The organism is Polymorphobacter fuscus (genome assembly GCF_011927825.1).
Lineage (GTDB): Bacteria > Pseudomonadota > Alphaproteobacteria > Sphingomonadales > Sphingomonadaceae > Sandarakinorhabdus > Sandarakinorhabdus fusca.
Genome location: NZ_JAATJI010000001.1, coordinates 226610 through 1140306, shown reverse-complemented (window position 1 = coordinate 1140306; position 913697 = coordinate 226610). Strand labels below are relative to the sequence as shown.

The following is a 913697-nucleotide window of genomic DNA, read 5'->3' as shown; positions in this document are numbered from 1 at the left end:
GGGACAGATCAGCATCGGCCTGTCGGTGACGCCGGGCAGCGACGCGGTCAAGCGCGAAGTGACAAAGCCGCGGCGCGTCGACGGCAAATGACGCCAATGCACTTGGCGTTGTCACAATGTTGCGCCAAAGTCGGCGCCATGACGCATGCCGACAGCCTGTTGCGGGACCTCGCAGCCACGCCCCTGCCGCCGCTGGCCACGCTGTTCGATGACGACCCCGACCGGCTGGCGCAGCTGACGGTCGACGCGCTGGGCATTTATTTCGATTTTTCCAGGCTGGCGGTCAGCGCCGAGATCCTGGCGGCGTTGCAGGCGCGGGCGGCGGCGGCAGACCTTGCCGGCTGGCGGGCGCGGCTGTTCGACGGCGCGGTGGTCAACCCCAGCGAAAACCGCGCGGCGACGCATATGGCGGAACGCGGCGCCGGCGCCGCGGCGGCGGTGGCGGCGGCCGACGCCGGGCAGCTGGCGATGCGGGCGCTGGTCGAACAGGTCCGCGCCGAGGACGTGACCGACGTGCTCCACATCGGCATCGGCGGCTCGGCGCTGGGGCCGGCGCTGCTGCTCGATGCGCTGGGGCGCGATGGAGATGGCCCGCGCTGCCATATCGTTGCCAACATCGACGGCGAGGCGCTGGCGCGCGCCCTGCCGCTGTGCGACCCGCAGCGGACGCGGGTCATCATCGTGTCGAAGACCTTCACCACGACCGAGACGATGACCAACGCCGCGACGGTGATGGACTGGCTGCAACGCCACGGCATCGCCGACCCCCGGGCCAGGACGATCGCCGTCACCGCGGCGCCCGAAAAGGCCGCGGCCTGGGGTGCCGGCGCAGTGCTGCCGTTCGCCGAGACGGTCGGCGGCCGCTATTCGCTATGGTCGGCGGTGGGGCTGCCGTTTGCGCTGCGCTGCGGCTGGGGCGACTGGCAGGCGCTGCACGATGGTGCCGCGGCCATGGACGCGCATTTCCGCGACACCGCCATGACGCGCAACGCGCCGGTGCTCGCCGGGCTGTGCGATGTCTGGGCGGCGCATTACCAGGGCCAGCAGGTGCGCGGCGTCTTTGCCTATGACGAGCGGCTGCGGATGCTGCCGGCGTTTCTCCAGCAGCTGGAGATGGAAAGCAACGGCAAGCGGGTGACGCGCGACGGCGCGCCGGTGGACGGGCCGACGGCGGCGGTGACCTGGGGCGGCACCGGCACCGATGCCCAGCATGCGGTGTTCCAGCTGCTCCACCAGGGCACGGTCGTCGGGCCGGTCGAATTCCTCGCGGTGGCCGAACCCGGCCATGCCATGCCGGCAACGCACCACCAGCAGCTGCTCGCCAATTGTTTCGCGCAAGGCGCGGCGCTGATGAAGGGGCGGTCGCCGGAGGCGGCGCTGGCGCTGTCGGGCGGCAATGCACGGCTGGCCGCGGCGAAGACCTTTCCGGGCAACCGGCCGTCGGCGACGCTGCTGCTGGAGCGGCTCGATCCGTTCACGCTCGGCGCGCTGCTGGCGTTCTACGAGCACCGGACGTTCGTGGGTGCCGTGCTGCTCGGCATCAACCCCTTCGACCAATGGGGCGTCGAACTGGGCAAGGAAATGGCGTCGGCGGCGCTGGCCGGTGGCGGCGACGGCTTCGATCCGTCAACGAACGCCCTGATGGCGCGCGCGCTGGAGTGACGGCTGGGCCGCCGGCACGGTTTCGTCGGGCTCCAGCGGCCGCCAGACGCCGGCGATCAGCGCTTCCACCGGCTTGAAGCGCCGCTTGTAGGCCATGCGATCGCAGCCATCGATCCAGTAGCCGAGATAGACATAGGGCATGCCGGCGCGGCCGGCGCGCAGGATGTGGTCCATGATGATGAAATTGCCGAGGCCCGGCCGCCCGATATCGGCGGTTTCGAAGAAGCTGTAGATCATCGACAGGCCGTCCGACTGCTTGTCGGTCAGGCAGCAGCCGACAAGGCGGCCGGGACGGCCATCGACCGAGGGCTCGCGATATTCGACGACAACGGTATCGACCGGCGATTGTTCGACCATGTCGGCATAATCATGCCCGTCCATCGCCGCCATGCCGCCGACCGGGTGGCGGGCGGCGAGATAGCGGCCGAGCAGCCGCCATTGTTCATCGGTCGACCAGGGTTCGCAGGCATGGACCTCGAGGTCGGCGTGGCGCTTGAGCAGCTTTTTCTGGCTGGCGGAGGGTTGAAAATCGGCGGTGACGACGCGGACCGAGATGCACGCCTGGCAGAAATCGCAGCTGGGGCGATAGACGACGGTCTGGCTGCGGCGAAAGCCGATCCGGCCCAGCGCCTCGTTCATCTCGGCGGCGTCGCCGCCCTTCAGTTCGGCGAAGACCTTCCGCTCGATGCGGCCCGGCACATAGGGGCAGGGCGCCGGTGCGGTGACGAAGAAGCGCGGAAATCGGAAACTCTGGTCGGTCACGCAGCTCCCCTCCAGATGCAACGCTTTTGCCATATTAGGGCGAGGCCGAGCGGAAATGCCAGCGGCAAAAGGTCCGGTTGGGGTAACGGTTGTGATGGGTGCGGGTTGAGGCGGTCCGTGTCCGCACGCGTTTCACAAATCCCGCTGATCCCGAGCGACGTCGAGGGACGCTGGGTCCGCAATTCGAGCGTCCCTTGACTTCGCTCAGGATGAGCGGCGTTGGGCTGAGCGCGCTTTATGCCGAAAAGCTTAGGTCGTGATCTCAGGTGGGAATGTCTGAAGTGGGTGGTTAGCTGCCGCTCGGTATGGTGCCGTATACAGACGCGACAGCCGGGTTCGCGTCCATCTGGAACACCAGATGGCACGGCGCTCCTCGTCGCTGCCATCGCGCAAGCTGGAGCGTCCAGATCGTGATGAGCTCAAAGACCCAAGATGTCGGGTCAGCAAATAGCGGCGCAGCGTTATCCACTACAACCACCATCCCAGTTTCTCGGTCGCCTAGAGTTTCCAGATCGTCCATCAAGCGATACCAGCCCCTGATTCCCTTGCTAGGATGCGGATCGTAGGGCGGATGATCGGTTTTAAGCTGGACACCCAAAGAGTTGAGCGCCTCCAATTCGTTCGCCGTTGAGCCGTCGAGGTAAGCGAAAATGATGTCTTGAGATGCCAGCGTAGCGGGCGTGACATACTCGGCAGGATTATCGCCTGGCTCGGTGTGCCTGAACGCGATACGCCCCCCTACCGGCGCCGAATGATCGAATATCTCGTATGGCATCTTGAGATTATAGGGGTCGAGCGAGGATGTCCGCTAGTGGGCGCAAGCAGACGCAATCACTGACGCGGTAGCGGCAATTGTTCGAAGGTGCGGTGCATCTGGCGATTCATGGCAGGGTTGCGCTCGGTGTCGCACCCAAAGTCCATCAAAAAATGCACGTTATACTGCGGTCCAATCCAGCGAATATACATGGCACCCGCGTCCAAGGTCCGTCGCACCTCGGACGGGCACGTGGATTTGACATCACGTGTGTACCGCTTTGCCTTCGCCCGGTAAGGCTCCAAACTGGCTAGGAACGCTGCGAACTGCTTTTGCGTCATCTGAAATGTGCTGCTCCTCCCTGCCGGGTATGGTTCACTACGATGATAATGGCCGACACCTGCCGAGGTTAAGGTGACATCTTCAGAGACCGAGCCAGAGCGCCTCATCACTATTACGTCAATTTCGGGCGAGGCAGCCGCGTCGCACGCGACAATAGTCAACATTGCAAACACCGGAATGAATACACGCATGCTTGCATAATGACGAAGCCGGACGATGACCGCAATTGGCGCGATAACTGCCTCGGGCCTTATGAGTGTTCGACTCAATCCAGCTCGATCATCCGCACTTCATACGCCGCCGCCCGCAGCGCTTCGACAAGGCGGTTGAGGTGCTCGCGATCCCGCGTCTCGCATTCGATGTCGGTGATCAGGCCCTTGGCGGGCAGGTTGGTGAACACCCGCTGGTGATAGACCTCCAGGATGTTGACCTGCTGCTGGTCGAAGATGCGCGCCACTTCGAACAGCTGGCCGGGACGATCCTTCAGCCGGATGCGCAGGCGCGCCAGCCGGCCCGAGCGGGCGAGTTCACGCAGCAGGACGTTGGCAAGCAGCCGCGTGTCGATGTTGCCGCCGCAGAGCACCAGGCCGATTTTGGCGCCGCGAAAGCGCCGCGGGTTGGCGAGCAGCGCCGCCAGCCCGGCCGCGCCCGCGCCTTCGACGACGGTCTTTTCGATGGTCAGCAACAGCGACACGGCGTGTTCGAGGTCGCGTTCGCCGACGAGCAAGATGTCGTCGACAAGGGCGCGGACGACCTGCGAGGTTAGCTTGCCGGGCACCTTGACGGCGATACCCTCCGCCAGCGTGTCGCCGTCGCAGATGCGGGTTTCGCCGTGCAGCAGCGCGTGCATCGACGGGTAGAGTTCGGCCTGGACGCCGATGACCTCGATGGCGGGGTTGCGCGCCTTGGCGACGGTGGCGATGCCGGAGATCAGCCCGCCGCCGCCGATGGGGACGATCAGCGTGTCGAGATCGGGCACCGCATCGAGCATTTCGAGCCCGACCGTGCCCTGGCCGGCCATGACCAGCGCGTCGTCGAACGGCGGCACATAGACCAACCCGCGCTTGGCGGCGATTTCGTGCGAATGGGCGCTGGCTTCGTCGAAACTTTCGCCGAACAGCACGACATGGGCGCCATGGCCCTCGGTCTGCTGCACCTTCACCACCGGCGCGAACTTGGGCATGACGATGGTGGCGGGGATGCCGAGGCGGCGGGCGTGATAGGCCAGCCCCTGGGCATGGTTGCCGGCCGATGCCGCGATGACGCCGCGCTTGCGCTCCTCCGGCGTGAGGCTGAGCAGCTTGTTGAGCGCGCCGCGTTCCTTGTAGGCGGCGGTGAACTGCAGGTTTTCGAACTTCAGCCAGACATCGGCGCCGGTCAGGTCCGACAGGGTCTGGCTGCGCAGGCAGGGCGTCTTGATGATGGCGCCGTCGATGGCGCGCGCGGCGGCCTCCACATCGGCGTAAGTGATCGGCAGGTCTGCCGTGGCAAGGGGCGCGGGGACGGTCATGCACCCTGTTAGCGGCGCCGGGGCAGCGGCGCAAACCTTCGCTGCGGCATATCGCTGCGCCGTTGACCGGGACGTCATCGAGACATAACAGAGTTGTCATCGTCTGGCGGTGGCATCGGCGCCGCAGCGACCGGAGCGTATCATGTACCGCCACGTCATCGAGATCCGATCCGACGACATCGACCATATGGGGCATGTCAACAACGCCGTCTATCTGCGCTGGGTGCAGGATGCGGTGGTGCGCTACTGGACCGAAACCGCGCCGCCCGAAGCCGTTGCCGGCCATCTGTGGGTCGCGTTGAAGCACGAGATCACCTATCGCGCCCCGGCCTTCCTCGACGACCAGGTGATTGCCGGGGTGATGGCCGACAGCGTGCAGGGCGCGCGGGCGTTCTTCACGACGATGATCCGGCGCGGGGAACAGGTGCTCGCCGAGGTCAAGTCGAGCTGGTGCTGCCTCGATGCGGCGACGCTGCGGCCGGCGCGGCTGGCCAAGGATGTGGTGGCGCGGTTCATCGGCGATTGAAGCCGGGTTCGGGCCCGGTGCCTTGCGCGGTCCGGGCGTCCCTCGACTTCGCTCGGGATGCGCGAAAGGGGAGCTCTGCCCGCCGAAGCCGATTGTCCCCAAACCGCTCATCCCAAGCGAAGTCGAGGGACGCACGCACGAATGATCGCGCCGCCCTCGACTTCGCCCGACAGGGACGGGATATGAGGCGCGCAGCGAATCTGGGGCAGTGTCGATGAAGTTGAGCTTTCTGGGTCTGGGCGTCATGGGCGCGCCGATGGCACGGCACCTGGCGGCGGCCGGGCATGACGTGACCGTCTACAATCGCAGCGCCGACAAGGCGGCGGCCTGGGTGGCGGCCAATGGCGGGCGCCGCGCCGCGACGCCGGCGGCGGCGGCGGACGGCGCCGAAGTGGTGCTCGCCTGTGTCGGCGCCGACGCCGATCTGCGCGCCGTGACGCTGGGCCCCGATGGTGCCTTTGCCGCGATGGCGCCGGGCAGCCTGTTCATCGACCATACCACGGTGTCGGCCGCCATCGCCCGCGAACTGGCGGAGGCGGGCGCCGCGCGATCGCTGCTGGTCGTCGACGCGCCGGTGTCGGGCGGGCAGGCGGGCGCCGAGAACGGCACGCTGACCGTCATGTGCGGCGGCACGTCCGACGCCTTTGCCGCCGCCGAGCCGGTGCTGCACGCCTATGCCCGGCGCATCGGCCATATGGGCCCGGCGGGCAGCGGCCAGCTGACCAAGATGGTCAACCAGCTGTGCATCGCCGGCATCTTGCAGGGGCTGGCCGAAGGGCTGGCGTTCGGCACGGCGGCGGGGCTCGACCTGGCGCAGGTCGTCGATGTTATTTCCAAGGGCGCGGCGCAAAGCTGGCAGATGGAAAACCGGTCGGCGACGATGGCCAGGGGCGAATATGATTTCGGCTTTGCCGTCGACTGGATGCGCAAGGACCTGGGGCTGGCGCTCGACGAGGCGCGGCGGCTGGGGGTGCGCCTGCCGGTCGGCGCGCTGGTCGACCAATTCTATGGCGATGTCCAGGCGATGGGCGGCGGGCGGCAGGACACGTCGTCGCTGCTGCGCCGGCTGGTGCGGTGATGCACGACGTTCCCGTACCGACCGTCGCGATTGCCGGTTCGGCGACGCGCTTCCCGGTGCGGCGCATCTTCTGCGTCGGGCAGAATTATGCCGAGCACACCCGCGAAATGGGCGGCGACCCGAGCCGGCCGGCGCCGTTCTTCTTCACCAAGCCCGGCGACGCGGTGGTCGACAGCGGCAGCGTCCTTGCCTTTCCGCGTCAGACCGCCGACCTGCACCACGAAGTCGAGCTGGTCGTCGCCATCGGCACCGGCGGCAGCGACATCGCGGCGGCGGATGCACTGGCGCATGTCTTCGGCCATGGCGTCGGCATCGACCTGACGCGGCGCGACCTGCAGGCCGCAGCGAAGGCCGCCGGCCGGCCGTGGGACATGGCCAAGGGCTTCGACGAAAGCGCGCCGGTCGGGCCGCTGACGCCGGGGGCGCCGCCGGCCGCCGGAGCGATCTCTCTGACCGTGAATGACGAACTGCGCCAGTCGGGCGACATCGCCCAGATGATCTGGAGCGTCGCGGAGATCATCGCCACCCTGTCGCGCTTCGTGGTGCTGGCGCCGGGCGACCTTATTTTCACCGGCACGCCGGCCGGCGTCGGCCCGATCCGGCCGGGGCAGGCGGTGAGCGGGCGCATCGCCGGGCTGGCGCCGATCGACATTGCATATGCCGGCTGACATCATGGCCGTTGGGGGAGGGATTGCCGGAATGACGATGCGATGCGCGCTGTTGGTGTCGGGGCTGATGCTCGGCCAGGCGGCGCTGGCCGATACGGCTTATGTCAACGCCAATGGCTATACGATCGACGCCGCCGGCGGGCTGGCGCGGTTCGGCACCCTGGTGGTCGCCGACGATGGCCGGGTCAAGGCGACGCTGGCGGCCGGCGCCCCGGTGCCGCGCGGCAAGCGCATCGATGTCAAGGGCCGCACGCTGATGCCCGGGCTGATCGATGCCCATGGCCATGTCATGGGGCTGGGCGAACTGGCGCTGAAGGTCGATCTCAACGGCACGACCTCGCTTGCCGAGGCGCAGGCGCGGCTGCGCGCCTACAAGACCGGCAGCGCCTGGATCACCGGCGGCGGTTGGAATCAAGAGCGCTGGCAGCTGGGGCGGTTCCCGACGGCGGCCGAGCTCGATGCGGTGACCGGTGCCAGGCCGGCGTTCCTGGAACGGGTCGATGGCCATGCCGGCTGGGCGAACAGCCGCGCGCTGGCGCTGGCGGGCGTGACGGCGGCGACACCGGACCCGGCCGGCGGCCGGATCGAGCGCGACGCCGCCGGCAACCCGACCGGGGTGCTGGTCGATGGCGCGATGAAGCTGGTGGCGAGCAAGATCCCGGCACCGAGCCAGCGCGAAAGCGACGCGATGCTCGCCAAATCGCTGGCGATCATGGCGTCGGTGGGGCTGACCGGCGCCGGGGATGCCGGCATCGACCCGGCGACCTGGGAACGATATCAGCGCTTTGCGCGCACCGGCAAGCTGACGGCGCGCATCTATGCGATGGCCTATGGGCCGGACAACCGCGCCGCGATCGCGCCGCAGGGACCGATCGGCTGGAACGCCGACGACCGGCTGGCGATGATGGCGATGAAGCTGCAGGCCGATGGCGCGCTGGGGTCGCGCGGTGCCTGGATGAAGGCGCCGTACAGCGACGCCCCCGGCAACCGCGGCCTGCCGTTCTTCGATGAAGGCGCGTTGCGACGGATCATCGTCGATGCCTCCGCCAAGGGTTTCCAGGTCAATGTCCATGCCATCGGCGATGCCGCCAATGGCGCGGCGCTGGGCGCCTTTGCCGTGGTGCCGGCCGAGCAGCGGACGGCGCTGCGCCACCGCGACGAACATGCGCAGATCGTGGCGCCCGACGACCTGCCGCGCTTTGCCCGGCTGGGGATCATCGCGTCGATCCAGCCGACGCACGCCACGTCGGACAAGGGCATGGCCGAGGCGCGGGTCGGTGCCGAGCGGCTGGCGGGCGGCTATGCCTGGCGGACGCTGATCGATTCGGGCGTGCGGATCGCAGCCGGGTCGGATTTTCCGGTCGAACCGCCGAACCCCTTTTACGGGTTGCATGCGGCGGTGACGCGCCAGTCGCGCGATGGCCAGCCGGCCGGCGGCTGGCGCACGAACGAGGCGATGACGCTGCCCGAAGCCTTTGCGGCGTTCACCACCGGGGCGGCCTATGCCGAGCATGCCGAAGACAAGTTCGGCACGCTGACACCGGGGAAATGGGCGGATTTCATTGTCGTGGACCGCGACCCGTTCGCGATTGCGCCGGCAACGCTGTGGCAGGTCGTGGTGGAGGAGACATTCGTGGGCGGCAAGCGGGTGTATCGGCGCCGATAACCTCGCCCTGGCGGGGGAGGCAAAAAAAGGGCGGGGATTTCTCCCCGCCCTTTCATTCTTACCGGCGAAAGAATCGTCGCTGGTTCATCGGCATAGGCGCTGTCTTCTCGCGGAAGACAATGCGGCCCTTATCGAGGTCGTAGGGTGTCATTTCGACATGAACCCGGTCGCCGACGATCGAGCGGATGCGGTTCTTGCGCATCTTGCCGGCCGTATAGGCGATGATTTCATGTTCGTTTTCCAGTCGGACGCGAAAGCGGCCATCCGGCAAGATCTCGGCGATGACGCCTTCGATCTTGATCACCTCTTCTTTTGGCACGTTATGCCTCAGGCCATCGAAAGATTGACCGCCGAGGCGCGACCCTGACGATCATTTTCCAGATCGAAGGTCACCTTGGCGCCCTCGGCGAGGTCCGACAGACCTGCGCGCTCGACGGCCGAAATGTGGACGAAGACGTCCTTGGAAGCACCATCGGGAGCAATGAAGCCGTAACCCTTGGTGGCGTTGAAAAATTTGACTGTGCCAGTGGCCATGTCAGTACCCTTACGTGTCTTTAAGTTCCCGGCGGAAACAGTCCGCCGAAATGCCATCGGGGGCCGTACATCGAATGGGGAGCCGAAGCACCGGAATCGTTCGCAGGCACCTTCGCGCCCCGGCCTAATGCGCCTTCATGGCCATGAATGCAAGCGAAGCTGCAAATGCCGGGGTGCATCGCGCCCATTTGTCGCTAGAAAAGTCCATTCAACCAGAAAGAGTTCGTCATGAAAACCCGCGCCGCCGTGGCCTTTGCCCCCAAGACCCGCCTGGAAATTATCGAAGTCGACCTTGATGGCCCGCGCGCCGGCGAAGTGCTGGTGGAAATCATGGCGACGGGCATTTGCCACACCGATGCCTATACGCTCGATGGTCTCGACAGCGAGGGGCTGTTCCCGGTGATCCTCGGCCATGAAGGCGCCGGCATCGTCCGCGAGGTCGGCGCCGGGGTGACCAGTGTCGTGCCCGGCGACCATGTCATCCCGCTCTACACGCCGGAATGCCGCCAGTGTAAATCGTGCCTGTCGGGCAAGACCAACCTCTGCACCGCCATCCGCGCCACCCAGGGCCAGGGGGTGATGCCCGATGGCACATCGCGCTTTTCGTACAAGGGGCAGAAGCTGCACCATTATATGGGCTGTTCGACCTTTTCGAACTTCACCGTGCTGCCCGAAATCGCCGTGGCGAAGATCCGCACCGACGCGCCGTTCAAGACCAGCTGCTACATCGGCTGCGGGGTGACGACCGGGGTCGGCGCCGTCGTCAACACCGCCGATGTGCGACCGGGGGACAATGTCATCGTCTTCGGGCTGGGCGGCATCGGGCTCAACGTGCTGCAGGGCGCGCGGATGGCCGGCGCCAACCTCATCATCGGTGTCGACATCAACCCGGACCGCGCGGACTGGGGGCAGCGGTTCGGGATGACGCATTTCGTCAACCCCAATGACGTCGACGGCGACCTGGTCCAGCATCTCGTCGGGCTTACCGACGGCGGCGCCGATTTCACCTTCGATTGCACCGGCAACACGACGGTGATGCGCCAGGCGCTGGAAGCCTGCCACCGCGGCTGGGGCACCAGCATCATCATCGGCGTGGCGGAGGCCGGCAAGGAGATCAGCACCCGGCCGTTCCAGCTGGTGACCGGGCGCAACTGGCGCGGCACGGCGTTCGGCGGCGCCAAGGGCCGCACCGATGTGCCCAAGATCGTCGACTGGTACATGAACGGCAAGATCGAGATCGACCCGATGATCACCCATGTGCTGACCTTGGATGACATCAACAAGGGTTTCGACCTGATGCATGCGGGCGAGAGCATCCGCTCGGTCGTGGTGTTCTGAAAATGGCGGCGATCGCAATTGGCAGTCCCCTCTCCCGCCTGCGGGAGAGGTCGAGAGACGCGCGGAGCGCGGCCACGGGTGAGGGTGTTCGCTTTCCGAAGATTGTGGACACCCTCACCCGGCGCGCTGGTGCGCGTCTCGCCTCTCCCGCAAGCGGGAGAGGGGTGCGATGACGGTGGAAACCCTGTCCTCAGCCGCCTGCCACGGCGGCTGCCAATCCTTCCATTCGCACGCGTCGGCGAGCACCGGCACGGTGATGAAGTTCGGCGTGTTCACCCCGCCGGGCGACGGCCCGTTCCCCGTCCTCTGGTGCCTCGCCGGACTGACTTGCAACGAAGAGACCTTCGCGATCAAGGCCGGGGCGCAGCGGCTGGCGGCGGAACTCGGCCTGATGCTGGTGACGCCCGACACGAGCCCACGCGGCGAAGGCGTCGCCGATGATCCGGCGTGGGACATGGGGCAGGGCGCCGGCTTCTACCTCGACGCGACGCAGGCCCCCTGGGCGCCGCATTTCGCCATGGAAAGCTGGATCATCGGCGAACTGCCCGGCGTGATCGGCGCGCATTTCCCCGCCGACATGGAACGCCAGTCGATCATGGGCCATTCGATGGGCGGCCATGGCGCGCTGGTGCTGGCGCTGCGCCATCCCGGCCGCTTCCGCAGCGTGTCGGCGTTCGCGCCGATCGTCGCGCCGACGGCGGTGCCCTGGGGGCAAAAGGCGTTGCCGGCGTATCTGGGCGACGACCCGGCGGCCTGGGCGGCGCACGATGCCTGCGCGCTGATCGCCGGCGGCGCGCGGGTGGCGGAGCTGCTCGTCGACCAGGGGCTGGCGGACAATTTCCTCGACGCGCAGCTGCAACCCGAACGGCTGGCGGCGGCGTGCGCGGCGGCAGGCATTGCGCTGACATTGCGCCGGCACGACGGTTATGACCATGGCTACTGGTTCATCCAGAGTTTCGTAGGCGACCATCTGCGCTGGCACGGCGCGCGGCTGTAGCGGCGGGGGGAGCGATGCATCCATTGACAGTCGGCGCGGCGGCGTTCGTCGCGATTTTCGGCGGCGCGCTGGCCGGCATGGCGATCGCGCGGCGGCTGCCCGACCATCATCGCGATGCCGACAGCCGCAACGCCATATTGGTGGCGATGGCGGTGGTCAGCACCCTGTCGGCGCTGGTGCTCAGCCTGTTGGTGACGCAGGCGAACGGCAGCTATTCGCGGCGCGCCGATGCGGTGGCAGTGCTCGGCACCGATATCCAGCGGCTCGACCGGTCGCTGCGCCGTTATGGACCGGACTCGCTGCCGGCGCATGATGCGCTGAAGGCCTATGCCCTCGCCAAGCGCGACGAGCTGGCGCAGGGCCGGGTTGCGGGCAAGTCGCTCGACCAGCTCGACCGGCTGACCGATTCGATCGTCCGGCTGGTGCCGACGGATGCCGAGCAGCGTTTTCTCCAGCAACAGGCGATGGGGGCGCTGCAATCGATTTCGGAGGCGCGGTGGCGGCTGGCGGAAAATGCCGACCAGCCGACGCCGACGGCGTTTCTGGTGCTGCTGATCTTCTGGCTGACGCTGTTGTTCACGATTTTCGGCCTGTTTTCGCCGCGCAACGGCACGGTGATGGCGGCGCTCTTGTGCTGTGCCGTGGCGGTATCGAGCGGGGTGTTCCTGATCGTCGAGCTGGCGACGCCCAACGCCGGGCTGCTGCTGACGCCGACCCGGCCGCTGACGTCGGCGATTGCGATGATGCCCTGAACTCGTACGCCCGCGCGTTTTACATTCGCCTCCGCCGCCGCTAGCCGTGGCACATGCTCCCGCTCCACGGTCTCAAGGTCATCGATCTGTCGTCGGTCGTTTTTGGCCCCTATTGCGCGCAATGGCTCGCCGACTTGGGCGCCGATGTCATCAAGCTGGAAGCGCCGGAGGGTGATTCGACGCGGCAGACGGGTCCGGGGCTGGAACCCGGGATGGCGGCGCTGTTCCTCGGCTGCAACCGCGGCAAAAGGGGCCTGGTCCTCGACCTGAAGACAGCGGACGGGCAGGCGGCGCTCGACCGGCTGCTCGCCGGCGCCGATGTGCTGCTCCACTCCATCCGGCCGCAGAAGCTGGCGTCGTTGGGGCTGGCGCCCGACGCATTGTTGGCGCGGCATCCGCGCCTGGTGTTTGCCGGGCTGCACGGTTTCGGTGAAGCCGGCCCCTATGGCGGGCTGCCGGCGTATGACGATGTCATCCAGGGCATGTCCGGCATCGCCGACCTGATGGCGCAATCGACCGGCACCCCGCGCTACATGCCGACGATCATCGCCGACAAGGTGTCGGGCCTGACGGCGGGGCTGGCGATATTGGCGGCGATCGTGCGGCGGCAGACGACGGGCAAGGGCGGCTTTGTCGAAATCCCGATGTTCGAAACGATGGTGGCGTTCAACTTCGTCGAGCATTTCTATGGCCATCATTTCGATCCGCCGCGGGGGCCGCTGGGCTATCCGCGCGTCATGGCACCGTGGCGGCGGCCGTTGGAAACCGCCGACGGGCACCTTTGCATGATGGCCTATACCGACGCCCATTGGCGGGGGTTCTTCACCGCGGCGGGGGCGGCCGACCATCTGGACGATCCGCGCTTTGCCAGCATCGCGACGCGGACGGCGCATATCGACGCGATCTACGGCATCGCCGGCGCGCTGGTGCGGGGGCGGACGACGGCCGCGTGGCTCGACGTGCTGGAAGCGGCGCAGGTGCCATGTGCGAAGGTCATCACGCTCGCCGACCTGGAACGCGACCCGCATCTGGCGGCGACGGGCTTCTTCACGTCGGTCGATACGCCGGCCGGGCCGCTGCGCTTTCCCGGCGTGCCGGTGCTGTTCGATGGCGAACGGCCGCCGGTGGCGGTGGCGCCGCCGCATCTGGGCGAACATAGCCGCGCGGTATTGCTCGAGGCCGGGTTCAGCGATGCCGATATCGCGGCACTGCTGGCCAGCCGGGCGGCGCGGCAAAAGGGAGAAGCCGCATGATCGCATCGGAATTGCTGGGCATCGCGGCGATCCCCGGCGGCGGCGAATTGAAGCTGATGCGCCGCGTCGGATCGAACGGCGCCACCGACTATATGATCGTGCTCGGCGGCAACGAGCTGATGAACAGCCGGATGCGCGGATCGGAAGAGGCGCTGGCGGAGATGACGCTGGCGAAGCTGGGCGATCGCGCGCCGCACATCCTCATTGGCGGCTATGGCATGGGCTTCACGCTGCGCAAGGCCTTGTCGCTGCTCGGGCCCGACGCGCTGGTGACGGTGGCGGAGCTCGTGCCCGAAATCCTCGATTGGGCGCGCGGGCCGATGGCGGCGTTGACCGGCGATGGCCTCGATGACCCGCGCGTGCAGATTGCCCATGGCGATGTCGGGTTTCTGATTTCCAGCGGGCAGGGGCGGTATGATGCGATCCTGCTCGATGTCGACAATGGTCCCGACGGGCTGGTGCGTGACGAGAACAACCGGTTGTATTCGAAGACCGGCCTGGCCGAAGCGCGCGCGGCGCTGCGGCCGGGCGGCGTGCTCGCCATCTGGTCGGCGGCGCCCGATGCGGTGTTCACCAACCGGCTGCGGCGGGCGCGCTTTCAGGTCGAGGAAGTCGTTGTGCGGGCGCGCGAAAACGGCAAGGGGCCGCGGCACGTGATCTGGTTCGCGACGCGGGCGTAGGGCGCCCTCTCCCGCCGGCGGGAGAGGGGGTCAGAGTTCGCGGGCGACGGTGATTTCGATGAGGGTGGGCGCATCGCTGGCCAGTGCGGCGGTCACGGCGTCGCGCACGTCGTCCAAGGTTTCCGCCCGCACGCCCGCAACGCCATGCGCCGTTGCCAGCGCGAGGAAATCGATCGCCGGGCTGTCGATGTCCATTTCGACATAGGTGTCGGTCGCTGCCGAATGGCCGCCGATGGCGCGGGTGCGCTGCTTGAGGATGCGGTAGCCGCGGTTGTTGAAGATGATCGTCACCACCGGCAGCCGGTAATGCGCCAGCGTCCACAGCGCGGCGGCCGAATACATGGCGCTGCCATCGCCGCTGAGCACCACCACCGGCCGGTCGGGATGGGCGAGCGCGATGCCGGCGGCCTGGGGGATGGCGACGCCGATGCCGCCGCCGCGCATGCCGAACCAGCTGTCCGGCCGGACGGCGGGCACCAGATGGCGGACGGTGTTCATCCCCGACGACAGCAATTCCTCGATGACGATGGCGTTTTCGGGGAGAAGCGCGCCGATGAGTTTCAGCACCGGCAGCGGTTGCAGCGGCAGCGCGTCGGCCATGGCGTCGGCGCGGGCGAACAGCGCCGCCTTTTTGGCCGAAAGGTCGGCGGCGATGCCGGCGCTGCGCTGCGCGCCGCAATCGGCGACCAGCGCGGTCAGTTCGGGCAGCGTGGCTTTCGGGTCGCCCTGGATGGCGGCGTCGGCAGGGAAGTTCTTGCCGATCTGCCAGGGTTCGTCGTCGAGGTGGACGACGCTTGTGCCGGGCGCCAGCGCTTCCACGCCGGTGGCCTGGCTTTGCGTCATCAGGTCGGCGCCGATGCTGACCAGCAAATCATGCCCGTCCATCAGCGCGCGCAGCGCCGGCGTCATCCGCGCCACGGTGCCGGCGTAGAGGCGGTGGTTGCTGGGGAAGGCCGCCGTATTGGCCATGCCTTCGAGATAGACCGGCGCGCCGATGGCTTCGGCCAGCGCCGCCAGTTCGGCATGGGCATCCGATTTCGCCACGGCGTCGCCGGCGAAGATGACGGGCGACTGGCTGGCGCGGATCAGGTCGGCGGCCGCCGCAATGGCGCCAGCGTCGCCGCGCAGCCGCGTGCCGATGCGGGTGGGGGCGAGCAGGTCGAGATCGTCGGGCGCCAGCGCCGACAGCACGTCGCCGGGGATGGAGAGGAACACCGGGCCGGTCGGCGCCGTCAGCGCCAGTTTGGCGGCGCGGCGGATGGCGCGCGGCAGTTCCGCCAGCGACGCGACTTCGAACGACCATTTGCACAGCGGCCGCGCCATGGTCGCGAGGTCGTCCCACAGCAGCGGTTCGGTCAGGCGGATGCTCATGTCCTGCTGCCCCGCCGTCACCAGGATCGGCGCGCCGGCCTTGGCCGCATTGTAGAGCATCCCCATGGCGTTGCCGAGGCCGGGGGCGGCATGGAGGCTGCACACCGCCAGCCGCCCCGTTGCCTGCGCATAGCCATCGGCCATGCCCAGGACGACGACTTCGTTGAGGCCGAGGATGTAGCGGATGCGATCTTCCACCACGAGCGCGTCCATCAGCGGCAGTTCGGTGGTGCCGGGGTTGCCGAAGATCAGCTCGACGCCTTCCGACGCCAGCAGGTCGAGCAGGACATGCTTGCCGACTTTGCCGCTCATTCGATCAGCTCCGTCACCGCCACCGGCGGCAGGCGGAAGCTGCCGTCGAGGAAGGGCGCCTGGGGCAGATAGGCGCGGAAGATCAGGACGAACTTGCCCTTGGGCGCCGGCAGCCAGTTGACGACGCGTTCGCCGCTGGGCGACGTCGGCTGGATGAAGATGTCGATGCTGCCGTCGCGGTTGGGGCGCATTTCGGGCGAGCGATCGCCGATGGCGAAGCGGTCGAGCGCGTTGGGAACGAAGAACAGCCGGCCATCGGCATCCTGCGCATACATCGTCATCGACCAGAAACCGCCGATCGGCAGGTTGGGCGGCAGCGTTGCGGTATAGGCCTTTGACCCATCGAGCAGCGCGCCGGCGGCATCGCTGCGCGCCGTCAGGTACATGGCCTCCGTCCGCGGCAGCGCGCCGAGGCCGCCGAGCGCGACCAGCGCGCGCAGATCGTCGTCGTCGCCGAACTCGCCCATCGCCAGCGGCGGGTAGGACCAGCCGTTGACCAGGTCGCCGGCGTCGGCGACGCGCTTGCGCAGTTCGGCGTTGAGCGCCGGCAGCGATTTCGTCCACAGGCTGCGCTGTTCGGGGTTCAGCTGCGCCCAGCCGGTGCCGATGCCGAGCACGGCGTGCGGCGCGGCGCGCGCCGCCAGCGCATCGGCGCTCGCCGAACGGACCAGCGCTTCGTTGACGACGGCGAGGAAGGTTTCGGCACCGGGCTTTGCCGGCGCCGCGACCTTGGTCGGCACCGGGGCGGTGCGGCCTTCGGCGGTATCGAGCGTGAAGCCGCCGAGCGCCTTGGCAGCGGCCGCGACATCGCGCGGGCCGTTGACGAGGACGCGGATGAGCAGCCAGGCATCGTTGCTGGCGCTGCGCACCAGGGTCGTGCCTTCGGGCGTCGCGCCCTGGTAACCGGGGCCGACGATGGCGTAGCGCCCTTCCTGCCCGCCGCTGCGGGTGCCCAATATCGCGGTGTTGTCGGTCTGGATCGACATCAGCGCCGCCGAATTGTAGCGGCCGGGCAGCGACGGCACGGTGAGGATGACCGGGCCGCCCGCCAGGTCGAGCCAAGCGCTGCCGTAGAGCGTGTCGTTGTTCGGCGTCGTCACGTCGCGGGTGGTGGCATCCGCCAGCGTAACCCGCGGCAGGATGACGTTGACGGCATTGGGGATACCGGCCGCCTTGGCGCGATCGAGCTGGGCGGTGCGCGTCGCCATCAGCTGATAGATGGGGAAGGCGAAGCGATAGGCGCGGCGCAACTGGGCGATTTCGGGCGTGTCGGGCAGCGCGGCGACGGCGGCGGGTTTTGCGGCGGGTTTTGCCGCAGGTTTCGCCGCAGCCTTGGTCGCCGGCTTGGCCGCCGGCTTGGTGCTGGCCTTGGCGGTTGCCTTTGCCGGCGGCTTGGCCGGGGCGGCGGGCGCGGCGACGCTGGTGGTGATGAGCAGTGCGGTCATCAGAAACGCTATCGGCCGCATGTGCAATTCCCTCGGGGTCGTCCGCCGGGGGGCGATCCCCCCTCTCAATTCCGCGTCATTGCCGGGGCGCGGCTTTGGCGTAAAGTCCGGTGGACCGAAAATCGATGCCGACCGGGAGCCTTTTGCCATGCACGAAGCCTATATCGTCGCCGCCGCCCGCACCGCCGGGGGCCGCCGCGGCGGCATGTTGCGGGACTGGCACCCCGCCGACCTGGCCGCCCAGGTGCTCGATGCGCTGGTCGAGCGGACGGGCGCCGACCCGGCGCTGGTCGAGGATGTCATCATGGGCTGCGTCGGCCAGTTCGCCCAGCAATCCGCCAATATCGCGCGCAACGCGGTGATGAGTTCCAGACTGCCGGAAAGCGTGCCGGGCACCAGCGTCGACCGCCAGTGCGGCAGTTCCCAGCAGGCGGTGCATTTCGCCGCCGCGACGGTGATGAGCGGGCAGATGGACATCGTCATCGCCGCCGGGGTGGAAAGCATGACGCGCGTGCCGATGCAGGCGCCGGGCAAGCTGGCGCATGATGCCGGCATGGGATCGCCGTTCAAGAGCGACGGCATCGCCGCCCGCTATCCCGGCATCCAGTTCAGCCAGTTCGCCGGCGCCGAGATGATTGCCAAGAAATACGACCTGTCGAAGGAGGCGCTCGATGGCTTTGGCTATGAAAGCCAGCGGCGGGGGGCGGCGGCAGCCGGGTCGGGCGCGTTCGACACGGAGATCATCCCCATCGACGTGACGACGCACGAGGGGGCGGCGCATGTCCATCGCACCGATGAAGGCATCCGCTTCGACGCCAGCCTGGAGGCGATCCGCGGCGTCAAGCTGATCATGGACGGCGGCCGGTTGACGGCGGCGACGTCGTCGCAGATCTGCGATGGCGCGTCGGGCGTGATGATCGTCAACGAACGCGGGTTGAAGGCGCTGGGGGTGCAGCCGATGGCGCGCATCCACCATATGACCGTGGTGGGGGAAGACCCGGTGATCATGCTGGAAGCGCCGATCGGCGCGACGCAGAAGGCGCTGGCACGGGCGGGCATGTCCTTGAACGATATCGACCTTTACGAGGTCAACGAGGCGTTCGCTTCGGTGCCGATGGCGTGGTTGCAGGTGCTGGGCGCCGACCCCGAGCGGCTCAACGTCAACGGCGGCGCCATCGCGCTCGGCCACCCGCTCGGCGCGTCGGGCACCAAGCTGATGACGACGCTGGTTCATGCCCTTCACGCGCGCGGCAAGAAGTGGGGGTTGCAGACGATGTGCGAAGGCGGCGGGCTGGCGAACGTGACGATCATCGAGGCGCTGCACTGAAGCCTCTCCCCTGGCGGGAGAGGGCGAGAGACGGCGAAGCCGGCCCGGGGTGAGGGGTCGGTGGACGACAACCCCTCACCCCGCTCGCTTCGCGAGTCGCCCTCTCCCGCAGGGGGAGAGGGAAGAAAGGACCATGATGACCTTTACCCAGATCGCGCTCGACATCGACGGGCCGATCGCGACGATCACGCTCGACCGCGAGGCCAAGCTCAATGCCTTTACCGGCACGATGATGGAGGAGCTGATCGCGGCGATCGACATCACCGATGCCGATGATGCGGTGCGGGCGGTGATCGTCACCGGGCGCGGGCGCGCCTTCTGCGCCGGGGCGGATCTGAGCGCCGGGGCGGCGACGTTCGATTATGAAAAGCTGGGCGGCGGGCGCGGTGGCCCGGTGCGCGACGATGGCAGCATCGATTACAGCGACCCGGCGGTGCGCGATGGCGGCGGGCGGGTGACGATGCGGATTTTCGCGTCGCTGAAGCCGATCATTGCCGCCGTAAATGGTCCCGCCGTGGGAATCGGCGTGACGATGCAGCTGGCGATGGACGTGCGGATGGCGTCCGACACGGCGCGCTTCGGCTTCGTGTTCGCGCGCCGGGGCATCGTGCCGGAGGCGGGGTCGTCGTGGTTCCTGTCGAAACTCGTCGGCCTGCCGCAGGCGCTCGAATGGTGCATGACCGGCCGGGTGTTCGGCGCCGAGGAAGCCTTGAAGGGCGGGCTGGTCCGCTCGGTCCATGCGGGCGAGGACCTGCTGCCGGCGGCGCGGGCGCTGGCGCTGGAAATCGCCGAGAACACCGCGCCGGTCTCGGTGGCGATGACGCGGCAGATGCTGTGGCGCATGGCCGGCGCCGCCAGCCCCTGGGACGCGCACCGGCTCGATTCGCGCGCCATCTATGCCCGCGGCCGGGCGGGGGACGCGAAGGAAGGCGTGGTGTCGTTTTTGGAAAAGCGGCCGCCGGTCTATCCGGACAAGGTCAGTTCCGACATGCCGGATTTTTATCCGTGGTGGGAGGCGGAGGTGTATCGGTAGGGTCAAGCATAAATCCGACGTCGGAAAGGAACGCTATGACGCTGGTGCTGGCTGGCTATGAGGAGGTGATCTATATGGCAGCGGATCGCCTGACCACTCTGCAGTCCGCAAGCCAAGTTGAACGCTTTGATGAGCACGAGAACAAAATGCTCATCATTCAAGCGTTTGATGCGCTATTTATTCTTGGATATTCCGGGACAGCATATGTCGATGGCCAGCCAATGGACCAATGGCTAGCAAAGATTATACACGACTTAATGCCAGCACCGGAAATATCGTGGGGAACCGCTACTATTTTTCATGATCCTCGAAAACTCCGAAGTGCTGCGTATATATCGTTTCATTTGAAGAAATGTATCGAGTCGGAGCCAAAAATCACCCAATGTCAGCTCATATTCGCAGGTTTCTGGCGAAAGGGTAGCATAGATACGCCACTACTTCATAAATGGTCAAAAGGTTGGAAATATGCTGCTAATTCACCTAAACCTTTCGGAAATGTCCCGAACAGGACTGCCTTCGAAATGATTGGTAATGTTCCAACGGAAGAATCCATTCGTAAATTAATTGCGGAAACGTACTTGGAGGTGGATGTAGATAGTGAAAGAGTTGGGGCTAAACGAGTAGCAAAGTTTATTCAGAAATGCTCCGCAGAATCTGCCTACATTGGCGATGATGTAAACGTGGTGGCAATAAATCCGAATGGCGGCAATATATCGGTAGAATTTTTCCGGGGAATTCCAAAGACGAATCCTGTCACTTTTTCTCAGCAACCCGCCTCTCTGAATACAGTATTTTGTCCTTGGTTGTTGTTCCATACGATGACCCAATCTCCGACGATGCTTTCAACCTACGTCAGCATTGAAGGTTATCCAACAGTCCGATTTTTCAATGCTACGGAGAAGCCGCACGATCGTCATGGGCGGTTGATAGCAATAGACACTCAAGTCCGAAAGACGTGGCCGCCGCGCTAAGTCCTGCTTGCGCCGGCGCGTCTTTTGTGTCGCCTCTAATCTTGCCTACACATTGAAATCGGAAAACATAACTGTGGTGCCCTGAGAGAAGGCGTGAATCGGCTCCTATTCCCTGTATGGGCAGTTGATTCCGGCTTGCCGCCGAGCGCTCGCTGCTGAATGCTGGCTTTGCACCAGCACACTCCCTTACGGCGACGCTGATACACTGCGAACCATATCGGATATTATATGTTGACAAGCGCAACGCTTTAGGTTAGAGATTCGGCACGCTTCAGAAATCCGCCGACAGGGAACGGCCACCGGGACAGGCATCCGGTGGCCGTTTTCATGGGCGCTGTTCGAGGGAGGGGCCGATGACCAGGCCGCGGTGGTATTGGCTGGTGCGGGAGCGCCGGGCGTTCATTTCCAGACTGATCGAGACGGGGGATCCGTTGGCGGCGGCGAAGGCGGTCGGGCGGTCCATGGAGGATGCGTTCCGGATGCGCGATGCCGATGCGGATTTCGCCGCGGCCTGGGTGCGGGCGATCGAGCTGGCGTGGGAACAGCTGGAAAGCCAGTTGCTCGCCGGGCTGCTGGCGGCGGCGCGGGCGGCGGCGGCGCGCGAGGCGGAGGCCGGGGCGGCGCCGGCCGCGGCCGACAACAAGCTGGTGCTGGCGGCGTTGCAGCGGCGGCCGGGACCGGCGGCGGCGCGCGGGCGGCCGGTCGATGGCGCGGCGGTGGCGCGGCTGCGTGCCGAGATCGCGGCGCTGGCGCGGCCGGAGGTGGCGGCGCGGGCGGGGCCTCGGGCGGCGCCGGCGCGGGGACATCGTGTGGCGAGCGGCTGACGTCCGCCAGCCATAGGCACTGACATTCAAGACGAGGGAGGCGACACGCATGGCTGATCGCCTGAAGGATGACCCGCGCTCGCTGGCGGAGATCTGGCGCGGGGCGGACGCGGCGGCGCGGCGGCGGCTGCTGCGCCGGCATGACGAGGCGGCGCTGCTCGCGGCGTTGTCGGCGGCGGGCAGCCTGCGGCCGGCACAGCGGCCGCCGGCGGGGGACTGGTCGATCTGGGCCATTCTCGCCGGGCGCGGTTTCGGCAAGACGCATGCCGGGGCGGAATGGGTGCATGCGCTGGCCGAAACGCGGCCGCGGCGCTTTGCGCTGGTGGCGACGAGCCTCGATGTGGCGCGGGCGGTGATGGTGGAGGGCGAATCCGGCCTGTTGGCGCGGGTGCCGCCCGGCGGCGACGTGACCTTCACGCCCAGCCTGAAGCAGCTCGATTGGGCGAACGGATCGCAGGCGCGGCTGTTTTCGGGTGGCGAGCCCGATGCCTTGCGCGGCGGGCAGTTCGATTTTGCCTGGGGCGATGAATTCGCCCACTGGCCGCGCGCCGAAGCGACGCTGACCAATTTGCGGCTGGCGACGCGGCTGGGGGCGCACCCGCGGCTGTTGCTGACGACGACGCCGCTGCCCTTCGCCTGGTTGAAGGATTTGCTGGGCGAACCCGGGGTGGTGGTGACGCGCGGGGCCATGCGCGACAACGCCGCCAATCTGTCGGCGACGTTCATCGACACGCTGCAGCGGCGCTATGGCGGCTCGGCCACCGGGCGGCAGGAGCTGGAGGGCGAAATCGTCGACGACATTGCCGGGGCGCTGTGGACCCGGGCGCTGATCGAGCGGCAGCGGCGAAGCGTTGTGCCGGCGCTGGTGCGGATCATCATCGGGGTCGATCCGCCGGCGGGCGGTGCCAATGGTGTTTGCGGGATCGTGGCGGTGGGGCTGGGCGCCGATGGCCTGGGCCATGTGCTCGCCGATGCCAGCGTGGCGGGCGTGCGGCCGGAAGGCTGGGCGCGGGCGGTGGTGGCGGCGGCGGAGCGATGGGGCGCCGACAAGGTGGTCGCCGAGGTCAACAACGGCGGCGACATGGTGACGGCGGTGCTGAAGGCTATCGACACGGCGCTGCCGGTGCAGGCGGTGCGCGCGGCGCGCGGCAAGGTGGCAAGGGCCGAGCCGGTGGCGAGCCTATATGGTGAAGGACGTGTCGTCCATGTCGGGGCGTTTCCGGCGCTGGAGGACCAGCTGTGCGGGCTGCTCGCCAGCGGCGTCTATGCCGGGCCGGGGGCGTCGCCCGACCGGGCGGATGCGCTGGTGTGGGCGCTGACGGCGCTGATGCTGGGCGATCGGCCGGCACGGCCGGGGGTGCGGGGGTTGTAGGCATCGCCGCCGAAAACAGAATGAATGGGTGCAGGGCCGCCGGCCCTGCCCGCCGGAGGCCCTTTTCCCGTCAAAGGAGAGCGACATGAAACTGCCATTCTGGCGGACCAAAAGTGCTGCGCCGGGCCCGCGCATTCCGACCTGGGCGACGCCGTTCCAGAGCGGGGACGGGGCGCGGGGGTATGAGGCGCAGGTGCGCGATTCGTACCTCGCCAATCCGGTGGCGGCGCGGGCGATACGGTTGATCAGCGAAGGCGCGGGCGGGGCGCCGCTGGTATCCAACCCGCCCGGCCATGCGGCGCTGGCGCTGCTGGCGTCGACGGGGTTCGGGGCGTCCGGCCCGGGGCTGCTGGAGACGCTGGCGGCGCAGTTGCTGCTGCACGGCAATGCCTATGTGGAGGCAGCGACGGGGCCGGATGGCCTGCCGGCGGCGCTGTTCGCGTTGCGGCCGGAGCGGGTGACGGTGGAGGCCGATGGCCAGGGTTGGCCGGCGGCCTATCTGTACCGGGCGGGGGCATCGGTGACGCGATACCCGGCGCAGGCGCAGGGCGACCGGGCGGGGTTGCTGCACATTCGCGGCTATCACCCGCTCGACGACCATTATGGCGCCGGCTGCCTGGGCGCGGCGGCGGGGGCGGTGGAGGTCCACAACGCCGCGGCGAAGTGGAACCGCGCGCTGCTCGACAATGCGGCGCGGCCGTCGGGGGCGCTGGTGTACCAGCCGGGTGACGGGTCGAGCCTGTCGCCCGACCAGTTCGAGCGGTTGCGGGCCGAGATGGAAACGGGTTTCGGCGGCGCCGCCAACGCCGGGCGGCCGATGCTGCTGGAAGGCGGCCTGAGCTGGCAGGCGATGAGCCTGACGCCGGCGGAGATGGATTTTGCCCGGGCGCGCGACACGGCGGCGCGGGAGATCGCGCTCGCCTTCGGGGTGCCGCCGCTCCTGCTCGGCCTGCCCGGCGATGCGACCTATGCCAATTACAAGGAAGCCAATGTGGCACTTTGGCGGCTGACGCTGCTGCCGCTGACGGGGCGCATCCTGGCGGCGTTGTCGGCGCATCTGCGCCACTGGTGGCCGGGGCTGGAGATCAGCGTCGACCGCGATGCGGTGCCGGCGCTGTCCGAAGATCGCGAGCGGTTGTGGGCGCAGGTTTCGGCGGCGGCGTTCCTGACCGACCCCGAAAAACGCGCCCTGCTGGGGCTGGAGGCGGGACGATGACGGCGATGCTGGAACGGCTGGTCATGCAGGCCGAGGCGGAAGGCGCGGCGCGGGTGACGCTGCGCGCGCTGGTCGAGGAGGCGTGCGAGATCGGCGCGGTGCGGGCGCTGCGCACCCTGGGGCTGGACGAGAAGGCGGGGCCGGACATCAGCGAGCTGCGCCAGCTGATCCAGGGTTGGCGCGACGCCAAGAAATCGGCGCTGGCGGCGGTGGTGGCGTGGGTGGTGCGAACCGCTGTGGCGCTGTTGCTGATCGGGCTGGCGTTCAAGCTGGGGCTGGTCGAGCGGGTGAAGGGGTGACGATGGGGGATTTGCGCATCGCTGGCTATGCCAGTGTTTTCAACGTGCCGGACACCGGCGGCGATGTCGTGCTGAAGGGCGCGTTCGGCACCGCCGGGCCGGTGCCGCTGCTGTGGCAGCATGACGTGCGCGAACCGGTGGGGATCGTCGAGACGGCGCGCGAGGACGACACCGGGCTGCGCATCACGGCGCGGCTGGTGGCGTCGGGGCGCGGTGCCGATGCGGCGGCGCTGGTGCGGGCCGGCGCAATGACCGGCCTGTCGTTCGGTTATCGCGTCAAGGCGGCGCGGGCCGACCGGCTGCGCGGCGTGCGCGAACTGGCGCGGCTGGAGCTGGTGGAAGTGTCGCTGGTGACCTTCCCGATGCAGCCGCTGGCGCGAATTCTGGGGTTTTCGAGCGAAGGAGACGATGCATGACCTATGAGACCAAAGCAGACCCGCTGGATGCCGTGTTCGAAACGGCGGCGCCGGCGGTCGAGGCGTTGCGCGGCGAAGTGGCGCGGCTCACCAGCCTGGTGACGGCGCGCAGCGTCGAGCGGCCGGCGCTGGCCGAAACCAAGGCAGCGACGGTCGCCAATGGGCCGAAGGGCGGCGTGGCGGTGCCGGAAACGATCGACGCGGTGATCGACAGCGTGCTGGCGGCGGAATCGCCGATCCGCGCCATTGCGCAGGTCGTCGATGTCGGTTCGGCCAATTATCGCAAGCTGATCACCACGTCGGGGGTGATTTCGGGCTGGGTCAGCGAAACCGCCGGGCGGCCGGAGACCGACACGCCGGACTTTGCCGAGATCGCGCCGCCGATGGGCGAGCTGTATGCCAATCCGGCGGCGAGCCAGGCGATGCTCGACGATGCGATGTTCGATGTCGAGGCCTGGCTGGGCGGCGAGATCGGCCGCGAATTTGCTCGCGCCGAAGGCATCGCCTTTGTCGGCGGCGACGGCATCAACAAACCCCGGGGGTTCCTGGCCACGCCGACAAGCAGCGCCGGCGATGCGACGCGGCCGTTCGGCACGCTGCAGACGCTGGCATCCGGCGCCGCCGGCGGCTTTGCCGCAACCAGCCCCGAGGACCGGTTGATCGACCTCGTGCACACGCTGGCGGCGCCCTATCGCCAGGGTGCCAGCTGGGTGATGAACGCCGGCACGCTGGCGCGCATCCGCAAGATGAAGGATGGCGACGGGGCGTTCCTGTGGCAGCCGGCGCTGGCCGCCGACCAGCCGGCGACGCTGCTCGGCTATCCGGTCATCGAGGCAGCGGCGATGCCCGATATTGCCGATGGCAGCCTGTCGATCGCCTTCGGCAATTTCCGCGCCGGTTACCTGATCGCCCAGCGCCGCGAGACGGTGGTGCTGCGCGATCCCTTCTCCAACAAACCGTTCGTGCATTTCTATGCAACCAAGCGGGTTGGCGGAACGGTGGTCGACAGCCGCGCCATCAAGCTGATGGTGTTCAGCGCCTGAGGCGTTGACGGCGGCGCCGGACGCGCCCGGCGCCGCCCCCCTTTTTCTCCCATCCACAATCGGAAGCTTGGACCATGGCAATCACCGCTGCCGCCATCGAGCCCAATGGCTGGGTGCTGCGGCTGACGCTGGCCGCGGCACCGGGCGGGTTCGCGTCCTATGTCTTCGATGTCGACGGCACACCGCGGATGACGCTGGCGTCAAGCCATGCCGGCTTTGTCAAATCGGGCGGGCAGGCGGTGGCGGGCACGCTGGCGCGGACCCTGTGGGGAACGCGGCCGCTGCGCCTGCCGGTCAACCCGGCGTCGCCGACGGCACAGGTCATCGACGAGGTTGATCTGGGCGGCGGCGCGATCCAGGTGCGCATCGCGCTGACCGAGCATGTCTATGCGACCGACACCGGCCTGTCATTGTCGGTGCTGGCCGGGTGGCGTGCCGGCGAGGCGGCGGCGGCGGACATTGCCGTCACCAACGACAGCACCACCGCCGCGCCGATCCCGATCATGCGCTGGGCGCTGCTGCCCTATGGCACGACCGGCGGGGCGTTCACGCTGGCGCTGTTTGTCGCGTCGCACCATCCGGTAGGGCTGGAGCCGGTGGCAGGCGTGCGCTTCACCGCCACCGATGGCACCCGGGTCAAATCGGTGTGGACGACGCAGCTTTCGACCGACACCAGCCTGGGCGACGGGCTGCGCTGCTACACCGCCGTCATCGACCCGGCGGCAGCGACGGGGCTGACGGCCGGGCTGCTGCGCTGCGACGCCGAAGTCTATCCCTGGCTGGGGGCGATGCGGACCACCGACCCGGCCGGTACCCGGGCGATGACGACACTGCGCACCGATGGCTATGGTGTCGCAGCCGAATCGCCCTGGGTCATCGGCCATGACCCGGCCGGTACGCGCTATGGCAGCCAGTTCGCCTTTGTCGATCCGGTCAACGGCACGGCGGTGGCGACGGCGGCGATGGTGCAGCCGACATTGGCGGCGGCACGGGCGCTGGCACCGGCGGCGCGACCGGCGACGATCAACACGGCGATCCAGGCGGGGTATCTGGCCAACCGCACCCTGCCGGCGGCCAATGGCCAGGCGGCGCAGGCACGCAGCATCGACGGGCTGCAGATCGTGCTCGCCGCCGGCACGCACATGGGCAGCGGCACGACGGCGGTGACGACGGGGATTGCCGCCGCCGAGATCCCGCTGCGCATCGGCGGCGACCCGGCCGATGCCGACCCGCGCGCCAATGTCGTCATCCGCACCACCGCCAACGCCCCGCAGCGCATGTCGCGCATCCTGTGGCGCAACCTGAGCGTCGAGCAGGGCGGCAACACGCTGGGCGCCAATGTCTACAACCTCGTCGACAACGTCACCTTTCGCGGCAAGGCCGGGCTGGAGGGCAACAATGTCGCGCCATTCAGCAGCACCGCGCCGGCGGGGCAGTGGAATTTCGCCATGGTGCGGTCGAAATGGTGGCGGACCGGGGCTTCGGTGGCGAGCGGCAACCAGCGGACCGGCATGGTGCGCGCCTGCGAGATCGGCCGCACCATCAACGGCGCGCTGCTGGCCGCCCGAAACCGGCTGATCCCGCTGAGCGAGGATGGCTTCGGCACCGCCTATCCGATGTTCGGCGGCCAGGCGTCGGCGACGCTTCCCGGCCAGGTCGAGGACATCGTCATCGCCTTCAACGATCTGCGCGGCCTGTCGGCCGGGGCCTGGTCGCCGGCGGCGCTGCCCGCGGCGACGGCCGGCACTCCCAACCCGAGTTACCGGCGGCAGCTGTTCATCGGCAATGTCGTGGAGCGGATCGGCACCGACCCGGCGCCCTTTTACGGGGTGGGCGAGAACAATTTGGCGACGATGAGTTATAACATCATCGAGGCCAACAGCTTTATCGGCGACCGTGCCAACACCTTCTACAGCGACCCGTCGCCGACGACGCCGGCGGAAGCCGACAGCCAGCGCAACCAGGCCTTTGTCAACCGCATCGCCAACAATGTCTTCGACTGGTTGCCGACCAAGCACGATGATTTCAACGACAGCCAGACGGCGGCGGTGCGGGGCAGCAGCGACGGCTATCGGCCGCAGATGGTGGAGGCCTGGTCGATGCTGTACGGCGTCGGCCACGAGGGCAATGTCGATACGCGGCGGGCGACGGCGGCCAACCCCGGGCTGTTCCAGCTGCAATTTGCCGGGCCGCGATCGCTGACGGGCTATGGCGGCGCGCTGTCGCCGGACTTTGCCGACGACCGGTCGCTGCTGGGCAGCGGCGGCGGCGGTGGCGATTATCGCCCGTTGCCGGGATCGCCGCTGGCGGCGCGTGGGGTGCGCGGCAATGTCGACACCGATGCCGGGGGCGTGCCGCTCCCGGCGCCGTTCACCGCCGGTGCCTATCAACCGGCCGCCGTCACCGCCGCGGCGCTGTCCCCGGCATCGGCGCGGCACGGCCTGTCGGGGGCAGCGGCGATCGGCTGGACGGCGCAGATCGGCCCGGCGGCGGCGGCGATGCCGCAGCGGGCGGCGGCAGCCCTGACAACGCGGACGTTCGCGCTGGCGCCGGCGGATGCCGGGTCGCCGCACGCCGCCGGCGCACCGGCGCTGGCGCTGGCCATTGCGCTGCTGCCGGCGCCGGCGCGGCAGCCGCTGCGATCGGGGACGCCGGTGCTGGCCACCGGGCTGGTGCGGGTGCTGGCGCCGGACCGGGCTGCCCATGGCCTGCGGCCCACGCCGGCGCGGCTGTTTGCCGGCGGCGCGGCGGCGGACGCCGTGCTGATCGTCGGCAGCGACACGCGGACCCTGGTTCCGAACCGACACTGACATTTTCAACCGACAGGAGTGACCCCATGTCCAAATTTGCCAGCAATGATGTCCTCGACGGCAGCCTGATCGTCGCCAGCGGGGCGACGCGGATGGTGGCGCTCAACGGCCAGCCGGCGAGCTTTGCCGCCGCCGAGGCCGGGCGGCTGGCGGAGGCGGCGCTGACGGTTGCCGACTTCAGCTTTGCCGCGGGTGACGTGTCGGGGCGCAAGGTGACGGTGGCGGCCAAGGCCGGGTTGCCGGTGGTTGCCGCCGGCACCGCCGACCATATCGCGCTGCTGGATGCGACGCGGCTTTTGTACGTCACCACCTGCCCGGCGCAGGCGCTGGCGCCCGGCGGCACGGTGAGCATCGCCGCCTGGGCGATCGAGATCGGCGCGCCTGTCTGAACGGCGCGGTCCAACCACTCTGACGAAAGGGCAAGGGCGTGGCGATCTTTCTCAAGGATCCCGCGGCGGCGATCGATTATGTCGTCGACTGGCAGGCGGATTATCTCGCCGGCCAGACGATCACGGCGTCGCGCTGGACCGTGGATCCCGATGCGGCCGGCGGACTGGCGGTGGCGGTGGCCACCCATGACGGCGGCCGCAGCACGGCGACGCTGACCGGCGGCACGCCAGGCCGCCTGTACCGGCTGACCAACCAGGTCGATTTTTCCGACGGGCGGCGCGACTCGCGCACGCTCGACGTGCGCGTGGAGGACCGGTGATGGCCACAACGACCATGGCGCTGGGGCCGCTGGCGGTCAGCCTGGGCGAATGCAAGGCCTATCTGCGGCTGGAGCGCGACGACGAGGACGGCGTTCTGGCGGGGTTGATCCGCACCGCGACGGCGCTGTGCGAGGCATTCACCGGCCAATGGCTGATCATCCGCGACGCCGAGCTGCGGCTGGCGGCGCTCGGCGGCTGGCAGCGGCTGGGCGTGGTGCCGGTGGCGGCGATCACCGGCGTCGCGGGCGCGGCGGGGTTCGACAGCGCCATCGATGCCGATGGCACCGGCTGGGTGCGGTTGACCGGGGCGATCCCGTCGCAGCCGGTGGCAGCGGTGCGCGCCGGGCTGGCGGCGGACTGGAACGGCATTCCCGAACCGTTGCGCCAGGGCATCATCCGGCTGGTGGCGCATCTTCATGCCCACCGCGACGCCGCCGATGCGGGGCCGCCGCCGGCGGCGGTGGCGGCGCTGTGGCGGCCGTGGCGGCGGCTGCGGCTGTTGTAGGAAAGGGCAGACCATGGGCGAGGAATTGAGCGGCGCGCTGGTCGAGCGCGTGGCGATCGAGCGCTTTGTCGATGTCCGCGACGACAGCGGATCGAGCGTCGGGGCGTGGCAGGCGGCGGGGTCGGCATGGGCGGCGATCGTGCCCGACGGCAATGGCACGGCGCAGGGCGAGGCGCGGCGGTCGCGGCGCCGGTGGCGGGTGACGCTGCGGGCAAACCCCGACCTGGGGCTGACCTCGCGCCTGGTCTGGCGGGGCCAGTGGCTGGCGGTGCTGAGCATCGACAGCGACCCGCGCCGGCCGGACCGGACGGTGCTGCGCTGCGAGGCGCGGGTCGGATGACGGGCAACGAAGCGGCCGGCCGGCTGGCCGATGCCGCGACGGCGCGGGCGGTGGCGGATCTGGCGGCGCGGGTGGCGGCCGGCGCGCCCGAGGTGACGGTGATTGCGGAGGGTGGCGCGGTGCGGCTGACGGCGCCGGGGCTGGTGGCGCGGCTGTTCGGCAGCCGCCGGCGCGGGCCCGACCCGCGGCTGGCGGCGCTGGTGGAGGGACGGGGATGAGTGCGAGCCTGATGGTGCAGAAGCGGGTGGCGGCGGCGCTGGCCGGGGTGGCGGGGGTGACGGGGGTGTATGACGGCCCGCCGGTCGATGCGGTGCCGCCCTATCTGGTGATCGGCAGCGACCTGGTCACCGACTGGAGCACCAAGACCGAAGTCGGTCACGAGCACCGGCTGGCGATCAACGTCTGGGATGCGGGGCCGGGGACGGCGGCGGCGAAGGCGGTTATGGGCGCGGTGGCGGCGCGGCTGGCGACGCTGGGCGGCATGCAGGACGGGCATCGCATCGTGTCGGCGTTGCTGCTGCGGCAGCTGGTGCTGACCGATGCCGAGGGGTGGACGCAGGGGATCGTCGAGTTCCGGGTGCGGACGGTGGCGGATTAGGCGCCGGCTTTTGAGGCGCTGAAACAGATCCGCTCATCCCGAGCGAAGTCGAGGGACGCTCGAACGATGGGGCGAGTGCCCCTCGACTTCGCTCGGGGTGAGCGGGGTTGGGTCGGGGCGATTTTCGAAGTTCCGGAGATGGACCCCCGCCTGCGCGGGGGTGACGGCCAAAGCAATGAAAGGACCAGGATCATGGCGATGGAAAAGGGCAGTGCCTTTTTGCTGAAGGTGGGGGACGGCGCGGTGCCGCCGGGGTTCACGACCGTGGCGGGGCTGCGCACGACGCAGATGGCGATCAACGCCGACAGTGTCGTTGTCACCAACCAGGGGTCGGGCGGCTGGCGCGAGTTGCTCGGCGGGGCGGGGGTGCGGTCGGTGTCGATCAGCGGGTCGGGGGTGTTCACCGGGTCTGCGGCCGAGGCACGGATCAAGGCCAATGCGCTGGCGGGGGTCATCGACGATTACCGCGTCAGCTTTGAAAGCGGCGCGACGGTGACGGCGAAATTCCTCATCACCCGGCTCGATTACGCCGGCGATTTCAACGGCGAGCGGACCTACACGCTGGCGCTGGAAAGCTCCGGCGGCGTGGTGTCGGCATGAGCGGCGCCAATGCCGTGCGCGGCGAGGCGGTGCTGGCGCTGGCGGGTGCCGAGCTGCGGCTGCGGCCGAGTTTTGCGGCGCTGGTCGCGGCGGAAGCCGAATTGGGGCCGCTGTTCGCGCTGGTCGAGCGCGCTGCCGCCGGCGGGCTGACGTTGGCCGAGATGGCGGCGCTGTTGTGGCATTGCCTCGACGCGCCGGCGATGACGCGCGCCGCCTTTTGCGAGGCGCTGGTCGAAGCCGGGATCGTGGCGGTGACGCCGGCGCTGCGCGTGCTGCTCGGCCAGGTGCTGGCGGGGCGATGAGGTTCGCCCCTGCCGCGGAGGCGGCAAGCTTCTGCGACGCGGCCCGTGTCGCGGCGCGGGTGGCGGCGGCGGCGCTGGGCTGGCGGCCGGACGATTTCTGGGCGGCGACGCCGGCCGATCTGCGCACGGCGCTGGGGCTGGACCTGACGGACGCGGCGCCCGGCGATGCCGGGATGCTGGCGCAATTGATGGAGGCATTTCCCGATGACGAATGAGGGCATCGACCTCGACACGCTGGTGGTGCGGGTGCGCGCCGATACCAGCGGCTTCATGGCCGGGATCAACGACATCCGCCGCGAGGTCGATGGGCCGCTGACGGCGGGGATCGACCGCGCCGGCAGCAGCATCGAACGGGCGCTGACGCGGGCGGCGGCGACCGGCAAGTTCGGTTTCGAGGATCTGCGCCGGGTCGCGGTCACGGCGCTGGCCGATATCGCCGCCAATGCAGTGAAGGCCAATATCGGGGCCGGTGCGGCGGGCGGCGGCATCGCCTCGCTGATCGGCGCGGTCGGATCGTTGTTCGGCGCGCCGGGGCGGGCGACGGGGGGACCGGTGAGCGGTGGGCGGCCCTATCTGGTCGGCGAGCGCGGGCCCGAGCTGTTCGTGCCGGCGGCGGCAGGGCGGGTGGAGACGATGGCGCGCGGGCGCGGCGCGGTGAATGTGACGATCAACGTCGCGGCGCCGCGCGAGGCGAGTGCGGCGGTGATGGGCCAGACGGCGAACCAGGTGGCGCGCGCCGTGCGCCAGGCGCTGGCGAGGGCCGAGGCATGATGCGGCACTGGCTGGCGAGCGCTGCCGACCAGGGGCAGGCGGGGTGGGCAAAGCGGTTCGACCCGCGGTACTGGCTGGTCGATTTTCCGCGGCCGATGATGGCCGCGGTGACGACAGCGGGCGCCGACGCGCTGACAGTCGACCTGCAGTTCCTGCGGCGCAGCGACCTGGCCGGGCTGATCTGGGAATCGGAGGACCGGCTGAGCCATCCGCTGCTGGCGCTGGCGACGTCGCGCGATTACCGCGGGACGGTGCTGTCGTTCACCTGGCAAGGCAACGGCGGCGTGCGGCCGCTCGATGTCGTCAACGGCCCGGTGCTGACGATCGAGGGGCGCGATGCGGCGGGGGTGCCGCGCAGCTGGTATGTGCGGCTGTGGAACTATGCCGACGGCGCGCCCGACGCCGCCGTCGTCCGGCTCGATTTCGATGCGCTGGCCGGCGGGTTCCTGCATCCCGAGGAATCCGACCCGGTCTGGGCCGGCGATATCGACCGGATGTTCATTTCGCTGGTGCCGCCGGGGTTTGACGGCAGCGACACGCCGCTGCCGGCGCCGGTGGACGCGCAGGTGCGGCTGACGGCGATCCGTGCCGAGGGATCGGGGTCGGTGCTGGCGGTGGGCGACGCCTTTGTGCCGCCGCACCGGCTGCGCATCGCGAGCGGCTATGACGACAGCTACAACCAGACGCCCGAGCGGCTGATCGAGGGGATGTTCGCGCTCGGCTATCGCGGCGCGCTGGTGCATTATGTCGGGATGAGCCATTTCCCGGCGCTGCGCTGGGACGGGGTGGGCTATCGCGTCGACCCGGCGGTGCCGCTGTGCGGCCCGGCGCTGGCCTGGCACCGCGATTTCCTGGCGCGGGCGGTGGCACTGGGCTTCGCGCCGATCCTGTCGCTGTCGTTCGAGCTGCTCGACCCGCTGTGCCCCGACGACTGGGCGCAGCGCGACCTGTTCGGGGCGCGATCGGCGACGGGCTATGTGCCGCCATCGGCGCTGCTGTCGCCGGCACAGCCCGGGGCGATGGCGTGGTTGCAGGCGGTGGCGGTGGCGTTCGTCGCGCTGGCGGTCGAAGCCGGGGCGGCGCCGCGCTTCCAGATCGGCGAGCCCTGGTGGTGGGTAGGGCCGGACCATCGGCCGTGCCTGTACGATGCCGCGACGCTGGCGCTGCATGGGGCCGAGACCGGCCAGCCGGCGCCCGCCATCGCCGATGTGCGGGCGGTGACGACGGCGGCCGAGCGGGCCTTTCTCGACTGGTGCGGCGGTCTGCTCGGGCGGGCGACGCTGGCGCTGCGCGATGCGGTACGGGCGGCCATGCCGGGCTGCGAAATGCTGCTGCTGTTTTATGCGCCGCAGGTGCTGGGCGGCGATGCGCCCGAGCTGATCCGCGCCAACATGCCATCGGCCTGGGCGTGGCCGGCGTTCGATGTGCTGCAGCTCGAGGATTATGATTTCGTCACCGGCGGCGACGCCGGTGGCCAGCGCCGGGCGCGCGACGCGGTGACCGAGCGGCTGGGCTATCCGATCGACCGGCAACATTATTTTTCCGGCTTCGCGACGCAGACCGGCCATTGGCCGGCGATTGCCGACGCGGCCGCAGCCTCGATGGCGCGCGGCGTTGCCGACAGCTTCGTCTGGGCGTGGCCGCAGGTGGCGCGCGACGGCTTTACCGCATTCGAGATCATCGGCGAGGACAGCATGGCCAGTTTTCACGACGTCCGCTTTCCGTTGCAGCTGGGTTTCGGCGCGGCGGGCGGCCCGGAATTTTCGACCCAGATCGTCGTCACCGGATCGGGGCACGAACAGCGCAACAGCCAGTGGAGCGACGCGCTGGTGCATTACGACGCCGGGGTCGGCATCAGGTCGGAGGCTGACCTGGCGTTGCTGGTGGCCTTTTTCCGGGCGCGGCGCGGCCAGGCGCACGGCTTTCGCTTTCGCGATCCGATCGACCATCGGTCGGGAAGCGGCGCCGCGGTGGCGGCGACTGATGCGCAGCTGGGCATCGGCGATGGCGGCACGACGCGCTTTGCCCTGGTGCGGCACTATGGCGACGGCGACGATGTGCAGGTGCGGCGGATCACCCGGCCGGTCGCCGGCAGCGTGGTGGTGGCGATCGACGGCGTGGTGCAGGCGAGCGGCTGGCAGCTGGCGGACCTGGGGCAGGTGGATTTCGACGTGCCGCCGCCGCCGGGGGCCGTGGTCACCGCGGGCTATGAATTCGATGTGCCGGTGCGCTTTGCCGCCGACCGCATCGATGTCTCCATCGCCGGCTGGCGGGCGGGGGAATTGCCGTCGGTGCCGCTCGTCGAGCTGCGGGAGGCTTGAGCATGGCTGCGCTTGGCGACCGGCTGACCGCCGACCTGACCTGGCTGGCGCTGTGCTGGCGCGTCGTGCGCCGCGACGGCGTGGCACTGGGGTTCACGACGCATGACCGGGCGCTGACGGTGGCCGGGCTGCGTTTCGAAAGCGCGCCCGGCATCGCGCCATCGGCCGTCGTCGGCAATGACGACCTGGAGGTCGATACGATGGATGTGGCCGGCGCGCTGACCGCCGACGCGATTTCGGCCGCCGATCTGGCGGCCGGGCGCTTCGATGGCGCGGCGGTGCGCTTGTTCCTCGTCGATTGGCGCGACCCCGATGCCGGGCAGCAGCTGCTGGCGCGCGGCACGCTGGGTGCCGTCGACGCCGGCGGCGATGCCGACAGCGGTTTCGTGGCGACGCTGCGCGGGCCGACCGCGGCGCTGACGGTCACGGCGATCGAAAGCTATGCCCCCGAATGCCGCACCGAGCTGGGCGACCGGCGCTGCCGCATCGCCATGCGCGGGCGGACGCTGCGGGCGCCGGCGCATGGCGATGACGGCGGCGTGGCGGTGGCGGCGGCAATGGCGCTCGAGGATTTTGTCGAGGGCCGGCTGCGGGTTCTCGATGGCGTGATGGCCGGGATCGAGCGGCGGATCATCGGCGTGGCGGCGGGACGCCTGCAGCTTGACGAGCCGCTGGCGCTCGCCGCCGCGACGCCGGTGCAGCTGTGGCAGGGGTGCGACAAGCGCTTTGCCACCTGCCGGTCGCGCTTCGACAATGCCGCCAATTTTCGCGGCGAACCGCATGTGCCCGGCAACGACATGCTGACCCGGTTCGGCGGCGTCTGACCGGGCGAGCCCATTTTTCAAAGGATCGCGAAGATGGTTGAGGCATCGGAGATGCCGCGCTGGCCGGCCGTGGTGGCGGCGGCGCGGGCGTGCGTCGGCACGCGCTTTCGCCCGCAGGGGCGGGTGGCGGGGCGGGGGCTGGATTGCGTCGGCGTCGTGCTGATCGCCGCAGCCGCCGCGGGGATCGCGGTGACCGCGCCGGCCTATCGGCTGGGCGGGGACCTGCCCGATGTGGCGGCGCTGCTGGCGCGCCACGGCTGTTGCCCGGTGAAGCCAAGTCTGCCGGGCGATGTCATGCTGTTCGCGCCTGCATCCCGCCAGCGGCATTTCGGCATCGTGACGCCGGCCGGCATGGTGCAGGCGCACGCCGGGATCGGTCGGGTGGTGGAGGGACCGATGGACCCTGCCTGGACCGTGATCGGCGCCTGGCGCCTGCCGGGCGTGCGCTGAGCCATGGCGACCTTGATCCTGGGCACGGTCGGGCGGGTGTTCGCCGGGCCGATCGGCGGCATCTTCGGCGCGGCGGTGGGCGGGCTGCTCGATCGCAGCCTGTTCGGCGGCGGGCGGCCGCGCGAGCAAGGCCGCATCAGCAACCCGCAGGTGCAGAGCGCCGCCTATGGCGAGCCGATCCCCATTATCGTCGGGCGCATGCGGACGGCCGGCAACCTGATCTGGACGAGCGGCATCAGGGAAGAGGCGGCCGCGGGCGGCGGCAAGCGCAGCGGCCCGGCGACGACCAGCTACAGCTATTCGGCGTCGTTCGCGGTCGGGTTGGTGGCGCGGCCGATCCTGGGGGTGGGGCGGATCTGGGCCGATGGCAAGGTCATCCGCGATGCCGATGGGGCCTTTTTGACGCCGGTGACGATGCGGCTGCACGATGGCGGCGGCGACCAGCCGGTCGACCCGCTGATCGCCGCGGTGGAAGGCGCCGGCGGGGCGCCGGCCTATCGCGGGCTGGCCTATGCGGTGTTCGAGGATCTGCCGCTCGCGGACTATGGCAATCGCATTCCCAACCTGACCTTCGAGATCATCGCCGATGACGGTGCCATCGACGCCGGCACGGCGATCGGCGCGCTGGCGGCGTCGTGCGGTGCGGTGCTGGCGACGGCCGGGGGCTTTCCAGCGCTGACCGGCCATGTTGCCGGCCGCGCCGGCAGCCTGGCCGAAGCGGTGGCGCCGCTGATCGCGATTTCGGACGCGGCGGTGTCCAGCGGGGCGCAGACGATCGTGACCGGGTCGGGCCGTGATGTGGTGACCATCGCGCCCGATGCCGTCGACGCCCATCGGCCGGGTGCCGCCCGCGTGGCGGAACGGCGTCGGCGCGGCGCGGCCGATGCGGCGCCAGGCTGCCTCGAACTGTCCTTCTACGACAGCAGCCGCGATTATCAGCCCGGACTGCAGCGCGCCCGGCGATCGGCGGTGCCGATTGTCGACCAGCGCGGGGTATCGGCGGCGATGAGCCCGGTCGAGGCCAAGGCGCTGGCGATCCGGCTATTAATGGCAGGGCAGCTCGGCCGGACCCGCCAGACGTTGCGGCTGTCATGGCGGCATGTCGGGCTGGTGCCCGGGATGCTGGTGCGGATCGGCCCGGCGGCGGAGGCCTGGCGGATCCGCGAGGCGCGGTTCGAGAATTTCGTCGTCTCGCTCGATGTCGAGCGGACGGCGGCGGACGCGGCCCCGGCCGGCGCCGCGGCGCGACCGGCGGACGGTGGCCGCGCGCTGGTGTTCGACGATCAGCCGGCAGGGCCGACCCAGCTGCTGGTGCTCGACCTGCCGCCGCTGCCAGGGCAGGCGGCGACGACGCCGCGGCTGTGGATTGCCGGCAACGGTGCCGGGGCCGGATGGCGGCGCGCCGGGGTCGCGATCAGCAGCGACAATGGGGTCAGTTATGACGACATCGGCACGCTCGAGGGCGGCACCGTCATCGGCACGACGCTGACGGCGCTCGCGGACGCTGCCCCCGATGCCTGGGACCGGCGCGGAACGGTGGATGTCGAACTGCTCAGCGGGCGCGACTGGCTCGAAGGGCGGCCGGAGGGATCGGTGCTGGCCGGGGGCAATCTGGCGCTGGTCGGCCGCGAACTGATCCAGTTTGCCACGGCCGAGTCCATCGGCGAGCGGCGGTTCCGCCTGTCGGGGTTGCTGCGCGGACGCAGGGGCACGGAGGCCGAGACGGCCGGGCACGGCATCGGCGAACGCTTCGTGCTGATTGAGCCCGGGCGCATGCTGGCGTTCGACCCGCCGGTGGAAATGCTCGGCCGCGCCGGGCGAGCACGGCCGCGGGGCCGCGACGACGAAGCGACGGCGCCGGTGCTGTTCACCGTCGGCGGCGCGGCCCTGCGCCCGCTGTCGCCGGCGCATCTGACGGCACAGCGCATGGGCGATGATCTGGTGATCAGCTGGACCCGGCGCAGCCGCAGCGGCTTTGGCTGGACCGACTTTGTCGATGCGCCCTTGGGGGAGAGCAGCGAGGTCTATCTTGTGACGGTGCGCGCCGCTGGCATGGTCGTCCACGAGGCCAGGGTGACCGAGCCGCGCCTGGTCGTGCCGGCCGTCGGGTCGGCGGCGATCGACATCGAAGTGATGCAGCTGAGCGCCGATACGGGGCCCGGGGCACCGGCAATCATCCGTCTCGACACCATTCCGGAGGACGACTTATGAGCGAAACGATGCGCTGGGGACTGCCGCTGCTGGCCGCCGGACAGGCCCAGAAGGAGGTGACGCACAACGAGGCAATCGGCGCGATCGACCGCCTGTTGCACCTGGCGGTGTCGAGCCGGGCAGTTTCGGAGCCGCCGGCAGCGCCGGTTGCCGGGGACAGCTATATCGTCGGACCGGCGGCGACGGGCGCATGGGCCGGGGAGGAGGGCCGGCTGGCGACCTTCGTCGGTGGCGGCTGGACCATTGTCGGCGTTCGGGAGGGGTGCCTGGCATGGATTGCCGATGAGGCGATCCTTGCAGTCTTTTCGGGCGATGGTTGGCTGGCCCTGGCATCGGCCGCTGGACCGTTGGCCAGCGGTGCCGGGCAGCGTGCGTTCGGTGCATCCGCGGTGCCGCTGTCGACGGGCGGGGTGGCCGATGCCGAATGACGGGCGGAAATCGCCGCTTTGCTGACGGCGTTTGATGTGCAAACTGTCATTCTTTGGCCGAATGCGCCTGAATATGCAGTCCGTTCCCTCTTTCACTGTTGCAAGTCAGCAACAGACTGCTCTATTCGATGCTTGCGCCGGTCCAAGTGACTAGGCTAATAGTTCTGCAAGCCTGATCTAGTGAATGGAGTTTTAAGGGGATGACAATGCGCAAATTCGTTGCCGCAATGGTGCTTGCCACGACGGCGCTCAGCGGGCCGGTGATGGCAAAGGATCAGGCTTGGTATATCGGCGTCGAAGCTGGTCCCAACCTCGTCCAGAACGAGCTGTTCGACGTTCGCAATGCGGCGGCAACTGTCGTCTCCGAGGAAGCCCTCCGGGCACGCCACAAGATCGGTTATGACGTCGGTGGCAACATCGGCTACGACTTCGGCATGTTCCGGGCGGAATTCGAAGTGGCCTACAAGGCCAACAAAATCCGCAACATGATCGTCGAAGGCGCGCTGCCGCCGGTGTTCTATGGCGTTGCGACCGCACCGGCAACGACGCTGGTTGCTCGCACGCCGCCGGTCGGCACATACAATGCCGCTGACGGCAATGCCCGCGTCCTGTCGTTTATGGCGAACGGCATGTTCGACTTCGGCGGCCAGGGCAGCGATGTCGGCGCCTATGTCGGCAGCGGTGTCGGTATCGCACGTGTCCAGCACAGCAACTATCAGCTGGTCAGCCCGGGCGCAGCGATGATCGACGACAGCGACACGGGTGTCGCATGGCAGGTGCTGGCCGGCGTTTACAAGCCGCTTTCCGACCATGTTGACTTGGGTCTGCGTTATCGTTTCTTCAACGTCGACAATGTTGACACCTTCACGACCAATGGTCTGGCCACGCAGACGCGGTATCGCAGCCACAGTCTGCTGCTGACGCTGTCGTACAACTTCTTCGAGCCGGCTGCTCCGCCGCCGCCGCCGCCGCCGCCGCCGGCTCCGGTTGCTCTGCCGCCTTGCCCGCCTGCCGCTGTGACGCCTGGGCCGTTCCTGGTGTTCTTCGATTGGGACAAGTCGCTGATCACGGCTGAAGCTGCCGCGATCCTCGACCGTGCCGCCGAGCAGTTCGCTGCAACCGGCCAGGCCAATGTCGCTCTCGCCGGTCACGCCGATACGTCGGGTACCGCCGAGTACAACATGCGCCTCTCGCAGCGCCGCGCCGACTCGGTGAAGGCTTACCTGGCTGGCAAGGGTGTTCCGGAAGCCGCGATGGTGACCGAAGCCTTTGGTGAAACCCGCCTGCTGGTCGAAACCGCCGATGGTGTCCGCGAACCGCAGAACCGCCGTGTGGAAATCACCTTCAGCGGTGCTCCGCAGCCGAACCTGACGAACTGCACGCCCCAGTAAGGCAGGCAGACGCAGCAAAGAATTGGGCCGTCCTTCGGGGCGGCCCTTTTTTTGTACCCGGGTTCGGGCGCAAGAGAAAAGGGAGATGCCGACCAGTTTATGCCGGGGGTATGAGACTGGCGCCCGCATCGGCAGGATCGACACGAGACAAGCGGGTGCAGGGCCGCTGGCCCTGCCCGCCGGAGGCTCTCTGAACGCCGAACCTATCGCGGCGTGTCGGTGCCGACCAATGGATCGAGCAAGGCCAGCACCGGAGCGAGGGCCCTGTCCGGTGCCTCCTCCATCGGAAGATGGCCGACCTCATCGAGGATCACGAGGCGGGCGCCGGGCATTTGCCGGGCGAACCAGTCGGCGGATTCGACGGGGATGAAGTGATCCTCACGGCCCCAGAGGATCAGTGTGGGCGCCGTGATCCGCGACAAGGCGTCGGCGGGTTCCGCCGGGTTGTAGCCGCCGAAGCGATCGAGCGTCGCCTCGCGATTGCCGGGGTAGCGCAGCAACTCCCAATAGCGATCGATCATCGCCGGTGTGGCGATCGACTGGACGGCGACCGATTGCTTGAACGAGCGCTCGATCAGGCTGCGGGGGGTCACGGTTGCTGCGACTTCGCGCAACACCGGTGTGTTGGCGAGGCGGAAACCGAGTGGGACCGATGTGCTGCGGGTCTGGGGTGGTTGCCCCGACGCATCGATGAGGATGAGCGCTGCCACCTGGTCGGGGTGGGCCACCGCATACCGCCATGCCACACCGCCGCCCATCGAATTGCCGCCGAGTGCGAAGCGGGTGAGGCCGAGATGGGCCGCGACCTTTTCGGTGATGGCGACATAGGATTGCGTCGAATAATCCCGCGACGGGACCGGGCCCGACAGGCCATGCGCCGGGAAATCGAAGGTGATGACGCGAAAGCGCGACTGCAACCGGGCGACCCAGGGCTCCCAGGTGTGAAGCGAGGCATTCGAGCCGTGCAACAGCACGACCGGAAAGCCGTTGCGTGGTCCCTCATCGCGCAGATGGATCACCGTGCCGGGTGCCAGCGTCACATATTGCGAGGCCGGGCTGCCATATTTGGCGCGCAACGTCGCCACGGGAATGTCGTCGACGCGAAATGCCAGCCACAGCACGACCGGCACGCCCACCACCACGGCGGCGCCGATGGCAAGACGCCGCGGCCAGCGCCGCCGGGTTGCCGGCATCAGATCCGCTCGATCCGCAGCGGCAGGCCATCCTTGGGCTTTGGAATCGGGAACATGCTGAATTCGCCGGAATAACTGTCTGACAGCACGATGCAATTGTCCGCCAGCAGATGGAAGAAGAACGACTTCACCTGCATATAGGCAAAGTGCAACCCCAGGCACATATGGCCACCGCCGCCAAAGGGCACCCAGGCGTATTTGTGGCGACCCCGGCTGTTTTCGGCCGTGAAGCGCAGCGGATCGAAGCGCTCCGGGTCGGGCCAGACGTCGGGGAGGCGGTGCGTCATCATCGGGTTGACGCCGACATGCGAGCCGGCGGGAATCCGGTGGTTCATGAAGACGAAATCCTTGAGCGCGCGGCGCGGCATCGATGGCACCGGCGGGATCAGCCGCAGCGATTCCTTGAACACCAGCTCGATGGTTTCCAGATCGCCAAGGCTCTCGTAGGTCAGTTCGCCGCCGGTCCGGGCCTTCACGGCATGAATTTCGGCGCGGATCGCATCCTGCCATTCGGGGTGGGTGCCGAGGAAATGCACCGTCGAGCTGATCGATGACGTGGTCGTGTCGTGGGCGGCCATCATCAGGAAATTCATGTGATCGATGATCGCCTGGTCGGTCAGCAGCACGCCCTCGTCGTCGGTGGTGTTGCAGATCTGGGTGAAGATATCGTCCCCGGTCACGCCGCGGCGTTTCGGGATCTCCCGACCGAAAAAGGCGGACATATATTCGCGCCCTTTGACGCCGCGGCGCATCTGCGTCAGCGGCAAGGGCTTGCGAACCACGGCGACGGACGCCAGCACCATGTCGACGAACGCCTTGTTGATCTTTTGGGCGTCCGGCCCCCATGGCACGCCCAGGAAGGACGCGGCGGCGAGGTCGAGCGTCAGCGCCTTGATCGCCGGATAGAATCGGAATTCCGGCGCCCCGGACCAGCTGCCGATGCCGCGGACGATGCCGCTGTTCAGTTCACCGAGGTAATGGCGCATCGGTTCGGTCTTGAAGGCGACCGACAGCGCCTTGCGGTGGATGCGATGCTCGTCGAAATCCATCAGCATCAGGCCGTGCGGGAACAGATTTTCCAGCACCGGGTTCCACCCCAGCGCGGACGAGAAGATCTTGTCCTTGTTGAACAGCACCAGCTCATTGGCTTCGGGGCCGATCAGCGACACGCCCCAGCCGCCGAAATCCTGGCGCCGGAACACCCGGCCATAATCGTCGACCATCGCCTTGCTTCGGCCCAACGGGTCCTGAAGGAACTTGATGGTGCGCAACATGCGGATGCGCGCCGGCTGCATGCCCGGCAGATGCGCGAGATCGGCGAAGGTCGGTTCCGGAAGATCATCCGGAACAAAGGCCGAAACCCTGGCGGCTGCGTTCATGCGCGTCTCCTGTTTGCGGACAAGTGATACGCAAATGCAACAGGAAGGGCAATCGGAACGCAAGGCTTGCGCGACGTGGTGACGCGGCCGGGCTTTCGCTGCGCCGCGCGCTTGCCTATGACAATGTTGTGGACTTCGACATCATCCTGGCCGGCGGTGGTCTCGCCAACGGCTTGATTGCCTTGCGCCTGGCGCAGGTGCGCCCCGACGTGCGCGTCGCGATCGTGGAAACGGGCGATGTTCTTGGCGGCAATCATACCTGGTCGTCGTTCACCGGCGATCTGTCACCCGAACAGCAGCGCTGGACGGCGCCGCTGTTCGAGCATCGCTGGGAACATTATGAAGTCCGCTTCCCCCGCCTGCAGCGGCGGCTGGAATCGGGCTATGGCAGCGCCACGTCGGAACGGCTGGCAGCGGCGGTGACCGAAGCGCTGCCGCCGGCGGCGATCTTCACGTCGATGCCCGTCGTGGCGTTGACGCCGACATCGGTGACACTTGCTGATCAGCGGGTGCTGACCGCCGGTGCGGTGATCGACGGGCGCGGCCAGGGGCCGACCAAGGCGCTCGACCTGCGCTGGCAGAAGTTTCTCGGCATCGAAGTCGAACTGGCGGCGCCGCATGGGCTGACCGGGCCGATCATAATGGATGCGACCGTCCCGCAGCGTGACGGTTATCGCTTCATCTACACATTGCCCTTTGGTCCGACCCGGCTGTTGATCGAGGATACCTATTTCAGCGACGGTGCCGATCTGTCGCTCGACCTGCTGCGCCAGCACCTGGCCGATTATGCCGAGGCGCAGGGGTGGACGATCGTTGCGACGCACCGCGAGGAACATGGCATCCTGCCGCTCGGCATCGGCGGTGATATCGAGGCCTTCTGGGATGAAGGCGATGAAGGCGTGCCGCGGGTCGGCCTGCGATCGGGCATGTTCCACCCGGTGACGGGTTACAGCTTTCCCGATGCCGTGCAGATCGCCGATCTCGTTGCCGCGCTGCCGGTGCTCGATGCGGCGACCATCTATGCGGCGGTGCGCCGGCACAGCGTCGATGCCTGGCGGGCGCGGGGCATGTACCGGCTGCTCAACCGCATGTTGTTCCTGGCGGCGCTGCCCGACGAACGCTACCGCGTGCTCGAGCGCTTCTACGAGCATGACGAGGCGCTGGTCGGACGATTTTACGCGGCGCAGCCGAAGCTGCGCGACTGGACGACCATTCTCAGCGGCAAGCCGCCGCTGCCGGTGCTGCGGGCGATGTCGACTTTGATAAAATATGAATTGGGCATGTTGTGACCGACGTCATCGGCCACGCCCGCGCCGCAATCGCTCGCGGTTCGAAAAGCTTCGCGCTGGCGTCGAAGTTGTTCGATCCGGTCACCCGCGATCGCGCCATGCTGCTCTATGCCTGGTGCCGCCACACCGACGATGTCATCGATGGCCAGATTCTCGGCCAGGGGCGCAACGACGACCAGCGGCCGCCGGCGGAACGATTGGCGGAAGTCGAACGGCTGACCGAAATGGCGCTCGCCGACCAGCCGACGGGGGTGCCGGCCTATGATGCGCTGGCGCAGGTGGTGCGGGAAACCGGGATGCCGCCGCAGTATCCGCGCGACCTGGTCGAGGGGTTTCGGATCGACATGGAGGAGCGGCCGTTTCGCACCTTCGACGATACGCTTGCCTATTGCTATCATGTCGCTGGCTGTGTCGGCGTCATGATGGCGATCGTCATGGGGGTGTCGCCCGATGACGAGCCGACCCTCGATCGCGCCTGCGACCTCGGCATTGCCTTTCAGCTCAACAATATCGCGCGCGACGTTGTCGAGGATGCGATGAACGGGCGCCGCTATATTCCGGATGACTGGCTGGCCAGTGTCGACCTGTTGCCCAACAGCTTTGCCTTTCCGGCCAATCGCCGGCAGCTGGCGCGGCTGGTGGCGCGGCTGGTGTTCGCTGCCGAAACCTATGAGGCATCGGCGCAATTCGGCACGCCGGCGCTGTCCCGGCGGGCGGCCTGGGCCGTGTTGGCGGCGGCGCGAATCTATGGCGGCATCGGCCGCAAGGTGCGCGATGCCGGCGCCGACGGGCTGGAACATCGCATGAGCACCAGCAAGGCCGAAAAGCTGCAGGCCGTGTCGGTCGCCTTTGCCGAAACGCTGACCCGGGCGCGGCGCTGGCCGCTGCCGGGGCCGCCGCGCGACGGTTTGTGGACCCGGCCGCGCTGACCGGCCCGGCTTCAGCGCGCCCAGTGATCGGCGTTGTCGACCATGTCCATTTCGGCGCGCATCTTTGCCGATGACCGGATCCGGCCCTTGCCATTGGCTTCCAGCTGCGCCTTCAGCGCCCGGATCGGCGGGGCGTAGAGAAAGCCGAAGCTGACCGTTCCGTCCTTCGATTCGACGACATGATGGAGGCGGTGCGCCTGGACGATGCGCTTGAGATAGCGCTGCTGGGGATTCCAGCCATGCTTGACCCGGCGATGGACCAGGATGTCGTGAAATCCGAAATATATGGCGCCATAGGCGGTGATGCCGGCGCCGATGGCGGTGATCATCGGGATGTTCTGGCTGGTGCCGATCAGCAGCAGGATGATCGACGGGATCGCCCCCATCACCGCGAACCAGTCGTTTTTCTCGAACGCCCCGGTGCGCGGTTCGTGGTGGGATTTGTGCAGTGACCACAGGAAACCGTGCATGACCCAGCGGTGCGAAACGATCGCGACGATCTCCATGATGCCGACGACGAGCAGCGCGACGAGGACGCCCTGCCACCAGTTGATATAGGGAATGCGGTCGAGAATGGGCATGGCGGGCTTATAGGACGGCGCGCCGGACTTTGCACCTCAGGGCTTGACGCATCTTGTCGCGGCACCGGTCGGCGTGGCACAAGGGCAAGCTGTTGTGGTCGGAGTTTGCCGCGTGCCTGTTCATTCCATCTTCGTGCGTGCGGCGGCGTTCGGCGGACTTGCCCTGCTCGCCGCCTGCGCCACGCCAGCGCAGCGGATTACCGGCAAGCTGACCGAATATGGCGTGCCGCCTGCGCAGGCGCAGTGCATGGGCGACCGGCTGTCGCAGCGGCTCGACACCCGGCAGTTGCGTAGGCTGGGCGAAATCGGTGACCTGAACCGCGATCGCCTGGGCCGGATGACCGTGTCCGACATCGCCGCGACGCTCAACAAGAGCGGCGACGACGCACTGGTCGCCGAAGTGGTCCGCACCGGTATCGGCTGCGTGCTTTAAGGCCGTGCCGCCGGTGCTCCGGCGGGGTCGGGCACGCCGTCCCGGATGCGGTTGGAAAAACCGGGGTCGGGCGGCGGCGCGGCGGCCCGCGGGCCGATGTGCGACCGGGCAATCAGTTCCGGCAACGGCACGGCGCGGCTGACGAACGCCTTTTCGCGCAGATAGGATGGCAGCCGACCGGGCAGCAGGATGCGCCAATCGAGCCGGATGCGCGGATCGAGCCGGCGCGCCATTCCGAAGATCACCGTCGTGCAGTTGGTCATCAGTGTGTTGTACCAGCGCGGGGTGGCGTGGACGTCATTGGCCAGCGCTGCATATTCGCGCAGCAGGCCAAGCGCGGTGGCGCGCTGGATGTCGAGCCGGAACAGACGCACATCCTCGCCGAGCACCGTGCTGCGGACCTTGACGATATCGCGCTCGTCGGCGGCGAGCACGGCGAGTTCATAGCTTTTGAAAAAGCCCGCGACCGCGGAATAGGCCTCGCCCTTTTCCTTGCGGATCTCCACCGAGAAGGCGAGCGGGTCGCTGTCGGCAAAGGTGAAGCTGATGATGGCATGGGCGATCGATTCGCCGGCCCAATAGGACAGGAACAGGTCAGCGCCCTGCAACTGGCTGAGGCGATAGCGCCGGGTTTCCCAGCGGACGTCGAAATCCGTGTCACTGCGCCAGGTGAAGTTGCGGACATTGTCGACCGTCAGCACATCGCCATCGATCCGGGTGCGCGCGACCTGGGCGACATCGGGCTGCCAGTTCCGATTGTCGGATGGCAGGATCGTCGACCACCAGCCGAGCAACGCCGCCCATGCCGGCACGATGATCGCCAGCGCGACGCGCGGCCGCTGCCGCCAGAGCAGGGCGATCGCCGCCAGCATCAGCAGCGCGAACAGCCCCGCGACGAGGCCGCGCGCGGGGGCTGCGAAGGGCAGCCGCGACCAGAGCGCCATGGTGCCCCACAGCGTCGCCGGCACCAGCGCCAGCAATGTCACGGCGGCGCGCAGCACCTAGAATTGCGCTTCGTAGCGTTCCAGCCCGCGTGCAAGATCGGCGATCAGGTCGTCGGGGTCTTCGAGGCCGATCGACAGGCGCAGCATCGGGCCGCTCCACGGCACCGTCGTCACCGTGCGGATCGGCGCGATATGGATGGGGATGACCAGCGATTCAAAGCCGCCCCAGGAAAAGCCGATACCGAAATGGACGAGGCCGTCGATGAGAGCGGCGGTGTGCGCCCGGCGACCGCGTTTGAGGACGAAACAGAACAGCCCCGACGCCCCGGTGAAGTCACGCTTCCACAATTCGTGTCCCGGATGCGACGGCAGCGCCGGGTGCAGGACGCGGTCGACCGCCGGGTGCCAGGCGAGCCAGCGCGCCACCGCCAATGCGCTGGCCTCGGCGCGGTCCAGCCGGACCTCCAGGGTGCGCAGTCCGCGCAATGCGAGCGCCGCGTCGTCGGCGGAAACATGATGGCCGAGCCGGTAGGTGGCGGCCTTCAGCCGTGGCCACAGCGCTTCGCTGGCGGTGGCGGCGCCCATCAGCAGGTCGCTGTGGCCGCCGACATATTTGGTCAGCGCCGACAGGCTGATGTCGCAGCCCAGCGCCAGCGGTTGCAGCCGCAGGGCCGTTCCCCAGGTGTTGTCGAGCATCGTCACCACGCCGCGCGCCCGGGCGGCGGCAGTGATGGCGGGCACGTCCTGGATCTCGAAACTCAGCGAGCCGGGGGATTCGAGCAGGATCGCGCGGGTGTTGGGCTGGATCAACGCGGCGATGTCACCGCCGATACAGGGGTCGTAATAGCGGGTGGTGACACCGAAGCGCGCCAGCACCTGGTCGGCGAACTGGCGCGTCGGCTCATAGGCGCTGTCGGTGATCAGCACATCGTCGCCGGCGCCGACGACGGCCAGCAGCGCGGTGGTGATGGCGGCGACGCCGGACGGGAACAATTTGGTGCCGGCGGCGCCCGGTTCCAGCCCGGTCAGCGCGTCTTCCAGCGCCCATTGCGTCGGGGTGCCGCGCCGGCCGTAATAGAGTCCGGCGTCGGGGGCGGCGATTGCCCGATCGAGGTCGGCGAGACTGTCGAACAGCACCGTCGATGCGCGCATGACCGGCGGGTTGACGATTCCGTCCGAAAAGCCGGGGCCGCGCCCGGCGGCGACCAGCCTGGTGCCGATGCCGACCGGGCCGGGGTCATGCGGCGGCTGGCGGCGGTTGGTCATCTCCGGGCGGCCGGCGTCAGGCGCCAGTGACCACGGGATTGTGCGGATTGGCGCCCCATTCGCTCCAGCTGCCGTCGTAGATCGCGACCTTGTTGGTGCTGACCAGCGCGGCGGCAAAGGCGAGCACCGCCGATGTCACGCCCGACCCGCAGGTGCCGACCAGCGGCCGGGCGAGATCGATGCCGGCTGCCTCGAATGCCGCCTTGATGTCGTCCCGGGACTTGTAGGTGCCGTCTTCGTTGAACATCTGGTCGTACGGCAGGTTCTTCGACCCCGGGATATGGCCGCTGCGCAGGCCGGCGCGGGCCTCCGGCTCGGCGCCGGCGAAGCGCGCGGCAGAGCGGGCGTCGACGACCTGTTCGGCCTTGCTGCGCAGATTGTCGGTCATCTGCTTGCCGTCGCGGACCAGCGTCTTGTCGGCCCAGACGGTGAAATGGCGGTGGCGCACGATCGGCTTGCCGCTTTCGCTGGCGCGGCCTTCGGCCTGCCATTTGGCGAAACCGCCGTCGAGAATGGCGACTTCATGGGCGCCGAACAGGTTGAGCATCCACCAGACCCGTGCGGCCGATTTGAGCGGCGAATTGTCGTAGACGATGATGCGGCTGCCGTCGCCGAGCCCGAGCGCCTGCATGCGGCTGGCAAATTTTTCGGCAGGCGGCAGCATGTGCGGCAGCGGCGACGTCTGGTCCGACACTTCATCAATGTCGAAGAACACGGCACCCGGAATATGCGCGGCTTCGAATTCGGCGCGGGCGTTGCGGCCATGGGCGGGCAGGAACATCGTCGCGTCGATGACGCGGACATCGGTCTTGCCAAGCTCGGCGGCCAGCCATTCGGTGGATACCAGCAGGTCCATTGCTCACTCCCGGGAATCTTCTTCGTTGCTGCGTGACATAGTGGCGGCGACACGCCATGTCATCCCGGATGAATCGCGTATGACAACGGTATTTTTTGCATGACGGACACGCTCCACCTCGGCCAGACCTCGACCCTGCCGGCATCGCCCGACGCCGCGGTGCTCGATTATCCCGCCAACCCGCGGCCCGGCAGCGATTATCTGGTGCGCTTCGCCGTGCCGGAATTCACTTCGCTGTGCCCGGTCACCGGCCAGCCCGATTTCGCGCATCTGGTGATCGATTATGTGCCGGCGGCCACGATCGTCGAATCGAAGTCGCTCAAGCTGTTCCTGGGCTCGTTCCGCAACCACGCCGGTTTTCACGAAGATTGCACCGTCGGCATCGGCCAGCGGCTGTTCACCGAGATGGCACCGAAGTGGCTGCGCATCGGCGGTTACTGGTATCCGCGCGGCGGCATCCCGATCGACGTATTCTGGCAATCGGGGCCGCCGCCGGCAGGGTTGTGGCTGCCCGATCAGGGCGTGCCGGGCTATCGCGGTCGCGGCTGACGGCATTCAAGGGGGGACGACATGACACCAAGGCTTCTGGCGCTGGTCCTGGCGGCGATCGCCGCGCCTGGCACGGCAGCGATGGCGGCACCGGCCGCCGCCGGGAGCGTCAGCGCCCCGACCGCCGCCGACCAGCGGCTCCAGGCGATCTACGACGCCGAATGGACGTGGCGAAAGGCCGAGTTCGCCCAGGTGACGGACGGTCTGCGCAGCAAGCCCGGCGACCGTTTCGCCGGCGTCGCGCCTGCCGACTGGGCGCGGCGCAAGGCCTATTGGGACAAGGTGCTGGCCGACATGGCCGCCGTTCCGGATGCCGAACTGTCGCCCGAGCAGCGCATCAACAAGGCCGTGCTGACCGAATCGCTGCGCGCCGAAGTCGCCAACATCGGCTGGCGCACCTATGAGGCGCCGCTCAACAGCGACACCTTCTTCTGGGGCGAGGTGAAGCCCTATTCGGGGCTGGAGAACGCCGCCGAATATCGCCGTTATCTCAAGCGGCTGGCCGATGTGCCGCGGTTTTTCGACGAGAACATCGCCAACATGCGCGCCGGCATGAAGCGCGGCTATACGGTGCCGCGCATCGGTCTGACCGGGCGTGACACGACGATCGTGCCGTTCACCCGCGCCGGGCCCGACAACCCGCTGTTCGATGTGTTCAAGACGATGCCCGATGCGATCCCGGCCGCCGACCAGGCGGCGATGCGCGCCGAAGCGGCGCGGCTGATCGATGGCGTCGCGGTGCCGGCCTATGCAAAGTTGCTCACCTTCATGCGGACCGAATATATGCCGGCGGCCCGCACGACGATCGCCGCCGCCGACCTGCCCGATGGCGCCGCCTTTTACCGCGACCAGATCCGCGAATATACCACGCTCGACCTCGGGCCGGAGGCGATCCACGCCATCGGCCTGAAGGAAGTCGCCCGCATCGACGCCGACATGAAGGCGACGATCGCCCAAACCGGCTTCAAGGGCAGCTTCCCCGAATTCCTGCAGTTCCTGCGCAGCGACCCGCGATTCTATGCCAAGACGCCTGCCGAACTCCTTGGTTTTGCGGCCTATGCCGCCAAGCGCATGGACGGCAAGCTGAAGGACGTCTTTACGGTCCTGCCACGCTATCGCTTCACCATCCGGCCGGTGCCCGACGCCATCGCGCCGATCTACACCTCGGGGCGCGGCGGCCTGGCGGCGTGCCTGTTCAACACCTATGACCTGAAATCCCGGCCGCTTTACAATCTGACCGCGCTGACGCTGCACGAATGCGTGCCGGGCCACAGCCACCAGGCGGCGATGGCGCTGGAAGCACCCGATCGCCCGGCATTCCGGCGGGAAACCTATTTTTCGGGCTATGGCGAGGGCTGGGGGCTCTACACGGAGTGGCTCGGCACCAAGCTCGGCATGTACGAGACGCCCTATGACGATTTCGGCCGCGAGACCTTCGAGATGTGGCGCGCGGCGCGGCTGGTCATCGACACCGGCATCCATTCGATGGGGTGGAGCCGGCAGCAGGCGATCGACTATCTCGCCAGCCACACCGCGCTCGCCCGGCTCGACATCGAGAACGAGGTCGATCGCTATATCAGCTGGCCCGGCCAGGCGCTGGCCTACAAGCTCGGTGAGCTGAAGATCCGCGAGTTGCGCGGGCTGGCCGAGGCCGAGCTGGGCGACCGTTTCGACCAGCGGCCGTTCCACGACACGTTGCTCAACATGGGGTCGGTGCCGCTGCCGGTGATGGAGCGCGAGATGCAGGCGTGGATCGCTGCCGAAAAGGCCCGGCCGCGCTGACGGTGCATGGGCGTCGCCATGGGGTTGAGACGCCGGTCACAAGTCGCTATATCTTCGACAGGGCGGTCGCTGGGGGCCGCCCTTTTGCGTTGCACCCGCCCGGCACACCCATGCGTCGCAGCCGTCCGCTTTCAAGATGCTGCACGGAGTAGAGACGATGACGATCACGCCCCTGATGCCCGTCTATGGCCGCTGCGAGGTCGAGCCGGTGCGCGGGGACGGCTGTTATCTGTACGACGCCCAGGGCCGCGAATGGCTGGATTTCGCCAGCGGCATCGCCGTCAACCTGCTCGGCCATGGCCATCCGCACCTGGTCGGCGCCATCCAGAAGCAGGCGGCGACGCTGATGCACACGTCCAACCTCTACAAGGTCCCGGCGCAGGCGCATCTGGCCGAGCGGCTGGTGTCGCTGACCTTCGCCGACACGGTGTTCTTCACCAATTCGGGCGCCGAGGCGATCGAATGCGCGGTCAAGACCTGCCGCAGCTTTCAATATGCCGCCGGCCACCCCGAAAAGTTCCGCATCCTGACCTTTTCCAACGCCTTCCACGGCCGCACGCTGGCGACGATCGCCGCGACCAACCAGGAAAAGATGCGCAAGGGCTTCGAACCGCTGCCCGACTGGTTCCATGTCCTGCCCTTCAACGATCTCGACGCCGTCAAGGCGGCGATCGACCCGTCGATCGGCGGCATCCTCGTCGAGCCGGTCCAGGGCGAGGGCGGCATCCGCCCGGCGACGCCCGAATTCCTCAAGGGCCTGCGCGCGCTGTGCGACGAACACGGCCTGATGCTGATCCTCGACGAAGTCCAGTGCGGGGTTGCACGGACCGGGACGTTGTTCGCGCATGAACAATATGGCGTTACCCCCGACATCATGGCGATCGCCAAGGGCATCGGCGGCGGCTTTCCGGTCGGCGCCTGCCTCGCCACCGAACATGCGGCGCAGGGCATGGTGGTCGGCAGCCATGGCAGCACCTATGGCGGCAACCCGCTCGCCATGGCGGCTTGCGAAGCCGTTCTGGATGTCGTCACCGAGCCGGCGTTCCTGGCCCATGTCAACGACATGGCGGCGCGGCTTCGTGCCGCGCTCGAGCAGATGATCCCCAACCATGACGATCTGTTCGACAGCGTGCGCGGCATGGGCCTGATGATCGGGTTGAAGCTGAAGTCCGACAGCCGCGCCTTCGTCAACCACGCCCGCGACCATGGCATTCTCGCCGTGGCCGCCGGCGACAATGTCGTCCGCCTGCTGCCGCCGCTGATCATCGAGGAACATCATGTCCGCGAATGCGTCGATCGCCTGTCGGCGGCGGCGCGGGCCTATGCCCCGGCGGTTGCAGCCTGAGCCTTTCCCCCTGTCTGGTCCCGGCCGCAGCGGCCGGTGCCTAGGATCCCCCTGATGCCGCATTTTCTCGACCTTGCGACGCCGACCGCGGCGGGGCTGCGCGCCATTCTCGATGAGGCGCACCGGCGCAAGGCGGCGCGCGCCGGCTGGCCACGCGGCCGGGTGGATGCCGACGCACCGCTTGCCGGCCATGTGCTGGCGATGATCTTCGAAAAGCCGAGCACGCGAACGCGCTTCAGCTTCGACATGGCGATCCGCCAGCTCGGCGGCACCAGCATCGTCGCCACCGCCGTCGACATGCAGCTGGGCCGCGGCGAAACCGTGGAGGACACGGCGCGCGTGCTTGGCCGGATGGTCGATGCGGTGATGATCCGCAGCAACAGCCATGCGACGCTGGAAACGCTCGCCGACCACGCCGGCATTCCCGTCATCAACGCGCTGACCGACATCAGCCACCCGTGCCAGGTCATGGCCGACATCATGACCTTCGAGGAACGGCGCGGGCAGAAGGTCGAAGGCAGCTGCTGGGCCTATCTGGGCGACGGCAACAACATGGCCAATTCGCTGGTCGAGGCGGCATCGGTGCTGGGGTTCGACCTGCGGCTGGGCGTGCCGCATGGCTATGATCCCGACCAGGCGGTGCTGGCCACCGCCGGCTGCCGCGGCGGCAGCATCGACCTGGTGCGGTCCGCAAAGGCGGCGGTGGAAGGCGCGCAGGTTGTCGTGACCGATACCTGGGTGTCGATGGGCCAGATCTCGGCCAAGGACAAGCTGGGGGCGATGATGCCCTTCCAGGTCGACCGGGCGCTGATGGCCAAGGCGCAGCCCGACGCGCTGTTCCTCCACTGCCTGCCGGCACACCGCGGCGAGGAAGTCACCGCCGATGTCATCGACGGCCCGCAGTCGGCGGTCTGGGACGAGGCGGAAAATCGCCTGCACGTCCAGAAGGCGATCCTGCTCTGGTGCCTGGGCAAACTATGATGGAAGGCATTGCTCCCGTCGCCGACCGCTCGCTCGGCTTCAGCGTCGCGGCGCGCAATGTCCGCGGCCAGATGGTGCGGCTCGATGCGGCGCTCAACGCCGTGCTGGCGGCGCACGACTATCCGGCCCCGCTGGCGCGGCTGCTCGCCGAGGCGCTGACGGTGACGGCGCTGCTCGGCGCCGTGTTGCGCCAGGACGACGGCCAGTTGACGGTGCAGGCGCAGGCCAAGAACGGCGCCGTCGACCTGCTGGTCTGCGATTATCGCGCCGGCGCCATCCGCGGCTATCTCAATTTCGATCCCGACGCGGCGATCACCGACGGGATGACGCTCGACCAGCTGTTCGGCGACGGGCATCTGGCGATCACCCTCCACCAGACCGCCGCCAGCGAACGCTACCAGGGCATCGTGCCGCTGGAAGGCGCCAGCATCGCCGAAGCGCTGGAAGGCTATTTCGCCAATTCCGAACAGCTGCCGACGCGCATCAAGGTCGGCGTGGCGGGCGATGCCGGCACCGGCTGGATCGCCGGCGGCCTGCTGGTCCAGCATCTGGCGCGGCGCGAACTGGACGGCGAGCGGCTCGACGTGGCGCAGCTGCATCCCGATTGGGAACATGTCGCGACGCTGGCCGAAACCACGACGGTTGCCGAACTGACCGATCCCGAGCTGATCGCCGAGACGCTTTTGTGGCGGCTGTTCCACGAGGAAGAGGTGCGGATCACCGAAGGCGCGACGCCGGTACGCGGCTGCCGCTGCAACCCGGCGCATATCCGCCAGGTCATCGAGAGCTTCCCCGAGTCCGAGCGCGCCGACATGCGCGGCGAGGACGGCATGATCGGCGTCGATTGCAAATTCTGCGCCCGCGTCTGGCGGATCGCGGCATGACCGCCGGGCGCCTCGCCGTTGTCCTGCTGTCGGGCGGGCTCGATTCGACGACAGTCGCTGCAATGGCGCGGGCGGAGGGCTATCGCCTGCTGGCGTTGACCATCGATTACAACCAGCGTCACCGGATCGAGCTGGCCCATGCCGCCAGGGTTGCGGCGGCGCTGGGGGCGGAACGCCATATCGTGCTGCCGCTCGACCTGCGCGGTTTCGGCGGGTCGGCGCTGACCGCCGATATCGATGTTCCCAAGACCGGGGTGGAGCCGGGCATTCCGGTCACCTATGTGCCGGCGCGCAACACCATCTTCCTGTCGGTGGCGCTGGGCTGGGCCGAGGCGGCGGGGGCACGCGACCTGTTCATCGGCGTCAACGCGCTCGATTATTCAGGCTATCCGGACTGCCGGCCGGAATTCATCGCAGCGTTCGAAGCGATGGCCAACACCGCCACCAAGGCCGGGGTGGAAGGCGCGCAGTTTCGCATCCACACGCCGCTGGCGGCGATGACCAAGGCCGATATCGTCGCGGCAGCCGTGTCGGTCGGTGCGCCGATGGACCTGACCTGGAGCTGCTACGACCCGACGCCGGCGGGGCGGCCGTGCGGCGCGTGCGACAGCTGCCGCCTGCGCGCCAAGGGCTTTGCCGAAGCGGGAGTGCCGGACCCGGCGCTGTGAGCTCCTTCGGCCATTCTTGTTGGACGGCTTCGTGACCTACGCCGGCCATTCCTATTGGACGGCTTCGTGACCTACGCCGTCAAGGAACTGTTCCTGACGCTGCAGGGCGAAGGCGGCCAGACCGGTCGCCGCGCCGTCTTCTTGCGCTTTGCCGGCTGCAATCTGTGGACCGGGCGCGAACAGGATCGCGCCACCGCCGTCTGCACCTTTTGCGACACCGATTTCGTCGGTACGGATGGGGAAGGCGGCGGCAAATTCGCCTCCGCCGAAGCGCTCGCCGACGCGGCGGCGGCGGCCTGGGGCGAGGCTCCGGCGCATCGCCTTGTCGTCTGCACCGGCGGCGAGCCGCTGCTGCAACTCGACACGCCGCTGGTCGACGCGCTCCATGCGCGCGGCTTTTCGATCGCCATCGAAACCAACGGCACCCAGGTCCCGCCGCCGGGGATCGACTGGATCTGCGTCAGCCCCAAGGCCGATGCGCCGCTGCGGCTGACTCGCGGGCAGGAGTTGAAGCTGGTCTTTCCCCAGCCGCTGGCGATGCCCGATCGCTTCGAACAGCTCGATTTCGAGCACTTCTTTCTCCAGCCGATGGACGGGCCCGACCGCGAGGCCAATACGCAGGCAGCGATTGCCTGGGTGTTGGCGCACCCGCGCTGGCGGCTGGGGTTGCAGACCCACAAGATGACCGGGCTTCCTTAGGGGCTCACGTCCAATATTCGTATCCGGGTGCGAGCCCGGACGCCAAAGCCCGGCTTTCGCGCTGCCAAAACTTGCTGGCTGGCCGTTGCCGCCGCATCGCGCCAAATGACCCGGTGCAACGATCCGGGACGACCATGACGCCAGCATTCATCATCCTGACCGCGGCGCTCGCCGGGCTGGTCGCGCTGCCGGCGCTGGCGGCGCCCGCGACCCCCTATGGCCAATGGCGGGTCACGCTCGATCACCCCGGCGGTGCCTTGCCGTTCGGGCTGGAGGTTATCCCCGCCAAGCCGGGCAGCAAGGCCGGACCCACCGCCTATCTGCGCAACCCGCCTGAACGCCTGCGCGTCGAAAATGTCAGCGTCGATGGCGAAACGATCACCCTGGCGTTCCCGTCGTACAACAGCCGCCTGGTCCTCACCCATGACGCCAACGACCGGCTGACCGGCCGGGCCGAGGTCAAGCGCAGCACCGGTGCGGTGACGCTGGCTGCCACCGGCACGCGCGGCGGCTACCGCTTCACGCCGTCGCCGCAAAAGCCGGCGGCCGATCTGACCGGCAAATGGCTGGTCAGCTTCCAGGGCGCCAAGCCGGTCACCGGGCTGGCCCAGTTCAAGCAGGTCGGCAATCTCGTCAGCGGATCGGTGCAGTTGCCGAGCGGCGACACCCGCTATCTCGCCGGCGAGCTGGCCGGCAACAAATTGTCGCTGTCGACCTTCGACGGCAGCTATTCGGCGCTGTGGAATGCCGATCTGGCGGGCGGCGTGCTGACCGGCAAGCAATTCGCCGCCACCAGCACCGCCGGGAGCAGCTGGACGGCCAGGCGCGCCGGCGGCGCGAGCATCGAAGCCGTGGCGGTCGAAAAAAGCGCCGGCGAAAGGCTGGCCTTCCGCTTCCCGACCAGCGACGGCAAGCAGGTCAGCCTTGCCGACCCGCGCTACAAGGGCAAGGTCGTCGTCATCACCCTGGGCGGCGCCTGGTGCCCCAATTGCCATGACGAAGCGATCTTCATGGGCCCCTATGCGACGCGCCGTGCCCGGGAGGGCCTGGAGGTCATCGGCATGCAGTTCGAATATGGTGACGACAAGGCCCGTGCCTTCCGCCAGATGGACAGCTTCCAGGCGCGCTACAAGCTGCCCTATCCGCTCGTCCTTGCGGGCCAGCCGACGCCGGAATCGACCAAGGCGGCCCTGGGTGCGCTCGGCCCGGTCAAGGTCTACCCGTCGACGATCTTCATCGGCCGCGATGGCCGGGTGCGCGAGGTCCATGTCGGCTGGGCGGGCCCCGCCACCGGCGCGCTCAATGTGAAGGCCAAGCGCGACTTCGACGCGACAGTGACCAGGTTGTTGAAGGAACGCGCCTGACACGCGCCTGACACACGCCCGACGCCGGACTGTCACGCGATGCCGCTATGCAGCGACAACCGAAGCGAGCTGGGGCATCCGGTATGGCAGGCCATCCGTTGGCGCGTTCCCTGGAGGGTTTCGACCCGGGACACCCGCCGGCACCGCGCCTCCCGCCGCGTCGCAGCGCCGCCGACTGGCACAGCGACGATGCCGTAACCCCGCGCGGCAAGCTGAAGTTTCGCACCGTCTGGATCAGCGATACCCATCTCGGCACCGCCGGCTGCAATGCCGAGCTGCTCCATGACTTTCTCCATTCGATCAAGCCCGAGACGCTTTACCTCGTCGGCGACATCATCGATGGCTGGCGGCTGAAGCGCGGCTGGTACTGGCCGGCGCGGCACAACGACATCGTCCGGCGGGTCCTCAAGCTCGCCAACAAGGGCACCCGTGTCGTCTATATCCCCGGCAACCACGACGAGGCGGCGCGCGACTATGTCGGGCTGGAGTTCGGCGGCGTCGAGATCCTGGGCGAAGCAATCCACACCACCGTCGATGGCCGCCGCTTCCTCGTCCTGCACGGCGACGAGTTCGATGGTGTCGTGCTTTATGCCCGCTGGTTGGCGTTCCTCGGCGACGTCGGCTATTCGGTGCTGCTGCGCATGAACGTCTGGTTCAATGCCGCGCGGCGCCAGTTCGGCCTGCCCTATTGGTCGCTGTCCGCCTATATCAAGCACCGCGTGAAGAACGCCGTCGCCTTCATCTCGCATTACGAGGAAGTCGTCGCCCATGCAGCGCGCGAGCGCGGCGTCGATGGCGTCGTCTGCGGCCATATCCATTCCGCCGAAATCCGCGATTTCGACGGCATTCTCTACATGAACGACGGTGACTGGGTGGAAAGCTGCACCGCACTTGTCGAGCATCATGACGGCCGCATCGAGATCATCGACTGGGCCCGCCATACCGCGGCGCTGCAGCGCCAGGCCGCCCCCGCGGAGGACGCCGCCGTGCCCGTGCTGGAGCCGGTCTGATGCGCATTGCCGTCGTTTCGGATGCGTGGACGCCCCAGGTCAACGGGGTCGTCCGCACCCTGACAACCGTCATCGCCCTGGCGCGCGGCCGCGGGCACCGCGTGCTGACGGTGACGCCCGATCGCTTCCATTCCATGCCGATGCCCAACTATCCGGAAATTCGCCTGGCGCTGACCACGCAGCGCGCCATCGGCACGATGATCGGCGATTTTGCGCCCGACGCCATCCACATCGCCACCGAGGGCCCGCTCGGCTGGCTGGCGCGGCGCTGGTGTGTCGCGCGCGGCATCGCCTTCACGACCAGCTTCCACACGCGGTTTCCCGATTACATCGCGGCCCGCACCGGCCTGTCGCCGGCGCTGCTGTGGCGGCCGTTGGTGCGCTTCCATCGGCCGGCGCAGCATATTCTCGTCGCCACCCCGCGGCTGGCGGGCGAGCTGGCGGACAAGGGGCTGCACCAGACCCTGCCATGGACGCGCGGTGTCGATGCGGCGCTGTTCCACCCCGACCGGGAGGCGCACCCGGCGCTGGCCGACCTGCCGCGCCCAATCGCGCTGCACGTCGGCCGCGTCGCGGTTGAAAAGAATGTCGAGGCCTTTCTGGCGGCCGAGTGGCACGGCAGCAAGGTCGTCGTCGGCGATGGCCCGGCGCTCGATGCACTCCAGGCGCGCTTTCCGCAGGCGCATTTTCTCGGCAGCCTGCATGGCGAGGCGCTGGCGTCGACCTATGTCGGTGCCGATATCGTCGTCTTCCCCAGCCGCACCGACACCTTCGGCCTCGTCATCATCGAGGCGCTCGCCTGTGGCACACCCGTGGCGGGTTATCCGGTGCCGGGGCCGCTCGATATCCTGGGCGGCGACGGGTGCGGCACCGAAGGACCCGCAGCGCGCATCGGCGGCGTCGACGCCGACCTTGCCACGGCCATGCGCGCGGCATTGACGGCCGATCGGGCCGATTGTGCCCGTTATGGCGGACGGTTCAGCTGGGACCGTTCGTGCGACCAGTTCCTTTCTGCGCTGGCGCCGGTCGATCAGGGCGCCGTCGGACAAGCCGCCTAGCGTTGCTTGGGTCAGAAGCTCTGATCCGGCAATTGCAAAAGGATCGAGGAGTCAGACGGACATTCGCACCCGCGCGTCCATCGCCAGCTGCGTCCGGCTTTCAAGCCCCAGCTTGGCATAGACATTGTGCAGGTGCATCTTCACCGTGCCTTCGGAAATGCCGAGCGTGCCGGCGATGGCGCGGTTGCGCTGGCCGGTCGCGACCAGCCGCGCCACGTCGCGCTCGCGCCGTGTCAGCTGCCGGGCCTCGCTGTCGACCTGGCCGCGCTCCGCCACTTCCGCTGCGGCGCTGCGATCGATCCAGCGGCCGCCGGCGGCGACGGTGGCAACGCACTGCTGCAATGCGTCGGCGCTTTCTGTTTTCAACACCATCCCGGCAGCGCCGCGGTCGAGAACGGCGGCGATCGCGGGGTGCTGTGCCGTTGGCGCCAGCACCACGATCGGCAACGCCCATCCGCGGTCGCGCACCGCTGCGATCAGGTTCGGCATGTCGAGATCGGGCAAGTCGATGGCGATCATCGCCACATCGATTTCCCATTGCCCCAAGGCGGTCAGCACCGACATGCCATCGCCGGCCTCGGCAACGACATGGTGGCCCTGTTCGGCGAGCAGCGCCGACAGCCCGGCCCGCACCAGCGGCAAGTGATCGGCAACGAGCAACCGCGTCCGGGTTTCGGCGCAGCGCCTGGCGTCGGTCTGCCCGCTTTCCGGCGTTTCCGTGGTGCGTCCGTTCCAGCGCATCGCCCGATCCTCTCGCCGCTATTACGGTTGAACAGCCATGTCGGTTGCGTCGGCGCTTGTTGCTTTTCCTCCCGCCGCCTAAGCCTTGACCAGCGAGGGGAAGACGAGTGCCGGCTGTTTCAAGGGATTGCAGCGCCATGATCTGCGGGGGCGGACTCTGATGCCCCGCTGGCTGCGAATTCTCGTCGTCATCGGCGCGGTTCTTGCCACCCTGTTCGTCGGGTTGGCGAGCTGGGACAATCTGACCGCGCAGCCGTCGGTCGCCGATCCGGCGGTCCGGCGCGATGTCCGCATCGTCCGCGACCGCTGGGGTGTTCCCCATATCTTCGGCAAGACCGACGCCGATGTCGCCTATGGTCTCGCCATTGCCCATGCCGAGGACGATTTCCGCAATCTCGAGGAAGTCGTCGCCGCCGTGCGCGGCCGCGGCGGCGCCATCACCGGACAGGATGGCGCCAGCGTGGACTTTGCCGGCGGCCTGCTGGGTGCCAATGCCATCGCAGCGGCGCATTATGCCGACCTGTCACCGGACACGAGGCGGCTGCTGGCGGCCTATGCGCAAGGCCTCAACGAATATGCCGCCGGCCACCCAGGCGAAGCGCGGCTGCGCGGGCTGTTTCCCGTCAATGGCCAGGATATCGTCGCCGGCTTCATGCTCCGCGCCCCGTTCTTCTTCGGCCTCGATCGCCCGCTGGCGGCGCTGGTCGCGGGGGAACCGGTTCCGCGCGACTCCGGCCCGCCCGACGAACGCGGTTCCAACGGCTTCGCCGTCGCCGGGCGGCGTTCGGCCGATGGGGTGACGCGGCTCATCGTCAACTCACACCAACCCTGGGAAGGCGGCGTCAGCTGGTGGGAAGTCGTCGTCCATTCGGGCGAAGGCTGGGACTTTGCCGGCGCGCTGTTCCCTGGTGCGCCCTATCCGCTGCTGGGCCACAACAAGACCCTGGGCTGGACCAATACCGTCAACCGGCCCGACCTGATCGACACCTATTGGTTGACGGTCAACGCGGCCGGGACGCAATACCGGTTCGACGGCAAGTGGCTGCCGCTCGACAGCGAAACGCTCTGGCTGCGCGTCAAGCTGGGGCCGTTGACCCTGCCGATCCCGCGCAAGGTCTATCGGTCGGTCCATGGGCCGGTCGTCCGGAACGACAAGGGCTATTTTGCCATCCGCTACGCCGGCATCGGCGACGTCCGCCAGGTCGAGCAATATTACCGGCTCAACAAGGCGCGAAACCTCGACGAATGGCGGGAGGCGATGGCGATGCAGGCGGTGGCCGGCACCAACTTCGTCTATGCCGACGCGGCGGGGCATATCGGCATGTTCTACAACGCTCGCTTCCCGCGCCGTGCATCGGGGTACGACTGGAAGGGCGTGCTGCCCGGCGATACATCGAAGACCCTGTGGACCGACTATCATCCCTGGGCCGACGACCCGATGACGGTCGATCCGGCCGCCGGCTGGGTCGCCAACAGCAACAACACGCCTTTCCTGTCGACGGCCCCCGCCGACGAACAGGCGCGCGGTGATTTCCCGCCCGAAATGGGCATCGAAACCTATGTCACCAACCGGGCGCGGCGATACCAGGCGTTGTTCGCTGCGCTGGGCGACGCGAAGATTTCGCGCGACGACCTGCTGCGCATCAAGTTCGACAAGGGCTATGACAAGGCCGGTTGGGCCGGGGACTGGTACCGCGCAGTCATGGCGCTCGACACGTCGCAGGCGCCTGACCTCGCGGCGGCGCAAAAGCTGATAGCCACTTGGGACTGGACGCTCGATTGCAAGGGCAATGCCGATACGCTGGTCACCGCCGCCTTCGCCCAGGCCGCGCGCTATGCCTATCAGAACAAGCCGCGGCCCGACACCGCGGCGGCGCTGCGCGAGGCCGTCGACCTGCTGGAGCGCCATTATGGCCGGATCGACGTGCCGCTGGGTGACTTCCAGCGGCTTCGGCACGGCAAGGTCGACCTGCCGGTCTGTGGCGGGCCCGAGGCGCTGCGCGCGATCATCGGCACCACCGGCGCCGACGGCCGGCGTGTCGCCAACAATGGCGACGGCTTCATCATGTTGATCGAATGGGCACCTGACGGCCAAGTGTCGTCGCGAAGCGTGCACCAGTTCGGTGCGGCGACGGTGCGGCCGCAATCGCCGCATTATGCCGACCAGTCACCGCTGTTCGTGGCGGAACGCTGGAAGACGGTGCCGTTCGATGCCAGCGCCGTCCAGATCGCCGGCGACGCACCCCCCGGCTAGGCCAGCCTTGCCAGTGCCCGCGAGCTTGTTACGGTGTCGATGGCTGGGCCGAATGGGGTGGAAATGACACGACTTGCCGTGGGACTGCTGCTGACGATGGCGTCGCCAGCCATTGCCGCCGATATTCCGGCACTGGCAGCGGCCTATGGCGCGCGGCCGACGGCATATGGGTTGCAGATGTCTCCCAGCGGCAACAAGATCCTCTACTACACGCCGGCCGGCACGCAGGGGCTGGCGGTGGTCGTTGCGGACATCGAGGCCGGCACGACGAAGATCATCCTGTCGTCCACCAAGTCAACGGCGGAGCCTTATGGCTGCGGCTGGAAAAGCGAAGATCGCATCATCTGCCGGGTACATTACATTACCGAGGCACTGGCGACGCAACTGGCGTTCAGCCGCGCCATTTCGCTGGCGGCGGACGGGTCTTCGCGGGTCATGCTCGGACAGCGTGACAGCGACAAGAGCGTCAGCCTCGACCAGGCCGGGGCAAGGGTGATCGACTGGCTGCCCGATGACCCGACCCATGTTCTGATGCGCGTCAACATGGCCGAACAAGTGTCGACGGGCAGCAACATCACCGGGCGCCAAGGCGGTGTTTCGGTGCAGCTGGTGGATGTGAACAGCGGACGAATGACCTCCGTCGAGCGCGCCAAACCGCTCGTGCGGGACTATGCGTCGGATAACCGTGGCCATGTGCGCTACATGGAAACCGGCGATGCGGCCAACAGTGGACAACTGCGCGACCGCGCTGTGTACATGATGCGTGCAAAGGGCAGCGACGAATGGAAGCGTGTCGCTGAAGGCAATCTGAGCGGGCTGTCGACCTGGGATTTCGCAGGGTTCGATGAGAGCGGCGACGGTTACTTCACGCTGCGCGACAAGGATAGGCGCAAGGCGCTGTTCCGCGATTCGGTTGAGCCGGGGATGGCCGGCGGGCTGGTATTCGCCGACCCGAAGGTCGATGTTGATGGCGTCTTGCGTATCGGCAAGTATCAACGACCGGTCGCAGCCTATTACACCACGGATTCGACCCAGTATAAGTATTTCGATGCGACGCTGGAAAAGCGGAGCCGGGCGTTGTCGGCGGCGCTGCCGGGAAAGCCGCCGGTCGATATTCTCGATGAGAATTGGGATGGCACGCGCAACCTGCTCTATGCCGGCGGCGATACCGAGCCCGGCCAATATTATCGCTACGACGTGCCATCGCGCAAACTTTCGCCGCTGCTGCCGGTGCGGCCGGAACTGGCGAACCTGGTGCAGGGCGTGCAGACGGCAGTGCGCTACGCGGCCGCAGATGGCGCCGAGGTGCCTGCGTTCCTGACCATGCCGGCGGGAACGGCAGCTGCGACCACCGGCCGCCACCCGGTGATCATCATGCCGCACGGTGGCCCCGGCGCGCGGGACGCGCTTGGGTTCGACTGGGTGGCGCAATATTTCGCCCAGCTTGGCTATGTCGTGCTGCAACCCAATTTTCGCGGCTCCACCGGCTATGGCAGCGAATGGTATGCCCAGAACGGCTTCAAGAGCTGGTCGACCGCAATGGCCGATATCAACGCCGGCGCGCGCTGGCTGGCGCAGCAGCGGATCGGCGACCCGCAACGCATGGCGATTTTCGGCTGGAGTTACGGCGGCTATGCGGCGCTACAGGCCAGTATCGTCGATTCTGGGCTTTACAAGGCGGTGGTCGCCGTGGCGCCGGTGACTGACCTCGCGCTGCTGAAGCGCGACGCCATGCAATATACCAATGGCAGTATCACGGCCGCCTATGTCGGCGAAGGGCCCCATGTGAGCGCCGGGTCGCCGGCGCAGAACGCCGCCCGGATCGGCGCGCCGGTGCTGATCTTTCACGGGGACAAGGACCTCAACGTCGATATCGCGCAAAGCCGGGTCATGGATGCGGCGCTCGCCCGTGCCGGCAAGCGCCACGAGCTGGTCGTGTACCCGGGCCTCGCGCACAGCCTGGACGACAGCGCGGCACGGACCGACATGCTGTCCCGCAGCGCCCGCTGGATCGGCGACTTGATGCCGCCGTCTTGAGTGCGATGGGCCCTCGATGATGCTATTGCCATCCTATGCGTGACACTGTCGCAATCCGTCTTCGCCAACGCTATGACAGCCTGACGGTGTCGGAACGGATGATTGCCGGTTGGCTGCTCGACAATCTGCATGCGGTGCCGTTCGAGACCGCGGCGTCGATCGGGGCGCGGGTCGGTGTCTCGGCGATGACTGTCGGCCGGTTGCTCAAGTCACTGGGCTATGCCGGCATGGCGGCGTTGAAGGACGATCTGCGCGACGATCTTCAGGCCGAACATGGCGAGGCGCCGTGGCTGCTGGCGCCGACAGTCGGCGCCGATGCGCGGCTGAAGGCCGAAACTGCCGCCATTGCCGATGTTTATGCCCGTGCCGAAACGCCGGAATGGGCGGCGGTGGTGGCGCTGCTGGCCAGCGCTGGCAGCGTGCTGGTGGCGGGGTTCCAGACCGAACGCGGGCTGGCAGCAGGCTTTGCCCATCACCTCGGCTATGTCCGGCCTGCGGTGCGCAGCCTCGACGCCGGCACGGGGCTGTACGCCGAGCTGGATGAGGCGACCGCCGCCGATGTGCTCGTCCTGGTCGATCTTCGGCGCTATTCGCGGCATTTTCGCCTGCTTGCCGAGGCTGCGGTGGCGCGCGGCGTGCCGCTGGTCGTCGTCACCGACCCCTATTGCCCCTGGGCGCGTGACCTGACGCCGCATATCCTTACCGCCGAAGTCGCGTTGGGCCACTTCTGGGACATGAATACGGCGCTGGCGGCGCTGCTCAACCTGCTTGTCGACGATGTCGTCCGTGTCATCGGTGCCGAGCGCGTGCATGCCCGGCTGGCGACGCTGTCCGACAATTACGATCGCTACGTCGGCTTTCAACCGCGCGGGCGGTGATCGCCGGCCGGGTCAGGGCAGCGTCGCTGCATTCGCCGGCGAGAACAGCGCCTGCGACGGCCAGTCCCCCGGCAGGGCGGCGGTCACGGCCAGGGGATGCGCTTCGTCATAGGGCAGGGTGATCGATCGGGCATGGAGCCGCATCGGCCCCTTGCCGTCGCCATAGACCGGATCGCCCATGATCGGATGGCCCAGTGACGCCGCGTGGACGCGGAGCTGGTGCGTGCGCCCGGTTTCAGGGCGGAATTCAATCAGCCGCGCGGCGCGATCGATGACGCGCCAGTGCGTCACGGCGCGCTTGCCGCGCTTGTCGATTACCATCCGCCAACCGGCTTCGGCGCTCGAGATCTTCAGCAGCGGCGCATCGACTGTCCCGGCATCGGATTCGGGAAGCGTGTCGAGCACGGCCCAATAAACCTTGCCGATCGCGCCGGCTTCGAACAGGGCCGCCACCCGTCGCACCGCCTTGGGGTGGCGCGCCAGCACCAGGCAGCCCGAGGTGTCGCGGTCGAGCCGGTGGGCGATCACGGGCAGCCGGTGGTTGCCGAAGGCGAGGATGGGCAGGAAATCTTCCAGGCTGTCGGGCGTGCGCGGGCCGGGGTGGACCGCCAGCCCGGCCGGCTTGTCGATAAGCAGCACATGGGTGTCGCGGTACAGCAGCGCGAACTTCACGCCGTCGATCGGCATCGGGAACTGGTCGGCAGTGGGGCTCATCTTTCGGTCATAGGCCAAAAGTCGGGGGCAGGTGTTAAATTCTGCGATCCGCCGCCGCTTATTGGCTCACGGCGCCCCGCGACCCTCGCGGAGGCCGGGGAACCGAAGCGGGAGTTACGATCATGACGGTTATCAACACCAATTTGTCTGCCCTCACGGCCCAGTCGGGCCAGCGCGTCGCCCAGAACAGCCTGGCAACAGCAATGGAGCGGCTGTCGACCGGACTGCGCATCAATTCGGCCAAGGACGATGCCGCCGGCCTCGCCATCTCGCAGCGCATGACGTCGGATGTCCGCGGCCTCGCCGTTGCCATCCGCAATGCCAATGACGGGATGAGCCTGGCGCAGACGGCCGAAACCGCCATGGGCGAGGTCACCAACATGCTGCAGCGCATGCGCGAACTCGCCGTCCAGGCGAGCAACGGCACCGTCACCGGCGACGATCGCAAGGCGCTGCAGGCCGAAGTCAAGCAGCTGACCGGCGAGATCGACAGCATCGGCGCGCGCACCAACTTCAACGGCATCAAGCTGCTCGATGGTTCGGCCAAGAAGCTGTTGCTGCAGACCGGCAGCCGCGCCGGCGAGACCGTCACCTTCGCCATCGGGTCGACCCGCGCCAGCGATCTGGGCACCGGCCGCACCGCCGCGCTGACGGCGACCGGCAGCTATGAGGCGACGGCGTCCAACCTGACCGCCAACCAGATGCTCAATTCCGGCGACCTTGTCATCAACGGCGTCACCATCGGGTCGAGCTCGGGCGACGACGACAATGTCTCCTCGTCGGACAAGGCCTCGTCGGCGCTTGCCAAGGCGGCCGCGATCAATCGCGCCAGCAGCGAGACCGGCGTGCGGGCCGTCGTCGGCAAGACCACGATGACCGGCACCGCGATGACGGCGGCGGCGCTGACGGGCACGGTCACGATCAACGGGGTGACCACGGATTCGATCACCACCACCACCAATGCCGCGCAAAGCCGCAAGGCCGTCGCCGACGCCATCAACGCCATCAGCGGCCAGACCGGCGTGCGCGCCATTGACACCGGCGACGACAATGCCGGGCTGCGGCTGGAAGCCGCCGACGGCCGCAACATCGTCACCAGCGTGACGACATTGACCGCAGCGGCGACCGGCGTGAAGGTCGGCGGCCAGTCGGGCACTTATTCGCTGGTCTCGGAAAACGGCAATCCGATCGAGATCGGCACCACCGGCTCCGGGCGGCTCAGCCGCTCCGGCCTTGCTGCCGGCACCTTCGAGCGCGGAGTCTCGACGGTATCGAGCGACGTTCGCGCCGTTGCCACCACCGCCGCGACAGCGCGCACGCTCAACAACGGCGATGTGTCGATCAATGGCGTCGCCATCCGCGCCGGCGCCAGCGAGGATGACACTTTCTCCGACGACACGGCGGCATCGTCGAAAAAGGCGGGCAGCGCGATCGCCATCGCCAACGCCATCAACGCCGCAAGCGACCAGACCGGCGTCACCGCCAAGGCCAATGCGCTGACCATCGACGGCGCGACGACGACCGTGATCGGCACCAGTGCCACGGCGACGCTGGTAATCAACGGGGTCAGCATGGATATCGCGCTCGACCAGAACGACAGCGCCCAGGCGACGCGCGCCAACGTCGCCAAGGAAATCAACAAATACAGCGGGCTGACCGGGGTGGAGGCGACGGACAATGGCCGTGGCGGCCTGTCGCTGACGGCGGCGGACGGCCGCAACGTCAGTGCCTGGCTCGACAGTGGCGAAGCGACTGCGGCAAACTTTGGCTTGGGCGGTGCCACCATCAACGGCACCAACACCAGCTACACGGTGCTGGGGGTTGCCGACACCACCGACATTTCGGGGGACAGCGTCCAGACCGCCTATGCGACGGTGCGGCTCGAATCGGCCAAGACGATCAATGTCGCGGCCGGCAGCCTCGCCTATGGCACGGCCTCCAACTTCGGCAGCCTCGGCTTTGAAGAAAACAGCTATGGCACCGATGCCGGCGGGTTGAAGGTCAAGGACATCGACGTGTCGACGCAGGAAGGCGCCACCGCCGCGCTGGCGTCGATCGATGAAGCGCTGGGGTCGGTCAGCCTCGACCGTGCCAATCTCGGTGCCGTCCAGAACCGGCTGGAAGCGACGGTCAACAATCTGACGTCGAACTCGACCAATCTGGTCGCGTCGCGGTCGCGCATCGTCGATGCCGATTTCTCGGCCGAAACCACCAACCTCGCCAAGGCGCAGGTGCTCGGGCAGGCGGCGCAGGCGATGCTGGCGCAGGCCAACCAGTCGCAACAGCAGGTGATGTCGCTGCTGCGGTAAGTTCGGGGAGGGCCGGATGCGAACAAGGGCGGTGCCGCGCGGCACCGCCCTTTTTTCCGTACGTCACAAAGATGGACGCGCCCGCCCCGGCTTGCTATCGCCGCGCCAACGGATCGGTGGCCGAGTGGTCGAAGGCGCACGCCTGGAAAGTGTGTAGGGGTCCAAAGCTCCTCCAGGGTTCGAATCCCTGCCGATCCGCCATTGGCTTGCAGGGGTGCATCACCCGGCGTGCGAGCGATCGGGCGGCAATCCGCCCGTGGCTGCGCCGGCGCGCGGGCGGCTTCGATAGGCATCGATGCTGATGGCGCCGAACGTTGTACGGGTCGCCGGGCGATCCGAACCGAGCGCCGCTGCCAGATAATCATGCGGGTCGAACAGATCCGCGCGGCGCGATACGGTCCAGATGACCGGGGCGCGGCGCGTGCGACCCTCGCGCAGCAGGGCGGTCACATCGCTTTCGATCAATCCCGGCACCCCCACACCGCCGGACGGATAGGGGTTGGGCAGCGCCAGTGCCGGAAACGGCGCCGGCAGCGGCCGAATGTGGAGACGCGGGTTTGCCTGTCCGAGATAATAGCCGAGCGGCAAGGCGGCCTCGTTGGGCTGTGCGACGATGAGGTCATCCGCACCGACATTGTCGGCGAGGAAATGCGCTGCCCCCCGCCAATCCTCCAACATCGGCCGGGCGAAGAAAGCTGCGGTGCCGAGGCCGAACATGGCCAGCGCCGCCGTGCCTGCCACGAGCGGCCGGCGCGGCGCGACGGCACACAGGCCGATGCTGAGCAGCACCAGAAAGGGAAGGGTGATCGGCAGCATCGTCCGCATCAGGAACACCGGGGCGACCGTCATGCTGACGACAAGCGACGTCACGAACGGGACGACCCACAGCGTCACCAGAACGATCGCCGCGCCGCGATCGACCCGAAACAGCCTGACGGCACCGAAGCCGGCAACACCGATCGCGGCGAGGGTCAGAAATTCGCCCAGGTGACGATATTCGGCGACCTCCACGCCGAAGAGCCGGACGATCGCAAGGCGCGTCGTCCAGGCCGTCGGCGCCGTCAACCAGCTGCTTGACGACCAGTCGCCCGCGCGCTGCGAAAGCGAGAGGACAATGGGCGCATAAAGGATCGCCACGATTGCCAGAACGGCGATGAGCCTGCCCAGGGCCATCGGTTTGCGATCGCCCGTTGCCCAGCCGATCCCGAGACCGAGCGCCAGCGCGAAGATGTAGAAGGTCCCGACCGCGTGCAGCCAGCTGGTCAGCACCATGCCCGTCGCGAGGCAAACCCAACCCGTCATGCGGCGCGCGTCCCGAACCGTCTCCAGGGCCCCGAACAGGGCGATCGCGACGGCGAGGTAGAACAGGCTATAGGGCCGTGCCTGCACGGCAAACTCGATCTGGAGCGCACTCACTGCGAAGATGCAGGCGGCGATGACGGGGCTCGGTCGATAAACGGCGCCCAAATTGGCGATTGCGCTCCGCGTGGACAGATAGACGAACGGCATCGCCAGAAGCCCGGCAAGCAACGAGAGACTGCGCAGTGCCGCCTCGCCGGTCCCGAAGGCCATGATCCAGTAATGGAGCAATGTGTAATAAAAGGGCGGATGCGGTTCGAACGTCGGCAACACCGTCCACAGATAGGGTATCGACTGGCTTGCAAACCAGACGCTGTAAGCCTCGTCCGTCCACAAGGGCAGGGCATTGACCCGGATCAACCGTAGGATGACGGCGACAACGACGGCCGATAAGATCGCGGCCCCCAGCCAACCCGGCGCCAGCGGCGCAGCACCCTGCTTTGGATGGGACATTTCAGGATTGGCGTGCATGCGAACCGGCTACCCCCGTTGCCGTGGTCGTTAACGAATCTTAACGAAGCCATCCGACGAGGGCAAGGCTGGTGGGGTCAGGTGCTTCGCGGGATCATCTGGCAAGCTCGCTCGCCAGGGTGCGCAGCGCCGGCACGATGCGATCGACTTCGGCCGGGGTGGTGAACAGCGACGGCGTGACGCGCACGCACGCGCCATCGGACAAGCCGGACCGATAGACCGTCATGATCCCGAACCGGTCGAGCAATGCGTCGGTGATGGCGATATTGTCGGCAACGCTGGTGCGCCCGCGGATGCGGAACGACGTCGTGGCGCCATGCAGCCGCACATCGTCGGGCAGCAGGATCTCCAGCCCGTCCTGCCCACGCAGCGGCGCGACCCAGCGGTTGCGCAGATATTGCAGCCGCGCCAGCTTGGCCGGATTGCCGATCGTCCGCTGGAAATCGAGCGCCGCCGGCACGGTCAGCTGCGCTGCATAATCGACCGTGCCCTGGTGGACCCGTGCTTCGACCGAGGTGACGGGTGCATTGGGCTCGGCCGGGGAGGGGGCGATGGCATCGGTGTGCCCCTTGCGGATCCAGATGCCTGCCACGCCGACCGGCGCGCCCACCCATTTGTGAAAGTTCATGCCGACGAAATCGGCGCCGAAGTCGGGCAGCTTGAAATCGAACTGGTAAAAGCTCTGCGCCGCGTCGACGATGACCTGGGCACCCCTGGCGCGCGCCAGCGGGACGATCGCGGCGACGGGCAGTACCAGCCCGGCGCGGTGGCTCATATGAGTCAGCAGAACGAGTTTGAGTTTGGGCGTGGCGGCGATGGCCGCGGCATAGGCGGCGATGACATTGTCATGCGTGACGGACCGCGGTAGCCGGATCTTCACCGCCTCGGCACCGCGGCTGCGCGCCAGCGAGACCATGGCGCCCTGCGTCGATTCATAATCGGTGTCGGAATAGAGAATGCGGTCACCGGGGCCGACGTCGCGGAACTGGCTGATCAGCGCCGACAAGCCTTCGGCGGCGTTGCGGCAGAAGGCCATTTCCTCGGGTTCGACGCCCATCGCCGCCGCGGCGCGCTCCCGCGCCGCCGCCTGGTCCTTGACCATGGCCCGCCTGGCATACCAGCTGTTGTCGCGATTGAGCTTTTCAAGGATGGCGCGGTGGGCCCCCTGCACCGGCGTCGCCATGCTGCCCCAATAGGCATTTTCCAGCTGGGTGATGGCGCGCGTGACCGGATATTGCGCGGCGATCCGCGCCCAGCCGGCCTCGTCATCGGCGGCCAATGGCGGCGTCGCCGCCGCCCGGACCGGCACGACCGCGGCAGCAGTCAGGCCGGCTGCGCCGATCATCGCCGCACGGCGTGAAACACCCTTGTCGTTGTCCGTCACCATCACCCCCGATTGCAGTCGAGCCGGCTGCGTGCCGACGCTAGAGGACCGGGGGACGGACGCAAAGGCCGATCGTTACGGTTTTGCCCGCGTGTAGCGTGCCACCTGGCGTTCTTTCACTTGCGCACCGTAGATGACCCCGTCGCCGTCGACGGCGATGCCTTCGGCGCCGCTGGTGGCGCCTTTGTCGGGATCGGGCTCGGGATCGGGGATGAAGGCGGTGACCTTGCCATCGCGGACGCTGCCGATACGGATGCCGCGCTTCCAGCGGGGATTATAGCCGTAGCCGACCGGGGTGCGGCTTTCGGAATCGGCGGAATAGAGAATGTCGTTGCGGTCGATGGCGATGCCGCTCGGCCGGCCGAAGCCGGTCCAGGCATCGATGAATTTGCCGTCCTGGGTGAAGATCGAGACGCGGTTGTTCCAGCGGTCGGCAACGAACAGCCGGCCCTTGCTGTCGATCGCCAGCGCGTGCGGCACCTCGATCTGGCCGCGATCCTTGCCGGGCGTGCCGAATTCACCAAGATAGCGTCCGTCGGGCGCGAACTTCACGATTCGGGCGATGCCCTTGTAGGGGGTATGGCCATCGGCGACGAAGATCGTGCCGTCCTTTGCCGTGACGACAGCATTGGGCTCGGTAAAGCTGTTGCCGCGGGTGCCGGCGACGCCCCTGGTGCCAAGTGCCAGCAGCAGCTTGCCGTCAGGGCTGAACTTGAGGACCTGGCCACCGGCGCCATTGGCGATACGGGCGTCGGTAAGCCAGATATTGTCCTGCGGATCGATGTAGAAGCCGTGCGGGAAGACGGTCAGGCCGCCGCCGAAGTCCCGGATGAAGTTGCCGTCGCGGTCGAACACCATGATCGGGTTGACCGCCGAACCGGCGCAGCTGTTGGCGCCGCAGCGCTCCGCCACCCAGACCTGCCCCTTGCTGTCGACGGCGACGGCGCTTGTCGACCCCATTGTGCGACCGGCCGGCAGCTTGAAGAACCCCGTGTCGGCGGTGAAGCCATTGGGATAGGTGTTCGGGTCGGGCACCATCGGTCCGGGCGGCGGCAATTTGTCGACCGTATAAGTGGACGGTCCGCTTGCTTGCCGGGCGCCGGCCGGAGCCAGGGCGGCCGCGGCCAGGCCAGCCAGCAGCGCTGCGATCATTCGTGTCATTCCAGTCCCCCAAGGTCGCGGTTGGCCCGCGTCATTTGCCTGATTGTGCCGCCGCCGGTTTTTGCGCCTGGATGCCGATGGTCGCCAGCACCTCCGTGCGCCTGTCGAGCGGGGTGGAGCCTGCCGGAAAGCCGTTGGATTTGAGCAGGAACGCCACGACATCGGCATATTGGTCGCGCGTCAGCGTGCCGGGGTCGTTCTGCGGCATCGTCGTGCGGACGCGCTCGAACAGGTCGCCGACCGACAATTGGTCATAGTGCGAGACGAACTCGCCGCCGGTCAGCGCCGGCGCCTCGCCGGTGCCACCCAGCGTCACGCCATGGCAGGCGGCGCACCGCTGGGTATATTGCGCCTGGCCACGATCGGCCTGTTCGGGGGCATAAATCCCCTCCCACACCGATTTGGTTGTCGCCTGGGCGTGCAGCGCACCCGCCGACAAAGCGACGGCAGCAACAGCGGCTAGGTTACGCATCAGCACAGGCGACACTCCCATTCATTACTGGCCTATTTGGTATTGGGCAGCGTGTAGGCGACATATTCGCCCGAACTGGTGCCGCCGCTGGTGGCAACGACGACATATTGCTTGCCGTTGACCGAATAGGTCATCGGTGAACCGCTTTGCGGACCGGGCATGAATACCGCCCCCATTTCCTTGCCGGTCTTCTTGTCATAGGCGCGCAACATGGCGCCGCGCGGCCGATCGGGCGTCGTCGTGACCTGGTTTTCGCCGGCGATGACCAGAGTCTTGGTGACCAGGGTGCCGATCTGATAGGTCGATTGGCCGGTGCGCGGAATGGTCATGCCCTTCAGTGCCGGGTTGTTGCGGACGAAATCGGGCGTTTCGCCATGGGCGACCTGCCATTTGATCTCTCCCTTGTTGACGTCGATCGCATTGATCGCGCCATAGGGCGGCTTGACCAGCGGCAGGCCGTCGACGGCGAGCCGCGGGATGTTCGCGCCGCCGCCGGCAGCGGGCGGCGGCGCCGGGCTGTCGGCGCCGGCACCCTCGCCGGGCCCGCGGATCATCGACACCGGCTGTCCGTCGACACCGACGACGAAATCGAGATTGGTCATCCCCCTGGGCCCCGGCTGCAGGCCGGTGGACGATATGCAGGCGCCACAGGCATAGACATAGGCGACGCCGGTTTCCGGATCAAACGACCCGCCCGGCCAGTTGGTGCCGCCCTGTGCCCAATTGTTGATGACGCCGAGCTTGTCCTTGGTGCTGACGATCGGCGGCGTATAAACGCCGCCGAGCTGGTAGCGCTTGACGACCTCCCTGGCCTTGGCGCGCAGTTCCGGGGTGAAGTCGATCAGGTCGTTTTCGCTGAAGCCGTTGCGGGCATAGGCGACAGGCCTGGTCGGGATCGGCTGGGTCGGCGAATACCATTCGCCCGGCACATTGCCCTGCATCACCTTGACTTCGTTGATCGGCCACACCGGTTTGCCGGTGGCGCGATCGAAGACGTAGAAAAAGCCCTGTTTCGACGGCACGCCGACGACCTTGCGCGGCTTGCCACCCACCGTGACGTCCATCAGCAACGGTGCCGAGCTGTTGTCGAGATCCCAGATTTCGTGGTGGATCAGCTGATAATGCCATTTGCGCTGGCCGGTGGTCAGGTCGACCGCGACAAGGCTGTTGCCGAACAGGCCGGGCCCCGGACGCTGGCCGCCGAAAAAGTCCGATGTCGGGGACTCGACGTTCAGATAGGCCAGGTTGAGGTCGGGATCGATCGACACCTGCGTCCAAACACCGGCGTTGCCGGTAACATCGGCGCTGTTGTTGAGCCAGGTGTCATAGCCGAACTCGCCCGGCTTCGGGATGGTGTGGAAGGTCCACAGCCGCTTGCCGGTGCGCACGTCGAAGGCGCGGACATAACCCTTTGTGTTGTTGTGGTTGACGGGTGTGAAACCTTCGCGAAAGGCGGCGCCGATGATGATCGTGTTGCCCGAAATCGCGGGCGCCGAATGGACACCGGCTTCACCGGTTTCCAGGTCCTTGATCTCCTGGTCCCAGTTCTTCTTCAGGTCGACGATGCCGTTCTCCCCGAATTCGGGGTCCGGCTGGCCGGTATCGGCGTCGAGGCTGACAAGACGATAGCCGATGGTGGTGTAGAGGATCCGGCGCTTGTTGCCGTCGCTCCAGTAGGACAGCCCGCGCCCTGACAGCGCGCGCGGGCTTTCGGCGCTGCGCTTGCCTTCATGCAGGCTGAACGACCACAGGAGTTCGCCGGTGACGGCGTTCAGCGCCACGACGGCGCGGCGGGTGCCGGCAGTGGCGTAGACAATCCCGTCGACGGCGAGCGGCGTGCCCTCCAGCTTATATTCCGGCCGGCTGCCGAACATGTCGGTCTTGAACCGCCAGGCGATTTCCAGGTCCTTGAAATTGTCGGCGTTGACCTGGTCGAGCGGCAGATAGCGGCTGCCGGCCAGATCGGCGTTGTAGGTCGGCCAGTTGACGGTGTTGGCACCGGTCTTGCGCACGACGGCGGTGCCGTTGAGCTGGGCGAGCGCACTGGTCCCTGCCAGCAACGCCGGCAGCGCTGCCAGCACCAGAAAATTGCGTGTCTGCATCATCTCGGAAAGTCCCTCTGGACATCATTTGCGGCAATGGTCGGCAGGGTCGCAGCCCGTCGTCATCCCATTGCGTTGACCTTGGCGAGCGCCGCCTTGAGCGAGGCGCGCTGGGCATCGGTCAATTGGGGCATCGGCGTGCGGGTGAACATTTCCGGTCCGCCCATTTCCTGCGACAGGATGAACTTCATCGTCGCATAGGTGTTCGCGCCCAGATTGGCGTCGCGCATCGTGCGCTGCGCCGTCCGCAATTTGGCCAGTTCCGCCTTCCAGTCGCCGCCGGCATGAAACGCCTTGAAGATATTGGCGCATTTCGCGCTGAACTGGTTGCCGTCGGCAAGGATCGTGCCCATGCCGTTGTTGAGGGCGACTTCGAGATTGTTGTTGGTTCCGCACCGCATGTTGAGCTCGGGAAAGGCGGCAACGAACCTGGCATAGCCTTCGGGTGACCCCGAGGAATCCTTGATGCCGGCGAGGTTGTTATAGCCTTTCAGATTGTTGAGCAGATCGATGGTGATCGAAACCTCGCTGGTGCCGGGGATGTGGTAGAGGTTGATCGGGATCGACACGGCGTCGAACAGGCGCTTGTAATAGTCGGTCAGCCCTTCGAGCGGCGGTTCGTTGAAGTAGAAGGGCGGGATGACGAGCAGGCCGTCGGCGCCGTTGTCCTGCGCGTGCCTGGCAAGCTCCGTCGTTTCGATGATGTTGGTGGTGCCGGGGCCGACGATGATGTTCATGCCGTTGCGATGCTTGAGCACGGTTTCGGCAATGAAGCGGCGTTCCTTCAGCGAGAAGGACGGAAATTCGCCCGAGGTGCCGAGGACGACGACGCCATCGGCGCCGCATTTCTTGTGCCACGCCATGATGTCGGCCATGGCGCCGGGGTCGAAATCGCCCCTCCTGTTGCAGGGCGTCACCGACGCCACCCAATAAAGCGTCTTTTTGGCGCTGCCGAGTTTGGGCGCGGCCTGTACGGCGTTGGCCCCCATCAGTCCGGCGGCGGCCAGGCCGCCAAACAATCCGAGCGCGTCCCTGCGCGTGGTCTCGATCATGGTCTCTCCCCTTTTTTGGCGCCGGCCGATCAGAATTTTACGCGGACCCCACCGCGGTATTGCCGACCTAGCGCGTCGTAGATGATGCCCGAAATCGGGGTAAAGTAATAGGATGTCTGCCCCTGGGTCGGCGAAGCCGCGACATTCGGCGGGGCCTGGTTGAGCAGATTGTCGACGGTGGCGAAGACCTGGATGGTGTCGTTGATCTGGTACGAACCGCGCAGGTCGACATAGGCGATCGGCGGCACCCGATTGTTGTCGACGTCCTTCGCCGTCCAGTTCGACACCAGCCTGGCAGCACCGATGAAGCGCGTCTGCGCCGTCGCCGACAGCCCGTCCTGGTTATAGGTGGCGCTGAAGGTGGCGCGCGCCTTGGGAAAGCCGGTGCCGCCCGGGTTGTCCGGCCCGATGGCCCCATCGAGGACATAGGTGTTGCCCAGCTGTTCCTGGCGCAACTGGAGGATATAGTTGCCGAGCAGCCGCATCTGCAGGCTGCCGGCAAACAGCGGCATCGTATAATCGGCCTGGTAATCGATGCCGGAGGTTTTCAGGCTGGCGATGTTTTCCGGAAAGGTGTTGATCTGGCTGAGCAGCGGCTGGCCGTTGGAACCGATGGGCCCGGCAAAGACCAGCTGGCTGCAGAAGATCGTCTCCCCGGCGTTGCAACGCGACAGGACCTCGTTGGAACCGACGCTGACGATCGCGCCGCTGAGGTTGATGTTGTAGTAATCGACCGAGATGTTGAACCGCGACGCCGGGCGCAGCACGACGCCGGCGGAATAGGTCCGGGCCACTTCGGGTTGCAGATCGGCATTGCCCGACGCGAAGGTGAAGATCGACACATTGGTGCCGGTGCCGGGCGAGATCGCCGAGCTCAACGTCGAAAGGCCGGTGCTGAACAACTCGTTGAGGTTCGGCGCCCGGATATCGCGCGAAACGGTGCCGCGAATACGGATCGCCTCGTTGATGTCGGCGGTGCCGCCCAGTTTCCATGTCGTCACCGATCCGCTGGTCGAATAATCGGTGACCCGGATGGCGCCGTTGAAGTTGAGCGCGTCGATGAAGCTGTCCTTGATCAGCGGCACATCGACTTCGGCAAAGGCTTCCTTGACGTTGTAGCGGCCGGCGAAGGACGGGAAATTGGCGACCGAATAGAGGCGGGCCTGGGCGCCCGGATCGTTGGTGATCGTGCCCTTTTCGCTGCGCGCCTCCGCCCCGACCGCCAGCGCGATGTTGCCGGCCGGCAGGCCGAAGGGCAAAGTCCCCTGCAGCGACACGGCGCCGACATTCTGCGCGAGCACCTGGCGCTGGAAATTCTGCCCCGGCGCGACGTTGATGTAGCGGATCGCGGCTTGCGATGCGACGCCGGTGCCCAGGATGTTGAGCGGTGCGCACGCCGGGTCGTCGTTGGCGGCATTGGCATCGGCGTTTACACGGCAGACGATCTGCCCTGCCGAATTGCGCACCGCGTCGACCGCCTTGTTGAAATTGCCGACGATGGCGTTCGATTCCGTCTGCTGGAAAACGGTGACTTCGCCGCGCTGGAAATAGGCGTTGTACGACCAGCCGCTGCCGAGATCGCCATCGAGGCTGATGACACCGCGCTTCAGCGTCCGGTCGGTTGTTGCCACCGGCACGCCGACGCTGTTGGTGACAAAATTGTCGTAGGACAGGGTGTCGGCGGTGGCGTTGTTGATGTTGGTGGTGCCGACGTTGATCCCGGTCAGCCCCGATGCCACCATCTGCGACCCGACCGCATCGGGCAGATAGGGGTTGTCGACCCGGATCAGTGGTGCCTGCGCGCCGATGCGGATGAACGGCACCGAATTGTTGCGCGAGAAGGTGGTGCCGTAATTGCCCTGCACCGACACCTTCAGCCAATCGGCGAAATCATAGCTCAGCAGGCCGAAGACCGATGTGGTGCGATAGCGGATGGCGAGATTGTTGAGCGAAGCCTGCAGGGTTTCGGCGTTGGCGGCCACCTGGCCCGAGACATTGGTGATCGGGAAGGCCGCCAGCTGGCCGTTGGCGCCGGTAAACTGCTGGTTGAGCAAGGCCCCGGGCGAGGCCGAGCCGCCGGCCGGGCAGGCGCCCGTTGCGGTGATCGCAGCGCGGCAGCCGCCGACGATCAGGCCGCCGGTGGTGGCCCCGGACAGGTTGACATTGTCGGCATGGATCAGCCGCGGCTCGTTGTTCGACGCTGTATAGGCCGGGTTGTTGACCAGCTGGGTGTAGCGGTTCCAGCTGCGCTGGTTGGCAAAGACATTGCTCGGCGCGTCGAAGAAATTGCCCGCCACGATGATGCGGCCGCGGTCGTCGTTGAAGCCCTTGCCGATCGCCAGCTGCGCCCGATAGTTGAAGCGGTCGAATTCGGACGTGTCGCCGGCTTCGATGCTGCCGCGCACGCCGTCGAACTGCTTGTTGAGCACCAGGTTGACGACGCCCGACACGGCGTCCGATCCCCAGGCCGCCGATGCACCGGCGGTGACGACGTCGATGCGCTGGACCAGCGCCGTGGGGATGGTGCCGATGTCGATCTGTCCGGTGACATTCGATTGCACCACGCGCTGCCCGTCGAACAGGACCAGGGTGCGCGTCACCCCCAGGTTGCGCAGGTTGACGGTATCCAGCCCGGTGACGCCGGCGACGATGTTGCCGGCACCCGAGGTGTTGTTGGGCGACGAGGACGCCCCCACCGCCGGAAGTTCGCGGATCGTGTCGCCGATGGTGGCGCGGGCGTCGCGCTGGATGATCTCTTCCCCCACGACCGTGACGGGTGTCGGCGCGGTATAGCCAGCGGCAGCGATGCGGGAGCCGGTGATGACGATGGCGTCATCGACCGCGGGTGCATCGGCCTGCGCTGAAGCTGTCGAGGTCGGTGTGGTTGCCGGATCGGCCGGCGCCGGCCCCGGAGTCTGGGCCATGGCGGCCATGGGTGTCAGAAAGGTCGTGACGAGCGCGAGTCGTGACACGGTGGCGCGTGTGGCGCGATGCAGCATGGTTTTCCCCCCAAAGATCTACAGACTTCTTTTGCGCGGCGGACCGTCTTTGCGGCCCGTCCGGCGCTGTCCTGTTGGCGTGTGTGATGGGCGGGGCTGTCGGGTGTGTTACACCGGCAGCGGCCGTCCCTGCGTGTCTTGACTGGTCTCGATAAAGCCCCCCGGCGAATCAACTGACGTCATCAGATTTGCATGTCGTCACGCGGTTTTGATTGCAGTGTTGCAATATTCAGCGGCCAATCTGACGCTAAAGTGCAATGAAGATCGGGGCGTGCCGAGCGGCCACAGGCAGCGCGGCCGGCATGCGGCAGGGGAGGCATCGGCGTGAAAGCGATATTGAAGGTCAATGGCAGGCCGCACACCGTCGATGCCCCGGCCGACATGCCGCTGCTGTGGGTGTTGCGCGACATCATCGGCCTGACCGGCACCAAATATGGCTGCGGCATCGCCGCCTGCGGCGCCTGCACGGTTCATGTCGATGGGCAAGCGGTGCGATCGTGCCAACTGGCATTGTCTGACGTTGGCAAGGGCGCCATCACCACGATCGAAGGCGTCGGCGCCACGCCGGTCGGCAAGGCGGTGCAAACCGCCTGGCGCGACGGCGAGGTGGCGCAATGCGGTTACTGCCAGCCCGGCCAGATCATGCAGGCCACGGCGCTGCTGGCGGCGACTCCGCGGCCCGACGACGCCGCCATCGACGCCAGCATGGCGGGCAATATCTGCCGTTGCGGCACCTATCCGCGCATCCGCGCCGCGATCAAGGCCGCGGCGCAGGGCAACCGGGCATGAACGCCATCGTCTCGCGCCGCGCGTTGCTCCAGGTGTCCGCCGGCGCCGGCGGTGCGCTGCTGCTCGGCTTTCCGCTCGGTGCGGCCGGCGCGGACCGGTTCGCGCCCAACGCCTTCATCCGGCTCGCGCCGGACGGCATGGTGACGCTGGTGATGCCGCAGCAGGAGATGGGGCAGGGTATCCACACCGCCCACAGCCAGATCCTCGCCGAGGAGTTCGACATCGCCTGGGACCGCATCGCCCTGGAACAGGCACCGCCCGACGACCTTCTGTACGGCGGCCCGCGCAAGCGCCAGGGCACCGGCGGTTCGTCGTCGATCCGATCCGGTTTCGTGCCGGTGCTGCGCCAGGCGGGTGCCGATGCGCGGGCGCTTGTGGTTGCCGCTGCCGCGAAGGGCTGGGGTGTCGATCCTGCCAGCTGCCGGACGCAGGCGGGGGTGGTGGTGCACGACGCGACGGGCCGCCGGGCCACCTATGGCAGTCTTGCAGCGACGGCGGCGACCCTGCCGCCACCCGCCACGCCGGCGCCGTTGAAATCACCCGCCGATTTCCGCCTCATCGGCACCTCGGCAAAGCGCCTCGACAGCCCGGCGAAGCTGACCGGCGCGGCAACCTATGGCATCGACGTCCGCATCCCGGGCGCCGGCGTCGCCACGCTGGCGATGGCACCGGTCATCGGTGGCAAGGTGAAGACAGCGGACGCGGCGGCGGCGCGCGCCGTGCCCGGCGTGCGCCAGGTGGTGTTGCTCGATGATCTCGTCGCCGTGGTCGGCGACCATATGTGGGCGGCGATGAAGGGCGTCGAGGCGCTTGCCGTGACCTGGGACGACGGCGACAATGCAGCGCTCGATTCCGCCGCGATCTGGACGAAATTGCGCGCCGACTCAAACGGCGCCGGCGTGGCCGCGCACAGCAAGGGGGACGCCGGCAAGGCGCTCGCCAGCGGTGGCCGGATCGAGGCGGATTACGAGCTGCCGTTCCTTGCCCATGCGCCGATGGAGCCGCTCAACGCCACTGTCCATGTCGAACCCGATCGCTGCACGATCTGGATGGGCACCCAGGTGCAGACCCGCGCTCGCGCCGCGGCGGCCGCCGTGCTCGGCCTGCCGCCCGAAAAGATCATCCTCAACAACCACATGCTCGGCGGCGCCTTTGGCCGGCGGCTCGATATCGACATGGTCACCAACGCCGTGCGGATTGCCCAAAGGGTCGCCGAGGCGGGCGGGGGTCCGGTCAAGATCGTGTGGACGCGCGAGGAGGACATGCGCCACGACATGTATCGCCCCGCCTATCGCAACGTCATGGCCGCCACATTGGAGGGCGGCAGGGTCAACGGCTGGAGCCACCGGGTCGCGGCCGGGTCGGTGCAGGCGCGGATGTCGGGCCAGCCGCCCAAGGACGGGCTCGACCGCGGCAATGTCGAGGGCGCGACCGAGTTGCTGTACGATATTCCGCATCAGGAGGTGCGCTACGTCCGGTCCGAACCGGTGGCCGTCAATGTCGGCTATTGGCGCGGTGTCGGGCCCAACAACAGCATCTACGCCGTCGAATGCTTCATCGACGAACTCGCGGCGCGGGCCGGTGCCGACCCGGTGGCGTTCCGGCTGGCGATGCTGGGCAACGAACCGCGCGCGGCGGCGGTGCTGCGGCTGGCGGCGGACAAGGCCGGCTGGGGGCAGGCGCCGGGCGCCCGGCGCGGCCGCGGCGTTGCGGTCCAGAAGGCCTTTGGATCCTATATGGCAGCCGTGGCCGAGGTCAGCGTTGCTCCGGATGGTTCGGTCAAGGTCGATCGCATCACCAGCGCCGTCGATGCGGGGCTGGTCATCAACCCCGACACGCTGGTCGCACAGGTCGAAGGCGGGCTGCTGTACGGGCTGACCGCGGTGCTGCACGGCGACATCACTGTCGCCAGGGGCCGTGTCGTGGAAAGCAATTTTCACGAATATCTGCCGCTGCGGATCGATGCGGTTCCGGCCATCGACGTGCATATCGTTGCCGGCCCCCACGATCCGGGCGGGATCGGGGAGCCGGGCACCACCGCCGTCACCCCGGCCGTCGTCAATGCCATCGCGGCGGCGACCGGGGTCCGGCTGCGCCGGTTGCCGGTCGACCCGCGGCTGCTGAAGGCCTGACCGGGCTTAGTTCGCGCCGGCGTTGAGGACGGTGATGCTGATGCGCCGGTTGCGCGGATCGGTGCGGTCGGCGGGGTTGTAGGGGTCGGTATCGGCAACGCCTTCGATGCGCCGGAACCGGCTTTCGGGGACACCGGCATCGACCAGGGCGCGGCGGGTGGCGTCGGCGCGTGCGGTCGACAGGCTCCAGTTGCTGCCGCCGCCGCGTGCATAGCCGATCGAATCCGTATGACCGCGCACCGTCAACTGGTTGGGCGTCGGTGCCACCGCCTGGGCAACACTGCGGACCAGCAGCGCCGCCTCGGCGCCCAGCACGCTGGTGCCCGCACCGAACATGGCGAAATCGGCCCGTTCGACAAGGTCGATGCGCAGGCCGTCGTCGTTGCGGATCAGCCGCACCTGGCCTTTCAGCCCCTGCAGCGTCGGGTCGCCGGCCAGCCGCGCGGCGATCAGCCGTTCGACCATGCGGAAGCGGCGTTCGTCGGCGGCGCAGCGTTTGCCGGCGTCGGTGTGCTTGTCGTTGGAAATGGCATTGGCGCCGACAGGAGTGCCGCCGCCCGACGCCGCCACGGGGCGCGGCCCGGTGACCGCGACATGGGGCGCAGAGCCTTCGTCGGCCTGGATCGACCGGCCGCCCATGATGCCGTTGGAACCGCCGCTGTTCTTCATCTGGATGACCGTCGGGGTGAAATAATCGGCAATGCCCTTGCGCTGGTCATCGTTGGTGGCGCCGATGATCCACAACAGCATGAAGAACGCCATCATCGCCGTGACGAAATCGGCATAGGCGATCTTCCAGGCGCCGCCATGGTGACCGCCGCCGTGCTTGTCCCTGACCCGCTTGATGATGATTTCGGGTTCGATCGAACCTTCGGGTTTCACCGCGGCGCTCGCATCAGCGCGCGGCCCTGAGGCCGTCGAAGACTTCGGAGAAGCTCGGCTGGTTGTCCGGCCCGATGGCGGTGCGGGCCGCTTCGATGACCAGCGGCTGGGGCTGGCCCTTCAGGCTGGCGACGATGACGCGGCGAACGACAAGGTAGATTTCGCCATCGGCTTCCAGCACCGCCTTCAACCGCGCCGCCGCCGGACCGACAATGCCATAGCTGAGCAGCACGCCGAGGAACGTGCCGACGAGCGCCGAACCGATCATGGCGCCCAGGATGGCGGGCGGCTTGTCGATCGACGCCATGGTCTTGATGACGCCCAGAACAGCAGCGACGATGCCGAGCGCCGGCAGCGCGTCGGACATGGTCTGCAACCGCTCGACGGGTTTCAGCGCGGCGGTGTGATGCGTCTCGATCGCGGTATCGATGACCTCCTCGACCGCATAGGGGCTGAGCGTCCCGGTGGAGACGACCAGCAGGCGGATCGAATCGGTGACCAGGTGCACGAACACATGGTCTTTCAGGAACTGCGGATATTCGGCGAAGATGCTGCTCGACCCGGGGTCCTCGATATGCGGTTCGACCGCCACCGCGCCGTCGTTGCGGAACATTTTCATCAGCCGCGCGGTCAGGAAGATCGCGGCGCTGTAATCGGCTTTCTTGTATCGCGGGCCCTTGACGATGGCGGCAAAGCCGGCGCCCATCGCCTTGATCCCCTTCAGGTCGGTGGCGACGAGCGTTGCACCGGCAGCCGCCCCGCCGATGATGAGCATCTCATGGGGAAGCGCGTGGAGCACCACGCCGAGGTTGCCGCCGGTCAACGCAAAGCCACCGAACACCATGACGATCAGCACGACAAGGCCCAGAACCGAGATCATGGAAGCGCCGTCTCTCCCTCAACCCAGGCCGGATGGCGTGCTGGCGTCGATCAGGAGTTACGGCGAGGCGGCGGCCGGGCTTAGCCTGCGGCAGGGTTAACGGTGGTTAGCGCAGCTGGTCCCACAGGCTGAGGTTGGTGATGCGGGTGAAGCTGGCCTGCGCGGCTTCCAGCACCGTCAGCAGGCGCTGCAGCCGGGCGATGGCGGCGGGCATGTCGAGGCTTTCCAGTTTCGACAGGTCGGTTTCGGTCGCGAGTTTTGCCTTGTCGAGCCGCGTCGTTTCGGAATCGAGCCGCGCCAGCCGCGCCCCCAGCACGCCGCGGGCATCGGCGAGGCGGGAAACATGGGTGTCGAAATCGCCGATGCCGGTGGCGATGGCGGCGCCGCGTGCTTCGGGATCGGGCTCGGCCAGGGCGGCGCGCAACGCCGTGAAGCTGGCGAACAGGTCGCGCGTGCCGGCGATGGCGTCGGTAACGCCGAACACCGCGGGGCCTTCGCTGGCGCTGGCAAGCTGGCTGCTGCCCAGCGCCAGCGCCAGCGCCGGCGCGCGCCCGCCGCCCTGCCAGTGCGCCACACCATCGGCATCGACGATATAGGCGGGGCGATCGCCCAGGGCGCCGCCGAACAGGCGCTGGCCGTCGCTGTCGCGGCTGTCGGCGAGGCCGTGCGCCTGGGCCTCGAGTTCGCGCAGTTCGGTGGCGATGGTCTCACGGTCGGCGGCGGACAGGGTAGCGTTGTTGGCGCGAAGGGCGAGTTCGCGACCGCGCTGGACGACGCCGTCGAGGCTTTCGATGGCGGTGTCGGTCGCGGTCAGACGGCGGGTGGCCGCGTCGATGCCGCGCTGGGTGGCGGCGGCGGCGGCCTGCTCGCGGTGGAGCAGCGCTGCCCGGGCAAAGGCGACCGGGTCATCCGCCGGGGTTTCGATCCGACGCCCGCGGGCGATCTGGCCCTGCAGGCCGTCGAGCTGCAGGCTGAGGTCGCCCATCCGCGCCACGGCGGCGAGGTGGGCGGCGCGGGTGTTGACCTGCGTCACCGCAGGATCCCGAGCATGGTATCGAACATGTCGCGCGCCGCCGACAGGATCTGGGCATTGGCGCGATAGGCGACCTGCAGCCGTGTCAGTTCGGCGGCTTCGCGGTCGAGATCGACGCCGGTGATGGCGTCGGCGGCGGCGGCCGTGTCGTCCCGGACCGCCAATGCCGTTGCCTCGAGGCGTTTGCTTTCCGACAGTTGCGAACCGACCGAGGCGAGGCGGGCGTCGAGCGCTGCTTCGAAGGTGCCGCCGGGGCCGATGCCGGTGCGGACATGCGCCAGCGCGCGGGCGTTGCCATTGTCGTTGCTGCCGGCGCCGGTGGCGAGGATGCGAAAGCTGTCCCCGACCGCCGGTGTTCCGGCCAGCGTGAAGGTGAAGCCGGCGCCGGTCATCGTGCTGCCGTCGAGCATCAGCGTGGCCAGCGTGGTGCCGGTGGCGATGTCGGTGAGGATGCCGGCGCCGGGGCCGGTGACGGTAACGCGATAGGGCGCCGCAGGGGCGAAGCCGGTCGCCGCGGGGTCGGCAGCGAGCAGCAGTTGGGCGTCGCCGCGGTTGCCGGCGGCGGCGTCGGTGAGGAAGCGATCGGCCACCGCCAGCCGGGCCGGGCCGATCGGGCGCAGCGACAGGGCCGAGGCCGGACCCGCCGGGGCGAGGGTCCAGCTGTCCCCGTCGCGCGCGCCGCTGCCGGGGCGCACGGTGACGCCATCGAGCGTGAGGGCGCCGGGCCCCCAGACGCTGGCGCTGCCGTCGGTGCGGGCCAGCGTCCAGCCGGCAGCGTCGCGGCGCATGACATAGCCATCGGCCGCCAGCAGCGTGTCGTCGGCGATGCCGAGATCGAGCGCTGCCTGGCCGGCGTTGGCGCGGCCGGGGATGATGGTGAGATCGCGGGTGGCGAGCAGGCGTTCGCCGGGGTCGCCGTTGGCGTCGGCACCGGCGGCGTGCCAGCTGTTGACGGCCGTGCCGAACCGGGTCGCGAGAACGTCGATGTCGGTGCGCGCCGCGGCGACCTGGCGGGCGGCTTCGACCAGGCCGGTCAGCGTGCCGCTGGCGGGCAGGCGCACGGCGATGGCGGCATGGGTGGGATCGAGCACGATTTCGGCGCCATTGGCACCGTCGCGGACGCCGATGCGGGTGGCGGCGCCATCGGTGGCGACCAGCAGCGCCGCCGCACCGCCGGTGCCGAGCCGGACGGTGACCGTGCCGCGGGGGCCGTCTTCGACGGAGATGCGAACATGGCCGGCGAGTTCGGCGAGCAGGCGGTCGCGGTCATCGCGCAGGCCGTTGGCGGCGGACCCGCCGTCCTGGGTGCGCCGCAGTTCCGAATTGACCCGGCCCAGCGCGCTGGTGATGGCGTTGATTGTCGTTGTCGCCTCGGTGGTGGCGCTGGCGATGTCGTCGGCCAGCGTCGCAAGGCCGGTGCCGAGGCTGCGAAAGCCGGCAGCCGCCTGTTCGGTGCGATCGAGGAAGATGGTGCGGGCGGCGGTGGACGTGGGCGCCGCGGCAAGGTCGGTGCCGGCATCGAAGAAGCCGCCGAGCCGCGCGTCGAGGTCGCTGGCGGTCATCACCCCCTGCAGACGGTCCAGCCATTCGCTGCGTGCCGCATAGCGGGCATGGTCGCCGGCGGCGACGCGCGCGCTGTTGGTGGCGAGCGCATCGCCGGCGCGGACGATGGCGCTTGCGGTGACGCCGGCGCCGCCGCTGGCGTCGCGCGACAGCGGCGTGGCGGCGCCGGCCGGGCCGGTGGTCATCCGCACGCTGCGGCGGACATAGCCCGGGGTGTCGGCATTGGCGACATTGTCGCCGACCTGGGTCAGCGCCGACTGGAAGGCGCGCACGCCGGCGGCGCCGATGGCGAGCAGGTCCATCATCGCGGGGTGTCGGCCATCAACAGCCGCGCGACGCCGATCGGCGCGGCCCGGGCGATGGCTTCGGCACGGGCGTGGTCGACCATGGCGCGGACATTGTCGGCACCGGCGGCGTCGCTGCCGCCAAGGCTGTCATCGCCCAGGGCGGCGGCGCGGGCCGACCGCAGCAGAGTCTCGGCGATCAGCGTTTCGAACTGGTGGGCGACTTCGGCCTGGCGGGCGGCATCGCCGGCCGGGCGTGCCGCGGCCGGCGGCCATTCGCTGCGGACGCGCGGCAACGGCAGCGGGCTTGCGGTTGCAAGGTCCATCAGATCACCACCAGTTCGGCGCGCAGCGCGCCGGCGGCCTTCAACGCCTCCAATATGGCGACCAGGTCACCTGGCGCGGCGCCGAGCGCGTTGACGGCATCGACAATGTCGCCAAGCCTGGCACCGGGCTGGAACATCTGCATCCGGCCGGGTGCCTCCGCCGCCTCCACCGTCGATTGCTGGGTGACGGCGGTGCGGCCGCCGCCAAAGGCACCGGGCTGGCTGGCCTGCTGGTTTTCGGTGATGCGGACGGTCAGATTGCCATGGGCGACGGCGGACGGAAGGATGCGGACCTCCCCGCCGATCACCACCGTGCCGGTGCGGGCGTTGACGATGACGCGTGCGGCCGGCGGCGCCAGCCGGACCTCCAGGCTTTCGATCTGCGCCGCCAGCGCCATGCGCGCGGCGGTGTCGGCCGGGGCGCGGATGGAAATGGTGGCGGCGTCGTCGGTGGTGGCGATGCTGCCCATGGCGCGGTTGATCGTCTGGGTGACCGCGCGTGCCGCGCTGAAATCCTGCTCCGTCAGGTCGAGCCGCAGGGCGGCATCGCCGGCAAAGGGCGAGGCGACGGCGCGTTCGACGCTGGCGCCGCCGGGGATGCGGCCCGATGACGGCGTGCCGACGACGATCTTCGACCCGTCCTTGCCCTCCGCACCGAAACCGCCGACGGCCAGATTGCCCTGCGCCAGCGCATAGACTTCGCCATCGGCGCCCTGCATCGGCGCCAGCAGCAGCGTGCCGCCGCGCAGGGACTTGGCCTGGCCGAGTGCCGAGACGGTGACATCGAGCCGCTGGCCGGGCTTGGCAAAGGGCGGCAGTTCGGCGGTGATCATCACCGCGGCGGCGTTCTTCAACTGCGGCGCGATGCCGGGCGGGATGAGGACGCCAAGGCGCGCCGTGGCGGATTTGAGCGACTGGATGGTGAATTCCAGATTCTGGTCGCCGGTGCCGCTGAGTCCGACGACGACGCCATAGCCGGTCAGCGCATTGGCGCGGACGCCGGCGAAGCGCGCGATGTCTTTGATCCGCTCGGCATGCGCCGGGGCAGCGAGCAGCGCCAGCAGCAGGAACAGGCGGATCACAGCGGTGCGACCTTGGTGAAGAAGCGGGCGAGCCAGCCCTGGCGGCTCTGGTCGGCAATCTGGCCGGTGCCGGAATAGCGGATGCGGGCATCGGCGACGCGGCTGGAGACGATGCTATTGTCCGGACCCAGATCGTCGACGCGGACGAGGCCGGTCAACTGCACCTGTTCCTCGCCGCGGTTGAGGGTGAGGCGTTTTTCTCCGGCGACCATCAGCACGCCGCCGGGCAGCACGCGGGCGACGGTGACGGTGATCGCGCCCGACAACTGGTTGTCCTGCGCGGCGGAGCCGGCGCCCTTGAAATTCTGTTTGGTGCCGCCCGAGGTCAGGCTCTTGGGGACAAGGTTGAACGGCGACGCATCGGGCAAGGCGAGCGCGGTCTGGCTGTCGCGGCTGGCGTCGGAGGTTGCCGATTTGCGCGCCTGGGTGCGTTCGGTAAGCAGGATGGTGACGAGATCGCCGACGCGGCGGGCGCGGCGGTCCCCGACCAGACTGGTGAAGCTGGCGGGGTCGTAGAGGCTGCCGCTGGTCGGTCGCGGTGGCGGCGGTGGCGGCGGCAGGGTCGCGGCGACGCCGGGCGCACGGCCGAAGCCTTCGTCGGCACAGCCGGACAGCGCCAGCGACAGCACAGATGCCAGCAGCGCGAGGGGGCGCCGGTCAGACATTCTGCGTCACATATTTCGACATTTCGTCGGCGGCGTTGATGACCTTGGCGTTGACCTCATAGGCGCGCTGGGTCTCGATCATGTCGACGAGTTCCTGCACCGTCGAGACGTTGGAGCCTTCCAGCGCGCCCTGGCGCAGCGACCCGGCCCCTTCGGCGCCGGGAGTGCCGGTCTGGGCGGTGCCGCTGGCAGCGGTCTCGACGTAGAGATTGTCGCCGCGCGGCGCGAGGCCGGCGGGGTTGAGGAAGCGGCTGACCTGGATCTGCCCGGCTTCGACCGGTGCCGTCTGGCCCGGCACCGTCACCGACACCGTGCCGTCGGGGGCGATGGTGACCGATTGCGCGCCATCGGGAATGGTGATCGGCGTTGCCAGCCGCAGCCCCGAATTGGTCACCATCTCTCCGGTGGCGGAGAGTTTGAACGATCCGTCGCGGGTATAGCCCTGCGTCCCGTCCGGCAGCACGACGGCGAAAAAGCCTTCGCCTTCGATGGCCAGGTCGAGCGCGTTGCTCGTCTGGTTGAGCGCACCCTGGCTGTGGATGCGCTCGGTGCCGGTCACGCGCACGCCGGTGCCGGTGCCGAGCCCGGTGGCATATTGGCTGTCGCCGCCTGACGGCGTGCCGGCCTGGCGCGGATCCTGGTACATCAGCGTCACAAAGGCGGCGCGATCGCGCTTGAAGCCGGTGGTGTTGACGTTGGCGAGGTTGTTGGAAATCGTCCGCATCTTCTGGTCGAGCGCGTCGAGGCCGGAGCGGGCGATCTGCAGGGCACTGGTCATGCGGCGGGTTCCTTCAGTTGCTTTCGAAGGCCATCAGGCGTGCGGTGCGCTCGTCGATGTCCTTGGCGATGGTCAGCAGGCGGGCGTTGACTTCGAAGCCGCGCGATTCCTCCACAAGTTCGGCGAGCGCGCCGGCGGTCTGGACGTTGGAGGTTTCGAGCGCACCGCTGGCCAACCGGGCATCGGGGTCGACGGGCAGCGGGTCCTTCGACGTGAACATGCCGTCGGCGCCCTTTTCCAGCGCGCGCGCCGCCACGAGCTTGAGCCTGCCGATATTGGCGTCGATGCCGTTGGTGCGCGTGGTCAGGGTGCCGTCGGGGGCGATGGTGAGGCTGGCGCCGGCGGCCACGGTGATCGGCACGCCATTCTGGTTGAGCACGGCGCGGCCGTCGCCATTTTGCAGTATGCCCGACGTGCTGATGTCGAGGTCGCCGCGGCGGGTATAGGCCTCGGTCGGATTGCCGGCGACGACGGGCCCCTGGATGGCCAGCCAGGCATTGCCGCCGAGCGCGATATCGAGCGCGCGGCCGGTGGCGGCGACCTTGCCGTTTTCGCGCGGGGTGGCGACGCTGAAGGCGCCGGCCTGTGCCCGCGCCGGGGTTGCGCCGCCGGTCAGATAGCGGCCTTCGGCGGCGACGATCTCGCGGCGAAACCCGGTCGTCTGGGCGTTGGCGAGGTTGTTCGCCATCACCGCCTGTGACCGTGTCCGCGCCGCCAGCCCGGTCAGCGCCGTATAGATGAGGCGGTCCATCAGGGTTTCAACCCAACCGGCGAAGCGGCCGGGATCGCCCTGCGGGCGCCCGCTGCGCGGCGGCGCGCCGTTTGCCGCCCGGCTGCGTCGCCGCGTCGGTTGCGATGCGCTGCATCGCGCGCGCCTTGTTCCTTGCTGGTCGACATAATTCGCATCGTCACGGCCGCTTCCCCGATTGCGTTGAGACCCGCTTACTGCCGCAGGTTGATGATGGTCTGGAGCAGCGCGGAATCGGTTTCCATCGCCTTGGCATTGGCCTGGAAGTTGCGCTGCGCCGCGATCAGCCCGACGAGTTCGGCAGTGAGATCGACGTTGGAGCGTTCGAGGCTGCCCGACCGGACGCTGCCCAGCCCGTTGCGCCCGGCTTCGCCGGTGATCGGATTGCCGGAATCGGGCGTGGCGACATAGCGGGCATCGCCCAGTGGCTTCAGCCCTTGCGGACTGGCGAAATTGGCGATCGCCACCTTGCCGATGGTGTGGATCTCGCCATTGTTGAAACTGGCGCTGAGCGTGCCGCTGCCATCGACGAGGATACTTTCGAGCTGGCCGGCGGCATAGCCATCCTGTTCGACGCTGATGCGGCTGAAGCCGCCGGTCAATTGCGTGGTGGCGACGCCGTGATCCAGCGTCAATCCGGTGGTCATGCCGGCGCCGGGCAGTCCGAACGGGTCGAAGGTGACCGGCGCTGCCGGGGCGACGAGCGCGCCATTGGCATCGAAGCGCATGTTGATGCCGCTGACCCCGGCCACCTGGAGTTCGGTCGGCCCGACGAATACCCGCGCCGTCCATTCATGGTCGGGCTGGCCGGGCGAGGGCGCCGCGGTCTTGATATAATAGACATTGGCCGGGACCGGATTGCCGAGCGGATCGAAGATCGTCGTCGACGTCGAATTGTTGAACGTCGCGGGGTCGTTGCGATCGAAGGCATAGGGATTGCCGGCGCTGTATGCCGGCAGGTCCGGGATGATGGTGGCGCTGGCCGGCAGGTTGACGGCGAGCTTGATGAGGCCGGTGGGCCGCGGATCGCCCGAGGTCAGCGGTAGCCGCGCCGGAATGGTGGAGCCGAGATCGGTGGTCAGCACGCTGCCATCGGTGGTGGTGGGGAACAGTTGCAGCCGACGTCCCGAGGCGTCGACGACATAGCGATCGGCGTCGACGCCGAAGGCGCCGTTGCGGGTGAAGCTGGTTTCGCCATCGCCTTCGCCGGCGCGGACGGTGAAGAAGCCCTGGCCCGAAATCGCCAGGTCGAGCGCGCTGTCGGAGGTTTCGATGGCGCCCTGCTGGAACTGCTGGGCCACCGCCTTGACATAGGTGCCCGAACCGATGGTGCGGGACGGGTTCTGGCTGGGCGAGGCGGCAATGATGTCGCCGAAAGCGACACGGCTGCGCTTGAAGCCGTTGGTGCCGACATTGGCGATGTTGTTGGCCATGGTGGCAAGCTCGGTCTGGGCGCCGTTGAGGCCCGACATGGCGGTGGAAAAGGTCATGCTGCGGGTCCTTGTGCCGAGGGTGCGGAAGGGGTGGCGGCGACCAGGCGATCGAGCCGTTCGACGATGGCCGTGAGGCTGCGGTTGGTCTCGGCAATGCCGGACACGGTCGAAAACTGCGCCATCTGGGCAACATATTCGGTGTTGTCGACGGGCTTGGTCGGGTCCTGGTTCTTCAGCTGCGCACCCATCAGGGCGAGGAAGTCGGACTGGTCGAGCGTCTTTTTCGGCGGCTTCGGCACGCCGGTTTCGACGGTGCGGACGCCGGGGATGGCGGTGACGCTCATGTCAGCGGCCCAGCCGCAGCGTGTCGAGCGCCAGCGCCTTGGCGGTCGTCAACACTTCGACGTTATTGGCATATTGGCGTTGGGTTTCGACCATTTCGACAAGCTCCTGATTGGGGTCGACGGCAGCGGTCCAGACATTGCCATCGGCATCGGCAAGTGGATGATTGGGCTCGCTGCGCTTGTCCGGCGTGCCGGTGCGTTCGACCGATGTGACATCGACGGTGGCGGCCTGGCCGGCGTAGCGGGTGGCGAACACCGGGCGCAGGGCGCGATAGGCGGTGTCGGCGGTGCCCGCCACGGCGCCGGCATTGGCGAGGTTCGACGCGATGGCGTTGAGCCGTACCAGCTGCGCCGCCATGGCGCGGCCGGCGATGGCGAAGGTGGAGAAGCCGGAATTCACGGGCGGGCTCATTCGCCGCCCTTCAGGGCAGCCATGATCGTCTGGATGCGCCCGGTGAGAAAGCTGAGCGAGGCGCGATAGTTGACGGCATTTTCGGCAAATGCGGTCTGTTCGGTGGCAAGCTCGACGGTGTTGCCGTCGAGCGAGGCCTGGACCGGGACACGGTAGCGCAATGCGGTCGTCGCACTGTCCAGCGACGCGCGGAAATCGATGTCGCGGGCCTTGTAGCCCGGCGTTGCCGCATTGGCGATGTTCGACGCAATGATGTCGAGCCGTTGCGACCGCAGCCTGAGGGCGGCGGCATGGGGGCCGAGCTGGGCGTCGAGGAGGTCGGGTCCGGTCATGCCGGGGACAATGCAAAGCCCGTGCCAAGTGGCTTTGCGGACGGACGGGGGGCCGCGCCGGGGCATTTGGCGGCAGCGCGGTGCCGGCCGGGCGGCAAGATGGTGCCGGCCGGCGGGTCCATTGCCGGTCGGCGGCCCTGGTGGTTTCAGCTGGCCCGCTTCTTGCTTGGGGTCTGGCACGGGCGGCGCGGTGCGGCCCGGACAGGATAACGACCGATGGTCACAATGCCTTTACTGCTGCTCGCCGCCGGGCTGATGGCGCCGGAGGTGCTGCAAGCGCACGTCGAAGCCTTTGCTGGCCAGCCGGCGCTGGTCGATCCGCGGCTGTTGCTGCCGGCGTGCGCGCGGCCCGATTTCGCCTGGGCACCGGGCGGGCGCAGCGTCGCCGTCCACTGCGCGGCACCCGAATGGCAGGTGTTCGTGCCGGTGGGCGAAGGCGGCACCGGCGCCGCGCCGTTGCCAGGCGAGGCTGCGATCCCGCGCCGGGTTGCCGACGCGCCCGCGGTGCGTCGCGGCGACCGGGTGATGCTGGAGGCCGGCGGCGACGGCTTTGTCATCGGCATGGACAGCGTCGCGGAAAGCGATTCCCGCGATGGCCGGGTGGCGCTCCGCGCCGTGGCCGGCGGGCGGCGGCTTTACGGATTCATCGGAAGCGACGGGCATGTGCGGCTGCGCGATTCAAGCAACATGGTGAATGGCCGTTAACGGCGTTGTGGCCCCTTCGCGGGGCGGGATGCAGGGAGAGATGGAGATGATCGACGGGATCGGACGTGGCCAACTGCCGCGATTGCTGGCGCAGGGGATGGAAGCCACGCCGCGCGGGCCGATGGCGGTAGAGCCGGCCGCGACCGGCCCGCGGCCGGCAACAAAGGCGCCCGCCGGCGCGGTGGTGCGTGCCATGGCGGCGTCGCCGCCGGTCGACAGCGCGCGGGTGGAGGTGCTGCGCAACGCCATCGCGGCGGGGACGTACAAGCCCGATCCGGCCGCGATCGCGGCCAGGATGATCGCGCTGGAAAGCGGCGGCGGGCGCTGACCATGGCAGACGCGCCCCCGGACGCCGAAACGGCCAGCTTTCACCGGCTGAACGATGCCATCCGCGCCGAGCTGGCGGCGCTGGCGGCGGAGGATGCCGGCGCCATCGAGGCGGCGACGGCGGAAAAGCTGGCGGCGCTGCGCGCCGTCCATGCCGATGTCGCCGCCGGCGCGGCGCCGCAGCGGGCGCTGCTCGAGCAGGCGCGCGACCTCAATGCCGAAGCGATGCTGCGCGCCCGCGCCAAGATGCTGAGCGTCGAGAAGCGGCTGGCAAATGTGCAGGCGATCGCCGGCAAGCCGCCGGCGCTGACCTATGGCCGCGACGGGCGCTGGGCGTGAGCGGCTGAGCGGGCTTTCAGGGGGTTTCGATGGACTTTGCAGGGACGATCGCGGGAATTTCGCAAGGAGTCGGCAGCGTCGCCACGGCGGTGCGCGAGGCCGCAGAGCGCACGGGCGTCGATTTTTCCTATCTGATGGCGCAGGCGCGGGTGGAGTCGGGGCTCAACCCACAGGCGCAGGCCAGGACGTCGAGCGCGCGCGGGCTGTACCAGTTCACCAGCAGCACCTGGTTGGACACGGTGCGCAAACATGGGGCCGCGCATGGTCTGGGCTGGGCCGCCGAGGCCATCGCCAGCGGCGCGGCAAAGGCCGGCAGCGCGACACGCGAGACCATATTGGCGCTGCGCGACAATGCCGAGGCGGCGGCGCTGATGGCCGGCGAATTCGCGCGCGACAATGGCCATCGGCTGGAGGCGACGCTGGGCCGCGCAATGGGGTCAACCGACCTGTATATGGCGCACTTCCTGGGGGTCGGCGGCGCTGCCAAGTTCCTCGGCGCGCTGGCGTCGGTGCCCAACATGGCGGCGGCGACGCTGCTGCCGGCGGCGGCGGCGGCGAACCGCGGCGTATTTTTCGACAAGGACGGGTCGGCGCGGTCGGTGGCCGAGGTCTATGCGCGGTTCGAGACGAAGCTGGGGGCGGGGGCTGCCGGCGATGCCCCTCTCCCGGCTCGCGAAAACGCGAGTCCGACCTCCCCCCGGCGGGGGGAGGTTCGTGTGGACGCTGCGCAGGCGCGGCTGGCCTATATGCTGTTGGCGGCGTTGAGCTGATGGCGGGGCTTGCGCTTCGGTTCGATCCGCGGGCGGCGCTGCTGCCGGTCGCCATCCTGCTGCTGGTGCTGCTGATGGTGGTGCCGTTGCCGGCGGTGCTGCTCGACCTGTTCTTCATCCTCAACATCGGCGTGTCGCTGATCGTGCTGATGGTCGCCATCAACACCAGGAAGCCGCTGGATTTTTCGGCCTTTCCGACCGTGTTGCTGTTCGCGACCCTGTTGCGACTTTCGCTCAACGTCGCTTCGACGCGCGTGGTGCTGGTGCATGGCCATGAAGGAACCAGCGCGGCGGGGCATGTCATCGAGGCGTTCGGGGCGTTCCTGGTCGGCGGCGACTATGTCGTCGGCATCTTCGTCTTTGCCGTCCTCATGATCATCAACCTGGTGGTCATCACCAAGGGCGCCGGGCGCGTGTCCGAAGTCGCGGCGCGCTTCACGCTCGATGCGCTGCCGGGCAAGCAGATGGCGATCGACGCCGATCTGAACGCCGGGCTGTTGACCGCCGACGAAGCGCGGGCGCGGCGGCTGGAGGTGACGACCGAGGCGGATTTCCATGGCAGCATGGACGGCGCGTCGAAGTTCGTGAAGGGCGATGCCGTGGCGGGGGTGCTCATCCTCGCCATCAACATCGTCGGCGGGCTGATCCTGGGCACGGTCCAGCACGGGCTGGGCATCGGCGAGGCGGCGCGGGTCTATCTGTTGCTCGCCATCGGCGACGGGCTGGTGGCGCAGGTGCCGGCGCTGCTGCTGTCGATCGCCGCGGCCATGGTGGTGACGCGGGTCGGTTCCGAACAGGATCTGGCGGGGCAGGTGACGAGCCAGTTTTCGGGCGCCGGCAACTGGCTGCCGGTGGCGGTCATCCTGGCGTTGCTGGCGCTGCTTCCGGGGATGCCGGCGCTGGTCATCCTGCCGGCGGCGGCCGGCGCCGGCCTTATCGCGTGGCGGCTGCGAACGCCGGCGGTGCGCGCCGTCAGCGAGGCGACGGAGGCGGCGCCGACGACGATCGACTGGGCCGAAGTGTCCGACACGGCGGCGGCGAGCCTCGATATCGGCTTCGGACTGGTGCCGATGGTCGATGAAGGCCGGGGTGCGCCACTGATGGCGCGGATCACCGGTATCCGGCGGCAATTGTCGAAGGCACTCGGCTTCGTGCTGCCGCCGGTGCGCGTCCGCGACGATCTGGCGCTCAGCCCCTTTGCCTATCGCATCGCCATCGGCGGCGTCACGGTGGGGGAGGATCTGGCGTTTCCCGACGACGTCCTCGCCATCGAGGCGGGGCCGGTCAGTGCTGCCATCGAAGGACGGCCGGTGACCGACCCGGCGTTCGGCCTGCCGGCGCGCTGGATCGCGCCCGAGGAGGCCGATCTGGCGACGGCGGCGGGCTATACTGTCGTCGATGCGGCTTCGGTGATCGGCACCCATCTCAACCATCTTCTGTCGATCCATGCCCATCGCCTGATCGGGCAGGACGAGGTGCAGGCGCTGCTCGACACGCTCGCCGAACAAGCGCCGGCGCTGGCCGGGGCGCTGGTGCCCAAGCTGCTGCCGCTGGCGACGGTGACCGGCGTGTTCCAGCGGCTGGTCGAGGAAGGCGTGCCGGTGCGCGACACCCGCGCCATCGTCTCGGCGCTCGTCAACAACGCGGCGCGGTCGCCCGACCCCGCCGAACTGACCGAGATCATCCGCCCGGCGCTGGGCGCGGCGATCGTCCAGACGCTCGCGGGCCTGCGTGAACCCGTCGCGGCGATCGCGCTCGATCCGGGGCTGGAAGGCCTGCTCGCCAATGCGGTGCGCGCTGCTGGCGGCTCGGCATGGCCGTTCGACCCCGACCTGGGCGCGCGGGTCGGCGAGGCCGTGTCGGCGGCCGCCGCCCCGCTGGTTGCCGAAGGCCGACGCTTCGCCATCGTCACCGTGCCGCTGGTGCGCCGGCCACTATGGGCGCTGCTGCGCGTGCGGCTGCCGCAGCCCGTGGTGCTGGCGTTCAGCGAGATCCCCGACGACCGCACGATCGATGTCGTGGCGATCGTCGGCGGCGCCGACGCGGCAGGAGTTCCCGGCGGCGCCGACGCGGCAGGAATCCGCGGCGGCGCCGACGCGTCCCAACCCCAACTTGTTGCAGGAGACTGATCCATGGATGCACGACTTGGTCTCGATCCGGCGCTGTATGCGCCGGCGCGGCTGGCGCGGACCGATCCGGAACGGCTGGTGTCGACGCATATGGGGCTGGTCAGGAAGATCGCCTGGCATGTCCATGGCCGGGTGTCGTCGGCGCTCGATGTCGAGGATCTGGTACAGATCGGCATGGTCAGCCTCGTTGAATCGGCGCGGGCTTTCGAGGATCGCGGCCATGCCGCCTTTGCCACCTATGCGACGATGCGCATTCGCGGTGCGATGATCGACCAGCTGCGCAAGGGCGCGACATTGGTGCGGTCGGCGATGCGGCGGCGGCGCGAATGGGGGCAGGTGCGGTCGAGCCTCGAAGGCCTGCTCGGGCGGGCGGCGACCGACGCGGAAATGGCGGAAAAGCTGGAGATCAGCGTCGAAGCCTATCGCACCGCCATGGCGGCGACGCATTCGGCACAGGTCGAGTCGATCGACGATGTCTATTCGGACCATAGCGACTGGTTCGCCGACGACACGCCCGACGCCCATGACCAGCTGCAATCGCGGTCGATGCAGGCGGCGATCGCCGAGGCGGTGAAGACGCTGCCCGAGCGCGAGGCGATGGTGCTGCAACTGTATTTCGTCGAGGAGCTGAATCTGGAGGAGATCGGCCAGGTGCTGGGGGTGGGAGCAGCGCGGGTCTGCCAGATCAAGAAGGCGGCGCTGGGCAAGCTGCGCGGCCGGCTGGCGGGGTGGGATGCGGCCTGAGCGCCGCGATCAATCGGGCTCGACGTGCAGTGTCGCGCCTTCGATGCCGGTGATGCGGGCGCGGGCGCCGACGGGCAGGTCCGGGCCTTCGGCGGCCCAGGCGGAATCCCCGACCTGGACGCGGCCGCGGCCATTGTGCAGCGCCTCCGTCACGGTGACGCTGGTGCCGAGCAGTCGCTCGCCGCGGCGGTTGAGCGCCGGGTCGGCGGGCTGCGACACGTCCTCCCCGAACAGGCTGCGGCCGATGATGACGGCAAGGATCGAAAAGGCGGCAAAGATGACGAGCTGGGCTTCCCAGCCGATGTCGAAGACCGCGCTGACGATCGCGGTCGCGGCGGCGCCGCCGGCGAGCCAGATCATGAACACCCCGGGCACCGCCATTTCGGCGCCGGCAAGAATTGCGGCGAGGATCGCCCAGCCCCAGGGGTTGATCAGCGCGATCATTCGAACGGCATCTTGCGGCGCGGCGGTGGCGGCGGCGTGACGGCGTTTTCGACATCGGGGCGGACGGCGCGGACTAAGTCGCCGATGCCGCCGAGGCTGCCGACGAGCGCCGAAGCCTCGAACGGCATGAACACCGTCTTGGCATTGGGCGAGGTGGCGAAGGCCTGCATGGCATCGACATATTTTTGCGCGACGAAATAGTTGAGCGCCTGGGGGTCGCCACTGGCGACGGCGGCGGAGACCATGGAGGTCGCCTTGGCTTCGGCCTCGGCGGCGCGTTCGCGGGCTTCGGCGTCGCGGAAGGCGGCTTCGCGCCGGCCTTCGGATTGCAGGATCTGCGATTGCTTGGCGCCTTCGGCGCGCAGGATTTCGGACGCGCGCAAGCCTTCGGCCTCGAGGATGTTGGCGCGCTTTTCGCGTTCGGCCTTCATCTGGCGGCCCATGGCGTTGACGATATCGGCGGGCGGCCGGATGTCCTTCAGCTCGACGCGGGTGATCTTGAGGCCCCAGGGGTTGGTCGCGGCGTCGACGACGGTCAGCAGGCGGGCGTTGATCGCGTCGCGCTGCGACAGGGTTTCATCGAGGTCCATCGACCCCATGACGGTGCGCAGGTTCGTCGTCGTCAGGTTGACGATGGCCGAATAGAGATCGGCGACTTCATAGGCGGCCTTGGCGGCGTCGAGCACCTGGTAGAAGACGACGCCGTCGACGGCGACGATGGCATTGTCCTTGGTGATGATCTCCTGCCCCGGAATGTCGAGCACCTGTTCCATCATGTTGATGCGGCGGCCGATGCGATCGACAAAGGGGATGATCAGGCTGAAGCCGGGGCGCAGCGCCATGGTGAAGCGGCCGAAGCGTTCCAGCGTATATTCATGCCCCTGGCGCACGACGACCACGGCCTGGGACAGGGCGGCGAGCACCAGCAGCAAAAAGACGGCGGCGAAGATTCCGAGGGTCACTGGGTGTTGCTCCGAACAGCACGGGCTGGCGTTATAGCCCATCACGGCAAGAATAGACGAATCGAGGAGGAACGATGACCTACAAAGCGGCGGCGCGACGATCGGCCCTGTATTTGCCGGCCAATCGCGAAAGCGCGGTGGCCAAGGCGCGAACACTGGCGGCGGATTGCGTCATTCTCGATCTGGAAGACGCGGTGCAACCCGATGCCAAGGACGTGGCACGCGCGGCGGCGGTGGCCGCGCTGGCAGCCGGTGGCTGGGGCGCGAAGCAGTTGCTGTTGCGTGTCAACGGTCTGGGAACGCCGTGGTCGGCGGCGGACCTTGCGGCGGCGGCGGGCTTTGCCGGGGTGGTGGTGCCCAAGGTCGAGTCGCCCGAATCGGCGGCCGCCGCGGTGGCAGCGGCCGGCGGTGTGCCGCTCTGGGCGATGATCGAAACGCCGGCCGGCGTGCTGGCGGCGCCGCGGATCGCGGCTGTTCCCGGGGTGGCGGCGCTGCTGGCGGGGACCAACGACCTCGCCAAGGACCTGCGCTGCCGGCCCGATGCGGCGCGGACGCCGCTGCTCCACAGCCTGTCGGCGATCGTGCTGGCGGCGCGGGCGGCGGGGGTGCTGGCCATCGACGGAGTGTTCGGGGATATCGGCGACGCTGCGGGCTTTATCGCGGAGGCGGAACAGGGCCGGATGCTGGGGTTCGACGGCAAGTCGCTGATCCATCCCGCGCAGGTGGACCCGTGCAACAGGGTGTTTTCACCGAGCGACGCCGAAGTGGCGACGGCGCGCGGGCTGATCGCCGCCTATGAGGCAGGGCTTGCAGCGGGGCGGGGCGTCACGACGTTCGAAGGCCTGATGGTCGAGGCGCTGCATGTCGAGGCGGCGCGGCGGGTGCTCGACGCTGCAGGCTAGGCCAGCCGGTGCGGCGAGGGGTCGCCCAGTTCGGCGGTGAGCTGGGTGCGCGCTTCGGCGAGGGCGATGCGATAGGCGGCCCGGGCGTCGTCGCCGAGGTCGGCGAGGATATGGTCGTCGTCGTGAAGCGCGATCGCGGCGACCAGCGGCACCGGATCCCGGCCGAGCGCGTCCGCCAGCAGCCGCATGGTGCGGGCGCGGAGCCGGAAGCCGAAATCGTCGAGCCTCGCCGATTCGTGCTCGGCCTTGCGGTGCAGGGCCTGGCCGAGATCGAACACCATGGCTCAGGCCGCCTTCGCCGGCGTGCCGCAGGCGTGGCAATAGGGCGAAAAGGCGTTCTTGCGGGTGTTGCAGGCGTGGCAATGGTCGTAAAGGCCGATGCCGCAATGCGGGCAGAAGTCGATGGCCGGGTCTTTCAGGTCGACAGGGCGTTCGCAGCCCGGGCAGACCCCCTTGTCGAGCCGGGCGAGGGCCGCGTCATAGCTCAGCGTGTCGCGGCGTGCCTGGTTGGGCTGCGCTTCCTGCAGCCGCTGCTGGGCGAGATAATCGTTGAGCGCGATGATCGCATAGCGGCCGACGAGGACGGTGACGATGATGCCGACGCCGAAGCGGACATAGCCGCCATAGCTGGGCAGATAGGGCACGAGTTCGACGAAGAACGCCACCAGCGCGAACAGGATGAAGCCCCAGACGAACGGCCAGTATTTCGACTGGCGCCGGCGCGCGAACAGCCATCCGGCGATCACCAGCAGCGGCAGGGTCAGTGCCAGCCGGTAACCGAAAACGCGCAGTTCGGAAGCTTGCAGCGCCGCTTCGTAGCGTTTTTGCGCGGCGTCGGTGTAGGGCACCAGCCGCGCTTCGGCGCGCGACTGCGCCTGGCGGGCATCGAGCATGATCTGGCGCTGCGCTTCGGCATCCTTGCGCGCCTTGTCCTCCGCGGCCTTGAGGGCATCGAGGCGGGCGGTGCGGGCGACGAGCTCGGTATCCTGCCCCGGCCGTTCGGTGGCGGTGCGGGTGGCGACCCAGTTCTGGAAGGTCTCGCGCCCCGACAGATAGGCCTGCGACGCGGCCTGCAGCTGCAATTCGGCCTGGTCGAGCGGCGGCTGTGCCGCTTCGGCGCGGGCGATGGCGGCGTCGCGTTCAAGCCGCAGCGGCGCAACCGCGGCGCGGTCGACGAACTGTTCCCGCTCGATCCGGCCGTCGACCTGCGGCAGGTCCCCGACGATGACGTTGCCCAGCCCGATCAGGAAGCCGGCAAAGACGAACGCGATCACCCACAGGCCGCGGTTGAACCATTTTTCGGACAGGCGCAGCGACTTGCTCATCGCCGCGATATGGCTCCGGTATAGCTGCGATACCAGTCGACGAAGGCCGGCACGCCGACCGCCAGCGGCGTGGCCGGGTCATAGCCCAGGTCGCGGCGCGCCGGACCGATGTCGGCCCAGGTGGCGGTGACGTCGCCGGGCTGCATCGGCAGATAGTCGAGAACCGGGGTGATGCCGCAGGCGTCGCCGATCAATTCCACCAGCCGGCCGAGTTCTTCCGGATCGTCGTTGCCGAGATTGTAGACCGCATGCGGGCTGGTGCTGCCTCCCGGCTTGGGCGCACCGTCGCTGGCGGGGGGGCGGTCGAGCGCCGCCAGGACGCCGGCGACGATATCGTCGATATAAGTGAAGTCGCGCTTCATCGCGCCGTTGTTGTATATCGGCAACGGTGTCTGCGCAAAGATCCGCTCGACGAAGCGCCAGAGCGCCATGTCGGGCCGGCCCCAGGGGCCGTAGACGGTGAAAAAGCGCAGGCCGGTCGTGGGAATGCGATAAAGATGGGCATAGCTTTCGGCCATCAACTCATTCGACTTCTTGGTGGCGGCATAGAAGCTGACCGGCCGGTCAGCGCGATCCTCCGCATCGAGCGGCAGCCGCGCCGCGTCGCCATAGACCGAAGACGACGACGCATAGACAAGGTGTTGGACTTGCAGCGTGCGCGCCAGTTCGAGAATTTCGAGCTGCCCTGCCAGGTTGCTGTGCGCATAGGCACGGGGGTTGTCGATCGAATAGCGCACGCCGGCCTGGGCGCCGAGGTGGATGATCCGGTCGATCGATTCACCGGCAATGGCGCTGTGCAGCGCGGCGCTGTCCGCAAAATCGGCAGTGACGAATCGGAAATCGTCATGACGGCCGATTAATCGTTCCAGCCGCGCCTGCTTGAGGATCACAGGATAATAATCGTTAAGATTATCAATGCCGATGACCGTTTCGCCCCTGGCAAGCAAGGCGCGCACCACATGGGCACCGATGAACCCGGCCGCACCGGTCACGAGAATTTTCATTTATTGATAACCATTACACCGTAGTTGCACACTCTTGCGCGCCAATGGCCATCGAGACTAGAGGGGTTCGTAGAAAGCCGGTGACCGGAGAAGACTGCGCGGATGTCGACACTGTTGCTTTTCGCGATCGCTGCGTTTCTCGGTTTGGGGATTGCGACGCTGGTCGGTGCCAATGCGATGCGGATCGGCAGGGCCTTGCGCCTTCTCGACCATCCCGATGGCGGCCGCAAGATTCATGCCCGGGCGACGCCGCTCGTCGGCGGTATTGCTGTCGCGGCAGCCGCGGTCGTGGGGTCGCTGCTGGCCCTTGCCCATTATGGTGACCCGCAGCTGGCGTGGCTGGCGGCGGCGGTGGCGGCGATGTTCGCGATCGGCGTGGCCGATGACCGCGTGCATCTGCCGCCGGTGATCCGGTTGGTGCTGGCGTTGCTGGCGCTGGGCGTGGTGGTGGCATCGGCGACCGACTTCCAGGTGCTGGCGCTGCGCTTTGCCGATGCCGATCGCATGGTACTGGGTGGTTATGTCGGATTGGCGTTCACCTTGTTGTGCCTCGTCGGCCTGCTCAATGCGGTCAATATGGCGGATGGCAAGGACGGTATCGTCGTCGGTTGCGGCCTCGTCTGGACGGCCGTGCTGACCGTCCATGCCGCCCATGGCGCCCTGTTGCTGCTGCCGGTGCTGCTGGCGACGGGCGCGGCGCTGCTGGTCTTGCTGGTCTTCAACCTGCGCCGCAGATTGTTCCTCGGCGATGGCGGCAGCTACGCCCTGTCGGCGCTGTTCGGGCTGCTCGCGATCTACGTCTATAATGACGAAGGGACGGCGATGCGCGCCGATGACGTGGCGCTGTTGTTCGCCATTCCGGTTTTCGACACGATCCGGCTGATGGCGGTGCGGATCGCCGGGGGGAGGTCCCCCTTTCACGCCGACCGCGACCATTTCCATCATCACCTCTACGCGCGCATCGGCTGGCCGCGCGGCCTTGTCATCTATCTGGGCCTGGTGGCGCTTCCCAATCTGGCGGCGCTGCTATGGCCCGGCACTGCCTTTGGCTGGCTGGTCGTCAGCTTCATTGCCTATGCGGTGGTGATGGCATTGACGCGCTTCGTGCCCGCCGGCCGACCGGCAGAGTGACGGCTGTCGGCGTCGCAGCGATGGTTTTCGGGTTGCCGAGCAAGCGCTGCTGACCTAGGTCGCAGTCGCAGCGATGGGGCGTCGCCAAGTGGTAAGGCACCGGTTTTTGGTACCGGCATTCGCAGGTTCGAATCCTGCCGCCCCAGCCAGACGTGGATGTGTCCCGGCACCCGGCGCTTGAAGGCGCGTGGTTTTGGGGGCAACAGGCGGGGATGATCGATACGCCGCGCACGCTTTACGCCAAGATCTGGGATGATCATGTCGTTCGTCGGTTGGACGACGGGACGGCGCTGATCTTCATCGATCGTCATCTTATCCACGAAGTGACGACGCCGCAGGCATTTGAATCGCTTCGGCTGGCCGGGCGCCGTCTGCGGCGGCCCGATCTGACGCTTGCCGTGCCCGACCACAATGTGCCGACGACGGCCCGGGTCTTCGAGGGCCGCCGGTTGCCGATCCTCGATCCGATGTCGAAGGCGCAGCTCGACGCGCTCACTGCCAATTGCCGCGACTTCGGGGTCGAGATGTTTGCCATCGATGCGCCTGAACAGGGCATCGTCCATGTCATCGGGCCCGAACAGGGCTTTACCCTGCCCGGCGTGACGCTGGTGTGCGGTGACAGCCATACCGCGACCCATGGTGCCTTTGGCGCGCTGGCCTTCGGCATCGGCACGTCCGAAGTCGAACATGTCTTTGCCACCCAGACGTTGCTGCTGCGCCAGTCGAAGGCGATGGAGGTGCGGATCACCGGCCGCCTGGGGTTCTCGATCTCTCCCAAGGATGTGGCGATGGCGGTCATCGCCCGGCTCGGCACCGGCGGCGGCACGGGTTATGTCATCGAATATACCGGCGATGTCATCCGCGACATGAGCATGGAAGGCCGGATGACGGTTTGCAACATGGCGATCGAGGCCGGCGCGCGCGCCGGGCTGGTCGCGCCGGACGACAAGACCTTTGCCTATGTTGCCGGGCGGCCGCGGGCGCCGAAGGGCGCGGCGCTCGACGCTGCACTGGCCTGGTGGCGGACGCTGCCGACCGACCCCGGCGCCACCTATGACGCGACTGTCGTGATCGACGGCGCCAGTATCTCACCGCTGGTGACCTGGGGGACAAGCCCCGAGGATGTGGTAGCGATCGGTGACCGCGTGCCCGCCCCCGACAGCTTTGCCGACGAAGGCAAGCGCACCGCCGCGGCGAAGAGCCTCGAGTACATGGGGCTGGCGGCGGGCACGCCGATGGCAGGGTTGCCGGTGGAAAATGTCTTCATCGGCAGCTGCACCAACAGCCGTATCGAGGATCTGCGCGTGGCCGCGGCGGTGGCGAAGGGCCGGCGCGTCGCCGCCGGCATCCGTCAGGCGCTGGTGGTGCCGGGGTCCGGCCTCGTCAAGCGCCAGGCCGAGGCCGAAGGGCTCGATCGCATCTTCATCGAGGCTGGGTTCGACTGGCGCGAACCCGGCTGTTCGATGTGCCTGGGGATGAACCCCGATCAGGTGCCGGCGGGGGAACGCTGCGCCTCCACCTCGAACCGTAATTTCGTCGGCCGGCAGGGTGTCGGTGCGCGCACCCATCTGCTGTCCCCGGCCATGGCGGCCGCGGCGGCGGTGACCGGCCGGCTGACCGACGTGCGCGAACTTATGGGCTAGGCCGGTCGCGGCGCAAAGCTGCCGCGGTCGAGCGACCGGCGTGTGGCAAGCATGCGTCCGGTTCACGCGTTTCGGCGCCATGGCGATCGGCACCGCGTTCGTCATGCCGGTCATGGCGCCGCATGGCGTGCGGTGCGGCCTGGCAGTGGGTGACGCCGGCGATCGGTGGGGGGCGACGGAGACGCCGGCGTCGACGCGACATGACCATGAATCGCGGCGCGGCGATTGTCGCAGGGTGCGGCGGCTTGAAGGTTCCGACCATTGCCGCGGCCGGCCGGGTGTTTGTCAGCGCGCCCGGCGGCCGCTGGCGAGCGCGGCTTCGAGCGTGACGATCAGCGCGTCGGGATCGCAGGGTTTTTCGATGAAGCCGGCGGCACCCTGGTCGAGCGCTTGCAGCCGCACCCGCGCTTCGGGGAATGCCGTCATCAGGATGATCGGCAGGCCTGCGTCGCGGACCTGCAGCGCCCGCTGCAGGTCGAGCCCCGACATGCCCGGCATCTGCACGTCGGAGATGACGCAACTGAAGCCATGGGTGTTGCCGGCAAGAAAATCCTCTGCCGAGGCGAAGGTCGTGGCCGACAGGTCGAGCGAACGGATCAGGCTGCTCATCCCGGCCCGGACAAGGGCATCGTCATCGACGATCGCTATGGCCAGGTCGGGTGTCATGCACAGGAATCCGGTGGTGCGTCGAAGGATGTCGCGCCATGGGCTTTTAGGTCATCGCCGTGCGCGTGGCACCTATCCTATGGTTTGGGCCTGTGCTTTGTAGGCCCCGAAACGGGAGCGGAATGACAATGCGGACCTACCGGGATGACTGACGACACGCCGCTGGTGGTCATCATCGACGATGACGAGATGGTCACGCGGTCGCTCGACAGCCTGTTCCGCTCGGTCGGCATGCGCACCGTGGTCCATGGTTCAGCGCAGGCGATCCTGCAATCGGGATGGCCCGCGGGTGCCGGCTGCATGGTCGTCGATATCCGCATGCCGCAGATCGGCGGGCTGGAGTTCCAGGCGATCCTGCAGGCGCGCGGCGACCATGTGCCGATCGTGTTCATGACCGGGCATGGCGACATTCCGATGACGGTGCAGGCGATGAAGGCCGGCGCCGTCGATTTCCTCGCCAAGCCGTTCCGTGACCAGGACATGCTCGATGCGGTCGGCGCGGCGCTGGCACGCGACCGCGCCCGGCGCGAAACCGAGGCGGGGTCGCAGGACCTGCAGGCACGGTACGAACGGCTGACGGCGCGGGAGCGGCAGGTGATCGCGCTGGTCTGTTCGGGGTTGATGAACAAGCAGGTCGCCGGCGAACTCGGCATCCAGGAAATCACCGTCAAGCTGCATCGCTCGAGCGTCATGCGCAAGATGGGGACACGGTCGCTGGCCGACCTGGTGCGGTGCTGGGAAGCACTGGTGCGCGAGGGGCTGGCGACGCCTGCCTGAGCCTATCCTTCGGTATGGCGGCACGCGACCCAAGCAATAGCCGGTCTCAACCGCTGTTCAATGGAGCCATGCGCGACCTTGCCTATCATCACGGCCATGTCGCCTCCGGAGATCACCATGGCCAGCCGCGCCGTCGCGTTCGATATGCGCAGTGCCCATCCCGCCAGCCTGGTGGCCGGCGCCGCCGCGGCGCTGGATGACGATATCGATGCGGTGCGCGATTGCCTGGCGCGGCTGTCGGAACTGCTGGCGACGGTGGCCGCGCCGGCGCCGGTGCCGCAGTGCCGCAGCGGCGGGCTGGCGCCGTGGCAGCTGCGGTCGATCGACCGCCATGTCGCCGCCAATCTGAAGCGCGCGATCAGCGTCGCCGAACTGGCGGCGCTGGTCCGGGTGAGCCCCGGGCATCTGTGCCGGGCGTTCAAGGCGAGCACCGGGGATACGCCGCATGGATATGTCACGCGCCGTCGCATCCGCCATGTCCAGTCGCTGATGCTGACGACGGACTGGAGTCTGGCTACCATCGCCGGCGCTGCGGGGCTGGCCGACCAGGCGCACCTGTCCCGCCTGTTCCGCCGCCATGTCGGGACAGCGCCCCTGTCGTGGCGGCGGACGTGGCAGCAGCCGGCCTGATCGCCACGACAGCCACGCCAACGAAGGATCCGCCCCATGGCCAGCAACATCGCCGACATCATCGCCCTGACCCTGGCCAACGCCGGCGTGCGGCGGATCTGGGGGGTGACGGGGGACAGCCTCAACGGGCTGAATGAGTCGCTGCGCACGCTGGGGCGGATCGACTGGATGATGACCCGGCACGAGGAGGTCGCGGCCTTTGCCGCCGGTGCCGAAGCGGCGCTGACGGGCGAACTGGCGGTGTGCGCCGGCAGCTGTGGGCCGGGCAATCTCCATCTCATCAACGGGCTGTTCGACTGCCATCGCAACCATGTGCCGGTGCTGGCGATCGCCGCGCACATTCCGTCGTCGGAAATCGGGCTGGGCTATTTCCAGGAGACGCATCCTCAGGAATTGTTCCGCGAGTGCAGCCATTTCGTCGAACTGGTCACCAACCCGGCGCAGATGCCCGAAGTGCTGCACCGGGCGATGCGCGCCGCGATCGGCAAGCGCGGCGTGGCGGTGATCGTGGTGCCGGGCGATGTCGCGCTGCTGCCGGCGCCCAAGGCAGCAACCGGGGCCTTTCCGGCGCTGAATGCCCCGCGGCTGGTGCCCTGCGCCGACGACATCGACCGGCTGGCGGGGTTGCTGGCGCAGGCCGATGCCGTGACCCTGCTGTGCGGCAGCGGCTGTGCCGGCCAGCATGATGCGGTGGTGGCGCTCGCCGACCGGCTGGGGGCGCCGATCGTCCATGCCCTGCGCGGCAAGGAGTATCTGGAATGGGACAATCCCTTCGACGTCGGCATGACCGGTTTCATCGGATTTTCGTCGGGTTACCAGGCGATGGAGAATTGCGACCTGCTGCTGATGCTGGGCAGCGACTTTCCCTATCGTGATTTCTACCCCGCCAATGCCAGGGTCGTGCAGGTCGACCGCGACCCGTCGCAGCTCGGCAAGCGCGCGCCGCTCGAACTCGGCATCGTCGGCGATGTCGGGGAAACCATCGCGGCGCTGCTGCCGCGGCTGGAGCGCCGCGACGACCGGGGTTTTCTCGACAAGGCGGTCGCGCATTACCGCGAGGCGCGAAAGGGGCTCGACGATCTGGCGCGGCCGTCGGCGCCGGGGCGGCCGATCCATCCGCAATATCTGGCACAGCTGGTCAGCGAACTCGCCAGCGACGACGCGATCATTTCCGCCGATGTCGGGACGCCGACCGTGTGGGCGGCGCGCTATCTTGCCGTCAACGGCCGCCGCCGGCTGCTGTTTTCGGGCAACCACGGGTCGATGGCCAATGCCATGGCGCAGGCGATCGGGGCGCAGGCGGCGCATCCCGGCCGGCAGGTCATCGCGCTTTCGGGGGACGGCGGCTTCGCCATGTCGATGGGTGACCTGCTGTCGCTCGGGCAGTTGAAGCTGCCGGTCAAGATCGTCATTTTCGACAATGGCGAACTGGGCTTTGTCGCGCTGGAACAAAAGGCCGGAGGCTTCCTCGACGACAATGTGAAGCTGGCCAACCCCGATTTCGCGATGATCGCGCAAGCGGCGGGGGTGCTGGGCATCAACGTCACCGAATCGGCCGAGATCGCGGCGGCGTTGACCCGGGCCTTCGCCCATGATGGCCCGGCGCTGGTGGCGGTGAAGACGGCGCCGCAGGAACTGACGCTGCCGCCGTCGATCGAGGCCAGGCAGGTCAAGGGCTTCAGCCTCTACATGATCAAGGCGATCCTCAACGGCCGCGGCGACGAGATCCTGGAACTGGCGCGCACCAATTTGCGCTGAAACGGGCATGGGAGGGATGCGATGACCAGGGATATCAACCCGGCGGCGCCGCCTTCGGGCCCCGGATGTGTCGAATGCACGGCGAACGGCAACTGGTGGTTCCACCTGCGCCGCTGCGCCGCCTGCGGCCATGTCGGCTGCTGCGACCAGTCGCTGGGCCGTCACGCGACGGCGCATTTTCACGCCACCGGCCACGCCGTGATGCAGTCGTTCGAGCCGGGCGAGGACTGGTTCTGGAACTATGCGCTCGACGCCGAAGTGCGCGGCGTAGCGCTGGCGCCGCCGACCAGTCACCCGCGGTCGCAACCGACGCCGGGACCGGCGGGCGCCGTTCCGGCCGACTGGATGGCGCAGCTCGAGGCGCGCTAGCACCGCATTGTCGCAGGGTCGCGGTTAAGATTAGGCGCGCGTGCCATCGCGCCGTACGACGACGAATTGATGAAGGACTTTGCAATGGCCGGAACCGCACTCGTCGTCGGCACCAGCGGGATCGTCGGCAGCGCCACGGCGCAGCTGTTGGCGACGGAAGGTTGGGCCGTGCATGGCCTGGCGCGCCGGCCGCTGCCGCAGCCGGGGGTGACGCCGGTGGCGGCCGACCTGCAGGATCCGGCGGGGCTGGCGGCGGCGCTGGCCGGGGTGGCGCCGGACGCGGTGTTCATCGCCACCTGGTCGCGGCAGGCGAGCGAAGCCGAGAATATCCGCGTCAACGGCGCCATGGTGCGCAATTTGCTCGATGCGCTGCGGCCGGCTGGCAGCGTGCGGCATGTGGCGCTGGTCACCGGCCTCAAACATTATCTCGGGCCGTTCGAGGCCTATGGCCAGGGCGTCCTGCCGCAAACGCCGTTCCGCGAGGAACAGGCGCGGCTCGACGTGGAGAATTTCTACTACGCCCAGGAAGACGAAGTGTTCGAAGCGGCCGCGCGCGACGGCTTCGGCTGGAGCGTTCACCGCCCGCACACGATCATCGGCAAGGCGGTCGGCAATGCCATGAACATGGGGACGACGCTGGCGGCCTATGCGGTGCTGTGCCGGGAAACCGGGCGGCCGTTCCGCTTTCCCGGCTCGGCGGTGCAGTGGCACGGGCTGACCGACATGACCGACGCGCGGCTGCTGGCCCGCCACATGCTGTGGGCGACGACGACACCGGCGGCGCGCGACCAGGCCTTCAACGTCGTCAACGGCGACGTCTTCCGCTGGAGCTGGATGTGGGGACGTATTGCGGACTGGTTCGGGGTGAAGGCGGAGGAATTCGACGGCGTCGTGCGGCCGCTCGAGACGCAGATGGCCGATGATGCCGGGCTGTGGCGGGAGATTGCGGCGCGGCACGGGCTGGCCGAGCCCGAGCTGACGCGGCTGGCTTCGCCCTGGCATACCGACGCCGATCTGGGCCGGCCGATCGAGGTGGTGACCGACATGGGCAAGAGCCGGCGGCTGGGTTTCACGGCGTATCAACCGACGGATGATGCATTTTATGCGCTGTTCGAGACGCTGCGGGCGGACCGGTTGATTCCCTGATCGCTGTCCAAACAATCTCGCTCATGAGCGAGCTCTTCGATTCGGCGTTGCTAGCCTCAAAGCGTCAGCACGCTGCCCGACGCGAGGTAGCGGATCAGCTGGCGGCCGGGGACGAAGAAATAGCCGCCGCCGCGCAACGTGATGAAGCGCGGCATCGGCGCAAGCGCCACCGGGCCGGTGCGGACCGGCACGGTGAAGCCGTTGGTGCCGGGCAGGCCGGTGACGGCGATGGGATCGGTTTCGGCGTCGAGGCCGTGGAATTTGGTGCTGCCCATCCAGGTCTGCTGGATGAATTCGAACTGGCGTTCGATATCGCCGTTGAGGCACATGAACATCAGCCCGGACTTGCGGTCGCCGTTTGCGGCAAAGCCGCGGCCGATGCGCAGGATGCGGTGGCGGTTGGTGATATCGACCTGCTCCATCGATCCGGGGCTGAGGCTGTCGCGCGGGTTGGCGCGCCGGACGTGCGAGCCATAGGGGCAGCGCAGCCCCTGCGGGTCCTCGGTGCCGAACAGGAAATCATTGTCGGGTTGCGGTGGACGCATCTTCGACGTTGCCGTGCCGACGCGGTCTCCCGGCTGGACAGGTGCTGCCTCGGCATTTTCGGGCTTTGCCGACTCGCGCATCGTCGCCGCCGCGCTGTCCGAGCCATAGAGCTGCTTGAGTCGGGTCGCCGACATATAGGGATTGCGCACCAGCGAACTGCCGTCGGTCCAGCGCCCCATCATCTTGGCGGCGATGAATTCGGCGTCGCAGATGGCGGGTGCCGGAAAGCGCGACGCGAAGGTTTCGGCCTGGCGCCGGCAATAGTCCCAGAAGCCGTCGGCATCCTGTTCGAGCTGGCGGATGACGAGGTAGCTGCCGTTGAAGCCGATCATGCGCGGGTTCGACTTGATGGCGTCGGCAAAGCCATGGCTCGCCCCGGCGATCGGCAGCATCATGTCGGGGTCGAAGCGGGCATCGAGCAGGGGCCCGGGCGGGATGCTGCCGCGGTTGTCGGGGTAGCCGAGGATGATCTCCCCCGGTTCGACGAGGTGGATGGGGTCGGCATTGCGCAGGCCGCGATAGGTGCCGCGGATCGCCGGTTGCGAGACGCCGTCGACAAAGCCGAAGGGCTCCTTGCGGTCGGTCAGCTTGTCGCCCACCGCGGACAGGTCGATCCGGTCGACGACCGCGCCGGCGGCGGCGACCTGCGTATCGATCCAGCTGCACAACCGGGCGACGGCATCGATGGTGTCGCCATAGACCAGCAGCGCTGCATCGACGGCGTTTTTGTCCCACCACCATTCGGCGCAGGTCGGGTCATCGAGCAGGATGCGGTCGCGGCCGATGCCACACATGCCGAGGCGGAAGGCGGCGGGGAAGCTGTCCATCGCTTCGGCCGGCAGCCCGAGCTTTTCGAGGCCGGTCGGTGCCAGCGCCAGGGTGATCACCGCCTCCGCCTCGATATAGCGGCCGTCGTTGAAGCTGAGGTGCGGCAGCAGCGCGCCGAGCGCCGCGACATTGGCGGCGACATCGGCGCCGAAGCGCAGGGTGAGCAGCCGGCCTTCTGGCTTGAAGCCCAGCCCGCCGAAGACGATGCTCTGGATCTGGGTGGTGTCGAGCTTGGCGGCCGGGCGCGGGCTCGATCCGAACAGCGACAGCCATTCCGTCGCCTCGGATTCGGTGCGCGCCTGCAGGCCGCGCCGGATGAGGGCATTGGTGCGGATATTGGCGGTCGTCAGCGTCGGATAGGCGCTGTACCAGAAGGGCGTATAGGCCATGCTTTGCCGGGCGAAGCGCTTGAAACGTTCGCCGTCGGTGGCGCCATCCATGAACAGGTTGCGGGTGCGCGGGAAGCCGATGGTGTTCGACCAGACGCCGGTCAGCCCTTCGTTCGCGCGGGTGATGAAATCTTCGAGATAGCTTTCCCAGCTGCCGCCGAAATTGGAAAAGAAGATCGTGTCGCGGGTGCCGGGAAGCGTGACCCAGCGGGCGAAATGGATGGTGCCGATGTCGCCGAGATGGCCCGGACGGGGGTTGAGCGCCGTCAGCCGGGCAATCGCCCAGAAGGCGAGGCGGATGGTGACAAAGCGCAGCGCCCCCGGCTTGCGGACCGTGTGCGACATCATGTGGTTATGGGCATAGCCGGGGGCGTTTTCGTGCGCGAACATGCGCTGTGCCTGATCGAGCGTCGGCGCGGCTTCGGAGGTCCAGTCACGGTCCTCGCCGCGGCGGAATTCGGTATAGGCAAGCCCGACCACCACCAGCGTCATCAGCAGCACCAGCGCCGCCGTGAGCAGCACAAAGCGGATGGCGACGGTCAGCGACCAGGGCACGGCGGGCCAGGCGATCCACAGCGACACCAGCGCGGCGACGAGCAGCAGCGGCCACAGGAAGGTCGTGACCAGCGAGGGCGCGAGCGCGACGATCTTGCCGACAAGGCCCGGTTCCTTTGCCGGCGCGGCGGGGGGCGGCGGCGGCGCTTCCAGCGCCCAGCGCCATTCGGGGTCGGCGGCAAGGGCCCGCTTGACGTGATCGAGACTGGCCAGTGCCGAGACGAAATCGTCGGGATGCGCGAGCAGGCCGGCAACTTTTTCGGCAAGCGCGTCTTCCTGCTGGATGCGGGTGACGGTGAGGCCGGGGACGCCCGAAAAGGCAAGGCCCGGCCGGTCGAACAGGCCATGGCCGATGGGGACAACATGGCCTTTGAGAAAGCCCGCCAGCCCGGCGAGGGCAAGTTCGGGGTCGGCGATCCGGAACACCGGCAGCAGCATCGGCCCGGCGCGAGCAGCGAGCGTTTCGAGCACGGTGTCGGCGTCGCCATCGGCGGACAGTTCGCCGACGATGAAGGCGTGGTCGGGCAAATGCGACGGAAGGGCGTGCAGGCTGGCGAAGTGCACGAACGCCTCGCCATCGCCGCCGGCGATCAGTGCGCCGATCGGGCCGGCCGGGTTGCCGAGCCCATCGAGCAATGCGCGCGCGGCGTCGACGCGGTCGACCGGGATCCGGGCGGCTATGGTCAGCATCGCATGCGTCATATGGTGAACCCCCCGGATCCGGTTTCAGTCGAATGCAACCACCAGTGAACTGGCAAAGGCGCCATGTTTGCGCAGCCGCCCTTCGGCACCGGTGGCGCGGCGCAGATTGGGCCGTTTGAGCAGCGGCTTGAGCATCAGGTGCAGTGTCGCCTGGTTGATCCACAGGCCGAAACACTGGTGCACGCCGAAGCCGAAGTGGAGATACTGGTCGGGGCTGCGCCTGGGGTCGAAGCGGTGCGGTTCGGGAACGCGGCGATCGTCGCGCATGGCCGATGCGATGCTGACCAGCAGCCTGGCGCCGGCGGGGATAGTGCGGCCGCCGATGGTCCGCGCCGCGACGGCAGTGCGGGGCAGCCAGGGCGCGAGCGGGTCAAAACGCATCGCCTCCGTGAGGCAGGCGGCGAGCGCCGCATCGTCATCGGCGCGCGCGGCTGCCTGGGCCGCGGCCAGTGCCGGCGGCCGGCGCAGCAGCTGTTCCATGCCCTGCGGCACCACCATCGGCGGCTGCGGCGGGCCACCGACCAGCAGCCCGACAACATTGGTGCGGATCGCCGTGTCGCTGAAGCCGGGTATACCGGCCGCCTGGGCGGCGAGGCTGCGGGCGATGACATCGTCGCGGCCGTCGGGCGCCTTGCGGCAGCGGTCGATCTCGCGCTGGACATGGTCGCGGATGGCCGGGGCGATGCGCGCCACTTCGGCCCGCAGCGCGGCATCGTCGGCGACGAACTGATATTCGAACAATCGCGTGCCCCAGATATGGAGGTTGGCACCGGCCGGCGGGGTGACGCCGAGATATTCGGCGATCATGTCGAAGGCGATGCCGCGCACCAGCGTGACAACATCGATCCGGCCCGGTGCCGCCGCCACCGCCGCCGTCGCCAGCGCCTCCACCCGCGCGGCGAGCATCGGCAGGTCGGCACGCCGCACGACGCTGCGCAGCGCGGCGAGGCCGGCGCGATAGTCGTCGCCATCCCCCATGCCGAGGATGAACGGCGCGCCGCCCATGATGACGTCGAGCTTGTCGCGATAGGGCGCTGCAAAGGCACCGTCGGCGGCGAAGACGGCGCGCACATCGTCATGGCGGGTGACGAGATAGGTGTTGCCGACCCGGAACACCGGCCGGCGATCGCGCAGCACCCCGAACACGGCGGGCAGCAGCGCCATGCCGCGATCCATCAACCATTGTCCGACGGGGCCGGGCCGGGCACGCAAAATGTCTTGCGGAGTCGTCATCGGCTGCCCCCCAGCCACATGACGTTAACCCAATCGGTGCGCAGGGCAAAGCCCCGGGGGCGGACTTTGTTAACTAGGTCGGTTTCGTGCTGTCCACCGCGGCGCTCATGTCGGCGACCACGGCGCCGCGCCGGCCCATTGGGCGGGGCCGCCCGGTGGTGCTGTCGACTGCCGTCTGGCGCTCGGTTTCGGCATTGATCAGCCCGCCGATGAGGATGGCATAGGCCGACACATACAGCCACATCAGCAGCACGACGACGGCAGCGAGCGAGCCATAGGTGGCGTTGTAATCGGCAAAGCGCGAGGCATAGAAACCGAAGCCCAGCGTCGCCGCCAGCCACAGGACGGTGGCGGTGACCGAGCCGACGCTCAACCAGCGCCACCGGGCATCGGAACGATCGGGAGCGAAACGGTACATGGCACCGATGGCCAGGCAGCACAGCCCGCCGGCGATCGCCCAGGTGAGAAGCTGGACGAGCATCCGACCGGCGTCACCGAAATTGCGGAGCAGGTCCTGGGCATAGCCCATCATCGTCGCGGCGAGGACGCCGACGATGCCGGTGGCGATGGCGCCGATGATGAGCAGTGCCGAGATCGCCGTGCCGCGGATGATGCCGCGCCGGTCGCGTTCGCCATAGATGACGTTGAGCGCGGCGATGATCGCGCCCGATGCGCGGGTGGCACCGTAGATGGAGACGGCCAGCGCGATGAGCAGGCCCAGCCCCTTGCGGCTGGCGGCGGTGGTGGTGAGGTTGATCAGCTGTTCGTAGATCAGCCGGGCGGCGTCGGCGGGGACCAGATCGATAATGGTCTTCATGTGCTTCGACACGGTCGCCGGGTCGGCGACAAGGCCATAGCTCATGACCAGCGCGCCGAGCAGCGGCACGAAGGACAGAAAGGCGTAAAAGGCAACCCCGGCCGCCATCAGGCTGAGATTATGTTCCGAATTGCCGTTCCAGACACGGCGCAGGATCGCCTTCCACGCCGCCAGGGAATAATCCGCCGGGGATTGGGCGGTCGCGTCGGAAGTCGGCAGATCGGCCATCAATAGTCCCGCGAATAGCGCAGGGTGACGTTCGATCCACCGAACGACCCGGTCGCGCTGAGGATCGAAAGGCTGCGGCTGAGGGCGATTTCGAGTTGGGTGGCGGTGAAGCCGCGCGCGTCGGTGATGACTTCGACATAGATGTTGTTGCCGATATATTGCCCGGCGGAGACCGCGGTGCCGCGCCCGGTGGTCTTGTCTTCCCCCAGCACGCGCAGCCGGTCGATGCCGGTCACCGAGCGCAGCTTGCCGAGCGGGTTGAGACCGCCGCCCGAGCCGCGCAGCGAGTTGAGCGCCGACGCCAGCTGCACCGCCTGGATGGGCGAGATGTTGGTGACCGATTCCCCGAACAACAGGCGCGACAGCACTTCATCCTGCGGCAGCGTCGGGGTCGAGGTGAAGCTGATCTGCGGGCTTTGGGCGCGGCCGCCGATGTTGATGGTGGCGGTCACGCCCTCGACCGTGGTTTCTGCTGCCAGCGACAGTTCCGGATTGGTGAAGGGGCCGCCGTCGAAGACGATCGCACCGGTCTGCGCCAGGTCGAAGCGGCGGCCGGCGAAGCTGTAGGTGCCGCGAACGATTTCGAGCCGGCCGACGATGCGCGGGGCAGCGGCGGTGCCGGTGATGCGCATGTCGGTTTCCCATTCGGCCTCCAGCCCCATGCCGGACACGAAGATGCGGTTGTCGGCCCGCACGCGAATGTCGAGACGGACGCTGGCCAGGCCGAATGCCGGGGCTTGCGCCGCCGCGGCCTTCACCACCGGCGCATTCTTGCGGCGCACCCCGGTCAGCTGCGGCACGGCGGAATCACCCTGGCGGATGATCTCGTAGCGCGCTTCGGGAATGGTGACCGTACCGGTGATCAGCGCTCCATTGCGGCCGTTGGTGATGGCAAGTTCCCCGGTTGCCTGGGCGCCAAGCGCGTCGCTGCGCGCCAGCTGGGCCCGGTCGAAGCGGACGTTGACGCTGGCGGGGAAGCCGCTGGCGGCATCGAGGCCGAGCGTGCCGTTGGCGCTGATCGTGCCATCGCCTGCCCGGCCGGTCAGCGAAGCGATCTGCAACTGCGACTGGGTGAAATTGCCGGTCAGCGCGATGTCGCGGATGACGGTGCCATAGGCCTGGTTGGTGTACCGCAAGGCGCTGGCGCGGATCGTGCCGTTCAACCGCGGCTGGTCGACCCGGCCACCGAAATCGGCCGCGATGGCAATGGGCCCGGACAGTTCCTGCCCGGCAATTCCCGTCAGCGCCCACAGCACTTCGGCCGGGCCGGCGTAGCGGATGCCCCCCGACAGCGGCGCCGCCTGGAGGCGCGCGGCAAGGCCGGCGCCGGCGGGCAGCGGCGCGACCCGCGCCTGCAGCCGGCCGATGGTGGTGCCGCCGCGGCGGATGGCGGCCGCAACGCTGCCACCGGCGTCCGACAATTGTGCGGTGGTGGCGATGTCGACGGGGGCGGAAATCGTATAGGCGGCGGTGCGGGTGAAGCCGGCGACATCGATGCGGGCATCGACAACCGGCACCGCGGCCAGCGTGGCATCGACGGTGCCCGACGCCTTGCCGCCGAGGCCGAGGCCGGGAACAAAGGCGTTGACGATGGCGAGATCGACACTGTCGAGCACGGCGTTGACCGTGGTGGCCTTGCCGTAACGCCCGCCGATGCGGGCGCGGCCCTGCGGAAAGACGATGGTGGCCGGCGCCAGCAGCCATTCGCCGGCGCTGCGGGTGGCGACGGCGGGGGCGGCGAGGCGGAAATCGATGCCGCTGAAGGCGCCGGTGGCATTGGCGACGACGCGCTGCGGGGTCAGCCGCGCTTGGGCTGCGATATTGAACGGCGCCGAACTGCTGCCATTGGCGACAAGGCCGACGGTGCCATTGCCGCCGCGATAATCGAAATTGCTGCGCGCGCGCTTGACCAGCAGCGTGCCCGACCGGACATCGGCAAGGTCGGCACTGCCGGTGATCGACGGCGCGCCGGGGAACAGGATGACTGCGGCGCGGGCGCTGCCGCTGCCGATGGTGATCGGCACGTCGCCGGGAATGCGCGCCGACTGGGCGCGGACATCGATATCGGCGCGCTGGTTGGCGCCGGCGGCGGCCAACCGGACATTGCCGTTGATGCCGGACCCGCTGAGCGCGATGGCGCCGGCGAACGGCCCGGCCGCGGTCTGGGTGACGCGGCCGCGGGCATCGATGCCCGCGGCGCGGGCGCGGGCGATGTCGATGGTCAACCGCGGCCCGGTGCGGATGACGACATCGCCCGACAACGGCCCATAGGCGGAGGCGCCGCTGGCAATGACGCGATAACCGGCGGCAGTGGTGGTCAGGTCGGCAACGAGATTGCGGACATCGATGCCCAGGCCCGGCCGGTCGGCGCGCAGCCGCGCGACCGGGCGATCGAGGGTGCCGGAGGCGGTGATGGTGGCGGGGCCGTAGGTGGTCGATACGGCACGTGCCGACAGTGCGATGGCGCCGGTATCGGTGCGGTAGCTGCCGCTGCCATCGGTGATGCGCAGCAGCGGCGCAGTCAGCCGCAGGTTGCGCAGCGTCGCGGCGCCGGCAGGATCATAGCCGAAGCCGGCGGTGACGATGGCGTTGCCGCCCAATTGTTCGCGCAGCGACGCATTGTCGATGGTGCGCGTGGTGATGCGGGCGGTGCCGGTCAGGCCGAACCCGCCGCCGGGGGCCGTGACCAGCCGCGCATCGGTGACCAGATCGACGCGGCCCAGCCCTTCGACCCGATAATCGTTGACGCGGCCCTTCAGCGTGCCGGCGTAATTGCCCTTGGCGACATCGGCGATGATGATGGCCGTGGCATCGATCCGATCCGACCGCAGGCGAAGGTTATCGGACAATAGCTGGCCATTGGCCCAGGCCAGATCGCCGTCGATGGCGAGGTTGGTGAGCAAGCCGCCGGCCGCGGCGTTGAGGCCGGTGACGCGGCGCGCCCGGGCGGACACCGGAACGCGAATGCGGTCGGCATCGACGGTGGCGCGGCCGCTGGCAGTCAGGCCTTCGACGGTGGTCGCGTCGAACGACAGCGAGTCGGCGGCGATGTCATAGGCCAGCGTGGGCGTCGCAAAGGCGCCATCGACGGTGGCGGCGATGCGGACATTGTCACCGCGCAGGTCGGGCGCGATGGCGGCAGGGCGCAGCAGCCGGGCATCGACACGGAAATTTTCAAAGCGGCTGGCGCCCAGGTCGACAAGGCCCTTGGCGGCGATGGTGAAGGCATCGGCGGCGATGGCGGCGACGGCATCGACCCGCCGGTCGGCGAGGCGAGCGGTGATATCCAGGTCGAGCTGGCGCAGCAGCGACTGGGCCGGGCCGGCAAGCAGCGTGCCGGGGCTGGCGCGGCCCTTGGCGGTGAACGTCCCGTCGGCGGCGGTCAGTGCCACATCGGCGAGCGGGGCGGTGCCGCTGGTCGCGGCCAGCGTGCCGCGCCAGCTCGCCCAGCTGCCCTCACCCGAAATGCGCGCGGCGAGCGGCCGACCGAGATTGGTGAAGCCATCGACAAGGCCGGCGACAGGGGCCGCAAGGCGCGCGTCGAGCTGCAGGCGGTTGTCGGCGGGCACCGCGTCGAGGCGCAGCACTAGCGTGTCGCCGCCGGCGATCCCGGCGGCCTGGCGGGCATTGGCGTCAATCGTCACGGTGGCGCGGCCATCGGCAATGCTGACGGCGCCGGTCAGGCCGACATCGTGGCGGCGTCCGGTGACGGCGGGGTCGATGCGGAAATGATCGATGCGCAGCCGGTCGATATCGATATCGAGGTCGGGCAGCAGCGGATCATTGGGGTCCGACGGGTTGAGGTTGGGGCGGCGCAGCAGCCGGACCGTATCGGCGCTGGCTTCGGCAAGGGCGATGCGCCCGCCGTCGAACAGGGCCGAAGGGCGCCAGTCGACGAGTACGGAGGGCGCCGTGACCAGCACACCGTCGAGATCGCGGATTTCAAGATTGCGGATGGTCATGCGGCCGTAGATCGACCCGTCGATGGCGCCGGCGCGATAATTCAGCCCGCTGGCGGTGGTGAAGCCGGCGAGCTGGCCAAGCAGCAGGCGCTTGCCGGGTCCGGTGTCGAGCGCCAGCACGGCGATGACGAGCAGCGCGATGAGGCCGGTGATGGCGCCGCCGACCCAGAGCAGAACCCGCTTCGCCGTCAAAACGCCTGTCCGATCGAAATATAAAGGGCAACGCGCGATTCGCCGGGGCGGCGGTTGATCGGCGTGGCGATGTCGACGCGCATCGGCCCGAAGTTGGTATAATAGCGCCCGCCGATGCCGACGCCATAGCGCATGCCCGACAGCGACGGGGTGGAGGCGTCGCCCAGCCGGCCGGCGTCGATGAACGGCACAACGCCGAAATCGCCGAAGCGATAGCGCGCCTCGATGGCGAATTCGGTCAGCGAGCGGCCGCCGAGCGGCTGGTTGTCGGCGCCGCGCGGCCCCAGCTGCTGAAAGCCGAAGCCGCGCACGGAACCGCCGCCGCCGGCATAAAGCCGGCGCGAGGGTGCGATCTCGTCGCGCGGCGCGCCGACGATCGACCCGAGCCGGGCGCGGCCGGCGATGACCAGCGACGACATCACCGGATAATAGGCGCTGGCTTCGAACAGGAAGCGGCCATAGGCGTCGAACGATCCGCCGGTGCGCTTTTGCGCTTCCGGGCTGGCACGAGCGACCAGGCGGAAGCCGCGGGTCGGGTCGAGCAGGCTGTCGGAACGGTCATAGCCGAGCTGGGTCGGCAAGGCGGCGATGAGATAAGTGCCGCGGTCCTCTGCCGCCAACGCCGGGTCGAAGGCCGTTTCGCGCGACGCGATCAGTTCCCCGCCAAGCGACCAGGTCCAGCGTTTTTGCCAGATCGGCGTGCTGACCCGGGCCAGGCTGGCGTTGAGGTTGATGGTTTCTGCGTTGAAGGCGTCGAAGCGCTGGCGCGCCACCGACGCGCCGGCCTGGAAGGCACGGTCACGCTGGCCGGCATTGGAGCGGATGAACTGCCCGCGCAGGCTCTGTTCGTTGGTGCCGGCCACGACCGCCGCGGACAGGGCGCCTTCGGGCGGGAACAGGTTGCGATGCGTCCAGCTGGCGCTGACCCGTACGCCCTCGCCGGTGCCATAGCCGGCGTTGGCGGCAAGGTTGCGCGCCGGGCCGCGCGTCTGGCGGACCAGCAGGTCGACGGTCTCAACCCCGTCGGCATCGATGACGCCGGTGCCGACCGGCTCGACCGCGACGGTGGACAACAGACTGGTGGCGATCAGCACCTGGCGCAGATCGTCGACGCGGCGGCTGTCATAGATCTCGCCGGCCTTGAAGCGCGGCAGGATGCCGATGTGCTTGGCATCGAACACCGGATCACCGGCGAGACGGAAGCCGCCGAACCGCGCCTTGCGGCCGGCGGTGAGCGGCAGGCTGTAATCGCCGGTGAAGGTGACGTCGTCGAGGAGGATGTCGCGCTGGCCGACGACGACGAAGGGATAGCCCTGTTCGGGCAGCCGCAGCGCCACATTGGCTTCGGCAACTTCGATCGCGGCGGCAACGATCGGATCGCCGGTGGAAAGCGCCAGCGCCTCGCGGGCGATGGCAAGAGGTTCGGCGGCCAGCGGCGTGTCGGTGCTGCTGGTCAGGGTCACGGTGCCGAGGCTGTAGCGGGTGCCCGGGGTGGCGGTGATGGCGACCAGCAGCTGGCCGTCGGCATCGGGAAGCGGGCCGACGACCGCGCTCGCCGCCGCGTCATAATAGCCTTCGGAGCGCAGCAGGTTTTCGGCAAGCTGGACATCGGCATCGGCGCGGGCCGACACCTGCGCGGCATTGCCGGCCTTGCGACCGCCGTCGAGCAGCGCCGACAGGTCGCGGAACCGGTCTTCGAGATCGACGGCGTCAAGGCCCTCGATCGTCAGCCGGTACCGGATCGGCGGCAGTTCGGGATCGCTGCTGGCCGGCATCGCAGGTGGCGGTGTCACGCTTCCCAACCCTGCCAGCGGCGCTGCCAGTTCGGCGGCCGGGACCAGAGGCGCCGGCGCTGCCTCGGGCGGGGTCGCGACGATCGGTTCGAGCGGCGGCAGTTCGGCGGACAGATCGGGCGGCAGCACCGGTGTGGCGGCCGGCATGGTGTCGTTCGGAGCCGGGACCGGCGGCGTCGAAACAGGCTGCGCCGCCGCGGCAGTCGTCAGCGTTGCGACTCCGAACAGCGCCAATATCTTCGGCGTGCGGCGCGCCTGGGCGAAAGGCGCCGGCTTTTTCAGGTCATTCGGCATGTTCGGATCGAAACCCCCCGCCGTCAGTGCGGTTCCCGTGATGGAATAATTGTTGTTACGGCGTGGGCGTTGCCGCCACAGCGCCGTTCCGATACGGGTAGGCCCATATCAAATGGTTAGGGTGACGGTGCTTGGCGGGCTTTGAGGCGAAATTGGAGGGACGCCGGTTTCGATCCCTCGCAATTTCCATAATCGGCTTTGCATTGTTGCTGGTTGCGGCAGTGGCGGCGATCGCGCTGAAATCGCAGCAGGATATCGCGGCATCGTGGATGCGGCACACGATCGCCGTCGAAAGCCTGGTCAACCGCGTCCAGTCGCTGGTCGCCGATGCGGAATCGGGGCAGCGCGGCTATCTGATCACCGGGCGCGCGTCCTATCTCGATTCCTACGATACAGCGCTGCGGGAACTGCCGCCCGCACTGCGCTCGCTGGCGTCGGAAACGGCCGACAACCGCACCCAGCAGCGCAATGTCGCAGCGCTCGACGCGGCGATCGACCGGAAGCTGACCGAGCTGGCGCGCACGGTCGCGCTCCGCCGCCAGGGCGACATGGCAGCGGCGCTGGCGATCATGAACCAGGATGCCGGGCTGGTATCAATGCAGAAGGTCCGCACCGCTGCCGAGGCGATGCGGCTTGTCGAGCGACGCCTGTACGACGACCGCGCCGCGCAGGTCTGGATCACCGGCGCCATGGCGCAGGCGGTGCTGGTCGGAGCGGCGGCGCTGATCGTGCTGCTGGCGATCCTGTCGTTGCGGGACGCGCAGGCGCGGCTGCGCGACCTGCGCGCCGCCAACGACCGGCTCAATGCCGAAATCGCCGAGCGCGCATCCGCCGAAGGCCAGGTCCGGCAGTTGCTGAAGGTTCAGGCTATCGGCCAGCTGACCGGCGGTATCGCCCATGATTTCAACAATATGCTGACGATTGTCATCGGCTCGCTCGATCTGGCGCGGCGGCGGCTGACCGGACAGGAGGCGCCTGCGGTGGCGCGTGGCATCGACAATGCCATGGCGGGGGCATCGCGGGCGGCGGCGCTGACGGCGCGGTTGCTGGCCTTTTCGCGGCAGCAGCCGCTGGAGCCCGCGGTCGTCGATGCCAACAAGCTGGTCGGCGGCATGTCGGAACTGTTGCAGCGCGCCATCGGTGAAAGCATCGCCATCGAGACCGTTCTCGCCGGCGGGCTGTGGAAGGTGTTCGCCGACCCGGGGCAGATCGAAAATGCCATCGTCAACATCGGCGTGAATGCGCGCGACGCCATGCCCGACGGCGGCAAGCTGACGATCGAAACGCACAATTGCGACCTCGACGACCGCTATGCCCGGTCGCATGCCGAAGTCACCGCCGGGCAATATGTGCTGATCGCCGTGTCCGACACCGGCACGGGCATGTCCACCGATGTGATCGATCGGGCGTTCGAGCCCTTTTACACCACCAAGGGCGTCGGCCAGGGCACCGGCCTGGGGCTGAGCCAGGTCTTCGGCTTCGTCAAGCAATCGGGCGGGCATGTGAAGATCTATTCGGAGCCGGGCCATGGCACGACGATCAAGATGTATTTCCCGCGGCACAGCGGCGCCGCTGTCGTTACCGCACCGCCGGTCGAGCGCGCCGCCAGCGTGGCATCGCCCGGCGACGTGATCCTGGTCGTGGAAGACGAGGCCGAGGTCCGCCGCGTCTCGGTCGAGGCATTGGAATCGTGCGGCTATACCGTCATCGAAGCCGCATCCCCCGAAGCGGCGCTGGCGCATCTGGCCGCGGCGCCGGCGATCACGCTGTTGTTCACCGATATCGTCATGCCGGGCATGACCGGGCGGCAACTCGCCGACATCGCACTGGCGCAGCGGCCGGGGCTGCGGGTGTTGTTCACCACCGGCTATACCCGCAACGCCATCGTCCACAACGGCATGGTCGACCCAGGAACCAACTTCCTCGCCAAACCGTTTACGCTCGACCAATTGGCAGACAAGGTCAGGGACGTGCTCGACCAACCGGTGGCGTGATCGCCGTCGGGCGCGGCACCCGGCGTAAGGACATGACATGACCCCGGACGTGGACGTGGTTGTCGTCGGTGGCGGCCCGGCCGGGCTGACGGCAGCGATCTATCTGACGCGCTTTCACCTCGGCACGATCGTCGTCGACGCCGGAAAAAGCCGGGCGTTGATGATCCCGGTGTCGCACAACCATGCCGGCCACCCCGCTGGAATCGCCGGGCGGGCGCTTGTGGCGCGGATGCGGGTACAGGCGGAGGAATATGGCGCGACCGTCCTCGATGGCAGCGTCGAACGGCTGACGGTGGAGGCCGATGGCTTCCGCGTCGATATCGCCGATCGCACCGCGCCGCTGCGGGCGCGGACGGTGTTGCTGGCGACAGGCGTGTTCAACCGCCGGCCGCCGATGGACGAGGCGCTGCACGACCGCGCCGTTGCCAGCGGGCGACTGCGCTATTGCCCGATTTGCGACGGCTATGAAGTTACCGACCAGCGCATCGGGGTGATCGGCAGCGGCAGCCATGGCGTGCGCGAGGCGGTGTTCCTGCGCAGCTTCACACGCGACGTGACGCTGGTGGCGCCGGGCGAGGCGCATGACCTGAGCAGCGAGGATCGGGCAACACTGGTCGACGCCGGGATCGCCGTGATCGATGGACCGGCGTGCGATTATGCGCTGGTCGACGACGGCTTGGCGATGCGCACCGCAGCCGGACCGCTGGTGTTCGACAGTGTCTATCCGGCCCTGGGATCGGTCGTCCATTCGGACCTGGCGCGCGCGCTGGGTGCCGATCTGGGCGAGGGCGGCTGCATGCTCGTCGACAGTCACCAGCGCAGCAGCGTACCGGGTCTCTATGCCGCCGGCGACGTCGTTTACGGGCTCGACCAGATCAGCCACGCGATGGGCGAGGGCGGGGTGGCGGCAACCACGATCCGCAATGACCTGGCCCGCATCCGCCCGCTGCGGCGCTGATCCGGCGCATCAGGCGGCGGCGACGGATTCTTCCTTCAGCAGGCGCGGCCACAGCCGCGCGTCGAGCCGCGGCAGGCTGGCGACCTGGTCGGCGCGCAGCGGCGTGGTGATGGTGTCGGTTGCCAGCCGGATGTCGGCGATCGGCAGCGCGACGATCTGTTCGCCGATGCCGCCGACGCCGCCGAAGCGGACGACAAGGTGGCGAATGGTGCCGGTATCGCAATCGAGGATGGCTTCGACCGCTTCGCCGGCAGTGCGGCCATCGGCATCGGTGATGGTGCGTCCGACGATGCCGGTGGCGGGCAGCACGGTCGGCAAGTCGGGCGCATGGCCGGCTTCCTCCGCCGACGCGCCGACCGATTCATAGCGCGCCTGCCGCCCCAGCCAGCGCCAGATGCCGATCACGTTGACCAGGGTGAGAAAGGCGTTGGTGGCGACAAGGTTCGACTGGCCGCTGCCAAGCCCCACGATGATCCAGCCGATCGACCCGATCGTGAAGACGACGAAGCCCCAGCCGGTGACGCGCGCACCAAGGTTGGCGGCGGTCATCAGCGCGGCCAGCATCGTCGCCGCAGGGGCGAGCCATTCGGCGACGCTGCTGGCCATCTGTGGATCCGATCAACTGGGCGTAAGGCTCAGGGCTGCATCACGACCTTGGTGAATTCGTCCTGCTTGTTGAGGAAATCGTCGTAGGCGCCCGGCGCTTCGGAAAGCGACAGGCGATGGCTGATGATGACATCGGGCTTGATGTCGCCGGCTTCGATCCGCTCCAGCAAGGGCTGCATGTAGCGATGGACATGGGTCTGGCCGGTCTTCAGCGTCAGGCCCTTGTTGACGAAGGCGCCCATCGGCAGATTGTCGAGCAGGCCGCCATAGACGCCCGGCATCGAGATGGTGCCGCCCTTGCGGCAGGCGACGATGGCCTGGCGCAGGACGTGCGGGCGATCGGTGCCGATGCCGATCGCCTGTTTGGCGCGGTCCTGGATGTTGTCGATGGCAAGGCCATGCGCCTCCATGCCGACGGCGTCGATGCAGCGGTCGGGGCCATTGCCGCCGGTGGTTTCGGCGAGCGCTGCCATGACGTCGACATCTTCGAAATCGATGGTTTCGGCGCCGGCTTCGGCGGCAAGCGCCAGGCGTCCGGGGCGGTGATCGATGGCGATGACCCGTTCGGCGCCGAGCAGGAATGCCGAGCGGATGGCGAACTGGCCGACGGGACCTGCGCCCCAGACGGCGACGGTGTCGCCTTTCTCGATCTCGGCATTTTCGGCGGCCATCCAGCCGGTGGGCAGGATGTCCGACAGGAACAGCACCTGGTCGTCGGTCAGATGCGCCGGCACCTTGAAGCAGCCGGTGTCGGCGAACGGCACGCGAACCAGTTCAGCCTGGCCGCCGGCATAGCCACCGAGCATGTGCGAATAGCCGAATAGCCCCGACGGCGAATGACCCATCATCGCTTCGGCGATGTCCTGGTTGTCGGCCGGGTTGCTGTTGTCGCACAGTGACGTCAGCGTCTTTTCGCAAAAGAAGCACTGGCCGCAGGCGATGGTGAACGGCACCACGACACGGTCGCCGATGCGCAGGTTGGTAACACCTTTGCCGAGGGCGACGACTTCGCCCATGAATTCATGGCCGAGGATGTCGCCGGCCTGCATGCTGGGGATCATGCCGTCATAAAGGTGGAGATCCGACCCGCAGATGGCGGTCGAGGTGACGCGGATGATGGCGTCCCGCGGATTGACGATTTCAGGGTCGGGGACATTATCGACGCGGACGTCTTTCTTGCCGTGCCAGCGGACTGCGCGCATGGGAATTTCCTTTGAACTGTCGAAAGAAGGGCCGGGTTCAGGCCTTGGGATCGGTGCCCTGGGGGTCGTTGACGGCAATCTCGCCGGTTTCGATCAGGCTCTTGAAGCGCTTCAGATCGCGGCGCAGCTGGATGCCGGGTTCGCGCTGGGTCAGCTTGGCGGCGTAGCGCACCAGGCTGCCGCCGGGCGGTTCGTAGGCGACAGCGCCATGGATTTCGGTGCCGCGGCCGGCCGGCGCATCGCGGAATTCATAGCGCGCGGTGATCGGGAACGCCGACCCCGCGACCGAAGCGATGGCGAGCAACGTGTCGCCATGTTCCTCGGTGACCTCGCCATCCCATTCCACTGCGCCCGACGGGTCGAGCGTCGTGAAATGCAGGGTGCCATCGTCGTTGATGTCGATGCTCTTGACGTTGACCGCCCATTCCGGCCAGGCAGCGAAATCGCGGAACCGGCGGAAGACCTCGGCACGCGGCGCGTTGATGGTGACGGCGCGCGACAGCAGGGCAGCACTCGACCAGCCCGCGGCCTTGGCGACCGCCGCCTCGTCCGGACGCTGGCCGAGCAGGCGCTTGGCGGGCGAAACGCCGGTGATGCCGCGCGCGACAAGCAGCGAGCCGAGCAGACCCATCAGCACGCCGGCGGGGCCCTTCTGCTGGGTGGCGAGCGCGCCCAACACCGTTCCGGCGATCACCGAAGCGCCGCGTTCACCGGCTTTCAGATTGCGTCGCGGCGCCAGCCGGGTGCCGGGGGGAGCCAGGTTGCCATCGATATCGGACACTTGGAAAGCCTTTGGTTGTTGCAGTCCTTGAACCCGGGCCGGCGAACAGAGTTCCCTTTGCGAGAGATTAACCGTCAGCGCAGACGCCGGGCGCCAGCGAGGCCCGCAGCAAGCAGCCCGAGACCGGCGCCGGCGATGCCGAGTGCCCCCAGCGGATGCATCTGGGCCTCAAGCCACAGGCTCTGCCGGCGAACATGCTGCGGCTGCTGGCTTTCGACCGCGCCGTCCTTGCGGGGTTCGTAAAGATTGTCGTTGGTCCCCGGCGGCGGCGCCTTGTCGGTCTGCTGCGCGCTGGTGCCGAAGGCGGCCATGGCGCGATCGAGCAGGCCGGGGGCGACGAGATCGCCCACCGCGGCGCCGGCGCCGAAGCCGCCGACGGTCAGTTCGCGTCGCGGCGTGTGCGCGGCGAACAGCACCGCGCGCGCCACCAGCCGGGGATCGTAGATCAGTTGCGGCAGCTGCGCCGGCTTGGGCATGCGGTTGCGGGCGTGTTCCGGATAGGGCGTGTGCATGGCCGATGGCTTGATCAGCGTCACCGAGACCGGCAGGCCGTCGCGAATGACCTCGCTGCGCAGGGCATCGGTGAAGCCCTTCACGGCATGTTTCATCGCCGAATAGGGCCCTTGCAGGATCATCGCGCGCTCGCTGAGGACGCTGCCGATGTTGATGATGGCGCCGCCCTTCAGGCGCAGGTGCGACAGGGCCGTCAGCGCCCCGTTGACGGTGCCCCAATAGCCGACATCGAAGACGCGGCGCTGGTCGGCGATGGGGGTTTGCGCAAGCGTTCCATAGGTCGCAGCGGCGGCATCGTTGACCCAGGTGTCGAAGCCGCCGAAGCGCGCCAGCGTCGCTGCGGCCAGCCGTTCGGCATAATCGGGGTCTGCGACATCGATGGCGAGGATGGCGACGTCGCCGCCGGCCGCTTCCAGCCGGTCGCGGATGTCGGCCAATGCCGCCTCGTTGCGCGCCGCGAGCATGATCCGGGCGCCGGCGGCCGACGCCGCTTCGGCGATGGCGAGCCCGATGCCGCTGGTGGCGCCGGTGATGATGATGCGTTGCTGGGCAAGGGATTTCAGGTTGATCGACATGGGGCACTCCGCGGATTGTCCCTGTCCAACCGACGCCGGGCGGAATTGTTCAAACGGCGTTTGGCGTGCGGGCAATCGGCCGCATGGAAAGCCCCTGCTGCGGGGCGATCAGGGGTCGGCGCGGGGCAGGAACAGGTCGATGCGGGTGCCTTCCCCGGGTGCCGAGGTGATGTCGATGCTGCCGCCCGACTGCTTGACGAAGCCATAGACCTGGCTGAGCCCGAGGCCGGTGCCGACACCGACCGGCTTGGTAGTGAAAAAGGGCTCGAAGACCTTGGTGCGGACCGCCTCGGTCATGCCGATGCCGGTATCGGTGACGCAGATCAGGATATGGTCGCCGGCAGCGGCATCGGCGGGCAGCGCGGCGGCATCACCGATGTTGCGCGTTTCGATCAGCAGCCGGCCGCCGTCGGGCATGGCGTCGCGGGCGTTGACGGCAAGGTTGAGCAGGGCATTTTCGAGCTGGTTGGGGTCGACAAGGGTCGGCCAGAGCTCCGGTGCCAGCACGCAGTCGCAGGCGATCCCCTTGCCCAGCGAGTGCAGGAGCAGCTTGCGCAATTCGCTGACGAGATGGTTGACGTTGACGATCTCGGGCGCCAGCGGCTGCTGGCGGGCGAAGGCGAGCAGGCGCTGGGTCAACCCGGCGGCATTGCTGACGGCGCCCTGTCCGGCCTCGATCAGCCGGTTGATGTCGGGGTCGGCGGAGCCGAGGCGGCGCTGCAGCAGGCTGAAGGCGCTGGAGGTGACGCCGAGCATGTTGTTGAAGTCGTGCGCAATGCCGCCGGTCAACTGCCCCAGCGCATCCATCTTCTGGGTCTGGCGCAGCACGCCTTCGACGCGGATGCGTTCGGCGACCTCGCCGGCGACGCGCTGTTCCAGGGCGTCGTTGAGGGCCTGGAGGGCGGTTTCGGCGGCGCGCTGCTGGGAAATGTCGGTGTGGATACCCACCCATTCGACGATCGCGCCGGCGGGATCGAGGATCGGCACCGCACGGACAGAGAACATGCGCCATTCGCCATCGAACCGGCGCACGCGATGTTCATGGGCGAAGATCCGCCGGCGCGCGACGGCGTCCTGCCAGGCGACGACGGTGGCGGCGGCATCGTCGGGGTGGACCGCGTCCGACCAGCCGAAACCGGCATATTCGGCCGGCGACTGGCCGGTCAGCGCCGACCAGCCCTGCTGCTCCCCGGTCATCTCGCCGGCGGCATTGTTGGTCCACAGCACGCCCTGGATGGCGCCGATGGCCGCGCGGAAGCGGCTTTCGCTGACCTGGGTGCGCTGTTCGGCTTCGCGCCGATCGTCGATGTCGATGATCGAGCCGACGAAGCCGAGATAAGCGCCGCTTTCGGCAAAGCGCGGGGAGGCGGCGTTGAGCACCCAGCGGTAACGGCCATCCGCCATCCGCAACCGGAATTCCAGCCGATAATCGGCCTCGGCGGCATTGGCATCGCGGAACGCTGCGTCGACCCGCGCCAAGTCGTCGGGGTGGACGACGTGCCGCCAGCCCGCGCCCAGCGCGGTCTCGGGCGTGGCCCCGGTCATCTGGTACCAGAGGCGGTTGAGATAGATCAGCGCGCCCGCTGGGTCGGTCACCCACATCATCACCGGCGCGTGGTCGGCCATGTTGCGGAAACGCGCCTCGCTTTCGCTGATCGCCCGTTCCGCGATCAACCGGTCGGTGACGTCGGTGCCCTGGCAGAAGATGCCGGTGGTCGCACCGGTCTCGTCGACGAGCGGCGCATAGACGAAATCGAGATAGCGTTCGTCGGGAAGCGTGCCTTCACCGCGGCTGACCAGCAGGCGCTGGCTGCTGCCGACATAGGCCCGGCCGGTCGCATAGACCTGGTCGAGCAGCGCAACAAAGCTCTGGTCGATGGCCTCCGGGATGGCGTCGCGGACGGCGAGGCCGAGCAGGGCCGGCTTGCCGAGCAGGTCGGTGTAGGCGCGGTTGGCGATTTCAAAGACATGGTCCGGCCCGCGCATGATGCACATGAAGCCCGGCGCCTGTTCGAACAACTGGTGCAGGCGGTCGCGTTCGCTGCTGATGCGGCGCTGCTGCTGGACGCGTCGGGTGGTATCGGCGCAGATGACCAGAACCCCGCCGACCCCCGACACGGTCGTGGCGTCTTCGATGGGCCCATAGCTGTAAGTCCAGAAAATTTCCTTCAACACCCCATCGCGCAGGATCGGTATGCGCTGGTCCTCGTGCCAGGTTCCGCCCTCGCCGCGCATGACATAATCGATCTGCGGACCGATCACGTGCCAGGTTTCGGCCCAGGCCTGCTTGCCGGGCATGCCGAAGGTCGAACGATGCCGCTCGTCGCCGATGATGGCACGATAGGCATCGTTATAAAGGCCGATATGGTCCGAACCCCAGAAGATGTACATCGGGTGCCGGGTCGTCAGCATGATCCGCACTGTGGTGCGCAGGCCGTCGGGCCATGCCTGCGGCGGACCGAGCGGGTGGCTGGCCCAATCGAAGCTGCGGAAAAACCGGGCCATTTCGCCGCTGCCGGCAAGCAGGTCAGAGCCGCCGGAAAAGCCGCCTGGCATGGTATCGGTCACAGCGTCCCCTCGATCGCATCGCGACACTGGGATAAAAGTGTCAAGCAAACAAGACACCCAAAGGAGGAATCGCGGCTGTTGGTTGCCGACTGCGTGTCGGTGCGCATCGACAGCGGGAATCGGTGCAACGCCCTAGCCGGCCAGCCAGCCGTCGATCTTGGCGGTCAGTACGGCGAGCGGCAGCGCGCCGGTGTCGAGCACCTGCGCGTGGAAGTCCCGGATATCGAAGCCCGGACCCAGTTTTGCCGCCGCCCGCTTGCGCAGCCGTTGCAGCGTCAGTTCGCCGATCTTGTAGGCGCAGGCCTGGCCGGGCTGGGCGATGTAGCGGTCGATTTCGACGGCGATGTCGTGCGGCGCCATCGAGGTGTTGTCGGCCATAAAGGCAATGGCCCGGTCGCGGCTCCAGCGCCGGGCATGGAGGCCGGTGTCGACGACCAGCCGCACGGCGCGCAGCATCTCCATGTCGAGATGGCCGAACCACTGCCAGGGGTCGGTGAACATGCCGAGTTCGGGGCCGAGCGATTCGGCATAAAGTCCCCAGCCTTCGGCAAAGGCCGTGTTCGACCCGGTACGGAGCAGCGGCGGCAGTGCTGCATTTTCGCGGGCCAGCGTCAGCTGGAAATGATGGCCGGGGATGCCTTCGTGCAGGGTCAGTGTCTCCAGCGTCGGGATCGGCCGCGTCGGCAGCATCGCCATGTTGAAGAACAGGACGCCGGGGGTTTTGCCGTCACCGGGGCCGGCGCGGTAATAGCCGGTGCCGCGTGCGGCGCCGGGCCCCGGCAGCGGCTGGACTTCGAACGGCGCCTTCGGCCGATCGCGGAACAGCCGGGGGATGCCCTGCCAGATGCGGGCCTCGATGGCGCGGAAGCGGTCGAGCAGCTCGGCCTCGGTCTTGCAATAGAAAACGGGGTCGGTGCGGACATGATCGAACAGCGCCTTGAGGTCGCCCGAAAACCCCAGCCGCCCGCGCACCGCCTCCATTTCGGCGCGGATTCGGGTGACCTCCGTCACGCCGAGCGTGTGGATGGCGTCGGCCGACATATCGGTGGTGGTATGGCGGGCGAGTTCGGCGGCGTAGAGCGCGTCGCCGTGCTTCATCGCCCAGCGACCGGGATCAGACAGGGCGATGGGCAGGTAATCGTCGCGCAGATAGGCCTGCCAGCGGCGATAGGCCGGCAGCACGCGGGTTTCGATCATGTGGCGATAGGCAGTGGTCAAGCGGGTGCGGTCGGTGCTGCCGAAGCCGGCAGGCATGCGCGTGACGGCGGCGTAGAAGGCGGTGGCCGCCACCGGCTGCGCCAGCAGGGCATCGACCTGCTTCAGCACATTTTCGACGATGATGCGGGGTTGGACAATGCCGGCGGCACGGCCCTCGCGCAGGCGGACGATGGTGTTGTCGAGCGCGCCGGCAAATTCGTCGAGCCGCTGCAGCCCGGTGTCGTAATCGGCGACGGTGGTAAAGGGTGCGGCGCTGCCGGCGACGAAATCCGGAAATTCGATGTGGAGGCCGAAGGATGGATTGAGCGGCGCCTGGCGCGCGACGGCGAACAGGCCGGATTGAAGGAAATTGCGCGTCTGGCGGGTCTGCCAGGCAAGGACATCCCAGGCGATGGCGTCGACGGCGTCGAGGCGCGCGCGGTCGATGGTTTGCAGCGTCGCCCATTCGCGCTGCTTGTTGGCGCGCAGGGTCGCTTCATAGGCATCGCTGCCGGGATCGACGAACGCCGGGCTGCCGGCCGGACGCGGCACGCCCGCGTCGCCGGTCGGGTCGAGCGCGGCATCGGCGGCGGCGCTGGCGTCGAGCAGGGCACGCAGCCGGGCGGAGGGGTCGTCACTTGCCGCCAGCGCCGGAAGGGCGGGGAGGGCGGCGAGCAGGCCGAGTGTGTGGCGCCGGGTGACGGTCATGCCGCGGCCCAGCGATCGACGGCGGCGGCGAGCGTCTGCATCGGCATCGGGCCACCGAGCAGCACGATATCGTGGAAAGCGCGGACGTCGAAGCGGTCGCCCATGCGCGCGCGGGCGGCTTCGCGCGCTGCGGCGATCTGGGTCTGGCCGACCTTGAAGCTGCACGCCTGGCCCGGATAGACGCAATAGCGATCGATCTCGCGCTGCGCCGGGATCGGGCTTTCGCCGGCGTGTTCGACCATCCAGTTCGTTGCCGCGGCGCGTGTCCAGCGCTTGTGGTGGATGCCGGTATCGACGACGATGCGCGCGGCGCGGAACAGCATCGATTGCAGATAGCCGATGCGGCCGACCGGATCATCGGAATAGCAGCCCATCTCGTCGGCGAGCTGTTCGGCATAGAGCGCCCAGCCCTCCGTATAGGCCGAAAAGCGCACCAGCCGGCGGAACGGCGGCAGCGCGCCGGCGGAATCGAGCGCGCTGGCCTGGAAATGATGGCCCGGAATGCCTTCATGGTGCGCCAGCGTCGGCAGCCGCCACAGCGGCTGATCGGCAGTGGCGCGCAGGTTGATCGAAAAGGTCGCCGGCGTGCCGCCATTGTAGAAGGCGCCGGGCGATCCGGCCTCCATGCCGATCGGCATGCGGCGCACGGTGACGGGAGCGACGGTGACAGGGTGGAACATCGTCGGCAGGCGACCGCGGGCATCGGCCAATATGGCTTCGAGCCGGGCGATGATCGCGGCGCGGCCGGCGTCGGTATCGGGCTCGAGAAAGCGCTTGTCGTCGTTGAGCGCGGCGATGCGGGTGCCGACGCTGCCGGCGGCATAGCCCTGTGCCCGCAGGGCGGTATCGAGCTGCGCGGTGTAATCGGCGACCTGGGCAAGGCCGATGCGGTGGAGCTCGGACGGCGGCAGGTCGGTGGTTGTGTTGGCGCGGGCCGCGGCGGCGTAATAGGCCTCCCCCTGCGGCAGGTGCCAGACTCCGGCGGTATCGGTGGCGCGCGCGCGGATGGCCTGCAGCGCAGCGATCTGCCGGGTGATGGCGGGGGCAATGGTGGTGCGGATCACGTCGGTGGCGCGGTCCAGCGGCACATCGGCGGTGCGCCTCGCCGCCGCCGGCAGCAGCGGCGAGGCGGCCGGGGCGGCGTCGCGCAGCGCCGCGAGCTGGGCAATGGTGCGATCGATGACGAAATCGGGCGGGATGACGCCGATGCCCGCATCATGGGCGATGCGCGCGCTTTCCTGGTCGATGGCAGTGCCGAGCGCTGCCAGCCGCGCCAGCCAGCCGTCGCGCTCCGCCGGCGTGCCGACGGCCTGCCGGCCAATGCCTTCGGGCAACCAGTAATAGGCACCGTTCATCTGGCTGACGACATAGGGGCTGGGGCGCAGGTCGATATCGACGAAGCCGTAGCGGCCGAACATGTCGTCGAGCGTCGCATAGACGAAACGGGCGACGGCCAGGTCTTCGCGGGCGCGCGGCGACAGGGTGGCGGGGTCGAAGGCGGCCAGCGCGGCGAGGCCCTGTTTCACCGCGGCGCGGTCGGTCGCCATCGCCGCCAGCGAACGGTCGCCGAGGCGCGCCGGGTCACCGCCCGCTTCGGGGACGCGGCGGCGGAAGGCGTCGACATGCGACTGCAGCAGGGCGGCGAGGCGCGCATCGGCGCCGCTGGGGGCGGCGCGGGTGCCTGCGGAGATTGTGAGGGCGACTGCGGAGGCGAGGAGGGTGCGGCGATCGAGCATGGTCTGCGACAAGCGCGATGGGACGGGCTGGCGTCAACAGAAAACCGCCGCTGTTGCGGGACTTAACCCGCCTGGCCCGGCCGCTTGGCGCGCAACGTCGGGGCGGCGGCGGCCGGGTCTTCGGGCCAGGGGTGGCGGGGGTAACGACCGCGCAGGTCGCGGCGGACATCGGCCCAGCTGCCGGTCCAGAAGCGCGGCAGGTCGGTTGTGACCTGGATGGGCCGACCGGCGGGGGAGGTGAGGCGCAGCGTCAGCGGCACCCGGCCGGCGGCGACCATCGGGTGGGCGCCTAGGCCGAACAGCGCCTGGACGCGGACATCGACCGCGGGGCCACCGTCGGCGGCATAGTCGATGGCGTGGTGGCTGCCGGCGGGGGTGGCAAAATCCTCCGGCGCGAAATCGCCGAGCGCCCGCAGCGCGGCCCAGCCGATATGGCTGCGCAAGGCTTCGGCGAGCGCTGCATCGGGGATGGCATCCAATCGGCGGCGGCCGGCGAGCAGCGGTGCGAGCCAATCGATGTCGGCGCGCAGCGCTGCGTCGGACAGGTCGGGCAGATCGGCGCCATGGGCGCGGGCGAAGGCGGCGCGGGCCCGCAGCCGCACGCTGGCGGGCCCCCAGGGCAGTTGCGCGACGCCATGGTCGCGAACGCCGCCGAGCAGCGCCGCGGCAACGGCGGCGGGGTCGGGGCGGTCGATTGGCGCACGCGCCAGGGTAATGGCGCCGAGGCGGCGGGTGGTTTCGGCGGTGACACTGCCGGTGGCGGGGTCGAACGCCAGCACGGTGGTGGCGATGACGCGATCGGCGAACAGGGTTTCGACACTGGCCGGATCGAGCGCGGCACCGAGCAGCAGTCGCGCGCCGGCGGCGGTGCCCGTGGCATCGGCGACGACAATCCATGCGGCGGCGGTGAGGGGGTCGTCGGCGCCGGCGGCGACGGCGCGGCCATTGGCCATCAGCCACGGCGCGCCGGGGCCGCCGCGGCGGCGGGCGACGCGGTCGGGAAAGGCCAGCGCGAGGATTTCGGCAGCGCTGGCGGCCTCGGTCGCCGGCCCCCCGCCGGCGGCCCTGGCCCAGCGCTCCGCCAGCCGCCGTGCCGCATCGGCGCGCGGACCGCGGTCGCGCGCCAGCAGGCGCAGCCGGTCATCGAGATCGGTGCTGCGCCCGCCCAGCCCGCGTTCGGTGATGATCGCGGCGATGCGCGCCGCCAGTGCCGCATGGCCGCGGGCGCCAGCGGCGACGAGCATATGGCCGAGCACCGGCGGCAACGGCAGCGCGGCGATGCGCTCGCCGTGCGGCGTTGGCCGGCCGTCGGCGGTGAGTGCGCCGATGGCGAGCAGCCGGCTGCGCGCCTCGTCGAGCGCGGCGGGCGGCGGTGGATCGAGCCAGCGCAGGCTGCGCGGATCGGTGACGCCGCTGCGGGCACATTCGAGGACAAGCCCGCTGAGGTCGCTGTCGAGGATTTCGGGCGGGTCGAAACGCGGCCGGCCGGCGGTTTCGCCGGCTTCCCACAGGCGCACGGCGATGCCCGGGGCCGTGCGCCCGGCGCGGCCGGCGCGCTGCGTCACCGCTGCCTGGCTGGCGCGTTCGGTGACCAGCCGCGTCAACCCGACGGCGCGGTCGTGGCGCGGCCGGCGGGCGAGGCCGGAATCGACGACGACGCGGACGCCGTCGATGGTGATCGAGGTTTCGGCGATCGATGTTGCCAGCACGGCCTTGCGGCGGCCGGGCGGCGCCGGGCGGATGGCGGCGCGCTGGTCTTCGCCTTCGCGGGCGCCATAGAGGCGGTGGAGGTCGACATCGGCGGGCAGGCGGTCGACAAGCCGTTCGGCGGTGCGCTCGATTTCCGCGGCGCCGGGCAGGAAGGCGAGGACCGAGCCGGGTTCGTCGGCGAGCGCGGCCCGGACAGCGGACGCGACGGCATCTTCGATGCGCACGGCGGCGTCGCGGCCGATGTGGCGCAGGCCGACGGGGAACATCCGGCCTTCGCTGGCGATGCGCGCGAGGCCGGGGATGATCGCGTCATAGGCAGCGCCGTCGAGCGTGGCCGACATCAGCAGCAACCGCAGGTCGGGGCGCAGCGCATCGCGGGCATCGAGCGTCAGCGCCAGCGCGAGGTCGCTTTCGAGGCTGCGTTCATGGACTTCGTCGAACAGCACGGCGGCGACGCCGGGCAGTTCCGGGTCGCTGGCGACCATGCGTGTGTAAATGCCCTGCGTGACGACCTCGATGCGGGTGCGCGCCGATATCCGGCTGTCGAGCCGGGTGCGATAGCCGATGGTGTCGCCCACCGCTTCGCCGGCGTTGGCGGCCATGCGTTCGGCGGCGGCGCGGGCGGCGAGCCGGCGCGGCGACAGCAGCAGGATGCGGCCGCCGGTGGCCCAGCCCTGATCGAGCAGCGCCGGAGCGACGGCGGTGGTCTTGCCGGCGCCCGGCGGCGCGACGAGCGCGACGGGGGCATTGGCGGCCAGCGCCGCGAGCAGCGCCGGCAATATGTCTTCGACGGGCAACGGCATGGCGCGCTGATACACGCCTTGCGGTGCCGGGTCAGGAGCCGATTTTCTTCTGTGCCTCGACCATTGTCTGGGCACGCAGCAGCGCCGCCGATACCAGCTTGTCGGGCTTGCTGGTCAGCTGGTCGGCCTTCACATAATATTCGAGCGCGGCGGACGGGTTTTCGGGCACCAGCGCCTCCTGGCAGACGCCGAGGTTGTAAAGCAGGCTGACGCTGGTTGCGGCCGGGCCGGTTTCCATCACCTCCCAGATGCTGCACGCCCGGTCGAGCCGATCGGCCTTGATGAACGGCGTGCCGCTTTCGAAGGTCTTCTGGTCGGGCTTGGGAAGTTCCTCGGCGCGGCGCTTGAACTCGACCGAGACGTCCTTGTTGTAGGGGGCGACGTCCTTGACGATGGCGCGGGCGATGTCGGCGCGGGCCTTTTCATACAGGCCGTCGTCGGTGCAGCGGACGGCGCAGTCGTCGACGGTCTTCTTGCCGGTCAGCCATTCCGCCATGCGGACGGCGGCGCCCTTGTCCTCGATGATCGCGACTTCCTTCTTCTTGCCGTTGCAGATGTCATAGCCGGCGTTGGCGGTGTGCGACCTGGCATAGACCGATGCCTTGGTGGCGACATCGACGATGCGGGCGTTGACCTGGTAATCGAGGACGACGCGGGTGCAGGTGATGGTGCGCACCTCGCCCTTCTTGCAGTCAACGGCGCCGTCGCATTCGGTCGATTGTTCGCTGCGATCGGTCCGGGTCAGCTTGGCGGTGACGACATTGCCGACGTGGACGCCCTTGACGCCCAGTGCCTGGCCGGCGCGGGCGGGATCGGTCTCGCTGCCGTCCGCGGTCTTGACGCTGAACCATGGGTCGTTGTTGAGTTGAACGCCCTTCAGTTCGGTGACCAGCGCCTTGGTCAAATTGGCGCCGTCGGTGCCGGCGAACGGCAGCACGGCGACCGAGCGCAGACGGCCGGCCTCGTAGAATTCCGCCGGGAAACGGCCCTTGTAGCGGGCGTCGTCAAACGCCAGCGCCGGAGTGGTGGCGGTGACCAGCGCGATGGCAAGAACGGGCCCGGCGAGCGTGTGGAGTCTGAACCGATTGCCGATCGTCACGAAAGTCTCCCCTGTTCGAGATGTCTGCGCGTCCGGCGCCCGCCATCCGGTCCCCCGTCGGCCATGTCAGGGCCTTGCCCGGATCACCGCCGTCACCGCCGCCGGCCCGCGCCGGATGAGCAACTTGACCCGGCCGCTGGCGGCGGCGAGGGCGCGTTCCAGCGCGGCGCGCGGCGTTTCGCGGGGGTTGGCCGGCTGGTCGTTGATCTTGAGGATGACGTCGCCGCCAAAGACATTGCCCATCGCCGAGGAAAATTGCTGCACCGAAACGACGGTGAATTCGCCCTTGTCGCTGCGTTTGACGACCAGCCCCAGCGCCGGCACCATCTCGGGTTCGGTTTCGGCGGTTTCGAGCACCTTGATGCGGGTGCGGGCGGCGTCGGCGTAGCGGCCGGTGGCAAAGCTCGCGAGGTATTTCTCGCACGGGAACGCCGTCTTGCCGGCTTCGCACAGCGCCCAGGCCGTCCGTTCCTGCTCGGCACTGTTGATCCGCGCGATCAACGTGCGCGCGGCATCGGCGGAAGCGCCGGCGGGGTAGGCGGCGAGATAGCGTTCGCACGGCAAGGCGACATCGCTGGTCTGGCACTGCGCCCAGGCGGCGCGCTCGGCTTCGGCGGTCTTAAGACCGGTCAGCCGGGCGCGGGCGGCCGCGGCCGACGACCCGGACGGATAGGTCGCCAGATATTGTTCGCACGGCGCCGCGCCGACGCCATTGAGGCAGGCGGCCGCCGCGGTGCGTTCCTGTTGCGACGCCGCGAGGGTGCCGATCTTCAGCCGCGCCGCGGCCGCCGAGGCGCCGGTCGGGAAGCTGGCGAGATAGGCTTCGCACGGCCCGCTGGCGGTCGCGGCGTCGCAGGCGGCAAAAGCGCGCCGGTCCTGGTCGGCCGCCGCCTGCGCGCGGGCGGCGGCATCGCGCTGCGCCGCCTGGCCGGCGATGACGCCGATCTGCGCCTTGGCGGCAGCGACGAGGCTGCTGTTCGGGTAGGTGGCGATGAAGGTTTCGCACAGGCCGGGCGCGGTGCTCGCCTGGCACTGGGCAAAGCTGGCGCGTTCCTGTGCGACGGCGTTGAGAACGGCGATCTTGGCGCGGGCGTCGACCGCCCAGCGGCCGGACGGGTAGCCGCCAAGATATTTCTCGCACGCGGCAACGGTGGTGCCGGCGTCGCATGCTGCCCAGAATTGCGGTTCGCGATCGACCGTGGGGGCAGGGGTGCGCTCGACGAGGGCCGGACGCGGCGCGGTCTGTGCCGCCTCGAGGTCGGAAATACGGCCGCGGGCGATATCGGCCCAGCTGCCCCTGGGGTATCTGGCGAGATACTGCCGGCAGGGTCCGGGGGTCTTGGCGGCGGCGCAGGCGTTAAAGGCGGCACGCTCGATTTCGATCGCGGAGGGCCCGCTGGCCACCGGGGGCCTGGTCGGGGCAGGTTTTGGTGTCGTCGGTCCGATGATGATCTGCGCCATCGCCGCGGTGCCGAACAGCAGCATCGACAGCAGCAGAATGATTGACCGCAGCAATTCCGGACGCCCCTTTTCCCCGGGTTCTCCGCGCCGGGAGCCCCGGCGCCGTGTGTAGCCAAGATTGTAACGGACAGCTACTGACTTTGCACAAAGCCGTGACTTTAGCAGAGCTTATCAGACCGTTTACAAATACGGCGCCAATCAACAGACGTTTCGCATCCGACAAAAAGTGTTTAGACAGTCGGCAGGGCAAGCATTGCGCGGCAGATCGACAGTCGGGAACCGGCTGGCGCCAGCGCCATGGAGGGGGAAGGATAGGGGGATGGCCACGAACCTGTTGCAGGCCAACCGACAGGCGCGGATCAAGACTCCGTTCGGCGGTGACAACGCCGCCGTGCTGACGCGCTTCACCGCTGTCGAGCGGTTGAGCGAGCCTTTCACCATCACCGCCGATGTCATCGTCACCGAAGGCGCGGCGACGCTGCACGAGCATCTTGGCGGGCCGATCTCCATCGAGGTGGCGGCGGGGCCGGCACGCAGCCGCGCCTTCCACGGCCGGTTGTGGGAAATTGCCGAGTTGGACAGCGATACCGCCGGGTCGCATTATCGGCTGACGCTGAAACCCTGGGCGAGTTTTCTCGACATCAACATCGAAAGCCGGATCTACCAGGCCCAGAAGGTCGACGATATCGCCAAGGACGTCACCGGCCGGCGCAGCGGCATCGGCCCCCGGCTGCGATTTTCGATCGGATCCTTCCCGGCGCTCGAATATTGCGTGCAGTGGCAGGAAAGCGATTTCGACTTCATCTCGCGCCTGTTCGAACGCCATGGCATCTATTATTATTTCAAGCATTCGCCGAACGAGCATGAAATGGTCGCCACCGACCAGAAGTCGCACCATGTCCCGGTGCCGGGCATCGACGCCGCGATCGAGGTGCGCCCCTATACCGATGGGATCGGCCGGCCCGGCGGCGCGATCTGGAGCTTTGCCCGCCGCTTCGAAGTCGCCCCGCACATGGCGACGGTGACCGATTTCGACTTTCTGACGCCCACCCAGAAACTCAAGACCGAAAAGACCGCCACGCTGGTGTCGACGATGGACAAGGCCAGGCTCGCCGAGCTTCACGTCCATCCCGGCGGCTTCACCAAGGCGACCGGCGATGGCCGCGGCGCTGCGATCAGCGCGCATCTGGTGGAAGCGGCGCGCGCCGATGCGGAGCGCTGCACTGCCGAAGGCGACGCCTTTGCCGCGGCGGTGGGCCATGTTATCGCCATCAAGGCGGGTCCCACGGCGCCGGCGATCAAATATCTGATCGTCGCCACCACCCATGTCTATGCCGGCGGCAAATATCGCGGCGGTGCCGGGGACGAGGACGAGCTGACGGTGCAGATGGAGCTGATCCCGGCGACGGTGCAGTTCCGGCCGGCGATGAAGACGCCGCGCCCGCGCATCTATGGCCCGCAGACGGCGATCGTCGCGGGGGCCGCGGGTGAGGAGATCGACACCGACAAGCATGGCCGGATCAAGGTGCATTTCCACTGGGACCGGGTGCAGGACGGCGGTGCGACGAGTTCGTGCTGGATCCGCGTGGCGCAATCGGTCGCGGGTGCCAAATGGGGGGCGTTCGTGCTGCCCCGCATCGGCCAGGAGGTGGTCGTCGAATTCCTCAACGGCGACCCCGACGCGCCGCTGGTCACCGGTGCCGTCTACAATGGCCAGAACGAGGTGCCCTATCCATTGCCGGCGAACAAGACGCGCAGCACCTTCAAGTCGCGATCGACCCCGCAGGGCAGCGGCTTCAACGAGCTGCGCATCGAGGACAAGGCGAACAGCGAGGAGGTGTTCTTCAATGCCGAGAAGGACCTCAACAGCATCATCGACAAGGGCAACGAGACTCGCACGCTCAACAAGGGCAACCGCACAACGACGCTGAAGCTCGGCAACGAGGTGCTGGAGATCAAGCAGGGTAACCGGACGACGACGATCGATGTCGGCAACGACGAACTGACGATCAAGACCGGCAACCAGACGGTGAAGATCAACATGGGCAAGCATCTGACCGACGCGGCCCAGTCGATCGAGCTGAAATGCGGCGCGAGCTCGCTGAAGCTGGAGCCGGCGAAGATCACGATGGCGAGCGTCAATGTCGAGATCAAGGGCACGATGAGCGTCAAGACCCAGGGCGTCATGGTCAATTCCGAAGCATCGGGGATCCATGTCGTCAAGGGTTCGCTGGTGCAGATCAACTGATGGCCACCAGCGCGATCGCAGCGCCGTGGCGGCGCGTCAAATGGACCCGCGCCGGGCAGTTGGCCGGGCCGGCGCAGGTCGAGGCGGCGCTGGCCGGCTGGCAGGACGCGCCGCCGGCGGCGGCCTTTGCCATGTTGCGTGCTGCCGACCCGCAGGCGGCGCTGCGGTTTCTGGCGCACAGCCTGCCGCGCTTCGACGCGGTGCGGTGGTTGCGCGAATGCCTGGCGCTGACGCCGGCGCCGGCGGATGGATCGGCGCGTGCGGAGCTGCGCGGCGGCATTGCCGCCTGGCTGGCCGATCCCAGCGACAAGCGGCGGCGGCTGGTGTTCGAACAGGCACAGCGGGCCGGGTTCGACGTGCCGGAAGGGGCGGCGGGGGTGGCGGTGTTCCTGTCGGGCGGGGCATTGGGGCCGGCGGAGCTGGCACAGGGGGCGCCACCCGCGCCGGGCGCCTTTGGCCAAGCGGTCGCGGCGGCGGTGTTGCTGGCCAGCCTGGCGCAGGGATCGCAGCGCCTGGCCGTGCAGATCGACGCGATGCTGGCGCTGGGCCAGTCGATCGCCGAAACGGAGGAGAGCCATTGAGCCTGCGGCTGACGATCGAGAATGTTGCGTCGCTGACCTCGGGTGACCCGGTGGTGAAGGCGCTGGACGGCCATGGCCTGGTCATCGGCCGTGCCGGCCATGTCGACTGGACGTTGCCCGACCCGCAGGCGCTGATCTCGTCGGTGCATTGCGAAGTCGATTATCGCGATGGCAGCTATTGGCTGACCGACCGCAGCACCAACGGCACCTATGTCAACGGCGCGCCCGACCGGCTGGCGGCGCCGTGGCAATTGCAGGACGGTGATCTGGTCAGCATCGGCCATTATGCGGTGCGCGTGGCGCTCGACACCGGCGTGCAGCCGGGGTCGGCCGGGGGCGGCGCGGTGCCGACGGGCGCCAGCCTGTGGGGCCGGTATGACGAACAGCCCGACCGGTCGGCGGCAACCGATGCCTTCGGGCGTCCGGGCCGCAGCGCGATCTTTTCGTCGGGCGACCGCCCGGTCGAAGACGGTTTCCGGCCGCCCGAAGCGGTGGCGACCGCGGTCGACATGTTCGGGTTGGGGGTGCCGCCGGTGCCCGCCGGCTTCGCGCCGCCGGCGCCGCCCGCACCCGCCGCAGGTCCGGCCGGTAGTGACATCTTCGGGTTGGGTGGTAGTGCGGCAACGCCCGCCCCATCGGCCTGGGGTCCGGCAGTGACGCCGGTTCCGGCGCCGCCGGTCGCGGCCAACCCGGCGAGCATCTGGGGAACGCTTACCGCACAGGCACCGGTCGACTTCACGCCGCCGGCGCCGGCCATGATCGCCGCCGAACCGGTGCCGGCGGTGACGGCGGCGCCGGCGCCGGCGGGCAATGACGGCGCCTTGTTCGCGCGCTTCCTCGCCGGTGCGGGATTGCGGCCGCGCGATGTCGACGACGTCCCGCCTGAATCGGTGCTGGCAGCCGCGGGCGAATTGCTGCGGCAGACCGCCGACGGGCTGATCCAGCTGCTTTATGCCCGGGCGCGGCTGCGCAACCAGTTCGGTGTCGGCGCCGAGGTGACGACCTTCCAGCGCGACGGCAACAACCCGCTGAAATGGACGCGATCGGCGGAAGAAGCGCTGCGCCAGATCGTCGGCAAGCCCGACCGCGGCTTCCTGCCCGGCCCGCTGGCGGTGCGCGGTGCCTTCGAGGACCTGCAGGCGCACGAGCTGGCATTGATGGCGGCGATGCAGGAGGCGTTGAAGGATACCATCCAGCGGTTTTCGCCGGCCGCCATCCGGGCGCGGCCGGGGCGCACCGGGCTGCTGTCACGGCTGCTGCCGCAGGCGCGCGATGCGGCATTGTGGCAAGCCTATGAGGCTGAATTCCGCGCCATGGCGGACGAGACAGAAGCCGCCTATCTCGATGTCTTCGCAAAGAATTTCAAGAAAGCCTATGCGCGCAACCTGGCGCGCGTCGACCAGCGCGACACCTAGGCGATGGGCAAGCCGGCGGCGCGCGTTACCGACCTGCATGTCTGCCCGATGGTGACGGGCGTGGTGCCGCATGTCGGCGGGCCGATCCTGCCACCGGCGATGCCGACGGTGCTGACCGGATCACTGCCGCAGGCGCGGATGGGCGACATGTGCGTGTGCGTGGGGCCGGTCGATACCATCATCATGGGGTCGCCCACGGTTCTGGTCGGCGGCAAGATGGCGGCGCGCATCGGTGACCCGACCAGCCATGGCGGAGTCATCACCCTGGGCATGTTCACCGTGCTGATCGGCGAAGCCGCCGGCGGCGGCGGCGGGGGTGGCGGCGGTGCCAGTGCGGGCGGTGGTCCGGCCGGCGGCGCCGGCGGCGCGCTCGCGGCGATGGCGGCCGGTCTCGGTGCCGCCGGTGTGGCGCCGCCGGTGGTCGCACCGCCGAGCAGCGCGTGCATGGAACTGGCGGTCGCCAGCGATCGCGCCATGCTTGCCGAACACACCTACGGCCGCAGCGGGGCGCTGCCCCCCGGCTATCGCCAGGTCGACGAACCGGCCGAACTGGCCATGCTCGGTCTGCGGCCGCAGGACCTGGCGCCGGCTGGATCAACGTTCAAGGCGGAGGTGTTCGTCCAGGACAGCGCCGCTGGTCCGGCCTATACGGTGGCGTTCCGCGGCACTGCCGAATCGGCGGACTGGATCGCCAATGCCCAGCAGGGCGTCGGCATGAAGTCCGACCATTATGACCGCGCCATCAACATCGGCAGGCTGGTGTCCGAAGCCAGCGATGGCCCGGTCGCCTTCACCGGCCATTCGCTTGGTGGCGGATTGGCCAGTGCCGCGGCCGCTGCCACCGGCCGGCCGGCGACGACCTTCAATGCGGCGGGGTTGAGCGCGCGCACCGTCGGCAAATATCCGGCGGTGGCCGCGCCGGTGACGTCGTACAATGTCCCGGGCGAGCTCTTGTCGGCGGTGCAGGACAATCGCGCGCTGGTTCTGACGGGACTCCAGGCGCTTGCCGGGGCCGTGCACCCATCGCTGGGCGGCCTCGTCGGTGGCTGGATCCTGGGGCGCGAACTGGGCGACAGCCCGATCTTGCCGCAGGCCTATGGCGAGCGGCGGACGCTGCCGCTGGCGCCGCCGGCGGGCAAGACGACGCTGCAGCAGATGAACCCCGTCGATCGCCATGGCATGGACTGGGTGACCGAAGGCATCAAGGCGGACCAGCGGGACCAGGGATGCTGAATGGACATTGCCGTCAACAGGCTGTGGCTGGCACTGATGGTCGTCGGGCTTGCCGAAGTCGCCGCTTGCCGGCCGGTATCAAGGGGTAGCAACATGGCCGCATTGTCGATCGAAGCCTTTGCCAGCGCGGACGACCGCGCCGTCATCCGTGCCGTGGCGTCGGGCGATGTCGCGGCCGCGATCGCCGCCGCCAAGGGGCCGCCCAGCCGCGTCAACGCCGTCGGCAGCGCCGGCGAGACGCCGCTGCTCATCGCCGTCGAACGCGGCGATGTGGCGATGGTCAAGGCGCTGCTCGCCGCCGGGGCGAACCCCGATGGCGGGCCCGACCGCACGCCGCTCCACCCCGCGACGCGCGCCGATGACATGCGGATGCTCGACGCGCTGTTGCAGGCGGGCGCCGACCCGTCGCGCACCCATGGCGGCGAAACGCCCCTGTACGAAGCGGCGCTGATCGGGGCCGTGCCGGCGATCGAACGGCTGGTCGCCGCCGGCGCCAAGGTCGAGGCCGGCAACAGCATCGGCATGACCCCGGCGCTGACTGCAGCGGGCGCCGACCATTGGGCAGCGGTCGCCGTGCTCCTTGAAAAAGGCGCGTCGCCATGGACGGTCCCGCCGTCGGGTCATTCGGTGGCGAGTTTTGCCAACACCAGCCGGGTCGATCGTTCCGGCGCCGACGGTGTTGCCTTGGCCGGCGTCGTCGCGCGCCTGAAGGGCGCAGGCTACCCCTGGCCGCCGCCGTCGCCGCCCGAAATCCGCAAGCTGCGCGGCCAGGGGCAATGGCCGCCGCGCCCGTGACCGGGCGGGCGTGATGCAGCCGCGACCGCGCGACCCCTATTGCAGGATCACCCAGCCGCTGGTGGATTCGCAGCCGGACGCGCAGGCGCGGCTGACGGCGGCGCCGCTGCCGGTTTCCGCGCCATTGTCGGGCAGCGTCGGTGCCGACAGGAAGAACTGCAGATAGCGGACCGGCTGCCGGCCCTGATAGGGGAAGGCGGCGGTGCCGGCGGGGACCTGGCCGGCGCTGACCCGCTTGACGGGGTCGGTCTGGCCGTCGTCGATGTTGACAATGTAGAGCGGCTTGCCGAGCGTGCCGAGGCCGATCGGCATCTGCAGATAGCCGCCGACGTCCTGCAACTGCGCGAACTTCCAGACCGTCTCCCCGGGCATCTTGAGATTGCCCTGCACGCCGGCGTCGCCGGCCGCCTGGCGGACCCGGCCGATGATGGCGCAGGTTTCGGGCGAAGGCGCGGGCGACACCGCCATCACGGCCGAACTGTCCAGCCGGTAACCGCCGGCCGTTGCCGGAACGCTGGTGCCCGCCGCCATCCAGCCGGTGACGGCGAGGCTGGTCGCCCCCGGCCCCGGCGGCACGGCGCGGATGTCGCTGCACGGCAGCGCGGCGAGCGCGGCGCGGGCCGCGGGCCAGTCGAGCGCGGCGGGGCTGGTGGCGGCAGTTGCGGCGGCTTCCGGATCGGCGTTGTCCTTGCCCCCGGTGAACAGGATGGCGAGGCCGGCGACCGCCGCCAGTGCAACGCCGCCGCCGATGACCAGCGGCAGTTTCGACCTGGGCGCCGCGGGTTCGGCGGCGGGCGTCGCATCGGCGCGCACGAGCTTGAGATCGCTTGTTTCGCGCGGCGGCTCGACGCGCACGAAGGCGGCGGGCCCGGGTGGAACCGTCGTCTCGCGCGCGCCCGCCGCCGCGGCGGCGATGAGGTCCTGCGCCGTGTCGGCGTCGAACGGCGTGCCGACCGCCGGCAGCGTGTCGACGGCGGCGATGACCGATGCCATCGACCGCATGCGGTTGGCGGGGTCTGGTTCCAGCATGCGCGCCAGGACCGCGGCGAGCCAGGGTTCGACGCCGTCGAGCGCCGGCACGGCCTGCCGGGCCTGGATGGCGTCGATCGGGGTGGCGGTGCCCATGTCGATCACCTTGCCGCGCGCCGCGGCAGCGACGACCAGCGCCAGGCTGTAGATGTCGGTCCAGGGGCCGATCTGGCGGCCGAACAGGCCAAAGGCCTCGGGCGCTGCAAAGCCCAGCTTGCCGCCGAAACCGGCGCCGATGACGGTCTTTTTCGACGTGTCCGAATCCTTGGCGATGCCGAAATCGATGATCGTGGCGCGTTCGATCTTGCCGTCGCGCAGCAGGATGTTGTCGGGCGACAGATCGCGATGATAGACGCCCTTGTCGTGCGCGGCGTCGAGGCCGGAGGCGAGGCGGCGCAGCAGGAAGCGGCACTGCTGCGCATCGACTGCGCCATGGTCCATCTGATCTTCCAGGCTCGGCCCATGGACATATTCGAGCGTCAGATAATCGACCTGCGAGCGCGGATCGTGCGACAGGCCGCGGAACTTGACGATGGCGTCATGGCCCAGCGTGGCGAGCAGGTCCGCCTCGCGTTCGAGCAGGGTGTAGAATTCGGGGTCGGCCGCGAATTGCGGCAGGATGACCTTGATGGCGACCTTGACGTTGCCGCGGATCTGCCGGCCTTCGTAGATTTCGCCCATGCCGCCCTGGGTGATGTAGCGGGTGACTTGGTAATTGTCGTTGAGCGTCGCGCCGACGAGCAGCCCGGCCATGCCGAAGCGCTGGGTGCCGGTCGGCGGCGGCGGCGCGGGTCGCAGCGGTGGTTCGGCGGGGCGTTCCGGGGGTGGTTTGGAGGCATCCGCGGGCGGCACCGAGGCGTGCGGCGGCACGCGGTCGCCCGGCCGGATGAAAACGGTGCGCTTGGGGGTGTCGGGATCTTCGGTCATTGGTCAACTGCCTGTACGCCGGAAGCCGGAGCGATCATCGTCGCCTGTTCGAGGCTGACGACGATGACCGATACATTGTCGGGAGCGCCGGCCGCGAGCGTGTCGGCGATGAGGCCTTCCACCGCCCGCGCCGGGCTGGCGGCCAGCCGGGCGTCGATGGCGTCATGGGTCAGCACCTTCGACAGGCCGTCGCTGCACAGCAGATAGACGTCGCCGATGGCGGCTTCGTCGCGGAAGGCATCGTGGGACAGTTCCTCGTCCATTCCGACAGCCCGGCTGAGGACGTGCGCCATGGGGTGGGTTTCGGCTTCGTCGGCGGCGATGCTGCCGCGATCGACAAGTTCCTGAACCATGCTGTGATCGCGCGTCAACTGGCTGAGAACGCCGTCGCGGCGGCGGTAGATGCGGCTGTCCCCGACCCACAGGCCGGTGACTTCGCGATCGCCCAGATGCAGCACGACAACCGTGGTGCCCATCGACGCGCAATTGGCGGCGCCGGCACGGACGATGGCGCCGTTGCCGGCGTACAGGGCGCCGAGCAGGTGCGGATAGGGGTCGTCGTCGCCGAGCTGGACGGCATCGATGGTTTCGACGAGCGTCGTCGAAGCCCATTGGCCGTTGGCGTGGCCCCCCATGCCATCGGCGACGACCCAGAGGCAGAGGTCGTCGCGGCTGAGAATCGAATCCTCGTTGACGGTGCGCACCGCGCCGACATGGGTGGCGGCAGCCGAGCGGATGCGAAAGCGCGTCATGCACCGACTCCACCGAGATGAGGGACATTGAGCAGCGCCGCGAGCAACGCCGGGTCGGGCCGGTCGCCACGGATGACGAGCGGGTCGCCGTCGCCCTGCGCCCAGAAGATGGCGTCGCCGGGAAGGGCGAGCGCGGCGCGCCACGACGGCGTTTCGTCCGGCAAGGCGGCGGCGATCGCGGCGGCAAGGCTGTCCGGGTCGGACGCCGGGCCCAGCGCGTCATAGACGGCGGCTTCGGCGGCGGCGGCGACGTCGGGGCGGTTGACGGCGATGTGCCAGAGCGCGGCCGCGGGGCCGGCGAGGCCGGCGACGAGGAAGAAGAAACGCCCGGCACGATCGACCGACGGGCTGAGCACGCCGTGGAGGGCGTCGGGGCCGATCCAGCCGGGGGGAGCATAGAAGCTGTAGTGCGGCGCCGCGGCGAAGGCGGCGGCAAAGGCGGCATCGTCGTCCGGCCGCCACGCCGCCAGACCATCGGCGAGCCAATGGTCGAGCGCTTCGATGGTGGCATCGTCCCAACCGCTGCGCACGAAATCGCCGCGGCCGGGCAGCTTGCCATAATGGCCGGGGACGAGGTCCGGCGTCACAGGCGTGCCGGGCAGCGCAGGGCAAAGACGCCATCTGCGGCGAAGGGATCGGGACCGCCCAGGATCGACACGTCGAGCACCGTCGTCGGGTTGAAGGTGAAGCGATACTGGCCCTTGCCGAGGTCCTGCTTGCGCGCCTTGGCGAGCAGGCGGAATAGCGCCCAGGGGCCATCGCCGCGCGCGACTTCGGCGCCTGCGGCGGTGATCGCGGCGCTCTGCAACCCGCCATAGCTCCAGTTGAAGCGCTGCGCCGGGGCGGTGGGCGCAAGGGTGAGCGGGACGCCCGACAGCTTGAGATCGACGGGGCCGGCAACGCCGGGGCCCGCGGCGAGGCCGAGGACAAGGTTGCCGCCGACCAGCGCCTGCGCTTCGGCGGCACGTTCGAAGGCGCGGGCGCTGGCGGGCTGGAAGCTGGCAACCGCCGGCTCGTTCGACACCCAGCCCCAGCCCGGGCGGGTCGCGCTGGTGGTGCGGCGCAGATAGGGTTGCAGGGGGCCATCGGCGAAGGCGGTCATCGCGCCGGCAGCGCGGGTCACGTCCATCGGCTGCAGGTCGGCGCCGGTTCCGAAGGGAAAGCCCGTGCCGATGACAGCGGCGCATTGCGGCGCGGGGCCGGCGGCAAAGGCGGCGCGCAGTTCGGCGGTGCGGCTGGTTTCGGCAGCGGCACTGCTGCCACTGGCGATGCGATCGACAAAGCTGGCAAGGCCAGGCGCCGCGGCCGCGGCATTGGCGGCCGCGACCTTGAGGGCGACGGCGGCACCGGCGAGTGCGGCTGCACCACCGCCACCCGCGGCTGCGCCGCCCCCGCCCCCGCCCCCGCCCCCGCCGGCTGCGGCCTGGGCGACGGCCTTCTGATAGTCGCCGAGTGCGGTCAGCAGGCCGGTGATGCCGACGCCGGTGCCGCCGGCATATTGGCGCAGCATCTGGAAATTGCTTTCGATCGTGGCGGCCGCCGTCATCGATGGACCGCCGCGCGCCTGGCCGGCGATGGCGCCGATGGCGGCATCCGCGCGCGCGTTGCCCGATTTGGCCGTCGGCATCAGCCCGCTGGTGTTGGCGACGATTTCATCGGTCAATTTCTTCAGCGGTGACCCGCCGGGGTTGGCAAGCCGTGCCAGCGTCACCGGCTGCGCCGCGTAATTGGCAGGTTGCGGCAGCGCCAGCACGTCGTTCCAGCGGCGGGTGTATTCGGCGGCATAGGCGGCGCCGAGTGCCTGCGGGTCGAGCGGCGCCTGCGCCGCGGCGCTGGTGCCGAGCATCCAGCGATCCTTGTCCAGCAGCGCCCCGATCTGGCCGGCGCGGGGGATGAAGCCGGTCTGAAACCCCGCCTTGGTGAACAGGAACGGGATGGTCGCGGCACGCAGGTCGGCGGGGTTGCCGAACGCCTCGGCCTCGCCGGGCAGCAGCGCCTTGCCGACCAGCCGCGATTCGGGGCCCGACACCTGCTGCTTGAGCAGCGCCAGCGCCCGGTCGGCGGGCGACATGGCGGCAACGGCCGCCTGGGCGCGTTCGACAAGGCCGGCATCGAGCAGCGGCCCGGCGATCTGGCGGCCGAAGCGGCCCTGGTCGGCGAGCAGCGCCTTGGCATGGACGAGGATGCGGCCCCGCGCCGCCTCCGCTTCCGGCCCCGGCATGGTGCGGTTGTTGAGGTCGCCTTCGAGCCATTGCAGGATATAGGCGTTGTCGCGCCGCGTGCCGGCGGCGTTGCCGAGCATCAGATAGACCTTGAGCGGTTCATAGCTGGCGACGGGTTCGTCGCGGGCGTCGCGCAGCGCGCTTTCGGCGGCGAGGATGAGGCGTGGCAGCAGATAGCGTTGCAGCGCATCGGCATAGGCGCGATGGCTCTCGCCATCGAGACGGGTGCGATAGAGGCCGAGGCCGCCGGGGCTGGGCGGCGTGCCGGCAGCGCCATAGGGCAGCGTTGCAGCGAGGCCATCGAGCAGCGGCAGCACCTCATCGAGCGGCGCGGTGACGGCGACGCGATCTCCGGCGTCGAGACCTTGCGCGGTTTGCGCCAGGCTGGCGGCGGCGGCGGCGGTGGCATCCTGGCCGGCACGGTTGTTGACGAAGCTCCAGAACAGTGCCGCAAGACCTGCGACCGTCATCAGGCCGATGACGGCAAAGGTCGCGATGCGGGTCATCCGGTCGCGCCGGCGGCGCTTCGGGTCGGGCCCGGCGAGGCCGGCTTCGGCGAAGATGACATCCTTGAACAGGCGGTTGACGAAGAAGGTCCGCGCGCCCTGCGATTGCGGGCGCGAGGTGCGGCCGAGGCTGGTCGACAGATCGCCGATCAGCCGGTCGAACGGCGTGCCCTGCTGGACGCCGCTGGTGAGATAGAAACCCCGCAGCCGCATGTTGGCCGGTGCGGCATGGCCGGCGCCGAAGACGCCATCGAGCAGGCGGACGACGCGGCCGCGCAGGTCGATCAGCCGTGCCGGCAGGGTGAGGATGGCACCGCGGCGCACGGCGTCGCCATCCGACTGCAACCGGTCCGGCACCCGGTCGGCCAGCGCCTGGACGGCGTCGTCATAGGCATTGGCGAGCAGCGCCGTGTCGGGAGCGGCGGTGAGCGGCAGGGTGGCGCCGACCGGCGAGCGCCGGCCCTCGACGCTGAGATCTTCGAAGAATTCGGTAAAGCCCGACACCAGATCGGCCTTGGTAAAGACGACATAGACCGGCAGTTCGATGGCCAGTGCCTTGCCGATTTCGGCGAGGCGGGCGCGCAGCGTGACGACATGGCGGTCGAGCGCTTCTGCCGACACGGTGGCGATCTCGTCGAGCCCAATGGCGACGATGACGCCGTTGAGCGGTTGCAGCGGCCGCGCCTTGCGCAGCGTGGCGAGGAAGCCGGCCCAGGTGCGGGCGTCGCGCGATGCATCGCTGTCCTGGCTGGTGTAGCGGCCGGCGGTATCGATGAGCACGGCCTCGTCGGTGAACCACCAGTCGCAATCGCGCGTGCCGCCGACGCCCTTTATCGCGTCGGCGTCGCCGACGAGGTTGAGGCCGGACTTCTTGATGATCGTCGTCTTGCCGGCGCCGGGTGGCCCGATGATGACATACCAGGGCAGGTCGTAGAGCGCGCCCTTGCCGCGCTTGGCGAGTTCGGCCAGCGCGGCCTTCATCTTGGCGGTGACCGCTTCGGATTCGCGATCGGGCGGCGCGATCGCTTCGGCGAGGCTTTTCTGTGCGGCGCGGCGCCGCCAGAAGCGGACGCCGGCGGCGATGGCGACCGCCAGCCAAACAAGCCCGATCAGCCACCAGCGCCAGCCGAGCAGCGACGGCAGCAGCAGCCCGGCGAGAAGGAACAGCGCCAGCGAGACCAGCAGCGCACTGCCGATGACGATGACCCACCAGTTGGAAAGTGCCTTGCGCACGGCGGCCATCGTCAGTTGCTCCGCGGGATGGTGAGTTCGACGCGGCGATTGCGCGCCTTGGCATCGGCGGTGTCGGCGCGATCGAGCGGTTCCCGGTCGCCGCGGCCGGCAGGGTTGAGCCGCGCCGGATCGATGCCGTTGCCACCCAGCAGCGCCGCGACATTGGCGGCGCGGGCGTTGGACAGCGCCAGATTGTCGGGGAAGCTGGCGCTGCGGATCGGGTCGCTGTCGGTATGGGCGACGATGTCGATGGGGCCGGCTTCGGGCACCAGCGCCCTGGCCGCTGCGATGATCAGCGGCGCATAGGCGGCGGCGACCTGGTCGGCGCCCTTGTCGAACATGCCGCCGGGCAGGCCCTGGCAGGCCGAAATGGTCAGGCGGACGCTGCCGCCGTCTTCATCGGCGGCGATGCACGTCGATGTGAGGCGCCCGCGGATGCGCTGCAACTGGGTCGAACTCGCCACGGCAAGGCCGGGGCCGGCGCGGTCGATGCTGGTCAATGCGGCCGGTGGCAGGGCGCGGACCTTGGCCCAGGCGGTTTCGTCGCGGGCATCGAGAAAGAATTTGAGCGCCAGGAAGGCGATGAGCAGCGCCGCCAGCGCGGCGCCGGCGACGAGCAGCAGCACCAGCCAGCGCGCCGTCCGGGCGGTCGGCGTGGGCACGCCGCGCCACGCCGGAACAAGATCGGTCTCCGGGCGGGCGCGGATGCCCGACAGGGCGTTGTGGATCGCCGCCATGCGCGCCTGGATCTGGCGCGGGCCATCGCCGCCGATGCGATATCGGCCGATGAAGCCGACCGCCAGGCAGGCGTGGAACAGTTCCAGCATGTCCTGGTTGGCCTGCGGGCGCGCCAGGAGCGCGTCGAGAATGCCCCAGAACTGGTCGCCGCCAAAAGCTTGCCCGAAGGACTGGACGACGACGCTCTGCCGTGCCCAGTCGGCGGCGGCGCCGCCGGGCAGGTTCTGGACAATGTCGTCGAGCGTCGCGGCGAGCGCATAGCGGGCGCGGTTGAGGTCTTCCGCCGTCAGGCCGGCGCCGCTGGCGGTGCGTTCGAACGCCTTCAGCTCGGTCATGGCGCGCGCGATCAGCGTCGGGGCGTCGCTGACCTGGCGTTCGGCCTGGACGGCGGCGCAGATGGCGAGAAAGCGCGAGGCCGCCGCCATGATCGGGTTGCGGACCCGCATCGGTTCGGTGATCGGGGGGACCTCGTCGGTGGCGGGCAGGGCGCGGCGCTGGCCCGGCGGGGTGGCGGGGGCATATTGCGGGGGTGGCGGCGGGGTGAAGCCGACGGGTGGCGGCGGGACTGCAATGGGCGGTGGCGGGGACCCGGCGGCGGCAAGCGGCGATGGCCGGAACACTGTCCGCGCCGGCCGTGGGCCCTTTTCGTCTTCCCCCGCCATGTCCGTTCCCCCAGAATCCTTGGTCGACGCCGATCGTTACCGCGCCGGCCGCTTGACGCACCACAGCTCCATCTGGAGCTCGGGCCAGTCGCCGGCGATGTGCAGGCCGAGCGCCGGCGCGGTGGCGAAATCGCGCCAGTCGGCCGAGGTGCGATCGAGCTCGAAATAGACATAGCCCGGCAGCGCGCGGATCTGCGCGGGCGGCGCGCCGATCGGCACCAGCGGCACGCCGGGCACCGCCGAGTTGACCAGCTGCTCCATCCGCGTGATCGAACCGATCTTGACCAGCGCCGGCAGCTGCGCGCGGATGATCTCCGCCGGGCGCGCCGACGACACGGCGAGGAAGAAGCGGCCGGCGTCGTAGAGGCTGCGATCGGTGATCACCGAATTATAGGCGCCGGGCGCCAGCTTGGTCAGCTTGAGCGGCTGGGCGCCGGCGCCGATCCGGACCCCCAGTGCGACGCGCAGCGCCTCGATCAGCGGCCGGAAGCAAAGTTCCAGATTGTCATGGTCGTAATCGGGGAAGGACTGCGGCCGCCGTTCGGAACTGGTGAAGGTGGCGAGCTCGCCGGCGAACGACAGGAAGGTGGCATAAAGGCGTTCGGGGTGGACGCGGTCGAGCCGGGCGAGGTGGCGCAGCACCGGCTGCCAGCGGTTGAGCGCGATGAGCAGCAGGAACATCGCGTCGGAATTGGAGCCGGCGCTGGGTTCGGCGGCGCGCAGGCTGACTTCGTCCTGGCGCTGTTCCAGCCGGCCCAGAATATCGATGATGAAGCCCGACAGGGCCTGGCACGACCGGAGATCGAGCGAGGGCGGGATGTAATTGTCGTCGAATACGACACGCCGGGCCTGCAGCTCGCGGATGCGGGCGAGGCCGAGGCAGATGCGGCCGGCGCGATCGGCCTCCTCGATGCCGAAGCGAAGGTTGGGCTCGCCGGTCTCGATGGGTTCGGCGGCGCGGTCGGGGTCGGTCGAATCGATGACGTCGCGCACGCGGATCAGATAGCGGGCGGTGGCGGCGTCGGCGGCATCGACGGTGGTATATTCGACGGCGCCGGGCTGGCGGGCGGGCAGGGTGAGGTAGATGACTTCGTCGCGGACATCGCTGGTGATGTCGAACGGCGGCGGCGGCGGCTGGCGGCCGGGGATGTCGATGATCTCGCCATCGGGCAGCACCGCGAGCAGCCGCTTGATGCCGAACTGGGCGCCGGAGGCGAGGTCGTCGGAAATTTCGAGATGGACGATGCCCCAGGGATAGGCGGCGGCGCCGTCGAGCCGGGCGTGGAGGTTGGCACGGGCATGGCTGTCCGCCGCCTGGAAATGCTGCGGGCGCAGGAACAGACCTTCGGACCAGACTGGATGTGTCAAACTCGGCCCCCCGCGCGCATTGCCTGTCTCCATGCCCCCATGAAGCCCCGACCCTTGAGCAAAAAAAATTTAAAAAGCATCAATCGCCGCGGTCGCCCGCGCCATCAGTCGTTGCAGGAACGACAACAGGAACAGGCCGGCGCCGACAAGGCACAGCAGCGCGACGAGGATGACGACAATCTCGCCGGCGGCGCCGGCCAGCAGCAGCCCGCCGATGAAGCCCAATCCGAGTGCGCCGAACAGCTGCGACTTGTCCTGCCGGCTCAGGCTGGCATCGGTGTAGGCGATGGTGTCGTCGAGCCCGGCGGTGCCGCCGCTGCCGGCATTGGCCATGATGCCGCCGATGCGTTGCTGCATGACGCCGAGCCGGTCCCCGAGCACGGCAGCGAAGCGATCGAAGCCATCGCGCAACGTCGTGCGCGACAGGCCGGTCGCGGCGGCGAGCGCTTCGATGACCTGGGCGGGCATGGTCATGGGCAGGTCCTGTGCAGCAAGGAGATCATGCGAGACGTCGGCGGATTTCGGCGGCGGAGCGGCTGCCTTCCAGCCGCGCTTCCACCGCGCGCAGGCGGGTGACGCCGCTGCCGGTCCAGTGGTGGACGTTGACGGCGGCAGGACTGGGGGCGTGCCATCGCGATCGATCAGGCCGCCGCGTCGAGCATGGCGGCGTCCTTGAAGTCATAGGCGAGGTCATCGCCGCGCACGCTGACGGCGATCTCCTCCACCGTCACGCCATCGGCCATCCGCCCGAGCAGGCCGGTCGACAGCGTCGGCAGCATCGAATTGGTCAGGATCGCGTCGATCATGCGGCCGCCCGATGCCATTTCGGTGCAGCGGCCGACGATATGGTCGACGACGGCCTGGTCATAGGTCAGCGCGATCTTGTGGTTTTCGGCGATGCGCCTGACGATGCGGTTGAGTTGCAGCTTGACGATGCCGCCGAGCATTTCGGGGCTGAGCGGATAATAGGGCAGCACGATCAGCCTGCCGAGCAGCGCAGGCGGGAAGACCTTGAGCAGTTCCGGCCGCAGCGCCGTCGCCAGTGCCTCCGGATCGGGCGCGGTTTCGGGGTCGGATGCCATGTCGGTGATCAGGTCGGTGCCGGCGTTGGACGTGAGCAGGATCAGGCAGTTCTTGAAGTCGATGTAGCGGCCTTCGCTGTCGTCCATGTAACCCTTGTCGAAGACCTGGAAGAACATCTCGTGGACGTCGGGATGCGCCTTTTCGACTTCGTCGAGGAGGACGACCGAATAGGGCCGGCGGCGGACGGCTTCGGTCAGCACACCGCCCTGGCCATAGCCGACATAGCCCGCGGGCGCGCCCTTCAGCGTCGAGACGGTATGGGCTTCCTGGAATTCCGACATGTTGATGACGATCATCGAATCGTCACCGGCATAAAGCAGCTCGGCGAGCGCATGCGCGGTTTCGGTCTTGCCGACGCCCGACGGGCCGCAGAGCATGAAGACGCCGACCGGCTTGTTGGGGTTGTCGAGCTTGGCGCGGCTGGTCTGGATGCGCTTGGCGATGGCTTCGAGGCCATGGTCCTGGCCGATGACGCGCTTTTTGAGATTGTCGGCAATGGTCAGCACGCTGGTGATCTCGTCCTTGACCATGCGGCCGACGGGAACGCCGGTCCAGTCCCCGACCACGGCGGCGACGGCGTTGGCATCGACCTGGGCAAAGACCATCGGGCTGTCTCCCTGCGCCGCGTGGAGGGCGTCCATGGTGGTGCGCAGCGCGTCGTCATGGCCGCTGAAGTCCGGCGCGTCGGCGTCCGGCGCGGGTGCCGCGGCGGCAGCGGCCCTGGCATCGCCGCGCGCCGTGCGGGCGGCGATGACGGCGGCGACCGCGGCCTTTTCAGCCTCCCATTTGGCGCGCACATCGGCGAGCGTGGCGCGTGCCTCGACCAGTTGCGCCTCGATTTCGGCGGGTCGGTGCACCGGGCCCATGCCGGCATCGGCCTCGCGAGTGGCGATGCCGAGTTCGACTTCCAGCCGTTCGACCTTGCGCAGCCGGTCCTCGACCGGCGCCGGTGTCGCGTGCTGTGAAACGCCGACGCGCGCGCAGGCGGTATCGAGCAGGCTGACCGCCTTGTCGGGCAGTTGGCGCGACGGGATGTAGCGCTGGCTGAGCTTGACGGCCGCTTCCAGCGCTTCATCGAGGACGATGACCTTGTGATGCTTGACCATCGCATCGCTGACCGAGCGCAACATGGCGATGGCATTGTCGGTTTCGGGCTCCCCGACCGCTACGGTCTGGAAACGCCGGGTCAGCGCCGGATCCTTTTCGAAATATTGGCGATATTCGGCCCAGGTGGTGGCGGCGATTGTGCGCAGCTTGCCGCGGGCCAGCGCCGGTTTCAGCAGGTTGGCGGCGTCGCCGGTGCCGGCGCTGCCGCCGGCACCGATGAGCGTATGGGCTTCATCGATGAACAGGATGATCGGGACGGGGCTGGCCTCCACCTCGTCGATGACCTGCCGCAGGCGCTTTTCGAACTCGCCCTTGACGCTGGCGCCGGCCTGCAACAGCCCGATGTCGAGCGAGCGCAGCGTGACATTGGCCAGGCTGGGCGGCACATCGCCATCGACGATGCGGCGGGCAAAGCCTTCGGCCACCGCCGTCTTGCCGACGCCGGCTTCCCCGGTGAGGATCGGGTTGTTCTGGCGGCGGCGGAGCAGGATGTCGACGACCTGGCGGATTTCGGCGTCGCGGCCGACGATCTTGTCGATTTCGCCCGATCGGGCGCGGGCGGTGAGATCGACCGAATATCGCGCCAGCGCGGATTCGCCCGATGGCGCGCCGGCGGCGCCCGTGTCGTCGCCACCGCCGCCGGCGGCGGGTGCGGCTTCGGCGGCGCTGCCGGTGATGGCGGCATAATGTTCGCCGAGCTGTTCGACGTCGACCTTGCGCCATTCCTTCGAAATGCCCAGCATCGTCGTGCGCAGATTGTCACTGGCGAGCAGGGCATAAAGCGCGTGACCGGGGCTGACACGCGCGGCGTTGAACTGCAGCGAGGCGTACATCCAGCCCTGTTGCACCGCCTCCATCAGCTGCTGCGAGAAATCGAGCGAACTGGCGCCACGCGGCAGCTTGTCGAGCGCGGCGACGATGTCGCTGGCGATCTTGCCGTCATCGATGCCGAACTTCGCCTTGATCGCCGTGATCTCGCTGGTCTTGTCGGCGTTGAGCGCGTGCAGCCAATGGGCGATTTCGACATAGGGGTTTTCGCGCAGCTTGGCGAAGCCGTGCGCCGTCTGCAGCCCGGTCATCGCCTTTGGCCCCAATCGGCTGACCATTCCGCTTCTGCTGATTGCCATGTTCGGTTCCCCCGTTCGTGATGTGTCAGGCGGCGCTGTGCAGCCGCAGGTCGTCGCGCGGGCGCCCGCTGCGGCCGCGCGGCGCGATCCAGCCGGTCTGGCCCAGCCGGGCACCGCCGGCGCCGCGCTGCAGCCGGGCCGGGGCGATGCGTGCCTCGTCGATTTCGATCCGGGCGCTCCATTCGATATGCTGGGGCAGGATCGCCCGGGCGCATTCGGCAAGGATGGCGTGGCGGGCGCCGCCGGGCAGCAGCGCGTCGAGGCCGGCCATGTCGGCGGCGGTCAGGACGAGGCGGACATCCCATTCGGTGGCGAAGAAGCGCCGGCCCAATGTGGCGCCAAGGCCGAGGCGGTTATCGCCGCCGCCGAGCCGGGTGAGCGTGCCCGGCGGTATGTCGCGCCAGCGGCCGACGCCTTCGACAACGCGAACCGGCGTCGCCAGCACCCAGCTGAGCACATCGGCGACGGCGCTGGCCGACCGCAGCCCGGCGAAATGGCCGGCAAGGCCCAGCCGTGCCCAGCTGTCGAACCCCGACGACCCCTGGGCGGGGCGGTCTGCCGCCGCGACGAAGCGCAGGTCGGCGGCGCCCGACACCGCGCCGAGATGTGCTGCGAAGCCGTCATCGGCGGGGCGGTCGGCCTGGGCGCAGGGCTGGCTGTCGGCCCAGGCGCGGTAGAAGAACTGCAGCTGCCGCGACGTCAGCAGGTCGAGGAAATCGCCGAGCGGCCTGGGGCCGCGGCGGTTGCGTTCGAAGATCACCAGCTCGGTCAGGTAAAAGGGCATCGGCCCCATCGGCCCGGTCAGGCCGAAATGGTTCGATCGCAGGCGCGGCGCCGCCTCGGCCGCGGGGAGGCGGCGGTCGAAGCTTTCGATGGTGGTGCGCGGAAAATCGGCCGAGGCATGATGGGCGACGGCAAGCGGCTCCTGCGCCGGGTTGAGGGCGCGGCCGAGGCGCGGGCTGTCGGCGGCGGCGCGCTCCACGGCGCGCACGGCGGCGAAAAAGGCAAAGCGCTGTGGGTCGGCGCCGATGGCGTCGAAGACTTCGGCAAGGTGTTCCGCGCTCATATCGTCGGCCGTGGCCCGGACAGCGCCGGCCAGCGCCACGACAGGCCGTCGTCCGACTTGACGATGACTTCGGCAAAGCTGTTGACCGTCGCGAATTCGGCGAGGAACCGGGCCACCACCATGGTGAACAGATAGGCGGTGCTGGCTTCATAGGCCGAAGCAGCGAGATGCAGCGTCAGCTGTTCGCCGCGTTCGAACGCCAGGCGCGAGACGCCCGCGGCGCGGCGGGTGACCAGCGCGGCGTGCAGCCCGGTGATGCCCTGGATCTCGCGGCGCAACGCCGGCGCTTCGTCGCGCAGGTACAGCCGCAGATGGTCGAGCAGCACATCGGGGCTGCCGTCCGCGCGCGCGAACCCGCGATTGCCGGGGGCGAGGTGCGAAACCACGCGCCAGGCGGCGTCGCCCAGTCCGAGCGGCGGCTGCGGGCGGGTGGGGCCCCGGATCATGCGGACGGCGGCAACATTCGCCATGTCGGCGAGCGCCAGCACCAGGTCGGGCGCACCGGGGCGCAGGCGGGTGGGCAGGGCGCGGTTGGTCACCCAGCCTTCGGCGGCGATTTCGGCAATATCGTCGACAAGCCCCGGGGCGCCGGGCGCCGTCAGCGCGATCCAGGTTTCGGACCCGGTATAGTCGCTCTCGCGCCTGCGCCGGCGTTCGGCTTCCGACAGGCGGCGCAGGCGGCGGCGCAGCGAATAATAGAGCGGCTGGTCGCCGCGTTCGGCATTGCGGGCGTAGAGCGGCTGCACGGGCATGCCGACCGAATCCCCGGCACGATAGGCCGATACGCTGGTCAGACTGTAGATTTCATGGTCCTGCTGACGCGAGCGATCGGCGAGGACAAGATGTTCGGGCTGGCCGCGATCGACCGGAATCCGGTCGAAATGGCGCTTGTAGAGATTGATCACCGGCGTCGCATGCAGGCGGAAATTGTCGGTGGCGACAGCGGCGGCGAGCGCCGGAACACAGCGTTTGAGCGGGATGACGATATCGACCTGCCGCGCGCCGCGCGCGAAGCCGGCGGCGAGGCCGGTCAGGCGGATGAAACGGAATTTCTCCGGCATGGCATAATATTCGGCGAGCAGCCGATAGCCCCGGAAGGAACGCAGGTCGGCGGGCAGCAGCGCCTGTTCGGCATCCAGCCCCAGGGCTTCGACCGGGCCGGCGCCAACGCTCCAGGCATCGCGGCGGCCGCGATCGGAGGCGCAGACCAGCGCCGGGTAGCTTTCGGCGAGGAGCTGGTGGAGGAGGCGGCCGGGGACATCTTCGGCGCCGTCGATGAACAGGTCGAGATGATCGATGGCAAGGTCCGCGAGGCTGCCGTCGATGGTCAGTTCCAGCCGCAGCCGCAGGGCCGCCTCCCCCACCGCAGTGCCGGTGGCGGTGGCGACGGCGGCGCGGGTGGCGAGGTAATCGGCGGCGATGATCTTCAGCGGCCAGAGTGTCACGTCCTGGCCGGTGCGGAATTCGACCGGCGTGATCGATTCGGTCGACAGGGTGGCATGGACCGTGCTGCCGCGTGCGACGCGCGGGCCGTCGGCGAGGGCATTTTCGCCCGGCGTCGGCGTCAGCGTGACGATGCCCATGGCGGGCGTCGGCGTCACATATTGGGGATAGAGCGCATCGAGCAGATATTGGGTGAAGTCAGGGAACTGGTCGTCAAGCTTGAGCCGCACCCGGGCGTTGAGATAGGCGACGCCTTCGAGCAGGCGTTCGACATGGGGATCGGGGTTGGTCGGCGCATCGAGGCCCAGCCGGCCGGCGACCTGGGCATGGTCTTCCGAAAACACCGCCGCCTGGCGGCGCAGATAGCCGAGCTCGCGATTGTAATGCTGCAGCAGCCGGGGATCGATCGCTGTCATGCGTTGATCTCGACGTTCCCGGTATCGAGGTCGATCGCGGTGTAGAGCGCGATGAAGCCATCGTCGATCGAGTTCATCAGATGGCCGTGGATGACGAAGCGCAGGCGATTTTCGAAGCCGACTTCGCCTTCATCGAGCAGGACCTCGACCGAGCTGGCGATGAGGCGCGGTTCGAAGGCGCGCACGGCGGCGACGATTTCGGCGCCGCGATGCGCGAGCGCCTGGCGGTCGATGGCGCGGCCGATCAGTTCGGGCAGGCCATGGTTGAGCACCGAGGTGGCGACGTCGGGATAGTCCTCCAGCCCGACGGCGGCTTCGAAATGCACGACGTTGAGCAGCCATTCGATATCGCGGCGGACACAGGCCCGCAGTTCATCCTCGTTGAAGCGGTCGAGGCGGGGGACGAAGCATGGCAGCAGGTCGCGGCTGCCGTCGCTGCGCACGCGCGACAGGTCGCCGATGAGCTTGTCGAGGATCGACGGCTTCAGCGGCGTCATTGTCGCCATGGGATCAGCCCAGCCGGATATCGAACGGCTCGAGCACGCCATGATCGTCGGTGTCGGTCGCCAGCAGGCGCTGGCCGAGGCCGATTTCGATATCGCCGGCGGCTGTCCAGTCGGTGCGACGACCGAGCATCAACGCCGGATCGCCGGTGGCGACGGTGCCGGGATAGCGGGCCGGGATGAAGACCATCGACGACTGCCCGGACTTTAGGCCGATTTCGGCGGGCCGCCAGACGGTATCGCGCAGGTCGGCAACCGCCGCTGCGCGAATGCGGTTCATCGCGGCAAAGGGGATGAACCCGTAATCGGCACCGATCACGACCTCCAGCATCGGGCCGAAGCGGGTGTCGGCATCGGCGAGCCATTCGAACGGGGTGCCGTCGATGCTGCCCGGTGACGCCGGCGCTTCGGCGAGCGCGGCGTCGTGGCGGGCGGCGGCATCGGGCGCACCGCGGATCGTGGCGGCGAGGGCATCGAGCAGGCCGGCGACCCAGGGTTCGGTGCCGACGAGCGACTTGGGCGCCAGATCACCGGCGAAGGTGCGATCGCGCAGCCGCTCGGCGTTGATCGCCTGCATATAGACGCTGCCCATCATCATCGCCGACGCCTGGACCCCGCCAAGCGCCTTCAACTGGGCATCGGCCTTGTCGAGTTCCCCGACCACGGCCATCAATTGCCAGAAGAACTGGCGCGCCCGCACATCCTGCGGGGCGCGCTTGAGTTCGGCGGCAAGCGCTGCGCGCGCACCGGGAATATCGCCCGCCCTGAGGCATTGTTCGGCGTCCATGACAGGCGATTCCCCCGGTGTCGTCGTCAACCGGCGACGTTCTGGGCGATCTTCCAGGTGTAGGGCACCGCCGTGTCGCCCGAACCGTCCGCCTTTTGCGGCGTATATTCGAACTTGACCGTCGCGAAGTTGAGGCTGACATTTTCGGTCAGCCGGTCTTCGCCGCCCGAGCCGCCCGTCGACACCGACGAGATGATGATATCGGTCATCGTGATCTTGATATATTCGAGCGGGTTCTCACCGGCCTTGCGAACCACCAGCATCGCCGAGCCGACATGCTTGCCGTTGCAGCAGAACAGCTGCAGCTTGGGGCTGGCCTTGTCGACCCATTTGGTGATCGACATGTCCTGGACATTGACCTTGCCGGCACCGGCGCCGGGACCGGCATGGGTGGTGCCCGACTGGCTCATGCCCCACGACCAGGCGAGAACGTCGATCGAGCCCTTGTAGGTCTTGTCGACCGATTCACCGGGCAGATCGGTACACTTCAGAAACATATCAACGGCCATGTGCGTTCCTTTCCAAGTTCATGCGGTTGGTGAAGATGCGCCTTATTTCGACGCTTGGCGGAGTTGCGAGGTCATGCTGAGGGTGATGTCCATGCCTTCCATCTGGAAATGCGGCACGAATTCGAAGCTGGCACGATAATAGCCTGGATTTTCCTCGTCTTCGGCGAGGGTGATCGCGGCGCCCTTGAGCGGCTGGCGGGCCTTTTGCTCCTCGCTCGACACATCGGGCATGCCGTCGACATAGAGGTTGACCCAGTCGTTGAGCCGGCGCGAAAGCTGGTCGACGGTCGGCGTCGAGCCCACCCAGTCGCGCACCATGCACTTCAGATAATGGGCGAAGCGGGCGCTGGTGAAGATATAGGGCAGCCGCGCGGAGATGCGCGAATTGGCGGTGGCGCCCTTGTCGGTATATTCCTTTGGCTGGTGGAGCGTCTGGGCGCCAATGAAGGTTGCCTGGTCGGTGTTCTTGCGGTGGATGAGCGAGATCAGCCCGGCCGCCGACAATTCGCCTTCGCGGCGATCGCTGATGGCGATTTCGGTCGGGCATTTGACCGCGGTCGCGCCTTCATCGGTGGGGAACAGCGCCGTCGGCAGGTTTTCGACCGTCCCGCCCGACTGGACGCCGCGGATGCGCGTGCACCAGCCATAGTCCTTGAACGCCGAATTTATGCGCACCGCCATCGCATAGGCGGCATTCATCCAGGCATAATTGTCGTGCTCGCCGCCGGTGGTTTCCTCGAAGGCGAATTCCTCGACCGGCTCGGCATTCGCACCATAAGGCGAGCGCGCCAGCACGCGCGGCATCGTCAGCGCGACATAGCGCGTGTCTTCCTTGGCGCGCAGCGATCGCCACGGCCCATATTCGGGGGTGCCGAAGATGGCGCCGAGGTCGCGCGGCTTGGTCAGTTCCTGCCAGCTGTCGAAGCCGAACAAATTGGGCGAGGTGCCCGAGACGAACGGGCAATGGGCAGCGGCGGCGATCTTCGCCATGCCTTCCAGCACGTCGACATCGGTCTTGGCATGGCTGAAATAATAGTCGCCGACCATGCAGCCGAGCGGTTCGCCGCCGAGCTGGCCGAATTCGGCTTCGTAGACGCGCTTGAACAGCGGGGACTGGTCCCAGGCGGCGCCGCGATAGCTGCCGAACATGCGGCGCAGTTCGTCCTTCGACACGTTCATGACGCGGATCTTGAGGTCCTTGTCGGTTTCCGTGTTCATCACGAGGTGGTCGAGACCGCGCCAGGCCGATTCCAGCGCCTGGAATTCGGGGTGGTGGATGATGGCGTTGACCTGTTCCGACAGCTTGGCGTCGATGGCGGCGATCATCGCGCCGATGGTGCCGATAACATCGCCCGAGACGACATTGCTGCCCTCCAGCGCCTGTTCGGCAAGGGTGCGCACCGCGCCTTCGATGCGGGTCTTCGCCTCGTCGCTGCGCGGCTTGAATTCCTTCATCAGGAGCGCGCCGAAATCATCGACAGTTTCGGTTACAGCCGCGCTGGCCGCAGCCATGTTCGGATCAGTTGCCATGTCCCATTCCCCTTGCAGCCGTGCTGCATTCGCCAGATGTGTTCGCAGGATCTGTTGTCGCTCGACGGGCTCGCCCGCTTCAGCGCCGCCGATGCCCGGCAGCAGCCGGCCCGGCACCGCACGGGCACGTGGCCAGCTGTTATTCCGCCTCGGCGGCGCGGGCCTTCGATTCTGCTGCCAAAGTCTTCAGCAGATCGGGACTGGCCAGTAACGAATCGATAACGTCCTGCGCCTTGTCCTTGCCGCCCATATAGGCCAGCAGGTCGGACAGTTCGCGCCGCGCCTCGAGCAGCTTGGCAGTGGCGGGCACATTTTCGGCGACCTTGCCTGGTGTAAAATCAGCCATCGAGTTGAACGTCAAGTCAACTGCCATCTGGCCTTCGCCTGTCAGCTTGTTTTCGGTGAAGAACGCGGCACGCGGCGCGATGCTTTTCTGGAACTCACCGAAATTGTCCATGGTGACATCGGTGAAATCGCGGTCGGGCATCTCCTTCTTTTCTTTTTCCGACTTGCCCGACAGGTCGGAGAGCACGCCCATTACAAACGGCAGGGAGACCTTTTCAGATGCCCCATAAGTCTGAACCTCATACTCAATATGGACACGTGGCGGGCGATTCCGTTTGATAAACTTTGTGCTGGTCTGTGCCATTGCCGATCCCCCGTTCGAATCCCCATCGAACGTTTCTACCCTATATCAATATTCGGGAGAGACCAATAGCCGTGTCAGCTCGTCGGCCTGCGCCGGCGCGATATCGCGCATAACCTCAAGAAAATCCTTGTTTACCCAGTTTCGCACGCGGCGCAGCATGACCGGAACCGGGCTCGCGGGTTCGTTATCGGTATAGTAACGAATGATGGAATCCATAGCAGTAATCACATCGGCGCGATTGCGCACCGAATCGAGCCCCAGCGCCGCGGCGCGCGGCGGCGCGGTGCCGGCCGCAACGGCGGCGGGGGCCTCGTCCACGGGCGCGGCTGCTGCGCCGGGCTCGGGTTCGGCAAAGGTTTCGGCAAAGGCCTCGCAGGCGCGCGCCATGGCATAGGCTTCGCTGCCGACGGTGCTCAACCCCGGGCTGTTGCCGAGCCGGCCCTGGAAAATCTCGTCGATGCCGAGCAGCGCGTCACCGAATTCGGATAATGGCCCAGCCGCCGCGGCGATCTGCCCGACAATGGCGCGCGCGACATTGGCGGCGTCGGCAATCTCGCCAAGGTCCTCGAAACTGATGTTGGCGTCCGAATCGGCAGCGCGGGCGGATGGTGACAGGTGGCGGGCGATGCCGCGCAGCACCCGGCCGCGTTCGCGCTGCTGGCGCTGGATATCGGCGTCGATGCGGGTGGCGCTGCCCTTTTCGACCATCTCCGCGAGCCGGGTCTCGTCTTCTTCCCCCCAGGCCGCGACCGGGGCGGTGGCGACCTTGATCATGCCGATCGTGAAGCCGATGTCGCCGGGTCCGGGCAGCCGGGCAAGCGCCAGTTTCGACAGCGGCAGCAGCAGCGCGGCGCGGCGCTTCAGCGCTGCCAGTTCGTTGACGCGGGCGTCCCCCATCTCGTCGGCGGGGCCGGGGTGGTAATCCTCCCAATGGTCGGTGATCAGATGCTCGATCAGGGCCAGGGCATTGCGCATTTCGGCGAGGTCGCCGAGGCGAGCGGCGGCTTCGAGTGCGACGATCGCGGGAGTCTGGTCCTTGCTGCGCGCGAACAGCGCGGCGCACTGGGCGATGACCTTGCGCAGGTCGCCGGCGCTCATCGAACCGAAGCCGCGCGGGGCCTCCTCGATCTCGCCGAATTCGACTTCGCCGCGCAGTTCCGGGCCGACGGCCGGGTCGCCGGCAGCGGCTTTCAGAGTCTCGACGTCGAGCATCGGCATGGCTCCCCCGGCGATGGCGACGCTGCAGTCCGCGAGCCATATCGGACCCGCAACTAATTCATCGCCGGTGGCCGACGCAAGCTATTCCATGAACCAACCGTGGCTGACGATAATCGATTGGCCGGTCAAGGCATTGGTCGGAAAGGCTGCGAGAAACAGCGCGGTGCGCGCCACATCGTCGACGGTGGTGAATTCGCCGTCGACCGTCGCCTTGAGCATGACGTTCTTGATGACGTCTTCCTCGCTGATGCCGAGCTTGGCGGCCTGTTCGGGGATCTGCTTGTCGACCAACGGCGTGCGCACGAAGCCGGGGCAGATGACGTTGGTCCGCACGCCATGGGCCGCGCCTTCCTTGGCGACGACCCGCGCCAGGCCGAGCAGACCGTGCTTGGCGGTGACATAGGCGGCCTTGAGCACCGAGGCTTCCTTGGAATGGACCGAGCCCATGTAGAGGATGCTGCCACCGCGCCCCTGCGCATACATGTGCCGCAGGCAGGCGCGGGTGGTCAGAAAGGCCCCGTCGAGGTGGATGGCGAGCATCTTCTGCCAATCGGCAAAGGCGAAATTTTCAACCGGCGCGACGATCTGGATGCCGGCGTTTGACACCAATATGTCGATGCCGCCGAAACGCTGCGCGACGGCGTCGATGCCGGCGTCGACGGCGGCTTCGCTGGTCACGTCCATGGCGACGCCCATGGCGCGGGCGCCGCTGGGATCGAATTCGGCAGCGACGGCGTTGGCGCCATCGATATTGAGGTCGGCGATGGCGACCCTGGCGCCGGCATCGAAGAATTGCCGGGCGATTTCCCGGCCGATGCCGCTGGCGGCGCCGGTAACGATGGCGGTCTTGTCGGTAAGCACAGGCAAACTCCCTTGCATCAGAACGCGCCGAACACCGATCCGAGCGCAATGACCGCGACAAGCGCGAGCAGGGCGCCGCCGATCGAGACGATGGCGAGATCGACATAGCTGTCGCCGTGCTTCATGCCGCAGACGGCGAGCAGCGTCACCACCGCGCCATTGTGCGGCAGGCTGTCGAGCGTGCCGGCGGAAATGACGGCGACGCGGTGGAGAAGGTCGGGCGACAGGCCGAGGTCGGCGGCGAGATCCATATAGGTCGCGCCGAGCGCGTCGAGGGCGATGGTGAGGCCGCCCGATGCGGAGCCGGTGAGCGCGGCGAGGATGTTCACGGCGACAGCGAGCGAGACGAGCGGGCCGCCGCCCAGCGTCAGCACCCAGTCCGCCACCGCGGCAAAGGCCGGCAGCGCCGCGACGACGGCGCCGAAGCCGACGAGACTGGCGACGGCGAGCGCCGGCAGCACCGATGCGTTGGCGCCGGCGTCCATCGTCTGGCGCAGCGCCGGCAGCCGATCGCGGCTGAGCAGCAGCAGCGCGGCGATGCCGGCAAGCAGCGCGACGATCACCGACCAGACACCGCCGACGCCGGCGAGCGAGGTTTCGCCCCATTCGGGCAGCGCCAGAAAATCGGCATCGACCCGCGGCAGGATGACGAGCGACATCAGCACATTGGCGGCGATGACGATGACCAGCGGCAAGGCCGCGCGCCACACCGGCGGCAGGGCGGCGGTGGCGGCGCCATGGCCGATTTCGGCGGGGTCGAAATCGCGCGCCGTGGTGGCGCGTTCGCGCACCAGCGGGTCGCGGGCGGCGATCATCGGGTCGGTGTCCGCAGCGCCATAGCCTTCACCGGCGCGCTGTGCGGCGCTGGCCTGCAGCCCCAGCCACCACAGGCCGAAGCCGAGCATGATCGCCGAGGCGATGAGGCCGAGGCCGGGGGCGGCGAAGGGCGTGGTGCCGAAGAACGGCATCGGGATGGCGTTCTGGATGCTGGGGGTGCCGGGCAGGGCCGACATGGTGAAGGACGAGGTGCCCAGCGAGACCGCGGCCGGGATCAGCCGGCCCGGGATTCCGGCGGCGCGAAACAGCGTCTGCGCCATCGGCACGATGACAAAGAAGGCAACGAACAGGCTGACGCCGCCAAAGGTCACCATCGCGCCGGCAAGGACGACGGCGAGGATGGCGTGCCTGACGCCGAGCTTGTCGGTCATCCAGGCCGCGATGGCGCTGACCGAGCCGCTGTCGTCCATCATCTTGCCGAACAGCGCGCCGAGCAGGAACATCGGGAAGAATTGCGCGATGAAGCCGGCGGCCGAACCCATGAATGTCTGTGTCCAGTGCGCCAGCAGCGGCTGGCCGGAGAGCAGCGCCGCGACCATGGCGGCGACGGGGGCGAGCAGCAGCACGCTCCAGCCGCGATAGGCGAACCAGATGAGGACAGCGAGGCCGAGAAGGATGCCGAGCAGGCCCATAGTGTCAGCCTTCGTCGACCAGTTCGTCGATATCGAAGGTCGACCGCACCCCGACATCGCCGCGGTGGGCAGCGAGGAAGGCATCGGCGGACTTGCGGCCTTCATCGCGCAACATGGTCAGGAACGGCCATTCGGCATTCATCTTCGACGATGAACCAAGCGCATCGACGGTCGCACTGGCGATGCGGTGGATGCGCATGCCGGCCCAGCGGGCGGTCTCGCAGTCGGAATGGTCGTGATCGGCCTCGGCCACCTGCCGGAGCAGGGCGATCATCCGCAGTTCCTTCAGCAGCACGGCGTTGAAGGAGACTTCGCTCAACCGGTTGACGATATCGCGCGCCGTCGTCGGCACCGCTTCGCGCCGCACCGGGTTGATCTGGACGAGCATGGTGTCGCGCGACCGGCATTCGCGAACCAGCGGCGTGATCGTCGGGTTGCCCGAATAGCCGCCATCCCAATAGAATTCGCCGTCGATCTCCACGGCCTGGAACATCGTCGGCAGGCAGGCGCTCGCCATCAGGACCTGGGGGGTGATGTCGGCATTGCGGAACACCCGGCCGCGACCGGTGCGGACATTGGTGGCGGTGATGAACAGCTTGATCGGCGAATGGACGAGCCGGTCGAAATCGAGCGTGTCCTCCAGGATCTTCGCCAGCGGGTTGGCGGTGATCGGCAGGTCATAGGGGGAGACCAGCCGCGACATCGCTTCGGCAGCGAGATACATCGGCGAATAATCGAGCGACCAGCGGCCGAGGATGACGTCGAGCGGGCTGCGCTGGAACGGACTGAAGCGGGCGCCGTCGGCAACCTTTTTCCAGAAGGTTTCGAGTGCGGCGCGGGCACCGTCGCGGCCCCCGGCCGTCAACCCGCAGGCAAGGACGGCCGCGTTCATCGCGCCGGCGGAGGTGCCCGAAATGCCCTCCAGCCGGAAATCATCCTCCTCCAGCATCCGGTCGATGACGCCCCAGGAAAAGGCGCCGTGGCTGCCGCCGCCCTGCAGGGCGAGGTCGACGAGGATGGGATCAGCCATGTGCAGCGCCCTTGCATTTGCTGCGATGCAGCATTCGTTGCGGGCAGCGCATAGGCGAGGTTTCCGGGGCGATCAAGTTCCCGTGTGGACGGGTTGCCGGCAGTGCTATCGCTTGATGCGCGGGACGCCCATGAAGTCGCGCTTGCCGATCTTGACGCCCTGCGCCCGCAGGATCGCATAGGCGGTCGTGGCGTGGAAATAGAAGTTGGGCTGCGAGAAGGACAGCAGGAAGTTGGCGCCGGTGAAGGGCATGCGGGTCTCGCCGAAGGTGAAGGCCGTCTCGCTGTCGGCGAGGCTGTCGAAGGTGTCGCGTTCGATCGCCTTGAGGCTGTCCATGGCGGTATGCAGGACGTCGTGGAGGCCGGCGAAATCGGTCGGCCACGCCGACCGGTCGGGGGAAAAGCTGCCGGCGCGCACGCCTTCGATGCCGCCGATCGAGTGGGCGGCGCAGGATTTCACCTGATAGCCGAAGGGCAGCATGTCGGGGGCCAGCCGGGCGTCGATCAGGTCGGCCTCCGAACGGCCGTGCGCCGTGGCGAACGCCGCGGCCTTGTCGAGCAGGCCATCGACCGCGCCGAGGATTTGCAGGTTCGAGGGGACGACGGCGTCGTAGAGGGAGAAGGACATGATCGGGCTCCTGTGGCTGGGCGCCTTATGCCGATCATTGCGGCTGCGGTCGACCTAATCCGCCAGATGCACCGCCGGACCTGCCATTTTTGGCCGGCGCAGCAGCAGCAGCAGCGGCATCATCGCGATGGTGATCCAGAACATCAGTGTGAAGACGTCGAGATAGGCGATCATCGCTGCCTGTTTGTTGACGGTGGCGTCGAGCATGGCGACGATGGCGTCGCTGCCCAGGGCCTTGCCGAGGCCGGCATCGGCCCAGGGCACACCAGCGGTGGTCAGGTGCGACCCGAGATCGGCGTGGCTGATCTGCGCTTGGCGTGCCAGCACGCCGACCGTCAGGCTGATGCCGATCGAGCCGCCGAGATTGCGCAGCAGCATGTAGAAGCCGGCGGCATCGGTGCGCAGGTCGGGCGGCAGGGTGGCGAAGGCCAGCGTGTTGAGCGGCACGAAGATGAGGCCGAGGCCGGCGCCCTGCAGGAACCCCGACACCATGAACGGTGTCGCATCCATCACCGGCGAAAACTGCATCATCAGCCACATCGACACCGCCGACATGACCAGCCCGCCGGCAATCAGCGCGCGGGCATCGACATGGCCGAGGATCTGGCCGGCGCCCATCATCGCCATCATCATGCCGATGCCGCGCGGCATCTGCAGCATGCCGGTGGCGATGACCGGATAGCCGAACAGATTCTGCAGCATCGTCGGCAGCAGCGCCGTGGTGCCGACGAGCAACAGCCCGACGAGCGTGATGAAGGCAAAGCCGGTCATGACGTTGCGATCCTTCAGCATGCGCCGGTCGATCAGGGCGTTGTTCGCCGTCATCACATGGACGCCGAAGGCCCAGAGCGCGGCGGCGGCAATGCCGGCTTCGATGCACACCTCCCAACTGGCGAACCAGTCGAGCTGCTGGCCGCGGTCGAGGCACAGCTGCAGCGCGCCGACGCCCACGGCGAGCAGGCCGAAGCCGAGCAGGTCGAAGCGCCGGGCGGCGCTTTCGACGCGCGGCAGCACCGCCGCCGCCCACAGGAAGGTGAGGATGCCGAAGGGCAGGTTGATGAAGAACACCCAGCGCCAGTCGAAGCTTTCGGTCAGCCAGCCGCCGATGACCGGACCCAGGATCGGCCCGACCATGATACCGACCCCCCACCAGGCCATCGCCTTGCCGTGCTTGGCCTGTGGCCAGACATCGAGGACATAGGATTGCCCGAGCGGCGCCAGAAAGGCGCCGGCGGCACCCTGGACCATGCGGAACAACACCATCTGTTCGAGCGACTGGGCAACGCCGCACGCCATCGAGGCGATGGTGAAGCCGGCAACCGAATAGAGGAACAACTGGCGCCGGCCGATCTTGGCGGCGAGCCAGCCGGTAACCGGCGTGGCGATGGCGGTGGCGACGATATAGCTCGTCAACACCCAGGAGATGGTGTCGCTGGCCGCGCCCAGCGACGGCTGCATGTGCGGCAGCGCCACATTGGCGATGGTCGAATCGAGCACCGTCATGAAGGTGCCGAGCATGACGACGAGGGTGATGACGAGGGGACTGGCCGGCGCGCGATCCGGGATGGCAGGAGCGGCCGTGGCCATTATTGCCCGCCCCCGCAGGCGGGACCGGAACGACCGGGCGTCACTTGGGGGTTTCCACCGTGACCTTGGCGGACAGGCCGGCGATCAGCGGCACCGCCGGGGCGCCGGGGGCATCATCGGGCAGGGCGATGCGAACCGGAACGCGCTGGACGACCTTGACCCAGTTGCCGGTGGCATTCTGCGCCGGCAGGACCGAAAATTCGCTGCCGGTGCCGGCGCCGATGCTCTCCACCCGGCCGGCGATCGGCTGGCCGGGATAGGCATCGAGCTTGACGGTGGCGCGTTGACCGACGCGCATGTGTTCGAGGTCGGTTTCCTTGAAATTGGCCTCGATCCAGCGCCGCCCGCTCAGCACCAGCGACATCGTCGGAATGCCCGACACCAGCACTTGGCCCGGCAGCACCTTGCTGGTCTGGCTGGCAATGCCGTCCGACGGCGCGCGCACTTCGGTGCGCGACAGTTCGAACGCCGCCTTGTCGCGCGCCGCCATGGCCGAAAGCACCAGCGGGTGGGTGCCGGTGCCGGCGCCATTGGCGGCCGCGCGGGCGCTGGCTTCGTCGGCGACCGCCGAGTTCAGCTCCGATACGGCCTTGGCCATTGCATATTCGGCCGACTGGACGCGGGCGCGGGTGGTAAAGCCATCCTTGAGCAGCGTCTGCTGGCGGTCCAGTTCCTGCCGCGCGAAGGTGACGGCATCGCGCTTGCCGGCCACATCGGCGGTCTTGCCGGTGGTGCCGGAACGCAGTTCGGCGGCCTGCAGCCGGGCGGCGGCAAGATTGGCCTCCGCCTGCGCCAGCGCGATTTCGAACGGCCGCGGATCGATGCGGATGAGCAGGTCGCCGCGGCGGATCTTCTGGCTTTCGCGGGCGCCGACGGCGATGACGCGGCCGGTGACATCGCTGCTGATCGATACCTTGTCCTGCTGGACATAGGCATTGTCGGTGGTGACCGACTGGCCGCCGGTCAGCCACAGCCACAGCCCGGCTGCCACCAGCACCAGTGGCAGTGCCAGCATCAGCAGTGGCCGGCGCCAGCGGTTGCGCACCGGTTCCAGCGTATCCGGATCGATGCGCGCGTTCATCACCGCGACCCCCCGGCCTGTGCCGCCGGCTGGTCGCCGGGCACCGGCGCGCGCGGCGACAGATTGGCACGAACGCGGCCCAGCAGATCGGCGAGCGCGGCGCGTTCCTGCGCGTCGAAGCCGCCCAGCATCTCGTCCATGACCTGGTCGGCAACCAGCCGCAGTTCGGCGAGAATGGGGTGGGCACGCTCGGTCAGATGCAGGCGCCAGGCGCGGCGATCGGCAGGGTCGGCGCGGCGTTCGACGAGCCCTGCATCGGCGAGCCTGTCGACCATGCGACCGACGGTGATGGTTTCGACATCGAGCGCTTCGGCGAGGCCGGCCTGGTTGATGCCTTCGGTGCGCGACAGCACGAACAGCACCTGCCATTGCGCCCGGCTGACACCCAGACAGCGCGCGCTGCGGTCGAAGCGGCGGCGCAGCAAACGGCCGGAATCGGTGATCAGAACGCCGAGACTGTCAGACATCCGTCGAATATAACAAGCCTGCTTATTATCAGCAAGGTCGGTGATTTTCTGGACGCTGGCCTGTGGTGGCGGCTGGGGCTAATGTGCGACTCATGATCGGTTCGGGGTCTCATTCGGATTACGCGCAATGGTGCTGACCGATGTCGGCCTGATCAGCCATGTCGTTGCCGCCTTCAGCTTCGCGTCGCTGGCGATCGCGGCGACGTTTCGCCAGCATCGCCGGATGGCGTATCTGCTGGCGGTGGCGGCGGCCCTGACAGCCGGCTGGGCCCTGGTGTTCGTGTTCGCCGTGCGCGGCGATGCCGTGGCCATGCGCGCGCTGACCCTTGCCGAAACCGTTCGCAGCACGACGTGGATCGCCTTTCTGCTCGTCGTGCTGCGCCCCAGCTGGCAGCTCGACCAGCGCGGCCGGCTGTCGTTCCTGATCGCCGGCGGGCTGGGGTTCGTCGTCGCGCTGCAGCTCGTGCTCGATGCGCTGGGCGTGGCGGACAGCGCCCAGCAAGGCCAGCAGACCGCCATCGGCCAGCTGTTCATCATTTCAAGGCTGACGGTCGCGATGTCGGGCCTGGTGATGGCGCACAATCTTTACCTGCAGAGCGCGGCGTCGGGGCGCAGCGGCGGCCGGATGCTGGCCATCGGGGTGGGCGGCATCCTCGTCTACGATCTCAATCTCTACACGCTCGCCTTCCTGCTGCCGCCGGTCTCCCCCGACCTGTTCAACATCCGCGGCGCCGCCAACAGCATCACCGTGCCGCTGCTGCTGTTGTCGGCGCGCGAGGCCTGGGTGGCGCGGGTGCAGGTATCGCGGCAGGTGGTGTTCCACACGCTCAGCTTCACGATGATCGGCTTCTACCTCATCGCCATGGCGGCGCTGGCCTATGGCCTGCGGCTGGCGGGCGGCAACTGGGGGCTGTTGCTGCAGGTCAGTTTCCTGTTCGCGACGATCATCCTGGGGTTCGTCGTGCTGTTCAGCCCGCGTTTCCGCGCGGCGCTGCGGGTGACCATCGCCAAGAACTTCTTTGCCTATAAATATGATTATCGGCAGGAATGGCCGCGCTTCATCGCCACCGTGTCGCAGACCGGCACCAGCGCCGGCACGTTGCAGGAGCGCGTCATCCAGGCCGTGTGCGCGGTGGTCGATTCGCCGGGCGGGGTGTTGCTGATCCCCGACGATGTGGCGCTGACGCCGGCGGCGGAATGGCATCTGAAGGCCGGCAATGTCGCCCCGGTGCCGCATGACAGCGGCATGGCGCGGTTCCTCGCGTCGCGGCAGCGGGTCATCGATTTCGACGAGATGCGCGCCGATTTCGGCGATTATGACGATGTCATCCTGCCCTATTGGGCGGTCGCCGACCGGCGCATCTGGCTCGGCGTGCCGCTGATCCACCTCGATTCGCTTGCCGGCTTTCTGGTGCTGGAGCGCAGCATGGTCGATCGCGCGCTCAACTGGGAGGATTTCGACCTGTTGCGGACCCTGGGTCGGCAGGCGGCCAGCTATATTGCCGAAAGCTCGACGCAGGTGGCGCTCGACGAGGCCGGCAAGTTCGAGGAGTTCAATCGCCGGTTCGCCTTCATCATCCACGATATCAAGAACCTCGTCAGCCAGTTGTCGCTGGTGGCGCGCAACGCCGAGCGCCATGCCGACAACCCGGCGTTTCGTGCCGATATGGTGGCGACCCTGCAAAGCTCGGTCGGCAAGATGAACGACCTGCTCGCCCGGCTGGCGCCGCGCGTCACGGCGCGCGGCGAGGCGGTGGCGGAGCGCGTGGCGCTGCTCGAGCTGCTTCGCCAGGTCGTCGCCATCAAGCGCCTTGCCCATAGGCCTTTGACGTTGCATGTGGGTGGTGACGAAACGATGGACGGCGAACTGACCATCTTCGGTGATTCGGGGCGGATCGAACAATTGTTGTTGCATCTGGTACAAAATGCCATCGACGCGTCGGACCCCGAGGCACCGATCACGCTGACCGCGCGGCGGGACGGCGGCAGTGCCGTCATCGATGTCGCCGATCGCGGCACCGGCATGTCGCAACGCTTCATCGCGCAGGAGCTGTTCAAGCCGTTTCGTTCGACCAAGCCGGGGGGCTTCGGCATCGGCGCCTATGAAGCGCGCGAGATCGCCCGGTCGCACGGCGGCCGGCTGGAAGTCGAAAGCCGCGAGGGGCAGGGCAGCAATTTTCGCATCGTGCTGCCGCTTGCCGACGCAGCACTTGCCGTGGCGGCGCAGTGATGGCGATGCAGAAGCTGCTGGTCGTCGAGGACGACGAAGGGCTGCAGCGCCAGTTGCGCTGGTCCTACGAACATTATGAGGTGATCATCGCCGGTGACCGCCAGGCGGCGATCGACGCGGTGCGCGCGCACAGCCCGGCGGTGGTGACGCTCGACCTGGGGCTGCCGCCCGATCCCGATGGTGTGACCGAAGGCTTTGCGACGCTCGATGCGATCCTGCGCATGGCGCCGGGAACCAAGGTCATTGTCGCGTCCGGCCATGGCGCTCGCGAAAGCGCTCGCCGTGCGATCGCCGAGGGCGCGTTCGACTTCTATGCCAAGCCGGTCGATATCGACGAGCTGGGGCTGATCGTGCGGCGGGCGTTCCATGTCGCCGACCTGGAGGCGGAAAACCGCCGTCTGGAAGAGACGCTGCAGGCGGGCAATGTCTTGGGCGGCATCATCACCGGCGCACCCGAAATGATGAAGGTGGCGCGGATGATCGAGCGCGTCGCCACGGCACAGGTATCTGTGATGCTGCTCGGCGCCAGCGGCACCGGCAAGGAACTGCTGGCGCATGGCCTTCACAAGGCCTCCCTGCGCGCGGCAAAGCCGTTCATCGCCATCAACTGTGCCGCCATCCCCGAGAATCTGCTCGAATCGGAGCTGTTCGGCTATGAGCGCGGCGCCTTCACCGGCGCCGTGAAGACCCAGGAAGGCAAGATCGAGCTCGCCGAGGGCGGCACGCTGTTCCTGGACGAAGTCGGCGACATTCCGCTGCCGCTGCAGGTCAAGCTGCTGCGCTTCCTGCAGGAACGGGTGATCGAGCGGATCGGCGGGCGCAAGCCCATCCCGGTCGATGTGCGGATCGTCTGCGCCACCCACCAGAATCTGGAGGCGATGATCGCAGCCGGGCGGTTCCGCGAGGATCTGTTCTACCGGCTGGCGGAAATCGTCGTGCGCATTCCGACGCTCGCCGAACGGCCGGGCGATGCGGTGCTGCTGGCGCATCATTTCCTTGCCAAATATTCGCGCGAGAACCAGCGCAGCTTCAAGGGCCTGACGCCCGACGCCGTTGCCGCGATCAGCGATCACGGCTGGCCGGGCAATGTCCGCGAGCTGGAAAATCGCATGAAGCGCGCCGTGATCATGGCCGAATCGTCGCGATTGACGGCGTCGGATCTCGACCTCGGCAAGAACGAGGACCTCGCCAGCCTGTCGTTGAAGGCGGCACGCGACGCCGCCGATCGCATGGCGATCCGGCGGGTGCTGGCGCGCACGCAGAACAACCTGTCGACCGCGGCCAAGATCCTGGGGGTCAGCCGGCCGACGCTTTACGACCTGATGCGGTCGCACAATCTGGAAACGAACTGACGTCGAAGTCATCGGGGCGGGCATCGCCGGCTTGCATCGCCGGCGGGACTGGCCTAAGCGCGCGGCTCGGTCGGAGCGTGGCGCAGCCTGGTAGCGCACTTGACTGGGGGTCAAGGGGTCGCAGGTTCGAATCCTGTCGCTCCGACCAGGACCGTTCACGGGGAGGTGCCAGGCCTCCCGCCATCCCAGCAATTGCGGTTTGCAGCGCGGACCCCGGGGGTGGAGACGCGCGGCGCGAACAATGGGGAACAGCGATGAAATGGCCGGCGCAGCGCCTTGTCACGGGGTCGAAGAAAAGCTTCGGCATGTATGAGGAGGCGCTTCGGCTCGATGCGCTGGGGGTCGACCTGATCCACCTCGAGTTCGGCCGGCCGCATGCCGACACACCGGCGCACATCAAGGAAGCGGCCAAGGCCGCACTCGATGCCGGGATCGTTCACTATGGCGATTTCCGCGGCACGTTGGCGCTGCGCGCGGCGCTGGCGGCCAAGCTGCGCGATTTCAACGGACTTGATTACGACGTTGATGAGGTGCTGGTCACCAACGGGCTGACGCATGCGTCGTTTGCCGCCTTCATGGCCGCGATCGACCCGGGCGACGAGGTCATCCTGCTCGAACCCTATTATCCGCAGCATGTCGGCAAGACCGAACTCGCCGGCGGGCGCGTGGTCACGGTGCCGCTCGATGCGGCGAACGGCTTTGCCATCAGCCGCGCCGCGATCGCGGCGGCGATCACGCCGCGGACGCGGATGATCGTGCTGATCAACCCGGCCAATCCGACCGGGCGAGTCTATACCCGCGCCGAGCTTCAGCATGTCGCCGATCTGGCGATCGCCCATGACCTGATCGTGCTGTCAGACGAAGTCTATGAGCATATCACCTACGACGACGCGCAGCATGTCAGCATCGCCAGCCTGCCCGGGATGCGCGCGCGCACGATCAGCTGCTTTGCCTTTACCAAGGCCTATTCGATGGATGGCTGGCGCATCGGCTATCTGGCCGCCGACCGGGCGCTGATGCCGGCGCTGATGCGGATCACCATGACCGACGTCACCCATGTCAACGTCTTCGTCCAGGAAGGGGCGCTCGCCGCCGTCAACGGGCCGCCGGCGCCGATGCACGCCATGGTCGCCGCCGATCGGCGCAAGCGTGACATCGTCGTGGCGGCGTTGAACACCCTGCCGGGGGTGACGTGCGCCACGCCGCAGGCCACCATCTATGCCTTTCCCGACATCAGCGGCACCGGGCGATCTTCGACCGAACTGGCGATGCGGATCCTCAATGAGGCGCATGTGGTGACCGAAGCCGGGTGCTTTTACGGGCCGGCCGGCGAGGGGCATCTGCGGGTGTGTTTCGGCTCGGTATCGGAGGACCGGCTGATCGAGGCGATGGACCGGCTGACGCGCTTTTTCGGCAAACTGTAGCGGCGGCGCCGATGCGCCTTGACCGCCATTCCATATTGTGACCAAAATCACACGTCTTTGGGTGGGACAAATCGTTCGGGCGGGGGCTTGCTGGAATGTCGTTGCTGCGCCGCATGGGCGCTTTTCTGATGGTGCTGGGGCTCGCCGTGCCGGGCGTCGCCGCCCAGCCGGCAAAGGCCCCGGTGGCCGGCACCACCCTGTCGATCGACGCGCTCTATCAGCCGCAAAGCATCATCGGAACGCCGCCGGAAGGCTATAGCTGGGCAGCGGACGGGTCGCGGGTGCTGTTCCTGTGGAACGATGAGGGGCGCCGCTTTCGCGACATCTGGGTACACGCGGTCGCCGGTGGCACGACATCGCGGCTGACGCGGGCAGCGGACAGTGCCGGCGACGCAGAAGCGATAGGCATTGCGGAGGTGGTCGATCTGGGCGGCGGCCGCCTCGCCTATGTGCTGGCCGGCGGCCTGTATCTGCGCGGCAGCGATGGCACGGTGACCCGCATCGAGCCCGGACTGCCGTCGGTGCGGCAACTGGCGCTATCGCCCGATGGCCGGACGCTGGCGTTCGTGTCCGACATGCCGGGCATCGACGGTGGAACGGCACGCGGCGGCGTCCTTCATGTGCGCGATGCGGGGGCGACCGCGGCGACGGCGGCGCGGCGCCTTGCCGGCGGCGATGACGCAAGGGTTTATGTCAAGGACTTCCAATGGGCGCATGATGGCCGCACCATCGCCTTCGACGAGGCCGACGATCGGCTGATGCCCGAACGCGATATCTTCTATTATGCCGACGGCAAATTGCAGAACAACCGCGTTGCCCGCGCCTTTCCGGGAGACGAGACGACGCGCGATCGCATCGGCACCGTCGACCTGGCATCGGGGGCGGTGCGGTTCCACGCGCCGGCCGACCCGCGCGACCTGGTCTGGAACTATGGGCTGTCGCGCGACGGCCGCCGGCTGTTCATCAACGCCTCCGACCTGGAAGCAAAGACCCATCGCATCACGGTTCACGACGTTGCCAGCGGCGAGCGCCAGCCCTTCTACAGCTGGCACGACCCGCTGCACGTGCGGCCCGACTGGCAGGTCGAATGGGCCCCCGGCGACGACGGACTGATCATCCTCACCGATCGTGACGGCTATTTTCAGTTGCACCACCAGAAGACGGCGAATTCGCGACCGCGGCGATTGACCGATGGCCGTTGGGAAGTGGCCTCGTTCACGGTCGATGCCGACCATGGCCAGATCTATTTCCTTTCCAATGCGGCGCATCTGGCCGAGCGGCAGATCTATCGCGTGCCGGCCGGCGGCGGCGCGGTGACGCGCGTCAGCCCGGCGACGCCTGGCACCCATGTCCCGGTGTACGCCCCGCAGTTCGGCCATGCCGCGAGCTTTTTCAGCAACGATTCGACCCCGCCGGAACTGGTGCTGGTGGATCTGGCCAGGGGCGGCCCCGCGGTGGCTGTGACCCGGTCGCCGCGCCCGGAATTCCAGGCCCAGCGCTGGGCCGATGTCCGCTACATGACCTTTCCCAGCCATGTCGACGGCACGCCGCTGGTGGCGCGGGTCAGCCTGCCGGCGAACTACGACCCGGCGAAACGCTATCCGTTAATTGTCGGGTCGGTCTATTCCGACGTCGTGCGCAACCAATGGGGCGGGCGGCGCGCCCATCCGACCTGGGGGCTGGACCAGTATCTGGTCGGGCAGGGCTATATCCTGCTCAACGTCAATGTGCGCGGCAGCTGGGGGCAGGGCCGGGTGCAGCGCGAGGGCCAGCACCACAGCTATGGCGAAACCGACATCAACGATCTTGAAAGCGGTGTCCGCCATCTGGTCGCCAAGGGCTATGTCGATCCGAAGCGGGTGGGGATCTGGGGGTCGAGCTATGGCGGGTTGATGACGCTGATGTCGTTGGCCAAGAAGCCGGGGGTCTATGCCGCGGGCATCGCCGGGGCACCGGCGTCCAATGTCTGGCACGCCTATCCGTCCGAAATGTGGATCATGGGGCCCCCGACCGGCGCCGACATGCCCGGGCGATACGCGGCGCAGTCACCGCTCTACCAGAGCCGTGCCATCGTCGATCCGTTGATGATCATTCACGGCACCCGCGATCCGGTGGTGCTCTATTCGGACACGGCCGCCTTTTCCCAGCGTCTGATCGCCGGCGAACAGCCGTTCGAACTGGTGACGCTGCCAGGCGGCAACCATGCCTGGGCGAGCGACAACCTCGCGCAGACGCGCTTTGCCTTCAAGAAGATGACTGCCTTCTTCGATTCGCACCTCAAGCCGGAGCCGAAGCCGTGACCCGCCATATCCGTTTCACCGAGCCACGGTCCGGACTGTCGGCGCAATGCCTGCTTCTGGATGCCGAGGCGCCGCAATCCTGCGATTTCCTGTGGGGGCTGGCGCGCCGGAGCGCGACGTTCGACGCCGTCCATGCGATCTGGACGGGGCCGGAGATTTCGGTCCCGATCCCGGCGTCGATCCTGTCGAACGATTTCGATGCTCCAGCGATCCCGGAGGAAAACGCTACCGCCTTTCCCGAAGCCGGGGAGATTGTTCTCGCCCATCTCGCGGCCGGCAGCATCAAGGGGCTGCCGCCGGGCGATTTCTACGACATCGGCTTGTTCTATGACCGCGGGGGGCGGCTGCTGATGCCGTTCGGCTGGATCAAGGCCAATGTCTGTGCGCGGATCGTTGCCGGCGACCTGGCGCGTGCGCAGGAAGATTTCCGAACGATCCGCCGCAACGGTGCCTGTCGCCTGACCATCGAAACCGCCTGAGCCGGCAACAACCAGGGCGACGCAATGGACTATGCGGAGATGATGGCGCTGATCGGTGACTGGCTGCTGCCGGGATCGCTGGTCTGTGTCATGGTGGCGATGGGGCTGTCGTTGACCGCGGCGGATTTCCGCACCGTCGTGCGCAACCGCCGGGCGCTGGTGTTCGGGGTTGCCAGCATGATGGTGGTGCCGCCGCTGATCGGGCTGGCGATGGCGGTGACGGTGGCGCCGACGCCGGCGCTGGCCGTGGGCTTCATCCTGCTGGCGACGACGCCGGGGGGGATGTTGTCCAACCTGTTCACCGACCTGGCCCGCGGCGACCTGGCGCTGTCGATGTCGCTGACGCTGGTGCTGAGCATGATCTATATCATCGTCGTGCCGTTTTACGCGCATTTCGCCATCCTGCACTTCATGGGGCTGGAGGCCGATGTGGTGGTCCCGCTCGGCGCCTTTGCGTGGGACATTTTTTCGATAACGGTGCTGCCGGTGGCGACGGGCTTTGTCGTTCGCGCGCTGCATCCGGACCTTGCTTCCCGGATTAAGGGGCCGATCAAGCTCGGCGCGACCGCAGTGCTGTTCACCGCCTTCGGCTTCATACTCGCCGATCAGATCGCCGTGTTGCGGGTCAACCTTGGCGCGCTGTTCTGGATCACCCTTGCCATCAACCTGATCACGCTTGCCGTCGTGCTGGCCAGTGTCCGGCTGATGCGCTTCGGGCGCCGGGAAGGCGTTGCGATCGGCATCGAGCATCTGATGCGGCAGGAGGGCACTGCGATCTTCATCGCCGTGTCGATCGTCGGCAACAACGAGATGTCGTTGCCGATGATCATGAACACCCCCGTGGCCTTGGTCGTCGTCGCCGGCTTCGTGGCAGCCGCGCGCCGGCTGGCGCCACATGACCGGGCGCCCGCCCGCGCATCGCTCGCCTGATCGCAGAACGAACGCTGCGGGGCCTTTCAGGAAACAGCTTGCATGATGATGTCGCGTTCATGACGGCGCCGCTGGGATCGCTTTGGCTTTGCGACGCGCCGCCGGGGCCGCACTGTCCGTCTCTGGCGGGGGACCATAGCACCGATGTGCTCGTCATCGGCGGCGGGGTCGCGGGCCTGTCGACGGCGCTCCACCTCGCCGAGGCGGGAGTCGATGTCGTCCTGGTCGAAGCGGGCCTGCCGGGAGGCGGCGCCACCGGGCAGAGCGGCGGCGTCATCGTGCCCGACTTCGTCCGCCACGGCCCGGCGGCCGTCGATGCCGCCGTCGGTGCGGCGGCCGGCGCGCGAATGGTGCGGCTGGTCGGGGAATCGGCGCAGTTCTGTTTCGACCTTGTTGCCCGCCATGGCATCGATTGCGATGCGCGGCAGGATGGCTTCTGGAGCCCGTCGCACACGCCGGCGCTGGTGGAGGCACAGCAGGCCATGGCCGCCGAGTGGCGGGCGCGGGGGTTCGATGTCGATTTCGTCGGCGCCGCCGAAACCGTTGCGGCGCTCGGGTCGGGTCATTATTGCGGGGCGCTGCGCTTTGCGCAGGGCGGGTCGCTCAACCCGCTGGCGTTTGCGCGCGGGCTTGCCGGCGCCGCGATCGGTGCCGGCGCCCGGCTCTTTTGCCAGACTCCGGTGTCGGCGCTTGCCCGCACCGAAATCGGCTGGCGCGCGACGACGCCGCAAGGGTCGGTCACGGCGCGCCGGCTGGTCCTCGCCGCCAACGGCGGCAACCCGGACCTGCACCCGGCGCTGCGCCGCACCATTTTGCCGCTGCGCGTCGTCGAATTCGCCACCGCACCGCTGACGGCGGCGCAGCGCCGCCAGGTGCTGCCGCAAGGTGGCAGCTTCACCGACAAGAACCCTTACGTCTTCACGGCGCGCTACGATGGCGCTGGGCGGCTCATCTCGGCCTTCGGGCGCACGCTGCTCGACGGCAGCGCCGCGGCCTGCCGCGCCGAGGCTCGCCGGCGGCTGGCGCAGGCGTTCGGCGGGCTGGACGCCGACATCAGCCATATCTGGAAAGGCACGGCGTGGATCAACACCTCGTTCCTGCCGCAGATCTATGCGCTGGAAGGCGGGGCGCTGGCGATCCAGGCGTGCAACGGGCGGGGGGTGTCGATCAACACCGCGATCGGCCGCGACGTCGCGCAGGCGCTGGCAGCGGGGGAACCGGATCGTCTGGCGCTGACGCCGCAGCAGCCCGTGCCGGTCAGGCTACACGCCGGGGCGACGATGCTGCCGCGGGTGGCGATGACGCTGGCGCGGCTGGCGGATCAGCGGGTCATTCGATCGGCAGCTTGCTGAGGTTCTGGCCGATCCTGGTCAGGATGCGCTGCAACTGGGTGATGTCGCGGGCGCTCAGCCCCTCCATGGCGCGCGCCATCTGGCGGCCGACGACCGGCGTCAGCGTGCGCAGCAACTGCTGTCCCGCCACGGTCAATGTCACTTCGGTGATCCGGCTGTCGTCGGGGTTGGCCTCGGTCGACACCAGCCCCTGTTCGGTCATGCGCTCGATCAGGCGACTCACGGTGGAGCGTTTGGTGAGGGCGGTATCGGCGATCGTCCCGATGCTGGCGGGCTGACGTTCGCGCAGCACGGTCATGATCCGGTAGATCGGCTTGGACACGCCGTGCTTGTGCAGCACCTTGTCCATATCGACATGATATCGGAAGTCGGCGTGCGCCATCAGATAGAAGGGCGAGCTTTCGAGACGAAAACTGCTGCTGGTCGGATCATAGACATTGTTGGGCTCGCCGGTCTTCTCGATCGCATCCTTACGAGTCATATTTCATCCACCAAGGAAACATTATTGCGCTAGTGCGGCCGTTAACGACTTATCGTGTGGGTTCTGTACCGGATCAGGCAATAGCAGAAAATGCGCCGATCAAAATGCAGAATCGTGTCGCATATGTGCATTTTTTCGCATGAAACTGGGTTAATTCATCGGCAAAGCTTGGCCGGCGTAGCGCAATATTGATCACCGGCGCCGGTTTTCGCCATTGGCCGGCATTCCTGCGCGCCGTTTCCTGCGGCACGGCAGGCGCGTGGCCATGCCGGGACCCAATGGCGAAGTGCTGCGGCGGTGCCCGATTTGTGACGAATATGTCACTACGACCGATTCTCCTCGATAATTCGCGTGAAAATGGACGGAATATGCTGGACGAGGGCGCAATTGCGGCTATCACTTATGGCGCGGAAACGTTGCAGTTCCGCGTCGGTCGTGAACGGCGTTGCCGGGCGCGAGGCGAGCCTGCCGGTGGGGATCCGGACGGCGCGTGACCCGGCGGCGGGGATTGCAACGGCTGGGTGGAATTGCGGATTGCGGGGGGACGCGCGGTGATCAAACGGGCATTGCTATGCAGCAGCATCGCGGTCGGGCTGGCGTCGGCGCCGCTGGGTGCGGAAACGTTCCGCGTCAGCCTGCCGGCGGCGGGCATCGATGCCGCCAACGACGGGCGCATGCTGTTGATCATCACGCCGGACGGCAAGACCGAGCCGCGCTTCCAGGTCGGCGCCGACAATCTCGATGCGCAGATCTTCGGCGTCAATATCGATGGCCTGAAGCCGGGTGGGTCGGTCCCCATCGGCCCCGGCGTCCTGGGTTATCCGGCCGAGGACATGGCGCAATTGCCCAAGGGCGATTATTTCGTCCAGGGCGTCTTCCACAAATACCAGACCTATCGGCTGGGCAACGGCAAGGTCGTCAAGCTGCCGGCCGCGCGCGGTGCGGGACAGAATTGGCGCAAGGAACCGGGCAACATCGTCAGCAAGCCGGTCAAGGTTTCGTTCGACCCGGCGCGCGCCGGCGAGATCGCCGTTCCGCTCGAAACCGTGCTGCCGCCGATTGCCGAGCCCAAGGACAGCGAATTCATCCGGCATTTCAAGATCCGCAGCGAGCGGCTGTCGAAATTCTGGGGGACCGACGTCTTCATTCGCGGCCATGTCCTGGTGCCCAAGGATTTCGACAAGCATCCCGAGGCGAAATATCCGCTGGCGATTTTCCACGGGCATTTTCCGGACGATTTCGGCGGGTTCCGGACGACGCCGCCCGACCCGAACGCCAAATGCGTGCCGAGCGCGCGCTTCAACGAGCCTTGCTATAATCGCATCGAGGACAAGGAGGCGTACAACCTCTATCAGAAATGGATCTCGAAAGATTTCCCGCGCATGCTGATCGTCGAGATCGACCACAGCAATCCCTATTACGATGACAGCTATGCGGTGAATTCGGCCAATATCGGGCCCTATGGCGATGCCATCACCTATGAGTTCATTCCGGAACTGGAAAAGCGCTATCGCGGGCTCGGGGCCGGCTGGGCGCGGTTCCTTTATGGCGGTTCGACGGGTGGGTGGGAGTCGCTGGGCGTCCAGGTCAAATATCCGGACGAGTATAACGGCGCTTTTGCCGCCTGCCCGGACCCGATCGACTTCCGCCAGAACATGGTCACCAATATCTACGAGGACAAGAATGCCTATTGGCGCGATGGCCAGTTCGGCCGCGTCGCCAAACCCGGCAAGCGCAACTACCTCGGCCATGTCGCCTATACAACGGAAATGGAAAACCGGCTCGAGCTGGTCTTGGGCGACAAGACCCGGTCGGGCGGGCAATGGGATATCTGGGAAGCGGTCTATTCGCCAATGGGCGAGGACGGCTATCCGCAACGCATCTACGACAAGCGCACCGGCGTCATTGATCGCAAGGTCGCCGACTATTGGCGCGAAAATTACGACCTGCGCTACATCATGGAACGCGACTGGAAGACGCTTGGACCGAAATTGGCAGGGAAGGTCCATATTTATGTCGGCGACATGGACAATTACTATCTGAACAATGCCGTTTATCTGACCGAGGATTTCCTGAAAAAGGCCAAGCCTGCCTATCAGGGCGAAGTCACCTATGGCGATCGTGACGAACATTGCTGGAACGGCGACCCGAACCTGCCCAACGCCATTGGTCGCCTGCGTTATCACACCATGTACGTCGACAAGATGCTCAAGCAAATGAAGGATACGGCGCCGCCCGGCGCCGACCTGACCAGCTGGCGTTACTGAAACTACCCAGATTTCGTCGGCAGTTCTTCAGTTTTGCAGTGGCCATTTCTGGCCAGCACACCAACTTTGTCTTCAACGTTCCAATTCAGGGGAAAATCATGCGCCAATTCAACGCCAGAACTGTCCTGATGGCATCGAGCATGCTGTTCAGCGGTGTCGCCATCGTGCCAGCCGCGGCCCAGACGCCGGTGGCACCGACGTCTGCCGAAGCCGCCGCCGATGGCGATGCCATCGTCGTCACCGGGTCGCGCATCCGCTCCGCCAATGTCGAGAGCGTCAGCCCGGTGACCCAGGTGACCAGCGAGGACTTCGCCATCCGCGGTGTCGTGCGCACCGAGGATCTGCTCAACCAACTGCCGCAGGTGTTCGCGGCGCAGGGTGCCAACAACTCCAATGAAGCGACCGGCACGGCGCAGGTTGATCTGCGCGGGCTCAGCCCGTCGCGCACGCTCGTCCTCGTCAACGGCAAGCGCCTGCCTTACGGATCGCCCAAGAACATCCCGTCCGACGTCAACCAGGTCCCGACCGCGCTGATCTCGTCGGTCGAAGTGCTGACCGGCGGCGCGTCGGCAGTCTATGGGTCGGACGCGATCGCCGGCGTCGTCAACTTCAAGCTGATCGAGGATTTCGAAGGCTTCAAGATGTCGGCCAACGTCTCGGCCTTCCAGCACAACAACAACAACCAGCCGCTGCGCGAGTTGGTCGACGGCTTCAACACGCGCGTTCCCGGCCAGTATCCACTTGCCGACGACAGTGTCTGGAACGGCTTCGCCCAGGATTATTCGGTGGTGATGGGCACCAACTTTGCCGAAGGTCGCGGCAACGTCACCGCCTTTGCGTCGTATCGCAAGGTCAATCCGATCCTGCAGAAGGACTATGATTACAGCGCCTGCGCGCTGGGCGCGACCGGCACCGGCGGCGACCAGTTCACCTGCAGCGGCTCCGCCAACAATGCACCGGCCAATCTGACCAATTCCGGCCGACTGAACGGCGTGCCCACGTCATTCCGCGTGTCGAACGGCCAGTTCGTGCCCGGATCATCGACGTACAACTTCGCGCCGGCCAACTATTACCAGCGGCCCGACGAACGCTACATGCTCGGCGCGCTGGCGCATTACGAGATCAACGAGCACCTGATCCCATATCTGGAGCTCAACTTCATGGACGATCGTTCGATCGCCCAGATCGCGCCGGGCAACAACAACGGCGGCATCACGGTCAATTCCAGCGGCATCAGCGGCATCAATTGCGACAATCCGTTCCTCAGCGCACAGCAGGCGAACTTCCTGTGCACGGCCGCCGGCCTGTCGACCGGCAGCGTCTATGACAGTGCCGGCAATTATGTCGCCCCGCAGGGTGTCGCCAACGGCGTGCTGGTGGCGCGCCGCAATGTCGAGGGCGGCAACCGCCAGGACGATATCCGCCACACCACCTACCGCATTGTCGGCGGCGTGAAGGGCGATCTGTTCGGGCCCTTCCGCTACGACCTGTACGGGCAATATGCCAATGTCGGCTATCGCAGCCGCTTCACCGGCGATTCGAACCGGCCGCGCACCGCCAACGCCTTCTACGCCGTGCGTGACCAGCGCCCGGGCTCGGCCACGTTCGGCCAGCCGGTCTGCAAGATCAACGCCGACGCGAACCCCGACAACAATGACGCCAGCTGCGCGCCGCTCGATTATTTCGGGCCGCAGGCGAGCCAGGCGTCGGCCGATTATATCGCCGAGTTCAAGACCATCACCGGCGACACCAGCCTGACCAACATCGTGCTGTCGATCGATGGCAATCTGGGCGAATATGGTATCCAGTCGCCCTGGGCGGAAAGCGGCATCGGCATCGCCTTCGGCGCGGAATATCGCAAGAATACCGTCGATTATCAGCCGGACGAAGTTTACCAGAATGCGGCGTCGCCCGAAATTCCGATCAGCGGCGCGACGGTTGCCAAGGAAGCCTTTGTCGAATTGAACGTCCCGATCGTCGAAAGCCGGCCGTTTTTTGAAATGCTGTCGGTCGAAGGCGCCTTCCGCTATTCGGACTATGATACCGGCTTCACGTCGAACGCCTGGAAGATCGGCGGCACCTGGGCGCCGATCCGCGACATCCGCTTCCGCGGCAGCTTCCAGCGCGCCGTTCGTGCACCCAATGTCATCGAGCTGTTCTCGGGCCAGTCGCTGTTCGAAGTCGAGCTGACCGAAAATGCCGATGGCTCGTTCGATCCCTGCGCCGGTGCCCGGCCGTTCGCGACGGCCGCGCAGTGCGCCAACACCGGTGTGACGGCCGCGCAATATGGCTTCATCGTCGACAATCCGGCCGGGCAGTTCAACTCGCTGATCGGCGGCAACCCCGATCTGCAGCCCGAAACCGCCGACACCTTCTCGTTCGGCACGGTCCTTCGCCCGTCGTTCGCGCCGGCGCTGACGGTGTCGGTCGATTACTTCAACATCAACGTCAAGGGCCTGGTCGGCAGCGTCAATCCCAACCTGTCGCTCAGCAACTGCATCACCAACGGCGATCCGTTCTTCTGCGACCTCGTTCAGCGCAACCCGACCACCGGGTCGCTGTTCCAGGGTGAAGCCGGCTATTTCAAGCGCTTCAACGTCAACACCGGGTCGCTGCGCACCAGCGGCATCGATCTCAACATCGACTATCGCCTCGATCTCGAGGAAGCCTTCAGCAGCTCGCTCGGGTCGGTCGGCTTCAACCTCGTCGGCACCTATCTCGGCAGCTACAAGACGACGCCGCTACCGGGCTCCCCGGCATCGGACATCTACGAGTGCAAGGGCCTCTATGCCGGGCTGTGCGGACGCCCGCGGCCGGAATGGCGGCACAAGCTGCTGACCACCTGGAACACGCCGTGGAACCTGGCGGCATCGGTGTCTTGGCGCCATGTCTCGTCGGTCAAGGTCGCCCAGACCAGCAGCCAGCCGGTGCTGACGGGCAGCTTTGCCGGGGTCAACCGCGAGCTCGGATCGCGCAACTACTTCGACCTTTCGGTCGCCTATGAGATCCGCAAGGACTTCAACCTGCGCGTTGGCATCAACAACATCTTCGACAAGGAACCGCCGCTGACGACGACGGCGGCGATCGAGGACGGCGGCAACGGCAACACCTATCCGCAGTTCTATGACGCGACCGGGCGCTATCTGTTCGCCAGCGTCAGCGTCGGCTTCTGATCGTCGGGGGAGGGGCAACCCTCCCCCGGCTACCGGGCAAGGAAGGGTCAAATCGTGCTGCATCGCCTGTCGCTCATCGTGCCGCTGCTGATCGCCAGCGCGTCCGCGCCAGCACAGACGGTCTATGTACGGGACCAGGGGGCACCGGACCAGGGCGAAGCATCGATGCAACCCGCGCTGCCTGCCATCCTGCCGCTGCGCGCCCGTGCCGATGTGCAGGATGCCTGGCTGAAGGACCGGCTCGATACGCTGGTCCCCAAGCTGATGCGCGAGAACGGCATCGACATGTGGGTGCTGGTGGCGCGCGAGTATCTGGAAGACCCCGTCGTTTCGACGATGCTCAACGCCACCAATTTGCGGGCGCGGCGGCGGACGATCCTGATGTTTTTTGATCCGGGCAACGGCCGCCCGGTCGAGCGGCTGGTGATCAGCAAGCACGGCATGGGCGATGTCTTTCCCGGCGCCTGGGACATGGAAAAACAGCCCGACCAGTGGAAGCGCCTCGCCGAGCTGGTTGCCGAGCGCAATCCGAAAAAGATCGCGCTCAACGTGTCGTCACTGAGCGCCTTTGCCGACGGCCTGACGCACAGCCAGCACGCGGATCTGGTGGGGGCACTGGCGCCGCAATATCGCGACCGGATCGTGCCGGGCTATCCGCTCGCGATCGGTTGGCTGGAAACCCGGACGCCGGCGGAAATGGCACGCTATGGCGAGATCGTCCGCATCGCCCATGCGATTATCGGCGATGGCTTTTCGGGCAAGGTCGTCAAACCCGGCGTCACCACCAACCAGGACCTTGTGTGGTGGTATCGGCAGCGCGTGTCCGACCTTGGCCTTGGATCATGGTTCCACCCATCGGTGGAAGTGACGCGCCAGGGCACCCCCGGCGTGTTGCGCGAAGGGGCTTCGGTGATCGAAAAGGGCGACATGCTGCGCGTCGATTTCGGCATCGTCTATTTGGGACTCAATACCGATACCCAGCATGTCGCCTATGTGCTGAAGGACGGGGAAAGCGATGCCCCGGCCGGGTTGAAGGCGGGCCTTGCCGCAAGCAATCGCGTCCAGGATGCGGTGACGTCGGCGTTCCGCACCGGGGATACCGGCAACGCCATCCTTGCCCGCGCGCGGGCCGCGGCCATCGCGCAAGGGCTGCAACCGACGATCTATTCGCACCCGATCGGCTTTCACGGCCATGCCGCAGGCAGCGCGATCGGCATGTCGGAGGAGCAGACATTCGTGCCGCACGGCGAACACCGCCTGCGCCCGAACATCGCCTGGTCGATCGAGCTGAAGGCGACCAAGGCGGTGCCGGAATGGGGCGGCCAGATGGTGGATTTCAAATCCGAGGAAGATGCGTTCTTCGACGGCAAGACCGTGCGCTACATCGACGGCCGGCAGACGAAATTCCACCTCATCAAGGCCGATCAGTAGCGCCAGCTCGTCAGGTCGGCGCCTGCCGGCGCGGTCGCCTGCATCCGCGCCAGCATCTTGGGCACATACATGCTGTTGTAGCGCAGGCGGGTGATGGCATTGGGCAGGCTGGGGTCGCCATTCCAGCAATGTTCGGCGCGGTCGCCATAGCGGACCTCGCCGCCATAGGCGGGCTTTGCGGTCTTGAGGAAATCCTCCATCAGATAGACGGCGTTGTTGAGGTGGAAATTGTCCATGTCGCCGACATAGATGTGGAGCTTTCCGGCAAGCTTTGGCCCGAGCGTTGGCCAATCGCGCGCCAAGATGAAGCGCAGGTCGTAATTGTCCCGCCAATGGGCGGCGACCTTCTTGTCGATGACGCCGCTGGTTTTGTCCCAGATCGGCATCGGATAGCCGTCGGCGCCCATGGGCGAGTAGACGGCGTCCCAGATGTCCCACTGCCCGCCCGAGCGGCTGTGCGACCCGAGCACGCGTTCGTAGCGATTTTCCATCTCGTTGGTCCAGCCGACATGGCCCAGATAGTTCTGATTGACCGTTACCGGCGTGCGCCCGAACGTGCCGATGCGCCAGAAGGCGTTGGCGTCGTCATAGATGTTGACGACCTTGGTCTGGCGAAAATCGACGGTATCGGGGCAGGACCCGAAGGCGCCATTATATTCGTCCGGGTATTTGATCTGCACGGCCAGGGCTTCCCAGCCGCCGGTCGAACCGCCGTAGGTAAAGCGGGCCCAGCCGGCACCGATGCCGCGGAACTGTTTTTCGAGCGCCGGCAGGAATTCATGGGTGATGGCGTCGCCATAGGGCCCGAGATTGGCCGAATTCACCGCATAGCTGTCATCGAAATAGGGATTGCTGTGGTCGATCTCGACGATCAGCATGCGCGGGAAGTCGGCAGAAATCCATTTCTTGTAGAAGTCATGGGCTTCCTGCTGTTCGATCCGGTTATAGCAGGGTTCGTTGAAACGCGGGTTGGGCTTGCAGACGAGGTTCGGGTCGGGCGGCGTGGTGCGAAAGCCGCTGAATTCTTCCGGGAAATGGCCATGGTTGATGGCGATCGGATAGCGCGCCTCCGGATGCTTGTCGAAATCCTTGGGCACCAGCACATGGCCGTTGATGAAGACGTCGCGGCCCCAGAATTTCGAAAGGCTGGGGCTGCGGAACTTGAAATAGCGGGTGAATTCGGTGTCGGCGGGCGGCGTGATCGGCGGCATCACCTCGGTCAGGGAGATGGCGATGTCGCCGGCGCGGTCGGGTGCGAAATCGACGGTCACCGGTTTGCTGAACAGATTGCCCGGCTCCCGCCGCCAGTTCTGCCCGGCGCCGCGTGCGGCCGGCAGTTTTACCGTCTTGCCGTTCGAAAGCCGGTAACTGTCGTATTTGTGGAGGACCGCCTGGACCGTGTAGCGGCCGGCCGGGATCGCCGCCATGTCGTCCAGCGGATAGCCGGTGATGCCGGGACCGAAGCGCACCGGCTGGCCGGCCTCGAGGCTGTCGGCATCCTTGCCGAAGATCTGGGCGGAGTCATAACCGCGCTGCACCTGGAAGCGCGGTTCGCTGACACCGTCCTTGCTGAAGATCAGGATGACGCGGCCATCAAGCGCGGCGGGGGCCGCCGCCGGGGCGATGGTCACCGTCACGGTTTCGCAAAATGCCGGCGCGGCGGTGGTCAGCATCAGCCCCGCAAACAACCCCGCGAGAAGCCTTTTCGTCGTCATCATGCGTATCCCCGCCTGTCCGACATCACCATAGCAGCACCTGCGAAAACAGGTGAAATATTATGTGCATTTGCGCATAATTACATTGCCTGCCAACAGGGGCGCGATATGGTGGCGCCCGCCGCCGCGGCACGGCGGCGGGGGTCTGGAACATGAAAATCCGCGCTGCATTGTTGTTGCTTGCTGCTATCGGGGCGGCGCCCGCTGGTGCCGATCCGGCGGACTTTGCCGCCCCCGGCGTGCCGGCACTCCGCGACCGGGCGGTGGCCCAGGATCGTCTCCTGAAGGCGCGGCTCGATGCGCTGATCCCCAAGCTGATGCGCGCGAACAACGTCGACATGTGGATCCTGATCGCCCGGGAATATAACGAGGACCCGGTCGTCAAGACGATGCTGCCGGCGAACTGGATGTCGGCGCGCCGGCGCACCGTGCTGATCTTTCACGACCGCGGACCGGAAAAGGGCGTCGAACGGCTGGGTGTCGCGCGCTATCCGATCGGCGACCTGTTCGATGCGGCCTGGGACCCGGAAAAACAGCCCGATCAATGGGCGCGGATCGCCGAGATCGTGCGCGCGCGCGACCCCCAGCGCATCGCCGTCAATATTTCCGATACGTTCGCGCTCGCCGACGGCCTGTCGGTCAGCCAGCACCGCCAACTGGCGGCGGCGCTGGGTCCGCTGGCGCCGCGGCTCGTCAGCCATGACAGCCTGGCGCTGGGCTGGCTGGAAACCCGGATCCCGGCCGAAATGGCGATGTACCGGACGATCATGCGCAGTGCCCATGCGATGATCGCCGAGGGCCTGTCGGAAAAGGTCATCACGCCATCGGTGACCACCACGGCCGATGTGCTGTGGTGGTATCGCGAACGGCTCGCCGATCTCCGGCTCGACCCCTGGTGCCAGCCCAGTGTCAGCATCCAGCGTCCGACGCAGGAGACGTTCCGCATCGCCGCGCAGACGGTGCCGGTGGCGCAGGCGATCGAACCCGGCGACCTGCTGCATGTCGATTTCTGCGCGGGCTATCTGGGGCTGAAGACAGATACCCAGCAGATGGCCTATGTGCTCAAACCGGGCGAGACGGAGGCGCCGAAGGGACTGGTCGCAGGCTTTGCCGATGCCAACCGGGTGCAGGATATCCTGATCGCCAACTTCAAGACCGGGCGGACCGGCAACGAACTGCTGGCAATTGCCCGAAAACAGGCGATTGCGGCGGGCCTGAAACCGGTCATCTACACCCATGCCATCGGCAACCACGGGCATGGCGCCGGCCCCTGGATCGGGGCGTGGGAGGACCAGGGCGGCGTGGCTGGGATGGGCGAATATCCGATCAACCCCGATACGGCCTGGTCGATCGAACTGGCGGCGATGAAGCCCGTCCCGGAATGGGGCGGGCAGGAGGCGCGGTTCATGCTCGAAGTGGACGGCTTTTTCGACGGCAAGAGCTTTCGGTGGATCGATGGGCGCCAGACCGAGCTGCATCTCATTCCGCGGCAGCCGCATTAAACAAACCAAAAAGGATATATTATATTGACATAAGGAACCTTTTCGGGCAAGTGAGAATTGGCAAACCCGAAAGGCAATCTCCATGCGCATCGATCCGCTGGCACGGTCGGAGGCCGACGCCGGGACTTCGGCGGTCGCAGCGGCAGAGATGGCGGTCTTGCAGGCCCAGATGGCGCTGATCATGGCGGAAGCCGGTAGCGACGGCTGGACCCGCCGGGCGCGGCCGAGCTTTCTCTATGTCATGTACCTGTTGCTGCTCTGGTCGGTGCCGATGGGTTTGACTGCTGCCGTGCGCCCGGACATGGCCGCGGCGATCACCCGGGGCATGACGGCGTATCTCGCGGCGTTGCCGGAGCCCTTGTACGCGCTCTTCGGCACCGGCTATCTCGGCTATACGGCAGCGCGGCAATGGGGAAAGATCAAGGGCGTGGAGCGATAGTCTCCGATCCCGGGCGGCCGATCGCATAGGTGATATGCGGGCGCAGCGGGTCGCCGGCCGGCAAGGCCGGGTGATCGAAATCGAGGTCATGGCGTCGCGCCATGCCGAGCCGTTCCATCAGGCCCCAGCTGCGGACGTTTCCGGCTGTGGTGATCGCGATGATCCGGTCGATGGCCAGCGCGGTGAACCCCCAGTCGAGGCTGGCCGTCGCCGCCTCCCGCGCAAAGCCCTGGCCCCACGCCGGGCGCGCCAGCCGCCAGCCGATCTCGATGTCGCCGGCAAGCCCGGCAATGCCGTCCGGCGCGTGCTTGAGCCCGCAAAAGCCGATGAAGCCAGCGGTATCGAGGCGTTCGACGGCCCAGAAGCAGTGACCATGGGCTGCCTGGGAGGCGACCATGCGGGCGATCGCCGCATCGGTCTCCGCCGGCGTTTGCAGCGGCCCCAGAAAGCGCATCACCTCCGGATCGCGGCCCATGGCGTGAAAGGGCGCCGCATCGGCGTCGCACCAGGGCCGCAGGATCAGCCGCTCGGTCGTGATCATGCGGAGGTTGCCTTTGTTCAGGGGAACAGCGGCGCCGCTTCCAACCCCATGGTTTCGGGCAGGCCGAACATCAGGTTGAAATTCTGCATCGCCTGGCCCGACGATCCCTTCACCAGATTGTCGATGGCGGCGATGACGATGGCGCGGCCGGGGATGCGATCGGCAAAGACGTTGACGACGACATGGTTGGAACCGCGCACCATCCGCGTCGCCGGCGCCACGCCTTCGGGCAGCAGGTGGACGAACGGCTCGGCGGCGTAGCGCGCCGCCAGGATCGCGCGCAGGTCGCCGATCGGCCGGGTCGCCTCGACGATACAGGTGACGAGTTCGCCGCGGTTCATCGGCACGAGGTGGGGCGTGAAGCTGATCGTCACGGGCGCGCCGGCGGCAGCGGCAAGCTGCTGTTCCATCTCCGGCATGTGGCGATGCGCACCGATGCCATAGGGGTGGACGGCTTCGGCGACTTCGGTGAACAGATTGGCTTCCTTGAGGCTGCGCCCGCTGCCCGACACGCCCGACAGCGCGTTGACGGTGATGTTGGCAGGCGACACCGCGCCGGCGCCGACCAGCGGCAGCAAGGCCAGCAGCACGGCCGTCGGATAACAGCCCGGGCAGGCGACAAGGCCGGCGCCGGGCAGGGCGTCGCGGGCGAATTCGGTCAGGCCGTAGACAGCGCCCGACAGCAGCTGCGGCGCGGGATGGGCGCCGCCATACCAGGACGCATACACGTCCGCGTCCTTCAGCCGAAAATCCGCCGACAGGTCGATGATCCTTGGCCCCTTCAGCGTGCCGAGCAGCGCCGCCGACGCGGCGTGCGGCAGGCAACCGAACACGGCATCGATGCCGGCATAATCGATCGCTTCCGCCGCAACGAGTCGCGGCAGGTCGGGATAGGGGGCGAAATGCGGCCAGACCTGCGCCATTGTCTGGCCGGCCTTGGCGTTGGCCGACAGCGCCGCAATCTCGATGCGCGGATGGGTCAGTGCCAGGCGCACCAGATCGGCACCGGTATAGCCGGAGGCGCCAAGGACGGCGATGCGAAGCGGGCGTGGGCTGGTCATGTGCGCGCGATACGGGATGCGGCGGCCCGGTTCAAGCAAGGCCGGCGCGTCAATTGCTGCTGCGCGCCCGTTCCGTAAATTCGATGCGAATGCGGACCCAGCTGCCGACTTCGGGCTTGCCATTGATCCGCGGCGGGCGAACCTTGAACTGCCAGGCGGCGTTGACCAGCGCGCGCGAGATGCCGGTGCCACGCGGATCGTCGTCGAGCGCGACACAATCCTCGACCAGGTTGCGCGGCGCCGTGCGGCAGGCGATCATCCCCGAACTCGCTTCCGGCAGGTTCTTGGGCATGTAGAAGCTCAGCTCGGCGTTGGTCGGTTCGCGCACCCATTCGGCCTTGTACAGGGTGACGCCGCCGGGGCCGGTACCGACGCCCTGGGCGCTGTCGCTGTCCTGCCCGGTTCCGGCATCCGCGCTGCTCGACGGCGCGACACTGGGAATCTTGGCGATGTCGACCGAATTATAGGCAAGGTCACCGAAAATCACCGGCTTGGTCGGCGGCGCCGGCGTGGCGACGGGCGGGATCGGCGTCGTGCTGGGGCGCGGGGTCGCCAGCGGCTTCGACGCGGCCTTGGCGCGCGGCGCCGCCTTGCGTTCCCGCTGCGGCTCGGAATCGGGCAGCAGCACCATGACATTGGGGGTGTTGTCGTTGCGCTTCTTGGGGCCGGGCGGCGTCAGGAAGATCAGCACCAGGGCCAGCAGCAGATGGACCAGCAGGACGACGACGAAGGCCAGCGCCCGGCCGCTGAGGCGTTCGCGCTGCCGGCCCGGCAGGAATCTGTCGAGCACCGAAACCATACAGGCGCTCGCCTAGACGGGCGCGCCCGGGGCCGCAACCCGGTGTGCGCCAGTTTCCTGCGCCGGCGGACTGCCGGGGCTAATTGCCGCGATAGGTCGAATAGCCGAACGGGCTGACGACGACCGGAACATGATAATGCCCGGCGGCATCATCGACACGGAAGGTGAGGGTGATTTCCGGAAAGAAGCGCGCCGTCTTGTCATCGGGATAGGCCGACAGGTCGAACTGCAGCCGATACAGGCCGGGGGCAAAGCGTGCCGCATCGCCGAAGCTGCGAATCCGGCCGTTGGCGTCGGTCCTCGCCGCGGCGATCTCGGTCCAGCCGCCGTCGGCCTGGCGCCGGGCGAGGGTGACGGGCACGTCCTTGCCGCCGACGCCGCTGGCGAGATCGAGGACATGGGTGGAAATTTCGGCGGCCGCCAGCGGCGAGGCGAGCAACAGCGCAGCGGCGAGGGCGAGAGCTTTCATGCGGCTAACCCAGCAGCTTCGCCGCCAGCGGCGCATAATAGGTGAGTACGCCCGAGCAGCCGGCGCGTTTGAAGCCGAGCAGGGTTTCGAGGACGGCGCGGTCCTTTTCGAGAACGCCGGCGGCGACGGCCGCTTCGATCAGCGCATATTCGCCGCTGACCTGATAGGCAAAGACCGGCACGTCGAACCGGTCGCGGACCATGCGGATGATGTCGAGATAGGGCATGCCGGGCTTGACCATGACGCTGTCGGCACCTTCGGCAATATCGAAGGCGACTTCGCGCAGGGCTTCGCGGGAATTGGCCGGGTCCATCTGGTACGTCTTCTTGTCGCCCTTGAGATAGCCACCGCTGCCGACAGCATCACGGAAGGGGCCGTAGAAGGCCGAGGCATATTTGGCGGCATAGGCCATGATCTGGACGTCGCAAAAGCCTTCGCCCTCCAGCCCGGCGCGGATGGCGGCGACGCGGCCGTCCATCATGTCGGACGGGGCGATGATGTCGGCGCCGGCGCGGGCCTGGTTGAGCGACTGGCCGACCAGCACCTCCACCGTCACATCGTTGAGGATGCGACCATCGTCGTGCATCAGCCCGTCATGGCCATGGCTGGTATAGGGGTCGAGTGCGACATCGACGAGAACGCCGAGGCCGGGTTGCGCATCCTTGAGCGCCTTGATCGCCTGGCAGACGAGATTGTCGGGGTTGAGCGCTTCCTTGCCGTCTTCCGTCCGCAGATGTCCCTGTGTGTTGGGAAACAGCGCGATGCACGGGATGCCGAGCGCTACGGCCTCGTTCGCGGCAGCGGCGAGGCGATCGACCGACAGCCGGTCGACACCCGGCATGGTGCGAATCGGGTCGGTGACGCCGCGGCCTTCGGTCACGAAGATCGGCCAGATCAGGTCGGCCGGCGACAGGGTGGTTTCGGCGTGGAGCGAGCGGCTCCAGGGGGCGACACGGGTGCGGCGGAGGCGCGTGGCGGGGTAGGATGCGGTCATGCAGGGGCATTAGCGCGGGGCCGCGTGCAAGTCACGTCCCGCCCCGCGCCGACGCGCCTCATCGACATGGGAAATGCGCGGGCCGACACAGCATCCATGGACGACAAGGATGCGACCCCGATGCCACCGACCGCGATTCCGCGCAGCGTGCTCGTTTACGGTGTGCTCGGGCTGGTGCCGTTTCTGGCGCCGCCGGCGATCGCCGCGCTGACGCCGGCGCACGCCGACATATTGGGGCTGGTGGCGGTGGTCTATGGCGCGCTGATCCTGTCGTTCCTCGGTGGCGCGCGCTGGGGGCAGGAGGTGGCGCGGCCGGGGCCGCGCGCCGGGGTGGTGACGCTCGCGATGCTGCCGACGCTCGCCGGCCTTGCGCTGCTGCTGGCGACGTGGCTCGACCGGCCGGCGCAGCTGACGGCGTTGGCGGCGCTGCTGGGGCTGCACTTCGTCTGGGATGCGGCGTCGGGCGGGCTGCCGCCCTGGTACACGCGGCTGCGCCTGCTGCTCACGGTCGGCGCCGTCGCTGGGCTGCTGGCCATGGCGCAGTTGGTGGCGGCGCCGGCTGCGGTGGTGATGACCTAGCGGCGCGGCGCCGGCTCCGCTAACGACGCGGCATGTCGGCGCCCATTCTTGTCTTTGATTCCGGTGTCGGCGGGCTGTCGGTGCTGGCGCCGATCCGCGCGCTGCTGCCCGGGCTGCCGGTCGTCTATGCCGCCGACAATGCCGGCTTTCCCTATGGCACCAGGTCCGAAGCCGAGATTGCGGCGCGGGTGCCGGCGTTGCTCGGGCGGCTGGTGGAACGCTTTCGGCCACGGCTGGTGGTGATTGCCTGCAACACCGCGTCGACCATTGCCCTGTCGCATGTCCGCGCGGCGCTCGACCTGCCGGTGGTGGGGACAGTGCCGGCGATCAAGCCGGCGGCGGCAGCGTCGCGAACGCGGGTGATCGGCGTGCTCGGCACCGCCGCCACCGTGCGACAGCCCTATGTCGATCGGCTGTCGGCCGAATTTGCCGCTGATTGCCTCGTGCTGCGCCATGGTTCGGCACGGCTCGTCGAACTGGCGGAGGCCAAGCTGGCCGGAACAGTGGTGACGGCGGCCGATGTGGCGCCCGAACTGGCCGGGCTGACCGACCAGCCGGGGGGCGACCGGCTCGACAGGGTGGTGCTCGCATGCACGCATTTCCCGCTGCTTGCCGCCGAGCTGGCAGCGGCCGGCCCGCGCGCCCTGGGGTTCGTCGATGGCGGCGCCGGCATCGCGCGGCGGGTGGCGCATCTGCTGGGTGCCTCCGCGCCCACACCGATTGGCGCCTCCGCACCGACACCCATTGGCGCCTTCGCGCCGGGACGGGCCGTCTTCACCCGCGCCGACGCCCATGTTGACGCGCTGGCCCCGGCGCTTAAAGGCTTTGGGCTTGCGACAGTGGAGACACTCTGAGTGGCGATGACCGATGCCGAGCTGCTGGAGCGGATGACGCGTTTCGTGCCGCCGACCGCCGACCTTCTGGGCCAGGAATTGCTGGAGGTCGACAGCGCCGCCGGGCGGGTGCGGATGAAATTCCAGCCGCGCGCCGAATGCTGCAACCCGATGGGCAATGTCCAGGGGGGCATCATCGTCGCCATGCTCGACGACGCCGCGGCGTTTGCGGCGATCGTCAAGTCGGGGGAGCGCATCGGCATCCCGACGATCGAGCTGAAAGCCAGTTTTTTTGCCCCGGCGCGCGCCGGGGTGCCGCTGTTCGCCGAAGGGCGGTGCATCAAGCTGGGCAAGCGCATCGCCTTCATGGAAGCCGATCTGACCGATGAAGCCGGCAATCTGCTGGCGCGGCTGACGACGAGCGCCGTGCCGCTGCCGATGCAGGCGGGCGCCAATCTCGTCGAGCGGCCGCAGGGCGGCAATCTTGTGGAGCGCAAATGACCGATCTCATCACCCCCGACGAAGTGCTGGTCGAACGGCGGGGTCGGGCGCTGTGGATCACGCTCAACCGGCCCGAAGCGCTCAATGCGCTCAACCTTGCCATGGCGCGGACCATCCACCGCGCGCTGTTCAACGCCGCCGCCGACCCCGATGTCGAGCGCATCGTCATCGAAGGGGCCGGTGACCGGGCCTTTTGCGCCGGCGGCGATGTGGCGCTGCTGGCGCGGCGCGGGCGCGAGGACAAGGCGCTGTACGAGGGCTTTTTCCACGACGAGTATCGCATGAACCAGACGATCGCGCGGATTCCGACGCCCTATGTCGCGATTCTCGACGGCGTGACGATGGGCGGCGGCGTCGGCCTGTCGATCCACGGGCCGTTCCGCGTGGTGACCGAGCGGACGCTGTTCGCCATGCCGGAAACCGGCATCGGCCTCATCCCCGATGTCGGCGGCACCCATGCGCTGGCGCGGCTGCCCGGACAGATCGGCACTTGGTTGGCGCTGACCGGCGCGCGGTTGAAGGCGGCGGACTGTCTTTATGCCGAAATCGCCACCCATTATGTGCCGTCGGACCGGCTGCCGGTGCTGCGCGACCTGCTCGCCGAAAATGCCGAGCCGGTCGAGGATATCCTCGAAACGCTGCACGGCAGCGCCGGCCTGTCGAGCCTGCCGGCGTTGCGTGACGGCATCGATTACCACTTCGGCCATGACAGCGTCGAAGCCATTCTCGCCAGCCTCGATGAGGGCGATGACTGGGCGCAGGCGCAGGCCGCGATCATCCGCCGCATGTCGCCGACATCGTGCAAGTTGACGCTGGCCGGGCTGCGCTCCGCGGCCGACGAAAGCATCGAGGATGCGCTGATCACCGAATATCGGATGGTCTGCGAAATTCGCAACGGGCATGATTTCTTCGAAGGCGTGCGCGCGCAGCTGCTCGACAAGGACCGCAACCCCCTGTGGTCGCCGGCGCGACTGGAAGATGTGACCGACGAGGATATCGCGCGGCATCTCGCCGAACCGGAGAGCGGCGACCTGACCTTCGAATAGGCGCTGCGCGCCGCCTTTGCCGCAAGGCTTGCGACAACCGGACGCGCAGAGCGCGGTGCACCATCGCCCCCGCTGCGGGCCGGTGCCGCTTGGCGGCGGCCGTCGTGCGGAAGTGTCCGGCCCTATCGTGCTGAAGGTTACGCGGCGTAAATCTGTGCAACCGAAATTTCGGAGAGCATCCCGACGGTTTCGTGAAATATCTCGAAAATAATGGTCTTTGCGTTTTGCCCTTGACGGCCTAAAACCACCGGGTCGAATCAGGCAGCGATTTTAGCAGATATTATATTAAGTTCCGGAATAGCAATGATAAGTCTGATATATTCTAGTCAGGGACTTATATTCTACCAGTCGCCATTTTATTTTCAAAGAATGGCAACGTTATTGGCCCAGTGCTTTGATAAAAATGTGAAACTGCGCATAACCGGAATATTGGGCCTGTCGAACGGCCGTTTCATGCAGGTTCTCGAAGGTCCGACGCACTCTGTCGAAGATATGTTCGCCGCGATCTGCCGCGACCCGCGCCACTTCGATGTCCGCCTGATTTCAACGCGATCGATTGCCGAACGGCGGTTCGGGAGTTGGTCGATGGCGTTCGTCGGGCCGCCGGTCAATATCGAACCGGTGTTCGACATGATCGACCCAAAAATGACGGTGGCGCACGAAGATATTGTCACGCGGCTGGCGTCCTATATCCGCTGTTGAGCCCGAGGCAGCGCCAATTCGGTTGCCTGAATCTGCGCGTCGACCTAGAGAATGGCGCATCCGCCCGAGGGTGTTGCCACCGATGACGATTGTCGCTCTTGCCTCCGATCATGCCGGCGTTGCCTATAAGGCAATGCTCATCGACGAAGTGCGTGGCCTCGGCCATGGCGTGATCGACCTGGGGCCGAACAGCGACACTTCGGTCGACTATCCCGACTATGGCACCAGGCTCGCCGAGGCGATCGCCGATGGGCGGGCAACCTTCGGCGTGGCGATCTGCGGATCGGGCATCGGCATTTCGATTGCGGCCAACCGCAATCCGGCGGTGCGCGCGGCGCTGTGCACTTCGGGCCTGATGGCGCGGCTGGCACGGCAGCATAATGATGCCAATGTGCTGGCGCTGGGCAGCCGGATCATCGGCCCCGACACCGCGCGCGACTGTCTGACACAATTTCTGGCTGCCGGCTTTGCCGGTGGCCGCCACGCCGGGCGCGTCGCCAAGCTGACCCCCGGACATGAGGAGACGATCGCATGAGCAGCAACCCGGTCCTGGTCACCGATACCTTGCCGACAGGCTTTTTCGACACCCATCTGACGGTCGCGGACACCGCCGTCGCCGATGCGGTTGCCGCGGAACTGGACCGGCAGCAGCATCAGATCGAACTGATCGCGTCGGAAAACATCGTGTCGCGCGCCGTGCTCGAGGCGCAGGGATCGGTGTTCACCAACAAATATGCCGAAGGCTATCCGGGCAAGCGCTATTACCAGGGTTGTGCGCCGTCCGACGCGGTGGAGACGCTGGCGATCGATCGCGCCAAGGCGCTGTTCAACTGCGCCTATGCCAACGTGCAGCCCCATTCGGGCGCACAGGCCAATGGCGCCGTCATGCTGGCGCTGGTCAAGCCGGGCGAGACGATCCTGGGCATGAGCCTCGATGCCGGCGGGCACCTGACCCATGGCGCGGCACCGTCGATGAGCGGCAAATGGTTCAACGCCGTGCAATATGGTGTGCGGCGCGAGGACCATCTGATCGATTATGACGAGGTCGAGCGGCTGGCGGTCGAGCACAAGCCGGTGTTGATCATCGCCGGCGGCTCGGCCTATCCGCGCATCATCGATTTCGCGCGCTTCCGGGCGATCGCTGACAAGGTGGGCGCCAAGCTGCTCGTCGACATGGCGCATTTCGCGGGGCTAGTCGCCGCCGGCATCCATCCCAGCCCGCTGCCGCACGCCGATGTGGTGACGACGACGACGCACAAGACGCTGCGCGGCCCGCGCGGCGGCATGATCCTGTCCAATGACGAAGCGCTGGGCAAGAAGTTCAACTCGGCGGTGTTCCCGGGCATGCAGGGCGGGCCGCTGATGCATGTCATCGCGGCCAAGGCCGTCGCGTTCGGCGAGGCGTTGCAGCCCGAGTTCAAGGATTATGCCGCGCGCATCGTCGCCAATGCCCAGACGCTGGCGGCACGCTTGAAGGACCGCGGCTGCGCAGTCGTTGCCGGCGGCACCGACACGCATCTGGCCCTGATCGACCTGACACCCAAGGGCATCACCGGCAAGGATGCCGATGAGGCACTGGAGCGTGCTGGCATCACCTGCAACAAGAATGGCGTGCCGTTCGACCCGTTGCCGCCGACCAAGACCAGCGGCATCCGCGTCGGATCGCCGGCCGGCACCACCCGCGGTTTCGGCCAGAGCGAGTTCGCCGCGATCGGCGACATGATCGCCGATGTGCTTGACGGTCTGGCGGCCAATGGCGAGCATGGCAATGCGGACGTGGAAAAGGCGGTCAATGTGCGGGTGCGTGCCTTGTGTGCGCGGTTCCCGATCTATCCCAACGCTTGAGGGAGGGTGTGATGAGCGACGGCAAATCCGATGATTTCACGGCGAAAGCCGAAAAGCTGGGCGACGAGGCGTTGAAGGCCGGCGCACGATTTGTCGAAACCGACACCGGCCGCAAGGTCGCCGACGCCACCGATACGGCCTTTGCCACTGCCGACGAGCTGGCGCGCAAGGTCGCCGACAGCGAATTGGGCCGCAAGGCGCTGGAAAGCGACCTCGGCAAGCAGGCGACGCAGTTGGCGCGCGACGCGAGCGACAAGACCAGGGCCTCCATCCCCAATGTGCTGGCGCGCAATGTTGCCGTCGGCGCCGCGGCGGGGGCGGTATTGTCCATTCCGTTGCCGATCATCGGGCCGGTCATCGGTGCGATTTTGGGCGGCGGCATCGGTTATTTGCGCACCATCACCAAGAAGTCCTGATGCGCTGCCCCTTTTGCGGCAATGACGACAGCCAGGTGAAGGATTCGCGCCCGACCGAGGACGCGAGTGCGATCCGGCGCCGCCGGCAATGCCCGGCGTGCGGTGGCCGCTTCACCACCTTCGAACGCATCCAGCTGCGCGACCTTGTCATCGTCAAGAAGTCGGGCAAGCGCGAGGTGTTCGATCGTGACAAGCTGGCGCGATCCATCGAGATCGCCTGCCGCAAGCGCCCGGTGCAGCCCGAACGCATCGAGCGCATGGTCAATGGCGTCGTGCGCCGGCTCGAATCGGCGGGCGAGAATGAAATCGACGTCGGGCGTGTCGGCGAGATGGTGATGGAAGGGCTGCAGGCGCTCGACCCCGTCGCCTATATCCGCTTTGCCAGCGTCTATCGCGACTTCCGCGAGGCGCGTGATTTCGAAACCTTCGTTGGCGGGCTGGCGGTGCATGGCCCGCACCCGCGGCTGGACGAGGAATGAGCGATACGCTGGGGGTGGTCGCGCCGGCGGTCATCCTGGTGCGGCCGCAACTGGGCGTGAACATCGGCGCCTGTGCGCGGGCGATGCTCAATTTCGGGCTGACCGACCTGCGGCTGGTGGCGCCGCGCGACGGCTGGCCAAATCCCGATGCGGGGCCGGCGGCGAGTGGCGCCGATGTCGTGCTCGCCAATGCCCGCGTCTTCGATACCGTGGCCGAGGCCTGCGCCGGGCTGGGGCTGATCTTTGCAACGACGATGCGGGGGCGCGAACTGACCCGGCGGGTCGTCACGCCCGCGCAGGCGGCGCGCGAGTTTCACGGTCTGGCCGGGCAGGGCGGGTTGATGTACGGCCCGGAGCGGACCGGGCTGGAGACCGAGGACCTGGCGGTGGCGCATGCGATCCTCACGATCCCCGTCAATCCGGACTTCGGATCGCTCAACCTCGCACAGGCGGTGATTGTCAGCGCCTATGAATGGTTTCGCCAGGCCGACGACACCGAAGCGGCGACGCTGGTCAACCACGATGGGCCGGCGCCGCACGAGGAGCTTGAAGGGCTGATTGACGCTGTTGACGTCCAGCTGCGTGCCAATGGCTATTACAACCCGGTGCCGGGGCGGGCGGCGGCAGCACGGCTGCTGATGCGCAACCTGTTCACACGGCCGGAGTTCACGGCGGGCGAGGTGCGGTCGCTGCGCGGTATCGTCCGCGGCCTGTCGCAGCGGCGCGGCGGCGGCTGACGCGACGCTTCCCCGCCGGCATCCGGCGGGGAAGCGCGCGTTCGATTCAGGCGACTTCGAGGCGTTCCGGCTGCGGATCGCGCAGCGAATAGCCGCGGCCCCAGACGGTTTCGATGCAGCCCGACGCCGGTGCGCCGGCGACGGAAAGCTTCTTGCGCAACTTGCAGATGAAGACGTCGATGATCTTCAACTCCGGTTCGTCGCGGCCACCATAGAGATGAGTCAGAAACATTTCTTTGGTGACTGTCATGCCCTTGCGCAGCGACAGCATTTCCAGGATCGCATATTCCTTGCCGGTCAGCGATACGCGGTGACCGTCGACGGCGACGGTGCGCGCCGCGAGGTCGATGGCGACGGGGCCGGTAATGATGAGCGACTGGGCATGGCCCTGGCTGCGACGGACGAGGGCATGAAGCCGCGCCAGCAGTTCGGCCTTGTCGAACGGCTTTGTGACATAATCATCGGCGCCGGCACCGAAACCGGTGACCTTTGTGCTGGTTTCGGCGTCGCCCGAGAGAATCAGCACCGGAGTCGCGACGCGCAACATGCGCAAGCGCTTCAGCACTTCATGACCATGGGTGTCCGGCAAGGTGAGGTCGAGCAGGATGGCATCGAATTCATAGGTACGGGCAAATTCGAGTGCCGATTCCCCTGTTCCGGCAGTTTCGTGTTCGAAACCCGCCTCGTCGAGCATCAATTCGACAGTGCGGGCCATGGCTCGATCATCTTCGATGAGCAGTATACGCATTACCAATTTCTCCTGAAACGGCATATCCGGACCCGCTGACCCGAGACCGGACTGGTTTCGAAAAACAGTTAATGCGCTTTGGTCATAAAGGTAAAGATGTTTGGGCCAAAAAACGTCTCAAAAGAGGTAGACCGAATTTTACCCGCCCATTTTTCCTTCAAATATCGGGCGATAGATTTGCACGCGCGTGACGCGCAGCCCGGGAACGCCGGCAAAATGAACGGCGCGTTCCCAAAGGCGTAACTCGGCATCGCTGATATGGTAGCGGGCACAGGCCTGGGCGCGAGTCAGCACGCCCGCGTCGATGGCGGTGAGGACGGCCGCCTTGCGCCGGGCGACCCAGCGCTTGGTATCGGTGGGCGGCAATTCGCGCGCTGCCTTTGAACGCGCTGAATCTGTTGTTGCCTCCATGATCCGGACCCTATCTGTAACACGATGTCCCTGCTCGCTTTGACGGCGGCTGCAGGCGCCTGCTTAATTGCGGCATGGTTAATTACGGTTGAGGTGCCGCGACGGATGCAGGCCGGCGGGGTTGACTGGACGGGCGATTGCGAAGATGCGGCCGCGATGATGTTCGATCCTGATCTGACCGGGTTCGGCGCGTTGCGCGGACAGCGGGTCGCCGTCGCCATGTCGGGCGGTGTCGACAGTTCGGTGGTCGCCGCGCTGGCGGCGGCATCCGGGTGCGAGGTCGTGGGCGTCACGCTGCAACTGTACGTCAGCGGCGCCGCCGCCGCGCGGCCCGGCGCCTGCTGCGCCGGCGCCGATATCCGCGATGCACGCGGCGTCGCCGAACGATTGGGCATCGCGCATTATGTCATCGACATGGAAGCGCGGTTTCGCGACGCCGTCATCACGGCCTTTGCCGACAGCTATGCGCGCGGGCAGACGCCGGTTCCGTGCGTCGAATGCAACAAGACCGTCAAGTTCACCGATTTGCTGGCGCTGGCGCGCGAACTCGACTGCACGGCGTTGCTGACCGGTCATTATGTCCAGCGGATCGACGGCAGTGACGGGCCGGAACTGCACCGCGGTGCCGACCCGGCCAAGGACCAGAGCTATTTCCTGTGGACGACGACGCGCCGGCAGCTCGATTACCTGCGCTTCCCGCTCGGCGGCCTGTCGAAGCCCGAGGTGCGGCGCGCGGCGGAGCATTTCGGCCTGGCCGTGGCCGCCAAGCCCGACAGCCAGGACATATGTTTTGTCGGCGGCGGCGATTATGCCGCCATCGTCGAGCGCCTGCGGCCGGAATTGGCGACACCCGGCGACATCGTCGATCTTGGGGGCCGGGTGATCGGCCGCCATGCCGGGATCCATCGCTTTACCGTCGGGCAGCGACGCGGGCTCGATATCGGCGGCGCGCCCGAGCCGCTTTATGTCGTGCGGATCGACGCCGCGGCGAACCGGGTCGTCGCCGGGCCGCGGGCGGCATTGGCGGTAACGTCGGCACGGGTCGAGGACTGCAACGCGCTGGGCGCGCTCGACGGCCCGCTGATGGTCAAGGTGCGTTCGCTGGCGGCGCCGGCGCCGGCGCGCTGGTACGGCGACCGCATCGTCTTCGACACGCCGCTGTTCGGGGTCGCCCCGGGCCAGGCGGCGGTCGCCTATCGCGGCAGCCGGCTCGTCGCCGGGGCGATGATTGCAGCCACGGAAGGCGCCGTTGCAGGGACGGATCGGTTGGCGTCGGTTTTTTGACGCGGGTGCCGTCAAAGTCTTGACGCAGGGGCCGTCGGCTTTTTGACACGGCCGTGGCCGGGCCGGCGGCTGCACCCCACATAATCGCTGCCTTGTCCAAGGACACGCACGACGTATTGCCGGACAGCGGCAGATAACGGCCGCTTGGCACGAAGCTTGCTTTGTGTCTGGCATGAACAGCTCGCCCGCCCCCCTGCCGCTGCCCGATCCGCGCCATTGGCTGCCGGGCCTTGCGTCGATTGCCACCGACACGACACCGGTCACGGCGCCGGGTGCCGAACCCGGCCATGGCCGGCGGGTCACCGTGGCGCCGGCCGCCGTATCCACTGCGACATGCGACGGCGACCGGCTGGTGCTGGCGGTGGCACCGCAGGACCATCGTTTTGCCTGTGCGCTGATTGCGGCCTTTTGCGCTGGCGACGCCGTGCCCGCCGCCGCCGACCCCGCCAGCATCGCGTTGCTCGACATGGCGGCGCGCGTGGCGGCGCACGATGTCGGCGTCATCATCGAAGGTGCCACCGGCACCGGCAAGGAAGGGCTCGCCCGGCTCGTTCATACCCTGTCCCCACGCCGCGACAGACCCTTGGTCGCGGTGAACTGCGCCGCGCTCCCCGAAGCGATGTTGGAAGCGACATTGTTCGGCCACGAGCGCGGCGCCTTTTCCGGCGCCATTGCCGCGTCGCCGGGGCTGTTCCGCGCTGCCGATCACGGCACGTTGCTGCTCGACGAAGTCAGCGAGCTGCCCTTGCCGCTGCAGGCCAAGCTGCTGCGCGTCCTGCAGGAACGCGAGGTGTTGCCGGTCGGCGCTGTCCGCGCCGAAAAGGTCGATGTGCGGGTCATCGCCGCTGCCAACCGCGACCTTGCCGCCGATGTCGCCGCCGGGCGGTTCCGGGCCGATCTCTTCTACCGGCTCGCGGTGTTTCCGCTGCGCACCATCCCGCTGGCCGACCGGCGTGCCGACATTGTCGCCATTGCGGCGCACTGGCTGTTGCGGGCGACGCGCGGGCGGCTGTGCTGGCCGACGCCGGCGGCGCTGGCGCGGCTCGATGCGCATGGCTGGCCGGGCAATGTGCGTGAGCTCGGCAATGTGCTCGATCGCGCCATGGTGCTGGCCGATGGCGCCGTGATCGACGTGGCGCACCTGGCGTTCGACACGATGACACCGCCGCCGGCGGAAGCCGTGCTGCCGCTGCCCGGCATCGTGCGCCACCATGAGGACCGGGTGATCCGCCGCGTGCTGGCCGAAACCCACGATCGGCGGTCGGCGGCGCAGCGGCTGGGCATCAGCGAACGCACGCTGCGCTACAAGCTGGCGGCGATGCGGCCGGCGGCGGTGCAATAGCCATGTTGCCCCCCATCGATACACGCAGTGTCATGGCGTTGCGGGCGCAGATCCTGGCCCGCAGCCCGGCGCTGGCGCAGGTGCCCGGGGTCGGCGCCGCAGCGCCCGCGGCCGCACCGCGTTTCGATACGGCAATGGCCGATGCGCTGAAGGCGGTGAGTGCCGTCCAGGAGGAAGCCGGTGCGGCGTCCGCAGCGTTTGAACGCGGCGACAGCCAGGACCTGGCCGGGGTGATGATCGCCCGGCAAAAGGCTTCGATCGCCTTCGAAGCGACGCTGCAGGTCCGCAACAAGCTGCTCGGCGCCTACAAGGACGTGATGAGCATGCCGCTGTGAGCGGAGTGCCGGCATGAGCGAGGGCGGCAGCCTGGCGCCCGCCGCGACGGCGGGTGCGCCCGCGCTGGCGCGGCTGGGCGACGACGTCCGCCGCGTCCCCGAACGCTTGCGGGCGCTGGGGGCCGACCCGGCGGTGGCGCGGGCGCGACCAGCGATACTGGGCGTCGCGGCGCTGATCGTGATTGTCCTGATCTGGCTCGCGCTGCGCGCGCCGCAATGGCAGCCGCTCTATGCCGACCTGTCGGATGGCGACAAGGCAGCGGTGATGACGGCGCTGCAGGCCGGCAATTACCAGGCGCGGATCAACCCCGATACCGGTTCGGTAGAGGTCGTGGCGGGCAACAGCGCCGCGGCGCGGATCCTGCTGGCGGGGCAGGGCCTGCCGAAATCGGCGCATGCGGTCGATCCGGTCGGCGACATGCCGCTGGGGCTGTCGCGCGCCGTCGAGGCGGCGCGGCTGCAGAGCGCGGCGGCGATCGAGCTGTCGGCGTCGATCCGGGCGATCGATGGCGTCAAGCATGCCACTGTCCATGTCGCGGTCCCCGAACCGTCCGTCTTCGTGCGCGACAAGGCGCCGCCCAGTGCATCGGTCTTCGTCACGCTCGCCCCCGGCCGCGCCCTGGGAGAGGCGCAGGTGCGCGCCATCGTCTGGCTGGTCAGTTCCTCGGTCGCGGGGCTGGCGCCGGATCGGGTGAGTGTCGTCGACCAGTCCGGGGCGCTATTGTCGGCAGGCAGCACCGCCGGCGAAGCCGCGCAGCTCGGCTATCAGGTCAAGCTGGAAGGGCTGGTGCGCGAGCGGCTGTTCAAGCTGCTGACGCCGCTGGTCGGCGCCGGAAAATTCACGGCCGAAGTGGCGGCCGATGTCGACTTCAGCCGCAGCGAGGCGGCGTCGGAGCGCTATGGCCCCGACGCGGTGGTGCGCAGCGAACAATCGAGCCGCACGGTCGACCCGCAGACACTGCCGGCGCGCGGCATTCCGGGCGCGCTGTCGAACACCGCCCCGGCCGGGGCGCAGCTTTCGACCACTCCGCCGGCCGGAGCGGCGCCGGCCGCGCCGCCGCCGGCTGCGACCAGCGAGACGAGCAATCGCGCCTGGGAGGTCGGCAAGGCCGTTCAGGTGACGCGGGGCGATGCGCCCCGGCTGCGCCGCCTGTCGGTGGCGGTGGTGATCGACCGCGGCGGCGCGGCGGCGGGCAAGGGCATGGCGCCGCAAGACTTGGCGGCGCTGACCCGGATCGTGCGCGGCGCTGTCGGCTATGACGCTGCGCGCGGCGACCTGGTCGAGGTCCAGCTGCGCGCCTTCGCGCCGGTCGCGGCTGAGCCCGTGCGCGCCTGGTATGCACACGCGTCCGTCGCCGATTCCATGCCGCTTTTCGCCGGCGTCGGCACGGCGCTGCTGGGGCTGGGCGTCGCCATCTGGCAATGGCGGCGCAGCCGGCGGGCGCTGCTGGCGGCGGGCGCGGCCGTCATGGCGGGGTCGCCTGCGGGCGGCGCGGCACCTGCCGGCGCGAAGCCAGCGGCAGCCGACGGTGCGGCAGAGCCGTCGCCCCATGCGCTGCTGGTCGATTACAGCGCCAAGCTGGGTGCGACGCGTGACCTGGTCTCCGACGACGCCGACCGGGCGACGGCGGTGGCGCGGCAGATGCTGGCGGCGTCATGAACGCAACGATTGCCGACGCGCCGCCGAGCGGACTGACGGGGGCGCAGAAATGCGCCATTCTGGTACTGCTGCTCGAGGAAGCGCAGGCGGCCGAGCTGCTGCGGCGCATGGCGGCTGAGGAAGTGCGTGCGGTCGGCGAGGCGATGCTGACCGTCGCCGAAATCGACCCGGCGGCGATTGATGCCGTTCTCGACGAATTTCTGACGCGCACGCGCGGGGTGTCGGCGCTCGACAGCCAGGGGCGGCAGGTGCGCGCCGTGCTGTCGCGGGCGTTGGGCAGCCCGCGCGCGGACCGGGTCATCGACGATATCGGCCCGCCGGCGGCCGCCCGCCGCTTTGCCGGGCTCGACTGGCTCGATGCCGACGGCATTGCGGCACTGCTGGCGGACGAACATCCGCAGGCAATCACCGTCGTCATCGCGCATCTGCCCGAAGCGCGGGCGGCGGCGGTGTTCGACGCTTTGCCGACGGCGCTGCACAGCGACCTGGTGGTGCGGCTGGCGACGCTGAAAACGGTGCAGCCGCAGATGGTCGCCGATCTGGAAGCCGATCTGGAGGCGAAGTTGCAGCAGCGCGACCAGCCGCCGCGCCACGCGACCTTGGCGGGCACCGATTTCACCGCACGGCTGGTCAAGCAATCATCGCACCAGAAGGCGCTCCTGGAGGCGCTGGCGCGCGTCGATGCCACGCTGGCGGCCGAGATCGCGGCGCAGCAGTTCGTCTTTGCCGATCTGCTCGGCCTGTCGACCAAGGACATGCAGCTGGTCCTGCGCGAAGTCGATCCGCAGCTGCTGGGCGTGGCGCTGAAGGGTGCGGACGCGGCGCTGACGGCGCTGGTGTTCGCGTCGATGTCGAGCCGGGCAGCGGCGCAGCTGCAGGACGATCTTTCCGATCGTGGCCCGATGAAGCGCGATGAAGTGGCAGCGGCGCAGGCCGAGATTTGCGCCGTGGTACGGCGGCTGGGCGAAAGCGGTGCGCTGATGATGCCCGGCGCCGCTGGCGGATATGTATGACACCGCAGCTGCCCATGCTTGATGCCGCACTGCCGCCCGGGCTTGCCGGCCTGTTGTCGGCGCTGCAGCCGCGTGCGGAAGCGCCGCCGCTGCCGGACCTCGACGCCATCCGCGAGGGCGGATGGGCGGCGGGCTATGCCGCCGGCGAGATCGCGGCGACGGCGGCGCTCGCCCCGCTGCGCGACCGGCTGGCGGCGGCTGCGGCGGCGCTGGATGCGGCGCAGGCGATCGATGCCGACCGGTTGCGGCCGCTGTTTGCGGCGCTCGTGCAGCAGATTGCCGAAGCGGTGCTGATGGCCGAGCTTGCATCCGGCGCGTCGGTGCTGGTGCCGCTGGTCGAGGCGGCGCTGGCGGCGGTGCGCCCCGGCGAAGCCCCGGTGCTGCGCGCCCACCCGGACACACTGGCGGCGCTGCAGCCATATCTGGCCAGTATCGCGACCATGGGCGACACGGCCATGGCGCGCGACGCCTTTGCCGTCTCGGCGCCAGATCTCCTGATCGACGCCGGGCTGTCGACGCGGCTGGCAACGATCATCGGGGGGTTGGCATGACGGCGACCGACACGCTTGCCGCACTTGTTGCGGCGACGTCGGTGCCGGTGCTGCCGGTGCGGCGCGGTGGCCGGGTGACGGCGTTCGACGGCAGCGTCGTCGAGGCAGTGGGAATCGAAGCGCATGTCGGCAGCCGCGCCCGCATCGGCGTGGGCGCGCAGATGGCGGAGGTCATCGGCTTCCGCGACCGGACGGCGCTGTTGCTCGGCCTGTCGCCGCTGGCCGGCATCGCCCCCGGCGCGGGGGTGGTCGTTGATGATGACGGTGATGGGGTCGCGGTCGGCGACGGCCTGTTGGGGCGGGTTATCGACGGTCTCGGCCGGCCGCGCGATGGCGGCGGGCCGGTCCAGGCGGCGGCGTGGCGATCGCTGCGCGGGCCGGTGCCGGGGCCGGCGGACCGGCTGGGGGTGACGCAGGTGCTGGCCACCGGTGTGCGCGCCATCGACGGGCTGTTGACGCTGGGGCGCGGCCAGCGTGTCGGCATCATGGCGGGCACCGGCGTCGGCAAGTCGGTGCTGCTGGGGCAGATGGCGCGCTGGGCGACGGCGGATGTCGTGGTGATGGCGCTGATCGGTGAGCGCGGGCGCGAGATCACCGACTTCATCGACCGCGAACTGGTCGGGCAGGCGCGGGCGCGAACGGTGACGGTCGCGGTGCCCGCCGACGAGGCGCCGTTGCTGCGGGTGCGCGGCGCCGAAAGCGCCTTTGCCATTGCCGAGCATTTTCGCGACCAGGGTCGTCACGTGCTGCTGATCCTCGACAGCCTGAGCCGGGTGGTGCACGGCGCCCGCGACATCGCCATGGCGCGCGGCGAGCCGGTCGGTCCGGCAGGCTATCCGGCGTCGGCGCTGGGGTTGATCGCGGCGCTGGTCGAGCGGGCAGGCGGCGACCGGCGCAGCGGCGGCGCGATCACGGCGATCTGCACCGCACTCGCCGAGGCCGGCGGCGGCGATAGCGGCGGCAGCGACCCGGTGGTCGATGCGGCGCGCGGTGTTCTCGATGGGCATATCCTGCTCAGCCGGCGGTTGGCCGGGCGCGGGCAGTTCCCCGCCATCGACCTGGCGGCGTCGGCCAGCCGGGTAATGGCCGATGTCTGCACGCCGGCGCATCTCGCTGCGGCGGCGCGGTTCCGACGGCTGTCGTCGCTGGTCGAGGACAACCGCGACCTGGTACTGATGGGCGCCTATGCGCCGGGCAGCGACCCGGAGCTCGACCGGGCGCTGACACTGGCCCCGGCCATGGAGGTTTTCCGCAGCCAGCCGCGCGCGCTGCGGATCGATTTCGCCACCGCCGAGGCGGCGTTGCAGGCGCTGATGGCATGAGCGAACGGCGATCCCTGCAGGCGCTCGACCGGTTGATCCGGGTGCGCGAGATCCGCGCCCGGCAGGCAATGGCGGCGGCCGGGCGCGCGGAAACGCGGCGCCGGGCGGAGGCGGCGCTGGTCGAACGGGTCGAACTGCTGCTGGTGCGGCCGGCGGGCGCGCCGGGACCGGTGTCGGCGCAGGCGGCGTCGGCGCGGGCCGCCGGCGATGCGGTGCTGGGGGCGCTGGCGGACGACAGCCGGGCGCGGCTGGCCGCAACATTGGCCGAACAGGGACGCTTGGCGCAGGCGCTGGCCAGGGCGCGCGCGGCAGTCGATGCCGCGGTGTCACGCCGCTGCGAGCGGGAGGGCGAAGCGTGAGCAGCGACATCGGGCTAGTCGCGACGACGGTGGGGCAGGTGGTGCCGTCGGCGGGTGCGGCCGGGGTGGTGCCGGCAGCGCCGGTGGCGGATTTTGCGGCGCTGCTGGCGGCGGCCGCGCCGGTGCAGCCGGCGCCGGCCGGGGATGGCGGGGCACTGCCCGCCGTCGCGGGGGCGTCGCCAGCGATGCCGGCCGTTGTGAACGAACCAGCCGCCAGGGCTGGGGACATCGTGCCGCTGGTGGATGGGGCGGCAGGGCTGCCCTTGGAAGCCGTGGCGCCCGAGGCCGTCGCGCCCCGCCAGACGGCCGCAATGCCGGAAAAGAGTGCAGCGGTGCCCGCGGCGCTGCCGCGCGTGCGGTCCGATGGCATGCCGACGCCGCGCACGCTGCCGGTGGGTCGACCGGAGCGTTCGGCGACGGACGAGGTGCCGGTGGCGCGCCTGGACGACGAAGCCGTGGCCGATGCGGGGGTGGTGCTCGTGCCGGCGCCCTTGGCCTTGATATCGTATAAGGCGCACGACGTCCCGGTGGCAGCGCCTTCGGGCGGGCCGAGCGCAACAGCGGACGCGACGGGGAGCACAACGGGGACCATTGCGGCGTCGGCCGGTCCGATGCCGGCGCAGCACGCCATGATCGCGCCGGTCGCTGCCGAAACGGAGGCCTCGGGGACCGCCCCGGACGCAGCGGCAGCGCCGGCACAACGGGCCGAGGCCATTGTTGCGCCCACGGCGCCCACCGTACGGACCGCGCCCCCGCCGCTGGCACAACCGCCGGCATTGGCGCCGGCATTGGCGCCGGCAGGCCGCAACGGTGCGGCGATGCTGCGGCCTGCCAGCGATCCGACGTTGGTCGATACGCCTCTGCTCCCCGGCCCCCAGTCGCAGCCGATAGCGGCAAGCGCCCTTCCGTCGCTCGCTTCGGCACCATTGCTGCCGAACGCGGCCGATGGGTCGGCGCCCGCGCCCCGCGCCGAGGCGTCGGAGCCGGCCGCCGCGATGGTGGTGGCGAGCGACCGGCTCGGCGATGTCCGCATCGGCATCGAGGGAACGGCGCATGATCTTAGACTGTCGCTCGGGCTGGCACCCGCCGTGGCGCCGCTGGTGGCAGCGGAGGTGCCGCGACTGGTTGCCGACCTGGCCGCCAGCGGCGTGCGGCTGCAATCGCTGGAACTGACCGGCGCGGGAGCCAACAGCGCCGGTGGCGGCACCGCCTTCGGGCACAACCTGCCGCAGGGGCAGCGCGAGGCACCGCCGCAGGCGACGCGTCCCCTCGCTGCGGCAGTTCTGCCGCCGCCCCCGGCCGTCACCGCCCCGCGCCCCCGTTTCCCCGACCGATATGCCTGAGGATAGACCATGGCCACGACCCCCGCTCCTGCCGCCACGGATCCCGGCACCGATGGCAAGCCCGCAAGGGCGAAAGGTGGCGGCGGCCGCTCGCTGCTCGTCATTGTCGCGGCCACGCTCGGCGCGGCGGCGGGCGGTTTCGGCGCGGTGATCGCGGCGGGCCAGTTGGGGTTGGGCGGTGGTGGCCATGCCGCGGCGCCGGCGGCGCCGGTGGTGGCGCCAGTGGAATATGTCGAGCTCGACCAGGCGTTTACCTCCAACCTTGCCGATACCGGGCGTTATCTGCAGGTGCGGCTGTCGATTTCGCAAAGCGGCGGCGCGGCGATCACGGCCGCGATCACCCGGCACAAGCCTGCCCTGGTTTCGGCGATCCTGGGCGTGCTCGGCGAAGCCGGGGAAGCCGATGTGGCAACGCGCGAGGCCAAGGACCGGCTGCGGCTTCGGCTGAAGCAGGTCATCGACGAAACGCTCAAGCAGAACGGCGTGTCCGGTGGCATCGATGACGTGTTCTTCACCAGCCTGGTCGTGCAATGAGCGAGCTTCGCATCCGGTCCGAGGCGGTAGCGGAAGAGGTTTGGGCGCAGCCGTACCGGCCGCCGTCGGTCCATGCCGGCGCGATCGATGACGATGACAGCGATTTCGGACCGTTGCTGACGGCGCTGGAGCAGCCGCTGACACGGCTGTTCGGCCTGCCGACGATGGTGCGCGCCGGGCGGCCGCCGGTCCGCGTCGACGGCCTCGCACTGGAACCGGTGGCGCCTGTGCTGGCGGCGTTGCTGGCGACGTTGCGGCTGGGCGGCGACCCGGCGCGCGCTGGTGGCGCCGGCGGGGTGGCGCTGGCGCGTCATGCGGCGGCGATCGCCGGTGTGATTGCCGATGTCGCCGCCGTCGCCTGGCCGGCGGCGTGCCGGCTGCCCCAATTCGACATCGTGATCGCCTGCAGCCACGCCGGCGGCGCCTGCGAGGGCCATGCCTGGGTGCTGGCGCCGGCGCGCGCCGAGGTGCCGCCGCCGCTGCCTGTCGCGGCGCTCGGCGGCGCTGTGCTGGCGCTGCCGATGCGTGTCCGGGTCGAACTGTCCGCCGAGGTGCGGATGGTGGCGAGCCTGTTGCCGCTGCGGGCGGGCCAGGTGCTGGCGATCAGCCCGACCGCGGAAATGCCGCTGATCATCGGGCGCCACCGCATCGGCAAGGCGATGGTCACCGCGCTGCCGGACGGGGGGCAATCCGCCGAAATCGTCGGAATCGGTGTCGATGACATGGGAGGACGCGCATGAATGCCATGACCCCGGGCGCCATGACCGGCGCGCCGATGGATTCCGCCACGCCCGATCTGGGGGCGTTCGGGGCCATTTCGGTGCGGTTGTCGGTGGAAGTCGGCGCAGTGCGGATGAGCCTGCGCGAGGTGCTGGCACTGCAGGTAGGCAGCGTCCATGCGCTCGACCGGCGCGTTGACCAGCCGGTCGATGTGCTGATCAACGATCGGCTGATCGCGCGCGGCGAAATCGTGTCGATCGGCGACCGCTTCGGGGTCAAGCTGACCGAGATCGTGGCGGGCGGGCTGGCATGACCGCCCTGGTCGCCGACTGGCGCGCAAAAGTGGCGGGCGCGCTGAAATGGCCGCGCGACTCCGGGCCGGCGCGGGTGGTGCAGGCGCTGCCGCTGGGGCCGGGCAGCCGGCTGCTGGTGGTGGAATTCGGCGGGCGGCAGTTGTTGATCGGCCAGGCGCGCACCGGGCTGGTGCGGCTCGGCGAAACGGAGATGCAGCTATGACCGGCGGCATGACGGGTGGGGGACTGACGGCGGCGCTGCCCGGCCTGTCCACGTCGATCCAGATTTTGCTGGTGATGTCGGCGCTGACGCTGCTGCCGGCGGCGTTGCTGATGATGACCTGTTTCACCCGCATCCTGATCGTGCTGTCGATCCTGCGCCAGGCGCTGGGGCTGGGCCAGTCGCCGCCCAACCAGCTGCTCGTCGGGGTAGCGTTGCTGATGACGGTGTTCGTCATGAAGCCGAGCCTCGATCGCATCCATGATGGCGCTTATCAGCCGATGGTGGCGGGCCGCATGGGCGCCGAGGTGGCGCTGGGGCGGGCAGGCGACGAGTTGAAGCGGTTCATGCTGACGCAAACGCGCGAGGCCGACCTGCGAAAATTTGCCGAGATCGCCGGGGCAGGGCCGTTCGCGACGCCGGCCGATGTGCCGTTGCCGGTGGTGCTGCCGGCGTTCGTGGCAAGCGAATTGAAGACGGCGATGCAGATCGGTTTTGTCGTCTATCTGCCGTTCCTCGTCATCGACCTGATCGTGTCGAGCATCCTGATGTCGCTGGGGATGATGATGGTGTCGCCGGCAACCGTCAGCCTGCCGGTCAAGCTGGCGCTGTTCGTTTCGGTCGATGGCTGGACGCTGGTGCTGGGGTCGTTGGCGAAGAGCTTCGGGGGGGCGGGGTGATGGTGGGCGCCGACATGCCCGACGACCGGATGCTGGCGACATTGGCGCGTGCCGGGGTGCTGTTGTTCACCCAGAGCGCCGCGACATTCCTGGTGCCGGTGCTGGTTGTCGCGGTGGTGGTGGGGTTGGTGCAGACGGTGTTGTCGGTCCAGGAATCGTCGCTGTCGTTCCTGCCGAAATTGCTGACGCTGGTGGCGGTGATGGCGATTGCCGGGGAGGGCGTGATGCGCGCGCTCGGCGATTTCCTCACCGGCGGGCTGCTCGACATGGTGGGGGCGATCCGGTGACGGGGGTGGCGGCGTGGCCTCGCAACAAGGGTCTTCGGTGATCCTGACCGGCATCCCCGAATTCGACGGGCTGGCGGCGATGACGCGCTTCACCATCGCCGGAGTGCGGCCGCTGGCGATGTTGGCCCTGCTGCCGCATTTTGCCGGCGCGGCCCTGCCGTGGCGGGCGCGGCTGGCGGTGGCGGCTTCGCTGTCGGTGTTCACGGCCTTCGGGCCGCAAGCGCCGGAGCTGACGCTGGCAATGCTGCCGGGGGAGGTGCTGGCCGGGCTGTGCGCCGGGCTGGCAATGGCGCTGGCCTTTGGCGCGGCGCAGCTGGCGGGGGAAGTGGCGGCGCAGATGGTCGGGCTGGGCTTTGCCAGCGTGCCCGGCGCCGGCGGCAATGTGTCGGTCATCGGCGGGTTGTGGACGCTGTTGATGTGGCTGGCGTTCCTGTCCGTCGACGGGCATCTCCAGCTGTTCGGCAGCATCGTTGCCGGCACCGGCGTGATGCCGCCCGGCGCCGTGTCGTTCGAGCGGGTGGCCGCCTATGGCACGATGATGTTCGCCGGGGGCCTTCGGCTGGCGCTGCCGGTGGTCGGGCTGCTGCTGCTCGGCAACCTGCTGGTGGCGGTGGCGACGCGGTCGGCGCCGCAATTGGGGGCGATGGCGGTCGGGCCGGCGGCCTTGCTGCTGGCGTTCGTCTGGGCGCTGCCGATGCTGCTGGAGGGGCTGAACGGGCGCGCGGTGGTGACGCTGAACGCGGCACTGGGCCTGCTCTGATGGCCGAAAGCGAAGCCGACAAGACGCAACCGGCCACCCCGCGGCGGCGGCAGCAGGCGATCGAGCAGGGCAATGTCTGGCAACCGCGCGAGCTGGCGCCGGCGGCCGCGGTGCTGGTGGCGGCGCTGGCGGCGACGCTCGCCGGACCGGGGCTGTGGGCGGCGCTGGCGGCCTATCTCGCCGACAGCCTGGCGCGCGCCGAAATGCCTGCGAACGATGGCGTGCCGGTGGCGGCGCTGGCGGTCCGGGTGCCGTTGCTGTGGCCGGCGGCGCTGGCGGCGGCGGTGGCGGTGGTGACAATCGGGCTGTCGCTGGCGACGACGCGGCACGTGTCGCTGGCGATGCTGGCGCCCAAGTGGCAGCGCATCAGCCCGGTGGCGGGGCTGGGGCGGATCTTTTCGCTCGGCGGCCTGGCGGGGGCGGCGACGGCGGTGCTGAAGCTGCTGGCGGTCGGCGGCGTCGCGCTGGCAGTGGCGGCGCCGCTGCTGCCGGCGCTGGCGCATGTCGGGGAGGAACGCGGCGGGCTGGCGGTGATCGGCGGTGCCGTGGTGCGGCTGGCCGGCGCCGCCGCGCTGGCCATGCTGGGCATCGCGATCGTCGATGGCGCACTGTCCTGGCTGCTGCGCGAGCGCAAGCTGCGCATGACCTTGGAGGAGGTGAAGCGCGAATCGCGGGAGAATGACGGCGCACCCGAGGTGAAGGCGGCGATCAAGCGGGCGCAGTTTGCGGCGGCCAGCCGGCGGATGCGGACGACGATGGCCGAAGCGTCGGTGGTGGTGGTCAACCCGGTGCACTTCGCCGTGGCGATGCGCTATCTGCCGGGCAGCGACGCGGCGCCGGTGGTGGTCGAAAAGGGCCGGCTGGAGATGGCGCAGGCGATCATTGCCGTGGCGCGCGAACTGGGCGTGCCGGTGGTGCGGACGCCGCGGCTGGCGCGGGCGCTGTTCTTCACCGCCAAGCTGGGCACGCCGGTGCGCGAGGAACTGTTCGGCGCGGTGGCGACCATCCTGGCGTTCGTGATGCGTTTCGATGCGCCCGAACAGGAAGCGGCGCCGGCGGTCTTCGTGCCGCCGGCGTTCGATTTCGACGCGGCGGGACAACGGCGCAAGCCCGGCGCGGGAGGGTCGTTCTAGGGTCATGGCTTCGATCGTTTCGACATTGGGTGCAGGCAGCGGCATCGACACCAAGGCGTTGATCGAGACGCTGGTGACCGCCGACCGCGAGGCGCGGACCAAACCGCTGACAGCGCGCAAGGAGGCGTTGACGGCGCGGATATCGGCGCTGGGCCAGGTGCAATCCTCGCTGCAGGGCATCGCGACATCGCTGGCGGCGCGCGTCGCCGGCGGCGCCCTGGGGCTGATCCCGGTGAGCAGTGACGCCGCCGTCGCGGTGGAGCGGCGCGGCACCGGGCCGGCGACGGCGTTCGACACATCGGTGTCGGTGACGGCGCTGGCGGCGGGGCAGCGGCTGGTGGCGGCGCCCCTGGCCAGCGCCGCCGAACCGGTGGGCGAGGGCGTGCTGACCATCGGTTTCGGCCGGCGCACCGACCTGGGCGGCGGCGCGTTCAGCTTTTCCGCCGGGTCCGCGCCGGCGGTGGATATCGCCATCACGGCCGCGAACAACAGCCTGGCGGGGCTGCGCGATGCGATCAACGCTGCCGGCGCCGGGGTGACGGCGACGATCATCAGCAATGCCGGCGCCGCGACACTGGCGATCAAGGGCGCCGATGGCGCCGACAATGGCTTTGTCATCAGTGTCGCCGAGGCGCCGGGCGCGCCTGGCCTGGCGCGCTTTGCCTCCACCCCCGGCGATCCTGCGATGGCGATGACGGCAGTGGCAACCGATGCCGCGTTTAGCGTCGATGGAATCGGGGTGACGCGCGGCAGCAATGTCATCGATGATCTGATCCCCGGCGTGCGGCTGCGGCTGACCAGGCCGGCGGCGGAGGTGACATTGCGCGCGGCGCGCAATAGCGATGCGCTGGCGACAACGGTGAGCGATTTTGCCTCGACGCTGAGCGCCATGCGCGGACTGGTGGCGGATTATCGCAAGGGGGCGACCGGCGCGGACCCTGCCGGCGCGCTGGCGGGCGATGCGACGGCACGGGCGATCGACGCGCGGCTGGCGGGGCTGGTGGCGACACCGATCGCGGCCGCCAACGGCTTGCGGCTGCGCGACCTCGGGGTGTCGGTCACGCGCACCGGAGAAATCACCTTCGACGAAGCGCGGCTGGCGGCCTTGCCGGCGGCGCGCCAGGGGGATGCCGAAGCCTTGATGCGAACCTTGTCGGGGTCGTCGTTCGGCTCCCCCCATTCGCTGCAGGCGATCGCTGCGCTGGTGACGCCGGCGTCGGCGGGGCTGGCGCGGCGGCGCGATGCGCTGACGGCGGACCTGGCCAGGGTCGAGGTGCGGCTGGCCCAGTATCGCGAGACGCTGACCCGGCAATATGCGGCGATGGACCGGTTGGTGGCGGCGTCGAAGGCGGTGGGGACGCAGCTCGACACGCAGATCAAGATGTGGACGGCGTCGCGGGGGTAGCGGCCTCGCTGTCTGTCGGCAGATGTTCGCCCCTCTCCCGGCTCGGCTTCGCCGAGCCCGACCTCCCCCCGGTGGGAGAGGTTCCTTACAGGGCCATCGTTTTTGCGGTGGCGTAGTCGGCCTTGCCGCTGGGCGTACGCGGGATTTTTTCGCACAGGATGATGCGCTTGGGGGTCTTGTAGCCGGCCAGCATGGTGCGGACATGGGCGCGCAGCGCTTCGCAATCGGTATCGGCCGGCGCCTCCACGACGGCGGTGACGGCCTGGCCCCATTTGTCGTCGGCGACGCCGAACACCAGCGCGTCCTCGACGGCCGGGTGGGTCTTCAGCGTTTCCTCGACCTCTTCGGGGAAGACCTTTTCGCCCGAGGTGTTGATGCACTGGCTGCCGCGGCCGAGCAGCGTCATCGTTCCGTCGGCTTCCGGAATCGCGAAGTCGCCGGGGATCGAATAGCGGACGCCATCGACGGTGACGAAGGTGGTCGCCGACTTGGTTTCGTCGCGCCAATAGCCGCGCGGGATCGGCCCGGCCCGCGCGATGCGACCCATCTGGCCCGACCCCGGCGCGATCGGCTTCATGTCGTCATCAAGGACGATGGTGCGGCCGTCGTTGATGAAGCGCGTCGGCGCGCCGGCATTGGCGGCGGTCTGCACCGCCGCTCCCAGGCCCAGGCCTTCCGACGAGCCGAGCGAATCGACGATCATCATCGCAGGCGCATGGGCGAGCAGCGCCGCCTTGACCTCGGGTGACCACATGACGCCGCTGGAAATCATCACCCCCAGCGACGCGATGCTGCCGTGCCCCGCATCGAGGGCGTGGACCAGCGGCCGGGCAAACGCGTCGCCGACGATGACGGCATAGTCACAGGCGAGATCGGCACAGGTGCGCGCAGCGGCTTCGGCATCGAAGCTGGCGCCTGGCAGGGTGACCACGGTGCCGCCGCGCAGCAGTGTCGCGATTCCGATGATGAAGCCGGTGCCGTGCATCAGCGGCGGCATTACCAACGATTTGTTGCGACCGACGCCGGCAGCGACATTGGCGAGATGTTCGGCAAGGTCGGCCGGCGCCGGCACCGATTGGCCGGCGATGATCATCTCCCACAGGGCGCCCTGGTCCCACATCACGCCCTTGGGCATGCCGGTGGTGCCGCCGGTGTAGATGAACAGCATGTCGTCCGGCCGGTGCTCCTGCGGCGGCAGCGCGGCGCCGGATTCGGCGACCGTGTCGAAATCCTGCGCATAATCGGGCGTCGTGCCGCCGACCTGCAGATAAAGCCGGACGTCGAGCCGGTGGCGGATGCTGGAGACGAGCGGTTCGAACTCGGCATCGTAGACGACGACGGCGGCGCCCGAATTGTCGAGGATGTAGAACAGCTCCTCACCGGTATAGCGGTAGTTGACGTTGACATGGACGAGGCGCGCCTTGAACCCGGCGGCGGTGGTTTCGAGATAGGCGGGCGAATTGCGCATCAGATGCGCGATCCGGTCCCCCGGCACGGCCCCGGCAGCGTGGGTGGCAGCGGCAATGGCATCGGTGCGGCGGTCGAAATCGCGCCAGCTGGTGACGGTATCGCCGTGGATCGTCGCCGGCCGGTCGGGTTCGACCACCGTAGCGATGGATTCGAAGATCATCCCGAAACTCATGGCGGCCATCGTGTCTCTCCCCGGTCGCAGACTAGGCGCGGCGGCGGGGCAGAGCAGCCAAGTGAATTGACTAGGTCGACACGGGTGCGGCAGGGCAGGGCAGGATATTGCGATGCCGGGAGCCAGCAGCATGCCGCACGAACAGATCACCATCGCGACCGCCGACGGCGATTGCCCGGCGCATGTCCTGACGCCGGCGGGCGGCGGCGGCGGGCCTGGGGTCATCGTCTACATGGATGCGGGTGGGATACGGCCGGCGATGGTCGGCATGGCCCAGCGGCTGGCGGATGCGGGCCATGTCGTGCTGCTGCCTGACCTGTTCTATCGCCATGGTCCCTATGGCCCTTTCGATCCGCACGAGGTGTTCAAGGGCGATTTCCGCGCCATCATCGGGCCATTGATGGCGACAACCGGCAATGCCCGCGCCGCGGCCGACACGGCGGCCTGTCTTGCCTGGTTCGATGGCCGGCGGGATGTCACCGGCGGGAGGCTCGGCGCCGTCGGCTTCTGCATGGGCGGCGGCATGGCGATCGCCGCGGCGGGCAGCTATCCGGGGCGTTTCGGTGCCGTCGCGAGCTTTCATGGCGGCAATCTGGCGACCGACGCGCCCGACAGCCCGCACCTTCATGCCCCGTCGCTGGAGGCGGAGGTCTATATTGCCGCCGCCGATGCCGATGGCAGCTATCCGCCGGCGATGGCGCAGCGGCTGGAGGCAGCGTTCGACGATGCCGGCGTCCGCTATCGCGCCGAAACCTATGAAGGCGCCGCGCATGGCTGGATGATGCCCGATTTCCCAGTCTATGACGCAGCGGCCGCAGAAATTGGCTGGACAGAAATGCTCGGCCTTTTGCGCAGGGCGCTTTAGGGGCGCGGTTCGAGCAGCCGGTGGAGGTGGACGACGACATATTTCATCGTCGCATCGTCGACGGTGCGCTGGGCACTGGCGCGCCAGGCGGCTTCGGCGCTGGCATAGTCCGGGAAGATGCCGACGACGTCGAGCCTGTCGGGTTCGATGAAATCGGCGGTCTGGGGATCGCTGACGCGGCCGCCGAAGACGAGGTGAAGTTTGCTCATGCAACGGGCTTTAGCGGCAGGGGCGGCAGAATGCCACGGCGATTTCAGGCGTATTCGCTGGCGAGCCGCTTCAGCATGTCGGCGAACCAGGCTTCGAAGTCCGGCCCGTCCCACGCCCTATGGTCACCGCGGGCATAGGCAGCGCCGTTCAGACGGTAGAATTCGGCATTGACGCGGTTGGGCAGTCGGTTGTCGCGGGTGGCGATCACCTTGGCTGGCGAGCCGACGACGATCGAGTTCGGCGGCACGATCGTGCCGTCCTTCACATAGGCATTCTGGCCGACGATGGAGCCTGCACCGATCACGGCGCCATTGTAGACAACGGCGTTGATGCCGATCAGGCAATGGTCGCCGATGGTGCAGCCGTGCAGCGTCGCGTGGTGGGTGACGCTGGTATAGGCACCGACGACCACCGGCTTGCCGGGGTCGGTGTGGATCATCACGAAGTCCTGGATGTTGGCGGCTTCGTGGATCTCGACATGGGCCGTTTCGCTGCGCACGACCGCGTTGCACCAGACCGATGCACCATCGCCGACATTGACCTTGCCATAAAGCTGCGCGCTGGGATGGACGAAGGCGGTGTCGGCGATGGAGATCAGCGGGTTCACGTCATTGCCTTTCAGCTTTTGGCGCGCAGGCTCGCCGATTTGCTGTTGGCAGTCTTGAGGAAGGTGACGAGCGCGTCAAAGCCATTTTTCTGGATATAGGCGTTGAAATCGGCCTCCTGCGTCAGCGACAGGTTGATGCCCTGGACGGTCAGGTTGTTGACGACATATTTGCCGGCGGGCGTCTTCTTGACCTGCCAGATGGCATCAACCGGCTGGCTGCCCGGGCGGGTCACTCGGGTGGCGACGTCGGTCATGTTGCCGCGCGCCGTGGTGCGCAGCGTCTTCAGGCTGGCATCCGAATAATCGTACAGCCGGTCGGCATAGGCGTTGAGGACGAAGTCGGGCAGGGCTGCCTGATAGGCGGCATATTGCGCCGGTGTGATGGTGGCGCGCTGGCGCTTGATCAGCCGTGCCCCGATGTCATCGAGTGCAACATTGGACTGCAGCATGGCGCGAAACCGGTCGCGGCTTTCGGCCTTGGACAGCGACTTGTCGCGCAGGGTCGCAAAGGCGTCGTTGGCGAGCTTTTCGACAAAGGCGCGGGCGGCGGGGTCACCGGCCTGGGCGGCGGCGGGGGCGGCAACCTGGGCGGCCGCGGGGGCGGTCATGACCGGTGCCGCGAGCAGCGTGGCGGCGAGAAGGATGGCGATACGCATGAAGTTTCTCCTGCAAGACGACGGCCCGGCGCCTGTGGCACCGGGCCGTATGCGATGTTTATGAACGGCGGGGCGTGAACCTCGCGTGAAGTTCAGCTCTTGAGTTCGGCCTTGGCGGCATCGAGCGCCGATCGTGCGGCACTGCGCGCCTTTTGCGTGGCCTCGCCGGCCTTGGCCCGGACATTGCCAAGGCCGAGGCCATGGGCGTCGAGTTCGTCGGACGCCACGCGGGCCGCCGCGCGTGCGGCAGAACTGAGCCGGTTGGAGGTCTGACCGAGTGTGCGCCGCTCCGTTTCGGAGACCGGCAGCAAGGCGCCGAGCGCCGCACCGGCGGCAAGGCCGACGACGATGGCAACGCCGGGGTTGGCGCCGACGCTTTCGCGCGTGTCGGCAACAACGGACTCGACCCGGGGTGCGAAGTCATCAAACGCACCCGATTCGGCAGTGCCATAGCCATCGTCATAGTCGGTATAGTCATCGACCCCGGCGAGGTTGACGGTCGCCTTGGCCAGCCTGTTGCGGGCAAACAATGCCAAGCCCAGCGCCGCGACCGCAGCACCGATCGCGACCGGATGCGCCTTGGCGACATCTTCCGCCTGGCTGGCAAAGGCGCGGCTGCCGGTTTGGATGCGCTCGACAGTGTCGGACAGGATGCGGCGGGGGCTCAGACGGTCCTGGATATCGTCAATCGTGGCGCTGACACGGTTGCGCGCATCGTCCGCGGCCGCAGCGGCGGATCGGACATTTGCCGGTTCCGAACTTGGAACGCTTGCCATTTCAGTCTCCCTTCAACACGTCTGCGTCGATCTTCAGATTGGCGGCGGCGCGGCGCGGTGCAAGGTCCAGCCGGCGCAATTTTGCGATGCCGCCGGCGATCAGGACGATGGCGGCGACGCCGAGCACGCCGGCAAAGATCAGCGTGGCGCCGATAAGCCCGACATGATCCGCCAGTGCCGCGATCCCGGCGACCAGCAGGCACGATGTGGCGACCAGCGCGAGGGCCCCGCCGACGGCGATGGCGGCGATGCTGCCGAGCGCTTCGGCAACGCTGGCGGCGACTTCGTTCTTGGCCAGCCGCAGTTCGCTGCGCACCAGCGTGACGATGTCGTCGATCAGCCGCTTGAACAGATCAACGAGCGATTCGCGGGCCGGCTCGTGCACGACGGGAAGGCGATCGGCAGGGTCCATGCCGTCCGACATCATGTGCGGGCCTTCAAGAGCCGGGCGCCGATGAACCCGAGGATGACGGCCGAAACCACCGCGACCTCGGGGTGTTCACGCACCAGCTCGCGGCCGTCGTCGACCAGGGCCTCGACGTCCTTTTCCGCGATATTGTGGTGCAGGTCGTCGACCAGGTCGGCGGCCTGGCGGGCGTAGGCCGTTAGCGGTTCGAAGCCGAGGCCTTCGACCTGTTTGGCGATTTCGCGGACGATCGCGACGATGCCCGCGACATTGCCGACCAGCTGTTCCTTGCTGTTGCCGGCGAGGCCGAACAACTGGCGCTGGACCAGGGTGGCGAGGCCGTTGCCGCCGTTGCCGGCGGGACGGCGCGGCGCCGACCGCGGCGCCGGATAGATGTCGCCGGACAATTCGTCGGCAAAGGCGGGGTCGCCGGCGGCGAAATCGGCATCATAGGCGGGTTGGTCAACCATGGTCAGGTCTCGATGTTGTTCATGAGGATTGCCGACGTCAACGCGTCCGGACCGCGCCTGTTCCACCGGCTTTTCGAAAACCGCGTTTGCTTGCTCCGGGCTTGCCCGATAGATGGCCTTGCGCGCGTTCCAGCGCAATATTCATTGCGCAGGCGCGGTGACGAATAAGCGACTGCAACGAGGCAAAAGGGGCCGCCATGACCGCCATCATCGATATTCACGCCCGCGAGATTCTCGATTCGCGCGGCAACCCCACCGTTGAAGTCGATGTGGTGCTCGAGGATGGCTCGCTCGGCCGGGCGGCGGTGCCGTCGGGCGCTTCCACCGGCGCGCATGAAGCGGTGGAACTGCGCGACGGGGACAAGGCGCGCTATCTCGGCAAGGGCGTGCTGAAGGCCGTTGCGGCCGTCAACGGCGAGATTTTCGACGCGCTGTCGGGAATGGAAGGCGAGGAGCAGGGCGAGATCGACGCGGCGATGATCGATCTCGACGGCACGGCCAACAAGGGCCGGCTGGGAGCCAATGCGATTCTGGGCGTCAGCCTGGCGGCCGCCAAGGCGGCGGCGGAATCGCGGGGCCTGCCGCTGCACCGCTATGTCGGCGGCGTTTCGGCCAACCTGTTGCCGGTGCCGATGATGAACATCATCAACGGCGGCGCCCATGCCGACAATCCGATCGATTTCCAGGAATTCATGGTGATGCCGGTCGGCGCCGGGTCGCTGAAGGAAGCCGTGCGCTGGGGCGCGGAAATTTTCCACACGCTCAAGGCCGAGTTGAAGGCCGGTGGCCATTCGACGGCGGTGGGGGACGAAGGCGGCTTTGCGCCGAACCTCAACGGCACGCGCGCGGCGATGGATTTCGTCATGGCGGCGATCGCCAAGGCCGGGTTCAAGGCCGGGGAGGATGTGTTCATCGCGCTCGACCCGGCGGCGACCGAGTTTTTCCATGATGGCCATTATGTGCTGGAAGCGGAGGGGTTGAAGCTGACCCCGCAGGCAATGGCGGATTATTACGTGGCCCTGGCGCGCGACTACCCGATCCTGAGCATCGAGGACGGCATGGCCGAGGATGATTTCACCGGCTGGAAGGCGTTGACCGACGCGCTGGGCAAGACGCACCAGCTGGTCGGTGACGATCTGTTCGTGACCAATCCGATGCGGCTGGAACAGGGCATCAAGGACGGGTTGGCCAACGCGCTGCTCGTCAAGGTCAACCAGATCGGGACGCTGACCGAAACGCTTGCCGCGGTCGATATGGCGCATCGTGCCGGCTATCGCAGCGTGATGTCGCATCGGTCGGGCGAGACCGAGGATTCGACGATCGCCGACCTGGCGGTGGCGTGCGGCTGCGGCCAGATCAAGACCGGGTCACTCGCGCGGTCCGACCGGTTGGCGAAGTACAACCAGCTCATCCGCATCGAGGAGGAACTGGGCATGCAGGCGCGTTATGCCGGGCGGGCGGTTTTGCGGGGTTAGGCGCAGCCCTCGTACATCACGTCGTTGCCATTCAACGGCGCGCATTTGCCGGCCAGCAGCCGCTTTATCCTCGCCACCCGCTGCGCATTTTCGCGCGGGTGGCGTTGGGGATCGAGCCGGTTCGGCGCCGGGCCCATGGCGACGAGCGCGAGCCATTCGTCGTCGCTGAGGTTGCCCAGGGGCTTGCCGAACCAGCTTTGCGCGGCGTCGGCAAAGCCGATGACGGTACGGCCGTGGTGCGTCCCCAATTCGGAGACGTTGAGGAATGCCCTGAGCTGTTCGTCCTTTGATAGCGCCGGATCGAGGACGAAGCGCGCTATGAGACTTTGCTCGATCTTGGCAAAGCCGGGCTGAAAGCGCTTGAAGTACAGGCGTTTGACGAGCGACTGGGTGATCGTGGTCTTGCCGGAACCGGGCGTGTTGCCATCGATACCATGGTGCTGGCGAAAACCCGGGTCTTCGACGGCTTCGAGCATTGCCAGGCGATGGGGCGCGATATCGGCGAGGTGGATCGGCTTCGCAGCGAGGCTCGCAACGATCGCGGGGGTCCGCTGCCTGGCAATGAACAGCGCAATCCCTTCGTACAGGCCAAGCGCTGCCAAGCCGGCGGCAACGGTGACGAGGATGATGGATACAGGTTTCGGCATGGCAGCAGGCTAACCGCCATAGGCCTTGCCGGGAAGCCCATGGCGCTGCCAGCTTGCCGTATTCGCTGCACCGCACTATCCCCTGCCCATGACACGCGAAACGATCGAGACAGGCGACCTGGCGGGCTGGACACGCTGGCGGCGGGAGCCCGACGGGCGCTTCGCCTCGTTGCTCGGTGACTTCTATTTTCGCGAAGGCGGCAATGGCGGCGTCGAATGCCGGATGGAGACCGACCGGCGCCATTCCAACGGCATGGGCTTTGTCCATGGCGGTTGCATCATGTCGTTCATCGACATGGCGATGTTCGCCTTCATCTTTCGGCAGCTGGAAAACGGTGCTGCCGTAACGCTGTCGTGCGCCACCGATTTCCTGTCGGCGGGGATCATCGGCAAGCCGATCGAAGCATCGGGCGAGATCCTGAAGGAGACCGGCAAGATGCTGTTCGTGCGCGGGCTGGTCACGCAGGAAGGCGTCAATGTCGCGTCGTTCACCGGCACGATGCGCAAGGTGCCGCGGCCGCCGCGCGTGGAGGCCGATGGCGTGGCAGTGCGGCCGGGCAGCAAGGCGGTTTGAGCGGCATGGCCGGCGTGCGCGCCGCCTATGATGCGCTGGTCGCGGCGGGCGAATTGCGGCCCGATGCGGCGCAGGCGGCGGTGGCCGACCGGTTGCAGGCACTCGCCGAAGCCTTGGAAAAACCGGCGGCCAAGCCCGGTTTCTTCGCGCGGATTACCGGGGCGGCAGCGGCGGTCGCCCCGCGCGGCCTGTATATCTGGGGCGGGGTCGGACGCGGCAAGTCCATGATCATGGACCTGTTCTACGGAGCGGTGGACGTGGTGCCGAAGCGGCGGGTGCATTTTCACGAATTCATGCTGGAAGTGCACGCCGACATCTTTGCGGAACGCCAGCGCGGCGGCGGCGACCCGATCCCGGCAGTGGCGGCGACCATTGCCGCAAGCGCCCGGCTGCTGGCGTTCGACGAGATGCAGGTCAAGGATATTGCCGATGCCGCGATCGTGTCGCGGCTGTTCACGGCGCTGTTCGCCCATGGTGTGACGGTGGTGGCAACGAGCAATCGCGTGCCCGAGGATTTGTACAAGGACGGGCTCAACCGGCAGTTGTTCACGCCGTTCATCGTGCTGCTGCGCGGATATTGCGACGTCGTCACCCTCGATGGGCCGGTCGATTATCGGCTGGAGCGGCTGGGCGGGGCGGCGACCTGGCATGTCCCCAACGGCCCGGCCGCGACCGCAGCACTGGCGGAGACGTTCTTCCGGATGACCGACTATCCGGTGGAGGATCGCGCCCGGGTGCCGACCGAGACCCTGGCGGTGCCCGGCGGGCGGACGCTGTTCGTGCCGAAGTCGCTGAAGGGTGTTGCGGTGTTTTCCTTCTCGCGGCTGTGCCGGCAACCGCTCGGCGCCGCCGACTATCTGGCGATTGCCCGGCATTTCCACACCTTGTTTCTGGTCGGCGTGCCGATGATGGGCCCCGAAAACCGCAACGAGGCAGCGCGGTTCGTGACGCTGATCGATGCGCTGTATGAACACAAGGTCAAGCTGCTGGCGTCGGCGGACGCGGTGCCGGCGGGGCTTTATCCGACCGGCGACGGGGCGTTCGAATTCGCGCGCACGGTTTCGCGGTTGATGGAGATGCAATCGGCGGATTACCTCGCATTGGGGCATGGCTAGGCGCGGTGCGATGGTTGCGCCCCCTGGGTATCCGCATTATCCGGGCGCGGTCTCTGAACGACTCAAGCGAAGGACGTTTTTCCCCATGGCTCGCAACAAAATCGCGCTGATCGGCGCGGGCAACATCGGTGGCACGCTGGCGCATCTGGCGGCTGCCAAGGCACTTGGCGATGTCGTGCTGTTCGACGTTGTGGAAGGCGTGCCGCAGGGCAAGGCGCTCGACCTTGCCCAGTGCGGCCCGGTCGAAGGCTTCGATGTCGAGCTGAAGGGCACGAACGACTATGCCGATATCGCCGGCGCCGATGTCATCATCGTCACCGCCGGTGTCGCCCGCAAGCCGGGTATGAGCCGCGACGACCTGCTCGGCATCAACCTGAAGGTGATGAAGGCGGTGGGCGAAGGCATCAAGGCCAATGCGCCGGGGGCTTTCGTGATCTGCATCACCAACCCGCTCGACGCGATGGTCTGGGCGCTGCGCGAGTTTTCGGGCCTGCCGCATCACATGGTCGTCGGCATGGCCGGCGTGCTCGATTCGGCGCGGTTCCGGCATTTTCTCGCCGACGAGTTCAAGGTTTCGGTCAAGGATGTGACGGCCTTCGTGCTCGGCGGCCATGGCGACACGATGGTGCCCGTGGTCGAATATTCGACCGTTGCGGGCATCCCGATCCCCGACCTGATCAAGATGGGCTGGACGACGAAGGAGCGCATCGATGCGATCGTCCAGCGCACCCGCAGCGGCGGCGGCGAGATTGTCGGACTGCTGAAGACCGGAAGTGCCTATTATGCCCCGGCCACGAGCGGCATCGCGATGGCCGAAGCCTATCTCTACGACCAGAAGCGCGTCATCCCCGCGGCGGTGAACCTGACCGGGCAATATGGCGTCAATGACCTTTATGTCGGCGTGCCGTGCATCATCGGCGCCGGCGGCGTCGAGAAGATCGTCGAAATCGCGCTGACCGAGGAAGCGCAGGCGAATTTCACCGTGTCGGTCGATGCGGTGAAGGAACTGCTGGTCGCGTGCAAGGCGATCGACGGGAGCCTCGCATAGTGCCAGACGGCGCCGATATGGCGATTTCGGCGCGCGCCCGCTGGTCGCGTGCTGACATCGCTGCGCTGTTCGACCTGCCGTTCATCGACCTGGTGTTCCGGGCGCAGACCGTGCACCGCGCCCATTTCGATCCCAACCGCGTGCAGAAATCGCAGCTGCTGTCGATCAAAACCGGTGGCTGTCCCGAAAACTGCGGCTATTGTGCCCAGTCGGTGGCGTTCCAGACCGGCGTGAAAGCAGAAAAGCTGATGGCCGTGGCCGATGTTGTCGCCGAGGCCGCGCGCGCCAAGGCCGGCGGTGCGACACGTTTCTGCATGGGGGCGGCGTGGAAGAACCCCAGGGATCGCGACATGCCGGCGCTCGCCGAAATGGTCGCCGGCGTGCGCGCGCTCGGGCTGGAAACCTGCATGACGCTGGGTATGCTCAGCGACAGCCAGACGGCAGCGCTGGCCGATGCGGGCCTTGATTACTACAACCACAATATCGACACCGCGCCGGAATATTATGGCGACATCGTCACCACGCGCAGTCAGGGCGACCGGCTCGATACGGTGGCCCGCGTTCGTGATGCCGGCATCGGTGTCTGCTGCGGCGGCATCATCGGCATGGGCGAAAGCCGGGCCGACCGGATCGGGCTGATCGAAACGCTTGCCAACCTGCCGGAACCGCCCGGCAGCGTGCCGATCAACGGCCTGGTGCCGATCGCCGGCACGCCGCTGGGCGACGCGATCCTGTCGGGTGCCGCCCCGGCGGTCGATGGCATCGAATTCGTCCGTACCGTTGCGGCGGCGCGCATCACCATGCCGCGATCGATGGTGCGCCTGTCCGCCGGCCGCGAGGCGATGAGCGACGAAACCCAGGCGCTGTGCTTTCTGGCGGGTGCAAATTCGATCTTTGTCGGCGACAGGCTGCTGACGACGGCAAATCCGGGGGTCGATCGCGACACCCGGCTTTTTGACAAGCTGGGTCTGACCCCGATGGAGGCGTTCGCATGAACATTCACGAATATCAGGCCAAGGAGGTCCTCTCCAAATTCGGGGTGCCGGTGCCCGCGGGCTTTGCGGCGCTGACTGTCGACGAGGCCGTCGCTGCGGCGGGCAAGCTGCCCGGGCCGCTCTATGTCGTCAAGGCGCAAATCCACGCCGGCGGGCGCGGCAAGGGCAAGTTCACCGAGCTGCCGCCCGAAGCCAAGGGCGGCGTGCGGCTGGCGCGTTCGGCCGAGGATGTGCGGGCGGCGGCGACCGACATGCTCGGCAACACGCTGGTGACCATCCAGACCGGACCGCATGGCAAGCAGGTCAACCGGCTCTACATCACCGATGGTGTCGATATTGCCAAGGAATTCTACCTGGCGCTGCTGGTGGACCGCGCGACCGGCCGGATTTCGCTCGTCGTCAGCACCGAAGGCGGCATGGACATCGAAACCGTCGCGCATGACACGCCCGAAAAGATCCAGACACTGACCATCGATCCGGCAACCGGCGTCATGCCGCACCATGGCCGTGCCGTTGCGGCCGCGCTCGGGTTGACCGGTGACCTCGCGAAACAGGCCGAGTTCGTGACCGCCAAGCTGTACGACGCCTTTGTCGGCACCGATGCGTCGCAGATCGAGATCAACCCGCTTGCCGTCACCGACGACGGCAAGCTGATGGTCCTCGACGCCAAGGTCGGCTTCGATCCCAACGCACTGTATCGCCACCCCGATCTCGTCGCGCTGCGCGACCTGACCGAGGAGGACCCCGCCGAGGTCGAAGCGTCGAAGTACGACCTTGCCTTCATCAAGCTCGACGGCACCATCGGCTGCCTGGTCAACGGCGCCGGGCTGGCGATGGCGACGATGGACATCATCAAGCTCAACGGGGCCGAGCCGGCCAACTTCCTCGATGTCGGCGGCGGCGCCGACAAGGAGAAGGTGACCAATGCCTTCAAGCTGATCCTCAAGGACCCGGCGGTGAAGGGGATTCTCGTCAACATCTTCGGCGGCATCATGCGTTGCGACATCATCGCCGAGGGCATCATCGCCGCGGCGAAGGAAGTGAACCTGTCGGTGCCGCTGGTCGTGCGGCTGGAAGGCACCAATGTCGAACTGGGCAAGAAGATCCTGGCCGACAGCGGTCTGCCGATCATTTCCGGCAACGACCTCGGCGATGCAGCGGCGAAGATCGTCGCCGAAGTGAACAAGGCAGCCTGAACCATGAGCATTCTCGTCAACGCGGCCACCCGCGTCATCACCCAGGGCTTCACCGGCAAGCAGGGGACGTTCCATACCGAGGCGGCGATCGCCTATGGCACCAATGTCGTCGGCGGCACGGCGCCGGGCAAGGGCGGCCAGACGCATCTGGACCGGCCGGTGTTCAACACCGTCCATGAAGCGCGCGCCGCAACCGATTGCGATGCCAGCGTGGTCTATGTGCCGCCGGCGGGTGCTGCCGACGCGATCTGCGAGGCGATCGACGCCGAGGTGCCGCTGATCATCTGCATCACCGAAGGCATTCCGGTGCTCGACATGGTGCGCGTCAAGCGCTCCTTGTCCGGTTCCAGGTCGCGGCTGATCGGGCCGAACTGCCCCGGCGTGCTGACGCCGGGCGAATGCAAGATCGGCATCATGCCGGGCAACATCTTTTCCAAGGGTTCGGTCGGTGTCGTGTCGCGTTCGGGCACGCTGACCTACGAGGCCGTTCACCAGACCACCGCGGTGGGCCTTGGCCAGACGACCGCCGTCGGCATCGGCGGCGATCCGGTCAACGGCACCAACTTCATCGACATGCTCGAACTGTTCATGGCCGATGCCGCCACCCAGTCGATCATCATGATCGGTGAAATCGGCGGGTCGGCCGAGGAAGAAGCCGCGCAGTTCCTCGAGGACGAGGCGCGCCGTGGTCGCAAGAAGCCGATGGTCGGTTTCATCGCCGGCACCACCGCTCCTCCCGGCCGCCGCATGGGCCATGCCGGGGCGATCGTGTCGGGCGGCAAGGGCGATGCGGCATCGAAGATGGCGGCGATGGAAGCCGCCGGTATCGTGGTGTCGCCGTCACCGTCGCTGCTCGGCGTGACGCTGGCGGACCTGCTGAAAGGCTGAGGCCCGCATCCTTTCGCAAAACATGGCAGCCATGTGGCTTTCGGCGGTGACACGCCGGACCCATATGGCTATCAGCCTGTGGCGGAAGAAGGACGTGCGCGATGGATTATGAAGCTGGGTTGCCGACGGCGGAAGACAGCGCCGGGCCGTCATGGGCGCGCAATGACTGGCCGCTTCCCGCCAGCGATGACCTGACCCGTGCTCTCGACGCGCGCGACATCCTGATCACCGCGCCGGCCAAGGCGGCGGCCAAGGCCGCTGCGGCCGGGGCCAGCCCGGAAGCGATCGCACAAGCGGCGCAGGATTCGATCTCGGCGCTGATGCTGATCCGAACCTACCGTGTGCGCGGCCATCTCGCCGCCAACCTCGATCCGCTCGGGCTGATGGTCCGCGATCTGCCGGCCGACCTGACCCCCGAATATCATGGGTTTTTCGAAGCCGACCTCGACCGCCCGGTGCATATCGGTGGGGCGCTGGGGCTGCAGACGGCGACGATCCGCGAGCTGGTCGAAATCCTGCGCGCCAATTACTGCGGCAATGTCGGTGTGGAATATATGCACATCAACGATGTCGAGGAGCGGCGCTTCATCCAGGACAAGATCGAGGGGCGCGACAAGGAGATCCACTTCACCTCGAACGGCAAGAAGGCGATCCTCAACAAGCTCGTCGAGGCCGAATATTTCGAGCGCTTCCTGGGGCGCAAATATGTCGGCACCAAGCGCTTCGGGCTCGACGGCGCGGAATCGATGATCCCGGCGATGGAATCGATCATCAAGATCGGTGGCCAGCTGGGCATTACCGAGATCGTCTTCGGGATGCCGCATCGTGGCCGGCTCAACATGCTCGGCAATGTCATGCGCAAGCCCTTCCGCGTGATCTTTCACGAGTTCGGCGGCGGATCGGCCAATCCCGACGATGTCGACGGGTCCGGCGATGTCAAATATCACCTCGGCACCAGCACCGATCGCGAGTTCGACGGCAATTCCGTCCATCTCAGCCTGGCGCCCAATCCGTCGCATCTGGAAGCGGTCGATCCGGTCGTTCTCGGCAAGGTGCGCGCCATCCAGACGCGCACGGGGGACGTCCACCATGTCAAGTCGCTGCCGGTGCTGCTGCACGGCGACGCCGCCTTTGCGGGGCAGGGCATCGTCGCCGAATGTTTCGGCTTTTCGGGGGTGACCGGGTACAATACCGGCGGGACGATCCACTTCGTCGTCAACAACCAGGTCGGTTTCACCACCAGCCCGCAGTTCGCGCGGTCGTCGCCCTATCCCAGCGACGTCGGCAAGATCGTCCAGGCGCCGATCTTTCATGTCAACGGCGATGATCCCGAGGCGGTGACCTTTGCCACCAAGGTGGCGACCGAGTTCCGCCAGAAGTTCGGCCGCGACGTCGTCATCGACATGTGGTGCTATCGCCGCTTCGGCCACAATGAGAGCGACGAACCGAGCTTCACCCAGCCGTTGATGTATGCCGAAATCGGCAAGCATCCGGCTGTCAGCGAGATCTATGCCGCGCGGCTGGTGCGGGAAGGGGTCGTCGACGAAGGCTTTCTGCAAGGCGCGATCGACCAGTATACCGCGACGCTGGAGGCCGATTTCGAAGCCGCGACCAGCTTCAAGGCCAACAAGGCAGACTGGTTCGAAGGCCAGTGGTCGGGCCTTGGCAAGCCGCGCGAGGACATCGGCAGCCGGCGCGCCGCGGTGACCGGCGTGGCGGGCGACGAACTGCGCGGCATCGGGCGGACGTTGACGGCGGTCCCCGACGGGTTCGCCATCCACCGGACGCTGGCGCGCATTCTCGATGCCAAGGACGATGCGCTGACGCAGGGGCAGAATATCGACTGGGCGACCGCCGAGGCACTGGCGTTCGGATCGCTACTCAAGGACGGCTATGGCGTGCGCCTGTCGGGCCAGGATTCGGGGCGCGGCACGTTCAGCCAGCGCCATTCGGTGTGGACCGACCAGAAGGACGGGCATCGGTACGTGCCGCTGGCGTCGATCAGCCCGAAGTTCGAAGTCTATGACAGCCCGTTGTCGGAATTCGGCGTGCTGGGGTTCGAATATGGCTTTGCCTCGGCCGATCCCAAGACGCTGGTGCTGTGGGAGGCGCAGTTCGGCGATTTCGTCAACGGCGCGCAGACCATCATCGACCAGTTCATCGCATCGGGCGAGATCAAGTGGCTGCGCGCCAACGGCCTGACGATGCTGCTGCCGCACGGCTATGAAGGCCAGGGCCCCGAGCATAGTTCGGCACGGATGGAACGGTTCCTGCAGCTGTGCGCCGAAGACAATATGCAGGTCGCCAATGCGACGACGCCGGCGAACTATTTTCACCTGTTGCGCCGCCAGATGCTCCGCGATTTCCGCAAGCCGTTGATCGTCTTCACGCCGAAGTCGTTGCTGCGCCACAAGCGCGCGACATCGGCGCTGGAGGACATGGCCGCGGGGACCAGCTTCCACCGCTGCCTCGACGACATGGCGCCGTGCGATCCGGACAAAATCCGGCGGTTGGTGCTGTGCAGCGGCAAGGTCTATTACGACCTGCTTGAGGCACGCGAGAAGACCGAGCGCGACGATGTCTATCTGCTGCGCGTCGAGCAACTCTATCCCTTCCCGGGCGAAGTCATTGCCGAATATGCGGCGCGCTTCCCTGGGCTGGAGGACGTCGTCTGGGCCCAGGAAGAGCCGAGGAACGCCGGCGCCTGGACTTTCGTCGCGCCGCTGATCGAAACGGCCCTCGACCGCCGGCCGATCTATGCCGGACGCGCCGCGGCGGCCGCCACCGCCACCGGGCTGTTGCGCCGCCACAATGCCGAGCAGGCAAAGTTGATCGCCGAGGCGCTCGGCGCTGCCCGATCCGACGTCAAGGCCGCCATCGGTGGCGGTATCAAATCATCGCAGAACGCAGGTTAATATCATGGCAACCGACGTCATCATCCCGGCCCTTGGCGAATCGATCAGCGAGGCCAGCGTCGGCCAATGGCTGAAGCAGCCCGGCGACGCCGTCGCGGCCGACGAGCCGATCGTGAGCCTGGAGACCGACAAGGTGGCGGTCGAAGTGCCGTCGCCGGTGGCCGGGACGATGGGCGAGCAGCTGTTCAAGGTCGGCGACACGGTGGCAGTGGGCGCTCGGATCGCGATCATCAACGCCGGCGGCGAAGCGGCGGCACCGGCGCCTGCCAAGGCCGAGCCGGCCCCCGCGGTAGCGGCGCCGGCGGCCCAGCCCGCCGCGGCACCTGCTGCCGCGCCTGCGCCGTCACCTGCGCCGGCGGCACCGGCAGCAGCGGCGGCTCCTGCGGCCGGCGCGGCGCTGGAGGCCATGGGCCCGGCGGTGCGGACGCTGGTCGACAGCTACAATCTCGATATCGCCAGCATCCAGGCGTCGGGCCGCGACGGCCGGCTGACCAAGGGGGATGTGCTGGCGGCGATCGAGGCTGGAACGGCGAGGGTCAAGGCCACGCCGGCAGCCGCTGCGGCGCCGGCCCCTGTGGCAGCCGCGGCGCCGGTCGAGGAGCGCCGTGAGGAACGTGTCCGGATGACGCGGCTGCGCCAGACCATCGCGCGCCGGCTGAAGGAAGCGCAGAACACGGCTGCGATGCTGACGACGTTCAACGATGTCGACATGACCGCAGTGATGGCGACGCGGGCACGCTACAAGGATCTGTTCGAAAAGAAGCACGGGGTCCGGCTGGGCTTCATGTCGTTCTTTTCGCAGGCGGTGGTGCTGGCGTTGCGCGATGTTCCCGCCGTCGGCGCCGCGATCGAAGGCGATGAACTCGTCTATCGCAACTATGCCGACCTCGGCATCGCTGTGTCGTCCCCCGGCGGCCTGGTGGTGCCGGTGCTGCGCAACGCCGACAAGCTGTCGTTTGCGGAGACCGAGCTCGCCATCGGCGATTTCGGCAAGCGCGCGCAGAGCAGCCAGTTGAAGATCGAGGAGTTGCAGGGCGGCAATTTCACCATTTCGAACGGCGGGGTCTTCGGTTCGCTGATGTCGACGCCGATCCTCAACACGCCGCAGTCAGGCGTTCTGGGGCTGCACCGTATCGAGGAGCGGCCGGTGGTGCGCGATGGGCAGATCGTCATCCGCCCGATGATGTATCTGGCGCTGAGCTATGACCACCGCGTCGTCGATGGCCGCGAGGCCGTGACCTTCCTGGTGCGCGTCAAGGAAGCGATCGAGGATCCGGCGCGGCTGCTGATTGACCTGTAAGGACGTTCCGATGGCTGACCCTGAATTCGATGTTGTCGTTATCGGCAGCGGCCCCGGCGGCTATGTCGCCGCCATTCGTGCGGCGCAACATGGCCTGAAGGTCGCGTGCATCGAAAAGCGCGATCGGCTGGGCGGCACATGCCTCAACGTCGGCTGCATTCCGTCGAAGGCGTTGCTGCACGGGTCCGAATATTATGCCGAGGCGCAGTCGGGCGCGCTCGCCAAGTTCGGTGTCAAGCTGGGTTCGGTCGAGCTCGACCTGCCTGCGTTGCTGGGAGAGAAAGACAAGGCCGTCAAGGAGTTGACCGACGGCATTGCCTATCTGTTCAAGAAGAACAAGGTCGAGTGGGTGGCAGGCGAGGCCAGCTTTGTCGACGCGAAGTCGGTCAAGGTCGGCGACCGCCTGTTGACGGCAAAGAATTTCATCATCGCAACCGGATCCGAAGTCGCGCTGTTGCCTGGCATGGTGCCCGATGGCGAAGTCATCGTCACCTCGACCGAGGCGCTCGATCTCGATAAGGTGCCCGAGCATCTGGTGGTGATCGGCGGCGGCTATATCGGGCTGGAAATGGGTTCGGTCTGGCGGCGGCTGGGTGCGCGCGTCACTGTCATCGAATATGCCGAGCGGATCGTGCCGGCGATGGATGTCGAAGTCGCAACTGCCTTCGCCAAGGTGCTGAAGAAACAGGGTTTCGAAATCCGCACCGCGACCAAGGTGACGGGTGTCGTGCGCGACGGTGCCGGGGCCGCGGTGACGATCGAGCCGGCAGCCGGCGGCGCGTCCGAGACGATTGCGGCCGATATCGTGCTGCTTTCGGTCGGGCGGCGGCCGAACACCGATGGCTTGAATATCGAGGCGACCGGCCTGACGCTGGATCGCGGCCGGATCATTGTGGCCAAGGACTTCAGCACGCCAGTCCCCGGCATCTGGGCGATCGGCGATGTCGTGCCGGGGCCGATGCTGGCACACAAGGCGGAGGACGAAGGCCTTGCCTGTGCCGACAATATCGCCGGGCTGACCGGCTATGTGAACCATGATGTCATCCCGGCGGTGGTCTATACCCACCCCGAAGTGGCAACGGTGGGCAAGACCGAGGAAGAGCTGAAGGCCGCGGGCACCGCCTACAAGGTCGGCAAATTTCCCTTTGCCGGCAACAGCCGCGCCAAGACCAATCGCGACACCGAAGGGTTCGTGAAGGTCCTGGCCGATGCGGCGACCGACCGCGTGCTCGGGGTCCATATCATCGGGGCGATGGCGGGGACGATGATCGCCGAAGCCGCGATCGCCATGGAATTCGGCGCGTCGAGCGAGGACATCGCCCTGACGTGCCACGCCCACCCGACTCACCCCGAAGCGCTGAAGGAAGCCGCGATGGCGGTCACGGGCAAGCCGATCCACATCTGATGGCGGGTTGCCGCAATGGCCGGAGCGTGATCGCCCCGGCCTTCGTCGCGCCCGGCCAGTCAGCGAGGGCACTTCCGTGATCGACACCCCGGTCCTCGAATCCATCCGGCCGCTGCTGTCGTGGCTCGACATGGCGGCTGTCGCGGTGTTTGCGGTCTCCGGCGCGCTGGCGGCGGCGCGGGCAAAACAGACCATCGTCACCTTTGCCTTTTTCGCCGCGATCACCGGGATCGGCGGTGGCACGCTGCGCGACCTGCTGATCGGTGCGCCGGTGTTCTGGGTCGGGCGGTCCGACTATATCGGCGTCTGCCTGGCGGCGGCCGGGGCGGTGTGGCTGTTGCGCGCCGACCGCTGGCAGTTGCCGGCGCTGCTGTGGTTCGACGCGGTCGGAATGGCGGCCTATGCGGTTATCGGCGCGGCAAAGGCGGAAACATTCGGCGTGCCGCCGCTGGCCTGCATCGTCATGGGCGTGCTGACGGCGAGTTTCGGCGGGATCATCCGCGACGTGCTGGCGGGCGAGCCGTCGATCCTGATGCGGCGCGAAATCTATGTGTCGGCAGCAGCGCTGGGAGCGACGACCTATGTCGTGCTCGTTGCGCTCGGGGTGGACCGGACGGCGGCGGGGGTCATCGGGGCGGCGGCGGGGTTCGGCTTGCGGGCGCTGGCGATCGGCAAGGGTGTGGCATTGCCCGGCTATGGGGACGAAGATTAGAGCCGCTTTCGACGTTCCCGGGTTGAACGGGAGCGCGAACCGGCTGATGTCCGATACAGGATTAGGGCGGGATGCGGCCAGCAGGGATGGGTCGAGGCTTGTCGCTGGATTTGCGCGAGCCGATGATCGCTGCGAGCGACGGCAGGCCATCCTCGCGTGCGGCGGCGCGCGCTTCGGCCGCATGCGCGATCCCGCAACTTTTCCCCAAGCGCATCATCCACGATTTGCGGGACGCATCGTCGATCTCAATTCCCGGCAGGAATGGGCAATGACTTCACGGCCTGCGGGGATGATGCAACTTGGCCGAAACCCATTCCAGCACGGGCCAAGGCATGGTTTTGCCTGCACTGTGCCCCAGATCCTCGCTTGATTTTAAAGTGCGACTTGCGTGGCCACTGCACCAGCCAGCAAAAGTGGCGCGACCCCGTAGTTAGAGACCAGTTAAGGATAACAGAGAGATTACAATAATTATTTTAATATGAACTAGTAAACGACATTCTCGGTAAATTATTAGATTTATATGATTTTACAGCTAGACTACGGTTTTGTTTCAACGCTTGACTAATCCGGATTACAGTCGCAAAATTATCTTTGCAGACCAGTTCTGCAGTCGAGAGACGAAGACGACACTATAGTCGTGGTCTTGGGGGCGGTTATGAGTGGCATTGATTTATTGGTAACGAAGTCAGATGCAGCGTCACGAAGAATTGGCTACGTTCGTGTCACATCTTTGGATTGCGATGAGGATGTCCAGATTGCGGCAATGAAGGAAATGAATTGCTATTGCGTCTTTCAGGATGTGAGCGAAACAGCGCGCAAGAAACGACCCGGACTCGTTTCCGTACTTGAGCTGGCGCTGCCGAATGACACCGTCGTGGTTTGGAGACTTGACCATCTTGACATGACAGCACAACAACTATTCTTATTGCTCGATCGCTTCAAGCGACAGAATATCCACCTGATTTCAATTAAGGATGGCATCGATACCACGGCGTTAGGCGGCTGTAACGTGCTCCAGATTGGTGCTGCCATTGCCGAGATGGAACGGCGGGTTGTCGCAGAGCGTGACATCGAACGCTTTGTCGTCAGCGAAACGCGTCGCGGCCGGCCGACGATACTTTCCGAAGCGCTTCTGAAGGACATCGAGTGTCTGGCCGCAGATCCCGCGTTGTCGACAGCGGATGTTGCCAGAAAGGTTGGCGTTTCGAGGGCAACGGTCTACCGCGGCCTCGGCGTGCTGCGTGCCCGATCGCGGCTGTCGGAATATGCTGACGAGGGGTTGCCTGCCGTCACCAGGGCAACCCAGAGATCCGTGACTGTCTAATAGGCCAACGAAGATTTGCGTGTGAAAAACTGGCTGACGGCAGGCCTTTCGGCTGTTTTAATCGGGAAGCCCTTAGTCAAACGGATCTTCGATCTCGGGGTTCGCCCAAGGGCAGGGCTTTAGATACAGAAATTAAAAGAAATGTCTCTTGAGAAGGAGAAAGGAACAACCCGAAAAAATACAAGTGCTACCAAATAGATGAGTCTGGCAGTTCCAGGGCTCGAAATTTTCTTGAGCGTAGTTGCTGGCGCAAGACTTGAAATTTTAGGCAGTCGACCGCGACGGGTTGGGGAGGCAAGGATGTCGTTTACGTGGCGCGGAAATACATGCGATCCGGCGAGTGCCGATGAGGTACCCAAGCTTCAGTGCCATCGGCTGTCGAATGACCAGGAGGCGGAACGACTGCGTGCCCTGAGGGCCTATCATATACTCGACACGCCGCCCGAGGCCGCCTTCGATCGGCTGACGCTGGCCGCAGCGGCGATATGCGGGACGCCGGTGGCTCTGGTAAGCCTGGTCGACGAACACCGGCAATGGTTCAAGGCCAATGTCGGCCTGGCCAAGCTCGTCGAAACGGAACGCGATATCGCTTTTTGCGACGTCGCGATCCAGCAATCCGAACCACTCGAAGTCCTTGATGCGCGTACCGACCCCCGCTTTGCTAGCAACCCATTGGTGACGTGCGAACCCGGTGTCTGCTTCTACGTCGGCGTACCGCTAACGTCGCACGATGGTTTTCGGATTGGCACGCTTTGCGTGATGGATCACACACCGCGCGAGGGGGGACTGACCAGCGTACAGCGGCAGTTGCTGTCAACTCTCGCGGAGCAAGTGGTAACCGAACTCGAACTGCGATCGGCGTTGGGGCGAGCGAAGGAGCAACAGCGGGCGCTTGTCGAGCGCAACGACAAGCTCTGCGCTTTGCAGGCCCGCGTTGCCAACGCGTTCGAAAGCTCGGGTGTCATCATCTGGGAATGGGAGCATGCGGAGGAGCGGCTGTGGCTGGGGGCGCCCGACGTCATCGCGTCGATCACAAAACACCTGGTCGAGGATGCGCTGCGTACTGTGCATCCGGATGATCGCGACGCGATGGTAAGCCATTTGAAGGACTATATCTGCGGACGGGTGACCCATTACGAATGTGAGATTCGGGTGGCAGCATCGGATGGCGGCTGGCGCTGGATGCTGATGCGCGGCGCTTCGGTTGAGCACGACCGGATGGGCATTGCGCGCGCGGTTTCCGGGACGCTGACCGATATCGACGAACGCAAGCGGGCGAAGGACCGGTTAAACTGGATCGTCAGCCACGATACTCTGACTGGGCTCGCCAACCGTCTGCGCTTTCAGGAACTGCTGGAGGCGCATCTGGCCTTCCCAGCCGTCAAGGGCCAGTCGCCGGCCAGGTTGGCGCTCATCTTGCTCGATATCGACCATTTCAAGGGCGTCAACGATGTTTACGGACATGCCGTCGGCGACGCTCTGCTGCAGGAGGTGGCACAGCGGCTGAAATGCTTCATCGCCGATGGTGAAACCGCAGCGCGGCTGGGCGGCGACGAATTCACGCTTCTGATTCCCGATTGCGGCATCGACGAAGCGATCGTTCGGCGCATCGACGGGTTGGTCGCGATCCTTCGTGAACCGCTGATGGTGGACGGGTTTCGGCTCGACTGCCGCGCCAGCATCGGCGTCAGCGTCTATCCCGATCACGGCACCGACGCGGCGACTTTGTTGAAGAATGCCGATATCGCCATGTACCGCGCCAAGGGGCATGGCCGCGGCATTGCCACGCTTTATCTGCCCGATTTCAGTGCCGAGTTGATCCGCCGCAGGCGGCTTTTCGATGGCGTACGAAGCGCCATGGCGGCCGGCAGCCTTGCCGCCTATTATCAAGCGCAATTTTCGCTCGATCATGGCTCGATCATCGGCTTTGAAGCCCTGCTGCGCATACAGGACAGTGCCGGCAACTACAGCCTGCCAGCCGATCTCAGCGATGCCTTTCAAGATGCCGAGCTGGGTGTTGAGATCGGAAACTGGATGATACGCCAGGTCGTCGCCGACCTAGCTGTGTGGGAGCGGGAGGGGGTCGACGTCGGTTATGTCGCGATCAATGTCGCTGCGCCGGAACTTCGCCGTAGCGATTATGGCGAAAGGCTTTTGTCGACGCTCGCGGCCGCGGGCGTGCCGTGCAAACGCCTTCAGATCGAGATTACCGAAGGTGTGTTCCTGGGGCAGGACAGCGACACGGTCGCAGATACATTAAAGACGCTAAGCAATGCCGGGATCCAGATCGCTTTTGACGATTTTGGCACGGGGTTCGCAGCGCTGTCGCACCTCAAACGTTTCCCGATCAATACCATCAAGATCGATCGCAGCTTCATCTGCGACCTCACGACGAACCCCGACGATGCAGCAATCGTTGATGCCGTCATCGGCCTGGCCAAGGGGTTGGGCATGGAGGTGATTGCCGAGGGTGTGGAAACAGTCGAGCAGGCCATGCATCTCTACGCACGGCGCTGTGATTATGCCCAAGGCTTCTATTTGCATCGGCCGATGCCGGCTGCCGCGGTGCAGGCGCTGCTGCTCGCCGAAGCCAATTCGGGGCAGCTAAACCGTATCCGCCGAGTCGCCAAATGGCGCTGAACGCAGCGCAGGCTGGCCGGAGAACCTGCACGGCCCGGTCTCAGGGGGTCTCTTCCGCCGCGCGTACAGTCGCTGTCATGTCAGCAACCCTCCAACAAGCCGCGCGTATCGCCTTGCGGCGGGAGGCACGGGGCCGACGTTCCCAAGGCAGGCGAGGGCGCCGATGGCGGCTTCCCGCCAGTCTGCATCGGCGAAGCTCACATCGACACCGCCTCGGGCGTCGAGCGGCCTCGCGTCGCTCAGTTCGCAATCGAGGCCTGTTGCTTCAGAGATGGCTTGCTGCACGGAAGCTTGCGCGAAGTCGGCGGCATCGACCATCAGAACGTCTGCCCGGCAATGCGCAGCGAGGGACAGCAGCCAGAAATGCGCAGCGAGCGCGATCCGCTCCGGCATCGGTATGACGTGGCAGAGGGTTTTGGCGCGACGAGCGTCGTCGTCGAGCGCTTGCAAGTCGGGATGGCGCGCGATCAACAGCGCCGCCGCGGGGGCGAGCACCGGCGTGTCGGCGTTCAACAGCACGATGCGCAGCATCTGCGAGAAGAAATAGTCGCCAGCCTGCCGCGCACGATAGGCAGCGACCATGTCGGCCGGGTCGCGCAGCACGTAGATCGTGGTACCGCCCAGCAGGTCCTCGATCCAGTGGCTGCGCAACGTCGCCCGACAGAATTTGAAGACGGCGCGCGCCGGCGCGGTCTGCGCAAGGCCTTCGAGATAGCCGGCCAATGCCGGACATTCCTCACCTTTTGCCAGGGCAAAGGGCTGCCAGGCGAAGGATTCCTGGTGGCCGGGGACCATGCCTGCTTCATTGGTCGGAAAATCGGTGAGGTAGTGGAAAGCGGCCTCGGGATGGCCGAGTTCGCGCTGCATCCCCGCTGACGCCCAGGCGTCCCACCGCCCTCGCGGATGGCGCGAGAAATCTTCGTGCAGCGGTTCGTAGAACAGGCTGGCCGTATTGGCCTCGCGCAGCCGGAAGGCGAGATAGGTACCGCCTGTCCGCCACAGCGTCTGGATCAAAACGGGGCGGGCCTTCATGCGGCATCCTTCCTAGTCTTGCCCTCGCTTATAGGCTGCAATCAAGCGAGGGTTGGCGCGGACCTCGACCGGCGTCTTGGCGGCGGTCAGTGATCCAGGCCGTGAACCCATGAAGCGAGCCTCTCGGCGCGGTGGAATGTCTGCTGCGACTCGCCCACTCGGCGCGGTTCGAGGGAAGTCCGATGACGTCGACGATCGCGGCGCAATCCGGCAAAGCTCAGTGTCCAGACCGGTGCGCGCGGCCTCTTGATCGAAGCTGACGCTGCATCGGAGTTCGCGCGCTCGCCGAGTCGACCGTTACCAAGGCGACAACCGCGATCAACCACAAGCAGGAACCGATCGCAAACAGTTGCAAAAATCTCTGACCGAACCCAAAGACAACCATCAAAGCACCGGTAAGTGCGAGAAAGTCGCGCATCGTCAGCCAGACAATCCAATTTGCCGCCTGGGTACGGCTCTGCCTTACGACACATTTGAGGGCATCAAAGTTTATCGGTCTCCCGGAAAATGCCGCGACTCCGCCGAGGAGCACAAGACCCGTACTCAGGCATGCAAAGCCTATCATTCCTGTAAGCGCCGCGTTTTCAGCGCCTTGATACGTAAGGCCGAGTCCCAAGCCTGTCAGAAACGCGAGATTGGTAATCGCGTCGGTCAAGGAGTCGAGGGTCGCTCCCATTTTGCTGGTTCGAAATGTGGCTCGGGCTATTTCTCCGTCTACCCCGTCAATGACTGACGCAATATGGAAGAGTATCGCACCGGCCATCAGGCCAGCATAGGAGCCAGAAATAAGGCAATAAAACATGGCCAACGCGATCAGAGCAGCAGCAGCAGTCGCGTGGATCGGGCGGACCGCCCTGTACGGCAATAGCAAGCGGGTTATGCGCGTGGAGATCGGTCGATTGAAATGCCTCGAAACGATTCCGTCGCTGGACTTTATCGTTGCTCTGACAATGTCCCTTCCTGCTGCATCAAGCAAGGTTGCCAGGCCAGTGGGGCCTTGCTTGGCATGGAAGCACTGAATTCTGTCCGGTTCCGACACACACGACAGCCGATTCGGTCCTTCCCGGTTCAACCGCAAGCAATTCAGAATCGTTTCTGCCGGTGTAAGAAGTTCCCCAGCAAGCCACAGATCGCCGGGTGCTGGCACGAGATCAGCAGTTAGGGTCGGGCAATTTTCGACACCGGGCACAAGACGCGCAATTTCCTCAAGACTCCAGCTATCAAGAAAAGATCTACCTGACACAGCCAGGATGATGTCGCAGCAATTCGTAAATTGCTGTGCCGCCAAATCGGCTTCGCGTGCAGCGCGCGCGATCGATGGAAGCCCAGCGACATTAGCGGTAGCGGTTTCCGTTGAAGCAAATACCAGAATTATGCGCGGCAATTGACCCCCCTACGACCGACGCACCAACTTCCCGTCACCTGCTGCTAGGCCCCGATTGATTTCTTTAGCCGATTCGACCCGCCGTATATTCATTATGGAGCAGCACACGGGCAGAGGACAAGCCAAAAAGATCCTGAACCGTCGCTAAAAGTCTAATGTCCGCAAGGAAGCGCATGTCACTGAAAACAAACGATTGATCATCAGAAAGATCCATATCCAGAACCATAATCCGATTTACCATGCTATAATCGATCCAATTTTTCGAATTTTATGCTTTCCGAAAGTCCTTTTCGGATTATCGATAGGCAACCGAGAATATTCTTGCGTAGAAATAGAAGAATTTAGAAGTGGCTTTCTATCTGTTAATTATTGCGAAACCGCGATTGCGCTGTTGTTTTACCCTCATCCACTCGCATCTGTTGGCATATAGTAACATATCTTAAGGTGTGATCAGTCAGCATGTTCAAGCGAGAACGGCGCGGGCGGTGGGTTGGCCGTTGAGGCCGCTAGAATTCGGCGATACAACCCTATGTAGGCAAGGCTCGCTTGTTCCCAATTCAAGCTTTCGGCGCGCGCGAAGCCACGTTTGCGCATTTCGATTGCGAACCCGGGTTCATTCAGAACGCGCGCGATGGCGCCAGCAATGGCCGCCGTGTCGCGAGGGTTGACGACAACGGCTGCATCGCCCGTTACTTCCGGCATGGCGGAACAATCACTCGTGATCACGGGGCAACCGCACGCCATGGCTTCAGCAAGAGGAAGGCCAAACCCTTCACAAAGCGATGGGTGAAGCAATGCAGCGGCAGAAGCATATAGTTGAAGCAATAGATCCTCGGCCACAGCCGGCAGGATCCGGACGCGATCTGCGATACCTAGACTAGCCGCCACCTGAAGTAGTGAGCCTGAATGACGCCCCTGTCTCTGGACAAGCAGCAGGTCAACGTCTTCGTGTTCTGCGCAAGCAATCGCAAAACCCCGAATAGCACTGGCATGATTCTTGTAAGGCGCAGACTGGCCGACCATAAGCACGAAGCGACGTTTCGGATCGAGCCCGAGCGCCGCGAGGGTTGACGGATCAACCGGCCAAGGCCGAAAGGCACGACTGACGCCGGATGGAATGGCTTTGGTCTGCGCAGCGACTTGCGGCAGGGCCTCGATAAGGGCGTCGCGCGTTGCCTCGCTGACCGTGGCTATGAAGGCGGATTGGCTGAGCGCTCGCTTCATCCCGTGCTGAAAGAAGGCGCGACGAACCGGGAGCAACCAGCCATCATCACACCATTCGGGATGTTGCATCCACATCAGATCGTGGATTGTGGTTATGCAGGGCATTTTGAGACCCGCAGGCAGGATGTTGAAGGTCGCGTGAAACAAATCCACTCCACCCAGGTCGGCGATGCGTGGCAGCCACCACATTGTGCCAGGACCGTTCGCCGACGCTTTCACGGTTATTCGTTCAACGTTGGGTGCGTCACCCAGGTCCCGGGGGGCATGGGGGCTTACCAGTAGGCGGAAGCGCAAATCTGGGGCCAGTCGGGGTATGTGGGCGACAAGAGCCGTCATCATCTCGCCAATTCCGCTCGGCCGGCCATTGATGTAGCGGCAGTCGATGCAAACGAGGCTCATTGCAGGGTGCCACGACCCGGCAGCGGACCTGATACCGCAAGGAAGCGCATTTCACATATAGCGGCTTTAAAGCTGGCTGAACCGGTACGTCCGCGCGCGACCACTGCGCACCGCGTCACGGCTGCGGCTTAGGCGCGGGCGTCGCGGCATTGTTCGAGCTGCTACCAAGAACATTACCAATCGAAATTGCGGAGAAGGTGATGCTGGCAACGGTTGAGACAAATCGCGCCAGATCCGCTCCTGGTGCAGTTGACACGTAGAGCACGTCCTTGTCTCGCATTACGAAATCCTGGGCTACAAAGAATGCGGTCGGATCGCTCATATTGAGCTGATAAACTATCGGAATACGCCCATTTTCCATTCGCCGGGCGTTGAGTGTGCCCGCCGGGTCCACGGCTTCTGGCTCCTCAAGTCGAAAGATAAACACACCCTGGATATTGGCGCGATCGTCGCGTAGCCCGCCAGTCCGGCCAAGCGCCTGAGCAAGCGAGAATTTGCCGCCCTCGAACGGGATCTCGGCATTGCGCGCAATCGCACCCAGCGCGATGAAGCTATAGGGCTGATACAGCAGAGTGACGACATCGCCGGTCTTGACCCGGATATTCTGCCGCGGATCACGAATGACCCGATCAAGCACCATCGACGTCGTGGCCGTACCGCGGGACAGCTGGACAGTCACCTGCCCAACCGGCTGGCGCGTGCCGCCGGCACTGGCAATGACGTCGAGCAGGCGTTCGCCTCGGGGGCCGATCGGCACTCGCCGGCTGCCGGCAACTTCGCCGAGCACGGTTACATTGCGGGCGTCGTTCTGCGACAGGCGTACGACGGCTTGCGGATCATTCGCGCGGCCGGTCAAACGCCTCACGATCTCGCGCTCGATCTGGGCCGGAGTTTTGCCGCCGGCATCCATTCGGCCGACGAACGGGATCGACAGCGCGCCATCGGTCGCGACAACCTGCTGGATGACGGTCCGGCTTTGCGCGCCAGCACCCGCAGCGGAGACTTCGGCTGCGGCACCGAACAGGACCGCAGGCGGCGCCTCCCATACGGAGATATCAAGGACGTCGCCAGCGCCGAGTACCGGGTCCTGCGCCTCGCTGTCGCCGAGCAGCGTCGCGAAACTGCGCGACTGCTCATAGCCGCTAATTCGTTTTAGCGCGGCGCCGTTCAGGTTGACCAGAGCGATATCGTCACCAGTATAAGTCGCCTTGTCGAGCCGTTTTATGCTGGCGTGCGTTGGCCCCGATCCTCCCAGCGCTGTGCAGCCGCTTTGGACAAGCAGTGTGATCACGGCCATCCCGCTGATTGCAACACAACGGATCAACTGCCTTTGCCACGCGTTGCCCGGAATCGGGGCATTAAGCGGTTGATGCCGCATCGGGAGCCGAAGGTATGGCATCTGAAGGCGTCCTTGGGTCAGCGTCAGACGAAACGAGAATAGAGCGCCCGCAGTTTTTCGCGATAGATTTCCGGCGAGAAGCGGGCAGCTTCCCGAACGCCGCGCGATGCGAGTTCTGCTCGCAAGTCGGCGTCCCGGTCAACGGTCCAGATCGCAGCTGACAACGCTGCCGTATCATAAGGATCGATCATCACAGCTGCATCACCTACAACCTCGGGCAATGATGCGGTGTTGGAGCAGATTACCGGCGTGCCGAGCAACATTGCCTCCAGCGCAGGCAGGCCGAAGCCTTCATATAGCGACGGAAACAGCGCGGCCTTAGCACCTCGTATCAGGCTGACCAGCAGGCTGAACGGCGCATAGGACAGCTGGATCACTCGCTTTTTCGTCCGGATCTGGCCATCGGCTACGGTCAAAAATCGGATGACATCGTCATCGAGTATCCGTAGCTCCTGTTCGGATTTCCATGCTTGCGCACCAAGGATGACAAGGGGTGTATCGACACCGCTCGCCAGATAGGCCTCAATCATCCGGCCGATATTTTTCTTGGGCTCGATCGAGCCCCAGAACAGAAAGTAGTTTTTATAGCCCACTCCCGTGGCCCCCTCTACTTCCTGGGCAACAAGGCGCTCCTCCTTGTTTGCATAGCGATCCGGGATCGAAACTGATTGGTACGTGTTAGTAACCCGATTGGGGGAAATGCCGAGCATTTTGATGATGTCGTGCCGCGAACATTCCGACACGGTAACGATGTGGTCCGCGCATTTTGCTATGTGGCGCATCAGCTTGAGATACGTACGCTTTTTATCAAGCGTCGTATAAGGCAACCGCAGCGGCACAAGATCGTGCATCGTGTAGACGTTCGGCGCACGCTTGATGTGAAGTGGCACGGGATAGGTCCAATGGACAAGATCGGGCCGCTTTGGCACGGCAACGGTAGACATCGAACCCCAAAGCTTGAAGGCGCTTTGCGACCGTTTGAAGACGTCGGCGGCATTGAGAATATGGTCGTAGGCCGGAAGACGAGCGCTGAAGGCGCGGGTGATGACCTGACCGCTGATCGGGACCGATGTAGCGAAGTGGCCGAGCGGCCCCACCAGCGCGCGGTGCATCTGATCGAGGATTTCAAGAAACCGGTCACGTTCTCCGACATTGCTGTCGAAAAAGGCGATCTCTCGGAGCAGCGCTTCACGCGAGGGCGCGGCTCTGTTGCCGTACAGAACCGACACTTGATGGCCGAGCGCCTTAAGCTCATGGCTGAGGTTGCGCGCATAGGTTGCAACCCCAGTGCCTCGCTCAAGCCCGAGATTATAACCATCTATTAGCACATTGCTCATCGAGAACGCCCCCGCTCTATTTCCTGCGCCCGAAACCTTAACGCGGCAGTGGCCCGACCCGAACAACAAACTTAATACTTAAATAAAAAAATGTGTGACTATCGACCAATCCGAAACAGATCTTCCATCAACCGATCCCGGAATTCACGCGTTAAATCGTCTCCTTGCTTTCGTAACGGGACATATATTACGGGATTGCTACTGTCCAGCCCGAGATGGTCCAACAACGGAACTAGAACCAGTTTTACGTCATTTACGATAGCCTCATAGTTTACTTCGTACGGTACGATCCCGCTTATCGTAAAAAAATCTTGCCAAAGACGATTGTGAAGAGCCAGCTCCCAAATACAATCATCTATTGCGTCGAAATCGTATTCAATAGCGGGTTCAGAGGATTGATCACGCGCATAGACATGCCATCTTCCTGATTTTTTAGCGCGCCACATCGAAATAGCCTGCATGAATATGTCATCTCTGTAAACATGGATCCATTTTGCATCAGGAAAAAGCCCGCTAAATTGTGATGAATTTGCGCGACTTATGCCTAGGACGCGCGCGAGATTGTTACGATGAGGCCACATAATCTTGGTTGGAAACTGTGAACCACGGAAGGGCGCCAACATATTGGACATGTACGTCCGTAGATCCGGGCAACTGTCCCCACCAATGATATTAAATCTTTCCTGACCAAGCCCGGGAGCGCCATTTTTTGCCAGCAACTCAGAAACGAATGTGCTGCCAGATCGGAATGTGCTCGCGACTATTACACTTGAGTGTATGTCGTGATTAAGAAAGACATTGCGAAACTCATCTTTGTTCATATTGTGAAAACCATATGACATTTCACTCTAGAAGCCCATTATCGGCAAGTTCTGGTCACAACTCCGGACTCTTTTGGAAAAGAATGTTGTCGTATCCGAGATTGTTCAACTTCTCCCAACTTATAGGTTCGCTAATCGTTTTCCGCGCGAGAAAAGGGGTAAGTCCTCCTTTTTGCATAAAGTCACTGACATCTGTATGCGAAATTCCAGCTTCGCGCATTTGTCCCGGAGACCATTCAACAATTATCTTGATATTGGGACTTCGTCCGATAACAGATTCCGCGCCTTTCAAGACGCGAAGCTCATGTCCTTCGACATCGATCTTCATGACATCGACCGATTGTCCTTCGTCAATGATATCGTCGATTTTGACCATGGGTACTTTGTGTTTGTCGGATTTTGCTCGGCTCGTTAAGCCGCCGTTTGCACCGTGCTCATGGGGAACGAACAGTGTGACGTTGCCTGGCTCCTCGCCTGCAGCGGCCTCGATGACGCGTATGGGAGCCAATGACCAGTTAATTTCGGAATTTCGCCGTAGCAGTTTAACGAGATGCGGATTGGGTTCGATTGCCAAAACACTGGCGCCTGGCCGACCTGCAAGCCTTTTTGCCCCGAGGCATGTGAAGTATCCGAAATTGGCTCCTACATCAACAAAGGTTGTCGCGTCATATAAAAGCATATCAATGAGAGAGCTGAGTTCGGCCTCCCATTGTCGATACACCATCATCTGAGGTGCCATGATCGTGTCTGTGGGGTCGATGTAATATATCAATCCGTGTATTGTCTGGGTGAGCATCGAGCCATCGGGCATCGGAACACCGAATGGTCCAACAAGACCACGCGTCTGCCGCGCAAACTCCTTCACCTCTGCAAGCTCTTTTCGGAGGCTCTTTATTTCCTGATCGATGTCCAACAGCGTTCTCCAAATCACAGCCACCGATATTGCGGAAGTATTAGAATTAGGCCAACTTACGATAATATATATATGATAACACTCCGGGATACTCACTTAATCCAGCAAGGGTTGCGACCTGTTCCTCGGCAGCCGTTGCAATTTCTCTGCGTGTAATATTATCCGCTATCAGAGTTCCGAGCGCAGCTTCGACGTGCCGCTCTGCGTTCAGGCGAGCCACGCTGCTGACCCGCGACGTTTGTCGCCGCGTCGCGGGAAGCGCGACGCGTTTTGCCTCGGTGCTGAAACTCGTGGCAAATGCAGGCGCATCTTCGAAGGCATTGCAGCGAAGCACCAGCCAGGGCAGGACTTCTTCAATCACCCCCAGCGTCCGGCCGAGCCGAGCGCATTCAGTTTCCAGGGGCGCCGAACCTGAAACAAGCTGGATGGCGGCCCGCAGCCTCTGCGGTTCAATCGACATGTCACATGGCCTCCTGTCATGCATCGGTGGTCTCGAGTGCTGCCTCTCCGGAGCCGAGCAGGCGCTCGTAGACCTGTTCGATTCCGGCGGCCATTGCGGCGACCGAATACGCCGCCTCAAACGCCGCGCGCGCTTGTCGACCACAGTGATGGAGTGTGGCGCGATCGGCGTCGAGCGCGCATATTTCCGCGGTAAAGTGGGCGGCGACGTCTGATGAATCGGGCCAACTCCGGCAGCCGTTGGCAGCGGTTGCGACCTCGGCAAGCCCGCCCGACTGAAGGGCGAGCACCGGCCGGCCCGCTGCCATAGCCTCGATGGCGACCAGTCCAAAGGACTCGAAGCGGCTCGGCATAAGCACCAGGTCCGCCCGCACATAGGCATCATCGAGCGCGTCCCGCGCAACGGTGCCAAGGAAATGCACGCGATCACTTTCCAAGATCGATCCGGCACCGGCCTGCTGGATCATGTCGCGATGCACTGCGTCAAGGACGTCGCCGATGAAGTGCATCTCTATGGAGGGCTGGCCCTGCAACCGCTGCGCGACGTCGATGGCGATATCGAAGCCCTTGCGGGGCTCGAACCGGCCGACATAGAGCACGCGCAAGCGGTCGCCCGCGAGCAGGGCAACGTTACGGGCTCGGGCGGCGTCGGCGCGGGTCACGAGTGGATCGGGCGTGCCGTGCGGGACGATCGGCGCTCGGTCGGCGATCGCAACGGCGTAGCGTTCCTCGATCGCGGCAACTATGGCCCCGCTGTTTGCCAGGAGCAGCGGCGCGCGTTCGAACAATGCCTTTTCGGCAGCGATAACCTTGTCGACGAAATGATGCTTGTAGAGGGGGCGCTCGTTCCATTCCGGTTTGAACGGCAGCGCCATAGCATAGGTGGTGTGGAGACTGACCAATGTGCGGATGTCCGGATCATCGATCAGCGGCAGGCCTTCCAGGTCCCAGATCGGGAACGAGACAATTTCGAGCCCGAAGGACTTGAGATACTGCACCTCGCGCCAGACGCGCGTTCCCCAGGCTGCGAGGTTGCCCGGGATTGCATATGCCTCCACATTCGGAGCGGCGTTTTCATGGTCGGGGAGCAAGGCGTGCACCCATTGGCCATCCCGAAACACAACGGTTTCGTGCTCGCCTTCCGCCTTGGTCAGGACGTGGACATGGTGCCCGCGGGCAACCAAACCTGCTGCCACCATTGCCGTCCAGCGGGCGATGCCCGATTCACTGGCAGGCGGAAAGCCTTGGGACACCAAGGCGATACGCCGCACATGCGGTTGCGGGAAGGCGTGGAACGGTGGTGCCGGTGCCGGGGCGAGGTCGCCATCGACTTTGTGGCCCCGGCTCGATGCAAGACGCTGGCCATCGGCGATCCCCTGGACCAGATCTTCGTCGAGCGAAAACCGATGGCGCTCGCTGATCTTGCCGTTTTCGGCCAGCCATCGGTTCGCGTCCGAAATCTCCTTGCGATAGCGCTCGATCTCTGCAGCAGCCTTTTCGATGTTCGCGCGGCCACCATGGCGCATGATGAAATAGGATTTTGAAACAGCCGATGGCAGCAGCGTACGCGCGACCTTTTCGTTCGATCGAATATGGCTTTCGGCAAACTGGTGGTAGATCAGGGCGGTCGGTTCATAAACAAGTTTCCAGCCGGCATCGATGAGCCTTAAGCACACATCGGTTTCATCAAGCAGATAGGCAAAAGTTTCGTCAAAGCCGCCGATGGCCTTCAGTGCGCTTGCGCGGAACGAGCTGTTGGTGCCCAGCAAACTGGGATAAAATGGCGTGCCGGGTCGATTGAGCGTACGCTCGTCGAAAAAGGCGGTGACATTATGGGCATTGCCATAGCGATCGCAGACGGTCTTACGGACCTGCCAGCGCACGCCGGTATTGTCGAGCGTGTAGCCGCCGACGCCGCCTATTTCAGGATCCCGGTAGGAAATGGCCAGCCGCCTGAGCCATTGCGGGTGGGGGGCGGCATCATCGTCCATGAAGCAGATGAAATCACCGGCCGCTGCGGCAACGCCAATGTTGCGTGACATCGAAAGGTTGGCATCGGCGCAGTCGAGCGCCTTGATCGCGTCGCCCCAGCCGGCAATCACGTCCGCACTGTCATCCGTCGAGGGGCCATTGACGACGATGACTTCGAATTCAGGGTAATCGAGGCCGCGCAGCGCAGCAATCGCATCGTTAAGATATTTGCCACGGTTGTACGTGTTGATGATCACCGAGGCGGATGCAAAAGGCTGGAGCACGTTCACCCCCGCATGATTTCAAGAAACGACCGGTTGTGTTCGACAAACCGAGGATGGCGGATCATCGCCAGCGCGACGTCCCGGTTGCTCGCGCACGCGCGCAGGACAGCGAGCGCATCATGGGCGTTGATCTCGCTGTGGTGCCAGAACAGCCATGCGAGCGTTTGGATGTCGTGAAAAGTCGGCGGCGCCTCAAATTGCGCCACCTCGAGATCGAGCTTGCTGTCCCGTGCAAATGTTGCGCCGTTGCGCTGGGCCACAAACAGCAAATGCTCATCAACAAGACTGGACTGCGCACCTTCGGCCACGGCGCTGCGATAATGGACTTCGGCCCAATCCAATTTGCCCTGTTCCTTGATGACGTGGGCGTATTGAATGCGATATCCTGAATGGAACGGATAAAGTTCCAGGGCCCGCCAGTAATGATATTCGGCATCGGCCCAGCGTCGCGCGTCGCGCGCGGAGTCTGCCGATGCCGCAAGGGTCTGAAACTCCGAATCTGTGGCGGCTCCGATATGGTCAAGGTGAATTGCCTCGGCGCGTGTTGCCGCATCGAAACGAGTCCTGTTTTGTGTCACCGGGGCGGTTGCCGCTCCGGCAGGAGCTGAGGCGGCGTCGGGCCCGGGCCTCTGACCCAGTTTCTTGGCGCCCAGCGCGATCATTCGTTTATCCCCTTCTTGCGGACGATGATGCCGAATGACGTCGTGACATAGCCGGCAAGTGCCAATTTGAGATGGTTGTCCGGCGCATAGGGCGGCAAATCAATGTGGACATCGAGCGGTTTGTCGCCCAGATCAAAATTGAACGCCAACTTATGGCCGGCATCACCCAGCCTCTCCGCTAGTGCCATGAAGTCACTACGTCGGAACAGCACGGTGGAATCATTGTCGAGTGTTACCGTATCGGAATAGCAATTATATTCGGTGGTGTGTACTGCAATGCCGCCAGGTTTCAGGCAATCAAGCGATTTTTGGATAAAACGCAAACCTTGCTCTATAGATCCCAGATGTTCGAGAGCGCAAGACGACCAGCAAAGATCGAAATCCCTTAAATCGCAATCGATCCTATTCATGTCGGCATGCTGAAACTCGACAAGTTGATTGAACACAACCGGCTCACAAATATTGCGACTGTTGAGCATTTCCTTGCTGTGCGCGTGCTGTTCGGTATCTACCCAGCCCAGCTCGCGGGCCCTGATGGGTTCGAGATCGGTCGCGACCACGGCAACACCATGAGCGGCCAACACCGCAGGCAGAGGCTCTTCGCCGACGCCAAAACCCAGGCCACGCGCGCCAGGCCGCATCGCGCCGTAGTGCGCGAGCGCTTGCAGAATATAGCAGAATTCCCACTGCTTGCGGTGGAAACGCGGCACCTCGTGGATCCGCTCGCACCAGTAAGCATAGGTCGGCTCGACCATCTGGGCCTGGCTGCAAGGTTGCGAGACGGGCGACGCGAGCGACGACGCTCCCGATCGAACATCAACAAGCCGAAGGCGGCCAGGGTTGGGCACCGTATTCACGCGGTTGCGGGCTCCACAAACGGCCACCCGGGCGGTGGCTTCCAACCGATTAAATCCTTGAAAATCGCGTAAGCGACTTCGAAATCGTCGTAGAGTTGCAGTTTGGCGTCGTGCAGAATGCCAAAGCGATTGCAGTGATCACGAACATAGGCGGCATCGTGCGAAATGATGATCATCGCGCGGTCCGCCCGCCGGGTGAAGAGTTCGAAATTGCAACGGTCATGAAATCGCGCGTCACCAACGGCACCGACCTCGTCAATCAAGAAACAATCGAATTCGATAATCATCGAAATTGCGAAGGCCAGCCGCGCTCGCATGCCGGAGGAGTAGCTGCGCACGGGCTCGCGCAGATACGGACCAAGCTCTGCGAAGTCCTTGACGAACGCCAAGTTACGTTCGAAGTCCTGGTCGTAAAGACGGCTGATGAAACGGACATTGTCGCGTCCAGTCAAATCCGGTTGGAAAGCGCCTCCGAATGCTAGGGGCCATGACACGGACATGTTGCGCTCAATATAGCCTTCGTTCGGCTGCTCGGCCCCGCTGACCAAACGCACAAGGGTTGATTTGCCCGCACCATTGCGACCGAGGATGCCAAGCTTTTCGCCCATGGCGAGGTCAAAACTGACATCGTCAAGAACGTGATTGGTACCAAACCCCGTTCGGTATGTCTTGTGCACGTTGCGTACCCGGATCATTCCGGCACCACGAAGCGCGCGATCCGTCGCACTTGCAACATTGCAAGGGCGCTAAGCACCAGCGTGAACGGGATGAAGTATCCAAGATCGTAGATCGCGCGCGCGCGATCACCGAACCAGCCTTCGCGCACCAGCTCAATGCCGTGCACGGTAGGAATGTAGAGGACAATTTCCTGGGCGCCCTGCGGCAATGCTGCGACGAGGAATGCAGACCCCGAGAGCGGAAACAGCAGATAAGCCGCGGGGTGCCAGATCTTGTCGACCAGCTCGCTGCGATGCGACAGCGCGCCAAGAAAAATCGCTAGAGCGGCCCCGAACCAGGCCAGTAACAACCAGCCGGCGACCACCTTGAGAAAGTCCTGCGGAGGCTCGAGGATGCCAAGGCTGATGAATAATGTTCCCAGCGCAGAAAACGACATTGTCGCACCGGCAAATTCCAAGATTACCCGTGCCAGATAAATATCGAGAACTTTGACGTTGCGATGATACATCAGTGCCAGGTTGCCCTTCAGCGCGCCAATGCAGCGTCCTGGCATGTTGCGCCACAGCAAGACACTGGAATAGCCGGTAAGGGCAAACGCCACGATCGGGAGGTCACTGCCATGCACGGACTTTGAAAGCGTCCAAAGCGCAGTCACGCCAAGCGTGAAGATCATGGGCTCCACGAACAGCCAGAGAAACCCGATGTTGTGCCGCCCATAGCGCGTCAGTGTTTCGCGCATCAGCAGGGCACCGAGAACGCGCAACTGCACTTGCCAGCTAAGGCGAAGACTTGCGTCGCGAACGATGGGGGTAGCTCTAGCCATCAGTCGCGATGCTCTTTGACGCCCGCGACGAGCGCTGACAGCACGCCCCACACCAACAGGCCCAATAGCAGGGTAGCAACCACGCCTCTCATCCGCCGTGGCTCTCGGGGATAATCCGGCAGGCTCGGCTCGGAGATCCGCTCGACATAGGCGCGCTTTCGCCTGGCTTCCGCGCGGGCTTCCTCAAGTGATCCAAGCGCTGCTGCGAGCCGCTTTTCAGCGAGGTCGTTTTCCAGCCTAAGCTGTTGGTATTTGACGGCTGTCAACGACAGTGAAGTTTGGCCGCCCGCGATGCTACCGGTCTGTTCGGCGATTTCGCGTTCGAGTGACTTTATCCGCGTGCGAAGGAACGGGATCTGCGTCGCTTGTGGGGTAAAGGTTTGCAGCTGCTGGAGCTGGGTCCGTGCGGCAACCAATTGATCCTGCAGCTTCGACACCATCTGGAGACGAACATCGGCCTCCTGTGCTGGATCGAGAATCCCTTCCCGACCGCGAAACCTTGACAGAGCGAGGGCCGCCGACCTGGCAACCGCTTGGGCATCACGCACTTCGGATGCAGCAACTGTTATGGCGTCGTCCCGGGCTCGCTCAGCCAAACGATTGACAAGCTTTTCTGCCTGCACGAGCAAACGCCGATTTATCTCCTGGGCGTCCGTAGCAGTGTAAGCCTTGACTGCCAGGCGCGTGACCTGAAGTGCACTGTCGTTCTCGATCGAGACCTTGCCGAGGTAGAAATCGAACAGGTGCTCGCGAGTGCTACCTCTTAATAAGGTGCCAAAACGATCGAACCACGATACCGATGTCGCCGAGAAAGCCCGGGTGAGCAGTCCATCGCTATCGGTTTGAGCGAGTGCGTCGCGCGATCGCACATATTCCAGCACTGCACTCGACTCTTCGCTTGCTCCCGCAAAGCCGCCTGCACTGAGAATGACGCCCAATGGTGAGTCCGCCTGACGCGCGGGGCTGCGGACGACAAAATGGGAGTCCGATATGTACACGTCGCTCGCAAAGATGCCGAAATAAAGGCCCGCTATCGACGTCGGCAGCACGACCGCGACAAGAAAAAGCCGTTTCATGAAGAATGGTTTATGCCGCACGGACCGTCGCGGGTCAGACAAGGCGACCGAGCCGCCATCGGTGGCCGACAAGACCTGCTTTATAGGCATGTCGTTCACTGTCGCGCTGCCTGTCTGTCGGGTATGTCCCGAACGGGCAGGCTTGCTCTCAAAACAGGATTGGAACGATGCAGCGTCGCGACGCCAGTTGCGTCCGGGCGGCTCGAGGGGATGCCGGCGATCAGTCGATCGACCAGACCAAAATGCTCATTCCAGCTTTTGGGCCGATGGAACTGCAGCAAATTTCGTTGCCTTGCAGCCTCTTTCTTGCTCCTCATGAACTCAGTGATCGCTGTTTGCCATGCGCCTTCGTCAGTCGCAGGGACAAGTAGCGGTATGGCATCGCCAATTTCGCGAAAGCATGGCAGATCGCTGGCAATCACAGGGATGCCCAGTGCCATTGCTTCGGCTAACGGCAGCCCATAGCCTTCTGCCATTGAAGGGACGAGAACAGCGCTCGCGGACCGTATCAAGCGGAAGGTTTGGGCGTCCTCGCAGTTGGCCAGCACAGTGACGTGTTGGTTCAGGCGCGGATCGCTGCGCAACATTTGCTGTATCTTCTCGGAATGGAGACCCCATCGACCGATCAACACCAGCCTTGGAACATTGCCTGCGCCTGCAGCAATCAACTTTTGCCAAACACGCAACAGGAGCAGGTGATTTTTTCGAGGTTCGATTGTGTTCAAGCACACAAAGTGCTCGCCAGCCTCGTAGGGCGGCGCCGCCTTCTGCGGGATATGATCCACCCCAAGGTGGGCAACCACAACTGACGGCATCGCCAACGCCTGCCGCGAAGCGAAATGCGCCAATTCTGTCAATGTCGCCTGAGAGTTGGCGATTATTCCATCCGCGTTCTTCAGGGCACATGTCACCCTGGCCGAGTGCCTGCGCACTGCATGGGGGCGCGTCAGATTGGGGTGTTTGACCGGAATCAAGTCGTGCAGCATGTAATATGCTTTGACGTTGGAAGACTTTATCCAGCGCCAGTGGCCAGGGAGGTCAAAGTCGGTATGGCCGACATTGAGATAGACCTTGCCCGAGCAATGCTCTGCCTTGACGCCGGTCAGCATGATACGCGGCGCCAACCGCGTCAGCTGCCAACGGAAATTTCTGGCGCGTTCAGCAAGCAGATCAAATATCGCGTCCGATAGCGGCTCATCCAGAACGCGAAGAACGCCTCGATGCTGAACGACCGCGTGAGCCCGGGTCCGATAGTGTCGTGCGTAGGCATCGCAGACCCGATCAATCCCGGTCGGATTGCGTCCTGTCCACGCAAGTGCAAGTGGCCTCGTCACGTCAAGCAGCAGCGGACGATGGGGCGTCACGTCGCTACCATCAGGTCAGAGCTTTCAGACTGAACTACCCGGTCAGGCCATGCCTGCGAAAGGCCGCCGCTGCGCCCTGCGTTCCGCGAACGCGCGGGCTGAATGGTTCCCGGCCATTGACCAGCAAGAGAGCGTCGTTGTGGAAGACCATCGGCGACTGAGCGCAAAATCACCGTCCACATGCTTATTGCCCCCGCTGGACAGTAATGATTGCTGCAGGACTACGCAGTGTCAACGGCGAACGAATGTGGTAAATACGTTATGGCCAAAAACCTCCCCGACTGGCAGGATCGGACGCAAACGAGTTCCATCGGCAATCGGTCTGGTGAAGTCACGGTCGTCAGATAGTAGTTTCAGACTGCAATATCGGGATGCACGCAAGTCGGCATTGAGCTTCTGCCGATTTTATAGATATGCGGATGGGCTGGATTAGCTGGCATGAAGCTGGTGCGCCGCTGGCGCCCAGTATCATGTCACTGCGGAACGCGCACTGGGCGCACGGCCCAGCCAAGCGTCAAACCCGCTGGGCGAGACATCGAGTGTGTCGCAGATCCATGCTATCGGCCAGCCCCCTCGATGTTTCGCGAAGATCCCGAACTTCATACCGGTTCTTTCGCAAGATAGGTCGCGGCTTTCTTATAATGTCGCGTCCAGCTCTCATTTTTGCGCTTTCAGGGTGAAGCCGTCCGACCTCCAACTGCTCCGGCCGTGCTCTGGAAACCTCCCGCCATGATCGGCGCCACAGTCACTGACTCACTTGCGCAAACGTTGTTGTAAAGATCCAGAGCGCCGCCGCCTGCGCCATCTTCACGCCGCGATCCCTGATCCGTTTTGACGCCTCGCATTTGAACTTGCGACGTTGATCGTTCAAAATGGCGGCACTGCCTTGCGCTCGCTATGCCCCGCGGTCGCCTCCGCTCACACACGATAGAAATCTCCCAGGAAGCGCTCTTGTAGCGCCTTGGAATAGCTGTCCCGCTGGCGGCGCAGCCCAACGCGCTCGGCCGGCACCTCTGCCGGTAGGCCGAGCGCACTCAGCAACTCAGACAGGCCGCCGGGCAAGTCTGCCACTAGCGCCTCGTAAGTCACGCGCAACGGTTCGATGCCGGCGCGAGCGAAGAAGTCGTCCCACAGCCGGTCACCGAGCTCGATCTCGTGCAGCGCGTTGCGAATGGCCAGGAAATCATACTCAGGTTCCGGCTCGGCCTCCGTGGCGTAGACCTGCCAGCGGCCCGTCATCTTGGCGCGCCAGAAAGAGACGGCCTGCGCCACCTTGTCGGCCCGGCAGACTTGGATCCAGCGCGCAGGTCTGAACAACGCGCCGAGATCCGCAGCCTCGTCCCGGCCATGGCCGGTTGCCTCGGCCAGTCGGGCAAGGTGCGGCCACATCAGCTTGGTAGCGAAGCAGCCTCCGTGCGCGTCTGACAGCGCGGTGTTCAGGAAAGCGCCGAAGGCCTCGCCCGGCGGATCGACAATGTGGCGCCAGGCATCGGCGAAGCGTTCGTGGCTTAGGCCGGGCAGGCCATTGGCAGCCAGAAGCGACGATACGTAGGTGCTGCCCGATCGGAAGGTGCTCGCGAGGATGACGGAGCGCTCGATGCCATGAGCAGCGAAGGTGTCGCGCCAGATCGCGCCGGCGGCGGCGCGGCGTTGGCGGGCCGTCTCAAGCGATGGCACCGGCCGTGGCGCGGAGCCTGCTGGCTTGGCCGGGGCGGCCGGCGCGTGGTGTTCGACCACCAGCAGCTTGCCATAGGTATCCTTGCCGGAAAGCAGGAAGCGCCGCACCGGCTTGAGGTAGCTGCAGATTGTGTCGGCAAAGGCCTCAGTAGTGACGTCGTCGAACACGAACAGCGCGCGCTCCGCGGCGAGCGCGGCGATGGCCGGCATGGTGCGCTTGGCTTCGACCTCGCCATGTACCGCATCGCAGAAGATCATGCCGTAGCGACGCCCAAGCGGCGTCTCCAGAACATCCCCGCGGATGATACTGGTAACGTGGCCGAGCAAATCGTTGCGCCGCATATTGTCGATCAGCACCGCCATCGACCCGCCCGGATGCAGCACCGCCGCGGCGACATGCCCGCCGCCCATCTCTATGTTGAGCTTTTGGCCGAAGCGCTGCTGCCATTCCGCGGCCGAACAAGGGCCGAAATCGATGATGTCGTAGACAGGCTTCGGATCGCACACGCCATCGCGCAGCCCGGCTGCGATAGCACTGCTGGAGCGGCCGATCCACGAGCCCACCTCCAGCACCGGTCCGGCGCTGCGGCGCGCCAGCGTGTATAGGATCCGCAGCTCTATCGGCCGCATCCAGCCATCGGGATATCGAAATGGCAGCGCGGGCAGCGGGTCGAGCCGGTCGAGCGCGAGGCCGTCCTTGTCCCAGGGATCGATAAGGACGGGTCCCTCGATATCGGCCATCTCAAAGCTCCGCGACCGGGTTTGCGCAGGTGGCAGCATCCGACCACTTCCGTGCTGGGGCCGGCTCTGCCAACAGAGCTAAAGCCGCGAAAAGTTCGGGCCTTAATATCCCCGGAATTGCGGCAGTTGTCACCGATTGCCCCCAATCTTACCTCCCCGTATGTTGGACATTCTGGCTCGGTTTGGCAAGCGGCTGTCGGCAACGCTAAGCATGGGTGTATCGGTGATGAAGGAGCAAATCCGGCTCCATTACAGGCGTCTTTTATTTTTTGTGAGTTCAGTTAATCTTCACAATAGATTCGTCGCAGCTTGAATAACAATAATGAGGCTTATGCCTCACTGCTAGCTGGTGCCTTACTTTCGCTTGTGATACTGCACGCTGGATCGGAAAACAATGCTAGCAGGTTCACATTTAGTGTTTTCTGACCGAAACTGGCGACGCGCGCTTCACAACCTGCGGTTTTGATCCAGTCTGATCGAATACCGCTGTAGCGTTCGCCTTCCGCTGGCAGGACAAGGTTTCAGCGCAGTGCCAGCCGGGCCAGCCAGCTTCCGGTCCGCGCGGCGGCAGCCGGGCGGGGGGAGCCCTGGCCGGCGCATTCGAGGCAGGCGGCCTGCATGGTGGGGCCATCGGCGATGACACGGACATCCCCGATCGCGGCGAGGAGGCGCATGCGCGAGCCGGCGACGATCTTCGCGAAGGGGTCGCGCGCGACCTGGTCCTGTTCTTCGCCGGGACCGACAAAGGCGCTGATGAGCTGACCGAGCGGTGAGCCGGGGCGCTCGATGTCGATGGTCCGCGGCTTGTTCTTCAACCCGGCGCGGCGCGCGGCGGCAGCGACGGCGGCATCAAGCCCGCCCATGTGATCGACCAGCTTCAACTGCTGCGCCGTCGACCCAGCCCAGACCCGGCCCTGGCCGATGCTGTCGACCTGGGCCACGGGCAGCTTGCGGGCCGCGCCGACAAGGGTGGTGAAGCGGCGGTAGACATCTTCCACCCCGCTTTGCAGGACAACCCGGGTTTCGGGTCCGATGCCGCCCAGGACATTGGGTTCTCCGGAATAGGGCGTCGTCTTGACGCCATCGGCGGCGACGCCGATCCGCTCCAGCGCCCGATCGAAACTGGGGATGATCGCGAACACGCCGATGGAGCCGGTGATGGTCGACGGCTGGGCATAGATTTCGTCCGCAGCGGTGGCGACCCAATAGCCGCCCGACGCCGCGACCGGCCCGAAGGAGGCGACGACGGGCAGGCCGTCCTTCTTGGCATCGATCAGCGCCTGGCGAATCTCTTCGCTGGCGAGGACCGAACCACCGCCGGAATCGATCCGCACGACCAGCGCCTTGATGTCGTCGTTGTCCGAGACAGCGCGGGCGACGGCGCGGGCGATGGTCGTGGCGCCGGCGGTCCCGCGCGGCGCCTCGCCGTCGACGATATTGCCGGTGACATAGACGATTCCGACAGCGTCGCCCGTCGAAGGGAGCAGCGACGCCTGGGATGCGAGATAGCGATCCATCGTCACGCCCTTGTAGGTGCCGAAGCGGCGCTGCTCGCCTTCGCCGACCAGCTTGACCATGGCGTCGTTGAAGGCGCCGCGGGTGGCGATGACATCGACCAGCTTGGCGTCGAGCGCGGCCTTGGCCTGGTCTCCGCCGGCGGCGCCGAGGCGTTGCGGCAGCTGGGCGATGAACGCCGCCACGTCGGTGCCGGGACGCGCCGCCTGGACATCGCCAAGCCAGCTTTGCCAGAGCGTGTCGAGCAGCGCCTGTTCGGCGGCGCGCGCTTCGGGCGATGCCGCGGTGCGGGTGAAGGGTTCGACGGCGGCCTTGTAGGTGCCGACGCGGAAGACGTTGATGTCGATGTCGAGCTTGTCGAGCGCGGCCTTGAAATAGAGGTTGCTGCCGCCGGGGCCTGTCAGCAGCACGCCGCCGAGCGGGTTGAGCCAGACCTTGCCGGCCTGGGCGGCGAGGTAATAGCCGTCGTCGGTATAGGCAGTGGCATAGGCGTTTATCGGCTTGCCGGTGCGGCGGAAGCGTTGCAACGCCGCGCCGACCGACTGGAGATTGGCCTGGCCGGCGCCGACGAAGGTGTCGAGATCGAGAACCAGCGCCCGGATGCGGTTGTCACCGGCCGCGGTGTCGATGGCGCGGATATAGTCGCGCACTTCGCGCTGGGCGCCGATGTCGCTGCCGGTCAGCGCCTGAAAGGGCGATTGTTCGGCGGCCTGGTCGACGATGGCGCCATCCATGTCGAGAACCAGGGCGGCACCATTGGGCATCTGCGCCGGGGCACGACCATTGAGCAGCGACCAGATGCCGACGAAGAACAGCAGCAGGAGAATGAGGACCAGCAGATCCTTGACCCCGACCAGCACCCGCCAGAAACCACGAACAATCGCCATCGACACGCCTTTGACCGGAATTGCCGTCCGTCATAGCGGGGCCGGGGGCGAGGCGGCAACCGTGCATCGGGGCTGCGTCGTTGGAGGCAGCGGCCGCTCAGCCGAAGGTCAGTTCCACCAATGTCGTCGGCGTGGCGCGGCAGAACACCGGGATGGTGCGGTTTTCGTCGGGATAGATGGCGAACAGCTGGAAGCGGAAACGGTAGCCGCCGTTGCCTTGCTGAATGTCGTCGAGGCGATCGAGGCGGATTTCGTTGCCGCCGGTTGCGCCGATCTGGCGCGCTGCCTCCTGAAGGCAGGTGTCGAGCGACGGCCGTGCCGATGGGGTGACGTCGCCGGTGTTGGCGGTAATCCGGGCCGGGGCACCGGTGGCGCCGGCCGGGGGAACAAAAGGTTCCTGCGGCAGCGGTGGCGCGGCGGTGCCGTTCTGCGCCGGAGGCGTTTTTTTCTTGTTGCCGGCGGCAAGCAGGGCGGCGAGGCCGGCAGCGACCGCGACGCCGCCGATGATGGCACCGGTCGATGGTCCACCACCGCCGTTGTTACCATTATTGCCGCCGTTGCGGGTCTGGAAATCGGCGCGGCAGCCGTGGTTGACCCAGATGACATCGCGTTGATAGCCCCAGCTGTGGCCCTGGCGGCAATCACCACCGCGCACCCGCGTCAGGCGGACCCCGCCGCGCGTGTCCGCCCGGCATTCGCGATAGCGATAATTCTGCGATTCGCAGCGGATCGAGGCGCCATCCCAGTTGCCGCCCTGGTTGCCACCGTTCCAGTTGCCGCCGTTCCAACTCCCGCCCTGGTTGCCCCCACCCCAGCCGCCGCCATTGTTGTTGCCGTTGCCAGGGCCTGGCCGGCCCGGCTGCGGACGTGCCCAGCGATCCGTGGGAGCCGCTTGTGCCAGCGCCGGCGCTGTCGCCGCGATCTGGGCGATTGCCATGGCCATCGCAGCGAGACAATTGGGCAGCCGGCGCATCGATCAGTCCCCGGATTTGCGATCAGAAGACGCGGAAACGTGCACGACAGCCGTTGTTGACCCAGACGGCGCCGCCATCGAAGCCCCAGCTGCGGTTCTGGATACATTCGCCGCCGAGCACGCGATCGATTTCGACGCGCGACTGGATGACGGCCGGGCAGCGTGCCGGGCGATAGTTGATGCTGTTGCATTCGATGATCTGGACGCCGGGGTAGCCGCCACCACCGCCATTGCCGCCGGCCCAGCCGCCACCGCCGCCGTTGCCGCCGCCCCAACCGCCACCGCCACCGCCACCGCCGTTGCCCGACACGAAATCGGCGCGGCAGCCGTTGATGACCCAGACCCCGTTGCGGTCGAAGCCCCAGTTGCCCTGGGTGCAGTCGCGCGAGAAGGTCTGCTGAATGCGAACACCGCCGCGCGTGTCCATCGGGCAGCGCGCCGGGCGGAAGTTCCAGCTTTCGCAGCGCACGACCTGGCCGGCGCCGGGTCGGCCGCCGCCGGGCCCCCAACCGCCGCCGCCGGGGCGACCGCCACCGGGATAGCCACCGCCGCGGGTCACCACGTTGAAGTTGGCGCGACAGCCGTTGTTGACGAAGACGCCGTTGCGGTCCCACCCCCAGTTGCCCGGGCGGCAATCCCCGGCAATGACATTGGCGACGCTGGCATCGACGATGCCCGGCACCGGACATTGGGCGGGGCGGAACTGCCAGGATTCGCAGCGGATGCGGCTGTTGGTCTGCGCAGCGGCCGGCGCCGCGAACAACAGCCCGCCCAGCAGCGCCGCCGCCGCCAGGCCGAGCCGGCGATAGAAAAATGTCATGGTCAAGCCCCCGTCCGACGTTCGCATTTTGCGGCAGTTTGTCGCTGCAGCAGGCAATTGTCGAGAGCGATTCAGAGCTTGACGCCGGCGGCGCCCGCGGTTTCGACCGTGAATTGCCAGGCGACCCGCCCCGACCGTGCACCGCGCCCCGCCGCCCAGGCCAGCGCCGCCGCCGGGTCGAACGCCAGGCCATGCGCGACCGCATAGTTGGCGCAAATGGCAAGATATTGCGCCTGGTCGCAGGCATGGAAGCCGAGCCGCAGGCCGAAACGGTCCGCAAGTGCCAGCTGGTCATCGGCGACGTCGCGCGGGTTGACCGGGTCGCTGTCCTGATCCGCCATCTGCCGCGGCACCAGGTTGCGGCGGTTGGAGGTGACGACCAGCCGGACATGGTCGGGACGCGCCATGACGCCGCCATCGAGCAGCGAGCGCAGTGCGTGGACCCGGCCATCATCGCCGTCGAGCGAAAGGTCGTCGAGGAATACGGTGAAGCGGCGCGGGCAGGCGGCAAGGATGCGGAACAGCTGCGGCAGGCGCGGCAGGTCGGGCTGCACCAATTGTACCAGCGCCACATCGAAGTCGCCCGCGACGAGATCGCCATGGACGGCACGGACCAGCGAGCTTTTCCCCATGCCGCGGGCGCCCCACAGCAGCACGTCGTGCGCCGGCAGGCCGGCGGCGTGGCGGCGGGCATTTTCGACCAGCTGCGCACGCTGGGCGTCGACTCCGGCGTAGAGCGCCAGCGGAGTCAACCGCGGCTGCGGCGCAGGCGCGAGGCCGGCGTCGCCGAACACGAACCAATGGCCGATCGCAGGATCGCCATCGACCGCCGGCGGCGACAGGCGTTCGAGCGCGGCGGCGATGCGGGCGAGGGGGTCGGACATGGTCCCGGCTGTAGCGCCACGGCCGGCGCTGGCAAAGGCCGACATTGCACCGACCGCCATGACAAGCTAGAGCGCGCACCAGTCCTATCCGGACAGACACCCGGACCCTAGAAAGCATTCTCCATGTTCGCATCCCCGGCTTATGCCCAGGCCGCTGCCGGCCCCGCCGGCGGCGCCACGGCCAGCCTGATCGCCTTCGTGCCCTACATCGCCATTTTCGCGATCTTCTATCTCCTGATGATCCGGCCGCAGCAGCAGCGCGCCAAGGCGCATCGCGCCATGATCGAAGCGGTGAAAAAGGGCGATACGGTCGTCACCGGCGGCGGCATCATCGGCAAGGTCACCCGCGTCGATGACGGTGAGGTCGAAGTGGAAGTGGCGCCGACGGTCAAGCTGAAGGTGCTGAAATCGACGCTGGCGGACGTGCGCGACCGCAATGCGCCGGTTGCCGCCAACGACGCCAAGGCCTGACCCGCGCGTGCTCGATTTTCCGCAGTGGAAGGTCTGGTCGATCTGGGCGACGATCGCAATCGGCTTCCTGTTCGCCTTTCCCAACTTCCTGACTCCCGAACAGGCGGCGCGGCTGCCGGCGTTCCTGCCATCGAACCAGCTCAGCCTTGGGCTCGATCTGCGTGGCGGCTCGCATCTGATGCTGGAAGCCAGCACCGACGACGTTCGCAAGACCAAGCTGGAAAGCCTTGAGGACACGGTCCGCGCCGAGCTGCGCCAGGCCAGCGGCGGTGCCATCGCCTTTACCGACATGTCGACCGCCGGCGGGCGATTGAGTCTGGTGATTTCCGATCCGTCGCGGGTCGATGCCGCCGTCGAAACGCTGAAGACCGTGACCCGGCCGCTGTCCGGCCTGACCGGCGCGCGCGATGTCGATGTGACGGTGGAGGCGGGCAATCGCATCATCCTGACCGAGAGCGACGCCGGTGTCGCGTCGTCGATCGACAGCGCCATGGCGCAGGCAGTCGAGGTCATTCGCAAGCGCATCGACGAACTCGGCACCCGCGAGCCGACGATCGTTCGGCAGGGCGCCAACCGCATCGTGGTCCAGGTACCGGGGTTGCAGGACCCGCAGGCGCTCAAGGCGCTGCTCGGCAAGACCGCCAAGCTCGAATTCAAGCTCGTCGATGTGGCCGCCGACCCGACCGAGGTCGCCCAGGGCCGCGCCCCGCCCGGCAGCCAGATCTTGCCGAGCCTCGATGGCGGGCCGGTGGTCGTCAAGCGCCGCGCCATCATAACCGGCGACCAGTTGATCGATTCCCAGGTGTCGCAGGACCAGAATGGCCAGCCGGCGGTGAGCTTTAGGTTCGATTCGACCGGCGGCCGGCGCTTTGCCCAGGCGACGCAGGAAAATGTCGGCCGTCCGTTCGCGATCATTCTCGACAACAAGGTGATTTCGGCACCCAATATCACCGAGCCGATCCTGGGCGGATCCGGGATCATTTCCGGCAGCTACACGGTGCAGACGGCGAACGAACTGGCGATCCTGCTGCGGTCGGGCAAGTTGCCGGTCGAACTCAAGGTCGTCGAGGAACGCACCGTCGGGCCCGACCTGGGGGCGGATTCGATCCGCGCCGGCAGCATCGCCGCGATCGTCGCCGTTATCGCCGTGTCCGTTCTGATGATCGTCACTTACGGCCGCTTCGGCGTCTATGCCGTCTTTGCACTGGTCATCAATGTCATGCTGATCCTGGCAGTCATGTCGGGCGCCGGCTTCACGCTGACGCTGCCGGGCATTGCCGGGCTGGTGCTGACCATCGGCGCCGCGGTCGACGCCAATGTGCTCATCAACGAACGCATTCGCGAGGAGCAACGCAAGGGGCGGGGTGTGATCGCTTCGGTCGAGGTCGGCTTCCGCGATGCGACGCGGACGATCTGGGACGCCAATTCGCTCAACATCATCGTCGCCATCATCATGTTCATCTTCGGTTCCGGGCCGATCAAGGGCTTTGCCGTGGTGCTGTCGATCGGCATCGCGACATCGGTGTTCACCGCGGTGACATTGGTGCGGTTGATCGTATCGCGCTGGCTGGCGCGGGCACGACCCGCGGTTCTGGTGATATAAGGGACAGGCCATGCCGTTGAAACTCGTTCCCGACAATACCAACATCGGCTTCGTCCGGCTGCGCTTCATTGCCTTTGCGGTGACGATGCTGCTGACGCTCGGTTCGCTGGGGCTGCTCGCCACCAAGGGGCTCAACCTCGGCGTCGATTTCGTCGGCGGGCTGACGATGGAAGTCGAGTTCAAGTCTCCGCCGCCGCTCGACGCGCTGCGCGCCAGGGTCGACAGCCTGGGCGTCGGCCAGTCCGCGCTGCAGGAGTTCGGCAGCCCGCGCAACATCCTGATCCGGCTGCCGCTGCCGGAAGGCGACCAGACGGCCGTGCAGCGTGTGGTGGCAAAGGTGCGCGCCGGACTGCAGGGCAATTACGGCGACCTGACCTTCCGCCGCGTCGAAAGCGTCTCCGGCAAGGTCTCCGGCGAGCTGATCGAGAGTGGAATCTGGGCGGTGGTACTATCGATGGCGGCGGTGGCGCTTTTCACCTGGTTCCGCTTCGAATGGTACTTCGGAATTTCGACGGTGGTTGCGCTGGTCCATGACGTTGTCGTGACGCTGGGCTTTTTCGCGCTGACCCAGCTGGAGTTCGACCTCAACGTCGTGGCGGCGGTGCTGACCATCATCGGCTATTCGCTTAACGACAAGGTCGTCATCGACGACCGCATCCGCGAGAATCTGCGCAAATATCGGACGATGGACATCGGGCCGATCATCGACCTGTCGGTCAACGAAACGCTGCCGCGCACCGTGATGACATCGGTAACGCTGCTCGCGGCCCTGGCATCGATGCTGTTGCTGGGCCCCGATGTCATCTTCGGCTTCACCGCGGCAATGATGCTCGGCATCGTCGTCGGCACCTATTCGTCGATCTTCGTATCGTCGTCGCTGCTGATCTCCCTGGGGGTCAAGACACGCGCGGCACCCGAAGTGTCGAACGCCGAGCGCGTGGTGCGGCGGTAACCGCAGCGGGCGGCGGCATCTGGCCCAGCCCGGAATCAACCCCTCCCGCGAGCGGGAGGGGTTTTTCGTCAGACGAGCGTTCCGACGCCGTCGCAGCTGAGATCGAAGGCAGCGAGACCGGCTTCGAGGTCGGTGCTCAGGGTCGGCTGTTCCAGCATCCATTCGACGATGGCATCGACTTCCTCGGCGGCGGCGTCGAGGGCGTCGGCCCATTCGCTGGCGTCGAAGGTGCCGCGGCCGACAAGCGCAAGGGCAATCACTTCGGCCTGCTCGTCTTCGGCAAGATCCTCGACGATCGCGCGCAGTTCGGCTTCGGAAGGATTGTCGCCATCATCCTCGATGGCATCGGCTTCGCCGTCGTCGGTGGGGTTGGAGCCCTCGTCGGGGTCGGTTTCCGGCAGCAGCGTTTCATATTCGCGCGCACGCTGGATGATCCGGCAGACGTTTTCGAGAGCGACAGCGAGTTCCATGGCAGCGGGCCTTTCGTTGATCGGGGCGATGTTAGGCCCGATCAACGAGCCGGTGAAGGCGGCGTTCCGTGCGATACTATGACAAAGGTGCTGCGCAGGCGCCGAAATTGACACAATATTGGCTGGCCATGCCAAGCAGCATGGCGGCGCCGATCCACAACAGCCGTCCGCGAGCGCCCAGGTTCATGTTGCCGATCATCAAACTCACTCCGCTGCCATGGCTGCGGCCGGCCGGCCGCTGATCCGCAATCTGGCGGCGTCATACTCGGATTTCAACCGCGCGACCAGCTGCGCCGCCGGCAACACCGCCTTGACCGCGCCGATGCCCTGGCCGCAACCCCAGATGTCCTTCCACGCCTTGGCGTCGGTGTTGCCGCCGCTGCCGAAATTCATGGCGCTGGGGTCGCTGACGGCGAGATTGTCGGGGTCCATGCCGGCGTTGACGATGGACGGACGCAGGTAATTGCCGTGCACGCCGGTGAACAGGTTCGAATAAACGATGTCGACGGCGTTGGAATCGACGATCATGTCCTTGTAGGCCGAGGCGGCACGGGCTTCCTCCGTGGCGATGAAGGCCGAGCCGATATAGCCGAAATCGGCGCCCATCGCTTCGGCGGCGAGGACGGCGCCGCCATTGGCGATGCTGCCCGACAACGCCAGCGGTCCGTCGAACCATTCGCGGATTTCCTGGATCAGCGCGAAGGGTGAGGTGGTGCCGGCATGGCCGCCGGCGCCGGCGGCGACCGCGATCAGGCCGTCGGCGCCCTTTTCAACCGCCTTCTTCGCAAAGGCATTGGTGATGACGTCATGCATCACGATGCCACCATAGCTGTGGATCGCCTCGTTGACGTCGTAGCGCGCGCCAAGCGACGTGATGATCAGCGGCACCTTGTATTTCACGCACAGCGCCAGATCGTCCATCAGCCGGTCGTTGGATTTGTGGACGATCAGGTTGACGGCATAGGGTGCGTCGTCGGGACCGAGCTCGGTCGACAGGCGCTGCAGCCATTCCTCGAACTGGGCAATAGGGCGGGCGTTGAGGCTGGGGAAGCTGCCGATGATGCCGGCGCGGCACTGCGCCATGACCAGCTCCGGCCCGGAAATGATGAACAGCGGCGACCCGATCACCGGGATCGACAGGCGGTTCTTGAACTGGGCAGGTATCGACATTGCGGCAAGCTCCCGAGCGGTTGACGCAAACGTTACCCTTCGTCGTCGAAGATTGCCACCAGTGGAGATTGAGAGGCGGTGACGCGGGCGCGGAACATGCCCGGGGTGTTGAACGACCAGCCGGCGCTGCCATCGGCACCGACAAAGATGACGCCGCCATCGCCGTCGATGCGCCGCAGCTCCTCGATGACGGCGTCGGCGGCCGTCTGGGTGTCGTCCCCGCGCAGCCGCACGCGCGCGCCGATCTCGTGGCCCGCGGCCACCCGGATGAAGTCCTCGCCCGACCCGGTGGCGGACACTGCGACCGAACGGTCATCCGCATAGGTGCCGGCGCCGATGATCGGCGAATCGCCGATCCGGCCCCAGCGTTTGCCGGTCAGTCCGCCCGTGGAGGTGGCGGCTGCCAGATGGCCGGCGGAGTCGCGGGCGACAGCACCGACAGTGCCGTATTTCAGTGTCTTGTCGAAGACCGATTCGCCGCGCGCGGCAGCGGCCTTCATCGCGGTCAGCGCCTGCCAGCGCGCATCGGTGCCGAACCAGGCCGGATCGACCTGCGGCAACCCCGCTTCCAGCGCGAAGCAGTCGGCACCCTCGCGCGCCAGCAGCACATGCGGCGTGCGTTCCATGACAGCGCGGGCGAGGGCGACCGGATTGCGGGTGCGCGTCACCCCGGCGACGGCGCCGGCGGCGCGGCTGCTGCCGTCCATGATCGCCGCATCGAGCTCGTTGCGACCTTCGGCGGTGAAGACCGCGCCGCGGCCGGCGTTGAACTGCGGATCATCCTCCAGCGTCATGACCGCAGCCTCAACGGCATCGAGAGCGGTGCCGCCACTGTCGAGGATGGCGCTGCCGACCGCGAGCGCGGTGGCCAGGCCGGCGCGGAAGCCGGCTTCGGCATCGGCGGTCATCGTCGGGCGAGTCATGCGGCCCGAACCGCCGTGGATGACGAGTGACCAGAGCGGAGCGGAAGGGGACATGAGGCGGGCCTTTGGTAGCAGCGGGCAGATTTGAACTGCCGACCTCCGGGTTATGAATCCGGCGCTCTCACCAACTGAGCTACGCTGCCAAAGGACCAGCGGCGCGGTTGCCACTGGTTGATGAGGCGCCCCTATAGTCGCGCCCCGGCAAGGGGGTCAACACCAGTGGCGCCGATTGCGGAGCACGGTTAGGGAATGCCATGCCGACCGCCTTGCCTCCCGCCATCATATGCGAACGCCCCTGGGTCAGCGATGGCGACACGCTGTCGTGCCGCAACCTGCCGGCGCGGGTGCGCATGCTGGGCATCGACGCGCCCGAACTGCCGGGCCATTGCAACGCCGGGCGGCGTTGCACGCCGGGCAATGGTGCGGCGTCGAAGCGGGTGCTGATCGGGCTGGTCCGGTCGGGCCCGGTGCTGGTCAAGCCGCAAGGTTATGACCGATATGACCGCATCCTGGCGCGCGTCAGTGTCAACGGCGTCGATCTGTCGTGCGCCATGCTGGCGCGCAAGGCGGCGGTGCGGCGATATGCGATGATTGCATGTCCCAAGGTGCGATAGCGGGTTTCGCGGGCGGGGCGGCCGGTGCTACACAACCGGCCATGCGTATCCTGTTCTTCGCGCTCAGCGCGCTCGCCGCTCCCGCCCTCAGCCCTGCATCCGCCGCGCCGATCCGGGTCGATATCAATTCCGGGATCGCCCAGCCGCTGCCGATCGCGATACCGGCCTTTGCGACGCCGGCCGAGGCGACGACCGAAGCCGGCGGCACCGGTGATCTGGGGGCGCGGGTCGCAAAGGTCATCGCGGATGACCTCAAGTCGTCGGGGCTGTTCCGGCCGATCGACCCGGCCGCCTATACGACGCGGGTGACGATGCCCGATGTGACCCGGCCGCAGTTCGCCAACTGGCGCACGGTGGCGGCGCAGGCGCTGGTCACCGGAACGGTCACGGCCAACCCGGATGGCGGGGTGACGGTCGGTTGCTACGCCTATGACGTGTTCTCGGCCGAGGAACTGGCGCGTCAGGGATTTGTCACCACGGCCGCAGGCTGGCGGCGGGCAGCCCACAAATGCGCCGACCTCGTCTATGCCCGGCTGACCGGGGAAACCGGCTATTTCGACAGCCGCATCGTCTATGTGTCGGAGACGGGATCGAAGACGAAGCGGATCAAGCGGCTGGCGGTCATGGACCAGGACGGTGCCGGGCATCGCTTTCTGACCAGCGGCCAGAATCTGGTGCTGACGCCGCGTTTCGCGCCGAACCAGCAGACCATCACCTATATGTCGTTCGAGGGCAATCGGCCGCGGGTCTGGCTTTACACCCTGGGGTCGGGGCGCCAGCAGGCGATCGGCGATTTTCCGAACATGAGCTTTGCACCGCGGTTTTCGCCCGATGGCAGCAACCTGATCTTCTCGATGTCGGTCGGCGGCAACACCGATGTCTACCGGATGGATATTGCCAGCCGCCGGCTGACGCGGCTGACGACCCAGCCCGGCATCGACACGGCGCCGAGCTATTCGCCCGATGGCAGCCGTATCGTCTTCGAAAGCGACCGCGGCGGGTCCCAGCAACTCTATGTCATGAATGCCGATGGTTCGGGACAGCAGCGCATCAGCTTCGGCGACGGCCGCGCCGCCACGCCGGTGTGGAGCCCGCGTGGCGACCTGATCGCCTTCACGCGGATCGGTGGCGGGCGGTTCTCGATCGGCGTGATGAAGCCCGATGGTTCGGGCGAGCGTCTGCTGACCAATGCCTATCAGGACGAAGGCCCGACCTGGTCGCCCAATGGCCGGGTCATCCTGTTCTTCCGTTCGGCGCGGGGTGGCCCGGTCGATCTCTATTCGGTCGACCTGTCCGGACAGAACGAGCGCAAGGTGCCGACACCGCTCGATGGCTCCGACCCGGCCTGGTCGCCGCTATTGCCATAGATTGCGTTGCAATTGGAACGGGGTCGCAGCGTCCGGCGTTGCTGTGCTAAGGTTTTTCTGAACTCATCGAGGAAGGTTTTGCGATGTCGCAGCGTCTGATTGTTCTGCCCGTCATCACCGTGCTGGCGCTGGGTGTATCGGCTTGCGCCACCAAGAAGAAGGATCTGCCGCCGGCACCGCCGAGCGCCGTCACGGCCCCTGCGACCGACACCACCCCGCGCGATCCCAATGCCGGCGCGCCGACCACCGGTGTCGGGTCGACCAACATCCCCGGCTCCTCGGCTGATTTCGTTGCCCAGTCGGGCAGCGACACGGTGCTGTTTCCCTATGACAGCTATGATATCGACGACGAAGCCAAGACCATTCTGGGCAAGCAGGCCGAATGGCTGGCGCGCTACCCGACGGTCAAGGTGACGGTCGAAGGACATACCGATGAACGCGGCACCCGCGAGTATAACCTCGCGCTCGGCGATCGCCGCGCCACGGCAGCGAAGAACTTCCTGGCGGCGCAGGGTGTTGCGACCAGCCGGATGACCACGATCAGCTATGGCAAGGAACGCCCGGTCGCCGAAGGCAGTGACGAATCCGCGTTCGCACGCAATCGCCGCGCCGTTACCGTGGTGGCGGTCACCAACTGAGGCGGCAGCGGGGGCGACACTGGCGTGGCGGCCCCGAATAAGCGATAGCCTGCGGCAATGCGAACGATCTTCATGGGCACGCCGCCCTTTGCGGTGCCGGCACTCGAGGCGCTGATTGCGGCGGGGCATGATGTCGTTGCGGTCTACACCCGCGCGCCGCAACCGGCGGGGCGCGGCAAGGCCCTTGCCAAGTCTGCCGTTCATGTGCGTGCCGAAGCCCTGGGGCTGCCGGTCGAAACGCCCGCGACGTTGAAGACGGCCGATGCCCAGGCACAGTTCGCCGCATGGAATGCCGAGGTGGCGGTGGTCGCGGCCTATGGTTTGCTGTTGCCACAGGCGGTGCTCGACGCGCCGGTGCTTGGCTGCATCAACATCCATGCCTCGCTGTTGCCGCGCTGGCGCGGCGCGGCACCGATCCAGCGTGCCATCCTCGCTGGCGATACGGAAACCGGTGTTACCATCATGGCGATGGCAGCCGGGCTCGATACCGGGCCGATGATCCTGTCCGATGCGACGCCGGTGGGTGACAAGACGGCGGGCGCGCTGACGGCGGAACTCGCCGCAATGGGTGCGCGGCTGGTCGTCGAGGCGCTGGCCGGAACCTGTCCGCGCGTGCCGCAGCCCGACGAAGGCGTGACGCTGGCGCCCAAGATCGGCAAGGCCGAAGCGCGGCTCGACTTCGGGCAGACTGCCGAGGCGGTGGCGCGGGCAGTGCGGGCTTTCAATCCGGCACCTGGCGCATGGACGCTGATCGGCGGCGAACGGCTGAAGATTCTGGCAGCGTCGGTCGTGACGGGGCATTTCACCCCGGGCGTGATTGCCGATGGCCAGCTGACCATCGGCACCGCGGCGGGCGGGTTGCGGCCGACGCTGGTGCAGCGCGCCGGCAAGCCGGCAATGCCGACGGCCGACCTGCTCAATGGCTGGCCGCTGCCGCCGGGAACCGCCGTCGATCCGGCGTGACGACGCGGTTTCGGATCACTGTCGAGTTCGATGGCCGGCCCTATGCCGGCTGGCAGCGGCAGGACAATGCGCCATCGGTCCAGGGTGCCATCGAGGCGGCGATCCATGCCATCAGCGGTGAAACGGTGCAGGTTCATGGTGCCGGACGCACCGATGCCGGGGTCCATGCCGCGGCGATGGTGGCCCATTTCGACCTGGCGCGACCGTTCACGCCGTTCCGGCTGGTGGAAGCGATCAACGGGCGCCTGCGGCCGCAGCCGATCGCGGTGCTCGATTGCGTGGAGGCTCCGGGCTTTCATGCCCGGTTCGACTGCACCGGGCGGGCCTATCGCTACACCATCATCAACCGGCGCGCGCCGTTGACGGTTCAGCGCGGTCTGGCATGGCAGGTGCCGGCGCTGCTGGATGCCGACGCCATGGCTGCGGCGGCGCAACTGCTCGTCGGACGGCATGATTTCACCACGTTCCGGTCGACCGCGTGCCAGTCGGCGTCACCCATCAAGACGCTCGACCGCCTCGACGTGGCGCGGGATGGCGAGCTGATATCGGTGGTCGCCGAGGCACGCTCGTTTCTGCACCACCAGGTGCGTTCGATGGTCGGCTGTCTCAAGCTGGTCGGGCAGGGGCGCTGGTCGGCGGCAACGCTGGCATCGGCGCTGGCGGCCTGCGATCGCCGCGCATTGGGGCTCAACGCCCCGGCCGATGGCCTGACCTTCATTTCGGCACGCTACGGCCAGGTGTCGGACAGGTTTACAATCATTGATGACCGGTCAGAGCTGTAGGTAGCAAATTCAGCGACTTGGCGTGCGACCCGGGCGTGGCACGAGATTTGCATGAAATTGGGCAGATCATACATGCTGTCGCGTCAGGATAATCAGTGGAAAACAAGGATGCACGTCCCGCGGGACGTGTCGGCGTGACTCGACTGCTGGGGATATTGGGCCTTCTGGTCGGCCTGGCGATCGGTGCTGCGGCGGCGTTCGGCATTGCCGGTGCGGGGGCCGGGGTCGGGGCCGAAGTCGGGTCGGGCGCTGATCGGTCGGGCGCTGCACGGCCGGCGGTGCAGGTCAGCCAATAAGCGCTGCCGGTCTAATTCCAGCCCAGCGCTTGGGCGATGATGTGGAAGATGACATTCTGTTCGAGGACGCCGCCGACGAGATTCCCGCGCGGACCATCGGCGAACAGCGCGACATCCTCGCCGCCATGCGACTCGCTCTGGGTGCCGTAGACCTTGTCGGTGAGATAATTCTTGTCGGTGGGCGGCAGCAGGCGCGACAGCCCGGGGCTGAGGAACGGGCCATTGGCATAGGTGAGGGTGGTCATCGGCCGGCCACGATCGTCCAGCGCATAGCCTTCCTTGCTGACCAGGGGCCCGCCTTCGCCGCCCTTGGCGTTCTTGATATAGCCAAGGATATCGTTGCCGCGTTCGGGGTAGCCCGCCATGTTCAACGTATGGCTGTGGTCGGCGGTGACCAGCACCAGCGTGTCGTTGAGGTCGACCGATTTGAGCACGGCGGCGACGGCACGGCTGAACTGCTGGGCGTCGGTGAGCGCGCGATAGGGATTGGTCCCGTGATGGGCATGGTCGATCCGGCCACCTTCGACCATCAGATAATAGCCCTTGGGGGATGACGCCTGCAGGCGCTTGACGGCAAAGGTCGCCAGCTCGGTCAGGCTGGGTTCGATCGCCGGATCGCGATCGGCCTCGAAGCTGAGGTGATCGGCGGTGAACAGCCCGAGCACCGGTCCGGGGGCCGCGGTGATGGCGCGGAAGTCGGCAGCGTTGCCGACGAACTGGCCCCTTGGGAAGCGCGCCTGCCATTTGGCGACGAGATCGGCGCCATCGTCACGCAAGCCGCCGGCAGCGACCGGCCGGAACCGTTCAAGCCCACCGCCGAGAACGATATCGAGGCCGCCGCCGGGGCGGAAGTCCACCAGCTGGGTGGCGAGATCGGGGCAACCGGCGGCGCGGGCGGCTGCGGGAAAGGCCTTGTCAGCGCCTTCCCAGTTGCGGCTGTAGGCGTGGCCATAGACGGCGGCCGGCGTCGCATGGGTGATGCGCGTCGTCGTGACAACGCCGACCGCCATGCCGCGATCCTTGGCGATCTCGGCAAGGGTTCGCGGCAGCTTGTCGGGCGTCTTGCAGGCGTCTGGGCCTTGGCCCGCATAGAAATTGATGACGCCGATATCGGTCTTGACGCCGGTGTTCATGGCGCTGGCCGTGCCGGCGCTGTCCGGCACCTGGGCATTGGCGTTATAGGTCTTGACCAGTGCGACATTGGGCAGGCGTTCGAAGGCGAGGCTGTTCTCTTCGCCGCTGCGGCGCGGCAGGCCGTCCCCCGGGTGCTGGCCGTCGAAAATGCGCGCGGCGGTGATGGTGCTGATGCCCATGCCGTCGCCGATCATCAGGATGACGTTTTTGGCGTGTTTCGGGCGGTTCACCACGGTCATGCGCTGGTTGAGCGCAGCGCGGCCGGCATCCCAGAAGGCGTCGGCCTGCGGCGTCTGGAGGGTCGGGGCCGCCATTGCCGGTGTTGCCAGCAGGACAGCCAGAAGACGGGTGACAGCGCGCATGAATCGACTTTCCCTGGTTGCCGCTCGCAATGCGGCATGAATGTTACAGAAGTTTGATTTCGCGCAGCCGCTCGTGAAGATAGGCATCGGCGGTGATGGGCGGGGCGGTCAACGGGCCACCGGGCATCGTTTCGATCCGGTAATCGGGCCGGAAATGCAGGAAGAACGGCGTCGAATAGCGCGGGAAGGCCGCACGTTCCGGCACCGGGTTGACGACCCGGTGCGTCGTCGACGGCAACCGGCCCCCGGTGAGGCGCTGCAGCATGTCGCCGATGTTGCACACCAGGCTGCCTTGGGGCGCGGCGATGTCGTGCCATGTGCCATCGGGCGACAGAAGCTGCAGCCCGGCTTCCTCGGCGCCCAGCAGCAGGGTGATGACGTTGATGTCCTCATGGGCGCCGGCACGGATGGCCCCGGCCTCGGCGATCTGCACCGGCGGATAATGGAGCAGGCGCAGGATCGAATTGCCCTCGGCCACCGGCTCGTCGAAGAAGTCCGGGGCGCGCTGCAGATGGACGGCGATGGCCCGCAGCATGCGGCGGCCGGCGGCATCGAGCGCGGCATAGAGCGCGCCGACGGCGGCATGAAAGTCCGGGACTTCGTCGGGCCAGATATTGGGCGGCATGGTCGCGCTGAAACGGTGGCCGGCCGGCAGGTCGCGGCCGACATGCCAGAATTCTTTCAGGTCGGCGCGCGCTGCGCCCTTGGCAGCTTCGATGCCGAAGGCGGTCATGCCGCGCTGGCCACCGCCGCCCGGAATGACGTAACGTGCCTTGGTCGCGGCCGGCAGCGCGAACAGCGCACGGGTGGCGATCAGCGCGCGGTCGATGAGCGACTGCGGAATGCCATGGTCGGCGACGACAGCGAAGCCGGTGCGGCGGAAGGCATCACCGAAGGCGGCAGCGGCGGCCGGAAGGTCGGTATCGACAAGGCTGAGGCGAATCGGCTGGATATCGGCGATTGTCATGCCGCTGAATAGCGCCGGCACCGCGCCGGTGACAACTGCGAGTGGCCGCAAAAGCCTTGTTTCCACCCGAATCGCTATGCAACAAGGCCTTCGTGAGCAACATGATGAAAATGCCCATATTTCTGATTTCGGCCGTGCTTGGCGCGGCACCTGTGGCCGCGGCTAGCCTGCCACCCGCCGTGGCGGCGATGATCGATGCCGCCGCCGCCAAGCCCGACCAGCTGAGGATCGTCGCCGAGATCGCGCGCAAGACCAACCCCGGTGCCACGGCCGAGATCGACGCACGGGTGGCGATGCACAATCGTGCCCAGGCGGCTTCGCACGAACTGAAACTGGCAACGCAGGGCGTTCTCGAAGGTTGGAGCGGATCCGGCGAAGTCGGCGGTTTCGCCGCGTCGGGGAACACCGACAATCGCGGGGTCGCCATCGGTGTCAACGTCGCCAAGGTGACGCGCGAATGGAAGCACTCGCTGCGCGGGCAGGTCGATTACCAGGAAGACCAGGGGGTGAAATCGCGTGAACGCTATTTTGCCGGCTATGAGGGCAATTACAGCATCACGCCCGACGCCTATGCCCTGCAGACGATTGCCTATGAACGGGACGTGTTTTCCGGGTTCAGCCGACGCTTCGCCCAGTCGCTCGGGCTTGGCTACAAGCTGATCAACCGATCGAATATCAGCCTTGCTCTGGAAGGCGGCGCGGCGCTGCGCCAGACGCTTTACACAAGTGGCATCAACAGCAACGTGTTCGCCGCCCGTGGCGGTCTGAACGGCAAGTGGTTGATCAACAAGACGCTGACGCTGAGCCAGAATGCAACCGTGTACGACGACAGCAGCAACATGTCGGTCTTTTCGCTGACCGCGGTGACGGCGAAGGTGACGGGGGCCATGTCGGCGCGGATGTCGTTCCAGCTCAACAGCGAGAGCAATCCGCCCCCGGGGCTGGAAAGGGTCGACACGACGAGCCGGGTGACGCTGGTCTATTCCTTCTGACCCGCGTCAGGGGCAGGGTCGCTTGCCTCAATGCCGATCGCCAGCAGCCAGGACAGTCCATGGGCGGCGAGGTAGAGCACGCCCTGCGCCGCCATCAACGCCGCGACCTGCACCGAAGCATCACCGGTCAGGTCGACGGCGAGGGCGGCGAACAGCAGTTCCTTGTTGGGCACCGGCATACGGCCGATGACGAGGCGCAGTGCACCCAGTACCAGCCAGGTGCCGACGCCGATCGCCGGCAGGGCGACGAACCAGGTGGCAACCAGCAGGAAATGCATCGCCGAGACGCGAAACAGGTGGAGCCAGAAGCTGCGCATGTTGGCAGCGACGGTAAGCGTCAGCAGCCGGTTGCGGTTGAAGACGATGGTCAGGCTGAGCGCGATGAGCAGGGCAAAGCCGATGATCATGCGGCGCACCGTTGTCGGGTCGACCTCGCTGTTGAGGATGGTCTCGCCGCCCAGCACGACGGCGAGGATGAGCATCAGCAGGGTAAACAGATTGCCGGCAAGGCCGGACATGATGGCGACGTCCTTGATCGCCGCGATCGGGGCTTCGGCGGCATGGCTGCCGGGGCCGTCGCCGCGCCCGAGCTTGGGCGCCGCCGCATCGTCGGGGGTGAAGGCGATCTTGAAGCGCGTCGCCGCCCAGGCCATCATGAACGCGTCGCCGGCATAGCTGAACAGCGCCTCGTTCATCACCCGGCGTTTCAGGAACATGGCGAGGGTACGCCAGCCGAGCCGCCACCAGTGGCGGAAGATCTCCCAATCGACGAGCGGTTGCAGGAAATAGAAGGCGAGGAACAACAGCCAGTAGAGCGGCCGGGTCGGTGTGACGGCGACGAGCTGGCGCCAGCCGACATCGAAGATGGCCTGGGCGAGCAGTCCCAGGATGATCGCCGACATGACGAAGCTGGCGATCATCTTGAAGCGCCCGCCGGCGGGGGAATCGAACCAGCGCCGCGCCCGGTTGATGCGCGCGAATGCCGGCGCCAGCAGGGCCGATCCGCCGCCGGCCACGGCTATGCCGCCATCCAGCCGGCGAGGTCGGCGCGCGCGCGCGCGACAAGCGCCGGCTTGCGCTGATCCTTCGAAAGCGGCGGCGGCACCAGCGGCGGAAACAGGCCGAAGTTGACGTTCATCGGCTGGAAATGCTTGGCGTCGGCGCCGCCGGTGATGTGGCCGAGGAGTGCGCCCAGCGCCGTCGTGACCGGGGGCGGCACCGGGGTGTCGCCCCGGGCGTCGGCGATGGCGAAGCGCGCGGCGAGCAGCCCGATCGCGGCCGATTCGACATAGCCTTCGCAACCGGTGATCTGCCCGGCAAAGCGCAGTCGCAGGTCTGCCTTGAGGCGCAGCGTGTCGTCGAGCAGCACCGGCGACTTGATGAAGGTGTTGCGGTGCAGCCCACCCAGGCGGGCAAATTCGGCCTTTTCGAGCCCCGGGATCATCCGGAAAACCCGGACCTGGTCGGCATGGCGCATCTTGGTCTGAAATCCGACCATGTTCCACAGCGTGCCGAGGGCATTGTCCTGACGCAACTGGACGACGGCCCAGGCACGCCTGCCGGTACGCGGGTTGGTCAGGCCGACGGGTTTCATCGGTCCGAAGCGCGGCGTGTTGCGACCGCGTTCGACCATCACCTCGATCGGCATGCAGCCATCGAAATAGGGGGTGTTGGCTTCCCAGTCCTTGAAATCGGTGGTTTCCGCGGCGAGCATCGCGTCGACAAAGGCATTATACTGATCCTTGTCGAGCGGGCAGTTGAGATAATCCTGCGTGTCGCCATGCTCGTTGGGCCGGTCCCAGCGCGATTGGGCCCAGGCGATGTCCATGTCGATCGAATCGCGGTGGATGACCGGCGCGATGGCGTCGAAAAAAGCGAGGCTTTCCTGTCCGGTCAGGTCGCGAATGGCCTCGGCGAGCGGCGTCGCGGTCAGGGGGCCGGTGGCGATGATGACATTGCGCCAGTCGGCCGGCGGCAGCCCGGCGACCAGTTCCCGGCGGACGGTGATAAGGGGTTCGGCATCGATGGCGGCGGTGACGCGCCCGGCGAAATCATCCCGATCCACGGCCAGCGCCGACCCGGCGGGCACCCGCGCAGCGTCGGCGGCGGCCATGATGAGGCTGCCGAGCGCGCGCATTTCCTGATGGATCAGCCCGACGGCGTTGTTGTCGGGATCGTCCGACCGAAAACTGTTCGAACAGACGAGCTCGGCGAGCTTGTCGGTGTGGTGCGCTTCGGTGCCCTGCACGCCGCGCATTTCGTGAAGAATGACGGGAATGCCGGCGCGGGCGCAGGCCCAGGCCGCTTCCGAACCGGCGAGGCCGCCGCCGACGATGTGGATGGGGCTGGTCATCGCCCCCCTATGCCGGGACGCGGCAGCCGCCGCAACGGCCGCCGCGTCCCGGGGGACGAAGGTGTGCTAGGCCAGCACCGCACGCTGCCGGCGCTGAATGGCGCCGACCAGGCCAAAGCCTGCGATCAGCATCGCCCAGCTGCCGGGTTCCGGGACCATGGCAAAGGTCTGCATGTCGCCGCCGTCGACCGTCATGCCGATCCCGAGGCGAATGCGCGTCGAAGGCAGCTGCGTCCGATCGAGATTGGCATAGATCGCGTTTAGCGCTGCAAAGTCCACGGCGTTGGGACGGGTGTTCGCCAATGTGCCGTTGGCGCCGCCGGCGGTACCGGCTGCATCATTGGTATAATCCATGCAACTGCCGGTGTTGGCATTGGTGCGAACAGCGTTGGTATGGTCGAGGCCGAGGGTGTGGCCGAGTTCCTGGCAGACCGTATAGTCGCGCCAGGCGGCGGTGTTGTATCTTGTCGTCGCAAAATAGAAGTCGTTGAGCTTGACCGTCGCCTGGACGACGAAGCCGCCCGACAGCCAGATGTTGGTATAGCCCAGCCAGCCATTGGCACCGTAATTGGCGCTGCAGATCTGGACACCGCCGAATTTTGGGTTGCAGGTCGATGGGTTGCTGGCGCCCGTCGTCACCAGGAAGTCGATGTTGTCGGCGGCGGACCAGGCGTTCGCTGCGGTCGCCAGATAGGGCACCCATGTGGAACTGATATTGCTGCCGATGGCAATCTGCAGCGGGCCGGTTCGCGCCCAATGATACCCATTCCAGGACTGCGGCAGCAGCGCGGCTGCGGCCGGTGTTGCAGTCACCGCGAGCGCACACCCGAGTGCCGCGGTCAACGTCTTGATCCCACCCATGTGCTCAGTGCTCCCGGACGGCCCTGCGCCGGAATGGCGCTATCCCCCCGGGCACGTCCAAGACCTCTCTATTCCATCCGTCTTGTGAGAGTCCTTAAGCCGGCCGCCAAAACGCCCCGAGATGCGATCGGTTCCCATTTTTTGCGGTGGACTGAGCAATAAACTTCCCGACAGCGCATATTTCATTACGGCTCCGCGGCCAACTTCAGCAATTTAGAAACCAATATAACGACGGTCTGTACTAGATCGTTTCGGATACGCACATGAGACGGCTGGAATAGTGTAAGACCTGGTTTACATTATGGATGTGTTATGAATTCTTAACTGACTGAAATAGAATGTCGGGGTCAATTGGCATGGTTATTGCATTGGTAAGTATTGCGGGGTTTGTTAGTGGAGTTTAGTGCATGAACAGGGTAATTCGGGCGGTCGCCGTTATCGGCGCGGGCCTTATGGCGGTGTCGGCCAACGCTGCCATCATCACCAACGGCAGCTTTGAACTCGGCACCGATCCCGGTGTCTTCAGCACGGAAAATGTCGGCAGCACTGCGATTACCGGCTGGACCGTCGGTGGCTTCGGCGTCGATTACATCGGCAGCTATTGGCAGGCATCGGACGGCGTGCGTTCGATCGATCTCTCGGCACTCAGCTCGGGCAGCTTGTCGCAGACGATCGCGACCGTCGCCGGCACGACCTATACGGTGACCTTCGACGTGTCGGGCAACCCCGATGGTGGTCTCGGCAACAAGGTGCTGGTGTCGAGCATCAGCGGATCGCTGCCGAACGTGATCAGCTATGAGATCACGCCGGGCAATTCGCGGTCGAACATGAACTGGCTGACGTACAGCTACGACTTCACGGCCTTTTCGAACACCAGCGTGCTGACGTTTGCCAGTGCCGAATTTTCGCCCTTCGGTCCGGCGATCGACAACGTCTCGATCGTCACCAGCGGCGGTGGCGGCGGTGCAACGGTTCCGGAACCGAGCGTCTGGGCCATGCTGTTGATCGGCTTCGGCGCTGTCGGCTTTGCCGCACGCGCCCGCAAGGGTCACCAGGTCAACGCCTGATGCGCGTCGCTGGCGCGTAAGGGTCAGCGCGCGGCGATCTGCGTTCCGTGAAAAGGCCCGGGTTCCCCCGGGCCTTTTTTGCATTGCGGCAGGACGCGGCGACGGGTGCTTCCCATCGGCGGGTGCGCTCGCTATAGCCGCGGCAAGACGGTGTCGTGCCGCGCCCAGCTTTGGATCACACTATGGCGAGCCGCCATCCCGTATATTCCGATGCCCATGATGTGCATGTCCCGGCGGGAGCCCGCTGACCCATGCCGAAATTGACCGTAGATGGCGTTGAAGTCGAAGTGCCGGCCGGCGCCACCGTGCTGCAGGCGTGCGAAGCCGCCGGCGCCGAAATCCCGCGTTTCTGCTACCATGAACGGCTGAGCATCGCCGGCAATTGCCGCATGTGCCTCGTCGAGATGGAAAAGTCGCCCAAGCCCGTCGCCAGCTGCGCAATGCCCGCGGCCGATGGCCAGGTGGTCATGACGACGACCGCCAAGGTGAAGAAGGCGCGCGAGGGGGTGATGGAGTTCCTGCTCATCAACCATCCGCTCGATTGCCCGATCTGCGACCAGGGCGGTGAATGCGACCTGCAGGACCAGAGCATTGCCTATGGCAAGGGCTTCACCCGCTATCACGAGAACAAGCGCGCGGTGACCGAGAAGTTCATGGGTCCGCTGGTCAAGACCACCATGACGCGATGCATCCATTGCACCCGCTGCGTGCGTTTTGCGCAGGAAGTCGCCGGCGTCGAGGAGATCGGCGCGATCGGGCGCGGCGAGAACATGCAGATCACCAGCTATCTGGAAAAGGCGGTGACGTCGGAGGTATCGGGCAACATCATCGACTTGTGCCCGGTCGGCGCGCTGACGTCCAAGCCCTACGCCTTTCAGGCGCGCCCCTGGGAGCTGAAGAAGACCGACGGCATCGACGTGATGGATGCCATCGGCTCCAACATCGTCATCGGATCGCGTGGCCCGGCAGTGTTGCGCGTGACGCCGCGCATCAACGACGATGTCAACGAGGAGTGGCTGAGCGACAAGGCGCGCTTTGCGCATGACGGACTGGCCGAGCGCCGGCTCGACCGTCCCTATGTGCGCCGCGGCGGCGCGCTGGTGGCAGCGACGTGGACCGAAGCCTTTGCCGCGATCAAGGACGGGCTGGCGGGTATCCCGGGTGACGCGATCGCCGGCATCGTCGGCGATCTGGCCGCGGTCGAGGACATGGTGGCATTCAAGGATCTGCTCGGCACCCTGGGAGCGAAACGGATCGAATCGCGCCAGGACGGGGCGGTGTTCGGCAGCGCCGGACGGAGCGATTATCTGTTCAATTCGGGCCTTGCCGGGATCGAGAACGCCGATGTCGTGGTGCTGGTCGGGTGCGACCCGCGGCGCGAGGCGCCGCTGTTGAATGTCCGGCTGCGCAAGAAGGCGGCGCGCGGGCTTTCGAAGGTGTTCGCGATCGGCCCTGCGGTCGACCTGTCCTATCCGGTGACATGGCTGGGGGACGACGCCGGGCTGCTGGCCAACGTCCCGGAAGCGCTGGTGGCGGCGCTGGCAGCGGCCGAACGCCCGGCGGTGATCGTCGGCATGGGGGCGCTGATGGTGCCGGGGCTGTTCGGCGCGGCGCAGGCCTTTGCCGGCGCGCATCTGGTGCGCGACGGCTGGCAGGGCTGGAATGTGCTGCACACGGCAGCGGCAAGGGTCGGCGCGCTCGATCTCGGGCTGGTCGCCGATGGCGTCGAAGCGATTGCGGCGGATAGCGGTGTGAAGGCCCTGTTCCTGCTCGGTGCAGACGAAGTCGATGCCGGCGCCGGTGCGTTCACCGTCTACATCGGCACGCACGGCGACCGCGGCGTGCGCCACGCCGATGTGATTTTGCCGGCGGCGGCTTTTAGCGAAAAGCCCGGCACCTGGGTCAATCTGGAAGGCCGGGTCCAGCGTGGGCTTCGCGCCGTGTTCCCGCCGGGCGATGCCCGGGAAGACTGGACGATCCTTCGCGCGCTGTCGGCGGTGCTCGGTCAGCCTTTGCCCTATGACGATCTGCCGATGCTGCGCGCGCGTATTGGCGCCGAATGGCCGCACCTGGCCGGTGGCGAAGCCGTGGTGACGACGCCCGGCGCGGCCTTGCCCGCGATGCCGGCGCCGACGGGCCCGTTGCCGCTGGCGATTTCCAACTATTATCTGACCAATCCGATTGCGCGCGCCAGCGAGACGATGGCGGATTGCGTGGCGCAGATCCTGCAGCCGTTGCAGGAGGCCGCCGAGTGACCTTCACGGGGCAATTCCAGGCGTGGCTGGGCGATGGGCCGGGCTGGTTCGCGGCCAATCTGCTGCTCATCCTCGCGATCATCCTGCCGGTCATGGTCGGCGTCGCCATGGCGGTCTATGCCGATCGCAAGATCTGGGCGGCGATGCAGATGCGGCGCGGGCCCAATGTAGTCGGGCCGTTCGGGCTGCTGCAGACCTTTGCCGATGCGGCCAAGCTGTTCCTGAAGGAAACCATCATTCCGTCGGGCGCCTCGACGGCGGTCTTCCTGCTGGCACCGATGATCAGTTTCGTGCTGGCGCTGGCGATCTGGGCGGTCATGCCGTTCGATGCCGGGCTGGTGCTTGCCGATCTCAACGTCGGGCTTTTGTACGTGTTCGCTGTCTCGTCGATGGGTGTCTATGGCATCATCATGTCGGGTTGGGCGTCGAACTCCAAATACCCGTTCCTCGGCGGGCTGCGGTCGGCGGCGCAGATGGTCAGCTATGAAGTGTCGATGGGGTTCATCCTCGTCGCGGTCATGCTTTATGCCCAAAGCCTCAACCTCAGCGAGATCGTGCTGGCGCAAAAGGGCAATGTGCTCGGCATCCTCAACGGCAACATCTTCAACCCGCTGCTGTTCCCCAGCGCGATCATGTTCTTCATCACGGCATTGGCCGAAACCAACCGGCCACCGTTCGATCTGCCCGAAGCGGAATCGGAACTGGTCGCCGGCTATCAGATCGAATATTCGTCGATGTCGTTCGCGCTGTTCTTCCTCGGGGAATACGCGAACATCCTGTTCATGTGCGCGCTCATTCCGGTGCTGTTCCTCGGGGGGTGGCTGCCGCCGCTCGACTGGGCGCCTTTGTACGTGGTGCCGGGTTTCGTCTGGATGCTGCTCAAAATGGCATTCATGTTCTTCTGCTTCGCCTGGGTGAAGGCGGCGGTGCCGCGCTATCGTTATGACCAGCTGATGCGGCTGGGGTGGAAGGTATTCCTGCCGCTGTCGCTCGGCTGGGTCGTCGTGGTTTCGGGCTGGCTGCTGTTCTTCACCGACAAATTCGCGACGGCCCCAGGGAGTGTTGGCCTGTGACCGCTGTTTTTCGCGCTGCCAAATCACTGCTTTTGCTCGAATTCATCGCCGGACTCGGCTTGACGATGAAATATTTCTTCCGGCCGAAGGTGACGCTCAACTACCCCTATGAAAAGGGCCCGCTGAGCCCGCGGTTCCGCGGCGAGCATGCCCTGCGGCGTTACCCCAATGGCGAGGAACGCTGTATTGCGTGCAAGCTGTGCGAGGCGGTGTGCCCGGCGTTGGCGATCACCATCGAGGCCGAGCCACGGGCTGATGGCAGCCGGCGCACGACGCGCTACGACATCGACATGACCAAGTGCATCTATTGCGGGCTGTGCCAGGAGGCGTGCCCGGTCGATGCCATCGTCGAAACGGCCAATTTCGAATTTTCGACCGAGACGCGCGAAGAACTGATCTACGACAAGGCGAAACTCATCGCCAATGGCGACAAGTGGGAGCGGAGCATCGCTGCGAACCTTGCGGCGGATGCACCGTGGCGGTAACAGCGCGTCCATTCGCTGCGGCAGGCTGCCGTACTTCAGCAGACGTCATCGTTCCGAAGGCGCGAGCCTGCACCCCTTTCGTCGGGACGCAGGGTTGCCGCCGTCGGCGTGACAGCGGGAAACGCCAGTGACCGTCGCGGTTTTCTCTTTCTACCTGTTTTCGGTGGTGATGTTGATCGCCGGCGTGGCGGTGATCACGGCGCGCAACCCGGTGCATTCGGTGCTGTGGCTGATCGTCGCCTTCTTCAACGCCGCCGGGCTGTTCATCCTGCTGGGGGCGGAGTTCCTCGCGATGCTGCTGATCATCGTCTATGTCGGCGCTGTCGCGGTGCTGTTCCTGTTCGTCGTGATGATGCTCGACATCGACTTTGCCGATCTGCGCAGCGGCTTGTCGCGCTACCTGCCGCTCGGGTTGCTCGTTGCCGGGATCATCCTGGCCGAGATCCTGCTTGCCGTCGGCGCCTGGGCGCCGGGGCAGGGCGTGGTGATGCATGAGGCGCTGGGCAACACGCCGGCGGGGATGAGCAACACCCAGTGGATCGGGTCGCAGCTGTACACCCGCTATCTCTACGTCTTCCAGGCCGCCGGGCTGGTGCTGCTGGTGTCGATGATCGGCGCAATCGTGCTGACCCATCGCCAGCGCGTCGGCACCAAGCGCCAGAACATCAGCCATCAGGTCGCCATGACGCCGGGCAAGGCGGTCCGCAAGGCGCAGCCCGGGGTCGGCCAGGGGGTCGAGCTGTGATCGGACTGACCCATTATCTGGCGGTGTCGGCAGCGCTGTTCGTGCTGGGGGTACTCGGTATCTTCATCAACCGCAAGAATGTCATCATCATCCTGATGTCGATCGAGCTGATCCTGCTCGCGGTGAACATCAACTTCATCGCCTTCTCGGCCTATCTCCAACAGGTCCATGGCCAGATTTTCGCGATGTTCGTACTGACCGTCGCTGCCGGTGAGGCGGCGATCGGGCTTGCCATCCTGGTCATCTATTTCCGCAACCGCGGCACGATTGCGGTCGACGGCAATGACATGATGAAGGGTTGAACGGTTGATCACCCTGCTTGTCTTTCTGCCGCTGATCACCGCGCTCGTCGCCGGCCTTGGCGGGCGTGTCATCGGCCATGTGCCGGCGAAGATCATCACGACGGCCGGGCTGTTCGTTTCGGCCGGGCTGTCCTGGGCGATTTTTGCCCAGTTCTGGCTCGACGGCGCCGCTGGCTACACCGTGCCGGTGCTCGACTGGATCCAGTCAGGTGACCTGTCGGTACAATGGGCGCTGAAGGTCGATACGCTGACGGCGGTGATGCTGGTGGTGGTGACCAGCGTGTCGGCGCTCGTCCACCTCTACAGCTGGGGCTATATGGAGGAAGACCCGTCGCAGTCGCGGTTCTTCGCCTATCTGTCGCTGTTCACCTTTGCGATGCTGATGCTGGTGACCGCCGACAACCTCGTGCAGATGTTCTTCGGCTGGGAAGGCGTCGGGCTGGCGTCGTATCTGCTGATCGGTTTCTGGTATCACAAGCCGAGCGCCAATGCGGCCGCCATCAAGGCGTTTGTTGTCAACCGCGTCGGCGATTTCGGCTTTTCGCTGGGGATTTTCGCGACGTTCCTGGTGTTCGGCACCGTGTCGATCGACGCCATTCTCGCGGCGGTGCCGGGGCAGGCGGGGGCCACCTTCTCCTTCCTCGGCGCGCGGTTCGACGTGATGACGACGATCTGCCTGCTGCTGTTCGTCGGCGCGATGGGCAAGTCGGCGCAGCTCGGGCTCCACACCTGGCTGCCTGATGCCATGGAAGGGCCGACGCCGGTTTCCGCGCTCATCCATGCAGCGACGATGGTGACGGCGGGCGTGTTCATGGTGTGCCGCCTGTCGCCGATGTTCGAAGCAAGCGTCACGGCGCAGACGGTGGTGACCTACGTCGGCGCCGCGACGGCACTGTTCGCGGCAAGCGTGGCGCTGGTGCAGACCGACATCAAGCGCGTGATTGCCTATTCGACCTGCTCGCAGCTGGGCTACATGTTCTTCGCCGCCGGGTCGGGCGCCTATGGCGCGGCGATGTTCCACCTGTTCACCCATGCCTTCTTCAAGGCATTGCTGTTCCTGGGCGCCGGGTCGGTGATCCATGCCATGCACCATGAACAGGACATGCGCTTCTACGGCGGTCTCCGGAAACACATCCCCGTGACCTTTGCGCTGATGACGGTGGGCACGCTGGCTTTGACCGGCTTCTTCTTCACCGCCGGCTATTATTCGAAAGACGCCATTCTGGAGGCAGCCTTTGCCAATGGTTCGAGCGCGTCGCAGACGGCATTTTTCGTCGGCGCGCTGGTGGCCTTGCTGACCAGTTTCTATTCGTGGCGGCTGGTGTTCCTGACCTTCTATGGCGCACCGCGCTGGGCCGGGTCGGAGCATATCCAGCATGCGGTGCACGACGGCCACCACGGTCATGACACCGAAGGCACCACTGACAGCGCGGCCCATGCGCACGACCATACGCCGGTGGCGGCATCGGCGCCGGTCGGCACCGCGGGTTATCATCCGCACGAAAGCCCGTGGTCGATGCTGTTGCCGCTGTTCCTCCTTGGCGGCGGGGCCTTGCTTGCCGGCTGGGTCTGGCACGAACAGTTTGTCGGTGCCGAACAGGGTGCTGCCTTCTGGCGCGGCAGCCTCGCCTTCCGCGAACATCTGATGCACGCCATGCACGAGGTTCCGACCTGGGTGGTGTGGACGCCGGCGGCGGCGTTCTTCCTCGGGTTGATCGCTGCCTGGGTGGCGTATCTCAAGTCGCCGGAGTTGCCGGCCCGTGCGGCGGGGGCATTGCCGGCGCTCTATGCCTTCCTCACCCACAAATGGTATTTCGACGAGCTGTACGATGCGATCTTCGTGCGGCCGGCCTTCGCCATCGGCCGCTTCCTGTGGGTGCGCGGCGACCAGCAGGTCATCGATCGCTTCGGCCCCGATGGCGCCGCCGCGGTTGTGGTGCTCGGGGCGCGGGGTGCGCGCCGGTTCCAGTCGGGGCATGTCTATTCCTATGCGCTGGTGATGTTGATCGGACTGGCGGCGGCGGCGGCGTTCCTGTTGCCGGCGGCGCTTGATTCGATGCCTGCGTCCTATTCGCTGGGCGGCCGCTGATGATCCTTTCAACCATGATCCTGCTGCCGGTGCTTGTCGCACTGGTGCTGGTGGCGATGCCGGGGATCGATGCGGTGCGGGCGCGGGTGCTGGCACTGGTGACGACCCTGGTCGCGTTCGTCCTCGGCGTGATGCTGTGGCAGGGCTTCGACAATGGCGGCCCGGCGTTCCAGTTCGTCGAGAATCTGCCGCTGTTCGCCCCCTATCTCGCCTGGCATGTCGGCGTTGACGGCATTGCGCTGATGCTGATCGTGCTGAGCGTTTTCCTGATGCCGCTCTGCATCCTCGCCAGCTGGGAAAGCGTCCAGAAGCGCGTCCCCGAATATATGGCGGCGTTCCTGGTCATGGAATCGCTGATGATCGGCACCTTTGCGGCGCGCGACATCTTTTTGTTCTACGTGTTCTTCGAAGCCGGGCTGATCCCGATGTTCCTGATAATCGGCATCTGGGGCGGCGCACGGCGAATCTACGCCAGCTACAAGTTCTTCCTCTACACGCTGCTCGGTTCGGTGCTGATGCTCGTCGCCATGCTCTACATGGTCGGCCAAGTCGGCAGCACCGATATCGGCGTCATCACCGCGTACGACTTCGACCCCGGGGTGCAATTCTGGCTGTTCCTGGCATTCTTTGCGAGCTTTGCCGTCAAGATGCCGATGTGGCCGGTGCACACCTGGCTGCCCGACGCGCATGTCGAAGCACCGACGGCCGGGTCGGTCATCCTCGCAGGGGTGCTGCTCAAGCTCGGCGGCTATGGCTTTGTGCGCTTTTCGCTGCCGATGTTTCCCGATGCCTCGGCACAGTTGATCTGGCTGGTTCTCGGCCTGTCGATGGTGGCGGTTGTCTACACCTCGCTGGTGGCACTGGTGCAGAACGACATGAAGAAGCTGATCGCCTATTCGTCGGTCGCCCATATGGCCTTTGTCACGGCGGGGCTGTTCGCACTCAACACCCAGGGCATCGAAGGCTCGCTGGTTATGATGCTCAGCCATGGCCTCGTGTCGGGGGCGTTGTTCCTGTGCGTCGGGGTTGTTTATGACCGGCTGCACACCCGGGAAATCGCGCGCTACGGCGGGCTGGCGGACACGATGCCACGATATGCCCTGCTGTTGCTGTTCTTCACCATGGCAAGTGTCGGCCTGCCGGCGACGAGCGGCTTTGTCGCCGAATTCCTGGTGCTGCTCGGCCTGTACCAGACCTCGACCTGGGCAACCTTCGTCATGACGACGGGGATCATCCTGGGCGCCGCCTATATGCTGTGGCTGTACCGCCGCATCGCCTTTGGCAGCGCCGCCGGTGATGACGCGCGGGCCATGCCCGACCTGTCGGTCCGCGAAATCGCCATCCTGCTGCCGATCACCGCCGCGGTGCTGTGGATGGGGATTGCGCCGCGCGCCTTTCAGGAGCCGATGAAGCCGGCGATCGCGAGCATCGTTGCGCGGCTCGACGGGCGGCAGCTGGCGACGGTCCCGACCGACATGACGCTGGTGCCGGGGATGCCGACGCTCGTCGCCCCTGCTGCCGCTGCCGAGGCGCACCGATGAACCCGACCTTCGTTTCCATCCTCACCGCCGGCCCGGAGCTGGTACTAACCACCGGTTCGCTGCTGACGCTGATGCTCGGCACCTTCCTGGGCCAGGACAAGGCGCTGCGGCCGCTGACCTATGTGGCCGTCGGCATCCTCGGCATCGCCGGCTGGGCGGTCCTGCAGGCCCCGGCAGCGACCGTCATCGCCTTCGACGGCCTGTACATCACCGACAGTTTTTCGACCTTCCTCAAGGTGCTGATCCTGGCGGCAGCTGCGGCGTCGATGTTGCTGGCCTTGCCGTACCTCGACGATTCGAGGACCGGGCGGTTCGAATATCCGGTTCTGCTGATGCTTGCGACCCTGGGCATGTGCATGATGGTCAGCGCCAATGACCTGTTGTCGCTGTATGTCGGGCTCGAACTGCAATCGCTGGCGGCCTATGTGCTGGCTGCTTTCCACCGCGGTGAATCGCGGTCGTCGGAGGCCGGGCTGAAATATTTCGTGCTGGGCGCATTGGCGTCGGGCATTCTGCTCTACGGCATCACGCTGGTTTACGGCTTTGCCGGCGCGACCGGGTTCGACGCGATCCACCAGGTCCTGGCGGGGCAGGGGGAACGTTCGCTCGGCGTGCTGCTGGGGCTGGTGTTCATCCTGTCAGGGTTGGCGTTCAAGATTTCGGCGGTGCCGTTCCACATGTGGACGCCCGACGTCTATGAAGGCGCGCCGACACCGGTGGCGGCGTTCTTCTCGGCGGCCCCCAAGGCGGCTGCAATCGGCCTGATGGTGCGCGTGCTGGTCGGCGCCTTCGGCCCGATGGCCATCGACTGGCAGCAGATTGTCGTCTTCCTGTCGATTGCGTCGATGCTGCTGGGTGCGGTGGGGGCGATCGGCCAGACCAACGTCAAGCGGCTGCTCGCCTATTCGTCGATCGCCAACATCGGCTTCGCGCTGGTCGGGCTGGCGGCGGCGAGCCCCCAGGGTGTCGAGGCGTTGCTCTTCTATGTCGCCATCTATCTGGCGATGACGCTGGGCAGCTTCCTCGTCATCCTCCAACTGCGTCGTGCCAATGGCGCGCAGGTCGAGTTGATGAGCGATCTTTCGGGCCTGTCGAAGGTGCGACCGGGCCTCGCGGCGGCGCTGGCGATCTTCATGTTCAGCCTCGCCGGCATCCCGCCGCTGCTCGGCTTCTGGCCCAAGTTCGCGGTGTTCCAGGCAGCGATCGCCGCGGGCATGGTGCCGCTGGCGCTGCTCGGCTTTGTCGCATCGGTGGTCGCCGCCTATTATTATCTGCGTCTGGTCAAGATCATGTATTTCGATGAGCCCGGCGTGCCGGTGGTCAGCGACGGCGGCCGCATCAATGGCGCGATGATCGCGGCGGCGGCGGTCTTCTGTTCGCCGCTGGGAATGCTGACGATGACGCCGATCGTGGCCGCCGCCGGACGCGCTGCAGCGTCGCTGTTCCTGCGTTGAGCGCGGCACTTACCCATCTCGCCAGTACCGGCTCGACCAACGACTGGCTGCTGGCAAATGCCGCCGCGCTCGCCGATGGCCATTGGGTGATCGCGGACCGCCAGACCGCCGGCCGCGGGCGGCGTGGCCGGATCTGGGGCGACGGGGAAGGCAATCTGATGACCTCGGTGCTGGTCCGCGCCGAAGGGCCGGTGCAGCAGCTGTCGTTCGTCGCGGCATTGGCGTTGCGTGTCGCGCTCGACCTTGGCGATCGGGTCCAGCTGAAATGGCCCAATGATCTGCTGCTCGATGGCGTCAAGGTATCGGGCATCTTGCTGGAACGGGCCGGCGATGCGCTGGTCGTCGGCATGGGCGTCAACCTGGCGCGGCACCCCGACGACACCGAACGACCAGCGACGTCGCTGGCGGCGGCGGGGTTGCCGGTGCCGGCGCCAATGGCTGTTCTGGCCCGGCTTATGCCGGCCTTCGCCGAATATCGCGGTCTGTGGGCGACGCAGGGCTTTGCCCCCATTCGCGAGCGCTGGCTGGCGCATGCCGGCGGCGTGGGCGACCGTATTGCAGCGCGGCTGGGTGCCGAAACCATCGAGGGCCGTTTCGAAGGCCTGGCTGCCGATGGCGCGCTCGCGCTGCGGCTGGACGACGGTAGTCTGCGGCCGGTGCATGCCGGCGAAGTGTTTGCGCTGTGACGGCGGGAGCGAGCCGATGCTGCTAGCGATCGATGTGGGCAACACCAATATCGTCTTCGCCATTTGCGAAGGCGAGACGATCAAATGGCGCTGGCGGATCAGCACCGATGGCCAACGGACCGCCGACGAATATGCCGTCTGGCTGCACCAGCTGATGCAGCTTGAAGGGGTCGAACGCGCGCACATCGATGCGGCGATCATCGCCACGGTGGTTCCGCAGACCCTGTTCAACCTCCAGCATCTGGCCCGCAAATATTTCAAGGTCGAACCGCTGGTGGTGGCCATCGGGGACGTCGAGCTGGGGCTGCGCATCGACCTGCCCAACCCCGCCGAAGTCGGCGCCGACCGGCTGGTCAACGCCATCGCGGCGCATCATGACCATGAGGGCAATCTCATCATCGTCGATTTCGGCACGGCGACGACGTTCGACGTTGTCGCCAGCGACGGCAGCTACAAGGGCGGCGTGATCGCGCCGGGGATCAATCTCAGCATGGACGCGCTGTACCAGGCGGCGGCAAAACTGCCGCGCATCGCCGTCGAACCGCCGGCGGGCAATGCCGGTGTGGTCGGCAAGGGCACCGTCCATGCCATGCAGTCAGGCGTCTTCTGGGGCTATGTTGGCCTCATTGAAGGTTTGGTACGACGCATTACATCGGAGATCGGCGGACCGGTGACGGTGATCGCGACCGGCGGACTTGCCACATTGTTCAACCGCCACACCTCTGCCATCGACCATGTCGATGGCGACCTGACCATGCGCGGCTTGATCCGCATCCACGCCCTCAACACGGGCAATTGACGACCACAGAAAAGAAAAGTTTGAATGAAACCTGGTAACGAACTGATTTTCCTGCCGTTGGGCGGGTCCGGCGAGATTGGCATGAACGTCAATCTGTACGGCTGCAACGGCAAATGGGTGATGGTCGACCTGGGCATGACCTTCGCCGACCCGTCCTATCCCGGCGTCGACCTGGTGCTGCCAGACCTCAGCTTCATCGAGGAGCGCGCCGACGATCTGCTCGGCATCGTCCTGACCCATGGCCATGAAGACCATATCGGCGCCATTCCCTACCTCGCCAATGATCTCGGCGTGCCGCTCTATGCCACCCCCTTCACCGCCGGGCTGATCGCCAAGAAGCTGGAGGAGGAAGGGCTGACCAAGGAGGTCAAGCTCAACATCATCCCGATGGGCGGCAGCCTGCAACTGGGTGACTTCCACTTCCGCTATGTGGCGCTGGCGCATTCGATTCCGGAAGGCAATGCGCTGGTTATCGACACCCCCTATGGGCGCATATTCCACACCGGCGACTGGAAGCTCGACGATGGTCCGTTGCTCGGCCATCCGGCGTCGGCGGCCGAACTGATGGCGATCGGCGATACCGGCGTGCTGGCCATGGTCGGCGATTCGACCAATGTCTTCAACGATGAAGCCTCGGGAAGCGAAACCGATGTGCGCGAGGGCCTGTTGAAGGTCGTCAAGGCGCGCAAGACCGGGCGGGTGGTGGTCACCACCTTCGCGTCCAACGCGGCGCGGCTGGCGACGCTTGGCTGGGTGGCGAAGGAAACCGGTCGCCATCTGGTGCTGGCGGGCCGATCGATGGATCGGATCACCGAGGTCGCCAAGGCCGTCGGCTATCTGAAGGACATGCCGCCGATCATGAACTGGACCGACGCCGCGCGCGCCGATCCGTCCAAAATCCTGATTCTGTGCACCGGCGCGCAGGGGGAGCCGATGGCGGCGCTCAGCCGGATCGCCAATGGTTCGCATCCGGCGCTGAAGCTCGAACCCGGCGACCTCGTCGTCTATTCGTCGAAGCAGATTCCGGGTAACGAACTGGCGATCGGCCAGGTGCAGAATGCGCTGGCGACCCGCGGCATCGAGGTCGTCACCGAGAAACAGGCGCATGTGCACGTGTCGGGGCATCCCGGCCGACCCGAGCTCGAGGCGATGTACGACTGGATCCGGCCGGAAATTGCCATTCCGGTCCATGGCGAGCGCCGTCACATGGAGGCGCATGCAGCACTGGCGCTGGCCAATGGCGTGCCGCGCGCAATGGTGCCGATCAACGGCAGCGCTATCCGCCTTGCGCCCGATGGCCCGCGGCTGCTCGGCCATGAACCGGCGGGACGGCTGGTGCTGGATGGCGATGTCATCCTGCCCGCCAATGGCGCGACGATCGTCGAGCGGCGGCGGCTGATGGTCAACGGCTATATGGGCGTCACCCTGGTGCTGGGCCGCGATGGCCGGCTCGCCGCACCGCCTGTCGTCAATATCCAGGGCGTGCCGGTGGAGGAGGACAAGGATGATTTCCTGTCCGAATGTGCCGACGCCGCCGCCGGTGCGGCCAAGAAGGCCGATGCCCGCAATGCCGACAAATTCGCCGAATCGATCCGCGTCGCCGTGCGCCGCGTGGCGCGCGAGTGGACCGGCAAGAAGCCGGTGACCGAAGTCCAGGTCGTGCGCCTCTAGATGAAGCCGGCATCTGCCCTTGCCATCTATCTGCTGTTCTGGACGCTGACGCTGTTTGCCGTCCTGCCCTTCGGGGTGCGGACTGCGGATGAGGCGGGGCAGGATCCGGTGCGGGGCCAGGCCGATTCGGCGCCGCACAACCCGATGCTGGGCAAAAAGCTGCTGTGGACGACGGTCATCTCGGCGGCGCTGTTCGGGCTCTTCTATGCCAATTACCAGTTCGGCTGGGTCGGGCTCGACGATATTCCGGGCTGGGAAAGCAAGGGTCCCTATCGGTCGGCCTGACGGACCGCCGCAGCAAAGGCGGCGAGCTTGGCGGTGTCGAGCGCGCCATCGGTGCGAAGTCCCGAACAGGCGTCGACACCAAAGGGCTTCACTCGGGCAATCGCGTCACCCACATTGTCGGCGGTCAGCCCGCCGGCAAGGAACACCGGGTGGGGGCTGGCGGCAACGAAAGCCGCGCTTGTCGCCCAGTCGTGGACCGCCCCGGTGCCGCCGAGCATCGGTACCACAGCCCCCGGCCGCCCGGAATCGAGCAGGAAAGCGTGAATGTGCGGCGCATAGCGCGGGATCATGTCGACTGCTCCAGGCCCTTCGACATGGATGACCTGCACGCGGCGGGTGTGCGGCAGCAACTGCGCCAGTCGGGCCGATTCATCCGGGTCGATATGGCTGACGATCTGCACCACCGGCACGCCGGTGCGACGGACATGGTCGGCGATGGCGTCGGCGCGGGTTTCGCTGGTCAGCAAAAAGGCCGCAACGGGTGGCGGCACCGCAGCGGCGATGGCGGCGATCCGGTCGTCGGCGATCGGACCCGGCCCCGACGGCATGCGCGCCACCAGACCAACCGCATCGCTGCCTGCCGCAATCGCTGCCCGCATCTCGGCGAGCGACGCGATGCAGCAGATCTTGATGCGGGTCATTGAAGCCGGCCGCTGCCCTGGTTCAGTGCGACGTAAAGCTTGCCGGGGTCCGACGACAGCAACGCCAAGGCCAGGCTGCGACCTTCGCGTTCGGGCATCACGCGCGCGATGAGCGCTTCGAATTCGCCGATGTAGCGGGTCGCGAGTTCGCGAAAGCCGCTGTCTTCCTGCCACAGCCGACCGATGGCGCGGGCGGTGCCGCCATCGACCAGCCGCACGGCGCGGCGGACGAAAAGGCCGCGCTCGCCGCCGAGCCACTTGCCCCAGGCAGCTTCATCGATATCGGCGGAAAGCAAGGCCGCGATGTCGATCGCACCGGCCTGCATCGAGGCAAGCAAGGTCGCCGAGCGTGCCGCGATATCGGCGCGCAGGCGATTGCCCTGGGCGTCCTCGGCTTCGGCCAACCGCGATTCGACGTTGGCGATGGTGCCGGTCAGCGCCAGCATGCGGCTGGTGATGCGCTCGGCCGCGGCCTGGGCCGCGTCGGCGGCGCGCCGGTTGGCGTCGGCAAGTTCGCCCAGTGCCGCGCGCACCGGGCCCGCGAAGGCGCTTTCGGCTTGTGCGCTGGCAGCGTCCCCCAGCGCCGCCTCCGCTTCGGCAACAACGCCGGCAAGCGCGGTGCGCATCGTGCCTGCGGTCTGGTTGGCGACGTCACGCACCCGGCCGAAAGCGTCGGCAAGGGTTGCGGCAGCGGCGAGCGTCGAGCTGCCAACGACGGCTTCGATGTCGGTCACGGTCGCGCGCGCGGCGGTGAGCGCTGCGGTGGCGCGCGCCGAAGCGTCGTCGAGCCCGTCCTGAGCGCCGGCCAGTGCCGTCGTGGCATCCACGATGACCCCGGCGCCCGTTTCGATGGGGTTGGCCAGCCGCGCGGCGCTGTCATGCAAAGTCGTCAGCGCCGCCTCCATTGCGGCAAGCTGGGGCTGTGCGGCGGGGAGGCTGGCGTCGATTGCCGACATGGCCGCGGTGGTCGCCGCAGTGACGCCGCCGATCTGCGCCTCGACTGCGGCAAGGGCGCCGCGGGTCGAATCGATCGGCGCGGCCAGCCCGTTGACGGCGTCGCGCGCCGCCACCATCCCGCTGGCGATGGTATCGAGCCCGGCCTTGCCGATACCGACCGAGGCCTGCAGACGCGCATCGAGCGTGGCAAAACCGCGTTCCAGCTGTTCGATGAAGATGCGGTAGCGATCGGCCTGGTGATCGATTTCGCTGGTCAATTGCGCCGCTGCGGCCTGCAGCGTTTCCAGATGCGCCGCGGCGCGATTGGCAGCGGCGTCGCCGACCTTGTCGAGGTTCACTTGCGCGGCGGCAAGGCTGATGTCGAGCCGGGTGGCGTTGGCCTCCACGGCGTCGCGCGTGGCGGCCGCGGCGGTGGTCATGCGGCCGAGCGCAGCCGCGCTGGCCTCGTCGAGCGCCACCAGCGGCGCCGCGATCGTCGTGCCGGCGGTCGCGGCGGCTGCTGTCAACGCCTCGATCTGCCGGTTGGCAGTGTTCGCAGCGGCATCGGCCTGCGCCTTCACCTCGGCGGCGCGGGTCCACAGTGCCGCCAGCAGCGTTTCGGTGTGTTCGAGCTGTCGTTGCAGATCGGCGTCGGTGGCGGCGAGCAGGCCACGCAACGCTTCGGCGCGCGTGACCGCGGCGGGGAGGATCGCTTCGAGCGCCGTGCCCGACAGCTGCGCCGCCTCGGCCGCGCGCCCGAGGGCAGCGCTGCCGTTGACGAGTTGCGCGTCATGGCCGGCGACGGCCGCGGCAATGCCGCCCATCTGCTCGGCCAGGGCCGCGAAGCGCGCCTCGAAGGTCGCCAGCAGCTGGCCGGCTTCATCGAGCCGGTGATCGGCGAGCCAGGCAGCTTCGGCGATGCGCGCGGTGCGATCGGCACGCGCGGTCCCGGTATCGCGCAGCTGCAGCACGGCAAGGACAATCACGGCGACGGGCGCAGCAAGCGCAAGCGCGATGGCGGCCGCCATGACCGTCGCCGGCGGTATTGCGCCGGGTGTCCGAAGGGTCACCAGCAGGGCGACGGCAAGCACCAGCCAGGCGAGCGCGGCGCCGCCGGCAACCCACCATGGCCAGCGGAGCGGCGACGTCATGCCAGAGTCCGTTCGCGGCGGCGCAGCAGCAACGCGAGGCCGATGGCAATGGCTGACAGGCCAATGATTTCCCAATACCAATACAGCCGCGGGTTGCCGGCGAGGCAGGCGAGCGCGATGACCAGGGTGCGGCTGTTGGCCGACAGGATGCTGAGCCGGCGCAGCAGCGGCGCTGTGGCATCGAGATAGGCGTCGAGGCGATCGGGGTGGGCCGCGAGCACGGCGTCGATTGCCTTGGCACCGCCGCCGAGGCGCGCTTCGACACTGTTGTAGAACGCCTCGCCCCAGAAGCGTGCCGATCGCGGTTCGACATGGAAAACGCCGCGGGCGCGCCGTTTCCAGGCCTCGCGCTCACCTTCGTACCACGCCGACTGCACGGCGTGGCAGATGCCCGACACCACGGCCAGCGCCAGCACCGGCTGCCAATCGGCAAAGCTGAAGACGATCGGCAGCATGACCACGAAGAACACCATGTAATCGCACAGGCCGTCGATCAGCCGGCCGAGCGGGCTGGCCTTGCCGCTGGCGCGCGCCAGCTTGCCGTCGAGCCCGTCCATGACATGCCAGCCGACCATGAGCAGGAAGCCGGCCACGACCGCCAGCGGCTGCTGCCAATGCGCATAAAAGGCGCCGGCGAGGGCGCCGAACCCCATGCCGGTGAACGAGACCATGTTGGGATGGATGCCAAGGCGCAGCGCCGGCGCGAGCAGCCGCTCCGATAGCGGATGCACAAGCCAGAGGTTGCTCGGGTCCTCGATCATCGCCGGTCGGGCGGCGCGGGCTGCAGTGTTCGCTGCGCGGGGAGCCGTGGCGGCGGGAGTCGCGATGATGGTCACGCGCATCCGCTATCCGCGTTGGTCGGGTCTTTGCAAGCGGTCGCGCAACATCCTATCAGGCGCGCGTGCCGGACCCCGCGCCCTTTGCCACGAAATCGCCGATCGCCGAGGCCAGCGGCGAGACCGATGGCGGGCGGCTTGTCGGGCTGATCTTTCCGGCAACCGGTGCCACAGCGGCGCTGCTTGTCGGCGGTCTGACGGTCATGGAGCGCCAGGCCCGAACGCTGCGTGGCCTCGGCGCGCAGCGGCTCGTCGTCGTCGATCCCGAGCCGCTGACGGTGCTGCCAGCGGGTGCCGAAATGGCGCGTGCGGCGCAACTGGCCGATCTGGTGGCGCCGGGCGACCGCGTCATCGCCGTTGCTTCGGGCTTGATCGTCGATGTCCGTGCCATGGCAGCGATGCTCGCGACGCCGGCGCCGGCACTTCTGGTGCGGCAGGGCGGTGCCGCCGATTACGTCGAGCGACTCGACGCGGCGACGCTTGCCGCGGGTGTCATGATCCTGCCGGGGGCGATGGTGCGCGTGGTCGCGGCCGATATCGGGGAATGGGATCTGGCCTCCACCCTGTTGCGCACGGCGGCAGTCGCGCCGACCACGACGCGCCTCGATCTCGACACGTTGCCCTGCGACGACCCGGCGCTGGAGCGGACGCAGCCGATGCTGTGGGTCCGGCCTTCCGACGCAGCGACGGCGCAGGCGGCAACGCGCGCGGTGGTTGCGGCGGCGCAACCAGGTGTGGTCGATTGGCCGGCGCGCTGGCTGCATCCGCCTGTCGAAGACGCGCTTGCGCGCTGGCTGGCCCCGTCCCGTGTCACCCCGGACATGGTCATCGCCGCAGCCGCCGTGCTGGGGGTGGCGGCCGCTGTTGCGATGGTGAGCGGTGCCTTGTGGATCGGACTGGCAATCGTCCTGTTGTCCGGGCCGCTCGAGGGTTTGGCGGCAAAATTGGCGCGAACGCGCGGCACCGCGCCGCGACCGGCGCGCCAGATGCGTCGGCTCGGCGCTGTGATGGCGGCGCTTTGGGTGTCGGGCCTTGCCTGGCATTTTGCCGGATCGATGGGGGTCGTGGCGGCCGGCGCGATCGCGGCGCTGGTGCTGGTGCCGGCCCTGGCGTCGGCGGTTCAACGCGACGCGTTCGCGCGCTGGACCGGCACCAACATCGACAGCGCTGGCACGGTCGAACGCCGGATCCGCCTGTTCGCCGCCAGCCGCAACACCCTGGCCTGGGGGTGGCTGCCATTTGCAGTTCTGGGACTGTGGCATGAAGGCTATGTTGCCATGGCCGTCGCATGCATCGTGTCGGCGGCGCTGCGCCAATGGCGTTTCACAGCCCGTCTCGACGGGATTTTTGCCCTTGCGCGCCAGCAGGTTGCGACAAACCGTCAGTAAGCATGTCGTGCCTTCTTGCCCCGGCGCCATCTGTCGTCTAACTGCAACATATGTAATCGCGATAGCGGCCCCTTCTGCGCGCCGTTCACAAAGGATCTTTCGAACATGTCGTCCATTCCCGTCGCCATCGTGGGCGTTGGCAATTGTGCCTCATCGCTTGTCCAGGGGCTGTACCACTACGCCAATGGCGGCTCGAACGACGAGCAGGGGCTGATGCACTGGGACCTCGCTGGCTACCGCCCGAAGGACATCCAGGTGGTGGCGGCGTGGGACGTCGATGCGCGCAAGGTCGGCCGTGACGTGTCGGAAGCGATCTTTGCCAAGCCCAACTGCACCGCCGTGTTCTGCGACCATGTCGGCATGACCGGCGCCAAGGTGTCGATGGGCCGGGTACTTGACGGCGTGTCGGACCATATGAACACCTATCATGAAGACCGTCGCTTCGTGGTGTCCGACGCACCGCAGGCCACCAAGGCGTCGGTCGTCGAGGAACTGAAGCGTTCGGGCGCACAGGTCATGACCAACTATCTGCCGGTCGGTTCGCAGGAAGCCACGGAATTCTACGCCGATGCCGCCATCACGGCCGGCGTTGCCTTCGTCAACAACATCCCGGTGTTCATCGCCTCCAACCCGGTCTGGGCCGAACGCTTCCGCGCCGCCGGCGTGCCGATCCTGGGCGATGACATCAAGGCGCAGCTGGGCGCCACCATCGTCCACCGCACGCTGACCGACCTGTTCGCCAAGCGCGGCGTGACGCTCGATCGCACCTATCAGCTCAACACCGGCGGCAACACCGATTTCCTCAACATGACCAACAAGGACCGGTTGGCGTCGAAGAAGACGTCGAAGACCGAAGCCGTGCAGTCGGTGGCACACAGCCGCCTCGATGACGACAATATCCATGTCGGCCCGTCGGACTATGTCGCATGGCAGAACGACAACAAGGTCTGCTTCCTGCGCATGGAAGGCCGGATGTTCGGCGGCGTGCCGCTCAACCTGGAACTGCGCCTGTCGGTCGAAGACAGCCCCAACTCGGCCGGTGTCGCCATCGACATGATCCGCTGCGCCAAGGTCGCGCTGGATCGCAAGCTCGGCGGCCCGATCCTGGTGCCATCCTCCTATTTCTGCAAGCACCCGCCGGTCCAGACGACCGACGACGAAGCCTTTGCAGCGCTGGAAGATTTCATCGCCGGCACGGTCAACTAAGACCGGTCGGCGCGCGCCGGCGCGCGACGTTTCGAACGATCTGCCCGTCATGCAGGCCATCATCCTCGCCGCCGGCATGGGAACGCGGTTGCGTGCCGTTTCACCGTCGAAGCCGTTGACAATGGTGGCCGGCCGGCCGCTATTGGCGCATATCCTCGCCAATCTGCGCGCCGCCGGCGTCACCCGGCCGCTGGTCATTACCGGTTATCGCGGCGACGAGGTGGCCGCGGTCGCATCCGCGTTCGGCGCCGAAACATTGCACAATCCGCATTGGGACCAGCCCAATGGCGTATCCGTGCTGGCCGCAGCGCCGCAGCTGGCGGAGACGGCGCTGCTGCTGATGGCGGACCATCTTGCCAGCCCCGGACTTTATCGCACGGTTGCTACGGCGGGTCGGCCCGACGCGGGGCTGGTGCTGGGTATCGACCGGCGACTGGGGCACCCCTGGGCCGATGAGGCCGATGTCACCCGGGTGGCAACGCGGGCCGGGCGCATCATCGCCATCGGCAAGCATCTCAACAGTTATGACGCGCATGATTGCGGCGTGTTTCTCGTCACGCCCGAACTGACCGATGCGCTGGCCGGACTGCCGACGCCGGGCCTGTCCGACGGCGTCCGGGTGCTCGCGGCGCGCGGGCGCGCGGCGACCGTCGACGTTTCTGCGCACGACTGGATCGACATCGATGACCCGCGGGCGCTCGGCCTCGCGGAAGCCTGGGTCGCGCGCGGATCCTGAGCGGACGCGTTGGCGGTTGCGGGAATGTCCGGGCCGGGCTAGGGCCGTTTCTCCCGGATTGGGGCGATTAGCTCAGTTGGTAGAGCGCTTCCTTTACACGGAAGATGTCGGCGGTTCGAGCCCGTCATCGCCCACCACCGGTTCCCTTGTTTATGACATGATGCTGAGGTGTTGCCGTGCCGCAACAGCTTGAAACCATGTGCGACTGCAGCAAACTCGTCCACTGCATGTAAAGAAAGCGTCACAATACTCCCGCAGAGGGCGTGCATTGAGTCGTGACCCGGCGCGGAAACAGGTCCGTCGGCCATGAATCGATACTGACGATATTTCATACGGACGCAAGAGCTGTCCGGTTCAAACAGGGGTTTTCACCATGCGTCACTTGCGTTTCGGATGTGCCATCGCCGCACTCATCGTGCCGGCGGCACTGCACGCTCAGGACACGGCGTCGGCCATCCGCGGCCAGGTTACCAGTGAAACCAATGAAGGCATTGCGAACGCGACCGTCGTCATCACCCATACGCCGTCGGGCACGCGCACGACCCAGACGACCGACAGCGCCGGCAACTTCAATGCCAGCGGTTTGCGCCTGGGCGGCCCCTACAGCGTTGTGGTCACCGCGCCCGGCTTCGACACTGCTTCCGAAACGGTCCAGAACCTGCTTGCCGGCACGCCGCAGCGCGTGACGGTGTTCATGGCGCCGGTCGGCCAGTCGATCACCGTCAGCGCAGCGCGCCAGCGGTCGTCGATCAGCATCGCCAGCGGCCCGGCCACCGTCCTGACCGCCGAAGACATTCGCGGCGTTTCGACCGTCAACCGCGACATTCGCAACCTTGCCGTCCGCAACCCGCTGGTTTCGCTCGATCCGACCAATGGCGGCGCCATTTCGATCGCCGGGCAGAACAACCGCTTCAACCGCATCTCGGTCGATGGCATCCAGTTCGGCGACCCCTTCGGCCTCGAAGCCGGTGGCCTTGCCTCGGCGCGCGGCCCGGTGCCGCTTGATGCCATTTCCGAATTCTCGGTTGAAATCGCCCCCGTCGATATCCAGCAGGGCGGTTTCCAGGGCGGCGCCATCAACACCCAGCTGAAGTCGGGCGGCAACGACTTCTCGGCGCAGGGCTTCTTCACCTATTCGTCGGATGCGCTTGCCGGCGACACGACCCGCGGCGTCCAACGTGACCGCAATTTCGAATCGAAGATCTTCGGCGCGCAGATCACCGGCCCGATCATCAAGGACAAGCTGTTCTTCGCCGTGACCTGGGAGCGGTTGCGTGACACGACGCCATCGGTCGTCGGCGCGGTCGACCTCGGCATCACCCAGGCACAGATCGACCAGGTTTCCGGCATCGCCAGCAGCCGCTACAATTTCGAAGCCGGTGGCGTTGCCGCCAATGTTCCGGAAAATGACGACAAGGTCGTCGCCAAGATCGACTGGAACATTGCCGACGGTCACCGTGCTGCCTTTACCTATATCTACAACAAGGGTGACCTGCTTGCCGGCCAGACCGGTGCAGGCGAGATCTCCAGCGTTATCAATGGCAACGCCACGCTGTCCTTGCAGTCGAACAACTACACACAGGGTTCGACCAACCATTATGGCGTGTTCCAGTTGAACGACCAGTGGAGCGACAGCTTCTCGACCCAGCTGCGCGTCAACTACAATGACTATGTGCGTCTGCAGCAGCCGTTCGGCACGCCGAGCTTCGGCCAGTTCCAGGTCTGCCTAGCACCGAACGTCACGACAGGCTCGGCGCCGACGCCGTGCGCCGCCGGCACGCGCCGCATCCAGTTCGGTCCGGATGTCTCGCGCCAGGCCAACACGCTGTCGGCACAGACGCTCGGCATCGAATTCCAGGCGCAGCTGAAGATGAACGATCACACGGTCAAGTTCATTGCCGAACGCCGTGGCCAGGATTTCGACAATCTGTTCGCGCAGAATGTGTCGGGCAACTTCCGCTTCGACTCGGTCGCCGACCTTCAGGCCGGCCGCGCCAACCAGTTGATCTTCGCAGCGCCCATCCGCGGCGGCATCGACACGGTTCGCGCGCTGTTCTCCAACAACGTCTACACCTTCGGTCTTCAGGACGTGTGGGATGCCACCGACACGCTGACGCTGACGGCGGGCTTCCGTTGGGACTTGTACGAAACGGGCGACCAGCCGGTGTTCAACGCCGACTTCCTGTCGCGTACCGGCTTCCCCAACAATGCGACCCTCAACGGCCGCCAGGTGTTCCAGCCGCGCGTCGCTGCCTCGTGGCATCCCAATGATCGGCTGAGCGTGCGGGCCACCGCCGGCCTGTTCGCGGGCGGCAACCCCAATGTCTGGATTTCGAACAGCTATTCGAACCCGGGGCCGACGCTGGGCAGCGTCACCGTTCAGCGTCTTGCCAATGGCACCTTCGCCATCAACGGCATTCCCACCGCCGGTGTCGATGTCCAGGCGCTCGGCGCCGCCACGCTCAACAACGTCACCGGCGGCACCGGCATTCCGACCCAGCTGTCGCAGCTGATCGCCACCACCGGTTCGGCCGCCTCGCCGACCAACGAGCTCGACCCCAACTTCCAGATCCCGTCGCAGTGGCGTGTGTCGGGTACCGTCGATTATTCGGCCGATCTGGGCTTCCTGGGTGACGAATGGAACCTGGGCGCCGATGTCGTCTGGTCGCGGGTCAAGAATGCCCTGACCTACACCGACCTGCGCTCGGTCCCGTCGGGCCTGCTGACGCCCGATGGCCGTCCGCGCTATGTCGCCTTCAACACGGCGGCCGGCGTCAACACCGATCTGCTGCTGACCAACACCAACCTGGGCTACAGCTGGAACGCCGTCGCCCGGCTCGACAAGCGCTGGGCCAACGGCTTCGACATCAGCGCCGCCTACACCTTCCAGCGTGCCAAGGATGTCAACTCCGGCACCTCCTCGACCGCCGGTTCCAACTATGGCAACGCAGCGGCCGGTATCGACCCCAACAACGGTGCCTATGGCACGTCGAACTACCAGATCGACGACGCCTACCGCCTGACGCTCGGCTATTCCAAGGCATTGTTCGGCGACAACCAGACCCGGTTCGAACTGTTCTTCAACAGCCGGGCCGGCCAACGCTTTAGCTACACGATGGCCGATACGACCGCGAACCGTTCGGCGGTGTTCGGGACCGTGCAGAGCAACTCGCGCTACCTGATCTATGTGCCGAACGTGTCGTCGCCGACGGCGGATCCGCTGGTGCAATATGCGCCCGGATTCGATTTCGCCGGCTTCCAGAAGCTGATCCAGGACGGCAAGCTCGGCAAGTTCCAGGGCACGATCGCGCCGAAGAACCTCGGTCGTTCGCCGCGCTTCAACAAGCTCGACATCAGCATCAAGCAGGAACTGCCGTTCGTCCTCGGTGGCAAGATGGAAGTCTTCGCCGACATGGAGAACGTCCTCAACCTGATCAACAATGATTGGGGCTCGCTGCGCCAGGTTGCCTTCCCTTACTATGGCACGCTGGTGAACGTGTCGTGCGTGCCGACGGTGGGTTCGACTGGTGCGGTCAACACGCTGCCGACCCAGCCTTGCGCCCAGTATCGGTACAGCAACCGTTCGGGCACTGCGGTTACGGAGCCGGCAGAAGCGCTGTTCCAGAACCAGTCGCTTTGGCAGATCCGCGTCGGTGCGCGCATCAAGTTCTAAGGCGCTGCGCCGTCAGGCGCACAACGGCAGAGAAGGGCGCTCCGACGGGGCGCCCTTTTTTTGTCCGGACGCCGCGTGGACCGCAGCCGACGGTCGCGTGCGAAGGAAAATTGCCCTATCTCCGGCCATGGCTGGGCAAGGACAGGGGCAAATGAAGCGAATGGCAGTGGTCCTGGTCCTTGCCGCGCAGCCGGCGCTGGCCGCGCCGGATCGCGTGACCGAACAGTCGATCCCGGCGCTCGGCGCCATGCTCGACGATGGCAAGACGATCTCGGTCAAGCTGGTCGACGCTTATCTGGCGCGCATCGCTGCGGTCGACAAGGCCGGGGCGGCGCTCAACAGCGTCGTCGCGATCAATCCACAGGCGCGTGCCGATGCCCGGCAGCGCGACGATGAACGGCGGGCGGGAACCGCCGCCGGGCCGCTGCACGGCATCCCGATCCTCATCAAGGACAATATCGAAACGCGCGATCCGATGCCGACGACGGCCGGGTCGCAAGCCTTGCAAGCGAACGTGACCGGGCGCGACGCGCCGCTGGTGGCGCGGTTGCGCGCCGCCGGCGCGATCATTCTGGGCAAGACCAATTTGTCGGAATGGGCAAACTTTCGCGGCCGGCGGTCGACGAGCGGATGGAGCGCCATCGGCGGTCTGACCCGCAACGCCTATGCCGGCGATCGCAACCCCTGTGGATCGTCGGCCGGCAGCGGCGCGGCGGTGGCGGCGAGCCTGGCGGCCGCCGCGATCGGCACCGAAACCGATGGATCGGTGACATGCCCCGCCGCTGTCAACGGGCTGGTGGGGCTGAAGCCGACCGTCGGGCTGGTGTCGCGCACCCATGTCGTGCCGATTTCGCACAGCCAGGATACGGCAGGGCTGATGGCCCGCGACATCCGCGACGCGGCCCTGCTGCTGACCGTCATGGCCGGAAGCGACCCGGCCGATCCGGCCACGGCAGCCGCCGACAGCCATCGCAGCGACTATACCGCGACATTGTCGCGCGACGCCCTGCAAGGCAGACGCATCGGCGTGCTGCGCTTCGCCATCGGCCCCGATCCCAAGACCGCGCGGGTCTTCGAAGCCGCCCTGCGGGACCTGCAGCGCGCCGGTGCGGAGCTGGTCGATATCACCGATTTTGCCGGCCGCCAGCAAATCCGCGATGCCGAACAGATCGTGCTGAGTTTCGAGCTCAAGGCCGATCTCAACGCTTATCTGGCCTCGACACCGGCCGCGGTGACGACCCGCACGCTGGCGGACATCATCGCCTTCAACCAGCGCCATGCCGCAACCGAGCTGCGCTGGTTCGGCCAGGAGCATTTCGAGGAAGCGCAGGCGCGCGGCGATCTGACCGACCCCGTCTATCTCAATGCCCGCGAGACGGGGCAGCGACTTGCCGGCCGCGAGGGCATCGACAGGATGCTCGCAGAAGCGAATGTCGAAGCGCTGGTTGCGCCGACCACCGGTCCGGCGTGGACGACCGACCTGGTCAATGGCGATCATTTTTCCGGCGGCGGCGCCGGCGGGATCGCAGCCGTCGCCGGCTATCCGCACCTGACCGTGCCGATGGGCCAGGTCGAAGGGCTGCCGGTCGGCCTGTCGATCATCGGACCGGCGTGGTCAGAGGCCCGGCTGCTGGCGTTCGGCTATGCCTATGAAGGCGTGGCGCCCCCGCGTGTCCCGCCGCGCCTGGGAAATTGAGGCAGGCAGCGCTACCGGCTCAATCGACGGGTACACCCGGCCGTGACAGCGCTGTCCGAATGACGAACGACGTCTTCACGCTCTCGACATTCGGCGCCGGTGTCAGTGCGCTGGTGAGGAATTTCTGGAATTCCTGCAGATCGTGGGCGACGACCTTCAGGACGAAGTCGATTTCGCCATTAAGCATATGGCATTCGCGCACCTGCGGCAGCTGCGCGACATGGTCTTCGAACGCCTTCAGATCGTCTTCGGCCTGGCTCTTCAGTGACACCATCGCAAAGACGGTGATGCCATAGCCCAGCGCCTGCGCTTCCAGATCGGCGTGATAGCCCAGGATGGTGCCGTTCTCCTCGAGCGCGCGGACGCGCCGCAGGCACGGGGGCGCAGTCAGGCCGGCGCGCTCGGCAAGCTCGACATTGGTGATCCGCCCTTCGGCCTGCAGGTGTCGAAGGATGACACGATCGATATCGTCGATAGGTAGCCGGGAGCGATGCATTGACGAAACTCCATGGCGTCAAAAGGCATTGGATCATAACATTATTACCGCAAGCCGCAAGTCTATTGGCAATTTTGCCCCGAACGCCATGGCTTGGCGCTGCCATGGCATCGGGGGTGCAAAATCGGCCGTGACCGCCTATCTGGGAGTGCTTCGCTGGGAGTTTGCATCGTGTCTGAATCGCGTCATGTCCGTGTCCTCATCATCGGTTCGGGGCCGGCCGGCTATACGGCCGCTATTTATGCGGCGCGCGCGGCGCTGGCGCCGGTCCTGATCGAAGGGCTGCAGCCCGGCGGCCAGCTGACGATCACCACCGAGGTCGAGAACTGGCCGGGCGACCTGAGCGTCCAGGGGCCGAACCTCATGGTCCGGATGGCCGAACAGGCGCGACACGTCGGCGCCGAACTGGTCAGCGACATCGTCACCAATGTCGACATGTCGCGCCGGCCCTTTGCCATCCAGACCGATTCGGGCCAGCATTGGACCGCCGACACGGTCATCATCTGCACCGGCGCGCAGGCCCGCTGGCTCGGCATCGAATCGGAAACGCGCTATCGCGGGTTCGGCGTTTCGGCCTGCGCGACCTGTGACGGGTTCTTCTTCCGCGGCCGGACGGTCGTGGTCGTGGGCGGCGGCAATACCGCCGTGGAAGAAGCGATGTTCCTGACCAACTTTGCCACGAAAGTGCATCTCGTCCACCGCCGCGACGAGCTGCGCGCCGACAAGACCAACCAGGCGCGGCTGTTCGCGCATGACAAGATCGAGATTCACTGGGATTCCGAAATCGCCGATGTGGAGGGCAGCGCCGACCCGTTGACCGTCACCGGCGTGACGCTGCGCGATACCCGCACCGGTGCGCTGCGGCCGCTGGCCTGCGATGGCCTGTTCATCGCCATCGGCCATGTTCCGGCGACCAGCCTGTTTGTCGGCCAGCTCGAAATGGATGACGAGGGCTATCTGATTACCCGTCCCGATTCGACCGCGACGTCGGTGCCCGGCGTGTTCGCCGCCGGCGATGTGAAGGACAAGCTGTACCGCCAGGCGGTGACCGCGGCCGGCATGGGGTGCATGGCGGCGCTGGAGGCGGAACGTTTCATGGCGCATGGTGTGCACGAACTCGCCGCAGCGGCGGAATAGGGCGCCAGGCGCCGCGCCGGGCCGGTGCGGCATAGGGGGCGGACATGATGAACCTCGATTGGGAAAAGCTGCGGCTGTTCGAAGTCGTTGCCGAGGCCGGCAGCTTCACCGAAGCCGCACGCCGGCTGCACATGAGCCAGCCGGCGCTGTCCCGCCAGATCGGTGCGCTCGAAGAACAGATCGGTGCCAAGCTGTTTCATCGTCACGCGCGCGGGCTTGCCACCACCCATGAGGGCGAGCAGTTGCGCGCTGCCACCCACGACATGCAGGACCGGCTCGACCGCGCCCGCGACGCCATCGATGCGTCGCGCGATCGGCCGACCGGCGAAATCCGCCTGACCACCACGGTCAGCTTCGGGTCGACCTGGCTGGCACGGCAGCTGGGGGACTTTCTCGACCTGTTCCCCGACATCGTCGTCAACCTGATGCTGTCCGACCTCGACGTCGACCTCGCCAAGCGCGAGGCCGATGTCGCCATCCGCTTTCACCCGCCGTTCCAGACCGAGCTGGTGCAAAAGCCGCTGTTCCCCATTCGGCATTATCTGTGTGCGTCGCCGGCCTATCTGGAGCGCCATGGCGTCCCGCGCAGCGTCGGCGAACTGGGCCAGCATCGACTGATCGCCTATGGCGACGCGGCGCCCGAGTTTCTGAAGGGTATCAACTGGGCGCTCGACCTTGGCGAGGAGGGTGCGCCGCGGTCGGCGGCGCTGACCATCAACAACAGCCATGGCGTGCTGCAGGCGGTCGAGGCCGGCGCCGGCATTGCAGCGCTGCCGAGCTATCTGATCCGTTTTTCGGGGAAGGTGCGGGTCGTGCTGCCGGAGCTTGAGGGCGCGGTGTTCCGGACTTTCTTCACCTATCCCGTCGAGCTCAGGCGATCCTTGCGTGTCGCGGCGCTGCGCGACTTTCTGGTCAGTCGGATGACGGCCGCAAACCTCGATATCGACCGGTATGCGCTTAGTGCATAGCTGGGCTGCATTCTTGTGCGGTGCACAATCATGCAGAAGGGCGTAAATACAACCCGTGGCCGTCACCGACGGCGCTACATCCGCTTCGTCCCCCCCGACGACCGGATGCATGTTACCGGTCGCTCTCCCCCCTCTTGAGACCGGTAACCGATCCGTACCCGGCGCTGCTCCACCCCCCCCGGAGCCCCCCGATGGTGCGGATCACAATTTTGGGCCGGAATCGCCGAGGCGGTTCCGGCCCTTTTTTTGGCTTCTGCTACCGACCATCCTGCGCTACCGCTGCGGCAGCTTTTCCGGGCCTGTAGCTCAACGGTAGAGCCGGCCGCTCATAACGGCTAGGTTGGGGGTTCGAATCCCTCCGGGCCCACCATCGTTCCTGTTGCTCAACCGGCCCGCGCCGACGGCGTGTTGACACCCATACTCTGCAGATATTTGCGGACGTTGCGCGCCGCCTGGCGCAACCGCTGCTCGTTTTCGACCATGGCAATGCGGACGAAGCCTTCGCCGTCCTCGCCATAGCCGACGCCCGGGGCCACCGCGACGCCGGCGTGGGTCAGCAGCTGCTTGGAAAATTCGAGGCTGCCGAGATGTGCGAGCGCCGGCGGCAGGGGCGCCCAGCAGAACATGCTTGCGCGCGATGGCGGCACGTCCCAGCCGGCGCGGCCGAAGCTTTCCACCAGCACGTCCCGGCGCCGGTGATACAACAGCCGGTTGGTGGCGACGATGTCCTGCGGACCGTTGATGGCAGCGACCGCAGCGGCCTGGATCGGCGTGAAGGCGCCATAGTCGAGATAGGATTTGACCCGGGTGAGCGCGCTGATCAAGGTCTTGTTGCCGACAGCGAAACCGATTCGCCAGCCGGCCATCGAATAGGTCTTGCTCATCGAGGTGAACTCGATCGCGACATCCTTGGCGCCGGGGACCTGCAGGATCGATGGCGTCGGCTGGCCGTCGAAATAGATCTCCGAATAGGCGAGATCGGACAATACCCAGATCTGGTGCTTTTTCGCGAAGGCGACGACCCGCTCGTAAAATGCGAGGTCGACGGTTTCGGCGGTCGGGTTCGATGGATAGCCCATGACCAGCACCGAAGGCTTTGGCACGGTAAACTTCATGGCGCGCTCGAGCGCTTCGAAATAGCGCTCGTCGGGCGTGGTCGGGACGCTGCGGATGGTGGCGCCCGCGATGATGAATCCGAACGTGTGGATCGGGTAGCTCGGGTTGGGGGCCAGCACGACGTCGCCGGGTGCGGTGATGGCCTGGGCAAGGTTGGCAAGCCCTTCCTTGGAGCCGAGCGTGACGACGACTTCGCTTTCCGGATCGACATCGACTCCGAAACGGCGGCCATAATAGCCGGCCTGGGCCTTGCGCAGCCCGGGAATGCCCTTCGACGCCGAATAGCCGTGCGCGTCGGGCTTGGCGGCGACTTCGGCCAGCTTGGCGATGACATGCGGCGGCGGCGGCAGGTCGGGGTTGCCCATGCCGAGATCGATGATGTCGTCGCCGCGGGCGCGCGCCGCCGCCCGCATCGCATTGACTTCGGCGATGACATAGGGCGGCAGACGGCGGATGCGGTAGAAATCGTCGTTCATGACACGGGCCTTCGGGCGGGCGGGGGCAGAAACGAAAATCGGGCGGAGGACGTTTCCGTCCACCGCCCGATTGATCGTTGATCGGGAGAGACGGGGCCTATTGCGGCGCCGCGGCCGGGGCGGCAGCGGGGGCGACGCGGACCTTGGTCACGCGCACGACGCGCTTGCGCGGCTTGGCCTTCATCGGCTTGGCGGCGGGCGTGCCGCGCATGTCGGGGGTCCATTTGCCACCGTTGGCAGCGTCACGGGCATCGACCTGGGCGCCGGTCATCGCGCGGGCCTGCTGCGCCTTGGTCTGCTGGCAGCCGTCGGTCACCGTGGCGCTGCAAAAGGGACGCTCGGCTGCGGCAGGCGCCTGCGCAAGCACCGGGGCTGCAAGCATCGCGGCGGCAGCAAGAAACAGCGGCTTGATCATTGGAAATCTCCGTGACGGGCCGGGTTTATTCCGGTCGAGGTGTAATAGCGCTGTTGTGCAGCGACTGGAAGAGCGATTCTTGCGTCGGGCGACCCCCGGAAATGCATGGCGTTTCAACCTCCGCACGTTCACTATGCTGAGTGTTGCAAAGAGATATTGGGGTTTGGACCATGGCGGAAGCACCGGCACCCGCGCAGCCGATCGAGGCTTTCCAGAAATGGACCGAATTGGCCGGGCGCAGCCAGCAGATGATGCTGGAATTCTGGTCGAAGGAGCAGGGTACGGCGCTGCCGTCGCTCGATCCGCTCGGTGCGATGGCGACCTGGCAATTGGCGATGTCGGCGGCGATGGCCGATCCGCAGCGGCTGCTGACCTTGCAGAGCCGCTACATGACCGACGCGATGGCGCTCTGGCAGTCGTTCCTGGTCCCGGGGTCGACCCCGAGCCCGGTCGGCGCGGTCAAGGACAAGCGTTTCGCAGGCGAGGCGTGGCAGGAAGCGCCGGCCTTCGATTTCCTGCGCCAGTCCTATCTCCTCGCCTCCAACTATATCCTCGAGGCCGGCAACGACATCGAAGGGCTGGACGCGCATGAAAAGACGCGCGCGCGCTTCTTCATCAAACAGTTCGTCGACGCCATGTCACCGTCCAACTTTGCCCTGACCAATCCCGAGGTGCTGAAGAAGACCGCCGAAACCGGCGGTGCCAACCTGCTCAAGGGGCTGGAGCACATGATGGCCGACATGTCCGCCGGCCGCATGAAGATGACCGACGAGAACGCCTTCGAAGTCGGCCGCAACGTCGCCGTGACGCCGGGCAAGGTGGTGTTCGAAAACCGGCTTTTCCAGCTGATCCAGTACAGCCCGACCACCGCGAAGGTCTACAAGACGCCGTTGCTGATCTTCCCGCCGTGGATCAACAAATTCTACATTCTCGACCTGACGGCCGAAAAGAGCTTCATCCGCTGGGCGGTCGAGCAGGGGCTGACTGTCTTCGTCACCTCGTGGAAGAATGCCGACGCCAGCCTAGCCGATGTCACGCTCGACCATTATGTCGGCGAAGGGCAGATCACCGCGCTCGACACGGTTCTCGATATCTGCGGCACGAACAGTGCGCACACCATCGGCTATTGCGTCGCCGGCACCACGCTGGCGGCGACGCTGGCGGTGCTCGCGGCGCGCGGCGAGGCCGACAAGGTCCGTTCGGCGACCTTCTTCACGGCCCAGGTCGACATGAGCGAGTGCGGCGAGCTCGGCGTGTTCATCGACAACGCAACGCTCGACACGCTCGGCAAGCTGACGGCGGACAAGCCCTGGCTCGATGGCCGCAACATGGCGATGACCTTCAACATGCTGCGGTCGAACGACCTGATCTGGAGCTATGTCGTCAACAACTATCTGATCGGCAAGGACTATATGCCGTTCGATCTGCTCTATTGGAACAGTGATGCCACCAATGTGCCGGCGCTGTGGCACCGCAGCTATCTGGAAGACATTTATCGCGACAATCTTCTGGTCAAGCCGGGCGGGCTGACGGTGCTCGGCGTGCCGATCGACCTCACCCGGGTGGCGACGCCATCCTATATCCAGGGTGGCAAGGAAGATCATATCGCGCCGGCGCGCTCGGCCTACAAGCTGACCAGTGCCTTCACCGGGGAAAAGCGCTTCGTTCTCGCGGGGTCCGGACATATCGCCGGCGTCGTCAACCCGCCGTCGGCCAAGAAATACCAATATTGGACAAGCGACACGCTGCCCGAGCGCTTCGACGATTTCGTCGCCTCGGCGGCGGAGACCAAGGGCAGCTGGTGGCCGGACTGGATCGCCTGGCTGGCGCCGCGCTCGGGTGCCAAGGTCGCGGCGCGCGTGCCGGGGAGCGGTGCCCACAAGGCGATCGAGGATGCGCCGGGGCGCTATGTCAAGGAACGCATCGGGTGACAGGCTTTGCCGACGCCATGCGCCGCATCGTCACCGGCGACAATGCCGCCGGCCAATCGGTCATCATCATCGATGGCGGGCCGTCGGCCTTCGCCGGCGATCCCGATCTGGGCGGGTTGTTCGAAATCTGGGAGGACAGCGCCAGCGGGCCGCTCGACCCGAACGATCACCGCGATCTCGGCACGACAACGGCGGTGCTCGGGCCGCGACCGGGCAATGTCCAGGTGCGCTGGTTCGTCGTTTCACCACTGCCCGAAGGCGTGCCGAAGCCGCAGCTCGATGCCGTTGTGCGCGACGTGTTCGCAGGGTTCGACGGCGATCGCCATATCATCGACCAGTCGCGCCATCCGGCGATGCACGAGACTCATTCGATCGACGTCATCTGCCTGCTGCAGGGTGATGTCTCGCTGGTGCTGGAAGGCGGCGAGACGCGGGTGAAGCCGGGGCAGGTGGTCATCCAGCGCGGCACCAACCATGCCTGGGTGGCGCATGGCGGCCCGGCGCTGCTGCTGGCGGTGTTGATCGACCGGCCGGTGGTACGCGCGCCCGCTTAACGCGAGCTATTCCGCAGCCTCGGCCAGCGCTGGCGCCCGCGCCTCGGGCCGGCTGAACACCATTTCTTCGCCCAGGTCGCCGTCGCGCAGTTGCTGCCGGTCGTGCTTGTAACTGGCGGTGACCATCCAGGGCGCGCGGCTGCCGGAGCGGGGCAGGGCGTCGGCGCCGCGCTGGACATAGCCCGAGGACAGATCCATCGCCAGCCGCTCGGGCTGGACATCGGCGCCCGGCGTCGCCGTGGCGATGCTGGTGCCGGTGGCGCGCATATAGTTGAGCAGCCGGCCGACATAGCCGGCGATCAGGTCCGACCGCAGCGTCCAGCTGGCATTGATATAGCCGAAGCTGATGGCGAGGTTGGGAATGCCCGAAAACATCATGCCCTTGTAGGCGAGCGCATCGGCAATCCGCTGCGGAACACCATCGACGCTGACCGCCATGCCACCCAGCGCCTGCAGCTTCAGCCCGGTCGCGGCGATGACGATATCGGCTTCCAGCAACGCGCCCGAGGCGAGCCGAATGCCGTCGGCTTCGAAGCGCGCGATGGTGTCGGTGGCGATGTCGGCCTTGCCCGCCTTGATGGCGTCGAACAGGTCGGCATCGGGGACCAGGCACAGCCGCTGGTCCCATGGGTTGTAACGCGGGGTGAAGTGCGTGGCCATGTCATAGCCGGCAGGCAGCAGCTTCTGCAGCCGGCCGAGCAGCGCGGTGCGGACCTTGTCGGGGTTCTTGCGGGTCTGTTGGTAGAACCACATGCCCATGGTGACATTCTTCCAGCGCACCATGTCATAGGCGACCTTGGCCGGCAGCACGGCGCGCAGCGCATTGGCGATGCCGTCGCTTGCCGGCCGGCTGACCATCCACGTCGGCGACCGTTGCAGCATCGTCACCCGCGCCGCCGTCCGGGCGATCTCCGGCACCAGCGTCACCGCCGTCGCACCCGATCCGATGATGACGACCTTCTCGCCGGCATGGTCGAGGGTTTCGGGCCAGAATTGCGGGTGGACAATCTGGCCCTGGAAATCGGCTTCCCCCGGCCAGTCTGGTTTATGGCCTTCGTCATAGCTGTAATAACCCGAGCACATGAAAAGGAAGTTGCACGACAGGGTCACGGTCGATCCGTCGGCCAGCGCGCAGGTCACCGTCCAGCGTGCACGCGTGCTGTCCCAATCGGCGGCCTTGACCTTGTGGCCGAACCGGATGTGCCTTTCGACGTCATGTTCGCTGGCGGCTTCGCGGATATAGCTGCGGATGCTCGGGCCGTCGGCGATCGCCTTCGCCGCGTTCCAGGGCTTGAAGCTGTAGCCCAGCGTGTACATGTCGCTGTCCGACCTGATGCCGGGGTAGCGGAACAGGTCCCAGGTCCCACCGATGGCGTCGCGCCCTTCAAGGATTGCAAAGCTGCGGTCGGGGCAATCGCCCTGCAGATGCACGGCGGCGCCGATGCCCGACAGCCCGGCCCCGACGATCAGCACATCGAAATGATCGGTGGTCATGAAGGCCCTCCGCGCCGCCGGCGTGGCAGCAGGTTGACGTTAACGGTAACGGCAGTGGCAATGTCATGCAACCGACGCGCAACCGCCGCCGCCAAGGCGCGTTATAGGCGCGCAACGAAAAGGAGCATCGACATGACGACCCCCCAAGACCTTCAGGCCAAGTTCTGGAAGGCACTGCATTCGGACCGTACCGTGATGCTCGGCCTCGACGGCGTCGAAAATGCCCATCCCCGGCCGATGACGGCGCAGGCGGAAGGCGACAAGAGCCCGCTTTGGTTCTTCACTTCGACCGAAAGCGACCTGGTGCAGCATCTGAACGAAGGCCACCACGCCGTCGCCAGCTTCGTCGACAAGGGTCACGAGCTGTTCGCGACGTTGCACGGCACGCTCGTCCTCGACAATAATCCGGCGACCATCGAGCGTTTGTGGAACCCGTTCGTTGCGGCCTGGTACGAAGGCGGCAAGACTGACCCCAAGCTGCGACTGCTGCGCATGGACGCGCACACCGCCGAAGTCTGGCTGAACGAATCGAGCATCTTCGCCGGCTTGAAGATGCTGCTCGGGTCGGACCCCAAGGCCGATTATAAGGACAAGGTTGCGACGGTTTCGCTGGATTGAGGACGGTGTCGGCGGGGGACCACCCCGCCGACCTGCCGCGCGCTAGCGCCGCGGCATGCCCGGCATCTGCGGCGGCGGCCGGCGATCGCGATCGCGCCGCGGCAGCTGCGCCTGATAGGCGACAAGGCAATGTTCGGTGCAATAGGGGAAGCCCGCCTGTGCCGACTTTCCGCAGAAATGAAAATCCGCATCCCCCGGGTGGCCGATCGGCCATTTGCAGATCTTCTCGTTGAGATCGAGCAAGGTCGTGCGCGCCGCCTTGCCGGTCCGCGCTGGCTTCTTGGCAACAGCCGGACGCGGCACGGTGGGCACGGATACCGGGACAACGGCAGCCGGCGCCGCGGTCGCGACCGGCTTGGCTGCCGGTGCTGCAGCCACGTCCTCGGTGCCCTTCACCGGCGACGGACGTGATTCAAGGCCAAGGCGATGCGCCTTGCCGATGACGGCATTGCGGCTGACGCCTTCGCCCAGCGCTTCGGCGATCTGGCTTGCGGTCATGCCGCCTTCCCAGCCGGCTTTCAGCTGAGCGATGCGTTCGTCGGTCCAGGCCATGGGTCAATTCCTGTCGGCATAAGGGTCGCGGCGCCCCGGCTTGCCGCAGGGACGGTCCCGGCGGTAAGGCAGGGACATGGTAGCAATCGAAACACCCCGTCCGGTCGATTCGCAGGCGCGCCACCCGGAACCCGGCGTGGTCGTCATCCCGTCTGTCAATTGGCAGGGGTTGCAAACCCTGTATTTGAAGGAGGTGCGGCGCTTTTTCAAGGTGCAGTTGCAGACCGTCTGGGCGCCGGCGATCACCACCCTATTGTTTCTGGTGATTTTCGCGCTGGCGCTCGGCCAGGCGCGACCGGCCGTGCTGGGCGTTCCCTTTCCGGATTTCCTGGGGCCGGGGTTGATCGTCATGGGGATGATCCAGAACAGCTTCGCCAATTCGTCATCGTCGCTGCTCGTGGCGAAGGTGCAGGGTTCGATTATCGATGTCCTGATGCCGCCATTGTCCGCCGGTGAGCTGGTGGCGGCCTATGTCGCCGGTGCGTTGACGCGCGCCTGGCTCGTCGGCCTGGCGGTCTGGGTGGTCATGGCGATCGCGCCGGGGGTCAATGTGCCGATCCGGTCGCCGCTGCTGATCCTGTATTTCGGCACGATGGGGGCGGTGATGCTGGCGCTGCTCGGCATCCTGACCGGTATCTGGGCCGACAAGTTCGACCATGCCGCGGCCGTTACCAATTTCGTCATCCAACCGCTGACCCTCTTGTCGGGAACATTCTACGCGATCGACCGGGTCAATCCGACCATGGCGACAATCAGCCACGCCAACCCATTTTTCTACATCATCGACGGGTTTCGCAGCGGTTTCATCGGCATTTCGGACGGTTTGCTCGGCCAGGGCGCGGTCGTGCTGCTGGTTTTGAACATCGTGCTCTGGTGGGTCTGCTATCGCGTCATGCGCAGCGGCTGGCGGCTGAAGGCCTGACGCTGCCCCGCATGCGCGATGCTGCATTGCAAACGCTGCGAAAATCCGCGTAACGATTCTGCGACTGCGAAGGGATAAAATCCGTCGTGTGTCTGGTTTGAAACATTCGAATCGGGGCGGGCGGCTATGCGCCTGTCATATCGCATAGGGTTTATCCTCGGCATGTCCGTAACTTCGCGTCCTCGCTCCGTCCTGGCAGTCATCGGTGCGGCGCTGGCGCTGGGGTCGTGCGGCGAGGGGGACGATGCCGGCGCGCGCAAGCGGCCACCGCAGGTGGTGGGCGCCATGCCGGCCAAGGCTGAGGATTTCGCGCCGCGGCTGGTGGCGCTGGGGACGGTGACGCCGCTGCAATCGGTGGCGGTGCGGCCGCGCAGCGATGGCGAGATCGTCCGCATCCTGTTTCGCGAAGGCGACGACGTGCGCGCCGGCCAGCCGCTGTTCCAGCTCGATGATCGCGGCGCGCGAGCCGCGCTTGCCCAGGCGCGGGCCAATCTGGCCAGCGCGCGTGCCGCGGCGGTGCAGGCGCGCGGGGACTATACCCGTGCCCAGCAACTCGTCGGCAAGGGCTTCGTCTCGGCAGCGGTGCTCGACCAGCGCAAGGCGCTCGCCGGGTCCGCCGATGCCGCCATCGCCGCCGCACAGGCCGCGGTGCAGGCAGCCGAAACGGCGCTGGATTTCCAGACGATCCGTGCCCCGGTCAGCGGGCGCACCGGGGAGCTGGGCTTCCGGCTCGGCGCCAATGTCCGCACCGGCGAGGCAGTGCCGCTGGTCACGGTCAACCAGCTGTCGCCGATCTCGGTGCGCTTCCTGGTGCCGCCCGAACAGGTGCAGGACGTGCGCGGCGCGCTGTCGCGGGGCGGGGTGACGGTGACGGCGCGCCCGCAGGATGACAGCGGCGGCGCCGCGCCGATCGCGACCGGGCGGCTCAGCTTTCTCGACAACAACGTCAACCCGGGGACGGGGTCGGTGGCGGCCAAGGCGGAATTCGTCAACAAGGGCGACACGCTTTGGCCAGGGGCGATCATCAATGTGGAGGTGCCGCTGTCGGGCTCGGCGCCGCGCATCGCGCTGCCCGAAGGCGCGGTGCAGACCGGGCGCGACGCCCCGTTCGTGTGGGCCGTGGGTGCCGACAACAAGATCATGATGCGCGATGTGACCGTCGCCGGCCGGGCCAATGGCAAGGTCTTCCTCGCCAGCGGCGTCGCACCGGGAGAAACCATTATCGTCGATTCGCTGACCAAATTGCGCCCCGGCGATACCGTGCGGACCCGCGCCGGCGGCGCCGCGCCGCGCACGGTCGCGGCGGCCGCGACCGGAACGGGTGGCTGATGGGGGCGGTGCGCCTCGCCGTGGAGCGGCCGGTCGCGACCGTCCTGCTCAGCCTGGCGATCATCTTCGCGGGGTTCTTCGGCTATCGCCAGCTGCCGGTCTCGGCGCTGCCGGAAATCGACCTGCCGACCATCCAGATCAGCGCCAACCTGCCCGGCGCCAACCCGGCAACGATGGCGGCGTCGGTGGCGACGCCGATCGAGCGCCAGCTGTCGACCATCGCCGGGATCGACCTGATCACCTCGTCGTCGTCGACCGGATCGACCAACATCACCATCCAGTTCGCGCTCGACCGCAATATCGATGCAGCGGCACTGGACGTGCAGACGGCGCTGTCGGCGGTGACCCGGCGGCTGCCGCGCGAAATGCCGGCGCCGCCGACCTTTAAGAAGGTCAATCCGGCCGACCAAGCGGTGCTGATTCTGTCCGTGCAGGACCGCACCCGTCCCGAAAATTCGCTGCAGACGATCGTCGACACGCTGATCGTGCCGCGCATCTCCACGATGAGCGGCGTCGGCGAGATCCAGACCTATGGCAGCCGGCGCTTCGCCATGCGCATCCAGTTCGACCCGGCGGCGCTGACGGCGCGCAACCTGACCGCCGACGATGTCCGCAACGCGGTGGTGACGGCGAACAGCAATGTCGCCGTCGGCGCCATCACCGGCGGTGACCGCAGCTACATCCTCGACGCGACCGGCAATCTGGAAACACCCGAGGATTTCGCCGCCATCGTCATTGCCAGCCGCGATGGCCTGCCGGTGCGGCTGGGCGATGTCGCCACGGTCAGCGCCAGCTATGAACAGCTGCGCGGCGGCGCCAAATTCAACGGCGAGCCGTCGCTGACGCTGGCGATCACCCGGCAACCGGGCGCCAATGTCGTCAAGCTGGTCGACGACGTGCTGGCCGTGCTGCCGTCGATCAAGCAATCGATCCCCGAATCGGTCAACATAACCCCCGTCGTCGACCGGTCGGAATCGGTCCGCCATTCGGTTGCCGATGCGCAATACACGCTGGTCGGCACGGCGATCCTCGTCATCATCGTCATCTATCTGGTGCTCGGGGACTGGCGCGCCACCATCATTCCCGCCGTGGTGCTGCCGCTTGCCGCCATCGGCACCTTTGCCGGCATGCATGCCTTTGGCTTCAACCTCGACAATCTGTCGCTGCTGGCGCTGACGCTGGCGACCGGTTTCGTCGTCGATGACGCGATCGTCGTTCTGGAAAACATCGTCCGGCATATCGAGGACGGCGCCGAACCGCGCGAAGCGGCGGTCACCGGCGCCAATGAAATTGCCTTCACCGTGCTGTCGATCTCGGTGTCGCTGGTGGCGGTGTTCATCCCGCTGCTGTTCATGGGCGGCGTCATCGGGCGGCTGTTCTTCGAATTCGCCGTCACCATGACCATCGCCATCGGCATTTCGGCGGTGCTGTCGTTGACGCTGATCCCGATGATCGCGGCGCGCGTGCTCAAGCCCGGCCATGCCCATGACAGCAGCCGGGTGGCGCGGGTCTCCACCGCCGCATTCGGCCGGCTGACGGGGCGCTACATGCGGGCGTTCGACGCGACACTGCGCCACCGCAAGCTTGTCGGCTTCCTGACCGTCGCATCGATCGGCGTCGCGGTCTGGGGTTTCACCGTCGTGCCAAAGGGCTTCTTCCCCACGGAAGACACCGGCGCCATCTTCATCGGCACCGAGGCAGCGCCCGATATCGGCTTTGCCGAGATGCTGAAAAAGCAGGATGCGGTCGCGCGCATCGTCCGCGCCGATCCGGCGGTGGCGCGGGTCAACAGTTTCCTGGGCGGCGGCACCGGCAACACCGGCCGCATGTTCGCGCCGCTGAAGGACCGGTCTGAGCGCGATTCCGCCGAGGTCGTCCAGGCGCGGCTGCGCAAGGAACTTTCGCAGATCCCGGGGATTTCCGCCTTCCCCAATATTCCGCAGAATCTGCAGATGGGCGGCCGCGCCTCATCGTCCAATTATCAATATACCCTGTCGTCGGTGGACAAGGACGCACTGTACGACTTCGCGCCGCGGCTGGAGGCGCGACTCCGCGGCACGCCGGGGTTCGACGATGTCTCGTCGGACTATCAGAAGGGGGCTCGCGAGGTGATGATCAGCATCGATCGCGACGCCGCCAGCCGGCTGGGCGTGCCGGTGTCCGCGATCCGCCAGACGCTGTACGCAGCCTATGGCAACGAGCAGGTATCGACCATCTACACCGATGCCGACAGCTACCAGGTGATCCTGGAGATCGCTCCCAGCCAGCAGATGACGCCCGATGGCATCGGGCGGTTGACGGTGCGCGCCACCAGCGGCGCCTCGGTCGGTCAGTTGGTCCCGCTGTCCGCCGTGGTGCGATCGACCATCCAGGGCGCGCCGTCGGTGGTCGCGCACCAGAGCCAGTTGCCGGCGGTGACGATCTCCTTCAACCTCGCCAAGGGCACGGCTTTGTCGCAGGCCAAGCCGTTGATCGATGCCGCCGCCACGGCGCTCGACCAGCCGGCAACGATCAGCGGCGCCTTCGGCGGCAATGCCCAGCAGTTCGGTGCGTCGACCGATTCGATGCCGATCCTGTTCCTCGCGGCGATCATCGTCATCTACATCGTTCTCGGTGTGCTTTACGAAAGCTTTGCGCATCCCATCACCATCCTGTCGGGCCTCCCGGCGGCGGGCATCGGCGCAGTGGCGTTCCTGTGGCTGTTCAACAAGCCGCTCGATGTCATCGGCATCATCGGCGTCGTCCTGCTCATCGGCATCGTCAAGAAGAACGCCATCATGATGATCGACTTTGCGCTGGCCGGGCAGCGCAGCCATGGCTGGACGCCGGTTCATGCCATTCGTGAAGCGGCGTCGAAGCGGTTCCGCCCGATCATGATGACGACCTTTGCGGCCATGGCGGCGGCGCTGCCGCTGGCACTCGGCCTGGGGGCGGGGGCGGAGCTGCGCCAGCCGCTCGGGATCGCAGTGCTGGGCGGGCTTGTGGTCAGCCAGGTGCTCACCCTGTTCATCACCCCGGTGGTCTATCTCGGCATCGAAGGGATCAATGCCCGGCTGCGGGCGCGGCGCGGCGGCGCGCAGGTCCGGTCCTTGCCGACCGGCGACATTCCCGATCGCGTCGCTGCCGAGTGAGCTTCGACAGGAACTGTCACTTGTCAAAGCGATAGCGGCAGTCGATAGTGATCCGTAACGATATGCGGCACTGCAGTCGCTTTTCCGGGGTGATGGGATGGACGGGCCAGCCGCGATGACGACCCTGTTGGGGCGTCCAGCGCATTTCCTGAAATATTACCCGGTCAAATGCGCCGGTTCGAGCGCACCGGTCCAGAACGCTGCCAACACCAAGGCCTATCGCATCGTCAAGCGCGATGGCGCGCTCGGCCAGAAGGCCGGCCATCGCGGCGCCACGCGGCCCGGAATCTTCGGCACGACGCTCAACATTTCCAGTTTCAAGCTTGAACCCGGCGGTGCCGCCGTCGGGGCGGGCACGGTCGCGCAGGCGCATGTGGTGCCGATGGTCAACCACAACAGCACCATCTATGGCTGTTTCGACCTGCAGGGCGTCACCAACGCCATGCCCAATTATGTCCTCGATGCCGGCGGCGACGGCCTGATGGTAACCGGTGAACTGTCCAATTGCTGCTTCGCCTGGGTGCAGCAGGGCAACGACCTGTGGTGCACCCATGTCCAGCCGGTCGGCGGCATCACCCCCGGCAATCTGCAGACCGAACTGTCGACCACCGGCAGTTTCGCCGGTTTGCCGGGCACGGCGCTGTCCACCTTCGGCCGCAACCAATATCCCGGTGGGCGCGCCAGCATCATCGGCGTCCGCGAAGGCGGGGTGTGGAACCTCTACGCCCAGAAAACCGACACGTCGTTCGACACGCTGACCGAAAGCTGGCGCATCCATCCGGGGCCGGCGGTTCGGCTGTAGCCGTCAGGCCGGCCGCACCAGCGCGCGTTCGACCTGCGTCCACAAATTCGCCAGCGCCCGCGCGGCGACGGTCGTCGAGGATTTGGCCAGCACCGGCAACCGCGTTGTCCCCATGTCCTCGATCGCAGCGGCATAGGGGATGGCCGGGCGATCGGGGAATGCCAGCAGGGTGTTGCGGTGCAGCGACTTGCGCCGGTCGACCATGGTGAACACCGGCAATACCGGCGGCGGGTCCTTCATATGGCCGAGATGATCGACCATCTGTTCGAAGGCGCGGCCCGACAGGGGGGAGGGCAGCATCGGCACCACGAGAAGGTCCACGGCCCGAAACACCTGGTCGGCAAGCTCGGTCAGCCCCGGCGGACAGTCGAGGATGATCCGGTCATACTCCTGGTCGAGCCCCTTGAGGAGCTTCTTGAGACGCTTGGCACGGTCATCGTCGGCGAGCTGCTTTTCAAGGTTGCGCAGCGACTTGTCGGCGGCGAGAACATCGAGCCCGGCAAAATCCGTCGCCTGAACCAGTGGCAGCAACGCGCCGGCGGCAATGCCCTTGCGCGCCGACGCCTTGGGTGAGGGTGAAAGCCGCAGCATCCACGTGGCTGCGCCCTGGGCATCAAGGTCCCACAACAGCGTGCGGCGCTTCGACAGGCTGGCAGCGGCATGGGCGAGATTGACGGCAAGCGCGGTCTTGCCGACTCCACCCTTGACGCTGAAAACGGCAATGCTGCGCATGGTCGGTGTCAGGCGGCCAGGGCGGCGCGCAGGGCGTCCCGGACGCGGCGAAGCTGCTCCAGATCCGCTGTCCCGACCCGCGCTGCCGAATCGTCGCGGCTGGCGATGGGGGCCGGGGCGGCGGCGGGAACCGGAGTTGGGACGGCCACCCGCTGTTCGGCGAGTGCCAGCTGGGCGCCGCGAATGGTCAGGCCCTGGTCGTGCAGCATGGCGCGGATGCGGTGCAACAGCGCCATGTCGGCGGGCCGGTAATAGCGGCGGTTGCCGCCGCGCTTCAGCGGCTGCAGCTGCGGAAAGCGCGTTTCCCAGAAGCGCAGCACATGCTGCGGCACACCGACCGCCTCGGCAGCTTCGCTGATGGTGCGAAAGGCGGTTTCGGATTTCGGCAATGCCATGGCATGCGCGCCGGTCAGGCGCCGGGCTCCGCGTGCCGGTTGATTTCGTCGCGAAGGATCTGGCTGGGCCGGAATGTGAGCACCGTGCGCGGCTCGATCGGCACTTCGACGCCGGTCTTGGGGTTGCGGCCGACGCGCAGACCCTTGTTGCGCAAGACAAAGCTGCCGAACGACGAAATCTTGACATTGTCGCCCGCCACAAGGACGTCGCTGATCTCGTCGAGGACCGTTTCGACCAGCTGGGCCGATTCGGCGCGCGACAGGCCGATCTGCGATTGCACGGCGCTGGCCAGGTCGGCCCGCGTCAGACTTGTTGCTTCGATGCGATTCATGATGTCCCCCCAGCTGTTGCCGCTGATATCATTGACCATCCGGCGGCGACAGGCAAGCCCGGCGCCACGGATCCCGCGCCTACCAGCGAACGGCGGCGGCGCCCCAGGTGAATCCGCCGCCCATGGCCTCCAGCAGCAGCAGGTCGCCCGGCTGGATGCGGCCGTCGCCGACTGCGGTGTCGAGCGCCAGCGGCACTGACGCGGCCGAGGTGTTGGCGTGCCGATCGACCGTCACCACCACCCGGTCCATGGGCAGGCCGAGCTTGCGCGCCGTGCCTTCAAGGATGCGCAGATTGGCCTGGTGCGGGATGATCCAGGCGACGTCGCTCGCCGACAGGCCGATGGTATCGAGCGTTTCGGCGACCACGCCGGCCAGGTTGGTGACGGCGTGGCGAAAGACTTCCTTGCCCTTCATCCGCAGCTTGCCGGTGGTGCCGGTCGACCCCGGCCCGCCATCGACGAACAGCAGGTCGTTATAGCGGCCATCGGAATGCAGGCGGTGGGCAAGGATGCCGCGGTCGGTGTTGGCGCCGGTGCCGGTTTCGGCGCGCAGCACCACGGCGCCGGCACCATCGCCGAACAGCACGCAGGTGGTGCGGTCTTCCCAGTCGAGCAGGCGCGAGAAGGTTTCGGCGCCGATGACCAGCGCCGCCCGGTGTGCGCCCGATGTGATCAGCGCATCGGCAACCGACAGGGCATAGAGAAACCCCGAGCAGACGGCGGCGATGTCGAAGGCGACGCCATGGACCATGCCGAGCTTGTGCTGGATGACGGTGGCGCAGGCGGGAAAGGTCTGATCGGGGGTCGCGGTGGCGACGATGATGAGGTCGATGTCGGCGGCATCGAGACCGGCATTGGCGAGCGCGCGGCGTGCGGCGGCAACGCCGAGGTCCGACGTGAATTCGCCCTCCGCCGCGATATGGCGCTGGCGGATGCCGGTACGCTCGACAATCCATTCGTCGCTGGTGTCGACGCGCGCGGCCAGCGCTGCGTTGCTGACGACGTCGGCGGGCAGATAGCTGCCGGTACCGATGATGCGCGCGCGGATCATGCCTTGCCGACGGTTTCGGCGGCGTCGGCCGCATCGTCCGCCACTGCCGGGCGATGCGCCTGGAAATTGGCCAGGTCCTGCAGGATGCGGTCGCCGACATTGCCGACAATCAGGTCATGGGCGACGCCGATGGCGTTGGCGATGCCGAGGACGTTCGCCGAACCATGGCTTTTGACGATGATGCCGTTCAGGCCGAGGAACACTGCGCCATTATGGGCATTGGGATCGAGATGCGCACGCAGGGCCCGAAGCGCGCCGCGCGACAGCAGATAGCCGAGCTGCGTCAGCCAGCTCGACTGGAAGGCGCGGGTCAGCAGACCGACGACAAGCTTGCCGGTGCCCTCGGCGGTCTTCAGCGCGATATTGCCCGAAAAGCCGTCGGTGACGATGACATCGACATTGCCCTGGCCGATCTTGTCGCCTTCGACAAAGCCTTCGAAGGTCATCGGCAGCGCGGCGCCGCGCAAAAGGGCTGCGGCGTCACGGATCTCGTCGGTGCCCTTCAGCTCCTCCTCGCCGATGTTGAGCAGGGCAACGCGGGGCTTTTCCAGGCCAAGGACGGTGCGGGCAAAGGCAGCGCCCATGACCGCGAACTGGACCAGATTTTCGGCGTCGCATTCGGTGTTGGCGCCAAGGTCGAGCACCACCGAATCATTCTTCAGCGTCGGCAGCAGCGCGGCAAGCGCCGGCCTGTCGATGCCAGGCATGGTGCGCAGCGCGAACAGCGACATCGCCATCAACGCGCCGGTGTTACCCGCCGACACGGCGGCATGGGCGGCGCCCTGCTTCACCGAATCGATCGCCATGCCCATCGACGAGGTGCGGCCGCGGCGCAGCGCCTGCGACGGCTTGTCGGTGCCGAGCACGACCTCGTCGGTATGGACGATGGTGGCCGTGGACAGGCGCGGACACCGCGCCAGTTCGGCCTTGATCCGCGCTTCCGGCCCGTGCAGGCGAAAGCGCAGCCGCGGATAGCGTTCGGAGGCGACGTCGGCCGCGGCCATCACATCGGCCAGCCCGGCGTCCCCGCCCATCACATCAAGCGCGATCACCGGCGCCGTGACGGGGATGATCGCTGGCGTGCTTGCGCCGCTGGTCATCTGGCCGGCCAATGCCCCAGCGGTCGCAACAGGGTCAGGCCTGGATTTCGACGACTTCGCGGCCGTTATAGTGCCCGCAGGAATTGCACAGATTGTGCGGCAGCTTGAGCTCGCCGCAATTCGGGCATTCCTGCGAGATGACCGGGGTCAGCGCATGGTGGCTGCGGCGCATGTTGCGCTTGGAAGGCGAAGTCTTGCGTTTCGGAACGGCCATGCGGCACCTGTCATCTTTGTCGTTGGGCGCTTCCCCCGAAAAACATCGGCTTTTCGGCGTCGGCGTCGGAGGGTCGATTGGCACACATATGCCGCCGGAAACCCCGGGTTGCGTGAAGCAGGGCGGTATAGGGATTTTTGGGCGCGGTGCAAGGGAAAACAGGGACAGCACTGCACCTTGGCTGCCTGGCGCAGGGGTCCGGACAAGGGCCATGTCGCCAGCGGTTGCGACCCGGCCCCGCTCCCGGTTTTGGACTGGCGGAGCCGTCGCGCCAGCCGTAAAAGCACGCCATGCGCATCCGTCCCTCCGCTCTCGCTCTCCCTGTTTCAGTGGGGCTTGCCGCGGCTGCAATGCCTGCCTCGGCCGTCGCGGCCGGCTGGACCCTCGAACCCGGAGCGAATGCCGCCGCGCTGGTGTTCGGCACACCCGGGGTCGATCGCGACGCCTTCCGGTTCGATTGCAGCGGCGGCATGCTGAGCCTTTCGACCTGGGCCGGCAGTCCGCCGCGCGGTGTCAGCTCGGGCACGTTCCCGACCGAGTTGAGTGTTTTCCTGGGCCGCACGGAACAGGCTTTTGCCGCCACCGGCCGCGTCACCGGCCCCGGCGGGACCAGCCGGATCGATGCCCGCATCGTCGACCCGGCCGCCTTCCTGACCGCGCTGGACCGGGTGCCGCGCCTGACGACGGTGATCTTTGCCGGTCGGCGCATGGCGCCGGTGCCCGGCGCGGCCCGGACGGCCGATTTCCGCAAGGCCTGCGGCTTCTAGATCGGCAGCGACAGTCTTGCCGCCAGCCGAAGCGAAAGCTGGGGAGACGGCAGGTCCTGCACGCGCTAAGACGGTGGCGTGCTGACCCTTCTCGATATCCGCAACATCGTCCTGATCGAGGCGCTTGCCGTGGATTTTGCCGGTGGGCTGTCGGTGCTGACCGGTGAAACCGGGGCCGGCAAGTCGATCCTGCTCGATGCGCTGGGCCTTATTCTCGGCGGGCGTGCCGATACCGGGCTGGTGCGCAGCGGTGCCGATGCGGCGCGGGTGACAGCGGAATTCAGCGTCGGGCCGCGGCATCCGGCGCGGCAGCTGCTGGCGGCCAATGACATTGATGGCGAGGCCGGGGCCCCGATCATCGTGCGGCGCCAGCTGAAGGCCGACGGCGGCAGCCGCGCCTATGTCAACGACGCGCCGGTGTCGGCGGCCCTGCTGCGCGAAATCGGCGCGACCCTCGTCGAAATACACGGCCAGTCGGACGACCGCGGCCTGCTCGCGGCGCGCGGCCATCGCGCGCTGCTCGACAGTTTTGCCGGTCTGGCGGCCGAGGTTGCCGCGGTGCGCGGCGCCTGGGCAGCCTGGCAAGCGGCGGCGGCAGCGGAGACCGAAGCCGCGGCGCGGCTGGTGGCCGACCAGCGCGATCGCGAATGGCTCGACCATGCCGTCGCCGAACTGACCGCGCTCAACGCGCTGCCGGGGGAGGAGGCGGAACTCGCCGAAGCGCGCGCAGCGATGCAGAAGGGCGCGCGGCTGACCGACGATCTGAGCGCGGTCGAGACGCTGTTGTCGGGGCGCGACGGCGGCACCGAGCGGCTGGCGCAGGCCGCGCGGCGGCTCGACCGCATCGGCGGCGAACATCCGCTGCTCGCCGAGGCGGTGGAAAGCCTGGACCGGGCGCTGATCGAGGCCGGCGAAGCCGAAGAACGGCTGGCGGCAGCGGTGCAGGCGCTCGATGCCGACCCGGCGCGGCTGGAAGCGACGGAGGCGCGGCTGTTCGAGCTGCGGGCGATGGCGCGCAAGCACCGGGTCGAGGCGGATGCGCTCGCCGAACTGGCGGAAACGCTGATGGCGCGGGCGGCGGCGCTGGTCGCGGGCGAGGGCGGACTAAAGGCACTGAAGGCGGCGACGGCGACGGCAGAGGCCAGCTATCGCACCCTGGCGACGGTGCTGGGCGCGGCCCGGCGGGCGGCGGCCGCGCGGCTCGATACGGCGGTGGCGGCCGAACTGGCGCCACTGAAGCTCGATGCCGCCCGGTTCCGCACGGTGGTGGCGCCGGCCGATGCCGGTCCGGACGGGGCCGAGCGGGTGGAATTCGAGATTTCGACCAACCCCGGCGCGCCCTTTGCGCCGCTGATCAAGATCGCCTCGGGCGGCGAACTGTCCCGTTTCGTGCTGGCGTTGAAAGTGGCACTGGCGGCGACCGGCAGCGCCGGCACGATCATCTTCGACGAGATCGACCGCGGCGTCGGCGGCGCCGTTGCCTCGGCGATCGGCGATCGTCTGGCGCGGCTGGCGGAGGCGACGCAGGTGCTGGTGGTGACCCATAGCCCGCAGGTGGCGGCGCGCGGCGCCCACCAGTGGCGGATCGCCAAGGCCGTGGCGGATGGGGTGACGCGGACTGCGGTGGTGCCGCTGTCGGCGGCCGAGCGGCGCGAGGAGATTGCACGGATGCTGTCGGGCGCCGATGTCACCGACGAAGCACGGGCCCAGGCCGGCAAGTTGCTCGCGCGATGACCCGGGACCATTGGCGCACCGGGCTCCGCTGGCTGCTGGCGCTGATCTATTTCGGGGCCGGCATACTCCATTTGCGCAACCCTGGCGCATTTGCGCCAATCATGCCGGAATGGGTACCACTTCCGCAGATGGTGATTGCCCTGACCGGCGGTTGGGAACTGGTCGGCGCGGCCTTGCTGGCCTGGCCCGACGCCCGCGCCAACCGGCTCGGCGGGATCGCCATGGCGGTCTATGCGATCGCGGTTTTTCCGGCCAATATCAAGCATGCAGTCGATAATCTGGGCCATGGCATCGCTGTCGGCGGGCAGGTGCTTGGCTGGGGGTATCATGCCCCGCGACTGCTGTTCCAGCCGGTGGTCGTTTGGTGGGCGTTATGGGCCGGGCGCGTCATCGAATGGCCGTTCAAGTCGCGCCGCTGAACGCTGGTCAATCGCTGATTCGTCTGCCATGATTGCAGCACGCTGACGGGGAGGGCTGTCGGCGTGATCGGGAACGGTATCGACAGGCGGATGTGCGACACAGCTTTGGCTGTGCCACTTCCGCCTTCGTTGTATTTGCATTGCTCCAAGGTACAGGATTGTCGCCGACCGCGGTCAGCCGGATCGTGACAGGCCCGTGCGCGCGGCGGCCAGCCGGCTGATGGCGACGTCGATCGTGGCATCGTGCTTGGCAAAGCACAGGCGCAACGTCGTGGTGACGGCGTCCTCGGCGTAGAAAGCCGAGACCGGAATGCTGGCGACGCCGGCGTCGAGCAGTCGGTCGGCAACGACGATGTCGCCGTGCGGAATTGCCGAGCCGGCAAGATCGACCGAAACGAACCAGGTGCCGGCGCTGGGCAGCATGGCATAGCCGGCGCCGACCAGGCCATCGACCAGCCGGTCGCGCGAGCGTTGAAAGCCGGCGCGCATGGCCGCGAACCAGCCGGGGTCCTTGCCAAGGCCATGCGCAACGCCGGCCTGCAGGTTGGGCGGGGTGGTGAAGGTCAGGAACTGGTGCGACCGGGCGAGCGCGTGCGTCAGTTCGGGCGCCGCGCACATCCAGCCGACCTTCCATCCCGTCAGCGCGAAGATCTTGCCCGCCGATCCGATCTTGACGCTGCGATGGCGCAAGGCCGGCACCGACAGGACGCTGCTGTGCATGGCGCCATCGAAAACGACATGTTCCCAGACCTCGTCGGCGATCACCACGACGTCGTGGCGTTCGGCAAAGCCGGCAAGCATTTCTAGTGCGGTGCGATCGAAGGTCGACGCGCTGGGGTTGAGCGGGTTGTTGATGAGGACGACGCGGGTGCGCGGGCTGAAGGCGGCGGAAAGCATCGCCGCGTCGAACTGCCAGTGCGGCGGCGCCAGCGGCACCAGCACCGGCACGCCGCCGGCGCGGCGGACCAGCGGCAGATAGGCATCGTATAGCGGCTGGAACAGGATGACCTCGTCGCCGGGGGTGATCAGCGCCAGCAGCGCCGCCGCCAGCGCTTCGGTGGCGCCGGAGGTCACGGTGACTTCGCGCTGCCAGTCGAGGTCGACGTCCTGATGGACGCGATAATGGTCGGCGATGGCGCGGCGCAGTTCGGGCGTTCCGGGCATTGGCGGATATTGGTTGCTGCCCTGCAAAAGCGCCGTCGCGGCGGCATCGAGCACGTCCTGCGGCCAGCCCGAATCGGGGAACCCCTGGCCAAGGTTGATCGCGCCGCTGGCACGCGCCCGCGCCGACATGGTTTCGAAGATCGTTGTCGGCATGGCGGCATAGAGCGGGTTCATGGCGCCGACAGGGGCCATCGGCGCTGCCGCAAGTCAAGCGGCCCCTCCCATCGGCGCAGCGGGAGTGCTATCGCGGCGCCCATGGACACCGTCACCCTGACCGAGGCCGAAGCCGCCGATGCCCTGGCGCGTCTGGCGGCCGAGATCGCGGCGCATGCACGCGCCTATCACGGCGAAGATGCGCCGCTGATTTCCGACGCCGATTATGACGCGCTGGTGCGGCGCAATGCCGAAATCGAGGCGGCATTCCCGCATCTGGTACGCGGCGACAGCCCCAATCTGGTTGTCGGTGCGGCGCCGGCGGCGGGCTTTGCCAAGGTGACGCATGCCCGGCCGATGCTGAGCCTCGACAATGTGTTTTCGGACGATGAGGCGCGCGAGTTCGTGGGGCGCGTGCGGCGCTTCCTCGGCCTGTCCGCCGACGATCCGGTGGCGCTGCTGGCAGAAGCCAAGATCGACGGCCTGTCGGCAAGCCTGCGCTATGAACAGCGTCGGCTGGTGACCGCGGCGACGCGCGGCGACGGCGCGGTCGGCGAGGATGTGACCGCCAATATCGCCCATGTCGCGGGGTTGACGATGACCCTGCCGGCCGATGCGCCCGATGTCGTGGAGGTGCGCGGCGAAGTCTATATGCTGCGCGCCGCCTTCCTGGCGCTCAATGCCCGTCAGGCGGCGGCCGGGGACAAGGTCTTCGCCAACCCGCGCAACGCCGCCGCCGGGTCGCTGCGCCAGCTCGATTCCAATATCACCGCGGCCCGGCCGCTGGCGTTTCTGGCGCATGGCTGGGGGGAGGTCAGCGGCCCGCTGCCGGCGACGCAGAGCGCGATGATGGCGAGCATCGCGGCATGGGGGTTCGACATCGGCCCGTTGCGCGCCATATGCCCCGATATCGAAGCGGCGCTGGCGTTCACGCGCGACATCGAAACGCGGCGTGCCGATCTGCCGTTCGATATCGATGGCGTGGTCTACAAGGTCGAACGGCTCGACTGGCAGGCGCGGCTGGGGCAGGTGGCGCGGTCCCCCCGCTGGGCGGCGGCGCACAAGTTCGCGGCCGAACAGGCCGAAACGACGCTGCTCGCCATCGACATCCAGGTGGGGCGCACCGGCGCGCTCACTCCGGTGGCGCGACTGGCGCCGGTCACGGTCGGCGGTGTCGTCGTCACCAATGCGACACTGCACAATGCCGACGAAATTGCCCGCCTCGATGTGCGCATCGGCGACCGGGTGCGGGTGCAGCGCGCCGGCGACGTGATCCCGCAGGTCCTGGCGGTGGTGCCGTCCGACTCGCCGCGCGCGTCCCCCTATGTTTTTCCGGCGCTGTGCCCGGTGTGCGGATCGCATGCGGTACGCGAGGCCGAGGAGGTGGTGACGCGCTGCACCGGCGGGCTGACCTGCGCCGCGCAGCGCAACGAGCGCCTCCGCCATTTCGTCTCGCGGCTGGCGTTCGATATCGAAGGGCTGGGGTCCGAACGCATCGAATTGTTCGCGCGCGAAGGGCTGATCCATACGCCCGGCGACATCTTCCGGCTGCGGGATCATCGCGAAACGATGCTCGGCTGGAAAGGCTTCAAGCCGACGTCCGTCGACAAGCTGCTCGTCGCGATCGAGGCGCGACGAACGGTAGGACTCGATCGCTTCCTCTATGCGCTGGGCATTCGCCACGTCGGCGAAGTGACGGCGCGCGACCTGGCGCGCGCGCTCGGCTCGGCAGAGGCGGTGCAGGCGGCGGCGCTCGCTGCCGTCGACGACGCCGAGGCGCGCGGGCGACTGACCGATATCGGCGGAATCGGCCCGGTGGTCACCGAAGCGCTGGTCGATTTCTTTGCCGAACCGCACAACCAGGCGAGCTATGCCGACCTGCTGGCCCAGGTGACGCCGCAACCGCTGGCGGCGGCGCGGCAGACCGCGCTGACCGGCAAGACCGTGGTGTTCACCGGATCGCTGACGGCGCTGACCCGCGATGAGGCGCGGGCCCAGGCCGAAGCGCTGGGCGCCAAGGTGGCGGGATCGGTGTCGGCGCGGACCGACCTGGTGGTGGCGGGCGCCGATGCCGGGTCGAAGCGCGCCAAGGCCGAAGCGCTCGGGGTGACGGTCATCGACGAGGCCGAATGGCAGGCGCTGGTGGCCGCCGGCTGAGCGCGACATTTGCGCACTGGCCGGGAACGCGGACGGTGTTGCGGGACTTCAGCGGTGCGAACCCGAGGAGACGTGCCGTGGACGATGATCGCATCTGGGCGTTCGAGGAAAGCCTGTGGATCGGCGATGCCGACCATTACCACGAACTGATCGACGACGCCTGTGTCATGGTCCTGCCGGCGCCGCCGTTCGTGCTGACCGGCGCGCAGGCGATCGATGCGGTTGCCGACACACCCCGCTGGCAGACGGTGACGTTCAGCGACCGCCAGGTGATGCGGCCGGAAGAAGGGCTGATCGTCATCGCCTATCGGGCGCACGCCAGTCGCGACGGGGCAGATGCCTATGACGCCTTTTGCACCACGACCATGCGCCGACTGGAACATGATGTGTGGCGTGTCGTCCAGCATCAGCAGACCGTGCCGATAGTTGTTGCGGGCCACGCGGAACAATAGCCGGCGACAATGGTTCCTCAGCGACCAGAGGAGATCTCATCTTGACTGCCGATCATCCGCTCGTTGCGGAATTTCACGAATTTGTCCGCGCGCCGGCCTTTCCGTGCGTCGGCGCCAAGGCGGCGCTGTCGAAGGAGCAGATGCACATCATCGTCGGCCGCGATATCACATCGGCCTGGGATGACTTGCGCATCCTGCCGGCGTTGAATGCGCTCGCGGCAAGCTATCGGCAAACGCCGCAGCTGTTCCAGACCTTGATCGTCATCTTCGAAGGGCCCGACCTGACCGGCGAGGCCGAATTCGAAGGCTATCTGTGGGAGCGTGTGCAGTCGCTCGCCGACAAGGACGCGCTCTGGTATGGCCAGCCGCGCGACACCAGGGTCAGCGATGACCCCGACGACCCGCATTTCTCGCTCAGCTTCGGCGGCGAGGCCTTCTTCGTCGTCGGGCTGCACCCGGGCGCCAGCCGCCCTGCACGGCGGTTCTCGCGCCCGGCGCTGGTCTTCAACCTGCACGACCAGTTCGAACAGCTGCGGGCACAGAACCGCTATGAAAAGCTGCGCGAATCGATCCTGGCGCGCGACCTCACCCTCGCCGGATCGCTCAACCCGATGCTCGCCCGGCACGGCGATGATTCGGAGGCGCGCCAGTACAGCGGTCGGGCGGTCGGCAGCGACTGGCAATGCCCCTATGCCGGGCGCGGCGCCGGGATCGCATCGGGCGACAATGACGGACTGATCGACCATGTTGCATGAAATCCCGCCGCGCTCGGGCGCCGCGTTCACCCTCGACAAGGGCCAGCGCCTCACGGTGATCGATCCACAGGGAGAGCAGGTGTCGGACCTGCTCGCCTTCGCGCGCCATGACATCGACGAGGTGATCTCGTCGGGGCGGACGCTCGACTATCTCAGTCGCATTTTCCTGACCGTGCCCGATCCGCTCTATTCGAACCGGTCGAACATCATGCTGCGGATCGTCACCGATACCGTCGGCCGCCATGATTTCCTGCTGACGCCCTGTTCGAAGGACACGTTCCGCATCATCTATGGCGATACCGAGCCGCACCAGGGCTGTTTCGGCAATCTGGCCGAGGCGCTGGCACCGTTCGGGATCGTCCCCGACCGCATTCCGGTGGCGTTCAACCTGTTCATGAATGTGCCGGTGGATGGCACGACGGGCGAGCTGAAGGTCCTGCCGCCGCTCAGCAAGGCCGGCGACCACATCGTGCTCGAAGCCGAGATGGACCTGATCATCGGCCTGACCGCCTGTTCGGCGTTGCAGTCCAACAATGGCAGCTTCAAGCCGATCCATTATCGAATTGATTGATTATCCACAGTTATGCGAAAATTGCATAGCTGAGGTCGAATGTTGCGCACTGCAACAACTTCATACGCTTCGTTATACCCCGCACTCCACTGGGAATTAGCCCGGTGGTGACTGAGGAGACGAGCGATGAAGGTTATCCTTCAGGACTTCGAGCCCCAGGCCCGTGTTGCTACCAATGCAGCCGCGGCCATGGCTCCGGTTCGCAAACCCCGCCTGCGCCTCAACCCCGTGATGGTCGAAAACCGGCTTTTTCACGCGCTTTGAGCCGAGCAACGACGCGCACCCCGCGTCGTTCAGGCCCAGTTTTCAAGTAGTTGCGTACCCACGGCATCGGCCCGCGCCCCGCGCGACCGGTGCCGTTTTACGGTCTGGTCAACACCACGCAGGGCCATTCGCCGCGCCCGCGTTGCGGCTCCAGCGGCACCAGCCCATGTTTGCGATAGGCCCCGCGCACCCGCACCGCATGTGACCGCAGCAGGCCTGCCAGCACCAGCACCCCGCCCGGCGCCAGTGCGGCGCTGACCGGCCGGCTGATCGCCACCAGCGGCGGCGCCAGGATGTTGGCGATGATGAGGTCGTACGGCGCGCCGGCGGCCAGCAGCCGGTGGTCCATCCCGGCGGCGACAACCAGAGCAATCTGCCCGGCGGCGTGGCCGGCCGCCACCTTGTTGTCGCGCAGATTGGCGCGCGTGACCGCGATCGAAACCGGATCGATGTCGCTGGCAATGACCCGGGCCTTGGGCCAGCGCCGCGCCGCCGCCAGTGCCAGCACACCAGTGCCGGTCCCGAGATCGGCGATATTGGCAAAGCGCCGGCGCCGCGCCAGCCGGTCGAGCGCACGCAGGCAACCCAGCGTCGTGGCATGCTGGCCGGTGCCGAACGCCAGCCCGGCCTCGATTCCCAGCGCGATGTCGCCGGGGCGGACCGCGTCGGCATGGGCGCGGGTATGGACCAGGAAGCGGCCGGCCCGCACCGGTTCGAGGTCGCGCTGGCTCATCGTCGTCCAGTCGGCCTCGGCAAGCGGCGCCACCACCACATCGGCGGCCGACGGGAACAGCGCGACGATGCGATCGACCAGCGCCGGATCGGGTTCGTCATTGAAATAGGCGGTCAGCACCCAGGCGTCGGGTGCGTCAGGGTCGGGCTCCTCGACATTCAGCGAGGGCGGGTCGGCGAGGTCGGGAAAGACATCGCCGATTTCGGGCATGGCTTCGGCATCGGCGCGGGTGCAGGCCAGGGTCAGCGTCCAGCCCGCATTACCGGACATAGCTGGCGCCGTTGATATCGAGCGTGCTGCCGGTCAGTGACGGCGGCGCGTCGAGGGCCAGCCAGCGAATCGCCTCGGCCACTTCCGCTGCGTCGGCAACGCGCCCCAGCGGAATGTCGGCGAGCAGCTTGTCGCCGCCCCGGGTCGCCAGATACTCCTCTGCCATACCGGTCAGGGTGAACCCCGGCGCGACGGCAAAGGCCAGGATCTCCTGCGCCGCATAGCCCCGGGCGATGGTCTTGGTCAGCGCCAGCATCCCGCCCTTGGCGGCGGCATAATGCCAATGCGACGGGCTGTCGCCGCGGTGGCCTGCGCGGCTGGCGACGTTGATGATGCGACCCCCGCCGAAGCGCTGGAAATGCAGCACCGCATGGCGGCACAGGTCTGCGGCAGATTGCAGGTTGATGGCGTGGCTGCGGCCCCAGGTGGCGGCAAAGCCTTCGGCGTCGGCGATGTCGACGGCTTCGAAGACGCCGGCATTGTTGATCAGCACGTCAATGCGCCCGCCGGCCGCGGCGAGCGCTGCGTCCCACAGCGCGTCGGCGGCGCCCGGATGCGCGAAATCGGCGGCGATCAGCCCGTCGTCGCCGGCGGTCGACTGGCCGATGACCATGTGGCCGGCGTCGTGCAGCGCGATGCGGGCGGCGGCGCCGATGCCGCGCGAGGCACCGGTGAGGAGGATATTGACCATGGCGCTGCTTTGGCGTGGCCGGCGCGGCGTTGCAACCGGTCTGCGCGGCCGCGCGCGCTGCCTGGTTGGCTCAGGCGGCGAGCAGCGCTGCAACGGCGCGGATGGCTGTGGCCTCCCGCTGCGTCCAGCTGCCCGAGATCAGCACCGGGTTGAGCTGGCGCCGCGCCAGTTCGTCGATGATGATCGCGGCAAAACGTTCGCGGTCCTGGCCGCGGAACTGGCGGGTGCCATCGTCGATCCAGGGCGTGTCGGCGGCGAACAGCAGGTACAGGTCGGCCGTGGCGGCAATGGCGCTCAGCACCGGGTCGCGGCGGCCATAGAGCATGCGCGCCCAGGCACTGGTCATCACGATGTCGGTGTCTTCGATGATCAGGTCCGGCGCGCCGGCCGCGATCGCGGCGCGTGCCGCGGCATGGCCGGCCGCGATGGCGTGGAGTGCCGCCGGGATGAAGTCGACCCCGTTGCGTTCCGCCCAGCGCCGGCCATATTCGGGCATGACGACACCGCCAAAACGCGCCGCGAGCACCGGCGCCAGCGTCGATTTCCCGGTGCTTTCCACGCCCGTCAGACAAACGCGCTTCATGCGGCCACCCTTCGCCAACTATCCCAGCCCCAGGCGGCGATGCACAGGAAGACGGCATAAAGCCCCGCCGTCGCCAGCAGGCCCTGCGATGCATAAAGCCAGACCGACAGGATGTTGATGCCGATCCACAGCGGCCAGCTTTCGACATGACGACGGTCGGTGAGGATCTGCGCCACCATCGAAAAGCCGGCGTTGCCGGCGTCCCACCACGGCGCCGCGGCGTCGGTCAGCCGGGTCATCACCAGTCCCAGACCGACGGTGATCACCATGCCGGCCCCCAGCGCCACCAGCCGCCCCGAGGTGGCGAGGCGGCGGACCGGTACGGGCGACGACCCGTCGGTCACCTTGCGCCAATACCACCAGCCGTAAAGCTGCGACGCCAGGAAGAACAGCTGCAACCCGGCGGCGCTGTACAGCCGGGCCTGCCAGAACACGACGAAATACAGGCAGACCATCGCGATGCCGAAGGGATAGTTCCAGATTGTCCGCCGCGCGATGAGCACGAGGTTGACCAGGCCGAGCGCTGCTGCGGTGGCTTCAAGCGGCGACATGCCGGGTCAGTCCGGCCCCCCGCCGGGGTGCGCAAGGCGGGGGGCCATCGTCATTAGAAGCGGTAGCGGACGCTGCCGCCATAGGTGCGCGGCTGGTTGCGATAGCCCGACAGCGTGCCGGCCTGGGCAACCCCGGGGAAGATGGTGGTGAGATAGGCGGCATCGGTCAGGTTGCGCCCCCAGGCGGTGACTTCGAAGCCGTTGCCCAGCGCCAGGGTGATCGCGGCGTTGAGCGATTCGACTTCGCGGCTGATGTCCGACCCTTGCGCGATCGCGACCCGGCTTTCCAGCTGGTAATCGGTGTGGAGGATCAGCTTGGTCGTATCGGACAGGTTGCGCGTGTAGGTGCCGCCGACCGACAGCGAAAACTCCGGGATACCGGCCGGCCGCTGGCCGGTCAGGTCGGTCGGTGCCGTGCCGAACGTCGGCGTCAGCGCCGATCCGCCGGTGAAGCTGTCGAACTTGGGATTGAGATAGGTCAGCGACGCGGTCAGGTTGAGCTCCCGGACCGGGGTGAACGACGTGTCGAGCTCCACGCCGAAGGTCGACTGCTTCTCGGCGTTCGACAGCACGAAACCGGTGCCGGTGAAGATATTGCCCTGAAAGCCCTTCAGTGCCTGCTGGAAGACAGCCAGGTTGAAGCCGAAGCCGGTGTACTGGCCCTTCAGGCCGACTTCATAGACTTCGGCATTTTCCGGGCCGGCGAAGCGCGTGCCGCTGGTCAGGTTGGCAAGGCCCAGCCCGGCCTGGCGGATGAGGGCCAGGTCGCCCGGGGTCGGCCGGCTGTCACGCGACAGGTTCCACGACGACGCCTTGAAGCCGGTGGCATAGGTCGCATAGGCGTTGAGATTGTCGTCGAGGCGATAGGCCAGCCGCAGCGTGTACGACAGGTCGTTGTCGCGGGTCTTGCCGTCTTCGAACTGGTTGGGAAAGTTCAGGTACGGCGGCAGGAACTGCAACGGCTTCAACCCGTTGAGCAGCGGCGCCAGCGCGGCGGGCAGGCGGGTGCCGAGCGCCGTCAGGTCGAGCGACGAGAACACATCGGTGCTGACCGTGTTGCTGGCGACGTCCTTGCGGTCGCGGGTGTAGTTGAAGCCCACGGTTGCGGTCAGGCTGTCGGTGATGCTGAAATCGGCCTGGCCGAACGCCGAAATGGCGCGGTTCTTGTAGTCGTAGTTTTCGAACATGCCCTGGCCCGCGGCGCCGAAGCTGCCGGCAGCGACGCCGAACGGCCGCAACAGCGTTTCCAGGCCGATGTAGTTGCCGCCCGGCAGGACGGCGCCATTGGCGTTCGACAGGAGGTTGGCATAGTTGCGGAAATCGCGGCCATAGGTCAGCGTCGGGCTGAATTCGATGTTTTCATGGAAATAATAGGCGCCGAGCAGGAAGTTGAAGAAGCCGTCATAGTTCGACGCGATCCGCGCTTCGGCGGTGTAGGTGTCGATCCGGGTATCGGCGCTGTTGCGGCCGATCAGGTCGGCGCTGGTGAAATCCGAATCCTGGTCGGTATAGCTGCGCACGCCGCGATAGGCCCCGATGAACGTCACGTCATAGTCGCTGACGCTCCAGTCCGCCTGCGCCGAAACGCCGTAGTTCTTGATTTCGTTGATCGAGTTGAAATTGGTCGTGCTCGTCAGCGCCAGCGGATTGTTGGCGTCGATCCGGCCGCCCAGCGCGCGGATGGCGCCCACGGTCGGCCCGGCGACGACATTGACGACGGCGCAGCAATTTTCGTCGATCTTGTCGTAATCGCCGATGATGCGGATCTTGAAGTCGTCGCTGGCCCTGATCAGCAACTGGCCGCGGACGCCCCAGCGATCCCGGTTGTTGAACTCGACGCCCGACGCAAGGTCGGTGGCATAGCCGTCGCGACGGTTGATGTTGCCGGCCAGGCTGAAGGCGATGTTCTCGGTGATCGGCCCGGTGATATCGGCCTTGCCGATGATCGCGTTGTAATTGCCATAGGAAAATTCGCCCGATCCGCCGAATTCGAACTGCGGCGCGCGGGTGATGATCGAGACGATCCCGGCCGATGCGTTCTTGCCGAACAAGGTCGACTGCGGGCCGCGCAGCACTTCGACACGTTCCAGATTGGGCAGGTCGCCGATCTGGGCTGCGGAACGCGAGCGATAGACGCCATCGATGAAGACGCCGACCGAAGGCTCGATGCCGGGGTTGTTGGCGCCGTTGCCGAAGCCGCGAATGATGAAATTGGTGTTCGCCGAGCTTTGCAGCTGCGCCACGCGCAGCGACGGCACCAGCGTCTGCAGGTCGAGAAGGTCGCGCACCTGCGCCTGTTCGATGGTGGCGCCGGTGGTGACGGCGACCGAAATCGGCACGTCCTGCAGCGTCTGGGCGCGCTTCGACGCGGTGACGATGATGACATTGTCGTCGAATTCGTCGGCATCGGCCTGGGCGACGGCGCCGGCGGCGGGCGCCTGGGCCGGCGTTGTCTGTGCGGCGGCAGCGCTGGCAAGGCCCGATGTGATGGAGGCAAGCAGGATGGCCCGGAATCGGGTCGAATGGTGGCGCATGGTTGGTCCTTCCCCGTGATGGCTGATATGTGCCGCAGTTGCTCTGCGATCGCGGTGGTTGTGTCAGCTCGGGGACACAAAAATGTCATCCGTCACTGGTCCGCGTTGCAACTGGCACGGAAGTCCTTGGCTGACAACCAGTTGATCGCTGCGGACGCGCGCGATCCGGAAAGGATATTGGCAAGGTGCGTCCTTGCCGCCACAGCGGAGGCGGGTCGCAGCGGAGCGATTCGGCATCGCGGATGGATCGAGGCGTGGCGGACTGGCAAATGCTGACCGAGCGCACGCTGGTGCGGCCCGCCGTCGCTGCGGACAGCGGCGCGCTGCATCGCAGCCGCGGCCAGATGCCCTATGACCCGCAGACGCGCAGCCTCGCCGAAACCAGTGCGCTGATCGCCGGCATGGCGCAGCGACCGGCTCCGGATGCCGCCGGCTGGCAGCAGTTCGCCGTGCTGGCGCGCGGCGACGGCAAGTTTCTCGGCGACATCGGCGTCAATTTCGACACGCCGCGCAATGCCCAGGCCGAGATCGGCTTTGCCTTCGCCCCGGCGGCGCGGGGTCGCGGCCTCGCCGGCGAAGCCGTCGCGGCGATGGTGGCGCAGCTCTTCGCCAGCGGCCGTCACCGGCTGGTTGCCCAGACCGACCGGCGCAACCTGGCGACCCAGCGCCTGCTCGAACGCTTGCGCTTCCGGCGCGAGGCGGTGCACTTGCAAAGCTGGGAGGAGGACGGCCGATGGTTCGACGAGATCGCCTATGCGAGGCTGGCCAGTGAGTGAGCCGTCGCCCGCCGCGGTCACCGCCGTGCTCGCCCGCGCCGGTGCCGAAGACGCCGTCGTCACCCGCCTTGTCGCGCTGTCGGGCGGCGCTGCGTCGGCCACCTATGCCGTCGATGCCCGGCGCAACGGCGCCGAATGGCCGCTGATCCTGCAATGCGCCGCTGCCGGTGACGTGCCGGCCGGCGCCCTGCCCAAGGCCGACCAGGCGGCGTTGCAGATGCTTGCCGGGCGCCATGGCATTCCGGTTGCCGATGTGGTGGCGGTGCTTGAACCGGGCGACGGGCTGGGCGATGGCTTCATGATGACCCGCATCGCCGGCGAAGCGCTGGCGCCGCGCTGGTTGAAGGGCGAAGGCTTTGCGGCGGCACGCGCCGCGATGACCGGGCAATGCGCCGCCGTGCTGGCCCGGCTGCACCAGGTGCCGCTGGCCGAAGTCGCCGGGCTGGCGCTGCCGGCCGGGCGGGTCGACGAGGCGCTGGCGCGGATGACGGCGCATTACCGGTCCTTCGGCGTCCATTCGCCGGTGTTCGACCTCGCCTTTGCCTGGCTGGCGGAACGCAGCGGCGCCGCCGATCCCGGCGCCATCGTCCATGGCGATTTCCGCAGCGGCAACTTCATCGTCGATGAAGCCGGGCTGGCGGCGGTGCTCGACTGGGAACTGGCGCATCTGGGGGAGGGGGCGGAGGACCTGGGCTGGCTGTGCGTCAACGCCTGGCGCTTCGGCGTGTGGCAACGGCCGGTCGGCGGTTTCGGCGAACGCGAGGCGCTGTACGATGCCTATGCCGCCGCCGGCGGTGCCCGTGTCGACCGCGCCCGCGCCCATATGTGGGAAGTCTGGGGGACGCTGCGCTGGGGCCTGTCGTGCCTGCAACTGGGCAACGACCATGTGTCCGGCCGGGTGCGCTCGGTGGAGCGCGCCGCCATCGGCCGCCGGGTGTCGGAGGTCGAACTCGACCTTGTCCACCTCATCCGGTTCGGAGATATCTGATGGCGGAACAGATCGAAGCCGGCGTGCTGGTGACGGCGGTGGCGGATTTCCTCAAATCGATCGAGGGTGAATTGTCGGGGCGCAGCGCCTTCCACGCCAAGGTCGCCGCCAATGCCCTAGCGATCGTCGCGCGCGAACTCGCCGATGCCCCGCAGGCGGCGGAGCGGGCGGCGCTGGCCGGCTTCCTGGGCCATGATGCCGGCATCGATGCGTTGCGCGCCGAACTCTGCGGGCGGCTGCGCGCCGGCCAGCTGACGCCGGAAACGCCGGGCCTGCTCGAGGCGCTGACCACGGCGGTGATCGCCAAGGTGCGCGTCGACAACCCGCGCTATTCCACGCTGGCGCGGCTGGCGGGATGATGACGCGGCGGACGCTGATCGCAGCCGGAGTGGCAGCGGCAGCGGCGCCAGCGCTCGGCACCACCGGCGTGCTGCTGCCGGGCGTCCGGATCCGCCCCGACCGCGCGGCGATGGTGGCGGTGCCGGGCGGCCGCGTCTATGTGCGCATCAACGGCGATCTGGCCGGGACGCGGCCGCCGATCGTGCTGCTCCATGGCGGGCCGGGCAGCGCGCACTGGTATTTCCTCAACGCGACCGCGTTGGCCGGGGACCGGGCGGTCATCCTCTATGACCAGCTCGACAGTGGGCGGTCGGACACGCCGGGCGACCCGGCCAACTGGCAGGTGGCGCGCTTTGTCGCCGAACTGGAGGCGGTGCGGGCGGCGCTGGGCGTGGCGCGCTGGCATGTGCTGGGGGCAAGCTGGGGCGGCACTGTCGCGCTGGAATATGCGGCACGGCGGCCGGCGGCGCTGGCCGGGCTGGTGCTGCAATCGCCGCTGGTGTCGACGGAGGTCTGGCTGCGCGATGCGCGCATCCTGAAGGACGCGATGCCGCCGGCGGTGCGCGACCTGCTCGACCGCTGCGACACGCCGGCCGCCGCGCCGGCCGCCGATTGCGACGCCGCGACCGATGCCTTCAACGCCCGCCATGTCCGGATGCGGGCACCGCCATCCGAGGTGGCCGCCTACAAGGCCGCGCTGCCGCGCAGCTTCAGCCCGGATATCTACAATCACATGTGGGGCCGCGCCGAATTCACCGCGACCGGGACATTGCGCAGCTACGATGGCCGGCCGCTGCTTGCCCGCCTCGATGGCCGGCGCACGCTGTTCGTGGCCGGCGAACACGACGAGGCGCGGCCGGAAACGGTTCGCGGGTTTGCCGCCGCGGTCCCGGGCGGTGCCGATTTCGCCATGGTCGCCGATGCGGCCCATTCGGTGATGAACGACAATCCCGCGGCCTTTCTGGCCGTGCTGCGCCCCTGGCTCGCAGCGCGCGATCGGCGGGCTGTGTCAGACGCGATCTCGTAAAATACAGTCATCAACATTTCGAAACATGAAATCATGGCATTTGCCGTGCAAATTAAATGCGCTGTATTTGCCGTTAAGACCTGTTTTCGGATTGCTAGCGCACCTTGGTCGTCACGCTCCAAAACCTGGTCGAAAGTCCATGACCTGCGTTAAGTGATTGATTACGATGAATCTGTTGACGCGATAAGGCCGTAAATCTACGGTTCAGGCACAATCCGACGGGGAATGTGATGGCGACCAGATACTTTGCTTTGTTTGTTTTGCTGGCCTCTGCTTCGGCCGGAAATGCAACGACGTCCGATACTTCCGGTGCCGGGCAGATCGCTGCGAGCGTAGCCGCCAGCAATATAACAAATGACTATAATATTCGCATGGCGACTCCGCTGACGAATATTGACCTTCTTGAACGCATGTCGCCACAGATGCCGGCATTCGACTATAACGCCATCCTTCTCAAGTCTGCGAGCACGGACCCGGCGCCGTCCGATGCCCTGCGCGGCGGGGATCTCTATGCCGGCTTTGACCCGTCGGACCCCGATCGCCTGGCTTTCACCCATCTGCCCCTGCCGTCACCGCATCTCGCTTCGGGCGACGGCCTTGTCGCAGCGCTCGGCCATTTCCAGCCGGCGGCCGGTCTCGCCCCCGCCATCCCCGTGCCCGCCACCATGGCGCTGGTTGCCGGCGTGTGCTTTGCGACCGGCATGACGATGCGTCGGCGCCGCACGGGGGCGCGCGAAGCAATCGGGTCCGGCGACCGCTCAGGCGCCCGTTCCGGCGCTGCCCGGCGCGAATTCCCGGCCTATGACGCGGTGCCGCGGTCGGCGTATCGTTTCGATCCGATCCATGACGACGGGCGTCCGGAACGGCCCCGGTTCGGCCAGTGCATCAGCAGCGATCGTGACCCCGTCGTCGTCCTGACGCCGCGCGAAATGGCGCCGGAAACCGCGTGGGCCCGGCCCGCCGCCGCCGAGGCTGACGTTCGCCCATCTGCCGGTGCCCATCCCCTTACATCGGCCCAGTATCGCATGTTCACGCTCGATGCCGGCTCGGTTCGCAGCTGCCGCAACTTCAGCGCGGCCGACGACTATAGCGCGCTCGCCCAGGCGCGCCGCTGCGAGCCCAAGCAGGGGTTTGAACTGTGGCGGGGCGGCGCACTGGTGGCGAGCCAGCCGCAGATTGACTGACGGCTGCGGCCGCGCCCGAGGCTGCGGGCGCCGTCGCCCGCGCCCAAACCATCGGCCCGGCGGCTATTTGCTGTCGAACCAGCGCTTCCATTGCGGCACGGCGGTGGCGTAGGTGCCGCGGTGGCTGGTGTTGCCGGTCGACACCGCCTCCACCGCCATGTTGCCGCTGCCCATGGCGCGCTGATAGGTCATCGCCAGCTGCCCGATCCCGGGGGTGATGGCCTCGTCGGTTTCCCCGAAATAGTTGCGCACCGGGCTCTTGATGACCCAGCGATAGGCCTGGGTATCGGCGAGCAGCCGGCCATAGGCGGAGCCCGCAAAGAACTGCGCGTCGAAATATTCGGGGCGCAACAGCTTGTGCAGGTCGGTCGGCACATCGGCGGGGTTGAACGGCTGGCGTTCATAGGCCTTGCGCGCCACGTCGTAATATTCGGGGGTCAGCAGGGCGCGCGCCAGGCCGGGAACGCGATAGTAGTTTTCGAACGAGAAGCTCGACAGGATGAACAGCGTGGAAATCCAGTCGGCGTCGTTCTTGCGCGGAAAATCGAGAAAGCCGCTCAGCGTCGCCATCACGTCCACCGGCGCACTGGCGGTGGCGGCGGCGGTCACCGGCACGCCGGCGCTTTCCAGCTTTTCGAGAAAGGCCATGGTGACGAAGCCGCCCTGCGACCAGCCGCCGATGAACAGCTTGGGCGCGGTCAGCTTCATGTGCGCGAGCACCGCCCGCGACGCCATCAGCATGTCATAGGTCGCCTGCTGGTGGCTGGCCTTGACCATATAGCCTTCCGGCTCGCTGGACACGCCCATGCCGAAATAATCGGCGCCGATGAGCAGATAGCCCTGGCCGGCGAACTGCGCGATCGCCAGCGCGGTTTCCGGCGACTGGTCGGGAAACGACGGCACCTGCTGCTTTCCATAGACCGTGCCATGCTGGTACGACAGCAGCGGAAATGCGGTGGCACCGGTTTCAGGCACCGCCAGCAGGCCGGTGGCGGTGATCGGCCGGTTGCCCTGTTCGGGGATGACCGAAGCATAAGTGACGCGGTAGAGCTTCACCGCGTTGCGCGCCGGCGTATAGGCCACGCTGACCCCGAAGAATTTCGGGCTGTCGCTGGTCAGGATCTGGTTGAGCTTTGCCACGTCCCAGCGGCCGATGAGTTCATATCGCACATTGCCCGCCACCGTGGTTCCGGCCGCGGCTGCGGTCGTCGCCGCTGGCGTCACCGCGGCCCCCGCCGGCGCGGCAAGCGCCGGGCCCAGCAAGGCAAGGCCGCAAACAGCACGAAGTACCACGGTCATTGTCGATCTCCCCCGGAACGGCGACGGCAACCGTCACCGCAGGGGCAAGCTCTTACCCTGACGATCTTTCGCAATGGTGAAGCCGGGGGTCACGTCGGTTTGGCGATGAAGCCGGTCGCGCCGCTCCAGAACATGTCGATATCGGGATAATGGCAGCTGTCGCTGTCGGGGCGGTCGGTGCCGATGGCGAGGAGCGTGGCGGGCGCAGCGCTGCGGTTCTGCAGATGGTGGCCATTGGCAACACCGGCGGGAAGGGCGGCGATGTCGCCGGCGACCAGCGTGGTTTCGCCATCGTCCTCGACCAGCACGAGCGTGCCGGCAACAACGATGATCAGCTCGTCCTCGGCGCTGTGCCAGTGGCGCTGGCTCGACCAGGCCCCCGGTGGCAGCGTGACCAGGTTGGCGCCGAACTGCGTCAGCCCGCCGGCGGCGCCCACGGCGCGCCAGCGTCGTCCGGCGACCGCGGCCTGGAACGGCGGCAGATAGCCCGGTTGCGACAGCGCGGGCAGACGGTCGAGGTCGATCTTCGGCATCGTCCGATTTTGCCACTTTCGCCGCGCCTTTGCCATGGCGCCGCGCGCGCGCCGGTGCGTCGCGCCGGGCTGCCGGCGCGATGAAAGGTTGCACCGCAGCGATGAAGGCCTAAAAAGCCCCGGACCACGCTTCATCCGGAGATTGCCATGGCCGGCCGCCCGACCTCGCCGAGACCGCTATCGCCGCACCTGACCGTCTGGAAATGGCAGGTGCACGCCATTGTCTCGATCCTGCACCGGATCACCGGCAATGCCATGGCGCTGGGCGCTGTCGTGCTGTTCCTGTGGTGGCTGATCGCCGCCGCAACCGGGCCCGATGCCTATGCGGTGTTCATGGGCGTGGCGACCGGCTGGTTCGGGCACCTGGTGGCGATCGGCTTCACCTGGGTGTTCTTCCAGCATCTGTTCTCGGGCATCCGCCATCTGGTGATGGATGCCGGCCAGGGCTATGAAATCCACACCAGCCGCACCATGGCACGGGCAACGCTGGTCGGCTCGGTGCTGGCGACGGTCCTGACCTGGGCCGCGATCCTGTTTACCAAGGGGTTCTGACGATGGGTGCCGGAACCGAACTCGGCCGCGTTCGCGGCCTGGGCGCCGCCAAGGACGGCGTCCACCACTGGTGGCTGCAGCGCGTCACTGCCATCGCCAATATCGTCCTCGTGCTGTGGTTCGTGTTCTCGCTGGTCCGGCTGCCGGCGCTCGATTATTCCAGCGTCACCCTTTGGCTGCGGCAGCCTGTCGCTGCGGTGCCGATGCTGCTGCTCATCGTCTCGGTTTTCTGGCATTTCCGCCTGGGCGTGCAGGTCATGCTCGAAGACTATCTGCATGGCCGGTCTCGGGTGCTGGCGATGCTGGCACTCAACTTCTATGCCCTGGCGGGGGCGGCGGCGGCCGTCTTCGCGGTCCTCAAGATCGCGCTCGGAGCAGTATGATGGCGGCAAGCTACCAGATTATCGACCATGTCTATGATGCCGTCGTCGTCGGCGCCGGCGGATCGGGCCTTCGCGCCGCGATGGGCATTGCCGAAGCCGGGTTGAAGACCGCGTGCATCACCAAGGTGTTTCCGACCCGCAGCCACACGGTCGCGGCCCAGGGCGGCATCGCTGCAAGCCTGGGAAACATGGGCCCGGACCATTGGACCTGGCACATGTACGACACCGTCAAGGGGTCGGACTGGCTCGGCGACCAGGATGCCATCGAATATCTGTGCCGCGAGGCACCCGCCGCCGTGTACGAACTCGAACATTTCGGCGTGCCGTTCAGCCGCACCGAAGCCGGGCAGATCTACCAGCGCCCGTTCGGCGGCATGATGCAGAACATGGGCAACGGCCCGCCGGCACAGCGCACCTGCGCCGCGGCGGACCGCACCGGCCACGCCATGCTCCACGCGCTCTACCAGCAGAGCCTGAAGTACGCGACGGACTTCTACATCGAATATTTCGCCATCGATCTCATCATGGTCGGCGGCGAATGCAAGGGCGTCATCGCCATCAACATGGACGACGGCAGCATCCACCGCTTCCGCAGCCACAAGACGGTTCTCGCCACCGGCGGCTATGGCCGCTGCTATTTCTCGGCGACCAGCGCCCATACCAGCACCGGCGATGGCGGCGGCATGGCAATCCGTGCCGGCGTGCCGATGCAGGACATGGAATTCGTCCAGTTCCACCCCACCGGCATCTATGGTGCCGGCGTGCTGATCACCGAAGGCGCGCGCGGGGAGGGCGGTTACCTCACCAACAGCCAGGGCGAGCGTTTCATGGAACGCTATGCCCCCAGCGCCAAGGATCTCGCCTCGCGCGACGTCGTCTCGCGCTCGATGGCGATGGAGATGCGCGAAGGCCGCGGTGTCGGCAAGGAGGGGGACCATATCAACCTCCACCTCGATCACATCGACCCGGCAGTGCTCCACGAACGCCTGCCCGGCATTTCGGAAACCGCCAAGGTCTTCGCCGGGGTCGATGTCACCAAGGAACCCATCCCGGTGACGCCGACGGTCCATTACAACATGGGCGGCATCCCGACCAATTATCACGGCGAAGTCGTGACCCTGAAGGACGGTGACCCGGATTCGGTCGTCCCCGGCCTGTTCGCCGTCGGCGAGGCGGCGTGCGTTTCGGTCCATGGCGCCAACCGGCTCGGTTCCAACAGCCTGATCGACCTCGTCGTCTTCGGCCGCGCCACGGCGCACCGCATCGGGGAAACGCTGAAGCCGGGCACCGCGCACACGCCCATCGCCCGCGCGGCGGACGATTTCGCGCTCGGCCGGCTCGACGGCTTTCGCCACTCCAAGGGCGGGTCGCCCACGTCGGAAGTGCGGCTGGCGATGCAGAAGACCATGCAGTCGAACGCCGCGGTGTTCCGCACCGCAGAAATCCTCGACGAAGGCACCCGCAAGATCGACGCCATCTACCAGCGCATGGCCGATATCGGCATCCAGGACCGCAGCCTGGTGTTCAACACCGACCTCATCGAAACGCTCGAGCTCGACAACATGATCGGCCAGGCGGTGCTGACGATGCACATGGCCAAGGCCCGCCACGAAAGCCGCGGCGCGCACATGCACGAGGATTTCCCCAACCGCGACGACGTCAACTTCATGAAGCACTCGCTCGGCTGGTTCCGCGACGGCGCCGTCGACCTCGCCCAGCGCCCGGTCCACGAATATACGCTGACCGACGAGATCGACTATATCAAGCCGAAGGCGCGGGTCTATTGATGGCCAAGTTCAGGCTTGGCCGGAATCTGCCAAACCGAACGCAACATGCGGGACATCCCTCACGGTAACGTGAACAAGGGGCACGATCGGGAGCGTACACTCTTGGCCGCGAGGCCCAATCCTCAAAGGTCAGGCAGCCGCCATGCCAACTGGCGGGCGATCCAAGCTTTTCCGCGGTCGCGGCCTAACCCGCCGTTTCCAGCCTGTCCGCCAGCCACATCTTGATCAACGCCTGGCGTGTCACGCCGCGCTTTTGCGCCTGCCGGTCGAGGCTGCGTACCATCCAGTCCGGGAAATCGACATTGACCCGCTTGGACTCCAGGCCCGGACGGCGCGCACGCGACCAATCGAAAAATGCGCTGACATCTTCGCCATCGTCGAACATCTCGTCGATTTTGGCAGCGTCAATCTTCGCGTTCATAGACCTCGATCTCCCTGTCTCGCGCGCGCCGCACCGAGATGATGCGAACCACATCGCCACGCTGCGTCACGATCGCCGTCCAGATGCGATCGCCGATCCTGCCGACGACGAGCTGGCGAACTTCGCTCGCCTTGTCGTTCGAGCTCACAACACTTCGTCGCTCGTCGCGCCACAACGCCTGCGCCTCATCGAAATCGATCCCATGCTTGTCGGCATTCAGGATGCTTTTGGCAGGATCGAACTCGAACATAGTATAGAAATTATACCTTTTCGACGCAAGTGAGTCCGTAGGATATCCTACTGCAATCGGACATCCAGCACAGCCTCCCACTGCCCCGCCACGGCATCGGCGCCATAGCGCGCCTCGAGATGCCGCCGCGCCTGTGGCAGCGCCGGGTCGGTGGCGGGCAGGCAGTCGGCATAATGCGCCAGCCCCGCCTGCCAGTCGCCGAGCACGATCCAGGGGCGCAGTTCCTCATAGCTCGGCAAGGGGTCGGCGACGACGCCCAGTCCGGCCATCACCGCCGTGGCGGCGCGGTTGATCGACTTGCCGCTGGTATAGCCGTTGCGCCCGACGGGGATCACCGCGACATGGTGGCGGGCGAGCGCCGGGCCGAAACTGTCGTTGCCGAAGGGCAGGTAAACGCTCGGGATGCGCCAGTGGCGCCGTGCCAGCCAATAGCGCAGGCGCGTGTCGCTGATCACCGTCAGCGTGACCGGATGGCGGCGGCCGAAGCTTTCCAGCTCGCGCACCGCACCATCGAGATGGGCAAAGCCCGACATGCCCGGCACGCTGCTGCCATACCAGACGCAGTGCAGCGCGCCCGAATGGCGGCCGAGAAACTGCTCCAGCCCGGCGACGGCGCCATGGGCGCGGGTGGTCACCGGGCAGGGGTCGATCGTTTCCAGCGCATCGGGGATGACGCGGAAGGCGGCACCCGGACCATGCGCCTCCAGCTGCGCCGCCATCATCGCCGTCGGGGCGGTGACGACATCGGCGAGCGCCATCATCTCGCGCAGGCGGTTGCAGCAGCCGCGAAAGCCGGCACGCCCCGCCAGTGCGAACATGTTGTCGCAAACATCGACGATGATGCGCCGGTTGTCGGCGCGGGCGGCGCGGGCGATGTGCACCGCCGCCGGTGAAAAGCCGCGCGAGAACACGATGGCGTCATAGCCGCGTGCGCCGCGGGCCGGGTCGAACAGCTCGACATCCAGCCCGCGCCGCCGCAACGCCGCCAGCGGCGCGAACATCCGCAACCGGTTGCTGGCGACGTCCTGGCCGTAGCGATGGGCATGAAACGCATAGCGCCGACCGGTTTCGAACACGCCGCACACCTCCTAAAACCCGGCAAGACGACCCGCCTTACGGTACGAAACGCCATTTCCCCCCGCGGACGCGCGGCGAGTCTGCTGCAACGCCGCAGGGCTTCCGGTTGCCGGATGGATTGGCTATGACCGCCATCAAAGGAGCCTTTCCATGGCCGAATTCTCGCTTCCCGCAAACAGCAAGATCTCCACTGCCGGCAAGCGCTTCCCGGCGCCGGCGGGGGCGAAGAATGTCCGCGCCTTCAAGATCTATCGCTGGAACCCCGACGACGGTGCCAATCCGCGCTACGACACCTATGAACTCGACCTCGATGAAACCGGCCCGATGGTTCTCGACGCGCTCATCAAGATCAAGTCGCAGGTCGATTCGACGCTGACCTTCCGCCGCTCCTGCCGGGAGGGCATCTGCGGGTCGTGCTCGATGAACATCGATGGCACCAACACGCTGGCCTGCACCATGGCGATCGCCGACATCAAGGGCGAGGTGCGGATCACGCCGCTGCCGCACATGGAAGTCGTCAAGGACCTGGTGCCGGATTTCAAGCATTTCTATGCGCAATACGCATCGATCAAGCCGTGGTTGCAGACCGTCACGCCGACGCCGTCGGGCAAGGAGCGGATCCAGACGGTCGAGGAGCGCGCCAAGCTCGACGGGCTGTACGAATGCATCCTGTGCGCCTGCTGCTCGACGGCCTGCCCGAGCTATTGGTGGAACAGCGACAAGTTCCTCGGCCCCGCGATCCTGCTCCAGGCCTATCGCTGGCTCGCCGACAGCCGTGACGAGATGACCGGCGAACGCCTCGACGCGCTGGAGGACCCGTTCCGCCTCTACCGCTGCCACACCATCATGAACTGCTCGAACGTCTGCCCGAAGGGGCTCAACCCTGCCAAGGCGATCGGCGAGATCAAGACAATGATGATGGAGCGCGCCGGCTAGTCGCAGCGCCGCGCGCGCGTATGGCGGAGCCAAACGCGCCGACAGGCGCAAGACCGGCCAGCGGGGCAGGGCGCTTTGCGGCCTGAACCCGTCTGACGCCAGCCGCGGCTTTGCCGCGGCCCCCCCCGACGCCAGGCATCACCCCTTTGTCCGCAACGGGTTGCGGGACACTCCTCATCCCCCTATCCCTTTCGGGTGCGTTCCTGGCTTGCCCTGTTGCTGTTGCTCTTGCCGGCCCCGCTGCTCGCGGCGCGCATTACCGGTGTCACCATCGTCCCCGGAATTGTCACCATCGCGACCGATGGGCCGGTGGCGGTGGCGCACAGCCTGGCCTTGTCGGACCCGGACCGGATCGTCATCGACCTGCCCGCGGTGGTGGCGGGCCAGTTGACGGCGGATGGCGCCGGCAGCGTCACGCGCCTGCGCGCGGCGATGTTCGCGCCGGGCATCGCGCGGCTGGTCATCGACCTGGCGGCGCCGCTGGAGATCGTCACGGCGCGTGCCAGCGGCGATGCGCTGGTCATCACGCTGCGCCGCGTGCCGGGCGCGGCCTTTGCCGGCCGGGTGGCGCGCGGCCGCCGGCCGCTGCCGGTGCTGACCAGCGAGGCCGCGGCGCCGCCGCCGACCCGGCCCAGCGACAGCTTCGACCTGCCGACGACGATGTTCGGGGCGCCGCGGCCGCGCCCCGCACCGACCCCGTCCCCGCCCGCAGCGTCACCGCCGTCGGACGCTGCGCCGGCATCGCCACCATCGGCGCGCGAGGCGCCGGTGCCCGACATGAATCCCGCCGTCGCCACCCCCCCCGCCACCAACCCGCCTGCCGTCCAGCCCGGCGCGCCGGCTGCCGAACCTCTGCCGCCGCTCACCCCCAAGACCCGCGCGCCCGGGGTCCGCGCCCGGTCGGGCGGCAAGCCGCTGGTGGTCATCGATGCCGGTCATGGCGGCAAGGATGTCGGCACCATCAGCGTCAACGGCGGCTATGAAAAGGCCGTCACCCTCGCCATCGCCACTGCCACGGCGCGGCTGCTCGAAAAATCGGGCAAGGTGCGGGTCAAGCTGACCCGTGCCGACGATCGCTTCATCCCGCTCGGCGGCCGCGTTGCCATTGCCCGCGCCGCGCGCGCCGACCTGTTCGTTTCGATCCACGCCGATTCGGCGCCCAATGTCGCTGCCCGCGGTGCCAGCGTCTATACCCTGTCGGCGGTCGCGTCCGATGCCGTGTCGGCGCGGCTGGCGGCGCGCGAGAACAAGGCGGACATCATCGGCGGGGTCAATCTGGGGGTGGAGGCGCCCGATGTCGGCGATATCATGATCGACCTGTCGCGGCGCGCCACCGGCAATGTCTCGGTGGCCTTTGCCGAAATCCTCCAGGACGAATTGCAGGAAGGCATCACCTTTCGCGGCGAGTTCCACCATTTCGCCGGCTTTTATGTGTTGAAGGCGCCCGATGTGCCGTCGGTGCTGCTCGAAACCGGTTATCTGAGCAACGCCGACGACAGCACGTTCCTGTTTTCCGCCAGCGGCCGGCGCCGGATCGCCGAGGGCACCGCGCGGGCGATCGAGCGGCATCTGGTCGGCGACCGGTGACGCGGCGCTTCCCTCCCGCGCTGCCAGCCGCTATCGCAGCCTGAGATTGGGTCGGAGCATCGATGCGGCGTTGGTGGATTTGGGTGCTTTTGCTGGTGGCGCTGGCCGCGGCAGCGGTCGGCTGGTTGTTCTGGTCGGCACAGAAGGACCTGCCCGACGAGGCGGCGCTGAGCAATTTCGCCGCCGCGCTGCCATCGACGGTGCGCGATATCGACGGCAATGTGGTGACCACCTTCACCCGCGAGCAGCGCGTCTACCTGCCCTATGACGAAATCCCCAAGCGGCTGGTGCAGGCCTATATCTCGGCGGAGGACAAGACCTTCTTCGAACATGGCGGGCTCGATTATCAGGGCATTGCCGCGGCGGTCTTCACCAATATCGAATCCTGGTTCACCGGCCGGCGCCCGGTGGGCGCCTCCACCATCACCCAGCAGGTCGCCAAGTCGCTGATCGGCAACGAAGTGACCTACAGCCGCAAGCTGCGCGAGGCGCTGCTCGCCCGCCGCATCGAAGCATCCTTCACCAAGCAGCAGATCCTCGAACTCTACCTCAACCAGATCTTCCTGGGCCGCAACGCCTATGGCGTGGAGGCGGCGTCGCAGGCCTATTTCGACAAGTCGGCGGCCGATCTCGACCTGGCGCAAATGGCCTATCTGGCGATCCTGCCCAAGGCGCCGAGCACCTACAGCCCGGTCCGCCAGAACGCGCGCGCCGTGGCGCGGCGCGACTATGTGCTGCGCCAGATGCAGGCCAACGGCTTCATCACCGCCGCCGAACGCGATGCCGCTGCCGCCCAGCCGCTGGTGGCGGTGCCCACCCACAGCATCGCGACGGCGCGATCGTCCGATTACTTCATCGAGGATGTGCGCCGGTCGCTGATCGCGCGCTTCGGCGAGACTCCGGCGGATGGCCGCAACAGTGTTTATGGCGGCGGCCTGTGGATCCGCACCTCGGTCAATCCGAAATATCAGGAAGCGGCCGAAATCGCCATGCGTGACGGCTTCATGCGCTTCGAACGCGGCCGGTCGTGGCGCGGGCCGATCGCCAGCATCGATGCCGGCGAAGGCTGGCAGTCGCGCCTGCAGGCGACCGCTGTGCCGCTGGGCTTTCCGGACTGGAAGAAGGCCGTCGTGCTCGCCAAGGATGGCGGCGCGTCGCGGCTGGGCTTCACCGACGGCAGCACCGGCACCATGCCGGCATCGGCGGCATCGTCGCCGCTGCGCGGCACCAACCAGTCGGCAGCGAGCGTCCTCAAGGTCGGCGACGTCGTTCCCGTCGTCAAAAGCGGCTCCGGCTTTGCGCTGCGCCAGCCGCCGGAAATTTCGGGCGGCATGGTGGTGGAAGACCCGATGACCGGCCGCGTCCTCGCGCTGGTCGGCGGGTTCGACGCCCGCGCGCAAAGTTTCAACCGCGCCACCCAGGCCAAGCGCCAGCCCGGATCGACCTTCAAGCCGATCGTCTATGCAACCGCGATGGACAATGGCTTCACGCCGTCGTCGATTGTCGTCGATGCGCCCTATTGCGTCTATCAGAGCCGCTCGCTGGGGCAGAAATGCTTCCGCAACTTCGGCAACATGCGCGGCGCCGGCGCCCAGACGCTGCGCTGGGGGCTGGAACAGTCGCGCAACCTGATGACGGTGCGCGTCGCCTACAACACCGGCATGGACAAGGTGGTGGCGCAGGCCAAGGCGCTCGGCATCGGCGATTACCAGCCGGTGCTGTCGATCGCGCTGGGGGCGGGGGAGACCACCGTGCTCAAGCTGACCAACGCCTATGCCCAGCTGTTCAACGCCGGCCGCGCGCTCGAACCCTCGCTGATCGACATGGTCCAGGACCGCGATGGCAAGGTCATCTTCCGCCGCGACAACCGCTCCTGCCCGGGCTGCGCCGCCGCCGACTGGAATGGCGAGCCGATGCCGCGCCCCGGCGGCACGCCCAAACAGGTGATCGACGCGCGCACCGCCTTCCAGGCCGTGCATCTGATGGAAGGCGTCGTCAGCCGCGGCACCGGCACCGAACTGCTCAAGCTCGACCGGCCGTTCGCCGGCAAGACCGGCACCACCAACGGCCCGCGCGATGTCTGGTTCGTCGGCGGCACCCAGCAGATCGTCGCCGGGCTGTATCTCGGCTATGACAATCCCCGCAACATGGGCGGCTATGTCCAGGGCGGCACCGTGGCGGCGCCGATCTGGCGGCAATTCGGCGAACTGGCGCTGAAGGACGCGCCCAAACTGCCGTTCAACATCCCCGCCGGCGTCCGCATGGTCCGTGTCGACCGGCGATCCGGCAAGCGCGTCTATGGCGTCTGGCCGGGCACGGAGAACAAGCCGGCGGTGATCTGGGAGGCCTTCAAGCCCGACAGCGAACCGCGCCGCACCGGTGGCAGCGCGGCGCGCGATGATGCACGCGGCGGCCGGGTGCGCAGCGATGCCGATTTCATGCGCAATTCGGGCGGGATCTACTGAGGCTTGCAACGCTGTGGCGCAGCTTCTACATCCCGCGCTCTTGTTTCAGGGACATTGACCATGCGGGCCGAAGCCCAAGCCTATGCCGATTCCATCAAGCAGGCGCTCGACCTGCTGAGGAGGTTTCTTTGACTGGGATCGTGCCCTTCGCCGTCTCGACGAACTGAACAATCGCGTCGAGGACCCCAAGCTCTGGGATAATCCGAAAGCCGCCCAGGCGGTGATGACCGAGCGCCGCCGCCTCGATGAGGCGATCGCGGCGACGCGCAGCATCGAAACCGATCTCGCCGAAACCTCCGAACTCATCGAGATGGCCGAGGCCGAAGGTGATGAGGAGATGGCGAGCGAAGGTGTCGCCGCGCTGAAGGCGCTTGCCGACAAGGCGGAGCGCGACAAGGTCGCGGCGCTTTTGAGCGGGGAAGCCGACAACAACGACACCTATGTCGAAATCAACTCCGGCGCCGGCGGCACGGAGAGCCAGGACTGGGCGTCGATGTTGCAGCGCATGTACCAGCGCTGGGCCGAAAAGCACGGCTACAAGGTCGAGCTGATCGACTTCAACGCCGGCGAACAGGCGGGCATCAAGAACGCGACGATGCTGATCAAGGGCGCCCAGGCCTATGGCTGGGCCAAGACCGAAAGCGGCGTCCACCGCCTCGTCCGCATCAGCCCCTATGACAGCGCCGCGCGGCGCCACACCAGCTTTGCCAGCGTCTGGGTCTATCCGCAGATCGACGACGATATCGAGATCGACATCAAGGAATCCGACCTCAAGATCGACACCTATCGCGCCTCGGGCGCCGGTGGCCAGCACGTCAACACCACCGATTCCGCCGTCCGCATCACCCATGTGCCGACGGGCGTCATCGTGGCCTGCCAGAACGAGCGCTCGCAGCACAAGAACCGCGCCACGGCGATGAAGATGCTGAAGGCGCGGCTGTACGAGCGCGAACTTGCCATCCGCGAAGCGGCCGCGGCGGACGTCGAAGCCGGCAAGAGCGACATCGGCTGGGGCCACCAGATCCGCTCCTACGTTCTCCAGCCCTATCAGCTGGTCAAGGACCTGCGCACCGGCAAGACCTCGACCGCGCCGGCGGACGTGCTCGACGGCGATCTCGACCCGTTCATGGCAGCGGCACTGAGCCAGCGCGTCACCGGTGACGCGGTCGAAGTCGAGGACGTGGACTAAGAGTTCACCTCTCCCGCTTGCGGGAGAGGTCGAGAGACGGCGAAGCCGGCCCGGGTGAGGGTGCCTTCCCTCCCAAGCCCCAGCACACCCTCACCCGGCGCGCTGGCGCGCGTCTCGCCTCTCCCGCAAGCGGCGCTCGCGGCCTCACACCGCCGGCCGCCGCCCCGCCCATGGTGCCGCCGCCTCGACCTGCCCGGCCAGCCGGTACAGCAACCCTTCTGCGCCATAGCGCCCCATCGCCATCACCCCGATCGGCAGTCCGGTGCTGCTCATCCCCAGCGGCAGCGACATCGCCGGCTGCCCGGTCCAGTTCGCCAGCGCCGTGAACGGGCTGTAGCCGAGGATATTGGCCGTCCACGCCTCCATGTCGGTCGGCGACAGGTCGATCTTGCCGAGGTCGATCGGCGGCTGGGCGAACACCGGCGACAGGATGATGTCATACCGGTCCATGAAATCGGCGACGGTGATCGCGGCCTGCTGGAACAGCGCATTGGCCGCCATGATCTGCACGCCGCCGGTGCTGCGCCCGATATGGACGAACATTTGCGTCACGGTCTCCAGGTCGCTGCCGGCGTCGTCGCGGCCCAGCGCCGCCAGCCGCTCGCCGACCTCAAACGCCGTCGCCGACCCCAGCACCGCGACCATCGCCGACCCCAGCGCCGCGCCATCGAGCGCCGGCTGCGCGACCTCGACATGGTGGCCGAGGCTTTCGAGCAGCTTCGCCGTATCGTCGAGTGCCGCCAGCACGTCGGCGTGCACCGGCACCCCGGTGATCGGCGTCCGCATCACCGCGACGCGCAAGGCGCCCGGCGCGCGCGTCACTTCGGACAGGAAACTGTGCTCGGGCGCCGGCGCCGTATAGCGGCTGCCGTTCTCGGCCCCGTGCGACGCATCGAGCAGGGCGGCGCTGTCGCGGACGCTGCGGCTGACGGCGTGGACGACGCCCAGCCCCAGCCAGCCCTCGGTCCCCTGCGGCCCCATCGGCACACGGCCGCGCGACGGCTTCAGCCCGAACACCCCGCACGCCGACGCGGGGCAACGGATCGAGCCGCCGCCGTCCGACGCATGCGCCAGCGCCACCACGCCGGCCGCCACCGCGCACGCCGCGCCGCCCGAAGAGCCGCCAGCGCTATGGGCCAGGTTCCACGGGTTGCGCGTCAGCCCCGTCGCAGCACTCTCGGTCGTCACCGTCAGCCCGAATTCCGGCGTCGTCGTCTTGGCGAAGGTGTTGAGCCCCGCCGCGACATAGCGATGATAGAGCGTCGACGTGTAATCGGCGCGCGCCCCGTCCCACAGCTTGCTGCCTTCGCCCATGCGCTCCCCCGGGATCGCCATGTGCAGGTCCTTGACGAGGAAGGGCACGCCCGCGAACGGCCCGCTGAACGCCCCGGCCGCCGCCGCCCGCGCCCGCGCGAACATCGGCTGCGCGATGAAGTTGAGCCGCGGATTGGTTGCCTCGGCGCGGGCGATCGCCGCCTCGAGCAATTCCGCCGGCGTCGTGTCACCCCTCGCGATCGCCTCGGCCTGGCCCAGCCCGTCACGCGCCAGCAGTTCGTCGATCATGTGCCCCCCAAATGCCTGTTGCTCAGGTCATGCTTTCCGGGTCGAAATTGATCTCAACCGATTTCCACAGGTCATAGAGATTGGCGGGCAAGGTCAAGGGCGAACAGCGCAGCACCGCGCGTCGCGCCGTTTCGGCAAAGGCGCGGGCGTAATCGTCGTTGGCGGCGGTGCGCCCGGTCTGGCTGGCAACCGTCGGCGTGCCGATGACGCGGCCGTCGCGGCCATAATCGGCGCGGATCACCACCGTCATCTTGCGGACATCGGCACCCCCGATCGGCGGGTTCCAGCACGGCGCCACCTGCGACTGGATCGCCTGCGCCAGCGTGGCGGCGGCACGCGGGTCGATCCGTGCGGTCTTGGGCGCTGCAGCGGCGATCTTGCTGGCCAGGTCCGACGTGTCGAGCGGGCGGGTCTTCGCCTTGGGCAGCGCCTTGTCGATCAGGTTCGACAGGGTGCTGGTGTCGAGCTTTTTCGTCTCGGGCTTCGCCTTGGCCGGCGCCGGCTTTTCGGGCACCGGCTTGGGCTCGGGCTTGGCCTCCGGCGGCGGCACGGCGTCGACCTTTTCCACCGGCTTGGGCGGCTCCGGGGTCGGTTCGGGCGGGGTCGGGGCGACGGTTTCCTGCGGCGCCGCCTTGATCGATGGCGCCGGCGCTTCCGTCACCCGCGGTGCGTCGGCGATCTCGACGAATTCGACGGGGATCATTTCCTCGGCCGGCGCCAGCGGTTCGCGCTGCATCTGCCAGCCGATGCTCAGCGCTGCAAACAGCGCCAGATGGGCGACACCGGCACCCAGCAGCGCCTGCCGCTCGGTCATGTCGCCGGCTTCGCCTTGCGCGCCGGCTTGCTGTCGCTGACCAGCGCCACCTTCTTGAACCCCGCGGCCGACACCTCGCCGACGACTTCCATCACCCGGCCGTAATCGAGCGCCCGGTCCCCGCGGACATAGACCCGCGCCTCGTCCTGCCGCGCCTCGCGCAGCGCCGCCAGCCGCGTCGGCAGCGCGTCGGCGCCGACCGCCTGCTGGTCGATGAACACCTGGCCGGTGGCATCAACACTGATCTGGATCGGCTTGTCGTCGGATTTCAGCGCCGTCGCCTTGCTGTCGGGCAGGTCGATCGGCACGCCGGTGACGAGCAGCGGCGCCGTCACCATGAAGATGATGAGCAGCACCAGCATGACATCGACCAGCGGCGTGACGTTGATCTCCGCCATCGGCGCACGCCGGCCACCGCGGCGCGGGGCAGGGCCCATCGCCATCCTATTTCGACTCCATATTGTCGAGCATCCGCGACAACAGCCCCTGATATTCCTCGGCAAAGGCCATCAGCCGCGCTTCCAGTCGTCCGACATTGTGGAGCAACCGGTTATAGCCGATCACGGCGGGAATGGCGGCGAACAGCCCGATGGCGGTGGCGAACAGCGCCTCGGCGATGCCGGGTGCCACCACGGCCAACGTCGTGTTTTGTGACGCAGCGATGGCGGTGAAGCTGCGCATGATGCCCCAGACGGTGCCGAACAGCCCGACGAACGGCGCCACGGCGCCGATGGTGGCGAGGATGTTGAGCCGGTCGCCGGCGGTATCGATATCGCGCGCGATGCTGACCTGCATGGCCGACGCCAGCCGGGTGCGCAGCCCGTCACGGTCGAAACGGCCGGTCGCCAGGCTCTGCCGCCATTCGTTCATGCCGGCGATGAACAGCCGCGCCGACGGGTGGTTGGCGCGCGCGGCGGGTTCGTACAGCGCGTCCAGGCTGTCGGCCTTCCAGAACCAGTCCTCGAACGCCTTGGCCTGGGCGTTGATCGCCTTCAGCTTGCGGGCGCGTTCGATGATGATCGCCCAGGACCAGATGCTGGCCGCGAACAGCCCGAACATGACGAGTTTGACGACAATATCGGCTTCCATGAACAATGCGAAGGGCGACAGGTCGGCGGCAGCTTTGGCAACGGGGTCCATCAGGCAGGCATAGCCTCTTGCATCAAAAGGGAAAAGCGGTCGTGCCACTGCCGCGAAAGCCGCTGTGGCCGACCGTCCATCGACAGGAACGCAGCCGTCACCGTGGCGCTGCACAGCAATTCGTCACCGCGCATGACCTGGTGCGACAATTCGGTGGCAGCGGCGCGGACGCGGGTGACGAAGGTGACGACGGTCAGGCAGTCATCCAGCCGCGCCGGCCGGTGCCAGGTGATGGTCATGGCATGGACCGCCCAGTAACCGTCGCCCGCCGCCATCGCGACATTATGGTCGACGCCGGCGTGGCGCAGCATTTCGGTGCGGGCGCGCTCCATGTAGCGCAGGTAATTGGCGTGATAGACGATCCCGGTCAGGTCGGTATCTTCGAAATAGACGCGGATCGGCAGGCGGTGGCGGCCTGCCGCAATGCGGCCGTCGGTCGGCTGGTCATTGGCGGTTTCCGGGTGCACGTCGCCGTCTTAGAGGAGGCGGCGAGGGCAGGGAAGCGCAGTCCACCGCATTTGCGCACCGTCTGCCCGGTGGCCCTTCCCTCCGGCTGGCGGCTGTGATGTATGGCGGCCATGAAGACCATGCCCGCAACGATGTTCCGCCTTGCCCTTTGGGCCACTGTCTCCGGCCTTGCCGTTTCGGCCGCATCCGCCGCGACCGAGACGTTCAGCGTCATCATGGGCGGCCGCAATGTCGGCCATCTCGACGTCGATACCAGCGGCCGCCACAGCCGCATCGATTTCGACTACAAGAACAACGGCCGTGGCCCGACAATGACGGAGGAACTCGACCTCGATGACGGCGGCCTGCCGGTGAAATGGACGATCAGCGGCGCCACGACCTTCGGCAGCAAGGTCAGCGAGAATTTTGCACTGGCCGGCGGCAGCGCTCGCTGGGTCGATTCGACCGGCCCCGGCGAAGCCCGGGTCACGCGCCCCAGCGTCTATGTCGCGCAAAGCGGCAGCCCATGGTCGCTCGGCCTCTATGCCCGCGCCTTGCTGAAGGCCGGCGGCACGCTGCCGGCGCTGCCCGGCGGCACGCTGAAACTGACCAGGGGCGAAGCGCTCACTGTCACCGGCGCCGGCGGCGCGGTCCCCGTCACGGCCTATACGGTCGGCGGCATCGAAACCCAGCCCGAAACCATATTGCTCGACGCCGGCAATGCGCTGTTCGCCTATATCACCCCCGATTCGATTATCGTTCGCAAGGGCTATGAAGGCGAGGAGGTCCGGCTGCGCGGGCTGGCCGAAAAATGGTCGACCGATCGCTATGTCGCCATTCAGAAACAGGTCGCGCACAATTACGGCGCCCCGGTCCGCATCCGCAACGTCCGCATCTTCGACCCCGCCACCGGCACGCTGACCGCCCCGATGGCGGTGCTGGTCAATGGCCGTACCATTGCCGCGGTCGAACCCGACGACAGCCCGGCGACCCCCGGTGAAGTCGCCATCGATGGCGCCGGCGGCACCCTCGTCGCCGGCCTCAACGAGATGCACGGCCATCTCGGCCAGGACAGCGCCCTGCTCAACCTTGCCGCCGGCATCACCACGGTGCGCGACATGGGCAATGACAATGCCGTCCTCGACACGCTGATCGACCGCATGGACGCCGGCATCATCGGCGGGCCGCGGGTGGTGCGCGGCGGCTTTCTGGAAGGCAAGTCACCGTTCAGCGCCAACAACGGCATCGTCGTCGACAGCGAGGCCGCGGCGGTCGATGCGGTGCGCTGGTATGCGGCGCGCGGTTACTGGATGATCAAGGTCTACAACAGCATGAACCCGGCCTGGGTGCCGGCAGTGGTGAAGGAAGCGCACCGCCTCGGCCTGCGGGTCGCCGGCCATGTCCCGGCCTTCGCCACTGCCGACCAGATGATCGCCGCCGGCTATGACGAAATGACCCATATCAACCAGTTCATGCTCGGTTGGGTCATCAAGCCGAGCGAGGACACGCGGACGCTGTTCCGCCTGACCGCGCTCAAGCGCCTGCCGGCACTCGACCTGCAATCGGCGCCGGTGCAGCGCACCATCCAGTTGATGGTCGATGGCAAGAAGGCGATCGACCCGACCGTGGGCATCCACGAAAACCTCCTGCTCAACCGTGACGGCAAGGTCGCCCCCGGTGCCGTCGACTATTTCGACCACATGCCGGTCGGCGAGCAGCGCAGCCTCAAGAAGGCGTGGATCGACACATCGGCAGCGGGCGACGATGCCGCCTATCGCGGCGCCTATGACCAGATATTGAAGACGGTGCGGATGCTCCACGACCGCGGCGTCTTCATCGTGCCGGGCACCGACACCGGCGGCGCGCTGACCTATCATCGCGAACTGGAGCTTCTCACCCAGGTCGGCTTCACCAACGCCGAAGTGCTGAAACGCGCCACCTTCGACATGGCGAAATACATGGGCGCGGACCAGCGGCTGGGCAGCATCGAAAAGGGCAAGCTGGCCGATTTCTTCCTCATCCCCGGTGACCCGGTCCGGGACATCAAGGCGATCAAGTCGATCGCCATGGTGGTGAAGGACGGCACTTTCTACTACCCTGCCGAAATCTACCCCAATTTCGGCATCAAGCCCTTCGCCGCCGCGCCGGCGGTGACGCTGCCCAAGTGACGCACCGCCGCGGCGCCGGTGGGGGGCAGGGAGACGGCGACGCCCTCGATCGCCCGGTCTGGAGCGCGCTTGCCACCGGCTGGGCCCATCTCGCCCGCGGCCCCGGTCCGGCGCGCCGCCTCGATCCCGACTACGGCCCGTTCGCAGCGACCGACGGGACGCCGGCCGGCGCCGAGGCGCTGCGCGGCTTGGCCGCCGACGGCACGGAACTCTGGCTGGTGGAGGCGCTGCTGCCACCGCTGCCCAGCGGCCTCGACATCACCGAGACGCCAGTGCTCCAGCTGGTCGCCGGCGCTGCCGTGACGCCGCCGGGTGATGCCGGCATCCGTCCGCTGGGCGAAGCCGATGCCGCCGAAATGCGCGCGCTTGCCGAACTGACCGCGCCCGGCCCTTTCCGCGCCAGGACCCATTTGTTCGGCGATTTTCTCGGCATCCACGACGCCGGCCGGCTGGTGGCCATGGCGGGCACCCGCATGCGCCTGCCGGGCCATGTCGAGGTCAGCGGCGTTTGCACCCATCCGGATGCCCGCGGCCACGGCCATGCGGCCCGGCTCAGCCGCGCCGTCGCGGCGCGGTTGCAGGCGCAGAGGATCGTGCCGTTTCTCCACGCCTATCCCGGCAATGCAGCGGCGCTGGCGCTCTACACGGCGCTCGGTTTCACCGTCCGCCGCGCGCTGCGGCTGGTCGCCATCAACGGCGGCGCCCAGATGCGCAAAAGCCACCCCTGACGGGGTGGCTTGCGTCCGATCGAGACGTCCGCGCCGGACCGGCTCAGGCAGTCTTTTCCGGGCGCGCATCGCGCTTTTCGACAATACGGGCCGACTTGCCCGAACGGCCGCGCAGATAATAGAGCTTGGCGCGCCGCACGACACCGCGGCGAACGACGTCGATCGTCTCGATGCTCGGCGAATAAAGCGGGAAGACGCGCTCCACACCTTCGCCGAAGCTGATCTTGCGAACGGTGAACGACGACCCCATGCCGCAATTGCTGCGGGCGATACAGACGCCTTCGTAATTCTGGACTCGGGTGCGCTCGCCTTCGACGACCTTCACCCCGACGCGCAGCGTGTCGCCGGCGCGGAACTGCGGGATGGCACGAACGGCCACCGCCTTGGCAATATTTTCGGCTTCGATCTGCTGGATGAGATTCATCTCATTCCTCCTTCTTCTTTTGTCGCGCGCCAGAGGGCGGTTGACCCGCGGCGTCGGAATGACGCTGCCAAAGGTCGGGCCGCCGTGACCGTGTGTCCGCTTCGGACCGCGCCAATCGCCAGGCGGCGATTTTCGCGTGATCCCCCGATCGCAACACTTCGGGGATCAGATGACCTTCCCATTCGGGAGGCCGCGTATAGTGCGGATGTTCGAGTAGCCCCGTTTCGAAGCTTTCGTCCACACCGCTCAAGGCCGCGCCCATTACACCGGGCAACAGCCGGACGCAAGCATCGAGCAGCACCGTGGCGGCAACCTCGCCGCCCGACAATATATAGTCGCCGATGCTGACCTGTTCGATGGCGCGTGCGTCGAAGATGCGCTCGTCGAAGCCTTCGAACCGCCCGCACAGAAGGGTCACGCCCGGACCCGCCGCCAGTTCGCGGACCTTTGCCTGGGTCAGCGGCGCGCCGCGCGGAGTGAGCGCAATGACCGGCGTGCCATTCGCCACCCCATCCACCGCCGCCGCGATGATATCGGCGCGCAGCACCATCCCGGGGCCGCCCCCCGCGGGCGTGTCATCGACGGTGCGGTGGCGATCGGTCGTGAAATCCCGGATGTTGCGCGCATCGAGCGACCACAGACCATCTGCCAGCGCCCGCCCGGCGAGGCTGTGGCCCAACGAGCCCGGAAACATTTCCGGGTAAAGGGTGAGGATGGTCGCGGACCAATTCATTCAGGTAGCTGTCCGGCCAAGGCGGCAGGGAGCCTGCCGCAGACAATGATTCTGACAGGAACAGCGCAGCGAACGCCAAGCGACATCACTCATGGTGTCGTCCAGTCTTCGACCTGCAATCCGCGTACATCGGAAAAATCCCGGACGTTTGCTGTGACCACGGTCAACCCACGGGACAGGGCATGCGCTGCAATAAGCCGGTCGAAGCGGCCCCGTCGGAATGGCAGGCGTGCATAAGCCTTTGCGGCGACCTCATCGAACGGCAGCGCAGGTACGACAGCCAATAGCGATTGCAGGCGTCTCATCTCGCGCTCACGACCCAGGCCCGTGCCGCGCAGCAATTCGGCAAGCACGATGGTCGAGGTCGCGAGCGCCCCTTCTTCAACCTGCTCGAGACGCTCGCGCAACCGTGGATGCGTTGCATCGAGGATGAAGATGCAGATGTTCGTATCGAGTAGATACCGGGGCTCAACCGCCATTGCGCTGGCGGGCCGCGACTTCGGACGGGCGTTCATCGAAGCCACGATCTTCGCTGGCAATCGGCTTAATTCCGGGGATGCTGCCCCAGATCCCGGTCAGATCGATCTTTCTGGGTCTATCCGCCACCGCTTCCACGATCCAGCGCCCCGGTTCCTCGCGGACTTCAACCGTCATGCCCGGTTCCACCGCGAAACTGGCGGGGAAGCGCACGGCATTGGCATTGCCCGATTTGAAGATCCTGGTCCGCGCCATTGCCGTCTCCCGTATACACGCCTCGTATATACTAGACCAGCCAGTCCCGATCAACCACCACCACATCGCCCACATCGGGCACACCCGGCGGCCGGAACGGCACCATCGCCGTCTTGCCGTCCGGCAGCGTGATCTCCAGGATATCCCCGGCGTTGTAATTCTCGATTGCCGTCACCGTGCCCACCGCCACGCCATCGGTATCGACAACGGCCAAGCCGATGATATCGGCGTGATAATATTCGCCCTCCGCCAGCGGCGGCAGGCTGGCGCGCGGCACTGCCAGCAGCGTGCCGCGCAGGCCCTCCGCCGCCGTCCGGTCGGAAATCTCGGCAAAGCGCGCCACGGCGCCGATCTTGTCGGGACGCAAGGATTTCAGCGTCAGCGTGCGACCGCCGGCGCTGAACACCTTGTGCGCTTCCAGGCTGTCCAGCCCCTGGCCGAACAGTTTCAGCCGCACTTCGCCGGTAATGCCATGGGCCCCGGCGATGGCGGCGAGGGTGACGGTTGCGGTCACCCCCGCGTTGCCGCTCAGGCTGCCGTCTCGTCGGTGGCGTCGGCGGCCGGTGCGTCGGCGGCCGGTGCTTCCTCGGCAACGGCGTCTTCGGCCGGTGCAGCAGCGGCTTCGGCTTCGGCGGCAGCGGCTGCTTCAGCGGCTTCCTTGGCGTCGGCTTCGGCCTTGGCGGCGGCGGCTTCGGCTTCGGCGGCCTTGTCGATGGCGATCTGGGCGCGTTCCTTGGCCTTTTCGCCCGGCAGACCCTTGGTCGGGTTCACCTTGGCGGTGCGGGTGCGCACGCCGGCGGCATCGAGGAAGCGGGCGACACGGTCCGACGGCTGGGCGCCGACCGACAGCCAGTGCGCGGCGCGCTCGCTGTCGAGCTTGATCCGCTCGGCATTGTCCTTGGCGAGCAGCGGGTTGTACGTGCCGATCTTCTCGATGAACTTGCCATCGCGCGCGTTGCGCGAATCCGTGACGACGATGCGGTAATAGGGACGCTTCTTCATGCCGCCGCGGGCAAGACGAATTGCAAGTGCCATAGTCTCAGTCTTCCTTCGTTTAACGTCTATCGTTTGGTGAATTTGTCGAAACCGGGGGGCAGGGCCTGGCCACCGAGCAGGCCACCGAGGCCGCCGAGGCCGCCGCCGCCCATTCCGCCGCCGCCCATCTTGGCCATCATCGCGGCCATGCCCTTCATGCCGCCCATCTTCTTCAGCTTCTTCATGGCGGTCGCCATGTCGAGCTGCATCTTGATGACCTTGTTGACCTCCTGCACCGTCGTGCCGGCGCCCTTGGCGATGCGGATCTTGCGCTTGGCGGTCAGAATCTCGGGCTTGGCGCGTTCCTTGGGCGTCATCGACAGGATGATCGCTTCCATCCGCCCCAGCACCTTTTCATCGATGGCGCCGCTGTCCATCGCCTTCTTGGCGGCGGCCATGCCGGGGATCATCCCCGCCAGCGCGCCCAGCCCGCCCATCGCCTTCATCTGCTTCAGCTGGCCGCGTAGATCGTCGAAATCGAACTGCCCCTTGGCCAGCTTGGCCGCCAGCTTTTCGGCATCGGCCTGTTCGATATTGGCGCTGGCCCGTTCGACCAGCCCGACGATATCGCCCATGCCCAGGATGCGCCCGGCCACCCGCTGCGCGTCGAACGCTTCCAGCGCATCGAGCTTTTCGCCCGTGCCGGCGAACTTGATCGGCCGTTCGGTGACAGCGCGCATCGACAGCGCCGCGCCGCCGCGCGCATCGCCGTCCATCCGCGTCAGCACGACGCCGGTCAGCGGCACTTCCGCCTTGAAGGCGCTGGCGACATTGACGGCGTCCTGGCCGGTCAGCGCATCGACGACGAGCAGGATTTCGTCGGGCTTCGTCGCCCCGGCGATCGCCGCCATTTCCGCCATCAGCGCCGTGTCGACGTTCAACCGCCCGGCGGTGTCGAGCAGCACGACATCGAAGCCCTGCAGCTTCGCCGTCTGCCGCGCCCGTTCGGCAATGGCGACCGGCTGTTGCCCGGCGATGATCGGCAGCGTCGCCACCTTGGTCTGCTCGCCGAGCACGCGCAGCTGCTCCTGCGCCGCCGGCCGCGCGACGTCGAGCGACGCCATCAGGACCTTCTTGGCCTTCTTCTCGGTCAGGAATTTCGCCAGCTTGGCGGTCGTCGTGGTCTTGCCCGACCCCTGGAGGCCGACCATCATGATGACCGCGGGTGGCGTCACATCGATGTTCAGCTGGTTGTCGCCTTCGGGCGCATCGCCGCCGAGCAAGGAGACCAGCGCATCGTTGACGATCTTGACGACCTGCTGCCCCGGCGTGACCGACCGCACCACCTCGGCGCCGATCGCCCGCTCGGTGACCTCGTCGATGAACTGCTTGACGACCGAAAGCGCGACATCGGCCTCCAGCAGCGCGATCCGCACCTCCCGCATCGCCGCGCGCACGTCGAGCTCCGTCAGCGCACCGCGCCCGCGGAGTTTCTCGAACACGCTGCCAAGGCGGTCTGAAAGGCTGTCGAACAAGGGCGAGGACTTCCGGTTGCAAGGGCCGCAACGAAGGGCCACGCCTCCAAACGAAATTACGCCGGCGGGCGAAACCTCGCCGGCCAGCGTGCATCCATGGACGCGCACCCCCCGTATGGGGACGGGAGGCGCATAGCGGGAAGGGCGTTACAACGCAACCCGCATGTCCGCCCAGCGCGCCGGACCCCTCGGCGCAGCTCAACGAAAGGTGAAGGAGTGGCATTTTTTGCGACTTTTGCAGTAGGCTTGCCGGCCAGGTATTCTCCGACGATCGGTGCAGCAAAGTGCGCTATCGCAGCATTATTTAACCCGAAAGGACCATAATTGATGTCCAGGGCTGTTGCGGAGGGGCACAAAATGGCAACGGATGAGTGCGACGCGATTTTTCGAACGTGCTTCGATATGGCACCTTACCCGGCTCTGATCCTTGATTGCGACCTTGTCGCGGTCACGTGTAACCTGGCGTACGAGCGCACAGCCCATATGACGCGGGAAGCGATGGTGGGCCGCCCGATCTTCGACACCTTTCCCGGCGTTGACGCGCAGTCGGTGATCCTGCGCGATTCGTACAACCGCGTGTTGCGAACAGGGACGTCGGATTTCGTGCCCCACCTGGTCTATGCCATCTCCGTGCCCGGAAGTTCGGGCCTTCGCGAGCGCCACTGGGCGGTGACCAACATTCCGCTGCTAGACAACGACGGCACGCTATACGGCATTCTTCACTGTCCGTCCGACATCACTGAACTGACGCAACTGCGTCAGGCAAACGCTGGCATCAGGAGCAGCAATCTCGATCCCAAAAGTCGGGAAAGCATCCATCTTTGGACGCGGAACGTGCAGGACATACTGCGGCTCGAAAAGTCACGGCTGCAGCGGCTGTTCCAGCAGGCCCCCAGTTTCATCGCCGTGGTGCAGGGCCCCGATCATATCTTCGAACTTGCCAATGATGCCTATTATCAACTCGTGGGTCATCGTGAGATAATCGGCCGCAAGGTTGCGGACGTCATGCCGGAGGTGATTGCCCAGGGGTATCTGGCAAGGCTCGATGCCGTCTATGCCACAGGCAGGCCCTTCACCGGCCGCGCCCTGCCGATCGAACTGCAGCGCAGCGCAGGTGGCCCGCTGGAGCAGAGCTACATCGATCTCATCTATCAGCCGATCTTCGATGAAAAGGGCGAGGTGACCGGGATCTTCGCCCAGGGCAATGATGTGACCGAGGCGTATCTGCTGGCACAGGAGGTGACCTATCAGGCGTCGCATGACTCGCTGACGGGGCTGTGCAACCGCCGGGAATTCGCGCGGCAGACACGCGCCGGCGTCGAACCCGGCTCCCACGCCCTCCTCTACATGGATATCGATCACCTCAAGATCGTCAACGACCGCTGCGGTCATGCGGCCGGTGACAGCCTGCTGATCCAGGTGGCGTCAGCGCTGATGGCGCATTGCGACGGCCCCGATGATCTGCTGGCCCGGCTGGGCGGCGACGAATTCGCACTGGTGCGGCGCAATTGCAGTCCGGAAGCCGCGGCCGCACTTGCCGACCGGCTGTGCAGCGCCGTCAAGGACATCAAATTCGTCTGGCGGGGCAAGCATTACGGCATCACGCTGAGCGTCGGCGTGGTGAATTTCGGGGAGACGGACATGTTGTCGTTCGAGGCCGCCCTCGGGCTTGCCGACGCAGCCTGCTTTCTGGCCAAGGAGAAAGGTCGCAACCGTGTTCAGGTGAGCCTGGAAACCGACGAGGAGGTCCGCCAGCAGCAGCGGGATATGGACAATGTGACCCGCCTCAAGGACGCGATGCGCGAAGACCGCGTCATTCTGTACGAACAGCGGATCGCGGCGTTGCAGGACGCCCATGCACAGCCGCAGATGATGTATGAGGTCCTGGCGCGGCTGCGCGAACCCGACGGCACGATCATCGCGCCGGCCAGTTTCATTCCTGCTGCGGAGCGCTTCGGCATCATCGAGGACCTGGATCGCCATATCGTCCGCAAGACCTTCGCGCATCTTCAGGCCCAGCCCGAGAGCCGACGCGATGAAACCTGCTATTTCATCAATCTTTCGGGCTTCACGCTCAGCGGCGAAGGTTTTCGCAGCTTCGTCGAAAACGCCCTTGCCGATTGCCCCGCTGTCCGGTCGTCCCATATCTGTTTCCAGGTCACCGAAACCGCCGCCCTCTTCAATGTCGAGCGCACCGCCGCGGCAATGCGCAGCCTGATCGCCATGGGTTTCCGATTCGCTCTGGACGATTTCGGCAGCGGCATGGCGTCGTTCAGCTATCTCAGCCAGTTGCCCGTCCATTATGTCAAGATCGACGGGGAGTTCGTCCAGGCCATATTGAAAACGCCGACCGGGGGGATCATCGTCGAGGCCGTGGCGACGGTCGCTCGCGCCATGGGCATGCGCACCATCGCCGAGTGCGTCGAGTTCGACAATCTGATCCCACCGCTCAAATCGATGGGGATCGACTATGCGCAAGGCCATGCGCTCCAGCGGCCGGTGCTGATGTAGGCCGACTATTCCGCCGTCACCGACTCGGCCATCTTCCGATGCCGTTCCGCCAGCATCGCCGCCGGCAGCACATGCGCCGCCGCCACCTGCAACTTGTTCTGAAACCCCGAAACGATATGCGCATCGCCGGCCATCAGCGCGGCCCAGCCGTCGCGGGCGACCTTGGCCGGATCGGCCTTGCTGTCGTCAGCGCCGACCTGGGTGTCGAGCATATCGGCGCGGTCGAAGAACTCGGTTTCGGTCGGCCCGGGCATCAGCGTGGTGATCGTCACCCCGTCGCTGTCCTTCAGCTCGTTGCGGACCGCGTCGGCAAAGCTGTCGATGAACGACTTGCTGCTGTTGTAGACCGCCTGGAAACTGCCGGGGATGAAGCCGGCGATCGACCCGGTGATCAGCAGCTTGCCGTCGTTGCGCGCCACCATCTCCGTCAGCACCTTCTGCACCAGGTACAGCGTGCCGGTGATGTTGGTGTCGATCACCTTGGTCCAGTCCGCGACCGACTGGTCGAGAAAGCCATGCCCCAGGCCGCGCCCGGCATTGGCGCAGACCAGGTCGAGCGGCCGGCCGTTCGCCGCCGCCAGTACCCGGTCGACGCCTTCGAAGGTCGACAGATCGGCCTCGATGGCGGTGACTGCGATATTCTTGGTGCGCAGGTCGGCAGCAGCGCTTTCGATCAGTGCCTCGTCGGCAGCGATGATGAGGTCATAGCCATTGTCGGCCGCCAGATGCGCGAGTTCGAAACCGATGCCGGTCGACGCGCCGGTGATGAGGGCAAGCTTGGCCATAGGAAACTCCGGTGGGAAAGGGTTTGCCTTTCAACCGGTGCGCGCCGCCGTGGTTCCGCTGTCCTACACCACGGCGGCCGTGATAATGTGACTTGTCGCGAGCGGGAAGGAGGGGGCGACGGCAGCCCGGGGAGCGTGACGCTCCTGCCAGTGCAAGCTATTGAAATTTCGGGATTCGCGAATCGCGCAAACCACGATTCGGTGTGACTTTCGAGACTTTCGGGGCACCTGTTCGGCCCGCGTCAGCGTTCCCGCAGCCGCGGCATCAGCTCGACGAAATTGCACGGCCGGAACCGGCTGTCGAGCTGGCTGGCAAGGATGCCGTCCCAGCCGTCCTTCACCGCCCCGGTGGAGCCGGGCAGGCAGAAGAGGTAGGTGCCGCGCGCCACCCCGGCGCAGGCGCGCGACTGGATGGTGGAGGTGCCGATCGTCTGGAACGACAGCCAGCGGAACAGTTCGCCGAAGCCGGGAATGGCCTTTTCCTGCACCGCCGCCAGCGCTTCGGGGGTGATGTCGCGCCCGGTGACGCCGGTGCCGCCGGTGGAAATGATGCAGTCGATGTCCGGGTCGTCGATCCAGGCGGTGAACTGCGCCACCAGCGCCGGCACATCGTCGCGAACGATAGTGCGGGCGGCGAGCACATGGCCGGCAGCGGTCAGCCGTTCGACCAGCGTGTCCCCCGACCGGTCATCGGCGGCGGTGCGCGTGTCGGACACCGTCAGCACGGCAATGCGGACGGGGATGAAGGCGGCGGTGGAATCGATCGGCATGGCGCGACCTTAGCGCCCGGTGTTGCCCGATGTCACATAATCGTCGTCGTCGCGCAGCACCGGGACGGGCCGGAACGGCGGCGGCTGCAGCGGCGGCAACACGCCCGGCGCCGGCGTGGCCATCGGCATGGCGACGCGCTTGATGCCCGGCGCCCCCGGCATGCCGGGAAAGCGCGGCCACAGGCCGGCGGCGAGCGCGTCCATGCTCGTCACCGGCGTGCCGTCGCGCAGCTGGTACATCCACAGGTTGCGCAGCACCACTTCGACATAGTGGCGGGTTTCCTTGAACGGGATCGATTCGATGAACAGCAACGGGTCGCCGCGATCATCGAGCGTGGTGTTCCAGCGCTGCACCGATCCCGGGCCGGCGTTATAGGCGGCGACGACCTTGGGCAGCAGGCCCTGGGTATAGCTCATGTCGCGCAGCGCCTCGAGATAGGTCTGGCCGACCTCGATGTTGAACGCCGGGTCGGCAAGGTCGCCGACGACTTCGACAGCGCCGTTCATTTCGGCCTTCACCTGTTTGGCGGTGCCGGGCATCAGCTGCATGATGCCCTTGGCGCCGGTCCGCGACGTGGCGGTGGTGATGAAGGTCGATTCCTGCAGGGCATGGGCAAAGACCAGGCCGCGATCGACCCGCCAGCCGCGGGCCGGCACCCAGTCCGGCGCCGGGAAGCGCGCGGACAACGGCGCATCGATGCCGATGGGTGGGCGCACGGCGAGGCTGTATTGCGTCGCCGGCAGGCCGAGCCGCGCAGCGAGGCGCAGAAGCGCGGGATAGGCGGTCTGCGGCGCCGTCTGCGCCAGAAAACGCAGCTCACGGTCGCCGAGCCCGATCTGGCCGATCTCCATCAGCGCTGCGGCCCGCCGGGCGCCGGGCAGGTTTTTGAGCACATTCCAGTCGGCGGTGATGAAATCCGGCTCGGCCCAATCCTGCACCGGCGCCAGGCCGAGCGTGCGGCGGGCGAGCAGGCCATAGAAACTGTTCGGCGCCTTGGTCGCCGCCTCCAGCCGCGGCGCGACAAGGTCGGGATTGCCGGCGGCGAGCCACGCCCGGCTGGCCCAGAAGGCGGCGGCAGCGGCAAGATCGCCCGACGGGTTCTTGGTTCCGACGAGGTCGAACATCCTTGCCGCGACATCATACTGGCCCGACCGGAAGGCCGCGAGCCCGGCCGTCCAGGCGCCAAGCGCGGCGAACTGGCCGGGGCCGGGCAGGCCCTTGGCGGCTTCGGCGCCCAACTGCAGCGCGGCGGCATTGTCGTTCTGGCCGTAATAGCTCCAGGCGATGCGCTGCGCCCATTCGGTGCGCGTGCCGTTGGAAAGCGATTCCTGCGCCACGCGCCAGCGGTCCGCCGCCTCGGCATTGCGATCGACCGCGAGCAGCGGCTTGGCGGCGGCCGCAAAGGCGGTATCGACCGCGCTCAATTCGGCACGGGCCGCGTAGGTAACGGTGCGGAAGGGCCGGGTCAGCGCCAGTGCCGGCAGCGGCGACGCATCGGGCGCCGGCAGCTTGGCGGCAAGCTGCGCGATCCGCGGCGCCTGCGGCATGTCGCGATTGGCGGCCAGCCATTCGGCCAGCTCGGCGCGCGACAATTTGCCGACACCGCGGGCGATCATGATCTGGGCGCGGGCGGTGTCGGTCAGCAACCCGGGGCCGATCGCCGCCAGCCCGGCTTCGGCCTTGGCGAAGCGACCGGCGTCGATGTCGCGGAAAATCTGGCCATAGGCCTGGCGGGCGGCGATCGAAAGCTGCGGCGGCACGGCACGCTGGCGGGCGGTGATGCCGGGCTGATGCGCGGTGATGGTCAGGTCGGAATCGCCGCTGGGCGCCGGAAGGGCCGCTAGCGGGCTGGCAGTCTGTGTGCTGGCAGTCTGGGCACTGGCGGTGCCGGACAGCAGCGCGGCGCCGGCGAGAAGGGTCAATCGCGAAAATCTCATGCCTCGCCCCTAATCCGCGCGGCAAAGGCCTGCAAGTCGGCCCAGGCCTCACGCTTGCGCGCCGGCTGGGCGAGCAGCAGCCGGGGGTGGCTGGTCGCGAGCATCGGCACTTCGGCGCCGCCGATCGTCAGCGCGCCCCAGCGGCCGCGCGCCGAGGCCAGCGCCATGTCGTCGCCGGCCAGCCCGGCCGCATGTTGCCCGAGCGCCAGCACCAGCCGCGGGCCGACCAGTTCGAGCGCGCGCGCAACGAACGGCGCAAAGGCGGCCAGTTCATCGCCGCGCGGCGCGCGTGCGCCGGTGGTCTGCCACGGCAGCCGGTGGAGGAGGGCGCAGCTTGCCATGTCGAGACCGATCGCCGCCAGCATGCGGGAGCGCAGCGTTTCTGCCGGCGATCCGGCTGTCTCGGGCTGGTCGCAGACGATGACGATGCCGCTGTCGGCAGCGCCGACCAGCAGCTGCGGCATGTGGTCGGCGCGTTTCAGCGGATGGGCGAAGGCTGCGACAGCGTCGACAAGTTGCGCGATCGTCGCGGCAGCGACCAGCGGCGACGCGTCGACCGGGGCGGCGATCGGCCGGGTGGGGGACATGACGACGGAGGGTGCAACAGGCGCCGGTGACACGGCTTGCCGCGCCGTCGGTGCTTTCAGCCAGGCGCGCGGCACGGCATCGACCGGCGTATCCACGCCGGCCGCGACGAGCCAGGCAAGCGCCGAGGCGGCATCACCGGGCGGAACGTCGAGATGACCATCCATCACGCTGCGCACCATGAGACAGTTGCGCCACTGGTCAACCCTGACAGGCTTCCGTATCTGGTGAATCATGGCAAAGGCACGATGGGGCGATGAACCCCACGGCAGGCGTGATTTCAGGATGTGGGGAAAAAGGCGATCGCATGACGGAACGTGAAGCAATGCCCTACGACCTGGTCATCGTCGGCGGTGGCCCGGCCGGTCTCGTCGCCGCGATCCGGGCCAAGCAGCAGGCCGCCGAGCGCGACCTCGAACTTTCGGTCTGCGTCCTCGAAAAAGGCTCCGAAATCGGCGCCCATATCCTGTCGGGCGCCGTGCTCGATCCGCGCGCGCTCGACGAATTGCTGCCGAACTGGCGCGATCTCGACAGCCCGTTGACGGTGCCGGTGACCGAAAACCATCACTGGATCCTGACCGAGACGAAAAGCCATGAATTCCCCCACGCGCTGATGCCGCCGTTCATGAACAACAAGGGCTGCTACACCGGCAGCCTGGGCAATCTGTGCCGCTGGCTCGCCGGCCAGGCCGAGGCGCTGGGCGTGGAAATCTTCCCCGGTTTTGCCGCCGCCGAAATCCTGTGGAACGACGATGGCTCGGTCAAGGGTGTCGCCACCGGGGACATGGGGATCGCACGCGACGGCACGCGCAAGGACAGCTGGCAGCCGGGGCTGGAACTCCATGCCAAATACACCTTCTTCGCCGAAGGGGTGCGCGGGCATCTGTCGAAACAGCTGATCCGCCGCTACGACCTCGACAAGGACTGCGACCCGCAGATCTACGGGATCGGCCTGAAGGAATTGTGGGATATCCCGGCCGAAAAGCACATTCCCGGCCATGTCGCCCACACCCAGGGCTGGCCGCTGACCGATGCCAATGGCGGCGGCTTCATCTATCACCAGGCCAATGGCCAGGTGGCATTGGGCTTCTCGGTCTGGCTCAACTATGCCAACCCCTATCTGTCGCCGTTCGACGAGTTCCAGCGCTGGAAGACGCATCCGGCCATCAAGGCGGTGCTCGAAGGCGGTCGCCGCGTCTCCTATGGCGCACGCGCCATCAACGACGGCGGCTGGCAGTCCGTGCCGAAGCTGACCTTCCCCGGCGGCGCGCTGATCGGCTGCTCGGCCGGCTTCGTCAACGTGCCGCGGATCAAGGGCAGCCATACGGCGATGAAGACCGGGATGATGGCCGCCGATGCGGCCGTCGACGCGATCGCCAGCCAGCGTTCGAACGATGAGCTGACGGCCTATGGCGAGGCCTACAAGAAAAGCTGGGTGTTCGACGAGCTGCGCATGGTGCGCAACACCCTGCCGCTGGTCGAAAAGTACGGCAATCTGGTCGGCACCGGCCTTGCCGGGGTGACGATGTGGATGGAATATCTGGGCTATACCTTGCCGTTCACGTTGAAGAACCACCCCGATTACAAATCGCTGAAAAAGAAGAATGCCGTCCGGCCGATCGTCTATCCCAAGCCCGACGGCGTGATCAGCTTCGACAAGCTGACCAGCGTCTTCCTGTCGAACACAAATCACGAGGAAGACCAGCCGATCCACCTGACGCTGAAGGATCCGACGATCCCGATCCGCGTCAACCTGCCGGAATGGGACGAGCCGGCGCAGCGCTATTGCCCGGCCGGCGTCTATGAAGTCGTCGGGCAGGACACCGGCGAGCCGCGCTTCCAGATCAACGCGCAGAACTGCGTCCACTGCAAGACATGCGATATCAAGGATCCGTCGCAAAACATCACTTGGGTGGTTCCCGAAGGTGGCGGCGGGCCGAACTATCCGAACATGTAGGCGTTCGGATTGTCGCGGGGGTCGACTCCACCGCCGTTGCAGGTCAGGTTGTCCGTCATGGTTGTCCGTTGCGCTTCGCTTTTCCTTGCCCTGGCGCTTTGCGGTGCGGCGACGCCGGCAGCTGCCGCCAGGGGTGACGAGGCGCTGCGCGGCTATGTCCTTGGCCGCTATGCCTTGGCCGATGGTCGGCCATCGGACGCCCAACGCTTCTTCGCATCGGCACTGACCGCCGATCCGTCGCGGCCGGCGCTGACGCGGCGGGCATTCGACATCGCGCTGCAGGCCGGCGACAAGCCGCGGGCGATCGCGCTCGCCCGGCAGATTGCCGCAAGCGGACGCGCCGATCCCGAACTGTCGATGGTGCTGTTGGCCGATGCCGTCAACCGCCGCGACTGGGCCGCCGCGACGCGGGCACAGGCCGGGCTTGCCACCGCCGGCTATGCCGCCGTGCTGGAACCGATCGTCGGCGCCTGGCTGCTGTTCGGCCAGGGCGATCGAGCCGGAGCATTGGCCCGGATCGAGCCCGGCAGGTTCACGGGGTTCGCCCGGTCCTATATTGCCGAACAACGGGCGCATATGCTGGCGGCGGACGGGCAATATGCCGCCGCTGCCGCAGCCTATTCGGAACTGAACGGCGGCGGAGCAAGCACCAGCGGCGCACTGATGCGGATCGGCGAGGCCGACGCATTGGCGCAGTCGGGTGACAAGGATGGTGCGCTGGCCCTGCTGACCGGCGACGACCTCAACATCGATGCGGCGCGGCGGCGGCTTGTCGCCGGGCGCCGCATCGGCCCGCTCGCGGCCGATCCCCAGCATGGCCTGGCCTGGGCCATGGGCCGGCTGGCCACCGATCTGTCGCGCGAATCGCCGACGGACATTGCTTTGGTGTTCGCGCGTGTCGGCACTTTTCTCGCCCCCGACGCGGCGCTGACCTGGATGGTGCTGGGCGACGTCCTGGCGGCCGGGGAGCGAAACGACGCGGCGCTGCTGGCGCTTGCGCAAGTGCCAAAGTCGGACCCGTTGTTTGCCATGGCACAGGCGCGGCGTGCCGAAGCGCTGCAGGCGCTCGGCCGCGATGCCGATGCCGGCGCGATGTTGCGCGGCGCGGCGCTGGCGCCCGGCGCCGCCGTTTCGGACTGGATGCGGCTGGGGGACTGGCATCGCCGCGCCGATCGCTTCGGCGATGCCGTCGCCGCCTATGACCGGGCCATTGCCCTCGCCGACAGCGAGGGCGCTGCGACCTGGGGACTTTATTTCCTGCGCGGGACCATGCGGGAGCGCATGGGCGACTGGCCGGCCGCCGAAGCCGATCTGCGCGCGGCGCTCGCCCGTTCACCCGATGAACCGATCGTACTCAACTATCTCGGCTATTCGATGCTCGATCGCGGCGGCAAGGGTGGCGAGCCGGCAGCGTTGATCGAGCGCGCGGCGAAGCTCCGGCCCGGTGACGGCGGCATTGTCGATTCGCTCGGCTGGAGCCAGTTTCTGGCCGGGCGGACCGGCGAGGCGGTGGCGACGCTGGAAAAGGCAGCAGCGCTCGAACCGACGGACCCGACCATCGCCGACCATCTGGGCGATGCCTATTGGCAGGCGGGCCGCCGGATCGAGGCGCGGTTTCGCTGGCGGGCGGCGCTTGCGCTCGACCCCCAACCCGACTTGCAGGCCGTGCTCAACCGCAAGTTGGAGGTTGGCCGCGATGCGGCGCTGGCGTTGAAGGTGGCGGAGCAGTAACGCCTGCCGGATGATCCGACGACACGACACCATCTTGACCGAAGCGGCGCCGGCGAAGGTCAACCTGGCGCTCCACCTGCGGCACAAGCGCGCCGATGGCTATCATGCCCTCGAAACAGTCTTCGCCTTCACGGCGTTCGGCGACGAGTTGACGGCAAGGCCCGCCGACACGATCAGCCTCGCCCTGTCGGGCGAATTCGCCGGTGCTGCCGGTCCGGATGCGGACAATCTGGTCCTGCGCGCCGCGCACGCCCTCGCCGCTGCCGCCGGCGTGACAGAGGGCGCGGAAATCGCACTCGACAAGCGGATCCCCGTCGCTGCGGGGCTGGGCGGCGGTTCCGCCGATGCAGCGGCGACCCTGCGCCTGTTGTCGCGGCTCTGGGGGCTGGACTGGAGCCTTGAACGCCTGGATGCGATCGCTGCCACCCTGGGCTCGGATGTTCCGGCGTGCGTCCATTCGCGCCTGTGCTTCGGGGCAGGGCGCGGCGAGGTGCTGGCGCCGTGGCCGGACGATCTTTCGGGAACGCCGGTGTTGCTGGTCAATCCGCGCGTCGCGGTGCCCACCGGGCCGGTCTTCGCCGGTTGGGACCGGGTCGACCACGGCGGCATCGCCGCGGGCGCGCCCCTGGCGACGTTGCGCAACGACATGACCGCGGCGGCGTGCGCTCTCGCCCCGGTCATCGGCGAGGTGCTGGCGGCATTGGCTGCCACCGGGCCGATGCTGTCCCGGATGAGCGGGTCGGGGGCGACATGCCTCGCCCTGTATCACGACAATGCGGCGCGCGATCGTGCCGCCGCCGCCATAGCACCCCATGGCTGGTGGCAGGTGGCGACCCACCTCATCTGACCGCTGCGCGGCCGCGATGCCGCCACCATCGGCATTGCTGCGCCGCATCAAAATCTGCTGGCCAGATCGCCATCAAAGGGCGTAGAAGCCGATATTGCACTGCAGCAAGAAAAAGTTCTGACCGACGCTCAATTTCCTGTTGACGGATTTTTGAGTGTGACTTAGAGCTTCACTCAGTTGAACTGAGCAGTACTCAACCGCGGGCATTCCGCCCTGAACAGGAGAACGTCCATGATCAACCGTTTCCTCAGCATTGCCCTCGGCGCAGCCCTTGTCGGTGCCGCCGCCGCTCCTGCCATGGCCGCTGATTCGGTCTGCACGCGCACGCCTGAACAGATCCGGACGCTCGCGGTCAGCGCCAGCGCCGACAATGCCCGCAAGGCGCTCAACCTCGTCAACATCGGTGAAAAACTGTGCGATGCCGGCGCCCGTGGCGAAGCCGGCAAGAAGTTCTCGGCCGCCGCCAAGCTGCTCGGCACCGACCTTGCCGCCGTGAATGCCGCTCCGACTGCACAGTAATCTTTGCTTCCCTCGGCATTCTGCGCCCCGCAGGATGCATCAATGGGCTGGTGCAATATTTGCACCGGCCCTTTTTTTGTCGCGGCGTCGCTGCAACCCGGATTATGACGGTCGGTGCAGCACTTGCCGGGGGCCCTTCTGACCAGCCATCTTCGTCTCGACATCAACGGCCCGGTGGCGCGGCTGGTTCTAGATCGGCCGGCGCGGCGCAACGCCATGAACCTGGCGATGTGGGAGGCATTGCCTGGCCTTGTCGACCAGGCCATGGCAGATCCGGCGGTGCGGCTGCTGCAAGTCGAATCGGCGCACGCCGGCATGTTCTGCGCCGGCGCCGACATTGAAGAATTCGTGGCCGCTTCCGCCGATCCGGCGTGGCGGGCGCGCCATCAGGCGGCAATCCGCGGTACCCAGCTCGCGCTGGCCCGGGCGCCGAAGCCGAGCGTGGCGATCGTGGATGGCGATGCGGCCGGGGGCGGCTGCGGCATCGCCATGGCGTGCGATGTGCGCCTGGCGTCGCCCCGGGCGCGCTTTGGCGTCACGCCGGCCAAATTGGGTCTGGTCTATCCCCTCCACGACACTCGGCTGCTGACCGATCTGGTCGGCGTTGCGCAGGCCAGGCGGTTGCTGTTCACCGCCATGATGATCGACGCGGCAGAGGCGGCGCAGATCGGACTGGTGCAGGTCGTCGCCGACGATCTTGTGGCGGAAGCCGCCGACTTTGCCGCGCAGATCGTGGCGCAGTCCGCGCATAGCCAGCTTGCGAGCAAGGCCATGGTCCAGCGCATCATCGAGGGTGCGTACGACGATGACGCGGCATCTGCGGCGGTGTTCGATGCGGCCCTTGCCGGCCCGGCCTTCGCCGAAGGCTCCGCCGCGTTCCTGCAGAAGCGCAAGCCGGTGTTCGACCGATGACGGCGCCGCGGCTGATCCCGGGGACGGCGCCTGTGCTGTTGATCGCCGATCACGCGTCGAATGCGGTCCCGCCCGGCGTCGATCTGGGCATCGATCCGGCTCTGCTCGACAGCCATATCGCGGTCGATATCGGCACCACGGCGCTGACCGAGGCCCTGGCCCATGCCCTGGCGGCGCCGGCGATCCTGGCCACGGTGTCACGACTGGTGATCGACCTCAACCGGCCGCCCGACGCGGCGGGTCTGGTGCCGGTCGCCAGCGATGGTCATGTCATTCCCGGCAATGTGACGGCAAACGACAGCGAACGCGACCTGCGCATCGCCGCAATCCATGCGCCCTATCACGCAGCGATTGCCGATGCGATTGCGCGGCTTCGGCCGTCGCTGCTGGTGAGCATCCACAGTTTCACGCCGGCGCTGGCGACGGCACCGGATCTGGCGCGCCCATGGCCCGTCGGCATCCTCTACAATCGCGACGACCGTGCGGCGCGGGCGGGCATCGCCGCGCTGGCGGCGCGCGGGCTGCATGTCGGCGACAACCAGCCCTATTCGGGACGGGACCTGAACTACACTATGGACCGGCATGCCGAGGCGTCGGGGCTGCCCTATCTCGGGATCGAGATCCGCAACGATGGCCTGGACGACGCGAGCGGCGTCGCCCATTGGACAACGGTGCTGACCGACACGATCCACCATGTTCTGCGGGTGCTGCCCAGCGCTGCCTAGGGCGCCGACCGGACCGGCCACGTTACGGGAAACGACGCTCCAGCCGCGCGGATTGCAGCCGACATGCTTGACGCGCAGGCACCGCGCACGCAACGAAGCGCGCAAGCGTGCCTGGAGCCACCGATGTCCGACCACTCGTCATCCCGTTTCGACAAATCGCGCCTGCCGAGCCGCCATGTGTCGGTAGGTCCGGAGCGGGCGCCGCACCGCAGCTATTATTACGCCATGGGGCTGACCGAGGAGGAGATTGCGCGGCCCTTCGTCGGCATCGCGTCGGCCGGCAATGACTCGGCGCCCTGCAACACCACCCTCGACGCGCAGGCGGATGTCTGCCGGCAGGGCGTCGACGAAGCGGGGGGCATGCCCCGGCGCTTCAACACCATCACCGTCACCGATGGCATCGCCATGGGCCATCAGGGCATGAAGTCCTCGCTGGTCAGCCGCGAGGTGATCGCCGATTCGGTCGAGCTTTCGGTGCGCGGGCATTGCTATGACGCGCTCGTCGGCTTTGCCGGTTGCGACAAGTCGCTGCCGGGGATGATGATGGCAATGCTGCGGCTCAACGTGCCGAGCATCTTCGTCTATGGTGGATCGATCCTGCCGGGACATTTCGAAGACAAGGACGTCACCGTCGTCGATGTGTTCGAGGCGGTGGGCGGCTATTCCGCCGGCACCTGCCCGCTGGCACGGCTGACGGCGCTGGAAAAGGTCGCATGCCCCGGCCATGGCGCCTGTGGCGGCCAGTTCACCGCGAACACCATGGCGTGCGTGGGGGAAGCGATCGGGCTGTCACTGCCCCATTCCAACATGATGCCGGCGCCCTATGCCAGCCGGGCCGATATCGCGATCGCCGCCGGCCGCCAGGTGATGACGCTGATCGAGCGCAACATCCGGCCGCGCGACATCTGCACCCGAGCGGCGTTCGAAAATGCCGCGCGGATCGTCGCCGCGACCGGCGGCTCGACCAACGGCGCCCTGCATCTGCCGGCCATGGCCAACGAAGCCGGGATCGATTTCGACCTGTTCGATGTCGCAGAGATATTCAAGACAACACCTTACATCGCAGACTTGAAGCCGGGCGGCAGATATGTTGCCAAGGACATGTATCAGGCCGGCGGTGTCTATATGCTGATGAAGACGCTGTTCGATGCCGGCTTTCTGCACGGCGATTGCATGACGGTGACCGGCAAGACGCTGGCGGAGAATATCGACGAAGTCACCTGGAACCCCGACCAGAAGGTCATCTATCCGGTCAGCAACCCCCTGTCGCCGACGGGCGGCGTGGTTGGCCTGCGCGGCTCGCTCGCGCCCGACGGGGCCATCGTCAAGGTTGCCGGAATGGCGCGACTGCAGTTCAGCGGACCGGCGCAGGTCTTTGATTGTGAAGAAGATTGTTTCGCAGCAGTCGAGGCGCGGCAGGTCGAAAAGGGCAGCGTCGTGGTGATCCGCTACGAAGGCCCGAAGGGCGGCCCCGGCATGCGCGAAATGCTGTCGACGACCGCCGCCCTCTATGGCCAGGGGCTGGGGGAGCATGTCGCGCTGATCACCGACGGGCGTTTTTCGGGCGGGACGCGGGGGTTCTGCATCGGCCATGTCGGGCCCGAGGCCGCCGAAGGCGGCCCGATCGCGCTGGTGGAAAATGGTGACATCATCGCCATCGACGCCGAAGCGGGAACGATCGACCTGCAGGTGCCCGAGGCTGTGCTGGCGGCACGGCGGGCGGCATGGCAGCCGCGTGCCCATGACTATCAGTCCGGCGCGATCTGGCGCTTTGCGCGCAATGTCGGTCCGGCGCGGACCGGGGCGGTCACCCATCCCGGCGCCCGTGCCGAGACCCATTGCTTCGCCGATATCTGAGGCGGTCAGCCGGGACCGATGGGACGCGGGAGCGGCATCGGTTCCGACGCGGGGACCACCGGCACCGGCTGGATGGCCGACCATACGGGTTCGCCGCGGCCGTCGCGCGGCACTTCGCCATAGGTGCCGACCTGCGCCCGATCGACATAGAGCGGCGATGGCGAACAGGCGGTGAGCCCGAGAATCGACAGGAACAGGAATTTCATACGCGCCATGATGGGAGCGGCTTGTTACACCGCGCGCCCATGAAGACAAGCCTGTCATGCTGACGATTCCGCCGGGACGCCTGTTGCTGACCGCGGCGCAGATGCGCGGCGCCGAAACCGCGGCGATCGGCGCCGGAACAACGGCCGAAACGCTGATGGCGCGCGCCGCAACGGCGGCGGCGCGGGCGATCCAGGCCTTTGCCCCGGGGCGGCCGACCCTGGTGCTCTGTGGCCCCGGCAACAACGGCGGAGACGGCTTTGGCGTCGCCCTGCGTCTGGCGGCGGCCGGCGTTGCCGTTCGCGTCGCCGGATGGACCCCGTCCACCGGGCCCGCGTCGGCGTTTGCGGCGCGCTGGTCGCGGCCCGTGGAGAGGCTTTCCAATACCGCGCCGGCGCCGCTGATCGTCGATGCGCTGTTCGGCACCGGGCTGGCGCGTCCGCTCGCCGATGATGTGCAGGCGGCGCTCGACCGGTTGCGCGGCGCCGGGGCGACGGTGGTGGCGCTCGACCTGCCCAGCGGCATCGATGCCGATACCGGCGCGGCACTGGGCGACCCGCTGGCGGCCGACATGACCGTGGCGTTCGGCTTTGCCAAGCGGGGGCATGGTCTCGGTGCCGGGCGGCGTGCCAGCGGGCGCGTCGTCATCGCCGACATCGGGCTGGCAGCGCCCGCCGGTTGCACCCGGCAGGTCGCACCGCCGAAGCTGAAGGAAATGGACGATGACGTCCACAAATATGCTCGCGGCGGGGTTCTGGTCATCGCGGGCGAGCAAGCCGGCGCCGCGCGGCTGACGGCGTTGGCGGCGCTGCGTGCCGGGGCAGGGGCGGTGACGCTGGTCGGCGGGCGCGGCGTCCCGGCCGATGCGATCATGGCGTGCGACGATGATGCGGCGTTTGCCCTGCTGGGATCGCCCAAGGTGCGGGCGGTCGCCTTAGGTCCCGGAATGGCGGAGGGCGAACGCGGCCGCGACTGGTTGCGCCGGCTGCTGGCCGCGACGACGCCGCTGGTCATCGATGCCGGCGGCTTGGCCTTACTGGCCGGGCTTGGCGACCGGTCGGTGACGGCGCCGCTGGTGGTAACGCCGCATGCCGGGGAATTCGCCCGGCTGTTCGGGGCGCCGGGCATCGACCGCGTCGCGGCGGTCGCGGCGGCTGCCCGGCAGTTGCGGGCGGTGGTCGTTGCCAAGGGCCGCGAAACGATCATCGCTGCCCCGGACGGGCGGGTGGCGATCAACACCCATGCGACGCCGTGGCTGGCGACGGCAGGGTCGGGCGATGTGCTGACCGGGATCGTCACTGCGTTGCTGGCGCAGGGGCTGGCACCGTTCGACGCCGCGCAGGGTGCTGTCTGGCTGCACGGCGATGCCGGGCTGCGTGGCGGCGCCGGTTTGATCGCCGATGACATTCCGGCGCTGCTGCCGGCGGTGCTGTCGGCGTTGGGGGCTGCGTCGTGAACGGCGAATTGATCGTCCGGCTGGCGGCGCGCGGCGATGGCGCGACCGCCGATGGCCGCTTCGTCCAGGGCGCGGCCGTCGGGGACCATGTGCGCTTCGAACCCGGCGGCGTGGTGATCGTGCCGGGGCCGCTGCATGCGACACCGGTGTGCCGCCATGTGCCGGAGTGCGGCGGCTGCCAGCTGCAGCATGTCACCGATAGCGCCTATGCCGATTTCGTCGTCGACCGGATCGTGCGGGCGCTGGCGCATTCGGGTGTTGCGGTCGGCACCCTGGCGCCGGTGGCGATGTCGCCGCCCCGAAGCCGGCGGCGCGCGTCGTTGCGGGCGGTGAAGCGCGGTGGCACGCTGACCCTGGGTTTCAATGCCGAAGCCAGCCACCGCATCGTCGATATCGTGCAATGTGAGGTGCTTGCACCGGAATTATTCCAGCTCGTCGCACCTTTGCGGATGCTGCTCGGCAAGGCGCTGGCGGACGGGCAGGGTGCCGGGGTGACGTTGACGATGAGCGACAGCGGCATCGATGTGCTGCTCGCCAATGTCGCGGCCGACACGGTGAAGCAGATCGAGCGGCTGACCGGCTTTGCCGCGGCGCATGACCTGGCGCGGCTGTCCGTCGAAGGCCCGCAAGGCGTCGAGACGGTGGCGCTGGCGCGGATGCCGGTGCTGGCGCTGGGCGGCGTGCCGGTGGCGCTGCCGCCCGCCCCCTTCCTGCAGGCAACGCGCGAGGGCGAGGCGGCGCTGGTGGCGGCGGTTGCCGAAGCGGTGGGTGGCGCGCGGCGGGTGGCCGATCTGTTCTGCGGGCTCGGCACCTTTGCCTTGCCGCTGTCGGCGAAGGCCCGGATCATGGCCGCCGATGCCGCGGGCCCGGCGGTGGCGGCCCTGGAAGCCACGGCGCGGCAGTTTCGCCGGCCCGTCGAAACGGCGCATCGGGATTTGTTCCGCCGGCCGCTGACGGCGGTGGAACTGGGCGGCTTCGATGCCGTGGTGTTCGACCCGCCACGCGCCGGCGCCGAAGCGCAAAGCCAGATGCTCGCCACGTCGAAAGTCCCGGTTGTCGTTGCCGTATCGTGCAATCCCAGCACCTTCGCGCGGGACGCTGCCATATTGGTCAAGGGCGGCTATCGGCTCGAACACCTGTGGCCGGTGGCGCAGTTTCGTTGGTCGACGCATGTTGAACTGGTGGCCGTGTTCAGGCGATAATCGGCGCGCCTGTCCTGGGGAGGGGATGCCGCCATGCCGCACGACAACCGCGTCGACGCCTATATCGCCAAGGCCGAACCCTTTGCCCGGCCGATCCTTGTCCATATCCGTGACCTGGTGCACGCCGCCGTTCCCGACGCCGGCGAGACGGTGAAGTGGGGCATGCCCTTCTTCGAACAGAACGGCGAGCGGCTCGCCATGATGGCCGGGTTCAAGGCGCATGTCGGCCTCGGCATTTTCGACGGCACGCCGATGGGGTCGGGGGAGGGCATGGGCCAGTTCGGCAAGATCACGACGGTCGGCGATTTGCCGCCGGACAATGCGCTGGTGGAACGCCTGCAGGCCACTGCCGCGCTGATTGCGGCGGGCGCAGTGCCGCGGCGGAAGAAGGCCACGCCGAAGCCGGCGCTCGACATGCCCGATGACCTTGCCGCGGCGCTTGCCGCCGACCCCGCGGCGGCTGCGGCGTTCGCCGCCTTTCCGCCCGGCGCGCGGCGCGAATATATCGAATGGGTGGTCACCGCGAAACAGCCGGCGACGCGGGCGACGCGGATCGCCACGACCGTGGCGCAAAGCGCCGAGGGCAAGAAATTCGGGTGGAAATACGAACGTTGCTGAACGTCGCGCCGCACCCTAAGCCGATGCCGAAGGGGATTTTGCGATGAGCGACGAAACACGCGACAGCAACGGCACGCTGCTCGCCGATGGCGACAATGTCACGCTGATCAAGGACCTGAAGGTCAAGGGCACGTCGACGACGCTGAAGCGCGGCACGATGGTCAAGGGCATCCGGCTGACCGGCAATCCGGAGGAGATCGACTGCCGGGTCGAAAAGGTCAAGGGACTGGTGCTGCGGACCGAGTTCGTGCGCAAGGCGTGAGGCCGAAAGTCTCGAAAGTCACACCGAATCGGGGTTGAGACGTTTTTCGGAAATTTACGAAAATGTCCGAAATACAAAATGTTGCGAAGGTTCGTTGAAAGTCTGTCTTGAGCATGTAGGATTTGCGCGGTGCGCTATATCCGCAGGCAGGGAAAGGATGCTGACGTTTCAAGGAACATGGGTGGATTAACCCGAACGGTTCCTTTTGTCAATGACGGGAGACCCCTCTCCCGGCTCGGCGTTGCTGGGTCCGACCTCCCCCCGGCGGGGGGAGGTGGTTTTCACGTTCAGGCGAAGAGTTTGCCCCAGGCGCGCTTGGCGCGGGTCTTCCAGAAGCCGCGGTGATAGGCGTCGCTGGCGAGCAGCGGCATGACGCTGCCGGCTTCGGCGAACACCATCTGTTCGATGCCGGTGTTGACCTTCCCCCAGCTGGCGGCTTCCTGCAGCGTCGATGACGAGCAGGCACCATCACGGACGTCCGCCACGGTGATCTGCACGGCGTATTTGTGAACTTGCACATCATCGTGACCGAGGATTTCGGCGCAGACGACGGTGTCCTGGATGAAGTTCTTGGGCACGCCGCCGCCGATCATCAGGAGCCCGGTGGTGCCGGCCTTGATCTTGATGTCGGTCAGTTCGCGGAAGTCGGCGATGGCGTCGAGCACCATGTACGGCTTGCCTTCCTTGGCGCGATCGACCTGGTGCTTGACGAGGCCGAAGCCGGCCGAGCTGTCGACGAACGCGGGGCAGAAGATCGGCACGTCATGCTCATAGGCGAGCTTGACGAGGCTGTTGTCCTTCTTGCCGTGCTCGACGAGATATTTGCCCATCTCGCGGATGAAGGCGCGGCTCGAATAGGCCTTGGGTTCGAGGCTGTTGGCGATTTCGAGGATCGTGTGGTCGCAATCCTGAAGCTGTTCTTCATCGATATAGGTGTCGTAGATGCGGTCGATGAGCAGCGAGCGCAGCGTGTCGTCATCGGGCACGTCGAGCGCCTGATAATGTTTGTGGCCCAGCCCTTCGAAGAAATCCATGTCGACGATGCTGGCGCCGGTGGCGACGATGCCATCGACCATGTTGTTGCGCAGCAGTTCGGCATAGAGATCCATGCAGCCGCCGGCGCTGGTCGAGCCGGCGATGACGAGGAAGATGGTGCAATCGGGGTCGGACAGCATCTGGTTATAGATGCCGGTGGCGCGGGCGAGGTCACGCGAAGTGAAGCTCATGTTCGCCATGCCGTCGATGATCGGACGCGCGTCGAAGCTGCGGATGTCGATGTGCTCGACAACCTTGGACAGAAGCTCAGCCTTGCGCTGGGCGTTGATTTGGTCGGTCATTCAAATGCCTCCAGTGGCGTGTCACTGGCCCGGCGCCACCTGGCGCCGCCCGCGGCCGGAGTATTCCGGCGCCGAACGGGAAAAATCGTCGCCCCGGTTCGCGACGGCAGGAGCCCTTTTCCTGAAATCAGGAGATGGGCCCCCGCCTTCGCGGGGGTGACGAGACAGGTCAGCGGGTTGCGCCGGCCTTTGCCTCAGCGGATGCTGATAACCTTTGCAGGTGTCGCTTCCGTGACACCATAGACGCTGTCCATCGGTTCGTCGCGGGCGATGACGGTGGCGCCGGCGGTGAAGCCGTTGAAACCGGTGCGCATCGCCGAGCCATAGGCGCCGAGCATGCCGATTTCGATATAGTCGCCTGCCTTCACATCGGCGGGCAGGTCGAACGGCCCGTGCATGAAATCCATGTCGTCGCAGGTCGGCCCATAGAAGCTGAATCCCATCGTCCGGGCGCGCGACGGCGTGTCGCGCACCAGCTCGGTCGGGAAGCGCCAGGCGACGTGCGCGGCATCGAAGAGCGCGCCATAGGCACCGTCGTTGATGTAGAGCACATCGTCCTTGCGCGCTTCGACCCGCACGAGGACGCTGGCATATTCCGCCGACAGGGCGCGGCCGGGTTCGCACCACAGTTCCGCCGAATAGCTGACCGGCAGGGCTTCATAGGCGCGGCCGATGACATCGAAATAGCCATCGAGCGCCGAAGGCTCCATGCCGGGATAGACCGACGGGAAGCCGCCGCCGACATCGACGACATCGACGGTGACGCCGGCGCCGACGATGGCGACGCGAACCTGCGCCAGTGCTTCGGCATAAGCCTGCGGGCTCATCGCCTGCGAACCGACGTGGAAGCAGATGCCGAGCGCATCGGCCGCCTGGCGGGCCGCCATCAGCAGCGGCGCCGATTCATCGGCGGGAATGCCGAACTTCGACGCCAGGCTGAGCTTGGAATGCGCCGACGACACGCGCAGCCGGACGCAGAGCGTCAGGTCGGTGGCGGCGACACCATCGGTGGCGGTGGCGGTGACGATCTTTTCCAGCTCGAACAGCGAATCGAGGCTGAAGGTGCGCACGCCATGGAGATGATAGGCCTCGGCGATCGCTTCGCTGCCCTTGATCGGGTGCATGAAGCACAGGGTCGCATGCGGCAGCAGGCCACGCACGAGGCGCACCTCGGCAATCGAGGCGACATCGTAATGCGTGATACCGGCATCCCACAGCGACCGGATCAGATCCGGCGACGGATTGGCCTTCACGGCATACATCGACAAGCCCGGAAACTTCTCGAGGAAGTAACGGGCGGCGCGATGCGCAGCGTGCGGCCGGACGAGGGTGACGGGTTGTGTCGGCTTCTGGCCGAGCGCTACCCCCAGCGCGTTATGGTCTTCGTGCAATTCAAGGGACCTCCGGGTGAGCAAAGTTGCCGGAGAAGGCCGGCACCAAAGCTGCCTTGCGGTGGAAGTCCCATGGGGCAGCGGAGGGCGTATCTAGGGTTGGAGGGGGTCTGTGTAAAGCAGTTTTTTGTTACAGTGAAAAACGTGGTTTTTCGTTGGCCTTTCAACGAGTTGTCTGTAGGATGAACGAAGCCAGAAAGGGCCATATTTCAATGACTTCCCCCGTGCTTTATGACGAAGTTGTGACAGCGGCCGGCCGTATTGCCGGTGTGGCGGTGCGCACGCCGCTGTTGCGCAGCGATGCGCTCGATGCCGCCACCGGCGCGCGAATCTGGTTGAAGCCCGAAAATCTGCAGCGCACCGGGTCGTTCAAGTTCCGCGGCGCCTTCAACCGGCTCTCGGCGATCCCGATGGCCGATCGCGGCGCCGGGGTTGTGGCCTTTTCCTCGGGCAACCACGCCCAGGGTGTGGCGCTGGCGGCGAAGTTGCTCGGGCTGCCGGCAGTGATCGTGATGCCGAGCGACGCGCCGGGGATCAAGGTCGAGCGGACCCGCGGGCACGGCGCCGAGGTGGTGTTCTACGACCGCTTGACCGAGGACCGCGACGCCATCGCCGGCGCGATCGCAGCGCAGCGCGGGGCGGTGGTGGTGCCGCCGTTCAACGACCGGCATGTCATCGCCGGGCAGGGGACGGCGGGGATGGAGGCCGTCGCCGACCTGGCGGCACTGGGGGTGGCGGCCGACCTGGCACTGGTGTGTTGCGGCGGCGGCGGCCTCGCCAGCGGGTTCGCCGTCGGCTCGCGGTTGCCGGTGATCGCGGTGGAGCCCGAAGGCTATGACGATGTCGTGCGCAGCCTGGCGGGCGGCGCCATCGTGCCGGTGGACAACCCCGGGCCGACGCGGTGCGATGCGCTGCAGACGCTGAAGATGGCGCCGCTGACCTTCGATACGCTGCGCGCCCATGGCGCGACGGGCATGACGGTCGGCGAGGTCGAGGCGGCGCGGGCGGTGGCCTTCGCGTTCCGGGAACTGAAGCTGGTGGTGGAGCCCGGCGGCGCGGTGGCGCTGGCGGCGGCGCTGTCGGGGCGCGCCGATATTGCGGGCAGGACGGTGGTGGTCATATTGTCGGGCGGCAATGTCGAGCCCGCGATATTCGCCGAGTGCCTGGCGGCCTAGGCCTTTCCGGCCCGGCGTTGCGCGGCGTGATGCTCGACACGGTCAAACAGCAGGTCGAGGTCCTCGCGGCTGACGTCGAAGGTTTCGCCGAGGTCGGCGAGCGCCTTGTCGATGTCGGCGGGGTGCCGGGGCGATCGTTGCGGCATGGCATGGCCCGCCGCCGACACCGGACGATGCGGGTAGCTGTGCCCTGAAAAACGGTGGAAGACGACGCCCAGTGCCGCAAGGACGACGGCGTTGACCAGGACCGGCGCCACCACGAAGCCATAGCCCGCCTGCATGACCGCCGGGCCGCCGACCACGGCCGTGAGCGCAGCGGCACCGCCCGGCGGATGCAGCGAGCGCGTGAGCGACATGGCGAGGATGGCGCCGGCCACCGCCAATCCCGCCGCCAGCGCAGGACCTGGCACCAGCGCAGCGACCGAGACGCCGACTAGTGCCGAAATGGCATTGCCGCCTATGACCGGCCAGGGCTGGGCGAGCGGACTCGTCGGCACGGCGAAAATCAGCACGGCAGACGCGCCCATCGGCGCGACGACCAACAGAAATCCGGTCGCTGGGCCGGGCAACATCGCGCAGATGAACCCGGTCAGGCCGATGCCGATCAGCGCCCCGAGACAGGCGACCAGGCGATCGCGGAACGACCCGCCGGCAAGGATGGGAACGAAGTATCGCCGCATTCCGGAACCCGCTGGCGGTGGATGATCTGGTGACCCCTACGGGAATCGAACCCGTGCTTCAGCCGTGAGAGGGCCGCGTCCTAACCGCTAGACGAAGGGGCCTTGGCGGAGCAGGGCAGGTGGGCTTTGCGCGCCTTGCTGTCAAGTCGCGTTCAGGCCGCCTGCGCCTGATGCGCGTCGCGCTCGGCCTTCAGCGCTTCGGCGATCAGGAAGGCGAGTTCGAGGCTCTGGCTGGCGTTGAGGCGCGGGTCGCACTGGGTCTGGTAGCGATCGGCGAGGCCTTCGTCGGTGATGGCGATGGCGCCGCCGGTGCATTCGGTGACGTTCTGCCCGGTCATTTCGATGTGGATGCCGCCGGCGTGGCTGCCTTCGGCGCGGTGGACCGCGAACACATTCTTCACTTCGGCGAGGATGCGGTCGAACGGGCGCGTCTTGAGGCCGCCGGCGGCCTTGACGGTGTTGCCGTGCATCGGGTCGCATGACCAGATGACGCGGCGGCCTTCCTGGCGGACGGCGCGGATCAGGCGGGGCAGGTGCGCCTCCACCTTGTCATGGCCGAAGCGGGTGATCAGCGTCATGCGGCCGGGGACATTGCCGGGGTTGAGCGTGTCGAGCAGGCGGATGAGATCGTCCGGCTCGGTCGTCGGCCCGCATTTGAGCCCGAGCGGGTTGCCGACGCCGCGCAGGAACTCGACATGCGCCGAGCCGGGGAAGCGGGTGCGATCGCCGATCCACAGCATGTGCGCCGATGTGTCGTACCAGTCGCCGGTCAGCGAATCCTGCCGGGTCATCGCCTGTTCGTACCCGAGCAGCAGGGCCTCGTGGCTGGTGAAGAAGCTGGTGCCCTTCAACTGCGGCACGGTTTCCGGCGAGATGCCGCATGCTTCCATGAAGTCGAGCGCTTCGCCGATGCGATCCGCCAGCGCCTTGTACTGGTCCGACCACAGCGAGCGGCCGGTGAAATCCAGGTTCCATTTGTGGACCTGGTGGAGATTGGCATAGCCGCCGCTGGCGAAGGCGCGCAGCAGGTTGAGCGTCGCGGCCGACTGCATGTAGCCGGTGCGCATGCGTTCCGGGTCCGGCGTGCGGGCTTCGGCGGTGAAGGCCATGTCGTTGACATTGTCGCCGCGATAGCTGGGGAGCGAGACGCCGTCCTGCTCCTCGAAATCGCCCGACCGCGGCTTGGCGAACTGCCCGGCCATGCGGCCGACCTTGATGACCGGCATCTTGGACGCGAAGGTGAGGACGACCGCCATCTGCAAAAGCACGCGGAAGGTGTCGCGGATGTTGTTGGGGTGGAAATCGGCGAAACTTTCGGCGCAGTCGCCGCCCTGGAGCAGGAAGGCCTTGCCGGCTTCGACCGTCGCGAGCTGGTCGGTCAGGTCACGGGCTTCGCCGGCGAAAACCAGCGGCGGATAGGATTTCAGCTCGCCTTCGACGCGCGCCAGGGCGACGCTGTCGGGATAGGTCGGCAGCTGCCGGGCTTCATGGGCGCGCCAACTGGTGGGGGTCCAGGCGCCGGGCTTGTCGGGGAACATCGTCATGACAACCCCCAATGCGGGATTGCGGCGCCGCGCGCAAGATCGGCGCGCCGCGACATGGGGTGCAAAAAGGGCGGCGGCATCGCTGCCGCCGCCCCTGATGCCGGGATCGGTTCGCGGGTCAGGCGACGACCGTGCGACGGCGGCGGCGCGCGGCGGCACCGACCAGGCCGAAGCCGGCGATCAACATCGCCCAGCTGGCGGGTTCGGGAACGACAGCGGCGTTGCTGCTGGTGAATTCGACACGAACGCCGGTCGGGTTGCCGCTGGCCTGCGCAAAATTGCGGACGGTGACGTCGAGCGTGTTCATGCCGGCGAGGAAGGTCGCGCCGGCGGAACTGAACGCGGTCCAGCTGGTGAAATCGCCGCCCGACCCGATGGTCGTCCCGTTGAGCGTGATCGAATCGACGACATTGTCGCCGGCGAAGCGCCCGGCGAACGACGCCGTCGCCGGGTTGAAGCCGGCAAGCGAGAAGGTCAACTGATAGACATAGATGCCGTCGCTGTTCGGATCATAGCTGTCGGATGCGTTTGCCGACGGCGTCAGCCAGCGCGAGGTAGCATCGTCGGCGATCCACGGCCCGATCGGGAAGCTGCCGTTGGTGCCGCCGGTATAGGCACTGCCGCCGTTGAGCGTCCAGTTGCTGTCCACGACATTGCCGACCAGTCCGGCGCCGGTGTTGACGAGGCCGGCAATGGTCGCGGCCTGTGCCGAAACCGATGCCAGCAAGGATGCCGCAAGGGTGACCCGAAGTGCAGTCTTGGCGAACATGCGTGCAACCCCTTCCGACAGATATCGACCGGGTTCACAATTTATTGCGTCCCCGTCCCGATATTTTCTAGGAACGGCGCTGCGGTGCGTCAATAATCGCTAATTGGGTATTAACTACCTATTCCGGATGGTCACTTCATCAAGACGAGCTCTTCCGACATCGTCGGATGGAGTGCGACCGTATCGTCGAATTGCGCCTTGGTCAGGCCCGCCTTGATGGCGATGGCGACCGCCTGCAGGATTTCGGGCGAGTCCGGGCCGATCATGTGCGCGCCGACGACCTTGTCGCTGGCAGCGGCGACGACGAGCTTGTAAAGCGCGCGTTCGTTGCGATTGGCCAGGACGTTGCGCATCGGGCGGAAGTCCGATGTGAAGATCTTGACCGTGCCATAGGCGTTCTTGGCCTGGGCCTCGGTCATTCCGACGCTGCCGAGCGGGGGGTTGGAAAAGACCGCGCTGGGCACGACGCTGTAATCGACGCGCCAGTCGCGGGTGCCGAACAGGCGGTCGGCGACGGCATGGCCTTCGCGGATGGCGATGGGGGTCAGCTGGATCCGGTCGGTGACGTCGCCCACGGCATAGATGTGCGGCACGCTGGTCTGGCTGTCGGCATCGACCTGGATCGCGCCGGTCTCGCTGAGGGCGACGCCGGCAGCTTCCAGCCCCAGACCTTCGACATTGGGACGGCGACCGACCGCCCACAGAAAGACATCCGTATCGACCGACTTGCCGTCGGTGAAATGGACCCGGATGCCGTCGGCGGTCTTTTCAAGGCGCTCGAGGCCGCAGCTGAGCTTGAAATTGATGCCCTTGGCGACCGAGATGGTCAGCAGCCGGTCGGCGAGCGCCGGTTCCCAGCCGCGCAGGATGGATTCGCTGCGATTGATGAGGGTCACATCGCTGCCGAGTTCATGAAAGATGCCGGCAAATTCATTGGCGATATAGCCGCCGCCGGCAATGACGACCCGGCGCGGCAGCGTCGGCAGGTGAAAGACCTCGTTCGAGGTGATGCCGAGTTCGGCGCCGGGAATATCGGGGACGAACGGGCGGGCGCCGGTGGCGACGAGGATGTGCTTTGCCGTGATCCGCTTGCCATCCACCGCGACAGTGTGGGCATCGATGAAGGTGGCGCGGCCATGGAGGGTGGTCACCTGATGGCTATCGAGGGTGTTCTGGTAGAGGCCGTTGAGGCGATCGACTTCCCCCAGCACATTGTCGCGCAGCGTCGGCCAGTCGAAGGCCTTGCCTTCGATCTGCCAGCCGAAGCGCTTGGCATCGACCAGGTCCTCGGCGAAATGGGCGCCGTAAACGAGCAGCTTCTTCGGCACGCAGCCGCGGATGACGCAGGTGCCGCCGACGCGAAACTCCTCGGCGACGGCGACATTGGCGCCATGGCCGGAGGCAATGCGCGAGGCGCGAACCCCGCCCGATCCGGCACCGATGACGAACAGATCATGGTCGAAGCTGGTCATGTTTTTCGCAATCCGTTGCGGCGCAATGCCGGGGAGATAGGGTGGCCCGGGTGCAATGACCAAATGATTTGTTGATTGACGCTGATCGAGTGCCGCCCACCCGGGCTTGCATCGCTGTGCGCCGCGGGCCACATCGTCGGCATGATCGACCCCGCCGCCAAACCCGACCTTGCGCTGTACGAGGCGGGACGCAAATCGACCTTCGTTGCCTATCTGCTGTGGTTTTTCCTCGGCCTGTTCGGGGCACATCGCTTCTACACGCGTGCCGGCAAGACCGGCTGGGTTCTGTTGGCGCTGCATGTCGGCGGCTGGCTGCTCGTCGGCATCGGCTATTATTCCGGCGCGACGACCGACACCCAGACGATCGAGACCGTGTTCGGGTCATCGACCAACACGTCGATCGCCTTCGATGGCAGCGGCGGGCCGCTCGCCGGCATCGGCGGCGTGCTGCGGTCGCTGGCGTGGCTGTGGTGGCTGGTCGATATCGTGCTGGTGCCAGGGCTGGTCCGCGGCTGGAACAACCGGCTTGCGGCCGGGCTGGGGATGGCGGTCCGCTAGGCCGGCCACCCCCGCGCCGCGTCAATCGAGGAACGGGTCGCGGACGAGGATGGTGTCGTCGCGCTGGGGCGAGGTGCTGACCAATGCCACCGGGCAGTCGGTCAATTCCTCGATGCGGCGGACATATTTGATCGCCTGCGCCGGCAGATCGGCCCAGCGGCGGGCGCCGGCGGTCGATTCGGCCCAGCCGGCGAATTCCTCGTAGATCGGCACCACCCGGGCCTGGTCGGCGGCGTGCGCCGGGAAATGATCCAGCGTTTCGCCATCGAGCGTATAGCCGGTGCAGATGCGCAGCGTTTCGAAGCCATCGAGAACGTCGAGCTTGGTCAACGCCATGCCGGTCACCCCCGACACCGCGATGGCCTGGCGGACGAGCACCGCGTCGAACCAGCCGCAGCGGCGCTTGCGACCGGTGACGGTGCCGAATTCATGGCCGCGGACGCCCAGTTTTTCGCCGTCTTCATTGTCCTGTTCGGTGGGGAACGGCCCGCTGCCGACGCGCGTCGTGTACGCCTTGACGATGCCGAGGACATAGCCGACGGCGTTGGGCCCCATGCCGCTGCCTGCCGCCGCCTGGCCGGCGACGACGTTCGACGAGGTGACGAACGGGTAGGTGCCATGGTCGACATCGAGCAGCACGCCCTGCGCACCTTCGAACAGGATGCGGCTGCGGCGGGCCTTGGCGTCGCGCAGCGTCGTCCAGGTCGGCTTGACGAAGGGCAGCACCGCCGGCGCGATGTCGTGGAGCTGGGCCAGCAGGGCCTCGCGATCGACCGGCGCAATGCCGAAGCCGGTGCGCAGGGCATTGTGATGGGCGAGCAGCCGGTCGAGCTGCGGGCCGATGGCGTCCAGATGGGCGAGGTCGCAGACCCTGAGCGCGCGGCGCCCGGCCTTGTCTTCATAGGCGGGACCGATGCCGCGGCGGGTGGTGCCGATCTTGCCGGCACCCGACGCGTCCTCGCGCGCGCCGTCTAGGTCGCTGTGCAGCGGCAGGATCAGCGGGCACTGGTCCGACACCTGCAGGGTGTCGGGGGTGATGGCGACGCCCATGCCGCCGATGCGGGCGACTTCGTCGCGGAAATGCCAGGGATCGAAGACGACGCCGTTGCCGATGATGCTCAATGTGCCGCGGACGATGCCGGAGGGCAGCAGGCTGAGCTTGTACACATTTTCGCCGACGACGAGGGTGTGGCCGGCATTGTGGCCGCCCTGGAAGCGGACGACGACATCGGCGCGTTCGCTGAGCCAGTCGACAATCTTGCCTTTGCCTTCATCGCCCCATTGGGCGCCGATGACGGTAACGTTGGGCATCTTCTTCTCTTATCTCCCCGCCCGTGGCGGGCGGGGTCGGGGGTGGGTTCGGTTGCGGCGGATGGGCCCTGCGGTGCAGAAAGCCCACCTGCCCCTCCCGTGCCGGGAGGGGAGACGTCAGATCGCCCTTGGCTCTACGCCATCGAGGATGTGCGTGCAGCGAAAATCTGCCGGTCGGGCGTCGGCCGAAAGCGCGGCCACCGTCGCCCAGCCGTCGGCGCGCAGCCTCGCCGCCACCGCTGCATCGGTGCCGAGTGGCAGCAGCACGCGGCGGGCATCGACGACGCCCAAGCCGGCATCGACGAGGCCGTCGACATAGAGCGAAAAGCCAATGGCGGCTTCGGTGGCGCCTTCGGGGGTGACGATGGCATAGGCGCCGCCGCGGCCGATTTCCCCCGGCACGCCGGCGCCGAACAGCGAAAAACCGATCCAGGTCTGATATTCGAAGCCATGGCGCTCGGTCGGATCGAGGGTGACGGCGATGTCGGGGAGGGCGGCAACCAGCGCGGCGACGGCGTCGAGCCGGGCGCGGACGGCGTCGGGCAGGGGCAGTGCCGCCAGCCGGGCAAGCGCCGCGTCGGCCGGGCCGGCGGCGGCGATCAGCGGTTCGAAGGCGCCGGCGCCGAGCGCGTGGAGACCGCCGACGTCCTTGCCGTCGAGCAGCGCCTGCACATCGGCGAGCGAAGCGCGGCCGAGCGGCCAGCCGGCAGCGACAAGGTCGGCGACGAGGGTGGGCATGGTGAGGTCGAGCGACAGGCCGGCAAGGCCGGTGCCGGCAAGCGCCGTGACGGCAAGCGAGACGACTTCACCGGCGGCGGCGGGCGAATCGCTGCCGATCAATTCGACGCCGACCTGGACACTTTCGCGTTCGGGGCTGAGCTGGGTGCCGCGGACGCGCAGCACCGGCCCGGCATAGCTCAGCCGCAGCGGCCGCGCGGTGGCGGCAAGGCGGGTGACGGCGATGCGGCCGACCTGGCCGGTGATGTCCGAGCGCAGCGCCAGGGTATGCTGGCTGATCGGATCGGTGAAGCGCAGCAATTCGCGCCGCGCGGCGCCGCCCAGCCGGCTGCCGAGCGATTCTTCATATTCGACCAGCGGCGGCTGGACGCGTTCGTACCCATGGCTGGCAAAGGTCGCGGTGAGGCCGTGGACGAGCGCGGCGGTGGCCTCCGCCTGGGGGGGGAGGCGGTCGCGCAGGCCCTCGGGGAGGAGGCCGGGGGGGATCATGAGCGTGGGGCCCCTCTCCCGGCTCGGCTGACGCCGAGTCCGACCTCCCCCCGGTGGGGGGAGGTATGCACACCTCCCCCCGCCGGGGGGAGGTCGACTCGCGCGAAGCGCGGCGAGAGAGGGGACGCCGTCATGCGAAGGTCAGTGCCTTGACTGTCTTCACCCCCGGCAGCTGGCAGATGCCGGCGAGCAGCGGGTCGGGGATGACGTCGTCGACCGAGAGCAGCAATATGGCTTCGGCGCCCGAATTGCGGCGGCCGAGGTGGAAGGTGCCGATGTTGACGCCGGCCTCCCCCAGCGCGCCGCCGAGGCGGCCGATAAAGCCGGGTTTGTCCTCGTTGACGATATAGAGCATGCGGCCGTTGAGATCGGCTTCGACGGTGATCCCGAAGATTTCGGTCAGCCGCGGCTTGGTCATGCCGAACAAGGTGCCGGCGACGCTGCGATCGCCCGCCGGAGTGCGAACGGTGACGCGGACCAGCGTGTGGTAATCGGTCTCGCGGTCGTGGCGCACTTCGGCGATCTCGATATTGCGTTCGCGCGCCAGATAGGGCGCGTTGACCATGTTGACCGTGTCACTATGGGTCCGCATCAGCCCGGCGAGGACGGCGGCGGTGATCGGCTTGATGTTGAGCTGGGCGGCGGCGCCTTCGACCTCGACCGTGACCGCCGAAATGCCGTCGGCGACGAGCTGGCCGACGAGGCTGCCGAGGCGTTCCGCCAGCTGCATGTACGGGCGCAGGCGCGGCGCTTCCTCGGCGCTGAGCGACGGCACGTTGAGGGCATTGGTGACGCCGCCGGTGAGCAGGAAGTCGGCCATCTGCTCGGCGACCTGGATGGCGACGTTGACCTGGGCTTCGTCGGTGCTGGCGCCCAAATGCGGCGTGCTGATGAAGTTGGGTGTGCCGAACAGCGGGCTGGCCTTGGCGGGTTCTTCCACGAACACGTCGAGCGCCGCGCCGCCGATATGGCCGCTGTCGAGCCCGGCCTTCAGCGCCGCCTCGTCGATCAGGCCGCCGCGGGCGCAGTTGATGATGCGGACACCGGCCTTGGTCCTGGCGAGGTTTTCCGCCGACAGGATGTTGCGGGTGCTGTCGGTCAGTGGCGTGTGGAGGGTAATGAAATCGGCCTGGGCCAGCAGTTCATCGAGCGTGACCTTGGTGACGCCCATGGTTTCGGCGCGTTCGGGGGTGAGGAACGGGTCATAGGCGATGACCTTCATCTTCAGGCCCAGCGCCCGGTCGGCGACGATGCTGCCGATATTGCCGGCGCCGATCAGGCCGAGCGTCTTGGCGGTCAGCTCGACCCCCATGAAACGGTTCTTTTCCCATTTGCCGGCCTGGGTGCTGGCATCGGCTTCGGGCAGCTGGCGGGCGAGGGCGAACATCAGCGCAATGGCGTGTTCGGCGGTGGTGATACTGTTGCCGAACGGCGTGTTCATGACGACGATGCCGGCGCCCGATGCCGCCGGAATGTCGACATTGTCGACGCCGATGCCGGCGCGGCCGATGACCTTGAGGTTGGCGGCGGCGGCGATGACGTCCTTGGTCGCCTTGGTGGCACTGCGCACGGCGAGGCCATCGTAATTGCCGATGATCTTGATCAGCTCGTCCTTCGACAGGCCGGTGATTTCATCGACTTCGATGCCGCGGGCGCGGAAGATTTCGGCGGCCTTGGGGGACATCTGGTCGGAGATGAGGATTTTGGGCATGGGAATTTCCTCGGCTCCCCTCCCGGACCGGGAGGGGGTGGGGTGGGAATGATGTGGGGGCGGCGCAAAGGGCCTACCCCCGACCCCTCCCGGGTTCGGGAGGGAAGAAGTCGATCAGGCGGTTGCCTGGGCGTGCGCCCATTCGAGCCAATGGGTCAGCGCGATGATGTCCGTCGTGTCGACCGTGGCACCGCACCAGATGCGCAAGCCGGGCGGGGCGTCGCGATAGGCGCCAATGTCATAGGCGGCGCCTTCCTTTTCGAGCAGCGACACCATCGCCTTGACCTGTTCCTCGGACGTTCCGGGCAGGGTCAGGCAGACGCTGGTGTTGGAGCGCGTCGCGGGCTCTTTGGCGAGATTTTCGATCCACGGCGTGCGGTCGACCCAGGCGTTGAGCGCGGTCGCATTGCCATCGGCGCGGGCGGTGAGTTCCGACATGCCGCCGAGATGCTGCGCCCAGGTTAGCGCATCGATGTAATCCTCGACCGCCAGCATCGACGGCGTGTTGATCGTCTCGCCCGAGAAAATGCCTTCGATCAGCTTGCCCTTGGCAGTGAGGCGGAAGATCTTGGGCAGCGGCCAGGCGGGGACATAGGATTCGAGGCGTTCGACGGCGCGCGGGCCGAGGATGAGAACGCCATGGCCACCTTCGCCGCCGAGCACTTTCTGCCAGCTGTAGGTCAGCACATCGACCTTGTCCCAGGGGATCGGCTGCGCGAACACCGCCGAGGTGGCATCGACGAGATTGAGGCCTTCGCGATCGTCGCGGATCCAGTCGCCGTTGGGGACGCGGACGCCCGAGGTGGTGCCGTTCCAGGTGAAACAGATGTCGCGCGACTGGTCGATGCGCGTCAGGTCTGGCAGTTCGCCATAAGGCGCGGTGACGACGTCGGCATCGAGCTTTAACTGCTTGACGGCATCGGTCACCCAGCCTTCGCCGAAGCTTTCCCAGGCCATCATGGTGACGGGGCGGGCGCCGAGCAGGCTCCACATCGCCATTTCATAGGCGCCGGTGTCCGACGCCGGCACGATGCCGATACGGTGGGTGCTGGGGACGTCGAGAATTTCGCGGGTCAGGTCGATGGCGAGCTTCAGCCGCGCCTTGCCGAGCTTCGACCGGTGCGAGCGGCCCAGCGATTCGGTGGCAAGATCGGAAGCTGCCCAGCCGGGGCGTTTGGCACAGGGGCCGGACGAAAAATGCGCACGCGCTGGCAATGCGGTAGGACGATCAATCATATTCTCTCCTTACAGAGAGCTCGCGCGGCGTTGGGACCGCGTGGCCCGTCGCCGGTCATAAGGTCGTTTGACCCCCGGTCAAGCGAAAGCTCCGATGTCAGTGCCCGATTGCGGCGACCACGGCGCGCGCCAGGTCGGCGTGGAGGGCGTAGAGCACCTCTGCAGCGGCCGTGCCTTCGTTGATGAAGCTGGCGATGATGACCGGGCCGGGCGCCGTGCGGTCCGGCCAGGCGATGGCGATGTCGTTGACGCTGCCGTTGCGGCCGGTGCCGGTCTTGTCGCCGACGCGCCAGCCCTTGGGCAGTCCGGCGCGCAGCCGCGTGTCGCCGGTGGTGTTGCCGACCAGCCAGCCGGTGAGCAACGCCCGGCTGGCCGGGGTCAGCACCGGGCCGACCAGCAGCCGTTGCCAGGTCGCGGCGATCGCGTCGGGGCTGCTGGTATCGCGCGGGTCCCCGGGCCGGGCCTCGTTGAGGGTCGGCTCGTTGCGGTCGAGCCGGGTGACGGGGTCGCCGGTGCGGCGCAGCCAGGCGGTGAGGCCGGCGGGCCCGCCAACCGACGGCAGCAGCAGGTTGGCAGCGGCATTGTCGCTGTAGATGATCGCTGCCTCGGCAAGTTCGGCGACGCTCGCGGTTCGGCCGATGCGGCGTTCCGCAAAGGGCGAATTGCCGAGAATATCGCCCTGTGCGACGGGAATGGCGCGGTCGAGCCGGTCCTCGCCGGCATCGATGCGGGCGAGGACGGCGGCAGCGAGCAACGTCTTGAAGGTGCTCGCCATCGCAAAGCGTTCGCCGCCGCGGTGGCTGAAGCGCCGGCCGGTGGCGGTATCGTGGACGGCGAGGCCGACGCGGCCGCCGCTCGCGGCTTCCGCCGTCTTGACGGCGGCGGCAAGGTCGAACCCGGCCGGCGTCCGCGCCAGCGCAGGGGTTGCAGCAAGCAGGACAAGCCCGGTGAAACTGCGGCGATCGATCATGCGGCGTCCTTGCGTGATTTGCGCCGTTCTCGCGGCGGACGGCGCGTTTTCCAAGCGAAATTTGCGTAAATGGCGCACGGGCGCGCGGCCCGGCGCCGCATGTTCCGTCGCCGGGGGGTGACTTCGCGGCCTCACGCGCCTACCTCACGCGGCATGAATGCTCCCCATAACACCCCCCATAACGCCCCCCATGTCCCCGCGCGCCTGTTCCCGACCGCGCGCGAAGAAGCCGTGGTCGCCAATGCCCCGACCAGCACGGCGCAGACCGAACACCCTGCCTATGCGCTGGCGTTTCAGGACAATGATTTCCTGCTGCGCGATGCCCTGCGGCCGGTGCGCTTCCAGCTGGAATTGCTGAAGGCCGAACTGGCGCTGAGCGAGGCCGGCATCGATTCGATGTTCGTTTTCTACGGATCGGCGCGTATCCCGTCGCCCGAGGAAGGCGCGGCGGTGCTGGCGGCGGCGACGACCGACGACCAGCGCGAGATCGCCGAGCGGCTGGTCGCCAAGTCGCGTTACTATAATGTGGCGCGCGAACTGGCGATGCTCGCTTCCACCCCGGTCGACGACATCGGCACGCGTGCCTTCACCGTCTGCTCGGGCGGCGGGCCGTCGATCATGGAGGCGGCCAATCGCGGCGCTGTCGATGCCGGGGCGCCGTCCGTCGGGCTCAACATCGTGCTGCCCTTCGAACAGGTGCCCAACCCCTATGTGACGCCGGGATTGAGCTTTCAATTCCACTATTTCGCGCTGCGCAAGATGCACTTCCTGATGCGCGCCAAGGCGGTGGCGGTGTTCCCCGGCGGCTTCGGCACCTTCGACGAGCTGTTCGAGCTGCTGACGCTGGTGCAGACCGGCAAGGTCGCGCCGCTGCCGATCCTGTTGTACGGCCGCGAATTCTGGAACACCGTGGTCAATTTCGAAGCGCTGGCCGACGAAGGCGTGATCGCGCGCAGCGACCTGGCCCTGTTCCACATCGTCGAGACCGCCGAAGAGGGCTGGCAGATCATCCGCGACCGGTTCGACTTCTGAGCCTGCAGAACGGCGGCAGCCCTGGCCCGGGTTCGGGCGAGGGCTGCCGTGGTTGCCGGCTTCGGGTCAGGCCGCCGGGGCTGCGGCCGGCGCGTCGGCTGCCGGGGCGGTTTCGCCGGCCGCAGGCGCGGTTTCGGCAGGGGCCGCGTCGGCTGCGGGCGCGGCCGGCAGCGGCTGCGGCGCGTCGCTCTTGGAATTGAGATAGACCAGCAGTGCGGCGCGATCTTCGGGCTTGGCGATGCCGGCAAAGGCCATCTTGGTGCCCGGTGCGTAGGTCTTGGGGCTGGTCAGCCACTTGCTGAGTTCTTCCCACGACCACGGCTTGCCCTTCATCGCCGCAAGGACTTCGGAATAGGCATAGCCTGCCGAATGGGCGTGGACATTGCCGACGATGCCGTAAAGGTTGGGGCCGATGCCATTGGCGCCGCCCTTGTCGACCGTGTGGCAGGCGGCGCACTTCTTGAAGACGCCTTCGCCCTTTTCCACCGTCGCCGAGGCGAGATAGACGGCGATCGGCTGTTCGGCGGCCGCTGGTGCTGCACCGGCGGCGACTTCTTCGACAACGCCTTCGATGACATAGGACGGCTTTTCGGGCTTGACCGGGCGAAACACCGCGCTGCTGCCGACATTGACGACGAGCAGGGTGAGCACTGCGGCAAGGCCCCAGCCGGCGTATTTGTTGAATTCGAAGCTGTCCAACGTAAAGGCTCCTGATCGGACGGGCGGCGCGCGCCGCAATTCTGCGGTCGCTATAGCAGTGGCAGGGGCTCGGGCAAGCGATTGTGCGCCGCACACCGGGCAGGATCCGGGTCAGGGTGCGATTTGCTCCGGCGTTGCGGCTCGCCTAGAGCGGCGTCTCAGCAGCAGGAACGTTCATGAGCAGCTATCCCCTTCGCGCCGAAGCGCTTGTCACCGCAATGACGGCGCGCGCCGATGCCGCACCCGCTGCTGCCGTGGCGTTCCAGGGCGCTCCCGGCGCCTATTCGCACCAGGCGGTGCGCGAGTTGTTTCCCGAAGCAGCGCCGCTGCCGTGCGTGTCGTTCGAGGACGCCATCGAGGCGGTGCAGGCCGGGCGCTGCGACCGGGCGGTAATCCCGATCGAAAATTCGCTGCATGGCCGCGTTGCCGACATTCATTTCCTGCTGCCGGAATCGGGCCTGTTCATCATCGCCGAACATTTCGTGCGGATCCGCCATTGCCTGATGGGGGTCGGCCGCCAGGACATGCTGCGCCAGGTCATCAGCCACCCGCAGGCGCTGGGGCAGGTGCGCGGCCGGATCCGCAAGCTGGGCATCGAACCGGTGCAGTATTTCGACACGGCGGCCGCAGCGGCGCATGTCGCCGGCACCGGCGATGCGTCGGTGGGCGCGGTCGCGTCGAAGCTGGCGGCGGAACTTTACGGTCTGACGGTATTCGCCGAAGGCATCGAGGACGCCGACCACAACACGACACGCTTCGTCGTGCTGGCCCGCGAGGCGGCGCCGCTGCCCGACGCCGGGGTGCTGGCGATGACGAGCATGAACTTTGAAGTGCGCAACGTGCCGGCGGCGCTGTTCAAATCCCTCGGCGGCTTTGCCACCAACGGCATCAACATCACCAAGCTGGAAAGCTATATCCGCGACGGGTCGTTCGCGGCGGCGGAATTCTATGCCGAAATCGTCGGGTCGACCGACGATCCGGCGGTGGTGCTGGCGATGGAGGAGCTTCGGTTCCACACCAAATGGGTCAAGGTGATCGGGACCTATCCGTGTGTCCGGGAGCGGACGGCCTAGCCCGGCGCGCGCAGCAGGTGGAGCCGCGCCTTGCCGTGGTCGCGCACGGCGAGAACGTCATAGTCGCTTGCCAGGGCCTCCTTGCGGCTGGTTTCGACCGAGACGAGCGCGTGGGGCGCGATCCAGCCGCGTTCGGCAAGGCACAGCAATGCCGGCTCGGCGAGGCCCGAGCCATAGGGCGGATCGAGCAGGATGATGTCGCACGCCAGCGGCGCCGTGCCGATGGCGGTGATGGGGGCGGCGATGACATCGGCGACGAACTTCATGCCGGCGATGTTGGTGCGCAGCGCCTTGACCGCGGCGGGGTCGTTTTCGACAAAGGTCGCATAGGCAGCGCCGCGCGACATGGCTTCCAGCCCCAGCGCGCCGGTGCCGGCGAAACCATCGAGAACGCGAAGCCCTTCGAAGCTGCCAAGGCGGCTGGTCAGCATGGAAAACAGCGCCTCGCGGACGCGGTCGGCGGTCGGGCGGGTGGCGGCGCCTTCGGGGGCGACCAGGGCGCGGCCCCGCCAATGCCCGGCGATGATGCGCATGCCTCAGGCCTTTGACAGCGACTTGCGCAAGCTGGCGACAACGCCGTCCGGGACTTCGTCCGCGTCACGGGGTTCGAGGTCGCCGAGTTCGATCGGGCCATAGGCGACGCGGATGAGGCGGCTGACCTGCAGGCCGAGAAATTCCAGCACGCGGCGGATTTCGCGGTTCTTGCCCTCGGTGAGGGTGATCGTCAGCCACAGGTTGCGCCCGGTGCGGCGCTCGATCTCGGCATCGATCGGCCCATAGCGCATGCCGTCGATGGTCAGCCCCTCGATCAGGCTTTCGACCGCCGGCTGGGTGATCTCGCCATAGGCGCGGACACGGTAGCGGCGCGGCACGCCGCTCGTCGGCAATTCGAGCGCGCGCTTCAGCGCACCGTCGGTGGTGAGCAGCAACAGCCCTTCGGTGTTCATGTCGAGCCGGCCGACGGGGACGACGCGGGGCAGGCCGGGGGGCAGGATGTCCATGATCGTCGGGCGGCCGCCGGGGTCGCGTGCGGTGGTCAGGAAGCCGGCCGGCTTGTGGAAGCGGAACAGCCGCGACGGTTCGAGCGCTGCCACCGGCTGGCCATCGACGGTGATGCCATCGAGGCTGTTGACGACGGTGGCGGGGGTGGTGAGGGTCTGGCCGCCGAGCGCGACCTTGCCATCGGCGATCATGCGTTCGATGTCGCGGCGTGAACCGATGCCGGCGCGGGCGAGCAGCTTGGCGATGCGCTGCGGTTCGACCGGCACGGCAGCGCCGGTGCGGGCGGCGGCGCGGGCGGCGACCCGGGCATCGCCGCGGCCGCGGCGACCGGTGGGGGCGGCGGTGGGCAAGTCGCTGAACGGTGCCGGGTTGCGCGGCTTGCGGTCACCGCTGCGCGGCGGGCGGGCGAGCGCCCGGGGCTCGCTTTTCGGCACTTTGGGCAGGCGTCCGCCGGGGATGTGGCGGCGGCCATTGCCATCGCCTTCGCGCCGGTTGTCGAGCGCTTCGGCTTCGCGGCGGCTGTGGACGATGACTTCATCGGCGGCGCGCGGTGGGCGCGGCGGGCGCGATTGGGGGTTGCCGGGGCGCACGGGGCGGGTCGCGCCGGGGGCGCGGCGGTCGCCGGTGGGACGCTTGGGGCCGGACGGCGGGCGCTGGCCATCGGCCCCGCCAGAATTTCGAGGTGGTCGCATCGTGCCAGCCTTGCGGCGTCGGCGCTTCGCTGTCCAGCAGCAATGCGTTCCGGCCGTCGATCGGGCGTTGAAGCGCGCTGCCGGATGCGCTAGCGAGAGCCCGCATGCCCCTGTGGTGAAATGGTAGACGCGCTCGACTCAAAATCGAGTGGAGAAATCCGTGCTGGTTCGAGTCCGGCCAGGGGCACCACTCTCGGTCAAAGCTGGGCACGCGCCCCGCTGCGACCTCCGCGTCAAGTACGGCGTGTTCCAGAGCCGACTTTGGCCCCATGATCCGGATTTCCCAGGTGTCGACCTTTACGCGGTCGGACAGGACCCGGACCTACGCCTTGCGCTGCACCGGGTCGGTGTCGCGTAGGTGCGCTGCGACCATGATGCCAGACTCCTCGATGATCTCTGGCGTGGTACGTTTTGCGCCTCGGCCATCGCGTGTCTGGATTTCGATCGCAACATAAGGGATGGGCGACAATGCCGCACGACATTACCATCATCGGCGCCGGCATGGCGGGCCTGGCCTGCGCCCGGCGTCTGGTGAATGCCGGACACGCGCCGGTGGTGCTCGACAAGGGGCGCGGCATCGGCGGGCGCCTGGCGACGCGGCGCGTGACGCTGGCCGAAGGTGCGACCAGCTTCGATCATGGTGCCCAGTATCTGACGGCGCGCCACCCGGGCTTTGCCGCGGCGCTGGAGCAGCTTGGTCCTGCCTGTGCCCGCTGGGATGACGGCTCGGCGGCGCCGCGCCTTGTCGGCCAGCCGGGCATGTCGGGTTTGCCGCGCGCCATGGCAGCCGGCGTCGATGTCCAGTTGGGCCGGCAGGTCACCGCCGTGCGGGCGGTGCCGGGTGGTTGGCAACTCGATACCGACGCCGGATCCATCGAAACGCGCCATCTGGTAATGACCGTGCCAGCGCCGCAAGCCGCGATGCTGCTCGGCGAGTCTCACCCCTTGCACCACCGCATCGCCGGCATCGCCATGGCGCCCTGCCTCACGTTGATGGCAGCGTTTCCGGCCGACGCCCCGCGTCCCTTCCGTTCGCGAACCGCCGACGATCACCCGCTGGCGTGGATCGCGCAGGACAGCAGCAAGCCGGGCCGCAACGGCGCATTGGCCACTTGGGTGGCGCAGGCCAGCGTCGCATGGAGCGAGCAGCATCTCGAAGACACGGTCGAGGCCATGGCTCAGCGCATGTTGCCGATGCTGGCCGAGGTGATCGGGGTCGCACCGGAATCGGCGCTATATGCTGCTGCCCACCGCTGGCGCTATGCCCGCACGGTTGCACCGCTCGGCGAACCGTTCCTGCGCGGCGACAATGGCACTTTGCACGTCGGCGGCGACTGGTGCCTTGGCGCCCGCGTGGAGGCGGCATGGGCGAGCGGGACCGCGATCGCCGATGCCATCATCGAACAGACGGGAAGTTTCTGAATGGTGCCGCGCGCCGATGTGCGTCATGTCGGACTACACGCCGCGGGTGCATGACGCGGCGGTGGTTTCGCCACTCTCGCTGTCAGGCGTCCAGCCGTGCTGACCGCTTCCTTGCTCGCTACGGCGCTGCTGTTCGGCGGCATGGTGCTCTATTCGTTCGGCTTTGCCGCTTTCCTGCTCAACGCGATGCCCGCCGAGATTGCCGGCTGCCGTTCGCCCTGTTTGCCGCGTCGAACAGCAACCTGCCGGCGGTTCTGGAGGGAGTAAGCGTGGCGACCCTGGCTATTGTCGCCTATGGCCGCAACCATCGGGCCGACATCTGTATCAGCGAGATCGGATTCTGCTGCGCCTGTTGCGGCGAAGGGTGATGCCCGCCAGTGGCCTTCGGCAACGGCAAAAGCGGTGAGGCCGGTATCGCCTGGTGCGACTGGAACCTTTCCATTGCCCCGCTGGCACAGCAACATGCCGGTTTGACCGAGGGATTCGACATGACGAAGGCATCCGACCTGCTGGTGCAATGCCTGGAGAATGAAGGGTGCGAATACGTGTTCGGCGTGCCGGGTGAGGAGAATCTCGATTTTCTTGACAGCCTGTCGCGATCGACGCGGATCCGCCTGGTCCTGACGCGGCACGAGCAGGGTGCCGGCTTCATGGCGGCGACCTATGGCCGCCACACCGGCAAGGCCGGCGTCTGCCTGGCGACGCTTGGGCCTGGGGCGACCAACCTCGTCACGGCGGCGGCCTATGCGACGCTGGGCGGCATGCCGATGGTGATGATCACCGGCCAGAAACCGATCAAATCGTCGAAGCAGGGCCGGTTCCAGATCATCGACGTCGTCGAAATGATGAAGCCCATCACCAAATACACCCGCCAGCTTGCATCGGCCGATAACATCCCGGCGCGCACCCGCGAGGCGTTCCGGCTGGCGCAGGAGGAAAAGCCCGGCGCGACCCACCTCGAACTTCCCGAGGACATCGCGCATGACCCGACCGATGCGACCCCGATCGCACCCAGCAATGTTCGGCGTCCGGTGCCGGATGCCAAGGCGATCGCCCACGCCGTGGCAGCGATCGAGGCGGCGCGCGCGCCGATCATCGTCATCGGCGCCGGCGCCAACCGGACGATGACGTCGCGGATGCTCGGTCGGCTCGTCGACACCACGGGAATCCCGTTCCTGACGACGCAGCTGGGCAAGGGCGTCATCGACGAGCGTCATCCGGGATTTGTGGGATGTGCCGCATTATCGTCGGGAGATTTCGTCCATGCGGCCATCGGCAAGGCCGATGTCATCATCAACATCGGCCATGATGTGATCGAAAAGCCGCCCTTCTTCATGCAGCCCGACGGCGCCGTGGTGATCCATGTTTCCAACCGCCCGGCCGAAGTCGATCCGGTCTATTTCCCGCAGATCGAGGTCATCGGCGATATCGCCAACGCGCTCTGGCAGATCGACGAGACGATCACCCGCCAGGACCATTGGGCCTGCGCCGGCATGCGTGCCGTGCGCGCCGCCGAGGTTGCCCATCGCGAGGCCGCTGCGGGCGACATGCGCTTCCCGATCTATCCGCAATATCTGGTCGACCAGGTGCGCAAGGTCATGCCCAGCGACGGGATCATCGCGCTCGACAATGGCATCTACAAGCTTTGGTTCGCGCGCAACTATACGGCGCACCAGCCCAATACCGTGCTGCTCGACAATGCGCTGGCGACCATGGGCGCCGGCCTGCCGTCGGCAATGGCGTCGGCGATGGTCTATCCCGACCGCAAGGTGATGGCGATCTGCGGCGACGGCGGCTTCATGATGAACGCGCAGGAACTGGAGACCGCGATCCGGCTGGGGCTGAACCTGACCGTCCTGATCCTCAACGACAACAGCTATGGCATGATCCGCTGGAAACAGGCCAATATGGGTTTCGCCGACTGGGGACTAAGCTACGGCAACCCGGACTTCGTGCTCTATGCCGAGAGCTATGGCGCGGCCGGGCACCGGGTGACGAGCGCCGCGATGCTGCCTGCGCTGCTCGAAGCCTGCCTGCGATCGCCGGGCGTCCAGGTCATCGACTGCCCGGTCGACTATGCCGACAATGATCGCGTCCTCAACAAGGATATCAAGGCACTGAGCGAAGACCTTTAGACTGATCCCGGACGTCGCCCCTTGCGCACGCCCGCCTGGCTGTCACCGGTGCCGGCGCCCGGTTTGTCAGGATCGATCGAAGGTTCCGGTCAGACCGGACGGCCGCGCCGATGATTGGCGGCGATGATCATCGGAACGGCGATTTGAACGCGGGCAGGATCGATGCGAAGTCGTCGGTCCAGGGCTGCGCGCCCCGAGAGTCGCGCAGCGCCTGCCAGTCCGCCGGCGCATCGCCCGTGGCCGCAATCACCTGCTCCATCCGGGCCGGCGAACGCGTCAACGCGATCCAGATCGACCGGGTATCGGCCTCGCCCGGCGCCGCGACCGGCCCGGGCTGGTGCCGCCTGACCCGCGCCGTCCAGCCCTCGGCGCGCGCAATCGCGGCGACGACCGGCTCGAGGTCAAGGTAACGATTGGAAATGTGGACCAACAGAACGCCGTCGGGCGCGAGCACGCGCGCATAGACACGGAACGCCTCGGTCGTCATCAGGTGGAGCGGGATCGCATCGGACGAGAAGGCATCGACGGCGAGCATGTCGACGCTGCCGACAGCCTCACGCGCGAGCATCAGCCGGGCATCGCCGACGACGATACGCAGGCCGGGAGCGCAGCGCTCCACATAGGTGAACAGGTGTCGGTCGCGCGCGATGCCGACCATCGCCGGATCAAGCTCGAACGCCGTCCACCGCTGCCCTGGCCTCGCATAACAGGCCAGAGTGCCCGAACCGAGTCCGACGAACGCCATCCGCGCCGGCGCTGCGAACAGCCGCGGCGCGGCGGAAAAGACCCGCCCCACGCCGGAGCCAGGGGCATAATAGCTCGTCGGCCGCGTGGCCTTGCCGGCCGCGAGCGACTGGACCCCATGCAGCGTCGTGCCGTGCTGCAGCTCGCGGACCTGGCGCGCTTGCGAATCGCGCACGGTATAGATGCCGAAGAAGCTGCGGGTGCGGTCGACGGGCGCGGCGGCCGGATCGAGCTGTTTCCAGCCGCCCAGCGTCATCATCAGCATCAGGAACGCCCAGGCGAACCACGGCGGGCGACCGATCGAGACGACCGCCAGCGCCATGATGAAGACCATCGCTGCGAGCGAGGCATCCGTCTGGCTGCCCAGCCACGATGCGCCCGCGAGCGACGCGGCCAGGGCCAGCGGCGGCAGCAACCAGCGGATCGCGGCGCCGCCCCGCCACGTCCACAGCCGGTCCGCCCAGGCCGCGACCGGCCGGGCCGGCAGCAGCAGCGCGGCGGCAACGAGCAGCAGCGGATGTTCATAGCCCCAGTCGAACACCAGCGGCGCGACCAACGCACAGAATAGCCCACCGAGCGCGCCGCCGACCGAGATCCACAGGTAATATTCCGTCAGATTGCCGACATCGGGCCGTTCAGCGGCCAGTGTGCCGTGCAGCGCGAGGGCGACGACGAACAGCAGCACGACGCCCGAGACAGTGTAGAAGATGACCGCCGCGCTGGCGGTGACGAAGGCCAGGCTGCCGAGCAGCAGGAGCAGCGGCGGTGCGGCGCCGACAGCGATCCGCGTCGCCCGGACGCCGCCGCCACCGAAGGCGATGATGAAGCTGAGCAGATACACCGCCAGCGGAATTACCCAAAGCAGGGGCATCGCCATGATGTCGGTGGTGAGGTGCGATGTCGTCGACAGCAAAAGCCCCGACGGCACCAGCGCGAGCAGTGTCCAGCGCATGCGCTGGCGCCCGGTAACCGCGCCGCCACGGGCCGCCACCAATGCCGCCGGCCGCTGCAGCGCCGCCCGGCCAGCCAGCGCGACGAGCAGGAACAGGACGACGAAACCCGCGGACCATGCCCAGCCTTGAACCGCCAGCCGCGTCCCGGGCTCGATGAGCAGCGGATAGGCGACAAGGGCTGCAAGACTGCCGGTGTTCGAGGCGGCGTAGAGGAAGAAAGGCGCGTCTGCCGATGAGTCGTCACTGTGTGCGAACCACGCCTGCATCAAGGGCGCCTGCGCCGATACGATGAGGAACACCGGCCCGATGGAGACCGCCAGCAGCGCGAGCAGCCACAGCGCCGGCGGCGTCGTTCCGGGGTCAGGCAGCCAGGTCGCCGCGGCAACCGGCAGGGTGAGCCCGGCAGCCAAGAACAGCGTGAGGTGCAGGGCGATCTGCTGCCGCAGCGCCAGCCGCTGAAGGGCATGGGCATAGAGATAGCCGCCGAGCAGCACCGCCTGGTAGAACAGCATCGCGACGTTCCACACCGACGACGACCCCCCGAGACGCGGCATGACCATGCGCGCGAACATCGGCTGGATGAGGAACAACAGGAAGCTGCCGACGAGCACGGTGGCGACGAACAGCGGACGGAGCATGGCGGCAGGCATCCGCTGCATCTTGCACCGCCCGGCCGGAGCCGCAATCGCCGACTGCGAGACCCGTTCGGGCCGATCGTTCGGCGTCCTTTCGGGCTTGTGGCACGTCGGAGAAGGTTACGCCCGCGGGGGCGACCCGCGGGCTTACCACGACAAGCCAAACGGCGACGAAGGCCAGCGCAGTGCGCCGCTGGTCGCGGCGAAACTTTAAAAGTTTCAACCCCGAGCAATTCTCCTGTCATCCGAAGTTGCGATGGCCACCGTCGAGCCGACGCGCGCTCGGGGGCAATGCAGATGATCCGCAAAATGGCGCGTCCGGCTGTGACAGTCGTTCTCCTGCTGCTGTCGAGTTTGTCGGTCGCAGCGGCGCCGGACCCGTTCGACGGTGCGATCGAACATGCGCGCGCCCGGGGTAGCCTCAAGCTTGAGGGGGAGGTTTTCCATGTCCAGGGGCTAGAAATCGCGGGCGGACATATCTGGGTGACCTCGGTCGACCAGGCAAACCGCAAGGCCTATCTCCATCAGTTCGATCGCGCGACGGGCAAGTTCCAGCGGCGGTTGGAGGTGAGCGAGGGCAAGCGCTTTCACCCCGGCGGTATCTCGGTTTCGAATGCTTCGATTTGGGTGCCGGTGGCGGAATACAGGCCGGATAGTTCGACCGTGCTGGTCGAGATCGACGCCGAAACCATGGTGGTCCGTCGCAAGATCCATGTTGCGGATCATCTTGGCTGCGTGGCGGTATCGGGGCGAACGCTTGTGGCCGGCAACTGGAATAGCCGACTGCTTTACGTGTTCGATCTCGGCAAGACCGCGCCGCCGCGGGTGGTGTCCAACCCGTCGTCGACGCAGTATCAGGACATGAAGTTTGTCGGCCGTCACCTTGTCGCGGGCGGATCAAGGACGCTGTGGAGCGGCACTGTCGACTGGATAGACTGGCCGTCGATGAAGATCGTGCGGACCCTGCGCAGCGGCGCTGTCGGGCTCGCCCGACCCTTTGGCCGGGGCGGAGCATATACCGGCGAAGGCATGGCGGTCGAAGGGCGCGACCTGTACCTGCTTCCCGAAGATGGCCCCAGCCGGGTGTTTCGTTTCACCATCGACGCTTGAGCACCCTGCGCTTCTGTGAGCGTGCGGTTACAGCTGCCGAGCGCACCTTTTCAAGCGAGATGTCCTTGCGCTCGTCCGACGTGATCCCCTGATTATCAGGCGCGGATCGGTGTTCCGCGTGGCGTCATTGCGGATTGTACCGCCGGTACGCGCCGCGACTCGCCAGAAGCGCCGACGTACCGCTCGGCGCTGGCGCCAACCACGTCGCGTTGCGCAGGTAACCAATGCCCACCACCGGAATGCCCTGACCGTTACACTGCCATTCTGATGTCGTCGGCGTGCTCGGGGTAGGGTGCCGGGATCCTCTCGACGATCGGCTCACCGGCGATCTTGCTGGCAAAGCCATGGTTGACGTCGCGGTGATGCGCTTCATCGGCGCGGACGACGAGAACGACATCGCGCAGTGTCGCGTCCGCGGGAAGCTTCCAATAATGGCGTGCGATTGCCGGGGCAGGCACGTTTTCGGCACGGCCCTCGTCGATTTCGGCGAGATAGAATGTGTAGCTCATCACCGCTTCCTCCTCGAAGTAGCCGACAATGCGATGGGCGGTACGCGGCGAAACGAGGTAAAGCAGGAAAAAGGCGATGTAGAAGCCGCCCTGGACAAGTTGGATGACCAGCCGTTCGAACCAGGTCGGCTGCGCGACGGCGATGAAGGTCATCAGGTGCATGCGCTCGTTTTCGGCTTCCTCCATAAGCGTGCGGATCCAGCCGTGATCGTCCTGCATCCGCCGCAGTGACGTCAGGTGCTGGATCGTGGCGCCGACCATGCCGGGCACCCCGGCAACGGTTTCAAGAACGATCGCGCGGTGGCCGTAGCGCTTGGCGAAGAAGGTGTCGGCACAGAAACGCAGCACTTTTGTAAAGCCAAGTGCGAAGTGATCGGAAAATCCCTGCGGAATGTGGTGGATCCGCGGTTCGGCCTCGCGTTCCTTGGCCAGCGAATCATCGGAAGGTGCGAGAATAGAATTGGCCATGATCTCTCCGGCGAAAAAGCGGGAGCGCGGACAGTCTCTCAGGCGTCGGATGCTATAGGTGGACTTCGACGATAATCGTCTATATCACAACAGCAGCGCGACAGCATGCTGACAACTCGGTCTGTATCTGTGATTTGCCTGCGGCAAATTATCCTGATCGAGACAGGCACTGTTTCGACCCGATGCGCGAACTGGCCCACCATCCGGAGATACACGTGATGATTGACGATGGCATTGGCGGGGAACATCCCGAGGGTCTCCGTGCCCAGGCGCTTGCCCGCTGGGAAGACGAAGGCGGTGCCGAGCCGGGCGCGGACGGCCACGCCGAATTTTCGGCGCCGGCGCTTTCCAATGCTGAAATCGTTCAGCTCCGCGTCCGTGTCATCGCGCTCGAAAATGTCATCATTGCGCTTCTTGCTGACGCGTCCGAGGGCCAGCAGGCGCAGATTCGCGATATGGCAGAGTTCATCGCGCCGCGCGCCGGGCGTGCCCATCATCCTCTGACGACAAGTGCGGCATCGCACATGCTGGGCCTGGTGCACCGCGCCGGCCATTTTCGTACCGACACGCCCGGCGGCAGCCAGTAAGCGATCGCGGGCCTGCCGGCCTGGCGACGCAGTTCGCTGCGTCGCGACCCTGCCAACGCGCGGCGGCCGTTATCTCGAGCGACACGATCGAACGCGGGAGCGCAGGACCATCGGGTCAGTCGGGCGGCGATCGGCGCGCGCAGGATGGCACGACGATTGCAGCCGGGGAGATGAACCTCGTTACGGGTCGCGACTTTACGGGGTTCGGCCGCCGAGCAGCTTTGGTCCATAACCCACCGCAAAGAGCAGGAAGGCCGCGCCCCACAGCGTGCCTGCCAGTGCAATCGACACCGTATAATCGAACGGCAACAGCGTAGCGGTAACGCGCACGATCGCGCCCGATGTGACAAGCGCATAAATGGCCATGGTAAGTCGGTCCGCCCGAAGTTCGTGTCCGGTATGGCCGAGCGTGGCGCGCGTCATCACCGCCAGCGTCATCGATGCGATCGCGCCGGCGCTGAGCGCGTGCAAGGCGGACGATGCCGGTATGACAGGGACGAAAACGCTGCCGCCCAGGAGGATCAGACCGACTCCCAGCCATGCGTAGGCAATGTGGAGGATGACAACCAGCGGCTCGCGCGCGGTGCGCCAGCCCGACCAGCGCGAGAGCCGCACCAATTGCAGCACGCCTGCGGCTGACAGCAACCCGCCGACAAGCGGCGCTGCCGGCGCCGCCACCCAGCCGAGCAGGCCGATGCCGGTAAGCGCGATCGTGGCAATGTCGAAGCGGTCCGGCTGAGACGGCAGGCCTTGCTTGAGGCCTTGCTTGCTCAGCCAGTTCCGGGTGAACGATGGGATGATACGCCCGCCGATCAGCGCGATCAGCGTGATCACGATGCCCAGGCCCAGCCGCCAGCCGGTGCCGGCGGGGATCGCGGCGCCAAGCGCCTCGGCATGATCGAGCGCGTTGGCAAGCGCGAAGATTGCAATCGCGATGACGACGGGAAAATTCTTGTTCCTTGCCGCAAGCACCTCGCGTCCGGCGACAAAAGCGAACACCGCCAGAAACCCGACATCGAGTGTGGCGGCGAGCGGGGCGGACACAATGCCCGAGAACAGCACCGCGATACGACCGGCCAGCCACAGCCCTGCGAGGGCGGCGAGGGGAGCGCCCGCGATCGGCAGGCGACCGGTCCAGTTCGGAATGGCCGTCAGCAGGAAGCCGGCGATCACGGCGCCGATATAGCCAAAGAGCATCTCGTGCCGATGCCAGGCCAGCGCGTCGAAATAGGTCGGCAGCGTTATCCTGCCCGAAAGCGACAGGACCCACAGCGAGACGACCAGCAGAGCCCAGACAGCGGCGCCGAAGAAAAAGGGCCTGAAGCCACCGCGCAGCACCGGCGGCAGCGTCTTCAACCGGTCATGACGTGCGTTTTCGGACTTCATCGTTCAGCCAGCGCCCCAATCCGGAGCGACATAGCCGCCGTGACCCCATATCGAGCCGAGCTGCATCCCGCCCAGCGTCTGCCAGACTTCACGGCCCGTCTGGATATCGTTCCTGGAGTAGACGAGTGCAGCCTGCGTGGTGCTGACCTGGTGGGCACGGGCGGTGCCTGCACGTAGATTTCCCGGCCAAGATAACCCAGGATCGAAAACGAAATGATGAAGATGGCGCCTGTCCAGATCCAGAGTTCCTTCGAATTGATCACGCTGGCGTTTCGACTCTCTGACTGCCGGCTTGAAGCACAGCAGCATAGAGCGAATCTGGTTGGCCCGTAGTAGGGTATGTCACCTAAAAGGCGACCGGCAGGCGGGTCAGGGTGCAGCACGTTCCGATCTGAAAGTCCGCCTGATATTTGCCAAATACTGTCGGACCTGCGTGGAACAAGGCGCCGCAATTTGCCAAGGCCTTCCGGACATCCGCCGTCACCGCAAACTGTGCCACCTCCAATCAGGGCAGAGGTGACATCGCGAAATGGTACAGTTCCGGCACGTGCGGGGCACCACTGTCGGTCACCGCCGTGCCCTCCGCCTCCGGGGCGTACCTCGGGCGCTCCCCCGAACTCCACGTGGGCCGCTGATCCGGATATCGGCGCCTCTGGCTTCGACGTTTCGACCTAGCGCTGCGTGCGCAGGGTTATCCGCGTCAATTCCGACGGCCGGCCAAGGCGCAAGGCGAAGCCGGGCCAGAGCGCGGTGCCGTTGTTGACGTACAGGGTCATGCCGTCGACGTCGTAGCGGCCCGATACGAAGCCGCCATTGGCCCGCGCGACGAGGCGGTCGAGCCCCAGGATCATGCCGCCGTGCGTGTGCCCGGACAGCTGGACGGCAACGCCGCGTGCGGCCGCGGCGCGGGCGTTTTTCGGCTGGTGGTCGAGCAGGAGCACCGGCACGCCGGCGGGCGCACCCGCGAGCGCGGCGGCAAGGTCCGGGCCTACCTCACCCACTTCGGGCGCCGACAGGTCGGTGACACCGGCGAGCACGAGCCGTGCCTCGCCGCGCGCCATAACGACATGGGTGTTGGGCAGCATGCGCAGCCCCAGGCCTTTCAGATGGCGCATCCATTCGGGGTATCGGAAGAAATATTCATGGTTGCCGGGGATGGCATAGACACCGTCGGGGGCGCGCAGATCGCGCAGCGGCGCGACGTCGGCGCGGCGCATCGCGACCGAGCCGTCGATGAAGTCGCCTGTCACGACGATCAGGTCGACGTCCGTGGCATTGGCGTGGTCGACGACGCGGCGCGCCCAACTGGCCGGGAACAGGCGGCTGATGTGAAGGTCGGTGAGTTGCAGCACCCGGTAGCCGTCATAGCGGGGCGGCAAACCAGGAACGGCGATCTCGACATCCTTGACCGGCGGCACGCGCACGGCATTGGCGACACCGATGGCGGCCAGCAGGGCGGCGGTGCCGGCGAGCGCGTAGCGGGCGACATCGGGAATGCCGACCATCCGCCGTTTTGCCAGCGCCGCCGCCAGCGCGCCCGCATCGAGCAGCAGCTGCAAGACCGCCAGCAGCAGGATCGCGCCGAAAGCCCAGTTGAACAGGATGACGATCTCGCGCGGGAATTCGGGCGCGAACACCGAGCCCGACGAAAGCCGGCTCCAGAAATGATATTGCGACGCCGCGAGCAGCACCACAGCGACGCCGATCTTCCATCCTGGCGACATCGCCAGCGGCCACAGCCAGCGCACGATGACGAACAGGGTGGGCAGGGCAAATATGAGGTGGAAAATCGTGCATCTCCGGATGTGGATCGACGGTCGCGGCCGGTGCCTCGCCTAACGCGCGGCTTGCGCAGCTGCTCCGACGATCACGCCCCGCTGACCGCGGCCGGGACGATATGGTCGGCGAGCAGGTCGTGCAGCGCGGCGATGTGCCCACCGTCCCTTGCGCCGCCCGCATCCGACGTCATCACGACGGTCAGCGCCAGGCTCGGCACGATATAGATCATCTGCCCGCCATAGCCCCAGGCGAAACGCACCGGATGGCCGCCGGCGTCGCCGATGAACCAGCCATAGCCGTAGCGGCCGCCGCTCCACGGCGACACGGTGCGCGGTGTCCAGCTTTGCGCGATCCAGGCGGCGGGCAGGAGGCGGCGGCCGCCTGCCACGCCGCCGGTCCGGTACAGTTCGCCGAAACGCGCCATGGCACGCGGGCTCATCAGCATCTCGTTGCCGCCGAAGTAAATGCCCTGGCCGTCGCGCGACCATGGCGGGATCGCGATGCCGAGCGGGCGGGCCAGCCATTCCTGCGCCAGCGCATGGGTGCTCCGTCCCGAAGCGCGGGTCAGCATCGCCGACAAAAGGTGCGTGCTGCCGGTCGAATAGAGCATGGCGCCACCCGGCTCTTCGACGAACGGCTGCGACAGCGCGTAACGGACCCAGTTCGGGCTCGACACCCAGCGACCGTAAAATTCACCCGACGTGCGCTGCAGCCCGGCCTGCATCGACAGCAGGTTGCCGACGGTCAGCCGTGCGAGGCGGGGGTCGGGGTTCGCCGGCGCGTCGGCGCGCAGTACGGACAGCACCGGCTGGTCGACGCCGGTCAGTACGCCGCGATCGATGGCGATGCCGACCAGCGCCGAGATCACCGACTTGGATGCCGACTTGATGTTCACCGGCCGGTCGAGCGGCGGCCCGCCGTTGAAACGATGTTCGGCCAAGGTCTCGCCATCGCGGACCACGACCAGCGAGCGGATCCGCGGCAGGCGCGCCGCCGCTTCGACCGTCCGCGCCATCATCGGTGCGTTCAGCCCGTGGGTCGGCGCCGCCACCCTGTCCGGTGTCGTGGCGACGGCCCCGGTTTCGGCCACCGCGCCTGGTTCGGAGGAATAGCCACAGCTGGCAAGCAGGAGCGGAACGAAGGCAAGAAATCGAATGCGCATCCCGTCATATAGGGTGGCGAGGCCGAAATTGCAGGGCCGGCCGGGGAATGCCGGCGTTTCAACCGATGCGGATACAGACGTTCAGGGTCGCGTGTCCGATCGCAGTTCTTATCGGCGAACCCGATGCGCTGCTCCGGGATGGACATGGGAACTGGGCGGTCGCAATCTGCCTGCTCGACAATGGCTGGCGCTTCTATCAGTGTCGGCTGCATGAAGTCCCCGTCGCACGCTCGGCCCCTGGCCTGGCCGTTTCTGGCCTGGCCGACGGTGGCGCTGGCCGGGGTTGCGGCACCCACTTTGGCCATGCTGATGCTTGTGGATGCGCCGGCGCCGGCACCGCTGGCCCTGGTCGGCGGGCCCATTCTGGCCGTGGGCCTGATGGGCGTTGGCATGATCGGGGCGGCGGCTGCCGGACGCCTGTGGATCGGCGTCCTTCTTGCCGTGCTGACCGGGGCCGGCCTTATCGTGCTGGCGCGGGCGCTGGGCATGCCGACCCTGCCGCACCCGTTCTCGACCGGGCTGGCCGTCATCATCGCCAGCTTCAGCTTTGCCGCGCGCGGCGCGCTGTTTGCCCGGTCGGCAGGCGATCGGGGCTGGTGGATCGCCGTGTTCGTGGTGGCGGGCGAGGCGGCCATGCTGTTGACGGCCTCGGCCTTGCCGGGGGCGTTGCCGGACTGGCTGCTGGTTTTGCTGCCCGCACAATGGGCGAGCACGGCGATCCAGACGGCGCTCACCGGTACCGGCACCCGCGCGGCAAGTTCGGCCTTGCTCGCGCTCGCCGGCACCGCGGCGGCGACGTTGCTGGTGGCCCGGCTATGGCCCCGCCGCTGGCCGTATCTGGTGATGTTCACGACGTGGCTCGGCCTGTCCGCGCTCGTCTGGCACCGGCCCGGCCCGCCGATGCCCCGCGCCGATCTCGCAATCGTTGCCGCACCAGCCGGGCCGATCGCACCCATCGCCTTCGCGCCGCCCGATGCTGCAACCGCCAGCGCGCTCGCGCGCATCCGGCGCCAGCTCGAAAAATGGCCTGCGGCTGGCGAAGCGGACGTTACCCAGCGCGCGCGCAACCTGCTGCTGATCGCCGCCGTGGCCGATCTCTATGACACCGAACCGCTGCAATCCCATTTGCCGCTGCTGGTCGCGGCCGAATTGAAGGCGCGCCTGCCTGCCGATCAACGCGCCGCCATCCTCGCCGGCATCGCCGCCGATCCCGCCGCCGGCAGTGTCGCCGCCCGGGAAACCCTGGCCGAGCTGGGTCTGCCGGCCAATGTGGGGGATGAAACCCCGGTGCGGAACCGGATGGGACTGTATGCAGCGCGGTTGGCGGGACGATAGCTGCCGACGAACAGGGTCCAGGCAATCGCCTTCGGGATCGATCATGCGTCTTCGTCACCCAGCATAAACCGTTCAAGACGCTCCGTTGCGCGCTCGACAGACAATTGCACCGCCGCGCTCGTGATTCCCACCCGCCGTGCCGACGGCCGGCGAGCGCGGTTTGGCAAGGAGGCTTTGGCTGCGCCTGCCGGGACGTGTCATCATGGATGGCGGTAACCGATCCCGGAGTTGAACCATGGCCTATGGATTCATGCAGATCGCCCTGACACCCAGCGTGGTTGCGGCGCAGGCCGAGATGGGGGCGCATCGGCTGTGGCAGGACTTCAAGGGCCATCGCGCGTTCGACCGCTTTACTGACCGGGAAGCTGCCTTCATCGCTGCCCGCGACAGCTTCTACATGGCATCCGTTTCGGAAACGGGCTGGCCCTATGTCCAGCATCGCGGCGGCCCGCCCGGCTTCCTGCGGCTGATCGACGACCGGACGCTCGCTTATGCGGATTTTCGCGGCAACCGTCAGTATATCAGCACCGGCAACCTGGCGGCCAATAACCGCGTCTCGATCATATTGCTCGACTATCCCCGGCGCGCCCGGCTCAAGATCTACGGGCATATCGAACGGCTTTCGCTCGATGCCGATCCGGCCCTGACCGAACAGCTCCTCGACAAGGACTATGGCGCCACGGCCGAGCGCATCTTCCGGCTCCGGCTCGATGCCTTTGACTGGAACTGCCCGCAGCATATCACGCCGCGTTTCACCGAGGCCGAGATCGCGCGCGCCGTCCAGCCGCTGCACGAGCGCATCGCCGACCTCGAACGCGAAATTGCAGCCCTGCGCGCTGGTGGAAACTGAACAGGCGACGTCAGGCGCGGGCGCGCAGCCGGGCGATGGCTTCGTTGGCGAGGGAATCGGCGCGTTCATTGTCCGGGTCGCCGGAATGGCCCTTGACCCAGCGCCATTCGACCTTGTGGCGGGCCGTCGCTGCCAGCAGCGCTTGCCAGAGATCGGCGTTCTTCACCGGCTTGCGGTCGGCGGTCTTCCAGCCGTTGCGCTGCCAGCCGTGGATCCATTTGGTGATGCCGTCGCGGACATAGTTGCTGTCTGTCGACAATATGACATCGGCGGGGCGGGTCAGCGCCGCGAGCGCTTCGATGGCGCCGGTCAGTTCCATGCGGTTGTTGGTGGTATGCGCCTCGGCGCCCGAAAGCGTCCGTTCCTGGCCGTTGGCGGCCCGCAGCAAGGCGCCCCAGCCGCCGATGCCGGGGTTGCCCTTGCAGGCGCCGTCGGTGGCGATGACGACCTTGGGTCGGGCTGCTTCGGCGTCGGCCATGGTCAGCGCCCCAGCACGGCGTCGGGGGTGGCGCGGGCATACCAGGCCAGCCGCCGCGCAAAGGCCATCGGGTCCTTGCGGGTCACCAGTGCCTCCGGCGGCGTGTGCAGCCAGTCATAGGCGCGGGTCAGCACGAAGCGCAGCGCAGCGCCTTCGCCCAGCCTCGGCAGCGCGGCGACTTCCGCCGGCTCCAGGCCGTGCGTTTCGGCATAGCCTGCCGCCAGCGCCGCGGCGCGATCGGGATAATGCACCGTGCCGATCGCCGAAAAGCACCAGGCGGCATGGGTGACGACATAATCATAGGCGCGGATGTCGGTGCAGGCGAAGTAGAAGTCGATCATGCCGGTGACGTCACCGTGGTCGAGCAGGACATTATCGGGAAACAGGTCGGCATGGATGGTGCCGACCGGCAGCCCGGTGGGCCAGCTGTCGGTCGCGGCCAGCGCATCGGCGACGAGCACCGGCAATGCAGGATCGATCTTGGCAAGCCCGGCCCCGCATTTTGCCGCCATCGGCCGCCAGGCGGTGACGCCGAGCGAATTGGCGCGCACCGCGACGAAATCGGCGGTGGCCCGGTGGAGGCGGCCGAGTGCGGCGCCGACGGCATGGCATTCGGCCGGTGTCGGCTCGGCGATCGATACGCCCTGGGCAAAGGCGATCAGGCAGGCGGCGCGGCCGTTGAGCGTCTGCAGGGCGTGGCCGTCGCGGTCGGCGATGGGGCGGGGCACCGGCAGGCCCTTGTCGGCCAGATGCGTCATCAACGAGAGGAACCAGGGCAAGTCGTTCGCGTCGATGTTGCGTTCGTAGAGGGTCAGGACATAGCGGCCGCTGGTCGTGTCGACGAGGAAATTGCTGTTCGAAACGCCCTCGGCGATGCCCTTGAACGACGTCGCGCGACCGCAGTCATAGCGTGTGAGGAACCCCGCCAGGTCGGTGGCGGTGACGGGCGTATAGACGGCCATGGCGCTGCGTCAGCTGGCGACGAGGGCGCGCGGCAGCTTGAAGACGACCTGTTCGACCGCGGTGGTGATATTCTCGGTGGTCAGGGTGAAGCGGTCCGCCAGACGGGCGAGAACCTCCTGGACCAGCACTTCGGGTGCCGAGGCACCGGCGGTGATGCCGACGGTGGCGACGCCATCGAACCAGCGCCAATCGATATTGACGGCACGCTGGATGAGGTAGGCGGCGGCGCCTTCGCGCTCCGCGACTTCGCGAAGGCGCTGCGAATTCGACGAATTGGTCGCGCCGATGACGAGGACGAGGTCGCAGCGCGGCGCCATCGCCTTCACCGCCGCCTGGCGGTTCGACGTGGCGTAGCAGATATCGTCCCCCTTGGGCCCGATGATCGCCGGGAAACGGCGCTGAAGTTCGGCCACCATGTCGCTGGTATCGTCGACCGAAAGCGTTGTCTGGGTCAGGAAGCCGAGATCGTCAGGATTGGCGACGGTGACGGTCTGGGCATCGGCAAGGGTTTCGATGAGAGTCATCGCGCCATCCGGCACCTGGCCGAAGGTGCCGATGACTTCGGGATGCCCCTGGTGGCCGATGAACAGGATATGGCGACCGGCCTCTACCAGACGTTCGGCCTGGCGGTGCACCTTGGACACCAGCGGGCAGGTGGCATCGAGATAGTTCATGTTGCGCATCTCGGCCGCGGCCGGGACCGACTTGGGGACACCGTGCGCCGAAAACACCACGGGGACGCCCTCGGGCACTTCGTCGAGTTCCTCGACGAAGACGGCGCCCTTGGCCTTCAGGCTGTCGACGACGAAGCGGTTGTGGACGATCTCGTGCCGGACATAGACCGGCGCACCATAGCGTTCGAGCGCCAGTTCGACGATGTGGATGGCGCGGTCGACGCCGGCGCAGAACCCGCGCGGCGCGGCGACGAGCACGGCGAGGTCGGGCTTGGCGAGGCCGGCAGGGATGGTAGCGGAGGCGAGGACGGTCATGATCGCCTGATAGCCAATGATCGATGCCGGCGCCACAGGCATTGCAGTCGCGGCATGCGCCGCCGGCCCGCGTTCGCCTTGCTCCGGACCCCGGCGATGCCTAAGGAAGACCGGGCTTGCCCCCCGAAAGGTTCCGGCCCCGTGCTTTCCCGTGACATGTCGTCCCCTTTGCAGCCCCGGCGCGTCGCCGCGGGCCGGCTGCTGCTCGTCCTCGCCCTGGCGGCAGGCGTCGCCGGGTGCCAGCGCAACCCGCTGATGGTCAAGCGGTCGCCATGCCCGGCAGTGGCGGTGCCGACCTATCTGGGCGACGCCACGATCTTCGGCGCCGGTGGTTCGGCCGACGCCCGGAATATCGACATGGTCGCGACGATCACCAATGTGCGCGAAACCTGCCTTGAAGGCGACGAAAAGCTGACGACCGACATTAGCTTCGACGTGGTGGCACGGCGCAGCGAGACCGGCCCGGCGCGGACGGTGTCGCTGCCGGTGTTCGCGACGATCGTGCAGGGCGGCAATCTGGTGGTGTCGAAGCAGATGACGAATGTTACGGTCAGCTTTGCCGAGGGCCAGGCGCGGGCCATCGGCAGCGGCGGCGTGCGGACCAACGTGGCGCGGTCCGCCACGGCGCTGTCGCCTGAGCTGCAGGCCAAGATCAACCGCAAGCGCAAGCCGACCGACCCCGATGCGGCGGTCGATCCGCTCGCCGATCCGCAGGTCCGCGCGGCGTTGCGGGCGGCCTCGTTCGAAGTGCTGCTGGGGTTCCAGCTCGACGATGCCGGACTGGCCTACAACGTCACCAAATAGCCGCAGCCGGAAATCGCCGCGGCCCGATTGACTCGGGCGGCGGCTTCCCGCAGTTGAGTCGGGTCGTCGGGCCCCGGCCCGGCGTCAGCGCGGGAGAGTGCGGGGGGCCTTGGCCTTGCCGCCGCCGAAGGAGCAAGGGCCCCTCCAATCTCTCAGGCACCAGGACCGCGCTGGCGTATTCACGACATCTGGAAAGCGGGCAGGGACGATTCCGCAAGGCATCGTCTCCCGGCCCCACCGAAGGTGTAAGTGCTGTTGCGGCACGAAAGCTCTCAGGTCCGGTGACAGACAGGGGCAGGTGACGGGGCAGCCGCCCCGACGCTGCCATGCCGTTGCCGGAGGATTGTCTTGGACCTGCGCGAAAGCCCCGATCGCCTGTTGCCGCTCGATGCGCTGCATCGCCGGTTGGGCGCCCGCATGGTCCTGTTCGCCGGCTATCAGATGCCGATCCAGTATGATGGCATCATCGCCGAACATCTGTGGACGCGGGCCCATGCCGGATTGTTCGACGTGTCGCACATGGGCCAGTTGCTGGTGCCGACCGCCGAGGCGGCGCTGCTGGAAACGCTGCTGCCGGGCGACATCATCGGCCTGGGCGTCGGCGTACTGCGCTATTCGCTGTTGCTCAATGCCGCGGGCGGGATTCTCGACGATCTGATGGTGACCCGGCGCGCGGGCGATCTTTACCTGGTCGTCAACGGCGCCGTGAAGGATGCCGATGTGGCGGTGCTGCGCGACGCCGGCGTGACGGTTGACCGGCGCGACGATTGGGCGTTGCTGGCGTTGCAGGGACCGACGGCGGTGACCGTGCTCGAGGCGCTGGTGCCGGGGGTGGCGGCGCTGCGCTTCATGCGGGCGGCGGGCTTTGCCTGGCAGGGCCATGATCTGTGGATCAGCCGGTCGGGGTATACCGGCGAGGACGGGTTCGAGATTTCGGTTCCGGCGGCGGCGGCGGACGCGCTGGCGACGGCGCTGCTCGCCGATGCCGAGGTGAAGCCCATCGGGCTGGGCGCGCGCGATTCGCTGCGGCTGGAGGCGGGGCTGCCGCTTTACGGCCACGACCTCGACCCCGCGACGACGCCGGTGATGGCCGGCCTGGCCTTTGCGATTTCGAAGCGTCGCAAGCTGGAGCGCGGCTTTCCCGGCGCCGAGCGGGTGATGGATGAACTGTTCAACGGCGCGGCGCGGCGGCGCGTCGGGCTGGCGGTGGCGGGCAAGCTGCCGGCGCGTGAGGGCGCCGCGGTGTTTGTCGGCGACACGGCGGTGGGCGTCGTAACCTCGGGTGGCTTCGCGCCCAGCCTCGAGGCGCCGATCGCCATGGCCTATGTCGACACGGCCCATGCCGCCGACGGCACCGCACTGACCATTGAAGTGCGTGGCCGCCGGCTCGATGCGACGGTGGTGCCGATGCCGTTCAAGCCGAAGAATTACGTCAGAGAGGGAGCCGTGGCATGACGCTGTATTTCACCAAGGAACATGAATGGCTGGCGGTCGAGGGCGACATCGCCACCGTTGGCGTCACCGATTATGCCCAGGCGCAGCTGGGCGATGTGGTGTTCGTCGAAGTGCCGGCGGTCGGCAAAGTGGTCGCCAAGGGCAAGGAAGCCGCCGTGGTCGAATCGGTCAAGGCGGCATCCGATGTCTATTCGCCGGTCTCGGGCACCGTGACCGAGGCCAATCCGGCGCTGGAGGCGGACCCCGCGCTGGTCAATTCGGCACCCGAGGGTGAGGGATGGTTCTTCAAGCTGACCCTGTCCGACGCGTCGGAGCTTGATGGGCTGATGGATGCCGACGCTTACAAGGCCTGGGTCGCCACGCTCTGATGTCGGCGACGCCGCGCCACGATTGGGACCCGGCGCTTTATGCGGCGCATGCGGCGTTCGTGCCGGCGCTCGGCGGCGCGGTGCTCGACCTGCTGGCGCCCAGGGCCGGCGAGCATATTCTCGACATCGGGTGCGGCGATGGCGTGCTGACGGCGCGGATCGCCGCGGCAGGAGCAAGCGTGGTCGGCATCGACGCCGATGCCGCGATGGTGGCGGCGGCCATGGCGCGAGGGGTCGATGCCCGGCAGCGCGACGCCCTGTCGCTCGATTTCGGGGGCGCGTTCGATGCGGTGTTCAGCAACGCCGCGCTGCACTGGGTCGGTGCACCGGCCGTCGTTACGGCCGGGGTGGCGCGGGCGCTGAAGCCGGGCGGGCGATATGTCGGGGAATTCGGCGGTCACGGCAACATCGCCGCCATCCGCGTGGCGGTGCGCGCTGTGCTGGCGACCCGCGGCTATCGCGTCGAACCCATGGAAACGAGTTATTACCCCACCGCAGAAGCGTTTCGCAACGTCCTTGAAAATGGTGGTTTCCGCGTCGACATGTGCGAGATCATCCCGCGCCCGACGCCGCTGCCGACCGGCATGACGGCGTGGCTCAACACTTTTCGCGGCGGCTTCATCGAAAGTGCCGGCGTCCCCGCCGACAAGCGCGCCCAGGTCATCGAGGACATTCGCGCCATGCTGCGTCCGGTGCTCGCCGACGAGGCCGGCAACTGGATCGCCGATTACGTCCGTATCCGCTTTCACGCTCATCTGCCCCCGGCTCGCGATAGCGAGCGCGCCAGTACGAAAGAGTAAGCCATGCGCTACCTGCCTCTCACCCAGCCCGACCGCGAGGCGATGCTGGCGGTCATCGGCGCTGCCGATATCGACGCGCTGTTCATCGATGTGCCGCAAAGCGCACGGCTGACGGCGCCGATCGCCGCGCTGCCGCTGCACGCACCCGAACAGACGGTCGAACGCGCGCTCGGCGCGATGGCGGCGAAGAACATGACGGCAGGGACGGTGCCGTTCTTCGTCGGCGGCGGTGCCTACAAGCATCATGTGCCGGCCAGCGTCGACCATATCATCCAGCGCGGCGAATTCCTGACGGCGTACACGCCCTATCAGCCGGAAATCGCCCAGGGCACGCTGCAGGTGTTGTTCGAATTCCAGACCCAGGTGGCGCGGCTTCTCGGCATGGACGTCGCCAATGCCAGCATGTACGACGGATCGACGGCGATGACGGAGGCCGTCTTCATGGCGCGCCGGGTGACGCGGCGCGCGAAGGCGCTGGTTTCGGCGGGGGTCCACCCGCATTATGTCAATGTCCTGAAGACATTGACGCAATTTACCGATGATGTGGTCGAAGTCGGCGAACCGGCGCTGCAATCGGGCAAGCCCGGGGATGACATCGACGCGTTGATGGCGGGGATCGATGCCGAGACGTCGTGCGTCGTCGTACAGAACCCCAATGTGTTCGGTCATGTCGCCGACCTGGCGCCGTTGGCGCAGGCCTGCCATGCCGCCGGCGCGCTGCTGGTGGTGGTTGTCACCGAAGTCGTGTCGCTCGGGGCGATGATGTCGCCTGGCGAGATGGGCGCCGATATCGTTGTCGGTGAAGGCCAGTCGATCGGCAACGGCCTCAATTTCGGCGGGCCGTATCTGGGGCTGTTCGCGACGCGCGACAAATATGTGCGGCAGATGCCGGGGCGTCTGTGCGGCGAGACCGTCGATGCGGACGGCAAGCGCGGCTTCGTGCTGACGCTGTCGACGCGCGAACAGCATATTCGGCGCGAGAAGGCAACGAGCAATATCTGCACGAATTCCGGGCTTTGTGCGCTGGCGTTCAGCGTTCACATGACGTTGCTCGGCGAGAAGGGCTTGCGGCACCTCGCCAGCCTCAACCATGCGCACGCGGTGCAACTGGCGGAGCGGCTGGGGCGGATCCCGGGTGTCGAACTGGTCACGACGACGTTCTTCAACGAATTCACCCTGAAACTTCCGGTCGAGGCGCGGCCGGTGGTGCGCAAGCTGGCGGACCGCGGCGTGCTTGGCGGGATTTCACTGGGGCGGCTCTACCCGGGGGTGGCGGCGCTCGATCGCGGCATGCTCGTCGCGGTCACCGAAACCGCCACCGACGCGGATTTCGACGCTTTCGAAGATGCTCTCGACGAGGTGCTGGCATGATGAATTCGCAAGGGCGCGTCACACGGATCGCCGGCACCGGGTCGGTGGCGGAAACCTTCACCGGCAACAAGGCCCTGATGCTGGAAGAGCCGTTGCTGTTCGAGCGCGGCGCAGTCGATCGCTGCGGCGTCGATCTGGATGACGTGCCGGTGGTGCAGGATCGGTTGGGCGGGCTGGCGCGGACGGCGCCGATCAACCTGCCGGGGCTGTCGGAACCCGAGACGGTGCGGCACTATACCCGGCTGAGCCGGCAGAATTATGCCATCGACCTCGGCATCTTCCCGCTGGGATCGTGCACGATGAAGCACAATCCGCGGCTCAACGAGAAGATGGCGCGGTTGCCGGGCTTTGCCGACATCCACCCGTTGCAGCCGCAGCCGACGGTGCAGGGTGCGCTGCAACTGATCGACACGCTGGCGACCTGGCTCAAGCTGCTGACCGGCATGCCCGAAGTGGCGATGAGCCCCAAGGCCGGCGCCCATGGCGAATTGTGCGGGATGCTCGCCATCCGTGCCGCGCTGGAGGCGCGCGGCGATGCCCGTTCGGTGGTGCTGGTGCCCGAAAGTGCCCATGGCACCAACCCGGCGACGGCGGCCTTTTGCGGCTATGCCGTCGAGAATATCCCCGCCAACGCCCGCGGCCGGGTCGATGTCGAGGCATTGCTGGCGCGGCTGGGGCCCGATGTGGCGGCGGTGATGATCACCAATCCCAACACCTGCGGGCTGTTCGAACCCGACATGGTGGCGATCTGCGACGCCGTCCATGCAGCGGGCGGGTTCGTCTATTGCGACGGCGCCAATTTCAACGCGATCGTCGGCCGGGTGCGGCCGGGCGACCTCGGCATCGATGCGATGCACATCAACCTGCACAAGACCTTTTCGACGCCGCACGGCGGCGGCGGTCCGGGGTCGGGGCCGGTGGTGTTCTCGGCCGCGCTGGCCCAGTTCGCGCCGCTGCCCTTCGTGCGCAAGACGAAGGACGGCTTCGAACTGGTTGAAGAGGCTCAGGCCAAGGCGAGCAGCGACCATGACCATAGCTTCGGGCGCATGGTCGCCTTCCATGGCCAGATGGGAATGTTCGTCCGCGCTCTGGCCTATATGATGAGCCATGGTGCCGATGGCTTGCGGCAGGTCGCCGAGGACGCCGTGCTCAACGCCAACTACATCCTTGCGAGCCTGAAGGACGTCTATACGGCGCCGTTCGCAGCGACCGGACCCTGCATGCACGAGGCGCTGTTCTCGGACGATTTCCTCGAAGGCACAGGGTTGACGACGCTCGACCTTGCCAAGGCGATGATCGACGAAGGCTTTCACCCGATGACGATGTATTTTCCGCTCGTCGTCCATGGCGCGATGCTGGTCGAGCCGACCGAGACCGAGAGCCGCGCCAGCCTCGACCAGCTCATCGGTGCCATGCGCTCCATTGCCGAACGGATGCTTGCCGATCCCGATGCCTGGCGGACCAGCCCGCATCTGGCGCCGCGGCGGCGGCTCGACGAGACGGCGGCAGCGCGCAAGCCGGTGCTGCGCTACACTCCGGGCCGCGACGCCGCCTGACGTCGTGGCCGGTCGGTCAGCCGGGCAGGGCGTCGAGTTCCCGCAACACGAAGGGCGTGATCTTGTTGACGATCACGGTCAAGCCCTTCGGCGTCGGATGGAGACCGTCCGAAAGCTGCATGCCCGGCACCGCGGCCACGCCGTCCATGAAGAAGGGATAGAGGGCAACCTTGTTCGCCTTGGCAAGTGCCGGATACAGCGCATTGAAATCACGCGCATAGGTGGCGCCCAAATTGGGCTGGGCCAACATGCCGGCGAGCAGCACCCGGACACCGCGCGCCTTGAAATCCTTGATAATCGCGTCGAGGTTGGCTTTCGCCGTCGCAGGGGACTGGCCGCGCAGCATGTCGTTGGCGCCGAGCTCGACGATGACAAGATCGGGCTTCGTCTTCAGCCCCTGCAGGCCCCAGGCGATGCGGGCCTTGCCTTGCGCCGTCGTGTCGCCCGACACGCCGGCATTGATGACGGTCACGTCGCGGCCCTTGGCGCGCAACGCCTTTTGCAGTTGCGGCGCAAAGCCTTCGCCCGGGCGTAGCTGATAGCCGGCGGTCAGGCTGTCGCCGAATGCCAGGATGGTGCGCGACTTGGCAACGGCCGCCTGCGACAGGAACAGCAGCGCCAGCAACGCCGCCAACTGGTAAAGCCGGCCGTTCATGCCATATCGGCGGTCAGCCACGTTCGAATCGCTGTTTGGGATCATCATGCCAGCCAATATCGTTATCGATGCCCGCGATGTCACCCTGCGCTTCGGCAGCGGCAGTGCCGCAGTCGAGGTTTTGCGCGGCGTCAGCCTTGCGGTCGGCGCCGGAGAGCGGCTGGCGATCCTGGGCCCGTCGGGATCGGGCAAGTCGTCGCTGATGGCGGTTCTCGCCGGCCTGGAGAAGGCGTCGTCGGGGCAGGTGATGGTCGCCGGCGCCGATTTTTCGGCACTGGACGAGGATGGGCTGGCGCGGGCGCGACGCGGGCGCATCGGCATCGTGTTGCAGGCGTTCCATCTGATCCCGACGATGACCGCGGTCGAAAATGTCGCCGTACCGCTCGAACTCGCCGGGATCGCCGAACCGCAGGCCAAGGCAAAGGCCGAGCTGGAAGCGGTCGGTCTCGGCCATCGGCTGGATCATTATCCGACGCAATTGTCCGGCGGCGAACAGCAGCGGGTCGGGCTGGCGCGCGCGATCGCGGCGCGGCCGGCGCTGATCTTTGCCGATGAGCCGACCGGCAACCTCGACGAGGCGACGGGAGAAGCCGTGGTGGCGCTGCTGTTCTACCGGCTGCGCGAAACCGGCGCGACGCTGGTGCTGATCACCCATGACGCGGGGCTGGCGGCGCAATGCGACCGTGTCATCGAAATGAAGGACGGCCATATCATCAGCGACCGGCGGCATGCTGAGCTGAATGCCGTGGCCGAATAGGGAGGACCTGCAATGCCAGCGTTACACTACACCGATGGCGATGCGCTGTGCGAGGGCCATGTAGCGCTGCCGTCCGGCACCGGGCCGCACCCGGCGGTGGTGATCTTTCACAATTGGGCCGGGCAGGGGCCGCATGAAGTCGCCGCCGCGGAACGGCTGGCGGCGCAGGGCTATGCGGCGATTGCGGCGGACATCTATGGCGCCGGCGTGCGCGGCGAAGTCTTCGGAGACAATAGCGCGCTGATGGACCCGTGGATGGTGGATCGTGCCGGGTTGCGCACACGCATTCTGGCGGCGGTTGCGGCAGCGGCGGCGCATCCCGCGGTGGATCCAGACCGCATAGCGGTGATGGGCTATTGCTTCGGCGGTCTATGTGCGCTCGATGCAGCGCGGTCGGCCGACCCGCGGGTCCGGGGCGCGGTGAGTTTTCATGGGTCCTATTCGCCGCCGACGATCGGGGCACAGGCGCCGATCACCGCCAAGGTGCTGGTGCTGCACGGCTGGACGGATCCGGTCTGCCCGCCGGATGCGACCGTGGCGCTGGCGCATGAACTGGAAGCGGCCGGCGCTGATTGGCAGATTCACGCCTATGGCCAGACCGGCCATGCTTTCACCGCCCCGGGCCTCAACAATCGCGCCGCCGGCATGTTCTATCACCCTGATGCAGACCGGCGGTCATGGCGGGCGATGACCGATTTTCTGGACGAGGTGTTCGGTTGAACCTGCCCCTGCGCCTTGCCCTGCGGGAACTGCGTGGCGGCCTGACCGGGCTGCGCCTGCTGGCCGTCTGCCTGATCCTGGGGGTTGCCGCGCTGGCAGGAGTCGGCAGCCTCGCGTCGGCGATCAACGCCGGGCTGGCCGAACGCGGCCAGTTGCTGCTGGGCGGCGACGTCGAGGCGCGGCTGTCGAGCCGCTTCGCCAGTGGTGACGAGCGGGCACGCTTCGACCGCGAAGGCGTGGTGTCGAATGTCGTGCGGCTGCGCGCAATGGCCGGGACCGCCGATGGTGCGGATCGCCTGCTCGCCGAGGTCAAGGCCGTCGATGCCCGCTGGCCGCTGTACGGGAATTTTCGCAGGGTCGACGGGCCGTCGTGCCGCGCGGGCTGCATCGCACCCGGGACCGCGGTGGTGGCGCCGGCGCTGGCCGAACGGTTGGGCCTGAAGACCGGCGATACGCTGATGATCGGCGAAGCGCGGCTGCGCGTCGCCGGGGTGGTCGCCGAGGAGCCCGATGCGGCAGGCGAGGGCTTTGGCTTTGGCCCGGGCGTGCTGATGGCGCGCGATGACGTGGAAGCGACGGGGCTGTTGCAACCCGGTGCCCAGTTCCGCAGCCTGTACCGGATCAAGCTGCCGCCGCGCGCCGATGCCGTCGCGGTGGCAAAGCGGCTGGAGGCCGAAGCGCCCGATGCGGGTTTCCAGTTTCGCGACAGCAGCAACGGCGCACCGTCGACCCGGCGTTTCGTCGACCGGCTGGGCCAGTTCCTGACACTCGTCGGATTGACCGCGCTGGTGGTGGCGGGCGTGGGCGTTGCCGGCGGGGTGAGCGCCTATCTGGGCGCCAAGACGCGGACCATCGCGACGTTGAAGACGCTGGGGGCCGATACGGCGACGATCCGGGCGATCTATTTGTGGCAGATCGGGCTGGTTGCGCTGGGCGCGGTGGCGATCGGGCTGGCGATCGGTGCGGCGACGCCGTGGATCGTGGCGCGGCTGGCGGCGGCGAGCCTGCCGGTGCCACCGGTGCTGACGCCGCAATGGGGCGCGCTGGCGACAGCGGCGGCCTATGGCGTGCTGATCGCGCTGGCGTTCGCGCTGTGGCCGCTGGCGCAGGCGGCGCGGATGCCGGCGGCGCGGCTGTTTCGCAGCCTGACCGAGCGGCGCGATCGGCCGACGCCGGGGATGATCGCCGCGATCGTCGGCGCCGGGCTGGCGATCGTCGGCATCACCGTCGCCAATGCCACCGACCGGCTGTTCGTGCTGGGCTTTGTGGGGGCGGCGCTTGCGCTGATCGGGCTGTTGTGGGCGCTTGCCGGGCTGGTACGCTGGACGGCGGCGCGAGTGCCGCGGCCGCGGGGCACGCTTGCGCGGCTGGCGCTGGGCAATCTGCATCGGCCGGGGGCGCCGACCCGCCAGCTGATCGTCGCGCTCGGCCTGGGGCTGACGTTGTTCGCGACGCTGGCGGTGATCGAGACCAACTTCACCGGCCAGATCAGCCGCACGCTGCCGGACAAGGCGCCGACCTTTTTCGTCATCGACATTCCCAATGATGGGCGCGCTGGCTTCGAGGCGATGGTGGCGCAGCAGGCGCCGGGTGCGGCGATGACGGTGGTGCCGAGCCTGCGTGGCCCGGTGACCGCGGTGAACGGCGTGCCGGCCAGCCAGATCGACGCCGGGCCCGATGCCTGGATCCTGCGCGGCGACCGTGGGCTGAGCTATGCTGCGGATTTTCCGCCGAACAATGAACTGGTCAGCGGCACATGGTGGCCGCGTGACTATGCCGGGCCGCCGCTGATTTCGATCGACGACGATGCCGCCAGGGCGCTGGGGCTGAAAATCGGTGACAGCATCACCGTATCGGTGCTGGGGGTCGAACTGACGGCGAAGATTGCCAGCACGCGCAAGATCGACTGGCAGTCGCTCGGCTTCAACTTCGCCATATTGTTCGCACCCGGCAGCCTGGAGGCAGCGCCGCATGGCTGGATGGCGACGCTGGCGGTCACGCCGGCGCAGGAACGCGGGATCCAGTCGGCGTTGGCGGCGCAATTTCCGACCGCGTCGGTGGTGCGCGTCAAGGACGTGCTGGGGCAGGTGGCCGAACTGCTCGGGCAGCTTTCGGCTGCCATTCGCGCCGCCGCAGGGGTGACGGTGGCGGCCGGCATCGCCGTGCTGATCGGCGCGCTGGCAGCAGGCGCGCGAGCGCGCACCTATGATTCGGTTCTGCTCAAGTTGCTCGGCGCCACCCGCGGGCAGGTGGCGCGGGCGACGCTGGCCGAATATGGGCTGCTGGCGCTGGTCGTGTCGGGGTTGGCGTTGTTGTTGGGGGCAGGCGCCGGCTGGTATGTCATCACCCAGGTCTTCAAGCTCGAATGGCAGCCCGAATGGGGCCCGGTGGTGGCGACGGTGCTGACCGGCGGTCTGGTGACCGTGCTGCTGGGGCTGGCGGGGTCGTGGCGGGCGCTTTCGGCGCGACCGAATGCGGTTTTGCGCGACCTTTGACCGCCGGGTTAATGACTTTCGCGTAATGCGCCCCCATTGAATTTTTCGCGCCAATCGACAATATAGACGCTGACCCCGGCGATTGTGCCGGACAGGAGGATTAAATGGCCAACCCGGTCGACCCCCGTTTTGCCAGCGCCCGGCCCGTTGCCGGCGCCGAGGCAGGCTATGACGAGGGCCTGCGTTCGTACATGATTTCGATCTACAACTACATGGCGTCGGGCGTGTTGCTCACTGGCGTCGTGGCGTTGCTCGTCGCGACCAATCCGGCATTGCTGGCGACCTTTTTCGCGCAGAATGCCGAAACCGGCCGCTGGGGCCCGACCATTCTCGGCTGGGTCGCCATGCTGTCGCCGCTGGCGCTGATCCTGGTGATGAACTTCGGCATCAACAAGCTGTCGGAAGGGCAGCTCAAGGCGTGCTTCTGGGGCTTTGCCGGCCTGATGGGCGTGTCGATGTCGGTGATCTTCCTGCAGTATACCGGCGCGTCGATTGCCCAGACCTTCTTCGTCACGGCCGCCGGTTACGGTGCGCTCAGCCTGTATGGCTACACGACGAAGCGGGACCTGTCGGCGTTCGGCAAGTTCCTGATCATGGGCCTGATCGGCATCCTGCTCGCCATGCTCGCCAACTTCTTCTTCCAGTCGTCGGCGCTGCAGCTGGGCATCAACATCCTCGGGGTGCTGATCTTTGCCGGTCTGACCGCCTATGACACGCAGCGGCTGAAGAACATGTACTTCGAACTCCAGGGTTCGTCGTTCATCGGCAAGGCCGCGGTGATGGGCGCGCTGACGATGTATCTGAACTTCATCAACCTGTTCCAGTTCCTGCTCGCCTTCATGGGCGATCGCCGCTGATCCAGCGGCCCGGACGGAGATGACGCGGCCCGGCGGAGCAATCCGCCGGGCCTTTTTTGTGCCGCGCTGTAATGCGCGCGACGCGGGTTACAGCGCGGCTTCGACCCAGTCGAGGCGATCCTGGCCGAAGAACATCTCGGCGCCGACGAAGAAGGTCGGCGCACCAAAGACGCCGCGGCGGACGGCCTCGTCGGTGGCATCGATCAGCGCCGCCTTCACCGCCGGATCATTGGCACGGGCGAAATGGACATCGGGATCGAGCCCGGCGCCGATCAGCGTCGCGGTGAGCACGGCGGCATCACCAAGGTTGCGGGGATGTTCCCACATGCCCGAGAACAGGACCTCGGCGAGCGGCGCGAAATCGCGCGTGCCGCGGGTTCCGGTGAGCATGCGCATCATGGTGATGGTGTTGATCGGGAAGTCGGGGTTCATCGCGAAGGTGATGCCGTCGCGGGCGGCGCAGCGCGCCATGTCGGTGTTCATGTAGCGCCCGCGTGCCGCAACGAGTCCGGGGGCGGCGTTTCCGGTCGCCTTGAAGATGCCGCCGAGCAGCACGGGGATGTAATCGACGACGGCGCCGGTGCGCGCGACGATGGCGGGCAGGCGGCGATGGGCGAGATACGTCGTCGGCGAACCGACATCGAACAGAAACGTGATCGTCTTCGGCATGGCTTGACGCCTTTCAGAAGGGTTCCACCCAGGGCCGCAGGTCGAGTTCGTGCGTCCAGGCGTCGCGCGGCTGGTGGTGGAGCATGACATAGTTGGCGGCGATGTGATCGGGATCGAGGATGCCGGCCTCGGCCTTTCGCGCATAGCGTTCGGGGAACTGGCTGCGGATGAATTCGGTGTCGATGGCGCCAGCGATGACGACATGGCCGACATGGAGCCCGCGCGGCCCGAGTTCGCGTGCCATGCTTTGTGCCAGGGCACGCAGCGCGTGTTTGCCGCCGGCAAAGGCGGCGAAGCCGGCGCCGCCCCGCACGGCGGCGGTGGCGCCGGTGAACAGGATGGTGCCACGCCCGCGCGGCACCATGCGCCGCGCCGCCTCGCGCCCCATCAGAAAACCGCCGAGCGCGCACAGCTCCCAGATCTTGCGGTAGCGGCGTTCGGTCTCCTCCAGGATCGACATGGGCGAATTGGCCCCGATGTTGAAGACGGCCACCTCGACCGGACCGATGTCGGCTTCGACCCGGTCGAACAGCGCCACCATCTTGGCTTCGTCGCGCGCATCGGTGCCGATCGGCACACAGGCGTGGCCGGCGGCAAGGATGCGCTCGGCAAGCGGGGCAAGTGCGTCGGCATTGCGGCGGACGGGGACGGCGGTAAGACCGTCGCGCGCAAAGGCGGCGGCGATGGCGCCGCCGGTGGCGTCTCCGGCGCCGATGATGATGGCAGCGCCGGTCATTGCGGCGCCGGCGGCGACAGCGGGAAGACGAGGCAGGTCGTGGTCCCGGTGGCGATCAGCCGGCCTTCGCTGTCGGTCAGGGTGCCGCGCGCGGTGGCAACGCGGCGGCCAGCGGAGAGCACCTCGCCGCGGGCCGTGACCTCGCCCGTCGCCGTCGTCATGGCGCGGATATAGGTGATGTTGAGATCGATGGTCGTGTAGCCGGTGCCCGCCGGCAGCCGCGTGTGGATGGCGCACCCCATGCAACTGTCGAGCAGTGTCGCCGCATAGCCGCCGTGGACACTGCCGATCGGGTTGTAATGTTCGGGGCCGGGATGGCCGGTGAACGTCACCCAGCCCTCGCCGGCGCCACCGACACGCATCGCCATCAGCCGGCCGATCGGGGCGCCCGGAAAGCGGCCATCGGCCATGCCCTGGATGCGTTCGAGACCCGTGTGGCCGGCCAGGTCGTCAGGGGCGATCGACGGCATGGTCAGGATTTCAGGTGACGGTTGCACCGCGCCAGTTCGGCCTCGCCGAAGGCGGCGTCGCCGGCGCTGAAGGCACTCACCCGGCCGGCGCGATCGGCGAGGGTGGTGCAAAGTCCGACCGCAGTGTTGACGACGCTGTCGGCGGTGCCGGCGCAGCTGGTCCCCGTGCACTGCCACAAGCCGCGCGCCGTGGTGACGCGCTCGGCCGCGGCCGGCGCTGCCAGCGTGGCGGTGCCGGCGACCGGTGCGGCGGCGGCTGCGCTTGCGGAGATGGCTGCAATTGCAATCAACAGGCTACGAAACATGCAAGGGTCCTCGTTGGTCAAAGATGGCTGTAGGTCTCGTCGAGAATGAAATGCAGGGTGGCAAGACGGCCGTCGCCGAGCGCGTCCTGAACCTGGCGCTGAGCGGCATGCCAGCCCTGCGCGGCGGTACGACGCTTGTCGGCGCCGGCGTCGGTCAGGCGAATGCGCTTGGCGCGGCGATCGTCGGGATCGGGGTCGAGAACCAGATAGCCGGCGGCCTGAAGCGGCTTGAGCAGACGTGACACTGTCGAGGCATCGGCCGAGAGCCGGTCCGCGAGGATGCCGACGCCAATCCCTTCGCGGCGACTGAGGCTGGCGAGGACGCCATATTGTCCGATGGTGAGGCCATAGGCAGCCAGGCCTTCATCGTAGATCTGGGTGATCCGACGCGACAGGCGGCGCACCCGGGCGGCGGTGCATGGCCCGGCGGCCAGGGACGGCAGCGGCGGCAGGGGTGCGGCGGTGGCCATGACGATGCGTTAGGACAATCTGCAATTGCAGACAATATCCAAAACGCAAGGCAGGCCTTGTCGTTGCTGTCTTCAGCGCTGCTTCAACGCCTCCAGGGTTCGGCCCCAGGCCAGATCGGCCGCTGCCTGGTCGAAGCGGGCGGCCGAGGTGTCGTTGTTGAAGGCATGGTTGACACCCGGGTAGGTAAAGGCCTCCACCTTCACCCCGGCCGCCTTGAGCGCGTCGGCCCAGGCGGCGGCGCCGGCGTTGATGCGCTCGTCGAGGCCGGCGAAATGCAGCATCATTCGCGCCTTGACCCGCGCCGCGCCGGACAGGTCGGCGGGTGCCGGGCCATAATAGGCAACCCCGACACGCAGGGCCGGTCCGGCGGCGATGGCGAGATTGTTGACCAGCCCGCCGCCCCAGCAGAAGCCGACGGCGCCGGGCACGCCATTGCCGTCCGAATAATCGTCGAGCCATTTGACCGTATTGACGGCGTTGGTGACCGTCTGAGCCGGGTCGAGCGTGCCGATCAGCTGGCGGGCGATATCATCGGCGCTGGTGGTGCCGTTGCCGGTGCGCGGCGTTTCGCCAAGGGGGGTGAGGAAATCGGGTGCCAGTGCGACAATGCCGGACAGGGCCAGGCGGCGAGTGACGTCACGGATATGGTCGGTCAGACCGCGATTTTCGTGGATGACGATCGCGCGGGGGGCGCGGGTGCCGCCGCGCGTCGGCCGGGCGATATAGCCGGCCATGCGGACGCCGTTTTTCAGGGTGAAGACGATCCGCTCGGCAGTGATGCGCGGGTCGGCCTCGCTGGTCAGCGCCCGGGCGTCGGCGCGGGCTTCGATGAGCGGCAGCAGGGCGAGCGCAGCCGCCGTGCCGCCGGCCAGGCGCGCCATGCCGGTGATGAGATCGCGCCGGCTGCCGCCGACATGGGTGAAATGGTCGTACATGGCGATCATGGCCTGAGAAATCGGCGGCAGCTCGTTGTTCATTGTCACGCATTTCCCCCTGAAGATCGGCGCGAGACTATCGCGCACGCCTGGGGTCCGCTAGACGGAATTGGCGGGCGAAAGGGCGGGACGATGCGATTTTGGCTGCTGGCATTGCTGATTGCCGTCCCGGCTGCGGCGCGGCCGCCGGCGGCCCTCCACACCGATCCGCCGCGCGATGTGGCGCATCCGGCGCGGATGGAGGTGCTGCATGTGCCGTCGGGCGATGTGGCGATCAACGGCGTTGCCTATCTGGCGGCCGGCAAGGGGCCGCACCCGACCCTGGTCATCGCCCATGGCTGGCCCGGAAATGAGAAGAACCTCGACCTGGCGCAGGCGGTGCGGCGTGCCGGGTGGAACGCCGTGACGTTCAACTATCGCGGCAGCTGGGGAAGCCCCGGCGCATTCCAATTCGCCCAGGTGCCGCAGGACCTGACGGCGGTGGTGGCCTATTTGCGGCGTCCGGCCGTGGCGGACCGGCTTGGCGTCGATTCGAAGCGGATCGTTTTGGCGGGACACAGCATGGGCGGCTGGGCCACGGCGATTACCGCCGCGAAAGACCCGGCGCTGGCCGGCGCGATCACGATCTCGCTTGCCGACCTGGGGCTGATCGGCGGCGCGCCGCGGGGGCAGTTGATCGCCCAGGCCGCGATGAACAGCGAGACACTGGCGGGGACGAGCCCCGAAATGATGGCAGACGAGTTGATCAGCGGCGCCGCCGCCAATCGGGCGGCCGCCGGCGTGGCGGGGTTGAAGGCGCTGCCGATGCTGGTGCTGACCTCCGACGACGGGCTGGCGCCGGGAAGCGCATCGCTGGTGTCGGCAATCCAGGCGGCCGGTGGCGCCAGGGTGACCGCGGCGCATGTGGCGACCGACCATAGCTGGTCGGACGCGCGGTTGCGGCTGGAGACGCTGGTGATCGACTGGCTGGAAGGGCTGAAATAGCGCCCGGTCAGCGCAGCACGGCGTCCGCCACATAGGGGTTGTGGCGGCGTTCGGCGGCGAAGGTCGACATGGGACCATGGCCGGGGACGAAGGCGGTGGCGTCGCCCAGCGGCCATAGCTTGGTGGTGATCGCGCTGATCAGGTCTTGATGGTTGCCACGGGGAAAATCGGTGCGGCCGATGCTGCCCTGGAAAAGCACGTCACCGACGATGGCGAGGTTCGACGCGCCGTGGTGGAAGACGACATGGCCCGGGGTGTGGCCGGGGCAGTGATAGACGTCGAGGGTCAAATCGCCGACCGTTACCTGGTCGCCATCGAAAAGCCAGCGATCGGGCGTGAAGGCGGTGGCGCCGGGCAGGCCATATTTTGCGCCATTCTGCGGCGCCTGGTCGATCCAGAACTTGTCGGCGGGGTGGGGGCCTTCGATCGGGACACCCAGTTTTTCGGCAAGGACACCGGCGAGACCGCAATGGTCGATATGGCCGTGGGTGATGAGCAGCTTTTCGACTGTCACGCCCTGCTTGTTAGCGACCGCCATCAGCCGGTCGATGTCGCCCCCGGGGTCGGTGAACGCGCCGCGCATGGTTCGGGTGCACCAGAGCAGGGTGCAATTCTGCTGCAATGTCGTGACCGGCACGATGACGGCCTGGAGGGGAGGGCGAGCGTCCATGCCATTGCTGTGCCGCCATCCAGGCCTGCCGGCAAGGGCAGCGTCGATACCGGCGCTATTTGAGCAAGGTCCGGTCCCAGAAGACCAGCCGGGTCAGGAACTCGTAATCCTGGTTTTCCTTCTTCTGATAGCCATGGCCTTCGTTGGCGGCGATCAGATGCCAGGCCTGGCCGCCGCCCGCCCGCACCGCATCGACCATCTGGATCGATTCCGATGGCTTGACCCGCGGGTCGTTCGACCCGGTGACGACGACCAGCGGGATCTTGATGTCCTTGACATGGGTAAGCGGCGAGATCGCCATCAGCTTGGCGCGCTGGGCCGGCACGCGTTCATCCCCATATTCGACACGGCGAAGTTCACGGCGATAGCTTTCGGTGTTTTCGAGCAGGGTGACGAAGTTCGATATCGGCCGCGCGCAGATCGCGCCTTTCAGCCGGTCCCCATATTTGATGGCGGTCGCATAGCACATGTAGCCGCCATAGCTGCCGCCGGTTTCGGCGACCCTGGTGGCATCGATGTCGGGCCGGGCGGTCAAGGCGTCGAGGAACGCGCCGATGTCCTTGACGCTGTCTTCGCGCTTGGAAGGGCCGTTGTCGAGGCCGGCGAAGCGCTTGCCATAGCCCGACGAGCCCCGGACATTGGGGTAGAAGACGGCAATGCCCTTTTCGTTGATGAGGTAATTGGTGCGGCCGAGATAGCCGGGGCGGGTCTGGCTTTCGGGGCCGCCGTGGATATCGATGATCAGCGGCCGCTTGCCGGGAAAACGTGCCGGATCGGGGCTGTAGAGAAAGCCGGAGACCGGCAGGCCGTCGAAGGATTTGACGGTGATCAGTTCCGGCTCGCGGTTTTTCGATGCGTCGAGCCCGCCGGTTTCGCTCATCGTCCAGCGCGTGGTCGCGAGGCTATTGGGATCGAGGCTCCAGGCGTCTGCGGGCGAGGTGGCGCTGGCCAGCGAGAAGCCGATGCTGCCCCAGGGGGCGACCTTGAGGCCGGTGATGACACCGGCGGGCAGCTTCGCCGTGCCCAGCACGGCGCCGGTCGCTGGCGCGATCAGGCGCAGGACACTGCTGCCGGCTTCGTTGCTGACAGCGGCGATGAAGCTGGCATCGGGGGCAAGGTCGAAGTCCTCGACATCCCATTTCGGCGTGGCGGTGCCGAGCGGACGGAAGCCGCGGCGGGCGTCGAGCGTGCCGAGCCGCTGGACGTCGCTGTTGACGTCGGATGTGACATAAATGGTGCCATCGGGCGCGTAGCGGGCATTCTGGTAACTGGCTGTCGCATTGGCCGGTGTCAGCGGGGTGAGCCGGCCGCTGGCCAGGTCGATCGCGTAAAGGTCCGACCGTTCGATCGAGCTGCGCTTGCTGACCAGCGCCGTCTTGCCGTCGGGATGGAAGTCCGCGAACGACCAGCCGCCGCCCTGCATCTGCGCCACCATGCGATCCGATTTCGGATCGGCCGGGTCGATGAGCCAGAGATCGCCATCGGCGCCGTTGCGGCGGGTGGAGGTATAGCCGACCCGCCGGCCGTCACGCGACCAGGTGGCGCCGGTGTTGCGGCTCTTGCCGTCGGTCAGCAGCGTCAGCCGGCCTTCGGCGAGCGTGTAGAGCTGGAAGAATTCGCCGCCGCCGACATCCTTGGTGACGAGGATCGTCTTGCCGTCGGGCGAAAAGCGCGCCGACGCAATGGGTTCGCCTTCGAAGCTGAGCTGGGCGCGGTCGCTGCCGGGGGCGCTGACGCGGTGCACCTGCGCGGCGCCGCCGAAGCGGGTGGTGACAAGCATGGCGCGGCTCTGCGGATCCCAATCCTGGAATTGCGCCGAGCGATATTCGAGATAGGGACGGATCTGCGCCGCCAGTGCGGCCGGGATGGCGGGGATGCCTTCGGCAGTGATGGCGGCCGGCAGAACGACATCCTGGGCGAACGCCGGGGTGGCGAGCAGGGCAGCAACGAACAAGGGACGCATGCGGACTCCGATCGGGCGGGACGACCTGCTTGTGTCATTGGCGATGGTGGCAAGGCAAGGGGCGCCCGAAGGCGGCGCCGCCCGGATGGCCGAAGTGCTGCGAGGATTTCGCATTTTGCATTGTGTCGTTCATTACAGATGGTTTAGGAAGCGACGGAATTCACAAAGGGCCATCGATGTCAGATCAGACGGCCGTCGGCGGTCACGCCGCGGCGCGCAAGGGACCGTTCTCGAGTTGGCGGACGGATCTGCCGGCATCGATCGTCGTTGCGCTGGTGGCGCTGCCATTGTGCCTGGGGGTGGCGCTGGCATCGGGCGCGCCGCTGTTCGCCGGTCTTATCGCCGGCGTGGTCGGCGGCGTCGTCGTCGGCTTGCTGAGCAAATCGCCACTATCGGTCAGCGGCCCCGCGGCCGGGCTGACCGCGATCGTGTTCACGGCGATCGAATCGCTGCCTTCGTACGAGACATTCCTGCTTGCGGTCGTCCTTGCCGGGATTTTTCAGATCGGCTTCTCGCTCACCAAGGGCGGGGTGCTGGCGGAGTTCGTCCCGTCATCGGTAATTACCGGCATGCTGGCGGCGATCGGCCTGATCCTGATCTTGAAGCAATTGCCGCACGCCGTCGGCTATGACGGCGACCCGGAAGGCAGCTTCACCTTCTGGCAGCGCGACGGATCGAACACCTTGACCGTCTTGTTCGACATCCTGCGCGATAACATCGTCTGGGGTGCAGCGCTGATCGCGGCGATCAGCCTGGCGTTTCTGTTCTGGTGGGACAAGGCGCGTCCCAAGGAAGGTCCGTTGCGGCTGTTGCCGGGGCCGCTGGTCGTCGTGGCGTTCGGGATCGGCGCCAACACCTTCTTCCAGGCTGTGATGCCGGAACTGGCCGTGGCGCCGTCGCACCTTGTGCGGGTTCCGATTTCGGAATCGCCGGCAGCGTTTTTTGCCCTGTTCCGCCTGCCGGAATTCGCCAGTATCGGCAACGGCACCGTCTGGACGGTGGCGTTGACGGTGGCGATCGTGGCGAGCCTGGAATCGCTGCTCAGCGTCAAGGCGGTCGACGAGCTCGACCCCGAACGCCGGGTGACCGACAAGAACCGCGAACTGCTGGCGCAAGGCGCCGGCAATTTGGTGTCGGGCCTTATCGGCGGCATTCCGGTCACTTCGGTGATCGTCCGCAGCTCGGCGAACGTCGAGGCCGGCGCCCAGTCGCGACTGTCGACCATTCTCCACTCGATCTGGCTGCTGTTGAGCATCGCGTTGATCCCGTTCGTGCTCAACCTCATTCCGCTGTCGGCGCTCGCCGCCGTGCTGATCGCCACCGGCTACAAGCTGGCCAAGCCCAAGCTTTTTACCGAGCGCTGGAAGCAGGGGATGACCCAGTTCATCCCGTTCGTCGCAACTGTTGTGGCGATCCTGCTGACCGACCTGCTGATCGGTATCGTCATCGGTATCCTGATCGGCCTGGCGATCGTGATCTGGCGGAGCACCGCCGACGTCATCACCTATGTCGAGAACGGCGATGCGGTGATGGTGCGTGCCAAACGCAACCTCTACTTCATCCACAAGGTCCAGTTGCAGGCCGCGTTCGAACGCGTGCCGAACGACCGGACCGTGCTTGTCGACATGTCGGACGCGCAATATGTCGACCTCGACAATGTCGACATCATCAATACCTTCGTGAAGGGCGCGCCCTTCCGCAACCTGCGCGTGGTGATCAAGAGCGATCCGCGCGGCAAGGTGGCCGAGCTGGTCGACGCCCCGCTGAGCACGGCCCGCGCCACATGAGGCTTGACCGATGAATGAAATCGAACAGCTGATGCTGTACAATCGTGCCTGGGCCGTCGAGCAGATTGCCGGCGATCCCGAGTATTTCAACCGCCAGGTCAACGACCAGACGCCGGCCTTCTTGTGGATCGGGTGTTCCGACAGCCGCGTTGCACCCGACCAATTGACCCAGGCGGCGCCGGGTGGGCTTTTCATCCACCGCAACATCGCCAATCTGGTGCGCCCGGATGACGGCAACCTCATGGCGGTGATGGACTTTGCCATCGGCTCGCTGAAGATCGACCGGATCGTCGTCTGCGGCCATTATGGCTGTGGCGGCATCAAATCGGCCCTTGAAGGCCCTGGCCCCGGACCCTTGGGGGATTGGCTGCAGCACGCCGTCAAAGTGTATGATGATCACCGCGCCGAGATCGATTCGATGCCCGACAGCCAGGCGCGTTCCAATCGACTGGTCGAATGCAATGTTCGCGACCAGCTGCTCCATGTCGCCGATAGCGCGCCGGTGCGCGCGGCCTGGGCGGAGGGTCGTGACCTTGTCCTGCACGGCTGGGTATATGACCTGCGCGACGGGCTGCTCAACTCCTTGCTGGAGATCCGCCGCGATACCGACCTCGCCGATGTCGCACGTCCGGATCGCGTACTGGTCTAACCGCCCATCGGCACGCTATGGCGGCGCATGTTCGACCCGACCCGGCCCTTCGTCCTTCTCGATGATGTCGCGGCCGGGCGCGCAAGGCTGTTTTCCGGGCTGATCGAAGCCGTTGTCGCCGAGACCGCGGACGCGGTCCTGCCGGCGCTCACCCGATTGGTCGCGCCGCGGCCGTGGGCCGGCTTTGTCGGCTTCGAAGCCGGCTATGCGCTCGAAGCGGTGCTGCCCGAACGGTCCGCACCGGCGGGCGAGCCGCTGCTGTGGTTCGGGCACTTCGCGCACGACGTGGTCGTCGACGCCAAGGCGCTGCTAGGTGGTGGCCCGGCGTCGCTAGGTGATGCAGTGCCGGGTATCGATCATCCGGCCTATGCCGCGCGACTGGCGCGGGTTGCGGCGCTCATTGCGGCGGGGGACATTTATCAGGCCAATCTGACCTTTAATGCCCTGGTCGCGGTCGGGGGCCACCCGCTCCACCTTTACGCGCGGCTGCGCGCCGGGTCGCGGGCGCCCTATGGGGCCTTGCTGTTCACCGGATCGCTTTGGGTGCTCAGCTTTTCGCCCGAGCTGTTCTTTCGCCTCGACGGGCGGCAGCTGACGGCGCGGCCGATGAAGGGCACGGCGCGGCGCGGTGGCGATGCGGCAGAGGACGCGGCGCTGGCGGCAGCGTTGCAGGCCGATCCCAAGAACCGCGCCGAAAACCTGATGATCGTCGACCTGTTGCGCAACGACCTGTCGCGGGTCGGGGACAATGTCGCCGTTCCGGCGCTGTTCGACATCGAAACCTACCCGACCGTTCTGCAGATGACGTCGACGATCACCGCGACAGCGCGGGCGGGAATGACCGCCGCCGACGTGCTGGCGCGGCTGTTTCCGTGCGGATCGGTGACGGGTGCACCCAAGATCCGCGCGATGCAGGTCATCGCCGAAGTGGAGGACGCGCCGCGCGGGGTCTACACCGGAAGCATCGGCGCCATTTCTGCCAGTGGCGACGCGGTGTTCAACGTCGCCATCCGCACGCTGGTGATGGCGCCGGGTTGGCCAGCGGCGCGGCTGGGCCTTGGCAGCGGCATCGTTGCCGACAGCGCGGCGCCGGACGAATGGGCCGAGTGCCTCGCCAAGGCGCGGTTCCTCCACCGCCGCGGCACGCCGGACCTGATCGAGACGATGCGGGTCGAGGCAGGCACGATCTGCGATCTGGGCCGTCACCTGGCGCGGATGACGGCGAGCGCTGCATTTCTGGGGATCGCGTTCAACCCAGACGCAGCGCGCGCGTTGTTGGTTCGCGTCTGCGCGGGGGCGACGGGGCGTGCGCGGTTGCTGGCGGCGCCGTCCGGGGCGCTGGCAGTGCAACTGGGACCGCTGCCGCAGACGCCTGCCGGTGCGGTGCGTGTCGCGGTGGTTCCGCTGCCGGTCGATACCGACGACTGGCGGCTGCGACACAAGACCGGCGACCGCGATTTCTACGATGCGGCGCGGCGGACGTCCGGGGAATTCGAAGCGGTGTTTGTTCGGCCCGACGGGTATGTGACCGAGGGCAGTTTCACCAATGTCTTCATGCGCCGTGGGGGCGTGCTGGTGACGCCGCCGGTCGGCGAGGGGCTGTTGCCTGGCATATTGCGGGCGCGACTGCTGGCGGCTGGCGAAGCGGTCGAAGGACGGCTGACCGCCGCCGACCTCGACGGCGGCTTTTTCATCGGCAATGCGCTGCGCGGATTGCTGCCCGCGCAGCGTGTGTGATCAGGCGGCGGCGTGCGTGCGGCGTCGGCGCATGGCAGCGCCGGTGAGGCCGAAGCCGGCGATGAGCATGGCCCAGCTTGCCGGTTCCGGAACACCCGGCGTGATGTTGCCGCGCACCGCAGTCTGCCAGTCGTCGGTCGGTGCATAACCGTTCCCGCCGACGAAATCGACGACGCCGCGGACGGCGCCCGCCGAATTGACCAGGCCGAAAAAGCCATAGGACGGGCTCGAGATGACACTTTCGATTACATTGTCTTGGGCATCATAGAAGGTCAGGCGCAGCTGGTCGTCACCGCCGACGTTCCACAGGCCGAGCCCGAACAGGAAATCGGCGCCGCTGATCGGCGTGACTTCGATCGGTCCGCGGCCGGGCAGGTGTGAGCGCTTTCTTGCGGTCCCGATGCTGCGAATGGTTGCGCCGCGGCCCCGATCATCGCTACACGCAGCCTCGTTTCGCCAAGGACCGATCGATGCCAAAGCTCTCTGCCGCCATCCAGCGCATCAACCCCAGCCCGACGATTGCCGTGACCAACAAGGCGGCGGAATTGAAGGCCGCGGGTCGCGATGTCATCGGGCTCGGCGCCGGCGAGCCCGACTTCGACACGCCCGATTTCGTCAAGGAAGCGGCGATCGACGCCATTCGTCGCGGCCAGACCAAATACACCGCCGTCGATGGCACGCCCGAGCTGAAGAAGGCGATCCAGGCGAAGTTCAAGCGCGACAACAACCTCGATTATGGCCTCGACCAGATCACGGTGAACGTCGGCGGCAAGCAGACGATCTTCAACGCGCTGCTGGCGACGCTCGACCCGGGCGACGAGGTGGTGATTCCGGCGCCTTACTGGGTCAGCTATCCCGATATCGTCCAATATACCGGGGCGACGCCGGTCATCATCCCCTGCGGCATCGACAATGATTTCAAGTTGACGCCGGAACAGCTCGATGCGGCGATCACGCCGGCGACAAAATGGCTGATCTTCAATTCGCCGTCGAACCCGACGGGCGCCGCCTATTCGCGTGCCGAGCTGAAGGCGCTGACCGATGTGCTGATGAAGCACCCGCATGTCATGATCCTGGCCGACGACATGTACGAGCATATTGTCTACGACGGGTTTGAATTCAGCACCATGGCCGAAGTCGAGCCCGGCCTGTTCGACCGCACGCTGACGGTCAATGGCGCGTCCAAGGCCTATGCGATGACCGGCTGGCGGATCGGCTTTGCCGGGGGGCCGGTGTGGTTGATCAAGGCGATGGCCAAGCTGCAATCGCAGTCGACGTCGAACCCGTGCTCGATCTCCATGGCGGCGACGGTGGCGGCGCTCAACGGCGACCAGTCGTTCCTGCAGGACCGCAACGCGGCCTTCGTCAAGCGGCGCGACCTTGTCGTGTCGATGCTCAACCAGACGCCGGGCCTGCGCTGCCCGACGCCGGAAGGCGCCTTCTACGTCTATCCCGATTGCGCGGGGCTGATCGGCAAGACCACGCCGTCGGGTACGGTGCTGACCGACGACGAGGCGGTGGCGGCCTATCTGCTGGAGGCCGAGGGCGTGGCCGTGGTGCATGGCGCAGCGTTCGGCGGATCACCGGCGTTCCGCATTTCCTATGCGACATCGGACGCCGTGCTCGAGGACGCGTGCCTGCGCATCCAGCGCGCCGTCGGCAATCTGACATAGGCATGCGCGGCGGCGCGCAACCCGGCGCTTTGCCGGGGTTGCACCCGGCGCAATCATCTGGCGTAATCCTTTCGGGTCACAAACGGTCTTCGCCAGGAGTACGCCCGTGCAGACATTCGGTTATAATCCCACCCGCGCGACGCTGACCTATCAGCCGCAGCGGGATTACGCATTTCGCCACCAGGACGCCGTCAACGTGATGGACGAACTGGCGATGATGGACGGATTGCCGGCAAATGCCCGTTATCTGGCCGGAGCCTGGCGCGCGGGCCAGGCGACGATCCGGGACTTTGCCCATGCCGGCGGCGCCGATTCGCGTGTCCATATCACCGTGATGGCCGCGGTCGGCAACGGCACCTTTCGCACCTTCCATGTGCCGGTGGTGTGGGACGGTGCCTGGCGGTTCGATCCCTTCGCCGGCAACGGCGTCACCGGCTAGAGCAGCTTTCGACCCTAGCTGGTCCAAGACTGCTTCAGTCGAACCGCCGTTCGAACTGCAGATAGGTCTGGCCGGGCCGGCCATGCACAAAGGCGCCGACGAAGCGAAAGCCGGCGCGCTCGGCGATCGCCACCGATGCCAGGTTGCCGCGCACGATGCGCGCGCGCAGCCGTGACACGCCGAGCCAGTGCATGACCGGTGGCGCGCAGACCGCGGCGACCATTTCCGCGCCATGGCCGGTGCGGCGATACGGCGTTCGGACGAAGTAGAAGATATTGTCTTCGGTGATTTCGACCGCGCCGACCTCCCCGCCGGCAGGGGTGCGTGCGGCGAGAACCACGCCGGGAGCACTGTCCAGCGCCGGCCGGTCGAGATAGGCTTGCAAGGTCGCGAAGCCCGCGCCGTGCTGAAAGATGGCGAGGCGATCATCGAGCAGGGGGTCGGCGGCGAGCGCGAGATTGGCCCAGCAATCGCGACCGATGACCAGCCGCGGCGTATGGAGCGGGAAGGGGCCGGCGGCGGCGTTCATTGCCGCCTAGAAATCGCCCATCCAGTCGGTTTCCATGCTGCCGATCGGCATGCCGGGCGGGATCGGCGGCGTCCGCGGCTGTTTGTCGACTTCGCGTTGCAGCCGGTCCTCGTCGCCCAGCAGGCGGGCCATGCTGCGGGCCCAGCTGCCGCTCTCCCCGGTTGCGCGCGACCTGGCGAGGCGATCGGCAAGGCCGGCGAGGCGATCATCGAGCAGCGCGGCGACATCGGGGGAGGTTGCCGGGTCGCGTGCGGTGGCGGCGAGGGCGATAATGGTGCGATAGCCGATGCGCCGGGCGACCGCGTCACCGGCGTCCGGAACCGCCGATGCGACCAGGCGATCGAGCAGCGTTGCCAGGTCGGGGAGCGACGGGTCGCGGCGGTGTTGTTCGAGAACGCGGGTGAGCCGGGTCGGCGCCAGCAGCGCCGCCAGCGTGGCCTGCGCCGCGACATCGGCGGCGACAAGCGGGTCGAAGACCGCGGCGCCGGCGTTGGCGAAGACCTCGGTATCGAACTGCGGGTTGCTGGCGCCGTTGATGCCGGCCGACAGCGGCCCGACCAGTGCATCGGGGACGGTCAGCGCGGCGGGGGTCAGCGTCGCCAGCAGCGCGGTCAACGCCGCATCCTGCGCAGGCGCCGCAACCGCCGTGGGCGACGGACGGCCGTCGCCGTTGACCGTATAGGCGTAATCGACTCCGCCGATCAGCTTTGCTGCCGCCTCGACCTGATAGCGGTGGAGCAACCAGACGAGAACGAATTTGCGGCGCAGCATCGCCATCGGTTCGCCCGGCAGCAGCGCGTCCGGGCCGAAGCCGGCGATGGCGGCGCGGCGGACGTCCATCATCCGCACCAGCTCCGCCGCCGGGTCGGTGCCATTGTCCCACATGCTCGACCAGGGCGTCGGCGAATCGATGGCGCGGCCATCGATATCGGTGAGGAAACGATCGCCGCGCGCGGCGCTGGCGGTGATGCGGCGGGCGGCGTCGGCGTCGACATCGACGCCCGGCGGCTGGGCATAGAGCCAGTCGATCGCGGTCTTGTCCCAGGCGCCGATGCCGACGGCATAGGCGTTCGTCAGGTCGGGCTTGCCGTTCTTCAATTCGATGAACGGACCGGGATAGTCCATCACCGAGGCGTTGCCCTGGGTGCTGGCAGCAAAATTGTGCATCAATCCGATGGCGTGGCCGACTTCGTGCGCGCCCAATTGCCGGATGCGCGCCAGCGCGACCTGGACGGGGTCGTTCGGGCCGCCGCTGTTGCTGGCCTTGGCGCCGAGCAGTGCCTCGAAGATCGCCATGTCCTGCCGCACGCGCAGCGCGCCGAGAATGACCGAGCCGCGTACGATTTCCCCGGTGCGCGGATCGACGATCGATTGGCCATAGGACCAGCTGCGGGTCAGCCGGCTGCCCCAATGGACGACATTGTATCGGGCATCGAGTGGATCGACCCCTTCAGGCAAGATCTTGACCTGGAAGGCGTCGACCAGACCGGCGGCATCGAAGGCCTGCGCCCACCAGCCGACACCCTCCGCCAGCGCGGTGCGGACGGGTTCGGGGGCAGCATTGTCGATGTAGAAGATGATCGGCTTCCTGACGGTCGATCGCGCGGCGCCGGGATCGGTCTTTTCCAGCCGGAAATGCACCGCCAACTGCCCGACCACGTCGCGGCCGAGCGGTTGGTTGAAGTCGAAGACCTGCGTGCCGATCGCCGAGGACCGGATGTCGAACTTGCGGGCGGTAAAGCCCGGTGCCGGCAGGCGGATCAGCGAATGGTGGACGCGAAAGCTGATGGCGCGGGCATCGGGGGCGATCTGCCGGATCTCGCGCCCCGGTGTGTCGGAGCTGAAGGTCTGGACGGCTTCCATTTCGATGTTGTCGGGGAAGGCGCGGACGGCGGCGGGGTCGGCGGCGCTGGCCGCTTCGACCAGCTTGAAGCCCTTGGCGACCTCGTTCAGAGCGCCGGTGATACCAAAGGTGTCGCGTGCGAGGAACGGCGCAATATCGATGGTGGCGCTGCCATCGGCTGCGGACGCGACGATGTCGATCATCGCCATGGTGCTGACGGGGAAGCTGTTGGCGACGCCGGCCTTTTCGGCCGATGTGCCGCCGGCGGCGCGAAAGCGCGGGTTTTCGAAGGTGATGGCGATCTTCTTGCCGATGCGGCGAAAAGCGAGCAGCTCGGTCGATCCGCTCATGCCCCTGTCGAGGCGGATGTCGGCGGAGCCCATGCCGGTGCGCAGGCCGGTGGTATAGAGATACCGGCCCTGCACGCCATCGGCATCGGCCGGGGGCAGCGTCAGCAGGATGCGCCCGGTGGCGATTTCGGCAGTGACCGGCAAAAGCGTCTGTTCGGCGCGGGCAGGCGTTGCAAGGCACGCCGCCGCGAGCAGCAGGTATCGAAAGCCGATGGTCACTGAAATTCCCCCATGTCTGCAGCGACGATGACGGCCAGCGCCGGCTTTGACAAGCAGTGCGCGGGCCGCCGGCGGCGCTATTTGTTGCGGCTGCGCAGCAGCGGAACGGCCGCGATCAGGGTGGCGAGCAGCAGCCAGATTTCGATCATGTAGACGGCGACATAGCCGTTGGCGCTGGCCGGCCACGGCATCGGCAGGCCGCGGCTGCCGACGACATCGCGGATAACCCCGGCGAGGGCGGCGCCCAGTCCGGCGGCGGTGGCCTGGACGGTGCCCCATGCACCCATCGCCATGCCGACCTGGTCCCTGGGCGCGAACTGCATCGTTGCGGTGAGCGTGCCATGGCCGAACAGTCCGGCGCCGAACCCCATGAGCATGATGCCGGCGGCGAACAGGCCGGGGGCCTGCAACGGTGCCGCGGCGATGACGATCATGAAGGCCGGAATGCCGGCGATGGCACCTGCGACCGCCATGCGAAACGGATCGACCCCGCGGCTGAGAACGCGCGAGGCGAGAGTGAAGCCGATGAGGCTGCCGCCGGCGAAGGTGGCGGTCAATTTCGTGGTGGCGCCGACGCCGAGGCCCAGGACCTGGCCGCCATAGGGTTCGAGCAGGATGTCGGCCATGCTGAAGGCCAGCGTGCCGAGACCGACGGCCACGAGGCGCGGCACGGCGTTGGGCCGGGCGGCATAGCTGTCCCACGACTGGCGAAAGCTGGGGGCGGGGGCGTCGGGCGCGGGCTGCAGGTGGCGGGGCCGCCGGGGCTCCTGCTTCCACAATGCGACGAAGTTGAGGACCACCGTGATCAGCGCCGACCCCTGGATGACCTGGATGAGCCGGCCCGGGGTGAAATCGACGAGAAAGGCGCCGAACAGCAGCGCGCTGACGATCGAGCCAACCAGCAGCATGACATACATCAGCCCGACGACATTGGGCTGGTCCTTTTCCGGCGCGAGATCGGTGGCGAGCGCAAGCCCGACGGTCTGGGTGATGTGGATGCCGGCGCCCACGAGCAAAATGGCGAGCGCGGCGGTCGATTGCCCGACCCATTTCGGCGCCATATTGGCCTGCAGCGATCCGGCCAGCACCAGCAGCGCGAACGGCATCAGCGCCAGCCCGCCGAACTGCACCATGGTGCCGCGGAAGATATAGGGGATGCGGCGCAGGCCGAGCGCCGAAACGTGATTGTCCGATTTGTGACCGACAAGGGCGCGCAGCGGCGCGAACAGCAGCGGCAGCGACAGCATGATGCCGACAAGGCCGGCGGGAACGCGCAATTCGACGATCATCACCCGGTTGAGCGTGCCGACGAGCAGCGTCAGCGACATGCCGACCGAAACCTGGATGAGGGCAAGGCGGAGCAGCCGGCCGAGCGGCAGTTCGGCGCTGGCGGCGTCGGCAAAGGGCAGCAGCCGGGTGCTGCGCTGCAGCCATACGCCCATCATGCGGCGCGTGATGATGCCCCCGCGCATGGCGGGAAGGGGGGTCTGGTCGGTCATCGGAGCGGCGTCGCCATGGCTTGGATCCGGTCCCCTGTCGGTGCGGCCGGTCGCTGCGGGCGCCGGCGTTCTGCCTTACGATGCAGTGCTCAATGAGCGGCTGGCCACGCTTTGACAAGATGTCGCAATGCATTGGCGGCCATGACCACAGCCTGTGGCGCACACGTCGGGCGGCGTCAGAAGACCCGGCCGAGGACGAGATAGACCGACGTGTCGCTGCGGCTTTGCCCGACGGCGAGCCAGAGCGGGCCGAGCGGCGTATCGGCGGCAATGAACCCGCTGACCGCGGTGCGCAGGCTGCTGAGGGAGATGTCCGAGGTCGAACCCCAGACGTTGCCAGCCTCCAGCGAGCCGCCGATATAGACGGGCAGGTCGAGGATCGGCGCCTGGCTGCTGATGCGGTGGAAGGCGACGGCTCGCCCGAACAGCAGCTGCTGGCCGATCAACGAGTTGCGGCGCAGCCCCGACATGTTGAGGAAGCCGCCGAGCGCATAGTCCCCCAGATAGTCGTTGACGGCGCGGGTCGTCGTGCCGAGCCGACCGCCGAAGACGATTGTGGTTTCACCAAAGCTGTGCGGTTTCTGCACATTGAGGCCGAGCGTTTCGCGCCGGAACTTGCCGCCGAGGACACCGATATGGTCGACGAACTGCAGTTGGGCAAAGGTCCCCGAGCGCGGGAAGTTGAGCGAGTCGAGCGTGTCGACGGTGAAGCCGGCGCGCCAGTCGGTATCGGTGATCCAGCCGGGCGGGATGCCGATGTCGAGACCCTGCTCGGTGGGATTGATGCCCCCGAGTCGGAAGCCGAGGCGAAATTCGCCCCAGTTGCCGAACACCCAGCCGCCATCGATGCCGGCACCGCCGCCATGGACCTGGAGCAGGCCGCCGGCCTCCTGTGATCCCTGGCGGACGATTTCCGACGAATATTTCTGATAATAGGCAATGGGTTCGACAAAGGCCCGGCCGAACTGCTTATAAAGGCTGACGTCGAGCAGCACGTCGTTGCCGACGCGCGCGAAGCCGCGCCATTCGGCGCCGGTGCCGAGAAAGTTTCGATCGGTATAACCGAGCGCCAGGTCGAAGGTGGAGGTCTTGCCGAAGTTGGTGGTGAGCAGTGCTCCGGCCATGAAGTATTTTTCCGACGCACGGCCACCCAGGGCATTGACGACAAGCGTGTTGCCGGAGGCGCCGAAGTCGACGGAATAATCGACGCGTTCGAACTCATCGAGCTTGAAGATGGCGGTCACGTCACGCGCCATGCGGCTGCCGTCGAGAGTTTCGCCGGGGCGGGTGGTGATCATCGGTTCGAGCATACGGGTCGGCAGTGTCGAGGTGTTGACGATCCGGACCTTGTCGATGACGATCGGCGACGGGTCGGTGCGCGCCCGCCGCTGCGCCAGATATTCGGCCCATTGCGCATCGCTGACCGCCAGCGCCGCCAGCTTGTCGCCCATCTTGCGGGCCGCCGCCCGGCCACGCTCGATGCCCAGCGCATAATTGGTGAAGCCGGTCACCGACAGGCCGGTGATATCGGGGTCGATCAGCACGTCGCGGCCGGTCATCGATGCCCGCTGGCGCTTGATCGAGGCCCAGCCGAGCAGCGACTGCATCTGCGAAAAGACATCGATGGCGTTGGTGATGTCGTCGGCCGACGCCCGCGGCGGTTGCCCGACATCGACGGCGATGATGACATCGACTCCCATTGCCCGCGCGACGTCGACGGGCAAATTGTCGGCGATCATGCCGTCCACCAGCAGCAGGCCGTCGCGCTTCACCGGCGGAAAAGCGGCGGGGATCGACATGGAGGCAAAGACCGCCGTCGAAAGATTGCCGCTGCCCATCGCCACGGCGTCGCCGGTCACGATATCGGTGGCAACGGCGCGAAACGGGATCGGCAGGCGATCGAAATCCTGGGTGGCGCGCCACGGCGCCAGGATCTCCTGCACCGTCGCGAACAGCCGTTGGCCGCCAAGCACGCCGCGAGGCAGGGCAACCTTGCCATCGACAATGCCGAGCCGGGCATCGAGCAGGATGTCCCGCACCTCGCGCTTGCGCCGGAACGACAGGTCGCGGCGGTCGTGCCGGTCGTTGAACACCGACACCCAGTCGATGCTGCTGGCGATCGCCTTGATCTGCGCGGCGTCGTTGCCGATGGCGTACATGCTGCCGACGACCGCGCCCATGCTGGTTCCGGAAATGACATCGACCGGAATGTGACGGCGTTCGAGTTCCTCGATGACGCCGATATGGGCAAAGCCCTTGGCACCGCCGCCGCTGAGCACGAGCCCGATCCGCGGGCGGCCGTTTGCCGTGAAGGCCGGCGCGGCCGGGTCGGCCCGGGCAACCGCCGGGAGGAAAGCGAACACCAGCGCCAGAAGGGCGGCAAGGATCGCGCGGGTCCGGGCAGGGCACCGATTACGTGTCAATGTGGCCCCCCGCCTGTGCTCACGCCGCTGGTAGCGTCATTTCGGTTCCGCCACCAGTGCAGCCGTGGCGCGGGCATGCCAAGCGCGGAGGCTGGCAAGATCGTCGGCGATCGGCAGGCCGATCAATGTCGCGAAATCGAGCGTCGACAAGAGCGTGATGTCCGCCATGGTCAGGCCGTCTCCGGCGAGCCATTGCCGGCCGTTCAACTGAGTGTCGAACCAGGCGCTGGCCTCGGCGAAGCGGGCGCGCGCTTGGTCCGCCATCGCCGGGATCTGCGCGACGAGCCCCGCGGTGAGCGGATGGCCATGCTGCCAGGCGAGGCTGAGCGGAATTCCCAGGGCGGTTTCGACGCGGCGGATCCACATGTCGGTTTCGGCGCGCGCCAGCGGCGTGGTGCCGAACAGCGGCGGATCCGGGTAGAGCTCGTCGAGATAGCGGCAGATCGAGACGGTTTCGGCAATCACGCGGCCATCGTCCAGCTCGAGGAACGGCACCTGGCCGCGCGGGTTGCGGGCCAGCGTCTCGGCGCTCTTGTGCTCGCGGCGGAGCAGCGAAAGACTGGTTTCTGGGATCGTCAGGCCCTTGGCACCGAGGAAAAGCCGCACCCGGCGCGGATTGGGGGCCGGATCGGGCGCCGTCCACATCATCATGTCGTTTCCCCCCGCCGGCCTTTTGCCGTGCTTCCCGCATCATGGACCGGCGCCGATGCTATCGCAATCGCGGGTGGGTGGTGGCATAAGCCCGGCGGCGCAACGAATCCGGAGATCGCCGCATCATGCTGGGTCCTGTCGTCGTGCGCCGCCTTGCGCCATTCGTGCTCCTGGTGCTGCTGGCGGCGTGCAGCCGCAATGTCGCCAACCCAGAACCCGCAAGGGTGACGACGCCACTGCTGGTCCCGGCGCAGGCATCGACCATCGCCATCCCGGTGACCGCGCGCATCGCCGAACTCGAAAGGCTGCTCAACGACCGGGTGCCGGCGCGTATCACGTCTACGGACGCGCAGCAGGCGGCGTGCGCCGGGGCCGGCGTCGCTGCCCGCATCGGGTGCCAGTTCACCGGCAGTGTCGATCGTGGCCCGATCCGCGTTACCGGCATCGACGGCAATGTGTTGCTGTTGTCGGTGCCGGTATCCGGCACGGTCGTGACCCGTTTGACAGGGTCGACACCGGTCGCGGCAGCAGCCGAAGTCGAGGCGCGGGTGGCGCTCGACATTGTCGGGGATTGGCAGCCGGTCGCCGATGTCGCTGTCACCTATCGCTGGACCCGGGCGCCGGACATCGACGTGCTCGGCCGGCGGATCAGCGTGGCAGCGGCGGCCGACCCGCTGCTTGCCGGGTTGATCGCCCGGCTGGAGGCGGCCGTGCCGGAATGCCTTGAAAAGCTGCAGCCGCGCGCCCGGCTGGCGGCGGCGTGGCGCCAGGGCTTCACCGTGGTGCCGGTCAACCCGGCCGCGCCGCAGGTCTGGCTGCGGGTGACGCCGCAACAGCTGCATTTTGCCAATTACGCGATTGCCGATGGTGCGTTGACGCTCGGGCTGGGCGCGACGGCGTTGACGGAGACGTTCGTCGGGACGCAACCAGCGGCTCCGGCTGCCACGCCGCTGCCGCCGCCGGCCGCGATTCCGGCCGACGGGCTTTCGGCGTTTCGCGCGCATGTGCCGGTGGTGGCCGATTATACGGGGCTGGAGGCGATCGTCGCGGCGGCGCTCAAGAATGTCGAATCGCCGCCGCTTGCGGTGCGGGGGCTGGGGGATGTGCAACCCGAGTTCGGCGCGGTTCGCATCCACGCCACCGATGGCGGGCGGCTGGCGATCGGGCTGACGATGACGGCATCGACCCGCCGCCAGTGGATCCGCCCGCGCGGCACGGTCTGGATCACGCTGAAGCCGTATAACCGGCCGGGCTCGCAGGTGCTGGAAATCCGCGATGTCGCGATCACCGGGTCGCCCGACAGCGCCAGTTTCCGCATCCTGCTGGCGGTGGCGCGATCGCGGGTGGTGCGCGACCAGCTGGCCCGGGCGCTGTCACAGGACCTGACCGCGTCCTACCAGGCGGCGCTTGGCAATGCCGGCACGGCACTGGCCGACCGTCGGCTCGGCGATTTTCGCCTGTCGGTCGGAATCGACGCCGTGACCAATGGCACGCTGGTCGCGGCGGGGCAGGGGCTGTACCTGCCCGTCGATGCGCGCGGCACCGCGACGCTGCGATTCGATCCGGTGCGGGGATGAGATGACCGATACAGACATTGGTGCCGATGCCGATACGATTGCGCTTATCGAAACACTCGACGACCGGCTGCGCTGGCTGTCGGCGTGGACGATCCACAATGCCAATCACCTGCGACCCAGCCGTGACGGGATCAAGGTCGGCGGCCACCAGGCGTCGTGCGCGTCGATGTCGACGATCATGGCGAGCCTGTATTTCGCCGGGCTCGGCCCCAACGACCGGGTCGCGGTCAAGCCGCACGCCAGCCCGTTGCTGCATGCCATCCATTATCTCGTCGGCAGCCAGAGCCTGGAAAAGCTGAAGGCGTTTCGCGGGCTGGGCGGGGCGCAAAGCTATCCGTCGCGGACCAAGGACAGCATCCCGGTGGATTTTTCCACCGGCAGCGTCGGGCTGGGCGTGGCGGTGACGGCCTTTGCCAGCCTGGTGCAGGACTATCTGGTGGCACACGGCCGGCTGGCGGCGGCCGATACCGGGCGGATGATCGCGCTGATGGGCGATGCCGAGCTCGACGAGGGCAATATCTACGAATGCCTGATCGAAGGCTACAAGCACGACATCCGCAACTGCTGGTGGATTGTCGACTACAACCGCCAGAGTCTCGACCATACCACTGCCGACCGGATGTTCCGGCGCTTCGACGATATTTTCGAAACCTGCGGCTGGCGGGTGATCACGCTGAAGCACGGCCGGCGGTTGCAGGCGGCCTTCGCCGAGCCGGGTGGGGCAGCGCTGGAAGCGTGGATCGATGGCTGCCCCAATGTCGATTATGCGGCGCTGACCTATCAGGGCGGCGGGGCGTGGCGGGCGCGGTTGCTCGCCGATATCGGCGATGCGGGCGACGTGCGGGCGCTGCTCGACGCGCGCGATGACGATGAACTGGCGCGGCTGATGACCGACCTTGGCGGCCATTGTGTTCAATCGTTGCTGGCGGCCTATGCCGAGGCGGCGGCGAGCGACCGGCCGGCGCTGATCATCGCCTATACCGTCAAGGGCAAGGGGCTGCCGCTGGCGGGACACAAGGACAACCACGCCGGGCAGATGAATGCGGGGCAGATGGAGGCGTTGCGGGACTCGCTGGGGATCGCGCCAGGGGCGGAATGGGACCGCTGGGCGGGCGTCGGCGGGAACCAGCTGGGGGTGTTGCAGGACTTTGTCGCGGCATCCCCGGCGGCCCGGCTGCCGCGCGACCATGGTTTCGACCCGGTGCCGGTGCCCGACATTGCGGCGCCCGATGGCGCGGAACAATCGACCCAGGCGGCGTTCGGGCGGATCCTGCTGGAGATCGCCAAGGCCGGCGGGGCAATGGCGGAGCGGATCGTCACGACGTCGCCCGATGTGACGGTGTCGACCAACCTCGGGCCCTGGGTCAACGCCCGCGGGCTGTTCCGGCGCGCCGACCTTGCCGATGTGTTTCGCGCCGCCAGGATCCCCAGCCCGCAGAAATGGGCGGGGGGCAGCGCCGGCCAGCATGTCGAACTTGGGATTGCCGAGAACAACCTGTTCCTCGTCCTCGCGGCGTTCGGGCTGGCGGCGCCGCTGTTCGGCACCCGGCTGATTCCGGTGGGCACGGTCTATGATCCGTTTATCGCGCGCGGGCTCGATGCGCTGAACTATGCCTGTTACCAGGACGCACGCTTCCTGCTGGTGGCGACGCCATCAGGGCTGACGCTGGCGCCCGAAGGCGGGGCGCACCAGTCGATCAACCCGCCGTTGATCGCCATGGGGCAGCCAGGGCTGACGATGTTCGAGCCGGCCTATGCCGACGAACTGGCGGCGCTGATGCACTGGAGCTTCGGGCATCTGCAGGCGGCGGACGGCGGCTCGGTCTATCTGCGGTTGACGACGCGCAACCTGGTCCAGCCGGTGCGGACCGACGACGCCTGGCGGCAGGGGACGATCGCCGGCGGCTATTGGCTGAAGCCGCCGGGCGATGCCGCGGAGGCCGCGATCGTCGCGATGGGGGCGCTGCTGCCCGAAGCGCTGGCCGCGTGGGAGGCGTTGCAGGACGATGTGCCGGGTCTCGGCCTGCTGGTCGTGACCTCACCCGACCTGCTGCACCGCGGCTGGAGCGCGGCGGGGGCCGCGCGCTGGGCGGACGGCGCCGCGCCGTCGCATGTCGAGACTTTGCTCGGTGCACTGCCCGCCGGCGCCCGGCTGGTGACGTTGCTCGACGGGTCGCCGGCGGCGCTATCGTGGCTCGGCGGCGTGCGCGGGCAGAGGGTGGTGCCGCTCGGCGTCGACCGCTTCGGGCAGACGGGGGACCTGCCGGACCTGTACCGCGAATATCGCCTCGACGTGGATGCGATCGTGGCGGCGATGGCGGATGCGCTGATCGGGCGCTAGGTCAAAATCTGACCCTGACTACCTGTGGCGGCAATGGCAGTTCTCGACCCATAGCCGGTCGTTCGACATTGGGCATGGCAATGGCGGCTTTCGTGGATATGAGACAGACAGCTTAGCGTCAGCCGCCCTGGGAAAGAGGACACTGGGGTTGGTCCGGCTTCAAGAGACGCGGATCGGCTCAATGCGTGTGTCGGCTAATCGCCAGATCACGTCCTGCGGAACGGGCAAGCTGAGTGCATGATCCATCATCAGATTGAGATAGGCTCCCCGAATTAGGCGGCCTGTCAGTCCATGCGACACGGCAAGAACGACACCCGACAAGCTATCCAGCCACTCGATGACTCGCGCCATGGCGGCGTCGTAGGTTTCGCCGTCCGGCGATCGGAAAAACCAGTCGAATGGTGTCGATCCGTTCAACAGCCCCGGCCACTGAGCCTCGATGTCAGCGTGCGTAAGTCCATCCCAAGACCCAACCGAAACCTCGGCAATTCGATGATCCCACTGTGCCTCTGGAAATCTGCCAAAAGACTGAATGATGGCGGTGGTCTCGCGAACCCTGCCCAATGGGCTTGCTACCAACTTTTCGATCTTGGTTGAAACCGTCGCGAGGTGTCGCCCATATGCTTCGGCCTGTGCCACTCCCTTTTCGGTCAGGCGAGAATCGAGGATGCCTTGAAAGCGTCCAGCGGCGTTCCACTCTGTTTCGCCATGCCTGATCAGATAGATTTCTCGGCGCGACGACATAAAAACCGGGCCACCTGCAATGTCTGGTTTCGGCATCTTTACAAGGGCGTCCAAGCGGCCGCTACTGGGCGGAAGCTGTCATTCGCCGCAGCCGTAGTGAATGGCCGCCAAGTCCCAGCTTCCGTCATTCGAAGCCCCATCGAGATGGCAGCAAAACATCAGCTTTGGACCACTTTGGGTCGCCTGTCGCCGAAGGGACGTTCTGAAACGTGACCCTAACCCCGATACGCCCGGTTCAGTTTGCGCATGCCGCCGATCCAGCGGTCGTAATCGGCTGTCTTGCGGCGCATGTAATCGAGCACTTCGGGGTGCGGCAGGATGAGGAAGGTCTCGTCCGCCAGTGCCCGCACGCAACATTCGGCCAGCACCTCCGGCTCCATCATGCCGTCGATGCTGGCGACGCCGTCCGGGTTGCCCGCCGTCATCGCGGTGCGGACGGCCTGGGGGCAGAGGACGGACACCTTGATGCCGTCGTCGCCATGCGTCAGCGCCAGCCATTCGGCGAGGCCGACGGCGGCGTGCTTGGTGACGGCATAGGGCGCCGAGCCGATCTGCGACAACAGCCCGGCCGCCGACGCCGTGTTCATCAGATAGCCGCCGCCGCGCGCGATCATCCGCGGCACCAAGTGGCGCGCCGCCCAGACATGCGCCATGACATTGATCTCCCAGATGCGCTGCCAGCCGTCGTTGCTGGCCTCCGCACCGCCGCCGATGCCGATGCCGGCGTTGGAGCAGAACAGGTCGATGGGACCATGGTCGGCTTCGACGGTTTCGATCAGCTGCTGGATATCGGCTTCCCGCGACACGTCGGTGCGGATGCCGACGCCACCGACCGCGGCTGCGGTGGCGGCGGCGCCGTCGCCGTCGATGTCGGCGCAGACGATCAGCCGCACCCCTTCCGCAGCGAAACGGTGCGCCAGCGCGGCGCCGATGCCGCCGGCGGCGCCGGTGATGACGATGGTCTTGTCGGCAAGGTTCATGGCGGGTCTCCCTTTGCCGCGATCATGCCTCCACAGCCGCTCCGGCTGCAAACCTGCCCAAATGCCGGGTGGCGCGCTGCGGTGGCTTGGCGCAGCCTGTGGGTGTGAGCGGCCGGGATTGGCCGCGTGGTGAAGGACCGACCCGATGCTGCATGTTCTGCCGACGACGAGCCCCGAAACCGAGGCGGCGCTCAACCAGCTTGCCATGTCGCCCGAATCGCAGCCCCTGTTCGACGCGGTCAAGCGGCACATTGCCGAGAATGTCGAACCGATCGCCGAGGAATTTTATCGCCTCGGGGAAGGCCGTGCCGACCGCTGGAGCTGGGCGCCGGGGCAGCTCGAACTGCTTGAAACCGCCAAGAACAAGGCCAAGCAATCGGGGCTGTGGAATTTCTTCCTGCCCGATTCCGAGATCGGCAAGGGGCTGAGCAACCTCGACTATGCCTATATCGCCGCCGAGCTCGGCAAGCAGCCGCTGGCGTCCGAGACGCTCAACTGTTCGGCGCCCGACACCGGCAACATGGAAGTGCTGGAGCGGGTCGGCACCGAGGCGCAGAAGGAGCGCTGGCTGAAGCCATTGCTTAACGGCGAAATCCGCAGCTGCTATGCGATGACCGAGCCGGGCGTCGCCTCGTCGGATGCCAAGAACATCAGCACCCGGGCCGTGCTCGAAAACGGCGAATGGGTCATCAACGGCGAGAAATATTATATTTCCGGCGCCGGTGACTCGCGCTGCAAGATCATGATCTGCATGGTCAAGACCAACCCCGACGGGCCCGCTTCCGGCCAGCAGTCGCAGATCCTGGTGCCGATGGACACGCCCGGCGTCCAGGTGCTGGGGCCGATGACGGTGTTCGGCCATGACCATGCGCCGCGCGGGCACATGCACATCAAGCTGGAGAACGTGCGCGTGCCCGAGGAGAATATCCTGCTCGGCGTCGGGCGGGGGTTCGAGATTTCGCAGGTGCGGCTCGGGCCGGGGCGCATCCACCATTGCATGCGCGCCATCGGGCAGGCCGAAAAGGCGCTCGACCTGATGGTCAAGCGCGCAACATCGCGGGTGGCGTTCGGCAAGCCGATCATCCAGCTCGGCAAGAACCTGGAAACCGTGTCGCGGGCGCGGATCGAGATCGAGGCGATGCGGCTGATGGTGCTGAAGGCGGCGCGCGCCATGGACGTGCTCGGCAACCGCGAGGCGCGGGTGTGGGTCAGCATGGTCAAGGCGATGGTGCCGGAAAAGGTCGCGACGATTATCGACCAGGCGATGCAGATCCATGGCGCGACGGGCGTGTCGCAGTGGAGCCCCTTGTCGGCGATGTACACCGATGTCCGCCACCTGCGCTTTGCCGATGGCCCTGATGAAGTCCACCACATGGTGGTCGGCCGCGCCGAGCTGGAACGCCACTAGAGCGGTTATTTGAGCTGGAGCGCCAACCCGGCGGCGACGAAATGGACGGCGTCGGCGCGTGCGGCGACCGCCTGGTGCAGCCGCCCGGCGGCGTCGCGGAAGCGGCGGGCCAGCGCATTGTCGGGGACGATCCCCAGGCCGACCTCGTTGCTGACCAGGATGACGGGGCCGGCGGAAGCGGCGAGAGCGCCGAGCAGATTGTCGGTGGCGGCGTCCATGTCGCCGTCGGCGAGCAGGACATTGCTGGTCCAGAGCGTGAGGCAATCGACCAGCACGACCTGGCCGGCAACCGCCTCGCGGGCGACCGCACCCGGCAGGTCGATCGGGCAATCGACCGTGCGCCAGCGCGGCCCGCGATCGGCACGGTGGCGGGCGATTCGATCGGCCATTTCGGCGTCGAACGCCTGGCCGGTCGCGAGGTAGACGAGGTCGCCGGAAAGGCGCTCGGCATGGGCCTGTGCGCGGCGGCTTTTGCCCGACCGGGCGCCGCCGAGGTAAAAAGTCAATTCGGTAATTGCCACGCTTGCCCTTTCGCACTTGCCCGAATATCGAGCCTTTGCGTCAGGTTTCCAGAAATGGAAATAATAGGGAACCCGGGAGCAGGATTTGTGCCTGCAATCCGGGGCTGTGCCCGCAACTGTGACCGGCGAGCGGTCGCCCCATCGTGCCACTGGCCGCGCAAGCGGCCGGGAAGGCGGGGCGGACGTGACGACCCGGGAGCCAGGAGACCTGCCTGACGCGGTCGGTCCTTTGCGCCAACGGGGTGTTTGGTGTGATCGGGGGGATCCCCTCGCGTGACGACATCGAAGGAGGTGGCGTGCGTGATGGGTTTCGATCCGTTGGCTGATTGCAAGACCGTGCCTGTCGGCGCGCGCAACCTCTTGTTGTTCAACAAGGAGGTTCCATGCGTTTTTTCCTTTCCGTTCTGCTGACGACTGCGATTTCTGCCCCCGCGCTGGCGCTCGACGCGCCCGATGACACCATTGTCGTGACCGCCAATCGCAGCCCGCAGCCGCTGTCGCGTGTCGGCCAGTCGATCAGCATCGTCGATTCGGGCGAAATCACCCGTCGCCAGACTGTTTCCGTCGTCGATATCCTGCGCACCCTGCCGGGCGTGTCCATCGCTCGCAACGGCGGCATCGGCACGGCGACGTCGGTGTTCATCCGCGGCGCCGACAGTGACCAGACCGTGGCGCTGATCGACGGGGTCAAGCTCAACGACCCGTCGTCGCCCGGCGGCGGCTTCAACTTCGGCAACCTGCTGGTCGGCAATATCGACCGCATCGAGGTGCTGCGCGGCTCGCAATCGGTGCTGTGGGGCAGCCAGGCGATCGGCGGCGTCATCAACATGATCACGCGGCCGCCGACCGAGGACCTCGCGATCAATGCGCGCGGCGAATATGGCTTTCGCAACACCGCGCAACTTGTCGGCAATGTTTCGGGCAAGGCAGGGCCGCTGTCGGCGAGCGCCGGGGCGGGCTATTTCCGCACCGATGGCATTTCGTCGTTCAGCGAGGCGCGTGGCGGCCGCGAGCGCGACGGCTATGACAATTTCAGCGCCAACGGCAATCTCAACCTGGCGTTGACCGATGCCATTTCGATCGATGCGCGCGGCTGGTACGTCAATGGCAAGGTCGGCATCGACGGCTTTCCGCCGCCCAGCTTCGCCTTTGGCGATACGCTCGAAGTGTCGAAAACCCGTGAAATCGTCGCCTATACCGGCCTTAACGCGGCCTTTCTCGACGGCCGCTTCCGCAACCGGCTCGGCTTTGCCTTTACCGACACCCACCGCACCAGCAATGACCAGGGCACCGAGACCTTTGCCAGCGACGGCCGCAACGAGCGGCTGGAATATCAGGGCGTGTTCGACATTGCCGATGGCTGGCAGGCGACCGCCGGGCTGGAACGGGAAACCTCGCGCTTCAACACGTCGAGCTATGGCGGCCCCGTCACCCGCGGCCGGGCCCGCATCGACAGCGTCTACGGCCAGCTGGTGGCGACGCCGGTCGCCGGGCTGACACTGACCGGCGGCGTGCGGCACGACGATCACAATCGCTTCGGCGGTGCCACGACCTTCGGCGGGAGCGGCGTCTATACCGTCGCTGCCACGGGCACGGCATTCCGGGCGAGCTATTCGGAAGGCTTCAAGGCGCCTTCGCTGTACCAGCTGCAGAGCGAATATGGGAACCAGCTGTTGCAGCCCGAACGGTCGAAGGGCTGGGACGCGGGCATCACCCAGACGATGCTGGACGGCGCGCTGGAAGCCAGCGCCACCTATTTCAAGCGCGACAGCACCAATCTGATCGCCTTTGTCTCGTGCACGCGGCCGTTGACGGGCATCTGTGCGGGGCGGCCATCGGGGACCTATGACAATGTCGCGCGGGCGCGCGCCGATGGCGTGGAAGTCGGGCTGGCGCTGCGTCCTGTCGAGGCGCTGCGCGTGCAGGCGAACTATACCTATACCAACGCCGTCAACCGGTCGCCGGGCAACGCCAATTTCGGCAAGCTGCTGGTGCGGCGCCCGCAGCAGAGCGTCAGCACCCTCGTCGACTATCGCTGGCCGTTCGGGCTGGAAACCGGCGCCACCGTGACGCATGTCGGGCGGAGTTTCGACAATGCCGCCAACACCACGCGCGTTCAGGGCTATGTGCTCGCCGACGTCCGCGCTGCGTTCCCGATCACCCGGAACATCGAACTTTACGGCCGGGTCGAGAACCTGTTCGATGAACGCTATGAGACAGTCATCCGCTATGGCCAGCCGGGCCGTGCCGGCTATGCCGGGGTGCGGGTGACCTACTGATGATGCAAGCGCGTGCCAGTGTTGCCGATTTCGCCGTTCATGGCGGACGGCTGGCGCTGGCGCGCGCGGCATTTCCGGGCCGCGACGACTGGATCGACCTGTCGACCGGGATCAGCCCCTGGGCCTATCCGGCCGCGATCGACCCGCTGGCACTGGCGCGGTTGCCGGAGCCGGCGGCGCTGGCGGCGCTGGAATCCGCCGCTGCCACCGTCTTCGGCAGCGATGCCGCCGACACGGTGGCGGTGCCGGGGAGCGATATCGCCTTGCGGTTGCTGGGGCAGGTCATCGCGGCAAAGGCGCCGGCGGTGGTCGGGCCGGGCTATTCGGGCCATGTCGCGATGTGGCCCGGTGCGCGCGTCATCGCCGCGATCGACGCCGACGCGCATGACGCGCTGGTGCTGGCGCGGCCGAACAACCCGGATGGTGCCATCGCTTCTCGCGACGCCCTTGCCGTCGCCGCGCAGGCGATGGAGGCCAAGGCCGGCTGGCTGATCATCGACGAAGCCTTTGCCGATGCCGGCGGCGCGCCGAGCCTTGCCACAACAGGCTGGCCGGCAACGATCGTGCTGCGGTCCTTCGGCAAGTTTTTCGGGCTGGCGGGGCTGCGGTTGGGGTTCGTCGTGGCGCCGCCGGCGGTGGCGGCACCGCTGCGGCGGCTGCTCGGCGACTGGCCGCTGTCGGGTCCGGCCATCGCCATCGGCACGGCGGCCTATCGCGACCACGGCTGGCAGGCGGCGCAGCGGGTGCGGCTGTCGCACGCCGCAGCCGGACTGGCTGCCGCGATCGCCGCCGCCGGCCTGGCGCAATGTGGCGGCACGTCGTGCTTCGCGCTGGTCGATACCGATGATTCCGCGGCGTTGTTCCGCCACCTCGCCGGCCAGGCCATCTTGACCCGGCCCTTCGCCGACCAGCCACGGCGGCTGCGGATCGGATTGCCGGCAGATGCCGACCAGCTGGCGCGGCTGGCGCACGCCCTTCGCAGCAGGAGCCTGTCATGACCGACAATCCCGACGAATTTGCAGCGCATAATGCCCGGATGAAGCGCGTGCAGGCGGCGCGCGAACGCATTCAGGCGCGTCATACGCTGGAACGCGGCCTGCTGATCGTCCACACCGGCAACGGCAAGGGCAAGTCGTCGTCGGCCTTCGGCATGGCCATCCGCAGCCTTGGCTGGGGGATGAAGGTCGGCATCGTCCAATATGTGAAGGGCAGCTGGGAGACGGGGGAAAAAAACTTCTTCCAGGCCAACCCCGAGCTGTTGACCTTCGAGGTGATGGGCGACGGCTTCACCTGGGACACGCAGGACCGGGCGCAGGACATTGCGTCCGCCCGCGCCGCCTGGGAGCGATCCAAGGCGCGGATCCTCGACCCGGCCTATGATTTCATCATCCTCGACGAGCTGAACATCGTGCTGCGCAACGACACGCTGCCGATCGACGAGATCGTGGCGTTTCTCCGCGAACGGCCGCTGACCAAGCACATCTGCATCACCGGGCGGAATGCCAGGCCCGAGCTGCTGGAGATTGCCGATCTGGTCACCGAATTCGCCGAGGTGAAGCACCCGTTCAAGGCCGGCTTCAAGGCGCAGAAGGGCGTCGAATATTGATGCGGATCATCGCCCTTGCCTTGCTGGTCACGGCGCCGGCAGCGGCTGCCCCGCCGCGCATCGTATCGATCAACCCCTGTGTCGATGCCATATTGATGCATGTCGCCGATCCTGGGCAGATTGCCGGAATCAGCCATTATTCCAAGGACCCGCGGGCGAGTTCGATCACGGCGTCCGAAGCGGCGCGATACGCGGCGACGTCGGGAACCGCCGAGGAAGTGGTGGCACTGGCGCCCGACCTCGTCATCGCCGGGGCCCATGTCGCGCCGGCGACGATCGCCGCCCTCAAACGGATGGACATTGCGCTGCTGCAACTGGGCGTACCGGAAACCATTTCCGAAAGTCGGGAGCAGGTGCGCCAGATTGCGGCAGCAGTGGGTCATCCCGACCGCGGGGCGCGGCTGAACGCTCGCATCGATGCAGCCGTCGCTGCGGCGGGCGGCCCGGCGGGGCGGGTGCCGGCGCTCATCTGGCAGGGCGGCGGGCTGGTGCCGGGAGAAAAGACGCTGGCCAGCGAGCTGTTGCGCCGGACCGGCTTTCACAATCTGAGCAAGGATTACGGGCTGAAGAACTGGGATGTGCTGCCGCTCGAATATCTGATCGCGCGGGCGCCGCGGGTGCTGTTTTCGGTCGGCGATGAACGCGGGGAAGACCGGATGCTGGGCCATCCTGCCTTGCGGCGGATGGGTGGGCATATCGCCATCCGCCCCTATCCGGAGCGGCTGTTGCGATGCGGCGGCCCGACGATCATCGATGCCGTGGCGGCGTTGGCGGATGCGCGGCGCAGCCTGTGACGCAGCGGTTCAACATCCTTCTGATTGTCGCCCTGCTGTGCGCCATGGCGCTGTCGCTGATGGCGGGGAAGGTCTGGCTGCCGCTGGCTGCCTGGCAGGGCAATGATCCGCGCTGGCTGATCATTGCCGAATTGCGGGCGCCGCGCACGGTGCTGGCGGGGCTGGTGGGGGGGGCGCTGGGGATTTCAGGGGCGGCGATGCAGGGGTATCTGCGCAATCCGCTGGCCGATCCGGGGCTGTTCGGGGTGTCGGCGGGGGCGGCGCTTGGCGCGGTGCTCTCGCTGTTCTTCGGCTATGCCGCGGCGGCCTGGCTGTTGCCGGCGTTTGCGCTGACCGGGGCGGCGGTGTCGATGGCCTTGCTGGCGCTGCTGGTCGGGCGATCGGGCAGCCTGATCGTGTTCACGCTGGGCGGGGTTATCCTGTCGAGCATCGCCGGGTCGATGACGGCCCTGGCGATCAGCCTCGCGCCGACGCCGTTCGCGACGTCGCAGATCGTCACCTGGCTGATGGGGGCGCTGACCGATCGCAGCTGGGACGATGTTCGCATGGCGCTGCCGCTGATCGCCGTTGGCGCCGGGGTGCTGGCGCTGACCGGCCGTTCGCTCGATGCGTTGACGCTGGGCGAAACGGCGGCGCGGTCGATGGGCGTCGATCCGCTGCGGCTGCAGGTGCTGATCGTCATCGGTGTCGGCATCTGCGTCGGGGCGTCGGTGGCGGCAGCGGGGATCATCGGTTTTGTCGGCTTGATGGTGCCGCATCTGGTGCGGCCGTTTGCCGGCAACCGGCCGTCGGCGGTGTTGCTGCCCTCGGCGCTGGGCGGGGCATTGTTGCTGGTGGTGGCGGACAGTCTGGTGCGGGCCTTGCCGACGGTCAGCGAACTGCGGCTGGGGATTGCGATGTCGATGCTCGGCGGGCCGTTCTTCCTTGCGCTGTTGCTGCGCATGCGGCGGCAGCTGCCATGACGCTTTCGGTGGAAAATCTGTCGGTGGCGCTGGGCGGCAACCCGGCGCTAATCGATGTCGGCGCCACGTTCCGGCGCGGCGCGGTGACGGCGGTGCTGGGACCCAACGGTGCCGGGAAGTCGACCTTGCTTGCCTGCCTCGCCGGGCTGCGCAACCCTGATCGCGGGGTGGTGCGGATCGATGGCGTGGCGCGATCGGCGGTGCCGCGGCGCGACCTCGCGCGGCGCATCGGCTTCCTGCCGCAGACCGCCGATGTGAACTGGGATGTCGATGTGGCGACCCTGGTCGCGCTCGGGCGGTTTCCGCATCGCGGCCGCTGGGGGGAAAGCGACGTCGACCGGGCGGCCGTGGCCGCGGCGATGGCGGCGACCGATGTTGCCGGGCTGGCGACGCGGGTCGTGACCAGCCTGTCGGGTGGTGAACGCGGCCGCGTGCTACTGGCGCGGGTGCTGGCGGGGACACCTGAATGGCTGCTTGCCGATGAACCGCTTGCCAGTCTCGACCCGGCGCACCAGCTCGATGTGCTCGACCGCTTGCGCGCCATCGCGGCCGCGGGCGCAGGCGTCATCGTCGTGCTGCACGATCTCAACCAGGCGGCCCGCGTCGCCGATGCGGTGATGCTGATGCGCGGCGGGCGCGTCGTCGCGCATGGCGCGACCGAGGCTGTGCTGACCCCCGCGCTGATCGCCGAAACCTATGGTGTCGCGGCGCATGTCGGCCATACCCCCGATGGTCGGCGGTTCATCGTCGCCACCGGACGGACATGAGCCGCCCCGGATGAGCGCGCGTGCCGAACAATTGCTGGCGGCGTTGGTGGCGGAGGCGGCGATCGGCTATCCGGCGTGGCTGTACGGCGCCATCGGCCATCCCGTCAGCTGGATCGGCGCGGCCATCGCCGGGATGGACCGGGGCTGGAACCGGGGCGGGCGGTGGCGACGCAAGCTGTCGGGCGTGCTGCTGCTGGGGGCAATCGTCGGGATCGCCGGGGGTCTTGGCTGGGCCATTACCTGGCTGGCCGGGGACGGCTGGGGCATCGCCGTGCTGATATTGGTGGCGACGACCGGACTGGCGCAGCGCAGCCTGTACGACCATGTGGCGGCAGTGGCGCGTCCGCTGCTGGCCGGTGATCTGGCGGTGGCGCGGGTCGCGGTGTCCGCCATCGTCGGTCGTGACACGGCGGGGCTGGATGAAGGCGGCGTCGCGGTTGCCGCCATCGAAAGCCTGGCCGAGAGTTTTTGCGACGGCGTCGTCGCGCCGGCATTCTGGTTTCTGGTCGCCGGCCTGCCAGGGTTGCTGGTGTGCAAGGCGGTCAACACCGCCGATTCGATGATCGGCCATCGCGACGAACGCCATGGCGATTTCGGCTGGGCGGCGGCGCGCACCGATGACCTGGTGATGCTGGTGCCGGCGCGGCTGTCCGGGTTGCTGGTGGCACTGGCCGGTGGCGGCGGGCTGGCGACGATGTGGCGCGATGCCGGCAAGCACGCCTCGCCCAACGGCGGCTGGCCCGAAGCGGCGATGGCCGGAGCGCTGGGGCGCCAGCTCGGCGGGCCGGTGACCTATGCGGGGGAACCGGCATCGCGTGCCCGGCTGGGCGCCGGGCCGCAGCCGGTCGCCGCCGATCTGGGCCGCGCGCTGGCCATCTATCGCCGGGCCTGCCTGTTGTTGTGGGTGATCGTGGGGGGTGTCGCATGGCTGCTGTGATGTTGCAGGGCACCGGCTCCGATGTCGGCAAGTCGGTGCTGGTGGCCGGTCTGTGCCGGCTGTTCGCCAATCGCGGGTTGAAGGTGCTGCCGTTCAAGCCGCAGAACATGTCGAACAATGCGGCGGTAACCGCCGACGGCGGCGAGATCGGCCGCGCCCAGGCGTTGCAGGCCATGGCGTGCCGCGCCGAACTGTCGACCGACATGAACCCGGTGCTGATCAAGCCGCAATCCGATACCGGGGCGCAGGTCATCGTCCATGGCAAGGTGCTGGGGCAGCTGGGTGCCGCCGACTATCAGGGGCGCAAGGGCGAATTGCTCGGTGCCGTGCTGGAAAGCTATGCCCGGTTGCGTGGCCGCGCCGATCTCGTCGTCGTCGAAGGTGCCGGCAGCCCGGCTGAGATCAACCTGCGCCGCGGCGACATCGCCAACATGGGCTTTGCCCGCGCCGCCGGCGTGCCGGTGATCCTGGTCGGCGACATCGATCGCGGCGGCGTCATCGCCTCGCTGGTCGGCACCAGGGTCGTCATCGATCCCGACGACGCCGCCATGATCCGCGGTTTCTTGATCAACAAGTTCCGCGGCGATGTGCGGCTGTTCGACGATGGCTATGCCGAAATCGCCCGGCGCACCGGCTGGCCGGGGCTGGGGGTGGTGCCGTGGATTGCCGCGGCGCGGCAGCTGCCGGCCGAGGACGGCGTCGTGCTGGAAACGGCGCGGCGCAGTGAAGGCGCCGTCACCATTGCCGTGCCGATGCTGTCACGCATCGCCAATTTCGACGATTTCGACCCGTTGATCCACGAACCCGGGGTGCGGCTGGTGTTCGTTCCGCCGGGGCAGGCGATCCCGGCCGATGCGGCGCTGATCATCCTTCCCGGCACCAAGGCGACGATTGCCGACCTGGCGTTCCTCCGCGCGCAGGGCTGGGATATCGACATTGCCGCGCATGTCCGGCGTGGCGGCCATCTGCTCGGCATCTGTGGCGGTTACCAGATGCTGGGGCACAGCATCACCGACCCGCAGGGCATCGAGGGGCCGGATCGGAGCGCGGCGGGGCTCGGCTATCTGCCGGTGACGACGCGGCTGACCGACGACAAGCGGCTGACCGCGACGACCGGGACCAGCCTTGCCGATGGCGCCGCGTTCGCGGGCTACGAGATCCATTCCGGACGCACGACCTTCGACCCGGACGTCGACCCGGGGACCGCACCGTTGCTGCGCCTGGCGGATGGCAGCCACGATGGCGCGACGACGGCCGATGGCCGGATAGCCGGATGCTACATCCACGGCCTGTTCAACGATGCACGCCAGCGCGCGGCCTGGCTGGCGCGGCTGGGGGTGGCGTCGGACGGCGTCGACCAGGCGCAAAGGGTCGACGTGGCGCTCGACGCGCTCGCCGCGGCGCTGGCCGAAACCGTCGACAGCGAACAGATAATGACAATGGCAGGGACAGCCCGATGATCGATGAAGCAGCAGCCTGGGCGCGGCTCGACGCGCTCGCCAAGCCACCGCGCAGCCTGGGGGAACTGGAGGCGCTGGCGGTGCGGCTGGCGGTGGTGCAGCAGCGGATCGATCCGGTGACACGGCCGCGCGCGCTGACGCTGTTCGCCGGCGATCATGGCGTGGTGGCGCAAGGCGTGTCGGCGTGGCCATCGGCGGTGACTGGCCTGATGATGGCGACGATCCTGGCGGGGCAGGCGAGCAGCGCGGTGCTGGCGGCGGCGCATGGCTGCACCTTGCGGCTGGTCGATGTCGGGGCGGTCACGCCGCCGCCACAGCCGTGGCCCGACCATTACCGGTCGGTGCCGGTGGCGGCGGGCACCGCCGACCTGTCTCAGGGCGCGGCGATGACGGCGGCGCAGTTCGAAGCGGCCTGGACCGCCGGCGGGGCGGAGGCGGCGCTGGCGGTCGGGCTTGGCAATGCCGTGCTGATCACCGGGGAAATGGGGATCGGCAACACGACGCCGGCGGCATGCCTGACTTCGCTGCTGGCGGGGGCGTCGACCGATATCGCGGTCGGCCGCGGCGCCGGTGCCGATGATGCGGCAATGGTCATCAAGCGGCGGATCGTCGGCGAAGCGGTCGACCGGGCGCGGCCGCGGCTGGCGGACGATCCGCGCGGCGCCATCTCGGCGGTGGCCGGGTTCGAGATCGTCGCCATGGCCGGGTTCTTTGCCGCCGGCGCCGCGGCGGGGGCGACGCTGCTGCTCGATGGTTATGTGGCGACCGCGGCGGCGCTGGTGGCGGAGCGGCTGGCGCCGGGGACGGCGCGGCGGATGATCGCCGCGCACCGGTCGGCCGAGCCGGGGCATGGCGCTGCCCTGGCGCATCTGGGGCTGGAGCCGGTGCTCGATTGGCAGATGCGGCTGGGTGAAGGCACCGGGGCACTGGTGGCGCTGCCGCTGCTCGACAGCGCGGCGGCGGTCATCCGGGATGTGGCGCTGCTGGCGGACGTGTTGGCACCGCAATGAAAGACGCGGACTGCCCCTGGTGGGCGCCGCCGCTGCTGGCGGTGCAGTTCCTGACCCGGCTGCCGGTACCGGGCACCACCGGCCTGTCGTCGGCACAGGTGCATAGTGGGCTGGTGCGTGCGGTGGGCTGGTTCCCGCTGGTCGGGGCGCTGGTCGGCGCGGTGACGGCGGCGGTGGCGCTGGGCGCGGCGCGGTGGTGGCCGGTGCCGGTTGCAGTGGTCGCGGCGCTGATTGTCGAAGCGCGGTTGACCGGCGCCTTCCACGAAGATGCGGTCGCCGATTTCTGCGATGCCTTCGGGGGTGGCCAAACTTCCGACGATGTGCGGCGGATCATGAAGGACAGCCGCATCGGCAGCTATGGCGCGGTCGGGCTGGGGCTGGCGATCGGGCTGCGCGCCGTGTTGTTGATGGCAGTGGTCGGCATGGCGACGCCAGTTGCCGCTGCCGGCATCATGATCGCCTCGGCCTGCTTTGGCCGGTTGCTGGCGGCGGTGCTGATGGCGGCAGTGCCGCCGGCAGCGGCGGGAACCGGGCTGGCAAAGGATATCGGATCGGGCGTCGGTGGCGGCGTGATCGGGCTGGCGGTGCTGACGGCGGTCCCCGGCCTCGCGCCGTTCGCCTGGGCGGCGCCGGGACCGGCGCTGCTGACGCTGGCGGCGTCGGCGGCGTTCGTGCTGTGGTTCCGGGCGATGCTGCTGCGCCGTATCGGCGGCAGCACCGGCGACTGCCTGGGCTTTGGTGCCTATGCCGGCCAATTGTTGCTGCTGCTGGCGGCGACCGCTGGATGAGCGCAGCGCTGCTGTTGATCCGCCATACCGAGGTGGCGCGGGACTGGCACCGCCGTTGCTATGGCGCCAGCGACCCGGGGTTGAGCCGGGCGGGGGCGGCACAGGCGCGCTTGCTCGCGCCCGATCTGGCGCGCTGGCGGCCGGAGCTTGTCATCCATTCCGGGTTGCGCCGCGCCGCCGTCCTGGCGCGGTGGATCGCGCGGCACGGCGCGGTCGAGGCGATCGCCGATCCGGCGTGGCGGGAACGTGATTTCGGCGCGTGGGAAGGGGTGACCTGGAATGCCATCTACCGCGCCACCGGCAACGCCATGGACGGCATGGTCGACGCTCCCGACGTGTTCCGTCCGGGCGGCGGCGAAACGACATGCGCGCTCGCCGACCGGGTCGTTGCGGCGCGCGCGGCGCTGCCGGCGCGGCGGATCGCGATCGTCACCCATGGCGGGGTGATCGCGGCGCTGCGCGGGCGGCACGCGGCGATACCGGTGTCGGGGTGGCCGGCGCTGGTGCCGCCGCTGGGGGGCGCTGTCGAGATGTGAAGGGTGCCAGCCCCGAAAGAGGGGGCGGCGGCGACCCGGACGGGGCTGTCGGCAACCGGCCGGGCACGGCACCTTGGCGGCATGACCTTTGCGCAGTCGATCTTTGTTGCCGAAACCGCGCTGGCGCACCGGCCCGCGGCGCTGTTGCTGGCCGAGGTCGAAGGGCTGATCGCCGGGGCGCGAGGCTGTCTCGAAGACGATCCCGACAGGGCCAGGCGCTATCTGGCGCAGCTGTCGGTGCTGCTGATGGAGGGCGGATCGCCGACGTGGGCGCCGCATCCGGCTGCGGCCGGCGAGGCCGGGGCCAAGGGTTCGGCCCGGACATCGATCAAGGGCGGTCTCGCCGGCTGGCAGTTGCGCCGGGTGACCGAACACATCGATCGCAACCTGACGGGGGCGCTTGCCGCCGACGAGCTCGCCGGGGTCGCCCGGTTGAGCACGGGGCATTTCTGCCGTGCGTTCAAGGCAACGGTGGGCGAAACCCCGCACAGCTACATCATCCGGCAGCGGGTCCGGCGGGCGCAGGCGATGATGGTGGATACCCGCGAATCGCTGTCGCAGATCGCGCTTGCCTGCGGGTTGAACGACCAGGCGCATCTGACACGGCTTTTCCGCCGCGTGCTCGGCACCACGCCGATGCGGTGGCGGCGGACGTGGCAGGCCGACCATTGACACGCGCCGGCGTCGCACCCGGTGCATTTGCGCAGTTTCGTCCAAAAGAGGCGCTGGCTTGCCAAGCGGAGATGACCCGGCCGGGCGCATTGTTGTCCGATGTCGGTCCAGTCCTTCGCCAGACGCGCGTTGCCACCCGAATGACGGACGTCGCACCGCAGACGCTGGGGCAGTGGCGTGACGTCGTTTTCAAGGTGGCACAGATCGACGTGGCGACGATTTGTGTCGATCTGTTGATCGTCGGCATGTCCGAACAGGATGTGGCGGCGGAAACGCGGGGCGGGGCGAGCCAGCTCGATGTGGCGCTGCACGGTACGCTGGGACGGCTGCGCGAGGGCGGCATATTCGGCGGCCGCTTTCGCGAGACCCTGGTGCTGACGCCGCTGCCGGCGCCGGTGCGGGCCGGCACGCTTTTGCTGGTCGGCATGGGGCCGGCGAGCCGCGTTGACGCAGACAGCCTGTTCCAGCTGACGCATCTGGCCATGCGCGACGCACGGCGCCGGCGGGCCGCACGGGCCGCCTGCCTGCTCGGCTGGTCGGAGCTCGACATCCCGACAACCGCAATTGCCACCAGCGCTGCGAGCATGATGCACGGCGCGCTGCGCGCGATCGATGACCATCCGGACCCGGGCGTGCCGCCGCTCGAATGGATTTTCGACATCCGCAATGGCGAGGCGGCGCGGACCACCCGGGCGCTGACTGCGGCGCTGGCGGCGTGGCGGTGATCGATACGGGGATCGATCCGGGGATGCGCGCGCCGGCGTCCGGCGTTATCATGGCAGGCGCTGCGAAGGCCGGCAGCTGCGCCCCCGGCTGGTGATGGAACCGATGGAACGCAGGCTGGGCAACAGACAAAGGGTGACAGGGGCGCCGATCGGCGTGCTGATCGTCGATGACCATGTCCTGATGCGCGAGGGCGTGCGCGCGGTGCTGGAAACCCAGCCCGACATGGTGGTGGCGGGGGAGGCAGCGAACGGCGCCGACGCCATCGCCGCCTATGCGCGGCTGAAACCCGATGTCGTGCTGATGGACCTGCAGATGCCGGACATGTCGGGCGTCGACGCGATCGTGGCGATCCGCAGCACGGCGCCCGAGGCGCGGATCATCATGCTGACGACGTTTTCCGGCGACGGGCGGGCGATTAGCGCCTTGCGGGCCGGTGCCATGGGGTATCTGTTGAAGGCCAGCCTGCGCAACGAACTGCTCGATGCGATCCGGTCCGTCTATGATGGCGGCAAGCATCTCGACGCCAGCGTGGCGACAGCGATCGCGCTGCATGTCCTCGACGAGCCGCTGTCCGAACGCGAGGCGGCGGTGCTGTCGCTGGCGGCGCTGGGCAATTCCAACAAGCAGATCGCGGCGCGCCTGGCGATTTCGGAAGACACGGTCAAGGGGCACATGAAAGCGAGCTTTGCCAAGCTGGGCGCCAGCGACCGCACCCATGCGGTGATGCTGGCAGCGCGGCGGGGACTGATCGACCTTTAGCGCTGAACCGCGCAACGCGACCGGATGCGCCAAATAATGGCATGAATCGTCAAGCTGTCGCGGGCCGTCTGGCCCATCTTGCACCCGTAACCGGCCGCCGGTGGCGGCAAGCATGGAGAAGCGACGATGGCCTTTGTGACGACGCGCGACGGGACCGCGATTTTCTACAAGGACTGGGGCCCCAAGGATGCCCAGCCGATCGTGTTCCACCATGGCTGGCCGCTGTCGTCCGACGATTGGGACGCGCAGATGCTGTTCTTCCTCGCCAACGGCTATCGTGTCGTCGCGCATGACCGGCGCGGCCATGGCCGGTCGGACCAGGTCGATTTCGGCCATGACATGGACCATTATGCCGCCGACGCCGCGGCCGTTTTCGAACATCTCGATCTGCGCAATGCCGTGCACATCGGCCATTCGACCGGCGGCGGCGAAGTCGCGCGCTATGTCGCCAAATTCGGCCAGCCGCAGGGCCGCGTCGCCAAGGCGGTGCTGGTCAGTTCGGTGCCGCCGCTGATGGTCAAGACCGACGCCAATCCGGGTGGCACGCCGATCGCGGTGTTCGACGGCTTCCGCGCCGCGCTCGCCGCCGACCGCGCCGGCTTTTACCGCGATGTCGCCGCCGGGCCATTTTATGGCTTCAACCGCGACCATGAAAAGACGGTGCCGGCGGTGAGCGACAATTGGTGGCGGCAGGGCATGACCGGCAGCGCGCTGGCGCATTACCAGGGCATCAAGGCGTTTTCGGAAACCGACCAGACCGAGGATTTGAAAGCGATCACCGTTCCCGTCCTGGCGATGCAGGGCGACGACGACCAGATCGTGCCCTTCGAAGATGCGTCGATGCTGCAGGCCAAGCTGCTGCCGAACGGGACATTGAAGATCTACCCGGGTTTTCCGCACGGCATGCTGACGACCCATGCCGATGTTCTCAATCCCGACCTTCTGGCTTTCATCCGGTCCTGATCCCGCTTTCATCGAAGGAACTGCCATGACGATCACTGCCACCACGGCGGCGGGCAAGTCCCTGCTGACCCCGACCGACCACACGCTGCTCATGATCGATTTCCAGTCGCAGATGGCCTTTGCGACGCGGTCGATCGACCTGACCCTGTTGCGCACCAACGCCGGCATTCTTGCCAATGCCGCCAAGGTCTTCGGGGTGTCGACCATCCTGACGACGGTTGCGGAAAAGAGCTTTTCCGGCCCGATGTTCGACGAAGTGACCGCGCCGTTGCCCGACCTGCCGCTGCTCGATCGCACCACGATGAACTGCTGGGAAGATGCGGCGGTGGTCGCCGAGGTCAACCGCATCGGCAAGCCGCGGGTCGTTCTTGCCGGGCTGTGGACGGGCGTCTGCATCGTCGGGCCGGCGGCAACGGCAATCGACCAGGGCTTCGAGGTCTATTTCATCGCCGATGCCTGCGGCGACGTGACCGACGAGGCGCATGAGCGAGCCTGCCAGCGGATGATCCAGCTGGGCGCGGTGCCGATGACGTCGCTGCAATATCTGCTCGAACTGCAGCGCGATTGGGCGCGCGGCGAAACCTATGACGCCACCACCGGTGTCGCGCGGACGCTGGCCGGCGGTTACGGCCTTGGCATCATCTATGCGCGGTCGATGTTCGGCGCCTCCGAAGGCGGGCACTGACGGCGGTGCGGCCGTATCTGATCTCGCTGGCGATCGGGATCGGGGTCGGCCTGATCTATGGTGTGCTCAAGGTGCGGTCGCCGGCGCCGCCGACCATTGCGCTGGTCGGCCTGCTGGGCATGTTGCTGGGTGAACAGGCGGTGCCGATGGTGAGGGGGCTGTTCGCCCCCGCGCCACAGGCGCGCGCCGCCGATGACACTGCGCGGGCGCGCGCCGCCGATGACGCTGCGGGGCCCGACGCATGAGCATCGATCGGCGCACCCTTGTCATCGGCGCCGGTGCGCTGGGCCTTGCGCCCTTTCATTCGATCAGGGGACGACCGATCATGTCCGACACCATCATCGTCAACGCGCGTGTCACGACGCTCGACCGCAAAAATCCCGATGCGCAGGCGATCGCGATCCGGGCGGGCAAGTTCCTCGTTGTCGGTTCGGAAGCCGAGGTCCGCGCCGCGGCCCCCGAGGCAACCGTCATCGACGCCAAGGGCCGCCGGGTGATCCCCGGCCTGATCGACAGCCATATGCACATCATCCGCGGTGGGCTGAACTACAATATGGAACTGCGCTGGGACGGCGTGCCGAGCCTCGCCGATGCCATGGCGATGCTGCGCCGGCAGGTTGCCAACACGCCGGCGCCGCAATGGGTGCGCGTCGTCGGTGGCTTCACCGAGCACCAGTTCGCCGAAAAACGGCTGCCGACGATCGACGAACTGAACGCCGCAGCGCCGGACACGCCGGTGTTCATCCTGCACCTCTATGACCGCGCGCTGCTCAACGCCGCGGCGCTGAGGGTCGTCGGCTATACCAGGGACACGCCGAACCCGCCGGGCGGGGAAATCGTTCGCGATGCCGCCGGCAACCCGACGGGCCTGTTGCTGGCGCAGCCCAATGCGACGATCCTTTATGCAACCCTGGCCAAGGGGCCGAAGCTGCCGCCCGAATATCAGCTCAATTCGACCCGGCATTTCATGCGCGAGATGAACGGCCTGGGCGTGACCGGCGTCATCGATGCCGGCGGTGGCTTCCAGAATTACCCCGATGATTATGCGATCATCGAAAAGCTGCACGCCGACGGGCAGCTGACGGTGCGGATCAGCTATAATCTGTTCACCCAGAAGCCCAAGGCCGAGCTGGCGGATTTCCAGGGCTGGGTCGGGCAGGTCAAGCCGGGGCAGGGCGACGACAGCTATCGCCACAATGGTGCTGGCGAGATGCTGGTCTATTCGGCCGCCGATTTCGAGGATTTTCGCGTTGAGCGCCCCGAAATGCCGGCCAATATGGAGGGCGACCTGGAGCCGGTCATCCGGCTGCTCGCCGAGAACAGATGGCCGTGGCGGCTGCACGCCACCTATGACCAGACCATCGGCCGCGCGCTCGACGTCTACGAGAAGGTGGCAAGGGACATTCCGTTCAACGGGATCAACTGGTTCTTCGACCATTGCGAGACGGTCAGCGACCGCAATATCGACCGTATCGCAGCACTGGGCGGCGGCATCGCGGTCCAGCACCGCATGGCCTATCAGGGCGAGTATTTCGTCGAACGCTATGGCGAAAAGGCCGCCGAGCGCACGCCGCCGATCGCGAAGATGATCGCCGCGGGCCTTCCGGTCGGCGCCGGCACCGATGCGACCCGCGTTGCCAGCTACAACCCCTGGGTGTCGCTGAACTGGCTGGTCACCGGCAAGACCGTGGGCGGGCTGGGGCTGTATCCCGGTGCCAACCGGCTGAGCCGCGAAAAGGCGCTGCGGCTGTGGACCCATGACAACACCTGGTTTTCGAGCGAGGTCGGCAAGAAGGGCCAGATCAAGGCTGGCCAGCTTGCCGATCTGGCGATCCTGTCGGGGGATTATTTCCAGGTGCCGGAAGCCGAGATTCCGCATCTGCGGTCGGTGCTGACGATGCTGGGCGGCGCGGTGGTGTCGGGCGAGGGCGATTATGCCGGGCTGGCGCCGCCGCTGCCGGCGCCGATGCCCGATTGGTCACCGGTGGCCATTTTCGGCGGCTATCATCGCACCCCCGAAGCGGCGGCCAGGCTGGCGAGCGCCTGCGGCTGTGCATCGGGGTGCGCAGTCCATGGCCATGACCATGCGGCCGCGTTGGGACGAACAGTGCCGACCGCCGATGTCCAGGGTTTCTGGGGCAGCTTCGGTTGCGGCTGCTGGGCGGTGTGAGGGGTGTTGCGATGTTGCCGATGCGCCGCCTGACCGCGTTGGGGATTGCGGCCCTGGTTGCTGCGGCGCCGGTCGCAGCGGCGCCTGTGTCGGCCGATTTCTCGGTAGGTCCGCAGTATGACACGACCCATGTCTATGTCGCGCCGGCGGACTTCGATGCCTTCACCGCCAGCCTGGTCGCGACCTTTGGCGGCACGATGTCGAAGCAGGGCGTATTCCAGGTAACGCCGACGCCGAGCCAGACGATGTCGCAGCTGGTGCTGACGCCGGCCGGCACGGTTTCGGTCTTCGGGTTCAAGACACCGGTGCCTTATCCGTTCGGCGCCGAGCGAACCGGCTATCTCGTCACCGATCTCGATAGCGCGGTCGCTGCTGCGATCCGGAACGGCGCGACGCGGGTCGTCGTCAGCTTTCCCGATCCGATCGGGCGCGACGCCGTGGTGCAATGGCCCGGCGGCGTCAACATGCAGCTTTACTGGCACACCGCCAAGCCGAGCTATCCGCCGCTGGCCAGCGTGCCCGAGAACCGCATCCATCTGACGGCCGACGCGGCCGACGGCTTTGTTCGCCGGTGGCTGGCCTTTTCCAGGGGGCGCGTGGTGTCCGACGATCGCGCCGCCGATGGCGCCGCGATCGGTCAGCCGGGCAAGACCTATCGCCGTATCGCGCTGACCTCGGGCTATGGCCGGATGCTGGTGATGGTTTCGGATGGGCAGTTGCCCTGGCCCTATGGGCGCGAACTGACCGGCTATGAAGTCGCCGACCTGCCGGCGACACTGGCCAAGGCGGGTGCTGCCGGGGTGGAAACGCTGGTGCCGCTCCATGCCGATGGCGCACGCCAGGCGGTGATGCTGCGCTTTCCCGGCGGCTATATCGCCGAAGTCCACAGCACCCGATGACGCCGCGCCTTGTCGCGGCGTTGCTCGACTGGCCGCCGGCGTGGTTTCTGGCGCGGCTGCTGCTGGTCAGCGCCTATCTGTTCGGCGCCGTGGTCAAGCTGGGTGACTGGCCGGCAGCGGTTGCCGAACAGCTGCGCTTCGGCCTGCATCCGCCGATGGTCTGGGCGGCGGTGACGATCGCGGTCGATCTTGTCGGGTCGCTGCTGGTGCTGTCGAGCCGGCTGGTCTGGCTGGGCGCGGGGATGCTCGGGGTGTTGACGCTCGTTGCGGGGATCGTTGTCGGTGGCTTCGGGCTCGTCGCATTGCTGGCCCGGCGCCGGGATGCCGGGCCATGATCGCGGCGCTGGCCGTGCTGGCGGCAGCCGTGCCGCCGGCGCGGCCGGCAATCCTGTACAATCGCTGGCAGGAGGATTGGTCGGTGCTGGCCGATACGGCGCTGCGGACCGGGCGGCGCGATGCGCTGAAATATGTCCCGCTCGGGCCGCCCGAGGCCCGGGCCTGGCTGACGCTGGGTGCCGGGCTGCGCAACCGCTTCGAAACCAACGAAGCGCCGCTGTTCGGTGTCGTACCCGGCCGCGGCGACAGCTATGTCATCACCCGCGCCGAAGTCTTTGCCGATGTCCATGCCGGCCCGGTGCAGGTCTTTGCCCAGCTGATCAGCGCCTTTGCACCGGGCAAGGCGGTCAAGGGGCCGGTCGACAGCAACCGGCTCGACATCGAACAGGCGTTCGTCGCCTTTGTGCATCCAATGGGTGGCGGCACGATCAAGCTGCGCGCCGGCCGTCAGCAGTTCGCCTTCGATCTGCAGCGCTTCGTTTCGGCGCGGGACGGGCCGAACGTCCGCCAGTCGTTCGATGCGCTGTGGGGGGATTACGAGATCGGCGCGTGGCGATTCATCGGCTATTGGTCGCAGCCGGTGGTGACGCGCGATCGGCGGCCGTTCGATGATGTCAGCAACAGCCGCAACCGCTTTTCGGGGGTGCGGATTGAGCGCCATGTGTTGGGTGACAACGAACTGTCGGCTTATTGGTCCAGATTTCGCGATGACGACGCCGACTTCATCGATGCCGGCGGACGCGAGCGCCGCGACGTGTGGGACGTGCGCTTCGCCGGCAAGCGCGGTGCCATCGACTGGGACGCCGAGGCGATGTTGCAAAGCGGCTATGTCGGCACCAGCCGCATCCGCGCCTGGGCGATGGGCAGCCGCATCGGCTATACGATGGCGCAGCCCTGGACGCCGCGGTGGGGGCTGCAACTGGACGCCGCATCGGGGGACGAACACCCGGGCGATGGCGTGGTCGGCACCTTCAACCCGTTGTTCCCGAACGGCAATTACGTGACATTGGCGGGTTACACCGGCTATGTGAACTATCTGCACGTCAAACCGTCACTGACGGTGCATCCGTCGGCGCGCGTGACGATCATGGCTGCCGGCGCCGCGCAGTGGCGGATGACGACGGCCGACGCGGTCTATACCCAGCCGCCGCAGCCGGTGCCGGGCACCGCGGGCGAGGGCACGCGCTGGACCGGCGCCTATGGCCAGCTGCGCGCCGACTGGCAGGCGAACGCGAATTTCAGCATGGCGCTGGAAGCCGTGCATTTCGGCGTCGGCCAGACGCTGCGTGACGCGGGCGGCAGTGACGGCAATTATCTCGGGATCGAGGCAAAATATGGCTGGTGAAGCGACGTCGGCATATGACCCCCGCGTGCCGCTGCTGTTGTTGCTGTCGGGGACAACCGGGCTCGTCGATGCGGTGAGCGTGCTCGGACTGGGCAAGGTCTTCACTGCCAACATGACCGGCAACATCGTCTTCCTGGGCTTTGCAGTGGCGCAGACACCCGGCTTCGTGATCGCCCCCTATCTGGTGGCGCTGGCGACCTTTTTTCTCGGTGCACTGGCTGCCGGCGCCGCCGGCCGGCGGCTGGTCGGCGGGTCGGTGCGGCGCTGGCTGATGACGGCCGCCTTCATCGAGGCGATCTTGCTATGGGCAGCAGCGGCCACGGCGACGCGGTTCGATCCGCAGGCGATGGCGCCGGACTGGGCGCTCTATCTGATCATCGCCCTCACGGCGGTCGGCATGGGCTATCGCAACGCCACCATTCGCCAGTTGAAGGTGCCCGATCTGACCACGACGGTGCTGACGCTGACGATTGCGGGCGTGGCGGCGGATTCGCGGCTGGCGGGCGGCGGAGCGCCGAACCTGTCCCGCCGGCTCGGTTCGGTCCTGGCGATCTTTGCCGGGGCAGCGATCGGCGCGGTGCTAGTGATCCGGACCGGACTTGTGCTGCCGCTCGTTCTTGCCGGCGCGATCGTGCTGGCCGGCACGCTGGCCTGGGCGCAGCACCCGTCGGCAACATTGCCGCACAAGGGCTGATCGGGCAGCGCCGGTAGCGGTAACGCACATGTTGCATCTGCGAATGTTACGCACGATTGATGGCGGCCATGCGGTCGGGCCTGTTGCCTGATCCCTGGAGGAGCGCCGGTCATAGCCGTGGGTCGATCGACGCCAGCATGGGTGCATCGCGTCCCGGTCGGCGTGCGTGCGCTGGCCATCGGGCTGCTGCTGTTGTTTCTGCTGGCGATGGGTGCGCCCGTCGGCGCGCAGGATATCGCCGGCTATCGCCACAAGCATTGGGATGTGGCGGAGGGCGCCCCCGCCGATATCCGCGCCATCGCCCAGACCCGCGACGGTTATCTGTGGCTCGGCACCTCGACCGGCCTGTATCGCTTCGATGGCCTGGCCTTCGACAAGATCGAACCGGCGACCTACAACCGCTGGCGGTCGACGCAGATCACCGCGCTGGCAGCGGCGCCCGATGGCGCGCTGTGGGTCGGCTATGATTATGGCGGGGTCGGCGTCTTCCGTGACGGCCGTCTGACCGACGCCAATGCCGTTGCCAAGCCGCAGGGCAGCGTCCTCAACATGGCTGCGGGCGCCGATGGCGATATCTGGGTAACCGTCAACGGTCGGCTCGGCCCCGAATTGCGGCGTCGGCACGCCGGGCGCTGGCGGTCCTATACGCCGGCGGACTGGCTGCGGCCGGAACCGATCCAGGGCGTCTTCGTCGCCCGCGACGGGACTGTGTGGATTGCCCAATATCCCGGTGTCCTGCGCGTCCCGCCGGGCGCGACCCGGCCCGAGCCGGTCAGCGCGACCGCCGGACTTCCGGGTTCCTTTGCCGAGGCGCGCGAAGGTGCCGTCTGGATGGCGAGTTCCAGGGGCTTGCAGCGGCTGACCGAGCCGCGCCGGCTGTACCCGGTGCGGAGCCAGGGCACGAGTTCGGGAAGCATCGGGCTGCGATCGCTGCTGCTGGTCGGCGACGAGGCGTGGATCGCCGGCCATCGGGAAGGGCTGGTGCGCCTGCCCATGCGCGATGACCGGGTCGCGGCGCAGGCGGATGTTCCCATCAGGTCACGGGTCCTGTTCCGCGATCGCGAAGGCACGATCTGGGGCGGCGGGCCCGACGGGCTGGTCAATTATATCCGTTCCCCAACGGTCGCGGCCGCGGTCGACGGGGTGCCCAAGCTGGGCTTTGCCGTCGGGCCAGGCCCCGCACGTCCGCTGTTCTTCGCCACCGACAGTGCCATCTATCGCATCAGCGGCGGCAAGGCCGAGGCCATCCACAGCGGCCCCGACACGGAAATCCTGTGCGCCGCCGCCGGAGGGCAGGCGATTGCCTTTGCCCAGGAAAAATTGCTGCGTGTCGGTGGCCCGCGGACGCAGGCGCTCGATTTGCCGCGATCGGTCTACAGCCCGACGTCGTGCGTCGACGAGGGCGGCAAGATCATCGTGTCCTTCGGTGGCCAGACGATCCTGGAACAGGTGCCGGGCGGCTGGCGCCCCCGTACCGACTGGCCCAGTGCCCAGTTCGTGGCCAGCGACGGTCGCGGCGGCTTGTACGCCAACCAGCCGCTGCGGGCGGTCTGGCATATCGGGGCGGGGGCACCGCGCAAGATCTGGGAAGGCGACGCGATTGCCGTCGGCTTCGTCAAGCTGGTCAAGCCGATCGGCGGGCGCGTCTATATCGGCGGCGAACAGGGGCTGGCGCGATCCGACGGCGCAGGGTTCATCACGCTCGAAGCGCGCGCCCATCCCTATCTCCGCGGCCTGAGCGGCATCGCGATCGATCCGCGCAATGTCTGGCTGATCGGCGGCGAGGGCATTGTCAGGATCGCGGCGCCGGACTTTGAAAAGGCGTTTGCGGCACCCGGACGGCCCATCCCCCACCAGGTCATCGGCCAGACCCAGGGGTTTATTTCGCGCACCTTTTCGCATGTCGCCAATGACGCCGAAATCGATGCGGCGGGAACGCCGTGGTTCGTCACCAACCGGGGCGTGGTGCGCATCGAAGCCGATCGTCTTCGGCCCAATGCGGTGCCGCCGCCGCTCGGCATCTGCAATCTTGTCGCCAACGGCCGGACTTACACCGGCACATCGGTGTCGCTGCCGGCGGGCACGTCGCGCATCGATCTCGACTATGTCGCGCTCAGCTTCACCGATCCGACGCACAATCGCTATCGCTACCGGCTCGTCGGCTTCGATGGAGACTGGGTCGACGCCGGGACGCGGCGGCTGGCCAGCTATACGGCGCTTGGGCCGGGGACATACCGGTTCCAGGTCATCGCCGCCAACCCCGATGGCGTGTGGAACCGCACCGGCACCAGCATGACGATCGAGATCGCGCCTTTCTTCTGGCAGACGTGGTGGTTCCGCGCCGCGCTGGTGCTGCTGATCGGTGCACTGGTCTGGCTGCTGGTGCGGTGGCGGGTTCGCATCGCCGGCAATGCCATTCGCCAGCGGCTGGAGGACCGGGCAGCGGTGCGCGAGCATATTGCCCAGGAATTGCACGACACGCTGTTGCAGGGCGTGCAGGGGCTGATGCTGCGCTTCCAGTCGGTCCTTGCCCATCTGCCGGCCGGCCATGCCGCGCGGGTCCAGCTCGAATCGACCCTCGAACGCGCCGATGATGTGCTGCAGGAAGGCCGCGACCGGGTGCGTTTCCTGCGCGAGAATGTCCGGCCGGTTGCCCTGGCGCCCTTGTTGGCGAAGACCGCCGGAGATGTGCTGCAGGGCCAGTTGCATGCGACGATCACCGAAGCGGGAACGGTGCGGCCGGTGTCGGCGCCGGTTGCCGACGACCTTGCCCGCATCGCCAGCGAGGCGATGTTCAACGCCCTGCGCCACGCCGCGGCGGCGACCATCGCCATCCGCATCGTCCACGGCAGCGATTCCCTGTCGGTCACCATCAGCGATGACGGCCGCGGCATGGATCCGGATGTGCAGCAGCACGGCGGCCGGCCAGGCCATTACGGCCTTGTCGGCATGCGCGAGCGGGCGCAGCGGCTGGGTGGCACCCTGCGGATCCGCAACGCCGTTCCGAGCGGCACCGAGTTGCGCGTGACCGTTCCCGCCCGGCTGGCCTATCGGTGAGCGTCGGAGCCCGCGGCGCGGGCGAAACGCCGGTCGGGCACCAGCCAGAGCAGGATGACCGCAACATAAAGGGCGACCGCCAGCCAGCGGCTGTAAAAGGCCAGCGGCACCGCCAGGACGTAGAGCGCGATCGACCCCTTGCCCTTCCAGTCGGCGCCCAGCGCGCGCGACAGGGGCGAGGCAGGGCCGTTGCACGCCAGCAGCGCGCGTTCGGTAAGATAATAGCCGATCGCCGCCATGCCGAGCACGACACCATAGGCCGCGACCGCCGCCACCGAAAATCCGCTGTCGTCGAGCCAGCGGATGACGAAGGGCACGAGGCTGAGCCAGAACAGCAGGAACAGATTGGCCCAGAGCACCCGGCCATCGACCCTGGGGTCAAGCTGGAACAGGTGATGGTGGTTGTTCCAGTAGAGCCCGACGTTGATGAAGCTGAGCACATAGGCGAGCAGGATCGGCAGAGTGGCGACCAGGCCCGCAAAGGTGCCGGTTTCGGGCGTTTTCAGTTCGAGCACGGTGATCGTGATGATGATCGCGACGACGCCGTCGGTGAAGGCTTCGAGACGTTTCGAATTCATCGCATGCTCCCGTCGCCGGCGCATCCGCCGTCCGCACCGCCATAACGCAATGCAGCGCGATAGCCGTCGCAGATTTGCGACATTGCGGGTAGCAACGGAGCATTTCGTGATTTACTCAGACAATTGGGGAGAGAATCGCGATGCTGCAGATAAGGCGTCTGATGACCGTTCTCGGGCTCGCGGCGGGGCTGGGGTCCGCCGCGGTGGGGGCGGTCGAGGTTGCAACGGTGATCGACACCGCTTCGCCCGGGGTGGTCATCGATCGCAATATCTATGGCCAGTTCGCCGAACATCTGGGGCGCGGGATCTACGAAGGCATTTGGGTGGGGCCGGATAGCCCGATCCCCAATATCCGCGGGTATCGCACCGATGTGGTCAATGCACTGAAACGCCTGCATGTACCGGTGGTGCGTTGGCCGGGGGGCTGCTTCAGCGAAGTCTATGACTGGCGCGACGGCATCGGACCAAGGGACAAGCGGCCGGTACGAACGCGGATGAACTGGGACGATGTGACCGACAGCAACCAGTTCGGGACGCATGAATTTCTCGACTTCGCCGAACTGATCGGCGCCGACGCCTATGTGTCGGGCAATGTCGGGTCGATGACGCCGCGCGACATGCAATTGTGGCTTGAATATATGACCGCCGACAATGGTTCGACGTTGGCGCAGGAGCGTCGGCGCAACGGCCGGGACCGTCCGTGGACGATCAGATATTTCGGCATCGGCAACGAAACCTGGGGCTGTGGCGGCAACATGCGCCCCGACTATGCCGCCGACGTCAACGCCCGCTATTCGGCATTCGTCAAGGCGCCCAAGGCAATGAAGATGGTGCGGGTGGCGAGCGGCGCCAGTGTCCAGGGCGGCGGCGATTATCTTGCGTTCACCGAAGCCATGATGGCACATCGCGGCGAAACCGAAGCCCTGAGCTTTCATTACTACGCCATGCCGATGGGGCGGCCCAAGGGCGAGGCGCTGGGCTTTGCGGAAGCCGAATGGGCCGATGTTCTCGACCTCGCACGGGCGATGGAGCCGATGCTGGTCAAGGTCGGCGGGATCATGGACCGGCACGATCCGCAGAAATCGATCCCGCTGTTCGTCGACGAATGGGGCAGCTGGTACAAGCTCGATCGCCAGGCCTTGCCCGGCGAACATCATTTCCAGCAGAACAGCCTGCGCGATGCGATGGTGACCGCGTTGACGCTCAACATCTTTCATCGCCACACCGACCGGGTCAAGATGGCGAACATCGCCCAGATGGTGAATGTCCTGCAGGCGATGATCCTGACCGACGGCGCCGATATGGTGCTGACGCCGACCTATCATGTCTTCGATCTTTATCAGCGCTTTGCCGGCGCGGTGCCGCTGCCGGCGCGAACGACAACCCCCGATTATGCGATGGCGGGCCGGTCGATGCCGATGGTGGACGTTTCGGCGGCGCGCGGCGCCGATGGCCGGCTGCACCTGGCGCTGGTCAATGTCGATCCGCACCGGCCGGCGCGGGTCGTCACCAACCTGGTTGGCCGGGCAGAGGGGCTGCTGCTGACGGCGGCGACAATGGACGCGCACAACAGCGTTGCGGCACCCACTGCGGTGGCGCCGCGGCCGGTTTCGGTGACGCGCGTCGGCGGCCGGATCGCCGCCGACCTGCCGCCGATGGCGGTGGCGGTGCTGACCGTCGAAATCGATCGAAAGGACGAAAAGTGATGCGTTGCAACCTGCCGGCCGCGATTTTGGTGGCGGCGGCGATTCCGGCGGCGATCCCGGTCGCGGCGCGTCAGGCGCCCGACGCGGTGACGGTGACGATCGACGCCGGCAAGCCCGGCCCGGTCATCAACCGCGATATTTTCGGCCAGTTCGCCGAGCATCTGGGCACAGGCATTTATGGGGGCGTCTGGGTCGGGCCGAAATCGCCAATCCCCAACGTCCGCGGCATCCGCAAGGACGTCGTCGCGGCGCTTCGCGACCTGCGGGTGCCGAATATCCGCTGGCCCGGCGGCTGCTTTGCCGATGAATATCATTGGCGCAAGGGCATCGGCCCCGCCGACAAGCGGCCTTCGACCCTGAATGCCAGCTGGGGCGGCGTGATCGAGCCCAACAGCTTCGGCACGCACGAGTTCATGGACTTTGCCGAGCAGGTCGGCGCGGAGGTCTTTGTATCGGTCAACATGGGGTCCGGATCGGTGGAGGAAGCCGCGGACTGGATGGAATATATGACCGCCGACAAACCGACGGCATTGGCCCGGGAACGCGCGGCGAACGGGCATCCGGCGCCGTGGAAGGTAAAATATGTCGGGCTGGGCAACGAGAACTGGGGGTGCGGCGGCGCCATGTCGGCCGACCATTATGTCGAGGAGATGAAGCGCTTTGCCCATTACACCCGCAACCTCAACCCGGCCCAGGCCGAGGGTGCGAGCCGGATGCAGCGGATCGCCGTCGGCTGGGACGGGGACAGTGCCGACTATACCGAAGCGGTGATGCAGGCCTGGAAGAGCAAGGTGTGGAGCTGGGATATCGAGGGCGTGTCGCTGCACAGCTATACAGTCGGCGGCTGGCCCCCGAGCATGGCGAGCACCGGCTTCGGCGACCCCGAATATCTGAAGCTGGTCAGCGAGACGCTGAATATGGATGGCAAGATCACCAAGCAATCGGCGATCATGGATCGCCACGACCCCGAAAAGAAACTATCGATCGTCGTCGATGAATGGGGCGCCTGGCTGGCGCCGACGCCGGGGAGCAACCCGGGGTTCCTGCAACAGCAGAACAGCCAGCGCGACGCGGTGATCGCCGCGCTGAATCTCAACATCTTCATTCGCCATGCCGACCGGGTGCGGATGACCAATATCGCGCAGATGGCCAATGTGCTGCAGGCGATGGTGCTTACCGACGGGCCGCGCATGGTGCTGACGCCGACCTACCATGTCTATCGCCTGTATGTGCCGTTTCAGGATGCGACGCGCGTGCCGGTGCGGTTCGATGCCGGCGGCTATGCAGCGGGCGGGTTTAGCGTGCCGCGCATCGATGCCGTGGCGGCGCGGGATCGCAGTGGCAAGCTGTGGCTGGCCGTGACCAATCTCGACCCGCGGCGGCCGGCGACGCTGACACTCGCCGGGGCGAAATCGGCGGACGGCGAGGTGCTGGCGTCGACGCGGGTCGATGCCCACAACAGTTTCGACGCCCCGGCGACGGTGGCGCCGAAGCGTCTTGCCGCTATCGCGACGCCGGCCGGGTTGCAGGTCGAACTGCCGCCGGCGTCGATCGCCGTGCTGGGGCTGGTCGGGCAATGATTTCCCGGCGTGCCATGCTCGGCGGGTCGGTGGCAGGCGGCCTGCTGGCGCGCCCGGCGGTCGCGGCGGCGCGTCCGGCGGCGCCCTTCGTCATCGCCGATGGCGGCGGCAGCGTGACGCCGGTCTGCGTGGCCGCGCAGGACTGGGCCGGCGTGCGTCGCGCCGCCGCCGACCTGGCCGCAGACATCGGCCGGGTGACGGGGACGCCGGCGGCGCTGCTTGCGCCGAACGGCCAGGGCCTGCCGCCGCGCATCATCCTTGCCGGCACGCTGGGGCGCTGCCCGGCGATCGACGCGCTGGTTGCCGCCGGGCGGGTCGTGGCGGACGACATCCGCGGGCTATGGGAATCCTATGCGATCATGGCTGTCGCCGATCCGATGCCGGGGGTCGCCGAAGCGCTTGTCATCGTCGGCAGCGACAAGCGCGGGACGATCTATGGCCTGTACGATGTGGCGCAGGCGATCGGCGTATCGCCCTGGGCCTGGTGGGCGGATGTGCCCGTGCCGCGCCGTCGGCAGGTCGAAATCGCCTCGGCGCGCCACCGCCAGGGCCCGCCCGCGGTCAAATATCGCGGTATCTTCCTCAACGACGAAGCGCCCTGCCTCACCGGATGGGCGGCAGAAAAATTCGGCGGGCTCAACGCGAAATTCTACACCCGGGTGTTCGAACTGCTGCTGCGGCTGCGCGCCAATTGCCTGTGGCCGGCAATGTGGAACAACGCCTTTGCCGAGGACGACCCGGCCAATCCGGTGCTTGCCGACGAATATGGCATCGTCATGGGCACGTCGCACCACGAGCCGATGACCCGCGCCCACAAGGAGTGGACCCGGCGCCAGGCGAACCTGGGCAATGGCGCGTGGAATTACGCCACCAACCGCGCGGCGATCGCGGAATTCTTCACCGATGGCATCAAGCGCAACCGCGACAAGGAGGTGGTGGTGACGGTCGGGATGCGCGGCGACGGCGATGTCGCGCTGGAAGGCACCGGCGGCATGGCATCCGATATCCGCCTGCTGGAAACCGTCATCGCCGACCAGCGCCGCATCATCGCCGATCACAAGGGTGTGCCGGCCGACCAGGTGCCGCAGGTCTGGGTGCTGTTCACCGAAGTGCTCAAATATTACGAGGCCGGGCTGACGCTGCCCGACGATGTGACGCTGATGTTCACCGACGACAATGTCGGCAATCTGCGCCGGCTGCCGACGCCGGCGGAGCGCGTGCGCAGCGGCGGTGCCGGCATCTATTTCCACATGGACATGCACGGCGGGCCGATTTCGTACAAATGGCTCAACACCAGCCCGCTGCCCAAGATGTGGGAACAGCTCAACCTGGCGCTGGCCTATGGCGCCGACCGGATCTGGATCGCCAATGTCGGCGACCTGAAGCCGCTCGAGCTGCCGATCGATTTCTTCCTGTCGATGGCATGGGACCCGGCGCCGATGGCGCGGGACAGGATCGGCGAATGGACGCGCGGCTGGGCGGCGCGGCAGTTCGGCCCGGACCATGCGACGGAGATCGCCGCATTGCTGGCCCGCTATGCCAAGGCCAATGGCTGGCGCAAGCCCGAGCATCTGACGCCCAACACCTACAGCCTCGACCATTTCGGGGAGGCCGAGCGCATGGCGGTGATGTGGCAAACGCTGGAAACCGCCGCCGAGGCGCTGAACGGCCGGCTGCCGGCCGAACAGCGCGATGCCTATTACCAGCTGGTGCTGCACCCGATCCGCGCCTGCGCCAACCTCACCCTGATGTACATCGCCGCCGCCCGCAACCGGCGCTTTGCCGAGCAGGGGCGCGCCAGTACCGGCGCCGAGGCGGCCGAAGTCGAGCGCCGCTTCGCCCGCGACCATGCGATCCGCGACGCCTATAACCATGACCTCGCCGGTGGGAAGTGGAACCACCTGATGGACCAGACCCACATCGGCTTCTTCGACTGGTACTCGCCGGTCACCGACATCATGCCGGCCGTGACTCGCATCGATCTGGCGGGCGCGACCGGGTTTGGCGTCGCCGTCGAGGGGCTGCGCGAATCCTGGCCGGGCTATTATCTGCCGCCGACGCTGCCGGTGGTCGACAGCCTGAGCCGGCGGCCGACCTATATCGACGTCTTCGCGCGCGGTGCGGCGCCGCTGCGGGCCGAGGTCGTCGCCGATCAGCCGTGGGTCCTGCTGCGCACGGGCCCGGCTTTCGACATCGCCGGCGTCGACCGCCGGACCTGGATCGATGTCGACTGGGCGCAGTTGCCGCCGGGCCGGGCGACGGCGACGATCACGGTGCGGGGCGCGGGGCAGGCGCAGACCGTGCCGCTGGTCGCGATCAAGGCGTCACGCGCGCAGGAAAGCGCCGCGCGGGGGCGCTTCGGCGGCCTGTCGGGCCCATTTTCCATTCCGGCGGAGGCGCATGCACACGCAACGGCCGTGCGCGGCGTGCACTGGGCCGCGATCCCCGATTATGGCCGGGTGGCCGTCGCCATGGGCATTGTTCCGGTCGATGCGCCGTCGTTCGATGATCCGGCGGCGGCGCCGTCGCTGACCTACCGCCTCTATCTTGCCGAGGCGGGCGACTATGATATCGATCTGGTCACATCGCCGACGCTTCAGGTCGATCCGGCCCGCCAACTCGCCATCGCGGTGCGGTTGGGGGACACGGCGTTCGAAACCCGGTCGGTGTTTACCCCGGAGCAGACGGAGACCGAGAGCTTTCTCGGCAAACGGCATCACCAGGCGGTCCTCGACACGGCGCGGACGATGCGCTTCACGAAGCGCGTGGATGCGCCCGGAGCGATCGATCTCACCATCGCCGCGATCGATCCGACGTTCGTGCTGCAGAATATCATCGTCTCGCGCGGCGGTCTGCCGGCGAGCTTCTTCGGGCCGGAACCGGGCCGCCCGCAGCGCGATGGCGGCAGTCGCCGCGGCCGGCGCTGATGCGCAAACAAGGGGGCGAAACGGCGCCGGGCCGTGGCATCGGCAGGTCGTTGCCTTGTCCGTCAACCCGCGTTCGGCGCACGCGCCGTCGTATGATCCGCGCGTGAATCCGGCGCGCGGCCTTGCCGGGGTTGTGTTGTTCAAGGCGTTGGCCTAGGGCGAAAGCAGGTTCGGGGAGTGGCGCAGCCTGGTAGCGCATCTGGTTTGGGACCAGAGGGTCGCAGGTTCGAATCCTGTCTCCCCGACCATGTTCAGGCAGTCGGGATGCCGTGCCGGCGTCTGCTGGCGGCGCGGCCGCGGTTGCGCCCAGGAAAAGGTGTTACCATGACCGACGACAGCAACGCGCGCCCGAAGCGGACGATGCGGCATCAGGCGCGCAGTATCGGCAACCGCAAGTTGAAGCCGGCGACGATGATGATGGGCCATGGTTATGACCCGCGGCTGTCGGAAGGCGCCCTGAAACCGCCGATCTTTCTGACGTCGACTTTCGTCTTCGAAAGCGCTGCCGATGGGAAGCGCTTTTTCGAAGGTGTCACCGGGGTGCGGCCGGGGGGTGCGGAAGGGTTGGTCTATGGCCGCTTCAATGGGCCCGACCAGGAGATTCTGGAAGATCGTCTGGCGTTGTGGGAAGACGCCGAGGAGGCATTGACCTTTTCATCGGGCATGTCGGCGATCGCGACGACGTTCCTGGCGCTGGTCCGGCCCGGTGACGTCATCGTGCATTCGGCGCCGCTCTATGCCGCCACCGAGACGCTGATCGGGCGCATTCTTGGCAAGCTGGGGGTGACATGGCTCGATTTTCCGGCCGGTGCGACCCAGCCCGAGATCGAAGCGGTCATCGATGCCGCGAAGGCCAAGGGGCGGATTGCCGCGATCTACCTCGAAAGCCCGGCGAACCCGACCAACGCATTGGTCGACGTCGAGGCCGTCCATGCGGCGCGCGCGGCGGTGCTGGGCGGCAGCGACGACCTGCCGCCGATCGTCATCGACAACACGTTCCTGGGGCCGCTCTGGGCGCAGCCGCTGGCGCAGGGCGCCGATGTGACGATCTATTCGCTGACCAAATATGTCGGCGGCCATTCCGATCTCGTCGCCGGGGCCTGCATCGGCGCGACATCGGTGTTGACGCCCATTCGCATGATGCGCAACACGATCGGCACCATCACCGATCCGCATACGGCGTGGATGTTGCTGCGCTCGCTCGAAACGCTCGAACTGCGGATGAGCCGGGCCGGGGAGAATGCCGCCAAGGTTTGCGCCTTCCTGCGCGACCATGCCAAGATCGAGCGGGTCGGCTATCTCGGCTTTCTGGAGGAAGGCAGCCGCCAGGCCGATATCTATGCGCGGCATTGTTCGGGGGCGGGGTCGACCTTTTCGGTGATCGTCAAGGGCGGCGAAGCGGAGGCATTCCGGCTGCTCGACAATCTGCGGCTGGTGAAGCTGGCGGTCAGCCTCGGCGGCACCGAGAGCTTGGCATCGCACCCGGCCGCCATGACGCATTTGTCGGTGGCGCCGGCGCGCAAGCTGGAACTCGGCATTACCGACAATCTCGTGCGGGTCTCGATCGGGGTCGAGGATGCCGGCGACCTGATTGCCGATTTCGACCAGGCGCTGGCGGCGGTCTGACCGGACATGGCAGACGACAAGGTCTATATTTCGGCCAATGAATTGCTGGCGGACAGCTTCCGGCTCGGCAACATGGTGCTCGAAAGCGGTTTTGCCCCGACGCACCTTGTTGGCATCTGGCGCGGCGGCGCGCCGGTCGGCATCGCGGTGCAGGAGCTGCTCGAATACCACGGCGTCGTTTGTGACCATATTGCCGTGCGCACATCCTCCTATAGCGGCATCGACCAGCAGACGCCCGAAGTTCGGGTCTTCGCGCTCGGTTATCTGATCGACACTCTGGGTCCCGACGACCGGTTGCTGGTGATCGACGATGTGTTCGACAGCGGCCGCAGTATCGAGGCGTTCCTGCGCGAGCTGGCGCTGCGGTGCCGGCACAACATGCCGCGCGGGGTTCGCATCGCGACCGTCTATTACAAGCCGACGCGCAATCGCACGGCGCTGAAACCCGATTTCTTTGTTCACCAGAGCGACGCCTGGCTGGTTTTTCCGCACGAGGTCAACGGGTTGACCCTGGACGAAATCCGCCGCCACAAGCCCGAGGCCGCGGCCATTCTGCAACGCGCCCCAATGACCGATTTTGCTTCCGCCGTCGATCGTGCCGATTTCATCGCCGGTCTGCCCAAGGCCGAACTGCACCTGCATATCGAGGGGTCGCTTGAGCCCGAGATGCTGTTTGCGCTGGCAAAGCGCAACGCGGTCGCCATCCCGTTCGAATCGGTCGAGGCGGTGCGCGCCGCCTATGAATTCTCCAACCTGCAGGATTTCCTCGATATCTACTATCAGGGCATGTCGGTGCTGCAGACCGAGCAGGACTTTTTCGACCTGACCGCGGCCTATCTTGCGCGCGCCGAAGCCGATGCGGTGCGGCACGTCGAAATCTTTTTCGATCCCCAGGGCCATACCGAGCGCGGCGTTGCCTTTGCCGTGGTGATCGGCGGCATCGCCCGGGCGCTGGATGCGGCGCGGGCGCGGGGGGTGACGTCGCGGTTGATCATGTGCTTCCTGCGCCATCTCGACGAGGCTGCCGCAGAGGCGACGCTCGATGAAGCGCTGCCGTATCTCGCGGTGATCGATGGTGTCGGGCTCGATTCCTCCGAAGTCGGCCATCCGCCGGCAAAGTTTGCGCGCGTGTTCGCGCGGGCGCGGGCGCTGGGTCTGAAGCTGGTCGCCCATGCCGGTGAGGAAGGGCCGCCGGCCTATGTCCATGAAGCGCTCGATGTGTTGGGGGTCGATCGCATCGACCATGGCAACCGTGCGCTGGAGGATGCGGCGCTGGTGGCGCGGCTGGCGACCGGGGGGATGTGCCTGACGGTGTGCCCGCTTTCCAATCACAAGCTTTGCGTGGTGGACGATCTTGCTGCGCACCCGCTGCGGCGGATGCTCGACGCGGGATTGGTGGCGACGGTCAATTCCGACGATCCGGCCTATTTCGGCGGCTATGTGAATGCCAATTTCGTCGCGGTGGCGGACGCGCTCGACCTGCGGCGCGACGAGATCGTGGCCCTGGCGCGGAACAGCTTTGCCGGATCGTTTCTGGGTGAGACCGACAAGGCGCGTCATCTGGCAGCGATCGACGCCTATGTGGCGCAGGCCGGCTGACCGGTCATGTGGATGGTGGTCAGCCCGGGGTGCGCTTGCCGAGATAGGCGCTGAGCCGGTTGTTGCTCGGCATGGTCGCGGTCTGCGGGTGGAGAAGGTCATAGACGACGGCGTTCTCAAGGACGCGCTGGACGTAGTTCTTGGTTTCGGACAGTGGAATTGCCTCGATCCAGTCGATGACGTCTTCGCCGGTGCGCGGATCGCCGTTGGCGGCAAGGAATTTCCGCACATTGCCGGGGCCGGCATTGTAGCCGGCGACGGCGAGGACATGGCTGCCGGCAAAATTGTCCTTCAAGCGATTGAAATAGGCCGAACCCAAGGTGACGTTGTAGATGGGGTCGGTGGTCAACCGTACTGTCGATGATGGCAGGCCGAGCTTGGCGGCCTGTTCGGCGGCGGTGCTCGGCAGCAGCTGCATCAACCCCTGGGCGTTTGCGACCGAGGTGATGCTGCGATCGAACTGGCTTTCCTGCCGGGTGATGGCGTGGATCATCGAGAAGTCGCGCGCCAAATTCGCCGGCAACGGGATGACCGGGAAGGCCGCATCGAGCAGCGCCAGCTCGCCTGCGCCGCGCGCGGCCTTGCCGACAAAGACGCCGAGATCGGGGCGACCGAGCGGAGCGGCCAGACTGGCGACCAGCGTCTGGTCGGCGAGACTGTTGGCGCGGTCGGCGAGCTGGCGCAGGAAGATCGCCTGGCGCCCGCGGTCGCCGAGGTCGCCGAGCGCGAAGACAGCGCGCACGAGCGGATCCGCGCGGAAATTGTTCGCCTTGTCGGCCGCCGGCGTTGGTGGTGCAACGCGGCGGACAGCCAGCGGCTTGCCCAACCGTTCCGATGCCAGCTGGCCGTAGAAATAATCGAAATGATCGGCAGCCGCGCCATAGGCCTTGCGGGCATCGTCGCTGCGCCCGGCGGCTTCGGCGGCGCGACCCGTCCAATAATCGCCGCGCGACTGGCTGATCGGCGTCTGGGAAGCGGCGCGGACATTCTGGAAGTGGGTGATGGCCTGGGCGGCGCGGCCGAGCTTGCGCAGCGCCAGCCAGCCGGCGAGGAATTCGCTGTCGACATAGACCTGACGCTCGCCGAGCGAGCGGTCGGCGACGGATTTGCCGATCGGAAAGGCGCTGTGCTGCGCGGCGATTCGATAGGCGGTTTCGAAATTCCCGCTGCGCCAGGCCTGACGGGCGAACTCCAGCCGTGTCTTCATCCAGCTTTCGGGGTCGCGCGCCGAACCCGGTGTCACCGGCGTGCCGGCAAGCAGCGCCTGCGCCGCCGCGGGGTCGGTGCGGCGCAGGAACAGCGCGCGATCGACGATCAGGCCGGGGTCGCGGCGCAGACTGTCCGGGACCACGGCCAGGCGATTGAGCGCATCGGGTGCATTGGTGCGCAGGGCGATGCGGGCGAGCACCCACAGTTTGTGATCCATATCGAGCCGCGGCAGCATCCGCGACGCGGCTGTCGTCTGGCCGCTCCACAACAGCCGGTCGGCGCGGGCCAGATGGTCTTCGGGGCGCAAATCGTTCTGGAACAGCGCCAGAAGCTGGGTTTCGGCGAGCGCATCCAGCCCGGCCGAATCCCAGGCGTCGCGGGCGGTTTCGCGGGCTTCGCCGCTTCGCGCCAGGCGAAACTGGGCCTCCGCCAGTCGCAGTTTCGCAAGCGCCGACAGGGGCGGGAACTGGCGGAAATAAGCGATGCGATCGAGGTCCGAGACATTTTCGTCGATCAGCTTTTCGGCCTGGCGGCGCAATGTCACCGTCTGTGGCCAGTCAGGATGATCCTTTAGGAACTGCGCATATTCGCTGAAGCGAGCGACGCCGGACTGGGCATAGCTGTCGCGCCGCAGCTTGTCCCAGGTGACGACGGCATCGAGCGTGGGATCGGAGGTTGCGCCGACGAGCGGCGCGCCGGCGAGCCCGCCATATTGGCCGGCGGCGTTGGCGGCGAGGCGCGCTGTGTAGAGGCTGCATGTCGCATCGCCGACGTCGGCCAGGGCCGGCTTCGCCAGGCCGAACATCAAGGCCACTGCAAAGACTTGTCTTGCCAAGCGGCGCCTGCGCTCCATATCAGTCCCGGACACGATCATCATGTCGACTGCCATAGGCGGTTGCGCGGCGATGGTGAAGGCTTTGAGGAATTCGACTGTGCCCGGCGTTGATGGCGGACTGAATATCCGGGGTTCGATCCCGGCGCTGGTGACGCCGTTTCGCGACGGCGCGGTGGATTTCGACGCGCTGGCGGCGTTCATCGACTGGCAGGTGACCGAGGGCAGCAGCGGGCTGGTGCCGTGCGGGACGACCGGCGAATCGCCGACCCTGACGCACGCCGAACATTATGCCGTCATCACCCGGACGGTGGAGGTCGCGGCCGGCCGGGTGCCGGTGATCGCCGGCTGCGGTTCCAACGATACGGCGACGGCGATCGCCCATATGGCCCATGCCGAGAAAGCCGGCGCCGATGCGGCCCTGATCGTCGTGCCCTATTACAACAAGCCGTCGCAGGCCGGGCTCATCGCGCATTTCGAGGCCTTGGCCGCGGCATCGACACTGCCGATCATCATCTACAATATCCCCGGCCGATCGGTGGCGGACATGACCACCGAGACGATGGCGGTGCTGGCGCAGTTGCCGAGCGTGATCGGCGTCAAGGATGCGACCGGCAATCTGGCCCGGGTGTCGGCGCAGCGCGAAGCCTGCGGAGCGGATTTTGTCCAGCTTTCGGGCAACGACGACATGGCATTGGGCTTCAACGCCATGGGCGGCATCGGCGCGATTTCGGTCACGGCCAATGTCGCGCCGCGACTGTGCGCGCAGTTCCAGGCGGCGACGCTGGCGGGCGATTTCCGCACTGCGCTTGCCATCAACGACCGGCTTTATCCGCTGCACGCGGCGCTGTTCAGCGATGCAAGCCCCGGGCCGACGAAATATGCGCTGGCGCGGCTGGGCCGGATGGCGGGCGACGTGCGCCTGCCGATCGTCGCGCCGTCGGCGGCATCGAAGGCGGCAGTCGACGCCGGCCTTGCCCGCGCCGGGCTTGCCTGATGGCACGGCCGCACAAGGACACCGTCAAGGTCAAGACCGTCGCCGAGAACCGGCGGGCACGGTATGAATATTTCATCGAGGATGTGGTGGAGGCCGGGATCGCGCTGGCCGGCACCGAGGTGAAGGCGCTGCGCGGCGGCGAAGGCAGCATCGCCGAGGCCTATGCCGAGCTGAAAGACGGGCAGATGTGGCTGGTCAACGCCAATATCCCCGAATTCAGCCATGGCAACCGTTTCAACCATGAACCGAAACGGCCGCGAAAGCTGTTGCTGCACGAGCGCCAGATCCACAAGATGGGGTCGGCGGTGGCGCGGCAGGGGATGACGCTGATTCCGCTGTCGATCTATTTCAACGACCGGGGTCGCGCGAAGGTGGAACTGGCATTGGGCAAGGGCAAGCAGCTTCACGACAAGCGCGAGACCGAGAAGACGCGCGATTGGAAACGCGATGCGGCGCGGATCATGCGGGAGCGGGGGTGATGACGGACGAGGGTGGCTTCCGGGACAAGCTGGTTGCCGTCAAACAGGCGTGGGCGCGCGCCGGTCGGTTGCTGACCGGCACCAGCGACGAGGAACATGCCAACCGCCTGCCGCCGGGCCAGCGGCTGGTGACCAACTGGCCTGTGCTCGACCTTGGCATCCAGCCCGATGTGACTCGCGCCGAATGGCGGCTGACGGTCGATGGCGCCGTGGTCAATCCGCTGGTCTGGGACTGGGACGCACTGATGGCGCAACCGGTGTTCGAGGATGTATCCGACATTCACTGCGTGACCCAATGGTCGCGCTACGACAATCGCTGGCAAGGCGTTTCCACCCAGCAGCTGCTGGCGGTGGCGCAGCCGTTGCCAGGGGCCACGCATGTGATCCTGCACGGCTATGACGGTTACACGACCAACGTTCGTCTCGACCACTTTGCCGAGGATGACTGCCTGTTGGCGCACAGCCATGACGGCGCCCCGATCAGCCGCGAACATGGGGGACCGGTGCGCGCAATCATCCCGCGCTGGTATCTGTGGAAATCGGCCAAATGGCTGAAACGCATCGAAATCGTCACAGCCGACAAGCCCGGGTTCTGGGAAACCCGCGGCTATCACAATGAAGGCGACCCCTGGACGGAACAGCGCTACGGCTGAGTTTCTGCCTCTGGCGGGCGCAGCACCGCGTGGCTGGCCGGCGCCGTTTTCGACCGGCGGCGCCCGGCTGATGGCGGGCCATGTCGTCAGCGGCCTGCCTCTGGCGGTCGCGATGACCGACGCCGAAGGCAATATCATGGTGCGCAACGAGGCGTTCCGCATCACCGTCGGCGCGGACGAGATCGTCGGTGATACCGTCGAATCGATGGTTGTCGCGGAGGCGCGGCCGGCCATGCGCGCCGCCTTCGACAAGGTGCTCGCGACCCGCGAGTCGGTGGAGGTGCGCGCCGCCGTTCTCGGACGACCCGAGGAAAGTCAGCTCATTCTGTTGCAGGCTATGCCGCCCGGGATCGGCTTTTCGATCATCATTTCGCTGCGCGATATCCGCGAGCAGTTGCGAGTCGAGGCGCAGGTGGCAGCGGCCACACGGATGCAGGCGGTCGGCCAGCTTGCCGGCGGTGTCGCGCATGACTTCAACAATATCCTGACGGCGGTGCTGATCCTGACCGACCAGTTGCTGGCGCGGCACCCGGATGGGGAGGATAATGGGCCGCTGACCGAAATCCGTCGCAACGGGTTGCGCGCCGCTGCGCTTGTCGAACAGTTGCTCGCCTTTGCCCGGCAGCAGCCACAGCGCCAGCAGCTTCTCGACCTCGAACAAGTCATCGAAGGCTTGCGGCCGCTCGTCGGGCAGCTTGTCGGCCCGGCGATCAGCGTCGCCATCGAAGGTACGCCGCTACAGTCGGCCGTGCTGGCCGACTCCGGCCAGATCGAGCAGGTCATCGTCAATCTGGCAGTGAATGCCCGCGACGCCATGGGGGGCAACGGTCGGCTGACGATCCGCTTTGCCGAGATTCCGGCCGAGGCGATCGAGGAGGAAGGTCACCGGATCATTCCGCGATCGGATCATGTGCGGCTCGACATCATCGACAGCGGCACCGGGATCCCCCCCGAGATTGCCGGCAAGATCTTCGAGCCGTTCTTCACCACCAAGCCGATGGGGCAGGGGACCGGGCTGGGCCTGTCGACCGTCTATGGCATCGTCAAGCAGAGCGGCGGCTATGTCTTTGCGAACCCGGCCGACATTGGCCATGGCACGATGTTCAGCATCTATCTTCCAGCGGCACCCAAGCCCGAGCAGGAGGTGCCGACATTGTCGGTGGCGCCGGCGCCGGTCGACCATGGTCGGCTTCGCGGCCTTCGGGTCCTGCTGGTGGAAGATGACGGCGCGGTGCGCGTGACATTCGACCGCGCGCTGCAGCGCATGGGGCTCACCGTGGTCGCCGTGGGCTCGGCGGACCCGGCGCTGGTCCTGCTGGAATCGCCCGAAGCATTCGATATCCTGGTGTCGGACGTGATGATGCCGGGGATCGACGGCGTGGAGCTGGCTGCACGGGCGCGGGTCATGCGGCCCGACCTGCCGCTGGTGCTGATGTCCGGCTATGCCGAAATGCCGCTGCACCGCGCCGCCGATGCCCAGGGCGTGCATTTCCTGCCCAAGCCCTTTTCGCTGATGGAGCTGATGGACGCCATCGCCGAAGTCGTGCCATTGCGCGCGTGAATCTTCTGTTCTGCACTTGTTCTGCAAGAACAAAAAGGATACACATGGGCCATTGACGCGGTTTGGCAGACGTTTACGAAGGGAATCAAGATGGCGGCGGCATTGAAGGTGGTGGGCGCGAGCATGGCAGCAGCAGACAATCGGGCCAAGGCGCTGGAAGCGGCATTGGCGCAGATCGACAGGGCGTTCGGCAAGGGCTCGGTGATGAAGCTCGGGTCCCGCGAGACAATGGAGGTGGAGGCGATTTCCACCGGGTCGCTCGGGCTCGACATCGCGCTTGGCATTGGCGGCCTGCCGCGTGGTCGCGTCATCGAAATCTATGGGCCGGAAAGCTCGGGCAAGACGACATTGGCGCTTCATGCCATTGCCGAGGCCCAGAAGGGTGGCGGTACGGCAGCCTTTGTCGACGCCGAACACGCGCTTGACCCTGCCTATGCCAAGAAGCTGGGCGTCAACATCGACGAATTGATCGTATCGCAGCCGGACACCGGCGAGCAGGCGCTGGAGATTGTCGACACGCTGGTGCGGTCCAATGCCATTGACGTGCTGGTCATCGATTCGGTGGCGGCGCTCGTGCCGCGGGCCGAGATCGAAGGCGAAATGGGCGACAGCCATGTCGGCCTGCAGGCACGGTTGATGAGCCAGTCGCTGCGCAAGTTGACCGGGTCGATCAGCCGGTCGCGTTGCACGGTGATCTTTATCAACCAGCTGCGCATGAAGATCGGCGTGATGTACGGCAACCCGGAAACGACGACCGGTGGGAATGCGCTGAAGTTCTATGCGTCGGTACGTCTCGACATTCGCCGCACCGGCCAGATCAAGGACCGCGACGAGGTCGTCGGCAACACGACGCGGGTCAAGGTCGTCAAGAACAAGGTGGCGCCGCCGTTCAAGCAGGTCGAATTCGACATCATGTACGGCGAAGGCGTGTCGAAACTGGGCGAAATTCTGGACCTTGGCGTCAAGGCAGGGGTTGTCGAAAAATCGGGCGCATGGTTCAGCCACGATTCGATCCGGATCGGCCAGGGCCGTGAGAATGCCAAGAAGTTCCTCAAGGAACATCCCGAGATGGCGGACAAGATCGAGAAGGTGATCCGCGACAATGCCGCCGGGATTTCAGACGCGCTGATGGCCGGCCCCGATGCGGACGATGCCGATAGCGAGATGTAGGTCCTGGATGTCGAACGCCGATCAGATCGAATATTGGAACAGCAAGGTCGGCGACACTTGGGCGCGGATGCAGGATCGGCTCGACCGTGCCTTCACACCGGTCACGGTCGCACTATTGTCGGTGGCGGCACCGCAGCCGGGGGAAGATGTCCTCGATGTCGGTTGCGGCAGTGGTGAGACGACCCTGGCGCTGGCGGGGGCCGTGGGCGAGGACGGCAGCGCGCTCGGGATTGATGTGTCGGAGTCGTTGCTGGCCAAGGCGCGGGAGCGGGCCGAGGAACTGCTGGTCGAAGCCGATTTTCTGGCGGCTGATGCTGCGACCTACGACGACGCTGGCTTCGACCTGATCCTGTCGCGTTTTGGCGTCATGTTCTTTGCCGATCCCGTCGCGGCATTCGCCAATCTGCGTCAACTGGCGGCACCGGGGGGTCGCCTGTGTTTTGCCTGTTGGCAGTCGCCGTCCGAGAATTTGTGGGCGAAATTGCCGATGCAGGCGTTGGCCGGCCTGTTGCCCAACGTGCCCGCCGTAGACCCGAACACTCCGGGGCCTTTTGCCTTCGCCGAACCCGAGCATGTGCACGCCATATTGAGCGCGGCAGGATGGCAGGATATTGCCTTCGACGACCTCCCATTCTCGATGCTTGTCGGGGATGGGGATGATCCTGTCGCGGCAGCCGTGAACTTTAATTTGCGGATCGGCCCGGCCGCGCGTGCGGTGCGCGATGCCGGCGCTGCCGCCGAAGCCGCGGCGCCCGGCCTGCTGGCGGCGGCACTCTCACCATATCGGACGGAGGACGGGGTCGGGCTGCCCGCGGCGGTCTGGCTCGTTTCGGCGCGTGCCTGATGGCACTGGTCGCAATGTCACTGGTCCTTGAGCATCGCCGTGCGGTCGCCTAAGTCCTGAGCCATGATCACCAGCAACGACATTCGCCGCAGCTTTCTCGACTATTTCGGCAGGGCCGGGCATCGCATTGTACCGTCGGCGCCGTTGGTGCCGCAGAACGACCCGACGCTGATGTTCGTCAACGCCGGCATGGTGCCCTTCAAGAATGTCTTCACAGGACTGGAATCACGGCCCTATTCGACCGCGGTCTCGTCCCAGAAGTGCGTCCGTGCCGGTGGCAAGCACAATGATCTGGACAATGTCGGATACACCGCCCGGCACCACACGTTCTTCGAAATGCTGGGAAATTTCAGCTTCGGCGACTATTTCAAGCCGCAGGCGATCGAACTTGCCTGGACGTTGCTGACCAAGGAATGGGGCATCCCGGCGGAAAAGCTGACCGTCACCGTCTACCACACCGATGACGAGGCGGCTGCGCTTTGGAAGAGCATCGCCGGTCTTCCCGACGAGCGCATCATCCGGATCGCAACCAACGACAATTTCTGGTCGATGGGCGATACCGGTCCGTGCGGTCCCTGTTCGGAAATTTTCTACGACCACGGTGATCATATTCCGGGCGGCCCTCCCGGCAGTCCCGACGAGGACGGGGACAGGTTCGTCGAAATCTGGAACCTGGTCTTCATGCAGTATGAGCAGGTCGACGCCGCGACGCGCCTCGATCTGCCGCGGCCGAGCATCGACACCGGCATGGGGCTCGAGCGCATCGCCGCCGTGCTGCAAGGCGTCCATGACAATTACGATACGGACACGTTCAAGGCCTTAATCCGCGCCAGCGAGGAGCGAACGCAGCCGGCAGCGAATGCGGGTCAAATTGCGTCACACCGGATCATCGCCGACCATCTGCGTGCCTCGGGTTTCCTGGTGGCCGATGGCGTGCTTCCTTCGAACGAGGGCCGTGGCTATGTCCTGCGGCGCATCATGCGGCGCGCCATGCGCCACGCGCATCTTTTGGGTGCGGCCGAGCCATTGATGTACCGGCTTGTCCCCGCGCTTGTCGCCGAAATGGGGGTCGCATTTCCCGAATTGGCGCGCGCCCAGCCGTTGATCGAGGAAACGCTGAAGCTCGAGGAGACGCGCTTTCGCCAGACATTGGTCAATGGGCTGCGATTGCTCGATGAGGCGACAGCCAAAATGGGCCCGGGCGACATTCTGCCCGGCGATGTGGCGTTCAAGCTCTACGACACGTTCGGCTTCCCTTATGACCTGACCGAGGATGCGTTGCGCGCGAACGGCCTATCGGTCGACCGCGCCGGTTTCGACACGGCGATGGCCGAACAGAAGCGCGCTGCCCGCGCCGCGTGGACGGGGAGCGGTGCCAAGGCGTCCGACACGGTCTGGTTCGATATCGTCGAGGCGTCGGGGGCGACCGAATTCACGGGCTACAGCAGCACCCGGGGCCAGGCCCAGGTCGTCGCGCTGGTCCAGGGCGGCAAGCAGGTGCGGCAGGTCGAGGCGGGCGCCGACGTCGATATCGTGACCAACCAGTCGCCTTTTTACGGTGAGTCGGGCGGGCAGGCGGGTGACGCGGGCTCGATCGTCGGCGAGGACATGGAAGCAGCGGTGCGCGATACATCGAAGCCGCTTGGAAAATTGCATGTTCATCATGCGACCGTGACCAGCGGGACGATTACGGTCGGCGATACGGTGACGCTGACGGTCGATGCCGACAAGCGCGCCCGATTGCGCGCCAACCATTCGGCGACCCATCTTTTGCATGCCGCGCTGCGCCACCGGCTCGGAGGGCATGTGACGCAGAAGGGTTCGCTTGTTGCCGCCGATCGCTTGCGCTTCGACTTCAGCCAGCCGCGGGCGTTGACGCCCGACGACATTGCCGCTGTCGAAGCGGAGGTGAACGCGCAGATTCGCGGCAACCGCGCCGTGTCCACGCGGCTGATGACGCCCGACGCGGCAATTGCAGCCGGAGCGCTGGCGCTGTTCGGCGAAAAATATGGCGACGAGGTCCGCGTGCTGAGCATGGGCGGCGACGACGAAGCCATTTATTCGACGGAACTGTGCGGAGGCACCCATGTCAACGCATTGGGCGACATCGGCCTGTTCAAGATCACATCCGAATCGGCGGTGGCAAGCGGTGTCCGTCGTATCGAAGCGCTGACGGGCGAGGCCGCGCGGCAGTATCTGAACGACCAGGAAAACCGGCTGCGTGCAGCGGCGACGGCGATGAAGGTTCGGCCTGACGAAGTGCCGGCGCGGATCGAAGTCTGGGCCGAAGAACGTCGCAGGCTTGAGCGCGAACTGGCCGAAGCCAAAAGAGCGCTGGCGCTTGCCGGCCCGCCATCGGCCGGTGCGAGCACGGGTCCGGAAATCGTCGGCGGCGTCGGCTTCATCGGCCAGGTTCTCGAAGGGCTGGAAGCAAAGAATTTGCGCGGTCTGATCGACGAGGCGAAGCAGACCCTGGGGTCGGGCGTCGTTGTTCTCGTGGCGGTGAACGACGGACGAGGGTCGGTCGCAGTCGGCGTGACCGATGATCTGAAGGACATGCGATCCGCGGTCGATCTTGTTCGCACCGCTTCGGCTGTGCTTGGCGGCCAGGGTGGTGGTGGCCGGGCAGATTTCGCCCAGGCCGGGGGGCCCGAGGGTAGCAAGGCCGCGGACGCTATTGCTGCCGTTCGCCAGTCATTGGCCGATCAGCCCATCACCGCTCCGGTCGCTGCCATTTCATGATGAGGAAATAGTCAAGGCAGGCGTTCGGCAAAAGCGCCCCTCGCCGCCAACGCCGCGGCCGGCGACTTGTGCCTCCACTACGACGTAGCGCACCTGCCGGCGCCCGACGTCACGCAACATCTTGTCAGCCGCCGTCCGCCGCGCTCATGTTTCCTCCCGCGGCAGCGCTGACCGCGCGCGGCTGCGCAGCGTCGGACGGATCCGCTGGTTTGCGCCGGCCTGGATCCGCTCGCGAAGTTCGGCGCGCTTTTCGTGAATGGAGGCGATGACAGGCCCCATGGCGACACCAAGGTCGACGAGAACGGCTTCGGCGAGCTGCAGGCTCGATTCGACCGTTTCCGGGACCGCCTCGCTAGCACCCAGGTTGTAGAGTTGGCTGGCATGATCGGCATCACGGGCGCGCACCACGACGCTGAGATCGGGGTAGCGCTCCCGGATGAGGCGTACGAGGGTTTCGAGGCTTTGGGCGGCATCGATGGTGAGGACAACAGCCCGCGCCGATTCAAGGCCGAGCTGGCTAAGCAGTTCGGGGCGCCGAGCATCGCCGTAAACGACGGATCTGCCTTCGAGCCGCAGCCGCGCAACCTCATCGGGGTCACTGTCCACCGCCAGATAAGGCTTGCCATGGGCATCGAGCATCGCTGCCACCAGCTGTCCGACGCGACCGAAGCCGATAATGATCGTCCGCCCCGGCACCGGGATTTCGTCATGTCGTTCGGGCGATGGCGCATGACCAAGGTGCGCTTCCAGCCGCTGCCCGAGAATACCGAGCAGCGGCGCCAACGCAAGCGCCAGGCCGGTGATGAGCAGCGCGGTCTGTGCCGGCTGCCCGCCGGTAAGGCCGATCGCTGATGCCGTGCCGAGCAGGATGAGGCTGGTTTCCGATGGTGCGGCGAGCAAGGCCGCGACATGGGCCGAAACACCGGCACCGCGGCCGAAGCGACGCAGGACCGCGAACATCGTCAGCCCCTTCACCACGCAGACCGCAATGACGCCGCCGATGACCAGAAGCGGGTCGGCCACGACGGCGGCAAGGTCGAGTTGCATCCCCACCCAGATCAGGAACACCCCGAGCAACAGACCCTGGAACGGCGCGATAGCGGCTTCGATCTGGCGGCGGTAATCGGTTTCGGCGAGCATGGCACCGGCGATGAGCGCGCCGATGGCGGGCGAAATGCCAACGCTCGTCGCGGCGGCAGCGCTGCCGATCAGCACGACAAGCGAGGCGGCGAGAAACAGTTCGGGCCGGCGCGTGCGCGCGGCCTGAAGGAACAGCGTCGGCACCACCAGCCGCCCTGCAAGCATGATACCGGCGATGGCAAGCAGGCCCATGCCGAGTGACGGGAAGAAGCCGCCGCGCGCACTGCCGGCGGTGATCAGCAGCAGGATCGGCGCGATGGCGATATCTTGCGCCAACAATATGCCGAACGATGTGCGGCCGGCCTGCGTGCCCATGCGGCCGCTTGCGCTGAGCATCTGAAGCCCGACGGCTGTCGAGGACATGGTCAACGCAATCGCAAAGGCCGCGGTAACTCCGGCGCCGAGCCCCAGGGGCAGCATGGCGAGCATCAACGCGGCAGCGCAGGCGACAATCTGGGCTGTCCCGACGCCGAACACGAGCTTTCGCATGGTTCGGAGCCGGTCGACCGACAATTCGAGCCCGAGTGCGAACAGCAGTAGGCAGATGCCGATTTCGGCCGGTGCTGCCAGGACCTCCGCATCGGAAATACTGAAGGCGCCAAGCAGCGGAATATGCTCTGCGAGCGCGCCGAGACCGAACGGCCCGACGCCGATGCCGATAAGGATGAACCCGACGACGGGCGAAATGCGCAACGCTGCAAAGGCCGGAATGACCAGCCCGGCGGCGCCAAGGACAATGACGATGTCCTTGAACGCCGAAGATTCAATCGGCAACGACATGGGGTCAGACTGGCATGAAACAACCGTAACGCCAGCCTCAATTCGATCAGCCGGCCGAAATCGCCCGATCGAGATTGGAGCGCACCGCCTCGAAGAATTTCTCGGTCGTCATCCACGCTTGGTCCGGCCCGATCAACAGTGCCAGATCCTTAGTCATCGCACCGGATTCGACGGTTTCGATGCAAATCCGTTCCAGCGTTTCGGCGAATTCGGTGACCTTTGGCGTGCCATCGAGCTTGCCGCGATGCTTCAGCCCGCCGGTCCATGCAAAGATCGACGCGATCGGGTTGGTGCTGGTCGGCTTGCCTTCCTGGTGCATGCGGTAGTGACGCGTAACGGTGCCATGGGCCGCTTCGGCCTCCACCGTGCGGCCATCGGGGGTCATGAGGATGGAGGTCATCAGGCCCAGCGAACCAAAGCCTTGCGCGACCATGTCCGACTGCACATCGCCATCATAATTCTTGCAGGCCCAGACGAACTTGCCCGACCATTTGAGCGCCGAAGCGACGAGGTCATCGATCAGGCGATGTTCGTACACGATGCCGGCCTTGCGGTATTGTGCCTTGAAATCGTTGACATAGACTTCCTCGAACAGATCCTTGAAGCGGCCGTCATAGGCCTTGAGGATGGTGTTCTTGGTCGACAGATACACGGGCCACTGCCGCGCCAGGCCATAGTTGAGGCAGGCACGGGCGAAGTCGCGGATCGAGTCATCAAGGTTGTACATGCCCATGGCGACGCCCGCGGACGGATAATCGAACACTTCGTGCTCGATGGTCTCCTCGCCATCCTGGCTGACCCATTTCATCATCAGCTTGCCGGGGCCGGGGACGAGAAAATCGGTGGCGCGATACTGGTCGCCAAAGGCGTGGCGACCGATGACGATGGGATCGGTCCAGCCGGGGATGAGGCGGGGCACCGACTTGATGACGATGGGCTCGCGGAAGACGACGCCGCCCAGGATGTTGCGGATGGTGCCGTTCGGCGACTTCCACATGCGCTTCAGTCCGAATTCCTTCACCCGGGCTTCGTCGGGCGTGATGGTCGCGCATTTCACGCCGACGCCGAATTCGCGAATGGCATTGGCCGATTGCACCGTGACCTTGTCATCGGTGTCGTCGCGGTTCTCGATGCCGAGATCAAAATACATCAGGTCGATATCGAGATAGGGCAGGATCAACTGCTCGCGGATCCATTGCCAGATGATCCGCGTCATCTCGTCGCCATCGAGCTCGACGACGGGATTTTCGACCTTGATCTTTGCCATGCTGTCCTCACGCCTTGTCATGGTCGGCCCCGTGATGACGCAGGGCAAACGCTGTCCGCCCCGTCTAGGGTGCCGATGTGCGAGGGGTCAAGAATTGCCGGTTGACGGCGTGCGATTTCGCGGCGGCAGCAGTGCGGCGAGGGCCGCCAGATCGGGCAGCGGCACCGCCAGCCGGTCAAGGTGTGCCGGCGCAAAACCCTCGGCGGTCAGATGGCGCATCAGTGCCAGCAGTGGCGCCCAATAGCCGTTGTCGCCCATCAGCCAGATCGGCTTGTCATGGATACCCAATTCGCGCCAGGTCATCGATTCGAACAGCTCGTCGAGGGTTCCGATGCTGCCCGGCAGCGCCAAGATTGCGTCCGCGTGCATATGCATCAGCGCCTTGCGGGCATGGAGTGTTTCGGTGACGTGCAATTCTGCAAGCCCTGGCTGCGCGATTTCCACCGTCATCAGGCTTTGCGGAATCACCCCGACAACACGGCCACCCGCGCCGAGCGCTGCACGCGCCATGACGCCCATCAGGCCGACACCGCCACCGCCGTAGACGAGCGTGACGCCATGTGTCGCAAGCAGGGTGCCGAGTGCTTCGGCCAGCGCCGCATGGGCAGGATCATGGCCGGATCGCGACCCACAGAAAACCAGAAGCGAACGTATCATCGGCGCCTTATGGCGGACCGCAGCGCGTGCGTCATCCATGTCGCAGCGGCGGCGATTTGCGCGCACCGTGCCACACGGCTAAAGCACCAGGCATGACAAGCGAATTGCCGACCGAAATGGAAACCGTCCCCGATCGCCCGCTGGCAATCGTTCCAGGGGAATCGGCGCGTTACAAACTGCCGTCGATGCACCCGGAAGGGCGCAAGTTCGTCGGCATTGCCGCCGCGGCCGTGCTCGTCACCGGGTTCATCTTCCATTGGGAAGCCGTGGCCTGGTTGTTGGCCGGCCTGACGATCTGGGTGGCGGCGTTCTTTCGTGATCCGATTCGGGTGACGCCGGTCGACCCCGGCCTTATTATCTCGCCTGCCGACGGCCTGGTCAGCCTGATCACCAGTGTCGAGCCGCCGCGCCAGTTGGCGGGCGAGGGCGGACTGTCGGCCGGCCCGTGTACGCGGATTTCGGTGTTCATGAATGTCTTCGATGTCCATGTGAATCGGTCACCGATCGCCGGCACTTTGACACGCATTGTCTATGTACCGGGCAAGTTCCTGAACGCGGATCTCGACAAGGCCAGCGACGACAATGAACGGCAATATTTCATAGTCGAGAGCGCCGACGGCACGCGTGTGGCCTTCACCCAGATCGCCGGGCTGGTGGCGCGGCGGATCATGCGCTTTGTCGAGGAAGGCACGCGGCTGGCGATTGGCGAGCGGGTCGGGCTGATCCGGTTCGGCAGCCGGGTCGATGTCTATCTGCCAGCTGGTTATGTGCCTGCGGTCATCGTGGGTCAGCGCGCCGTGGCTGGCGAAACCGTGCTTGCCAGGCAGGGCAGCGCAGCGCTGCTCGGCGGCATAGCCCAGTGATTGATCGCCCGCGGCGCCACGTGCGCGGGATACCGCTTCGCGCCCTGATCCCGAATGCGGTCACGGTGCTGGCGTTGTGCTTCGGACTGACCGGCGTCCGTTTCGGTATTGCCGGGGAATGGGAAAAGGCGGTGGCGTCGATCATCGTCGCCGGTGTTCTTGATGGCATCGACGGACGGATCGCGCGCTTGCTGAAGGGCGCGACGCGGTTTGGCGCGGAACTCGACTCGCTGTCCGATGTCACCGCCTTCGGGGTGGCGCCGGCGCTGATCGTCTATCTCTGGTCCTTGCAATATCTGCCCGGGATCGGCTGGGTGATCGCTCTGTCGCACGCCGTCACCTGCGCGCTGCGACTTGCGCGCTTCAACGCGCAGATCGATGCGGCGCCGCAGCCGCACAAGCGCGCCGGGTTTCTGACCGGCGTGCCGGCGCCGGTTGCTGCCGGACTGACGCTCAGTCCCTTGTTCCTGACCTTCTGGCTGGAGCCAGCGCTGCTCGGCGATCCGCGCGTGCGCGCAACGCTGGTCAGCCTGGTCGTGCTGCCGGTGGCGTTTCTGATGGTGTCCAGCCTGCCGACCTTCAGCTTCGGGTCGCTGCGGCTGCGACCGTCGCAACGTCTGCCGGCGCTGGTCGCGGTCGGGTTGTTCGCCGGTGCGCTGTTTTCAGCGCCGTGGATGACGCTGACGCTGAGCTGCATCGCCTATGCCGCCACCATTCCGTTCGCAGTGCGCAGCTACGCCCGGTTGCAGCAGCGCGAAGCCGCGACGCTGTCCGCGTAAGCGGCCGCTCGCTCCGGCCTGGCCACGTCCGGCGCAGCGCCTCGAAGCGCCAGCATGATGGACGGCCACGCCTCCGTCAGCATCGTCGCGACCAGCGCATGGATAGCCGCAAATGCAAGCATGATGACGATGGTGACGATCATGGTCTTACCCCTTGTTTCGTATCGTGTGTCGCATCTCGTGTCGCGTCGAACCCCCGACGTTCCCTATATGTTCTAAACTGCGGTCGTTGTCAAACGGGCCAGGGTGGCTAAGGTCCGGGGCAATGATTTTGGGGAGATGACAATGTTGGGCACGATGCAGGATTGGCCGCTGCTGGTCTGGAAGCTGATCGACCACGCGGCGACCAACCATGGCGACCGCGAGGTCATCAGCCTGACGTGTGAAGGCGGGGTGCATCGCAGCAACTGGCGCACCGTCCATGGTCGCGCCCGGCAGGTGGCCGAGGCATTGCGGCGGATGGGGATTGTTCCAGGTGACCGCGTCGCGACATTGGCGTGGAACACCTATCGACATGTCGAAGGCTGGTACGGCATTTCGGGAATGGGGGGCGTTGCCCATACGATCAACCCCCGCCTGTTCGACGACCAGATTGTCTATATCGCCAACCATGCCGAAGACCGGATCCTGTTTTTCGACCTGACCTTCGTCAAGCTGGTCGAGCGGCTGGCGCCGCGGTTGACCAGCATCGAACATTTCGTGCTGATGACCGACCGCAGCCATATGCCGGCGGATTCCACGCTCGACCTTCTTTGCTACGAGGAGCTGATCGCCGCCGAAGACCCGGCGATGGCATGGACGCCGGTGCCGGAAACCGCCGCAGCCGGACTTTGCTATACCAGTGGCACCACCGGCAACCCCAAGGGGGTCCAGTATAGCCACCGCTCGAACGTCCTTCATGCGATGGCGGCGTGCATGACCGATACGTTCGGGCTGGGCGCCGCATCGGTGGTCTGTCCCATCGCACCGATGTACCATGCCAACGCATGGAGCATACCCTATACCGCCGCCGCCGCCGGCGCGAAGCTGGTGATGGGCGGCCCGCATTTCGACGCGCCGACCTTGCAGAAGCTGATTGTCGATGAAGATGTCGATGTCGCACTTGCTGTGCCGACGATCTGGCTCGGCATGTTGCAGCATCTGGAAAAGGCCGGCGGTGGGCTCGGCAAGCTGAAGCGCACCGCGATCGGGGGTTCGGCGGTGCCGCGCAGCATGATCGAGGCGTTCGACACCCTTCACGGCGTCCATGTCATGCAGCTGTGGGGCATGACCGAAATGTCGCCGCTCGGTACGGTCGGCACAGCATCGCCCGAAGTCCTGGCAATGCCTTACGAGCAGCAGATCGACTATCGTGTGAAGCAGGGCCGGGGGCTTTTCGGGGTCGAGATGAAGGTCGTCGATGAAGACGGCGCCGAGATCCCGCGCAACGGCACCGATTTCGGTCGGTTGATGGTGCGCGGTCCCTGGATCGTCGGCAGCTATTTCAAGGGCGACGGCGGCCAGGTGCTCGATGCCGATGGCTGGTTCGATACGGGCGATGTCGCGACGCTGGATGCCCTCGGTTACATGCACATCGTCGATCGGTCGAAGGATGTGATCAAGTCGGGCGGCGAATGGATCAGCTCGATCGATCTTGAAAACGCCGCTGTTGGCGCGCCCGGCGTCGCCGAGGCGGCGGTGATCGGTATCGCCCATCCGAAATGGGACGAGCGGCCGCTCCTGCTGGTGCGCCAGAAAGAGGGTGCGACTGTCTCCAAGGAAGCCGTGCTGGCCTATCTCGACGGCAAGATCGCCAAATGGTGGATGCCCGACGATGTGCTGATCGTGGAAGATCTGCCGCATACGGCCACGGGCAAGCTGCTCAAGACCGAACTTCGGGAGCGCTACAAGGATTACCGGCTTCCAACCGCGTGAGTGTGATGGTCGCGACGCGCCGCGCCAGCCGCCAGTGGTGACCATCGGCATCCTGTCCGAGCAGCGTCGTGGCACTGAAAGTTTCCCTGCAGCGCGCCGGTAAGCGCAACTGACCGTTCGGTTGCGCCAAACCTTGGTGCTCGACCGACTATGTCGACGCAATCGTCGGATCGTGCGTTGTTGCAGCCCGGATTAGTCCGTGACCTGGAGCCGGGATCACCGCCGTGAGAGCGAAGGCATGTACAAAAGGCCGCCAGAAGTTGGTGGAGCAAGGGAGGATCGAACTCCCGACCTCAGCAGTGCGATTGCTGCGCTCTCCCATCTGAGCTATTGCCCCACAATCGACGGAAGATGGCCCGTATAAGAGGGCACCCGGAGCGATGCAATATCGCTTTTGCAGAGGGAACATCGGTCGGGCGGGCTGGATGCCCCGTGAGGATTCGAACCTCAATTAACGGAGTCAGAGTCCGTAGTCTTACCTTTAGACGACAGGGCATTGGGCCAGCGTCCGACCGAGATGGGGCGCATAGGCAGGACTGGGTGCGAAGTCAATCGCCGAACCGCCGGGCGGGGCCGGTTTGCGCTTTTTTGCAAGGCGCATTACCTTTGCCACAGGTGCTGCGGTTCTGTTCGAGCCGTCGGTGATTGAAATGGATCAACATCATGTCGGCATACGCCGATTCCGCCGGGTCGATGCGGCCCGGCACCGGTCAGGAGCGTGGGGTCCCCACGGCCCTGGCACGCGGCCCGCGCTATCGGCGGGGTCGAAGCTATGGCGCGCTCGACCTTGGCACCAACAATTGCCGGCTGCTGATTGCCCAGCCCGGGCCACAGGGTTTCGTCATCATCGATGCCTATTCGCGCGTCGTGCGCCTGGGAGAAGGCTTGATGGAATCGGGTCGGCTTTCCGATGCGGCCATGGACCGGACGGTGGCGGCATTGGCGGCGTGCGCCGACAAGTTGGCGCGGCGGGATGTGCGGTTGACGCGCAACGTGGCGACAGAGGCGTGCCGGCGCGCGGCCAATGGAGTCCGCTTCGTCGAGCGCGTCTACGCCGAAACCGGCATTGCACTCGACGTGATCAGCGCCGCCGAGGAAGCGCGCCTGGCGGTCCTCGGCTGCCAGACGCTGATCGATCCGGCCGGGCCGCCCGCGCTGGTGTTCGACATCGGCGGCGGATCGAGCGAATTGATGCTGGTGTCGCCCGAGGCCGGAGAGGGCGGGCAGCCGGCAATCCTCGACTGGATCAGCCTGCCCTGGGGGGTCGTCAGCCTTGCCGAAACCGAACCGCAATGGCCGCGTGCCGAAGATCGCGCCGCTGCCTATGCCCGAATGCTGGGCCGGGTGACGCCCTTGCTCGACCGCTTTGCTGCCCGGCTGGCGGCGCGGCAGGTTGCGGACGTGCAACTGCTTGGCACCTCGGGGACGATCACCACGCTGGCGAGTGTGGAACTGGGGCTTCCCGGCTATGACCGGCGGCGCGTCGACGGCTGCCGTGTGGGGACAGAATCGATGACGCAACTTTGCCGGTCGATCGCGGCGCGGAGCGTGGAGGAGCGGTCGCGGATCGCCTGTGTCGGCGCCGACCGCGCCGAACTGATCGTGGCGGGGTGCGCGATTCTCGATGCCATTCTGATGCGTTGGCCGGGCGGGGAGGTGCGCGTTGCCGATCGTGGCATTCGCGAGGGTATTTTGCGCAGCCTGATGGCGCGCGACGGCGTCTGGACCGCAACATCATGACCGGCAGCAAGAATGGCCATGGCAGTGGCGCGGGCGCCGGCAACGGTCCCAGCGGGCGGTCGCGCGGCGGCAAGGTAAAGGTGCGCAACACCCATCGTCGCACGACGTCGTCCAACCAGTGGCTCGCCCGCCACCTGAACGACCCTTATGTCGCTGCTGCCAAGGCCGCGGGGTATCGCAGCCGCGCCGCCTTCAAGTTGAAGGAGCTCGACGCGCAGTTTTCGCTGCTCGGCCAGGTCGATCGGGTGGTCGATCTGGGCGCGGCGCCGGGGGGCTGGTGCCAGGTGGTGCTGGAACGGCGGCCGCGCGCGACGGTGGTCGGTATCGATCTGCTGCCGATTGAGCCGATCGCCGGGGTCACCTTGTTCGAGAAGGACATATTGGACGACGACACCGAGGCGCTGCTGCTCGGCGCGCTCGGCGGGCAGGCCGATATCGTGCTGTCCGACATGGCCGCCAACACCGTCGGCCATCAGATGACCGACTATCTGCGCACCATGGGGCTGATCGAGGCGGGACTCGATATGGCAGGCCGCCTGCTGCGGCCCGGCGGGACCTTTGTTGCCAAGGTGCTCGCGGGAGGTGGCGACGGCACGCTGACGGCGTTGCTGAAACAGTCGTTCGCCACGGTCAAGCACGTCAAGCCGCCTGCCAGTCGCAAGGGTTCGAGCGAATGGTATGTGGTGGCGCAGGGGTTCAAGCCGAGGTCGCCGGACGCCTGAACGGGGCGGTCGGACATTGCGTTGGGCTCGCCGGGCTGGCAAGCAAAGGTCATCTACATCCTGCTTCGCTGGCGCCCGCAGCCGGTGTTGCCAGCCGCGAGGACACCCAGTGACTGCACGCCAGCCTGCCGAATGGATGCCGCATGCGGCAACATGGACAGCGTTTCCCAGCGCCGCCGACCTTTGGGAGGACGACCTTGCCCCGGCGCAGGCCGAAGTTGCGGCAATGGTCCGCGCGATTGCGGCGGGCGAACGGGTCGAGCTGCTCGTCGCCAACGATGCCGCGATGACGGTCGCGCGCGACATGCTCGCCGGGGCCGACGTCGGTTTCCATGCCTATGGCTTCGGCGATATCTGGCTGCGCGACACCGGGCCGCTGTTCATGCAGTCGCCGGTCGGCCCGGCCGGCGCCGGGTTCCGCTTCAACGGCTGGGGCGGCAAATATGACTTGCCCGGTGACGATGGCGTGGCGGCGTTCGTGGCCAAGGCGGCCGGGGTGCCGTTGGCCAGACACGGCTGGGTGCTGGAAGGCGGCGCCATCGATTGCGACGGCACCGGGCTGGCGGTGACGACCGAACAATGCCTGCTCAACCCCAACCGCAATCCCAAGATGGACCGGGTCGAAGTCGAATCGCATCTGCGGCGGGACTTGGGTATCGACCGGGTATTGTGGCTGGGGGAGGGGTTGCTCAACGACCATACCGACGGCCATGTCGACAATCTGGCGCGCTTCGTGGCGCCCGGCGTGCTGGCGTTGCCTGTTGCGGCGGCGGACGATCCCAATGCCGATGTCTTCAGCGACGCCCACGAGCGCGCCCGCGATTTCGGGCTGGATGTGGTCGGGGTGCCGTCGCCGGGGCGCGTGCTGCGCGATGGCGCGATCGTGCCGGCCAGCCACATGAACTTCTATATCGCCAACAGCGTCGTGGTGGTGCCGACCTATGGCGCCGCATCGGACGCGGCGGCCGTGGCGGCAATCGGCGCGCTGTTTCCGGGGCGGGATTGTATCGGGCTTCGGGCAGACCATATTCTCACCGGCGGCGGCAGTTTCCACTGCATCACCCAGCAACAGCCTGCCTGAGGACAACGATGCGCGAAATCACTGTTGCCGGCCTGCAATTGGCCTTTACCGGGGTGCGCGAGACCGACATCGCGCACACCGCCGCTGCGGTTCGCGATGCGGCGGCTGCCGGGGCGCAGGTGATCCTGCCGCCGGAATTGTTCGAAGGGCATTATTTTTGCCGGCATGAGGATGAGAGCCTGTTTGCAACCGCGTTGCCGCTCGGCAAGCATCCAGCGGTGGCGACGATGCAGCAGGTCGCTTTGGAAACGAAAACCTATATCCCGACGAGCTTCTTCGAAAAGGATGGCCCCCACCATTACAATAGCCTGGCGATGATCGATGATGGCGGCAACATCATGGGCGTCTATCGCAAAAGCCATATTCCCGATGGCCCGGGCTATGAGGAAAAATTCTATTTCCGCCCGGGCAATACCGGGTTCAAGGTGTGGGAGACGCGCCATGGCGTGATCGGCGTCGGGATTTGCTGGGACCAATGGTATCCCGAGACTGCGCGCCACATGATGTTGCAGGGCGCCGAGGTGCTGATGTTCCCGACCGCGATCGGCAGCGAACCCCACGACCCGCTGCTCGACACGCGGCGGATGTGGCGCCGCGCCATGCAGGGCCACGCTGTCAGCAACGTCGTGCCGGTGGTGGCGTGCAACCGCGTCGGGATCGAGGAAGCGGGGACACCGCACGCGCAGGATTTCTACGGCACCAGCTTCATCGCCGATCAGCGTGGCGACATCGTTTCGGAACTCGATGACAAGGCACCGGGCCGGGTGATGGCGACCTTCGACCTCGACCTCGCGGCGAAGCATCGGGCGGCATTCGGCTTTTTCCGCGACCGGCGGCCGGAACTCTATGGACGGCTGGCGCAGGACGTCTGACGCGCCTGTTGCACACGCTGCCAGAAGGCGGCGCCGCGGCGGTTCAGTTCGGCAATATACACGTCGTCCCGCCGTTCGGTGATCAGCAGGGGCGGCCGCCCGGGCAGCCAGACCCAGAAGTCGATCGTTTCGAGGCCGGTGACGGCCAGGGTTTGCTGCAACTGGCCGATGTAATGTGCGGGGACGCGGCCGGATTGTGCCACGGCAGCATAGGTAGCGGCGCCGCATTTGATTTCGAGCAGGCGCCCGGTGGCAAGGTCGGCACCATCGAGGCTGGCGCGCTGCCACGGGCGGTCGGTCGAAGCGAGGCAGACCGGCACCACGTCGCTGCCGTGGCGCTGGCGGTACAGCCGTCGTGCCTGCGCTTCCAGGCCATTGTCTTCGCGGACCGGCGCTGTCCCGAACAGGTCCGCCACCGCCGGCAGCGGCCGCTGCCGGCGCTGGGCGCCATAGCGTGGCGGCGCGACCTTTTCGGCAAATAGCGCGCCGGGGCTGCGCCAGGGATTCTGCCCCATGAGCGCCGCTGCGTCGGAGGCGCCGATACCGTCGTGCCGCCAGCGCAGCCAATCGGCGCTGCCCTGTTGCAGGTCGACAATTTCGTACATCACTTCATCGCGAGCGCCGCTTCGAACACCGCTTCGAACATCGGTGTCGTCAACCGGCCGGTGTTGGTGTTGAGCTGCGAGCAGTGATAGCTGTCGATGATGGTGTAACCGGTGTGAAGCCGGTGCACCGCCCCATGGCCGAACGGAGTCTTTGGCAGCTTGCCGCCGAGTGCCTTGACGGCCGACTGATGCGCCGTCCCGCCGAGCGCGATGACGACCTTCAGATTGGGCAGGCCGCGGTAGTGTTCGACGAGATAGGGCCGGCAATTGTGGATTTCGGCGGTGTCCGGCTTGTTGCCGGGGGGCACGCAGCGCACGGCGTTGGTGATGAAAATGCCGTCGAGCATCACGCCATCCTCGACATTGGCGGCGTAGGTGCCGTGCGCCAACCCGAATTTGATCAGCGTGTTGTAGAGCAACACGCCCGCGCCATCGCCGGTGAAAGGCCGCCCGGTGCGGTTGGCGCCGCGGACGCCGGGGGCGAGGCCGGTCACTGCCAGCCAGGCATCGGGGTCTCCGAACCCCGGCACCGGAGCATTCCACCAGCCTGGATGCTTGACGCGCAGATCGGTGCGCATCGCCACCAGCCGGGGGCAGAGCGGGCAGTCACGCGGGGCGTCGCCGGGGCGAAGCTGGTAGACCGGATAGGGCAAATGCGGGGCGGGTAGGGATGCTGCGTCGATTTCCATCGGGCAAGCGTGTAGGCGATGCGCGCACATGGAAACAACCATCCTGATCGCGCTGGGGTCCAACCGGCGCCACGGCCGCCATGGCCGGCCGGAAGCGGTGGTGCTGGCAGCGATGCGCGCGATGACAGCGCACGGCCTCGCGGTCACCGCGCAATCGCGCATCCATGCCACCGCGCCGCTGGGGCCGGGCGGGCGGCGGTTTGCCAATGCAGCTGTTGCGGTGTCATCGTCGCTGCCGCCGGGCGCCGTGCTCGGCATCATCAAGGCGATCGAGCGCGACTTCGGCCGGCGCGGCGGCAAGCGCTGGGGGGACCGGGTGCTCGATCTCGACATCATTGCGGCGGGGGATGCCGTTGTTGCCTCGGGGGCACTGCAAGTGCCGCATCCGCGGATGGCGGACCGACGCTTCGTCCTCGATCCGCTGGTCGAAATTGCGCCCGATTGGCGGCATCCGCTGCGTCATGCGACCGTCAGGCAGTTGCGCGCGCGGGCGATGCGTCCTAAAGGCCGCGTCCACGTTGCAAAACGTGTGGGCCCATAGCTCAATCGGTAGAGCGCGCGCCTTTTAAGCGCTAGGTCGCGGGTTCGAATCCCGCTGGGCCCACCATTTCCTGTTTGCGTGCCATCTGCGAATAGCCCGCAACGGGAGCGACGACGATGCCGATGGTCGATTATGCCGTGAGCGATTTCACCGCAGCGCCGTGGACGCGGCCGGTGTATCGGCGCGGCAATGGGCCCGCAGTCATTGTCATCCACGAGATCCCGGGTTTACACCCGCAGGTCTTCGCCTTCGCCGACCGGCTGGTCGCAGCGGGGATGACGGTGTTCCTGCCCAGCTTGTTCGGGACGCCCGGCAAGCCGGCGAGCAAGGCCTATGCGCTGCGATCGATCGCCGGGGCCATTTGCGTGCGGCGCGAATTCAACATCTGGAGGGGTGGCCGGTCGAGTCCGATCGTCGATTGGCTGCGCGCGCTGGCGCGCTACGCTCATGCCGAATGCGGCGGCCCGGGGGTCGGCGCCATCGGCATGTGCTTCACGGGCGGCTTTGCGCTGGCGATGATGACCGAGCCGGCGGTGATCGCGCCGGTGCTTTCCCAACCGTCCATGCCTGCGATCGGCGGCAGCAAGGGCGTGATCGATGCCAGTGCCGACGAGATCGCCTGTGCCCGCCGTCGATTCGCAACGGAGGACCTGACCCTGCTGGGCCTGCGCTACAAATCGGATCGCAATGTTCCTGATGCGCGGTTCGACCGTTATGCCCGCGAATTCGGCGACCGCTTCGAACGGATCGATCTCGACGACGCCGACGCCCGACCGGGCACCGGCCTGTCGCCCCATTCGGTGCTCACCATTCATCTTCCCGAAAGCGGGCCTGGGAAAGAAGCGGAAACGCGCACCATCGCGTTTTTCGGCCATCGCCTCGGCCTGACACCCACAGGAGCCTGACAGACATGCCCATTGCTGCCATCGCCATTGCAGCGGCTGCCGTTGCCGCCGCACCGATCGTCCTGCCGGGCGGCACCCGTGCCACTGATGTGGCGCCGGGAAAGGGCGCCGAGGCAATGCCCGGCCAGATGGTTGCCGTGCACTATACCGGCTGGCTGTGGCAGGATGGCATGCGCGGCAAGAAGTTCGACAGCTCGCGCGACCGCGGCGAACCCTTTGTGTTCCAGCTTGGGACCGGCCAGGTCATTCTGGGCTGGGATGAAGGCGTGGCCGGCATGAAGGTCGGCGGCAAGCGCACACTGCTGGTGCCGCCCGCCGCCGGCTATGGCGAACGCGGCGCCGGTGGCGACATTCCGCCCGGCGCGACATTGTTGTTCGAAGTCGAACTGATCGCCGCGCAATAGCGCGACGTTATTCGACGGTCACCGATTTGGCGAGGTTGCGCGGCTGGTCGACATCGGTGCCCTTTGCCAATGCGACATGATAGGCGAGCAGCTGGATCGGGACTGCGGTGATCAACGGGCTGATGAACGGATCGACCGTCGGCATCAATATGCTGGCGGCAGCACTGGCGCCATGCTCGACCAGCCCGGCCGCATCCGACAGCAGACAGACCTGGCCACCGCGCGCCATGACTTCCTGCATGTTTGATACCGTCTTGTCGAAGCGCGGGCCTGAGGGCGCGATGACGATTACAGGAACATTTTCGTCGATCAGCGCGATGGGGCCGTGCTTGAGTTCACCCGCAGCATAACCTTCTGCGTGAATATAGCTGATTTCCTTCAGCTTCAACGCGCCTTCCATTGCCATCGGATAGTCGGGGCCGCGGCCGATGTAGAGGATATCGCGCGCCTTGCTGAGCGACACGGCGAGCGAGGTGATCGTGTCTTCGGCGGCCATGGCAGCGTTCATCGCGGCCGGGACCTCGGTCAGCAGGCGGACGTGGCGGGCTTCGGTGGCGGCGTCGACCCGGCCCTTGGCCTTGCCGAGCGCGATGGCAAAGGCCGCGAGCACGGCGAGTTGGCAGGTGAAGGCCTTGGTGCTGGCGACGCCCACTTCGGGCCCGGCATGGGTGGGCAGCAGCAGGTCGGCTTCCCGCGCCATAGTGGAGGAGGCTACGTTGACGACGGCGGCGATGAACTGGCCGCCGGCCTTGGCATGACGCAGCGCCGCCAGCGTGTCGGCGGTTTCGCCCGATTGCGAGATGAACAGCGCCAGGCCGCCGGGTTCGTACACCGGATCGCGATAACGGAATTCGCTGGCGTTCTCGATCTGCACGGGGACGCGAGCGAGTTCCTCCAGCCAATAGGTCGCGACCTGGCCGGCGAGCAGTGCGGTGCCGCAGGCGACGATCTGGATGCGCTTCACCTCGGCAAGGTCGAAAGGCAGCGCGGGCAGCGAAACGGTTTCGGCGAGCGGATCGAGATAGGCGCCAAGGGTCTGCGCCACGACGATTGGCTGTTCGTGGATTTCCTTCTCCATGAAGTGGCGGTAGTTGCCCTTTTCGATCACGGCCGCCGAAGCCGATGAAATGATGATCGGGCGGATGACGGGCTGGTCGTTGCTGTCGAACACCTGGGCGCCATCGCGGCTGAGGCGCACCCAATCGCCTTCTTCGAGATAGGCGATGCGATTGGTGAAGGGAGCAAGGCCGAGCGCGTCCGACCCCAGGAACATCTCGCCATCGCCATAGCCAAGGACAAGCGGTGAGCCGCGGCGCGCGCCGTACATGACGCCGGTGTCGGCAGCGAACAATATGGCGAAGCTGAAAGCGCCATGCAGGCGCTTGAGCGTTGCCGCAACCGCCGCATCCGGGGTTGCGCCGGCTTCGACGGCCATGGTCAGGAGATGCGCGACCACTTCGGTATCGGTTGCGGACGCGAGCACGCGGCCGGCGGCGAGGACTTCGGCGCGCAACGCCTTGAAATTCTCGATGATGCCGTTGTGGACGAGCGAGACCGCCTCTGTGGCGTGCGGATGCGCGTTGTCGGTTGTCGGCGCGCCATGCGTTGCCCAGCGGGTATGCGCGATGCCGATGTCCCCGGGAAGCGGATCGGCGCCGAGCACCTTGACCAGATTGTCGAGCTTGCCTTCGGCACGGCGGCGATCGAGCCCACCATCGTGGATCGTCGCCACGCCTGACGAATCATAGCCGCGATATTCGAGCCGGCGCAGACCATCGACGAGGCGGTCGGCGACCGGCCGGTGCGAAATGATGCCGATGATGCCGCACATTCGCGTCAGGCCTTTCTTGCCGCCATGATGCGGCGGAATGTGGCGGCCCAGCCGGGCTTTTCAACCTGAGCCGGGCGGACAAGCGCCAGCGCGTCGGCGCTGACGTCGGCGGTGATGACCGAACCGGCGGCGACGATGGCACCGTCCCCGATTGTCACCGGGGCGACGAGTGCCGAGTTGGATCCGATGAAAGCACCAGCACCGATATTAGTGCTGTATTTCAAGAATCCGTCGTAATTGCATGTAATCGTGCCGGCACCGATGTTGGCGCCGGCGCCGACAGTGGCGTCGCCCAGATAGGTCAGGTGATTTGCCTTTGCCCCCGCGCCGAGCACCGCCTTCTTGGTCTCGACGAAGTTGCCGATGCGCGCGCTGGCGCCAACTCGGGTGCCGGGGCGCAGGCGTGCAAATGGTCCAATGTTGCAGCCTTCCCCGATGTCGGCACCCTCGATGTGGCTGTGGCCGTGGATGATGGTGCCGCTGGCGATGCGGACGCCGGGGCCGAACACGACAAAGGGTTCCACCGTAACGTCGCTGGCGATCACCGTGTCATGGGCGAAAAACACGCTTCCCGGGTCGATCAGCGTAACACCATCGGCCATGGCGGCGGCGCGGCGGCGATCCTGCCAGGCTGCTTCCAACCCCGCCAATTCGCCGCGGGAATTGACACCGGCGACTTCGCCGGCCTCGGTTTCGATGACCCGGGCGATGCCGCCATCGCCGATGATCAGACCGACGATGTCGGGCAGATAATATTCGCCGGCGGCATTGGCATTGCCGACCCGCGCAAGGAGCGCGAACAACGCCGCGGATCGCACGGCCATCAGCCCGGAATTGCAGAGCGTTACCGCCCGTTCCTGCAGTGTCGCATCCTTGTATTCGACCATTTTGGCGATCCGGTCGCCGTCGGCGATGATGCGGCCATAGGCGCCGGGCTCGGCGGGGTGGAAGCCGAGCACGACCGCGTCGACGCCGTCCACCAATGCGTCGCGGAGCCGGGCCATGGTTGCACTGCTGACCAGCGGCGCATCGCCATACAGAATGAGGATGTCGCCGTCGAAGCCCGCGAGTGCGGCCTGCGCCTGTTGCACGGCATGGCCGGTCCCCAGCTGCGGCGACTGAACGGCGATCTGTGCGCCATGGCCGCCGACAGCCGTTTCGACCTGCTCGCGCCTGGCACCGACGACGACGACAGTGCGTTCTGGCGCGAGAGTCTTCAGACTGTCCAAAAGATGCAACACCATGGGCTTACCAGCGATCGGGTGGAGGACCTTGTGGAGCGACGATTTCATTCGCGTGCCCTGGCCAGCGGCAAGGATGATGGCGGCGAGCGGGCGGGTCGGTGTCACCCGCGCAGCCCTGCCATATCGTCACGCAAGTTGGAAGCCCGCGCTCTGGCCGGCTGGCAAAGCCGCCACAGGGGTCGGCACGACCGGCAATTGGAACATAGGCCATTGCCTTGTCGGCGCCGCTCATCGCATGTTCCGGGGGTGTCCGATCTCCCCGCGCTTGTCGCCTTCGACCTTGATGGAACGCTTGTCGATACAGCGCCCGACCTGTGCGCCGCGCTGAACCATGCGCTCGGCGTGTTGGGGCGATCGCCGGTGCCTGCGGCCGATGTCCGTCACATGGTCGGACATGGCGCTCGCAAGCTTCTGGAACGCGGGCTGGCGGCGACCGGAGTGATGACGCCGGACCTCGTCGAAGCCGGTGTCCCGGCGCTTCTGGACTATTACGCCGCCCATATCGCCGATGGTTCGCGGCCCTATCCGGGTGTCGAAGCGGCGCTCGACATGCTCGCGCGGGCCGGCTGCACCCTGGCGATCTGCACCAACAAGCCGGTGGCGTTGTCACGGGCGCTGGTCACGGCACTGGGCTGGGACGGGCGGTTTGCCGCGAACCTGGGGTTTGATTCGGTGCCTTCGCCAAAACCCGACCCCGAACATCTGCTGGCGACGATTCGCGCCGCCGGTGGCGCGGCAGCGGAGACGGTTTTCGTCGGTGATTCGATCACCGATACGACGACGGCGCGTGCGGCCGGCATCCCGGTGATCGCGGTCAGCTTCGGCTTTTCCGACCGGCCGACGGCGGCGCTGGGTGCCGATATCGTCATCGACCATTATGATGCGCTGCTTCCGGCGCTGCGGCGGCTGGCCCCGGGGCGGTCAAACCGGTGACGGCGCTGCCGCCCGGCGCCTGGACCGTCCTTCTGACGGCTGCGGCGTTGCTGGTCGGCCTGTTGATCGGCCGGCGGTCGCGGCCACCGCCGCCGATGGTGGCCGACGCCCCGCTGCCGCCGCCGCCGCGGCACGACATTGTCAGCATCGAAGCACTGGTCGATCCGGCGCTGGTGGTCGAAGGCTTCATTGCGGTGGCTGCCAACGCCGGGGCGCGGCGCATTTTCGGCGACCGGATCAGCGGCAGCGACCTGCAACTGACGCTGCGGCACCCGTTGGTGCTCGACACGGTGGCGGAGGCGGCGGTGCCGGGCGGTCGCGCACAGCGGGAGGTCGTCGGGCTCGGCAATGCCGTCGGAGCGTGGATGGTCTACGCCGTCAATGCCGGGGGCGGGCATGTGCTCGTGCTGTTCGACGACATCACCCAGGCGCGCATGACCGAACGCATGCGGGTCGATTTTGTCGCCAATGCGAGCCATGAGCTGCGCACGCCGCTGGCGACGCTTTCGGGCTTCATCGAGACGTTGCAGGGACCGGCGGCGGAGGATGCGCCGGCACGGACCCGGTTTCTCGACATCATGCAGAAAGAGGCCCAGCGGATGTCGCGGCTGATCGACGATCTGCTGTCGCTGTCCCGCATCGAAATCGACAAGCATGTGCGGCCTTCGGCGCAGTTGCAGCTGCGCGGCATCGTCGCCGAAGTCGGCAAGACCCTGGCGATGCGGTTCGAAAGTGACCAGCGGCGGCTGGAGATCCATGAGGCGCCGGACCTGCCGCCGGTGATCGCCGATCGCGACCAGATGCTGCAGGTGCTGCACAATCTTGTTTCGAACGCGCTGAAATATGGTCGGACCGGAACCACCGTGACCGTGACCGTCGCGCCGGAGCCGGCGGCCGCCGGCCAGCCAGCATCGGTCAGGGTGACCATCGCCGATGCAGGCGATGGCATTCCCGCCGAGCACCTGCCGCGCCTGACCGAGCGGTTCTACCGTGTCGATTCGCAGCGTTCGCGCAAGATGGGCGGGACCGGGCTCGGGCTGGCGATCGTCAAGCATATCGTCGAGCGCCACCGCGGCCGGCTCGAAATCGAAAGCCGGCTGGGGGAGGGGACCAAGGTGTCGGTTCTGGTGCCACAGGCACCGGCGCCGGCGGCATCGGCCCGAACGTCGATATCAAGTGCAAAGGGTGGCGTCACAGAAGTGCAACAATAGCGTCATATGGCCCACATGTCCCGGCGTTAGCTGCGACAGGCGATGCGGCGCTTTTCGCCGACTGGCCGATCAGGAGGCAAAGTGGCAGTTGCGACCGGCAAAGGGATGATGCTCGTCGCATGTGCTGCTGCTGCCGTGGTGGCGGGGTGCACCGGCAGCACGCGGACGCAGATCCGCATTGTCGGGTCGTCGACCGTTTATCCGTTTACCACCGCCGTCGCCGAACAGTTCAAGCGCGCCTGGCCGCAATATGCTGCGCCGATCGTCGAATCGACCGGCACTGGCGGCGGCATCAAGCTGCTCTGCGCGGGTGTCGGACAGCAGTTTCCCGACATTGCCAATGCCTCGCGGCGGATCAAGAAAAGCGAGGTCGATGATTGCGTCAAACATGGCGTCAAGGGGCTGATCGAGGTGCAGATCGGGCTCGATGGGCTGGTTGTTGCGCAGGCCCGCCGGGCGAATTTCCCCGGCATGAGCGAGCGCGATATCTATCTGGCGCTGGCGGCGGATCCGTTCGGGCGCGGCCCCAACCGGGCGCGGACCTGGGCGGACGTCAACCCGGCGCTGCCGCCGATCAAGATCGAGGTCATCGGGCCGCCGCCGACATCGGGGACACGCGACAGTTTCAACGAGTTGTTCATGATCAAGGGCTGCGAAAGCGAGCCGGCGATGATGGCGTTGAAGAAAAGCGACGAGAACCGGTTCAAGACGATCTGCAGCCGCGTCCGCGAGGATGGCCCCTATGTCGAGGGCGGCGAGAACGACAATCTGATCGTCCAGAAGATCAACGCCAATCCCAACGCGCTTGGAATTTTCGGCTTTTCGTTCCTTGAGGAAAACCGCGACCGGGTGAAGGACGTGGCGATCAACGGCGTCGATGCAACGTACGACAATATCTCCAGCTTCCGTTACCCGGCGTCGCGGGGGCTGTTCTTCTATGTGAAGGCGCAGCATGTCCGCGCCGTGCGCGGCATGGCCGAGTTTCTCGACGAATTCACCAAGGAAGCGACCTGGGGCCCCGGCGGTTACCTGTCCCGGCGGGGGCTGGTCGCGTCGCCGCCGGAAGTGCGGGCGAAAAACGCCGCCGCCGCCCGCGACCTGGTCCCGCTCGATCCGGCGACGCTGTAGATGACGATGTCGATCACTCTTGTCCTCGTGCTGCTGTTCGGCATCGGCGCCTATTTCGCCGCGCGGGCGCGGGCCGCGGCGTTTGTCGGCACCGGCGGCCGGATCGGCGCAGTGCATTCGCTGCCAGTCTATCATGGTGCGTTCGTGGCGGTTGCCGCGCTGGTTCCGGCACTGTTGTTGCTCGGCATCTGGGCCATCGTTGGCGAGGGCGTCATCCAGAACAGCGTGTTGTCGGCGGTGCCTGCGGCATCGCGGCCGGAGACGCCGCTCGATGTGTCGGCGTTCATGAACGAGGTGCGCGGGCTGGCGAGCGGCGATATCGGCGTCGCGTTCAACCCGGCGGCCGAGGCTGCGGTCCCCAACTATCGCGCGACGCGCGGAAACTACAACATCATCGTCGGCGCGGTGGCGGTGACGCTGTTTGCCCTTGGCGCGTTGTGGGGCTTTTCCCAGTTGCGCCCGGATTTTCGCGCCCGCAACCGGGTCGAGGTGCTGGTCAAATGGCTGCTCATCGGCGCTTCGCTGGTGGCGATCCTGACGACCCTCGGCATTGTGCTGTCGCTTGTGTTCGAATCGGTGCGCTTCTTCCAGCAGGTGTCGCCGATCGAGTTTCTGTTCGGCACCCATTGGTCGCCGCAGACGGCGATCCGCGCCGACCAGGTCGGGTCGACGGGCGCTTTCGGGGCCGTGCCGTTGTTCTGGGGCACGATCTTCATCGGTGCGATTATCGCCATGATCGTTGCCATCCCGCTCGGGCTGATGTCGGCGATCTACCTGACGCAATATGCCGATCCGGCGGTGCGGCGCTATCTCAAGCCGATGCTGGAGCTGCTCGCCGGGGTGCCGACGGTTGTTTACGGCTTCTTTGCGGCGCTGACGGTGGCCCCGGCGGTGCGCAACTTTGCCGTGTCGCTGGGTTATGCCGATGCCTCGGCGGAAAGCGCGCTGGCGGCAGGGCTGGTGATGGGCATCATGATCATTCCTTTTGTTTCGTCGATGGCCGATGACGCGCTGGCGGCTGTGCCGCAGGCGATGCGCGATGGCAGCCTGGCGATGGGGGCCACCAAGTCCGAAACGGTGAAGCGGGTGCTGGTGCCGGCTGCCTTGCCGGGGATCGTCGGCGGCATTCTGCTGGCTGTCAGCCGCGCGATCGGGGAAACGATGATCGTCGTCATGGCCGCGGGCCTGGCGGCCAATCTGACGCTCAACCCATTCCAGAGCGTGACGACAGTGACGGCGCAGATCGTCGCGCTGCTCACCGGCGACCAGGAATTCGACAGTCCCAAGACATTGTCGGCGTTCGCGCTCGGGCTGGCGCTGTTCGTCATTACGCTGGTGCTCAACATCTATGCGCTCGCCGTCGTCAAGAAGTACCGCGAGGCTTATGAGTGATGGCTGACATGCTCGATCCCAAGCCGCCGCGGCCCGCGCAGCCGGCCAAGCCGCCGACCGACTGGACGACCGCCGAGATGCAGGGCCGCATCGCCGCGCGCTATCGGTCCGAACGCACGTTCAAGTTTCTGGGCCTCGGGGCCCTTTCCCTGGCTGCCTTTTTCCTGGCGTTCCTGCTGTTCACCATCTTCCGCGACGGTGCTTCGGGGTTCCGGCACAGCGAAGTCCGGCTGGAGGTCAATTTCGATCCCGTCGCCCTCGGCATCAACGCGGCTGCGGTGCGCGGCCCGGATGGGTTGACCGAAATCCGCAAGGGCGACTTTTCCGATCTGATGCTGCGGTCGACACGGCAGCTCGGCAATGCCGCAAATGTCGTCAGCGAAGGCGCCTGGCTCGACCTGCGCACCGCGGTAGAAGCCGACCCGTCGATTTTGGGGACGACACGGACGGTTTGGGTGCCGGTGCGCAGCGCCATCGACCTTCTGGCGAAGGGCAAGTTCGACCTCGATGCACCCGAAATCTCGCGCGGGGTCAGCGACAAGGACATCGCTGCCTGGCGGGCGCTCGACAGCCAGGGCCGACTGCGGACCAGCTTCAACACGATCTTCACATCAAGCGCCGATTCGACCAACCCGGAGCTGGCCGGGATCTGGGGCGCGGCGTTGGGATCACTGTTGACGTTGGCGGTAACCATCGGGTTGTCGTTTCCGGTCGGCGTGCTGGCAGCGATCTATCTCGAGGAGTTCGCGCCGAAGAATCGCTGGACGGACCTTGTCGAAGTGTCGATCAACAATCTGGCGGCGGTGCCCTCGATCATCTTCGGGCTGCTCGGGCTGGCGGTTTTCCTCAATGTGTTCAACATGCCGCGGTCGTCGCCGCTGGTCGGTGGCCTGACCTTGGCGCTGATGACATTGCCGGTCATCGTCATTTCGGCACGCGTGGCGATCAAGGCGGTGCCGCCGAGCATTCGCGATGCAGCGCTGGGAATCGGCGCCTCGCCGATCCAGGTGGTCTTCCAGCACGTGTTGCCACTCGGCCTGCCCGGGATCATGACCGGCACCATTATCGGCATGGCTCGCGCGCTGGGTGAAACCGCGCCGTTGCTGCTGATCGGCATGCGGGCGTTTGTCACCGACACGCCGATGGGGTTCACGTCGCCAGCGACGGTGCTGCCGGTGCAGGTGTTCCTGTGGTCGGATGATGTGCAGCGCGGCTTTGTCGAGAAGACATCGGCAGCGATCATCGTGCTGCTGCTGATCTTGCTGCTGCTCAACAGCGTCGCCATCTATCTACGAAACAGATTTGAGAGGCGCTGGTGAACCAGGTTTCCATGCAGATGGGTCATAACGTCAACGTTCCGCCGACGTTGACGACGAAGATGACGGCGCGCAACGTCAGCGTCTTCTACGGCCCCAAACAGGCGTTGAAGAATGTCTCGATCGACGTCAGCCGCGAGAATGTGACTGCCTTCATCGGACCGTCGGGCTGTGGGAAATCGACCTTCCTGCGCTGCTTCAACCGAATGAACGATACCGTCGCCAGTGCCCGGGTCGAGGGCGAAATCGCGCTCGACGGCCATGATATCTATGCCGCCGACATGGACGTCGTGCAGTTGCGGGCGCGCGTCGGGATGGTGTTCCAGAAGCCAAATCCTTTCCCCAAGTCGATCTACGAGAACATCGCCTATGGCCCGCGTATCCATGGCCTGGCCCGCAGCAAGGCGGACTTCGATGTCATCGTCGAAAGCGCACTGAAGCGTGCCGGGTTGTGGGACGAGGTCAAGGACCGGCTGGGTGAAAGCGGTACCGCCATGTCGGGCGGGCAGCAGCAGCGGCTGTGCATCGCCCGTGCCATCGCCGTCGACCCCGAAGTCATCCTGATGGACGAACCCTGCTCGGCGCTCGACCCGATCGCCACCGCCAAGATCGAGGAGCTGATCGACGATCTTCGCGGACGCTATGCCATCGTGATCGTCACCCACAACATGCAGCAGGCGGCGCGCGTCAGCCAGAAGACGGCGTTCTTCCACCTCGGGACGATGGTCGAATATGGCGACACGTCGACGATCTTCACCAACCCCGTCGAAGCGCGCACCAAAGACTATATCACCGGCCGCTACGGCTGAAGGAAACCAGATGGCCGATACCACTGCCCATACCGTCAAGTCGTTCGACGAGGACATCGCCCAGCTGCGGTCGATCATCACGCGCATGGGTGGGTTGTGCGAGGTGCAGATCAGTGCCGCCGTCGAAGCGCTGGTGACACGCAACGTCGATGCCGCGTTGCAGGTGGTCGCCGACGATGCCCGCATCGATGCGCTGGAAGCCGAGGCCGAAGCGCTGGCGGTCCGGATCATCGCGCTGCGCGCGCCGCTGGCGGGTGACCTGCGCGAAATCGTCTCCGCCATGAAAATCGCCGGCGTGCTGGAGCGGATGGGCGATTATGCCAAGAACATCGCCAAGCGCGCCTCCGCGCTGGCCCAGGCGCCGCCGGTCGAACCGGTGGTGATCGTTCCTGAAATGGCGCGCGCGGTGATCGGCATGATCCGCGACGTCCTCGATGCCTTTGTCGATCGCGATGTGGAACTGGCGCAAGCTGTGTGCGACCGCGACCAGCAGGTCGATGATTTCTACAACAGCCTGTTCCGGTCGTTGCTGACCTTCATGATGGAAAATCCGCACTACATCACGCCGTCGACGCACCTGCTGTTCGTCGCCAAGAATCTGGAGCGCATCGGCGACCATGCGACGTCGGTGGCCGAGATGGTGCACTTCACGGTGACCGGCGAACATATCGTCGACCGGCCGAAGACCGACGACACCTCGACCTTTGCCCGCCTCTGATTGTTGCTGGAGAGCCTTATGCGCCCGAAAATCCTGCTTGTTGAAGACGATGCGAGCCTTGTCGAACTGGTCAGCTACAATCTGGAGCGCGAAGGCTTCGATGTCATCCGCACTGGCGATGGCGAGGAGGCGCTGGTGCTGGCGCAGGAAGAGAAACCCGACCTGGTCATTCTCGACTGGATGATCGCCAATCTGTCGGGGATCGAGGTCTGCCGCCGCCTGCGCCGGGCGCCGGCGACGGCCAACCTGCCGATCGTCATGCTGACGGCGCGCGCCGAAGAGGCCGACCGTATCCGCGGGCTGGAAACCGGCGCCGATGATTATGTGACCAAGCCCTTCAGCCCGCGCGAACTCGTGGCGCGGCTGCGCGCGCTGTTGCGGCGGCTGCGGCCGGCGCTGTCGGGCGGCAATCTGGAGCATGCCGGCATCGTCATGGACACATCGGCGCACCGGGTCGTCCGCGACGGCCGCACCGTCCAGCTCGGGCCGACGGAATTCCGCCTGTTGCGGCACTTTCTGGAACATCCCAGCCGGGTGTTCAGCCGCGAACAGCTGCTCGACGCGGTGTGGGGCCGCGACGTCTATGTCGAGCAGCGCACGGTCGATGTCCACATTCGCCGGCTGCGCAAGGCGGTCAACAGCACCGACAGTGGTGAAGAATTGCCCGATGTCATCCGCACCGTGCGCTCGGCGGGTTATTCGCTCGATCCGGAGCCGTCGCTGGTTCGTGCCTGACATCCCGGCGGCCCGCGGCGTGAGAACCCTTTTCGTGACGTCGCGCCTCGGCTAAGGCCTCGCCGACAGACAACAGGGGCTGATCTTCATGACTTTGCGTTTCGACAATCGCGTTGCCATAGTCACCGGTGCCGGCGGCGGCCTGGGTCGGGCCTATGCGCTCGATCTGGCGCGTCGCGGCGCCAAGGTCGTGGTCAATGATCTGGGCGGCGCGCGTGACGGATCGGGCAGTTCGCTTTCGGCAGCCCAGGGTGTCGTCGACGAAATCACTGCCATGGGCGGGGAGGCGATGGCCAATGGTGCCAGCGTCACCGATGCGGCTGCCGTCGAAAAGATGGTCGCTTTCGTCAAGGAACGCTGGGGCCGCGTCGACATCCTCATCAACAACGCCGGCATCCTGCGCGACCGGACCTTCGTCAAGATGAGCCATGACGACTTTCGCCAGGTGCTCGACGTGCATCTGATGGGCAGTGTCATCTGCACCAAGGCGGTCTGGGAAATCATGCGCGAACAGACCTTCGGCCGCATCCTGATGACGACGTCGTCGACCGGCCTGTACGGCAATTTCGGCCAGGCAAATTATGGTGCTGCCAAGTTGGGGCTGGTCGGGCTGATGAAGACGCTGGCGCTGGAAGGCGCCAAGTACAACGTCAAGGTCAACACCATTGCGCCGCTGGCGGCGACGCGGATGACCGAGGACCTGATGCCCGCCGAGCTGCTGGCGAAGATGGGCCCTGAGACGGTCGTGCCGGCGGCCGTATTCCTCGTCAGCGACGACGCGCCCACCAATGCCGTCATCAACGCCGGCGGCGGCGGGTTCGAGCGGGCCTATGTGACGCTGACACAGGGCATCCATGTGGCGCCGGAGGATATGACGGCGGAAACGGTGGCGGCCCGCTTTGCCGAAATCAGCGACCGGACGGGCGAGATCGTTCCCGACACCGGGTCGGCGCAGGGCGCCGTGGCGCTGGGCGGCGGCAACCGCGGCTGAGCCGACCCGACGGGCAACGCTGGTCGCGGCCTCAGGCTTCGACCAGCTTGACCAGGCGGCGTTCGATGGGCGCGAGCACACCGGCCAGGTCATGGCCGCGCTTGAGGATGACGCCGCCTTCGCCGTAGAGCACCCATTCGCCCTGTTTCAGACGCAGGGACGGATCCTTGACGATGCGGATCTCCGGGTTTTCGGCCGTGCGCCGAAAGGCCGAGAAGCTGGCGGTGCGCGCGCCGAGATCGAGCGCATAATCGCGCCAATGGCCGGCGGCGACCATCCGGCCGTAGAGCGAAAGAATGCGATCGAGCTCGATCCGGTTGAAGGCGACCTGCGGCAGCGCGCGGGGCAGGGGAGAGACGTTTTCCAACAGCTGCGATGCCTCAGGCCGAACGCTGCTTGTCGTCGTCGGTCAACGCGTTGAGCCGGGCGCGCAGGTTTTCCACCTCACAGCGCAGCAGTTCGAGCTTCTGGGTTTCGGGATCGAATTTCTGGCTGCACGGCGTACCATAGGGCATAAAAGGCTTGGCATAGTCGCCGGCATCGACCGGAACCGGCCGGGCCGGGATGCCGACCATCGTGGCGCCTTCGGGCACATCGCGCGTGACGACGGCGTTGGCACCAACGCGGGCGCGCTTGCCGACGATGATCGGGCCCAGGACCTGCGCACCTGAGCCGATGATGACGCCATCTTCCAGCGTTGGGTGACGCTTGCCGGCGATGCCGTTGGCCGGATCGGTCCCGCCGAGCGTGACGCATTGATAGATGGTGACATTGTCGCCGATCACGGCGGTCTCGCCGATGACGACAAAGCCATGGTCGATGAAGAAGTTGCGCCCGATCGTCGCGCCGGGGTGAATGTCGATGGCGGTCAGGAAGCGCGACAGATGGTTCACCAAGCGCGCGACGAAAAACAGGTCGGCGCGAAACAGTGCGTGGGCAACGCGGTGCAGGCCGAGCGCCCAAACGCCTGGATATGTTAACAATTCCCAACGCGACCGCGGCGCCGGATCGCGCGATTTGATCGAATCGAGGTAGGACAGAAGCGCCATCGCTGATCTCCGTGCGGTGCGCTTCGGCCTGCCGCTGTTTGCACCCAGTTTATCCGGCTTTGCCCGCCAACGCCATACATGCCCGCAACAGTCGTGGCATGGCGCGGTTGCATCGGCGAACTTGCAAGATGCAACATATCAGGAGTGCGGAGCGTTCAATGACATCGAACCCGCCATGCTGCGCTCGGCAGCGGCCGGCTTACGAGATTGCCGATTATCCCTGGGAGCCGTTTCCCGGCGATGTCGCAACAGCTTCAAAGGAGCCGGAAATGAACAGCAGCGACGACAAGAATGGCGCCGAACCTGCCGAAACCCAGGGTACGGCGGTCCGCAGGGCGCTTAACAACACGCCCAAGCGTGATATTGATCGGTGGCAGAATTTTTCCAAGGCCGACACAGCCGAGCTTGCCGACGACCCGGCAGCGCCCGAGGATGCCGTGCTGCCCAAGGCCGGGCTGGCGCGCAATGGCGGCCTGGTCGACGACGAGACGCGCTGAACTGATGCCGCCGGCGTGGCCGCCGGCGGCATCTGCGCTAGATGTTGTCAGATCGCCTGCAGCGTCCGTGCGACGGCGTGGACGACCGAGGCGATGCGGACGCTCGCCTGGATCTTGTCGGCGCCGACACCATGCTGGGCCAGAACCTTGTCATGGGCATCGATACACATGCCGCAGCCGTTGATCGCCGACACGGCAAGGCAGAACAGTTCGAAATCGGCCTTGTCGATCCCGGGGGAGCCGATCACGTTCATGCGCAGCTTGGCCGGCATCGTCTTGTAATCCGGCCGTGAGGCGAGGTGGACGAAGCGGTAATAGATGTTGTTCATGGCCATGACCGACGCTGCGGCCTTGGCCGCGGTCATCGCTTCCGGCGTCAGCTTGTCGGCAGCTTCCGCCTCGATCGCTTCGATCACTGGCTTGTAGGCACAGGCATGGGCGACGGCGACCAACGTGCCCCACTTCTGCTGGTCGGTGAGCAGCTGCTCGCTCAACAGGCTCGAGACATTGAGACGCTGGTCCTTGGCGTAATCCGGCAGCGTCTTGGCGAGTTCGGAAAAGATCATGGGAATTCCTTGTCCCCCCGGTTGATGGAAGGGAGTTCAGCGAAAGCGAAGCCCAGGGGCCGCGTCGGTTGACGCGGCCCCCGGTACTTCATCACAGGACGGGTCGGTCCCTCCGGGATGCAGGGACGTGTCAGGCTGCCGGCTGGAGCGTTTCGGCGCCTTCGGTCCAGTTGCACGGGCAAAGCTCGTCGGTCTGCAGGGCATCGAGGATGCGCAGCGTTTCGGCCGGGTTGCGGCCGACGTTGAGACCGTTGATCGTCACGTGCTGGATGACATTGTCGGGATCGATGATGAACGTGGCGCGCAGCGCGACACCAGCATCCTTGACGACGATGCCGAGCGCGTTGGCGAGCAGCTTCGAATTGTCGGCGAGCCAGGGGAAATCGGCGGCGGCGAGACGCTCATCCGACTTGCGCCAGGCGAAGTGGACGAAATCGGTGTCGGTCGAGGCGCCGATGAGGACGGCGTCACGATCTTCGAAGTCCGACTTGAGATCGCCATAGCCGATGATTTCGGTCGGGCAGACGAATGTGAAGTCCTTCGGCCAGTAGAACAGGATCTTCCACTTGCCCGGGTAGGCGGTGGTGATGTCAAGCATCTCGCCATCGGGGAGTGCGCCGACGCCCTGCTGGACGGGAAGGCTGAACGAGGGGACGGTATCGCCGACGGTAAGGGCCATGGTCATGCTCCGTAATTTTGGTGGTGCAGGGTTGCGGGAGTGGACATGGCGCCGCAGCGCTGACAAATCCAATCGATAATCTTGACGTTACAAATCGACTTAGTCGATAAGTGCCGCCATGACGTTCCTGCCGACGCTCAAACAGCTGCAGTATCTGACGGCGCTGCACATCCATGCCCATTTCGGTCGTGCGGCCGATGCCTGTTTCGTGACCCAATCGACGCTTTCCGCCGGTTTGCGCGAACTCGAATCGCTGCTCGGCGTGCAGCTCGTCGAACGCAACCGCCGGGTCGTGCGCTTCACGCCGCTGGGCGAGCAGGTCGTGACCAAGGCCTATGACGTGCTGCGCGAGGCCGACGCCCTGACCGGCCTGACCAAGGCGTCGGGCGAACCGCTGGTCGGCGAACTTCGCCTCGGGGTCATCCCGACGATCGCGCCCTATCTGCTGCCGCGCGTGCTGCCAAGGGTGCGCGCCGAGTTTCCCGACCTGAAGCTGTACCTGCGCGAGGACATGAGCGGACCGGCGTGCGAGGCACTGTCACGCGGCACGCTCGACGCGGTGCTGCTGGCGCTGCCCTGGGATTGTGGAACGGTCGAACAAATGCCGTTGTTCGACGATCCCTTCTACCTCGTCTTCCATTCCGGCGACATGATCGATCCCCCGCCGCAGGTGGCGCCGGGTGCGATCGACGATACCAGCCTGTTGATGCTGGAGGACGGCCATTGCCTGAAGGACCAGGGGCTGGCGGCGTGCGGGCGACCGGAATTGCGCGCCGACCCGGCCCATCGCGGCACCTCGCTGGTGACGCTGGTGCAGATGGTCGCCGGGCGGCTGGGGCAGACGTTGATACCCGGACTGGCGATCGACGCCGGGTTGATCGCCGGTACCGGGCTGGTGGCGCGCCCGCTGGCCGGCGGCGCGGCGCGAACGGTGGCGCTGGTATGGCGCATCGCCAGCCCGCGCGCCGGGGAGTTCCGCTTGCTCGGCGAAACGCTGCGCGCCGCCGCGGCGCGCTGACCCGGCCATATCTGGGAGTCGACTCAAGGCCGGTCGCCGCTATGGTGCCCGACATAGAAAAGCCCTGGGGAGAGACTGGTATGAAAGCTGTTCTGTGCGTCGAACATGGCCCGCCGGAGGGCCTGGTGGTCCGCGATATCCCCGCACCCGAGCCCGGCGAGGGACAGGTGCGCGTCCGCGTTCATGCCGCCGGCGTGAACTTTCCCGACACGCTGATCATCCAGAACCTCTACCAGTTCAAACCGCCGCTGCCCTTTTCCCCGGGCGGCGAAGCGGCGGGCGTGATTGATGCTCTTGGGGCGGGCGTCACCGACCTGGCCATCGGCGACCGCGTTGTCGCGATGACCGGCAACGGGTGTTTTGCCGAGCAGGTGGTCGCCAGGCGCGCCCAGATCGTCCCGATCCCGGGCGACATGCCGTTCGACATCGCCAGCGGTTTCACCATGACCTATGGCACGTCGCACCACGCCTTGAAGCAGCGCGGCAAGCTGCAGGCAGGCGAAACCCTGCTTGTGCTCGGCGCTGCCGGCGGGGTGGGGCTGACCGCCGTCGAACTCGGCAAGGTCATGGGTGCCCGGGTCATCGCGGCCGCGTCATCGGACGAGAAACTGGCGCTCTGCCGGGACTATGGCGCCGACGAGACGATCAACTATTCGACCGAGAATCTGAAGGACCGGATCAAGGCGCTGACCGGCGGCAAGGGCGCCGATGTCATCTATGATCCGGTCGGCGATCGCTATGCCGAGCCGGCATTCCGCAGCATTGCCTGGAACGGGCGTTATCTGGTCGTCGGGTTCGCCGCCGGCGCGATTCCGTCGCTGCCGCTCAACCTGCCATTGATCAAGGGCGCCAGCATTGTCGGCGTGTTCTGGGGGGCGTTTACCCAAGCCGAACCGGTGCTGCACGGCCAGAACATGGCGGAACTGCTCGCCTGGTACGAAGCGGGCAAGATCAAGCCGCATGTGTCGAAGCATTTCAGCCTCGACGATGGCCCGGCAGCGATCCGCTGGATGATGGATCGAAAGGCGACGGGCAAGGTTGTGCTTGATGTCTAGGCTGGCGCAATAGCCGGCGGTTCCTGGTGAAAGACGGTCATGGCCCTGCGTGAAACCTACCCGCTGTACGTTGCCAACAAGGCGGAACAGCCCAACACCGGCCTCGCGGTGACCGACAAGTTCACCGGCAAGGTGGCGACGCGGGTGGCGATGGCGGATGCCGCAACGATCGACCGCGGCATCGCGGCGGCGGTCGCCGCGGCGCCGGCCATGGCGGCGATGGCGTCCTATGAACGGCAGGCGGTGCTGACCCATTGCGTGACGCGCTTCACCGAACGCCAGGAGGAACTGGCGCAGGCGCTGTGCATCGAGGCCGGCAAGCCGATCCGCGATTCGCGCGGTGAGGTCGGGCGGCTGATCGACACCTTCCGCATCGCGGCGGAAGAGAGCGTGCGGATGACCGGCGAGGTGCAGCCGCTCGACATCAGCGCACGGGCCAAAGGCTATCAGGGCATGTGGAAGCGTGTGCCGATCGGCCCGTGCAGTTTCATTTCGCCGTTCAACTTCCCGCTCAATCTGGCGGCGCACAAGATCGCGCCGGCGTTGGCCGTCGGCTGTCCGTTCGTGATGAAGCCGGCCAGCCGCACGCCGCTGGGGGCAATCATCATCGGCGAAGTGCTGGCCGAAACCGACCTGCCGCCGGGCGCCTTTTCGATTCTGCCGGCACACCGTGACGGGGCGGACCTGTTCACCACCGACGAGCGGCTGAAACTGCTCAGCTTCACCGGTTCGCCCGATGTCGGCTGGGATTTGAAGGCGCGCGCCGGCAAGAAAAAGGTCGTGCTCGAACTCGGCGGCAACGCCGCGGTGATCATCGACCGGGACGCGGACCTCGACGATGCTGCCGAGCGGACGGTATTCGGCGCCTTCTATCAATCGGGCCAGTCGTGCATCGGGGTGCAGCGGATCATTGTCCATGACGCAGTCTACGAGGCGTTCAAGGCGAAGCTGGTGGCGAAGACACAGGCGCTGGTGTCGGGCAATCCGAGCGACGAGGCGACCTTCATCGGGCCGATGATCGATGAAAAGGAAGCGGCCCGGCTCGATGGCTGGATCAAGGAGGCCGTCGGCGCCGGTGCAACCCTGTTGTGCGGCGGCGGGCGTGACGGCGCCATGTTGCAGGCAACGCTGCTGGAAGGCGTGCCGCGCGGCACCGCCCTGTACGCCGAGGAAGCCTTTGGTCCGGTGGCGTTCTTTTCGCGGTTTTCGGACTTCGACGGGGCGCTCGACGAGGTCAACGACAGCAAGTTCGGGCTGCAGGCCGGCGTGTTCACGCGCGACCTGTTCCATATGCTCAAGGCCTGGGACCGGCTGGAGGTGGGCGGCGTCGTCATCAATGACGTGCCGAGCTATCGCGTCGACAACATGCCCTATGGCGGTGTCAAGGATTCGGGGTTGGGACGCGAAGGGGTGCGCTTCGCGATGGAAGACATGACCGAAATCCGCAACCTGGTGATCCGGCGGCGAGCCCAGGATCTGTGAGTGACGACCCCCGGCCGCTGATCCTCACGGCGCTGCTGTCGCCGCCGGCGCAAGCGAAATTCGAAGCCTTGCGGCGCGAATTCTTCCCGCCCGAGCGCAACCAGGTCCCGGCACATGTTTCCCTGTTCCACCATCTGCCCGGGCGCGAACTGGCGGCGGTGAAGCGGCGACTGCAGGCGGTATGTGGTCCGCTGCCGCCGCCGGAGGTCGAGGTGGTGGGACTGAAGTCGCTGGGGCAGGGGGTGGCGTTTCAACTGCGATCGCCCGAACTCGACAATATTCGCGGCGAGCTTGCCGACGGCTGGCAGACCCTGTTGATACCGCAGGACCGTGCCGGCTTCCGCGCCCATGTGACGGTGCAGAACAAGGTGTCGGTGGCCGAGGCGCGGGCGACTTTGCAGGGCCTGCAGGCCGGGTTCGTGCCGTTCGTCACCCGAGTGCCGGCGCTGGCGATCTGGCGCTATTGCGGGGGGCCGTGGGAGGCGCTGGGGCAGGTGGCCTTTCGCGGTTAGGTGCATTTCCTGCGTGCCGGCGACGCTGCGGCGAAGGCGAAGGATAGCCCCGTGAGGGCGCTTGGCGCTGACCGCGCCTTGGGCTATGGCGAAACGCATGCAGTATATCATCGCGTTCCGCCCGCACGCCCGTCGCAGCATCGCGCTGGGCGTTGCCCTTGCCCTCGGCCTTTCTGCCTGCGCTTCGACCAAGGGCAAGAAGGACAATGCCTATGTGGCACGCGATGTGGAGACGCTCTACCTCGCGGCCAAGGACACGCTCGACCGCAAGCAATATGAGCAGGCGGCGCGGATGTTCGACGAAGTCGAGCGCCAGCACCCCTATTCGGTCTGGGCACGCCGCGCCCAGCTGATGAGCGCCTTTTCCTATTTCGTCGCCAAGAATTACACCGAGACGATCTCCTCGTCGCAGCGGTTCCTGTCGCTGCACCCCGGCAGCCGCGAGGCGGCTTATGCCTATTACATGATCGCGGTCAGCTATTACGAGCAGATCTCCAGCGTGCAGCGCGACCAGCGCACCACCCAGCAGGCGCTCGATGCACTGGGGGAACTGATCCGCCGCTATCCCGCAAGCGATTATGCCGTCGACGCGCGGTTGAAGGTCGATCTGGCGCGCGACCATCTCGCCGGCAAGGAAATGGAGATCGGCCGCTATTATCAGCAGCAGGGGCTGTATCTGGCAGCGATCATCCGCTTCCGCACCGTCGTCGACCAGTATGACACGACCAGCCACACGCCCGAGGCGCTGCACCGGCTGGTCGAAAGCTATCTGGCGCTTGGCGTGCCCGAAGAGGCGAAGAAGGCGGCAGCGGTGCTTGGGTCCAACTATCCCGGATCGAAATGGTACGAGCGCAGCTATGCGTTGATCAGCACCAAGGTGAAGCCGGCGCGCGGCCAGGCGGCCGCGGCGCAATAGTCGACGGGATGTGACGGCGCCACGGTTCGTCGCAGGCGCAATCGCGGCCAGTCGCACCGGCACAGGGTTGCCCTGCCGGCGCTAGTCCCGCTACACGCTGCGACGATGACCCGCGTTTCGCACCCCGCCATCGCTGCCGGTGCCCATCCGTTCCCGCATTCGCATTTGCTGGGCCTGTCGCACCTCAAGCCTTGGGAAATGCTGTTCCTGCTCGATGAGGCGGAGCAGTGGGTCGACCTCAACCGCGGCGCTGCCAAGCACGACAATCGCCTGGCGGGCCTGACCCAGATCAACGCCTTTTTCGAGAACAGCACGCGCACCTTGTTGAGCTTTGAAATCGCCGGCAAGCGGCTCGGTGCCGACGTCGTCAACCTTGGCGTGCAGGGGTCGTCGGTGAAGAAGGGCGAAACGCTGCTCGATACGGCGCTGACGCTCAATGCCATGCACCCCGACCTCATCGTCATCCGCCATGGTGCCTCCGGCGCCGTGCAGCTGATTGCCGAAAAGCTGAGTTGTCCGGTGCTCAACGCCGGCGACGGCCGCCACGAACACCCGACCCAGGCGTTGCTCGACGCGCTGACCATCCGGCGGCGCAAGGGCCGCATCGCCGGCCTGGTGGTCGCGATCTGCGGCGACATCCTGCACAGCCGGGTGGCGCGATCGAATTTTCAGCTGCTCGCGTCGCTCGGCGCCCATGTGCGGGTGGTGGCGCCGCCGACACTGATGCCGGCCAATATCGAGGCGCTGGGGGTGGAACCGTTCACCGACATGGACGCCGGACTGCGCAATGCCGACGTGGTCATGATGCTGCGACTGCAGACCGAGCGGATGGACGGCGCCTATGTGCCATCGACGCGCGAATATTACCGCTTTTTCGGGCTGACCGAAGCCCGCTTGGCGCATGCGGCGGCCGACGTCCTGGTCATGCACCCTGGGCCGATGAACCGCGGCGTCGAGATCGAGGGACGTGTTGCCGACGATATCGTCCGCTCCGCCGTTACCGAGCAGGTCGAAATGGGGGTCGCGGTGCGGATGGCCTGCCTTGACGTGCTGACGCGGACCCGGCGCGGGGTTGCGGGCTGGCCGGCATGACGCTGCTGGCGATCACCGGTGGCCGGGTCATCGATCCGGCAAGCGGCTTCGACGGGCCCGCCACGGTCGTGCTCGTCGATCGCGTCATTGCATCGGTGGGGCGGTTCGAGGCCCCTGACGATGCCGAAATCATCGATGCCAGCGGGCTGGTGGTGGCACCGGGCCTGATCGACGCCGGCGTGTTCCAGGCGTCGCCGGCGGCGTGCCATGCCGGCGGCATCACCCGCGTCGTGCTGATGCCCGACCAGCGGCCGCCGCTCGACGACCCGGCGCTGGTGGCGTTTACCCGCGGGGCGGGCAAGCCCGATGTCTGGGTGCATCCGCTTGTGGCGGCAACGCGCGGGCTGGCCGGGCAGGAACTGGCGGAGATTGGCCTGGGGCAAGCGGCGGGGGCCGTCGGGGCGGCGACCGGGCGCGGGGCGATCGACAACAGCGCCGTGATGCACCGGCTGCTCAGCTATGCCACGGCGTTCAACCTGCCGGTCGTCACCCATGCCGAAGACGGGGCATTGACCGCGGGCGCCGTAGCGACCGAAGGCGATTATGCGACGCGGCTCGGCTTGCCGGCGGCGCCGGCCTTTGCCGAGGCTTTGGCGGTGGCGCGCGATATCCGGCTGGCGGAAGCCACCGGCGCGCGGATTCATATCCGCCAGCTGACGACCGCTGAGGGCATAACGTTGGTGCGCGCAGCCCAGGCCCGCGGTGTCGCGGTGACCGCCGGCATTACGCCGGCGCACTGGCTGCTCAACGAGACGGCGGTGGCGGAATTCCGGTCCTTTGCCCGGCTGTCGCCGCCGCTGCGCAGCGATTCGGACCGCCGCGCGGTTCAGGACGCGATCGCCGACGGCACGATCGGTATCATCGCGTCGGGACATGATCCGCGCACGCAGGAGGACAAGCGCCTGCCGTTTGCCGATGCGCTGCCGGGCATGGCGGGGGCGGAAACGCTGCTGGCGCTGTCATTGTCGCTGGTGCAATCCGGAGCGTTGACACTGACGCAGCTGCTGGCGACGATGACGGTAACGCCGGCGCGGCTGTTTGGCCTGCCGGGCGGCACGCTGGCGACCGGGTCTCCGGCCGACCTGGTGGTGTTCGACGAAGTGGCGCCGTGGCGGATCGATGGCGATCGGTTCCAGGGCGCCGGAAACACGCCATTCGATGGCCTGCCGGTTTCCGGGCGGGTTCGGATGACGATCAAGGGTGGAGACGTGGTTTGGCGCAGTTGACCATGCGATCGATGCTGTTGGCAGCGGTGGCGCTGGCCGCCGCGCCGGCCCCGGCGCAGCAGCGGCCGAAGCCGGCCGTGGCGCCGGCTGCGGCCCCGGCGCAGCCACCCAGCGTGCGCGCCGGGGTCGATTTGTGGCGCGCCGGCGATTGGGCGGGCGCGGTGGCGATCTGGCAGCCGTTCGCCAACGCTGGCGACCCCGATGCAATGTTCAACGTGGGTCAGGCCTATAAGCTGGGCCGCGCCGTCCCGATGGACAAGGCGATCGCCCGCGACTGGTATCGCAAGGCAGCGCTGAAGGGCCATCTGCCGGCGCAGGCCAATCTGGGCATCCTGCTGTTTCAGGCCGGCGAAAAGGCCGAGGCGGCACGCTGGCTGAAGCAGGCGGCGGATCGGGGCGAGATGCGTGCCCAATATGTCCTCGGGGTGGCGCATTGGAACGGCGATGGCGTCGCGCGCAGCCTGCCGCTCGCCTTTGCCTATCTGACGCGGTCATCGGGCCAGGGTCTGGCGGAGGCGACCGGCGCGCTGAGCAACCTGACCCGGACGATATCGCCGGCGGAACGTGCCAACGGCGTGACGATCGCGACCAGCCTTGGCGCCGGCAGCGGCGTGCCGGCGGCGTTTGCGAGCAAGGCTGCGCCGATGAGCACGGCCGAGTTGAACCGGATGAATGCCGAAGCCGTGCAGCGACCGGCGCCCCGCGGTGCGGAAGCTGCACCTGTGGCATCAGCTCCGGCGCCCAGGGTCGCGGTGGCTGCGGCATCGCCGGTCACGCCGCCTTCAGCCGTAAGCCAACCGACGCCGCAGGCGGTGTTGCAGCCGGCTCCGCAGCCGGCATCGCAACCGGTGTCCCAGCCGGCTTCGCAGCCGGTCTCGCAACCGGCTTCTCAACCTGTTTCACAGCCGGCCTCCCGGCCGGTCGATCTCGCCGCCGCGGCGCCGGTGGTGGAGCGACCCTTGGCGCCCGCCGTGCGCACGACGCCGCTGCCGGCAAGCCAGCCGGCGCCTGCGCCCGGCCCCGCGCCGACCCCCGTTGCGACCGCGGCCGCCACGACTGTGCCCGCCGCCAGACCGGCAGAGGCTCCACGTGCGATCCAGACGGCGCAGACCGCCGACAAGACGCCGGAGCGAACCCAGGCCAAGGCGCCGAACGTCAAGCCCAAGGCGCCCGAAGGCCCGACCGGCTGGCGCGTCCAGCTCGGCGCCTTCAGCAAAAAGGCCCTCGCCGAGGCAGCATGGGCCGATATCCAGCAAAAGCAGAAGGGTGCCGTCGGCAAGGCCAAGCCGATCTTCGAGCCCGGCGCCTCGATCGTCAAGCTGCAGATGGGACCTTACAAGACCCGCGAACTCGCCAAGGATGCCTGCGCCAAGGTCGCCTTTTCAGGGCGCGCCTGTTTCGTGACCGAGGGCTGACGCCCGCCGCAGCGGCTTTGCCGCGATCGGGTGCGAGGTTGCGCCGGCCTTGATGCGGCCGGCGCCCTCAGGCCGCAGCGCGGGCGCGTTCTCCCGGCCATTTCGCCCAGAGCGCGGCGCGGCGTTTTTCCACTTCGGCGCGCGCCTTGTCCTTGACCGGGCCGAAGCCGCGGACGTCCATCGGCAGGCGCGCAATAGCGAGCGCCAGACTGCGGTTGTCCGGTGTCAGCCCGGCGAGCAGCTGGTCGACCTCCGCTTCATAGGCCGCGATCGCGGCGCGCTCGCTGCGCCGTTCCTCGGTGTAGCTGAAGACGTCGAGCGCGGTCCCGCGCAGGCCCTTGAGCTTGGCCAGCACACCGAACGCCGTGAAGATCCACGGTCCGAAGCTAATTTTCTTCGGGCGGCCGGTGGCGGGATCGGTGCGCGAGAACAGCGGCGGTGCCAGCAGCACGCGCGGCTTGCCGCCGGCGAACTGGGCATCATAGGCAGCCGTGAAGCGATCGTCCGAATAGAGGCGCGCGACTTCATATTCGTCCTTGTACGCCATCAGCTTGTAAAGGCTGCGGCCCACCGCTTCCGCCAAATCGTCACCACCGGCGGCGCGGACCTGGGCGACCCGCGTGGCAAAGCGCTCGGCATAGGCCGCGTCCTGATAAGCCGTCAGATCGGCGACGCGGCGCGCAATCACCTCGTCGAAGCTGGTCGCCGGCGGTTCGGGCTGCGGGCCGCGCGCAGCGGCGACGAGCGCCTCCACCTTGTCAGGACGCACGGCAAGCAACCGGCCAAGCCCGAAGGCGCGCTTGTTGAAGTCGACAGCAACGCCGTTGAGCTCTATCGCAGCTTCAAGGCTGTCGCGCTGCAGCGGGATGAGACCCTTTTGCCAGGCATAGCCAAGGACGATGATGTTGGCGGCGATCGCATCGCCCATCACCGCGACGGCGATGGTGTCGGCGGCGATGAAGTCGCAGGCGTTGGGGTTCGAAGCGCCGCGAATGGTGCGTTCGACCTGCGCCGACTGGAAATCCAGATCGCGGTTGCGGACAAAGTCGGCCGTCGGTGCAATGTCGGCGTTGGCGACGACGGCGGTGCGATCGGGGATCATTAGCGCCTGCGTCGGCTTGTCGGCCGCGACGACCGCGTCGCAGGCGAGAACGAGATCCGCGCCGCCGGCGATGATCCGCGGGCTCAGCAGGTCATCGTTGGTCGCAGCAAGGCGTACGTGCGAATAGACGGCGCCCCCTTTTTGCGCGAGCCCGGCCATGTCGGCGGTGGTTGCGGCGCGGCCCTCGATATGGCCGGCCGTGCCGAGCAGCGCCGATACGGTCAGCACACCGGTGCCGCCGATGCCGGTGACCATGATATTATAGCCATGGCCGGCAGCGGGGATGACGGGTTCGGGCAGACCTTCGGCGTCGAAATCGGCCCGCGACTTCTTCACTTCGGCACCGTCGATGGTGATGAAGCTGGGGCAGAACCCTTTGACGCAGCTGTAATCCTTGTTGCAGCTCGACTGATTGATGCGGCGCTTGCGCCCGAATTCGGTTTCCAACGGTTCGACCGAGACGCAGTTCGACTGGACCGAACAATCGCCACAGCCTTCGCAAACGGCGGGGTTGATGAAGATTCGGCGATCGGGATCGACCATCGTCTTGCGCTTGCGGCGGCGGCGCTTTTCGGCGGCGCAGGTCTGGTCGAAGATGATGACGGTGCAACCGGTGGTGGCGGCGAATTCGTCCTGGATCGCCGGCAGCGCCGACCGGTCGAGCAAGCGCACCGAAGCGGGTAGGGTGACCCCCTGATAGCGGGTGAGATCTTCGGTAAGGACCACGACCTTCTTGGCGTTTTCGGCGACCATCTGGCCGGCGATCTGGTCGACCGACAATTCGCCGTCGTGCTTCTGCCCGCCGGTCATCGCGACAGCGTCATTGTAGAGGATCTTGTAGGTGATGTTGACGCCGGCGGCGATCGACTGGCGAATGGCGAGCAGGCCGGAGTGGAAGTAGGTGCCGTCGCCAAGGTTGGCGAACACGTGTTTTTCCGACGTGAAGGGGGCTTCACCGACCCAGGTGACACCTTCGCCGCCCATCTGGGTGAAGGTTTCGGCGCGATCCATCCACAGCGCCATGATATGGCAGCCGATGCCGGCCAACGCCCGGCTGCCCTCGGGCGGCTTTGTCGAGGTGTTGTGGGGGCAGCCCGAGCAGAAATACGGCGCGCGCTTGATCGGCGTGACATAGGCAGCGGCCTTGCCGGCCTGGTCGTTGAAAAAGGTCAACCGGGCACGGATGCGCTCACTGTCATGGTAACGCTGGATGCGCGCGGCGATGACATGGGCGATGACGCCGGGAGTCAGTTCATTGTCTGGGCTGAGAAGCCAGTCGCCGTGTTCGTCCTGCTTGCCGACGACCCGCGGACGCACCGATTCGCGCCAGTTGTAGAGCTGCCACTTCAACTGGTGTTCGATGAATTCCCGCTTTTCCTCGATGACGAGAACCTCTTCGAGCCCTTCGGCGAAGCTGCGCATGCCATCGGGCTCCAGCGGCCAGGGCATGCCGACCTTGTAGACGCGCAGGCCGATGTCGGACGCAACGCGGGCGTCGATCCCGAGTTCGTCGAGCGCTTCCATCGTGTCGGCATAGGCCTTGCCGGTGGTGACGATGCCGAAGCGCGGGCGCGGCGTGTCGAAGACGATACGGTCGATGCCATTGGCCTTGGCGAAGGCCATGGCGGCGAAGCCCTTGAACCGCTGCAGGCGCGTGTCTTCTTCGCGCCAGATGTCGCTGCCGCGGATGTGGATGCCGCCTTCGGGGAAGTCGAAATGCGGGATGATGATGCGGCGTTGCTCGTTGGCGAGGTCGACCGTGGCAGAGGTTTCGACGGTATCGGCGGTGGCCTTGAACCCGACCCAGGTGCCGGCAAACCGGCTCATCGCCAGGCCAAGCAGCCCATATTCGACGAACTCGTGCACCGACGCCGGCGCGAGGAACGGCACGAAGGCGGCCTGGAAATTATGGTCGGACTGGTGGGGCAGGGTCGACGACTTGGCGCCGTGATCGTCGCCGACGATCGCAAGGACTCCGCCGCGCGGCGAGGTGCCGGCCGCGTTGGCGTGCTTGAGGACGTCCATGGCGCGATCGAGGCCGGGGCCCTTGCCGTACCAGATGCCGAACACGCCATCGACGGTCGCGCCGGGGCGCATGCCGACGTGCTGGCTGCCCCAGACGGCCGTGGCGCCGAGCTCCTCGTTGACGCCCGGCACGAAGACGATGTTGCGCTCCGCAAGCATCTTCTTGGCGCGCCACAATTCCTGGTCATAGGTGCCGAGCGGTGACCCGCGATAGCCCGAGATGAAGCCGCCGGTGTTAAAGCCTTCCGCCTTGTCGCGGGCCTGCTGGACGAGCGGCAACCGGACCAGCGCCTGCACCCCGCTCATGAACACACGCCCATCGGTGAAGCGGTATTTGTCATCGAGCGACACGGCGGGCAGACCAGCGACCATCAGAGACTTTCTGTTGCAACTGCGAAGTAGGTCAATACTACTGACCTTTTGTTGGCCGTGCAAGCTGGCCTATCTCACAGCCCGTTTTGCCGCATAACGTTCGGATCGCCGGCAAGGCTGCGAAAGGTCAGCGACCACCGCGTCGTGGTCATTTCGGCAATGCTGTGTTCCCAGTCGTGCCGGGCTTCGCCGCTGAGCCTATAAGCGCTGCGTGGCTGCAACGGCAGGCTGTGCCGGGCAAATCCGGTGGCCGTGCGGCGGCGGAAGCGCATGGCGGCCGGCGCCCCCAGCGAAATGCCGACGACATGCTCGAAGACCGGCCGGTCGCGGTGCCAACCGATGCCGGCGCCGGGGTCGTAGCGGGTGACGAGCAGCTGGACGAGATCATCGGCGGCAAGACCGGCAAATGCCGCTGCACGCGCGCGCAGCGGCAGGAAGGCGGATGGAATCGGCGTTGCGCGGTCGAAGGCACCGGTTTCGAAATCGTAGAGCCAGCCGAACGACGCAGTCTGCCGGTTGCCGAGCCAGCCATGAAACCGGAACGGCGACAGGGCGATGCTACCGATCGCGGTAATCAGCGCGACTTCCTCGGATTGGCTGACCAGGTCTTCGGCAAACGCCATTCCGGGCAAAAGCGCCGGCCCGAACAGGTCGGACTGGACCGGGCGTCTGGTCACCGGCCGGCAAAGTGCTTTGCGACGAATTCGGCGCCCAGCCGCAGGCCGACAGGGTCGACGCTATGGCCCAACCCCGTGCTGACATGCGTTTGGGCATCGATGCCGAGCCTGTGCAGGTCGGCCTTGGCAGCGTGCAACGCCGCCACCGGCACGACCGGGTCTGCAGATCCATGGACGAGAAGCACCGGCGGCTTGACGATCGCGTCCGACGTCAACGCATGCGCTCCGACGAACATGCCCGAATAACCGACGATGCTCGCCGGCGCCGCCGGGCGGCGCAGACCGACATGGAGGGCCATCATCGTGCCCTGGCTGAAGCCGATGATGGCAAGATCGCCGTCGGACAGGCCATATTGTGCGAGCTTGCGATCAAGGAAGCCATCGATCGCAGGCGCCGCCTGCGAGGCGCCGCTCGCCAGCGCCTGTGGCGAAAATCCGTGCAGCGGCCACCATTGATGGCCGCCGCCCTGGCCCATCCGCTGCGGCGCGTTCGGCGCGAGGAAAAGCGCGTCCGGCAGCGCCTGTTGCCAGTGCGGCGCCATCGAGATGAGATCGGCGCCGTTCGAGCCATAGCCGTGCAGCAGCAATATGATCTGACGCGGCACGCCGCCGGATTTTGGCTGCGCGCTGGCGCCGTTGACGATCTTGGTCATGGACTGGGACAGCTCGACGAAAGGGGCGGGACGCGCAATGTCGGGTCGACCCGGCCGCGATTCAAGCTAATCGAGTCCCGTTATGTTCCCTTCGGCATCGACGTCCATGCCGAGTGCGGCCGGCACGCGGGGCAGGCCGGGCATCGTGTTGATGTCACCGGCAAGCGCCACCACGAAGCCGGCGCCTGCCGACAGGCGTGCCTCGCGGATCGGCAGGATGAAGCCGGTCGCGGTCCCCTTGACATGCTCGTCCGCGGTGAAGCTGTACGGCGTCTTGGCGATGCAGACGGGCAAGCCGCCGAAACCCTGGTCGGTGAACTGGCGGAGCTGGCGCGCGGCCGCGGGCGACAGGCTGATATCGGCTGCGCGGTAGATCTGCTGCGCCACCGTTCGCAACTTGTCGGCAAGCGGCATCGCGTCCGGGTACAACAGGCAGAAATCGGCCGTGTCGGCGTCGGCCAGGGCGGCAACGCTGTGGGCAAGGTCGGCAGCGCCAGCTGCACCCTGGGACCAGTGCCGGCAGATATGGGCCGCGACGCCAAGGGTTTCGCGGCAGTGGCTGAGGACGGCGGCGTGCTCAGCGGCGGTATCGCTGGAAAATTCGTTGATGGCGACGACGACCGGGATGCCGAACAGCCGCAGGTTCTCGATATGGCGGGTCAGGCTGGCCAGGCCGGCGTCCAGGGCCGCGGGGTGTTCGGCGGCGAGTGTCGCAAGGGGCGCGCCACCATGGTATTTGAGCGCGCGGACGGTGGCCACCAGCACTGCCACGGCTGGGCGCAGGCCGGAACTGCGGCATTTGATGTCGCAGAATTTTTCGGCGCCCAGGTCGGCGCCGAAACCGGCCTCGGTCACCGCGAAATCGGCATGGGCGAGGGCGGCGCGGGTGGCGACCACCGAGTTGCAGCCATGGGCAATGTTGGCGAAGGGCCCGCCGTGGACGAAGGCGGCCGAGCCGGCGATGGTCTGGACAAGGTTGGGGCGGATCGCATCGATGAGCAGCGCCATCATCGCGCCGGTGGCGCCGATGTCGCCGGCGGTTACGGGCGTGCCCGCTTCGTCACGGCCGATGCGGATGCGCGCCAGGCGAAGGCGAAGATCGTCGAAGTCATCGGCAAGGCAGAGAATGGCCATGACTTCGGACGCGACCGTGATGTCGAAACCCGCCTCACGCGCCGGCGCATTGCCGGGACCCATGCCGACAGCGATCTGGCGCAGGGCGCGATCGTTCATGTCCATGACACGGCGCCACTGGATGTGGCGAGCATCCAGCGGCAGGCCGGTGGCGGTGGGCAGGCGGAAGTGCAAGGCGTTGTCGATCAGCGCCGCGAGCAGGTTATGCGCCGCGGTGATCGCGTGGAAGTCGCCGGTGAAGTGCAGGTTGATCCGGTCCATCGGCAGGACCTGCGACTGGCCGCCGCCGGTGGCGCCGCCTTTCCGGCCGAACACCGGCCCCAGCGACGGTTCGCGCAGCGCAATGACGGCGCTGCGTCCGATATGGTTAAGCGCGTCGCCGAGCCCGATCGTGGTGGTGGTCTTGCCTTCACCGGCCGGAGTCGGGTTGATCGCGGTGACCAGGATCAGCTTGCCTCGCGCGGCGCCACTGGTGGTGGCCAGCTTGGCAATATGATGGCCATAGGGATCGAGATCGGCCGGCGCGAGGCCGATGCCGGCGGCGACATCGGCAATCGGCCGCAACTTCGCCGCACGGGCGATTTCGATATCACTGGCCATCGGCGGCGAATCCCCTTTTGCTCGTGTCTAGCCGCAGACCCGCCGGGGTGAACAGCCGCTCTCCGAAAGTGTGGTCGGCCATGCGGCGAAATGCGCGGGCATTGGCCGCGACCATCTGCTATGGCGCGCCGACGAAAGGGGCGCAGGCATGGTCGAATCGATTTCCGCACTGACATTAGCGCGGATGCAGTTTGCCTTCACCGTGTCGTTCCACTTCATCTTCCCGGCATTCACCATCGGGCTGGCGAGCTTTCTGATGGTGCTCGAGGGGCTGTGGCTGAAGACCGGCCGCGACGTCTATCACCAGCTGTTCCAATATTGGGTCAAGATCTTCGCCATCACCTTCGGCATGGGCGTCGTGTCCGGCATCGTCATGGCCTATCAGTTCGGCAGCAACTGGGCGGTGTTTTCCGACAAGGCGGGGCCGGTCATCGGCCCGCTGATGGCCTATGAGGTGCTGACGGCGTTCTTCCTCGAAGCCGGGTTCCTCGGCGTGATGCTGTTCGGCCTCGACAAGGTCGGCAAGACCCTGCACTTCGCCGCCACCTGCATGGTGGCGCTCGGCACGGCGATCTCGACCTTCTGGATCATCTCCGTCAACAGCTGGATGCAGACGCCGCAGGGCTATGGCGTCAACGCCGATGGCCAGTTTTTCGCCACCGACTGGTGGGCGGTGGTGTTCAATCCATCCATGCCATACCGCCTCGCCCATGTGCTGCTGGCGGCGTATCTGACGACGGCGCTGGTGGTCGGCGGTGCCGGTGCCTGGCATTTGCTGAAGGATCGCCGCGCCGGCAACCCGCCGCGCGAGGGCACCAAGATCATGTTTTCGATGGCGATGTGGATGGCTGCGATCGTCGCGCCGATCCAGGTGTTCGTCGGCGACGAACATGGCCTCAACACCCTGGCGCACCAGCCTGCGAAGATCGCCGCGATGGAGGGCCATTATCGCAGCTTTCCCGGCGGCCCCGGGGGCGGTGCCCCGCTGATCCTGTTCGGCATCCCCGACGACCAGCAGCAGGTCATGCGGTACAAGGTCGAAATTCCAGCACTTGGATCGGTCATCCTCAAGCACGATGCCGATGGCGCCCTGGCAGGGCTCGATACCTTCAAGCCGCAGGACCGGCCATCGGTGGAAATCACCTTCTGGTCGTTCCGCATCATGGTCGGGCTGGGCATGGCGATGGTTGCAATGGGCCTGTGGAGCCTCGTCGCCCGGGCGCGCGGCACGCTGCACAGCTCGCATTGGCTGCACCGCATGGCGCTGGTCATGGGGCCATCGGGTTTCATCGCCGTGCTCGCCGGCTGGACGACAACCGAGGTCGGACGCCAGCCCTATACCGTCTATGGCCTGTTGCGCACCGTCGAGAGCGTGTCGCCGCTGGCGGCGCCGGCGGTGGCAGCGTCGCTGCTTGCCTTCGTCATCGTCTATTTCACAGTGTTCGGCGCCGGCACCTATTTCATCATCAAGCTGATGGGGCACGAACCGCATCCGGGCGAAGAGGGCCCGACGCGCGGGCAGGGCGCCGACGGGATCACGCGTACCGCCGGCATCACGCCGGCGGTGCAGGTCAACCCCGACGCCGTGCTGGCGGAGTAGGACAATGGCTCCCAACGACACGCTGACGCTGATCTGGGCGGGCATCATCGCGCTGGCCATCTTCGGCTATGTGGTGATGGACGGGTTCGACCTGGGAATCGGCATCCTGTTCCCGTGGCTGGCGGACAAGGTGGAGGGCGGCGACGACCGCAACACCGCGATCAACACGATCGCGCCGGTGTGGGACGGCAATGAAACCTGGCTGGTGTTGGGCGGCGGCGGCCTGTTCGCGGCGTTCCCGCTCGCCTATGCCATCGTCATGCCGGCGGTCTACACGCCGTTGATCGCCATGTTGATGGGGCTGATCTTCCGCGGCGTGGCGTTCGAATATCGGGCGCGGACGACGCGGCTGTGGATCTGGGACCGCGCCTTTGCCTTCGGATCGGTGCTGGCGGCGTTTTCGCAAGGGGTGATCCTGGGCGCCGTGCTGCAAGGGGTGAAGGTAAAAGGCCGTGCCTATGCCGGCGGCTGGTTCGACTGGCTGTCGCCGTTTTCCGTCCTCACCGGCGTATCGGTGGTGGCGGGCTATGCCCTGCTGGGGGCCTGCTGGCTGATCTATCGCACCGAAGGCGCCTTACAGGAGCGTGCCTTTGCGCTGGCCAAGGTGGCCGGTGTGGTGACGCTTGTGGCAGTGGTTGCGGTCAGTGCGGCGACGCCGTTCCTCTATCATGATTATTTCAGCCGCTGGTTCGAACGGCCGGGAATCTTCCTGGCGGCGCCGGTGCCGATCATGGTCGGGGTGACGGCGCTGCTGTTCATCCGCGCGCTCCGCGATCGCCGGGAATTGCAGCCGTTCCTGCTGGCACTGGCATTGTTCCTGCTCAGCTTCATCGGCCTCGGCATCTCGATGATGCCGTGGATCATCCCTGGGCAGATCAGCATCTACGACGCCGCGACGCCGGCCAATTCGCAGTCGTTCATGCTCGTCGGGGTGGCGATCATGCTGCCGATCATCATCGGCTACACCGCTTATGCCTATTGGGTGTTCCGTGGTAAGGTCGGGCATGATGGGTATCATTGAGGTGGCATCATGACTCCGGTCCGTCAGTGGTTCGGCCGCAAGCGCTTCGGCTGGGGCTGGACACCGCGCAGCATCGAAGGCTGGGCAGTCATCGGCGCGGTCGTGCTGCTGGGCGTGACATTGGCGCGATGAATCCGGTGGCGCGGCGATGGCTGTGGTTCGTCGCGCTCTGGGCGGCCGGGGTCGGGACGGTGGGGCTGGTGGCCCTGGTCATTCGCGCGTGGCTGATGCCCTGAACGCGACCCGGGGTGCTGCTGTTGTCAGGATCAGAATGGCGATGACGGTTGCATGACCTTGCGCCGGCCACCCGCGTTGCTATAGACGCGCCCTTCACTCCTCGCGCGGGCGTGGCGGAATTGGTAGACGCGCTGGTTTTAGGTACCAGTGTCGAAAGACGTGGGGGTTCGAGTCCCTTCGCCCGCACCATGATCCATCACAGCTCGATGGCCTATCAACAGACGAGACCAACAGATGCAGATTGCCGAAACACTCAATCAGGGCCTTCGCCGCGAATATTCGCTGGTGATCCCCGCGTCCGCGCTTGCGGCGCGCGTCGATGCGCGGCTGTTGGAAGTGTCGAAGACGATCCGGATGCCCGGGTTCCGCCCCGGCAAGGTGCCGCCGAACCTCGTCCGCAAGATGCACGGCGAAGCGTTGCAGGGTGAAGCCTTGCAGGCCGCGGTCAACGAAGGCGTCCAGCAGCTGTTGACCGATCGCGGCCTGCGCCCGGCCAACCAGCCGCAGGTCGATCTGGAAGGCACCCCTGGCGTCGGCGACGACGTCGGCATCAAGGTTTCGCTGGAAGTGCTGCCGACGGTGGAGGACATCCAGATCGAGGGTCTCGAGCTGGAAAAGCTGGTCGTGGCGCCCGATGACGCCGCCATCGCCGATGCGGTGACCCGCCTGTCGGCGCAGATGCAGCGCAGCGAGCCGGCCCCGGCCGCCCATGAAGCCGCAACCGGCGACACGGTGGTCATCGATTTCGAAGGCCGTGTCGACGGCGAATTGTTCGACGGCGGCAAGGGCGAGGGGATGCGCGTCACCATCGGCTCGGGCCAGCTCATCCCGGGCTTCGAAGACCAGTTGATCGGCGCCAAGGCCAATGAGGAACGGACCGTCAAGGTCAGCTTCCCGGACGATTACAATGTCGCTTATCTGAAGGGCAAGCCGGCCGAATTCGCCATCGTCGTCCAGGGCGTCGAAACGCCAGTGGAGACGGTGATCGACGACGAGTTCGCCAAGGGCTTCGGCATCGATTCGCTCGATGCCCTGAAGGAGATCCTGAAGGACCAGCTCGATACCGAGCTCGGCACGCTGACGCGGACCTATCTGAAGCGCAAGCTGCTCGACACCCTGGCGGCCCGCCACGATTTCGAAGTTCCCGAATCGATGGTCAACAACGAATTTGACCAGATCTGGAGCCAGATCGAGCAGGAAATCAGCCAGGACGCCGATCCCGAAGCGATGCGGACGCAGATGGAAGCCGAGCGCGAGGATTATCGCCGCATTGCCGAGCGCCGCGTGCGCCTGGGGCTGTTGCTGAGCGAGATCGGTCAGCGCAACAACATCACCATCAGCCAGGCCGAGATGAACCGCCTGATCGGCCAGGAAGCGGCGCGCTATCCGGGGGAACAGCAGCAGGTCGTGAAGTTCCTGCAGGAAAACCCGATGGCGCTCGCCCAGCTGCGCGCGCCGCTGTACGAGGACAAGGTTGTCGATTTCCTGATCGGCAAGGCCGAACTGACCGAGCGTCATGTCAGCCGCGCCGAACTGGAAGCCGCGATCGAGGACGAGGACGAGACGCCGGGCCTGATCGGTGCCGGGCATTCGCATGACCACGATCATGGTCATGTCCATGGTCCCGATTGCGACCATGATCATGACCATGCGCCGGCCAAGCCCAAGAAGGCGGCAAAGGCCAAGGCTGCGAAGGCCGACGCCCCGGCAGCGGATGCGGCAGTCGCCGAAACGCCTGCTGACGATGCGGTCGAAGCGCCGGTGAAGAAGGCGGGCAAGGCCAAGGCGGCAAAGGCCGAAGCCGGTGCCGATGTCGATGCGCCGGTGGCCGATGCCGCCGCCAAGCCGAAGCGGGCCAGCAAGAAAACTGCCGAATAATCAGCTGCAGCGGCACTGTCAGAGCCGTGACGAATCGACGTCGCGTGCGGATCGTCTATACAGCCCACGTTCGATGATTCGCACGTGAGGCCGCCCGAATGACGACCGATGATGCGGCAATGAAACGTGACATGGCGCCGCGTCCGGTGCGAATCCTGGGGATGCTGACAGGGCCGGGGGCGTTCCGGCTGATCCTTGCCGCGGCGGTGTTCGTATCGCACGTGTCGCGGATCGGCATCGGCCGGCCCGCGGTCGTGCTGTTCTTCATGCTCAGCGGCTATTGGGTGACACGGCTCTACCAGGGCTGGTCGGCATCGACATGGACGTTCGAGGCCAGCCGGTTCCTGCGCATCTGGCCGTTGCTGGCGGTCACGGCGATCGTCGTCTGGCTTGTCGAAATGGCGGGGATCCTGCCGCTGCATGGCAACTTGCTGTCGACGCTCGGCCTGCTGGGGCTGGCCGTTCGGCAGGGCGATGTCATCGGGGTTGCCTGGTCGCTCGATCTCGAATTGCAATTCTATCTGCTGCTGCCCTTTTGCCTGTGGTGGATCAATCGTCGCACCGATGGCCGCGCCACGCGCGCCGCGCTGCTGTTGGCGGTGCTGACCGTGGCGGGGGCGATCGGGATGGCCAATGGCTGGCTGACGGCGCTGGCGTTTGCTCCGGCCTTTGCCGGCGGGGTCGCCATCCGCCTGTCCGACTGGCGTGTGTCGACCCGGACGGCGGCGATTTCGGTCGCGGTCTTCGTCGGCATCGGAGTGCTGCTGTGGCTGGTGCCGGCGACCCGGATGATGGTGATCAAGGGCGACGTGCCATGGTGGCTCGATCTTGCCTATACCGCCTGGTGCCTGACGCTGCTGCCTTATGTGGCGTGGAATGTGCATCAGCCGTCACCGCCGATCGACCGCGAAATGGGCAATCTGTCGTTCCCGCTGTACCTGGTGCATTTTCCGCTAATCGTGCTGGCGATCCGCTGGGCGGGTGACGGGCTGGCCGGCAAGGCTCTGGCGCTTGTGCTGGCGCTGGTCGCGACGGCTATTCTCTACCTGTTCGTCGATCGGCCGTTCGAACGCTGGCGGTCCGGGCTGTGGCGTCGCCGGCGCGACACAATGGTGGCCGAGGCGCGCGATTCCCCCCCTTGAACTTAGCGGCGAAACGTCCGACCTTGGGCGGGACACGAGAAGGACTCATATGCTCGATATTCACGCCGGCCTGATCCCCATGGTCATCGAGACCTCGAACCGTGGGGAACGTTCATTCGACATCTATTCGCGCCTGTTGCGCGAGCGTATCGTTTTCGTCACCGGCCAGGTCGAAGACCATATGGCATCGGTCATCGTCGCCCAGCTGTTGTTCCTGGAATCGGAAAATCCGAAGAAGGACATATTCATGTACATCAACTCGCCGGGCGGGGTGATCACGGCGGGCATGTCGATCTACGACACCATGCAGTATATTCGCCCGCGGGTCGGCACCGTCTGCGTCGGCCAGGCCGCATCGATGGGCAGTTTCCTGCTCGCCGCCGGGGAGCCGGGGATGCGCGTCGCGCTGAAGAATTCGCGGATCATGGTGCACCAGCCGTCGGGCGGCGCCCAGGGCCAGGCGACCGACATCGAAATCCAGGCGCGCGAGATCCTGCGGGTGCGGCATGCGCTCAACGAGCTGTACGTCAAGCATACCGGCAAGGACCTCGACACCATCGAGCGTGCCATGGAACGCGACAAGTTCCTCAGCGCCGAGGAGGCCAAGGAGTTCGGCCTGATCGACGAAGTCGCCGAGAAGCGCCCGCTGCCGACCGATGGCGAAGCGCTGAAGGCGGCGTGACCCACGCGCGCCTTGCAACGCCCGGGACCAGCGGCGATTTCACCTTTGTGACAATCGACGGCACCGGCGGGCTTGCGGGGCGTTCCATTACAAAGCTACACTCGCCTGTTCGCGAGGAAGGACGATCATGACCAAGCTGAGTGGAGGCGACTCCAAAAGTACGCTCTATTGCAGCTTTTGCGGCAAGAGCCAGCACGAGGTGAGGAAGCTCATCGCCGGGCCGACGGTGTTCATCTGCGATGAATGCGTCGAATTGTGCAATGACATCATCCGCGAGGAAACCAAGACCGCGCTGGTGAAGAAGTCGGGCGATGTCCCGACGCCGCGCGAGATCTGCAAGGTTCTCGACGATTATGTCATCGGCCAGATGCACGCCAAGCGGGTGCTGTCGGTCGCAGTGCACAATCACTACAAGCGGCTGAACCATGGCGGCAAGGGCGCCGATGTCGAACTCGCCAAGTCGAACATCCTGCTCGTCGGGCCGACCGGTTGCGGCAAGACGCTGCTGGCCCAGACGCTGGCGCGCATCCTCGACGTGCCGTTCACTATGGCCGACGCGACGACGCTGACCGAAGCCGGTTATGTCGGTGAAGATGTCGAGAACATCATCCTCAAGCTGCTCCAGGCCAGCGACTATAATGTCGAGCGGGCGCAGCGCGGCATTGTCTATATCGACGAGATCGACAAGATCAGCCGCAAGGCCGACAATCCGTCGATCACCCGCGACGTGTCGGGCGAGGGCGTCCAGCAGGCGCTGCTCAAGATCATGGAGGGCACCACCGCCTCCGTGCCGCCGCAGGGTGGGCGCAAGCATCCGCAGCAGGAATTCCTGCAGGTCGACACGACGAACATCCTGTTCATCTGCGGCGGTGCCTTTTCGGGGCTCGATCGCATCATCGGTGACCGGCTGCAGGGCAAGTCGATCGGCTTCGGCGCGCATGTCGCCGCGCCCGACGAGCGCCGGGTCGGCCAGTTGCTGATGAAGTGCGAGCCGGAAGATCTGCTGCGCTTCGGGCTCATCCCCGAGTTCATCGGGCGTCTGCCGGTCATCGCGACCCTGGAAGACCTTGATGAAGCCGCGCTGATCAAGATCCTGACCGAGCCGAAGAACGCGCTGTCGAAGCAGTACGCCAAGCTGTTCGAGATGGAGGGCATGAAGCTGAGCTTCCTTCCCGACGCGCTGTCGGCAATCGCCAAGCGTGCCATCGAGCGAAAGACCGGGGCGCGCGGACTACGGTCGATCATGGAATCGATCCTGCTCGACACCATGTTCGAACTGCCGGGGATGGAAGGCGTTGAGGAAATCCTTGTCGACCAGGATGTCGTTGCCGGCACCAAGCAGCCGGTGCGGATGCTGGTAACCGATAAAGCGGCCTGACCGGCGGCAGCGTGGCAATCGACCTTGCCACGCTGCTCGCCTCGGTCCTCGGTGCCGGGACGACGGCGTTCGCCGTTCTGCAATGGTCGTCAAAGCCGTTTCTCGATCGCCATCTCGAGGCCTATAAGTCGGAACTGGGCCGTGCGAACGCCCTGACGCTGGGCGACGCCGAAGCCGATCGCAAATACCGCTTCGAAGCCCGTTTGCGTCTCTACTCCGCGGTGGGTCCGCTGCGCTTCCAGCTTGTCCAGTCCGCAGTCCAGATGCGCGATCGGACGCTCAACATCGTCGAATATGGGCATGATCTGAGCGGCCGAGGCTATTTCTACCGCAGCACCCTGTATCGGATCGCCAGGCTGATCGCGTTGCTCGAGTTGATCGAGGCCCAGATGGCCTATTTCGACTTTTCCGTCGATCAGTCGATGTTGCGGATCGTGCGTTTTCGTGCGCTGATCTTCCAGGCCCTGTCGGGCAGCTGGTTCCTCCTCGACCATCCGGCGTGCGACTGGCGGTTGGAACATGAGCATGTCTTTCGGGACACATTGCCGATCATCGCCACATCGATGATGACGGCGTCGGACGGGCCGCCGCGGCTGATCCGTGTGGACGAATTCAACGCCATGCTTGCCCAGGGCGGTCGTTACCTCGAACCGCTGGCGTCCCAGATCGCCCGACTTGATCCGCAGCGAACGCCGGTGATGTGGCTTCGGGTCATTGCCGTGGCGGCGATCTGCGATGCGTTGCTGCGATCGGAACCGGAACTGGCCGATGCCCTTGGCGCCAAGGATTTCGCCTTCGCGCCGTTGCTGGCGGCGAGCACCGACCCGTTCGTCAGCGATCGGCGCGACGCCTATGCCAAGGCATTGGGCGAACTGGCAGCCGAGCTGAAATGACGGCCCGCACCATTCCAGGCGGGCTTTTCGGGGACGATCCGTTTATGCTGCGCCGATTGTCATAGCGGAGAAGCACCATGGCCAAGGGTCAAGCGAAGTCGAACAAGGAAACACGCAAACCCAAGGCGGCCAAGCCGCCGAAGCCCAATGCGTCCAACCCGTCGACCAAATGACACCGGCGGCCGATGCCGCGAAGATCATCGCTGCACTGGGGCTGGCGCCGCACCCGGAGGGTGGCTGGTACCGTGAAACCTGGCGGGCGCCTGCTGCCGATCGTGGCCGCAGCACTGTCACGGCGATCCATTTCCTTCTCGAGGCGGGCCAGCAGTCGCACTGGCACCGGGTCGATGCTGATGAGATCTGGTGCTGGCACGCCGGGGCGCCGATCGTGCTCGGTATTGCGGCCGACGCGATGACGCCGGCCGCGTGGGTCGAACTGGGCCCGGACATACTGTCGGGCGCGGCGCCGCAGGCCGTGGTGCCTGCCGGGCGATGGCAGGCGGCGCGTGCCGAAACCGGCTGGGCGCTGGTCAGCTGCGTCGTCGCGCCGGGGTTCGATTTTGCCGGCTTCGTGCTTGCCCCGCCGGACTGGGCGCCGGGGGCGGGTTGACCTCGATGCGGCCCGGTGTATGGTTGGCCTAATACGCTGCAGTGCAGCGCCATCGGGACAGGCGAGGGATGGAAACAAGAGAGCTCATCATCGCGATGACGGTGTTCGTGGCGATCGTGGCGGTTGTCGCGCTCATCACCGGCGTCATCGGCAAGGCGATCAGCAACAAGACCGTGCGCGAGGCCTTGCGGGCCAGCCCGGAGACGGTGGCGCTGGTCAACCAGCGGCTGATGGCGCGCCGGCGCTGGCGGCCCGAGGCCGTGGGGCTGCTCGTCATGGCGCTGGGGGCCGCCCTGGCGGGTGCGGCGCTGATCGGGCCAGTCGAGCAGCGGGTGGTGCTGCTGCAACTGGCGCTGCTGCCGGGGTTCGTCGGCGCGGCGCTGGTCGGGCTGCGGTGGTTGCCGGCGAACCGGGATGGCCCGGCTGAGTCGCTGACCGACCAGCAGGCCGAATGACTTGGTGTCTTAACGAAACTTGCACGAAAGTGAAATAGCGTCCCCCTATCAAGACCTTGGCAACAACCACTAAAGGGTCATTGATATGCGTCACCTGCTCGCTTTCGCCGCCGCTGCGGCCATCGCTGCGCCGCTTTCCGCGGCGACCATCACGCCGGTCAGCGTCGTTGCGTCGAACACCTTTCCGTTCTTCGGCGAATATAAGGACGTCAACCTGATCAACGGCAGCGGGCTGTCGAACGGCAAGCACAGCGCCACCTACAGCGACATGTGGATGACCGACCTGGGCGTCAACCAGGCGACGCTGCTGTTCGACCTGGGCGCCACCTATGCCCTGAAGGGCGCGACGATCTGGAACTACAATTTCGGCAACCCGGCCGAATTCCAGTCGACGATCCTGCGCGGCGTCAAGGATTACCAGCTGTTCGGGTCGACCGACGGCGTCAACTTCAGCGAGATGTTCAGCGGCACGCTGGCGCTCGGCACCGGCCAGCCGCTGGCGGGGCAGGTGGCCAGCTTCACCGGCGACGCACGCTTTGTCCGCCTCGACATCCTCAACAACTATGGCCAGGGCACCTATGCCGAAGCCAGCTGGAACGCCGGCCTGTCGGAAGTGCGCTTTGCCGGCGCGGTTCCCGAACCGATGACCTGGGCGATGATGGTCGCCGGCTTCGGCCTGACCGGCGCCGCGATGCGCCGCCGCGCCGCGGTTGCGGCCTGACCTCTGCCTCGCAATGGCGTCATCCCGGCGGGGGCCGGGGTGACGCCGACGGCGGTCAGGGTGCGCCGACAAGGTTAACCGAAATTTACAAAGTCTCGAAAGTCACAGTGATTGTCCATGCCGGCGGTTGCCGCTGCGTCGGTGGATAACCTGAAGGGATCGCGCTTGCAGGACCGCCGTCCCGGCTGGTCCGGTCGCGATGCGTCGCCGCACCGCATCGCGCGAACTGATTGACGCAAAAAATAAATTTCAGGTCGGTGAGCCGTTCCGGCGCCATTCGGAGCCTTTACCTGATGACACGGGATGTGACCCGTTCGTTAGCAGGGGAATGAGAATGCGTCGGTTCTTGATGGCTTCAGCAATATTGAGCCTGTTCGCGTCCGGCACGCCGGTCGCAGCAGCGAGCGTGATCGGTGCAACGACGATCCGTATCACCAACCTTGTTCCGACATGGTTGCAGGTCGGCGAAGTCCAGGCGTTCGCCGCGGGCAGCGGTGTCAATGTCGCGCTGGCGAGCAATGGTGCCACGGCGGCGGGCAGCGGCAACTATTCTGCGCAGTCCACGCCGGACAAGGCGATCGACGGACTGGCGCCGGTCCTGTTCCCCGACATCTATCATTCCGATTCAGCCGCTGCCTCGGAATTTCTGGAAATCACGCTGCTGGCGCCCACCGACCTTGCCAGCCTGGCCATATTCGGACGGACCGATTCCAACAGCGATCGCGACCTGTTCGGCATTTCCATCTTCGGTGCGTCCGGCCAGACGTTGTTCACGGGTCAACTCGACAACCGTGCGCTCAACGGCGGCGGCAATACGTTGACGTTCGATGTCGGCGCGCCGGGCGTCCCCGAACCGACGACCTGGGCGATGCTGATCGCCGGCTTCGGCCTGACCGGCGCCGCGATGCGCCGTCGCGCGGCGTTTGCGGCCTGACCTTCTGCCTATGAATGGCGTCATCCCGGCCGGTGCCGGGGTGGCGCCGAAGGCCGTCAGGGTGCATCCAAAAAAGGTTAACAAATCTTCAGAAAGTCTCGAAAGTCACAGCGATTTCGGCTTTTGCACATCGGCACATGCCGGCCGGAAGGTGTTGAACAGGCTGACGATATCAAAGAGCGCGTCGATTTCGCATCATGGCAGGAAATCGCCGTGTAGGACAGCATGGCCGTCTGCGCCGGGGCTATCGGCCGGTCCGCGGGCACGCTATCGCTGGCGCCGGATCAGGAGGCGCAGGATGAAATTCGGTATCGCGTTGCTGTCGGTATTGCTGGTCGTTGCCGGGCCCGGCCGGGCGCAGCAGCAGGCCGCCGGCGCGCAATTCGAAGGCCTGCATGCGGCGCTGCAACTGACCCCGGGGCAGGAAGCGCGCTGGGCGGCCTATGTCGCCGCCACCCCTTCGCAGGCAGCGGCGGACCAGCACCACCGGGCTGCGGCGGCGATGTTTCCCAGGCTGACGGCGCCGCGCCGGATCGACCTGGTGGAGGCCGAGCTGAAGGCCGAACTGGCCGATCTGCAGCGCCAGTCGGCGGCGTTGAAGGCGCTATATGCCACGCTGACGCCCGACCAGCAGCGGCGGTTCGACGATTTCACCATGGCGCCGCCGCCGGCCGAGGATTGAGATCAACAGCCCTGCGGCTGCCAGACATAGCTGCCCGACCCGACATCCCAGGCCCAGTCGCCACAGGCTGCCGGGCCGGCGGCTTCCGGCGGGGCGGCGACCGGGGGCGCCGCATAGACGTTGGTGGTGTAGTTGATCGCCGCCGGATAGCCATAACCGCCGACCAGCGGCCAGCTGTTGTAAAAGCCGAGGCCGAAGCCGAAGGCCGCGGGAAAATAGCCGCCATAATAGACCGGGCGCACGAGGTAGGGGCGGGCGAAATAGGGGCGGGCAAAGCCGCCGCGGTAAAAGGCCGGGCGGCCGAAGCCGGCATAGCCGGGGCGAAAGGCGCCATAGCCGGGACGGACGCCGCCGAAGCCGGGCCGATAACCGCCGCCGAAGCGCGGACCACCGGAATTGCCGCGAAAGCCGCCGCCATAGCCGCCGGGCCCACCGCGCCCGCCGCTGAAGCCGCCGCCGCGACCGCCGCCACCGGGGCCACCATAGGCCATCGCCATCGCGGGCGTGACCAGCAGCGCCGCCGCCGCCACCAGAACCAAAGTCTTCACTGCCTGTCTCCCGGCCCCACTCTGCCAACGCGTGGAGCGAATATAGGGGGTTGCGTGCTGCGTTGCAAAAACGGAGAGTGGGGATTGGCAACAGGCCTATGGCCGGCGATGCCAGCCAGGCGCGACATGGGTTGGAGGCGACAGCGCGACCGCACCCGCGAGTTGACCGATGGCGAGCGCGCTGCGGCCATCCTCAAGGGTGGCGAAGGTCGCCGTCTTACCTATCGGCGGACTGACAAGCTCGCCGCCTAAGCTGGCGAAAATCCCGCGCCAGATCGGCACGCGCGGGAAGCGCTATTTCCCCAACTGACTCGACTCCTTGGGTGGCTTCCCGCTAGCCTTGTGCGGCTTGTGGGGGGTCGGTAGCATACGCTTGAGCGCAGCTTCTCGACGGGCCTCCGTCTCCGCTTCAGAGAAGGTATCTTCTGTTTGGGGTGGCCGCTTGTCTAACAATGATCCGCTTCTGAATCCGCTTCGGCCAACACCGCTTTGGCAAGCAGCGTTTAAGATGGACTGGGCCGACGCGCAATTTCTCGACGCTCGGCAATACATCATTAGCTATATCGAGAACAAACAATGCGGCTATCGGGAAGAGATTGACGAGCACGGGCATCGTATCGTGCTTTTTGCAAACCGCCTACCAAAAGAGTTTCCGCTTTTGATTGGCTCCGGTGTCCATGCATTAAGAAGCGCTCTGGACACTGCAGTTAGCACGCTAGTCCAAGGCGTGAGCAAAAGGCTTTCCGATTCTGTCAATTTCCCATTCCGGGGCACCGAAACAGAGTTGAGAAAGGACTTCTCGCCAATAATTCATAACTGCAACGGGTGTGGAAAAACTCATACTGGGAGGGTTAAGTTTAAAGACCTGGCTCGCTATCTTCCTGATTTCCAAGAGTTACTTTTTAATGAGTTCAAGCCATGGAAAGAAGGAAACTATAATCTTTGGGCGCTAAACCAGCTTGATAACATCCAGAAGCACCGTGCCCTTTTACAGGTCGCCACGACAACTACAGCGGCTTTCAATTACTCTACACCCGAGGGAGTGTCCTCGCGCGGGGGGCAGTGGCAAATAGGAGCCGGCTTCCCTCCGATGGAGATTGCTCGAAGTCGGAGTCGGATAATTTACGGGGAGCCGCCCAGCATCAATTGCCAAGCTATCATGCCCGCCGACGTGCCATTCGCTGGCGCTGACGTGTTTGAAACCATCGGAACCCTGTACCGGGAAGTCCGGGGGGTCTTGCTGAAGCTGCATACTCATTACGAGGGTCACCCCGCGCTCAGCCCTTAAAGCGTCATTCTCAGTGATCCCCGCCTGCGCGAAATGGCTGGCCACTGCTTCCTTACTAAGATGCGCGCCCATTCAAGTCTCGCTAACTAAGGTATATAATTGCCCAATCATCTGCTTATTAAAAGCTGAAATCGATTGCGACCAAGACTCACTTACCCAACAGCCGGCAAATAAATCTCCCCGCCCTTGGCCCGGAACTCGGCGCTCTTCTCCGCCATTCCTGCTGCCAGCATCGTCTCGGTGTTCTGCTTCGCCGCATAGTCCCGCACGTCCTGGGTGATCTTCATCGAGCAAAATTTCGGCCCGCACATCGAGCAGAAGTGGGCGACCTTGGCGCCTTCGGCGGGCAGGGTTTCGTCGTGGAAGTTGAGGGCGGTTTCGGGGTCGAGCGACAGGTTGAACTGGTCGCGCCAGCGGAAGTCGAAGCGGGCGCGGCTGAGGGCGTCGTCGCGGAGCTGGGCGGCGGGGTGGCCCTTGGCGAGGTCGGCGGCGTGGGCGGCGAGTTTGTAGGTGATGACGCCGACCTTGACGTCGTCGCGGTCGGGCAGGCCCAGATGCTCCTTGGGCGTTACGTAGCAGAGCATGGCGCAGCCGAACCAGCCGATCATCGCGGCGCCGATGCCGCTGGTGATATGGTCATAGCCGGGCGCGATGTCGGTGGTGAGCGGCCCCAATGTGTAGAAGGGTGCCTCGCCACAGGTTTCGAGCTGCTTGGTCATGTTGACCTTGATCTTGTGCATCGGGACATGGCCGGGGCCTTCGATCATCACCTGGCAGTCGTGCTTCCAGGCGACCTGGGTCAGCTCGCCCAGGGTTTCGAGCTCGGCGAATTGGGCGCGGTCGTTGGCGTCGGCAATCGAGCCGGGGCGCAGGCCGTCGCCCAGCGAGAAGGACACGTCATAGGCGCGCATGATCTCGCAGATTTCCTCGAAGTGCGTGTAGAGGAAATTCTCCTTGTGGTGGCTGAGGCACCATTTGGCGAGGATGCTGCCGCCGCGCGACACGATGCCCGTCACGCGGTTGGCGGTGAGCGGGACATAGGCGAGCCGGACGCCGGCGTGGATGGTGAAATAGTCGACGCCCTGTTCGGCCTGTTCGATCAGCGTGTCGCGATACACCTCCCAGCTGAGGTCCTCGGCAATGCCGCCGACCTTTTCGAGCGCCTGGTAGATGGGGACGGTGCCGATGGGGACGGGGGAGTTGCGCAGGATCCATTCGCGGGTGTTGTGGATGTTGCGCCCCGTGGACAGGTCCATGACATTGTCGGCGCCCCAGCGGGTGGCCCAGACCATTTTTTCGACTTCTTCGGCGATGCTCGACGCGACGGCACTGTTGCCGATGTTGGCGTTGATCTTGACGAGGAAGTTGCGGCCGATGGCCATGGGCTCGGCTTCGGGGTGGTTGATGTTGGCGGGGATGATGGCGCGGCCGCGGGCGATCTCGCTGCGCACGAATTCGGGGGTGACGTAATCGGGAATTTCGGCGCCGAAATCCTCGCCATCCCGGATTTGCCCGGCCAGCTGCGCGCGGCCGATGTTTTCGCGGATGGCGACATATTCCATTTCGGGCGTGATGATGCCGCGCCGGGCATAGGCGATTTGGGTGACGGCCTGGCCGCCCTTGGCGCGCCACGGCATCGGGTTGACGTTGGGGAATTGCTGGACTTCGGGCTGTTTCAGCCCGCCGAAAATGCCATTATCCTCGGGCTTGACCTCGCGGCCCGGATAGCGTTCGCAATCGCCGCGGGCCTCGATCCACGGCATGCGCAGCGCCGGCAGGCCGGCGGCGATGTCGATGCTGGCGGTGTCGTCCGTGTAGGGCCCGCTGGTGTCGTAGATGCGGACCGGCGGTTCCTTGGCGCTCGGTTCGAGCGCGACCTCGCGCATGGCGACGCGGATATCGGGGAACAGGGTGCCGGCGATGTGGATTTTCCGGCTGCCGGGCAGGGCGCCGGTGGTGACGGGCATTTCGATGCGGGAATTGATGTCGGCCATGTCGTGCACTCCACAAGGGGGAGTGCGGGCTTCGACGGCCGCGCCCTCCCTACGCCGGGGTCAACCGGATCAGGTTCAGCGGGTCGCAGCGAGGAAGCTGCCTCTCAGCCGGTCGATGCCGGCCCCCCGGGGTCTGCGGGCAGTGTAGAAGGTTGGCAGGCGCGGTCAATCAGAAGCTGGTGAGGCCCTTGTCGGTCTTGCACAGCCTGTCCCAGAAGCGGAAATACAGGCCGTAGTTGCAGGTGTAGCGCGCGTGGTGCGTCTCGTGGTGCGACGCTGTGATGATGTGGCGACCGAACCAGCCGTTGATCCAGCGCGCCGGGAACATTTCCCAGCCCATGTGGTTGGTGACGCCCATCACCGTGGCGATGGTGAGGACGACGGCGAGCGCGGTCCAGTGGATGGGGATGACGAAGGCCAGCAGCGGGATGACGAAGGCCCCGCTGAGTGCCTCCCAGGGGTGGAAGCTCATCGCTGCCCAGGCCGTCGGCGGCTTGGAGGCATGGTGGACGGCGTGCACCGCCTTGAAGATGCGCGGCGCGTGCATCCAGCGGTGGGTCCAGTAGAACCAGGTGTCGTGGAGGAAGAGGTAGAGGGCGATGCTCGGCAGCCACCAGAGCGCGGCGGCGGTGTCGAACTCCGTGCGGATCGCGGTGAGGCCGAAATAATGCCAGCAGGCGATCATGATGCCGGCGGGGATGCCGTAGATGACGGCGGACACCAGCGACCAGCGGATTTCGTCGCGGATCTGGCGGCTGCGGCGGGCGGGGTCGCGCGGGCCGGTGGCGATGCCGCGCCGCGCGGTCCACCAGGCAAAGCCGCCGCTGGTCGCCAGATAGCGGACGATGACGATGAGCGTCGTCTGGGCGGTGCCGATGGCGAGAAGGACGGGGTCGATCACGCTGCGGTGTTAGGCGCGGGCGCGGCCGAGCGGAAGCGGCAGATGTGTCGCGGGCCGGGGGCGCATCACGCGGTTTTTGCAGCGAAGCGATGGGTGACGGGCGCGTCGGCGCCGGCGGCGGGGGCGGCTTCACCGAACCAGGCGGCGATCTCCGCGCGGCCGGCGTTGTCGATGTGCAGGCCCATCTTGGTGCGGCGCCACAGCACGTCGTCGGCCGTGGTCGCCCATTCGTTGCGGACGAAATGGTCGAGCTCGGCTTCGAACATGCCGCCGATGTTGGCGCCGAGCCCGGCGGCGAGCAAAGGTGCCGCGGCGGTGCCGATGGTGTGCGCCAGCCGCCGGACCAGCCGGGGGTCGTAATTGCCTTCGGCGGCGGTCAGGTCGGCGAGCCAGCGGGCGAAGGCGTCCTGGCCGGTTTCGCCGGGCTTGCGGTCGATCCGGCTGCCGGGCAGCGGGGCGGTCGCGGTCCAGCGCTTGCTGGCCGGGGCGATGCGTTGCAGGACGTCCTCGGCGAGGACGCGATAGGTGGTGATCTTGCCACCGACCACGGTCATCGCGGGGACGCCGTCATGGGCGACCAGCCGGTAATCGCGGGTGGTTTCGCGATCGCCCTTGTTCGCTTCGAGGATGAGCGGGCGGACGCCGGAGAAGCGGTGAGTGACGTCGCTGCGGGTCAGCGGGCGGGCGAGGTAGCGGTTGGCGGCGGCGAGCAGATAGTCGGTTTCATCCTCGGTGATGTGCGCGGCGTCGGGGGTGTCGATATCGCGCTCGGTCGTGCCGATCAGCGAAAAGTCGCGTTCATAGGGAATGACGAAGATGATACGGCCATCGGGCTGCTGAAACATGAAGGCGTCGGCGCCCGAGCTGACGCGGCGGGTGATGATGTGCGAGCCCTGGACGAGCCGCAGCGCGGGTGCGTCGTTGCGGCCCAGAACGCTGCGCGCGACGCTTTCGGCCCAGGGGCCGGCGGCGTTGACGATGCGGGCGGCGTGGAGGGTGCGGCCATCCCCAAGCGTGACCGCCCAGCGGCTGCCGTCATGTTCCGCGCGGATGGCACGGGTGCGCGGCAGCACCAGCGCGCCCTTGTCGCGGGCGTCCTGGAGGTTGGCGATGACGAGGCGCGCGTCATCGACCCAGCCGTCCCAATAGCGAAAGCCGCGGTTCCATTCGGGCGCCAGCGACCGGCCGGCGGGATCCTGCCGCAGGTCGATGCGCGCCGAACCGTGGACAATGCGGCGGCGAGCGAGGTGGTCGTAGAGGAACAGCCCGGCGCGCAGCATCCATTCGGGGCGCTGGTCGGGCGCGTTGGGCAGCACGAAGCTTTGCGGCCAGGCGATATGGGGGGCGATGTCGAGCAGCACCTCGCGTTCGGCGAGCGCCTTGCGGACGAGGCCATAGGCGTGGAATTCGAGGTAGCGCAGACCGCCGTGGATGAGCTTGGTCGATGCGCTGGAGGTGGCGCCGCCCAGGTCCCCGGCTTCGACCAGCGCGACCGACAGGCCGCGGCCCGCGGCGTCGCGGGCGATGCCGGCGCCGTTGATGCCGCCGCCGATGATCAGCAGGTCGTGCAGGCGGTCGAAGGGCGCGGTGTCGGACACGGGGGTTACCTAGTGCGGCGCAGGCGTTTAGGGAAGGCGACATGACCGCCGATCTCATCCTCGTTCTCGATGCCGGGACGACTTCGACCCGCGCCATTGCCTTCAACCTTGCAGGCGCCATCGTCGCCAGCGCGCAGCGGCCGCTGACCCAGCATTATCCGCACAGCGGCTGGGTGGAGCATGACGCCGGCGAGATCTGGCGGTTGAGCCGCGACTGCCTGATCGATGTCGCCGATCAGGTCGGTGCGCCGCGCATCGCCACCATCGGCATCACCAACCAGCGCGAAACGATGGTGTTCTGGGATCGCACCACCGGGGAGCCGGTATCGCACGCCATCGTCTGGCAGGACCGGCGGACGGCGGATGTGTGCGCGGCGTTGCAGGCGGCGGGCCATGAACCGACGGTGCAGGCCACGACGGGCCTGGTGCTCGACCCCTATTTTTCGGCCACCAAGATCCGCTGGGCGATCGACAATTGGCCGGCGGTGGCCGACGCGCTGGCGGACGGGCGACTGCTCGTCGGGACGGTCGAAAGCTGGCTGATCTGGAAATTGTCGGCCGGGACGCGCCATGTCACCGACGCGACCAACGCCAGCCGGACGCTGTTGATGCGGCTCGACGATTGCTCCTGGGACGACGGCCTGCTGGCATTGTTCGGCGTGCCGGCCGCAATCCTGCCGGCGATCACCGACTGTGCCGGGCCGCTGGCAGCGACGGCGCTGCTGGGCGGTGACACGCCGATCACCGGCAGCGCCGGCGACCAGCAGGCCGCGACCATCGGCCACGCCTGCCTGGCACCGGGGCAGGTCAAGGCGACCTATGGCACCGGCTGCTTCCTGCTTGCCCATGCGGGGCCGGTGGCACCGGTTTCGACGCACCGGCTGCTGTCGACGGTGGCGTGGCGGATAGGCGGGGTGCCGGCCTATGCACTGGAAGGCGCGATCTTCACCGCCGGGGCGGCGGTGCAGTGGCTGCGCGACGGGCTGGGGATCATCGCCAGCAGCAGCGAAACCGAGGCGCTGGCACAAAGTGTCGCGGACAGCGGCGGCGTGGTCTTTGTCCCGGCATTGGCGGGAATGGGGGCGCCGCACTGGCAGCCGGGGGCGCGCGGGACGCTGACCGGCCTGTCGGGCGGGACGACACGGGCGCATATCGTTCGCGCCACGCTGGAAGCGATGGGGCAGCAGACGGCAGATCTTGTCGATGCGCTGGCGGCCGATGGCGTGCCGGCGGCGCGGTTGCGTGTCGATGGCGGCATGGTCGCCAACGACTGGCTGTGCCAGAACCTTGCCGACAGCCTGGGGGTGGTGGTGGAACGACCGCGGATCATCGAAACGACGGCACTGGGCGCGGCGATGCTGGCCGGCGTGGGGGCGGGGATGTTCGCCGACCTGGCGGCGGCCGCAGCAGCCATGTCGGCGCCGGACCGCAGCTTTGCGCCGGCAATCGACCCTGCGGCGCGGCAGGCGCGCCGCGACGGCTGGGCGCACGCCATTCGCCAGACGCTGGCGCGCTGATGAACACGCCGCCATCCATCCTGCTGGGCCTGTCCGCCGGCGCCGCCTTTGCACTGATCGTTGCCGGCATCTGGCTGCTGCGCCAGCCCGGCGGCAATCGGACCAAGGCGGCGCTGATGATCGTCGCCGGGCTGGTGATCCTGTTCAACGGCTGGATCAACAGCCTGCCGGTGCCGACGCAGCCCTGAGCCCGGGGCGCGGCAGCCTGAGACATTCGTTCGCTTGCCGGGCGGTGCGCCGCTGATAATCTCCCTGTCAAAAGGCGTGTTGGGGAGACTGCCAGATGAAATTTGCCACCGGTGCGAGTGCGGCCGTGATTGCCAGCCTGTTGTGGGCCGGCGCGGCGACGCAGGGCGAAGCGGCGAGTTCGGCGCCGGCGGCGCGGGTCGATGCGGCGCGGCTCGCCAATGCAGCGGCGGAACCCGGCAACTGGATGACGCACGGCGGCACCTATGCCGAGCAGCGCTATGCCGACCTCGACCAGATCAATACGGGCAATGTCGGGCAGCTGGGGCTGGCGTGGAGCCATGAGCTCGACAGCAACCGCGGGCAGGAAGCGACGCCGCTGATCATCGACGGCACGATGTACACGACGACGGCCTGGTCGAAGGTCGTCGCGCTCGATGCCGCCACCGGCGCGGTCAAATGGACCTATGACCCGCAGGTGCCCAAGGATCGCGGCCATGCCGCCTGCTGCGACGTCGTCAACCGCGGGCTTGCCGCCTATGACGGCAAGCTGTTCCTCGGCGCGCTCGACGGCCGGCTGATCGCCCTCGACGCCGCGACCGGCAAGCCGGTGTGGACGACACAGACTTTCGACAAGAGCCAGCCCTATACCATCACCGGCGCACCGCGGGTGGTGAAGGGCAAGGTCATCATCGGCAATGGCGGTGCCGAACTGGGGGTGCGCGGCTATGTCACCGCCTATGACGCCCAGACCGGCAAGAAGGCGTGGCGATTCTACACCATCCCCGGCAACCCGGCGAAGGGCCCCGATGGCGAAGCGTCCGACCCGGTTCTGCAGGCCAAGGCGGGCGAAAGCTGGTTCGGCAAATATTGGGAGGCGGGCGGCGGCGGCACCGTCTGGGACGCGATCGTCTATGACCAGGAACTCGACCAGCTTTATATCGGCGTCGGCAACGGCAGCCCGTGGAACCACCAGGTACGGTCCGAGGGCAAGGGCGACAATCTGTTCCTGTCGTCGGTGGTGGCGCTCGATCCCAACACCGGCCGATATCTGTGGCATTATCAGGGGACGCCGGCCGAAAGCTGGGACTTCACCCAGACCCAGCCGATCATGCTGGCGACGCTGCCGATCGACGGGCGGCCGCGCAAGGTGCTGATGCAGGCGCCCAAGAACGGCTTTTTCTATGTCATCGACCGCGAGACCGGCAAGCTGATCAGCGCCAAGGGGTTCGTGCCGCAGACCTGGACGAAGGGGGTCGACATGGCCACCGGGCGGCCGATCGAGGTCGAGGGGCAGCGGTTTCCGGACAAGGCGACCGCGCTGGTGGCGCCATCGGCATTGGGCGCCCATAATTGGCACCCGATGGCGTTCAGCCCGAAAACGGGCCTCGTCTATCTGCCGGCGCAGGAGGTGCCCTTCGCCTATCAGACCGACAAGGATTATGTGCACAAGCCGGGGGCGTGGAACATCGCGGTGGTGGCCGCGCTGAACGCACCGCCGAACAGCCTGGAGGCGACGCGGGCGACGCGGGCGATCCTGAAGGGGCAGCTGCTCGCCTGGGACCCCGTCCAGCAGAAGGAGGCCTGGCGCGTCCAGTATGACGGGCCATGGAATGGCGGGGCGCTGGCGACGGCCGGCAATCTGGTGTTCCAGGGCAATGCCAAGGGGCAGTTCCAGGCGTTCGACGCTGCCAGCGGCAAGCCGATGTGGGCGTTCGACGCGCAGACCGGCGTGGTTGCGGGGCCGGTCAGCTTCAAGGTCGGCGATACCCAATATGTCGCGGTGATGGCCGGCTATGGCGGTGCCTATCCGATGTCGACGGGGTTCCCCGATGGCCCGCAGCGCGTCCAGCCCAATGGCCGGGTGCTGGTGTTCAAGCTGGGCGGGACGGCCAAGCTGCCGCCCTACGAAGCGCCGGCGCTGGCCCCGGCCAATCCGCCGTCGCAGACGTTCACCGCGGCGCAGATTGCCCGTGGCGGCACGGTGTTCGAGGGCAACTGCGGCATCTGCCACGGCGCCGGGGCGCGATCGAGCGGGCTGGTGCCCGACCTGCGGCGGTCGGCGGCGCTGACCGATGCCGAAAGCTGGGCGGCGGTCGTCCATGGCGGCATTCTGAAAGACCAGGGCATGGTCAGCTTTGCCAAATGGTTCTCCAGGGACGATATCGAATCGGTGCGCGCCTATGTCGGCGAACAGGCCAAGTTCCTGGCCTCCGACGATGGCGCGAAGCTCGCGGCCAAGGGATCAGCCGGGCAGTGACATGAAAAGGGCCGGCCTCCATCGGGAGGCCGGCCCTTTCAGCATGTTATCGTCGGTTATTCGCGGTAATCGTCAGAAATATAGCTGCCGACACGGGGCCGTGAACCGCGATCGGTCGTGACGGTGTTCGGGCCACCCATCCAGCCTTCGCTGCGCCAGCTGGTTTCGCGGGCTTCGAGGTCGACAGTGCCGTCGGCGTCGAGAATGTCGATGGCGCGTTCGGCGTCATGGTCGTCGACACGGGCGGTGACCAGATAGCCGCCGCGGCGCATTGCTTCTTCATAGACGTCGTCATCACCAGTGAAGAAGGCCTTGATCTTGCTCCACAAACCCGGGCCGTCGTGGTCGTGGCTGGCGTTCTCGTGATGGGCGTGGCTGTTGTTCTCGCCTTCGACATAATCGCCGAGCGCGGTCCGCTCGCTGCCGGCGTCTTCCATCAGCCGGTCGCCGGTGCGGTTGTCGATATAGTCGCCGATCGCATTGCGGTGCGTGCCGTCGCGGCCATCGGCTTCGGACGATGCCGTGCCGTGATCGCCGGCATAGGCGGAACCGCGGTCATCGGCCGGATGCGCCAGGCTGGACTTGTCGTGGATGGACACATTGTCGGCACTGATGCCGGCGGCGGCGAGGCGGCCGCGCGCGGTTTCGGCATCGGCGCGGCTATCGAACATGGCGGTGATCGTACGCATGGTCAGGCTCCCAAGGGCTGTAGCTGTGCGGCATTTCCGTCACAGATACAGAACAAGGCAGCCCCGCCGGACGTTCCGGGGCGATGAACCGTTTGTCGCAAACCGGTGGGGACGTCAGTTCTTCCGTGTCAGCGTCCGCATGGCGCGATCGAGACCTTCCAGCGACAGCGGGAACATGCGGTCATTCATCAGCGTCTTGATCATCTGGATCGACTGGCTGTGGCCCCAGCTCTTTTCCGGGATCGGGTTGAGCCACGCGGCGGCGTGATACACATCGAGCATGCGTTGCAGCCAGACATCGCCGGCTTCCTCATTCCAATGTTCAACCGAGCCGCCGGGATAGTTGATTTCATAGGGACTCATCGAGGCGTCGCCGACGAAGACCAACTTGTAGTCGTGCGGGAATTTGTGGAGCAGCTCGAGGACCGGGGTGCGTTCCGACCAGCGGCGCTTGTTGTCCTTCCACAGCGCCTCATAGGGGCAGTTGTGAAAATAGAAGAATTCGAGGTGCTTGAATTCGCTGCGGGCGGCCGAGAACAGCTCCTCGCAGACCTTGATATGCGGGTCCATCGAGCCGCCGACGTCGAGCATGAGCAGCAGCTTGACGGCATTGTGCCGTTCGGGGCGCATGATGATGTCGAGATAGGCTTTTTTTGCGGTTCCCGAGATCGTGGCGTCGAGGTCGAGCTCGTCCATGGCGCCGTCGCGGGCGAATTTGCGGAGGCGGCGCAGCGCCACCTTGATGTTGCGGGTGCCGAGCTCGATACTGTTGTCGAGGTTCTTGAACTCGCGCTTGTCCCAGACCTTGACCGCCTTGTTGTTGCGGTTCTTGTCCTGGCCGATGCGCACGCCCTCCGGGTGCGACCCTTGCGCGCCAAAGGGTGACTTGCCGGCGGTGCCGATCCATTTGTTGCCGCCTTCGTGGCGCTTTTTCTGCTCTTCGAGGCGCTCCTTGAGCGTCTCCATCAACTTGTCCCAGCCGAGCTTTTCGAGCGCGGCCATTTCTTCGGCAGACAGGTTGAGTTCGGCGATCGCGCGCAGCCAGTCTTCGGGAATTTCTGCAGTTCCCGTATCAATCGATGGCTCCAGGCCCTTGAAGACCTTTGCAAAGACCTGGTCGAAGCGGTCGAGAAGGCCTTCGTCCTTCACATAGGTGGCGCGGGCGAGATAATAGAAATCCTCGATCGACCAGTCGATGACATCGGCCTGCAGCGCTTCGAGCAGCAGCAGATGCTCCTTGAGGGACGCGGGGATCTTCGCGGCGCGAAGCTCGTCGAGGAAGTTGAGGAACATGGGGCAAGGCTATCCCAGCAATTCTGCCGCCGCCAGTGCCTTCAGCGTGCGGTTGGGGGGTGAGACGGTGTCGATGCGGCCGCCGGGGTAGAAGGCGCGGATGGCGGCCTGGGGTGGGGCATCGGCAAGGGCAGCGGCGAGCGCGTCCAGGTCCCAGCCACCGTCGGCGGTGACGAGCAGATCGGCGCTCCATGGTGTGTAGAGCGTCACGTCGGGGCCTTCGACCCCGAACACCCGCCCGGTGAAGCGGCACAGCGACGACGCCAGATAGACGACGAGCGGCGACACATGTTCGGGCGCGTGGCGGTCGAAGCCGGTGGCGCGCGGCATCAGCTGGTCGACGCTGGGAAAGGCCATGACCATGCGGGTGCGCGCTGCGGGCGCAATGGCGTTGGCGCGGACGCCGAGGCCGGCAAGTTCCTGCGCCAGCACCTGGGTGAAGGCGGCGATGCCGGCCTTGGCGGCGCAATAGGGGCCGCCATCGGGCATCGGGTGGACGCCGACGGGTGAGGTGGTGTTGATGATGGCGCGCCCGGCGGCGGGGCCGCGATCGGCCCAGAAGCGCGCGGCATGGTGGGAAACGGCGGCGGTGCCCTTCAGATGGACGCCGACTTCGAGATCGAAATCCGCCTCCGTCATGGCGGCGATGCTGGCCGGACGGTTGATGCCGGCATTGTTGACGACGATATCGAGCCCGCCGAAGGTCGCGACCGCCTGTTCGATGATCGTCGCAGCGCCGGCCCAGTCGGCGACGCTGGCGCGGTTGGCGACGGCCTGGCCGCCGAGGTCGCGAATTTCCTCGGCCACCGCGTCGGCAGCGTCGCCGGCGCCGCCGCCAGTGACATGGCCGCCGAGATCGTTGACGACCACCCGCGCGCCGGCGGCGGCGAGCGCCAGGGCATGGCAGCGCCCAAGGCCGTTGCCGCCCCCTGTCACAACCGCGACCTTGCCGCCAAGCAATTGCATCGTCACCAATCCCCGCACGACTTCAGGGGATCGGCGTGAACCTTTTCGATTTTGCCGGCAAGACCGTGCTTGTGACAGGGGGGTCGACCGGCATCGGCAACGCCGCGGCGCGTGGCTTCCTCGCCGGCGGCGCGCGGGTGATCGTCACCGGCGGCAGGAGTTCGAAACCGAAACCTTTGCCGATGTGCTCGCTGCCAATCTGACCGGGCCGATGCAGCTGGCAACCAAGTTTCGCGCGGCCCTGGCCAAGGGCGATGGCAGCATCGTCTTCGTCGGATCGGTGGCGAGCTTTCGCGGCACCATCGGCCAGCCGGCCTATTCGGCGTCGAAGGGCGGCTTGCTGACACTTACAAAGACCCTGGCGCAAGCCTTTGCGCGCGAAGGCATTCGCGTCAACCTGGTGGCGCCGGGGCTGGTGCGGAGCAAGATGACTGCCGTCACCTGGCAGGACGAAACACGGCTGGCGGCGACGACGCGGCAGGTGCCGCTGGGGCGGATCGGCGAACCCGGCGACATCGCCGGGGCGATCCTGTTCCTCGCCTCGCCACTCGCCGGATACATCACCGGCACATCATTGATCATCGATGGAGGACTTTCGGCATGAGCTGGGCAATGGGCAAGACGGCGCTGGTGACGGGCGGCAGCCAGGGGATCGGCCATGCCACTGCGGCGGCGCTGGCCGCGCAGGGCGCGCAGGTTACGGTGACGGGTACGCGGCCCAGTTTCGCCGATTATGATGCGCCGATCGAAGGTGTGGCGTATATCCAGGCCGATCTGGCGACGCCGGCGGCGCGGGTGGCGGTGGCGGAACGGTTCTCGGCGCTCGACGTGCTGGTCAACAACGCCGGCGGCGGCAGCGCCAATGAATATGACCAGGACCAGTTCGAAGCGGTGATCGACCTCAACCTCAACGCCGTCATGGATTTGTCGGTGCGGCTGTTCCCGCTGCTGAAGGCGGCGCGGGGCAGCGTCGTCAACGTCGGCTCGCTGGCGTCGTTCCTCGCGCTGAAGGAGGTGCCGGCCTATACCGCGTCGAAGGCCGGGCTGCTGGGGCTGACCCGGGCGCTGGGCGACAAATGGGCGACCGACGGCGTGCGGGTCAATCTGGTGGCGCCGGGGTTCATCGCGACGCGGATGACCGAGCGGATGCGGGTGGATGCAGCGTATGAGGCACGGCTGCTGAAGGCGGTGCCGATGCGGCGCTGGGGCGAGCCGGGGGAGATTGCCGATGCGATCCTGTTCCTCGCGTCACCGGCGGCGAGTTACATCACCGGCCAGTCGCTGGCGATCGATGGCGGGTTGATGCTGCGCTAGGGTCGATTTCCTGCGGACGGAAACAATCGCGCGCTTCCCGAGCGAATTTCCGTTCGCAACCAGCTTCAAAGCGCCACGCGAAGCGCGTGGATGACCAGACCGATGGTGCCGCCGATGATCGTGCCGTTGATGCGGATGAATTGCAGGTCGCGGCCGACGGCGGTTTCCAGTTTTTCGGTGACGGTGCGCGCGTCCCATTTGCGCACCGTGTCGCTGACCAGGCTGACGATGGCGCCGCCATAATCATTGACCAGGCCAACCGCCGCGCGGCGCAGGTGGAGGTTGATGGCATTGCGCAACGAGGCGTCGGTCGCGATCCGTTCGCCAAGCGCCTTCATCGCCGGGCGCAGCTTGCCGGCGGGCAGGGCAGCGGGGTTGTTGAGGCTGGCGAGCATCGCGGCGCGTGCGCTGTCCCACAGCCCGGCGAGCCAGCCGGCCATGGCGGGGTTGGCGATCAGATCGTCCTTGAAGGCTTCGACCTTTTCCTGGGATTCGGGGAAATGGCGCAGATCGAAGGCCCAGGTGCGCAGCGAATCGCCGACGCGCGACCGCAGCGGGTGGAAGGGATCGTGGCGCATTTCGGTCAACAGGCGCCGCAACCCGTCGATCAGCGAGTCCGACACGCGTTCATCGACACTGATCATGCGCAACAGCCAGGTCGTGCGTTCCGCCACCATGCCGCGGATGGCCGGCGCCTGCGAATTGAGCGTTTCCAGCCCCCAGTCGAGCGCACTGTCGATCAGCGGTTCGTGGCGGCCGCGATCGAGCGTCGTGTCGATGGCATCGGCAACGATGGGGGACAGCGCCAGCGCGCGCAGCCGGTTGCTGGCGACGTCGCGAACAAGGTCGCCGATCGCCTTCTGGTCGAGCGCTTCGATGACGCGCGCCACCAGGGGGCCGAAACCGCGGCGCTTGCCGGTGGCAGGCACCGGGTCGGCGACCAGCCAGCGGGCTATGGCATCGGCGATGTCGAGCGCGTCGAGCCGGCGCGCGACGACGCCGGGGGTGAGGAAATTGTCCTTCAGGAAAGTCGCGAGACTGTCCCCGATCCGGTCCTTGTTGGCCGGGATGATGGCGGTGTGGGGAATGGGAAGGCCGAGCGGGTGGCGGAACAGCGCCGTCACCGCGAACCAGTCCGCTAGCCCGCCGACCAGCGCCGCCTCGGCAAAGGCCTGGACCCAAGGCAGGGCGGGGTGGCTGCCCTGAAACGCCAGAGTGGCCATGAAGACGCAGGCCATGGCGACCAGCAGCAGCGTCGCCGCCAGCCGCATCTGGTGAAACGGCGACGCCGGCAGCTCGAAAGGGCGCAGCGGTTTCAGTGCGGGGTCACTCCGCCGGCTGGGGTGCCGGTTTCGGCGTCTTAGCGCCTTCGTCGTTGGTGAACCAGCGCTTCATGCGCGGCGCCAGCCATTCTTCGGCACCGACGGCGAGGCTGAAGCTGGCCGGGACGATGACCAGTGTCAGCGCCGTCGACATGATCAGGCCACCGATGACGGTGACGCCCATCGGCGCGCGGAAGCTGCCGTCGCCGCCCAGCGACAGGGCGATCGGCAACATGCCGGCGACCATGGCGATGGTGGTCATGATGATCGGCTGGACCCGCTTGTGGCCTGCCTCCAGGATCGCCGCGGTGCGCTCGACGCCCTGCGACATTTCCTCGATGGCCATGTCGACGAGCAGGATCGAGTTCTTGGCGACGATGCCGAGCAGCATGAGCAGGCCGATGAACACCGGCAGCGAGACCGCCATCCCGGCAAGGTGCAGCGCGATGCCGGCGCCGAGCGGCGCCAGCGCCAGCGAACCCATGTTCACGAACGGCGGCAGGACGCGCTTGTAGAGCAGCACCAGCACGGCGAAGACGAGCAGCACGCCGGCGATGACGGCGATGACGAAGTTGATCAGCAGCTCGGCCTGCCATTTGTCGCTGCCGAACTGGACCTTCTCGACCCCGCGCGGCAGGTTCTTGAGCACCGGCAGTGCATCGATCTTGGGCTGGGCGTCGCCCGACACCAGGCCCGGTGCGAGATCGGCGCCGATCATGACGCGGCGCTGCTGGTTGTAGCGGCGCAGTTCGGTCGCCCCGGCGCCGAAGCTGATGTCCGCCACCACCTTCAGCGGCACCGACCCGCCCGACGCCGTAGGCACCGGCATGTCGGCGATGGTCGCGATGGTGCGACGCGAGTCCTCGGACAGCGCGACGCGGATCGGGATCTGGCGGTCGGACAGCGAGAATTTGGCGACATTCTGGTCGATGTCGCCGAGCGTGGCGATGCGGATGGCCGACGACAGCGCGGCGGTGGTGACACCCAGCTGTGCCGCCACGGCGAAGCGCGGCTTGATGGTGATTTCGGGCCGGCGCAAATCGCCTTCGATCCGCGGCTGGCGAAGTTCCTTGAGACCGCGCATCTGGTCGACGATCCGCGACGCCGTGGTTTCGAGCAGCACCGGATCATTGCCGGTCAACACCACCGACATGTCGCGGCCGTTGAAGCCACCGCTTTGCGACTGGAAATTGACCCGCGCGTCGGGAATAGCCTGGAGCTTGGGCGCCAGGTTGCGCTCGAACTCGACACTCGTCATCGGGCGGTCTTTTTTGAGCGTCAGGAAGATGTCACCGGCGCCGATGTTGATGTCCGAAAACGCTGCCTCGACGACGGGAGAGGCGGTGAGGATCGCCGTCGCCCGGTCGGCGACCGCCGTCGTCTGCGCCAGGGTCGAACCCGGCGGCAGGGCGATGGTGACCTGGCTGAAATCGGTGTTGGTGGTCGGCTGGAAGGTCAGCGGCAAGGTGGCGAACGCCAGCACGGTGCCGGCGAGCGCGCCGCCGCCGCCGAGCAGCACGACCTTCCAGCGATTGCGCAGTGACCAGCGCAGGATGGTCATGTACCAGCCGACCCAGGCGCCTTCGCCATGCGCGGCCTGGCCCTTGCTCTTGAGGAAATAGGCCGCAAGCATCGGCGTGATGAGGCGGGCGACCGCAAGGCTGAGCAGCACCGAGACCACGACGGTGAAGGCGAAATTCTTGAAGAACTGCCCGGAAATGCCAGGCATGAGACCGACGGGCAGGAAGACGGCGACGATCGCGCTGGTGGTGGCGACGACCGCGAGGCCGATTTCGTCGGCGGCGTCCATGGCCGCCTGATAGGCGGACTTGCCCATGCGCATATGGCGAACGATGTTCTCGATCTCCACGATGGCGTCATCGACGAGCACGCCGGCGACGAGGCCGAGCGCCAGCAGGCTGAGATTGTTCAGCGAAAAGCCGAGCAGGTCCATGAACCAGAAGGCCGGGATCGCCGACAACGGGATGGCCAGCGCCGAAATGACCGTGGCGCGCCAGTCCTTGAGGAAGATGAAGACGACGAGGACGGCGAGCGCCGCGCCTTCGACCATGGCATCGATGGCGGAACGATATTGTTCCTTGGTATATTCGACGCTGGTGTAGAGTTCGGTGAAATGGACCTGGGGGTTTTCCTTGGCGAGCTTGTCGAGCTCGGCATGGGCCTGGTCGTACACCGTGACGTCCGACGAACCCTTGGCCTTGGTGATCGAGAAGCTGAGGACCTGGCGGCCGTTCATTTTCGACAGGCTGCGCTGTTCCGCGAAACTGTCGCGGACCGTGGCGATGTCGGCGAGACGGACGCTGCGGCCGCCGCCGACGGCAATCTGCGTCTCGCTGAGCGCCAATGCGCTGTCGGCGTTGCCGAGGACGCGAACCGACTGTTCGGACCCGGCGATTTCGGTGCGGCCGCCGGCGGCGTTGAGGTTGACGAGGCGCAGCTGGTCGTTGACCTGGCTCGCGGTCAATCCATAGGACTGCATGCGGGCGGGATCGAGCACGACGCGGATTTCGCGGCTGACGCCGCCGCTGCGCTTGACCTGCGCCATGCCGGGGATGGCGAGCAGCCGCTTGGCGACCGTGTTGTCGACAAACCAGCTGAGCTGTTCGAGCGTCATGTCGACGGCTTCGACCGAGATGAAGGCGATCGGGCCGCCCGACACGTCGACGCGCTGGACCTGCGGCTGCAAGATGCCCTGCGGCAGGTCGCTGCGGATGTTGGCGATGGCGTCGCGGACGTCGTTGACGCTGCGATCGATGGGCACGCCGATGGCGAACTGGATGTTGGTGCGCGACTGGCCTTCGGAGACGAAGGACGTGATTTCATCGACGCCGTTGATGCCGCGCACCGCGGCTTCGACGCGCTGGGTGACCTGGGTTTCCAGCTCCGTCGGCGCGGCACCGGGCTGGCTTACGATCACCGACGCCGCCGGGAAATCGATATCCGGCTGGTTGTTGATGTCCATCGTCATGAAGCTGACGACGCCGGCCAGCGTCAGCATCGCGAACAGCACGAGCGGCGGGATCGGGTTCTTGATCGACCAGCTGGAGATATTGCGCATCGGTGTGCCTCAGGCCGCAGTCTTGGCGACGACGGGGTTGATCTTTTCGCCGGGGCGCAGGAAGGCCGCCGCGCTGGCCACGACCCGTTCGGTACCGTTGAGGCCGGTGGCGATCGACACGCCGATATCGCTGACCGTGCCGACGGCGACGCTGCGACGCTCCACCTTGTTGTCGGCACCGACGATCATGACATAGCTGCCTTTGTCGTCGGCCTGGACGGCGGACTGCGGCAGCACCGGGCGCATGGCCTCGCCGGCGACGATCTGGGACTTGGCAAAGGCGCCGACGCGCAGGCCGGGGCTGTAGGGCAGGGCGATGCGGGCGATGCCCTGGCGGCTGGCATTGTCGATGACCGGATCGAGCAGCCAGACGCGGCCACGATAATCCTGCGTCGAGCCGACCGGCGTGACCGATGCCGGCATGCCGACCTTGAGCACGGCCATGTCCTGTTCCGCCACCTGGGCGCGCATTTCCAGCACGCTGCCTTCGGCGAGGCGGAACAGCACGACGCCGGGGGAGACGATCTGGCCGGCTTCCACGCTGCGCGCCAGGATCAGGCCATCCGACGGGGCGCGGACGCTGAGCCGGCCGATCAGCGCCTCGTTGGCGGCAAGCTGGGCCGCCGCGACGCCGACGCGGGCCACGGCGCCGTCGCGGGTCGCGGTGCGCTGGTCGATATCCGCCTTGGAGATGAAGCCGCGGCCGACAAGCGCCTGGGCGCGCTTGAGATTGGCTTCGGCGAGCTGCGCATCGGCCTGCGCCGAGCGCAGCGAAGCGGCGAGCTGGCGCGAGGTCTGGGTCTGCACGGCGCTGTCGATCTGGACGAGAACCTGGCCCTTGCGCACCTGCTGGCCGGCCTCGGCGAGCACGGTGATGACGCGGCCGCCTTCGCCCTGGACACCGACCGCCGAATCGCGGCGGGCGGCGATGGAGCCCGTGGCGGTGATGGTCTGGGCAACCGCCGACATGCCGGGAACGATGATCGTGACTTCGGGCACGCTGCTGACCGGGGGAGCTTCGGCGGGCTTGGCACCGAAGACCTTCCAGGCGACGAATGCGGCGACCGCGATGAGCAGCACGACCAGCGCCGGCTTGACCCAGCGGCGCTGGGTTGCACGGCCGGTGTCGGCGGGAAGGCTGTACGCCGACGCCATATCCGGATCTGGCAACTTGTTGTGCATGTTCATACTCGATCGTCCCTTGGCGCAGACTGTATTACCCAAATACGTCACCGTCTGCAAGGCTCTCATAGCGCACGACTGTGGCACTGCGAAGGCCATTATAAACGGGCCGGCATGCAATATTTCGGCATCGGATCATGGCAATGGGTGGTTCCCGCTTCCACCCCGCACCGTTTATCGGCACTAATGCACAATCATAAATGTTAAGGGAGCGGACAACAATGACCTTCTTCGGGATTATCGGGACTGCGATCGTCGGCCTGATTGTCGGCGCGCTGGCGAAATTGCTGATGCCCGGCAAGGATCCATCGGGCTTTTTCGTCACGATGCTGATCGGTATTGCCGGCGCCTTTGTCGCACGCTTCATCGGCCAGGCGCTGTTCGGCTGGTACGGCGATGGCGGTGCACCGGGCTGGATCATGTCGATCCTGGGCGCCATGCTGCTGCTGTGGGTCTATCGGCTCATCAAGAATCGGGCGTGACGGCTGCGTCACGTTCAGATTGTCGAAAGCGCCGGTGAGGGATAGGGCTGTTTCCTGCCAATCCCTCCCGGAGTTCCTGCCTTGATCCATCGCAATCGCCAGCGCGTCGCCGCTGCCGCCCTTGTTGCCGTAATGGTGGCCGCCGCGCCGGCGGCCGCGCAGACGATCACCCTGCCGCCGGCGGCCACGACCCTGTCGCTGACCGTCGAGGGCCGGACCAACCGGGCGCCCGACATGGCGGAAGTGTCGGGGGGCGTGGTCACCACGGCGGCGACCGCGGCGGCGGCGATGGCCGAGAATGCCACGCGCATGAACGCCGTCGTGTCGGCGGTGCGCAAGGCGGGCCTCGCCGACCGCGACATCCAGACGTCCGGGATCAACCTGCAACCGCAGTACAAGTACGAAAACAACCAGCCGCCGGTGCTGACTGGCTATCAGGCGACCAACACCGTCAACTTGCGCATCCGCAAGATCGCCGATACCGGCAAGCTGCTCGATACGCTGGTGTCGGTGGGCGCCAACCAGATCAACGGCCCGACCTTCCGGGTGGAGAACAGCGACGCGGCGCTCGACGAAGCGCGGCAGGCGGCCGTCAAGACGGCGCGGGCGCGCGCGGAACTATATGCCAAGGCCACCGGCATGCAGATCAAGCGGCTGCTGACGCTGACCGAAAGCCCCAGCTTCGACCAGGGCCCGCGGCCGATGATGATGAAGATGGCGCGCGATTCCGAAGCCGCGGCGCCGCCGACGCCGGTCGAACCCGGTGAAGTCGCGCTGACGATCAATGTGACGACGGTGTTCGAACTGGAATAGGCGCTGCGCCTCGGGCGATGGTGCCCGCCGCCGTCGGGTACGGTTCTCCGACAGCGGCGTTGGCCTGTCCAGAAGGTTCAGGCGATTGTCGCGCCGCCGTCGATGACGAAGCATTGCCCGGTGGCGAACCCGCCGGCCTTGCCGGCAAGCAGGACCGCCATGCCGGCGATTTCGTCCGGAATGCCGATACGGCGCAGCGGCGCGGTGCTCGTCGAGGATTTCAGGATATCGGGGTTATCCCACAGCGCCTTGGCGAAATCGGTCTTGATGAGGCCGGGGGCGATGCAGTTGACGCGGACATTGTCGGGGCCGAATTCGGCCGCCAGGTTGCGCGCCAACTGCATGTCGGCGGCCTTCGATATGCAATAGGCGCCGATGACGGTGGAAGCCTTCAGCCCGCCGACCGAGGAAATGATGGTGATGGTGCCTTCGCGCCGGGCGCGCATCGCCGGGGCGACCATGGTGACCAGCCAGTGGTTGGAGACGATGTTGTTCTGCAGGATCTTGCTGAACTGTTCGTCGCTGATGCCGTCCTGCGGGCCGAAATAGGGGTTCGACGCCGCGTTGCAGACGAGGTGATCGATCTGGCCGAACTTGGCGATGGTCTTGTCGACGAGCGCCTGGAGGCTGGCCTTGTCGGCGATGTTGGCCGGAATGGCGAAGGCGGCATCGCGGCCGACGGCGGCGTTGATCTCTGCCACCGCCGCGTCGCAGACATCGGCCTTGCGACTGCTGACGATGACGTTGGCGCCATGTTCGGCCATGCGATGGGCGATCGCCTTGCCGATGCCCTTGGATGACCCGGTGATCAGCGCGGTCTGTCCAGTCAGGTCGAAAAGTGCTGGTTGTGCCATTGTCCGTCCCCTTGATTTTGGACCCTTCGTAAGCGAGTAGAGGGGCAGGGGGCAAGCCTGCCCCGGAGCAGCCATTTGAACGCGTCCCCCGCCGTCCGGTCGACCCTGCTCGCCTGCTTGTTCTTTGCGGGTTTCGGTTGTCTCATCCCCTTCCTGCCGCTGTGGCTGGAGAAGGAACACGGCTTTACCGGGGCGGAAATCGGGGTGGTCCTCGCCATCGCCGGGTTCAGCCGGGCCTTGGCCGGCCCGTTGACGGCGGCCTGGGCGGACGGGCGCAGCGACCGGCGGGCGCCGCTGTTCATGTTCACCATCCTGCTCACCGCCGGCTTCGCGGCGCTGTATTTCCTCGAAAGCTTCGTTGCGGTCTTTGCCGTGATCCTGATCCTCGACATCGCCTATTGGGGGCTGTTGCCGGTGGTGGAAACCGCGTTGCTGCGACTGACGCGGACCGGCAAGCCCAGCTATGGCATCGCGCGCGGCCTGGCGTCGGCGGCCTTCGTCGTCGGCACGACCGTGGTCGGCGTGCTCAACGACTGGACGGGCAGCTTCTGGCCGATCTGGGGTTTCATGCTGGTGATTTCGGCCATGATGATCGCCGGCAGCGCCTGGATGCCGCGGGAACCGGTGCTGGCACGGGCCGAAATCGCCCAGCCGTTCGGGGAGCGGCTTTCGTCCGGCCTGGGGATGCTGCGCAACCCCAATTTCGCGCTGTTCATCTTTGCCGCCGGCTTGATCCAGGCGAGCGCCGGCTTTCTCTATACATCGGGGTCGCTGGTCTGGGCGAACCAGCAGGGGATGTCGTCGAAGGAAATTTCCATGCTGTGGAACGTCGGCACGCTCGCCGAGGTCGGCTTCCTGATGTTCCTCGGCAACTGGTCGGCGCGCTTCCGCCCCGAAACGCTGATCGTCGCTGGCGGCATCGGCGCGGTGATCCGCTGGACGGCGCTGGCGGCGCTGCCGCCGTTCGCGGTGCTGATCCCGCTGCAACTGCTGCATTCGCTCAGCTTTGCCGCGACCTTCCTCGGCGGCATGCGCTTCATCCAGACCATCCATGGCGACGACCGGGCGCCGACGGCGCAGATGATCTACATGGGGCTGGCCAATGCGCCGACCTATGCCGCGGCCGTGCTGATTTCGGGGCCGCTGTACGACCGGCTGGGCGCGCCGGGCTATCTGGCGATGACGGGCATTGCCGGTATCGGGCTGGTGCTGGCCGTCATGCTGTGGCTGCGCCGCACGACCAATGCCGGCGACGCGGCGCTCGATCCGATGCGCGCCGCCTGATCGGCGATACGCACGGCGTCAGTCGCGGGCGCGGTCGGGCTGGCTGGCATATTGCGGCAGCGGGATTGCAGCAGCCGCGGCGCGCAGCGCGTTCGACCAGCGGTCGTTGATTTCATGATAATAGGTGTCGTCGGCCTCGATGCGGTGGAGCAGTTCGAGGCTGGACACGCCGCTGCGAATGGTGACGAGGTCGATCGGCAGGCCGACGGCCAGGTTGGACCGCATCGTCGAGCTGAAGGAGATCAGCCCGACCTTGATCGCCTCGGCCATCGGCGTTTCATAATTGATCATGCGGTCGAGCACCGGCTTGCCGTATTTCAGCTCGCCGATCTGCAGGAACGGCGTATCGGCCTGGCATTCGATGAAATTGCCGGCGCCATAGATCAGGAACAGCCGCGGCCGGCGCCCGTCGATCGAACCGGCCAGCAGCAGCGAGGCATCGGTGCGGACATTGTCGTCCTTGACGACGGCGTCGATCGACGCCTTGGCGTCGGACAACGCCTGGCCGACGATCTGCGCGCTGCGGAACACCGTCGGCGCGGTCGCCAGCATCTCCATCTTGCCCGTGTCGGGCATCAGCACGCCGAGTTCGACCCGGCTGAGCGCGCTCTGCGTGACCGAAAGGCTGCCGGCCGAACAGGCGACGATAACGCGCCCGGGACCGCTTTCGAGCACGCGCAGCTTGCGGTAGGTCGAGATATTGTCGACGCCGGCGTTGGTGCGGGTATCGGCCATCATGACCAGGCCTTCGCGGACCAGGATCCCGATGCAATAGGTCATCGCTGAAGCCTCCGCGCTGAACTGGTTGTGCTGGCTGGCATCGGTGTCGCTCATGACTGGGATTGCGATTGCGCCTGGTCCTGCGGCGGCGGGCTGAACGGATCCTGCGTCTTGACGCTGACGATCAGCGTTTCGGCGCCGCCACCGCGCCGTGCGCCACGGACCGGGGCAGCGTCGAGATAGTCGAGGCCGACGGCGACGCGCAGATAGGATTCGGTCGTCGCCATGCCGTTGGTGGGGTCGAAACCGACCCAGCCGAGGTCGGGGATCAGCGCTTCCACCCAGGCATGGCCGGCGGGTTGCACCACCAGCCCGTCGGCGCGGAGCAGATGGCCCGAGACATAGCGCGCCGGAATGCCGAGTCCGCGCGCGGCGGCGAGGAAGATGTGGCTGTAATCCTGGCAGACGCCGGCGCTGAGCTGGAAGGCGTGAATGGCGTCGGTATGGGCATGCGTGACATCGGCATCGAAGGCCATGCCGCCATAGAGCGCCAGGGTCAGATTGTGGCAGGTGTTTAGCGGATTGTCGTCGCGGCATTCGCGCCCCAGCGCCATGATGGCGGCGTCGGGCGTGCTGAGCGGCGTCGTGCGCAGGAAGACACTCGGCGGCAGCGGCTCGGCGGCCCCCGATACCACGCCGCCCCGGTCCCAGGTATCGACTTCGCCGGAGACATGCAGCGTCAGCCGACGCAGCGGCTGGTCGGCGTAGAACATGTGGGTGACATTGCCGAAACTGTCGTGCGAGCGGCGCAGGCGGCCATCGACATCGGTGTCGAGCCGCCAGTGCAGGACATGCTGGCCATCATGGCCGCAGGGTTCGACGCGCAGCAGTTGGACGACGTCGCTGGCGAGCGACGAATAATCATAGGAGGTGGAATAGTCGACGCGGATGCGCATGGGCGGGCCTAGAAGAGATATTGCTCGGCGATGGCTTCGCCCAGCTTGTTGTTGTCGGTGATGAACTGGGTCAGGAACTCGTGGAGACCCCGTGTGAAGATGGCGTCGATGTCGCAGCCGGTCAGCCGGGCGTGGCCGGCGGCGGCGAGCCGGTGCGCGGCGCCGCGCTTGCCCGAATGGGCAGCGAGCAGGTCGAGATGGCGCAGGATCTCGTCATAGCAGGAGGCGAGGCTGCGCGGCATCTGGCGGTTGAGGATGAGCAGGTCGGCGACCAGCCAGGGTTTGACGCTGTCGCGATAGACCCAGCGATAGGCGGTCATCGCCGACACGGTGCGCAGGATGGTGGTCCACTGGAAATAATCGAGGCTGCCGCCGACGCTTTCGCCGCGCGGCAGCAACAGGTGATATTTGACATCGAGCAGCCGCGCCGAATTGTCGGCACGTTCGATCGCCGACCCCATGTTGACGAACCAGAAGGCATCCCCGCGCAACATCGTCCGCTGCGCGGCGCCCTCGAACGCCGAAATGGCGTGCTTGACGAGGTCGAGCAGCGGCCCGAGCGTTTCGCGGCCGTCGAGGCTGGTCCCGTAGCGGGCGATTTCGAGCCAGGCGGAGTTGATCGCCTCCCAGCCTTCCTCGGTCAGTGCAGTGCGGACGGTGCGAGCGTTGGCGCGCGCGACTTCGAGGCACGACCGGATCGACGACGGATTGCCGGGATCGAGGGTGAGAAACTCGCTGACGCTGTGTTCGTCGACCGACAGGCCGCGCTCGCCATAGGCCTGGGTCATCCAGGTCGCGGCAAGCGCCGATTCCCAGGCGTTGCCGGCACCGCCATAGGAGGACGGTAGCGCGGACAGCCGCTGCGTCGCCTCGATCAGCCGCGCGGTAAAATCGGCGCGTTCGAGATAGCGGCCCATCCAGAACAGGTTGGAGGCGGTACGGCTCAGCAAGGGGTCGCTCCGAAGCAGGGCGAAAGGGGATTATGCGTCATCGATCACCCAGGTGTCCTTGGTGCCGCCGCCCTGGCTTGAATTGACGACCAGCGACCCCGGAGTCATGGCGACCCGGGTCAGGCCGCCGGGAACGATGTGGCTGCCGTTGCGGCCGGTCAGCACGAACGGCCGCAGGTCGACATGGCGGGCTGCGATGCCGGCGTCGGTGGCGGTCGGGCAGGTCGACAGCGCCAGCGTCGGCTGGGCAATGAACTTTTCCGGATGCGCCTTCAACTTGGCCGCGAACGCCGCCAGCGTCGCCTGCGGCGCATGAGGGCCGATCAGCATACCATAGCCGCCCGAACCGTCGACTTCCTTGACGACGAGCTCGGCGAGGTGATCGAGGACATAGCCCAGCGCCTCCGGCTCGCGGCAGCGCCAGGTCGGGACGTTCTTCAGGATCGGTTCCTCGCCGGTGTAGAAGCGGACGATCTCCGGCATGTAGGAATAGATCGCCTTGTCGTCGGCGATCCCGGTCCCGACGGCGTTGGCGAGCGTCACATTGCCTTGCGAATAGGCCGCCATCAGCCCCGGAACGCCGAGCATCGACGTCGGGTTGAAGGCCAGCGGATCGATGAAATCATCGTCGAGGCGGCGGTAGATGACATCGACGCGTTCCGGCCCTTCGGTGGTGCGCATGAAGACGATATCGTCGCGCACGAACAGGTCCGAGCCTTCGACCAGTTCGATGCCGAGCTTGTCGGCAAGGAAGCTATGTTCGTAAAAGGCGCTGTTGTGGCGGCCGGGGGTGAGCAGGACACATACTGGCGCGCCGCCGCCGCGCCCGGCCCGCGGACTGACCGACGCCAGCGTTTCGAGTAGCATTTCGGGATAGGTTTCAACCGGCGCGACCTTCACCTTGTCGAACAGCTCGGGCACCAGCTTGAGCATCACCTCGCGGTTTTCGAGCATGTACGAGACCCCCGACGGGGTGCGGGCGTTGTCTTCCAGCACATAGAATTCATCGGGGCCGGTGCGGACGAGGTCGATGCCGGCGATGTGCGTCCAGACGCCGCCCGGCGGCTTGCGCCCCGCCATCTGCAGGCAATAGCCGGGGTTCTGCAGCACCAGATCCTCGGGGACGATGCCGGCGCGCAGGATGTCGCGCGGGCCATAGACATCGGCCAGAAAGGCGTTGAGCGCGGTGACCCGCTGTTTCAGGCCCTTTTCCATGCCGTCCCATTCGGACCGCGCCAGGATGCGCGGCACGATATCGAACGGGATCAGCCGCTCGGCAGCGTCCGGGTCGCCATAGACGGCAAAGGTGATGCCGATGCGGCGAAAGAACAGCTCGGCCTGGCGTCGGCGCGCCGCCATCAGATCGGGCGGGCTCTGGTCCAGCCAGAGCTGGATCGACCGATAGGCGGCGCTGACGTCGCCTTCGCTGCCTTGGGGCCGTCCATAGACGTCGCCGACGCCGTACATCTCGTCAAAGGCGGTGACCGCTGCCATTCCTGCTCCCGTTGCTGCCCCCCGATACTGTGCAGTGCGGCGGGCACGCGCAAGTTTATTATGCCCTGCCGATCGTTTTCACGGCAATTGTTGTCAGCCGGACGGCGCGGCGCCATGGTGGGATGCCCGGCGCCGGCATGCACCGGATCCGCGGGCAGGGGGAAACGACCATGACCGTGGAATTGAGGATGATGGCACTGTCGCTGGTGCTGGCGATCGTGCAGATTTTCGCGTTCGATGCGGCGCGCACCGGGCAATATGGCATCAAGTGGAACACCGGGCCGCGCGACGAGGCGATGCCGCCGCTGTCGCCGATCGCCGAACGGTTGAACCGGGCCCAGGCCAATCTTTATGAAACTCTGCCGCTGTTCGTCGCGGCGGTGCTCGGGCTGCATGTGCTGGGCATTTCGACCGCCGCGACGGTGCTTGGGGCGCAGCTGTATTTCTGGGGGCGGGTGGCCTATGTGCCGCTGTACGCCTTCGGTGTCCGCATGGTGCGGTCGATCGTCTGGCTGGCGAGCTTTGCCGGGCTTGTCATGCTGGTGGCGGCGCTGGTCACGGCTTGACCGCAACGGGGCAGGAAGGCCGGACCATGTCGCGTCATTCGGAAACCCATCTGATGATGCGCGTCGGCTGGCTGCGGGCGGCGGTCCTGGGCGCCAATGACGGCATCGTCTCGACGGCCAGCCTGATCATCGGCGTGGCCGCCGCCAGTGGCGACCGCAGTGCGATCCTGGTGGCAGGCGTCGCCGGGCTGGTGGCGGGCGCCATGTCGATGGCGGCGGGCGAATATGTGTCGGTCAGCAGCCAGTCCGACACCGAGGCCGCCGACCTGGCACGCGAACGGATCGAGCTTGCCAGCGACGACGCGGGCGAACATGCCGAGCTGGCCGGCATCTATCGCGCGCGCGGGCTCGATGCGGCGACGGCGGCCACCGTGGCGCGGCAGTTGATGGCGCACGACGCCATCGGCGCGCACGCCCGCGACGAGCTGGGCATTTCGGAGTTCACCACGGCCCGGCCGATCCAGGCGGCGATTGCATCGGCGCTGTCGTTCACCGTCGGCGCGGCGTTGCCGCTGGCGGTCGCCGCGCTGCTTCCGCAGGCCGGGATCGTGACCGGAGTCGCGATCGCCTCGCTGTTGTTCCTGGCGCTGCTGGGGGCGGTGGGCGCGCGCGCCGGCGGTGCCGGTATCGGCCGACCGATGCTGCGCGTGACCTTCTGGGGGGCGCTGGCGATGGCGATCACCGCGGGTATCGGCCACCTGTTCGGCGCCGTGGTCTGACGGCGACGCCGCGGCCAGATGGATGCCTGCCAGAAAATTGGCTCCCCGGGCAGGATTCGAACCTGCGACCATTCGATTAACAGTCGAATGCTCTACCGCTGAGCTACCGAGGAACAGCAAGGGCGCGGCTATAGCGAGGCTATCGGACGGCGGCAAGCGACTTTCGCGTGCGGATGCAATCAGACCGAAAACTGTTCGGCGACGATGCGGTCATCAAGGGCGTAGCCGGGGTCGAACATCAGTTGCAGGCGGATCGATTTGTCGGTGACGACGCGGACGACGTCGACATCGCGGACCTCGCGCTGGTCGGCAACGGCGGACACCGGGCGCTTGCGCGCCTCGCGGATTCGGAACTCGATGACGCTGGCCTGGGGCAGCAGGGCGCCGCGCCAGCGCCGGGGGCGAAACGGGCTGAGCGGAGTCAGCGCCAGGAGATCGGCCTGCAGCGGCAAGATGGGGCCGTTGGCCGACAGATTATAGGCCGTCGAGCCGGCCGGCGTGGCGACGAGGACGCCATCGCAGATCAGCTCCTCCATCCGCACCTTGCCGTCGATGGCGATCTCGATCTTGGCCGCCTGGCGGGTTTCGCGCAGCAGCGACACTTCGTTGATCGCCGGTGAGGTCACGATTTCGCCGCCGACGGTTTCCGCCGTCATCAGCAGGGGGTGCAGGTCGAAGGTGCGCGCCGAGGCGATGCGCGCGACAAGGTCCTGGTCGTCGAACTCGTTCATCATGAAGCCGACGGTGCCGCGGTTCATGCCGAACACCGGCTTCGGGTTGCTGGCAAGCAGCGCCTCGTGGAGCGTGTGCAGCAGGAAACCGTCCCCGCCGAGCGCGATCACGACATCGGCGTCGGCGACCGGCACGAACGCATAGCGTTCGCGCAGCGACTGGCCGGCGGCTTCGGCAATGTCGGATTCGGACACCAGCAGCGCCAGTCGCGGATCAGCCACCGGTGACACTCATGTGGCGCCGCACCGCGGGCGTGGCGGAGCGCCGATCGATGACGAAATCATGGCCCTTGGGCTTGCGGGTAATCGCTTCGTTCAGGGCCAGGTCGAGCGCGTCGTCGTCGTCGCCGTTCCCGGGCGTGCGGATCACGGCGCGCAGGTCGGCGACGTCGTCCTGGCCGAGGCACATGTACAATTGGCCGGTGGCCGTCAGCCGCACCCGGTTGCAGCTTTCACAGAAATTGTGGGTCAGCGGCGTGATGAAGCCCAGCCGCTGGCCGGTTTCGCCGATGCGGACGTAGCGCGCCGGGCCGCCGGTCGCATCGGGCAGGTCGTGCAGGGTCCAGCGCCGTTCGAGATCGGCGCGGACGCGCGACAGCGGCAGATACTGGTCGACACGATCGCCGTCGATTTCGCCGAGCGGCATGGTTTCGATCAGCGTCAGATCGTGGCCGCCGCGCGCGGCAAAGGCCAGCATCGCATCGATTTCGCCGTCGTTGACGCCGGCGAGCGCCACCATGTTGAGCTTGACATGGAGACCGGCAGCGCTGGCGGCAGCGATGCCATCGATCACCTGGGGCAGGCGGCCCCAGCGCGTGATGGCGGCGAATTTGTCCGGATCGAGCGTATCGAGGCTGACATTGACGCGTCGCACCCCGGCAGCATGAAGATCGGCAGCGAATCGTGCCAGCTGCGATCCGTTCGTGGTCAGGGTCAGCTCGTCGAGCCGACCGGTGTCGAGATGTCGCCCGAGCGACCGCACCAGTTCGAGGATCCCGCGCCGGACCAGCGGCTCGCCGCCGGTGAGGCGCAGCTTGCGCGTGCCGCGCCGCACGAATGCGGATGCGATGCGGTCGATCTCTTCAAGGCTGAGAACCTCGGTCTTGGGCAGGAAGGTCATCGCTTCCGACATGCAATAGACGCAGCGAAAATCGCAGCGATCGGTCACCGACACGCGCAGATAGGTGATGGCGCGGCCGAACGGATCGACCAACGGCGGGGCGATACGGCGCGATACACGCGGCGGTTGCTCAAGGTCGGCAAGCTGGTCCATATCGCCGGCAAGGTGGCGATGGCAGGGGCCGAAGTCCACCCCCACGTCGGGATAGGATGGAATTCGGTTTGCCGGACAGGAAATTGCTGGCTAGGCGATTTGATACGGCGGCATGAAGGGGTATGACCCCGAAACGAAGTCCTGGGGAGCATGATGGTGTCGCGCGAGACCGAGGTCGTACTGGTGGTTTCGCCGCGCTACGCCAATGATGTCGCCATGAGCGTCGAGGCGGCCGGCATGCTGCCGCGCGTCGAGCGACAGCCGGCGCAGGCACTGGCCCAGTGCGAGACCGGCGCAGTGCGCGTCGCGGTCGTCGATGCCCGCGGTGCCGTTGAGCAGGGCCTGGCGATCGCACGGCTGCTGGGGCCGGAAATCGGGCGGCACCAGGGCGGCCTGCTGGTGCTGTTGTCGCGCAGCGATGTCGGCGGCGCCAGTCTGGCGGAAGCGGCCGGTGCCACCAATGTGCTGGTCAGCCCGTTCAACAACACCGCCTTCGGCAACGCGCTGCGCCTGACCGCGAGCAGCGTCGAACAGCGCGGGGAGGAAGCCGATGCGCTGCGCGACGCGCTGACCGGACTGGCAAGCGCCGCGCAATTGCAGGAATGGATGATCGCGCAACAGGCCTCGACACCGGGGCTGGTGGTCCTGACACTCGGCGTCGGGCGCATTGCTGCGATCAATGCCGCCTATGGGCGAAGCGTGGCCGACGAGGCACTGCGGTCCGTTGCCACCCGGCTTGCCGGCATCGTCGGCGATCGCTTCGCCACGCCCGGGCAAAGGCGGCTGTTGGCCCGGCTGGCAGCCGCGGAATTTGCCGTGGCAGTGTCCGGTGAGGTCGGCGTGCGCGAGATGGACCTGCTGGCGCGGCAATTGGTCTCTGCGTTTGCGACGCCGTTCCGCACCGGCGAGCGCGAGATCCACCTGACGGCGCGCATCGGTATCGCCTGGCGCGACCCGCAGAAGCCCGAAACGGTCGATGTGCTGATTCGGCAAAGCAGCGCTGCGCTGGCGGCTGCGCGCGCCGCCGAGCCCGGGGCAATCATCATGTTCCAGCCGGAGACCCAAGGCGACACGCTGTTGCGCATGGCCGACCTGGTCACGGATTTGCACCAGGCAATCGAGAGTGACGATATTGCACTGCTGTTCCAGCCGATCCTCAACTTGGAAACGGGGCGGATTGCGGGGGTCGAAGCGCTGGTGCGCTGGAACCACCGCGCCTTCGGCGTTCTCGACGCCGAAACGCTGCTGGAAACGGCGGCCACCGCCGAACTGGCGATCAAGCTGGGTCGCCATATCCGCGCCCGGGCGATGCGCGAGGTGATGTCTTGGACGCCGGCATTGTCGGCGCTGCGGCTGGCGGTGAACATCACCGCGGCCGACCTGGCGGACCCCGGCTTTGCCGACGCGCTGCGCGCCGGGCTGGCGACATCGGCGTTGCCGCCGCATCGCCTGACGCTGGAGGTCACCGAAGGCGCCTTCATCGAGAATATCGCCGATGCTGCCGAAGTCCTCGAAGGTATTCGCAAGTCCGGAATCCACATCGTTCTCGATGACTTCGGCACCGGTTTCTCGTCGCTGGCATGGATGGCGCGGCTGCCGATCGACGGCATCAAGCTCGACCGCAGCTTTACCAAGGCGCTGGGCGGCACCGAGCGCGAGCGCATCGTGGTCGAAACCGTCGTGGCGCTGGCGCGGCGGCTGGGATTGTCGGTGATCGCCGAAGGCGTAGAGGAACCGTTCCAGCTGGCGGCCGCCATCGCCGCCGGCTGTGACGGCGTCCAGGGCTATGAAATCGCGGTGCCTCTGCCCAGCCGCCGCCTGGTCGAATTCTGCGAAGGCTGGGTGGTCGGCGCGGTCGGCGGCTGAACCGGTCAGCCGCCGGACTGAAAATGGCCGTGGATGGCGCGCGCCATCGCCTTGCTGATCCCCGGTGCATTTTCCAGGTCGGCGAGCGTGGCACCGCGCACCGCCCGGCTGGTGCCGAAATGCATCAGCAGCGCCTTCTTGCGGGCGGGACCGATGCCGGGAACATCGTCGAGCGGATTGGCGGCGATGGCCCGACTGCGCTTGGCGCGGTGGGCGCCGATGGCGAAGCGATGCGCCTCGTCGCGCAGCCGCTGCAGGAAGAACAGCACCGGGTCATTGGGCGCCAGATGAAGCTCCCTGCCATCGGGCATGTGGAAGGTCTCGCGCCCGGCGTCACGATCGAAGCCCTTCGACACGCCGATGATGACGACATCGGCGACGCCGAGTTCGGCCAGCGCCGCATTGACCGCCGCCAGCTGGCCGCGTCCGCCGTCGATGAGCACCAGGTCGGGCCAGTCGCCAGCGCTGCGATCAGGGTCTTCCTTTTCCAACCGGGCGAAGCGCCGCGACAACATCGCCTTCATCATCGCGAGGTCGTCGCCTGGCGTGATGCGGGCGTCGTTCATGTTGAACTTGCGGTACTGGTTCTTGATGAAGCCCTCCGGCCCGGCCACGATCATCGCGCCGAGCGCGTTGCTGCCCATGATATGGCTGTTGTCATAGACTTCGATGCGCCGGGGTGGCTCGGCAAGGTCGAACAGGTCGGCGAGCGCGGTCAGCAGCCGGCCCTGCGTCGTTGATTCCGCCTGCCGCCGATCGAGCGCTTCGACGGCGTTGCGGGCGGCCTGGTCGACGAGCTTGCGGTTCGGCCCGCGCTGCGGTGCCTTGACGCCGACCCGGTGGCCGGCCTTGTCCGAGAGCGCCTCGGCGAGCAGCGTGGCTTCGTCGAGCGTGCGGTCGAGCAGGATTTCGCGCGGCGGCGGCAACTCCTCGTAGAGCTGGGCAAGGAAGCTGGTCAGCACCTCGTCTTCCGATACGCCGTCGGTATGGCCGGGGAAAAACGCCCGGTGGCCCCAGTTCTGGCCGCCGCGAATGAAGAAGATCTGGATGCACATGACGCCGGCCTGGCACGCCATGGCGATGATGTCGGCGTCGCTGGCCGAGCCTTCGGCGTTGATCGCCTGGCTGCCCTGGATGAAGGTCAGCGCCCGCAACCGGTCGCGCAAGACGGCCGCAAGCTCGAAATCGCGCGCCTCGGCCGCAGCCTGCATGGCAGTGCCGAGCTTTTTCTGCGCCTCCTGGGTGCGCCCCGACAGGAAGGACTTGGCATCGGCGACGAGCTCGCCATAGGCGGCATCGGTGATCCGGCCGACGCACGGCGCCGAACAGCGCTTGATCTGGTGGAGCAGGCAGGGGCGGGTGCGATTGGCGAAAAAACTGTCGGTGCACGATCGCAGCAGGAATACCTTTTGCAGGGCGTTGAGCGTGGTGTTGACAGCGCCGGCGCTGGCGAAGGGGCCATAATAACTGCCCTTGCCGATACGCGCCCCGCGATGTTTCGAAATGCGTGGAAAATCATGGTCTTCGCGCAGGAAGATGAAGGGGAAGCTCTTGTCGTCGCGCAGCAGCACGTTATAGGGCGGGCGGTAACGCTTGATCAGTTGCGCTTCGAGCAGCAGCGCTTCCGATTCCGAATTGGTGGTGACGATGGTCATGTCGCGGGTTTGCGAGACCATGCGTTGCAGCCGGCGCGACAGGCGATTGACCTGGGTATAATTGGTCACGCGGCTTCTCAGCGATCGCGCCTTGCCGATATACAGGACATCGCCGCCGGCATCGGTCATCCGGTATACGCCGGGGCGGGCGGGAAGGGTGCGCAGGACGTTGCGGATCGCGGCAACGCCGCGGTCGAGATCGGGCGCATCCTTGCCCTGCACCGTGAAGGTGGCGGTTTCTTCCGAAAAACGGTCGGTTGTCATCGCGCGGAGATGTAGCGACTGGCGGCGGAAATGCCAGATCAAGCGGTGACGCGCTGCCACGATCCTGTCATCCCGGCGTGCAAAAGACGGCGGGCGCGGGCAGCGTCGGCCGCACATCAGATAACAAGGCCATGACGATGATCCGCACCACGACGATGATCGCGCTGCTGCTGTTGGCAGGGTGCGCCGCCCGGGCGCCACGGCTGGCGGACGTTGCAGCGCCGACGCAGCGGCCACCGGTGATCCTGATTTCGGTCGACGGCCTGCGTGCCGACTATCTCACCCGCGGCGTCACGCCGAACATCAGCGCCCTGGCGGCATCGGGCGTTCGGGCCACTGCGATGCGGCCGAGCTTTCCGTCGCTGACCTTTCCCAACCATTATACGCTTGTCACGGGGATGCGGCCCGACAACCATGGCATCGTCAACAACACGATGGAGGACCCGCGCATCCCCGGGGTGCGGTTTTCCCTGTCGAACCGCGCCGCAGTCGAGGACCCGCGCTGGTGGAACGAGGCCGAGCCGATCTGGGTGACGGCGGAAAAGGCGGGGTTGAAGACCGCAACGATGTTCTGGCCGGGGTCGGAAGCCGCCATCCACGGCGTCCGGCCGACGCAATGGCTGCCGTTCGACGGCAAGCTGCCCAACAGCGATCGCGTCGCCCAGATCCTGGCATGGGTCGACCAGCCGGCGCGGCCAGCCTTCATGACGCTGTATCTCGACACCGTCGATCACGACGGCCATGAGTTCGGCCCCGACGCACCCGAGACGGTGAAGGCCCTGGCCGAAGTCGATGCCCAGATCGGCGCGCTCGTTGCCGGACTGAAAGCCAGGTCGGTGGCCGCCAATATCGTGCTGGTGTCGGACCATGGCATGGCCAGTGTCGCGCCGGAACGGGTGGTGCGGCTCGACCTGACGGTACCGGCCGGGAGTTTCCGGACGGTCTCCACCGGCGCGGTCGCGGGGCTCGAGCCGATGCCGGGCCAGGGGGCGGTGCTGGCGAGCGCGCTGAAACGTCCTCACCCCCACATGACATGCTGGCCGCGCGGCGCGATCCCGGCGCGACTGCACTATGGCCATAATCCGCGTGTGCCGTCGTTCGTCTGTTTGGCGCAGCCGGGGTGGATGATCCTCGACCGCGGGCCGTCGGAGGACAAGGCGCTGGGCGGCATGCACGGCTATGATCCCGCGGCGCCCGAGATGGCGGCCAGCTTCGTCGCGGCCGGGCCGGCGTTCCGGCCGGGAACCGTGGTGGCGCCGTTCGACAATGTCGATGTCTATCCAGTCTTGACGCGCTTGCTCGGCATCACGCCGCTGCCGTCCGACGGCAAGGACCGGCTGGCACAGGCGATCCTGCGTTGACCATTTTGCCGCGCCGGCTTGCCGGGACGCGCCCCGGGGGCTAACCCGCCGGCCGTAATGACCGTGTCGCGCAACCAGACTGCCATCGTTACCGGGGGTGCCCGGCGTATCGGCGCCGCTTTCGTGCGGGCGCTGGCCGCGGACGGCTGGCATGTCCTCATCCATTGCAACACCTCGCGCGCGGACGCCGATGCGCTGGCGGCCGAGGTCGGCAACGCTGCGGTGGTGGCGGCCGACCTGGCCGATTCAATGGCGGCGGCGGCGATCATCGCGGCGGCGGCGACGCTGCCGCCGCTGGGGCTGCTGGTCAATTCGGCGTCACGCTTCGTTCTCGACGACATCGACGATTTCAGTGTCGCCGCATTCGACACGCACATGGCGATCAACCTGCGGGCGCCGGCGCTGTTGACCCGGGCCTTCGCCGCCGCGGTGCCGACCGATGACGCGCCGGCGCTGGTCGTCAACATGCTCGATGCAAAGCTCGAAGCGCTCAATCCCGATTATTTCACCTATACCTTGTCGAAAATCGGACTGGACGGCCTGACCGAACTCACGGCGCGGGCCTATGCGCCGCGGTTGCGTTGCGCAGCCATCGCGCCCGCCGTGACGCTGGTGAGCGGACCGCAAAGCCGCGACAATTTCGACGCCGTCCACGGGATGAACCCGTTGCGGCGTGGGGTTGCGGTGGAGGAGATTGTCGCGGCATTGCGCTTCATCATTGCCACGCCGACCTTCAACGCCCAGACGATCACGCTCGACGGCGGCCAGCGGCTATTGGGGCTGCCCCGCGACGTTGCTTTCATGGTGGACAAATGATCGAGGAACAGATTCTGGCAACGGACGCGGGCGAACTGACGGGTCTGGTCCCGCCGGGCCTGGCACCGCGGTCGCGCAAGATCATGCTGGAGGATTTCGATATCCCGGTGGACATCGGCTTCCATGATTTCGAAATCGGCACCCCGCAGCGGTTGCGGGTCAACCTTGAAATCTGGTTGTCGGCAGCGCATTTTCCGGACTGCGACACGGTCGCTTCGGCATGGGATTATGACGTCCTGCGGACTGCCGTGCTGGCGCTCGTTTCGGCACGACGGTTCAACCTGCAGGAAACCGTGGCGCACGCCATCTACAATCTGATAGCGGCGCGGCAGGGCGTCGTCGGCTTGCGGGTTTCGACCCGCAAGCCGGATATCTACCCCGATTGTTCAGCTGTCGGGGTTGAACTCAGCAGCTTCTAGCGCGCCGGCCGCGACCGGCCGCAGGGCCCGAGGCTGGCGATCGCTGCCTGCCAGTCCGCCGCCAGTGCCGGGTCGGCGCCGCCAGCCGCGGGGGGCAGGGTGGACGGCAGTGTGCACGCCAGCCGATACCACAGCAACGTCCCCGGGCGGACGGTCGCTGCTGATTCATCGATGACATCACCGCGCGCCAGCGTGATGCGCCGTTGTGCCCCCGGCCTTGCGGTGACGACCAGCGTGGCGCCGCGGCCGTCGGCGGCCGACAGGAAGAACTGGCTTTCGCTTTCGCCCGGGACAGTGCCATCGGCGCGAAAGCCGTTGGAGACCCCGGTGATGACCGGGACCTGGCCCGACCGGGCATCGGTGGCGATGGCGCGGACCTGCGCATCGAGCGCCGGTGTCCAAGGCTGTTGCGCGTCCGGTCCCGCCAGCCGCGTCTTGCCTGCCGCATCAGGCGGCGCCAGCCAGGCCATGACCTTTTGTCCCTTGGGCTTCGGCGGCTTGCCGCGGGCATCGAGCGGGCTATCCCATAGCCAGCTGAGCTGCGGCGGAACGGGACCGGGCGCGGTAAGTGCGGCGTCGAGCGCGGCGGTGACCAGGATGCGCGCCGATCCCGGGGCAAGGCCGGGGCTGTCACGATCGGCAATGCGCTCGGCTTTGGTAATCGTTGCCTGGACGATGACGGGTGCGGCGATGGTCAATTCCGCGACGTCGGCGAACGCCGGGTCGGCGCGGGCAGGCGATGCAGCGAGCACAAGCCCGAGCGAAATCATGGCAGCGGTGTGGCGGAGCGGGGGGACAAACATGCCCGATCTTAGTCATATTGACCCTCCACCTGCAACTTTATCCCTCGGAAACGCTCCGATTTCGTCCTTTCGCGCCAGACTGAGCCGCAGTGCACAATTGTGGCGATAAAGCGGTTGCGACGCTCCCCAAGATGCGGTTACACAGAGCGTGGAGAGGGAACAGCACAGGGTCAGGGGGGAAGCGCCGGACACCGTTGTTCTGAATTTTTTAGCTTTCAGGGAGTTTTGCAGCGCCCATGGCATACGCTGATGGAGGAATGAGCAAAAACCGGATGGTGGCATTTGGGCTGGTTGCCCTTTTGCACGTCTTTCTGGGGTATGCTTTCATAACGGGCCTGGCACTGAAAGCCGTCAAGGCGATCGTCCAGCCACTCGAGACGGTCAACGTCAAGGAAGAGGCGCCGCCGCCGGAAGAGCCGCCACCGCCGCCGCCGAAGGACATCGAGATCCCGCCGTACGTCCCGCCGCCGGAAGTTTCGGTGGCGCAGGAGGCGCCGCCGACAATCACGACGCAGACGGTTGTTGCCCAACCTGAGCCGCCCAAGTTCGTGGCACCGGCACCGCCGGCACCGCCGGCCCCGCCGGCACCCACGGGTCCGACCCAGGCTGCCCAGTTCGATCCGCGCAGCCTCTCGGTTTCGGAAGACGATTATCCGGCATCATCGCTCCGCGCCGAGGAAGAAGGCGTGACGCGGGTTCAGGTGACCGTCGGTACCAACGGTCGTGTGACGAGCTGCACTGTCGTGGCGCCCAGCGGATTTCCGAAGCTTGACGAAAAGTCCTGCCGTCTTGCCCAGACCCGCTGGCGCAGCAAGCCGGCACTGGAAAACGGCAACCCGGTCGAATCCACTGCCGTCAAGACCGTCCGGTGGCAGATTACCAAGAGATAACCCGGAATTAAGGCCAGCGTGATCGCTGGCCGGGGCGCAAACCAAAGACACATCGAGGGAAAACACAATGGAAACCGTCGCAGTAGAAAACCCATATGGCCTGGCGGCCGCGCTCGAACAGGGCGGCATCATCGCCCAGTCGGTCTTTGGCATTCTGGTGTTCATGTCGCTCGCGTCATGGTTCATCATCATCACCAAGTATATCGATCAGCGCAAAGTCCTGAGCGAAGCCAAGGAACTGGAAAAGAAGTTCTGGACGGCTCCCGATCTCAAGACCGGCGCTGCGAAGCTCGACAAGAATTCGCCGTTCAAGCAGATCGTCGACGACGGCCTGCGCGCTTCGGATCACCATGAAGGTCGCCTGACCGACAAGATCGACCAGCATGAATGGGTGACGATGGCCCTCAACCGTTCGAGCACGACGGTTTCGTCGAAGCTGCAGGGCGGCCTGTCGTTCCTCGCATCGGTCGGTTCGACCTCGCCGTTCATCGGTCTGTTCGGGACCGTCGTCGGCATCTATCGCGCCCTGATCAACATCGGTCTCGCCGGCCAGGCATCGATCGACAAGGTTGCCGGCCCGGTCGGTGAAGCACTTATCATGACCGCTCTGGGTCTTGCCGTCGCCGTGCCCGCCGTGCTCGGTTACAACTGGCTGATCCGTCGCAACAAGGATGTTGTCGAAAAGCTCAACAACTTTTCCGCTGACGTTCATGGTGCACTGGTCTCGGGCTCGCGTGTTACCGCTCCCGTCGTCACGACACCGGCTGCCGCCGCTGCCGTCAAGCGCTAAGCGCTTGGTGGCTGGCCAGGGAAGGGCTTCTCACTCATGTCGATGAATATCGGATCGCCCGGAGAGGACGGCAGCGAAAGCCCGATGACCGAGATCAACACGACGCCGCTGGTCGACGTCATGCTGGTTCTCCTCATCATCTTTCTGATCACCGTTCCGGTCGTCATCCAGACGGTGCCGCTGTCGCTGCCGACGGTGACCAACCTGCCGACGACGACCAAGCCGGAAAACGTGCTGCTGTCGGTCGATACCAATTGCGATACCTTCTGGGGCCAGACGAAAGTCGAGTCCAAGCAGGAACTCCTCGATCGGGGCGTCAAGGCCCTGAAGGACGAGATCGCGCGTCAGGAAAAGGCCGGCGGCAAGATCGAGCTTCCGGAAGTCCATATCCGCGGTGACAAGGACATGGAGTATCGTTGCGTCGGTGGGGTGATCTTCACGATGCAGCGCGCCGGCTTCCTGAAGATCGGCTTCATTTCCGAGCCTGTCCCAGGTCAGGTGTCGCGTTGATGATGCGTTGCCGGCAGTCGATGCCGGCAACCGTCGCGTCGCTAGATTTCAAGGAGTAAGGTCCCATGGCCATTTCAATGGGTGGTTCGGCTGAAGGGGAACCGATCCCCGACATGAACACGACGCCGCTTATCGACGTCATGCTCGTTTTGCTGATCATGTTCATCATCACCATCCCGGTCCAGACGCACGCTGTGAAGCTCGATCTGCCGCCGCCGAACCCGAACCCGAGCAATGTCGATCCGGTGTTCAACCAGGTCGACATCGACTTCCTGTCGAACATCTACTGGAACAAGACCGAGGTCGATCTGCCGACGCTGCGCCAGTATATGCGGCAAGCCGCTGCCCTGCCGACCCAGCCCGAGCTGCGTCTGCGTCCGGAAGGCCTCGCCAAATATGAAGTCGTCGACAAGGTGATGGCCGAGGCCCAGCAGGCCGGTATCACCAAGATGGGCTTTGTCGGGAACGAAGCCTACGCGAACTGATCCCGTCATCGACGGAACGGAAAAAGGGCGGGCCGAAGGGCTCGCCCTTTTGCATGCGGTGATCGCCTCCGTCGTACGGTCGTCAAGGGTGACGGCCACCAAGTGAGATCACGCCGCCGGATATAGCGACACTCACGCTTGGGGCAGTTGCCGACCGCGCACGCCCTTCTATCTTCGCCGTCAAATAGCATGGGGGCGACACCGATGGCGGGACGCGTAGCGGACAAGATTGCGCTGGTGACCGGGGCTGCCTCTGGGCTCGGCGCGGAAACGGCGCGGCGTCTGGCGGCCGAGGGCGCCTTCGTGATGCTGACCGACCGCAACCCCGAGGGTGCCGAGGTCGCAGCAGCGATCGGCGAGCGCGCCGACTTCATGCTTCACGACGTGACATCGGAAGACGATTGGGCCGCTGTGGTCACAGCGACGATGGCGCGTTTCGGCAGTATAGGCGTGCTCGTCAACAACGCCGGCGTGGCGGGGAGCGCGCTCGCCTTGCTCGACCACGATCTGGGCGACTGGCGGCGCATCTTGTCCGTCAATCTCGATGGCGTGTTTCTGGGGCTACGCCATTGCGGGCCGGTCATGGCCGCCAAGGGTGGCGGGTCGGTCATCAACCTGTCCTCGATCCTCGGCAAGGTCGGCATGGCGGGGGCCGCAGCCTATTGCGCGTCGAAGGGTGGTGTCACGATGCTGACCAAGGCCGCTGCCGTCGAATGGGCGCCGCTGGGGATCCGTGTCAATTCGGTGCATCCCGGCTTCATCGACACGCCGATGGTTGCCGGTGCGCTCCACGCCGCCGAGAACGGCAACGAGATGCGCGATCGCCTGATGGCCGCGCATCCGATGGCACGGTTCGGCGTGCCGCGCGAAATTGCCGATGCCATCGTGTTCCTGGCGTCGGATGAATCGGGCTTCATGACTGGCGCCGAACTGGTCGTCGATGGCGGCTACACCGCGCAATAATCCGGTTCAGCCGCGCCGGCTGAGGCGGTTATGACGACGCAAGGAGTAAGCTGACCACAAGGACGACGTTAGGATGACAAAAGCGACTCCAAAGCCCGGGAATAATCGCCCGACAACAAAAGCTGTCAGTCCAATCGCGGCAGCGACGGCAATGTAAACCCAGAGCGGAAACATGTCCTGTATCTCCCTTTCGCCGACGCGGATACCACCCGGACCAGCGGCAAGCAACCAGATCGCCGACTTCCGCCACCGCCCGGCTAGGCGACCTGCGCCTCGTCCGGCCGGCTGGTTTCGAACTGCAGACGCGCCAGCTTGGCGTAAAGGCCACCGCCGGCGATCAATCGGTCATGGGTGCCCTCGGCGACGATGCGGCCGCCATCCATGACGATGATCCGGTCGGCATTGCGCACCGTGGCGAGGCGGTGGGCGATGACCAATGTGGTGCGGCCGTGCATCAGGCTTTCCAGGGCGGCCTGGACGAGCCGTTCGCTTTCGCTGTCGAGCGCGCTGGTGGCTTCGTCGAGCAGCAGGATCGGTGCGTCGCGCAGGATGGCCCGCGCAATGGCCATGCGTTGGCGTTGCCCACCCGACAGGCGCGTGCCGGCTTCGCCCATATAGCTGTGGATCCCGTCCGGGAGGTCGCGCAGGAAGCCGTCGGCATGCGCCGCGCGGGCAGCGGCCCAGACTTCGTCCTCGCTGGCATCGGGGCGGCCGTAGCGGATATTCTCGAGCGCACTGGTCGCGAAAATTACGCTTTCCTGCGGCACCACCGCAATGCGCGCACGGATTTCCTCCGGATCGGCGCTGGTCAGCGGCACGCCGTCGAGGCGGATCTGGCCGTGCTCGGGATCATAGAAACGCTGGACGAGCTGAAACAATGTCGATTTTCCGGCGCCCGAGGGGCCGACGATGGCCACGGTTTCGCCCGCCGCCACGTCGAGCGAGAAGTCGAGCAACGCCGCATCCTCCGGGCGTGACGGATAGTGAAACGTCACCTTGTCGAGCGCGAGCGCTCCGCGCGCCGGCGAGGGCAGGGGCGTCGGCCGCTCGGGTGCGCGGATGCCGGCGCGTGCGGCGAGCAGCTCGCGCATGCGGCCGCTGGCGCCGGCGGCGCGCATGAAATCCCCATAGACTTCGGTCAAGGTGCCGAAGGCGCCGGCGACGATGACGGCATAGAAGATGAAGGCCGCGATGGTGCCGCCGCTGAGCCGCCCCGAGATGACGTCGAGCGCGCCCTGCCACAGGACCAGCGTGATCGCACCGAAGATCAGGCCGATGACCAGTGCGGTCATGCCGGCGCGCAGCAGGATGCGCTTCTTGGCGGTGGCAAAGGCCGTTTCCACGGCGGTTCCGAACCGTGCCGCTTCCCGGCTCTCCTGCGTGAAAGCCTGAACGATCTTGATGGCGCCCAGAACCTCGGCGGCCATGGTGCCCAGGCTGGCGATGCGATCCTGGCTCGACCGCGACACGTTGCGCACCCGGCGGCCGAGGAAGATGATCGGCAGCATCGTCAGCGGGATGACCAGCAGCATCAGCCCGGTCAGCTTCGGCGCCTCGCTGAACATCAGCAGGATGCCGCCCAGGCCCATGGCGGCATTGCGCAGCGCGAGTGACGCCGAAGTGGCGACGACCTGCTCGATGACGGCTGTATCGCTGGTCAGGCGTGACGCGATTTCGGCAGGGCGGTTCTCTTCGAAAAACACCGGATCGAGCGTCAGCAGGTGCCGCTGCACAGCCTTGCGAAGGTCGGCGACGACCCGCTCCCCGATCCAGCTGACGAAATAGAAGCGAAACGCCGTGGCGACCGCCAACACGGCGACGACGCCGAGCAGGCCCCAGAAATAGGGCGCAATCGCCGCCGGGTCGGAACCGGCCGCAAAACCATTGTCGACGACCTGCTTCAAACCGCGGGGAATGGCGAGGGTGGCGAGCGCGGCGATGGCCAGCGCAATCAGCGCCGCGCCGAGCTGCGCGGGATAGGCCCGCACAAAACCCCAGAGCAGCGTCAGGTTGGATAGCTTGCGCTGGTCGAGCGGCGGCAGATCGGGTTTTGTGGCCATGGAACCCGATAGCAGGGGTTTGAGCCTCGCTCAATCATTCCCGGTGACGCATCAAAATGACAGTGTATGCCATAATCATTTGGCGCTGCTGCCGTCGATTGCTATGCTGCATGTGCGAACGGCGCCCCACGGGCGCACCCGGCCCCGGCTGCGGCAGAAGGATATTGAATGCTTTACACGGCACATGAAATGCAGCGCGCCTGGCTGGCGGGCATGGGCGCCATGGCGAAGACGACATCGGACTGGCTGCTCAATCCTGCCAATCCCATGTCCTATGCGGGGACAAGCCCGGTGATGGCGCGGGCGCTCGAAGTGTTCGCCCATGCGGCCGCGCCGCGCGGCAAGCCGCCGTTCGGCCTGTCGGCGACGATTGTCGACGGCGTGAGCGTCGCGGTCAACGAGGAGATCGTGCTGCGCAAGCCCTTTGGCCAGTTGAAGCATTTCAGCCGCGCCGTTTCGGGTCGCAAGGATCCGCGCGTCCTGATCGTCGCACCGATGTCCGGCCATTATGCGACGTTGCTGCGCGGCACGGTCGAACGGCTGCTCCCCGACCATGAAGTCTATGTGACCGACTGGCGCGACGCCAAGCAGGTTCCCGTCAGCGAGGGGCATTTCGACCTCAACGACTATATCGATTACATCATCGAGTTCGCCGGGGTCGTCGGGCCGGGGTCGCATATGCTCGCGGTCTGCCAGCCGGCGGTTCCGGCCTATGCCGCGCTCGCCTATATGTCGGGGCAGAACGACCCGGCGACGCCGCTGACGCTGACGATGATGGGCGGCCCGGTCGATACCCGCAAGGCACCGACGTCGGTCGACGACCTGGCGACGCAGCGGCCGTTCGCCTGGTTTGAACAGAATGTCATCGCCACGGTCCCCGCGGGCTATCCGGGTGCCGGCCGCAAGGTCTACCCGGGGTTCCTGCAATTGGCGGGTTTCATGTCGATGAACCTTGCAAACCACATGAAATCGCACTGGGAATTGTTCAAGCATCTGGTCGCTGGCGACGACGACAGCGCCGATGCGACCAAGGCCTTCTACGAGGAATATCGCTCGGTCAGCGACATGACGGCGGAATTCTACCTGCAGACCATCGATGTGGTGTTCCAGCGCCAGGCGATTGCGAAGGGGGAATTCGTCCACCGCGGCGTGCGCATCGATCCGGCGGCGATCGACCGGACCGCGCTGCTCGCCATCGAAGGCGAGCGCGACGACATTTCGGGGCTGGGCCAGACCAAGGCCGCACTCGACCTGGCGGTGCGCCTGCCCGACGAGAAGAAGCAATATTACATGGCCGAGGGCGCCGGGCATTACGGCATTTTCAACGGCCGCAAATGGCGCGACAGCATCGCGCCGATCGTCGAACGCTTCATTCGCAGCCATGACCCGGCGCAGCTGACGCCATTGCCGGCGGTCATCAAGGTGGTGCCGCGCGTCGAACTGGCACCGGTTCCCGGCGTCGAGGTCGCCTGAGCGGACCCCGTCAGGCGGCTGCGTCGGGCAGGCCGCCGAGCGGAATAGCGGTAACGAGCGCGAGGGCGGCGGCTGATTGCGGGTGCCGCAGCACGGTCGCCGCGTCGCCTGCCTCGACGATCATGCCCCGATCGAGAACGAGAATGCGGTCGGCGATGGCGGCGGCAGTCCGCAGGTCATGGGTGATGAACAGGATGGCGACGCCGGTTTCGGCCTGAAGATCATCGAGCAGTGCCAGCACCTGCGCCTGGACGACAGGGTCGAGGCCGGAAACGCTTTCGTCGCAGATCAACAGCCTGGGCTGCATTGCCAGTGCGCGGGCGATGGCGATGCGCTGGCGCTGGCCACCCGAAAAAGCGGCAGGCAGCCGGTCGAAAGCGCCGACGGGCATGCCGACGCGCGCCAGCAGCGATACCGCCCGGGCCCGCGCATCGACAGGGCTGGCGCCGGCAAGTTCGGCGGCGCGCGCGATGGAGCAGCCGATGCTGCGGCGCGGATTGAACGCGCTGAACGAATCCTGGAACACCATCTGGACAAGCCCGCGCGCGGCGCGCGATGCGGCGCCGCGCAGCGCCCGCACCGCGACACCGTCGATGGTGATACTGCCGCGATCGGCCGGCACGATGCGCATGATCAACCGCGCCAAGGTCGATTTGCCCGACCCCGAGGCGCCGACAATGGCGGTGGTCGTGCCTGCCGCCACGACAAAGCCCGCGCCGGCGATAATGACCTCGTTGGGTACGGACTTGGTGAGGCCATCGACGATCAGCACGGGCGGGGCTTCGGGCCGCGGGCGGCGCATGGGCGGCGGCCGTGACGCGGCCAGCATCGCCTGGGTAACGGCGTGGCGCGGCGATTCCAGGACCGCGCGTGCTGGCCCGATTTCGACGATGCGCCCGGCGTCGAGGACCGCGATGCGATCGGCAATGGCGGCGACGACGGCGATGTCATGGCTGATAAACACCAGCCCATGGTCGCCACGCGCCTTCAGGGCGGCGAGCAAGTCGAGGATCTGTGCCTGGGTGACGGTGTCGAGCGCCGTCGTTGCCTCATCGGCGATGATGACATCGGGCGCCATGGCAATGGCCATGGCGATTGCGACACGCTGGCATTCGCCGCCGGACAGCTGGTGCGGGGTGCGCCGCGCGACAGCCGGGTCGAGCGCGACCGATGCCAGCAGCTCGTCCGTCCGGCGTGCGCGCGCGCCCGCATCGAGGCCGCTGTGGAGCAACAGCACCTCTTCGACCTGCTTGCCGATCTGTTGCAACGGGTTGAGCGCGGGCACGGGTTCCTGCGGCACCAGGGCAATGCGGTTGCCGCGCAATCGGCGCAGCGCCGGCTCGCCGAGGGCGGTGAGGGTCTGGGCGCCGAGCGTAATGCTGCCCCGAGTGATCGCGAGCCCGGGCGGCAGCGCGGCCATCATGGCAGCCGCCAGCACCGATTTGCCCGAGCCCGATGCACCGACAAGGCACAGGGTTTCGCCGCGCCGGACGTCGAAGTTCATATCCTCGACAGCCCATTGCCGGTCGGCCCCCGGTGGCAGCGCCACCGACAGCCCGCGCACCGAAAGCGCCGGTCGGGCGCCGGTCATGGCGCACCCGGACGATTGTCGGCGACAAGGCTCAATGCCAGCACCAGCGAAACCAGCGCCAGGCAGGGGAACAGCACGAGATACGGAAAGGCGAAGGCGAGGGCGCGCCCGTCGGTGATCATGCCGCCCCAGTCCGGCGCCGGCGGCGGCAGGCCCAGGCCCAGAAAACCGAGCGCTCCGACCATCATCACGCCATAGCCGAGGCGCAGACAAAAATCATTGACCAGCGCCGGCGCCGCGTTGGGCAGGATGTCGTGCCACAGGATGCGCCATTCGGCTTCACCCTGGGTGACCGCAACGGTGACGAAGTCGCGCCCGGCGAGGCCGCGGGCAAGGTCACGCACAATCCGGAAAACCAGCGGCGTCGTTCCGACCGCGACCGCGATGACCACGTTCACGGCCGATGCACCGAGCGCGACGATGATGACGAGATACAGTACCAGAACAGGAAACGACAGCAATATGTTGGAAAGAAAAGAAAGAAGGCTGTCGGTCCGGCCGCCGCGAAACCCTGCGACAAGGCCTGCAGCGGTTCCGACGACATAGGCGATGACGGTGGCGGCAAGCGACAGCGTCACGACCGGCCGCGCCCCCCAGATCAGTCGCGACAGGATATCGCGGCCGAGCAGATCGGTGCCGAGCACGAAGCCGGGACTGCCGGGCGGCAGCAACGGCGTGAAGCTCGCCAGCGGGTCGTGCGGCGCGAGCCAGGGTGCCGATATGGCAGCAGCGAGCCATGCCGCGATGATTGCAGCGCCGCAGAGGAAGAGCAGGCGGCTGGTCACGCCGTCCGCAATCGCGGGTCGAGCGCCCGCTGCAGCAAGTCGCCGAGCAGCTGGCTGGTAACGACGACGACCACGCTGACCATCGCACCGGCCTGGATGAGCGAAACATCGCTGTTGAGCGCGGCCTGGTAGAGCAGCGTGCCGAAGCCGCGATAGGCGAAGAACACTTCGGTGATGATGACCCCCGAGAGCAGCCACGGGATCTGCAACATGATCAGCGTGACCGGGGTCAGCAGCGCGTTGCGCAAGGCATGGTGGGTGATGATGCGCACCGGGCCGACGCCCTTCAGCCGCGCCATGCGGATATGGGGCTGGCCCATGACCTCGACCATGCTTGCCCGCGTCGCACGCGCCAGATAGCCTGTGGAGGCCAGGACAAGCACCGCGACCGGCAGCACGAGTTCGCGCCACGCAACGCCGTCCGCCATCGTGCTGACCCCCGGCAGCCAGCCCAGGCCGAGAACGAAGATGGCGACGAGAAACGCCGCCATGGCGAAATCCGGCACCGATGTCGTGACAATGGCGAGGGCCGAAATGGCGCGGTCCGCGGGCCCGCCGGCCCGGACCCCGGCGGCCACTCCGAGCGCCAGCGACAAGGGCACGGTGATGGCCAGCGCCAGCCCTGCCAGCAGCGCCGACGCAGCGAGCCGCGGCCGCAGCAGAACGCCGATCCGTTCCTGATAATGGCGCGACATGCCCCAATCGCCCTGCATGACGCCACCGAGCCAGCGCCAATAGCGGGTCAGCAACGGGTCGTCGTAATGGTTCTCCACCAGCCACGCATGGCGCTGGGCCTCGGTCGAATATTGGCCGAGGACCTTCACCGCGACGCTGTCGATGTTGGATTGCAGCGCCAGATGCACGAGAAACGACACCACCAGCATGGTTGCGAGCAACTGCACGACGCGGCGGCCGAACGCGCCCCATATGGTCATGCCAGCCACACCCGTTCCAGCCGGAAGTAGTCCGCCGGGTGCAGGACATGCCCCCGGATCCGGGGACTGACTGCGGTGAACTTTTCCGGCCAGAACGGTTGCATGATCACCGCGGCGTCGCGCAGCCGCTGCTGGGCCTGCGCCATCACGCCCCGGCGCGCGACCGGATCGACGACCGCCATCGCCGTATCGAGCAAGGTATCGAACTGCGGATCGGCAAAGCCCGTCTCGTTCCAGCTCGATCCGCCGCGATAGCCGAGATCGAGCGTCATGATGCCGAGGGGCCGGTGGCCCCAGGAGGTCAGGCCGAACGGAACCTTGTCCCAGACCGACCAATATTCGGTCGGCGGCAGAACCTTGAGCGCCAGCCTTATGCCGGCTTCGGCGAGATTCTGCTGCAGGATCTGCGCGACATCCTGTTCCCAGCGCCCGGTGGTGTTGCCCAGCACCAGCGACAGGTCGAGCCCGCTCGAAAACCCTGCCGCGGCAAGCAGGCGACGCGCCTCGCGGACGTCGCGCGCTTGCGGCGCCAGACTGCCATGGTCGGGCTGGAGCGCCGATACATGGGTGTGGTCGGCAAGGATGCCGAATCCGCGATGGCCGAGGCGGAGCATGGCGGCATTGTCGGCGGCAAGCTGGATGGCGCGCCGCACCCGGATATCGTCGAACGGTGCCTGGTCGATCTTCATGCGCATGCAGATCGTCATGGCCGACGGATGTCGCAGCAACCGGGCGGCGGGCAGGCGTTCGACAAGGTCCAGTTCGGACACGCCGATGCGGTACAGCATGTCGACCTGGCCGGCCGCGAGCGCCGCGACATGGGTGGCGACATCGGGGCCGAGGTCGATGACATCGATCTGGCGCAGCAACGCTGGCGGCCCCCAATAATCGTCGCGGCGATCGAACCGCGCCTGGCGTCCGACCTGGAAATCGGTCAGCCGATAGGGGCCGGTGCCGATCGGGCCGTCGGTCCAGCGTGTCCCGTCGAAACCGGGGTGCACGATCGCACAGGTCGGGCTGTAAAGCTGCTCGGCAAGAGTGCAGAGCGGCCGGGCAAGGTGCAGGGCGAAACGCCGGTCGTCGAGACGTTCGAAGCCGGTGATGGCGGCAAGGGCGGTCCGATTGACCGATTTTGAGCCAGGCGCGAGCCATCGATCGAAATTGTGGCCGATGTCGGCCGCGGTCAGCGGCTGCCCGTTCGACCAGCGAACCCCCGGTTTCAGTGTGAAGGTCCAGGTCCGCAGATCGGCGCTCGGGCGCCAGCTTTCGGCAAGCGCTGGCCGGACGATATTGTCGGCATCGACTTCGGTGAGGAATTCCAGGACGTTGCGATACAGATTTGAAGCTTCGACCCAGGCCGAAAGCGCCGGGTCGCTGATCGCCTGGACGGCGCAGACAAAACGAAGCCGGTCGTTCGAAGGCCCCGGCGCGGCCGCGCAGGCGCCAAGCGGCACAGCGGCGCCAAGCCAGGACGCATGCTGGAGAAAGCTGCGTCGGTCGATGGATCCCGCATCCGCAGCGGCGGCCAGCATGGCGACATCGGGGTGAAGCGGCCCGCCATCAAGGCTGTGCAACCGCGGTGTTCGCTGCCCGACCATCGCCATGGTCTAGCCGGTCGGCGCGCGGCGTCCAATGCCTAACCGGCGAGGGCGGCTTCCATCTCGGCCAGCGCCAGCCAGCGGTCTTCCGCGTGCGCCAGATCGGCGCGGACCTTTTCCAGCTCGGTCATGACATTGGCGAAGCGCTTGGGATCGCGGGCATAGAGGCCAGGGTCGGCGAGTACGGCCTCGTGACGCGCAGCGGCGGCCTGCAGCAGCTCGAGCTTTTTCGGTAGTTCGGCGAGTTCGCGTGCGTCGTTGTAGCTCAACTTGCCGGCCTTGGGCTTTGCAGTGACGGGCGTGTTGGCATTCTTGCCCTTCGGGGCGCGCGCCTCGCGCGTCGCTGCGGCGCGCTCCTTCTGCTGCTGCCGCTGCTGCGCGGCCCAGTCCGACCAGCCCCCGACGACAATATCGGCATTGCCCTCGCCATCGAGCGCCACGACCATCGTCACGACACGGTCGAGAAAGGCGCGATCGTGGCTGACGAGCAGCACGGTACCGGCGTAATCGTCGAGGACTTCCTCGAGCAGGTCGAGCGTTTCCATGTCGAGATCATTGGTCGGCTCGTCGAGTACCAACAGGTTCGACGGCGTGGCGAACTCGCGCGCCAGCAGCAGTCGCGACCGTTCGCCGCCTGAAAAACCATCGACCGGCGCGTCGATGACGGACGGGTCGAACAGGAACTCCTTCAGATAGCCGGCGACATGTTTGCGCACCCCGCCCACCTCCAACCACTCACCGCCATCGGCAAGGACGTCGCGCACCGTCTTGCCGACACCGTCCTCGGCATCGAGCCGCTGGCGGCGCTGGTCGATGACGGTCGGGTTGAGCGTCTTGGCGCGGCGGATTTCCCCGCTGTCGGGTGCCTGCTGGCCGAGCAGAAGGCGGATCAGCGTCGATTTGCCGGCGCCATTGGGGCCGATGATGCCGATGCGGTCGCCGCGGCGCACGCGTAGCGACAGGTCGCGCAGGATCGGCCGGCCGCCGAAGCTGAGCGCCACATGGCTGGCGTCGATGAGCACCTTGGTCTTGCCATCGTCGGCGGTGGTCGCCAGCTTGGCAACCGCATCGCCAGTGACCATCGCCTTGCGGGTGGCGCGCAGCTCGATCAACTTGGCCAGGCGCCCCTCGTTGCGGCTGCGCCGGGCGGTGACACCGCGCAGCAGCCAATGTTCCTCCTGCCGCAGCTTGGTGTCGAGCTTGGCGGCATTCTTGGCTTCCTCGGCAGCGACGCGTTCCGACCAGTCCTCAAATCCGCCAAAGCCGACCTCGGCGCGGCGCAATGTACCGCGATCGAGCCACAGACAATTTTTCGTGAGACGGGTCAGAAAGGCGCGATCATGGCTGATCGACAGAAAGCCGCCGTTGAATCGCTCCAGCCACGATTCGAGCCATTCGATCGCAGCGATGTCGAGGTGGTTGGTCGGCTCGTCGAGCAGCAACAGGCCGGGCTCCGACGCAAGCGCACGGACAAGTGCCGCACGGCGGCGTTCGCCTCCCGATGCTGTCGCGGCGTCGCGGTCGAGATCTGCGCCGAGGCGCGACGCGACGGAATCAAGCAGGTGATCGGCGGGCGCATTGCCGCCGGCGCGGACGTAATCGCCCAGGGTCGCGAAGCCGGCCAGATTGGGATCCTGTTCGAGCCGGATGACATTGAGCGCCGGCGAAACGGCGCGGCGGCCTTCATCGAGATCGATTTCGCCGGCGATCAGCTTGAGCAAAGTGGTCTTGCCGACGCCGTTGCGGCCGATCAGGGCGAGGCGGTCACGGGCGTCGATGGTCAGGTCGAGGCCGCGGAACAGCCAGTCCCCGCCCTGGCGCAGGCCGGCATTTTCAAGCGTAAGGATCGGTTCGGGCATGGTCGGCCTTGTTCAGAAAGCGCGGCGTTCAGCAACCGCGGCACGTGCCGCTTTGCGGCGCAAACTGCAATGGGCGGGTAGCGCAATGGCATCATATTGGCGTCCGGCACAGCCCCGGCAAGGGCACCCCATTGACATTAAGGGTCGGTTCAGCGGACCAATCTCATAGGGGCAGGGGACTTCAGCAGCGTAAGCATCATGCGATTAACGGCATTATTTCTCTTTTTCATGGCGACGTGCCTGCCGGCTGCCCCTGTGGTCGCCGGCGGCCCGAATATCGTCAAGGGCCTGGTCGACGCCGGGGAAATCATGCCGTTCGAACCGATCCGCAACCGAGTTGTGGCGCAGACCCCGGGCGACTATGTGGGGGCCGAATTTGACGCAACGACGAAACGTTACCGGTTCCGCTTTCTGGTCGAAGGCAATGTCGTCAACGTCGATGTCGATGCCCGAACCGGGAATAAAATATCGTCGCGCCAGAGTTTTTGACACGGCGCTGACTGCTCGCTCATGGCACTGTCTGGCAGTGCCCGTTTCCAGTCGGCGCCAGCCGATGCTCAAGGGTCCCCAATGCGAATATTGATCGTCGAAGATGAACCCAATCTGCTTCGCCAGCTGAAGGCCGGGCTCGAAGGCGCGGGCTATGCCGTCGATACCGCCACCGATGGCGAGGATGGCCATTATCTCGGCACCACCGAAACCTATGACGCCGTCATTCTCGATCTTGGCCTGCCCGAGGTCGATGGGCTTACTGTGCTCGACCGCTGGCGCCGGGAAGGCCGGACGATGCCGGTGCTGGTGCTGACGGCGCGCGACAGCTGGTCGGACAAGGTCGCCGGGCTCGATGCCGGCGCCGACGATTACCTGGCGAAGCCGTTCCAGACCGAAGAACTGATTGCGCGTCTGCGCGCCCTCATCCGGCGCGCGGCGGGCAAGGCGACGTCTGAACTGTCCGCCGGCGGCGTGCGGCTCGACACGCGCTCCGGGCGCGTCAGCCTCGATGGCGAACCGGTCAAGCTGACCGCGCAGGAATTCAAGCTGCTGAGCTATCTGATGCACCACAAGGGCAAGGTGATCAGCCGCACCGAATTGATCGAGCATATCTACGACCAGGACTTCGATCGGGATTCGAACACGATCGAGGTGTTCATCACCCGCATCCGCAAAAAACTCGGCTCCGATCTGATCAGCACGACTCGCGGCCTTGGCTACAGTCTCAACGACGCCGACTGATCCGCCGCGACGCTGGTCGCTGGCGGGGTCATTGCGCCTCAGGATGATCGCGCTTGCCGCGGCGTGGATCATCCCGCTGCTGGCGGTCGGCGGCTATGCGCTTGACCGCGTGCTGGTCGGGACGATCACCCGCAGCTTCGATGCCCAGCTGGAATTCACCCTGTCGGGGATGATCAACGCCGCCGACATCGATGAAACCGGTGCGGTCCGGTTCCTGCGTCCCATGGGCGACCAGCGCTTTTCGGAACCTTATTCGGGCCTTTACTGGCAGGTTTCGGCGAGTGAACAGCCGGTCTTTCCGTCGCGGTCGCTGTGGGATCGGGTGCTGGGGCCGGCACCTTCTGCGCTTTGCGTGACGCCGTGCCGCTATGCCAGCCGCAGCTTTCCGGGTGAACCGCTGCGCGTCGTCGGTCGCACGCTGCGGCTGCCGGGATCGCCGACGCGCTTTTACTTCCAGGTGGCGCAGTCGACCCGCGACCTCGACGCGCAGACCCGCGAGCTGCGGACCATCCTGTTCTGGTCGCTCGGCGTCCTCGGTGTCGGCCTTCTGGCGTTGGCGGCGCTGCAATCGACCTATGGCCTGTCGCCGCTCGGCCGGGTCAGCCGCGCCATCGGCGCCGTACGGTCGGGCCAGGCCAAGCGCGTGCCCGAGGATTTTCCGATCGAAATCGCGCCGCTTGTCAGCGAGATCAACGAGTTGCTGGAATATACCGAACACCAGGCCGAAGCGGCGCGCCGGCACGCCGGTAACCTTGCCCATGCCCTCAAGACGCCGATGAGCGTGCTCATCGGCGAGACCCAGGGCCGCGCCGATCCGCTGGCACAGGTGGTGGCGTCGCAGGTGCAGGTGATGCGGCGCCACGTCGACCACCAGCTGGCGCGCGCCCGGGCGGCCGGCCAGCGCGGCAATTCATCGGCGCGCACGGACGTCTGGCAGGCCGTGGAAGCTATCGTGCGGACGGTAAGTCGCATTCATATCGGCCGCGACGTCACGATCGACCTTGCCGGCGACCGGTCCAAGATGTTCCGCGGCGAGCGGCAGGATCTCGACGAGATGGTCGGCAATCTGATCGACAATGCTGCCGTCCATGGCGGCGGTCGGGTGTTCGTGACAATCAGCGGTGAGCCCGGCTGCGTCGACATCATCGTCGAGGATGACGGCGCCGGCATTCCCGCTGCTGCGCGCGACAAATTGTTCGAACGCGGCGAACGGCTCGATACCGACAAGCCGGGGACGGGGCTCGGGCTCGCCATCGCGCGCGACGTGGCGGAGCTTTACGGCGGGTCGATCAGCCTTGCGGATTCCGAGGATCTCGGCGGGCTGATGGTGCAGTTGCGATTGCCGGCCGCAGTCTAGCTTGCGTTCCGAGGTCGGGAAAACACGCTAATCATTTGATTCGCGGTCATTTGCCAATCTCCGGACAAAGGCATCGGAGCCCCATCTACGCTAGGCGCCGTGCTGGCCGACCGCAGCTGTCTGATGGTGACGAATGACTTCATCGATGATGAAGCGCAGGAACTTTTCGGAAAATTCCGGGTCGAGATTGGCCGAGGCGGCCAGCGCGCGAAGCCTCGCGACCTGCGCCGTCTCACGGCCGGGATCGGCGGGCGGCAGGCCGCTGCGCGCCTTGTAGCGACCGACGGCCTTGGTGATCTTGAAGCGTTCGGCGAGCATGAAGACAAGCGCCGCGTCGATGTTGTCGATGCTCTCGCGATAGGCGGCCAATGTGTCGTCGCCCGGTGTCTCGTCCGCCATGCCGTTTCCTTGCTGTTGCCGTACCGATGTTGGCGCCGCACTTTTGCGGCGGATGCGCGCGGTGGCAAGGGACGGGGTTGCACCTTTGTGATCTGACGGTAAGGACTGTCGGCGTGACTGCTACCGTTCATTCCCTGCGCAACCGCCCGCCAGCGTCGATCGACCGTCTCGTGGCGTTGACGGCGCCCGGCCTGACCGCGGTCAACCATGTCATCATCGACCGCATGCAATCGCCGGTGGCGTTGATTCCCGAGCTTGCCGGGCACCTTATCGCCGGCGGCGGCAAGCGGTTGCGGCCGATGCTGACCCTGGGGTGCGCGGCGCTGCTCGAATATGGCGGTGCCCGTCACCACAAGCTGGCGGCCGCAGTCGAATTCATCCACACGGCGACGCTGCTCCACGACGATGTCGTCGACGCATCGGGGCTTCGCCGTGGCAAGGCGACCGCCAATCGGCTGTGGGGCAATCCTGCCAGCGTTCTGGTCGGCGACTTCCTGTTCAGCCGGTCGTTCGAGCTGATGGTCGAGGATGGCTCGCTCAAGGTCCTGAAGATTCTCAGCCACGCTTCGGCAATCATTGCCGAAGGCGAGGTCGCGCAGCTGACGGCGCAACGCAATGTCGAGACCGGCGAAGATCGCTATCTCGAGATCATCACCGCCAAGACCGCCGCCCTGTTCGCCGCGGCCTGCCAGATTGCGGCGATTGTCGCCGAGCGTGACGCGAGTGTCGAGGCGGCGTTGCAGGCCTATGGTCGCAACCTGGGTATCGCCTTCCAGCTGGTCGACGACGCCATCGACTATGTCTCCGACGCCGACACGATGGGCAAGGATTCGGGCGATGATTTCCGCGACGGCAAGATCACGCTGCCGGTGATCCTTGCCTATGCGCGTGGCAGCGAGGACCAGCGCAATTTCTGGCGCGAGGCGATGAGCGGCCGGGCGGTCGCCGATGCGGATTTGGCGAAGGCGCGGACCTTGCTGCTGGAAAGCCGCGCGGTCGAGGACACGATGGCGCGAGCGCGTATGTACGGCGCCAAGGCAATAGATGCGATCTCGGGCTTCCCCAATGGCCTGGCAAAGACGGCGCTTGTCGAAACAGTGGAATTCGCCATCGCCCGGGCGTATTGACGCCGGATGCGAGCCCGCCTCTATCAGCGTCCCAAGAACACCATGCAGTCCGGGCGGGCCCGGACCGGCCAGTGGCTGCTGGAAATCGAGCGCGACGAAGCGCAGCGGGCCGATCCGCTGACCGGCTGGCAGGGATCCGGCGATACCGAAACCCAGGTCCAGCTGCGCTTTCCGACGCGTGAGGCAGCGCTCGCCTATGCCCAGGCGCAGGGGATGACGGTCGAAGTCATGCCGCTCGGTCCGGTCACGCTCAAGCTGCAGGCCTACGCCGACAATTTCCGCTGAAGGCCGTCGCTGCGCCCGCCGGGCGTCGTGCCCAGTCCGGGTTAGCCCGTATAGCGGCGACGCAGCAAGCATAGCATCCCGGCGCTGACGACTGTCAGCGAAACGGGGCGATGCAATGCAAGCGGCGATGATACGGGCGGCCGGCTATTTTCTGCTGACATTGCTGACATTGTTCGGCGCGGTCATGTCCGTCGATGCCGGCTTTGCCATGCACATGGGGATCGCCGCGCTGGCGGCGCTGGTCGCGGCGGTGGTGACACTGCGCACCGCCGATGTCACCAACAGCCGCGTCATCGATCGCAGCCAATATGACGACGAACCGATCCGCTGGGGTGTCATCGCCACGGTGTTCTGGGGCGTTGTCGGGCTTCTGGTCGGGCTGACGATCGCCCTGCAGCTGGCATTCCCGGCGCTCAACCTGGGCAGCGAATATACGAGTTTCGGACGGCTGCGGCCGCTCCACACGTCGGGCGTCATCTTCGCATTCGGCGGCAACGCATTGATCGCGACAAGTTTTTATGTCGTCCAGCGCACCTGCCGGGCGCGGCTGGCGTTTCCGTCGCTCGCGCGCTTCGTGTTCTGGGGTTACCAGCTGTTCATCGTGCTGGCGGCCACCGGCTATGTCATGGGCGTTACCGAAGCCCGGGAATATGCCGAACCCGAATGGTATGTCGACCTGTGGCTGACGATCGTCTGGGTCGCTTATGGCGCCGTGTTCATCGGCACCATCGTCCGCCGCCGCGAACCCCATATCTATGTGGCGAACTGGTTCTACCTCGCCTTCATCATCACCGTGGCGATGCTCCACATCGTCAACAACCTGTCGATGCCGGTCAGCCTGTTCGGATCGAAGTCCTATTCCGCCTTTTCGGGCGTCCAGGATGCCCTGACGCAATGGTGGTACGGGCACAATGCGGTCGGCTTTTTCCTGACCGCCGGCTTCCTCGCGATGATGTACTATTTCGTGCCGAAACAGGCGGAACGGCCGATCTATTCCTATCGGTTGTCGATCATCCACTTCTGGTCGCTGATCTTCCTCTACATCTGGGCCGGGCCGCACCACCTGCTGTTCACCGCGCTGCCCGACTGGGCGCAGACACTCGGCATGGTGTTCTCGATCATGCTGTGGATGCCGAGCTGGGGCGGGATGATCAACGGCCTGATGACGCTCAACGGCGCCTGGGACAAGATCCGCACCGATCCGATCATCCGCATGATGGTCATGGCGCTCGCCTTTTACGGGATGAGCACCTTCGAAGGCCCGATGATGTCGATCCGGTCGGTCAATTCCCTCAGTCACTATACCGACTGGACCATCGGCCATGTCCATTCCGGCGCGCTCGGCTGGAACGGCATGATCACCTTCGCCTGCGTCTATTACATGGCGCCGCGGCTGTGGAAGCGGGAACGCCTGTACAGCCTGCGGATGATCAACTGGCATTTCTGGACGGCGACGATCGGAATCGTTCTCTACACCGCGTCGATGTGGGTGGCCGGGATCATGCAGGGGCTGCTGTGGCGCGAATATGGCGCTGACGGCTATCTGGTGAACAGCTTCGCCGAAGTCGTCGCCGCCATGCACCCGATGTACCTGATCCGGGCCGCTGGCGGCGTGCTGTACCTGACCGGCGCGCTGATCTTTGCCTTCAACATCGCCATGACGATCGCCGGGCGCATCCGCATCGAAAAGCCGATGACCGAGACGCCCTACAATGCTGCTGCCGACCGGCCGCTGCTCGCCCAACCTGCCGAATAGGGGCAAAGACGATGGCCAACGATCCGCATAACCCCGACAAGGGGTTCTCCCACCGCACCATCGAGCGCAATGTCACCTTGCTCGCGGCGCTGTCGCTTGTCGTCGTGGCAATCGGCGGCCTCGTCGAGATCGCGCCCCTGTTCTGGATCGATTCGACCATCGAGAAGGTCGAAGGGGTGCGCCCGTACACGCCGCTCGAGCTTGCCGGCCGCAACATCTACATGCGCGAGGGCTGCTACAACTGCCACAGCCAGATGATCCGGCCGTTCCGCGACGAGGTCGAGCGCTATGGCCATTACAGCCTGGCAGCGGAGAGCATGTACGACCACCCATTCCAATGGGGGTCGAAGCGCACCGGGCCCGACCTGGCCCGCGTCGGCGGCCGATATTCGGATGGTTGGCACGTCCAGCACCTGAAAGATCCCCGCAGCGTCGTGCCGGAATCGATCATGCCGACCTATGCCTTCATGGCGACCCGGCCGCTTCAGGCCGGCGACATGCGCGACCATCTGACCGCGCTGCGGCGCGTCGGCGTGCCCTATACCGACACGGATATCGCCAAGGCCAATGACGACCTGAAGGCGCAGGCCGATCCCGAGGCCGATACGGAATCGCTGAAGGCACGCTACCCCAAGTCGCAGGCGCGCGACTTCGACGGCAACACTCAGGAGCTGACCGAGATGGATGCGCTCGTCGCCTATCTCCAGATGCTGGGCACGCTCGTCGATTTCGAGGCCGCCGCGCCGCAGGAGACGGCGAAGTGACCTACGACGAACTGCGACACCTCGCGGACACCTGGGGTCTCGTCATGATGGCGGTGACCTTCGTCACCTTCGTCGGCTGGACCTTTCGCAAGGGTTCGACCCAGCGGCTGCATGACGCCGCCAACATGATCTTCAAGGATGATGAAGATGACCAAGCGCATTGACGCGCCCACCGGCACCGAGACGGTCGGTCACGAATGGGACGGTATCGAGGAGCTCGACACGCCGCTGCCGCGCTGGTGGCTGATGATCTTCGTCGCCTGCGTGGTGTTCGCCATCGGTTATGTCGTCGTCTATCCGGCGATCCCGATGCGCCACAGCGCCACCCAAGGGGTCATCCGCTGGAACAGCCGGGCGGACTATCAAGCCCAGGTCGCGGCGGACACGGCCCGGCGGGCACCGATCAACCGTGCCATCGCGGCAACGCCTGTCGAGCAGCTGCCCCAACATCCGGCGCTGCTGCGGGCGGCGGTCGAGGGCGGCCGCGCGGCGTTCAAGGTGCATTGCGTCCAATGCCATGGCGCCGGGGCCGCCGGATCGGTGGGCTATCCGAACCTCAATGACGATGACTGGCTGTGGGGCGGTGACCTGAAAAGCATCGAATACACCCTTATCAACGGCGTCCGGAACCCCGACCATGACGCGACCCGCTTTTCGCAGATGCCGGCGTTTGCCGACATATTGCAGCCGGCAGAGATCAACCAGCTGGTCAGGCATGTCCGCAACATCTCGGGGCAGGGCAAGCCGAACGCCGCCGGGGCGGCCTTGTTCGCCGCCAATTGCGCTGCCTGCCATGGCGCGGAGGGCAAGGGCGGCCGCGAGTTCGGCGCGCCGAACCTGACCGACGGCATCTGGCTCTATGGCGGTGACGAAGCGGCGCTGCGCACGACGATCACCTATGCCCGTGCCGGTGTCATGCCGCGCTGGAACGCCCGGCTCGACCCGGTGACCATCCGCATGCTGGCGGCCTATGTCCATTCGCTCGGCGGTGGAGAGGCCAACCCCGCGGCGGTCCTGGCCGAAGGGAAGGTCGATGGCGGCGCTTGACCTCATCAGCCCGAACAGCCCGCTCTATTCCAAGCGCAAGGGCGTCTATCCCAAGGCGGTCAATGGCTTTTACCGGCGGTTGAAGTGGCTGGTGATGGCGGTGACGCTGACCATCTATTACGTCACGCCGTGGCTGCGCTGGGACCGCGGCCCCTATGCGCCCGACCAGGCGGTGCTGATCGATCTGGCGCATCGACGCTTCTACATGTTCTCGATCGAGATCTGGCCGCAGGAATTCTATTATGTCGCCGGCCTGCTGGTCATGGCCGGCATCGGCCTGTTCCTGGTCACGAGCGCCGTCGGTCGGGCCTGGTGCGGCTATGCCTGTCCGCAGACGGTGTGGACGGACCTGTTCGTGCATGTGGAACGCCTGACCGACGGGGACCGCAATGCCCAGATCCGGCTGGCCAGGGCGCCGATGACGCCCGGCAAGGCGGCGAAGCGGTTCACCAAGCACGCGATCTGGATCGCCATTGCCGTGGCGACGGGCGGCGCGTGGATTTTCTACTTCGCCGACGCGCCGACGCTGGCGGTCGCCTTCGTCACCGGCAGTGCGCCGTTTGTTGCCTATGCGACCGTGGGTGTGCTGACCGCCACGACCTATATCCTGGGCGGGCTGATGCGCGAGCAGGTGTGCATCTACATGTGCCCCTGGCCGCGCATCCAGACGGCGATGCTCGACGAGAAGTCGCTGATCGTCACCTACAAATATTGGCGCGGTGAACCGCGGACGCGCGGGCTGAAAAAGCCGGTGCCGCAGTTGGCCGACTTCCCCACCGAAAGCATCAACATCGCGATGCGCGCCGGTCGGGCCGGGGATTGCATCGATTGCGACAGCTGTGTCGCCGTCTGCCCCACCGGCATCGACATCCGCGAAGGGCCGCAGATCGGGTGCATCACCTGCGCGCTGTGCATCGACGCCTGCGACAAGGTGATGGCGCAGATCGGCCGGCCGCGCGGATTGATCGACTATGCGACGCTGGAAGATGCCGTGGTGGAAAAGGCCGGCGGCGCGCCGCGGCCGGTGCTCGGGACCTTGTTGCGGCCACGTACGCTGGTGTATTTCGCCATCTGGGCGGGGATCGGCGGCGCCATGCTGTTCAGCCTGGGCGAACGGTCGCGGCTTGACATCAGCGTCGCGTCCGATCGCAACCCGCGCTATGTCCAGCTGTCCGACGGCAGCATCCGCAACAGCTATACGGTCAAGCTGCGCAACATGGAGGCGCGGCCGCGCGGCGTGGATGTGTCGGTGTCCGGGTTGCCGGGTGCCGTGATGTGGACCGAAGCGGGCAGCCGGGATACGGCCGGTCCCAGCACCCGCGTGACGTTGGCGCCCGACGCCACCACGCAGCTGCGATTGTTCGTGGCGGCGCCGGCCGACGGCAGCGAACACAGCCGGTTCCACTTGCAGGCCCAGCCGATCGACGGCGTGCCCGGCAGCAAGGAAGCGCGGCCGGCGCGGGATGACGTGACCTTCGAACGCCCCGAAAGGGAGGATGCGCAATGAGCCGCGGCTTTACCGCACGCCATATGTGGATGGTGATGATCGGCTTTTTCGGCCTCATCATCGCGGTCAACTTCACCATGGCGTGGTTCGCCAGCAACACCTTCGGCGGCACCGTTGTCGAGAACAGCTATGTCGCCAGCCAGCGCTACAATGGCTGGCTGGCGGCGGCGCGCGTGCAGAAGCAGCTCGGCTGGTCGCCGACGCTGGCGGTCGACGCAGGCCGTCATGTCACAGTCGCGGTGGCAGGCGGGGCGCCGCAGGGCTTCACCGCCACCGGCACTGCGCGTCATCCGCTGGGGCGGGCCGCCGACGTGCCGCTGGCCTTCACGATCGGGGACGACAATGTTCTGCGCAGCGATGCGGCGTTGCCGCGCGGACGCTGGCATGTTGCCGTCGCCCTCCACCGCGGCAGCGACGTGATGCGGCTGGGCGCGACCTTGCAATGAACGCGCCGACCTTGCCGACCCCGGGCACGCCATTGCCCGAAACGCTGTTTTCCGTGCCCGGGATGCGCTGCGCCGGCTGCATTGCCAAGCTGGAAAGCGGACTGGCAGCGGTGCCGGGGGTGGCAGCGGCGCGCGTCAACTTCACCGCCAAACGGGTGACGGTCACCCATGCGGCGCTGTCGGACGCGGCGCTGGCAGGGGCGTTTGCCGGACTGGGGTTCGAGGCCGTGCCGCTTGCCGACGTCATGGCCGCGGACGATGGCAGCGAGAGCCGCGAATTGTTGCGCGCGGTGGCGGTCGCCGGCTTTGCCGCGATGAACGTCATGCTGCTGTCGGTATCGGTCTGGGCGGGCGCGGCGGGGCCGACGCGCGACATGTTCCACTGGTTGTCGGCAATGATCGCCTTGCCGGCGATCGCCTATGCCGGGCGGCCATTCTTTCGCTCGGCCTGGCGCGCGGTGCGGGCCGGGCGCACCAACATGGACGTGCCGATCACCATCGGCGTGGGGCTGGCAACCGCGCTCAGCCTTTATGAAACGATCACCGGCGGCGCCCATGCCTATTTCGACAGCGCGGTGATGTTGCTGTTTTTCCTGCTGACCGGCCGCTGGCTCGATGCGGTCATGCGCGACCGGGCGCGCGACGGCGTCACGGCCTTGCTGCGCCACACCGCACCGGGGGCGCTGGTACGGCAGGGCGACGGCGGCACGGCCTGGGTCAAGGCGGCCGACTTGCGGGTCGGGATGGTCATGATCGTCGCAGCGGGGGAGCGGCTGGCAGCCGATGGCGAGGTCATCGCCGGGCGCAGCCATTGCGACCAGTCGCTGCTGACCGGGGAAAGCCTGCCGGTGCAGGTGCTGCCGGGGGACCGGGCACTCGCCGGATCGATCAATATCGATGCCCCTTTGACGGTTCGGATCACCGCCGCGGGCGCCGCCACCGGGATCGCCGATATTGCCCGGCTGATGGAATCGGCGGGCCAGTCCCGGTCGCGCTATGTCCGCATCGCCGATCGCGCCGCGCGGCTGTATGCGCCCGCCGTGCACGGGCTGGCGCTGATGAGCCTGATCGGCTGGCTGGCGGCGGGGGCAGGGTGGCACCAATCGCTGCTGATCGCAGCCGCCGTGCTGATCATCACCTGTCCCTGCGCACTCGGGCTGGCGGTGCCGGCAGCGCAGATCGTTGCGGCCGGGGCGTTGATGCGCGGCGGCGTGCTGGTCAAGGACGGGTCGGCCCTCGAGCGGCTGGCCGAGGCCGATGCCGTGGTGTTCGACAAGACCGGGACGCTGACGCTGGGACGGCCGCAGCCGCTCGACCTGGCGGCGCTTGCCATGGCGGACAAGTCGCTGGCATTGGCGCTGGCCGAACACAGCCGGCACCCGCTCAGCATGGCGCTGCGCCGTGCACTGACGGCCGAGGCCGTGGTGCCGGCGCCGGTCAGTGACGTGGCCGAAGTGGCCGGCATGGGCGTATCGGGCGTCTGGCAGGGCCAGAAGGTGGCGCTGGCGCGACCCGCCGCGGATGCGGCCGACGGCCTTGCCTGTGTGCTGACGGTCGGCGATGCGCCGCCGCGGCTGCTGCGTTTTGCCGATCCGCTGCGCCCCGATGCGGCGGCAACGGTGGCGCGCTTGTCCGCCATGGGGCTGCCGGCTTCGATCCTGTCGGGGGACCGGGCGGCGGCCGTGGTGCCGGTGGCGGACGTGCTGGGCCTGCCGGCGCGCGCCGGGCTGTCACCGCAGGACAAGCTGGCGGCGATCGGTGAAATGACAATGGCCGGCGCGCGGGTGCTGATGGTCGGCGACGGGTTGAACGATGGTCCGGCGCTCGCCGCCGGCCATGTCGCGATGGCGCCGGCGACGGCCAGCGACGCCAGCCAGAATGCCGCGGACGCGGTGTTCCTGGGCGACAGCCTGGCACCCGTCGCGATCGCAGTGGGCGTGGCGCGGGCAACGGCGCGGATCGTGCGGCAGAATTTTGCAGCGGCGATCGCCTATAATGTCGTTGCCGTACCGCTGGCGATCGCCGGGCAGGTTACGCCGCTGGTCGCGGCGGTCGCTATGTCGGGATCGTCGATCCTTGTCGTCGCCAATGCGCTGCGGCTGCGGAGCGCGGCGCGGTGAACGGGCTGATGATCCTGATCCCGGTGGCGCTGGCGCTGGGCCTGGCGGGACTGGCGGTGTTTTTCTGGACGTTGCGGCATGGCCAGTATGACGATCTCGACGGCGCCGCGGTGCGGATCCTGATCGACGACGACACGCCGCTCGGGGGTGACGATGCAGGATGAGCGCCTTCTGCGATGGCTGCCAGCGCTGTGTGCCGTGGTGATGCTGGCCGGCAGCAGCGCGGCCGCGATGCCGCCGGGTCGGGCGACGCTGTGCAGCGGCGGCAGCGTGCCGGTGCCGGGGCAGCAGCCGGATGACTGTGACAAGGCGTGCCACGCCGGCTGTGGGCGCCGCAAGGGGCGCCCTTGAAGCGTCCGCCCGCCAATGACAGGATCAGTCCTGGCCGAGCGACCCCACACGCGCGGTAAAGGCGATCCGCAAGGCATCGGACAGGCTGTTTACGGCGAGTTTGGACATCAGGTTGGCGCGGTGGATTTCGACGGTGCGCGGGCTGATGCCGAGGTCATAGGCAACGACCTTGTTCGAATGGCCGTTGACGAGGCCCTCGAGCACATCGCGTTCGCGCGGCGTGAGAACGTTCAGCCGCGCCTGTGCCGTCTCGGCGAGCCGGTGCAGTTCCTCGCGGCCCTGGTTGTGGACATGCGCCTGGTCGATGGCGGCGAGCAGCGTCGCCTTTTCGAAGGGCTTCTCGATGAAGTCGACGGCGCCGGCTTTCATGGCGCGGACGGCCAGGCCGACATCGCCATGGCCGGTGATGATGACGACCGGCAGCATGATGCCGCGCGCGCGCAGCGTCTGCTGGACGGCCATACCGTCGATGCCGCTGAGGCGAACATCGAGCAGCACGCAGCCCGGCGCGAGGCCGGCGGCGACCTTGAGAAATTCTTCCCCCGATTCAAAACCGATCACGGTGATCCCGGCAGTCTTGAGCATGAAGCTGACCGAGCGGCGTACGGCGGCTTCATCGTCGACGAGATAGACGGTCGGTTCAGTCATCGGGATGCTGCGCGGCGGCGGCGCGGACGAGGCTGAAGTGAAAGGCGGCACCGCCGATATCGGCGGGTTCGGCCCAGATGCGGCCGCCATGGGCCTCCACGATGGTGCGGCTGATCGACAGGCCAAGTCCCATGCCCTGCTCCTTGCTGGTCTGGAAGGGTTCAAAAAGATGCTGCTGGATGGTGTGCGAAAGGCCGGGGCCGCTGTCGGCGACGGTGATGACGACCATGTCGTCGCCATCGGCACGGCTGCGGATCTCGATACGGCGACGCGCGGCGCCATGCCCCGGGCCGGACAACTGGCGCTGCCCGGCACCCTGGATCGCCTCGACGGCGTTGCGGATGAGGTTGAGCAGGACCTGCTGGATCTGGATGCGATCGACCAATACGTCGTCGGCAAGGCTGTCGAGGCGAATGCTGACGTCGATGGCGGCAACGCCCGTCCCGGTCAGCGCCAGGGCATTGGCTTCGGTCACCAGGCGTCGCAGGCTTTCGATATGCTTTTCGCTTTCGCCGCGGGCGATGAAGTCGCGAAGCCGACGGACGATCTGGCCGGCGCGGATCGATTGGCCGGCGGCTTCGTCGAGCGCTTCGCGGACCATCTCGAGCGCCGCCGCATCGGGGGTGTCGAGGAGGTCGCGGGCGCCTTCCATGTAATTGGCGATCGCGGTCAGCGGCTGGTTGAGCTCATGCGCGAGCGCGGCGGCAAGCGAACCCATGGCACTCACCCGCGAGATATGGCTCAGTTCGACCTGGAGGTCGTTGAGCCGGCGTTCGGTTCGCTGCCGTTCCGAAAGATCGCGGATGAAGCCGGTGAAGACGCGGCCATGCGGGGTGTCGGCATCGCCGATCGACAGTTCGATGGGGAAATTGCTGCCGTCGCGCCGCCGCGCCGTGGTCACCCGGCCAATGCCGATGATGCGGGCGACGCCGGTCGTCATGTAGCGGTCCATATAGGCGTCATGCGCCTCGCGGTCCGGATCGGGCATCAGCATCTTGACATTCTGTCCGGCGACATCGCCTTCGGCATAGCCAAACATGCGTTCAGCAGCGGCGCTGAACGACAGGATGGCGCCGTGCGAATCGATGACGATCATGGCGTCGGGGACAGTGGCCAGGATCGACTGCTGATAGGCCGCGTCGCCTTCGAAGCCGACAACGCTGCTGCCCTGTGGCGATGGAGTTCGAAAGGGGCACACAAGCCTGTCTAGGCCCGGGGCAGCCCTTGTTCAATCTCTGCGCGTCAATGTGCCAGCAGCAATGGCACCGTGGAGGACTGGATCAGTTCGCGCGTCACGCCGCCCAGCACCGTTTCGCGCAGCCGGCTGTGGCCATAGGCGCCCATGACGACGTAGCGCGCGTCGAGCTCGGTCGCGGCGTGGCGGAGGGCAACGGCGGTTCGACGCCCCTTGGCGGGCCATTCATGGACTTCGCAGGCGATGCCATGGCGGGCGAGGAACAGGGCGGCATCGGCCGCCGGCGCCCCGGGGCGATCATCGCTGACTTCGACGATATGGACACAGGCGGCGCGCTTGAGCAGCGGCAAGGCAAGCCGCATGGCGTGGGCCGCCTCGGCCGAGCCATTCCATGCCAGCATCGCATCGGCGTTGGCGGCAAAAGCCTTCGCGCCGATCGGGACGACCAGCACCGGGGCATTGTTGTGGAGGACGACATCGGCGACGATCGGCAATGGGTCATCGGCACCCTGGCGACCTGCAACCGGCTGGCTGATCACGAGCACATCGGCGAGCCGGCTTTGCGCGATCAGCGTTTCGATGACGGCGCCGTCGAAGCAGCGCCAGTCCCAGGCAACGCCTTCCTGGCGCAGCCGCGCCTCGAGGTCCTGGCGAAAGCGGTGGTCGTGCGCGTGGATGGTCTCGATCATGGCCGACAGGCCGAAGAAGCCCCCCAGCGGGTCGATCCCCAGCGGTTCCAGCCCGACAAGCTGCAGGCAGGTGATATGGGCATCGGCGGCGCGCGCCAGGTCGATGGCGATCTGCAGGCGGCCGGCTTGCTCGCTGTCATCATGGATGTGCAGCATGATGGTTTTCACGCCCGTCGCTCCCGGCAGGCGCCGCAGCCCGTGCGGCGACCCGAAATCACATTGCCGGATCGGGCGCAGCTGCGATTTACGGAAGAATACGGAGCCACCCCGGTCCGATGTCAGGCCGGGATGGCGGCCGGTTCGCCAGCTTACGTCAAAGCCTGCGCGCCCGCGTCGTTGCGGCTCAGCCGGCGCAGCGCCAGCGGCAGCAGCACCAGCATGAACAGCGTCGCCGAGACGATGCCGCCGACAATGACACAGGCGAACGGGCGCTGCGTTTCCGACCCGATGCCGGTGGACAGCGCTGCCGGCAACAGCCCCAGCCCTGCCATCAGCGCCGTCATCAGGATCGGCCGCAGCCGGTCGACGGGCCCTTCGAGGATGGCGCGGTCGATCGGCATGCCGTCGCTGATCAGTGTCGTCACATGTTCGAGCATGACGACACCGTTCTGCACCGAAATGCCGACGACGGCGATGAAGCCGACCGCGGCGGACACCGACAGATGCAGGCCCGCCAACCCCAGCGCCGCCATGCCGCCGATCATGGTGAAAGGCACCATGGCGAGGATGACGGCGGCGAAGCGCACCGATTTGAACGCACCGAACAACAGTGCGAAAATGCCCAGCAGCGCGATGGGGACGATGATCGACAGGCGCTTCATCGCGCGCTGCTGGTTTTCGAACTGGCCGCCCCAGGTCATGCGGTAACCGGCCGGCAACCTGACCTGTGCCGCGACGGCCTTTTGCGCATCGGTGACGAAACCGCCCTGGTCACGGCCCGACACATTGGCCTTGACCGCGACGTTGCGGCCGCCGGCTTCGCGGCTGATCCGCGAGGCGCCCATGCGCACGTCGATGCGGGCGATTTCGCCGAGCGACACCGTGCCGCCGGCGGGCAGGGGGATCTGCAACTGCGCCAGATCGTCGACGGCGTTGCGCTGGTCCTCGGCAAAGCGCGCCACGATGTCGAACTTGCGGTCGCCTTCATAGGCGGCGCCGACGACAGCGCCGCCGAAGGCCGCCTGGATGGCGGCATTGGCATCGCCGGGGTTGAGCCCCAGCCGCGCCATGGCGGCGCGGTCGAGCACAGCGCGAAGCTCGCTTTGCCCGCCGACCTTGATGGCGGCGACATCGGCAGCGCCCGGCACGGCGGCGACGACGCGGGCAGTGCGATCGGCCAGCGCCTCCAGAACGGCGAGATCGGGGCCGAAGATCTTGATGGAGATTTCGCCCTTCACGCCCGACAGACTTTCCTCGACGCTGTCCTCGATGACCTGGCTGAAGTTGGTCGGCACGCCCGGCATGACATCGACGCGGCGGCGCATGTCGTTTTCCAGTGCCTCCTTGGTCGGAAACTGCGCGCGCCATTCGTCGCGCGGCTTGAGGTCGATCAACATCTGCAGGCTCGATGGGCCCTTGGGGTCGGTGCCGTCATCGGGGCGGCCGGTTTCGGACACGACCTGCCGGACTTCGGGATAGGTCAGCATGATGTGGCGGATGGTCGATTCGACCTTGCGTGTCGTCTCCATCGCCGCCGACGGCGCCAGCTGGACGGTCAGCCAGATATTGCCTTCATCGAGCTTGGGCAGGAACTCCGACCCCAGCTTGGGCACCAGCACCCCGGTAACGACAAGCGCGGCGATGGAGAGGGTGAAGATCAGCCTGTCGCGCGGCGCCGCCCAGTCGAGCACGCGGCGGTAGCGGTCGCGCAGCCGGTCCATCCAGGCGATGTGCTTTTCGGCCATATCGTGGCGGGTGACGAGCAGCGACAGCACCGCCGGCAGGAAGGTTAGTGTCAGCACCAGCGCCGCAAGCAGCGCAAAGGTGAGCGTCAGTGCCACGGGGGAGAACATCTTCCCTTCGACGCGCTGGAAGGTGAAGATGGGAACAAAGGCCATGATGATTATGGCCTTGGAAAACAGGATCGGCTTGCCGAGCGTGCCGACCGTGCTGCGGACGACGCCTTCCTTCTGGTGGTTGCTCAACAGCCCGCCATGGCGGGCCGCCTCGATGGCAAGGCCGACCATCATCGCCTCGACAAGCACGACGGCGGAATCGATGATGATGCCGAAATCCACCGCCCCCATGGAAATGAGGTTGGCCGGCACATTGACCTGGTAAAGCCCGGCAAAGGCCGCGAGAAGCGCCAGCGGGATGATCGCGGCGACAGCGAGCGCGGCGCGCCAGTTGCGCAGGAAGACGAGCAAGATGGCGGTGACCAGCGCCGCGCCGACGAGCAGGTTTTCCGCCACTGTCTCGACGGTGCGATCGATCAGCTTGGTGCGCTGATAGGTGGCGCGGATCTTCAGCGGCGCATGGCCTTCGCGCCGGGCGTCGAGCTGGAACTGGCTGTTGAGCCCGTCGACGGCCGCCTTGATGCCCTTGACTACTTCCGCGGCATTCTGATGCTTGATCATCAGCACGACACCTTCGGACACATCGTCCTGGCGGTCGTTGGCGACCATGCCGCTGCGCTCGGGCGTCCCGATGACCACTTCGCCAAGGTCGCCCACGCGCACGGTGCGGCCGTTCTGCGCCTTGACCAGCGTGTTGGCGACATCGTCGATACCGGTGTAAAGTCCGACGCCGCGCACCACCACCGCCTCGTCACCGCGTCGCATGATGCCGCCGCCGACGTTGCTGTTGGCATTGCCGACCGCGGTTTCGACGTCGGCCAGGGTAACGCCATAGCGCTTCAGCGCCTCGGGCTGGATGCGGATCTGATATTGCTTGATCGATCCGCCGAAGCTGGTGACATCGGCAACTCCGGGCACCATGCGGATGGCGGGACGGATGACAAAATCCTGGATGGCGCGCGCCTCGTACAGGGGCATGCCGGCGGGCTTGTCGATGACATAGCGATAGACTTCGCCAACGGCGGTGCTGAGCGGGGCGAGGCTGGGCACCACGCCATCGGGCAGGTCGGCATCGCGCAGCTTTTCCAGCACCTGCGACCTTGCGAAATAATCGTCCGTGCCGTCCTGGAAGATCAGCGTGACCACCGACAGCCCGGTGATCGACACCGATCGCATGTTGCTGACCCCGGGCGTGCCGGCGAGCGCGCGCTCGATCGGCAGCGACACGGCGCGTTCGACCTCCTCGGGCGCCTGGCCGGGCTGCTGGGTGATGATGACGACCTGGACGTCCTGAACATCCGGGAACGCTTCGATCGGCATGTTGAGGACGGCGCGCACGCCGATCCCGATCAACGCCGCCACCATGATGAAGACGAACAGCCGGTTCTTGGTCACAAAGCGCGCGAGGCTGTCGATCATTGTTCACCCGCCATCTGGGCGTTGAGCAGCAGCGCGCCTTCGCCGACGATCTTGTCGCCATCCTTCAGCCCGGCGGTGACATAGGACGCATCCTCGCCGCGCACGCCGACGGTCACCGGCAGCCGGCGGAATGTGCCCGGTGCATCGACGCGGAAGACATAGGATTTCAGCCCCTGTTCGAACAGCGCGGCGTTGGGGACGCGGATCGCGGTTTCGCCGTCGTCGGTCACGAAACGCGCCCGGGCGAACATTTCCGGCTTCAGCGCCAGGTCGGGGTTGGGCACTTCGGCGCGCACCTGGATGCGGCGGGTGGCCGGATCGACGGCAAGGCCGATGCGGGTGATCTTGCCGGCGAACCGCCGCCCGGGAAAGGCGTTGACCTCGAACAGGATCGCTTCGCCGACGCGGGCGCGCGCAATGGCGGTTTCGGGCACGTCGACGAGCAGCCACAGCCGCCGCGGATCGGTGACGGTGAACAACGGGCTCTGGCCCGGCGTCAGCTGCTGCCCGGCTTCGATCTGGCGGTCGAGGACATAGCCGGCGACGGGGCTGGTCAGCGACAGGTCGGTGCCTGCGCCGCCACCGAGATTGCGCAACCGCAGCCGGGCGCGGGTCAGTTCGGCATCGGCCGAGCGTGCCTCCGCATTGGCGGCTTCGAGGTCGCGGCGAGCAAGGGCATCGCCTTCGAACAGGGTACGGGCGCGGTCGGCGGCGCGGCGCTTGAGGTCGGCATCGGATTCGGCCTCCAGCTTGTCGGCAGTGGCCTGTGCCAGATCGGGGGCGTCCATGCGCGCCAGCGCCTGTCCGGCGCGCACCGGGCCGCCGATGTCGACGAGCACGCGGGTGACCCGGCCGGCGACGGGGGCGCCGACGCGCGCGGTCAGATCCTCGTTGACGGCGATGCGCGCATTGAGATCGGCCGACACGGGCAGGGGGCCGGAACGTGCCGCCACGATCTCGATGGCGTCGAGGTCGGGGGACCCGGCCGGAAAGCGGATGACGCCAGGCTCGGTGGCGACGGCGGCGGGCGGCGACGTGGTTGGCGCCTGGGTCGGCGCCTTGTCGCAGCCGGCCAGCAGCATTGCGCCCAGCAGCGCCGTTGCAACCGAAAGTTTGCGGCCGGTCATTGCGTCTCCTCGGGGGTTTCGGCCGCCGCCTGGCGGGCCCGCGCCTTGGCTTCGTCGGCATGGGCATCGATGGCGGCAAGCGCGATCGCCAGCAGGGTTCGGCGTGCATCGAGCAGATCGACCAACGCCATGGCGCCGCGTGCATAGGCGAACTCTGCTGTCGCTGCGGCCTTGCGCGCCGATGGCAGCAGGTCGTCGTCGTAGCGGGCGCGGCGCGCGCTCGCGTCTTCGGCGGCGCGGCGGGCGGTGGCGATTTCGGCCGTGGCGACGGCGCGAACCTTGGCGGCGTTGGCCTCCGCCTGGTTGCGATCGACACTGGCGGAATCGATCTCGCCGGAATAGCGATTGCCGACCTGCAACGGCACCGAAAAGCCAAAGCCGATGCTGCTTCCGGGCGTGTTGCCGCCATGTTCATATTGGGCGCCGATGCTGATGTCCGGGTGGCGCAGGGCGCGGGCGCCTTCATAGGCATAGCGCGCGGCGGCGATGCGTTCATCCGCCGCGCGGACATCGGGCCGTGCCGACACGATGGTATCGATATCGCGATCGGCATTGACCGCCGGCCGCTGCCAGCCGCCGATGGTCTGCAGCGTGGCGGCATGCGGCTCTTCGCCGATCAGGACGGCCAAGGCGAGCTGGGCTTCGCGGCGGTCGCTGGCGATCCGCGACAAGTCGCTTTGGGCGCGCAGCATCTCGACGCGCTGGCGCGACAGGTCGCCGGCCGAAATGGCGCCGGCCTGCAGGCGGCGTTCCGCCAGCAGCTGGCTCTGGCGGTAGGACGCGGCGATGCCGTCATACAGCGCCTGCCGCTGCTCGGCCGCCAGCAGGTCCGTCCAGGCGCCGACGACATCGGCGCGGACCTGGCGCTGCGTGTCGGCAACATCGCTGCTTGCGGCCTGAAGGCTTGCCCGCGCCGACCCCACCCGCGCCCGGCGCTTGCCGCCCCGCTCGATCGGCTGGTCGATGCGGGCGACATCATCGGCCATGTTGCTGACCGCATCGGGAAAGACATGGCCGGTGCGCAGCGACGTGGCGCCCAGGCTGAGCACGGGGTTAGGAAAGGTATCGGCACTGCGCAGCCCGGCGGCGGCGGTGCGCACGGCGTTGCGGGCGCTGACCACATCGATATTCTCTGTCATTGCAGCGTCGATGGCGGCATCGAGCGAGACGAGCGTCGGGGCCTGTGTCGACGTGGCGGCGGGCGGCGCCAGAGCAATCGCGGCCGGCGCTGCACCGGCTGGACAGACGCCGCCGAACAGCGCGGCACCCGCCATCAGCAGCCGTGCCGCGCGATATCGTTGGGTTCTGGGCAGCGTGGTCATGGTCACCGGGGGCGGGTCTCGATCGGGATACGGCAGGGAGAATGTCCATCGGCAGCAGCGTCGTCCGCCACGGCCTCGAGACCCGCGCTAGACCAGTCACTGCATCCGGATCGTCGCCCGGCGATGAAAGTTTTTTCATGCGTGACAGCGACCGCGAATATTACGGTGACGGAATGGGAATAGCGTTGGCAGGCCGGCGCATCGTCCTGTGTCGCACCACAAGATCGTGTGCGTCGCCCTTCAGCCGCCGGTCGGGGTGAATTTCGCTGAGCTGCAAGCGATCGCCGTGGACCGGTACAGGATCGACCCGATCTTCGATCGCGCCGCAAGCCGACCTGGCGGAAGGGGTGGGATTCGAACCCACGGTGAAGTTGCCCCCACGACGGTTTTCAAGACCGTTGCCTTAAACCACTCGGCCACCCTTCCGGACCAATCTCTCTTGCCGGGCGCGGGCGCGGGTCGCAAGTCCCGAGTTGCCGGATCGGGCGCAACCGTCTGGCAACGCCGGCGATCGTGTGCCATGACCGCTGCATGTCGCGTACCCCCTCGTTTTTCACCGCCATCATCGGCGCCGCCCTGCTCGCCAGCTGCGCCGCGCCGCAACGGGAGCCAGCCCCGGTGCCGGCGCCCCCGCCAGCCCCGGTTCCGGCCGCCCCGGTGCCGCGTCCCGCCCCGCCGCCGCCGGCAGCGACCGGCAGCTTTGCCGAATGGCTGGCGCGCTACCGGACCGCGGCGCTGGCCCGCGGTGTTGCGCCGGCGACGCTCGACGCGCTGTTCAACGGCATGGTCCCGTCCGACCGGGTCATCGAGCTCGATCGTGCCCAGCCGGGCGACAGCGGCGGCGCTCCGGCGCGGTTCGACAACTATCTGGCACGGCGGCTCGATGCCTCGCGCATCAACGGCGGCAAGGCGGCGCTCGACCGATCGACCGCGCCGCTTGCCAAGGCGCTGGCAACATCCGGGGTGCCGGCCGGAGTCATCATCGGCGTCTGGGGAATGGAAACCAGCTATGGCCGCGTCACCGGGGATTTCGACGTGGTGCGCAGCCTGGCGACGCTGGCCTGGGAAGGTCGGCGCCGGGCGCTGTTCACCAAGGAACTCGATGCCGTCGTCGACATCATCGACCAGAAGCGCGCAACCCGCGCCCAGCTGATCGGCAGCTGGGCCGGCGCCATGGGGCAACCCCAGTTCCTGCCCTCGTCGTACCTCGCCTACGCCGCCGATGGCGATGGCGATGGCCGCAGCGACATTTGGGGGTCGGAGGCCGACACCATCGCGTCGATCGGCAATTATCTGGCGCGGCACGGCTGGCAGGCCGGCATCGGCTGGGGCTTTGCCGTGCAGGTGCCGGCGGGCTTCGACCGTGCTGCGGTGCGCAACCCGGTGGCGCCGACGACTTGCGTGCGGCCGCTCGAACGTCACAGCAAATGGCTGCCGGCGTCGGAATGGCAGCGGATGGGGCTGACCACGACCGGCAGCTGGCCGGCGCCGGCGACGCCGATGTCGCTGGTGGAGCCGGACGGGCCGGGGCAGGGCGCCTGGCTGACGACCGGCAACTACCGCGCCATCCTCGGCTATAATTGTTCCAACTTCTATGCGCTGTCGGTGGCGCTGCTGGGCGATGCCGTTGCCGGGCCGCAGCATTAGCCTGGCGCTGCTGCTTGTCCTGGCCGCCTGTGCCGGCAAGCCGCAGCGACCGGCCTATAACAAGGCGTTCAATCCGGCTGCCGTCAAGATCGGCAAGCCCTATCAGGTCGGCGGTGTCTGGTACACGCCGGGCGACGACCGGACCTATGAAGCGCGCGGCATAGCCAGCTGGTATGGGCCGGGGTTTCACGCGCTGAGCACCGCCAATGGCGAACGCTACGACCAGGACGACGTTACCGCCGCGCACAAGACCCTGCCGATGCCGAGCTGGGTCGAGGTCGAGAACCTCGACAACGGCCGTCGGCTGGTGGTGCGAATCAACGATCGCGGGCCCTTCGTCGATGGCCGGATCATCGACTTGTCGCGGCGGTCGGCACAGCTGCTGGGGGTCGACAAGGTCGGGCTGGCGCGGGTGCGGGTGCGCCGCGTCTATCCGGACAAGGCTTATCCGGCGACAATGCCGGTCCCGCCCGTGGTCGTCGCGGCGCCGGCGCCCGCCCCGCTGACGCCCCCGCCACTGGCGCAGCCCGGCCGCCCGATCTTCGTCCAGGTCGCCGCCCTGGGTGATCCCGGGCGCATCGCGTGGCTGACGGGTTATCTGGCAAGCTTCGGACCCGTGGCCACCGAAGTCGCACCGTCGGGGCTGACCCGCGTCCGGCTCGGCCCCTATGCCGACCCTGCGGCCGCGACCGCTGCGCTGGCGCAGCTGCGCACCGCGGGCTACAGCGAGGCGAGACTGATTCCTTCAAGTTGATCCCTAGCGCGAAAGCCCAGCCCTGATGCGTCCCGTATTGTTTGCCTTGCTGTTTTCCGTCGCCGCCACGCCCGCGCTGGCACAGAAGCCGAGTTTCACCACGCCTGCGGTCTATGCCTATATGAAGGACATTTCGAGCGGCAAGGTGCTGTATTCGAAGGAAGCGGACACGCGCATCCCGCCGGCGTCGATGGGCAAGATGATGTCGGTCTATGTCGCGTTCGACATGCTCGAGCGCGGCGATGCTACGCTTGAGCAGAAGATCCTGGTCCGGCCCGAAACCTGGAAGAAGTGGCACTCGCAAGGGTCGACGATGTTCCTGTCGGTCAACGAACAGGTGAGCGTGGAGAACCTGCTGCACGGCATCGTCACCCTGTCGGGCAATGACGCCTGCGTGGTCCTTGCCGAAGGGCTCGGCGGCACCGAAGAGAATTACGTCGCGCTGATGAACCGCGCCGCCAAGAAGATCGGCGTCACCAACTCGCAGTTCGCCAACACCAACGGCTGGCCCGACCCCAATGAATATGTGACGGCGCGCGACCTGGCCTTGATCGCCGAGGCGACGATCCGCGACTTTCCCGACCTGTACAAGAAGTTCTACGGCACCGAAAAATTCACCTGGGGCAAGACGCTGGGCAAGGGAGAGGCGATCACCCAGCCCAACCGCAACCCGCTGCTGGGGCGGATCAGCGGCGCCGATGGCCTGAAGACCGGCCATACCGAGGAAGCCGGATATGGCTTCACCGGCTCCGCCGTCCAGGGCGGCCGGCGGCTGGTCATGGTCGTTGCCGGCCTGTCGTCGTTCAACGAACGGATCGGCGCTTCGGTCGATTTCATGAGCTGGGGCTTCAATGCCTGGCAGGGCATCCCGGTGCTGAAGGCCGGACAGGTCGTCGGCAAGGCAGCGGTGGCCGGCGGCGTCGTCCCCGATGTGACGATGGTTTCACCGCGCGACACGATGGTCACCGTACCCCGCGGGCTCGGCAGCGAGCGCAAGACCCGGGTGGTCGCCGTGCCCGGGTTGAAGGCACCTATCGCCAAGGGCCAGAAGGTCGGCGAGATGCTGGTGTCGGTCCAGGGCAACCCCGATACGCGGCTGCCGCTGGTCGCTGGCGCCGCGGTCGAGGAAGCCGGTCCGGTGCTGGCGGCGTGGCTGTGGCTGAAGTCGCTCGTGGGGATGTAAGGCGGCATGGCAGGCCGCTTCATCAGCTTCGAAGGCGGTGAAGGCAGCGGCAAGTCGACCCAGGCGCGGCTGCTCGCAGATGCACTGAGCGACGCCGGCCAAGCCGTTGTCCTGACACGCGAACCCGGCGGCACGGTCGGCGCGGAGGCGCTGCGCCGGTTGCTCGTCACCGGCGCTGCCGACCGCTGGTCGGCCTGGGCGGAAACCTGCCTTGTCAACGCAGCGCGGGCCGATCATGTCGAGCGCGTCATCCGCCCGGCGCTGGCGCGCGGCGACTGGGTGATCTGCGATCGTTATGTCGATTCGACGCGCGCCTACCAGGGGGCCGGCAAGGGGATCGCCGACGCCGAACTGTGCACGCTGCATCGCCAGGTCACCGGCGACCTGTGGCCCGACATCACGATCGTGATGATGATTTCGGCCGATCTCGGCCTGCAGCGGGCGCGGTCCCGCGACGATGGGGAAGCGCGGTTCGAAAGTCATGATGTGGGGTTTCACGGCCGCATCGCGCGCTTCTTTGCCCGGCTGCCGATCAACGAGGCGCGCCGCTGCCATGGCTTCCACGCCGACCAGCCCGTCGCTACGCTGGCGGCCCAGATCGCTGCACACGTGCGCCCATGATCGGCCACGGCGCGCCGGTGGCGGCTTTCAAGTCGGCCTTCGCCGGCGACCGCCCGCATCACGCCTGGCTGCTCACCGGCCCGCAGGGGCTGGGCAAGGCGCTGTTCGCACAAGCCGCGGCGACGTGGCTGCTCGCTGGCAAGCCGCATGGTGCCGCCTTTGCCGGCGGCGACGGAACGCCTGCCGCGGCGATGATCGCGGCCGGCAGCCATCCGGATTTTCGCCGGCTGGTCCGCACCGAAGACGACAAGGGCAAGCAGCGCGCCGCGATCCGGATCGACGAGGTGCGCGCCCTGCAGCCATTGTTTCGCCAGACGCCGTCGATCGCCGACTGGCGGGTGGTCATCGTCGACAGCGCCGACGAGATGAATGTTCAGTCTGCCAATGCTTTGCTGAAGAATCTTGAGGAACCCCCGCAGCAAACCCTGTTCTTCCTGATCAGCCATACTCCGGGGCGGCTGTTGCCGACCATCCGGTCGCGCTGCCGGGCCTTGCGCTTTGCGCGGCTGACCGATGCCGAAGTCGATACCCTGCTCGCCGACGCTGCGCCCAGCCTTGACGACGAGGACCGCGCGGCACTGGTGCGCATGGCGGACGGCGCGCCCGGGCGGGCGCTGCGCTTTGCCGAAAGCGGCGTGGCGGCGCTGGCGGAGCAACTGTCCGAACTGGCGGATTCGCCGCCGGAGGCCGCGGCGGGCCGGGCCCTTGCGCTGGCGCGGTCGCTGGCGGGGAAAGGCAACAGCGCGCGCTACGACGCGTTCCTCGACCTGGCGCCGGCCATGCTGGCGCAGGCCGCGCGCACGCGCAATGGCCCGGCGCTGGCCCGCACCCTGTCCGATTGGGAGGCAGCGACAGCGCTGGCCGGCAGCGCAATCGGCCTGTCGCTCGATCCGCAATCGGTGGCCTTCGACCTGGCGCGCAAGATCGCCGGCCTTGCCCGGGTGGATTAGATTGGGTTGCACGACGGCAGTTTCTCCCGCATTCCGCCACCATGAACCCGCGTTTCTACATCACCACCGCCATCGCCTATCCCAATGGCAAGCCGCACATGGGCCATGCCTATGAAGCGATCGCCACCGACGCCATCGCCCGCTTCAAGCGCCTCGATGGTTTCGACGTCCGCTTCCTGACCGGGACCGACGAGCACGGCCTCAAGATCGCGCAGGCGGCGCGGGTGGCGGGCATCGAACCCCGCGCCTATGTCGACGCCACGTCGCAGCCCTTCATCGACCTCGATCGCCAGCTCGGCATCAGCTTCGATCGCTTCATCCGCACGACCGACGCGGATCACAAGGACCTGTGCCAGGCGCTGTGGGACCGCATGGCGGCCAATGGCGACCTGTATCTCGGCCGCTACGAAGGCTGGTATTCGGTCCGCGACGAAGCCTATTACGACGAGGCGGAACTGATCGCCGGCGAAGACGCCGAGGGCAGGGCGGTCAAGCTGTCGCCCCAGGGCACCGCAGTCGAATGGACCGTCGAGGAAAGCTGGTTCTTCAAGCTGTCCGCCTATGCCGAACCACTGCTCGCCCATTATGCGGCGCACCCCGACTTCATCCAGCCTGCAAGCCGTTTCAACGAGATGCGATCTTTCGTTTCCGGCGGACTTTCAGATCTGTCGATGTCGCGGACAAGTTTTGACTGGGGCATTCCGGTCCCCGGCAGCCCCGGGCATGTGATGTATGTCTGGGTCGATGCCCTGGCGAACTATCTGACCGGCGCGGGCGGCCTCGAGGGCGAATGGTGGCCGGCCGACCTGCACGTCATCGGCAAGGATGTCGTTCGCTTTCACGCCGTCTACTGGCCGGCGTTCCTGATGTCGGCCAGGCTGGCATTGCCGAAAACCGTGTTCGGCCATGGTTTTGTGCTCAATCGCGGCGTCAAGATGTCAAAGTCGGACGGCAATGTCGTCGACCCTGCGGCGATGGCGGAGCGCTTCGGCGTCGACCGTCTACGCTGGTTCCTGCTGCGCGAGGTCGCCTTTGGCGAGGACGGCAGCTACAGCGACGAAGCGATCATCGAGCGCACCAATGCCGATCTGGCCAATGGCATCGGCAATCTGGCGCAACGAGCGCTGTCGATGGTTGCCAAGAACCTGGGCGGCGCCATGCCGGGGTCCGGCGCCAGCGAGGGGGCGGAGCCGCTGTCCGAAAGCCTGGACACGCTGACCCAGGCCTATTTCGGCGCGATGGCGGGGTTGCAATTGAACCGCGCGCTGGAAGCGGTGATGGCGATGGTCAACGCCGCCAATGGCTATTTCGCCGACAACGCGCCGTGGAAGCTCGCCAAGACCGACGTCGCCGCGATGGGGCATGTGCTGCAGGCGACGCTCGATGCGACACGCCGGATCGTGCTGTTGACCCAGCCCTTCGTGCCCGAGGCGTCGGCGCGGCTGCTCGACCAGCTGGGCGTGGCACCGGACGCACGCCAGTTCAGTAACCTGGGCGATGTTGTTGCGGCCGGAACGCAGCTTCCGGACCCGCAGGGCGTCTTCCCGCGCTGGAGCGAAGCAGCGGCGTGACGCCTGTCCTGCGTCTTGCCACAACGGATGACTTGCCGGCATTGCGGGCGATGATGGCGCGGGCGATTGCGCAGTTGCAATCGACCTTTCTGACGCCGTCGGAGGTCGAGGCGAGCAAGGCCGTGATGGGGCTGGATAGCCAGTTGATCCTGGACAATTGCTACTATCTCGCCGAACTCGATGGTCAGCTGGCGGGCAGCGGTGGCTGGAGCCGACGCGCCACCTTGTACGGCGGCGACCATTCCGCCGGGCGCGATGCCCGCATGCTCGACCCCGCCACCGAGCCGGCGCGGATCAGGGCCATGTATACCGACCCGGCCTTTGCGCGCCGCGGGGTGGGCAGGGCGGTGCTGACCTGCTGCGAGGCGGCGGCGCGCCGTGCCGGGTTCCAAACGGTCGAATTGATGGCGACCCTGTCGGGCGAACCCCTGTACCGCACATCCGGCTTCGTCGCCGTTGAACGCATTTTCGACAGCAACGGCGGCGCACCGGTGCCGCTGGTCCGCATGTCCAAGGCATTGTAAGACAAGCCCATGTTGATCGACAGCCACTGCCACCTCAACTACCCCGGCCTGCGCGAGGACGTGCAGGGCGTTCTGGCACGGGCGCGCGCCGCCGGTGTCGGCGGTTTCCTGGGCATCGCGACGAAGCGGGCGGAATGGGACGAGGTTGTCGGCCTCGCCGATGCCGAGGACGACGTCTGGGCGACGGTCGGCATCCACCCCCACGAGGCCGACCTTCACCCCGATACCGATGCCGCGACGCTTATCGACGCCGCCGGTCACGGCCGGGTCATCGGCATCGGCGAAACCGGGCTCGACTATTTCTATGACAAGAGCGACCGGGAACGGCAGCGCGCCAGCTTTCGCGCCCACATCCTCGCGGCACGTGCCACCGGCCTGCCGATCATCGTCCACACGCGCAACGCCGAAGCCGACACGCTGGCGTTGCTGCGGGAACCGGGTGAGGGGGCGCTGACCGGCGTCATCCACTGTTTCACAGCGAGCCAGGACTTTGCCGATCAGGCACTTGCGCTGGGATTTTACATATCGCTGTCAGGCATCGTGACGTTTCGCAACGCCCATGATCTGCAGGCCAGCGCCAGGACCATCCCTGCCGACCGGCTGCTGGTCGAAACCGACGCACCGTTCCTGGCGCCGGTGCCGATGCGCGGCAAGACCTGCGAGCCGGGCTTCGTCGCCCATACCGCGGCGTTCGTGGCAGCGCTGCGCGGCGAGACGTCCGAAGCGCTCGCGAGCAGCACAACTGCCAATTTCGGCGCCCTGTTCACCAAATCTGGGCGCTGACCGATGCGATTGACGATGCTCGGCAGCGGCACCTCGAGCGGCGTGCCGCGCATCGGCGGCGCCGACGGGGCGGGGGACTGGGGGGCGTGCGACCCGACCGAGCCGAAGAACCGCCGCCGCCGGGTTTCGGTGCTCGTCGAACATGCCGGCACCACCGTCCTGATCGACACCGGCCCCGACCTGCGCGAGCAATTGCTGTCGGCACGGGTCAGCCGGCTCGATGCCGTGCTGCTCACCCATGACCATGCCGACCACGCCCATGGCATCGACGATCTGCGGCAGGTGTTCCATGCGATGCGAACCCCGGTCGCCTGCTATGCCTCGGCGCCAACCTGGCGGGTGCTGCGCCAGCGCTTCGACTATGTGTTCGAAGGCACGGAATTCTATCCGCCGACGTGCACGGCCACGACCCTGACCGGGCCGATGACTGTCGGCGCCATGCGCGTCACACCGTTCGAGCAGAACCACGGCAATATCGATTCGACGGGCTATCGCATCGATGCAGGCGGCCGCGCCCTCGCTTATTCGACCGATGTGAAGCACCTCGACACCCGCGCGGACGCAGCGCTGCAAGGGCTCGATTTGTGGGTTGTCGATGCGCTGCGGCGCACTCCGCACCCGACGCACAGCCATCTGGCGCAAACGCTCGACTGGATCTCGCACTACCGCCCGGCTGCGGCGGTGCTGACTCATATGGACCAGTCGATGGACTATGCGACGCTGGCGGCCGAGCTGCCGGTCGGCGTCGTGCCGGGCCATGACGGGCTGACGATCCTGCTCGATCCGGTCAGCTGATGCCAAGCCAGGCATAGAGCAGCGACAGCGCAAAGGCCGTCAGCGTCGAGACGGCGATGACGAGCAGGGGCTTTGGCCCGGCCTTCAAAATCTCCGCAAGCGGCGAGCGGATCGCCGTCGCGGCAACCGAAATGGCGAGCATCCAGGCCGCGCTGTCGGCGGCGAACAGCGACACCGGCGCGGGAATGATTCCCGTCGAATTGATCGCGGCAACACCGAAGAAGCCGAGCACGAACCATGGCACGATCGCCGTCCGCGCCGTGGGCTTGCCATGGGGTGCAGTGATCTCCAGCTGCGGCGGGAACCGCAACGCAATGACGCCGAGCACCGGCGCCAGCATCGCCACCCGCGCCAGCTTGACGATGGTCGCGGTTTCGCCGGCTGCCGGCGAAAAGGCATAGCCGGCACCCAGCGCCTGCGCCACGTCATGGATGGATCCGCCGAGGAAATAGCCGGCCTGGGCATCGTTGAACCCGAGGCCATGGGCGATGGTCGGATACACCATCATCGCCAGCGCGCTCATCGCCGAAATGCCGACGAGGACGAGCGTGAGTTCGGCCTGGCGGACGCGGCGCTCGCCCAAGGTTGCCGACAGCGCCATGGCTGCCGAACCGCCGCAGATGGCAACGGCACCGCCCGCCAGAACGCCGAATGGTGCCGAAAATCCAAGCAGCCGTGCGGCGCCGACACCGGCGGCGATGGTGACAGTGACCGTGATGACCACCATCACCAGCGATTCCGGGCCGAGCGCCGCGATCTGCGCGAGGGTGATCCGCGCGCCGACCAGGACGATCGCCCAGCGCAGCAGTTCGCGCGACGCCAGCGTCAAGCCCGGGGTCAGTCGCCGATCCGCCGACAGGAAGTTGAGCGCCAGGCCGATGAGCAACGCCATCAGCGTCAACGGCGCGCCATAGCGCTGTGTGAGGCTGGCTGCTGCCATGGTCGCCAGCACGGCGACGACAAGTCCGGGCAGATAGTCGCGTGGGCGAACCTTCGGCGTTGCCTCGATGTCGCCGAACAGGTCGGCAGCCTGGGGAATATGCTGGCGCGGCATCGCAGGACCGGGCGATAGTGGCAGGCGATCCATTCGCCAAGCCATATGTTATTTAGCATAATATATATTATCGGCTAAATGCAAGTCGGGTACATCGCCTGGATGCACCCTTAACTCCGCCGCAATTCTCGTTAACTTCTCAATAGTAATATTCTGTTTGCACTGCGGCAATTTTGTTACCACATTGCGACACATCGCGGTCGAGGGGGTCGCGGTACATCAGGGGTACATATAACCATGAGACACAGGCTTGCCTTGGCCGGCGCCTTGCTGGGATGCACAATGGCGTCCGGCAGCGCATCGGCATTGACCATCGTCCTCAACAACACCGGAGGTGTCGAAACCGGAACCGCAGCCTACACCGGCTTTCGTGCCGCTGCCGATTATTGGGAATCGGTCCTGCTCGATGATGTGACGGTGAATTTCAACGTCGGCTTCACCACCCAGGGTTTTGCACCGAGCACGCTCGGGTCTGCGTCGAGCTCGTCGGGCAGCAAGGCGACGTCGGCCTGGAAGACGGCAATGATCGCCGATGCCACCACGGCGCTCGATGCCAGTGTCGTCGCCAATCTGCCCAATTTCAGCAATGCCAATGTGTCGCTCAACACGTCGTTGCAAAAGGCACTCGGTCTCTACACCGGCACGTCGACCGCGTCCGATGCGACCATCCGCTTCAACAGCGCACGGATGTTCGATTTCGACACCAATGATGGCTTCCAGACCTTGTCGTCGGACTTCATCTCCGTCGCCGTCCACGAAATGGGCCATGCGCTCGGCTTCACCAGCGCCGTCGGTCAGAACACCACGCTCAACTCGCGTCCTTCGAACACCGACATGTTCCGGTACAAGAATGGCGTGTGGGACAACACCTGGGGCGGCAATCCCTATTTCTCGATCGATGGCGGCGCGACCGAATATCTCGGCAACGCCGGCTTTTCGGCCGGGCCCGATGGCTTCCAGACCTCGCACTGGCGCGAAGGCGCGCGCATCCATGACGGCGTGAGCTGCACGATCCTGCTCGAACCGCAGGTCGGCATCCACGATCCGACGGGCGGCATCTGCCAGCAGGGCATCGTCACCGCCCAGGACCTGGCGATCATGGACGCCATGGGCTGGAACCTCGCCTTTGATATCCTGACCCGGCCGAACTACAAGATCAACACGGCCCAGATCCTGCGCAACTACATCAGTGCCAACAACGTCCCCGAACCGTCGAGCTGGGCGATGATGATCGCCGGCTTCGGCCTCGTCGGCGGGGCCATGCGCCGCCGCGCGCTGCAGGCAAGCATCGCCTGATCCTTCGGCCGCCGGCCCCCCGGGGCCGGCGGCCCCTTCCCCGCTCCACGGTCCCATCCTAAAGCGTTCCGGCACAGGCGCTGCAGGAGCAAGCATGACCGTTCCCGACCTTGACGTTGAGCGCCACGGCCTCGATCGCATCATCGCCATCATGGCGCGGCTGCGCGATCCCGTCGCAGGCTGCCCCTGGGACCTGGCGCAGGATTTCGCCAGCATCGCGCCCTATACCATCGAGGAAGCCTATGAGGTCGCCGAGGCGATCGGCAACGGCGACTTCGGCGAATTGCGGTCGGAACTCGGCGACCTGCTGTTCCAGGTCGTCTTTCATTCGCGCATGGCGCAGGAAGCCGGCCACTTCGACATCGCCGATGTGATCGACGGGGTCTGCGCCAAGATGGAGCGGCGGCACCCGCATATCTTCGGAACCGCGGCCCGCGCCGCCGATGCCGACGCGCAAAAGGCCGATTGGGAGGCGATCAAGGCTGCCGAACGCGCCGCGACCGATGGCGCGGTGTCGGCGCTCGACGGCGTGGCGACCGCCCTGCCCGCGTTGATGCGCGCCCAGAAACTCCAGTCGCGCGCGGCGCGCGTCGGCTTCGACTGGCCCGACCTGGCGAGCGTGCGCGCCAAGGTGGACGAGGAACTGGCCGAGTTCGACACCGCCACCAGCGACATTCACCGGGTCGAGGAAGCCGGCGACCTGCTGTTCGTCGTCGTCAACCTGCTTCGCCGCCATGATATCGATGCCGAGGCGGCCTTGCGCGCCGGCAGTGCCAAGTTCGAACGGCGGTTCCGCGCCATGGAGGCCTTGGCCAACGGCGATTTTGCTGCCCTGCCCCTCGACGCGCAGGAAGATCTGTGGGCCGCGGTCAAAGTCGCCGAGCGCATCAGCGCGCCGGCGGCACCTCGTCCGGGCGAAGCGTAAGAACGCGCACGCCGTCGCGGGTCACCGCCACCGTGTGCTCGAACTGCGCCGACAGCTTGCCGTCGACGGTGACGACGGTCCAGCCATCGTCTTCGGTCCGGACACTGCGGCGCCCCTGGTTGAGCATCGGTTCGATGGTGAAGACCATGCCTTCGCGCAGCACCAGGCCCGTGCCCGGCTTGCCGAAATGGAGGATCTGCGGCTCCTCGTGCATCTGTTCCCCGATACCATGGCCGCAATATTCGCGCACCACCGAATAGCCGGAACGCTTGGCATGGCGTTCGATGGCATGGCCGATATCGCCGAGGCGGGCGCCCGGCCGCACGGCGCGGATGCCCTTCCACAGCGCCTCATAGCAGGTCTCGACCAGCCGCCTTGCCGCCGGCGACACATTGCCGACCAGGTAGGTCTTGCTGGAATCGGCGATAAAGCCGTTCTTTTCCAATGTGATGTCGAGATTGAGAATGTCGCCGTCGGCGACATGTTCGCTGTCCGAAGGCACGCCGTGGCACACGACCTGATTGCGCGAGCAGTTGAGGACATAGCCATAGCCATATTGCCCCTTGCTGGCCGGGCGCGCGCCGAGCGCGTCGACGATATAGCTTTCGACCAGATCATTGATCGCCATCGTCGTCCGCCCGGCCAGGCTTTGGCCGTCGAGATGGGTGAAGACCGCGGCGAGCAGGCGCCCGGCTTCCGCCATATGGGCGAGCGCCTCCGGCGACTTTATCATCGTGCGTCGACGATCTGGGCGGGGTCGACACCAGCCTCGCTGAGATCCCGCGCAGCGAGCTGCTGAAATGTCATCTCGGGGTTGAGCTCACCGAGCATGCCGATCCTGATCCAGAACGCCGCCTGGGCGTTGATCGATCGAAACGACACCTTGCTGGCCCGGCGCAGCTGCTCGTGCAGCGCATCGTCGATATTGACCAATCCCACCGCCCACCACCCTATATATGAAACATATACGTTATGTATGGCAATGACCGACAAACGGCAAGCGATCGCGACAAAGAAAAAGGGCCGCAGCTTGCGCTGCGACCCCAATTCCTGTGTCGGAGGGAAGGACTTAGAAGTCCATCCCGCCCATGCCGCCCATGCCGCCACCGGGCATGCCGCCACCGGCACCGCCCTTGTCGTCGGCAGGCAGATCGCTGATCGCCGCTTCCGTGGTGATCAGCAGCGATGCGACCGAAGCGGCATCCTGCAGCGCGGTGCGGACGACCTTGGTCGGATCGATCACGCCAGCGGCGACGAGGTTTTCATACACGTCGGTCTGGGCGTTGAAGCCAATCTTGTCGTCATCGCCATCGAGCAGCTTGCCCGAAACGACGGCACCGTCATGGCCGGCGTTCGACGCAATCTGACGGACCGGGGCGAACAGCGCCCGGCGGATGATGTCGACACCGCGGGTCTGGTCGTCGTTGGCACCCTTGAGGCCTTCGAGCGCCTTGGTCGCGTACAGCAGCGCCGTACCACCGCCTGGAACGATGCCTTCTTCAACCGCTGCGCGCGTGGCGTGCAGGGCGTCGTCGACGCGATCCTTGCGCTCCTTGACTTCGACTTCGGTCGAACCGCCGACCTTGATGACCGCAACACCGCCGGCGAGCTTGGCAAGACGCTCCTGCAGCTTCTCCTTGTCATAGTCCGACGTGGTGATTTCGATCTGGGCGCGGATCTGCTCGACACGGCCCTTGATGCTGTCGGCATCGCCAGCGCCATCGACGATCGTGGTGTTGTCCTTGTCGATGGTGACGCGCTTGGCCTGGCCGAGCATCGGCAGGGTGACGTTTTCGAGCTTGATGCCGAGGTCTTCCGAAATCATCTCGCCCTTGGTCAGGACGGCGATGTCTTCCAGCATGGCCTTGCGGCGATCACCGAAGCCCGGCGCCTTGACGGCAGCAACCTTCAGGCCGCCACGCAGCTTGTTGACGACCAGGGTCGCCAGCGCTTCGCCTTCGACGTCTTCGGCGATGATCAGCAGCGGGCGGCCCGACTGGACGACCGCTTCGAGCACCGGCAGCAGCGCCTGCAGGTTCGAGAGCTTCTTCTCGTGGATCAGGATATAGGGCGAATCGAGTTCGACCTGCATCTTTTCCGGGTTGGTGATGAAGTACGGCGACAGATAGCCACGATCGAACTGCATGCCCTCGACGACGTCGAGTTCGCTGTCCATGCCCTTGGCTTCTTCGACGGTGATGACGCCTTCCTTGCCGACCTTTTCCATGGCCTTGGCAATCATGTCACCGATTTCGGTTTCGCCATTGGCCGAGATGGTGCCGACCTGGGCGATTTCCGAGGTGCCGGCGACCGGCTTCGAACGCGCCTTAAGATCCGCGACGACCTTGCCGACGGCGAGATCGATGCCGCGCTTCAGGTCCATCGGGTTCATGCCGGCGGCAACCGACTTCATGCCTTCGCGCACGATGGCCTGGGCCAGCACAGTGGCGGTGGTGGTGCCGTCACCGGCGATGTCGTTGGTCTTCGAAGCGACTTCGCGGACCATCTGGGCGCCCAGGTTCTCGAACTTGTCCTTCAGTTCGATTTCCTTGGCGACGGTGACGCCGTCCTTGGTGATACGCGGAGCACCGAACGACTTTTCGATGACGACGTTGCGGCCCTTGGGACCCAGCGTGACCTTCACTGCATCGGCGAGAATGTCGACGCCGCGCAGAATGCGCTCACGCGCGTCGCGGCCGAACTTTACGTCTTTGGCTGCCATGGTGATTTCCTTCGATTAATGCTGACGTTCAGGCGGTCTCGGGCTTCAGCCCAGGATCCCCAGAATGTCGCTTTCCTTCATGATGATCAGGTCTTCGCCGCCGACCTTGACCTCGGTGCCCGACCATTTGCCGAACAGGATCTTGTCGCCGGCCTTGACTTCCAGCGGATGGACGGTGCCGTCGTCACCACGGGCGCCGGTGCCGACCGAGACGACTTCGCCTTCCTGCGGCTTTTCCTTCGCGGTATCCGGGATGATGATCCCGCCAGCGGTCTTTTCTTCGGCTTCGACGCGGCGCACGAGCACTCGGTCGTGGAGCGGACGGAATGTCATTGTAGCCCTCACTTTGATTGGGATTCTGCCTGTTGGCACTCAACAAACGCGAGTGCCAACAGTGAGGAGGCATATGTGCCGCTGTCGCAATGGCGTCAAGACATGACGCGGAAAATTCACACGGCCGGACGGCAGCGGCACCCTCCCCGGCGGGCAAGGCTTCAGTTGTTGCGGGCGATCACTCGCAGGCTCGCGCCGGCCGGATCGGGGCAGATGCGGTTGCGGCCGCTATTCTTGGCGGCATAGGCCCAGCGGTCGGCGCGGTGCAGCACCGTGTCCAGGCTGTCGCCGGGCTGCCGTTCGGCGATACCGCCGCTGACGGTCACCGGCGGCAGGCGTCTGTCCATGGCCATCGTCGCCTCGCGCACGGCCTGGGCGATCGGCCAAGCGCCCCGTTGCGACGTGCGGTCGAGCAGCATCACGAACTCCTCGCCGCCAAGCCGCGCGATCACCGCCGACTCCGGCGCCTCGGACCTGAGGACATCAGCAAAGGCCCGGATGACCGCGTCCCCGGCGGAATGACCATAAGTGTCGTTGATCGCCTTGAAGCGATCGAGATCGAACGTTACGATCGTCAGCGGCTTGCCGGTGCGGCGCGCATCGGCGAAGACACGCGCCGACTGGCGCTCGAAGCCGCGCCGATTTGCGATCCCGGTCAGCGCGTCGCTTTCCGATTCGAGCAACGTCTTGCCCATCGCCGCATCGACCACGATCAGCAGGATCAACAGTCCGACGGTCACGATCAGCGCGCCGCCGGTCGCCTGCGAAAACAGCGCATAACGGCTGGACGTATAGGCGGCAGCCGTCGCGCCCGACCCAAAGGCATTGGCAAAGAACGGCTTAACCAGCAGATAGACGACGAGAAAGCCGAAGGCGATGGCGACCGCAAGCCATAGCCGGCTTCGGTTTGCCTTGGCGACATCGATGGCGATGGCCATGCCCAGTCCGGCGGCGATGGCGAAAGGCGCCTGATAGGCAAGTTCATAGGCGAGGTCGTCACGCGGCCCGCCCCAGATGGCGATCCGCGTCAGCACGCCCGTCGCGACGATGGCGCCGGCCAACCGCCACGGCGGCGCCCGACCGGCGACGACGGCAAGCCCCATCGCCATCGCGATGATCGACAACAGGAAGCTGAGGTAGCTCGTCGCCATGAACCAGGATTGATGCGCGGTGAAACGCACGCCAAGCTCGCTCAGCGGTGTCATCATGCCGAGCAGATAGGCCGTGCAGAACCAGGGAAAGCGCCGATCACCCGGGTAGGACATCCGGATGATGGCAAAAGCGACCGAAAACAACAGCGCCACCAGCGCGTTGAGGATCAGGGCATAGACGGCGCCTTCCACTTGGCCTCTTTCGCGGGGTTTGATGCGAATGCGTTAGCGCAGAATGGTTAAGCGATTGTATGCGCGCCGAAATTTCCGCTCCCCAAGGGCTTCATCGCTCGAGATGGCGAGCACCCGAGCACCGTGCGCCAACGTCTCTGCTACTGCGGCCGTTCGCGAAGGGCAAGGAGACCATCGGCCCGGCGCGTCATGCGGACACCCTGTTGGCAGGAGCCGGGTGAACGCATAGGATCGATCGAAAGGCGATGAGGCGAGCGCGTGGGGCACGATCCGAAGGAATTGCAGACCGTCATGGCGGCGGCGTGCCCACCCGACCTTGAACTCGGGTTCCGCCCGATGTTCGGCGGGATCATGGGTTATGCCGCCGGGCAGGCATTCGCTTCGCTGTCGAATGTCGGGCTTGCGCTCAAGATGACGGGCGCAGATCACGCGGCGATGCGCGCGGTGCCCGACGTCCGGCCGCTGCGGTATGAACCGGACGATCCTCCGAGCAAAAGCTATCTGCTAGTACCGGACGCTATGCTGTCCGATCGCGACAGCCTGCGATCGTGGATTGCCCGCAGCGCAGCAGGCTTGAAGCCCACCACCAGGACGCCGCGCAAGAAACTTTCGGAGGGCAAATAATGTCTCGTATCTGCTTCGTAGAATTGCCCGCATCCGATTTGCCTTCGGCCCGCGCATTCTATGCCGATGCGTTCGGCCTTGCCTTCACCGACTTCGGCCCAAGCTACACCTGCACGTTGACCGGTGACGTGGACATCGGCCTGCAAGCGGACGCCAGCGAAGCCACGTCCGCGCCCCTGGCGGTCATTGCCGTCGATGATCTGGAGGCGTCGCTCGAAGCGGTGAACAAGGCGGGCGGGGTCATCACCAAGCCGGTTTTCGCCTTTCCGGGAGGTCGACGCTTCCACTTCCGCGATCCGAGCGGAAATGAACTCGCCGCCCTCAAGGCGGACTGACGCCTTTTATTCACTTGGGCGTCGCCGCCGGCCGGATTCGACACCCGCACCCGGCATTTCGTTCTGGCGGGTTCGGACGACCGCATGGGCGGCGCCAGAACAGGAAACGGCAGCAAACGGCGGTATTGGTGCGCCCGGCTGGATTCGAACCAGCGGCCTCAGGATTAGAAGTCCCGCGCTCTATCCAACTGAGCTACGGGCGCATTGCACGCCGCCGCCGGCAGCGACGCGCCTTTTATGGGGTCGCCCGGGCTGCGGCAAGCACCAGCCCGGCGGCCCTGAAGACGCGGCGCGTCCGCGCTATTTGTTCACCGCGATCCAGTCGTCGACCCGGCGCTCCAGCACGTCGAGCGGCAACGACCCCGAACCGATCAGCAGGTCATGAAAGCTCTTCAGGTCGAACTTGCTTCCCAGTGCCGCCTCGGCCTTGCGGCGCAATTCCATGATCTTGATCATGCCGATCTTGTAGCCGGTCGCCTGCCCCGGCAGCGTGATGTAGCGGCGCACCTCGGACCGGGCCTTGTCGACCGGCGTGCGGCCGGTCTTGATCATGTAATCATTTGCCTGTTGCTCGGTCCAGCCCTTGGCATGGATGCCGGTATCGACGACGAGCCGCGCGGCGCGGAACAGTTCGGCATCGAGCCGCATGAAATCGGCGGCGAGATCGGGATACGCCCCCATTTCCTTGCACAGTGCCTCGCTGTACAGGCCCCAGCCCTCCCCGAACGCGACATAGCCATAGGCCTTGCGGAACTTCGGCCCGCTCGACTGGCGCGCCTGGATATCGCCCTGCATGACATGACCCGGAATGCCCTCGTGGCACATCAGGTCATAGACCGCGGCCGGGTCTTCCGATGTGCCGAGCAGATGGACATAGACCCGGCCAGGGCGCACCCCGTCGGGGCTCGGCCCTGCGGCATGGGCGGCACCGCCGGCGACTTCGCTGAACGACGGCTCGCGGATCACTTCCATGCGATAGGCCGGGAGTTCACCGAAATATTTTGGCAACAGCTTGCGGGTGTTGGCAATCGATTCATTGGCGATGCGCAGATATTCGGCGCGGCTGGCATCGGTCCATGGCGCGGTCGGAAACAGCCGCGCGCGCTCGGCGTAAAAGGCTTCGCGGTCCTTGAAGCCGGCCTGGCGCGCCAGCGCGTCCTGTTCGGCCTCGATCCGCGCCACCTCCTTCAACCCGGTCTGGTGCACCTGTTCGGGCGTCAGGTTCGTGGTCGTGGCAAGTTTCAGCGCGGCGGCATACCAATCGGCCCCGCCGGGCAGCGACACGGCGCCGACGCGGCCGCTGGGCGCAGCCGGCAGATCGGCTTCCGCCCAGGCGATGACCCGGTCGTAGGCGGGACGGATCGCCAGCAAGGCGGTGCGCGCTTCGGCAAGCATGGCATCGACCTCGGCCTGCGTCGCCTTGCCCGTCGAGACGAGCTTGGCGCCCTTGGCCTTGATATCGCTCCACAACGGCGAATCGGGGCCGTCGCCGAAGGGCGCTCCGGTGACGATCGATCGGCTGCCGGCAATGACACGCTCGATCTGGAACCGCGGCGCGTGAATGCCGGCCGCATCCGACTGGCGGCTGCGCGCGATGGCCGTGTCGAGCACGCCGGGGATGGCGCGCAGCCGCGCGACATAAGCCTTCATGTCGGCGGCATCGTTCACGGTGTGCGTGCTGATGAGGAAATTCGGCAGCTGCGAATGCACCGAATAGAGGAAGGAGTAGAACGGCGGCTGAAAGCCACGGTTGCGATAGGACAGTTCGGCACGGTCGAGCTCGAGCGCCCAGATGTCGAAATTGGCCTGCGCCGCCGGCGAAAGCCTGGCGCGGTCGAACGCCTTCTTCATCCGCGCCACGCTGTCCCGGCGCCATTGCAGCTGCTTCATCGCGGCGGCGTCGCTGATGTCGTCGAGCTTGTCCTGGCCGTCCTTGACCCCGAGCCGGGTTGCCAGCTGCGGCCGCTGCTTGACCTCCTGGGCGAACTCGGCATCGAGGAACGCTGTCAGCCGCGCATCCTCGGACGCGGTGGCCGCCACCGGCGCCGTCGCCGCAAAGGCCAGCGGCGTGGCGGCGATGGACAGGATGAGTGCCGCAGACCCGACGAGAACGCGATGACGCATGATAACCCCTTTTTTCCCGCCGGCAGCTTTAGGGGGGATTGGCGCCGAGGTGAAGAGCCGGTCTGCACGCAACGGGTTCCGTCATCTGCCGGGCCTGATAATCTATCGTCCGCAGAATCAATATGCTATTCATTGTGCAGTGCAGCAACGAAGAACGCCGGCGTGCGTTGTCCCTGATGCAATGACTTGGCCAGCGCTGGAGCACGATTTGACAGGTTTGGGATCGACGATCGAGCGGCTGGCGCGTGCGCGCGCTGCGGCGGCCGCGCCGCCGCACCCTGCCACCGACAGGTTGCAGGCGCTGGACGGCTTCGGCAGCAACCCGGGCGCCCTGCGCGCCCGCACCTATATTCCCGCCGGATTGCCCGACATGGCGCCGCTGGTGGTCGTGCTGCACGGCTGCACCCAGACGGCCGCCGGCTATGACCATGGGTCGGGCTGGTCGCAGCTCGCCGACGCCCGGGGCTTTGCCCTGCTGTTCCCGGAACAGCAGCGGGCGAACAATCCCAACCTCTGCTTCAACTGGTTCTCCCCGGCCGACGCACGCCGCGATGCCGGCGAAGCGCATTCGATCCGGCAGATGATCGCGGCGATGATCGCCGCGCACAGCATCGATCCGCACCGCATCTACGTCACCGGCCTGTCCGCCGGCGGTGCCATGGCGTCGATCATGCTGGCAAGCTACCCCGAAGTCTTCGCCGGCGGTGCCGTCATCGCAGGCCTGCCCTATGGCGCCGCCAATGCGATGGGCGATGCCTTTGCACGCATGCGCGGCCAGGGCTATCCGTCCGACGCGCGGCTGGGGGCGCTTGTCGAGGGTGCGTCGGCCCATGAAGGCCCCTGGCCGACCCTGTCGGTGTGGCAGGGCAGCGCCGACACCACCGTCGATCCTTCCAACGCCCAACGCATCCTGGGGCAATGGCGCGCGGTCCATGGCGTCGGCGACGCGCCATCGCAGGAGGACGTCGTCGACGGCCATGTCCACCAGATCTGGCGCGACGCCACCGGCCGCGCCGTCATCGAATATTACGATATCGGCGGCATGGCGCACGGCACGCCGCTGCAAGCGCAGGGGACCGGCGGCGTCGGCACCGCAGGGCCGCACATGCTCGAAGCCGGCATTTCGTCCACACGCCATATCGCCCGCTTCTGGGGCCTCGACGAGGCCGGCTCTGCGGACATTCCGCGGCCCGCCGGAACGGCGAACGCCCGCCACTCGCCCGCCGCGGCTCCGGCTGCGCGGGCAATGCCGGCCGATGTCGGCACGATCATCGCGGACTCGCTGCGCGCCGCCGGGTTGCTGCGCTGACTGACGGGCGGCGGCCACTTCCGCGCCGATAGCGACCTCGCTAAGGTCGCGGCATGACCGCCTCGACCCCCTGGTTGCGCTTGCAGCGGCCCGACGTCCTGGGTCCCGGGGCCTCGCTGGGGCTGCGCGCCCTGCTCGTGCTGGCGCTGATCGGCATCGCCCTCGCCGGCCACTGGTTCGACCGCGGCGGCCTCCGCGACAACATCGACAATCATGTCAGCTTCGTCGATGTCGTCTATTTCACCGCCATCACCGTGGCGACCGTCGGCTATGGCGATATCGTGCCCGTCACCGACCAGGCGCGTTTGTTCGACACGTTCGTGGTCACGCCGATCCGCCTGTTCATCTGGCTGATCTTCCTCGGCACGGCGTATGATTTCATCTTCAAGCGGATCTGGGACCGGTGGCGCATGCAGAACATCCAGCGACAGTTGCACGGGCATTGCATCGTCTGCGGCTATGGCAGCAGCGGCGAAGCCACCATCGGTGAACTGATTCGCGGCGGCAGCGAACCGCTGCAGATCGTCGTCATCGACAAGGATCCCGAACGCGTCGCCAAGGCCGTGGCATGCGGGGTCACCGGGCTGACCGGTGATGCCAGCCACAACGAGGTGTTGAGCGCGGCGCGCGTCGAAACCGCCTGCGCCGTGCTGGTCTGCACCGGCCGCGACGACACCGCGGCGCTGGTGGTGCTCAGTGCCCGCAAGCTCGCGCCCGGCGCCCATGTTTCGGCAATCGTCAAATCGGCCGAAAACGAAGCGCTGATGCGCCAGGCCGGGGCCAATGTCGTCGTTAACCCGGTCGATCTCGGCGGCCATCTGCTGGCGCGCGCGACAGGCAGCGCGCATGTCGTCGATTATGTAACCGATCTTGTCACCAACATGGGGCGGGTCTGCCTGCAGGAACGATCGGTCACGGCAAGCGAAGTCGGCAAGTCGATGGCCGATGTCACCACGGGCCTGGGCGTGCGGATCCACAGGGGCAGCGGCGTCATCGGTTTCTGGGAGGACGGCGCCCGCAGCCTGCAGCGCGGCGACCTGATTGTGGAGATTGTCCCCACCGGCCGCTGACAGGGCAAACACAGGCACCGCTTCGTCCTGGACGCTGCGTGCGCCACCGCGTCGCCCCGCCCTGCAGCAATCGGCGCACGCCTGAGCCGGCTCCTATGCAGGCTTATATCCCTGTTGCCGCCTGTGGCGCAGCCGGGCGCCGATGAGGCCGAGCCCGGCGATCAACAGGCCCCAGGACGCGGGCTCTGGCACGGGCGCAGCGACCGGGGCTTCGCGCACCAGATAGGTGCCACGCTGACGCATATAGGGCGTGCTCCCGAAGGCCTGATAGATGACGCTCATGCCATTGGGTTGGACGATCCCGGTGGCGAGCATGATATTATAGATCGAATAGGTACCGGCATCGGTGAGGAAATAGGCGTAGGATGCCTGCGCCGTCGAACCTCGGCCGTAATCATGATAAATCATCGCGCCGATCGTGGCCATGACGGGCAGCCCGACGGCGACCGCGTAGGTGTTGACCCCCGTCGGGTTCAGGCCGCTCAGCCCGAGGTTGCCCAGCAAGGCCGTGACTTCGGTGTGCCGTGCGACGCGGAATTCGGGGAACAGCGTCGTGAGCTGGGCCGGAGCCAGTTCATAGGTCAGCGGCAGCCGCAGGAATTCGAGCCCGAGCGCATCATCATGGATGATGTTCTGGTCACCCGCGACCCTGTAGTCGCGCAACTGCACGACCGCGCCGGCCGGGACGCTGGCAAGTCCGATGCCCAGCACGGCCGTTCCCAGGGACAATCGTTTCCAAAGCTGCATGTCGCCACCCCTCATGACCAAAGCCGGCCTGCACCATCATCTGCGGCCGTCTGTTCGCGTCATAGCGGGCGCCCGCCGGGCCCGTCATTGGCTGGCCGTTTCAAAGATATTGATCCCCCATTCCGCCCGGCGATCAGCCGAGGCTGGCGACCCAGTCGGCGAATTTGTGCGACGCCGTCCGGCGCCCGTCCTGCCGCGTCGTGTGACCGTCATGCGCCGCCAGCTGCCGGAAGGCCCCCGGCGTCATCCCGTACGCGCTCTTGAAACTGCGGGAGAGGTGCGCCCCGTCGGCAAAGCCGCAGTCGAGGGCAAGGGTGGCGATCGACCGGGTCTCGGCCGCGTCCTCCAGACGCGCCCGCAACCGTCGCATGCGCGCGCGCATCAGCAACTGCTTGGCGCCGCCGCTGCCCTTGAGCGCCCGGTACAGGCTCGCACGCGACACGCCGAGCGCGACGCACAGCCGATCGACCTGGAACGGCTCTGCCAGATGCCTTTCGATCCAGTCGATGGCGCGCTCTGCCAGCAGCGGGTTTGCCGATCCCGCCATATCACGCTCGCGCAGCGCATCGGTCAGCGTGGCCGCGGCCACATCGGTCAGCATCGCTTCGATGTGCGGCGCGTGGGCGGCGTCGAGATCAGGCAGGCTGTCGAGGACGCCCTCGGCGACCCGCGCGAACAGCGGCACCATCCGGCCGCTGGCGATGAGCCCATGCGGATCGGCGCCGCGCAGCCGGTCAACGAGCTGGCGCCGCGGGATCGCCAGCGAGATTTCGTCGGCCACTTCGGCGTCCATCACGCTCGGCCGACGCATGTCGAGGACCAGCAGCGAGCCATCCCCGGCCGTTTCGCATCCCGATCCGCAATCGACCGACACCAGCCCCTGCAGATGCAGGTTCAGGTAAAAATGGTCCGCGGGCCGCGTCGCGATCTCGCCCAGCGAGCGGGCATAGCGCGTCCGCGCCGTAGCGATCCGCGACAGGACGAGGTCACCGACCCGCCAGGCGGTCGCCCTGGCCCAGAAACCCGCCTTATCCGGTGTCGATATCTCGAAATTGGCCATGCCCGAGGCAAATGTCGCGAAGCGCGCATCTTCCGGTAACCCGCTGCTATCGAAGTCGAGTCGGGAGAAACCAGGCATGACGTTTTGTTGCATCTGTGCGCCACGACAGCAACGACAGGTCAAACCGGTGGCAACATGGTGGGCGCGACAGGGTTTGAACCTGTGACCCCTCCCGTGTGAAGGGAGTGCTCTACCGCTGAGCTACGCGCCCGCTGCCGGTTGACGGCGGAGCGGTTGGTTAGGCGAGCACAGGCGCCAAGTAAAGACCGGAGTGGGTGATTTCACCCCTGCCCTATGCCGGCACGCGATCGCATTCCAGATTGCAGGCATCCTTCAGATTGCGGCCGACGCGGAATTTGGGAACGACGCTGGCCGCCAGGTCCATCGGTTCGCCGGTGCGTGGATTGCGCCCCGTCGATGCCTTGCGATGCCCGGCGACGAAGCTCCCGAACCCGACCAGCCGGACTTCCTCGCCGCGCGCCAGGGCCGTGGTGATCGTATCCAGAAACGCATCGATGGCGCGCGCCGCGTCGGCACGGGCGAGGCCGGTGGCATCCGCCACATGGTTGGCAAGATCCTGCTTGTTCATCGAGATCGGAGCCCTGAATTTCGCGTGTAAAAGCGGATCATGGCCCCGCAGCGCTTGGAAGCAAAGGGCAAAATCGGCAAAACGAACGCCGCCGCGCGACAGGTCGCGCGGCGGCGTTGCACGAAGCCATGGCCTAATGGCGGACGGCGGGTTCCGGCAGGACCGGGGTCACCGGGCTGGCAGCGAGCTCGGTCGGCTCGCTCCATTCGATCGGCACCAGCGGCTGGACAAGCGCCAGCGCCAGCACCTCATCGACATGCGCCACCGGGATGATGGTGATGCCTTCCTTCACATTGGCGGGGATCTCGGCGAGGTCCTTCTCGTTCTCCGCCGGAATGAACACCGTCGTGATGCCGCCGCGCAGCGCGGCCAGCAGCTTCTCCTTCAGCCCGCCGATCGGCAGCACCCGGCCGCGCAGCGTGACTTCGCCGGTCATCGCCACGTCCTTGCGCACCGCAACCCCGGTCAACGTCGAAATGATCGCCGTGACCATCGCGATCCCCGCCGACGGACCATCCTTGGGGGTGGCACCTTCGGGGACATGGACGTGGATGTCCTTCTTTTCGAACACCGACGGCTGGATACCGTAGTGGATTGCCCGCGCCTTGGTGAACGACAGCGCCGCCGCGATCGATTCGGTCATCACATCGCCCAGCTTGCCGGTCGTCTTGACCAGCCCCTTGCCGGGTGCCGTCACCGCTTCGATGGTCAGCAACTCGCCGCCGACTTCGGTCCAGGCCAGGCCGGTGACGGCACCGATCTGGTCATCGACCTCGCCGACGCCGTAGCGATATTTCCGGACACCCGAAAACTCGCCCAGATTGTCGACATCGACCGTGACCGACGTCGCCTTGCCCTCCAGAATCCGCCGCAGCGACTTGCGCGCCACCTTGGCCAATTCCCGCTCGAGCGTCCGCACCCCGGCCTCGCGGGTGTAATAGCGGATGAGGTCGCGGATGGCGCCGTCGGTGAGGGTGAACTCCGCCTTCTTCAGGCCATGGGCTTCATATTGCTTCTCGAGCAGATGGCCCTTGGCGATCTCCAGCTTCTCGTCCTCGGTGTAGCCCGACAGCTGGATGATCTCCATGCGGTCGAGCAACGCCTGCGGCATGTTGAGGCTGTTGGCGGTGGTCACGAACATCACGTCCGACAGGTCGTAATCGACCTCCAGATAATGGTCGTTGAACGCCTTGTTCTGTTCCGGATCGAGCACCTCGAGCAGCGCCGACGACGGATCGCCGCGGAAATCCTGGCCAAGCTTGTCGATCTCGTCGAGCAGGATCAGCGGGTTGGATGTGCCGACCTTCTTGAGATTCTGGATGATCTTGCCGGGCATCGAACCGATATAGGTCCGGCGATGGCCGCGGATCTCCGCCTCGTCGCGCATCCCGCCCAGGGACTGGCGCACGAATTCACGCCCCGTCGCCTTGGCGATCGAGCGGCCTAGCGAAGTTTTGCCGACGCCGGGCGGGCCGACGAGGCACAGGATCGGGCCTTTCAACTTCGACGTGCGAACCTGGACGGCGAGATATTCGATGATCCGGTCCTTGACCTTCTCCAGCCCGTAATGATCGTCGTCGAGCACCTTCTGCGCCGCCACGATGTCGCGCTTGACCTTGGACTTCTTGCCCCAGGGCAGCCCCAGCATGACGTCGAGATAGTTGCGCACCACCGTAGCTTCGGCACTTTGCGGCGCCATCGCCTTGAACTTCTTCAATTCGGCGATCGCCTTGTCGCGCGCTTCCTTGGGCAGCTTGGCCTTGGCGATCTTTTCCTCGAACTCGGTGACCTCGTCCTTGGCCTCCTCGCCCTCACCCAGCTCGCGCTGGATCGCCTTCATCTGCTCGTTGAGATAATATTCGCGCTGGGTCTTTTCCATCTGGCGCTTGACGCGATTGCGGATCTTCTTTTCGACCTGCAGCACGCCCATTTCGCCCTCCATATGGGCAAACACCTTTTCCAGCCGCCGGGCGACGTCCGGCTCGGCGAGCAGCGCCTGCTTGTCGGCGATCTTGAGGCCCAGATTGGCAGCAACCGTATCGGCAAAACGCCCGGCATCCTCGATCGCGCCGATCTGCGACGCGATCTCGGGCGCCGTCTTGCGGTTGAGCTTCACATAGGTTTCGAACTGCTTGGCCGAAGAGCGCAACAGCGCCTCGATCTGTTCGCCGTCGCCCTCGACATCCGCGCGCGCCGAAACCGTTGCCGACAAATAGGTGTCATGCCGGTCGAGACGCGCCAGCGTACCGCGCGACTGGCCCTCGACGAGCACCTTGACGGTGCCATCGGGCAATTTCAGCAGTTGCAGGACGGTCGCCAGCGTGCCGACATCGTACAGGTCGTCGGCGCCTGGGTCTTCGTCGCCAGGATTCTTCTGCGACAGAAGAAAAACCGTCTTGTCCCCCTGCATCGCGACTTCGAGCGCCGCCACCGACTTGTCGCGGCCGACGAACAACGGCACGATCATCTGCGGAAATACGACGATGTCGCGCAACGGCAGGACGGGATAGGTCTGGTCAGTCATTCATTACTCCAATCCGGTGGTTCGGACCCGCCGATCCACCTGCTTCGATCGGGCATATGGGAAGCCGACCACCGCGCATCAATCCACCCGCCCAAGACTATGACGGCAGCAAACGCCTGCGCCTAGAAAAGATTGCGCCAAAGCGGCGCCTATGTCGCGTTGTTCACCGGGCGAACAACTGGCCCAGGTCATCGAACGCCTTCATCTCGATGGCATTGCCGCTGGGATCGCGGAAGAACATCGTCGCCTGCTCGCCGACCTCGCCGCGGAACCGCACATGGGGTTCGATGACGAAGTCGGTGCCGGCTGCCGTCAGCCGGTCCGCCAGCGCCTGCCAGTCGTCCATTTCGAGGACGATGCCGAAATGCGGGACAGGAACATGATGCCCGTCGACGGCATTGCCGCCGGCATCGGCCGGCGCCCTGCCCGCCACCAGATGCGCAACGATCTGGTGGCCATAGAAATCGAAATCGATCCATTCGGCCGAACTCCGCCCCTCGGGGCAGCCGATGGTGCCGCCCCAGAAGGCGCGCGCCGCGTCGAGGTCATGGACGGGGAAGGCAAGGTGGAACGGCCGCAACGACATGGGTATCTCCTTCACGCACCGTGATGCCGCATTGCAGCATCGGCGCAAAGCGGCAATTCGGGCTTTTCGATACGGTTAACCGTCGCCCCCGCGAAGGCGGGGGTCCATCTCCGGAACGCAGCTGATGACCCGCCGCTCCGCGCGCGTGACGTGGAAAACAACAACGACTCAACCCTCGATCCCGAACACTGCCCCCGCCGCCAGAAACGCCGCAATCGCGTCCGCATCATAGCCCAGCGCCATCAGCACCGCCGTGCCATGTTCGCCCAGGTGCGGCGCCGGCCCCGCCACGGCCGCCGGCGTCGCGCTGAACCGCGCCGGCGGCCGGGCATTGTCGACGCGGCCGGCGCTGCCATGGTCGATCGCGACGACGATCCGGTTGTGCACCACCTGCGGGTCATCGGCAGCCTCGGCGCAGCCATTGACGCGGCCGCCGACGGCACCTTCGCGAATGAACCCCGCCATCAATTCGTCCTTGGTCCGCGCGGCAATCTCGGCCGCGATCGCCGGCGCCCATTCCTCCCGATGCGCCATGCGCCCGCCGACACTGTGGAAGCGCGTGTCGCCGGCCAGGTCGTCGCGCCCCAGCGAGCGCGCCAGCGCGATGAATTCGATGTCCTGCATCATGCCAATGGCGACCTGGCCATCGGCGCAGGGCCACAGCCGGGCGAGCGCACCATATTCGGGATAAGGCGGCGGCGGGTCGTCGCGGAAGCTGTGGTTGTACATCCCCTCCGGCCAGTTGAACGCCATCGCCGCGTCGAGCATGGCGACGTCGACGCGCTGGCCCTCGCCGGTGCGCTCCCGGTGGAACAGCGCCGCGGTGATCGCCTGCGCCATCGTTACCGCCGTCACCTTGTCGGCCACGAGCGTCCGCACCAGCGACGCCCGCCCCGCCCCGTCGATCTGCGTCGCGGCGATCCCGCTCACCGCCTGCACGACCGGATCATAGACGCGGATATTGGCATAGGGGCCATCGGTGCCGAAGCCGGTGATGGCGGCATAGATCAGCCGCGGGTTGAGCGCGCGGCAGCGGTCATGGCCGAAGCCGAGCCGGTCCATCGTGCCGGGACGGAAATTGTCGACCACCACATCGGCGCCCGCGATCAGCCGTTCGAGGATGGCCCGCCCACCGCCGCTCTTGACGTCGATCGACAGCCCCTGCTTGCCGCGGTTGACGGCGATGAACATCGCCGAAAGGTCGCCCTTGGCGGGGCCCATGCGCCGCACCGGATCACCCCCGGGGCTTTCGACCTTGATGACGTCCGCCCCCTGGTCGGCAAGGATCGTCGTCGCCATCGGTCCCGACACGATCTGCGACAGGTCGATGATCCTGATCCCCGCCAGCGGTCCCGCCACCTGTCCTGCCCCTGTCATTGTCGAAAGCGGGCGTTAGCACGGCGGACCCGCCCGTGCCGCATGGCGCTATTGTCAGCTAGAGCAGCTTTCGACCGCTCACACCGTCAGTCCCGCGAAGGCGGGAGCCCATCTCCAGCCCTCGACTCGATGCCTCGCACTTGCATCTTGTCGCCATATGGGTTATAACATTGGCTGCTTTGCTCTTTGACATCACCACGACACGCCGACCACCCCCCATGTAGGAAAAGGGTCGATTCACTGTGACTTTCGAGACTTTTGCCTTGATTGTAGGCGTTGCTCACAGCGTGATATCGCGGTCCTTCGTCTCCGGCAGCCAGATCGCACAGACCACGAACGCCATCGCCACCACCGCGAACGTGTACCACAGGCCCGAATAGGACTGGCCGGTGCGCACGACGATATATTGCGAAATGACGGGCAGAAAGCCGCCGAAATAGCCGGTCCCGATATGATAGGGGATCGACATCGACGTGTAACGGATCCGCGCCGGGAACAGTTCGACAAGGATCGCTGCGACCTGGCCATAGGTCATCGCCGACAGCCCGACCATGATCGCGACCGCAGCGATGATCTTCCAATGCGTCATCGCGTCCGGATCGGCCGTATCGGGATAACCGGCCGCGACCAGCGCCGCCAGCCAGGCGTCCTTGTCGAAGCCTTCGAGCCGCTGTGACCCTACTGTCACCGCCAGCTCCCGGGCCGGCTGCTTGGTGTAGCTGACACCGCGTTTTGTCAGGAACTCCAGCGCCTTGGCGCACTCGGTCGCGGGTTTTCCAAAGACGCTGTAATCGCATTCGGGCAGCGCGATCACCACGGGATGGGTGCGGGTGGCGGTTTCCAGCGCCGGATTGGCGCCATCCGCCATCAGGTGGAACAGCGGGAACAGCAGCAGCATCGTCAGCCCATAGCCGGCGAGCAGCAGCTTCTTGCGGCCGATCCGGTCCGACAGCCAGCCGAAGAACACATAGAGCGGTGCTGCAAGCATGGCGCCGACCGCCATGTACAACAGCGCCTGGGTTTCGGGCACCCGCGCCGTCCCCTGGAGGAAGTACAGCGTGCCGAACTGCGACGTGTAATAGATCACCGTCAGCCCGGCCGAGACCCCGAACAGCGCCACCGCAAGATTGCCGAAATTGCCCTTGTGGGTGAAGCTGTCGACAATCGGGTTCTTCGACGTCGTGCCGGCCTCCTTCATCGCCTTGAACACCGGACTTTCCGACAGTTTCAGCCGGATGTAGATCGAAATCGCCAGCATAACCAACGACATCAGGAACGGCACCCGCCAGCCCCAGGCGACGAAATCGGCCTCGCTGATGAAGGCGCGGCAGGTCAGCACGACGGCGAGGCACAGCAGGAACCCGCCCGCCACCGATGCCTGGATCCAGCTGGTATATTGGCCGCGCTTGCCGGGCGGGGCGTGTTCGGCGACATAGATCGCGGCGCCGCCATATTCGCCACCCAGCGCCAGGCCCTGGAGCGTGCGCAGCGACAGCAGCAAGATCGGCGCCCACACCCCGGCGGTGGCAAAGGTCGGCAGGAAACCGATCGCGGCCGTTGCCCCGCCCATCAGGGTGATGGTGACGAGGAACGTGTATTTCCGCCCGATCTTGTCGCCGAAATAGCCGAAAATCACCGCGCCGAGGGGGCGGAAGAAAAAGCCGATGGCAAAGGCCCCGAGCGAGAACAGCAGCTCGGTGGTCGGATTGCCGGTAGTGAAGAACAGCTTGCCCAGCAGCGACGCCAGAATGCCGTAGAGGAAGAAATCATACCATTCGAAGACCGTGCCCATCGACGACGCGATGATCACCAGCCGGTCGCGCTTGGGATCCAGCCCGGGGTCCCCGGCTCGCACCACGGCTGCACCGGCAGCCTCTGCCCTCGTCGCCAAAATATGCCTCCCCCAAAGCGTGACGCTTTTTTGTTACCCCATGTCTAGGGGGAGACGGCCTGACACGCAATCGCGCTTTAGGGATTGATTTGATTGAATTTGTTGCACATTTGACACAAATTCGAAGGGACTAAACCCCGACGACAAAGCCAGCGGCCGGGTCGATGCAACCGTCTGCAAGGGCTTGCCATTGCCCCGCCGCGGCCGTCGCGCCGCTCGCTTCCACGATCTGCAGCCAGCCAGTCGTCGCCATGAAACGCGTCCAGGCCGCAAATAGCCGCTGCTCGAAGCCTTCCGGCCCCCAGGTCGCCACGCGGTCGGCGATGACCGAGGGCGCAAAGAACAGTTTCGGGGTCACCCCCGGCAAGGTTTCGCTATTGGCGGCGGCCCAATGCGTGTCGCCGACGATGAGGCTCTCGATCAGATGATCGCCAAGCGCGGTGTGGAGGGCGTGGCGAACGGCGCCGTTGCCGGAAAAATCCACCAGCGCCACTGGCCCGTCCGGCAGGGTTTCAGCCAAGGCGTCATAGGCCATGACCTGGTCGTAATAGCCGGTCGATTCGACAAAGCCGATATTGGCGGCGGCCGTGACGCCGATGACGCGTTGCCGCCCGCGCGCCGCCTGGGCAAGGCCCAGCGCCGTTTTCGACGAGGCGGAGGTGAGGATCAGTGTCGCCGCGGGCGATTCCGAAAGCAGCGCATCGAGCACGAAAGAGGTGGTGTAGAGCGGCCGGAACAGCGCCTGCAGAGCCTCCGACCCCCAGTCGGGGCTGGCCGGCACATAATGGTTGTAGACAGCGGGCAAGGACTGGCGATGCGGTGCGCCGTCGACAAAACCGCGGGGTCCGATGCGCGTCGGGGTGACCACGGCATGGCTCGCCATGGGCCAATAGCCGTAAAAGCGCGCGCCGACTGCAATGCCTTCGACCTGGCTTTCGACGACACTGGCAAAGCCCCATACCGGCACGATACCATATCCGTCGGACGCCGGGAAAAATGACCAATAGCCCATGTCAACGCCATGCGCGGCATAGGTCATGTTGTTGGCGGTCAGGGCGAAATGGTCGACATGCACCAGCAACTGGCCGGGGCCGGCGTCCAGATTGCGCTCGACAACGCTGATGTCGGCAAGTGCCGTCCGTCGCACCTGAAGTTCGGTCGCTGTCACCATCGCCTGCTCCCCTGGCTTAATTGCCGATATCGATCGTCCGGTTCAACGCCGCCTCGGCCGTGGCAACGAGCGCCGGGTCGGCCGGCGGGTAATCAAGGTCGATGTCCTTCGAAAGGACCGCAACGACCGTCTCGATGCTCTTGATCCGGGCCGATTTCTTGTCGTTGGCAGCAATCACCGTCCACGGCGCGTCCGGGGTCGATGTACGCTCGAACATGTCGTGATAGGCTTTGAGATACGCGTCGCGGTTGGCGCGGTTGTGATAATCTTCCGGCCCGGTCTTCCACCGCTTCCACGGCGTTTCAATCCGTTCCTTCAGCCTTTTGTCCTGCTCATCCTGGCTGATGTGGAGGAACAGCTTCACGAAGCGCGCGCCGTCGGCGATATGCAGCGCCTCGAAGGCATTGATCTCGTCATAGGCGCGCTGCCAGTCCGCCTTGGGCGTCAGCTTGTCGACGCGTTCGACGAGCACCCTGCCATACCAGGTGCGATCGAAAACGGCGATTTCGCGCCGGCCCGGCAGGCGTTGCCAGAACCGCCAGAGGAAATGATGATCGGCCTCCGGCTTTGTCGGCGCACCGATCGACCAGACATGGGTGTAGCGGTGATCGAGCGAGCCGACGAGCCGGGTGATCAGACCACCCTTGCCCGCGGCGTCCCAGCCTTCGAGCGCGATGACGGCCTTCAGGCCCTGGTTGATATACGCCGCCTGGATCAGCTCCATCTGATGCTGGAGCGCGGTCAGGCGGGTTTCATAGGTTTCGGTGTCGAGATCGAGGTCTGCCTCGAAATCGGCAAGGTCGATCGTGCCCGGGTCCTTTGCCATTGCCTCAATCGACCGTGCGGATGTGAAGTTCGCGCAGCTGCTTCATCGTCGCCGGCGCCGGCGCGTTCATCATCAGATCTTCGGCCTTCTGGTTCATCGGGAAAACAACGACTTCGCGAATGTTCGGCTCATCGGCAATCAGCATGACCATGCGATCGACCCCCGGTGCCGACCCGCCATGTGGCGGTGCCCCGAACTTGAAGGCATTGATCATTCCCGAAAAATTGGCGTCGACATCGGCAGCGCTATAGCCGGCGATCTCGAATGCCTTGTACATGATTTCCGGCCGGTGGTTCCGAATGGCACCCGACGACAGTTCGACGCCATTGCAGACGATATCGTACTGATAGGCCTTGATGGTCAGCGGGTCCTGTGTCTCCAGCGCCTCGAGCTCGCCCTGCGGCATCGAGAATGGGTTGTGGCTGAAGTCGATCTTCTTGGCGTCCTCATCATATTCGAACATCGGAAAATCGACGATCCAGCAGAATTTGAAGACATTCTGCTCGATCAGCCCCAGTTCCTGCCCGACCCGTGTGCGCGCCAGGCCGGCGAGCTTTGCCGCCTGCGGCTCCTTGCCGGCCGCGAAGAAACAGCCGTCGTCCGGGCCCAGCCCGAGTTGGTCGTAGACCGCCTGGATGCCGGCCTCGCCATGGTTCTTGGCGATGGGACCGCCGAATTCCCCGCCCTTGCGGGTGACATAGCCGAGCCCGGCATAGCCTTCGGCGCGGGCCCAGTCGTTCATGTCATCGAAGAACTTGCGGCTCTTCTCGGCCGTGCCCGGCGACGGGATGGCACGCACCACATTGCCGGCTTCGACCATCTTGGCGAACAGGCCGAAGCCGGAACCGCGGAAATGTTCGGTCACGTCCTGGATGACGAGCGGATTGCGCAAATCGGGCTTGTCGTTGCCGTACTTCAGCATCGATTCCGCATAGGGAATGCGCGGGAAGGCCCCTTGCGTCACTGCCCAGGGCGTGCGCCCGCCAAAGCCGGCGTTTTCCTCGAACACGCCGGCCAGCACGGGCTCGATCGCTGCAAAAACATCGTCTTGCGTGACGAAACTCATTTCGAAATCGAGCTGGTAGAATTCACCGGGCGAGCGATCGGCGCGCGCGTCCTCGTCGCGAAAGCACGGCGCGATCTGGAAATAGCGGTCGAAGCCCGCCACCATCAGCAGCTGCTTGAACATCTGCGGCGCCTGCGGCAGCGCATAGAATTTTCCCGGGTGGACGCGGCTGGGCACCAGATAGTCACGCGCGCCCTCGGGGCTGCTTGCGGTCAGGATCGGGGTCTGGAATTCGGTGAAACCCTGGTCGATCATGCGGCGCCGCAGCGAAGCGATGACGTTCGATCGAAGCATCATGTTGGCATGCAGCCGCTCGCGGCGCAGATCGAGAAAACGGTACTTCAGGCGGATGTCTTCAGGGTATTCGGCGTCGCCTGCGACCGGCAGCGGCAGCTCCGTCGCCGCCGACTGGATGGTCACCGTCTGGGCTCGAACCTCGATGTCGCCGGTTGCCAGATTGGCGTTCACTGCCCCGCCTTCGCGCGCAACGGCATCGCCGGTGATCGTGACGACCGATTCGAGCCGGGCACGATCGAGCGTTTCGAAGGCCGGCGACCCCGGCCCGACGACGATCTGGGTCAGGCCGAAATGGTCGCGAAGATCGATGAACAGCACACCGCCATGGTCGCGCTTGCGGTGGATCCAACCCGACAGCCGAACGGACGAACCGGCGTCGTGGGCGCGCAGGGCGCCGCAATTATGGGTGCGATAGGCGTGCATCGTTGCTGTCTTCCGGTCGAAATGGTCCTGCCCCGCTGATCCCGAGCAAAGTCGCGGGACGCCCCGACAGCCGGCGCGTCCCGCGACTTCGCTCGGCATGAGCGGATTTGGGACAAGGGTGTTTGCTGGGGCGTGACACACTGCTGCCCGGCCTTTGTCAAGCATGCGCGCCTGCGCTATGCCGCGTCATGCTGATTCATCCGCTGATCACCGACACCGAAACCCTGGCCGCGCTTTGCGCCCGCCTGGCCGAAGCCGACTTCGTTACGGTCGACACCGAATTCATGCGCGAAAGCACCTATTATCCCGACCTGTGCCTGGTGCAGGTCGCCAGCCCGACCGAAGCCGCCGCGATCGACCCCAAGGCAGATGGTATCGACCTGACACCGCTGCTCAAGCTGCTGGTCGAGGACGAGGTGCTGAAGGTCTTTCACGCCGGCGGCCAGGATCTGGAAATCATCTACAACCTGACCGGCAAGACCCCGGCGCCGCTGTTCGACACGCAGATTGCCGCCATGGCGCTCGGGCTTGGTGAACAGATCGGCTATACCAACCTTGTCGCTGCCTATTCGGGTGTGCAGATCGACAAGGGCGCGAGGTTCACGGATTGGGCGCGACGGCCGCTCAACGATCGCCAGCTCGATTATGCCATCGGCGATGTCACCCATCTGGCGACCTTGTTTCCCAAGATGGTCGACAAGCTGCGGCGCACCGGCCGGGGCGCCTGGCTGGACGAGGAAATGGCGCGCGCCTGCGACCCCGCCACCTATGCCAACGATCCCGACAAGGCCTGGACCCGGCTTCGCCTGCCGAGCCGCAAGCCCGAGGTTCTCGGCCGGCTGAAGGCGCTGGCGCGCTGGCGCGAACTGGAGGCGCAGGACAAGGATGTGCCGCGCGGCCGCATCATCAAGGACGAGACGCTGGGGGACCTTGCCGGCAGCCCGCCGCGATCGCAGGCCGATCTCGCCAAGGTGCGCGGCCTTTCGGCAGCCTGGGCAGCGAACGCGATCGGTGATCGGCTGATGCGCTGCCTGCAGGATGCCGGTCCCCTCCCCGCCGACGAGATGCCGGCGCGCGAGGCGCAGCGCCCCGGCCTGTCGAGCGAGGGCGCGCTGATCGCCGACCTTTTGAAGCTGCTGCTCAAGATCCGGTCCAAGGAGACCGGCGTGGCGCCCAAGTTGATCGTTCGCGGTGACGATCTCGATGCGCTGGCTGCCGGGGTGCGCGACGGGCTGCCTGTGCTGCAAAGCTGGCGCCGCGGCCTGTTCGGCGACGATGCGCTGGCCCTTGTCGAAGGGCGGCTGGGATTTGTCGTCAAGGACGGCAAGCTGACGATGACACGCGTCGCCGATTGAGAGCCGCTTCTCGACCCGCCGGCGCTGTCAGCCGATCAGCACCTTGGGCTCGAGCCCCAACGCATTGCCGAGCAGCTTCAACCGGCGGGTGACGGTTTCGCCGGCGATTGCCGCAAGTGTCGGCGCCAGGCGCAGCACCACGGCATTGTCGACCCGGTCGAGCCGGCTCGCGGACAGCGCGCTGGCGGTACCGCCGGTCAGCCGCTGTCCGAGCCGCAGCGCCAGCCCCCAGGCGCGGGCGCGCGCCAGCAACGCCGGTGGCGCCAGCCGGCCGAGGAGGGCGAGCACCGGCGCGTCATTGGCGCCGCCGAAGCAGAAGTGCAGCGCTGTCGCCAGTGCTGCGCGCTCGGCGGCCGTGATCGCCACCCAATTGCCGTGCAGCGCCGTGTCGACACCGCGCTCCGGCCGAAAATCGGGATGTGCGCGCCAGGCAATGTCCGACAGCAAACAGGCCGCCAGCCGCAGGCGACGATCCCCCGCCGGCTCGGCCCCGTTCTCACCCGCCGGACCGAAAAGCCCGTCCATCCAGGCGAACAGCATGTCGCCATGTTCGGGGAAGCGCCCCTGCCGCATACCTTCGCTGCGGGCGGCGGTGACAAGCGGGTCGAGCCGCTGTTCACGGGCGCCAAGCTGGCCATAAAGCAGGCCTTCGCGCAGACCGAAACCAGAGGCGATGACGCTGGAACTGCCCAGTCGCTTGACCGTCGCGGCGAGCAGCATCGCAGCCCCCGGCAGCGACGGCAATCGCGCCGTCGACAGGTTGGGAACGGTCTTCAGCGTCGCCAGGTCGACCTGGGTCAGGCTGCGTACCAGAGAGCTTGCGGCCGCCACCGGCATTTCATACTGGTGGACGATCGGCAGCGGGTGATCGCTGTAATGGATATGGATCTGGGCGAGCGCCCGCCATGACCCGCCGACCATATAGAATGGCCGGCCGCGCCCTTCGGCAGCCCATTCGACGGTTGCCAATGCCTTGCGGATGAAGGGCGCCAGCGCGCGGCGATCGCGTTTGCGCACGGCATCGAGCCGCAACGAACCGATTGGCAGCGAGATGCGATCGAGCGCTTCGCCGCCGGCGACGCGGATGAGCTCAAGGCTGCCCCCGCCGAGATCGCCGACCACGCCATCGGCGTGCGGGATCCCTGAAATGACGCCGAAGGCAGCGCCGCGCGCTTCGGCCTCGCCACTGATGGTTTCGATCGTCAGGCCGGTTTCACGTTCGACGCGATCGATGAACTCGTCGGCGTTCGCCGCCTCGCGGACCGCTGCTGTGGCGACGACCTGCAGCGTCGTTACCGACATCGCGCGCGTCAGCGCGGCGAAGCGGGCGAGCGCAGCGACGGCTGTGTCCATGGCGCCCTTGCCGAGCCGGCCATTGGCAGCCAGGCCCCGCCCCAGCCCCGCCATGACCTTTTCGTTGAACAAGGTCGCCGGGATGCGCGTCAGCCCCTGGTAGACCACGAGCCGCACCGAGTTCGACCCGATATCGATGATCGCGATCAAGCCGCCTGCCGCCACGTCAGCGTCGTTTGCGTCTAATGCCACCGGGCCCTCGATCCATTGTGCAGCGCCGAAGACACGCAAAGCGGCTGTTATGCAAGCCCCGCCGCATCACTGGCATCGTCGAGGTCGTCGTCTTCCTGGTCCAGCATCAGATGCGGGACTCCCGCCGACCCCTTGAGCGCGGCGCCGCGTCCGGACAGCGAGGGATTGGTCATGAAATAGCGGTGAAGATTGAACGGCGTGTCGTCGGCCGGCAGCCGCGTGTACGTGCCATCGGCGCCCAATTCCCAGCTCTGCTCGGTGTCCTTCAGATTGGCCACCATCACCTGGTCGAGCACCTGGGCATGGACGGTCGGATTTTCGATCGGCACCATCACCTCCACCCGGCGGTCGAGGTTGCGCGGCATCCAGTCAGCCGAGGAGATATAGAGACGGGCATGGGCAGACGGCAGTTCATGCCCGTTGCCGCAGGCGAAGATGCGGCTGTGCTCGAGGAACCGGCCCACGACCGAGCGGACCTTGATCGTCTCGCTCAAGCCGGGCACGCCGGGTCGCAGGCAGCAGATGCCGCGAATGATCAGCTCGATCTCCACCCCCGCGGCGCTGGCGTCGTACAGTTTTTCGATAATGCCCGGGTCGACGAGGCTGTTGAGCTTGACCCAGATCGCCGCGGGCTTGCCGGCCCGGGCGTTGGCGATCTCGCCGTCGATGAGCGAATAGAGCATGGCGCGCATGGTCAGCGGCGCCATGCCGAGCTTTGCCAGCCGGGTCGGCTGGACATAGCCCGTGATGTAATTCAGCACCTGGGCCGCGTCGCGCGCCAGAACCGGATCGGCCGTGAAGAACGACAGATCGGTATAGATGCGTGCGGTCACGGGATGGTAATTGCCTGTCCCGAAATGCACATAGGTGCGGATGGCGCCACCTTCGCGCCGTACCACCATCGACAGCTTGGCGTGGGTCTTCCACTCGACAAAGCCATAGACGACCTGGACGCCGGCCCGTTCCAGCGCCGACGCCCAGAACAGGTTCTGCTCCTCGTCGAAGCGCGCCTTCAGCTCGACCACCGCGGTGACCGACTTGCCGGCTTCGGCAGCGTCGATGAGCGTGCGGACAATGGGCGAATTCTTGCCCGCGCGGTACAGCGTCTGCTTTATGGCGATGACATCGGGATCGGCGGCCGCCTGCTTCAGAAACGCCAGCACCACCTCGAAGCTTTCATAGGGGTGATGGACAACCAGGTCCTTGGCGCGGATCGCCGCGAAGCAATCGCCGCCATGTTCGCGGATTCGTTCGGGGAAGCGCGGCGTATAGGGTTCGAACTTGAGGTCGGGGCGATCTTCCTCGACCAGCAACGCCAGGTCGGCGACGCCAAGGACGCCGGTCACCACCGTGGTGTCGCGCTCGCCGACTCCCAGCGCCTGCTGGACCAGACGGTGCAGGCCGGGCGGCGTCGAAGCCTCGATCTTGAGCCGGATGACCTCGCCGCGGCGGCGGCGCTTCAGCGCGGTCTGGTAGAAGCGGACAAGGTCTTCCGCCTCTTCCTCGACCTCGATATCCGAATCGCGGATGACGCGAAAGGCGCCGTCACCGATCAGGCTGTAGCCGGGAAACAACTGGCTGAAAAAGGCCCGGATGGTGTTTTCAAGACTGATGAAGCGGATCGCCGTGCCCGGCAGCCGGATAAAGCGCGGCAACATCGACGGCAGCATCAACAGCGCGCGCAGCAGTTCTTCATCGGACTTGCGGCGCAGCTCGAGGATCAGCGAAAATCCCTTGTTGGGGATGAACGGAAAGGGGTGCGCCGGGTCGATCGCCTGCGGCGTCAGCACCGGGAAAATCTGTTCAAGAAAATGCTTCTCCAGCCACTGCCGCTCCCCGGCGGCCAGATTGTCCGCGGTGATGACCTCGAAGGCCGCCGCCTTGAGTTCGCCAACGAGCACATCCCAGACGCGCTGCTGGGCCTCCATCAGGCGATCGGCGCGGGTGGCGATGGCGGCGAGCTGCTGCGCCGGTGTCATGCCTTCCGGGCTAAGCGTTTCGATACCGGCCCGCACCTGGCCGCGCAGCCCGGCGACGCGAACCATGTAGAATTCGTCGAGATTGTTGCCGGAAATCGACAGGAAACGCAGCCGTTCGAGCAGCGGATGGGCACGGTTTTCCGCCTCCTCCAGCACGCGGTCGTTGAAGGCGAGCCAGGACAGTTCCCGATTGATATATCGGTCACTGACGCCGGTCTGGGACGGGCGGTTCCGGGTCGTTGCGAAGGCTGTCGTGCGCGAATCCATGGTCTTTCATACGCCAGCCTGTGTCACAGGTCGATGACAGGCTGCCCTACAGCCCCAGTTCGCCCTGTTCCTCGAGCAATGCCCGGGCCATCGGCACAGTGATGTCGCGCCGTTCCGACAGGGCCGCCTGGTCGAGCCGCGCGACGACGTCGGTGGCAGCGGCAAAGCTGCGCTCGATCCGCGTCACCAGCCAGGCGACGACATCGTCCCCGACCCGCAGCCCGCGATCGGCAAAGCACTTCACCAGCACGGCGGCGATCAATACATCGTCGGGGTCCTCGAGCCGCACCTGCGGGGTCGCTGCAAGACGGGAGGCAAGGTCGGGAAGACGGTGCGCCCAGAACCGCGGCATGCGGGTGGCCGTCATCAGCAACGGTCGCGCCCTGTCCGCCGCATTCCAGGCGTGGAACAGCGGTTCGCCATCGGTCAGAAGGTCGGCGTCGTCGAAGACCAGGGCCGGCTGGCGTGCGGCGAACATCGCGGCCAAGTGGCTCTTGCCCGATGCCGCCGGCCCGATCAGCACACAGCGCGGCATCGGCCAGAGGTCGGGCCGGGCGAGCCACGCCACGGCGTCACGATTGGTGTCGGACGTGACGAAATCCTGTTCCGACAGCCGAGGACGATAGACGAGCGGCAGCGCCGGTTGCTCTACCAGCGGCGTCATCTGCCGCTGCCGCCGGCGATCCTGGCCCAGCGATGCTGCGCCAGACCACCGCAAAGCCGGACTGAAGAAGCGGGGCACATGATGCCGTCAGCGGCTGTGCCCAGAGGCCGGATGCCGCGCTCGCAGCACGGCACAGGGTCGCCGATCACATGGCCTCGCCGGACGGCGGCCGGGTCGCTGGCGGGGCGGGCGCACGGACGGGCGGCGGCGCCGCACGCGCAGGGTCGACCGTTTCGATCTGGCCTTCGGCGCTGACAGCAGTATCGGGCGAAACGATGACCGGCGGTCGCGGCGCGGGGACTGGCGGCTCGTCCGGCAAGCGGCGGCGCAACAGTGTCTGGTCGTTGGTGGTGACCAGCCTTAGCCCCTTGCCGTCGAGTGCATAATCGAGCGAATCGCGCGCGACATCATAACCGATCATCATCCGCGACGTGCCGCCCAGCGACATGCTGGTGATCGTCACCGATGTCACCCCCGGAGTCTGGCGGACCAGCGCTTCGAGCGCCGTCACCGTCGCAGCGTCGGGCGTGGCGACCGCGGCCTCGATCGTCGCTGCCAGTCCGGTGCCGTCGTCGGCGCCGGTGGCGACGGGAGCACCGATCAGCGGCCCGGCGCCGACCAGCGGCGCCAGTTCCAGCGCCAGATCGGGCTCGCTCTGCAGCCGACCGTCGCGCAGCGCGACCGCATAGATCTCGTCGATCTGGCGAACGGCGGTGTCAAGCATCGCGTCGAGCGCCTCGGGGCTGGCAGAAGTCAGGGTGAAACGCCCGAGCTCACGGGCGTCCGGCCCCTCCCGCGCGATGAAAAGCCCGGTGATCGGGCCGCCCGGCCATGCCCTGGTCAACCGTGCTTCCGGCACCAGCACCTGGACGGCATCATAGCGGGTAAGGACGTTGCGCCAGCTGCTGCGGTCAGGGCGCGTCACCTGCCACGTCGTCAGCAAGATGTTGTCACTTGCCGAGCCGGTGGCGAAGACATAATCGAGCGGCGTGACATTCTCGCGAAAACGGTCCCATGCCGCCCGCCACGGCGTGCGCGCCTGGTAGATCTTGGCCGCGCCGCCATCGTTGAACAGTGGCAGCAGCAGCATCGGCGGGGAGTGCAGGCCGGCGCCCGTCGCACCCAGATGCGTGGCAGCCCGCGAGCGGTCGAACACGACTCCCAGGCGGGCGATATAGCGCGTCTGCGAAAACCGCTCGCCCTGGCTTTCGATGCCCGACACCATGGCATCGAGCTGTGCGTCGGTCAGGCGCGGCGCGGCCGTGGCCGGACCGCCGGTGAGGCGCGACCACAGCAGAGGCCACGCCTTGCGCTGGGCGATGCGATATCCGGCCATGCGCGCCGACTGGGTATTGGGACCGACGACATCGACATCGATGCCGCCGATGGCATAGGCGCTGCCGCTGGTGTTTTGCGCCAGGACAGGCGCCGCCAGCCCAAGGGCGAACCACAAAATCAGGCGGATCAGCATTCTCACGCCGGCCGTTCTAGCGACAAGAGGCGGAATGCCAAGCGAGAAGCTTGGCCCTGCGCGGTGCCGGCGCTAAGGACGGGCCATGTCGAACCACAAACCGTTGACCTATGCCGATGCCGGCGTATCGATTGCCGCCGGCAACGCGCTGGTGAAGATGATCGCGCCGCTCGCCCGGGCCACCGCGCGCCCGGGGGCCGATGCCGAGCTTGGCGGCTTTGGCGGCTTCTTCGACCCCAAGGCCGCCGGCTACAAGGATCCGCTGCTGGTCGCTGCCAATGACGGCGTTGGCACAAAGTTGAAACTGGCCATCGACACCGGCCGCCACGATGGTGTCGGCATCGATCTGGTGGCGATGTGCGTCAACGATCTGATCGTCCAGGGTGCCGAGCCGCTGTTCTTTCTCGATTACTTCGCGAGCGGCAAACTCGATCTGGCCGTGGCGTCATCGGTCGTCGCCGGCATTGCCGAAGGCTGCCGCATCGCCGGCTGCGCGCTGATCGGCGGCGAAACCGCCGAAATGCCGGGCATGTATGCCGATGGTGATTATGATCTGGCGGGATTTTCGGTCGGCGCGGTCGAGCGTGGTGAACAACTGACTGGCGCCGATGTCGGGACGGGCGATGTGCTGATCGGCGTTGCGTCATCGGGGGCGCATTCGAACGGCTATTCGCTGATCCGCCGCATCCTGTCGCTTCGGATGCATGATCTTGCGGCACCGGCGCCGTTCGATCCGACCGTGACATTGGCCGAGGCGCTGCTCGTGCCGACCCGCATCTATGTGAAGGCGCTGCTGCCGCTGGTGCGGGCCGGCAGCATCAAGGCGATGGCGCATATCACCGGCGGCGGGTTCCTCGAGAATATTCCCCGGGTGCTGCCGGCCGGCGCGCGCGCGGTGGTCAGCGCCCCTGCCCTGTCGCCGCTGTTCGACTGGCTGCGCAGCGAAGGCGGCATCGCGCCGGGCGAAATGGCGCGGACCTTCAATTGCGGCACGGGCATGGTGGTGGTCGTGGCCGCCGATCGCGCCGATGCCGTGGTCGCGGCGCTGGTAGCCGCGGGCGAAGGCGCCGCTGTCATCGGGCGGATCGAGGCCGGCACCAAGGGCTGCGACGTATCGGGTGCCGCCGGGCTTTGGGGCGCCGATGCGGCGTGGACGGCATCGCACGATGGCTAGGGCGCGGGTCGCGGTGCTGATTTCGGGCCGCGGGTCGAACATGGCAGCCTTGCTCTACGCGTCGCATGCGCCCGACTGCCCCTATGAAATCGTGCTGGTGGCATCGAACGTGCCCGACGCGCCCGGGCTGGCGCTTGCACGTGCCGAAGGGGTGCCGGTCTTTGCCCGCGCGCATCAGGGGCTCAAGCGTGCCGAATTCGACGCGATCATCGACGCCGAGCTGGAGCGCGCCGAGGTGCAGTATGTGGCGCTCGCCGGCTATATGCGGCTGTTATCGGAAGGCTTTGTCGCCAGCTGGGCGGGACGGTGCCTCAACATCCACCCGTCATTGCTGCCGCTGCACAAGGGGCTCGACGTCCATGAAGCCGTGCTGGCGGCCGGGGAAACCGCGACCGGCTGCACCGTGCATCTGGTGACCCCGGCCCTCGATGACGGACCGATCTTGGGGCAGGCCCGGGTGGCGGTCATCGCCGGCGATACGCCCGAAACACTCGCCGATCGTGTCCACTATGCCGAACACCAACTCTATCCGCGCGTGCTGGCCGAGCTGGTCAGCGGTACAACCGGGGTGGACGCGCAGCTCGCCAGGGTTCGCGCGCTGGCGCTGGCGTTGCCGGAGGCGGGCGAGAGACTTTCCCATGGTGCACCCGGCTTCTTCGTCCAGGGCGGCAAATTCTTTGCCTATTTCAGCCATGATCATCACGGCAATGGCGTGACGGGCCTGCTGGTCAAGGCCAGCGGCGTCGAGGAACAGGCCCAGCTGATCGAGAACGACCCAGAGCTTTACTATCGGCCGGCCTATTTCGGCCCGTCCGGCTGGATCGGCATCCGCTTGGACCGCGGCGCGGTCGACTGGGATCATATCGGCGACTGGCTGGCGCGCAGCTGGCGGGCGAGTGCGCCGAAGCGGCTGGCGGCGATGCTGGACTTCTGAAGCGACGCCCTCCCCCGACCGGGGAGGGCGCGACGCCTTAGCCGGTGATTTCGGTCTGGGCGAAGAAATAGGCGATTTCGGTCGCGGCGTTTTCGTCACTGTCCGAACCATGAACCGAATTGGCCTCGATCGATTCGGCGTGGATCTTGCGGATGGTACCGGCATCGGCATTGGCGGGGTTGGTGGCGCCCATGATGGCGCGATAGGCCGGAACGGCGTCTTCGCCTTCCAGAACCTGGACGACGACCGGACCCGAGATCATGAACGCAACGAGTTCACCAAAAAAGCCGCGTTCGCGGTGGACGGCGTAAAAGCCTTCGGCCTGGGCCTGGGTCAGTTGCAGACGCTTTTGCGCGACGATGCGCAGGCCGGCGCCTTCGATCATGGCGTTGATGGCGCCGGTCAGGTTGCGGCGGGTGGCGTCGGGCTTGATGATCGAAAAGGTGCGCGTGATGGCCACGGGAGAACTCCGTTATTACAATAGAAAGGGGTGGAAAGCGCCGCTCCCCTAGCGGTGGCCGCTTCGGATGGCAAGGATTCCCGCAAAAACCGCCGTCATGCTGCCTTTTCGAACCGCCCACCGTCAGTTTCCCGCCAATAGATCGGCCGCAACCCTTCGCTGCGCGACACCAGCCGCCAGCGCGCTCGAGCCGTCTCCACGGCATCCGCGTCGAACAGGTACATCACCCGCGACAGGCCGGTGAAATCATCGGGCAGATCGTCACCGACCTGCGCCAGGCAATCGGCGCCATTGGCCGCCGGCAACGGCGCAGCGGTCAGCAGCACCGGCTGCGATGCTGCCCGGCCTGCCTCGATCTCCGCCTCAATGCCATGGGGCAGGAAGCTGTCGGGCGCAAAGTTCCACAGCGCCAGATCGAGGCGCGCCAACAGCGCCGCGTCCTGGCTGCGGATGACGAGCCGATGACCGGCTGCGAGCGCCTTGGTGACGAGCGGCGGCAACACCGCCTCGGCCCGCCGCTGCGCGAGCTGGTAGAAGCCGACGTCGATCACGGCCCTGTGCCTTCCGGTGATGGTCGGCTCAGGCTTCGTGATTTTCGGCGATGAAGCGGTCGAGCAGACGCACGCCATAGCCCGTGGCGCCCTTGTCGAACAGGGTTCCCGCCTTGTCGGCCCAGACCATGCCGGCAATGTCGAGATGTGCCCATTTGACGCCGGGCTTCACAAACCGCTTGATGAACTGCGCCGCGGTGATCGACCCGCCGTTGCGCGGACCGACATTCTTCATGTCGGCGATCGGGCTGTCGATCAGGCTGTCGAAGGCATCCCCCAGCGGCATGCGCCAGAGTTTCTCGCCGCTGGTCTCGCCCGCTTTCTGCAGCTGCATCGCAAGGCCGTCGTCGTTGCAGAACAGCCCGCCATATTCATGGCCCAGGCTGACGATGATGGCGCCGGTCAGCGTCGCCAGATCGACGACGACCTCGGGATCATATTGTTCCTGCGCCCACCAGATCGCGTCGCACAGGACCAGCCGGCCCTCGGCATCGGTGTTGATAACCTCGATGGTCTGGCCATTCATGCTGGTGACGACATCGCCGGGGCGCTGGGCATTGCCATCGGGCATGTTCTCGACCAGCCCGACGACGCCGATGACGTGCGATTTCGACTTCCGCGCTGCCAGCGCGTGCATGGCACCGGTAACGGCGCCGGCCCCGCCCATGTCCCATTTCATGTCTTCCATGCCGGCTGCAGGCTTGATGCTGATCCCGCCGGTATCGAACGTGACACCCTTGCCGACGAGAACGACGGGCCTGGCATCAGGACTGCCGGTGCCGTTCCAGCGCATCGCCATCAGCCGCGGCGCACGGCGCGAACCCTGCGACACGCCGAGCAAGGCGCCCATGCCGAGCGCCTGCATTTCCGGCTCCCCGAGTACGGTCAGTTCGATGCCGAGATCGGCGAGGTCGCGCGCGCTTTCGACAAAGCTCTCGGGGTAAATGATGTTCGCCGGCTCGCTGACGAGGTTGCGGGTGCGCTCGACCCCTGCCGCAATGGCGGTCAGTTCGGCCTGGGCGACCTGCGCGCCGGAGACACCCAAAATATCGAGCTGATCGAGCGTCGGTTTCGCCTTGGCCTTCATCGTGGTGCGATATTTATCGAACCGGTAGCTGCGCAACATCGCGCCATGGCCAAGATGCGCCGCCGCATTGGCAAGTGGCAGCGCCGCGGTGATGCCGGACAGGTCGATCGAGACACGGGTTTCGCCGCTGGTCAGCAGCCGGGCGGCAATGGCACCACCGATCTTTTCGAACACGGCCGCATCGGCCTTTTCGCCTGGGCCCATGCCGATGACCAGAAGCCGGGTCGCAGCGATGCCGGCGGCACCGATGATTTCGACGACCGCACCCGCGTCGCCTTCGAAACGCGCCGTGGACAATGCCAGCTTCAGCCGGCCTTCGCTCGCCGTATCGGCCGCCGCCGCCGCCGCGCTGAGCATCATGTCGGGCCCGGCAAGCACGACCTGCGCATGGGGGTCGGCTGCGGGTGTATCGGGGTAACCAAGATTGAGCATTGCGAGTCCTTCAAGCGATGCCCGACGGTTTAGTCCGCACGCGATGCCGGCGCAAACATGGCAAAATGTCCATTGCATGGTGGACGTATCGGATCGGGGCAGCTAAGCGCAGCAAGTGCGTCCCGGCCCTCGAAAGCGTCGCTTGTCCCTGCGTCCTGTCCTGCTGGCGACCGCCACCCTGTCTTTTACCATCGGCTTCGCCGCGCCCGGGCGGGCCCAGGCCCCGTCAGGGGTCAGCATGCCCCCTGCCGAATCGCCGGTGGTGATACCGGGCAGCACCGTGCCTTTGCCACGCGACGGTGGTGCTCCCGTCGCCGAGGGCGATGTGATCGGCTTTGCCGCCGATGAAATGCGCTACGACGACCGCGGCCAGATCGTCACGGCGAGCGGCAATGTCCGGTTGAACCGCGACGCCTGGCGGCTGGCGGCCGATGCCATCGAATATAATCAGTTGACGGGGGTCGTCATCGCCACCGGCAACGTCGTTGCGATCGATCCCGAAGGCAACCAGGCGCTCGGCGACCGGATCGAACTGACCGACAGCCTGCGCGACGGCGCCATCGACAACATGCTGCTGGTGCTCAACGACGGCGGCCGCCTGGCAGCAGTCGAGGGGCAGCGCAGCGACCAGGTCTTCAACCTGCGCCGGGCCGTCTACAGCCCCTGCGCGGTTGTGGGTAGCGATGGCTGCCCGCAGACGCCGGCGTGGCAGATCAAGGCGCTGCGCATCAGCTACAACCGCGGCAAGCACCGGCTGTCGTACCGCAACGCCAGCCTCGAGCTGTTCGGTGTGCCGGTGATGTACCTGCCAAGCTTTTCGCATCCCGACGGCGAAGCCAAGCAGGCGAGCGGGCTGCTGCTGCCGGGAATCAAGCTGCAGCGGCAGCTCGGCCTAGGCATCAGCCTGCCCTATCATTTCGCGCTGGCACCCGACCGCGACATCACCGTGACGCCGTGGTTCTATACGGCGGTCAACCCGGCCTTGCAGCTCCAGGGCCGGCGCCTGTTCGCCAAGGGGCCGATCGAGATCGACAGCCTTTTCACCTACACAAGGCTCGGCGATGCCGATGCTAACGGCAACATCGTCGACAAGGGCAACCGGTTTCGCGGCTATTTCGCGCTGAAGGGCAATCTTCAGCATACACCCGAATGGCGATCGCGCTTCTCGGTTCGGCTGACCACCGACGATACGTTCAACCGCCTGTACGGGCTCGGCTTCGACGACATGCTGCGGTCGACCTATGCGCTCGAACGCCAGACCAGCGACAGCTATCTGTCAGTTGCGGCCTGGGCGTTCCAGGGTCTGCGGATCACCGACCGGGCCGGCGAAATCCCGTTCGTGCTGCCACTGATCGACTATGACTGGCGGCCGCGCGACCTGGTCCTTGGCGGCCGGCTGCATTTCGGCGCCAACAGCATGAACCTGTTCCGTACCGACGGGCAGGACGTTGCCCGGGCGCTGGCCTTTGCCCGCTGGGACCGCAGCCTGCTGACGCCGATCGGCCAGCGCGTGACCTTCACCGGGATGATGCGCGGCGATGTCTACCATGTCGACAACGCCGACAAGGCGACGCTGCCCGCCTATGCCGGCGTCGACGGCCTGCGCGCCCGCGCGATCCCGGTGGCAGCAGTCGATGTCGAATGGCCATTCGCCGGCCCCGCATTGGGCGGCACCCAGACGATCACGCCGCGGGTGCAGCTGGTGGCGACGCCGGCGACCCAGAATGCAAATTTCCCGAACGAAGACAGCCGCGCCATCGAGCTGGAAGACATCAACCTGTTCGATCTCAACCGCTTTCCTGGCTATGACAAGTTCGAAAGCGGAACACGTATCACCTATGGCATCGGCTATGCGCTCGATCGGCCCGGCTGGGCGCTGACCAGCGAGATCGGCCAGTCGGTGCGCATTGCCGGCGATGGCAGCGCTTTCCCGGCCGGCAGCGGCCTGTCCGACCAGTTGAGCGACTTCGTCGGGCGAACCAGCCTGAAATATGGTCGATATTTCGAGCTGATCCATCGCTTTCGCGTCGACCGCAGCAACCTCGCCGTGCGACGCAACGAGTTCGATATCCAGATCGGCAGCCCGCAAACCTATGCGACGATCGGCTACATCAAGCTCAATCGCAACATCCTGCTCGAAGATCTTGAAGATCGAGAAGAATTGCGGGCCGGCGGTCGGGTGGCGATTGCCCGCTACTGGTCGGTGTTCGGCTCGGCGATCGTCGACCTGACGACCGCCACCAGCAACCCGCTGACAACCGGCAATGGTTTCGAATTCATCCGCCACCGCATCGGCGCGGAATATGAGGACGAATGTTTCCGCCTCGGCGTCAGCTGGCGCCGCGACTACATCGGCGATCGCGACTTCCGTCCGGGCAACAGTTTCCTCCTCACCCTGGCGTTCAAGACGTCGCCGCGCTGACAGGCGTTTCAGCCGGGATTAACGTTGCCCCGTGCAAGGAGATTTTGCCGCCGGCGCAAGGTTGCGCTAGAGCGACGCTGGAAGGGCACTTTGCGTGTCAACGGCTCGCCATGCTTGCGGTGCCATATCGGAGACTCGAATGCGTTTGAATCGTCGGTTCGCCGTCCTGCTGCTCGCCTCCGCCGTCCCCCTGGCGGCGCCGGTCGGGTCGCAGGAAGCCCCGCGCCAAAGCTTTTCCGCCGAGGACCTGCCCGAGTTGCAGGTGATGGGCGAAACCGATCCGACGCTGCGCAAGGCGCAGGCGATCGTCAACGGCGATGTCATCACCGACACCGATATCGACCAGCGCATGGGGCTGGTGCTCGCTGCCAACAACGGGAATATTTCCGAAGCCGAGCGGCCCCGGCTGCGCCTGCAGGTGATGCGCAACCTGATCGACGAAAAACTGCAACTGCAGGAAGCCGCGAGCAACGACATCAAGATCAGCGAAGCCGAGGTCGACCGGTCGTTCGATCGCGTGGCGCAGAATTTCAAGAAGTCGCCGGCGGCTTTCGAAGCCTATCTGCGCGAGGCCGGATCGTCGCCGGCCGCCATCAAGGGCCAGATCCGCGGCGAAATCGCCTGGAGCCGCGTGCTGCGCCGCAAGGTCGAACCGCTGGTCAACGTCGGCGACGACGAGGTGCAGGCCGTGATCGCCAAGCTCAACGCCGCCAAGGGCAAGGACGAATATCACGTTGGCGAGATCTTCCTGTCGGCGACTCCCGAGACCGAAGCGCAGGTGCTTAACGACGCGGCGCGCATCGTCGGCCAAGTGCGCCAGGGTGCCAGCTTCGTCGCTTATGCCCGCCAGTTTTCCGAAGCGTCGACCGCGGGATTGGGCGGCGACCTCGGCTGGGTCCGCGCTGAACAACTGAACGACGCCGTCGCGCCGATCGTCACCACGCTTACGCCGGGCAACCCGACGGCGGCGGTCAGCGATCCGATCCGCGTGCCCGGCGGCGTCGCGATCATGTCGCTTCTGGGCAAGCGCCAGGTGCTGGCGGGGGACCCGAGCGAAGCGATCCTCAGCCTCAAGCAGATATCGCTGCCGCTGCCGGCCAACACCACCGAGGCGCAGGCGCGCGACATGGTCAAGACCTTCCAGGCCGCAACCTTGACCATGGGCGGATGCGGGGGCGCCGAGGCGATCGCCAGCAAGGTCGGGGCGCAGGTCGCGGTCAACGACGCCATTCGGATGAAGGACCTGCCCGTGCCGCTGCAGAATGTGCTCGGCAACCTGCAGATCGGCCAGGCCACCCCGCCCTTCGGTTCGCAGCAGGAGGGCCTGCGCGTGCTGGTGCTGTGCGGCCGCGACGATAGCGCGGCGCAGGTCAAGGCGCCCAATTTCGAGGAAATCTACGCGCAGATGAATGACGAGCGCGTCAATATGCGGGCGCGCCGTTACCTGCGCGATCTGCGGCGCGATGCGATCGTCGATTATCGTTGATGGACATTTTCCCGACTCCCGCTCCGCTGGCGGTGTCGATCGGTGATCCGGCCGGGATCGGGCCGGAAATCGTCGCGGCAGCCTGGGCCGCGCGCCGGTCCGAGCGGCTTCCGGCATTTTTTGCAATCGGTGACCGCCGCGCACTCGAGGCGGTGTGGGACGGGCCGATCATCACGCTCGGCGCTCCCGGCGAGGCAGCCGCAGCCTTTGATGACGGTCTTCCGCTGGTTCAGGTCGACGATCCGGGCGAAATCATCCCCGGCGATCCCAACCTCGCCGGTGCCCGATGCGCCCTCGACAGCCTGGAAATTGCCGTCGGCCTGGCGCGAAACGGCTTTGCCGGTGGCATCGTCACCGGGCCGGTATCGAAGGCGCAGCTTTATGCCATCGGCTTCAACTATCCGGGGCAAACCGAATTCGTCGCGGAACGCTGCGGGATTTCGGCGAGCAACGCGGTGATGATGCTTGCCGGCCCGACGCTCCGCACGGTGCCGATCACTGTCCATTTGCCACTTGCCGACGTGCCGCGGCTGCTCACCGTCGATCTGATCGTTGCAAAGTCGCGCATCACGGCGCGGGCGCTGATGCGGGATTATGGCATCGAACGGCCGCGCCTGGCCTTTGCCGGGCTCAACCCACATGCCGGCGAAAGCGGCACGCTGGGCCGCGAGGAAGCCGAGATCATCCGGCCCGCGGTCGAGGCGTTGCAGGCCGAGGATATCAACGTGCATGGCCCATTGGCCGCCGATTCGATGTTTCACGCCCCTGCCCGCCGCCATTATGATGCAGCGATGTGCATGTATCACGACCAGGCACTGATCCCGCTGAAAACGCTGCATTTCGACGATGGTGTCAATGTGACCCTGGGTTTGCCGATCGTCCGCACCTCCCCCGACCATGGCACGGCATTCGGCATTGCCGGCAAGGGCCTGGCCAACCCGCGGGCGATGATCGAGGCGATCCGCATGGCGGGCCAGTGCGCGGCGCGGCGGTTGACGAGTGGCTGACCCGGGGCCGGAGGCGCTGCTCACCCTGCCGCCGCTGCGCGACGTCATTGCGCGACATGGGCTCAATGCCAAAAAGTCGCTCGGGCAGAATTTTCTGTTCGACGGCAATCTGCTCGACCGCATTGCCCGGGTGCCGGGGCCGCTTACCGGCGCGACCGTTTATGAAGTCGGACCGGGTCCGGGCGGCCTGACACGTGCGCTGCTGCGCGCCGGCGCGCGCGTCATTGCCGTCGAGCGCGACAGCCGGGCGTTGCCGGCGCTCGCCGAACTGGCAGAGGCCGCTGGTAACGGCAGCAACGGCCCGCGGCTCACCGTGATTGCCGGCGACGCCATGGCGGTGGATGCGGCGACGGTCGCCGGCAACGGCGCACATATCGTTGCAAACCTGCCTTACAATATCGGCACCGCGCTGCTGACCGGTTGGCTCGGCGCGGAGGCCTGGCCGCCATGGTGGGCCAGCTTGACCTTGATGTTCCAGAAGGAGGTTGCGCAGCGGTTGGTCGCGGTGCCCGGCAGCAGCGCCTATGGCCGGCTGTCGGTGCTGGCGCAGTGGCGGACGTCGGCACGGATCGCCTTTACCGTGCCGCCCCGCGCCTTTATTCCGGCGCCCAAGGTGGATTCGGCAGTTGTGCATCTGGTCCCGACGGCGCCGATGGCTGCGGCCAGCGCCGCCAGGCTTTCGGCGCTCACCGCCGCGGCCTTTGGTCAGCGGCGCAAGATGCTCCGCGCCAGCCTGAAGGCGATGCCGGGCGCTCTCGATGCCATGGTCGCGCAGGGCATCAGTGCCGAAGCCCGTGCCGAAACAGTGCCCGTTGCCGCCTTTGCCAGCGCCGCCGCGTTGCTAGCCTGAACCTCGCCGCGCCGACGCCGATCAGTTCTTTGTCGGCGCGGCCTTTGGCGGATCCGCTACGGCCACCACCGGCGCGCTGAGTGCGGCCTGCAGCCGCGCCGCCGCGCTGCAATCGACCTTGCACAATGCCTTGATGCGGGCGAGGTTGACCTGGGCGCGGGCGGTGGCACCGCGCTCGATCAGCGCCTTGCCCTGGCCTTCGAGGGCCGCCAGGTCCGACGGGTTGAGCGCCAGCGCCTCACGATAGTATTTGACAGCCTTCCCGGGCAGGCCGAGCTTTTCATAGCTCTGCGCAATGCCTGTGAAGGCACTGACATTCTTGGGGTCGCTGGCGAGCGCCGCTTCGAAATTGTCGATCGCGCCGCTGGCGTCGCCGCGTGCCAGGGCCGCACGGCCGGCATCGGCCATGCGGACGGATACCGGCTTCAGAATATCGTCACCGGTCGGCGCCGCGCCGGCCGCCGTCGCCATCATCAGTCCGAATATCGCCATTGCCGCGCGCAGGTGCATCACTCTCTCCCGTCCCCCGGCAACGATATCTAGCAGACGCGTTTCAACCTTGCGATGAAGAATCCGTCGCACCCCTGTGCACCTGGTGACAGGGTGGTGCTGGTGACGGGTGACGTCTCGGTCGGGATGCTGAACGGATCGGCAACGAAAGCTGGCGAGCGTGCCAGAAACGCCGCCATCCGCGCCTCTGCCTCGATCGGCAGCAGCGAACAGACGACATAGGTCAGTGTGCCGCCCGGCCGCACCAGTTGCGCGCCGAGTTGCAGCAACCGGTCCTGCTCGGCCGTCAGCTTCGCCAGCCGATCCTGGGTCAGTCGCCAGCGCGCCTCGGGATTGCGTCGCCATGTGCCGGTGCCCGAACAGGGCGCGTCGATCAGCACGCGGTCGGCAGCGCCGGCGAGGTCGGACACCGCCTCCCATTCGCGGCGCGGGTTGAGCAGACGGGTGGTCGCAATCGTCACCCCGGCACGCGCCAGCCGCTGCGGCAGCGCCGACAGTCGGCCACGATCGGTGTCAGTGGCGATCAATGTACCCTGGTCGCCCATGGCGGCTGCGAGCGCCAGCGTCTTGCCCCCCGCCCCCGCACACAGGTCGATCACGACCTCGCCGGGCAGCGCGCCGACAGCGAGCGCGGCCAGTTGCGAGCCTTCGTCCTGAACCTCAATCTTGCCGGCGTGGTAAGCCGGCAGGGTTTCGATATTGAGACCGGCCGGCGCCCGCAAGCCGTCGGGCGCCCATTGCGTTGGCGCGAGGTCGGGCATTTCAATCAGCAACTCGTCGCGGTTGCTGCACAAAATGTTGGCGCGCAGGTCGAGCGGGGCACGCCCGAGCAGCGCTCGCACGGCCTTTGGCGTTGCAGCGCCGAAGCGCTGGCGCAGCTGGTCGAGCTGCCAGCCGGGTGCCAGCGATGGCGTTGCCTCGGGCTCGCCGACGACCAGCGCCAGCGGCGCATGACCTGCCGTATCGGCGGTGCCGCTGAACAGTTCCAGAAGGTCCGGCGCGAGCGCCCGGGCGTGGCCGATAAGCGCGGCGCGACCGCTTTGCGGCGGCGACCCCATGCTGCGGATGACATCGAACACCAGGTCACGAACAGCGCGGCGGTCCTTCGACCCGGCGTAGCGACGTGTGCTGAAATACCGCTGGACGATCGTGTCGGCAGCGGCCCCGCCGGTGTTGGCGGCGGCAATAACCGCGTCGAGACATTCGATCGCTGCCTGGGCCCGCGCGGCCGGCGTCACGACGCTTTCTGCAATGGATTGGTCATGATGGTCCTGTCAGCCTGTCGTTGGATAATTGGGTGCTTCGCGGGTGATCGTCACGTCATGGACATGGCTTTCCCGCAGGCCGGCGTTGGTGATGCGCACGAACTCGGCGCGGGCGCGAAACTCGTCGAGCGTGGCGGCGCCGGTATAACCCATCGCCGCCTTCACGCCGCCGACCAGCTGGTGCAGGACATCGCGAGCAGGCCCCTTGTATGGCACCTGGCCTTCAATGCCCTCTGGAACCAGCTTGAGCTGGTCCTTGATATCCTGCTGGAAATAGCGATCGGCCGAACCGCGCGCCATGGCGGCGACGCTGCCCATGCCGCGATAGCTCTTGTAGGTGCGGCCCTGCCACAGGAACGTGTCGCCGGGAGCTTCCTCCGTGCCAGCAAGGAGGCTACCGACCATGACGGCGGCCGCCCCTGCCGCCAATGCCTTGGCGACGTCCCCCGATGTGCGAAGGCCACCGTCGGCGATGACCGGAATGCCCAGCTTGCGCGCCGCCTCCGCCGTGTCGATGATCGCCGTCAGCTGCGGCACGCCGACCCCGGCCACGACCCGGGTGGTGCAGATCGAACCCGGGCCGATGCCGACCTTGATGCCGTCGGCGCCGGCATCAATGAGCGCGCGCGCCGCCTCGGCCGTGGCGACATTGCCGGCAATGACCTGTGCCGAGTTCGACATTTTCTTGATCCGCGCGACGGCTTCGGAAACCCGATCGCTATGTCCGTGGGCGGTGTCGACGACGATCAGGTCGCACTCTGCGTCGATCAGTGCCTCGGTCCGTTCCTGACCCAGATCGCCGACGGTGGTCGCGGCCGCGACGCGCAACCGGCCGGCGCCATCCTTGGTCGCATTGGGGTAGGTGACGGCGCGTTCGATGTCCTTGACGGTGATGAGGCCGATGCAGCGACCGGCATCATCGACAACCAGCAGCTTTTCGATGCGATTGGTGTGCAGCAGGCGACGGGCATCGCTTTCCGTCGTGCCCGGCCGGACGGTGATGAGATTTTCGTGCGTCATCAGCTCGGCAATCGGCTGATCGGCATTTTCGGCAAAGCGCATGTCGCGGTTGGTGACGATGCCGACCAACCGGCCGCCGGTCTCGACAACGGGAAAGCCCGAGATCTTGTGCCGTGCCATCAGCGCACGGGCGTCGCCCAGCGTCTGGTCTGGGGTCATCGTTACCGGATTGACGACCATGCCGCTTTCGAAACGCTTGACCTGACGGACCGCGTCGGCCTGTTCGGAGACTGTCAGGTTGCGGTGCAGCACACCGATACCGCCCGCCTGGGCCATGACGATCGCCATATCGGCCTCGGTCACAGTGTCCATCGCCGATGACAGGACAGGAATGTTGAGCCGGATGCCGCGCGTCACCTGCGTCGCGGTGTCGGCCATGCTGGGAAGGACGGCCGACGCTGCGGGCACAAGCAGAACGTCGTCAAACGTCAATCCGAGGCGAATGTCCATGATGTGCGCGACTCCAGCAGCAGGCGAGTCGCGCCTCCATAGGCGGTGGGCCGATTTTTGGGAAGGGCGCCGGTGTTCGCACCGACGCCCTCCCGGGCAAGCCCGGCGTCAGGCGCCGGCGTATGCCATCCAATATTGGGCAAGCGCTTCGCGCGCACCGCCCTTGACCTGGCCGAGTACCGTTGCCGCGCCGGCCTTGTCGCCGGACCGCGCCAGTGCGGCACCGAGGCGAAGGTTGACGGTCGACGGATCGACCCCCGCGCCGCCGACGGCCTGTTTGTAAAGCGCTGCGGCCTTGGCGAAATCGCCATAGCCATAATAGGCATCACCGGTGCCCAGGGCCAGCTTGGGGTTGGTCTTGGCGTCCTTCTCGATGCCCGGCAGCGAGGCCTTGTCGGCGGGGATCTTGCTGTTTGCGGACTTCATCATTTCCGAAATCAGCGGCTTGGTCGGGCTGACCATCTTCTTGGCGATGCCTTCGTTGAGCGCATATTGCGCTTCGCCCGGCAGGCCGCGGCCCAGCGCGGTATCGGCATATTCGACAAAGTCGCGCTCGCCGTTCAGCGATCCCGTCGCGGCCTGCAGGCGCAGGAAGTCGAGCGTGGTCTGCTCGTCCAGCTGCGGGAAGCTGTCGCGCGTGATCAGCACGGCGTCGCGCCAGTTGACGGCATTGGGATAGGCCTTGACCAATGCCAGCGCGGCCGGCTGGACAGCGCCCGCCACCTTGCCGTCATAGGCGATCCCGAGCACGCGGCGATACCAGGCTTCCGGTACCGTCGTGCCCGAAGCCTTGGCGCTGGCGATGGCGCGGTTGATGGTTTCCACGGCCTTGCCGTTGACCTTCTGCGCGAAATACAGCTCGCCCAGCGCCACCAGCGCGTCATTGTCGTTGGGGTTCTGCGCGACGATCTGTTCGAACGCCTTGGTCGCGGCGTTGTAGTCCTTGCGCTCGAGGGCGAGCTGGCCGACGTTGCGCAGGAACTTGGGCTGGTCGGCAGCCGACACCCTTCCGCTGGCGAGCATCCGGGTCAGCGCGTCTTCGACAATCTTGTTGTCCTTGGTGGTGATGCCCGAATTGAGCTTCACCGCGGCCGTCATATACTGGTCTTCTGCCGTCGGCGACGGGAAGGCTTCGGCCTCCGCAACCTTGGCAAGCGCACCGGGATGGTCACCGGCGGCCTGCAGCTTCTGGGCTTCGGCAAGCGCCGCCTGGACCGGCTTCGACAACTTCACCGGCTTCGTCGCTTCGGTCTTCTGCGCAATGGCGGGCGCGGCGGCAAAGCCGGCACTCGCCAGCAGGATCGCAGCCAGGCTGCGCGACAGCATCTTCATGAAATCACCTCTCCCAATATACGCCGGGCCCCAAGCCCATCGTCTTGCCAATGCGTCATAATCACTTCGCGGCACTTGGCCAATCGCTCATCTTGCCAATACCCAGGCTGAATGACGGCAAGCTGAACGGCCGCAACGAAAAGGGCCGGACCCGCAATGCGGATCCGGCCCTTTACCGACATCAACCCCCGGCAAGTGCCGGGAAGATATGCTTACTTCTGTGCGTCCTTGACGGCGTCGGCGGCCTTGTCGGCGCCTTCCTTGACGGCGTCGGCGGCGTTCTCGGCACCGGCAGCAGCGGCATCGGTCACGGCGTTGGCACCGGCGGCAGCAGCATCGCCCGTGGCGGCAGCAGCGTCGGCAGCGGCAGCGGTGGCATCGGCGGGCGCCGTCGCGTCGACAGCCGGGGTCGTTTCCGTGGTCGCCATGGCGTCGGCGGGCGCTGCGGTTTCCGTCGTCGTCGTGGTGGTGGTTTCGGCAGCCTTCTCACCGCAAGCGGCGAGCAGGCCGAGGCTGGCCACAGCCGCCAGGGTCAAAGCAGTCTTCATGTTGGAATTCTCCGTCAGTGATTTCGCGCAGTCCCCGCGCGTTTCGCCTGATACAGAGAAACGAGACCGTTGCGAAGCGCAAAGATTCATGCGCCAGACATGTCGATGATTGCGCCACGCCTTTCGTTTGCAGCACCCAGGCTGTTACCCGTTACCCTGCTTGCGGGATCGCTGGCGGCGGGAATTGCCTATCCACTGATCAATGGCCCGGCCGGTATCGCGATCACCGCGCTGGTCAAGGGGCTGGCAGTAGGGCTGCTCGCTGCGGCGGCGACCCGGCTCGCCACCCCACAGCGCTGGTGGCTCGCCGCGATCATGGCCGCCGGCGCTTTAGGCGATGTGCTGCTCAACATCCCCGGCCTTTTCTATGCGGGTGCTGCTGCCTTTGCGCTGGGGCATGGCACCGCCATCCTTTTCTATCGGCGCCATCGGCGCGTGGCGGGCAAGGCCGAGCACCTTGCTGCTGTCGCCATTCTGCTTTGGGGCGCCGCGATGCCGGCGCTAGTATCGCCCGCCGGCACCGCGCTGGCGCCGCTGATGGTCTATTCGGTGCTGCTCTGCGCCATGGCGGCGGCGCTGCTGCTCAGCCGGTTTCCGCGCCTTGCCCTTGTCGGGGCGCTGCTGTTCATCCTGTCCGATATGCTGCTCATCATGCGCATGGGCGGGCACCTGGTTGGCGACGCACAGGCGCATGGCCTGCTGGTCTGGTTCAGCTATTATCTCGGGCAGCTGTTGATCTTTCTCGGTGTCGCCGCCGGGCTTTCCAAGGGCACGGCACGATGATCGGTTTCCTGTCGCAATTGATCGTTCGCGGGGGCTACCCCGGCATCGTTCTGCTCACCTTCATCGAAACGATCTTTCCGCCGCTGCCGTCCGAAGTCTTCATGCCGATGGCCGGCTATGTCGCGGCGCAAGGGGAGATCAGCCTCGTCGGCGCGATCATCGCCGGAACCCTGGGGTCGCTGGCCGGCGCCTGGCTCTGGTACGCCATCGGGCGCGCGATCGGGCTCGGTCGTGCCCGTCAGCTGGCGGCGCGCCATGGTCGCTGGCTGACCCTGCACCCGCGCGACATCGATCGCGCCGTGGACTGGTTCGATCGCTATGGCGGGGCGCTGGTGCTGTTCGGCCGGATGGTGCCGGCCATCCGCTCGGTGGTCTCGGTGCCGGCCGGCATCGCCCATATGCCGGCGTGGCGCTTTCTGCTGCTGTCGGGGCTCGGCAGCCTGATCTGGACCAGCCTGTTGATGACCGCCGGTTTCTGGCTGGGCAAGGATTACGGCCGCGTCGCCGCCTGGGCCGACCCGCTGTCCACCGTCGTCGTCGGTGTCATGGTGATCGTGTATGTCGTCCGGCTGGTGCGGTTCAGGCCGGACTGACGGCCTCGCCCTCCGCATCATCGTCGTCGCCCGGGATCAGTGCGGCCGACACGACATGTTCATTGTCCGCCACCTTGAACAGGGTGACACCTTGGGTGCCGCGCCCCATGATGCGGATGTCGTTGATGCCCATGCGGATCAGCTTGGCCTGGTCGGTCACCAGCATCAGCTGGTCATCGGGGCCGACCGGCATGGAGGCGACGACATGGCCGTTACGCGCCGAGGCATCGATATTGACGATCCCCTGCCCGCCGCGGCCGGTACGGCGATATTCGAACGCCGATGACCGCTTGCCATAGCCGTTCGAGGTGACGGTCAGGATGAATTGTTCCGCCGCGGCGAATTGCGCATGCCGGGTTTCGGACAGGATCGGTTCCAGCCCCTCCCCCTTCCACGGCGCCGCCTTCAGATAATCCTCGCGCTCCTCGCTGGTCGCATCGAAGCGCTTGAGCACGGCCATGGAAATGACCTCGTCGCCCTCAGGCAGCGACATGCCGCGCACGCCGGTCGACGTCCGCGAGACGAATTCGCGGACATCATCGGCGGCAAAACGGATCGCCTTGCCCGACCGCGCCGCGAGGAACACGTCATCCCCTTCATCGCACAGCGCGACCCCGATCAAGCGGTCCGCGTCGCCATCTTCGAACCGGATCGCCAGCTTGCCGGCGGTCGGCACATTGGTGAAGGCGTCCATGCTGTTGCGCCGCACGCTGCCATGGGCGGTGGCGAACATCACGTTGAGACGGCCCCATTCGGTCTCGTCCTCGGGCAACGGCAGCACGGTGGTGATGGTTTCCCCCTCGCCAAGCGGCAGCAGGTTGTTGAGGCTGCGCCCCTTGGCCTGCGGGCTGCCGACCGGCAGGCGCCAGACCTTCTGGCGATACACCTTGCCGGCGCTGGAAAAGAACAGCACCGGATTGTGGGTGCTGGTGACGAAGATGTTGGTGATGACATCCTCGTCCTTGGTCGCCATGCCCGACCGGCCCTTGCCGCCACGTTTCTGGGCGCGATATTCGGCGAGGGCGACACGCTTGATCCATCCCGAATGGGTGACGGTGACGACCATGTCCTCGCGCTCGATCAGGTCTTCGTCGTCGAGATCGTCGCCGGCCGCAATCAGTTCCGACCGGCGCTTGGTCGAGAATTTGTCGGACACTTCCTCGATCTCGGCGCGCAAGACGGCATAAAGCTTGACGCGATCCGCCAGGATTTCGAGCAGGCCGGTGATGGCGACCGCGAGTTCCTGCAGTTCCTCGCCGATCTCCTCACGGCCAAGCGCCGTCAACTTTGACAGTCGCAGGTCGAGGATCGCCTTCACCTGCGCGTCGGTCAGCCGGATCGTGGCGGCATCGGCGGCATAGTCGCCGGCTTCGACCAGTTCGAGATACGGCCGGACTTCGGTCGCGTCCCAATCGCGCGCCAGCAGCTGTTCGCGCGCCGCCGCCGCATTGGCAGAGGCGCGAATGACGCGCACCACTTCATCGAGGTTGCTGACCGCAATCACCAGCCCGATCAACACATGCGCCCGCTCGCGCGCCTTGGCGAGCTCGAACTTGGAACGCCGGGTGATGACCTCCTCGCGGAACTGCACAAAGGCCTGGATGATGTCGCGCAGGCCCATCAATTCCGGGCGGCCGCCGCGGATGGCGAGCATGTTGATGCTGAACGTCTGTTGCGCCGGTGTGTGGCGATAGACCTGGTTCAGCACGACCTCGGGCGTCGCGTCGCGCTTCAACTCCATGACGATGCGAACGCCTTCGCGGTTCGATTCGTCGCGCAGGTCGGATACGCCCTCGATACGCTTGTCCTTGACCGCTTCGGCGATCTTTTCGACGAGCGCGTTCTTGCCCTGCTGGAAGGGAATTTCGGTCAGCACGAGGCTGCGCTTTTCGCCCCGCCCTTCCTCGACGATCGACCGGGAGCGCATGATGATCGTGCCGCGGCCGGTTTCATAGGCGGTGCGCAGACCGGTGGTGCCGACGATCAGCGCGCCGGTGGGAAAGTCCGGCGCCGGCAGATATTTCATCAGCTCGTCGACACTGATCGTCTGGTCGTCGAGCCAGGCGCGCACCGCGTCGATGACCTCGCCCAGATTGTGCGGCGGAATGTTGGTCGCCATGCCGACGGCAATGCCGCCGGCGCCATTGACGAGCAGGTTCGGAAAGCGCGCCGGCAGGACGGCGGGCTCATGCTCCGACCCGTCATAGTTGGCGATGAAATCGACGGTGTCCTTGTCGATATCGGCGAGCAAGGCTTCGGCCGAGCGCGCCAGCCGCGCCTCGGTATAACGCATCGCGGCGGGCGCATCGGGATCCATCGATCCGAAATTGCCCTGGCCGTCGATCAGCGGCAGCCGCAGCGACCAATCCTGGGTCATGCGCGCCAGTGCGTCATAGATCGAGCTGTCGCCGTGCGGGTGATATTTACCCATCACGTCACCGACGATGCGCGCCGATTTGCGATAGGGCTTGCCGGCGGTGAAGCCGCTTTCGTGCGCGCCCCACAGGATGCGCCGATGCACGGGTTTCAGCCCATCGCGCACATCGGGCAGCGCGCGGGCGACGATGACCGACATGGCATAATCGAGAAAGCTCGTCCGCATCTCGGTAACGATCGAGATCGGCTGAATATCGGGAGCGCCCGCAGGCGGCGAAATCACGGAATCCATTTGGTTTTTTCTGCGCCTTCAACGGGCTGTCGCGGATGTGTCATGAATAGGGGATCAGACCCGGAAAGGCCAGTGAAAGCTGGATCGATACGGCCCGCAGCAGCGGATGCCCGCGCATGGTACCGCATTTGCCGCCGACCCCTCATGCGAACGACGTAACGCGCCAGCGCCCGGGCACATTCCGGCTTCGACATACCTCTTATGAAACGTTTCACCGTAAATATTTACGGAGTATTTACGGAGTCGGGGAAAGCGCAACCGCGCAAGACGACAGTTTGTCGATTATTGCCGGTTCTGCACACGCGAAGTGTCGAATTTCATTCGGAAAACAACAGGGGAGTGTAAATCGATGAAAAGGACTGCAATTGTTGTTGGCGCTTTGGCTGCATTGGCGGCGGCTGGGGCAAGTAGTGCCGCGCATGCCGCCGGCTTCGTCAACGGCGGCTTCGAAAATGGCACCGCAAGCGGCTGGACGCAGGGCGGCGGTTACCGCGGCCCCTATTTCAACAACCAGCTGACCCCTGCCCTGTTCACGCCCGGCGACGGCGGCGTTCGCTCGTCGGTCATCAGCGCCGGCTATGTCGATCCGCGCGTCGGGGCAGCGCTCGGCAGCACGGTTTACAGCGGCAATTATGGCTTCCGCGTCGAAGACACCACCACCGGCGGATATGCGTCGGTCATTCAGCAGCGCGTCAACAATTACACCGACGCCAACATCTTCTTCGCCTGGAAGTCCGTGCTGCTCGGCGCCCATGGCCCGAATGACGCCGCCACCATGATCATCACGCTGAGCGACCTGACCAGCGGCGCCGAGATCATCCGCCGCGAATATAATGCCGCCAATGGCGGCGGCGGTGTCGACTCCCGCTTCTCGCAGTCCGGCAGCAATTTCTACACGGCGAATTGGCAGATCGAACAGCTTGCCATCGACGCGTCGCTCGTCGGCCATGACTTCCTGCTGTCGGTGCTCGCGGCCGATTGCGAGCCGACCGCGCACTGGGGCTATGTCTATCTCGATGGCTTCGGCGCCGCGCCACCGCCGATCGGCGGCGTTCCCGAACCTTCCAGCTGGGCAATGATGATCGCCGGCTTCGGACTCGTCGGTGGTGCCATGCGCCGGCGTGCAAACCAGCCGACTCGCGTCACCGCCTGAGCAAATGCCACCCGGCGGTCGCCCAGCGCGACCGCCGGGTGGCAGCTTATTCCGCCGCCACCGCCATGGCGGGAACCTGCACAAAACCCTTGCGGCGCTGGATACGGCTTTCGATCTCCGGCCGGAAATGCCGGATCAGCCCCTGAATCGGCCAGGCCGCTGCGTCACCCAGTGCGCAGATCGTGTGACCCTCGATTTCCGTGGTGACCTCGAGCAGCAGGTCGATCTCGTGCGGCTCGGCGTCGCCCGTGACCAGCCGTTCCATCACCCGCCACATCCAGCCGGTGCCTTCGCGACACGGCGTGCACTGGCCGCAGCTTTCATGCTTGTAGAAATAGCTCAGCCGCGCGATCGCCCGGACGATGTCGGTCGACTTGTCCATGACGATGACCGCTGCCGTGCCCAGCCCAGACTTCAGCTCGCGCAGCCCATCGAAATCCATCGGCGCATCAATGATCTGTTCGGCCGGCACCAGCGGCACCGATGACCCGCCCGGAATGACCGCCAGCAGATTGTCCCAGCCGCCGCGAATCCCGCCGCAATGGCTTTCGATCAGCTCGCGGAACGGCAGGCCCATCGCCTCCTCGACGACGCAAGGCGTGTTCACATGGCCGCTGATCTGGAACAGCTTGGTGCCTTCGTTCTTGGGGCGGCCGATGGCGGCGAACCACGCCGGCCCGCGGCGCAGGATCGTCGGCGCCACGGCGATCGATTCGACATTGTTGACGGTGGTCGGATTGCCATAAAGGCCTGCACCGGCAGGAAACGGCGGCTTCAGCCGCGGCTGGCCCTTCTTGCCCTCCAGGCTTTCGAGCATCGCGGTTTCTTCGCCGCAGATATAGGCGCCGGCACCGCGGTGGACGACGACGTCGAAATCATAACCCGAACCACAGGCGTTCTTGCCGATCAGGCCCGCTGCATAGGCTTCGCGCACCGCCGCGAACAATGTTTCCGCCTCGCGCACATATTCGCCGCGGATATAGATATAGGCCGCCACCGCGCGCATCGCGAAGCCGGCGATCAGCGCGCCTTCGATCAGCTTGTGCGGGTCGTGCCGGATGATCTCGCGATCCTTGCAGCTGCCCGGCTCGGATTCGTCGGCGTTGATGACGAGGTAGCTCGGCCGCTCGGGGTTCGGCGTTTTCGGCATGAAGCTCCACTTCATGCCCGTCGGGAAGCCGGCACCACCGCGGCCCCGCAACCCGCTCGCCTTTATGGCATCGACGATGGCATCGGGCCCACACGCCATCAGCGAATTGGTGTCCTCCCAGTCGCCGCGCTTGCGGGCGTGTTCCAGGTTCCACGGCTGGAACCCGTAGAGATTGGTGAAGATCCGGTCCTGGTCAGCGAGCATTGCAAATGACCCAATTGTGAATGTCAGCCAGCATTGCGGTCTTCCAGCTTGCCGGCGCGGCGATCGAGCAGCAGCCCGACCAGAAGCGCGATGACGCTGATGGCAAACAGCAACTTGTTGTCGGTCGGGCGGGTGAACAGCAGGAACAGCGAGATTGTTCCCGTCACCACTGCGACGAGCATCGCCGCCAGCGAGACACGACGCAGCAGGGCAATGTTGTTCATGACTGCGCGCCAGCGAACGCGCCGTCCGGCAAACCGGACGGGCGACCATCGGACTGGCCAACGAAAACAAGCGGCGCGGCGCGCATCGGAAACTCCTGAAAGCTGTTATCGCTTTAAGCGGGCAAACGCCTCCCGGCTACCCCTTTGCATGGCGCCGGCCCAGGCTGCGGCGATGTTCCGCGCGCGCCAGAGCACCGTTCCGGCGAGTCGATTATCGGCCCGACCGGGCCCATTTGCGCAGCCCGATCCCCATGACCAGCAGTACGGTCCCAAGTCCAGCAAGCCCGGCCGACGGCGCGCCGGTGGCCGAGCGGTAGATGGAAAACAGGAGCACTGCCAGCGCCGAAACCAGCAAAACCATGCCGATTTGCGCCAGCAGCGGCGCCGTCATCCCGAAACCGCCAACAGTGTCGTGGGACCGTTTTCAGGGCAACTCGCTGTCCGCCCGATCTGCGACCCCGACGAAGGCGCTTCGCCACGCGCCAGCGCGGCCAGGACCGCGGTCATGCTGTCGTAGGTCAGGTCCTCGTAATTGTCGGCGTTGATCTGCACCATCGGCGCATTCGCGCAGGCACCGAGGCATTCGACCTCGCTGAGCGTGAACAGTCCGTCGGCGGTGTTGGCGCCCTTCTTCAAGCCGGCGTCCTTGCAGGCACGCATGACATCGTCCGAGCCGCGCAACTGGCACGGCGTCGTGCCACAGACCTGGACATGGAAGCGGCCGATCGGCGCCAGATTGTACATGGTGTAGAAACTGGCGACTTCGTACACCCGAATATAGGGCATGCCGAGTTGCCGCGCGATATGCTCGATCACCGGAACCGGCAACCAGGCGCTGCCCGTCGCGTCGCCCACCTGACCTTGCGCGAGCCACAACAACGGCATCACCGCCGATGCCTGGCGGCCCTGCGGATAGAGCGCGATGATACGATCCGCCTCAATGGCGTTTTCGGACGTCCAGGCAAAATCGCTGAACTCCGGCGCCGGCCTGTCGTTGCTGCCGATGGCTGCGCCCGTCATGATGCTGCCTTCACGATGTTGCCCGATGTCCTCGCTGCGGTGCCAGCGTCATAGGCCCGCAGCGCCAACGGATGCAACATGTCAGGCGAAAACCGACACCCCGACCGAGGTTACAGCCGATCGAGCGTCATCTTGTAAACGCTCCAGAGAAACCAGCCGATCATCAGAATCAGGATCAGGTCCATCCAGATCGACGGGTGATTGCGACCGGCAGCCCAGGCGAACCCCGCGCAAATCAGCGAAAGAAAAACGCCCTCGTCCTGTCCCCTGTACATGACCGATCCGACTCCCCAGCGACAATCCGACACAGTGCGGACCAGCGCCTTATCTATCACCATGAAGGGTTTTGACAAGACGTTGGCCGACTTTCACAAATGTGAAAGCGCCGCCCCCGTGCCACCGGCGCCTGGCGATGACAAGATAGGGAAATTCCCGGATCATTGCCGCAAAAACGGCAGCCTCCCGACGCTCAGCGATCGACTTCCCCGAAGACGATATCGAGCGACCCCAGAATCGCCGGCGCGTCGGCGAGCATATGGCCCTTGCACAGGAAATCCATCGCCTGGAGATGCGCCATCCCGGTGGCACGGATATGGCAGCGCCAAGGCTTGTTGGTGCCATCAGCGACCATGAAGATGCCGAATTCGCCCTTGGGGCTTTCGGTGGCCACATAGGCCTCGCCGGCCGGCACGTGAATGCCTTCGGTGTACAGCTTGAAATGGTGGATCAGCGCTTCCATCGACCGTTTCATCTCGCCGCGCGACGGCGGACTGACCTTGCGGTCGAGGGTCGCGTGCCGGCCTTCGGGCATCTCCTTCAGGCACTGGCGGATGATCTTCAGCGATTCGCGCATCTCGTCCATGCGGACCATGAAGCGGGCATAGCAATCGCCATCGTTCGACATGATGACGTTGAAGTCCATGCGGTCATAGGCATCGTAGGGCTGCGCCTTGCGCAGGTCCCAGGCGACGCCCGATGCGCGGATGCACGGGCCGGTGAAGCCCCAGGCAATGGCGTCTTCCTTCGAGATGACCCCGATATCGACATTGCGCTGCTTGAAGATTCGATTGTCGGCGACAAGGCCCTGCATTTCGTCGAGGACCTTGAGATAGCCGTCGCACCAGTCCTTGATGTCGCCGAGCAAGCCATCGGGCAGGTCCTGGTGGACGCCGCCGGGGCGGAAATAGGCGGCGTGGAAGCGCGCCCCCGACACCCGTTCGTAGAATTCCATCAGCTTTTCGCGTTCCTCGAACAGCCACAGGATCGGCGTCATCGCCCCCACGTCCATCGCATGGGTGGTGACGTTGAGGATGTGATTGAGGATGCGGGTGATCTCCGCAAACATCGTGCGGATATATTTGGCGCGCAACGGCACTTCGATGCCCGCCAGCTTTTCGATGGCGAGCACATAGCTGTGTTCCATGCACATCGGGCTGACATAGTCGAGCCGGTCCATGTACGGCAGCGCCTGCAGATAGGTCTTGTACTCGATCAACTTTTCGGTGCCGCGATGCAGCAGCCCGATATGCGGATCACAGCGTTCGATGACCTCGCCGTCGAGCTCCATGACCAGCCGCAGCACGCCGTGCGCGGCCGGGTGCTGGGGCCCGAAGTTGATCATGTAATTCTGGATATTGTTGGCCGGGTTGACCGGCGGCAACAGGTCGGCGGTATCCGCCGCCGTCCAGGCAGTCGTCGTCGCGGTCAGTTCAGCCATTGGGTTTTGCTCCGACCGCACCCTTTTCGTCGCCGGGGAGGACATAGTCGGTCCCCTCCCATGGCGACAGGAAATCGAAGCTGCGGAAATCCTGCGCGAGCTTCACCGGCTCATAGACGACGCGCTTGTGTTCCTCGGAATAGCGCAGCTCGACATGGCCGGTCAGCGGGAAATCCTTGCGAAACGGATGACCTTCGAAGCCATAGTCGGTCAGGATGCGACGCAGGTCGGGGTTGCCCTCGAACAGCACGCCATAACAATCCCAGGTTTCGCGCTCATACCATCCCGCCACCGGATAGACGCGCGTCAGCGACGGCACCGGCGTGCGATGGTCGGTCGTCACCTTGACGCGCAAGCGCAGGTTCCGTGCCATCGACAACAGGTGATAGACGACATCGAAACGCTCGACCCGGTCGGGGTAATCGACCCCGCAGATATCGATAAGCTGGTTGAGGCGCAGTTCGGGGTCGTCGCGCAGACGGGTGACGACGTCGACAATCGCGTCGCGGCGAACGACCACGCCGACTTCATGAGCATGTTCGATGATTTCAACCACCGCATCGCCGAGGAGCGCGCGCAGGTGGTCGCCGATGCCGTCCACCGTGGCCATCACCGGCCAGCTGTGGACGCCGAGTGCCGGAGTCACGACCGGTACACTCACCGTTCGAAACTCCCGACGCGGCGGATCTTGCGCTGCAGCGCCAGAATTCCGTAAAGTAGTGCTTCTGCCGTCGGCGGGCAGCCGGGGACATAGATATCGACCGGCACGATCCGGTCGCAGCCGCGCACCACCGAATAGCTGTAATGATAATAGCCGCCGCCATTGGCGCAGCTGCCCATCGAGATGACGTAGCGCGGTTCGGCCATCTGGTCGTAGACCCGGCGCAGCGCCGGCGCCATCTTGTTGCACAGGGTGCCGGCGACGATCATCACGTCGGATTGGCGCGGGCTGGCGCGCGGGGCGACACCGAAGCGCTCCAGATCATAGCGCGGCATGTTGGTGTGCATCATCTCGACAGCGCAGCAGGCCAGGCCAAAGGTCATCCACCACAGGCTGCCGGTGCGCGCCCAATGGAACAGATCTTCGGTGGAGGCGACGAGAAAGCCCTTGTCGCCGACCTCCTTGTTGACGTCGGCAAGCCAGTTGTCGCGGTTGTCCTGCGGCAGGGTCAGCCCGCGCATCTGCTGGTCTTCGGTGGCCGGCATCATTCCCATTCCAGCGCTCCCACCTTCCAGGCGAAGACAAGGCCGATGGCCAGTTCGCCCAGGAATTCGATCATCGCCCACCAGGCCGCCTCGCCACCCCAGTGCAGCGACACCGCCCAGGGGAACAGGAACGCGGCTTCGAGATCGAAGACGATGAAAAGGATCGCGACGAGGTAAAAGCGCACGTCGAACTGCGCGCGGCTGTCCGAAAAGGCGGGAAAGCCGCTTTCATATTCGGACAATTTGACCGTGTCCGGCTTCGATGTGCCGGCGAGTTTCGACACCACGATCGGCGCGCCGACAAAAATGAAGGCGAACACGATGCCGACCGTCAGGAACAGCAGGATCGGCAGATACTGGTTGGCGATCTCGGACATGGGTGCTGGCGCACTTTCGATCGATGGACTCGTGTCGGGCGCCTTCTATGCCGCGGTGCATCGGCAAGCAAGGCCGCCGCCCGCAACGAACGCCCGGCGCGTCAGCGCACCGCGCCGGCGACGAGCCGATGCAGTTTCGACTGGATATTGCCATTGGCGGCGACGATTTCGGCGCGTGCCACCATATTGTCCTGGCCGCGGTAATCGGTCACGAACCCGCCCGCCTCCCGCACCAGCAGGATGCCGGCGGCGCAATCCCAATATTTGAGGCCCGATTCCCAGAACCCGTCGAAGCGGCCTGCCGCGACCCAGGCGAGATCGAGCGCCGCCGCGCCGAAGCGCCGGACTCCGGCGACTTCGGGGATCACCGCAGACAGGATGCCCGAGAATTCTGCGGCGTTGCCATGGCCCTGGAAGGGGATGCCGGTGGCGATGACGCAGTCCGCCAGGTCGCGCCGCGCCGAAACGCGCAGCCGCCGGTCGGACAGCCAGGCACCCCTGCCCTTTTCGGCCCAGAAGCTCTCGCCGGTCAGCGGTTGGTGGACCAGCCCGGCGACGACCTCGCCCTGCACTTCCGCCGCAATCGAGATGCAGAAATGCGGCATGCCGTGGAGAAAGTTGGTGGTGCCATCGAGCGGATCGACGATCCAGCGCGCCTGGCTTTCGCGGCCGATGGTTTCCCCCGATTCCTCCATCAGCAGGCCCCAGTCGGGCCGGGCGTGCGTCAGCACCTCGCCGATCGCCTGTTCGGCGGCACGATCGGCATTCGACACGAAATCGGCCGGCCCCTTGCGGCTGACCTGCAGCGCATCGACTTCGTTGAAGTCACGCCGCAACCGCGGCGCCGCCTTGCGCGCGGCCTTTTCCATGACGGTGATCAGGGCAGAATGGGCAACCATGGCAAACTCCTCCCCTCCCGCGTGCGGGAGGGGTCGGGGGTGGGAAACAGCGCGACAGCGCTGAAATAATGCGGCGGCGGCATGGCCGGCCCCGCCCCCTCCCGCGCGCGGGAGGGGAAAAGCATCAATCCGCGCGGCGGACGTATTCGCGTTCGTAGGTATCGACGACGATCTTGGTGCCGGCATTGATGAACGGCGGCACCATGACCCGGACCCCATTTTCCAATATGGCGGGCTTGTAGCTCGACGACGCCGTCTGCCCCTTCACCACCGCCTCGGTATCACGGATCACCGCCTCGATGGTGTCGGGAAGCTGCACCGAGATCGGGCGTTCCTCATAGGTTTCCATGACCACATCCATGCCGTCCTGCAGAAAATCCGCGGCTTCGCCGAGCAGGTCGCGCGGCAAGCTGATCTGGTCGTAATTTTCCTTGTCCATGAACGTCAGCTGCTCGCCTTCGGCGAACAGGAACTGGAAATCACGCGTGTCGAGCCGGACTTTCTCGACCGTTTCCGCCGAACGAAAGCGTTCATTGGTCTTGCGGCCATCCATCAGGTTCTTGAGTTCGACCTGCATATAGGCGCCGCCCTTGCCGGGCTGGGTGTGCTGGATCTTCACGGCGCGCCACAGCCCGCCCTGATACTCAAGGATGTTGCCGGGGCGGATTTCGACGCTGTTGATCTTCACGGGAAACGGTCTCTTGCCTGACGTGGAAGCGGCAGCCCTTAGCCGACGCGGGCCGTTCTGCCAACTGCGGGCAGTGGCATCGGCCCCGATACCTTAACCGCCCAGGACCGCCTCGAATGCCCGGACCCCTGCCCCCGGCCCGTCCGGATGCTGCCAAACCGCGTTGACCACGGCGACGAAATCCGCACCTGCCGCCACGATCGGCGCTGCATTGGCCGGTGTGATGCCACCGATGGCGACGCAGGGCAGTTGGCTGATCGTCGTCCACCAGGTCAGGATTTCGGGCGCCGGACGATAATGGCTCGGCTTCGTCGTGGTTTCGTAGAACGCCCCGAATGCCACATAATCGGCACCCTCTTCACCGGCTTCCATCGCCAGATGGCGGCTGTCGTGGCAGGTCCGGCCGATCTGTGCCTCAGGCCCCAGCAGCGCGCGTGCGTCCTTGATGCCGCCATCCGACTGCCCCAGATGCACGCCATCGGCGCCTGCCGCCTTGGCGAGGTCGGCGCGGTCGTTCAGCAGGAACGCGACGTCATGCGCCTGGCAAATCGGCAGCAGGGCTGCGCAAGCGCGCAACACATCGGCATCCGGCACGTCCTTCAGCCGCAATTGAAAGGCGGCCACCGGCCCCCCCTGCAGCGCCGCCCGCAGATGATCCGCGAACTCCGCCACCACGATCGCCGGCGGTGATACGACATACAGCTGGCACGCCGGCCGCGCCTGGCGGGCGAAGCGGTCGCCGAAGCCCGGATCGAGCGGAATCAGTTCGTCACCATTTGTCATTGTTCGCAGTCACCCTCCAGGCGGTGGCAGCCCTATCGGGCGGCGCCGGGATCAGCAAGGCTCGGCCTGCATCGGCTGCAACCGCATTGGTCTGCAAGGGGCAAGGCCGCGCTCAATCATTGGCTCAATCGATGTGACAGCGAAAATCAATTTCCGGATCCGGCAATCGGTACGGCACAGCATCTTTTCCGGATCAGTTCACATCCGAAGGGGAAAATCGATGTACAAAAAGACCTTGTTTCTGTTGACGGCGGCCGCCATTGCCGCGTCACCGCTTGCCGCCCAGGTGCCGACGGCGTCGCCGGAACGGACTGTGCCCAATCAGTTCTGGTTCCCCGAACTGATCGACCTCAAGCCGCTGCGCCAGAATGCCGTCGAATCGAACCCGCTCGGTGCCAATTTCGACTATGCCGCCGCCTTCAAGACCCTCGACCTCAAGGCCGTCAAGGCCGACATCGAGGCCGTGCTGACCAAGTCGCAGCCCTGGTGGCCGGCCGATTATGGCAATTACGGCCCGTTCTTCATCCGCATGGCGTGGCACAGCGCCGGCACCTATCGCCTGGGCGACGGCCGCGGCGGCGCCGGTGGTGGGCAGCAGCGGTTCGAACCGCTCAACAGCTGGCCGGACAATGCCAATCTCGACAAGGCGCGGCGGTTGCTGTGGCCGGTCAAGCAGAAATATGGCGCCAAGATTTCCTGGGCCGATCTGATGGTGCTGACCGGCAATGTCGCGCTCGAAAACATGGGGTTCAAGACCTTTGGCTATGGCGGCGGCCGCACCGACGATTGGGAAGCCGACCTCGTCTATTGGGGTCCGGAAACCAAGATGCTCGACGACAAGCGCTATAGCGGTGACCGCCAGTTGAAGAAGCCGCTGGCGGCGGTGCAGATGGGCCTCATCTACGTCAACCCGGAGGGTCCGAACGGCAACCATGACCCGGTGTCGGCAGCGCGCGACATTCGCGAAACCTTCGGCCGCATGGCGATGAACGACGAGGAAACACTGGCGCTGATCGCCGGCGGCCACACCTTCGGCAAGGCGCATGGCGCCGTGAAGGTCGACTGCGTCGGGGCGGCACCGGCGGCCAACAGCATCGAACGGCAGGGCATGGGCTGGGACAACAAATGCGGGTCCGGCGCCGGTGGCGACACGATCACCAGCGGGCTCGAGGGGGCCTGGACGTCGACGCCGACCTTCTGGTCGATGCAGTATCTTGAAAACCTGTTCGCCTTCGACTGGGTGCAGTCGAAGACCCCGGCGGGTGCCGTGCAATGGATCCCCAAGGGCGGTGCGGCGGCAGGCACGGTGCCCGATGCGCATGACCCGGCAAAGAGCCATGCGCCGATCATGTTCACCACCGACCTGGCGCTGAAGGAAGACCCCGCCTATCGCAAGATCGCTCTGCGGTTCCAGAAGAATCCCAAGGAGTTCGAGCTGGCCTTTGCCAAGGCGTGGTACAAGCTGACCCACCGCGACATGGGGCCGATCGCCCGCTACATCGGCCCCGACGTCCCCAAGGAAACGCTGCTGTGGCAGGACCCGATCCCGGCCGTCGACCATCCGCTGGTGGGCGCGGCGGAGATCGGCCAGCTGAAGTCGCGGGTCCTCGCATCGGGGCTGACCAATGCCGAGCTGGTGCGCACGGCCTGGGCGTCGGCAGCCAGCTTCCGCGGCACGGACATGCGCGGCGGCGCCAATGGTGCACGCATCCGGCTGGCACCCGAAAAGGACTGGGCCGCCAACAACCCGGCCGAGTTGAAGAAGGTCCTGGCCGTCCTGGAGGGCATCCAGAAGGACTTCAACCGTTCGGCATCGGGCGGCATGAAAGTGTCGATGGCCGATCTGATCGTGCTGGCCGGGGGTGCCGGCATCGAGCGCGCGGCGCAGCAGGCGGGCAAGACCGTCACCGTGCCGTTCGAGCCGGGCCGGGCCGATGCCAGCCAGGCGCAGACCGACGTCGCGTCCTTCGCCGCACTGGAACCGAGCGCCGATGGCTTCCGCAACTACTACGGCCCGGGCAACCGCCTGTCGCCGGCGGAAATGCTCGTCGATCGCGCCAATCTGCTCAAGCTGACGGTTCCGGAGATGACCGTTCTCGTCGGCGGCCTGCGCGCCCTCGATGCCAATGTCGGCGGCACGAAAGCGGGCGTGTTCACCGACCGGCCGGGCACGCTGACCAACGACTATTTCGTCAACCTGCTCGGCATGGAGACGAAGTGGGTCAAGGCGCCCGGGACAGAAGGGCTGTACGAAGGCCGTGACCGCGCCAGCGACAAGGTCAAATGGACCGCGACGCCGGTCGACCTCGTTTTCGGGTCGCATTCGGAATTGCGCGCCGTTGCCGAAGTCTATGGCGCCAACGACGGTGCGGACAAGTTCGTCACCGATTTCGTCGCCGCGTGGAACAAGGTCATGACGCTGGACCGCTTCAAGGCCTGATTCCGGACGCACGCATGCAAACGGCGGCGCCGGGGCGCCGCCGTTTGTCATTCAGCCCCGGCAGGTTCAGTCGTTGCCGAGGTAGATTTCGACGATCTTGTCGAGCATCGCCAGCGCTTCGTCGCGCGGCCGCTGGAAGGTGTTGCGGCCGATGATCGAGCCGTTGCCGCCGCCGTCGCGAATGTCGCGGGCATCCTGATAGACGGCGTCGGCACCCTTGGCGGCGCCGCCCGAAAACACCACCAGACGGCGGCCGGCGAAGCATGCCTGCCGGACATGGGCAACCCGCTTGGCCTGGGTCGACCAGTCGCCGCCTTCATAGCTCTTCTTGGCGTCCTTCTGCTCGATATGGTCAGTCGGCAGCTTGACCTTGATGATGTGCGCGCCGGCCAGCGCCGCCATGTGCGCCGCATAGGCGCCGACATCGAGCGCCAGTTCGCCAGCCTTGGAAATCTCCCCGCCGCGCGGGTACGACCAGATGACGGTGGCGATGCCGACGGCCTTGGCTTCCTGGCTCAGCTCGCGAATTTCTTCCATCAGCTCGAAAATATCGTCCGAGCCCGGGTAGATGGTGAAGCCGATCGCCGAGCAGCCGAGCCGCAGCGCATCCTCGACGGTGCCGGTCACGGCCTGGTTGATGCTCGTCGACCAGCTGTTCGAGCTGTTGACCTTGAGGATGGTCGGGATCTGCCCGGCAAAGGTATCGGCACCGGCTTCGATCATGCCGAGCGGCGCGGCATAGGCCGACAGGCCGGCGTCGATGGCGAGCTGGAAATGGTAATGCGGGTCATAGGCCGGCGGGTTGGGCGAAAAGCTGCGCGCCGGGCCGTGCTCGAAACCCTGGTCGACGGGCAGGATGACCAGCTTGCCGGTGCCACCAAGGCGTCCCTGCATCAGGATGCGCGCCAGATTGGCCTTGGTGCCGGGGTTGTCGCTTTCGTAATTGGCCAGAATGGCGCGGACCGCAGGGGTCATTCCGGTGGTCTGGGGCGTGGTGGCGGACATCGTCGGGCTTCCTTCGTTCAATTCTTGAAATGGAGTTCGGCGACCTGCACGAACAGCTCGAAAATGCTCTCGGCGATTTCACAGGCCTCGCCTTCGGGCATGTCGGCGAGGGTGTTGGCGACGGCGCCGGTCTTCACCGCGCCGTTTTCGACCACCGGCCCGGCCTTGGTCATGCGTGCGGTGATCTCGTTGTAGATCAACCGCTCCTCGGGGCCGAATTCCTCGCCCTTCAGGTCGCGGATCGCCCGAAAGGCCTCGCCGATCCGGTCATGGATCGGATCGGCGGACCGCGCCAGCTTCCAGGCGGCAGGGTAGAGTTTTTCCCACAGATGTTCGGTGTCGATGGTCATGCGTGCCCCTTGCTGCCGGCCGATTCGCGCAGCGCATCGACCCCCGGCAGAGCCTTGCCCTCCATCCATTCGAGGAACGCACCGCCGGCGGTCGACACGAAACTGAACTGGTCGGCGACGCCGGCGTGGTTGAGCGCCGCCACCGTGTCCCCGCCGCCGGCGACCGACAACAGGCTGCCGCTTTGCGTCAGTGCGCCGGCAATGCGCGCCAGCGCCACCGTGGCGCGATCGAACGGCGGCGTTTCGAAAGCGCCCAGCGGCCCGTTCCACACCAGGGTCTTGCAGATCTTCAGCGCGTCGCCGAGCGCTTCGACCGCCGAATCGCCGATATCGAGGATCATCTCGTCATCCGCCACGTCATGGACATTGCACGTCCGGTGCGGGGCATTGGCAGCAAATTGTTTCGCCACGACGACATCATAGGGCAGATGCACCGTGCACCCCGCGGCGTCGGCCCGCGCCAGAATGTCCCGTGCGGTGCCGGCAAGGTCATGTTCGCACAGCGATTTGCCGACCGACACCCCCTTGGCAGCGAGAAACGTGTTGGCCATGCCGCCGCCGATCATCAGATGGTCGACACGGCTGACCAGATGCGTCAGCACATCGAGCTTCGACGATACCTTGGCGCCGCCGACCACTGCCGCCACCGGGTGTTCCGGATGGCCGAGCGCCTTTTGCAACGCCGTCAACTCGGCTTCCATCGAACGGCCGGCGAACGACGGCAGCAGCCGCGCCAGGCCGACTGTGGAGGCATGGGCGCGATGTGCCGCCGAAAAGGCATCGTTGACAAAAAAATCGCCCAGTTTCGCCATTTCGGCCGCGAACGCCGGGTCGTCGGCCTCCTCGCCGGCATGGAAGCGCGTGTTTTCGAGCACCACGACCGCGCCCGGAGCCAGTGCCGCGACCGCCGCCTGCGCTGCGGCACCGGCGCAATCCTCGACAAAGGCCACCGGCCGCCCGAGCACATCGGCGAGCGCCGCCGCCACCGGTCGCAGCGTCGCCGATCGATCGCCGCCCTTGGGACGGCCGAAATGCGACAGCACCAGCACCACCGCGCCGCGATCGGCGAGCGCCGCAAGGGTCGGCACGGCCGCCGTCAGCCGCGTCGCATCCCCCACATGCCCGTCGACCATCGGCACGTTGAGGTCGGCGCGGACCAGCACGCGCTTGCCCGCCACCTCGGGCATGGCGTCGATGGTCAGGAAATCCGCCACGTTCAGAGCAACTTGCCCATTGCGACGGCGGTATCGGCCATGCGGTTCGAAAAGCCCCATTCATTGTCGTACCACGACACGACGCGAACCAGGTCGCCGCCGATGACGGCGGTTTCCAGGCTATCGATCGTCGACGACGCCGGGCTGTGATTGAGGTCGATCGACACCAGCGGCTCGTCGGTCCAGTCGAGAATGCCCTTCAGCGCGCCGTCGGCGGCGGCCTTGAGAACAGCGTTGACTTCGTCCTTGGTGGTCGGCCGGCTCGACTGGAAGGTCAGGTCGACCAGGCTGACATTGGGGGTCGGCACGCGCACCGCCGACCCGTCGAGCTTGCCCTTCAGCTGCGGCAGCACTTCGCCCACGGCGCGCGCCGCGCCGGTCGTCGTCGGGATCATCGACAGGGCCGCGGCCCGCGCGCGGCGCGGGTCGTCGTGGATCTGGTCGAGGATCTTCTGGTCGTTGGTATAGGCGTGGATCGTCGTCATCAGGCCCTTGACGATGCCGAACTCCCGGTCGAGCACCATCGCGAACGGTGCCAGGCAGTTGGTCGTGCAGCTGGCGTTGGACACGATCTTGTGCTCGGCGGTCAGCTTGTCATGGTTGACGCCATAGACGACCGTCAGGTCGACGCCCTTGCCGGGCGCCGAGATCAGCACGCGCTTGGCGCCGGCCGTCAAATGCGCGGCGGCCTTGTCGGCGGCGGTGAAGAAGCCGGTGCATTCCAGCGCGATATCGACGCCCAGTTCGGCGTGCGGCAGCTTGGCCGGGTCGCGCTCGGCGGTGACGCGAATGCGATGGCCATCGACGATCATGTCGTTGCCGTCGACCTCGATCGTGCCGTGATAGGTGCCATGGACTGAATCGCGCTTGAGCAGCCGGGCGTTGGCGGCGGTGTCGGCAAGGTCGTTGATCGCGACCACGACGATGTCGTCGCGCTTGGCCTCGTGGATGGCGCGCAGGATGTTGCGTCCGATGCGGCCGAAACCGTTGATGGCGACCTTGATGGCCATGGCGTTCACTCCCTTTTGTCGTCGGCGGCGGCGCCCCCGACCTTATGAATTGCGTTGCAGCCGTGCCTTGACGCTGGCGGCGATCTTGGGACCCGTCAGCCCGAAATGATCGTAGAGGACGTCGATCGGCGCCGACGCACCGAAGCTGTCGACCCCGAAGTTCAGGCCGTCGGTGCCGGTGTAGCGCTGCCAGCCCAGGGTGACCCCGGCCTCGACCGAGACGCGCAGCACGTCACCACCCAGGATATCGGCGCGATAGGCGGCATCCTGGGCGTCGAAGGCTTCCCAGCACGGCATCGACACGACATCGCAGCCAAAGCCTTCGGCCTCGAGCAGCGCGGCCGCGGCGATGGCGATTTCCACTTCCGATCCGGTGGCGAGGAACACCACCGCGCGCGGCACGGTGGCGGCGCGCAACCGATAGCCGCCCCTGGCGGTCAGATTTTCGCCCGCCGTCAGCCGCAGCTGCGGCAGGTTCTGCCGGCTGAGCGCGAGCACCGACGGGCGCGTCGCATCGGCGAGCGCCAGTGCCCAGGCTTCGGCGGTTTCGACCGTGTCGGCCGGGCGATAGACGGCAAGGTTGGGAATGGCGCGCAGGCTGAGCAGATGCTCGACCGGCTGGTGGGTCGGGCCGTCCTCGCCCAGCCCGATGCTGTCGTGCGTCAGCACATGGATGACCCGGGCATGGCTGAGCGCGCCGAGCCGGATGGCGTTGCGCATGTAGTCCGAAAACACCAGGAAGGTGCCGCCATAGGGAATGACCCCGCCATGGAGGGCGAGGCCGTTCATCGCCGCCGCCATGCCGAATTCGCGGATGCCGTAATAGACATAGCGTCCGGCATAATCATCGGCCGAAAAGGTCGTCTGGTCCTTGGTGCGGGTGTTGTTCGAGCCGGTGAGATCGGCCGAGCCGCCGAGCAGGATCGGTGCCAGCGGGTTGATCGCCGCAAGCGCCAGTTCCGACGCCTTGCGCGTCGCGATCTTCTGCGGGCTGGCGATCAGCGCGGCGATATGGGCATCGATGCCGGCAAGCGCCGCGGCGGGCACGGTGCCGGCCATGCGCTGGGCAAAGTCCTCGGCATGCGGCGAGGCTGCCAGCCGCGCTTCCCACGCCGCGCGATCGGTGGCGCCGCGCCGGCCGGCGGCTTCCCATTCGGCCTTGATATCGGCGGGAATCTCGAACGCCGGCGCTGTCCAGCCGAGCGCTTCGCGGGCGCCGCCGATCTCCTTGGCGCCGAGCGGCGAGCCGTGCGACCCGCTGGTGCCGGCCTTGGTCGGGGCGCCGAAGCCGATGACGGTGCGGCAGGCGATGAGCGACGGCCGCGGATCGGCCTTCGCCGCCGTAAGGGCCGCATCGACCGATGCGAAGTCGAGCCCGTCGCAGGCGATGACGTGCCAGCCCGCCGCATCGAAGCGCTTGGCCATGTCCTCCGATGTCGACAGCGACGTGGCGCCGTCGATCGAGATGCGGTTGTCGTCCCACAGCACGTTAAGGCGGCCGAGCTTGAGATGGCCGGCGAGGCCGATGGCTTCCTGGCTGATGCCTTCCATCAGGCAGCCGTCGCCGGCGATCACCCAGGTGTGGTGGTCGACGAGATCATCGCCGAACACCGCGTTGAGATGACGCTCGGCCATCGCCATGCCGACCGACATCGCCAGCCCCTGCCCCAGCGGCCCGGTGGTGGTCTCCGCGCCGGCAAGTTCGAAATTTTCCGGGTGCCCGGCACAGGGGCTGCCGAACTGGCGGAAATTGCGAATGTCGTCGATCGTCGGGCGCGCATAGCCGGTCAGGTGGAGCAGCGCATAAAGCAGCATCGACCCGTGGCCGGCCGACAGAATGAAGCGATCGCGGTCGGCCCAGTCGGGCCGGCTGGCATCGAATTTGAGATGCCGGGTGAACAGCGCCGTCGCTGCATCGGCCATGCCCATCGGCATCCCCGGATGTCCCGAATTCGCCGCTTCGACCGCGTCCATTGCCAAGGCGCGAATGGCATTTGCCAGGGTGCGGGAATCGGTCATTTTGACAAACAGTCCGGATCAATGCCGGCAAGCCGGCGTGCAGGCGAATCGCGGCGGACATTGGCCAGACCCTGACGCTAGCGTCAACCGTGATGGACGCCGGTTTCGGCCACAACGATGCAGCATGCGCGTGCCGGGACGATTGACCGGTGTTGAGCAAGCGTCTTACACTTGGCGCCAAAGCCGCTGTTTTGACGGGACCCGCATTATTTCGACCGACACTGATCCGACCGCGGAGCTAACCGCGCACGCGCTTGCCGAACGCCTCGAATCGGCCCTGGCGCGGATCGACACCGCAATGGCCGCCCGCGCTGCCGAAGCGGCCGCGGCGACGCGGCGGCTGGCGGCGCTGCAAGCGGCTGCGGCCGATGCCGTTGCCGTTCTCGACACCATGATCGGAGACCGTTGATGGGACAGGTCAATGTCCAGATCGGCGGCCGCGGCTACCCCTTGTCGTGCCGCGACGGCGATGAACCGCATCTGGCAGCGCTCGCCGCCGACATCGCCGCCAAGGCCGACCGGCTGACCGGCCAGCTCGGCCAGATGAGCGAATCGCGGCTGTTGCTGATGACCGCGCTGATGATCGCCGATGAACTCCACGAGGCACGCAAGGGCCATTTCGGCACGGCCCCTGCCGACCCGCGGCTGGCAGCATTGGTGGCGCGCGCAGAAGCGCTGGCCGACGCATTGCAGGGTTGATCGCCCGCGCCTATATTGGCGACAGGCGGGACTGCCCGGCACGTGCATCGAGCATCCCTGAGGCGATTCACTATCCTAGGGGGCTGGCCCTGGGCGGACCGTGGTCCGTCCTATCTGGTTCCCACCTGACGTAAACGGCGTCAGAGGATCTTCTCGCAACGACCCATGGTGGTTCCGCCGACCTTCCCTTCTCCCAGTTGGCAGACCGCATGACCGACGATGCCAAGCCGGCGCTGCGCCAACTGTTCCGCGATGCCCGGCGCGAATATGTCGCGGGGCTGTCGCCCGACGCGCGGGTGGCGCTCGAAACCGCGCTGGCGGCCATGCTGGCGCCGGTCGTTGCCGGCCATTCGGTCACCGGCAGCTACGCCTCCAGCGGGGACGAGATCGATCCGCATGTCGTCGAGCGGGGCTTTGCCGCCTCCGCCTTCCCGCGGGTGACGCCCGGCGGGCTGACCTTCCACCAGTGCCGCTGGGCCGATCTGCGCCCGGGCTATGCCGGCATCCTGGAACCGCCGGCGGACGCGCCGCAGGTGACCCCCGACATGCTGCTGGTGCCCCTGATCGCCGTGACCCCCGCCGGTGTACGCCTGGGCCAGGGCCAGGGCCATTATGACCGCGCGCTGGCCGCGCTGCGCCGCCGGGCGCCGGTGCGCACCATCGGCCTTGCCTGGGACGTACAGGTCACCGACGACCTGCCGCGCGACGATTGGGACATTCCCGTCGACTATGTCGCGACGCCAACGCGTCTGTTCGATTGCGCCCGCCTCCGCTAACAGGCTGGGCCATGGCTCTTTCCCCTCCCCCCGAACCCAGCTGGCGCAAGCCCGTCGGCATGCTTGGCCTGCTCGGCTATCTCGCCCTTTACGCGCTGGTCGTCACCTCCTTCGCCGACGCGCTGGCGACATTGCCGCAGCCGCTGGTGGTGCTGGCCTATATCGCCGCCGGCCTCGCCTGGGTGCTGCCGCTGCGGCCGCTGTTCCTGTGGATGAACACCGGCCGCTGGACGCATGACGGAGAAGCGAAATGACCGCCGCGGACACTTTGCCGGCCGAGGTCAAGGCCGGTGCCGATTGCACGACGATGCTGGAGGTGCGCGCCGGCGTCGATGCGCTCGACCGGGCGCTGGTGGCGCTGCTGGCACAGCGGTTCGCCTATATGGACGCAGCGGCGCGCATCAAGCCCAGCCGCGACGCCGTGCGCGACGAAGCCCGCAAGGCACAGGTGATCGCCAATGCCAGCGTGGCCGCCGCTGCCGCCGGCCTGCCCGACGGGCTTGCCGAAACGCTGTGGGAAAGCCTGGTGGAAGCGTCCATCGCCTATGAACTGACCCGCTGGGACGCCGGCCGCGCCTGACGCCGGCCGGGCGTTACACCGATTGCGATGCCAACTGCCGGAACGGCAGTGGCGCGAGTGACGGGGCTCGAACCCGCGACCTCCGGCGTGACAGGCCGGCGCTCTAACCAACTGAGCTACACCCGCATAAGCGCTGCGGAGCCGGGGGATTAGGGTCGTGGTCCCGGCATGTCAAGCGCGCTTCCCCATGCGCGCAAATGATTCTACGCAGCAACGATGACGAACACCGATCCCGCCGCCAGCATCGCGCGCCTTCTCACCCTGCTCGACGTCGAACCGATCGCGGAAAACCGCTTTCGCGGCCAGTCGACCAACGAAGGCTGGATGCGCGTCTATGGTGGCCAGGTCGTCGCCCAGGCGCTGATGGCGGCGTCGAAGACGGTGGCCGACGGTCGGCTGTGCCATTCGCTGCACAGCTATTTCATCCGTCCGGGCGATCCTGCCCATTCCATCGACTATGTCGTCGAGCGCGATCGCGACGGCCAGAGCTTCACCACCCGGCGCGTTGTCGCGCTGCAGAAGGACCGGCCGATCTTCAACATGGCGGCGTCGTTCCAGACCGTCGAGCCGGGGCTGGTGCACGGCACGCCGGCGCCGCGCGTCACCCCGCCCGAAGAACTGCGCAGCGATGCCGAATGGGCGGAAATCAATGCGGAAAACACCCCCGAGCCGCACCGCACCTTGTGGCGGGAGCGCGAGCGCCCGCTGGAGTTTCGCCCGGTCGAACCGATGGACCCGTTCAATCCCGAGGCGCGCAGCCCCCGCGCCCGCCACTGGTGCCGCGCCGCGGCGCCGTTCCGCGCCGGCGAACCGGTAATGCGGGCGCTGTTCGCCTATGCCAGCGACATGACGCTGCTCGACACCTGCCTGTTGCCGCACGCCATCGGCTGGTCCGACCCGCGGCTGCAGGTCGCCAGCCTCGACCACGCCATCTGGTTCAACGCCACCCCCGATCTCAACGACTGGCTGTTGTTCGACCAGGATTCGCCGTCGGCGGCAGGTGGGCGCGGGCTCAATCGCGGCATCGTCCATGATCGCACAGGCGCGGTGGTCGCCAACATCGTCCAGGAAGGCCTTATCCGCTATCGCACGTCATGAGCGGACGGACCGTTGGCGCCCGAGGGTGGCAGCGAATCGCTTTTCGTCGATGCCGCCTTCCCAGCGCGACACCACCACGGTCGCCACCGCATTGCCGATGAAGTTGGTCAGCGACCGGCATTCCGACATGAAGCGATCGACCCCCAGGATCAGCGCCATGCCCGCCACCGGCACGCTCGGCACGATCGACAGCGTCGCCGCCAGCGTGATGAAGCCGGCCCCGGTCACCCCGGCGGCGCCCTTGGAGCTCAGCATCGCGACGCCCAACAGCAGCAATTGTTCGCCGAGCGACAGATGGATGTCGGTCGCCTGGGCGATGAACAGCGCCGCCAGCGTCATGTAGATGTTGGTGCCATCCAGGTTGAACGAATAGCCTGTCGGCACCACCAGCCCGACGATCGGCCGCGGGCAGCCGGCGGCTTCCATCTTCTCGATGAGGCTTGGCAGCGCCGATTCGGACGAGCTGGTGCCGAGCACGAGCAGCAGTTCCGCCTTCAGATAGCCGATGAGGCGGAAGATCGAGAAGCCGGCGGCCCGCGCCACCAGCCCCAATATGCCGAGGACGAAGATCAGCGCCGTCAGGTAGAAGGTGGCGACCAGTGCCGCCAGATTGGCGAGCGTGCCGATTCCATAGCGGCCGATGGTGAACGCAAAGGCACCGAAGGCGCCGATGGGGGCCGCGCGCATGAAGATGTCGACCAGCTTGAACATGCCGGCGCTCGCCGAACCCAGCACGTCGAGCAGCGGCCGCGCCGGCGCGCCGATGGTGGCCAGCGCGATGCCGAAGCTGATCGCGAAGAACAGCACCTGGAGCAGGTTGCCGTCGGCAAAGGCGCCGACGATGGTATCGGGGATGATGCCGGTCAGGAAGCCGATGAGCGTCGCGTCGTGTGCCTTGGCGACATATTCGCTGACAGCGCCGATCTGCAGCGATGCCGGGTCGATATTGAGCCCGGCCCCCGGCTGGACGACGTTGCCGACGACGAGCCCGACGACCAGCGCCAGCGTCGACATGATGAAGAAATAGACCAGCGCCTTGCCCGCCACCCGGCCGACGCTGGCGACGTCGCGCATGCCGGCAATGCCGGTGACGATGGTCAGGAAGATCACCGGGGCGATGACCATCTTGACCAGCTTGATGAAGCCATCGCCGAGCGGCTTGAGCGCCACGCCCGTCTCGGGCGCGAAATGCCCGATCAGCCCGCCGGCGACGATCGCCGCCAGCACCTGGACATAGATCTGGCGATAGAAAGGCCGGGGTCGACGCGAGACCGGTGTCGCTGGAATGATGGCGATGGTTCGGCTCCCCCTGTTCAGCCGACGCTAGCGCATTCGAGCCGGTGCACGCCAGCCGCGAACGGCATCGCAGCGCGGCGAACAGACCCTCCGCTCCGCCACCCGGCACGCCGATGGGCGCGTCCGGCGCCCTGCCGGCAATGCCGTCGGCAAAAGGCCATGCAGCCGGTCTCACAGGCTGAGCCCCGACGAGGCGTTCGAAGCGAGCGCCCATGGCAATGCCCGGTGGTGGATGTCATGCTTGCCCGGCGTCGTCAGCAGCCACGGCACGCGATGGCCAGCGGTCGCTGTACGCCGGCGACCCGCAGCCCAGACCCACAGGCCAGTGCGGGGACGGGACGGCGACATGCCGCCGGACCAGCCGCAATCCGCGGCCGGGGTGATGCATTCAGCGCACGCGCAAGGGGCGCGGCCGTGCCGTTCATGCAAAACGCCACCCCGGCCGCAGCCGGGGTGGCGCATTGTTGCAGGTCCGCACGAGAACGGCGAACCGCGTCTGCACCGATCGGCCGGAAGCTGGCTTCCGGCCGCGATGTCGGCGTCAGGCGACCACGGATGTCCGGCGGCGACGCGCAGCGGCACCGACCATGCCGAAGCCGGCAATGAGCATCGCCCAGCTCGAGGGCTCGGGAACGACCGCGGCCGCAGCCGTGGCCGACAGCTGGAAGTCATCGATGGCAAGGCCATGATCGTTGAACGCGGCATTGGTACCCGTCCAGCGAAGGAAGACGCTGTCGCCCTGTGCAATGTTGAGGCCGGTAATCACGCCGCTGATCGCGGTACGGTTGGCATTGCCGTCGCGCGCCGCATTGGCGGGCGTTCCCGGCGCAACGCTATAGTTCAGCGCCGAAAATTCGGTGTAGGTCCCGTTGGTCAGGCTGGTGGCGTCGAGCGAGTAGGAAAAGCTCAGCGTGTTGAGATTGCCGCTGGTGCCGACGCGCCACAGTTCGCCGAAATAGGCGATGTCGAGCTGGGTGATGGTGCTGCCCAGGTTGTTGGTGAACTCCGCGCCGAAACGCGGGACCAGCGATCCACTGGCAAGGCCGCCCAGCGCGCGTTCGGACGATCCGGTGGCGCCATAGCTGTAGGTGTTGCCGGCATTGTTCGAACCATTGTTCGCCGCATAGGTGGCATTGGCATTGCTGCCGCTTTCGGCGATGGCCCAGCCGGTCGGCAGAACGCTGCTCGTACCCGTGCTCGCGAGCGCGTTGAAATCCTGGGTATAGGGCACCGATGTGAGGGTGACGGCGGCATATGTCGGCATCGTCGCAACGGTGCCGAGAACCACCGCTGCAATTGTCATTGAAGAACGCATTAACTAGCTCCCTGAGTGGCCGGGAATGAAATTAACCCCCGCGCAACACGCAACTAACTGGTTAATAAGTAAGATTAGTGACACGATGATGAAGTGTTAAACCGATGTGACGTTTCTCGGCCCGGCGCCCTCCATCGTTGCAGCGATCGCCGTACCTGCAGCCCAGCCGCTGGCCCATGCCCATTGGAAGTTGTAACCGCCGAGCCAGCCGGTGACGTCGACCGCTTCGCCAATGGCATAAAGGCCGGGAACCTTGCGCGATTCCATCGTCTGCGACGACAGCCCGTCGGTGGCGATGCCGCCGACGGTGACTTCGGCCTTGGCAAAGCCTTCGCTGCCATTGGGATGGAACTGCCAGTCCCCCAGCCGGTGTTCGAGCTCGGCCAGTCGGGTGTCGGACAGGCTGTTGAGGTCGCCATAAAGCCCGATACGCTGCCACAGGGCATCGGCGAGGGCGTTGGGCAGCAGCGCCGCCAGCTGGTTGCGCAGGAACGTCCGCGGCCGCGCCCGCTTGGCGGCGGTCAGCCAGCCGGCTGGCGCATCGGGCAGGAAATCGATGCCGATCGGCTGGCCATGGCGCCAATAGCTCGACACCTGCAGGATGGCCGGGCCCGACAGGCCGCGATGGGTGAACAGGGCGGCCTCGCGGAACGCCGTCTTGCCGCAGCGCGCCACGACATCGGTGGCGACCCCCGAAATGTCGCGGAACAGCATGTCATCGCCGGCCAGCGTCAGCGGCACCAGCGCCGGGCGCGGCTCAACGATGGCATGGCCGAAGCGGCGGGCGAGGCCATAGGCATAGTCGGTGGCGCCCATCTTGGGAATCGACGGCCCGCCGGTGGCGACGACCAGCGCCGGCGCGGAGGCGGTGCGATCGCCATGGGCGACGCGAAAGCGGCCATCGGCGTGATCGACGGCGCCGATGCCGCGCCCCAGGCTGAGGGTGACGCCGCCGGCGTCGCATTCATCGAGCAACATGGCGACGATGGCGCGCGCCGAGCCGTCGCAGAACAGCTGCCCCAGCGTCTTTTCATGCCAGGCGATGCGGTGCCGATCGACCAGCGCGAGGAAATCCGCCGGCGTGTAGCGGCGCAGCGCGCTTTTGGCGAAATGCCGGTTGGCCGACAGATAGCGATCGGGCACCGCGCCGATGTTGGTGAAGTTGCAACGGCCGCCGCCGGAAATGAGGATCTTCTTCCCCGGTTCGTCGGCGTGGTCGATGACGAGCACGCGCTTGCCGCCCTGCCCCGCCACGGCGGCGCACATCAGGCCGGCGCCGCCGCCGCCGAGGATGATCGCATCATAGGTCTGTTCGGTCATCGCGCCTGCCTTGCGCCTTGTGGCGGCGGACGCAAGGGGGTTTGGCTGCGTCCCTCGACTTCGCTCGGGATGAGCGGAACTGGTGACTGTCGCTATCCTCGCGCATCCCGAGCGAAGGCGAGGGACGCGCTGGCCCGTTAAATCCGCACCACGCCCTTGCCGGCCAGCGTGCCCGCCGCCATCGCCGCGAACAGCGCGCCGGCGTCCGCCAGCGGCACCACCGCGCCGATCTGCGGGCGCAGTGCGGCGGCGCGGGCGTCGATGGCGGCGATGTGGCGCTGGCCGGCGGCCGGGTCCTGCCGGGCATATTCACCGGCGCGGACGCCCAGGATCGCGATTTCCTTGATCAGCGCGCGGTTGAGCGGCACCGATGCCATGCCGCCGACAAAGCCGATGACGAGATAGCGGCCACCGCGTCGCAGCGTCCGCAACGCCGGCAGCGCCAGCGCCCCGCCGACGGGATCGAACACCAGGTCGATGTCGCGCAGCGTAATATCGGGCGCCGTCCTTTCGATCAGGATGGTATCGTGCGCGCCTGCCGCCCGTGCCGTTGCCAGCCGGTCGGGCGACGACGCCACCGCCGTGACATGCGCGCCTTCCTGCGCCGCCAGTGCCACTGCCGCCAGCCCCATGCCGCCGCCGGCGCCGGTGACCAGCACCCGTTCCCCCGCCGCCAGCCGCCCGCGCGTCATCAGCCCGACCCAGGCGGTGAGCGCGCCGACGGTGAACGCCGCCGCCTCCGCATCGTCCAGCCCCGGCGGCACCGGCCGCACGCCCGTGGCCGCCAGCGTCAGCCGTTCGGCGAAGCAGCCGCCGCGGCCGCCGACGATGACGCGCGCGCCCAGCAGGGTTTCGGCGCCGGTGCCGGCGGCGATGACCGTGCCACAGGCTTCGGTCCCGGGAATGAACGGCAGGTCGGGGCGGAACTGGTAGCCGCCCGACAGCATCAGCAGGTCGGGGAAGTTGAGCGCGGCGCGGGTGATGGCGACGGTGACCTCGCCCGCGCCCGGCGCCGCCGGCTCGGGCCAGTCGGGTTCGAAGCGCAACCCCGATCGGTCGGCGGCAAGATGGTGGCAGACGATGGCGCGCATCGCCGGGATATGCCCGGCGTCCACGCGCCCGGCCAGTCGCAAAGCTAGTAGGGCCGCGGCCCCTTGCCCCAGAAACGCGCCACCACCAGCCCGGTCAGGAACCCGCCGATATGCGTCCAGATCGCGATGCCGCCGCCGGGGCCGGTGTTGAAGGCGAGGCCGGTGAGCAGCTGCAGCCCGATCCAGGTCGCCGCGTACCAGAGCGATGTCAGCGTTTCGCCGGGAATGGCGATGCCGATGAAACGGCGCGGGGCCATGCGGCTGGTGGCGAACAGCACGGCATAGGCGCCGAAGATCGCCGCAATGGCGCCGCTGGCACCGACGACCGGCACGGTGCCCTGCGGGTCCGCGACCACCTGCGCCACGCCACCGATGATGCCGCCGGCGAGGAACAGCCCGACCAGCGACCACCGCCCCGTCACCCATTCGACATAGCGGCCGACCCAGGCGAGGAACAACAGGTTGAGCCCCAGGTGCAGCCAGCCGCTGTGCAGGAACATGTGCGTCACCAGCGTCGGCGCGCTGGTGAGCAACGGCGCATTGCCGACGAGCATCGCGGTGATGCGCGCCGGGATGAGCCCGAAGTTGAAGATGACCGCCTGGCCGAACCCGACGCTGCCCACCGCCATGGCCGCCTGCACGGCGACGCACAGCCCCAACAGGCTGTTGGTGGCCAGCGGCGTCGGCGGTTTGAAGGGCTTCATTCGGACTATATGGCTCCCGACCGGTCGAACGCCAAGGCCGGGCAAGCCGGGTGCGTCAGATGAACTCGACCGCCTCGATGGTGTAATAGCGATCGCCCGACGGCGTCGTCACCTCGACTTCGTCATCGATGCGGCGGCCGATCAGGGCACGGCCGAGCGGCGAGTTGTAGCTGATGCGGCCGCGACGGGCATCGGCTTCGGTATGGCCGACGATCTGATACACGATCTTCTTGTCGTCCTCGTCGAGCAGATGCACCGTGGCGCCGAACACCACCTTGTCGCCCGACAGCGTCGTCGGATCGATGATGACGGCGCGCGCCAGCTGGTCCTCGAGCTCGATCACCTGGGCCTCGATCTGGCCCTGGCGTTCCTTGGCGGCATGATATTCGGCATTTTCCGACAGGTCGCCATGGGCGCGCGCGACTTCGATCTGCTCGACGACTTCCGGACGCTCGGTTTCCTTCAGGCGGCGCAGGGTGGACACCAGCACGGCATGGCCGTCCGCAAGCATCGGCAGTTTTTCGATCGTCGCCATTCTTTTGAACTCTTGTCTTTGGACTTCCCGAAACGCGGGGCCTTGGTAACGCGGGAGGCCGGCAGTGGTTGCACTGCCGACGGTTCGTGGTCCAGGGGGGCCTACGCCTTGGGCGACTGATGATAGGCCTGCAACGGTCGCACTTCAAGCGGGCGTCGCCGCAGCGCGGCAATCGCCGCCACCGACGCCACCGACGCAGCCGCGGTGGTGAAATAGGGCACCCGGCCATACAGCGCCGAGCCGCGGATAGAGGCCGAATCCTTCAGCGACTGGACGCCTTCGGTGGTGTTGAAGATCAGCGCGACATCGCCATCCTTGATCCGGTCGACGATGTGCGGCCGGCCTTCGGCAACCTTGTTGACGAGCGCGACCGGCAGGCCGGCTTCGCGCAGCACCCGCGCCGTGCCATCGGTGGCGATGATGGTGAAGCCCATCGCCGCCAGGTCGCGCATCGCCGGGATGATGATCGGCTTGTCGCTGTCCTTGACCGACACGAACACCGTTCCCGATTGCGGCAGCACCGTGCCGGCGCCCAATTGCGCCTTGGCAAAGGCGGTGGCGAAATCGGTATCGATGCCCATGACTTCGCCGGTCGATTTCATTTCCGGCCCGAGCACCGGATCGACGCCGGGGAAGCGCGCGAACGGGAAGACCGCTTCCTTGACGGCGATATGCGTGCCGACGTTGCGCGGGCTGGTGTCGAAGCTCGACAGCGCTTCGCCCGCCATCACCCGCGCCGCGATCTTGGCGACCTGGATGCCGGTCGCCTTGGCGGTGAACGGCACGGTGCGGCTGGCGCGCGGGTTGACCTCGATCAGATAGACCTCGCCGTCCTTGACCGCGAACTGGATGTTCATCAGCCCGCGGACGTTGAGCGCACGCGCCAGCACCGTCGTCTGGCGCTCGATTTCGGCGATGATCTCGTCCGACAGGCTGTAGGGCGGCAGCGAGCACGCCGAATCGCCGGAATGGACGCCGGCTTCCTCGATATGCTGCAGGACGCCGGCGACATAGACGGTCGCGTCATCGGCAATGGCGTCGACATCGACTTCGATGGCGTCGCGCAGATAGCGATCGATCAGCACCGGCGCGTCGCCCGACACGATCACCGCCTCGCGAATATAGGTGTCGAGCTGCGCCTGGGTGTCGACGATTTCCATGGCGCGGCCGCCGAGCACATAGCTCGGCCGCATCAGCACCGGATAGCCGATGCGGGTGGCAACGGCGACGGCCTCGTCGCGGCTGCGCGCGATGCCGTTTTCGGGCTGCTTGAGGCCGAGCCGCTCGATCAGCGCGGCGAAACGCTCGCGGTCCTCCGCCAGGTCGATATTGTCGGGCGCGGTGCCCAGGATCGGGATGCCCGCCGCTTCCAGCGCGCCGGCGAGCTTGAGCGGGGTCTGGCCGCCCAGCTGGACGACGACCCCGGCGAGCGTGCCGTTCTGCATTTCGGTGTGGAGAACCTCCAGCACGTCCTCGGCCGTCAGCGGTTCGAAATACAACCGGTCCGACGTGTCGTAATCGGTCGACACGGTTTCCGGGTTGCAGTTGATCATGATGGTTTCATAGCCCGCGTCATTGAGCGCGAAGCAGGCGTGGCAGCAGCAGTAATCGAATTCGATCCCCTGCCCGATACGGTTCGGCCCGCCGCCCAGGATGACGACCTTGGTCGCCGCGCTGGGCTCGGATTCGCAATCCGGCTCGCCGAAGCTGGGGGATTCGTAGGTCGAATACATGTACGGCGTCTTGGCAGTGAATTCGCCGGCGCAGGTGTCGATGCGCTTAAACACCGGCCGCACCCCGAGCGCGCGGCGATCGGCGGCGACCTGCGCTTCGGTCTTGCCGGACAATTTCGCAATCCGGGCATCGGAAAAACCCATGGCCTTGAGGCGGCGGAAACTGTTGGGGCCGGTGGGATATTCGCCGGCCTTCAGCCCCGCTTCGACCTGAATCAACTCGGCGATCTGGCGCAGGAACCAGGGTTCGAACCTGGCGACGGCATGGATCCGCTCCACGCTCATGCCCTCGCGCAGCGCCTGCGCCGCGACGCGCAGCCGGTCGGGCGTGGCGCGGCTCAACTCGGCCTCGATCTCGTCGTGCGAGGCGCCGACCAGCGCCGCGATCTCGTCGAAGCCGGAAAGGCCGGTTTCGAGACCGCGCAGCGCCTTCTGGACGCTTTCCTGGAAATTGCGGCCGATCGCCATGACTTCGCCGACCGACTTCATCGCGGTGGACAGCAACGGCTCCGAACCCTTGAATTTTTCGAAGGCGAAGCGCGGGATCTTGGTGACGACATAGTCGATCGTCGGTTCGAACGACGCCGGCGTCGCGCCGGTAATGTCGTTCATCACCTCATCGAGGGTATAGCCGACCGCCAGCAGCGCCGCGACCTTGGCGATAGGGAAACCCGTCGCCTTCGATGCCAGCGCCGATGAGCGGCTGACGCGCGGGTTCATCTCGATGACGACGAGCCGGCCGTCCTTCGGGTTGACAGCGAACTGGACATTGGAACCGCCTGTTTCGACACCGATTTCGCGCAAGCAAGCAATGCTCGCGTTGCGCATGATCTGATATTCCTTGTCGGTCAGCGTCAGCGCCGGCGCGACGGTGATCGAATCCCCGGTATGGACTCCCATCGGGTCGATATTCTCGATCGAGCAGATGATGATGGCGTTGTCGGCGCGGTCCCGCACCACCTCCATCTCATATTCCTTCCAGCCGAGCACCGATTCCTCGATCAGCACTTCGGTGGTCGGCGAGGCATCGAGGCCGCCCGTCACGATGCGGACGAACTCTTCCTTGTTATAGGCAATGCCGCCGCCGGTGCCGCCCATGGTGAAGCTGGGGCGGATGATCGTCGGCAGGCCGACGAAATCCAGCGCGACCATCGCTTCGTCGATGCTGTGGGCGATCTGCGAGCGCGGGCTTTCCAGGCCGATCTTCGACATGGCGTCGCGGAATTTCAACCGGTCCTCGGCCTTGTCGATCGCCTCGGCATCGGCGCCGATCAGTTCGACATTGTATTTCTCGAGCGTGCCGTCGCGGTGCAGGGCGAGCGCCGTATTCAATGCGGTTTGGCCACCCATCGTCGGCAGCACCGCGTCGGGGCGTTCCTTCGCGATGATCTTGGCGACGATCTCGGGGGTGATCGGCTCGACATAAGTCGCGTCCGCCAGCTCGGGATCGGTCATGATCGTCGCCGGGTTCGAATTGACCAGGATGATGCGATAACCCTCGGCCTTCAACGCCTTGATCGCCTGCGTGCCCGAATAATCGAACTCGCACGCCTGGCCGATAATGATCGGGCCGGCGCCGATGATCAGGATGGAGGAAATGTCGGTGCGTTTTGGCATTACAGGCCTTCTGGCGCCACAGGGCGCATCTGGTGGTCGATGGGGCGCCCCTCTCCAGGGCCGCCTGCGGCGTCTCTCGACCTTCTCCCGGCGGGGGGAGCTGATGCGCGCATATGATGGTCGATATGCCGCGCAACACTGTCGCGGTCGCTGGCGACGTCGGCGTTGGTGATGTGGAGCACGCGATAGCCTCGGCTGGCGAGAAAGGCTTCGCGCCGCGCGTCATGGGCGATGCTGTGGTCGTGCGAACGCCCGTCGATTTCGATGATCAATTTTTCGCGCCGCGCTGCGAAATCGGCGATGTACGGGCCGATCGGCACCTGGCGGGCGAACTTCCAGCCATTGAGCCGACCGCCACGCAGCATTTCCCAAACAACGACTTCCGCCGGCGCCATATTGGCCCGCAACGCCTTGGCACGTGCCAACGCAACCTCCCCCCGCCGGGGGGAGGTCGGACTCGGCGCAGCCGAGCCGGGAGAGGGGCTCTGTCTGCCGGCGCGCGAGAGCCCCTCTCCCGGGCCGCCTGCGGCGTCTCTCGGCCTCCCCCCGGCGGGGGGAGGTTGGGTGTTGGCGATCACGCTCCCGTCTCCGCCTGGCAGCCCCAGCCGTCGAACTCGACGCCGTGCGAAATCTCGATCTCCAGCGCGCGGGTGATCAGCGCCTTCAAGGCCACCGACGTCACCGGGCCATCGACCTGTAAATCCGCCGCCCAGTCGCCATCCTCGAAATCTCCGAAGTCGATGAAGCGGAAACCCAGCCCCTGCGCATCCTCGGCAAGGTTCTCGATGGCGTCCTGCGGCCCCTTGAAATGCACGTCGATCGTCCGCGGCAATTCGGCGATGTCGCCGTTGCGGGCGAGTTCGGCGAGCACCTCCTGGTCGGCGGCCATTTCCTCGGCGAGGCGTGCGGGGTCGATGCTCACCGCAGCGACCCGACGAACTTTTCGAAAAGATAGGCACTGTCCTGCGGCCCCGGGCTCGCCTCCGGATGATATTGCACCGAAAACGCCGGCATGTCGGTCAGTTCCAGCCCCGCCAGCGAGCCGTCGAACAGCGAGATATGCGTCGGCCGTGCCGTCGGCGGCAGCGTTTCGGTTTCCACGGCAAAACCATGGTTCATGCTGGTGATCTCCACCCGCCCGTCGCTGAGCCGCTTGACCGGATGGTTGGCGCCGCGGTGCCCCTGCTGCATCTTCACCGTCTTGGCACCGACAGCCAGCCCGAGCAGCTGGTGGCCGAGGCAGATGCCGAACAAGGGCACGCCCGCGTTGAGCACCTTCTGGATCACCGGCACGGCATAGACGCCGGTGGCGGCCGGGTCGCCGGGGCCGTTCGACAGGAAGATGCCGTCGGGCTTCAGGCTCATGATCTCGTCAAAGCTTGCCATCGCCGGCACCACCGTCACCCGCGCCCCGGCGGCGACGAGGTTGCGCAAAATGTTGCGCTTCATGCCGTAATCGACTGCGACGACGTGCGGGCCATCGGGGTTGCCGCTGTGGACGGCATAGCCACCCTGCAGCGTCCACAGGCCATCGTCCCAGCCGTAATTCTGCGTCGTCGAAATGACCGAGGCGAGGTCCATGCCCTCCAGCCCCGGCCAGCCCTTGGCCTGTGCCGTCAGTTGCTTGATGTCGAAACTGCCCATGCGGTTATGGGCGATGACGGCATTGGGCGCGCCGCCCATGCGGATGCGCTTGGTCAGCGCGCGGGTATCGACCCCCGAAAGCCCGATCCGCCCCCAGGCGCGCATCCAGTCATCGAAATTGCGCGTCGAGCGGAACGATGCCGCCGGCGTGATCGCCTCGCGCACCACGCAGCCGAGCGCGTGCGGGTTGGCCGATTCGATGTCTTCGGGGTTGGACCCCGTGTTGCCGATGTGCGGAAAGGTGAAGGTGATGATCTGGCCGGCGTAGGAGGGATCGGAAATCACCTCCTGATAGCCGGTCATCGCGGTATTGAAGCACACCTCCCCCACTGCCACGCCTTCGGCGCCGAAGCCCATGCCCCAGATGACCGATCCATCCGCCAAGACCAAAACGCCAGTCGCGCCTTTGGGTTGGGCGGGCGCGGGCGCAGCGGCCATGGTTGGGTCCTTTGGTTGTGCGGTTCGGGTGGTCAAACGGCTGGCGAGTTAGGGAGGGGGGCCGGCTGCGTCAATCTATTCTTTCGCACCGCCAGGCGCTAGTGGGGGCGATCAGCAAGTCAGGAATACGCACATGGTACGCGACGACATCAAGGCCGCAACGATCGCATCGATGAAAGCCGGCGACAGCGCCCGCACCGGCACGCTGCGCCTGATCGCGGCGGCGCTGAAAAACAAGGATATCGAGCTGCGCACCGGCACCGCGCCCGCCGACGACGATGTGTTGGTCGCCGATGTCCTGTCGAAAATGGCCAAGCAGCGCCGGGAATCGATCGAGATGTACGTGACCGGCAACCGCCCCGAACTCGCCGACGCCGAACGCGCCGAACTGGCGATCATCGAAAGCTTCATGCCGGCGCAGATGTCGGCGGACGAGGCGCAGGCCAAGATCGCGGCGCTGGTCACCGAACTGGGGGCGACATCGGTCAAGGACATGGGCCGGGTGATGGCGGCGGTGAAGGAACGCTTTGCCGGTCAGTTGGACATGGGCGCGGCGGGCGGGATGGTGAAGGCGGCGCTGGCGGGATGAGTTTGCGGGGCAGTTTGCCTGTCTGCTCCCCTCCCGCTCGCGGGAGGGGTCGGGGGTGGGCGTGAGCGTGAGCGGACAACCACCGCGGACGATCGCCGCCGAACAACTGACCAAAGCACGGCAGCTTCGCAGCAATGCGACCCCAGCCGAACGCAAACTCTGGCAGGCCCTGCGCGCCAGCCAGTTGAACGGGCACAAGTTCAGCCGCCAGATTGCCGTCGGCCCCTACATCGCCGATCTTGTTTGCCGCAAGCAGCGGCTCGTGATCGAACTCGATGGCAGCCAGCACGGCGGCGCCGCCGATCTTGCCCGCCAACACTATATCGAGGCCCATGGCTATCGCGTGCTGCGGTTCTGGAACTGGCAGGCTGTCGACCACACCGAAATGGTGGTGGCGATAATCGCCGAAGCCTTGGCCCCAGAAGCGCCCACCGAAGCGCCCACCCCCGACCCCTCCCGCAAGCGGGAGGGGAGACCCTGAGCCTCCCGCCCGCCTTTCTCGACGAACTTCGCGCTCGGGTGGCCCTGTCCCCGGTCGTCGGGCGGCGGGTCAAGCTGACCCGCGCAGGGCGGGAATGGAAAGGCTGCTGCCCGTTCCACAACGAAAAAACCCCCAGCTTTTATGTCAACGATGACAAGGGTTTCTACCATTGCTTCGGTTGCGGCGCGCATGGTGATGTCATCCGCTTCCTCACCGAACAGGAAGGGCTCGGCTTCATCGATGCGGTCAAGCAGCTCGCCGCCCAGGCCGGGATGGAGGTGCCGGCCGACAGCCCGGCGGCGCGGGAGCGGGCCGAGGTCAACGACACGCTCCAGTCGCTCGCCGGCCGTGCCGCCGAATGGTTCCAGGCGCAGTTGCGCAGCCCCGCCGGCGCCGAGGCGCGCGCCTATCTGGAACGACGCGGCGTCACCCCTGCCCTTGTCCGCGACTTCGCGCTGGGTTTTGCGCCCGACTCGCGTACCGCGCTCAAATCGGCACTGAAAGACGCGGGCGAGGACCGGCTGGTCGAGGCCGGGCTGCTCGGCCGCGCCGACAGCGGCGACACCTATGACCGGTTCCGCGGCCGGCTGATGTTCCCGATCCGCGATCGCCGCGGGCGCGTCACCGGCTTCGGCGGCCGCGCGCTGGGCGATGTGCAGCCGAAATATCTCAACTCCGCCGACGGGCCGCTCTTCGACAAGGGCCGGCTGCTCTACAATCTGGACCGCGCCGGGCCGGCGGGGCGCAAGGCCGGGCGGCTGGTCGTCGTCGAAGGCTATATGGACGTCATCGGCGTCGCCGGCGCCGGCATTGCCGAGCTGGTGGCGCCGCTCGGCACGGCGATGACCGAGGAACAGCTGGCGCTGGCCTGGCGCGTCGTCGACGAACCGACCCTGTGCTTCGACGGCGATGGCGCCGGCCAGCGCGCCGCGCTGCGCGCGGCGGTGCGGGCGCTGCCGCTGCTGGCGCCCGGCAAGTCGCTGCGCATCGCCACGCTGCCGCCGGGCGAGGACCCCGACGATCTCGTCAAGCGCGGCGGCGCCGCGGCGTTCGGTGCCGTGCTCGATGCCGCCGTGCCGCTGATCGATTTCCTGTGGGCGAGCGAAGTCACCGGCGGCGACACATCGACTCCGGAACGCCGCGCCCTTGTCCGCCAGCATCTGAAGGCGCACAGCGACAGCATCGCCGATGCCAGCGTGCGCGCGCTTTATGCCGCCGAATTTGCCGCGCGGTTCGATGCGATGTTCCTGGCCCGGCCGCAGCGGCCGCAGCGCGAATTCACCCCCTTCAAGCCCGGCACGGCCTGGGTGCCGCCGCGCAGCGGCGCCTCTGCGGCGCTGAAGGCCCGGCCACGCGCCGGGGATGCGGCCCAGGAGACCGCGGCGATCCTGCTCGGGCTGCTGACCTATCCGGCGCTCGCCGACCGCCATGGCGAGGCGCTGGCGGCGCTGCCGCTGCCCGATCCGCGCCAGGCGGCGCTGTGCAATGCGATCCTGGCCATCCTTTCGGCGCGGCCGCACCTTGAAAGTGCGGCGCTGGCGCACGAACTTGGCACCGAAGGCCTTGGCGCCAGCATCGATCAGCTTCGTGCGTCGAACCGGCTGCGCTTCTCCTTCACAGGAACACGGGCCGATGCCGACGTTGCTGCGCATGATTTTGCCGTTCTGGTCGATACCATCCTGGCGCGCGGCCGGGTGGAAAGCGAGCTTGCGGCCGTGACGGCGCGGCTGAAGGTGACGCTGTCGGAGGCCGATTTCGAACGCCAGCAGGCGCTGCGCGCCGAACGCGTCGAAATCGACGAAGCGATGATGCGACTGGCAGAATCACGCCGCGACGACTAAAGCGCTGCGATTCGCTTTTGGTCGATGGGTTATAATTATACCGGAGCGGCTGCCGCTCGCGATGAAACAAGGATGGTCCCGAATGGCAAAAGCGAATGTGGCGGCTGCGAGCACCGACGCCAAGGGCGAAGGCAATGACGCACCGCTGCTCGATCTCAACGAAGCCTCGGTCAAGAAGCTGCTCGCCCGCGCCAAGAAGCGCGGCTACATCACCTATGACGAGTTGAACGAAGCCCTGCCCCAGGACCAGATGTCGTCCGAGCAGATCGAAGACGTCATGGCGGCGCTTTCGGAAATGGGCATCAACATCATCGAGAATGACGAGCCCGCCGACGACGGCGCCGAAGCCGCGCGCGCCGAGGACGACGAGGACGAGCCCGAACCCGTCGAAGGCGACCTGGGTACCGCGCCTGCCGCAGCCGTCGTCAAGGCACCGCTCGACCGCACCGACGACCCGGTGCGCATGTACCTGCGCGAGATGGGCGCCGTCGAACTGCTCAGCCGCGAAGGCGAAATCGCCATCGCCAAGCGCATCGAGGCCGGCCGCAACACGATGATCGCCGGGCTGTGCGAAAGCCCGATGACGTTCACCGCGATGATCGAATGGTCGAACGCCCTCAACGAAGGCCGCATGCAGCTGCGCGAGATCCTCGATCTCGAAGCCATGCTCGCCAAGGACCCGGCCGAAGCCGCCACCGACGAGAATGGTGAGCCGACCGAGGGCAGCGACTTGCCGACCGTCCAGTTCAAGGACGACGAGGAACCCGCCGAGGAACCCGCCGCCCCCGACGAGGAAGACGGCATGACCGAGCGGCGCATGCGCCCCGACGGCAAGCCGGCGATTCCCGACGACGAGGAAGAAGACACGACGCTGTCGCTGGCGGCGATGGAAGAGGTGCTGAAGCCTGCGGCGTTGGAAAAATTTGCTGAAATCACCGCGACCTACAAGAAGTTCCTCAAGCTGCAGGAAACCCGGCTGACGGCGCTGGGCGGCAACACCGCCTTCCCGGCCGCGGACGAACGCCGCTACCAGAAGCTGCGCGAGGAGCTGACCCGCGGCGTCCAGTCGATCCATTTCAACAACAGCAAGATCGAACTGCTCGTCGACCAGCTCTATACCCAGAACCGGCGCCTGCTGGTGCTCGGCGGGCAGATGATGAAGCTGGCCGACAAGCACAAGATCAACCGCAAGAGCTTCATCGACGAATATACCGGCAATGAGCTCGACGACAGCTGGATGGGCCGCGTCGCCGGCATCGACAAGAAATGGGCGGCCTTCGCCAACGCCGAAACGGCGCCGGTGGAGACCATCCGCAGCGAGATCGCCAACATCGCCGAAGCCACCGGCGTCGAGCTCGGCGAATTCCGCCGGGTGACCAACATGGTGCAGAAGGGCGAGCGCGAGGCCCGGATCGCCAAGAAGGAAATGGTCGAGGCCAACCTGCGCCTCGTTATCTCCATTGCCAAGAAATACACCAACCGCGGGCTGCAATTCCTTGATCTCATTCAGGAAGGCAATATCGGCCTGATGAAGGCGGTCGACAAGTTCGAGTATCGCCGCGGCTACAAATTCTCGACCTATGCGACCTGGTGGATCCGCCAGGCGATCACGCGCAGCATCGCCGACCAGGCCCGCACAATCCGCATCCCGGTGCACATGATCGAGACGATCAACAAGCTGGTCCGCACCAGCCGCCAGATCCTCCACGAGATCGGCCGCGAACCGACGCCGGAGGAACTGGCCGAACGGCTGTCGATGCCGCTCGAAAAGGTGCGCAAGGTGATGAAGATCGCCAAGGAGCCGATCAGCCTCGAAACGCCGATCGGCGACGAGGAGGATTCGCACCTGGGCGATTTCATCGAGGACAAGAATGCCGTCATCCCGGTCGATGCCGCCATCCACGCCAACCTCAAGGAAACCGTCACCCGGGTGCTCGCAAGCCTCACCCCGCGCGAGGAGCGCGTGCTGCGCATGCGCTTCGGCATCGGCATGAACACCGACCATACGCTGGAAGAAGTCGGCCAGCAGTTCAGCGTCACCCGCGAGCGTATTCGCCAGATCGAGGCCAAGGCGCTGCGCAAGCTCAAGCACCCGTCGCGCAGCCGCAAGATGCGGTCGTTCCTCGACGTGTGATCGCTGTTTGCCGGGCGGCTGCCACAAAGTCATAACTTGTTTGCCGCGCCCGTGACCTATACGGGTGCGGCCATGACCCATGAACGGCGTTTGCCACTGGCCCTGGCGCCATTGGCGGTGTTGCCCGCCCTGCTGCTGACCGCCGCCGCGCCGGTGCCGGCACCGCTGCGCGATCGGATCGTCGCCGATGCCGCCGCGGCGCCGCCGTCGACGCTCGCCTTCGAACGCGGCACGCGCTCGGTTCGCACCGGCGGTGGCATGACCACCAATGTCAACACCGTCGACCGCTGGGACGGCACCCGCTGGACGCTGGTCAGCCTGCTCGGCAAGCCGCCGACGCCCGCCGAACGGCACGACCATGGCCGGCAGGTGACGCTTATCCCCGTCCCCGGCTATTACCAGCTGGGCCCGATCATCGCCGCGGCGACCGCGAGCAGCGTCGATGCCCAGGGCCGGACGATCCTGACCATCCCGGTGCTGCCCGCCGATGCCGTGCGGACCGATTCGGGGGACATTTCCGACCACCTTCAGGCCGAAGCGCGGCTGGCGCGGCGCGGCGACCTGGTTTGGGTCGACCAGCTGCACGTCACGGCGCGCGAGCCGTTCCGGATGAGCATGCTGATCAAGGTCAGCAGCTTCGACCAGACCAGCGAATATCAGCTGGCGCCCGACGGCACGCCGCGGCTGGTGTCGCAGAAATCGGAATCGGTCGGCTCGATGTTCGGCTTTCCGGGCGGGGAAAAGGCCCAGGTCACCTTCACCTATCGCTAGTTGCGGGACGGATTGTGCGCCTCTAGGCTGCGGGAACCTCCAATTTTCAAGGTTTCCCAGCCCCATGTCGATGCGTTTCCAGGGCACCTCCGGCTATGTCGCCACCGAGGATCTGAAGGTCGCGGTCAATGCCGCCGTCACGCTGCGGCGGCCGCTGCTGGTCAAGGGCGAACCCGGCACCGGCAAGACCGTGCTGGCGCAGCAGATCGCCGATGCCTTCGACGCGCCGCTGATCGAATGGAACGTCAAGTCGACGACCAAGGCGCAGCAGGGCCTGTACGAATATGACGCCGTCAGCCGGCTGCGCGACAGCCAGCTCGGCGACCCGCGCGTCCACGAAATTTCCAATTATATCCGCCGCGGCAAGATGTGGGAGGCGTTCACCGCGCCGAAGCTGCCGGTGCTGCTGATCGACGAGATCGACAAGGCCGATATCGAGTTTCCCAACGACCTGCTGACCGAGCTCGATCGCATGGAATTCGATGTCTATGAAACCGGCGAACGGGTGAAGGCGGCGGTGCGCCCGATCGTCATCATCACCTCGAACAATGAAAAGGAGCTGCCCGACGCCTTCCTGCGCCGTTGCTTCTTCCACTATATCAAGTTCCCCGATCGCGAGACGATGCAGTCCATCGTCAACGTCCACTTCCCCGAAATCCAGAAGGCGCTGGTCGCCGAGGCGCTCAACATCTTCTTCGACATCCGCGAAGTGCCCGGCATGAAGAAGAAGCCGTCGACGTCGGAACTGCTCGACTGGCTCAAGCTGCTGATGCACGAGGACCTGCCGATCGACGTGCTGCGCAATCGCGATACCAAGAGCCTGATCCCGCCGCTGCACGGCGCGCTGTTGAAGAACGAGGCCGATGTGATGCTGTTCGAACGGCTGGCCTTCATGAGCCGGCGCGGCAACGCCTAGAGCGCTCGATCACGCTCCGCCACCTGCGCCGGACGCGAAAAAGGCCGGGGTCGCGAGACCCCGGCCTTTTCGTGTCACGACCCGGCGCCTGGGCGCCGAGCCGAGCCGTCCGTTCAGCCCGCCTTGGTGGCGGTGGCGGTCGGAGCTTCGGCGCTGGTCGCGACCGGAGCGGCGCCCTGCCAATAGGCAGCGAACCAGGTGGTGTTGTTCAGGATCGACGCGTGCACCGCGAGCGCTGCCAGAACAAAGGCGATGAAGAACAACGGAATACCAACCGTCGGGCGGACATAGAGCCAGATACGACCTTCATTCATGATTACGGCCTCCCCTTACTTGAGCCAAGGCGTAAGCATGTACGCCAGGATGTGCGCCAGGATCGCGATTGCCGCATAGATCCGGGTGCCCCACATCAGGCCGCCCTGGATTTCTTCGGCTTCCTTTTCGGTCAACCCGGATGGGTAAACCTTTGTTTCATCTGCCATCGACCATCTCCGCTTTTGAGACCAGCTGTACTGCCGTGCCGCCGGCTCTCGCCCGCAGCGCAGCCAGAAGACCACCCCCTTGGCAGCCATCCGTCTTCACACGATCCTGCCCCGTTCGCCCGATCCCGGTGCCGTTGCCGGCGCCTTCGCTGGAGGATCGACTCCCCGTAACCCGTCACGTGTTAGCGACACTTTATCGCAACCCGGGTGTGTGTCAATTGGTCGCGACCCCGAAAGTGTCAGGCAAACCCGACACTAAGCGACAAAGTCACACCAGGCGGCTCTGGCGCACCGCGGCGGCGATGAATTCGGCGAACAGCGGATGCGGGTCGAAGGGTTTGGATTTCAGCTCCGGGTGGAACTGGACGCCGATGAACCAGGGATGGTCGGGCCGCTCGACGATTTCGGGCAGCAGGCCATCGGGCGACATGCCCGAAAAGATCAGCCCCGAGGCTTCCAGCCGCTCGCGATAGTTGACGTTGACCTCGTACCGGTGGCGGTGGCGTTCGGAGATGGCGGTGTCGCCATAGATGCTGGCAGCGACGCTGTTGCCAGCAAGGGTCGCGTCATAGGCCCCCAGCCGCATGGTGCCGCCCAGGTCGCCGCCGGCTTCGCGCACCTGCAGGCCGTCGGCGCTCATCCATTCGGTGATCATGCCGACGACCGGCTCGGCGGTCGGCCCGAACTCGGTGGTCCCGGCCTCCGCCACCCCGGCCTGGTTGCGGGCGGCCTCGATGCACGCCATCTGCATGCCGAGGCAGATGCCGAAGAACGGCACCTGGCGGTCGCGGGCGAAATGGACGCTGCGGATCATGCCTTCGGTGCCGCGTTCGCCGAAGCCGCCGGGCACCAGGATGCCGTGCATCGGTTCCAGCTGCGCGACGATATCGGCATCGGGGCCTTCGAACAGCTCGCCTTCGATCCAGCGGATGTTGACCTTGACGCGGTTGGCGATGCCGCCGTGCGCCAGCGCCTCGGTGAGGGATTTATAGGCGTCCTTCATGCCCGTGTATTTGCCGACGACGCCGATGGTGACTTCGCCTTCCGGACTGTGCAGCCGATCGGTGATGTCGGTCCAGCGCGTCAGCAGCGGCGCCGGCGCGCCGTTGATGCCGAACGCCGCCAGCACCTGGTCGTCGAGCCCTTCGGCATGATATTGCAGCGGCACGTCGTAGATGCTGGGGGCGTCGAGCGCCGAAATCACCGCTTCCTTGGCGACATTGCAGAACAGCGCGATCTTGGCGCGGTCGCCATCGGGCAGCGGATGTTCCGACCGGCAGACGAGCACATGCGGCTGGATGCCGATGCCGCGCAGTTCGGCAACGCTGTGCTGGGTCGGCTTGGTCTTCAACTCGCCGGCAGCGGCAAGATACGGCACCAGCGTGCAATGGATATAGACGGCATTGGCGCGGCCGACATCGGCGCTGAGCTGGCGGATCGCCTCGAGAAAGGGCAGCGATTCGATGTCGCCGACGGTGCCGCCGATCTCGCACAGCACGAAATCCAGCCCCTCGGTGTCCGCGCGGGCGAAATGCTTGATGGCATCGGTGACATGCGGGATGACCTGGACCGTCGCCCCCAGGAAATCGCCGCGGCGTTCCTTGGTGATGATGTCCTGATAGACTCGGCCGCTGGTGATATTGTCGGTCTGCCGCGACGCGACGCCGGTGAAACGCTCGTAATGGCCAAGGTCGAGATCGGTCTCGGCGCCATCGTCGGTCACATAGACTTCGCCGTGCTGGTACGGCGACATCGTTCCGGGATCGACGTTGAGATAGGGATCGAACTTGCGGATGCGGACGGTATAGCCGCGCGCCTGGAGCAGCGCGGCGAGCGAGGCGGCCATAAGGCCCTTGCCGAGCGACGAAACCACGCCGCCGGTGATGAAAATAAACCGGGTCATGGGATGAACGCCTTAGTCGCTTTGCCCCCCGCAGCGCCAGTGCCGGGGGCCGATTGTTTGTGGATAAGGCGGCGAAGCACCACGCCGCCGGTCAGAAACGCAGGTGAACCCGCGCCGCGCCGCCGAAATCCGCCGCCGCGCCGGCGATGTTGCCGGGCTGATGCCGCCAGAAGCTGCCAAGGCTGAAGCCGCCGCCATCGAAGCCGCGGCCATAGCCGGCCTCGACGGCGATCTCGCGGCCGCTCGGCCCCAGCCGCAGCGCCACCGGGTCGGCGCCGGTCGCCAGCAGCGCCGTGCCGCTGGCGCGCAGCGGCTGGGCGATCGTCAGGCTGGCGGTATCGCGGCGGTCGAGCACGCCGGCGCGCGACAGCGTCAGCGACCCCGCCGTGCCGACCAGCCGGCCGCCGCCCTGCCACAGCCCCTGCCCGGTCAGGTCGGCGCGCGTCAGCCCCAGCCGCGCTTCGGCGCGCACGGCCCAGTCTGCCAGCGGCAGCGACAGCGTCGCCACCGCGCTGGTCGTCGTCGCGCCGCGCACGCCATAGGCGGCGGGCAGTTGCGAGCCGAGCAACGCGCCCTGCTCCGCCAGTATCTCCATCGCCAGCCCGAACTGTCCGGCACCCAGCGCATGGTCGGCGCGCAGGATGGCGCGCGACGCGGTGGCCGGGGCATCGCCGCCCCCGCCGCTCACCCCGCGCATGGCCATGGCGCCAAATGCCATCGCCAGTGTCCAGTCGCCCAGCCGCTGCGCCGCGGCGCCGCCGGCCAGCGGCTGTGCCACCAGCCCGGTTTCGCTCGCGCGCCACGCCACCAGCGGCGCGACCAGGCCCGCCGTGCCGGTCGCGTCGTCGAGCATCGCCCCGGCCGACTGGCCATAGCCGAGCACCAGCGTCCGCCCGGGCGCCAGCTGCACCCGTGTCTGGCCGCCGAGGAAGCTGCCGCGCGGCCGGTCGCGCCATTCGACGCCCGTCGCGACATCGCCGCGCCAGGCGGCGCCATCGACGGCGCGCGTCATCACCGCGACTTCGGCGTTGCCATAGACGCCCGCGCCGGTGCGCAGGTCGCTGCCGAGCAGCGCATTGGCGAGCCGGCCTGGCGCCTGCTGCCGCAGGTTCGCCGCCAGGTCGACGCTGTAACCGCGGCCATAGCTGTCGTGCGCCGCGACCTGGCGCAGCGCCATCCCCACCTGCCCGGCGTCCCCCAGCGGACTGCCGAGCAGCCCGGCATCGGCAGACAGCGGCACCGCCACCCGGCCGACCGAAAGCGTGCCGATCGGCGCGAAGGCCCGCGCCAGGTTGAGCGCACCGCGGCCGTAGACCGGGTCCGTGCCCGGCGCCCCCAGGTCATCGGCGGTGCTGAGCAGGATCTCGACAATCTGCGCCGGCGACAGCTGCGGATAGGCCTGCGCCAGCAAGGCCACGGCGCCGGAAACGATCGGCGCAGCTTCGGAAGTGCCGGTGTAGACATAGGCGGTGCCGGTCTGGTCGAAGCTGCGCACCCGCGTGCCCAGCGCCGTCAGATAATAGGATGCCGCCGCGCCGGCCCGGTTGCTGAAATCGGCGATCGCGCGGTTTTCGTCGATGGCGCCGGCGACGATCACGGCGCCCGGCGCCGCGCGCTGCACCGACGCCGCAAAGGGGTCGATTTCGGCGCTGGCCTCGTTGCCGGCGGACAGGACGATGACCGCCCCCGCCGCGCTGGCACGGGCCGCGGCAAAGCTGACCGATTGCAGCGCGCTGCCGCCGCCGAGCGACAGGTTGACGACGCGCGCCCGCGCCGATGCGGCGACATCGAAACCGGTGGCCAGCGTCGCCGAGGCGAAGTTGCAGCCCTCGGCCGTAGTGCAGCTGCCCGGCGTGTCGGCGCGCAACGCCAGCAACGTCGCACCCCAGGCGAGACCGTGGATATTGGCGCCGTCGCGGGCCGCCAGGATGATGGCGGAGACTTCGGTGCCATGGCCATCCTCGTCGCCATAGCCGCGGTCGCCGGCCAGATCGCGGCTGGCGGGCGAGATGCGCCCGGCGAATTCGCTGTTGGCGATGGCGACGCCGGTATCGATGACCGCGACGGTGACTCCGGCGCCGCTGGCCCCCGCCCGATAGGCGGCGATCGCCTGCGACGACACGACGGCGTTCGACCGCCGATATTCGGCGGTGTCGAAATTGGCGGGGTTGGGGGTCAGCACCGGCGGCGCCACCGCGGCCGGCGGCGCCACCGGCGCGGGGGTCGACACGATGCCGCCATTGCCGCCACCGCCGCCGCACCCGCCAAGGGCCAGCAGGCCCGCGCTCGACAACAGGAACGCAGAATGATTCTTCATGGCCCCGGTCTGCAGCAAGACGATGAAGATTACGTCATCAACAGCGATGGCGATAGATCGTCAGACCGTCTCGATCATCGAATTTCGGCGGGTATCGGGCAGCGACCAGGCCGCGACCAGCGCAACCCCGCACATGACCGCGACATACCAGAAGAAACCGGCCTCGATTCCCGCCGATTTGAACGCCAGTGCGACATATTCGGCCGACCCGCCGAACACCGCGACACCGACGCCATAGGGCAGCCCGACACCCAGGGCGCGGATGCTCGCCGGGAACATCTCCGCCTTCACCACCCCCGAAATCGCCGTGTAGCAGCTCAATACCGTCAGCGTGACCATGATCAGCGCAAAGGCTTCGCCGTGCGAGGTCGCGGCGCCGATGGCGTGCATCGCCGGCACCGTCATCACCATGCCGAGCAGCCCGAATCCGATCAGCAGTGGCCGGCGGCCGATCCGGTCCGACAGGGCGCCGAACAGCGGCTGCATCAGCATGTAGAAGACCAGCGCCAGCGCCGTGATCCGCGTCGCCTCGGGCTTCGACCAGCCGCCCGACAGCACCAGATATTTCTGCATGTAGGTGGTGTAGGTATAGAAGGCGAGGCTGCCCCCCGCCGTCAGCGCCAAGACGGTCAGCAGCGCGCGCGGATGCGCCAGCAGCCGCCCGGTCAGGCCGCGATGATCCTCGGCGCGCACCGCCTTGAAGGCATCGGTTTCGACCAGCGACCGGCGCAGCACGAACACCAGCACCGCGCACAGCGCCCCGACGGCAAAGGGCACCCGCCAGCCCCAGGCGAACAGCTGGTCCTCGGTCAACACCGCCTGCATGGCGATGAGCAGCCCCAGGGCGATCAGTTGCCCGCCGATCAGGGTCACATATTGAAAGCTGGCGAGGAAGCCGCGGCGCTTCGGATCGGCGACTTCGCTCATGAACGTCGCCGAAGTGCCATATTCGCCGCCGACCGAAATGCCCTGCACCAGCCGCGCGAACAACAGGATGAACGGCGCCAGCAGCCCGACCTGGTCATAGGTCGGCGCCACCGCGATGATCAGCGACCCCGTGCACATCATCGCCACCGACACGGTCAGCGCCGCCTTGCGGCCGTGCTTGTCGGCATAGATGCCGAGCACCCAGCCGCCGATCGGGCGCATCAAAAAGCCGACGGCGAAAATCGCGGCGGTGTTGAGCGCCTGCGCCAGCGCATCGCCCTTGGGAAAGAACGCCGGGGCGAAATAGAGCGCGAACGCCGAATAGGCGTACCAGTCATACCATTCGACGAGATTGCCGGCAGCGCCGCCGAACAGCTGGCGCGCCTGCGATGGCTTCGCGGGCGCCGGCCGAAGGGTCGCGGCCGCGTCGTTCAACGCGCGAGCGGAACGCCGGCCGGGGCGGCCGGGGCCGTCGGGCTTGTCACCGGTGCCGCGGGGCGCACCAGGCTGGTATCGATCGGCTTGACCTTGTTGGTGCCCGCCGCGAGCACGGCGAGGATGATCGAGGTGCCGATGAACAGCGTCGCCAGCACGGTCGTCGACCGCGTCAGCAGGTTGGCCGCGCCGCGCGCCGACATCAACCCGCCGCCGGTGCCGCCACCGATGCCCAGCCCGCCGCCTTCCGACCGCTGCAGCAGGATGACCGCGACGAGCGCGATGGCGATCAGCGTGTGGACGACAAGCAGGAAGGTGGTCACGGAACGGAGACTTTCAGGTCGGACTGTTGCGGGGATGTAGCGTCACGGCGCCGCTTCGGCAAGGTTGTGCGGCTATTCCGCAGCCGCGGCGATCGCCAGCAGGCTGGCGGCGGTCAGGCTGGCGCCGCCGACCAGCGCGCCGCCGACATCGGCCTGGCCGAGCAGCAGCGCCGCATTGTCGGGCTTGACCGACCCGCCATAAAGGATGCGCACGCCCTGCCCCGCAGCGCCGAAGCGCGCCACCAGCCGGGCGCGGATGAAGCCATGGACGGCGGCGACCTCCGCCGGTGTCGGCGTGCGCCCGGTGCCGATCGCCCAGACCGGTTCATAGGCGACGATCACCCCCGCCACATCGTCGGGCAACGACCCCGCCAGCTGGCCGCCGACGACCGCCTCCACCGCGCCGGCGTCGCGCTGCACCTCGCTTTCGCCGACACAGACGATGACCTGCAGCCCCGCCGCCTGCCCGGCCAGCGCCTTGGCGCGGACATCGGCATCGGTCTCGTGCATGTCCGTCCGCCGCTCGCTGTGGCCGACGATGACGAAGCCGGCGCCCAGATCGGCGAGCATCGGCGCCGAAACGCAGCCGGTATGCGCGCCGGAGGCACTGGCGTGGCAGTCCTGCCCGCCGATCGCCACCCGTCCGCCCGCCGCCGCGACCGCGGCACCGATCAGCGTGAACGGCGGCGCCAACCAAAGGTCGTCCCGCGCCGCCGCCATGGCGGCGATTTCGGGCAGCGCGGCAGCAAGGCCGTTCATCTTCCAGTTGCCGACGATCAGCGACCTGCCCATATGCGCCCTTTCACGGCTGTTTTCGGCGTGCCTTGTGGCAAGTCGCGCCCGCCGTTACAACCGCGCGCTTCGCGGGCGTCGACTTCGGCTGCACCCACCGCAACGGAACCGGTATCCACACGCCATGATCACATTCATCCGCAAATGGCTGACCAGCTGGCCGGTCATCATCATGCTCGGCTTCCTGCTCGTCGCCTTTGCCGTTACCGGCATCGGTGACCCGCTGGGCAGCGGCGCGCCGACCGGATCGGTCGCCAAGGTCGGCGGCCGGACGATTTCGGAACCCGAGCTTGCCGGCGCCTTCGACCGGGCCATCCGCAACGCCCGGGAGACCAACCCGGCGCTGACCCAGGCGCAGGCGGCGCGCGAAGGCGGCGTCGCGGCCGTCGCCGGCCAGTTGATCGGCCAGACCGCGATCGAGGAATTCGCCCGCGATGCAGGGCTGGTCGCGTCCGATCGGGCCATCGGCGCCGTCATCGCCGGCATCCCGGCCTTCCAGGTCGGCGGCAAGTTCGACGACGCCACCTACCGCCGGATCCTGGGCGAACAGCGCATGTCCGACCGCGAACTGCGCACCAGCATCGCCGGCGATATCCTGCGCAAGCAGCTGCTGACCCCCGTCACCGGCGCGCTCGGCGTGCCGGCCGGCATGGCCGAACCCTATGCCCGGCTGATGGTCGACACCCATCGCGGCGCCGTCGCCATGGTGCCGCTGGCCGCGACCGCGCCGCCGACGGACGCCGAGGTCGCCGCCTATTACGACGCCAACAAGTTGCGCTTCACCGTCCCCGAACGCCGCAGCTTCCGCTATGCCTTCATTGACCGCGACTCCATCGCCGCCGGCGTCAAGGTTTCCGATGCCGATATCGCCGCCGCCTTTGCCAGGGACCCGGCAAAATTCGGCGCCGCCGCGACCCGCAAGCTCCAGCAGGTCGTCGTCCCGGATGAAGCCAAGGCCAAGGCGATCGCCGCCGCGGCCGCCACCGAAGGCTTTGCCAAGGCCGCCGAGCGGCTCGCCGGCTTCGGCGCCGAAGACATTGCGCTCGGCGAGCAGAACCAGGCCGCGTTCGGCAAGGCGACCAGTGCCGAAGTCGCCGCTGCTGCCTTTGCAGCGCCGGTCGGCGGTATCACCGCGCCGATCAAGACTGCGTTCGGCTGGCATGTGGTGCGCGTCGAAGCCGAAGGCGCCAGCGGCAAGACGCTGGCCCAGGCGCGGCCGGCGGTCGAGGCCGAGCTGCGCACCCGCGCCATCGAAACCGCTGTCGCCGATGTCGTCGCCCGCATCGAGGACGGCGCCGATGCCGGCAAGAGCTTTGCCGACCTCGCCAGGGAAACCGGCCTCACCATCGTCACCCAGGCGCCGGTGACGGTCGCCGGCATGGCCCCCGGGGCGCCGCCGCTGACCGGCCCGCCGCTCGCCGTCGCTGCCAAGGCCTTTCGCCACGAACCCGGCGAAGCCGCGGCAGTCGAGGACCTGGGCGATGGCCGCCTCGTCGTCATCGAAACCATGAACATCGTGCCGATGGCGGCGCAGCCGCTCACCGCCGTGCGCGCCGCCGCGGTCGAAGGCGCCACCCGCGACAAGGCGATGCGCGCCGCCCGCGCCAAGGCCGATGCGATCGTCGCCGCGACGAAAAAGAACGGCGACTTCAAGGCTGCGGTGCTGGCGCAGGGCCTTGCCGCGCCGCAGCCGCTGTCGGGCCGCCGCGTCGATGTCGCAGGCCAGCCGCAGGTGCCGCCGATCATCCAGGCCTTCCTCGCCACACCGGCCGGCACCGTCCGCGTCGAACCGAGCCCGGCGGGTTGGGTGCTGATCAACGTCGACGCGATCGAACCCGGCAAGATCGCCGATACCCCGGGCCTGCTCGATGCCAGCCGCCGCGACATCGCCAGCGCCCTGCCCGAGGAGTTCAGCCGCGCCTTCGCCGCCGCCACCGAGCGCGCCGTCGGCGTCAAGCGCAACGACGGCGTCATCGCCGCCACCACCCGCCGCCTGTCGGGCCAGGACAGCGGGCAATAGCATGGCCGATTTCGGCAGCATCGCGCCGTCGCCGGCCGACTTTGCGGCTGCGCTCGGCCGCGGCGCGGCGCAGCTGGTGTGGACGCGGATCGTCGCCGATACCGAAACGCCGGTCTCGGCGATGCTCAAGCTCGGCGCCGCACAAAGCGGCAGCTTCCTGCTCGAATCGGTCGAAGGCGGCCAGGTCCGCGGCCGCTATTCGCTGTTGGGGCTCGACCCCGATCTCGTCTGGCGGGCCACCGGCGACAGCAGCGCGATCAACCGCGACTGGCGCCGTGATCGCGACGCCTTTGTCGCGGTTCCGGGCGGTGCGCTGGCCGCGCTGCGCGCCCTCGTCGCCGAGGCCCGCGCCGAAGTGCCCCCCGAACTGCCGCCGGCGCTCGCCTGCCTTGTCGGCTATATCGGCTATGAAGCGGTGCGGCTGGTCGAACCGAGCGTGCCGGCCAATGCGCCGTCGCCGCTCGCCCTGCCCGACATGGTCTTCGTCCGCCCGACGCTGATCCTGGTCTTCGACCGGCTCAAGGACGAACTGTTCCTCGTTGCACCGGTGTTCGCGGCCGATGATGCGGACCTGGCCTATGCCGAGGCCGTGGAGCGCATCGAAACCGCCCAGGCGCGGCTTGCCGGCACCCCGGCGGCGGCCCTGAAGCGTCCCGCCACGCTCCCCGACGGCACCCCGACGCCCCGGCTGACTCCCGCCGCCTATGCGGCGATGGTCGCCCGCGCCAAGGAGTATATTCTCGCCGGCGACGTCTTCCAGGTCGTCCTGGCGCAGCGCTTTTCGGTCGATTTCCCGCTGCCGCCGTTCGATCTCTATCGGGCGCTGCGCCGCATCAACCCGTCACCCTTCCTCTATTTCCTCGACCTGCCGGATTTCGCCCTGGTCGGGTCCAGCCCCGAAATCCTGGTCCGGGTGCGCGACGGCGATGTCACCATCCGGCCGATCGCCGGCACCCGCCCGCGCGGGCGCGACGCCGTGGAGGATGCCGAAAACCGCGCCTCGCTGCTCGCCGATGCCAAGGAACAGGCCGAGCATCTGATGCTGCTCGACCTCGGCCGCCACGACACCGGCCGTGTCTCCCTGCCCGGCACGGTCACCGTCACGGATCGTGCCGGCGTCGAATTCTACAGCCATGTCATGCACATCGTTTCGAACGTGCGCGGCCGGCTCGACCCGCGCAACGACGCCGTCGACGCGCTGCTGGCGGGCTTTCCCGCCGGCACGGTCAGCGGCGCCCCCAAGGTCCGGGCCATGCAGGTGATCGCCGAACTCGAGCCCGAGGCGCGCGGCGCCTATGCCGGCGGCGTCGGCTATTTCAGCCCCGACGGATCGATGGATTCGTGCATCGTGCTGCGCACCGCCGTGGTCAAGGACGGCGTCATGCACGTCCAGGCCGGCGCCGGCATCGTCGCCGACAGCGTTGCCGAATATGAACAGCGCGAATGCGAAGCCAAGGCCGGCGCGCTGATGGCCGCCGCCCGCGAAGCGTTGCGCGCCGCCGCCGCCCCCGGCTTCGGCCAATAGGAGAGACACGATGCCCAAGGCCATCTGGAACGACGTGACGATCGCCGACAGCAACGACACGGTTGTCGTTGAAGGCAATCACTATTTTCCGCTGGACGCGATCGATCCGGCGCTGTTGCTGCCGAGCAGCACGACAACGGTGTGCGGCTGGAAGGGCACCGCCAACTATTACACGCTGGTCGCCGGCGGCGCCGAGAACAAGGACGCCGCCTGGTATTATGCCGACCCGAAGGCCGCCGCCGCCGAGATCAAGGGCCGCGTCGCCTTCTGGAAAGGCGTCAAGGTCCGCTGAGTTTGGGAAAATAGCGGACGCCGGGCAGACCCTCGAAATCGGCATCCTGCGTCCAGAGTTCTGCACCAAAGCGCTGCGCCGTGGCATAGATCATGCTGTCGGCCATTCCCATCTTGCCTTGATGGGCGAAATTCGCCGCTGCAACAGCCAGATTCACGTCGAGATCCACCACGCGGCTCAATTGCATCCTGACCGCCAACCGCTGTGTGCGGTCGGCGTCGGCCTTGGCCAGAGCCCAACGCAGCGTCTCGTAGATGGTGATCGCAGGGACGATCATCTGATCCGGTACTGCAATCAACGGCCCAAAGTGCGCGGCCCCCGGCCCGCCCGACAGCCACTCTATCCAGCCGCTCGAATCGAGAACATGCAAACCATCGCCGGGCACGATCAGAGGTCTCGATCCTGCTTCTGGCGCTGGAAATCATTGCGCGTGCCCTTGAACATGTCCTGCAACGCCGCAAGCGTCGGAACCGGCACGAGCGCGATGTGGCCATTCCACACCATGGCCGACAGCTTCTGGCCCGGCTCGATATGCAGCGCTTCGCGGACATCCTTCGGGATCACCACCTGATATTTCGGCGAAACCGTCACTGTGCTCATCACACTTTTCCTCGATCGATCACGAAATGGTAGCACGGCACGTCGGGACCAGCAATTGGTCGCACGGGATGACGCCGCCGCCATCACGCGCTACAGCCAAGCGCATGATCCTCGTCATCGACAATTACGACAGCTTCACCTTCAACCTCGTGCATTACCTGCTCGAGCTTGGCGCCGAAACACAGGTCGTTCGCAACGACGCGATCACCGCCGCCGAAGCGCTGGCGATGGCGCCCCAGGCGATCCTGCTCTCCCCCGGCCCCTGCACGCCGAACGAAGCCGGCGTCTGCCTCGATCTCATCGCCGCGGCGGCCGAAACCCGGCTGCCGCTGTTCGGCGTCTGCCTCGGCCACCAGGCGCTCGGGCAAGCGTTCGGCGGCACGGTGGTGCGCGCGCCGCAGGTGATGCACGGCAAGACCAGCGCGATGGCGCATGATGGCAGCGGCGTCTTCGCCGGCCTGCCGTCGCCGTTCGAGGCCACCCGCTACCATTCGCTCATCGTGCAGGAAGACGACCTGCCCGCCTGCCTCGCCATCAACGCCCGCAGTCCCGATGGCCTGATCATGGGCATGCACCACCGCGAACTGCCGCTCCACGGCGTCCAGTTCCACCCGGAGAGCATCGCCACCCAGCATGGCCATGACCTGATCGCCAATTTCCTGACCATCGCCGGGATGACGCCGAAACGGCTGGCGCGCGCCGCGTGAGCCATCCTCTGCCCGACGCATCGGTGCCGATGGCGGCCGATGCCGCCGCCGATGCCTTTGCCCTGATCCTCGACGGCAAGGTCGACGATGCGGCGCTGGCCGCGTTCCTGACCCGGCTTGCCGACCGCGGCGAAACCGTCGCCGAAATCGTCGCGGCCGCGCGGATGCTGCGGGCGCGTGCCAGTTTCGCGCCGCAAGCTCCTGATGCAATTGATGTCTGCGGCACCGGCGGCGACGGCAAACACAGTCTCAACGTCTCGACTGCGGTGTCGCTGGTCGTCGCCGCCTGCGGCGTACCCGTCGCAAAGCACGGCAACCGCGCCGCGTCGTCATCGAGCGGCGCCGCCGATGTCCTGGCAGCGCTGGGGGTTCCGGAATTGCCGGTCGACCGGCTCGGGCCATGCCTCGATGCGGTCGGCATCACCTTTCTCCACGCCGCCCGCCACCACCCGGCGATGGCGCGGGTCGCACCCGTCCGCCGCGCGCTCGGCCGCCGCACGATCTTCAACCTGCTCGGCCCGCTCGCCAATCCGGCCGGAGTGCGGCGCCAGCTTGTCGGCGTCTTCGCGCCCGATCGCGTCGCGCCGCTCGCCGAAGCGCTGGCGCAACTGGGGTCGGACCGGGCGATGGTCGTCCATGGCGACGGCTATGACGAAATCGCCGTTTCGGGCGCCACAAGGATCGCGGTCGCCGATCATGGCGTGGTGACGACGGGGGAAATCGACACCGCCACCATGGGGATCCCGGTCCATGCTTCGGACGCGCTTGCCGGCGGCGATGCGGAGCACAATGCCGCGCGCCTGCGCGCCTTGCTGACGGGCGAAACCGGCGCCTATCATGACATCGTCGTCGTCAACGCGGCGGCAGCGCTGCGGCTGGTCGATCCCGATCTCGCCTGGCCCGCCGCCGCCGACCGCGCCCGCGCGGCACTGGCGAGCGGCGCCGCCGCAGACACATTGGCACGCTGGAGCAGCTTTCGATGAGCGACACACTGGCCGAGATCGTCGCCTACAAGCGGGACCGCGTCGCCGCCGCGCGCGCCGAACGCAGCCTCGCCGATCTCGAGGCCGCCGCCGCCGCCGCCGGCCCCGTGCGCGGCTTTCTTGCCGCCATCCACGCGACCCAGGCCGCCGGTCGCCACGCACTGATCGCGGAAATCAAGAAAGCGAGCCCGTCCAAGGGCCTGATTCGCGCCGATTTCGTGCCCGAAACCCTCGCCCGCGACTATGCCGCCGGCGGCGCGACCTGCCTGTCGGTGCTGACCGAAGACCGCTGGTTCCTGGGCCATGACGCCTATCTGACCAGCGCCCGCGCCGCCTGCACCCTGCCGGTCCTGCGCAAGGATTTCATCATCGACCCGTGGCAGGTGATCGAGGCCCGCGCCATCGACGCCGACGCGATCCTGCTGATCATGGCGGCGCTGTCCGACGCCCAGGCCGCCGAACTCGAAGCCGTCGCCATCGCCCATGGCCTCGACGTGCTGGTCGAAGTCCACAACGCCGCCGAACGCGACCGCGCACTTGCGCTCAAGACACCGCTTCTGGGAATCAATAACCGCAATCTCAAGACATTGGCGGTCGATCTTCAGACCAGTTTCGATCTCGCCGACACGCCCGGCCGAACGCTGGTCGCCGAAAGCGGCCTGTCCGACCCCGATGATCTCGATCGCCTCGCCGCCGTCGGCATCACCTGTTTCCTCGTCGGCGAATCGCTGATGCGCCAGTCCGACGTGACCCGCGCCACCCGCGACCTGCTCGGCCTGCCGGCATGACGCTGACTCATGTCGATGCGCAGGGCACCGCCCGCATGGTCGACATTTCGGCCAAGGCCGCGACGCGCCGCGAGGCAGTGACCGAAGGCTTCATCGCCATCGCCGCCCCGACCCTTGCCGCCATCGCTGCCAACAGCCTTGCCAAAGGCGACGTCATCGCCACCGCGCGGATCGCCGGCATCATGGCCGCCAAGCGCACCGCCGACCTCATCCCGCTGTGCCACCCGCTGCCGATCGACGCGGTGACGGTCGACCTGGCGATCGAAGCCGAAGGCATCAGGGTCACCGCCAATGTCGTTACCACCCATGGCACCGGGGTCGAAATGGAAGCGTTGACAGCAACTTCGGTGGCGTTGCTGACAATCTATGACATGGCGAAGGCAAGCGATCGCGCCATGGTTATCTCCGGCATCCGCCTGCTGCGCAAATCGGGCGGCCGCTCGGGCGAATGGCGGGCACCCGACTGATGGCGCTGCTTCCGGTCCAGGACGCGCTCGATCGCCTGCTCGCCGGTGTCGGCGCGCTGGGCGGCGAGCCGGTCAAGATCGATGCCGCGCATGGCCGAGTGCTCGCCGAGGATGTCGCGGCGACGCTCGACCAGCCACCGTTCGCCGCCAGCGCCATGGATGGCTATGCGATCCGCTGGGACGATCTGCCGGGCCCATGGCGGGTCATCGGCCAATCCGCCGCCGGGCGCGGGTTCGGCAGCGCGGTCGGCGCCGGCGAGGCGGTGCGCATCTTCACCGGCGCGCCGCTGCCCGCCGGCGCCGATACGGTCGTCGTGCAGGAGGACATCACCCACGCCGACGCCGTCGCCGCATTGTCGGGCAGCGGTCCGCCGCGCCGCGGCGCCCATATCCGCGCCGCCGGCCAGGACTTCGCCCGCGGCGACCGGCTCGCTGCTGCCGGTGACCGGCTGACCCCGGCGCGGATCGGCCTGCTCGCGGCCGCCGGTCATGGCACGCTCTCGGTCGTCCGCCGCCCGCGCGTCACACTGATCGCCACGGGCGACGAGCTCGTGCTCCCCGGCACGGCGCCCGGTGCCGACCAGATCGTCAGCTCCAACCCTGCCATGCTGCGCGCGCTGTTGGAAGGCGTCGGCGCTATGGTGATCGACCCGGGCATCATCGCCGACGATCGGGCGGCGCTGGCGGCGGCGCTGACGGCGGCGGATGCCGAACTCATCGTCACCACCGGCGGCGCCTCGGTCGGCGACCATGACCTCGTCGTGCCGGTGCTGCGCGATCTCGGTGCCGAGATCGATTTCTGGAAGATCGCCATGCGCCCGGGCAAGCCGATGCTCGCCGGCCGGCTCGGCAATACCCGGGTCATCGGCCTGCCCGGCAACCCGGTGTCGGCCTTTGTCTGCGCGCTGCTGTTCGCCGTGCCGATGCTTGCCCGGCTCGGGGGTCGGCCCGCCACGGCGCCGATCGAACAACTGCCGCTGGCGGCCGCGCTGCCCGCCAACGACCAGCGCCGCGACCATATCCGCGCCCGGCGGACGGCGGAGGGCGCCCTGCCCTTCGCCTCGCAGGATTCGGCGCGCCTCGGGGTGCTGGCGGCGGCGGAACTGCTGATCATCCGCGAACCCGGCGCGGCGGCGGCAGCGGCGGGCGAATGCGTGGCGTGCATCGCGCTTGACACGTTCTCTGCTGTTTCCTAAACGTTCCTCCTGTGTTCCTCATTGGGGGTGACGATGCTGACGCGCAAGCAACAGGAACTGCTGGTATTTATCGATCAACGGCTGCAGGCCGATGGTGTCTCGCCGTCGTTCGAGGAGATGAAGGACGCGCTGCAGCTGCGCTCCAAATCGGGCGTCCATCGCCTCATCAATGCGCTGGAGGAACGGCGCTTCATCCGCCGCCTGCCCAACCGCGCCCGCGCCCTCGAAGTGCTGCAGATGCCCGATGCGGTGCGCGCGCCGTTGCGGCTGGTGCCGCCGGCGGTGCCGCCGCGTCCCCCGGTGCAGGCAATGATCGCCGCCAACGACACGGTGGTCGTGCCGCTGCACGGCCGCATCGCCGCCGGGCTTCCGGTCGAAGCGCTGGAAAGCGACCGCTCGCTGTCGGTGCCGGCGGCGCTGCTCGGACCGGGCGATCATTATGCGCTTGAAGTGTCCGGGGATTCGATGATCGACGCCGGGATCTTCGATGGCGATTACGCCCTGGTGCGGCGCTGCGACGACGCGCGGGACGGCGATATCGTCGTCGCGCTGATCGACGAGGCCGAAGCGACGCTGAAATATCTCCACCGCGAAAAGGGCCATGTCCGGCTCGACCCCGCCAACGCCGCCTTCGAACCGCAGCGTTACCCCGCCAACCGCGTCCGGGTGCAGGGCAAGCTCGCCGGACTGCTGCGCCGCTATCACTGACCCGCTGCCAACCGGGGCGGTGACCGGCGCCTGGCCTTGTGGCACGGCGCGAAGGCGCCCACGGAAGCAGGATGGGCAATGATCCGCTGAACCTGCTCGTGGCGCTCGCCATCGGCCTGTTGATCGGGCTCGAACGCGAACGCAGCAAGGGCGCAGGGCCGCGCCGTGGCCCTGCCGGCATCCGCACCTTCGCCATTGCGGCGCTCGCCGGTGCCGCGGCCGGGCAACTCGGTGGCCCGCTGCTCGTTGCCGCGGTGGTCGCGGCCGTCGCCGTTCTCGCAGCGCTCGCCTATCGCCGCAGCGCCGTGCGCGACCCGGGCCTGACCACCGAAGTCGCGCTGCTGCTCACCCCGCTGCTCGGTGCGCTCGCCATGTCCGACCGGCTGCTCGCGGCGATGCTCGGGGTCGTCACGGCGGCGCTGCTGGCGGCCAAGCCGGCGCTGCATCGCTTCGTGCGCACCCGCCTGACCGATGCCGAAGTCGGCGACGGCCTTGTCCTCGCCATCGTCGCCATCGTCGTCTGGCCGCTGCTCCCCGATCGCGCCATGGGTCCGGCGGGGGCGATCAACCCGCATATGCTGGGGCTGGTGGCGATCCTGGTGCTGGCCATCGGCGCCGCCGGCCATGTCGCGGTGCGTGCGCTCGGTCCGCGCTTCGGGCTTGCGGTCTCCGGCCTGGCCTCCGGGTTCGTCTCGAGCGTCGCCACCATCGGCGCCATGGGCGCCCGCGCCCGGGCCGAGCCGCCGACGCGCAACGCCGCCGTCGCCGGGGCGGCGCTGTCGAGCGTTGCCACCTTCGTCCAGATGGGAATCGTCCTCGCCGCCGTCAGCATGCCGACGCTGCGTGCTCTCACCCCGTCACTGGTCGCCGGCGGCGGCGTCATCACCGCCTATGGGGCGTTCTTCGCCTGGCGGGCGTCGCAATCCGCCCCCGCGGCCGAGGCCAGCGCCGGCCGCGCCTTCAGCCTCGTTGCGGCGCTGGTCCTCGTTGCCGCCATGGCCGGCATATTGGTGCTGACGGCGGTTGTGCAGCCGCTGTTCGGTCAGGCCGGGGTGACGCTCGGCGCCGCGCTCGGCGGCATCGTCGATACCCATGCCGCCGCGATGGGGGTGGCGTCGCTGGTCGCCGCGGACCGGCTGGCACCGGCGGCGGCGCTGGTGCCGGTGCTGGCGGCGATGACCGCCAACGCGGCGATGAAGATCAGCATGGCGATCGGCACCGGCGGGCGCGATTATGCGCTGCGCATCGGCGCCGGCGTCACGCTGTCGATGCTCGCAGCCTGGGCCGCGATGCTCGTCTGACCCCGTCAGTGCGGCCGCCACGGGTGGTCGCCCAGCCGGGCGTTGGCGCCATCGACCCGGCCGCTGCCCAGCCAGATCGCCACCGCGCCGCTTTGCGCCAGCTGCGCACGGTCGAGCCGCAGCCAGCGCGGGCGGCACCAGCGCGGCATCCGCCGGTCCGACACCACGATGTCGGCGGCCGCGCACGCCGGTTCGAAGGTCGCGCGGCCGATATAATCGCGCGACAGCGTTGCCAGCAGCCGCCAGCGACGGCCGTCCCGATCGATATGGGCGACACAGGCATCGGCACTGCACGCCATTCCGGGCAGATCGGCGAACGCCGCATCGCCATCGGTGGCGAGCGCGTCGCCCCACATGTCGCGCAGGAAATCGCCGGTGCGCGGCCGCAGCAGCGCCAGCCGGCCATCGTCCAGCCGCAGCGCCGCGTGGCGGCCATCGCCGCTGACCAGCAGGTCGGGCGGCGGCGCCATCATCGCCAGCACCAGCCCCGCGGCCACCACGCCCGCTCCCCACCAGCGCACCCGCGTCCGCCACAGCGCCAGCCACAGCCCGCCGGCAATGATGAAGGCATAGGCCGACGCCGGCATCGCCGGCATCCGCACCACGGCGCCGGGCAACGCCGCGGTCGCCTCCGCCAGCGCCACCAGCCAGCCCATTGCCCAGCCAACCGCCGGCCACACCAGCCCGCCGATACCGACCGCGTCCGCCAGCAGCGCCAGCATCAACAGCGGCATGATGACAAAGCTGGTCCATGGAATGGCGACCATGTTGGCGAACACGCCATAAATGCCGGCGCGGTTGAAATGGAACAGCCCGATGGAGGACAGCGCCAGTTCGGCGACAAGGCCGGTGACCAGCATTGCCGTGCCGTGCCGCACCAGCCGCCGCCCCCAGCCTTCGTCGGCGCCGGGCGTCGCCAACCACCGCCCGAGCCGCGATTCATACAAGGCAACAATGGCGATGACCGCGGCAAAGCTCAGCTGGAAACTCGGCCCCAGCAATGCCTCCGGCCGCACCGCGAGGATGACGAACGCCGCCGCCGCCAGCAGCCGCAGTGAAAACGCTTCGCGGCCGATGACCATGCCGAACAGCACGATCAGCGTTGCCAATATGGTCCGCACCGTCGGCACTTCGGCGCCTGCCAGCAATGTGTAGCCGACACCGACCAGCGCCGCGACACCGACGGCGATGGTCTTGACCGGCCAGCGCAGCGCCGCATGGGGAAACAGCGCCAGCCCACGCCGCACCAGCAGGATGGTGCCGCCGACGACAACGGCGATGTGCAGCCCCGAAATCGACAGCAGGTGCGCCAGCCCTGAATCGCGCATCGCCTGCGCCGTCGGCAGCGGGATCGCACCCTGGTCGCCGGTAACGAACGCCGCCGCGATGGCGCCGCTTTCACCAGGCACGGCGCGTCGGATGCGCTGTGTCAGCCGTGCACGCACCGCGTCGAGCCACGCCATCACGCCGGCGGCGGGCGGCGCCGGCGCGACGATGGCGATGCGGCCGAACGGCAATCCGGTGGCGCCGATACCGGCAAACCAGGCCCGCCTGGCAAAATCATAGCCGCCGGGAATGGCGGCGCCGGCGGGCGGGCTGAGCAACGCCCGCAACCGGATGCGCGCCCCCGGCGCCAGGCCCGGCGGCGGTGGCCCGCGCACAGTCAGGCGCAGCCGCGGCGGCAGGCCGGTGCCGGCATCGGGCGCCACCAGCAGCCGCAGCTGGTCGCGGCCGGCGCGATCTTCCACCGCGGCGACGATCCCGCTGACGGTCGCGACCTGGCGGTGATCGAGCACCGGCGCCGCCACCCGCGCCGACCGCCATTCGGCAGCGCCCATCCCGGCCAGCGCCAGCAGCGCCAGTGCCGCCAGCGGCCGCCAGCGCGCCAGCAGCGCCGCCGCCCCGACGCCGGCAAAGGCCAGTGCCAGCGCCAGCCGCTGCACCTGCCACGGCACGATGAACCACAGCGCCACGCCGCCGGCAAAGGCGACCGGCAGCCACAGCGCCAGCGACTGGCGTTCGGCATCGACGAACGACCACCAGCGCGCCGCAGCCACGGCAGGGCCTGCCGCAGCCCCGGCCGACACGGCTTTTACCGCCGCAACGCTTCTGCTAGTCACCCCCTGAACTGGCGCGACCATCCCCTGTTTCGCCTTGACCGACCCTTTTTTGCGACACCCCTCCGTCGCCAGCATTGGACAATAACCTCATGGGCGCAAGCCAGCCCGAAACGACCGCACGCCAGCCCGACACCAACCCCAGGGTCGTCACGCGCTTCGCCCCCTCGCCCACCGGCTTCCTCCACATCGGCGGCGCCCGCACGGCGCTGTTCAACTATCTGTTCGCCCGCCACCATGGCGGCGATTTCCGCCTGCGCATCGAGGATACCGACCGGGCACGCTCGACCGAACCCGCCATCGCCGCCATCCTCGATGGCCTGTCGTGGCTGAATTTCGAATGGGATGGCGAGGTCGTCTACCAGTTCGCCCGCGCCGCGCGCCATGCCGAGGTGGCGCACCAGCTGCTCGCCGCCGGCCATGCCTATCGCTGCTATGCGACGCCGGAGGAACTGGAAGCGATGCGCGCCGAGCAGCGCGCCGCCAAGCTGCCGATGCGCTATGACGGCCGCTGGCGCGACCGCACCGACTGGCCGAATGACGCGCCGTTCGTCATCCGGCTGAAGGCGCCGCAGACCGGCAGCGTCACCATCGACGACCTCGTCCAGGGCCCTGTCACCGTCGCCAATGCCGAGCTCGACGACATGGTGCTGCTGCGGTCGGACGGCACGCCGACCTATATGCTCGCGGTGGTCGTCGACGATCACGACATGGGGGTGACGCATGTCATCCGCGGCGACGACCACCTCAACAACGCCTTTCGCCAGCTGGCGCTGATCCGCGCCATGGAGTGGCAGGAACCCGCCTATGCCCATATCCCGCTGATCCACGGCGCCGATGGCGCCAAGCTGTCGAAGCGGCATGGCGCGCTCGGCGTTGATGCCTATCGCGACGAGATGGGCCTGTTGCCCGAGGCGGTCGAAAATTACCTGCTGCGGCTCGGCTGGGGCCATGGCGATGACGAGATCATTTCGCGCGACCAGGCGATCGAGTGGTTCGACCTTGCCGGCGTCGGCCGCGGCCCGTCGCGCTTCGACATCAAGAAGCTGGAAAGCGTCAACGGCCATTACCTGCGCGCCGCCGATGACGACCGCCTGGTGACGCTGGTCGCCCCCGGAGTCGCCGCCGGCGTCGGCCGCAGCCTCAGCGTCACCGATATCGACTTGCTGCGCCGCAGCATGGCCGAATTGAAGAAACGCGCCAACAATCTGAACGATCTGGCTTCGGGCGCGCTGTTCCTCTTTCGCACCCGCCCAATTCCGATGGACGATGCCGCGGCCAAGCTGCTAGCGTCGGCAGACCCGGCGCTGCTGCGGCGGGCGCGAGCGGCGTTTGCGCAAGTGGACGACTGGCAGGTGGCGACGCTGGAAGCGGCAGCGCGCGCACTGGCAGAGGCGGAAACGGTCAAGCTTGGCCAGGTCGCCCAGCCGCTGCGTGCAGCGGTGACCGGCGCCGCGCAATCGCCTGGGTTGTTCGATGTGCTGACGGCGCTCGGCAGGGATGAAACGCTGGGTCGGATCGACGACGCCCTGGCGCGAATGGAAGCAGAAAGGGTTTAAGCGTATGACGGATCCGGCGCAGGTCGCAGTGGGTGGCAAAAACAACGAATATCCCGTGCTCTCGGGCAGCGTGGGCCCCGACGTCATCGACATCCGCAAGCTCTACGCCAACACCGGCCGCTTCACCTTCGACCCCGGCTTCACCAGCACCGCCGCCTGCGAATCGAAGATCACCTATATCGACGGCGATGTCGGCACCCTGCTGTATCGCGGCTATGCCATCGATGAACTTGCCGAAAAATCGAACTTTCTCGAAGTCGCGCACCTGCTGCTCAACGGCAATCTGCCGACGGCGAGCGAATATCAGGCGTTTTCGAACAACATCACCCGCCACACGATGATCCATGAACAGCTGGCGCAATTCTATCGCGGTTTCCGCCGCGACGCCCATCCGATGGCGATCATGTGCGGCATCGTCGGCGCCATGGCGGCCTTCTACCACGATTCGACCGACATCCACGATCCGCACCAGCGCATGGTCGCCAGCCACCGGCTGATCGCCAAGATGCCGACGCTGGCGGCGATGGCGTACAAATATTCGATCGGCCAGCCCTTCGTCTATCCCGACAACTCGCTGTCGTTCGCCGGCAATTTCCTCAACATGACGTTCAGCGTCCCGGCCGAAAAATACATCATCGACCCGGTGGTCGAAGACGCGATGGAAAAGCTGCTGATCCTGCAGGCCGACCATGAACAGAACGCCTCGACGTCGACCGTCCGGCTCGCCGGCTCGTCGGGCGCCAACCCGTTCGCCTGCATTTCCGCCGGCATCGCCTGCCTGTGGGGCCCGGCGCATGGCGGCGCCAACGAAGCCGCGCTCGACATGCTGCGCGAGATCGGCCGGCCGGAACGCATCCCGGAATATATCGCCCGCGCCAAGAACAAGGACGATCCGTTCCGCCTGATGGGCTTTGGCCACCGCGTCTACAAGAATTACGATCCGCGCGCCAAGGTCATGGCCAAGGTTGCCAAGAACATCCTCGACAAGCTCAATATCGACGATCCGATTTTCGACGTCGCGCGCGAACTGGAGCGGATCGCCCTCAGCGATCCCTATTTCATCGACAAGAAACTCTACCCCAATGTCGATTTCTATTCGGGCGTCGTCATGTCCGCCATCGGCTTCCCCACGTCGATGTTCACCGTGTTGTTCGCGATTTCGCGCACCGTCGGCTGGATCGCGCAATGGACCGAAATGATGGAGGACCCCGAACAGAAGATCGGCCGTCCACGCCAGCTCTACACCGGCCCGACCGAGCGGGATTATGTCCCGCTGGCGGCGCGCGGCTGACAACAGGGAGAGGCTCGATGTTTGCGCGGTTGTTCGTCGATCATCCCCGCGCCGTCGGGGAAGGCTATTTCGAACATATGGGCGTCGCCTTCGGCGTCGGCTGGCGGTTGTTCCGGACGGCGCTGAAATGCGTCGTCCATGGCCTTGTCCCCGGCCTCTACAAGACCGCCGGCAGCGATTCGATCCTCAAGATGGCGAATGAAATCAGCCCCCGACGCTTTGACCAACCGACTCTCTAGCGGCTAGGTTCACGTCATGCCGCGGCTGACAGCGGCCTTTCGGGAGTGATCGATGGCCGATGATCTGGGTTTTTCCGCCGAACGGCTGGATCGCATCGACCGTTTCCTCGCCGACAAATATGTGACTCCCGGCAAGCTCGCCGGCACGCTGACCATGGTTGCCCGCCACGGCGACATCGCCCATCTCGGCCTCACCGGCCATGCCGACCGCGAACGCGGCACGGCGATGGCAGAGGACACGATCTTCCGCATCTATTCGATGACCAAGCCGGTGACGTCGGTCGCGCTGCTGATGCTGGTGGAGGAAGGCAAGATCGCCCTCGACGATCCGGTGCATCGCTATATCCCCGAATGGCGCAACTTGGCCGTCTATGCCGCCGGCACGCATCGCACCGGTTTCCAGACGACGCCGGTGAAGCGGCCGATGCAGGTCGTCGACCTGCTGCGCCACACCAGCGGGCTGACCTATGGCTTTCAACTGCGCAGCAATGTCGACGCCGCCTATCGCGCCCACAAGATCGGGGAAATCGAAAAGGCCGGAACGCTGGCCGACATGATCGCGGCGCTGGGGCGGATGCCGCTGGAATTTTCGCCGGGCGACGCGTGGAATTACTCGGTCGCCACCGATGTCTGCGGCTGGCTGGTCGAAGTCGTCAGTGGCCAGACGTTCGAAGATTTCCTCCGCGACCGGCTGTTCACCCCGCTCGGCATGGTCGACACCGGCTTCCATGTCCGTGATGGCCAGGCGCACCGTTTCGCCACCTGCTACCAGCCGACCCGCGACGGCGGCATCGAAGTCCAGGACGATGCCGCGACCAGCAGTTTCCTGTCACCGCCGGCCTTTGTTTCGGGCGGCGGCGGGCTGGTGTCGACGGCGCACGACTATCTGCGCTTCTGCACGATGTTGCTCAACGGCGGCACCCTCGACGGCAAGCGCTACATCAGCCGCAAGACGCTCGACCTGATGACCGCCAACCATCTGCCCGGCGGCGCCAGCATCGCTGCACTGTCGCGATCGCTGTTCAGCGAGGCCGCCTATGACGGCGTCGGCTTCGGTCTCGGCTTTGCCACCACCATCGACGCGGCGCGCACGCTGATGCCGGGCAGCGACGGTGATTATTTCTGGGGCGGCGCCGCCAGCACCTTCTTTTGGATCGATCCGCAGGAAGACCTGGTCGGCATCTTCATGACCCAGCTGATTCCCAGCAGCACCTACCCGGTCCGCCGCGAGCTGCGCACGATGGTCTACGCCGCCCTCGACGATTGATACGCCCCCTCTCCCGCTTGCGGGAGAGGTCGAGAGACGGCTTTAGCCGGCCCGGGTGAGGGTGTCGCTTACTGGCAGAGCGTGCGCACCCTCACCCGCCGCGCTGGCGCGCGAGTCGCCTCTCCCGCAAGCGGGAGAGGAAGCTCTCAATACACCCCGATCAGCTTCGCCCCGGCCACCAGCAGCACCAGCGCCAGCGAGCGCAACACCAGCTTGACCGGCAGCCGGATGCCGAGCGTGGTGCCGACCAGCCCGCCGACCAGCGCCGCCCCGGCGAACAGCGGCAGGGTGGCGGGCAGTTCCTGCAACGACGCCAGGTTGCCGAGCAGCCCCGACGCCGAATTGGCGAGGATGAACACCGCCGCCACCCCCGATGCCGCCTTGGGTTCCGACCAGGCCATGAACAGCAGCAGGGGGGACAGGAAGATGCCGCCGCCGGTGCCGGTCAGCCCCGACAACAGCCCGATGCCGGCCCCGGCCGCGATCGCCGCCGGAATCGCCGGGTCGCGCCAGTGGCGGACGGCCTTCAATTCGCGCGGCCACAACAGCCGCGCCGCCGACAACCACAGCACGGCGCCGAGCAGCGGCCGATAGACATGGCCGGGCAGGACGATGCCGCCGCCGACGAACGCCATCGGCATCGCCCCCAGCAGGAACGGCCACAAGGTCCGCCAGCGGAACTGCCCGGCGCGGACGTAGCGAACGGACGCCAGGCTGGAAACGATCAGGTTGAGCACCAGCGCCGTCGGCCGCATCGTCGCCGCCGGCACGCCGAACAGCGCCATGATGGCGATATAGGCCGACGACCCGCCATGGCCGACGCTGGAATAGAGCGTCGCACCGATCAGGATGGCGAGCGCCAGCAGCAGGTCGGCGGTTTCGAACATGCCGCCAGAAGCCCGGCACGCGCGCCGCTGTCAACGCCCCCGCCGACCCGGCACCTGTCCTACACAAACCGGATCGGTTATAAGAATGGCACGAAAACGCTGTGATCGGTTCTTTCGATCACAGCGTCACGAAACACCCAGCAAAAGACCCAATTCGGTGTGACTTTCGAGACTTTCGGCCGGCCGATCGACAAGAAACTCGATCACGCCTGTCAATCTTCGTCGCTGTGCCATCCCCGCCCGGCGCGGTAAAAACCGCCATCGCGCCGCCGCGCCATCGAAAGGACTCCGACATGACCGATTACACCCCGCCCCCGGTCTGGACTCACAACCCCGAATTCGGCGGGCGTTTCGCGGCGATGAACCGCCCCACCGCCGGCGCGCGGCACGAGGCTGCGCTCAAGGTCGGCAAGCACCCGTTGCAGCTTTATTCGCTGGGGACGCCCAATGGCGTCAAGGTGACGGTGATGCTGGAGGAACTTCTCGCCGCCGGCCACACCGGCGCCGAATATGATGCCTGGCTGATAAACATCGGGGACCTCGACCAGTTCGGCAGCGGCTTTGTCGCCGCCAACCCCAATTCCAAGATCCCGGCGCTGGTCGACCACAGCACGCCGGTGCCGCAGCGGGTGTTCGAATCGGGCGCCATCCTGCTCTATCTGGCGGAAAAATTCGGCGCCTTCCTCCCCACCGACCACGCCCGGCGCACCGAAGCCCTGTCGTGGCTGTTCTGGAGCATCGGTGCCGTGCCCTTCCTCGGCGGCGGCTTCGGCCATTTCTATGCCTATGCGCCGATCAAGATCGAATATGCCATCGACCGCTATGCGATGGAGGTGAAACGCCAGCTCGACGTGCTCGACCAGCATCTCGCGGCGCATGAATTCATCGCCGACGAATACAGCATCGCCGACATGGCGATCTGGCCGTGGTACGGCGCCATGGCCAAGGGGCTGCTCTACGATGGCGGTCCGTTCATGTCGGTGCACGAATATCGGCATCTGCAACGCTGGACCGACCAGGTCGCGCAGCGTCCCGCCGTCAAGCGCGGTCGCATGGTCAACCGCGTCCAGGGCGACCCGGCCAGCCAGCTGCGCGAACGCCATGACGCCGGCGACTTCGACACCCGGACCCAGGACAAGATCGGGTCGCCGGCGTGACCGGCATCCCGGAAACCCAGGGCCTGCAACACAGCCTCGGCCAGGTCCGCATCCTGCGCTTCGACCCCGGCCATGCCGCGATCGAATATCGCTGCGGCCCGCAGATGTGCCATTCGGGCGGCGTGGCGCAGGGCGGCTTCGTCGCCGGCTGGATCGACGCCGCCATGGCGCACGCCGTCATCGCCCGCTTCGGCACCGACCAGATCCCGATCAGCCTCGAACTCAAGATCAGCTATTACGCCCCGGCCAACCCCGGGCTTGTCATCGCCGAAGGCTGGATCGAAAGCGGCAAGCGCACCCTGTTCGCCGAAGGCCGGTTGACCGACAGCGCCGGCACCGTCCTTGCCAAGGGCAGTTCGACGATCCGGCTGATCGCGGCGACCCGGGTCGCGGCGACGATGACGGGAGCCCAAGCCTAGCCGGCGAAGGACGAAAATGGTAGGCGTGCAATGACAAACATGGGGTGTGTGGCATGATCGCAGGCTTGGCGCGGCTGGTCCTGGTCGTCGCGGCGCTGTCCGGCAGCGGGGGCCCCGCGCAGGCCATCCAGACCGCGATCGGTTCGCAGATATTGGAGGATTTCGAGGGTCGCCAGCTCGGTGCGACGTCGATCAACTTTTGCGACGTCGCTTATCCCGCGCTCGATTGCCTCGGCACGCTCAGCGGCGGGTCGGTCACGCTCGCCACCGCCGCCTTCCCCGCCAACTCGCCGACCCAGGTCTATATCGGCAGCATCATCACGCTCGATATTGTCGACAATTTCGACTATAGCTGGCCAGCGGTGGCAGCCTATGTGAGCGGCTCGGCGCCCATCCGCTTCCGGGCCTGGGAATATGACGCCAATCTGGGTGGCGACCGCCTGGTTGCCGATTTTTCGACCAACGGCAGCGACAGCAACCGGTTGATCGCGTTCGGCAGCGACTCCGACCTGCAATTTCTGACGCTGATCGAGTTCAGTTCGAGCACGACCTTCGCTATCGACGATTTCCGCATCGGCCTGCCCGATGTCGCCCCCGGAATCCCGGAACCCGCCAGCTGGGCCATGCTGATCGCCGGTTTCGGACTGACCGGCGCTTCGCTGCGCCGGCGCCGCGCTACCGGCTGGCGAACAGCAACACCCACTGGATGATGACGGCGTTGGCGATATCGACGAAGAACGCCGATACCAACGGCATGACGATGAAGGCGAGCGGCGCCGGGCCATAGCGCTGGGTGACCGCGGTCATGTTGGCGATCGCCGTCGGCGTTGCGCCGAGCATCAGCCCGGTGGAGCCGGCCGCCATCACCGCGGCGAAATAGTCGCGGCCCATGATCGGAAACACCACGCCGATGATGAACACCGCTGCCATGATCGCCTGCACCGTGATCGCCACCATCAGCACGCCGGCGCTGCTGGCCAGAGTCCACAATTCCATGCTCATCAAGGACATGGAGAGGAACACCGACAGACTGAATTCGGAAACCACCCCCAGCGCCGGGGTTTCGGCCGGGCTCGCCAGATCGGGCAGGATCCACGGCACGAGGTTGGACAACAGGATGCCGGCGATCAGGCACGGCACGAACAGCGGCAGCTTGATGCCGGTCGAATCCATCAGACCATAGGCGATCGAGCCGAGCAGGATGGCGGCCTGGATCCACAGGATGCTGCGCATAAGCCCAACGTGATCGACCCGCAGATCGCTCGGCGGGAACGGCCCGGGCGCGGCCGCGGTCGGAACCACGACATGCGCGGCCGGGGCCGGCGCCAGTCGGCCACGCGCGATCAGGAATTTGGCGATCGGCCCGCCGAGCACGCTCGCCACGATCAGCCCAACCGTCGCCATGGCGATGCCGAGTTCGGCGCCGCCGGCGACGCCGTGAACCTCGGTGATCGTCGGCCCCCAGGCGATCGAGGTGCCATGGCCGCCGATCAGCGACGCCGTGCCGAGCATGACGCCGGCCGCCAGCGGCAGGTCGAACAGCCGCGCCACGCCCAGGCCGACGATCGACTGGACAACCATATAGACCAAAGTCAGCGCCAGCATGATCGCCAGCACCGGGCCGCCGCGCCGCAGGTCGGATACCCGCGCCTTCAGCCCGATGGTGGTAAAGAAATAGACCAGCAGCGCGTCGCGCGCGGCCAAGTCGTACTGGATCTCCCGCCCGGTGACACTGACCACCGCCAGCGCGACGAGCGCGGTGACAATACCGCCGCTGACAGGTTCCGGGATGCTGTAGGCAGACAGAAGCTGCACGCGCCGCGTCAGCCCCGCCCCGATGAAATAAGCGATGATGCCGAAGGTTAAAGCGAGGAACGCCGAAACCGCGATTGGCGCCGGCTCAGTCAAGATTGGGCCGGCACCAGGTTTCCGCCTGTTCGAGGCTCACACCGCGGCGCAGCGCATAATCTGCCAGCTGGTCACGCCCGATCCGCGACACGCCGAAATAATGGCTTTCGGGATGGGCGAAGTAAAAGCCCGACACGCTCGCCGTTGGCAGCATGGCGAAACTTTCGGTCAGGGTGATGCCGGTGCGGTCGGTGGTCTGCATAAGGTCGAACAGCGTCGCCTTCAGGCTATGCTCGGGGCACGCCGGATAGCCGGGGGCCGGGCGAATACCCTTGTATTGTTCGCGGATCAGTTCGGCGTTGGTCTGCCTGGGGCCGGTCTCATAACCCCAGATTTCGCGCCGCACCCGTTCATGGAGATATTCGGCAAAGGCCTCGGCCAGCCGGTCGGCGAGCGCCTTCAAAAGGATATCCTGGTAATCGTCATGCGCCGCCTTGAAGCGCGCCAGATGCGGCGCGATACCGTCGCCGGCGGTCACGGCAAAGCCGCCGAGCCAGTCGGCGTCGGGGGAGACAAAGTCGGCGAGGCACGAATTGGCCCGGCCCTCGCGCTTGGCGATCTGCTGGCGCAGGAAGGGAAAGCGCGCCAATTCCTCCGCCCTGTTGTCGCCTTCGAAGACAACGACATCGTCGCCATCGCGCCGCGCCGGCCAGATGGCGATGACGCCGCGCGGGCGCAGCCAGCCCTCCGCGACGATGTCGGCCAGCATCTTCTGCGCATCGGCGAACAGATTGCTGGCGCTTTCGCCGACGACGACATCGGTCAGGATCGCCGGGTAATTGCCCGCCAGCTCCCACGCCTGAAAGAACGGCGTCCAGTCGATATAGGGGATCAGCTCGGCCACGGTGACATCGTCGATGACCCGGGTTCCGGTGAACGCCGGCCGCACCGGCGGATGCGCGGCAAAATCGGGAACAAAGGCGTTGGCCCGGGCGTCGTCCAGCGGCACCAGCGCCGACTGGCCGCCGCCGGCGCGCTTGATGCGGATATCCTCATATTCCTTCGCCGTCGCCGCGACCATGTCGTCCTTCAACGTGTCGCTGACCATCGTGCCGGCGACGCCGACGGCGCGCGAGGCATCGAGGACATGGATCACCGGCCCCGCATAGGCCGGCGCGATGCGCAGCGCCGTGTGCACCCGGCTGGTGGTGGCGCCGCCGATCAGCAGCGGCATCGTCATGCCGGCGCGCTGCATTTCGGCCGCGACCGTCACCATCTCGTCGAGCGACGGCGTGATCAGCCCGGACAGGCCGATCATGTCGGCGCCTTCGTCATTGGCGGCCTTGAGGATGGTCTGGAACGGCACCATCACGCCCAGGTCGACAACTTCGAAATTGTTGCACTGGAGGACGACGCCGACGATGTTCTTGCCGATATCATGGACGTCGCCCTTGACCGTCGCCATGATGATCTTGCCCTTCGACGACGAGGCGCCTTCGGGGCCGGCGAGCTTTTCCGCCTCGATATAGGGCAGCAGGTGCGCCACGGCCTTCTTCATGACGCGGGCGGACTTGACCACCTGCGGCAGGAACATCTTGCCACTGCCGAACAGGTCGCCGACGACGTTCATCCCGTCCATCAACGGCCCTTCGATGACGTCGATCGGGCGGCCGCCGCTGTCGAACGCCAATTGCCGCGCTTCCTCGGTGTCCTCGACCACGAACGCGTCGAGGCCCTTGACCAGCGCGTGCTCCAGCCGCTTCGAGACGGGCAGCAGCCGCCACTCGTCGGTGGCCTTTTCCACTGCCTTGCCGTCGCCGCGATACTTCTCGGCGATCGCCAGCAGCCGGTCGGTGCCATCGGCGCGCCGGTTGAGGACGACATCCTCGCAGGCTTCGCGCAGCTCCTCGGGGATGGTGTCATAGACATCCAATTGCCCGGCGTTGACGATGCCCATGTCCATGCCAGCGCGGATGGCGTGGAGCAGGAACACCGAATGCATCGCCCGCCGCACCGGCTCGTTGCCGCGGAAGGAAAAGCTCAGGTTCGACACGCCGCCGGAAATATGGGCGTGCGGGCAGCGGCGCTTGATCTCGGCGCAGGCCTCGATGAAGTCGACGCCGTAATTGTTGTGCTCCTCGATGCCCGTCGCCACGGCGAAGATATTGGGATCGAAGATGATGTCGGCCGGCTCGAAGCCGATGCCGAGCAGCAGCCTGTAGGCGCGCTCGCAGATGTCGACCTTGCGCTGCGCCGTATCGGCCTGCCCCTTTTCATCGAACGCCATGACGACGGCGGCGGCGCCGTAGCGCATGACCTTGCGGGCGCTGTCGAGGAACGGCGCCTCGCCTTCCTTCAGGCTGATCGAATTGACGATACCCTTGCCCGCCAGGCACTTCAGCCCGGCCTCGATCACCGTCCATTTGGAGCTGTCGACCATCACCGGCACCCGCGCGATATCGGGCTCCGCGGCGATCAGCTTCAGGAAGGTCACCATGGCGAATTCGCTGTCGAGCAGCCCTTCGTCCATGTTGACGTCGATGATCTGCGCGCCGTTTTCGACCTGCTGGCGCGCCACTTCGACGGCGGCTGCATAATCGCCATTGAGGATCAGCTTCTTGAACGCCGCCGACCCGGTGACGTTGGTGCGCTCACCGACATTGATGAAGGCGGCGACGGCCACCGGTGTCTCACGCTGCAAAGGAAAACGCCTCCAAACCGGAAAGCCGCATGGCAGGTGCCTCGGCCGGCACCTGGCGCGGTGCATATTTCGCCACTTCGCGCGCCATCGCCGCGATATGCGCCGGCGTCGTCCCGCAACAGCCGCCGACGATGTTGACCAGGCCTTCGCTCGCCCAGTCGCCGACAAGGTTGCCGGTCGTCGCCGGCGCCTCGTCATATTCACCGAGATCGTTGGGCAGGCCGGCGTTGGGATAGACCTGGATCAGCGTGTCGGCGACCTTGGCCAGCGCCACGACATGCGGCCGCAGCTCGGTCGCGCCGAACGAGCAGTTGAGCCCGACGGTCAACGGCTTCACATGGCGGATCGAATGCCAGAACGCCTCGACCGTCTGGCCGCTGAGGTTGCGCCCCGAGAGGTCGGTGAGCGTCATCGACAGCATAACCGGCAGCTCGCGCCCCAGTGCTTCGGCGGCTTCGGCGGCGGCAAAGGCCGCGGCCTTGGCGTTGAGCGTGTCGAAAACGGTCTCGATGAGGATGATGTCGACCCCGCCTTCCACCAGCGCATCGATCTGTTCGCGATACACTGCCTTTACCCCGTCGAAGTCGACTTCGCGAAAGCCGGGATCGGAGACGCGCGGGCTGAGCGAAAGCGTCTTGTTGGTCGGCCCCAATGCGCCGGCGACAAAGCGTGGCCGGCCGTCAGCGGCCGTTGCCGCGTCACAGCATTCGCGGATGATGCGGGCGGCGGCGCGGTTGATGTCGCCGACCAGATGCTCGGCGCCATAATCGGCCTGGCTGATGCGGTTGGCGTTGAAGGTGTTGGTCGCCAGCACGTCCGCCCCGGCGGCGAGATACTGGTTGCACACGCCGGCAATCGCTGCCGGGCGCGTCAGGTTCAACATGTCGTTGTTGCCCTTCTGGTCCATCGGCAGGTCGAGCGACCCCTTGTAGTCGGCTTCGGTCAGGCCGAGCCCCTGGATGGCGGTGCCGTAGGGCCCGTCCTTGACGAGGATGCGCTCGGCAGCCTGGCGACGAAACAGCGCGGCGATGGTCATGCGGCAACTTCCAGTGCGGGCGCGGAGGGCCTGACCCCCAGCATGTGACAGATGGCATAGGCCAGCTCGGCCCGGTTGAGCGTGTAGAAGTGGAAATGCCGCACCCCGCCGGCGTAGAGCCGCCGGCACAGCTCCGCCGCCACCGTCGCCGCCACCAGCTGCCGCGCCGCCGGCTTGTCATCGAGCCCGGCAAACAGATGCGCCATCCACTTGGGAACATTGGTCGCGCACGGCACCGCCATCCGCTGCAACTGGGCAAAATTGCTGACTGGCAGGATCCCGGGCACCACTTCCGCCGAAATCCCCGCCGCCGCCACCGCGTCGCGGAAGCGGAAGAAGGTTTCCGGCTCGAAGAAGAATTGCGTGATCGCCCGCGACGCGCCGGCATCGAGCTTGGCCTTGAACGCATCGAGATCGGCGGCAAGGCTGCCGGCCTCGGGGTGGACTTCGGGATAGGCGCTCACCGAAATCTCGAAATCATGAAGGCGCTTCAGCCCCGCCACCAGCTCGGCGGCGCTGGCATAGCCATCGGCGCGCGCCTCGAACCGCCCGCCCGCCACCGGCGGGTCGCCGCGCAGTGCCACGATATGGCGGACGCCGGCCTGCCAATAGCCATCGGCGATCGCATCGATCTCGTCGCGGCTGGCGTTGACGCAGGTCAGGTGCGCCGCCGCCGGGATCGCCGTCTCGCCGGCGATGCGGGCAACGGTGGCGTGCGTGCGCTCGCGCGTCGAGCCACCGGCGCCATAGGTCACCGACACGAAGCGCGGCGCCAGCGGCGCCAGCGTTTCGACCGACTGCCAGAGCGTCGCTTCCATCGCCTCCGACTTGGGCGGGAAAAATTCAAAGCTGACTGCCACGTCACCGGGCAGATCGGCATAAAGCGGAGGGTTCAGCGCGCAGGCCGCCTCCGCCATTTCATGCACCGACAGGCTCACGCCGCTTTCCTTTCATCCGTCTGCCGGGCTTCGCGCGTGCCAAGCCACAAAGTCACGCCGATCGCCTCGCGGTCGGGCAGCCGTGCCACCACCGCGCCCGCCAACCCCGCCGCTGCCATCCAGTCGATCATCTGGGCATCGGCGAAACCGAGCCGCAGGTGGCGCTGCTGGTTGCGAAGCTCTTCCCGATTGTGCGGCATGAAATCGACGATCAGCAGCCGCCCCGCCGGCGCCAGCACCCGCGCCGCCTCGGCGATCACCGCCGCCGGATCATCGGCAAAATGCAACACCTGGTGCAGCACCACCGTGTCGACACTGCCATCATCGGACGGCAGCGCATACATGTCGCCGCGCCGCACTTCGGCATGGGCGAGGCCGGCGCCTTCGATGCGGCCGCGTGCCAGGCGCAGCATTTCCGGACTGCGATCGATGCCGAGCGCGGTGGTGGCGCGCGGGCCGAGCAGCTCGATCATCCTGCCGGTGCCGGTGCCGACATCGACCAGATTGCCCAGCGCATCCGATCCGAGCGCCGCGATCACCGCCGCCTCGACGGCGCTTTCGGCAATGTACAGCGATCGCTCGCGGTCCCACGATGCGGCATGGGTCGCAAACCACGCATCGGCGGCGGCCGCGCGCTCTTCTCGCACGGCTGCCAGCCGTGCCTGGTCGACAATGCCGGCATCGGCGGCGAGCGCATCCATCGCCGCCAGGACCGGCCCCGCGACGCCGGCCTCGCCAAGCCGCACAAACACCCAGGCGCCTTCCTTGGAACGCTTGACCAGACCGGCATCGGACAGGATACGAATGTGGCGTGAAACGCGCGGCTGGCTCTGTTCGAGCACGGCGGCGATTTCCCCGACGGACAGCTCCATGCGGCGAACAAGCAGCAGGATCCGCACCCGGCTCGGGTCCGCCAGCGCACGCAGGATGATCAGCAACGGCTCCATCGCATCCGGGACATAAAGATATCTTTATATGTGTCAAGCGGGCGAGACGACGTAGCCGGTTGTGCCGGCCATCGAAGTCGGGCAATGCCCTTCTCGATGTCATTGTCCACCCGCTTGCGTATCCCTGCCCCGCTCGCGGTTCTGTCGGCCTTGGTTGTCGCCTTGCCGCTCGCTGGCTGCACGACGCCGCGCGCGGGCGGCATGGAGGTCGCCGAGGCGGACCGGTGGGAGGGCACCAACCGCCGCATCTACCAGTTCAACAAGAATATCGACCGCGCCGTGCTCAAGCCGGTGGCCAACACCTATCGCGCGGTGGTGCCGACTGCGGCGCGCCACGGCATCACCAACGTCTACAGCACCTATGGCGAACCTTCGAGCCTGATGAACGCGCTGTTGCAGGGCAAGGTCTCGCAGGCGTTCCGCACCCTCGATCGCATCCTCATCAACATCACCCTGGGCGTCGGCGGCCTTGCCGACAACGCCACCGAACTGGGGCGCGAGCAGGAGAAGGAAGATTTCGGCCAGACCTTTGCGGCCTGGGGCATCGAATCGGGGCCGTATATGGTGTTGCCGCTGTTCGGCCCGGCGACGCTGCGCGACAGCTTCGGGCTCGGCGCCGATTTCCTGATCGATCCGGCCGACTTCACCCGTAACGCCGCTTTCAGCCCGACACTTTACTGGCGCGGCGGCCAGATCGTGACCCGGCTGATCAATTTCCGCGCCCGGCTGACCGAACAGGGCGGCGACCAGCTGCTCGCCGACAGCCTGGACGAATATACGCTCGTCAAATCCGCCTATCTGCAGAACCGGCGCAATGCGATCTACGACGGCAACCTGCCGCTCGACCCCGAGGACGAAGCCGAGATGGACACGCCCGAGGCCGCAGCGCCCGACCCTGCCGTTTCGGCGCCCGACCCTGCGCCAGCAGCAGCCGAGCCCGCCCCTGCAGCACAGCCCGAACCGCCCAGGGCATCGACCCCTGCCCCGCAATAGCCCGCGCTCGCCGCTTTCGCAGGCATCGGCTCTGCGCTATGCTGATCCGATGCTGTACCGCGCCACTGCGTCCCTGCTCCTGTTGCTGCTCGCGGCGTGTGGCGGCAGCACGACCCCTGAACCGGAAGCCGTCGGTGGACCCACCGGCAACGATGTCGCGGCAAAAGCCGTCGCCGACGTCGATGCCGCCATGGCCGACGCGCAGCGGACGTCGCCGGCCGCCGCCACGGCGGCGCCCTGACGCGACACATCTGACCCGACACATGCCGGACTCGACACAAGTTTGACGCACGCCGATGATATGTTGGGACTGACTGACCAGGGGAGAGATGCCATGACCGATGCGACCGGGCCGATCGAGCTGATCGTCCTCGCCTTTGACGGCAACAGGTTCAACGGCGACATCACACCCGCGCTGGTCGACCTTGTCGAACGCGGCATCGTGCGAGTCATCGATCTTGCGGTCGTGGTCAAGGATGATGATGGCGCCGCGCTGATCCTCGAAATGCAGGAACTGCCCGACGATATCGCCGCTGCCGTGGCGGGCATTTCCGGCGCCGCGAGCGGTTTGCTGTCCGAAGCCGATCTCAACGAGCTTGCCGACGACATGAAGCCCAATTCGACCGTCGCTGCCTTGCTGTGCGAACATGTCTGGGCGACCGGCTTCGCCAACGCCGTGCGCAGCGCCGGCGGCACGCTGGTGCTGTCCGAACGCATTCCGGGCGACGTTGTCGACGCCGCGCGCGCCACGCTGCTTGCCACGACTTCACAGGGAGACTGACCATGTTCGGATCACGCCGCGGACGCCCCAGCCTGATCGGCGCCGCCGCCCGCACCGCCGGCCGCACCGCCGTGGTCGTCGGCACTGCCAATGCCATGACGCGCCCGCGCGGGGCGCCGGCGGCGGCAGAGCCGGGCAGCACGGCACCGGCCGCCGGCGCAGCCGCTGGCCTGAGTGACGATTCGATCTCGCGGCTGAAGCAGATTGCCGAGCTTCACGCCGCCGGGGTTCTGACCGACGCCGAATTTGCCGAACAGAAGTCGCGCCTGCTCAACGGGTGACGGTTTTGCCACGGATGCGTCGGCGCGCTAGACTGGCAGGGTGACGTGCCGGAGTGGCCCCGAATGACACCAACGCCATGACGATGACGCTTTACACGGCCGCGACACCCAATTGCTACAAGGTGTCGGTAACCCTGGAGGAGCTTGGGCTGGCCTATGCGGTGGTCAAGGTCGATCTTGCCCATGGCCAGCAGAAAACGCCCGATTATCTGCGGATCAACCCCAATGGCCGGGTGCCGGCGCTGGTCGATGACGGCTTCCCGATCTTCGAATCGGGCGCCATCCTGGTCTATCTCGCCGAAAAGACCGGCCTGCTGATGCCGTCCGACGTCAAGGGCCGCAGCCAGGTGATGCAGTGGCTGATGTTCCAGATGGGCGGCATCGGCCCGATGATGGCGCAGGCCAATGTCTTTTATCGCTATTTTCCCGAAAAGATCCCGGCCGCCATTGCCCGTTACCAGGGCGAAGGCCGGCGGCTGTTCGAAGTCATCGATTCGCACCTGGCGTCCCGCGAATTTCTGGCGGGCGACTATAGCATCGCCGATATCGCCAACTGGTGCTGGATCCGGACCGCCAAATGGTCGGGGATCGAAACCGACGGCCTTGTGAACCTGCAGCGCTGGCTGGCGACGGTCGCCGAACGGCCGGCCGTGCAGCGCGGCATCGTCATTCCCGAACCGCCGAAATCCAAGGACCCCGATGCGGAAGAAGCGGCTCGACTGGCCGAAAAGGCCCGCGGGATGCTCGAGCCGGGCCGGCGCGAGGCCTGAGCGCCAGTTCCGCGCTAGACCTTGTCGGAATAGAGAAAGCGGCCGCCGCCGAGGCGCGCCAGCACCTGTTGCAGATCGGCCCCGGTCAGCGTGAAGCAACCCTGGCTGCGGCCCAGCTTGCCCATGTCGCGCGCCATCGCTTCGCTGACATAGGGCGCCGTGTGGATGACGATGGCGCGGTCCAGCGCGTTGTCGTTCGTCGGGTCGAGGCCCTGAAGACGCATCGACCGGCCGTGCTTGCCGACATATTCGCCGCCGGTGATGAAGGCGCCGGCGCACGAGGCATAGCTGCCATCGGCGTTGGAGAATTGCTGCAGCCAGCCGCTGTGCGCCGGGTCCGATCCGCGGCCGTGGGCGACGAGCATCGAGACGGTCGCGCCCGACGCCATGTCGACGAGATGAAAGCGCCGGTCGCGCGACGGGCGCGAATAATCGGCAATGGCGATCAGATCGGCTTTCTGTACCGCGGCGCGGTGGCGACCAAAGGCCGCCATCGCCCGGGCCAGCAGCCGCGCATCGACCGGTGTCGCCGAGGCGGCCCGCGCCGGGACCGCCAGGACGGCCGCACCCGCGATCAGGCCACCGATGAAACCGCGCCGGCCGATCGATGACTCATTCTTCAAAACGCAATCCTTGCGGCAACTCCACGTCACAGACCGTGGAAGGTGGCGAAATCGGCCAGCGGCGCCCGTTCGGATCGCACCGCATTCGCCGGATCGGCTTCATCCCTAAAGCCGATCGCCATGCCGGTGAAGAGCATGCGGTCCTCCGGTATCCCGATAAAGCCACGGATCGTCGCAGGGTAGATCGCCCAGCATTCCTGCGCGCAGCTGTCGAGGCCTTCGGCGCGCAGCAGCAGCATGAGCGACTGGAGATACATGCCAAGGTCGCTCCACTGCGGCGGGCCCATGGTGCGCGCCACCGAACAGAACAACGCCACAGGGGCGCCGAAGAACTGGAAATTGCGGGCAAACCACATCAACCGCTGCATCTTGTCGGCACGCGGGATGCCCAGCGCGCCGTACAGCGCCTCGCCAACGGCAAAACGATAGTCGCGATAGGGTGACGGCAGGGTCTTGGGATAGATATCATATTCGGTCGGCTCGCCGCCCGGGGCTTCGGCAAGCCGCGTGCGCATCAGGGTCTTGAGCGCCTCCAGCCGGTCGCCTGCAACGACATCGATATGCCAGGGTTGCACATTGCCGCCCGACGGGGCGCGCGCCGCCGCTTCGACCACGCGGCGGATGACGGCCGGATCGACAGGCGTGTCGAGAAAGCCGCGCACCGACCGGCGCGTGGCGAGAGCTTCGTTGACATCCATGGCACGTCCTTCAGCTTTTTTGCCGGGCATCTGGCATCGCGGCGCAGGATTGCCTAGGGATGGCCGGTGTTGTCCAGCCTCCCCAATCTGCTGACGCTCAGCCGCATCCTTGCGGTGCCGCTGCTTGTCGTCCTGATGTGGGGCAAGGGCCCCTATGAATGGCTGGCGGCGTTCGTCGTCTTCCTGGTTGCCGGCATCACCGACTATCTCGACGGCTATCTGGCGCGGGCGCAGGGCACCGTGTCGAAGATCGGCGTGTTCCTCGACCCGATCGCCGACAAGATCATGGTCGCCGCGGTCATCGTCATGCTGGTCGACAGCAATATCGTCCATGGCCTGGCGGTGGTTGCCGCGCTGATCATCCTGCTGCGCGAGATCATCGTGTCGGGATTGCGCGAATATCTCGCCACCCTCCAGGTCTCGCTGCCGGTGTCGGCGCTGGCCAAATGGAAGACCGCGTTCCAGATGATCGCCTTGGGCGCATTGGTGCTGGCGGGGTCGGCGCCGGCGCTGATGCCCTGGCTGCCGGCCTATGAAGCCGGCATCGCAAGCCTGTGGATCGCCGCTGTCCTGACGCTGATCACGGGCTACGACTATCTGCGTGTCGGCCTGAAGCACATGTCCTGACCCGGTGGACATTTTGTACTTCGCCTGGGTGCGGGAACGCATCGGCACGGGCAGCGAACAATTGGCGGTGCCCGCCGCTATTGCGACGGTCGCTGACCTGCTCGACTGGCTGGCGGCGCGGTCCCCCGGTCATGCCGCAGCACTCGCCGACCGCAGCGCCATCCGTGTCGCCATCGACCAGGAATTCGCCAGCCTCGATGCGCCCGTCGCGGACGCTGCCGAAATCGCCATCTTTCCGCCGGTTACCGGCGGATGATCCGCGTCCGGGTCCAGCCGGAACCTATCGCGATCGCCGAGGAAACCGGTGCACTAAGCGCCGGGCGCAGCGATGTCGGTGCGGTCGTCAGCTTCGTCGGCCATGTCCGCGCCGATGATGGCCTGCAGTCGCTGACGCTCGAACATTATCCGGCGATGACCGCGCGCGCACTCGCCGCCATCGCCGCCGCGGCCGAAGCGCGTTGGCCGCTGCTCGGGGGGGTCGTCATCCATCGCCACGGGCGGATGTTTCCGGGAGAGGCCATCGTGCTCGTCGCGATCAGCAGCGCCCATCGTGCCGCCGCCTTCGCCGCGGCAGAATTCCTCATGGACTGGCTGAAAACCCGGGCGCCGTTCTGGAAGGTCGAGGAGCGCGGCGATGGCCGCCACTGGGTCGCGGCCAAGCAAAGCGACGACATGGCCGCCGAACGCTGGCACGCCGGGTCCTAGCGCGGGATCGGACGCCGGCTATTTCGGCGGCGTCGCGGTGTGGAACAAATGCCGGTCGGCGGGCATCGCCGCCATTTCGGCCCTGGCGGCGGCGCAGAAGGTCGACAGGTCGCGGAAATTGCCGCCCATCACCCAGCCGGTGGCAAGGCCGATGTCGAGAACCAGATTGTCGTGCAGGAACGCCGTCCTTTCCGCTCCGAGCGGCGGTGTCGCCGGCGGCGCAAACACCGCCACGGCCTTGGCCATCTTGGCCGAATCAACTTCCAGGTCGTCGCACAGCGCGGCAGCGCCATTGTGCCAGCCGATAAAGACGATCTTGCCGATCTGTTCGTCGGTCCACACCGGCTTCATAATCCCAAGCAGGGCCTTCGACGCCAGGAACTTGTCGGTTGCCTCCTGTGCCGTGCGCGGCGGCAGCGTCATCGGCTTGGCAATCGGCAACTCCGTGCGATCGACGATGCCCGGCTGCGGTGCCGGCGCCTGCGCCATGAGCGGCGTCGCCATCAAGGTCGCCGCAAGGGCCAGCAGTCGCATCTTCAAGCCCCCGTCAGTAGCCGAATTCACGCGATGTCCAGCCGGCATTGTAATTGTTGTAGCCATCGAAACAGGCGCGCTGCTGGCGATAGCAGGTGATGCCGCCGGCGGGGCTGAAGCTGTCGCTGCCATAGTTGTTGTCCTGATAGCCATCCGGATAGCGATCATGTTCGTGGCTCTTTTTCTTCGACGTCGCCGCCGCGATGATGGCCCCCAGCACGATCGCGGCGCCGACCGCCGCGACCGCATCGCCGCTGCCATTGCCCGATTGCTTCTCCCAATCGCCAAGGTTGACGTTGCGCACGGAACCGCGCTCGACCCAGCAGTCGAAACGGGCGGTCTGGTTGTTTCCCTGGTTTGCGCGGTCGGCATGGCCGGTCACTTGAAAACGGCCGTTGCCCCGCTCGCTGCTGGTCACGCCCCGCGTATTCGATATGCCGTAATCCCGCCGCAGCTGATCCTTGCAGACGCCTTCGGCGTCACGCGGCGACCAGGATTGCGCCCGGGCGGGCACCGGCGGTACGGCCAACAACGCCACGACAGCGGCCCCCAATGCTGATCTGGACATCGCCCTACCCCCCGGTCGTGGCAATTATCCGCCGGTCGCGGCGCCGCGTCCAGAAAATTCGATATGGACACGGATCGATCTTGCGCAAGGATGACCGGGCATTGCCGAAGATTTCGGCAATGCCCGGTCATCGGCCAATTGCTAGACGAGGTGACCGGCAAGCGGCCGGCGACGCCGCATGGCGCCACCGACCATGCCGAACCCGCCGATGAGCATGGCCCATGTCGCCGGTTCCGGGACAGCGCCGGGAAGCACGGGCGGCAACACGCTGCCGTTGCGAACGCTGAACTGCAGCTGCCCGGCGACGCCATTGTTGGTGGTGTTGATCAGCGGCGCGCTGCCGGTATCGAGGAAGCTGCCCGGAACACGCGACCCGGCAAGCTCGAAGAAGGTGTTCGGCTGGTTGCCGGTGCCGGCATTATAGCCGACAGCGGCGGAAATCCCGCCGAGACCGTTGCTGCCGCCGCTCGCGTTGCCCGTTTCCCATTCGATCCGGTCATAGTTGAAGAAGATGTCGAAGTTGCCGGCGCCGGTATCCGACCGGTCGGTCAGGATGATCTGGAAGTCGTTGAGCTTGTTCGTCTGCGACGCAAAATAGCCGACCCCGGCCCAGGTCGCGCCAAAGGCATTATAGCCCTGGTAGGTGCCGGTGCCGTAGGTGGTCAGCGCGGAGGCGGCGCCGCGTGTGTCCACGTCAGCGAAGAAGGCGGCGATAATCGGCTGGCCGCTATAGCCACTGCCGAGACCACTGGGGGTATAGGTCCCCTGCCCGCCGTTGAAGGTCAGATAGCCATTGTTGCTGACATAGGCGGTCGAATAGACGTTGCCGAAGTAGTTGGCGCTGAAGCCGAGCGCCACGGCGCCGGTGGCGCCATCATCGTTGCGCGGCAGCGCATTTGCCGAAAAGCCCGGAGCGAGCGGTTCGGCAAGGGCGGGCATGGCGGACAGCGCAAGTGTGGCCGCGATCGCGACCCCGAGCAATTTCATGATGGTAGTTCCCCTGTTGGTCGTAGATGGCCGAATGCAACCGGCTGGTAGCGGCCGGTACATCAGCCTTTGCAGGGAATTAACACGGCAGCAGCCCCCCGAAGCGGGGGTTCTCAGACAAGGCCGCGTCGGGCCGCTTCGAGCGCGACTTCCGCGCGCGTGTTGACGTCGAGCTTGCGATAGATCGACTTGATGTAACCCGCCGCGGTCTGGGGGCTGATGCCCAGCGACGCTGCCGCTTCGGACACTTTCAACCCGCGCCCGATCAGCCGCAGCACATCTTCCTCGCGCGGGGTCAGCGCCACGTCCGTTCCCGCCGCGATGAAATTCGCCTTGGCGCGAAAATGCTCCAGAATGCGCCGCGAGATGCTGGGGCTCATCGGCACCTCGCCGCGGTCCATGGCATGCAGGCGCGCTTCGATCGCCATGCTGTCCTCGTCTTTCAACAAATAGCCGGTGGCACCGGCCGCCAGCGCGGCAAGGACATGGCCATCGTCATCGTACATCGTCGACACGACGATGCGGGCGTCGGGCAGTTTCTGTCGCAGGGCGCGGATCAGATCGACGCCCGACCCGTCCGGCAGGCCGAGGTCGATCAGGCACAGGATGTCGCCGCCGGGCTCCTGCCGCGCAAGCCATTCGCGGCCGGTTCGCAGCGAGGCACAGTCGGCGATATCGGCATCGGGATAGATGCGGCGCAACAGGGCGTTGAGCCAGGCGCGTGTCGGCGCCATGTCTTCCAGGATCAGGATGGAAATCACCGCGTTGCCGGTGCCGCGTCTGCGATCATGCAATGCTCCCCTGGCTGCAGCTACCATCGTGTTCGCACCCCGCCGCCCCCCTGTTTGGGGGAATGCAGGTCGAGAGGGACGCGCAGCGTGATCTGCGTGCCATCGCCCGTCCGCATCGCGAAGCTGCCGCCGATCTCCGCAATGCGCCTGCGCATGTTGAACAGACCGCGGCCCTCGGCATGGTTGGCGGACAGGCCGCAACCATCGTCCTTGAGGTCGACAAACAGCGCCGGGCGCCCCTGCGAGATCGCCACGCGAATATCGACCGCCACCGATTGCGCCCGCGCATGGCGGATGATGTTGGTGACCGCCTCGCGCAGCGTCGCCTCGACGGCGCGAAAGACCGAGTAGCGGACATGGTGATCGGTGGCGGCCGGCATGATCGGCCAGGCGAGCCGGATGCCCGCGGCGTCGAGCCGGTCGCCTGCATCGACCCGGCAAAGCGCCACCAGGTCCGACACATGGCGCCGACCGCCGCGCAACCCGGTCAACAACTGCCGCATTTCGCGAATGGCGTCGCGCACATCGCCTCGCGTGTCGTCGAGGCTGTCGCGGTGCAGGCTCGTCACCAGCCGGCCCCCGACATCGTCGTGAAGATCCCGGGCGATCCGCTCGCGCTCCTCGTACATGCCGCGATCATAAGCCTGCCGCGCCGCGTCGGTCTGTTCGCACAACAGCAAGAGCGAATCGACAAGGCTCGTATCGCGCCCGTTGAACAAGCCCCGGCCCTTGTTGGCGGCGTAAAGGCGAAGCGACGGCCCGAAGGGTGGCGCGCCGACAAGGATCGCCACCCCGGCATCCTCCAGCCGCGCCGGACCGACATGGTCGGCGGGCGTGATCGACAGCGGGCGAAAGCAGTCTTCGAGCGCCTGGCTCCACCGCTGGAACCGCTCGGCTTCGGTCACCGCCAGCGCAATCTCGCCGCTTTGCGACAGCAACCGCGCGCCGTCCCGACGCGACCGGCTGAACAGTCGTTCGAGCAGACTGTGGCGCGACACGATCCACAACGCGCCACCGACGACAATGGCGACGGTGGTCGCCGTGCCTGGCGCCAGTTGGGTCGCGACGAGCAGGGTCACATCGACCGCCACGATCAGCAGCAGCGACAATGCCGACGCGATCAGCCGCCACGCCCAACGATCGAGATCGAAGATCCAGCCGCGCGTCACCCCGATGGCGATGGCGATGAACGGCGGCAGCATGAGGACGAACGCCAGCGGATCGGCCCATTCGGGCGGCGCACCCAGCAGCGGCGTCAGATAGGTGACCAGCAGGAACAGCGCCAGGGTGATGACGGTGGCGCTGCCGACCAGCCGCAGCGCCGCGCGGCCCAGCGGATCGCCACGGGACGCACGCCATTGCACCACGACCAGCGCAACGATGATCAGGAAATCGGTGCTGACCAACACCGCGATATCGTCGTACGCCAGGTGGCCGCCCTGCGCGAGCGGAACAAGGGCAAGCGCGACGAGTGCCAGCACCGCCAGCCCCAGACGGCGCAGCCCGGGCGTGCCGAGCGGCCGGGGGAACAGGGCGAAATAGCAGATCAGCGCCGACCCGAAGAGCTGGGCGCCGAACCAGTTGGTCGTCACCAGCCGGCGCCACAGGATGCCGCCGACGATCAGTTCGCCATTTTGCAGCACGGCAAAGGGCAGCGCGGCGATGCAGAGCGCCAGCCCGGTGGCGGCGATGGCACGCGCCGACGCATCACGGGGTCGCAGCACCAGGATCCAGAGCGCCGACAGCGCCCCGGCGACCCCTGCGGATGCCGCAATCCAGAAAGGCCAGCCGAGCGTGGTCGGCCGCCGCGCGCGCTGCCATTCCACCGTCCGGCCGTCGTGCCCACGAAGCTGGAACGACAGGTCACCGGACGCGGCCATGGCGGCAAGCAGGTCCTGGTTGGCCATCGCCTGTGGCGTGATCAGGCGCTCCCCGCGCCGAACGGCGTCGTCGGCACCCGATGGCGCGAGGCTGGTTCCCGTTGCCGGGCTGGTGATGCGGAGCAGTTGCAACGACGCCGTGCGCGAGGCGTCGGCGGGAGCGGTGAAAATGGGCCCGTCGGCGGCGGACCGGACATCAAGGCCGTAGCTCGGCAACGACCGGGCCAGAAACGCGGTCGCGATCGCCACGGCGAACAGGGCGGCAAGGCCCAGCACAAAGGCCAAGGTCGGCCGACCAGTCAACAACAGCCGGGCCCCCACCCTGATGATCGACCACCGCCTGTCTTGGATGCGATGTCATGTCCTTCATAAAGCAGGGTCGGCCTTTTTCAACGGCACAAATGGCATTGTCCCTGCCAGGCGATGCCCCTTCAGTCGGCTTGCCGTGTTGCGTGGGTTCGACGTGTGCGATGCCGCGCGGACCCGTCGCCGCTGCGAGCAAAAACGCCGGGGGAAGCGGGACGGCACCGAGAACGGCAGCGCCGGTCGAGTCAAGCGATGACGGGGGCCAGGCGGACAAGCCGGCCGATGACGTCGCGGCCCGGGGCGCAATTGGCAGCCTCGGCCGGAACCGGTTGCAGGGTCCCGGCGCGGTTCGCCGCGGCGACGAGTACGGCAAGCGCGGCGGTCGCTTCGGCGGGATCGGGCACATCGCGCGCCAGCCAATGGCCGGCCGCGCCGGCGGCTATGGTGATGCAGTGGAGCGACTGGGCAAGCTCGCGATGCCGGCGCCGCATGTCGTCGACCGGTCCCGCCGCCACGCCGGGCACCCAGCGCGTGGACAGGATCTCGCGCGCCACGGACAAGGCCGTGCCGACGGCGTCGCGCAGCTTCGGCGTATCCGGATCGTCCCGCTGCATGACCACCACCTGCTCTGCTGTTCCAGACGGGCGTTGTGCCTGCCGCTGCGGCGGCGCGGGAGACCCGAAGGAAGGGCGCCGGGCCACTCTTCCGTGTGCGGTGCTCAGTCCGCCGGCGCAGTGGCCCCGCAATGCGTGAACATCAGCAGCAACTGGCGCTCGAGCTGGTCGCTGGTGTACGGCTTCACCAACCGGCTGTGATTGCGCAGCGCCTCGGGCAGCGAAAGATCGTTGTACCCCGACGCCAGAATGAACGGTCGCGCCCTGGCGGCAAAGATGGCTGCAACCTCATGGCTCGATCCGCCGACGATGTTGATGTCGATCACGGCGCAATCATAATCGTCGCCGCTGGCAGCCGCCATGGCCTCGTCCAGCCGGGCGATCGGCCCGACCATGTCGTGGCCGAGCGCCTCGATCGAAAACTCGATATTCATCGCCACAAGCGGCTCGTCCTCGATGACGAGGACGCGCAGGCGGGGTGGGATGGCCGCAATCAAGTCTCGTCGCCCGGGCGGGGCAGCAAGCTTCCCACCTCCGGCGACAGCGGCAGGGTGATCTGGCAGCGCACGCCCTCGGGCGCGAACGTGCGTTCGACCTTCGCGCCGAGCCCGCGAACAAGGCTCAGCTCGATCAGTTTCGTGCCGAAGCCGCGCCGCGCCGGGGCTGCGACGACAGGCCCGCCATGCTCCTGCCAGACGATGGACAATCGCGATCCGGAATCGTCGGCGGCGGCCGTCCAGTCGATAGCGAGCACGCCTTCCGCGACCGACAGGGCGCCATATTTGGTGGCATTGGTCGTCAATTCATGGACCGCGAGCGCGACGATCAGGCTGGCGTTGGATGTCAGCGATACATCGGGGCCGGTCAGCGTGATATTGCTGTTCTGGACAAAGGGCTCAAGCTCGGTCCGGAACAGTTCGCGCAGCGAACTGGCCACCCCGCCCTGGTCGGCGACGAGATTGTGCGCCCGGGCAATCGCCATGATCCGCCCTTCGATGTCCATCCGGATCGGGTCGGGGACCGATCCGATCCGCAGCGTTTGCGACACGACCGACAAGACCACGGCGAGGATGTTCTTAACGCGATGGTCGAGTTCCGACATCAACATCGCGGCGCGCTCTTCCGCGGCCTTGCGGTCGGCAATATTGCGCGCCACCGCCGATGCGCCGACGATCCGGCCCTTGTCGTCGCAGATCGGCGAAATGGTCAGCGACAGGTGGATGCTGCGATCATCCTTCGTCGTGCGGCTGATGTCGAAGTTGGTCAGCGTTTCGCCATTGCGCAGGCGGGCAAGATAGGCGGGCCATTCGTCGAGCTGCGCCTCGGCGAGCAAGGTGGCCATCGGCTGCCCGATGATCTCGCTGGACGTGTACCCATAGATTTTCTCGGCGCCATGGTTCCAGCTGGTGACCAGGCCGTCGAGGTCATGGCTGATGATGGCATCTTCGGAGGATTCGACGATGGCGGCGAGGTGCGCGCGGGCCTTGTCGAGATGCTTGCGTTCCGAAATATCGACCAGCGTGATCGAAACGCCGTCGATGACGTTGTTGAGCGAACGATAGGGGCGAATGCGCAGCAGGAAGGTCGATTTCCCGTCGTCGGAATCGACCTCGCGCTCGATGGACGTCAAGTCGCGCAGCACGACGCGGGCATCGGCAACCAGTGCATCGCCCGAAATGCGCGACGCGAAATCGGTGATCAAACGCCCTTCGTCACCTTCCTGCACGTTGAACACGTCGGCGACGGCGGGAGTGAAGCGACGAATCCGGAAGTCATTGTCGAGAAACAGGGTCGCCACCGATGTGCTGTCGAAAAGGTTGGCAAGGTCGCTGTTCGAACGCACAAGGCTGTCGGCGCGGTTGTTGAGCTCCGCGTTGACCGTGTGCAATTCCTCGTTGATCGACTGCAGTTCCTCCTTCGACGTTTCCAGTTCCTCGACGGTCGAATGAAGCTCTTCGTTGACTGACTGGAATTCCTCGTTCGAACTTTGCAGTTCCTCGTTGGCGGTTTCCAGTTCCTCGGTCACGACCTGCAACTTCTCGCGAGCGGCGAGCAGTTCGCCATGCGGGACATCGTCGGCGCTTGCGCCGGGACCGGGCGTGCGGCCGGGGGCGGACTGGACGACGTCCTGGAAGGCCAGCAGGACATGACGCGGCCCGGCCGAACCGTCGCCCATCGGTTCGACGATGATGTTGACAAGCTCGGCACGGCCATCGAGTCTGAAGGGCACCTGCTCCTGCACGCGGCTGCCGTCGTCAGCCGCCCGCTTGAGCAATGTCCGCGCCGGCGCGCGCAGGTCCGGGTGCAGCAGGCGGGACAGGTTGAGGCTGGCGCCGCCGCTCATCGGCTCCAGATAGCGCGTCAGGGAACCCGAAAAGCGCAATATCTCGTTCTGGCTGTCGACGATCATATAGGCGGGGGCATAATGCGCCAGGATGCGATTTGCCTCGGCGTCTAGTTCGCTGACAGGGCTGGCGATCGCCCTCGTGTCGGGCGTCATCGCGCGCGCGCGGGCCGGGGGACGCAGCAGCACCGGCGTGGTGTCGATCCTGTCGTAGATCCGGCTGCGCTTGTCGGCGGCCTTGAACAGGCGCGTGCCATTGGCAATCGTTTCCGATGGCCCCAGCCACAGCTTGCCGCCCGCCTTCAACCCGTAATGGAACATCGCAACCACGCGCTGTTGCAACTGTGTCTCGAAATAGATGAGCAGGTTGCGGCACGTGACAAGATCGAGCTTGGAAAACGGCGGGTCCTTGACCAGGTCGTGGGTGGAGAAGACGCACAGGTCGCGGATATGCTTGGCGACGCGATAGCGTTGCCCTTCCTTGACGAAATGATGGTCGAGCCGTTCGCGCGAAATATCGGCCTCGATGATGTCGGGGTACAGGCCCGATCGCGCAAAGGCGATGGCGCGATCATCGACATCGGTGGCGAAGATGACCACCTGGCGCGGCGAATCGAGATAGAGGCACGCTTCCTTGAACAGGATGGCGAGCGAATAGGCCTCCTCCCCCGTCGCGCACCCGGCGACCCAGACGCGGACCGGCAGCGACGGATCGCCCTTGGTCACCAGCTCGGCAATCACGGAGTCTGCCAGCGCCTCGAAAAGATCGGGATCCCGGAAGAAGCGGGTCACGCCGATCAGGATTTCCCGGAACAGCAATTGCGGCTCGTCGGGCAATTGCCGAAGCTGTTCGACATATTCGGACGGCTCGTCGATCCGCAGCACCTGCATCCGGCGCCGCACGCGCCGCAGCATCGTGCTGTTCTTGTACTGGCCGAAATCGCGGCCGAGGCGGCTGTGCAGCACGGCACAGATCGTCACCAGCTGGGCTTCGAGCGCCGGATTCTCGGGCGCGGGCACACCGCCGGGGCTCGCGACCTTGCCGCGATAGGCGATATGTTCCAGCAGCGCCGCCGGCATGGCCTCCACCGGCAGGACATTGTCGACAAAACCGCCGTCGGCGGCGCTCTGCGGCATTCCCAACTTGGCATGATGGTCGAAGGCAGCCTCGCTGAAGGTGATGCCTCCGGCCTCCTTGATCGCGGCGATGCCGATGGTGCCGTCGCTGCCGTAACCGGCAAGGATGATCCCCACGGCATTTTCGCCCTGGTCCTGCGCCAGCGAGACGAGGAACGTGTCCACGGACGACCGGCGCGCCGTCGCCGAGACCGGCTTGGCAATCTGCAAGATGCCGTTTTCGATTTTCAAAATGGCATTGGGCGGAATGACGGTGACGGTATTCGCCTTCGGGACCGTCCCGTCGACGGCCTTTGTTACCGGCATTGTTGTCGCCTCGCCGAGGATATCGGCAAGCGCACTGTCGTGGTCGGGATCGAGGTGCTGGACGAGCACGAACGCCATGCCGCTGTCGGCCGGCATGGCTGCAAAAAAAGCCTGGTAAGCGACAAGGCCGCCAGCCGATGCGCCGATCCCCACGATCAACGGCGGCGCGGTGCGGTCATCAGCGCGAACGGGGTCGGACGGCTGTTCGACAACAGCGACCTCTGTCGGCCCGTCCGGACGCATTGCCTCGTCCATGACTCCGTCCCCTCAAATGCGACAAACCGACCTTGCACCAGATGTTGACAAACACCTATTGCGGACGAAAGTCCATTCTGGACAAACCCGGATGTATCCACGGCCGGGTGATGAGGGCACGAAGCGGTTCGCTTTGCTCGACCGCTTCCTGCGACGCCGCATGCCATGCTTCGCGCTGTGCGGCCCGCTCCGCATCGTCACCGATCTGGACGACCATCTGCCGGCACAGTTCGGCACGCTCGCTCAACGACCGCATTGCCTGCTCGACGAACCGCTCCATGGCGAGAAATTGCGCCGCCAACATCACTTCGGCGGTGTAGACATGCCCGATATGGCAGCTGAACTGGGTCAACCGGCCCAGCTCACTGCGCCGCAAGGCCCCGCCGCAATCCGGACAGGTCACAGCGACCGGCAGATCGTGCGTGAATTCGGCGACCATGGCTTCCTCCTGTCCGTCACTAGCCTGACGGCTTGTCGATCCCGAAGGGATGCTACCTGCCAGCCGGGTCAGGAGATCGCCGATTGCGGATGCCGGGACGATATGGTCGACATCGACATTGGCGATCGCGCTTTGCGGCATGTTGGGGGTCAGGCAATCGGCCGGATCCTGGACGATCGCCGTGCCGCCGCGCCGCTTTATTTCATACAGGCCGGCGGTGCCATCGTTCAGGCCGCCCGTCAGGATGACACCGGCCACGTTCGGGCCGAAACTCCGCGCAGCGCTGCGAAACAGCGGGTCGATCGCCGGGCGTGCCCAATTTTCACGCGGACCCTTGGTCAGCCCGACCCGGCCGTCCGCGATAACCATGTGATGGTCGGGCGGCGCCACATAGATGCGGCCGGCAACGACCTCCTCACCATCCACGCCATGCGCCGCCGGTAGCGCCCCGCTGCGCGACAACAGCCAGGGCAGATCGCTGCGGTGCGCGCCGATGTGGAGGACGACGAAGACGGCGGCGTTGAGATCGGCCGGCAGCGCGGCAACAATCGTGCGAAGCGCGTCGACCCCGCCTGCGGACGCGCCGATTGCAATGATCGCGAATCCGTCGGACATTCCTTCCAAAGCGCTGAGGCCGGCAATAGTTCCACGGGGCCGCTGTTGCAGCCCGCTATTGTCCGAGCACGGAGCCTGCATAGCCAGCCAGCAGCGCCGCGACGTCGTCGTGGATTTCGACCGCGCCCGCCGCGCGCAGCACGTCGTCGGCAAAGCCGCCCGACCGGAGTGCGACCGTCCGGATTCCACACCCGGCTGCGGCTTCCACATCATAGGGTGTGTCGCCGACGACGATCACCTGTTCGGGTTCAACCCCTGCCAGTCGCGCGAGCGCCGTGGCAAAGATGTCGGGTGCCGGCTTGGTGCGTTCGACATCGTCGCTGCTCGTCGTCACCGCGACAAGGTCGCGCGCATCGAGCAGGTCGAGATAATGTTCGACCTCCGATTTCGACGCCGACGAGGCCAGCACGACCGTCTGCCCGAGCCCCTTGGCATGCGCCAGCAACGCGCGCGCCTGCGGGAAGGGCTGCACGGTTTCGAGATACCGCGCCTTGAAGACCGCGCCATGGGCATCGCCGAGCCTCTCGACCGCGGCGTCATCGAGGTCGGGCAACAGGGTCGGCACCAGCATGTCGGTGCCCTTGCCGATCTGGTCATGAACCTGCTGGCGGTCGAACCGGGCACCGATGCCTTCGAAGGCGGCTTCCCAGGCGAGCACATGGAGGTCGTTGCTGTCGACCAGCGTGCCGTCGATATCGAAAAGCACGGCCTTGATCTGCATGGAAACTTCCCAACTGGTCCGATCGCACAGCGCGGCGGCGTTCCCGCCGCCCCCATGCAGGCTAGAAGCTGAGGCGCACGCCGGCTTCGACGGCGTGGATCTTGAGGCCGTTGATGCGGACCGAATTGAACTGGGGGACGTCATTCACCGTCACCCCTGGCGTGGCGAAATATCGGTAACCCAGGGTAAAAGCCGCTTTCTCCGTCAAGGCGACGCCAACCCCTGCCATCAGCTGCCAGGCAAAGCCCGTGCGATCGCCGCTGATCGGGCCGAAGCTGGTGACGGGACCGCCGAACGGCAGCCCGAGAGCCGCGACATTCGACGCGCGGAACCGCGAAATGCCGACGCCGCCGCCGACATAGGGCTGCAGCGGCCCGATGTTGAAGGCCGGATCGAAATAGGCGTTGGCCATGGCGCTCAAGGCGGACGCATTTCCCGTTCCCGGCAGGTCCAGGCCGAAGCCGCTGGCACCTTCGACGCTGCTGCGCCGATAGCTGCCTTCGATTTCGGCGCGGATCGGGCCGATGCCGGTACCGACCGCAAGCGTGAACGCATAGCCGTTGTTCAATTCACCGCTGATGCCGGTATCGGTTTCAAGGCTCTTGGGAAAGGTCAGCGCGCCGGTTGCAGCAACATACGGCGTGGTCTGCGCATTCGCGACAGTTCCGAAACAATATGCCGACACGAGAACAGTCGTTGCACGAACGATATTAGCAGTCATCATTTGCGGATCTCCCATTATGCTGTCGCGTTGTTGATCGAATAAACAACGACAGCATGATCCGGCTGTTCCGGAAATATTTCCGATTGGTCAGAACTGTGTTCGGATTGTCACACGACGCCCCTTGGTTGAAAGACAACCCGGCGGCGCGGCGGATCAGCGCGCGGCGGCGGTCGCCCTCGCGTTCTTGATCGATTCGTCCCGCAGCGCCTTGGGTTCCGGCCCCCAGCCGGCGATGCGCGCGGTCGCCCGCGCCGCGAGCCGACCGCCGAGGCGCAGGTCGTTGAACAGCGTCGCCAACTGGAACAGCAGCACGAACGCGATGACATTGGCAACACCCGGCCGGTGCGAATACAGCGCAGCGACCCTGGCGAGCAGGAACACATCGATCCGCAGCCGCGCCACCAGCCATACCGAGCCAAGCCCGATCAGGGCACCGCCCAGAAGATCGCTGGCGTAGTGCAGGCCCAGGTACAGGCGCGGCAGGCAGACAATCAGCGTCGACCAGGCAAAAGCGAACGCGCCAAGGCCGCGCGACCCGACCCAGATCCCGGCCGAAAGCGCAAAGACCAGGGCCGCGTGGTCGCTGGGGAAGGAACTCCATTCGAACAGCGCCACCGGCGACTGGCCATAGGCATCCACCAGGCCAAGATCGGGATTGTGAAGCGGCCGCGGGCGATACGGTCCCAGGTTCTGCGTGACGCGGGCGATCACGAGCGCGACGCCGCCCCCGGCAACGGCAAGGATCGCGGCCCGCCGCGGTGTATCGCGCCGGAACCAGATGACGACGAGGCACATCACGATCGGCAGCATCTTGTACGTCGGCGCGGAAAACACCTGGGTCATCAGATAATCGAGATAGATCGACCGGTGCGCCAGGCTGTTGGCGGCCTGGGAAATGGCGTCGTCAATCGGCATTCGGCCCGCCCGTCCACACTAAACTATAACACAGCATTAACGGTGTCACAGGTTTGTCACATCATTGCAACGGCGTTCGGCAGCGGCGTCCGGTCGCGGGTGTTGCAACGCGGCACGACGCCCACGCAGCCGGCCCGAGCCGCGACACGCACATAAGCAATTCCACCTATTCTTGATAATGCTAGTGACTCGCAATAACGACCTTGCTAGGGGCTGCCGCACACAGCGGGAGCAATCGAATGCGCACACTCATCGCCATGCTTGCGAGCACGGCCCTCATCACCCCGTTCACGGCCCTTGCCGCCGATGCAGCGATGGACGCCGACATCGTGGTTATCGGCAAAAGCTATGGTCAGCCGGTCGGCAAGACCGTCACCCCGCTCAAGGACGTCCCCAACACGATCACCGTCATCGACCGCGGCCAGATCGAGGCGCAGAACCTCTTCACGCTCGAAGATGCGCTGACCGCGACTCCCGGCATCACCGTCAACGGCGTCGGCAGCGAAGACCCGAGCTTCCTGTCGCGCGGCTTCGCCATCAACAATTACATGATCGACGGTGTCCCCACCCTGTCGCTCGGTTTTCCCGGCGTCGTCCCCGACCTGTTTGCCTATGATCGGCTGGAGGTCTTGCGCGGCCCCGCCGGGCTGTTCAGCGGCTCGGGCAACCCCGCCGGCAGCATCAACCTGGTGCGCAAGCGTCCGCTCGACACGCTGCAGCTGCGCGCCGCAGCCGGCTATGGCAGCTTCGACAATATCCGCGGCGAAATCGACCTGTCGGTTCCCGTCACCGCCAATGCCGCCGTCCGTGTCGGCGCCATGGTCCAGGACCAGGACCAGTTTTTCGACGTCGCCCATCGCAACCGCATCACCGCCTTCGGAGTCGGCAGCGTCGCACTCGGCGAGCGCACCACCCTGACCTTCGGCGCCAATTATGACCGCTTCAAGCCTGCCATCCAGTCCGGCCTGCCCGGCATCATCGGCGGCGCCGATGGCAGCGACGGCCAGTTGCTCGACATCCGGCGATCGACCTTTCTCGGTGCCGACTGGAACCGTTTCCAGTCCGATACCGTCTCCGCCTTTGTCGAGGTCGCCCACCGCGTCAGCGACCGCTGGACCCTGCGCGCCAGCGGCCTTTATACCGATGTCGATCGCATCGACATCTACAGCTACATCGGCAACCAGCCGATCACCCCGACCAACGGCGTGACCAGCCAGATCGCCTATCGCGGCGACACGTACATGACGACGAAGTCGTTCGATTTCAACGGTGTCGGCAGCTTTCCGGCGTTCGGGCGTGAGCAGACCCTGATCTTGGGGGTCGACTATCAGGGCAATTCACAGCGGCAGAACGCCACGCGCCTGTCGAACTTCGCGCGCATCGACGTCTACAACCCGGTGTCGCCCGCCGAACCGCCGCTCGATCCGTTCGGACCGCTGCCGCCGTTCCAGGGCCCGGGCGGACCGGTGACGCAAGTTTATGGCGGCACCACCAGCGATGTCGAGCAATTCGGCCTTTATGGCCAGTTGCGCGTGTCCCCTGTCGCCGGCCTGACCCTTGTCGGTGGCGGCCGGGTGACCTGGTGGGACACCAACAACCAGACCGTGCTGCCGACGCTGCTGCCGCCGACCGGCTATGCGATCAACAACCGCTTCACGCCCTATGCCGGACTGGTCTGGGACGTAACCGACACCCTCAACGTCTATGCCAGCTATGCCGACAGTTTCACGCCGCAGACCTCTGCCCTGCCCCGCGTCGGCGGCGGCGCCATCGCGCCGCTGATCGGCGCGCAATATGAAGCCGGCACCAAGCTGTCGCTGTTCAACGACCGCCTGCTGCTGTCGGCGGCGGCCTACCAGATCACCCAGTCGAACCGGCTGTTCACCGATCCCGACCTGCCCGGCGTCGTCCAGCAGATCGGCAAGGTCCGCGCACGCGGGGTGGAGGCGGAAGCCGCCGGCGAGATCCTGCCCGGGTGGCGGATCAACGGCGGCTATGCCTATATCCAGAACAAGTATCTGGAAGACAGCAACCCGCTGCTCGAAGGCATTTCCTTCGTGCCGGTCATTCCCAGCCATTCGATCAAGGCCTTCACCAACTATGCGCCTGCCGAAGGGGCGCTGGCCGGCGCCAGCCTGGGCGGCGGCGTGACCTGGTTCAGCCCCACTGCCGGCGGCAATGCCGCGGTCTTCAACGCCGATGGCAGCCTGCGTACCCGGTCGACGATCGTGCGACAGGGCAGCTATGCCGTGTTCGACCTGCGCGCCGGCTACAAGGTCAGCGAGCAGATCGCATTGTCGGTCAACGTCAACAACGTCTTCGATCGCACCTATTTTGCGCGGATCAGCAGTACCGGTCGCGGCAATTATTTCGGCAGCCCGCGGACCGTGTTCGCCACTGTCCGGTTCACCTACAAATGACCGCGGCGCGTTCGCGACCCCGGGGGGACATGATCCTGCGGATCATCGCCGCCGTCCCGCTCGGCTATGCGGTCGCCAGCCTGTGGGCGATGGCGCTGGCCCGGTGGCTGCCGGGTGACCCGTCGCAAGTCACCATCGTCGCCACCCTTGCCGCCTTCGCCCTGTGCGCGCTGGCCGCGATGTGGGCGTTCGCCGCGCGCAGCGGCGCGCGCGCGCTATGGACCCTCGCATTGCTGGGCGCGATTGCCGCCGTGCTGACCTGGGTATCGGTCGATGCCACGGGGCGGCTGTGAGCGGCCCCGGCGGCAGCCTGCGCCAATCGCAGTCCTTCCTGCACAGCTGGTCGGGGCTGCTGGTCGGCTGGGTCGTGTTCATCGTCTTCGTCGCCGGCACGATCGCCTTTTACCGCGATGGCCTCAACCGCTGGATGCGCCCCGAACTGGCGCGGGTCGAGGCGCGCGCCCCAGTCATCGCCGGCGCCCAGCGTTTTCTGGCGCACAGGGCGCCCGACGCCAAAAGCTGGTTCATCACCCTGCCCGGCGCTGCGGCCCCCGGCGCCCATCTGTTCTGGCAGCCCGAGCCGATCAAGGGCGAACCGAAACGCCGCCGCGGTCGCCGCGACAACCAGGCGATCATCGGTGCCGATGGCGAACCTGCCGTGGTGCGCGATACGCGCGGCGGGGAATTCTTCTACCGCTTCCATTTCGACCTTCACTACATGCCAGTCATCTGGGCGCGCTGGCTGGTCGGCTTCGCCGCCATGGCGATGCTCGTCGCCATCCTGTCGGGGATTGTCACCCACAAGAAGATCTTCCGCGACTTCTTCACGTTGCGTCGCGGCAAGGGCCAGCGGTCCTGGCTCGATGGCCATAACGCCGCTGCCGTGCTGGCGCTGCCGTTTCACCTGATGATCACCTACACCGGCCTCGTCACGCTCATGGCGATGCTGATGCCCTGGGCGGTCGTTGCCAATTACACCGACGACCAGGCGCTGTTCGACAAATTGTTCCCGGCTGCTGCCGAAACCGAACGCAGCCACCGCGCCGCACCGCTGGTCGACCTCAACCGGCTGGTTGCGGACGCGGAACGGCGCTTCGGCGCCCCTGCCGGGGCGGTTTCGGTCAGCCTGCCCGGCGACGCCGCCGCGCGCGTGACGGTCAGCCAGTCGCCCACCGCCACCCTGTCCGCCCGCACGCCCAGCCTGACCTATGATGGCGTCAGCGGCGCGCTGGTCTGGCAGTCCCCGGCCCCCGGCGCCGCAGTCGTCACCGCCGGGGCCATGGTCGGCCTGCACGCCGGCCGCTTTGCCGGCGACGGGCTGCGGCTGGTCTATTTCCTCTGCGGCGTCGCCGGCTCGGTGATGATCGGCAGCGGGCTGGTGTTGTGGACGGTAAAGCGCCGCGTGAAGCTGCCCGATCCGGCACGACCGCACTTCGGTTTCCGGCTCGTCGAATGGCTCAACATCGCCGTCGTCGGTGGTTTTCCTTTGGGCATCGCCGCCTTTTTCTGGGCAAACCGGCTGCTGCCGCTTGGGATGAAGGGCCGCGCCGAATGGGAGGTGCACTGGCTGTTCCTTGCCTGGGCGGCGGCGCTTCTCATCGCTGCCCTGCGCCGACCCGCCACCGCCTGGACCTGGGTGCTCGGCACCACCGGCGTGCTGCTCATCACTCTGCCGCTCTATGGCGTGGCGATGACCGATTTCGGTCTGGCCGCGGCGCTTGGCAAGGGCGACGGGATGATGGCCGGCATCGACATCGCATTGCTGCTGTTCGGACTGGGCTATCTCGCGCTGGCACGGCGTGTCGGCCGTCACCGGGCCCTGCCGCCGCGCCGGCGCGATCGCTCGGTGCCGACGCTCGAACTGGATGCTGCGGAATGATCATGCTCTGCCTTCTCGCCGCTTTTGCGGGCTTTGCCCTGCTCGGCCTGGCCGACCCCGAACATTACCGTCGACGCATCGGGCCACCCTTGCCGCGCCGCATACTGCGGTTGCGCATCGCGGGATGGGCGGCGCTGGCGGCTGCGCTGCCGCTCGCAATCGTGGCAGAAGGTTTGGTGTTCGGCCCCATTGTCTGGTGCGGCACGCTGATGCTTGCCGCCGGCTGCGTCTGGCTGGGGCTCAATCTGCTCCCCGTACGCCAGCGACGCCGCTGAACTGGCAGGATGACAGCGCCGCCACAATCGGTTTAGCGTCGCGCATCGATGGCGCGGGGGGGCCTGTCCGTAGCGATCGACGATATCCCGCGGCCCGGAAAGCAGTGGCATGACCTTCGATCCGACGCGCCGGCAGATTCTGGGGGCCGCCGCCACGCTTGCCGCTACCCCGGCCGCGGCGCGCGCAGGGGACGACGCCGATCTCGTCGTCACCAATGCCAAGGTCTATACGGTCGATGACCGGCAACCGACCGCCGGGGCCTTTGTCGTTCGCGGCGGCCGCTTCGCCCATGTCGGCGACAATGAATCGGCCCTGGCATTCGCCGGGCCGCGCACCCGGCGCTTCGACGCCAAGGGCATGACCATCGTCCCCGGTTTCATCGATTGCCACAACCATGCCCGCGGCGAGGTGCTGGTTTACGACGTGCTCGTCGGCAACCCCTATGTCGTCGAGTTCGTCACCATCCAGTCGATCATCGACAAGCTGACGGCGCGTGCCGCCGCCGTTCCTGCCGGCACCTGGGTCGAAGGCTTCTTTCACGACGACACCAAGATCAAGGATGGCCGTCCGCCGACCCGCCATGATCTCGACAAGGTCAGCACGCGCCACCCCGTCGTGGTCTTCCACCGCGGCGGCCACACCAGCTTCTACAACAGCAAGGCGCTGGAAATGGCGGGCATTACCGCCACCACGCCCGACCCGTTCGGTGGCACGTTCGATCGCGATGCCGGCGGGCAGCTGAACGGCCGCGTGACCGATCGCGCGCGCGCCGTTTTTGCCAAGGTCGGCGATCGGCCAAAATACAGCCAGAGCCAGATCGAGGACCGTAGTCGCGCCGGCATGGCCTTTATTTCCAAGAAGTTCGCCGAATATGGCCTGACCGGAGTCCACCACCAGGGCGGCGACCTTGCGGCCATGCAGGCGATCCGTGCCAAGGGCGAGCTGCTGCACCGCATCAGCTTCGAAACCAGCGGCGCGATGCTCGATGCGATGCTCGCCAACGGCATCATGACCGGGCTGGGCGACGAATGGATCAAGTTCGGCGCCACCTCCGAACACACGATCGACGGGTCATTTTCGGAACGCACCATGGCGATCAGCACGCCCTACCCCGGCAGCAACCCGCCCTATTTCGGCAATATCACCGAAACCCAGGAGGTGCTCGACGCCTGGGTCGAAAAGGTCCACCGCCACGGCGTCCAGGCCAACATCCACGCCAATGGCGATGTCGTCATCGACATGGCGCTGAAGGCGTTCGAACGCGCCCAGCGACTGGCGCCGATGCGCGACACCCGCCCCAAGATCACCCATTGCACGCTGATCAATCCCGACCTCGTCCGCCGTATCAAGGCGCTCGGCGCGATCCCGGCGCCCTTCACCAGCTATGCCTATTACAATGCCGACAAGTTCGGCTTTTATGGGCCTGCGATGATGAAGAACTGCATGGCGTTTCGCAGCTTCCTCGATGCCGGCATCCCCGTTTGCGCCGGGTCGGATTTCAGCCCCGGACCGTTCGCGCCGCTGATGGGCATCCAGGGCATGGTCACCCGCCGCGGCTGGAACGGCGAAGTCTGGGGTGAAAATCAGCGCGTCACCGTCGCCGAAGCGCTGCGGATCAATTCGCTCAACGGCGCCCATGCCTCGCACGAGGAGCATATCAAGGGGTCGATCACCGCGGGCAAGCTCGCCGATTATGTCGTCCTCGCCGACGATCCGCACACGATCGACCCGGAAAAGATCAAGGACATCAAGATCGTGCAGACCGTGACCGGCGGCAATACGGTTTACGCGGCCTGACTGTTCAGGGGCTGCACTGGCACGCCGGCGCCGCGCGCCGCTTCGCCGCCGTCGTCGCGAATTCGTCGGCATCCAGATTGCCGTCGCCGTCGCGGTCGGCCTTGCCGAACTTCTTCACGGTCGCCACCGCATATTCCTCGAACGCCAGCCGGCCATCGCCGTTGGTGTCGAGCCGGGCAAAGGCCTTGCGCCGCGACGCCAGATACTCGTCGCGGCTAACCTCGGCATCCCGGTTCTTGTCGTAGCGCGCAAAGCGCCGCGCCTCGCGGTCGGCCGGCGTGACATCGGACACCGGCGCCACCAATGCGCCGTCCTCGGCTTCACTTTCGGCAGGCGCTGCCGCCGGCGCGGCCTCGGTCGCGACGGCCACCGGTCGGTCGCGGGTCCACAGAAACCCCGCCGCGATCAGCGACACCAGCGCCACTGCCAACGCCAGGAACCGCCGCATTGCCCCGCCTTTCACCCCCACAGCGCCCCGCCGCTCACCCTGCCGCCTTCACAACCCCAACGCAATCGCCTTCAGCAACAGCCATTGGCGCGCCAGACTTCCCCGCATTTCGGCCGGTTTCCCGGCGCGCGCCCGGGCTGCATCGCGCGCCGACAAGCGCGCCAGCCCCAGCAACGGCCGCAACAGCGCCGGGACCCGCGGCAATGCCGAATCGTCACCCAGCGTCCACGCCGTTCCCAAACGCGCGCCCAGTGCCGGGTCACCGCCCAGCAGCGTCGCTGCCCAGCCGAACAGCGCCGCCCCGCCTGCCACATGCGCCGCCGGCACCGCCGCGCTGTCGATCATCTCCAGCCAGCGATCCTCGATCGTCGCCAGCGCCTTGCCGCCGATACCGCGCGGCAGCACCGCCGACGCCGTCAGCTGCAGCAGCGGCTGCGCCGGCACCACGCCGTCGTCCAGCCCTTCGAGCGCCTCGCGCCACCACGCCAGCCGGATCGCGCCGATCATGGGGTCGGTGGTCCCGGCGACGACATGCGCCATCTCCAGATCGAGACCATGGAGCGCAAACAGCGCCGGCCGCACCGGCTCGGGCGCATAGAGGATGCTCAGATAGCGGTCGCGGTCGCGCTGCCGCACCTCCGCCATGACGATGTCGATCGGGCCCGTCACCGCCGCGTCGGCGTTGCCGCCAGCGACGCCAATATCGCTTCCTCCACGGCCGGGAACGCCGAAACATGGGCCGGCTTCGTCGGATCGTCGCGCGACCCGGTCAGCGCATAGACCAGCACCCGCTGGCCGGCCGTGTCCACCCACAGCCCCGCCAGCAGGCCATAGGCTTCCCCCAGATGCCCCCACCAGCGCGCGCCCGGGACCGGGCTGTCATGGCCGCCGGTCAGGCACTGCAGGCCGGGGCCATAGCACCGCATCTGCCCTGCATAATCATTGTCCTGCGGCCGGTCGCTGGCCTGCCACACCGGCGTCATCAGCGTCGCCACCGACGCCGGCGAAAGCAGCCGCACGCCATCGACCTTGCCGCCGCCGAGCAGCATCCGGCCGATCTTGGCCAATCCCAGGGCCGAAATGCGTAGGCCCCCCTGCGGGCTGAACAGCGCGCCGTTGGTGCCGGGCACATAGGCCGCCAGGTCACAGCCCGCGTCGCTGCGCACCGGACAATCCGGCCGCACTCCGCGCATATCATCGACCTGCGCCACCCAGGGGCCATCGGGGTCGATCGCCGTTTCGTCCTTGCCGGTGCGATATAGCGCCGCCGCCGCGCCGATCGCGGCGTCGCTCGCGCCGCTCCAATTATAGCCGCCATCGATATCCAGCGGCGCCAGCACCAGCCGCGTCATCAACCGGTCGAATCGCTCACTGGTCGCGGCCTCCATCACCGTCGCGACGATGCCATAGTTGAGGTTGGCATAGGCGAAGCGCCCGCCCGGCGCCGCTGGCGACCAGTGGCCGTTCGCCATCGCATCGCGCAGCGTCACCCCCAGCGGCAACACATAGCCCGGCCCGTCGACAATGCCGGCGGTGTGCGACAACAGCTGCCGCAACGTCACCGGCGCGTCGGGAAATGCCGGGTTGCGCAGCGGCCAGCCAAGCCAGCGCGACACATCGCTGTCGAGGTCGAGCGTGCCCGCCTCCACCAGCCGCAGGACGCCGATGGCGACGACGGCCTTGGAGACCGATGCCACCCGAAACGGCGTTGCGACGGTTATCGGGCGTGGCGGGTCGATCGTCGCCGCGCCATAGGCTTCGCTGCGCACGATCCCCTTGCCGTCCGCCACCACCACGACCAGTCCGGCCAGCCCCCGCGTCGCCGCCGTGTGGCCCGCGACCAGATCGTCGAGCGGCGCCGCAGCCGCGGGACCAGCGAACAGAAACGCGAGGGCAAGCATCCGGATCATCCCGCTCGCCTAGCCGCGGCCCGCACCGCCGGCAATTGCACTTGCGCTGCCGGCACCACATATCTTGCTCATGAGTGTAGCCTTCACCAAGGAATCCGACGCCGAAGCCGTCGCCGCCGACCTGCCCGACCGGCCGGTGCCGGCGCACGCCAACCTCGTCACCGCCGCCGGCCTCGCCCAGATCGATGCCGAGCTTGCTGTCGCCCGCGCGGCCTATGATGCCGCCCGCGCCGCCGACGCCATCAGCGCCGATCGCAGCGCCATGGCGCGCGCCACCCGCGACATGCGCTATTGGTCCGCCCGCCGCGCCAGCGCGCAGCTGGTCGAGGCGCAGGCCACCGACGGCACCATCGCCTTCGGCCATCGAGTCACCTTCGAACGCCCCGATGGTCGCCGCCAGACCTATGCCATCGTCGGCGATGACGAGGCCGATCCGGCGCACGGCAGCGTTTCCTATGTCTCGCCGCTCGCCCGCGCCATGATCGGCAAGCAGGTGGGCGAAGTCTTCGGCATCGCCGGCGACGAGGTCGAGATCATCGCGGTCGCGTAAAAGGGTCGCAGCACCCATTCGGGCGCCCGTGCGTTGCGCCCGGGATGCACGTTCCCCGCCTTGTTCCGCTCATCATCGTGATGGCGCTCGCCCTCGTCGCCTTCATCACCATCCGCGACCAGCAGCGCCGGCATCCCGAGCGCCTGCCCTGGACGCCGCTGTCGCTGCTGGCGCCCATCGGTCCGTTCACCGGCACCAAGCTGGCACAATTGGCCGACGATGCACCGCAGTGCCGGCAGCTGCTCGCCCAGGCTGGCGTCGCCTTCACACCCTTCCCGCCCGTTTCCGGCCCGCAATGCGGCTATGCCGATGGCGTGACACTCGACACGGGCGGCAGCCTGGCGACGCGCTGGCAGCCCGCCCCGCTTACTGTCGCCTGTCCGGTGGCGGCAGCGCTGTTTGTCTGGGAACGCGAAATCGTGCGGCCGGCGGCGCTGCGCCACTTCGGCAAGCCGCTCGATCGCATCGAGCATTTCGGCAGCTTCAATTGCCGCCGGATCGCCGGCAGCGCCAACTGGAGCGAGCACGCGACCGCCGACGCCATCGACATCGCCGGCTTCCGCCTGGAGGGTGGCCGCCGCGTTCGTGTGCTGGGGGACTGGAACGGCACGCCGGAGGAGCAGGCCTTTCTGCGCGAAATCCGGGATGGCGCCTGCGAGGTTTTCGCCACGACATTGTCACCCGACTATAATGCCGCCCATGCCGACCATTTCCACCTCGACCAGGCAGCGCGCGGCATGCGCGGCGGCAGTTTCTGCCGCTAGCGACGTCAGCGCAGCGCGGCGATCCCCAGCCCGTCGGCCTTGGCGCGCGCCTTGACCGATTCCTCGCTGCGCGTCAGCGCCTTGGCGATCGCGCGCAGCGGCATGCCCTTTTTGGCGAGCGTATGCAGTTTCTGCACCTCGTCGGTGGTCCAGGCCTGTTTGTGGCGTTCGAAGCGTTCGGCCATCGTGCAACTCCGGGCTTGCCAATCGCTTCGCTGTCGGCTGCAAAGCGAGCCATGACAAGCTTCTATCTCGGCCTCGCACTCATCATCGCCCTCACCATCAACGCCCGCTACGCCGTGGTGCGGGCATTGGGCAGCCTGGCGGCCGCCACGGCGATGGGCTTTCTGGCCTGGTCGGTGGTGCTTGCCAATACCGATGGCACCTTCGCCCGCGTGCCGGCCGGCGACAACACGCCGCTGCTGCTCAACATCGAAGCGGCACTGATCGGCCTTGGCGCCATCATGCTGCTGCTCAGCATCCCGCGCCAGTTCCGCCGCACCGACGCGACCCTGCCCTGGCGCAACACGCTGACCGCCTATGGCCAGATTACCCGCGGGCTGCACTGGGGCAGCGCCACTTTGGTCATCGCCGCCTTCACCATCGGCCAGTTTGTCAGTATCCTCGCCGACGATGCGCCCGAACGCGCCGAATTCCTGGCCACCCATATGGCGATCGGCGGCGCGATCTTCCTGCTCACCTTCGCCCGCATGTTCGAACGGCTGGTGCGGCCGTCGCCGCCGACCAGCCTGCCGGCACATGGCGGGCATTTTCTGCTTTATGCGCTGCTGATCGCGACGTCGGTCACCGGCCTTGCCCTGGCGACTGCCCCTGTCCCGCTGCTCGGCCTGTCGCTGCCGAACCTGCCCGCCAACCCGCTTGCCGAGCCGCTGCACCGGCTGGTCCTGCCGCTGATCCTGCTGCTGCTGTTCGCCGCGCACCTGGTCGGCGCCATCAAGGCCATTCGCCGCATGGCGCGCTGAACCAGGGCGCCGATGCAGGGCAACGGAGTGACCCCGCCGCCAAGCGCATTACGCCCGACCCCGCATGCAAAACACAGCCTCTGGAACAAAAGGCGACCTCGTCCCATATTAGGGACATGGCCATTCAGATTCGCACCAACCTTGCCGAGCCGGAGACGGCGGAGAATTTCGTGCCGCACCGGCCGGCGCGGCCGGAAAAGTCCGAGGGCGGCCGGCGGTTCGAGATCGTATCTGACTATGTCCCGGCCGGCGACCAGCCCACCGCCATCGCCGAACTCGTCGGCCAGGCCAATCAGGGGGAGCGTGACCAGGTGCTCCTGGGCGTCACCGGATCGGGCAAGACCTATACCGTCGCCAAGGTCATCGAGGCCGTCCAGCGTCCGGCACTGATCCTAGCCCCCAACAAGATCCTGGCAGCGCAGCTGTACGGGGAAATGAAGAGCTTCTTTCCCAACAATGCCGTCGAGTATTTCGTCAGCTATTATGATTATTACCAGCCCGAAGCCTATGTGCCGCGTTCCGACACTTATATCGAAAAGGAAAGCTCGGTAAACGAGGCCATCGACCGGATGCGCCACTCGGCGACCCGCTCGCTGCTGGAACGCGACGACGTCATCATCGTCGCCTCGGTCAGCTGCATCTATGGTATCGGCTCGGTGGAAACCTATTCGGCAATGACCTTCACGCTGAAGAAAGGCGACACCGCCGACAGCCGCGAGATCATCCGCAAGCTCGTCGCGCTTCAGTACAAGCGCAACGACGCCGGCTTCGCGCGCGGCAACTTCCGCGTCCGCGGCGACAATCTGGAAGTGTTTCCGTCGCACTATGAAGACAGCGCCTGGCGCATCAGCTTCTTCGGCGACGAAATCGAGAGCATCACCGAGTTCGATCCGCTCACCGGGCAATCGGTGGCCAAGCTCGACTATGTCAAAATCTACGCCAACAGCCATTATGTGACCCCGGGCCCGACGCTGAAACAGGCGTCCGAGGCGATCAAATTCGAGATGACGGAGCGGCTCAAGGAGCTCAACGCCGAGGGCAAGCTGCTCGAAGCGCAGCGGCTCGAGCAGCGTACCAACTTCGATCTCGAGATGATCGCCGCCACCGGCAGCTGCGCCGGGATCGAGAATTACAGCCGCTTCCTCACCGGCCGCCTGCCCGGCGAGCCGCCGCCGACCCTGTTCGAATATCTCCCCGAAAACGCCATGCTGTTCGTCGATGAAAGTCACGTCACCGTGGGGCAGATCGGCGCCATGGCCAAGGGCGACCACCGCCGCAAGCTGACCCTTGCCGAATATGGCTTCCGCCTGCCGTCGTGTATCGACAATCGCCCGCTGCGTTTCGCCGAATGGGAGGCGATGCGCCCGCAGACGGTGTTCGTGTCAGCGACTCCCGGCACTTGGGAAATGGACAAGACCGGCGGCGTCTTCACCGAACAGGTTATCCGGCCCACCGGCCTTGTCGACCCGCCGATCGAGATCAAACCGGTGGAGGACCAGGTCGAGGACCTGATCGCCGAAGCCAAGAAGGTCGCCGCCGCCGGCTATCGCACCCTGGTGACGACGCTGACCAAGCGCATGGCCGAGGATCTGACCGAATTCCTCCACGAGGCCGGGCTGCGCGTCCGCTATATGCACAGCGACGTCGAAACGCTGGAACGCATCGAGCTGATCCGCGACCTGCGGCTGGGGGTCTATGACGTCCTTGTTGGGATCAACCTGCTGCGCGAAGGCCTCGACATTCCCGAATGCGGGCTGGTGGCGATCCTCGACGCCGACAAGGAGGGTTTTCTCCGTTCTGAGACCAGCCTTATCCAGACGATCGGCCGCGCGGCGCGCAACGTCGATGGCCGGGTCATCCTCTATGCCGACCATATCACCGGCAGCATGGAGCGCGCGATGCGCGAGACCGACCGCCGGCGCACCCGGCAGGAGGCCTATAATATCGAGCATGGCATCACCCCGGCGACGATCAAACGCGATATTTCCGACGTGCTGGCGGACGTGTCGCAGCGCGACGGACTGATCGTCGATACCGGCGACAGCGAGACCCCCAATCTCGTCGGCCACAACCTCAAGGCCTATATTGCCGACCTCGAAAAGCAGATGCAGACGGCGGCCGCCGATCTGGAATTCGAAACTGCCGCTGCCATCCGCGACCAGATCCGGCGGCTGGAGATGGACGAACTCGGCATCCCGGACGCGGACCGTGTCGCTCCGATCAAGGGTCGCAGCATGGGCGGCGCGCCGGGAACCCGCACGACACGGTTCGAGAAAATGAAGAAAAAGGCGAGCTTCGGGAAGCGGCGCGCCTAGCGTTGCCGTTTCGGGAAGGCGCCTGCGTCTATTTTCCAAACCAGTGGATGTTGCGGAACAGCCCGCGGTCCGACAGGCTTTCGAACATCTCGTCCGGGCCTTCCGGGTCGAGCACTTCATTGTCCGCGAGCCACTTCTTGGTTTCGGACAGATCCGGAACCACATAGTCGCGCACCCGGTCGCGTCCGGCGCGCAACCGGTCGATCGCCGTGATCAGCCGCTCGTTCGCCAGTGCCGCGGTGACGATTTCCGCCGGGCAGTCGAGATGTTCGGCGATCAGGCCATCGCGAATGGCGGCGATGGTCGCGGAACAGCCTTCGTTGCCGGGCAGCGTCGCATCGATGACGATGTCGCATTCGGTATCGAGCCGCATCGAGCGGTTGTTGAAATTCGACGACCCGACCTTGATCATGAAATCGTCGACAATCATGATCTTGGCATGGACGTAGATCGGCTCGCCGCCGTCCGTATAGACATGGAACATGCGCAGCCGGCCGTGCGGATCGCGCGACTTCAACGCCTCGTAGATCCGCGCCCGCGCCGAATCCATGGCGATCGGCTCCAGCCAGCCCTCGGCGGTCAGCGGATTGATGATGACCACATCGGGGCCGTCCGGCTCCTCCAGCCGCCGTACCAGCGCCTCGGCGACGCGGCGCGAGGCGAAATACTGGCTTTCGGCATAGATGCTGCGCCGCGCCCGCGCGATCATGTCGAGATACAGCCGCTCGATCTCGCGCGTCGGCGCCCAATCCGGCATCTCGGGTTCCGACCGGGCAATGGCGATGGTGACGTCGGGAAAATCGACCGGCAGGCCGCGCGGCCAGCAGTCGCTGCCGCCGACGACCGGCACCAGGCGCGTGCCGCCGGCGCGTTCCCACCGCGTCCGGCACAGGTCCGCCAACGCGGCGGCGGCGGGCCCTTCGATCGCGCTGGTCGCATCATGCCATGGCTTGGTGGGTTCGCCGCCGGGCCCGATCCGGCCCTTGTCATCGTCCTGGTGCTGGCGCGTATCCCAGCGGCCGGCGGTCATGTCGATGCCGCCGCAAAAGGCGAAGCAGTCATCGATGACGACGATTTTCTGATGGTGCGACGAGCCGGTCGGGTGCGCACTGTCGAGCCGCACCTCGACGCGCGGGTGCATCATCCACTGGGCGAGCTTGACGACCGTGTTGCCGCGCGTGATCGACTTGATCGCGCCGAAACCCCAGCGCAGCACGAAAATCTCCAGCCCCGGGGTCCGGTCGACCAGCCACAGGATGAAATCGCCCACGGTTGCCGGCCCACCATCGGGTGCCGGATCACCCAGATTGATCCGGGCATCGAAATCCCAGCCGACCAGCATGATGCGGTGCCGGGCCTGCACCATCGCCGCCCGCGCGCGGTTGAAATAGTCATCCGCGTCGATGACGACGGAGGCGTTGTTGCCCGGCACGATGCGCCAGCAGTTGCGGCCGGTTTCCAGGGCGCCGACGATCGGGGGATGGTCCATGCCACCCTCCTACAATGCGGCACGGCCCCGCGCCAAGACCGTGCCCATCGGATTTACGCGACGACGAAGACCGTCCGGCGCCGCCGCATTGCACTGCCGACCATCCCGAACCCGGTGATCAGCATGGCCCAGGTCGCAGGTTCCGGCACGGCGCCCGCGGCATAGTCGGCGACTTCGAAACGACCGTCGCCGCCGATGGTGGCGCCGCCGCTCGTGTAGTTGCGCGCCACGACGCTGCCGCCGATCAGGCCGCCCTGCTGGACGACATTGGCGAGCGGTGCCAGGATCGAGCCCGCAAGAGTGACGCCGTTCAAACCGACGCTCTGCGCATCGACGAAGTTGAAGGTGACATCGGACACGGCATAGTTGCCGCGATCAAAGCTGAAATAGCCGCCAAATGTGCTGCCGGATACATTGATGATCGCCTTCGATCCGGCGGTGCCGATCAGACGCAGCGCATAGATGCCGCCCAGGTCACCGGTGGTAACGGAAAAGACGTCCGTTCCGACACCGGTTCCACCGGTCAACGCGGCCGAACCCCATTGCGAACTAAAGCTGCCGGTCGCGGCCGTGCTGCCATAGCTTGCCGAAAGCCCGAGCAGGCCGGCATTGGTGCGGGCAAAGTCAAGCGCGTTGCCCTGGACAAAGCTGCCATTGGGCGTCGAAGCCTGGGTATATTGGCCACTGGCATTGCCGGCGCCGTAGACGACGTTGCCGTGCGACAACGAGGCGTTGTCATACTGGACGGTTCCGCCGACTGCCACCACGGCCGTCCCGTTGCGATCGGACCCGAGATTGGCGCCGATCGTCGCCGAGGTGATATGGGCATCGCCTGCGACAGCGACGGCACCGCCGATGCGCGAACCGCCCTGCTCGTTGTAATTGCCCAATGTGTAGAGGGCGTAATCCAGCGGAATCGCCGCCTGGGCGGGCTGCACTGCGATGATACTGACGATTGCTGCGCCGAGAAGACGTGACGACATGACTTTGCTCCATGAAAGACGGAGCATGCGACGATCGCATGCCCTGGCTTGGAGAACGCCCGCACGTTCTTTACCTTGCTCTGCTTCCCGATATGGAGTGTGTCACTCCCGTTACAAGGGCCAATTTGGTTAACGCACGAATCGTGCCGAAATAATTGTTCGGCAACGCATTTGTTACGGTTCAAGCCCTATCGAAGGTCGATGATGCCGTGGCGTTTCTTGCCGGCGCTGATCCGGGAACCCGCAGAAACGAGTTCGGCGTCGTTCGTCACCGGCGCACCGTCGATGCGGGCACCGCCACCGGCCACCAGCCGGCGTGCCTCGCCCTTCGAGGCCGCAAACCCCAACCCGATCAGCGCATCGAGGATCGAAACCGGCGCATCGATGGCGAACCTTGGGAGATCATCCCCTGCCCCGCCGGCAAATGTCGCGGCCGCGGTCGCGGCGGCGGCCTCTGCCGCCGGACGTCCACGGCAAAGCGCCGTTGCTTCGGTGGCGAGCACGACCTTGGCGGCGTTGATATCGCCGGCCAGGACCTCCTCGATGGCGCCAAGTTCCAGATCGGTGTAGATTTTCAGGAACCGCGCCACATCGGCATCATGGGTGTTGCGCCAGAACTGCCAGTAATCGAACCCGGGGAGCGAATCCTCGTGCAGCCAGACGGCGCCGGCGGCGGTCTTGCCCATCTTCGCACCATCGGCGCGGGTGATCAGCGGCGTTGTCAGCCCAAAGGCGTCACGGCCGTCGACCCGGCGGATCAGGTCCGTGCCGTTGACGATATTGCCCCATTGGTCGCTGCCGCCCATCTGCAATATGCAACCAAATCGGCGATTCAGCTCGAGGTAATCATAACCCTGCAGGATCATGTAGTTGAATTCGAGAAAGCTCAGCGGCTGTTCGCGGTCGAGACGCAGCTTGACGGAATCGAAGCTGAGCATCCGGTTGACCGAGAAGTGCCGGCCGATTTCGCGCAGGAAGGGAATATAGGCGAGGCCCGACAACCATTCGTCATTGTCGACCATGATCGCCGCGTTGGGTCCGTCGAAATCGAGAAAGCGCTCGAAAATGCGCCGGATCGACGCCTTGTTGGCCTCGATGCGCGCATCGTCGAGCATCTGCCGGCCCTCGTCCTTCCCCGAAGGGTCGCCGACCTTGGTGGTGCCGCCGCCCATCAGCACGATCGGCCGGTGCCCCGACTGCTGGAAGTGCCGCAGCATCATGATCGAGACGAGGTTGCCGATGTGCAGGCTCGGTGCCGTGCAGTCATAGCCGACATAGGCGGTGACCACGCCCGCCGACGCCGCCGCGTCGAGTGCCGCGGGGTCGGTAATCTGGTGGATGAAGCCGCGCGTATCGAGCCGGCGAAGGAAATCGGATGTGTAAGCCATGGTGATGCCCCCATAACCAAGCCGACCGCGTCATGCCAGTCCGGGCCGGCATGACAGGCACGCGATCCGCCGCTACCGTGCGCCGATGACCAAGACCACCACTGCCATCGGCCTGATGTCCGGAACCTCGATGGACGGGATCGACGCCGCACTGATCGAGACCGATGGCGAAAACCATGTCATTCCGCGCGGCTTCCTGACCATTTCCTATGAGCCCGATTTCGTTGCCCGGCTGCGCGATGCCGCTGCCCATGCACTGGAGTGCCACCGCCCCGGGCCGGACGCGCTGATCGACGCCGTCGCAGCCGAATTGACCGGCCTTCACGCCATCGCCGTCCATCGGCTGCTGGCGGCGACCGGGACGGATCGCGCCGATGTCGCCATCATCGGCTTTCACGGCCATACCGTCGCGCACCGGCCTGATCGGGGCTGGACATGGCAGATCGGCGATGGCGCCCTGATGCAGACGGCGACGCGCATTCCCGTTGCCTTCGATTTCCGCTCCGCCGATGTCGCCGCCGGCGGCCAGGGCGCGCCGCTGGCGCCGGGCTATCATCGGGCGCGATCCGCCGGCGTCGGCCGGCCGCTCGGCGTCCTCAACCTCGGCGGGGTCGGCAATCTGACCTGGTTCAGCGGCGATGACTGGGGCAGCTTCGACACCGGCCCCGCCAACGCGCTGATCGACGATTGGGTCGCACGCCACGGCACCGCGCGCTATGACAAGGACGGCGCCATCGCCGCCGGCGGCACCGTGCAGGAATCGGTGCTGACGGCCATGCTCGACCTGCCCTGGTTCGACCTTGCGCCGCCCAAATCGCTCGACCGCGCCGATTTCACCACCCAGGCGGCGCGCGGCCTCGGCCTTGCCGATGGCGCTGCAACGCTGACGGCGTTCACCGCCGAGACGATCCGCCTCGCGCTCGGCCATGTCCCGCCCATCGGCCGCCTGCTGGTCACCGGCGGCGGCCGCCACAACCCGACCCTGATGGCGATGATCGCCGATCGCACCGGCGTGCCGACCGAAGCGGTGGAGGCGGTCGGCTGGAACGGCGATGCGCTGGAGGCCGAGGCTTTCGCCTGGCTTGCCGTGCGAACCGCTGCCGGCAAGCCGATCAGCTGGCCGGAAACCACCGGCGTGCCGGCGGCGATGACCGGCGGCCGGCTGGCCTGACGCCGGTCAGCTGGCCAGGGCGTGCGCGGGCCGGCGCCGAGATCCGGGCCTGCGAGACGGTGCGCGACGGCCGGCCCTCGGCGCACCGAAAGTCTCGAAAGTCACACCGATTGCGGCAATCGGCGTTGGCCAATTCCTGCTGTCGGCAGTGGCGCGGAGGTCGGAATTTCAAAGAGCGCGTCGAGTGGACATCATGGCAGGAATCGGCCGTGTAGGACAGCCTGACGACGGCTGGGCGATGCCAGGCCGATGCCCCCCCGTCCGTCAGTCGCAGGACACCGCGCCCGCCGCCGTCGACCCCAGGGCGATCCGCGATACCCGCAGATCGGTCGCCGCCGATGTCGACAGCCGAAGCGGCACCGCGACCTTTGTCATGTCGACTCCGCGCGCCGCAAAGCACGACAGGCGCACCGACACCGTCTGCCAGCCGGTGCCGCGCCGCAGCGCCGGCGCCAGGTCAATGCCCCGGGCATCCCCCATGCCGAGCAGCAATGGCGCCGTGCCCAGCGTGTCGGCCGACACGTCGATCTCGATCGACAATTCGCCATTGCTCTCGCGCGCAATGTCGATCGGCGGGGCGCTGCGCAAAACGACCTGCGCCGGCCCGCCGCCCGACCAGGTCAGCCGCACACTGTCTTCCTGGGCATTGCGGTCGACGGGCGCGGTGCGCAGCCAGCCGTTCGCCGTCGCGGCGGGTCCGGCGGCGACGGGCACGCTGGCGCCCGCCGCCGCCAGTTCCATGGCCAGTCCGGTGCCGATCTTGCCGCGCTGGAACCAGGTCCCGGCCGGCTGCCCCGCGCCGCCGACAATGCCGCTATCCTCGCTCAGCGACGCCACCCTGCCCGGCCGCGCGTAGCTGAGGCCATAGCCGAAGGCGAACAGCGGGTCATAGCCGGGATCACCGACATTCAGCCGGGTCTGGGTCGCGGTTCTGGGCCAGCTGAACGGCAATTTGCCGGTGAAGTCGGCCTTGCCGAACAGCACATCGGCGACGCCGCCCCCTTCCGACCCCGGCAGCCACGCCGCGACAAAGGCATCGGCGGCGTTGATCCAGGGGTTGACCCACAGGGGCCGGCCGGAGAGGAACACCGCGACCGTCCGGACTCCGGCGGCGCGATAACGTTTCAACAGCGCCAGGCTGTCGGCCCGGTCGCGAAACGCCAGGTCGGGAAGATCGCCCTGAAACTCGGCATAGGGGTCCTCCCCGAACACCACCACGGCGACATCGGGCTTGGCGGTGTAATTGCCATCCGGGCGCAATTCGGCGGCGCCGCCGGCGGCCGCGACCAGCGCCGCGCCGATGGTCGTCGCGCCGGGAAAATCCTCGCGCTTCAGCCCCGTCCCCTGCCAGGTCAGCGTCCAGCCGCCCGACTGTTTCATGAAACTGTCGGCGCCGTCACCGGCGACCAGCAATTTCTGTCCCGGCTTCAGCGGCAGCGCGCCACCGTCATTCTTCAGCAGGACCAGCGACTGGCGCACCGCCTGCCGGGCGATGGCGCGATGTGCCGGCCCGCCAAGCAGCTCGAACTTGCCGCCGAAGGGCCGCGCCGACGGCTTGCCATCGTCGAACACCCCGGCGCGCAACTTGACCCGCAGGATCCGCGCCACCGCATCGTCGAGCCGCGCCATCGGCAACGTGCCGGCCTGCACCGCCTTCAGCGTCGAGGCATGGAGCGCCTTCCAGCTGTCGGGCGCCATGAACATGTCCATCCCGGCGACCAGCGCCCCCGGGCAGTCGGTGGGGCTGCACCCCGGCAGCTGGCCATGGCCATTCCAGTCCCCGACGACAAAGCCGCCAAAGCCCATCCGGCCCTTCAATACGCCGGTCAGCAGCGAGGCATTGCCGTGCATCTTGGCCCCCTGCCAGCTCGAATAGCTCGCCATCACCGACTGGACGCCCGCCTTCAGCGCCGGGGGGTAGCCGGCGGCCTGGACATCGCGCAGCTCCGCCTCAGGCGCGTCATTGTCGCCCTGGTCCTTGCCGTTGGTGGTGCCGCCATCGCCGACGAAATGCTTGGCGGTGGCAACGATGTGCGGCCCCTTCAACCAGTCCGCCGCGCCGACCTTGCCCTGCAGCCCTTCGACGAACGGCCCCGCATAGGACGCGACCACCGCCGGATCCTCGGAAAAGCCTTCATAGCTGCGGCCCCAGCGATCGTCGCGCACCACCGCCAGCGTCGGTGCGAAGGTCCAGTCGAGCCCCGTCACACGCATTTCGGTCGCCGTCACCGTGCCGATCTTGCGCATCAATTCGGGGTCGCGCATCGCCCCCAGGCCGATATTGTGCGGAAACAGCGTGGCGCCGATCGCCTTGCTGTGGCCGTGGACGGCATCGCTGCCCCAGATGATCGGGATGACCGGCAACTTGCCCTGCGGCCGCACCGACGCTTCGTAAAAGGCATCGGCACCGGCCAGCCATTCGGGGCCGGTGGCATAACGCTTGCCGCCCGGGGCGCTGTTGCCGCCGTTGAGGATCGACCCGAGGTGGTAGCGCGCGACATCGTCGGGCGTGACGCTGGCAACATCGGCCTGGATGACCTGGCCGACCTTCTGTTCGACCGACATGCGGCCAAGGATCGCCGCCAATCGCGCTTCGAGCGCCGGATCGGCGGGCACCGGGTCGGCGACCACCGGCCAGACCGATGGGTCGGCAACTCCGGCCGCGACCGCCGGCGCACCCATGAGAAGGCCGGCCGACGCGCCCGCTGCCAAGATCCGAAGCCGTGCCCGCGATCGACTGCCCATGGCCTGCTCTCCCCCGCCTGCTATTTTGATAGCGTTACCAGTATCACACGCTGCGGAGACGAATCTGTCAACAAATTACAGCGCCAGCCGCCATGATAGCGTCACCATCAGCGCAGCGACGGCGGCGCGTCCGAATCGCGCCGGACCAGCGTATAGTCGAGGACCGCCTCGCTCGGCGGTTCGACCGAACCGGCGCGCCGGCTGCGAATGGCGTGGACCAGCATCTTCAGCGCGGTGCGCGACATTTCGGCGATCGGCTGGTGGATCGTCGTCAATTCGGGCCAGATCGACTGGGCGAAATCGGTATCGTCGAACCCGCAGACCGTCAGGTCGCTCGGCACATTGAGGTTGCGGCGGTGCGCGACCGCCACCACCGCCGCGGCCATGTCGTCGTTGCCGGCAAAGATCGCGGTCGGGCGTTCGGGCACGTCGAGCAATTGTTCGGCGGTCGACAGCCCCGACCGGTAGGTGAACTGGCCCTGCGCGATCAGGCTGGGGTCGACGGGGACCCCGGCGTCGGCCATGGCGGCACGAAACCCGGCCAGCCGCTGGGCGCTCGCCTTGTGCGTCGGGTTTCCGATGATATGGCCGATCCGCCGATGGCCGAGCGCCAGCATGTGCCGGGTCATCGCCGCCGCCGCTTCATGGTCGTCGATCCGCACCACCGAAATCGCCGCCGGCGGCCGCCAGTTGGTGACCGCCACGACCAGCGCATCCGACGCCATCAGCAGCGCCAGGATATTCTCGGAATCGCACAGCGGCGGTGACAGGATGATGCCATCGACATCGCTGGCGAGCAGGTCGCGGACCGCCTGTTCCTCGTCCTGCGCATCGCTGTCGCAGCGCTCGATGACCAGCTGGACATGGCTGATCCGCGCCTGTTCGAGCCCGCCGAGCAGGAAGCGGCTGAGATAGGCGGCACTGGGATTGCTGTAGAGCATGCCGATGCGGATCTGTTCGGCGCCGGCCAGCGACCGTGCCGCGGCGTTGGGCGCATAGTTGAGCTTGGCCACCGCCGCCTGCACCGCCTGGCGCGTGGAGGCGCGGACATTGGCCTCGCCATTGATGACGCGCGACACCGTCATCGGCGAAAATCCGGCGACGGCGGCGACGTCGGCGATGGTGGGCGCGCGTCCCTGCTGCCGCGCTGGCTTGCGGTTCATGGTCTCACCCGATTGTCAAATGGCACTGCGACGTTTTGGCACCCCGAACCCATCGCCGACATGGCGAGGGTTCGCAACAATTGATCGCGCCGAGGCGCAAGGCCGCTGCGGCGATTGTTAGCGCTATCAGGAACGGAACGGGAGATTTTGCCGGCGCGCGCGCGCCTCACTGCACCCTGCCGACGAGGTCGCCGAGCGCACGCAGCCGCGGCTTGACGATGGGCATGGTCAGCATGGTGCTTCCGACCGCCATCAGCAGCAGCGCCGTGAACGTTTCCCGCGTGATGATCTGGCGGTCGAGCAGGACATTGGCGAAGATGATCATGATCAGCGCCTTGGTCTGCAACAGCCAGCCGATCACCGTCGCCTCGCCCCGCGCCCAGCCCAGCAGCCGTCCGGCGAGATGGACACCGGCGAGCTTGCCCGCCGTCGAGGCCGCGAGCAGCAGCGCCGCTACGGCAAACACGGCGACACCGCCCATGTCCCATTGCGTGCGCAACCCGGTGCTGAGAAAGAACACCGGCATCACCGCGAGCAGGACATGGTCGCGAAAGGCGTCGAGCTGCTCGCGGTCGAACCAGCCGGCATCGAGGACGGCGCCGGCCAGGAACGCCCCGACCATGAAGTGCAGCCCCGACCAGTCGGCGAGAAACCCGCAACCGGCCAGCCAGATCAGCCCGACATACCAGCGATCCATCGGGGAAATCCGGATCATCAACCGGCGCAGCGCCCAGCTGGCAATGCCGAAAATGGCGAGGAACGCGGCCTGGCGCCCGACGCGTTGCCAATCGAGCAGGATCAGCGCCAGGACAGCCCAGATGGCGATATCGTCGAGGCTGGCATAGCGCAGGATCCGCTGGCCGAACGGTTGGCGCAGGATGTCCAGCTTTGCCATCAGCAGCACCAGGATCGGCAGCGCCGTCACTGCGCACGCCATGCCGATGCCGAGAACGACCTGCACCGTGCTGCCACGCGGGCCTGCCCAGCCGGGGAAGCGCAGCATGACCAGCGCCGCCAGGCTGCCGAGCAGCAGCGGCGCCCCCAGGGCCAGCCCGGCGGTGATGCTCGTTTCACCGCGCCGCGCCCAGGCCTGCCGCAGGTCGAGCTCGATCCCGGCGATCCAGACGAACAGCATCACCCCCCACCAGGCGATGCCGTTGAGCGCGGCCACGGTCTGCGGGTTGAAAACAAAGGCATAATAGCCCGGAAATGCCGCGCCGAGGATGCCGGGGCCGAGCAGGATCCCGCAAAGGATCTGCACGACCACCAGCGGCGCATAATATTCGGTCCGGGCCAGCCGCCAGACCAGATAGGGCACCGAAAAGATCAGGAACACCGCAATCAGAAAGACTTCGGTCGGGGTCATGCCGGCACGACATCGCCCCGCGCCGGACAATAGCCGCTGACAAAGTCCTGATGTGCCGGCAACGCCGCGACCTTGCGCCGGATGTCCGACGCCATGCCGTCGAGCACGTGGCGCAGCTGCCCCGGCTTGAGCAATCGCGCCATGGCATGATGCGCCCGCGGTTCGGCCCGCTGCCCGAGCATGACCTGGACCCAGCTGTCGACCCGGAACAGGTCGTCGGCGGCCTGATAGGCGAAGCCGCCTTCGCGAAACAGCGCGATGCGCGCCGCCAGCGTGTCGGGAATGTCCATGTCGCGGCAGCGCCGCCAGAAGGCGCTGTCGTCGCGCTCGGTCATCTTGTAGTGCAGGATGATGAAATCGCGGACTTTTTCCAGCTCGCGATCGGCCAGGTCATTGTAACGGTCGACGATCGCGGGGGTGATGCCGGCGAAGGGAAACAGCTGCATCAGACGGGTGACGCCGATCATGATGAGGTGGATGCTGGTCGATTCGAGCGGTTCGACAAAGCCGCTCGACAGGCCGAGCGCGATGCAATTGTGGCTCCACGTCCGCCGCCGCCGGCCGGTGACATAGCGGATGGTGCGCGGCTCGGTCAGCGTCTCGCCCTCGACCGCGCCCAGCAGGCGGTCGCGTGCCGCCGCGTCGGTCAGATGGTCGCTGCAATAGACAAGGCCGTTGCCGACGCGGTGCTGCAGCGGGATCTGCCAGCGCCAGCCGGCGTCATGGGCGATCGCCTTCGTATAGGGCACTGCCGGCCGCACCGACCGGGTCTGGACGGCGAGTGCACTGTTGGTCGGCAGCCAGTGGCTCCAGTCGTCATAGCCGGCCTGCAACGTCTGTTCGATCAGCAGCCCGCGAAAGCCGGTGCAGTCGATGAACAGGTCGCCTTCGATCCGCGCGCCGGAATCGAGCCGCAGCGCGGTGATGTCGCCGCTTTCGCCATCCTGTTCGACGCGGGTGATCTTGCCTTCCACCCGGCGCACGCCGTCGGTCTCCCCGATCCGGCGCAGGAAGCGCGCATAGAGCGACGCGTCGAGGTGATAGGCATAGTTGAGCCCCGGCTCGGCGGCGTTGGTGAAGGCGTCGGCTTCGGCGGCCTGCAGTTCGAGGCAATAGTCGCCGATATTGCCGGCAAAGCCTTCGGCGCGCGCCTGCAGCCAGAAATGCTGGAAATCCCCCATCCAGCTCGACGTGCCGACCGTGCCGAACGAATGGATGTAGCGATCGCCCGGCCGCGCCCAGTTTTCGAAGGCGATGCCAAGCTTGAAGGTCGATTGCGTCGCCGCCATGAAGGCGCGCTCGTCGATGCCGATGATGCGGTGGAAGGTCTGCGCCGTCGGAATCGTCGCCTCGCCGACGCCGACGGTGCCGATTTCATCCGATTCAACCAGCGTGATGTCGATCAGCGGCCCCAATTGCCGCGCCAGCGCCGTCGCCGCGATCCAGCCGGCGGTGCCGCCGCCCGCGACGACCACACGCCGCACCGGCTTCAGGCTGTCATCCATGGCGCGTCCTCATCGGTTCAGCCGGTCGAGCAGCTGCCGCCGCAGCCGCCGCGCCTTCAACTCGTCGATCGGCGCCAGCGGCCCGCGGGCGCGTTCCGGAATATGGTCTGCCGCCTGCATCGGCGGCGCGAAGAGATAATGTTCGAGCACCGCCCGCCACGCCCGTTTTTCGGGATTGGGCCGGTCGCGCAGGCTGAGCAGCCCGTGGAGCACCGTCGTCATCGGCGAATCGAGCCATGCCGGCGAAGTGTTCCACCAATAGTTCATCATCACGTTGAAGCGAGCGAGCGCTTCGACCTGGTGCCACCACATCGCCGGGTAGAACAGCGCATCACCGGGCGCGAGATCGGCCACCACCGCGGTCGCCAGGGCGTTGCGGTAGCGCGGAAACAGGTCGAAGTCGGGGTTGTTGGGATCGACAAGGCTGACCACCTGCCCGCCCGGAGTCGGCTCGAGCGGGCCGGGATAGAGATTGCCGATCTGGTCGGGCGGAAACAGGGTGAACCGGCGCCGGCCGACCAGGTTGCAGGCGATGTTGTTCGAATAATCGAAATGCGTCGCCGCGGTCGTGCGGTTGCCGATCCACAGGCTGACCAGCGGCGGATTGGCGACGAACATCGCGTCCGCCAGCGCCAGGTCATGGCCGTCGCGAAAGCCGGGAAAATAGGTGTCGACGTCGGTCGAGCCGATATACTGCGCCGGCGCGGCGTCATCGTCCAGCGTGGCTTCGATGGCGCCGAGCACATCGCCCAGCCGCGCGCGGCCGGCGGTGAAGTTCATGCCGGTCATTGCGTCGTTGTAAAAAAAGCGCCCGCCCACCTCCGGCGGTGCCGTGTAGCAGGTGACCGGCTGGCCCGATCCATGGGCTTCGAGCAGGCGCATCGCCGCAGCGGGACTGTCCTCGCCGGCGGCAACGATCGGCCAGTCGCGCACCAGGCCGCGCAGGATGACGGGTTTCTGCGCATCGAGCAGCGCCCGCCAGTCGACGCCGCGCGCCGGCGGGCTGTCGATGATCTCGGCGTGGGCGACGTGTCCGGTCATCGGCTACGGCCGCCCGTGCCGGTGGTGGCGCCGCTCGACCAGGCGCGCGATATTGTCGAGCGACGCGATGACATGCACCACGGTCGCCAGATGCCCGGCGCGGGCGAGCCGTTCCAGCCCGGCGCCGTCGAGCGCCGCCAGCCGATCGCCGTCGATCGTGGCATAGCCTTCGAAATTGATATGTTCGGTTTCGCTCAGGCTGACCTGCAGCGCCACCGGCTCGATCAGGTCGAGATCCTCGAGCAGCGCGAACAGCGGCGCGGTCGCGGCGACGCCGAGATGGATCGTCTGCAGCGCGGTGATGATCGCATCGAGATAGGGCGCATTGCCGCCATGCGGCAGGAACACCGGCACCCCTTCCCCGCCGCGGGGCCGGACGCGCGCATCCGAAAGGTCGACATGGATCACCGGATCGGTCCGCGCTGCATCGCGAAAGCCGATGGCGAACGGCCCGCGCCGCTGCACCGCCGGGACATAGGCCGACGTCCAGCGGTCGCCGTCGAGAAACAGATTGTCGTCGCGGTCGAGGCCGGTGATCGCCACCGCCTGCCAGGCGCCCGCGCCGTCACGCGCGAACAGGATCGGGAATTCGCGCTGGACGGCCGCGAACTCGGTCGGAAACACCAGCATCTGGTTGACGCCATCGCCGAACGCCGCGCCGGCCCGCGGCACGACACACAGGTCGGCATGGGCGATGTTGTCGAGAATGATCGTGTCGGCCATCTGACGCTGTAACCCCTCCGCCGCCGTTTTCCGACGCATGCCGGGCCGCTGCAACCCGCAGCAGCGGCCCGTCAGGCGTTTCGAAACCGACGTCAGAACCTGTAGCGCACACCCGCCAGGAAACGCGAGTTGGTCTCTTGCGCAAACCACAGCTGCTTGGTGTCGCGGGCATAGGTCCGCGTCGTCTGCCGGGTCAGGTTGATGCCTTCGATCGACACCGAGAAATGGTCGCTGATGTCATAGCTGATGTTGATGTCGAGCTGACCATAGGGCGCCACCACCACCGGGTTGCGGAAGCCGCCGCGGTTGACCTGGGTCAGGAAGCGGCCGCGCCAGTTATAAGCGACGCGCGCCGACAGCCCGAACTTGTCGAAGATGCCGGTGACGTTGGCGGTGTCGCTGAGGCCGACCAGCGCGAACTGGTCGATCGACGGGTCGCCGCTGATGTCGAAGTTCACGTCGCCGCTGACCTTGGTATAGGCGCCCTGGATGCCGAACCCGGTTTCGCCAAGGAAATAGGCGCCCTGGACTTCGAAGCCATGGACCTTGCCCTGCCGGTTGTTGAGCGGGGTCGCGACGTTGAAGTTGAACAGCGGATCATTGGCGTTGGGGACGACGTCATAGGCGGTCAGCGTGGCGTCGATGAAGCTCTGGCTGAGATTGCCGCCGGAGAAATTGGCAGCAAATTCATTCTGTGCCGCAACAAGGTTGCCGTTGTTCTTGCCGATCAGCGCCGTCATCGTGAACAGGTTGACGTCGCTGAGCCCGGCGCCGACGTTGCCGAGCAGGTTCCGGGCATCCCCTGAACGGCTGCCCGGCGTCGCCGCAGTCGGATCGCGCAAGCCGAACAGGTTCTGCGTCACCGTTCCCGTGCCGATGAAGTTGTTCACCCGCTTGTCGAAGAAGCCGACCGAAATATAGCTCGACTTGTCGAAATACCATTCGAGCGATACGTCGAAATTGTCGGAAATCAGCGGTGACAGGCCGGGGTTGCCCGAGCTGCCGGTCGGCACGCCGCCGGTGCCGGTCGGTCGATTGGGCAGGTTGGCGGTGGCCGATGCGAACAGATTGCCGAATTCGGGCCGTGCCAGCGTCTTGCCATAGGACACGCGGCCGACGACATTGTCGGTGATGTCATAGGAGAAATCGAGCGCCGGCAGGATGTTGTCATAGCTGGCGCGGCCGCTGATCGGTTCGAAATCGTTCGACAAGGTCTGGGTGAAGTCATTGTCTGCCTGCCAGATGATGGCCTGCGGCACCTGCACCAGCGACACCGAGTTCGACCGGGTCTTTTCGTAGCGGACGCCGGCGACAAAGGTCGCGCGTCGGCCGCCGAGATCACCCGTCATCGTCACCTGGCCGTAGACGGACCAGATTTCCTCGTCGACGCTGTTGTTCTGATAGCCATTGGGACTGACCGCGTTGCCGCGTGATGCATAGAAGGGCGACAGGATGTTGTAGAGTTCGGTCGCATCGCCGCGGAAGGAAACGAGCGACTGGCCGGTGACGCCGGGGTTGAACTTCTTGAACTGGCAGACCGTGCAGAATTCGGTCACGACGCCAGGTGCCAGTGCCTGCACGTCGCCGGGCCGGCTGACGCCCCAATCGCCCAGCGTCTGGGTGGTCGAGGCCAGGATCTGGTTCATGTTGGTCTTGCGATAATCGACGCCGAATTCGAAGCGGTCGCCCTCGCCGAAGTCCCAGGCGCCATCGGCGCGCAGTTCCTTGACGCGCTGGCGCTGGCTCGATGTCCAGGTCCGCGCCACCTGCGACCCCAGGTCGGCGACATCGAGCACGCCATTGGCATTGCCCTGGCCACCGGTTGCCGGATTGTCGTTGAAGGTGAACGCCTGCTGCGGAAAGCCGGTCGTCAGATCGAGCGTGTGGCCGCCCACCGCCTTGTTGGCGATGCTGACCGAAGTCGTCGTCGCGCCATTGGGATTGTCCGGGCTGCTCGTCGCGGTCGAGATATGGCCGTCGACGACGATGCGCAGATTGTCGGTCGCTTCCCACACGCCGTTGAGGCCGTAGGATTCAAGTTTGTCCTTGGTGGCGCGATATTGCTGTTCGAAGCCGCCGTCCTTGGTGCCCTGGATGGTATCCCGCAGGAACACCGTGGTGGCGACCAGCGGGTTGCTGTCGAAGGCGACTTCGCTGAACGGGCGGTTGAACCACTGGGTCTGGTCGCTGCGCTGTTCGGCCTGCTTGTTCTGGAAATAGGTGGCGTCGCCGCTGATGGTCAGCGTGTCCATCGGCTTGAACTGCACCGTCAGCTGGCCGTTGAGCCGTTCACGGGTGAATTCGGAGAAATTGTAGCGGCTGTCGTTGGGAAAGGCGATGAGCTGGTTCAAATTGGTCGGCGTGTTGCGCAGCACCGTGCCGGCGGTCACGCGCCCGGTTGCCGGATCGAGGAATTTCGACAGCGTTTCGACGTTCCAGTCATTGACCGTCGCCGAAGGCGCCGAGCTGTTGCGCTTCTGGTAGCTGGCGAACAGGCCGATGCCGAAGGTCTGGTCGTCATTGGTCCAGCTGGACACGGTCGACAGTTCGGGGGTGACCCGCGCGCCGCTTTCGGTGCTGCGGTCATAGACGCCCTTGGCGCCGAGATTGAGCGTCAACCCCTGGGTATCGAGCGGCCGTCGGGTCTGGATGTTGATGGTCGCACCGATGCCGCCGGACGGCACCGCGGCGCGGGCGGTCTTGTAGACTTCCAGCGTCTTGACGCCTTCCGACGCCAGATTGGCGAAATCGAACGACCGGCCGGTCCCGGCCGCGCCATCGCCCTGCTGGTCCTGGCCCACCGTCGCGACGCTCGCCGTCGGCATGGTGCGGCCGTTGAGGGTGACGAGGTTGAAGCTGGGGCCAAAGCCGCGGACGGTGACTTTCGAACCTTCGCCGTTGACGCGGTCGATCGACACGCCGGGGATGCGCTGCAACGATTCCGCCAGGTTGGTGTCGGGGAACTTGCCGATGTCGATCGCCGAAATCGCATCGACGACGCCGAAGGAGTTGCGCTTGATGTCGATCGACCGATCGAGCGAGGCGCGAATGCCGGTGACGATGATGTCGCCATTGTCGACCGGCGGATCGGTGGCCGGCGAGGTCTGGGCGGCGGCCATGGTCGGCAGTAGCAGGCCGATGGCCAGCGCGGCGACCGATGTCGTTCGGGCAAATGTCGACGGAATGCGGGCGTGGTTCATTGATCTCTCCCCTCGTGCGGCGCCCTGAAGGCCCCCGTTGCGCGACGCCCCGGTGTTGTTTTTGGTAGCGTTATCACGAAAGCTGCGCGCAACCGCGGACCAAATCAAGCGCTATCAATACTCGCTCGTCACAAATGTGCCGGCTTGTTGCGCCGATGCCACGGTCCCAACATGCGAGACCGGACAGAGACGCGCTTTGTCGTGGTGTATATGTTTCAATGGCTTATCGTTCTGGACCTGGCCTTGCCGAAGGCTGCGGTCGAGCAGACGCGCATCGCGAGCAAGCCCTGCCGCGGCATCGTGCCATCGCATCCGCGTCCGGAATCGTGCCGCGAGCCACTGCGCGCGGAGAGCGATTGGTTGCGCAACCATCCACGAATGCAGCAAGCCGAAATGGCGCCGCGCACCGCCATCGGCATCCATGATTTCATCGGGTTGCCGCGCGTCGGCGGCCGGCGGGCGGCGCCGGCGCGATTTCAGGGTGTCGTCGGCGCCGATCCGTCGGGCGCCGAATCGATCAGCGCGTCGCCGCCGAGCGCCCGGTAGAGCGCGACGCCATTGCTCGCCGCAACCAGCCGCGTGTTCACCTGCGTCCGCTGCGCCGCATACAGCGACCGCTGCGCGTCGAGGCTGGCGAGGAAGGTATCGATGCCGCCCCGATAACGCGCCTCGGTCAGGCGGAATGTATCGGCGGCAGCCTCCGCCTGGCGATCGACTGCCGACAATTGCGCCGCCAGCGTGCCGCGCCGCGCCAGCGCGTCCGCCACGTCGCGAAAACCGCCCTGGATCGCCAGTTCGTAATTGGCCAGCGCCGCATCGCGTTGCGCCTCGCTGACCCGCACATTGGCGCGCCCGGCGCCGGCACGGAAGATCGGATAATTGATCGCCGGCCCCACCGACCAGGTGAAGGCATCGCCCTGAAACAGCGACGACAAGGCGTTGCTGGCAAAGCCGAGAACGCCGGTCAGCGAGATGGTCGGGAACAGCGCCGCGCGGGCGGCGCCGATCTGGGCGTTGGCGGCGCGCAGCGTATATTCGGCCTGCACGATATCGGGGCGGCGCAGCAGGATGGTCGAATCGAGTCCGGCCGGCAGCGGCGCCACCGTCGACCCGGCGCTGGCGATCGAATCGGGCAGCAGTGCGGGATCGATGTCGGCACCGACGAGCAGCCGCAGCGCGTTGACATCCTGCGCGATCAGCGTGGTCTGGGCGGCGACATCGGCTTCCGCCTGGCCGAGGATCTGCCGGGCCTGGGCAAGGTCGGTCCGCGGCGCGATGCCGCCGCGCAACCGGGCCTCGGTCAGGTCGACGCTGCGCCGCGCGCTGACCACAGTATCCTGCGCCACCTGCAACAGGCTGCGGTCGGCGGCATAGAGCAGCCAGGTATCGGCAATGTCACCGACCAGCGTCAGCCGCGTCGCGCGCGCCGCGGCCTCAGTGGCGAAATAGCGGTTGAGCGCGGCATCCGACAGCGATCGCAGCCGGCCGAACAGATCGATCTCGAAGGCGCTGATGCCGATATCGGCCGACAAGGTCGTTCCCGAGCGCGCAAAGCCGCCGCCGGTGCCGGTACCCGCCCCCGATGTCTGCGATCGTGTGTAATTTCCGCCGCCGTTGACCTGCGGAAACAGGCTGGCGCGCTGCACCTGGAACTGCGCCCGCGCCGTCGCGATATTGGCGGCGGCGACGCGCAGGTTGCGATTGTTCAGCAGCGCCGATTCAACCAGCGCCTGCAGCCGCGGGTCGCGGAACACGTCGCGGTAGGTGACCGTCGGCAAGGTCGCTTCGGACTGGCGCAGATAGGCATCGCCCGCCGGCCACGATGCCGGCACCGGCGGCGGCGCCCGCTCGTATTTCGGCGCCATCGAGCAGCCGGCGGTGGCCAGCAGCAGGGCCATGGCAAGGGCGGGCCTCATGCGGCTGCGACCTTCGGCGGCTGCCGGTGGAAGCCATCGCGTACCGTCCGCCGGACCAGCACGAAGAACAGCGGGATGTAGAAGATCGCGAGGATCGTCGCGGTCAGCATGCCGCCGATGACGGCGGTGCCGATCGCGATGCGGCTGTTGGCACCGGCGCCGGTCGACAGCGCCAGCGGCAGCACGCCGAAAATGAACGCAAGGCTGGTCATCAGGATCGGCCGCAGCCGCAGCCGCGACGCCTCCAGAGCTGCATCGATGACCCGCTTGCCCTGTTTTTCGGCGCGTTCGGCAAATTCGATGACCAGAATGGCGTTCTTCGCGGCGAGACCCATCGTCGTCAGCAGGCCGATCTGCAGATAGACGTCATTTTCAAGCCCGCGCAGCGTCACCGCAAAGACCGCGCCGACAAGCCCGAGCGGGATGACCAGCAGGACGGCGATGGGGATGGACCAGCTTTCGTAAAGCGCGGCAAGGCACAGGAAGACGACGACAAGCGACAGGCCGTACAACAGCGGCGCCTGCCCCGACGACAGCCGTTCCTGGAACGACAGCCCGGCCCAGGCGACGCTTGTGCCGGGAATTTCGCGCGCCAGTTCCTCCATCCGTGCCATCGCGTCGCCCGAGCTTACCCCGGCCGCCGCCTGCCCCTGGAATTCGTAGGACGGGATGCCCTGGAAGCGGGACAATGTCGTTGGCGCCTGTGACCAGCTGGTCCGGGCAAAGGCGCTGAACGGTGCCATCTGGCCGCCGGAGCCGCGGACGAACCATTGCGCCAGATTGTCCGGTTCGGCGCGGAACTCGGCATCGCCTTGGACGAAGACACGCTTGACCCGGCCGCGATCGACGAAATCGTTGACATAGCGGCCGCCCCAGGCGGTCGACAGCGTCGTGTTGACGTCGCCTTGCGTCAATCCGAGCGCCGACAGCTTCTGCTGGTCGATATCGACCTGCAGCGTGGCGATGTCGGGCAGTTCGCCGAGGCGGACTCCGGTGAGCATCGGATCGGCAGTGGCGGCGGCGAGCAGCCGCTCGCGCGCGGCGATGAACTCTGCCCGGGTCATGCCGCTGCTGTTCTGCAATTGCATGGTGAAGCCGTTGGACTGGCCGAGCCCTCGGATGGCCGGCGGCACCAGCGCAAAGACCTGGGCATCGCGGAAGTTGGTAAAGGCGGCACTGGCGCGCGCCACGATGGCGTCGGCGCTGTCTTCAGAGCCCTCACGCTGGTCCCATGGCACGAAATTGAGGAAGCCCTGGCCGGTGTTCTGGCCGCTGGCACCACCGCCGCCGCCGCCGGCGACCGTCAGGATGACGCTGGTATTGGCCTTTTCCTGCGTCAGGAAATAATTTTCGACAGCGAGCTGCACCTGCTCGGTCCGCCCCTGGGTCGCCCCCGCCGGCAAACGGAACTGCAACTGCGCCGAACCCTGGTCCTCGGTCGGCAGGAAGCTCGTCGGCAGCCGCACGAACAACAGCACCAAAAGCGCAACCACCGCTGCATAGATCGCCAGGAACAGCCATTTGCGGTTGATGATGCCGTCGACGGCGGTCACATATTGGTCGGTGGCGCGGTCGAACCGCCGGTTGAAACCATCGCCAAGCCCCTCGGCGGCCGCGACAATGCGCGGGAAATGCCGGTCCGCCCAGCCCTTCGGCGCCTCGCCCTCCGGCGGCTTCTGCTTGAGCAGGGTAGCCGTCAATGCCGGGCTGAGGATCAGCGCCACCAGCGCCGAAAGCACCATCGCCGACACGATCGTCACCGAAAACTGGCGATAGATGACTCCCGTCGACCCGCCGAAGAACGCCATCGGCAGGAACACGGCCGACAGCACGATAGCGATGGCGACGAGCGCCACCTGGATTTCCTCCATCGACTGGATCGTCGCCTCGCGCGGCGTCATCTCGGGGTTCTCTTCCAGCAGCCGCTGGACGTTTTCGACCACGACGATGGCGTCATCGACCAGCAGCCCGATGGCCAGCACCAGCCCGAACAATGTCAGCGTGTTGATCGAAAAGCCTGCGAGGTAGAAAATCGCGAAGGTGCCGAGCAGCACGACGGGAACAGCGATGGTCGGGATCAGGGTCGCGCGCCAGTTCTGCAGGAAGACGAACATGACGATGATGACAAGGACGATGGCTTCGAACAGCGTCTGGACGACTTCATCGACCGACAGCTTGATGAAGGCGGTGGTGTCGTTGGCATAGGCGAATTTCAGCCCGGCCGGAAACGCCGGCGCGGCTTTTTCGACGACCGCCTTGACCAGTTCGGCGGTCTTGAGCGCATCGGCCCCCGGCGCCAGGGAGATCGACAGGCCCGCGCCGGAATGGCCGTTGACGCGGCTGCTGGACGCATAGCTTTCCGCGCCGAGCTCGATCCGGGCGACGTCCTGCAGGCGAACGGTCGCGCCGCTCGGCAGGGTTTTCAGGATGATGGCCCGAAATTCCTCCGGGGTCTGCATGCGCGCCTGCGCGGTGACGGTGGCGTTGAGCATCTGCTCCGCCGGCTGGGGCTGGCCGCCGAGTTCACCTGCGGCGACTTCGGTGTTCTGGTTCTGGATCGCGGTAATGACATCGCCGGGCATCAAGGCATAGCTCGTCAACCGATCGGGGTTGAGCCAGATCCGCATCGCATAGGGTGAACCGAAGACGTTGACATCGCCGACCCCTTCGACGCGCGCCAACGTATCCTGCAGGTTCGTCGTCAGATAATCGGAGATGTCGCTGCGATTGAGCCGATCGGTCTCGTCGTAGATGGCGACGATCATCAGGAAGTCGGGGTTGGACTTGGTGACCCGGATCCCCTGCTGCTGCACCTGCTGCGGCAGCCGCGCCAATGACTGCTGCACCTGGTTCTGCACCTGCACCTGGGCGATGTCGGGGTCGGTGCCCTTGTCGAACACGGCCGAAATGGACACCTGGCCGCGCGAGGAAGAGGAGGAGCTGAAATAGAGCAGGCCGTCGATCCCGGTCAGCTGCTGTTCGATGACCTGGGTAACGCTGTTCTGGATGGTTTCGGCCGACGCGCCGGGATAGGTCGCGCGGATGTTGACCTGCGGCGGTGCCACATCGGGATATTGGCCCACCGGCAGCGACAGGATGGCGCCTACCCCCGCCAGCATGACGATGATCGCGAGCACCCAGGCAAAGATCGGCCTGTCGATGAAAATGCGCGACATCAGCTCGGCTTTTTCGCCGGCACGACGATCTTCTGGGGGGTATCGGCCGCCACCGGCCGCACCACGGCGCCGGGTTTCACATTGGCGGTGCCCTGGACGATGACGCGATCACCCGGTTGGAGGCCGGCGGTCACCACCCAGTCCGGCCCTTGCGCCCGCGCCGCCGTCACCGTGCGGTCGATCGCCTTGTTGTCGGGCCCGACGATGAACACCGATGCCTGGCCCTTGGGATCGCGCGATACCGCCGCCTGCGGCACCAAGATGGCACCCCGGTCGACGCCCTGCGCAAAGCGCGCGCGCACGAACATGCCGGGCAGCAGCACGCCGCGCGGGTTGGGAAATTTGGCGCGCAGGGTGACGGTGCCGGTGCTGGCATTGACCATGACCTCGGCAAACTGAACGGTGCCGGTCATGCCGTAATCGCTGCCGTCTTCCAGGATCAGCCGAACCTTGGCGACGGTCGGGGCGATGCCGCCACTGGCCAGCGATCGCCGCAACGCCAGCAGGTCGGCGCTCGACTGCTGCATGTCGACAAAGATCGGGTCGAGCCGCTGGATGACCGCCAGCGGATCGGCCTGGCTGGTCGTGACCAGCGCCCCGACGGTGAACAGCGAACGGCCGATCCGCCCGGTGATCGGCGCCGGCACCGTGGTGAATTCAAGGTTGATCCGCGCGGTTTCCAGGGCGGCGCGGTTCTGCGCCACCGCCGCATCGGCCTGGCGCGACGTCGCCTCGGCATTGGTCAGATCCTGCGCGCTCACCGCCTCGATCTTGGCGAGCGGCCGCAGCCGGCCGGCACTGATCCGCGCCGCCTCCGCCGTGGCCTGCGCCGACGCCAGGTTGGCGCGTGCCTGGTCGACCGTCGCTGCATAAAGGCGCGGATCGATGCGATACAGCGTCTGTCCCTTGCGCACGACAGCGCCTTCGGTGAACAGGCGCTCCCGCACGATGCCGGCGACCTGCGGGCGGACTTCCGACATTTCGAACGCCGTGACCCGGCCCGCGAGTTCCGTGACCAGCGGCACGCTGCTGCGCGCGACCGTGACATATCCGACCTGCGGCGGCCCCTTGGGCCCACGCTGCTTGGACGACGTGTCGGCGCCGCAGCCGCTGACGGCCAATGCCGCTGCAAAGGAAAGCAGGGCGATCGCTGGGCGACGCGGCGACATCGGGATCAAATCAGCAACTCGCTCTCGTTCGGTCATCACTCAAGCCGAGCGCCGTTAAACTCCGCCTGAATAGGTTGGTTCCGCCAGGTTCACAACCGCCAAGGCCGGGAAATCACAGGCGTCGAGGTCGCACGCCTAGCGTCCGCCGTTGGCAAGCCGCCGGTCGAGATAGCCGTCGACCACCTTCATCAGATCGTCCATCTCGTGCTGGAAGAAATGGTTCGCTCCCGGAACGGTGGCATGGTCGATGGTGATGTGGCGCTGGGTCTTCAGCTTGTCGACGAGCTTCTGGACCGACGCGCCGGTCACCACCTCGTCATTTTCGCCATCGACGATGATGCCGCTCGACGGGCATGGCGCCAGGAAGGTGAAGTCGTACATGTTCGCCGGCGGGGCGATGCTGATGAAGCCCTTGATCTCGGGGCGGCGCATCAGCAGCTGCATGCCGATCCAGGCGCCGAAGGAAAAACCGCCGACCCAGGTCGTGTGCGCTTCGGGGTTGTACTGCTGCATCCAGTCGAGCGCCGAGGCGGCGTCGCTCAACTCGCCGATGCCATTGTCGAACGTCCCCTGGCTGCGCCCGACGCCGCGAAAGTTGAAGCGCAGCGTGGCAAAGCCGCGGCGCACGAAGCTGTTGTACATCGCCATGACGATCGGGTGATTCATCGTGCCCTGCGCCGGGTGCGGCTGCAACAGGATCGCGACCGGCGCGCGCGGCCGGCTGGCGGGCTGGTAACGGCCTTCGAGACGGCCTTCGGGGCCGGCAAAAATCACTTCGGGCATGGATAATTCCGCAAATCAAGCTGGTGGCGCAGCACGCGCCTCATCCCCTATATGAGGGCGATGGCCGAATTCGCAATAAAAAGCCGCATCTACCTCGATCACGCCGCCACGACGCCGGCGCGGCCGCAGGCGATTGCCGCCCTCGCCGCCGCCGCCGCGGTGGTCGGCAACCCGTCGTCGGTCCATTCGGGCGGCCGCACTGCCAACGGCATCGTCGAAACCGCGCGCGACCGCATCGCCGCCTGGGCCGGCTGCCGCGCCGACGCCATCATCTTCACCAGCGGCGGCACCGAGGCGCTGGCGCTGGCGCTCAACACGCCGCAACGCGTGCTCGCCGGCGCCACCGAACACAGCGCCGTGCTCGCCGCCCGCCCGGACGCCGCGCTGGTCCCCGTCGATGCCGACGGCGTCATCGATCTTGCCGCGCTCGCCGCGCTGCTGGCGGCCGGGCCGGCACTGGTCGCCGTGCAACACGCCAACAACGAGACCGGGGTCGTCCAGCCGATCGCCGAGGTCGCCGCGTTGGTCGCCGCCGCCGGCAGCCGCCTGCTCGTCGATGCCGTCCAGTCGGCCGGAAAGCTGCCGCTGCCGCACGCCGATTTTGTCGCCATTTCGGCGCACAAGCTGGGCGGCGTCCCCGGCACCGGCGCGCTGATCGCCCGCGACCCGGCCGGCCTGACGCCGGTGCAGCGCGGCGGCGGCCAGGAACGCGGCCACCGCGGCGGCACCCCCAATTTGCCCGGCATCGCCGCCTTTGCCGCCGCCATCGACAGCCCGGCCGACTGGAATCGCGTGGCCGTCCTGCGGGAAACGCTCGAAGCGCGGCTCGCGGCCACCATCCACGGCGCCGGTGCGCCGCGCCTGCCGAACATCAGCAACATCGCGCTTCCCGGCGTCGCCGCAGCCACCCAGGTGATGCGACTCGACCTTGCCGGCATCATGGTCAGCGCCGGCGCCGCCTGTTCATCGGGCAAGGTCCATGCCAGCCATGTCCTTGCGGCGATGGGCCTTGGCGACGCGGCGGGCGAGGCGATCCGGGTCAGCCTGGGGCCGGACACGCTGGGGAGCGACATCGACGCCTTTGCCGCCGCCTGGCTGGCGATGGCCGGCGCCCGGGACAGGCACGCGGCATGACCGTGCCCATCTACCTCGATTACGGCGCCACCACGCCGCTCGACCCGCAGGTCGCCGCCGCGATGGAGCCCTGGGGCGTCGCCGGCTTCGGCAATCCGCACAGCGCGCACCTCTGGGGCTATCAGGCCAAGGCCGCGGTCGAGACGGCGCGCGACAGCGTTGCCGCGCTGTTGGGGGCCGGACCCGAAACCATCGCCTTCACCTCCGGGGCCACCGAAAGCGCGAACTGGGCGCTCAAAGGCCTGATGACCCACCCCGGCCAGACCCGGCGGCGCATCGTGACGCTGGCCACCGAGCACAGCTGCGTCCTTGAGACCGCGCAATATCTGGCGTCGCTCGGCGCGCATCTCACCGTGCTGCCGGTGCGCGCCGACGGCCGTGTCGACCTCGGCGACCTCGAACGCGCCATGGGGGAGGATGTCGCCATCGTCTCCGCCATGCTCGTCAACAACGAGATCGGCGTCATCCAGCCGATTGCCGACATGGCCCGCATCGCCCATGGCTTCGGCGCCGTGATGCACTGCGACGCGGCGCAGGCGTTCGGCAAGATCGCGATCGATGTCGACGCCATGGGCATCGACCTCCTGGGGCTGACGGCGCACAAGATCTACGGCCCCAAGGGCGTCGGCGCGCTCTACCGCCGCCCGTTCACGATGTTGACTCCGCTGATGCACGGCGGCGGGCAGGAAGACGGCCGGTCGGGCACATTGCCGACGGCGCTGATCGTGGGGCTGGGTGCCGCGGCGCGCATCGCCGGCGATCGCATGGCCGCCGACACTGCCCATGCGGCGATGCTTGCCGACCGGCTGCTCGCCGGCCTGACCGTGCCGTTCACCGTCAACGGCGACCGCACGGCCCGCTGGCCGGGCAACCTCAACCTGGGGTTTCCCGGCACCACCATTCCGTTGCTGGCGCATCTGCACGGGCTTGCCCTGTCGTCGGGGTCGGCGTGCGCCGCCGTCACCGGCCGGCCCAGCCATGTGCTGACGGCGCTGGGGCTGTCCGATGCCCAGGCGCGCGCTTCGCTGCGGCTGGGATTTGGCCGCTTCACTCTTCCTTCAGATGTTGATAGTGCAGCGCAACAAATCACCGCCGCGGTGTCGCGGCTGTCCACCGAGGCCGCATGACCCAGATCCGCTTCGTCTCTGCCGACGGCACCCACGAAGCCACCGTCACCGCCGCGCCCGGCCAGCAGCTGCTCGAACTCGCCCAGGCCCATGGCCAACCGTTGGAAGGCACTTGCGAAGGCGCGATGGCGTGTTCGACCTGCCATGTCCTCATCTCGGGTGACGACGCCGGCAAGCTGCCGCCGCCGTCGGACGAGGAGGAGGACATGCTCGATTTCGCCGTCGGCGCATCGCGCGCCTCGCGGTTGGCGTGCCAGATCCGGTTGACCCCCGACATCGGCAGCCTGACCGTCCGCATGCCTCCCGGCGCCGTGGACATGAGCCGGCGGTAGCGGCATAGCGGGCAACGCCACAACCGGGACGCCCCGCCATGCGACACCTGCTCATCGCCGCTCTCCTCGCCGCCGCGGCGATCGCGCCGGTGCTGGCGCTGGCCCCCGGCGCGACCAGTTCGGCGGCGTTCGACACGCCCGTGTCGCAGTTGAAGCCCGGCCAGTGGATCTGGGACGCCAGCATTGCGCCGGCAGGCCCGATCATGGTGGTCATCGACCTGAAGTCGCAGCTTGCCTTCGTCTATCGCAACGGGGTTCGCATCGGCGTCACCACCGTTTCGTCCGGCAAGCCCGGCAAGACCACCCCGACCGGCATTTTCCAGATCCTGCAAAAGAGCAAGGACCACAAGTCCAACCTCTACAACAGCGCCCCCATGCCCTATATGCAGCGGCTGACCTGGGACGGCATCGCACTGCACGCCGGCAACCTGCCCGGCTATCCGGCCAGCCATGGCTGTGTCCGCATGCCGCTCGAATTTTCCAAGCTGCTGTTCGATGTCAGCACCATGGGCATGACCGTCGTCGTTACCGACGACAAGGGGCCGATCGCCCAGCCGGAAACGGTCGTCGACAATGCCCTGATCGCGCCGGTGAACTACAAGGGCCAGCCCGCCGACCCGCGCACCAACCCGCTGACCGGGGACGAGATTTCGCGCTGGACGCCGGATGCATCGCCGACCGGCCCGGTGACGATCGTGGTGTCGACGAACAGCGAACGCATCATCGTCTATCGCAACGGCATCGAGATCGGCCGCAGCCGTATCGTCGTCCCCAAGGGCTTCGACATGGGCACCCGCGCCGCGCAATGGGCCGGGCGCGACGCCAATGGCAATTCGAAATGGGTTTATCTCGGCATGCCCGGCTATCAGACGCGCCAGGGCCAGAATGTCGACCAGAACGCCATCAACATGGTGAAGATCCCGCCGCAATTCTACGCCAATCTGCGCAACGTCGTCGGCGAAGGCACCACCCTGCTCGCCACCGACGGCGGCGTCATCTCGGGCAGCACCGGCAAGGGACTGACGGTGCTGACCAGCGACTGACGCTTGCCCTCGCAGGAACAATCCCCCATATGCGCCGCGGGAGTCGGGCGGGCAGTGCCTTCGCCAACCCGGTCAGGTCCGGAAGGAAGCAGCCGCAACGATTTCGCACTGGGTCGTTCCCGGCTCCCACCGCGCAGCGCCGCGAGCGCGCGTGCCGCGCGCCGACAGGCGCAAGCGCGGCCAGCGCGGCGGCTGGCCCTTCGCCAGCCGATCGCGTCTGACGTCCGCATGGGCTTCGCCCATGCCCCCTGCTTCCTTCGCCCCCACCCGGCCCCTCTCCCGGCTCGGCTGCGCCGAGTCCGACCTCCCCCCGGCGGGGGGAGGTATGCTGCCATCGCATGGTCGTGAAATCGGGCGAAGCTATTCGCTCGCACCCGTCCCGCCAACCGGCTAAACCCCCGTCATGGCCGACGACACAGACCTCGCCTTCCCCGGCATGGAGCCGCCCGCCGCGGCACCGGAAGCACCCGCCTATCGCGTCCTGGCGCGCAAATACCGGCCGGCCAGTTTCGACACGCTGCTCGGCCAGGACGCGATGGTCAAAACCCTCGCCAATGCCATCGCCCGCGATCGGCTGGCGCAGGCCTGGCTGCTGACCGGCGTGCGCGGGGTCGGCAAGACGTCGACCGCGCGTATCATCGCCAAGGCACTCAACTGCATCGGCCCCGATGGCCAGGGCGGCCCGACGATCGCGCCGTGCGGCGTCTGCGAACCCTGTGTCGCGATCGCCGCCGGCCGCCACATCGACGTCATCGAGATGGACGCCGCGTCGAACACCGGCATCGACGACATCCGCGAGATCATCGAGGCGGTGCGCTATGCCACCGTTTCGGCACGGTTCAAGATCTACATCATCGACGAAGTTCACATGCTGTCGAAGCCGGCCTTCAATGGCCTTTTGAAAACATTGGAAGAACCGCCACCGCATGTGAAGTTCATCTTCGCCACCACCGAAGTCCAGAAGATCCCGGTCACCGTGCTGTCGCGGTGCCAGCGCTTCGACCTGCGCCGTGTTCCCGCCGACACGCTGGTCGCGCATTTCGCCGCCATCGTCACGGCCGAGGGCGCGACGGCGGAGCCCGAGGCGCTGGCGCTGATCGCCCGCGCTGCCGAAGGCTCGGTTCGCGACGGTCTGTCGGTGCTCGACCAGGCCATCGCCCATTCGGGCGGCGAAGTGACCGCCGATGCGGTGCGCGACATGCTCGGGCTTGCCGACCGCGGCGCGGTGCGGCGGCTGTTCGGGCTGGCGCTCGCGGGCGACGCGCCCGGCACGCTGGCGGCCATTGCCGCGCAATATGACCTGGGGCTCGACCCCGAAATGCTGCTGCGCGAACTGCTCGATCTGGTGCATGCGGTCACGCGCGCCCGGCTGGCGCCGGCCGATGACCCGGCGCTGAGTGTCGAGGAAAAGGCGATGATCGCCGATTGGGCGGAGCGGCTGTCCTTTCCGGCACTCCACCGGCTGTGGCAGCTGCTGCTGAAGGGGCTGGCGGAGGTGCAGTCGGCGCCGGTGCCGCTGCAGGCTGCCGAGATGGCGCTGCTGCGGCTGATCCATGCCAGCGACCTTCCCGACCCCGCCAATCTGGTCCGGCGGCTGACCGAATCCGGCGCGGGCGCCCTGCCCTTGCCGGCCCCCGCTCCCGCCCCGTCGGCACCCGCCCCCACCCTGTCGGCACCGACGTCGGCCGCGGCGCCCGCCCCGGCCCCCACTCCCGTCGCCACCTTGCCGCTGCCGCCCGCTGCCCCGGCAGCGCCGGGCCTGCCGCAGGACTATCCGTCGCTGGTCGCGCTGTTCCGCCAGCACAACGAGGCGCGGCTGCACCATATGCTGACCGACGAGCTGCGCCTTGTCCGGTTCGCGCCGGGCGCAATGACGCTGGCCAGTCCGCCGCACGCCGCTCGCGACCAGCTGGCGCTGATCGGCAAGCGCCTCGCCGAATGGACCGGCACCACCTGGACGGTCGATTTCGTCGCGTCGGGCGGTGCCGCAACACTGCGCGAGGCCGAACAGGCTGCCGCCGCGGCCCGTATCGACAATGCCCGCGCCGACCCGACCGTCGCGGCCCTGTTCACCGCTTTCCCCGACGCCGAAATCATCGGCTTCGACCCTGACGAAAGGACCCAGCATGCCCAGTCTCGATGAACTGATGAAGGCCGCCCAAAGCGTCCAGGAGCAAATGGCCAAGGCCCAGGCCCAGCTCGACGTGATCGAGGTCGAAGGCGCCAGCGGTGGCGGCCTGATCCGGGTTCGCGCCACCGCGCGCGGCCGCATCATCGGCGTCGTCATCGACCCGTCGCTGCTGACCGCCGATTCCAAGGAAATGCTCGAGGATCTCGTCGTTGCCGCCTTCAACGACGCCAAGGCCAAGGCCGACCAGGCCGGCAGTGCCGAAATGAACAAGCTGACCGCCGGCATGCCGCTGCCGCCGGGTTTCAAGCTGCCCGACATGTGACGGCGGCCGCTGCGGCCAAGCAACGGACCAGCACGCCGGGTCAGGGTGTACCCGGCGGCGGAAAAACAGACACCCGGGGAAGGTTCCACCATGCTGCAACTGCGCTCGCTCGTCACCGCCGACGGCACGCTCGAACTCTCGCTTGCCGAGGTCGAGACCCCTGCTCCCGGCGCCGGCGAAATCCTCGTCCGCATCGATGCGACACCGATCAACCCGAGCGACATCGGGCTGTTGTTCGGCGCCGCCGACATGACCGCGGCCACGGTCGCCGGCACGCCCGATCGCCCGGTCGTCACGGCGCCGATCCCGCCCGCGCTCATGCGGGCGATGGCCGCGCGGGTCGGCGAATCGATGCCCGTCGGCAATGAGGCCGGGGGAGTCGTTGTCGCCGCCGGCGAAGGCGCCGAGCATCTTGTCGGCAAGACCGTCGGCATCATCGGCGGCGCCATGTACGCCCAGTTCCGTACCGTCCGCGCCCGCGATGCCATCGTCGCGCCCGATGGCGTCGACGCCGAAGCCGCTGCATCGTGCTTCGTCAACCCGCTGACGGCGCTGGGCATGACCGAGACCATGCGCCGCGAGGGCCACAAGGCGCTCGTCCACACCGCCGCTGCCTCCAACCTCGGCCAGATGCTCAACCGCATCTGCATCAAGGACGGCATTGCGCTCATCAACATCGTCCGCAGCGCGGCGCAGGCGGCAACGCTGCGCGACCTTGGCGCCGCCCATGTCGTCGATTCGAGCCAGCCCGGCTTCATGGACGCGCTCGTCGCCGCGCTGGTCGAAACCGGCGCGACGATCGCCTTCGATGCGATCGGCGGCGGCAAGCTGGCGGGGCAGATCCTCACCGCCATGGAAATCGCCGTCAACAAGACCGCCAGGGAATATAGCCGCTACGGATCGGCGGTTCACAAACAGGTCTATATCTATGGCGGGCTCGACACCGGCCCCACCGAACTCAACCGCGGTTTCGGCATGGCGTGGGGCATCGGCGGCTGGCTGCTGTTCCCGTTCCTGCAGAAGATCGGCGCCGCCGACGCGCAGGCGCTGCGCGACCGTGTCGCCGCCGAACTAACGACGACCTTCGCCAGCCACTACACGGCCCGCATCACCCTCGCCGAAGCACTCGGCCTGCCCGCCATCACCGGCTACAACCGGCGTGCCACGGGGGAGAAATATCTGATCACGCCGAACGCCTGAGCAACCCCGGCGCAGGCGCGACTTATCGCGCCAAATTCTAGCCTGTGGCGGCGCCGGGCCGCGCGACAGCCACGGCCTAGAAATCCCGCCGCAGGTTGAGGGTGAACTCGGTCGCGCTGTAGTTCACTCCGACGATGTTGCTGCGATCACGGACGTAAAGAATGCCGGGGTTGAGCTCCCAACCCGGCGCGAAGTTCCAGGTCATGCCGCCACCGACTTCGTACAGATTGTCGTTGCGCATGGCCTGGCCCGTGACCGCATCGCTGCTGTCGGACAGGAAACGCTCGACGGCGTAGCGATCATTCTGCCACCAGCCGAAGACATAGGCACCGATCCGTTCCGAAACGGTCACGTTCACCGAGGGCGAGAGGCCGATGAAGCCCGATGCTCCGTCCGGCATCGCACTGTCGGGGAACACGCGCCCGCCGTGCGCCGCCAGCCCCACGCTGGCGCGGCCGCCGGCCAGCGCATGGGTCCAGCTTGCCGTCGCCTCGACAATATCGCGCGTTCGGTAGCGCAGCGGACCATAGGGATAGGCGCGGCGGCGCAGCTCGGCGCCGATCTCGAACTGGTCGCCCTTGCCCTCGCGAAACCGGAAGGTCGTGAACACCCCGGCATCGCTGCGCGTGACGCCGTCGCCGCGCGCGCTCAACCAGCCGCGCGCGCCAAAGGCCCAGCCGGTGCGCCCGATGGGCCGCGATCCGCCCAGGCTCCAGCGCAGGTCGGAATCGTCGCGCCGGTCGGCATGGTCGTAGCGGCGGTAGCGATAATCGACCGACGCGTTGATCGTCAGGGCGCTGCTCGACACCAGATTGACCCGGCCGCCGGCGCGCAGCCCGGCGAACAGGTCGCGCGCCTCGCCGCGCCCGGCGATGCTGTTGTTCTCGCGATAATGCCCGACGCCGGCGATGCCATAGCCGCTGGGCAGCACGGTGCGGCCGGCAAGATATTCGGTGGCGACGGCCGCATAGCTGTCGGCCTGGCCATGTACGTCGGGCGGCAGGTCTTCGAGCCACAGGATCGTTTCGAAGGCCTGCACAGCGCTGGCATATTCGCCGGCCTGCCAATAGCGCAGCGCCGCCTGCAACGGCGCCGTCAACACGGCGGCGCCCGCCGGCGCGGCTGCGAAGACCAGCGCCATCGCCGCGCAAACACGCATCATCGCCGCGACAGTTTGGTAGTCCGCATCCGCATCTTTCCAACTGGCAAAAGATTATCGACCGGTATAGCCTTAAGCAAGTGTTCGAAAAGAGCCGTTTGCGGCCAGTAACGAGCCAAGGCATCAGGGGGGGAACGCGTGGCGCAACAAGGCACGCCGGATCAGAAGATGTCGGTCCTCCAGCTGACGGCGATGGTCGTCGGCGGCATGGTCGGCGCCGGCATCTTCTCGCTGCCGCGCACCTTTGCCCAGGCGACGGGGCCGCTGGGCGCCGTCATCGCCTGGATCATCGCCGGCACCGGCATGTACATGCTGGCGCGGGTCTTCCAGGCGCTCGCCGAACGCAAGCCCGATATCGACGCCGGCGTCTTCGCCTATGCGCGCGAGGGCTTCGGCAATTATCCGGGCTTCATCTCGGCATTCGGCTACTGGATCGGCAGCTGCATCGGCAATGTTTCCTATTGGGTGCTGATCAAGTCGACTTTGGGCGCCTTTTTCCCGATGTTCGGGGATGGCAACACCGCCATCGCCATCGCCTTCGCCTCCGTCGGCATCTGGAGCTTCCACTTTCTCATCCTGCGCGGCGTCCAGCAGGCGGCGTTCATCAACTCGGTCGTCACCGTCGCCAAGATCATCCCCATCCTGACCTTTCTCGTCCTCGTCTTCGTTGCCTTCCAGGCCGACCTGTTCCGCTTCAACTTCTATGGCGGCGACCTGACCACCGGGCTGTTCGAGCAGGTCAAGGCGACCATGCTGGTAACCGTGTTCGTGTTCATCGGAATCGAAGGCGCCAGCGTCTATTCGCGCTTTGCCAAGGAACGCGAGGATGTGGGAACCGCGACCATCCGCGGCTTCATCATCGTCACGGCGCTGATGGTGCTGGTCACGCTGCTGCCCTTCGCCGTGCTGCAACGGGCCGACATCGCCGGGCTGCGCCAGCCATCGATGGCCGGCGTGCTCGAATCCGTTGTCGGCCCCTGGGGCGCGATCTTCGTCTCGATCGGGCTGATCGTCTCGGTTCTTGGCGCCTATCTCGCCTGGGCGCTGATCTGTGCGGAGGTGATGTTCGCCGCCGGCAAGTCGAAGGACATGCCGCGCATGTTCGCCCGGGTGAACAAGAACAACGTCCCCGTCACCGCCCTGTGGGTGACGAGCGCCATCATCCAGACCATCGTCATCACCACCTATTGGTCACGCGATGCCTTTGCGCTGATGCTCAACCTGACCAGCGCGACGACGCTCATCCCCTATCTGTTCGTCGCCGCCTATGGCCTGATCATCGCGCGGCGCGGCGAAACCTATGACGTGCGGCCGGAGGAGCGCCGCCGCGACCTGCTGCTGTCCAGCGCCGCTGTCGCCTACACCTTGTTCATGATCTACGCCGGCGGGCTGAAATTCATCGTCCTGTCGGCGGTGCTGTTTGCCCCCGGCACCATTCTCTACGTCATGGCCCGCCGCGAACAGGACAAGCCCGTGTTCGACAAGCCATCGGACTGGGTGATCTTCGCCGCCATCTGCCTTGCCGCCATCTACGCCGTCTATGGCCTGACCACCGGCGCCATCGCCATCTGAAGGGAACGCAACATGTCGAGTGAAGTGAAGTTCGGCGTCCATTCCGAAGTCGGCCAGCTCCGCAAGGTCATGGTCTGCGCCCCCGGCCGCGCCCACCAGCGGCTCACCCCGAGCAATTGCGACGATCTGCTGTTCGACGACGTGCTGTGGGTCGAAAATGCCAAGCGCGACCATTTCGATTTCGTCAGCAAGATGCGCGATCGCAACATCGAAGTCGTGGAAATGCACAACCTTCTCGCCGAAACGCTGGCAGTGCCCGAAGGCAAGACGTGGATCCTCGACAACCAGGTCATCCCCGACCAGATCGGGCTGGGCTTCGTCGACGAACTTCGCAGCTATCTCGACGGGCTGGCGCCGCGCGTGCTTGCCGAAACCCTCATCGGCGGCCTGTCGACCGAGGAATTTCCCGAAGATCTGGGCGGCAGCGCCTTCACCGTCGTCCGTGAAGCCGCCGGCACGATCGAATATCTGCTGCCGCCACTGCCCAACACGCTCTACACCCGCGACACCACCTGCTGGATCTATGGCGGCGTCACCCTCAACCCGCTTTATTGGCCGGCGCGGCACGAGGAGACCATCCTCACCACCGCCATCTACAAATTCCATCCGGATTTTGCCGGCAAGGTCAATGTCTGGTGGGGCGACCCGACCCACGACCATGGCCTGGCGACGCTGGAAGGCGGCGACGTCATGCCGATCGGCAACAAGACGGTGCTGATCGGCATGTCCGAACGCACCTCGCGCCAGGCGATCAGCCAGCTTGCGGCGACGCTGTTCAAGCAGGGCGCCGCCGAGCGCGTCATCGTCGCCGCCATGCCCAAGATCCGCGCCGCGATGCACCTCGATACGGTGTTCACCTTTGCCGACCGGGATTGCGTGCTGCTGGCCCCCGATTTCATGAACCTGACGCGGACCTATTCCTACCGCCCCAGCGATCACCCCAGCGGCGTCGAACTCCATGCCGAAAACAAGCCCTTCGTCGATGTCGTCGCCGAAGCACTGGGCTTCAAGCAGCTGCGCGTCGTCGAAACCGGCGGCACCGGCTACCAGCGCGAGCGCACCCAATGGGACAGCGGCGCCAACCTCGTCTGCGCGGCGCCCGGCGTCGTCTATGCCTATGACCGCAACACCTATACCAACACGCTGCTGCGCAAGCAGGGGGTCGAGGTCATCACGATCGTCGGCGCCGAGCTGGGCCGCGGCCGCGGCGGCGGCCATTGCATGACCTGCCCGATCATCCGCGACGCCGTCGATTTCGGCTGAGCGGGTCGCCGGGGCCGCCTGTGAAACGCATGGTCCTCGCGTTGCTGGTGGCAGCCGCACCGCTGCACGCGGCGCCGGGCGACACCGCGGCGCGGGAGGCGCGGCATCTCGCTGCCCGCTTCCCCGGCCGCATGGCGGGCACGCCGCAGGAAGACGCAGCGGCACGCCATCTCGCGGACCGGCTGACCGCCATGGGCTACCGCCCGCGGCGCGAACGCTTTGCGACCAGCTACAGCTTCCAGCCGGCAAAGCCCGCGGCGCCCGTGACGACCAGCCTCGTCTCCACCAATATCATTGCCGAACGTCCCGGCACCTCGGGCAAGGCGATCATCGTCGGCGCCCATTATGACTCGCGCACGCCGCTCGGCGTGGCCGAAATCGACCGGCGCGTCGGCGGGCCCGATCTGGAGGGGCTTGACGACAACGCCTCGGGGGTCGGCGTCATCCTCGAACTCGCCGAACGGCTGGCCAGGGCCAAACCCACCCACAGCATCCGCTTCATCCTGTTCGGGGCCGAGGAGATCGGGCTGAAGGGCGCGCACGAGATCGTGCGCCGGATGACGCCCGCCGAACAGCGCGCCACGCTGCTGATGATCAACATTGACAGCATCGTCACCGGCGACCGGCTTTATGTCCACGCCGGCCCGAAGATGGCGCTGAAAAGCCCCGCCGGGCCCGCGGCGCGCGACCGGGCGCTCGCCATTGCCGCCCGCCTCGGCATCACCGCCGCGACCAATCCGGGCCGCAACCCCGAATATCCCCGCGGCACCGGCTGCTGTTCCGACCAGGAAGCGTTCGATGCCGGGGGCATTTCCGCCATCAACATGGAGGCCACCAACTGGGACCTGGGCGACAAGGACGGCTATCAACAGACCGCCAGGCGCCCCGCGTTTCCGATGGGCTTTTCCTGGCACCTCGCCGACATCGACAGGGGCGACCATCTCGAACCCGCGCTCACCCCCGGCCGGGTGGACGACCGCGCGCGTGACGCCGTGCGCATCCTGAACCAACTGCTTACCGAAATTGCCGTCACCCCGGCACCGTGATGGCCCGCCCCGTCACCCCGCAGCCGCTGACGATGGTGGAGGCCGCAATTCCCGTCGTCGCGCTCATCGTTCTGGTGGCGCTCGCCTATTTCCTTTTCGGCGACGCCGGCGCGCTCGGCCCCAACCAGGTCGCGCTGACCGTCGCCACCATGATCGCGGTGTTCATCGGCTGGCGGCGCGGCCATTCGCTCGACAGCCTCGGCAAGGCGGCGTCGGACAGTGTGGCCACCGGCATCGGCGCGATCTTCATCCTGTTCGCGGTCGGCGCGCTCATCGGCACCTGGGCGCTGTCGGGCACGCTCGTCGCGATGGTCTATTACGGCCTGAAACTGCTCAGCCCCAATTATTTCTACGTCACCGCCTGTGCCATCACCGCCCTTGTCGCCTTCAGCATCGGCAGCAGCTGGACCGTCGTCGGCACCATCGGCGTCGGCTTCATGGGCATCGCCGTCAGCATGGGGCTGAACCCCGCCGTCGCCGCCGGCGCGATCATTTCGGGCGCCTATTTCGGCGACAAATCCTCGCCGTTGTCGGACAGCGCCAACCTGTCGGCCGCCGCCGCGGGCGTGCCGCTCTATACCCATATCCGCGAAACCTTCATCACCTCGGTGCTGGCGCTGGCGGTCGCCATGCTGGTCTATTTCACCCTCGGCCAGCCCGGCGATTTCGATTCGAGCGACAAGATGGACGCGATCGCCGCGTCGTTCCGCGTCACCCCATGGCTGTTCCTGCCGCTGCTCGTCGTCATCATACTGGCGCTGTACAAATTCCCGCCGTTCACCACGATCTTTCTCGGCGCCATCGCCGGCGGCATCATGGCCATGGTGATCGCCCCCGAACGCGTCATCGCCTTTGCCGGCGCCAATGGCCTGCCGACCGGGCTGGCGCTGGTCAAGGGCGTCTGGCGGGCGCTGGCGAGCGGCTATACCTCGACCTCGGGGTTCCAGCCGATGGACGATCTGGCGTCGCGCGGCGGCATGGAATCGATGCTCAACACCATCTGGCTGATCGTCACCGCGCTGGGCTTCGGCGGCGTCGTCGAAAAGGCCGGCGTGCTCGACCGGCTGATCACCCCGGTCATCGCGCGGGCCAAGTCGGACGGCGCGCTCGTCGCTTCGCTGGTCGCGTCGATCTTTGCCACCAATGTCATCACCGCCGACCAGTATATCGCCATCGTCCTGCCCGGCCGGATGTTCAAAAAGGCCTTTGCCGACCGCGGCCTTGCCCCTGTGGTCCTGTCGCGCGCCGTCGGCGACACCGCCACGCCGACGTCGGCGCTGATCCCCTGGAACAGCTGCGGCGCCTATATGGCGGCCACGCTCGGCGTCGCGACCTGGAGCTATGCGCCCTTTGCCATCTTCAGCATCGTATCGCCGCTGATCACCGTCGCCGTCGCCTATCTGGGCTTTCGCATGTTCCGGGCGCCCGCCACATGACCGACCGCAGCCGCCTTGCCATCCACATCGACACCGAAACGCAGCTGTTCAATTCGATGGACCCGGCGCCGTTTCGCCGGCGCGAACTCGATTCCGCCGTGGTCGACTATATCATCGCCTTTGCCGAAAAGGCGCCGTCCGGCGTCCCGCTTACCCTCGCCATCCACATCGACGCGGCGGCGCCGGGGATCGATGTCGCCGCCAATGTTGCCGACGCGGTGTGCGAGAATTTTCGCCGCATGGCCGCTGCCAAACGGCGCCAGCTGCGCCGCCTGTTCCACGATGGCCGCATCAGCCTGGTGATCGGCATTGCCTTCGTGGCGCTGTCCGTCGCCATCGGCGAGGCGCTGGCAGGCTATGCCCAGGTCATTTCCGAAAGCTTCGTCATCGGATCGTGGGTGGCGCTGTGGCACCCGATCAACATCTTCCTGTTCGACTGGTGGCCCTTGCGCCGCGAAGCCCGGCTTTACGACCGGCTGAGCGAGACGACCGTGCAGATCATCGGCCCCTGACGTCCGCTGTCACCTCGGCGCCGCCCTTCATCACCATCACCACGCGCGCGACGGCGCCGATGTCGCGCACCGGATCGCCCTCCACCGCCACCAGATCGGCGAGCAGCCCCGGCGCCACACGGCCGCGATCCGCCAGCCCGAACGCCGCCGCATTGCCCGCCGTCGCCGCGCGCAGGACCGCCGCCGGAGCCATCCCCGCCGCCACGAGCAACCGCAGCTCGCGCGCGTTCTCGCCATGGGCGAACACCCCGACGTCGCCGCCGACACAGATGTTGACCCCCGCGGCACGCGCCAGCGCGAAGGCGGCGCGCTCGTCCGCTACGCCCGGCGGCGCCGGCTCAGCGCCGTTCCAGCCGCGATAGCGCGCGATCGCGTCGCCGGCGGCGAGCGTCGGGCACAGCGTCACGCCCCGCGCCTTCATCAACCGGAACACCGCGGCCGTGCCGCCGCTGCCATGTTCGATCGCATCGACGCCGGCCATCACGGCGCGGGTCATGCCCTCGGGCGTGCTGGCATGGGCAGTGACCTGGCGGCCGGCGCTGTGCGCCGCCTCCACCGCCGCCGCCATTTCGGCCTGGGAAAAGGTCGGCCGGCTCGGCTCGCCCGGACCCCAGCGATAATCGGCGTACAGCTTCACCACATCGGCACCGTTGCCGATCTGCCGCCGCACCGCCGTGACCAGCGCCGGGCCGTCCACCGCCTCGGCGCCCAGCGGCACCTCGACGCCGGGTTCGAACCCGCGCGGCCCATAGGCGCCCGTCGCCACCAGCGCGCGCGTCGCCACGATCATCCGCGGGCCCGGCACGATCCCCTGGTCGATGGCGCGTTTCAGCCCGACATCGGCATAGCCCGCGCCTTCGGTGCCAAGGTCACGCACGGTGGTAAATCCGGCACGCAGCGTCGCTGCCGCGGCTGCCACCGCCCGCACCGTGCGCAGCGCCACCGGTTCGTGAAGCACCTGGTCGTCCCACGGCGTCTCGTTATACGGGTGGAGGAACAGATGGCCGTGCCCCTCGATCAATCCCGGCATCAGCGTCGCGCCCGGCAGGTCGATCACCCGCGCCCCGGCCGGCGCCGCGCCGGCGGGCCCGGCGCTGACGATCGTCGTGCCATCGACGACCACCTGCCAGCCGGCATGCATCGCGTCGCCATCGAAGACCTGTGCCGGCCGCAGCACGATGGGCTGCGCAGCCGCCGGCATCGCCAGCAGCAGCGCCGCCAGCATGGCAATTCGCATCGTCATTCCCCCCTCAGACGGGTGGCGGTACCAACCCGATCGACTTCAACACCACCGCCTGTACCAGCATCACCACCAGCCAATAGACACAATCCACCGCCACCGCCCCGGCATCGATCCTGCGGCCGCGCAGGGTCACCACCACCGTGGGCACGACAAAGCCGATCCAGATCACGACAGCGCTGCCGATCGCCATCGTCCAGCCGCCGGCCTTGTCCGGCGCCAGGATGAGCGCGCCGGCCAGGATCGCGGCGAACCACGCCTGCGCCAGCGCCACCGTCACCACCAGGCCGATCCCGGCCTGCGGCAGCCGCGACAGCCGGTGATAGACCAGCCCGACCAGAAGCCCGGCAAGCGTCGCTGCCAGGATTGGCACGGCATTGAGCAGGATGTAGATCATGGTCGCCCTTGGGTTTAAAGCTGCACAACGCCTATCGATACCAGTCGGACCCCTTGAGGAAAGCCCAATGATCCCTGACGCCACGACCCCGGACGAATTGCCGCCGCTGCTGCTCGGCCGCCTCAACCATGTCGGCATTGCCTGCCCGGACCTTGACGCCACGATCGCCATGTACGCCCGGCTGTTCGGGGCCACGGTCTCGACCCCGCCGTTCGACCTGCTCGAACAGGGCGTCCGCGTCGCCTTCCTCGATGTCGCCAACAGCCAGCTGGAGCTGATCGAACCGCTCGGCGAGACCTCCCCCATCCATGGCTTCCTGCGCAAGAACCCCGCCGGCGGCCAGCACCATGTCTGTTTCGAAGTCGCCGACATCATCGCCGCGCGCGACGCCATGCGCGCCCGCGGCGCCGTCGTGCTCGGCACCGGTGAACCGCGCATCGGCGCCCATGGCGTGCCGATCATCTTCGTCCACCCCAAGGACACCGGCGGCGTGCTGGTCGAACTGATGGCCACCCCGGAGCACCACTGACCACAGGAGACAGCCGATGATCGCCACCGACCTTCGCCCTTCTCAGCGCCGGGCGCCACGCTCGGCAGCCTTGGCGCCGCCATGGCCGCCAACTGGGGCTGGGTGGCGCTGCGCGGCGTCCTCGGCATCGTCATCGGCGTGCTGGCGCTGGCCTTCCCGATGGCGACCGTCGGCGCGCTGGTGCTGCTGTTCGCCATCTATTCGATCATGGATGGCGTGGCCGCGATCATCGCCGCCGTCCGGGCCTTCCGGCGCGACCGCAGCTGGGGATGGCTGGCGTTCCAGGGCGTCATCAGCCTCGGTGCCGCCGCCGTGGCGCTGCTGATGCCGCTGATCGCGGTCAAGGTGTTCATCTTCGTCATGGCGTTCTGGGCGATCCTGGGCGGCATCGCGCTGGCGATCGCCGCCTTCAACCTGCCGCTCGACCATGGCCGCTGGTGGCTGGCAATCGGCGGCGTGCTTTCCATCCTGTGGGGGGTATTGCTGCTGATGCAGCCGGTCATCGGCGCGCTGGTGCTGGCGCTGTGGTTCGGCGTCTACACGCTGGTGTTCGGCATCCTGTTCGCCGTCCTCGGCTTCACCCTGCGCGGCCGCCACAAACAACGCTTGGCGGCGGCCTAGCATCGCTGCTAGGCACCGCTGGCGGTCAGAGGATCGGGCGATCGCCGCCGCGCCAGAAGCGATTTTGGGGCGGGGGAGGAAAGTCCGGGCTCCACGGAACACGGTGCCGGGTAACACCCGGCGGGGGCGACCCCAGGGACAGTGCCACAGAAAACAAACCGCCGATGGCCCCGGACTTGATCCGGGGGACAGGCAAGGGTGAAACGGTGCGGTAAAAGCGCACCGCGCGACGGGCAACCGGAGCGGCAGGGCAAACCCCATCGGGAGCAAGACCAAATAGGCGCACGAGTGGAGCTTGCCTCCACGGGACGGGAACCGGTCCTTCCGCTGCGCGGGTTGGTTGCTTGAGGCTGTCGGCAACGGCAGTCCTAGAGGAATGATCGTCGCTGTTCTCGGACAGTACAGAACCCGGCTTACAGATCCTCTGATCGCATCGCAGCGCCGCGAGCGCGTAGCGAAGCGCTACGCGCCGACAGGCGCAAGATCGGCCGGCGGGGCGGTCCGGTTCCCGGACCGAACCCGTCCGACGCCAGCATGGGCTTTGCCCATGCGCTTGCCAACCACGGGCTTTGCCCATGCGCTTGCCAACCGCTGCCAGCCACCCCGATGCTTGCTTACCCCAATGGGAAAGATGCGCTACCATGGCAGCGACCTGACGGGTGGCACGGCCTGCCCGGCATAGACAAGGCGAGCCCCCCGCATGTTCGACGAAATCGGTTTCCCACGCGGCCCAGACCTGGACGACGGCGCGCCCATTCTTGAATCTTTCGTCTATTGCAGTCGTGCCGCCGAAGGCGTCGACGATGTCGCGGTCGATCGTATCATCGAATGGTCGCAACGCAGCAATGTCGAACGCGACATCACCGGCGTGCTGGTGTTCGGCAGCGGCGTATTTTTCCAGTGGATCGAGGGGCCGCCCGCCGAGGTGAAGACCCTGATCGCCAGCCTTCATGGTGATCCGCGCCATTACGACATCGTTCCCCTGGACCGGAGCGTGGAACAGCGCGAGCGCCTGTATCCGAACTGGGAAATGGAGCGGGTCGGCGCCGACGACATCCGCGAAGTGCTGCAGGACGCGCTCGAAAGCGCCGAGGACGAAAACAACATCGCGGCCCTGAAGCGAATTCTGAAGCACCTCGATCGGGGCCCGCTGGATACGCTTGTTCGGCGCTGATTCGGTCAGCAACGCGGCGCAGGCTCCTCACAGCGTCGTGCCGAAGGTGTCGACCCGAAACCATCGAACCGCGCCCCTTCACCTCTCCCCGCCGGGGAGAGGTCGAGAGACGGCGCAGCCGGCCCGGGAGAGGGGTGCGTCGGCGTCGAGAGCCGCCCCTCTCCCGGCTAGGGCAAGTCCGAGTCCGACCTCCCCCCGGCGGGGGGAGGTGGTATGAGCGGTCAGCCTGACCGCAGCATCCCCACCCCCGCATCCCGCTCGAACAGATACAGCAACACCCGCGCCGCCTGCCCCCGCGCCCCCGCCAGGCCCCCATCCCGGTCCAGCAGCAACCGCGCATCATCCCGCGCCACCGCGACGAACTTCGCCGTCCGCTCCGGATCGGCCACCCGGAACGCCGCCTCCCCCGATTGGCGGACCCCCAGGATTTCGCCCGCGCCGCGCAGCCGCAGATCTTCCTCGGCGATGCGGAAGCCGTCGTTGGTCTCGCGCATCAGCTTCAACCGCGCCTTCGCCGTCTCGCTGAGGTCGCCGCCGCGCAGCAGCAGGCACACCGATCGGCCGCTACCGCGCCCGACCCGGCCGCGCAGCTGGTGCAGCTGCGCCAGGCCGAAACGCTCCGCCGCCTCGATGATCATCAGCGTCGCATTGGGCACATCGACACCCACTTCGATGACTGTCGTCGCCACCAGCAGCCCCAGCTGCCCGGCGGAGAAGGCCGCCATCACCGCGTCCTTTTCCGCCGGCTTCATCCGGCCATGGACCAGGCCAACCGTGTCGCCGAACCGCGCCTTCAGCATCGTCGCGCGCAGCTCCGCCGCCGCCTCGTCGCCGCTCTCCGACCCTTCGACCAGCGGACACACCCAATAGGCCTGGCCACCGCCCGCCAGATGCCGCCCCAGCCCCTCGACGACCTCGTCCATACGTTCCACCGCCATCACCCGGGTCTCGATGGGCTGGCGCCCCGGCGGCAGCTCGTCGATCTGCGAGGCGTCCATTTCGCCATATTGGGTCAGCTGCAGGCTGCGCGGAATCGGTGTCGCCGTCATCGCCAGCAGATGCGGCGGCGCCTTGGCCTTGCCGGTCAGCAACAGCCGCTGGGCGACACCAAAGCGATGCTGTTCATCGACCACCACCAGCCCCAGGTCGTGATAGTCGACCGCCTCCTGGAAGATCGCATGAGTGCCGATCAGGATGTCGATCCGCCCCATTGCCAGGTCATCGAGCAAATCGAGGCGGACCTTTCCCTTGTCCCGCCCGGTGAGGATCGCCACCCGCACCGGCAGCCCCGCCAGCATCTTGGAGATCGAGGCGAAATGCTGCCGCGCCAGGATCTCGGTCGGCGCCAGCAGTGCCGCCTGCGCCCCCGCCTCCACCGCCGCCAGCATGGCGATCAGCGCCACCAGCGTCTTGCCCGATCCGACATCGCCCTGCAGCAGCCGCAGCATCGGCGACGATTGCGCCATGTCGCCGGTGATTTCCCCCAGCACCCGCCGCTGCGCCCCGGTCAGCGCCCAGGGCAGCCCCGCCACCAGCGGCCGCGTCAGCCGGCCGTCACCCGCCAGCGCCCGCCCCCGGCGCTCACGCGTGTCGCGCCGCACCAGCAGCAGCGCCAGCTGGTTGGCGAGCAGCTCGTCATAGGCCAGCCGGTCCTTGGCGCGGCCTTCGTCGCGCAGGTCGTGCGCCGTCGCCAGCGCCGCCCGCCACGCCGGCCAGCCATGGCGTTCCAGCACGCTCGGTTCGATCCATTCGGGCAAGTCGGGCGCCCGCTCCAGCGCCATGCCGACGATCTGCCCCATACGCTTGTTGGTGACGCCTTCGGTCAGCGGATAGACCGGCTCGCGCAGCATTGGGCCCATGGCCTCGCCGGGCAATGCCACGTCGGGGTGGCTGATCTGCAGCGACTGCCCATAGCGGTCGAGCCGCCCCGAGATGCGCCGCGTCTCCTGTACCGGCAGCTTCGCCCGCGCCCAGGCACCCGATTGGCCGAAAAACACCAGGTCGACCCACTGCCCGCCGCTGTCGACCGCCCGCACGCGCAACGGGCTGCGCGGGCCGCCACTATCGTGGCGCACCACGGTCAGGTTGACGACGATCGGCCGCCCGACCAGCGACTCGTCGATCTGTTCGACCTGCACGCGCTCGATCGCCATCACCGGCATGTGGAAAACCAGGTCGATGACGCGCAGCAGCTTCAGCCGCGCCAATTGCCGCACCAGTGCCGCGCCCACGCCCTTCAGGGTGGCGGTTTCGCTGAACAGCGGGTTGAGGATGGCAGGCCGCATCGTTAGGACACTCATACGCGCCGCGCGCCCGCTTTCAACCGGGCCTGCGGCTTTGCCGCGTTCCTGTTGGAAAAGGACCGGCTGTTCGGCATTGGAGCCCCGCATGGACGCCGCCAACGACCCCGTATCGCCGGACCACCGGCTGCGCCGCCTGCGTTTCCGCGCCTGGCACCGCGGCACCCGCGAAGCCGATCTGATGATCGGTGGCTTTGCCGATCGCTATGCCGCCGGCTTTACCGAAGCCGAGCTGTGCTGGTTCGAAGCGCTGCTCGACGAACAGGATGTCGATGTCATGGGCTGGGCCTTCGGCACGATCGAGGCGCCGGAAGCGTTCCATGGCCCGATGCTCGATGCGCTCAGAAAGCTCGATTATGTCGCCGTCGCGATGCGCTGACCCCCGGCGGGGGACCAGCCGCCGATGATCGACCTGCGCCGCTTCGTTGCCGCCACAACGCCGCTCACCCTTGCCCGCTGCGCCCCGGGCTTCCTGCCTTGGCTGATGGCCGACACGGCGCGGGCGGCTGCCGGCCGCGCCGTCTTCATCGCCGCCGACGACGCATCCGCGCGCGCACTCGCCGAAGCCGCCAGCTTCTTCGCGCCCGAGGTCGAGGTCATCACCCTGCCGGCCTGGGACTGCCTGCCCTATGACCGCGCCTCCCCCGGCCTGCGTGTCGCCGCCGAGCGGCTGGCGGCGCTGTCGGCGCTCGAAGCCAGGCCGAAGGGCGCGCAGCTGGTGGTCACCACCATCAACGCCGTCACCCAGCGCACCCTGCCGCCGGCGCGCATCGCCGCGCTGACGGCGCGCATCACCGCCGGCACGCGCATCGACCGCGATGCGCTGGCGGCAAAGCTGGCGGCGAATGGCTTCGTCCGCACCGATACCGTCGTCGAAGCCGGCGAATATGCCGTCCGCGGCTCTCTGCTCGACCTGATGCCGGCCGGCTCCGAGCACGCCCTGCGCCTCGACTTCTTCGGCGACGAGGTCGAAACGCTGCGCAAGTTCGACCCTGCAACGCAGCGCACGCTCGGCAATGCCGATGGCTTTACCCTGCTGCCGGTCAGCGAAGTCCTGCTCGACGAGGAGCGCATCCGCAACTTCCGCAGCCAGTATCTCGAACGCTTCGGCACGACCGCCACCGGCGATCCGCTGTACGAAGCTGTCAGCGATGGCCGCCGGCTGGCCGGCATGGAACATTGGCTGCCATTGTTCGAGCCCGAACTCGCCACCGTCTTCGATTATCTCGGCGCCGATGCCGTCATCGTCCGCGAAGCCGGCAGCGACAAGGCCGCCGAGGATCGTTTCGCCGCGATCGCCGATTATCACGACAACCGCACCGCAGCACTCAGCGGCAAGAAGGGCAGTTATCGCCCGCTGCCGCCGCACGCGCTCTACCTCGCGCCCGCCGAATGGTCGGCGCTGCTCAAGGCGCGCACCGTCCATGTCGCCAGCCCCTATGGCGTCCCCGACGGCACGCTCAACACCATCGATTGCGACGCCGACCCGGCGCGCGACTTTGCCCCCGAACGCATCGCCCAGGGCACCGGCGGTGCGCCGGTTTATGCCGCGATCAAGACGCATATCGACGACCGGCGACAGGCCGGTGACCGCATCATCCTCGCCAGCTATTCGAACGGCGCCCGCGAGCGCCTGCGCGGGCTGCTGGCGGACGAAGGCATCGCCAACCTTGCCACCGCCGACAGCTGGCAGGAATCGCTCGGCCTGACCGCCAAGGGCCAGGTCGCTTTGACCGTCGTCCCGCTCGAACATGGCTTTACCCGCACCGAGCCCAAGTCGCACCTGCTGGTGCTGACCGAACAGGACATGCTCGGCGACCGACTGGTCCGCAAGAAGCGCAGCGCCCGCAAGGCCGATGCCTTCATGGCGGAGCTTGCCATGCTGACGCCGGGCGACCTGCTCGTCCATCGCGAACATGGCATCGGCCGCTATGAAGGGCTGGTCGCGATCGAGATCGCCCGGCGTCCGCACGACTGCGTCGCACTCACCTATGATGGCGGCAGCAAACTCTATGTGCCCGTCGAAAACATCGACGTCCTTTCGCGCTATGGCAGCGAATCCGAAGGCATAGCGCTCGACAAGCTCGGCGGCGTCGCCTGGGCGGCGCGCCGCGGGCGCATGAAGGACCGCATCCGCGAGATTGCGGGCGAACTGCTCAAGACCGCAGCCGAACGCCATCTGCGCGAGGCCGAGCCCGCCATTGTCGACCCGCATGGCTATGCCGCCTTCGCCGACCGCTTTCCCTATGTCGAAACCGACGACCAGTTGCGCGCCATCGACGATGTCCTCGGCGACCTGGCGTCCGGGCGGCCGATGGACCGCCTCGTCTGCGGCGATGTCGGCTTCGGCAAGACCGAAGTCGCGCTGCGCGCCGCCTATGCCGCAGCGCTGGCCGGCATGCAGGTGGCTGTCGTCTGCCCGACGACACTGCTGGCGCGCCAGCATTTCGCCGGCTTTTCGGAGCGATTTGCCGGGCTGCCGGTCGAGGTCCGGCAGTTGTCGCGCCTCGTCACCGCCGCCGATGCCAAGGCCACCCGTGACGGCCTGACCGACGGCACCATCGACATCGTCGTCGGCACTCACGCCATCCTGGCGAAATCGGTTGAGTTCAAACGCCTCGGCCTCGTCATCGTCGACGAGGAGCAGCGGTTCGGCGTCACCCACAAGGAGCGACTGAAGGCGCTGAAGGCCGATGTCCATGTGCTGACACTGACCGCCACGCCGATCCCGCGCACGCTGCAGATGGCGCTGACGGGGCTGCGCGAAATGTCGATCATCGCGACGCCGCCGGTCGACCGGCTCGCGGTGCGGACCTATGTCATGCCCTTCGACGAGGTGGTGCTGCGCGAGGCGCTGCTGCGCGAACATTATCGCGGCGGGCAGAGCTTCTTCGTCGTGCCGCGCATCGCCGACCTTGCCGACATCGAGCAGTTCATCCGCGAGCAGATCCCCGAGATCAAGCCCGTCACCGCCCATGGCCAGATGGCACCGACCGAAGTCGAGGAGCGGATGAGCGCCTTTTACGACAAGCGTTACGACGTGCTGCTGTCGACGACGATCATCGAATCCGGGCTCGACATTCCCAGCGCCAACACGCTGATCGTCCACCGTGCTGACCGCTTCGGCCTCGCCCAGCTATACCAGATCCGCGGCCGCGTCGGCCGCGCCAAAACCCGCGCCTATGCCTATCTGACCACACCAGCCGACCAGTCGATCACCGAAGGCGCCGAAAAGCGCCTACAAGTGCTGTCGGCGCTCGATACGCTCGGCGCTGGCTTCCAACTCGCCAGCCATGACCTCGACCAGCGCGGCGCCGGCAATTTGCTCGGTGACGAACAATCGGGGCATATCAAGGAGATCGGCTTCGAACTTTACCAGTCGATGCTGGAGGAGGCGATCCTCGAAGCCCAGGCGACGGCGCGCGGCGTCAAGCCACCCGCCGATGCCTTCTCGCCGCAGATCACCGCCGAAGTGCCGATCCTCATTCCCGAGGATTATGTCCCCGACCTCAACGTCCGCATGGCGCTGTACCGGCGCCTCAACGAGATGCAGGGCCGCCAGGATATAGACGGCTTCGCCGCGGAAATGATCGACCGCTTCGGGCCGTTGCCGGTGGAGGCGTCGAACCTGCTTGCCATCATCGAGATCAAGCTCGCCTGCCTCGCCGCCGGCGTCGCCAAGCTCGAAGCCGGGCCGAAGGGCGGCCTCATCACCTTCCAGTCCGACAGTTTCGCCAACCCCGACGGCCTGCTGGCATGGCTGGAACGGCTCGGCCCCCGCGCCAAGATGCGCCCCGACAACAAGCTTTTCATCGCCGCCGACTGGATCGGCGACGGTGCCCGGCTGAAGGGCGCGTTGCAGCTGGCGACGACGCTCGCCAAACTGGCATCGGGGGCGGCGCTCAAGCCCGCGGCCCCCAAAAAGATCGCCGCACCCAAACCTCTGCCACCACGCCCGAATGTCTTTAAAGCCAAGGTGAAGGGCCGCTGACCTTGACCGAAGCTCAGGTCGGAAGTATTACTCGGTAATACCATTTGGAGGTCCGCGATGGGTGCCGAGTTCAGTCGCCTCACCGGAAAATACCAGGCGACCGTTCCTGCCGGCGTGCGGCGGACATTGGGCGTCGGCGCGGGCGACCGGCTCGCTTGGGAGGTCGATGGCGATGTCGTGATTCTGCGACGCGCTCCGAGTGTTGATGACGGCTTTGCTGCCGCCCTGTCAGACACGATGTCCGAATGGTCGACGGCCGAGGACGAGGCTGCGTGGCGTGACCTTTGAAACGTTCGACGTCGTCATCGTCCCCTTCCCGTTCACCGACAAGGCCACGGCCAAACGTCGTCCTGCCGTCGTCATCAGCACCGCTGGCTTTGCCGCCAAGACGGGCCATGTCATCGCCGTCATGGTGACCAGCGCCAGGCAATCCGCCTGGCCCGATGACGTGCCGCTGACCGACCTCGCGGCCGCCGGCTTGCCGACAGCGTGCGTCGCGCGCCTGAAGCTGTTTACTCTCGATGCCGCGCTGGTCATTCGCGCATCGGGTCGGCTGGCGGCGATCGATGCCGCCAACCTTGCCGCCGCGCTCAAGTCGGCAATCGCGCCGCTATAGCGCCGCGAACCGCGCCCGGTCGGCGTCGCTCAGCCGCACCTGCAGTGCCACGCCGCCATCCTCGTCGTGCCGGCCGATGACATCGCCATGCTCGTGCAGCCAGGCCATCCGCCGCCCGTCGTTATTGGTCAGGTGAATGTCATGGACATGGGTGCCGGCCCGCAGCAAGATATCCATCTGCTCGCGCAGCGCGTCGACGCCTTCGCCGGTCAGCGCCGACACCGCGATCGCATCATCGCCCTGCACCAGCGCCGCGCGGGCGTCGGGGTCCATGGCGTCGATCTTGTTATAGACCGTCAGCATCGGCACGCGCTTCAGTTCGTCGGCGAGCCCCAGCCCGGACAGGACATTCGCCACATCCTGTGCCTGGGCATCGCTGTCCGAGTGCGAGATATCGCGGACATGAACGATGAGGTCGGCTTCGATGACCTCCTCCAGCGTCGCACGGAATGCCGCCACCAGCTGCGTCGGCAGGTCGGAGACAAAGCCGACCGTGTCCGACAGCACGACCTTGTCGTGCCCCGGCAGCTTGATCGCCCGCATCGTCGGATCGAGCGTTGCGAACAACAGGTCCTCGGCACGCACTTCGGCGCCGGTCAGCCGGTTGAACAGCGTCGACTTGCCGGCATTGGTATAGCCGACAAGTGCCACCACCGGCCAAGGCGCGCGCTGGCGCTGCCGCCGATGCAGCCCGCGGGTGCGCCGCACATCGTCGAGCTCTGCCTTCAACCGCACGATGCGGTCGCGGATCAGGCGCCTGTCGGCCTCGATCTGGCTTTCACCGGGGCCGCCGAGGAAGCCGAAACCGCCGCGCTGCCGTTCAAGGTGAGTCCACGACCGGACCAACCGGCTCGCCTGATATTGCAGATGCGCCAGTTCGACCTGCAACGTGCCTTCGCGCGTCGATGCGCGTTCGCCGAAAATCTCGAGGATCAACCCGGTCCGGTCGATGACCTTGGCCTTCAGGTCGCGCTCCAGGTTGCGCTGCTGGATCGGCGTGACGATACCATCGACAATGACCACCTCGGCGCCATGGGCGGCTACCGCCGCTGCAAGGCGCTCGATCTGGCCCTTGCCGAACAGGGTCGAGGCACTGGCGGTGCGCAGCTTGATGATTTCGGAATGGACGACATCGAGCGCGATGGCGCGCGCCAGGCCTTCCGCTTCCGCAAGCCGGGCATCAGGCAGTCGCAGCGACGGCGGCGCCTTGGGGCCTTCGCGCACCGGCAGCACGACGACCGCGGGCGCGCCGAAGCGCACCCCGCGGCCGTCGTCCCAAATTCCAAAACCCGGTTGCGCTGTTGTCAATCGTCATCGCCTTCTGCTTCGAACATCTGCACCGGCGATGCCGGCATCACCGTCGAAATCGCATGTTTATAGACCAGTTGCGAATGGCCATCGCGGCGCAGCAGCACCGAAAAATTGTCGAACCAGGTGATGATTCCCTGCAATTTCACCCCGTTGACGAGGAACATCGTCACCGGGGTCTTGGTCTTCCTGACCGCGTTGAGGAACACGTCCTGGAGGCTGTTGGGCTTATCGGCCATGGAGTTTCGCTTTCCGTTCGTTTCACTGCACGCGGCAGTGCCCGCCTCGTTGCCCGGCGCCGGCAAGGGTGCCTGCCCGACACCCTTGGCGCCAAGATAGGGTGGGTCCGGGCTTTACTCAATCCCGCGCCGCCGCCGTCTCAATCTTCCGGCGCGACCTCCTCCGCCGCGTCGTCGGACAGGCCGAGCGCCTTCAACTTGCGGTGCAATGCTGACCGTTCCATGCCGATGAACGCCGCGGTGCGGGAGATATTGCCCGAAAAGCGCCGGATCTGGGCGCGGAGATATTCGCGTTCAAAGGCTTCGCGCGCCTCGCGCAGCGGCGTCCCCATGATCGATCGCACCGCCTGCCCCGGCACCAGCCGTGACGGTTCGGCCGTCACTTCGGCGGGCAGCATAGTGATGTCGATCGACCCATTGGCGTCGGTCGGCGCCAGGATCATCGTCCGTTCGACGACATTGCGCAGCTGGCGGACATTGCCCGGCCAATCATAGGTCTGCAGCGCCGCAATCGCATCGTCGCTCAACCGCGGCGGCGACACCCGGCGTTCGGCGGCATAGCGGGTGAGGAAATACTGCACCAGTTCCGCCACATCCTCGCGCCGTTCGGACAGCGCCGGCAGCCGCACCGGAACGACGTTGAGCCGGTAATAAAGGTCCTCGCGGAACCGCCCGGCGGCAATCTCTGCCACCAGGTCGCGCGATGTCGCGCTGATGACGCGCACATCGACCCGCACCCAGCGCGACCCGCCGACCCGCTGGAAAATCTGCTCGGTCAGCACGCGCAGGATCTTGGCCTGGGTCGGCATCGGCATGTCGGCGACATCGTCGAGGAACATGGTGCCGCCATGCGCCTGTTCGAACAGGCCCGACCGCACCAGATGGCCGCCCTCCTCGACGCCGAACAGGGCCTCCTCCACCCGCTCCGGGGTCATCCGCGCGGCGCTGACGACGACGAACGGCGATCCGGCGCGCGAACTCCACTGGTGGAGCAGCCGCCCGGCCACTTCCTTGCCCGATCCGGCCGGACCGGTGATCAGCACGCGGCTGCCGGTCGCCGCCACCCGCTTCAACGTCGCCCGCACGGAATTGATCAGCGGGCTCGACCCGGTCAGCTCGGTGTCGAAGCCGACGCGTTCCTTCAACGCCTCGAACTCGCGTTTCAACCGCTCGGTCTCGGTGGCCCGCTGCACGACAAGCAGCAGCTGTTCCGCCTGGAACGGCTTTTCGATGAAGTCATAGGCGCCGCGCTTGATCGCAGCGACCGCGGTTTCGATATTGCCATGGCCTGAAATCACCACCACCGGCAGGGTAGGATCGCGCTGCTTGATCTCGTCGAGCAGCTCGATCCCGTCCAGCCGCGACCCCTGCAGCCAGACATCGAGCACGACCAGGGACGGCCGCCGCTCGGCCAGCGCCGCCAGCGCCGAATCGCTGTCGTTGGCGGTGCGCGTGTCATAGCCTTCGTCGCCCAGGATGCCCGAAATCGCGGCGCGAATGTCGGCCTCATCGTCAACGATCAATATGTCGATTGCCATGGTAAAATCGGGTCCTAGGCTGTCAGCTTGAAGGGCGGGGTCGACAGGTCGGCGGGCTCGGCGGCCATGGCGCGGCTCAACCGCACCCGGATCGCGGCACCGCTGCCCGGCGCATCGCCCAGGGTCAGCACGCCGCCATGATCCTCGATGATCTTGCGGACGATGGCGAGCCCCAGCCCGGTGCCGCGCGCCCGCGTCGTCACATAGGGCTCGGTCAACCGGTCGCGGCTTTCGGCCGGCAGCCCGACGCCATTGTCGGTAACGGTCACCGTCACCGCGTCGCGGCTATCGGCAATGGCGATCTCGATCACCCCCGGCGCGCCGATCGTCGCCGCCGCCGTTTCGCGCTCGATCCGCGCCATCACCGCCTCGCCGGCGTTCTTGACGATGTTGGTCAGCGCCCGCGCCAGCTGCTGACGATCGCAGACCAGCGGCCGATCGGTGCCGCCGGTGACGAGCAGGCGGATGTCGGGGAACGCCATTTCCTGCAGCACCAACGTGTCGCGCACGATGGTGTCGAGATCTTCGGGCGCAAATACCGGCCGCGGCAGCCGGGCGAAGTCCGAGAATTCATCGACCATGCGGCGAAGGTCGCCGACCTGCCGGACAATCGTCGCCGTCAGGATGCCGAAGGTTTCCGGATCGTCGCTGATCTGCCGGCCATATTTGCGCTGCAGCCGTTCCGCCGCCAGCTGGATCGGCGTCAGCGGGTTCTTGATCTCGTGCGCGATCCGTCGTGCCACATCGGCCCAGGCAGCGCGGCGCTGGTCGGCCAGCTGCGCCGAAATATCATCAAAGGTCAGCACATAGCCGCCGCCGCTTTCCGCCGCGATCCGCACCGACAGCGTCTGCGTATCGGCACCGCGCGCGATCCGCGCCTGGCCGGCGGCATCGCCCTTGCGCTGCGCTTCGGCGAGCAATGTCGCCAGTTCGGGCAGCGCCTCGTGCAGCGGCTGGCCGGTCAATGCGTCTTCCGAACTTTCCAGCAGCAGCGCCGCGGACCGGTTGGCGGCGCGGATATGCCCCGTCGGCGCGATCGACAGCACGCCGGCCGAAACGCCCGACAGCACGGCCTCGGTGAATTGCCGCCGCTCGTCGAGCTGCTGGTTGGCGCCGATCAGCGCGCGTTGCTGCGCCTTCAATTCGCCCGTCATCCGGTTGAACGCCCGCGCCAGCGTGCCGATTTCGTCGGGCGAGCCGCGCACCGCCACCCGCGCATCGAGGTCGCCGGCGCCGACCCGCTCCGCCGCTTCGGCCAGCCGCGCGATCGGCGCGACCAGCCGGTTGGCGAGCCACAGCGCGAACCAGATCGCCACCGCCAGCGTCAGCACCGACACGCCGATCAGCATCAGGTTGAAGCGCAGCTGCATGACTCGCGACCGCTCGATCAGCGCCCGATATTCGTCGAGCGCGCCCGCCGCCGCATCGGCGCGCGCCAGCACCACCGGGTCGACCTTGCGGCTGACATAGATATAGCGCTGGGCCGATGGCGAGGTCGCGACCACCGCTTCGACGCGGTCCGCCCCCTGCGCCACCACTGTCGCCGCGCCGACACGCGCCTTGTCGAGGTCGAGCTGCGAAAGCCGTGCGATGACCGCCGCCGGCTTGATGCCGGTGCTGGCGATCGGGGTCAGCTTGCCGTCCGGCCCGCGGCCGACGATCGCGGCTTCGGTCAGGCTTCGTGCCGCCACCTGCAGGCGCAGGCCTTCGCCGAACGAGACGCTACCGAGTCCGAAATCGGTCGCATAATTTTCCATGTCGATCGCCATGGCGACGATATCTTCGGCGACACGCTGGCGGTTCTCCTCGACATAGGCCTGCGCCACCTCGTTCGAGCCGTCGAGCACTGTCTTGACCCGGTCCGAAAACCAGAATTGCACGCCGAACTGGAACAGCAACGAGGCAAAGACCACGACAAGGATGGTCGGAACGGCGGCAATGCCGGCGAACAACGCGACCATCCGCACATGCAGCTGCGACCCCGCTAGCCGCTTGCGCCGGTTGGCGAGCAAGATCGCCACCCGCCGTGCGATCAGCACGACAAGCAACATCAGCGGCAACAGATTGGCGACCAGCAGCAGCGTGACCATCGGCGGCGACACGCCATTCGCCGGCGCCGCCCCCCCGGCGAGCAGCGCGTAGCTTGTCCACCCCATGACGATGGTGGCGATGGCGGCGGCAATTTCCAGCCGCGGATACAGATCGTTGCGCTGCACCCAGCGCCGCAGCCGCGCCCGCAGCCGCCGCCCCGGGCGCCGCAGGGGCCGCACGTCAGCCGCCGGTGTCGCCGGCAACACCTCGGGGGATACAGACACGCCAGTCATCCAGTGGTGATGATAGGCGCAGCGCGTGGCAAAAGGAACACACTTCGTTGCGGCGATGCGACACGGGGTTTCAGCCGCGCCGGGCCGGCTGCGGATCCAGCCCCAGATCGTCGAGTTTTCGGCGCAAGGTGTTGCGGTTCATCCCGAGCAGCTTCGCCGCCTTCAATTGGTTGCCGCCGGTCGCGTCCAGACAGGCAGCGATCAGCGGGCGTTCGACTTCGGCGAGCAGCCGGTCATAAACGCCATCGGGCGGCAACGCCGGCCCGAAAGCCTGGAAATAGGCTGCGATATGCGCTGCCGCCGCCTCGCTCAGCGTCGCCGACACCGGCGGCCCCGGCGGCACGGCGCGGTTGCCCAGCCCGGCCTGGACCGCCGCCGCCGTGATGAGGTCACCGCGTTCGAGAACCGCCAGCCGCCGCATCAGATTTTCCAGCTCGCGGACGTTGCCGGGCCAGCGATGGGCCTGCAACGCCTCGACGGCACCGGCATCGATCGTCTTGCGCGGCAACCCCTCACGCGCGGCAGTGTCGAGGAAATGCCGCGCCAGCGCCGGAATATCCTCCGCCCGCGCCCGCAGCGGCGGCAGCGACAGCGGCACCACGTTCAGCCGATAATAAAGGTCCTCGCGGAACCGGCCGGCGTCGATCAGCCCGGCCAGGTCCTGGTTGGTCGCCGACACGATGCGCACATCGGCGCGCTGGCTGCGCGTGCCGCCGACAGTAGTGAACTCGCCGGTCTGCAACACCCGCAGCAGCCGGGTCTGGGCGTCGATCGGCATGTCGCCGATCTCGTCGAGAAACAGCGTGCCCCCCTGCGCCTGTTCGAACTTGCCCGATGCCCGCGCCGCCGCGCCGGTGAAGGCACCGCGTTCATGCCCGAACAATTCGCTCTCGATCAACTCGCGCGGGATCGCCGCCATGTTGAGCGCGATGAACGGCCGCTGCGCCCGCCCGCCCATGTCATGGATGGCGCGGGCCACCAGTTCCTTCCCGGTGCCGCTTTCGCCCAGGATCATCACCGTCAGGTCGTTGGGTACGACGCGCGCGACGACACGATACACTTCCTGCATCGCCGGCGACCGCCCGATCAGGGCCGTATCGTCACGGCCGAAATCGGCGGTGTCGATGTCGCTGCGACCTTCCAGCGCCGACTGAATTGAACGCACCAACTCGTTGAGATCGAACGGTTTTGGCAAATAGTCGAAGGCGCCGTTCTCGGTGGCGCGCACGGCCGTGGACAGCGTGTTCTGTGCGCTCATCACGATCACCCGCAACCCGGGGCGCATCGCCAGCAGCTTGGGGATCGTGTCGAGCCCATTGGCATCGGGCAGAATGACATCGGTAACGACGACATCGCCGACACCTTCGCCGACCAACTTGACCAGCCCCGCCGCCGTCTCGGTCAACCGCACGGCAAAACCCGCGCGGATCAGCGCCTGGCGGACGACAGTGCGGATGGCAGCATCGTCGTCCGCAACCAGGACCGTCGCCGTCATGTCCCCGCGACCGGCAGCAGCACGCGAAAGATCGTCCGCTCGGGTTCGCCCGCCCGTTCATATTCGACAACACCGCCATGGTCGGCGACGATCTTGGCGACCAGCGCCAGCCCCAGCCCCGACCCGCCGCGCTTGGAAGTCACGAACGGCTCGAAGATATGGTCGCCCAGATCGGCATGGATGCCGGGACCGCTGTCGATGATGCGCACCTCGATCGGCAGCGACACCGGCGCTCCGCCACCTTCCGGCCGCACCTTCAGCCCGGCGCGGAACGCCGTCGAAATCACGACATCGCCGTCCGTTTCAACCGCCTCCACTGCGTTCTTCAACAGGTTCAGGAAGACCTGCACCAGCGAATCGCGGTTGGCAGCGACCATCGGCAAGGACGGATCATAGCGTTCGCGGATGGCGATGCCGGCACCGAACCCCTGCTGTGCCAGTCTGCGGACATGGCCCAGCACCTCATGGATATTCTCCGGCCGCAACCGCAGCGGGCGCGTGTCGGTAAAGCTCTCCATCCGGTCGACGAGCTTGGCGATGCGATCGACCTCGGCGACGATCAGGTCGGTCAATTCGCGGCCGTCGGCATCGGCGCCGGTTGCCAGCAGTTGCGCTGCGCCGCGGATGCCCGACAGCGGATTCTTGATCTCATGCGCCAGCATTGCCGCGACGCCGACCGCCGAACGTGCGGCGCCCTGCTGCTGCACCTGCCGATCCACCATCGTCGCCACCGACCGGGTCTGGATCGCCACCGTTAGCCAGCCCGGCGCATCGCCGACGGGCGCCACCAGCACATCGGCTCGCACGCTGCGCCCGGCCGGAAACACCAGCGCCATGTCATAGGCCGCGCAGCCGCCACCCTCGCTCCGGGCGCGCCGCACCAACCCCTCGATATCGCGATTTCGCCCGAACGCCGCTGCCCAGCCGCGCTCCGCCAGCGCCTGCTGGCTGGCATTGAGAAAGGTCTCCGCAGCGATGTTGGCAAGCGACAGGCGCCCGTCGGGCGCGACCAGCACGGCGGGCACGGCAAGCCCGGACAGGAGCTCGGCCGGCCCGGCCATCAGGCCGCGAGCGCTTGCGCGTGCATCTGGCTTTCGAAAAAGCGGTCGATCATCGAAACCACCGCAACCGGATCCGGCAACTGGTTGACAGCGTTGCGGAATGTCCCTGAATCGTGCAGCCCCTTGGTGTACCAGCCAAGGTGCTTGCGCGCCAGGTTGACGCCGATGACCGGACCGTAGAGGTCGATCATCATCGCATAATGTTCGCGCACCAGGTCATGCTGCTGGGCAAGCGTCGGGTCTGCCGGCACCGGCCGCCCGGTCAGCGCCGCCATCACCTGCGCGATCAGCCACGGCCGGCCATAGGCGCCGCGCCCGATCATCACGCCATCGGCCCCGGACTGGTCGAGCGCCGCCTCCGCATCGGCAATCGAGCAAATGTCGCCATTCACGATAACAGGCACTTGCACGGCATCCTTGACCTGCCGGACAAACCCCCAATCGGCAGTTCCCGAATAGAGCTGGCAACGGGTCCGGCCGTGGACGGTAATCAGCTGAATGCCCAGATCCGCCGCCACGCGTGCCAATTCGGGGGCGTTCAGGCTGCCATGGTCCCAGCCCATCCGCATCTTCAGCGTCACCGGCACCTTCACCGCCTTGACCGTGGCTTCGATGATCCGCCGCGCCAGGTCGGGTTCCCGCATCAGTGCCGACCCGGCATGGCCATTGACCACCTTCTTCACCGGACAGCCCATGTTGATGTCGATGATCGCGGCCCCCAGCCCTTCGTTGAGCTTCGCGGCTTCCGCCATCCGCTCGGGCTCGCACCCGGCGAGCTGCATCGATACCGGCTCTTCCGACGCGTCCCAAGCGGCCTTCTGGCGCGACTGGCGGGTGTCGCGGATCATCGCCTCGCTGGCGATCATCTCGGTCACCGTCAGCCCGGCGCCATAGCGTTTGACCAATGTACGGAACGGCCGGTCGGTGACACCCGTCATCGGCGCCAGGATCACCGGCGTGTCGAGCGTCAACGGCCCGATGGGAATGGCGGGGATGCGGTTCACAGGAAGTGCCCAAAAAACAGGCACGCGCCATATCGGCTTTCCCCCTGTTCGGCAAGCCGCGGGCAGGTTAGAGACGCGGCGGTGACCGTTACCGCCCTCATCGTTGCCGCCGGAAAAGGCCTGCGCGCCGGCGGCGAAGTGCCCAAACAATATCAGCACGTCGGCGGCGTCATGCTGCTGCGCCATGCCGTGCTGCGCCTCCAGGCGCACGGCGGCGTCGATACCATCCGCGTCGTCATCAATCCGGCCGATCGCGACCTTTACGACGCCGCCGTCGCCGGCCTTGCCCTCGCTGCGCCGATCGCGGGTGGCGACACCCGCCAGGCCTCGGCGCGCGCCGGGCTGGAAGCGCTCGCCGCCGATCCGCCCGACCTCGTTCTTGTCCATGACGCGGCCCGCGCCTTTGTCCCCGACGCCGTGCTCGACGCGCTGCTGGCAGCGCTCGGCGACCCGGCAAACGACGGCGCTGTCCCCGCCCTTGCCGTCACCGACAGCCTGCGCCGCGGCACCGACCATTACGACGCCGCCGTCGACCGCGACGGCCTGTGGCGCGTGCAAACCCCGCAGGCATTTCGCTACCCGGCGCTCGTCGCCGCCCACCGTGCCGCAGCCGCAGGCGCCACCGACGAGCTCGCCATCGCCATGGCCGCCGGGCTGCGTGTCGCCATCACGCCCGGCGACGAACGCGCTTTCAAGGTGACGGAGCCTGCGGATTTTGCCAAGGCAACAGCCATGGTTACCCCTGCCCTCACCAGCCGTGCCGCCGGCGGCTTCGATGTCCACCGCTTCGGTCCCGGCGACCATGTCTGGCTGTGCGGCGTGCAGATCCCCCACAGCCATGGCCTCGTCGGCCACAGCGACGCCGATGCCGGCCTCCACGCCCTCACCGACGCCCTGCTCGGCACCATCGCCGCGGGCGACATCGGCGACCATTTCCCGCCGAGCGACCCGCAATGGAAGGGTGCCGCCTCCGACCGCTTTCTCGCCCATGCCGCCACGCTCGTCCGCGCCGCCGGCGGCATCATCGACCATGTCGATGTGACGTTGATCTGCGAGCGTCCCAAGATCGGCCCCCACCGCGAGGCGATGCGCGACCGCATCGCCGCAATCCTCGACATTTCCGCCACCCGCGTCAGCGTCAAGGCGACGACGACCGAGCTGCTCGGCTTCACCGGCCGCAGCGAAGGCCTGGCGGCGCAGGCGATGGCAAGTGTAAGGCTGCCGGAATAGCATGGACCCCGACCTCATCGCCGCTGCCGCCCGCGTCCTCGACGCCAACCGCGCCCTTGGCCGCATGGTCGCGGTCGCCGAAAGCTGCACGGGCGGGCTGGTCGCAGCCGCGCTGACCGAAGTCCCCGGCAGTTCGGACGTTTTCGAGCGCGGCTATGTGACCTATTCGAACGAGGCCAAGATGGAGGCGATCGGCGTCAGCCGGGATATCGTCGAAACCTTCGGCGCCGTCTCGGTCGCCGTCGCCTGGGCAATGGCTCAGGGCACGATCCGGCACAGCCATGCCGATATCGCCGTTGCCGTTACCGGCATCGCCGGCCCCGGCGGCGGATCGGCCAAGAAGCCCGTCGGCACCGTCGTCTTCGCCCGGGCCATGCGCGGCGGCGACCCCGACATCGTCGTCGCCGATATCCGCCACTTCGGCGACGTCGGCCGCAGCGAAATCCGCCGCCAGGCGGCGCTGGTGGCCCTCGACCTGCTGATGCCCGAAACCAGATGACCGCCGTCCGGCTGATCGGCCTGCCGACCGACGTCAATTCCAGCTTCGTGCGCGGTGCCGCCGCCGCCCCGGCGCGGATCCGCGCCCAGCTGTTCTCGCCGCATTCGAACCTGGCCAGCGAAGGCGGTGGGGAAATCGGCCGCGACATTGCACTCACCGACGCCGGCGACCTGGCGCTGACCGAGGGTCGCGGCGACGCTGCGATCATCACCGCCGCCGTCGCTGCGGCCCTTGCCGCTAGCGCGGCGCCGCTGCTGCTCGGCGGCGATCACAGCGTCACTTTCCCGATCGTCACCGCCATCGCGGCGCATCATGGCCCGGTGACCATCCTCCACTTCGACGCCCACTCCGATCTCTACGACGATTTCGAAGGCAATCCGGCCAGCCACGCCTCGCCGTTCGCGCGGATCATGGAGGCGGGGATGGCGCGCCGCCTTGTCCAGGTCGGCATCCGCACGCTCAACGACCATTGCCGCGCCCAGGCGGCGCGCTTCGGGGTGGAAATCGTGCCGATGCGCGACTTCACCCCCGATGCCGTGCCGCGCCTCGATGGCCCGGTCTATGTGTCGGTCGATCTCGACGGGCTCGATCCGGCATTCGCGCCCGGGGTCGCCCACCATGAGCCCGGCGGGCTCAGCACGCGTCAGTTGCTCGATGTGCTCGCGCGCGTCGACGCGCCGGTGGTCGGCGCGGACATCGTCGAATACAATCCGGGGCGCGACATCAACGACATGACGGCGGTGGTCGCCGCCAAGCTGGTCAAGGAACTGGCGGCGCTGCTGGCGCGGTGACCGGCGGCGCGGACCCTGGCGGGCCATAGACAGCCGCCGCGCGCGTTTCGAATGCCCCGACCATGCGCTTGAAGGCTTCCGAAAAGAACATGCCCGCAAGCCGTTCGAACATCCGGTTGTTGAATTCGAAGTCGACACAGAAATCGATCTCGCAGCCGCCATCGTCCGCGGCGCGAAAAACCCAGTCGTTCTTCAAATATTTCAGCGGTCCGGAAATATAATCCACATGCACCTGTTTCGGCCGGTCGAGCGTAACCCGGCTGGTGAAACGTTCGCGCACCATCTTGAAGCCGACAACCATGTCGGCGGTTACGACATTGCCTTCATGGCTGCGAATCCGCATCGCCTGCACCCAGGGCAGGAAGTCGTCATATTTGGCGACGTCGGCGACAAGGTCGAACATCTGCTCCTGGCTCCAGGCCAGGTGACGGGTTTCCGAATGACGTGGCATGGCTATCCCAGCGCGGCGACGCGCTTGGCCTTCATCTCGGCAAAATCCTTGCCGGCGTGATAGGACGACCGCGTCAGCGGTGACGCCGCGACCTGCAGGAAGCCCTTGGAACGCGCCACGGCGGCATAGGCGGCAAAGGTCGCCGGCGGCACGAATTCGATCACCTTGGCGTGGCGCGGCGTCGGCTGCAGATATTGCCCGCAGGTCAGGAAATCGACCCCCGCGGAGCGCATGTCATCGAACACCTGGTGCAGTTCCAGCGGCGTTTCGCCCAGCCCCACCATCAGCCCCGATTTGGTGAACACCTGCGAACTCAGTGCCTTGACCTGGTCGAGCAGACGCAACGAATGATAATAGCGGGCGCCCGGGCGGATCGTGGGATAGAGGCGCGGCACGGTTTCCAGATTGTGGTTGTACACATCGGGGCCGGCATCGACGATCATTTCCACCGCCCGCTTCGCCTTGTTGCGGAAATCGGGCGTCAGGATCTCGATCGTCGTGTTCGGCGCGTGCTTGCGCAGTTCGTTGATGACCTTGACGAACTGGCCGGCACCGCCGTCGGGCAGGTCATCGCGATCGACCGAGGTAATGACGATATGCTCCAGCCCCAGCGCGCCGGCGGCTTCGGCGACATGCATCGGCTCCAGCAGGTCGACCGGCCCCGGCATGCCGGTCTTGACGTTGCAAAAGGCGCAGGCACGGGTGCAGGTTTCGCCCAGGATCATCACCGTCGCGTGCTTCTGGCTCCAGCACTCGCCGATATTGGGGCAGGCCGCTTCCTCGCAGACGGTGTTGAGCTTCAACCGCCGCATCAGCGCCCGGGTTTCGGCAAAGCCCACCGACGTCGGCGCCCGCACGCGCAACCAATCCGGTTTGCGCGCACGCACCGGCTCCAGCGACAGCACGGACACGTCGGGATTGGCAGCTTCGCTCATGGTCACCAGATAGCGCCTGCAACCCCAAATGCCAATCGCGGAGCGATGCCGCAGCGACATGGCAGACATGGTCCGGGGCGCGCCGAACGGACGCCGATCACTTCGCCGGCTCGCTGAACAGCCAGCCGCCGCCGGCCGGCGCGCCGGCACGCTGTTCCACCCAGGCCTTGTGCTTGCGCATGCCACAGCCGAAGTTGCCGCCCGCCCCGGCGACACCGCAGCTACCGATGCCGCCGGCATCGTAATCAAACAGCCCGTTGCGTTCCCGCGATACGCTGACAGCGTTCGGATCGCCGCGATCGCGTTCCATCGGCAATGGCAGGCGATAGGGGGATTTCGGCGGGTCGGTGTCGGCGCAGACGACAATCTCTCCCGGCGCCGCCTTGGGACACAGCGCGCTCAGCTTGGGCGGGATCTGCGCCGCCGCCGGGGCGACCGCTGCGGCCAGCGCCAGCCCGGTGCACCACTGCACGACGCCGAACGCCCGTTTCGCCCGGCCATGCCAACGCCGGCTGGCAGGGCCGTCGCGCGTCCCCCCAGCCGCCACCGTGCGGCCTAGAAGTGCAACGCCCGGCCATAGGCCGACAGCACCGATTCATGCATCATCTCCGACAGCGTCGGGTGCGCGAACACCGTTTCCATCAGCTCGGCCTCGGTGGTCTCCAGCCCGCGGGCGATGACATAACCCTGGATCAGCTCGGTCACCTCGGCGCCGACCATATGCGCGCCCAGCAGTTCGCCGGTGCCGGCATCGAACACCGTCTTGACGAACCCCTCGGCCTCACCGAGCGCGATCGCCTTGCCATTGCCGATGAACGGGAATTTGCCGACCTTGACGCTGTGGCCGGCGTCTTTCGCCTTGGCCTCGGTCAGCCCGACGCTGGCCACCTGCGGCCGCGAATAGGTGCAGCCGGGAATGTTCCAGGTTTCGAACGCATGCGGGTGCAGGCCGGCGATATTCTCGACACAGACGATGCCCTCGTGGCTCGCCTTGTGCGCCAGCCAGGGCGGCCCGGTGACGTCACCGATGGCGTGGAGGCCCGGCACGTTCGTCTGGCCAAAGCCGTTGACCTGGATATGCCCGCGGTTGGTCTCGACACCCAGCGCTTCGAGCCCGATATTCTCGGTATTGGGCACGATGCCGATGGCGACGACGACGTGCGAAAATTCCCCGGTCGTCGCCTTGCCGTCGGCGGTGGTGATCGTCGCCTGCACGCCGGCGTCGCCCGGCGTCACGTCACTGACCTTGGCGCCGGTGATGATCCGCATCCCCTGCTTGGCCAGCGTCTTGGCCATGAACGCCGAAATTTCCTCGTCCTCGACCGGCAGGATGCGGTCGAGCATCTCCACCACCGTCACCTCGGCACCCATATCGTTGTAGAAACTGGCGAATTCGACACCGATCGCGCCCGACCCGATGACAAGCAGCTTTGTCGGCATTTCTGGCGGCACCATGGCGTGGCGATAGGTCCAGATGCGCTTGCCGTCCGCGGCCAGTCCAGGGAGGTCGCGCGCCCGCGCACCCGTCGCGACAATGACATTCTTGCCGTCGAGAACGCGCGTCTGGTCGCCGGTCGTCACCGTCACCTGCGTCGCCGCGGTCAGCGTGCCACTGCCTTCGACGACGATCACCTTGTTCTTCTTCATCAACGACTTGACGCCGGCGTTGAGCTGCCCCGCGACCTTGCGCGACCGCTCGGTCACCTTGGCGAGATCGAACGACACGCCGGTCGCCGACAGGCCATAGGCATTGGCATGGGTCATGTAGTGATAGATCTCGCTGGTGCGCAGCAAGGCCTTGGTCGGGATGCACCCCCAGTTGAGACAGATGCCACCCAGCCGCTCGCGCTCGACAATGGCGACGGACAGGCCTAGCTGCGCCGCACGGATGGCGGCGACATAGCCGCCAGGGCCGGAGCCGAGGATGACGAGGTCGAAGGACTCGCTCACGCCACCAGCCCCAGCGGGTTCTCGATCAGTGCCTTGAAGGCCCCCATCAGTTCCGCGCCATCGGCGCCATCGATGGCGCGATGGTCGAAGCTGCCCGTCACGCTCATCACCGTCGCCACCACGACAGCGTCGCCGTCGACCACGGCGCGCTTTTCGCCCGTGCCGACCGCCAAAATCATCGCCTGCGGCGGATTGATGACGGCATCGAAGTTCTTGATACCGAACATGCCCAGATTGCTGACCGACGCCGTGCCGCCCTGATACTCATGCGGCTGCAACTTGCCCTCGCGCGCCTTCTCGGCCAGCGCCTTCATCTCGGTCGCGATCACCGACATCGGCTTCAGATCGGCCCCGACGATGATCGGCGTGATGAGGCCCGACGGCGCCGCCACCGCCACCGAAATATCGGCGCGACTGTAGCTGATGAGGTTGTCGCCAGCGAATGACACATTGCACTTGGGCACCTGGCGCAGCGCCAGCGCCAGCGCCTTGATGACCATGTCGTTGACCGACAGCTTGATCTTGCGCGGCTCCAGCGCCTTGTTCAGCTCGCCGCGCAGCTTGAGCAGTGCATCGAGCCGCACATCGACGGTCAGATAGATATGCGGGATGGTCGCCTTGGCCTCGGTCAACCGCTTGGCGATGACCTTGCGCACATTGCCGAGCTTGACGACCTCGTGCGGAATATCGCTGGTCGGAACAGGCGCAGGCGCGGCCTTCTTCTCCCCGCCCGAAACGGGAGCGGTCGGGGCCGGGGCCTCTGCCGCCACAGCCGCAGCCTTCGGCGCCGGCTTGCCGGCCGCCGCCTCGACATCGGCCCGCACTATCCGCCCGTTCGGCCCGGACCCGGTCACCCCGTCCAGCGCCACGCCCTTCGCTTCGGCAATCCGCCGCGCCAGTGGCGAAGCGTTGACGCGCCCTTCCTTGCCTTCTTCTCCCCTCCCGCTCGCGGGAGGGGTTGGGGGTGGGTTCTCCACCGCAACAGGCGCAACCTTGGGAGCCTCAACAACAGCAGCGGGTGCTGGCGGCACAGAGGCCCCACCCCCGACCCCTCCCGCAGGCGGGAGGGGAGCAGCAGCAGGCGCAGCCTCCTCCCCCTCACCCGCCAGCCGCAAGATCACCTGCCCCACCGGAACACCCTCGGACCCGGCCGCCACAACCAGTTCGGCAACCACACCCTCGTCGATGCTCTCGACTTCCATCGTCGCCTTGTCGGTCTCGATCTCGGCGAGCACATCGCCCGATTTCACGGCATCGCCGACCTTGACGAGCCATTTCGACAGCGTGCCGGTCTCCATCGTCGGCGACAGCGCGGGCATGGTGATGTCGATCATTTGTAGCAGACCTTCTTCGCCGCGCTCACCACATCCTCGGCCTTGAGCAGCGCCAGCTTTTCCAGATTGGCCGCATAGGGCAGCGGCACATCGACATTGGTCACCCGCAGCACCGGCGCATCGAGGTCATCGAACCCCTGCTCCATCGCCACCGCGATGATCTCGCTCGAAATCGAGCAGACCGGCCAGCCTTCCTCGACCACGACCATGCGGTTGGTCTTCTTCAAGGACGCCAGCACCGTCGCCGTGTCGAGCGGCCGCAGCGTGCGCAGGTCGATGACCTCCGCCTCGATGCCCTCGCCGGCGAGCGTCTCCGCCGCCGCCAGCGCCACGCCGACGCCGATCGAATAGCTGACCAGCGTCACATCCTTGCCGGGCCGCACGATCGACGCCTTGCCGATCGGCACGACAACATCGTCACCCTCGGGCACGTCGAAGCTCTGGCCGTAGAGCAGCTCATTCTCCAGAAACACCACCGGATCGGGCGAGCGGATGGCGGCCTTGAGCAGCCCCTTGGCATCGGCGGCGCTGTACGGCGCAATGACGATCAGCCCCGGCACGCTGGCATACCAGGGCCCGAAATTCTGGCTGTGCTGCGCCGCGACGCGCGACGCGGCGCCGTTCGGCCCGCGGAACACGATCGGGCAGCGCATCTGGCCGCCCGACATGTAATTGGTCTTGGCCGCCGAATTGATGATGTGGTCGATCGCCTGCATGGCAAAATTGAAGGTCATGAACTCGATGATCGGCTTCAACCCGCCCATCGCCGCGCCGGCGCCGAGCCCGGCAAAGCCATATTCGGTGATCGGCGTATCGACGACGCGCTGGCCGCCGAACTCCTCGAGCAGCCCCTGGGTGACCTTGTAGGCGCCCTGATATTCGGCGACTTCCTCGCCCATCACGAACACTTCGGGCGTCGTCCGCATTTCCTCGGCCATCGCGTCGCGCAGTGCTTCGCGAACGGTCTGGCGCTTGGTCGGGCCGGTCACTTCGACCACGGGCACGCCCTGCGCCGGCACCAGCGGCGTTTCCGCCGGCGGCGCCTTGGGTTCGGCGGCCGGCGGCGCCGCGGCGGTCACCACCTGCGCCTGTTGCGGCGTGTCGGCGGCGGCTGCCGGGGCGGCGGGCTGGGCCGGCGCGGCAGCCTTTGCCGGCACTTCATTCTCGTCCTCGCCGCGGATCACCGCGATCACCGTGCCGACCTTGACGCCTTCGCTGCCGGCTTCGACGTCGAGGCGGGCCACCACGCCGCCGTCATCGGCTTCCAGTTCCATCGTCGCCTTGTCGGTTTCAATCTCGGCCAGCACATCGCCCGGTTTCACCGTATCGCCGACCTTCACCAGCCATTTCGCCAGCGTGCCTTCTTCCATCGTCGGCGACATGGCGGGAAGCTTGATCTCGGGCATCAGTAGGTCCCCACCAGAACATCGGTGTACAATTCGGCGGCCGCCGGTTCAGGCGTGCTTTCGGCAAAATCGGCGGCGGCGGCGACGATGTCGCGCACGTCCTTGTCGATCGCCTTCAACGCCGCCTCATCGGCAAAGCCGGCATCGATGATCTCGCGCTTGGCGTGCTCGATCGGGTCGGACTTGTCGCGCATCGCCTGGACTTCCTCGCGGCTGCGATATTTCGCCGGGTCGGACATCGAATGGCCGCGATAGCGATAGGTCTTCAATTCCAGCAGGATCGGCCCCTTGCCGGCGCGCACCCAGTCGGTCGCCGTCTTGGCGGCGCCGCGCACCGCCAGCACGTCCATGCCATCGACCTGCAGCCCCGGCACGCGGAAGCTCTCGCCGCGCCGGTACAGCTGGTCCTCGCTCGACGAGCGATTGACGCTCGTTCCCATGGCATATTGGTTGTTCTCGATGACGAAAATCACCGGCAGCTTCCACAGCTCGGCCATGTTGAAACTTTCATAGACCTGGCCCTGGTTCGACGCGCCGTCGCCGAAATAGGTCACCGCGAGCCCGCCATCGCCGCGATATTTGTGCGCAAAGGCCAGGCCCGTCCCCAGCGGCACCTGCGCCGCGACGATGCCATGGCCGCCGTAAAAGCCATGTTCGACGCTGAACATGTGCATCGATCCGCCCTTGCCCTTGGAAATGCCCGCGGCGCGTCCGGTCAGTTCGGCCATAACCGCATTGGCTGGAATCCCGGCTGCCAGCATATGGCCATGGTCACGATAACCAGTGATAACCGAATCGGTTGATTTCAGCGCATCCTGGATGCCGACGACAACCGCTTCCTGGCCGATGTAAAGATGGCAGAACCCGCCGATCATCCCCATGCCGTACAACTGCCCGGCACGCTCCTCGAACCGGCGGATCAACAGCATCTGGCGATAATAGGCGAGCAGCTCGTCCTTGGTCGCGACGTGCCGTATAGGTTCGTCAGGCCGGGGCCAATTGCCGGCGACCGGCGCGGGTGGTGCAGCTTTGGGCTGTGCGGAACGGGCCAAGGGGGTCGCCTCCGGTGAAATGATATGTCCGGGTATCGGGCCTTTGCCCGGCCTTCAAGCTGACGCACACGTCAACCTGACACCGATGTCAGCTTTTGCCGATCACTTGCTGTCGAGCGGGACGATGATCTCGTCGGGCTTGACGACGTTCAGATTTTGCCGAACCAGTTCGTCGGCCATGTCGGGGTCCACTCCCGCCGGGTCGAGCAGCTTGACCTGCTGCGCAATCGCCGCTTTTCGTTCGGCAGCAACCGCCACCTGGGCCTCCAGCCGCGCTCGCTCCGCCTTGTAGTCGCGCCAGGCAATCGCCCCCGTCGGCCCGTTGATGGCATGGCTGACGAAATAGCCGATCAAAAGGATACAGATCGCCGGCAACGCAGCGCGACGCAGATAGCCGAAAAGGTCGATGCGAGCGTCCATTGCGGAATCCTAGCGATGCCGCGACTCGGCGGCAAGCCCTTCATCCCGCCATCTCGACGCCTTCGCCGACGCTGCTATGACAGGCGCAAAGCAAAGCTCGGGGAGTTATCATCATGGCCGCCATCACCAGCGTCGTCGATCTTGCCATGGACGGCGATGTCGCTGTCATCACAATCGATTCGCCGCCGGTCAATGCGCTGTCCGCCGATGTCCGCGACGGGCTGGACGGCGCCTTCCGGGCAATCGCGGCCAACCCGGCGCTCAAGGCGGCGGTCCTCGTCTGCGCCGGCCGCACCTTCATCGCCGGCGCCGACATCTCCGAATTCGGCAAGCCGCCGCGCGGCGCGTCGCTCCACGCCGTCCAGGACGCGATGGAGGAATCGGCGGTGCCGGTCGTTGCCGCCATCCACGGCACCGCGCTCGGCGGCGGGCTGGAAGTGGCGCTGTGCGCCCATTACCGCGTGTCCGATGCGAAGGCGAAGTTCGGCCTGCCCGAAGTCAAGCTCGGCCTCCTCCCCGGTGCAGGCGGCACCCAGCGATTGCCGCGCGTCGTCGGTGCCAAAAAGGCCCTCGAAATGGTCACCAGCGGTGCCCAGATGGGCGCCAAGGACGCGCTTGCCGCGGGGCTGGTCGACGAAATCGTGGAGGGCGACCTCACCGCCGGCGCCATCGCCTTCGCGCGCCGCATTGTCGCCGAAGGGCGGCCGCTCAAGAAGGTCCGCGACGACACATCGAAGCTCGGTGGCGACGCCGCCGCCCTCGCCCCGATGTTCGCCGACTTCCGCCAGAGCCACGCCCGCGCCTTCAAGGGCTTCGACGCCCCCGAAGCCAATATCAAGTGCATCGAAGCCGCCGTCGCCCTGCCGTTCGAAGAGGGCATGAAGGTCGAACGCAGCGAGTTCATGAAGCTAATGTCGGGCCTGCAGGCCACCGCCCAGCGCCATGTCTTCTTCGCCGAACGCCAGGCGGCCAAGATCGACGGGCTCGACCCGAAGACCGAGCTGCTGCCGGTCAAATCGGTCGGCATCATCGGCGCCGGCACCATGGGCGGCGGCATCGCGATGAACTTCCTCAGCGTCGGCATCCCGGTCACCATCGTGGAAACGAAGCAGGAGGCGCTCGACCGCGGCGTCGCCGTCATCCGCCGCAACTATGAAAACAGCGCCAAAAAGGGCCGCTTCAGCATGGAGGAGGTCGAAGCCCGCATGGGCCGCCTCACCCCCACGCTGGCGCTGGAAGATCTGAAGGACGCCGACCTGATCATCGAAGCCGTGTTCGAGAACATGGACATCAAGAAGGACATTTTCGGCAAGCTCGACACCATCGCCAGGCCCGGCGCGATCCTTGCGTCGAACACCAGCTACCTCAATGTCGACGAGATCGCCGCCAGCACGACCCGGCCGGAAAGCGTCGTCGGCACGCACTTCTTCTCGCCCGCCAATGTCATGCGGCTGCTCGAAGTCGTGCGCGGCGCCAGGACCAGCCCGCAGGTGCTCGCCACCGCCATGGCCACCGGCAAGGCCATCGGCAAGATCGGCGTCGTCTCCGGCGTCTGCCACGGCTTCATCGGCAATCGCATGCTCGGCGCCCGCCAGGAACAGGCGAACAAGCTGATCCTCGAAGGCGCCCGCCCGGCGGACGTCGACCGCGTGCTGACCGATTTCGGCTTCCCGATGGGGCCGTTCCAGATGGCCGACCTTGCCGGGCTCGACATCGGCTGGTCGGCGGAAACGTCCAAAGGCGTCACCGTCCGCGACCGCCTGTGCGAGGCGGGGTTGCGCGGCCAGAAGAACGGCAAGGGCTTTTACGATTACGACGCCGACCGCAACCGCACGCCGTCACCGGTCGCCGAAGCGATCATTCTCGATTACGCCGCCGAAAAGGGCATCAACCGGCGCAGCATCGACGACCAGGAAATCCTCGAACGCTGCCTCTACCCTATGGTCAACGAAGGCGCCAAGATCCTCGACGAAGGCATGGCGCAGCGCGCCAGCGACGTCGATATCGTCTGGATCAACGGTTATGGCTGGCCAGTCTATCGCGGCGGCCCGATGTTCTGGGCCGAACATGACGCCGGCCGCGACACCATCGCCGCCGCGCTGGAGCGGATGGGAATGGACGTGTCGCCCAAGCTGAAATCGGGCTGGTAGCATGCGCATCCTGCTGCTTGCGGCCATGGTCGCCGGTCCGGCCGCAGCGCAGGTGCCCGCCGCGCCCGATTACACGCAGGACGCCAACTGGCTGTGCCGCCCGGGCCGGGCCGATGCCTGCGCCGGGGACATCGGCGTCACCAGCGTTGCTGCCACCGGCAAGGCGGTCGTCATGCCGTCGCCGCCGGCAACAACACCGGCCATCGACTGTTTCTACGTCTATCCGACCGTCTCCACCGACCAGGGCGGCAACAGCGACCTTGGCATCGATGCCGCCGAAACCAATGTCGCCAAGGCCCAGTTCGCGCCGTTCCGCACCGTCTGCCGCACCTTTGCGCCGATGTACCGGCAGGTGACCTTGCAGGCGCTGCGCGATGCGGTGGCCGGCAAGCCGACCACCGCCGACCGCGCCATGGCGTACCGCGATGTCGTCGCCGCCTGGACGGACTATCTGGCGCGCGACAACCAGGGCCGTGGCGTCATCCTGGTCGGCCACAGCCAGGGCAGCGGCATCCTCAAGGCGTTGCTGCAGGGGGAGATCGAGGGCAAACCCGTGGCCCGCCAGCTCATCGCTGCCTATCTCCCCGGCACCAACCTGCTGGTGCCGGCCGGCAAGGACGTCGGCGGCGACCTGGCTTCGACTCCCTTGTGCCGCGGCACCCGCCAGACCGGCTGTGTCGTCACCTGGGTGTCGTTCCGCGCCGGCAAGACCCCGCCGGCCGACAGCCGTTTCGGCCGTTCGCCGAAACCGGGCATGGATGTCGCCTGTGTCAACCCCGCGGCACCCGCCGGCGGCAGCGCGCCGCTGACCGCGCTGTTGCCCGCCGGCCCGGCGATCGTCGACAATGCCGCGCCGCAGGCACCCTGGGCGAAAGGGCTTGCCGTCACCACGCCGTTCGTCACCCTCCCCGGCCTGCTGCGCGGCGCCTGCACCGCGGTGGACGGTGCCAATGTCCTGGCCGTGGCGGTCAACGCCGCGCCGGGCAGCCCGCGGACCGACAGTATCGGCGGCGACGTCGTCGCCGGTGGCCGCGTCGTGGAAAGCTGGGGCCTGCACCTCATCGACGTCAACGTCGCGCTCGGCGACCTCGTCGCGCTCGCCCACCATCAGGGGCAGGCGTGGCGCGCATCGCGCTGACTGCGCCCGCGCGGCGATCGGACACGCCAAAAGGCGCGCATACCGTGATGTCGCAGGGTGTAACCATCGCACCCCGGTCCCCGTATATAGGGGCATGACCAACCGCCGCACCTTCGTCCTCGCCGGGCTTGGCGCCCTGACCGCGCTGCCCTTCGTCGCCCGCTTCACCGCCACGCCGGCGCTCGCCGCGCCGCCGGTCAAATACGCTTATACGCTGACCGATGCGCAATGGCGCGCCAAGCTGCCCGGCCTCGCCTATGACGTGCTGCGCCACGAAGCCACCGAGCGCCCGTTCACCTCGCCGCTCAACGACGAGCACCGTGCCGGCATGTTTGCCTGCAAGGGCTGTGCCCAGCCGCTGTTCGCCAGCAGGACGAAGTTCGACAGCGGCACCGGCTGGCCCAGCTTTTATGCCCCGCTGAAGGGGGCGGTCGGCACCACCACCGACACGACGCTCGGCATGGAACGCACCGAAGTCCATTGCAGCCGCTGCGGCGGCCATCTCGGCCATGTCTTCGAAGACGGGCCAAAGCCCACCGGCCTGCGCTACTGCATGAACGGCGCCGCGCTCACCTTCACCCCTACCAAGGCCTGACCCGCATGTTCCGCACGATCGTTACCGCCCTGCTGCTCGGCACGGCTGCCTGTTCGACAGCGGCGGAGCGCATGGTCACCGCGCCGGTGCCGGCCGCCGACACGCCCTTGCAGGCCGGCCCCGTGCAGACGGCGGTGTTTGCCGGCGGCTGTTTCTGGGGTGTGGAAGGCGTCTTCGAACGCATCAAGGGCGTCACCTCGGTGCGGTCGGGCTATGCCGGCGGGCCGAAGGCGGCGGCGATGTACGAGGTTGTCGGCACCGGACTGACCGGCCATGCCGAGGCGGTGGAGATCAAATACGACCCGGCCAAGGTCAGTTACGGCACGTTGCTGCGCATCCTGTTCTCGGTCGCCCATGACCCGACCCAGCGCAACCGCCAGGGCCCCGACACCGGCAGCCAGTACCGCAGCGCCATCTTCCCGCAGACGCCCGAACAGGCGAAACTTGCCCGCGCCTATGTCGCGCAGCTGACCGCCGCCAAGACGTGGCCGGCGAGGATCGTCACGACGCTCGAACCCGGCAAGCCCTTTTTCCCGGCCGAAAATTACCACCAGAATTATCTGCGCGCCAACCCGCAGCAGCCCTATATCGCGATCAACGACATCCCCAAGGTCGAGGCCCTGAAGGCGCGCTTCCCGCAACTGTGGAGCGACAAGCCGGCGGCGTAGCAACGACGCACGCGCCGCGGCCGAATGCGCGCCTATTTCGCCGTGTTCGCCCAGCACTCGAGTTCGACCGCCGCCCCGCGCGCCAGCCCGTTGATGCCCATCGCACTGCGCGACGGGAACCGGCCCGGCTTGAAATAGCCGACATAGACCCGGTTGAACGCATCCCACTGCCGAATGTCGGCGAGCATCACCGTGCATTTGAACAGATCATCATGCGTCAACCCGCGGCGCGCCAGGATCGCGCCGATATTGGCCATCACCTGCCGGGTTTCCGCCTCCAGCCCGCCGGCGACGACATGGTCTTCACCCGGCACCGCGCCGATCTGGCCGGACAGGTAGAGGACGCCGCCAACTTCGGTGGCATCGGAAAAGGGGCGAGCGAGCTTGATCGATTCCGGCGAGGTCAGGTGGACCGTCGGCGCGGCGAGGGCCGGCGTTGCGGCGAGGGCGAGAGCGAATAGCAGGGTGCGCATGGCGGTCTCCGCTTGCTGGCGTCGCGGCGAAGCCGCGCCGTGACGTCGGACGGGTTCGGCGCGGGAGGGCCGCGCCGCCCCGCCGGCCGAGCTTGCGCCTGTCGGCGCGCTTGGCTTCGCCAGACGCGCTCGCGGCGCGGTGCTAGTGCCCCAAATTCTTGACAATCGTTTCGACCATCTTCTTGGCATCGGCCAGCAACATCATCGTATTGTCCATGTAGAACACCGGGTTGTCGACCCCGGCATAGCCGACGCCGCCCATCGACCGCTTGATGAACAGCACCGTCTTGGCCTTTTCGACGTCGAGCACCGGCATGCCATAGATGGGGCTGGTCTTGTCGGTCTTGGCCAGCGGGTTGGTGACGTCATTGGCGCCGATGACAAAGGCCACATCGCACTGGGCGAACTCGCTGTTGATATCCTCCAGCTCGAACACCTCGTCATAGGGCACATTGGCCTCGGCGAGCAGCACGTTCATATGCCCCGGCATGCGGCCGGCGACCGGATGGATGGCGTATTTGACGCTGACGCCTTCCTTGCGCAGCAGATCGCCCATCTCGCGCAGCGCATGCTGCGCCTGGCTGACCGCCATCCCGTAACCCGGCACGATGATGACGCTTTCGGCATTCTGCATGATGAACGCCGCATCCTCCGCCGACCCGGCCTTGTACGGCTTGGCGACCGCCGACCCCGCGACCGCGGCGCCGCCGGCATCGCCGAAGCCGCCGGCGATGACGCTGATGAAGCTGCGGTTCATCGCCTTGCACATGATATAGCTCAGGATCGCGCCCGAAGATCCGACCAGGGCGCCGGTGATGATCATCGCGCTGTTGTGCAGCGTGAAGCCCATCGCCGCCGCCGCCCAGCCCGAATAGCTGTTGAGCATCGAGATGACGACCGGCATGTCCGCCCCGCCGATCGGCACGATCAGCAGGAAGCCGATGGCAAAGCTGAGCACCATGATCGTCCAGAAGATCCACGCCGACTGGTCGGTGACGAAATAGGCGACCAGACCCAGGATCGCGGCGAGCAGCCCCAGGTTGATGACATGGCGCGCCGGCAGGATGATCGGGTTGCCGCTCATCCGCCCCGACAATTTCATGAAGGCGATGATCGAGCCGGAAAAGGTGATCGCACCGATGGCGACGCCCAGCCCGAGTTCGATCCGGCTGACCGGGATGATCAACCCGGTGGTGGCGTCGACGATGCCGAAAGCGTCCGGGTTGAGGAACGCCGACGCGCCGACCAGCACCGCGGCCAGGCCGACGAGGCTGTGGAAGCCCGCGACCAGTTCGGGCATCGCCGTCATCTTGATGTTCTGGGCGATGTACCAGCCGATGCCGCCGCCGATCACAATGGCGCCGATGATGAACGGCAGGCCGTTGGTGTGGGTGACCAGCGTGGTCGCCACGGCGATCGCCATGCCGAAAATGCCGTACTGGTTGCCCTTCTGGCTCGATTCGGGCGACGACAGCCCGCGCAGCGCCAGGATGAACAACACCCCGGCAATCAGATAAGCCAGTTCAGCCCATACGGGTGTCGCGGCGATCGCATGTTCCATGGCAAGTGCCCCTAAACTTCCATCCTGTCATCCCGGGCCTGACCCGGGATCCAGCTTGTTTCTTTCCCAGCAAGGTCGGCTGGCCCCCGGATCACGCCCGGGATGACATCATTTTGCCGGGACCGGCTTCTTGTCTTTTTTCTTGTACATGGCGAGCATCCGCCGGGTCACGGCAAAGCCACCGAAGATGTTGATGCTGGCCAGGATGACCGCGATCAGCCCCAGCCACTTCGACAGGTCCGACCCGCCCGCCGCCGCCGAGGACGCGATCAGCGCGCCGACGATGATGACGGAGGAAATCGCGTTGGTGACCGCCATCAGCGGCGTGTGCAGCGCCGGGGTCACCGACCAGACGACATAATAGCCGACGAAACACGCCAGGACGAAAATTGAGAGTTCGGAGATGAATTCCATGGCGGTGCCCCTCAGGCCGTGAGACGTTCGTGGACGACCGCGCCGCCCTCGGTCAGCTTGATGCCCTTGACGATCTCGTCGTCGGCGGTCCAGGCCGCGGCCTTGCCGTCCTTGTCCCAGAAGGCGCTGATCAGGTTGAACAGGTTGCGCGCGTACAGCGCCGATGCATCGGCCGCCATCCGCCCCGCCAGGTTGCGATGGCCGATGATCTTGACGCCGTGCACCTCGACGACCTCGCCCGGGCGCGACCCTTCGATATTGCCGCCGCTTTCCACCGCCAGATCGACCAGCACCGATCCGGGCCGCATCGACGCCAGCTGCGCATCCGAAATCAGCCGCGGTGCCGGTCGCCCGGGGATCAACGCCGTGGTGATGACGATGTCCTGCTTGGCGATGTGGCTCGAAACCAGCGCTGCCTGCGCGGCTTTGTATTCATCCGACATTTCGGTGGCATAGCCGCCGCTGCCTTCACCTTCGATGCCCTTGACGCTGTCGACGAAGATCGCCTTGGCGCCGAGCGATTCGATCTGTTCCTTGGTCGCCGAGCGGACATCGGTAGCCGACACGATCGCGCCCAGACGCCGCGCCGTGGCGATCGCCTGCAGCCCCGCCACGCCGACGCCCATGACGAACACCCGCGCCGCCGAAATCGTGCCGGCGGCGGTCATCATCATCGGGAAGGCGCGGCCATAGGCTTCGGCGGCGTCGATCACCGACTTGTAGCCGGCAAGGTTCGACTGCGACGACAGCACGTCCATCGACTGCGCCCGCGTGATGCGCGGCATGAACTCCATGGCAAAGGCGTTGATCCCGGCCTGGGCATAGCCATCGACGCGCGCCCGGTCGGCGAATGGCGCCAGGATGGCGAGCAATGTCGTCCCCGACGCGATCCCCGGCAGGTCAGCGACGGTCGGCCCCTGCACGCCGAGCACCAGCCCGGCGCCGGCGATCGTCGCCGCCCGGTCGCCCACCGCCGCGCCGGCATCGGCATAGGCGGCGTCGGCGATGCTGGCGTGGACGCCGGCACCGGATTCCACAGCGACTTCGGCACCAAGGCCGATGAGTTTCTTGACGGTTTCGGGCGTCGCCGCGACGCGCGGCTCGGCATCGGCAGTCTCACGCAATACAGCAATCTTCATGTCGGTCCCCCCAAGGACATATTCGGGCAGCCCATCGGCTGCGGCACCGCGATCAGACGAGAAAGACCGCCATCAGAATCAGCGCCAGCGCCACCAGGATCACTGCCCATTTCGTCGCGGAAATGAAGCCGTCGAAGGTCTCGCGGCGTTCGCCGAGCTGCTTTTGCGAATTTTCCCCGTCGTCCGCCATCGCCATTCCCGAATTTGCCATTCCCGAAGTCGCCGTACCCGAAGTTGCCGTGGTCATAAAACTGTCCCTGTCGGTGATAACAGATGCCGCACCGGTGTGAAGATGTCACGCTGCATTGCACAAGCGCGCGCACCACTCAACCTGTCACCCTAACGCATCAGCAAGGGTCGCGCTCCGCCACACCGCCAGCGCCTGGACCGTTTCCGCCACATCATGGACGCGCACCATCTGAACGCCGCAGGCGGCGCCATGCAGCGCCAGCGCCAGGCTGCCGGGCAGCCGCGCATCCGGCGGCGCATTGCCCGCCATCCGCCCGATCAGCGCCTTGCGGCTCGCCCCCAGCAGCAGCGGCACGCCCAGCCCGTGGAACAGCGTCAACCCGCGCAGCACCGCGAGATTGTGCTCGAGCGTCTTGCCGAACCCGATACCGGGGTCGGCGATGATCCGCGACCGGTCGATGCCGGCCGCCACACAGGCATCGATCCGCATCGCCAGCCAGTCATAGACGTCGAGCAGCGCATCGTCATAGGCCGGCGCCGCCTGCATCGTTTCGGGCGTCCCCTGCGCATGCATCAGCACCACCGGGCAACCGCGCGCCGCCACCAGCGCCGGCGCCGCCGGGTCATGCCCCAGCGCCGACACATCGTTGACCAGCGCCGCGCCGGCGTCCAGCGCCCGGCCCATGATCGCCGCCTTGCGCGTGTCGATGCTCCAGGTCAGTCCGGCCAGGCCCGGCAACACCGTCGCCAGCCGCGCGGCCTCGGTTTCGGTGTCGACCGCCGCCGCCCCCGGCCGCGTCGATTCCGCCCCAACATCGATGATGTCGGCGCCGGCCGCGGCCATGGCCCGTGCCGCGGCCGCCGGCGCCGCGGCATGGCGGCCGCCATCGGAAAAACTGTCGGGCGTGACATTCAATATGCCCATCACCCCCGTCCGTCCCGCCGGAACCCCCGGCAGCGCCGGCCGCGGCCGCGTCAGCCGCGCGAGCACGGGTTCGGGAATGTCCTTTGCCGCCACGGTCCGCGGCGCCCGACCCCGCGCCAGCACCTCGGCGCGCGCAAAGCGCAACGGGCCGCCCGCCAGCAGCACGCCGTCCCCAAGTGCGATCGGCCGGTAATGGTCCATGCCGGGCTGCTTACGCCGAACCGACACTCGCGCGATAGACCGCCCGCTTGGCGTCGAGCGGCACCAGCTTGCCCGCCTCCTCGATATGCCAGAAGGTCCAGCCGTTGCAACTCGGCAACCCCTGGGCGGCGGCGCCCAGCTGGTGGATCGACCCGGTCTTGGCACCCATGCTCAGCGAGCCATCGGCACGCACTTCGGCCTGGTGCCGACGCTGCGGGTCGATCAACCGCGTCCCCGGCCGCACCAGCCCCGATTCGACCAGCGATCCGAACGGGATCCGCGTCTCGCCGCGCTTGCCCTGGCTGACTTCCCACGCCGACCCGGGCATGTCGCCGCCCGACAGCGGCAGCAGCGAGGCGATGCGCTCCTCGGCGACCTTCACATATTTTTCCTCGCGCTCGATTCCGATGAAATGCCGGCCGAGCAGCTTGGCGACGGCGCCGGTGGTGCCGGTGCCGAAGAACGGGTCGACGACGATATCGCCCGGCTCGGTGCACGCCAGCAGCACGCGGTACAGCAATGCCTCGGGCTTTTGCGTCGGATGCGCCTTGACGCCGTCGGTCTTCAACCGCTCGCCGCCCGTGCAGATCGGGATCAGCCAGTCGGACCGCATCTGAAGTTCCTCGTTCATCGCCTTCATGGCGTGATAGTTGAACTTGTATTTGGCGGTTTCGGACTTGGCGGCCCAGATCAGCGTCTCGTGCGCATTGGTGAAGCGCGTGCCCTTGAAATTGGGCATCGGGTTGGCCTTGCGCCAGACGATGTCGTTGAGGATCCAGAAACCGGCATCCTGCAACGCCGCGCCGACGCGGAAGATGTTGTGATAGCTGCCGATCGTCCAGATCGCGCCATCGGGCTTCAAGATGCGCCGCGCCGCGGTCAACCAGGCGCGGGTGAACTCGTCATAGGTCGCATAGCTGGCGAACTTGTCCCAATCATCGTCGACCGCCGCCACCTTGCCGCCTTCGGGCCGGTGCAGATTGTGCGCCAGCTGCAGATTGTACGGCGGGTCGGCGAAGACGAGGTCGACACAAGCTTCGGGCATCGCATTCATCGCGGCGATGCAATCGCCCCGGATGATGCGGTCGGTGGCGATCGCGGGGGCGGCGGGGGCTTTGAACTTGCTCATCCGCCATCGATGAGTCATCGCCGAATCGGCGTCAATCCCATGCCGAATCTGCGCAGAGTCAACAGCTTGTCACAATCGGCTGAAAATCGACTCAAACCTGCCAGATATTGAGTCGCGCCCATGCGCCACCCACAACCCATGGCGTGTTGCCGAAAAGACTCAAAGCCCCGGCAACATCGCCCGCACCGGCGCAAAGCTGCGGCGGTGGTGGATCGTGGGCCCATGTTCGGCCAGCCCGCGGGCATGATCGGCAGTGCCATACCCCTTGTTGCGCGCCCAGCCATAGCCCGGATGCTCGGCGTCGAGCGCTTCCATCAGCCGGTCGCGCGTCACCTTGGCGATGATCGACGCCGCCGCGATCGACACGCACAAGGCGTCACCGCCCACCACCGCCGTCGCCGGGTGGTGCCAGCGCGGCAAGCGGTTGCCATCGACCAGCACATGATCGAAGCCGCAGGCCAGCGCCGCCACCGCCCGTTCCATCGCCAGCATCGTCGCCCACAGGATGTTGAGCCGGTCGATCTCCTCGACGCTCGCCATGCCGACGCCGATCACCGCGACGCCGTGCAGTTTGTCGTGCAGCACTTCCCGCCGCGCCGCACACAGCGCCTTGCTGTCGTCGAGCCCTTCGGGACAGCGGGCCCGATCGATCCACACCGCCGCCGCCACCACCGGCCCCGCCAGCGGCCCGCGCCCGGCCTCGTCGACGCCGACGACGCGCCCGCCGATCCGGTCTTCGTTGAGAAACGATGGCCCCTCTCCCCTCGCGGGAGAGGGCGACTCGCGCGAAGCGCGGCGGGGTGAGGGGGCAATGCGCGCGGCGCCCCTCACAGCGGATAAAACCCCAGGGGCCCATGGCCCGCGCCAAGGCCCGGGGCCCGCGCAATGCCCTGCGCCACGAACGCCCGCGCCCGCACCACCGCCGCCTCCAGCGCCAGCCCCTGCCCAAGCCCGCAGGCCAGTGCCGACGCCAACGTGCAGCCGGTGCCATGGGTGTGCCGCGTCTCGATCCGGTCCGAGGTGAACGCCGTATTCCCGCCGCGCGTCACCAGCCAGTCGATGATGCGATCGCCCGGCAGATGCCCGCCCTTGGCCAGCACCGCGCCCGGCCCCTGCAGCAGCAGTTCCTGGGCCGCCAGCAGTGCATCGGCTTCGTCCTCGACCGCGCTCCCGGCCAGCGCCGCCAGTTCGGGGCTGTTCGGCGTTACCACCGTCGCCAGCGGCAGCAGCCGCGCGACCAGCGCCTGGGCCGCATCATCGTCCAGCAGGCTCGCCCCGCCCTTCGCCAGCATCACCGGATCGAGCACGATCGGCACGCGCAGCCCCGCCAGCACTTCCGCCACCGCGACCACGGTATCGGCCGCCCCGATCATGCCGATCTTGACCGCATCGACACCGATATCGTCGATGCACGCCCGCATCTGCGCCGCCACCACTTCGGCGGGAATGCCATGGATGCCGGTCACCCCCAGCGTGTTCTGCACGGTGATCGCCGTCACCGCCGTCATTGCATAGCCACCAAGGCAGGTGACGGTCTTGATGTCGGCCTGGATGCCGGCGCCGCCGCCACTGTCGGACCCGGCGATGATGAGGATACGCGCCGGCCTGTCGATCACGGTCAAACCGCCACCACCGCCGCGCAAATCTCGTCCACCACCGCCTTGACCAGCAGCCGGTCGTCGCCTTCGGCCATCACCCGGATCACCGGCTCGGTGCCCGACTTGCGGATCAGCAGCCGGCCATGGCCGTTCAGCCGGGCCTCCCCATCGGCAATCACCGCCTTGACCTTGTCGGTGTCGAGCGGCGCGCCGGTATAGCGCACGCTCTTCAACAGCTGCGGCACCGGCTCGAACAGCCGCAGCAGCTCGCTCGCCGGCTTGGCCGTCGCCACCAGCGCCGCCAGCACCTGCAGCGACGCCACCAACCCGTCGCCGGTCGTCGAATGGTCGGCGAGGATCAGATGCCCCGATTGCTCGCCGCCGACATTATAACCGCCGGCCTTCATCGCCTCCAGCACATAGCGGTCGCCCACCCCGGCGCGGTGCAGCCCCAGGCCATTGGCGTGGAGCAGCCGTTCCAGCCCCAGGTTGGACATCACCGTCGCCACCAGCCCGCCGCCCTTCAGCGTGCCGGCCTCCGCGGCGCGCAGGGTGATCAACCCCATGATCTGGTCACCATCGACGATCTGCCCGCGTTCATCGACGACGATCAGCCGGTCGGCGTCGCCATCCAGCGCGATGCCGATATCGGCGCCGCTTTCCAGCACCGCCAGCTGCAGCGCCTTGGGGTGGGTCGATCCGATGCCGTCGTTGATGTTGAAGCCGTTGGGCGCCACACCGATCGGCACCACTTCGGCACCCAGTTCCCACAGCGCTTCGGGCGCCACCTTGTACGCCGCGCCATGGGCGCAATCGATGACGATCTTCAACCCGTCGAGCCGCAGATGGTCGGGAAAGGTCGCCTTGGCGAAATGGATGTAGCGGCCCTGGGCGTCGTCGATCCGCCGTGCCCGGCCGATCGCCTGCGGCTCCGCCAGCGTCATATCCCCTTCGATCATCGCCTCGATCTCGGCCTCGTCGGAGTCCGACAATTTATAGCCATCGGGGCCGAACAGCTTGATGCCATTGTCGTGATAGGGGTTGTGGCTGGCGGAAATCATCACCCCAAGGTCGGCGCGCAGCGACCGGGTCAACATCGCCACCGCCGGCGTCGGCATCGGCCCGACCTGGATGACGTCCATCCCCACCGAGGTGAACCCCGCCGTCAGCGCCGATTCCATCATGTAACCGGACAAGCGCGTGTCCTTGCCGATCACCACCCGGTGCTTGTGGGCGCCGCGCAGGAAGCGCTTGCCCGCCGCCTGGCCGACCTTCATCGCGATCGCCGCGGTCATCGGCGCCGTGTTGGTCAGGCCGCGGATGCCGTCGGTGCCGAAATATCTGCGACTCATCGCGCGCGCACTCCCCAAAGCCATTTTGTCATCGCATACCTTTACGCGCACCACATTGGCTTGTCGAAACCCGGCGCCTAAACCGCGACGGGACAGGAGATCAACATGCAAACACGCAAGCTCGGCACCCAGGGCCTCACCGTGTCCGCCCTCGGCCTTGGCTGCATGGGCATGGCGGGCACCGCCGGCCAGACCGCGATGTACGGCACCGTCGACCGCGGGGAGGCCATCGCCACCCTCCACCGCGCCCTCGAACTGGGCGTCAATTTCCTCGATACCGCCGAAGTCTATGGCCCGTTCCGGAACGAGGAACTGCTTGCCGAAGGCCTGCGCGGGCGCCGCGACCAGGCGATCATCGCCACCAAATTCGGCTTCGACATCGCCGACGGCAAGGTCGCCGGCGTCAATTCCCGCCCCGAAAACGTCCGCGCCGTCGCCGATGCCAGCCTGAAACGGCTGGGCACCGACCATATCGACCTGTTCTACCAGCACCGCGTCGACCCGGCCGTCCCCATCGAGGACACCGTCGGCGCCATGGCCGACCTCGTCCACGCCGGCAAGGTCCGCTTCCTCGGCCTGTCCGAAGCCGGGCCGGCAACACTCGCCCGCGCCCACAAGGTCCATCCGATCAGCGCGCTGCAAAGCGAATGGTCGCTGTGGGAACGCGGTGTGGAGGCCGATATCGTGCCGCTGTGCGCCGAACTCGGCATCGGCTTCGTGCCCTATTCGCCGCTCGGCCGCGGTTTCCTCACCGGGCAGCAGCCGCGCGCCGAAGACCTGCCGGACAGCGATTACCGGTCGAAGGACCCGCGCTACCAGGGCGCCAATTACGACGCCAACATGGCCGCCGTCGCCATCGTCAAGGGCATCGCCGCCGCCCATGGCGCCACCGCCGCGCAGGTCGCGCTCGCCTGGCTGCTCCACAAGGGTCCGGGTGTCGTCCCCATCCCGGGCTCGAAACGCCGCGTCACGCTGGAAGACAATGCCGGCGCCGCGGCGCTCGCCCTCACCGCCGCCGACATGGCCGCGCTCGACGCCGCCCTGCCCCCCGGCACCACCGCCGGCGACCGCTATGGCTCCAAGTTCATGATGTCGATGGTCCGCCTCTGACCACCTCCCCCGCCGGGGGAGGTCGAGAGACGGCGCAGCCGACCCGGGAGAGGGGCATCCCGGCGATATTGACTCCCCCGTAAACCCGCCCCCACAACCACCGCACCACCGGGGGAACCATATATGCCGATCGACCGCCGCCTGTTCCTCGCCGGCGCCGCGGCACTGTCGGTCCCCGCCGCCAGTCGTGCCGCCATCACCGCTCCCGGCGCCAGCGCCAGCCAGCGCGCCGCCCTCACCGCCATCGCCGCCTATCTCGACGCCCATCGCGCCTTTTTCGCACTGCCGGCGATGGGCCTCGTGGTCACCGATGGCGATTTCACCGCGCTCATCCAGTCGGGCACCAGCGATTACGAAGCCCGCAAGCCGCTGACCGGCACGGAGCTGTGGCAGATCGGATCGATCAGCAAGTCGTTCGTCGCGCTCCTCTGCCTGCAACTCGCCGACGAACATCGCCTCGATCTCGACGCCGACATCCGCTCGGTCCTGCCCGAGGCGCAATTGCCCCCCGGCGCGCCCTTCACCATCCGCGGCCTGCTCGATCACACCACCGGCCTGCCCGATTTCGCGCCGACCTGGCGACCCGACAACAGCCTGCTCTGGCGCGGCTTCGAACCCGGCGCGCGCTGGTCGTACAGCAACACCGGCTATGGCCTGGTGGGGGACATGATCGCCCGCATCGAAGGCCGCCCGCTCGCCGCCGTCATCGCCGCGCGCATCACCGGCCGGCTCGGCATGGCGGATACCCGCGGCGCCATTGCCTGGGCCGATCGCGGCCGCCACACCGCCTGTTATGCGACGCTGCGCCCCGACCTGCCCGTCCGCCGGCAGAACCCGCTGGCGCCGGCACCCTGGGTGTCGACGACCTTCGGCGCCGGGTCGGTGGCATCGACCTTGCCCGACATGGCACGCTACCTGCGCTTCCTCATCGCCATCGGCAACGGCCGCGGGGCCGGGCTGGTCAGCGACGCGACCGCCAGCGCCTGGCTCGCCAATCCCGTTGTCGAAAGCCCCGACAACCCCGATGACCGCTATGGCCTCGGCCTGATGCACCGGGTCGAGGATGGCCGGCGGCTGCTCCACCACACCGGCGGCATGATCGGTTTTTCGTCGTCGTTCCACGTCGATGCAGCGGCGGGCACCGGCGCCTTCGCCAGTTGCGCCATCGGCAGCACCGGCTATCGCCCGCGCCTGCTGACCGCCTTTGCCGTCACCGCGCTGCGGCTGGCCCGTGAGGGCAAGCCGATCCCGCCGCCGCCGGCACTCGGCCCCAAACCTGTCGCCAGCCCCGGCGATTATGCCGGCGCCTATGACGGCATCACCATCACCGCTGCGCCGCTCGCGCTCGACGGCACGGCGCTGGAACCGACCGGCAAGGACCGCTTCGTCACCGCACACCCCGATTTCCGCGCCTTCCCGCTGGTCTTCGTCCGCAACCCCGCCGGCGCCGTGGTGGCGATCGACCATGGCGCCCGCCGGCTGGTCCGCGCCGGCGCCTCGGCGCCGCTGCCCGCCACCCCGCCACGCCTGGCGGCGCACGCCGGCCGCTATGAAAGCGACGACCCCTGGATCGGCGGCGTCACGCTGGTGGCGCGCGGTGAGCGGCTGTGGCTCGGCGGCACCGAGCCGATCATGGAGATCGCCGAAAATGACTGGCGGGTCGAAGACCCGGTCTGGTCACCCGAACGCTTCGCCTTCGCCGGCTTCGTCGCAGGCCGCCCGCAGCTGCTGGTGATCTCGGGCCGGGTTCTGGAACGCCGCGACGTGTAGAACCCCCCGATTTCCGCTCATTCTAAGCGCAGTCGAGGGACGCACCGGCCCCCAGGGCTAGGCCACCCGCAAGACCAGGCACCGATCGCGCCCCGCCAGATCCTGCGCGACGTCGCCGTGCAGCCCCGCCGCCGCCGCCAGCGCCAGCACCGCATCGGCCTGCATCCAGCCGATCTCCACCACCGCCACGCCGCCGTCCGCCAGCAGCCGCGGCAGATGCGGCACCAGCCGGCGATAATCGTCGAGGCCGTCGATTCCGGCGAACAAGGCCGACGCCGGCTCATGGTCGCGCACATCGGGTGCCAGATCGGCGCCGGTCTCGACATAGGGCGGGTTACAGAAGATCACGTCGAAGCGCTCGTCCAGCCCCGCACCCCAATCCCCCAGCCGGAACGCGGCGCGCCCGCCCAGCCCCAGCCGCGTCGCATTGTCCGCCGCCACCGCCAGCGCCGCCGGCGAGGCATCGACCCCCAGGCCCGTCGCCGCCGGCCATTCGGTCAACCCGGCGAGCAGCAGCGCGCCGCTGCCGGTGCCGAGGTCCAGCAGCCGTGCCGGCGGCCGTGCCACGGCGCGCAACGCCGCCTCGACCAGTGTCTCGCTGTCGGGCCGCGGGATCAGCACCGCCGGCGTCACCTTAAGGTCGAGCGACCAGAATTCGCGCGCGCCGATGATATAGGCCACCGGCTCATGCGCCGCCCGCCGGTCGACCAGCACCGCAAAGGCCGCCGCATCGACCGCCCGATCGCCGTCGAGCAGCAAGTCCCCGCGCGAAATACCCACAAAATGCGCCAGCAGCACTTCGGCATCGAAGCGGTCGATCCGCGCCGCTGCACTGCGCAAGGCGTCGCGCACATTCACAACCCGTCACCCCAGTTCCGCCAGCCGCGCCGCCTCATCCTCGGAAATCAGCGCCGCGACCAGCTCCTCCAGCCCCGGCCCTTCGAGAATTTCCGGCAGCCGGTGCAGCGTCAGGTTGATGCGATGGTCGGTCACCCGCCCCTGCGGGTAATTATAGGTGCGGATGCGCTCCGACCGGTCGCCCGACCCCACCATCGCCTTGCGGTCCGCCGACCGCGCCGAATCGACCTTCGACCGTTCAAGGTCGTACAGCCGCGACCGCAGCACCTTCATCGCCTTGGCCTTGTTCTTGTGCTGCGATTTCTCGTCCTGCTGCTGCACCACCAGCCCCGATGGCAAATGGGTGATCCGCACTGCAGAGTCGGTGGTGTTGACCGACTGGCCGCCCGGCCCCGATGACCGGAAGACGTCGATGCGCAAATCCTTGTCCTCGATCTGAATATCGACCTCCTCGGCCTCGGGCAGCACCGCCACCGTCGCCGCACTGGTGTGGATGCGCCCCTGCGTCTCGGTCGCCGGCACGCGCTGGACGCGATGCACGCCGCTTTCGAACTTCAGCCGCGCAAAGACGCTGTCGCCGGTGACACTGGCGATGATTTCCTTGAAGCCGCCCATTTCGCCCGCCGACGCCGACATCAGCTCGATCCGCCAGCCGCGCGTCGCTGCATAGCGTTCGTACATCCGGTAAAGATCACCAGCGAACAGCGCCGCCTCGTCGCCGCCGGTCCCGGCGCGGATTTCGAGCATCGCCGGCTTGGCATCGGCCTTGTCGGTCGGCAGCAGCTTGAGCGCCAGCGCCCGCTCGGCGGCCGGCAGCCGCTCGGCGATGGCGGCCAGCTCCTCCTGCGCCATCGCGTGCATCTCGTCATCGGCGGCGATCCCACGCAGATCGTCCGCCTCCTCGCGCAGCGCCCGCACCGCCGCCGCCGCCTCGACGACGGGCGTCAGCTCGGCATAGTCCTTGGACAGCTGGACGAACTTGTCGGCGGCCAGATCGGGATTGCCCATCTGCGCCGCCAGATCGGCATGCCGCCGCTCGATCTGCGCGATCCGCTCGGGGGAGATGATCACAGCCGCTCCCGGCCCTCTTCCGGGCCCAGTGCGCGCTCAATAATGATCTGTGAGATACGGTTCATCGCCTCGTCGCGACCAAGATGCTGAATATAGTAGGGCTGTGGCGCATCGGCGCCTCGGACAAACAAGATAGCATGGGTAGCCCGCTTCTTGGCTATCTCAACCTGCCTTTTGGCGTTGCCGCGGTAGGCCATTTCTGCCGGGATGCGGGAATCGCGAAGAAGCCGCAGTGCTTGTTCAGCGCGTTCCTGCAGCTCGGGACTGTCCGGCACCACAGCAACAACACCATTTTCGCGGGGCTCTGCCACCAGCATCGCCAACCGCTCGATCCCCCCGGCCCAGCCGACCGCCGCCGTCTCCGGCCCGCCCATCGCGCCGATCAGCCCGTCATAGCGCCCGCCGCCGATGACCGTCCCCTGCGCCCCCAGCGCCTGGGTCACGAACTCGAACGCCGTGTGCCGATAATAGTCGAACCCGCGCACCAGCGATTCCGCCCGCACGAAATCCACGCCCGACGCCTGCAGGCCCTTCTGCACCGCCTCGAAGAACGCCCCCGCCTCCGATGTCATATACGCGTCGATCCGCGGCGCATCGGCCACCAGCGCGCGATCGGCCTCCGCTTTCGAATCCAGAATCCGCAGCGGGTTCTTCGCCAGCCGCTCGAGGCTTTCGGGGCTCAGCACATCACGATGCGCCGAAAAATGCGCCACCAGCCCGTCGCGCCACGCCGAGCGGGTTTCGGCATCGCCGAGCGTGTTGAGCTGCAACACCACATCGCCGGCCACGCCCAGCTCGTTCAACAGCTGCTGCCCGAGCGCGATGACTTCCACGTCCGCCGCCGGCTCTGCCGCGCCGATCACTTCGGCATCGAGCTGGTGGAACTGCCGGAACCGGCCCTTCTGCGGCCGTTCGTACCGGAACAGCGGCCCCCAGGCCGCGACCTTCAGCGGCGCATATTGCTGCCAGCCATTCTCGATATAGGCCCGCGCAATGCCGGCGGTGAACTCGGGCCGCAGCGTCAGCGATTCCCCGCCGCGGTCCTCGAACGAATACATTTCCTTCGACACGACATCGGTCGTTTCCCCCAGCGACCGCGCGAACACCGATGTCGCTTCGAACACCGGCACCTCGACCCGCCCGAAGCCATACAGCTTGCGCACCCGGTTGAACGTCTCGATGACATGGTCGAAGCGTGCCGCCGCCTCGCCGATCATGTCCTGGGTGCCGCGGGGTTTCTGAACTTTGCTCATGATGCCCCGCGATTAAGCGACAAGGCCGCGCTTGTCATCAGCGCGCACCGGCGATTATCAGAGGGGCGCCAATGAGGACCTTCATGCACAAATCAATTCTGCTGCTCGGCCTGCTTGCCACAACCGCCACCGCCGCGCCGCTTTCGAAGCCCACCCCGCTGCCCTTCGTGAACACCATCCCGGCGGCGCGCGACATGCCTTTCCCCGGCACGCTGGCGGTCAAGGTCGACGCCACCGACACGGTGCGCGGCATCTTCCATGTCGTTGAAACCATCCCGGTGCCGGATGCCGGCCCGATGACGCTGCTGTTCCCCAAATGGCTGCCCGGCAACCACGGCCCGCGCGGCGAAATCTCAAAGCTCGCCGGCCTCGTCATCACCGCCAATGGCAAGACATTGGTATGGAAGCGCGACGAGATCGACGTCTATGCCTTCCATGTCGATGTCCCTGCCGGCGTCCGCGCTCTCGATGTCCGCTTCGACTTCCTTACCCCCACCGCCGGCAACCAGGGCCGCACCACCGTCACGGCGGACATGATCAGCCTGCAGCCCAATCAGGTCTCGCTCTACCCCGCCGGCTGGTTCACCCGCCAGATTCCCGCCAGCATCAGCGTCACCTGGCCCAAGGGCTGGACGGCCGCCGGCGCGCTGCGCGCCACCGCCACGCGCGGCGACACCATCACCTATGAAACCGTCGATTACGAAACGCTGGTCGACAGCCCGTTCATCGCCGGGCGGTATTTCCGCAAATGGGACCTCGGCCACAATGTGACGCTCGACGCGATCGCCGATTCCGAACGGCTGCTCGCCGCCACCCCGGCACAGATCGACGCCCACAAGCGGCTTGTCGACCAGGCGATCAAGCTGTTCGGCACCCGCCAGTTCGACCATTACGACCTGTTGGTCTCGCTCAGCGAGAACCTCGGCGGCATCGGCCTCGAACATCACCGCAGCAGCGAAAACGGCGTCAATCCGGGCTATTTCACCGAATGGGACAAGGGCCCCGGCCGCCGCAACCTGCTGCCGCACGAATTCACCCATAGCTGGAACGGCAAGCACCGCCGCGGTGCCGACAGCATCGTCCCCGATTTCTCCACCCCGCTGCGCAACTCGGCGCTGTGGGTGTACGAAGGCCAGACGCAATTCTGGGGTTATGTCCTCGGCGCCCGCTCGGGGCTGTTCACCAAGCAGGAAACGCTCGACAGCTACGCCGCCATCGCCGCCTCGCTCGACAATCGCCCGGCGCGCCGCTGGCGCTCGCTCGACGACACCACGAACGACCCTGTCATCAGCGCGCGCCAGCCCAAGGCCTGGCTCAGCTGGCAGCGCAGCGAGGATTATTACAACGAAGGCCTGCTGATCTGGATGGAAGTCGATTCGATCCTGCGCCGCGAAACCCGCGGCGCGCGCGGGCTCGACGATTTCGCGCGCACCTTCTTCGGCACCGGCGAAGGCGACTGGGGCGTCGTCCCCTACAATTTCGACGACATCGTCAAGACGCTCAACACTGTCGCACCCTATGACTGGTCCGGCCTGCTGACCCGGCGGCTGACCGAAAAGGCCGAGGGCGCTCCGCTCGCCGGCTTCACCGCCTCGGGCTACAAGCTCGTCTACACCGACACCCCGACCCCGGCCTTCGCCGACCAGATGCGGACCGGCAAGGTCAACAACCTCAGCTATTCGGGCGGCCTCGTCATCGGCAAGGATGGCGCCGTCGAGCAGGTGATCTGGGACAGCGCCGCCTTCACCGCCGGGCTGACCGTTGGCGACACGCTCGTCGCCGTCAACGACCGCCCCTATTCGGACGATCTGTTCAAGGCTGAAATCACCGCGGCAAAGGGCAGCCGCGACCCCATCCGCCTGCTCGTCAAGACCGGCGACCGGTTGCGCAGCGTCGATCTCGCCTGGGCCGGCGGGCTGCGCTACCCGCGCTTCGAAAAGACCGGCGGTTCCGACACCCCGCTCGACAGGCTGCTCGAACCGCGCTGAAATCGCCCTGAAATCCCGCTGTTCCCGGCCGCCGTCCGGCGCTATTATGCGGCCGTAACGATCGGGCGATGGGGAGCGTCATGGGCTATTATTACGCAATGGGCGATGGCAGCGCGCATGTGACTGCCGGTGTCGGCGGCGTCGGCGCCGCCAATGTCATTCAACGCAGCGACGGCCTCGGCGGCTATAATGTCAGCTTCTCCGTCCCCGGCGCGCTCGACATCTACCATGTCCATTTCGGCGCCGGCGGCTGCCGGGTGAAGGTGGTGCGGCACAAGCCCGATGCGGCGTCGCAAGGCTCCAACATCATCCGCCACAACAATGGCCCGACCAAGCGGCTCGGCGACCTGGCGCATGAATGTGCCGGCTATGCCAATCATTACGCGCTGCTGACGCACCTCGCAGCGGCGGTCGCCGCCGCACCGCGCCTGCCCAATGGGGAAATTGCCTGATCCGGTGTGGCCGCGGTCAGCCGTCGATCGCCTTCAACCCGATGATGCACGCCAGCAGCACGGCGATCAGCCCCAGCCGCACCAGGCTGGCAGCTTCGCCGAAGAACAGGATTCCGACCAGCACGGTGCCGACCGCGCCGATGCCTGCCCACACCGCATAGGCGGTGCCGAGCGGGATCGTCCGCCCGGCATATTCGAGCATTCCCATGCTGAGGGTGACCGAAACAAGGAACGCCGCCACCCATGGCGCGTTGCGAAAACCATCGACGAACCGTAACGACGTGGTGAAACCGACTTCGAACAGCCCACCGATCACAAGTGCCAGCCACGCCATTGCGCCATCCCTTTCGATAGACGAATCGCGGTCCAGGCCTTACGCCGCACCGCACAACAGGAGAATTGCATGCGCATCGACCAGATTCCGATCGGCGTGAACCCCCCGCATGACGTCAATGTCATCATCGAATGCCCGCTCGGCGGCGAACCGGTGAAATACGAGATCGACAAGGCCTCGGGCGCATTGTTCGTCGATCGCATTCTCCACACCGCGATGCGCTACCCGACCAACTACGGCTTCATCCCCAACACGCTGGCCGATGATGGCGACCCGATCGACGCACTGGTCGTGGCGCGCACGCCGCTGATCCCCGGCTGCATCATCCGCGTCCGCCCGGTCGGGGTGATGATGATGGAAGACGATGGCGGCGGCGACGCCAAGCTGCTCTGCGTCAGCGTCAACAAGGTCTATCCCTATTACAGCAATGTCGCCGAATATACCGACCTGCCCGACATCCTGCTCCAGCAGATCGAGCATTTCTTCACCCATTACAAGGATCTGGAGCCCGGCAAATGGGTCAAGTTCCAGGGTTGGGAAGGCCGCGAAACCGCCGAGCGACTGATCCTCGAATCGATCGACCGCTATAACGACGCGCAGGCCGGGGTCGAAACGCCGGCGTTGAAGGAACACCCCGGCGCTCCAAGGGCGTAGTCGCAGCGCCGCGCGCGCGCATCGGGCAGCGTAGCGCGCCGACAGGCGCAAGACCGATCGGCGGGGCGGCGGCGCCTTCCCCCGCCGAACCCGTCCGGCGCCAGCATGGGCTTTGCCCATGCCCCTTGCTTGCTGACCCTTGCTTCCTGCCCCCTCGCTTCTTGCCAACCCGGCCCCCTCACCCCGCCGCCAGCCGCGCCAACGCCGCGCCATCCACCCGCATCTTCGTCCACGCGTCCTGCGCCTCTGCCCCCAGCGCCGCGTAGAATCCGATCGCCGGCGCATTCCAGTCGAGCACCTGCCATTCGAAACGGGCATGGCCCCGCGCCACCGCAATCCCCGCCAGATGCACCAGCAAGGCCTTGCCGATGCCCTGCCCGCGCGCTTCGGGCACGACGAACAGGTCCTCCAGATACAGCCCGCCCTTGCCCTCCCAGGTCGAAAACGACGTGAAGAAGATCGCCAGCCCCACCGGCGTGCCGTCCTGTTCCGCAATCACCGCCTCGGCGATCGGCCGCGCCCCGAACAGCGCCGCATGGAGGTCGGCCTCGGTCGCCTTCACCGCATCGGGTTCGCGTTCGTAGACCGCCAGATCGACGATCAACCGGCGAAGCGTGGCGACATCGGCGGGGGTGGCGGGGCGAATGGTCATCGTGCCTTTCACCATCTGCCGGCCAGACACGCAACCTCGCCGCGCAAACCATGCCGTCTGCCGCCCCCGACCTTCGACGCCCCTCGACGCCGCGCGCCGGACACGCCAGACTGTCGGCGTGTCGCTGCCAAGGTTCCTGCCGCTGCCCCTTCGGACCGCCGTAGTTGCGGTCGCCGCCGCCATCATCGCCCTGCCGGCGGCGGCGGCGCACGCGGCCTGCCAGGTCACCCGCTATGTCGAACTGCCCGTCACCATGGTCGGGCGGCGGCCGATCGTCACCGTCCGGATCAATGGCACGGATGCGCGCTTCATCCTCGACAGTGGCGCCTTTCACAGCACCATCGCCAAGGCCAATGCGCTGGAACACGGGCTCGCCGTCAAGCCGATCGCCCCGCGCGCGCGCATGCGGGGCATCGGCGGCGCCAGTTCGATCGGCGTCGCCACGGCGCGCGAAATCGGCATCGCCGGCCAGACGTTGAACAATATCGAATTCGCCGTCGGCGGCAGCGATACCGGCTTTGCCGGCCTGCTCGGGCAAAATATCCTCGGCCTCGCCGATGTCGAATATGACCTGCCGCACGGCATCGTGCGGATCATGAAGAGCAACGGCTGCCGCAACACCGGCATGGCCTATTGGGCCGCGGACAAGCCGGTCACCATCCTCGACATCGCCCCGATGGCACCGCGCCAGCGCCACACGATGGCGGCGATCAAGATCAACGGCAAAAAGGTCATGGCGACCTTCGACACCGGCGCGGCCGCCGCCCTGCTGACACTGGATGCCGCCCGACGCATCGGCGTGACTCCCGATTCGCCCGGTGTCACCCCCGATCGCTTCGCCACCGGCCTCGGCCAGGGCCGGGCCCGCACCTGGCGCGCTCCGTTCGACAGCATCGACATCGGCGGCGAGATCATCCCGCGGCCCAATCTGCAGATTGCCGACCTGACACTGCCCGATACCGACATGCTGATCGGCATCGACTTCTTCCTCAGCCACCGCGTCTATGTCGACAACCAGACGCATCGCATGTTCATCACCTACGAAGGCGGCCCCGTCTTCGGCTTCGAACCCAAAGGCGCGGTGGACGGCAGCGGCGCCGCCATCGACCTGACCGACCGCAGCGCGGAACCGACCGACGCCGCGGGCTTCAGCCGGCGCGGCGCCATCCGCGCCGCAGACCGCAAGTTCGCCGCCGCCATCGCCGATTTCGACAAGGCCATCGCCCTTGCCCCCGGCGACGCCCAGCTGTTCTACCAGCGCGCAATGGCGCACCTCGGCAATCGCCAGCCGCGACCCGGCGCCGCCGACCTCGATCGGGCCATCGCCCTGGCACCCGGCGATGCCACGGCGCGGCTGGCGCGGGCGCGGCTGAAGCTGGCCGGGCGCGATGTCGCCGGTGCACTTCCCGACCTGCAGGCTGCCGATGCAGCGCTGGCACCTTCGGCCGATGCCCGACTGCAACTCGCCGGGCTGTTCGAAGCCGCCGACAGCGTGGAACCGGTGCTGGCCAATTACACCGCCTGGCTGGACGCGCACCCCGAGGACCGCAACCGCGCCCTCGCGCTCAACGGCCGCTGCCGGGCGCGGGCGCTGCGCAATCGCGATTTGGACGCGGCAATGGCGGACTGCAACACCGCGCTGCGCCTGCGGCCCGACGAGCCGGCGTTCCGCAACAGCCGCGCCCTGGTCCACCTGCGCCGCGGCGACCTTGCCAAGGCGCTCGCCGATCTCGACGCCGCGCTCGCCGCCCGGCCGGGCAATGCCTGGCCACTCTACACCCGCAGCATCGTCCACCGCCGCCTCGGCAACACGGCAGCGGCCGACACCGACCGCACCGCCGCGCTGGCGATCGACAAGACCATCACCGAACGGGCGCAGCGCTACAAGCTAGAATAGCCGACCGCCCCCCGGCGGGGGGAGGTAGATCATTCCGCCGCGATCGCCGCCGCTTCCGCCGCCGCCTTGGCCGCATCCAGTTCCGCGGCCTTTTTCTCGACCAGCATGACGATGTGATCGACCATCTTCTCGCTCTCGATGACGTGGTCGGTGATGCCGGACAGGAACACCATGTGCCGGCCATTGCCGCCGCCTGTCAGCCCGATATCGGTCTCGCGCGCTTCGCCGGGGCCGTTGACGACGCAACCGAGCACCGACAGCGACAGCGGCGTGGTGATATGCGCCAGCCGCGTTTCCAGCGTCTCGACGGTCTTGACCACGTCGAACCCCTGCCGCGCACAGCTGGGGCACGACACCACCCGCACGCCGCGCGCCCGGATGCCGAGCGACTTCAGGATATGGTAGCCGACCTTGACCTCCTCGACCGGGTCGGCCGACAGCGACACGCGGATGGTATCGCCCACCCCCGCCCACAGCAGCATGCCGAGCCCGATCGACGATTTGACCGTGCCGCCCTGCAGGCCGCCGGCTTCGGTAATACCCAGGTGCAGCGGATAATCGCAGACTTCGGCGAGGCCATTATAGGCCGCCACCGCCAGGAACACGTCCGACGCCTTCACCGAGATCTTGAACTCGTGAAAATCCTCGTCCTGCAGCATCTTCATATGCTCGAGCGCGCTTTCGACCAGCGCCTCGGGACATGGCTCGCCGTATTTTTCGAGCAGGTGCTTCTCCAACGACCCGGCGTTGACGCCGATGCGGATCGAGCAGCCATTGGCCTTGGCCGCGTTGACGATTTCCTTGACCCGCGCCTGCGAGCCGATGTTGCCGGGGTTGATGCGCAGGCAGGCGGCGCCGGCGTCGGCGGCTTCCAGCCCGCGCTTGTAGTGGAAGTGGATGTCGGCGACGATCGGCACATTCACCCCGCGCACGATGGTCCGCAGCGCCGCGGTCGATTCGACATCGGGGCACGACACCCGCACGATATCGGCGCCGACCTCCTCGCAGCGCAGGATCTGCGCAATCGTCGCCGCGGCGTCGCTGGTCAGCGTGTTGGTCATCGTCTGCACCGCGATCGGCGCATCGCCGCCCACCGGCACCTTGCCGACCATGATCTGGCGGGACTTGCGGCGGCTGATGTCACGCCACGGACGAACGCTCATAGGATGCTCCTGAATCTGTCGCCGCTATAGCGTGCTGCGCCTGCGACCGCCAGCTATCGCCGCCAGCGCCGGCGCAGCGACCCGACGACGCGCCACGCCGTCCACAGCATCGTGCCCGTGATCACTAGCAACACCGCCGCCACCGCCGCCGCCCATTGCGGATGCGCGAATACCAGCCACAGCCCGGCCGCGGTCACGCCGTCCTCGGCCACCGACGCGACGACATTGCTCACCGGCTCGGGCGAGGTGTTGATCGCCGCCCGCGTCCCCGCCTTGGCGCCATGCGCCGCCAGCGCCGCGCCGCCGCCGAGCAGCACCGTCACCACGCCCAGCGCCGCATTGTCGGGCGCCACCACGGCAAAGGCCAGCAGCGCCCCGCCGATCGGTCGCACCAGCGTGTGCACCGCGTCCCAGACACTGTCGATGATCGCCACCTTGTCGGCGAGGAACTCGGCGAGCGTCCCCGCCGCCGCCACGCCAAGCACCCACCAATTGCCCAGCACCGCCAGCCCGGCGAGTTCCCCCGGCAGGCCGAAACCGCCGAAGCGCACCGCCAGCCCCGCCGCCAGCACCGCGGCATACAGCCGCCAGCCGGCGAGCAGGCTCAGGCTGGCAGCGATGCCGATGATTTCGGGCGCGGTCATACCCCCGTCATAGCAGAGGCGCAGCAATTGCGCCCCATGATGCCGATGCTAAAGTGCGCGCCGGACAATCAGGGGGCAGATATGCGGCGCTTCTGGCTGAAAATGGTCGCGGCGACGGCGATCGCCTTTCCTGCCGCGGCCGCCAACCCCGCCAATCCCGCCAATGGTGAGCGCCTCGCCTATACGATGGGCTGCGTCAGCTGCCACAACCGCGACATGACCGGCCACCTTGTCGAGGAAGACCCCGAGCGGCTGGTCGCCTGGAGCACCAACCTCAGCCGCCGCCTGCCTGGGTGGCGCGACGCCGATATCGCCCGCGCCCTGCGCACCGGCAAGCGACCGGACGGCAGCGACATCTGGGTGATGCCGGTCCACAGCTTCCACTGGATCAACGATGCGGAGATGCGCGACCTCACGGCCTTTCTGCGCTCCGTCCCGCCCACCGGGGTCGACCACCCGCCCGCCGTCTTCGGCCCGCGGGCCCGCGCCGCCATCGCCTCGGGCAAGGCCAAGCCTCCCGCCGGCTTTCTTGCGGAGGATCTCGCCAGGGCGCCGCGACCCCTGCCCGGCCACGGCGAAGGCCGCCGCCTGGCGCTGCTCATCTGCGGCGACTGCCACGGCGCCGACCTGAAGGGCTATGAAGGCGAAGGCGCGCCCGCCAACCTCCTCGTCGCCTCGGCCTACACCCTGCCCGATTTCGCCCGCCTGCTGCGCAACGGCACGCGCGCCGACGGCAGCGCCAGCGGCATGACCGAATACAGCCGGGACCGCCTGTTCAAACTGACGGATGCCGAAATCCGCCGGATCTGGAATTATCTGCGCGCCAATGCCGCCCGGGGGACTAAGCTGCCGCAATGACCAGCATCCCCGCCGCCACCGTCATCCTGCTTCGCGCCCGGCCGGACGGCACCCCCGAAACATTGATGGTCCGCCGCGGCGACAACCTCGCCTTTGCCGGCGGCGCGCTGGTCTTCCCCGGCGGCCGCGTCGATGATGCCGATCTCGGCACCGCCCGCGACCCGCAACTCGCCTTCGGCTTCGACGGGCTCGACGATGACGACGCCGCCGCGCGCATCGCCTGCTGCCGCGAAGCGCTGGAGGAAACCGGCGTGCTGCTGACCAGCGGCGACGCCCCCGACCCGGTCGCCCTCGCCGCCGCCCGTGCCGCGCTGTCCGCCGGGCCCGCCGCCGATGAAGCGACCAGCTTTGCCGCCATCCTCGCCGACCTCGGCCACCGCGTCGATGCCGCCCGCTTCATCCCCTTCGCCCGCTGGGAACCGCCCGCCGCGGCCCCGATCAAGCGCCGCTTCGACACGCTCTTCTACCTCGCCGACGCCGGCAACACCGCGTCGGCCGCCATCTCCCCCGATGGCAACGAGGCCGTCGCCATCCGCTGGACCACCGCCGCCGATGTCCTCACCGCCGAAGCATGCGGCGAGGCGGCGCTGGTGTTCCCGACCAAGTGCAACCTGCAACGCATCGGCCAATATGCCAGCATCGACGCGGTCATGGCCGCCGCCGCCGGCCGCTTGCCGCCGTTCATCCAGCCCGAAATCGTCAACCGCGACGGCACCATGTGGCTCGTCATCCCCGAAGGCTGCGACTATCCGGTCACCGAGGACCGGCTGGAAAATCTGCGCCGCGAATAGCCACCGCCACGGCGGACCGCAGTTCCGGCAGCACTTCCGCCTCGAACCAGGGGTTGCGCCGCATCCAGCCGGTGCTCCGCCACGATGGGTGCGGCAGCGGGAACAGCCCCGCCGGCGCCGCGCGAAAATCCCGCACCCGTGCCGTCATGTTGCCGGCGCCCCCCATGTACCGCTTCTGCGCATGGGCGCCGACCAGCAGGGTCAGCCGGTCGGCCGGCAGTTGTGCCAGCAGCCGGTCGTGCCACAGCGGCGCACATTCGCGGCGCGGCGGCAGGTCGCCGCTCGCCCCCTTGCCGGGATAGCACAGCCCCATCGGCACCTGCGCCACCCGCGCCGTATCGTAGAAAACCGCGCGCGGCAGCCCGGTCCATTCGCGCAAACGGTCGCCGCTGGCATCGTCCCACGCGGCGCCGCTGGCATGGACCCGCGTCCCCGGCGCCTGGCCGATGATCAGCAACCGCGCCGTTCCCGACATTTCGACGATCGGCCGTGGCCCCGCCGGCAGCGCGCACAACCGGCACGCCCGCACCTCGGCGAGCAATGCCGCCAGCGCGTCGCTTGCATCCTCGGCATCGGCTGCGTTATTATGACGCACATCGTGCCGCAATCGGGAAGCTGCCATGCGCCTGTTCCTTTCCGCAATCCTCGCTGCCACGGCAATCAACGCCCAGGCGGCGCCCGCCGCTCCCGCCGCCAGCGACGCACAGGCCAGGCTGGTCGCCGCCGATGCCAACAAGGACGGCAAATGGGACAAGGCCGAATGGCGCGCCGCCGGCCGCCGCGACATGGGCTTTGCCTTTTGCGATGTCGACAAGGACAGCGTCGTCGACGCCGCCGAGCTCAAAAGCTGCGCCGAAAAGGCCCGCGCCATGGGCATGACCGCGCAATAGCGTCGTTCAGGGCCGCAACCCGCGCCCCTTGCGCCCCGGCACCAGCGCCCGCTGCGCCAGGTTGACGAACTCGCACAGCTCGGCGCGCGTGTCGCGCGGGTCGATGATCGCCTCCACGCCATAATGTTCGGCCGTGCGGAATGGCGATCGCACCCGTTCCAGCCGCGCCTTGATCTCGGCCAGCCGCGCCGCCGGGTCCTCGCTCGCCTCCAGCTCGGCGCGATAGGCGGCTTCCAGCCCGCCCGAAATCGGCAAGGACCCCCAGTCGCCCGATGGCCAGGCCATCCGCCAGCGAAAGCGGTCGGCCGGCGCATGGCCGCTGCCCGCCATGCCATAGGCCTTGCGCAAAATGACCGATACCCAGGGTACCGATGCTTGATATATGGCTGCTAACGCCCTGGAACCCCAGCGAATTGTCGCCTCATCCTCGGCCCGGCGGCCGATCAGGAAGCCCGGGTTGTCGACCAGATGGACGACCGGCAGATGGAAGGTATCGGCCAGGTCGACATGCCGTTCGACCTTGCGCGCCGTCGCCGCGGTCCACAATCCGCCCAGGCTTTCGGGGTTGGACGCGATCACCGCCACCGGCCAGCCGTCGATCCGGGCAAGGCCGGTGACCACCCCCAGCCCCCATTCGCGGCCGATCTCGAACCAGCTGTCACGGTCGACGATCGCCTCGACGATCGGCCGGATCGGGTACAGCTTGCGCCCGTCGCGCGGCACTGCGCTGGCCAGCCAGTCCTCGCCCTTGCGGCGCTTGTCCTTCACCACCCCACGCGCCGGCAGCTCCTCGACCGAGCTCGGCAGATAGGACAGGAACCGCCGCAACCGGGCAAAGGCCTCGGCCTCGCTGTCCACCCGGTCGTCGATGGCGCCATTGGCGGCATGGATATGCGCGCCGCCCAGCGTTTCCTTGGTGCGGATCTCGCCGGCGGCCGCCACCACCGGCGGGCCGGCGACGAACATCTGCGCCACGCCGTCGACCAGGATCGAATAATGCGCCATCACCTGCCGCCCGGCGCCCAGCCCGGCGACGGGGCCAAGGCCCAGTGCCACAACCGGCACCCGCGCCATATTGTCGACCATGATCTCCCAACCGGGAATCTCGGGGATATAGGTGTAACCCATTGTTTCCAGGGTGCGGACCGATCCGCCGCCGCCGGTGCCTTCGATCATGCGGATCAGCGGCAGGCGATATTCGCTCGCCAGCCGTTCGGCATCGGTCAGCTTGCGGTGCAGGCTCGCATCGGCGGCGCCACCGCGCACGGTGAAGTCGTCGGCGGTCAGCACCACCGGCCGGCCATCGACCGTCGCCCGCCCGAACAGGAAGTTGGCAGGCTGGAAACTCAGCATCGCGCCATCGTCGGCATAGGCGGCAAAGCCCGCCAGCGCGCCGATTTCCCGGAAACTGCCCTCGTCGGCGACCGCGGCGAGCCGCGAACGGGCATTCATCCGCCCCATCGCTGCCTGTTTTTCCAGCTTTGCCGGCCCGCCCATCCCCAGGGCCGCCGCCCGCCGTTGCAACAGTTCGTCGATTTCGGGCTGCCAGGTCATGCATTCAGTCTAGGCCGCGCCCGCTCGGCATGGCAACGCCGCCGCTCGATTCGGATTGGTGCTGGAACGATTCGGGTCGCAGGTGCGT

General features: G+C 66.9%; 848 protein-coding genes, 18 tRNA genes, 2 other RNA genes, 11 pseudogenes and 4 riboswitches. Of the genes and pseudogenes, 466 read left to right on the top strand and 413 right to left on the bottom strand.

The features are described from left to right. Positions 1-138 precede the first annotated feature (138 nt). Positions 139-1662 carry a glucose-6-phosphate isomerase gene (gene pgi, locus GGQ62_RS05450; protein ID WP_152576132.1) on the top strand — a complete coding sequence of 508 codons (1524 nt, stop codon included), beginning with the start codon at positions 139-141 and terminating at the stop codon, positions 1660-1662. Here pgi and GGQ62_RS05445 read toward each other — a convergent pair. The 4 genes from GGQ62_RS05445 to GGQ62_RS05430 all read right to left on the bottom strand — a co-directional run bounded on the left by GGQ62_RS05445 (position 1627) and on the right by GGQ62_RS05430 (position 5030). Then, positions 1627-2457 carry an arginyltransferase gene (locus GGQ62_RS05445; RefSeq protein WP_152576133.1) on the bottom strand — a complete coding sequence of 277 codons (831 nt, stop codon included), beginning with the start codon at positions 2455-2457 and terminating at the stop codon, positions 1627-1629. The two genes, pgi and GGQ62_RS05445, sit on opposite strands and share 36 nt — an antisense overlap. A gap of 256 nt (positions 2458-2713) precedes the next feature. After that, complete coding sequence (locus tag GGQ62_RS05440; RefSeq protein WP_152576134.1) at positions 2714-3199, bottom strand: hypothetical protein; 486 nt, start codon at positions 3197-3199, stop codon at positions 2714-2716. A gap of 56 nt (positions 3200-3255) precedes the next feature. Continuing rightward, positions 3256-3711: a hypothetical protein gene (locus GGQ62_RS05435; RefSeq protein WP_152576135.1), complete on the bottom strand. Its 456-nt coding sequence runs from the start codon at positions 3709-3711 to the stop codon at positions 3256-3258. Between the two features lie 74 nt (positions 3712-3785). Beyond that, positions 3786-5030 (bottom strand): threonine ammonia-lyase, encoded by a 1245-nt coding sequence (locus GGQ62_RS05430; RefSeq protein ID WP_152576136.1) that lies wholly within the window; start codon positions 5028-5030, stop codon positions 3786-3788. Between the two features lie 142 nt (positions 5031-5172). Here GGQ62_RS05430 and GGQ62_RS05425 point away from each other — a divergent pair, with 142 nt between their 5' ends. From GGQ62_RS05425 to GGQ62_RS05410, 4 genes are all read left to right on the top strand, one after another. After that, positions 5173-5556, top strand: a complete 384-nt coding sequence (locus tag GGQ62_RS05425; RefSeq protein WP_152576137.1) for an acyl-CoA thioesterase — start codon at positions 5173-5175, stop codon at positions 5554-5556. Positions 5557-5770: 214 nt separating this feature from the next. Beyond that, entirely contained in the window at positions 5771-6634 is an 864-nt protein-coding gene (locus GGQ62_RS05420; protein ID WP_152576138.1) for an NAD(P)-dependent oxidoreductase, read from the top strand. After that, positions 6634-7302 carry a fumarylacetoacetate hydrolase family protein gene (locus GGQ62_RS05415; protein ID WP_152576139.1) on the top strand — a complete coding sequence of 223 codons (669 nt, stop codon included), beginning with the start codon at positions 6634-6636 and terminating at the stop codon, positions 7300-7302. The genes GGQ62_RS05420 and GGQ62_RS05415 overlap by 1 nt, the downstream gene beginning before the upstream one ends. 31 nt (positions 7303-7333) lie before the next feature. After that, a complete protein-coding gene (locus tag GGQ62_RS05410; protein WP_243445945.1) occupies positions 7334-8968 on the top strand; it encodes an amidohydrolase in 1635 nt (544 codons plus the stop codon). Positions 8969-9026: 58 nt separating this feature from the next. Here the strand turns inward: GGQ62_RS05410 and infA are convergent, their stop codons facing one another. Further along, positions 9027-9287 (bottom strand): translation initiation factor IF-1, encoded by a 261-nt coding sequence (gene infA / locus GGQ62_RS05405; protein ID WP_152576140.1) that lies wholly within the window; start codon positions 9285-9287, stop codon positions 9027-9029. An 8-nt stretch (positions 9288-9295) separates the two neighbouring features. Continuing rightward, entirely contained in the window at positions 9296-9502 is a 207-nt protein-coding gene (locus GGQ62_RS05400) for a cold-shock protein (protein WP_152576141.1), read from the bottom strand. A gap of 228 nt (positions 9503-9730) precedes the next feature. On the opposite strand from GGQ62_RS05400, the gene GGQ62_RS05395 reads away from it, so the two are divergent. From GGQ62_RS05395 to GGQ62_RS05375, 5 genes are all read left to right on the top strand, one after another. Continuing rightward, positions 9731-10840: an S-(hydroxymethyl)glutathione dehydrogenase/class III alcohol dehydrogenase gene (locus tag GGQ62_RS05395; protein ID WP_152576142.1), complete on the top strand. Its 1110-nt coding sequence runs from the start codon at positions 9731-9733 to the stop codon at positions 10838-10840. Positions 10841-11009: 169 nt separating this feature from the next. Next, on the top strand, positions 11010-11837 hold the full coding sequence (fghA, locus tag GGQ62_RS05390; RefSeq protein ID WP_152576143.1) for an S-formylglutathione hydrolase: 828 nt from the start codon (positions 11010-11012) through the stop codon (positions 11835-11837). A 14-nt stretch (positions 11838-11851) separates the two neighbouring features. Next, positions 11852-12589: a bestrophin-like domain gene (locus GGQ62_RS05385; protein WP_152576144.1), complete on the top strand. Its 738-nt coding sequence runs from the start codon at positions 11852-11854 to the stop codon at positions 12587-12589. A 53-nt stretch (positions 12590-12642) separates the two neighbouring features. Further along, positions 12643-13842 (top strand): CaiB/BaiF CoA transferase family protein, encoded by a 1200-nt coding sequence (locus tag GGQ62_RS05380; RefSeq protein ID WP_152576145.1) that lies wholly within the window; start codon positions 12643-12645, stop codon positions 13840-13842. Next, the gene (locus tag GGQ62_RS05375; RefSeq protein WP_152576146.1) at positions 13839-14522 is read left to right on the top strand and encodes a spermidine synthase family protein; all 684 of its coding nucleotides are present in this window, start codon (positions 13839-13841) and stop codon (positions 14520-14522) included. Before GGQ62_RS05380 ends, GGQ62_RS05375 begins: the two co-directional genes overlap by 4 nt. A gap of 30 nt (positions 14523-14552) precedes the next feature. Here the strand turns inward: GGQ62_RS05375 and GGQ62_RS05370 are convergent, their stop codons facing one another. Both GGQ62_RS05370 and GGQ62_RS05365 read right to left on the bottom strand, forming a co-directional pair. After that, on the bottom strand, positions 14553-16205 hold the full coding sequence (locus tag GGQ62_RS05370) for a thiamine pyrophosphate-binding protein (RefSeq protein WP_152576147.1): 1653 nt from the start codon (positions 16203-16205) through the stop codon (positions 14553-14555). Continuing rightward, positions 16202-17650, bottom strand: a complete 1449-nt coding sequence (locus tag GGQ62_RS05365; RefSeq protein ID WP_152576148.1) for a DUF1254 domain-containing protein — start codon at positions 17648-17650, stop codon at positions 16202-16204. The genes GGQ62_RS05370 and GGQ62_RS05365 overlap by 4 nt, the downstream gene beginning before the upstream one ends. A 148-nt stretch (positions 17651-17798) precedes the next feature. On the opposite strand from GGQ62_RS05365, the gene GGQ62_RS05360 reads away from it, so the two are divergent. From GGQ62_RS05360 to GGQ62_RS05235, 26 genes are all read left to right on the top strand, one after another. Then, on the top strand, positions 17799-18977 hold the full coding sequence (locus GGQ62_RS05360) for an acetyl-CoA C-acetyltransferase (RefSeq protein WP_152576149.1): 1179 nt from the start codon (positions 17799-17801) through the stop codon (positions 18975-18977). 136 nt (positions 18978-19113) lie between these two features. Continuing rightward, positions 19114-20010 carry a crotonase/enoyl-CoA hydratase family protein gene (locus tag GGQ62_RS05355; RefSeq protein ID WP_152577004.1) on the top strand — a complete coding sequence of 299 codons (897 nt, stop codon included), beginning with the start codon at positions 19114-19116 and terminating at the stop codon, positions 20008-20010. A gap of 35 nt (positions 20011-20045) precedes the next feature. Continuing rightward, positions 20046-20981, top strand: a complete 936-nt coding sequence (locus tag GGQ62_RS05350) for a hypothetical protein (RefSeq protein ID WP_152576150.1) — start codon at positions 20046-20048, stop codon at positions 20979-20981. A 353-nt stretch (positions 20982-21334) separates the two neighbouring features. Further along, the gene (locus GGQ62_RS05345) at positions 21335-21805 is read left to right on the top strand and encodes a hypothetical protein (RefSeq protein ID WP_167649487.1); all 471 of its coding nucleotides are present in this window, start codon (positions 21335-21337) and stop codon (positions 21803-21805) included. A gap of 49 nt (positions 21806-21854) precedes the next feature. Further along, complete coding sequence (locus GGQ62_RS05340; RefSeq protein ID WP_152576151.1) at positions 21855-23177, top strand: DNA-packaging protein; 1323 nt, start codon at positions 21855-21857, stop codon at positions 23175-23177. Positions 23178-23262: 85 nt separating this feature from the next. After that, a complete protein-coding gene (locus GGQ62_RS05335) occupies positions 23263-24393 on the top strand; it encodes a phage portal protein (protein ID WP_152576152.1) in 1131 nt (376 codons plus the stop codon). Then, the gene (locus tag GGQ62_RS05330; RefSeq protein ID WP_152576153.1) at positions 24390-24692 is read left to right on the top strand and encodes a DUF6127 family protein; all 303 of its coding nucleotides are present in this window, start codon (positions 24390-24392) and stop codon (positions 24690-24692) included. Before GGQ62_RS05335 ends, GGQ62_RS05330 begins: the two co-directional genes overlap by 4 nt. A gap of 2 nt (positions 24693-24694) precedes the next feature. Then, on the top strand, positions 24695-25108 hold the full coding sequence (locus GGQ62_RS05325) for an HK97 family phage prohead protease (RefSeq protein WP_152576154.1): 414 nt from the start codon (positions 24695-24697) through the stop codon (positions 25106-25108). Then, positions 25105-26151 carry a phage major capsid protein gene (locus tag GGQ62_RS05320; RefSeq protein ID WP_152576155.1) on the top strand — a complete coding sequence of 349 codons (1047 nt, stop codon included), beginning with the start codon at positions 25105-25107 and terminating at the stop codon, positions 26149-26151. The genes GGQ62_RS05325 and GGQ62_RS05320 overlap by 4 nt, the downstream gene beginning before the upstream one ends. 74 nt (positions 26152-26225) lie before the next feature. Beyond that, positions 26226-28961 carry a hypothetical protein gene (locus GGQ62_RS05315; RefSeq protein WP_152576156.1) on the top strand — a complete coding sequence of 912 codons (2736 nt, stop codon included), beginning with the start codon at positions 26226-26228 and terminating at the stop codon, positions 28959-28961. Between the two features lie 26 nt (positions 28962-28987). Next, positions 28988-29350 (top strand): hypothetical protein, encoded by a 363-nt coding sequence (locus GGQ62_RS05310; protein ID WP_152576157.1) that lies wholly within the window; start codon positions 28988-28990, stop codon positions 29348-29350. A gap of 38 nt (positions 29351-29388) precedes the next feature. After that, on the top strand, positions 29389-29670 hold the full coding sequence (locus tag GGQ62_RS05305; protein ID WP_152576158.1) for a phage fiber-tail adaptor protein: 282 nt from the start codon (positions 29389-29391) through the stop codon (positions 29668-29670). After that, on the top strand, positions 29670-30176 hold the full coding sequence (locus tag GGQ62_RS05300; protein ID WP_152576159.1) for a head-tail connector protein: 507 nt from the start codon (positions 29670-29672) through the stop codon (positions 30174-30176). Before GGQ62_RS05305 ends, GGQ62_RS05300 begins: the two co-directional genes overlap by 1 nt. A 13-nt stretch (positions 30177-30189) precedes the next feature. Continuing rightward, on the top strand, positions 30190-30516 hold the full coding sequence (locus tag GGQ62_RS05295) for a head-tail adaptor protein (protein WP_167649486.1): 327 nt from the start codon (positions 30190-30192) through the stop codon (positions 30514-30516). Continuing rightward, a complete protein-coding gene (locus GGQ62_RS05290; protein ID WP_152576161.1) occupies positions 30513-30734 on the top strand; it encodes a hypothetical protein in 222 nt (73 codons plus the stop codon). The genes GGQ62_RS05295 and GGQ62_RS05290 overlap by 4 nt, the downstream gene beginning before the upstream one ends. Next, positions 30731-31114 carry a DUF3168 domain-containing protein gene (locus tag GGQ62_RS05285; protein ID WP_152576162.1) on the top strand — a complete coding sequence of 128 codons (384 nt, stop codon included), beginning with the start codon at positions 30731-30733 and terminating at the stop codon, positions 31112-31114. Before GGQ62_RS05290 ends, GGQ62_RS05285 begins: the two co-directional genes overlap by 4 nt. Positions 31115-31306: 192 nt before the next feature. Beyond that, positions 31307-31714, top strand: a complete 408-nt coding sequence (locus GGQ62_RS05280) for a phage major tail protein, TP901-1 family (protein ID WP_152576163.1) — start codon at positions 31307-31309, stop codon at positions 31712-31714. Then, on the top strand, positions 31711-32016 hold the full coding sequence (locus tag GGQ62_RS05275) for a GTA-gp10 family protein (RefSeq protein WP_152576164.1): 306 nt from the start codon (positions 31711-31713) through the stop codon (positions 32014-32016). The genes GGQ62_RS05280 and GGQ62_RS05275 overlap by 4 nt, the downstream gene beginning before the upstream one ends. Then, complete coding sequence (locus tag GGQ62_RS05270) at positions 32013-32231, top strand: phage tail assembly chaperone (protein ID WP_152576165.1); 219 nt, start codon at positions 32013-32015, stop codon at positions 32229-32231. The genes GGQ62_RS05275 and GGQ62_RS05270 overlap by 4 nt, the downstream gene beginning before the upstream one ends. Continuing rightward, the gene (locus GGQ62_RS05265; RefSeq protein WP_152576166.1) at positions 32221-32787 is read left to right on the top strand and encodes a tail tape measure protein; all 567 of its coding nucleotides are present in this window, start codon (positions 32221-32223) and stop codon (positions 32785-32787) included. The genes GGQ62_RS05270 and GGQ62_RS05265 overlap by 11 nt, the downstream gene beginning before the upstream one ends. Then, a complete protein-coding gene (locus GGQ62_RS05260) occupies positions 32787-35108 on the top strand; it encodes a DUF2460 domain-containing protein (RefSeq protein ID WP_152577005.1) in 2322 nt (773 codons plus the stop codon). The genes GGQ62_RS05265 and GGQ62_RS05260 overlap by 1 nt, the downstream gene beginning before the upstream one ends. A gap of 2 nt (positions 35109-35110) precedes the next feature. Beyond that, entirely contained in the window at positions 35111-35932 is an 822-nt protein-coding gene (locus GGQ62_RS05255; protein WP_152577006.1) for a DUF2163 domain-containing protein, read from the top strand. Between the two features lie 33 nt (positions 35933-35965). Next, the gene (locus tag GGQ62_RS05250; protein ID WP_243445946.1) at positions 35966-36382 is read left to right on the top strand and encodes a peptidoglycan endopeptidase; all 417 of its coding nucleotides are present in this window, start codon (positions 35966-35968) and stop codon (positions 36380-36382) included. Between the two features lie 3 nt (positions 36383-36385). Then, a complete protein-coding gene (locus tag GGQ62_RS05245) occupies positions 36386-38593 on the top strand; it encodes a GTA baseplate fiber-binding domain-containing protein (RefSeq protein ID WP_152576167.1) in 2208 nt (735 codons plus the stop codon). After that, positions 38590-39021 carry a DUF2793 domain-containing protein gene (locus GGQ62_RS05240; RefSeq protein ID WP_152576168.1) on the top strand — a complete coding sequence of 144 codons (432 nt, stop codon included), beginning with the start codon at positions 38590-38592 and terminating at the stop codon, positions 39019-39021. The genes GGQ62_RS05245 and GGQ62_RS05240 overlap by 4 nt, the downstream gene beginning before the upstream one ends. Positions 39022-39227: 206 nt before the next feature. After that, entirely contained in the window at positions 39228-40412 is a 1185-nt protein-coding gene (locus GGQ62_RS05235) for an OmpA family protein (RefSeq protein WP_167649485.1), read from the top strand. A 203-nt stretch (positions 40413-40615) separates the two neighbouring features. Here GGQ62_RS05235 and GGQ62_RS05230 read toward each other — a convergent pair whose 3' ends face one another. Next, positions 40616-41605, bottom strand: a complete 990-nt coding sequence (locus GGQ62_RS05230; protein ID WP_152576170.1) for an alpha/beta fold hydrolase — start codon at positions 41603-41605, stop codon at positions 40616-40618. After that, positions 41605-42984 carry a cytochrome P450 gene (locus tag GGQ62_RS05225; RefSeq protein ID WP_152576171.1) on the bottom strand — a complete coding sequence of 460 codons (1380 nt, stop codon included), beginning with the start codon at positions 42982-42984 and terminating at the stop codon, positions 41605-41607. The genes GGQ62_RS05230 and GGQ62_RS05225 overlap by 1 nt, the downstream gene beginning before the upstream one ends. 128 nt (positions 42985-43112) lie before the next feature. Here GGQ62_RS05225 and crtY point away from each other — a divergent pair, with 128 nt between their 5' ends. Further along, a complete protein-coding gene (crtY, locus tag GGQ62_RS05220) occupies positions 43113-44273 on the top strand; it encodes a lycopene beta-cyclase CrtY (protein WP_152576172.1) in 1161 nt (386 codons plus the stop codon). Beyond that, positions 44270-45202 carry a phytoene/squalene synthase family protein gene (locus GGQ62_RS05215; protein ID WP_243446587.1) on the top strand — a complete coding sequence of 311 codons (933 nt, stop codon included), beginning with the start codon at positions 44270-44272 and terminating at the stop codon, positions 45200-45202. Before crtY ends, GGQ62_RS05215 begins: the two co-directional genes overlap by 4 nt. Positions 45203-45213: 11 nt before the next feature. Here GGQ62_RS05215 and GGQ62_RS05210 read toward each other — a convergent pair whose 3' ends face one another. Then, positions 45214-45783: a sterol desaturase family protein gene (locus GGQ62_RS05210; RefSeq protein WP_152576174.1), complete on the bottom strand. Its 570-nt coding sequence runs from the start codon at positions 45781-45783 to the stop codon at positions 45214-45216. A 112-nt stretch (positions 45784-45895) separates the two neighbouring features. Between GGQ62_RS05210 and GGQ62_RS05205 the strand changes: the two genes are divergently transcribed. Further along, entirely contained in the window at positions 45896-46216 is a 321-nt protein-coding gene (locus tag GGQ62_RS05205) for a hypothetical protein (protein WP_152576175.1), read from the top strand. Here GGQ62_RS05205 and GGQ62_RS05200 read toward each other — a convergent pair. From GGQ62_RS05200 to sseA, 3 genes are read right to left on the bottom strand one after another with little or no spacing between them, the layout of a single operon-like run. Next, a complete protein-coding gene (locus GGQ62_RS05200; protein ID WP_152576176.1) occupies positions 46213-47217 on the bottom strand; it encodes an Lnb N-terminal periplasmic domain-containing protein in 1005 nt (334 codons plus the stop codon). The genes GGQ62_RS05205 and GGQ62_RS05200 overlap by 4 nt on opposite strands. Beyond that, on the bottom strand, positions 47218-48426 hold the full coding sequence (metC, locus tag GGQ62_RS05195) for a cystathionine beta-lyase (RefSeq protein WP_152576177.1): 1209 nt from the start codon (positions 48424-48426) through the stop codon (positions 47218-47220). It abuts the gene before it with no gap. A gap of 16 nt (positions 48427-48442) precedes the next feature. Beyond that, entirely contained in the window at positions 48443-49282 is an 840-nt protein-coding gene (gene sseA / locus GGQ62_RS05190; RefSeq protein WP_152576178.1) for a 3-mercaptopyruvate sulfurtransferase, read from the bottom strand. A gap of 99 nt (positions 49283-49381) precedes the next feature. Between sseA and queF the strand changes: the two genes are divergently transcribed. The 10 genes from queF to GGQ62_RS05140 all read left to right on the top strand — a co-directional run bounded on the left by queF (position 49382) and on the right by GGQ62_RS05140 (position 59622). Further along, the gene (gene queF, locus GGQ62_RS05185) at positions 49382-49831 is read left to right on the top strand and encodes a preQ(1) synthase (protein WP_152576179.1); all 450 of its coding nucleotides are present in this window, start codon (positions 49382-49384) and stop codon (positions 49829-49831) included. Positions 49832-49852: 21 nt separating this feature from the next. Beyond that, on the top strand, positions 49853-51613 hold the full coding sequence (locus tag GGQ62_RS05180) for a DUF885 domain-containing protein (protein WP_152576180.1): 1761 nt from the start codon (positions 49853-49855) through the stop codon (positions 51611-51613). A gap of 157 nt (positions 51614-51770) precedes the next feature. Next, the gene (locus tag GGQ62_RS05175) at positions 51771-52958 is read left to right on the top strand and encodes an aspartate aminotransferase family protein (RefSeq protein ID WP_152576181.1); all 1188 of its coding nucleotides are present in this window, start codon (positions 51771-51773) and stop codon (positions 52956-52958) included. A gap of 51 nt (positions 52959-53009) precedes the next feature. Further along, positions 53010-53939, top strand: a complete 930-nt coding sequence (gene argF, locus GGQ62_RS05170) for an ornithine carbamoyltransferase (RefSeq protein ID WP_152577008.1) — start codon at positions 53010-53012, stop codon at positions 53937-53939. After that, complete coding sequence (gene hslO, locus GGQ62_RS05165; RefSeq protein ID WP_341533722.1) at positions 53921-54823, top strand: Hsp33 family molecular chaperone HslO; 903 nt, start codon at positions 53921-53923, stop codon at positions 54821-54823. Before argF ends, hslO begins: the two co-directional genes overlap by 19 nt. Further along, positions 54805-55491: a 7-cyano-7-deazaguanine synthase QueC gene (gene queC, locus GGQ62_RS05160; protein WP_424022209.1), complete on the top strand. Its 687-nt coding sequence runs from the start codon at positions 54805-54807 to the stop codon at positions 55489-55491. Before hslO ends, queC begins: the two co-directional genes overlap by 19 nt. 66 nt (positions 55492-55557) lie before the next feature. Next, the gene (queE, locus tag GGQ62_RS05155) at positions 55558-56190 is read left to right on the top strand and encodes a 7-carboxy-7-deazaguanine synthase (RefSeq protein ID WP_152576183.1); all 633 of its coding nucleotides are present in this window, start codon (positions 55558-55560) and stop codon (positions 56188-56190) included. 134 nt (positions 56191-56324) lie between these two features. Next, the gene (locus GGQ62_RS05150; RefSeq protein WP_152576184.1) at positions 56325-57554 is read left to right on the top strand and encodes a peroxiredoxin family protein; all 1230 of its coding nucleotides are present in this window, start codon (positions 56325-56327) and stop codon (positions 57552-57554) included. An 83-nt stretch (positions 57555-57637) separates the two neighbouring features. Continuing rightward, a complete protein-coding gene (locus GGQ62_RS05145; protein ID WP_152576185.1) occupies positions 57638-58564 on the top strand; it encodes a UDP-2,3-diacylglucosamine diphosphatase in 927 nt (308 codons plus the stop codon). After that, complete coding sequence (locus GGQ62_RS05140) at positions 58564-59622, top strand: glycosyltransferase family 4 protein (protein WP_152576186.1); 1059 nt, start codon at positions 58564-58566, stop codon at positions 59620-59622. The genes GGQ62_RS05145 and GGQ62_RS05140 overlap by 1 nt, the downstream gene beginning before the upstream one ends. A 51-nt stretch (positions 59623-59673) precedes the next feature. Here GGQ62_RS05140 and GGQ62_RS05135 read toward each other — a convergent pair whose 3' ends face one another. Beyond that, a complete protein-coding gene (locus GGQ62_RS05135; protein WP_152576187.1) occupies positions 59674-60363 on the bottom strand; it encodes a LuxR C-terminal-related transcriptional regulator in 690 nt (229 codons plus the stop codon). 160 nt (positions 60364-60523) lie between these two features. Between GGQ62_RS05135 and GGQ62_RS05130 the strand changes: the two genes are divergently transcribed. The 3 genes from GGQ62_RS05130 to GGQ62_RS05120 all read left to right on the top strand — a co-directional run bounded on the left by GGQ62_RS05130 (position 60524) and on the right by GGQ62_RS05120 (position 65532). Then, positions 60524-62617 (top strand): penicillin acylase family protein, encoded by a 2094-nt coding sequence (locus tag GGQ62_RS05130; protein WP_152576188.1) that lies wholly within the window; start codon positions 60524-60526, stop codon positions 62615-62617. Positions 62618-62680: 63 nt separating this feature from the next. Beyond that, positions 62681-64654, top strand: a complete 1974-nt coding sequence (locus GGQ62_RS05125; protein ID WP_167649484.1) for an alpha/beta hydrolase family protein — start codon at positions 62681-62683, stop codon at positions 64652-64654. 35 nt (positions 64655-64689) lie between these two features. Beyond that, entirely contained in the window at positions 64690-65532 is an 843-nt protein-coding gene (locus tag GGQ62_RS05120; protein WP_152576190.1) for a MurR/RpiR family transcriptional regulator, read from the top strand. Between the two features lie 12 nt (positions 65533-65544). On the opposite strand, the gene GGQ62_RS05115 is transcribed toward GGQ62_RS05120, so the two are convergent. Then, positions 65545-66219: an RluA family pseudouridine synthase gene (locus tag GGQ62_RS05115; RefSeq protein ID WP_152577010.1), complete on the bottom strand. Its 675-nt coding sequence runs from the start codon at positions 66217-66219 to the stop codon at positions 65545-65547. Between the two features lie 149 nt (positions 66220-66368). Between GGQ62_RS05115 and GGQ62_RS16065 the strand changes: the two are divergent. From GGQ62_RS16065 to GGQ62_RS05105, 3 genes and pseudogenes are all read left to right on the top strand, one after another. Next, positions 66369-66779, top strand: a pseudogene (locus GGQ62_RS16065) (flagellin N-terminal helical domain-containing protein); the annotation flags it as partial. A gap of 1506 nt (positions 66780-68285) precedes the next feature. Next, positions 68286-68555 (top strand): annotated as a pseudogene (locus GGQ62_RS16300) (flagellin); the annotation flags it as partial. 110 nt (positions 68556-68665) lie between these two features. After that, positions 68666-68756: transfer RNA gene (locus tag GGQ62_RS05105), tRNA-Ser, on the top strand. Positions 68757-68774: 18 nt separating this feature from the next. Here GGQ62_RS05105 and GGQ62_RS05100 read toward each other — a convergent pair. From GGQ62_RS05100 to GGQ62_RS05070, 7 genes are all read right to left on the bottom strand, one after another. Beyond that, positions 68775-70367 (bottom strand): glycosyltransferase family 39 protein, encoded by a 1593-nt coding sequence (locus tag GGQ62_RS05100; protein ID WP_152576192.1) that lies wholly within the window; start codon positions 70365-70367, stop codon positions 68775-68777. A 112-nt stretch (positions 70368-70479) separates the two neighbouring features. Continuing rightward, a complete protein-coding gene (locus GGQ62_RS05095) occupies positions 70480-71772 on the bottom strand; it encodes an aminotransferase class V-fold PLP-dependent enzyme (protein ID WP_152576193.1) in 1293 nt (430 codons plus the stop codon). 72 nt (positions 71773-71844) lie between these two features. Then, a complete protein-coding gene (locus GGQ62_RS05090) occupies positions 71845-72930 on the bottom strand; it encodes a peptidyl-alpha-hydroxyglycine alpha-amidating lyase family protein (protein ID WP_152576194.1) in 1086 nt (361 codons plus the stop codon). 31 nt (positions 72931-72961) lie between these two features. Continuing rightward, positions 72962-73402, bottom strand: coding sequence for a c-type cytochrome (locus tag GGQ62_RS05085; protein ID WP_152577011.1), 441 nt, complete (start codon positions 73400-73402; stop codon positions 72962-72964). Between the two features lie 32 nt (positions 73403-73434). Then, on the bottom strand, positions 73435-75507 hold the full coding sequence (locus tag GGQ62_RS05080; protein ID WP_243445949.1) for an outer membrane protein assembly factor BamB family protein: 2073 nt from the start codon (positions 75505-75507) through the stop codon (positions 73435-73437). A gap of 59 nt (positions 75508-75566) precedes the next feature. Then, positions 75567-76556, bottom strand: coding sequence for a dihydrodipicolinate synthase family protein (locus GGQ62_RS05075; protein WP_152576195.1), 990 nt, complete (start codon positions 76554-76556; stop codon positions 75567-75569). A 29-nt stretch (positions 76557-76585) separates the two neighbouring features. Further along, positions 76586-79555 (bottom strand): TonB-dependent receptor domain-containing protein, encoded by a 2970-nt coding sequence (locus GGQ62_RS05070; protein ID WP_152576196.1) that lies wholly within the window; start codon positions 79553-79555, stop codon positions 76586-76588. Positions 79556-79879: 324 nt separating this feature from the next. Here GGQ62_RS05070 and GGQ62_RS05065 point away from each other — a divergent pair, with 324 nt between their 5' ends. Both GGQ62_RS05065 and GGQ62_RS05060 read left to right on the top strand, forming a co-directional pair. Further along, complete coding sequence (locus GGQ62_RS05065; RefSeq protein ID WP_207790548.1) at positions 79880-80344, top strand: (2Fe-2S)-binding protein; 465 nt, start codon at positions 79880-79882, stop codon at positions 80342-80344. Beyond that, the gene (locus GGQ62_RS05060) at positions 80341-82476 is read left to right on the top strand and encodes a xanthine dehydrogenase family protein molybdopterin-binding subunit (protein ID WP_152576198.1); all 2136 of its coding nucleotides are present in this window, start codon (positions 80341-80343) and stop codon (positions 82474-82476) included. The genes GGQ62_RS05065 and GGQ62_RS05060 overlap by 4 nt, the downstream gene beginning before the upstream one ends. Before the next feature lie 6 nt (positions 82477-82482). Here GGQ62_RS05060 and GGQ62_RS16680 read toward each other — a convergent pair whose 3' ends face one another. The 13 genes from GGQ62_RS16680 to GGQ62_RS04995 form a co-directional block, all read right to left on the bottom strand. Next, a complete protein-coding gene (locus tag GGQ62_RS16680) occupies positions 82483-83358 on the bottom strand; it encodes a flagellar motor protein MotB (protein WP_152576199.1) in 876 nt (291 codons plus the stop codon). Between the two features lie 13 nt (positions 83359-83371). Next, on the bottom strand, positions 83372-84238 hold the full coding sequence (motA, locus tag GGQ62_RS05050) for a flagellar motor stator protein MotA (protein WP_152576200.1): 867 nt from the start codon (positions 84236-84238) through the stop codon (positions 83372-83374). 106 nt (positions 84239-84344) lie between these two features. After that, positions 84345-85271: a flagellin N-terminal helical domain-containing protein gene (locus GGQ62_RS16675; RefSeq protein ID WP_152576201.1), complete on the bottom strand. Its 927-nt coding sequence runs from the start codon at positions 85269-85271 to the stop codon at positions 84345-84347. Beyond that, positions 85268-87139, bottom strand: a complete 1872-nt coding sequence (locus tag GGQ62_RS16570; RefSeq protein ID WP_152576202.1) for a flagellar hook-associated protein FlgK — start codon at positions 87137-87139, stop codon at positions 85268-85270. The genes GGQ62_RS16675 and GGQ62_RS16570 overlap by 4 nt, the downstream gene beginning before the upstream one ends. After that, on the bottom strand, positions 87136-87444 hold the full coding sequence (locus tag GGQ62_RS05035) for a hypothetical protein (protein ID WP_152576203.1): 309 nt from the start codon (positions 87442-87444) through the stop codon (positions 87136-87138). Before GGQ62_RS05035 ends, GGQ62_RS16570 begins: the two co-directional genes overlap by 4 nt. Next, positions 87444-88526, bottom strand: coding sequence for a flagellar basal body P-ring protein FlgI (locus GGQ62_RS05030; protein ID WP_152576204.1), 1083 nt, complete (start codon positions 88524-88526; stop codon positions 87444-87446). Before GGQ62_RS05030 ends, GGQ62_RS05035 begins: the two co-directional genes overlap by 1 nt. Continuing rightward, a complete protein-coding gene (locus tag GGQ62_RS05025) occupies positions 88523-89191 on the bottom strand; it encodes a flagellar basal body L-ring protein FlgH (protein WP_152576205.1) in 669 nt (222 codons plus the stop codon). Before GGQ62_RS05025 ends, GGQ62_RS05030 begins: the two co-directional genes overlap by 4 nt. Continuing rightward, on the bottom strand, positions 89184-89969 hold the full coding sequence (flgG, locus tag GGQ62_RS05020; protein WP_152576206.1) for a flagellar basal-body rod protein FlgG: 786 nt from the start codon (positions 89967-89969) through the stop codon (positions 89184-89186). Before flgG ends, GGQ62_RS05025 begins: the two co-directional genes overlap by 8 nt. A 13-nt stretch (positions 89970-89982) precedes the next feature. Next, positions 89983-90720, bottom strand: coding sequence for a flagellar basal body rod protein FlgF (locus GGQ62_RS05015; RefSeq protein WP_152576207.1), 738 nt, complete (start codon positions 90718-90720; stop codon positions 89983-89985). A gap of 191 nt (positions 90721-90911) precedes the next feature. After that, positions 90912-92207 (bottom strand): flagellar hook protein FlgE, encoded by a 1296-nt coding sequence (locus tag GGQ62_RS05010; RefSeq protein ID WP_152576208.1) that lies wholly within the window; start codon positions 92205-92207, stop codon positions 90912-90914. After that, complete coding sequence (locus GGQ62_RS05005; RefSeq protein WP_152576209.1) at positions 92204-92494, bottom strand: flagellar hook assembly protein FlgD; 291 nt, start codon at positions 92492-92494, stop codon at positions 92204-92206. Before GGQ62_RS05005 ends, GGQ62_RS05010 begins: the two co-directional genes overlap by 4 nt. A 1-nt stretch (position 92495) precedes the next feature. After that, positions 92496-92906: a flagellar basal body rod protein FlgC gene (flgC, locus tag GGQ62_RS05000; RefSeq protein WP_152576210.1), complete on the bottom strand. Its 411-nt coding sequence runs from the start codon at positions 92904-92906 to the stop codon at positions 92496-92498. After that, entirely contained in the window at positions 92903-93238 is a 336-nt protein-coding gene (locus tag GGQ62_RS04995) for a flagellar basal body rod protein FlgB (protein WP_152576211.1), read from the bottom strand. The genes flgC and GGQ62_RS04995 overlap by 4 nt, the downstream gene beginning before the upstream one ends. A 216-nt stretch (positions 93239-93454) precedes the next feature. Here GGQ62_RS04995 and GGQ62_RS04990 point away from each other — a divergent pair, with 216 nt between their 5' ends. From GGQ62_RS04990 to fliA, 6 genes are read left to right on the top strand one after another with little or no spacing between them, the layout of a single operon-like run. Next, positions 93455-93943 (top strand): hypothetical protein, encoded by a 489-nt coding sequence (locus tag GGQ62_RS04990; RefSeq protein WP_152576212.1) that lies wholly within the window; start codon positions 93455-93457, stop codon positions 93941-93943. 46 nt (positions 93944-93989) lie between these two features. Next, the gene (gene flgM, locus GGQ62_RS04985) at positions 93990-94271 is read left to right on the top strand and encodes a flagellar biosynthesis anti-sigma factor FlgM (protein ID WP_152576213.1); all 282 of its coding nucleotides are present in this window, start codon (positions 93990-93992) and stop codon (positions 94269-94271) included. A gap of 2 nt (positions 94272-94273) precedes the next feature. Next, positions 94274-94609, top strand: coding sequence for a hypothetical protein (locus GGQ62_RS04980; RefSeq protein ID WP_152576214.1), 336 nt, complete (start codon positions 94274-94276; stop codon positions 94607-94609). A 29-nt stretch (positions 94610-94638) separates the two neighbouring features. Next, positions 94639-95379, top strand: a complete 741-nt coding sequence (locus tag GGQ62_RS04975; protein WP_152576215.1) for a transglycosylase SLT domain-containing protein — start codon at positions 94639-94641, stop codon at positions 95377-95379. Continuing rightward, a complete protein-coding gene (gene flhA, locus GGQ62_RS04970; RefSeq protein ID WP_167649483.1) occupies positions 95379-97508 on the top strand; it encodes a flagellar biosynthesis protein FlhA in 2130 nt (709 codons plus the stop codon). The genes GGQ62_RS04975 and flhA overlap by 1 nt, the downstream gene beginning before the upstream one ends. Before the next feature lie 3 nt (positions 97509-97511). Further along, positions 97512-98252 (top strand): RNA polymerase sigma factor FliA, encoded by a 741-nt coding sequence (fliA, locus tag GGQ62_RS04965; protein ID WP_152576217.1) that lies wholly within the window; start codon positions 97512-97514, stop codon positions 98250-98252. A 9-nt stretch (positions 98253-98261) separates the two neighbouring features. Here fliA and GGQ62_RS04960 read toward each other — a convergent pair whose 3' ends face one another. Continuing rightward, the gene (locus tag GGQ62_RS04960; RefSeq protein ID WP_152576218.1) at positions 98262-98696 is read right to left on the bottom strand and encodes an NfeD family protein; all 435 of its coding nucleotides are present in this window, start codon (positions 98694-98696) and stop codon (positions 98262-98264) included. After that, a complete protein-coding gene (locus GGQ62_RS04955; RefSeq protein ID WP_152577013.1) occupies positions 98693-99700 on the bottom strand; it encodes an SPFH domain-containing protein in 1008 nt (335 codons plus the stop codon). The genes GGQ62_RS04960 and GGQ62_RS04955 overlap by 4 nt, the downstream gene beginning before the upstream one ends. A 32-nt stretch (positions 99701-99732) precedes the next feature. Here GGQ62_RS04955 and GGQ62_RS04950 point away from each other — a divergent pair, with 32 nt between their 5' ends. Beyond that, positions 99733-100560, top strand: a complete 828-nt coding sequence (locus GGQ62_RS04950; RefSeq protein ID WP_152576219.1) for an HpcH/HpaI aldolase/citrate lyase family protein — start codon at positions 99733-99735, stop codon at positions 100558-100560. Here GGQ62_RS04950 and GGQ62_RS04945 read toward each other — a convergent pair. The 3 genes from GGQ62_RS04945 to GGQ62_RS04935 are packed head-to-tail and all read right to left on the bottom strand — an operon-like array spanning position 100557 to position 102889. Continuing rightward, a complete protein-coding gene (locus tag GGQ62_RS04945) occupies positions 100557-100841 on the bottom strand; it encodes a hypothetical protein (RefSeq protein WP_152576220.1) in 285 nt (94 codons plus the stop codon). The genes GGQ62_RS04950 and GGQ62_RS04945 overlap by 4 nt on opposite strands. A gap of 3 nt (positions 100842-100844) precedes the next feature. After that, the gene (locus GGQ62_RS04940; protein WP_152576221.1) at positions 100845-101885 is read right to left on the bottom strand and encodes a zinc ribbon domain-containing protein; all 1041 of its coding nucleotides are present in this window, start codon (positions 101883-101885) and stop codon (positions 100845-100847) included. After that, positions 101882-102889: an NAD-dependent epimerase/dehydratase family protein gene (locus GGQ62_RS04935; protein WP_152576222.1), complete on the bottom strand. Its 1008-nt coding sequence runs from the start codon at positions 102887-102889 to the stop codon at positions 101882-101884. Before GGQ62_RS04935 ends, GGQ62_RS04940 begins: the two co-directional genes overlap by 4 nt. A 102-nt stretch (positions 102890-102991) precedes the next feature. On the opposite strand from GGQ62_RS04935, the gene GGQ62_RS04930 reads away from it, so the two are divergent. From GGQ62_RS04930 to leuC, 3 genes are all read left to right on the top strand, one after another. Then, positions 102992-104020 (top strand): glycosyltransferase family 4 protein, encoded by a 1029-nt coding sequence (locus GGQ62_RS04930; protein WP_152576223.1) that lies wholly within the window; start codon positions 102992-102994, stop codon positions 104018-104020. Positions 104021-104094: 74 nt separating this feature from the next. Continuing rightward, positions 104095-104169 (top strand) — tRNA-Gln (locus tag GGQ62_RS04925). A gap of 63 nt (positions 104170-104232) precedes the next feature. Next, positions 104233-105663, top strand: a complete 1431-nt coding sequence (leuC, locus tag GGQ62_RS04920; RefSeq protein ID WP_152576224.1) for a 3-isopropylmalate dehydratase large subunit — start codon at positions 104233-104235, stop codon at positions 105661-105663. Between the two features lie 285 nt (positions 105664-105948). Here leuC and GGQ62_RS04915 read toward each other — a convergent pair whose 3' ends face one another. Next, positions 105949-106329 carry a response regulator transcription factor gene (locus GGQ62_RS04915; RefSeq protein ID WP_152576225.1) on the bottom strand — a complete coding sequence of 127 codons (381 nt, stop codon included), beginning with the start codon at positions 106327-106329 and terminating at the stop codon, positions 105949-105951. Positions 106330-106473: 144 nt separating this feature from the next. Between GGQ62_RS04915 and GGQ62_RS04910 the strand changes: the two genes are divergently transcribed. The 5 genes from GGQ62_RS04910 (at position 106474) to GGQ62_RS04890 (ending at position 111009) form a co-directional block, all read left to right on the top strand. Continuing rightward, positions 106474-107106, top strand: coding sequence for a response regulator transcription factor (locus tag GGQ62_RS04910; protein WP_152576226.1), 633 nt, complete (start codon positions 106474-106476; stop codon positions 107104-107106). A gap of 96 nt (positions 107107-107202) precedes the next feature. Further along, positions 107203-107736 (top strand): helix-turn-helix domain-containing protein, encoded by a 534-nt coding sequence (locus GGQ62_RS04905; protein WP_152576227.1) that lies wholly within the window; start codon positions 107203-107205, stop codon positions 107734-107736. A gap of 36 nt (positions 107737-107772) precedes the next feature. Then, positions 107773-109494, top strand: a complete 1722-nt coding sequence (gene poxB, locus GGQ62_RS04900; RefSeq protein WP_152576228.1) for a ubiquinone-dependent pyruvate dehydrogenase — start codon at positions 107773-107775, stop codon at positions 109492-109494. Between the two features lie 21 nt (positions 109495-109515). Next, a complete protein-coding gene (locus GGQ62_RS04895) occupies positions 109516-109863 on the top strand; it encodes a UBP-type zinc finger domain-containing protein (protein WP_152576229.1) in 348 nt (115 codons plus the stop codon). An 84-nt stretch (positions 109864-109947) separates the two neighbouring features. Then, positions 109948-111009: an SDR family oxidoreductase gene (locus GGQ62_RS04890; RefSeq protein WP_152576230.1), complete on the top strand. Its 1062-nt coding sequence runs from the start codon at positions 109948-109950 to the stop codon at positions 111007-111009. Between the two features lie 56 nt (positions 111010-111065). Here the strand turns inward: GGQ62_RS04890 and GGQ62_RS04885 are convergent, their stop codons facing one another. The 5 genes from GGQ62_RS04885 to GGQ62_RS04865 form a co-directional block, all read right to left on the bottom strand. After that, positions 111066-114029, bottom strand: a complete 2964-nt coding sequence (locus GGQ62_RS04885) for a Dyp-type peroxidase (RefSeq protein ID WP_152576231.1) — start codon at positions 114027-114029, stop codon at positions 111066-111068. 24 nt (positions 114030-114053) lie between these two features. Beyond that, positions 114054-115262, bottom strand: coding sequence for a cytochrome P450 (locus tag GGQ62_RS04880; RefSeq protein WP_152576232.1), 1209 nt, complete (start codon positions 115260-115262; stop codon positions 114054-114056). Between the two features lie 73 nt (positions 115263-115335). Further along, positions 115336-116307 (bottom strand): YihY/virulence factor BrkB family protein, encoded by a 972-nt coding sequence (locus tag GGQ62_RS04875; RefSeq protein ID WP_152576233.1) that lies wholly within the window; start codon positions 116305-116307, stop codon positions 115336-115338. Next, positions 116307-120461, bottom strand: coding sequence for a translocation/assembly module TamB domain-containing protein (locus GGQ62_RS04870; RefSeq protein ID WP_207791808.1), 4155 nt, complete (start codon positions 120459-120461; stop codon positions 116307-116309). Before GGQ62_RS04870 ends, GGQ62_RS04875 begins: the two co-directional genes overlap by 1 nt. After that, on the bottom strand, positions 120458-122548 hold the full coding sequence (locus GGQ62_RS04865) for a BamA/TamA family outer membrane protein (RefSeq protein ID WP_152576234.1): 2091 nt from the start codon (positions 122546-122548) through the stop codon (positions 120458-120460). The genes GGQ62_RS04870 and GGQ62_RS04865 overlap by 4 nt, the downstream gene beginning before the upstream one ends. Positions 122549-122751: 203 nt before the next feature. On the opposite strand from GGQ62_RS04865, the gene GGQ62_RS04860 reads away from it, so the two are divergent. Both GGQ62_RS04860 and GGQ62_RS04855 read left to right on the top strand, forming a co-directional pair. Next, positions 122752-124542 (top strand): CHASE3 domain-containing protein, encoded by a 1791-nt coding sequence (locus GGQ62_RS04860; protein ID WP_243445953.1) that lies wholly within the window; start codon positions 122752-122754, stop codon positions 124540-124542. 37 nt (positions 124543-124579) lie between these two features. After that, positions 124580-125500, top strand: coding sequence for an NAD(P)/FAD-dependent oxidoreductase (locus GGQ62_RS04855; RefSeq protein ID WP_152576235.1), 921 nt, complete (start codon positions 124580-124582; stop codon positions 125498-125500). A gap of 9 nt (positions 125501-125509) precedes the next feature. Here the strand turns inward: GGQ62_RS04855 and GGQ62_RS04850 are convergent, their stop codons facing one another. The 10 genes from GGQ62_RS04850 to GGQ62_RS04805 all read right to left on the bottom strand — a co-directional run bounded on the left by GGQ62_RS04850 (position 125510) and on the right by GGQ62_RS04805 (position 140513). Next, positions 125510-126106 (bottom strand): PRC-barrel domain containing protein, encoded by a 597-nt coding sequence (locus tag GGQ62_RS04850; protein WP_243445954.1) that lies wholly within the window; start codon positions 126104-126106, stop codon positions 125510-125512. A gap of 29 nt (positions 126107-126135) precedes the next feature. Then, positions 126136-127308: a zinc-dependent alcohol dehydrogenase gene (locus tag GGQ62_RS04845; RefSeq protein WP_152576236.1), complete on the bottom strand. Its 1173-nt coding sequence runs from the start codon at positions 127306-127308 to the stop codon at positions 126136-126138. 37 nt (positions 127309-127345) lie between these two features. Continuing rightward, entirely contained in the window at positions 127346-128089 is a 744-nt protein-coding gene (locus GGQ62_RS04840; RefSeq protein ID WP_152576237.1) for an SRPBCC family protein, read from the bottom strand. Positions 128090-128163: 74 nt separating this feature from the next. Beyond that, positions 128164-129177: an SDR family oxidoreductase gene (locus tag GGQ62_RS04835; protein WP_152576238.1), complete on the bottom strand. Its 1014-nt coding sequence runs from the start codon at positions 129175-129177 to the stop codon at positions 128164-128166. A 108-nt stretch (positions 129178-129285) separates the two neighbouring features. Beyond that, entirely contained in the window at positions 129286-131745 is a 2460-nt protein-coding gene (locus tag GGQ62_RS04830; protein ID WP_152576239.1) for a PAS domain S-box protein, read from the bottom strand. A 132-nt stretch (positions 131746-131877) separates the two neighbouring features. After that, positions 131878-133650 carry a DUF885 domain-containing protein gene (locus GGQ62_RS04825; protein ID WP_152576240.1) on the bottom strand — a complete coding sequence of 591 codons (1773 nt, stop codon included), beginning with the start codon at positions 133648-133650 and terminating at the stop codon, positions 131878-131880. Further along, positions 133647-135386: a DUF885 domain-containing protein gene (locus tag GGQ62_RS04820; RefSeq protein ID WP_152576241.1), complete on the bottom strand. Its 1740-nt coding sequence runs from the start codon at positions 135384-135386 to the stop codon at positions 133647-133649. The genes GGQ62_RS04825 and GGQ62_RS04820 overlap by 4 nt, the downstream gene beginning before the upstream one ends. A gap of 62 nt (positions 135387-135448) precedes the next feature. Continuing rightward, positions 135449-137899, bottom strand: coding sequence for an ATP-dependent helicase HrpB (gene hrpB / locus GGQ62_RS04815; protein ID WP_152576242.1), 2451 nt, complete (start codon positions 137897-137899; stop codon positions 135449-135451). A gap of 31 nt (positions 137900-137930) precedes the next feature. Beyond that, the gene (locus GGQ62_RS04810) at positions 137931-138998 is read right to left on the bottom strand and encodes a hypothetical protein (protein ID WP_152576243.1); all 1068 of its coding nucleotides are present in this window, start codon (positions 138996-138998) and stop codon (positions 137931-137933) included. Positions 138999-139064: 66 nt separating this feature from the next. After that, positions 139065-140513: a hypothetical protein gene (locus tag GGQ62_RS04805; RefSeq protein ID WP_152576244.1), complete on the bottom strand. Its 1449-nt coding sequence runs from the start codon at positions 140511-140513 to the stop codon at positions 139065-139067. A 265-nt stretch (positions 140514-140778) separates the two neighbouring features. Here GGQ62_RS04805 and GGQ62_RS04800 point away from each other — a divergent pair, with 265 nt between their 5' ends. From GGQ62_RS04800 to GGQ62_RS04780, 5 genes are read left to right on the top strand one after another with little or no spacing between them, the layout of a single operon-like run. Next, positions 140779-142707, top strand: coding sequence for a type VI secretion system Vgr family protein (locus GGQ62_RS04800; protein WP_152576245.1), 1929 nt, complete (start codon positions 140779-140781; stop codon positions 142705-142707). Next, positions 142707-143288: a DUF6931 family protein gene (locus tag GGQ62_RS04795; RefSeq protein WP_153401033.1), complete on the top strand. Its 582-nt coding sequence runs from the start codon at positions 142707-142709 to the stop codon at positions 143286-143288. The genes GGQ62_RS04800 and GGQ62_RS04795 overlap by 1 nt, the downstream gene beginning before the upstream one ends. Further along, positions 143285-144703, top strand: coding sequence for a type VI secretion system-associated FHA domain protein TagH (gene tagH / locus GGQ62_RS04790; protein ID WP_153401035.1), 1419 nt, complete (start codon positions 143285-143287; stop codon positions 144701-144703). The genes GGQ62_RS04795 and tagH overlap by 4 nt, the downstream gene beginning before the upstream one ends. A gap of 3 nt (positions 144704-144706) precedes the next feature. Beyond that, positions 144707-145936 carry a PAAR domain-containing protein gene (locus GGQ62_RS04785; RefSeq protein WP_152576247.1) on the top strand — a complete coding sequence of 410 codons (1230 nt, stop codon included), beginning with the start codon at positions 144707-144709 and terminating at the stop codon, positions 145934-145936. Then, on the top strand, positions 145937-146731 hold the full coding sequence (locus tag GGQ62_RS04780) for an ankyrin repeat domain-containing protein (protein ID WP_152576248.1): 795 nt from the start codon (positions 145937-145939) through the stop codon (positions 146729-146731). It begins immediately after the preceding gene. A gap of 36 nt (positions 146732-146767) precedes the next feature. Here the strand turns inward: GGQ62_RS04780 and GGQ62_RS04775 are convergent, their stop codons facing one another. The 23 genes from GGQ62_RS04775 to GGQ62_RS04665 all read right to left on the bottom strand — a co-directional run bounded on the left by GGQ62_RS04775 (position 146768) and on the right by GGQ62_RS04665 (position 174728). Next, on the bottom strand, positions 146768-148687 hold the full coding sequence (locus tag GGQ62_RS04775) for a serine/threonine-protein kinase (protein ID WP_167649482.1): 1920 nt from the start codon (positions 148685-148687) through the stop codon (positions 146768-146770). Further along, a complete protein-coding gene (locus tag GGQ62_RS04770) occupies positions 148684-149439 on the bottom strand; it encodes a PP2C family protein-serine/threonine phosphatase (protein ID WP_152576250.1) in 756 nt (251 codons plus the stop codon). The genes GGQ62_RS04775 and GGQ62_RS04770 overlap by 4 nt, the downstream gene beginning before the upstream one ends. Then, positions 149436-150026 (bottom strand): type VI secretion system-associated protein TagF, encoded by a 591-nt coding sequence (gene tagF, locus GGQ62_RS04765; RefSeq protein ID WP_167649481.1) that lies wholly within the window; start codon positions 150024-150026, stop codon positions 149436-149438. Before tagF ends, GGQ62_RS04770 begins: the two co-directional genes overlap by 4 nt. Then, complete coding sequence (tssM, locus tag GGQ62_RS04760) at positions 150023-153409, bottom strand: type VI secretion system membrane subunit TssM (RefSeq protein WP_167649480.1); 3387 nt, start codon at positions 153407-153409, stop codon at positions 150023-150025. The genes tagF and tssM overlap by 4 nt, the downstream gene beginning before the upstream one ends. A 2-nt stretch (positions 153410-153411) precedes the next feature. Next, positions 153412-154800 (bottom strand): type IVB secretion system protein IcmH/DotU, encoded by a 1389-nt coding sequence (gene icmH, locus GGQ62_RS04755; protein WP_152576253.1) that lies wholly within the window; start codon positions 154798-154800, stop codon positions 153412-153414. A gap of 36 nt (positions 154801-154836) precedes the next feature. Continuing rightward, positions 154837-156168, bottom strand: coding sequence for a type VI secretion system baseplate subunit TssK (gene tssK / locus GGQ62_RS04750; protein WP_243445955.1), 1332 nt, complete (start codon positions 156166-156168; stop codon positions 154837-154839). 69 nt (positions 156169-156237) lie between these two features. Then, the gene (locus GGQ62_RS04745) at positions 156238-156642 is read right to left on the bottom strand and encodes a hypothetical protein (RefSeq protein ID WP_153401038.1); all 405 of its coding nucleotides are present in this window, start codon (positions 156640-156642) and stop codon (positions 156238-156240) included. A 167-nt stretch (positions 156643-156809) separates the two neighbouring features. Further along, entirely contained in the window at positions 156810-159485 is a 2676-nt protein-coding gene (gene tssH / locus GGQ62_RS04740; protein WP_152576255.1) for a type VI secretion system ATPase TssH, read from the bottom strand. 25 nt (positions 159486-159510) lie between these two features. Further along, on the bottom strand, positions 159511-160551 hold the full coding sequence (gene tssG / locus GGQ62_RS04735; protein ID WP_152576256.1) for a type VI secretion system baseplate subunit TssG: 1041 nt from the start codon (positions 160549-160551) through the stop codon (positions 159511-159513). Continuing rightward, a complete protein-coding gene (gene tssF / locus GGQ62_RS04730) occupies positions 160548-162410 on the bottom strand; it encodes a type VI secretion system baseplate subunit TssF (protein WP_152576257.1) in 1863 nt (620 codons plus the stop codon). Before tssF ends, tssG begins: the two co-directional genes overlap by 4 nt. Further along, positions 162407-162916 carry a type VI secretion system baseplate subunit TssE gene (locus GGQ62_RS04725; protein ID WP_167649479.1) on the bottom strand — a complete coding sequence of 170 codons (510 nt, stop codon included), beginning with the start codon at positions 162914-162916 and terminating at the stop codon, positions 162407-162409. Before GGQ62_RS04725 ends, tssF begins: the two co-directional genes overlap by 4 nt. A gap of 4 nt (positions 162917-162920) precedes the next feature. Further along, positions 162921-163700 (bottom strand): type VI secretion system accessory protein TagJ, encoded by a 780-nt coding sequence (locus tag GGQ62_RS04720; RefSeq protein ID WP_152576259.1) that lies wholly within the window; start codon positions 163698-163700, stop codon positions 162921-162923. Between the two features lie 26 nt (positions 163701-163726). Next, on the bottom strand, positions 163727-164209 hold the full coding sequence (locus GGQ62_RS04715; protein WP_152576260.1) for an Hcp family type VI secretion system effector: 483 nt from the start codon (positions 164207-164209) through the stop codon (positions 163727-163729). Positions 164210-164251: 42 nt separating this feature from the next. Continuing rightward, complete coding sequence (tssC, locus tag GGQ62_RS04710) at positions 164252-165739, bottom strand: type VI secretion system contractile sheath large subunit (protein ID WP_152576261.1); 1488 nt, start codon at positions 165737-165739, stop codon at positions 164252-164254. Positions 165740-165878: 139 nt separating this feature from the next. Further along, positions 165879-166388 carry a type VI secretion system contractile sheath small subunit gene (gene tssB, locus GGQ62_RS04705; RefSeq protein ID WP_152576262.1) on the bottom strand — a complete coding sequence of 170 codons (510 nt, stop codon included), beginning with the start codon at positions 166386-166388 and terminating at the stop codon, positions 165879-165881. Between the two features lie 45 nt (positions 166389-166433). Continuing rightward, positions 166434-167606: a type VI secretion system protein TssA gene (locus tag GGQ62_RS04700; protein ID WP_152576263.1), complete on the bottom strand. Its 1173-nt coding sequence runs from the start codon at positions 167604-167606 to the stop codon at positions 166434-166436. An 81-nt stretch (positions 167607-167687) separates the two neighbouring features. Next, on the bottom strand, positions 167688-168485 hold the full coding sequence (locus GGQ62_RS04695) for a 3-hydroxybutyrate dehydrogenase (protein ID WP_152576264.1): 798 nt from the start codon (positions 168483-168485) through the stop codon (positions 167688-167690). Next, on the bottom strand, positions 168485-169936 hold the full coding sequence (locus GGQ62_RS04690; protein ID WP_152576265.1) for a GntP family permease: 1452 nt from the start codon (positions 169934-169936) through the stop codon (positions 168485-168487). The genes GGQ62_RS04695 and GGQ62_RS04690 overlap by 1 nt, the downstream gene beginning before the upstream one ends. Positions 169937-169940: 4 nt before the next feature. Continuing rightward, positions 169941-170966 carry a patatin-like phospholipase family protein gene (locus GGQ62_RS04685; RefSeq protein ID WP_152576266.1) on the bottom strand — a complete coding sequence of 342 codons (1026 nt, stop codon included), beginning with the start codon at positions 170964-170966 and terminating at the stop codon, positions 169941-169943. A gap of 105 nt (positions 170967-171071) precedes the next feature. Then, the gene (locus GGQ62_RS04680; protein WP_152576267.1) at positions 171072-171593 is read right to left on the bottom strand and encodes a DUF1993 domain-containing protein; all 522 of its coding nucleotides are present in this window, start codon (positions 171591-171593) and stop codon (positions 171072-171074) included. Positions 171594-171647: 54 nt separating this feature from the next. Beyond that, the gene (locus GGQ62_RS04675; protein WP_167649478.1) at positions 171648-173180 is read right to left on the bottom strand and encodes a DHA2 family efflux MFS transporter permease subunit; all 1533 of its coding nucleotides are present in this window, start codon (positions 173178-173180) and stop codon (positions 171648-171650) included. Between the two features lie 40 nt (positions 173181-173220). Continuing rightward, a complete protein-coding gene (locus tag GGQ62_RS04670; protein WP_152576269.1) occupies positions 173221-174261 on the bottom strand; it encodes an HlyD family secretion protein in 1041 nt (346 codons plus the stop codon). Continuing rightward, complete coding sequence (locus GGQ62_RS04665) at positions 174261-174728, bottom strand: MarR family winged helix-turn-helix transcriptional regulator (protein ID WP_152576270.1); 468 nt, start codon at positions 174726-174728, stop codon at positions 174261-174263. Before GGQ62_RS04665 ends, GGQ62_RS04670 begins: the two co-directional genes overlap by 1 nt. A gap of 127 nt (positions 174729-174855) precedes the next feature. On the opposite strand from GGQ62_RS04665, the gene prsK reads away from it, so the two are divergent. The 8 genes from prsK (at position 174856) to GGQ62_RS04625 (ending at position 184795) form a co-directional block, all read left to right on the top strand. Further along, entirely contained in the window at positions 174856-176958 is a 2103-nt protein-coding gene (gene prsK / locus GGQ62_RS04660; RefSeq protein ID WP_152576271.1) for an XrtA/PEP-CTERM system histidine kinase PrsK, read from the top strand. After that, positions 176958-178310 (top strand): PEP-CTERM-box response regulator transcription factor, encoded by a 1353-nt coding sequence (gene prsR, locus GGQ62_RS04655; protein ID WP_152576272.1) that lies wholly within the window; start codon positions 176958-176960, stop codon positions 178308-178310. Before prsK ends, prsR begins: the two co-directional genes overlap by 1 nt. A 71-nt stretch (positions 178311-178381) precedes the next feature. Continuing rightward, positions 178382-178458, top strand: a tRNA-Pro gene (locus GGQ62_RS04650). Between the two features lie 106 nt (positions 178459-178564). Beyond that, on the top strand, positions 178565-179734 hold the full coding sequence (locus tag GGQ62_RS04645; protein ID WP_152576273.1) for a pyridoxal phosphate-dependent aminotransferase: 1170 nt from the start codon (positions 178565-178567) through the stop codon (positions 179732-179734). Positions 179735-179847: 113 nt separating this feature from the next. Then, positions 179848-182034, top strand: coding sequence for a prolyl oligopeptidase family serine peptidase (locus GGQ62_RS04640; protein WP_167649477.1), 2187 nt, complete (start codon positions 179848-179850; stop codon positions 182032-182034). Further along, complete coding sequence (locus GGQ62_RS04635) at positions 182031-182513, top strand: DUF3830 family protein (RefSeq protein WP_167649476.1); 483 nt, start codon at positions 182031-182033, stop codon at positions 182511-182513. The genes GGQ62_RS04640 and GGQ62_RS04635 overlap by 4 nt, the downstream gene beginning before the upstream one ends. A 24-nt stretch (positions 182514-182537) precedes the next feature. Then, positions 182538-183443 carry a bile acid:sodium symporter family protein gene (locus tag GGQ62_RS04630; RefSeq protein ID WP_152576276.1) on the top strand — a complete coding sequence of 302 codons (906 nt, stop codon included), beginning with the start codon at positions 182538-182540 and terminating at the stop codon, positions 183441-183443. A gap of 59 nt (positions 183444-183502) precedes the next feature. Beyond that, positions 183503-184795: an NAD(P)/FAD-dependent oxidoreductase gene (locus GGQ62_RS04625; protein ID WP_152576277.1), complete on the top strand. Its 1293-nt coding sequence runs from the start codon at positions 183503-183505 to the stop codon at positions 184793-184795. Here the strand turns inward: GGQ62_RS04625 and GGQ62_RS04620 are convergent. Together GGQ62_RS04620 and GGQ62_RS04615 are read right to left on the bottom strand one after the other, a co-directional pair. After that, the gene (locus GGQ62_RS04620; protein ID WP_152576278.1) at positions 184773-185276 is read right to left on the bottom strand and encodes a MarR family winged helix-turn-helix transcriptional regulator; all 504 of its coding nucleotides are present in this window, start codon (positions 185274-185276) and stop codon (positions 184773-184775) included. The genes GGQ62_RS04625 and GGQ62_RS04620 overlap by 23 nt on opposite strands. A gap of 73 nt (positions 185277-185349) precedes the next feature. Beyond that, positions 185350-185526 (bottom strand): hypothetical protein, encoded by a 177-nt coding sequence (locus tag GGQ62_RS04615; RefSeq protein WP_153401040.1) that lies wholly within the window; start codon positions 185524-185526, stop codon positions 185350-185352. Between the two features lie 301 nt (positions 185527-185827). On the opposite strand from GGQ62_RS04615, the gene GGQ62_RS04610 reads away from it, so the two are divergent. The 3 genes from GGQ62_RS04610 to GGQ62_RS04600 all read left to right on the top strand — a co-directional run bounded on the left by GGQ62_RS04610 (position 185828) and on the right by GGQ62_RS04600 (position 192147). Further along, complete coding sequence (locus GGQ62_RS04610) at positions 185828-187543, top strand: alpha/beta hydrolase (RefSeq protein WP_207790455.1); 1716 nt, start codon at positions 185828-185830, stop codon at positions 187541-187543. A gap of 98 nt (positions 187544-187641) precedes the next feature. Beyond that, the gene (locus GGQ62_RS04605) at positions 187642-190716 is read left to right on the top strand and encodes a TonB-dependent receptor domain-containing protein (RefSeq protein ID WP_152576279.1); all 3075 of its coding nucleotides are present in this window, start codon (positions 187642-187644) and stop codon (positions 190714-190716) included. 54 nt (positions 190717-190770) lie between these two features. Beyond that, positions 190771-192147: a M24 family metallopeptidase gene (locus tag GGQ62_RS04600; RefSeq protein ID WP_243446590.1), complete on the top strand. Its 1377-nt coding sequence runs from the start codon at positions 190771-190773 to the stop codon at positions 192145-192147. On the opposite strand, the gene GGQ62_RS04595 is transcribed toward GGQ62_RS04600, so the two are convergent. Then, positions 192141-193865, bottom strand: a complete 1725-nt coding sequence (locus tag GGQ62_RS04595; protein WP_243451556.1) for an alpha/beta hydrolase — start codon at positions 193863-193865, stop codon at positions 192141-192143. The genes GGQ62_RS04600 and GGQ62_RS04595 overlap by 7 nt on opposite strands. 149 nt (positions 193866-194014) lie before the next feature. On the opposite strand from GGQ62_RS04595, the gene GGQ62_RS04590 reads away from it, so the two are divergent. Then, positions 194015-195364 (top strand): M24 family metallopeptidase, encoded by a 1350-nt coding sequence (locus tag GGQ62_RS04590; protein WP_152576281.1) that lies wholly within the window; start codon positions 194015-194017, stop codon positions 195362-195364. Positions 195365-195446: 82 nt separating this feature from the next. After that, positions 195447-195803, top strand: a complete 357-nt coding sequence (locus GGQ62_RS04585; protein ID WP_152576282.1) for a 3TM-type holin — start codon at positions 195447-195449, stop codon at positions 195801-195803. Here GGQ62_RS04585 and GGQ62_RS04580 read toward each other — a convergent pair. The 5 genes from GGQ62_RS04580 to hemB form a co-directional block, all read right to left on the bottom strand. After that, complete coding sequence (locus GGQ62_RS04580; RefSeq protein WP_152576283.1) at positions 195784-196344, bottom strand: GNAT family N-acetyltransferase; 561 nt, start codon at positions 196342-196344, stop codon at positions 195784-195786. The genes GGQ62_RS04585 and GGQ62_RS04580 overlap by 20 nt on opposite strands. Positions 196345-196361: 17 nt before the next feature. After that, complete coding sequence (gene argC / locus GGQ62_RS04575) at positions 196362-197405, bottom strand: N-acetyl-gamma-glutamyl-phosphate reductase (protein WP_152576284.1); 1044 nt, start codon at positions 197403-197405, stop codon at positions 196362-196364. A gap of 49 nt (positions 197406-197454) precedes the next feature. Next, the gene (locus tag GGQ62_RS04570; protein WP_152576285.1) at positions 197455-198195 is read right to left on the bottom strand and encodes a hypothetical protein; all 741 of its coding nucleotides are present in this window, start codon (positions 198193-198195) and stop codon (positions 197455-197457) included. Positions 198196-198283: 88 nt separating this feature from the next. Next, the gene (gene uraH, locus GGQ62_RS04565; RefSeq protein ID WP_152576286.1) at positions 198284-198673 is read right to left on the bottom strand and encodes a hydroxyisourate hydrolase; all 390 of its coding nucleotides are present in this window, start codon (positions 198671-198673) and stop codon (positions 198284-198286) included. Between the two features lie 4 nt (positions 198674-198677). Further along, positions 198678-199667, bottom strand: coding sequence for a porphobilinogen synthase (gene hemB, locus GGQ62_RS04560; RefSeq protein WP_152576287.1), 990 nt, complete (start codon positions 199665-199667; stop codon positions 198678-198680). A gap of 96 nt (positions 199668-199763) precedes the next feature. Between hemB and GGQ62_RS04555 the strand changes: the two genes are divergently transcribed. The 10 genes from GGQ62_RS04555 to GGQ62_RS04510 all read left to right on the top strand — a co-directional run bounded on the left by GGQ62_RS04555 (position 199764) and on the right by GGQ62_RS04510 (position 206805). Then, on the top strand, positions 199764-200246 hold the full coding sequence (locus GGQ62_RS04555; protein WP_167649475.1) for a DUF3429 domain-containing protein: 483 nt from the start codon (positions 199764-199766) through the stop codon (positions 200244-200246). A 32-nt stretch (positions 200247-200278) separates the two neighbouring features. Next, positions 200279-201100 carry a glutamate racemase gene (gene murI, locus GGQ62_RS04550; RefSeq protein ID WP_152576289.1) on the top strand — a complete coding sequence of 274 codons (822 nt, stop codon included), beginning with the start codon at positions 200279-200281 and terminating at the stop codon, positions 201098-201100. Between the two features lie 6 nt (positions 201101-201106). Continuing rightward, on the top strand, positions 201107-201580 hold the full coding sequence (locus tag GGQ62_RS04545) for a PaaI family thioesterase (protein ID WP_153401042.1): 474 nt from the start codon (positions 201107-201109) through the stop codon (positions 201578-201580). Further along, entirely contained in the window at positions 201577-202626 is a 1050-nt protein-coding gene (locus GGQ62_RS04540) for an enoyl-CoA hydratase/isomerase family protein (RefSeq protein WP_152576291.1), read from the top strand. The genes GGQ62_RS04545 and GGQ62_RS04540 overlap by 4 nt, the downstream gene beginning before the upstream one ends. 303 nt (positions 202627-202929) lie before the next feature. Then, a complete protein-coding gene (locus GGQ62_RS04535) occupies positions 202930-203328 on the top strand; it encodes a BLUF domain-containing protein (RefSeq protein ID WP_152576292.1) in 399 nt (132 codons plus the stop codon). A gap of 82 nt (positions 203329-203410) precedes the next feature. Continuing rightward, on the top strand, positions 203411-203863 hold the full coding sequence (gene rpiB / locus GGQ62_RS04530; RefSeq protein ID WP_152576293.1) for a ribose 5-phosphate isomerase B: 453 nt from the start codon (positions 203411-203413) through the stop codon (positions 203861-203863). Further along, positions 203860-205173, top strand: coding sequence for a serine hydroxymethyltransferase (gene glyA, locus GGQ62_RS04525; RefSeq protein WP_152576294.1), 1314 nt, complete (start codon positions 203860-203862; stop codon positions 205171-205173). Before rpiB ends, glyA begins: the two co-directional genes overlap by 4 nt. Before the next feature lie 11 nt (positions 205174-205184). Then, positions 205185-205589 (top strand): hypothetical protein, encoded by a 405-nt coding sequence (locus GGQ62_RS04520; protein ID WP_152576295.1) that lies wholly within the window; start codon positions 205185-205187, stop codon positions 205587-205589. Further along, a complete protein-coding gene (gene nrdR / locus GGQ62_RS04515; RefSeq protein ID WP_152576296.1) occupies positions 205589-206068 on the top strand; it encodes a transcriptional regulator NrdR in 480 nt (159 codons plus the stop codon). Before GGQ62_RS04520 ends, nrdR begins: the two co-directional genes overlap by 1 nt. Further along, positions 206065-206805, top strand: coding sequence for an RNA methyltransferase (locus tag GGQ62_RS04510; RefSeq protein WP_152576297.1), 741 nt, complete (start codon positions 206065-206067; stop codon positions 206803-206805). The genes nrdR and GGQ62_RS04510 overlap by 4 nt, the downstream gene beginning before the upstream one ends. 46 nt (positions 206806-206851) lie before the next feature. Here GGQ62_RS04510 and GGQ62_RS04505 read toward each other — a convergent pair whose 3' ends face one another. Together GGQ62_RS04505 and GGQ62_RS04500 are read right to left on the bottom strand one after the other, a co-directional pair. Continuing rightward, a complete protein-coding gene (locus GGQ62_RS04505) occupies positions 206852-207553 on the bottom strand; it encodes a response regulator transcription factor (protein WP_152576298.1) in 702 nt (233 codons plus the stop codon). Positions 207554-207691: 138 nt separating this feature from the next. Next, positions 207692-207919 (bottom strand): DUF1153 domain-containing protein, encoded by a 228-nt coding sequence (locus GGQ62_RS04500; RefSeq protein WP_152576299.1) that lies wholly within the window; start codon positions 207917-207919, stop codon positions 207692-207694. 204 nt (positions 207920-208123) lie between these two features. Between GGQ62_RS04500 and mnmA the strand changes: the two genes are divergently transcribed. From mnmA to fliD, 18 genes are all read left to right on the top strand, one after another. After that, on the top strand, positions 208124-209248 hold the full coding sequence (gene mnmA / locus GGQ62_RS04495) for a tRNA 2-thiouridine(34) synthase MnmA (protein ID WP_152577019.1): 1125 nt from the start codon (positions 208124-208126) through the stop codon (positions 209246-209248). Between the two features lie 172 nt (positions 209249-209420). After that, on the top strand, positions 209421-210590 hold the full coding sequence (locus GGQ62_RS04490; RefSeq protein ID WP_167649473.1) for a sigma-54 interaction domain-containing protein: 1170 nt from the start codon (positions 209421-209423) through the stop codon (positions 210588-210590). 2 nt (positions 210591-210592) lie between these two features. Then, the gene (gene fliE, locus GGQ62_RS04485; RefSeq protein ID WP_152576301.1) at positions 210593-210925 is read left to right on the top strand and encodes a flagellar hook-basal body complex protein FliE; all 333 of its coding nucleotides are present in this window, start codon (positions 210593-210595) and stop codon (positions 210923-210925) included. A gap of 13 nt (positions 210926-210938) precedes the next feature. Beyond that, on the top strand, positions 210939-212585 hold the full coding sequence (fliF, locus tag GGQ62_RS04480; RefSeq protein WP_152576302.1) for a flagellar basal-body MS-ring/collar protein FliF: 1647 nt from the start codon (positions 210939-210941) through the stop codon (positions 212583-212585). After that, a complete protein-coding gene (locus GGQ62_RS04475) occupies positions 212582-213598 on the top strand; it encodes a flagellar motor switch protein FliG (RefSeq protein ID WP_152576303.1) in 1017 nt (338 codons plus the stop codon). The genes fliF and GGQ62_RS04475 overlap by 4 nt, the downstream gene beginning before the upstream one ends. 14 nt (positions 213599-213612) lie before the next feature. Continuing rightward, a complete protein-coding gene (locus GGQ62_RS04470; RefSeq protein WP_167649472.1) occupies positions 213613-214149 on the top strand; it encodes a FliH/SctL family protein in 537 nt (178 codons plus the stop codon). After that, positions 214146-215471, top strand: coding sequence for a FliI/YscN family ATPase (locus GGQ62_RS04465; protein ID WP_167649471.1), 1326 nt, complete (start codon positions 214146-214148; stop codon positions 215469-215471). Before GGQ62_RS04470 ends, GGQ62_RS04465 begins: the two co-directional genes overlap by 4 nt. Continuing rightward, the gene (locus GGQ62_RS04460) at positions 215468-215830 is read left to right on the top strand and encodes a hypothetical protein (RefSeq protein WP_152576306.1); all 363 of its coding nucleotides are present in this window, start codon (positions 215468-215470) and stop codon (positions 215828-215830) included. Before GGQ62_RS04465 ends, GGQ62_RS04460 begins: the two co-directional genes overlap by 4 nt. Further along, complete coding sequence (locus GGQ62_RS04455; protein ID WP_153401044.1) at positions 215827-217173, top strand: hypothetical protein; 1347 nt, start codon at positions 215827-215829, stop codon at positions 217171-217173. The genes GGQ62_RS04460 and GGQ62_RS04455 overlap by 4 nt, the downstream gene beginning before the upstream one ends. A 9-nt stretch (positions 217174-217182) precedes the next feature. Continuing rightward, positions 217183-217707 carry a flagellar basal body-associated FliL family protein gene (locus GGQ62_RS04450; RefSeq protein WP_152576309.1) on the top strand — a complete coding sequence of 175 codons (525 nt, stop codon included), beginning with the start codon at positions 217183-217185 and terminating at the stop codon, positions 217705-217707. After that, positions 217704-218447 (top strand): hypothetical protein, encoded by a 744-nt coding sequence (locus tag GGQ62_RS04445; RefSeq protein ID WP_152576310.1) that lies wholly within the window; start codon positions 217704-217706, stop codon positions 218445-218447. Before GGQ62_RS04450 ends, GGQ62_RS04445 begins: the two co-directional genes overlap by 4 nt. Next, positions 218444-218740 carry a flagellar motor switch protein FliN gene (gene fliN, locus GGQ62_RS04440; RefSeq protein WP_152576311.1) on the top strand — a complete coding sequence of 99 codons (297 nt, stop codon included), beginning with the start codon at positions 218444-218446 and terminating at the stop codon, positions 218738-218740. Before GGQ62_RS04445 ends, fliN begins: the two co-directional genes overlap by 4 nt. After that, the gene (locus tag GGQ62_RS04435) at positions 218737-218943 is read left to right on the top strand and encodes a flagellar biosynthetic protein FliO (protein ID WP_152576312.1); all 207 of its coding nucleotides are present in this window, start codon (positions 218737-218739) and stop codon (positions 218941-218943) included. Before fliN ends, GGQ62_RS04435 begins: the two co-directional genes overlap by 4 nt. Then, positions 218940-219620, top strand: a complete 681-nt coding sequence (gene fliP, locus GGQ62_RS04430) for a flagellar type III secretion system pore protein FliP (RefSeq protein ID WP_152576313.1) — start codon at positions 218940-218942, stop codon at positions 219618-219620. Before GGQ62_RS04435 ends, fliP begins: the two co-directional genes overlap by 4 nt. Next, positions 219620-219907: a flagellar biosynthetic protein FliQ gene (locus tag GGQ62_RS04425; protein ID WP_152576314.1), complete on the top strand. Its 288-nt coding sequence runs from the start codon at positions 219620-219622 to the stop codon at positions 219905-219907. The genes fliP and GGQ62_RS04425 overlap by 1 nt, the downstream gene beginning before the upstream one ends. 37 nt (positions 219908-219944) lie before the next feature. Continuing rightward, positions 219945-220667 carry a flagellar biosynthetic protein FliR gene (locus GGQ62_RS04420; protein ID WP_152576315.1) on the top strand — a complete coding sequence of 241 codons (723 nt, stop codon included), beginning with the start codon at positions 219945-219947 and terminating at the stop codon, positions 220665-220667. Further along, entirely contained in the window at positions 220667-221800 is a 1134-nt protein-coding gene (locus GGQ62_RS04415) for an EscU/YscU/HrcU family type III secretion system export apparatus switch protein (RefSeq protein ID WP_167649470.1), read from the top strand. Before GGQ62_RS04420 ends, GGQ62_RS04415 begins: the two co-directional genes overlap by 1 nt. Before the next feature lie 4 nt (positions 221801-221804). Next, positions 221805-223205 (top strand): flagellar filament capping protein FliD, encoded by a 1401-nt coding sequence (gene fliD / locus GGQ62_RS04410; protein ID WP_167649469.1) that lies wholly within the window; start codon positions 221805-221807, stop codon positions 223203-223205. A gap of 85 nt (positions 223206-223290) precedes the next feature. On the opposite strand, the gene GGQ62_RS04405 is transcribed toward fliD, so the two are convergent. Next, complete coding sequence (locus tag GGQ62_RS04405; RefSeq protein ID WP_152576318.1) at positions 223291-224856, bottom strand: AMP-binding protein; 1566 nt, start codon at positions 224854-224856, stop codon at positions 223291-223293. 121 nt (positions 224857-224977) lie between these two features. Between GGQ62_RS04405 and GGQ62_RS04400 the strand changes: the two genes are divergently transcribed. After that, complete coding sequence (locus GGQ62_RS04400; RefSeq protein ID WP_152576319.1) at positions 224978-225712, top strand: dienelactone hydrolase family protein; 735 nt, start codon at positions 224978-224980, stop codon at positions 225710-225712. Here GGQ62_RS04400 and GGQ62_RS04395 read toward each other — a convergent pair. The 6 genes from GGQ62_RS04395 to GGQ62_RS04370 form a co-directional block, all read right to left on the bottom strand. Continuing rightward, a complete protein-coding gene (locus GGQ62_RS04395; RefSeq protein ID WP_152576320.1) occupies positions 225709-225921 on the bottom strand; it encodes a DUF4170 domain-containing protein in 213 nt (70 codons plus the stop codon). The two genes, GGQ62_RS04400 and GGQ62_RS04395, sit on opposite strands and share 4 nt — an antisense overlap. Before the next feature lie 44 nt (positions 225922-225965). Continuing rightward, on the bottom strand, positions 225966-226529 hold the full coding sequence (locus GGQ62_RS16565; RefSeq protein ID WP_152576321.1) for a gamma carbonic anhydrase family protein: 564 nt from the start codon (positions 226527-226529) through the stop codon (positions 225966-225968). 11 nt (positions 226530-226540) lie between these two features. Further along, positions 226541-227185 (bottom strand): MlaC/ttg2D family ABC transporter substrate-binding protein, encoded by a 645-nt coding sequence (locus GGQ62_RS04385; protein ID WP_152576322.1) that lies wholly within the window; start codon positions 227183-227185, stop codon positions 226541-226543. A 92-nt stretch (positions 227186-227277) separates the two neighbouring features. Continuing rightward, positions 227278-227961, bottom strand: coding sequence for a DUF3618 domain-containing protein (locus GGQ62_RS04380; RefSeq protein WP_152576323.1), 684 nt, complete (start codon positions 227959-227961; stop codon positions 227278-227280). Between the two features lies 1 nt (position 227962). Continuing rightward, on the bottom strand, positions 227963-228388 hold the full coding sequence (locus GGQ62_RS04375) for a phage holin family protein (RefSeq protein WP_152576324.1): 426 nt from the start codon (positions 228386-228388) through the stop codon (positions 227963-227965). Continuing rightward, entirely contained in the window at positions 228385-228837 is a 453-nt protein-coding gene (locus tag GGQ62_RS04370) for a hypothetical protein (RefSeq protein ID WP_152576325.1), read from the bottom strand. Before GGQ62_RS04370 ends, GGQ62_RS04375 begins: the two co-directional genes overlap by 4 nt. Positions 228838-229034: 197 nt before the next feature. Here GGQ62_RS04370 and eno point away from each other — a divergent pair, with 197 nt between their 5' ends. After that, a complete protein-coding gene (gene eno / locus GGQ62_RS04365) occupies positions 229035-230312 on the top strand; it encodes a phosphopyruvate hydratase (RefSeq protein ID WP_152576326.1) in 1278 nt (425 codons plus the stop codon). Here eno and GGQ62_RS04360 read toward each other — a convergent pair. Beyond that, a complete protein-coding gene (locus GGQ62_RS04360) occupies positions 230309-230959 on the bottom strand; it encodes a biosynthetic peptidoglycan transglycosylase (protein WP_152576327.1) in 651 nt (216 codons plus the stop codon). The genes eno and GGQ62_RS04360 overlap by 4 nt on opposite strands. A gap of 88 nt (positions 230960-231047) precedes the next feature. On the opposite strand from GGQ62_RS04360, the gene GGQ62_RS04355 reads away from it, so the two are divergent. The 12 genes from GGQ62_RS04355 to GGQ62_RS04300 all read left to right on the top strand — a co-directional run bounded on the left by GGQ62_RS04355 (position 231048) and on the right by GGQ62_RS04300 (position 247071). Then, entirely contained in the window at positions 231048-231533 is a 486-nt protein-coding gene (locus GGQ62_RS04355) for a PaaI family thioesterase (protein ID WP_152576328.1), read from the top strand. 5 nt (positions 231534-231538) lie between these two features. Beyond that, positions 231539-232648, top strand: coding sequence for a cell division protein ZapE (gene zapE, locus GGQ62_RS04350; protein ID WP_152576329.1), 1110 nt, complete (start codon positions 231539-231541; stop codon positions 232646-232648). 85 nt (positions 232649-232733) lie between these two features. Next, on the top strand, positions 232734-233696 hold the full coding sequence (gene mdh, locus GGQ62_RS04345) for a malate dehydrogenase (protein WP_152576330.1): 963 nt from the start codon (positions 232734-232736) through the stop codon (positions 233694-233696). Positions 233697-233713: 17 nt separating this feature from the next. Continuing rightward, a complete protein-coding gene (bioB, locus tag GGQ62_RS04340) occupies positions 233714-234691 on the top strand; it encodes a biotin synthase BioB (RefSeq protein WP_152576331.1) in 978 nt (325 codons plus the stop codon). Continuing rightward, complete coding sequence (gene sucC / locus GGQ62_RS04335) at positions 234688-235887, top strand: ADP-forming succinate--CoA ligase subunit beta (protein ID WP_152576332.1); 1200 nt, start codon at positions 234688-234690, stop codon at positions 235885-235887. The genes bioB and sucC overlap by 4 nt, the downstream gene beginning before the upstream one ends. A 3-nt stretch (positions 235888-235890) precedes the next feature. Beyond that, the gene (sucD, locus tag GGQ62_RS04330; protein WP_152576333.1) at positions 235891-236775 is read left to right on the top strand and encodes a succinate--CoA ligase subunit alpha; all 885 of its coding nucleotides are present in this window, start codon (positions 235891-235893) and stop codon (positions 236773-236775) included. 101 nt (positions 236776-236876) lie between these two features. Further along, positions 236877-239690 carry a 2-oxoglutarate dehydrogenase E1 component gene (locus tag GGQ62_RS04325; RefSeq protein ID WP_152576334.1) on the top strand — a complete coding sequence of 938 codons (2814 nt, stop codon included), beginning with the start codon at positions 236877-236879 and terminating at the stop codon, positions 239688-239690. 4 nt (positions 239691-239694) lie between these two features. Next, positions 239695-240990, top strand: a complete 1296-nt coding sequence (gene odhB / locus GGQ62_RS04320) for a 2-oxoglutarate dehydrogenase complex dihydrolipoyllysine-residue succinyltransferase (RefSeq protein WP_152576335.1) — start codon at positions 239695-239697, stop codon at positions 240988-240990. 10 nt (positions 240991-241000) lie between these two features. Continuing rightward, entirely contained in the window at positions 241001-242395 is a 1395-nt protein-coding gene (gene lpdA / locus GGQ62_RS04315) for a dihydrolipoyl dehydrogenase (RefSeq protein ID WP_152576336.1), read from the top strand. Between the two features lie 130 nt (positions 242396-242525). Beyond that, positions 242526-243107 (top strand): trimeric intracellular cation channel family protein, encoded by a 582-nt coding sequence (locus GGQ62_RS04310; protein ID WP_153401117.1) that lies wholly within the window; start codon positions 242526-242528, stop codon positions 243105-243107. A gap of 655 nt (positions 243108-243762) precedes the next feature. Beyond that, the gene (locus GGQ62_RS04305) at positions 243763-244431 is read left to right on the top strand and encodes a recombinase family protein (protein ID WP_152576337.1); all 669 of its coding nucleotides are present in this window, start codon (positions 243763-243765) and stop codon (positions 244429-244431) included. 300 nt (positions 244432-244731) lie between these two features. Continuing rightward, positions 244732-247071, top strand: a complete 2340-nt coding sequence (locus GGQ62_RS04300) for a putative bifunctional diguanylate cyclase/phosphodiesterase (protein WP_167649468.1) — start codon at positions 244732-244734, stop codon at positions 247069-247071. Positions 247072-247146: 75 nt separating this feature from the next. On the opposite strand, the gene GGQ62_RS04295 is transcribed toward GGQ62_RS04300, so the two are convergent. The 20 genes from GGQ62_RS04295 to GGQ62_RS04200 form a co-directional block, all read right to left on the bottom strand. Beyond that, complete coding sequence (locus GGQ62_RS04295) at positions 247147-248103, bottom strand: hypothetical protein (protein WP_152576339.1); 957 nt, start codon at positions 248101-248103, stop codon at positions 247147-247149. A gap of 217 nt (positions 248104-248320) precedes the next feature. Next, the gene (locus GGQ62_RS16255) at positions 248321-249487 is read right to left on the bottom strand and encodes a CDP-alcohol phosphatidyltransferase family protein (protein WP_152576340.1); all 1167 of its coding nucleotides are present in this window, start codon (positions 249485-249487) and stop codon (positions 248321-248323) included. Positions 249488-249937: 450 nt separating this feature from the next. Next, positions 249938-251047, bottom strand: coding sequence for a glycosyltransferase family 4 protein (locus GGQ62_RS04285; protein ID WP_279379630.1), 1110 nt, complete (start codon positions 251045-251047; stop codon positions 249938-249940). Positions 251048-251225: 178 nt separating this feature from the next. Further along, positions 251226-252407 (bottom strand): polysaccharide biosynthesis/export family protein, encoded by a 1182-nt coding sequence (locus GGQ62_RS04280; RefSeq protein WP_152576342.1) that lies wholly within the window; start codon positions 252405-252407, stop codon positions 251226-251228. 125 nt (positions 252408-252532) lie between these two features. Beyond that, positions 252533-253846, bottom strand: coding sequence for a glycosyltransferase family 4 protein (locus tag GGQ62_RS04275; RefSeq protein WP_152576343.1), 1314 nt, complete (start codon positions 253844-253846; stop codon positions 252533-252535). Between the two features lie 98 nt (positions 253847-253944). Then, positions 253945-254478 carry a Stf0 family sulfotransferase gene (locus tag GGQ62_RS04270; protein WP_167649466.1) on the bottom strand — a complete coding sequence of 178 codons (534 nt, stop codon included), beginning with the start codon at positions 254476-254478 and terminating at the stop codon, positions 253945-253947. 244 nt (positions 254479-254722) lie between these two features. Beyond that, positions 254723-255580: an FkbM family methyltransferase gene (locus GGQ62_RS04265; RefSeq protein WP_152576345.1), complete on the bottom strand. Its 858-nt coding sequence runs from the start codon at positions 255578-255580 to the stop codon at positions 254723-254725. A gap of 46 nt (positions 255581-255626) precedes the next feature. Beyond that, positions 255627-256040, bottom strand: a complete 414-nt coding sequence (locus GGQ62_RS04260) for a hypothetical protein (RefSeq protein WP_152576346.1) — start codon at positions 256038-256040, stop codon at positions 255627-255629. 16 nt (positions 256041-256056) lie between these two features. Further along, the gene (locus GGQ62_RS04255; RefSeq protein WP_152576347.1) at positions 256057-258300 is read right to left on the bottom strand and encodes a glycosyltransferase; all 2244 of its coding nucleotides are present in this window, start codon (positions 258298-258300) and stop codon (positions 256057-256059) included. Further along, positions 258297-258956: a hypothetical protein gene (locus GGQ62_RS04250; protein WP_152576348.1), complete on the bottom strand. Its 660-nt coding sequence runs from the start codon at positions 258954-258956 to the stop codon at positions 258297-258299. Before GGQ62_RS04250 ends, GGQ62_RS04255 begins: the two co-directional genes overlap by 4 nt. Next, positions 258953-259858: an SAM-dependent methyltransferase gene (locus tag GGQ62_RS04245; RefSeq protein WP_152576349.1), complete on the bottom strand. Its 906-nt coding sequence runs from the start codon at positions 259856-259858 to the stop codon at positions 258953-258955. Before GGQ62_RS04245 ends, GGQ62_RS04250 begins: the two co-directional genes overlap by 4 nt. After that, the gene (locus tag GGQ62_RS04240) at positions 259810-260508 is read right to left on the bottom strand and encodes an ABC transporter ATP-binding protein (RefSeq protein WP_152576350.1); all 699 of its coding nucleotides are present in this window, start codon (positions 260506-260508) and stop codon (positions 259810-259812) included. The genes GGQ62_RS04245 and GGQ62_RS04240 overlap by 49 nt, the downstream gene beginning before the upstream one ends. Further along, a complete protein-coding gene (locus GGQ62_RS04235) occupies positions 260505-261314 on the bottom strand; it encodes an ABC transporter permease (protein WP_152576351.1) in 810 nt (269 codons plus the stop codon). Before GGQ62_RS04235 ends, GGQ62_RS04240 begins: the two co-directional genes overlap by 4 nt. Next, positions 261314-262480, bottom strand: a complete 1167-nt coding sequence (locus GGQ62_RS04230; RefSeq protein ID WP_243446009.1) for a KpsE/RkpR family capsule polysaccharide export protein — start codon at positions 262478-262480, stop codon at positions 261314-261316. The genes GGQ62_RS04235 and GGQ62_RS04230 overlap by 1 nt, the downstream gene beginning before the upstream one ends. A gap of 5 nt (positions 262481-262485) precedes the next feature. After that, the gene (locus GGQ62_RS04225; protein ID WP_152576352.1) at positions 262486-263499 is read right to left on the bottom strand and encodes a glycosyltransferase family 4 protein; all 1014 of its coding nucleotides are present in this window, start codon (positions 263497-263499) and stop codon (positions 262486-262488) included. A 1173-nt stretch (positions 263500-264672) separates the two neighbouring features. After that, complete coding sequence (locus tag GGQ62_RS04220) at positions 264673-266172, bottom strand: Stf0 family sulfotransferase (protein WP_167649465.1); 1500 nt, start codon at positions 266170-266172, stop codon at positions 264673-264675. Between the two features lie 521 nt (positions 266173-266693). Beyond that, positions 266694-268574: a signal peptide peptidase SppA gene (gene sppA, locus GGQ62_RS04215; RefSeq protein WP_152576354.1), complete on the bottom strand. Its 1881-nt coding sequence runs from the start codon at positions 268572-268574 to the stop codon at positions 266694-266696. 97 nt (positions 268575-268671) lie between these two features. After that, positions 268672-269547, bottom strand: coding sequence for a DUF3011 domain-containing protein (locus GGQ62_RS04210; RefSeq protein ID WP_152576355.1), 876 nt, complete (start codon positions 269545-269547; stop codon positions 268672-268674). A gap of 22 nt (positions 269548-269569) precedes the next feature. Beyond that, positions 269570-270367 carry a DUF3011 domain-containing protein gene (locus GGQ62_RS16555; protein WP_167649464.1) on the bottom strand — a complete coding sequence of 266 codons (798 nt, stop codon included), beginning with the start codon at positions 270365-270367 and terminating at the stop codon, positions 269570-269572. A gap of 71 nt (positions 270368-270438) precedes the next feature. Beyond that, on the bottom strand, positions 270439-271251 hold the full coding sequence (locus tag GGQ62_RS04200; RefSeq protein ID WP_152576357.1) for a DUF815 domain-containing protein: 813 nt from the start codon (positions 271249-271251) through the stop codon (positions 270439-270441). A 123-nt stretch (positions 271252-271374) separates the two neighbouring features. On the opposite strand from GGQ62_RS04200, the gene yajC reads away from it, so the two are divergent. Genes yajC through secF form a run of 3 tightly spaced genes read left to right on the top strand, consistent with a single transcriptional unit; the run spans position 271375 to position 274277 of the window. Beyond that, positions 271375-271722, top strand: coding sequence for a preprotein translocase subunit YajC (gene yajC, locus GGQ62_RS04195; protein WP_152576358.1), 348 nt, complete (start codon positions 271375-271377; stop codon positions 271720-271722). A gap of 7 nt (positions 271723-271729) precedes the next feature. Beyond that, positions 271730-273325, top strand: a complete 1596-nt coding sequence (gene secD, locus GGQ62_RS04190) for a protein translocase subunit SecD (RefSeq protein ID WP_152576359.1) — start codon at positions 271730-271732, stop codon at positions 273323-273325. Between the two features lie 10 nt (positions 273326-273335). Then, positions 273336-274277, top strand: a complete 942-nt coding sequence (gene secF / locus GGQ62_RS04185; protein ID WP_152576360.1) for a protein translocase subunit SecF — start codon at positions 273336-273338, stop codon at positions 274275-274277. A gap of 68 nt (positions 274278-274345) precedes the next feature. Here the strand turns inward: secF and GGQ62_RS04180 are convergent, their stop codons facing one another. From GGQ62_RS04180 to GGQ62_RS04165, 5 genes are all read right to left on the bottom strand, one after another. Further along, positions 274346-274747: a DUF3775 domain-containing protein gene (locus GGQ62_RS04180; RefSeq protein WP_152576361.1), complete on the bottom strand. Its 402-nt coding sequence runs from the start codon at positions 274745-274747 to the stop codon at positions 274346-274348. 76 nt (positions 274748-274823) lie between these two features. Further along, a complete protein-coding gene (locus GGQ62_RS16550; protein ID WP_279379623.1) occupies positions 274824-274946 on the bottom strand; it encodes a hypothetical protein in 123 nt (40 codons plus the stop codon). A gap of 5 nt (positions 274947-274951) precedes the next feature. Beyond that, a complete protein-coding gene (locus GGQ62_RS04175; protein ID WP_152576362.1) occupies positions 274952-275917 on the bottom strand; it encodes an NAD(P)H-dependent flavin oxidoreductase in 966 nt (321 codons plus the stop codon). Positions 275918-275949: 32 nt separating this feature from the next. After that, on the bottom strand, positions 275950-276894 hold the full coding sequence (locus tag GGQ62_RS04170; RefSeq protein WP_152576363.1) for an isoaspartyl peptidase/L-asparaginase family protein: 945 nt from the start codon (positions 276892-276894) through the stop codon (positions 275950-275952). Positions 276895-276906: 12 nt separating this feature from the next. Beyond that, a tRNA-Met gene (locus GGQ62_RS04165) sits at positions 276907-276983 on the bottom strand. A 123-nt stretch (positions 276984-277106) separates the two neighbouring features. Here GGQ62_RS04165 and GGQ62_RS04160 point away from each other — a divergent pair. From GGQ62_RS04160 to GGQ62_RS04140, 6 genes are all read left to right on the top strand, one after another. Beyond that, the gene (locus GGQ62_RS04160; protein ID WP_243445957.1) at positions 277107-277454 is read left to right on the top strand and encodes a thermonuclease family protein; all 348 of its coding nucleotides are present in this window, start codon (positions 277107-277109) and stop codon (positions 277452-277454) included. 41 nt (positions 277455-277495) lie between these two features. Further along, complete coding sequence (gene tolB / locus GGQ62_RS04155; protein ID WP_152576365.1) at positions 277496-278821, top strand: Tol-Pal system beta propeller repeat protein TolB; 1326 nt, start codon at positions 277496-277498, stop codon at positions 278819-278821. Between the two features lie 83 nt (positions 278822-278904). Continuing rightward, positions 278905-279459 (top strand): peptidoglycan-associated lipoprotein Pal, encoded by a 555-nt coding sequence (pal, locus tag GGQ62_RS04150; protein ID WP_152576366.1) that lies wholly within the window; start codon positions 278905-278907, stop codon positions 279457-279459. A gap of 57 nt (positions 279460-279516) precedes the next feature. Continuing rightward, positions 279517-280422, top strand: a complete 906-nt coding sequence (fmt, locus tag GGQ62_RS16240; protein ID WP_152576367.1) for a methionyl-tRNA formyltransferase — start codon at positions 279517-279519, stop codon at positions 280420-280422. Further along, positions 280419-281204: a tRNA pseudouridine(38-40) synthase TruA gene (gene truA / locus GGQ62_RS04145; protein WP_243446592.1), complete on the top strand. Its 786-nt coding sequence runs from the start codon at positions 280419-280421 to the stop codon at positions 281202-281204. The genes fmt and truA overlap by 4 nt, the downstream gene beginning before the upstream one ends. A 134-nt stretch (positions 281205-281338) precedes the next feature. Then, positions 281339-281500, top strand: coding sequence for a hypothetical protein (locus tag GGQ62_RS04140; protein ID WP_153401048.1), 162 nt, complete (start codon positions 281339-281341; stop codon positions 281498-281500). An 11-nt stretch (positions 281501-281511) separates the two neighbouring features. On the opposite strand, the gene GGQ62_RS04135 is transcribed toward GGQ62_RS04140, so the two are convergent. Both GGQ62_RS04135 and GGQ62_RS04130 read right to left on the bottom strand, forming a co-directional pair. Continuing rightward, a complete protein-coding gene (locus GGQ62_RS04135) occupies positions 281512-282996 on the bottom strand; it encodes an alkaline phosphatase (RefSeq protein ID WP_207790456.1) in 1485 nt (494 codons plus the stop codon). 43 nt (positions 282997-283039) lie between these two features. Further along, positions 283040-283963, bottom strand: coding sequence for an isopenicillin N synthase family dioxygenase (locus tag GGQ62_RS04130; protein ID WP_152576369.1), 924 nt, complete (start codon positions 283961-283963; stop codon positions 283040-283042). 110 nt (positions 283964-284073) lie between these two features. On the opposite strand from GGQ62_RS04130, the gene GGQ62_RS04125 reads away from it, so the two are divergent. After that, positions 284074-284955, top strand: coding sequence for a DUF481 domain-containing protein (locus tag GGQ62_RS04125; RefSeq protein ID WP_167649463.1), 882 nt, complete (start codon positions 284074-284076; stop codon positions 284953-284955). Here the strand turns inward: GGQ62_RS04125 and GGQ62_RS04120 are convergent. The 3 genes from GGQ62_RS04120 to GGQ62_RS16235 all read right to left on the bottom strand — a co-directional run bounded on the left by GGQ62_RS04120 (position 284943) and on the right by GGQ62_RS16235 (position 288169). After that, positions 284943-285971 carry a hypothetical protein gene (locus GGQ62_RS04120; protein WP_152576371.1) on the bottom strand — a complete coding sequence of 343 codons (1029 nt, stop codon included), beginning with the start codon at positions 285969-285971 and terminating at the stop codon, positions 284943-284945. The genes GGQ62_RS04125 and GGQ62_RS04120 overlap by 13 nt on opposite strands. Positions 285972-285973: 2 nt before the next feature. Then, the gene (gene trmFO, locus GGQ62_RS04115; RefSeq protein WP_152576372.1) at positions 285974-287308 is read right to left on the bottom strand and encodes a methylenetetrahydrofolate--tRNA-(uracil(54)-C(5))-methyltransferase (FADH(2)-oxidizing) TrmFO; all 1335 of its coding nucleotides are present in this window, start codon (positions 287306-287308) and stop codon (positions 285974-285976) included. 66 nt (positions 287309-287374) lie between these two features. Then, positions 287375-288169 carry a PEPxxWA-CTERM sorting domain-containing protein gene (locus GGQ62_RS16235; protein ID WP_243445958.1) on the bottom strand — a complete coding sequence of 265 codons (795 nt, stop codon included), beginning with the start codon at positions 288167-288169 and terminating at the stop codon, positions 287375-287377. 407 nt (positions 288170-288576) lie between these two features. Between GGQ62_RS16235 and GGQ62_RS04105 the strand changes: the two genes are divergently transcribed. The 13 genes from GGQ62_RS04105 to GGQ62_RS04045 all read left to right on the top strand — a co-directional run bounded on the left by GGQ62_RS04105 (position 288577) and on the right by GGQ62_RS04045 (position 302621). Beyond that, the gene (locus GGQ62_RS04105) at positions 288577-289236 is read left to right on the top strand and encodes a choice-of-anchor C family PEP-CTERM protein (protein ID WP_152576373.1); all 660 of its coding nucleotides are present in this window, start codon (positions 288577-288579) and stop codon (positions 289234-289236) included. Between the two features lie 251 nt (positions 289237-289487). Then, complete coding sequence (nuoG, locus tag GGQ62_RS04100) at positions 289488-291491, top strand: NADH-quinone oxidoreductase subunit NuoG (protein ID WP_152576374.1); 2004 nt, start codon at positions 289488-289490, stop codon at positions 291489-291491. Continuing rightward, positions 291488-292564 carry an NADH-quinone oxidoreductase subunit NuoH gene (nuoH, locus tag GGQ62_RS04095; RefSeq protein WP_152576375.1) on the top strand — a complete coding sequence of 359 codons (1077 nt, stop codon included), beginning with the start codon at positions 291488-291490 and terminating at the stop codon, positions 292562-292564. Before nuoG ends, nuoH begins: the two co-directional genes overlap by 4 nt. Further along, complete coding sequence (nuoI, locus tag GGQ62_RS04090; RefSeq protein WP_152576376.1) at positions 292561-293049, top strand: NADH-quinone oxidoreductase subunit NuoI; 489 nt, start codon at positions 292561-292563, stop codon at positions 293047-293049. The genes nuoH and nuoI overlap by 4 nt, the downstream gene beginning before the upstream one ends. A gap of 127 nt (positions 293050-293176) precedes the next feature. Further along, positions 293177-293794 carry an NADH-quinone oxidoreductase subunit J gene (locus GGQ62_RS04085; protein WP_341534270.1) on the top strand — a complete coding sequence of 206 codons (618 nt, stop codon included), beginning with the start codon at positions 293177-293179 and terminating at the stop codon, positions 293792-293794. Continuing rightward, positions 293791-294096, top strand: a complete 306-nt coding sequence (nuoK, locus tag GGQ62_RS04080) for an NADH-quinone oxidoreductase subunit NuoK (protein ID WP_152576377.1) — start codon at positions 293791-293793, stop codon at positions 294094-294096. Before GGQ62_RS04085 ends, nuoK begins: the two co-directional genes overlap by 4 nt. Positions 294097-294100: 4 nt before the next feature. After that, positions 294101-296185 carry an NADH-quinone oxidoreductase subunit L gene (gene nuoL, locus GGQ62_RS04075; protein WP_152576378.1) on the top strand — a complete coding sequence of 695 codons (2085 nt, stop codon included), beginning with the start codon at positions 294101-294103 and terminating at the stop codon, positions 296183-296185. Beyond that, positions 296185-297726 (top strand): NADH-quinone oxidoreductase subunit M, encoded by a 1542-nt coding sequence (locus GGQ62_RS04070; RefSeq protein WP_152576379.1) that lies wholly within the window; start codon positions 296185-296187, stop codon positions 297724-297726. Before nuoL ends, GGQ62_RS04070 begins: the two co-directional genes overlap by 1 nt. Further along, complete coding sequence (nuoN, locus tag GGQ62_RS04065; RefSeq protein WP_152576380.1) at positions 297723-299180, top strand: NADH-quinone oxidoreductase subunit NuoN; 1458 nt, start codon at positions 297723-297725, stop codon at positions 299178-299180. Before GGQ62_RS04070 ends, nuoN begins: the two co-directional genes overlap by 4 nt. Then, on the top strand, positions 299177-299866 hold the full coding sequence (locus GGQ62_RS04060) for a biotin--[acetyl-CoA-carboxylase] ligase (protein ID WP_152576381.1): 690 nt from the start codon (positions 299177-299179) through the stop codon (positions 299864-299866). Before nuoN ends, GGQ62_RS04060 begins: the two co-directional genes overlap by 4 nt. Positions 299867-299882: 16 nt before the next feature. Next, a complete protein-coding gene (locus GGQ62_RS04055) occupies positions 299883-300665 on the top strand; it encodes a type III pantothenate kinase (protein WP_152576382.1) in 783 nt (260 codons plus the stop codon). 24 nt (positions 300666-300689) lie between these two features. Further along, complete coding sequence (locus GGQ62_RS04050; RefSeq protein ID WP_152576383.1) at positions 300690-302336, top strand: ribonuclease J; 1647 nt, start codon at positions 300690-300692, stop codon at positions 302334-302336. After that, entirely contained in the window at positions 302337-302621 is a 285-nt protein-coding gene (locus tag GGQ62_RS04045) for a DUF1467 family protein (protein ID WP_152576384.1), read from the top strand. Here the strand turns inward: GGQ62_RS04045 and GGQ62_RS04040 are convergent. The 3 genes from GGQ62_RS04040 to GGQ62_RS04030 are packed head-to-tail and all read right to left on the bottom strand — an operon-like array spanning position 302606 to position 306185. Continuing rightward, positions 302606-303262: a phosphoribosylanthranilate isomerase gene (locus GGQ62_RS04040; protein WP_152576385.1), complete on the bottom strand. Its 657-nt coding sequence runs from the start codon at positions 303260-303262 to the stop codon at positions 302606-302608. The two genes, GGQ62_RS04045 and GGQ62_RS04040, sit on opposite strands and share 16 nt — an antisense overlap. After that, positions 303259-305349, bottom strand: coding sequence for a hypothetical protein (locus GGQ62_RS04035; protein WP_152576386.1), 2091 nt, complete (start codon positions 305347-305349; stop codon positions 303259-303261). Before GGQ62_RS04035 ends, GGQ62_RS04040 begins: the two co-directional genes overlap by 4 nt. Continuing rightward, on the bottom strand, positions 305346-306185 hold the full coding sequence (locus tag GGQ62_RS04030) for a CDP-alcohol phosphatidyltransferase family protein (protein ID WP_167649462.1): 840 nt from the start codon (positions 306183-306185) through the stop codon (positions 305346-305348). Before GGQ62_RS04030 ends, GGQ62_RS04035 begins: the two co-directional genes overlap by 4 nt. A 65-nt stretch (positions 306186-306250) precedes the next feature. Here GGQ62_RS04030 and GGQ62_RS04025 point away from each other — a divergent pair, with 65 nt between their 5' ends. From GGQ62_RS04025 to GGQ62_RS04000, 6 genes are all read left to right on the top strand, one after another. Continuing rightward, positions 306251-307573 (top strand): hypothetical protein, encoded by a 1323-nt coding sequence (locus GGQ62_RS04025; protein ID WP_152576388.1) that lies wholly within the window; start codon positions 306251-306253, stop codon positions 307571-307573. Between the two features lie 105 nt (positions 307574-307678). Continuing rightward, a complete protein-coding gene (locus GGQ62_RS04020) occupies positions 307679-308779 on the top strand; it encodes an inositol-3-phosphate synthase (protein ID WP_152576389.1) in 1101 nt (366 codons plus the stop codon). Positions 308780-308828: 49 nt separating this feature from the next. Next, positions 308829-309515, top strand: a complete 687-nt coding sequence (locus GGQ62_RS04015; RefSeq protein ID WP_152576390.1) for a phosphocholine cytidylyltransferase family protein — start codon at positions 308829-308831, stop codon at positions 309513-309515. A 61-nt stretch (positions 309516-309576) separates the two neighbouring features. Further along, positions 309577-309652, top strand: a tRNA-Val gene (locus tag GGQ62_RS04010). A gap of 236 nt (positions 309653-309888) precedes the next feature. Beyond that, positions 309889-313188, top strand: coding sequence for a TonB-dependent receptor (locus tag GGQ62_RS04005; RefSeq protein WP_152576391.1), 3300 nt, complete (start codon positions 309889-309891; stop codon positions 313186-313188). A gap of 151 nt (positions 313189-313339) precedes the next feature. After that, entirely contained in the window at positions 313340-314884 is a 1545-nt protein-coding gene (locus tag GGQ62_RS04000; RefSeq protein ID WP_152576392.1) for an amidase, read from the top strand. Positions 314885-314903: 19 nt separating this feature from the next. Here the strand turns inward: GGQ62_RS04000 and GGQ62_RS03995 are convergent, their stop codons facing one another. After that, positions 314904-315380: an Lrp/AsnC family transcriptional regulator gene (locus tag GGQ62_RS03995; RefSeq protein ID WP_152576393.1), complete on the bottom strand. Its 477-nt coding sequence runs from the start codon at positions 315378-315380 to the stop codon at positions 314904-314906. Positions 315381-315551: 171 nt separating this feature from the next. Between GGQ62_RS03995 and trxB the strand changes: the two genes are divergently transcribed. The 3 genes from trxB (at position 315552) to GGQ62_RS03980 (ending at position 317855) form a co-directional block, all read left to right on the top strand. Further along, positions 315552-316517 (top strand): thioredoxin-disulfide reductase, encoded by a 966-nt coding sequence (gene trxB / locus GGQ62_RS03990; RefSeq protein WP_152576394.1) that lies wholly within the window; start codon positions 315552-315554, stop codon positions 316515-316517. A 44-nt stretch (positions 316518-316561) separates the two neighbouring features. Further along, complete coding sequence (locus GGQ62_RS03985) at positions 316562-317485, top strand: LysR family transcriptional regulator (RefSeq protein ID WP_152576395.1); 924 nt, start codon at positions 316562-316564, stop codon at positions 317483-317485. 295 nt (positions 317486-317780) lie between these two features. Continuing rightward, positions 317781-317855: transfer RNA gene (locus GGQ62_RS03980), tRNA-Ile, on the top strand. 13 nt (positions 317856-317868) lie between these two features. On the opposite strand, the gene GGQ62_RS03975 is transcribed toward GGQ62_RS03980, so the two are convergent. Both GGQ62_RS03975 and GGQ62_RS03970 read right to left on the bottom strand, forming a co-directional pair. Then, entirely contained in the window at positions 317869-319077 is a 1209-nt protein-coding gene (locus GGQ62_RS03975; RefSeq protein ID WP_152576396.1) for an LL-diaminopimelate aminotransferase, read from the bottom strand. A gap of 97 nt (positions 319078-319174) precedes the next feature. Continuing rightward, positions 319175-319492 carry a hypothetical protein gene (locus GGQ62_RS03970; protein WP_152576397.1) on the bottom strand — a complete coding sequence of 106 codons (318 nt, stop codon included), beginning with the start codon at positions 319490-319492 and terminating at the stop codon, positions 319175-319177. A gap of 170 nt (positions 319493-319662) precedes the next feature. Between GGQ62_RS03970 and GGQ62_RS03965 the strand changes: the two genes are divergently transcribed. Beyond that, positions 319663-321423: a PHA/PHB synthase family protein gene (locus GGQ62_RS03965; protein ID WP_152576398.1), complete on the top strand. Its 1761-nt coding sequence runs from the start codon at positions 319663-319665 to the stop codon at positions 321421-321423. Continuing rightward, complete coding sequence (locus GGQ62_RS03960; RefSeq protein ID WP_207790457.1) at positions 321420-321977, top strand: cupin domain-containing protein; 558 nt, start codon at positions 321420-321422, stop codon at positions 321975-321977. Before GGQ62_RS03965 ends, GGQ62_RS03960 begins: the two co-directional genes overlap by 4 nt. 6 nt (positions 321978-321983) lie before the next feature. Here the strand turns inward: GGQ62_RS03960 and GGQ62_RS03955 are convergent, their stop codons facing one another. Then, positions 321984-323471 (bottom strand): flavin-containing monooxygenase, encoded by a 1488-nt coding sequence (locus GGQ62_RS03955; protein WP_152576399.1) that lies wholly within the window; start codon positions 323469-323471, stop codon positions 321984-321986. A gap of 132 nt (positions 323472-323603) precedes the next feature. On the opposite strand from GGQ62_RS03955, the gene GGQ62_RS03950 reads away from it, so the two are divergent. Then, on the top strand, positions 323604-324089 hold the full coding sequence (locus GGQ62_RS03950; protein ID WP_152576400.1) for a pyridoxamine 5'-phosphate oxidase family protein: 486 nt from the start codon (positions 323604-323606) through the stop codon (positions 324087-324089). A gap of 42 nt (positions 324090-324131) precedes the next feature. On the opposite strand, the gene GGQ62_RS03945 is transcribed toward GGQ62_RS03950, so the two are convergent. Next, positions 324132-324641, bottom strand: coding sequence for a GcrA family cell cycle regulator (locus GGQ62_RS03945; protein ID WP_152576401.1), 510 nt, complete (start codon positions 324639-324641; stop codon positions 324132-324134). 76 nt (positions 324642-324717) lie between these two features. On the opposite strand from GGQ62_RS03945, the gene GGQ62_RS03940 reads away from it, so the two are divergent. From GGQ62_RS03940 to GGQ62_RS03925, 4 genes are all read left to right on the top strand, one after another. Continuing rightward, positions 324718-325563: an ABC transporter permease gene (locus GGQ62_RS03940; protein ID WP_152576402.1), complete on the top strand. Its 846-nt coding sequence runs from the start codon at positions 324718-324720 to the stop codon at positions 325561-325563. 162 nt (positions 325564-325725) lie between these two features. Further along, entirely contained in the window at positions 325726-326892 is a 1167-nt protein-coding gene (locus GGQ62_RS03935) for an efflux RND transporter periplasmic adaptor subunit (protein WP_167649461.1), read from the top strand. Then, on the top strand, positions 326892-330023 hold the full coding sequence (locus GGQ62_RS03930) for an efflux RND transporter permease subunit (RefSeq protein ID WP_152576404.1): 3132 nt from the start codon (positions 326892-326894) through the stop codon (positions 330021-330023). The genes GGQ62_RS03935 and GGQ62_RS03930 overlap by 1 nt, the downstream gene beginning before the upstream one ends. 115 nt (positions 330024-330138) lie before the next feature. After that, a complete protein-coding gene (locus GGQ62_RS03925) occupies positions 330139-330825 on the top strand; it encodes a hypothetical protein (protein ID WP_152576405.1) in 687 nt (228 codons plus the stop codon). A gap of 3 nt (positions 330826-330828) precedes the next feature. Here the strand turns inward: GGQ62_RS03925 and GGQ62_RS03920 are convergent, their stop codons facing one another. From GGQ62_RS03920 to rpmF, 6 genes are read right to left on the bottom strand one after another with little or no spacing between them, the layout of a single operon-like run. Further along, on the bottom strand, positions 330829-331557 hold the full coding sequence (locus tag GGQ62_RS03920; RefSeq protein WP_152576406.1) for a ParA family protein: 729 nt from the start codon (positions 331555-331557) through the stop codon (positions 330829-330831). Positions 331558-331565: 8 nt separating this feature from the next. Further along, on the bottom strand, positions 331566-331946 hold the full coding sequence (locus GGQ62_RS03915) for a MerR family transcriptional regulator (RefSeq protein WP_207790473.1): 381 nt from the start codon (positions 331944-331946) through the stop codon (positions 331566-331568). A gap of 20 nt (positions 331947-331966) precedes the next feature. Beyond that, entirely contained in the window at positions 331967-332323 is a 357-nt protein-coding gene (locus GGQ62_RS03910) for an integration host factor subunit alpha (protein WP_243445959.1), read from the bottom strand. 40 nt (positions 332324-332363) lie between these two features. Then, a complete protein-coding gene (locus tag GGQ62_RS03905) occupies positions 332364-333335 on the bottom strand; it encodes a beta-ketoacyl-ACP synthase III (RefSeq protein ID WP_152576408.1) in 972 nt (323 codons plus the stop codon). Beyond that, positions 333332-334435: a phosphate acyltransferase PlsX gene (gene plsX / locus GGQ62_RS03900; protein ID WP_152576409.1), complete on the bottom strand. Its 1104-nt coding sequence runs from the start codon at positions 334433-334435 to the stop codon at positions 333332-333334. Before plsX ends, GGQ62_RS03905 begins: the two co-directional genes overlap by 4 nt. A gap of 34 nt (positions 334436-334469) precedes the next feature. Then, the gene (gene rpmF, locus GGQ62_RS03895; protein ID WP_152576410.1) at positions 334470-334649 is read right to left on the bottom strand and encodes a 50S ribosomal protein L32; all 180 of its coding nucleotides are present in this window, start codon (positions 334647-334649) and stop codon (positions 334470-334472) included. 350 nt (positions 334650-334999) lie between these two features. Here rpmF and GGQ62_RS03890 point away from each other — a divergent pair, with 350 nt between their 5' ends. The 3 genes from GGQ62_RS03890 to GGQ62_RS03880 all read left to right on the top strand — a co-directional run bounded on the left by GGQ62_RS03890 (position 335000) and on the right by GGQ62_RS03880 (position 337569). Further along, positions 335000-335416 carry a hypothetical protein gene (locus GGQ62_RS03890; RefSeq protein WP_167649460.1) on the top strand — a complete coding sequence of 139 codons (417 nt, stop codon included), beginning with the start codon at positions 335000-335002 and terminating at the stop codon, positions 335414-335416. Between the two features lie 78 nt (positions 335417-335494). Next, positions 335495-337150 carry a DNA repair protein RecN gene (gene recN / locus GGQ62_RS03885; RefSeq protein WP_152576412.1) on the top strand — a complete coding sequence of 552 codons (1656 nt, stop codon included), beginning with the start codon at positions 335495-335497 and terminating at the stop codon, positions 337148-337150. Positions 337151-337278: 128 nt separating this feature from the next. Then, positions 337279-337569, top strand: coding sequence for a DoxX family protein (locus tag GGQ62_RS03880; RefSeq protein ID WP_341533725.1), 291 nt, complete (start codon positions 337279-337281; stop codon positions 337567-337569). A gap of 174 nt (positions 337570-337743) precedes the next feature. Here GGQ62_RS03880 and GGQ62_RS03875 read toward each other — a convergent pair whose 3' ends face one another. Next, positions 337744-338907 carry an aminotransferase gene (locus GGQ62_RS03875; RefSeq protein ID WP_152576414.1) on the bottom strand — a complete coding sequence of 388 codons (1164 nt, stop codon included), beginning with the start codon at positions 338905-338907 and terminating at the stop codon, positions 337744-337746. A gap of 81 nt (positions 338908-338988) precedes the next feature. On the opposite strand from GGQ62_RS03875, the gene ligA reads away from it, so the two are divergent. The 5 genes from ligA to GGQ62_RS03850 all read left to right on the top strand — a co-directional run bounded on the left by ligA (position 338989) and on the right by GGQ62_RS03850 (position 343085). Beyond that, a complete protein-coding gene (ligA, locus tag GGQ62_RS03870; protein ID WP_152576415.1) occupies positions 338989-341043 on the top strand; it encodes an NAD-dependent DNA ligase LigA in 2055 nt (684 codons plus the stop codon). A gap of 77 nt (positions 341044-341120) precedes the next feature. After that, positions 341121-341495, top strand: a complete 375-nt coding sequence (locus GGQ62_RS03865; RefSeq protein ID WP_152576416.1) for a DUF4440 domain-containing protein — start codon at positions 341121-341123, stop codon at positions 341493-341495. A gap of 41 nt (positions 341496-341536) precedes the next feature. Further along, positions 341537-342250, top strand: a complete 714-nt coding sequence (gene gntA, locus GGQ62_RS03860; protein WP_153401054.1) for a guanitoxin biosynthesis heme-dependent pre-guanitoxin N-hydroxylase GntA — start codon at positions 341537-341539, stop codon at positions 342248-342250. Then, complete coding sequence (locus GGQ62_RS03855) at positions 342240-342821, top strand: DUF1989 domain-containing protein (RefSeq protein WP_152576417.1); 582 nt, start codon at positions 342240-342242, stop codon at positions 342819-342821. The genes gntA and GGQ62_RS03855 overlap by 11 nt, the downstream gene beginning before the upstream one ends. Before the next feature lie 126 nt (positions 342822-342947). After that, positions 342948-343085 carry a hypothetical protein gene (locus GGQ62_RS03850; RefSeq protein WP_153401056.1) on the top strand — a complete coding sequence of 46 codons (138 nt, stop codon included), beginning with the start codon at positions 342948-342950 and terminating at the stop codon, positions 343083-343085. A 97-nt stretch (positions 343086-343182) separates the two neighbouring features. Here GGQ62_RS03850 and GGQ62_RS03845 read toward each other — a convergent pair whose 3' ends face one another. The 5 genes from GGQ62_RS03845 to GGQ62_RS03825 all read right to left on the bottom strand — a co-directional run bounded on the left by GGQ62_RS03845 (position 343183) and on the right by GGQ62_RS03825 (position 348447). Beyond that, entirely contained in the window at positions 343183-344088 is a 906-nt protein-coding gene (locus GGQ62_RS03845; RefSeq protein WP_152576418.1) for a 50S ribosomal protein L11 methyltransferase, read from the bottom strand. Then, positions 344078-344779: an SDR family NAD(P)-dependent oxidoreductase gene (locus GGQ62_RS03840; RefSeq protein ID WP_152576419.1), complete on the bottom strand. Its 702-nt coding sequence runs from the start codon at positions 344777-344779 to the stop codon at positions 344078-344080. Before GGQ62_RS03840 ends, GGQ62_RS03845 begins: the two co-directional genes overlap by 11 nt. A 70-nt stretch (positions 344780-344849) precedes the next feature. Beyond that, positions 344850-345362 carry an AAA family ATPase gene (locus GGQ62_RS03835; RefSeq protein ID WP_152576420.1) on the bottom strand — a complete coding sequence of 171 codons (513 nt, stop codon included), beginning with the start codon at positions 345360-345362 and terminating at the stop codon, positions 344850-344852. Then, on the bottom strand, positions 345359-345913 hold the full coding sequence (gene pnuC, locus GGQ62_RS03830; protein WP_152576421.1) for a nicotinamide riboside transporter PnuC: 555 nt from the start codon (positions 345911-345913) through the stop codon (positions 345359-345361). Before pnuC ends, GGQ62_RS03835 begins: the two co-directional genes overlap by 4 nt. Before the next feature lie 53 nt (positions 345914-345966). Beyond that, on the bottom strand, positions 345967-348447 hold the full coding sequence (locus GGQ62_RS03825; RefSeq protein WP_152576422.1) for a TonB-dependent receptor: 2481 nt from the start codon (positions 348445-348447) through the stop codon (positions 345967-345969). A 254-nt stretch (positions 348448-348701) separates the two neighbouring features. On the opposite strand from GGQ62_RS03825, the gene GGQ62_RS03820 reads away from it, so the two are divergent. The 5 genes from GGQ62_RS03820 to GGQ62_RS03800 all read left to right on the top strand — a co-directional run bounded on the left by GGQ62_RS03820 (position 348702) and on the right by GGQ62_RS03800 (position 352761). Beyond that, positions 348702-349223 (top strand): GNAT family N-acetyltransferase, encoded by a 522-nt coding sequence (locus tag GGQ62_RS03820; protein ID WP_167649459.1) that lies wholly within the window; start codon positions 348702-348704, stop codon positions 349221-349223. Then, a complete protein-coding gene (locus GGQ62_RS03815; protein WP_167649458.1) occupies positions 349216-350211 on the top strand; it encodes a phosphotransferase family protein in 996 nt (331 codons plus the stop codon). The genes GGQ62_RS03820 and GGQ62_RS03815 overlap by 8 nt, the downstream gene beginning before the upstream one ends. Beyond that, on the top strand, positions 350211-350570 hold the full coding sequence (locus GGQ62_RS03810) for a DUF6285 domain-containing protein (protein ID WP_152576425.1): 360 nt from the start codon (positions 350211-350213) through the stop codon (positions 350568-350570). Before GGQ62_RS03815 ends, GGQ62_RS03810 begins: the two co-directional genes overlap by 1 nt. Next, complete coding sequence (locus tag GGQ62_RS03805) at positions 350567-351577, top strand: proline iminopeptidase-family hydrolase (protein WP_243445960.1); 1011 nt, start codon at positions 350567-350569, stop codon at positions 351575-351577. Before GGQ62_RS03810 ends, GGQ62_RS03805 begins: the two co-directional genes overlap by 4 nt. A 410-nt stretch (positions 351578-351987) precedes the next feature. Next, positions 351988-352761 carry a hypothetical protein gene (locus tag GGQ62_RS03800; RefSeq protein ID WP_152576426.1) on the top strand — a complete coding sequence of 258 codons (774 nt, stop codon included), beginning with the start codon at positions 351988-351990 and terminating at the stop codon, positions 352759-352761. 63 nt (positions 352762-352824) lie between these two features. On the opposite strand, the gene GGQ62_RS03795 is transcribed toward GGQ62_RS03800, so the two are convergent. Together GGQ62_RS03795 and GGQ62_RS03790 are read right to left on the bottom strand one after the other, a co-directional pair. Continuing rightward, positions 352825-354060: an alpha/beta hydrolase family protein gene (locus tag GGQ62_RS03795; protein WP_152576427.1), complete on the bottom strand. Its 1236-nt coding sequence runs from the start codon at positions 354058-354060 to the stop codon at positions 352825-352827. An 89-nt stretch (positions 354061-354149) separates the two neighbouring features. Further along, positions 354150-354593 (bottom strand): cupin domain-containing protein, encoded by a 444-nt coding sequence (locus GGQ62_RS03790; RefSeq protein ID WP_152576428.1) that lies wholly within the window; start codon positions 354591-354593, stop codon positions 354150-354152. A gap of 147 nt (positions 354594-354740) precedes the next feature. Here GGQ62_RS03790 and sdhC point away from each other — a divergent pair, with 147 nt between their 5' ends. The 3 genes from sdhC to sdhA are packed head-to-tail and all read left to right on the top strand — an operon-like array spanning position 354741 to position 357315. Next, a complete protein-coding gene (gene sdhC / locus GGQ62_RS03785) occupies positions 354741-355145 on the top strand; it encodes a succinate dehydrogenase, cytochrome b556 subunit (protein ID WP_152576429.1) in 405 nt (134 codons plus the stop codon). A gap of 2 nt (positions 355146-355147) precedes the next feature. Further along, entirely contained in the window at positions 355148-355528 is a 381-nt protein-coding gene (gene sdhD, locus GGQ62_RS03780) for a succinate dehydrogenase, hydrophobic membrane anchor protein (protein ID WP_152576430.1), read from the top strand. Beyond that, complete coding sequence (sdhA, locus tag GGQ62_RS03775) at positions 355528-357315, top strand: succinate dehydrogenase flavoprotein subunit (RefSeq protein ID WP_152577028.1); 1788 nt, start codon at positions 355528-355530, stop codon at positions 357313-357315. The genes sdhD and sdhA overlap by 1 nt, the downstream gene beginning before the upstream one ends. 184 nt (positions 357316-357499) lie before the next feature. Here sdhA and brnA read toward each other — a convergent pair whose 3' ends face one another. The 3 genes from brnA to GGQ62_RS03760 are packed head-to-tail and all read right to left on the bottom strand — an operon-like array spanning position 357500 to position 359062. After that, complete coding sequence (gene brnA / locus GGQ62_RS03770; protein WP_194163338.1) at positions 357500-357736, bottom strand: type II toxin-antitoxin system BrnA family antitoxin; 237 nt, start codon at positions 357734-357736, stop codon at positions 357500-357502. Then, on the bottom strand, positions 357720-357986 hold the full coding sequence (locus GGQ62_RS03765) for a BrnT family toxin (protein ID WP_152576431.1): 267 nt from the start codon (positions 357984-357986) through the stop codon (positions 357720-357722). Before GGQ62_RS03765 ends, brnA begins: the two co-directional genes overlap by 17 nt. Positions 357987-358033: 47 nt before the next feature. After that, positions 358034-359062 (bottom strand): hypothetical protein, encoded by a 1029-nt coding sequence (locus GGQ62_RS03760; protein ID WP_152576432.1) that lies wholly within the window; start codon positions 359060-359062, stop codon positions 358034-358036. A gap of 151 nt (positions 359063-359213) precedes the next feature. Here GGQ62_RS03760 and GGQ62_RS03755 point away from each other — a divergent pair, with 151 nt between their 5' ends. The 4 genes from GGQ62_RS03755 to prfB all read left to right on the top strand — a co-directional run bounded on the left by GGQ62_RS03755 (position 359214) and on the right by prfB (position 365240). After that, positions 359214-359999, top strand: a complete 786-nt coding sequence (locus tag GGQ62_RS03755) for a succinate dehydrogenase iron-sulfur subunit (protein ID WP_152576433.1) — start codon at positions 359214-359216, stop codon at positions 359997-359999. A gap of 195 nt (positions 360000-360194) precedes the next feature. Then, positions 360195-361586, top strand: a complete 1392-nt coding sequence (locus GGQ62_RS03750) for an N-acetylmuramoyl-L-alanine amidase (RefSeq protein ID WP_152576434.1) — start codon at positions 360195-360197, stop codon at positions 361584-361586. 62 nt (positions 361587-361648) lie between these two features. Continuing rightward, positions 361649-364051 (top strand): penicillin-binding protein 1A, encoded by a 2403-nt coding sequence (locus GGQ62_RS03745; RefSeq protein ID WP_152576435.1) that lies wholly within the window; start codon positions 361649-361651, stop codon positions 364049-364051. A gap of 60 nt (positions 364052-364111) precedes the next feature. Next, positions 364112-365240, top strand: a protein-coding gene (gene prfB, locus GGQ62_RS03740) for a peptide chain release factor 2 (RefSeq protein WP_152576436.1) whose coding sequence is annotated in 2 segments (ribosomal slippage) — positions 364112-364180 and positions 364182-365240 — 1128 coding nt in all. Because the reading frame shifts where the segments join, the coding sequence is not laid out codon by codon here. Between the two features lie 144 nt (positions 365241-365384). On the opposite strand, the gene GGQ62_RS03735 is transcribed toward prfB, so the two are convergent. Genes GGQ62_RS03735 through ybgC form a run of 5 tightly spaced genes read right to left on the bottom strand, consistent with a single transcriptional unit; the run spans position 365385 to position 369224 of the window. After that, entirely contained in the window at positions 365385-366803 is a 1419-nt protein-coding gene (locus GGQ62_RS03735; protein WP_152576437.1) for an amidase, read from the bottom strand. 22 nt (positions 366804-366825) lie between these two features. Further along, complete coding sequence (locus GGQ62_RS16545; RefSeq protein WP_152576438.1) at positions 366826-367617, bottom strand: hypothetical protein; 792 nt, start codon at positions 367615-367617, stop codon at positions 366826-366828. Beyond that, positions 367614-368060, bottom strand: a complete 447-nt coding sequence (gene tolR / locus GGQ62_RS03725; RefSeq protein WP_152576439.1) for a protein TolR — start codon at positions 368058-368060, stop codon at positions 367614-367616. Before tolR ends, GGQ62_RS16545 begins: the two co-directional genes overlap by 4 nt. Position 368061: 1 nt before the next feature. Further along, on the bottom strand, positions 368062-368757 hold the full coding sequence (gene tolQ / locus GGQ62_RS03720) for a protein TolQ (protein ID WP_152576440.1): 696 nt from the start codon (positions 368755-368757) through the stop codon (positions 368062-368064). Beyond that, complete coding sequence (gene ybgC, locus GGQ62_RS03715; protein ID WP_243446594.1) at positions 368757-369224, bottom strand: tol-pal system-associated acyl-CoA thioesterase; 468 nt, start codon at positions 369222-369224, stop codon at positions 368757-368759. The genes tolQ and ybgC overlap by 1 nt, the downstream gene beginning before the upstream one ends. A 111-nt stretch (positions 369225-369335) precedes the next feature. Here ybgC and GGQ62_RS03710 point away from each other — a divergent pair, with 111 nt between their 5' ends. Further along, the gene (locus GGQ62_RS03710; protein WP_243445961.1) at positions 369336-371372 is read left to right on the top strand and encodes an amidohydrolase family protein; all 2037 of its coding nucleotides are present in this window, start codon (positions 369336-369338) and stop codon (positions 371370-371372) included. Beyond that, the gene (locus GGQ62_RS03705) at positions 371369-372100 is read left to right on the top strand and encodes a GNAT family N-acetyltransferase (RefSeq protein ID WP_152576441.1); all 732 of its coding nucleotides are present in this window, start codon (positions 371369-371371) and stop codon (positions 372098-372100) included. Before GGQ62_RS03710 ends, GGQ62_RS03705 begins: the two co-directional genes overlap by 4 nt. Before the next feature lie 43 nt (positions 372101-372143). Here the strand turns inward: GGQ62_RS03705 and rplS are convergent, their stop codons facing one another. The 7 genes from rplS to ffh all read right to left on the bottom strand — a co-directional run bounded on the left by rplS (position 372144) and on the right by ffh (position 376499). Then, the gene (rplS, locus tag GGQ62_RS03700; RefSeq protein ID WP_152576442.1) at positions 372144-372524 is read right to left on the bottom strand and encodes a 50S ribosomal protein L19; all 381 of its coding nucleotides are present in this window, start codon (positions 372522-372524) and stop codon (positions 372144-372146) included. A gap of 1 nt (position 372525) precedes the next feature. Continuing rightward, positions 372526-373257, bottom strand: coding sequence for a tRNA (guanosine(37)-N1)-methyltransferase TrmD (gene trmD / locus GGQ62_RS03695; protein WP_152576443.1), 732 nt, complete (start codon positions 373255-373257; stop codon positions 372526-372528). Positions 373258-373346: 89 nt separating this feature from the next. Then, complete coding sequence (locus GGQ62_RS03690) at positions 373347-373736, bottom strand: type II toxin-antitoxin system VapC family toxin (RefSeq protein WP_152576444.1); 390 nt, start codon at positions 373734-373736, stop codon at positions 373347-373349. Next, positions 373726-373989, bottom strand: coding sequence for an AbrB/MazE/SpoVT family DNA-binding domain-containing protein (locus GGQ62_RS03685; RefSeq protein WP_152576445.1), 264 nt, complete (start codon positions 373987-373989; stop codon positions 373726-373728). The genes GGQ62_RS03690 and GGQ62_RS03685 overlap by 11 nt, the downstream gene beginning before the upstream one ends. Positions 373990-374020: 31 nt before the next feature. After that, on the bottom strand, positions 374021-374503 hold the full coding sequence (rimM, locus tag GGQ62_RS03680) for a ribosome maturation factor RimM (RefSeq protein WP_152576446.1): 483 nt from the start codon (positions 374501-374503) through the stop codon (positions 374021-374023). Positions 374504-374517: 14 nt separating this feature from the next. Beyond that, a complete protein-coding gene (rpsP, locus tag GGQ62_RS03675) occupies positions 374518-375024 on the bottom strand; it encodes a 30S ribosomal protein S16 (RefSeq protein WP_152576447.1) in 507 nt (168 codons plus the stop codon). A 26-nt stretch (positions 375025-375050) separates the two neighbouring features. Next, positions 375051-376499: a signal recognition particle protein gene (gene ffh / locus GGQ62_RS03670; protein WP_152576448.1), complete on the bottom strand. Its 1449-nt coding sequence runs from the start codon at positions 376497-376499 to the stop codon at positions 375051-375053. 327 nt (positions 376500-376826) lie between these two features. Between ffh and GGQ62_RS03665 the strand changes: the two genes are divergently transcribed. Next, a complete protein-coding gene (locus GGQ62_RS03665) occupies positions 376827-379010 on the top strand; it encodes a sensor domain-containing protein (RefSeq protein ID WP_152576449.1) in 2184 nt (727 codons plus the stop codon). 5 nt (positions 379011-379015) lie between these two features. On the opposite strand, the gene GGQ62_RS03660 is transcribed toward GGQ62_RS03665, so the two are convergent. The 4 genes from GGQ62_RS03660 to GGQ62_RS03645 form a co-directional block, all read right to left on the bottom strand. Beyond that, positions 379016-379795 (bottom strand): SDR family NAD(P)-dependent oxidoreductase, encoded by a 780-nt coding sequence (locus GGQ62_RS03660; protein WP_152576450.1) that lies wholly within the window; start codon positions 379793-379795, stop codon positions 379016-379018. Between the two features lie 242 nt (positions 379796-380037). After that, positions 380038-380565, bottom strand: a complete 528-nt coding sequence (gene moaB, locus GGQ62_RS03655) for a molybdenum cofactor biosynthesis protein B (RefSeq protein ID WP_152576451.1) — start codon at positions 380563-380565, stop codon at positions 380038-380040. A 9-nt stretch (positions 380566-380574) separates the two neighbouring features. After that, positions 380575-382503, bottom strand: coding sequence for a lytic transglycosylase domain-containing protein (locus GGQ62_RS03650; RefSeq protein WP_152576452.1), 1929 nt, complete (start codon positions 382501-382503; stop codon positions 380575-380577). Continuing rightward, positions 382500-383255 carry a uracil-DNA glycosylase family protein gene (locus GGQ62_RS03645; RefSeq protein ID WP_243446020.1) on the bottom strand — a complete coding sequence of 252 codons (756 nt, stop codon included), beginning with the start codon at positions 383253-383255 and terminating at the stop codon, positions 382500-382502. Before GGQ62_RS03645 ends, GGQ62_RS03650 begins: the two co-directional genes overlap by 4 nt. A gap of 140 nt (positions 383256-383395) precedes the next feature. On the opposite strand from GGQ62_RS03645, the gene GGQ62_RS03640 reads away from it, so the two are divergent. From GGQ62_RS03640 to ilvD, 7 genes are all read left to right on the top strand, one after another. Then, positions 383396-385045 (top strand): electron transfer flavoprotein-ubiquinone oxidoreductase, encoded by a 1650-nt coding sequence (locus tag GGQ62_RS03640; RefSeq protein WP_152576454.1) that lies wholly within the window; start codon positions 383396-383398, stop codon positions 385043-385045. A gap of 57 nt (positions 385046-385102) precedes the next feature. Then, positions 385103-386776, top strand: a complete 1674-nt coding sequence (locus tag GGQ62_RS03635; RefSeq protein WP_152576455.1) for a tetratricopeptide repeat protein — start codon at positions 385103-385105, stop codon at positions 386774-386776. A gap of 10 nt (positions 386777-386786) precedes the next feature. After that, a complete protein-coding gene (locus GGQ62_RS03630; protein WP_152576456.1) occupies positions 386787-387623 on the top strand; it encodes a 4-(cytidine 5'-diphospho)-2-C-methyl-D-erythritol kinase in 837 nt (278 codons plus the stop codon). A 231-nt stretch (positions 387624-387854) separates the two neighbouring features. Continuing rightward, entirely contained in the window at positions 387855-388142 is a 288-nt protein-coding gene (locus GGQ62_RS03625; protein ID WP_152576457.1) for a hypothetical protein, read from the top strand. A gap of 123 nt (positions 388143-388265) precedes the next feature. After that, complete coding sequence (locus GGQ62_RS03620; protein WP_243445962.1) at positions 388266-389054, top strand: enoyl-CoA hydratase/isomerase family protein; 789 nt, start codon at positions 388266-388268, stop codon at positions 389052-389054. After that, positions 389051-389779 (top strand): N-formylglutamate amidohydrolase, encoded by a 729-nt coding sequence (locus GGQ62_RS03615; protein ID WP_152576458.1) that lies wholly within the window; start codon positions 389051-389053, stop codon positions 389777-389779. The genes GGQ62_RS03620 and GGQ62_RS03615 overlap by 4 nt, the downstream gene beginning before the upstream one ends. A gap of 123 nt (positions 389780-389902) precedes the next feature. Further along, positions 389903-391636 carry a dihydroxy-acid dehydratase gene (gene ilvD, locus GGQ62_RS03610; protein WP_152576459.1) on the top strand — a complete coding sequence of 578 codons (1734 nt, stop codon included), beginning with the start codon at positions 389903-389905 and terminating at the stop codon, positions 391634-391636. Positions 391637-391641: 5 nt separating this feature from the next. Here the strand turns inward: ilvD and GGQ62_RS03605 are convergent, their stop codons facing one another. Then, positions 391642-391851: a hypothetical protein gene (locus GGQ62_RS03605; protein WP_152576460.1), complete on the bottom strand. Its 210-nt coding sequence runs from the start codon at positions 391849-391851 to the stop codon at positions 391642-391644. Positions 391852-391898: 47 nt separating this feature from the next. Here GGQ62_RS03605 and GGQ62_RS03600 point away from each other — a divergent pair, with 47 nt between their 5' ends. The 4 genes and pseudogenes from GGQ62_RS03600 to GGQ62_RS03585 form a co-directional block, all read left to right on the top strand. Next, the gene (locus tag GGQ62_RS03600; protein ID WP_152576461.1) at positions 391899-393296 is read left to right on the top strand and encodes an NAD(P)H-hydrate dehydratase; all 1398 of its coding nucleotides are present in this window, start codon (positions 391899-391901) and stop codon (positions 393294-393296) included. After that, a complete protein-coding gene (locus tag GGQ62_RS03595; protein WP_243446595.1) occupies positions 393293-394498 on the top strand; it encodes a class I SAM-dependent RNA methyltransferase in 1206 nt (401 codons plus the stop codon). Before GGQ62_RS03600 ends, GGQ62_RS03595 begins: the two co-directional genes overlap by 4 nt. A 33-nt stretch (positions 394499-394531) precedes the next feature. Continuing rightward, positions 394532-395116, top strand: coding sequence for an iron chaperone (locus GGQ62_RS03590; protein ID WP_152576462.1), 585 nt, complete (start codon positions 394532-394534; stop codon positions 395114-395116). Positions 395117-395168: 52 nt separating this feature from the next. Then, a pseudogene (locus GGQ62_RS03585) lies at positions 395169-395378 on the top strand (alkylphosphonate utilization protein); the annotation flags it as partial. Positions 395379-395665: 287 nt separating this feature from the next. Here GGQ62_RS03585 and GGQ62_RS03580 read toward each other — a convergent pair. Beyond that, entirely contained in the window at positions 395666-396715 is a 1050-nt protein-coding gene (locus GGQ62_RS03580; protein WP_152576464.1) for a 1,9-bis(guanidino)-5-aza-nonane synthase, read from the bottom strand. A 194-nt stretch (positions 396716-396909) separates the two neighbouring features. Then, complete coding sequence (locus GGQ62_RS03575; protein ID WP_152576465.1) at positions 396910-398106, bottom strand: type III PLP-dependent enzyme domain-containing protein; 1197 nt, start codon at positions 398104-398106, stop codon at positions 396910-396912. Between the two features lie 212 nt (positions 398107-398318). Here GGQ62_RS03575 and GGQ62_RS03570 point away from each other — a divergent pair, with 212 nt between their 5' ends. Beyond that, a complete protein-coding gene (locus GGQ62_RS03570; RefSeq protein ID WP_152576466.1) occupies positions 398319-399281 on the top strand; it encodes a threonine ammonia-lyase in 963 nt (320 codons plus the stop codon). On the opposite strand, the gene GGQ62_RS03565 is transcribed toward GGQ62_RS03570, so the two are convergent. The 5 genes from GGQ62_RS03565 to gorA form a co-directional block, all read right to left on the bottom strand. Continuing rightward, positions 399278-399961, bottom strand: coding sequence for an HPP family protein (locus tag GGQ62_RS03565; protein WP_152576467.1), 684 nt, complete (start codon positions 399959-399961; stop codon positions 399278-399280). The two genes, GGQ62_RS03570 and GGQ62_RS03565, sit on opposite strands and share 4 nt — an antisense overlap. 27 nt (positions 399962-399988) lie before the next feature. Further along, positions 399989-400063, bottom strand: a tRNA-Glu gene (locus tag GGQ62_RS03560). Between the two features lie 50 nt (positions 400064-400113). Next, positions 400114-401505 carry a class II 3-deoxy-7-phosphoheptulonate synthase gene (locus GGQ62_RS03555; protein ID WP_243445963.1) on the bottom strand — a complete coding sequence of 464 codons (1392 nt, stop codon included), beginning with the start codon at positions 401503-401505 and terminating at the stop codon, positions 400114-400116. Positions 401506-401623: 118 nt separating this feature from the next. Further along, the gene (locus GGQ62_RS16225; protein ID WP_152576468.1) at positions 401624-402274 is read right to left on the bottom strand and encodes a PEPxxWA-CTERM sorting domain-containing protein; all 651 of its coding nucleotides are present in this window, start codon (positions 402272-402274) and stop codon (positions 401624-401626) included. Positions 402275-402405: 131 nt separating this feature from the next. Next, positions 402406-403746: a glutathione-disulfide reductase gene (gorA, locus tag GGQ62_RS03545; RefSeq protein ID WP_152576469.1), complete on the bottom strand. Its 1341-nt coding sequence runs from the start codon at positions 403744-403746 to the stop codon at positions 402406-402408. A gap of 141 nt (positions 403747-403887) precedes the next feature. Here gorA and GGQ62_RS03540 point away from each other — a divergent pair, with 141 nt between their 5' ends. Continuing rightward, the gene (locus GGQ62_RS03540; protein WP_167649456.1) at positions 403888-404304 is read left to right on the top strand and encodes a TM2 domain-containing protein; all 417 of its coding nucleotides are present in this window, start codon (positions 403888-403890) and stop codon (positions 404302-404304) included. 21 nt (positions 404305-404325) lie between these two features. Here GGQ62_RS03540 and GGQ62_RS03535 read toward each other — a convergent pair whose 3' ends face one another. The 5 genes from GGQ62_RS03535 to bla all read right to left on the bottom strand — a co-directional run bounded on the left by GGQ62_RS03535 (position 404326) and on the right by bla (position 410759). After that, entirely contained in the window at positions 404326-405615 is a 1290-nt protein-coding gene (locus tag GGQ62_RS03535; RefSeq protein ID WP_152576471.1) for an adenylosuccinate synthase, read from the bottom strand. A gap of 117 nt (positions 405616-405732) precedes the next feature. Continuing rightward, a complete protein-coding gene (locus tag GGQ62_RS03530; protein WP_152576472.1) occupies positions 405733-406842 on the bottom strand; it encodes an ATP phosphoribosyltransferase regulatory subunit in 1110 nt (369 codons plus the stop codon). Between the two features lie 130 nt (positions 406843-406972). Continuing rightward, on the bottom strand, positions 406973-408553 hold the full coding sequence (gene serA, locus GGQ62_RS03525; protein ID WP_152576473.1) for a phosphoglycerate dehydrogenase: 1581 nt from the start codon (positions 408551-408553) through the stop codon (positions 406973-406975). A 114-nt stretch (positions 408554-408667) separates the two neighbouring features. After that, positions 408668-409789, bottom strand: coding sequence for a phosphoserine transaminase (locus tag GGQ62_RS03520; RefSeq protein WP_152576474.1), 1122 nt, complete (start codon positions 409787-409789; stop codon positions 408668-408670). Between the two features lie 97 nt (positions 409790-409886). After that, on the bottom strand, positions 409887-410759 hold the full coding sequence (gene bla / locus GGQ62_RS03515; RefSeq protein ID WP_152576475.1) for a class A beta-lactamase: 873 nt from the start codon (positions 410757-410759) through the stop codon (positions 409887-409889). A 153-nt stretch (positions 410760-410912) separates the two neighbouring features. On the opposite strand from bla, the gene GGQ62_RS03510 reads away from it, so the two are divergent. Next, positions 410913-411791: an LOG family protein gene (locus tag GGQ62_RS03510; RefSeq protein WP_152576476.1), complete on the top strand. Its 879-nt coding sequence runs from the start codon at positions 410913-410915 to the stop codon at positions 411789-411791. Between the two features lie 66 nt (positions 411792-411857). Here GGQ62_RS03510 and GGQ62_RS03505 read toward each other — a convergent pair whose 3' ends face one another. Then, the gene (locus GGQ62_RS03505; protein WP_152576477.1) at positions 411858-412490 is read right to left on the bottom strand and encodes a c-type cytochrome; all 633 of its coding nucleotides are present in this window, start codon (positions 412488-412490) and stop codon (positions 411858-411860) included. A gap of 176 nt (positions 412491-412666) precedes the next feature. On the opposite strand from GGQ62_RS03505, the gene GGQ62_RS03500 reads away from it, so the two are divergent. After that, positions 412667-413563 (top strand): prephenate dehydratase, encoded by an 897-nt coding sequence (locus GGQ62_RS03500; protein WP_152576478.1) that lies wholly within the window; start codon positions 412667-412669, stop codon positions 413561-413563. Here GGQ62_RS03500 and rsmD read toward each other — a convergent pair. Both rsmD and GGQ62_RS03490 read right to left on the bottom strand, forming a co-directional pair. Then, on the bottom strand, positions 413560-414096 hold the full coding sequence (gene rsmD, locus GGQ62_RS03495) for a 16S rRNA (guanine(966)-N(2))-methyltransferase RsmD (RefSeq protein ID WP_152576479.1): 537 nt from the start codon (positions 414094-414096) through the stop codon (positions 413560-413562). The genes GGQ62_RS03500 and rsmD overlap by 4 nt on opposite strands. A 3-nt stretch (positions 414097-414099) precedes the next feature. After that, on the bottom strand, positions 414100-415257 hold the full coding sequence (locus GGQ62_RS03490) for a pseudouridine synthase (protein WP_152576480.1): 1158 nt from the start codon (positions 415255-415257) through the stop codon (positions 414100-414102). A gap of 106 nt (positions 415258-415363) precedes the next feature. Between GGQ62_RS03490 and GGQ62_RS03485 the strand changes: the two genes are divergently transcribed. The 4 genes from GGQ62_RS03485 to GGQ62_RS03470 all read left to right on the top strand — a co-directional run bounded on the left by GGQ62_RS03485 (position 415364) and on the right by GGQ62_RS03470 (position 418814). Further along, positions 415364-415447, top strand: a tRNA-Leu gene (locus GGQ62_RS03485). 278 nt (positions 415448-415725) lie between these two features. Continuing rightward, positions 415726-416679: an NAD(P)/FAD-dependent oxidoreductase gene (locus GGQ62_RS03480; RefSeq protein ID WP_152576481.1), complete on the top strand. Its 954-nt coding sequence runs from the start codon at positions 415726-415728 to the stop codon at positions 416677-416679. 96 nt (positions 416680-416775) lie between these two features. After that, positions 416776-416946 (top strand): hypothetical protein, encoded by a 171-nt coding sequence (locus tag GGQ62_RS16045; RefSeq protein WP_207790459.1) that lies wholly within the window; start codon positions 416776-416778, stop codon positions 416944-416946. A 221-nt stretch (positions 416947-417167) separates the two neighbouring features. Next, positions 417168-418814 carry an acetolactate synthase large subunit gene (locus GGQ62_RS03470; RefSeq protein WP_194163339.1) on the top strand — a complete coding sequence of 549 codons (1647 nt, stop codon included), beginning with the start codon at positions 417168-417170 and terminating at the stop codon, positions 418812-418814. A gap of 127 nt (positions 418815-418941) precedes the next feature. On the opposite strand, the gene GGQ62_RS03465 is transcribed toward GGQ62_RS03470, so the two are convergent. After that, complete coding sequence (locus tag GGQ62_RS03465) at positions 418942-421170, bottom strand: fused MFS/spermidine synthase (protein WP_152576483.1); 2229 nt, start codon at positions 421168-421170, stop codon at positions 418942-418944. 267 nt (positions 421171-421437) lie between these two features. On the opposite strand from GGQ62_RS03465, the gene GGQ62_RS03460 reads away from it, so the two are divergent. Further along, positions 421438-422256 (top strand): DUF6454 family protein, encoded by an 819-nt coding sequence (locus GGQ62_RS03460; RefSeq protein ID WP_152576484.1) that lies wholly within the window; start codon positions 421438-421440, stop codon positions 422254-422256. Between the two features lie 251 nt (positions 422257-422507). On the opposite strand, the gene GGQ62_RS03455 is transcribed toward GGQ62_RS03460, so the two are convergent. Further along, positions 422508-423233: an alternative oxidase gene (locus GGQ62_RS03455; RefSeq protein ID WP_152576485.1), complete on the bottom strand. Its 726-nt coding sequence runs from the start codon at positions 423231-423233 to the stop codon at positions 422508-422510. Between the two features lie 182 nt (positions 423234-423415). Here GGQ62_RS03455 and GGQ62_RS03450 point away from each other — a divergent pair, with 182 nt between their 5' ends. Continuing rightward, on the top strand, positions 423416-423820 hold the full coding sequence (locus GGQ62_RS03450; protein WP_243445964.1) for a hypothetical protein: 405 nt from the start codon (positions 423416-423418) through the stop codon (positions 423818-423820). A gap of 195 nt (positions 423821-424015) precedes the next feature. Here the strand turns inward: GGQ62_RS03450 and GGQ62_RS03445 are convergent, their stop codons facing one another. The 4 genes from GGQ62_RS03445 to GGQ62_RS03430 all read right to left on the bottom strand — a co-directional run bounded on the left by GGQ62_RS03445 (position 424016) and on the right by GGQ62_RS03430 (position 428075). Further along, positions 424016-425158, bottom strand: coding sequence for an NnrS family protein (locus tag GGQ62_RS03445; protein WP_207791807.1), 1143 nt, complete (start codon positions 425156-425158; stop codon positions 424016-424018). 51 nt (positions 425159-425209) lie between these two features. After that, entirely contained in the window at positions 425210-425515 is a 306-nt protein-coding gene (locus GGQ62_RS03440) for a hypothetical protein (RefSeq protein ID WP_152576487.1), read from the bottom strand. 362 nt (positions 425516-425877) lie between these two features. After that, positions 425878-426954 (bottom strand): metallophosphoesterase, encoded by a 1077-nt coding sequence (locus GGQ62_RS03435; protein ID WP_243446596.1) that lies wholly within the window; start codon positions 426952-426954, stop codon positions 425878-425880. A gap of 119 nt (positions 426955-427073) precedes the next feature. Then, the gene (locus GGQ62_RS03430) at positions 427074-428075 is read right to left on the bottom strand and encodes a serine hydrolase domain-containing protein (RefSeq protein WP_243446597.1); all 1002 of its coding nucleotides are present in this window, start codon (positions 428073-428075) and stop codon (positions 427074-427076) included. A gap of 282 nt (positions 428076-428357) precedes the next feature. Between GGQ62_RS03430 and GGQ62_RS03425 the strand changes: the two genes are divergently transcribed. Continuing rightward, the gene (locus tag GGQ62_RS03425; RefSeq protein ID WP_243445965.1) at positions 428358-429482 is read left to right on the top strand and encodes a hypothetical protein; all 1125 of its coding nucleotides are present in this window, start codon (positions 428358-428360) and stop codon (positions 429480-429482) included. A gap of 235 nt (positions 429483-429717) precedes the next feature. Next, positions 429718-430332, top strand: a complete 615-nt coding sequence (locus tag GGQ62_RS03420; protein WP_152576488.1) for a pyridoxamine 5'-phosphate oxidase family protein — start codon at positions 429718-429720, stop codon at positions 430330-430332. 10 nt (positions 430333-430342) lie between these two features. Here GGQ62_RS03420 and rnhA read toward each other — a convergent pair whose 3' ends face one another. The 3 genes from rnhA to ispH are packed head-to-tail and all read right to left on the bottom strand — an operon-like array spanning position 430343 to position 432762. Beyond that, the gene (rnhA, locus tag GGQ62_RS03415) at positions 430343-430810 is read right to left on the bottom strand and encodes a ribonuclease HI (protein ID WP_152576489.1); all 468 of its coding nucleotides are present in this window, start codon (positions 430808-430810) and stop codon (positions 430343-430345) included. A gap of 2 nt (positions 430811-430812) precedes the next feature. Beyond that, on the bottom strand, positions 430813-431772 hold the full coding sequence (thrB, locus tag GGQ62_RS03410; RefSeq protein WP_152576490.1) for a homoserine kinase: 960 nt from the start codon (positions 431770-431772) through the stop codon (positions 430813-430815). 9 nt (positions 431773-431781) lie between these two features. Then, positions 431782-432762, bottom strand: coding sequence for a 4-hydroxy-3-methylbut-2-enyl diphosphate reductase (gene ispH / locus GGQ62_RS03405; protein WP_152576491.1), 981 nt, complete (start codon positions 432760-432762; stop codon positions 431782-431784). A gap of 156 nt (positions 432763-432918) precedes the next feature. Here ispH and GGQ62_RS03400 point away from each other — a divergent pair, with 156 nt between their 5' ends. The 6 genes from GGQ62_RS03400 (at position 432919) to gcvPB (ending at position 439116) form a co-directional block, all read left to right on the top strand. Next, the gene (locus GGQ62_RS03400) at positions 432919-433566 is read left to right on the top strand and encodes a hypothetical protein (RefSeq protein WP_243445966.1); all 648 of its coding nucleotides are present in this window, start codon (positions 432919-432921) and stop codon (positions 433564-433566) included. A gap of 80 nt (positions 433567-433646) precedes the next feature. Next, positions 433647-433744, top strand: a riboswitch (glycine riboswitch). Then, a riboswitch (glycine riboswitch) is annotated at positions 433745-433864 on the top strand. 56 nt (positions 433865-433920) lie between these two features. Then, complete coding sequence (gene gcvT / locus GGQ62_RS03395) at positions 433921-435021, top strand: glycine cleavage system aminomethyltransferase GcvT (RefSeq protein ID WP_424022210.1); 1101 nt, start codon at positions 433921-433923, stop codon at positions 435019-435021. Further along, positions 435018-435389, top strand: coding sequence for a glycine cleavage system protein GcvH (gene gcvH, locus GGQ62_RS03390; RefSeq protein WP_152576492.1), 372 nt, complete (start codon positions 435018-435020; stop codon positions 435387-435389). The genes gcvT and gcvH overlap by 4 nt, the downstream gene beginning before the upstream one ends. After that, positions 435389-436189 carry a class I SAM-dependent methyltransferase gene (locus tag GGQ62_RS03385; RefSeq protein WP_152576493.1) on the top strand — a complete coding sequence of 267 codons (801 nt, stop codon included), beginning with the start codon at positions 435389-435391 and terminating at the stop codon, positions 436187-436189. Before gcvH ends, GGQ62_RS03385 begins: the two co-directional genes overlap by 1 nt. 3 nt (positions 436190-436192) lie before the next feature. Then, positions 436193-437560, top strand: a complete 1368-nt coding sequence (gcvPA, locus tag GGQ62_RS03380) for an aminomethyl-transferring glycine dehydrogenase subunit GcvPA (RefSeq protein ID WP_152576494.1) — start codon at positions 436193-436195, stop codon at positions 437558-437560. Next, on the top strand, positions 437557-439116 hold the full coding sequence (gcvPB, locus tag GGQ62_RS03375) for an aminomethyl-transferring glycine dehydrogenase subunit GcvPB (protein ID WP_152576495.1): 1560 nt from the start codon (positions 437557-437559) through the stop codon (positions 439114-439116). Before gcvPA ends, gcvPB begins: the two co-directional genes overlap by 4 nt. 16 nt (positions 439117-439132) lie before the next feature. Here the strand turns inward: gcvPB and GGQ62_RS03370 are convergent, their stop codons facing one another. Further along, positions 439133-439792 (bottom strand): arylesterase, encoded by a 660-nt coding sequence (locus GGQ62_RS03370; RefSeq protein WP_341533727.1) that lies wholly within the window; start codon positions 439790-439792, stop codon positions 439133-439135. Between the two features lie 25 nt (positions 439793-439817). Here GGQ62_RS03370 and GGQ62_RS03365 point away from each other — a divergent pair, with 25 nt between their 5' ends. From GGQ62_RS03365 to GGQ62_RS03350, 4 genes are all read left to right on the top strand, one after another. Further along, a complete protein-coding gene (locus GGQ62_RS03365; RefSeq protein WP_152576496.1) occupies positions 439818-440528 on the top strand; it encodes an ABC transporter ATP-binding protein in 711 nt (236 codons plus the stop codon). 12 nt (positions 440529-440540) lie between these two features. After that, positions 440541-441248, top strand: a complete 708-nt coding sequence (locus GGQ62_RS03360) for a dienelactone hydrolase family protein (RefSeq protein ID WP_152576497.1) — start codon at positions 440541-440543, stop codon at positions 441246-441248. Beyond that, positions 441245-443743: an ABC transporter permease gene (locus tag GGQ62_RS03355; RefSeq protein ID WP_243445968.1), complete on the top strand. Its 2499-nt coding sequence runs from the start codon at positions 441245-441247 to the stop codon at positions 443741-443743. The genes GGQ62_RS03360 and GGQ62_RS03355 overlap by 4 nt, the downstream gene beginning before the upstream one ends. A 104-nt stretch (positions 443744-443847) precedes the next feature. Then, a complete protein-coding gene (locus tag GGQ62_RS03350) occupies positions 443848-444600 on the top strand; it encodes a Bax inhibitor-1/YccA family protein (RefSeq protein WP_152576499.1) in 753 nt (250 codons plus the stop codon). A gap of 87 nt (positions 444601-444687) precedes the next feature. Here GGQ62_RS03350 and GGQ62_RS03345 read toward each other — a convergent pair whose 3' ends face one another. The 6 genes from GGQ62_RS03345 to GGQ62_RS03320 form a co-directional block, all read right to left on the bottom strand. Continuing rightward, the gene (locus GGQ62_RS03345) at positions 444688-445269 is read right to left on the bottom strand and encodes a 2-hydroxychromene-2-carboxylate isomerase (protein WP_152576500.1); all 582 of its coding nucleotides are present in this window, start codon (positions 445267-445269) and stop codon (positions 444688-444690) included. Positions 445270-445282: 13 nt separating this feature from the next. Then, positions 445283-446005 carry an SDR family NAD(P)-dependent oxidoreductase gene (locus GGQ62_RS03340; protein ID WP_152576501.1) on the bottom strand — a complete coding sequence of 241 codons (723 nt, stop codon included), beginning with the start codon at positions 446003-446005 and terminating at the stop codon, positions 445283-445285. Then, positions 446002-446475, bottom strand: coding sequence for a PaaI family thioesterase (locus GGQ62_RS03335; protein WP_152576502.1), 474 nt, complete (start codon positions 446473-446475; stop codon positions 446002-446004). Before GGQ62_RS03335 ends, GGQ62_RS03340 begins: the two co-directional genes overlap by 4 nt. A 2-nt stretch (positions 446476-446477) precedes the next feature. Beyond that, complete coding sequence (locus GGQ62_RS03330; RefSeq protein WP_152576503.1) at positions 446478-446765, bottom strand: DUF8200 family protein; 288 nt, start codon at positions 446763-446765, stop codon at positions 446478-446480. A 32-nt stretch (positions 446766-446797) separates the two neighbouring features. Next, positions 446798-447250 (bottom strand): MarR family winged helix-turn-helix transcriptional regulator, encoded by a 453-nt coding sequence (locus GGQ62_RS03325; protein WP_152576504.1) that lies wholly within the window; start codon positions 447248-447250, stop codon positions 446798-446800. 72 nt (positions 447251-447322) lie between these two features. Continuing rightward, positions 447323-448228 (bottom strand): dienelactone hydrolase family protein, encoded by a 906-nt coding sequence (locus GGQ62_RS03320; RefSeq protein ID WP_152577042.1) that lies wholly within the window; start codon positions 448226-448228, stop codon positions 447323-447325. A gap of 90 nt (positions 448229-448318) precedes the next feature. Here GGQ62_RS03320 and GGQ62_RS03315 point away from each other — a divergent pair, with 90 nt between their 5' ends. Then, the gene (locus tag GGQ62_RS03315; RefSeq protein ID WP_153401060.1) at positions 448319-449170 is read left to right on the top strand and encodes an alpha/beta hydrolase family protein; all 852 of its coding nucleotides are present in this window, start codon (positions 448319-448321) and stop codon (positions 449168-449170) included. A 7-nt stretch (positions 449171-449177) separates the two neighbouring features. Here GGQ62_RS03315 and GGQ62_RS03310 read toward each other — a convergent pair whose 3' ends face one another. Both GGQ62_RS03310 and GGQ62_RS03305 read right to left on the bottom strand, forming a co-directional pair. Beyond that, positions 449178-449840, bottom strand: a complete 663-nt coding sequence (locus GGQ62_RS03310) for an MBL fold metallo-hydrolase (RefSeq protein ID WP_152576505.1) — start codon at positions 449838-449840, stop codon at positions 449178-449180. Between the two features lie 55 nt (positions 449841-449895). Next, on the bottom strand, positions 449896-451803 hold the full coding sequence (locus tag GGQ62_RS03305; RefSeq protein WP_152576506.1) for a S9 family peptidase: 1908 nt from the start codon (positions 451801-451803) through the stop codon (positions 449896-449898). Between the two features lie 176 nt (positions 451804-451979). Here GGQ62_RS03305 and GGQ62_RS03300 point away from each other — a divergent pair, with 176 nt between their 5' ends. From GGQ62_RS03300 to pabB, 3 genes are read left to right on the top strand one after another with little or no spacing between them, the layout of a single operon-like run. Next, on the top strand, positions 451980-453590 hold the full coding sequence (locus tag GGQ62_RS03300; protein WP_152576507.1) for a SulP family inorganic anion transporter: 1611 nt from the start codon (positions 451980-451982) through the stop codon (positions 453588-453590). A 10-nt stretch (positions 453591-453600) separates the two neighbouring features. Next, positions 453601-454239 carry a carbonic anhydrase gene (locus GGQ62_RS03295; protein WP_152576508.1) on the top strand — a complete coding sequence of 213 codons (639 nt, stop codon included), beginning with the start codon at positions 453601-453603 and terminating at the stop codon, positions 454237-454239. A 27-nt stretch (positions 454240-454266) separates the two neighbouring features. Then, the gene (gene pabB, locus GGQ62_RS03290) at positions 454267-455976 is read left to right on the top strand and encodes an aminodeoxychorismate synthase component I (RefSeq protein ID WP_152576509.1); all 1710 of its coding nucleotides are present in this window, start codon (positions 454267-454269) and stop codon (positions 455974-455976) included. Here the strand turns inward: pabB and GGQ62_RS16750 are convergent. Continuing rightward, positions 455977-456072: pseudogene (locus GGQ62_RS16750) on the bottom strand (PEPxxWA-CTERM sorting domain-containing protein); the annotation flags it as partial. A 374-nt stretch (positions 456073-456446) separates the two neighbouring features. Between GGQ62_RS16750 and GGQ62_RS03280 the strand changes: the two are divergent. Next, on the top strand, positions 456447-457649 hold the full coding sequence (locus GGQ62_RS03280) for a pyridoxal phosphate-dependent aminotransferase (RefSeq protein ID WP_152576510.1): 1203 nt from the start codon (positions 456447-456449) through the stop codon (positions 457647-457649). 106 nt (positions 457650-457755) lie between these two features. Continuing rightward, the gene (locus GGQ62_RS03275) at positions 457756-458088 is read left to right on the top strand and encodes a hypothetical protein (RefSeq protein ID WP_152576511.1); all 333 of its coding nucleotides are present in this window, start codon (positions 457756-457758) and stop codon (positions 458086-458088) included. A gap of 34 nt (positions 458089-458122) precedes the next feature. Here GGQ62_RS03275 and GGQ62_RS03270 read toward each other — a convergent pair whose 3' ends face one another. The 5 genes from GGQ62_RS03270 to GGQ62_RS03250 form a co-directional block, all read right to left on the bottom strand. After that, positions 458123-458617, bottom strand: coding sequence for a GNAT family N-acetyltransferase (locus tag GGQ62_RS03270; protein WP_152576512.1), 495 nt, complete (start codon positions 458615-458617; stop codon positions 458123-458125). A 6-nt stretch (positions 458618-458623) separates the two neighbouring features. Next, on the bottom strand, positions 458624-461029 hold the full coding sequence (locus tag GGQ62_RS03265; protein ID WP_243446598.1) for a zinc-dependent metalloprotease: 2406 nt from the start codon (positions 461027-461029) through the stop codon (positions 458624-458626). A gap of 77 nt (positions 461030-461106) precedes the next feature. Next, positions 461107-462528, bottom strand: a complete 1422-nt coding sequence (locus GGQ62_RS03260; RefSeq protein WP_279380559.1) for a PucC family protein — start codon at positions 462526-462528, stop codon at positions 461107-461109. 176 nt (positions 462529-462704) lie between these two features. Continuing rightward, positions 462705-464891, bottom strand: coding sequence for a patatin-like phospholipase family protein (locus GGQ62_RS03255; RefSeq protein WP_167649454.1), 2187 nt, complete (start codon positions 464889-464891; stop codon positions 462705-462707). Between the two features lie 96 nt (positions 464892-464987). Then, positions 464988-465602 (bottom strand): glutathione S-transferase family protein, encoded by a 615-nt coding sequence (locus GGQ62_RS03250; protein WP_152576514.1) that lies wholly within the window; start codon positions 465600-465602, stop codon positions 464988-464990. A gap of 125 nt (positions 465603-465727) precedes the next feature. Here GGQ62_RS03250 and GGQ62_RS03245 point away from each other — a divergent pair, with 125 nt between their 5' ends. Next, positions 465728-467179 carry a DUF4403 family protein gene (locus tag GGQ62_RS03245; protein WP_152576515.1) on the top strand — a complete coding sequence of 484 codons (1452 nt, stop codon included), beginning with the start codon at positions 465728-465730 and terminating at the stop codon, positions 467177-467179. Between the two features lies 1 nt (position 467180). Further along, complete coding sequence (locus GGQ62_RS03240) at positions 467181-469520, top strand: transketolase (protein WP_152576516.1); 2340 nt, start codon at positions 467181-467183, stop codon at positions 469518-469520. A 159-nt stretch (positions 469521-469679) separates the two neighbouring features. On the opposite strand, the gene GGQ62_RS03235 is transcribed toward GGQ62_RS03240, so the two are convergent. Together GGQ62_RS03235 and GGQ62_RS03230 are read right to left on the bottom strand one after the other, a co-directional pair. Continuing rightward, positions 469680-470264 (bottom strand): histidine phosphatase family protein, encoded by a 585-nt coding sequence (locus tag GGQ62_RS03235; protein WP_152576517.1) that lies wholly within the window; start codon positions 470262-470264, stop codon positions 469680-469682. 215 nt (positions 470265-470479) lie between these two features. Then, on the bottom strand, positions 470480-471244 hold the full coding sequence (locus GGQ62_RS03230; RefSeq protein ID WP_152576518.1) for an SDR family oxidoreductase: 765 nt from the start codon (positions 471242-471244) through the stop codon (positions 470480-470482). Positions 471245-471449: 205 nt separating this feature from the next. Here GGQ62_RS03230 and GGQ62_RS03225 point away from each other — a divergent pair, with 205 nt between their 5' ends. Continuing rightward, positions 471450-472652: an acyl-CoA dehydrogenase family protein gene (locus GGQ62_RS03225; RefSeq protein WP_152577046.1), complete on the top strand. Its 1203-nt coding sequence runs from the start codon at positions 471450-471452 to the stop codon at positions 472650-472652. Between the two features lie 5 nt (positions 472653-472657). On the opposite strand, the gene cobU is transcribed toward GGQ62_RS03225, so the two are convergent. Further along, positions 472658-473167 carry a bifunctional adenosylcobinamide kinase/adenosylcobinamide-phosphate guanylyltransferase gene (cobU, locus tag GGQ62_RS03220; protein ID WP_152577047.1) on the bottom strand — a complete coding sequence of 170 codons (510 nt, stop codon included), beginning with the start codon at positions 473165-473167 and terminating at the stop codon, positions 472658-472660. Positions 473168-473198: 31 nt separating this feature from the next. Further along, positions 473199-473403, top strand: a riboswitch (cobalamin riboswitch). A gap of 153 nt (positions 473404-473556) precedes the next feature. Here cobU and GGQ62_RS03215 point away from each other — a divergent pair. The 23 genes from GGQ62_RS03215 to GGQ62_RS03105 all read left to right on the top strand — a co-directional run bounded on the left by GGQ62_RS03215 (position 473557) and on the right by GGQ62_RS03105 (position 496618). Continuing rightward, positions 473557-475452 carry a TonB-dependent receptor plug domain-containing protein gene (locus tag GGQ62_RS03215; RefSeq protein WP_152576519.1) on the top strand — a complete coding sequence of 632 codons (1896 nt, stop codon included), beginning with the start codon at positions 473557-473559 and terminating at the stop codon, positions 475450-475452. Further along, a complete protein-coding gene (locus GGQ62_RS03210; protein ID WP_243445970.1) occupies positions 475452-476450 on the top strand; it encodes an aminotransferase class I/II-fold pyridoxal phosphate-dependent enzyme in 999 nt (332 codons plus the stop codon). The genes GGQ62_RS03215 and GGQ62_RS03210 overlap by 1 nt, the downstream gene beginning before the upstream one ends. Next, positions 476447-477058: a cob(I)yrinic acid a,c-diamide adenosyltransferase gene (gene cobO / locus GGQ62_RS03205; RefSeq protein ID WP_152576520.1), complete on the top strand. Its 612-nt coding sequence runs from the start codon at positions 476447-476449 to the stop codon at positions 477056-477058. The genes GGQ62_RS03210 and cobO overlap by 4 nt, the downstream gene beginning before the upstream one ends. Next, on the top strand, positions 477058-477852 hold the full coding sequence (locus tag GGQ62_RS03200; protein WP_152576521.1) for an ABC transporter substrate-binding protein: 795 nt from the start codon (positions 477058-477060) through the stop codon (positions 477850-477852). The genes cobO and GGQ62_RS03200 overlap by 1 nt, the downstream gene beginning before the upstream one ends. After that, the gene (locus GGQ62_RS03195; protein WP_424022202.1) at positions 477849-478814 is read left to right on the top strand and encodes a FecCD family ABC transporter permease; all 966 of its coding nucleotides are present in this window, start codon (positions 477849-477851) and stop codon (positions 478812-478814) included. The genes GGQ62_RS03200 and GGQ62_RS03195 overlap by 4 nt, the downstream gene beginning before the upstream one ends. Next, on the top strand, positions 478811-479581 hold the full coding sequence (locus GGQ62_RS03190; RefSeq protein ID WP_152576523.1) for an ABC transporter ATP-binding protein: 771 nt from the start codon (positions 478811-478813) through the stop codon (positions 479579-479581). The genes GGQ62_RS03195 and GGQ62_RS03190 overlap by 4 nt, the downstream gene beginning before the upstream one ends. A 10-nt stretch (positions 479582-479591) precedes the next feature. Further along, positions 479592-480518: an adenosylcobinamide-phosphate synthase CbiB gene (gene cbiB, locus GGQ62_RS03185; protein WP_152576524.1), complete on the top strand. Its 927-nt coding sequence runs from the start codon at positions 479592-479594 to the stop codon at positions 480516-480518. Next, a complete protein-coding gene (locus GGQ62_RS03180; protein WP_152576525.1) occupies positions 480506-481978 on the top strand; it encodes a cobyric acid synthase in 1473 nt (490 codons plus the stop codon). Before cbiB ends, GGQ62_RS03180 begins: the two co-directional genes overlap by 13 nt. Then, positions 481975-482988, top strand: a complete 1014-nt coding sequence (cobT, locus tag GGQ62_RS03175; RefSeq protein ID WP_152576526.1) for a nicotinate-nucleotide--dimethylbenzimidazole phosphoribosyltransferase — start codon at positions 481975-481977, stop codon at positions 482986-482988. Before GGQ62_RS03180 ends, cobT begins: the two co-directional genes overlap by 4 nt. After that, positions 482985-483776: an adenosylcobinamide-GDP ribazoletransferase gene (locus tag GGQ62_RS03170; RefSeq protein WP_152576527.1), complete on the top strand. Its 792-nt coding sequence runs from the start codon at positions 482985-482987 to the stop codon at positions 483774-483776. Before cobT ends, GGQ62_RS03170 begins: the two co-directional genes overlap by 4 nt. Then, complete coding sequence (locus GGQ62_RS03165; protein WP_152576528.1) at positions 483773-484312, top strand: histidine phosphatase family protein; 540 nt, start codon at positions 483773-483775, stop codon at positions 484310-484312. The genes GGQ62_RS03170 and GGQ62_RS03165 overlap by 4 nt, the downstream gene beginning before the upstream one ends. Before the next feature lie 3 nt (positions 484313-484315). After that, complete coding sequence (locus GGQ62_RS03160; protein WP_243446600.1) at positions 484316-484984, top strand: helix-turn-helix domain-containing protein; 669 nt, start codon at positions 484316-484318, stop codon at positions 484982-484984. A gap of 140 nt (positions 484985-485124) precedes the next feature. After that, positions 485125-485709: a M17 family peptidase N-terminal domain-containing protein gene (locus GGQ62_RS03155; RefSeq protein WP_152576529.1), complete on the top strand. Its 585-nt coding sequence runs from the start codon at positions 485125-485127 to the stop codon at positions 485707-485709. 103 nt (positions 485710-485812) lie between these two features. Continuing rightward, the gene (locus GGQ62_RS03150) at positions 485813-486469 is read left to right on the top strand and encodes a response regulator transcription factor (protein WP_152576530.1); all 657 of its coding nucleotides are present in this window, start codon (positions 485813-485815) and stop codon (positions 486467-486469) included. Positions 486470-486595: 126 nt separating this feature from the next. Further along, positions 486596-487432, top strand: coding sequence for an alpha/beta fold hydrolase (locus GGQ62_RS03145; protein ID WP_152576531.1), 837 nt, complete (start codon positions 486596-486598; stop codon positions 487430-487432). Between the two features lie 25 nt (positions 487433-487457). Next, positions 487458-488117, top strand: a complete 660-nt coding sequence (locus GGQ62_RS03140; RefSeq protein ID WP_152576532.1) for a hydrolase — start codon at positions 487458-487460, stop codon at positions 488115-488117. A 5-nt stretch (positions 488118-488122) separates the two neighbouring features. Continuing rightward, a complete protein-coding gene (locus GGQ62_RS03135) occupies positions 488123-488362 on the top strand; it encodes a DUF1427 family protein (protein ID WP_152576533.1) in 240 nt (79 codons plus the stop codon). A gap of 80 nt (positions 488363-488442) precedes the next feature. Next, entirely contained in the window at positions 488443-490287 is a 1845-nt protein-coding gene (locus GGQ62_RS03130; protein ID WP_152577050.1) for an amidohydrolase, read from the top strand. A 20-nt stretch (positions 490288-490307) separates the two neighbouring features. Continuing rightward, positions 490308-491186, top strand: coding sequence for a glyoxalase (locus tag GGQ62_RS03125; RefSeq protein ID WP_152576534.1), 879 nt, complete (start codon positions 490308-490310; stop codon positions 491184-491186). Beyond that, positions 491183-491521 carry a DoxX family protein gene (locus GGQ62_RS03120; RefSeq protein ID WP_152576535.1) on the top strand — a complete coding sequence of 113 codons (339 nt, stop codon included), beginning with the start codon at positions 491183-491185 and terminating at the stop codon, positions 491519-491521. The genes GGQ62_RS03125 and GGQ62_RS03120 overlap by 4 nt, the downstream gene beginning before the upstream one ends. Further along, positions 491518-492867: an alginate export family protein gene (locus GGQ62_RS03115; RefSeq protein ID WP_152576536.1), complete on the top strand. Its 1350-nt coding sequence runs from the start codon at positions 491518-491520 to the stop codon at positions 492865-492867. The genes GGQ62_RS03120 and GGQ62_RS03115 overlap by 4 nt, the downstream gene beginning before the upstream one ends. After that, on the top strand, positions 492857-493561 hold the full coding sequence (locus GGQ62_RS03110) for a YoaK family protein (RefSeq protein WP_152576537.1): 705 nt from the start codon (positions 492857-492859) through the stop codon (positions 493559-493561). Before GGQ62_RS03115 ends, GGQ62_RS03110 begins: the two co-directional genes overlap by 11 nt. Positions 493562-493723: 162 nt before the next feature. Further along, positions 493724-496618, top strand: coding sequence for a sensor histidine kinase (locus tag GGQ62_RS03105; RefSeq protein ID WP_152576538.1), 2895 nt, complete (start codon positions 493724-493726; stop codon positions 496616-496618). Here GGQ62_RS03105 and GGQ62_RS03100 read toward each other — a convergent pair. Next, on the bottom strand, positions 496609-497196 hold the full coding sequence (locus GGQ62_RS03100) for a TMEM175 family protein (RefSeq protein ID WP_152576539.1): 588 nt from the start codon (positions 497194-497196) through the stop codon (positions 496609-496611). The two genes, GGQ62_RS03105 and GGQ62_RS03100, sit on opposite strands and share 10 nt — an antisense overlap. Positions 497197-497357: 161 nt before the next feature. Here GGQ62_RS03100 and GGQ62_RS03095 point away from each other — a divergent pair, with 161 nt between their 5' ends. The 7 genes and pseudogenes from GGQ62_RS03095 to GGQ62_RS16035 all read left to right on the top strand — a co-directional run bounded on the left by GGQ62_RS03095 (position 497358) and on the right by GGQ62_RS16035 (position 506634). Beyond that, on the top strand, positions 497358-498902 hold the full coding sequence (locus tag GGQ62_RS03095; protein WP_243445971.1) for an alpha-N-arabinofuranosidase: 1545 nt from the start codon (positions 497358-497360) through the stop codon (positions 498900-498902). Beyond that, positions 498902-500482 (top strand): alpha-N-arabinofuranosidase, encoded by a 1581-nt coding sequence (locus tag GGQ62_RS03090; RefSeq protein ID WP_152576541.1) that lies wholly within the window; start codon positions 498902-498904, stop codon positions 500480-500482. The genes GGQ62_RS03095 and GGQ62_RS03090 overlap by 1 nt, the downstream gene beginning before the upstream one ends. After that, positions 500479-503409: a glycosyl hydrolase 115 family protein gene (locus GGQ62_RS03085; RefSeq protein ID WP_152576542.1), complete on the top strand. Its 2931-nt coding sequence runs from the start codon at positions 500479-500481 to the stop codon at positions 503407-503409. The genes GGQ62_RS03090 and GGQ62_RS03085 overlap by 4 nt, the downstream gene beginning before the upstream one ends. Positions 503410-503580: 171 nt before the next feature. After that, positions 503581-503657 (top strand) — tRNA-Pro (locus GGQ62_RS03080). A gap of 76 nt (positions 503658-503733) precedes the next feature. Further along, a complete protein-coding gene (locus GGQ62_RS03075) occupies positions 503734-505035 on the top strand; it encodes a cystathionine gamma-synthase family protein (protein ID WP_167649452.1) in 1302 nt (433 codons plus the stop codon). A 6-nt stretch (positions 505036-505041) separates the two neighbouring features. Further along, positions 505042-505593: pseudogene (locus GGQ62_RS16040) on the top strand (phosphoribosyltransferase); the annotation flags it as partial. 9 nt (positions 505594-505602) lie between these two features. Then, the gene (locus GGQ62_RS16035) at positions 505603-506634 is read left to right on the top strand and encodes an adenosine deaminase (protein ID WP_207790474.1); all 1032 of its coding nucleotides are present in this window, start codon (positions 505603-505605) and stop codon (positions 506632-506634) included. 19 nt (positions 506635-506653) lie between these two features. Here the strand turns inward: GGQ62_RS16035 and GGQ62_RS03065 are convergent, their stop codons facing one another. Further along, positions 506654-508648 carry a lytic transglycosylase domain-containing protein gene (locus tag GGQ62_RS03065; protein WP_243446025.1) on the bottom strand — a complete coding sequence of 665 codons (1995 nt, stop codon included), beginning with the start codon at positions 508646-508648 and terminating at the stop codon, positions 506654-506656. A gap of 127 nt (positions 508649-508775) precedes the next feature. Here GGQ62_RS03065 and dapA point away from each other — a divergent pair, with 127 nt between their 5' ends. The 7 genes from dapA to alaS all read left to right on the top strand — a co-directional run bounded on the left by dapA (position 508776) and on the right by alaS (position 517121). Further along, entirely contained in the window at positions 508776-509672 is an 897-nt protein-coding gene (gene dapA, locus GGQ62_RS03060; RefSeq protein ID WP_481133119.1) for a 4-hydroxy-tetrahydrodipicolinate synthase, read from the top strand. Beyond that, the gene (smpB, locus tag GGQ62_RS03055; RefSeq protein ID WP_152576547.1) at positions 509672-510151 is read left to right on the top strand and encodes an SsrA-binding protein SmpB; all 480 of its coding nucleotides are present in this window, start codon (positions 509672-509674) and stop codon (positions 510149-510151) included. The genes dapA and smpB overlap by 1 nt, the downstream gene beginning before the upstream one ends. Beyond that, positions 510151-510804: a sulfite oxidase-like oxidoreductase gene (locus GGQ62_RS03050; protein ID WP_152576548.1), complete on the top strand. Its 654-nt coding sequence runs from the start codon at positions 510151-510153 to the stop codon at positions 510802-510804. The genes smpB and GGQ62_RS03050 overlap by 1 nt, the downstream gene beginning before the upstream one ends. Further along, positions 510767-512365 (top strand): hybrid sensor histidine kinase/response regulator, encoded by a 1599-nt coding sequence (locus GGQ62_RS03045; protein ID WP_152576549.1) that lies wholly within the window; start codon positions 510767-510769, stop codon positions 512363-512365. The genes GGQ62_RS03050 and GGQ62_RS03045 overlap by 38 nt, the downstream gene beginning before the upstream one ends. Positions 512366-512455: 90 nt before the next feature. Next, on the top strand, positions 512456-513535 hold the full coding sequence (recA, locus tag GGQ62_RS03040; RefSeq protein ID WP_152576550.1) for a recombinase RecA: 1080 nt from the start codon (positions 512456-512458) through the stop codon (positions 513533-513535). Positions 513536-513542: 7 nt separating this feature from the next. Further along, positions 513543-514379 carry a class I SAM-dependent methyltransferase gene (locus GGQ62_RS03035; RefSeq protein ID WP_167649450.1) on the top strand — a complete coding sequence of 279 codons (837 nt, stop codon included), beginning with the start codon at positions 513543-513545 and terminating at the stop codon, positions 514377-514379. A gap of 63 nt (positions 514380-514442) precedes the next feature. Beyond that, a complete protein-coding gene (gene alaS, locus GGQ62_RS03030) occupies positions 514443-517121 on the top strand; it encodes an alanine--tRNA ligase (protein WP_152576552.1) in 2679 nt (892 codons plus the stop codon). 144 nt (positions 517122-517265) lie between these two features. Here the strand turns inward: alaS and GGQ62_RS03025 are convergent, their stop codons facing one another. From GGQ62_RS03025 to GGQ62_RS03015, 3 genes are all read right to left on the bottom strand, one after another. Further along, complete coding sequence (locus GGQ62_RS03025) at positions 517266-519041, bottom strand: cation:proton antiporter domain-containing protein (protein WP_152576553.1); 1776 nt, start codon at positions 519039-519041, stop codon at positions 517266-517268. A gap of 46 nt (positions 519042-519087) precedes the next feature. Continuing rightward, positions 519088-520308, bottom strand: coding sequence for an NADP-dependent isocitrate dehydrogenase (locus GGQ62_RS03020; protein WP_152576554.1), 1221 nt, complete (start codon positions 520306-520308; stop codon positions 519088-519090). An 87-nt stretch (positions 520309-520395) separates the two neighbouring features. Continuing rightward, a complete protein-coding gene (locus GGQ62_RS03015; RefSeq protein WP_243445972.1) occupies positions 520396-520965 on the bottom strand; it encodes an LOG family protein in 570 nt (189 codons plus the stop codon). A 92-nt stretch (positions 520966-521057) separates the two neighbouring features. On the opposite strand from GGQ62_RS03015, the gene GGQ62_RS03010 reads away from it, so the two are divergent. Together GGQ62_RS03010 and GGQ62_RS03005 are read left to right on the top strand one after the other, a co-directional pair. Beyond that, the gene (locus tag GGQ62_RS03010) at positions 521058-521828 is read left to right on the top strand and encodes a phosphatidylserine decarboxylase (RefSeq protein ID WP_424022203.1); all 771 of its coding nucleotides are present in this window, start codon (positions 521058-521060) and stop codon (positions 521826-521828) included. A 20-nt stretch (positions 521829-521848) separates the two neighbouring features. After that, positions 521849-522607, top strand: a complete 759-nt coding sequence (locus tag GGQ62_RS03005; protein WP_243446601.1) for a CDP-alcohol phosphatidyltransferase family protein — start codon at positions 521849-521851, stop codon at positions 522605-522607. On the opposite strand, the gene GGQ62_RS03000 is transcribed toward GGQ62_RS03005, so the two are convergent. Then, positions 522562-522750 (bottom strand): hypothetical protein, encoded by a 189-nt coding sequence (locus tag GGQ62_RS03000; RefSeq protein WP_152576557.1) that lies wholly within the window; start codon positions 522748-522750, stop codon positions 522562-522564. The genes GGQ62_RS03005 and GGQ62_RS03000 overlap by 46 nt on opposite strands. 142 nt (positions 522751-522892) lie before the next feature. Here GGQ62_RS03000 and GGQ62_RS02995 point away from each other — a divergent pair, with 142 nt between their 5' ends. After that, entirely contained in the window at positions 522893-524521 is a 1629-nt protein-coding gene (locus GGQ62_RS02995) for a long-chain-fatty-acid--CoA ligase (RefSeq protein WP_152576558.1), read from the top strand. Between the two features lie 261 nt (positions 524522-524782). On the opposite strand, the gene GGQ62_RS02990 is transcribed toward GGQ62_RS02995, so the two are convergent. Together GGQ62_RS02990 and GGQ62_RS02985 are read right to left on the bottom strand one after the other, a co-directional pair. Continuing rightward, positions 524783-524858: transfer RNA gene (locus GGQ62_RS02990), tRNA-Ala, on the bottom strand. Between the two features lie 85 nt (positions 524859-524943). Then, positions 524944-525017 (bottom strand) — tRNA-Gln (locus GGQ62_RS02985). 167 nt (positions 525018-525184) lie between these two features. Between GGQ62_RS02985 and GGQ62_RS02980 the strand changes: the two genes are divergently transcribed. From GGQ62_RS02980 to aguB, 4 genes are all read left to right on the top strand, one after another. Continuing rightward, a complete protein-coding gene (locus tag GGQ62_RS02980) occupies positions 525185-526261 on the top strand; it encodes a Ppx/GppA phosphatase family protein (RefSeq protein ID WP_152576559.1) in 1077 nt (358 codons plus the stop codon). Beyond that, positions 526258-526983: an RlmE family RNA methyltransferase gene (locus GGQ62_RS02975; protein WP_152576560.1), complete on the top strand. Its 726-nt coding sequence runs from the start codon at positions 526258-526260 to the stop codon at positions 526981-526983. Before GGQ62_RS02980 ends, GGQ62_RS02975 begins: the two co-directional genes overlap by 4 nt. A 109-nt stretch (positions 526984-527092) precedes the next feature. After that, positions 527093-528064 (top strand): agmatine deiminase family protein, encoded by a 972-nt coding sequence (locus GGQ62_RS02970; protein WP_243446602.1) that lies wholly within the window; start codon positions 527093-527095, stop codon positions 528062-528064. Positions 528065-528072: 8 nt separating this feature from the next. Then, positions 528073-528936 carry an N-carbamoylputrescine amidase gene (gene aguB / locus GGQ62_RS02965; RefSeq protein ID WP_152576562.1) on the top strand — a complete coding sequence of 288 codons (864 nt, stop codon included), beginning with the start codon at positions 528073-528075 and terminating at the stop codon, positions 528934-528936. Here the strand turns inward: aguB and GGQ62_RS02960 are convergent. Both GGQ62_RS02960 and GGQ62_RS02955 read right to left on the bottom strand, forming a co-directional pair. Beyond that, complete coding sequence (locus GGQ62_RS02960) at positions 528909-529541, bottom strand: lambda-exonuclease family protein (protein WP_152576563.1); 633 nt, start codon at positions 529539-529541, stop codon at positions 528909-528911. The genes aguB and GGQ62_RS02960 overlap by 28 nt on opposite strands. Next, on the bottom strand, positions 529541-530230 hold the full coding sequence (locus GGQ62_RS02955; RefSeq protein WP_152576564.1) for a uracil-DNA glycosylase: 690 nt from the start codon (positions 530228-530230) through the stop codon (positions 529541-529543). The genes GGQ62_RS02960 and GGQ62_RS02955 overlap by 1 nt, the downstream gene beginning before the upstream one ends. A gap of 28 nt (positions 530231-530258) precedes the next feature. On the opposite strand from GGQ62_RS02955, the gene folK reads away from it, so the two are divergent. The 4 genes from folK to GGQ62_RS02935 all read left to right on the top strand — a co-directional run bounded on the left by folK (position 530259) and on the right by GGQ62_RS02935 (position 532080). Further along, complete coding sequence (gene folK, locus GGQ62_RS02950) at positions 530259-530771, top strand: 2-amino-4-hydroxy-6-hydroxymethyldihydropteridine diphosphokinase (protein WP_152576565.1); 513 nt, start codon at positions 530259-530261, stop codon at positions 530769-530771. Beyond that, positions 530762-530837: transfer RNA gene (locus GGQ62_RS02945), tRNA-Lys, on the top strand. The genes folK and GGQ62_RS02945 overlap by 10 nt, the downstream gene beginning before the upstream one ends. Before the next feature lie 50 nt (positions 530838-530887). Beyond that, a complete protein-coding gene (locus GGQ62_RS02940; protein WP_152576566.1) occupies positions 530888-531676 on the top strand; it encodes a dienelactone hydrolase family protein in 789 nt (262 codons plus the stop codon). 5 nt (positions 531677-531681) lie between these two features. Continuing rightward, positions 531682-532080: an FKBP-type peptidyl-prolyl cis-trans isomerase gene (locus tag GGQ62_RS02935; RefSeq protein WP_152576567.1), complete on the top strand. Its 399-nt coding sequence runs from the start codon at positions 531682-531684 to the stop codon at positions 532078-532080. 7 nt (positions 532081-532087) lie between these two features. Here the strand turns inward: GGQ62_RS02935 and glmS are convergent, their stop codons facing one another. Both glmS and glmU read right to left on the bottom strand, forming a co-directional pair. Continuing rightward, on the bottom strand, positions 532088-533911 hold the full coding sequence (gene glmS / locus GGQ62_RS02930; protein ID WP_152576568.1) for a glutamine--fructose-6-phosphate transaminase (isomerizing): 1824 nt from the start codon (positions 533909-533911) through the stop codon (positions 532088-532090). A 5-nt stretch (positions 533912-533916) separates the two neighbouring features. Then, the gene (glmU, locus tag GGQ62_RS02925; protein WP_152576569.1) at positions 533917-535260 is read right to left on the bottom strand and encodes a bifunctional UDP-N-acetylglucosamine diphosphorylase/glucosamine-1-phosphate N-acetyltransferase GlmU; all 1344 of its coding nucleotides are present in this window, start codon (positions 535258-535260) and stop codon (positions 533917-533919) included. A gap of 141 nt (positions 535261-535401) precedes the next feature. Between glmU and gph the strand changes: the two genes are divergently transcribed. From gph to GGQ62_RS02880, 9 genes are all read left to right on the top strand, one after another. Continuing rightward, positions 535402-536088 carry a phosphoglycolate phosphatase gene (gene gph / locus GGQ62_RS02920; RefSeq protein ID WP_152576570.1) on the top strand — a complete coding sequence of 229 codons (687 nt, stop codon included), beginning with the start codon at positions 535402-535404 and terminating at the stop codon, positions 536086-536088. Then, the gene (locus GGQ62_RS02915; protein ID WP_152576571.1) at positions 536085-537299 is read left to right on the top strand and encodes a sensor histidine kinase; all 1215 of its coding nucleotides are present in this window, start codon (positions 536085-536087) and stop codon (positions 537297-537299) included. The genes gph and GGQ62_RS02915 overlap by 4 nt, the downstream gene beginning before the upstream one ends. Before the next feature lie 105 nt (positions 537300-537404). Next, positions 537405-538427 carry a substrate-binding domain-containing protein gene (locus GGQ62_RS02910; RefSeq protein ID WP_152576572.1) on the top strand — a complete coding sequence of 341 codons (1023 nt, stop codon included), beginning with the start codon at positions 537405-537407 and terminating at the stop codon, positions 538425-538427. Positions 538428-538433: 6 nt separating this feature from the next. Beyond that, positions 538434-539819 carry a phosphate ABC transporter permease subunit PstC gene (pstC, locus tag GGQ62_RS02905; RefSeq protein WP_152577052.1) on the top strand — a complete coding sequence of 462 codons (1386 nt, stop codon included), beginning with the start codon at positions 538434-538436 and terminating at the stop codon, positions 539817-539819. Continuing rightward, positions 539819-541138, top strand: a complete 1320-nt coding sequence (pstA, locus tag GGQ62_RS02900; protein WP_167649449.1) for a phosphate ABC transporter permease PstA — start codon at positions 539819-539821, stop codon at positions 541136-541138. Before pstC ends, pstA begins: the two co-directional genes overlap by 1 nt. A gap of 17 nt (positions 541139-541155) precedes the next feature. Beyond that, on the top strand, positions 541156-541944 hold the full coding sequence (gene pstB / locus GGQ62_RS02895) for a phosphate ABC transporter ATP-binding protein PstB (protein ID WP_152576573.1): 789 nt from the start codon (positions 541156-541158) through the stop codon (positions 541942-541944). A gap of 10 nt (positions 541945-541954) precedes the next feature. After that, positions 541955-542662: a phosphate signaling complex protein PhoU gene (phoU, locus tag GGQ62_RS02890; protein ID WP_152576574.1), complete on the top strand. Its 708-nt coding sequence runs from the start codon at positions 541955-541957 to the stop codon at positions 542660-542662. Between the two features lie 18 nt (positions 542663-542680). After that, positions 542681-543397, top strand: a complete 717-nt coding sequence (gene phoB, locus GGQ62_RS02885) for a phosphate regulon transcriptional regulator PhoB (protein WP_152576575.1) — start codon at positions 542681-542683, stop codon at positions 543395-543397. Positions 543398-543485: 88 nt separating this feature from the next. Then, complete coding sequence (locus GGQ62_RS02880) at positions 543486-544388, top strand: SDR family oxidoreductase (RefSeq protein ID WP_152576576.1); 903 nt, start codon at positions 543486-543488, stop codon at positions 544386-544388. A 31-nt stretch (positions 544389-544419) separates the two neighbouring features. On the opposite strand, the gene GGQ62_RS02875 is transcribed toward GGQ62_RS02880, so the two are convergent. Both GGQ62_RS02875 and epsC read right to left on the bottom strand, forming a co-directional pair. After that, a complete protein-coding gene (locus GGQ62_RS02875; protein ID WP_152576577.1) occupies positions 544420-544755 on the bottom strand; it encodes a DUF2794 domain-containing protein in 336 nt (111 codons plus the stop codon). Positions 544756-544768: 13 nt separating this feature from the next. Beyond that, on the bottom strand, positions 544769-545437 hold the full coding sequence (gene epsC / locus GGQ62_RS02870) for a serine O-acetyltransferase EpsC (RefSeq protein ID WP_152576578.1): 669 nt from the start codon (positions 545435-545437) through the stop codon (positions 544769-544771). A gap of 269 nt (positions 545438-545706) precedes the next feature. Between epsC and GGQ62_RS02865 the strand changes: the two genes are divergently transcribed. Further along, positions 545707-545934, top strand: coding sequence for a hypothetical protein (locus tag GGQ62_RS02865; protein WP_152576579.1), 228 nt, complete (start codon positions 545707-545709; stop codon positions 545932-545934). Between the two features lie 47 nt (positions 545935-545981). On the opposite strand, the gene ahpD is transcribed toward GGQ62_RS02865, so the two are convergent. Beyond that, the gene (ahpD, locus tag GGQ62_RS02860) at positions 545982-546500 is read right to left on the bottom strand and encodes an alkylhydroperoxidase, AhpD family (protein ID WP_152576580.1); all 519 of its coding nucleotides are present in this window, start codon (positions 546498-546500) and stop codon (positions 545982-545984) included. Positions 546501-546630: 130 nt separating this feature from the next. Then, complete coding sequence (locus tag GGQ62_RS02855; protein WP_152576581.1) at positions 546631-547179, bottom strand: peroxiredoxin; 549 nt, start codon at positions 547177-547179, stop codon at positions 546631-546633. A gap of 118 nt (positions 547180-547297) precedes the next feature. Here GGQ62_RS02855 and GGQ62_RS02850 point away from each other — a divergent pair, with 118 nt between their 5' ends. The 8 genes from GGQ62_RS02850 (at position 547298) to GGQ62_RS02815 (ending at position 555895) form a co-directional block, all read left to right on the top strand. Next, entirely contained in the window at positions 547298-548197 is a 900-nt protein-coding gene (locus GGQ62_RS02850; RefSeq protein ID WP_152576582.1) for a hydrogen peroxide-inducible genes activator, read from the top strand. 80 nt (positions 548198-548277) lie between these two features. Then, complete coding sequence (locus tag GGQ62_RS02845; RefSeq protein ID WP_152576583.1) at positions 548278-549252, top strand: NADPH:quinone oxidoreductase family protein; 975 nt, start codon at positions 548278-548280, stop codon at positions 549250-549252. A 39-nt stretch (positions 549253-549291) separates the two neighbouring features. After that, positions 549292-550734, top strand: coding sequence for an aldehyde dehydrogenase family protein (locus GGQ62_RS02840; RefSeq protein WP_152576584.1), 1443 nt, complete (start codon positions 549292-549294; stop codon positions 550732-550734). Beyond that, positions 550731-551246 (top strand): 2'-5' RNA ligase family protein, encoded by a 516-nt coding sequence (locus GGQ62_RS02835; protein ID WP_152576585.1) that lies wholly within the window; start codon positions 550731-550733, stop codon positions 551244-551246. The genes GGQ62_RS02840 and GGQ62_RS02835 overlap by 4 nt, the downstream gene beginning before the upstream one ends. A 97-nt stretch (positions 551247-551343) precedes the next feature. Beyond that, on the top strand, positions 551344-552162 hold the full coding sequence (locus tag GGQ62_RS02830; protein ID WP_152576586.1) for an outer membrane protein assembly factor BamD: 819 nt from the start codon (positions 551344-551346) through the stop codon (positions 552160-552162). 105 nt (positions 552163-552267) lie between these two features. Continuing rightward, positions 552268-553254 (top strand): aspartate carbamoyltransferase catalytic subunit, encoded by a 987-nt coding sequence (locus GGQ62_RS02825; protein WP_152576587.1) that lies wholly within the window; start codon positions 552268-552270, stop codon positions 553252-553254. Then, on the top strand, positions 553251-554480 hold the full coding sequence (locus tag GGQ62_RS02820) for a dihydroorotase (RefSeq protein ID WP_152576588.1): 1230 nt from the start codon (positions 553251-553253) through the stop codon (positions 554478-554480). The genes GGQ62_RS02825 and GGQ62_RS02820 overlap by 4 nt, the downstream gene beginning before the upstream one ends. Before the next feature lie 2 nt (positions 554481-554482). After that, positions 554483-555895 (top strand): SPOR domain-containing protein, encoded by a 1413-nt coding sequence (locus GGQ62_RS02815; RefSeq protein ID WP_243446032.1) that lies wholly within the window; start codon positions 554483-554485, stop codon positions 555893-555895. A 67-nt stretch (positions 555896-555962) separates the two neighbouring features. Here GGQ62_RS02815 and GGQ62_RS02810 read toward each other — a convergent pair whose 3' ends face one another. The 4 genes from GGQ62_RS02810 to GGQ62_RS02795 form a co-directional block, all read right to left on the bottom strand. Then, positions 555963-559394: an indolepyruvate ferredoxin oxidoreductase family protein gene (locus tag GGQ62_RS02810; protein WP_152576590.1), complete on the bottom strand. Its 3432-nt coding sequence runs from the start codon at positions 559392-559394 to the stop codon at positions 555963-555965. A gap of 74 nt (positions 559395-559468) precedes the next feature. After that, on the bottom strand, positions 559469-560071 hold the full coding sequence (locus GGQ62_RS02805; RefSeq protein WP_341533728.1) for an alpha-ketoglutarate-dependent dioxygenase AlkB: 603 nt from the start codon (positions 560069-560071) through the stop codon (positions 559469-559471). Further along, positions 560068-560724, bottom strand: a complete 657-nt coding sequence (locus GGQ62_RS02800) for an alpha/beta hydrolase (protein ID WP_152576591.1) — start codon at positions 560722-560724, stop codon at positions 560068-560070. Before GGQ62_RS02800 ends, GGQ62_RS02805 begins: the two co-directional genes overlap by 4 nt. Positions 560725-560790: 66 nt before the next feature. Continuing rightward, positions 560791-562458, bottom strand: a complete 1668-nt coding sequence (locus GGQ62_RS02795; RefSeq protein ID WP_152576592.1) for a formate--tetrahydrofolate ligase — start codon at positions 562456-562458, stop codon at positions 560791-560793. A 148-nt stretch (positions 562459-562606) separates the two neighbouring features. Here GGQ62_RS02795 and GGQ62_RS02790 point away from each other — a divergent pair, with 148 nt between their 5' ends. From GGQ62_RS02790 to GGQ62_RS02730, 14 genes are all read left to right on the top strand, one after another. After that, entirely contained in the window at positions 562607-564058 is a 1452-nt protein-coding gene (locus GGQ62_RS02790; RefSeq protein ID WP_152576593.1) for a cytochrome ubiquinol oxidase subunit I, read from the top strand. A gap of 4 nt (positions 564059-564062) precedes the next feature. Continuing rightward, complete coding sequence (gene cydB / locus GGQ62_RS02785; RefSeq protein ID WP_152576594.1) at positions 564063-565079, top strand: cytochrome d ubiquinol oxidase subunit II; 1017 nt, start codon at positions 564063-564065, stop codon at positions 565077-565079. Positions 565080-565088: 9 nt separating this feature from the next. Next, positions 565089-565211: a hypothetical protein gene (locus GGQ62_RS16540; protein ID WP_279379626.1), complete on the top strand. Its 123-nt coding sequence runs from the start codon at positions 565089-565091 to the stop codon at positions 565209-565211. A 209-nt stretch (positions 565212-565420) separates the two neighbouring features. Beyond that, a tRNA-Leu gene (locus GGQ62_RS02780) sits at positions 565421-565505 on the top strand. A gap of 45 nt (positions 565506-565550) precedes the next feature. Next, positions 565551-567194: a trigger factor gene (gene tig, locus GGQ62_RS02775; RefSeq protein ID WP_152576595.1), complete on the top strand. Its 1644-nt coding sequence runs from the start codon at positions 565551-565553 to the stop codon at positions 567192-567194. A gap of 98 nt (positions 567195-567292) precedes the next feature. After that, the gene (locus tag GGQ62_RS02770; RefSeq protein ID WP_152576596.1) at positions 567293-568336 is read left to right on the top strand and encodes an acyltransferase family protein; all 1044 of its coding nucleotides are present in this window, start codon (positions 567293-567295) and stop codon (positions 568334-568336) included. A 49-nt stretch (positions 568337-568385) separates the two neighbouring features. Continuing rightward, positions 568386-569018: an ATP-dependent Clp endopeptidase proteolytic subunit ClpP gene (gene clpP, locus GGQ62_RS02765; protein ID WP_152576597.1), complete on the top strand. Its 633-nt coding sequence runs from the start codon at positions 568386-568388 to the stop codon at positions 569016-569018. Positions 569019-569145: 127 nt separating this feature from the next. Then, positions 569146-570396, top strand: coding sequence for an ATP-dependent Clp protease ATP-binding subunit ClpX (clpX, locus tag GGQ62_RS02760; protein WP_152576598.1), 1251 nt, complete (start codon positions 569146-569148; stop codon positions 570394-570396). Between the two features lie 11 nt (positions 570397-570407). After that, positions 570408-571289, top strand: a complete 882-nt coding sequence (locus GGQ62_RS02755; RefSeq protein WP_152576599.1) for a hypothetical protein — start codon at positions 570408-570410, stop codon at positions 571287-571289. 169 nt (positions 571290-571458) lie between these two features. Next, the gene (locus GGQ62_RS02750) at positions 571459-571899 is read left to right on the top strand and encodes a cupin domain-containing protein (RefSeq protein WP_152576600.1); all 441 of its coding nucleotides are present in this window, start codon (positions 571459-571461) and stop codon (positions 571897-571899) included. A 68-nt stretch (positions 571900-571967) separates the two neighbouring features. After that, entirely contained in the window at positions 571968-572354 is a 387-nt protein-coding gene (locus GGQ62_RS02745) for a hypothetical protein (protein ID WP_152576601.1), read from the top strand. 85 nt (positions 572355-572439) lie between these two features. Then, on the top strand, positions 572440-573075 hold the full coding sequence (locus GGQ62_RS16215) for a PEPxxWA-CTERM sorting domain-containing protein (protein WP_243445973.1): 636 nt from the start codon (positions 572440-572442) through the stop codon (positions 573073-573075). A gap of 199 nt (positions 573076-573274) precedes the next feature. Beyond that, a complete protein-coding gene (locus tag GGQ62_RS02735) occupies positions 573275-574009 on the top strand; it encodes a PEPxxWA-CTERM sorting domain-containing protein (RefSeq protein WP_243451555.1) in 735 nt (244 codons plus the stop codon). 298 nt (positions 574010-574307) lie between these two features. Next, complete coding sequence (locus GGQ62_RS02730; protein WP_167649448.1) at positions 574308-574691, top strand: Spy/CpxP family protein refolding chaperone; 384 nt, start codon at positions 574308-574310, stop codon at positions 574689-574691. A 2-nt stretch (positions 574692-574693) separates the two neighbouring features. On the opposite strand, the gene GGQ62_RS02725 is transcribed toward GGQ62_RS02730, so the two are convergent. Further along, positions 574694-575239, bottom strand: coding sequence for a hypothetical protein (locus GGQ62_RS02725; protein ID WP_152576603.1), 546 nt, complete (start codon positions 575237-575239; stop codon positions 574694-574696). Positions 575240-575365: 126 nt separating this feature from the next. Between GGQ62_RS02725 and GGQ62_RS16535 the strand changes: the two genes are divergently transcribed. Beyond that, entirely contained in the window at positions 575366-575491 is a 126-nt protein-coding gene (locus GGQ62_RS16535; protein ID WP_279379627.1) for a hypothetical protein, read from the top strand. A 256-nt stretch (positions 575492-575747) separates the two neighbouring features. After that, a complete protein-coding gene (locus tag GGQ62_RS02715; protein WP_152576604.1) occupies positions 575748-576527 on the top strand; it encodes a hypothetical protein in 780 nt (259 codons plus the stop codon). A 152-nt stretch (positions 576528-576679) separates the two neighbouring features. Here the strand turns inward: GGQ62_RS02715 and thiC are convergent, their stop codons facing one another. From thiC to glpD, 3 genes are all read right to left on the bottom strand, one after another. Then, a complete protein-coding gene (gene thiC / locus GGQ62_RS02710) occupies positions 576680-578521 on the bottom strand; it encodes a phosphomethylpyrimidine synthase ThiC (RefSeq protein ID WP_152576605.1) in 1842 nt (613 codons plus the stop codon). Between the two features lie 29 nt (positions 578522-578550). After that, positions 578551-578660, bottom strand: a riboswitch (TPP riboswitch). A gap of 30 nt (positions 578661-578690) precedes the next feature. Beyond that, positions 578691-579422: a sterol desaturase family protein gene (locus GGQ62_RS02705; protein WP_152576606.1), complete on the bottom strand. Its 732-nt coding sequence runs from the start codon at positions 579420-579422 to the stop codon at positions 578691-578693. A 65-nt stretch (positions 579423-579487) separates the two neighbouring features. Continuing rightward, positions 579488-581020 (bottom strand): glycerol-3-phosphate dehydrogenase, encoded by a 1533-nt coding sequence (glpD, locus tag GGQ62_RS02700; RefSeq protein ID WP_207790551.1) that lies wholly within the window; start codon positions 581018-581020, stop codon positions 579488-579490. Between the two features lie 41 nt (positions 581021-581061). Here glpD and glpK point away from each other — a divergent pair, with 41 nt between their 5' ends. The 3 genes from glpK to GGQ62_RS02685 all read left to right on the top strand — a co-directional run bounded on the left by glpK (position 581062) and on the right by GGQ62_RS02685 (position 584983). Beyond that, a complete protein-coding gene (gene glpK / locus GGQ62_RS02695; RefSeq protein ID WP_152576607.1) occupies positions 581062-582537 on the top strand; it encodes a glycerol kinase GlpK in 1476 nt (491 codons plus the stop codon). Further along, complete coding sequence (locus GGQ62_RS02690; RefSeq protein ID WP_152576608.1) at positions 582537-582725, top strand: hypothetical protein; 189 nt, start codon at positions 582537-582539, stop codon at positions 582723-582725. Before glpK ends, GGQ62_RS02690 begins: the two co-directional genes overlap by 1 nt. Positions 582726-582820: 95 nt before the next feature. Beyond that, a complete protein-coding gene (locus tag GGQ62_RS02685; protein ID WP_152576609.1) occupies positions 582821-584983 on the top strand; it encodes a PQQ-dependent dehydrogenase, methanol/ethanol family in 2163 nt (720 codons plus the stop codon). Positions 584984-585039: 56 nt separating this feature from the next. Here the strand turns inward: GGQ62_RS02685 and GGQ62_RS02680 are convergent, their stop codons facing one another. The 3 genes from GGQ62_RS02680 to GGQ62_RS02670 form a co-directional block, all read right to left on the bottom strand. Continuing rightward, positions 585040-585672 carry a hypothetical protein gene (locus tag GGQ62_RS02680; protein ID WP_152576610.1) on the bottom strand — a complete coding sequence of 211 codons (633 nt, stop codon included), beginning with the start codon at positions 585670-585672 and terminating at the stop codon, positions 585040-585042. A 114-nt stretch (positions 585673-585786) separates the two neighbouring features. Further along, complete coding sequence (locus GGQ62_RS02675) at positions 585787-586965, bottom strand: vWA domain-containing protein (protein WP_152576611.1); 1179 nt, start codon at positions 586963-586965, stop codon at positions 585787-585789. A 9-nt stretch (positions 586966-586974) separates the two neighbouring features. Continuing rightward, positions 586975-587931 carry an SDR family NAD(P)-dependent oxidoreductase gene (locus tag GGQ62_RS02670; protein ID WP_152576612.1) on the bottom strand — a complete coding sequence of 319 codons (957 nt, stop codon included), beginning with the start codon at positions 587929-587931 and terminating at the stop codon, positions 586975-586977. Between the two features lie 35 nt (positions 587932-587966). Here GGQ62_RS02670 and GGQ62_RS16670 point away from each other — a divergent pair, with 35 nt between their 5' ends. From GGQ62_RS16670 to GGQ62_RS02660, 3 genes are read left to right on the top strand one after another with little or no spacing between them, the layout of a single operon-like run. Then, positions 587967-588134, top strand: coding sequence for an SDR family NAD(P)-dependent oxidoreductase (locus GGQ62_RS16670; RefSeq protein WP_341533729.1), 168 nt, complete (start codon positions 587967-587969; stop codon positions 588132-588134). Between the two features lie 8 nt (positions 588135-588142). Then, positions 588143-588535, top strand: a complete 393-nt coding sequence (locus tag GGQ62_RS02665) for an SDR family NAD(P)-dependent oxidoreductase (protein ID WP_341534269.1) — start codon at positions 588143-588145, stop codon at positions 588533-588535. Next, a complete protein-coding gene (locus GGQ62_RS02660) occupies positions 588532-589245 on the top strand; it encodes an SDR family NAD(P)-dependent oxidoreductase (RefSeq protein ID WP_167649447.1) in 714 nt (237 codons plus the stop codon). Before GGQ62_RS02665 ends, GGQ62_RS02660 begins: the two co-directional genes overlap by 4 nt. A gap of 65 nt (positions 589246-589310) precedes the next feature. Here the strand turns inward: GGQ62_RS02660 and GGQ62_RS02655 are convergent, their stop codons facing one another. The 3 genes from GGQ62_RS02655 to GGQ62_RS02645 are packed head-to-tail and all read right to left on the bottom strand — an operon-like array spanning position 589311 to position 594801. Beyond that, positions 589311-590516 (bottom strand): DUF445 domain-containing protein, encoded by a 1206-nt coding sequence (locus GGQ62_RS02655; protein WP_152576614.1) that lies wholly within the window; start codon positions 590514-590516, stop codon positions 589311-589313. Positions 590517-590571: 55 nt separating this feature from the next. Further along, positions 590572-593646: an efflux RND transporter permease subunit gene (locus tag GGQ62_RS02650; RefSeq protein WP_152576615.1), complete on the bottom strand. Its 3075-nt coding sequence runs from the start codon at positions 593644-593646 to the stop codon at positions 590572-590574. A gap of 9 nt (positions 593647-593655) precedes the next feature. Then, a complete protein-coding gene (locus tag GGQ62_RS02645; protein ID WP_167649446.1) occupies positions 593656-594801 on the bottom strand; it encodes an efflux RND transporter periplasmic adaptor subunit in 1146 nt (381 codons plus the stop codon). A gap of 248 nt (positions 594802-595049) precedes the next feature. On the opposite strand from GGQ62_RS02645, the gene GGQ62_RS02640 reads away from it, so the two are divergent. Beyond that, positions 595050-595310: a GlsB/YeaQ/YmgE family stress response membrane protein gene (locus GGQ62_RS02640; protein WP_152576617.1), complete on the top strand. Its 261-nt coding sequence runs from the start codon at positions 595050-595052 to the stop codon at positions 595308-595310. Between the two features lie 81 nt (positions 595311-595391). Next, a complete protein-coding gene (locus GGQ62_RS02635; RefSeq protein ID WP_243445975.1) occupies positions 595392-596123 on the top strand; it encodes an SIMPL domain-containing protein in 732 nt (243 codons plus the stop codon). Positions 596124-596200: 77 nt separating this feature from the next. Here the strand turns inward: GGQ62_RS02635 and GGQ62_RS02630 are convergent, their stop codons facing one another. Further along, positions 596201-596977 carry an SDR family NAD(P)-dependent oxidoreductase gene (locus GGQ62_RS02630; protein ID WP_152576618.1) on the bottom strand — a complete coding sequence of 259 codons (777 nt, stop codon included), beginning with the start codon at positions 596975-596977 and terminating at the stop codon, positions 596201-596203. 75 nt (positions 596978-597052) lie between these two features. On the opposite strand from GGQ62_RS02630, the gene GGQ62_RS02625 reads away from it, so the two are divergent. Continuing rightward, complete coding sequence (locus GGQ62_RS02625) at positions 597053-598261, top strand: MFS transporter (protein ID WP_167649445.1); 1209 nt, start codon at positions 597053-597055, stop codon at positions 598259-598261. Positions 598262-598279: 18 nt separating this feature from the next. On the opposite strand, the gene GGQ62_RS02620 is transcribed toward GGQ62_RS02625, so the two are convergent. Genes GGQ62_RS02620 through GGQ62_RS02605 form a run of 4 tightly spaced genes read right to left on the bottom strand, consistent with a single transcriptional unit; the run spans position 598280 to position 602381 of the window. Next, positions 598280-599095 carry a proteasome-type protease gene (locus GGQ62_RS02620; RefSeq protein WP_243445976.1) on the bottom strand — a complete coding sequence of 272 codons (816 nt, stop codon included), beginning with the start codon at positions 599093-599095 and terminating at the stop codon, positions 598280-598282. After that, positions 599092-599937, bottom strand: coding sequence for a transglutaminase family protein (locus GGQ62_RS02615; protein WP_152576620.1), 846 nt, complete (start codon positions 599935-599937; stop codon positions 599092-599094). Before GGQ62_RS02615 ends, GGQ62_RS02620 begins: the two co-directional genes overlap by 4 nt. An 8-nt stretch (positions 599938-599945) precedes the next feature. Further along, a complete protein-coding gene (locus tag GGQ62_RS02610; protein ID WP_152576621.1) occupies positions 599946-600887 on the bottom strand; it encodes an alpha-E domain-containing protein in 942 nt (313 codons plus the stop codon). A 30-nt stretch (positions 600888-600917) separates the two neighbouring features. Further along, positions 600918-602381, bottom strand: coding sequence for a circularly permuted type 2 ATP-grasp protein (locus GGQ62_RS02605; protein WP_194163344.1), 1464 nt, complete (start codon positions 602379-602381; stop codon positions 600918-600920). Between the two features lie 170 nt (positions 602382-602551). Between GGQ62_RS02605 and GGQ62_RS02600 the strand changes: the two genes are divergently transcribed. Both GGQ62_RS02600 and GGQ62_RS02595 read left to right on the top strand, forming a co-directional pair. Beyond that, the gene (locus GGQ62_RS02600; protein WP_152576622.1) at positions 602552-602947 is read left to right on the top strand and encodes an MAPEG family protein; all 396 of its coding nucleotides are present in this window, start codon (positions 602552-602554) and stop codon (positions 602945-602947) included. 26 nt (positions 602948-602973) lie between these two features. Then, the gene (locus GGQ62_RS02595; protein ID WP_152576623.1) at positions 602974-603666 is read left to right on the top strand and encodes a VIT1/CCC1 transporter family protein; all 693 of its coding nucleotides are present in this window, start codon (positions 602974-602976) and stop codon (positions 603664-603666) included. Between the two features lie 38 nt (positions 603667-603704). On the opposite strand, the gene GGQ62_RS02590 is transcribed toward GGQ62_RS02595, so the two are convergent. From GGQ62_RS02590 to moaA, 3 genes are all read right to left on the bottom strand, one after another. Further along, positions 603705-603779 (bottom strand) — tRNA-Asn (locus GGQ62_RS02590). 66 nt (positions 603780-603845) lie between these two features. Next, positions 603846-604619: an NAD kinase gene (locus GGQ62_RS02585; RefSeq protein ID WP_152576624.1), complete on the bottom strand. Its 774-nt coding sequence runs from the start codon at positions 604617-604619 to the stop codon at positions 603846-603848. Further along, positions 604612-605670 carry a GTP 3',8-cyclase MoaA gene (gene moaA, locus GGQ62_RS02580; protein WP_152576625.1) on the bottom strand — a complete coding sequence of 353 codons (1059 nt, stop codon included), beginning with the start codon at positions 605668-605670 and terminating at the stop codon, positions 604612-604614. Before moaA ends, GGQ62_RS02585 begins: the two co-directional genes overlap by 8 nt. Positions 605671-605820: 150 nt before the next feature. Between moaA and GGQ62_RS02575 the strand changes: the two genes are divergently transcribed. Further along, complete coding sequence (locus GGQ62_RS02575) at positions 605821-607536, top strand: putative bifunctional diguanylate cyclase/phosphodiesterase (RefSeq protein WP_152576626.1); 1716 nt, start codon at positions 605821-605823, stop codon at positions 607534-607536. 5 nt (positions 607537-607541) lie between these two features. Here the strand turns inward: GGQ62_RS02575 and uvrC are convergent, their stop codons facing one another. Further along, positions 607542-609455, bottom strand: a complete 1914-nt coding sequence (gene uvrC / locus GGQ62_RS02570; protein WP_152576627.1) for an excinuclease ABC subunit UvrC — start codon at positions 609453-609455, stop codon at positions 607542-607544. Positions 609456-609586: 131 nt separating this feature from the next. On the opposite strand from uvrC, the gene GGQ62_RS02565 reads away from it, so the two are divergent. From GGQ62_RS02565 to GGQ62_RS02555, 3 genes are read left to right on the top strand one after another with little or no spacing between them, the layout of a single operon-like run. Then, complete coding sequence (locus tag GGQ62_RS02565; RefSeq protein ID WP_152576628.1) at positions 609587-610816, top strand: alkaline phosphatase family protein; 1230 nt, start codon at positions 609587-609589, stop codon at positions 610814-610816. 57 nt (positions 610817-610873) lie between these two features. Then, a complete protein-coding gene (locus tag GGQ62_RS02560) occupies positions 610874-611632 on the top strand; it encodes an SDR family NAD(P)-dependent oxidoreductase (RefSeq protein ID WP_152576629.1) in 759 nt (252 codons plus the stop codon). After that, positions 611629-612051 carry a dihydroneopterin aldolase gene (locus GGQ62_RS02555; protein WP_152576630.1) on the top strand — a complete coding sequence of 141 codons (423 nt, stop codon included), beginning with the start codon at positions 611629-611631 and terminating at the stop codon, positions 612049-612051. Before GGQ62_RS02560 ends, GGQ62_RS02555 begins: the two co-directional genes overlap by 4 nt. Here the strand turns inward: GGQ62_RS02555 and GGQ62_RS02550 are convergent. Next, entirely contained in the window at positions 612048-612854 is an 807-nt protein-coding gene (locus tag GGQ62_RS02550; protein WP_152576631.1) for a hypothetical protein, read from the bottom strand. The two genes, GGQ62_RS02555 and GGQ62_RS02550, sit on opposite strands and share 4 nt — an antisense overlap. Before the next feature lie 236 nt (positions 612855-613090). Between GGQ62_RS02550 and GGQ62_RS02545 the strand changes: the two genes are divergently transcribed. From GGQ62_RS02545 to GGQ62_RS02525, 5 genes are all read left to right on the top strand, one after another. Then, positions 613091-613744 (top strand): energy transducer TonB, encoded by a 654-nt coding sequence (locus GGQ62_RS02545; RefSeq protein WP_152576632.1) that lies wholly within the window; start codon positions 613091-613093, stop codon positions 613742-613744. Positions 613745-613811: 67 nt separating this feature from the next. Continuing rightward, positions 613812-614534, top strand: a complete 723-nt coding sequence (locus GGQ62_RS02540; RefSeq protein WP_152576633.1) for a MotA/TolQ/ExbB proton channel family protein — start codon at positions 613812-613814, stop codon at positions 614532-614534. 36 nt (positions 614535-614570) lie between these two features. Beyond that, the gene (locus GGQ62_RS02535) at positions 614571-615044 is read left to right on the top strand and encodes an ExbD/TolR family protein (protein WP_152576634.1); all 474 of its coding nucleotides are present in this window, start codon (positions 614571-614573) and stop codon (positions 615042-615044) included. A 65-nt stretch (positions 615045-615109) separates the two neighbouring features. Continuing rightward, positions 615110-615529 carry an ExbD/TolR family protein gene (locus tag GGQ62_RS02530; protein WP_152576635.1) on the top strand — a complete coding sequence of 140 codons (420 nt, stop codon included), beginning with the start codon at positions 615110-615112 and terminating at the stop codon, positions 615527-615529. Positions 615530-615733: 204 nt separating this feature from the next. Further along, positions 615734-616492, top strand: a complete 759-nt coding sequence (locus tag GGQ62_RS02525; RefSeq protein ID WP_152576636.1) for an SDR family NAD(P)-dependent oxidoreductase — start codon at positions 615734-615736, stop codon at positions 616490-616492. 257 nt (positions 616493-616749) lie between these two features. On the opposite strand, the gene GGQ62_RS02520 is transcribed toward GGQ62_RS02525, so the two are convergent. After that, positions 616750-618552 carry an ABC transporter transmembrane domain-containing protein gene (locus tag GGQ62_RS02520; RefSeq protein ID WP_152576637.1) on the bottom strand — a complete coding sequence of 601 codons (1803 nt, stop codon included), beginning with the start codon at positions 618550-618552 and terminating at the stop codon, positions 616750-616752. A 168-nt stretch (positions 618553-618720) separates the two neighbouring features. On the opposite strand from GGQ62_RS02520, the gene GGQ62_RS02515 reads away from it, so the two are divergent. Further along, positions 618721-620025, top strand: coding sequence for a polyhydroxyalkanoate depolymerase (locus GGQ62_RS02515; RefSeq protein ID WP_152576638.1), 1305 nt, complete (start codon positions 618721-618723; stop codon positions 620023-620025). 10 nt (positions 620026-620035) lie between these two features. Here GGQ62_RS02515 and nikE read toward each other — a convergent pair whose 3' ends face one another. The 5 genes from nikE to GGQ62_RS02490 are packed head-to-tail and all read right to left on the bottom strand — an operon-like array spanning position 620036 to position 626793. Next, positions 620036-621616 (bottom strand): nickel ABC transporter ATP-binding protein NikE, encoded by a 1581-nt coding sequence (nikE, locus tag GGQ62_RS02510; protein ID WP_152576639.1) that lies wholly within the window; start codon positions 621614-621616, stop codon positions 620036-620038. Next, positions 621613-622401 carry an ABC transporter permease gene (locus tag GGQ62_RS02505; RefSeq protein ID WP_207790461.1) on the bottom strand — a complete coding sequence of 263 codons (789 nt, stop codon included), beginning with the start codon at positions 622399-622401 and terminating at the stop codon, positions 621613-621615. The genes nikE and GGQ62_RS02505 overlap by 4 nt, the downstream gene beginning before the upstream one ends. Further along, positions 622398-623336, bottom strand: a complete 939-nt coding sequence (locus GGQ62_RS02500) for an ABC transporter permease (protein WP_152576640.1) — start codon at positions 623334-623336, stop codon at positions 622398-622400. The genes GGQ62_RS02505 and GGQ62_RS02500 overlap by 4 nt, the downstream gene beginning before the upstream one ends. Continuing rightward, on the bottom strand, positions 623333-624940 hold the full coding sequence (locus tag GGQ62_RS02495; RefSeq protein WP_207790462.1) for an ABC transporter substrate-binding protein: 1608 nt from the start codon (positions 624938-624940) through the stop codon (positions 623333-623335). The genes GGQ62_RS02500 and GGQ62_RS02495 overlap by 4 nt, the downstream gene beginning before the upstream one ends. Before the next feature lie 32 nt (positions 624941-624972). After that, positions 624973-626793, bottom strand: a complete 1821-nt coding sequence (locus GGQ62_RS02490; protein ID WP_152576641.1) for an ATP-binding cassette domain-containing protein — start codon at positions 626791-626793, stop codon at positions 624973-624975. Positions 626794-626991: 198 nt separating this feature from the next. Here GGQ62_RS02490 and GGQ62_RS02485 point away from each other — a divergent pair, with 198 nt between their 5' ends. The 3 genes from GGQ62_RS02485 to GGQ62_RS02475 all read left to right on the top strand — a co-directional run bounded on the left by GGQ62_RS02485 (position 626992) and on the right by GGQ62_RS02475 (position 629383). Next, positions 626992-627282 carry a PepSY domain-containing protein gene (locus GGQ62_RS02485; RefSeq protein ID WP_152576642.1) on the top strand — a complete coding sequence of 97 codons (291 nt, stop codon included), beginning with the start codon at positions 626992-626994 and terminating at the stop codon, positions 627280-627282. Positions 627283-627363: 81 nt separating this feature from the next. Further along, positions 627364-628026, top strand: coding sequence for a response regulator transcription factor (locus tag GGQ62_RS02480; protein WP_152576643.1), 663 nt, complete (start codon positions 627364-627366; stop codon positions 628024-628026). Positions 628027-628069: 43 nt separating this feature from the next. Further along, positions 628070-629383, top strand: coding sequence for a sensor histidine kinase (locus GGQ62_RS02475; RefSeq protein ID WP_152576644.1), 1314 nt, complete (start codon positions 628070-628072; stop codon positions 629381-629383). A gap of 90 nt (positions 629384-629473) precedes the next feature. Here GGQ62_RS02475 and GGQ62_RS02470 read toward each other — a convergent pair whose 3' ends face one another. Beyond that, positions 629474-629782 (bottom strand): chorismate mutase, encoded by a 309-nt coding sequence (locus GGQ62_RS02470; protein ID WP_152576645.1) that lies wholly within the window; start codon positions 629780-629782, stop codon positions 629474-629476. Positions 629783-629895: 113 nt separating this feature from the next. Between GGQ62_RS02470 and GGQ62_RS02465 the strand changes: the two genes are divergently transcribed. The 10 genes from GGQ62_RS02465 (at position 629896) to ccoS (ending at position 638998) form a co-directional block, all read left to right on the top strand. Further along, positions 629896-630909 carry a polyprenyl synthetase family protein gene (locus tag GGQ62_RS02465; protein WP_152576646.1) on the top strand — a complete coding sequence of 338 codons (1014 nt, stop codon included), beginning with the start codon at positions 629896-629898 and terminating at the stop codon, positions 630907-630909. 6 nt (positions 630910-630915) lie between these two features. After that, complete coding sequence (locus GGQ62_RS02460; protein ID WP_152576647.1) at positions 630916-631194, top strand: ETC complex I subunit; 279 nt, start codon at positions 630916-630918, stop codon at positions 631192-631194. Between the two features lie 115 nt (positions 631195-631309). After that, positions 631310-632950, top strand: a complete 1641-nt coding sequence (gene ccoN / locus GGQ62_RS02455; RefSeq protein ID WP_152576648.1) for a cytochrome-c oxidase, cbb3-type subunit I — start codon at positions 631310-631312, stop codon at positions 632948-632950. Between the two features lie 11 nt (positions 632951-632961). Further along, the gene (ccoO, locus tag GGQ62_RS02450) at positions 632962-633714 is read left to right on the top strand and encodes a cytochrome-c oxidase, cbb3-type subunit II (protein WP_152576649.1); all 753 of its coding nucleotides are present in this window, start codon (positions 632962-632964) and stop codon (positions 633712-633714) included. Next, a complete protein-coding gene (locus GGQ62_RS02445) occupies positions 633711-633878 on the top strand; it encodes a cbb3-type cytochrome c oxidase subunit 3 (protein WP_152576650.1) in 168 nt (55 codons plus the stop codon). The genes ccoO and GGQ62_RS02445 overlap by 4 nt, the downstream gene beginning before the upstream one ends. Beyond that, positions 633856-634761, top strand: a complete 906-nt coding sequence (ccoP, locus tag GGQ62_RS02440) for a cytochrome-c oxidase, cbb3-type subunit III (RefSeq protein ID WP_152577063.1) — start codon at positions 633856-633858, stop codon at positions 634759-634761. Before GGQ62_RS02445 ends, ccoP begins: the two co-directional genes overlap by 23 nt. Then, entirely contained in the window at positions 634748-636268 is a 1521-nt protein-coding gene (ccoG, locus tag GGQ62_RS02435) for a cytochrome c oxidase accessory protein CcoG (RefSeq protein WP_152576651.1), read from the top strand. The genes ccoP and ccoG overlap by 14 nt, the downstream gene beginning before the upstream one ends. Next, positions 636265-636714, top strand: coding sequence for a FixH family protein (locus GGQ62_RS02430; RefSeq protein ID WP_152576652.1), 450 nt, complete (start codon positions 636265-636267; stop codon positions 636712-636714). The genes ccoG and GGQ62_RS02430 overlap by 4 nt, the downstream gene beginning before the upstream one ends. Beyond that, positions 636711-638834 carry a heavy metal translocating P-type ATPase gene (locus tag GGQ62_RS02425; RefSeq protein WP_152576653.1) on the top strand — a complete coding sequence of 708 codons (2124 nt, stop codon included), beginning with the start codon at positions 636711-636713 and terminating at the stop codon, positions 638832-638834. Before GGQ62_RS02430 ends, GGQ62_RS02425 begins: the two co-directional genes overlap by 4 nt. Continuing rightward, positions 638831-638998: a cbb3-type cytochrome oxidase assembly protein CcoS gene (gene ccoS / locus GGQ62_RS02420; protein ID WP_152576654.1), complete on the top strand. Its 168-nt coding sequence runs from the start codon at positions 638831-638833 to the stop codon at positions 638996-638998. The genes GGQ62_RS02425 and ccoS overlap by 4 nt, the downstream gene beginning before the upstream one ends. Positions 638999-639209: 211 nt before the next feature. On the opposite strand, the gene GGQ62_RS02415 is transcribed toward ccoS, so the two are convergent. The 7 genes from GGQ62_RS02415 to GGQ62_RS02385 all read right to left on the bottom strand — a co-directional run bounded on the left by GGQ62_RS02415 (position 639210) and on the right by GGQ62_RS02385 (position 648026). Further along, entirely contained in the window at positions 639210-639833 is a 624-nt protein-coding gene (locus GGQ62_RS02415; RefSeq protein WP_152576655.1) for a response regulator transcription factor, read from the bottom strand. After that, positions 639826-641031, bottom strand: a complete 1206-nt coding sequence (locus GGQ62_RS16665; RefSeq protein ID WP_243446604.1) for a PAS domain-containing sensor histidine kinase — start codon at positions 641029-641031, stop codon at positions 639826-639828. The genes GGQ62_RS02415 and GGQ62_RS16665 overlap by 8 nt, the downstream gene beginning before the upstream one ends. A gap of 44 nt (positions 641032-641075) precedes the next feature. Further along, positions 641076-641885 carry a universal stress protein gene (locus GGQ62_RS02405; RefSeq protein WP_152576656.1) on the bottom strand — a complete coding sequence of 270 codons (810 nt, stop codon included), beginning with the start codon at positions 641883-641885 and terminating at the stop codon, positions 641076-641078. Positions 641886-642025: 140 nt separating this feature from the next. Further along, entirely contained in the window at positions 642026-645151 is a 3126-nt protein-coding gene (locus GGQ62_RS02400; RefSeq protein WP_167649444.1) for an efflux RND transporter permease subunit, read from the bottom strand. After that, a complete protein-coding gene (locus GGQ62_RS02395; RefSeq protein ID WP_152576658.1) occupies positions 645148-646278 on the bottom strand; it encodes an efflux RND transporter periplasmic adaptor subunit in 1131 nt (376 codons plus the stop codon). Before GGQ62_RS02395 ends, GGQ62_RS02400 begins: the two co-directional genes overlap by 4 nt. After that, on the bottom strand, positions 646275-647600 hold the full coding sequence (locus tag GGQ62_RS02390) for a TolC family protein (RefSeq protein ID WP_152576659.1): 1326 nt from the start codon (positions 647598-647600) through the stop codon (positions 646275-646277). Before GGQ62_RS02390 ends, GGQ62_RS02395 begins: the two co-directional genes overlap by 4 nt. 336 nt (positions 647601-647936) lie before the next feature. Further along, positions 647937-648026: transfer RNA gene (locus GGQ62_RS02385), tRNA-Ser, on the bottom strand. 105 nt (positions 648027-648131) lie between these two features. Between GGQ62_RS02385 and GGQ62_RS02380 the strand changes: the two genes are divergently transcribed. Genes GGQ62_RS02380 through GGQ62_RS02340 form a run of 9 tightly spaced genes read left to right on the top strand, consistent with a single transcriptional unit; the run spans position 648132 to position 656428 of the window. Continuing rightward, on the top strand, positions 648132-649247 hold the full coding sequence (locus tag GGQ62_RS02380) for a lytic murein transglycosylase (RefSeq protein WP_152576660.1): 1116 nt from the start codon (positions 648132-648134) through the stop codon (positions 649245-649247). Continuing rightward, positions 649228-650001: a septal ring lytic transglycosylase RlpA family protein gene (locus GGQ62_RS16525; protein ID WP_279380558.1), complete on the top strand. Its 774-nt coding sequence runs from the start codon at positions 649228-649230 to the stop codon at positions 649999-650001. Before GGQ62_RS02380 ends, GGQ62_RS16525 begins: the two co-directional genes overlap by 20 nt. A gap of 25 nt (positions 650002-650026) precedes the next feature. Next, positions 650027-651184, top strand: a complete 1158-nt coding sequence (locus GGQ62_RS02370; protein ID WP_152576662.1) for a D-alanyl-D-alanine carboxypeptidase family protein — start codon at positions 650027-650029, stop codon at positions 651182-651184. A gap of 6 nt (positions 651185-651190) precedes the next feature. Next, entirely contained in the window at positions 651191-651805 is a 615-nt protein-coding gene (tmk, locus tag GGQ62_RS02365) for a dTMP kinase (protein WP_152576663.1), read from the top strand. Beyond that, on the top strand, positions 651802-652755 hold the full coding sequence (locus GGQ62_RS02360; protein ID WP_152576664.1) for a DNA polymerase III subunit delta': 954 nt from the start codon (positions 651802-651804) through the stop codon (positions 652753-652755). Before tmk ends, GGQ62_RS02360 begins: the two co-directional genes overlap by 4 nt. Then, positions 652644-654326, top strand: a complete 1683-nt coding sequence (gene metG / locus GGQ62_RS02355; RefSeq protein WP_167649443.1) for a methionine--tRNA ligase — start codon at positions 652644-652646, stop codon at positions 654324-654326. The genes GGQ62_RS02360 and metG overlap by 112 nt, the downstream gene beginning before the upstream one ends. A 50-nt stretch (positions 654327-654376) precedes the next feature. Next, on the top strand, positions 654377-654850 hold the full coding sequence (locus GGQ62_RS02350) for a GNAT family N-acetyltransferase (protein WP_153401071.1): 474 nt from the start codon (positions 654377-654379) through the stop codon (positions 654848-654850). A gap of 9 nt (positions 654851-654859) precedes the next feature. Next, on the top strand, positions 654860-655633 hold the full coding sequence (locus GGQ62_RS02345; protein WP_152576667.1) for a TatD family hydrolase: 774 nt from the start codon (positions 654860-654862) through the stop codon (positions 655631-655633). A gap of 3 nt (positions 655634-655636) precedes the next feature. Beyond that, the gene (locus tag GGQ62_RS02340) at positions 655637-656428 is read left to right on the top strand and encodes an MBL fold metallo-hydrolase (protein ID WP_152576668.1); all 792 of its coding nucleotides are present in this window, start codon (positions 655637-655639) and stop codon (positions 656426-656428) included. Here GGQ62_RS02340 and GGQ62_RS02335 read toward each other — a convergent pair. Next, on the bottom strand, positions 656421-657482 hold the full coding sequence (locus GGQ62_RS02335) for a YeiH family protein (RefSeq protein ID WP_152577065.1): 1062 nt from the start codon (positions 657480-657482) through the stop codon (positions 656421-656423). The genes GGQ62_RS02340 and GGQ62_RS02335 overlap by 8 nt on opposite strands. Positions 657483-657719: 237 nt before the next feature. Between GGQ62_RS02335 and GGQ62_RS16025 the strand changes: the two are divergent. From GGQ62_RS16025 to mazG, 3 genes and pseudogenes are all read left to right on the top strand, one after another. Next, a pseudogene (locus GGQ62_RS16025) lies at positions 657720-658589 on the top strand (NF038122 family metalloprotease); the annotation flags it as partial. Positions 658590-658667: 78 nt separating this feature from the next. Further along, positions 658668-658778 (top strand): annotated as a pseudogene (locus tag GGQ62_RS16745) (PEPxxWA-CTERM sorting domain-containing protein); the annotation flags it as partial. A gap of 94 nt (positions 658779-658872) precedes the next feature. Beyond that, positions 658873-659703: a nucleoside triphosphate pyrophosphohydrolase gene (mazG, locus tag GGQ62_RS02325; RefSeq protein ID WP_152576669.1), complete on the top strand. Its 831-nt coding sequence runs from the start codon at positions 658873-658875 to the stop codon at positions 659701-659703. Here mazG and map read toward each other — a convergent pair. The 5 genes from map to GGQ62_RS16660 form a co-directional block, all read right to left on the bottom strand. Then, positions 659666-660436 (bottom strand): type I methionyl aminopeptidase, encoded by a 771-nt coding sequence (map, locus tag GGQ62_RS02320; RefSeq protein WP_152576670.1) that lies wholly within the window; start codon positions 660434-660436, stop codon positions 659666-659668. The genes mazG and map overlap by 38 nt on opposite strands. Continuing rightward, positions 660433-660642: a ParD-like family protein gene (locus GGQ62_RS02315; RefSeq protein WP_152576671.1), complete on the bottom strand. Its 210-nt coding sequence runs from the start codon at positions 660640-660642 to the stop codon at positions 660433-660435. Before GGQ62_RS02315 ends, map begins: the two co-directional genes overlap by 4 nt. A gap of 130 nt (positions 660643-660772) precedes the next feature. Further along, positions 660773-662425: a chaperonin GroEL gene (groL, locus tag GGQ62_RS02310; RefSeq protein WP_152576672.1), complete on the bottom strand. Its 1653-nt coding sequence runs from the start codon at positions 662423-662425 to the stop codon at positions 660773-660775. Positions 662426-662470: 45 nt separating this feature from the next. Further along, positions 662471-662758 carry a co-chaperone GroES gene (groES, locus tag GGQ62_RS02305; protein WP_152576673.1) on the bottom strand — a complete coding sequence of 96 codons (288 nt, stop codon included), beginning with the start codon at positions 662756-662758 and terminating at the stop codon, positions 662471-662473. Positions 662759-662919: 161 nt separating this feature from the next. Beyond that, positions 662920-664101: a GGDEF domain-containing protein gene (locus tag GGQ62_RS16660; RefSeq protein ID WP_152576674.1), complete on the bottom strand. Its 1182-nt coding sequence runs from the start codon at positions 664099-664101 to the stop codon at positions 662920-662922. A 258-nt stretch (positions 664102-664359) separates the two neighbouring features. On the opposite strand from GGQ62_RS16660, the gene GGQ62_RS02295 reads away from it, so the two are divergent. Continuing rightward, entirely contained in the window at positions 664360-664725 is a 366-nt protein-coding gene (locus tag GGQ62_RS02295; protein ID WP_152576675.1) for a TfoX/Sxy family protein, read from the top strand. Then, positions 664725-665060: a VOC family protein gene (locus GGQ62_RS02290; RefSeq protein WP_152576676.1), complete on the top strand. Its 336-nt coding sequence runs from the start codon at positions 664725-664727 to the stop codon at positions 665058-665060. The genes GGQ62_RS02295 and GGQ62_RS02290 overlap by 1 nt, the downstream gene beginning before the upstream one ends. Before the next feature lie 126 nt (positions 665061-665186). Here GGQ62_RS02290 and GGQ62_RS02285 read toward each other — a convergent pair. Further along, positions 665187-665263 (bottom strand) — tRNA-Arg (locus tag GGQ62_RS02285). A 97-nt stretch (positions 665264-665360) separates the two neighbouring features. Next, positions 665361-667184: a DUF885 domain-containing protein gene (locus GGQ62_RS02280; RefSeq protein WP_152576677.1), complete on the bottom strand. Its 1824-nt coding sequence runs from the start codon at positions 667182-667184 to the stop codon at positions 665361-665363. Positions 667185-667392: 208 nt separating this feature from the next. On the opposite strand from GGQ62_RS02280, the gene GGQ62_RS02275 reads away from it, so the two are divergent. Further along, on the top strand, positions 667393-668493 hold the full coding sequence (locus tag GGQ62_RS02275; RefSeq protein ID WP_243445977.1) for an extracellular catalytic domain type 1 short-chain-length polyhydroxyalkanoate depolymerase: 1101 nt from the start codon (positions 667393-667395) through the stop codon (positions 668491-668493). A 53-nt stretch (positions 668494-668546) separates the two neighbouring features. Continuing rightward, the gene (locus tag GGQ62_RS02270; RefSeq protein WP_152576679.1) at positions 668547-669563 is read left to right on the top strand and encodes a potassium channel family protein; all 1017 of its coding nucleotides are present in this window, start codon (positions 668547-668549) and stop codon (positions 669561-669563) included. A 93-nt stretch (positions 669564-669656) separates the two neighbouring features. Here GGQ62_RS02270 and GGQ62_RS02265 read toward each other — a convergent pair whose 3' ends face one another. The 11 genes from GGQ62_RS02265 to aspS form a co-directional block, all read right to left on the bottom strand. Beyond that, entirely contained in the window at positions 669657-670232 is a 576-nt protein-coding gene (locus GGQ62_RS02265) for a PEPxxWA-CTERM sorting domain-containing protein (protein ID WP_207790463.1), read from the bottom strand. 211 nt (positions 670233-670443) lie between these two features. After that, positions 670444-671493, bottom strand: a complete 1050-nt coding sequence (locus GGQ62_RS02260; protein ID WP_152576681.1) for a helix-turn-helix domain-containing protein — start codon at positions 671491-671493, stop codon at positions 670444-670446. A gap of 13 nt (positions 671494-671506) precedes the next feature. Further along, positions 671507-671581 (bottom strand) — tRNA-Val (locus GGQ62_RS02255). An 81-nt stretch (positions 671582-671662) separates the two neighbouring features. Continuing rightward, complete coding sequence (locus GGQ62_RS02250; RefSeq protein WP_279379631.1) at positions 671663-672010, bottom strand: HU family DNA-binding protein; 348 nt, start codon at positions 672008-672010, stop codon at positions 671663-671665. An 82-nt stretch (positions 672011-672092) separates the two neighbouring features. Continuing rightward, positions 672093-674483 carry an endopeptidase La gene (gene lon / locus GGQ62_RS02245; protein ID WP_152576683.1) on the bottom strand — a complete coding sequence of 797 codons (2391 nt, stop codon included), beginning with the start codon at positions 674481-674483 and terminating at the stop codon, positions 672093-672095. Positions 674484-674646: 163 nt separating this feature from the next. Continuing rightward, on the bottom strand, positions 674647-675069 hold the full coding sequence (locus GGQ62_RS02240; protein WP_152576684.1) for a VOC family protein: 423 nt from the start codon (positions 675067-675069) through the stop codon (positions 674647-674649). 168 nt (positions 675070-675237) lie between these two features. Further along, positions 675238-676428, bottom strand: a complete 1191-nt coding sequence (locus tag GGQ62_RS02235) for a CaiB/BaiF CoA transferase family protein (RefSeq protein ID WP_167649442.1) — start codon at positions 676426-676428, stop codon at positions 675238-675240. Between the two features lie 298 nt (positions 676429-676726). After that, complete coding sequence (locus tag GGQ62_RS02230; RefSeq protein ID WP_279379628.1) at positions 676727-678337, bottom strand: MFS transporter; 1611 nt, start codon at positions 678335-678337, stop codon at positions 676727-676729. A gap of 130 nt (positions 678338-678467) precedes the next feature. Next, a complete protein-coding gene (locus GGQ62_RS02225) occupies positions 678468-679508 on the bottom strand; it encodes a DUF2855 family protein (RefSeq protein ID WP_152576686.1) in 1041 nt (346 codons plus the stop codon). Positions 679509-679524: 16 nt separating this feature from the next. Further along, positions 679525-680334, bottom strand: a complete 810-nt coding sequence (locus GGQ62_RS02220; RefSeq protein ID WP_152576687.1) for a polyphosphate kinase 2 family protein — start codon at positions 680332-680334, stop codon at positions 679525-679527. A 4-nt stretch (positions 680335-680338) separates the two neighbouring features. After that, entirely contained in the window at positions 680339-682120 is a 1782-nt protein-coding gene (gene aspS / locus GGQ62_RS02215; RefSeq protein WP_152576688.1) for an aspartate--tRNA ligase, read from the bottom strand. 188 nt (positions 682121-682308) lie between these two features. Here aspS and rnd point away from each other — a divergent pair, with 188 nt between their 5' ends. Beyond that, positions 682309-683475, top strand: a complete 1167-nt coding sequence (gene rnd, locus GGQ62_RS02210) for a ribonuclease D (protein ID WP_152576689.1) — start codon at positions 682309-682311, stop codon at positions 683473-683475. A gap of 27 nt (positions 683476-683502) precedes the next feature. Here rnd and GGQ62_RS02205 read toward each other — a convergent pair whose 3' ends face one another. From GGQ62_RS02205 to GGQ62_RS02190, 4 genes are all read right to left on the bottom strand, one after another. Then, positions 683503-684978, bottom strand: a complete 1476-nt coding sequence (locus GGQ62_RS02205; protein ID WP_243445978.1) for a Ppx/GppA family phosphatase — start codon at positions 684976-684978, stop codon at positions 683503-683505. 89 nt (positions 684979-685067) lie between these two features. Then, a complete protein-coding gene (locus GGQ62_RS02200; protein WP_152576690.1) occupies positions 685068-687266 on the bottom strand; it encodes an RNA degradosome polyphosphate kinase in 2199 nt (732 codons plus the stop codon). A gap of 46 nt (positions 687267-687312) precedes the next feature. Further along, positions 687313-687930 carry an HdaA/DnaA family protein gene (locus GGQ62_RS02195; protein WP_152576691.1) on the bottom strand — a complete coding sequence of 206 codons (618 nt, stop codon included), beginning with the start codon at positions 687928-687930 and terminating at the stop codon, positions 687313-687315. 145 nt (positions 687931-688075) lie between these two features. Further along, on the bottom strand, positions 688076-689407 hold the full coding sequence (locus tag GGQ62_RS02190) for a heavy-metal-associated domain-containing protein (RefSeq protein WP_152576692.1): 1332 nt from the start codon (positions 689405-689407) through the stop codon (positions 688076-688078). Between the two features lie 79 nt (positions 689408-689486). Here GGQ62_RS02190 and purM point away from each other — a divergent pair, with 79 nt between their 5' ends. Then, positions 689487-690575: a phosphoribosylformylglycinamidine cyclo-ligase gene (gene purM, locus GGQ62_RS02185; RefSeq protein WP_152576693.1), complete on the top strand. Its 1089-nt coding sequence runs from the start codon at positions 689487-689489 to the stop codon at positions 690573-690575. Next, entirely contained in the window at positions 690568-691509 is a 942-nt protein-coding gene (purN, locus tag GGQ62_RS02180) for a phosphoribosylglycinamide formyltransferase (RefSeq protein WP_152576694.1), read from the top strand. Before purM ends, purN begins: the two co-directional genes overlap by 8 nt. 37 nt (positions 691510-691546) lie before the next feature. Here purN and ndk read toward each other — a convergent pair whose 3' ends face one another. The 3 genes from ndk to GGQ62_RS02165 form a co-directional block, all read right to left on the bottom strand. Next, a complete protein-coding gene (ndk, locus tag GGQ62_RS02175; protein WP_152576695.1) occupies positions 691547-691969 on the bottom strand; it encodes a nucleoside-diphosphate kinase in 423 nt (140 codons plus the stop codon). A 95-nt stretch (positions 691970-692064) separates the two neighbouring features. Continuing rightward, complete coding sequence (locus GGQ62_RS02170; protein WP_167649441.1) at positions 692065-692520, bottom strand: DNA polymerase III subunit chi; 456 nt, start codon at positions 692518-692520, stop codon at positions 692065-692067. Between the two features lie 28 nt (positions 692521-692548). Continuing rightward, on the bottom strand, positions 692549-694039 hold the full coding sequence (locus GGQ62_RS02165; protein WP_167649440.1) for a leucyl aminopeptidase: 1491 nt from the start codon (positions 694037-694039) through the stop codon (positions 692549-692551). A gap of 238 nt (positions 694040-694277) precedes the next feature. Here GGQ62_RS02165 and GGQ62_RS02160 point away from each other — a divergent pair, with 238 nt between their 5' ends. The 4 genes from GGQ62_RS02160 (at position 694278) to rsmA (ending at position 699804) form a co-directional block, all read left to right on the top strand. Continuing rightward, positions 694278-696461: an LPS-assembly protein LptD gene (locus tag GGQ62_RS02160; protein ID WP_152576698.1), complete on the top strand. Its 2184-nt coding sequence runs from the start codon at positions 694278-694280 to the stop codon at positions 696459-696461. 139 nt (positions 696462-696600) lie between these two features. Further along, on the top strand, positions 696601-697947 hold the full coding sequence (locus GGQ62_RS02155; RefSeq protein WP_152576699.1) for a peptidylprolyl isomerase: 1347 nt from the start codon (positions 696601-696603) through the stop codon (positions 697945-697947). Further along, entirely contained in the window at positions 697947-698954 is a 1008-nt protein-coding gene (gene pdxA / locus GGQ62_RS02150) for a 4-hydroxythreonine-4-phosphate dehydrogenase PdxA (RefSeq protein WP_152576700.1), read from the top strand. The genes GGQ62_RS02155 and pdxA overlap by 1 nt, the downstream gene beginning before the upstream one ends. Next, a complete protein-coding gene (rsmA, locus tag GGQ62_RS02145) occupies positions 698947-699804 on the top strand; it encodes a 16S rRNA (adenine(1518)-N(6)/adenine(1519)-N(6))-dimethyltransferase RsmA (RefSeq protein WP_243446605.1) in 858 nt (285 codons plus the stop codon). Before pdxA ends, rsmA begins: the two co-directional genes overlap by 8 nt. A gap of 21 nt (positions 699805-699825) precedes the next feature. On the opposite strand, the gene GGQ62_RS02140 is transcribed toward rsmA, so the two are convergent. The 5 genes from GGQ62_RS02140 to GGQ62_RS02120 all read right to left on the bottom strand — a co-directional run bounded on the left by GGQ62_RS02140 (position 699826) and on the right by GGQ62_RS02120 (position 704929). After that, a complete protein-coding gene (locus GGQ62_RS02140; protein WP_152576701.1) occupies positions 699826-700314 on the bottom strand; it encodes a tetratricopeptide repeat protein in 489 nt (162 codons plus the stop codon). Between the two features lie 29 nt (positions 700315-700343). Continuing rightward, positions 700344-701552 (bottom strand): RsmB/NOP family class I SAM-dependent RNA methyltransferase, encoded by a 1209-nt coding sequence (locus tag GGQ62_RS02135; RefSeq protein WP_152576702.1) that lies wholly within the window; start codon positions 701550-701552, stop codon positions 700344-700346. A gap of 36 nt (positions 701553-701588) precedes the next feature. Beyond that, positions 701589-703049 carry an IMP dehydrogenase gene (gene guaB, locus GGQ62_RS02130; protein ID WP_152576703.1) on the bottom strand — a complete coding sequence of 487 codons (1461 nt, stop codon included), beginning with the start codon at positions 703047-703049 and terminating at the stop codon, positions 701589-701591. 108 nt (positions 703050-703157) lie between these two features. Beyond that, the gene (locus GGQ62_RS02125; RefSeq protein WP_152576704.1) at positions 703158-704381 is read right to left on the bottom strand and encodes a tetratricopeptide repeat protein; all 1224 of its coding nucleotides are present in this window, start codon (positions 704379-704381) and stop codon (positions 703158-703160) included. Positions 704382-704593: 212 nt separating this feature from the next. Further along, entirely contained in the window at positions 704594-704929 is a 336-nt protein-coding gene (locus tag GGQ62_RS02120; protein ID WP_152576705.1) for a hypothetical protein, read from the bottom strand. Positions 704930-705034: 105 nt separating this feature from the next. Here GGQ62_RS02120 and GGQ62_RS02115 point away from each other — a divergent pair, with 105 nt between their 5' ends. Together GGQ62_RS02115 and GGQ62_RS02110 are read left to right on the top strand one after the other, a co-directional pair. Beyond that, on the top strand, positions 705035-705712 hold the full coding sequence (locus GGQ62_RS02115; protein ID WP_167649439.1) for a lysoplasmalogenase family protein: 678 nt from the start codon (positions 705035-705037) through the stop codon (positions 705710-705712). Beyond that, positions 705709-706305, top strand: a complete 597-nt coding sequence (locus GGQ62_RS02110; protein ID WP_152576707.1) for a DedA family protein — start codon at positions 705709-705711, stop codon at positions 706303-706305. Before GGQ62_RS02115 ends, GGQ62_RS02110 begins: the two co-directional genes overlap by 4 nt. Here the strand turns inward: GGQ62_RS02110 and gyrA are convergent. After that, positions 706292-708973, bottom strand: a complete 2682-nt coding sequence (gyrA, locus tag GGQ62_RS02105; protein ID WP_167649438.1) for a DNA gyrase subunit A — start codon at positions 708971-708973, stop codon at positions 706292-706294. The genes GGQ62_RS02110 and gyrA overlap by 14 nt on opposite strands. Before the next feature lie 388 nt (positions 708974-709361). Between gyrA and GGQ62_RS16195 the strand changes: the two genes are divergently transcribed. After that, positions 709362-710126 (top strand): PEPxxWA-CTERM sorting domain-containing protein, encoded by a 765-nt coding sequence (locus tag GGQ62_RS16195; RefSeq protein ID WP_243445979.1) that lies wholly within the window; start codon positions 709362-709364, stop codon positions 710124-710126. 46 nt (positions 710127-710172) lie between these two features. On the opposite strand, the gene nuoF is transcribed toward GGQ62_RS16195, so the two are convergent. From nuoF to thiE, 12 genes and pseudogenes are all read right to left on the bottom strand, one after another. Beyond that, positions 710173-711480: an NADH-quinone oxidoreductase subunit NuoF gene (nuoF, locus tag GGQ62_RS02095; RefSeq protein ID WP_152576709.1), complete on the bottom strand. Its 1308-nt coding sequence runs from the start codon at positions 711478-711480 to the stop codon at positions 710173-710175. A 23-nt stretch (positions 711481-711503) separates the two neighbouring features. Next, on the bottom strand, positions 711504-711704 hold the full coding sequence (locus GGQ62_RS02090; RefSeq protein WP_152576710.1) for a hypothetical protein: 201 nt from the start codon (positions 711702-711704) through the stop codon (positions 711504-711506). 211 nt (positions 711705-711915) lie between these two features. Beyond that, on the bottom strand, positions 711916-712095 hold the full coding sequence (locus GGQ62_RS02085; protein WP_152576711.1) for a hypothetical protein: 180 nt from the start codon (positions 712093-712095) through the stop codon (positions 711916-711918). Then, complete coding sequence (gene nuoE / locus GGQ62_RS02080) at positions 712092-712724, bottom strand: NADH-quinone oxidoreductase subunit NuoE (protein WP_152576712.1); 633 nt, start codon at positions 712722-712724, stop codon at positions 712092-712094. Before nuoE ends, GGQ62_RS02085 begins: the two co-directional genes overlap by 4 nt. Before the next feature lie 110 nt (positions 712725-712834). Continuing rightward, complete coding sequence (locus tag GGQ62_RS02075) at positions 712835-713062, bottom strand: hypothetical protein (RefSeq protein WP_152576713.1); 228 nt, start codon at positions 713060-713062, stop codon at positions 712835-712837. A 131-nt stretch (positions 713063-713193) separates the two neighbouring features. Next, entirely contained in the window at positions 713194-714345 is a 1152-nt protein-coding gene (locus GGQ62_RS02070) for an NADH-quinone oxidoreductase subunit D (protein WP_243446043.1), read from the bottom strand. A gap of 97 nt (positions 714346-714442) precedes the next feature. Next, positions 714443-715051: pseudogene (locus GGQ62_RS02065) on the bottom strand (NADH-quinone oxidoreductase subunit C); the annotation flags it as partial. A gap of 47 nt (positions 715052-715098) precedes the next feature. Then, entirely contained in the window at positions 715099-715623 is a 525-nt protein-coding gene (locus GGQ62_RS02060; RefSeq protein ID WP_152577071.1) for a NuoB/complex I 20 kDa subunit family protein, read from the bottom strand. A gap of 23 nt (positions 715624-715646) precedes the next feature. Then, positions 715647-716024, bottom strand: coding sequence for an NADH-quinone oxidoreductase subunit A (ndhC, locus tag GGQ62_RS02055; RefSeq protein ID WP_152576715.1), 378 nt, complete (start codon positions 716022-716024; stop codon positions 715647-715649). Positions 716025-716125: 101 nt separating this feature from the next. Beyond that, a complete protein-coding gene (locus GGQ62_RS02050) occupies positions 716126-716923 on the bottom strand; it encodes an inositol monophosphatase family protein (RefSeq protein WP_152576716.1) in 798 nt (265 codons plus the stop codon). 124 nt (positions 716924-717047) lie between these two features. Further along, positions 717048-717611: an elongation factor P gene (gene efp / locus GGQ62_RS02045; RefSeq protein WP_152576717.1), complete on the bottom strand. Its 564-nt coding sequence runs from the start codon at positions 717609-717611 to the stop codon at positions 717048-717050. Between the two features lie 93 nt (positions 717612-717704). Further along, on the bottom strand, positions 717705-718394 hold the full coding sequence (gene thiE, locus GGQ62_RS02040; RefSeq protein ID WP_152576718.1) for a thiamine phosphate synthase: 690 nt from the start codon (positions 718392-718394) through the stop codon (positions 717705-717707). 220 nt (positions 718395-718614) lie between these two features. On the opposite strand from thiE, the gene katG reads away from it, so the two are divergent. Continuing rightward, positions 718615-720834, top strand: coding sequence for a catalase/peroxidase HPI (katG, locus tag GGQ62_RS02035; RefSeq protein ID WP_152576719.1), 2220 nt, complete (start codon positions 718615-718617; stop codon positions 720832-720834). A 66-nt stretch (positions 720835-720900) separates the two neighbouring features. On the opposite strand, the gene GGQ62_RS02030 is transcribed toward katG, so the two are convergent. Genes GGQ62_RS02030 through tkt form a run of 5 tightly spaced genes read right to left on the bottom strand, consistent with a single transcriptional unit; the run spans position 720901 to position 726432 of the window. Continuing rightward, a complete protein-coding gene (locus tag GGQ62_RS02030; RefSeq protein ID WP_152577072.1) occupies positions 720901-721809 on the bottom strand; it encodes a class I fructose-bisphosphate aldolase in 909 nt (302 codons plus the stop codon). A 47-nt stretch (positions 721810-721856) separates the two neighbouring features. After that, the gene (locus GGQ62_RS02025; RefSeq protein WP_152576720.1) at positions 721857-722189 is read right to left on the bottom strand and encodes a hypothetical protein; all 333 of its coding nucleotides are present in this window, start codon (positions 722187-722189) and stop codon (positions 721857-721859) included. Beyond that, complete coding sequence (locus tag GGQ62_RS02020; RefSeq protein WP_243446045.1) at positions 722186-723376, bottom strand: phosphoglycerate kinase; 1191 nt, start codon at positions 723374-723376, stop codon at positions 722186-722188. Before GGQ62_RS02020 ends, GGQ62_RS02025 begins: the two co-directional genes overlap by 4 nt. Before the next feature lie 29 nt (positions 723377-723405). Beyond that, a complete protein-coding gene (gene gap, locus GGQ62_RS02015) occupies positions 723406-724413 on the bottom strand; it encodes a type I glyceraldehyde-3-phosphate dehydrogenase (RefSeq protein WP_152576722.1) in 1008 nt (335 codons plus the stop codon). Between the two features lie 42 nt (positions 724414-724455). Beyond that, complete coding sequence (gene tkt / locus GGQ62_RS02010; protein ID WP_152576723.1) at positions 724456-726432, bottom strand: transketolase; 1977 nt, start codon at positions 726430-726432, stop codon at positions 724456-724458. Between the two features lie 124 nt (positions 726433-726556). Here tkt and GGQ62_RS02005 point away from each other — a divergent pair, with 124 nt between their 5' ends. From GGQ62_RS02005 to GGQ62_RS01985, 5 genes are all read left to right on the top strand, one after another. After that, complete coding sequence (locus tag GGQ62_RS02005) at positions 726557-726841, top strand: hypothetical protein (RefSeq protein ID WP_153401074.1); 285 nt, start codon at positions 726557-726559, stop codon at positions 726839-726841. Continuing rightward, entirely contained in the window at positions 726841-727131 is a 291-nt protein-coding gene (locus tag GGQ62_RS02000) for a cell division protein ZapA (protein WP_152576724.1), read from the top strand. Before GGQ62_RS02005 ends, GGQ62_RS02000 begins: the two co-directional genes overlap by 1 nt. Before the next feature lie 209 nt (positions 727132-727340). Next, positions 727341-727907, top strand: a complete 567-nt coding sequence (locus GGQ62_RS01995) for a 5-formyltetrahydrofolate cyclo-ligase (protein WP_152576725.1) — start codon at positions 727341-727343, stop codon at positions 727905-727907. Positions 727908-727918: 11 nt separating this feature from the next. Beyond that, a complete protein-coding gene (locus GGQ62_RS01990; protein WP_152576726.1) occupies positions 727919-728161 on the top strand; it encodes a DUF2842 domain-containing protein in 243 nt (80 codons plus the stop codon). Next, on the top strand, positions 728158-728487 hold the full coding sequence (locus tag GGQ62_RS01985; RefSeq protein WP_152576727.1) for a chorismate mutase: 330 nt from the start codon (positions 728158-728160) through the stop codon (positions 728485-728487). The genes GGQ62_RS01990 and GGQ62_RS01985 overlap by 4 nt, the downstream gene beginning before the upstream one ends. Positions 728488-728536: 49 nt before the next feature. Here GGQ62_RS01985 and GGQ62_RS01980 read toward each other — a convergent pair. Continuing rightward, a tRNA-Asp gene (locus GGQ62_RS01980) sits at positions 728537-728613 on the bottom strand. 90 nt (positions 728614-728703) lie between these two features. Here GGQ62_RS01980 and GGQ62_RS01975 point away from each other — a divergent pair. Further along, positions 728704-729585, top strand: a complete 882-nt coding sequence (locus tag GGQ62_RS01975) for an acyl-CoA thioesterase (RefSeq protein WP_152576728.1) — start codon at positions 728704-728706, stop codon at positions 729583-729585. On the opposite strand, the gene GGQ62_RS01970 is transcribed toward GGQ62_RS01975, so the two are convergent. The 10 genes from GGQ62_RS01970 to carA all read right to left on the bottom strand — a co-directional run bounded on the left by GGQ62_RS01970 (position 729580) and on the right by carA (position 741278). Further along, a complete protein-coding gene (locus GGQ62_RS01970) occupies positions 729580-730881 on the bottom strand; it encodes a dicarboxylate/amino acid:cation symporter (RefSeq protein ID WP_207790555.1) in 1302 nt (433 codons plus the stop codon). The genes GGQ62_RS01975 and GGQ62_RS01970 overlap by 6 nt on opposite strands. 541 nt (positions 730882-731422) lie before the next feature. Further along, a complete protein-coding gene (locus GGQ62_RS16190) occupies positions 731423-732184 on the bottom strand; it encodes a PEPxxWA-CTERM sorting domain-containing protein (protein ID WP_167649437.1) in 762 nt (253 codons plus the stop codon). A 108-nt stretch (positions 732185-732292) separates the two neighbouring features. Next, positions 732293-733516 (bottom strand): BaiN/RdsA family NAD(P)/FAD-dependent oxidoreductase, encoded by a 1224-nt coding sequence (locus tag GGQ62_RS01960; RefSeq protein ID WP_152576731.1) that lies wholly within the window; start codon positions 733514-733516, stop codon positions 732293-732295. A gap of 137 nt (positions 733517-733653) precedes the next feature. Continuing rightward, positions 733654-734631 carry a zinc-binding dehydrogenase gene (locus GGQ62_RS01955; RefSeq protein ID WP_152576732.1) on the bottom strand — a complete coding sequence of 326 codons (978 nt, stop codon included), beginning with the start codon at positions 734629-734631 and terminating at the stop codon, positions 733654-733656. A 20-nt stretch (positions 734632-734651) separates the two neighbouring features. Then, positions 734652-735311, bottom strand: coding sequence for a rhomboid family intramembrane serine protease (locus GGQ62_RS01950; protein WP_152576733.1), 660 nt, complete (start codon positions 735309-735311; stop codon positions 734652-734654). A gap of 55 nt (positions 735312-735366) precedes the next feature. Beyond that, the gene (greA, locus tag GGQ62_RS01945; RefSeq protein WP_152576734.1) at positions 735367-735846 is read right to left on the bottom strand and encodes a transcription elongation factor GreA; all 480 of its coding nucleotides are present in this window, start codon (positions 735844-735846) and stop codon (positions 735367-735369) included. A 101-nt stretch (positions 735847-735947) separates the two neighbouring features. Continuing rightward, entirely contained in the window at positions 735948-739196 is a 3249-nt protein-coding gene (carB, locus tag GGQ62_RS01940) for a carbamoyl-phosphate synthase large subunit (protein WP_152576735.1), read from the bottom strand. Then, positions 739196-739621 (bottom strand): endonuclease domain-containing protein, encoded by a 426-nt coding sequence (locus GGQ62_RS01935; protein WP_243445980.1) that lies wholly within the window; start codon positions 739619-739621, stop codon positions 739196-739198. Before GGQ62_RS01935 ends, carB begins: the two co-directional genes overlap by 1 nt. 149 nt (positions 739622-739770) lie before the next feature. Next, positions 739771-740118 (bottom strand): ribonuclease E inhibitor RraB, encoded by a 348-nt coding sequence (locus tag GGQ62_RS01930; RefSeq protein WP_152576736.1) that lies wholly within the window; start codon positions 740116-740118, stop codon positions 739771-739773. Beyond that, a complete protein-coding gene (gene carA / locus GGQ62_RS01925; protein ID WP_152576737.1) occupies positions 740115-741278 on the bottom strand; it encodes a glutamine-hydrolyzing carbamoyl-phosphate synthase small subunit in 1164 nt (387 codons plus the stop codon). Before carA ends, GGQ62_RS01930 begins: the two co-directional genes overlap by 4 nt. 133 nt (positions 741279-741411) lie before the next feature. Here carA and GGQ62_RS01920 point away from each other — a divergent pair, with 133 nt between their 5' ends. From GGQ62_RS01920 to GGQ62_RS01895, 6 genes are all read left to right on the top strand, one after another. After that, the gene (locus tag GGQ62_RS01920) at positions 741412-741867 is read left to right on the top strand and encodes a GatB/YqeY domain-containing protein (protein ID WP_152576738.1); all 456 of its coding nucleotides are present in this window, start codon (positions 741412-741414) and stop codon (positions 741865-741867) included. Positions 741868-741928: 61 nt separating this feature from the next. Continuing rightward, on the top strand, positions 741929-742348 hold the full coding sequence (locus GGQ62_RS01915) for an endonuclease domain-containing protein (RefSeq protein ID WP_243446607.1): 420 nt from the start codon (positions 741929-741931) through the stop codon (positions 742346-742348). Next, the gene (dnaG, locus tag GGQ62_RS01910) at positions 742345-744189 is read left to right on the top strand and encodes a DNA primase (RefSeq protein ID WP_152577076.1); all 1845 of its coding nucleotides are present in this window, start codon (positions 742345-742347) and stop codon (positions 744187-744189) included. The genes GGQ62_RS01915 and dnaG overlap by 4 nt, the downstream gene beginning before the upstream one ends. Before the next feature lie 82 nt (positions 744190-744271). Continuing rightward, a complete protein-coding gene (gene rpoD, locus GGQ62_RS01905) occupies positions 744272-746323 on the top strand; it encodes an RNA polymerase sigma factor RpoD (protein WP_152576739.1) in 2052 nt (683 codons plus the stop codon). 51 nt (positions 746324-746374) lie between these two features. After that, a complete protein-coding gene (locus GGQ62_RS01900) occupies positions 746375-747094 on the top strand; it encodes a hypothetical protein (protein WP_152576740.1) in 720 nt (239 codons plus the stop codon). A gap of 70 nt (positions 747095-747164) precedes the next feature. Next, positions 747165-748010, top strand: a complete 846-nt coding sequence (locus GGQ62_RS01895; protein WP_152577077.1) for an AAA family ATPase — start codon at positions 747165-747167, stop codon at positions 748008-748010. Between the two features lie 113 nt (positions 748011-748123). Here the strand turns inward: GGQ62_RS01895 and GGQ62_RS01890 are convergent, their stop codons facing one another. The 7 genes from GGQ62_RS01890 to tpiA form a co-directional block, all read right to left on the bottom strand. Continuing rightward, the gene (locus tag GGQ62_RS01890; protein ID WP_152576741.1) at positions 748124-748324 is read right to left on the bottom strand and encodes a light-harvesting protein; all 201 of its coding nucleotides are present in this window, start codon (positions 748322-748324) and stop codon (positions 748124-748126) included. Positions 748325-748339: 15 nt separating this feature from the next. Beyond that, complete coding sequence (locus tag GGQ62_RS01885; RefSeq protein WP_152576742.1) at positions 748340-748492, bottom strand: light-harvesting protein; 153 nt, start codon at positions 748490-748492, stop codon at positions 748340-748342. Positions 748493-748760: 268 nt separating this feature from the next. After that, positions 748761-750395 (bottom strand): CTP synthase, encoded by a 1635-nt coding sequence (locus GGQ62_RS01880; protein ID WP_152576743.1) that lies wholly within the window; start codon positions 750393-750395, stop codon positions 748761-748763. A gap of 91 nt (positions 750396-750486) precedes the next feature. Next, the gene (locus GGQ62_RS01875) at positions 750487-752712 is read right to left on the bottom strand and encodes a S8 family peptidase (protein WP_152576744.1); all 2226 of its coding nucleotides are present in this window, start codon (positions 752710-752712) and stop codon (positions 750487-750489) included. A gap of 60 nt (positions 752713-752772) precedes the next feature. Beyond that, the gene (locus GGQ62_RS01870; protein WP_152576745.1) at positions 752773-754074 is read right to left on the bottom strand and encodes an MFS transporter; all 1302 of its coding nucleotides are present in this window, start codon (positions 754072-754074) and stop codon (positions 752773-752775) included. Then, entirely contained in the window at positions 754071-754397 is a 327-nt protein-coding gene (gene secG / locus GGQ62_RS01865) for a preprotein translocase subunit SecG (protein WP_152576746.1), read from the bottom strand. The genes GGQ62_RS01870 and secG overlap by 4 nt, the downstream gene beginning before the upstream one ends. A gap of 72 nt (positions 754398-754469) precedes the next feature. Then, complete coding sequence (gene tpiA / locus GGQ62_RS01860) at positions 754470-755189, bottom strand: triose-phosphate isomerase (RefSeq protein ID WP_152576747.1); 720 nt, start codon at positions 755187-755189, stop codon at positions 754470-754472. A 124-nt stretch (positions 755190-755313) separates the two neighbouring features. Between tpiA and GGQ62_RS01855 the strand changes: the two genes are divergently transcribed. The 3 genes from GGQ62_RS01855 to GGQ62_RS01845 are packed head-to-tail and all read left to right on the top strand — an operon-like array spanning position 755314 to position 759026. Then, on the top strand, positions 755314-757209 hold the full coding sequence (locus GGQ62_RS01855; protein WP_167649436.1) for a peptidylprolyl isomerase: 1896 nt from the start codon (positions 755314-755316) through the stop codon (positions 757207-757209). Position 757210: 1 nt separating this feature from the next. Then, the gene (gene trpE, locus GGQ62_RS01850) at positions 757211-758734 is read left to right on the top strand and encodes an anthranilate synthase component I (protein WP_152576749.1); all 1524 of its coding nucleotides are present in this window, start codon (positions 757211-757213) and stop codon (positions 758732-758734) included. Positions 758735-758744: 10 nt separating this feature from the next. After that, positions 758745-759026: a DUF427 domain-containing protein gene (locus tag GGQ62_RS01845; protein WP_152576750.1), complete on the top strand. Its 282-nt coding sequence runs from the start codon at positions 758745-758747 to the stop codon at positions 759024-759026. Here GGQ62_RS01845 and GGQ62_RS01840 read toward each other — a convergent pair. Both GGQ62_RS01840 and GGQ62_RS01835 read right to left on the bottom strand, forming a co-directional pair. Next, positions 759013-759411, bottom strand: a complete 399-nt coding sequence (locus GGQ62_RS01840; protein ID WP_167649435.1) for a type II toxin-antitoxin system VapC family toxin — start codon at positions 759409-759411, stop codon at positions 759013-759015. The genes GGQ62_RS01845 and GGQ62_RS01840 overlap by 14 nt on opposite strands. A gap of 2 nt (positions 759412-759413) precedes the next feature. Next, on the bottom strand, positions 759414-759626 hold the full coding sequence (locus GGQ62_RS01835; protein ID WP_152576752.1) for an AbrB/MazE/SpoVT family DNA-binding domain-containing protein: 213 nt from the start codon (positions 759624-759626) through the stop codon (positions 759414-759416). A 104-nt stretch (positions 759627-759730) separates the two neighbouring features. Between GGQ62_RS01835 and GGQ62_RS01830 the strand changes: the two genes are divergently transcribed. From GGQ62_RS01830 to GGQ62_RS01800, 7 genes are all read left to right on the top strand, one after another. Continuing rightward, entirely contained in the window at positions 759731-760333 is a 603-nt protein-coding gene (locus tag GGQ62_RS01830) for an anthranilate synthase component II (protein ID WP_152576753.1), read from the top strand. A gap of 29 nt (positions 760334-760362) precedes the next feature. Continuing rightward, positions 760363-761316, top strand: coding sequence for an anthranilate phosphoribosyltransferase (trpD, locus tag GGQ62_RS01825; RefSeq protein ID WP_152577078.1), 954 nt, complete (start codon positions 760363-760365; stop codon positions 761314-761316). Next, a complete protein-coding gene (trpC, locus tag GGQ62_RS01820; protein WP_152576754.1) occupies positions 761313-762104 on the top strand; it encodes an indole-3-glycerol phosphate synthase TrpC in 792 nt (263 codons plus the stop codon). Before trpD ends, trpC begins: the two co-directional genes overlap by 4 nt. Further along, positions 762101-762571, top strand: coding sequence for a cyclic pyranopterin monophosphate synthase MoaC (gene moaC / locus GGQ62_RS01815; protein ID WP_152576755.1), 471 nt, complete (start codon positions 762101-762103; stop codon positions 762569-762571). Before trpC ends, moaC begins: the two co-directional genes overlap by 4 nt. Beyond that, a complete protein-coding gene (locus tag GGQ62_RS01810; RefSeq protein ID WP_152576756.1) occupies positions 762571-763767 on the top strand; it encodes a molybdopterin molybdotransferase MoeA in 1197 nt (398 codons plus the stop codon). Before moaC ends, GGQ62_RS01810 begins: the two co-directional genes overlap by 1 nt. Before the next feature lie 33 nt (positions 763768-763800). Beyond that, the gene (lexA, locus tag GGQ62_RS01805; protein ID WP_152577079.1) at positions 763801-764475 is read left to right on the top strand and encodes a transcriptional repressor LexA; all 675 of its coding nucleotides are present in this window, start codon (positions 763801-763803) and stop codon (positions 764473-764475) included. Positions 764476-764546: 71 nt separating this feature from the next. Then, positions 764547-765776 carry an MgtC/SapB family protein gene (locus GGQ62_RS01800; protein WP_152576757.1) on the top strand — a complete coding sequence of 410 codons (1230 nt, stop codon included), beginning with the start codon at positions 764547-764549 and terminating at the stop codon, positions 765774-765776. 5 nt (positions 765777-765781) lie between these two features. Here GGQ62_RS01800 and GGQ62_RS01795 read toward each other — a convergent pair whose 3' ends face one another. Then, on the bottom strand, positions 765782-767863 hold the full coding sequence (locus GGQ62_RS01795; RefSeq protein WP_243446610.1) for a ComEC/Rec2 family competence protein: 2082 nt from the start codon (positions 767861-767863) through the stop codon (positions 765782-765784). Positions 767864-767985: 122 nt separating this feature from the next. On the opposite strand from GGQ62_RS01795, the gene gltX reads away from it, so the two are divergent. From gltX to GGQ62_RS01775, 4 genes are read left to right on the top strand one after another with little or no spacing between them, the layout of a single operon-like run. After that, positions 767986-769452: a glutamate--tRNA ligase gene (gene gltX / locus GGQ62_RS01790; protein ID WP_152577080.1), complete on the top strand. Its 1467-nt coding sequence runs from the start codon at positions 767986-767988 to the stop codon at positions 769450-769452. Positions 769453-769456: 4 nt separating this feature from the next. Then, complete coding sequence (locus GGQ62_RS01785) at positions 769457-770743, top strand: citrate synthase (RefSeq protein WP_152576759.1); 1287 nt, start codon at positions 769457-769459, stop codon at positions 770741-770743. A 17-nt stretch (positions 770744-770760) separates the two neighbouring features. Beyond that, positions 770761-770982, top strand: a complete 222-nt coding sequence (locus tag GGQ62_RS01780; protein WP_152576760.1) for a DUF6356 family protein — start codon at positions 770761-770763, stop codon at positions 770980-770982. 52 nt (positions 770983-771034) lie between these two features. Continuing rightward, complete coding sequence (locus GGQ62_RS01775; RefSeq protein WP_152576761.1) at positions 771035-772249, top strand: serine hydrolase domain-containing protein; 1215 nt, start codon at positions 771035-771037, stop codon at positions 772247-772249. Between the two features lie 146 nt (positions 772250-772395). On the opposite strand, the gene GGQ62_RS01770 is transcribed toward GGQ62_RS01775, so the two are convergent. Further along, positions 772396-773136: a sulfite exporter TauE/SafE family protein gene (locus GGQ62_RS01770; protein WP_167649434.1), complete on the bottom strand. Its 741-nt coding sequence runs from the start codon at positions 773134-773136 to the stop codon at positions 772396-772398. A 293-nt stretch (positions 773137-773429) separates the two neighbouring features. Between GGQ62_RS01770 and yghU the strand changes: the two genes are divergently transcribed. Genes yghU through GGQ62_RS16185 form a run of 3 tightly spaced genes read left to right on the top strand, consistent with a single transcriptional unit; the run spans position 773430 to position 775422 of the window. After that, positions 773430-774293 (top strand): glutathione-dependent disulfide-bond oxidoreductase, encoded by an 864-nt coding sequence (gene yghU / locus GGQ62_RS01765; protein WP_152576763.1) that lies wholly within the window; start codon positions 773430-773432, stop codon positions 774291-774293. Continuing rightward, positions 774290-774712 carry a PaaI family thioesterase gene (locus GGQ62_RS01760; RefSeq protein ID WP_243446611.1) on the top strand — a complete coding sequence of 141 codons (423 nt, stop codon included), beginning with the start codon at positions 774290-774292 and terminating at the stop codon, positions 774710-774712. Before yghU ends, GGQ62_RS01760 begins: the two co-directional genes overlap by 4 nt. A 53-nt stretch (positions 774713-774765) precedes the next feature. After that, positions 774766-775422, top strand: a complete 657-nt coding sequence (locus GGQ62_RS16185) for a PEPxxWA-CTERM sorting domain-containing protein (protein ID WP_243445981.1) — start codon at positions 774766-774768, stop codon at positions 775420-775422. On the opposite strand, the gene gltS is transcribed toward GGQ62_RS16185, so the two are convergent. Genes gltS through GGQ62_RS01730 form a run of 5 tightly spaced genes read right to left on the bottom strand, consistent with a single transcriptional unit; the run spans position 775388 to position 782182 of the window. Continuing rightward, a complete protein-coding gene (gene gltS / locus GGQ62_RS01750) occupies positions 775388-776620 on the bottom strand; it encodes a sodium/glutamate symporter (RefSeq protein ID WP_153401078.1) in 1233 nt (410 codons plus the stop codon). The genes GGQ62_RS16185 and gltS overlap by 35 nt on opposite strands. Beyond that, entirely contained in the window at positions 776613-779327 is a 2715-nt protein-coding gene (gene metH / locus GGQ62_RS01745) for a methionine synthase (RefSeq protein ID WP_152576764.1), read from the bottom strand. Before metH ends, gltS begins: the two co-directional genes overlap by 8 nt. Further along, a complete protein-coding gene (locus tag GGQ62_RS01740; RefSeq protein WP_152576765.1) occupies positions 779251-780297 on the bottom strand; it encodes a homocysteine S-methyltransferase family protein in 1047 nt (348 codons plus the stop codon). Before GGQ62_RS01740 ends, metH begins: the two co-directional genes overlap by 77 nt. Beyond that, on the bottom strand, positions 780294-781214 hold the full coding sequence (metF, locus tag GGQ62_RS01735) for a methylenetetrahydrofolate reductase [NAD(P)H] (protein ID WP_152577083.1): 921 nt from the start codon (positions 781212-781214) through the stop codon (positions 780294-780296). Before metF ends, GGQ62_RS01740 begins: the two co-directional genes overlap by 4 nt. 17 nt (positions 781215-781231) lie before the next feature. Next, complete coding sequence (locus GGQ62_RS01730; protein WP_152576766.1) at positions 781232-782182, bottom strand: ArsR/SmtB family transcription factor; 951 nt, start codon at positions 782180-782182, stop codon at positions 781232-781234. A gap of 150 nt (positions 782183-782332) precedes the next feature. Here GGQ62_RS01730 and GGQ62_RS01725 point away from each other — a divergent pair, with 150 nt between their 5' ends. From GGQ62_RS01725 to GGQ62_RS01705, 5 genes are all read left to right on the top strand, one after another. Further along, a complete protein-coding gene (locus tag GGQ62_RS01725; RefSeq protein WP_167649433.1) occupies positions 782333-783175 on the top strand; it encodes an MlaA family lipoprotein in 843 nt (280 codons plus the stop codon). 49 nt (positions 783176-783224) lie between these two features. Beyond that, complete coding sequence (locus GGQ62_RS01720; RefSeq protein ID WP_152576768.1) at positions 783225-783416, top strand: hypothetical protein; 192 nt, start codon at positions 783225-783227, stop codon at positions 783414-783416. 93 nt (positions 783417-783509) lie between these two features. After that, positions 783510-783956 carry a DUF6325 family protein gene (locus tag GGQ62_RS01715; RefSeq protein ID WP_152576769.1) on the top strand — a complete coding sequence of 149 codons (447 nt, stop codon included), beginning with the start codon at positions 783510-783512 and terminating at the stop codon, positions 783954-783956. Positions 783957-783958: 2 nt separating this feature from the next. Beyond that, on the top strand, positions 783959-784237 hold the full coding sequence (locus GGQ62_RS01710) for an SHOCT domain-containing protein (RefSeq protein ID WP_152576770.1): 279 nt from the start codon (positions 783959-783961) through the stop codon (positions 784235-784237). 77 nt (positions 784238-784314) lie between these two features. After that, positions 784315-785007, top strand: a complete 693-nt coding sequence (locus GGQ62_RS01705) for a glutathione S-transferase family protein (RefSeq protein WP_207790464.1) — start codon at positions 784315-784317, stop codon at positions 785005-785007. Between the two features lie 14 nt (positions 785008-785021). Here GGQ62_RS01705 and GGQ62_RS01700 read toward each other — a convergent pair whose 3' ends face one another. Continuing rightward, the gene (locus GGQ62_RS01700) at positions 785022-785630 is read right to left on the bottom strand and encodes a murein L,D-transpeptidase catalytic domain family protein (protein WP_152576772.1); all 609 of its coding nucleotides are present in this window, start codon (positions 785628-785630) and stop codon (positions 785022-785024) included. Between the two features lie 26 nt (positions 785631-785656). After that, complete coding sequence (locus tag GGQ62_RS01695) at positions 785657-786328, bottom strand: nitroreductase (protein WP_152576773.1); 672 nt, start codon at positions 786326-786328, stop codon at positions 785657-785659. Between the two features lie 69 nt (positions 786329-786397). Between GGQ62_RS01695 and pgsA the strand changes: the two genes are divergently transcribed. Genes pgsA through GGQ62_RS01680 form a run of 3 tightly spaced genes read left to right on the top strand, consistent with a single transcriptional unit; the run spans position 786398 to position 787660 of the window. Beyond that, the gene (gene pgsA / locus GGQ62_RS01690) at positions 786398-786955 is read left to right on the top strand and encodes a CDP-diacylglycerol--glycerol-3-phosphate 3-phosphatidyltransferase (protein ID WP_152577084.1); all 558 of its coding nucleotides are present in this window, start codon (positions 786398-786400) and stop codon (positions 786953-786955) included. A 4-nt stretch (positions 786956-786959) separates the two neighbouring features. Then, positions 786960-787211: a molybdopterin converting factor subunit 1 gene (moaD, locus tag GGQ62_RS01685; protein WP_152576774.1), complete on the top strand. Its 252-nt coding sequence runs from the start codon at positions 786960-786962 to the stop codon at positions 787209-787211. Then, positions 787208-787660 carry a molybdenum cofactor biosynthesis protein MoaE gene (locus tag GGQ62_RS01680; protein ID WP_152576775.1) on the top strand — a complete coding sequence of 151 codons (453 nt, stop codon included), beginning with the start codon at positions 787208-787210 and terminating at the stop codon, positions 787658-787660. The genes moaD and GGQ62_RS01680 overlap by 4 nt, the downstream gene beginning before the upstream one ends. Positions 787661-787678: 18 nt before the next feature. Here the strand turns inward: GGQ62_RS01680 and GGQ62_RS01675 are convergent, their stop codons facing one another. The 12 genes from GGQ62_RS01675 to GGQ62_RS01620 all read right to left on the bottom strand — a co-directional run bounded on the left by GGQ62_RS01675 (position 787679) and on the right by GGQ62_RS01620 (position 800796). Then, positions 787679-788164: a hypothetical protein gene (locus tag GGQ62_RS01675; protein WP_152576776.1), complete on the bottom strand. Its 486-nt coding sequence runs from the start codon at positions 788162-788164 to the stop codon at positions 787679-787681. A gap of 43 nt (positions 788165-788207) precedes the next feature. After that, positions 788208-788747 (bottom strand): hypothetical protein, encoded by a 540-nt coding sequence (locus tag GGQ62_RS01670; protein WP_167649432.1) that lies wholly within the window; start codon positions 788745-788747, stop codon positions 788208-788210. Between the two features lie 156 nt (positions 788748-788903). Beyond that, a complete protein-coding gene (locus GGQ62_RS01665; protein WP_152576778.1) occupies positions 788904-789749 on the bottom strand; it encodes a nidogen-like domain-containing protein in 846 nt (281 codons plus the stop codon). 113 nt (positions 789750-789862) lie between these two features. After that, on the bottom strand, positions 789863-790543 hold the full coding sequence (locus GGQ62_RS01660) for a response regulator (RefSeq protein ID WP_207790465.1): 681 nt from the start codon (positions 790541-790543) through the stop codon (positions 789863-789865). A gap of 17 nt (positions 790544-790560) precedes the next feature. Then, on the bottom strand, positions 790561-792696 hold the full coding sequence (locus GGQ62_RS01655) for a sensor histidine kinase (protein ID WP_341533736.1): 2136 nt from the start codon (positions 792694-792696) through the stop codon (positions 790561-790563). A 275-nt stretch (positions 792697-792971) separates the two neighbouring features. Further along, positions 792972-793340, bottom strand: coding sequence for a hypothetical protein (locus GGQ62_RS01650; RefSeq protein ID WP_152576781.1), 369 nt, complete (start codon positions 793338-793340; stop codon positions 792972-792974). 104 nt (positions 793341-793444) lie between these two features. After that, positions 793445-793837, bottom strand: coding sequence for a response regulator (locus GGQ62_RS01645; RefSeq protein WP_152576782.1), 393 nt, complete (start codon positions 793835-793837; stop codon positions 793445-793447). Further along, positions 793834-797382, bottom strand: coding sequence for a CheR family methyltransferase (locus GGQ62_RS01640; RefSeq protein ID WP_167649431.1), 3549 nt, complete (start codon positions 797380-797382; stop codon positions 793834-793836). Before GGQ62_RS01640 ends, GGQ62_RS01645 begins: the two co-directional genes overlap by 4 nt. Positions 797383-797437: 55 nt before the next feature. Continuing rightward, complete coding sequence (locus GGQ62_RS01635; protein ID WP_167649430.1) at positions 797438-798436, bottom strand: chemotaxis protein CheB; 999 nt, start codon at positions 798434-798436, stop codon at positions 797438-797440. A gap of 55 nt (positions 798437-798491) precedes the next feature. Next, a complete protein-coding gene (locus GGQ62_RS01630) occupies positions 798492-799157 on the bottom strand; it encodes an HAD family hydrolase (protein WP_152576785.1) in 666 nt (221 codons plus the stop codon). Positions 799158-799218: 61 nt separating this feature from the next. Continuing rightward, positions 799219-799881 (bottom strand): outer membrane protein, encoded by a 663-nt coding sequence (locus GGQ62_RS01625; protein WP_167649429.1) that lies wholly within the window; start codon positions 799879-799881, stop codon positions 799219-799221. 153 nt (positions 799882-800034) lie between these two features. Further along, positions 800035-800796, bottom strand: coding sequence for a phosphatase PAP2 family protein (locus GGQ62_RS01620; RefSeq protein ID WP_152576787.1), 762 nt, complete (start codon positions 800794-800796; stop codon positions 800035-800037). A 239-nt stretch (positions 800797-801035) separates the two neighbouring features. On the opposite strand from GGQ62_RS01620, the gene GGQ62_RS01615 reads away from it, so the two are divergent. The 5 genes from GGQ62_RS01615 (at position 801036) to GGQ62_RS01595 (ending at position 807168) form a co-directional block, all read left to right on the top strand. Continuing rightward, entirely contained in the window at positions 801036-803216 is a 2181-nt protein-coding gene (locus GGQ62_RS01615) for a TonB-dependent siderophore receptor (protein ID WP_152576788.1), read from the top strand. A gap of 29 nt (positions 803217-803245) precedes the next feature. Next, entirely contained in the window at positions 803246-803509 is a 264-nt protein-coding gene (locus GGQ62_RS01610; RefSeq protein ID WP_243445983.1) for a hypothetical protein, read from the top strand. Next, positions 803506-805095, top strand: a complete 1590-nt coding sequence (locus GGQ62_RS01605; protein WP_243446613.1) for a PepSY-associated TM helix domain-containing protein — start codon at positions 803506-803508, stop codon at positions 805093-805095. Before GGQ62_RS01610 ends, GGQ62_RS01605 begins: the two co-directional genes overlap by 4 nt. Then, the gene (locus tag GGQ62_RS01600; protein ID WP_152576791.1) at positions 805092-805370 is read left to right on the top strand and encodes a DUF3325 family protein; all 279 of its coding nucleotides are present in this window, start codon (positions 805092-805094) and stop codon (positions 805368-805370) included. Before GGQ62_RS01605 ends, GGQ62_RS01600 begins: the two co-directional genes overlap by 4 nt. Positions 805371-805479: 109 nt before the next feature. Next, on the top strand, positions 805480-807168 hold the full coding sequence (locus tag GGQ62_RS01595) for an amidohydrolase (protein WP_152576792.1): 1689 nt from the start codon (positions 805480-805482) through the stop codon (positions 807166-807168). Positions 807169-807172: 4 nt separating this feature from the next. Here GGQ62_RS01595 and GGQ62_RS01590 read toward each other — a convergent pair whose 3' ends face one another. From GGQ62_RS01590 to GGQ62_RS01580, 3 genes are read right to left on the bottom strand one after another with little or no spacing between them, the layout of a single operon-like run. Next, positions 807173-807616, bottom strand: a complete 444-nt coding sequence (locus GGQ62_RS01590) for an EF-hand domain-containing protein (protein ID WP_152576793.1) — start codon at positions 807614-807616, stop codon at positions 807173-807175. 48 nt (positions 807617-807664) lie between these two features. Further along, positions 807665-808285 carry a squalene/phytoene synthase family protein gene (locus tag GGQ62_RS01585; protein WP_152576794.1) on the bottom strand — a complete coding sequence of 207 codons (621 nt, stop codon included), beginning with the start codon at positions 808283-808285 and terminating at the stop codon, positions 807665-807667. Then, positions 808282-809526 (bottom strand): serine hydrolase domain-containing protein, encoded by a 1245-nt coding sequence (locus GGQ62_RS01580; protein WP_152576795.1) that lies wholly within the window; start codon positions 809524-809526, stop codon positions 808282-808284. The genes GGQ62_RS01585 and GGQ62_RS01580 overlap by 4 nt, the downstream gene beginning before the upstream one ends. A gap of 70 nt (positions 809527-809596) precedes the next feature. On the opposite strand from GGQ62_RS01580, the gene greA (GGQ62_RS01575) reads away from it, so the two are divergent. Both greA (GGQ62_RS01575) and GGQ62_RS01570 read left to right on the top strand, forming a co-directional pair. Continuing rightward, positions 809597-810076: a transcription elongation factor GreA gene (greA, locus tag GGQ62_RS01575; RefSeq protein ID WP_152576796.1), complete on the top strand. Its 480-nt coding sequence runs from the start codon at positions 809597-809599 to the stop codon at positions 810074-810076. Positions 810077-810120: 44 nt separating this feature from the next. Then, positions 810121-810840, top strand: coding sequence for an extensin-like domain-containing protein (locus GGQ62_RS01570; RefSeq protein ID WP_152576797.1), 720 nt, complete (start codon positions 810121-810123; stop codon positions 810838-810840). A gap of 5 nt (positions 810841-810845) precedes the next feature. Here the strand turns inward: GGQ62_RS01570 and GGQ62_RS01565 are convergent, their stop codons facing one another. After that, complete coding sequence (locus GGQ62_RS01565; protein WP_152576798.1) at positions 810846-811025, bottom strand: hypothetical protein; 180 nt, start codon at positions 811023-811025, stop codon at positions 810846-810848. 51 nt (positions 811026-811076) lie between these two features. Between GGQ62_RS01565 and GGQ62_RS01560 the strand changes: the two genes are divergently transcribed. Continuing rightward, positions 811077-811823 carry a cytochrome b/b6 domain-containing protein gene (locus GGQ62_RS01560; RefSeq protein WP_167649428.1) on the top strand — a complete coding sequence of 249 codons (747 nt, stop codon included), beginning with the start codon at positions 811077-811079 and terminating at the stop codon, positions 811821-811823. Positions 811824-811939: 116 nt separating this feature from the next. Further along, entirely contained in the window at positions 811940-814138 is a 2199-nt protein-coding gene (gene uvrB, locus GGQ62_RS01555; RefSeq protein ID WP_152576800.1) for an excinuclease ABC subunit UvrB, read from the top strand. A 28-nt stretch (positions 814139-814166) separates the two neighbouring features. On the opposite strand, the gene GGQ62_RS01550 is transcribed toward uvrB, so the two are convergent. From GGQ62_RS01550 to tyrS, 4 genes and pseudogenes are all read right to left on the bottom strand, one after another. Continuing rightward, on the bottom strand, positions 814167-815627 hold the full coding sequence (locus tag GGQ62_RS01550) for a phospholipase D-like domain-containing protein (protein WP_152576801.1): 1461 nt from the start codon (positions 815625-815627) through the stop codon (positions 814167-814169). A 53-nt stretch (positions 815628-815680) separates the two neighbouring features. Further along, a pseudogene (locus GGQ62_RS16740) lies at positions 815681-815782 on the bottom strand (PEPxxWA-CTERM sorting domain-containing protein); the annotation flags it as partial. 54 nt (positions 815783-815836) lie between these two features. Beyond that, positions 815837-816610 (bottom strand): annotated as a pseudogene (locus tag GGQ62_RS01545) (choice-of-anchor A family protein); the annotation flags it as partial. 188 nt (positions 816611-816798) lie between these two features. Beyond that, positions 816799-817998, bottom strand: coding sequence for a tyrosine--tRNA ligase (gene tyrS / locus GGQ62_RS01540; RefSeq protein ID WP_152576802.1), 1200 nt, complete (start codon positions 817996-817998; stop codon positions 816799-816801). Positions 817999-818083: 85 nt separating this feature from the next. Here tyrS and GGQ62_RS01535 point away from each other — a divergent pair, with 85 nt between their 5' ends. Then, positions 818084-819169 (top strand): anhydro-N-acetylmuramic acid kinase, encoded by a 1086-nt coding sequence (locus GGQ62_RS01535; protein ID WP_152576803.1) that lies wholly within the window; start codon positions 818084-818086, stop codon positions 819167-819169. Positions 819170-819433: 264 nt separating this feature from the next. Here the strand turns inward: GGQ62_RS01535 and GGQ62_RS01530 are convergent, their stop codons facing one another. From GGQ62_RS01530 to GGQ62_RS01500, 7 genes are all read right to left on the bottom strand, one after another. After that, positions 819434-821851, bottom strand: a complete 2418-nt coding sequence (locus GGQ62_RS01530; RefSeq protein ID WP_243445984.1) for a glycoside hydrolase family 3 protein — start codon at positions 821849-821851, stop codon at positions 819434-819436. A 170-nt stretch (positions 821852-822021) separates the two neighbouring features. Then, a complete protein-coding gene (locus GGQ62_RS01525) occupies positions 822022-823077 on the bottom strand; it encodes a LacI family DNA-binding transcriptional regulator (protein ID WP_152576805.1) in 1056 nt (351 codons plus the stop codon). Positions 823078-823243: 166 nt separating this feature from the next. Further along, complete coding sequence (locus tag GGQ62_RS01520; protein ID WP_152576806.1) at positions 823244-824443, bottom strand: cation:proton antiporter; 1200 nt, start codon at positions 824441-824443, stop codon at positions 823244-823246. After that, positions 824440-825948, bottom strand: coding sequence for a tryptophan halogenase family protein (locus GGQ62_RS01515; protein ID WP_152576807.1), 1509 nt, complete (start codon positions 825946-825948; stop codon positions 824440-824442). Before GGQ62_RS01515 ends, GGQ62_RS01520 begins: the two co-directional genes overlap by 4 nt. Before the next feature lie 9 nt (positions 825949-825957). Next, complete coding sequence (locus GGQ62_RS01510; RefSeq protein WP_152576808.1) at positions 825958-826989, bottom strand: cupin-like domain-containing protein; 1032 nt, start codon at positions 826987-826989, stop codon at positions 825958-825960. A gap of 3 nt (positions 826990-826992) precedes the next feature. Further along, a complete protein-coding gene (locus GGQ62_RS01505; RefSeq protein WP_152576809.1) occupies positions 826993-827712 on the bottom strand; it encodes a SapC family protein in 720 nt (239 codons plus the stop codon). A gap of 92 nt (positions 827713-827804) precedes the next feature. Beyond that, positions 827805-830912: a TonB-dependent receptor gene (locus GGQ62_RS01500; RefSeq protein WP_152576810.1), complete on the bottom strand. Its 3108-nt coding sequence runs from the start codon at positions 830910-830912 to the stop codon at positions 827805-827807. 210 nt (positions 830913-831122) lie between these two features. Between GGQ62_RS01500 and GGQ62_RS01495 the strand changes: the two genes are divergently transcribed. Beyond that, on the top strand, positions 831123-831458 hold the full coding sequence (locus tag GGQ62_RS01495) for a hypothetical protein (RefSeq protein WP_167649426.1): 336 nt from the start codon (positions 831123-831125) through the stop codon (positions 831456-831458). On the opposite strand, the gene GGQ62_RS01490 is transcribed toward GGQ62_RS01495, so the two are convergent. From GGQ62_RS01490 to GGQ62_RS01475, 4 genes are all read right to left on the bottom strand, one after another. Continuing rightward, entirely contained in the window at positions 831389-832828 is a 1440-nt protein-coding gene (locus GGQ62_RS01490; protein ID WP_152576811.1) for an efflux transporter outer membrane subunit, read from the bottom strand. The genes GGQ62_RS01495 and GGQ62_RS01490 overlap by 70 nt on opposite strands. Next, positions 832825-836004 carry an efflux RND transporter permease subunit gene (locus GGQ62_RS01485; RefSeq protein ID WP_167649425.1) on the bottom strand — a complete coding sequence of 1060 codons (3180 nt, stop codon included), beginning with the start codon at positions 836002-836004 and terminating at the stop codon, positions 832825-832827. Before GGQ62_RS01485 ends, GGQ62_RS01490 begins: the two co-directional genes overlap by 4 nt. Next, positions 836004-837173, bottom strand: coding sequence for an efflux RND transporter periplasmic adaptor subunit (locus GGQ62_RS01480; RefSeq protein ID WP_152576813.1), 1170 nt, complete (start codon positions 837171-837173; stop codon positions 836004-836006). The genes GGQ62_RS01485 and GGQ62_RS01480 overlap by 1 nt, the downstream gene beginning before the upstream one ends. A gap of 135 nt (positions 837174-837308) precedes the next feature. Further along, entirely contained in the window at positions 837309-837956 is a 648-nt protein-coding gene (locus tag GGQ62_RS01475) for an alpha/beta hydrolase (protein ID WP_152576814.1), read from the bottom strand. A 60-nt stretch (positions 837957-838016) separates the two neighbouring features. Between GGQ62_RS01475 and GGQ62_RS01470 the strand changes: the two genes are divergently transcribed. The 8 genes from GGQ62_RS01470 to GGQ62_RS01435 all read left to right on the top strand — a co-directional run bounded on the left by GGQ62_RS01470 (position 838017) and on the right by GGQ62_RS01435 (position 845245). Further along, the gene (locus tag GGQ62_RS01470) at positions 838017-839090 is read left to right on the top strand and encodes a cysteine desulfurase family protein (protein ID WP_153401080.1); all 1074 of its coding nucleotides are present in this window, start codon (positions 838017-838019) and stop codon (positions 839088-839090) included. Then, a complete protein-coding gene (locus tag GGQ62_RS01465; RefSeq protein WP_152576815.1) occupies positions 839087-840217 on the top strand; it encodes a cysteine desulfurase family protein in 1131 nt (376 codons plus the stop codon). The genes GGQ62_RS01470 and GGQ62_RS01465 overlap by 4 nt, the downstream gene beginning before the upstream one ends. Then, positions 840214-840549: a 2Fe-2S iron-sulfur cluster-binding protein gene (locus GGQ62_RS01460; protein WP_152576816.1), complete on the top strand. Its 336-nt coding sequence runs from the start codon at positions 840214-840216 to the stop codon at positions 840547-840549. The genes GGQ62_RS01465 and GGQ62_RS01460 overlap by 4 nt, the downstream gene beginning before the upstream one ends. Before the next feature lie 38 nt (positions 840550-840587). Next, complete coding sequence (locus tag GGQ62_RS01455) at positions 840588-841592, top strand: L,D-transpeptidase (protein WP_152576817.1); 1005 nt, start codon at positions 840588-840590, stop codon at positions 841590-841592. Positions 841593-841629: 37 nt separating this feature from the next. After that, positions 841630-841724, top strand: an RNA gene (gene ffs, locus GGQ62_RS01450) — signal recognition particle sRNA small type. Between the two features lie 271 nt (positions 841725-841995). Beyond that, positions 841996-843735 (top strand): DNA polymerase III subunit gamma/tau, encoded by a 1740-nt coding sequence (locus GGQ62_RS01445; protein ID WP_152576818.1) that lies wholly within the window; start codon positions 841996-841998, stop codon positions 843733-843735. After that, a complete protein-coding gene (locus GGQ62_RS01440) occupies positions 843719-844045 on the top strand; it encodes a YbaB/EbfC family nucleoid-associated protein (RefSeq protein ID WP_152576819.1) in 327 nt (108 codons plus the stop codon). Before GGQ62_RS01445 ends, GGQ62_RS01440 begins: the two co-directional genes overlap by 17 nt. Before the next feature lie 90 nt (positions 844046-844135). Then, positions 844136-845245: a zinc-binding dehydrogenase gene (locus GGQ62_RS01435; RefSeq protein WP_152576820.1), complete on the top strand. Its 1110-nt coding sequence runs from the start codon at positions 844136-844138 to the stop codon at positions 845243-845245. A 76-nt stretch (positions 845246-845321) separates the two neighbouring features. Here GGQ62_RS01435 and GGQ62_RS01430 read toward each other — a convergent pair whose 3' ends face one another. Beyond that, positions 845322-846407 carry a hypothetical protein gene (locus tag GGQ62_RS01430; protein WP_152576821.1) on the bottom strand — a complete coding sequence of 362 codons (1086 nt, stop codon included), beginning with the start codon at positions 846405-846407 and terminating at the stop codon, positions 845322-845324. Positions 846408-846572: 165 nt separating this feature from the next. Here GGQ62_RS01430 and GGQ62_RS01425 point away from each other — a divergent pair, with 165 nt between their 5' ends. Genes GGQ62_RS01425 through GGQ62_RS01405 form a run of 5 tightly spaced genes read left to right on the top strand, consistent with a single transcriptional unit; the run spans position 846573 to position 852233 of the window. Next, positions 846573-847976, top strand: coding sequence for a basic amino acid/polyamine antiporter (locus GGQ62_RS01425; protein ID WP_152576822.1), 1404 nt, complete (start codon positions 846573-846575; stop codon positions 847974-847976). A gap of 12 nt (positions 847977-847988) precedes the next feature. After that, a complete protein-coding gene (locus GGQ62_RS01420) occupies positions 847989-849239 on the top strand; it encodes an arginine deiminase (RefSeq protein WP_152576823.1) in 1251 nt (416 codons plus the stop codon). Between the two features lie 29 nt (positions 849240-849268). Continuing rightward, complete coding sequence (locus GGQ62_RS01415; protein ID WP_243446054.1) at positions 849269-850285, top strand: aminopeptidase; 1017 nt, start codon at positions 849269-849271, stop codon at positions 850283-850285. Further along, positions 850285-851721, top strand: coding sequence for a Na+/H+ antiporter NhaC family protein (locus GGQ62_RS01410; RefSeq protein ID WP_152576825.1), 1437 nt, complete (start codon positions 850285-850287; stop codon positions 851719-851721). Before GGQ62_RS01415 ends, GGQ62_RS01410 begins: the two co-directional genes overlap by 1 nt. Further along, complete coding sequence (locus tag GGQ62_RS01405; protein ID WP_152576826.1) at positions 851718-852233, top strand: hypothetical protein; 516 nt, start codon at positions 851718-851720, stop codon at positions 852231-852233. The genes GGQ62_RS01410 and GGQ62_RS01405 overlap by 4 nt, the downstream gene beginning before the upstream one ends. Here GGQ62_RS01405 and GGQ62_RS01400 read toward each other — a convergent pair. Beyond that, a complete protein-coding gene (locus GGQ62_RS01400; protein ID WP_152576827.1) occupies positions 852220-853476 on the bottom strand; it encodes a metal-dependent hydrolase family protein in 1257 nt (418 codons plus the stop codon). The two genes, GGQ62_RS01405 and GGQ62_RS01400, sit on opposite strands and share 14 nt — an antisense overlap. A gap of 7 nt (positions 853477-853483) precedes the next feature. Then, positions 853484-853870, bottom strand: coding sequence for a hypothetical protein (locus GGQ62_RS01395; RefSeq protein WP_152576828.1), 387 nt, complete (start codon positions 853868-853870; stop codon positions 853484-853486). A gap of 67 nt (positions 853871-853937) precedes the next feature. Here GGQ62_RS01395 and mce point away from each other — a divergent pair, with 67 nt between their 5' ends. From mce to GGQ62_RS01375, 4 genes are all read left to right on the top strand, one after another. Continuing rightward, on the top strand, positions 853938-854399 hold the full coding sequence (mce, locus tag GGQ62_RS01390; RefSeq protein WP_152576829.1) for a methylmalonyl-CoA epimerase: 462 nt from the start codon (positions 853938-853940) through the stop codon (positions 854397-854399). Positions 854400-854480: 81 nt separating this feature from the next. Further along, a complete protein-coding gene (locus tag GGQ62_RS01385; protein WP_152576830.1) occupies positions 854481-855020 on the top strand; it encodes an HdeD family acid-resistance protein in 540 nt (179 codons plus the stop codon). A 25-nt stretch (positions 855021-855045) separates the two neighbouring features. Next, positions 855046-855452, top strand: an RNA gene (gene rnpB, locus GGQ62_RS01380) — RNase P RNA component class A. A gap of 268 nt (positions 855453-855720) precedes the next feature. Beyond that, complete coding sequence (locus tag GGQ62_RS01375) at positions 855721-856194, top strand: BLUF domain-containing protein (RefSeq protein ID WP_152576831.1); 474 nt, start codon at positions 855721-855723, stop codon at positions 856192-856194. 221 nt (positions 856195-856415) lie between these two features. On the opposite strand, the gene recG is transcribed toward GGQ62_RS01375, so the two are convergent. Beyond that, on the bottom strand, positions 856416-858479 hold the full coding sequence (gene recG / locus GGQ62_RS01370) for an ATP-dependent DNA helicase RecG (RefSeq protein WP_152576832.1): 2064 nt from the start codon (positions 858477-858479) through the stop codon (positions 856416-856418). 103 nt (positions 858480-858582) lie between these two features. Here recG and GGQ62_RS01365 point away from each other — a divergent pair, with 103 nt between their 5' ends. From GGQ62_RS01365 to GGQ62_RS01350, 4 genes are read left to right on the top strand one after another with little or no spacing between them, the layout of a single operon-like run. After that, positions 858583-858873 carry an FAD assembly factor SdhE gene (locus GGQ62_RS01365; RefSeq protein WP_152576833.1) on the top strand — a complete coding sequence of 97 codons (291 nt, stop codon included), beginning with the start codon at positions 858583-858585 and terminating at the stop codon, positions 858871-858873. 24 nt (positions 858874-858897) lie between these two features. Next, complete coding sequence (gene mfd / locus GGQ62_RS01360; RefSeq protein WP_152576834.1) at positions 858898-862485, top strand: transcription-repair coupling factor; 3588 nt, start codon at positions 858898-858900, stop codon at positions 862483-862485. Between the two features lie 57 nt (positions 862486-862542). Further along, the gene (locus GGQ62_RS01355) at positions 862543-862773 is read left to right on the top strand and encodes an AbrB/MazE/SpoVT family DNA-binding domain-containing protein (protein WP_152576835.1); all 231 of its coding nucleotides are present in this window, start codon (positions 862543-862545) and stop codon (positions 862771-862773) included. After that, positions 862763-863101, top strand: coding sequence for a type II toxin-antitoxin system PemK/MazF family toxin (locus GGQ62_RS01350; protein ID WP_152576836.1), 339 nt, complete (start codon positions 862763-862765; stop codon positions 863099-863101). The genes GGQ62_RS01355 and GGQ62_RS01350 overlap by 11 nt, the downstream gene beginning before the upstream one ends. Here the strand turns inward: GGQ62_RS01350 and hflX are convergent. The 7 genes and pseudogenes from hflX to dusB form a co-directional block, all read right to left on the bottom strand. Further along, positions 863096-864409 (bottom strand): GTPase HflX, encoded by a 1314-nt coding sequence (hflX, locus tag GGQ62_RS01345; RefSeq protein ID WP_424022205.1) that lies wholly within the window; start codon positions 864407-864409, stop codon positions 863096-863098. The genes GGQ62_RS01350 and hflX overlap by 6 nt on opposite strands. A gap of 11 nt (positions 864410-864420) precedes the next feature. Beyond that, positions 864421-864648, bottom strand: a pseudogene (gene hfq / locus GGQ62_RS01340) (RNA chaperone Hfq); the annotation flags it as partial. A gap of 140 nt (positions 864649-864788) precedes the next feature. Beyond that, a complete protein-coding gene (gene ntrX, locus GGQ62_RS01335; protein ID WP_152576838.1) occupies positions 864789-866186 on the bottom strand; it encodes a nitrogen assimilation response regulator NtrX in 1398 nt (465 codons plus the stop codon). A gap of 14 nt (positions 866187-866200) precedes the next feature. Beyond that, complete coding sequence (locus tag GGQ62_RS01330) at positions 866201-868501, bottom strand: ATP-binding protein (protein WP_167649424.1); 2301 nt, start codon at positions 868499-868501, stop codon at positions 866201-866203. Between the two features lie 79 nt (positions 868502-868580). Continuing rightward, a complete protein-coding gene (ntrC, locus tag GGQ62_RS01325; RefSeq protein WP_152576840.1) occupies positions 868581-870005 on the bottom strand; it encodes a nitrogen regulation protein NR(I) in 1425 nt (474 codons plus the stop codon). Further along, on the bottom strand, positions 870002-871066 hold the full coding sequence (locus GGQ62_RS01320; RefSeq protein WP_152576841.1) for a two-component system sensor histidine kinase NtrB: 1065 nt from the start codon (positions 871064-871066) through the stop codon (positions 870002-870004). Before GGQ62_RS01320 ends, ntrC begins: the two co-directional genes overlap by 4 nt. Further along, entirely contained in the window at positions 871066-872070 is a 1005-nt protein-coding gene (dusB, locus tag GGQ62_RS01315) for a tRNA dihydrouridine synthase DusB (RefSeq protein ID WP_279379629.1), read from the bottom strand. The genes GGQ62_RS01320 and dusB overlap by 1 nt, the downstream gene beginning before the upstream one ends. Positions 872071-872151: 81 nt before the next feature. Between dusB and GGQ62_RS01310 the strand changes: the two genes are divergently transcribed. Genes GGQ62_RS01310 through speB form a run of 3 tightly spaced genes read left to right on the top strand, consistent with a single transcriptional unit; the run spans position 872152 to position 874590 of the window. Continuing rightward, entirely contained in the window at positions 872152-873300 is a 1149-nt protein-coding gene (locus tag GGQ62_RS01310) for a bifunctional 2-C-methyl-D-erythritol 4-phosphate cytidylyltransferase/2-C-methyl-D-erythritol 2,4-cyclodiphosphate synthase (RefSeq protein WP_152576843.1), read from the top strand. A gap of 1 nt (position 873301) precedes the next feature. After that, a complete protein-coding gene (locus tag GGQ62_RS01305; protein WP_152576844.1) occupies positions 873302-873799 on the top strand; it encodes a CinA family protein in 498 nt (165 codons plus the stop codon). Further along, entirely contained in the window at positions 873796-874590 is a 795-nt protein-coding gene (gene speB, locus GGQ62_RS01300) for an agmatinase (RefSeq protein ID WP_152576845.1), read from the top strand. Before GGQ62_RS01305 ends, speB begins: the two co-directional genes overlap by 4 nt. Here the strand turns inward: speB and GGQ62_RS01295 are convergent. The 8 genes from GGQ62_RS01295 to GGQ62_RS01260 all read right to left on the bottom strand — a co-directional run bounded on the left by GGQ62_RS01295 (position 874559) and on the right by GGQ62_RS01260 (position 882138). Then, positions 874559-875041: a type II toxin-antitoxin system RatA family toxin gene (locus GGQ62_RS01295; protein WP_152576846.1), complete on the bottom strand. Its 483-nt coding sequence runs from the start codon at positions 875039-875041 to the stop codon at positions 874559-874561. The genes speB and GGQ62_RS01295 overlap by 32 nt on opposite strands. A 2-nt stretch (positions 875042-875043) precedes the next feature. Next, positions 875044-875976: a lipoyl synthase gene (gene lipA, locus GGQ62_RS01290; RefSeq protein ID WP_152576847.1), complete on the bottom strand. Its 933-nt coding sequence runs from the start codon at positions 875974-875976 to the stop codon at positions 875044-875046. Between the two features lie 97 nt (positions 875977-876073). After that, positions 876074-876448: a hypothetical protein gene (locus tag GGQ62_RS01285; protein WP_152576848.1), complete on the bottom strand. Its 375-nt coding sequence runs from the start codon at positions 876446-876448 to the stop codon at positions 876074-876076. 83 nt (positions 876449-876531) lie between these two features. Next, complete coding sequence (lpdA, locus tag GGQ62_RS01280) at positions 876532-877926, bottom strand: dihydrolipoyl dehydrogenase (protein ID WP_152576849.1); 1395 nt, start codon at positions 877924-877926, stop codon at positions 876532-876534. Then, positions 877923-879260, bottom strand: coding sequence for a pyruvate dehydrogenase complex dihydrolipoamide acetyltransferase (locus tag GGQ62_RS01275; protein ID WP_243451554.1), 1338 nt, complete (start codon positions 879258-879260; stop codon positions 877923-877925). The genes lpdA (GGQ62_RS01280) and GGQ62_RS01275 overlap by 4 nt, the downstream gene beginning before the upstream one ends. Then, a complete protein-coding gene (locus tag GGQ62_RS01270; RefSeq protein WP_424022206.1) occupies positions 879257-880666 on the bottom strand; it encodes a pyruvate dehydrogenase complex E1 component subunit beta in 1410 nt (469 codons plus the stop codon). The genes GGQ62_RS01275 and GGQ62_RS01270 overlap by 4 nt, the downstream gene beginning before the upstream one ends. After that, on the bottom strand, positions 880666-881718 hold the full coding sequence (pdhA, locus tag GGQ62_RS01265; protein WP_153401085.1) for a pyruvate dehydrogenase (acetyl-transferring) E1 component subunit alpha: 1053 nt from the start codon (positions 881716-881718) through the stop codon (positions 880666-880668). Before pdhA ends, GGQ62_RS01270 begins: the two co-directional genes overlap by 1 nt. Before the next feature lie 102 nt (positions 881719-881820). Next, a complete protein-coding gene (locus GGQ62_RS01260; protein ID WP_152576852.1) occupies positions 881821-882138 on the bottom strand; it encodes an FtsB family cell division protein in 318 nt (105 codons plus the stop codon). Between the two features lie 113 nt (positions 882139-882251). On the opposite strand from GGQ62_RS01260, the gene GGQ62_RS01255 reads away from it, so the two are divergent. The 4 genes from GGQ62_RS01255 to msrA all read left to right on the top strand — a co-directional run bounded on the left by GGQ62_RS01255 (position 882252) and on the right by msrA (position 886689). Continuing rightward, positions 882252-884288: a 3-hydroxyacyl-CoA dehydrogenase NAD-binding domain-containing protein gene (locus GGQ62_RS01255; protein ID WP_152576853.1), complete on the top strand. Its 2037-nt coding sequence runs from the start codon at positions 882252-882254 to the stop codon at positions 884286-884288. Position 884289: 1 nt separating this feature from the next. Beyond that, on the top strand, positions 884290-885426 hold the full coding sequence (locus tag GGQ62_RS01250; protein WP_152576854.1) for a DUF3089 domain-containing protein: 1137 nt from the start codon (positions 884290-884292) through the stop codon (positions 885424-885426). Positions 885427-885520: 94 nt separating this feature from the next. Continuing rightward, a complete protein-coding gene (gene msrB, locus GGQ62_RS01245; protein ID WP_152576855.1) occupies positions 885521-886021 on the top strand; it encodes a peptide-methionine (R)-S-oxide reductase MsrB in 501 nt (166 codons plus the stop codon). 5 nt (positions 886022-886026) lie between these two features. Then, positions 886027-886689, top strand: coding sequence for a peptide-methionine (S)-S-oxide reductase MsrA (gene msrA / locus GGQ62_RS01240; protein ID WP_152576856.1), 663 nt, complete (start codon positions 886027-886029; stop codon positions 886687-886689). Between the two features lie 32 nt (positions 886690-886721). On the opposite strand, the gene GGQ62_RS01235 is transcribed toward msrA, so the two are convergent. The 10 genes from GGQ62_RS01235 to glmM form a co-directional block, all read right to left on the bottom strand. Then, on the bottom strand, positions 886722-887162 hold the full coding sequence (locus GGQ62_RS01235; RefSeq protein WP_152576857.1) for a RidA family protein: 441 nt from the start codon (positions 887160-887162) through the stop codon (positions 886722-886724). Between the two features lie 142 nt (positions 887163-887304). Further along, complete coding sequence (locus GGQ62_RS01230) at positions 887305-888723, bottom strand: NAD(P)(+) transhydrogenase (Re/Si-specific) subunit beta (RefSeq protein WP_152576858.1); 1419 nt, start codon at positions 888721-888723, stop codon at positions 887305-887307. Between the two features lie 108 nt (positions 888724-888831). Beyond that, positions 888832-889137 carry a proton-translocating transhydrogenase family protein gene (locus GGQ62_RS01225; protein WP_152576859.1) on the bottom strand — a complete coding sequence of 102 codons (306 nt, stop codon included), beginning with the start codon at positions 889135-889137 and terminating at the stop codon, positions 888832-888834. A gap of 11 nt (positions 889138-889148) precedes the next feature. Further along, on the bottom strand, positions 889149-890276 hold the full coding sequence (locus GGQ62_RS01220) for a Re/Si-specific NAD(P)(+) transhydrogenase subunit alpha (protein ID WP_152576860.1): 1128 nt from the start codon (positions 890274-890276) through the stop codon (positions 889149-889151). Between the two features lie 52 nt (positions 890277-890328). After that, complete coding sequence (locus GGQ62_RS01215; RefSeq protein ID WP_152576861.1) at positions 890329-890523, bottom strand: aa3-type cytochrome c oxidase subunit IV; 195 nt, start codon at positions 890521-890523, stop codon at positions 890329-890331. A gap of 87 nt (positions 890524-890610) precedes the next feature. Next, entirely contained in the window at positions 890611-891591 is a 981-nt protein-coding gene (gene folP / locus GGQ62_RS01210) for a dihydropteroate synthase (protein WP_152576862.1), read from the bottom strand. A gap of 10 nt (positions 891592-891601) precedes the next feature. Then, positions 891602-892720, bottom strand: coding sequence for a site-specific DNA-methyltransferase (locus tag GGQ62_RS01205; protein WP_194163348.1), 1119 nt, complete (start codon positions 892718-892720; stop codon positions 891602-891604). Positions 892721-892879: 159 nt separating this feature from the next. After that, positions 892880-893449 carry a ribonuclease HII gene (locus GGQ62_RS01200; RefSeq protein WP_152577089.1) on the bottom strand — a complete coding sequence of 190 codons (570 nt, stop codon included), beginning with the start codon at positions 893447-893449 and terminating at the stop codon, positions 892880-892882. Positions 893450-893547: 98 nt separating this feature from the next. After that, on the bottom strand, positions 893548-894342 hold the full coding sequence (thiD, locus tag GGQ62_RS01195; protein ID WP_153401089.1) for a bifunctional hydroxymethylpyrimidine kinase/phosphomethylpyrimidine kinase: 795 nt from the start codon (positions 894340-894342) through the stop codon (positions 893548-893550). Further along, positions 894339-895670, bottom strand: a complete 1332-nt coding sequence (gene glmM / locus GGQ62_RS01190) for a phosphoglucosamine mutase (protein ID WP_152576864.1) — start codon at positions 895668-895670, stop codon at positions 894339-894341. The genes thiD and glmM overlap by 4 nt, the downstream gene beginning before the upstream one ends. Positions 895671-895775: 105 nt before the next feature. Here glmM and GGQ62_RS01185 point away from each other — a divergent pair, with 105 nt between their 5' ends. After that, the gene (locus tag GGQ62_RS01185; RefSeq protein ID WP_152576865.1) at positions 895776-896780 is read left to right on the top strand and encodes an aldo/keto reductase; all 1005 of its coding nucleotides are present in this window, start codon (positions 895776-895778) and stop codon (positions 896778-896780) included. 123 nt (positions 896781-896903) lie between these two features. Next, a complete protein-coding gene (locus GGQ62_RS01180; protein WP_152576866.1) occupies positions 896904-898550 on the top strand; it encodes a serine hydrolase domain-containing protein in 1647 nt (548 codons plus the stop codon). A 57-nt stretch (positions 898551-898607) separates the two neighbouring features. Here GGQ62_RS01180 and prmC read toward each other — a convergent pair whose 3' ends face one another. From prmC to hisS, 3 genes are read right to left on the bottom strand one after another with little or no spacing between them, the layout of a single operon-like run. Further along, positions 898608-899408, bottom strand: a complete 801-nt coding sequence (prmC, locus tag GGQ62_RS01175; RefSeq protein ID WP_424022207.1) for a peptide chain release factor N(5)-glutamine methyltransferase — start codon at positions 899406-899408, stop codon at positions 898608-898610. Positions 899409-899414: 6 nt separating this feature from the next. Beyond that, on the bottom strand, positions 899415-900479 hold the full coding sequence (gene prfA, locus GGQ62_RS01170; protein WP_152576867.1) for a peptide chain release factor 1: 1065 nt from the start codon (positions 900477-900479) through the stop codon (positions 899415-899417). Next, the gene (gene hisS / locus GGQ62_RS01165) at positions 900476-901732 is read right to left on the bottom strand and encodes a histidine--tRNA ligase (RefSeq protein ID WP_152576868.1); all 1257 of its coding nucleotides are present in this window, start codon (positions 901730-901732) and stop codon (positions 900476-900478) included. Before hisS ends, prfA begins: the two co-directional genes overlap by 4 nt. A gap of 83 nt (positions 901733-901815) precedes the next feature. On the opposite strand from hisS, the gene GGQ62_RS01160 reads away from it, so the two are divergent. Together GGQ62_RS01160 and GGQ62_RS01155 are read left to right on the top strand one after the other, a co-directional pair. Beyond that, positions 901816-903720, top strand: a complete 1905-nt coding sequence (locus tag GGQ62_RS01160; RefSeq protein ID WP_152576869.1) for a M61 family metallopeptidase — start codon at positions 901816-901818, stop codon at positions 903718-903720. Between the two features lie 80 nt (positions 903721-903800). Beyond that, complete coding sequence (locus GGQ62_RS01155; RefSeq protein ID WP_152576870.1) at positions 903801-904172, top strand: hypothetical protein; 372 nt, start codon at positions 903801-903803, stop codon at positions 904170-904172. 16 nt (positions 904173-904188) lie between these two features. Here the strand turns inward: GGQ62_RS01155 and GGQ62_RS01150 are convergent, their stop codons facing one another. Further along, positions 904189-904506, bottom strand: a complete 318-nt coding sequence (locus tag GGQ62_RS01150; protein WP_152576871.1) for a DMT family transporter — start codon at positions 904504-904506, stop codon at positions 904189-904191. Positions 904507-904575: 69 nt separating this feature from the next. On the opposite strand from GGQ62_RS01150, the gene ppa reads away from it, so the two are divergent. Continuing rightward, positions 904576-905160, top strand: a complete 585-nt coding sequence (gene ppa / locus GGQ62_RS01145; protein ID WP_152576872.1) for an inorganic diphosphatase — start codon at positions 904576-904578, stop codon at positions 905158-905160. Positions 905161-905338: 178 nt separating this feature from the next. Here ppa and GGQ62_RS01140 read toward each other — a convergent pair whose 3' ends face one another. Beyond that, positions 905339-905812 carry a GNAT family N-acetyltransferase gene (locus GGQ62_RS01140; protein WP_207790467.1) on the bottom strand — a complete coding sequence of 158 codons (474 nt, stop codon included), beginning with the start codon at positions 905810-905812 and terminating at the stop codon, positions 905339-905341. 118 nt (positions 905813-905930) lie between these two features. Here GGQ62_RS01140 and GGQ62_RS01135 point away from each other — a divergent pair, with 118 nt between their 5' ends. Further along, a complete protein-coding gene (locus GGQ62_RS01135; protein WP_243446614.1) occupies positions 905931-907709 on the top strand; it encodes an aspartyl protease family protein in 1779 nt (592 codons plus the stop codon). A gap of 29 nt (positions 907710-907738) precedes the next feature. Here GGQ62_RS01135 and ispG read toward each other — a convergent pair whose 3' ends face one another. Both ispG and GGQ62_RS01125 read right to left on the bottom strand, forming a co-directional pair. Then, a complete protein-coding gene (ispG, locus tag GGQ62_RS01130) occupies positions 907739-908872 on the bottom strand; it encodes a flavodoxin-dependent (E)-4-hydroxy-3-methylbut-2-enyl-diphosphate synthase (RefSeq protein ID WP_152576875.1) in 1134 nt (377 codons plus the stop codon). Between the two features lie 53 nt (positions 908873-908925). Next, positions 908926-909516, bottom strand: a complete 591-nt coding sequence (locus GGQ62_RS01125) for a DUF4126 domain-containing protein (RefSeq protein ID WP_152576876.1) — start codon at positions 909514-909516, stop codon at positions 908926-908928. 81 nt (positions 909517-909597) lie between these two features. Between GGQ62_RS01125 and GGQ62_RS01120 the strand changes: the two genes are divergently transcribed. Next, the gene (locus tag GGQ62_RS01120; protein WP_167649423.1) at positions 909598-910374 is read left to right on the top strand and encodes a c-type cytochrome; all 777 of its coding nucleotides are present in this window, start codon (positions 909598-909600) and stop codon (positions 910372-910374) included. Next, the gene (locus tag GGQ62_RS01115) at positions 910371-911165 is read left to right on the top strand and encodes an NUDIX hydrolase (RefSeq protein WP_153401091.1); all 795 of its coding nucleotides are present in this window, start codon (positions 910371-910373) and stop codon (positions 911163-911165) included. The genes GGQ62_RS01120 and GGQ62_RS01115 overlap by 4 nt, the downstream gene beginning before the upstream one ends. Here GGQ62_RS01115 and GGQ62_RS01110 read toward each other — a convergent pair. Continuing rightward, a complete protein-coding gene (locus tag GGQ62_RS01110; protein ID WP_152576879.1) occupies positions 911128-911787 on the bottom strand; it encodes a uracil-DNA glycosylase family protein in 660 nt (219 codons plus the stop codon). The two genes, GGQ62_RS01115 and GGQ62_RS01110, sit on opposite strands and share 38 nt — an antisense overlap. Here GGQ62_RS01110 and GGQ62_RS01105 point away from each other — a divergent pair. Next, the gene (locus GGQ62_RS01105) at positions 911786-912055 is read left to right on the top strand and encodes a hypothetical protein (RefSeq protein ID WP_152576880.1); all 270 of its coding nucleotides are present in this window, start codon (positions 911786-911788) and stop codon (positions 912053-912055) included. The two genes, GGQ62_RS01110 and GGQ62_RS01105, sit on opposite strands and share 2 nt — an antisense overlap. A 6-nt stretch (positions 912056-912061) precedes the next feature. On the opposite strand, the gene GGQ62_RS01100 is transcribed toward GGQ62_RS01105, so the two are convergent. Further along, on the bottom strand, positions 912062-913609 hold the full coding sequence (locus tag GGQ62_RS01100; protein ID WP_152576881.1) for an acyl-CoA carboxylase subunit beta: 1548 nt from the start codon (positions 913607-913609) through the stop codon (positions 912062-912064). Positions 913610-913697: the final 88 nt, after the last annotated feature.

Bases quoted from the DNA above. Each gene is read 5' to 3' on its own strand.
- GGQ62_RS02565 (WP_152576628.1), top strand. From the start codon at position 609,587: ATGACGATGATCCGCACCACGACGATGATCGCGCTGCTGCTGTTGGCA.
- GGQ62_RS02650 (WP_152576615.1), bottom strand. From the start codon at position 593,646: ATGCGCAATATCTCCAGCTGGTCGATCAAGAACCCGATCCCGCCGCTC.
- sdhA (WP_152577028.1), top strand. From the start codon at position 355,528: ATGGCGGCAAGCTACCAGATTATCGACCATGTCTATGATGCCGTCGTC.
- GGQ62_RS02475 (WP_152576644.1), top strand. From the start codon at position 628,070: ATGATCGCGCTTGCCGCGGCGTGGATCATCCCGCTGCTGGCGGTCGGC.
- GGQ62_RS03925 (WP_152576405.1), top strand. From the start codon at position 330,139: ATGACGACCCTGTTGGGGCGTCCAGCGCATTTCCTGAAATATTACCCG.
- GGQ62_RS02530 (WP_152576635.1), top strand. From the start codon at position 615,110: ATGGCCATTTCAATGGGTGGTTCGGCTGAAGGGGAACCGATCCCCGAC.
- GGQ62_RS05400 (WP_152576141.1), bottom strand. From the start codon at position 9,502: ATGGCCACTGGCACAGTCAAATTTTTCAACGCCACCAAGGGTTACGGC.
- GGQ62_RS03225 (WP_152577046.1), top strand. From the start codon at position 471,450: ATGTCGCCCGAATCGCAGCCCCTGTTCGACGCGGTCAAGCGGCACATT.
- katG (WP_152576719.1), top strand. From the start codon at position 718,615: ATGTACAAAAAGACCTTGTTTCTGTTGACGGCGGCCGCCATTGCCGCG.
- folP (WP_152576862.1), bottom strand. From the start codon at position 891,591: ATGGACCATTACCGGCCGATCGCACTTGGGGACGGCGTGCTGCTGGCG.
- GGQ62_RS01990 (WP_152576726.1), top strand. From the start codon at position 727,919: ATGGCTCTTTCCCCTCCCCCCGAACCCAGCTGGCGCAAGCCCGTCGGC.
- GGQ62_RS04675 (WP_167649478.1), bottom strand. From the start codon at position 173,180: ATGGCCACGGCCGCTCCTGCCATCCCGGATCGCGCGCCGGCCAGTCCC.
- tolQ (WP_152576440.1), bottom strand. From the start codon at position 368,757: ATGGACCCCGTTGCCAAAGCTGCCGCCGACCTGTCGCCCTTCGCATTG.
- GGQ62_RS03600 (WP_152576461.1), top strand. From the start codon at position 391,899: ATGCTGACGATTCCGCCGGGACGCCTGTTGCTGACCGCGGCGCAGATG.
- GGQ62_RS05070 (WP_152576196.1), bottom strand. From the start codon at position 79,555: ATGCTGCATCGCGCCACACGCGCCACCGTGTCACGACTCGCGCTCGTC.
- GGQ62_RS04665 (WP_152576270.1), bottom strand. From the start codon at position 174,728: ATGTCTGACAGTCTCGGCGTTCTGATCACCGATTCCGGCCGTTTGCTG.
- GGQ62_RS01890 (WP_152576741.1), bottom strand. From the start codon at position 748,324: ATGAATGAAGGTCGTATCTGGCTCTATGTCCGCCCGACGGTTGGTATT.
- pstB (WP_152576573.1), top strand. From the start codon at position 541,156: ATGGGTCATAACGTCAACGTTCCGCCGACGTTGACGACGAAGATGACG.
- GGQ62_RS01595 (WP_152576792.1), top strand. From the start codon at position 805,480: ATGACCTTCGATCCGACGCGCCGGCAGATTCTGGGGGCCGCCGCCACG.
- GGQ62_RS02670 (WP_152576612.1), bottom strand. From the start codon at position 587,931: ATGCAATTGCTTGGCGGCAAGGTCGCGGTTGTGACAGGGGGCGGCAAC.
- GGQ62_RS03490 (WP_152576480.1), bottom strand. From the start codon at position 415,257: ATGCGACCACCTCGAAATTCTGGCGGGGCCGATGGCCAGCGCCCGCCG.
- GGQ62_RS05385 (WP_152576144.1), top strand. From the start codon at position 11,852: ATGCATCCATTGACAGTCGGCGCGGCGGCGTTCGTCGCGATTTTCGGC.
- trpC (WP_152576754.1), top strand. From the start codon at position 761,313: ATGAGCGACACACTGGCCGAGATCGTCGCCTACAAGCGGGACCGCGTC.
- GGQ62_RS03530 (WP_152576472.1), bottom strand. From the start codon at position 406,842: ATGATCCCCCCCGGCCTCCTCCCCGAGGGCCTGCGCGACCGCCTCCCC.
- GGQ62_RS04210 (WP_152576355.1), bottom strand. From the start codon at position 269,547: ATGCGCCGGCTGCCCAATTGTCTCGCTGCGATGGCCATGGCAATCGCC.
- msrB (WP_152576855.1), top strand. From the start codon at position 885,521: ATGACCAACCGCCGCACCTTCGTCCTCGCCGGGCTTGGCGCCCTGACC.
- cobT (WP_152576526.1), top strand. From the start codon at position 481,975: ATGATCGATGAAGCAGCAGCCTGGGCGCGGCTCGACGCGCTCGCCAAG.
- GGQ62_RS02350 (WP_153401071.1), top strand. From the start codon at position 654,377: ATGATGGCGCGGGCGATTGCGCAGTTGCAATCGACCTTTCTGACGCCG.
- GGQ62_RS16185 (WP_243445981.1), top strand. From the start codon at position 774,766: ATGATCGCAGGCTTGGCGCGGCTGGTCCTGGTCGTCGCGGCGCTGTCC.
- GGQ62_RS02165 (WP_167649440.1), bottom strand. From the start codon at position 694,039: ATGCTCAATCTTGGTTACCCCGATACACCCGCAGCCGACCCCCATGCG.
- GGQ62_RS03970 (WP_152576397.1), bottom strand. From the start codon at position 319,492: ATGATCAAGCCGCTGTTTCTTGCTGCCGCCGCGATGCTTGCAGCCCCG.
- tkt (WP_152576723.1), bottom strand. From the start codon at position 726,432: ATGACCGATTCCCGCACCCTGGCAAATGCCATTCGCGCCTTGGCAATG.
- GGQ62_RS02380 (WP_152576660.1), top strand. From the start codon at position 648,132: ATGTCGCGTACCCCCTCGTTTTTCACCGCCATCATCGGCGCCGCCCTG.
- GGQ62_RS03580 (WP_152576464.1), bottom strand. From the start codon at position 396,715: ATGACCGACCAAATCAACGCCCAGCGCAAGGCTGAGCTTCTGTCCAAG.
- GGQ62_RS02340 (WP_152576668.1), top strand. From the start codon at position 655,637: ATGCGATTGACGATGCTCGGCAGCGGCACCTCGAGCGGCGTGCCGCGC.
- nuoN (WP_152576380.1), top strand. From the start codon at position 297,723: ATGAACCCGACCTTCGTTTCCATCCTCACCGCCGGCCCGGAGCTGGTA.
- fghA (WP_152576143.1), top strand. From the start codon at position 11,010: ATGACGGTGGAAACCCTGTCCTCAGCCGCCTGCCACGGCGGCTGCCAA.
- GGQ62_RS01535 (WP_152576803.1), top strand. From the start codon at position 818,084: ATGACCAAGACCACCACTGCCATCGGCCTGATGTCCGGAACCTCGATG.
- GGQ62_RS02745 (WP_152576601.1), top strand. From the start codon at position 571,968: ATGGAAACAAGAGAGCTCATCATCGCGATGACGGTGTTCGTGGCGATC.
- GGQ62_RS04770 (WP_152576250.1), bottom strand. From the start codon at position 149,439: ATGACGCGCTTTCGCATCCGCTCGGCTGCCGCCACCCATGTCGGCGCG.
- GGQ62_RS04910 (WP_152576226.1), top strand. From the start codon at position 106,474: ATGACTGACGACACGCCGCTGGTGGTCATCATCGACGATGACGAGATG.
- GGQ62_RS04270 (WP_167649466.1), bottom strand. From the start codon at position 254,478: ATGTCCAATATGTTGGCGCCCTTCCGTGGTTCACAGTTTCCAACCAAG.
- GGQ62_RS03650 (WP_152576452.1), bottom strand. From the start codon at position 382,503: ATGAGATTTTCGCGATTGACCCTTCTCGCCGGCGCCGCGCTGCTGTCC.
- GGQ62_RS03520 (WP_152576474.1), bottom strand. From the start codon at position 409,789: ATGATTGATCGTCCTACCGCATTGCCAGCGCGTGCGCATTTTTCGTCC.
- tssB (WP_152576262.1), bottom strand. From the start codon at position 166,388: ATGGCACAGACCAGCACAAAGTTTATCAAACGGAATCGCCCGCCACGT.
- GGQ62_RS04200 (WP_152576357.1), bottom strand. From the start codon at position 271,251: ATGTCCGACCCCCTCGCCCGCATCGCCGCCGCGCTCGAACGCCTGTCG.
- GGQ62_RS02535 (WP_152576634.1), top strand. From the start codon at position 614,571: ATGTCGATGAATATCGGATCGCCCGGAGAGGACGGCAGCGAAAGCCCG.
- GGQ62_RS02400 (WP_167649444.1), bottom strand. From the start codon at position 645,151: ATGATCGACAGCCTCGCGCGCTTTGTGACCAAGAACCGGCTGTTCGTC.
- GGQ62_RS02555 (WP_152576630.1), top strand. From the start codon at position 611,629: ATGATCGAGGAACAGATTCTGGCAACGGACGCGGGCGAACTGACGGGT.
- GGQ62_RS05210 (WP_152576174.1), bottom strand. From the start codon at position 45,783: ATGCCCATTCTCGACCGCATTCCCTATATCAACTGGTGGCAGGGCGTC.
- ccoP (WP_152577063.1), top strand. From the start codon at position 633,856: ATGAAGATGACCAAGCGCATTGACGCGCCCACCGGCACCGAGACGGTC.
- GGQ62_RS01365 (WP_152576833.1), top strand. From the start codon at position 858,583: ATGGACGCCGCCAACGACCCCGTATCGCCGGACCACCGGCTGCGCCGC.
- GGQ62_RS02815 (WP_243446032.1), top strand. From the start codon at position 554,483: ATGCGATCGATGCTGTTGGCAGCGGTGGCGCTGGCCGCCGCGCCGGCC.
- GGQ62_RS02290 (WP_152576676.1), top strand. From the start codon at position 664,725: ATGTCTCGTATCTGCTTCGTAGAATTGCCCGCATCCGATTTGCCTTCG.
- GGQ62_RS03150 (WP_152576530.1), top strand. From the start codon at position 485,813: ATGGAACGCAGGCTGGGCAACAGACAAAGGGTGACAGGGGCGCCGATC.
- GGQ62_RS01590 (WP_152576793.1), bottom strand. From the start codon at position 807,616: ATGCGGCGGTTCCTGGCGTTGGCAGTGGCGCTGGTGTCGCTGATCGCG.
- thiC (WP_152576605.1), bottom strand. From the start codon at position 578,521: ATGGCCGACATCAATTCCCGCATCGAAATGCCCGTCACCACCGGCGCC.
- GGQ62_RS04695 (WP_152576264.1), bottom strand. From the start codon at position 168,485: ATGCAAGGGAGTTTGCCTGTGCTTACCGACAAGACCGCCATCGTTACC.
- gyrA (WP_167649438.1), bottom strand. From the start codon at position 708,973: ATGGATTCCGTGATTTCGCCGCCTGCGGGCGCTCCCGATATTCAGCCG.
- GGQ62_RS04835 (WP_152576238.1), bottom strand. From the start codon at position 129,177: ATGTCGATCAACCTGAAATCCCTTGCCCAGCAACGCATCATCATCACC.
- GGQ62_RS03440 (WP_152576487.1), bottom strand. From the start codon at position 425,515: ATGCTGCTGTGCTTCAAGCCGGCAGTCAGAGAGTCGAAACGCCAGCGT.
- GGQ62_RS03735 (WP_152576437.1), bottom strand. From the start codon at position 366,803: ATGATCGACGAACTGCTGGCGCGTGACGGGCTGGGCCAGGCCGAGGCG.
- GGQ62_RS04905 (WP_152576227.1), top strand. From the start codon at position 107,203: ATGTCGCCTCCGGAGATCACCATGGCCAGCCGCGCCGTCGCGTTCGAT.
- GGQ62_RS01785 (WP_152576759.1), top strand. From the start codon at position 769,457: ATGACGGATCCGGCGCAGGTCGCAGTGGGTGGCAAAAACAACGAATAT.
- rnhA (WP_152576489.1), bottom strand. From the start codon at position 430,810: ATGGCCGACGCCGAAGCAGCCCGACCCAAGGTCGTCATCGCCACCGAC.
- tolB (WP_152576365.1), top strand. From the start codon at position 277,496: ATGCGTATCCTGTTCTTCGCGCTCAGCGCGCTCGCCGCTCCCGCCCTC.
- glmS (WP_152576568.1), bottom strand. From the start codon at position 533,911: ATGTGCGGCATCATCGGCATCATTTCGCACCGGCCGGTCGCCGACCGC.
- GGQ62_RS03340 (WP_152576501.1), bottom strand. From the start codon at position 446,005: ATGACCGGCGCTGCCATCATCATCGGCGCCGGAGACGCCACCGGCGGC.
- mdh (WP_152576330.1), top strand. From the start codon at position 232,734: ATGGCTCGCAACAAAATCGCGCTGATCGGCGCGGGCAACATCGGTGGC.
- GGQ62_RS03790 (WP_152576428.1), bottom strand. From the start codon at position 354,593: ATGCCGAAGATCGACCTCGACCGTCTGCCCGCGCTGTCGCAACCGGGC.
- GGQ62_RS03630 (WP_152576456.1), top strand. From the start codon at position 386,787: ATGATCCGACGACACGACACCATCTTGACCGAAGCGGCGCCGGCGAAG.
- GGQ62_RS03510 (WP_152576476.1), top strand. From the start codon at position 410,913: ATGAATGCTCCCCATAACACCCCCCATAACGCCCCCCATGTCCCCGCG.
- tssH (WP_152576255.1), bottom strand. From the start codon at position 159,485: ATGGCAATCAGCAGAAGCGGAATGGTCAGCCGATTGGGGCCAAAGGCG.
- thiE (WP_152576718.1), bottom strand. From the start codon at position 718,394: ATGACAAATGGTGACGAACTGATTCCGCTCGATCCGGGCTTCGGCGAC.
- GGQ62_RS01205 (WP_194163348.1), bottom strand. From the start codon at position 892,720: ATGAGCAAGTTCAAAGCCCCCGCCGCCCCCGCGATCGCCACCGACCGC.
- sucC (WP_152576332.1), top strand. From the start codon at position 234,688: ATGAACATTCACGAATATCAGGCCAAGGAGGTCCTCTCCAAATTCGGG.
- GGQ62_RS04975 (WP_152576215.1), top strand. From the start codon at position 94,639: ATGGACTTTGCAGGGACGATCGCGGGAATTTCGCAAGGAGTCGGCAGC.
- GGQ62_RS03425 (WP_243445965.1), top strand. From the start codon at position 428,358: ATGAAGTCCCCGTCGCACGCTCGGCCCCTGGCCTGGCCGTTTCTGGCC.
- GGQ62_RS04960 (WP_152576218.1), bottom strand. From the start codon at position 98,696: ATGATCGCGCTGATCAACCCCTGGGGCTGGGCGATCCTCGCCGCAATT.
- GGQ62_RS04475 (WP_152576303.1), top strand. From the start codon at position 212,582: ATGAACGCAACGATTGCCGACGCGCCGCCGAGCGGACTGACGGGGGCG.
- trpE (WP_152576749.1), top strand. From the start codon at position 757,211: ATGGCCGATTTCGGCAGCATCGCGCCGTCGCCGGCCGACTTTGCGGCT.
- GGQ62_RS05180 (WP_152576180.1), top strand. From the start codon at position 49,853: ATGACACCAAGGCTTCTGGCGCTGGTCCTGGCGGCGATCGCCGCGCCT.
- GGQ62_RS04175 (WP_152576362.1), bottom strand. From the start codon at position 275,917: ATGTCGATACCTGCCCAGTTCAAGAACCGCCTGTCGATCCCGGTGATC.
- greA (WP_152576796.1), top strand. From the start codon at position 809,597: ATGAGTGTAGCCTTCACCAAGGAATCCGACGCCGAAGCCGTCGCCGCC.
- GGQ62_RS04795 (WP_153401033.1), top strand. From the start codon at position 142,707: ATGGCCACCAGCGCGATCGCAGCGCCGTGGCGGCGCGTCAAATGGACC.
- fliD (WP_167649469.1), top strand. From the start codon at position 221,805: ATGGCTTCGATCGTTTCGACATTGGGTGCAGGCAGCGGCATCGACACC.
- prsR (WP_152576272.1), top strand. From the start codon at position 176,958: ATGGCGATGCAGAAGCTGCTGGTCGTCGAGGACGACGAAGGGCTGCAG.
- GGQ62_RS04720 (WP_152576259.1), bottom strand. From the start codon at position 163,700: ATGGACGCCGAACAATGCCTCAGGGCGGGCGATATTCCCGGTGCGCGC.
- GGQ62_RS01180 (WP_152576866.1), top strand. From the start codon at position 896,904: ATGCCGATCGACCGCCGCCTGTTCCTCGCCGGCGCCGCGGCACTGTCG.
- GGQ62_RS04555 (WP_167649475.1), top strand. From the start codon at position 199,764: ATGGACGACAAGGATGCGACCCCGATGCCACCGACCGCGATTCCGCGC.
- GGQ62_RS04220 (WP_167649465.1), bottom strand. From the start codon at position 266,172: ATGGCCGATATCGAGGGACCCGTCCTTATCGATCCCTGGGACAAGGAC.
- GGQ62_RS16190 (WP_167649437.1), bottom strand. From the start codon at position 732,184: ATGACAATTGCAGCGGTGGTTCTCGGCACCGTTGCGACGATGCCGACA.
- GGQ62_RS01560 (WP_167649428.1), top strand. From the start codon at position 811,077: ATGACAAGCTTCTATCTCGGCCTCGCACTCATCATCGCCCTCACCATC.
- GGQ62_RS04285 (WP_279379630.1), bottom strand. From the start codon at position 251,047: ATGACGGCTCTTGTCGCCCACATACCCCGACTGGCCCCAGATTTGCGC.
- GGQ62_RS04470 (WP_167649472.1), top strand. From the start codon at position 213,613: ATGCTTGATGCCGCACTGCCGCCCGGGCTTGCCGGCCTGTTGTCGGCG.
- flhA (WP_167649483.1), top strand. From the start codon at position 95,379: ATGGCGGGGCTTGCGCTTCGGTTCGATCCGCGGGCGGCGCTGCTGCCG.
- GGQ62_RS04645 (WP_152576273.1), top strand. From the start codon at position 178,565: ATGAAATGGCCGGCGCAGCGCCTTGTCACGGGGTCGAAGAAAAGCTTC.
- zapE (WP_152576329.1), top strand. From the start codon at position 231,539: ATGGCCGGCGTGCGCGCCGCCTATGATGCGCTGGTCGCGGCGGGCGAA.
- GGQ62_RS03950 (WP_152576400.1), top strand. From the start codon at position 323,604: ATGACGACCCCCCAAGACCTTCAGGCCAAGTTCTGGAAGGCACTGCAT.
- GGQ62_RS01515 (WP_152576807.1), bottom strand. From the start codon at position 825,948: ATGGATGACAGCCTGAAGCCGGTGCGGCGTGTGGTCGTCGCGGGCGGC.
- GGQ62_RS03975 (WP_152576396.1), bottom strand. From the start codon at position 319,077: ATGAACGACGATTTCTACCGCATCCGCCGTCTGCCGCCCTATGTCATC.
- cbiB (WP_152576524.1), top strand. From the start codon at position 479,592: ATGAGCGCGCGTGCCGAACAATTGCTGGCGGCGTTGGTGGCGGAGGCG.
- GGQ62_RS03795 (WP_152576427.1), bottom strand. From the start codon at position 354,060: ATGACCGTGGTACTTCGTGCTGTTTGCGGCCTTGCCTTGCTGGGCCCG.
- GGQ62_RS04370 (WP_152576325.1), bottom strand. From the start codon at position 228,837: ATGGTTGACCAACCCGCCTATGATGCCGATTTCGCCGCCGGCGACCCC.
- GGQ62_RS05025 (WP_152576205.1), bottom strand. From the start codon at position 89,191: ATGTCTGACCGGCGCCCCCTCGCGCTGCTGGCATCTGTGCTGTCGCTG.
- ntrC (WP_152576840.1), bottom strand. From the start codon at position 870,005: ATGACGGCGACGGTCCTGGTTGCGGACGACGATGCTGCCATCCGCACT.
- epsC (WP_152576578.1), bottom strand. From the start codon at position 545,437: ATGGCGCTTCTGTCCTACCTCGATTCGATCAAATCGCGCGATCCGGCG.
- GGQ62_RS04990 (WP_152576212.1), top strand. From the start codon at position 93,455: ATGGTCACAATGCCTTTACTGCTGCTCGCCGCCGGGCTGATGGCGCCG.
- GGQ62_RS03450 (WP_243445964.1), top strand. From the start codon at position 423,416: ATGCGCGAACTGGCCCACCATCCGGAGATACACGTGATGATTGACGAT.
- GGQ62_RS04845 (WP_152576236.1), bottom strand. From the start codon at position 127,308: ATGCGCGCAGTCCGCTGGCACGGCAAGAAAGACGTCCGCGTCGATAAT.
- GGQ62_RS02220 (WP_152576687.1), bottom strand. From the start codon at position 680,334: ATGGCAAAGGACCCGGGCACGATCGACCTTGCCGATTTCGAGGCAGAC.
- GGQ62_RS02940 (WP_152576566.1), top strand. From the start codon at position 530,888: ATGCCGATGGTCGATTATGCCGTGAGCGATTTCACCGCAGCGCCGTGG.
- GGQ62_RS03570 (WP_152576466.1), top strand. From the start codon at position 398,319: ATGACTTCCCCCGTGCTTTATGACGAAGTTGTGACAGCGGCCGGCCGT.
- GGQ62_RS03230 (WP_152576518.1), bottom strand. From the start codon at position 471,244: ATGAACCTTGCCGACAAGACCATCGTCATCACCGGCGCCGCCGGCGGC.
- GGQ62_RS05265 (WP_152576166.1), top strand. From the start codon at position 32,221: ATGACGAATGAGGGCATCGACCTCGACACGCTGGTGGTGCGGGTGCGC.
- GGQ62_RS05240 (WP_152576168.1), top strand. From the start codon at position 38,590: ATGAGCGAAACGATGCGCTGGGGACTGCCGCTGCTGGCCGCCGGACAG.
- GGQ62_RS05140 (WP_152576186.1), top strand. From the start codon at position 58,564: ATGCGCATTGCCGTCGTTTCGGATGCGTGGACGCCCCAGGTCAACGGG.
- GGQ62_RS04585 (WP_152576282.1), top strand. From the start codon at position 195,447: ATGCGCATCGATCCGCTGGCACGGTCGGAGGCCGACGCCGGGACTTCG.
- GGQ62_RS03010 (WP_424022203.1), top strand. From the start codon at position 521,058: ATGACAAGCGAATTGCCGACCGAAATGGAAACCGTCCCCGATCGCCCG.
- brnA (WP_194163338.1), bottom strand. From the start codon at position 357,736: ATGAACGCGAAGATTGACGCTGCCAAAATCGACGAGATGTTCGACGAT.
- GGQ62_RS03025 (WP_152576553.1), bottom strand. From the start codon at position 519,041: ATGTCGTTGCCGATTGAATCTTCGGCGTTCAAGGACATCGTCATTGTC.
- GGQ62_RS01580 (WP_152576795.1), bottom strand. From the start codon at position 809,526: ATGATCCGGATGCTTGCCCTCGCGTTTCTGTTCGCTGGTCCCGCGGCT.
- GGQ62_RS05345 (WP_167649487.1), top strand. From the start codon at position 21,335: ATGACCAGGCCGCGGTGGTATTGGCTGGTGCGGGAGCGCCGGGCGTTC.
- GGQ62_RS01525 (WP_152576805.1), bottom strand. From the start codon at position 823,077: ATGAACCGCAAGCCAGCGCGGCAGCAGGGACGCGCGCCCACCATCGCC.
- GGQ62_RS01115 (WP_153401091.1), top strand. From the start codon at position 910,371: ATGACCAGCATCCCCGCCGCCACCGTCATCCTGCTTCGCGCCCGGCCG.
- GGQ62_RS03840 (WP_152576419.1), bottom strand. From the start codon at position 344,779: ATGGTCAATATCCTCCTCACCGGTGCCTCGCGCGGCATCGGCGCCGCC.
- GGQ62_RS02430 (WP_152576652.1), top strand. From the start codon at position 636,265: ATGAGCCGCGGCTTTACCGCACGCCATATGTGGATGGTGATGATCGGC.
- GGQ62_RS04685 (WP_152576266.1), bottom strand. From the start codon at position 170,966: ATGGCTGATCCCATCCTCGTCGACCTCGCCCTGCAGGGCGGCGGCAGC.
- leuC (WP_152576224.1), top strand. From the start codon at position 104,233: ATGATCGATACGCCGCGCACGCTTTACGCCAAGATCTGGGATGATCAT.
- GGQ62_RS04980 (WP_152576214.1), top strand. From the start codon at position 94,274: ATGGCAGACGCGCCCCCGGACGCCGAAACGGCCAGCTTTCACCGGCTG.
- GGQ62_RS02995 (WP_152576558.1), top strand. From the start codon at position 522,893: ATGTTGGGCACGATGCAGGATTGGCCGCTGCTGGTCTGGAAGCTGATC.
- GGQ62_RS04680 (WP_152576267.1), bottom strand. From the start codon at position 171,593: ATGTCCTTCTCCCTCTACGACGCCGTCGTCCCCTCGAACCTGCAAATC.
- serA (WP_152576473.1), bottom strand. From the start codon at position 408,553: ATGCCCAAAATCCTCATCTCCGACCAGATGTCCCCCAAGGCCGCCGAA.
- pgi (WP_152576132.1), top strand. From the start codon at position 139: ATGACGCATGCCGACAGCCTGTTGCGGGACCTCGCAGCCACGCCCCTG.
- pstC (WP_152577052.1), top strand. From the start codon at position 538,434: ATGTCGATCACTCTTGTCCTCGTGCTGCTGTTCGGCATCGGCGCCTAT.
- GGQ62_RS01615 (WP_152576788.1), top strand. From the start codon at position 801,036: ATGCGCACACTCATCGCCATGCTTGCGAGCACGGCCCTCATCACCCCG.
- GGQ62_RS04040 (WP_152576385.1), bottom strand. From the start codon at position 303,262: ATGACCCGCATCAAGATCTGCTGCATCGCGTCGCTCGCCGAGATGCGG.
- GGQ62_RS05150 (WP_152576184.1), top strand. From the start codon at position 56,325: ATGACGCCAGCATTCATCATCCTGACCGCGGCGCTCGCCGGGCTGGTC.
- GGQ62_RS04325 (WP_152576334.1), top strand. From the start codon at position 236,877: ATGGATTATGAAGCTGGGTTGCCGACGGCGGAAGACAGCGCCGGGCCG.
- mfd (WP_152576834.1), top strand. From the start codon at position 858,898: ATGATCGACCTGCGCCGCTTCGTTGCCGCCACAACGCCGCTCACCCTT.
- GGQ62_RS04590 (WP_152576281.1), top strand. From the start codon at position 194,015: ATGAAAATCCGCGCTGCATTGTTGTTGCTTGCTGCTATCGGGGCGGCG.
- GGQ62_RS05335 (WP_152576152.1), top strand. From the start codon at position 23,263: ATGAAACTGCCATTCTGGCGGACCAAAAGTGCTGCGCCGGGCCCGCGC.
- GGQ62_RS02280 (WP_152576677.1), bottom strand. From the start codon at position 667,184: ATGCGTCATCGCGTTCTCGTCGGGTCTGCGGCACTCATCCTGTCCATC.
- fmt (WP_152576367.1), top strand. From the start codon at position 279,517: ATGCGAACGATCTTCATGGGCACGCCGCCCTTTGCGGTGCCGGCACTC.
- GGQ62_RS04310 (WP_153401117.1), top strand. From the start codon at position 242,526: ATGGCGGCTGTCGCGGTGTTTGCGGTCTCCGGCGCGCTGGCGGCGGCG.
- GGQ62_RS02850 (WP_152576582.1), top strand. From the start codon at position 547,298: ATGACGTTCCTGCCGACGCTCAAACAGCTGCAGTATCTGACGGCGCTG.
- sucD (WP_152576333.1), top strand. From the start codon at position 235,891: ATGAGCATTCTCGTCAACGCGGCCACCCGCGTCATCACCCAGGGCTTC.
- GGQ62_RS02075 (WP_152576713.1), bottom strand. From the start codon at position 713,062: ATGGTGATAGATAAGGCGCTGGTCCGCACTGTGTCGGATTGTCGCTGG.
- GGQ62_RS01110 (WP_152576879.1), bottom strand. From the start codon at position 911,787: ATGGCAGCTTCCCGATTGCGGCACGATGTGCGTCATAATAACGCAGCC.
- GGQ62_RS04170 (WP_152576363.1), bottom strand. From the start codon at position 276,894: ATGTCCCCTTCCGCTCCGCTCTGGTCACTCGTCATCCACGGCGGTTCG.
- GGQ62_RS04595 (WP_243451556.1), bottom strand. From the start codon at position 193,865: ATGATGACGACGAAAAGGCTTCTCGCGGGGTTGTTTGCGGGGCTGATG.
- pnuC (WP_152576421.1), bottom strand. From the start codon at position 345,913: ATGTCGCCGCTTGAAGCCACCGCAGCAGCGCTCGGCCTGGTCAACCTC.
- GGQ62_RS04225 (WP_152576352.1), bottom strand. From the start codon at position 263,499: ATGCTGACCGGCGTCAAGGCAGAGCATTGCTCGGGCAAGGTCTATCTC.
- GGQ62_RS02865 (WP_152576579.1), top strand. From the start codon at position 545,707: ATGAACAGCAGCGACGACAAGAATGGCGCCGAACCTGCCGAAACCCAG.
- GGQ62_RS03045 (WP_152576549.1), top strand. From the start codon at position 510,767: ATGAAGGCGACCCCTGGACGGAACAGCGCTACGGCTGAGTTTCTGCCT.
- GGQ62_RS03350 (WP_152576499.1), top strand. From the start codon at position 443,848: ATGGCCAACCCGGTCGACCCCCGTTTTGCCAGCGCCCGGCCCGTTGCC.
- GGQ62_RS02520 (WP_152576637.1), bottom strand. From the start codon at position 618,552: ATGGCCACAAAACCCGATCTGCCGCCGCTCGACCAGCGCAAGCTATCC.
- nuoE (WP_152576712.1), bottom strand. From the start codon at position 712,724: ATGACGGGCGCAGCCATCGGCAGCAACGACAGGCCGGCGCCGGAGTTC.
- GGQ62_RS01800 (WP_152576757.1), top strand. From the start codon at position 764,547: ATGGGCAATGATCCGCTGAACCTGCTCGTGGCGCTCGCCATCGGCCTG.
- GGQ62_RS03590 (WP_152576462.1), top strand. From the start codon at position 394,532: ATGCCGCACGACAACCGCGTCGACGCCTATATCGCCAAGGCCGAACCC.
- GGQ62_RS01120 (WP_167649423.1), top strand. From the start codon at position 909,598: ATGCGGCGCTTCTGGCTGAAAATGGTCGCGGCGACGGCGATCGCCTTT.
- GGQ62_RS01630 (WP_152576785.1), bottom strand. From the start codon at position 799,157: ATGCAGATCAAGGCCGTGCTTTTCGATATCGACGGCACGCTGGTCGAC.
- GGQ62_RS03665 (WP_152576449.1), top strand. From the start codon at position 376,827: ATGTCCAGGGCTGTTGCGGAGGGGCACAAAATGGCAACGGATGAGTGC.
- flgG (WP_152576206.1), bottom strand. From the start codon at position 89,969: ATGACCAGTGCCCTGCAGATCGCCCGCTCCGGCCTCGACGCGCTCGAC.
- glmM (WP_152576864.1), bottom strand. From the start codon at position 895,670: ATGAGTCGCAGATATTTCGGCACCGACGGCATCCGCGGCCTGACCAAC.
- GGQ62_RS03690 (WP_152576444.1), bottom strand. From the start codon at position 373,736: ATGGCGGTTGAGCCCCGGTATCTACTCGATACGAACATCTGCATCTTC.
- GGQ62_RS05115 (WP_152577010.1), bottom strand. From the start codon at position 66,219: ATGCCGATCGACGGCGTGAAGTTCGCGCTGCTGTACCGCGACACCCAT.
- GGQ62_RS04105 (WP_152576373.1), top strand. From the start codon at position 288,577: ATGAACAGGGTAATTCGGGCGGTCGCCGTTATCGGCGCGGGCCTTATG.
- GGQ62_RS03565 (WP_152576467.1), bottom strand. From the start codon at position 399,961: ATGCGGCGATACTTCGTTCCCATCCTTGCCGGCGGGTCGTTCCGCGAT.
- GGQ62_RS02335 (WP_152577065.1), bottom strand. From the start codon at position 657,482: ATGCCGCGCCAGCATATTCCCCAGGCTGCCGACCTGTTCGGCGACATC.
- GGQ62_RS01710 (WP_152576770.1), top strand. From the start codon at position 783,959: ATGTTCGGATCACGCCGCGGACGCCCCAGCCTGATCGGCGCCGCCGCC.
- ligA (WP_152576415.1), top strand. From the start codon at position 338,989: ATGGACACCGTCACCCTGACCGAGGCCGAAGCCGCCGATGCCCTGGCG.
- GGQ62_RS05095 (WP_152576193.1), bottom strand. From the start codon at position 71,772: ATGGTGACGGACAACGACAAGGGTGTTTCACGCCGTGCGGCGATGATC.
- GGQ62_RS01125 (WP_152576876.1), bottom strand. From the start codon at position 909,516: ATGACCGCGCCCGAAATCATCGGCATCGCTGCCAGCCTGAGCCTGCTC.
- GGQ62_RS03385 (WP_152576493.1), top strand. From the start codon at position 435,389: ATGTCGGCGACGCCGCGCCACGATTGGGACCCGGCGCTTTATGCGGCG.
- GGQ62_RS04435 (WP_152576312.1), top strand. From the start codon at position 218,737: ATGACCGCCCTGGTCGCCGACTGGCGCGCAAAAGTGGCGGGCGCGCTG.
- GGQ62_RS03640 (WP_152576454.1), top strand. From the start codon at position 383,396: ATGACGGAACGTGAAGCAATGCCCTACGACCTGGTCATCGTCGGCGGT.
- GGQ62_RS04825 (WP_152576240.1), bottom strand. From the start codon at position 133,650: ATGACCGTCACCCGGCGCCACACACTCGGCCTGCTCGCCGCCCTCCCC.
- GGQ62_RS04670 (WP_152576269.1), bottom strand. From the start codon at position 174,261: ATGAACGCGCGCATCGATCCGGATACGCTGGAACCGGTGCGCAACCGC.
- prsK (WP_152576271.1), top strand. From the start codon at position 174,856: ATGGTGCTGACCGATGTCGGCCTGATCAGCCATGTCGTTGCCGCCTTC.
- rpsP (WP_152576447.1), bottom strand. From the start codon at position 375,024: ATGGCACTTGCAATTCGTCTTGCCCGCGGCGGCATGAAGAAGCGTCCC.
- GGQ62_RS01895 (WP_152577077.1), top strand. From the start codon at position 747,165: ATGCGTTTCCAGGGCACCTCCGGCTATGTCGCCACCGAGGATCTGAAG.
- cydB (WP_152576594.1), top strand. From the start codon at position 564,063: ATGGCTCCCAACGACACGCTGACGCTGATCTGGGCGGGCATCATCGCG.
- uvrB (WP_152576800.1), top strand. From the start codon at position 811,940: ATGGCCATTCAGATTCGCACCAACCTTGCCGAGCCGGAGACGGCGGAG.
- GGQ62_RS01400 (WP_152576827.1), bottom strand. From the start codon at position 853,476: ATGACGATGCGAATTGCCATGCTGGCGGCGCTGCTGCTGGCGATGCCG.
- GGQ62_RS03910 (WP_243445959.1), bottom strand. From the start codon at position 332,323: ATGGTCAATGATATCAGCGGCAACAGCTGGGGGGACATCATGAATCGC.
- ntrX (WP_152576838.1), bottom strand. From the start codon at position 866,186: ATGGCAATCGACATATTGATCGTTGACGATGAGGCCGACATTCGCGCC.
- gcvH (WP_152576492.1), top strand. From the start codon at position 435,018: ATGACGCTGTATTTCACCAAGGAACATGAATGGCTGGCGGTCGAGGGC.
- GGQ62_RS02120 (WP_152576705.1), bottom strand. From the start codon at position 704,929: ATGAAGACTGCTTTGACCCTGGCGGCTGTGGCCAGCCTCGGCCTGCTC.
- GGQ62_RS01100 (WP_152576881.1), bottom strand. From the start codon at position 913,609: ATGACCTGGCAGCCCGAAATCGACGAACTGTTGCAACGGCGGGCGGCG.
- GGQ62_RS02845 (WP_152576583.1), top strand. From the start codon at position 548,278: ATGAAAGCTGTTCTGTGCGTCGAACATGGCCCGCCGGAGGGCCTGGTG.
- GGQ62_RS03615 (WP_152576458.1), top strand. From the start codon at position 389,051: ATGACGGCGCCGCGGCTGATCCCGGGGACGGCGCCTGTGCTGTTGATC.
- GGQ62_RS01460 (WP_152576816.1), top strand. From the start codon at position 840,214: ATGACCCAGATCCGCTTCGTCTCTGCCGACGGCACCCACGAAGCCACC.
- GGQ62_RS03345 (WP_152576500.1), bottom strand. From the start codon at position 445,269: ATGCCGAAGACGATCACGTTTCTGTTCGATGTCGGTTCGCCGACGACG.
- nikE (WP_152576639.1), bottom strand. From the start codon at position 621,616: ATGACCGGCGCCCGACCGGCGCTTTCGGTGCGCGGGCTGTCGGTGGCG.
- GGQ62_RS03300 (WP_152576507.1), top strand. From the start codon at position 451,980: ATGTCAGATCAGACGGCCGTCGGCGGTCACGCCGCGGCGCGCAAGGGA.
- sdhC (WP_152576429.1), top strand. From the start codon at position 354,741: ATGGCCGGCCGCCCGACCTCGCCGAGACCGCTATCGCCGCACCTGACC.
- GGQ62_RS01375 (WP_152576831.1), top strand. From the start codon at position 855,721: ATGTTCGACGAAATCGGTTTCCCACGCGGCCCAGACCTGGACGACGGC.
- GGQ62_RS05445 (WP_152576133.1), bottom strand. From the start codon at position 2,457: ATGGCAAAAGCGTTGCATCTGGAGGGGAGCTGCGTGACCGACCAGAGT.
- nrdR (WP_152576296.1), top strand. From the start codon at position 205,589: ATGCGCTGCCCCTTTTGCGGCAATGACGACAGCCAGGTGAAGGATTCG.
- GGQ62_RS01405 (WP_152576826.1), top strand. From the start codon at position 851,718: ATGACCGACCGCAGCCGCCTTGCCATCCACATCGACACCGAAACGCAG.
- GGQ62_RS02540 (WP_152576633.1), top strand. From the start codon at position 613,812: ATGGAAACCGTCGCAGTAGAAAACCCATATGGCCTGGCGGCCGCGCTC.
- GGQ62_RS03825 (WP_152576422.1), bottom strand. From the start codon at position 348,447: ATGCGCCACCATTCGACCCGATTCCGGGCCATCCTGCTTGCCTCCATC.
- GGQ62_RS03755 (WP_152576433.1), top strand. From the start codon at position 359,214: ATGGCCGAATTCTCGCTTCCCGCAAACAGCAAGATCTCCACTGCCGGC.
- GGQ62_RS01250 (WP_152576854.1), top strand. From the start codon at position 884,290: ATGCGCATCCTGCTGCTTGCGGCCATGGTCGCCGGTCCGGCCGCAGCG.
- GGQ62_RS03765 (WP_152576431.1), bottom strand. From the start codon at position 357,986: ATGTTCGAGTTCGATCCTGCCAAAAGCATCCTGAATGCCGACAAGCAT.
- GGQ62_RS05060 (WP_152576198.1), top strand. From the start codon at position 80,341: ATGAACGCCATCGTCTCGCGCCGCGCGTTGCTCCAGGTGTCCGCCGGC.
- GGQ62_RS02020 (WP_243446045.1), bottom strand. From the start codon at position 723,376: ATGCCCGAGGTGGCGGGCAAGCGCGTGCTGGTCCGCGCCGACCTCAAC.
- GGQ62_RS01480 (WP_152576813.1), bottom strand. From the start codon at position 837,173: ATGTCGCCGCGTCGCCCAGCGATCGCCCTGCTTTCCTTTGCAGCGGCA.
- bla (WP_152576475.1), bottom strand. From the start codon at position 410,759: ATGATCGATCGCCGCAGTTTCACCGGGCTTGTCCTGCTTGCTGCAACC.
- GGQ62_RS04135 (WP_207790456.1), bottom strand. From the start codon at position 282,996: ATGCGCGCTGTCACCCGTCTTCTGGCTGTCCTGCTGGCAACACCGGCA.
- GGQ62_RS02770 (WP_152576596.1), top strand. From the start codon at position 567,293: ATGACGACCGATGATGCGGCAATGAAACGTGACATGGCGCCGCGTCCG.
- GGQ62_RS04605 (WP_152576279.1), top strand. From the start codon at position 187,642: ATGCGCCAATTCAACGCCAGAACTGTCCTGATGGCATCGAGCATGCTG.
- GGQ62_RS04820 (WP_152576241.1), bottom strand. From the start codon at position 135,386: ATGCTCGATCGCCGCACCCTCCTCGCCTCCGCAGTCGCCCTCACAATC.
- GGQ62_RS03965 (WP_152576398.1), top strand. From the start codon at position 319,663: ATGGCGGAAGCACCGGCACCCGCGCAGCCGATCGAGGCTTTCCAGAAA.
- GGQ62_RS04510 (WP_152576297.1), top strand. From the start codon at position 206,065: ATGAGCGATACGCTGGGGGTGGTCGCGCCGGCGGTCATCCTGGTGCGG.
- GGQ62_RS01105 (WP_152576880.1), top strand. From the start codon at position 911,786: ATGCGCCTGTTCCTTTCCGCAATCCTCGCTGCCACGGCAATCAACGCC.
- GGQ62_RS02490 (WP_152576641.1), bottom strand. From the start codon at position 626,793: ATGCCCGAACCGATCCTTACGCTTGAAAATGCCGGCCTGCGCCAGGGC.
- GGQ62_RS04380 (WP_152576323.1), bottom strand. From the start codon at position 227,961: ATGGCAAGCGTTCCAAGTTCGGAACCGGCAAATGTCCGATCCGCCGCT.
- GGQ62_RS02140 (WP_152576701.1), bottom strand. From the start codon at position 700,314: ATGCACCTGCGCGCGGCAATGGCGATATTCGGACTGATGATGGCGACG.
- speB (WP_152576845.1), top strand. From the start codon at position 873,796: ATGACCGCCGTCCGGCTGATCGGCCTGCCGACCGACGTCAATTCCAGC.
- GGQ62_RS03260 (WP_279380559.1), bottom strand. From the start codon at position 462,528: ATGACCGACCAGACCCCCCTTCCCGCCATGCGCGGGGGCATCATCACG.
- trmFO (WP_152576372.1), bottom strand. From the start codon at position 287,308: ATGACCAGCCCCATCCACATCGTCGGCGGCGGCCTCGCCGGTTCGGAA.
- lpdA (WP_152576336.1), top strand. From the start codon at position 241,001: ATGGCTGACCCTGAATTCGATGTTGTCGTTATCGGCAGCGGCCCCGGC.
- GGQ62_RS01415 (WP_243446054.1), top strand. From the start codon at position 849,269: ATGGTCCTCGCGTTGCTGGTGGCAGCCGCACCGCTGCACGCGGCGCCG.
- GGQ62_RS04235 (WP_152576351.1), bottom strand. From the start codon at position 261,314: ATGGCTAGAGCTACCCCCATCGTTCGCGACGCAAGTCTTCGCCTTAGC.
- GGQ62_RS01880 (WP_152576743.1), bottom strand. From the start codon at position 750,395: ATGACCCGGTTTATTTTCATCACCGGCGGCGTGGTTTCGTCGCTCGGC.
- sdhD (WP_152576430.1), top strand. From the start codon at position 355,148: ATGGGTGCCGGAACCGAACTCGGCCGCGTTCGCGGCCTGGGCGCCGCC.
- GGQ62_RS03625 (WP_152576457.1), top strand. From the start codon at position 387,855: ATGATCAACCGTTTCCTCAGCATTGCCCTCGGCGCAGCCCTTGTCGGT.
- GGQ62_RS04865 (WP_152576234.1), bottom strand. From the start codon at position 122,548: ATGCCGAATGACCTGAAAAAGCCGGCGCCTTTCGCCCAGGCGCGCCGC.
- GGQ62_RS03995 (WP_152576393.1), bottom strand. From the start codon at position 315,380: ATGCATCGCTCCCGGCTACCTATCGACGATATCGATCGTGTCATCCTT.
- GGQ62_RS01445 (WP_152576818.1), top strand. From the start codon at position 841,996: ATGGCCGACGACACAGACCTCGCCTTCCCCGGCATGGAGCCGCCCGCC.
- GGQ62_RS05035 (WP_152576203.1), bottom strand. From the start codon at position 87,444: ATGGACCTTGCAACCGCAAGCCCGCTGCCGTTGCCGCGCGTCCGCAGC.
- GGQ62_RS04725 (WP_167649479.1), bottom strand. From the start codon at position 162,916: ATGGCGACAATGACGCCGCTGAAGCCGTCGATCCTCGACAAGCTCATC.
- GGQ62_RS01830 (WP_152576753.1), top strand. From the start codon at position 759,731: ATGATCCTCGTCATCGACAATTACGACAGCTTCACCTTCAACCTCGTG.
- GGQ62_RS01720 (WP_152576768.1), top strand. From the start codon at position 783,225: ATGCTGTACCGCGCCACTGCGTCCCTGCTCCTGTTGCTGCTCGCGGCG.
- GGQ62_RS03020 (WP_152576554.1), bottom strand. From the start codon at position 520,308: ATGGCAAAGATCAAGGTCGAAAATCCCGTCGTCGAGCTCGATGGCGAC.
- GGQ62_RS02615 (WP_152576620.1), bottom strand. From the start codon at position 599,937: ATGCGCATCCGCGTCGACTATTCCACCTCCTATGATTATTCGTCGCTC.
- GGQ62_RS04890 (WP_152576230.1), top strand. From the start codon at position 109,948: ATGGCCGGAACCGCACTCGTCGTCGGCACCAGCGGGATCGTCGGCAGC.
- GGQ62_RS01600 (WP_152576791.1), top strand. From the start codon at position 805,092: ATGATCATGCTCTGCCTTCTCGCCGCTTTTGCGGGCTTTGCCCTGCTC.
- GGQ62_RS16545 (WP_152576438.1), bottom strand. From the start codon at position 367,617: ATGACCGAGCGGCAGGCGCTGCTGGGTGCCGGTGTCGCCCATCTGGCG.
- phoB (WP_152576575.1), top strand. From the start codon at position 542,681: ATGCGCCCGAAAATCCTGCTTGTTGAAGACGATGCGAGCCTTGTCGAA.
- GGQ62_RS02155 (WP_152576699.1), top strand. From the start codon at position 696,601: ATGCGTTTGAATCGTCGGTTCGCCGTCCTGCTGCTCGCCTCCGCCGTC.
- GGQ62_RS01410 (WP_152576825.1), top strand. From the start codon at position 850,285: ATGGCCCGCCCCGTCACCCCGCAGCCGCTGACGATGGTGGAGGCCGCA.
- GGQ62_RS01395 (WP_152576828.1), bottom strand. From the start codon at position 853,870: ATGATCTACATCCTGCTCAATGCCGTGCCAATCCTGGCAGCGACGCTT.
- GGQ62_RS05430 (WP_152576136.1), bottom strand. From the start codon at position 5,030: ATGACCGTCCCCGCGCCCCTTGCCACGGCAGACCTGCCGATCACTTAC.
- ispH (WP_152576491.1), bottom strand. From the start codon at position 432,762: ATGACCGTCCTCGCCTCCGCTACCATCCCTGCCGGCCTCGCCAAGCCC.
- thrB (WP_152576490.1), bottom strand. From the start codon at position 431,772: ATGGCCGTCTATACGCCCGTCACCGCCACCGACCTGGCGGGGTTCCTC.
- GGQ62_RS05295 (WP_167649486.1), top strand. From the start codon at position 30,190: ATGGGCGAGGAATTGAGCGGCGCGCTGGTCGAGCGCGTGGCGATCGAG.
- clpP (WP_152576597.1), top strand. From the start codon at position 568,386: ATGCTCGATATTCACGCCGGCCTGATCCCCATGGTCATCGAGACCTCG.
- GGQ62_RS02665 (WP_341534269.1), top strand. From the start codon at position 588,143: ATGCAGCTGGCAACCAAGTTTCGCGCGGCCCTGGCCAAGGGCGATGGC.
- GGQ62_RS03270 (WP_152576512.1), bottom strand. From the start codon at position 458,617: ATGAACGCCGCCGCCGGCCCCTTCCCGCTCCATACGCCGCGGCTGGTC.
- GGQ62_RS05300 (WP_152576159.1), top strand. From the start codon at position 29,670: ATGGCCACAACGACCATGGCGCTGGGGCCGCTGGCGGTCAGCCTGGGC.
- GGQ62_RS02620 (WP_243445976.1), bottom strand. From the start codon at position 599,095: ATGAGCGACACCGATGCCAGCCAGCACAACCAGTTCAGCGCGGAGGCT.
- GGQ62_RS01680 (WP_152576775.1), top strand. From the start codon at position 787,208: ATGATCCGCGTCCGGGTCCAGCCGGAACCTATCGCGATCGCCGAGGAA.
- GGQ62_RS02225 (WP_152576686.1), bottom strand. From the start codon at position 679,508: ATGGTGACAGCGACCGAACTTCAGGTGCGACGGACGGCACTTGCCGAC.
- GGQ62_RS02390 (WP_152576659.1), bottom strand. From the start codon at position 647,600: ATGACCACGCTGCCCAGAACCCAACGATATCGCGCGGCACGGCTGCTG.
- GGQ62_RS03215 (WP_152576519.1), top strand. From the start codon at position 473,557: ATGCGTTTTTTCCTTTCCGTTCTGCTGACGACTGCGATTTCTGCCCCC.
- GGQ62_RS04545 (WP_153401042.1), top strand. From the start codon at position 201,107: ATGACCGATGCCGAGCTGCTGGAGCGGATGACGCGTTTCGTGCCGCCG.
- tssM (WP_167649480.1), bottom strand. From the start codon at position 153,409: ATGGCCGCCGTGCGCAAGGCACTTTCCAACTGGTGGGTCATCGTCATC.
- GGQ62_RS03190 (WP_152576523.1), top strand. From the start codon at position 478,811: ATGACGCTTTCGGTGGAAAATCTGTCGGTGGCGCTGGGCGGCAACCCG.
- GGQ62_RS01780 (WP_152576760.1), top strand. From the start codon at position 770,761: ATGTTTGCGCGGTTGTTCGTCGATCATCCCCGCGCCGTCGGGGAAGGC.
- GGQ62_RS01260 (WP_152576852.1), bottom strand. From the start codon at position 882,138: ATGGACGCTCGCATCGACCTTTTCGGCTATCTGCGTCGCGCTGCGTTG.
- GGQ62_RS04260 (WP_152576346.1), bottom strand. From the start codon at position 256,040: ATGTCGATTGAACCGCAGAGGCTGCGGGCCGCCATCCAGCTTGTTTCA.
- GGQ62_RS04460 (WP_152576306.1), top strand. From the start codon at position 215,468: ATGAGCGAACGGCGATCCCTGCAGGCGCTCGACCGGTTGATCCGGGTG.
- GGQ62_RS01845 (WP_152576750.1), top strand. From the start codon at position 758,745: ATGCCCAAGGCCATCTGGAACGACGTGACGATCGCCGACAGCAACGAC.
- GGQ62_RS03400 (WP_243445966.1), top strand. From the start codon at position 432,919: ATGTCGTCCCCTTTGCAGCCCCGGCGCGTCGCCGCGGGCCGGCTGCTG.
- GGQ62_RS04630 (WP_152576276.1), top strand. From the start codon at position 182,538: ATGGACTATGCGGAGATGATGGCGCTGATCGGTGACTGGCTGCTGCCG.
- GGQ62_RS02825 (WP_152576587.1), top strand. From the start codon at position 552,268: ATGACCCGCGTTTCGCACCCCGCCATCGCTGCCGGTGCCCATCCGTTC.
- GGQ62_RS01230 (WP_152576858.1), bottom strand. From the start codon at position 888,723: ATGGAACATGCGATCGCCGCGACACCCGTATGGGCTGAACTGGCTTAT.
- GGQ62_RS16225 (WP_152576468.1), bottom strand. From the start codon at position 402,274: ATGTTCGCCAAGACTGCACTTCGGGTCACCCTTGCGGCATCCTTGCTG.
- GGQ62_RS05100 (WP_152576192.1), bottom strand. From the start codon at position 70,367: ATGTCCCATCCAAAGCAGGGTGCTGCGCCGCTGGCGCCGGGTTGGCTG.
- GGQ62_RS02425 (WP_152576653.1), top strand. From the start codon at position 636,711: ATGAACGCGCCGACCTTGCCGACCCCGGGCACGCCATTGCCCGAAACG.
- aspS (WP_152576688.1), bottom strand. From the start codon at position 682,120: ATGCACGCCTATCGCACCCATAATTGCGGCGCCCTGCGCGCCCACGAC.
- GGQ62_RS03035 (WP_167649450.1), top strand. From the start codon at position 513,543: ATGTCGAACGCCGATCAGATCGAATATTGGAACAGCAAGGTCGGCGAC.
- GGQ62_RS01485 (WP_167649425.1), bottom strand. From the start codon at position 836,004: ATGTCGCGCATTTTCATCGACAGGCCGATCTTTGCCTGGGTGCTCGCG.
- recA (WP_152576550.1), top strand. From the start codon at position 512,456: ATGGCGGCGGCATTGAAGGTGGTGGGCGCGAGCATGGCAGCAGCAGAC.
- GGQ62_RS02005 (WP_153401074.1), top strand. From the start codon at position 726,557: ATGCGCGTGCCGGGACGATTGACCGGTGTTGAGCAAGCGTCTTACACT.
- GGQ62_RS02935 (WP_152576567.1), top strand. From the start codon at position 531,682: ATGCCCATTGCTGCCATCGCCATTGCAGCGGCTGCCGTTGCCGCCGCA.
- GGQ62_RS04445 (WP_152576310.1), top strand. From the start codon at position 217,704: ATGAGCGAGCTTCGCATCCGGTCCGAGGCGGTAGCGGAAGAGGTTTGG.
- GGQ62_RS04505 (WP_152576298.1), bottom strand. From the start codon at position 207,553: ATGCGTATACTGCTCATCGAAGATGATCGAGCCATGGCCCGCACTGTC.
- fliN (WP_152576311.1), top strand. From the start codon at position 218,444: ATGAATGCCATGACCCCGGGCGCCATGACCGGCGCGCCGATGGATTCC.
- GGQ62_RS03095 (WP_243445971.1), top strand. From the start codon at position 497,358: ATGACCGTTCTCGGGCTCGCGGCGGGGCTGGGGTCCGCCGCGGTGGGG.
- GGQ62_RS04625 (WP_152576277.1), top strand. From the start codon at position 183,503: ATGACGGCGCCGCTGGGATCGCTTTGGCTTTGCGACGCGCCGCCGGGG.
- GGQ62_RS03855 (WP_152576417.1), top strand. From the start codon at position 342,240: ATGTTGCATGAAATCCCGCCGCGCTCGGGCGCCGCGTTCACCCTCGAC.
- GGQ62_RS02680 (WP_152576610.1), bottom strand. From the start codon at position 585,672: ATGCGTACGATCACCGCCATGTTCGATAGCCGCGCCGATGCCGAAACC.
- GGQ62_RS05325 (WP_152576154.1), top strand. From the start codon at position 24,695: ATGGGGGATTTGCGCATCGCTGGCTATGCCAGTGTTTTCAACGTGCCG.
- tssC (WP_152576261.1), bottom strand. From the start codon at position 165,739: ATGGCAACTGATCCGAACATGGCTGCGGCCAGCGCGGCTGTAACCGAA.
- GGQ62_RS03240 (WP_152576516.1), top strand. From the start codon at position 467,181: ATGACCGATACAGACATTGGTGCCGATGCCGATACGATTGCGCTTATC.
- GGQ62_RS05355 (WP_152577004.1), top strand. From the start codon at position 19,114: ATGACCTTTACCCAGATCGCGCTCGACATCGACGGGCCGATCGCGACG.
- GGQ62_RS05125 (WP_167649484.1), top strand. From the start codon at position 62,681: ATGACACGACTTGCCGTGGGACTGCTGCTGACGATGGCGTCGCCAGCC.
- yghU (WP_152576763.1), top strand. From the start codon at position 773,430: ATGACCGATTACACCCCGCCCCCGGTCTGGACTCACAACCCCGAATTC.
- gap (WP_152576722.1), bottom strand. From the start codon at position 724,413: ATGGCCATCAAGGTCGCCATCAACGGTTTCGGCCGCATCGGACGCAAC.
- groL (WP_152576672.1), bottom strand. From the start codon at position 662,425: ATGGCAGCCAAAGACGTAAAGTTCGGCCGCGACGCGCGTGAGCGCATT.
- GGQ62_RS03800 (WP_152576426.1), top strand. From the start codon at position 351,988: ATGTCGCCACAGATGCCGGCATTCGACTATAACGCCATCCTTCTCAAG.
- GGQ62_RS04015 (WP_152576390.1), top strand. From the start codon at position 308,829: ATGCAGGCCATCATCCTCGCCGCCGGCATGGGAACGCGGTTGCGTGCC.
- GGQ62_RS02200 (WP_152576690.1), bottom strand. From the start codon at position 687,266: ATGGATTCGCGCACGACAGCCTTCGCAACGACCCGGAACCGCCCGTCC.
- GGQ62_RS03710 (WP_243445961.1), top strand. From the start codon at position 369,336: ATGAAGACCATGCCCGCAACGATGTTCCGCCTTGCCCTTTGGGCCACT.
- nuoG (WP_152576374.1), top strand. From the start codon at position 289,488: ATGCCGAAATTGACCGTAGATGGCGTTGAAGTCGAAGTGCCGGCCGGC.
- GGQ62_RS01425 (WP_152576822.1), top strand. From the start codon at position 846,573: ATGTCGGTCCTCCAGCTGACGGCGATGGTCGTCGGCGGCATGGTCGGC.
- GGQ62_RS03835 (WP_152576420.1), bottom strand. From the start codon at position 345,362: ATGAAGCGCGTTTGTCTGACGGGCGTGGAAAGCACCGGGAAATCGACG.
- GGQ62_RS04355 (WP_152576328.1), top strand. From the start codon at position 231,048: ATGACACGCGAAACGATCGAGACAGGCGACCTGGCGGGCTGGACACGC.
- GGQ62_RS01270 (WP_424022206.1), bottom strand. From the start codon at position 880,666: ATGCCCGAGATCAAGCTTCCCGCCATGTCGCCGACGATGGAAGAAGGC.
- pdxA (WP_152576700.1), top strand. From the start codon at position 697,947: ATGGACATTTTCCCGACTCCCGCTCCGCTGGCGGTGTCGATCGGTGAT.
- GGQ62_RS05145 (WP_152576185.1), top strand. From the start codon at position 57,638: ATGGCAGGCCATCCGTTGGCGCGTTCCCTGGAGGGTTTCGACCCGGGA.
- lon (WP_152576683.1), bottom strand. From the start codon at position 674,483: ATGACTGACCAGACCTATCCCGTCCTGCCGTTGCGCGACATCGTCGTA.
- GGQ62_RS03165 (WP_152576528.1), top strand. From the start codon at position 483,773: ATGAGCGCAGCGCTGCTGTTGATCCGCCATACCGAGGTGGCGCGGGAC.
- GGQ62_RS03295 (WP_152576508.1), top strand. From the start codon at position 453,601: ATGAATGAAATCGAACAGCTGATGCTGTACAATCGTGCCTGGGCCGTC.
- GGQ62_RS01665 (WP_152576778.1), bottom strand. From the start codon at position 789,749: ATGAAATTGCTCGGGGTCGCGATCGCGGCCACACTTGCGCTGTCCGCC.
- GGQ62_RS01215 (WP_152576861.1), bottom strand. From the start codon at position 890,523: ATGACCACGGCAACTTCGGGTACGGCGACTTCGGGAATGGCAAATTCG.
- GGQ62_RS05075 (WP_152576195.1), bottom strand. From the start codon at position 76,556: ATGATCGAGACCACGCGCAGGGACGCGCTCGGATTGTTTGGCGGCCTG.
- GGQ62_RS04275 (WP_152576343.1), bottom strand. From the start codon at position 253,846: ATGAGCAATGTGCTAATAGATGGTTATAATCTCGGGCTTGAGCGAGGC.
- GGQ62_RS03110 (WP_152576537.1), top strand. From the start codon at position 492,857: ATGGCTGGTGAAGCGACGTCGGCATATGACCCCCGCGTGCCGCTGCTG.
- GGQ62_RS03315 (WP_153401060.1), top strand. From the start codon at position 448,319: ATGCGATTTTGGCTGCTGGCATTGCTGATTGCCGTCCCGGCTGCGGCG.
- murI (WP_152576289.1), top strand. From the start codon at position 200,279: ATGTCGGCGCCCATTCTTGTCTTTGATTCCGGTGTCGGCGGGCTGTCG.
- GGQ62_RS03480 (WP_152576481.1), top strand. From the start codon at position 415,726: ATGCCGCACGACATTACCATCATCGGCGCCGGCATGGCGGGCCTGGCC.
- GGQ62_RS03685 (WP_152576445.1), bottom strand. From the start codon at position 373,989: ATGGCGCGGACCAGGATCTTCAAATCGGGCAATGCCAATGCCGTGCGC.
- GGQ62_RS01235 (WP_152576857.1), bottom strand. From the start codon at position 887,162: ATGCGCACCCTGCTATTCGCTCTCGCCCTCGCCGCAACGCCGGCCCTC.
- GGQ62_RS02660 (WP_167649447.1), top strand. From the start codon at position 588,532: ATGAGCTGGGCAATGGGCAAGACGGCGCTGGTGACGGGCGGCAGCCAG.
- GGQ62_RS03180 (WP_152576525.1), top strand. From the start codon at position 480,506: ATGGCTGCTGTGATGTTGCAGGGCACCGGCTCCGATGTCGGCAAGTCG.
- GGQ62_RS01475 (WP_152576814.1), bottom strand. From the start codon at position 837,956: ATGCCCGAAGTGATTTTTGCCGGCCCCGAAGGCCGTCTCGAAGGCCGT.
- tssF (WP_152576257.1), bottom strand. From the start codon at position 162,410: ATGACAGCGATCGATCCCCGGCTGCTGCAGCATTACAATCGCGAGCTC.
- hisS (WP_152576868.1), bottom strand. From the start codon at position 901,732: ATGAGCAAAGTTCAGAAACCCCGCGGCACCCAGGACATGATCGGCGAG.
- GGQ62_RS03850 (WP_153401056.1), top strand. From the start codon at position 342,948: ATGAAGGTTATCCTTCAGGACTTCGAGCCCCAGGCCCGTGTTGCTACC.
- GGQ62_RS04240 (WP_152576350.1), bottom strand. From the start codon at position 260,508: ATGATCCGGGTACGCAACGTGCACAAGACATACCGAACGGGGTTTGGT.
- GGQ62_RS01675 (WP_152576776.1), bottom strand. From the start codon at position 788,164: ATGGCGACGCCGCTCATGGCGCAGGCGCCGGCACCGCAGCCGGGCATC.
- GGQ62_RS02975 (WP_152576560.1), top strand. From the start codon at position 526,258: ATGACCGGCAGCAAGAATGGCCATGGCAGTGGCGCGGGCGCCGGCAAC.
- GGQ62_RS03535 (WP_152576471.1), bottom strand. From the start codon at position 405,615: ATGCCCAACGTTACCGTCATCGGCGCCCAATGGGGCGATGAAGGCAAA.
- GGQ62_RS04885 (WP_152576231.1), bottom strand. From the start codon at position 114,029: ATGACGCATGCGATGCTGACCATAGCCGCCCGGATCCCGGTCGACCGC.
- GGQ62_RS05015 (WP_152576207.1), bottom strand. From the start codon at position 90,720: ATGGACCGCCTCATCTATACGGCGCTGACCGGGCTGGCGGCGCGGACA.
- GGQ62_RS04300 (WP_167649468.1), top strand. From the start codon at position 244,732: ATGTCGTTTACGTGGCGCGGAAATACATGCGATCCGGCGAGTGCCGAT.
- GGQ62_RS04305 (WP_152576337.1), top strand. From the start codon at position 243,763: ATGAGTGGCATTGATTTATTGGTAACGAAGTCAGATGCAGCGTCACGA.
- GGQ62_RS03470 (WP_194163339.1), top strand. From the start codon at position 417,168: ATGACGAAGGCATCCGACCTGCTGGTGCAATGCCTGGAGAATGAAGGG.
- GGQ62_RS05275 (WP_152576164.1), top strand. From the start codon at position 31,711: ATGAGCGGCGCCAATGCCGTGCGCGGCGAGGCGGTGCTGGCGCTGGCG.
- queF (WP_152576179.1), top strand. From the start codon at position 49,382: ATGACGGACACGCTCCACCTCGGCCAGACCTCGACCCTGCCGGCATCG.
- GGQ62_RS02810 (WP_152576590.1), bottom strand. From the start codon at position 559,394: ATGGTCGCTGGTCTGCCCGCCGTGTCGCTCGATGACAAATACCGCTTC.
- GGQ62_RS01185 (WP_152576865.1), top strand. From the start codon at position 895,776: ATGCAAACACGCAAGCTCGGCACCCAGGGCCTCACCGTGTCCGCCCTC.
- mazG (WP_152576669.1), top strand. From the start codon at position 658,873: ATGACCGTTCCCGACCTTGACGTTGAGCGCCACGGCCTCGATCGCATC.
- GGQ62_RS05270 (WP_152576165.1), top strand. From the start codon at position 32,013: ATGAGGTTCGCCCCTGCCGCGGAGGCGGCAAGCTTCTGCGACGCGGCC.
- GGQ62_RS04130 (WP_152576369.1), bottom strand. From the start codon at position 283,963: ATGACAATCGCCGATATCCAGCCGATTCGCCTCAGCCTTGTCGATACC.
- GGQ62_RS03645 (WP_243446020.1), bottom strand. From the start codon at position 383,255: ATGGATGGTCATCTCGACGTTCCGCCCGGTGATGCCGCCTCGGCGCTT.
- GGQ62_RS02270 (WP_152576679.1), top strand. From the start codon at position 668,547: ATGACCGCCTCGACCCCCTGGTTGCGCTTGCAGCGGCCCGACGTCCTG.
- GGQ62_RS04620 (WP_152576278.1), bottom strand. From the start codon at position 185,276: ATGACTCGTAAGGATGCGATCGAGAAGACCGGCGAGCCCAACAATGTC.
- uvrC (WP_152576627.1), bottom strand. From the start codon at position 609,455: ATGACAACCGACCGTTTTTCGGAAGAAACCGCCACCTTCACGGTGCAG.
- rplS (WP_152576442.1), bottom strand. From the start codon at position 372,524: ATGAATCTCATCCAGCAGATCGAAGCCGAAAATATTGCCAAGGCGGTG.
- GGQ62_RS03130 (WP_152577050.1), top strand. From the start codon at position 488,443: ATGTCCGACACCATCATCGTCAACGCGCGTGTCACGACGCTCGACCGC.
- metF (WP_152577083.1), bottom strand. From the start codon at position 781,214: ATGGCGGAGGCGGCCTGCGCGCTGAACCCTCCGCTTTATGCCGATCTG.
- GGQ62_RS01740 (WP_152576765.1), bottom strand. From the start codon at position 780,297: ATGACCATCGCCGCGCTGTTTCGTCGCCAGGCTGCCGAGCGCATCCTC.
- rpmF (WP_152576410.1), bottom strand. From the start codon at position 334,649: ATGGCCGTTCCGAAACGCAAGACTTCGCCTTCCAAGCGCAACATGCGC.
- GGQ62_RS04945 (WP_152576220.1), bottom strand. From the start codon at position 100,841: ATGGTGTTCGATCTCGGCCAGGCCCTGCACCGCAAGGCCGAGCACGAA.
- GGQ62_RS02560 (WP_152576629.1), top strand. From the start codon at position 610,874: ATGACCGTGTCGCGCAACCAGACTGCCATCGTTACCGGGGGTGCCCGG.
- GGQ62_RS03555 (WP_243445963.1), bottom strand. From the start codon at position 401,505: ATGACGATGTTCCCCGACAAGCCCGGCGCCTGGACCCCCACCAGTTGG.
- GGQ62_RS03280 (WP_152576510.1), top strand. From the start codon at position 456,447: ATGCCAAAGCTCTCTGCCGCCATCCAGCGCATCAACCCCAGCCCGACG.
- GGQ62_RS05330 (WP_152576153.1), top strand. From the start codon at position 24,390: ATGACGGCGATGCTGGAACGGCTGGTCATGCAGGCCGAGGCGGAAGGC.
- GGQ62_RS02880 (WP_152576576.1), top strand. From the start codon at position 543,486: ATGACTTTGCGTTTCGACAATCGCGTTGCCATAGTCACCGGTGCCGGC.
- GGQ62_RS02110 (WP_152576707.1), top strand. From the start codon at position 705,709: ATGATCGGTTTCCTGTCGCAATTGATCGTTCGCGGGGGCTACCCCGGC.
- GGQ62_RS02685 (WP_152576609.1), top strand. From the start codon at position 582,821: ATGAAATTTGCCACCGGTGCGAGTGCGGCCGTGATTGCCAGCCTGTTG.
- GGQ62_RS04995 (WP_152576211.1), bottom strand. From the start codon at position 93,238: ATGACCGGACCCGACCTCCTCGACGCCCAGCTCGGCCCCCATGCCGCC.
- GGQ62_RS02735 (WP_243451555.1), top strand. From the start codon at position 573,275: ATGCGTCGCCGCACCGCATCGCGCGAACTGATTGACGCAAAAAATAAA.
- GGQ62_RS01705 (WP_207790464.1), top strand. From the start codon at position 784,315: ATGACGATGACGCTTTACACGGCCGCGACACCCAATTGCTACAAGGTG.
- GGQ62_RS04520 (WP_152576295.1), top strand. From the start codon at position 205,185: ATGAGCGACGGCAAATCCGATGATTTCACGGCGAAAGCCGAAAAGCTG.
- GGQ62_RS03455 (WP_152576485.1), bottom strand. From the start codon at position 423,233: ATGGCCAATTCTATTCTCGCACCTTCCGATGATTCGCTGGCCAAGGAA.
- GGQ62_RS01635 (WP_167649430.1), bottom strand. From the start codon at position 798,436: ATGTCCGACGGATTCGCGATCATTGCAATCGGCGCGTCCGCAGGCGGG.
- GGQ62_RS02395 (WP_152576658.1), bottom strand. From the start codon at position 646,278: ATGACCGGCCGCAAACTTTCGGTTGCAACGGCGCTGCTGGGCGCAATG.
- sseA (WP_152576178.1), bottom strand. From the start codon at position 49,282: ATGGACCTGCTGGTATCCACCGAATGGCTGGCCGCCGAGCTTGGCAAG.
- GGQ62_RS02550 (WP_152576631.1), bottom strand. From the start codon at position 612,854: ATGTTTGTCCCCCCGCTCCGCCACACCGCTGCCATGATTTCGCTCGGG.
- GGQ62_RS16555 (WP_167649464.1), bottom strand. From the start codon at position 270,367: ATGACATTTTTCTATCGCCGGCTCGGCCTGGCGGCGGCGGCGCTGCTG.
- plsX (WP_152576409.1), bottom strand. From the start codon at position 334,435: ATGACCAGCGGCGCAAGCACGCCAGCGATCATCCCCGTCACGGCGCCG.
- mnmA (WP_152577019.1), top strand. From the start codon at position 208,124: ATGTTCGATCCTGATCTGACCGGGTTCGGCGCGTTGCGCGGACAGCGG.
- GGQ62_RS01650 (WP_152576781.1), bottom strand. From the start codon at position 793,340: ATGCAGCGGGACGATCCGGATACGCCGAAGCTGCGCGACGCCGTCGGC.
- GGQ62_RS05395 (WP_152576142.1), top strand. From the start codon at position 9,731: ATGAAAACCCGCGCCGCCGTGGCCTTTGCCCCCAAGACCCGCCTGGAA.
- GGQ62_RS05085 (WP_152577011.1), bottom strand. From the start codon at position 73,402: ATGCGTAACCTAGCCGCTGTTGCTGCCGTCGCTTTGTCGGCGGGTGCG.
- GGQ62_RS05375 (WP_152576146.1), top strand. From the start codon at position 13,839: ATGATCGCATCGGAATTGCTGGGCATCGCGGCGATCCCCGGCGGCGGC.
- GGQ62_RS04375 (WP_152576324.1), bottom strand. From the start codon at position 228,388: ATGATGTCGGACGGCATGGACCCTGCCGATCGCCTTCCCGTCGTGCAC.
- GGQ62_RS04450 (WP_152576309.1), top strand. From the start codon at position 217,183: ATGGCCACGACCCCCGCTCCTGCCGCCACGGATCCCGGCACCGATGGC.
- GGQ62_RS02370 (WP_152576662.1), top strand. From the start codon at position 650,027: ATGCGTCCCGTATTGTTTGCCTTGCTGTTTTCCGTCGCCGCCACGCCC.
- GGQ62_RS02545 (WP_152576632.1), top strand. From the start codon at position 613,091: ATGGCATACGCTGATGGAGGAATGAGCAAAAACCGGATGGTGGCATTT.
- gorA (WP_152576469.1), bottom strand. From the start codon at position 403,746: ATGACCAGCTTCGACCATGATCTGTTCGTCATCGGTGCCGGATCGGGC.
- GGQ62_RS04070 (WP_152576379.1), top strand. From the start codon at position 296,185: ATGATCCTTTCAACCATGATCCTGCTGCCGGTGCTTGTCGCACTGGTG.
- GGQ62_RS02575 (WP_152576626.1), top strand. From the start codon at position 605,821: ATGATGGTGTCGCGCGAGACCGAGGTCGTACTGGTGGTTTCGCCGCGC.
- lipA (WP_152576847.1), bottom strand. From the start codon at position 875,976: ATGAGCGAAGCTGCCAATCCCGACGTGTCCGTGCTGTCGCTGGAGCCG.
- GGQ62_RS02790 (WP_152576593.1), top strand. From the start codon at position 562,607: ATGGTCGAATCGATTTCCGCACTGACATTAGCGCGGATGCAGTTTGCC.
- GGQ62_RS01150 (WP_152576871.1), bottom strand. From the start codon at position 904,506: ATGGCGTGGCTGGCACTTGTGATCGGTGGGCTGTTCGAAGTCGGTTTC.
- GGQ62_RS05230 (WP_152576170.1), bottom strand. From the start codon at position 41,605: ATGCCGGCAACCCGGCGGCGCTGGCCGCGGCGTCTTGCCATCGGCGCC.
- yajC (WP_152576358.1), top strand. From the start codon at position 271,375: ATGTTCGCATCCCCGGCTTATGCCCAGGCCGCTGCCGGCCCCGCCGGC.
- fliA (WP_152576217.1), top strand. From the start codon at position 97,512: ATGGATGCACGACTTGGTCTCGATCCGGCGCTGTATGCGCCGGCGCGG.
- pabB (WP_152576509.1), top strand. From the start codon at position 454,267: ATGTTCGACCCGACCCGGCCCTTCGTCCTTCTCGATGATGTCGCGGCC.
- GGQ62_RS01625 (WP_167649429.1), bottom strand. From the start codon at position 799,881: ATGATGACTGCTAATATCGTTCGTGCAACGACTGTTCTCGTGTCGGCA.
- GGQ62_RS04930 (WP_152576223.1), top strand. From the start codon at position 102,992: ATGTCGACACTGTTGCTTTTCGCGATCGCTGCGTTTCTCGGTTTGGGG.
- GGQ62_RS02500 (WP_152576640.1), bottom strand. From the start codon at position 623,336: ATGACCATATGGGGCGCGTTCGGCCGCCGCGTCGTGCAGTTGCTCGCA.
- uraH (WP_152576286.1), bottom strand. From the start codon at position 198,673: ATGAAAGCTCTCGCCCTCGCCGCTGCGCTGTTGCTCGCCTCGCCGCTG.
- GGQ62_RS04250 (WP_152576348.1), bottom strand. From the start codon at position 258,956: ATGATCGCGCTGGGCGCCAAGAAACTGGGTCAGAGGCCCGGGCCCGAC.
- GGQ62_RS02525 (WP_152576636.1), top strand. From the start codon at position 615,734: ATGGCGGGACGCGTAGCGGACAAGATTGCGCTGGTGACCGGGGCTGCC.
- rpoD (WP_152576739.1), top strand. From the start codon at position 744,272: ATGGCAAAAGCGAATGTGGCGGCTGCGAGCACCGACGCCAAGGGCGAA.
- GGQ62_RS03050 (WP_152576548.1), top strand. From the start codon at position 510,151: ATGACGGACGAGGGTGGCTTCCGGGACAAGCTGGTTGCCGTCAAACAG.
- GGQ62_RS05235 (WP_167649485.1), top strand. From the start codon at position 39,228: ATGCGCAAATTCGTTGCCGCAATGGTGCTTGCCACGACGGCGCTCAGC.
- GGQ62_RS04280 (WP_152576342.1), bottom strand. From the start codon at position 252,407: ATGGCCGTGATCACACTGCTTGTCCAAAGCGGCTGCACAGCGCTGGGA.
- GGQ62_RS03325 (WP_152576504.1), bottom strand. From the start codon at position 447,250: ATGGCCACCGCCGCACCCCTGCCGCCGCTGCCGTCCCTGGCCGCCGGG.
- GGQ62_RS04935 (WP_152576222.1), bottom strand. From the start codon at position 102,889: ATGAAAATTCTCGTGACCGGTGCGGCCGGGTTCATCGGTGCCCATGTG.
- eno (WP_152576326.1), top strand. From the start codon at position 229,035: ATGACCGCCATCATCGATATTCACGCCCGCGAGATTCTCGATTCGCGC.
- GGQ62_RS02830 (WP_152576586.1), top strand. From the start codon at position 551,344: ATGCAGTATATCATCGCGTTCCGCCCGCACGCCCGTCGCAGCATCGCG.
- aguB (WP_152576562.1), top strand. From the start codon at position 528,073: ATGCGCGAAATCACTGTTGCCGGCCTGCAATTGGCCTTTACCGGGGTG.
- GGQ62_RS03305 (WP_152576506.1), bottom strand. From the start codon at position 451,803: ATGCGTCCCTTGTTCGTTGCTGCCCTGCTCGCCACCCCGGCGTTCGCC.
- trmD (WP_152576443.1), bottom strand. From the start codon at position 373,257: ATGAATTGGTCCGCGACCATCCTCACCCTTTACCCGGAAATGTTTCCG.
- GGQ62_RS02595 (WP_152576623.1), top strand. From the start codon at position 602,974: ATGTCGCGTCATTCGGAAACCCATCTGATGATGCGCGTCGGCTGGCTG.
- GGQ62_RS02605 (WP_194163344.1), bottom strand. From the start codon at position 602,381: ATGGCAGCGGTCACCGCCTTTGACGAGATGTACGGCGTCGGCGACGTC.
- hemB (WP_152576287.1), bottom strand. From the start codon at position 199,667: ATGACCGCATCCTACCCCGCCACGCGCCTCCGCCGCACCCGTGTCGCC.
- GGQ62_RS04020 (WP_152576389.1), top strand. From the start codon at position 307,679: ATGTCGTCCATTCCCGTCGCCATCGTGGGCGTTGGCAATTGTGCCTCA.
- GGQ62_RS02115 (WP_167649439.1), top strand. From the start codon at position 705,035: ATGATTGCGCCACGCCTTTCGTTTGCAGCACCCAGGCTGTTACCCGTT.
- GGQ62_RS01885 (WP_152576742.1), bottom strand. From the start codon at position 748,492: ATGGCAGATGAAACAAAGGTTTACCCATCCGGGTTGACCGAAAAGGAA.
- GGQ62_RS05255 (WP_152577006.1), top strand. From the start codon at position 35,111: ATGGCTGCGCTTGGCGACCGGCTGACCGCCGACCTGACCTGGCTGGCG.
- GGQ62_RS16215 (WP_243445973.1), top strand. From the start codon at position 572,440: ATGCGTCACCTGCTCGCTTTCGCCGCCGCTGCGGCCATCGCTGCGCCG.
- GGQ62_RS05130 (WP_152576188.1), top strand. From the start codon at position 60,524: ATGCCCCGCTGGCTGCGAATTCTCGTCGTCATCGGCGCGGTTCTTGCC.
- smpB (WP_152576547.1), top strand. From the start codon at position 509,672: ATGGCACGGCCGCACAAGGACACCGTCAAGGTCAAGACCGTCGCCGAG.
- GGQ62_RS05260 (WP_152577005.1), top strand. From the start codon at position 32,787: ATGCGGCACTGGCTGGCGAGCGCTGCCGACCAGGGGCAGGCGGGGTGG.
- GGQ62_RS04425 (WP_152576314.1), top strand. From the start codon at position 219,620: ATGGTGGGCGCCGACATGCCCGACGACCGGATGCTGGCGACATTGGCG.
- GGQ62_RS01220 (WP_152576860.1), bottom strand. From the start codon at position 890,276: ATGAAGATTGCTGTATTGCGTGAGACTGCCGATGCCGAGCCGCGCGTC.
- GGQ62_RS01810 (WP_152576756.1), top strand. From the start codon at position 762,571: ATGGCGCTGCTTCCGGTCCAGGACGCGCTCGATCGCCTGCTCGCCGGT.
- GGQ62_RS01430 (WP_152576821.1), bottom strand. From the start codon at position 846,407: ATGATGCGTGTTTGCGCGGCGATGGCGCTGGTCTTCGCAGCCGCGCCG.
- GGQ62_RS02060 (WP_152577071.1), bottom strand. From the start codon at position 715,623: ATGCGCGGGCTGACCCTGCCGCAGGACAACCGCGACAACTGGCTTGCC.
- GGQ62_RS02485 (WP_152576642.1), top strand. From the start codon at position 626,992: ATGCGATTAACGGCATTATTTCTCTTTTTCATGGCGACGTGCCTGCCG.
- GGQ62_RS01510 (WP_152576808.1), bottom strand. From the start codon at position 826,989: ATGACCGGACACGTCGCCCACGCCGAGATCATCGACAGCCCGCCGGCG.
- metH (WP_152576764.1), bottom strand. From the start codon at position 779,327: ATGCACCGCGCCAGGTGCCGGCCGAGGCACCTGCCATGCGGCTTTCCG.
- GGQ62_RS01875 (WP_152576744.1), bottom strand. From the start codon at position 752,712: ATGAAGAATCATTCTGCGTTCCTGTTGTCGAGCGCGGGCCTGCTGGCC.
- GGQ62_RS04045 (WP_152576384.1), top strand. From the start codon at position 302,337: ATGAAGCCGGCATCTGCCCTTGCCATCTATCTGCTGTTCTGGACGCTG.
- GGQ62_RS01985 (WP_152576727.1), top strand. From the start codon at position 728,158: ATGACCGCCGCGGACACTTTGCCGGCCGAGGTCAAGGCCGGTGCCGAT.
- GGQ62_RS01435 (WP_152576820.1), top strand. From the start codon at position 844,136: ATGCTGCAACTGCGCTCGCTCGTCACCGCCGACGGCACGCTCGAACTC.
- GGQ62_RS03140 (WP_152576532.1), top strand. From the start codon at position 487,458: ATGACGATCACTGCCACCACGGCGGCGGGCAAGTCCCTGCTGACCCCG.
- GGQ62_RS03365 (WP_152576496.1), top strand. From the start codon at position 439,818: ATGCCAGCCAATATCGTTATCGATGCCCGCGATGTCACCCTGCGCTTC.
- GGQ62_RS03090 (WP_152576541.1), top strand. From the start codon at position 498,902: ATGCGTTGCAACCTGCCGGCCGCGATTTTGGTGGCGGCGGCGATTCCG.
- GGQ62_RS03905 (WP_152576408.1), bottom strand. From the start codon at position 333,335: ATGATCCGCGCGCGCATCATCGGTACCGGCAGCTATCTGCCCGCCGAC.
- GGQ62_RS02795 (WP_152576592.1), bottom strand. From the start codon at position 562,458: ATGGCCAGTGATATCGAAATCGCCCGTGCGGCGAAGTTGCGGCCGATT.
- GGQ62_RS01775 (WP_152576761.1), top strand. From the start codon at position 771,035: ATGGCCGATGATCTGGGTTTTTCCGCCGAACGGCTGGATCGCATCGAC.
- ppa (WP_152576872.1), top strand. From the start codon at position 904,576: ATGCGCATCGACCAGATTCCGATCGGCGTGAACCCCCCGCATGACGTC.
- GGQ62_RS04895 (WP_152576229.1), top strand. From the start codon at position 109,516: ATGACCAGGGATATCAACCCGGCGGCGCCGCCTTCGGGCCCCGGATGT.
- GGQ62_RS04800 (WP_152576245.1), top strand. From the start codon at position 140,779: ATGGCCACGAACCTGTTGCAGGCCAACCGACAGGCGCGGATCAAGACT.
- GGQ62_RS05250 (WP_243445946.1), top strand. From the start codon at position 35,966: ATGGTTGAGGCATCGGAGATGCCGCGCTGGCCGGCCGTGGTGGCGGCG.
- GGQ62_RS03360 (WP_152576497.1), top strand. From the start codon at position 440,541: ATGCCAGCGTTACACTACACCGATGGCGATGCGCTGTGCGAGGGCCAT.
- GGQ62_RS02050 (WP_152576716.1), bottom strand. From the start codon at position 716,923: ATGGTTGCCCATTCTGCCCTGATCACCGTCATGGAAAAGGCCGCGCGC.
- GGQ62_RS01440 (WP_152576819.1), top strand. From the start codon at position 843,719: ATGCCCAGTCTCGATGAACTGATGAAGGCCGCCCAAAGCGTCCAGGAG.
- GGQ62_RS05290 (WP_152576161.1), top strand. From the start codon at position 30,513: ATGACGGGCAACGAAGCGGCCGGCCGGCTGGCCGATGCCGCGACGGCG.
- GGQ62_RS04400 (WP_152576319.1), top strand. From the start codon at position 224,978: ATGCCGCACGAACAGATCACCATCGCGACCGCCGACGGCGATTGCCCG.
- GGQ62_RS03075 (WP_167649452.1), top strand. From the start codon at position 503,734: ATGACCGACGACAGCAACGCGCGCCCGAAGCGGACGATGCGGCATCAG.
- GGQ62_RS04395 (WP_152576320.1), bottom strand. From the start codon at position 225,921: ATGAGCAAACTTCACCTCGTCTTCGGCGGCCGCGTCAGCGATCCCCAG.
- GGQ62_RS04035 (WP_152576386.1), bottom strand. From the start codon at position 305,349: ATGACGTCGCCGCTCCGCTGGCCATGGTGGGTTGCCGGCGGCGCCGCG.
- GGQ62_RS01520 (WP_152576806.1), bottom strand. From the start codon at position 824,443: ATGACCCCGACCGAAGTCTTTCTGATTGCGGTGTTCCTGATCTTTTCG.
- fliF (WP_152576302.1), top strand. From the start codon at position 210,939: ATGAGCGAGGGCGGCAGCCTGGCGCCCGCCGCGACGGCGGGTGCGCCC.
- GGQ62_RS04875 (WP_152576233.1), bottom strand. From the start codon at position 116,307: ATGGCCGATCTGCCGACTTCCGACGCGACCGCCCAATCCCCGGCGGAT.
- purM (WP_152576693.1), top strand. From the start codon at position 689,487: ATGTCGAACCACAAACCGTTGACCTATGCCGATGCCGGCGTATCGATT.
- flgM (WP_152576213.1), top strand. From the start codon at position 93,990: ATGATCGACGGGATCGGACGTGGCCAACTGCCGCGATTGCTGGCGCAG.
- pal (WP_152576366.1), top strand. From the start codon at position 278,905: ATGTCGCAGCGTCTGATTGTTCTGCCCGTCATCACCGTGCTGGCGCTG.
- GGQ62_RS01730 (WP_152576766.1), bottom strand. From the start codon at position 782,182: ATGGAGCCGTTGCTGATCATCCTGCGTGCGCTGGCGGACCCGAGCCGG.
- rsmD (WP_152576479.1), bottom strand. From the start codon at position 414,096: ATGCGCATCATCGCCGGGCATTGGCGGGGCCGCGCCCTGGTCGCCCCC.
- poxB (WP_152576228.1), top strand. From the start codon at position 107,773: ATGGCCAGCAACATCGCCGACATCATCGCCCTGACCCTGGCCAACGCC.
- carA (WP_152576737.1), bottom strand. From the start codon at position 741,278: ATGGCCGCTGCGCCCGCGCCCGCCCAACCCAAAGGCGCGACTGGCGTT.
- GGQ62_RS01465 (WP_152576815.1), top strand. From the start codon at position 839,087: ATGACCGTGCCCATCTACCTCGATTACGGCGCCACCACGCCGCTCGAC.
- GGQ62_RS03100 (WP_152576539.1), bottom strand. From the start codon at position 497,196: ATGAATTCGAAACGTCTCGAAGCCTTCACCGACGGCGTCGTCGCGATC.
- GGQ62_RS03605 (WP_152576460.1), bottom strand. From the start codon at position 391,851: ATGGCGCGTATGAAATTCCTGTTCCTGTCGATTCTCGGGCTCACCGCC.
- GGQ62_RS02630 (WP_152576618.1), bottom strand. From the start codon at position 596,977: ATGGCACAACCAGCACTTTTCGACCTGACTGGACAGACCGCGCTGATC.
- odhB (WP_152576335.1), top strand. From the start codon at position 239,695: ATGGCAACCGACGTCATCATCCCGGCCCTTGGCGAATCGATCAGCGAG.
- GGQ62_RS02000 (WP_152576724.1), top strand. From the start codon at position 726,841: ATGGGACAGGTCAATGTCCAGATCGGCGGCCGCGGCTACCCCTTGTCG.
- ccoN (WP_152576648.1), top strand. From the start codon at position 631,310: ATGCAAGCGGCGATGATACGGGCGGCCGGCTATTTTCTGCTGACATTG.
- sppA (WP_152576354.1), bottom strand. From the start codon at position 268,574: ATGGCGATTGTTCGTGGTTTCTGGCGGGTGCTGGTCGGGGTCAAGGAT.
- GGQ62_RS04385 (WP_152576322.1), bottom strand. From the start codon at position 227,185: ATGCGTATCGCCATCCTTCTCGCCGCCACGCTGCTCGCGGCACCGGTC.
- GGQ62_RS03460 (WP_152576484.1), top strand. From the start codon at position 421,438: ATGCAGATGATCCGCAAAATGGCGCGTCCGGCTGTGACAGTCGTTCTC.
- moaB (WP_152576451.1), bottom strand. From the start codon at position 380,565: ATGCCGATCGATTCCACCGCCGCCTTCATCCCCGTCCGCATTGCCGTG.
- GGQ62_RS03945 (WP_152576401.1), bottom strand. From the start codon at position 324,641: ATGGCCTGGACCGACGAACGCATCGCTCAGCTGAAAGCCGGCTGGGAA.
- GGQ62_RS02240 (WP_152576684.1), bottom strand. From the start codon at position 675,069: ATGTCGTTGCGGCCGTTCCACCTTGCCTTCCCCGTCCATGACCTCGAC.
- GGQ62_RS05370 (WP_152576147.1), bottom strand. From the start codon at position 16,205: ATGAGCGGCAAAGTCGGCAAGCATGTCCTGCTCGACCTGCTGGCGTCG.
- GGQ62_RS03335 (WP_152576502.1), bottom strand. From the start codon at position 446,475: ATGCCGTCGATCGCCCCTGACGACCTGGCCGGCCACACGGGTCTCGAA.
- GGQ62_RS03985 (WP_152576395.1), top strand. From the start codon at position 316,562: ATGATGAACCTCGATTGGGAAAAGCTGCGGCTGTTCGAAGTCGTTGCC.
- GGQ62_RS01160 (WP_152576869.1), top strand. From the start codon at position 901,816: ATGCACAAATCAATTCTGCTGCTCGGCCTGCTTGCCACAACCGCCACC.
- pstA (WP_167649449.1), top strand. From the start codon at position 539,819: ATGGCTGACATGCTCGATCCCAAGCCGCCGCGGCCCGCGCAGCCGGCC.
- GGQ62_RS04855 (WP_152576235.1), top strand. From the start codon at position 124,580: ATGACCCCGGACGTGGACGTGGTTGTCGTCGGTGGCGGCCCGGCCGGG.
- ccoO (WP_152576649.1), top strand. From the start codon at position 632,962: ATGGCCAACGATCCGCATAACCCCGACAAGGGGTTCTCCCACCGCACC.
- GGQ62_RS03210 (WP_243445970.1), top strand. From the start codon at position 475,452: ATGATGCAAGCGCGTGCCAGTGTTGCCGATTTCGCCGTTCATGGCGGA.
- GGQ62_RS01155 (WP_152576870.1), top strand. From the start codon at position 903,801: ATGGGCTATTATTACGCAATGGGCGATGGCAGCGCGCATGTGACTGCC.
- gltX (WP_152577080.1), top strand. From the start codon at position 767,986: ATGGGCGCAAGCCAGCCCGAAACGACCGCACGCCAGCCCGACACCAAC.
- cobO (WP_152576520.1), top strand. From the start codon at position 476,447: ATGACCGACAATCCCGACGAATTTGCAGCGCATAATGCCCGGATGAAG.
- GGQ62_RS01275 (WP_243451554.1), bottom strand. From the start codon at position 879,260: ATGATCGACATCACCATGCCCGCGCTGTCGCCGACGATGGAGACCGGC.
- GGQ62_RS02160 (WP_152576698.1), top strand. From the start codon at position 694,278: ATGCCCCCTGCCGAATCGCCGGTGGTGATACCGGGCAGCACCGTGCCT.
- GGQ62_RS03845 (WP_152576418.1), bottom strand. From the start codon at position 344,088: ATGTCCGGTAATGCGGGCTGGACGCTGACCCTGGCCTGCACCCGCGCC.
- GGQ62_RS04775 (WP_167649482.1), bottom strand. From the start codon at position 148,687: ATGACCGAAGATCCCGACACCCCCAAGCGCACCGTTTTCATCCGGCCG.
- GGQ62_RS05340 (WP_152576151.1), top strand. From the start codon at position 21,855: ATGGCTGATCGCCTGAAGGATGACCCGCGCTCGCTGGCGGAGATCTGG.
- GGQ62_RS01140 (WP_207790467.1), bottom strand. From the start codon at position 905,812: ATGACCATTCGCCCCGCCACCCCCGCCGATGTCGCCACGCTTCGCCGG.
- GGQ62_RS03635 (WP_152576455.1), top strand. From the start codon at position 385,103: ATGGTTGTCCGTTGCGCTTCGCTTTTCCTTGCCCTGGCGCTTTGCGGT.
- GGQ62_RS05120 (WP_152576190.1), top strand. From the start codon at position 64,690: ATGCGTGACACTGTCGCAATCCGTCTTCGCCAACGCTATGACAGCCTG.
- GGQ62_RS04950 (WP_152576219.1), top strand. From the start codon at position 99,733: ATGACCTACAAAGCGGCGGCGCGACGATCGGCCCTGTATTTGCCGGCC.
- GGQ62_RS02345 (WP_152576667.1), top strand. From the start codon at position 654,860: ATGTTGATCGACAGCCACTGCCACCTCAACTACCCCGGCCTGCGCGAG.
- moaC (WP_152576755.1), top strand. From the start codon at position 762,101: ATGACGCTGACTCATGTCGATGCGCAGGGCACCGCCCGCATGGTCGAC.
- GGQ62_RS04055 (WP_152576382.1), top strand. From the start codon at position 299,883: ATGCTGCTAGCGATCGATGTGGGCAACACCAATATCGTCTTCGCCATT.
- motA (WP_152576200.1), bottom strand. From the start codon at position 84,238: ATGATCTCGGTTCTGGGCCTTGTCGTGCTGATCGTCATGGTGTTCGGT.
- GGQ62_RS16540 (WP_279379626.1), top strand. From the start codon at position 565,089: ATGACTCCGGTCCGTCAGTGGTTCGGCCGCAAGCGCTTCGGCTGGGGC.
- GGQ62_RS03200 (WP_152576521.1), top strand. From the start codon at position 477,058: ATGCGGATCATCGCCCTTGCCTTGCTGGTCACGGCGCCGGCAGCGGCT.
- GGQ62_RS05365 (WP_152576148.1), bottom strand. From the start codon at position 17,650: ATGACCGCACTGCTCATCACCACCAGCGTCGCCGCGCCCGCCGCCCCG.
- GGQ62_RS03420 (WP_152576488.1), top strand. From the start codon at position 429,718: ATGGCCTATGGATTCATGCAGATCGCCCTGACACCCAGCGTGGTTGCG.
- groES (WP_152576673.1), bottom strand. From the start codon at position 662,758: ATGACATTCCGTCCGCTCCACGACCGAGTGCTCGTGCGCCGCGTCGAA.
- GGQ62_RS16570 (WP_152576202.1), bottom strand. From the start codon at position 87,139: ATGATGGACCTGCTCGCCATCGGCGCCGCCGGCGTGCGCGCCTTCCAG.
- tmk (WP_152576663.1), top strand. From the start codon at position 651,191: ATGGCAGGCCGCTTCATCAGCTTCGAAGGCGGTGAAGGCAGCGGCAAG.
- GGQ62_RS04850 (WP_243445954.1), bottom strand. From the start codon at position 126,106: ATGGCCAGCAGCGTCGCCGAATGGCTCGCCCCTGCGGCGACGATGCTG.
- alaS (WP_152576552.1), top strand. From the start codon at position 514,443: ATGATCACCAGCAACGACATTCGCCGCAGCTTTCTCGACTATTTCGGC.
- folK (WP_152576565.1), top strand. From the start codon at position 530,259: ATGGAAACAACCATCCTGATCGCGCTGGGGTCCAACCGGCGCCACGGC.
- ndhC (WP_152576715.1), bottom strand. From the start codon at position 716,024: ATGTCCGAGATCGCCAACCAGTATCTGCCGATCCTGCTGTTCCTGACG.
- GGQ62_RS02690 (WP_152576608.1), top strand. From the start codon at position 582,537: ATGAACACGCCGCCATCCATCCTGCTGGGCCTGTCCGCCGGCGCCGCC.
- GGQ62_RS01950 (WP_152576733.1), bottom strand. From the start codon at position 735,311: ATGAAGCCCTTCAAACCGCCGACGCCGCTGGCCACCAACAGCCTGTTG.
- GGQ62_RS04125 (WP_167649463.1), top strand. From the start codon at position 284,074: ATGCCCATATTTCTGATTTCGGCCGTGCTTGGCGCGGCACCTGTGGCC.
- GGQ62_RS01920 (WP_152576738.1), top strand. From the start codon at position 741,412: ATGGTACGCGACGACATCAAGGCCGCAACGATCGCATCGATGAAAGCC.
- GGQ62_RS02730 (WP_167649448.1), top strand. From the start codon at position 574,308: ATGAAATTCGGTATCGCGTTGCTGTCGGTATTGCTGGTCGTTGCCGGG.
- GGQ62_RS05225 (WP_152576171.1), bottom strand. From the start codon at position 42,984: ATGAACGCAGCCGCCAGGGTTTCGGCCTTTGTTCCGGATGATCTTCCG.
- GGQ62_RS05080 (WP_243445949.1), bottom strand. From the start codon at position 75,507: ATGATGCAGACACGCAATTTTCTGGTGCTGGCAGCGCTGCCGGCGTTG.
- clpX (WP_152576598.1), top strand. From the start codon at position 569,146: ATGACCAAGCTGAGTGGAGGCGACTCCAAAAGTACGCTCTATTGCAGC.
- ahpD (WP_152576580.1), bottom strand. From the start codon at position 546,500: ATGATCTTTTCCGAACTCGCCAAGACGCTGCCGGATTACGCCAAGGAC.
- ispG (WP_152576875.1), bottom strand. From the start codon at position 908,872: ATGAGCGTTCGTCCGTGGCGTGACATCAGCCGCCGCAAGTCCCGCCAG.
- GGQ62_RS04405 (WP_152576318.1), bottom strand. From the start codon at position 224,856: ATGGCCGCCATGAGTTTCGGGATGATCTTCGAATCCATCGCTACGGTG.
- tpiA (WP_152576747.1), bottom strand. From the start codon at position 755,189: ATGGGCAGGTCGCTGATCGTCGGCAACTGGAAGATGAACGGCCTTGCT.
- GGQ62_RS01770 (WP_167649434.1), bottom strand. From the start codon at position 773,136: ATGTTCGAAACCGCCGACCTGCTGCTGGCGCTCGCCATCCTGATCGGT.
- ilvD (WP_152576459.1), top strand. From the start codon at position 389,903: ATGTCCGACCACTCGTCATCCCGTTTCGACAAATCGCGCCTGCCGAGC.
- GGQ62_RS04915 (WP_152576225.1), bottom strand. From the start codon at position 106,329: ATGACACCCGACCTGGCCATAGCGATCGTCGATGACGATGCCCTTGTC.
- GGQ62_RS04580 (WP_152576283.1), bottom strand. From the start codon at position 196,344: ATGATCACGACCGAGCGGCTGATCCTGCGGCCCTGGTGCGACGCCGAT.
- guaB (WP_152576703.1), bottom strand. From the start codon at position 703,049: ATGGACATTCGCCTCGGATTGACGTTTGACGACGTTCTGCTTGTGCCC.
- GGQ62_RS01225 (WP_152576859.1), bottom strand. From the start codon at position 889,137: ATGGAATTCATCTCCGAACTCTCAATTTTCGTCCTGGCGTGTTTCGTC.
- GGQ62_RS04005 (WP_152576391.1), top strand. From the start codon at position 309,889: ATGCGTCACTTGCGTTTCGGATGTGCCATCGCCGCACTCATCGTGCCG.
- GGQ62_RS02470 (WP_152576645.1), bottom strand. From the start codon at position 629,782: ATGGCGGACGAGACACCGGGCGACGACACATTGGCCGCCTATCGCGAG.
- GGQ62_RS01835 (WP_152576752.1), bottom strand. From the start codon at position 759,626: ATGAGCACAGTGACGGTTTCGCCGAAATATCAGGTGGTGATCCCGAAG.
- GGQ62_RS03805 (WP_243445960.1), top strand. From the start codon at position 350,567: ATGATGACGCGGCGGACGCTGATCGCAGCCGGAGTGGCAGCGGCAGCG.
- GGQ62_RS02090 (WP_152576710.1), bottom strand. From the start codon at position 711,704: ATGAACAACATTGCCCTGCTGCGTCGTGTCTCGCTGGCGGCGATGCTC.
- GGQ62_RS04230 (WP_243446009.1), bottom strand. From the start codon at position 262,480: ATGCCTATAAAGCAGGTCTTGTCGGCCACCGATGGCGGCTCGGTCGCC.
- GGQ62_RS04465 (WP_167649471.1), top strand. From the start codon at position 214,146: ATGACGGCGACCGACACGCTTGCCGCACTTGTTGCGGCGACGTCGGTG.
- GGQ62_RS04715 (WP_152576260.1), bottom strand. From the start codon at position 164,209: ATGGCCGTTGATATGTTTCTGAAGTGTACCGATCTGCCCGGTGAATCG.
- GGQ62_RS16035 (WP_207790474.1), top strand. From the start codon at position 505,603: ATGACCGATTTTGCTTCCGCCGTCGATCGTGCCGATTTCATCGCCGGT.
- GGQ62_RS02070 (WP_243446043.1), bottom strand. From the start codon at position 714,345: ATGATCAACTTCGGGCCCCAGCACCCGGCCGCGCACGGCGTGCTGCGG.
- argC (WP_152576284.1), bottom strand. From the start codon at position 197,405: ATGACCAGCCCACGCCCGCTTCGCATCGCCGTCCTTGGCGCCTCCGGC.
- GGQ62_RS05135 (WP_152576187.1), bottom strand. From the start codon at position 60,363: ATGCGCTGGAACGGACGCACCACGGAAACGCCGGAAAGCGGGCAGACC.
- GGQ62_RS04535 (WP_152576292.1), top strand. From the start codon at position 202,930: ATGATAAGTCTGATATATTCTAGTCAGGGACTTATATTCTACCAGTCG.
- GGQ62_RS03125 (WP_152576534.1), top strand. From the start codon at position 490,308: ATGCGCCGCCTGACCGCGTTGGGGATTGCGGCCCTGGTTGCTGCGGCG.
- rnd (WP_152576689.1), top strand. From the start codon at position 682,309: ATGCTGATTCATCCGCTGATCACCGACACCGAAACCCTGGCCGCGCTT.
- GGQ62_RS03745 (WP_152576435.1), top strand. From the start codon at position 361,649: ATGCGGCGTTGGTGGATTTGGGTGCTTTTGCTGGTGGCGCTGGCCGCG.
- GGQ62_RS01455 (WP_152576817.1), top strand. From the start codon at position 840,588: ATGCGACACCTGCTCATCGCCGCTCTCCTCGCCGCCGCGGCGATCGCG.
- GGQ62_RS02515 (WP_152576638.1), top strand. From the start codon at position 618,721: ATGCTTTACACGGCACATGAAATGCAGCGCGCCTGGCTGGCGGGCATG.
- moaA (WP_152576625.1), bottom strand. From the start codon at position 605,670: ATGGACCAGCTTGCCGACCTTGAGCAACCGCCGCGTGTATCGCGCCGT.
- GGQ62_RS01320 (WP_152576841.1), bottom strand. From the start codon at position 871,066: ATGGCCGGGCCGGCCGAGCTCCTGTCCGGGCTTGCCGTGCCCGCCGTG.
- GGQ62_RS05090 (WP_152576194.1), bottom strand. From the start codon at position 72,930: ATGACACGAATGATCGCAGCGCTGCTGGCTGGCCTGGCCGCGGCCGCC.
- recG (WP_152576832.1), bottom strand. From the start codon at position 858,479: ATGCGGCCTGCCATCCTCAACCCGCTGTTCAGCGAAACCGCCACCCTG.
- GGQ62_RS03660 (WP_152576450.1), bottom strand. From the start codon at position 379,795: ATGGCCAAGCTTGCCCTCATCACCGGCGCGTCGACCGGCATCGGTTTC.
- GGQ62_RS05360 (WP_152576149.1), top strand. From the start codon at position 17,799: ATGCACGAAGCCTATATCGTCGCCGCCGCCCGCACCGCCGGGGGCCGC.
- msrA (WP_152576856.1), top strand. From the start codon at position 886,027: ATGTTCCGCACGATCGTTACCGCCCTGCTGCTCGGCACGGCTGCCTGT.
- GGQ62_RS16535 (WP_279379627.1), top strand. From the start codon at position 575,366: ATGGGTTGGAGGCGACAGCGCGACCGCACCCGCGAGTTGACCGATGGC.
- metC (WP_152576177.1), bottom strand. From the start codon at position 48,426: ATGACCAACCGCCGCCAGCCGCCGCATGACCCCGGCCCGGTCGGCATC.
- GGQ62_RS02980 (WP_152576559.1), top strand. From the start codon at position 525,185: ATGTCGGCATACGCCGATTCCGCCGGGTCGATGCGGCCCGGCACCGGT.
- GGQ62_RS02750 (WP_152576600.1), top strand. From the start codon at position 571,459: ATGACACCGGCGGCCGATGCCGCGAAGATCATCGCTGCACTGGGGCTG.
- GGQ62_RS01855 (WP_167649436.1), top strand. From the start codon at position 755,314: ATGATCACATTCATCCGCAAATGGCTGACCAGCTGGCCGGTCATCATC.
- GGQ62_RS02820 (WP_152576588.1), top strand. From the start codon at position 553,251: ATGACGCTGCTGGCGATCACCGGTGGCCGGGTCATCGATCCGGCAAGC.
- GGQ62_RS01695 (WP_152576773.1), bottom strand. From the start codon at position 786,328: ATGGATGTCAACGAAGCTCTCGCCACGCGCCGGTCGGTGCGCGGCTTT.
- GGQ62_RS04690 (WP_152576265.1), bottom strand. From the start codon at position 169,936: ATGGGCCTGCTCGGCATCCTTCTCGGCCTCGCTGTCCTCATCTGGTTC.
- GGQ62_RS01995 (WP_152576725.1), top strand. From the start codon at position 727,341: ATGACCGACGATGCCAAGCCGGCGCTGCGCCAACTGTTCCGCGATGCC.
- GGQ62_RS03940 (WP_152576402.1), top strand. From the start codon at position 324,718: ATGGTAGCAATCGAAACACCCCGTCCGGTCGATTCGCAGGCGCGCCAC.
- GGQ62_RS01500 (WP_152576810.1), bottom strand. From the start codon at position 830,912: ATGAACCACGCCCGCATTCCGTCGACATTTGCCCGAACGACATCGGTC.
- GGQ62_RS01490 (WP_152576811.1), bottom strand. From the start codon at position 832,828: ATGAGGCCCGCCCTTGCCATGGCCCTGCTGCTGGCCACCGCCGGCTGC.
- GGQ62_RS03890 (WP_167649460.1), top strand. From the start codon at position 335,000: ATGCCTGCCTCGGCCGTCGCGGCCGGCTGGACCCTCGAACCCGGAGCG.
- GGQ62_RS01305 (WP_152576844.1), top strand. From the start codon at position 873,302: ATGGACCCCGACCTCATCGCCGCTGCCGCCCGCGTCCTCGACGCCAAC.
- GGQ62_RS05380 (WP_152576145.1), top strand. From the start codon at position 12,643: ATGCTCCCGCTCCACGGTCTCAAGGTCATCGATCTGTCGTCGGTCGTT.
- GGQ62_RS01975 (WP_152576728.1), top strand. From the start codon at position 728,704: ATGACGAACACCGATCCCGCCGCCAGCATCGCGCGCCTTCTCACCCTG.
- GGQ62_RS01640 (WP_167649431.1), bottom strand. From the start codon at position 797,382: ATGGACGAGGCAATGCGTCCGGACGGGCCGACAGAGGTCGCTGTTGTC.
- GGQ62_RS05350 (WP_152576150.1), top strand. From the start codon at position 20,046: ATGACGCTGGTGCTGGCTGGCTATGAGGAGGTGATCTATATGGCAGCG.
- gcvPB (WP_152576495.1), top strand. From the start codon at position 437,557: ATGATGAATTCGCAAGGGCGCGTCACACGGATCGCCGGCACCGGGTCG.
- GGQ62_RS03930 (WP_152576404.1), top strand. From the start codon at position 326,892: ATGGGGGCGGTGCGCCTCGCCGTGGAGCGGCCGGTCGCGACCGTCCTG.
- GGQ62_RS02030 (WP_152577072.1), bottom strand. From the start codon at position 721,809: ATGACCCCTGCGGTCCGCGCCATTCTGGCCAATTACGAAAGCGACAAC.
- GGQ62_RS01255 (WP_152576853.1), top strand. From the start codon at position 882,252: ATGGCCGCCATCACCAGCGTCGTCGATCTTGCCATGGACGGCGATGTC.
- flgC (WP_152576210.1), bottom strand. From the start codon at position 92,906: ATGAGCCCGCCCGTGAATTCCGGCTTCTCCACCTTCGCCATCGCCGGC.
- GGQ62_RS02195 (WP_152576691.1), bottom strand. From the start codon at position 687,930: ATGACGCCGCTGGTAGAGCAACCGGCGCTGCCGCTCGTCTATCGTCCT.
- greA (WP_152576734.1), bottom strand. From the start codon at position 735,846: ATGGCGACGATCGAAAAACTGCCGATGCTTGCGGACGGCCATGCCGTG.
- GGQ62_RS02085 (WP_152576711.1), bottom strand. From the start codon at position 712,095: ATGACGGCGCCGCTGCTGGCGCAAATCGGCATGGTTTTGCTGGTTTCG.
- GGQ62_RS05280 (WP_152576163.1), top strand. From the start codon at position 31,307: ATGGCGATGGAAAAGGGCAGTGCCTTTTTGCTGAAGGTGGGGGACGGC.
- GGQ62_RS04780 (WP_152576248.1), top strand. From the start codon at position 145,937: ATGGACATTGCCGTCAACAGGCTGTGGCTGGCACTGATGGTCGTCGGG.
- GGQ62_RS03235 (WP_152576517.1), bottom strand. From the start codon at position 470,264: ATGTCGTCGCGCCGAGAAATCTATCTGATCAGGCATGGCGAAACAGAG.
- GGQ62_RS02910 (WP_152576572.1), top strand. From the start codon at position 537,405: ATGATGCTCGTCGCATGTGCTGCTGCTGCCGTGGTGGCGGGGTGCACC.
- GGQ62_RS02645 (WP_167649446.1), bottom strand. From the start codon at position 594,801: ATGGCGTCGGCGTACAGCCTTCCCGCCGACACCGGCCGTGCAACCCAG.
- GGQ62_RS03540 (WP_167649456.1), top strand. From the start codon at position 403,888: ATGATCGACCCCGCCGCCAAACCCGACCTTGCGCTGTACGAGGCGGGA.
- GGQ62_RS04540 (WP_152576291.1), top strand. From the start codon at position 201,577: ATGACCGATCTCATCACCCCCGACGAAGTGCTGGTCGAACGGCGGGGT.
- GGQ62_RS03000 (WP_152576557.1), bottom strand. From the start codon at position 522,750: ATGATCGTCACCATCGTCATCATGCTTGCATTTGCGGCTATCCATGCG.
- hrpB (WP_152576242.1), bottom strand. From the start codon at position 137,899: ATGCCGTTGCCCGTCGAAGACATATTGCCGGCGCTGCTCGCGGCGCTG.
- GGQ62_RS05010 (WP_152576208.1), bottom strand. From the start codon at position 92,207: ATGACCTTTTCCACCGCCATGTCGGGCCTCAACGGCGCCCAGACCGAG.
- mce (WP_152576829.1), top strand. From the start codon at position 853,938: ATGATCCCTGACGCCACGACCCCGGACGAATTGCCGCCGCTGCTGCTC.
- GGQ62_RS04940 (WP_152576221.1), bottom strand. From the start codon at position 101,885: ATGAGCAAGTCGCTGCGCCTGTCCGAAAAATGGTTCAACCGCGGCCTG.
- GGQ62_RS04050 (WP_152576383.1), top strand. From the start codon at position 300,690: ATGAAACCTGGTAACGAACTGATTTTCCTGCCGTTGGGCGGGTCCGGC.
- GGQ62_RS05415 (WP_152576139.1), top strand. From the start codon at position 6,634: ATGCACGACGTTCCCGTACCGACCGTCGCGATTGCCGGTTCGGCGACG.
- GGQ62_RS03875 (WP_152576414.1), bottom strand. From the start codon at position 338,907: ATGAACCCGCTCTATGCCGCCATGCCGACAACGATCTTCGAAACCATG.
- GGQ62_RS02480 (WP_152576643.1), top strand. From the start codon at position 627,364: ATGCGAATATTGATCGTCGAAGATGAACCCAATCTGCTTCGCCAGCTG.
- GGQ62_RS02640 (WP_152576617.1), top strand. From the start codon at position 595,050: ATGACCTTCTTCGGGATTATCGGGACTGCGATCGTCGGCCTGATTGTC.
- GGQ62_RS01570 (WP_152576797.1), top strand. From the start codon at position 810,121: ATGCACGTTCCCCGCCTTGTTCCGCTCATCATCGTGATGGCGCTCGCC.
- GGQ62_RS01355 (WP_152576835.1), top strand. From the start codon at position 862,543: ATGGGTGCCGAGTTCAGTCGCCTCACCGGAAAATACCAGGCGACCGTT.
- GGQ62_RS05420 (WP_152576138.1), top strand. From the start codon at position 5,771: ATGAAGTTGAGCTTTCTGGGTCTGGGCGTCATGGGCGCGCCGATGGCA.
- GGQ62_RS03145 (WP_152576531.1), top strand. From the start codon at position 486,596: ATGGCCTTTGTGACGACGCGCGACGGGACCGCGATTTTCTACAAGGAC.
- purN (WP_152576694.1), top strand. From the start codon at position 690,568: ATGGCTAGGGCGCGGGTCGCGGTGCTGATTTCGGGCCGCGGGTCGAAC.
- GGQ62_RS03120 (WP_152576535.1), top strand. From the start codon at position 491,183: ATGACGCCGCGCCTTGTCGCGGCGTTGCTCGACTGGCCGCCGGCGTGG.
- GGQ62_RS03500 (WP_152576478.1), top strand. From the start codon at position 412,667: ATGAGCAGCTATCCCCTTCGCGCCGAAGCGCTTGTCACCGCAATGACG.
- GGQ62_RS05425 (WP_152576137.1), top strand. From the start codon at position 5,173: ATGTACCGCCACGTCATCGAGATCCGATCCGACGACATCGACCATATG.
- GGQ62_RS01495 (WP_167649426.1), top strand. From the start codon at position 831,123: ATGTTTCAATGGCTTATCGTTCTGGACCTGGCCTTGCCGAAGGCTGCG.
- GGQ62_RS04490 (WP_167649473.1), top strand. From the start codon at position 209,421: ATGAACAGCTCGCCCGCCCCCCTGCCGCTGCCCGATCCGCGCCATTGG.
- bioB (WP_152576331.1), top strand. From the start codon at position 233,714: ATGGCGATTTCGGCGCGCGCCCGCTGGTCGCGTGCTGACATCGCTGCG.
- GGQ62_RS04000 (WP_152576392.1), top strand. From the start codon at position 313,340: ATGAAGCGAATGGCAGTGGTCCTGGTCCTTGCCGCGCAGCCGGCGCTG.
- GGQ62_RS04880 (WP_152576232.1), bottom strand. From the start codon at position 115,262: ATGACGACTCCGCAAGACATTTTGCGTGCCCGGCCCGGCCCCGTCGGA.
- GGQ62_RS04415 (WP_167649470.1), top strand. From the start codon at position 220,667: ATGGCCGAAAGCGAAGCCGACAAGACGCAACCGGCCACCCCGCGGCGG.
- GGQ62_RS02460 (WP_152576647.1), top strand. From the start codon at position 630,916: ATGCGAGCCCGCCTCTATCAGCGTCCCAAGAACACCATGCAGTCCGGG.
- GGQ62_RS02415 (WP_152576655.1), bottom strand. From the start codon at position 639,833: ATGACTGAACCGACCGTCTATCTCGTCGACGATGAAGCCGCCGTACGC.
- gcvPA (WP_152576494.1), top strand. From the start codon at position 436,193: ATGCGCTACCTGCCTCTCACCCAGCCCGACCGCGAGGCGATGCTGGCG.
- GGQ62_RS02025 (WP_152576720.1), bottom strand. From the start codon at position 722,189: ATGACCATCGACACCGAACATCTGTGGGAAAAACTCTACCCTGCCGCC.
- GGQ62_RS04180 (WP_152576361.1), bottom strand. From the start codon at position 274,747: ATGGAACTCGCTGTCGCTCTCGAAAACGTCTGCCGGATCATCCAGCGT.
- GGQ62_RS02840 (WP_152576584.1), top strand. From the start codon at position 549,292: ATGGCCCTGCGTGAAACCTACCCGCTGTACGTTGCCAACAAGGCGGAA.
- GGQ62_RS03085 (WP_152576542.1), top strand. From the start codon at position 500,479: ATGATTTCCCGGCGTGCCATGCTCGGCGGGTCGGTGGCAGGCGGCCTG.
- trpD (WP_152577078.1), top strand. From the start codon at position 760,363: ATGGCGGCCGATGCCGCCGCCGATGCCTTTGCCCTGATCCTCGACGGC.
- GGQ62_RS01610 (WP_243445983.1), top strand. From the start codon at position 803,246: ATGATCCTGCGGATCATCGCCGCCGTCCCGCTCGGCTATGCGGTCGCC.
- glpK (WP_152576607.1), top strand. From the start codon at position 581,062: ATGACCGCCGATCTCATCCTCGTTCTCGATGCCGGGACGACTTCGACC.
- GGQ62_RS05435 (WP_152576135.1), bottom strand. From the start codon at position 3,711: ATGCGTGTATTCATTCCGGTGTTTGCAATGTTGACTATTGTCGCGTGC.
- GGQ62_RS04295 (WP_152576339.1), bottom strand. From the start codon at position 248,103: ATGAAGGCCCGCCCCGTTTTGATCCAGACGCTGTGGCGGACAGGCGGT.
- GGQ62_RS01565 (WP_152576798.1), bottom strand. From the start codon at position 811,025: ATGGCCGAACGCTTCGAACGCCACAAACAGGCCTGGACCACCGACGAG.
- GGQ62_RS03115 (WP_152576536.1), top strand. From the start codon at position 491,518: ATGATCGCGGCGCTGGCCGTGCTGGCGGCAGCCGTGCCGCCGGCGCGG.
- GGQ62_RS03250 (WP_152576514.1), bottom strand. From the start codon at position 465,602: ATGATGATGTGGACGGCGCCCGATCCGGCCCCCAATCCGCGCCGGGTG.
- GGQ62_RS05440 (WP_152576134.1), bottom strand. From the start codon at position 3,199: ATGCCATACGAGATATTCGATCATTCGGCGCCGGTAGGGGGGCGTATC.
- GGQ62_RS04700 (WP_152576263.1), bottom strand. From the start codon at position 167,606: ATGCCGATGCTCGACGTCGAGACTCTGAAAGCCGCTGCCGGCGACCCG.
- carB (WP_152576735.1), bottom strand. From the start codon at position 739,196: ATGCCAAAACGCACCGACATTTCCTCCATCCTGATCATCGGCGCCGGC.
- GGQ62_RS02960 (WP_152576563.1), bottom strand. From the start codon at position 529,541: ATGTACGAAATTGTCGACCTGCAACAGGGCAGCGCCGATTGGCTGCGC.
- GGQ62_RS01505 (WP_152576809.1), bottom strand. From the start codon at position 827,712: ATGGCCGACACGATCATTCTCGACAACATCGCCCATGCCGACCTGTGT.
- GGQ62_RS01385 (WP_152576830.1), top strand. From the start codon at position 854,481: ATGGCCGCCAACTGGGGCTGGGTGGCGCTGCGCGGCGTCCTCGGCATC.
- GGQ62_RS02800 (WP_152576591.1), bottom strand. From the start codon at position 560,724: ATGACCAAGATCGTCAACGGCGCCAGCGCGCAGCCAAAATCCGGCGGC.
- GGQ62_RS03955 (WP_152576399.1), bottom strand. From the start codon at position 323,471: ATGACCACCGATCATTTCGATGTGCTGATCGTCGGGGCCGGGCTGTCG.
- GGQ62_RS02125 (WP_152576704.1), bottom strand. From the start codon at position 704,381: ATGAAGATGCTGTCGCGCAGCCTGGCTGCGATCCTGCTGGCGAGTGCC.
- GGQ62_RS03245 (WP_152576515.1), top strand. From the start codon at position 465,728: ATGCTGGGTCCTGTCGTCGTGCGCCGCCTTGCGCCATTCGTGCTCCTG.
- GGQ62_RS05245 (WP_152576167.1), top strand. From the start codon at position 36,386: ATGGCGACCTTGATCCTGGGCACGGTCGGGCGGGTGTTCGCCGGGCCG.
- GGQ62_RS01530 (WP_243445984.1), bottom strand. From the start codon at position 821,851: ATGGGTGCGCCGGCGGTCGCGGCCGGAGTTGCCGACCCATCGGTCTGG.
- GGQ62_RS05315 (WP_152576156.1), top strand. From the start codon at position 26,226: ATGGCAATCACCGCTGCCGCCATCGAGCCCAATGGCTGGGTGCTGCGG.
- GGQ62_RS05175 (WP_152576181.1), top strand. From the start codon at position 51,771: ATGACGATCACGCCCCTGATGCCCGTCTATGGCCGCTGCGAGGTCGAG.
- icmH (WP_152576253.1), bottom strand. From the start codon at position 154,800: ATGGCGGGGGAAGACGAAAAGGGCCCACGGCCGGCGCGGACAGTGTTC.
- GGQ62_RS05285 (WP_152576162.1), top strand. From the start codon at position 30,731: ATGAGTGCGAGCCTGATGGTGCAGAAGCGGGTGGCGGCGGCGCTGGCC.
- GGQ62_RS03935 (WP_167649461.1), top strand. From the start codon at position 325,726: ATGTCCGTAACTTCGCGTCCTCGCTCCGTCCTGGCAGTCATCGGTGCG.
- GGQ62_RS02955 (WP_152576564.1), bottom strand. From the start codon at position 530,230: ATGGAAATCGACGCAGCATCCCTACCCGCCCCGCATTTGCCCTATCCG.
- fliE (WP_152576301.1), top strand. From the start codon at position 210,593: ATGTTGCCCCCCATCGATACACGCAGTGTCATGGCGTTGCGGGCGCAG.
- rpiB (WP_152576293.1), top strand. From the start codon at position 203,411: ATGACGATTGTCGCTCTTGCCTCCGATCATGCCGGCGTTGCCTATAAG.
- GGQ62_RS02360 (WP_152576664.1), top strand. From the start codon at position 651,802: ATGATCGGCCACGGCGCGCCGGTGGCGGCTTTCAAGTCGGCCTTCGCC.
- GGQ62_RS02600 (WP_152576622.1), top strand. From the start codon at position 602,552: ATGACCGTGGAATTGAGGATGATGGCACTGTCGCTGGTGCTGGCGATC.
- GGQ62_RS05320 (WP_152576155.1), top strand. From the start codon at position 25,105: ATGACCTATGAGACCAAAGCAGACCCGCTGGATGCCGTGTTCGAAACG.
- map (WP_152576670.1), bottom strand. From the start codon at position 660,436: ATGATAAAGTCGCCGGAGGCGCTCGCCCATATGGCGGAAGCCGGGCGC.
- GGQ62_RS01470 (WP_153401080.1), top strand. From the start codon at position 838,017: ATGGCCGAATTCGCAATAAAAAGCCGCATCTACCTCGATCACGCCGCC.
- GGQ62_RS01295 (WP_152576846.1), bottom strand. From the start codon at position 875,041: ATGCCACGTCATTCGGAAACCCGTCACCTGGCCTGGAGCCAGGAGCAG.
- lexA (WP_152577079.1), top strand. From the start codon at position 763,801: ATGCTGACGCGCAAGCAACAGGAACTGCTGGTATTTATCGATCAACGG.
- GGQ62_RS04955 (WP_152577013.1), bottom strand. From the start codon at position 99,700: ATGGGCTATAACGCCAGCCCGTGCTGTTCGGAGCAACACCCAGTGACC.
- GGQ62_RS03310 (WP_152576505.1), bottom strand. From the start codon at position 449,840: ATGGACGCTCGCCCTCCCCTCCAGGCCGTCATCGTGCCGGTCACGACA.
- GGQ62_RS02655 (WP_152576614.1), bottom strand. From the start codon at position 590,516: ATGCGGCTGGCGGCGACGCTGCTGCTGGTCGCCATGGCCTGCGTCTTC.
- tolR (WP_152576439.1), bottom strand. From the start codon at position 368,060: ATGGCGATGGGCCCTGCCCCGCGCCGCGGTGGCCGGCGTGCGCCGATG.
- phoU (WP_152576574.1), top strand. From the start codon at position 541,955: ATGGCCGATACCACTGCCCATACCGTCAAGTCGTTCGACGAGGACATC.
- GGQ62_RS05310 (WP_152576157.1), top strand. From the start codon at position 28,988: ATGTCCAAATTTGCCAGCAATGATGTCCTCGACGGCAGCCTGATCGTC.
- GGQ62_RS02495 (WP_207790462.1), bottom strand. From the start codon at position 624,940: ATGGCGATGGTCGGGCAGCGAACACCGCGGTTGCACAGCCTTGATGGC.
- GGQ62_RS01715 (WP_152576769.1), top strand. From the start codon at position 783,510: ATGACCGATGCGACCGGGCCGATCGAGCTGATCGTCCTCGCCTTTGAC.
- GGQ62_RS05410 (WP_243445945.1), top strand. From the start codon at position 7,334: ATGACGATGCGATGCGCGCTGTTGGTGTCGGGGCTGATGCTCGGCCAG.
- GGQ62_RS01620 (WP_152576787.1), bottom strand. From the start codon at position 800,796: ATGCCGATTGACGACGCCATTTCCCAGGCCGCCAACAGCCTGGCGCAC.
- GGQ62_RS02855 (WP_152576581.1), bottom strand. From the start codon at position 547,179: ATGGCCCTTACCGTCGGCGATACCGTCCCCTCGTTCAGCCTTCCCGTC.
- glyA (WP_152576294.1), top strand. From the start codon at position 203,860: ATGAGCAGCAACCCGGTCCTGGTCACCGATACCTTGCCGACAGGCTTT.
- GGQ62_RS02715 (WP_152576604.1), top strand. From the start codon at position 575,748: ATGGACTGGGCCGACGCGCAATTTCTCGACGCTCGGCAATACATCATT.
- GGQ62_RS05005 (WP_152576209.1), bottom strand. From the start codon at position 92,494: ATGAGCGTCACCGCCATCCCCGGCGTCCGCACCGTCGAAACCGGCGTG.
- GGQ62_RS03155 (WP_152576529.1), top strand. From the start codon at position 485,125: ATGACGGACGTCGCACCGCAGACGCTGGGGCAGTGGCGTGACGTCGTT.
- GGQ62_RS03170 (WP_152576527.1), top strand. From the start codon at position 482,985: ATGAAAGACGCGGACTGCCCCTGGTGGGCGCCGCCGCTGCTGGCGGTG.
- GGQ62_RS02675 (WP_152576611.1), bottom strand. From the start codon at position 586,965: ATGTTCCTCAACTTCCTCGACGAGCTTCGCGCCGCGAAGATCCCCGCG.
- GGQ62_RS04640 (WP_167649477.1), top strand. From the start codon at position 179,848: ATGGGCGCTTTTCTGATGGTGCTGGGGCTCGCCGTGCCGGGCGTCGCC.
- tssG (WP_152576256.1), bottom strand. From the start codon at position 160,551: ATGAGCGCGGAACACCTTGCCGAAGTCTTCGACGCCATCGGCGCCGAC.
- GGQ62_RS04360 (WP_152576327.1), bottom strand. From the start codon at position 230,959: ATGCCGAAACCTGTATCCATCATCCTCGTCACCGTTGCCGCCGGCTTG.
- GGQ62_RS03065 (WP_243446025.1), bottom strand. From the start codon at position 508,648: ATGTTCGGCCTGGCGAAGCCGGCCCTGGCCGACGTCGGCGATGCGACA.
- GGQ62_RS03920 (WP_152576406.1), bottom strand. From the start codon at position 331,557: ATGCGCAGCATTGCCGTTTTCAGCGTCAAGGGTGGAGTCGGCAAGACC.
- nuoF (WP_152576709.1), bottom strand. From the start codon at position 711,480: ATGCTCGCTGACCAGGACCGGATCTTCACCAATCTCTACGGGTTCCAG.
- GGQ62_RS03015 (WP_243445972.1), bottom strand. From the start codon at position 520,965: ATGATACGTTCGCTTCTGGTTTTCTGTGGGTCGCGATCCGGCCATGAT.
- GGQ62_RS01550 (WP_152576801.1), bottom strand. From the start codon at position 815,627: ATGGACCATCCCCCGATCGTCGGCGCCCTGGAAACCGGCCGCAACTGC.
- GGQ62_RS03465 (WP_152576483.1), bottom strand. From the start codon at position 421,170: ATGCAGCGGATGCCTGCCGCCATGCTCCGTCCGCTGTTCGTCGCCACC.
- GGQ62_RS16235 (WP_243445958.1), bottom strand. From the start codon at position 288,169: ATGGGTGGGATCAAGACGTTGACCGCGGCACTCGGGTGTGCGCTCGCG.
- GGQ62_RS04745 (WP_153401038.1), bottom strand. From the start codon at position 156,642: ATGACCATGCCCGCCCAGGTCATCGAAGCGCTCGCCGCCGCGACCGGC.
- GGQ62_RS03810 (WP_152576425.1), top strand. From the start codon at position 350,211: ATGGCGGAACAGATCGAAGCCGGCGTGCTGGTGACGGCGGTGGCGGAT.
- GGQ62_RS16550 (WP_279379623.1), bottom strand. From the start codon at position 274,946: ATGATCGGCAACATGAACCTGGGCGCTCGCGGACGGCTGTTGTGGATC.
- tyrS (WP_152576802.1), bottom strand. From the start codon at position 817,998: ATGGCTTACACATCCGATTTCCTTCGCCGGCTCGATACGCGCGGCTTC.
- GGQ62_RS03880 (WP_341533725.1), top strand. From the start codon at position 337,279: ATGGTGATTGCCCTGACCGGCGGTTGGGAACTGGTCGGCGCGGCCTTG.
- GGQ62_RS01960 (WP_152576731.1), bottom strand. From the start codon at position 733,516: ATGACCGAACAGACCTATGATGCGATCATCCTCGGCGGCGGCGGCGCC.
- ccoG (WP_152576651.1), top strand. From the start codon at position 634,748: ATGGCGGCGCTTGACCTCATCAGCCCGAACAGCCCGCTCTATTCCAAG.
- fliP (WP_152576313.1), top strand. From the start codon at position 218,940: ATGACCGGCGGCATGACGGGTGGGGGACTGACGGCGGCGCTGCCCGGC.
- GGQ62_RS03320 (WP_152577042.1), bottom strand. From the start codon at position 448,228: ATGAACAACGAGCTGCCGCCGATTTCTCAGGCCATGATCGCCATGTAC.
- GGQ62_RS04785 (WP_152576247.1), top strand. From the start codon at position 144,707: ATGGGCAAGCCGGCGGCGCGCGTTACCGACCTGCATGTCTGCCCGATG.
- tig (WP_152576595.1), top strand. From the start codon at position 565,551: ATGCAGATTGCCGAAACACTCAATCAGGGCCTTCGCCGCGAATATTCG.
- secF (WP_152576360.1), top strand. From the start codon at position 273,336: ATGCCGTTGAAACTCGTTCCCGACAATACCAACATCGGCTTCGTCCGG.
- GGQ62_RS01420 (WP_152576823.1), top strand. From the start codon at position 847,989: ATGTCGAGTGAAGTGAAGTTCGGCGTCCATTCCGAAGTCGGCCAGCTC.